The sequence below is a fragment of the Mesorhizobium sp. WSM4821 genome (assembly GCF_055901555.1).
On the sequence record NZ_CM148371.1, the window covers coordinates 2,167,672 to 3,080,274 of the forward strand.

842 protein-coding genes, 7 tRNA genes and 37 pseudogenes (2 of these 886 cut by a window edge) are annotated in these 912,603 nt (G+C 62.2%); 459 read left to right on the forward strand and 427 right to left on the reverse strand.

The features are described from left to right. The 12 genes and pseudogenes from phnE (AC0NID_RS10420) to phnG all read right to left on the reverse strand — a co-directional run. A protein-coding gene (gene phnE / locus AC0NID_RS10420; protein ID WP_473455436.1) for a phosphonate ABC transporter, permease protein PhnE crosses the window boundary here: on the reverse strand, positions 1-133 show its 5' portion. 1,415 nt of this gene lie to the left of the window's left edge; the window shows 133 of its 1,548 coding nt (coding positions 1-133); the start codon lies at positions 131-133; its stop codon lies beyond the left edge, outside the window. A 4-nt stretch (positions 134-137) separates the two neighbouring features. Continuing rightward, positions 138-1,112 (reverse strand): phosphonate ABC transporter, permease protein PhnE, encoded by a 975-nt coding sequence (phnE, locus tag AC0NID_RS10425; protein ID WP_473455435.1) that lies wholly within the window; start codon positions 1,110-1,112, stop codon positions 138-140. 157 nt (positions 1,113-1,269) lie between these two features. Continuing rightward, positions 1,270-2,178 (reverse strand): phosphonate ABC transporter substrate-binding protein, encoded by a 909-nt coding sequence (phnD, locus tag AC0NID_RS10430; RefSeq protein WP_473455434.1) that lies wholly within the window; start codon positions 2,176-2,178, stop codon positions 1,270-1,272. A 141-nt stretch (positions 2,179-2,319) separates the two neighbouring features. After that, positions 2,320-3,177, reverse strand: a complete 858-nt coding sequence (gene phnC, locus AC0NID_RS10435) for a phosphonate ABC transporter ATP-binding protein (protein ID WP_473455432.1) — start codon at positions 3,175-3,177, stop codon at positions 2,320-2,322. 180 nt (positions 3,178-3,357) lie between these two features. Then, positions 3,358-3,965: pseudogene (locus AC0NID_RS10440) on the reverse strand (DapH/DapD/GlmU-related protein). Beyond that, entirely contained in the window at positions 3,962-4,669 is a 708-nt protein-coding gene (gene phnL, locus AC0NID_RS10445; protein ID WP_473455431.1) for a phosphonate C-P lyase system protein PhnL, read from the reverse strand. The pseudogene AC0NID_RS10440 and the gene phnL overlap by 4 nt, the downstream one beginning before the upstream one ends. A gap of 2 nt (positions 4,670-4,671) precedes the next feature. Then, the gene (phnK, locus tag AC0NID_RS10450; RefSeq protein WP_473455430.1) at positions 4,672-5,448 is read right to left on the reverse strand and encodes a phosphonate C-P lyase system protein PhnK; all 777 of its coding nucleotides are present in this window, start codon (positions 5,446-5,448) and stop codon (positions 4,672-4,674) included. Further along, positions 5,445-6,326, reverse strand: a complete 882-nt coding sequence (locus AC0NID_RS10455; RefSeq protein WP_473455429.1) for an alpha-D-ribose 1-methylphosphonate 5-phosphate C-P-lyase PhnJ — start codon at positions 6,324-6,326, stop codon at positions 5,445-5,447. The genes phnK and AC0NID_RS10455 overlap by 4 nt, the downstream gene beginning before the upstream one ends. Then, complete coding sequence (locus tag AC0NID_RS10460) at positions 6,323-6,610, reverse strand: hypothetical protein (protein WP_473455428.1); 288 nt, start codon at positions 6,608-6,610, stop codon at positions 6,323-6,325. Before AC0NID_RS10460 ends, AC0NID_RS10455 begins: the two co-directional genes overlap by 4 nt. Then, positions 6,607-7,719, reverse strand: coding sequence for a carbon-phosphorus lyase complex subunit (locus tag AC0NID_RS10465; protein ID WP_473455427.1), 1,113 nt, complete (start codon positions 7,717-7,719; stop codon positions 6,607-6,609). The genes AC0NID_RS10460 and AC0NID_RS10465 overlap by 4 nt, the downstream gene beginning before the upstream one ends. A gap of 1 nt (position 7,720) precedes the next feature. Beyond that, positions 7,721-8,332: a phosphonate C-P lyase system protein PhnH gene (gene phnH, locus AC0NID_RS10470; RefSeq protein WP_473455426.1), complete on the reverse strand. Its 612-nt coding sequence runs from the start codon at positions 8,330-8,332 to the stop codon at positions 7,721-7,723. After that, entirely contained in the window at positions 8,332-8,793 is a 462-nt protein-coding gene (gene phnG / locus AC0NID_RS10475; protein WP_473455424.1) for a phosphonate C-P lyase system protein PhnG, read from the reverse strand. Before phnG ends, phnH begins: the two co-directional genes overlap by 1 nt. Positions 8,794-8,912: 119 nt before the next feature. Between phnG and phnF the strand changes: the two genes are divergently transcribed. Beyond that, a complete protein-coding gene (gene phnF, locus AC0NID_RS10480) occupies positions 8,913-9,662 on the forward strand; it encodes a phosphonate metabolism transcriptional regulator PhnF (RefSeq protein ID WP_473455423.1) in 750 nt (249 codons plus the stop codon). A 171-nt stretch (positions 9,663-9,833) separates the two neighbouring features. On the opposite strand, the gene AC0NID_RS10485 is transcribed toward phnF, so the two are convergent. The 6 genes from AC0NID_RS10485 to AC0NID_RS10510 all read right to left on the reverse strand — a co-directional run bounded on the left by AC0NID_RS10485 (position 9,834) and on the right by AC0NID_RS10510 (position 17,422). Further along, positions 9,834-10,850: a zinc-binding alcohol dehydrogenase family protein gene (locus tag AC0NID_RS10485; RefSeq protein ID WP_473455422.1), complete on the reverse strand. Its 1,017-nt coding sequence runs from the start codon at positions 10,848-10,850 to the stop codon at positions 9,834-9,836. 64 nt (positions 10,851-10,914) lie between these two features. Beyond that, positions 10,915-11,880: an ABC transporter permease gene (locus tag AC0NID_RS10490; protein WP_107651218.1), complete on the reverse strand. Its 966-nt coding sequence runs from the start codon at positions 11,878-11,880 to the stop codon at positions 10,915-10,917. Then, positions 11,877-13,430 (reverse strand): sugar ABC transporter ATP-binding protein, encoded by a 1,554-nt coding sequence (locus AC0NID_RS10495; protein WP_473455421.1) that lies wholly within the window; start codon positions 13,428-13,430, stop codon positions 11,877-11,879. The genes AC0NID_RS10490 and AC0NID_RS10495 overlap by 4 nt, the downstream gene beginning before the upstream one ends. Before the next feature lie 91 nt (positions 13,431-13,521). Then, positions 13,522-14,517 (reverse strand): substrate-binding domain-containing protein, encoded by a 996-nt coding sequence (locus tag AC0NID_RS10500; RefSeq protein ID WP_473455419.1) that lies wholly within the window; start codon positions 14,515-14,517, stop codon positions 13,522-13,524. Positions 14,518-14,861: 344 nt separating this feature from the next. Then, entirely contained in the window at positions 14,862-15,860 is a 999-nt protein-coding gene (locus AC0NID_RS10505; RefSeq protein WP_473455418.1) for an aldo/keto reductase, read from the reverse strand. 56 nt (positions 15,861-15,916) lie between these two features. Continuing rightward, positions 15,917-17,422: a UxaA family hydrolase gene (locus tag AC0NID_RS10510; RefSeq protein WP_473455417.1), complete on the reverse strand. Its 1,506-nt coding sequence runs from the start codon at positions 17,420-17,422 to the stop codon at positions 15,917-15,919. Positions 17,423-17,692: 270 nt separating this feature from the next. On the opposite strand from AC0NID_RS10510, the gene AC0NID_RS10515 reads away from it, so the two are divergent. The 6 genes from AC0NID_RS10515 (at position 17,693) to gndA (ending at position 23,689) form a co-directional block, all read left to right on the forward strand. Beyond that, a complete protein-coding gene (locus tag AC0NID_RS10515; RefSeq protein ID WP_473455416.1) occupies positions 17,693-18,595 on the forward strand; it encodes a GntR family transcriptional regulator in 903 nt (300 codons plus the stop codon). A 94-nt stretch (positions 18,596-18,689) separates the two neighbouring features. Then, on the forward strand, positions 18,690-19,043 hold the full coding sequence (locus AC0NID_RS10520; RefSeq protein ID WP_473455415.1) for a DUF2946 family protein: 354 nt from the start codon (positions 18,690-18,692) through the stop codon (positions 19,041-19,043). A 98-nt stretch (positions 19,044-19,141) separates the two neighbouring features. Further along, positions 19,142-19,696, forward strand: a complete 555-nt coding sequence (locus tag AC0NID_RS10525; protein WP_473455414.1) for a copper chaperone PCu(A)C — start codon at positions 19,142-19,144, stop codon at positions 19,694-19,696. A 34-nt stretch (positions 19,697-19,730) separates the two neighbouring features. Continuing rightward, positions 19,731-20,246, forward strand: coding sequence for a YcnI family copper-binding membrane protein (locus AC0NID_RS10530; RefSeq protein ID WP_473455413.1), 516 nt, complete (start codon positions 19,731-19,733; stop codon positions 20,244-20,246). Positions 20,247-20,306: 60 nt separating this feature from the next. Beyond that, positions 20,307-21,947 carry a copper resistance CopC/CopD family protein gene (locus tag AC0NID_RS10535; protein ID WP_473455412.1) on the forward strand — a complete coding sequence of 547 codons (1,641 nt, stop codon included), beginning with the start codon at positions 20,307-20,309 and terminating at the stop codon, positions 21,945-21,947. 314 nt (positions 21,948-22,261) lie between these two features. Then, positions 22,262-23,689, forward strand: a complete 1,428-nt coding sequence (gene gndA, locus AC0NID_RS10540; RefSeq protein ID WP_473455411.1) for an NADP-dependent phosphogluconate dehydrogenase — start codon at positions 22,262-22,264, stop codon at positions 23,687-23,689. A gap of 197 nt (positions 23,690-23,886) precedes the next feature. Here the strand turns inward: gndA and AC0NID_RS10545 are convergent, their stop codons facing one another. Together AC0NID_RS10545 and AC0NID_RS10550 are read right to left on the reverse strand one after the other, a co-directional pair. Continuing rightward, positions 23,887-25,605: an adenylate/guanylate cyclase domain-containing protein gene (locus AC0NID_RS10545; protein WP_473455410.1), complete on the reverse strand. Its 1,719-nt coding sequence runs from the start codon at positions 25,603-25,605 to the stop codon at positions 23,887-23,889. A 438-nt stretch (positions 25,606-26,043) separates the two neighbouring features. Next, positions 26,044-27,093: a LacI family transcriptional regulator gene (locus tag AC0NID_RS10550; protein ID WP_473455409.1), complete on the reverse strand. Its 1,050-nt coding sequence runs from the start codon at positions 27,091-27,093 to the stop codon at positions 26,044-26,046. A 405-nt stretch (positions 27,094-27,498) separates the two neighbouring features. On the opposite strand from AC0NID_RS10550, the gene AC0NID_RS10555 reads away from it, so the two are divergent. From AC0NID_RS10555 to AC0NID_RS10590, 8 genes are all read left to right on the forward strand, one after another. Beyond that, the gene (locus AC0NID_RS10555; RefSeq protein WP_473455408.1) at positions 27,499-28,737 is read left to right on the forward strand and encodes an ABC transporter substrate-binding protein; all 1,239 of its coding nucleotides are present in this window, start codon (positions 27,499-27,501) and stop codon (positions 28,735-28,737) included. A gap of 106 nt (positions 28,738-28,843) precedes the next feature. Further along, on the forward strand, positions 28,844-29,737 hold the full coding sequence (locus AC0NID_RS10560; RefSeq protein WP_473455407.1) for a carbohydrate ABC transporter permease: 894 nt from the start codon (positions 28,844-28,846) through the stop codon (positions 29,735-29,737). A gap of 13 nt (positions 29,738-29,750) precedes the next feature. Further along, complete coding sequence (locus tag AC0NID_RS10565) at positions 29,751-30,683, forward strand: carbohydrate ABC transporter permease (RefSeq protein WP_473455521.1); 933 nt, start codon at positions 29,751-29,753, stop codon at positions 30,681-30,683. Positions 30,684-30,685: 2 nt separating this feature from the next. After that, complete coding sequence (locus AC0NID_RS10570) at positions 30,686-31,804, forward strand: ABC transporter ATP-binding protein (protein WP_473455406.1); 1,119 nt, start codon at positions 30,686-30,688, stop codon at positions 31,802-31,804. 53 nt (positions 31,805-31,857) lie between these two features. After that, positions 31,858-32,604 (forward strand): sugar phosphate isomerase/epimerase family protein, encoded by a 747-nt coding sequence (locus tag AC0NID_RS10575; RefSeq protein WP_473455405.1) that lies wholly within the window; start codon positions 31,858-31,860, stop codon positions 32,602-32,604. A gap of 12 nt (positions 32,605-32,616) precedes the next feature. Then, the gene (locus tag AC0NID_RS10580) at positions 32,617-33,759 is read left to right on the forward strand and encodes a Gfo/Idh/MocA family protein (protein WP_473455404.1); all 1,143 of its coding nucleotides are present in this window, start codon (positions 32,617-32,619) and stop codon (positions 33,757-33,759) included. Positions 33,760-33,910: 151 nt separating this feature from the next. After that, positions 33,911-34,957, forward strand: a complete 1,047-nt coding sequence (gene mgrA, locus AC0NID_RS10585; protein ID WP_473455403.1) for an L-glyceraldehyde 3-phosphate reductase — start codon at positions 33,911-33,913, stop codon at positions 34,955-34,957. A gap of 169 nt (positions 34,958-35,126) precedes the next feature. Beyond that, positions 35,127-35,531 (forward strand): Fur family transcriptional regulator, encoded by a 405-nt coding sequence (locus tag AC0NID_RS10590; RefSeq protein ID WP_126034730.1) that lies wholly within the window; start codon positions 35,127-35,129, stop codon positions 35,529-35,531. Between the two features lie 468 nt (positions 35,532-35,999). On the opposite strand, the gene AC0NID_RS10595 is transcribed toward AC0NID_RS10590, so the two are convergent. Together AC0NID_RS10595 and polA are read right to left on the reverse strand one after the other, a co-directional pair. Next, entirely contained in the window at positions 36,000-36,230 is a 231-nt protein-coding gene (locus AC0NID_RS10595) for a hypothetical protein (protein WP_473455401.1), read from the reverse strand. A gap of 135 nt (positions 36,231-36,365) precedes the next feature. Then, a complete protein-coding gene (gene polA / locus AC0NID_RS10600) occupies positions 36,366-39,317 on the reverse strand; it encodes a DNA polymerase I (protein WP_473455400.1) in 2,952 nt (983 codons plus the stop codon). Positions 39,318-39,719: 402 nt separating this feature from the next. Here polA and AC0NID_RS10605 point away from each other — a divergent pair, with 402 nt between their 5' ends. From AC0NID_RS10605 to AC0NID_RS10640, 8 genes are all read left to right on the forward strand, one after another. Further along, positions 39,720-41,105 (forward strand): M20/M25/M40 family metallo-hydrolase, encoded by a 1,386-nt coding sequence (locus tag AC0NID_RS10605; RefSeq protein ID WP_473455399.1) that lies wholly within the window; start codon positions 39,720-39,722, stop codon positions 41,103-41,105. 120 nt (positions 41,106-41,225) lie between these two features. Further along, on the forward strand, positions 41,226-41,846 hold the full coding sequence (locus AC0NID_RS10610) for a ribonuclease D (protein ID WP_473455398.1): 621 nt from the start codon (positions 41,226-41,228) through the stop codon (positions 41,844-41,846). Between the two features lie 260 nt (positions 41,847-42,106). Then, a complete protein-coding gene (locus AC0NID_RS10615) occupies positions 42,107-42,355 on the forward strand; it encodes a hypothetical protein (RefSeq protein WP_473455397.1) in 249 nt (82 codons plus the stop codon). 124 nt (positions 42,356-42,479) lie between these two features. After that, on the forward strand, positions 42,480-42,734 hold the full coding sequence (locus AC0NID_RS10620) for a GlsB/YeaQ/YmgE family stress response membrane protein (protein ID WP_126034717.1): 255 nt from the start codon (positions 42,480-42,482) through the stop codon (positions 42,732-42,734). Positions 42,735-42,761: 27 nt separating this feature from the next. Then, positions 42,762-42,908, forward strand: a complete 147-nt coding sequence (locus AC0NID_RS10625; protein WP_126034716.1) for a hypothetical protein — start codon at positions 42,762-42,764, stop codon at positions 42,906-42,908. Further along, positions 42,909-43,991: a hypothetical protein gene (locus tag AC0NID_RS10630; RefSeq protein WP_473455396.1), complete on the forward strand. Its 1,083-nt coding sequence runs from the start codon at positions 42,909-42,911 to the stop codon at positions 43,989-43,991. It begins immediately after the preceding gene. Positions 43,992-44,050: 59 nt separating this feature from the next. Then, a complete protein-coding gene (locus tag AC0NID_RS10635) occupies positions 44,051-46,303 on the forward strand; it encodes a transglycosylase domain-containing protein (RefSeq protein ID WP_473455395.1) in 2,253 nt (750 codons plus the stop codon). Between the two features lie 53 nt (positions 46,304-46,356). Beyond that, the gene (locus AC0NID_RS10640; RefSeq protein WP_126034713.1) at positions 46,357-47,109 is read left to right on the forward strand and encodes an SDR family NAD(P)-dependent oxidoreductase; all 753 of its coding nucleotides are present in this window, start codon (positions 46,357-46,359) and stop codon (positions 47,107-47,109) included. A 341-nt stretch (positions 47,110-47,450) separates the two neighbouring features. Here AC0NID_RS10640 and AC0NID_RS10645 read toward each other — a convergent pair. Continuing rightward, positions 47,451-47,734 (reverse strand): annotated as a pseudogene (locus AC0NID_RS10645) (cation:proton antiporter domain-containing protein); the annotation flags it as partial. 85 nt (positions 47,735-47,819) lie between these two features. Then, positions 47,820-48,269, reverse strand: a complete 450-nt coding sequence (locus AC0NID_RS10650) for a baeRF12 domain-containing protein (protein WP_473455394.1) — start codon at positions 48,267-48,269, stop codon at positions 47,820-47,822. A 443-nt stretch (positions 48,270-48,712) separates the two neighbouring features. Between AC0NID_RS10650 and cysG the strand changes: the two genes are divergently transcribed. The 6 genes from cysG to AC0NID_RS10680 all read left to right on the forward strand — a co-directional run bounded on the left by cysG (position 48,713) and on the right by AC0NID_RS10680 (position 54,231). After that, a complete protein-coding gene (cysG, locus tag AC0NID_RS10655; RefSeq protein WP_473455393.1) occupies positions 48,713-50,164 on the forward strand; it encodes a siroheme synthase CysG in 1,452 nt (483 codons plus the stop codon). Beyond that, positions 50,161-50,466, forward strand: a complete 306-nt coding sequence (locus tag AC0NID_RS10660) for a DUF2849 domain-containing protein (RefSeq protein ID WP_473455392.1) — start codon at positions 50,161-50,163, stop codon at positions 50,464-50,466. The genes cysG and AC0NID_RS10660 overlap by 4 nt, the downstream gene beginning before the upstream one ends. 48 nt (positions 50,467-50,514) lie before the next feature. Then, entirely contained in the window at positions 50,515-52,185 is a 1,671-nt protein-coding gene (locus tag AC0NID_RS10665; protein WP_473455391.1) for a nitrite/sulfite reductase, read from the forward strand. Then, positions 52,160-52,924, forward strand: a complete 765-nt coding sequence (locus AC0NID_RS10670; RefSeq protein ID WP_473455390.1) for a phosphoadenylyl-sulfate reductase — start codon at positions 52,160-52,162, stop codon at positions 52,922-52,924. Before AC0NID_RS10665 ends, AC0NID_RS10670 begins: the two co-directional genes overlap by 26 nt. A gap of 10 nt (positions 52,925-52,934) precedes the next feature. Next, a complete protein-coding gene (locus tag AC0NID_RS10675) occupies positions 52,935-53,471 on the forward strand; it encodes a DUF934 domain-containing protein (RefSeq protein ID WP_473455388.1) in 537 nt (178 codons plus the stop codon). A gap of 139 nt (positions 53,472-53,610) precedes the next feature. Beyond that, positions 53,611-54,231: a DJ-1/PfpI family protein gene (locus AC0NID_RS10680; RefSeq protein WP_473455387.1), complete on the forward strand. Its 621-nt coding sequence runs from the start codon at positions 53,611-53,613 to the stop codon at positions 54,229-54,231. A 45-nt stretch (positions 54,232-54,276) separates the two neighbouring features. Here the strand turns inward: AC0NID_RS10680 and AC0NID_RS10685 are convergent, their stop codons facing one another. Together AC0NID_RS10685 and AC0NID_RS10690 are read right to left on the reverse strand one after the other, a co-directional pair. After that, the gene (locus AC0NID_RS10685) at positions 54,277-55,299 is read right to left on the reverse strand and encodes a fatty acid desaturase (RefSeq protein ID WP_473455386.1); all 1,023 of its coding nucleotides are present in this window, start codon (positions 55,297-55,299) and stop codon (positions 54,277-54,279) included. Between the two features lie 146 nt (positions 55,300-55,445). Continuing rightward, positions 55,446-55,682 (reverse strand): hypothetical protein, encoded by a 237-nt coding sequence (locus AC0NID_RS10690; RefSeq protein ID WP_473455385.1) that lies wholly within the window; start codon positions 55,680-55,682, stop codon positions 55,446-55,448. 237 nt (positions 55,683-55,919) lie between these two features. Between AC0NID_RS10690 and grpE the strand changes: the two genes are divergently transcribed. Together grpE and AC0NID_RS10700 are read left to right on the forward strand one after the other, a co-directional pair. Continuing rightward, complete coding sequence (grpE, locus tag AC0NID_RS10695) at positions 55,920-56,555, forward strand: nucleotide exchange factor GrpE (RefSeq protein ID WP_473455384.1); 636 nt, start codon at positions 55,920-55,922, stop codon at positions 56,553-56,555. A gap of 132 nt (positions 56,556-56,687) precedes the next feature. Further along, positions 56,688-57,320, forward strand: coding sequence for a trimeric intracellular cation channel family protein (locus AC0NID_RS10700; protein WP_473455382.1), 633 nt, complete (start codon positions 56,688-56,690; stop codon positions 57,318-57,320). A 78-nt stretch (positions 57,321-57,398) separates the two neighbouring features. Here the strand turns inward: AC0NID_RS10700 and olsB are convergent, their stop codons facing one another. The 11 genes from olsB to sppA form a co-directional block, all read right to left on the reverse strand. Next, positions 57,399-58,274: a l-ornithine N(alpha)-acyltransferase gene (gene olsB, locus AC0NID_RS10705; RefSeq protein ID WP_473455520.1), complete on the reverse strand. Its 876-nt coding sequence runs from the start codon at positions 58,272-58,274 to the stop codon at positions 57,399-57,401. 173 nt (positions 58,275-58,447) lie between these two features. After that, positions 58,448-60,736 (reverse strand): hybrid sensor histidine kinase/response regulator, encoded by a 2,289-nt coding sequence (locus AC0NID_RS10710; RefSeq protein ID WP_473455381.1) that lies wholly within the window; start codon positions 60,734-60,736, stop codon positions 58,448-58,450. Between the two features lie 109 nt (positions 60,737-60,845). Beyond that, positions 60,846-61,835: an acrylyl-CoA reductase (NADPH) gene (acuI, locus tag AC0NID_RS10715; RefSeq protein ID WP_473455380.1), complete on the reverse strand. Its 990-nt coding sequence runs from the start codon at positions 61,833-61,835 to the stop codon at positions 60,846-60,848. Between the two features lie 52 nt (positions 61,836-61,887). Next, the gene (lspA, locus tag AC0NID_RS10720; protein WP_473455519.1) at positions 61,888-62,388 is read right to left on the reverse strand and encodes a signal peptidase II; all 501 of its coding nucleotides are present in this window, start codon (positions 62,386-62,388) and stop codon (positions 61,888-61,890) included. 8 nt (positions 62,389-62,396) lie between these two features. Beyond that, positions 62,397-63,254 carry a TrmH family RNA methyltransferase gene (locus AC0NID_RS10725; protein WP_473455379.1) on the reverse strand — a complete coding sequence of 286 codons (858 nt, stop codon included), beginning with the start codon at positions 63,252-63,254 and terminating at the stop codon, positions 62,397-62,399. After that, complete coding sequence (locus tag AC0NID_RS10730) at positions 63,255-64,337, reverse strand: RsmD family RNA methyltransferase (RefSeq protein WP_473455378.1); 1,083 nt, start codon at positions 64,335-64,337, stop codon at positions 63,255-63,257. 93 nt (positions 64,338-64,430) lie between these two features. Next, complete coding sequence (locus AC0NID_RS10735; protein ID WP_473455377.1) at positions 64,431-64,895, reverse strand: DUF1772 domain-containing protein; 465 nt, start codon at positions 64,893-64,895, stop codon at positions 64,431-64,433. Positions 64,896-65,006: 111 nt separating this feature from the next. Continuing rightward, complete coding sequence (gene lhpI / locus AC0NID_RS10740) at positions 65,007-65,978, reverse strand: bifunctional Delta(1)-pyrroline-2-carboxylate/Delta(1)-piperideine-2-carboxylate reductase (RefSeq protein ID WP_473455376.1); 972 nt, start codon at positions 65,976-65,978, stop codon at positions 65,007-65,009. A 36-nt stretch (positions 65,979-66,014) separates the two neighbouring features. Beyond that, a complete protein-coding gene (locus AC0NID_RS10745) occupies positions 66,015-66,347 on the reverse strand; it encodes a DUF1049 domain-containing protein (RefSeq protein WP_292161739.1) in 333 nt (110 codons plus the stop codon). Between the two features lie 75 nt (positions 66,348-66,422). Then, entirely contained in the window at positions 66,423-66,707 is a 285-nt protein-coding gene (locus AC0NID_RS10750) for an integration host factor subunit beta (RefSeq protein ID WP_006200394.1), read from the reverse strand. Positions 66,708-66,777: 70 nt separating this feature from the next. Then, the gene (gene sppA / locus AC0NID_RS10755) at positions 66,778-67,731 is read right to left on the reverse strand and encodes a signal peptide peptidase SppA (protein WP_473455375.1); all 954 of its coding nucleotides are present in this window, start codon (positions 67,729-67,731) and stop codon (positions 66,778-66,780) included. A gap of 319 nt (positions 67,732-68,050) precedes the next feature. On the opposite strand from sppA, the gene lptC reads away from it, so the two are divergent. The 6 genes from lptC (at position 68,051) to ptsN (ending at position 73,280) form a co-directional block, all read left to right on the forward strand. Continuing rightward, complete coding sequence (gene lptC / locus AC0NID_RS10760; protein ID WP_473455374.1) at positions 68,051-68,764, forward strand: LPS export ABC transporter periplasmic protein LptC; 714 nt, start codon at positions 68,051-68,053, stop codon at positions 68,762-68,764. After that, positions 68,751-69,338, forward strand: a complete 588-nt coding sequence (locus AC0NID_RS10765; protein ID WP_473455373.1) for an LptA/OstA family protein — start codon at positions 68,751-68,753, stop codon at positions 69,336-69,338. Before lptC ends, AC0NID_RS10765 begins: the two co-directional genes overlap by 14 nt. After that, positions 69,338-70,156 (forward strand): LPS export ABC transporter ATP-binding protein, encoded by an 819-nt coding sequence (lptB, locus tag AC0NID_RS10770; protein WP_473455372.1) that lies wholly within the window; start codon positions 69,338-69,340, stop codon positions 70,154-70,156. The genes AC0NID_RS10765 and lptB overlap by 1 nt, the downstream gene beginning before the upstream one ends. Positions 70,157-70,354: 198 nt before the next feature. Continuing rightward, positions 70,355-71,881, forward strand: a complete 1,527-nt coding sequence (rpoN, locus tag AC0NID_RS10775; protein WP_473455371.1) for an RNA polymerase factor sigma-54 — start codon at positions 70,355-70,357, stop codon at positions 71,879-71,881. 266 nt (positions 71,882-72,147) lie between these two features. Beyond that, positions 72,148-72,732, forward strand: coding sequence for a ribosome hibernation-promoting factor, HPF/YfiA family (gene hpf, locus AC0NID_RS10780; RefSeq protein WP_145718383.1), 585 nt, complete (start codon positions 72,148-72,150; stop codon positions 72,730-72,732). A gap of 83 nt (positions 72,733-72,815) precedes the next feature. Continuing rightward, positions 72,816-73,280: a PTS IIA-like nitrogen regulatory protein PtsN gene (gene ptsN / locus AC0NID_RS10785; protein WP_095488401.1), complete on the forward strand. Its 465-nt coding sequence runs from the start codon at positions 72,816-72,818 to the stop codon at positions 73,278-73,280. Between the two features lie 76 nt (positions 73,281-73,356). Here the strand turns inward: ptsN and AC0NID_RS10790 are convergent, their stop codons facing one another. Both AC0NID_RS10790 and AC0NID_RS10795 read right to left on the reverse strand, forming a co-directional pair. After that, positions 73,357-73,614 (reverse strand): BQ00720 family protein, encoded by a 258-nt coding sequence (locus AC0NID_RS10790; protein WP_258122204.1) that lies wholly within the window; start codon positions 73,612-73,614, stop codon positions 73,357-73,359. Positions 73,615-73,678: 64 nt separating this feature from the next. Continuing rightward, entirely contained in the window at positions 73,679-74,104 is a 426-nt protein-coding gene (locus tag AC0NID_RS10795) for an Hsp20 family protein (RefSeq protein WP_145718386.1), read from the reverse strand. 142 nt (positions 74,105-74,246) lie between these two features. Here AC0NID_RS10795 and AC0NID_RS10800 point away from each other — a divergent pair, with 142 nt between their 5' ends. Then, entirely contained in the window at positions 74,247-75,188 is a 942-nt protein-coding gene (locus AC0NID_RS10800; RefSeq protein ID WP_473455370.1) for a nucleoside hydrolase, read from the forward strand. Positions 75,189-75,337: 149 nt separating this feature from the next. Here AC0NID_RS10800 and AC0NID_RS10805 read toward each other — a convergent pair whose 3' ends face one another. The 6 genes from AC0NID_RS10805 to AC0NID_RS10830 form a co-directional block, all read right to left on the reverse strand. Beyond that, positions 75,338-75,487, reverse strand: a complete 150-nt coding sequence (locus AC0NID_RS10805; RefSeq protein ID WP_473455369.1) for a hypothetical protein — start codon at positions 75,485-75,487, stop codon at positions 75,338-75,340. Between the two features lie 243 nt (positions 75,488-75,730). Further along, complete coding sequence (locus AC0NID_RS10810; protein WP_473455368.1) at positions 75,731-76,345, reverse strand: LysE family translocator; 615 nt, start codon at positions 76,343-76,345, stop codon at positions 75,731-75,733. Positions 76,346-76,453: 108 nt separating this feature from the next. After that, complete coding sequence (locus AC0NID_RS10815) at positions 76,454-77,902, reverse strand: amidase (protein ID WP_473455366.1); 1,449 nt, start codon at positions 77,900-77,902, stop codon at positions 76,454-76,456. Between the two features lie 9 nt (positions 77,903-77,911). After that, positions 77,912-78,820, reverse strand: coding sequence for a ribokinase (locus tag AC0NID_RS10820; RefSeq protein WP_473455365.1), 909 nt, complete (start codon positions 78,818-78,820; stop codon positions 77,912-77,914). Between the two features lie 107 nt (positions 78,821-78,927). After that, positions 78,928-79,806, reverse strand: coding sequence for a methylated-DNA--[protein]-cysteine S-methyltransferase (locus tag AC0NID_RS10825; RefSeq protein ID WP_473455364.1), 879 nt, complete (start codon positions 79,804-79,806; stop codon positions 78,928-78,930). Positions 79,807-80,071: 265 nt separating this feature from the next. Next, a complete protein-coding gene (locus AC0NID_RS10830; RefSeq protein WP_473455363.1) occupies positions 80,072-80,566 on the reverse strand; it encodes a DUF2244 domain-containing protein in 495 nt (164 codons plus the stop codon). A 23-nt stretch (positions 80,567-80,589) separates the two neighbouring features. Between AC0NID_RS10830 and nth the strand changes: the two genes are divergently transcribed. After that, complete coding sequence (nth, locus tag AC0NID_RS10835; protein ID WP_473455362.1) at positions 80,590-81,393, forward strand: endonuclease III; 804 nt, start codon at positions 80,590-80,592, stop codon at positions 81,391-81,393. On the opposite strand, the gene AC0NID_RS10840 is transcribed toward nth, so the two are convergent. Further along, positions 81,387-81,836 (reverse strand): DUF2214 family protein, encoded by a 450-nt coding sequence (locus AC0NID_RS10840; RefSeq protein ID WP_473455361.1) that lies wholly within the window; start codon positions 81,834-81,836, stop codon positions 81,387-81,389. The genes nth and AC0NID_RS10840 overlap by 7 nt on opposite strands. Positions 81,837-82,091: 255 nt before the next feature. Between AC0NID_RS10840 and AC0NID_RS10845 the strand changes: the two genes are divergently transcribed. Beyond that, the gene (locus AC0NID_RS10845; protein WP_473455360.1) at positions 82,092-82,631 is read left to right on the forward strand and encodes a GNAT family N-acetyltransferase; all 540 of its coding nucleotides are present in this window, start codon (positions 82,092-82,094) and stop codon (positions 82,629-82,631) included. Between the two features lie 32 nt (positions 82,632-82,663). Here the strand turns inward: AC0NID_RS10845 and AC0NID_RS10850 are convergent, their stop codons facing one another. After that, complete coding sequence (locus AC0NID_RS10850; RefSeq protein ID WP_474033432.1) at positions 82,664-83,488, reverse strand: IclR family transcriptional regulator; 825 nt, start codon at positions 83,486-83,488, stop codon at positions 82,664-82,666. 157 nt (positions 83,489-83,645) lie between these two features. Here AC0NID_RS10850 and AC0NID_RS10855 point away from each other — a divergent pair, with 157 nt between their 5' ends. The 5 genes from AC0NID_RS10855 (at position 83,646) to AC0NID_RS10875 (ending at position 88,869) form a co-directional block, all read left to right on the forward strand. Then, positions 83,646-84,623, forward strand: coding sequence for a Bug family tripartite tricarboxylate transporter substrate binding protein (locus AC0NID_RS10855; RefSeq protein ID WP_473455357.1), 978 nt, complete (start codon positions 83,646-83,648; stop codon positions 84,621-84,623). 133 nt (positions 84,624-84,756) lie between these two features. Then, the gene (locus AC0NID_RS10860; protein WP_473455355.1) at positions 84,757-85,293 is read left to right on the forward strand and encodes a tripartite tricarboxylate transporter TctB family protein; all 537 of its coding nucleotides are present in this window, start codon (positions 84,757-84,759) and stop codon (positions 85,291-85,293) included. 4 nt (positions 85,294-85,297) lie between these two features. Then, positions 85,298-86,821, forward strand: a complete 1,524-nt coding sequence (locus AC0NID_RS10865; protein ID WP_473455353.1) for a tripartite tricarboxylate transporter permease — start codon at positions 85,298-85,300, stop codon at positions 86,819-86,821. Positions 86,822-86,836: 15 nt separating this feature from the next. Beyond that, positions 86,837-88,021: a CaiB/BaiF CoA transferase family protein gene (locus tag AC0NID_RS10870; RefSeq protein WP_473455352.1), complete on the forward strand. Its 1,185-nt coding sequence runs from the start codon at positions 86,837-86,839 to the stop codon at positions 88,019-88,021. Next, positions 88,018-88,869 (forward strand): citryl-CoA lyase, encoded by an 852-nt coding sequence (locus AC0NID_RS10875; RefSeq protein WP_473455351.1) that lies wholly within the window; start codon positions 88,018-88,020, stop codon positions 88,867-88,869. Before AC0NID_RS10870 ends, AC0NID_RS10875 begins: the two co-directional genes overlap by 4 nt. Positions 88,870-88,887: 18 nt before the next feature. Here AC0NID_RS10875 and AC0NID_RS10880 read toward each other — a convergent pair whose 3' ends face one another. The 17 genes and pseudogenes from AC0NID_RS10880 to AC0NID_RS10960 form a co-directional block, all read right to left on the reverse strand. Continuing rightward, positions 88,888-89,355 carry an NUDIX hydrolase gene (locus AC0NID_RS10880; protein ID WP_473455350.1) on the reverse strand — a complete coding sequence of 156 codons (468 nt, stop codon included), beginning with the start codon at positions 89,353-89,355 and terminating at the stop codon, positions 88,888-88,890. A gap of 134 nt (positions 89,356-89,489) precedes the next feature. After that, a complete protein-coding gene (locus tag AC0NID_RS10885) occupies positions 89,490-89,795 on the reverse strand; it encodes a hypothetical protein (RefSeq protein WP_473455349.1) in 306 nt (101 codons plus the stop codon). A 228-nt stretch (positions 89,796-90,023) separates the two neighbouring features. Then, complete coding sequence (locus AC0NID_RS10890; RefSeq protein WP_473455348.1) at positions 90,024-90,716, reverse strand: response regulator transcription factor; 693 nt, start codon at positions 90,714-90,716, stop codon at positions 90,024-90,026. Next, positions 90,713-93,466: a DUF4118 domain-containing protein gene (locus AC0NID_RS10895; RefSeq protein WP_473455347.1), complete on the reverse strand. Its 2,754-nt coding sequence runs from the start codon at positions 93,464-93,466 to the stop codon at positions 90,713-90,715. The genes AC0NID_RS10890 and AC0NID_RS10895 overlap by 4 nt, the downstream gene beginning before the upstream one ends. A 54-nt stretch (positions 93,467-93,520) precedes the next feature. Beyond that, the gene (gene kdpC, locus AC0NID_RS10900; protein WP_473455346.1) at positions 93,521-94,090 is read right to left on the reverse strand and encodes a potassium-transporting ATPase subunit KdpC; all 570 of its coding nucleotides are present in this window, start codon (positions 94,088-94,090) and stop codon (positions 93,521-93,523) included. A 12-nt stretch (positions 94,091-94,102) separates the two neighbouring features. After that, positions 94,103-96,196 carry a potassium-transporting ATPase subunit KdpB gene (gene kdpB, locus AC0NID_RS10905; protein WP_473455345.1) on the reverse strand — a complete coding sequence of 698 codons (2,094 nt, stop codon included), beginning with the start codon at positions 96,194-96,196 and terminating at the stop codon, positions 94,103-94,105. Next, the gene (locus AC0NID_RS10910; protein WP_473455344.1) at positions 96,193-96,408 is read right to left on the reverse strand and encodes a hypothetical protein; all 216 of its coding nucleotides are present in this window, start codon (positions 96,406-96,408) and stop codon (positions 96,193-96,195) included. Before AC0NID_RS10910 ends, kdpB begins: the two co-directional genes overlap by 4 nt. Positions 96,409-96,414: 6 nt before the next feature. Next, entirely contained in the window at positions 96,415-98,118 is a 1,704-nt protein-coding gene (gene kdpA, locus AC0NID_RS10915) for a potassium-transporting ATPase subunit KdpA (RefSeq protein WP_473455343.1), read from the reverse strand. A gap of 34 nt (positions 98,119-98,152) precedes the next feature. Further along, positions 98,153-98,242 (reverse strand): K(+)-transporting ATPase subunit F, encoded by a 90-nt coding sequence (gene kdpF / locus AC0NID_RS10920; protein WP_473455342.1) that lies wholly within the window; start codon positions 98,240-98,242, stop codon positions 98,153-98,155. Between the two features lie 506 nt (positions 98,243-98,748). After that, complete coding sequence (locus AC0NID_RS10925; protein ID WP_473455341.1) at positions 98,749-98,925, reverse strand: hypothetical protein; 177 nt, start codon at positions 98,923-98,925, stop codon at positions 98,749-98,751. Next, the gene (locus AC0NID_RS10930) at positions 98,925-99,113 is read right to left on the reverse strand and encodes a DUF3606 domain-containing protein (protein ID WP_473455340.1); all 189 of its coding nucleotides are present in this window, start codon (positions 99,111-99,113) and stop codon (positions 98,925-98,927) included. The genes AC0NID_RS10925 and AC0NID_RS10930 overlap by 1 nt, the downstream gene beginning before the upstream one ends. Before the next feature lie 53 nt (positions 99,114-99,166). Beyond that, positions 99,167-99,496 (reverse strand): DUF982 domain-containing protein, encoded by a 330-nt coding sequence (locus tag AC0NID_RS10935; protein WP_473455339.1) that lies wholly within the window; start codon positions 99,494-99,496, stop codon positions 99,167-99,169. Between the two features lie 108 nt (positions 99,497-99,604). Further along, entirely contained in the window at positions 99,605-99,835 is a 231-nt protein-coding gene (locus AC0NID_RS10940) for a hypothetical protein (protein WP_473455338.1), read from the reverse strand. 115 nt (positions 99,836-99,950) lie between these two features. Further along, entirely contained in the window at positions 99,951-100,709 is a 759-nt protein-coding gene (locus AC0NID_RS10945) for an NYN domain-containing protein (protein ID WP_473455337.1), read from the reverse strand. A gap of 323 nt (positions 100,710-101,032) precedes the next feature. After that, positions 101,033-101,305 carry an Atu4866 domain-containing protein gene (locus tag AC0NID_RS10950; protein ID WP_473455518.1) on the reverse strand — a complete coding sequence of 91 codons (273 nt, stop codon included), beginning with the start codon at positions 101,303-101,305 and terminating at the stop codon, positions 101,033-101,035. A 77-nt stretch (positions 101,306-101,382) separates the two neighbouring features. Then, positions 101,383-101,517, reverse strand: a pseudogene (locus AC0NID_RS10955) (carboxymuconolactone decarboxylase family protein); the annotation flags it as partial. Between the two features lie 72 nt (positions 101,518-101,589). After that, on the reverse strand, positions 101,590-102,315 hold the full coding sequence (locus tag AC0NID_RS10960; RefSeq protein ID WP_473455336.1) for an SDR family oxidoreductase: 726 nt from the start codon (positions 102,313-102,315) through the stop codon (positions 101,590-101,592). A gap of 122 nt (positions 102,316-102,437) precedes the next feature. Between AC0NID_RS10960 and AC0NID_RS10965 the strand changes: the two genes are divergently transcribed. The 3 genes from AC0NID_RS10965 to AC0NID_RS10975 all read left to right on the forward strand — a co-directional run bounded on the left by AC0NID_RS10965 (position 102,438) and on the right by AC0NID_RS10975 (position 106,096). Beyond that, positions 102,438-103,328: a LysR family transcriptional regulator gene (locus AC0NID_RS10965; RefSeq protein WP_473455335.1), complete on the forward strand. Its 891-nt coding sequence runs from the start codon at positions 102,438-102,440 to the stop codon at positions 103,326-103,328. Positions 103,329-103,606: 278 nt separating this feature from the next. Next, the gene (locus tag AC0NID_RS10970) at positions 103,607-104,014 is read left to right on the forward strand and encodes a hypothetical protein (RefSeq protein WP_473455517.1); all 408 of its coding nucleotides are present in this window, start codon (positions 103,607-103,609) and stop codon (positions 104,012-104,014) included. Between the two features lie 309 nt (positions 104,015-104,323). Then, positions 104,324-106,096, forward strand: coding sequence for an SLC13 family permease (locus AC0NID_RS10975; protein ID WP_473455516.1), 1,773 nt, complete (start codon positions 104,324-104,326; stop codon positions 106,094-106,096). Positions 106,097-106,405: 309 nt separating this feature from the next. Here the strand turns inward: AC0NID_RS10975 and AC0NID_RS10980 are convergent, their stop codons facing one another. From AC0NID_RS10980 to AC0NID_RS10990, 3 genes are all read right to left on the reverse strand, one after another. After that, on the reverse strand, positions 106,406-106,720 hold the full coding sequence (locus AC0NID_RS10980) for a hypothetical protein (RefSeq protein ID WP_473455334.1): 315 nt from the start codon (positions 106,718-106,720) through the stop codon (positions 106,406-106,408). A 70-nt stretch (positions 106,721-106,790) separates the two neighbouring features. Beyond that, positions 106,791-108,800, reverse strand: a complete 2,010-nt coding sequence (locus tag AC0NID_RS10985) for a TonB-dependent receptor domain-containing protein (protein WP_473455333.1) — start codon at positions 108,798-108,800, stop codon at positions 106,791-106,793. A 499-nt stretch (positions 108,801-109,299) separates the two neighbouring features. Beyond that, positions 109,300-110,250: a LysR family transcriptional regulator gene (locus tag AC0NID_RS10990; RefSeq protein WP_473455332.1), complete on the reverse strand. Its 951-nt coding sequence runs from the start codon at positions 110,248-110,250 to the stop codon at positions 109,300-109,302. A 91-nt stretch (positions 110,251-110,341) separates the two neighbouring features. On the opposite strand from AC0NID_RS10990, the gene AC0NID_RS10995 reads away from it, so the two are divergent. The 9 genes from AC0NID_RS10995 (at position 110,342) to AC0NID_RS11035 (ending at position 119,697) form a co-directional block, all read left to right on the forward strand. Continuing rightward, positions 110,342-111,223, forward strand: coding sequence for a dioxygenase family protein (locus AC0NID_RS10995; RefSeq protein ID WP_473455330.1), 882 nt, complete (start codon positions 110,342-110,344; stop codon positions 111,221-111,223). Next, positions 111,220-112,281 carry a maleylacetate reductase gene (locus AC0NID_RS11000; RefSeq protein ID WP_473455329.1) on the forward strand — a complete coding sequence of 354 codons (1,062 nt, stop codon included), beginning with the start codon at positions 111,220-111,222 and terminating at the stop codon, positions 112,279-112,281. The genes AC0NID_RS10995 and AC0NID_RS11000 overlap by 4 nt, the downstream gene beginning before the upstream one ends. Positions 112,282-112,320: 39 nt before the next feature. After that, positions 112,321-113,601, forward strand: a complete 1,281-nt coding sequence (locus AC0NID_RS11005) for an ABC transporter substrate-binding protein (protein ID WP_473455328.1) — start codon at positions 112,321-112,323, stop codon at positions 113,599-113,601. 76 nt (positions 113,602-113,677) lie between these two features. Then, positions 113,678-114,397, forward strand: coding sequence for an ABC transporter ATP-binding protein (locus AC0NID_RS11010; RefSeq protein WP_473455327.1), 720 nt, complete (start codon positions 113,678-113,680; stop codon positions 114,395-114,397). Continuing rightward, positions 114,397-115,104, forward strand: coding sequence for an ABC transporter ATP-binding protein (locus tag AC0NID_RS11015; protein ID WP_473455326.1), 708 nt, complete (start codon positions 114,397-114,399; stop codon positions 115,102-115,104). Before AC0NID_RS11010 ends, AC0NID_RS11015 begins: the two co-directional genes overlap by 1 nt. Next, a complete protein-coding gene (locus tag AC0NID_RS11020) occupies positions 115,101-115,964 on the forward strand; it encodes a branched-chain amino acid ABC transporter permease (RefSeq protein ID WP_473455325.1) in 864 nt (287 codons plus the stop codon). Before AC0NID_RS11015 ends, AC0NID_RS11020 begins: the two co-directional genes overlap by 4 nt. 5 nt (positions 115,965-115,969) lie before the next feature. Next, on the forward strand, positions 115,970-117,058 hold the full coding sequence (locus AC0NID_RS11025) for a branched-chain amino acid ABC transporter permease (RefSeq protein ID WP_473455323.1): 1,089 nt from the start codon (positions 115,970-115,972) through the stop codon (positions 117,056-117,058). After that, a complete protein-coding gene (locus tag AC0NID_RS11030) occupies positions 117,051-118,805 on the forward strand; it encodes an FAD-dependent oxidoreductase (protein WP_473455322.1) in 1,755 nt (584 codons plus the stop codon). Before AC0NID_RS11025 ends, AC0NID_RS11030 begins: the two co-directional genes overlap by 8 nt. A 7-nt stretch (positions 118,806-118,812) precedes the next feature. After that, positions 118,813-119,697, forward strand: a complete 885-nt coding sequence (locus AC0NID_RS11035; RefSeq protein ID WP_473455321.1) for an intradiol ring-cleavage dioxygenase — start codon at positions 118,813-118,815, stop codon at positions 119,695-119,697. A gap of 91 nt (positions 119,698-119,788) precedes the next feature. On the opposite strand, the pseudogene AC0NID_RS11040 reads toward AC0NID_RS11035, so the two are convergent. Both AC0NID_RS11040 and AC0NID_RS11045 read right to left on the reverse strand, forming a co-directional pair. Further along, positions 119,789-120,662, reverse strand: a pseudogene (locus tag AC0NID_RS11040) (type II and III secretion system protein family protein); the annotation flags it as partial. A gap of 794 nt (positions 120,663-121,456) precedes the next feature. Further along, on the reverse strand, positions 121,457-122,599 hold the full coding sequence (locus tag AC0NID_RS11045) for a porin (RefSeq protein WP_473455320.1): 1,143 nt from the start codon (positions 122,597-122,599) through the stop codon (positions 121,457-121,459). A 542-nt stretch (positions 122,600-123,141) separates the two neighbouring features. Between AC0NID_RS11045 and AC0NID_RS11050 the strand changes: the two genes are divergently transcribed. Next, entirely contained in the window at positions 123,142-123,357 is a 216-nt protein-coding gene (locus tag AC0NID_RS11050; RefSeq protein WP_473455319.1) for a hypothetical protein, read from the forward strand. Between the two features lie 104 nt (positions 123,358-123,461). Further along, positions 123,462-123,584, forward strand: a complete 123-nt coding sequence (locus tag AC0NID_RS11055; RefSeq protein WP_473522285.1) for a hypothetical protein — start codon at positions 123,462-123,464, stop codon at positions 123,582-123,584. 8 nt (positions 123,585-123,592) lie between these two features. Here the strand turns inward: AC0NID_RS11055 and AC0NID_RS11060 are convergent, their stop codons facing one another. Further along, positions 123,593-124,381 (reverse strand): antitoxin Xre/MbcA/ParS-like domain-containing protein, encoded by a 789-nt coding sequence (locus AC0NID_RS11060; protein ID WP_473455317.1) that lies wholly within the window; start codon positions 124,379-124,381, stop codon positions 123,593-123,595. 1,353 nt (positions 124,382-125,734) lie between these two features. On the opposite strand from AC0NID_RS11060, the gene AC0NID_RS11065 reads away from it, so the two are divergent. Together AC0NID_RS11065 and AC0NID_RS11070 are read left to right on the forward strand one after the other, a co-directional pair. Next, positions 125,735-126,460 (forward strand): response regulator, encoded by a 726-nt coding sequence (locus AC0NID_RS11065; RefSeq protein ID WP_473459540.1) that lies wholly within the window; start codon positions 125,735-125,737, stop codon positions 126,458-126,460. Continuing rightward, on the forward strand, positions 126,457-126,672 hold the full coding sequence (locus AC0NID_RS11070) for a hypothetical protein (protein WP_474033434.1): 216 nt from the start codon (positions 126,457-126,459) through the stop codon (positions 126,670-126,672). The genes AC0NID_RS11065 and AC0NID_RS11070 overlap by 4 nt, the downstream gene beginning before the upstream one ends. 458 nt (positions 126,673-127,130) lie before the next feature. Here AC0NID_RS11070 and AC0NID_RS11075 read toward each other — a convergent pair whose 3' ends face one another. From AC0NID_RS11075 to AC0NID_RS11115, 9 genes are all read right to left on the reverse strand, one after another. Beyond that, entirely contained in the window at positions 127,131-127,571 is a 441-nt protein-coding gene (locus AC0NID_RS11075) for a Ros/MucR family transcriptional regulator (RefSeq protein WP_473459376.1), read from the reverse strand. 39 nt (positions 127,572-127,610) lie between these two features. Further along, complete coding sequence (locus AC0NID_RS11080) at positions 127,611-129,077, reverse strand: efflux transporter outer membrane subunit (protein ID WP_473459378.1); 1,467 nt, start codon at positions 129,075-129,077, stop codon at positions 127,611-127,613. A gap of 94 nt (positions 129,078-129,171) precedes the next feature. Beyond that, on the reverse strand, positions 129,172-132,324 hold the full coding sequence (locus tag AC0NID_RS11085) for an efflux RND transporter permease subunit (protein WP_473459374.1): 3,153 nt from the start codon (positions 132,322-132,324) through the stop codon (positions 129,172-129,174). 10 nt (positions 132,325-132,334) lie between these two features. Further along, on the reverse strand, positions 132,335-133,621 hold the full coding sequence (locus AC0NID_RS11090) for an efflux RND transporter periplasmic adaptor subunit (protein ID WP_473459372.1): 1,287 nt from the start codon (positions 133,619-133,621) through the stop codon (positions 132,335-132,337). Further along, the gene (locus tag AC0NID_RS11095; protein WP_473459370.1) at positions 133,605-136,751 is read right to left on the reverse strand and encodes an efflux RND transporter permease subunit; all 3,147 of its coding nucleotides are present in this window, start codon (positions 136,749-136,751) and stop codon (positions 133,605-133,607) included. The genes AC0NID_RS11090 and AC0NID_RS11095 overlap by 17 nt, the downstream gene beginning before the upstream one ends. After that, positions 136,748-137,914 (reverse strand): efflux RND transporter periplasmic adaptor subunit, encoded by a 1,167-nt coding sequence (locus AC0NID_RS11100; protein WP_473459368.1) that lies wholly within the window; start codon positions 137,912-137,914, stop codon positions 136,748-136,750. Before AC0NID_RS11100 ends, AC0NID_RS11095 begins: the two co-directional genes overlap by 4 nt. A gap of 40 nt (positions 137,915-137,954) precedes the next feature. Continuing rightward, positions 137,955-138,248 carry a hypothetical protein gene (locus tag AC0NID_RS11105; RefSeq protein ID WP_473459366.1) on the reverse strand — a complete coding sequence of 98 codons (294 nt, stop codon included), beginning with the start codon at positions 138,246-138,248 and terminating at the stop codon, positions 137,955-137,957. A 59-nt stretch (positions 138,249-138,307) separates the two neighbouring features. Next, positions 138,308-138,508 (reverse strand): hypothetical protein, encoded by a 201-nt coding sequence (locus AC0NID_RS11110; protein WP_473459364.1) that lies wholly within the window; start codon positions 138,506-138,508, stop codon positions 138,308-138,310. Between the two features lie 96 nt (positions 138,509-138,604). Then, positions 138,605-139,327 carry a hypothetical protein gene (locus AC0NID_RS11115; protein ID WP_473459362.1) on the reverse strand — a complete coding sequence of 241 codons (723 nt, stop codon included), beginning with the start codon at positions 139,325-139,327 and terminating at the stop codon, positions 138,605-138,607. A gap of 217 nt (positions 139,328-139,544) precedes the next feature. On the opposite strand from AC0NID_RS11115, the gene AC0NID_RS11120 reads away from it, so the two are divergent. Together AC0NID_RS11120 and AC0NID_RS11125 are read left to right on the forward strand one after the other, a co-directional pair. After that, on the forward strand, positions 139,545-140,270 hold the full coding sequence (locus AC0NID_RS11120; protein WP_473459540.1) for a response regulator: 726 nt from the start codon (positions 139,545-139,547) through the stop codon (positions 140,268-140,270). Then, positions 140,267-141,523, forward strand: a complete 1,257-nt coding sequence (locus AC0NID_RS11125; RefSeq protein ID WP_474033435.1) for an ATP-binding protein — start codon at positions 140,267-140,269, stop codon at positions 141,521-141,523. The genes AC0NID_RS11120 and AC0NID_RS11125 overlap by 4 nt, the downstream gene beginning before the upstream one ends. 82 nt (positions 141,524-141,605) lie before the next feature. Here AC0NID_RS11125 and AC0NID_RS11130 read toward each other — a convergent pair. After that, positions 141,606-142,291, reverse strand: a pseudogene (locus AC0NID_RS11130) (aldehyde dehydrogenase family protein); the annotation flags it as partial. Between AC0NID_RS11130 and AC0NID_RS11135 the strand changes: the two are divergent. Then, a complete protein-coding gene (locus tag AC0NID_RS11135) occupies positions 142,233-142,478 on the forward strand; it encodes a hypothetical protein (protein WP_473454854.1) in 246 nt (81 codons plus the stop codon). The pseudogene AC0NID_RS11130 and the gene AC0NID_RS11135 sit on opposite strands and share 59 nt — an antisense overlap. 83 nt (positions 142,479-142,561) lie before the next feature. On the opposite strand, the gene pcaQ is transcribed toward AC0NID_RS11135, so the two are convergent. Beyond that, positions 142,562-143,479, reverse strand: coding sequence for a pca operon transcription factor PcaQ (pcaQ, locus tag AC0NID_RS11140; protein ID WP_473454842.1), 918 nt, complete (start codon positions 143,477-143,479; stop codon positions 142,562-142,564). A 69-nt stretch (positions 143,480-143,548) separates the two neighbouring features. On the opposite strand from pcaQ, the gene pcaD reads away from it, so the two are divergent. The 6 genes from pcaD to pobA are packed head-to-tail and all read left to right on the forward strand — an operon-like array spanning position 143,549 to position 148,385. Continuing rightward, a complete protein-coding gene (gene pcaD / locus AC0NID_RS11145) occupies positions 143,549-144,382 on the forward strand; it encodes a 3-oxoadipate enol-lactonase (protein WP_473454841.1) in 834 nt (277 codons plus the stop codon). Further along, positions 144,375-144,782, forward strand: a complete 408-nt coding sequence (pcaC, locus tag AC0NID_RS11150) for a 4-carboxymuconolactone decarboxylase (protein ID WP_473454840.1) — start codon at positions 144,375-144,377, stop codon at positions 144,780-144,782. Before pcaD ends, pcaC begins: the two co-directional genes overlap by 8 nt. Beyond that, positions 144,772-145,527: a protocatechuate 3,4-dioxygenase subunit beta gene (pcaH, locus tag AC0NID_RS11155; RefSeq protein ID WP_473454839.1), complete on the forward strand. Its 756-nt coding sequence runs from the start codon at positions 144,772-144,774 to the stop codon at positions 145,525-145,527. Before pcaC ends, pcaH begins: the two co-directional genes overlap by 11 nt. Next, entirely contained in the window at positions 145,527-146,141 is a 615-nt protein-coding gene (gene pcaG / locus AC0NID_RS11160; protein ID WP_473454838.1) for a protocatechuate 3,4-dioxygenase subunit alpha, read from the forward strand. The genes pcaH and pcaG overlap by 1 nt, the downstream gene beginning before the upstream one ends. 19 nt (positions 146,142-146,160) lie before the next feature. Beyond that, a complete protein-coding gene (locus AC0NID_RS11165; RefSeq protein WP_473454837.1) occupies positions 146,161-147,213 on the forward strand; it encodes a 3-carboxy-cis,cis-muconate cycloisomerase in 1,053 nt (350 codons plus the stop codon). Further along, positions 147,213-148,385, forward strand: coding sequence for a 4-hydroxybenzoate 3-monooxygenase (gene pobA / locus AC0NID_RS11170; protein WP_473454836.1), 1,173 nt, complete (start codon positions 147,213-147,215; stop codon positions 148,383-148,385). Before AC0NID_RS11165 ends, pobA begins: the two co-directional genes overlap by 1 nt. Before the next feature lie 15 nt (positions 148,386-148,400). Here pobA and pcaF read toward each other — a convergent pair whose 3' ends face one another. From pcaF to AC0NID_RS11185, 3 genes are read right to left on the reverse strand one after another with little or no spacing between them, the layout of a single operon-like run. Further along, complete coding sequence (gene pcaF, locus AC0NID_RS11175) at positions 148,401-149,606, reverse strand: 3-oxoadipyl-CoA thiolase (protein ID WP_473454835.1); 1,206 nt, start codon at positions 149,604-149,606, stop codon at positions 148,401-148,403. Further along, positions 149,607-150,404: a CoA-transferase subunit beta gene (locus AC0NID_RS11180; protein ID WP_473454834.1), complete on the reverse strand. Its 798-nt coding sequence runs from the start codon at positions 150,402-150,404 to the stop codon at positions 149,607-149,609. Next, the gene (locus AC0NID_RS11185; RefSeq protein WP_473454833.1) at positions 150,401-151,258 is read right to left on the reverse strand and encodes a CoA transferase subunit A; all 858 of its coding nucleotides are present in this window, start codon (positions 151,256-151,258) and stop codon (positions 150,401-150,403) included. The genes AC0NID_RS11180 and AC0NID_RS11185 overlap by 4 nt, the downstream gene beginning before the upstream one ends. A 118-nt stretch (positions 151,259-151,376) precedes the next feature. Here AC0NID_RS11185 and AC0NID_RS11190 point away from each other — a divergent pair, with 118 nt between their 5' ends. The 5 genes and pseudogenes from AC0NID_RS11190 (at position 151,377) to AC0NID_RS11210 (ending at position 155,823) form a co-directional block, all read left to right on the forward strand. Next, a complete protein-coding gene (locus AC0NID_RS11190; RefSeq protein WP_473454832.1) occupies positions 151,377-152,147 on the forward strand; it encodes an IclR family transcriptional regulator domain-containing protein in 771 nt (256 codons plus the stop codon). 598 nt (positions 152,148-152,745) lie between these two features. Further along, a pseudogene (locus tag AC0NID_RS11195) lies at positions 152,746-152,885 on the forward strand (IS256 family transposase); the annotation flags it as partial. A gap of 396 nt (positions 152,886-153,281) precedes the next feature. Beyond that, entirely contained in the window at positions 153,282-153,785 is a 504-nt protein-coding gene (locus tag AC0NID_RS11200) for a TadE family protein (protein WP_474033436.1), read from the forward strand. After that, a complete protein-coding gene (locus tag AC0NID_RS11205) occupies positions 153,785-154,375 on the forward strand; it encodes a TadE/TadG family type IV pilus assembly protein (RefSeq protein WP_473454831.1) in 591 nt (196 codons plus the stop codon). The genes AC0NID_RS11200 and AC0NID_RS11205 overlap by 1 nt, the downstream gene beginning before the upstream one ends. 2 nt (positions 154,376-154,377) lie before the next feature. Continuing rightward, positions 154,378-155,823, forward strand: a complete 1,446-nt coding sequence (locus AC0NID_RS11210) for a pilus assembly protein TadG-related protein (RefSeq protein ID WP_473454830.1) — start codon at positions 154,378-154,380, stop codon at positions 155,821-155,823. Positions 155,824-156,310: 487 nt separating this feature from the next. Here the strand turns inward: AC0NID_RS11210 and AC0NID_RS11215 are convergent, their stop codons facing one another. From AC0NID_RS11215 to AC0NID_RS11230, 4 genes and pseudogenes are all read right to left on the reverse strand, one after another. Then, complete coding sequence (locus tag AC0NID_RS11215; RefSeq protein WP_473454829.1) at positions 156,311-157,708, reverse strand: TolC family outer membrane protein; 1,398 nt, start codon at positions 157,706-157,708, stop codon at positions 156,311-156,313. Positions 157,709-158,451: 743 nt separating this feature from the next. Next, positions 158,452-158,988, reverse strand: a complete 537-nt coding sequence (locus tag AC0NID_RS11220) for a sensor histidine kinase (RefSeq protein WP_473454828.1) — start codon at positions 158,986-158,988, stop codon at positions 158,452-158,454. Between the two features lie 52 nt (positions 158,989-159,040). After that, a pseudogene (locus AC0NID_RS11225) lies at positions 159,041-159,404 on the reverse strand (DeoR/GlpR family DNA-binding transcription regulator); the annotation flags it as partial. A 430-nt stretch (positions 159,405-159,834) separates the two neighbouring features. Next, positions 159,835-159,924 (reverse strand) — tRNA-Ser (locus tag AC0NID_RS11230). A gap of 419 nt (positions 159,925-160,343) precedes the next feature. Here AC0NID_RS11230 and AC0NID_RS11235 point away from each other — a divergent pair. The 3 genes from AC0NID_RS11235 (at position 160,344) to AC0NID_RS11245 (ending at position 162,640) form a co-directional block, all read left to right on the forward strand. Further along, positions 160,344-160,667 carry a hypothetical protein gene (locus AC0NID_RS11235; protein WP_473454827.1) on the forward strand — a complete coding sequence of 108 codons (324 nt, stop codon included), beginning with the start codon at positions 160,344-160,346 and terminating at the stop codon, positions 160,665-160,667. 43 nt (positions 160,668-160,710) lie between these two features. Next, positions 160,711-161,376 carry a peptide-methionine (S)-S-oxide reductase MsrA gene (gene msrA, locus AC0NID_RS11240; protein ID WP_473454826.1) on the forward strand — a complete coding sequence of 222 codons (666 nt, stop codon included), beginning with the start codon at positions 160,711-160,713 and terminating at the stop codon, positions 161,374-161,376. Between the two features lie 274 nt (positions 161,377-161,650). Next, positions 161,651-162,640 (forward strand): BMP family lipoprotein, encoded by a 990-nt coding sequence (locus AC0NID_RS11245; protein WP_473454825.1) that lies wholly within the window; start codon positions 161,651-161,653, stop codon positions 162,638-162,640. 70 nt (positions 162,641-162,710) lie between these two features. Here AC0NID_RS11245 and AC0NID_RS11250 read toward each other — a convergent pair whose 3' ends face one another. Beyond that, on the reverse strand, positions 162,711-162,920 hold the full coding sequence (locus AC0NID_RS11250) for a SlyX family protein (RefSeq protein ID WP_473454824.1): 210 nt from the start codon (positions 162,918-162,920) through the stop codon (positions 162,711-162,713). A 321-nt stretch (positions 162,921-163,241) separates the two neighbouring features. On the opposite strand from AC0NID_RS11250, the gene AC0NID_RS11255 reads away from it, so the two are divergent. Genes AC0NID_RS11255 through deoA form a run of 6 tightly spaced genes read left to right on the forward strand, consistent with a single transcriptional unit; the run spans position 163,242 to position 169,412 of the window. Further along, entirely contained in the window at positions 163,242-164,774 is a 1,533-nt protein-coding gene (locus AC0NID_RS11255) for an ABC transporter ATP-binding protein (protein WP_473454823.1), read from the forward strand. Beyond that, entirely contained in the window at positions 164,771-165,910 is a 1,140-nt protein-coding gene (locus AC0NID_RS11260; protein ID WP_473454822.1) for an ABC transporter permease, read from the forward strand. Before AC0NID_RS11255 ends, AC0NID_RS11260 begins: the two co-directional genes overlap by 4 nt. Before the next feature lies 1 nt (position 165,911). Continuing rightward, positions 165,912-166,883, forward strand: a complete 972-nt coding sequence (locus AC0NID_RS11265; protein WP_473454821.1) for an ABC transporter permease — start codon at positions 165,912-165,914, stop codon at positions 166,881-166,883. A gap of 2 nt (positions 166,884-166,885) precedes the next feature. Next, positions 166,886-167,278 (forward strand): cytidine deaminase, encoded by a 393-nt coding sequence (gene cdd, locus AC0NID_RS11270; protein ID WP_473454820.1) that lies wholly within the window; start codon positions 166,886-166,888, stop codon positions 167,276-167,278. Then, positions 167,275-168,093, forward strand: a complete 819-nt coding sequence (locus tag AC0NID_RS11275) for a purine-nucleoside phosphorylase (protein WP_473454819.1) — start codon at positions 167,275-167,277, stop codon at positions 168,091-168,093. The genes cdd and AC0NID_RS11275 overlap by 4 nt, the downstream gene beginning before the upstream one ends. After that, a complete protein-coding gene (gene deoA / locus AC0NID_RS11280) occupies positions 168,093-169,412 on the forward strand; it encodes a thymidine phosphorylase (protein WP_473454818.1) in 1,320 nt (439 codons plus the stop codon). Before AC0NID_RS11275 ends, deoA begins: the two co-directional genes overlap by 1 nt. Before the next feature lie 115 nt (positions 169,413-169,527). On the opposite strand, the gene AC0NID_RS11285 is transcribed toward deoA, so the two are convergent. The 3 genes from AC0NID_RS11285 to AC0NID_RS11295 form a co-directional block, all read right to left on the reverse strand. Then, positions 169,528-170,091, reverse strand: a complete 564-nt coding sequence (locus AC0NID_RS11285) for a TIGR02281 family clan AA aspartic protease (RefSeq protein ID WP_473454817.1) — start codon at positions 170,089-170,091, stop codon at positions 169,528-169,530. 98 nt (positions 170,092-170,189) lie between these two features. Next, complete coding sequence (upp, locus tag AC0NID_RS11290; RefSeq protein WP_010911460.1) at positions 170,190-170,819, reverse strand: uracil phosphoribosyltransferase; 630 nt, start codon at positions 170,817-170,819, stop codon at positions 170,190-170,192. A gap of 104 nt (positions 170,820-170,923) precedes the next feature. After that, the gene (locus AC0NID_RS11295) at positions 170,924-171,898 is read right to left on the reverse strand and encodes an adenosine deaminase (RefSeq protein WP_473454816.1); all 975 of its coding nucleotides are present in this window, start codon (positions 171,896-171,898) and stop codon (positions 170,924-170,926) included. A 149-nt stretch (positions 171,899-172,047) separates the two neighbouring features. On the opposite strand from AC0NID_RS11295, the gene ubiE reads away from it, so the two are divergent. From ubiE to coaBC, 3 genes are all read left to right on the forward strand, one after another. Beyond that, positions 172,048-172,824 carry a bifunctional demethylmenaquinone methyltransferase/2-methoxy-6-polyprenyl-1,4-benzoquinol methylase UbiE gene (gene ubiE / locus AC0NID_RS11300; protein WP_473454815.1) on the forward strand — a complete coding sequence of 259 codons (777 nt, stop codon included), beginning with the start codon at positions 172,048-172,050 and terminating at the stop codon, positions 172,822-172,824. A gap of 70 nt (positions 172,825-172,894) precedes the next feature. Then, complete coding sequence (gene ubiB / locus AC0NID_RS11305; protein ID WP_473454814.1) at positions 172,895-174,469, forward strand: 2-polyprenylphenol 6-hydroxylase; 1,575 nt, start codon at positions 172,895-172,897, stop codon at positions 174,467-174,469. A gap of 122 nt (positions 174,470-174,591) precedes the next feature. Beyond that, positions 174,592-176,058 (forward strand): bifunctional phosphopantothenoylcysteine decarboxylase/phosphopantothenate--cysteine ligase CoaBC, encoded by a 1,467-nt coding sequence (gene coaBC / locus AC0NID_RS11310; RefSeq protein ID WP_473454813.1) that lies wholly within the window; start codon positions 174,592-174,594, stop codon positions 176,056-176,058. Positions 176,059-176,158: 100 nt separating this feature from the next. Here the strand turns inward: coaBC and AC0NID_RS11315 are convergent, their stop codons facing one another. From AC0NID_RS11315 to rpsU, 4 genes are all read right to left on the reverse strand, one after another. Then, on the reverse strand, positions 176,159-177,595 hold the full coding sequence (locus AC0NID_RS11315; protein ID WP_473454812.1) for an MFS transporter: 1,437 nt from the start codon (positions 177,593-177,595) through the stop codon (positions 176,159-176,161). Between the two features lie 290 nt (positions 177,596-177,885). Next, positions 177,886-178,359 (reverse strand): DUF992 domain-containing protein, encoded by a 474-nt coding sequence (locus AC0NID_RS11320; RefSeq protein WP_473454811.1) that lies wholly within the window; start codon positions 178,357-178,359, stop codon positions 177,886-177,888. A gap of 187 nt (positions 178,360-178,546) precedes the next feature. After that, entirely contained in the window at positions 178,547-179,392 is an 846-nt protein-coding gene (locus AC0NID_RS11325; protein ID WP_473454810.1) for a tetratricopeptide repeat protein, read from the reverse strand. A gap of 151 nt (positions 179,393-179,543) precedes the next feature. Further along, a complete protein-coding gene (gene rpsU, locus AC0NID_RS11330; protein ID WP_023797519.1) occupies positions 179,544-179,810 on the reverse strand; it encodes a 30S ribosomal protein S21 in 267 nt (88 codons plus the stop codon). A 360-nt stretch (positions 179,811-180,170) separates the two neighbouring features. On the opposite strand from rpsU, the gene AC0NID_RS11335 reads away from it, so the two are divergent. Together AC0NID_RS11335 and AC0NID_RS11340 are read left to right on the forward strand one after the other, a co-directional pair. Next, on the forward strand, positions 180,171-180,680 hold the full coding sequence (locus tag AC0NID_RS11335) for a ferritin-like domain-containing protein (RefSeq protein ID WP_473454809.1): 510 nt from the start codon (positions 180,171-180,173) through the stop codon (positions 180,678-180,680). Further along, positions 180,667-181,113 (forward strand): DUF6766 family protein, encoded by a 447-nt coding sequence (locus AC0NID_RS11340; RefSeq protein WP_473454808.1) that lies wholly within the window; start codon positions 180,667-180,669, stop codon positions 181,111-181,113. Before AC0NID_RS11335 ends, AC0NID_RS11340 begins: the two co-directional genes overlap by 14 nt. Before the next feature lie 222 nt (positions 181,114-181,335). Here the strand turns inward: AC0NID_RS11340 and AC0NID_RS11345 are convergent, their stop codons facing one another. Continuing rightward, entirely contained in the window at positions 181,336-182,163 is an 828-nt protein-coding gene (locus AC0NID_RS11345; RefSeq protein ID WP_473454807.1) for a MurR/RpiR family transcriptional regulator, read from the reverse strand. A 133-nt stretch (positions 182,164-182,296) separates the two neighbouring features. Here AC0NID_RS11345 and AC0NID_RS11350 point away from each other — a divergent pair, with 133 nt between their 5' ends. The 11 genes from AC0NID_RS11350 to AC0NID_RS11400 all read left to right on the forward strand — a co-directional run bounded on the left by AC0NID_RS11350 (position 182,297) and on the right by AC0NID_RS11400 (position 195,222). Continuing rightward, complete coding sequence (locus AC0NID_RS11350; RefSeq protein WP_473454806.1) at positions 182,297-183,118, forward strand: N-formylglutamate amidohydrolase; 822 nt, start codon at positions 182,297-182,299, stop codon at positions 183,116-183,118. A gap of 18 nt (positions 183,119-183,136) precedes the next feature. Beyond that, complete coding sequence (locus tag AC0NID_RS11355; protein WP_473454805.1) at positions 183,137-184,651, forward strand: amino acid permease; 1,515 nt, start codon at positions 183,137-183,139, stop codon at positions 184,649-184,651. Between the two features lie 93 nt (positions 184,652-184,744). Beyond that, the gene (locus tag AC0NID_RS11360; protein ID WP_473454804.1) at positions 184,745-186,115 is read left to right on the forward strand and encodes a glutamine synthetase family protein; all 1,371 of its coding nucleotides are present in this window, start codon (positions 184,745-184,747) and stop codon (positions 186,113-186,115) included. Positions 186,116-186,208: 93 nt separating this feature from the next. Beyond that, positions 186,209-187,597 (forward strand): aldehyde dehydrogenase family protein, encoded by a 1,389-nt coding sequence (locus AC0NID_RS11365; RefSeq protein WP_473454803.1) that lies wholly within the window; start codon positions 186,209-186,211, stop codon positions 187,595-187,597. Positions 187,598-187,614: 17 nt separating this feature from the next. Continuing rightward, entirely contained in the window at positions 187,615-188,787 is a 1,173-nt protein-coding gene (locus AC0NID_RS11370; RefSeq protein ID WP_473454802.1) for an iron-containing alcohol dehydrogenase, read from the forward strand. 242 nt (positions 188,788-189,029) lie between these two features. Beyond that, positions 189,030-190,136: an ABC transporter substrate-binding protein gene (locus AC0NID_RS11375; RefSeq protein WP_473454801.1), complete on the forward strand. Its 1,107-nt coding sequence runs from the start codon at positions 189,030-189,032 to the stop codon at positions 190,134-190,136. Positions 190,137-190,299: 163 nt separating this feature from the next. Continuing rightward, entirely contained in the window at positions 190,300-191,289 is a 990-nt protein-coding gene (locus tag AC0NID_RS11380; protein WP_473454800.1) for an ABC transporter permease, read from the forward strand. After that, entirely contained in the window at positions 191,286-192,077 is a 792-nt protein-coding gene (locus AC0NID_RS11385) for an ABC transporter permease (protein WP_145720682.1), read from the forward strand. The genes AC0NID_RS11380 and AC0NID_RS11385 overlap by 4 nt, the downstream gene beginning before the upstream one ends. 28 nt (positions 192,078-192,105) lie before the next feature. Continuing rightward, positions 192,106-193,170 carry an ABC transporter ATP-binding protein gene (locus AC0NID_RS11390; protein WP_473454799.1) on the forward strand — a complete coding sequence of 355 codons (1,065 nt, stop codon included), beginning with the start codon at positions 192,106-192,108 and terminating at the stop codon, positions 193,168-193,170. 284 nt (positions 193,171-193,454) lie between these two features. Next, positions 193,455-194,369, forward strand: a complete 915-nt coding sequence (locus AC0NID_RS11395) for an endonuclease/exonuclease/phosphatase family protein (RefSeq protein WP_473454798.1) — start codon at positions 193,455-193,457, stop codon at positions 194,367-194,369. A gap of 7 nt (positions 194,370-194,376) precedes the next feature. Continuing rightward, on the forward strand, positions 194,377-195,222 hold the full coding sequence (locus AC0NID_RS11400; protein ID WP_473454797.1) for an EamA family transporter: 846 nt from the start codon (positions 194,377-194,379) through the stop codon (positions 195,220-195,222). Here the strand turns inward: AC0NID_RS11400 and AC0NID_RS11405 are convergent, their stop codons facing one another. The 13 genes from AC0NID_RS11405 to AC0NID_RS11465 form a co-directional block, all read right to left on the reverse strand. Beyond that, positions 195,223-195,537 (reverse strand): Dabb family protein, encoded by a 315-nt coding sequence (locus AC0NID_RS11405; RefSeq protein WP_473454796.1) that lies wholly within the window; start codon positions 195,535-195,537, stop codon positions 195,223-195,225. A 17-nt stretch (positions 195,538-195,554) separates the two neighbouring features. Beyond that, positions 195,555-197,183, reverse strand: coding sequence for a GMC family oxidoreductase (locus AC0NID_RS11410; protein ID WP_473454795.1), 1,629 nt, complete (start codon positions 197,181-197,183; stop codon positions 195,555-195,557). A gap of 12 nt (positions 197,184-197,195) precedes the next feature. Continuing rightward, entirely contained in the window at positions 197,196-197,957 is a 762-nt protein-coding gene (locus tag AC0NID_RS11415) for a 3-ketoacyl-ACP reductase (protein ID WP_473454794.1), read from the reverse strand. After that, positions 197,954-199,468: a GMC oxidoreductase gene (locus AC0NID_RS11420; protein ID WP_473454793.1), complete on the reverse strand. Its 1,515-nt coding sequence runs from the start codon at positions 199,466-199,468 to the stop codon at positions 197,954-197,956. Before AC0NID_RS11420 ends, AC0NID_RS11415 begins: the two co-directional genes overlap by 4 nt. Positions 199,469-199,473: 5 nt before the next feature. Further along, positions 199,474-200,589, reverse strand: coding sequence for an ABC transporter ATP-binding protein (locus AC0NID_RS11425; protein WP_473454792.1), 1,116 nt, complete (start codon positions 200,587-200,589; stop codon positions 199,474-199,476). Positions 200,590-200,593: 4 nt separating this feature from the next. Then, a complete protein-coding gene (locus AC0NID_RS11430) occupies positions 200,594-201,535 on the reverse strand; it encodes a carbohydrate ABC transporter permease (RefSeq protein ID WP_473454791.1) in 942 nt (313 codons plus the stop codon). Further along, the gene (locus tag AC0NID_RS11435; protein ID WP_473454790.1) at positions 201,532-202,491 is read right to left on the reverse strand and encodes a carbohydrate ABC transporter permease; all 960 of its coding nucleotides are present in this window, start codon (positions 202,489-202,491) and stop codon (positions 201,532-201,534) included. Before AC0NID_RS11435 ends, AC0NID_RS11430 begins: the two co-directional genes overlap by 4 nt. A gap of 154 nt (positions 202,492-202,645) precedes the next feature. Then, the gene (locus AC0NID_RS11440) at positions 202,646-203,899 is read right to left on the reverse strand and encodes an ABC transporter substrate-binding protein (protein ID WP_473454789.1); all 1,254 of its coding nucleotides are present in this window, start codon (positions 203,897-203,899) and stop codon (positions 202,646-202,648) included. A 59-nt stretch (positions 203,900-203,958) separates the two neighbouring features. After that, positions 203,959-205,470 (reverse strand): aldehyde dehydrogenase family protein, encoded by a 1,512-nt coding sequence (locus AC0NID_RS11445; protein WP_473454788.1) that lies wholly within the window; start codon positions 205,468-205,470, stop codon positions 203,959-203,961. A gap of 16 nt (positions 205,471-205,486) precedes the next feature. Next, complete coding sequence (locus AC0NID_RS11450; RefSeq protein WP_473454787.1) at positions 205,487-206,263, reverse strand: enoyl-CoA hydratase/isomerase family protein; 777 nt, start codon at positions 206,261-206,263, stop codon at positions 205,487-205,489. Further along, a complete protein-coding gene (locus AC0NID_RS11455; RefSeq protein WP_473454786.1) occupies positions 206,256-207,857 on the reverse strand; it encodes an acyl CoA:acetate/3-ketoacid CoA transferase in 1,602 nt (533 codons plus the stop codon). The genes AC0NID_RS11450 and AC0NID_RS11455 overlap by 8 nt, the downstream gene beginning before the upstream one ends. Next, the gene (locus tag AC0NID_RS11460) at positions 207,854-208,870 is read right to left on the reverse strand and encodes a Gfo/Idh/MocA family protein (RefSeq protein WP_473454785.1); all 1,017 of its coding nucleotides are present in this window, start codon (positions 208,868-208,870) and stop codon (positions 207,854-207,856) included. Before AC0NID_RS11460 ends, AC0NID_RS11455 begins: the two co-directional genes overlap by 4 nt. Further along, complete coding sequence (locus AC0NID_RS11465; RefSeq protein ID WP_473454784.1) at positions 208,867-209,910, reverse strand: LacI family DNA-binding transcriptional regulator; 1,044 nt, start codon at positions 209,908-209,910, stop codon at positions 208,867-208,869. Before AC0NID_RS11465 ends, AC0NID_RS11460 begins: the two co-directional genes overlap by 4 nt. A 241-nt stretch (positions 209,911-210,151) precedes the next feature. Here AC0NID_RS11465 and AC0NID_RS11470 point away from each other — a divergent pair, with 241 nt between their 5' ends. From AC0NID_RS11470 to AC0NID_RS11480, 3 genes are all read left to right on the forward strand, one after another. Then, a complete protein-coding gene (locus AC0NID_RS11470; protein WP_473454783.1) occupies positions 210,152-211,306 on the forward strand; it encodes a dihydrodipicolinate synthase family protein in 1,155 nt (384 codons plus the stop codon). Between the two features lie 139 nt (positions 211,307-211,445). Then, positions 211,446-212,408, forward strand: a complete 963-nt coding sequence (gene fcl, locus AC0NID_RS11475) for a GDP-L-fucose synthase (protein ID WP_473454782.1) — start codon at positions 211,446-211,448, stop codon at positions 212,406-212,408. A 109-nt stretch (positions 212,409-212,517) separates the two neighbouring features. Continuing rightward, positions 212,518-212,826 carry a hypothetical protein gene (locus AC0NID_RS11480; RefSeq protein ID WP_473454781.1) on the forward strand — a complete coding sequence of 103 codons (309 nt, stop codon included), beginning with the start codon at positions 212,518-212,520 and terminating at the stop codon, positions 212,824-212,826. A 171-nt stretch (positions 212,827-212,997) separates the two neighbouring features. On the opposite strand, the gene AC0NID_RS11485 is transcribed toward AC0NID_RS11480, so the two are convergent. Both AC0NID_RS11485 and cpdR read right to left on the reverse strand, forming a co-directional pair. Next, positions 212,998-213,072, reverse strand: a tRNA-Val gene (locus AC0NID_RS11485). A gap of 115 nt (positions 213,073-213,187) precedes the next feature. Further along, complete coding sequence (gene cpdR / locus AC0NID_RS11490; RefSeq protein ID WP_006199474.1) at positions 213,188-213,550, reverse strand: cell cycle two-component system response regulator CpdR; 363 nt, start codon at positions 213,548-213,550, stop codon at positions 213,188-213,190. Between the two features lie 163 nt (positions 213,551-213,713). Between cpdR and AC0NID_RS11495 the strand changes: the two genes are divergently transcribed. The 3 genes from AC0NID_RS11495 (at position 213,714) to AC0NID_RS11505 (ending at position 216,470) form a co-directional block, all read left to right on the forward strand. Then, on the forward strand, positions 213,714-214,655 hold the full coding sequence (locus AC0NID_RS11495; RefSeq protein ID WP_473454780.1) for an N-formylglutamate amidohydrolase: 942 nt from the start codon (positions 213,714-213,716) through the stop codon (positions 214,653-214,655). Positions 214,656-215,081: 426 nt separating this feature from the next. Then, positions 215,082-215,855 carry a histidinol-phosphatase gene (gene hisN, locus AC0NID_RS11500; protein ID WP_473454779.1) on the forward strand — a complete coding sequence of 258 codons (774 nt, stop codon included), beginning with the start codon at positions 215,082-215,084 and terminating at the stop codon, positions 215,853-215,855. An 84-nt stretch (positions 215,856-215,939) separates the two neighbouring features. Then, the gene (locus AC0NID_RS11505; RefSeq protein WP_473454778.1) at positions 215,940-216,470 is read left to right on the forward strand and encodes a DUF1579 domain-containing protein; all 531 of its coding nucleotides are present in this window, start codon (positions 215,940-215,942) and stop codon (positions 216,468-216,470) included. A gap of 88 nt (positions 216,471-216,558) precedes the next feature. On the opposite strand, the gene AC0NID_RS11510 is transcribed toward AC0NID_RS11505, so the two are convergent. Further along, the gene (locus AC0NID_RS11510) at positions 216,559-217,533 is read right to left on the reverse strand and encodes an alpha/beta fold hydrolase (RefSeq protein ID WP_473454777.1); all 975 of its coding nucleotides are present in this window, start codon (positions 217,531-217,533) and stop codon (positions 216,559-216,561) included. Here AC0NID_RS11510 and AC0NID_RS11515 point away from each other — a divergent pair. After that, entirely contained in the window at positions 217,516-217,788 is a 273-nt protein-coding gene (locus tag AC0NID_RS11515) for a hypothetical protein (RefSeq protein ID WP_473454776.1), read from the forward strand. The two genes, AC0NID_RS11510 and AC0NID_RS11515, sit on opposite strands and share 18 nt — an antisense overlap. A 225-nt stretch (positions 217,789-218,013) precedes the next feature. After that, complete coding sequence (locus AC0NID_RS11520) at positions 218,014-218,481, forward strand: Hsp20 family protein (RefSeq protein WP_473454775.1); 468 nt, start codon at positions 218,014-218,016, stop codon at positions 218,479-218,481. A gap of 94 nt (positions 218,482-218,575) precedes the next feature. Here the strand turns inward: AC0NID_RS11520 and AC0NID_RS11525 are convergent, their stop codons facing one another. Beyond that, positions 218,576-219,628: a threonine aldolase family protein gene (locus AC0NID_RS11525; RefSeq protein ID WP_473454774.1), complete on the reverse strand. Its 1,053-nt coding sequence runs from the start codon at positions 219,626-219,628 to the stop codon at positions 218,576-218,578. Between the two features lie 477 nt (positions 219,629-220,105). Between AC0NID_RS11525 and gltB the strand changes: the two genes are divergently transcribed. Both gltB and AC0NID_RS11535 read left to right on the forward strand, forming a co-directional pair. Beyond that, positions 220,106-224,842: a glutamate synthase large subunit gene (gene gltB, locus AC0NID_RS11530; protein WP_473454773.1), complete on the forward strand. Its 4,737-nt coding sequence runs from the start codon at positions 220,106-220,108 to the stop codon at positions 224,840-224,842. A 143-nt stretch (positions 224,843-224,985) separates the two neighbouring features. Then, positions 224,986-226,440, forward strand: a complete 1,455-nt coding sequence (locus AC0NID_RS11535; protein WP_473454772.1) for a glutamate synthase subunit beta — start codon at positions 224,986-224,988, stop codon at positions 226,438-226,440. A gap of 77 nt (positions 226,441-226,517) precedes the next feature. Here AC0NID_RS11535 and AC0NID_RS11540 read toward each other — a convergent pair whose 3' ends face one another. Together AC0NID_RS11540 and AC0NID_RS11545 are read right to left on the reverse strand one after the other, a co-directional pair. Next, positions 226,518-227,738 carry an SGNH/GDSL hydrolase family protein gene (locus AC0NID_RS11540; protein ID WP_473454771.1) on the reverse strand — a complete coding sequence of 407 codons (1,221 nt, stop codon included), beginning with the start codon at positions 227,736-227,738 and terminating at the stop codon, positions 226,518-226,520. A 49-nt stretch (positions 227,739-227,787) separates the two neighbouring features. Then, complete coding sequence (locus tag AC0NID_RS11545) at positions 227,788-229,014, reverse strand: lytic murein transglycosylase (RefSeq protein ID WP_473454770.1); 1,227 nt, start codon at positions 229,012-229,014, stop codon at positions 227,788-227,790. 202 nt (positions 229,015-229,216) lie between these two features. Here AC0NID_RS11545 and galU point away from each other — a divergent pair, with 202 nt between their 5' ends. Then, entirely contained in the window at positions 229,217-230,131 is a 915-nt protein-coding gene (gene galU, locus AC0NID_RS11550) for a UTP--glucose-1-phosphate uridylyltransferase GalU (protein WP_473454852.1), read from the forward strand. A 116-nt stretch (positions 230,132-230,247) separates the two neighbouring features. Here the strand turns inward: galU and AC0NID_RS11555 are convergent, their stop codons facing one another. Continuing rightward, positions 230,248-231,990: an outer membrane beta-barrel protein gene (locus tag AC0NID_RS11555; protein WP_473454769.1), complete on the reverse strand. Its 1,743-nt coding sequence runs from the start codon at positions 231,988-231,990 to the stop codon at positions 230,248-230,250. 151 nt (positions 231,991-232,141) lie between these two features. Between AC0NID_RS11555 and AC0NID_RS11560 the strand changes: the two genes are divergently transcribed. Continuing rightward, on the forward strand, positions 232,142-233,143 hold the full coding sequence (locus AC0NID_RS11560; RefSeq protein ID WP_473454768.1) for a KpsF/GutQ family sugar-phosphate isomerase: 1,002 nt from the start codon (positions 232,142-232,144) through the stop codon (positions 233,141-233,143). Positions 233,144-233,197: 54 nt separating this feature from the next. Here AC0NID_RS11560 and AC0NID_RS11565 read toward each other — a convergent pair whose 3' ends face one another. The 11 genes from AC0NID_RS11565 to AC0NID_RS11615 all read right to left on the reverse strand — a co-directional run bounded on the left by AC0NID_RS11565 (position 233,198) and on the right by AC0NID_RS11615 (position 246,440). Beyond that, positions 233,198-233,662: an NfeD family protein gene (locus tag AC0NID_RS11565; protein ID WP_473454767.1), complete on the reverse strand. Its 465-nt coding sequence runs from the start codon at positions 233,660-233,662 to the stop codon at positions 233,198-233,200. Positions 233,663-233,672: 10 nt separating this feature from the next. After that, entirely contained in the window at positions 233,673-234,617 is a 945-nt protein-coding gene (locus AC0NID_RS11570) for an SPFH domain-containing protein (protein ID WP_473454766.1), read from the reverse strand. A 214-nt stretch (positions 234,618-234,831) separates the two neighbouring features. Next, positions 234,832-235,884, reverse strand: a complete 1,053-nt coding sequence (hemH, locus tag AC0NID_RS11575; protein ID WP_473454765.1) for a ferrochelatase — start codon at positions 235,882-235,884, stop codon at positions 234,832-234,834. A 128-nt stretch (positions 235,885-236,012) separates the two neighbouring features. Next, positions 236,013-238,058 carry a 5'-nucleotidase C-terminal domain-containing protein gene (locus AC0NID_RS11580; protein ID WP_473454764.1) on the reverse strand — a complete coding sequence of 682 codons (2,046 nt, stop codon included), beginning with the start codon at positions 238,056-238,058 and terminating at the stop codon, positions 236,013-236,015. Positions 238,059-238,345: 287 nt separating this feature from the next. After that, positions 238,346-238,720 (reverse strand): outer membrane lipoprotein Omp10, encoded by a 375-nt coding sequence (gene omp10, locus AC0NID_RS11585; RefSeq protein ID WP_473454763.1) that lies wholly within the window; start codon positions 238,718-238,720, stop codon positions 238,346-238,348. Positions 238,721-238,816: 96 nt separating this feature from the next. Beyond that, entirely contained in the window at positions 238,817-240,262 is a 1,446-nt protein-coding gene (locus tag AC0NID_RS11590) for a homospermidine synthase (protein WP_473454762.1), read from the reverse strand. Between the two features lie 110 nt (positions 240,263-240,372). Beyond that, positions 240,373-241,308 carry a heme-dependent oxidative N-demethylase family protein gene (locus tag AC0NID_RS11595; protein WP_473454761.1) on the reverse strand — a complete coding sequence of 312 codons (936 nt, stop codon included), beginning with the start codon at positions 241,306-241,308 and terminating at the stop codon, positions 240,373-240,375. 56 nt (positions 241,309-241,364) lie between these two features. Continuing rightward, positions 241,365-242,027, reverse strand: coding sequence for an aminotransferase class IV family protein (locus AC0NID_RS11600; protein WP_473454760.1), 663 nt, complete (start codon positions 242,025-242,027; stop codon positions 241,365-241,367). Further along, positions 241,976-243,121, reverse strand: a complete 1,146-nt coding sequence (locus tag AC0NID_RS11605) for an aminodeoxychorismate synthase component I (protein WP_473454759.1) — start codon at positions 243,119-243,121, stop codon at positions 241,976-241,978. Before AC0NID_RS11605 ends, AC0NID_RS11600 begins: the two co-directional genes overlap by 52 nt. Before the next feature lie 175 nt (positions 243,122-243,296). Next, the gene (locus AC0NID_RS11610) at positions 243,297-244,079 is read right to left on the reverse strand and encodes a proton-conducting membrane transporter (RefSeq protein WP_473454758.1); all 783 of its coding nucleotides are present in this window, start codon (positions 244,077-244,079) and stop codon (positions 243,297-243,299) included. 519 nt (positions 244,080-244,598) lie between these two features. Continuing rightward, the gene (locus AC0NID_RS11615; protein WP_473454757.1) at positions 244,599-246,440 is read right to left on the reverse strand and encodes a M3 family oligoendopeptidase; all 1,842 of its coding nucleotides are present in this window, start codon (positions 246,438-246,440) and stop codon (positions 244,599-244,601) included. A 194-nt stretch (positions 246,441-246,634) separates the two neighbouring features. On the opposite strand from AC0NID_RS11615, the gene AC0NID_RS11620 reads away from it, so the two are divergent. Both AC0NID_RS11620 and mepK read left to right on the forward strand, forming a co-directional pair. Then, positions 246,635-248,170, forward strand: a complete 1,536-nt coding sequence (locus AC0NID_RS11620; protein WP_473454756.1) for a sigma-54-dependent transcriptional regulator — start codon at positions 246,635-246,637, stop codon at positions 248,168-248,170. Positions 248,171-248,550: 380 nt separating this feature from the next. Continuing rightward, positions 248,551-250,410: a peptidoglycan L,D-endopeptidase MepK gene (mepK, locus tag AC0NID_RS11625; RefSeq protein ID WP_473454755.1), complete on the forward strand. Its 1,860-nt coding sequence runs from the start codon at positions 248,551-248,553 to the stop codon at positions 250,408-250,410. 113 nt (positions 250,411-250,523) lie between these two features. Here mepK and AC0NID_RS11630 read toward each other — a convergent pair whose 3' ends face one another. Continuing rightward, a complete protein-coding gene (locus tag AC0NID_RS11630) occupies positions 250,524-251,162 on the reverse strand; it encodes a 2-dehydro-3-deoxy-phosphogluconate aldolase (protein WP_473454754.1) in 639 nt (212 codons plus the stop codon). A 191-nt stretch (positions 251,163-251,353) separates the two neighbouring features. On the opposite strand from AC0NID_RS11630, the gene trhO reads away from it, so the two are divergent. The 3 genes from trhO (at position 251,354) to AC0NID_RS11645 (ending at position 254,309) form a co-directional block, all read left to right on the forward strand. Beyond that, a complete protein-coding gene (gene trhO, locus AC0NID_RS11635) occupies positions 251,354-252,277 on the forward strand; it encodes an oxygen-dependent tRNA uridine(34) hydroxylase TrhO (RefSeq protein ID WP_473454753.1) in 924 nt (307 codons plus the stop codon). A gap of 122 nt (positions 252,278-252,399) precedes the next feature. Then, positions 252,400-253,161 carry a tellurite resistance TerB family protein gene (locus tag AC0NID_RS11640; protein ID WP_473454751.1) on the forward strand — a complete coding sequence of 254 codons (762 nt, stop codon included), beginning with the start codon at positions 252,400-252,402 and terminating at the stop codon, positions 253,159-253,161. 392 nt (positions 253,162-253,553) lie between these two features. Next, positions 253,554-254,309: an SDR family oxidoreductase gene (locus AC0NID_RS11645; RefSeq protein WP_473454750.1), complete on the forward strand. Its 756-nt coding sequence runs from the start codon at positions 253,554-253,556 to the stop codon at positions 254,307-254,309. A 14-nt stretch (positions 254,310-254,323) separates the two neighbouring features. Here AC0NID_RS11645 and AC0NID_RS11650 read toward each other — a convergent pair whose 3' ends face one another. Beyond that, positions 254,324-254,701 (reverse strand): YciI family protein, encoded by a 378-nt coding sequence (locus AC0NID_RS11650; RefSeq protein WP_473454749.1) that lies wholly within the window; start codon positions 254,699-254,701, stop codon positions 254,324-254,326. A gap of 49 nt (positions 254,702-254,750) precedes the next feature. Beyond that, complete coding sequence (locus tag AC0NID_RS11655; RefSeq protein ID WP_473454748.1) at positions 254,751-255,935, reverse strand: pyridoxal phosphate-dependent aminotransferase; 1,185 nt, start codon at positions 255,933-255,935, stop codon at positions 254,751-254,753. A gap of 83 nt (positions 255,936-256,018) precedes the next feature. On the opposite strand from AC0NID_RS11655, the gene AC0NID_RS11660 reads away from it, so the two are divergent. The 4 genes from AC0NID_RS11660 to denD all read left to right on the forward strand — a co-directional run bounded on the left by AC0NID_RS11660 (position 256,019) and on the right by denD (position 259,055). Next, positions 256,019-256,705 (forward strand): GNAT family N-acetyltransferase, encoded by a 687-nt coding sequence (locus AC0NID_RS11660; protein ID WP_473454747.1) that lies wholly within the window; start codon positions 256,019-256,021, stop codon positions 256,703-256,705. Positions 256,706-256,816: 111 nt separating this feature from the next. Continuing rightward, entirely contained in the window at positions 256,817-257,803 is a 987-nt protein-coding gene (locus tag AC0NID_RS11665) for a cation diffusion facilitator family transporter (RefSeq protein WP_473454746.1), read from the forward strand. Positions 257,804-257,869: 66 nt separating this feature from the next. Then, entirely contained in the window at positions 257,870-258,076 is a 207-nt protein-coding gene (locus AC0NID_RS11670) for a hypothetical protein (protein WP_473454745.1), read from the forward strand. Between the two features lies 1 nt (position 258,077). Further along, a complete protein-coding gene (denD, locus tag AC0NID_RS11675; protein ID WP_473454744.1) occupies positions 258,078-259,055 on the forward strand; it encodes a D-erythronate dehydrogenase in 978 nt (325 codons plus the stop codon). A gap of 63 nt (positions 259,056-259,118) precedes the next feature. Here the strand turns inward: denD and AC0NID_RS11680 are convergent, their stop codons facing one another. The 4 genes from AC0NID_RS11680 to AC0NID_RS11695 all read right to left on the reverse strand — a co-directional run bounded on the left by AC0NID_RS11680 (position 259,119) and on the right by AC0NID_RS11695 (position 263,099). Then, the gene (locus AC0NID_RS11680; RefSeq protein WP_473454851.1) at positions 259,119-260,183 is read right to left on the reverse strand and encodes a nickel/cobalt transporter; all 1,065 of its coding nucleotides are present in this window, start codon (positions 260,181-260,183) and stop codon (positions 259,119-259,121) included. A 58-nt stretch (positions 260,184-260,241) separates the two neighbouring features. Further along, entirely contained in the window at positions 260,242-260,910 is a 669-nt protein-coding gene (locus AC0NID_RS11685; RefSeq protein ID WP_473454743.1) for a DUF1007 family protein, read from the reverse strand. An 85-nt stretch (positions 260,911-260,995) separates the two neighbouring features. Next, entirely contained in the window at positions 260,996-261,895 is a 900-nt protein-coding gene (locus AC0NID_RS11690) for a LysR family transcriptional regulator (RefSeq protein ID WP_473454742.1), read from the reverse strand. 1 nt (position 261,896) lies between these two features. After that, complete coding sequence (locus AC0NID_RS11695; RefSeq protein WP_473454850.1) at positions 261,897-263,099, reverse strand: amidase; 1,203 nt, start codon at positions 263,097-263,099, stop codon at positions 261,897-261,899. A 540-nt stretch (positions 263,100-263,639) separates the two neighbouring features. Between AC0NID_RS11695 and odc2 the strand changes: the two genes are divergently transcribed. Together odc2 and AC0NID_RS11705 are read left to right on the forward strand one after the other, a co-directional pair. Then, a complete protein-coding gene (odc2, locus tag AC0NID_RS11700; protein WP_473454741.1) occupies positions 263,640-264,773 on the forward strand; it encodes an ornithine/lysine decarboxylase in 1,134 nt (377 codons plus the stop codon). Positions 264,774-264,931: 158 nt separating this feature from the next. Continuing rightward, the gene (locus tag AC0NID_RS11705; RefSeq protein WP_473454740.1) at positions 264,932-265,600 is read left to right on the forward strand and encodes a GNAT family N-acetyltransferase; all 669 of its coding nucleotides are present in this window, start codon (positions 264,932-264,934) and stop codon (positions 265,598-265,600) included. A 56-nt stretch (positions 265,601-265,656) separates the two neighbouring features. Here AC0NID_RS11705 and AC0NID_RS11710 read toward each other — a convergent pair whose 3' ends face one another. After that, on the reverse strand, positions 265,657-265,941 hold the full coding sequence (locus tag AC0NID_RS11710) for an SCP2 sterol-binding domain-containing protein (protein WP_473454739.1): 285 nt from the start codon (positions 265,939-265,941) through the stop codon (positions 265,657-265,659). Between the two features lie 224 nt (positions 265,942-266,165). Here AC0NID_RS11710 and AC0NID_RS11715 point away from each other — a divergent pair, with 224 nt between their 5' ends. Further along, on the forward strand, positions 266,166-267,947 hold the full coding sequence (locus tag AC0NID_RS11715) for a chloride channel protein (protein ID WP_473454738.1): 1,782 nt from the start codon (positions 266,166-266,168) through the stop codon (positions 267,945-267,947). 16 nt (positions 267,948-267,963) lie between these two features. Here the strand turns inward: AC0NID_RS11715 and AC0NID_RS11720 are convergent, their stop codons facing one another. Then, complete coding sequence (locus AC0NID_RS11720) at positions 267,964-269,607, reverse strand: MFS transporter (RefSeq protein ID WP_473454737.1); 1,644 nt, start codon at positions 269,605-269,607, stop codon at positions 267,964-267,966. A gap of 593 nt (positions 269,608-270,200) precedes the next feature. Further along, positions 270,201-271,232, reverse strand: coding sequence for a histone deacetylase family protein (locus AC0NID_RS11725; RefSeq protein ID WP_473454736.1), 1,032 nt, complete (start codon positions 271,230-271,232; stop codon positions 270,201-270,203). Between the two features lie 169 nt (positions 271,233-271,401). Between AC0NID_RS11725 and AC0NID_RS11730 the strand changes: the two genes are divergently transcribed. The 8 genes from AC0NID_RS11730 to AC0NID_RS11765 all read left to right on the forward strand — a co-directional run bounded on the left by AC0NID_RS11730 (position 271,402) and on the right by AC0NID_RS11765 (position 282,155). After that, positions 271,402-273,069, forward strand: coding sequence for an amidohydrolase (locus tag AC0NID_RS11730; protein WP_473454735.1), 1,668 nt, complete (start codon positions 271,402-271,404; stop codon positions 273,067-273,069). A gap of 128 nt (positions 273,070-273,197) precedes the next feature. After that, positions 273,198-274,292 carry an ABC transporter ATP-binding protein gene (locus AC0NID_RS11735; protein ID WP_473454734.1) on the forward strand — a complete coding sequence of 365 codons (1,095 nt, stop codon included), beginning with the start codon at positions 273,198-273,200 and terminating at the stop codon, positions 274,290-274,292. Beyond that, positions 274,292-275,212 carry an ABC transporter permease gene (locus AC0NID_RS11740; RefSeq protein WP_473454733.1) on the forward strand — a complete coding sequence of 307 codons (921 nt, stop codon included), beginning with the start codon at positions 274,292-274,294 and terminating at the stop codon, positions 275,210-275,212. Before AC0NID_RS11735 ends, AC0NID_RS11740 begins: the two co-directional genes overlap by 1 nt. Next, a complete protein-coding gene (locus AC0NID_RS11745) occupies positions 275,205-276,008 on the forward strand; it encodes an ABC transporter permease (RefSeq protein WP_473454732.1) in 804 nt (267 codons plus the stop codon). Before AC0NID_RS11740 ends, AC0NID_RS11745 begins: the two co-directional genes overlap by 8 nt. Positions 276,009-276,036: 28 nt before the next feature. Further along, positions 276,037-277,071 (forward strand): ABC transporter substrate-binding protein, encoded by a 1,035-nt coding sequence (locus AC0NID_RS11750; protein ID WP_473454731.1) that lies wholly within the window; start codon positions 276,037-276,039, stop codon positions 277,069-277,071. 238 nt (positions 277,072-277,309) lie between these two features. After that, positions 277,310-278,506 (forward strand): serine hydrolase domain-containing protein, encoded by a 1,197-nt coding sequence (locus tag AC0NID_RS11755; protein ID WP_473454730.1) that lies wholly within the window; start codon positions 277,310-277,312, stop codon positions 278,504-278,506. 28 nt (positions 278,507-278,534) lie between these two features. Continuing rightward, complete coding sequence (locus AC0NID_RS11760) at positions 278,535-279,716, forward strand: serine hydrolase domain-containing protein (protein WP_473454729.1); 1,182 nt, start codon at positions 278,535-278,537, stop codon at positions 279,714-279,716. A 126-nt stretch (positions 279,717-279,842) separates the two neighbouring features. Further along, the gene (locus tag AC0NID_RS11765; RefSeq protein WP_473454728.1) at positions 279,843-282,155 is read left to right on the forward strand and encodes a Tex family protein; all 2,313 of its coding nucleotides are present in this window, start codon (positions 279,843-279,845) and stop codon (positions 282,153-282,155) included. A 400-nt stretch (positions 282,156-282,555) separates the two neighbouring features. Here AC0NID_RS11765 and AC0NID_RS11770 read toward each other — a convergent pair whose 3' ends face one another. Further along, positions 282,556-283,440, reverse strand: a complete 885-nt coding sequence (locus tag AC0NID_RS11770; protein WP_473454727.1) for a LysR family transcriptional regulator — start codon at positions 283,438-283,440, stop codon at positions 282,556-282,558. 108 nt (positions 283,441-283,548) lie between these two features. On the opposite strand from AC0NID_RS11770, the gene AC0NID_RS11775 reads away from it, so the two are divergent. The 8 genes from AC0NID_RS11775 to amaB all read left to right on the forward strand — a co-directional run bounded on the left by AC0NID_RS11775 (position 283,549) and on the right by amaB (position 296,268). Further along, on the forward strand, positions 283,549-284,739 hold the full coding sequence (locus AC0NID_RS11775) for an acyl-CoA dehydrogenase (protein ID WP_473454726.1): 1,191 nt from the start codon (positions 283,549-283,551) through the stop codon (positions 284,737-284,739). A 123-nt stretch (positions 284,740-284,862) separates the two neighbouring features. Then, the gene (locus tag AC0NID_RS11780) at positions 284,863-288,240 is read left to right on the forward strand and encodes a transglutaminase family protein (RefSeq protein ID WP_473454725.1); all 3,378 of its coding nucleotides are present in this window, start codon (positions 284,863-284,865) and stop codon (positions 288,238-288,240) included. Between the two features lie 6 nt (positions 288,241-288,246). Further along, positions 288,247-290,652, forward strand: a complete 2,406-nt coding sequence (locus AC0NID_RS11785) for a circularly permuted type 2 ATP-grasp protein (protein ID WP_473454724.1) — start codon at positions 288,247-288,249, stop codon at positions 290,650-290,652. A 24-nt stretch (positions 290,653-290,676) separates the two neighbouring features. Beyond that, a complete protein-coding gene (locus AC0NID_RS11790) occupies positions 290,677-291,561 on the forward strand; it encodes a transglutaminase family protein (protein WP_473454723.1) in 885 nt (294 codons plus the stop codon). Positions 291,562-291,708: 147 nt separating this feature from the next. Beyond that, complete coding sequence (locus tag AC0NID_RS11795) at positions 291,709-292,812, forward strand: DNA topoisomerase IB (RefSeq protein WP_473454722.1); 1,104 nt, start codon at positions 291,709-291,711, stop codon at positions 292,810-292,812. Between the two features lie 115 nt (positions 292,813-292,927). Next, the gene (locus AC0NID_RS11800) at positions 292,928-293,302 is read left to right on the forward strand and encodes a YciI family protein (RefSeq protein ID WP_473454721.1); all 375 of its coding nucleotides are present in this window, start codon (positions 292,928-292,930) and stop codon (positions 293,300-293,302) included. Next, positions 293,299-294,573 carry an RNA polymerase sigma factor gene (locus AC0NID_RS11805; protein ID WP_473454720.1) on the forward strand — a complete coding sequence of 425 codons (1,275 nt, stop codon included), beginning with the start codon at positions 293,299-293,301 and terminating at the stop codon, positions 294,571-294,573. Before AC0NID_RS11800 ends, AC0NID_RS11805 begins: the two co-directional genes overlap by 4 nt. Positions 294,574-294,756: 183 nt before the next feature. After that, entirely contained in the window at positions 294,757-296,268 is a 1,512-nt protein-coding gene (amaB, locus tag AC0NID_RS11810) for an L-piperidine-6-carboxylate dehydrogenase (protein WP_473454719.1), read from the forward strand. Between the two features lie 163 nt (positions 296,269-296,431). Here amaB and AC0NID_RS11815 read toward each other — a convergent pair whose 3' ends face one another. The 4 genes from AC0NID_RS11815 to AC0NID_RS11830 form a co-directional block, all read right to left on the reverse strand. Then, complete coding sequence (locus tag AC0NID_RS11815) at positions 296,432-296,824, reverse strand: TIM barrel protein (protein WP_473454849.1); 393 nt, start codon at positions 296,822-296,824, stop codon at positions 296,432-296,434. Between the two features lie 402 nt (positions 296,825-297,226). Next, a complete protein-coding gene (gene otnC, locus AC0NID_RS11820) occupies positions 297,227-297,862 on the reverse strand; it encodes a 3-oxo-tetronate 4-phosphate decarboxylase (protein ID WP_473454718.1) in 636 nt (211 codons plus the stop codon). Continuing rightward, complete coding sequence (gene otnK / locus AC0NID_RS11825) at positions 297,859-299,112, reverse strand: 3-oxo-tetronate kinase (RefSeq protein ID WP_473454717.1); 1,254 nt, start codon at positions 299,110-299,112, stop codon at positions 297,859-297,861. The genes otnC and otnK overlap by 4 nt, the downstream gene beginning before the upstream one ends. Positions 299,113-299,864: 752 nt before the next feature. Continuing rightward, positions 299,865-300,284, reverse strand: a complete 420-nt coding sequence (locus tag AC0NID_RS11830) for a hypothetical protein (RefSeq protein ID WP_473454716.1) — start codon at positions 300,282-300,284, stop codon at positions 299,865-299,867. Between the two features lie 65 nt (positions 300,285-300,349). Between AC0NID_RS11830 and AC0NID_RS11835 the strand changes: the two genes are divergently transcribed. Together AC0NID_RS11835 and AC0NID_RS11840 are read left to right on the forward strand one after the other, a co-directional pair. Further along, positions 300,350-301,186, forward strand: coding sequence for a universal stress protein (locus AC0NID_RS11835; RefSeq protein WP_473454715.1), 837 nt, complete (start codon positions 300,350-300,352; stop codon positions 301,184-301,186). 181 nt (positions 301,187-301,367) lie between these two features. Continuing rightward, positions 301,368-302,447, forward strand: coding sequence for an AI-2E family transporter (locus AC0NID_RS11840; RefSeq protein ID WP_473454714.1), 1,080 nt, complete (start codon positions 301,368-301,370; stop codon positions 302,445-302,447). A gap of 61 nt (positions 302,448-302,508) precedes the next feature. Here AC0NID_RS11840 and AC0NID_RS11845 read toward each other — a convergent pair whose 3' ends face one another. Continuing rightward, positions 302,509-302,745, reverse strand: coding sequence for an Lrp/AsnC ligand binding domain-containing protein (locus tag AC0NID_RS11845; protein ID WP_145716754.1), 237 nt, complete (start codon positions 302,743-302,745; stop codon positions 302,509-302,511). Between the two features lie 75 nt (positions 302,746-302,820). After that, complete coding sequence (locus AC0NID_RS11850; RefSeq protein WP_473454713.1) at positions 302,821-303,651, reverse strand: alpha/beta hydrolase; 831 nt, start codon at positions 303,649-303,651, stop codon at positions 302,821-302,823. Between the two features lie 127 nt (positions 303,652-303,778). Between AC0NID_RS11850 and AC0NID_RS11855 the strand changes: the two are divergent. The 9 genes and pseudogenes from AC0NID_RS11855 to AC0NID_RS11895 all read left to right on the forward strand — a co-directional run. Continuing rightward, positions 303,779-304,018, forward strand: a pseudogene (locus tag AC0NID_RS11855) (acyl-CoA dehydrogenase family protein); the annotation flags it as partial. Between the two features lie 73 nt (positions 304,019-304,091). Then, entirely contained in the window at positions 304,092-305,717 is a 1,626-nt protein-coding gene (locus AC0NID_RS11860) for an AMP-binding protein (RefSeq protein ID WP_473454712.1), read from the forward strand. Positions 305,718-305,976: 259 nt separating this feature from the next. Then, positions 305,977-307,116, forward strand: a complete 1,140-nt coding sequence (locus AC0NID_RS11865) for an ABC transporter substrate-binding protein (RefSeq protein ID WP_473454711.1) — start codon at positions 305,977-305,979, stop codon at positions 307,114-307,116. Between the two features lie 164 nt (positions 307,117-307,280). Further along, on the forward strand, positions 307,281-308,201 hold the full coding sequence (locus AC0NID_RS11870) for a branched-chain amino acid ABC transporter permease (RefSeq protein ID WP_473454710.1): 921 nt from the start codon (positions 307,281-307,283) through the stop codon (positions 308,199-308,201). Positions 308,202-308,211: 10 nt separating this feature from the next. Next, entirely contained in the window at positions 308,212-309,192 is a 981-nt protein-coding gene (locus AC0NID_RS11875) for a branched-chain amino acid ABC transporter permease (protein ID WP_473454848.1), read from the forward strand. Next, positions 309,185-309,934 (forward strand): ABC transporter ATP-binding protein, encoded by a 750-nt coding sequence (locus AC0NID_RS11880; RefSeq protein WP_145716764.1) that lies wholly within the window; start codon positions 309,185-309,187, stop codon positions 309,932-309,934. The genes AC0NID_RS11875 and AC0NID_RS11880 overlap by 8 nt, the downstream gene beginning before the upstream one ends. Continuing rightward, a complete protein-coding gene (locus AC0NID_RS11885; RefSeq protein ID WP_473454709.1) occupies positions 309,931-310,617 on the forward strand; it encodes an ABC transporter ATP-binding protein in 687 nt (228 codons plus the stop codon). The genes AC0NID_RS11880 and AC0NID_RS11885 overlap by 4 nt, the downstream gene beginning before the upstream one ends. Positions 310,618-310,741: 124 nt before the next feature. Continuing rightward, positions 310,742-311,212 (forward strand): carboxymuconolactone decarboxylase family protein, encoded by a 471-nt coding sequence (locus tag AC0NID_RS11890; protein ID WP_473454708.1) that lies wholly within the window; start codon positions 310,742-310,744, stop codon positions 311,210-311,212. Then, positions 311,212-312,069 carry a sigma-70 family RNA polymerase sigma factor gene (locus AC0NID_RS11895; protein ID WP_473454707.1) on the forward strand — a complete coding sequence of 286 codons (858 nt, stop codon included), beginning with the start codon at positions 311,212-311,214 and terminating at the stop codon, positions 312,067-312,069. The genes AC0NID_RS11890 and AC0NID_RS11895 overlap by 1 nt, the downstream gene beginning before the upstream one ends. Positions 312,070-312,260: 191 nt before the next feature. Here AC0NID_RS11895 and AC0NID_RS11900 read toward each other — a convergent pair whose 3' ends face one another. Further along, entirely contained in the window at positions 312,261-313,229 is a 969-nt protein-coding gene (locus AC0NID_RS11900; RefSeq protein ID WP_473454706.1) for an MBL fold metallo-hydrolase, read from the reverse strand. Between the two features lie 141 nt (positions 313,230-313,370). Here AC0NID_RS11900 and AC0NID_RS11905 point away from each other — a divergent pair, with 141 nt between their 5' ends. After that, a complete protein-coding gene (locus tag AC0NID_RS11905; protein ID WP_473454705.1) occupies positions 313,371-314,321 on the forward strand; it encodes a LysR family transcriptional regulator in 951 nt (316 codons plus the stop codon). A 263-nt stretch (positions 314,322-314,584) separates the two neighbouring features. Here the strand turns inward: AC0NID_RS11905 and AC0NID_RS11910 are convergent, their stop codons facing one another. Then, the gene (locus tag AC0NID_RS11910) at positions 314,585-315,625 is read right to left on the reverse strand and encodes an EscU/YscU/HrcU family type III secretion system export apparatus switch protein (protein ID WP_473454704.1); all 1,041 of its coding nucleotides are present in this window, start codon (positions 315,623-315,625) and stop codon (positions 314,585-314,587) included. Positions 315,626-315,709: 84 nt separating this feature from the next. On the opposite strand from AC0NID_RS11910, the gene AC0NID_RS11915 reads away from it, so the two are divergent. Then, a complete protein-coding gene (locus tag AC0NID_RS11915) occupies positions 315,710-316,513 on the forward strand; it encodes a tetratricopeptide repeat protein (RefSeq protein ID WP_473454703.1) in 804 nt (267 codons plus the stop codon). 94 nt (positions 316,514-316,607) lie between these two features. Here the strand turns inward: AC0NID_RS11915 and AC0NID_RS11920 are convergent, their stop codons facing one another. The 7 genes from AC0NID_RS11920 to AC0NID_RS11950 all read right to left on the reverse strand — a co-directional run bounded on the left by AC0NID_RS11920 (position 316,608) and on the right by AC0NID_RS11950 (position 322,720). After that, a complete protein-coding gene (locus AC0NID_RS11920; RefSeq protein ID WP_473454702.1) occupies positions 316,608-317,054 on the reverse strand; it encodes a hypothetical protein in 447 nt (148 codons plus the stop codon). Positions 317,055-317,067: 13 nt separating this feature from the next. Continuing rightward, positions 317,068-318,426, reverse strand: coding sequence for a type II and III secretion system protein family protein (locus AC0NID_RS11925; RefSeq protein WP_473454701.1), 1,359 nt, complete (start codon positions 318,424-318,426; stop codon positions 317,068-317,070). A 57-nt stretch (positions 318,427-318,483) separates the two neighbouring features. After that, positions 318,484-320,652 carry a type III secretion system export apparatus subunit SctV gene (sctV, locus tag AC0NID_RS11930; protein WP_473454700.1) on the reverse strand — a complete coding sequence of 723 codons (2,169 nt, stop codon included), beginning with the start codon at positions 320,650-320,652 and terminating at the stop codon, positions 318,484-318,486. After that, positions 320,649-320,960 carry a tetratricopeptide repeat protein gene (locus AC0NID_RS11935; protein WP_473454699.1) on the reverse strand — a complete coding sequence of 104 codons (312 nt, stop codon included), beginning with the start codon at positions 320,958-320,960 and terminating at the stop codon, positions 320,649-320,651. Before AC0NID_RS11935 ends, sctV begins: the two co-directional genes overlap by 4 nt. Positions 320,961-320,977: 17 nt before the next feature. Continuing rightward, positions 320,978-321,376, reverse strand: coding sequence for a hypothetical protein (locus AC0NID_RS11940; protein ID WP_473454698.1), 399 nt, complete (start codon positions 321,374-321,376; stop codon positions 320,978-320,980). A gap of 38 nt (positions 321,377-321,414) precedes the next feature. Beyond that, on the reverse strand, positions 321,415-322,416 hold the full coding sequence (locus AC0NID_RS11945; RefSeq protein WP_473454697.1) for a SctD/MshK family protein: 1,002 nt from the start codon (positions 322,414-322,416) through the stop codon (positions 321,415-321,417). Positions 322,417-322,537: 121 nt separating this feature from the next. Beyond that, positions 322,538-322,720 carry a hypothetical protein gene (locus tag AC0NID_RS11950; protein ID WP_126092905.1) on the reverse strand — a complete coding sequence of 61 codons (183 nt, stop codon included), beginning with the start codon at positions 322,718-322,720 and terminating at the stop codon, positions 322,538-322,540. A gap of 214 nt (positions 322,721-322,934) precedes the next feature. On the opposite strand from AC0NID_RS11950, the gene AC0NID_RS11955 reads away from it, so the two are divergent. Both AC0NID_RS11955 and AC0NID_RS11960 read left to right on the forward strand, forming a co-directional pair. Beyond that, a complete protein-coding gene (locus AC0NID_RS11955) occupies positions 322,935-323,795 on the forward strand; it encodes a MurR/RpiR family transcriptional regulator (RefSeq protein ID WP_473454696.1) in 861 nt (286 codons plus the stop codon). An 89-nt stretch (positions 323,796-323,884) separates the two neighbouring features. Further along, positions 323,885-335,293 (forward strand): LysM peptidoglycan-binding domain-containing protein, encoded by an 11,409-nt coding sequence (locus tag AC0NID_RS11960; RefSeq protein ID WP_473454695.1) that lies wholly within the window; start codon positions 323,885-323,887, stop codon positions 335,291-335,293. Here the strand turns inward: AC0NID_RS11960 and AC0NID_RS11965 are convergent. Both AC0NID_RS11965 and AC0NID_RS11970 read right to left on the reverse strand, forming a co-directional pair. Beyond that, the gene (locus AC0NID_RS11965; protein ID WP_473454694.1) at positions 335,266-336,228 is read right to left on the reverse strand and encodes a LysR family transcriptional regulator; all 963 of its coding nucleotides are present in this window, start codon (positions 336,226-336,228) and stop codon (positions 335,266-335,268) included. The genes AC0NID_RS11960 and AC0NID_RS11965 overlap by 28 nt on opposite strands. Positions 336,229-336,277: 49 nt before the next feature. Continuing rightward, positions 336,278-337,021 (reverse strand): L,D-transpeptidase, encoded by a 744-nt coding sequence (locus tag AC0NID_RS11970; protein ID WP_473454693.1) that lies wholly within the window; start codon positions 337,019-337,021, stop codon positions 336,278-336,280. 202 nt (positions 337,022-337,223) lie between these two features. On the opposite strand from AC0NID_RS11970, the gene AC0NID_RS11975 reads away from it, so the two are divergent. The 12 genes from AC0NID_RS11975 (at position 337,224) to AC0NID_RS12030 (ending at position 346,345) form a co-directional block, all read left to right on the forward strand. Further along, on the forward strand, positions 337,224-337,874 hold the full coding sequence (locus AC0NID_RS11975) for a type III secretion protein (protein WP_473454692.1): 651 nt from the start codon (positions 337,224-337,226) through the stop codon (positions 337,872-337,874). Positions 337,875-337,894: 20 nt separating this feature from the next. Then, positions 337,895-338,527: a hypothetical protein gene (locus tag AC0NID_RS11980; RefSeq protein WP_473454691.1), complete on the forward strand. Its 633-nt coding sequence runs from the start codon at positions 337,895-337,897 to the stop codon at positions 338,525-338,527. 94 nt (positions 338,528-338,621) lie between these two features. Next, positions 338,622-339,377: a type III secretion system inner membrane ring lipoprotein SctJ gene (gene sctJ / locus AC0NID_RS11985; protein WP_474033437.1), complete on the forward strand. Its 756-nt coding sequence runs from the start codon at positions 338,622-338,624 to the stop codon at positions 339,375-339,377. Further along, positions 339,374-339,994, forward strand: coding sequence for a SctK family type III secretion system sorting platform protein (locus AC0NID_RS11990; RefSeq protein WP_473454689.1), 621 nt, complete (start codon positions 339,374-339,376; stop codon positions 339,992-339,994). The genes sctJ and AC0NID_RS11990 overlap by 4 nt, the downstream gene beginning before the upstream one ends. Positions 339,995-339,999: 5 nt before the next feature. Beyond that, the gene (gene sctL / locus AC0NID_RS11995; RefSeq protein WP_473454688.1) at positions 340,000-340,620 is read left to right on the forward strand and encodes a type III secretion system stator protein SctL; all 621 of its coding nucleotides are present in this window, start codon (positions 340,000-340,002) and stop codon (positions 340,618-340,620) included. After that, entirely contained in the window at positions 340,617-341,975 is a 1,359-nt protein-coding gene (locus tag AC0NID_RS12000) for a FliI/YscN family ATPase (protein ID WP_473454687.1), read from the forward strand. Before sctL ends, AC0NID_RS12000 begins: the two co-directional genes overlap by 4 nt. Next, a complete protein-coding gene (locus tag AC0NID_RS12005; protein WP_473454686.1) occupies positions 341,962-342,450 on the forward strand; it encodes a hypothetical protein in 489 nt (162 codons plus the stop codon). Before AC0NID_RS12000 ends, AC0NID_RS12005 begins: the two co-directional genes overlap by 14 nt. Further along, complete coding sequence (gene sctQ, locus AC0NID_RS12010; protein WP_473454685.1) at positions 342,392-343,588, forward strand: type III secretion system cytoplasmic ring protein SctQ; 1,197 nt, start codon at positions 342,392-342,394, stop codon at positions 343,586-343,588. The genes AC0NID_RS12005 and sctQ overlap by 59 nt, the downstream gene beginning before the upstream one ends. Beyond that, positions 343,581-344,234, forward strand: coding sequence for a type III secretion system export apparatus subunit SctR (sctR, locus tag AC0NID_RS12015; RefSeq protein ID WP_473454684.1), 654 nt, complete (start codon positions 343,581-343,583; stop codon positions 344,232-344,234). Before sctQ ends, sctR begins: the two co-directional genes overlap by 8 nt. A gap of 18 nt (positions 344,235-344,252) precedes the next feature. After that, positions 344,253-344,522 (forward strand): EscS/YscS/HrcS family type III secretion system export apparatus protein, encoded by a 270-nt coding sequence (locus tag AC0NID_RS12020; RefSeq protein WP_473454683.1) that lies wholly within the window; start codon positions 344,253-344,255, stop codon positions 344,520-344,522. A gap of 3 nt (positions 344,523-344,525) precedes the next feature. Further along, positions 344,526-345,347, forward strand: coding sequence for a type III secretion system export apparatus subunit SctT (gene sctT / locus AC0NID_RS12025; RefSeq protein ID WP_473454682.1), 822 nt, complete (start codon positions 344,526-344,528; stop codon positions 345,345-345,347). A gap of 170 nt (positions 345,348-345,517) precedes the next feature. After that, positions 345,518-346,345 carry a D-glutamate cyclase family protein gene (locus tag AC0NID_RS12030; RefSeq protein ID WP_473454681.1) on the forward strand — a complete coding sequence of 276 codons (828 nt, stop codon included), beginning with the start codon at positions 345,518-345,520 and terminating at the stop codon, positions 346,343-346,345. Between the two features lie 133 nt (positions 346,346-346,478). On the opposite strand, the gene AC0NID_RS12035 is transcribed toward AC0NID_RS12030, so the two are convergent. From AC0NID_RS12035 to AC0NID_RS12065, 7 genes are all read right to left on the reverse strand, one after another. Next, positions 346,479-347,300, reverse strand: coding sequence for an ABC transporter ATP-binding protein (locus AC0NID_RS12035; protein ID WP_473454680.1), 822 nt, complete (start codon positions 347,298-347,300; stop codon positions 346,479-346,481). After that, on the reverse strand, positions 347,297-348,361 hold the full coding sequence (locus AC0NID_RS12040) for an ABC transporter ATP-binding protein (protein WP_473454679.1): 1,065 nt from the start codon (positions 348,359-348,361) through the stop codon (positions 347,297-347,299). The genes AC0NID_RS12035 and AC0NID_RS12040 overlap by 4 nt, the downstream gene beginning before the upstream one ends. Then, positions 348,358-349,221 carry an ABC transporter permease gene (locus AC0NID_RS12045; RefSeq protein WP_473454678.1) on the reverse strand — a complete coding sequence of 288 codons (864 nt, stop codon included), beginning with the start codon at positions 349,219-349,221 and terminating at the stop codon, positions 348,358-348,360. Before AC0NID_RS12045 ends, AC0NID_RS12040 begins: the two co-directional genes overlap by 4 nt. 4 nt (positions 349,222-349,225) lie before the next feature. Next, complete coding sequence (locus tag AC0NID_RS12050; RefSeq protein ID WP_473454677.1) at positions 349,226-350,227, reverse strand: ABC transporter permease; 1,002 nt, start codon at positions 350,225-350,227, stop codon at positions 349,226-349,228. Positions 350,228-350,316: 89 nt separating this feature from the next. Next, a complete protein-coding gene (locus AC0NID_RS12055) occupies positions 350,317-352,206 on the reverse strand; it encodes an ABC transporter substrate-binding protein (RefSeq protein WP_473454676.1) in 1,890 nt (629 codons plus the stop codon). A gap of 203 nt (positions 352,207-352,409) precedes the next feature. Then, positions 352,410-353,918, reverse strand: a complete 1,509-nt coding sequence (gene arfA, locus AC0NID_RS12060; protein ID WP_473454675.1) for an arabinosylfuranosidase ArfA — start codon at positions 353,916-353,918, stop codon at positions 352,410-352,412. A 137-nt stretch (positions 353,919-354,055) separates the two neighbouring features. After that, on the reverse strand, positions 354,056-355,030 hold the full coding sequence (locus AC0NID_RS12065) for an ArsR/SmtB family transcription factor (protein WP_473454674.1): 975 nt from the start codon (positions 355,028-355,030) through the stop codon (positions 354,056-354,058). A gap of 161 nt (positions 355,031-355,191) precedes the next feature. Between AC0NID_RS12065 and AC0NID_RS12070 the strand changes: the two genes are divergently transcribed. Together AC0NID_RS12070 and AC0NID_RS12075 are read left to right on the forward strand one after the other, a co-directional pair. After that, the gene (locus tag AC0NID_RS12070) at positions 355,192-355,551 is read left to right on the forward strand and encodes a winged helix-turn-helix transcriptional regulator (RefSeq protein ID WP_473454673.1); all 360 of its coding nucleotides are present in this window, start codon (positions 355,192-355,194) and stop codon (positions 355,549-355,551) included. Positions 355,552-356,323: 772 nt separating this feature from the next. Continuing rightward, the gene (locus AC0NID_RS12075; protein WP_473454672.1) at positions 356,324-356,515 is read left to right on the forward strand and encodes a hypothetical protein; all 192 of its coding nucleotides are present in this window, start codon (positions 356,324-356,326) and stop codon (positions 356,513-356,515) included. 8 nt (positions 356,516-356,523) lie between these two features. Here AC0NID_RS12075 and AC0NID_RS12080 read toward each other — a convergent pair whose 3' ends face one another. After that, a complete protein-coding gene (locus AC0NID_RS12080; RefSeq protein ID WP_473454671.1) occupies positions 356,524-356,718 on the reverse strand; it encodes a hypothetical protein in 195 nt (64 codons plus the stop codon). A 195-nt stretch (positions 356,719-356,913) separates the two neighbouring features. After that, on the reverse strand, positions 356,914-357,132 hold the full coding sequence (locus AC0NID_RS12085; RefSeq protein ID WP_473454670.1) for a hypothetical protein: 219 nt from the start codon (positions 357,130-357,132) through the stop codon (positions 356,914-356,916). A gap of 603 nt (positions 357,133-357,735) precedes the next feature. Here AC0NID_RS12085 and AC0NID_RS12090 point away from each other — a divergent pair. From AC0NID_RS12090 to AC0NID_RS12100, 3 genes are read left to right on the forward strand one after another with little or no spacing between them, the layout of a single operon-like run. Continuing rightward, positions 357,736-358,038, forward strand: a complete 303-nt coding sequence (locus tag AC0NID_RS12090) for a Rieske (2Fe-2S) protein (RefSeq protein ID WP_473562945.1) — start codon at positions 357,736-357,738, stop codon at positions 358,036-358,038. Beyond that, positions 357,959-358,879: an NAD(P)/FAD-dependent oxidoreductase gene (locus tag AC0NID_RS12095; RefSeq protein WP_473454846.1), complete on the forward strand. Its 921-nt coding sequence runs from the start codon at positions 357,959-357,961 to the stop codon at positions 358,877-358,879. The genes AC0NID_RS12090 and AC0NID_RS12095 overlap by 80 nt, the downstream gene beginning before the upstream one ends. Before the next feature lie 60 nt (positions 358,880-358,939). Further along, positions 358,940-359,080: a hypothetical protein gene (locus AC0NID_RS12100; protein ID WP_473454669.1), complete on the forward strand. Its 141-nt coding sequence runs from the start codon at positions 358,940-358,942 to the stop codon at positions 359,078-359,080. Between the two features lie 237 nt (positions 359,081-359,317). Here the strand turns inward: AC0NID_RS12100 and AC0NID_RS12105 are convergent, their stop codons facing one another. Together AC0NID_RS12105 and AC0NID_RS12110 are read right to left on the reverse strand one after the other, a co-directional pair. Beyond that, positions 359,318-359,830, reverse strand: a complete 513-nt coding sequence (locus tag AC0NID_RS12105) for an OmpA family protein (protein WP_473454668.1) — start codon at positions 359,828-359,830, stop codon at positions 359,318-359,320. A gap of 10 nt (positions 359,831-359,840) precedes the next feature. Next, entirely contained in the window at positions 359,841-360,500 is a 660-nt protein-coding gene (locus AC0NID_RS12110; RefSeq protein ID WP_473454667.1) for a L,D-transpeptidase, read from the reverse strand. Positions 360,501-360,516: 16 nt separating this feature from the next. Here AC0NID_RS12110 and AC0NID_RS12115 point away from each other — a divergent pair, with 16 nt between their 5' ends. The 6 genes and pseudogenes from AC0NID_RS12115 to AC0NID_RS12140 all read left to right on the forward strand — a co-directional run bounded on the left by AC0NID_RS12115 (position 360,517) and on the right by AC0NID_RS12140 (position 366,874). Further along, positions 360,517-360,804: an NAD-binding protein gene (locus AC0NID_RS12115; protein ID WP_473454666.1), complete on the forward strand. Its 288-nt coding sequence runs from the start codon at positions 360,517-360,519 to the stop codon at positions 360,802-360,804. Positions 360,805-361,766: 962 nt separating this feature from the next. Beyond that, positions 361,767-361,985, forward strand: a pseudogene (locus tag AC0NID_RS12120) (IS110 family transposase); the annotation flags it as partial. 19 nt (positions 361,986-362,004) lie between these two features. Beyond that, positions 362,005-362,151 (forward strand): annotated as a pseudogene (locus AC0NID_RS12125) (DUF1403 family protein); the annotation flags it as partial. Between the two features lie 2 nt (positions 362,152-362,153). Then, positions 362,154-362,702: pseudogene (gene scpB, locus AC0NID_RS12130) on the forward strand (SMC-Scp complex subunit ScpB); the annotation flags it as partial. A gap of 521 nt (positions 362,703-363,223) precedes the next feature. After that, positions 363,224-363,373 carry a hypothetical protein gene (locus AC0NID_RS12135; RefSeq protein WP_473454665.1) on the forward strand — a complete coding sequence of 50 codons (150 nt, stop codon included), beginning with the start codon at positions 363,224-363,226 and terminating at the stop codon, positions 363,371-363,373. 96 nt (positions 363,374-363,469) lie between these two features. Beyond that, the gene (locus tag AC0NID_RS12140) at positions 363,470-366,874 is read left to right on the forward strand and encodes an acyl-[ACP]--phospholipid O-acyltransferase (protein WP_473454664.1); all 3,405 of its coding nucleotides are present in this window, start codon (positions 363,470-363,472) and stop codon (positions 366,872-366,874) included. A gap of 39 nt (positions 366,875-366,913) precedes the next feature. Here AC0NID_RS12140 and AC0NID_RS12145 read toward each other — a convergent pair whose 3' ends face one another. Next, the gene (locus tag AC0NID_RS12145) at positions 366,914-367,069 is read right to left on the reverse strand and encodes a hypothetical protein (protein WP_473454663.1); all 156 of its coding nucleotides are present in this window, start codon (positions 367,067-367,069) and stop codon (positions 366,914-366,916) included. A gap of 826 nt (positions 367,070-367,895) precedes the next feature. After that, a complete protein-coding gene (locus AC0NID_RS12150) occupies positions 367,896-368,684 on the reverse strand; it encodes a GntR family transcriptional regulator (RefSeq protein WP_473454845.1) in 789 nt (262 codons plus the stop codon). A 290-nt stretch (positions 368,685-368,974) separates the two neighbouring features. Between AC0NID_RS12150 and AC0NID_RS12155 the strand changes: the two genes are divergently transcribed. The 8 genes from AC0NID_RS12155 to AC0NID_RS12190 all read left to right on the forward strand — a co-directional run bounded on the left by AC0NID_RS12155 (position 368,975) and on the right by AC0NID_RS12190 (position 377,005). Next, positions 368,975-370,003: a TRAP transporter substrate-binding protein gene (locus AC0NID_RS12155; RefSeq protein WP_473454662.1), complete on the forward strand. Its 1,029-nt coding sequence runs from the start codon at positions 368,975-368,977 to the stop codon at positions 370,001-370,003. Positions 370,004-370,066: 63 nt separating this feature from the next. Beyond that, positions 370,067-370,579, forward strand: coding sequence for a TRAP transporter small permease subunit (locus AC0NID_RS12160; protein ID WP_473454661.1), 513 nt, complete (start codon positions 370,067-370,069; stop codon positions 370,577-370,579). A gap of 13 nt (positions 370,580-370,592) precedes the next feature. Next, positions 370,593-371,900, forward strand: a complete 1,308-nt coding sequence (locus tag AC0NID_RS12165; RefSeq protein WP_473454660.1) for a TRAP transporter large permease — start codon at positions 370,593-370,595, stop codon at positions 371,898-371,900. Positions 371,901-371,924: 24 nt separating this feature from the next. After that, a complete protein-coding gene (locus tag AC0NID_RS12170) occupies positions 371,925-373,124 on the forward strand; it encodes a mandelate racemase/muconate lactonizing enzyme family protein (protein ID WP_473454659.1) in 1,200 nt (399 codons plus the stop codon). Between the two features lie 16 nt (positions 373,125-373,140). Next, positions 373,141-373,908, forward strand: coding sequence for an SDR family oxidoreductase (locus AC0NID_RS12175; RefSeq protein ID WP_473454658.1), 768 nt, complete (start codon positions 373,141-373,143; stop codon positions 373,906-373,908). A gap of 19 nt (positions 373,909-373,927) precedes the next feature. Beyond that, positions 373,928-374,965, forward strand: coding sequence for an L-idonate 5-dehydrogenase (locus tag AC0NID_RS12180; RefSeq protein WP_473454657.1), 1,038 nt, complete (start codon positions 373,928-373,930; stop codon positions 374,963-374,965). Between the two features lie 18 nt (positions 374,966-374,983). Beyond that, complete coding sequence (locus tag AC0NID_RS12185) at positions 374,984-375,952, forward strand: 2-hydroxyacid dehydrogenase (RefSeq protein ID WP_473454656.1); 969 nt, start codon at positions 374,984-374,986, stop codon at positions 375,950-375,952. Positions 375,953-376,288: 336 nt separating this feature from the next. After that, a complete protein-coding gene (locus tag AC0NID_RS12190) occupies positions 376,289-377,005 on the forward strand; it encodes a pentapeptide repeat-containing protein (RefSeq protein ID WP_473454655.1) in 717 nt (238 codons plus the stop codon). An 86-nt stretch (positions 377,006-377,091) separates the two neighbouring features. Here the strand turns inward: AC0NID_RS12190 and AC0NID_RS12195 are convergent, their stop codons facing one another. Then, positions 377,092-378,963 (reverse strand): adenylate/guanylate cyclase domain-containing protein, encoded by a 1,872-nt coding sequence (locus AC0NID_RS12195; protein WP_473454654.1) that lies wholly within the window; start codon positions 378,961-378,963, stop codon positions 377,092-377,094. A 552-nt stretch (positions 378,964-379,515) separates the two neighbouring features. Here AC0NID_RS12195 and AC0NID_RS12200 point away from each other — a divergent pair. Then, positions 379,516-380,001: a hypothetical protein gene (locus AC0NID_RS12200; RefSeq protein ID WP_473454653.1), complete on the forward strand. Its 486-nt coding sequence runs from the start codon at positions 379,516-379,518 to the stop codon at positions 379,999-380,001. Positions 380,002-380,065: 64 nt separating this feature from the next. Here the strand turns inward: AC0NID_RS12200 and AC0NID_RS12205 are convergent, their stop codons facing one another. Then, positions 380,066-380,266 (reverse strand): hypothetical protein, encoded by a 201-nt coding sequence (locus AC0NID_RS12205; RefSeq protein ID WP_473454652.1) that lies wholly within the window; start codon positions 380,264-380,266, stop codon positions 380,066-380,068. Between the two features lie 775 nt (positions 380,267-381,041). Here AC0NID_RS12205 and ltrA point away from each other — a divergent pair. The 3 genes and pseudogenes from ltrA (at position 381,042) to AC0NID_RS12220 (ending at position 385,629) form a co-directional block, all read left to right on the forward strand. Continuing rightward, on the forward strand, positions 381,042-382,301 hold the full coding sequence (gene ltrA / locus AC0NID_RS12210; protein ID WP_473454651.1) for a group II intron reverse transcriptase/maturase: 1,260 nt from the start codon (positions 381,042-381,044) through the stop codon (positions 382,299-382,301). Positions 382,302-383,060: 759 nt separating this feature from the next. After that, positions 383,061-383,882, forward strand: a pseudogene (locus AC0NID_RS12215) (transposase); the annotation flags it as partial. A gap of 100 nt (positions 383,883-383,982) precedes the next feature. Further along, positions 383,983-385,629: an alpha/beta hydrolase gene (locus AC0NID_RS12220; RefSeq protein ID WP_473454650.1), complete on the forward strand. Its 1,647-nt coding sequence runs from the start codon at positions 383,983-383,985 to the stop codon at positions 385,627-385,629. 387 nt (positions 385,630-386,016) lie between these two features. Here the strand turns inward: AC0NID_RS12220 and AC0NID_RS12225 are convergent, their stop codons facing one another. The 3 genes from AC0NID_RS12225 to AC0NID_RS12235 all read right to left on the reverse strand — a co-directional run bounded on the left by AC0NID_RS12225 (position 386,017) and on the right by AC0NID_RS12235 (position 388,720). Continuing rightward, positions 386,017-387,321, reverse strand: coding sequence for a metal-dependent hydrolase family protein (locus tag AC0NID_RS12225; protein WP_473454844.1), 1,305 nt, complete (start codon positions 387,319-387,321; stop codon positions 386,017-386,019). Between the two features lie 208 nt (positions 387,322-387,529). Next, complete coding sequence (locus AC0NID_RS12230) at positions 387,530-387,886, reverse strand: hypothetical protein (RefSeq protein WP_473454649.1); 357 nt, start codon at positions 387,884-387,886, stop codon at positions 387,530-387,532. Between the two features lie 162 nt (positions 387,887-388,048). Beyond that, positions 388,049-388,720 (reverse strand): Crp/Fnr family transcriptional regulator, encoded by a 672-nt coding sequence (locus AC0NID_RS12235; RefSeq protein ID WP_474033438.1) that lies wholly within the window; start codon positions 388,718-388,720, stop codon positions 388,049-388,051. A 224-nt stretch (positions 388,721-388,944) separates the two neighbouring features. On the opposite strand from AC0NID_RS12235, the gene AC0NID_RS12240 reads away from it, so the two are divergent. Further along, positions 388,945-389,106 carry a hypothetical protein gene (locus AC0NID_RS12240; protein ID WP_473459509.1) on the forward strand — a complete coding sequence of 54 codons (162 nt, stop codon included), beginning with the start codon at positions 388,945-388,947 and terminating at the stop codon, positions 389,104-389,106. A 521-nt stretch (positions 389,107-389,627) separates the two neighbouring features. After that, positions 389,628-389,780: a hypothetical protein gene (locus tag AC0NID_RS12245; RefSeq protein WP_474033439.1), complete on the forward strand. Its 153-nt coding sequence runs from the start codon at positions 389,628-389,630 to the stop codon at positions 389,778-389,780. Between the two features lie 241 nt (positions 389,781-390,021). Here the strand turns inward: AC0NID_RS12245 and AC0NID_RS12250 are convergent, their stop codons facing one another. Continuing rightward, entirely contained in the window at positions 390,022-390,489 is a 468-nt protein-coding gene (locus AC0NID_RS12250; protein ID WP_473459278.1) for a hypothetical protein, read from the reverse strand. A 369-nt stretch (positions 390,490-390,858) separates the two neighbouring features. Here AC0NID_RS12250 and AC0NID_RS12255 point away from each other — a divergent pair, with 369 nt between their 5' ends. Continuing rightward, positions 390,859-391,749, forward strand: a complete 891-nt coding sequence (locus tag AC0NID_RS12255) for an adenylate/guanylate cyclase domain-containing protein (RefSeq protein WP_473459280.1) — start codon at positions 390,859-390,861, stop codon at positions 391,747-391,749. 418 nt (positions 391,750-392,167) lie between these two features. Here AC0NID_RS12255 and AC0NID_RS12260 read toward each other — a convergent pair whose 3' ends face one another. Continuing rightward, complete coding sequence (locus AC0NID_RS12260) at positions 392,168-392,968, reverse strand: type IV toxin-antitoxin system AbiEi family antitoxin domain-containing protein (RefSeq protein WP_473459282.1); 801 nt, start codon at positions 392,966-392,968, stop codon at positions 392,168-392,170. A gap of 715 nt (positions 392,969-393,683) precedes the next feature. Here AC0NID_RS12260 and AC0NID_RS12265 point away from each other — a divergent pair. The 9 genes and pseudogenes from AC0NID_RS12265 to AC0NID_RS12305 all read left to right on the forward strand — a co-directional run bounded on the left by AC0NID_RS12265 (position 393,684) and on the right by AC0NID_RS12305 (position 401,300). Then, positions 393,684-394,796, forward strand: coding sequence for an alpha/beta hydrolase (locus tag AC0NID_RS12265; protein WP_473459284.1), 1,113 nt, complete (start codon positions 393,684-393,686; stop codon positions 394,794-394,796). A gap of 68 nt (positions 394,797-394,864) precedes the next feature. Further along, complete coding sequence (locus AC0NID_RS12270; protein ID WP_473459285.1) at positions 394,865-395,263, forward strand: cyclophilin-like fold protein; 399 nt, start codon at positions 394,865-394,867, stop codon at positions 395,261-395,263. Between the two features lie 116 nt (positions 395,264-395,379). Beyond that, a complete protein-coding gene (locus AC0NID_RS12275; protein WP_473459287.1) occupies positions 395,380-396,276 on the forward strand; it encodes a LysR family transcriptional regulator in 897 nt (298 codons plus the stop codon). 68 nt (positions 396,277-396,344) lie between these two features. Then, complete coding sequence (locus AC0NID_RS12280; protein WP_473459288.1) at positions 396,345-397,070, forward strand: dihydrofolate reductase family protein; 726 nt, start codon at positions 396,345-396,347, stop codon at positions 397,068-397,070. A gap of 46 nt (positions 397,071-397,116) precedes the next feature. Beyond that, a pseudogene (locus AC0NID_RS12285) lies at positions 397,117-397,628 on the forward strand (SDR family NAD(P)-dependent oxidoreductase); the annotation flags it as partial. Positions 397,629-397,869: 241 nt separating this feature from the next. Further along, a pseudogene (locus AC0NID_RS12290) lies at positions 397,870-398,061 on the forward strand (2Fe-2S iron-sulfur cluster-binding protein); the annotation flags it as partial. Between the two features lie 87 nt (positions 398,062-398,148). Further along, a complete protein-coding gene (locus AC0NID_RS12295) occupies positions 398,149-399,252 on the forward strand; it encodes an adenylate/guanylate cyclase domain-containing protein (RefSeq protein ID WP_473459327.1) in 1,104 nt (367 codons plus the stop codon). Between the two features lie 941 nt (positions 399,253-400,193). Then, entirely contained in the window at positions 400,194-400,517 is a 324-nt protein-coding gene (locus tag AC0NID_RS12300) for a hypothetical protein (RefSeq protein ID WP_473459289.1), read from the forward strand. Positions 400,518-401,075: 558 nt separating this feature from the next. Then, positions 401,076-401,300 carry a hypothetical protein gene (locus AC0NID_RS12305; protein ID WP_473459291.1) on the forward strand — a complete coding sequence of 75 codons (225 nt, stop codon included), beginning with the start codon at positions 401,076-401,078 and terminating at the stop codon, positions 401,298-401,300. A gap of 118 nt (positions 401,301-401,418) precedes the next feature. On the opposite strand, the gene AC0NID_RS12310 is transcribed toward AC0NID_RS12305, so the two are convergent. The 3 genes and pseudogenes from AC0NID_RS12310 to AC0NID_RS12320 all read right to left on the reverse strand — a co-directional run bounded on the left by AC0NID_RS12310 (position 401,419) and on the right by AC0NID_RS12320 (position 402,276). Then, a complete protein-coding gene (locus tag AC0NID_RS12310) occupies positions 401,419-401,595 on the reverse strand; it encodes a hypothetical protein (RefSeq protein WP_473459292.1) in 177 nt (58 codons plus the stop codon). Between the two features lie 2 nt (positions 401,596-401,597). Further along, positions 401,598-402,010, reverse strand: a pseudogene (locus AC0NID_RS12315) (hypothetical protein). After that, positions 402,007-402,276, reverse strand: coding sequence for a type II toxin-antitoxin system prevent-host-death family antitoxin (locus tag AC0NID_RS12320; RefSeq protein ID WP_473459294.1), 270 nt, complete (start codon positions 402,274-402,276; stop codon positions 402,007-402,009). Before AC0NID_RS12320 ends, AC0NID_RS12315 begins: the two are co-directional and overlap by 4 nt. A gap of 163 nt (positions 402,277-402,439) precedes the next feature. On the opposite strand from AC0NID_RS12320, the gene AC0NID_RS12325 reads away from it, so the two are divergent. The 5 genes from AC0NID_RS12325 to AC0NID_RS12345 all read left to right on the forward strand — a co-directional run bounded on the left by AC0NID_RS12325 (position 402,440) and on the right by AC0NID_RS12345 (position 408,761). Further along, the gene (locus tag AC0NID_RS12325) at positions 402,440-402,610 is read left to right on the forward strand and encodes a hypothetical protein (protein WP_473459296.1); all 171 of its coding nucleotides are present in this window, start codon (positions 402,440-402,442) and stop codon (positions 402,608-402,610) included. A gap of 374 nt (positions 402,611-402,984) precedes the next feature. Continuing rightward, positions 402,985-403,110: a hypothetical protein gene (locus tag AC0NID_RS12330; protein ID WP_473522360.1), complete on the forward strand. Its 126-nt coding sequence runs from the start codon at positions 402,985-402,987 to the stop codon at positions 403,108-403,110. A 326-nt stretch (positions 403,111-403,436) separates the two neighbouring features. Beyond that, on the forward strand, positions 403,437-404,426 hold the full coding sequence (locus AC0NID_RS12335; protein WP_473459300.1) for a methyltransferase: 990 nt from the start codon (positions 403,437-403,439) through the stop codon (positions 404,424-404,426). Positions 404,427-404,799: 373 nt separating this feature from the next. Then, positions 404,800-407,664 carry an MFS transporter gene (locus tag AC0NID_RS12340; RefSeq protein ID WP_473459302.1) on the forward strand — a complete coding sequence of 955 codons (2,865 nt, stop codon included), beginning with the start codon at positions 404,800-404,802 and terminating at the stop codon, positions 407,662-407,664. A gap of 92 nt (positions 407,665-407,756) precedes the next feature. Next, positions 407,757-408,761, forward strand: a complete 1,005-nt coding sequence (locus tag AC0NID_RS12345) for an ABC transporter substrate-binding protein (protein WP_473459304.1) — start codon at positions 407,757-407,759, stop codon at positions 408,759-408,761. A 488-nt stretch (positions 408,762-409,249) separates the two neighbouring features. Here AC0NID_RS12345 and AC0NID_RS12350 read toward each other — a convergent pair. The 4 genes and pseudogenes from AC0NID_RS12350 to AC0NID_RS12365 all read right to left on the reverse strand — a co-directional run. Further along, positions 409,250-409,665, reverse strand: a pseudogene (locus tag AC0NID_RS12350) (Tn3 family transposase); the annotation flags it as partial. A 181-nt stretch (positions 409,666-409,846) separates the two neighbouring features. Beyond that, complete coding sequence (locus AC0NID_RS12355) at positions 409,847-410,167, reverse strand: hypothetical protein (RefSeq protein WP_473459306.1); 321 nt, start codon at positions 410,165-410,167, stop codon at positions 409,847-409,849. Positions 410,168-410,536: 369 nt separating this feature from the next. Next, on the reverse strand, positions 410,537-412,315 hold the full coding sequence (locus AC0NID_RS12360; protein WP_473459308.1) for a hypothetical protein: 1,779 nt from the start codon (positions 412,313-412,315) through the stop codon (positions 410,537-410,539). 622 nt (positions 412,316-412,937) lie between these two features. Then, positions 412,938-413,078, reverse strand: a pseudogene (locus AC0NID_RS12365) (DUF4158 domain-containing protein); the annotation flags it as partial. Between the two features lie 570 nt (positions 413,079-413,648). Between AC0NID_RS12365 and AC0NID_RS12370 the strand changes: the two are divergent. The 4 genes and pseudogenes from AC0NID_RS12370 to AC0NID_RS12385 all read left to right on the forward strand — a co-directional run bounded on the left by AC0NID_RS12370 (position 413,649) and on the right by AC0NID_RS12385 (position 415,323). Then, complete coding sequence (locus AC0NID_RS12370) at positions 413,649-414,059, forward strand: hypothetical protein (RefSeq protein WP_473459309.1); 411 nt, start codon at positions 413,649-413,651, stop codon at positions 414,057-414,059. A 162-nt stretch (positions 414,060-414,221) separates the two neighbouring features. Next, a pseudogene (locus AC0NID_RS12375) lies at positions 414,222-414,401 on the forward strand (sigma factor-like helix-turn-helix DNA-binding protein); the annotation flags it as partial. A gap of 98 nt (positions 414,402-414,499) precedes the next feature. Beyond that, positions 414,500-414,833 (forward strand): annotated as a pseudogene (locus tag AC0NID_RS12380) (hypothetical protein); the annotation flags it as partial. Positions 414,834-415,089: 256 nt separating this feature from the next. Next, a complete protein-coding gene (locus tag AC0NID_RS12385; protein ID WP_077383590.1) occupies positions 415,090-415,323 on the forward strand; it encodes a hypothetical protein in 234 nt (77 codons plus the stop codon). 681 nt (positions 415,324-416,004) lie between these two features. Here the strand turns inward: AC0NID_RS12385 and AC0NID_RS12390 are convergent. From AC0NID_RS12390 to AC0NID_RS12410, 5 genes and pseudogenes are all read right to left on the reverse strand, one after another. Then, positions 416,005-417,267 (reverse strand): cupin domain-containing protein, encoded by a 1,263-nt coding sequence (locus AC0NID_RS12390; RefSeq protein WP_473459311.1) that lies wholly within the window; start codon positions 417,265-417,267, stop codon positions 416,005-416,007. Beyond that, complete coding sequence (locus AC0NID_RS12395; protein ID WP_473459313.1) at positions 417,260-419,281, reverse strand: RiPP maturation radical SAM C-methyltransferase; 2,022 nt, start codon at positions 419,279-419,281, stop codon at positions 417,260-417,262. The genes AC0NID_RS12390 and AC0NID_RS12395 overlap by 8 nt, the downstream gene beginning before the upstream one ends. Positions 419,282-419,313: 32 nt before the next feature. Further along, complete coding sequence (locus tag AC0NID_RS12400; RefSeq protein WP_473459315.1) at positions 419,314-420,786, reverse strand: DUF6895 family protein; 1,473 nt, start codon at positions 420,784-420,786, stop codon at positions 419,314-419,316. A gap of 71 nt (positions 420,787-420,857) precedes the next feature. Beyond that, the gene (locus tag AC0NID_RS12405; RefSeq protein WP_473459317.1) at positions 420,858-421,127 is read right to left on the reverse strand and encodes a hypothetical protein; all 270 of its coding nucleotides are present in this window, start codon (positions 421,125-421,127) and stop codon (positions 420,858-420,860) included. A 290-nt stretch (positions 421,128-421,417) separates the two neighbouring features. Then, positions 421,418-421,580 (reverse strand): annotated as a pseudogene (locus AC0NID_RS12410) (MucR family transcriptional regulator); the annotation flags it as partial. Positions 421,581-422,153: 573 nt separating this feature from the next. Here AC0NID_RS12410 and AC0NID_RS12415 point away from each other — a divergent pair. After that, positions 422,154-422,279, forward strand: coding sequence for a hypothetical protein (locus AC0NID_RS12415; protein ID WP_473459319.1), 126 nt, complete (start codon positions 422,154-422,156; stop codon positions 422,277-422,279). Between the two features lie 29 nt (positions 422,280-422,308). On the opposite strand, the gene AC0NID_RS12420 is transcribed toward AC0NID_RS12415, so the two are convergent. Beyond that, complete coding sequence (locus tag AC0NID_RS12420; RefSeq protein ID WP_473459321.1) at positions 422,309-422,896, reverse strand: mobile mystery protein B; 588 nt, start codon at positions 422,894-422,896, stop codon at positions 422,309-422,311. Next, on the reverse strand, positions 422,893-423,366 hold the full coding sequence (locus AC0NID_RS12425; protein ID WP_473459323.1) for a mobile mystery protein A: 474 nt from the start codon (positions 423,364-423,366) through the stop codon (positions 422,893-422,895). Before AC0NID_RS12425 ends, AC0NID_RS12420 begins: the two co-directional genes overlap by 4 nt. A 115-nt stretch (positions 423,367-423,481) precedes the next feature. Between AC0NID_RS12425 and AC0NID_RS12430 the strand changes: the two genes are divergently transcribed. After that, a complete protein-coding gene (locus AC0NID_RS12430; RefSeq protein WP_473459325.1) occupies positions 423,482-424,561 on the forward strand; it encodes a hypothetical protein in 1,080 nt (359 codons plus the stop codon). A 233-nt stretch (positions 424,562-424,794) separates the two neighbouring features. Continuing rightward, on the forward strand, positions 424,795-425,835 hold the full coding sequence (locus tag AC0NID_RS12435) for an IS110 family RNA-guided transposase (RefSeq protein WP_473457474.1): 1,041 nt from the start codon (positions 424,795-424,797) through the stop codon (positions 425,833-425,835). Between the two features lie 383 nt (positions 425,836-426,218). Here AC0NID_RS12435 and AC0NID_RS12440 read toward each other — a convergent pair whose 3' ends face one another. The 3 genes from AC0NID_RS12440 to AC0NID_RS12450 form a co-directional block, all read right to left on the reverse strand. Further along, positions 426,219-426,506 carry a hypothetical protein gene (locus tag AC0NID_RS12440; protein ID WP_473459560.1) on the reverse strand — a complete coding sequence of 96 codons (288 nt, stop codon included), beginning with the start codon at positions 426,504-426,506 and terminating at the stop codon, positions 426,219-426,221. A 56-nt stretch (positions 426,507-426,562) separates the two neighbouring features. Next, complete coding sequence (locus AC0NID_RS12445; RefSeq protein WP_473459562.1) at positions 426,563-426,790, reverse strand: DUF4062 domain-containing protein; 228 nt, start codon at positions 426,788-426,790, stop codon at positions 426,563-426,565. An 80-nt stretch (positions 426,791-426,870) separates the two neighbouring features. Then, entirely contained in the window at positions 426,871-427,542 is a 672-nt protein-coding gene (locus AC0NID_RS12450; protein WP_029356805.1) for a Crp/Fnr family transcriptional regulator, read from the reverse strand. A 224-nt stretch (positions 427,543-427,766) separates the two neighbouring features. Here AC0NID_RS12450 and AC0NID_RS12455 point away from each other — a divergent pair, with 224 nt between their 5' ends. Continuing rightward, a complete protein-coding gene (locus AC0NID_RS12455) occupies positions 427,767-427,928 on the forward strand; it encodes a hypothetical protein (RefSeq protein ID WP_473459509.1) in 162 nt (53 codons plus the stop codon). A 1,099-nt stretch (positions 427,929-429,027) separates the two neighbouring features. Here AC0NID_RS12455 and AC0NID_RS12460 read toward each other — a convergent pair. Both AC0NID_RS12460 and AC0NID_RS12465 read right to left on the reverse strand, forming a co-directional pair. Continuing rightward, a pseudogene (locus AC0NID_RS12460) lies at positions 429,028-429,529 on the reverse strand (transposase); the annotation flags it as partial. A gap of 261 nt (positions 429,530-429,790) precedes the next feature. Beyond that, complete coding sequence (locus AC0NID_RS12465; RefSeq protein ID WP_473456045.1) at positions 429,791-430,567, reverse strand: transporter substrate-binding domain-containing protein; 777 nt, start codon at positions 430,565-430,567, stop codon at positions 429,791-429,793. Positions 430,568-430,635: 68 nt separating this feature from the next. Here AC0NID_RS12465 and AC0NID_RS12470 point away from each other — a divergent pair, with 68 nt between their 5' ends. Beyond that, the gene (locus AC0NID_RS12470) at positions 430,636-430,830 is read left to right on the forward strand and encodes a hypothetical protein (RefSeq protein ID WP_473456044.1); all 195 of its coding nucleotides are present in this window, start codon (positions 430,636-430,638) and stop codon (positions 430,828-430,830) included. Positions 430,831-430,834: 4 nt separating this feature from the next. Here the strand turns inward: AC0NID_RS12470 and AC0NID_RS12475 are convergent, their stop codons facing one another. Further along, positions 430,835-433,288 (reverse strand): adenylate/guanylate cyclase domain-containing protein, encoded by a 2,454-nt coding sequence (locus tag AC0NID_RS12475; RefSeq protein WP_473456042.1) that lies wholly within the window; start codon positions 433,286-433,288, stop codon positions 430,835-430,837. A 93-nt stretch (positions 433,289-433,381) separates the two neighbouring features. On the opposite strand from AC0NID_RS12475, the gene AC0NID_RS12480 reads away from it, so the two are divergent. Then, complete coding sequence (locus AC0NID_RS12480) at positions 433,382-434,611, forward strand: YcaO-like family protein (protein ID WP_473456041.1); 1,230 nt, start codon at positions 433,382-433,384, stop codon at positions 434,609-434,611. 6 nt (positions 434,612-434,617) lie between these two features. On the opposite strand, the gene AC0NID_RS12485 is transcribed toward AC0NID_RS12480, so the two are convergent. The 4 genes and pseudogenes from AC0NID_RS12485 to AC0NID_RS12500 form a co-directional block, all read right to left on the reverse strand. Next, positions 434,618-435,079, reverse strand: a complete 462-nt coding sequence (locus AC0NID_RS12485; protein WP_126043216.1) for an ATP-binding protein — start codon at positions 435,077-435,079, stop codon at positions 434,618-434,620. Between the two features lie 267 nt (positions 435,080-435,346). After that, positions 435,347-437,329 (reverse strand): choice-of-anchor X domain-containing protein, encoded by a 1,983-nt coding sequence (locus tag AC0NID_RS12490; RefSeq protein WP_473456040.1) that lies wholly within the window; start codon positions 437,327-437,329, stop codon positions 435,347-435,349. A gap of 381 nt (positions 437,330-437,710) precedes the next feature. Continuing rightward, positions 437,711-438,546, reverse strand: a pseudogene (locus tag AC0NID_RS12495) (IS110 family transposase); the annotation flags it as partial. Between the two features lie 531 nt (positions 438,547-439,077). After that, positions 439,078-439,154, reverse strand: a tRNA-Met gene (locus tag AC0NID_RS12500). A gap of 343 nt (positions 439,155-439,497) precedes the next feature. Between AC0NID_RS12500 and AC0NID_RS12505 the strand changes: the two genes are divergently transcribed. After that, positions 439,498-440,463 (forward strand): Gfo/Idh/MocA family protein, encoded by a 966-nt coding sequence (locus tag AC0NID_RS12505; RefSeq protein ID WP_473456039.1) that lies wholly within the window; start codon positions 439,498-439,500, stop codon positions 440,461-440,463. A 50-nt stretch (positions 440,464-440,513) separates the two neighbouring features. On the opposite strand, the gene mnmA is transcribed toward AC0NID_RS12505, so the two are convergent. After that, entirely contained in the window at positions 440,514-441,704 is a 1,191-nt protein-coding gene (gene mnmA / locus AC0NID_RS12510) for a tRNA 2-thiouridine(34) synthase MnmA (protein ID WP_473456037.1), read from the reverse strand. Between the two features lie 257 nt (positions 441,705-441,961). Between mnmA and sciP the strand changes: the two genes are divergently transcribed. Both sciP and AC0NID_RS12520 read left to right on the forward strand, forming a co-directional pair. Further along, positions 441,962-442,237: a CtrA inhibitor SciP gene (gene sciP / locus AC0NID_RS12515; RefSeq protein WP_006203587.1), complete on the forward strand. Its 276-nt coding sequence runs from the start codon at positions 441,962-441,964 to the stop codon at positions 442,235-442,237. A 206-nt stretch (positions 442,238-442,443) separates the two neighbouring features. Further along, the gene (locus tag AC0NID_RS12520; RefSeq protein WP_473456052.1) at positions 442,444-442,761 is read left to right on the forward strand and encodes a winged helix-turn-helix transcriptional regulator; all 318 of its coding nucleotides are present in this window, start codon (positions 442,444-442,446) and stop codon (positions 442,759-442,761) included. A gap of 10 nt (positions 442,762-442,771) precedes the next feature. Here the strand turns inward: AC0NID_RS12520 and AC0NID_RS12525 are convergent, their stop codons facing one another. Then, entirely contained in the window at positions 442,772-443,149 is a 378-nt protein-coding gene (locus AC0NID_RS12525; protein WP_473456036.1) for a flagellar export protein FliJ, read from the reverse strand. Between the two features lie 450 nt (positions 443,150-443,599). On the opposite strand from AC0NID_RS12525, the gene ctrA reads away from it, so the two are divergent. Then, complete coding sequence (gene ctrA / locus AC0NID_RS12530) at positions 443,600-444,295, forward strand: response regulator transcription factor CtrA (protein WP_006203583.1); 696 nt, start codon at positions 443,600-443,602, stop codon at positions 444,293-444,295. 104 nt (positions 444,296-444,399) lie between these two features. Here the strand turns inward: ctrA and AC0NID_RS12535 are convergent, their stop codons facing one another. Both AC0NID_RS12535 and chpT read right to left on the reverse strand, forming a co-directional pair. Next, the gene (locus tag AC0NID_RS12535) at positions 444,400-444,768 is read right to left on the reverse strand and encodes a response regulator (RefSeq protein WP_473456032.1); all 369 of its coding nucleotides are present in this window, start codon (positions 444,766-444,768) and stop codon (positions 444,400-444,402) included. A 248-nt stretch (positions 444,769-445,016) separates the two neighbouring features. Continuing rightward, positions 445,017-445,646, reverse strand: coding sequence for a histidine phosphotransferase ChpT (gene chpT / locus AC0NID_RS12540; protein WP_126034453.1), 630 nt, complete (start codon positions 445,644-445,646; stop codon positions 445,017-445,019). A gap of 443 nt (positions 445,647-446,089) precedes the next feature. Between chpT and AC0NID_RS12545 the strand changes: the two genes are divergently transcribed. Together AC0NID_RS12545 and AC0NID_RS12550 are read left to right on the forward strand one after the other, a co-directional pair. Continuing rightward, the gene (locus AC0NID_RS12545) at positions 446,090-446,626 is read left to right on the forward strand and encodes a DUF1134 domain-containing protein (RefSeq protein ID WP_473456031.1); all 537 of its coding nucleotides are present in this window, start codon (positions 446,090-446,092) and stop codon (positions 446,624-446,626) included. Positions 446,627-446,772: 146 nt separating this feature from the next. Beyond that, positions 446,773-447,927, forward strand: coding sequence for a coiled-coil domain-containing protein (locus AC0NID_RS12550; protein WP_473456030.1), 1,155 nt, complete (start codon positions 446,773-446,775; stop codon positions 447,925-447,927). Positions 447,928-447,958: 31 nt separating this feature from the next. On the opposite strand, the gene AC0NID_RS12555 is transcribed toward AC0NID_RS12550, so the two are convergent. The 6 genes from AC0NID_RS12555 to AC0NID_RS12580 form a co-directional block, all read right to left on the reverse strand. Next, on the reverse strand, positions 447,959-448,762 hold the full coding sequence (locus AC0NID_RS12555) for a TrmH family RNA methyltransferase (protein WP_473456029.1): 804 nt from the start codon (positions 448,760-448,762) through the stop codon (positions 447,959-447,961). Between the two features lie 142 nt (positions 448,763-448,904). After that, positions 448,905-449,243 (reverse strand): ArsR/SmtB family transcription factor, encoded by a 339-nt coding sequence (locus tag AC0NID_RS12560; protein WP_473456028.1) that lies wholly within the window; start codon positions 449,241-449,243, stop codon positions 448,905-448,907. Between the two features lie 155 nt (positions 449,244-449,398). Next, on the reverse strand, positions 449,399-450,178 hold the full coding sequence (locus AC0NID_RS12565; RefSeq protein WP_473456027.1) for a HugZ family pyridoxamine 5'-phosphate oxidase: 780 nt from the start codon (positions 450,176-450,178) through the stop codon (positions 449,399-449,401). A gap of 39 nt (positions 450,179-450,217) precedes the next feature. After that, positions 450,218-451,390, reverse strand: a complete 1,173-nt coding sequence (locus AC0NID_RS12570; RefSeq protein WP_473456025.1) for a CaiB/BaiF CoA transferase family protein — start codon at positions 451,388-451,390, stop codon at positions 450,218-450,220. A 6-nt stretch (positions 451,391-451,396) separates the two neighbouring features. Next, on the reverse strand, positions 451,397-452,158 hold the full coding sequence (locus AC0NID_RS12575) for a 3-hydroxyacyl-CoA dehydrogenase (RefSeq protein WP_473456024.1): 762 nt from the start codon (positions 452,156-452,158) through the stop codon (positions 451,397-451,399). 70 nt (positions 452,159-452,228) lie between these two features. Continuing rightward, a complete protein-coding gene (locus AC0NID_RS12580; protein ID WP_473456023.1) occupies positions 452,229-452,765 on the reverse strand; it encodes a GNAT family N-acetyltransferase in 537 nt (178 codons plus the stop codon). A 284-nt stretch (positions 452,766-453,049) separates the two neighbouring features. Between AC0NID_RS12580 and AC0NID_RS12585 the strand changes: the two genes are divergently transcribed. Continuing rightward, positions 453,050-454,039 (forward strand): glutathione S-transferase family protein, encoded by a 990-nt coding sequence (locus tag AC0NID_RS12585; protein ID WP_473456022.1) that lies wholly within the window; start codon positions 453,050-453,052, stop codon positions 454,037-454,039. 1 nt (position 454,040) lies between these two features. Here the strand turns inward: AC0NID_RS12585 and AC0NID_RS12590 are convergent, their stop codons facing one another. Then, positions 454,041-454,541, reverse strand: a complete 501-nt coding sequence (locus AC0NID_RS12590; RefSeq protein WP_473456051.1) for an NUDIX domain-containing protein — start codon at positions 454,539-454,541, stop codon at positions 454,041-454,043. A gap of 53 nt (positions 454,542-454,594) precedes the next feature. Between AC0NID_RS12590 and AC0NID_RS12595 the strand changes: the two genes are divergently transcribed. After that, positions 454,595-455,509 carry a metallophosphoesterase family protein gene (locus AC0NID_RS12595; protein WP_473456050.1) on the forward strand — a complete coding sequence of 305 codons (915 nt, stop codon included), beginning with the start codon at positions 454,595-454,597 and terminating at the stop codon, positions 455,507-455,509. 103 nt (positions 455,510-455,612) lie between these two features. Here the strand turns inward: AC0NID_RS12595 and AC0NID_RS12600 are convergent, their stop codons facing one another. The 8 genes from AC0NID_RS12600 to AC0NID_RS12635 all read right to left on the reverse strand — a co-directional run bounded on the left by AC0NID_RS12600 (position 455,613) and on the right by AC0NID_RS12635 (position 464,463). Then, the gene (locus tag AC0NID_RS12600; RefSeq protein ID WP_473456021.1) at positions 455,613-456,242 is read right to left on the reverse strand and encodes a hypothetical protein; all 630 of its coding nucleotides are present in this window, start codon (positions 456,240-456,242) and stop codon (positions 455,613-455,615) included. A gap of 202 nt (positions 456,243-456,444) precedes the next feature. Then, positions 456,445-457,248 (reverse strand): alpha/beta fold hydrolase, encoded by an 804-nt coding sequence (locus AC0NID_RS12605; RefSeq protein ID WP_473456020.1) that lies wholly within the window; start codon positions 457,246-457,248, stop codon positions 456,445-456,447. 125 nt (positions 457,249-457,373) lie between these two features. Continuing rightward, positions 457,374-459,152, reverse strand: coding sequence for a tetratricopeptide repeat protein (locus AC0NID_RS12610; protein WP_473456019.1), 1,779 nt, complete (start codon positions 459,150-459,152; stop codon positions 457,374-457,376). Positions 459,153-459,401: 249 nt separating this feature from the next. Further along, positions 459,402-461,171, reverse strand: coding sequence for a 2-isopropylmalate synthase (gene leuA, locus AC0NID_RS12615; protein ID WP_473456018.1), 1,770 nt, complete (start codon positions 461,169-461,171; stop codon positions 459,402-459,404). A 455-nt stretch (positions 461,172-461,626) separates the two neighbouring features. Further along, positions 461,627-462,715: an AbrB family transcriptional regulator gene (locus AC0NID_RS12620; RefSeq protein WP_473456017.1), complete on the reverse strand. Its 1,089-nt coding sequence runs from the start codon at positions 462,713-462,715 to the stop codon at positions 461,627-461,629. A 72-nt stretch (positions 462,716-462,787) separates the two neighbouring features. After that, on the reverse strand, positions 462,788-463,096 hold the full coding sequence (locus AC0NID_RS12625; RefSeq protein WP_473456015.1) for a putative quinol monooxygenase: 309 nt from the start codon (positions 463,094-463,096) through the stop codon (positions 462,788-462,790). Positions 463,097-463,142: 46 nt separating this feature from the next. After that, the gene (locus tag AC0NID_RS12630) at positions 463,143-463,943 is read right to left on the reverse strand and encodes an SDR family NAD(P)-dependent oxidoreductase (protein ID WP_473456014.1); all 801 of its coding nucleotides are present in this window, start codon (positions 463,941-463,943) and stop codon (positions 463,143-463,145) included. A 70-nt stretch (positions 463,944-464,013) separates the two neighbouring features. Further along, entirely contained in the window at positions 464,014-464,463 is a 450-nt protein-coding gene (locus AC0NID_RS12635) for a DsrE family protein (RefSeq protein WP_473456013.1), read from the reverse strand. Between the two features lie 97 nt (positions 464,464-464,560). Here AC0NID_RS12635 and AC0NID_RS12640 point away from each other — a divergent pair, with 97 nt between their 5' ends. The 3 genes from AC0NID_RS12640 (at position 464,561) to AC0NID_RS12650 (ending at position 466,346) form a co-directional block, all read left to right on the forward strand. Beyond that, positions 464,561-465,640, forward strand: a complete 1,080-nt coding sequence (locus AC0NID_RS12640; protein WP_473456011.1) for a hypothetical protein — start codon at positions 464,561-464,563, stop codon at positions 465,638-465,640. Positions 465,641-465,717: 77 nt separating this feature from the next. Next, the gene (locus AC0NID_RS12645; RefSeq protein ID WP_126034432.1) at positions 465,718-465,963 is read left to right on the forward strand and encodes an antitoxin; all 246 of its coding nucleotides are present in this window, start codon (positions 465,718-465,720) and stop codon (positions 465,961-465,963) included. Continuing rightward, positions 465,960-466,346 carry a PIN domain-containing protein gene (locus tag AC0NID_RS12650; protein ID WP_473456010.1) on the forward strand — a complete coding sequence of 129 codons (387 nt, stop codon included), beginning with the start codon at positions 465,960-465,962 and terminating at the stop codon, positions 466,344-466,346. Before AC0NID_RS12645 ends, AC0NID_RS12650 begins: the two co-directional genes overlap by 4 nt. A 6-nt stretch (positions 466,347-466,352) precedes the next feature. On the opposite strand, the gene AC0NID_RS12655 is transcribed toward AC0NID_RS12650, so the two are convergent. The 5 genes from AC0NID_RS12655 to AC0NID_RS12675 all read right to left on the reverse strand — a co-directional run bounded on the left by AC0NID_RS12655 (position 466,353) and on the right by AC0NID_RS12675 (position 472,782). Continuing rightward, positions 466,353-467,300, reverse strand: coding sequence for a cation diffusion facilitator family transporter (locus AC0NID_RS12655; protein WP_473456009.1), 948 nt, complete (start codon positions 467,298-467,300; stop codon positions 466,353-466,355). A 5-nt stretch (positions 467,301-467,305) separates the two neighbouring features. Next, positions 467,306-469,495 carry an anthranilate synthase gene (locus AC0NID_RS12660; RefSeq protein ID WP_473456008.1) on the reverse strand — a complete coding sequence of 730 codons (2,190 nt, stop codon included), beginning with the start codon at positions 469,493-469,495 and terminating at the stop codon, positions 467,306-467,308. A gap of 256 nt (positions 469,496-469,751) precedes the next feature. After that, positions 469,752-470,840, reverse strand: coding sequence for a M14 family metallopeptidase (locus AC0NID_RS12665; protein WP_473456007.1), 1,089 nt, complete (start codon positions 470,838-470,840; stop codon positions 469,752-469,754). 107 nt (positions 470,841-470,947) lie between these two features. Next, positions 470,948-472,324 (reverse strand): FAD-containing oxidoreductase, encoded by a 1,377-nt coding sequence (locus AC0NID_RS12670; protein WP_473456006.1) that lies wholly within the window; start codon positions 472,322-472,324, stop codon positions 470,948-470,950. After that, positions 472,321-472,782: a DUF4126 domain-containing protein gene (locus AC0NID_RS12675; protein ID WP_473456005.1), complete on the reverse strand. Its 462-nt coding sequence runs from the start codon at positions 472,780-472,782 to the stop codon at positions 472,321-472,323. Before AC0NID_RS12675 ends, AC0NID_RS12670 begins: the two co-directional genes overlap by 4 nt. Before the next feature lie 162 nt (positions 472,783-472,944). Between AC0NID_RS12675 and AC0NID_RS12680 the strand changes: the two genes are divergently transcribed. Continuing rightward, positions 472,945-473,502, forward strand: coding sequence for a sugar O-acetyltransferase (locus AC0NID_RS12680; RefSeq protein WP_473456004.1), 558 nt, complete (start codon positions 472,945-472,947; stop codon positions 473,500-473,502). Between the two features lie 9 nt (positions 473,503-473,511). On the opposite strand, the gene AC0NID_RS12685 is transcribed toward AC0NID_RS12680, so the two are convergent. Continuing rightward, entirely contained in the window at positions 473,512-474,495 is a 984-nt protein-coding gene (locus AC0NID_RS12685) for a helix-turn-helix domain-containing protein (protein WP_473456003.1), read from the reverse strand. A 126-nt stretch (positions 474,496-474,621) separates the two neighbouring features. On the opposite strand from AC0NID_RS12685, the gene AC0NID_RS12690 reads away from it, so the two are divergent. Further along, complete coding sequence (locus AC0NID_RS12690; RefSeq protein ID WP_473522287.1) at positions 474,622-475,263, forward strand: cysteine hydrolase family protein; 642 nt, start codon at positions 474,622-474,624, stop codon at positions 475,261-475,263. Positions 475,264-475,337: 74 nt separating this feature from the next. On the opposite strand, the gene AC0NID_RS12695 is transcribed toward AC0NID_RS12690, so the two are convergent. From AC0NID_RS12695 to AC0NID_RS12740, 10 genes and pseudogenes are all read right to left on the reverse strand, one after another. Further along, positions 475,338-477,017 (reverse strand): formate--tetrahydrofolate ligase, encoded by a 1,680-nt coding sequence (locus tag AC0NID_RS12695; RefSeq protein WP_473456002.1) that lies wholly within the window; start codon positions 477,015-477,017, stop codon positions 475,338-475,340. 317 nt (positions 477,018-477,334) lie between these two features. Next, positions 477,335-477,730 (reverse strand): ester cyclase, encoded by a 396-nt coding sequence (locus AC0NID_RS12700; protein WP_473456001.1) that lies wholly within the window; start codon positions 477,728-477,730, stop codon positions 477,335-477,337. Positions 477,731-477,807: 77 nt separating this feature from the next. Continuing rightward, the gene (locus tag AC0NID_RS12705; RefSeq protein WP_473456000.1) at positions 477,808-478,950 is read right to left on the reverse strand and encodes a DUF2333 family protein; all 1,143 of its coding nucleotides are present in this window, start codon (positions 478,948-478,950) and stop codon (positions 477,808-477,810) included. 34 nt (positions 478,951-478,984) lie between these two features. Next, positions 478,985-480,289: a DUF6638 family protein gene (locus AC0NID_RS12710; protein WP_473455999.1), complete on the reverse strand. Its 1,305-nt coding sequence runs from the start codon at positions 480,287-480,289 to the stop codon at positions 478,985-478,987. Between the two features lie 109 nt (positions 480,290-480,398). Next, positions 480,399-480,792 (reverse strand): annotated as a pseudogene (locus AC0NID_RS12715) (endonuclease domain-containing protein). Positions 480,793-480,918: 126 nt separating this feature from the next. Next, positions 480,919-482,829 (reverse strand): AAA family ATPase, encoded by a 1,911-nt coding sequence (locus AC0NID_RS12720; RefSeq protein WP_473455998.1) that lies wholly within the window; start codon positions 482,827-482,829, stop codon positions 480,919-480,921. Positions 482,830-482,836: 7 nt separating this feature from the next. Further along, positions 482,837-483,304 carry a hypothetical protein gene (locus tag AC0NID_RS12725; protein WP_473455997.1) on the reverse strand — a complete coding sequence of 156 codons (468 nt, stop codon included), beginning with the start codon at positions 483,302-483,304 and terminating at the stop codon, positions 482,837-482,839. Continuing rightward, positions 483,297-484,442: a hypothetical protein gene (locus AC0NID_RS12730; RefSeq protein ID WP_473455995.1), complete on the reverse strand. Its 1,146-nt coding sequence runs from the start codon at positions 484,440-484,442 to the stop codon at positions 483,297-483,299. The genes AC0NID_RS12725 and AC0NID_RS12730 overlap by 8 nt, the downstream gene beginning before the upstream one ends. 133 nt (positions 484,443-484,575) lie before the next feature. Continuing rightward, positions 484,576-485,664 carry a hypothetical protein gene (locus AC0NID_RS12735; protein WP_473455994.1) on the reverse strand — a complete coding sequence of 363 codons (1,089 nt, stop codon included), beginning with the start codon at positions 485,662-485,664 and terminating at the stop codon, positions 484,576-484,578. A gap of 273 nt (positions 485,665-485,937) precedes the next feature. Beyond that, positions 485,938-486,549, reverse strand: a complete 612-nt coding sequence (locus AC0NID_RS12740) for a thymidine kinase (RefSeq protein ID WP_127319992.1) — start codon at positions 486,547-486,549, stop codon at positions 485,938-485,940. 228 nt (positions 486,550-486,777) lie between these two features. Here AC0NID_RS12740 and AC0NID_RS12745 point away from each other — a divergent pair, with 228 nt between their 5' ends. The 5 genes from AC0NID_RS12745 (at position 486,778) to clpS (ending at position 491,613) form a co-directional block, all read left to right on the forward strand. After that, on the forward strand, positions 486,778-487,713 hold the full coding sequence (locus AC0NID_RS12745; protein ID WP_473455993.1) for a choline ABC transporter substrate-binding protein: 936 nt from the start codon (positions 486,778-486,780) through the stop codon (positions 487,711-487,713). Between the two features lie 119 nt (positions 487,714-487,832). Continuing rightward, on the forward strand, positions 487,833-488,687 hold the full coding sequence (choW, locus tag AC0NID_RS12750; protein WP_473455992.1) for a choline ABC transporter permease subunit: 855 nt from the start codon (positions 487,833-487,835) through the stop codon (positions 488,685-488,687). Continuing rightward, on the forward strand, positions 488,684-489,865 hold the full coding sequence (choV, locus tag AC0NID_RS12755) for a choline ABC transporter ATP-binding protein (protein WP_473455991.1): 1,182 nt from the start codon (positions 488,684-488,686) through the stop codon (positions 489,863-489,865). The genes choW and choV overlap by 4 nt, the downstream gene beginning before the upstream one ends. Positions 489,866-490,096: 231 nt before the next feature. Further along, on the forward strand, positions 490,097-491,134 hold the full coding sequence (locus AC0NID_RS12760) for an MBL fold metallo-hydrolase (protein WP_473455990.1): 1,038 nt from the start codon (positions 490,097-490,099) through the stop codon (positions 491,132-491,134). A gap of 173 nt (positions 491,135-491,307) precedes the next feature. Next, on the forward strand, positions 491,308-491,613 hold the full coding sequence (gene clpS, locus AC0NID_RS12765) for an ATP-dependent Clp protease adapter ClpS (protein ID WP_473455989.1): 306 nt from the start codon (positions 491,308-491,310) through the stop codon (positions 491,611-491,613). Between the two features lie 49 nt (positions 491,614-491,662). Here the strand turns inward: clpS and AC0NID_RS12770 are convergent, their stop codons facing one another. The 4 genes from AC0NID_RS12770 to AC0NID_RS12785 all read right to left on the reverse strand — a co-directional run bounded on the left by AC0NID_RS12770 (position 491,663) and on the right by AC0NID_RS12785 (position 498,579). Further along, positions 491,663-493,765 (reverse strand): hypothetical protein, encoded by a 2,103-nt coding sequence (locus AC0NID_RS12770; protein WP_473455988.1) that lies wholly within the window; start codon positions 493,763-493,765, stop codon positions 491,663-491,665. Positions 493,766-493,826: 61 nt separating this feature from the next. Beyond that, the gene (locus AC0NID_RS12775) at positions 493,827-496,664 is read right to left on the reverse strand and encodes a DUF4159 domain-containing protein (RefSeq protein WP_473455987.1); all 2,838 of its coding nucleotides are present in this window, start codon (positions 496,662-496,664) and stop codon (positions 493,827-493,829) included. Then, positions 496,661-497,575 carry a DUF58 domain-containing protein gene (locus AC0NID_RS12780; protein WP_473455986.1) on the reverse strand — a complete coding sequence of 305 codons (915 nt, stop codon included), beginning with the start codon at positions 497,573-497,575 and terminating at the stop codon, positions 496,661-496,663. Before AC0NID_RS12780 ends, AC0NID_RS12775 begins: the two co-directional genes overlap by 4 nt. Next, positions 497,575-498,579: an AAA family ATPase gene (locus tag AC0NID_RS12785; RefSeq protein ID WP_473455985.1), complete on the reverse strand. Its 1,005-nt coding sequence runs from the start codon at positions 498,577-498,579 to the stop codon at positions 497,575-497,577. Before AC0NID_RS12785 ends, AC0NID_RS12780 begins: the two co-directional genes overlap by 1 nt. A 146-nt stretch (positions 498,580-498,725) precedes the next feature. On the opposite strand from AC0NID_RS12785, the gene AC0NID_RS12790 reads away from it, so the two are divergent. Genes AC0NID_RS12790 through AC0NID_RS12800 form a run of 3 tightly spaced genes read left to right on the forward strand, consistent with a single transcriptional unit; the run spans position 498,726 to position 501,252 of the window. Then, positions 498,726-499,355: a DUF1285 domain-containing protein gene (locus tag AC0NID_RS12790; RefSeq protein WP_473456049.1), complete on the forward strand. Its 630-nt coding sequence runs from the start codon at positions 498,726-498,728 to the stop codon at positions 499,353-499,355. Beyond that, positions 499,355-499,987 (forward strand): CoA pyrophosphatase, encoded by a 633-nt coding sequence (locus AC0NID_RS12795; protein ID WP_473455984.1) that lies wholly within the window; start codon positions 499,355-499,357, stop codon positions 499,985-499,987. The genes AC0NID_RS12790 and AC0NID_RS12795 overlap by 1 nt, the downstream gene beginning before the upstream one ends. Further along, complete coding sequence (locus AC0NID_RS12800) at positions 499,984-501,252, forward strand: CCA tRNA nucleotidyltransferase (RefSeq protein WP_473455983.1); 1,269 nt, start codon at positions 499,984-499,986, stop codon at positions 501,250-501,252. The genes AC0NID_RS12795 and AC0NID_RS12800 overlap by 4 nt, the downstream gene beginning before the upstream one ends. A gap of 5 nt (positions 501,253-501,257) precedes the next feature. Here the strand turns inward: AC0NID_RS12800 and AC0NID_RS12805 are convergent, their stop codons facing one another. The 3 genes from AC0NID_RS12805 to hemF form a co-directional block, all read right to left on the reverse strand. After that, complete coding sequence (locus AC0NID_RS12805) at positions 501,258-501,443, reverse strand: DUF1059 domain-containing protein (RefSeq protein WP_126034401.1); 186 nt, start codon at positions 501,441-501,443, stop codon at positions 501,258-501,260. A gap of 251 nt (positions 501,444-501,694) precedes the next feature. Beyond that, positions 501,695-501,955 (reverse strand): DUF1344 domain-containing protein, encoded by a 261-nt coding sequence (locus AC0NID_RS12810; RefSeq protein ID WP_473455982.1) that lies wholly within the window; start codon positions 501,953-501,955, stop codon positions 501,695-501,697. A 248-nt stretch (positions 501,956-502,203) separates the two neighbouring features. Beyond that, entirely contained in the window at positions 502,204-503,118 is a 915-nt protein-coding gene (hemF, locus tag AC0NID_RS12815; protein WP_473455981.1) for an oxygen-dependent coproporphyrinogen oxidase, read from the reverse strand. 107 nt (positions 503,119-503,225) lie between these two features. Here hemF and AC0NID_RS12820 point away from each other — a divergent pair, with 107 nt between their 5' ends. Beyond that, positions 503,226-503,483 (forward strand): hypothetical protein, encoded by a 258-nt coding sequence (locus tag AC0NID_RS12820; RefSeq protein ID WP_126034398.1) that lies wholly within the window; start codon positions 503,226-503,228, stop codon positions 503,481-503,483. A gap of 98 nt (positions 503,484-503,581) precedes the next feature. Here the strand turns inward: AC0NID_RS12820 and soxR are convergent, their stop codons facing one another. After that, the gene (gene soxR / locus AC0NID_RS12825; protein WP_473455980.1) at positions 503,582-504,028 is read right to left on the reverse strand and encodes a redox-sensitive transcriptional activator SoxR; all 447 of its coding nucleotides are present in this window, start codon (positions 504,026-504,028) and stop codon (positions 503,582-503,584) included. A gap of 208 nt (positions 504,029-504,236) precedes the next feature. After that, positions 504,237-504,695, reverse strand: coding sequence for a tRNA (cytidine(34)-2'-O)-methyltransferase (locus AC0NID_RS12830; protein WP_473455979.1), 459 nt, complete (start codon positions 504,693-504,695; stop codon positions 504,237-504,239). A 437-nt stretch (positions 504,696-505,132) separates the two neighbouring features. Between AC0NID_RS12830 and AC0NID_RS12835 the strand changes: the two genes are divergently transcribed. Genes AC0NID_RS12835 through AC0NID_RS12850 form a run of 4 tightly spaced genes read left to right on the forward strand, consistent with a single transcriptional unit; the run spans position 505,133 to position 509,699 of the window. Further along, on the forward strand, positions 505,133-505,540 hold the full coding sequence (locus AC0NID_RS12835) for a hypothetical protein (RefSeq protein WP_473455978.1): 408 nt from the start codon (positions 505,133-505,135) through the stop codon (positions 505,538-505,540). Positions 505,541-505,570: 30 nt separating this feature from the next. Further along, a complete protein-coding gene (locus AC0NID_RS12840) occupies positions 505,571-507,445 on the forward strand; it encodes an ABC transporter ATP-binding protein (protein ID WP_473456048.1) in 1,875 nt (624 codons plus the stop codon). 24 nt (positions 507,446-507,469) lie between these two features. Continuing rightward, positions 507,470-509,353, forward strand: coding sequence for an ABC transporter ATP-binding protein (locus tag AC0NID_RS12845; RefSeq protein ID WP_473455977.1), 1,884 nt, complete (start codon positions 507,470-507,472; stop codon positions 509,351-509,353). A 31-nt stretch (positions 509,354-509,384) separates the two neighbouring features. Then, positions 509,385-509,699 (forward strand): DUF6665 family protein, encoded by a 315-nt coding sequence (locus AC0NID_RS12850; RefSeq protein ID WP_473455976.1) that lies wholly within the window; start codon positions 509,385-509,387, stop codon positions 509,697-509,699. 68 nt (positions 509,700-509,767) lie between these two features. Here the strand turns inward: AC0NID_RS12850 and AC0NID_RS12855 are convergent. After that, a pseudogene (locus AC0NID_RS12855) lies at positions 509,768-510,124 on the reverse strand (cupin domain-containing protein). A 290-nt stretch (positions 510,125-510,414) separates the two neighbouring features. On the opposite strand from AC0NID_RS12855, the gene petA reads away from it, so the two are divergent. The 4 genes from petA to AC0NID_RS12875 all read left to right on the forward strand — a co-directional run bounded on the left by petA (position 510,415) and on the right by AC0NID_RS12875 (position 513,994). Continuing rightward, positions 510,415-510,975, forward strand: a complete 561-nt coding sequence (gene petA / locus AC0NID_RS12860) for a ubiquinol-cytochrome c reductase iron-sulfur subunit (protein ID WP_473455975.1) — start codon at positions 510,415-510,417, stop codon at positions 510,973-510,975. Positions 510,976-510,992: 17 nt separating this feature from the next. Beyond that, positions 510,993-512,294 carry a cytochrome b gene (locus tag AC0NID_RS12865; RefSeq protein WP_473455973.1) on the forward strand — a complete coding sequence of 434 codons (1,302 nt, stop codon included), beginning with the start codon at positions 510,993-510,995 and terminating at the stop codon, positions 512,292-512,294. Positions 512,295-512,384: 90 nt separating this feature from the next. Then, positions 512,385-513,257, forward strand: coding sequence for a cytochrome c1 (locus tag AC0NID_RS12870; RefSeq protein WP_473455972.1), 873 nt, complete (start codon positions 512,385-512,387; stop codon positions 513,255-513,257). Positions 513,258-513,448: 191 nt separating this feature from the next. Then, a complete protein-coding gene (locus AC0NID_RS12875) occupies positions 513,449-513,994 on the forward strand; it encodes an adenine phosphoribosyltransferase (protein WP_473455971.1) in 546 nt (181 codons plus the stop codon). A 60-nt stretch (positions 513,995-514,054) separates the two neighbouring features. Here the strand turns inward: AC0NID_RS12875 and AC0NID_RS12880 are convergent, their stop codons facing one another. The 7 genes from AC0NID_RS12880 to AC0NID_RS12910 form a co-directional block, all read right to left on the reverse strand. After that, on the reverse strand, positions 514,055-514,525 hold the full coding sequence (locus tag AC0NID_RS12880; protein WP_473455970.1) for a MaoC family dehydratase: 471 nt from the start codon (positions 514,523-514,525) through the stop codon (positions 514,055-514,057). Continuing rightward, positions 514,522-514,992, reverse strand: a complete 471-nt coding sequence (locus AC0NID_RS12885; RefSeq protein ID WP_473455968.1) for a MaoC family dehydratase — start codon at positions 514,990-514,992, stop codon at positions 514,522-514,524. Before AC0NID_RS12885 ends, AC0NID_RS12880 begins: the two co-directional genes overlap by 4 nt. 160 nt (positions 514,993-515,152) lie before the next feature. Beyond that, a complete protein-coding gene (corA, locus tag AC0NID_RS12890; RefSeq protein WP_473455967.1) occupies positions 515,153-516,127 on the reverse strand; it encodes a magnesium/cobalt transporter CorA in 975 nt (324 codons plus the stop codon). A 221-nt stretch (positions 516,128-516,348) separates the two neighbouring features. Continuing rightward, complete coding sequence (gene ychF, locus AC0NID_RS12895) at positions 516,349-517,452, reverse strand: redox-regulated ATPase YchF (protein WP_473455966.1); 1,104 nt, start codon at positions 517,450-517,452, stop codon at positions 516,349-516,351. A gap of 97 nt (positions 517,453-517,549) precedes the next feature. Further along, complete coding sequence (pth, locus tag AC0NID_RS12900; RefSeq protein WP_473455965.1) at positions 517,550-518,281, reverse strand: aminoacyl-tRNA hydrolase; 732 nt, start codon at positions 518,279-518,281, stop codon at positions 517,550-517,552. Positions 518,282-518,304: 23 nt separating this feature from the next. Beyond that, a complete protein-coding gene (locus tag AC0NID_RS12905) occupies positions 518,305-518,949 on the reverse strand; it encodes a 50S ribosomal protein L25/general stress protein Ctc (RefSeq protein WP_145714726.1) in 645 nt (214 codons plus the stop codon). Between the two features lie 293 nt (positions 518,950-519,242). After that, entirely contained in the window at positions 519,243-519,683 is a 441-nt protein-coding gene (locus tag AC0NID_RS12910; RefSeq protein WP_473455964.1) for a MarR family winged helix-turn-helix transcriptional regulator, read from the reverse strand. Between the two features lie 149 nt (positions 519,684-519,832). Here AC0NID_RS12910 and AC0NID_RS12915 point away from each other — a divergent pair, with 149 nt between their 5' ends. Next, positions 519,833-520,675 carry an alpha/beta fold hydrolase gene (locus tag AC0NID_RS12915; protein WP_473455963.1) on the forward strand — a complete coding sequence of 281 codons (843 nt, stop codon included), beginning with the start codon at positions 519,833-519,835 and terminating at the stop codon, positions 520,673-520,675. A gap of 73 nt (positions 520,676-520,748) precedes the next feature. Here AC0NID_RS12915 and AC0NID_RS12920 read toward each other — a convergent pair whose 3' ends face one another. Beyond that, positions 520,749-521,990 carry an MFS transporter gene (locus AC0NID_RS12920; RefSeq protein WP_473455962.1) on the reverse strand — a complete coding sequence of 414 codons (1,242 nt, stop codon included), beginning with the start codon at positions 521,988-521,990 and terminating at the stop codon, positions 520,749-520,751. A 112-nt stretch (positions 521,991-522,102) separates the two neighbouring features. Between AC0NID_RS12920 and AC0NID_RS12925 the strand changes: the two genes are divergently transcribed. Continuing rightward, positions 522,103-522,948: an AraC family transcriptional regulator gene (locus tag AC0NID_RS12925; protein ID WP_473455961.1), complete on the forward strand. Its 846-nt coding sequence runs from the start codon at positions 522,103-522,105 to the stop codon at positions 522,946-522,948. Positions 522,949-523,048: 100 nt separating this feature from the next. Here AC0NID_RS12925 and AC0NID_RS12930 read toward each other — a convergent pair whose 3' ends face one another. From AC0NID_RS12930 to AC0NID_RS12965, 8 genes are all read right to left on the reverse strand, one after another. After that, a complete protein-coding gene (locus AC0NID_RS12930) occupies positions 523,049-523,984 on the reverse strand; it encodes a ribose-phosphate pyrophosphokinase (protein ID WP_473455960.1) in 936 nt (311 codons plus the stop codon). A gap of 166 nt (positions 523,985-524,150) precedes the next feature. Beyond that, a complete protein-coding gene (locus AC0NID_RS12935) occupies positions 524,151-524,783 on the reverse strand; it encodes a hypothetical protein (RefSeq protein WP_473455959.1) in 633 nt (210 codons plus the stop codon). 52 nt (positions 524,784-524,835) lie between these two features. After that, a complete protein-coding gene (locus AC0NID_RS12940; RefSeq protein WP_473455958.1) occupies positions 524,836-525,987 on the reverse strand; it encodes a M24 family metallopeptidase in 1,152 nt (383 codons plus the stop codon). Then, positions 525,987-526,781 carry a peptidoglycan editing factor PgeF gene (gene pgeF / locus AC0NID_RS12945; protein ID WP_473455956.1) on the reverse strand — a complete coding sequence of 265 codons (795 nt, stop codon included), beginning with the start codon at positions 526,779-526,781 and terminating at the stop codon, positions 525,987-525,989. Before pgeF ends, AC0NID_RS12940 begins: the two co-directional genes overlap by 1 nt. A 119-nt stretch (positions 526,782-526,900) precedes the next feature. Then, on the reverse strand, positions 526,901-527,989 hold the full coding sequence (locus AC0NID_RS12950; RefSeq protein ID WP_473455955.1) for a class I SAM-dependent methyltransferase: 1,089 nt from the start codon (positions 527,987-527,989) through the stop codon (positions 526,901-526,903). 72 nt (positions 527,990-528,061) lie between these two features. Next, entirely contained in the window at positions 528,062-528,937 is an 876-nt protein-coding gene (gene lgt, locus AC0NID_RS12955; RefSeq protein WP_473455954.1) for a prolipoprotein diacylglyceryl transferase, read from the reverse strand. Positions 528,938-529,050: 113 nt separating this feature from the next. After that, positions 529,051-529,251: a type II toxin-antitoxin system RelE/ParE family toxin gene (locus AC0NID_RS12960; RefSeq protein WP_474033440.1), complete on the reverse strand. Its 201-nt coding sequence runs from the start codon at positions 529,249-529,251 to the stop codon at positions 529,051-529,053. Positions 529,252-529,294: 43 nt separating this feature from the next. Continuing rightward, positions 529,295-529,549: a type II toxin-antitoxin system ParD family antitoxin gene (locus tag AC0NID_RS12965; RefSeq protein WP_473455953.1), complete on the reverse strand. Its 255-nt coding sequence runs from the start codon at positions 529,547-529,549 to the stop codon at positions 529,295-529,297. A 163-nt stretch (positions 529,550-529,712) separates the two neighbouring features. Between AC0NID_RS12965 and AC0NID_RS12970 the strand changes: the two genes are divergently transcribed. The 3 genes from AC0NID_RS12970 to AC0NID_RS12980 all read left to right on the forward strand — a co-directional run bounded on the left by AC0NID_RS12970 (position 529,713) and on the right by AC0NID_RS12980 (position 531,284). After that, on the forward strand, positions 529,713-530,015 hold the full coding sequence (locus AC0NID_RS12970; RefSeq protein ID WP_473456046.1) for an accessory factor UbiK family protein: 303 nt from the start codon (positions 529,713-529,715) through the stop codon (positions 530,013-530,015). A 391-nt stretch (positions 530,016-530,406) separates the two neighbouring features. Next, the gene (locus AC0NID_RS12975) at positions 530,407-530,907 is read left to right on the forward strand and encodes a type III secretion system chaperone family protein (RefSeq protein ID WP_126034371.1); all 501 of its coding nucleotides are present in this window, start codon (positions 530,407-530,409) and stop codon (positions 530,905-530,907) included. Positions 530,908-530,924: 17 nt separating this feature from the next. Next, the gene (locus tag AC0NID_RS12980; RefSeq protein WP_473455951.1) at positions 530,925-531,284 is read left to right on the forward strand and encodes a tRNA-binding protein; all 360 of its coding nucleotides are present in this window, start codon (positions 530,925-530,927) and stop codon (positions 531,282-531,284) included. Positions 531,285-531,464: 180 nt separating this feature from the next. Here AC0NID_RS12980 and AC0NID_RS12985 read toward each other — a convergent pair whose 3' ends face one another. The 4 genes from AC0NID_RS12985 to AC0NID_RS13000 form a co-directional block, all read right to left on the reverse strand. Further along, positions 531,465-532,550: a glycosyltransferase family 4 protein gene (locus tag AC0NID_RS12985; RefSeq protein WP_473455950.1), complete on the reverse strand. Its 1,086-nt coding sequence runs from the start codon at positions 532,548-532,550 to the stop codon at positions 531,465-531,467. A 256-nt stretch (positions 532,551-532,806) separates the two neighbouring features. Beyond that, positions 532,807-534,219, reverse strand: a complete 1,413-nt coding sequence (locus tag AC0NID_RS12990) for an ATP-binding protein (RefSeq protein ID WP_473455949.1) — start codon at positions 534,217-534,219, stop codon at positions 532,807-532,809. Positions 534,220-534,270: 51 nt separating this feature from the next. Beyond that, positions 534,271-534,990, reverse strand: coding sequence for a response regulator (locus AC0NID_RS12995; protein WP_473455947.1), 720 nt, complete (start codon positions 534,988-534,990; stop codon positions 534,271-534,273). Further along, positions 534,977-535,510, reverse strand: a complete 534-nt coding sequence (locus AC0NID_RS13000) for a MarR family winged helix-turn-helix transcriptional regulator (RefSeq protein WP_473455946.1) — start codon at positions 535,508-535,510, stop codon at positions 534,977-534,979. Before AC0NID_RS13000 ends, AC0NID_RS12995 begins: the two co-directional genes overlap by 14 nt. A 265-nt stretch (positions 535,511-535,775) precedes the next feature. On the opposite strand from AC0NID_RS13000, the gene AC0NID_RS13005 reads away from it, so the two are divergent. The 3 genes from AC0NID_RS13005 (at position 535,776) to AC0NID_RS13015 (ending at position 537,947) form a co-directional block, all read left to right on the forward strand. Then, on the forward strand, positions 535,776-536,669 hold the full coding sequence (locus AC0NID_RS13005) for a branched-chain amino acid aminotransferase (protein ID WP_473455945.1): 894 nt from the start codon (positions 535,776-535,778) through the stop codon (positions 536,667-536,669). Between the two features lie 146 nt (positions 536,670-536,815). After that, on the forward strand, positions 536,816-537,133 hold the full coding sequence (locus tag AC0NID_RS13010) for a hypothetical protein (RefSeq protein ID WP_126034366.1): 318 nt from the start codon (positions 536,816-536,818) through the stop codon (positions 537,131-537,133). 172 nt (positions 537,134-537,305) lie between these two features. Further along, entirely contained in the window at positions 537,306-537,947 is a 642-nt protein-coding gene (locus tag AC0NID_RS13015; protein WP_473455944.1) for an MBL fold metallo-hydrolase, read from the forward strand. An 89-nt stretch (positions 537,948-538,036) separates the two neighbouring features. On the opposite strand, the gene AC0NID_RS13020 is transcribed toward AC0NID_RS13015, so the two are convergent. The 3 genes from AC0NID_RS13020 to AC0NID_RS13030 all read right to left on the reverse strand — a co-directional run bounded on the left by AC0NID_RS13020 (position 538,037) and on the right by AC0NID_RS13030 (position 539,358). Beyond that, complete coding sequence (locus AC0NID_RS13020; protein ID WP_473455943.1) at positions 538,037-538,456, reverse strand: BA14K family protein; 420 nt, start codon at positions 538,454-538,456, stop codon at positions 538,037-538,039. 218 nt (positions 538,457-538,674) lie between these two features. Beyond that, on the reverse strand, positions 538,675-538,887 hold the full coding sequence (locus AC0NID_RS13025) for a cold-shock protein (protein ID WP_006202521.1): 213 nt from the start codon (positions 538,885-538,887) through the stop codon (positions 538,675-538,677). Between the two features lie 258 nt (positions 538,888-539,145). Then, on the reverse strand, positions 539,146-539,358 hold the full coding sequence (locus tag AC0NID_RS13030) for a cold-shock protein (RefSeq protein ID WP_023799871.1): 213 nt from the start codon (positions 539,356-539,358) through the stop codon (positions 539,146-539,148). Between the two features lie 498 nt (positions 539,359-539,856). On the opposite strand from AC0NID_RS13030, the gene AC0NID_RS13035 reads away from it, so the two are divergent. Next, positions 539,857-540,258, forward strand: a complete 402-nt coding sequence (locus AC0NID_RS13035) for a Kazal-type serine protease inhibitor family protein (RefSeq protein ID WP_473455942.1) — start codon at positions 539,857-539,859, stop codon at positions 540,256-540,258. Positions 540,259-540,412: 154 nt separating this feature from the next. Here AC0NID_RS13035 and AC0NID_RS13040 read toward each other — a convergent pair whose 3' ends face one another. From AC0NID_RS13040 to AC0NID_RS13055, 4 genes are all read right to left on the reverse strand, one after another. Continuing rightward, positions 540,413-540,637, reverse strand: a complete 225-nt coding sequence (locus AC0NID_RS13040; protein WP_473455941.1) for a hypothetical protein — start codon at positions 540,635-540,637, stop codon at positions 540,413-540,415. An 82-nt stretch (positions 540,638-540,719) separates the two neighbouring features. Next, positions 540,720-540,857 (reverse strand): hypothetical protein, encoded by a 138-nt coding sequence (locus AC0NID_RS13045; RefSeq protein WP_473455940.1) that lies wholly within the window; start codon positions 540,855-540,857, stop codon positions 540,720-540,722. 44 nt (positions 540,858-540,901) lie between these two features. Continuing rightward, positions 540,902-541,150, reverse strand: coding sequence for a hypothetical protein (locus tag AC0NID_RS13050; RefSeq protein WP_473455939.1), 249 nt, complete (start codon positions 541,148-541,150; stop codon positions 540,902-540,904). Beyond that, on the reverse strand, positions 541,147-541,413 hold the full coding sequence (locus AC0NID_RS13055) for a hypothetical protein (RefSeq protein ID WP_473455938.1): 267 nt from the start codon (positions 541,411-541,413) through the stop codon (positions 541,147-541,149). Before AC0NID_RS13055 ends, AC0NID_RS13050 begins: the two co-directional genes overlap by 4 nt. 309 nt (positions 541,414-541,722) lie before the next feature. Between AC0NID_RS13055 and AC0NID_RS13060 the strand changes: the two genes are divergently transcribed. From AC0NID_RS13060 to AC0NID_RS13070, 3 genes and pseudogenes are all read left to right on the forward strand, one after another. After that, entirely contained in the window at positions 541,723-541,986 is a 264-nt protein-coding gene (locus AC0NID_RS13060) for a hypothetical protein (RefSeq protein ID WP_473455937.1), read from the forward strand. Between the two features lie 129 nt (positions 541,987-542,115). Next, positions 542,116-542,372 (forward strand): annotated as a pseudogene (locus AC0NID_RS13065) (DUF1488 family protein). A 157-nt stretch (positions 542,373-542,529) separates the two neighbouring features. Continuing rightward, the gene (locus tag AC0NID_RS13070; protein WP_473455936.1) at positions 542,530-544,164 is read left to right on the forward strand and encodes a tetratricopeptide repeat-containing sulfotransferase family protein; all 1,635 of its coding nucleotides are present in this window, start codon (positions 542,530-542,532) and stop codon (positions 544,162-544,164) included. A 210-nt stretch (positions 544,165-544,374) separates the two neighbouring features. Here the strand turns inward: AC0NID_RS13070 and AC0NID_RS13075 are convergent, their stop codons facing one another. The 6 genes from AC0NID_RS13075 to AC0NID_RS13100 all read right to left on the reverse strand — a co-directional run bounded on the left by AC0NID_RS13075 (position 544,375) and on the right by AC0NID_RS13100 (position 552,345). Continuing rightward, complete coding sequence (locus AC0NID_RS13075) at positions 544,375-544,728, reverse strand: DUF1428 domain-containing protein (RefSeq protein ID WP_473455935.1); 354 nt, start codon at positions 544,726-544,728, stop codon at positions 544,375-544,377. A 62-nt stretch (positions 544,729-544,790) separates the two neighbouring features. Beyond that, positions 544,791-545,219, reverse strand: coding sequence for a VOC family protein (locus AC0NID_RS13080; RefSeq protein ID WP_473455934.1), 429 nt, complete (start codon positions 545,217-545,219; stop codon positions 544,791-544,793). 119 nt (positions 545,220-545,338) lie between these two features. Next, entirely contained in the window at positions 545,339-545,524 is a 186-nt protein-coding gene (locus AC0NID_RS13085) for a hypothetical protein (protein ID WP_473455933.1), read from the reverse strand. A 104-nt stretch (positions 545,525-545,628) separates the two neighbouring features. Next, positions 545,629-547,158: an ABC-F family ATP-binding cassette domain-containing protein gene (locus AC0NID_RS13090; protein ID WP_473455932.1), complete on the reverse strand. Its 1,530-nt coding sequence runs from the start codon at positions 547,156-547,158 to the stop codon at positions 545,629-545,631. Positions 547,159-547,730: 572 nt separating this feature from the next. Next, the gene (gene uvrB / locus AC0NID_RS13095) at positions 547,731-550,979 is read right to left on the reverse strand and encodes an excinuclease ABC subunit UvrB (protein ID WP_473455931.1); all 3,249 of its coding nucleotides are present in this window, start codon (positions 550,977-550,979) and stop codon (positions 547,731-547,733) included. Between the two features lie 112 nt (positions 550,980-551,091). Further along, a complete protein-coding gene (locus tag AC0NID_RS13100; RefSeq protein WP_473455929.1) occupies positions 551,092-552,345 on the reverse strand; it encodes a hypothetical protein in 1,254 nt (417 codons plus the stop codon). A gap of 352 nt (positions 552,346-552,697) precedes the next feature. Between AC0NID_RS13100 and AC0NID_RS13105 the strand changes: the two genes are divergently transcribed. The 3 genes from AC0NID_RS13105 (at position 552,698) to AC0NID_RS13115 (ending at position 555,555) form a co-directional block, all read left to right on the forward strand. Continuing rightward, a complete protein-coding gene (locus AC0NID_RS13105) occupies positions 552,698-553,735 on the forward strand; it encodes a CapA family protein (RefSeq protein WP_473455927.1) in 1,038 nt (345 codons plus the stop codon). A 325-nt stretch (positions 553,736-554,060) separates the two neighbouring features. Continuing rightward, positions 554,061-555,029 (forward strand): hypothetical protein, encoded by a 969-nt coding sequence (locus AC0NID_RS13110; protein ID WP_473455926.1) that lies wholly within the window; start codon positions 554,061-554,063, stop codon positions 555,027-555,029. A gap of 355 nt (positions 555,030-555,384) precedes the next feature. Next, positions 555,385-555,555: a hypothetical protein gene (locus tag AC0NID_RS13115; RefSeq protein ID WP_473455924.1), complete on the forward strand. Its 171-nt coding sequence runs from the start codon at positions 555,385-555,387 to the stop codon at positions 555,553-555,555. A gap of 252 nt (positions 555,556-555,807) precedes the next feature. Here the strand turns inward: AC0NID_RS13115 and AC0NID_RS13120 are convergent, their stop codons facing one another. From AC0NID_RS13120 to AC0NID_RS13130, 3 genes are all read right to left on the reverse strand, one after another. Next, positions 555,808-556,308 (reverse strand): hypothetical protein, encoded by a 501-nt coding sequence (locus AC0NID_RS13120; RefSeq protein ID WP_473455923.1) that lies wholly within the window; start codon positions 556,306-556,308, stop codon positions 555,808-555,810. A gap of 167 nt (positions 556,309-556,475) precedes the next feature. Then, positions 556,476-557,603: a hypothetical protein gene (locus tag AC0NID_RS13125; RefSeq protein WP_473455921.1), complete on the reverse strand. Its 1,128-nt coding sequence runs from the start codon at positions 557,601-557,603 to the stop codon at positions 556,476-556,478. Between the two features lie 6 nt (positions 557,604-557,609). Continuing rightward, positions 557,610-558,044: a hypothetical protein gene (locus tag AC0NID_RS13130; protein ID WP_473455920.1), complete on the reverse strand. Its 435-nt coding sequence runs from the start codon at positions 558,042-558,044 to the stop codon at positions 557,610-557,612. Between the two features lie 768 nt (positions 558,045-558,812). Here AC0NID_RS13130 and AC0NID_RS13135 point away from each other — a divergent pair. Next, positions 558,813-559,751, forward strand: coding sequence for a diacylglycerol/lipid kinase family protein (locus tag AC0NID_RS13135; protein ID WP_473455918.1), 939 nt, complete (start codon positions 558,813-558,815; stop codon positions 559,749-559,751). A 91-nt stretch (positions 559,752-559,842) separates the two neighbouring features. Here the strand turns inward: AC0NID_RS13135 and AC0NID_RS13140 are convergent, their stop codons facing one another. The 5 genes from AC0NID_RS13140 to AC0NID_RS13160 all read right to left on the reverse strand — a co-directional run bounded on the left by AC0NID_RS13140 (position 559,843) and on the right by AC0NID_RS13160 (position 564,805). After that, positions 559,843-560,766: an NAD(P)-dependent oxidoreductase gene (locus AC0NID_RS13140; RefSeq protein ID WP_473455917.1), complete on the reverse strand. Its 924-nt coding sequence runs from the start codon at positions 560,764-560,766 to the stop codon at positions 559,843-559,845. Next, positions 560,763-561,974 (reverse strand): mandelate racemase/muconate lactonizing enzyme family protein, encoded by a 1,212-nt coding sequence (locus AC0NID_RS13145; RefSeq protein WP_473455916.1) that lies wholly within the window; start codon positions 561,972-561,974, stop codon positions 560,763-560,765. Before AC0NID_RS13145 ends, AC0NID_RS13140 begins: the two co-directional genes overlap by 4 nt. Next, positions 561,971-563,587 (reverse strand): GMC family oxidoreductase, encoded by a 1,617-nt coding sequence (locus AC0NID_RS13150; RefSeq protein WP_473455915.1) that lies wholly within the window; start codon positions 563,585-563,587, stop codon positions 561,971-561,973. The genes AC0NID_RS13145 and AC0NID_RS13150 overlap by 4 nt, the downstream gene beginning before the upstream one ends. 164 nt (positions 563,588-563,751) lie before the next feature. Then, positions 563,752-564,324, reverse strand: coding sequence for a GNAT family N-acetyltransferase (locus AC0NID_RS13155; RefSeq protein ID WP_473455914.1), 573 nt, complete (start codon positions 564,322-564,324; stop codon positions 563,752-563,754). Positions 564,325-564,430: 106 nt separating this feature from the next. Further along, positions 564,431-564,805, reverse strand: a complete 375-nt coding sequence (locus AC0NID_RS13160) for a YybH family protein (RefSeq protein ID WP_474033441.1) — start codon at positions 564,803-564,805, stop codon at positions 564,431-564,433. A gap of 474 nt (positions 564,806-565,279) precedes the next feature. On the opposite strand from AC0NID_RS13160, the gene AC0NID_RS13165 reads away from it, so the two are divergent. Further along, positions 565,280-565,675, forward strand: coding sequence for an acyl-CoA thioesterase (locus AC0NID_RS13165; RefSeq protein ID WP_023761257.1), 396 nt, complete (start codon positions 565,280-565,282; stop codon positions 565,673-565,675). Between the two features lie 470 nt (positions 565,676-566,145). Here AC0NID_RS13165 and AC0NID_RS13170 read toward each other — a convergent pair whose 3' ends face one another. Beyond that, a complete protein-coding gene (locus tag AC0NID_RS13170; protein ID WP_473455911.1) occupies positions 566,146-566,514 on the reverse strand; it encodes a winged helix-turn-helix transcriptional regulator in 369 nt (122 codons plus the stop codon). Positions 566,515-566,606: 92 nt separating this feature from the next. Between AC0NID_RS13170 and AC0NID_RS13175 the strand changes: the two genes are divergently transcribed. Continuing rightward, the gene (locus AC0NID_RS13175; RefSeq protein WP_473455910.1) at positions 566,607-567,212 is read left to right on the forward strand and encodes an NADPH-dependent FMN reductase; all 606 of its coding nucleotides are present in this window, start codon (positions 566,607-566,609) and stop codon (positions 567,210-567,212) included. A 142-nt stretch (positions 567,213-567,354) separates the two neighbouring features. On the opposite strand, the gene AC0NID_RS13180 is transcribed toward AC0NID_RS13175, so the two are convergent. Continuing rightward, on the reverse strand, positions 567,355-567,771 hold the full coding sequence (locus tag AC0NID_RS13180; protein WP_473455908.1) for a winged helix-turn-helix transcriptional regulator: 417 nt from the start codon (positions 567,769-567,771) through the stop codon (positions 567,355-567,357). 97 nt (positions 567,772-567,868) lie between these two features. On the opposite strand from AC0NID_RS13180, the gene AC0NID_RS13185 reads away from it, so the two are divergent. Continuing rightward, positions 567,869-568,849, forward strand: a complete 981-nt coding sequence (locus AC0NID_RS13185; protein WP_473455906.1) for a quinone oxidoreductase family protein — start codon at positions 567,869-567,871, stop codon at positions 568,847-568,849. 3 nt (positions 568,850-568,852) lie between these two features. Here the strand turns inward: AC0NID_RS13185 and AC0NID_RS13190 are convergent, their stop codons facing one another. Beyond that, positions 568,853-570,169, reverse strand: a complete 1,317-nt coding sequence (locus AC0NID_RS13190; RefSeq protein ID WP_473455905.1) for a hemolysin family protein — start codon at positions 570,167-570,169, stop codon at positions 568,853-568,855. 123 nt (positions 570,170-570,292) lie between these two features. Between AC0NID_RS13190 and AC0NID_RS13195 the strand changes: the two genes are divergently transcribed. Further along, entirely contained in the window at positions 570,293-570,796 is a 504-nt protein-coding gene (locus AC0NID_RS13195; protein WP_473455903.1) for a zinc-binding dehydrogenase, read from the forward strand. Here AC0NID_RS13195 and AC0NID_RS13200 read toward each other — a convergent pair. From AC0NID_RS13200 to AC0NID_RS13215, 4 genes are all read right to left on the reverse strand, one after another. Next, positions 570,750-571,457, reverse strand: coding sequence for an LssY C-terminal domain-containing protein (locus AC0NID_RS13200; RefSeq protein WP_473455901.1), 708 nt, complete (start codon positions 571,455-571,457; stop codon positions 570,750-570,752). The two genes, AC0NID_RS13195 and AC0NID_RS13200, sit on opposite strands and share 47 nt — an antisense overlap. An 88-nt stretch (positions 571,458-571,545) precedes the next feature. Beyond that, positions 571,546-572,358, reverse strand: a complete 813-nt coding sequence (locus tag AC0NID_RS13205) for an extensin-like domain-containing protein (protein WP_473455900.1) — start codon at positions 572,356-572,358, stop codon at positions 571,546-571,548. Positions 572,359-572,696: 338 nt separating this feature from the next. Then, complete coding sequence (locus tag AC0NID_RS13210) at positions 572,697-573,605, reverse strand: extensin-like domain-containing protein (RefSeq protein WP_473455899.1); 909 nt, start codon at positions 573,603-573,605, stop codon at positions 572,697-572,699. Between the two features lie 169 nt (positions 573,606-573,774). Further along, complete coding sequence (locus tag AC0NID_RS13215; protein WP_474033442.1) at positions 573,775-574,200, reverse strand: DUF3775 domain-containing protein; 426 nt, start codon at positions 574,198-574,200, stop codon at positions 573,775-573,777. A 199-nt stretch (positions 574,201-574,399) separates the two neighbouring features. Here AC0NID_RS13215 and AC0NID_RS13220 point away from each other — a divergent pair, with 199 nt between their 5' ends. Then, complete coding sequence (locus tag AC0NID_RS13220) at positions 574,400-574,933, forward strand: tetratricopeptide repeat protein (protein WP_473455897.1); 534 nt, start codon at positions 574,400-574,402, stop codon at positions 574,931-574,933. Positions 574,934-574,952: 19 nt separating this feature from the next. Here AC0NID_RS13220 and AC0NID_RS13225 read toward each other — a convergent pair whose 3' ends face one another. Further along, positions 574,953-575,219 (reverse strand): hypothetical protein, encoded by a 267-nt coding sequence (locus tag AC0NID_RS13225; protein ID WP_473455896.1) that lies wholly within the window; start codon positions 575,217-575,219, stop codon positions 574,953-574,955. Here AC0NID_RS13225 and greA point away from each other — a divergent pair. Continuing rightward, a complete protein-coding gene (greA, locus tag AC0NID_RS13230) occupies positions 575,218-575,691 on the forward strand; it encodes a transcription elongation factor GreA (protein WP_126034333.1) in 474 nt (157 codons plus the stop codon). The two genes, AC0NID_RS13225 and greA, sit on opposite strands and share 2 nt — an antisense overlap. 25 nt (positions 575,692-575,716) lie before the next feature. On the opposite strand, the gene waaC is transcribed toward greA, so the two are convergent. Genes waaC through rfaD form a run of 3 tightly spaced genes read right to left on the reverse strand, consistent with a single transcriptional unit; the run spans position 575,717 to position 578,636 of the window. Then, positions 575,717-576,691 (reverse strand): lipopolysaccharide heptosyltransferase I, encoded by a 975-nt coding sequence (waaC, locus tag AC0NID_RS13235; protein ID WP_473455895.1) that lies wholly within the window; start codon positions 576,689-576,691, stop codon positions 575,717-575,719. Further along, the gene (gene waaF / locus AC0NID_RS13240) at positions 576,688-577,695 is read right to left on the reverse strand and encodes a lipopolysaccharide heptosyltransferase II (protein WP_473455893.1); all 1,008 of its coding nucleotides are present in this window, start codon (positions 577,693-577,695) and stop codon (positions 576,688-576,690) included. Before waaF ends, waaC begins: the two co-directional genes overlap by 4 nt. Next, complete coding sequence (gene rfaD / locus AC0NID_RS13245; RefSeq protein ID WP_473455892.1) at positions 577,668-578,636, reverse strand: ADP-glyceromanno-heptose 6-epimerase; 969 nt, start codon at positions 578,634-578,636, stop codon at positions 577,668-577,670. The genes waaF and rfaD overlap by 28 nt, the downstream gene beginning before the upstream one ends. A 164-nt stretch (positions 578,637-578,800) precedes the next feature. Between rfaD and AC0NID_RS13250 the strand changes: the two genes are divergently transcribed. From AC0NID_RS13250 to AC0NID_RS13265, 4 genes are all read left to right on the forward strand, one after another. Beyond that, complete coding sequence (locus AC0NID_RS13250) at positions 578,801-579,463, forward strand: LysE family translocator (protein ID WP_473455891.1); 663 nt, start codon at positions 578,801-578,803, stop codon at positions 579,461-579,463. Positions 579,464-579,614: 151 nt separating this feature from the next. Beyond that, the gene (gene rfaE1 / locus AC0NID_RS13255) at positions 579,615-581,105 is read left to right on the forward strand and encodes a D-glycero-beta-D-manno-heptose-7-phosphate kinase (protein WP_473455890.1); all 1,491 of its coding nucleotides are present in this window, start codon (positions 579,615-579,617) and stop codon (positions 581,103-581,105) included. A gap of 7 nt (positions 581,106-581,112) precedes the next feature. Then, positions 581,113-581,685 (forward strand): D-sedoheptulose-7-phosphate isomerase, encoded by a 573-nt coding sequence (locus tag AC0NID_RS13260; RefSeq protein ID WP_473455889.1) that lies wholly within the window; start codon positions 581,113-581,115, stop codon positions 581,683-581,685. Next, positions 581,678-582,337, forward strand: coding sequence for a D-glycero-alpha-D-manno-heptose-1,7-bisphosphate 7-phosphatase (locus AC0NID_RS13265; protein WP_473455888.1), 660 nt, complete (start codon positions 581,678-581,680; stop codon positions 582,335-582,337). Before AC0NID_RS13260 ends, AC0NID_RS13265 begins: the two co-directional genes overlap by 8 nt. A gap of 1 nt (position 582,338) precedes the next feature. Here the strand turns inward: AC0NID_RS13265 and AC0NID_RS13270 are convergent, their stop codons facing one another. After that, on the reverse strand, positions 582,339-582,824 hold the full coding sequence (locus AC0NID_RS13270) for an Lrp/AsnC family transcriptional regulator (protein WP_473455887.1): 486 nt from the start codon (positions 582,822-582,824) through the stop codon (positions 582,339-582,341). Between the two features lie 260 nt (positions 582,825-583,084). On the opposite strand from AC0NID_RS13270, the gene trxB reads away from it, so the two are divergent. Next, complete coding sequence (gene trxB, locus AC0NID_RS13275) at positions 583,085-584,059, forward strand: thioredoxin-disulfide reductase (protein WP_126034323.1); 975 nt, start codon at positions 583,085-583,087, stop codon at positions 584,057-584,059. Between the two features lie 89 nt (positions 584,060-584,148). Further along, complete coding sequence (locus AC0NID_RS13280; RefSeq protein ID WP_292163652.1) at positions 584,149-585,045, forward strand: LysR family transcriptional regulator; 897 nt, start codon at positions 584,149-584,151, stop codon at positions 585,043-585,045. 342 nt (positions 585,046-585,387) lie between these two features. Here the strand turns inward: AC0NID_RS13280 and AC0NID_RS13285 are convergent, their stop codons facing one another. The 4 genes from AC0NID_RS13285 to AC0NID_RS13300 all read right to left on the reverse strand — a co-directional run bounded on the left by AC0NID_RS13285 (position 585,388) and on the right by AC0NID_RS13300 (position 590,892). Then, positions 585,388-585,885, reverse strand: coding sequence for a methyltransferase family protein (locus AC0NID_RS13285; protein WP_473455885.1), 498 nt, complete (start codon positions 585,883-585,885; stop codon positions 585,388-585,390). Between the two features lie 28 nt (positions 585,886-585,913). After that, a protein-coding gene (locus tag AC0NID_RS13290) for an IS630 family transposase (RefSeq protein ID WP_473459538.1) occupies positions 585,914-586,857 on the reverse strand; the annotation gives its coding sequence in 2 pieces (ribosomal slippage) (positions 585,914-586,521 and positions 586,521-586,857; 945 coding nt in all). A 917-nt stretch (positions 586,858-587,774) separates the two neighbouring features. Further along, positions 587,775-589,826, reverse strand: a complete 2,052-nt coding sequence (locus AC0NID_RS13295; protein WP_473454414.1) for an elongation factor G — start codon at positions 589,824-589,826, stop codon at positions 587,775-587,777. A gap of 199 nt (positions 589,827-590,025) precedes the next feature. Further along, complete coding sequence (locus AC0NID_RS13300) at positions 590,026-590,892, reverse strand: alpha/beta fold hydrolase (protein WP_473454415.1); 867 nt, start codon at positions 590,890-590,892, stop codon at positions 590,026-590,028. 145 nt (positions 590,893-591,037) lie between these two features. Between AC0NID_RS13300 and AC0NID_RS13305 the strand changes: the two genes are divergently transcribed. Both AC0NID_RS13305 and AC0NID_RS13310 read left to right on the forward strand, forming a co-directional pair. Then, positions 591,038-591,619: a methyltransferase family protein gene (locus AC0NID_RS13305; RefSeq protein ID WP_473454416.1), complete on the forward strand. Its 582-nt coding sequence runs from the start codon at positions 591,038-591,040 to the stop codon at positions 591,617-591,619. A gap of 62 nt (positions 591,620-591,681) precedes the next feature. Continuing rightward, positions 591,682-592,077, forward strand: coding sequence for a (R)-mandelonitrile lyase (locus AC0NID_RS13310; protein WP_473454417.1), 396 nt, complete (start codon positions 591,682-591,684; stop codon positions 592,075-592,077). Positions 592,078-592,141: 64 nt separating this feature from the next. Here AC0NID_RS13310 and AC0NID_RS13315 read toward each other — a convergent pair whose 3' ends face one another. After that, positions 592,142-593,344, reverse strand: a complete 1,203-nt coding sequence (locus tag AC0NID_RS13315) for a pyridoxal phosphate-dependent aminotransferase (protein WP_473454418.1) — start codon at positions 593,342-593,344, stop codon at positions 592,142-592,144. A gap of 202 nt (positions 593,345-593,546) precedes the next feature. Here AC0NID_RS13315 and AC0NID_RS13320 point away from each other — a divergent pair, with 202 nt between their 5' ends. The 3 genes from AC0NID_RS13320 (at position 593,547) to AC0NID_RS13330 (ending at position 596,015) form a co-directional block, all read left to right on the forward strand. Further along, positions 593,547-594,440: an EAL domain-containing protein gene (locus AC0NID_RS13320; protein ID WP_473454419.1), complete on the forward strand. Its 894-nt coding sequence runs from the start codon at positions 593,547-593,549 to the stop codon at positions 594,438-594,440. After that, entirely contained in the window at positions 594,437-595,291 is an 855-nt protein-coding gene (locus AC0NID_RS13325) for an EAL domain-containing protein (RefSeq protein ID WP_473454420.1), read from the forward strand. Before AC0NID_RS13320 ends, AC0NID_RS13325 begins: the two co-directional genes overlap by 4 nt. Positions 595,292-595,403: 112 nt before the next feature. Next, complete coding sequence (locus tag AC0NID_RS13330; protein ID WP_473454421.1) at positions 595,404-596,015, forward strand: glutathione S-transferase family protein; 612 nt, start codon at positions 595,404-595,406, stop codon at positions 596,013-596,015. Between the two features lie 449 nt (positions 596,016-596,464). Here AC0NID_RS13330 and AC0NID_RS13335 read toward each other — a convergent pair whose 3' ends face one another. Beyond that, the gene (locus tag AC0NID_RS13335) at positions 596,465-596,677 is read right to left on the reverse strand and encodes a cold-shock protein (protein WP_023678332.1); all 213 of its coding nucleotides are present in this window, start codon (positions 596,675-596,677) and stop codon (positions 596,465-596,467) included. A gap of 330 nt (positions 596,678-597,007) precedes the next feature. Here AC0NID_RS13335 and AC0NID_RS13340 point away from each other — a divergent pair, with 330 nt between their 5' ends. Next, a complete protein-coding gene (locus tag AC0NID_RS13340) occupies positions 597,008-597,334 on the forward strand; it encodes a hypothetical protein (RefSeq protein WP_473454422.1) in 327 nt (108 codons plus the stop codon). A gap of 118 nt (positions 597,335-597,452) precedes the next feature. On the opposite strand, the gene AC0NID_RS13345 is transcribed toward AC0NID_RS13340, so the two are convergent. After that, positions 597,453-598,019 (reverse strand): methylated-DNA--[protein]-cysteine S-methyltransferase, encoded by a 567-nt coding sequence (locus tag AC0NID_RS13345; protein WP_473454423.1) that lies wholly within the window; start codon positions 598,017-598,019, stop codon positions 597,453-597,455. 179 nt (positions 598,020-598,198) lie between these two features. Between AC0NID_RS13345 and AC0NID_RS13350 the strand changes: the two genes are divergently transcribed. The 4 genes from AC0NID_RS13350 (at position 598,199) to AC0NID_RS13365 (ending at position 601,148) form a co-directional block, all read left to right on the forward strand. After that, the gene (locus AC0NID_RS13350) at positions 598,199-599,080 is read left to right on the forward strand and encodes a transglycosylase SLT domain-containing protein (protein WP_473454424.1); all 882 of its coding nucleotides are present in this window, start codon (positions 598,199-598,201) and stop codon (positions 599,078-599,080) included. Next, a complete protein-coding gene (locus tag AC0NID_RS13355) occupies positions 599,073-599,561 on the forward strand; it encodes a GNAT family N-acetyltransferase (RefSeq protein WP_145717271.1) in 489 nt (162 codons plus the stop codon). The genes AC0NID_RS13350 and AC0NID_RS13355 overlap by 8 nt, the downstream gene beginning before the upstream one ends. A 178-nt stretch (positions 599,562-599,739) precedes the next feature. Beyond that, positions 599,740-600,483, forward strand: a complete 744-nt coding sequence (locus tag AC0NID_RS13360; protein WP_473454630.1) for a DUF899 family protein — start codon at positions 599,740-599,742, stop codon at positions 600,481-600,483. A 113-nt stretch (positions 600,484-600,596) separates the two neighbouring features. Next, the gene (locus AC0NID_RS13365; protein WP_473454425.1) at positions 600,597-601,148 is read left to right on the forward strand and encodes a DUF4142 domain-containing protein; all 552 of its coding nucleotides are present in this window, start codon (positions 600,597-600,599) and stop codon (positions 601,146-601,148) included. A gap of 34 nt (positions 601,149-601,182) precedes the next feature. Here AC0NID_RS13365 and AC0NID_RS13370 read toward each other — a convergent pair whose 3' ends face one another. Further along, positions 601,183-601,503, reverse strand: coding sequence for a DUF1476 domain-containing protein (locus AC0NID_RS13370; RefSeq protein ID WP_473454426.1), 321 nt, complete (start codon positions 601,501-601,503; stop codon positions 601,183-601,185). 328 nt (positions 601,504-601,831) lie between these two features. On the opposite strand from AC0NID_RS13370, the gene AC0NID_RS13375 reads away from it, so the two are divergent. Both AC0NID_RS13375 and AC0NID_RS13380 read left to right on the forward strand, forming a co-directional pair. After that, complete coding sequence (locus AC0NID_RS13375; RefSeq protein ID WP_473454427.1) at positions 601,832-602,221, forward strand: DUF6152 family protein; 390 nt, start codon at positions 601,832-601,834, stop codon at positions 602,219-602,221. Then, entirely contained in the window at positions 602,222-602,686 is a 465-nt protein-coding gene (locus tag AC0NID_RS13380) for a DUF6644 family protein (protein WP_473454428.1), read from the forward strand. It begins immediately after the preceding gene. 1,314 nt (positions 602,687-604,000) lie between these two features. Here AC0NID_RS13380 and carB read toward each other — a convergent pair. The 4 genes from carB to AC0NID_RS13400 all read right to left on the reverse strand — a co-directional run bounded on the left by carB (position 604,001) and on the right by AC0NID_RS13400 (position 610,144). After that, positions 604,001-607,504 (reverse strand): carbamoyl-phosphate synthase large subunit, encoded by a 3,504-nt coding sequence (gene carB / locus AC0NID_RS13385; protein ID WP_473454429.1) that lies wholly within the window; start codon positions 607,502-607,504, stop codon positions 604,001-604,003. Positions 607,505-607,756: 252 nt separating this feature from the next. Then, a complete protein-coding gene (locus AC0NID_RS13390; RefSeq protein ID WP_473454430.1) occupies positions 607,757-608,632 on the reverse strand; it encodes an SH3 domain-containing protein in 876 nt (291 codons plus the stop codon). 337 nt (positions 608,633-608,969) lie between these two features. Continuing rightward, positions 608,970-609,728, reverse strand: a complete 759-nt coding sequence (locus AC0NID_RS13395) for a metallophosphoesterase family protein (RefSeq protein WP_473454431.1) — start codon at positions 609,726-609,728, stop codon at positions 608,970-608,972. A 59-nt stretch (positions 609,729-609,787) separates the two neighbouring features. Then, on the reverse strand, positions 609,788-610,144 hold the full coding sequence (locus tag AC0NID_RS13400) for an ArsR/SmtB family transcription factor (protein WP_473454432.1): 357 nt from the start codon (positions 610,142-610,144) through the stop codon (positions 609,788-609,790). 192 nt (positions 610,145-610,336) lie between these two features. On the opposite strand from AC0NID_RS13400, the gene AC0NID_RS13405 reads away from it, so the two are divergent. Next, a complete protein-coding gene (locus AC0NID_RS13405; RefSeq protein ID WP_473454433.1) occupies positions 610,337-611,515 on the forward strand; it encodes an MFS transporter in 1,179 nt (392 codons plus the stop codon). A gap of 29 nt (positions 611,516-611,544) precedes the next feature. Here AC0NID_RS13405 and AC0NID_RS13410 read toward each other — a convergent pair whose 3' ends face one another. Next, positions 611,545-612,003: a MarR family winged helix-turn-helix transcriptional regulator gene (locus AC0NID_RS13410; protein WP_473454434.1), complete on the reverse strand. Its 459-nt coding sequence runs from the start codon at positions 612,001-612,003 to the stop codon at positions 611,545-611,547. A gap of 198 nt (positions 612,004-612,201) precedes the next feature. On the opposite strand from AC0NID_RS13410, the gene AC0NID_RS13415 reads away from it, so the two are divergent. After that, complete coding sequence (locus AC0NID_RS13415) at positions 612,202-612,996, forward strand: SDR family NAD(P)-dependent oxidoreductase (RefSeq protein ID WP_473454435.1); 795 nt, start codon at positions 612,202-612,204, stop codon at positions 612,994-612,996. Between the two features lie 11 nt (positions 612,997-613,007). Here the strand turns inward: AC0NID_RS13415 and AC0NID_RS13420 are convergent, their stop codons facing one another. After that, entirely contained in the window at positions 613,008-613,607 is a 600-nt protein-coding gene (locus AC0NID_RS13420) for a LysE family translocator (protein ID WP_473454436.1), read from the reverse strand. A 96-nt stretch (positions 613,608-613,703) separates the two neighbouring features. Between AC0NID_RS13420 and AC0NID_RS13425 the strand changes: the two genes are divergently transcribed. Beyond that, complete coding sequence (locus AC0NID_RS13425) at positions 613,704-614,573, forward strand: LysR family transcriptional regulator (protein WP_473454631.1); 870 nt, start codon at positions 613,704-613,706, stop codon at positions 614,571-614,573. Between the two features lie 63 nt (positions 614,574-614,636). On the opposite strand, the gene AC0NID_RS13430 is transcribed toward AC0NID_RS13425, so the two are convergent. From AC0NID_RS13430 to AC0NID_RS13440, 3 genes are all read right to left on the reverse strand, one after another. Then, positions 614,637-615,290 (reverse strand): dihydrofolate reductase family protein, encoded by a 654-nt coding sequence (locus tag AC0NID_RS13430; RefSeq protein ID WP_473454437.1) that lies wholly within the window; start codon positions 615,288-615,290, stop codon positions 614,637-614,639. A 150-nt stretch (positions 615,291-615,440) separates the two neighbouring features. Further along, complete coding sequence (locus tag AC0NID_RS13435; protein ID WP_473454438.1) at positions 615,441-616,283, reverse strand: protein-L-isoaspartate O-methyltransferase family protein; 843 nt, start codon at positions 616,281-616,283, stop codon at positions 615,441-615,443. A gap of 65 nt (positions 616,284-616,348) precedes the next feature. Next, complete coding sequence (locus tag AC0NID_RS13440; protein ID WP_473454439.1) at positions 616,349-617,716, reverse strand: Nramp family divalent metal transporter; 1,368 nt, start codon at positions 617,714-617,716, stop codon at positions 616,349-616,351. 242 nt (positions 617,717-617,958) lie between these two features. Between AC0NID_RS13440 and mntR the strand changes: the two genes are divergently transcribed. The 4 genes from mntR to AC0NID_RS13460 all read left to right on the forward strand — a co-directional run bounded on the left by mntR (position 617,959) and on the right by AC0NID_RS13460 (position 621,389). Next, a complete protein-coding gene (mntR, locus tag AC0NID_RS13445) occupies positions 617,959-618,414 on the forward strand; it encodes a manganese-binding transcriptional regulator MntR (RefSeq protein WP_473454632.1) in 456 nt (151 codons plus the stop codon). Positions 618,415-618,510: 96 nt separating this feature from the next. Next, entirely contained in the window at positions 618,511-618,699 is a 189-nt protein-coding gene (locus AC0NID_RS13450; RefSeq protein WP_126034291.1) for a hypothetical protein, read from the forward strand. Positions 618,700-619,011: 312 nt separating this feature from the next. Next, the gene (ypfJ, locus tag AC0NID_RS13455) at positions 619,012-619,950 is read left to right on the forward strand and encodes a KPN_02809 family neutral zinc metallopeptidase (protein ID WP_473454440.1); all 939 of its coding nucleotides are present in this window, start codon (positions 619,012-619,014) and stop codon (positions 619,948-619,950) included. 191 nt (positions 619,951-620,141) lie between these two features. Further along, positions 620,142-621,389 (forward strand): TCR/Tet family MFS transporter, encoded by a 1,248-nt coding sequence (locus tag AC0NID_RS13460; protein ID WP_473454441.1) that lies wholly within the window; start codon positions 620,142-620,144, stop codon positions 621,387-621,389. Between the two features lie 8 nt (positions 621,390-621,397). Here AC0NID_RS13460 and carA read toward each other — a convergent pair whose 3' ends face one another. Continuing rightward, on the reverse strand, positions 621,398-622,615 hold the full coding sequence (gene carA / locus AC0NID_RS13465) for a glutamine-hydrolyzing carbamoyl-phosphate synthase small subunit (RefSeq protein ID WP_473454442.1): 1,218 nt from the start codon (positions 622,613-622,615) through the stop codon (positions 621,398-621,400). Between the two features lie 279 nt (positions 622,616-622,894). Between carA and AC0NID_RS13470 the strand changes: the two genes are divergently transcribed. Next, complete coding sequence (locus AC0NID_RS13470) at positions 622,895-623,344, forward strand: GatB/YqeY domain-containing protein (RefSeq protein ID WP_473454443.1); 450 nt, start codon at positions 622,895-622,897, stop codon at positions 623,342-623,344. Positions 623,345-623,400: 56 nt separating this feature from the next. Further along, a complete protein-coding gene (locus tag AC0NID_RS13475) occupies positions 623,401-623,958 on the forward strand; it encodes a GNAT family N-acetyltransferase (protein ID WP_473454444.1) in 558 nt (185 codons plus the stop codon). 28 nt (positions 623,959-623,986) lie between these two features. On the opposite strand, the gene AC0NID_RS13480 is transcribed toward AC0NID_RS13475, so the two are convergent. The 3 genes from AC0NID_RS13480 to AC0NID_RS13490 all read right to left on the reverse strand — a co-directional run bounded on the left by AC0NID_RS13480 (position 623,987) and on the right by AC0NID_RS13490 (position 627,329). Continuing rightward, positions 623,987-625,168: an MFS transporter gene (locus AC0NID_RS13480; protein ID WP_473454445.1), complete on the reverse strand. Its 1,182-nt coding sequence runs from the start codon at positions 625,166-625,168 to the stop codon at positions 623,987-623,989. Between the two features lie 134 nt (positions 625,169-625,302). Continuing rightward, entirely contained in the window at positions 625,303-625,515 is a 213-nt protein-coding gene (locus tag AC0NID_RS13485; RefSeq protein ID WP_473454446.1) for a DUF2061 domain-containing protein, read from the reverse strand. A 149-nt stretch (positions 625,516-625,664) separates the two neighbouring features. Next, the gene (locus AC0NID_RS13490; RefSeq protein ID WP_473454447.1) at positions 625,665-627,329 is read right to left on the reverse strand and encodes a Na/Pi cotransporter family protein; all 1,665 of its coding nucleotides are present in this window, start codon (positions 627,327-627,329) and stop codon (positions 625,665-625,667) included. Between the two features lie 389 nt (positions 627,330-627,718). On the opposite strand from AC0NID_RS13490, the gene AC0NID_RS13495 reads away from it, so the two are divergent. The 8 genes from AC0NID_RS13495 to AC0NID_RS13530 all read left to right on the forward strand — a co-directional run bounded on the left by AC0NID_RS13495 (position 627,719) and on the right by AC0NID_RS13530 (position 635,623). Continuing rightward, positions 627,719-628,087, forward strand: a complete 369-nt coding sequence (locus AC0NID_RS13495; protein ID WP_473454448.1) for an RcnB family protein — start codon at positions 627,719-627,721, stop codon at positions 628,085-628,087. Between the two features lie 158 nt (positions 628,088-628,245). Next, the gene (gene dnaG / locus AC0NID_RS13500) at positions 628,246-630,207 is read left to right on the forward strand and encodes a DNA primase (protein WP_473454449.1); all 1,962 of its coding nucleotides are present in this window, start codon (positions 628,246-628,248) and stop codon (positions 630,205-630,207) included. 393 nt (positions 630,208-630,600) lie between these two features. Further along, positions 630,601-632,622 (forward strand): RNA polymerase sigma factor RpoD, encoded by a 2,022-nt coding sequence (gene rpoD, locus AC0NID_RS13505; protein WP_145717328.1) that lies wholly within the window; start codon positions 630,601-630,603, stop codon positions 632,620-632,622. Positions 632,623-632,830: 208 nt separating this feature from the next. Next, the gene (locus AC0NID_RS13510; protein ID WP_473454450.1) at positions 632,831-633,124 is read left to right on the forward strand and encodes a GYD domain-containing protein; all 294 of its coding nucleotides are present in this window, start codon (positions 632,831-632,833) and stop codon (positions 633,122-633,124) included. A 67-nt stretch (positions 633,125-633,191) separates the two neighbouring features. After that, positions 633,192-633,827: a sulfotransferase family 2 domain-containing protein gene (locus AC0NID_RS13515; RefSeq protein WP_473454451.1), complete on the forward strand. Its 636-nt coding sequence runs from the start codon at positions 633,192-633,194 to the stop codon at positions 633,825-633,827. A 125-nt stretch (positions 633,828-633,952) separates the two neighbouring features. Beyond that, complete coding sequence (locus AC0NID_RS13520; protein ID WP_473454452.1) at positions 633,953-634,333, forward strand: thiol-disulfide oxidoreductase DCC family protein; 381 nt, start codon at positions 633,953-633,955, stop codon at positions 634,331-634,333. Between the two features lie 211 nt (positions 634,334-634,544). Continuing rightward, the gene (locus AC0NID_RS13525) at positions 634,545-635,213 is read left to right on the forward strand and encodes a PadR family transcriptional regulator (RefSeq protein ID WP_473454453.1); all 669 of its coding nucleotides are present in this window, start codon (positions 634,545-634,547) and stop codon (positions 635,211-635,213) included. 119 nt (positions 635,214-635,332) lie between these two features. Next, positions 635,333-635,623 (forward strand): HlyU family transcriptional regulator, encoded by a 291-nt coding sequence (locus tag AC0NID_RS13530; protein WP_473454454.1) that lies wholly within the window; start codon positions 635,333-635,335, stop codon positions 635,621-635,623. A 99-nt stretch (positions 635,624-635,722) separates the two neighbouring features. Here AC0NID_RS13530 and AC0NID_RS13535 read toward each other — a convergent pair whose 3' ends face one another. Then, a complete protein-coding gene (locus AC0NID_RS13535; RefSeq protein WP_473454455.1) occupies positions 635,723-636,361 on the reverse strand; it encodes an FMN-dependent NADH-azoreductase in 639 nt (212 codons plus the stop codon). A gap of 111 nt (positions 636,362-636,472) precedes the next feature. Here AC0NID_RS13535 and AC0NID_RS13540 point away from each other — a divergent pair, with 111 nt between their 5' ends. Then, on the forward strand, positions 636,473-637,423 hold the full coding sequence (locus AC0NID_RS13540; RefSeq protein ID WP_473454456.1) for a LysR family transcriptional regulator: 951 nt from the start codon (positions 636,473-636,475) through the stop codon (positions 637,421-637,423). On the opposite strand, the gene AC0NID_RS13545 is transcribed toward AC0NID_RS13540, so the two are convergent. After that, positions 637,362-637,982 (reverse strand): TetR/AcrR family transcriptional regulator, encoded by a 621-nt coding sequence (locus tag AC0NID_RS13545; protein WP_473454457.1) that lies wholly within the window; start codon positions 637,980-637,982, stop codon positions 637,362-637,364. The two genes, AC0NID_RS13540 and AC0NID_RS13545, sit on opposite strands and share 62 nt — an antisense overlap. Positions 637,983-638,048: 66 nt before the next feature. Here AC0NID_RS13545 and AC0NID_RS13550 point away from each other — a divergent pair, with 66 nt between their 5' ends. Beyond that, on the forward strand, positions 638,049-638,471 hold the full coding sequence (locus AC0NID_RS13550) for a VOC family protein (RefSeq protein ID WP_473454458.1): 423 nt from the start codon (positions 638,049-638,051) through the stop codon (positions 638,469-638,471). Positions 638,472-638,649: 178 nt separating this feature from the next. Next, the gene (locus AC0NID_RS13555) at positions 638,650-639,495 is read left to right on the forward strand and encodes an arginase family protein (protein WP_473454459.1); all 846 of its coding nucleotides are present in this window, start codon (positions 638,650-638,652) and stop codon (positions 639,493-639,495) included. Positions 639,496-639,584: 89 nt separating this feature from the next. On the opposite strand, the gene AC0NID_RS13560 is transcribed toward AC0NID_RS13555, so the two are convergent. Beyond that, a complete protein-coding gene (locus AC0NID_RS13560) occupies positions 639,585-640,532 on the reverse strand; it encodes a S1C family serine protease (RefSeq protein WP_473454460.1) in 948 nt (315 codons plus the stop codon). Positions 640,533-640,705: 173 nt separating this feature from the next. On the opposite strand from AC0NID_RS13560, the gene AC0NID_RS13565 reads away from it, so the two are divergent. From AC0NID_RS13565 to AC0NID_RS13575, 3 genes are all read left to right on the forward strand, one after another. Further along, positions 640,706-641,578, forward strand: coding sequence for a S1C family serine protease (locus tag AC0NID_RS13565; RefSeq protein ID WP_473454461.1), 873 nt, complete (start codon positions 640,706-640,708; stop codon positions 641,576-641,578). Between the two features lie 8 nt (positions 641,579-641,586). Then, entirely contained in the window at positions 641,587-642,219 is a 633-nt protein-coding gene (locus tag AC0NID_RS13570; protein ID WP_473454462.1) for a helix-turn-helix transcriptional regulator, read from the forward strand. Positions 642,220-642,333: 114 nt separating this feature from the next. Further along, entirely contained in the window at positions 642,334-643,200 is an 867-nt protein-coding gene (locus AC0NID_RS13575) for an SDR family oxidoreductase (RefSeq protein ID WP_473454463.1), read from the forward strand. Between the two features lie 432 nt (positions 643,201-643,632). On the opposite strand, the gene AC0NID_RS13580 is transcribed toward AC0NID_RS13575, so the two are convergent. After that, entirely contained in the window at positions 643,633-645,675 is a 2,043-nt protein-coding gene (locus tag AC0NID_RS13580; RefSeq protein WP_473454464.1) for an OmpA family protein, read from the reverse strand. A 206-nt stretch (positions 645,676-645,881) separates the two neighbouring features. On the opposite strand from AC0NID_RS13580, the gene AC0NID_RS13585 reads away from it, so the two are divergent. Both AC0NID_RS13585 and AC0NID_RS13590 read left to right on the forward strand, forming a co-directional pair. Then, positions 645,882-646,328 carry a YcgN family cysteine cluster protein gene (locus tag AC0NID_RS13585; protein WP_473454633.1) on the forward strand — a complete coding sequence of 149 codons (447 nt, stop codon included), beginning with the start codon at positions 645,882-645,884 and terminating at the stop codon, positions 646,326-646,328. Between the two features lie 298 nt (positions 646,329-646,626). Continuing rightward, on the forward strand, positions 646,627-646,980 hold the full coding sequence (locus AC0NID_RS13590; protein ID WP_473454465.1) for a hypothetical protein: 354 nt from the start codon (positions 646,627-646,629) through the stop codon (positions 646,978-646,980). Between the two features lie 218 nt (positions 646,981-647,198). Here AC0NID_RS13590 and AC0NID_RS13595 read toward each other — a convergent pair whose 3' ends face one another. Next, the gene (locus AC0NID_RS13595; RefSeq protein WP_473454466.1) at positions 647,199-647,909 is read right to left on the reverse strand and encodes an SIMPL domain-containing protein; all 711 of its coding nucleotides are present in this window, start codon (positions 647,907-647,909) and stop codon (positions 647,199-647,201) included. A gap of 259 nt (positions 647,910-648,168) precedes the next feature. Here AC0NID_RS13595 and AC0NID_RS13600 point away from each other — a divergent pair. After that, positions 648,169-648,244, forward strand: a tRNA-Ile gene (locus AC0NID_RS13600). A gap of 125 nt (positions 648,245-648,369) precedes the next feature. Here AC0NID_RS13600 and AC0NID_RS13605 read toward each other — a convergent pair. From AC0NID_RS13605 to AC0NID_RS13615, 3 genes are read right to left on the reverse strand one after another with little or no spacing between them, the layout of a single operon-like run. Beyond that, positions 648,370-649,554 (reverse strand): tyrosine-type recombinase/integrase, encoded by a 1,185-nt coding sequence (locus tag AC0NID_RS13605; protein ID WP_473454467.1) that lies wholly within the window; start codon positions 649,552-649,554, stop codon positions 648,370-648,372. After that, positions 649,554-649,805, reverse strand: coding sequence for a helix-turn-helix domain-containing protein (locus AC0NID_RS13610; RefSeq protein ID WP_473454468.1), 252 nt, complete (start codon positions 649,803-649,805; stop codon positions 649,554-649,556). Before AC0NID_RS13610 ends, AC0NID_RS13605 begins: the two co-directional genes overlap by 1 nt. A gap of 60 nt (positions 649,806-649,865) precedes the next feature. After that, a complete protein-coding gene (locus AC0NID_RS13615) occupies positions 649,866-650,120 on the reverse strand; it encodes a helix-turn-helix transcriptional regulator (RefSeq protein WP_473454469.1) in 255 nt (84 codons plus the stop codon). Positions 650,121-650,376: 256 nt separating this feature from the next. Here AC0NID_RS13615 and AC0NID_RS13620 point away from each other — a divergent pair, with 256 nt between their 5' ends. The 4 genes and pseudogenes from AC0NID_RS13620 (at position 650,377) to AC0NID_RS13635 (ending at position 653,251) form a co-directional block, all read left to right on the forward strand. Further along, a complete protein-coding gene (locus tag AC0NID_RS13620) occupies positions 650,377-650,763 on the forward strand; it encodes an NEL-type E3 ubiquitin ligase domain-containing protein (protein WP_473454470.1) in 387 nt (128 codons plus the stop codon). Positions 650,764-650,977: 214 nt separating this feature from the next. Further along, positions 650,978-651,990, forward strand: a pseudogene (locus tag AC0NID_RS13625) (DUF1403 family protein). A 5-nt stretch (positions 651,991-651,995) separates the two neighbouring features. Further along, entirely contained in the window at positions 651,996-652,736 is a 741-nt protein-coding gene (gene scpB / locus AC0NID_RS13630; RefSeq protein WP_473454635.1) for an SMC-Scp complex subunit ScpB, read from the forward strand. A gap of 317 nt (positions 652,737-653,053) precedes the next feature. Beyond that, positions 653,054-653,251, forward strand: coding sequence for a hypothetical protein (locus AC0NID_RS13635; RefSeq protein WP_473454471.1), 198 nt, complete (start codon positions 653,054-653,056; stop codon positions 653,249-653,251). Between the two features lie 162 nt (positions 653,252-653,413). On the opposite strand, the gene AC0NID_RS13640 is transcribed toward AC0NID_RS13635, so the two are convergent. The 4 genes from AC0NID_RS13640 to AC0NID_RS13655 are packed head-to-tail and all read right to left on the reverse strand — an operon-like array spanning position 653,414 to position 655,463. Further along, complete coding sequence (locus tag AC0NID_RS13640; RefSeq protein WP_473454472.1) at positions 653,414-653,806, reverse strand: ubiquitination-like system serine protease family protein; 393 nt, start codon at positions 653,804-653,806, stop codon at positions 653,414-653,416. Beyond that, positions 653,803-654,978 carry a ThiF family adenylyltransferase gene (locus AC0NID_RS13645; RefSeq protein WP_473454473.1) on the reverse strand — a complete coding sequence of 392 codons (1,176 nt, stop codon included), beginning with the start codon at positions 654,976-654,978 and terminating at the stop codon, positions 653,803-653,805. The genes AC0NID_RS13640 and AC0NID_RS13645 overlap by 4 nt, the downstream gene beginning before the upstream one ends. Then, positions 654,953-655,225, reverse strand: coding sequence for a multiubiquitin domain-containing protein (locus AC0NID_RS13650; protein WP_473454474.1), 273 nt, complete (start codon positions 655,223-655,225; stop codon positions 654,953-654,955). The genes AC0NID_RS13645 and AC0NID_RS13650 overlap by 26 nt, the downstream gene beginning before the upstream one ends. Before the next feature lie 16 nt (positions 655,226-655,241). Then, entirely contained in the window at positions 655,242-655,463 is a 222-nt protein-coding gene (locus AC0NID_RS13655; RefSeq protein WP_027170549.1) for a DUF2188 domain-containing protein, read from the reverse strand. 154 nt (positions 655,464-655,617) lie between these two features. On the opposite strand from AC0NID_RS13655, the gene AC0NID_RS13660 reads away from it, so the two are divergent. From AC0NID_RS13660 to AC0NID_RS13675, 4 genes and pseudogenes are all read left to right on the forward strand, one after another. Beyond that, positions 655,618-655,944 carry a helix-turn-helix domain-containing protein gene (locus tag AC0NID_RS13660; RefSeq protein ID WP_473454475.1) on the forward strand — a complete coding sequence of 109 codons (327 nt, stop codon included), beginning with the start codon at positions 655,618-655,620 and terminating at the stop codon, positions 655,942-655,944. Next, complete coding sequence (locus AC0NID_RS13665) at positions 655,941-656,849, forward strand: ImmA/IrrE family metallo-endopeptidase (protein WP_473454476.1); 909 nt, start codon at positions 655,941-655,943, stop codon at positions 656,847-656,849. Before AC0NID_RS13660 ends, AC0NID_RS13665 begins: the two co-directional genes overlap by 4 nt. Before the next feature lie 20 nt (positions 656,850-656,869). Continuing rightward, a complete protein-coding gene (locus tag AC0NID_RS13670) occupies positions 656,870-657,352 on the forward strand; it encodes a hypothetical protein (protein ID WP_473454477.1) in 483 nt (160 codons plus the stop codon). Positions 657,353-658,065: 713 nt separating this feature from the next. Next, positions 658,066-658,318, forward strand: a pseudogene (locus AC0NID_RS13675) (glycerol-3-phosphate acyltransferase); the annotation flags it as partial. A 189-nt stretch (positions 658,319-658,507) separates the two neighbouring features. Here the strand turns inward: AC0NID_RS13675 and AC0NID_RS13680 are convergent. After that, positions 658,508-659,443, reverse strand: coding sequence for an ImmA/IrrE family metallo-endopeptidase (locus AC0NID_RS13680; protein WP_473454478.1), 936 nt, complete (start codon positions 659,441-659,443; stop codon positions 658,508-658,510). Positions 659,444-659,682: 239 nt separating this feature from the next. Between AC0NID_RS13680 and AC0NID_RS13685 the strand changes: the two genes are divergently transcribed. The 4 genes from AC0NID_RS13685 (at position 659,683) to AC0NID_RS13700 (ending at position 663,588) form a co-directional block, all read left to right on the forward strand. Continuing rightward, positions 659,683-659,826 (forward strand): hypothetical protein, encoded by a 144-nt coding sequence (locus AC0NID_RS13685; protein WP_155930622.1) that lies wholly within the window; start codon positions 659,683-659,685, stop codon positions 659,824-659,826. A gap of 1,586 nt (positions 659,827-661,412) precedes the next feature. Continuing rightward, complete coding sequence (locus tag AC0NID_RS13690; RefSeq protein ID WP_473454479.1) at positions 661,413-661,799, forward strand: hypothetical protein; 387 nt, start codon at positions 661,413-661,415, stop codon at positions 661,797-661,799. A gap of 68 nt (positions 661,800-661,867) precedes the next feature. Then, positions 661,868-662,590 carry a thermonuclease family protein gene (locus AC0NID_RS13695; RefSeq protein ID WP_473454636.1) on the forward strand — a complete coding sequence of 241 codons (723 nt, stop codon included), beginning with the start codon at positions 661,868-661,870 and terminating at the stop codon, positions 662,588-662,590. A gap of 359 nt (positions 662,591-662,949) precedes the next feature. Then, complete coding sequence (locus AC0NID_RS13700; protein ID WP_473454480.1) at positions 662,950-663,588, forward strand: hypothetical protein; 639 nt, start codon at positions 662,950-662,952, stop codon at positions 663,586-663,588. Positions 663,589-663,633: 45 nt separating this feature from the next. Here the strand turns inward: AC0NID_RS13700 and AC0NID_RS13705 are convergent, their stop codons facing one another. From AC0NID_RS13705 to AC0NID_RS13730, 6 genes are all read right to left on the reverse strand, one after another. After that, the gene (locus tag AC0NID_RS13705) at positions 663,634-664,023 is read right to left on the reverse strand and encodes a hypothetical protein (RefSeq protein ID WP_473454481.1); all 390 of its coding nucleotides are present in this window, start codon (positions 664,021-664,023) and stop codon (positions 663,634-663,636) included. A gap of 210 nt (positions 664,024-664,233) precedes the next feature. Then, positions 664,234-666,564, reverse strand: coding sequence for a hypothetical protein (locus AC0NID_RS13710; RefSeq protein WP_473454482.1), 2,331 nt, complete (start codon positions 666,562-666,564; stop codon positions 664,234-664,236). Positions 666,565-666,581: 17 nt separating this feature from the next. Next, on the reverse strand, positions 666,582-667,754 hold the full coding sequence (locus AC0NID_RS13715; RefSeq protein WP_473454483.1) for a hypothetical protein: 1,173 nt from the start codon (positions 667,752-667,754) through the stop codon (positions 666,582-666,584). A gap of 92 nt (positions 667,755-667,846) precedes the next feature. Then, positions 667,847-668,785: an FAD-dependent thymidylate synthase gene (gene thyX, locus AC0NID_RS13720; protein ID WP_473454484.1), complete on the reverse strand. Its 939-nt coding sequence runs from the start codon at positions 668,783-668,785 to the stop codon at positions 667,847-667,849. 129 nt (positions 668,786-668,914) lie between these two features. After that, on the reverse strand, positions 668,915-669,235 hold the full coding sequence (locus tag AC0NID_RS13725; protein WP_473454485.1) for a hypothetical protein: 321 nt from the start codon (positions 669,233-669,235) through the stop codon (positions 668,915-668,917). Positions 669,236-669,280: 45 nt separating this feature from the next. Continuing rightward, positions 669,281-671,131: an Eco57I restriction-modification methylase domain-containing protein gene (locus AC0NID_RS13730; RefSeq protein ID WP_473454486.1), complete on the reverse strand. Its 1,851-nt coding sequence runs from the start codon at positions 671,129-671,131 to the stop codon at positions 669,281-669,283. A 65-nt stretch (positions 671,132-671,196) separates the two neighbouring features. Between AC0NID_RS13730 and AC0NID_RS13735 the strand changes: the two genes are divergently transcribed. Then, positions 671,197-672,273 carry a tetratricopeptide repeat protein gene (locus AC0NID_RS13735; protein WP_473454487.1) on the forward strand — a complete coding sequence of 359 codons (1,077 nt, stop codon included), beginning with the start codon at positions 671,197-671,199 and terminating at the stop codon, positions 672,271-672,273. Next, positions 672,270-673,469, forward strand: coding sequence for a tetratricopeptide repeat protein (locus tag AC0NID_RS13740; protein WP_473454488.1), 1,200 nt, complete (start codon positions 672,270-672,272; stop codon positions 673,467-673,469). The genes AC0NID_RS13735 and AC0NID_RS13740 overlap by 4 nt, the downstream gene beginning before the upstream one ends. Before the next feature lie 21 nt (positions 673,470-673,490). On the opposite strand, the gene AC0NID_RS13745 is transcribed toward AC0NID_RS13740, so the two are convergent. Further along, complete coding sequence (locus AC0NID_RS13745) at positions 673,491-674,792, reverse strand: asparagine synthase-related protein (protein WP_473454489.1); 1,302 nt, start codon at positions 674,790-674,792, stop codon at positions 673,491-673,493. A gap of 340 nt (positions 674,793-675,132) precedes the next feature. Between AC0NID_RS13745 and AC0NID_RS13750 the strand changes: the two genes are divergently transcribed. Together AC0NID_RS13750 and AC0NID_RS13755 are read left to right on the forward strand one after the other, a co-directional pair. After that, positions 675,133-675,288 carry a hypothetical protein gene (locus AC0NID_RS13750; RefSeq protein WP_473454490.1) on the forward strand — a complete coding sequence of 52 codons (156 nt, stop codon included), beginning with the start codon at positions 675,133-675,135 and terminating at the stop codon, positions 675,286-675,288. 661 nt (positions 675,289-675,949) lie between these two features. Then, positions 675,950-676,105, forward strand: coding sequence for a non-canonical purine NTP pyrophosphatase (locus AC0NID_RS13755; RefSeq protein WP_473454491.1), 156 nt, complete (start codon positions 675,950-675,952; stop codon positions 676,103-676,105). 31 nt (positions 676,106-676,136) lie between these two features. On the opposite strand, the gene AC0NID_RS13760 is transcribed toward AC0NID_RS13755, so the two are convergent. From AC0NID_RS13760 to AC0NID_RS13810, 11 genes are all read right to left on the reverse strand, one after another. Beyond that, positions 676,137-677,417 (reverse strand): tyrosine-type recombinase/integrase, encoded by a 1,281-nt coding sequence (locus AC0NID_RS13760; RefSeq protein ID WP_473454492.1) that lies wholly within the window; start codon positions 677,415-677,417, stop codon positions 676,137-676,139. A 212-nt stretch (positions 677,418-677,629) separates the two neighbouring features. Further along, positions 677,630-677,705, reverse strand: a tRNA-Phe gene (locus AC0NID_RS13765). Positions 677,706-677,902: 197 nt separating this feature from the next. Further along, positions 677,903-678,100: a DNA gyrase inhibitor YacG gene (gene yacG, locus AC0NID_RS13770; RefSeq protein WP_473454493.1), complete on the reverse strand. Its 198-nt coding sequence runs from the start codon at positions 678,098-678,100 to the stop codon at positions 677,903-677,905. Positions 678,101-678,130: 30 nt separating this feature from the next. Further along, positions 678,131-678,757 (reverse strand): Maf-like protein, encoded by a 627-nt coding sequence (locus AC0NID_RS13775; RefSeq protein WP_473454494.1) that lies wholly within the window; start codon positions 678,755-678,757, stop codon positions 678,131-678,133. A 27-nt stretch (positions 678,758-678,784) separates the two neighbouring features. Further along, positions 678,785-679,003 carry a translation initiation factor IF-1 gene (infA, locus tag AC0NID_RS13780; RefSeq protein ID WP_006200926.1) on the reverse strand — a complete coding sequence of 73 codons (219 nt, stop codon included), beginning with the start codon at positions 679,001-679,003 and terminating at the stop codon, positions 678,785-678,787. Between the two features lie 88 nt (positions 679,004-679,091). Next, complete coding sequence (locus tag AC0NID_RS13785) at positions 679,092-679,502, reverse strand: arsenate-mycothiol transferase ArsC (RefSeq protein ID WP_474033444.1); 411 nt, start codon at positions 679,500-679,502, stop codon at positions 679,092-679,094. Positions 679,503-679,560: 58 nt separating this feature from the next. After that, positions 679,561-680,046 (reverse strand): UPF0262 family protein, encoded by a 486-nt coding sequence (locus AC0NID_RS13790; protein ID WP_473454495.1) that lies wholly within the window; start codon positions 680,044-680,046, stop codon positions 679,561-679,563. Between the two features lie 6 nt (positions 680,047-680,052). After that, complete coding sequence (hisD, locus tag AC0NID_RS13795) at positions 680,053-681,345, reverse strand: histidinol dehydrogenase (protein ID WP_473454496.1); 1,293 nt, start codon at positions 681,343-681,345, stop codon at positions 680,053-680,055. 10 nt (positions 681,346-681,355) lie between these two features. After that, positions 681,356-681,787, reverse strand: a complete 432-nt coding sequence (locus AC0NID_RS13800; protein WP_473454497.1) for a DUF2948 family protein — start codon at positions 681,785-681,787, stop codon at positions 681,356-681,358. 189 nt (positions 681,788-681,976) lie between these two features. Continuing rightward, on the reverse strand, positions 681,977-683,269 hold the full coding sequence (gene murA / locus AC0NID_RS13805; RefSeq protein WP_473454498.1) for a UDP-N-acetylglucosamine 1-carboxyvinyltransferase: 1,293 nt from the start codon (positions 683,267-683,269) through the stop codon (positions 681,977-681,979). A 148-nt stretch (positions 683,270-683,417) separates the two neighbouring features. Next, positions 683,418-683,630 carry a hypothetical protein gene (locus tag AC0NID_RS13810; protein ID WP_473454499.1) on the reverse strand — a complete coding sequence of 71 codons (213 nt, stop codon included), beginning with the start codon at positions 683,628-683,630 and terminating at the stop codon, positions 683,418-683,420. Positions 683,631-683,781: 151 nt separating this feature from the next. Here AC0NID_RS13810 and AC0NID_RS13815 point away from each other — a divergent pair. Continuing rightward, positions 683,782-683,856, forward strand: a tRNA-Thr gene (locus tag AC0NID_RS13815). A 41-nt stretch (positions 683,857-683,897) separates the two neighbouring features. On the opposite strand, the gene AC0NID_RS13820 is transcribed toward AC0NID_RS13815, so the two are convergent. Continuing rightward, a complete protein-coding gene (locus AC0NID_RS13820; RefSeq protein ID WP_473454500.1) occupies positions 683,898-684,896 on the reverse strand; it encodes a lipid kinase in 999 nt (332 codons plus the stop codon). Between the two features lie 385 nt (positions 684,897-685,281). Between AC0NID_RS13820 and AC0NID_RS13825 the strand changes: the two genes are divergently transcribed. Further along, positions 685,282-685,611, forward strand: a complete 330-nt coding sequence (locus AC0NID_RS13825; RefSeq protein ID WP_473454501.1) for a low affinity iron permease family protein — start codon at positions 685,282-685,284, stop codon at positions 685,609-685,611. Between the two features lie 32 nt (positions 685,612-685,643). Beyond that, complete coding sequence (locus AC0NID_RS13830) at positions 685,644-685,871, forward strand: hypothetical protein (protein ID WP_473454502.1); 228 nt, start codon at positions 685,644-685,646, stop codon at positions 685,869-685,871. Between the two features lie 412 nt (positions 685,872-686,283). Here the strand turns inward: AC0NID_RS13830 and AC0NID_RS13835 are convergent, their stop codons facing one another. Then, positions 686,284-686,484 (reverse strand): CsbD family protein, encoded by a 201-nt coding sequence (locus tag AC0NID_RS13835; RefSeq protein ID WP_473454503.1) that lies wholly within the window; start codon positions 686,482-686,484, stop codon positions 686,284-686,286. Positions 686,485-686,639: 155 nt separating this feature from the next. Continuing rightward, positions 686,640-686,903: a hypothetical protein gene (locus tag AC0NID_RS13840; protein WP_473454504.1), complete on the reverse strand. Its 264-nt coding sequence runs from the start codon at positions 686,901-686,903 to the stop codon at positions 686,640-686,642. A 217-nt stretch (positions 686,904-687,120) separates the two neighbouring features. On the opposite strand from AC0NID_RS13840, the gene AC0NID_RS13845 reads away from it, so the two are divergent. Both AC0NID_RS13845 and AC0NID_RS13850 read left to right on the forward strand, forming a co-directional pair. Continuing rightward, positions 687,121-687,405 carry a DUF3606 domain-containing protein gene (locus AC0NID_RS13845; RefSeq protein ID WP_473454505.1) on the forward strand — a complete coding sequence of 95 codons (285 nt, stop codon included), beginning with the start codon at positions 687,121-687,123 and terminating at the stop codon, positions 687,403-687,405. A 296-nt stretch (positions 687,406-687,701) separates the two neighbouring features. Then, entirely contained in the window at positions 687,702-687,938 is a 237-nt protein-coding gene (locus AC0NID_RS13850) for a DUF982 domain-containing protein (protein ID WP_474033472.1), read from the forward strand. A 38-nt stretch (positions 687,939-687,976) separates the two neighbouring features. Here the strand turns inward: AC0NID_RS13850 and AC0NID_RS13855 are convergent, their stop codons facing one another. Next, positions 687,977-688,213: a DUF6894 family protein gene (locus AC0NID_RS13855; protein ID WP_473454507.1), complete on the reverse strand. Its 237-nt coding sequence runs from the start codon at positions 688,211-688,213 to the stop codon at positions 687,977-687,979. A 197-nt stretch (positions 688,214-688,410) separates the two neighbouring features. On the opposite strand from AC0NID_RS13855, the gene AC0NID_RS13860 reads away from it, so the two are divergent. Continuing rightward, positions 688,411-689,130: a Crp/Fnr family transcriptional regulator gene (locus tag AC0NID_RS13860; RefSeq protein ID WP_473454508.1), complete on the forward strand. Its 720-nt coding sequence runs from the start codon at positions 688,411-688,413 to the stop codon at positions 689,128-689,130. A gap of 464 nt (positions 689,131-689,594) precedes the next feature. Here the strand turns inward: AC0NID_RS13860 and AC0NID_RS13865 are convergent, their stop codons facing one another. Beyond that, complete coding sequence (locus tag AC0NID_RS13865) at positions 689,595-689,828, reverse strand: hypothetical protein (RefSeq protein ID WP_473454509.1); 234 nt, start codon at positions 689,826-689,828, stop codon at positions 689,595-689,597. Positions 689,829-690,049: 221 nt separating this feature from the next. Between AC0NID_RS13865 and AC0NID_RS13870 the strand changes: the two genes are divergently transcribed. Further along, entirely contained in the window at positions 690,050-691,222 is a 1,173-nt protein-coding gene (locus AC0NID_RS13870; RefSeq protein WP_473454510.1) for a sensor histidine kinase, read from the forward strand. A 338-nt stretch (positions 691,223-691,560) separates the two neighbouring features. Here the strand turns inward: AC0NID_RS13870 and AC0NID_RS13875 are convergent, their stop codons facing one another. Continuing rightward, positions 691,561-692,475, reverse strand: coding sequence for a YihY/virulence factor BrkB family protein (locus tag AC0NID_RS13875; protein WP_473454511.1), 915 nt, complete (start codon positions 692,473-692,475; stop codon positions 691,561-691,563). Positions 692,476-692,788: 313 nt separating this feature from the next. Between AC0NID_RS13875 and AC0NID_RS13880 the strand changes: the two genes are divergently transcribed. Next, complete coding sequence (locus AC0NID_RS13880; RefSeq protein ID WP_473454512.1) at positions 692,789-693,424, forward strand: outer membrane protein; 636 nt, start codon at positions 692,789-692,791, stop codon at positions 693,422-693,424. 265 nt (positions 693,425-693,689) lie between these two features. Here the strand turns inward: AC0NID_RS13880 and AC0NID_RS13885 are convergent, their stop codons facing one another. The 3 genes from AC0NID_RS13885 to AC0NID_RS13895 are packed head-to-tail and all read right to left on the reverse strand — an operon-like array spanning position 693,690 to position 695,765. Then, positions 693,690-694,043, reverse strand: coding sequence for a TadE/TadG family type IV pilus assembly protein (locus tag AC0NID_RS13885; protein WP_473454513.1), 354 nt, complete (start codon positions 694,041-694,043; stop codon positions 693,690-693,692). A 40-nt stretch (positions 694,044-694,083) separates the two neighbouring features. Then, positions 694,084-694,533: a TadE/TadG family type IV pilus assembly protein gene (locus tag AC0NID_RS13890; protein ID WP_473454514.1), complete on the reverse strand. Its 450-nt coding sequence runs from the start codon at positions 694,531-694,533 to the stop codon at positions 694,084-694,086. Continuing rightward, positions 694,530-695,765: a pilus assembly protein TadG-related protein gene (locus AC0NID_RS13895; protein WP_473454515.1), complete on the reverse strand. Its 1,236-nt coding sequence runs from the start codon at positions 695,763-695,765 to the stop codon at positions 694,530-694,532. The genes AC0NID_RS13890 and AC0NID_RS13895 overlap by 4 nt, the downstream gene beginning before the upstream one ends. Before the next feature lie 330 nt (positions 695,766-696,095). On the opposite strand from AC0NID_RS13895, the gene AC0NID_RS13900 reads away from it, so the two are divergent. After that, positions 696,096-697,412 (forward strand): NAD(P)H-dependent oxidoreductase, encoded by a 1,317-nt coding sequence (locus AC0NID_RS13900; protein WP_473454516.1) that lies wholly within the window; start codon positions 696,096-696,098, stop codon positions 697,410-697,412. 4 nt (positions 697,413-697,416) lie between these two features. Here the strand turns inward: AC0NID_RS13900 and proC are convergent, their stop codons facing one another. From proC to AC0NID_RS13915, 3 genes are all read right to left on the reverse strand, one after another. Further along, a complete protein-coding gene (proC, locus tag AC0NID_RS13905) occupies positions 697,417-698,232 on the reverse strand; it encodes a pyrroline-5-carboxylate reductase (RefSeq protein ID WP_473454517.1) in 816 nt (271 codons plus the stop codon). A gap of 155 nt (positions 698,233-698,387) precedes the next feature. Continuing rightward, positions 698,388-699,707 carry an O-antigen ligase family protein gene (locus tag AC0NID_RS13910; RefSeq protein WP_473454518.1) on the reverse strand — a complete coding sequence of 440 codons (1,320 nt, stop codon included), beginning with the start codon at positions 699,705-699,707 and terminating at the stop codon, positions 698,388-698,390. Continuing rightward, positions 699,676-700,716, reverse strand: coding sequence for a glycosyltransferase family 2 protein (locus tag AC0NID_RS13915; protein WP_473454519.1), 1,041 nt, complete (start codon positions 700,714-700,716; stop codon positions 699,676-699,678). Before AC0NID_RS13915 ends, AC0NID_RS13910 begins: the two co-directional genes overlap by 32 nt. A 132-nt stretch (positions 700,717-700,848) precedes the next feature. Between AC0NID_RS13915 and AC0NID_RS13920 the strand changes: the two genes are divergently transcribed. From AC0NID_RS13920 to AC0NID_RS13930, 3 genes are read left to right on the forward strand one after another with little or no spacing between them, the layout of a single operon-like run. Further along, positions 700,849-702,021, forward strand: a complete 1,173-nt coding sequence (locus tag AC0NID_RS13920) for a glycosyltransferase (RefSeq protein ID WP_473454520.1) — start codon at positions 700,849-700,851, stop codon at positions 702,019-702,021. Continuing rightward, positions 702,018-702,836: a WecB/TagA/CpsF family glycosyltransferase gene (locus tag AC0NID_RS13925; protein ID WP_473454521.1), complete on the forward strand. Its 819-nt coding sequence runs from the start codon at positions 702,018-702,020 to the stop codon at positions 702,834-702,836. Before AC0NID_RS13920 ends, AC0NID_RS13925 begins: the two co-directional genes overlap by 4 nt. Then, positions 702,833-703,756, forward strand: coding sequence for a DUF6492 family protein (locus AC0NID_RS13930; protein ID WP_473454522.1), 924 nt, complete (start codon positions 702,833-702,835; stop codon positions 703,754-703,756). Before AC0NID_RS13925 ends, AC0NID_RS13930 begins: the two co-directional genes overlap by 4 nt. A 178-nt stretch (positions 703,757-703,934) precedes the next feature. Here the strand turns inward: AC0NID_RS13930 and AC0NID_RS13935 are convergent, their stop codons facing one another. Then, the gene (locus AC0NID_RS13935) at positions 703,935-705,680 is read right to left on the reverse strand and encodes an adenylate/guanylate cyclase domain-containing protein (protein ID WP_473454523.1); all 1,746 of its coding nucleotides are present in this window, start codon (positions 705,678-705,680) and stop codon (positions 703,935-703,937) included. 660 nt (positions 705,681-706,340) lie between these two features. Next, positions 706,341-707,636, reverse strand: coding sequence for a lipopolysaccharide biosynthesis protein (locus AC0NID_RS13940; RefSeq protein WP_473454524.1), 1,296 nt, complete (start codon positions 707,634-707,636; stop codon positions 706,341-706,343). A gap of 196 nt (positions 707,637-707,832) precedes the next feature. On the opposite strand from AC0NID_RS13940, the gene AC0NID_RS13945 reads away from it, so the two are divergent. The 12 genes and pseudogenes from AC0NID_RS13945 (at position 707,833) to AC0NID_RS14000 (ending at position 719,336) form a co-directional block, all read left to right on the forward strand. Further along, entirely contained in the window at positions 707,833-710,427 is a 2,595-nt protein-coding gene (locus AC0NID_RS13945) for a GumC family protein (protein ID WP_473454525.1), read from the forward strand. Between the two features lie 248 nt (positions 710,428-710,675). Next, positions 710,676-711,575, forward strand: coding sequence for a bifunctional methylenetetrahydrofolate dehydrogenase/methenyltetrahydrofolate cyclohydrolase FolD (gene folD / locus AC0NID_RS13950; protein WP_473454526.1), 900 nt, complete (start codon positions 710,676-710,678; stop codon positions 711,573-711,575). 54 nt (positions 711,576-711,629) lie between these two features. Continuing rightward, positions 711,630-712,592: a GlxA family transcriptional regulator gene (locus AC0NID_RS13955; RefSeq protein ID WP_126043668.1), complete on the forward strand. Its 963-nt coding sequence runs from the start codon at positions 711,630-711,632 to the stop codon at positions 712,590-712,592. Positions 712,593-712,700: 108 nt separating this feature from the next. After that, the gene (locus AC0NID_RS13960) at positions 712,701-714,356 is read left to right on the forward strand and encodes a vWA domain-containing protein (protein ID WP_473454527.1); all 1,656 of its coding nucleotides are present in this window, start codon (positions 712,701-712,703) and stop codon (positions 714,354-714,356) included. A gap of 69 nt (positions 714,357-714,425) precedes the next feature. Further along, positions 714,426-714,950 (forward strand): annotated as a pseudogene (locus tag AC0NID_RS13965) (CmpA/NrtA family ABC transporter substrate-binding protein); the annotation flags it as partial. A 268-nt stretch (positions 714,951-715,218) separates the two neighbouring features. Beyond that, on the forward strand, positions 715,219-715,350 hold the full coding sequence (locus AC0NID_RS13970) for a hypothetical protein (protein WP_473454529.1): 132 nt from the start codon (positions 715,219-715,221) through the stop codon (positions 715,348-715,350). An 18-nt stretch (positions 715,351-715,368) separates the two neighbouring features. After that, positions 715,369-715,587: a hypothetical protein gene (locus AC0NID_RS13975; RefSeq protein WP_473454647.1), complete on the forward strand. Its 219-nt coding sequence runs from the start codon at positions 715,369-715,371 to the stop codon at positions 715,585-715,587. After that, a complete protein-coding gene (gene nirD, locus AC0NID_RS13980) occupies positions 715,584-715,925 on the forward strand; it encodes a nitrite reductase small subunit NirD (RefSeq protein WP_473454530.1) in 342 nt (113 codons plus the stop codon). Before AC0NID_RS13975 ends, nirD begins: the two co-directional genes overlap by 4 nt. 27 nt (positions 715,926-715,952) lie before the next feature. Next, a complete protein-coding gene (locus AC0NID_RS13985; RefSeq protein ID WP_473454531.1) occupies positions 715,953-716,813 on the forward strand; it encodes a formate/nitrite transporter family protein in 861 nt (286 codons plus the stop codon). A gap of 55 nt (positions 716,814-716,868) precedes the next feature. Next, entirely contained in the window at positions 716,869-718,608 is a 1,740-nt protein-coding gene (locus AC0NID_RS13990) for a bifunctional protein-serine/threonine kinase/phosphatase (protein ID WP_473454532.1), read from the forward strand. A 16-nt stretch (positions 718,609-718,624) separates the two neighbouring features. Continuing rightward, positions 718,625-719,074 (forward strand): cyanase, encoded by a 450-nt coding sequence (cynS, locus tag AC0NID_RS13995; RefSeq protein ID WP_473454533.1) that lies wholly within the window; start codon positions 718,625-718,627, stop codon positions 719,072-719,074. 52 nt (positions 719,075-719,126) lie between these two features. Then, positions 719,127-719,336, forward strand: coding sequence for a hypothetical protein (locus AC0NID_RS14000; protein WP_473454535.1), 210 nt, complete (start codon positions 719,127-719,129; stop codon positions 719,334-719,336). 103 nt (positions 719,337-719,439) lie between these two features. On the opposite strand, the gene edd is transcribed toward AC0NID_RS14000, so the two are convergent. The 3 genes from edd to zwf all read right to left on the reverse strand — a co-directional run bounded on the left by edd (position 719,440) and on the right by zwf (position 723,524). Beyond that, entirely contained in the window at positions 719,440-721,284 is a 1,845-nt protein-coding gene (edd, locus tag AC0NID_RS14005) for a phosphogluconate dehydratase (protein ID WP_473454536.1), read from the reverse strand. Between the two features lie 72 nt (positions 721,285-721,356). Continuing rightward, entirely contained in the window at positions 721,357-722,073 is a 717-nt protein-coding gene (pgl, locus tag AC0NID_RS14010; protein WP_473454537.1) for a 6-phosphogluconolactonase, read from the reverse strand. Next, positions 722,055-723,524: a glucose-6-phosphate dehydrogenase gene (zwf, locus tag AC0NID_RS14015; protein ID WP_473454538.1), complete on the reverse strand. Its 1,470-nt coding sequence runs from the start codon at positions 723,522-723,524 to the stop codon at positions 722,055-722,057. The genes pgl and zwf overlap by 19 nt, the downstream gene beginning before the upstream one ends. 278 nt (positions 723,525-723,802) lie before the next feature. On the opposite strand from zwf, the gene AC0NID_RS14020 reads away from it, so the two are divergent. Both AC0NID_RS14020 and AC0NID_RS14025 read left to right on the forward strand, forming a co-directional pair. Then, positions 723,803-724,549 carry an SDR family oxidoreductase gene (locus tag AC0NID_RS14020; protein WP_473454539.1) on the forward strand — a complete coding sequence of 249 codons (747 nt, stop codon included), beginning with the start codon at positions 723,803-723,805 and terminating at the stop codon, positions 724,547-724,549. A gap of 155 nt (positions 724,550-724,704) precedes the next feature. After that, positions 724,705-724,893 (forward strand): hypothetical protein, encoded by a 189-nt coding sequence (locus tag AC0NID_RS14025; RefSeq protein WP_473454540.1) that lies wholly within the window; start codon positions 724,705-724,707, stop codon positions 724,891-724,893. Positions 724,894-725,106: 213 nt separating this feature from the next. Here the strand turns inward: AC0NID_RS14025 and AC0NID_RS14030 are convergent, their stop codons facing one another. From AC0NID_RS14030 to AC0NID_RS14040, 3 genes are all read right to left on the reverse strand, one after another. Next, complete coding sequence (locus tag AC0NID_RS14030; protein ID WP_473454541.1) at positions 725,107-725,922, reverse strand: SH3 domain-containing protein; 816 nt, start codon at positions 725,920-725,922, stop codon at positions 725,107-725,109. A gap of 204 nt (positions 725,923-726,126) precedes the next feature. Beyond that, positions 726,127-727,413, reverse strand: coding sequence for an NAD(P)/FAD-dependent oxidoreductase (locus AC0NID_RS14035; RefSeq protein WP_473454542.1), 1,287 nt, complete (start codon positions 727,411-727,413; stop codon positions 726,127-726,129). Between the two features lie 131 nt (positions 727,414-727,544). Next, positions 727,545-728,978: a glutamine synthetase family protein gene (locus AC0NID_RS14040; RefSeq protein ID WP_473454543.1), complete on the reverse strand. Its 1,434-nt coding sequence runs from the start codon at positions 728,976-728,978 to the stop codon at positions 727,545-727,547. A gap of 153 nt (positions 728,979-729,131) precedes the next feature. On the opposite strand from AC0NID_RS14040, the gene AC0NID_RS14045 reads away from it, so the two are divergent. Further along, entirely contained in the window at positions 729,132-729,848 is a 717-nt protein-coding gene (locus AC0NID_RS14045; RefSeq protein ID WP_473454544.1) for an HAD family hydrolase, read from the forward strand. Positions 729,849-729,889: 41 nt separating this feature from the next. On the opposite strand, the gene AC0NID_RS14050 is transcribed toward AC0NID_RS14045, so the two are convergent. The 3 genes from AC0NID_RS14050 to aceA form a co-directional block, all read right to left on the reverse strand. Beyond that, positions 729,890-730,339 (reverse strand): response regulator, encoded by a 450-nt coding sequence (locus tag AC0NID_RS14050; RefSeq protein WP_473454545.1) that lies wholly within the window; start codon positions 730,337-730,339, stop codon positions 729,890-729,892. 238 nt (positions 730,340-730,577) lie between these two features. Continuing rightward, a complete protein-coding gene (locus tag AC0NID_RS14055; RefSeq protein ID WP_145718043.1) occupies positions 730,578-730,820 on the reverse strand; it encodes an SMc00767 family acetate metabolism repressor in 243 nt (80 codons plus the stop codon). Between the two features lie 63 nt (positions 730,821-730,883). Next, positions 730,884-732,173, reverse strand: a complete 1,290-nt coding sequence (aceA, locus tag AC0NID_RS14060) for an isocitrate lyase (protein ID WP_473454546.1) — start codon at positions 732,171-732,173, stop codon at positions 730,884-730,886. 246 nt (positions 732,174-732,419) lie between these two features. On the opposite strand from aceA, the gene AC0NID_RS14065 reads away from it, so the two are divergent. The 6 genes from AC0NID_RS14065 to AC0NID_RS14090 all read left to right on the forward strand — a co-directional run bounded on the left by AC0NID_RS14065 (position 732,420) and on the right by AC0NID_RS14090 (position 739,417). Beyond that, positions 732,420-733,871: a helix-turn-helix domain-containing protein gene (locus AC0NID_RS14065; protein WP_473454547.1), complete on the forward strand. Its 1,452-nt coding sequence runs from the start codon at positions 732,420-732,422 to the stop codon at positions 733,869-733,871. Positions 733,872-734,016: 145 nt separating this feature from the next. Continuing rightward, complete coding sequence (locus AC0NID_RS14070; RefSeq protein ID WP_473454548.1) at positions 734,017-734,970, forward strand: DMT family transporter; 954 nt, start codon at positions 734,017-734,019, stop codon at positions 734,968-734,970. Positions 734,971-735,308: 338 nt separating this feature from the next. Next, the gene (locus AC0NID_RS14075; RefSeq protein ID WP_473454549.1) at positions 735,309-736,406 is read left to right on the forward strand and encodes a polyamine ABC transporter substrate-binding protein; all 1,098 of its coding nucleotides are present in this window, start codon (positions 735,309-735,311) and stop codon (positions 736,404-736,406) included. A 73-nt stretch (positions 736,407-736,479) separates the two neighbouring features. After that, entirely contained in the window at positions 736,480-737,619 is a 1,140-nt protein-coding gene (locus AC0NID_RS14080) for an ABC transporter ATP-binding protein (RefSeq protein ID WP_473454550.1), read from the forward strand. 8 nt (positions 737,620-737,627) lie between these two features. Further along, a complete protein-coding gene (locus AC0NID_RS14085) occupies positions 737,628-738,602 on the forward strand; it encodes an ABC transporter permease subunit (protein WP_473454551.1) in 975 nt (324 codons plus the stop codon). Continuing rightward, positions 738,599-739,417: an ABC transporter permease subunit gene (locus AC0NID_RS14090; RefSeq protein WP_473454552.1), complete on the forward strand. Its 819-nt coding sequence runs from the start codon at positions 738,599-738,601 to the stop codon at positions 739,415-739,417. The genes AC0NID_RS14085 and AC0NID_RS14090 overlap by 4 nt, the downstream gene beginning before the upstream one ends. 66 nt (positions 739,418-739,483) lie before the next feature. Here AC0NID_RS14090 and AC0NID_RS14095 read toward each other — a convergent pair whose 3' ends face one another. Next, positions 739,484-741,334, reverse strand: a complete 1,851-nt coding sequence (locus AC0NID_RS14095; protein WP_473454553.1) for an AsmA family protein — start codon at positions 741,332-741,334, stop codon at positions 739,484-739,486. Between the two features lie 209 nt (positions 741,335-741,543). Here AC0NID_RS14095 and AC0NID_RS14100 point away from each other — a divergent pair, with 209 nt between their 5' ends. Beyond that, on the forward strand, positions 741,544-743,529 hold the full coding sequence (locus tag AC0NID_RS14100; protein ID WP_473454554.1) for an acetoacetate--CoA ligase: 1,986 nt from the start codon (positions 741,544-741,546) through the stop codon (positions 743,527-743,529). Positions 743,530-743,937: 408 nt separating this feature from the next. On the opposite strand, the gene AC0NID_RS14105 is transcribed toward AC0NID_RS14100, so the two are convergent. After that, on the reverse strand, positions 743,938-747,573 hold the full coding sequence (locus tag AC0NID_RS14105; protein ID WP_473454556.1) for a PAS domain S-box protein: 3,636 nt from the start codon (positions 747,571-747,573) through the stop codon (positions 743,938-743,940). A gap of 255 nt (positions 747,574-747,828) precedes the next feature. On the opposite strand from AC0NID_RS14105, the gene AC0NID_RS14110 reads away from it, so the two are divergent. From AC0NID_RS14110 to AC0NID_RS14120, 3 genes are all read left to right on the forward strand, one after another. After that, complete coding sequence (locus AC0NID_RS14110) at positions 747,829-748,287, forward strand: phasin (protein WP_473454557.1); 459 nt, start codon at positions 747,829-747,831, stop codon at positions 748,285-748,287. 425 nt (positions 748,288-748,712) lie between these two features. Then, positions 748,713-748,789: transfer RNA gene (locus AC0NID_RS14115), tRNA-His, on the forward strand. A gap of 211 nt (positions 748,790-749,000) precedes the next feature. After that, positions 749,001-750,254 (forward strand): NAD(P)/FAD-dependent oxidoreductase, encoded by a 1,254-nt coding sequence (locus AC0NID_RS14120; RefSeq protein ID WP_473454558.1) that lies wholly within the window; start codon positions 749,001-749,003, stop codon positions 750,252-750,254. A 67-nt stretch (positions 750,255-750,321) separates the two neighbouring features. Here the strand turns inward: AC0NID_RS14120 and AC0NID_RS14125 are convergent, their stop codons facing one another. Together AC0NID_RS14125 and AC0NID_RS14130 are read right to left on the reverse strand one after the other, a co-directional pair. Next, the gene (locus AC0NID_RS14125) at positions 750,322-751,860 is read right to left on the reverse strand and encodes an ROK family protein (RefSeq protein WP_473454559.1); all 1,539 of its coding nucleotides are present in this window, start codon (positions 751,858-751,860) and stop codon (positions 750,322-750,324) included. A gap of 36 nt (positions 751,861-751,896) precedes the next feature. Further along, entirely contained in the window at positions 751,897-752,802 is a 906-nt protein-coding gene (locus AC0NID_RS14130; protein WP_473454560.1) for a tagatose-bisphosphate aldolase, read from the reverse strand. 283 nt (positions 752,803-753,085) lie between these two features. Between AC0NID_RS14130 and AC0NID_RS14135 the strand changes: the two genes are divergently transcribed. The 5 genes from AC0NID_RS14135 to AC0NID_RS14155 all read left to right on the forward strand — a co-directional run bounded on the left by AC0NID_RS14135 (position 753,086) and on the right by AC0NID_RS14155 (position 758,123). Further along, positions 753,086-753,991, forward strand: coding sequence for a sugar-binding transcriptional regulator (locus tag AC0NID_RS14135; protein ID WP_473454561.1), 906 nt, complete (start codon positions 753,086-753,088; stop codon positions 753,989-753,991). 474 nt (positions 753,992-754,465) lie between these two features. Continuing rightward, on the forward strand, positions 754,466-755,446 hold the full coding sequence (locus AC0NID_RS14140) for an ABC transporter substrate-binding protein (protein WP_473454562.1): 981 nt from the start codon (positions 754,466-754,468) through the stop codon (positions 755,444-755,446). A gap of 100 nt (positions 755,447-755,546) precedes the next feature. Further along, the gene (locus tag AC0NID_RS14145) at positions 755,547-756,608 is read left to right on the forward strand and encodes an ABC transporter permease subunit (protein ID WP_473454563.1); all 1,062 of its coding nucleotides are present in this window, start codon (positions 755,547-755,549) and stop codon (positions 756,606-756,608) included. After that, the gene (locus tag AC0NID_RS14150) at positions 756,601-757,356 is read left to right on the forward strand and encodes an ATP-binding cassette domain-containing protein (protein ID WP_473454564.1); all 756 of its coding nucleotides are present in this window, start codon (positions 756,601-756,603) and stop codon (positions 757,354-757,356) included. The genes AC0NID_RS14145 and AC0NID_RS14150 overlap by 8 nt, the downstream gene beginning before the upstream one ends. A gap of 524 nt (positions 757,357-757,880) precedes the next feature. Next, on the forward strand, positions 757,881-758,123 hold the full coding sequence (locus tag AC0NID_RS14155; protein ID WP_473454565.1) for a hypothetical protein: 243 nt from the start codon (positions 757,881-757,883) through the stop codon (positions 758,121-758,123). 187 nt (positions 758,124-758,310) lie between these two features. On the opposite strand, the gene AC0NID_RS14160 is transcribed toward AC0NID_RS14155, so the two are convergent. From AC0NID_RS14160 to AC0NID_RS14170, 3 genes are all read right to left on the reverse strand, one after another. Beyond that, on the reverse strand, positions 758,311-759,444 hold the full coding sequence (locus AC0NID_RS14160; protein ID WP_473454566.1) for a DmpA family aminopeptidase: 1,134 nt from the start codon (positions 759,442-759,444) through the stop codon (positions 758,311-758,313). Positions 759,445-759,533: 89 nt separating this feature from the next. Beyond that, complete coding sequence (gene xseA / locus AC0NID_RS14165; RefSeq protein WP_473454567.1) at positions 759,534-761,099, reverse strand: exodeoxyribonuclease VII large subunit; 1,566 nt, start codon at positions 761,097-761,099, stop codon at positions 759,534-759,536. 74 nt (positions 761,100-761,173) lie between these two features. Further along, complete coding sequence (locus AC0NID_RS14170) at positions 761,174-762,130, reverse strand: LysR substrate-binding domain-containing protein (RefSeq protein WP_145717994.1); 957 nt, start codon at positions 762,128-762,130, stop codon at positions 761,174-761,176. 175 nt (positions 762,131-762,305) lie between these two features. Here AC0NID_RS14170 and AC0NID_RS14175 point away from each other — a divergent pair, with 175 nt between their 5' ends. Beyond that, positions 762,306-762,596, forward strand: coding sequence for a DUF1127 domain-containing protein (locus tag AC0NID_RS14175; RefSeq protein WP_473454568.1), 291 nt, complete (start codon positions 762,306-762,308; stop codon positions 762,594-762,596). A gap of 218 nt (positions 762,597-762,814) precedes the next feature. Here AC0NID_RS14175 and AC0NID_RS14180 read toward each other — a convergent pair whose 3' ends face one another. The 4 genes from AC0NID_RS14180 to AC0NID_RS14195 form a co-directional block, all read right to left on the reverse strand. After that, positions 762,815-763,816, reverse strand: a complete 1,002-nt coding sequence (locus tag AC0NID_RS14180) for a DUF937 domain-containing protein (protein WP_473454569.1) — start codon at positions 763,814-763,816, stop codon at positions 762,815-762,817. Positions 763,817-763,921: 105 nt separating this feature from the next. Further along, the gene (locus AC0NID_RS14185) at positions 763,922-765,295 is read right to left on the reverse strand and encodes a glutamate--cysteine ligase (RefSeq protein ID WP_473454570.1); all 1,374 of its coding nucleotides are present in this window, start codon (positions 765,293-765,295) and stop codon (positions 763,922-763,924) included. Between the two features lie 205 nt (positions 765,296-765,500). Further along, the gene (locus AC0NID_RS14190; protein ID WP_473454571.1) at positions 765,501-766,235 is read right to left on the reverse strand and encodes a 16S rRNA (uracil(1498)-N(3))-methyltransferase; all 735 of its coding nucleotides are present in this window, start codon (positions 766,233-766,235) and stop codon (positions 765,501-765,503) included. A gap of 31 nt (positions 766,236-766,266) precedes the next feature. Next, a complete protein-coding gene (locus AC0NID_RS14195) occupies positions 766,267-766,929 on the reverse strand; it encodes a hypothetical protein (RefSeq protein ID WP_473454572.1) in 663 nt (220 codons plus the stop codon). Between the two features lie 87 nt (positions 766,930-767,016). On the opposite strand from AC0NID_RS14195, the gene AC0NID_RS14200 reads away from it, so the two are divergent. The 3 genes from AC0NID_RS14200 (at position 767,017) to AC0NID_RS14210 (ending at position 768,518) form a co-directional block, all read left to right on the forward strand. Further along, positions 767,017-767,715, forward strand: a complete 699-nt coding sequence (locus AC0NID_RS14200; protein ID WP_473454638.1) for a type 1 glutamine amidotransferase — start codon at positions 767,017-767,019, stop codon at positions 767,713-767,715. Positions 767,716-767,989: 274 nt separating this feature from the next. Further along, a complete protein-coding gene (locus AC0NID_RS14205) occupies positions 767,990-768,121 on the forward strand; it encodes a hypothetical protein (RefSeq protein WP_473454648.1) in 132 nt (43 codons plus the stop codon). 307 nt (positions 768,122-768,428) lie between these two features. Then, entirely contained in the window at positions 768,429-768,518 is a 90-nt protein-coding gene (locus tag AC0NID_RS14210) for a DUF2274 domain-containing protein (RefSeq protein WP_473454573.1), read from the forward strand. 36 nt (positions 768,519-768,554) lie between these two features. Here AC0NID_RS14210 and AC0NID_RS14215 read toward each other — a convergent pair whose 3' ends face one another. Then, positions 768,555-769,400: an MBL fold metallo-hydrolase gene (locus AC0NID_RS14215; protein ID WP_473454574.1), complete on the reverse strand. Its 846-nt coding sequence runs from the start codon at positions 769,398-769,400 to the stop codon at positions 768,555-768,557. 113 nt (positions 769,401-769,513) lie between these two features. Here AC0NID_RS14215 and AC0NID_RS14220 point away from each other — a divergent pair, with 113 nt between their 5' ends. After that, complete coding sequence (locus AC0NID_RS14220; protein ID WP_473454576.1) at positions 769,514-770,401, forward strand: LysR family transcriptional regulator; 888 nt, start codon at positions 769,514-769,516, stop codon at positions 770,399-770,401. Between the two features lie 64 nt (positions 770,402-770,465). Here the strand turns inward: AC0NID_RS14220 and AC0NID_RS14225 are convergent, their stop codons facing one another. Genes AC0NID_RS14225 through AC0NID_RS14235 form a run of 3 tightly spaced genes read right to left on the reverse strand, consistent with a single transcriptional unit; the run spans position 770,466 to position 773,271 of the window. Continuing rightward, complete coding sequence (locus AC0NID_RS14225; protein WP_473454577.1) at positions 770,466-771,239, reverse strand: metallophosphoesterase; 774 nt, start codon at positions 771,237-771,239, stop codon at positions 770,466-770,468. 38 nt (positions 771,240-771,277) lie between these two features. Continuing rightward, on the reverse strand, positions 771,278-772,414 hold the full coding sequence (locus tag AC0NID_RS14230; protein ID WP_473454578.1) for an alpha-hydroxy acid oxidase: 1,137 nt from the start codon (positions 772,412-772,414) through the stop codon (positions 771,278-771,280). Between the two features lie 53 nt (positions 772,415-772,467). Beyond that, entirely contained in the window at positions 772,468-773,271 is an 804-nt protein-coding gene (locus AC0NID_RS14235; protein ID WP_473454579.1) for a FadR/GntR family transcriptional regulator, read from the reverse strand. 266 nt (positions 773,272-773,537) lie between these two features. Between AC0NID_RS14235 and AC0NID_RS14240 the strand changes: the two genes are divergently transcribed. The 5 genes from AC0NID_RS14240 to glcF all read left to right on the forward strand — a co-directional run bounded on the left by AC0NID_RS14240 (position 773,538) and on the right by glcF (position 779,610). After that, the gene (locus tag AC0NID_RS14240; RefSeq protein WP_473454640.1) at positions 773,538-774,806 is read left to right on the forward strand and encodes a DUF3422 family protein; all 1,269 of its coding nucleotides are present in this window, start codon (positions 773,538-773,540) and stop codon (positions 774,804-774,806) included. A 219-nt stretch (positions 774,807-775,025) separates the two neighbouring features. Then, complete coding sequence (locus AC0NID_RS14245; RefSeq protein ID WP_473454580.1) at positions 775,026-776,522, forward strand: FAD-linked oxidase C-terminal domain-containing protein; 1,497 nt, start codon at positions 775,026-775,028, stop codon at positions 776,520-776,522. Between the two features lie 82 nt (positions 776,523-776,604). Next, positions 776,605-777,873, forward strand: a complete 1,269-nt coding sequence (locus AC0NID_RS14250; RefSeq protein ID WP_473454581.1) for an FAD-binding protein — start codon at positions 776,605-776,607, stop codon at positions 777,871-777,873. Next, positions 777,870-778,271, forward strand: coding sequence for a DUF4870 family protein (locus AC0NID_RS14255; RefSeq protein ID WP_473454582.1), 402 nt, complete (start codon positions 777,870-777,872; stop codon positions 778,269-778,271). Before AC0NID_RS14250 ends, AC0NID_RS14255 begins: the two co-directional genes overlap by 4 nt. Before the next feature lie 10 nt (positions 778,272-778,281). Beyond that, entirely contained in the window at positions 778,282-779,610 is a 1,329-nt protein-coding gene (gene glcF, locus AC0NID_RS14260; protein ID WP_473454584.1) for a glycolate oxidase subunit GlcF, read from the forward strand. An 18-nt stretch (positions 779,611-779,628) separates the two neighbouring features. Here glcF and AC0NID_RS14265 read toward each other — a convergent pair whose 3' ends face one another. Both AC0NID_RS14265 and AC0NID_RS14270 read right to left on the reverse strand, forming a co-directional pair. Continuing rightward, the gene (locus AC0NID_RS14265) at positions 779,629-780,549 is read right to left on the reverse strand and encodes a bifunctional 5,10-methylenetetrahydrofolate dehydrogenase/5,10-methenyltetrahydrofolate cyclohydrolase (protein ID WP_473454585.1); all 921 of its coding nucleotides are present in this window, start codon (positions 780,547-780,549) and stop codon (positions 779,629-779,631) included. 278 nt (positions 780,550-780,827) lie between these two features. Continuing rightward, positions 780,828-781,571: a L,D-transpeptidase gene (locus AC0NID_RS14270; protein ID WP_473454586.1), complete on the reverse strand. Its 744-nt coding sequence runs from the start codon at positions 781,569-781,571 to the stop codon at positions 780,828-780,830. Positions 781,572-781,783: 212 nt separating this feature from the next. Between AC0NID_RS14270 and AC0NID_RS14275 the strand changes: the two genes are divergently transcribed. After that, complete coding sequence (locus tag AC0NID_RS14275) at positions 781,784-782,419, forward strand: DNA-3-methyladenine glycosylase I (protein ID WP_473454587.1); 636 nt, start codon at positions 781,784-781,786, stop codon at positions 782,417-782,419. Position 782,420: 1 nt separating this feature from the next. Here the strand turns inward: AC0NID_RS14275 and AC0NID_RS14280 are convergent, their stop codons facing one another. Then, on the reverse strand, positions 782,421-782,672 hold the full coding sequence (locus AC0NID_RS14280) for a hypothetical protein (protein ID WP_473454588.1): 252 nt from the start codon (positions 782,670-782,672) through the stop codon (positions 782,421-782,423). Between the two features lie 196 nt (positions 782,673-782,868). Here AC0NID_RS14280 and hisS point away from each other — a divergent pair, with 196 nt between their 5' ends. The 4 genes from hisS to AC0NID_RS14300 all read left to right on the forward strand — a co-directional run bounded on the left by hisS (position 782,869) and on the right by AC0NID_RS14300 (position 788,450). Continuing rightward, positions 782,869-784,434 carry a histidine--tRNA ligase gene (gene hisS, locus AC0NID_RS14285; protein WP_473454589.1) on the forward strand — a complete coding sequence of 522 codons (1,566 nt, stop codon included), beginning with the start codon at positions 782,869-782,871 and terminating at the stop codon, positions 784,432-784,434. A gap of 237 nt (positions 784,435-784,671) precedes the next feature. Next, positions 784,672-785,793 carry an ATP phosphoribosyltransferase regulatory subunit gene (locus tag AC0NID_RS14290; protein ID WP_473454590.1) on the forward strand — a complete coding sequence of 374 codons (1,122 nt, stop codon included), beginning with the start codon at positions 784,672-784,674 and terminating at the stop codon, positions 785,791-785,793. After that, positions 785,790-786,491, forward strand: a complete 702-nt coding sequence (gene hisG, locus AC0NID_RS14295) for an ATP phosphoribosyltransferase (RefSeq protein WP_473454591.1) — start codon at positions 785,790-785,792, stop codon at positions 786,489-786,491. The genes AC0NID_RS14290 and hisG overlap by 4 nt, the downstream gene beginning before the upstream one ends. A gap of 192 nt (positions 786,492-786,683) precedes the next feature. Further along, positions 786,684-788,450 carry an AMP-binding protein gene (locus tag AC0NID_RS14300; RefSeq protein WP_473454592.1) on the forward strand — a complete coding sequence of 589 codons (1,767 nt, stop codon included), beginning with the start codon at positions 786,684-786,686 and terminating at the stop codon, positions 788,448-788,450. A 33-nt stretch (positions 788,451-788,483) separates the two neighbouring features. Here AC0NID_RS14300 and AC0NID_RS14305 read toward each other — a convergent pair whose 3' ends face one another. Then, on the reverse strand, positions 788,484-791,627 hold the full coding sequence (locus tag AC0NID_RS14305) for an efflux RND transporter permease subunit (RefSeq protein ID WP_473454593.1): 3,144 nt from the start codon (positions 791,625-791,627) through the stop codon (positions 788,484-788,486). After that, positions 791,624-792,790 (reverse strand): efflux RND transporter periplasmic adaptor subunit, encoded by a 1,167-nt coding sequence (locus tag AC0NID_RS14310; RefSeq protein ID WP_473454594.1) that lies wholly within the window; start codon positions 792,788-792,790, stop codon positions 791,624-791,626. Before AC0NID_RS14310 ends, AC0NID_RS14305 begins: the two co-directional genes overlap by 4 nt. Positions 792,791-792,869: 79 nt before the next feature. Between AC0NID_RS14310 and AC0NID_RS14315 the strand changes: the two genes are divergently transcribed. Beyond that, positions 792,870-793,091, forward strand: a complete 222-nt coding sequence (locus tag AC0NID_RS14315; protein WP_473454595.1) for a cysteine rich repeat-containing protein — start codon at positions 792,870-792,872, stop codon at positions 793,089-793,091. 162 nt (positions 793,092-793,253) lie between these two features. Continuing rightward, positions 793,254-794,357, forward strand: coding sequence for a calcium:cation antiporter (locus AC0NID_RS14320; RefSeq protein WP_473454596.1), 1,104 nt, complete (start codon positions 793,254-793,256; stop codon positions 794,355-794,357). Between the two features lie 213 nt (positions 794,358-794,570). On the opposite strand, the gene AC0NID_RS14325 is transcribed toward AC0NID_RS14320, so the two are convergent. After that, positions 794,571-794,801, reverse strand: a complete 231-nt coding sequence (locus AC0NID_RS14325; protein WP_473454597.1) for a hypothetical protein — start codon at positions 794,799-794,801, stop codon at positions 794,571-794,573. A gap of 115 nt (positions 794,802-794,916) precedes the next feature. Further along, entirely contained in the window at positions 794,917-795,219 is a 303-nt protein-coding gene (locus AC0NID_RS14330; protein WP_473454598.1) for a hypothetical protein, read from the reverse strand. A 228-nt stretch (positions 795,220-795,447) separates the two neighbouring features. Between AC0NID_RS14330 and AC0NID_RS14335 the strand changes: the two genes are divergently transcribed. The 8 genes from AC0NID_RS14335 (at position 795,448) to AC0NID_RS14370 (ending at position 804,848) form a co-directional block, all read left to right on the forward strand. Next, positions 795,448-796,590, forward strand: coding sequence for a helix-turn-helix domain-containing protein (locus tag AC0NID_RS14335; RefSeq protein ID WP_473454641.1), 1,143 nt, complete (start codon positions 795,448-795,450; stop codon positions 796,588-796,590). Between the two features lie 419 nt (positions 796,591-797,009). Further along, positions 797,010-798,659 (forward strand): putative bifunctional diguanylate cyclase/phosphodiesterase, encoded by a 1,650-nt coding sequence (locus tag AC0NID_RS14340; RefSeq protein ID WP_473454643.1) that lies wholly within the window; start codon positions 797,010-797,012, stop codon positions 798,657-798,659. 274 nt (positions 798,660-798,933) lie between these two features. After that, on the forward strand, positions 798,934-799,455 hold the full coding sequence (locus AC0NID_RS14345) for a ubiquinone biosynthesis methyltransferase UbiE (protein WP_473454599.1): 522 nt from the start codon (positions 798,934-798,936) through the stop codon (positions 799,453-799,455). After that, on the forward strand, positions 799,452-800,627 hold the full coding sequence (locus AC0NID_RS14350; protein WP_473454600.1) for a methyltransferase domain-containing protein: 1,176 nt from the start codon (positions 799,452-799,454) through the stop codon (positions 800,625-800,627). Before AC0NID_RS14345 ends, AC0NID_RS14350 begins: the two co-directional genes overlap by 4 nt. Positions 800,628-800,695: 68 nt before the next feature. After that, positions 800,696-803,008, forward strand: a complete 2,313-nt coding sequence (locus tag AC0NID_RS14355) for a SpoIIE family protein phosphatase (protein ID WP_473454601.1) — start codon at positions 800,696-800,698, stop codon at positions 803,006-803,008. 2 nt (positions 803,009-803,010) lie between these two features. After that, the gene (locus AC0NID_RS14360; protein ID WP_473454602.1) at positions 803,011-803,571 is read left to right on the forward strand and encodes a slr1658 superfamily regulator; all 561 of its coding nucleotides are present in this window, start codon (positions 803,011-803,013) and stop codon (positions 803,569-803,571) included. A gap of 25 nt (positions 803,572-803,596) precedes the next feature. Then, positions 803,597-803,935: a slr1659 superfamily regulator gene (locus AC0NID_RS14365; RefSeq protein ID WP_473454603.1), complete on the forward strand. Its 339-nt coding sequence runs from the start codon at positions 803,597-803,599 to the stop codon at positions 803,933-803,935. Between the two features lie 295 nt (positions 803,936-804,230). Further along, entirely contained in the window at positions 804,231-804,848 is a 618-nt protein-coding gene (locus AC0NID_RS14370; RefSeq protein ID WP_473454604.1) for an ATP-dependent DNA ligase, read from the forward strand. A gap of 33 nt (positions 804,849-804,881) precedes the next feature. On the opposite strand, the pseudogene AC0NID_RS14375 reads toward AC0NID_RS14370, so the two are convergent. Beyond that, positions 804,882-805,148 (reverse strand): annotated as a pseudogene (locus tag AC0NID_RS14375) (TetR/AcrR family transcriptional regulator); the annotation flags it as partial. Positions 805,149-805,610: 462 nt separating this feature from the next. Continuing rightward, on the reverse strand, positions 805,611-806,519 hold the full coding sequence (locus AC0NID_RS14380; RefSeq protein ID WP_473454605.1) for a hydrogen peroxide-inducible genes activator: 909 nt from the start codon (positions 806,517-806,519) through the stop codon (positions 805,611-805,613). Between the two features lie 130 nt (positions 806,520-806,649). On the opposite strand from AC0NID_RS14380, the gene katG reads away from it, so the two are divergent. After that, positions 806,650-808,845: a catalase/peroxidase HPI gene (gene katG / locus AC0NID_RS14385; RefSeq protein ID WP_473454606.1), complete on the forward strand. Its 2,196-nt coding sequence runs from the start codon at positions 806,650-806,652 to the stop codon at positions 808,843-808,845. A gap of 67 nt (positions 808,846-808,912) precedes the next feature. On the opposite strand, the gene AC0NID_RS14390 is transcribed toward katG, so the two are convergent. Then, positions 808,913-809,590: an MIP/aquaporin family protein gene (locus AC0NID_RS14390; RefSeq protein WP_473454607.1), complete on the reverse strand. Its 678-nt coding sequence runs from the start codon at positions 809,588-809,590 to the stop codon at positions 808,913-808,915. 347 nt (positions 809,591-809,937) lie between these two features. On the opposite strand from AC0NID_RS14390, the gene AC0NID_RS14395 reads away from it, so the two are divergent. The 5 genes from AC0NID_RS14395 (at position 809,938) to AC0NID_RS14415 (ending at position 815,639) form a co-directional block, all read left to right on the forward strand. Further along, positions 809,938-811,227 (forward strand): RsmB/NOP family class I SAM-dependent RNA methyltransferase, encoded by a 1,290-nt coding sequence (locus AC0NID_RS14395; RefSeq protein ID WP_473454608.1) that lies wholly within the window; start codon positions 809,938-809,940, stop codon positions 811,225-811,227. 97 nt (positions 811,228-811,324) lie between these two features. Continuing rightward, entirely contained in the window at positions 811,325-811,783 is a 459-nt protein-coding gene (locus AC0NID_RS14400; protein WP_126043597.1) for a PaaI family thioesterase, read from the forward strand. Between the two features lie 4 nt (positions 811,784-811,787). Further along, positions 811,788-812,453: a 5'-methylthioadenosine/S-adenosylhomocysteine nucleosidase gene (locus AC0NID_RS14405; protein ID WP_473454609.1), complete on the forward strand. Its 666-nt coding sequence runs from the start codon at positions 811,788-811,790 to the stop codon at positions 812,451-812,453. 53 nt (positions 812,454-812,506) lie between these two features. Then, a complete protein-coding gene (gene guaA / locus AC0NID_RS14410) occupies positions 812,507-814,069 on the forward strand; it encodes a glutamine-hydrolyzing GMP synthase (protein WP_473454610.1) in 1,563 nt (520 codons plus the stop codon). Between the two features lie 316 nt (positions 814,070-814,385). After that, entirely contained in the window at positions 814,386-815,639 is a 1,254-nt protein-coding gene (locus AC0NID_RS14415) for a tyrosine-type recombinase/integrase (RefSeq protein WP_473454611.1), read from the forward strand. Here the strand turns inward: AC0NID_RS14415 and AC0NID_RS14420 are convergent. Then, positions 815,620-816,006, reverse strand: coding sequence for a helix-turn-helix transcriptional regulator (locus AC0NID_RS14420; protein WP_473454612.1), 387 nt, complete (start codon positions 816,004-816,006; stop codon positions 815,620-815,622). The two genes, AC0NID_RS14415 and AC0NID_RS14420, sit on opposite strands and share 20 nt — an antisense overlap. 232 nt (positions 816,007-816,238) lie before the next feature. Between AC0NID_RS14420 and AC0NID_RS14425 the strand changes: the two genes are divergently transcribed. Both AC0NID_RS14425 and AC0NID_RS14430 read left to right on the forward strand, forming a co-directional pair. Beyond that, positions 816,239-817,243: a nucleoid-associated protein gene (locus tag AC0NID_RS14425; protein WP_473454613.1), complete on the forward strand. Its 1,005-nt coding sequence runs from the start codon at positions 816,239-816,241 to the stop codon at positions 817,241-817,243. Continuing rightward, positions 817,236-818,435 (forward strand): hypothetical protein, encoded by a 1,200-nt coding sequence (locus tag AC0NID_RS14430; protein ID WP_473454614.1) that lies wholly within the window; start codon positions 817,236-817,238, stop codon positions 818,433-818,435. Before AC0NID_RS14425 ends, AC0NID_RS14430 begins: the two co-directional genes overlap by 8 nt. A gap of 830 nt (positions 818,436-819,265) precedes the next feature. Here AC0NID_RS14430 and AC0NID_RS14435 read toward each other — a convergent pair. After that, the gene (locus AC0NID_RS14435) at positions 819,266-819,937 is read right to left on the reverse strand and encodes a hypothetical protein (RefSeq protein ID WP_473454615.1); all 672 of its coding nucleotides are present in this window, start codon (positions 819,935-819,937) and stop codon (positions 819,266-819,268) included. Between the two features lie 386 nt (positions 819,938-820,323). Between AC0NID_RS14435 and AC0NID_RS14440 the strand changes: the two genes are divergently transcribed. Together AC0NID_RS14440 and AC0NID_RS14445 are read left to right on the forward strand one after the other, a co-directional pair. Then, complete coding sequence (locus tag AC0NID_RS14440; RefSeq protein WP_473454616.1) at positions 820,324-822,540, forward strand: hypothetical protein; 2,217 nt, start codon at positions 820,324-820,326, stop codon at positions 822,538-822,540. 48 nt (positions 822,541-822,588) lie between these two features. Then, complete coding sequence (locus AC0NID_RS14445) at positions 822,589-823,497, forward strand: hypothetical protein (protein WP_473454617.1); 909 nt, start codon at positions 822,589-822,591, stop codon at positions 823,495-823,497. 21 nt (positions 823,498-823,518) lie between these two features. Here the strand turns inward: AC0NID_RS14445 and AC0NID_RS14450 are convergent, their stop codons facing one another. Both AC0NID_RS14450 and AC0NID_RS14455 read right to left on the reverse strand, forming a co-directional pair. Then, positions 823,519-825,525: a DNA/RNA non-specific endonuclease gene (locus AC0NID_RS14450; RefSeq protein ID WP_473454619.1), complete on the reverse strand. Its 2,007-nt coding sequence runs from the start codon at positions 825,523-825,525 to the stop codon at positions 823,519-823,521. Positions 825,526-825,966: 441 nt separating this feature from the next. Further along, entirely contained in the window at positions 825,967-826,725 is a 759-nt protein-coding gene (locus AC0NID_RS14455; protein ID WP_473454620.1) for an MFS transporter, read from the reverse strand. Between the two features lie 336 nt (positions 826,726-827,061). Here AC0NID_RS14455 and AC0NID_RS14460 point away from each other — a divergent pair, with 336 nt between their 5' ends. Genes AC0NID_RS14460 through AC0NID_RS14485 form a run of 6 tightly spaced genes read left to right on the forward strand, consistent with a single transcriptional unit; the run spans position 827,062 to position 835,064 of the window. After that, positions 827,062-828,345: a hypothetical protein gene (locus AC0NID_RS14460; RefSeq protein ID WP_473454621.1), complete on the forward strand. Its 1,284-nt coding sequence runs from the start codon at positions 827,062-827,064 to the stop codon at positions 828,343-828,345. 56 nt (positions 828,346-828,401) lie between these two features. Continuing rightward, positions 828,402-829,646 carry a hypothetical protein gene (locus AC0NID_RS14465; protein WP_473454622.1) on the forward strand — a complete coding sequence of 415 codons (1,245 nt, stop codon included), beginning with the start codon at positions 828,402-828,404 and terminating at the stop codon, positions 829,644-829,646. Next, entirely contained in the window at positions 829,636-830,949 is a 1,314-nt protein-coding gene (locus tag AC0NID_RS14470; protein WP_473454623.1) for a hypothetical protein, read from the forward strand. The genes AC0NID_RS14465 and AC0NID_RS14470 overlap by 11 nt, the downstream gene beginning before the upstream one ends. A 2-nt stretch (positions 830,950-830,951) precedes the next feature. Continuing rightward, positions 830,952-832,109, forward strand: coding sequence for a trypsin-like serine protease (locus AC0NID_RS14475; RefSeq protein WP_473454624.1), 1,158 nt, complete (start codon positions 830,952-830,954; stop codon positions 832,107-832,109). Then, on the forward strand, positions 832,093-834,072 hold the full coding sequence (locus tag AC0NID_RS14480; protein WP_473454625.1) for a caspase family protein: 1,980 nt from the start codon (positions 832,093-832,095) through the stop codon (positions 834,070-834,072). The genes AC0NID_RS14475 and AC0NID_RS14480 overlap by 17 nt, the downstream gene beginning before the upstream one ends. Positions 834,073-834,122: 50 nt before the next feature. Continuing rightward, positions 834,123-835,064, forward strand: coding sequence for a serine protease (locus AC0NID_RS14485; RefSeq protein WP_473454626.1), 942 nt, complete (start codon positions 834,123-834,125; stop codon positions 835,062-835,064). 450 nt (positions 835,065-835,514) lie between these two features. Here AC0NID_RS14485 and AC0NID_RS14490 read toward each other — a convergent pair whose 3' ends face one another. After that, a complete protein-coding gene (locus tag AC0NID_RS14490; RefSeq protein ID WP_473454627.1) occupies positions 835,515-836,231 on the reverse strand; it encodes a hypothetical protein in 717 nt (238 codons plus the stop codon). A 296-nt stretch (positions 836,232-836,527) separates the two neighbouring features. Here AC0NID_RS14490 and AC0NID_RS14495 point away from each other — a divergent pair. From AC0NID_RS14495 to AC0NID_RS14560, 14 genes and pseudogenes are all read left to right on the forward strand, one after another. Beyond that, positions 836,528-836,896, forward strand: a pseudogene (locus AC0NID_RS14495) (integrase core domain-containing protein); the annotation flags it as partial. Positions 836,897-837,052: 156 nt separating this feature from the next. Continuing rightward, positions 837,053-839,251 (forward strand): biotin/lipoyl attachment domain-containing protein, encoded by a 2,199-nt coding sequence (locus AC0NID_RS14500; protein WP_473454628.1) that lies wholly within the window; start codon positions 837,053-837,055, stop codon positions 839,249-839,251. Between the two features lie 67 nt (positions 839,252-839,318). After that, a complete protein-coding gene (locus AC0NID_RS14505; RefSeq protein WP_473454629.1) occupies positions 839,319-840,149 on the forward strand; it encodes a hypothetical protein in 831 nt (276 codons plus the stop codon). A 314-nt stretch (positions 840,150-840,463) separates the two neighbouring features. Beyond that, positions 840,464-840,511: pseudogene (locus tag AC0NID_RS14510) on the forward strand (hypothetical protein); the annotation flags it as partial. A gap of 139 nt (positions 840,512-840,650) precedes the next feature. Beyond that, positions 840,651-842,096: an IS4 family transposase gene (locus AC0NID_RS14515; RefSeq protein ID WP_473459517.1), complete on the forward strand. Its 1,446-nt coding sequence runs from the start codon at positions 840,651-840,653 to the stop codon at positions 842,094-842,096. Positions 842,097-842,190: 94 nt separating this feature from the next. After that, on the forward strand, positions 842,191-842,544 hold the full coding sequence (gene tnpA / locus AC0NID_RS14520; protein WP_473459485.1) for an IS66-like element accessory protein TnpA: 354 nt from the start codon (positions 842,191-842,193) through the stop codon (positions 842,542-842,544). Then, entirely contained in the window at positions 842,541-842,888 is a 348-nt protein-coding gene (gene tnpB, locus AC0NID_RS14525; protein WP_473459487.1) for an IS66 family insertion sequence element accessory protein TnpB, read from the forward strand. The genes tnpA and tnpB overlap by 4 nt, the downstream gene beginning before the upstream one ends. Before the next feature lie 66 nt (positions 842,889-842,954). Further along, positions 842,955-844,415, forward strand: a pseudogene (gene tnpC, locus AC0NID_RS14530) (IS66 family transposase); the annotation flags it as partial. A gap of 145 nt (positions 844,416-844,560) precedes the next feature. Next, positions 844,561-845,805, forward strand: a complete 1,245-nt coding sequence (locus AC0NID_RS14535; RefSeq protein ID WP_473459477.1) for a site-specific integrase — start codon at positions 844,561-844,563, stop codon at positions 845,803-845,805. Further along, positions 845,802-846,758, forward strand: a complete 957-nt coding sequence (locus tag AC0NID_RS14540) for a tyrosine-type recombinase/integrase (RefSeq protein ID WP_065011732.1) — start codon at positions 845,802-845,804, stop codon at positions 846,756-846,758. The genes AC0NID_RS14535 and AC0NID_RS14540 overlap by 4 nt, the downstream gene beginning before the upstream one ends. A 28-nt stretch (positions 846,759-846,786) precedes the next feature. After that, the gene (locus tag AC0NID_RS14545; RefSeq protein ID WP_474033392.1) at positions 846,787-847,758 is read left to right on the forward strand and encodes a tyrosine-type recombinase/integrase; all 972 of its coding nucleotides are present in this window, start codon (positions 846,787-846,789) and stop codon (positions 847,756-847,758) included. A 110-nt stretch (positions 847,759-847,868) separates the two neighbouring features. Then, a pseudogene (locus AC0NID_RS14550) lies at positions 847,869-848,087 on the forward strand (transposase domain-containing protein); the annotation flags it as partial. 2 nt (positions 848,088-848,089) lie between these two features. Next, a complete protein-coding gene (locus AC0NID_RS14555) occupies positions 848,090-848,323 on the forward strand; it encodes a hypothetical protein (RefSeq protein WP_473459548.1) in 234 nt (77 codons plus the stop codon). Positions 848,324-848,396: 73 nt separating this feature from the next. After that, positions 848,397-848,498, forward strand: a pseudogene (locus AC0NID_RS14560) (four-carbon acid sugar kinase family protein); the annotation flags it as partial. Positions 848,499-848,685: 187 nt separating this feature from the next. Here AC0NID_RS14560 and AC0NID_RS14565 read toward each other — a convergent pair. Further along, positions 848,686-849,138: pseudogene (locus tag AC0NID_RS14565) on the reverse strand (ATP-binding protein); the annotation flags it as partial. Between the two features lie 472 nt (positions 849,139-849,610). On the opposite strand from AC0NID_RS14565, the gene AC0NID_RS14570 reads away from it, so the two are divergent. Further along, on the forward strand, positions 849,611-851,680 hold the full coding sequence (locus tag AC0NID_RS14570; RefSeq protein ID WP_474033445.1) for a recombinase family protein: 2,070 nt from the start codon (positions 849,611-849,613) through the stop codon (positions 851,678-851,680). A 16-nt stretch (positions 851,681-851,696) separates the two neighbouring features. On the opposite strand, the gene AC0NID_RS14575 is transcribed toward AC0NID_RS14570, so the two are convergent. Continuing rightward, complete coding sequence (locus AC0NID_RS14575; protein ID WP_473459574.1) at positions 851,697-852,038, reverse strand: ATP-binding protein; 342 nt, start codon at positions 852,036-852,038, stop codon at positions 851,697-851,699. Between the two features lie 16 nt (positions 852,039-852,054). Further along, positions 852,055-852,828, reverse strand: a pseudogene (locus AC0NID_RS14580) (Mu transposase domain-containing protein); the annotation flags it as partial. 95 nt (positions 852,829-852,923) lie between these two features. Here AC0NID_RS14580 and AC0NID_RS14585 point away from each other — a divergent pair. The 3 genes from AC0NID_RS14585 to AC0NID_RS14595 all read left to right on the forward strand — a co-directional run bounded on the left by AC0NID_RS14585 (position 852,924) and on the right by AC0NID_RS14595 (position 856,126). Continuing rightward, positions 852,924-853,142 carry a DUF5372 family protein gene (locus AC0NID_RS14585; protein WP_044551253.1) on the forward strand — a complete coding sequence of 73 codons (219 nt, stop codon included), beginning with the start codon at positions 852,924-852,926 and terminating at the stop codon, positions 853,140-853,142. Between the two features lie 167 nt (positions 853,143-853,309). Continuing rightward, positions 853,310-853,789 carry a helix-turn-helix domain-containing protein gene (locus AC0NID_RS14590; RefSeq protein ID WP_010913721.1) on the forward strand — a complete coding sequence of 160 codons (480 nt, stop codon included), beginning with the start codon at positions 853,310-853,312 and terminating at the stop codon, positions 853,787-853,789. A gap of 258 nt (positions 853,790-854,047) precedes the next feature. Next, positions 854,048-856,126, forward strand: a complete 2,079-nt coding sequence (locus AC0NID_RS14595) for a recombinase family protein (RefSeq protein ID WP_010913722.1) — start codon at positions 854,048-854,050, stop codon at positions 856,124-856,126. Here AC0NID_RS14595 and istA read toward each other — a convergent pair. The 7 genes and pseudogenes from istA to AC0NID_RS14630 form a co-directional block, all read right to left on the reverse strand. Beyond that, positions 856,127-856,912 (reverse strand): annotated as a pseudogene (istA, locus tag AC0NID_RS14600) (IS21 family transposase); the annotation flags it as partial. It abuts the gene before it with no gap. Positions 856,913-857,337: 425 nt separating this feature from the next. Continuing rightward, positions 857,338-858,054, reverse strand: a complete 717-nt coding sequence (locus AC0NID_RS14605) for a site-specific integrase (protein WP_473456347.1) — start codon at positions 858,052-858,054, stop codon at positions 857,338-857,340. 472 nt (positions 858,055-858,526) lie between these two features. Further along, entirely contained in the window at positions 858,527-858,778 is a 252-nt protein-coding gene (locus tag AC0NID_RS14610; RefSeq protein ID WP_473456346.1) for a helix-turn-helix domain-containing protein, read from the reverse strand. Positions 858,779-858,843: 65 nt separating this feature from the next. Next, complete coding sequence (locus tag AC0NID_RS14615; protein WP_473456354.1) at positions 858,844-859,095, reverse strand: hypothetical protein; 252 nt, start codon at positions 859,093-859,095, stop codon at positions 858,844-858,846. Positions 859,096-859,966: 871 nt separating this feature from the next. Further along, positions 859,967-861,325: a sensor histidine kinase gene (locus AC0NID_RS14620; RefSeq protein WP_473456345.1), complete on the reverse strand. Its 1,359-nt coding sequence runs from the start codon at positions 861,323-861,325 to the stop codon at positions 859,967-859,969. Next, positions 861,312-861,989: a response regulator gene (locus AC0NID_RS14625; protein ID WP_473456344.1), complete on the reverse strand. Its 678-nt coding sequence runs from the start codon at positions 861,987-861,989 to the stop codon at positions 861,312-861,314. The genes AC0NID_RS14620 and AC0NID_RS14625 overlap by 14 nt, the downstream gene beginning before the upstream one ends. A gap of 619 nt (positions 861,990-862,608) precedes the next feature. After that, entirely contained in the window at positions 862,609-862,896 is a 288-nt protein-coding gene (locus AC0NID_RS14630; RefSeq protein ID WP_473456343.1) for a hypothetical protein, read from the reverse strand. Positions 862,897-863,690: 794 nt separating this feature from the next. On the opposite strand from AC0NID_RS14630, the gene AC0NID_RS14635 reads away from it, so the two are divergent. Beyond that, positions 863,691-864,179 (forward strand): cupredoxin domain-containing protein, encoded by a 489-nt coding sequence (locus AC0NID_RS14635; protein ID WP_473456342.1) that lies wholly within the window; start codon positions 863,691-863,693, stop codon positions 864,177-864,179. Between the two features lie 26 nt (positions 864,180-864,205). Then, positions 864,206-864,490, forward strand: coding sequence for a copper-binding protein (locus AC0NID_RS14640; protein ID WP_473522386.1), 285 nt, complete (start codon positions 864,206-864,208; stop codon positions 864,488-864,490). Positions 864,491-864,669: 179 nt separating this feature from the next. Here AC0NID_RS14640 and AC0NID_RS14645 read toward each other — a convergent pair whose 3' ends face one another. Further along, complete coding sequence (locus tag AC0NID_RS14645) at positions 864,670-865,566, reverse strand: LysR family transcriptional regulator (protein ID WP_473458031.1); 897 nt, start codon at positions 865,564-865,566, stop codon at positions 864,670-864,672. Between the two features lie 79 nt (positions 865,567-865,645). Between AC0NID_RS14645 and AC0NID_RS14650 the strand changes: the two genes are divergently transcribed. From AC0NID_RS14650 to AC0NID_RS14670, 5 genes are read left to right on the forward strand one after another with little or no spacing between them, the layout of a single operon-like run. Continuing rightward, positions 865,646-866,860 carry a trans-sulfuration enzyme family protein gene (locus AC0NID_RS14650; RefSeq protein ID WP_473458033.1) on the forward strand — a complete coding sequence of 405 codons (1,215 nt, stop codon included), beginning with the start codon at positions 865,646-865,648 and terminating at the stop codon, positions 866,858-866,860. Positions 866,861-866,890: 30 nt separating this feature from the next. Beyond that, positions 866,891-867,925: a transporter substrate-binding domain-containing protein gene (locus AC0NID_RS14655; RefSeq protein ID WP_473458035.1), complete on the forward strand. Its 1,035-nt coding sequence runs from the start codon at positions 866,891-866,893 to the stop codon at positions 867,923-867,925. A 59-nt stretch (positions 867,926-867,984) separates the two neighbouring features. After that, positions 867,985-869,100, forward strand: a complete 1,116-nt coding sequence (locus AC0NID_RS14660; RefSeq protein WP_473458037.1) for an amino acid ABC transporter permease — start codon at positions 867,985-867,987, stop codon at positions 869,098-869,100. 2 nt (positions 869,101-869,102) lie between these two features. Then, complete coding sequence (locus tag AC0NID_RS14665; RefSeq protein WP_473458038.1) at positions 869,103-870,191, forward strand: amino acid ABC transporter permease; 1,089 nt, start codon at positions 869,103-869,105, stop codon at positions 870,189-870,191. A 55-nt stretch (positions 870,192-870,246) separates the two neighbouring features. Continuing rightward, positions 870,247-870,990 carry an amino acid ABC transporter ATP-binding protein gene (locus AC0NID_RS14670; RefSeq protein ID WP_473458039.1) on the forward strand — a complete coding sequence of 248 codons (744 nt, stop codon included), beginning with the start codon at positions 870,247-870,249 and terminating at the stop codon, positions 870,988-870,990. Positions 870,991-871,129: 139 nt separating this feature from the next. On the opposite strand, the gene AC0NID_RS14675 is transcribed toward AC0NID_RS14670, so the two are convergent. Together AC0NID_RS14675 and AC0NID_RS14680 are read right to left on the reverse strand one after the other, a co-directional pair. Further along, a complete protein-coding gene (locus AC0NID_RS14675; protein WP_473458040.1) occupies positions 871,130-871,378 on the reverse strand; it encodes a conjugal transfer protein TraD in 249 nt (82 codons plus the stop codon). A gap of 1 nt (position 871,379) precedes the next feature. Continuing rightward, positions 871,380-871,706 (reverse strand): conjugal transfer protein TraD, encoded by a 327-nt coding sequence (locus AC0NID_RS14680; protein ID WP_473458042.1) that lies wholly within the window; start codon positions 871,704-871,706, stop codon positions 871,380-871,382. Between the two features lie 172 nt (positions 871,707-871,878). Between AC0NID_RS14680 and traA the strand changes: the two genes are divergently transcribed. Continuing rightward, on the forward strand, positions 871,879-874,863 hold the full coding sequence (gene traA / locus AC0NID_RS14685; RefSeq protein WP_473458043.1) for a Ti-type conjugative transfer relaxase TraA: 2,985 nt from the start codon (positions 871,879-871,881) through the stop codon (positions 874,861-874,863). Positions 874,864-874,995: 132 nt separating this feature from the next. Then, entirely contained in the window at positions 874,996-875,211 is a 216-nt protein-coding gene (locus tag AC0NID_RS14690; RefSeq protein WP_473458045.1) for a helix-turn-helix transcriptional regulator, read from the forward strand. A gap of 178 nt (positions 875,212-875,389) precedes the next feature. Here the strand turns inward: AC0NID_RS14690 and AC0NID_RS14695 are convergent, their stop codons facing one another. Continuing rightward, positions 875,390-875,815: a RidA family protein gene (locus AC0NID_RS14695; protein WP_473458047.1), complete on the reverse strand. Its 426-nt coding sequence runs from the start codon at positions 875,813-875,815 to the stop codon at positions 875,390-875,392. Positions 875,816-875,938: 123 nt separating this feature from the next. Here AC0NID_RS14695 and AC0NID_RS14700 point away from each other — a divergent pair, with 123 nt between their 5' ends. After that, positions 875,939-876,859: a LysR family transcriptional regulator gene (locus AC0NID_RS14700; RefSeq protein ID WP_473458049.1), complete on the forward strand. Its 921-nt coding sequence runs from the start codon at positions 875,939-875,941 to the stop codon at positions 876,857-876,859. A 169-nt stretch (positions 876,860-877,028) separates the two neighbouring features. On the opposite strand, the gene AC0NID_RS14705 is transcribed toward AC0NID_RS14700, so the two are convergent. Then, complete coding sequence (locus AC0NID_RS14705; protein ID WP_208760111.1) at positions 877,029-877,265, reverse strand: helix-turn-helix domain-containing protein; 237 nt, start codon at positions 877,263-877,265, stop codon at positions 877,029-877,031. A 149-nt stretch (positions 877,266-877,414) separates the two neighbouring features. On the opposite strand from AC0NID_RS14705, the gene AC0NID_RS14710 reads away from it, so the two are divergent. The 5 genes from AC0NID_RS14710 to AC0NID_RS14730 all read left to right on the forward strand — a co-directional run bounded on the left by AC0NID_RS14710 (position 877,415) and on the right by AC0NID_RS14730 (position 883,047). Further along, entirely contained in the window at positions 877,415-878,137 is a 723-nt protein-coding gene (locus tag AC0NID_RS14710; RefSeq protein ID WP_473458050.1) for a hypothetical protein, read from the forward strand. Positions 878,138-879,805: 1,668 nt separating this feature from the next. Then, positions 879,806-880,963: an MFS transporter gene (locus AC0NID_RS14715; RefSeq protein ID WP_473458051.1), complete on the forward strand. Its 1,158-nt coding sequence runs from the start codon at positions 879,806-879,808 to the stop codon at positions 880,961-880,963. Between the two features lie 162 nt (positions 880,964-881,125). Continuing rightward, the gene (locus tag AC0NID_RS14720; RefSeq protein WP_473522330.1) at positions 881,126-881,902 is read left to right on the forward strand and encodes a DJ-1/PfpI family protein; all 777 of its coding nucleotides are present in this window, start codon (positions 881,126-881,128) and stop codon (positions 881,900-881,902) included. Positions 881,903-881,966: 64 nt separating this feature from the next. Further along, a complete protein-coding gene (locus tag AC0NID_RS14725; RefSeq protein ID WP_473458053.1) occupies positions 881,967-882,722 on the forward strand; it encodes an alpha/beta fold hydrolase in 756 nt (251 codons plus the stop codon). 19 nt (positions 882,723-882,741) lie between these two features. Then, the gene (locus AC0NID_RS14730; RefSeq protein ID WP_473458054.1) at positions 882,742-883,047 is read left to right on the forward strand and encodes a putative quinol monooxygenase; all 306 of its coding nucleotides are present in this window, start codon (positions 882,742-882,744) and stop codon (positions 883,045-883,047) included. Between the two features lie 6 nt (positions 883,048-883,053). Here the strand turns inward: AC0NID_RS14730 and AC0NID_RS14735 are convergent, their stop codons facing one another. Then, positions 883,054-885,936, reverse strand: a complete 2,883-nt coding sequence (locus tag AC0NID_RS14735; protein WP_473458055.1) for an ATP-binding protein — start codon at positions 885,934-885,936, stop codon at positions 883,054-883,056. Positions 885,937-886,114: 178 nt separating this feature from the next. Here AC0NID_RS14735 and AC0NID_RS14740 point away from each other — a divergent pair, with 178 nt between their 5' ends. The 7 genes from AC0NID_RS14740 (at position 886,115) to AC0NID_RS14770 (ending at position 894,034) form a co-directional block, all read left to right on the forward strand. Beyond that, entirely contained in the window at positions 886,115-886,543 is a 429-nt protein-coding gene (locus tag AC0NID_RS14740; RefSeq protein WP_473458094.1) for a GlcG/HbpS family heme-binding protein, read from the forward strand. Between the two features lie 233 nt (positions 886,544-886,776). Beyond that, the gene (locus tag AC0NID_RS14745; protein WP_473458056.1) at positions 886,777-887,238 is read left to right on the forward strand and encodes a (2Fe-2S)-binding protein; all 462 of its coding nucleotides are present in this window, start codon (positions 886,777-886,779) and stop codon (positions 887,236-887,238) included. A 1-nt stretch (position 887,239) separates the two neighbouring features. Continuing rightward, positions 887,240-889,498, forward strand: coding sequence for a xanthine dehydrogenase family protein molybdopterin-binding subunit (locus AC0NID_RS14750; protein WP_473458058.1), 2,259 nt, complete (start codon positions 887,240-887,242; stop codon positions 889,496-889,498). 10 nt (positions 889,499-889,508) lie between these two features. Next, a complete protein-coding gene (locus AC0NID_RS14755) occupies positions 889,509-890,141 on the forward strand; it encodes a hypothetical protein (protein WP_473458059.1) in 633 nt (210 codons plus the stop codon). A 143-nt stretch (positions 890,142-890,284) separates the two neighbouring features. Beyond that, a complete protein-coding gene (locus AC0NID_RS14760) occupies positions 890,285-891,511 on the forward strand; it encodes an MFS transporter (RefSeq protein WP_473458060.1) in 1,227 nt (408 codons plus the stop codon). Between the two features lie 197 nt (positions 891,512-891,708). Then, on the forward strand, positions 891,709-893,316 hold the full coding sequence (locus AC0NID_RS14765; RefSeq protein ID WP_473458095.1) for an FAD-dependent oxidoreductase: 1,608 nt from the start codon (positions 891,709-891,711) through the stop codon (positions 893,314-893,316). A gap of 142 nt (positions 893,317-893,458) precedes the next feature. Then, positions 893,459-894,034, forward strand: coding sequence for a cupin domain-containing protein (locus tag AC0NID_RS14770; RefSeq protein ID WP_473458096.1), 576 nt, complete (start codon positions 893,459-893,461; stop codon positions 894,032-894,034). A gap of 51 nt (positions 894,035-894,085) precedes the next feature. Here AC0NID_RS14770 and AC0NID_RS14775 read toward each other — a convergent pair whose 3' ends face one another. The 6 genes from AC0NID_RS14775 to AC0NID_RS14800 form a co-directional block, all read right to left on the reverse strand. Beyond that, a complete protein-coding gene (locus AC0NID_RS14775) occupies positions 894,086-896,971 on the reverse strand; it encodes an ATP-binding protein (RefSeq protein ID WP_473458061.1) in 2,886 nt (961 codons plus the stop codon). A 686-nt stretch (positions 896,972-897,657) separates the two neighbouring features. Further along, on the reverse strand, positions 897,658-898,266 hold the full coding sequence (locus AC0NID_RS14780) for a trehalase family glycosidase (RefSeq protein ID WP_474033473.1): 609 nt from the start codon (positions 898,264-898,266) through the stop codon (positions 897,658-897,660). Between the two features lie 208 nt (positions 898,267-898,474). Then, positions 898,475-898,810, reverse strand: a complete 336-nt coding sequence (locus AC0NID_RS14785; protein ID WP_473458062.1) for a trehalase family glycosidase — start codon at positions 898,808-898,810, stop codon at positions 898,475-898,477. 43 nt (positions 898,811-898,853) lie between these two features. After that, positions 898,854-899,639: an SDR family NAD(P)-dependent oxidoreductase gene (locus AC0NID_RS14790; RefSeq protein WP_473458063.1), complete on the reverse strand. Its 786-nt coding sequence runs from the start codon at positions 899,637-899,639 to the stop codon at positions 898,854-898,856. Next, positions 899,636-900,943, reverse strand: coding sequence for a histidinol dehydrogenase (hisD, locus tag AC0NID_RS14795; protein ID WP_473458064.1), 1,308 nt, complete (start codon positions 900,941-900,943; stop codon positions 899,636-899,638). The genes AC0NID_RS14790 and hisD (AC0NID_RS14795) overlap by 4 nt, the downstream gene beginning before the upstream one ends. Before the next feature lie 14 nt (positions 900,944-900,957). Next, positions 900,958-901,845: a TIM barrel protein gene (locus AC0NID_RS14800; RefSeq protein WP_473458065.1), complete on the reverse strand. Its 888-nt coding sequence runs from the start codon at positions 901,843-901,845 to the stop codon at positions 900,958-900,960. A 546-nt stretch (positions 901,846-902,391) separates the two neighbouring features. On the opposite strand from AC0NID_RS14800, the gene AC0NID_RS14805 reads away from it, so the two are divergent. Genes AC0NID_RS14805 through iolG form a run of 5 tightly spaced genes read left to right on the forward strand, consistent with a single transcriptional unit; the run spans position 902,392 to position 908,069 of the window. After that, positions 902,392-903,462, forward strand: a complete 1,071-nt coding sequence (locus tag AC0NID_RS14805; protein ID WP_473458066.1) for a sugar ABC transporter substrate-binding protein — start codon at positions 902,392-902,394, stop codon at positions 903,460-903,462. Between the two features lie 17 nt (positions 903,463-903,479). Next, positions 903,480-904,520, forward strand: a complete 1,041-nt coding sequence (locus AC0NID_RS14810) for an ABC transporter permease (protein ID WP_473458067.1) — start codon at positions 903,480-903,482, stop codon at positions 904,518-904,520. Continuing rightward, the gene (locus AC0NID_RS14815; RefSeq protein WP_473458068.1) at positions 904,517-906,037 is read left to right on the forward strand and encodes a sugar ABC transporter ATP-binding protein; all 1,521 of its coding nucleotides are present in this window, start codon (positions 904,517-904,519) and stop codon (positions 906,035-906,037) included. Before AC0NID_RS14810 ends, AC0NID_RS14815 begins: the two co-directional genes overlap by 4 nt. Next, positions 905,989-907,041 (forward strand): ABC transporter permease, encoded by a 1,053-nt coding sequence (locus AC0NID_RS14820; protein ID WP_473458069.1) that lies wholly within the window; start codon positions 905,989-905,991, stop codon positions 907,039-907,041. Before AC0NID_RS14815 ends, AC0NID_RS14820 begins: the two co-directional genes overlap by 49 nt. Positions 907,042-907,064: 23 nt before the next feature. Continuing rightward, positions 907,065-908,069 (forward strand): inositol 2-dehydrogenase, encoded by a 1,005-nt coding sequence (iolG, locus tag AC0NID_RS14825; protein WP_473458070.1) that lies wholly within the window; start codon positions 907,065-907,067, stop codon positions 908,067-908,069. A 58-nt stretch (positions 908,070-908,127) separates the two neighbouring features. Here iolG and AC0NID_RS14830 read toward each other — a convergent pair whose 3' ends face one another. Both AC0NID_RS14830 and AC0NID_RS14835 read right to left on the reverse strand, forming a co-directional pair. After that, a complete protein-coding gene (locus AC0NID_RS14830) occupies positions 908,128-909,252 on the reverse strand; it encodes a Gfo/Idh/MocA family protein (RefSeq protein ID WP_473458071.1) in 1,125 nt (374 codons plus the stop codon). Positions 909,253-909,281: 29 nt separating this feature from the next. Further along, a complete protein-coding gene (locus AC0NID_RS14835; RefSeq protein WP_473458072.1) occupies positions 909,282-910,022 on the reverse strand; it encodes an SDR family NAD(P)-dependent oxidoreductase in 741 nt (246 codons plus the stop codon). A 146-nt stretch (positions 910,023-910,168) separates the two neighbouring features. On the opposite strand from AC0NID_RS14835, the gene iolD reads away from it, so the two are divergent. After that, positions 910,169-912,043 (forward strand): 3D-(3,5/4)-trihydroxycyclohexane-1,2-dione acylhydrolase (decyclizing), encoded by a 1,875-nt coding sequence (gene iolD / locus AC0NID_RS14840; RefSeq protein WP_473458073.1) that lies wholly within the window; start codon positions 910,169-910,171, stop codon positions 912,041-912,043. A gap of 13 nt (positions 912,044-912,056) precedes the next feature. Beyond that, positions 912,057-912,603, forward strand: the 5' portion of a protein-coding gene (locus AC0NID_RS14845) for an SMP-30/gluconolactonase/LRE family protein (protein WP_473458074.1). Its footprint extends 323 nt past the window's final position; the window shows 547 of its 870 coding nt (coding positions 1-547); it begins with the start codon at positions 912,057-912,059; its stop codon lies off the right edge, out of view.

Below are 912,603 nucleotides of genomic sequence, written 5' to 3' on the forward strand. Positions count from 1 at the left end.
AGAACCAGGCGCAGTAAAAGGTGTAGAGAATGCACAGAAGAACACCAAGCGGGGTGGCGTAGCGCTTCCACAGGGAGCGCCGGAACGCGTCCGGATGGCGAGCGGCGACATCGTCGATGGCGTCGGCTTTCATTGCGTTATTCTCCGCGCCCGTATGCGAACGCCTGTCTGCCGACCAGACGGTGTCTCAGCCATGCCGAAAACTGGTCGACGGCGACGATCGTGCAGAACAGCAGAAAGAGGATGGCAATGGTCTTGGCCTCATGGCCTCGGCCGATCGAAAGGCGCAGGGTTTCACCGATGCCGCCGGCGCCGACGGCGCCGAGAATGGTCGAGGCGCGCACATTGATCTCGAAGCGGAGCAGGAAATAGCTCATGAAGTTGGGCAGGACCTGAGGCACGATGCCGAACCATACCCGTTCGACCCAGTTGGCGCCGACGGCCCGCAAGCCTTCTTCAGGCTTCATGTCGGCGTTCTCGACCACTTCGAAGAACATTTTTCCAAGCGCGCCGACGGTGTGGATGCTGACCGCGAGGATTGCCGGAATGGGTCCAAGCGAGAAGATCGCCAGGAAGAAGCCGGCGATGACGATTTCGGGAAAGGCGCGGACGATTTCAAGGAAGCGGCGCGTGGTGAAACGCAGCCAGCGGCTGGCCGTGATGTTGCCTGCCGCGAAGAAGCAGAGCAGGAAACCGAATGTGGAGCCTACGAGCGTCGAAAACAGGGCGATGTTCAGCGTCTCGATCATCCGGTGGAAATATTCCGGAATGTAGATGCCTTGGGTCAGGTAGATCCGGCCTTCCGGGTAGTCGAACTTGAGGCTGCCGTCGTCATAGGGAGACGGCAGGTCGAACAGCGCGCGCACCGGGTCGAACCAGTCGCGCGGCTTCAACTCGGCGAAGAAATCGGCGACGTGGGGGAGGCGGTCGAAGAACTTTCCGGCGTTGGTTTCATTGGCGAACCAGAGCGAGCCGGAGAGCGCAAGAAGCAGGAAAACCAGGCCTCCGATCGTGTAAAGGCGCCGGCGAGCGGCGAGGTCGCGCCAATGCTGCTCGACTGTGGCTGCCTCCGGTGAAAGCGCAGGCGCGCGGTAAACGTCGGTCGCGCTCATCGATAGATCCCCGGCTCATGATGCGGCAACGCCGCTGGCGGCGCATGGCCCCGGCGGCGTGTGCCGTTAGTGCGCACGGCGATGCGCACTAAGTCTTTGTTTGTGCATGTCGTCATCCCAAAACCGCTGCGCACTTTTGGGCGACATGCAGTTTGCTTTACGAGCCGATCTTCGCCTTACGCGCGTCGATGATCGGCTGATAGAATTCCGGGGTAACCGGCGAGTAGCCCTTGTAATCGCCGCCTTGTATCGCCGAGAAACAGGCCGGATCGGTTTCCGGAAGCTTGGTCAGGAAATCGATGATCTTCTGCTTGGCGCCGGCGTCGATCGACGTACGCACGACCAGCGGGCCGTTCGGGATCAGCGGCGATTGCCACAGTTCGACAAGGTCGTCCATCTTGAGGACACCCTTGTCGACCATCTTGCGCAGATTGCCCGAACTGTAGCCGTCCTTGAAGTCGCCGACGCCGGAGGCCCAGGTGGTGCCGGCATCGAATGTGCCCTTCAGGACTTCAAGGACAAGCTGTTCATGGCCGCCGCCGAAACCGGTCGACGCGAAGTAGCTCTTCACATCCGTGCCGATGTCCTTGGGCAGCGACGTGACCGGGATCAGGTAACCAGACGTCGAATCGGGATCGGCGAAACCGAGTTTCTTGCCTTTCATGTCGGCGAGTGTCTTGATGCCGGAATCGGCACGGGCGACCATGACCGCACGGTAACCGGTCGAACCGTCGGTCTGAATCGTCGTCAGGATCGGCTCAGCCGCATCCTTGTTTTCGAGATAGACCTTGGCGTAGGCGGAAGCGCCCAGTTCGGCAAAGTCGAGCGTGCCGCCGAGCAGGCCCTGGATGACGCCGTCATAGTCGGCGGCCGGGAACAGCGAAACTTTCTCGACGCCGAGGACGTCCTTGATGTGGTCGGAGAAGCACTGGTAGTTGCGCAGACGGTCGGCTTCGTTCTCGCCGCCCAGAATGCCGACGCGGAATTCCTTCAGGTCCTGTGCCTGGACCGCGCCAACCGCCATGGCGAGGATGGAAACGGCACCGAAAAGTATCTTTTTGAACATCTCGTCTCTCCTGTTGGTTCCGGCATCGCGCCGGCAGCGTTCGAATTTTGACAGCGCCCTTGACGCGGGCTGGCGATCCAGGCGCTCTTTTGGTTGTCCATGATCTTTCGTATACCGGTATCCACTTGGTGGATCATGGAGCTAGTAGCCAGGGAATGCGGGCTCGAGCGGTCCTGCGGATGTGGCGATTTTTGGCTTGATGATAACGCTGGTCGAGGTGATGGCCTCGGAGATTTCGCCGCCATTGCTGTCGGCGCCGTAGACCATGCGCACGGCCTCGCGGTTGAGGTCTTCGGGCGGACCGTCGAACACGACCTTGCCGGCGGCCATGCCGATGATGCGGTTGCAATAGGAGCGCGCGGTATCCAGCGTGTGCAGATTGGTGACGACGGTGAGGCCCTCGCGCAAATTGATGTCCTGCAGCGAATCCATCACCACCTTGGCGTTGAGCGGGTCGAGCGAAGCGATCGGCTCGTCGGCAAGGATGACTTTCGGCCTTTGCATCATGGCGCGGGCAATCGCGACGCGCTGCTGCTGGCCGCCCGACAAGGTGCCGGCCGGCTGCAGCGCCGTGCGGGCGATGTCGAGACGCTCGAGCGCCGCGATCGCTTCGGCCCGTTCCTCGCGGGAGAAGACGCCGAGCAGATTGACAAGGGTCGAGCGATGATTGAGCCGGCCGAGCAGCACATTGGTCAGCACGTCGAGGCGCGGCACCAGGTTGAACTGCTGAAAGATCATGGCGCAGTCGCGCTGCCAGCGCCGGAGCGGCGAGCCGCGCAACCGCGAGACTTCAGCGCCTTCAAAAAAAATCGACCCTTGGCTCGGATCGATGAGACGGTTGATCATGCGCAAAAGGGTCGATTTGCCGGCGCCGGAGCGACCGATGATGCCGACCATCTGACCGTGCGGGATCGAGATATCGACATTGCTGACGGCGGCGTTCTTGCCAAACCGGCGGGTAATGCCGCGGATTTCCAGCGTGGCTGAGGTTACTGACATAGGCACGTTCCAGTCCAGTCGCAGTTGAAGGTCTGTTAACCCTCGCTAGCGCAGCCGCATGAACCTGCGGTGTCGGATTGATGTCAGTTTTGTTACCGCCCACAGGAGGCGGGGAATGGTGAATAGTGAATAGTGAATAGAAGGGCACCACCCTCTGTTAGCTGCCACCATTCACCATCTTTAGCCGCCGTATTTCTCCAGAAACGCTTCCGCCGAAAGGGCGCGAAAATCGTCGAGCGCGGCGCGCAGGCGGGCGTGATCCCAGTCCCACCAGGCAAGTGCCTGATAACGCTCGGCCGTGCGGCGGTCGAAGCGTTCGCGGATTGGTTTGGCCGGCACGCCGCCGACAATGGTGTAGGGCGCGATGTCCTTCGACACCACCGCGCCGGCGCCGACCGCCGCGCCATCGCCGACGGTGACTCCGGGCAGGATTGTCGAGCCGTGGCCGAGCCAGGTGTCGTGGCCGATGGTGACGCGCCTGGCGCGGCGCTGGGCGAAGAATTCGCTCTCGTGTTCGGCGTCGTCCCAATAGTCCGAAGCGCGATAGGTGAAATGATGCAGCGTCGGCCGCCAGGTCGGGTGGTTGGTGGCGTTGACGCGTACATTGGCGGCGATGTTGGCGAACTTGCCGATCGTCGCGCACCAGACGCCGCAGTCCTGCATCATGTAGGAATAGTCGCCCAGCGTGGTTTCCGAAACCCGGCGATCTCGGTCCAGCGGCCGAGCGTCGAGCTCTCGACTTCCGCCGTCTCGTGGACCAGCGGCGCCTCCGACAGTTTTCCGGTCATGCGGCGATTTTCCCGGCGTTAAAAGCGGTCACGTCGATGATGCCGTCGGCCACTGCCTCGCGCACGTCGTGGTCGTGGAAGATACCGAGCAGGGCGACGCCGGCCGCCTTCTTGGCCGCGATCAGCGCAATCACCACGTCGCGGTTCCTGGCATCGAGCGAAGCTGTCGGCTCGTCGAGCAGCAGGACCGGGTGCTCGGTGATGAAGCCGCGCGCGATGTTGACGCGCTGCTGCTCGCCGCCGGAAAAGGTCGCCGGCGGCAGCGCCCAGAGTTTTTCCGGCAGGTTGAGCTCAGCCAGCAAGGCGCGTGCCTTGCCGTGCGCAACTTCACGGTCCTCGCCGCGCTCGACTAGCGGTTCGGCGACGACATCCAGCGCCGAGACGCGCGGTACGGTGCGCAGGAACTGGCTGACATAGCCGATGGTTTGCCGGCGCACGGCAAGCACTTTACGTGGGCTGGCCGTCGCGAGATCGATGAGCCCGTCCTTGTGCTGGACGATGATCTGGCCTTCATCGACGGCATAGTTGCCGTAGAGCATCTTCAGGATCGAGCTCTTGCCGGCGCCGGACGGGCCGCCGAGCACGGTGCATTCGCCGGCCCTTAACGAGAACGACACGCCGGCGACAACAGGCAATTTGATGCCGTCGCGCAGATGCATGGTGAAGCTCTTGGCGACGTCGGAGACAACGAGAGGGGTTGCCATGGTCACACCTGCAATATCGAGGAAACAAGAAGCTGGGTGTAAGGCGCGCGCGGATCGTCGAGCACGCGGTCGGTGAGGCCGCTTTCGACGACGTGGCCGTCCTTCATCACCATCATGCGCTGCGACAGCAGTCGCGCCACCGCAAGGTCGTGGGTGACGACGATCGCCGCCAAGCCGAGATCGGTGACCAGGCCGCGCAACAAATCGAGCAGGCGCGCCTGCACCGAGACGTCGAGACCGCCGGTCGGTTCGTCCATGAACACCAGCCGCGGCCCGGTGACGAGGTTGCGCGCGATCTGCAGGCGTTGGCGCATGCCGCCGGAAAAGGCACGCGGTTCGTCGTCGATGCGGTCCTCATCGATCTCGACGCGCGACAGCCAGTCGACGGCGGTGGCGCGGATCTTTCCATAGTGGCGGTCGCCCACCGCCATCAGCCGCTCGCCGACATTGGCGCCGGCCGAAACCGTCATGCGCAGTCCGTCGGCGGGGTTCTGGTGGACAAAGCCCCAGTCGGTGCGCATCAGGAAGCGGCGCTCGGCCTCGCTCATGCGGTAGAGCTCGCGGAACTGGCCGTCGCGCATGCGGTAGCTGGCGCTGCCGGAGCTCGGCAGCAACCGCGTCGACAGGCAGTTGAGCAGCGTCGTCTTGCCGGAACCGGACTCGCCGACCACCGCCAGCACCTCGCCGGGCCACAGGTCGAAGGTGACGTTCTCGCAGCCGACGCGCGAGCCGTAGAATTTTGACAGCGCGGAGACGCGCAGCAGCGGTTCGTCGGTCATTGCGCCGGCTCCATCGTCTCGGGTGCGAGATGACCGCGATGACCTTCCGCCCGCCGCTTCTCGCAATGGTCGGTGTCGGAACACACGAACATGTGGCCGCCATGGTCGTCGATGATGACCTCGTCGAGATAGACATTCTCGGCCGCGCACAACGCACAGGGCTGGTCGAAGGTCTGCACCTCGAAGGGATGGTCCTCAAAGTCGAGGCTGACCACCTTGGTGAACGGTGGCAATGCATAGATGCGCTTCTCGCGGCCGGCGCCGAACAGTTGCAGAGCCGGCGAATTGTGCATCTTCGGATTGTCGAATTTCGGCGTCGGCGACGGATCCATCACATAGCGGCCCTCGACCTTGACCGGATAGGCGTAGGTGGTGGCGATGCGGCCGTGCCTGGCGATGTCCTCGTAGAGCTTGACATGCATGAGGCCGTATTCCTCCAGCGCATGCATCTTGCGCGTTTCGGTTTCACGCGGTTCAAGGAAGCGCAAAGGTTCGGGGATCGGCACCTGGTAGACCAGCACCTGGCCGGCCGCTAGCGGATGCTCGGGAATGCGGTGGCGGGTCTGGATGATGGTCGCCTTGGCCGTTTCGGTGGTGACCGCGACATTGGCGACCTTCTTGAAGAAGGCGCGGATCGAAACGGCATTGGTGGTGTCGTCGGCGCCCTGGTCGATGACCTTCAGCACATCATCCGGGCCGATGATCGAGGCGGTAACCTGCACGCCGCCAGTGCCCCAGCCATAGGGCATCGGCATTTCGCGCGAGGCGAACGGCACCTGATAGCCGGGGATGGCAATGCCCTTGAGGATCGCGCGGCGGATCATGCGCTTGGTCTGCTCGTCGAGATAGGCGAAGTTGTAGGTGGCGATTTCGGTCATGGTGATCGCTTCCGCTTTGTGCTACCAGATTGACTTCCAACACGCGGAAAAAGGGCCAGACTCAGGTGACCCCAACCGGATGGATGCACATCGGAATTCTGCTGTTGGCGTTCGTGGGCGCGGTCGTCTTTTTCCTTCGCCCTAAGAGTCTCTCCGGGCCAAGAGACGGTTCGGGCAATGGCTTCTTCTCCGGCGGACAGGATGGCAGCAGCAGCGGCTATGACCGGCATAGCAGCCATTCCAATGGTGGCAGCGGTCATGGTGGTGGAGACGGCTGAAATCATTCGGCGGCCTCCCTTTTCTCTTCGGCCTTGCCGGCGTTTTCGCGGGCGTCATGCTCGGCGCGCATGCGGCGCACGAGGTCGAGCTCGGCCTGGAAGTCGACATAGTGCGGCAATTTCAGGTGCTCGACGAAGCCGGTCGCCTGGACATTGTCGGAATGCGAGATGACGAATTCCTCGTCCTGGGCGGCGGCGGTAACGTCCTCGCCGAACTCCGAGGCGCGCAGCGCCCGGTCGCACAGCGCCATGGCCATCGCCTTGCGCTCGCTCTGGCCGAAGACGAGGCCGTAGCCGCGGGTGAATTGCGGCGGCGCCTTGGCCGAGCCTTTGAACTGGTTGACCATCTGGCATTCGGTGACACGCACGGAGCCGAGCGGTACTGCGAAAGGCAATTCCGGCACGTCGAGCTCCAGCTCGACCTCGCCGATGCGGACCTCGCCGACAAAGGGATGGTTGCGGGCATAGCCGCGCTGGGTGGAGTAGCCGAGCGCCAGCAGAAAACCTTCGTCGCCGCGTGACAGCGCCTGCAGGCGGATGTCGCGCGCCATCGGGAATTCCAGCGGCTCGCGGGTGATGTCGCCGGGAACATGATCCCCAGGCATCTCGCCGTCGGGTTCGATCAGGCCCTCGCGGGCGAGGATCGCGGAGACGCGCGGCATGGCCTCCGCCTCGCTTGCACGTTGCAGCGGCTCGGCGACGTCGCCGCCCGCGGCAAGCTCGGGGTCGAGCAGCCGGTGGGTGTAGTCGAAGGTCGGGCCGAGGAGCTGGCCTCCGGGCAGATCCTTGTAGGTTGCCGACACGCGCCGCTCGACCAGCATCGCGCCGGTGTCGATCGCCCTGGTGTAGCCGAAGCGCGGCAGCGTCGTGCGATAGGCGCGGACCAGGAAGATCGCCTCGATCATGTCGCCGCGCGCCTGGACGATGGCGAGCGCCGCCAATTCACGATCGTAGAGCGAGCCCTCGCTCATCACCCGGTCGACGCCGAGCGCCAGTTGCTCGACGATCTGGTCGAGGCGAAGTGCGGGCACCTTGCGGTCGCCGCGCCGGCGGTCGGCGAGCAGGCGATGGGCGTTGGCGATTGCGGCTTCGCCGCCTTTTACTGCGACATACATCTCACGCCTCCATCGTCTTGATACGCGTCGTGCGCGGCAGGCAGGCGATGCTGTCGGCGGCGGCCAGGATGATGTCGGCGCCACGCGGGAAGCGCTGGTTGTTCTGCTTCCATTGCTCGACGAAATGACGCGGCATCCGCGCTGGCGCGATCGTCGCGGTCTTCTCGATGCCGGGGCCTTCAAGCAGCAAAGGCGTGCCCGACGTGAGATCGCTCACCTGCAGGATCAGCGTGGTCGAACGGTCGGGATAATCCTGGGTGCCTTGCGCAAAACCGTCGAGCGCCATCATCTCGGCGGGCGCGGCGATCAGCGCGAAATGCGCATCGGCGGGCGTGTTGGCGAGCGGCGCGCCGGTGTGGAAGCCAAGCCAAGCCTTCACCGCTGCCGGGGCCTGCAAGACAGGGTCGAGCCAGAGCGGCGTGTCGTTGTCGCACAGTGCCAGCGCGATGGCGCCCGCGGTGGCCGACAGCGGCGTTGGCGGGCGGGCAAAGACCGGCAGGGGCTGCAGGGTGCCCGGTCGCGCCATCGCGTCCATCACGGCGCGGAACACCGTCTGCGCGTTGAACACCGGATCGGCGAAGCCGCCCTCGATCGCTTGGGTGGCGATATCCATCAGTCTTCTCCGCGTACCATTGTGAAGAAATCGACCTTCGTTGCCGCCGTCTCGGCGCGCCGCCGTTCACGCGCGCAGGCTTGTGCCGCCCGAAGGGGCGCGATGAGTTTGGTCTCGACCTCGCTGCGATGGTTGGGATCCTGCCAGAGCGCGTCGGCGATTGCCGCCAGCCGTGCCTTTTGCTTGTCGCGGCCGTGCGCGTAGCAGTGGCCGACCTGCCCGGATGCCAGCCGGACGGTGGCGCGGGTGACCGTTGCTTCGCCGACGTTGAACGGCGCGCCGCCGCCGCCGATGCGGCCACGCACGGTGACCAGGCCGGTTTCGGGTCCGCGCAGGAGTTCCGCTTCCGAAGGCAGGCCGGCTTCATTCCAGAGGCGGACGATGTCGTCGCCGCTCGATTGCGCCAGCGTCGCCATGACGGCCTTGCGCTCAGCCTGATCGCGCGCTTCCTGTCCTCTCATGGCCCTTCCTTCTTGCTGAAAATTTGTCTATTGATTTAGACAATTATACAAATTACACCTATTCCCTAATGCGAGTCCATGACGGATGCATGACAGGGACGAAAGGTTCGGGGCAACGAATGATCGGACGGCAGATGGCCAGCAGCCTGGAGCGGCGCACCGGCGTCTCGCTGTGGCGGCAGATCGCCGACCAGATCCTGCATTCGATCGCCGTCGGCGAGTTTGCCGAGAATGCCGCGCTGCCGCCGGAAATCGCACTGGCAGAGCGCTATGGCGTCAACCGCCATACGGTGCGCGCCGCGATCGCCGCATTGGTGCAGGAGGGGGTGCTTCGCGCCGAGCAGGGGCGCGGCACCTTCGTGCTGTCGCGCAAGCGGCTGTCCTATCCGATCGGCGCCCGCACGCGCTTTTCGGCGGGCCTGCAAGGGCAGGCATCCGAGCGCCGCAGCGTGCTGCTCGAGTCGGCGATCGAACCGGCCAACCGTCGTGTCGCGGACAGCCTGGGCCTTGCGAGGGGGGCTGACGTGGTACGCTTGGAAATGCGCGGCGAAGCCGATGGACAGCCGGTCTCGCGCGCCACCGCCTGGTTCGAGGCCAGGCGTTTTTCCGGCATCGAGGCGGCCATGGCGGAAACCGGATCGATCACCGCCTCGCTCCAGCGCTTCGGTGTCAGCGATTATCTCAGGCAATCGACTGTGCTGTCGGCGCGCCATGCTGATGCCGCCGATCTCGCCGACCTCGATCTGCAACCCGGCGCCATCGTGCTGGTCACGGTCGCCGTCAACGTCACGCCGGACGGACAGCCGATCCAGTTCGCCGAAACGCGGTTTCCGGCTGAGCGGGTCGAGTTCAAATTGTCGGCGCTTTAAGTTGCGTTGATATTCAGCTGAGGCCGGCCTGCAAATGGCGGCTTCCTGCGCTTCCGGTACTCACGTACCCAAACGTACGCTCCGTTCCGGTTCTCGGAATCCACCATTTTCGACTCGGCCTGACCTGAATCTCAACGCACCTTTAGGACAATCGCTGGAGCGTGTCCGGCCTCACCCGACCTGGATGACGGCTTTGATCAGGCCGGATTTCTCATGCACCCAGCGGGCGAGGTCGCGCGGTGTGTCGCCAAGCGTCGTGCGATGGGTGACGAGCTTTGCCAGTGGCACCGCACCGTCGCGGATCGAGGCGGCGACATGGTCGAAGTCGGCACGCAGCGCGTTGCGGCTGCCTACAAGCGTCATTTCGCGCTTGTGGAATTCGGGGTCGGAAAAGGCGATGTCGTCCTTGACGACGCTGACCAGGACGAGCGTCCCGCCATGCGCGACATGGGCGAAGGCCGACTGCACGGACCGGGTGTTGCCGGTGGCGTCGAAGACCACGTCAAAACCTTCGCCGCCGGCTGCCTCCCGCACGAGGTCGATTGCTGTCGCCCGTGAACCGTCGAGGGTCGCGAAGCCGAGTTCACTTGCGGCGAAGCCGAGCCTCTCGGCGCTCATGTCGAGCAGCGTCGTGTCGAGACCGGCGATGCGCGCAAACAGCGCCGTTCCGAGGCCGATCGGCCCGGCGCCGATGACCAGCGTGCGCGCGCCGGGATCAGCCAGCGAGCGCCGCACGGCATGGGCGCCGATCGCCAGGAACTCGACGGCGGCGGCATCCGCCAGCGACAGGCCGTTGGCCGGATAGAGATTTTGCGCCGGTACCAGGATTTTCTCACACATGGCGCCGTCGCGATGGACGCCGAGCACTTCGATCCTGACGCAGCAATTCGGCTTGCCTTGCCGGCAGGCGATGCATTTGCCGCAGGCGAGATAGGGGTTGATGATCACCGGCTCGCCGATTGTGAGATCGACACCGTCGCCAACCTCCATCACGGTGCCGGAAACCTCGTGGCCCATGATGCGGGGATAGGCGAGGAACGGGTGCTTGCCTTCGAAGATGTGATAGTCGGTGCCGCAAATGCCGACATGGCTGACCGCGACCAGCGCCCAGCCGGACGGTGGCGCGCCGGGAGCGGCACGGTCTTCGAGAACAAGGTCGCCGGGAGAGCGGCAGACGATGGCTTTCATGCTTCTATCCAGTCGGTTCGTGGCGCCACCGGCTGTCGCCGAGGCCGGTGGCCTTGGATGGGGTCTATTTGCCGCGGCGGCGCAATCCGTCGAAATAAACGATGACGATGATCAGCGCGCCGGTAATGATGCGTTGCCAGAAGGCGTTGACGTTCAGCAGATTGGCGCCATTGTTGATGGTGGCGAGGATGAAGGCGCCGAGCAGCGGCCCGTGCACCGAACCGACCGCGCCGAACAGCGAGGTGCCGCCGATCACCGACGAGGCGATCGCCTGCAATTCCCAGCCTTCTGCTTGCGTCGGATTGCCGATGCCGATGCGTGAGGCGAGCAGTACGCCGACGAAAGCCGCGCACAGGCCAGACAGCGTGTAGGCCATGTAGATGGTGCGCTGGACATTGACGCCGGACAGACGCGAGGCCTCGGCGTTGGAGCCGACCGAGAACAGATAACGGCCCCAGCGGCTGTGGTGCAGGAAGATGTAGGCCGGGATACCGACCAGGATCACCATCCAGAACAGATTGGGGACGCCGAGGAAGGAACTGCGCGAGAAAAGCTGGAAGGCATCGTTGTTGATCGAGATCGAGTTGCCGTTGGTCATCAACAAGCCGATGCCGCGCAGGGATGTCAGCGTCGCCAACGTGATGATGAAGGGCGGCAGGCCCATCTTGACGATGCCGAAGCCATGGAACATGCCGATGGCGACGCCGACCAGCAAGGTGATCAGGATGGCGAGGAAGAGCGGTACCCCGGCATTGATCAGCATCGCCACGATGACGGTAGCGAAGCCAACGACGGCGCCGACGGAGAGGTCGATGCCGCCGGTGATGATGACGAAGGTCTGGCCGACCGCCAGGATCGCAATCATCGAGCCCTGGCGCAGGAGGTTCGAGATGTTGTTGGCCGAGGCGAAACTTGGCGTCGCCACCGACAGAATGATCCACAAAAGAACCAGCAACGCCAGCAGCGTCAGCCCGAACAGGGCGTTGTAGTTGCGCTTCGGCTTTTCGGCGGGAATAGCCTCCGTGCTCATGTCTGTCCTCCCAGCTTTTCTTGTTTCTCGGCGAGGGCCTGTGTGAGAATTTCCTCGTGATCGGCGGTACGGAACCCATGCGTGGCCACCAGCTTGCCGCGCCGGAAGACGTGCAGCGTGTCGGCCAGTTCATAGACCTCCGGCAGATATGACGAGATCAGGATGATCCCGGCACCCTTGGACAGAAGCGCGCCGAACAGGCGGTAGATCTCGGCCTTGGTGCCGACATCCACACCAACCGTCGGCTCGTCGAAGATGAACAGCTTGGCGCCGTGGGCCAGCCATTTGCCGATAACGATCTTCTGCTGGTTGCCGCCGGACAGGCTGGAGGCCAAGGCGTTGCGTGTCGGCGTCTTGATCCTGAGATCGGCGATCTGGCGATCGGCCTCGGTCTTCTCCTGTGCATTCGAGATCAGGAGATTGTTCGAGATGCGCTTGTAGATCGGCAAATTGAGATTGAGGCTGACCGGCAAATTGAGGCAAAGGCCCTGGTCGCGGCGGCTTTCCGGCGCCAGCGCCATGCCAAGCCTGATCGCATCGTGCTCGGAGTTGACTTGGACTGGCTTGCCCTCCCAGAGGATCTGGCCGGCCGACTTGCGGTGGCGGCCGTAGAGCGTGGTGACGAATTCGCTGCGCCCGGCACCGATCAGGCCATAGAGGCCGACGATTTCGCCGGCACGAACCGTCATCGAGACATTTTCGAAGCCCTTGCCGGAGAGATTTCTGGCTTCGAGGAGCGTCGCGCCCGGGGTAAAATGCTCCTTGTGATAGACTTGCTCGATAGAGCGGTTGATCATCATCTTGACCAGCTCGGCGTCGTTGGTCTCGGCGATGTTCCTGGTGCCGACAAGCGTACCGTCGCGCAGCACCGAGACGCGGTCGGCGAGCTCGAACACCTCTTCCATGCGGTGGCTGATGTAGATGATGGTGACGCCTTCGCCCTTCAGCCGGCGGATCAGCGTGAAAAGCTGGTCGGCTTCCTTCCGGGTGAGATAGGCGGTCGGTTCGTCGAAGATCAGGAACTTTGTGCCGCGCACGGTGGCGCGGGCGGCGGCGATCAGCTGCTGCTGGCCGATGGTCAGGTCACCCAGCACGACATGCGCCGGCAGGTCGAAGCCGAGATCGTCAATGATCTTCTGCGCTTCCCTGACCATGGCCCGCTGCTGCAGGATGCCGAAGCGGGAATCCTCTTCGCCGAGGAACATGTTGGCCGCCACGGTGAGATGGCGGCACAGAACGACTTCCTGATGCACGGCATTGATGCCGAGCGCCATCGCCTCGTGTGGGGTCGCCAGCGCTGCCGGCTTGCCCTCCCAGATGACGTCGCCGGAGGTGCGCGGCATGACGCCGGTCAAAAGCTTGATCAGCGTGGATTTGCCGGCGCCGTTCTCGCCGACGATGGCGTGGATTTCACCGGACTTGAAGGCGAGGCTCACCGGCTTCAACGCGTGCGTGCCGGGATACTGCTTTTCCAGCCCTTTGAGTTCGAGGATCGTCCTGCCCGGCTCCAGCGTTGGGGCTGGATGCAGTTCCTGCGCCGTCGACGTCATGACAATCCTCCCAGATTGGCCTCACCATTGGCACTTGGTGGAGTGTTTCCGGAGCAGGAAGGCCCCGGAAACAATGTACCTACGCCGATGCTCAGTCGAGCTTCGGATTGAGCAGCGCGTCGATCTTCGGATCCTTCATATTGGCCTTGGTGACGAGGTTGGCACCGGTGTCGACATTGGCCTCGACCTTCTCGCCCTTCGAGGCGGCGAGCGCCGTCTTGATGCCGTCATAGCCCATCCGGTACGGATCCTGGACGACGAGAGCCGAAATGACGCCGTCGTTGAGGAACTTGATCAGCTTCTCGTCGCTGTCGAATCCGACGAGCCCGACCTTGCCGGCAAGATTGTTCTCGGCGATCGCCTGGCCGACGCCCTGCGCCATGATCAGGTTGGAGGCGAAGATGCCCTTGAGGTTGGGGTTGGCGGTGATCAGGTCGGTCGCGATGTTGAGGCCGGTCGTGGCCTGGCCGTCGGCATATTTGTCGGCGACGAGCTTGAGGCCTGGATATTTGGCGGCAAGCTGCTCCTTGAAGCCCTGGGCGCGCTGTTCGAGCGAACCGGCACCCGGAAGTGCGGTGATCAGGGCGACGTCGCCCTCGACTTTGCCGCCATTGGCCTCGCCGATGGCCGCCGCCAGGCCGTCGGCGGCGACGCGGCCGCCTTGGATGTTGTCGGTGGTCAGGAACGAGGTGAAGGCCTTGGAGTCGGCGCCGGAGTCGATGCCGATGATCTTGACCTTGGTGGCGGCCTCGTCGATCGGCTTGCCGAGCGCCTTGGCTTCGGTCGGCGCGATGACGACAGCGGCCGGATTGCCGGCGACGGCGTTCTCGAGGATCGAGATCTGGCCGTTGACGTCCGTCTCGGCCTGGGCGCCGAGCTCCGGCACGTCGACGCCGAGGTCCTTGCCGGCCTTGCGGGCGCCGGCCAGAACGATCTGCCAGTAGAATGAGGTGGTGTCCTTGACGATGATCGGGATGGTCGCGTCCGCCGCCGAAACCGGCGCCGAATGCATCACGCCGGCAAGCATCGAGGCCGCTGCGAGGGCCGCGAAGGCGCGGCGGTTGAGAATGCTGGTCACGAATTTCATTAGGTTTCCTCCCTAAGTCGCCCGGTGAACGTTACGGTAGCTCCATTCGGATAGGCGCTGCCCAAACAGAACTTTATCAATAAAAAACATTTGCCGCATTTTGATAGTGCATAGGTTGGGTCGACGCAAGCGGTGTTTCGCATCGGTCTCCATATGGCTAGACCGGAAGGAAGCCTCCTGCCAGGTTCAAATGCTCCCCGATCCTGGCCTGAGGGGGTATGGAATATTAATTCCAAGCTTCAGTCAATATGGAACATTCGTTCTTTTTTGGATTGGGCGATTTATGCCTCCAGACCACATCGTCGACGTTTAGTTAGCCTGAGAACAGAGAAGGCTAAAGCGCATCAGCCGAGTTGCTGAACGATCGTGTAAGGATCGTATTTGGCGAAGTCGGTTTCCGGCACGTGGACGCTGAGCAGTTCAAGGTTACGCGTCAGGTTGGCGGGCTTGGCCGTGCCTGTCAGCACGGAGGCTACCACCGGCTCGTGCAACGGAAACTGGAACGCTGCCGCCGCAAGCGGATAGCCGCCCTCGGCGGCGATTTTTTCCATTGCTCCGACGCGGCCGAGAATGTCCGCGGTGGCCGGCCGATAATCGAAATGGGCGCCCGGCTCCGGGCCTGTCGCCAGAATGCCGGAATTGAAGACGCCGCCGATGATCAGCGAGGTCTGGCGTTGTCGACAAAGCGGCAGCAACTCGGCTTCGGCGGTGCGGTCGAGCAGCGAGTAGCGGCTGGCCAGCAGGATGCAGTCGAGCGGCGCTCGATGCAGCACATCGAGGCAGATCTGCACCTCGTTGACGCCAAGGCCGTAGGCGGAAATGACCCTGGACGACGTCAACTCTTCCAGCGCCTTCAGCCCGCCATCCATAAATTGGCGGAAATGCAGCTTCGTCTTCTCGACGCCATGCGTGTAGACGCCGATGTCGTGGACGAACAGGATGTCGATCCGATTGAGGCCAAGCCGCGCATAGCTGAACTCGACCGAGCGCATGATGCCGTCGTAGGAATAGTCGTAGTCGAGCGCGAAGGGCAGCGGGTCGACATAGGAGTAGTCGGGGACCTGGTCTTCCGGCACTGGCCGGAACAGGCGCCCGACCTTGGTGGATAGCACGTAGGAGTCCCGCGGCTTGTCGCGCAGGAAATCGCCGAAGCGGCGTTCCGAGAGGCCGAAGCCGTAGAAGGGCGCCGTATCGAAATAGCGCAGGCCGGCTTCCCAGGCGACCTGCAGCGTCTCCATCGCCGCCTCGCGCGGGCAAGCTCGGTAGAGGCCGCCGATCGCCGCGCCGCCGAAGCTGACCTCGGTTATTTCCAGCGCGGTGCTGCCGACACAGCGTTTCTTCATGCAAAACCTCCCACCGGCCATTTGCCTGGCCCGCCTTAAGTCAGTTAGTGGCTGGTCTAGAGGGTCGCTCCAAGGTGCCAGGGCACGAACTCGTTGTCGCCGTAGCCGAACGCCTCGCTCTTGGTCTTGCGGCCGGAAGCCGTCTCGACGATCAGTTCGAAGATCTCGCGGCCCATGCCGGCGATGGTCTTTTCCCCCGAGGCGATGACGCCGCAATTCACGTCCATGTCCTCTTCCATCTGATGATACATGGTCGAGTTGGTGGCGACCTTGATCGACGGCGTCGGCCGGCAGCCGAAGCAGGAGCCGCGGCCGGTGGTGAAGACGATGACATTGGCGCCGCCCGCCACCTGGCCGGTGGCCGAGACCGGGTCGTAGCCGGGCGTATCCATGAACACCAAGCCGTGCCCGCTGACCTTCTCCGCATAGCCGAAAACGCCGTTGAGCGGCGTCTGGCCGCCCTTGGCCACCGCGCCCAGCGACTTCTCCAGGATGGTGGTCAGGCCGCCGCGCTTGTTGCCAGGGGAGGGGTTGTTGTCGATCGAGGCGCTGTGCTTGGCGACATGGTCTTCCCACCATTTGATATAGCCGTCGAGCTTGGCCGCGATTTCCGGGGTCGCGGCGCGATAGGCGAGCAGGTGCTCGGCGCCGTAGATCTCCGTCGTCTCGGAGAGGATGCCGATGCCGCCGACGTCGGCGAGGATGTCGACGGCGGCGCCCAGCGCCGGATTGGCTGTTATGCCCGACATGCCGTCGGAGCCGCCGCATTGCAGGCCGACGACGATCTCGCTGACCGGGATCGGCTCACGCTTCAACTGGCCGACTTCCTCGCAGATCTCAGCCAGCACGCCCATCGCCTTCTCGACCGATTTGCGCGAGCCGCCAGCCTCCTGGATGTTGAAATGGCGTTTGCCAGCTGCGACGCCCTTCTGGCCGTAAAGGGTGAGCTGGTTGACCTCGCAGCCCAAGCCGACCATCAGCACACCGCCGAAATTCGGATGCCGGGCATAACCGGCCAGCGTGCGGTGCAGAACCATCATGCCGTCGCCGGTGGCGCTCATGCCGCAGCCCTGGCCATGGACGATCGGGACGAAGCCGTCGATCCCTGGATATTTCGGCAGCAGCTCGCGGTTGGCCTGGTCGGCGATGGAGTGGCAGACGGTGGCCGAGCAATTGACGCTGGCGAGAATGCCGATGAAGTTGCGCGTGCCGGCGCGGCCGTCGGCGCGACGGTAGCCCATGAAGGTGCGGGCGCGGTCGGCCTCGGTCGCGTGCACGGCCTCGCTCGGCGGCACCACCGGCAAACGCCCGGATTCAAAGACCAGATTGTGCGAATGAACATGTTCGCCGGGCGCGATGTCCTGCGTGGCACGACCGATCGCCTGCGCGTATTTGACCACGGCCTCGCCGGCAGGGATCGGCTTGATCGCCACCTTGTGGCCAGGCTCGATGAGCGCCGTGGCAACGGCGCCGCCCGGCAGCATCGTGCCGATCTCGATGCGACCATTGGCGACCGCGACATTGTCGGCGGGAGACAGAAGAATGCTGTTTGCGGCGTTCACGGGCAGTTTCCTGGGTGTTTCCTGGGGATGCGCGAGCGGATTGACACGCGGCAGTTAAGCTATAATGTCTTTTATCGTGAAAAAACATTTTTGCGTCAATTGTTTTTTCATGACGACGCCGCGCGTACTTACGAATGCGCTGAGGACCGGACACTGGACCAGGCCTGACTTCGAAAAGCGATTCCGCTTCTTGGGGCATGTGCCAGGAGCATCTGTCATATCGCGCTTCAGGCCGGCCGCCGCAAGCGCCGGCGCGCAACGGGGCAGGGGATGTCGAAGAGTAATAACGTCTACAAGGACGCCTACAATCGCGGTCTGCGGCTGCTCGACGAAACGAAGAGCCTGCCGTCGGAGCCCGAGTTGGGCGCGCTGCTCGGCGTCAGCCGCACGACCATCCGTAGCATCCTTGCGCGCATGGAAGAGACGGGGCTGATTGCCTGGAACAAGCGCAGCAAGACGGTTTTGCGCGCGCCGCGGTCGGACGATTTCTTCCCCGAGGAAGAGACCGACACGCTGTCGCAGATCATCGAGCGCTCCTTCATGCGGCGACTGCTCGCCGGCGGCGCCGAGCCCGGCATGCAGATCAACGAACTCGAGCTGGCGCGCGAGATCGGCGTCGGCACCACCAGCGTGCGCGAATTCCTGATCCGCTTTTCCCGCTTCGGGCTGATCGAGAAACGCCGCAACAGCCACTGGGTGCTGAAAGGTTTTACCCGCGCCTTCGCGCTGGAATTGACCGAAATCCGCGAAATGTTCGAGTTGCGCTCGGCCGCCGCCTTCGCAGCCCTGCCGCAAGACAGCCCGGTCTGGGCCGACCTCGATCTCCTGGAAGACGAGCATCGCTTGCTGGCGCGCGAGATCGCCACGCGCTTCAACGAATTCTCGGAGCTCGACGAGCGCTTTCACCGGCTGATCCACCGCGCGTCGCACAACCGCTTCATCGTCGATTTCTACGACGTCATCGCGATGATCTTCCACTACCATTACCAGTGGAACAAGGCGCAGGAGCGTGAGCGCAACGAACTGGCGGTTGGGGAACACCTGGCTTACATAGCCGCGCTCAAGTCGCGGGATCTCGGCAAGGTCGACGCGGCCTGCCGCAAGCATCTGAAGTCGGCGCGCCACACGCTGTTGACCTCCATCCCCGATCGCGCCGCGTTGCCGCAGCAGTGATTTGACGATTTTCCGCTTGCTTGCCTCGTGCTAGGTAGCTGACGTTGCTGCGTTAAGAGGCAGGGTTTTGAACATCCGGCGGAGACGATGGAGCATGCCGGCCGCGCTGGTCGCGGCCTATCTGCTCGTGCTCCAGTCAATGTTCGGCGCATTCGCCTTCGGCTTGGGCCCGGATGCTTCGCAACGCGACGCCTTCGGCAATGTCATCTGCACCCATGAGGGTGTGGCCGAGCTTCCCGGCGGCGATCCGCACCAGCAGCACATGCCGACTTGCTGCGTGCTCGGCTGCGGCATGGTTTCAGCAGCTCATGCACCGCCGCCCGATGCCGCCGCGTTGGCTCGCAGCCTCGTTTTCGAAGCTGTCGCCTTCGTGCTGCCTGCGTTCAGGCATCTCGACTTCGCCCGCGCCCGCTCTCCATCGAACCCGCGCGCGCCGCCTGTCGTGTGAGCTAGCATGGCTCGCGGAACCTTTCGCGGGCGCATTCGTCCAACGCTGAAATCAGTCGCGACCGGCCAACGGCGCGATACCATATCCATGGAGCCATCATGTCCTGCTTCTTCCGCGCCGCCGCGCATGCGCGCGCACCCGGCCACAAAACCTCCCTCCTGCGCAGTGCCGAGCAACGCCTCGGCATCATTGTCGTCACGCTTGCTCTTTTGCTCGCTGGCGCTCAGTCGTCCTTCGCGCATGAGTTCAAGCTCGGTGATCTCGAAATCGAACATCCCTGGTCGCGAGCGACGCCTGCCGGCGCCAAGGTCGCCGGCGGCTATTTCACCATCACCAACACCGGCAGCTCGGCGGACCGGCTGCTGTCGATCTCCTCTGACATTTCGGCCAAGACTGAACTGCACGAAATGGGCGTCAAGGACGGCGTCATGACCATGCGGCCGGTCGCCGGCGGCCTCGAAATCCCGGCCGGAGGCAAGTTGGCGCTGGCGCCCGGGGGCTACCATCTGATGTTCATTGGCCTGAAGCAGCAGCCCAAGCAAGGCGAAGAGTTTTCCGCCACGCTGACCTTCGAGAAGGCCGGCACCGTCAACGTCGACTTTGCTGTCGAAGGCATCGGTGGAACGGGCGGCATGGACGACCATGCCAATTGAGCCGACCGCAAAATTGAAGATCAGAGGGACCATCATGAACAAATATCTTCTGTCGGCCTGCGCGCTGGCTCTCTGGACGGGCACGGCTTTCGCCCATATCACGCTCGAAACTCAGGACGCGCCTGTCGGTTCGACCTACAAGGCGGTGCTGCGCGTGCCGCATGGCTGCGAAGGCAAGGCGACGACCGCAGTCCGCGTGCAGATCCCGGAAGGGGTCATTTCAGTGAAACCGATGCCGAAGCCCGGCTGGACGCTGCAGGTCAAGAAGGGCAAATTCGAAAAGTCCTACCAGCTCTATGGGGAGACGGTGACATCGGGCGTCAGGGAAGTCGACTGGAGCGGCGGCAGCCTGCCGGACGAATTCTACGACGAGTTCGTCTTCCGCGGCACACTGGCGGCGGACCTGCCGGCTGGCCAAACGCTTTACTTCCCGGTGGTGCAGGAATGCGATGGTGCCGCCGATCGCTGGATCGAGATCCCGGCGGCCGGGCAGGATGAGGACGCGCTGGAATTTCCGGCGCCCGGCATCAAGCTCTTGCCGAAGAAGTGACCTTTTTTTTGGCGGCGCGCTCCATTCGAGGAGCGCGCCGCCGTTCTTTGTGACGGTGACATGAGCTTGGCATCATTTCTGCGAACGGTCTGTGCGGCGGGAAAGCAAACTGGTCGCAGTGCCGTTGGCCTGCTGGCCGCGATCATGCTGCTTGCCGTCATTGCCGCGCCAAATCAGGCCCTTGCCCATGCGGCGCTGGTCACGGCCGATCCGGCCGACGGCATGGTGCTGGGACAAAACCCGACACAGTTTTCGCTGACTTTCAGCGAGCCGGTCTCACCGCTGGTGCTCACCCTGGTGCGGCCCGACGGTCCGCCGGTTGCGCTGACCGCGTTCCGGCTCAGCGACCAGACGGTCGAGATCGACAATCCGCAAACACTCGGATCCGGCACGCATGTGCTGAGCTGGCGGGTGGTTTCCGCCGACGGCCATCCGGTCGGCGGCTCGGTGCTGTTTTCCATCGGCGCGCCGAGTGCCGCGCCGGCCGTCTCCGAAGCTGTCGACCGTGGTCTGCGGTCGGCGGTCTGGATCGGCAAGGTGTTTCTCTATATCGGCCTCTTTCTCGGGGTCGGCGGCGCCTTTGCACTGGCCTGGCTGGCGAAAGGCGGACGTTCCGGCCGGCGCTTCGTCATCGCCGCGGTCCTGTGCGGCCTTGTCGCGGCGCCCTTGTCGCTCGGCTTCCAGGGACTGGACGCGCTCGGTGCGCCACTCACTCAACTGGCGCAGCCGGGCGTCTGGCAGGCTGGGCTTGCCACCAGCCTCAGTTGGACGGTGCTGGTCGCGCTGGTGGCGCTCGGGCTTGGCCTTTTGTCGCTGGTCGGGCCGCGCGGCGGCGCAAAAATGTTTGCCCTCGCCGGCTTGGCCGGTGTCGGTGCCGCCCTCGCCGCCAGCGGGCACGCGAGTGCAGCCGAACCGCAATGGCTGACGCGCCCGATGGTGTTCCTGCATGGCGCCGGCATCGCCTTCTGGACCGGCGCGCTGGCGCCGCTCGGTCTCGCCATCAGGCGGAAACCGGCCAAGGCCGCGGCTTTTCTGCGCCGGTTTTCCCAAGCGATCCTGCCCGTCGTGGCCGTGCTCGCTGCCACCGGCACCGTGCTGGCCATCATCCAGGTGCAGGCGCCCGCGGCTTTGCTCGAGACCGCCTATGGCCGGCTGCTGCTGATCAAGCTGGCGCTGCTGTTCTTTCTGTTCACGCTCGCGGCGACCAACCGCTGGAAGCTGACCGGTCCGGCCGAAGCGGGAGAGACGGAAGTGCAGAGGAGGCTGGTCCGCTCGATCGGCATTGAAATGCTGATCGTTCTGGCGATCTTCGGTGTTGCCGCCGGCTGGCGCTTCACGCCGCCGCCGCGCGCCCTGGCAATCGCTGCGGCACAGCCGGCATCGATCCATATCCATACGCCGAAAGCAATGGCCGACCTGAGCATCGCGCCCGGCCATGCCGGACCGGTCTCAGCCTCGATCGTCGTCATGACAGGCGATTTTGGCCCGCTCGATGCCAGGCAAGTGACGCTGGTGCTGTCGAAGCCCAATTCCGGCATTGAACCGATCAAGCGCCCGGCGACAAAGCCAGGCGACGGCACATGGCGTGTCGATGATCTCGTCATTCCGGTTGCCGGCCGGTGGACGGCGCGGCTCGATATCCTCGTCTCCGACTTCGAGATGGTCAAGATCGAGGCGCCGATCGACATCCGCGCTGAGTGATATTCAGGTGATGCCGGCCTGCGAATGGCGGTTTCCTGCGCTTCCGGCCTACGCCGGCCGAAGCACTCCCGAGCGGTCGCGGCAGTTAAGGCTACGGCCGGCGTAGGCCGGTGCTCACGTACTTCATGTACGCTCCGCTCCGGTTCTCGGAAACCACCGCTCTCGGCACGGCCTGACCTGAATCTCACTCAGCGCGACCTCGACACAATTCGGCGAGGCGGTTGACGTAGGCGCCAAGGCCCGTCAATCATCAGGGAACAATGGCATCGCCGCAAAACGCGGTCCCAACAAAATCCGAAAGCAGGGAAGAAACGATGGAAAAAGCCGAAATCGGCCTGATCGGCCTTGGCACGATGGGCTCCAACCTGGCGCTCAACATTACCGAGCACGGGCACCGCATCGCCGTCTTCAACCGCACCAGAGCGCGCACCGACGCCTTTGTCGAAAACGCCGGCGCGCTGAAGGATATGGTGGTGCCCTGCTACAGCCTTGAGGAACTCGCCGCCGCAATCCGGCCGCCGCGACCGATCATCATCATGGTTCTGGCCGGCAAGCCGGTCGACGAGCAGATCGCGGCGCTGCGAGGCGTGCTGTCGGCCAGCGACATCGTCATCGATGCCGGCAACGCCAATTTCCGCGACACGATGCGGCGTTTCTCCGAACTTTCCGGCTCGGGCCTGACCTTCATCGGCATGGGTGTGTCGGGCGGCGAGGAAGGCGCGCGCCACGGTCCCTCGATCATGGTCGGCGGCACCGAAGAGTCCTGGAAGCGCGTGCAAAAAGTGCTGACCGCGATTTCGGCCAAGTTCAGGGACGAGCCTTGCGCGGCATGGCTCGGCACCGACGGCGCCGGCCATTTCGTCAAGACCATCCATAACGGCATCGAATATGCCGACATGCAGATGATCGCCGAGATCTACGGCATCCTGCGCGACGGCCTGGGCATGGGGCCGAAGGACATCGGCGAGGTGTTTGCTGGCTGGAACAAGGGCCGGCTCAACTCCTACCTGATCGAGATCACCGCCAAGGTGCTGGCCGCCGACGATCCGAAGACCGGCAAGCCGGTGGTCGACATCATCCTCGACCGTGCCGGCCAGAAAGGCACCGGCAAATGGTCGGTCATCGAGGCGCAGCAGCTCGGCATCCCCGCCACCGCGATCGAAGCGGCGGTTGCGGCGCGCGTGCTGTCATCGATCAAGGACGAGCGGCTGGCCGCCGAGAAGGCCCATGGCAACAGCGGCGTGACCAAGATTTCCGGTGACAAGGAAGCGCTTCTCAGGGATCTCGAACTGGGCCTGTTCGCCGGCAAGATCGCGGCCTACGCGCAAGGCTTCGCGGTGATGAGCGGCGCCTCGAAGGAGTTCAACTGGAACCTGCCAATGCCGACCATCGCAAAGATCTGGCGGGCCGGCTGCATCATCCGCTCGCAAATGCTCGACACGATGGCGGAAGCCTTCGGCAAGGGCGGGGCGGCCACCAATCTGCTGATGGCGCCGGCCTTCATTGCGATGATGCAGGAGGCACATCCATCGCTCAGGCGCATCGTGGCAAGGGCGTCGGAGGCCGGCTCGCCGGTGCCGGCGCTGTCGTCCGCGCTCGCCTATTTCGACGGCTACCGCCAAGGCCGCGGCACCTCGAACCTGATCCAGGCACAACGCGATTTCTTCGGGGCGCATGGCTTCGAGCGCATCGACGGGCCGGGCGCGTTCCATGGCCCTTGGGGAAGCGGGGCTGCGGGTTAGCGCCCGATGTCGGCCGTTGAGGTGATCTTTGCTGTTGCCCGATAGCGACGTTGCCGGCGACCACCCTGGACATCGTAGTCGCGTCATGAGCGGCCATTCCCTTTTCGATCGCAAACGACCGGAGTCGACCCGTTGCAATCTTCGACAGTGTGTGTGCTGAACGGGTTGTCGTTAGCGGCAGACCGTCGCCACCGATCTTATGGCGGCAAACCTGCTTCCCTTAGCAAGCGGCCAAGCTCCCGAGCCTTCTCAGGATCGCGGTAACACTCGCGGCTGGTGAAGTTGGAGGCCGTTAGAGCTGCCTCGCCGCCGACAGCTTCCCTGACCATCCGGCCGGCTTCGTCGTATCGATCGAGCGCCAAGAGCGCGGCCGCCCGATAGAGGCGCGATCGAGTGGTCTGAAACGTGAGTTTGCGGAGGGATTCAATAGCCTCGGCATAGCGGCCCAGCGCATAAAGAGCCACGCCCCGTTCCTCGACGCACCACACAGGAAGGAACGGGTCGAGCATCTCGGCTTCGTCGAGCAAGGACAATGAACGCTCTGCTTCGCCCACAGAGGTAAAGACCGCGGCGCATCTTGCCTTGATGTAGGCATCCGTCGGGTTCAATTCCATTGCTCTGCGGCTGTGCGCCAGGGCCTCGTCGAAGTTGCCATCCATAAGTTCAAACGCGCCCATGATCCGGTTTGCCTCGGCATCGCAGGGGTCAAGCTCGAGCGCGCGGCAAATGTCCCGTCGACCTTGCTCGGGGTCGAAACCCGGCAACCCTGACGCTGCGCAGACCCTCCACGCATAGGCGGCCGCGTAGTGCGGATCGGCCTCGATCGCCTTTGAAAGCCAGCCGACGGCCTGGCGGGCATTGTCGTCGGTGACGCCGCCCAGGCGGTGATGATCGAGCCCGCGCAAGAGGCAGTCGAAGGCGGTCATGTTTTCTGGCGGCTTTCGGCGCGCCGCCACCATGGCTGCGTCCTCCATTCGTCCGGATACCGTCGCGGCGATCCTCGCGACGGTTCCATCAACCAAAGCGAGGATTTCTTCGAACGGACGCTGGATCTTGTCGCTCCAGACCACCGTCCCCTGGTCGGTTTCCGACAGCGTGAGGCTGATCGAAACCCGCTCTCCGATCTTGCGCACCTGTCCCTCAAGCACATATCGAACGCCCAGAGCCTCCCCGAGCCTCACCGGATCCGGGTGGGCGTCCGCAACTGCGAAGCTCGCACTGCGCGAACTGACCGAAAGACGCCGAAACCGCCCCAGTTCGACAATAAGCTCCTCGGTGAGGCCCTCGGCGAGATAGCGCTGGTTCTCGTCGTCGCCCGATACCCGGAAAGGGAGCACCGCGACCGATGCCGGCCGCCGTTCCGTCGTGATGACCAGTTGCGTCGGCGCCGACTGCAGCCGATGCGCTCCGATCTCGCCGCGGACCCGATAGAGGTGCACCGATTCCGTAATGTTCTTGAACGCCCGCTCGCCCATATCGTCGAATATGAACGCAGAATTGCGGCGGACATGATCGAAGAGCGCACCGCTCACATAGATCGAGTCTGGTTCGGCTGCCGCCTGTATGCGCGCCGCGAGGTTGACGCCGTCTCCGACCAGATCATCGCCCTGCACCATGACATCCGCGATATGGAGACCGAACCGCATCCTGAAAGGTTCGGTGTCGGGCTCTTGTGCGCCTGCAAGCGCGCCGCGGATCTCGAATGCACTGCGCACGGCGTTTACGGCGCTCGGAAATTCGGCGAGCGCCCCGTCGCCCGTCGTCTTGAAAACCCGGCCGTCGAGCAGATCGACCTTTTCCGAAATGAGGGCCTGACAGCTGGCCAAGCGTTCGGCGGTTTGCTCCTCGGCTCGCTCCATCATTCCGGAATAGCCGACGATATCGCCTACCATCAGGGCGGCCATTCTGCGCTTCATGGGCGAAACTCCTTCAGGGGGCGACCAATCATCACCCCAGCAGGCGGTGCCGTCGTCGCGGACGCGGCGGTCTGGGAGTGTAGCGCATTGCAAAGCCGGCCGCATCGCGAAACGCGCCCTGCGAACGTCTTGAGGAGATCGCCAAACCTTTAAACGCTGAGACGATGGGCGTTTGTGTGAAGCCGGGTTCGCACCCTTTTCGCGACCTTTCAGGTGGAATGAGGCGTTGACCGGAATGTGTCAGTTCACGTCGATGCACGAAGCCCGACTGAAGCTCCGCTTCTGACATTCCGAGCCTCTAAGCCGCAAGTCCGCCAACGGCCCCAAGGCTGCCAGTCAACGGCGCGCATTTTGCAGCCAATGGAATCACTTGGCGCCACAGAACTGCGGCTAAGACAAATAGATGGAGCGGGGAGTTCAATTTGAACGTATCCCCCTCTAGTCGGGACGGCGATAGGCCAGGACCTCCGTCGGCGCGCTCAGGCTCTGCAATGAGCCAGGCGCGGCGCCGCCGATCCAGCCCAGCACGGAGCGGGCCAGCTCGGCGCCGGCCAGCCGGAAGTCCTCGTTGACGACCAGCAATTCCCTGCGGAACAGATGCAGCAGGTCCGACGACTGCTTGGACACCACGTCGACGTCGCGGCCGAGCTTGAGGCCGGCGTCCTCGATGCCGGCGACGACGGCGAGCGTCGCCGCGGCGGCGCTGCTGACGAAGCCGTCCGGCCGGTCTTGGCGGCGCATCACTTGCGCCGTCCGCATCCTGATCTGCTCGATCGAGTGGTCGATCGAAACGGTGTTGAATGGGATCTCGCTGGCGCCGACCTCGCTCAGCGCATCGGTAAAGCCGTTCAGCGCATGGCGGTGATAGGTCAGCTCGACCGGTGGCGCCAGCAGGGCCAGCCTGCGGCGACCGATGCCGGCGAGGTGGCGCACGGCCTCGGTCGCGAACGCGTAGTTGTCGAAATCGTGGTAGGGGTGGATCAGCCCCATGTCGGTGCGGCCGTGCGTGGCAAAGGGGATACCACGCTCCAGCATGTAACGGGCCCTGGGGTCGTTCGGCTGGGTGCGCGAAATGATGACGCCGTCGGCGGAACCGGTTTCCACCAGATAGCGTATCGGGTCCAGCGGATCCTGCGAGCGTGAATAGGGCGTGACGATCAGGTGATAGGGCGTGTCGGCGATGACTTCCGAGACGCCGTAAATGATGTCCGAGACAAAGCTCATGATCTCGTGCTCGGTGTTGAGCACGAGACTGATGACATTGGTCTTGCCGGTTCTCAGGCGCACGCCGGCGCGGTTGGGCCGGTAGCCGATCTGCTTGGCGACGAGTTGGACGCGACGCCTGGTCTCGGCGCCGATTTCGGGTGCGTCCTTCAGCGCCCGCGACACGGTGGTGACGCCCAGCCCGGTCATGAAGGCGAGCGTCTTCAGCGTCGGCCGACCTGGCGGCGACGTCTCGTCGTCCTTCTCAGTTTGATGTCTGTCCATTCGTCCCGCCCGTCAGGCGCATAGCAGTTGCCGGGCAGGCCGGCAATCGGCGGACCGCTTCCATCGCGGCTCTCCTCCAATACGGATTGCAATATACTGAAACGTTACAGCTTGTCACGGTTGCGCGAGGAACGATCCTGACAGTGCCTTATATGGCTTTGGTGTTCCTGGGATGAAAAGCGGTTGAAAATCAGCGCTCAAGGCGTCTCGAACAGGTTTTCTGTCGAGTCTGATCGTTTTGCAGTGCAGTTCCGTGTGCTGCGGCGCACAAAGGCGCAGTCGGCAACGCGATTTTGTTCGGGCTTCGAAAAAATATTGGCCACCCTTTTACCGGAGGGGTTGCGCGCATCGCTCAATTGCCGTATCGAAAATCTGTAACGTTTCAGATTCTGGGAGGAAACCGAAATGCGATACAGACTTATGACTGCTGCGCTGGCAGCGACGGCCGCGCTGCAGTTCGCCGGCCCGGCGGCGGCGACGGATCTGGAAGTCACCCATTGGTGGACTTCGGGCGGCGAGGCGGCGGCGGTCGCCGAATTCGCCAAGGCGTTCGACGGGACAGGCAATCATTGGGTCGACGGCGCTATCGCCGGCTCCGGCGGCACGGCGCGGCCGATCATGATCAGCCGCATCACTGGCGGCGATCCCATGGGCGCCACCCAGTTCAACCATGGCCGGCAAGCGGAAGAATTGGTGGAGGCCGGCCTGATGCGCGACTTGACCGATCTCGCAACCAGGGACAAGTGGACGGAAATCGTGCAACCGAAGAGCCTGCTCGACGGCTGTACCCTCGACGGCAAGATCTATTGCGTGCCGGTCAACATTCACTCCTGGCAATGGCTGTGGCTGTCGAACGCGGCCTTCGAAAAGGCCGGTGTGCCGGTGCCGAAAAACTGGAATGAATATGTCGCGGCCGCCCCCGCGCTGGAAAAGGCAGGCATCCTGCCGCTCGCGGTCGGCGGGCAGCCCTGGCAAGCCTCCGGAGCCTTCGACGTGCTGCTCACGGCGGTCGGCGGCACCGACACTTTCCTGAAGGTCTATCGCGACAAGGACGCCGAATTCGCCGCCGGGCCCGAGGTCGCCAAGGTGTTCAAGGCCGCGGACGATGCCCGCAAGATGGCGAAGAACACCAATGTGCAGGACTGGAACCAGGCCACCAATCTCGTCATTACCGGCAAGGCCGCCGGCCAGATCATGGGCGATTGGGCGCAGGGCGAGTTCCAGGTTGCCGGCCAGACCGCCGGCAAGGACTATACGTGTCTTCCCGGCCTCGGCCTGAACGAGGTCATCGCCACCGGCGGCGACGCCTTCTACTTTCCGCTGCTTCAGGACGCGGAAAAATCCAAGGCGCAGGAAGCGCTGGCCGAAACGCTGCTCGATCCCAAGACGCAGGTCGCCTTCAACCTCAAGAAGGGTTCGCTGCCGGTGCGCGGCGATGTCGACCTCGAGGCGGCCAATGACTGCATGAAGAAAGGGCTCGACATCCTGGCCAAGGGCAGCGTCATGCCTTGGACGGACCAACTGCTGTCGCAGGACACGCAAAAGCAGAAGGAGGACCTTTTCTCCGAATTCTTCGCCAAGCCGGACATGACCGTGGCAGAGGCGCAGAAGCGCTTCGCCGATATCGTCGCCTCGGCCGATTGACTTTTCGACGAACCGCCTCACTCCCGCCCCTGCGAGCGCAGGGTCGGGAGCCCGGGGTCAGGGTCCTGGCCCTCCCGCCCTTACCCGATCCAGCCCGGCTGCGCAGATGAGCAAGAGCGAACGCCCCAATCAACTCTTCCGCAACCTCAATGCCAAGGTCGCCTCTGTTCCGATGGTCCTCACCGCACTGGTGATCTTCGTCGGCGGCAGCGCGTGGACGGTGCTTTATTCCTTCACCAATTCGAAGCTCCTGCCGCGGCTGAACTTCGTCGGGCTCGACCAGTATTATCGGCTGTGGTCGACGCCGCGTTGGCTGGTCTCCATCGAGAACCTCCTGGTCTACGGCGTGCTGTCGCTGGTGTTCTCTCTCATGATCGGCTTCATGCTGGCGGCGCTGCTCGACCAGAAGATCCGTTTCGAGGACACGTTCCGCACGATCTTCCTCTATCCGTTCGCGCTTTCCTTCATCGTCACCGGTCTCGTCTGGCAGTGGCTGCTCAACCCGGAGTTCGGAATCCAGGGGGTGGTGCGCGGCCTCGGCTGGGAAAGCTTCGACTTCGATCCGCTCTACAATTCCAGCATCGTCATCTACGGCATAACGATCGCCGCGCTCTGGCAAGGCACCGGGCTCATCATGTGCCTGATGCTGGCGGGACTGCGCGGCATCGACGAGGATATCTGGAAGGCCGCGCGGGTGGATGGGATACCGATGTGGAAGACCTATCTGTTCATCATCATCCCGATGATGCGGCCGGTCTTCATCACCGCGCTTGTCATCATCGCCGCCGGGATCGTCAAGGTTTATGACTTGGTCGTCGCCCAGACCAGCGGCGGTCCCGGCATCGCCTCCGAAGTGCCGGCAAAATACGTCTACGACTACATGTTCTTCGCCCAGAACCTCGGCCAGGGCTTCGCCGCCTCGACCATGATGCTGCTGTCGGTGGTGATCGTCATCGTGCCGTGGGCCTATCTCGAATTCGGAGGCAGGAAGCGTGTCTGACCATGCCGTTTCCCTGCCTGCCGGTACGGGCTCTGTAAGGCTTGAGGCATCCGGCAGGCTTGAGGCGTCCGGGCCGCGAGGGCCGAAGCCGCGGCATGTGTTCTCGCGCCGCAATATCTTCCTCTATGGCACGCTCATCGTGGTGGCGCTGTATTATCTCCTGCCGCTCTATGTAATGGTGGTCACGTCGCTCAAGGGCATGCCGGAGATACGTCTCGGCAACATCTTCTCGCCGCCGCTCGAGATCACCTTCGAGCCTTGGGTGAAGGCCTGGTCCAGCGCCTGCACCGGCCTCAACTGCGACGGGCTCTCGCGCGGCTTCTGGAATTCGGTGCGCATCACCGTCCCGTCGGTCATCCTGTCGATCGCGATCGCTTCCGTGAACGGATACGCGCTTGCCAACTGGCGCTTCAAGGGGGCCGACACCTTCTTCGTGATCCTGATCGTCGGCGCCTTCATCCCCTATCAGGTGATGATCTATCCGATCGTCATCATCCTGCGCGAAATCGGCCTCTACGGCAGTCTCAGCGGTCTGGTGATCGTCCATTCCATCTTCGGCATGCCGATCCTGACCCTTCTGTTCCGCAACTATTTCTCTTCCATGCCGGAGGAACTGTTCCGGGCGGCGCGCGTCGACGGCGCCGGATTCTGGGGCATCTATTTCCGCATCATGCTGCCGATGTCGCTGCCGATCTTCGTCGTCGCCATCATCCTGCAGGTCACCGGCATCTGGAATGATTTCCTGTTCGGCGTCGTCTACACCCGCCCCGACACCTATCCGATGACGGTGCAGCTCAACAACATCGTCAACTCGGTGCAAGGCGTGAAGGAATACAACGTCAACATGGCCGCCACTATCCTGACCGGCCTGGTACCGCTCGTCGTCTACTTCATTTCCGGCAAGCTCTTCGTGCGTGGCATCGCCGCCGGCGCGGTGAAAGGATGATGATGACAAGAATCGAAAATCCCGGTGCTTCAATCCAGAATCCCAGCGTCTCGATCCAGGACCTGTCGTTGAATTTCGGCGCTATCTCGGTGCTGGAGACGCTCAATATCGATGTCGCCGAGGGCGAGTTCATCGTGCTGCTCGGCCCATCCGGCTGCGGCAAGTCGACCTTGCTCAACTGCATCGCCGGCCTGCTCGACGTTTCGGACGGCCGCATCTTCATCAAGGGCAAGAACGTCACCTGGGAAGAACCCAAGGACCGAGGCATCGGCATGGTCTTCCAGTCCTATGCGCTCTATCCGCAGATGACGGTGGAGAAGAACCTGTCCTTCGGGCTGCGCGTCGCCGGCATCGCCAAGGACGAGATCGCCAAGCGCATCGCGCGCGCCGCCGAAATCCTGCAGATCGAGCCACTTTTGCAGCGCAAGCCGTCGGCGCTTTCCGGTGGCCAGCGCCAGCGTGTGGCGATCGGGAGGGCGCTGGTGCGTGACGTCGACGTCTTCCTGTTCGACGAGCCGCTCTCCAATCTCGACGCCAAGCTGCGCGCGGAGCTGCGTGTCGAAATCAAACTGCTGCATAGCAAGTTGCAGAACACGATGATCTACGTCACCCACGACCAGATCGAGGCGATGACACTGGCCGACCGCATCGCGGTGATGAAGGGCGGCGTGATCCAGCAGCTCGACGCACCGCAGACGATCTACAATCGCCCGGTCAACCGTTTCGTCGCCGGCTTCCTCGGCTCGCCGGCGATGAATTTCCTCGACGGCAGGCTGGACAAGGACGATGGCAACTGGCACTTCGCCGTCGAGGATGTGCGGATTCCGCTTGCCACCTACGCTTTCGAAAAGGAACCCGTGCCGGGAGCAGCCGTGTTCGGCATCCGGCCCGAGCATGTCGCGTTCAACAGCGGCGCTGGATGGCCGTTCACGGCCACGGCGAATGTCGTGGTCGTCGAACCCATGGGTTCCGACACGCTGGTGTGGCTGAAGCTTGGAAATCAGAATTTCACGGTTCGGGTGACATCAGAGCGCACGCCAAACAACGCCGACACCGTGAGCATCGGTTTTGACCCGATGCGCGCTTCGCTGTTCGACGCCGTAACCGGAACCCGCCTTTAACTCGCAAGAACCTCACCTCAAGCCCATCCATCCCCAGAGAACGGACAGAGACGATGAACTGGTCATTCCAACTTTACAGCGCCCGCAATTTCCAACCCTGGGAAGGGGTGCTCAAGATGCTGGGCGAACTCGGCTACCAGGAAGTCGAAGGGTTCGGCGGCGTCTATGACGACCCGAAGGCATTCCGCGCCGAACTCGACAAGAACGGTCTCGCCATGCCGACCGGCCATTTCTCGATCGATGCGCTCGAGAAGGACTTCGACGGCGTGCGCAAGATCGCCGACGCGCTCGGCATCACACTGCTCATCTGCCCCTATCTGGTCGCCGAACTCAGGCCGACCGACGCGGACGGCTGGCGCGGCTTCGGCGAGCGCCTGGCCAAGGTCGGCGAGACGGCTGATAAAGCCGGCTATGGCTTTGCCTGGCACAACCATGATTTCGAGTTCACGACGCTTGCCGACGGCTCGGTGCCGCAAGACCACATCCTGGCGGCAGCGCCCGATATCGGCTGGGAGATGGACGTGGCCTGGGTGGTGCGCGGCGGCGGCGATCCTCTGCCCTGGATCGAGAAGCATGGCAAGCGCATCGCGGCCGTCCATGTCAAGGACATCGCCAAGCCAGGCGAGGGCCTCGACGAGGACGGCTGGTCCGATGTCGGCCACGGTACGATCGACTGGGCCGGCCTGATCAAGGCGCTGCGCGCCAAGAGCGCCGCCAAATACTACGTCATGGAACAGGACAACCCCAACGACATCGAGCGCTTCGCCCGCCGCTCGATCGCAGCCGCCAAGACCTACTAGGAGCAAACCAGCATGGCAAAAAAACTTGGGATCGGCGTCATCGGCTGCGGCAACATCTCGAAAGCGTATTTCTCGTTTGCGCCGCTGTTTCGCGGCATCGAAATGCGCGCCTGCGCGGATATCAACATGGAGGCGGCCAAGGCACGAGCGAAGGAGTTCAAGCTGCGCGCCGAGACAGTCGAAGGGCTGCTCAAGGCCGGCGACATCGACATCATCGTCAACCTCACCGTTCCGGCGGTGCACTACGAGGTTTCGAAGCAGGTCCTCGAGGCCGGCAAGCACGTCTATTCGGAAAAGCCGTTCGTGCTGTCGGTCAAGGAAGGGCTCGACCTGAAGAAGCTTGCGGAGAAAGATGGACTGCGCATCGGCTCGGCGCCCGACACGTTTCTCGGCGGCGCGCATCAGCTTGTCCGCAACCTGATCGACACCGGCAAGCTCGGCAAGATTACCAGCGGCACCTGCCATGTCATGAACCATGGGATGGAGCATTGGCATCCCAATCCTGACTTCTTCTTCCAGCCCGGCGCTGGCCCGGTGCTCGACATAGGACCCTATTACATCACCAATCTGATCCAGCTGATCGGGCCGGTGAAGCAGGTGGCGGCCTTCGCTTCGATTCCGAAGACGGAACGCACGATCTCGTCCAAGCCTCGCGCAGGCGAAAAAATTCTGGTCGCCACGCCGACGACGATCCACGGTTTGATGGAGTTCGAGAATGGCGCCGTGGTGACGCTCAATACCAGCTGGGACGTGTGGAGCCATGGCCATGCGCCGATGGAACTTTACGGCGAGTTGGGCACGGTGTTCTTGCCGGATCCGAATTTCTTCGGCGGCGAAGTTCGCTTCACCGACGCCGTCAAGCCGGTCAAGAAGCTGCCCAAATGGAAGCATCCGTTCGGCGTCGCCAACCAGATGCATTCGCACGGCATGATGGCCAACTACCGCACCGCCGGTCTCGCCGACATGGCGCTGGCGATCTCGGAAGGCCGGCCCCACCGCTGCTCGATGGAACTGGCGCTGCATGCCGTCGATGTGATGACCGGTATGTTGCGGTCGGGTGCGAGCGGGAAGTTCGTCGCCATGCAGACCACTTGCGAACGGCCCGCAGCACTCGGCGTCAAGGAAGCGAAAGGGCTATTGGCGAAGAAGAAGTAGGGTGGGCGCGTCAATGATTGCGACACGTGTAGTTTCCCGTCGACCCCTCTCCCCGTTTTTGTGGGGAGAGGCTAAGGGTGAGAGGCAGGGCCGACTCACCATTTTTTCGCGGTGGCAACTGCCGGGCTCGCTTTGATCTAAAGGATTTCCCATGCCCTATGTCCCCGCCGAAAACCGCTACGAGAAAATGGTCTACAATCGCTGCGGGCGATCCGGCCTGAAATTGCCGGCGATCTCGCTCGGGCTCTGGCACAATTTCGGCGGCGACACGCCGCACCGGACCAAGCAGGCGATCGCGCGCAAGGCCTTCGATCTCGGCATCACGCATTTCGACCTCGCCAACAATTACGGCCCGCCGCCCGGTTCGGCGGAGACGGCTTTTGGCGAAATCCTGCGAACGGATTTCTCAGGGTATCGCGACGAGCTGATCATCTCGACCAAGGCCGGCTACGAGATGTGGGCCGGACCCTATGGCGAATGGGGCGGGCGCAAATATGTGCTGGCCAGCCTCGACCAGAGCCTGAAGCGGATGGGGCTCGACTATGTCGACATCTTCTATTCGCACCGCTTCGACCCTGATACGCCGCTGGAAGAAACGATGGGCGCGCTCGATCACGCGGTGCGCTCCGGCAAGGCGCTTTATGCCGGCATCTCTTCCTACAATTCGCAGCGTACGCGCGAGGCCGCCGACATATTGAAGCAGCTCGGCACGCCATGCGTCATCCACCAGCCGAGCTACTCGATGCTCAACCGCTGGGTCGAGGAGGACGGTCTGCTCGACACGCTGGAGGGGCTCGGCGTCGGCTCGATCGTGTTCACGCCGCTGGCGCAAGGCATGCTGACCGACAAATATCTCGGCGGCATCCCTGAGGGCAGCCGCGCCAGCCAGGGCAAGTCGCTGAAGCCGGCCTTCATCAACGACAAGACCATCGCCAACATCAAGGCGCTGAACGCGATTGCCGGGCGACGCGGCCAGACGCTGGCGCAGATGGCGCTGGCCTGGGTGCTGCGCAAGGGCCGGGTGACCTCGGCGCTGATCGGCGCCAGCCGGCCGGAACAGGTCGAGGATTGCGTCGGCGCGCTGAAGGCGCTCGACTTCAGCGATGCCGAGCTCGCCGAAATCGACACTTACGCACGCGAAGCCGACATCAATCTGTGGGCCGCGTCCGCCGAGCGCAAAGGACCGCCACGGAAGTGATCCGCCACGGAAGTGGCTGGCGCGCCTGCTCGCAGCTTGGCCGGGCTTCTGGGCCGCGCCGGCACAGAAACAGTAGCAAAAAAGCCCGTTCGTCGCTATCTGGATAGCACTGGAGCCGCTTGCGTACGGAAATGACGCGCAAGCGGTGCGAACGGTTGGATACAGGATCATGGCGGCAAGGGATGTGCTGACGAAAAACCAGTTGTGCGTGCTCGAAAAGCTCGAGGCCGCCAGTGGGCCGCTCAGCGCCTATACATTGCTCGACCAGCTTCGCGAGCGCGGCTTCCGCGCGCCGCTGCAAGTCTATCGCGCGCTCGACACGCTGGTTAAGTCCGGTTTCGTGCACAGGCTCGAAAGCCTCAACTCCTTTGTCGCCTGCGCCGAGCCGCACGACCACAGCCATTCGATGACCGCCTTTGCCATCTGCGACACATGCGGGCAGGTGACGGAGTTCTCCGACCACGATGTCGGCCATCGGCTCGACGAGTGGGTGCGCTCGACCGGTTTCGCCGCCAAAAAGGCAGTGATAGAGTTCCGTGGCACCTGTGCAAAATGCCGGGCCGAGGCGGCTTAGATCAGGAAGCCTGAGGGCAAAGCTCTAAAGACAGGGCAAGAAAGCGAATCGGTCTTCGAAGCCTCGCTGGGTGCCAATGATGGGGTACCTAGAGTAGAGCGGTTCATCGTTTCACGGAAACGTCGAACCGCTCTATCTCTTTGTTTTTGCGCAATTCCGGATGGAAAACCGTTTCACACTTTTCCTGGAATTGCTCTAGGAAACGGGCCTTCTTGAGGTATGCCGTATGTGCAGGATCTCGATTGCATCGGCACGGGCGCGGTAGAAAACTTTGTATGGAAAGTGACCTATGAAGAGAACGCGAACGTCAGGGATGTCGGTCGCGTGGCCAATCTGGAAATTCGGCAAGTCGCGAAATCCCAGCTTGGATCCGGGAAATGACTGAATAGGCGCCCTGAGGCGACCGCTCTTCGAGGTAGTTGAAAATCGCTTCGCGTTCGGCAAAGGCTTGCCGCGTGAATTGGACCTTCATAGCCTGCGGCGAATGTCGGCACCGCGAACCGTATCCTCATCTACGAAGGTGCCGTGATCGGCCTCTGCGAGTCCTGCTGTTACGGCGCGGCGCTCTGTTTCCGATGTAGCATACAGACCGGTTCGGCGCGCTTCAATGACGCGGGCATAGTTGGCGAGTTCCTCTTGGTCTTCGCGAGGCCAAGCTTCGGCGTGCTTTACCAGATTCTCGAGTGTCTTGGTGATCATGGTGGACAGTATAGCACACCGCTGCTTCTCGTGAACCTTGAACCGAAATATGGCTCAATGGCAGGCGCGCAACCTGAGGAAGTGAGCCACGCCAGATATTGCCTTCCTAAACGGGAAGTCGATAACGGCCCCGAACTAATGCGCCTCTTCCCAATTGTTCGCGGCTCGCGCATCGACATGCAGCGGCACCGACATCGATACGGCCGGCATCGCGGCGTTCTCCATGACGTGACGCACGACGGGGATCGTCGCCTCGACCTCCGCTTCGGCGGTCTCGAAGACCAACTCGTCATGCACTTGCAGCAGCATGCGGGCGGAAAGCTTCGCCTTATCCAGCGCCTCGTCCATGCGGATCATGGCTCGGCGGATGATGTCGGCGGCGGTGCCCTGCAGCCGGGCGTTGATCGAGGCGCGCTCGTTGAAGGCACGGACTGAAGGGTTCGACGACCGTATTTCCGGATAGTGGATGCGGCGGCCGAAGATCGTTTCGACATAGCCGTATTCGCGGGCGTAGGTCTTGGTTGCGTCGATATAGTCGCGGATGCCCGGGAAGCGTTCGAAATATTTCTTGATATAGGCGCCGGCCTCCTCGCGTGGGATCGACAGCTGGTTGGCGAGGCCAAAGGCGGAAATGCCGTAGATGATGCCGAAATTGATCGCCTTGGCGCGCCGGCGTATCTCCGCCGGCATGCCCTCGACCGGCACATTGAACATTTCCGACGCGGTGATCGCATGGATGTCGGCGCCGTCGGCGAAGGCCTGCGTCAGCTGCGGGATCTCCGCGACATGGGCAAGCACGCGCAGCTCGATCTGGCTGTAGTCGGCGGAAACCAGCTTGTTGCCCTTGTCGGCGATGAAGGCCGTCCTGATCTTTCGCCCCTCGACGGTGCGTACCGGAATGTTCTGCAAGTTGGGATCGGAGGACGACAGCCGGCCCGTCGTCGTCGCGGCAAGGGCGTAGGAGGTGTGGACGCGCTTCGTGTCGGGATGGATGAAGCCGGGCAGCGCATCGGTATAGGTCGACTTCAATTTGGTCAGCTGACGCCAGTCGACGATCTTGCGCGGCAGTTCGTGGCCTTCGGCGGCGAGATCCTCCAGAAGCTGCGCCGAGGTCGACCACTGGCCGGTCTTGGTTTTGGAGCCGCCGGGCAGGCCCATCCTGCCGAACAGGATGTCGCCGAGCTGTTTTGGCGAGCCGATGTTGATGCGTTCGCCGACGAGCTGATAGATTTCATCCTCCAGCCGCGCGGCGCCCTGTGCGAGTTCGCCGGAGAGTCGCGACAGGATCTGCCGGTCGACGGAGATGCCGCGCTGTTCCATTCTTGCCAGGACCGGCACCAGCGGCCGTTCCAACCGCTCATAGACCGAGACGAGGCCCTTGGCGGCAAGCCTTGGCTTCAGCACCCGCCAGAGCCTGAGCGTCACATCGGCGTGCTCGGCGGCGTAGGCCGTTGCCTTGTCGATATCGACCTGGTCGAAGCCGACGAAGCTTTTTCCCGAGCCGGCCAGTTCCTTGAGGGGAATGGTCGAGTGGCCGAGCCACTTTTCCGACAGGGCCGCCATGCCGTGGCCGCCGGAGGTGCCTGCGTCGAGCACGTAGGAAATCAGCATGGTGTCGTCGAAGGGGGCGACGTCGATGCCGTGGCGGCTCATGACGACGAGGTCGTATTTCAGCTCCTGCACGATCTTGAGAACAGACCTGTCCTCCAGCAACGGCTTCAGGGCGCCAAGCGCTTCACGGATCGGGATCTGGTTTTCGACCACTCCGCCGCCGAGCAGGTCGCCGTTGCCGCTTTTATGGGCGAGCGGCACATAGGCGGCGCGGCCGGGGGCGGTGGCCATGGAAAAACCGATCAGCTCGGCCTGCATCGGATCGGTCGAGGTGGTCTCGGTGTCGAAGGCGACGATGCCGGTCTCCATCGCCTCGGCGATCCAGGCCTTCAGAACTGCAGTGTCGCGGATGCAGACGTAGGCGCTGGTGTCGATCTTCCCGGCAGTGGCGTCCTCGAAGCGAAGCGCCGAGAGAAGGGAAGGGGTGTCGCCTTCCCTCGGCTCTCTGCCGGCGGCGGTCGACCCGCCGGCTTCATCTGTCACAGCGCCCACCGCGGCTGCCGGCACTCCAAACCCGACATCGGGACCATGCGCGGTGTCGGCGCGCTCGACCGTAACGGCGACGGCCTGGACATCAGCCGGCTCCGTTCCGGTCGCTTCCGCCACGCGGCGGGTCAGCGACGAGAACTCCATGGTCTTGAGGAAGCCGATCAGCTTTGGTCCGTCGGGCTCGTGCAACGAGAAATCGTCGAGTCCCTCGATCACCGGCACGTCGTTCTTCAGCGTCACCAGTTCACGCGAAATGCGCGCCTTGTCGGCATTGGCGATGATCGATCCGCGGCGCTTCTCCTGCTTGATCTCGCTGGCGCGCGCAAGCAGCCCATCGAGGTCGCCGAACTGTTCAAGCAGTTGCGCTGCCGTCTTCGGCCCGATGCCGGGCACGCCCGGCACGTTGTCGACCGAATCGCCGGTCAGCGCCTGCAGGTCGATCATCTTTTCCGGCGGCACGCCCCATTTTTCGACGACTTCGGGAACGCCGATCTGGCGGTCCTTCATCGGGTCGTACATGCCGACGGTTGCGCCGACCAACTGCATCAGATCCTTGTCGGAGGAGATGATGGTGGTCTCGCCGCCGGCTTCGCAGGCAAGCCGGCAATAGGTGGCGATCAGGTCGTCGGCCTCGAACCCTTCCATCTCAATGCAGGGCAGGTTGAAGGCCTTGGTCGCCTGGCGGATCAGACCGAATTGCGGGATCAAATCCTCCGGCGGCGCCGAGCGGTTGGCTTTGTACTCGGGATAGAGATCGTTGCGGAAGGTTTTCGACGAATAGTCGAAGATTACGGCGAAATGCGTCGGCACCACGCCGACATCGGTATTGCGGGCATCCTGCGTCAGCTTCCAAACCATGTTGCAGAAGCCGAGCACGGCGCTGACCGGCAGGCCGTCGGATTTGCGGGTCAGAGGCGGTAGCGCATGATAGGCACGGAAGATGTAGCCGGAGCCGTCGACAAGGAAGAGATGATCGCCTTTTTTCATAGGACGAAGGGATAGCGCGGCGCAGCGTCGTGGTCCATGCCAAAGGCGGCCTCAACCACCGGTTCCGACAACATCCCTGACAAGTCGACCCGATCACGGGTATGTTACAAAAGTGTAATCTTCGTGCCCTTGAATCGCCACGTTCGGAGACACAGATAGACGCCATCGGCATTTTTCGCCGAGGTCCGGAGCAAGGCCCGTCCCCCGCCTATCCCGGACATTTGCGGCAGCCTATCCCCCCTCTCCGGGCTGCCGCATCGTTTCGAGTAAAGGCCGCCGTGGTTCCCCCTCCACCACGGCGGCATTTTTTTGCCGACAGGCTCCGTGGCCCAACGAGCGCCGGCTTTTCGTTTCTGCCTTGCAGGCTTAGGGTGCCGCTCAGAATCGAAAGGCCTGATAAAAATGTCCGCAGTTTCCCCCGTCCTCGACCGCCTCGACAAGAATCTCGACGAGAGCCTGGAGCGTCTGTTCGGGCTGCTCAGGATCAAGTCGATCTCGACCGATCCGGCCTATGCCGCGGATTGCCGCAAGGCGGCGGAATGGCTGGTGGCGGAGCTCAAGCTGATCGGCTTCGACGCCAGCATGCGTGACACACCAGGCCATCCGATGGTGGTGGCGCACCATGACGGGCCGGCGGGCGCGCCGCATGTCTTGTTCTATGGCCATTACGACGTGCAGCCGGTCGATCCGATCGAGCTCTGGGAAAGCGACCCCTTCGCACCTTCGGTCAAGGAGATCGAGCCCGGCCACAAGGTGATCACGGGACGTGGTTCGGCCGACGACAAGGGGCAACTGATGACCTTTGTCGAGGCTTGCCGTGCCTGGAAGCAGGTGCATGGCGGGCTGCCCTGCCGCATCACGATCCTGTTCGAGGGCGAGGAGGAGTCCGGCTCGCCATCGCTGAAGCCGTTCCTCGAGGCAAACGCGGCCGAACTCAAGGCCGACTTCGCGCTTGTCTGCGACACGGGTATGTGGGACCGCGATACGCCGTCGATCTGCGTCGCGTTGCGCGGGCTGGTCGGTGAGGAGATCACGGTGAAAGCCGCCGACCGCGACCTGCATTCCGGTCTTTATGGCGGCGCCGCAGCCAATCCAATCCGCATCCTGGCCAGGATCCTGGCTGACATCCACGACAAGGACGGCCGTGTCACCATTCCGGGTTTCTACAACGGTGTCGAGGAGACGCCCTCGCAGGTCCTGAAATCGTGGGAGACGCTCGGCGAGACCGCCGGGACGTTCCTTGGGCCTGTCGGCCTGTCGATCCCGTCCGGCGAAAAGGGCCGCTCGGTGCTCGAACTCACCTGGGCGCGGCCGACGGCCGAGTTCAACGGCATTACCGGCGGCTATACCGGCAAGGGCTTCAAGACGGTGATCGCGGCGGAATCCTCGGCAAAAGTGTCCTTCCGCCTTGTCCACAAACAGAATCCGGAAAAGATCCGCGCCGCTTTCCAGGCCTTCGTCAGGGAGCGCATCCCGGCCGACTGCTCGGTCGAGTTCCATCCGCATGGCGGCTCGCCGGCGATCCAGCTTTCCTACGACTCGCCGTTTCTCGCCAAGGCCAAGGACGCGCTGTCCGACGAGTGGCCGAAGCCAGCGGTGACGACGGGAAGCGGCGGCTCGATCCCGGTGGTCGGCGATTTCCAGACCTATCTCGGTATCGAATCCTTGCTGGTCGGGTTCGGCCTCGACGATGACCGCATCCATTCGCCGAACGAGAAATACGAGATGAGTTCCTTCCACAAGGGACAGCGCTCCTGGGCGCGCATTCTCGATGCGCTGACACGCTGAGACGCGTAAGAATCACCAATGGCGTCAAAATCAACTTTCTGTTGATTTTTCATCGGATCGCGGCGAGGACGAACCAGGTCCTGCTGAATGTCAGCGCATGGGCCGCGACCGGAGAAGACGATGAGCGATATCCGCTTCCACAAGAACGACCTGCCCGGGCTGTTGCATTACGACGTCGGGGCGGTCGCCATCGACACCGAGACGCTGGGCCTCAATCCGCATCGCGACCGGCTTTGCGTGGTGCAGATCTCACCGGGCGACGGTACCGCCGACGTCATCCAGATCGCGCCTGGCCAGAAGAAGGCGCCGAACCTCGTCAGCCTGCTCAAGAACCGCAGCATAACCAAGCTCTTCCATTTCGGCCGCTTCGATCTCGCCGTGCTCTACAACGCCTTCGGCGTCATGCCCGAGCCGCTATTCTGCACCAAGATCGCCTCGCGGCTGACCCGAACCTACACCGACCGGCACGGGCTGAAGGATATCTGCCTGGAGCTTCTTGGCGTCAGCCTGTCGAAGGTGCAGCAATCGTCGGACTGGGCGGCGGAGACGCTGTCGCCCGAGCAACTCGAATATGCCGCCTCCGACGTGCTCTATCTGCACCGGCTGCGCGACGTGCTGGCGGCGCGGCTGGCGCGTGAGAAGCGGACCAAGGAGGCAGAGGCCTGCTTCCGCTTCCTGCCGACGCGTGCGAAACTCGACCTGATGGGCTGGGGTGAGGCAGACATCTTCGCCCACAGCTGAGAGACTGTTTGGAAATTCTACTCTGGCGGCCATCTGATGGCGTTTTCTGCGCTTCCGGCCTTCGCCTGCCGAAGCCACTCATGAGCGATCGTGGCAGTCAAGGCTACGGCCGGCGTAGGCCGGTGCTCACGGACCCAAATGTCCGCTGCGCTCCGGTTCTCGAAACCGCCATATGACTCGCCAGAGCGAATTTCGAAACAGTCTCTGAGGTGGAACCAGGTGTTCGCCGCGACGTTTTGTCGGTCCATGGAGAGGATGAAATGGCTGCCAGAAAACCCATCGAAACAGCGCCGAAGGATGGCTCCAAGGTCACCGTTACCTGGAAGGACAGCGACGGCGTGATCAACGAATCCATCGCGCAGTACCGTTCGCTCGACCGGCTGAGAGCGGCCGGCGGCGACTGGGACGAGAGCGACGCCGGCTGGTGGGCCTATACGGACGGCCATACGCAAAAGAAGATCGAGCCGATCAGCTGGCGGCCCGCATCCGGGGATGACGACGACGAATGACGCCGCTGGGACGAATGACGCCGCTGGCGGGGCCGGCTACTTTCCAATAGTTTGGGCCTGTTGCAATCGGAGATCGATTCGGAGCTTCCTGCTCCGCGACCATCCGCTCAGGAGGGATTTGCAAATGGGTGTTGAGAGCCTGCTTGTCTTCATCATCATCGGTGCCATCGCCGGCTGGCTCGCCGGCCTGATCGTCAAGGGTTTCGGTCTCGGCCTGGTCGGCAATATCGTCGTCGGCATCGTCGGCGCCCTGATCGCCGGCTGGCTCTTCCCAAGGCTGGGGTTCGCCATAGGCGGTGGCATATTTGCCTCCATTATCCACGCCACGATCGGCGCGGTCATCCTGCTCGTGCTGATCAAGCTGGTGAAGCAGGCCTGATCCATCGAAGGACATCGAGGGCGCGCCATGAAACAGAACATGCTCTATCTCATCATCGGCGCGCTCGTCGTCGTGGTCATCGCGCTCGGCACCTACGTCTATCGCGAGCAAACCAAGCCGAAGGGCGTCGAACTCAAGATCGACGACAAGGGTATTTCGATCCAGGAGAACTGAATGCGCCGCGCTGGCGCGGCAAAAGGTGCCGATGACCACCCATATCGACTATTCGAGCCCTTCAGGTCACGCTCTCAGGTGATAGCCCGGATCGACTTCAAAGCCAGCGATGCCGTACGAGCCGCGCTCTCGACCATCGGACGCACGGAAGATCTGCGCTTTTCGCCCGACAATCGGCTGCTGGCAATCGCGGGATATGCGCGAAGGCGCTGTCTGATCCTGCGGGTCGATGTCGATGCGGCGTCGAGTGGTCCGAAAGTCACCGTCCATGACTTCATCGAGTTGACATCGAAAAGTCTGGGCGAGGTCCACGGCCTCGATTTTATCGATGACCGAACCTTGGTGATCGCCAATCGTAATGGGCTGGTTGCGATATTTGCCCTACCCTCGGGAGAACCAGCCGGCCGCCGCTGCGATATTGAGCCTATTCGCGAGATCAAGGGCGGGCTGTTCTGCAAGCTGAAAACGCCAGGTTCGATCGTGGCCAGGCAGGAGTCGCGTGGCCGGGTCAGCCTCCTCGTCTGCAACAATTACAGGGACAGGGTCACACGCCATGTCGTCGACCTGTGGGGCTACCGTGCGTGGAAAAACCAGGCCCTTCTGAAGCGCGGCCTGAACATACCCGACGGCATAGCGGTCAGCCATGATGGCCAATGGATCGCCGTCAGCAGTCACGGCACGAACGATGTGAAGATCTACAGCATGTCCGCGCCGCTGGGACCGGATACCGAACCCGCAGGAATTCTGCAGAACGCCAATTATCCGCATGGCCTGCGTTTTACGGGCGATGACCGGCAGATCCTTGTCGCCGACGCAGGCAGTCCACTGGTTCACGTCTACGATCGCGGCGCAGGGTGGAGCGGCAGCCGTATGCCCTCTCGCTCTGTTGCCGTCGTAGACGACGAAACATTCGGGCGCGGCAGGGCCAGTGTCGAAGAAGGCGGCCCGAAGGGTCTCGATATCGATCGTACGAACAGCGTCGTGGCGGTGACCTGCGAAGAGCAGACGCTGGCCTTCTTCTCGCTGGCATCGATAGCCGGTCGACCGGCTGCGGCGCTCGAGCAAGACTTAACCCGCCCTTAAACCGCCGCATCTACTCTTCACCCCGAACGCCATAGGCACCGGGACAGACAGCACAGCGCATGGCGAACCGCAGAGACAACCGCATCGAACCCAGCTTCAAGGGGCCGCCACGGGCGAAATCCTCGGCCGGTTTTTCGGTGAGCGAGGAGGATCGCGTCGTGCCGAGCAACCGCAAGACCTCTGCAAAGCCCCGATCAGCCAAGACGAAATCGCGCCGCGGGCGTGGCAAAAGCCGCCGCGGTCTGTTTGGTATGCTCGGCCGGTTGTTCTACTGGTGCTTCGTTCTGGCGATCTGGGGCGGTATCGCCACCGCCGGAATCGTCGTCTATTACGGCGCGAAAATGCCGGCGGCCACTACCTGGGCCATTCCCGACCGCGCGCCCAACATCAGGATCGTCTCCGCCGACGGAAACCTGCTCGCCAATCGTGGCATGAGCGGCGGCGAGGCGGTCGGCCTGCATGAAATGTCGACCTATATTCCCGAGGCCGTCATCGCCATCGAGGATCGCCGCTTCTATTCGCATCTGGGCATCGATCCGATCGGTCTGTCCAGAGCCATGGTGGCCAACGTTCTCGGCGGGCGTTTTTCGCAGGGCGGCTCGACGCTGACCCAGCAATTGGCGAAAAACCTGTTTCTGACGCCCGATCGCACGTTGGAACGCAAGGTGCAGGAAGTGCTTCTGGCGCTGTGGCTCGAGCACAAGCACACCAAGGACCAGATCCTCGAAATGTACCTCAACCGGGTCTATTTCGGCTCCGGTGCCTATGGTGTCGAAGCGGCCTCGCGCCGCTATTTCGGCAAGAGCGCGCGCGATGTCACGCTGCCGGAGGCCGCACTCCTCGCCGGCCTGCTGAAGGCGCCGTCGCGATTGTCTCCGGCGCGTGACCCGAAGGCGGCCGAGCAGCGCTCGCAGCTTGTCCTCGCCGCCATGCGCGAGGAAGGCAAGATCAGCGCCAAGGACCTGACCACGGCGATGAGCGCGCCGGCGACGCGGGTGGCATCCTACTGGACGGGCTCGGAAAATTATGTCGCCGACACGATCATGGAAGAACTGCCCGAACTGATCGGCGATGTGCGCGGCGACATCATCGTCGACACCACCGTCGACCTCACGCTGCAGAAGCTCGCCGAGCAATCGATCCGGCGGCTGATCGATGGAAGCGGCAAAAAGCTCAATGCCAGCCAGGGCGTGCTGGTGTCGATCGACAATTCCGGGGCGGTGCGTGCCATGGTCGGCGGCTATGACTATTCGACCAGCCAGTTCGACCGTGCCTCGGAGGCGCGCCGCCAGCCGGGCTCGGCGTTCAAGCCCTTTGTTTACATGGCGGCGCTGGAAGCCGGCCGCACGCCCGACAGCGTGCGCAATGACGCGCCGATCAGAATAGGCAAATGGACGCCGACCAATTACGGCGGCAAGTATTTTGGCAAGGTGACGCTGGCGACTGCGCTGGCGAAATCGCTGAACTCGGTGGCCGCCCAACTGACCATGGAAGTCGGGCCTGAGGCAGTGGTCGAGGCGGCGCATCGCATGGGCATCCAGACCGACCTCACGGCCAACACCTCGATCGCGCTCGGCACCTCCGAAGTGACGCCGCTGGAATTGACGTCGGCCTATGTCCCCTTCGCCAATGGCGGCTACCGGCCGGAGGTCCATGTCATCCGCCGCGTGACGACAGCCGGCGGCAAGCTGCTCTACGCCAACAATGGCGGCGGCGCCCCGCGTGTCGTCAAACCCGAGGTCGTCGGCATGATGAACTCGATGATGACCGGCACGGTCGAAATCGGCACTGCCAGGAAGGCGGCCTTTGCCTGGCCGGCCGCCGGCAAGACCGGCACCAGCCAGAATTCGCGCGACGCCTGGTTCATCGGCTATACAGCCAATCTCACCACGGGCGTCTGGTTCGGCAATGACGATGGCAGTCCGATGAAGAAGGTCACCGGCGGCGCGCTGCCGGCGCAGGCCTGGCATGAGTTCATGGTCGCCGCGCATGAAGGCGTGCCGGTGCGGCCGCTGCCGGGGACATGGAGGTCGACGCCTGCGGATACGATCGTGCAGGACGAAATTCCGCCCAATACGGCGCAGCCGGCGCCGGTGCCATCCGCTTCGGTTGGCCAATCCGCGCCGTCCGCCCAAAAAGCGTCGCCGGCTCGCGCCGCCCGTCCCGCCGAAGCGGTCGATGCCGGCGGCTTCGGCATGCCGGGCGGTGATGGCACAACCGCCTCGATCAAGCACCCGGTGCCGCCCGGCGATGTCGGCGGTCCAGTCAAGAAGCGGCAGACCTCGATCCTCGACATCCTCACCGGCGGCTGACCCCTCGCCACCGCGACAGTGTTCCGCTACATCTCCTGTTTGGAGACCGCGACATGGCCGAGACCGACACCAGAAAGACAATCGTGCTGACCGGCGCCAGCCGCGGCATCGGCCATGCCACGGTCAAGCGCTTCTCGCGCGAAGGCTGGCGCGTCATCACTTGCTCGCGCCAGGCCTTTGCCGAGGACTGCCCGTGGCCGGCCGGTCCGGAGGACCATATCAAGGTCGATCTCGCCGACCAGGAGGATGTCGGCATCGCGATCTCGGAAATCCGCCATCGGCTGGAGGCGCATGGCGGCCAACTGCATGCGCTGGTCAACAATGCCGGCATCTCGCCGAAGCTCGAGGGCGACAACAGCCGCATGAATTCGATCGATACGCCGATGCACGTCTGGCGCGACGTGTTCCAGGTCAATTTCTTCGCGCCGATCATGCTGGCGCGGGGGTTGTTCAGGGAATTGGCGTCGGCCAAAGGCTCGATCGTCAACGTCACCTCGATCGCCGGCACCCGCGTGCATCCTTTCGCCGGCACGGCCTATGCGACGTCGAAGGCGGCACTCGGTTCACTAACGCGGGAAATGGCGCATGATTTCGGCCCGCACGGCATCCGCGTCAATGCGATCGCACCCGGCGAGATCGACACGGCCATCCTGTCACCGGGCACGGAAAAGATCGTCGAGACGATCCCGCTGCGGCGGCTGGGCACCACGGCCGAAGTCGCCGACATCATCTTCTTCCTGTGCTCGCAGCAGGCGTCCTATGTGACCGGTTCGGAAATTCACATCAATGGCGGCCAGCACGTGTGAGCTTTTGATCGATCGTTGACGCTGCTCCTCATCTCCCTGCCTTTTCCTTGTGAAAAACGGGCGGCGCAGGCTTAATGAATGTTGCGCAAAAGTGCTCAGCGGTTTTGCGATAACGACATGCATAAACAAGAATTTAAAGCGCGTCGCATGAAACCGTTCAGAAGCGACGCGCGTTAGGCTGAAGAAGGCGCTTTCGGTGCTGTCAAAACCTCTTCCACAATCCCGCGGGCGATCTCGCGCTCACCCATGATCACCGTATCGGCGCCGAGCCCCTTGAGATGCTCGACCTCGGCATCGGAATAGGCGCGGGCGATGACGTCGAACTTCGGGTTGGCGGTGCAGCCGATCTGCACGATCGCGCTGGGCATGGCGATAGCGCGGACCGACAACAAATCCTTCAACGAGAAATGCAGGCCAACGCCGAGCATCAGCGGGATCACGCCGATCTCGGCCAGTTCAGTGGCGAGGCCGGCATCGGCAACGAAGCCAGCGTGTTCGGCCCGACCAGAACGCCGGCGATGAGGTAACCGACCAGCGGCGGGATGCGGAAGCGATTGGCAATTGCGCCAAAGACGAAAGCCAGCCCCAAACCGGCGACGATGGTGGCGGCAACCCGCAATGTCATGAAACCGATGACGAAGATGGCAGAAGGCGAGCCGCCTCGGAGCTCGCAATAGCTGCTGAAAACGGTTCGCGCCTGATGCCCGCTATCAGGCCGCCTGCAGCAGGTTCTCGATGTCGACGATGGTGTGGTTGGTCAGCGTCTTCGGAATTTCCACGGTGATTTTCTCTGCAACTTCCTTGTGCAGTTTTCTGCGGATCTCGCCAAGCACTTGCGGTGGCGCGATCAGCACCATCTCCTTGAAGGCGCCGCGATGCGCGAGCTTGTACAGTCGCTCGGCAATTTCGTCGGCGAAACGCTCCTTGCCGAGACGATGCCAGTCAGTGTCCTCGACTGCGCTGCGGTGGATGGAAGGGCCGTCGCTGTAGCGGCCGGGGCGGTCCGAGCCTTGCTCTCGCGTCGCCGGATTTTCCTGCTCCATCTCGTGCACGACCTGAAGGTCGGGATATTGGGTGTCACCATGGTTCTCGAGGAACAGCGCCTTCTCGCCGTCGGCCACCACGATCCACAGTCCACGTTTCAGCTTGAGATTGTTCACGGAGCGCTCCTTTTTCCTGATTTTCTTCATGGTTTTCCGGGCCTATCCCAGGAGCCGTTGCCGCAGCCGAACAGCCAGGCTTGGGTTCGCATGGCAAACGCGCGCCGAGGCAGGAATGTTCCGGTGACGACAAGAACACCGAGCGAGCCACCAACTAACCGGGGAAGTCGGTGCAACGCATGGCCGCTTTTAATCTACTAGATTAGTAGAATTTAGAAAAAAGTGTTTTGTGATACACCTCGATTGCCGCTAGAACGGCCGCAGATCAAGGCCCGCAACGGCGGCTTGGGTCCGCTCCGCTGGTGGGTGTGGAATTTTTTTCTCCTGCCTCTGGCGCGTGCGGAAAAGCGATTGCTTCGCACGAAGCGATGCGCGAGTGCGTTCCTTCTGCTTTTTCGCGCTTGCGCGTAGAAACGACAGCGTACTTCAGGATTCCGCTCGCCATGCCGCAGGCCACCTCCAAGCTCAACGCCTTTCCCGTCTTCATGCGGGTCGAAGGCGAAGCCGCAGCCATCGTCGGCGGGGGCCAGGAGGCTCTGGCCAAGGCGCGGCTGATCGGCCAGTCGAGTGCCGTGCTGCGCATCATCACTGATGTCGCCGAGGCCGAGTTGCTGGCCTTCATCGCCGCGAATGGCGCGGTCCACATCGCTGCCGCTTACGATACCGCGCATCTCGAAGGCGCGGTGATGGTGTTTGCCGCCAGCGGCGATGAGGCGCTCGACCGCCGCGTTGCCGAGGATGCGCGCCGGCTGGGTATTCCGGTCAATGCCGTCGACCGGCCGGACCTGTGCGATTTCTTCACCCCGGCACTGGTCAACCGCGCGCCGGTCGCCATTGCCGTCGGCACGGAAGGGGCCGGCCCGGTGCTTGCCCAGATGCTGCGCGGCAAGATCGACCGCATGCTGTCGCCGTCGCTGGGGCCGCTGGCTTCGCTTGCCGCGTCGTTGCGCGGTGCCGCCGAGAGATTGCTGCCGAAAGGCAATGCCCGGCGGCGCTTCTGGAGCGACTTCTTCGGCGGCGCACCGGCCCGCGCCATGGAGGCCGGCCAGCTTTCGCAGGCGCATGATGCCGCCGTCGACCTGTTGCTCTCGAATGCGCCGTCGTCGGGCCACATCGCCCTGGTGGGGGCTGGCCCGGGCGCCGAGGACCTGCTGACGCTGCGCGCCCACCGCCTGTTGATGGAAGCCGATGTCATCGTCCATGACGCGCTGGTGCCGGAGGCGATCGTCGCCATGGGCCGGCGTGACGCCGAGCGTCTGCCGGTCGGCAAGCGCAAGGGCTGCCACACCAAGAGCCAGGCCGAGATCAACGCGCTTCTGATCGAACTCGGCCGTGACGGCAAGCGCGTCGTGCGGCTGAAATCCGGCGATCCGCTAGTGTTCGGCCGGGCCGGCGAGGAAATGGCAGCACTTCGCGATGCCGGCATCGCCTACGAGGTGGTTCCAGGCGTCACTGCGGCCTTCGCCGCCGCCGCCGATTTCGAGCTGCCGCTGACGCTGCGCGGCGTGTCGTCGTCGATGGTGTTCACCACCGGGCACGACCTCAAGGGAAATTCGCTGCCCGACTGGGCCAAGCTCGCCATTTCCGGCGCCACGGTCGCCGTCTATATGGGCCGCTCGGTCGCCGCCGAGGTTGCCGGCCGGCTGATCGAGGCGGGGCTGTCGCCGGATACGGCGGTCGCCGTGGTCGAGAATGCCAGCCTTGCCAACCGCCGGCGTTTCCACGGCACGCTCGCCGACCTGCCGTCGCTGGAGGTCCGAGCCGACCTTGCCGGTCCGGTCATGACGATCATCGGCGATGCCGTCGCCGGCGCCAACTTTGAACGTTCCGAGCCGCTCGCGGCACACAGGCATGAAGGCGCGGCCCAAGCAGCCGCCGAAGGAGCCAAACGATGAAAGTTCTGACCGCAAACCGCCTCGCCGACGGCGAAGCCGTCTGGTACGCCAATGGCGGCTGGGCCGAGATCATCGACAATGCCGATCTCGCCGACGACAAGGCGGCCGAAGACCGGCTGGAGGCGATCGGCGCCACGGCCTTTGCCAACAATAAAGTGGTCGACGTCAATCTGATCGACGTGACCGTCGCCAATGGTGTGGTCGTGCCGGTTCGTCTGCGTGAAAAAATCCGCGCCGCCGGTCCCACCAACCGCAACGACCTGGGCAAGCAGGCCCGCCCGGAAGCCGCCCGGGCGGCATAGATCGCAATATCGATTTTAAACGGGCGGACGCGCCCGGAAAGACCAGACATGTACCGCTACGATGAGTTCGATCATGATTTTGTCCAGGCCCGCGTCGCCGAGTTCAGCGATCAGGTCGCGCGGCGGCTTGCCGGCGAGATCACCGAGGATCAGTTCCGGCCGCTGAGGCTGATGAACGGCGTCTACCTGCAGCTCCACGCCTACATGCTGCGCATTGCGGTGCCTTACGGCACGCTGAACAGCAAGCAGTTGCGCATGCTCGGCCACATCGCCCGCAAATACGACAAGGGCTATGGCCATTTCACGACGCGCCAGAATATCCAGTTCAACTGGCCGGCGCTGTCGGACATTCCGGCGATCTTGGCCGACCTGGCAAGTGTGGAAATGCACGCCATCCAGACCAGCGGCAACTGCATCCGCAACGTCACCGCCGACCACTTTGCCGGTGCCGCCGCCGACGAGATTGCCGACCCGCGCCCCTATGCGGAAATCCTGCGCCAGTGGTCGTCGGTGCATCCGGAATTCTCGTTTCTGCCGAGAAAATTCAAGATTGCGGTGACCGGGGCCGAGCGCGACCGCGCCGCCATCCAGACGCATGACATCGGCTTGCATTTGAAGAAAAACGCGGCCGGCGAACTCGGTTTCGCCGTCTATGTCGGCGGCGGCCAGGGCCGTACGCCGATGATCGCCAGGAAGATACGCGACTTCCTGCCCGAGGCGGACCTTCTGTCCTACTGCACGGCGATCCTGCGCGTTTACAACCTCTACGGCCGCCGCGACAACAAGTACAAAGCGCGCATCAAGATCCTCGTCCACGAGACCGGCGTCGAGGAGATCACCCGCCAGGTCGAGGCCGAATGGCAGGAATTGAAGGATGCGGACCTGAAGCTGCCGGAAGCCGACATCCGCGCCATCGATGCCTATTTCGCGCCGCCGGCGCTGGTCGCCCGGCCGGAAGGCGACGAAGCGGTCAAGCTTGCCCGGCTCGATTCGAAGAGCTTTTCGGAATGGCTCGACCAGAACGTGGTGACCCACCGCCATCCCGATTACGCCGCCGTGACGATCTCGCTCAAGGGCATCGGCGAGGCGCCGGGCGATGCCTCCGACAGCCAGATGGAAGCGGTCGCCGACCTTGCCGGAAAATATGCCTTCGACGAGCTGCGCGTCAGCCATGAGCAGAATCTGATCCTGCCGCATGTCGCGCGCGCCGACCTCAAGGCAGTCTATGATGCGCTGGTCGATATCGGCTTGGCGACGGCCAACTCCAACCTGATCACCGACATCATTTCGTGCCCTGGCCTCGATTATTGCGCGCTGGCCACGGCGCGCTCCATTCCGGTGGCGCAGGAAATCTCGAACCGTTTCGCGTCGCTCGAGCGGCAGCGCGAGATCGGCGAACTGAAGCTGAAGATCTCCGGCTGCATCAACGCCTGCGGCCATCACCATGTTGGCCATATTGGTATCCTCGGCGTCGAGAAGAAGGGGGCCGAACTCTATCAGGTCACGCTTGGCGGCTCGGCCGACGAGAACACCTCGGTCGGCGAGATCATCGGCCGCGGCTTCAGCTCGGAAGAGATAACCGACGCCATCGAGCAGATTGTCGAGACCTATCTCGGCCTTCGGCTCGACAGAAACGAAAAGTTCATCGACGCCTACCGCCGTGTCGGTCCCGCGCCGTTCAAGGAGGCGCTCTATGCTGGCGAAACCAAGGCCGCTTGACCGAATCGTTGACGTCGAGGCCGGCGTTGCCGCCGAAGCGGCGGGGCTCGATGCGCTCTACGGTCATTTGAAGCCGCTGGAGATCATCGAGCGGGCGGCCCGGGAATTCTTTCACGATGAAATCGCTGCGGTTTCGTCCTTCGGCGCGGATTCGGCGGTGCTGCTGCACATGATCGCCAAGATCGACCGGTCGCTGCCGGTGATCTTCCTCGACACCGGCAAGCATTTCGAGGAGACGCTCGGCTATCGCGATGCGCTGGTTGCCGATTTCGGGCTGACCGATGTCAGGGTGATCAAGCCCGACGAGGCGGCGCTCCAACGGATCGATCCGACCGGCAATCTGAACGAGACCGACACCGACGCCTGCTGCGATGTTCGCAAGGTCGAGCCGCTAGCGCGCGGCATCGAGCCGTTTCGCGCCTGGTTCACCGGCCGCAAGCGCTTCCAGGCGACGACGCGGACAGCGCTTCCGGTGTTCGAGGCGGTCGGCTCGCGCATTCGCATCAATCCGCTGGCGCATTGGACGACCGCCGATCAGGCCAACTATATGCGCGCGCATGCGCTGCGTGAAAATCCGCTGGTCGCCTATGGCTATCTGTCGATCGGCTGCTTTCCGTGCACGCAGCCGGTGCAGCCGGGCGAGGACGCGCGCAGCGGTCGCTGGGCAGGGCATGCCAAGACGGAGTGCGGCATTCATCTGTCGGGGTTGGAGAAGTCGCTGACCGACGCATCGCTTTAGGAATTTTTTGATGAACGAACTGACGCTGGAGATCGCCACCCGCCTCTGGACCCCGACGGGCTTTCGCGAGGACGAGTGGACCCATGCCGAAAGTGCAGACGCACTGTCCGGCAATGGCCGCTTTATCCTGCCGCTGCAGGTATTTCTCGGCCTCGACCCGGCGGTGCGCCGGTCGGCGAAGGAACGCCTTGGCGTGCTGCTTCAGCCCGGCGACCAGCTCGAAAAGATCGCAGACCTGCTCGACCAGGTATCGCTGGTGGCGTTGGCATTTCCGGCCTTCAGTGACGGCCGTTCTTTCTCCAAGGGCGAACTGCTGCGCAGCCGCCATCATTTTGAAGGCGCGATCCGCGCCACCGGGCAAGTTCTGGTCGACCAGTTGCCGCATATGCTGCGCCTTGGCTTCGACGAGTTCGAGGTGTCGCATCCGGTGCTTTTGAAACGGCTCGAGGAAGGCCGCATCGGCGGCCTGTCGCAATATTATCAGCCGACCGAGAAGCCGGAGGCCAAAGGCCCTAAATATTCTTGGCGGCGGGTGCGCGCCGGCTGATCGCCTGCGCAGAGCAGATCGCCGCATCTGGTCGGACCAGCTTGCAGATTCGGTCTTTTATTTTCGGTGTCCTGCCCTTAGGATAGGCTGATTATTTCGCACTCCGAAATAAATATCGCCACTAAGGGAGGAACCGGAAATGGCTGGTAAGAAGATACTGATGCTCGTTGGCGAGTTCAGCGAGGAATACGAGATTTTCGTCTTTGAACAGGCCATGCATGCAGTTGGCCACTCGGTCCATGTCGTGTGTCCGGACAAGAAGGCGGGCGACATCCTGAAGACGTCGCTTCACGACTTCGAGGGCCATCAGACCTATACGGAAAAGCTTGGCCACGACTACATCCTCAACAAGACCTTTTCCGAGGTGAACCCGGCCGAATACGATGCCGTCTACGCGGCGGGCGGGCGTGGGCCGGAATATATCCGTATCGACACGCGCGTGCAGGCGCTGGTGCGGCATTTCCACGACACGGGCAAGCCGATCTTCACCATCTGCCACGGTGTGCAGATCCTGATCGCGGTCGACGGCGTCGTGCGTGGCAGGGAAGTCGCGGCGCTCCAGTATTGCGAGCCGGAAGTCACGCTCGCCGGCGGCACCTACATAGATGTCTCACCGACCGGCGCCCATGTCGACGGCAACCTGGTGTCGGCCAAGGGCTGGCCAGGCCTTGCCGCGTTCATGCGCGAATGCCTGAAAGTGCTCGGCACCGAGATTCAGCACGGCCAGATACTGATGCGCGACGAACGCAAGGCAGCTTGAGCTAGACTTTGGAAAACCGCCGCACCTCAGGTGCGGCGGCGCGTTTTACGCAGCCATCCGCGCTTCGCGGAACGACACCAGTTTCCTGCGGTTCTCATCCCACAGCGCCAGCTTGACGCAGCGCAGGCTCTCGACAAGCGTGATGCGGCCGATCTCGCGCAGTTCCGGGTAGTCCCTCAGCACTTCCTGCAGCCGGTAGCATGGCACCTTGGCGGAGAGATGGTGCACGTGGTGGACGCCGATATTGCCGGTGAACCAGTTCAGCACCGGCGGCAGGTCATAGTATGAGGAACCGTGCAGCGCCGCATGCTGGAATTCCCACTCGGAATCCTTTGCCCACTCGGTCTCCTCGAACTGGTGCTGGACGTAGAACAGCCAGATGCCGGCCGAACCGGCGAGGATGACGATCGGCAAGTGCACGACCAGGAAGGCTCCAAAGCCGACGAACCAGATGAGGATCGCCGCGATAAGCGCGATAGCGAGATTGGTTGCCATGGACGACACCCAGGGTGTCAGGCCGCCCCGCATCATGCCGACCGGCAGCCTCTGCTCGAAAATGAAGAGCCAAATGGGGCCGAGGCCGAACATGACCAGAGGATGACGATAGAGACGATAGGCAAGGCGGCCTTGCCAGGGCATCTGCCGGTATTCGGCGACCGTCAGCGTCGTGATGTCGCCCATGCCGCGTTGGTCGAGGTTGCCGGCGCTGGCATGATGGGTTGCGTGAGCACGCCGCCAGCAGTCGTAGGGCGTCAGCGTCAGGACGCCGAGGCCACGGCCAATCCAGTCGTCGACGGTGCGATTGGCGAAGAAGGAGCCATGGCCGCAATCGTGCTGGATCATGAAGATCCGCACCAGAAAGCCGGCCGCCGGAAGGATAAGGATCAGACCCCACCAATGGCCGTAGGCATAGGCAGCCGAGGACAATGCCCATAGCGTGGCAAAAGGGATGAGGGTGATGGCAAGTTCAACGGCGCTGCGTCGCCTGTCCGGCGTCTTGTAGCGCGCCAGGATCTTCAACCAGGCACGCTTGCTGTTCGCCACAGCTTCGGGGGAAATCATGTTCATCAGAGAGCATAGACGGGCCATCCCGCTGCCGCAAGGCAGAGCTCACGCAAGTTTACTGCGCGTAATTGTCGCGCGATGAGCAAAGTGCGGCGATGTGGAAAGCGTGCTTGGTTTGCGGTGGCGCGCAACGACAGGCGTGTGTCCGTCTACCGCCGGCGGCCACCGGCGGCTACGCTGCTCTCGATGCCGTCCAGGCGGTCGAGCAATTCCCTGAAGCGATCAGGAATGTCGTTCTCCGTCCGGAACGCCGGCAGCACGCGCAAAAAGCGCATCGTCGCCTCGGTGCCGAACTGACGCCGGATATCGGCCGCAAGCTTTTCGCGTCTTTCGTTATTGCTGTGGGCGCCGTTTTTGTTGCGGTCGCTGTTGTTGCGGGTCGTCATTTCAAAATCCTGCGTCGGCTTCGAAACTCTTCCAGCAGACGAATGGTTCCCCCATCGTAGCGTCTTGGCAAGCAAAGCCGGCAGTTACAGTAAAATTTGAATTAATATCGAAAGGTCTTCATGATGCGCCGTCAAGGCGCCAGCGGCCTCTTCAGTATCGCTTGCCCCTTGATTTTTGGCCGCCAAACCTCGATATCGGGCACAAATCCACATCATTCGAAATGACGGGAAATGGCGATGAGCGACCAGGCAAAAGACGAACGCGCGCCCGATGAAGCCGAGACGACCGAGGATGCCGTCAAGCGTATGGAAGGCGGCGCCGACGGCGATTATGAAGCGCTTGTGCGGCTGCTGAAGGAAAACGAGGATTTGAAGGACCGCGCGCTCCGCGTCGCTGCCGAGATGGAAAACCTGCGCCGCCGCACCGCGCGCGACGTACACGACGCGCGTGCCTATGCGGTTGCCAACTTCGCCCGCGACATGCTGTCGGTGTCGGACAATCTGCGCCGCGCGCTGGATGCGATCCCGGCCGAGGCCAAGGCCTCGGGCGATGCCGGCTTCAAGGCGCTGATCGAGGGCGTCGAGATCACTGAGCGCGCCATGTTGTCGGCACTGGAGCGGCATGGGGTGAAGAAGCTCGAGCCCGAAGGTGAGAAGTTCGACCCGAATTTCCACCAGGCGATGTTCGAGGTGCCCAATCCGGAGGTGCCGGCCAACACGGTGGTGCAGGTCGTGCAGCCGGGCTACTCGATCGGCGAGCGGGTGCTGCGGCCGGCCATGGTCGGCGTTGCCAAGGGCGGTCCCAAGCATGTGACTGGTGAAGCGCCGGTCGAGCCAGGGCCGGTGAATGAGCAGGCCGAGAAGGATGCGTAGTTAGTTAGGGGAGTAAGAGAGTAGGTCAGTACGCGAGTAGGGAAACAGAGAAGCCGCACAATTCGTGCGGCTTCGTGCTATTCATGGTTTCCCTATTCACCTACTCCCTTACTGCCCTACTCCCTTATTCCCATGAATCCAATCGAGCTTCTCGACTATGCCGGTGTCGCAGTCTTCGCGGCGACCGGTGCGCTTGCCGCTTCGCGCAAGCAGCTCGACATTATCGGCTTTCTGTTCCTGGCCAGCGTCACCGGCATCGGCGGTGGCACGTTTCGTGACGTCATCCTCAATCTGCCGGTCTTCTGGATCGCCGACTCCGGCTACGTGCTGATCTGCGTGGTGGTGGCGATGCTTGTCTTCTTCGGGGCGCATCGTCTCGAATCCCGCTGGAAATTACTGCTCTGGCTCGACGCTGTTGGCCTCGCCGCGTTTTCGGTGATGGGTGCCGCCAAGGGCCTGGCCATCACCGGCTCGCCGGTCGTGTCCGTCGTCACCGGCGTGCTCACCGCCACGTTCGGCGGCATCTTGCGCGACCTGCTGGCCGGCGAGCCGTCGGTGCTCTTGAGACCAGAAATCTATGTCACTGCCGCCCTTGCGGGCGCCACCCTGTTTACAACAGGCGATCTCGCCGGATGGCCGCCGCTCGCATCGGGCCTGGCGGGCTTTACCGCGGCATTTCTGGTGCGTGGCGGCGCGCTCAAGTTCGGCTGGGCCTTTCCATCCTACAAGGGCCGCCCCGGCCGGCGGCCGGAAGATATTCCGTGAGTGGCGGATAGTGAGTAGTCAGTAGTCAGTAGTGAGGCTTGGATGTCGTGATGTAGCTCTCACTACTCACTACTGCCTTCATGCGGCAAAACGCTGGGCTTCCCCGCCATAATAGTTGACGTAGCGGGCGCCGATCTCCTTGACCGGCATCACCACGAACACGTCGACCGTCGAGAATTCGCGGTCGATGACGCAGCCGTCGCCGATGCGCGCGCCGACGCGCAGATAGCCCTTGACCAGGGGTGGCATTGCCGCGATCGCGGCCTTGGCGTTGACCGCCTCGATCGGCATCAAATCCATGGAACAGTAGCGCCCGGCGACCGCGCGCACGTCCCAGGCCGAATTCGTGCGGCAGTGATGGGCAAGATAGGTCAGCGCTTCGGCATGCGCCGCCGGCACGGTGCCTTGGAACGAGGCGCAACCGGTCATCACACCGATCCCGTAATGGTTGATGTAGGCCCAAATACCTTGCCAGAGCGCCTCGATGGTGCGCTTCGAGCGGTATTCCGGCAAGACGCAGGAGCGGCCGAGCTCGAGAAAACGCTGGCCGGGATGACGGGCGATGAGCTTGGTCAGTTCGAATTCGCCCTCGGAATAGAAGCCGCCGGCCGCAGCCGCGATTTCCTGCCGCAGCAGGCGGTAGGTGCCGACAATGCGGCGATGCTCGGGACCGGACAGCGAGGTGTCGAAGACGAGCAAATGATCGCAGAGCGGATCGAAGCGGTCGGCGTCGCGGCAGTCCTGCGCCTGGAACAGGTTCTTCCTGGCGCCAAGCTCGTCGTAGAATACCCGGTAACGCACTTCCTGGGCCGCGGCGATCTCAGCTTCGTTGAGGGCGAGCCGCACTTCGAGGTTGCCGATGCGGCCGAGCGATGCGCCTTTCAGGACGGCATCGACGTTCCGCCCGACAAGCAATGCGCTGCTGGCGTTCGGCCGAGTGTCACAATCCGGCATAGCTGTATGCACGAGTGATTCTCCTTCGAGCCATCCCTCTTGGCACGGGGATACGGTGTAGGTGCAACAGGATTGTGACAGTACCGTGATACGACGTTACGGGCAATACTTCGCCGGCTGGGCAATGCCTTCAACCGGCTATGCTATGTGAGGAAAGGGGCGCGACTCGCGGCTCAAGCCGCCAGCTGGCCTTCGACCGCATGGACAAGCGCGTCAGGGTCGAGCGGCTTGGTGACGAAGCCGCTGGCGCCATGGGCGAGCACGGCGTGGCGGGTCTTTTCCTGGCTGTCCGCCGACAGCACCATGATCGGAACCGGCGGTATGGCGGTTTCCTCTTCGTGCCGGCGGATGGCGGCGATGGCGTCCAGACCGTCCATCACCGGCATGTGCAGGTCCATCAGCACCACGTCGAAGCGATGCTTGTGGCCGGATCCGGTGACGGCCTCGACGGCGGCCTTGCCGTTGCCGACCACCTTCACCCGATGCCCGGCCTTCAGCAGGGCGGCGCGGGCAAGCATGGCGTTGATGTCGTTGTCCTCTGCAATCAGAACGGACAGGCCCTGCTGGCGGCTGCCAATGGCGCGGACGAATGGCGCGCCGGGCTTTTCCGGCTGCGGCTGGGCGAGGGCGGGCAGGCTGCTGGTCAAAAGCACGCGCAGCAACGTCTCGCCGCGCACCGGCCTTGCCAGGAAAGTGGCATAGCCGCTGGCGCGGAACTCGCCCAGCATGCCGCGGTCGGTCGGCGCGATCAGCGTGATCGCCTCGCAATCGGCAAAGCCGCTCTGACGAAGGCGCTTGAGCAACCTGCCGTCGCCGGCCTCCATGGCAGCGTCGACCAGAAGCACGTCGCAGCCTTCGGCGAAGGGGGCTGCCTGGGCGGCGGTCGCGGCCAGATCGACCATACCGCCATTGGCGCGGATGGTGCGAGCAATGGCATCCGCCTCGATGGCGTTCTTCGACACGATCACCGCGCGCCGGCCCGACAGCGCGCTCTGGCGGTTCTGCGGCGCTTCGATGGCCGATATTGCGGGGATTTCGAAGTTAAATTCGGAACCCTCGCCGAGCCGGCTCGACACCGAAATCGTACCGCCCATGGCAATCGCCAGGCGCTTGGAGATGGCAAGGCCGAGACCGGCGCCACCATGCGCACGGGTCGACGTGCCGTCAGCCTGTTCGAATTCCTCGAAAATGCGCTCCAAGTCGATCTCGTTCAGGCCGGGACCGGTGTCGGTGACCGTGAAGCATATGTGGTCGGTGGCTTCGGTGCGGGCGCGGGCGATGCTCACCAATACGCCGCCGCTGTCGGTGAACTTGATGGCGTTGCCGATGAGATTGAGCAACACCTGCCTGACCTTTCCCGGATCGGCGGTGATCATCTGCGGCACGTCGGGGTCGACATGGCAGCCAAGGCCGATAGTCTTGGCGAAGGCGCGCGCCGCCAGGAGTTCGATGACGTTGTCGGCGATCTCACGCACGGACATCGGCTGCGGTTCGGGATCGAAGCGGCCGGCCTCGATCTTGGAATAGTCGAGCAGATCCTCTATCAGCGCCAGCAGCGCACTGGCCGAGGTCGAGACGGCGCCGACATAGGTCCGTTGTTCAGGCGAGAGATTGGTATCGGCCAGCAGCTTGGCCATGCCCATGATGCCATTCATCGGAGTGCGGATCTCGTGGCTGACGGTGGCGAGGAAGCGCGATTTGGCCTGGCTTGCATATTCGGCTCGCTCGCGGGCGGTGATCAGTGACGATTCGGCGCGCTTGCGGGCGGTAATGTCGCGGGCGATGGCGCGATGCGAGACAGCCCCGCTCTCCTTGTCGCGCACGGACAGTTCGATCCATGAGAACCAGCGCGGGCCGCTCGGTGTGCCAATGGCGACGTCGGTGGAGCTCAGGCATTCGTGGTCGGAAAAAGCGGCATCGGGAACGATGCCGACGTCGATGCCGAGTTCGGCCAGGGTCCTGCCGGCAAGGTGGCGCTGTTCGGTTTCGACAAGATCGGCGAAAACCTTGTTGGCGTAGACGATGTGGCCGTCCCGGCCGCGATGGACGACGAGATCGCCGAGCGCGTCGATCAGCCCGCGAAAGCGTTCCTCGCTCTCCTGCATTTCCCACATGCGGTCGGCCAGTGTCTCGATCTGGGCGCGGCTGCGAGCCGCGGTCTCGTCGAGCAGAGCGGCTGTGCGACGCTCGGTGCGCTTGGCGCGCAGGTGCATGGCAAGACCGGCCATGCCGGTCGCCAAGAGGCCAACGGTGATGAAGATCGGCGCTCCGCTCAGGTGCGACAGGCCTGCCAGTACGACCACCGCGACGAGCGTCAGGAACGGCAGGCCTTCGCGATTGGCGCCGGGCAATTCCGGCGCCAGCGGCGGCACGGCGACAACTTGCCGCCTTGGCGGCTCCGGGCCGATCCCGTCGACGCTTTCGGCGTTCTCCGTTTCTCTGATGCCGGATTCCGTGACCATACGAAATCCTTGCCAGACAGAGATTATGGAAAATTGCGGCTGATCGTTCGAATTTTAGCGGTCGCGCGGTTTTGGCTTTGTTTCATGCAAAAACGGCAGACGACGGAGCTCACATATCCACCACTACGCGACCGCGGATCTTGCCGTCGACGATGTCGTGCGCGGCATCGATGATGCCATCGAAACCGATGGTCGTGGACAGGCTGGCAAGCTTGTGGAGGTCAAGGTCCGTGCCGATGCGGCGCCACGCTTCCATGCGGACCGCCTTGGGCGCCATCACCGAATCGATGCCGAGCAGCGAAACGCCGCGCAGGATGAAGGGGGCGACGCTCGCCGGCAGATCCATGCCGCCGGCCAGGCCGCAGGCGGCGACGGCGCCGCCATAGGACGTCATCGAAAGGACATTGGCCAGCGTATGGCTGCCGACCGCGTCGACGCCGCCGGCCCAGCGTTCCTTGGCGAGCGGCTTTGCCGGCTGGGCGAGCTCGTCACGCGCAATCACTTCCGCGGCGCCCAGGTCGATCAGATAGGGGCTTTCGGCGCTGCGGCCGGTCGAGGCGATGACATGGTAGCCGAGGCTGGACAGGATCGAGACCGCGACCGAGCCGACGCCGCCGGCAGCCCCCGTCACCACCACCGGGCCGCGATCGGGCATAATGCCATGCCGTTCCAGCGCGATGACGCAAAGCATGGCGGTGTAGCCGGCGGTGCCGATCGCCATGGCATCATGCGGGCTCATGCCCTGGGGCAGTGGCACCAGCCAGTCGCCCTTGACGCGGGCACGCTCGGCATAGGCGCCAAAATGCGTCTCGCCGACACCCCAGCCGTTCAGAATCACCTTGTCCCCCTTGTGCCAGTCGGCATGGGAGGACGAGACGACCGTGCCGGCGAAATCGATGCCCGGCACCAGCGGCCAGCGGCGGATCACCGGCGCCTTGCCTGATATGGCAAGGCCATCCTTGTAGTTCACCGTCGTCGCCTCGACGGCGACGGTGACATCGCCTTCCATCAGATCGTCTTCAGTGAGGTCGATCACCGCAACCGACTGCTTCCTCTCGGCGTCGCGCGAAACGAGGATGGCTTTGAAGGTTTCGGGCATGTTTTCTCCTCGGGCTTTTCGAATGAGCACTTTATGGCGATGGAAGATCAGGTCAATCGTTTGAGGGCTTGGCCTCACGCCGCCAACCGATGAGTTCATCGAAGACGACCAGCACCGCGCCGACCGCGATGAAGGCGTCGGCGAGGTTGAAGATGGCGAAGGACCATACCGGAGTATGGAACAGGATGTAGTCGATCACGTGGCCATAGGTGGCGCGGTCGAGCAGGTTGCCGAGCGCGCCGCCGACGATCAGCGCAAAGCCGACGCGGGTAAGGACGTGGCCGGGCGGCGTGCGGGCCGCGAGATAGAGCACGAAAACGACGACGAAAGCGGCAATGATCACCAGGCCGGTGTCGCCGAACGACGAAAACATCGAGAAGGCAATGCCGGTGTTGTAGGTACGATACAGTGCCAGGAACGGCACGAGATCGACCTTTTCCTGAAAGGGGAGGCCGGTCTCGACCAGGTGTTTCACCCACTGGTCGAGCGCTATCGCCGCAGCGACCAGCAGGGCGTAAGGCAACCATGATTTTGCCGTTCGGGATTTCACCATCTGGGATGTCACGGTTTGGCGTCCTCCGGGGCAAGTTTCAGCGCACCGCGCCGGATCTCGAACAGCACGATGCCGGTGGCCACCGCGAGATTGAGCGAATCGGCGCGGCCGGCCTGCGGAATCCGCAGCAGCCTGTCGCAGCTTTCGGCCAGGCTGTCAGGCAAGCCCTGCTGTTCGTTGCCCATCATCAGCAGAACCGGGCCTTTGGAGAAATCGACCGACCGGTAGTCGACCGCACCTTTCAGATGCGTGCCGGCGACGAGGCCGGGAAAGCTCTTTCGCCATGCGAGGAAGACGTCCGGCGTCGCCCTGGCGACCGGCACGGCGAAGATCGAGCCCATCGTGGCGCGCACGGTCTCGACGGAAAAAGGATCGGTGGTCTCGCCGACCAGGATGACGCCCTTGGCGCCAACCGCATCGACGGTGCGGATGACGGTGCCGAGATTGCCGGGGTCGCGCACACGATCGAGCGCCACCCAGACATCGCCTTCCCGGGCACGGATGTCCTGCAGCGGCAGAAACTTCTGCGAAAAGATACCGACCACCATTTGCGGGTTGTCGCGGCGGGTGATGGCGACGAGCACCTTTTCCGAAACTTCGAGCACGGTGCCGCCGGCGGCAACCGTGCGCGCCGCGACCTTTTCGACCGCCGCATTGCCGCGTCCGGCCTTGGCGAAGACCAGCGTCCTGATCGACCACCCAAGATCGAGCGCGTCGATGACCAGCTTCAACCCCTCGGCCATGAAGGCGTTCTGCTGGTCGCGGAATTTCTTGAGCGCCAGCGCCTTGATGTCCTTGACCAGCGGGTTGGCGAGGCTGGTGACCTCTTTCACCTGCCCGGGCGCGCCTGCGTGCCGATCGCTCATTCAGGCCACCCAGCGCGAGAACAGCGACGTGGACAGCGCCCGGCCGGCGGATTTCTCGCGGATGATCAGTTCGCCGGACTCGACCGTGCCGCCCATGCCCGTGAACGTGTCGCGCATCAAGGCATGGATGGCAAAGAAGGAGGCGCGGATCGAATAGGCCGTCAACACCACGGCAAGCGGCTTCGGCGTCAGGATCGAGCGGCAGAGGTCGGTCAGATCAGGCAGATCCTCGAACAACTGCCAGACCTCACCCTTGGGGCCACGGCCATAGGCGGGCGGATCGAACAGGACGATGTCGTAGCGGCTGCCGCGGCGTTCCTCGCGCTCGGCGAATTTCATGGCGTCGTCGACGATCCAGCGGATCGGCTTTTGCGACAGGCCTGCCATCTCCTGGTTCTCCCTGGCCCAACCGATCGCCTTCTTGGATGCGTCGACGTGGGTGACCTCGGCGCCGGCGCGCGCCGCCACCAGGGAAGCGAGGCCGGTATAGCCGAACAGATTCAGCACCTTGACCGGCCGCTTCGCCGCCGCGATCAGCCCGGCCATATGATCCCAGTGCGAGGCCTGTTCGGGAAAGACGCCGACATGGCGAAACGAGGTGAAGCGGCCGAGATAGTCGATGCCGTCATGCTTCATCGGCCAGGTCTCGCCGAGCGGCGTCCTGGGGAAGCGCCAGCGGCCGATGCCTTCCTCGTCGGTATCGCCGGTGAAAATGGCGTCGGCACGGTCCCAGTCCTTGGCCGGCAACGCTTTTTGCCAGATTGCCTGGCCCTCGGGCCGGACGATGCGATAGGGGCCATACTGTTCGAGCTTTTGCCCGGCGCCGCTGTCGAGAAGCGCGTAGTCGGCGTTGGGCGCAACTTCGAGGATTACCGGAAGACGTTCGGCTGGAAGGGCGCCGTCGCGGCGGGAAAGCGCACGCGGCGCGGCCTTTGGTTCGGAACGGTCCCTCGTTTCATGACGCTTGCCCGGCTTTGCATCCGGCCTGGCGGCTGCGTAACCCTCCCGCGGCCGCGGCTGTTCCGCCCCGCTTTTCGCGAACTGCGAGCGGCTATCGCGGCGTTTGTCGCGAAAAGGTTTCAAGACGGAGCATCTCCGGACGGCGGCTTGGCCCGCTTCTGCCACAGCACATCCAGCGGTGCAACAAAGGCGGTTGCCGGACGACATCCGGAAAGGTCAGCCATGCCTGATTGAAAGCAAGCCGACAATCAGCGATATGAAACCTGCGGCCTTGATGCCAGCCACGACCATATGGCCGGTTTCCCAGCGCAGCCGGATCGCTTCGAAGTTTTCCGGGATCGGTCCAGGCACCCAGGTGGACAGGACATCATTGGCCGGTTTGACGAGCACAGACCACGCTGCAAGCGACCCCGCATAAAGCACAGCCGCGGCCAAAACGAACCAGAATGCCGGGCGATCGTCACGCAACATCCGTGCGAGAAGCCCCGGACAACCAATCGCTGCCAGGTCCAGCGGCGCGCCAATGACCAAAAATAACAAGAACTGGCCGTTGAAGACGGTGGTTTCGCGCCACAGAAAAGGCGACCATTTCGTCAACCGAGGCAGCGATTCCAGGACATGAGCGAAGGATGGGCCAAGGCTGAGCGCTGCGACCGTGGCGGTCAGGATCGACCAGAACAACAGAAAATCTCCAGACAACGAGGCGGCGGCAAAGGGGTTCCCGTCGAGGCAGTAGGGTAGGGGAGTAGGGGAGTAGGTGAATAGGGAACGATTGATACGGTTCCCAATGTCCTACTGCCTTACCTTGAGCGCCTTGTAGACGGCAATGCCGGCGGCGAGATCCTCCAGGGCCGCGCCGACCGATTTGAACAGCGTGATCTCATCGGAGCTTTGCCGGCCCTTCTTCTGGCTGCGCGCCAGTTCGTGCAGGTCGGCGACGATGGCTTGCGACTTCAGCACGCCCGAGGCCAGCGGCTGGACGATGTCGCCCGCTTCCTTGGTGGCGCCGGCGCGGGTGTCGACATAGACGCGGGCGCGCGCAATCGCATCGTCGTCGCTTTCGCGCATATCAGGCGTAAAGCCGCCGACCAGATCGACATGGCTTCCCGGCCGCAAGAGCGCGCCCTTGATCAGCGGAGTGGTGGTGATGGTCGCTGAGGAGACGATATCGGCCTGGCTAAGTTCGGCGTCGAGATCGCTGGCGGCTTCCGCCGCGAAACCTTCGGCGCGCAATTGCGCCGCAACTTTTTCGGCATTGGCCGGCGTGCGGTTCCAGATGCGGATGGTTTTGATCGGCCGCACCGCCGAATGCGCCTTGGCCAGGAACGGCGACAGCGAGCCGGCGCCGACCACCAGCAGCCGCGAAGCGTCCTCGCGGGCCAGATAGGAACCGGCCAGCGCCGAGGCGCAGGCCGTGCGCCACTGCGTCAGCCGCTGGCCGTCGATCATGGCTTCGGGCTCGCCGGTGGCGCCGTCGAGCAAGAGGTAAAGCCCCATCACCGCGGGTTTGCCCACGGCGTTGTTGTCGGGCGACACCGTGACGATCTTGACGCCGATATGGCCGCCGGCCGACGTGCCGGCCGCATTGAAGTCGGTCCAGGCCGGCATCAAGAGCAGAGTCGAGGCCGCGCCGTCGGGGCGTTCGACCGTATGGTGATGCCTGACCGGTTGTACCGCTCCATCGCGAAAAGCCGCGCGCAGTGTCTCGACCAATCCGGGAAAGGTCAGCGCACGATCGACCTCGGCGGCCGAAATGGTCAGCATGAGAAGCTCCGCAGAGAGAACCGGCAGCCCGGCAGTTCAGTTCGTCGGCTTCGGCAGCGCCGGGCCTTGAGGCGCGACCGGAGCGCGGCTGACCGCCTGGCGCAGGTTCTCAGCCTCGACGCCGCGCTGGCGCGCCAGTTTGCGGTAACGGCCCTGCTTGACCCATGTCGCCAGGCTGCCGACGACCATGCCGATGGCGAGAGCCAGGAACAGGAAGATGAAAAGCGGCAGCGTCATTGTCAGCACCGGGTTGCCGGGGTTGAACGGGTCCAGGGTGAAGGCAACCGGATCGCGGTTGGCGACGGCCAGCGCAATCAGGATGACGGCCAGCGGCACGAAAACCACGATGAGCAAGAAACGATTGAACATGGAATTTCCTGTCGAAAGCGGGCTCTGCCGAAGGCCAGCCCCTACTGAAAAGGCCGGCATGTGCCCGCGCGGCGCTTATTTGCCGCCGTTCAGCCTTTCACGCAATTCCTTGCCGGTCTTGAAAAACGGCACCCATTTCTCCTCGACCTCGACGGATTCGCCGGTGCGCGGATTGCGGCCGGTGCGGGCGGGGCGGTTTTTCACCGAGAAAGCGCCGAAACCGCGCAGCTCGACCCGGTTGCCTTCGGCAAGCGCGTCGGTGATCTCGTCGAAAATCGCGCCGACTATGTTCTCAACGTCGCGCAGGAAGAGGTGCGGGTTGCGTGTGGCGATGATCTGCACAAGCTCGGATTTGATCATGAGAAGGCTCCCCGTGAAAACACTACCGTCAAAATTATGAGGATGATTTTATTTGCTTTTTTCACTCGTCTCAAGGGTGCCAGACGGAAACGAGACCGTCAAGAAACAAGCGGTCGGCACCAAGTTCGTGAATGATGTCGCCGCCATAGTCGGGCAGGCCGAGCGCACTGCCGATGGTTCGGGCCATCGCCTTCGAGAACAGGAAGCTGCCGCCTTCCGTATCCTTCCACTCCACCACCTCGAGCTTGGCGTCGACGCCCTTGGTTGCGAGCCAGCCGATCGCTTCGGTTTCGCCGCCGACCGCGTCGATCAATTTATTGGCGACAGCCTGCCTGCCGGTGAAGATCGACCCATCGGCCAGCGCCAGTGCCTCCGGCTTGGTCATGTTGCGGCGTTCGGCTACGATGCCGACGAACCAGTCGTAACTGTCGAGGATGAGCTTGCGGACCATGGCGCGTTCGTTGTCATTGGCCGGCTTGAAGGGCGACGGCGCGGCTTTCAACGGCGAGGATTTCACTTCCTCGAGCTTGATGCCGAGCTTATCCATGAGGCCGCTGACGTCCGGATACTGGATCAGCACGCCTATCGAGCCGACGATCGAGGACTTGCGCGCAACGATATGATCGGCCGCGGTGGCGATCATATAGCCCGCCGATGCGGCCAATGTCCCGACCTCGGCCACCACTGGCTTGTCGGCAGCCAGCTTACGCACTTCCTCGTAGATTGATTCACCCCCGACGGTGGTGCCGCCCGGTGAATCGATCGACAGGATCACAGCTTTCACCCTCGAGGATTGACGGATGGCTTCCAGCCGTTTGATCAGTTCGTCGTCTTCGGTGATGGTGCCCTCGATCTTGACCTTGGCGATATGGTCGACCGCCGTGCCAGTGAAGTCGTCACCGTAAATCCAGGTCGAAAGGGCAACCAACCCGGCCGCTGCGACAACAAGCGCTGAAACGCGCCAAAATGTCAGCTTGCGGCGCAAGCGGCGGCGGTCGATCAGGTCGTCGGCTCTCAATGCCATGGTCCAGCCTCATAGTCGGTGGGAGAGATGCTTTTAAAGCAACCATCCGCGCCCGGCTACCGATTCCTGACGCGCTTGCGCCAGAGACGACGTCTTCACGGTCGCGGGCCGGCATTTTCGGGAGACGTCAAGGCCAATCCACAGGCCCTAACGCTGTCCGCCCGTATCTGGTATGAAGTAAAAGTTGTGCCGGTTTCATTTTCGTTTGTACAACAGCAATCGTCACATTTTTGCGGTTTTCCTCCGCTTGTGCTTGCTTGAGGGCGTCGGCATCCCACCTATAGGGTGCTTGGCGGCAGGGGTTTAAAAGAAAGCAGTCATGTTAGCGCGACCGATCGAACCGACCAACACCGAGACGGAGTTGGCACCCCCGGCCGTAGGCCCGGCGCGGGCAAACGCCTTCGGCATTGCCCAGCGCCATTCACGCCGCGTCCGTGTCTTGAAGCTGGCGGTGCCGCTGGTCGCTGCCGTGATCGCGGTCGCTTTCCCGGTCTATTCGTATCTCGCGGCGCCTGTCTCGGTCCAGGTCCAAGCCGATGGCAGCGCCTTCGCCAATGGCAAGCTGGTGATGGCCAACCCCAAGCTCAACGGGTTCACCAAGCAGAAACTTCCCTATTCCATGACAGCCTTGCGCGCCATACAGGACGTGAGCAACCAAGGCATCATCGATCTGGAGGGCATCGACGCCAAGCTCCCGATCTCGGCCGACAATGTGGTGGCGGTCAATGCCTCGCACGGCATCTACAATCGCGACGGCAACACGATGAGCCTGACCAGCGATGTCACCATAACCACCACCGATGGCCTGGAAGCAAAGTTCAAATCGGCCTTTCTCGACATAGCCAAAGGCTCTATGAAGACGGATGACCCGGTCGACGTCAGCCGCGGCGGGTCGCGGATCACCGCAGATTCGATGTCGGTCCAGGACAACGGCAAGATCGTGGTTTTCGAGGACAGAGTGCGCGTCAACATCGACCCCGTCAGCTTGAAAGCGGCAGAGGCAAAGAGCGGAGAATCCCATGCGGCTCAGTAGTTCGATACAGCTCTTAGCCGCGGCTTCGGCCTTGTTGGGCCTGGGGCTGTTTCTGGGGATAGAGCCGTCCCTGGCACAGTCCAACACCACCAGCCAATTGTCCGGCCTCAAACTGTCCCGCGACAAGCCCATCCAGATCGAAAGCGACAAGCTCGAGGTCCGCCAGGCGGACAGCGTCGCCGTATTCACAGGCAATGTAAGCGTCGTCCAGGGGCCGACCGTGCTCAAGTCCGGCAAGATGACGGTCTACTACGTCAAGGATGCCGGTGCCGCCGGCAAGGGCACGGAGGCCGCAGGTGCCGCGATGACCGGCTCAGCTGACATCGACCGTCTGGAGGTCGACAACAAGGTCTATATAAAATCGGACGATCAGGTCGCCACCGGCGACCGCGGCAGCTTCGACATGAAGACGGAAGTGCTGGTGCTTTCAGGCAGCAAGGTCGTGCTCTCGCAAGGCGACAATGTGCTGGTCGGTTGCAAGCTCACCGTGCAGATGAAGAGCGGCCTGGCGCAGGTCGATCCCTGCAAGGGTGAGCGCGTCATAATGTCGATCGAACCGCCGGCGAAGCGCTGATGGTCGACGTAGCATCGCTGATGGCGCTTCTTCCGGGACGCGCCGCCAGCAAACTTGCGGCACCGGCCACGGTCACCGCCGATACGGCAAAGTTCAAGGGAACCCTAATCGCGAAGGGCCTGACCAAGAGCTACAAGGGCCGCAAAGTCGTCAGCGGCGTGACGATCGGCGTGCGCGCCGGCGAGGCGGTCGGGCTGCTCGGTCCCAACGGCGCCGGCAAGACGACCTGCTTCTACATGGTCACCGGCCTTGTGCCGGTCGACGAAGGCACAATCGAGATCGATGGTTTCGACGTCACCTCGATGCCGATGTACCGCCGCGCCCGCCTCGGCATCGGCTACCTTCCGCAGGAAGCGTCGATCTTTCGCGGTCTGAGCGTCGAGCAAAACATCCGTGCCGTGCTCGAAGTGGTCGAAAAGAGCCGCAAGGAGCGCGAGCGCAATCTCGACGAACTGCTCGAGGAGTTCCACATCAGCCATCTGCGCAAGGCCCCGTCGCTGTCGCTTTCCGGCGGCGAACGGCGGCGCCTCGAAATCGCACGCGCACTGGCGACCCGCCCCGCATACATGCTGCTCGACGAGCCTTTCGCCGGCATCGACCCGATCGCCGTCGCCGACATCCAGCAACTTGTGCGCCACCTGACGGCGCGGGGCATCGGCGTGCTCATCACCGATCACAACGTCCGTGAAACGCTCGGACTGATCGACCGCGCCTACATCATCCATGCGGGCCAGGTGCTGACCCATGGCCGGGCCGATGAAATTGTCGCAAACCCGGATGTGCGGCGGCTTTATCTCGGTGAGGGCTTTACACTCTGAGGTTGAGAATTCCTGTTCCAGAGCGATTTTTGGCGTGCAACAGGTCCTTTCCTGCGATTTTTCGTCCGAATAACGCACCGACAGGCGAGTTTTGATCGCCGTCGCCTTGACAAGCAAAAGCCGGGCCAGTTCTTATGCCCGACCGAGGAAAACTTTCCGGCAGTCTGGATGCGTAGACGGGGCGTTTGAAACCGAACCATGGCATTGGCGGCAAAACTACAGCTACGGCAGTCTCAGTCGCTGGTGATGACACCTCAGCTGATGCAGTCGATCCGCCTGCTGCAGTTCACCCATGTCGAGCTGGAACGCTTCATCGACGACGAGATCGAGCGCAATCCTCTGCTCGAACGCGCCGAGCCGCAGGACGATGCTGCCAGCGACCAGGCCCAGAAGATCGACGCCCCGCCGGAAACGGCGACCGGCGGCGACTGGTTCGAGACGGAAACGGCGTGGAGCGCCGAGGCGATCTCCGAAAAGCTCGATGCTTCGCTGGAAAATCTGTTCCCCGACGATCCCGGCACGAGCGAGCGGCTCGGTCCCGACCTGACGGCCCAGTGGAAATCGGCATCCGGCGGCGGTTCCATGTCCTCGTCCGACGGCTTCGACGTCGGAGACATGGCGGCGGCCGCCATCACGCTGCGCGAGCATGTCGGCGAACAGGTCGCGCTTGCCTTCACCGACCCGGCGGCACGCCTGATCGCCGGCGAACTTGCCGATGGCCTCGACGAGGCCGGCTATATGCGCGCCGACATGGCGGAAATCGCCGCCCGTCTCGGCACCGACAGAGCGGCGGTGATGAATGCGCTCGCGATCTGCCAGGCCTTCGAGCCCGCCGGCATCTTTGCCCGCGACCTCGCCGAATGTCTGTCGCTACAGCTTGCCGTCCGCGACCGCCTCGATCCGGCAATGAAGGCCTTGATCGCCAATCTCGAACTCCTGGCGCGGCGCGACTTCCAGACCCTGAAACGGATTTGTGGGGTCGACGAGGAGGATTTGCTCGACATGCTGGCCGAGATACGCGCGCTCGATCCGCGCCCGGGGATGGCGTTTTCGGGCGGTGCCAGCGACGCCATCATCGCCGATGTCGAAGTGCGGGCGGCCAATGACGGGAGCTGGGTGGTCGAACTCAACGCCGAAACGCTGCCGCGCGTTCTGGTCGATCATATCTATTTCGCCCAGGTGTCACCGCATGCGAAGAACCAGGCGGAAAAGGACTTCCTGGCGGAATGCCTGCAGAACGCCAACTGGCTGACGCGCAGCCTCGACCAGCGGGCGAAGACCATCCTCAAGGTCGCCTCGGAAATCGTGCGCCAGCAGGATGCTTTCCTCGTCCATGGCGTGCGCCACCTGAAGCCGCTCAACCTGCGCATGGTGGCCGACGCCATTGGCATGCACGAATCGACCGTCAGCCGGGTCACCGCGAACAAATACATGCTGACGCCACGCGGCGTGTTCGAGCTGCGCTATTTCTTCACCGCCTCGATCGCTTCGTCGGGCGGCGGCGACGCGCATTCGTCGGAAGCCGTGCGCGATCGCATCAAGCAGTTGATCGACGAGGAGAAGCCCGTCGACGTGCTTTCCGACGACGCGATTGTGGACATGTTGCGGGAAAACGGCGTCGATATCGCCAGGCGCACTGTCGCCAAGTACCGGGAGAGCATGAATATTCCCTCGTCAGTGCAGCGGCGGCGTGAAAAACGCGCCTTGGCCAGCGCCGGGCGCTGATCTCCGCGGAATTTCGACAGCCTCATCGCTTCATTGACAAGCCGTAACGAAGTGGCTAGAAGCCCGCCCGCATGAGACGGGCTGCTGCCCGCATGCGGATGGTCCGCCACGACGTTGGCCACGGGACGGTCAAAAAGGCGGCTTGTGATCAACCGGAAAGTTCGGATTTAAAATCGGCGCAAGTGACGCCGCAAAGCTTGTGCGCACAGACCACGGGTATAAACTCGGGACAGTTTGAAGCCTGAGCAAGGAAGGTCAGTTTTCAGATGACACTGCGCATATCGGGAAAACACATGGACATCGGCGATGCGTTCCGTACGCGCATCAACGAGCGTGTCGGGGAAGTGATCGGGAAATATTTCGATCGGGGCTTTTCGGGGCAAATCGTAGTCGTCAAATCGGGGTCGCGCTACACGGCCGATTGCATGATCCGGCTGGATTCCGGCGCTTCGTTGCAGGCAACCGGTGAGGCCCAGGACCCGACGCTCGCTTTCGAGGCCGCGGCGGATCGCCTCGAAACCCGCCTTCGGCGCTACAAGCGTCGGCTGAAGTCGCATAATTCAGGCAATGCCAACGGCGAACCCACCGACGTCGCCTATACGGTGATGGCGCCGCTTGCCGACGATGATGAGGACATACCGGAGAATTTCGCGCCGGCCATCGTCGCCGAATCAACCATGACGCTGCGGACCATGTCAGTGGCGTCAGCCGTGATCGAACTCGATGCCAAGGACAGCCCCGTCCTCGTCTTCCGCAACGCCGGGAACGAGCACCTCAACATCGTCTATCGCCGGCCGGATGGAAATATCGGCTGGATTGACCCGTCTACGACCAAAGTCGCGCAGGGATGACGGCCAAAGCCGGACTGGGACAAGAAACCAGCCGCACGCGAGAGCGGGGGCTGGCGACGGCAGGCGAACAAGGGATTTCAAGTATGGATCTGAGCGATCTTATCAACGTTCCGGCGATTTTGCCGGCGTTGAAAGCGAACTCCAAGAAGCAACTGCTGCAAATGCTGTCCGAAAGGGCGGCGGCGATTTCCGGCATTCCGGAACGGGAGGTGTTCGACACCATCCTGCAGCGCGAGCGGCTGGGCTCGACCGGTGTCGGCAACGGCATCGCCATCCCGCACGGCAAGCTGGCCGGAGTCAAGCGGATCGCCGGGGTTTTCGCCCGGCTGGAGACGCCGGTCGATTTCGAGGCGCTGGACGACCAGCCGGTCGATCTGGTGTTCCTGCTTTTGGCGCCCGAAGGCGCCGGCGCCGACCACCTCAAGGCGCTGTCGCGCATTGCGCGGGTGCTGCGCGACGCCGACACGGTGGCCAAGATCAGGGGCACCCGCGACGCCGCCGCAATCCACGCGCTTCTATCGGACACGCAGGCCTCACACGCGGCTTGAGCTTTCTTGATTGGATCCATCGAAGTGCCGCCGTGGGCGGCCCTGTCCGTTTCCAACCAGATCGATGCGCCGGCAATTAGTGGATGGCGACAGGCGTAAGATCGTTTTCCAGGGCGCCTGCCAGCGCCCGGTCACGTGCGTCAGAAAGCAGGATCGGCTGGCCATTGGCGGCAAACAGCGCCCACAGTTCCAGGCCGGGCGCGATTTCGCCAAGGCCCGGGAAACGGCCACGCAGATCGTCGCTCGACACTTTCCTGAGATAGGCGACCGAGCCTTCGCCGAGATGGGCGAATTCGCCACTGGTCATGATGAGATTTTCGTCAGTTCTGGTCATTTCAAGCCTCCTTGGCGCGAGGACGCCGCTCAAGGCCGCCTCGCATGAGAGCCATCGGCAAAAATCAGTCTTTCACCGATATGTTTATTTTCCGTACCAGCCGTTCGGACTCGGGCCGATCGAGATCGATCGACAAAAGGCCGTTCTTCAGCTCCGCCGCGATCACCCGCATGCCGTCGGCCAGCACGAAACAGCGCTGGAACTGGCGTGCGGCGATACCGCGATGAAGAAATTCGCGCTCGGTGTCGTCGTTCTGACGGCCGCGCACGACCAACTGATTCTCCTCCGTGGTCACATCGAGATCGTTTTCCGCGAAACCGGCGACAGCGAGCGTGATTCGCAACCTTTCGGTCTTGCCGTCGGCACCGCTGAGGCGCTCGATGTTGTAGGGAGGGTAGCTGTCACCCGACTTCGCCAGACGCTCCAAGGTCTTTTCCATGGCATCGAAGCCCAGGAGAAGCGGGCTGGAAAAAGGCGTCATTCGGCTCATGTTACACTGTCCTCTCAAGAGCGACATAAAGTGGAAAAACCCGGATGGCATTTTTCCCGATGGCCTTGATATGGTCCGCCTCGCGGTCAAGTTCAAGCCATCGAAAGCCCCGCCCAAAAAGACTCCCAAACAAGGAATTGAAATGCCCCAATCCCGCAAGATCATCATCGACACGGATCCCGGTCAGGATGATGCCGTCGCCATATTGCTGGCGCTCGGCAGCGCCGAGTTGGAGATCGTCGGCATGACCGCAGTTGCCGGCAACGTGCCGCTGAAGCTCACCGAAAAGAACGCACGCAAGATCTGCGAACTGGCCGGCAGGCCCGATATCAAGGTCTATTCCGGCGCCATCCGGCCGCTGGCTCGCGAACTGGTCACCGCCGAGGAAGTGCATGGCGAGACCGGCCTAAACGGGCCGCAATTGCCCGAACCGACAATGAAGCTGCAGGATCAGTACGCGGTCGATTTCATCGTCGAGACGCTGATGAAGGAAGAGAGCGGCGCGATCACGCTCTGCGCGCTCGGGCCGCTCACCAACATCGCGCTGGCGCTGATCCGCGAGCCGAAGATCGCGCCGCGCATCAAGGAAATCGTACTGATGGGCGGTGGCTTCTTCGAAGGCGGCAATGTCACCCCGACCGCTGAATTCAACATCTATGTCGACCCGCATGCCGCCAATGTCGTGTTCAAATCCGGCATCCCGATCGTCATGATGCCGCTCGACGTCACCCACAAGGCGCTGACCACGGCCAAGCGCACCCAAGCCTTCCGCAAGCTCGGCACCAGGGTCGGCACGGCCACGGCGGAGATGCTGGAATTCTTCGAGCGCTTCGACGAGGAGAAATACGGCACCGACGGCGGACCGCTGCACGACCCCTGCGTCATCGCCTATCTGTTGAAGCCGGAGCTGTTCAGCGGTCGCAACTGCAACGTCACCGTGGAAACCGCCTCAGAGCTTACCATGGGCATGACCGTGATCGACTGGTGGGGCGTGACCAAGCGGCCGAAGAACGCCATGGTGATGCGCGACATCGACCATGATGCGTTTTTCGCGCTGCTGCTGGAACGGCTGGGACGGCTATGAAAGCTCCCTTCTACCCCGTTCACGGGGAGAAGATCCCGGCAGGGGGACGAGAGCAGGGCATCCGCTTGCAACCCGGGAGCCGCCCTCACCCGGCGCGCTGCGCGACCACCCTCTCCCCGTAACGGGGCGAGGGACGAGGCGTCGGCCGCTCATTCTGGAAACCGGTAAAAGATCGAACCGTTGTCGCGCGTGACGCGCTCTATGGTTGTACGCGCGCCGATCAGATGCGGGCGCTCGTCCCTGATGAGAACGGGACCGTTCTCGATAGAGACCAGATAGATGCCGACACTTCTGACCATTGCGTCGATGGTGTCGACCGACCGGATCGGTTATTCGTCCACTTGAACGGATCGAGGGCCAACATCGCCGCAAAAAGAGCAACGATCAGGATCACGCCGATCGCGTGCCTTTTCACATCGGCAAAAGTCCATGGCACCGGCGTGAATCCCCAACCGTCGATTCATGTGGTGAGGAGAAGGCCGACTTTCAATCGGCCTTATCCTGCCAGATATTGCTGTTCGCGTCTTGGCTCTCGGCAGCCGTCACTTCGCCTTTGAAAACGCCAGCCACAGGCCGCCGCCGACCAGAAAGCTGCCGCTGATCCGCGACAGGAGCTTGACGCGGCCGGCCGACAGCAGGCGTCCGGCGCGGCCAGCGGCCAGCGCGTAGGTCGAATCCGACACGGCGGCGAAGATCATGGCGGTGAGACCCATGACGCCGATCTGCAGCGCGTAGTTGCCTTCAGGGGCGATGAACTGCGGAAAGAAGGCGCCGAAGAACACCAGCGTCTTGGGATTGCTGACCGCTACCAGCAGGCCCTGCAGGAAAAAGCCGCCGCGCGGTGTTTTCGCCGATCCGTCGGCGTTCAGCTTTCCCTTGGAGCGGAACATCTGCACGCCCATCCAGATCAGATAGGCGGCGCCGATCAGCCTGACCCATTCGAACCAGTGGCCCATGCCCGCGATCAGCGAGGTCAATCCGATGCCGACGATGGCGATCATGATCGCCAGCCCGGCCTGGGTGCCGGCGACGTTGGCGAGGCCGGCGCGGGAGCCATGGCGGATGCTGTTGGCGATGATCAGCGTGACCGTCGGTCCAGGCACCAGGATAATGACGATGCAGGCAACGACATAGGTAGCGTAGAGTTCCAGCGACATGGTTTTCCTCGACAGTATGCGGCTTGCGATGCGGCCGACGGTGATCAATGCATGACAGCAACGCCGGTGCAAGCCGGCAGCCTATGTCGCTGGCAGCCTTGATCTGGATTAGGCTCCGGCCTGCCACGGCAGCGTCGTCTCATAGGCCGCCGCCGCCTTCAGCACGGCCATGTCACCGCGCGGCCGCCCGATCAATTGCATGCCCGTCGGCCTGCCTGTGGCATCGAAGCCTGCCGGGACGTTGACCGCCGGGCAGCCAGCCAGCGTGGCGAACGCTGAAACCTGCATCCAGCGGTGGTAGCTGTCCATGGCCCGGCCTGCCACTTCCCTTGGCCAGTGGGTGACGACATCGAAGGGAAAGACCTGAGTGGTCGGCAACGCGACGAGATCGAAACGGTCGAAGAGCGACAGCAGCGTTCGATGCCAGGCTGAGCGCCTCACCGTGGCGGCGTGAATCTGCGGCGCGGTGAGGCGCAGCGCATGTTCCACCTCCCACACGGCCTCCGGCTTTAGAAGACTGCGTTTCAGGGGATCGTCGTAATGTGCCTTGAGCGCGCAGCCGCTGCTTGCCTGGCGCAGCGTCACAAAGTCCTGCCACAGCGCTTCGAAGTCGAAAGCCGGCACCAGTGATTCGGTCTGAAAGGATGCGTCCGCAAGCCGGCCGAGAGCGGCCTCGCAAAGATCAAGGACACCTGTTTCAACCGGCAGATGGCCGCCAAGATCGCCGAACCAGGCGATGCGGCCGCCGGCCGCCGGCGTTTCCAGCCCTTGGAGGAACGAGCCTTGCTTGTGATGGGAGAGCGGCGCGCGAGGGTCGTAGCCGGCCTGCTCATCGAGCAGCAGCGCCATGTCGCGCACGCTGCGACCCATTGGCCCTTCGACGCCCATCTGCGCGTGAAAGACGTCGAGGTCGGGGCCGGCGGGGACAAGTCCCTGGGACGGACGGAAGCCATAGACATTGTTGTAGGCGGCCGGGTTGCGCAGCGAGCCGCCAAAATCGCTGCCGTCGGCCATGGGAAGCAGGTCGAGCGCCAGCGCGACCGCCGCGCCGCCGCTCGAACCGCCGGCGGTCAAGGCCGGGTCGAACGCGTTGAGCGTCGGGCCGAACACGGTGTTGTAGGTGTTGGAGCCAAGCCCGAATTCGGGAACGTTGGTCTTGCCGATGATGATGGCTCCGGCCTTGCGGATGCGTTCGACGAAGAAATCATCCTCCTGCGGCACGAAATCGGCGAAGATCGGTGAGCCGAAGCTGGTTCTGAGGCCCTTGGTCTGCGCAAGATCCTTGATGGCGATCGGCAGGCCGAACAGAGATCCGGCATGTCCTGCATGCGCCAGCTGCGAGTCCGCCTTGTCGGCTTCGTCCAGGATATCGGCACGGTCTCGCAGCGAGACGATGGCGTTGACCAGCGGGTTAACCGCCTCGATCCGGTCGAGGAATGCCGTCACCACCTCGCGCACGGAAAGCTGCCGGCGCCGGATCGCGTCGGCAAGCTCCACGGCGGACCGGCGGCAGATATCGCCGGCGGGCGGCACGGCGTGTTTCGTGGCAGGGCGCATGGCTCTCACCTAACTGGCGGATTGTTGTAGCGCCGCGTCAACTTCCTTCGCCAGCGGGATAGCCGGCTGGGCGCCGGGCTTCAGGCAGGCGAGCGAACCGGCGGCTGTGGCACGGGCGAGCGCCTCTTCGAGCGGCAGGCCGGATGACAGCCCGGCGGCGAAATAGCCGCAAAACGTGTCGCCGGCGCCGACCGTGTCGACAGGCGTGATCTTCAGCGCCGGAACCATCAGAAGATCGGCTGGCGTGGCGGCCAGAACGCCGTCACCGCCGAGCGTGACGACGATTGTGCGGCCGGTCTTCCCCGCGTAATCGCGCATCCGCGCCTGGCGATCGCGGCCGCTCAGCGACAGCGCCTCGCCATAGAGGTCGAATTCGGTTTCGTTGGCGACGACATAGTCGGCCTTGCCGAGGAAGGCCGCCGCCTCGCCGCGGAACGGAGCCGTGTTGAGCACGGTGACCGCGCCCGCCGTCCGTGCCGCTTCCAGTGCTGCGTCGACGGTCTGCAGCGGGATTTCCTGCTGCAGGAGCACGACATCGCCCTTCTTCATAAACGCCTTGGAAAGGTCGCCTGTCACGACCGAATCATTGGCGCCCGGCACCACGGCAATGACGTTCTCGCCGTCGTCAGCGACCATGATCAACGCCGTGCCGGTCGAGGCGAAGGTTTCACCGACCCCGGACAGGTCGATCTTGCCCTCTCTTAACAGGGCCAGCGCGTCCGCCGCGAAGTTGTCCTTGCCGACCGCGCCGACCATGCGCACCTTGGCGCCGGCGCGCGTGGCGGCCAGCGCCTGGTTGGCGCCCTTGCCGCCAGGCGCAGTGGTGAAGCCGGAGCCCCGAACCGTCTCGCCCGGTGCGGGCAAGCGGTCGACATTGGCGATAAGGTCGAGGTTGATCGAGCCGATGACGATGATCAAGGAATACCTCCTGCTGATTTGGCGGGAAGCTACTCCGTAAGGCCGCCGCTTGCCAGACCGCGCGAGATGAACCCGCGCGCTGCTGGCCCGAACCTATGGAAGCATAATCAGGACCCGACCTGTCCCGCTTCCCAGCCAAGGATGGCGCGTTTGCGGGTCAGGCCCCAGTGGTAGCCTGTGAGCGCGCCGGACTTGCCGAGAGCCCGATGGCACGGCACCACGAAGGACATCGGATTGGCGCCGACCGCGGCACCCACCGCCCGGCTGGCGCTCGGCGCGCCGATGCGGGCAGCGATCGAGGAATAGGTGCAGGCCTTGCCCATCGGGATGCGCAGCAGAGCCTCCCAGACGCGGACCTGGAAATCTGTGCCGATCATGACGACGCGCAGCGGCTGGTCGGCGCGCCACAGTGCCGGATCGAAGATACGCGCGGCATAGGGCGCCGTCGCTGCCATGTCCTCGACATAGGTTGCGTTCGGCCAGCGGCCGGACATATCGGCGAGCGCCGCGCGCTCGCCGCCGGCATCGCTGAAGGCGAGGCCGGCAAGCCCACGGTCGGTGGCCATGATCAAGGCGATGCCGAAGGGCGAAATATGATAGCCGTAGCGGATCGTCAGTCCGGCGCCGCGCGTCTTGTAGTCGCCCGGCGACATCGCCTCGTGGGTGACGAAAAGGTCGTGCAATCGGCCGGGGCCCGACATGCCGACCTCGAAAGAAGCCTCGAGCAGCGGCATGCCGGAATCGAGCAGTTTGCGCGCATGGTCGAGCGTGACCGCCTGGAGGAAGGCCTTGGGCGACAGGCCGGCCCAGCGGGTGAAGAGCTTCTGCAGGCCGGTCGGCGTCTCGCCGACTGCCTCGGCCAGGACCTCAAGCGAGGGCTGGTCGCGGTAATCGAGGCTGATCTTCTCGATGGCGTGACGGACGATTTCGTAGTCGTTGCCTTCGGGCGTGATGTCTTTTTCCAGAATAGCTGTCTGTGCGTTCATAGACTGTCTCCTTGACCGTGAATATCGTCCTTCATGCCTCCGGTCACCACCCGAAACTTGCCTTCTCGGTGCATATACCCGGTAGAGGCCGGCCTTGGGAAAGAGCGATCATGGCTGGCGAAAAGGATGCATCTCACCAAGGAGAAAGAGGCGCTGCTGATTACTGTCTACGCGCTGGAGAGCCGGTTGGCTGCCGAGAGACCCATTTCGCGGGTGAGGCACCGGCTCGACGCCGAATGGACTGGTTCGCGGACGTGTATGGGACTTAACGCGCCTTCGCGGTCGCCAGTGCCCTTGAAAAGGCTGACGCAAAACTCTCGCGGTCGTCGGGATTGAGGAAGCCGCCGATGGGCACATTCTGGCCTTGTGCTTCAACCACCATCCCGGTGATGCCGATCTCGGCGTGGCGTGCGACCGAAAATCGCGCCCAGAACGGATTGAAGCGATGCGCTTCCGACCTGCCGGAGGGTGCGGTCTTGCGGATGTCGAGGCTGGTGCGCGAGACTGACACTTCCTCGCGGGCGCGAGCGGCGCGATAATTGGCGCGGAAGGCGATGTAGACGGCAATCACGTCGAGGCCGAGAAAGCCGAATACCGGCCAGGCGCCGCGCGACAGGAAAAACGCTCCGGTGACCGACCAGCCGAACAGGAGAGCGCCCATCAGGATGGCAAAGCCGGTTTTGCCCAGCGACCGATGCGGTGTCAGCAACGCCTGGAAAATTGGCTCGTCGGCCTGAAATGAGGCGTTTGTGTCGCTCATGGCGGGGTATTATAGGAAGGCTGATGACGAGCCCCAAGCCCAAAAATTCCTCCGCACTCAAAAATGAATTGCTGCCAGGCCGACGTGATGGCTCAAATGCCAGGCCGCGTGGCCGGCCGGTGCGGTCCCATTCGCTCTACAGCCCGGCCGAGGTGCACGAGATTTTCCGACGCTTTTCGGTTCAGCGGCCCGAACCGAAGGGCGAGCTCGAACATGTCAGTGCCTTCACGCTGCTGGTGGCGGTGGTGCTTTCGGCGCAGGCGACCGATGCAGGTGTCAACAAGGCGACTCGGGCGCTGTTCAAGGTCGCCGACACGCCGCAAAAGATGCTGGCGCTCGGCGAGGCCAAGGTCGGCGATTACATCCGCACTATCGGGCTTTGGCGCAACAAGGCCAAGAACGTCATCGCGCTGTCGGAAGCGCTGATCCGCGACCATGGCGGCGAGGTGCCTGACGACCGCGACCAACTGGTCAAGCTGCCGGGCGTCGGCCGCAAGACCGCCAATGTCGTGCTCAACATGGCCTTCGACCAGCACACGATGGCGGTCGACACGCACATCTTGCGCATCGGCAACCGGCTCGGGCTGGCGCCCGGCAAGACGCCGGAACAGGTCGAGCAGGGGCTGTTGAGGATCATCCCGGACGAATATATGCGCCATGCCCATCATTGGCTGATCCTGCATGGGCGCTATGTCTGCAAGGCGCGCAAGCCGGATTGTCCGGCCTGCGTCATCGCCGATATCTGCAAGGCCGGGGAGAAGACGACCGATGTGCCGCCGCCGCTGGTCGAGATCGCGCCGCTCGGGCCGGCGGAGGAAATTCAGTAGCCACGCGCCATCGCCGCTGCAAAGACCGGTATCAGCAGGAAGATGAATGCTTCGGCTCGGACATAGGTTCGAACGGATGCAAGTTCCGCCGCCGGCACCTGGAAGCCGGGGCTGGCCGTGGCCTGCCTGTTCCAGGACACGAAGCGGACGGTCGGGATGATCGACAGCAGGCCGACGATGGCGAAAGTCGCGATCTTTGCCCAGAATACCCAGTTGTAGACATAGAATTCCCAGCCCTTCAGGCCATAGATGACGCGGCCGATGCCGACGATGATGATCAGCATGGCGAAGATGCCGTAGTGGCGATCGATGCCGACAATCCGCCGGAGCGTCGCGGCGGGCAGATCGCCGCGGATCAGGACGAATTCGGCGCCGATGATGCCTGCCAGTGAAAACACCAGCAGATGATGAAAGACGGCAAGCACAAGATCGGTGGTCTCCATGCCCTTTTCCCTCCGTCGGACGGCACAGCGGACGTGCTGAATCAGCTGCTGGTGAAAAGTAGCACTGCTGGGCAGGATTCATATTGGGCTGGAAGATAATCTGCACAGCCTTTGGCTCTTGTTTAGCGCAGGCGATTTTGATCTCTGTCCTTCGCATGTCGTTTCCCAAACCGCCGAGCACGCCCGGGTCAAGCCAAGGGCAGGCTTCTTGGGCGACATGCGTTAGGCACAGGCAATGCAACCGAGGCATGATCCATGGATAATCCGCAGGCGGTCGTCGCTTCCGTCATCGAAACGCCGCGCACCATCCTGCGGCCGCACCAACTCGATGATTTCGATGCCTATGTCGCCATGTGGGCCGATCCGGTCGTCACCCGCTTCATCGGCGGCAAGCCGCGCACGCGAGAGGAAAGCTGGATGCGCTTCCTGCGTCATGCCGGCCTGTGGTCGCTGCTGGGCTACGGCTTCTGGGCGATCGAGGACAAGGCAACAGGCCGCTTCATCGGCGAGGCCGGCTTTCACGACCTGAGGCGCGACATGGTGCCGTCGATCGAAGGCGTTCCGGAAGCCGGTTGGGCACTGGTCTCGAGCGCGCATGGCCAAGGCTTCGCCAGCGAAGTCGTCGGACGGGTTCTCGCCTGGGGCGACGAGGCATTCGAACGCGCAAGGACCGTCTGCATTATCGCTCCGGAAAACACCGCTTCACTGAACGTCGCGGCAAAGTGCGGCTACAGGGAAGTGTTGCGGACCACTTATCACGACGATGCGACGATCATGCTGGAACGGCAACCTTGAGGGTGCTGCTGTCTGCCGTCCTGTGGTTCCGGTCAGGCCGAACCGAGGCTTTCTGGGCCTTCCGCTTCGGCACCGGCTTGGCGGGCCGCCTGGTCGAGCATGGAGGCGTCTTCGCCGAAAGCGCGGGTGGCGCGCGCGGCAGCCTCGAGCAGCGGACTTTTCATGCGCTGGAGAAAGGCCGCGTCGACGCGCGTGCTCGGGCCGGACAGCGTCAATGCACCGAGCAAGGCGCGTCCCGGTCCGAATACCGGTGCCGAAACGCCCGCCGTCTCGGGGTCGCGATCGCCGACCGACAAACAATGATAGGTCTTGCGGATCGTCTCGTAAGGCTCGCCCTGCTGACCGGAAAACGCGGCAAGCACGCGGCCGCCGGAGCCGGCCAGCAAAGGCAGCACGTCGCCTTCCTGGATCGTGTAGCGGATGGGATGCTTGGACTCGACGCGGTAGAGACAGGTTCGCACGTCACCCGACCGGACATAGAAAGCGACGCTTTCCCAGCTTCGGTCGCCGAGATCGCGCATGATCGGCAGCAGGATGTCGACCGCCACGACCGAACGCTGGTATAGGGCGCCCAGCCGGAAGGTGGCAGGGCCGACGCGATAGCGGCCATCGTCGAGACGCTCCAGCAACTGCCCGCGCAGCAACGAGTTCGCCAGCCTCAGGATCGTGCTCTTGTAGAGGCCGGTCCGCGCCGCGATTTCGGCGAGGCTGAGCGACCGGTCGGCGGTGGCGAAAGCATCGAGGATGGCGACCGCGCGGTCGAGCGCGGCAACGCCGCCGGCCGAGACAGGCTTGGATTGTGTTGCGGTCGTCTGTTTGACCACGTCGTTCTGTTCCCACTTGGACAGAAGGGCCATCGAATAATTGTGCCGCACGCGGACAGTTCTGTCCAGTAGAATTCCGTTCCTGTTGACAGAATGAGGCAAAGACTGCATGAATTTTTACCGGGCGGGTCTGAATTCAGGCTACGTTGCTGGCAGGCACCGGAGGAGGTGTCGTGATTGGAGGAATCCCATGCTGAACAGACGCAGATTTTTAATGAGCACCGCCGCTGCCGGCGCCGCCGGTTTCGCGGCGTTGCATCTCTCGCCCGCCTTCGCGCAGGATGCGCCGCAGATCCAGATCTTCGTGCCGGCGGCGCCCGGCGGCGGCTGGGACCAGACGGCGCGCACGATGGACCAGGTGCTGCGCAGTGAGAAGCTGATCTCCGGTTCGCAGATTACCAATGTCGGCGGCGCCGGCGGCACGGTCGGCCTGCCGCAGTTCATCAGCCAGTGGAACGGCAAGGGCAATTCGCTGATGGTTGCCGGCATGGTCATGGTCGGCGCCATCATCGCCAACAAATCGGCCAATAATCTCACCGAAGTCACGCCGATCGCCCGCCTCACCGGGGAGTTCGAGGCGCTTGTGGTGCCGGCGGCCTCGCCGTTCAAGACCGCTGCCGATTTCGTGGCCGCCCTCAAGGCTGACCCGACCAAGGTTCCAGTGGCTGGCGGTTCGGCCGGCGGCTCGGACCACATATTGTTCGGCCTCATCGCCAAGACGGCCGGTGTTCCGGCAGCCAACCTCTCCTACGTGCCGTTCGCCGGTGGCGGCGAGGCCCTGTCGGCGCTTCTCGGCAACCAGGTCGCGGCCGGCATCTCCGGCTATGGCGAGTTCTCCGAACAGGTCAAGGCAGGCGCGCTTCGGCTGCTTGCCATTTCCGCGGACAAGCGCCAGGAAGGCATCGACGCACCGACGCTGAAGGAAGTGGGCATCGATGTCGAACTGTTCAACTGGCGCGGCGTCTTCGCACCGCCCGGCGTTTCCGACGCCGACAAGGCGGCGATGATCACGCTGGTCGAGACCATGGCCAAAAGCGATGCCTGGGCCACCGAATGCAAGAACCGCAACTGGACGCAAATCCTGCTCACCGGCGACGACTACGCAAAATTCCTGGCTGAAGACACGACCCGGATCGAGGCCATCCTCAAGGATCTCGGCCTTGCCTGATGTCTTCGGAAAGGGGCGGCCTGCGCCGCCCTTTTCCGATGTTCGCCAGCCGCATGGACATACGATCCAGAGCGAGTGAAACTGCGGTGAGGTCGGCTTTGGGAGACCGGCTGGCTATCCAGGGAGGACGATCATGAGCACCAGCGAGCAGCAGGCGGCGCGGCCGCGCCTTGCCGTGCCCGAATTGCTGATCGGTATCGGGCTTCTCGCCTGCGCTGGCGCGGTAGCCTGGCAGACGCTGGCGATTCCGGTGTCGCCGCTCTACTCCAAGGTCGGCCCGACCGTCTTTCCCTACATTACCATGATCGGCATGATAATCCTTTCCCTCCTGCTGATCGTCGCCGCCTTGCGGGGCGGCTGGCAACCGGAGGAAGAAAAGGAAACGCCGACCGACTGGAAGGCAATGGCCATCGTCGCCGTCGGACTGGTGGCGAATCTTGTGCTGATCCAGCCGCTTGGCTTCACTGCGGCCTCGGTGATCATGTTCGTTCTCATCTGCCACGGGTTCGGCAGCAAACATCCGCTGCGTGACGTGCTGCTCGGCCTGATACTGGCGCTTGCCGCCTATTTCGGCTTCGCAAGGGCGCTCGGCGTCAACATCGGCGCCGGCTTCATCGAGAACCAGCTGAACACGGTCCTCGATTCGATTATCCGTATGTTGAGGGCCTGAAGCCATGGAAACGCTTGGCCATCTCGCGCACGGATTTTCGGTCGCCTTCACGCCGGTCAATCTCATGTGGTGCCTGCTCGGCACGACGCTGGGGACCGCGATCGGTGTGCTGCCCGGCCTCGGGCCGGCGCTGACCATCGCCCTGCTTTTGCCGATCACCTATCAGGTGGCGCCGGAAGCCTCCTTCATCCTGTTTGCCGGCATCTACTACGGCGCCATGTATGGCGGTTCGACGACATCGATCCTGCTCAACACGCCGGGCGAAAGCGCTACCATCGTCACGGCGCTGGAAGGCAACAGGATGGCCCGTTCCGGCCGCGGCGGCGCTGCACTTGCCACCTCGGCGATCGGCTCCTTCGTCGCCGGCACGCTCGGAACGCTGGGGGTCGCGTTCCTGGCGCCGGTGGTGGTCAAATTCGCGCTGTCTTTCGGTCCGGCCGAATATTTTTCTCTGATGGTGCTGGCCTTCATCACGGTTTCGGCGGTGCTCGGCTCGTCGTCGGTGCGCGGCCTGACCAGCCTGTTCGTCGGCTTCGTCATCGGCATGATCGGCGTCGACCTGCAGACCGGCCAGCCGCGCTTTACCTTCGGCATGAGCCAATTGCTCGACGGCGTCGACGTGATCGTCGTCGCCGTTGGCCTCTTTGCGGTCGGTGAGACGTTCTACATGGCGTCGCGCCGTTACGCCGGCAAGGACGAGATCGTGCCCTTGAGGGGATCGCTCTACATGACGGCGGCCGAATGGGCACGCTCATGGAAGGCTTGGCTGCGCGGCGCCCTGCTCGGCTTCCCAATCGGCGCCCTGCCGGCTGGCGGCGCCGAGATCCCGACCTTCCTGTCCTATGCGATCGAGAAGAAGCTCTCCAAACACAAGGAGGAGTTCGGCACGGTCGGCGCCATCGAAGGCGTAGCCGGTCCGGAAGCCGCCAACAACGCATCGGCCGCCGGCGTGCTGGTGCCGATGCTGACGCTCGGCCTGCCGACCTCGGCGACGGCCGCGATCATGCTGTCTGCCTTCCAGAGCTATGGCATCAATCCCGGGCCGATGCTGTTCATGACGCAGGCCAATCTGGTCTGGGGGCTGATCGCCAGCCTGTTCATCGCCAATATCATCCTCGTCATCCTCAACCTGCCGCTGATCGGGTTGTGGGTGCGGCTGCTGAAAATCCCGGCGCCGCAGCTCTATGCCGGTATCCTGGTGTTCGCCACGGTCGGCACCTACGGCATTTCGCAGTCGCCGACCGACCTCGTCATCCTCTATCTGCTCGGCGGGGCCGGTTTCCTGATGCGGCGCTTCGATTTCCCGACGGCGCCGGTCATCATCGGCATGATCCTCTGGCCGCTCGCCGAAACCCAGTTCCGCCGGGCGATGACCATCTCGAACGGCGACTGGTCGGTGTTCTACAGGCACCCGCTGTCGCTGACGCTGCTGACGCTGGCGTTCATCGGACTGATTGGACCGCATATCTGGGCTTACGTCGAGCACAGGCGCAGGCGCGGGCCCGAGCATGTGCCGGGCGATGCCTGAGCTGTTTGTGATATCATGACCGATCTGCTGTCCGGCATCCGCGTTCTCGACCTCACCAATGTTCTGGCTGGCCCCTATTGCGCCTATCAGCTGGCGCTGCTCGGGGCCGATTTGATCAAGGTCGAGGCGCCGCAAGGCGGCGATCTCGCGCGCCAGCTCGGCGGCTCGCCGGAACTCAATAGCACCGGCATGGGCGCTTCGTTCCTGGCGCAGAACGCCGGCAAACGATCGGTGGTGCTCGATCTCAAAAAAGAGGCCGATCGCGAACGCTTCCTCGATCTGGTCGCTTCCGCCGACGCGCTGGTCGAGAACTTCCGCCCCGGCGTGATGGACCGGCTGGGGCTCGGCTACGCCAGGCTGAAAGAGATCCGCCCCAGCCTTGTCTATTGCGCGATTTCGGGCTTCGGCCAGACGGGGCCGATGCGCGACAATCCTGCCTACGACCAGATCATCCAGGGACTGTCCGGCATCATGAGCATCACCGGCACGCCGGAGACCGCGCCGCTGCGTGTCGGCTATCCGGTCGCCGACACGCTGGGCGGACTGGTCGGGGCGTTCGCCATTACTGCTGCACTTGTGAGGCAGAAGACAAGCGGCGAGGGCGCCTTCCTCGACGTTTCGATGCTCGAATGCACGCTCTCCGCGCTGGGCTGGCCGGTCTCCAACTATCTGACGGCCGATGTCGATCCGCAGCCTATGGGCAACGAAAACATGACGGCGGCACCTTCCGGCACGTTTCGCACCGGCAACGGCTTGCTTAATATCGCCGCCAACAAGCAGGAGCAGTTCGTCACGCTCTGCCGGCTGGTCGGGCTGCCGGAACTGGCGTCGGACCCGCGCTTTGCCGAGCGCGAGACGCGCAAACAGAACCGCATCGCCTTGAAGGAATTGATCGAGGAAGCGCTGGCGAGCGGCTCGGCCGCGGCCTGGGAGAAGACGCTCAATCGCGCAGGCGTGCCGGCGGGCAGGGTGCTGACGATCCCGCAGGTGCTGGCCGAGCAGCAAGTGATCGGGCGCGACATGACCACTCGTTTCAATGGCGTTTCGAAGATGGACCGGCCGCTGACCGTCGTGCGCGGCGGGTTCATGGTCGATGGCGCGGCACCCTTGCCGACGAGGCCACCGCCAACATTGGGAGAGCATATGGATGAGGTATTTGCCAGTCTGCCGCCCCGAGCAAACAAGAGGGCGCGGGCATGAGCGGCGCCGAGAAGAAGACCGGCCGCGAACGCGGTGAAGAATGGTGGCAGACCGGCATCGTCGAAATGCGCCCCGGCGTGATCCGGCTGCGTGGCTACGAGATCCAGGATCTGATCGGCCGCGTCAGCTTTCCAGCGATGATCTGGCTGATGCTGCGCGGCGAACTGCCTGGTGAGGAACAGGCGGCGCTGCTCGGCATTGCGCTCGGTGCCGCCGTCGACCATGGGCCGCAGGCACCGTCGATCGCCATTGCCCGCATGGCGGCCACCTGCGGCGTCGGCATCAACAGCGCCATGGCCTCGGCCATCAACGTGCTTGGCGATGTGCATGGCGGCGCCGGCGAGCAGGCGCTTACCTTCTACGGCGACATCGCCGCGGTTTTGGATACAGGGGCGACGCTTGCCGATGCCGTCTCGGTGCGGCTCGATCGTTTCTTCGCCGAGGAAGAAGCTTATGTGCCAGGGCTCGGCCATCGTTTCCATCCGGTCGATCCGCGAGCGCCGCGTCTCATCGAACTGACCCGCGATTTTGCCGCGCGCGGCGTCGTCAGCGGACGCTTCGCCGACATCGCCGAAGCTGTCGAGGCCGAGGTCGCGCGGCGCAAGGGCAAGAAAATCCCGCTCAACATCGACGGCGCCACCGCCGTCATCTATGGCGAGCTCGGCTTCCCGCCGCCGCTGACGCGAGGCCTCTTCGTGCTGTCGCGCTCGGTTGGCATATTGGCGCATGCGTGGGAACAGTCGCATGCGACCGACCGCAACAAAGGGCCGCTGCCGCGCGAGTGGCTTTGGGCCTATACCGGCACGCCGGTGCGGCCCTTTCCCGCGGGGCATGGCGGCCCCAAATGAGGCTTTGGTTCGACGCGGTCAAGCGGGCGCCGGCTGGGGAACCTTCAAGTTCTTCAGCAGCGTCGACAAGTCCGGCTCGTCGATAAGCATCGCTGCGTCTTCCGGCGCCAGCCATGCCCGCTGCCGCCTTTTGGCCTCCTGCCAGTTGGCCAGTTCCTCGGTCACCGCCAGCAGATAGACAGTGACGTCGACGCGGACGAACCGGTTCGTCAGCCGCTTCCAGTAGGAATAGGTGCCGGCTGGCTGCTTCAGCGTCTTGCCGAGGACGCCGGCTTCCTCCTGCGCTTCGATGGTGGCTGCCCTGCGCCCGCTCTTGCCTTTCATCGGCCAACCCTTGGGCACGATAAAGCGCCTTGTCGATATCGAGGTGACCAGCATCACCTCGACTTCGCCACGCTCGCTCAGCCGAAAGGGAATCGCCGCGACCTGACGGACCCGCTCGCCCCTCCTCGCCTTGCGTACGACCTTCTTCTTGGTGGCTGCCATTCCCGATGATCCAATCAGGGCGGTGCCCAAGCACAAAGGCACGTTGCGGAAATCAAAACCGCCTTTGATGCTACTTCAAGCGCGGCGGTGTTCAAGCACATAAGTCGGCTAAATAAATGAATGTCGCCGGCTCATCAACGGCAGGTGCTGACGAAGCCGTTGCCCGACCGCTGCAGCTGGCAAGTAGGCTTCATCTGCGGCACATCGGGCCGTTGCTGCGGCGAGATCTCGCGATCCTGGGCACGAAACTGCTGCTGCTGCTGCTGAAATTGCTGCCGCCGCAGCCTGTTTTGCAGCATCTGCAATTCGTTTTGCTGGATCACGGTATTGCGATTGGCAGGGTTGAGGACCTGCGCCGAAGCGCCCGGACTTGCCCCCGGTAACGTCGCCGTTGCCAGCATTGCCGACATGAAGATCGTCAATAGGCGAAGTCGCGACATCCATCATTCCTGCAAACGGAACCTCTAAACATATATAGGGCAGTTGCCTGGTGACGCCATGGTCTCCGCTGCGTATCTGCTGCGTGCCGGACAGCCGGTCAGCTGTTCCACCTCATTGGCCGGCTTCAGCGGCGCCATAACCCGAGCCGCTGAAACTCTCGGCCGATCGAGCCCGGCTGCATCGGATTTCACCCAAAACGTTGGCCGCCTGGTCCGATGCTCCGGCACTCAGTCGATTTCCCGAAGGCGGTATCCAACGCCGGTTTCCGTCGTGATATAGCGCGGCTGGTCGGGAGTTTTCTCGATCTTTTGCCTGAGCTGCCGCACATAAACCCTAAGATACTGCACGTCGGTCGAATCGCCCCAGACCTGTTTCAGCAGAAACTGGTGGGTGAGAACCTTGCCTGCGTGCTGCACCAGGATGCGCAGGATATCATATTCCTTTGGCGAGAGCTTTACTTCCCCGCCCTCGACCTTGACGATGCGTTTCACCAGATCGACCGAAAGATCGCCGGTATGGAACACCGGCTTCTCGCCCTGCTGCTGGAACTTGTGGCGGAGCGCCACGCGGATGCGTGCGACAAGCTCGTTCATGCCGAACGGCTTGGTGACATAGTCGTCGGCGCCGAGCTCGAATGCCGAAACGATGCCGGCCTCATCGATGCGGCTGGAAAGGATGACCACGGGAATGTCCAGGCCGTCGTCGCGCAATTTGCGCAGCAATTCGTGACCGCTCATGCCGGGCAGGCCGAGATCGAGCAGGATCAGGTCCGGCTTTTCCGTCTCCATGAGGTCGATCGCCGCCTTGGCGTTCGGCGCCTCGCTGATCGCATAGCCTTGGCTGCCGAGACCGACACGAAGCAGCTTGCGGATCGGTGGTTCATCATCGACAAGCAATATTCTGACGTTCGAATTCGTCATGCCAAGTCACCAGCATTTTGCTCGTCCGCATTGGGTTCGCTCACATTGGGATCGAGCACGACGGGCAATTCGGTCGGCACCGGCATTCTGATGGTGAAAACCGCACCCGAGCGGTCGGTCCTGCTGGCCGCCGAAATTGTCCCGCCCATCGCCTCAATGAAGCCGCGGCAGATCGACAGCCCAAGCCCGGTGCCGGCACGGATCTGGTCGCCCTTGCGCACCCGGTAGAACGTGTCGAAAACGCGTTCCAGATCGGCCGGCGGAATGCCCGGACCCTCGTCCATGACCTGCAAGAGGACAAAGCCATTGTCGAGCCAGCCCTGCAAGCGGATCGTCGAACCAGGTGGTGCATACTTTGCGGCGTTGTCGAGGAGATTGAACAGCACCTGCTCAAACAGAACGGGGTCAAGCCTCAGCATTGGCAGGTCAGCGGGAATGTCTATGTCGGTCCTGTGTTCGCCGATGATTTTCCTGGCCCGGTGCAGCGCGGAACCGACAATGTCGCCGACATAGTGGAACGCATAGTTCGGCTCCATCGCTCCGGATTCGATCTTGGTCATGTCTAGCAGGTTGGCGATGAAGCGGTTCAGCCTTTCCGATTCGTCGAGCACGGTCGAAAGCAGGTCTGCACGGTCCGTTTCGGGAAGTGCTGGCGCGAATTCCCTTAGTGTACCGGCCGCGCCCATGATGGCGGCAAGCGGCGTCTTGAGGTCATGGGAGATCGAGGTCAGCAGCGCCGAGCGCAGACGGTCCGCCTCGGCCGCCAGCTTGGCCCGGTCGACGTCGGTGACAAGCTGAATGCGTTCGATGGCGACCGCCGCCTGGTCGGCGAGCGCGTCGAGCAGGCGCTGCTGTTCGGGTGTCAGCAGCGGCCCCTGTTTGTCATTGTCGAGGCCGACGACGCCGACGGCGGTGCGCCCGGTTCGCAATGGCAGATACAGGCGCCTCGCTCCGGGCAGCGTGTCGGCGCCACGGCCCGCGGGGCGATCATGCTCCCAGGCCCAGCGGGCGGCCGCGATGTCGGCTTCGGCCAGCGTGTCGTCGGGCGGATAGCCGGCCTTGACCGTGATCGTGCCATTTTCGGGCAGAAGCAGCACCACGCGCAGCTTCAGCATCGAGGCGATCTGGAAGGCGGTCGCCCAAAGAACGTCATCGAGCGTGCCGGCGCCGGCGAGCTTCTTTGCGAAGAGATAGATATCCTCCGTGGCTCGTGCCCGTGAGCGGGCGGCGACCGCTTGGCGCTGCACGCGCGCGGTCAGATTGCTGGCAATGATGGCAACGACGAGGAAGGCGGCCAGCGCAACGATGCTCTCCGGATCCTGGATCGTCAGCGTGTAGCGCGGTTCCAGGAAGAAATAGTTGAAGGCAAGGGCGCTGACGAGGCAGGCATACAAAGCCGGCCAGAGACCGCCGGTTACAGCCGACGTCAGGACCCCGATGAGAAAGATGATCGCCAGATTGCGAACGTCGAGAAACTGGTCGAGAAGGACGGCGAAGGCGAGCGAGCCAGCAGCATAGGCTGTGGCCTTGAGATAAGGCCAGATCTCGAACTGCCACGGCTCCTCCGCCGCCTTGACGGTCCTCGACGTCGCCTCGGCGTTGCGTTCGGTTCCCGAAATGACATGCACGCTGATGTCGCCGGCATTGCGGATGAGATCATAAGTGAGCGAGCCTTCGATCAACTCCCGCCAGCGCGATCGGGTTGGCCTACCGATCACGATATGGGTGAAGTTGTTCGCGGTCGCATGGCGAACGATGTCCTGCGCGACGTTCTGACCCGGAATGGTCGTCACCTCGGCGCCGAGCTGCTCGGCAAGGCGCAGCAGCGTCGCCAGCCGATCCTTGTCCTCCTCGGATATGGCGGCCGAGCGAGGGGTATCGACGTGAAGCGCCGTCCAAGAGGCGCGGAGCCGGTCGGCCAGTCTGCGCGCATAGCGGATGCGAGCCGCCCCGCCCGGACGCGCGTCGACGCAGACGAGAACCCTCTCTCCCGCCGCCCACGGTCCGGGGATGGCGTGGGCCTGCATGTGGTTGAGCAACTGCTCGTCGACACGCTGGGCGGTGCGGCGGAGCGCCAGTTCCCTGAGCGCCGTCAGGTTGCCGGGCGAGAAATAGTTCTCGACCGCGCGCTGGGCGGTGCTGGGGATGTAGACCTTGCCTTCCTCGAGCCGCCTGATCAGGTCGTCGGTGGTGAGGTCGATGATCTCGACATCGTCGGCCTGGTCAATGATGGAGTCTGGAACCGTCTCGCGCACCCTGACGCGTGTGATCTGGGCCACGACATCGTTCAGGCTTTCGACATGCTGGATATTGAGCGTCGTGTAGACGTCGATGCCTTGCGTCAGGATTTCCTGAACGTCGAGATAGCGTTTGGGGTGGCGGCTGCCGGGGGCGTTGGTGTGGGCGAGTTCGTCGACGAGAACCAGTTCGGGGTGCCGGGCGAGGATGGCATCGAGATCCATCTCCTCCAGAAAGCGCCCCTTGTAGTCGACCCGGCGACGGGGGATCACCTCATAGCCGTCGACCAGCACCTGGGTTTCCTTGCGGCCATGCGTCTCGACAACGCCGATCACCACGTCGATCCCGTCGGCCAGCCTGGCGCGGCCCGACATCAGCATCTCGTAGGTCTTGCCGACACCAGGCGCCGCACCCAGGAATATCCGCAGACGGCCGCGCTCCTCCCGCTCCGCATGATCAAGCAGGGCGTCCGGTGAGGGTCTGGTCTCGGCGGTTCGATTGTCCTCGGGCATCTGGTCTCAGATCATGAACGGCGCCGGCTTCGGTGTCGATCCCGGCGCTACCATTCATTGTCTCGTGGCGTCGTCCAAAGCAAGGTTGAGGGCAAGTACGTTGACGACGGGTTCACCGATGAAGCCGAGTTCCCGGTCCTCGATGTGGCTGTCGACAAGCGCCTTGATCCTTGCCTCGTCGACACCCCTCGCCTTGGCCACCCTGGCGACCTGGAAGTAGGCGGCTTCAGGGCTGATATGCGGATCGAGGCCGCTGCCCGATGCCGTAACCAGATCCATGGGCACAGGCTGGTTCGGATTTTCGGCCTGCAGTTTGTCGGCGTCGCCCTTGATGCGGTCGATCAGCTTGGGGTTGGTCGGCCCGAGATTGGAACCGCTAGAAGCGGCGGCGTTGTAGCCGTCGCCGGCAGCCGACGGGCGGCCATGGAAATAGGTGTCGCCTGCGAAAGCCTGGCCGATTAGCTCGGAACCGACGACCTTGCCGTCCTTCTCGATCAGGCTGCCATCGGCCTGGCTGGGAAACAGCGCTTGGGCGATGCCGGTCATGCCCAGGGGATAGATCAGGCCGGTCAGCACCGTGAAGAAGACGATCATGACGATCGCGGGTCTGATTTGATTGAGCATGGACATGGTTCCCTATGCGAGACCGATTGCGGTGATGGCCATATCGATCGCCTTGATGCCGACGAAGGGCACGATGATGCCGCCGAGGCCGTAGATGAGAAGGTTGCGGCTGAGCAGCGCACCGGCGCCGATGGCGCGGTATTTGACGCCCCTGAGCGACAGCGGGATCAGCGCGATGATGATCAGAGCGTTGAAGATGATCGCCGACAGGATGGCGCTCTGGGGTGTTGCCAGATGCATGATGTTGAGCGCCTGCAGCGGGCCCGATGTCTGCCCCGGCGCGACGTAGAAGACGGCGAAAATGGCCGGGATGATGGCGAAGTACTTGGCCACGTCGTTGGCTATGGAGAAGGTCGTCAGCGAGCCGCGCGTCATCAGCAGCGCCTTGCCGATCTCGACGATCTCGATCAGCTTGGTCGGGTCAGAGTCGAGGTCGACCATGTTGCCGGCTTCGCGCGCGGCAACGGTACCGGTGTTCATGGCGACGCCGACATCGGCCTGGGCAAGGGCGGGGGCATCGTTGGTGCCGTCGCCGCACATGGCGACCAGCTTGCCCTTGGCCTGTTCGTTGCGGATCAGCTTCAGCTTGTCCTCGGGCGTCGCCTGGGCGAGGAAGTCGTCGACGCCGGCTTCAGCGGCGATCGCCGCCGCCGTCATCGGGTTGTCGCCGGTGATCATCACCGTGCGAATGCCCATCTTGCGCAGTTCGGCGAAGCGTTCCCGGATGCCGCCCTTGACGATGTCCTTGAGGTGGACGACGCCGAGCAGGCGCCCGTCGCGCTCGACCGCCAGCGGTGTGCCACCGGCCTTGGCGACCTCGTCGGCGATGGCCTGGAGATTCCGGACCGTTTCGCTGCTCGCCCGCGTGGCATGCGTGGCGACGGTCGACTGATTGACATGGGCGAGCACCGAGTCGACGGCGCCTTTGCGCACCGACGAGCCGTCTATGTCGACGCCGCTCATGCGGGTCTGCGCGGTAAAAGGCACGAAGGTGGCGTGCAGCGTTGCCATGTCGCGGGCGCGGATAGCGTATTTCTCCTTGGCCAGCACGACGATCGAGCGACCTTCCGGCGTCTCGTCGGCGAGCGAGGCGAGTTGCGCCGCATCGGCCAGTTCCTGCTCGGTAATGCCCTTGACCGGCCGGAACTCCGTCGCCTGGCGGTTGCCGAGCGTGATTGTGCCGGTCTTGTCGAGCAGCAGCGTGTCGACGTCGCCCGCGGCTTCCACGGCGCGGCCCGACATGGCCAGAACGTTGAAGCGAACCAGGCGATCCATGCCGGCGATGCCGATAGCCGAAAGCAGTGCGCCGATCGTGGTCGGGATCAAGGTGACGAACAGGGCGACCAGCACTGTCACCGAGATGTAGCCGCCGGAATAGGCGGCAAAGCTCGGGATCGTTGCGGTGGCCAGCACGAAGATCAGCGTCATGCCGACGAGCAGGATGTTGAGCGCGATCTCGTTCGGCGTCTTCTTACGTTCCGCGCCTTCGACCAGCGAGATCATGCGGTCGAGGAAAGTATGGCCCGACGCCGCGGTGATGCGCACGCGGATCCAGTCGGACAGCACCTGCGTGCCGCCGGTCACGGCCGAACGATCGCCGCCGGATTCGCGGATGACCGGAGCGGATTCGCCGGTTATCGCCGCCTCGTTGACCGAGGCGACGCCTTCGATCACCTCGCCGTCCGACGGAATGATGTCGCCGGCCTCGACCAGTACCGCGTCACCGACTTTTAGGCTGGTGCCGGGCACCAGCTTGAATTTGGTGCGGTCGTCGCTCGTCAGAAGTTTGGCCTGCGTCTCGGTGCGCGCCTTGCGCAACGAGTCGGCCTGCGCCTTGCCGCGGCCCTCGGCGACCGCTTCGGCGAAATTGGCGAACAGCACGGTGAACCATAGCCAGATGATGATCTGCAGCGAGAAGCCGAGATCGCCGCCGCCGGTGACAAGATCCTTGACGAACAGGACTGACGTGAGCGCCGAGACAACGGCAACAACGAACATCACCGGATTTCTGCTCAAGGTGCGCGGGTTCAATTTCCTGAAAGCGCCACCGATGGCGGGCCAAAGTATGCGGGCATCCATGATAACAGCGGATTTGGACTGGCTCATTTGGTGGCTCCAGTATCAATGTTGTTGGACGGCGCCGATCGATCGGATGCCGAAAGCAGATGCGGCGGCCGGTAGGCCAGCAGCCAGATCACGATCATGACTGCCGCGATGCCCAGGAAGGTGGATAGGGTCGGGAAGGGAGGGCGTGCCGCCGTCCCCTCATTGTCGGCTCGGGGCCGATCCTTGCGACGCATGATGTTGAACCAGCTCATGACCGCTCAGAAGGTCTGCCCGCTGATCGTCGCCAGATGCTCGACGATCGGTCCGACGGCCAGAGCCGGGAAGGAGGTGAGACCGCCGACGATCAGGATGACACCGACCAGCAGCCCGACGAACAGCGGTCCGTCGGTCGGGAAGGTGCCGGCGGAGGCGGGGACCGTCTTCTTGGCGACCAGCGAACCGGCGATCGCCAGAGCCGGGATGATGACCAGGAAGCGGCCCATCAGCATGCCGATGCCGAGCGTGATGTTGTACCAGGGCGTGTTGCCCGTCAGACCGCCAAAGGCCGAGCCGTTGTTGGCGGCAGCCGAAGTGTAGGCATAGAGAACTTCGGAGAAGCCGTGCGGGCCGGCATTGGCCATGGAAGCGACCCCGGTCGGCAGCACCACCGCGATGGCGGTGAAGATCAGCATCGCCAGCGGCAGGCAGAGAATGGCCAGCATTGCCATCTTGACCTCCTTGGCCTCGATCTTCTTGCCGAGATATTCGGGCGTGCGTCCGACCATCAGTCCGGCGACGAAGACGGCGATCACGATGAACATCAAGATGCCGTAGAGACCGGCGCCGACACCGCCGACAATGACCTCTCCGAGTTGCATGTTGATGATCGGGATCATGCCGCCAAGCGCGGTGAAGCTGTCATGCATGGCGTTGACGGCGCCGCAGGACGCGGCCGTGGTGATGACCGCAAACAACGCCGACAGGACAATGCCGAAACGAGTCTCCTTGCCCTCCATGTTGCTGCCGTCGATGCCCAGCGCGTGGACCAGCGGATTGCCAGCGGCTTCCGCCCAATAGCAGACCGCGACGCCGGCGATGAACAGCACGCCCATCGCGGCCAGGATCGCCCAGCCCTGGCGCTGATTGCCGACCATGCGACCGAAGACGTTGGTGAGCGCCGCGCCGAGCGCGAAGATCGACACCATCTGGATCAGGTTCGAGATCGCGTCGGGGTTTTCAAAAGGATGCGAGGAATTTGCGTTGAAGAAGCCGCCGCCATTGGTGCCGAGCATCTTGATCGCAAGTTGCGACGCTACAGGACCGACGGCGATGGTCTGTTGCGCGCCTTCCAGCGTTGTCGCGCTGACATAGGCGCCGAGCGTCTGCGGGACGCCAAGAGCGACATAGGCGAGGGTCAGCACGATGCAGAGCGGCAGGAGGATGTAGAGGGTGCAGCGGGTCAAATCGACCCAGAAATTGCCGATCGATTTCACCGAGGCGCGGGCGAAGCCGCGGATCAGCGCGACGGCAATCGCGATGCCGACCGCCGCCGACATGAAGTTCTGCACGGTGAGGCCGGCCATCTGCACGAGATAGGACATCGTGCTTTCGCCGCCGTAATTCTGCCAGTTGGTGTTGGTCGGGAAGCTGACGGCGGTGTTGAAGGCGAGGTTGGGCTCAACCGCGGTCATGCCAGCCGGATTCAGGGGCAGGACCCCCTGCAGCCGCTGCAGGAAATAGAGCACCAGGAAACTGGCCAGGCTGAAGAACATGATGCCCGCCGCGTAGCTGGTCCAGTGCTGCTCTTCGCGCTCGCTGGTTCCCGAGATGCGATAAAGGCCTCGCTCGATCGGGCCAAGAACCGGCGAGAGAAATGTGCGATCGCCGTTGAAAACGCGATACATATAGAAGCCGAGCGGCTTCACGAGCAAAACGACGATCCCGCAGTAGACGAGAATCTGTAGCCATCCGTTGAGAGTCATTGATGTAGCTTTCCGTGCCTGGCGCCAGTTGCTGTCAGAAGCGTTCTGGGCGAACGAGGGCGTAAGTCAGGTAGGCGAGAAGGAAAAAGGTCACACCGCCACCGAGGATATAGTCGACAAGCATGTTGCGATCCTTCCGTTAAAGACTGTCGCAAGCTTTGATGTAGGCGAAGGACATGGCGAAGAACAAAACCACTATCCCGATAACGATGATATCCAACGCGGATGTTCCTTATTTTCGTTTAGCTTCGCTTTGCATTGCGCACCTGCAGTCGGCAGGTCGAAATCGCTGGGAACACCTCGCCACGACGATAATCGAGGCAGGGACTTGCATGCTCCAGGTACAATATGGATCAAAATACCATAAAGGTTCGAGACGGGGCCGAAATGAAAGAAATAAAATTCTTATAAAGATTTCTTGCGAATCTATTCACGCCTGAGCGGCGGCAGCACTTGTCGAGAGTACATTGCTGTCGTTCTCGGCTAGCACCAACATCGCTTCGCGGATGGTGGTCGCGGTGCGGACGTGACGGACGTCAGCGGCAAGCGAACGCCGGCGTGCGGCGGCTGGGCGCGTTCGACAGCGATGCGGGGAAGCGGTTAAGACTGGCGCTCCGCCAGATCGGCGGCTCAACCTTCGGCCTTGAAGTTCTTTGCTTCCTTCTCGACCTTGGCGCTGTCCTTGCCGTGCTTGCGCATCAGTTCCTTCGCCTGATTGGGCGAAACGTCGGTGGTCTCGGCCAGGCGCAGGGCTTTCTCGTCCCCGCGTTTCTTCCGATCGGCCATTGCGGCTTTCTCGTCAGGCATCACAACGCCTTTATGCTCTCGGCGATCTCATTCAGCACCTTGCGGTCGGTGCCGTGGCGCTTGATGAGCGTGCGAGCTTGCTCCGGAGTGATGCCAGCCTCCTCGGCGAAATGCCTCACCTCATAGTCTTCGTCGCCGGCCACCCTTGAACGATCGCGGTTGTCGGTCCTGGTCTTGTCGTCGGCCATGGCAGTTCTCCTCGTTTCACCAGGACATAACGAGAAAGCTTTTGCGAGGTTCCTTAGTGCCGGCCTTCGCGCACAAACAGATTGGCTTCCTTGGCGGCGGCTGTGAATGCCCGCCGTGCGCTGCCAACTGCCCGCCGCTGCTCCATCGCATCCATCATGGCCTTCAAGGCCGCTCGGTATTTCGGCCCGCGCATTTCGTCTGGCCACTTGTCCACCAGAAGCGAGGCCGCCTGGACCGTTCTCGTCACATAAAAGGAGCGTCCGATCCGTCCGCTCTCGATTGTCACGGGAACGTCGAATTGTTCATCACGCATTGACGCCACTCCTTGACTCCAACGAAAGAAACGACGCAGCCGGGTATTCGTTCCGATGACGAACGGCATCACCCATTTGGCGTCATCCCGATCGCAAAATCATGGTTGCAGAGTCGCTCATCGTCGCAGGTTTCGTTCAGATCGTGAGCAAGCTCGTTGCGGGCAGGGCGACATGCATTAACGGGACCGGTGGTCGAACACGACCCCCATGGTCCTACCAATTGCGGTCATGACGATAAGCTCGACCAGATGATCGTCGCTGTCCCCACAAGCCGGCGATGCCCGGCGAATCGCATCTATCGCGGCTCTGGTCGATATGGTGTCGCCGGCGCGGAATTTTGAAAGCACAGATGAAACAAGTTCTTGGGCTGTCAAGTCAACGACAGGCGGTTGGGATGCTGCGTTCATTGGCTTCTCCCGCCAAGAACTTTCTCTCGTGAGGATGATACGCCGAACGGCGGTTTCCACCAGCGAAATAGTGGTCCGACCAGAGGCCGGACCGGCCAAGGTTCCTCTGCGGGGGTCAGCGCGACGCTGCCTTCGATCTCTCCTGCCTTCCAGCGGCCGGCTTGAGCCTTATACGCACCGCTCCGCCGTCGGGATGATCGATCTCAAAGGCATTGGTCTTCCGCACGAGGTCGCTCAGCTTGCGAAAGCCAAAGGTTCTGGGATCGAAGTCCGATGCCAGATTGGCGAGCTGGTTGCCCACAATGCCGAGCGTCACCCAGCCGTCCTCGGTTTCCATCTGTGAAATGACTTTGGTGATGATCGGCGTCGCGGCGCTCGGCGGCTGCAGTGATTTCGTCGGCGCCGTATCATGAGCGTTGGCCGGTGCAGTCGGAAGCAGGTTCTCGGTGTATACGAACCGGCGGCATGCCTGCCGGAAACTCTCCGGTGTCTTCTGCTCACCAAATCCGTACACGTCGATCCCGTGTTCCCTGATGCGAGCGGCGAGGCGGGTGAAATCGCTGTCGGAAGACACCAGGCAGAAGCCCTCGAACCGCCCGCTGTGGAGGAGGTCCATCGCGTCGATGACGAGCGTGATGTCGGATGCGTTCTTGCCGGTGGTGTAGGCGAATTGCTGCTGCGGGATGATCGCGTGCTTCGAGAGCACATCGGCCCATGCCTTCGAACGGATGCTGGAGAAGTCGCCGTAGATGCGACGAACGCTTGCCTCGCCGATCTTTGCGATCTCCTCGAACAACCCGTCGGCAATCTTGGCGGAAGCGTTGTCTGCGTCGATCAGCACTGCAAGCCGTGGAGAACGTGGTTCGGTCGGCAAGGCAGCCCCCTATTCTTGTTCCATAGTGAGATCCAGCGGCGACATTCGAAACCTTTATCAGGATTCCCGAGGCAGGGCTTCGGCTAACGACGGTTCGAGACCCGAATCCTTCTCTGTGACCAGTATTGTAACTATCTCCGGGAAATGCTCGCCGCTGGCCGAACGCCGGGTCGTGCCACGCGGCCGCCATCGGCAAAGAAGGCGGCTGCAGAGTCATCGAACCGCTCGGGTGGCGAGTAATCGGACCGGCGAGGTTGTCACCGTTTGCCAGCGTGATCGGCTCGTTTCCTGCAAGCATACGAGATGCTGAGCATCGCCGGCCACTACTTCTCCCGATATAAGATCATGCCTCCGTGGTGCAGCACGCCGCCAATGAACGTTCCATCAGCGGTAAAGGCGGTGTCATCCCAGTAGTCGATGTGATTTCCTCGGATCTCATAGCGCCCTTGGTATGCGCTCTCACGGTTGCCGCGCGCTTCGTCATAGCGACCGTTTGGAAGCAAGTTGTGGCGGATATAGCCATCGGCCGTGACCCACATCCCCACATAGGGGTGGCCTTCTGGAAGTTGGGTAACCGTGTTCCGATCGACGTTCATCTGGGCGATACCTTCCTGCATGGGTAAGACGCCAGTGCCGGCAAGAAGCACGGCAGCGGCAAGCATCGAAATCCGTTTCATGGGAAAGCTCCTCGGGGTTTACCAGTCGCGGCGCGATGCTCGGCGAACAGCTCAAAGAGCGCTTGCGATGCAGTGATCGCGCGAGGAAAGCCGGCCGGAACCGTCACCATGTAGATGACTTCCTTCAGTTGGAAGCTCGCAGAGCATGAAGGCGGCGGCAATTGTTTTGTGCGAGATCTGAAGACGAAAACCCATTGTTACCCCTACTTGCCGGCTATCGGCCGGATGACGATCTCGTTCACGTCGACGTCGTCCGGCTGCTCGAGGGCAAAGCGTACGGCACGGCCGATCGCGTCGGGCTGCAGCGCAACGGCGCGATAGGTCTTCATCGCTTCCGCCGCCACCGGGTCGGTGATCGTGTCGGCGAGTTCGCTCTCGACCACGCCGGGATGGATGCCCGTGACGCGGATGTTATCGTGCTCCTGTCGCAAGCCGTCGGAGATCGCGCGGACGGCGTATTTGGTTGCGCAATAGACCGCGGCCGTCGGCGACACCGAAAGCGCGCCGATGGAGGCGATGTTGATGACATGGCCGGAACCTCGGGCCGTCATTTCCGGCAGCACCGCGGCGATGCCGTAGAGTACGCCCTTGATGTTGACGTCGACCATCCGATCCCACTCATCGACCTTCATCGAGGCCATCAGAGACAACGGCATGACGCCGGCATTGTTGACGATCACGTCGACGCGTCCCCAGGCCTGGCGCGCCGCCTCGGCAAACGCGGCGACATCGGCGCGGTCGGTCACATCAAGGTGCCGTGTCATTGCCTCCCCGCCCTTCGCCCTGATCTCCTCAGCGAGTTTGTCCAGCCGATCGGTGCGGCGCGCACCGAGCATGACCTTTGCTCCGGCAGCGGCGAGTTCCCGGCCGATGGCGGCGCCAATGCCGCTCGAAGCCCCGGTGATGAGCACAATTTTGTTGAGGGACATGTTTCGTCTCCGTCTTGATTGATTTTGCGAACCGCGATGCAGCGGTTGCCACGAAGATGGATCTGTTTCACTGTTGCGATAAGACGACCATTTCTTCCCATCGTGGAAAGCACAGCTAACCAATGGAGTCGGATTTCAACGCGCTCGCGGTGTTTGCTCTCGTGGCTGAGGAGCGGAGCTTTCGCGCGGCTGCGGACCGCATGGGTGTCACCCGCTCGGCGGTGAGCCAGACGATGAAGCGGCTGGAAGAGACGCTTGGTATTGCGCTGGTCCAGCGCACGACGCGAAGCGTCAGCCTGACTGAGGCTGGCGAACGCCTCTACGCCGAGATAGCGCCCGCTATTGCCGACATGCGCGCGGCAATCGAGACCACCGGGAATCTGCGCGGGCGTCCGCGCGGGCAGTTGCGGCTCGCCGTCTCGTCGATCGCCGAGCGCTTCCTTTCAGGGCGTTTCCTGGCGACCTTTGCCGAGGCCAATTCGGAGGTTCAGATCGACATCACGGTGACGGATGAGGAATTCGATATCGTCGCGGAGGGATACGACGCCGGCGTCCGGCTCGGCGAAGTAATCGAGCAGGACATGATCGCGGTGTCGGTCGCCGGTGACGAGCGGCAGCTCGCCGTCTGCGCGCCGGCCTATCGCGATCGGTTCGGGGCGCCTTCGCATCCGAGGGAACTCGCGGGCCGTCGCTGTATTGGCTGGCGCCGCGCACCGAAGGTCGCGCCCTATCGTTGGGAATTCGCCGAGAGCGGCAAGGAGTTCACCGTCGACGTCGCGCCGGAGATCACGACCAACGACATGGCGCTGATGATAAACCTGGCCATCGCTGGCGCTGGCATCACCTTCGGCATGGAGGAGAGCTTTCGCCCGTGGATCGATCGGGGCGATCTGGTGCCAGTTCTCGAGGATTATTGCCCGCGCTTCGCCGGCTTCTTTCTCTATTATCCGAGCCGTCGCAACGTAGCGCCGAAGCTGCGCGCTCTTGTCGATCACCTACGGCGTTTCGGTTAGCGTTTTGCGCGCGGGCGATCACACCTTTGCAGTCTTTTTCGAGCTGCGGGAGCGAACCGAACTTGCTTTCCGCTCCCCGGCGTTCTGTCTCACGCTGGACGCGACATGCTGCACATCGCAAGCGACCTCCTTTCGCTGTGCGCCGGCATCTCGATGTTGCAATTACATTAGCGTGAGTGCATGTTTTGATCAGCCGGCGCAAGCCGGTTAGGCCCGGTGGCCGGCCGGTCACCCCCATAGGCTGCCGGGCCGCCGGCGACGGCTTGGGAGGACATGACATGCCTAAAATATCGGAACTCTTTTTCAAGACAGCGATCGTCTTTCTTATCTTGGGAATCGCAGCCGGCCTGCAAATGGCAATTTCAGGCAGTCACGGCGCTTACCCCGCTCACGCACACATCAATCTTCTGGGTTGGGTCACAAGTGCAATATTCGGTGGGTACTACGCGCTGAATCCGGCAAAGGCCGCCCGCCGGATCGCCATGGTCCATTACGGCGTCTACAATGTTGGCCTGGTCGTGATGTTGCCGGCTCTCTACCTGATGCTGCATGGAAATCCGGCCCTTGAGCCGATCGTCGCCACCGGCTCGATGATTGTCGCTGTCAGCGTGCTCATCTTTGCCTTCGTGGTTTTCTCCGCTGAAACGGCGCGGTCAGTCTCGGGAATACCTGCGGTTCCACGCTGAACGGCGTCCGGGACATTCTGAGTTCATCAAAAGCCCGCGCCTCTGGCGGAGGACGCGGGCCGATCGGGTTGCAGCCCGATCTGCAGTAGGAACCCGGAGGCACCTGCTGCTCGGAGATAACAATTAGCATCCACTAATGTTCCGCTCGACGAAGATGCCGGCGCCCTGGAACCTCGGCATGGCGCAGGGCATGGTGACGTGGTGGTATCGTCGCCTCGGGTGAGCTAACAAGGCTCCGATCAGCGAAGCAACAAAAAGGGCGGTTTGGCCGTTGTGATCAGCCGAATTAGCGGCGAGGCATTCGAAGACATGACTACGCCGCAAATCCTATCGTTTGCCGTGACCCTCATTATGATGACAGCGTTCGTATGGGGTCGGTACAGATATGATCTGGTCGCAGCTGCGGCACTGTTGCTTGCACTCGCAGTCGGCATTGTGCCTTTTGACGAGGCCTTTAGCGGGTTCAGCGACGATATCGTGATCATTGTCGGCAGTGCTCTGCTGGTGAGCGCAGGCATAGCACGTTCGGGCATCATGGAAGTCGCCATCAGGCGCTTTGCGCCGAACCTGTCGGGAGTTCGGTCGCAGCTTGCCTTGCTGGTAATCGTGGTCACGATCCTGTCTGCCTTTGTAAAGAATATCGGTGCGCTTGCCATCATGATCCCGATCGCCTTCCAGTTCGCGCGCCGGTCGGGCGTTTCCCCCTCGATATTCCTGATGCCTATGGCGTTCGGATCACTGCTCGGCGGACTCATGACGCAGGTGGGGACATCTCCCAATATCGTTGTGTCGCGCGTGCGGGAGGAACTGACCGGTACCGCGTTCACAATGTTCGACTTCACACCTGTTGGAGCTGCCCTGGCCGCCGCCGGAACGATCTTCCTGATGTTTTTCTATTGGCTCTTACCGGTGCGCGAAAAAGTCGGCGGGTCGCTGAATGAAGCCATCGACATCAAGAATTACCTGACAGAGGCTCGAATTGTCAGCGATTCCACGGTGCTCGGGAAAACCGTCGCAGACCTCATGAAGCTTTCCGGCGGCGATGCTATCGTGACATCGATCCTGCGCAACCGGACTATGCGGATGACGCCACTGCCCGATGCCGTCCTCAAGGTGAACGACATTCTGCTGCTCGAAGGCGACCCAGAGGCGCTGCATCGCCTTGTCTCCCAGGGTAAGCTCAGCGTAACGGGCGATAGGGTCGGCGGTGACGACACCACCAGCGAGATGGTCGCTATCGAAGCCGTGATCGGCGAAAGCTCCTCTTTGATCGGCTGGACAGCCCAGCGCTTTGCCCTTTACGACCGCTTCAACGTCAACCTTCTGGCTGTCAGCCGTCGCGGCGAGCGCCTCGACCGCAGGCTGGCCAAAATCGAGCTAAGGCTCGGCGACGTCGTCGTGCTGCAGGGCAATGCTGCGACGATACCCGAGATACTGCGTGAACTCGGCTGCCTGCCGCTGGCGGAAAGGGCCATCCTGCTTGGCAGCGTCCGCAAGGGAATCGTGCCGGTAACAATCTTGGCTCTCGCAATGGTGGCGACTGCGTTTGGGCTGCTCCCGGTCTCCGTCGCTTTCTTTGCGGCCGCGGTCGGGATGGTGCTTTTCAAGGTCATCCCGCTGCGGGAGGTCTACCAATCGCTGGACGGTCCAATCCTGATCATGCTCGCCGTTCTTATTCCAGTCAGCGATTCGTTGCGCAGTACAGGGGCGACGGGAGTAATTGCCGGCGAGCTTGCCAAACTGGGGACCATTCTTCCGGCGCCCGGCGCACTGATGCTCATTCTTGTCGCCGCCATGGCCGTTACGCCATTCCTCAACAATGCCGCCACCGTTCTTGTCATGGCGCCCATCGCCGCCGAATTCGCCAGCGATCTGGGCTACAGGCCGGAAGCATTTCTGATGGCAGTCGCCATCGGCGCCGGCTGCGACTTTCTCACTCCGATCGGACACCAGTGCAACACGCTCGTCATGGGGCCGGGCGGCTACCGCTTCAGCGATTATCCGCGTCTGGGACTGCCGCTATCATTCCTCATCGTCATTGTTGCCGTGCCGATGCTGATGGTTGTATGGCCAATGAACTAACGCGCGTCGCGTCTGAAGGGGTTCACGTGACGCGCTTAGCGCGTGAGCGATGAATTCGTTCAATGGTACAAATCGACTGAGTGAATGAGCAATCACTTTTGCTCCCTTTGGGACGAGCGGTGACGAGGATGGCCCTCACAACCCGAAATCCTCGCGGAAGCGATCGATCTGATGCATCCGTTCATGCAGGATCTTCACGATCCCGATGTCACCGCTCGACAGCCTCCGCCAGTAGACAAAGTGCCGTTCATGGAGTCGCGGTGGGTCTAGCGATCGCCCCGGTGACCGCTGAGCCGGACGTCATGTGACCTACTGCGATAGCGGCCGAAAGATCTCATTCGAGTAGGCCACTTGTGTCGCTCTCTGTGTGGGGGAATGTCCACAACGGCTGGTACGCTCGAACATCCAGTGACCGGCATCAAAGATCGGGAACGCACGTCCGGCCAGGGCTACATGCCCGCCAATCACCATGGCCTCAACGGCAATAATGACAGCCGCCAACGTCGCGACATGTTCGGGCGCGACGATGTTCTCGTGAGGTGGCGAAGTGGTAGCAGCCTTGCCGCCTCCAGCAGCGATCGAAGCCGCGTCAAGCTGGCTGGCCATCAATACCGGATATGCCAATGATACGTCCCCCATAAGTCGCGCGATATAGTGGCTACGTCCGCATGAACGCGGACGCAGCCCAAGCCTATTAGAATTTCACCTGCGTCGAGAGGTAGAAGGTCCTGCCTTGCCCCGTTCCGGTGGTGCTGAGGAAAGGGGTGTAACTCTCGTTGAACAGGTTGGTAACCTTGAAGCTCACGTCGACCTTCTCGTTGAATTCGTAATTGGTGAACACATCGACGAGGTGATAGGGATCCCCAGCTTCGGATGCTTCTCCGCCCGTCCATGAACTGTTGTAGCCTGCCGTCAGGCCGCCCGAGACATAGCTATAGCGGGCGCCGACCGTGAGCTTGTCCTCGAGGAAGCGTGCGCCGCCCGTCATCGACACGATATCGTCCGGCAGATATTGGCTTGCGCCTAATCCCGGCAACTGGCTTGCCAGATCTGAATTACTGTGCGTGTAGCTGATGCCCGCAAAGACGAAGCCGGTATCGTAACTCACCTCAAGCTCAAACCCCTGGACCTTCGATGTGCCCTCGACATTCACGAACTGATACTTGCCATAGGTCGAATTGAAGCTGGCGACGATGTAATCCTCGACGTCCATGATGAAGTAGTTCGCCTTGAGCGACAGGGAATCGCTCGGTGCGAGGAAGCCTTGCTTGCGGATGTTGACACCGAGCTCCCATCCTTCCTGCGTCTCCGGGTCGAGCAAGGGATTGGGAATGTAGGAGCCGGAGGTGCTGCCAGGATGATCTCCCCCGAGCATGGTTTCCTGAAGCGTTGGCGCCCGCATCGATCGCGACCACGCCACATAGGGCTGTAGCCATGGCGTCACATTGTAGGCCAAAGTCAGCTTGGGATCGAAGCTGCCCTTGGAAATATCGACGTCATAGTCGCCATAGTTGGCAAGCGAGCCCCATCCGTTCAGGGCGTAGAAGTTGTATCGCAGTCCCGCCGTCAGATCGAAATTTCCGTAGCTGAACGTGTTCTCGCTGAACACGCCACCTTGCGAGCTCGCACCATCGCCGGGGTTGACGCCACCGTTCTCGGAGCTGACGTCGTCGTGGAAGTATTCCACACCGGTGGTGCTCCTGATTTGAACCGCGCCGAGGCTGAGCAGGGAGATGTTCGAAACGTCGAAGCCGGCACCGCGGTCGGTGATCGTACGCCCAACATAGGATCCCGTGCCGCCGGTATATTCCATCTTCAGGTCGTTGTAGTAACCGTTGATGCGCAAGTCGATCAGGTCGTTGTCAGGATCGTATCGGTATTTTGCGGTAAAGGTCTTGTTGTTGACCGTCTGATCATAGGAGTTGGCGAAGAAGTCGTTGTTGTAGAGGACGCCGCCAAGCGAAAGGGTGTGGTCTTCCCCTATGCCGAAATTTGCCTTGAACAGGCCCGAAACGAGATCCTGCCCTGTGTCTGCGACAACATTTCCGTTGCCGTCCTTATAGTCGCTGGAATCGCGCTTACTGATCGCACCGACGAAGTCGGCGACGCCGTATCGGACGCCGCCGGCGAGCATCTCAGAGAACCCGACGCCGTTGCTGCCCCAGGACAGCCGGCCGAGCCCGCCATATTGCTGGCCGGGCGCCAGAACGTCGTCGATTTCCAGCGTGCGGAAATTCACGGTTCCGGCAAGCGCTCCACCGCCGGTCGTGATCACTCCACCGCGAGTGGTGTCGATTCCGCCGAGCAGGTTGGGATCGACATAGGTGAACCCTGCCGCCTCATGTCCCGTGAACCGGAAGTTCTGGCGCACGCCATCGATCGACATATTCACGCGGCCTGAACCCTCAAAGCCGCGAACATTGACCGCGACGCCGGCCTGCTGTGCATTCTCTCGGGTAAAGACGCCGCTGATCGTGCGCAGTATGTCGTCCAGCTTGCGGCCGCCGTCCTGCTTGATGCGGTCCTGCTTGACTGTCGTCTTGTTGGTCCCGGGCGAGGATTCGTCGTCTTCGCCGGTGATCGTGATTTTCTTCAGGACCGTCGTGCGGTTGTCCTCGGACTGGGCGAGGGCAGGGGAATGCAAGCAGATTAGAACCATCCCGATGGCCGAACCGGCCATCAGCGCGTGGGCGTAAGAGCGCATTGGAATCTCCTGGCGCGCGCGGAAACGCGCACTCCAGGGGAGGCCTGTTTCCGCTTTCGATGCACCCTTACCGGGTCGAGTGTTATTTAACATGACTATTAAAGTCAACAATATGCATGTTCGACGTGCGGTGCCGAACAGGGGCGTGCCGGGCATGGCGCGCATTTACATTTTGTAATGCTCAGACACGCGGGAGAAACATTCTGAAATTACGCAGATACAAGACGTGAGTAGGAAGGGACGTGGTCGGCCAGCCAGCCAAAAGACTGCTGCTCCGCGGCAAGCCCGAAGATCATCGAACGACTCCGGCCTCACCCATATGCCCTTACCTGGCAGATGAGGCTGGAGTCGCTTCTGCTGTGAGCGATCCCGCTGCACCGTGTGTCAGCGGATCATACGTCTCCGCCCATTGGCTCATCAACTAGAGGCGAGCAGCGATCCAGACTCGTAGGAGCAGGGTTCTGCTCGATCCATCGGTGCTGGATAGTGGCTGAGCACTCTAAGCGCCCCAGACAACGGCCTGCTCGTGGCGCTTGATGAGGTGCTTGAGATTGTCGAAGCTCTGGCGGATGTGCCGGGCGAACGCATCTACGGCGGGCGCACGCGGCGTATCGGCAAGCCTGAGCAGACCGAGCGCCCGCTCAGGATGCGGAATGGCCACCGGAAGCGCCGTAATCGACTTCTCCTTGCGAAATGCGAAGACGACGCTATGAGGCAGCACGGTCAGCGCGTCGGTTTCCTTCATGTAGTTGGTGGCGCTGGTCAGCGAGCCGCCGGAATAGCGGATTTTTATCTCCGTGGCGCCGAGCGACAGCAGCAAGCTGCGCAGATCTTCGAGCAGTGGGCTGCCGGGCGGCGGCGCTATCCAGGGATAGTCGAGCAGGTCGCCGGTCTTCAGCTTGCGCCGCAGCAGCAACGGATGCGTTGCGCGGCAGGCGACGACATTGCGGCCGGGCAGGATCTCGCGGAATTTCATGCCCGACCCTTCTTCCAAGATGTCGATCGGACACACGGCAAGATCGATACGATCGGCGTTGATTGCGGCACGCAAATCCGAGAGGTAGCCGTAGCTCTGGTCGACACGCACATCCGGATAGGCGTTCTGGAAATCGGCGATCATGCCGGAGATCAGCGCGTCCATGAAGAATGGCGTGCCGCCGACCCGCACCACGCCCGATCGTCCCTGGCTGAAATTGGCGACGATATCCGAAGCCTTGCGCGATGCCGCCAGCATGACCTGGCCATGATCGGCGAGCGCCCGGCCGAGCGGCGTCGGCTGCAACGGCCGGCGACCTTTGAGGAACAGCGGCTCGTCCAGCCGCTTCTCCAGCATCGACAAAGTGCGTGAGACGGCCGGCTGCGACAGGCCGATCAACGCCGCGCCCTCGGTGACCCCACCGGCCTGGACCACCGCCGCGAGCTGAACCAGATGCCTCTCGTCAATCTTCATAACGATATGGTATATTAATCTGAGGAGAAATCATCATCTTCTTGAATGACCTGCGTTATGGTTCCCCACGAGATAAAAACCGGGGAGGACTATGGCGCAGGCCGGCACATCGTCGTTCAATGAGGCCAACTCGTCTGAACTGGTCGCCCAGCGTCTGCTCAAGGCCAAGGCCAAGGCCGGGCCTCTGCCGCAATTCCTGGTCAGCGTCGTCGACCATCTCCACCAGATCGTTCGGGAAACCCGCCCCACGGCCGCGGATTGGCGGCAAGCCATCGCGTTCCTCACCGAGATCGGCCACGCCAGCGACGAGAAGCGGCAGGAATGGGTTTTGTTCTCAGATCTGCTCGGCGTCACCGCGCTGGTCGAGGAGATCAATTCACGCCGCCCGAAGGGTGCGACGCCCAACACCGGGCGCGGGCCGTTCTATCGCGCTGATGCGCCACGGCTGCCGCTCGGCGCCGACATTTGCCTCGACGGCGTTGGTGCACCGCTGACTGTCTCAGGACGCGTCGCCGATCTCGACGGCATGCCGATTGCAGGTGCGACGGTCGAAACCTGGCAGGCGAATTCGCAAGGGTTCTACGAGAACCAGCAGCCCGATTTGCAGCCGGAATTCAACCTGCGCGGCGTCTTCATCACGGACCGAGAGGGGCGCTTCCACTACCGCACAGTCAAGCCCGCCGGCTATGGCGTGCCCGACGACGGACCGGTCGGCCAATTGCTTGGCCGCATCGGCTATCCGCTCAGCCGGCCGGCACATCTGCACTTCCTCATCCGCGCCGACAATTTCGAGACGCTGACAACGCAAGTGTTCGAGCGTGGCGACCCGCGCCTCGATGAGGACGCTCTGTTCGGCGTCAAGCCGGAACTGGTCGGCGACTTCAACCACGTCCCTGGGCAAGGCCGCGAAAGTTGGGCGCTCGACTTCGGCTTTGTCATGGTCATGGCCCGCAAGGGGAGCTGGGCGGCATGACGCAAGCCTTCACCTATTCCGGCAGCCCGGCCCATATCGTCTTCGGCAATGGCGCCTCGGCCGATGTCGCAAGCTGGGTCGAAAAACTCGGCTGCAAACGCGCGCTGGTGCTGTCGACGCCGAACCAGGCGGCCGATGGCGAGGCGCTGGCGAAGGCGCTTGGACCGCTGGCAGCAGGCACCTTTTCGGGTGCGGCCATGCACACGCCGGTCGAAGTGACAGAAGCGGCGATGGCCAAGGCGAAGGAGTTCGATGCAGACTGTGTCGTCGCGCTCGGCGGCGGCTCGACCACGGGCCTCGGCAAGGCGATCGCCTGGCGCACAGATCTGCAGCAAATCGTCATCCCGACCACCTATGCCGGCTCCGAGGTGACACCTATCCTCGGCCAGACCGAAGGTGGCGTGAAGACCACGCTGCGCGACCCAAAGATCCTGCCGGAGGTTGTGATCTACGATCCGGAACTGACCATCGGATTGCCTGTGGCAATGAGCGTCACCTCCGGCCTAAACGCCATAGCGCATGCGGCCGAGGCGCTTTATGCGCAAGACCGCAATCCGGTGTCGACGCTGATCGCTACCGAAGGCCTGCGCGCGTTCAAGGCCGCGCTACCCGCTTTGGTGAAAGAGCCGAAGAACCTCAAGGCACGCGGCGACGGGCTTTATGGCGCGTGGCTGTGCGGCACGGTGCTCGGCACGGTCGGCATGGCGCTGCACCACAAGATCTGCCATACGCTGGGCGGTTCCTTCGACATGCCGCATGCCGAGACCCATGCTGTGATGCTGCCGCACACGATCGGCTTCAACGCCGTCGCCGTGCCCGAATTGCTCAAGCCTGTTGCCGATATCTTCGGCGGCAGTGCCGGCACTGGCCTCTACGATTTCGCCAAATCAGTCGGCGCACCGCTGACGCTCCGGGAACTCGGCCTCAAGCAGGACGGTCTCGACCGCGCGGCTGATATCGCGACGCAAAATCCATACTGGAATCCGCGGCCTTTCGATCGCGCCGCTATCCGCGCCCTGTTGCAGGACGCGTGGGAGGGAAGACGTCCGCCGGACTGAAGACGAGCAAAGCTGAAGGTAACAAAGGGAGGAACAGCAATGATCACCAGACGCGAATTCATCAGGAACACCGCCGCGACCGGCGTGCTTGCCGGCACATCCGGTTTGGCGATGCCCGCGATCGCGCAGAATGCGCCGATAAAGCTCGGCTATGTCAGCCCGCAATCCGGTCCGCTGGCCGCCTTCGCCGAGGCCGACAAATTCATCATCGACGGCTTTCTGGCCGCCACCAAGGCGGCTGGCCTCAACTACGAGGTCGTGGTCAAGGACAGCCAGTCGAACCCCAACCGCGCGGCGGAAGTGGCCAAGGAACTGATCGTCAACGACAAGGTCAATCTGATGCTTGTCGCCTCGACGCCGGAGACCACCAACCCGGTCGCCACCACTTGCGAGGCCGAGGAAGTGCCATGCTTGTCAACGGTGGCACCATGGCAACCCTGGTTCATCGGCCAGCAAGGCAATCCCGGCGACCCGGCCTCGTGGAAGTCGTTCAACTACGCCTACCATTTCTTCTGGGGCCTCGAAGATGTCATCGCCGTGTTCACCAACATGTGGGCGCAGGTCGAGACCAACAAGAAGGTGGGCGGCCTGTTCCCCAATGACGGCGACGGCAACGCCTGGGGCGACGGCACGGTGGGCTTCCCTCCGGTGCTGGCCAAGGGCGGTTACGGGCTGACCGACACCGGCCGCTACCAGAACCTGACCGATGATTTTTCGGCGCAAATCAACGCCTTCAAGGGCGCCTCCTGCGAGATCATCACCGGCGTGATGATCCCGCCCGACTTCACCACCTTCTGGAACCAGGCCAAGCAGCAGGGTTTTACGCCCAAGGTGGCGTCGATCGGCAAGGCAATCCTGTTCCCGCAGTCGGTCGAGGCGCTTGGCAAATCCGGCCACAATCTGTCGTCGGAAGTCTGGTGGACGCCCAACCATCCGTTCAAGTCATCGTTGACCGGCGAAAGCTCGGCGCAGGTCGCCGAAGGCTTCACCAAGGCCACCGGCCGGCAGTGGACGCAACCGATCGGCTTCGTCCATGCGCTGTTCGAAATCGCCGTCGATGTGATGAAACGAGCTGAGGAAGCAGGCGACGGCGACAAGGTGGCGGCGGCAATCGCCGCGACCAAGCTCGACACGCTGGTCGGGCCGATCGCTTGGGACGGTGGCAAGCTGCCGCCCTTTGCCGCCAAAAACGTCGCCAAAACGCCACTGGTCGGCGGCCAGTGGCGGCTTAAGGACGACGGCGGCTATGATCTCATCATCACCGACAACAAGACCGCGCCTGACATTCCGACAGGCGGGACGATGGAAACGATAAGCTGATCTGTTTGAATGAAGGTCGCTCATCGCCGGTTTGTTCTACCGGTGGAGTGAACCCGCAACCGCAGTAACTTGACCCATGTCCATCCTCGCACTTTCCAATGTCACGAAACGATTCGGCGCCCTGACGGTCGCCGAATCGGTTTCGTTCGAGCTGCGGCAGGGCGAAGCGCTCGGCATCATCGGGCCGAACGGCGCCGGCAAATCGACATTGTTCAACCTGATCACCGGCAACATCGCTGTCGACGCCGGCACTATCCGCTTCGACGGCGAGGACGTGACCCGTCTGCCGCCGATGCAACGCTGCTTTGCAGGCGTCGGCCGCTCCTTCCAGATCCCGCAGCCATTCGAGAAGCTGACCGTGTTCGAGAACCTGCTCGTGGCCGGCGCCTTTGGGGCGCGAAAGACGGAGGCCGAGGTTGGCGACCGGTGCGCCGAAATCCTGATCGAGACTGGATTGATCGAGCGCGCCAACCATCTGGCCGGAGGCTTGGGCCTGCTACAGCGCAAGCGGCTGGAACTGGCCCGCGCGCTGGCCACCGAACCCAAGCTGTTGCTGCTGGACGAGATCGCCGGTGGCCTGACCGAAGGCGAATGCGGCCTGCTGGTGGAGACCATCCGTGCCATCCACAAGGGCGGCATGTCGATCATCTGGATCGAGCATGTGCTGCATGCGCTGAACTCGGTGGTCGAGCGGCTGCTGGTGCTCAATTTCGGCAGGATCATCGGCATGGGCACGCCCAACGCCGTCATGGCATCGCGCGAGGTCCGCGAGATCTATCTCGGGATCGAGATCTGATGGCGCTGCTCGAAACCAGGGGACTGACGGCGAGCTACGGCGACTTCCAGGCGCTATTCGGCGTCGACATTTCGCTCGATCCAGGCGAGACGATCGCCGTTGTCGGTGCCAACGGCGCCGGCAAGACGACACTGATGCGTTCGATCGCGGGCATATTGGCCAACCAGTCGGACGCCGTACTGTTCGACGGCGAGGCGATCGGCGCCCTGTCGGCCTCCGACATCGTCGCGCGTGGCATCGCCATGGTGCCGGAGGGGCGAAAGCTGTTTCCATCGCTCAGCGTCGAGGAGAACCTGCTGATCGGCCGCTACGGCTGCGCCGTTGCGGGGTATTGGAGCCTTCAGACCGTCTACGAGCTGTTCCCGATCCTGAAGGAGCGGCGCGGAAATCCCGGCACCGCGCTGTCCGGCGGCCAGCAGCAGATGGTGGCGATCGGCCGGGCGCTGATGTCCAACCCGCGCGTGCTTTTGTGCGACGAGATCAGCCTTGGCCTGGCGCCGGTCGTCATCAAGGACATCTACGCTGCCTTTCCGCGCATTCGTGCCGCGGGCGCTTCGCTCGTCGTGGTCGAGCAGGACATCGGCCAGGCGCTGAAGGTCTCGGACCGCGTCTACTGCATGATGGAAGGTCGCATCACGCTCTCGGGCGCACCATCGGATCTGACGCGCGAGAAGATCCACTCCGCCTATTTTGGAGCCGGTGCATGATGTGGATCGACACGATCGTCCAAGGTATTCTGCTGGGCGGCCTCTACGCGCTGTTTGCGGCGGGTTTGAGCCTCGTCTTCGGCATCATGCGGCTGGTCAACCTGGCGCATGGCGATCTCATTGTGCTTGCCGCCTTCCTGATCCTGGTGCTGGTCTCGGCGCTTGGGCTCAATCCGTTCGTGGCGGCCCTGGTGGCGATGCCGCTGATGTTCGCCATCGGCTGGGCGCTGCAGTTCTATCTGCTCAACCGAACATTTGGCACCGATCTCCTGCCGCCGCTGCTGGTCACCTTCGGCCTGTCGATCGTCATCCAGAACGGCCTGCTCGAAGGCTTTTCCGCCGACAGCCGGCGCATTCCGGTCGGCGGGCTCGACTCCGCCTCGGTGGCGCTCGGGCCGATCAATGTCGGCGTCATGCCGCTGTTGACCCTGGCCTCGGCCGTCGCGGTGATTATCGGGCTCAACCAGCTGTTCTACCGCACATCGCTCGGCCGGGCATTCCGCGCCACCTCGGACGATCCGGTCACCGCCGGGCTTATGGGCATTCGACCGAAGAAAATCTTCGCCACGGCGACGGGAATCGCCATGGTGGTGGTGACGATCGCCGCGCTCTATCTCGGCACGCGGGCGAATTTCGATCCGACCATCGGACCGGCGCGGCTGATCTATGCCTTCGAGGCAGTGATCATCGGCGGCCTCGGCTCGCTGTGGGGAACGCTGTTCGGCGGCATCGTCATCGGCGTCGCGCAGACCTTTGGCGCTGCGATCAATCCGGAATGGCAGATCCTGGCTGGGCATCTGGCATTTCTGCTCGTGCTTCTGCTCAAGCCGCGCGGCCTGTTCCCGCGTGCTTTGGATTGAGTGCGATGGCCGACGCTTCCCTGACACCCTGGAAAGTCGAAACGCGAACCAAAGCGTCGGCGACGTTCGCCGTCGTCGCCGCGCTGATCATCCTGCTTGCTCTGGCCGCGCCGTTGTTCGTCTCGCGCAGCGTGCTGCAGGACCTGTTCTTCATCCTGACCATGCTGGTGCTGGCGCAGAACTGGAACCTGCTCGCCGGCTACGCCGGGCTGGTCTCTGTCGGACAGCAGGCCTTTGTCGGCTTTGGCGCTTATGCCATGTTCGCGCTTGTCATCCTCGCCGGGCTCGACCCGCTGGCCGCCATCCTGCTCGCCGGCATCGCCAGCTCCCTGCTCGCGGTCCCCACCGCCTTCTTCCTGTTTCGCCTGCAAGGCGCCTATTTTGCCATCGGCAGCTGGGTCATCGCCGAAGTGGTGCGGCTGGCGCTGGCGCAATGGAAGATGCTGGGCGGCGGCACCGGCACCTCGCTGCCACGGGAGGCAACCCGCGACATGCCGATGCTGAAGTTGGTTGGCGAGCTGTTCGGCGTCAAATCCTCCGGCGCCAGCGACATCCTGACCTACTGGCTGGCGCTGCTCTTGGCTATCGCCACCATCGGTCTCGTCTACCGTCTGCTGCGCTCGAAACAGGGGCTCGGGCTCGCCGCTGTGCGCGACAACCAGGAAGCGGCGCGCTCGGTCGGCGTCGAGGCACGGCGAATGAAGACGCTGGTCTATCTGGCGGCGGCTTTCGGAACCGGTCTCTGTGGCGCGCTGGTCTATGTGCAGAAGGCGCGCATCTCGCCTGACGCCGCCTTCTCCGTCGTCGACTGGACGGCCTATATCATCTTCATTGTCGTCATCGGTGGCATCGGCACCATCGAGGGACCGATCGTCGGCGTCATCGTCTTCTACATCCTGCAGAACCTCCTTGCCGATTACGGCTCCTGGTACCTGCTGATCCTCGGGCTGATCGGCATCGCCATCATGCTGTTTGCGCCGCGCGGCCTGTGGGGCCTGTTTGCCGAGCGCACCGGCATCCAGCTCTTTCCGGTTCGCCGCCGACTGACCGGGGGACCAGATATTTCAAGCAAAAAGGGAGGGCCGCATGGCTGAGATTTCTACCGACGTGCTGACCATCGGCACCGGGCCGGCGGGCTCGGCGACCGCCGCGCTGCTTTCGACCTATGGCGTCGAGAACATGGTCATCAATCGCTACCGCTGGCTGGCCTCGACGCCGCGCGCGCACATCACCAACCAGCGCACGATGGAGGTGCTGCGCGACCTCGGCAAGGAGGTAGAGGCCGAGGCCTACATGCACGCCACCGAGCAGGATCTGATGGGTGAGAACGTGTTCTGCACCTCGCTTGCCGGTGAGGAGATCGGCCGTATGCGCAGCTGGGGCAAGCACCCGCTCTCCCGCGCCGAACATCTCTTGTCCTCGCCCTCGCACATGAACGACCTGCCGCAGACCTTCATGGAGCCGCTGCTGTTCAAGACTGCCTGTTCGCGCGGCACGCAGTCGCGGATGTCGACCGAATACCTCTCGCATGTGCAGGACACCGACGGCGTCACCACCACCTGCCGCGACCGGCTGACCGGCAAGGACATAACCATCCGCTCGAAGTATCTGGTCGGCGCCGATGGCGGCAATTCGCTTGTCGCCGAGCACGCCGGCCTGCCCTTCGAAGGCAAGATGGGCGTCGGTGGCTCGATGAACATCCTGTTCAAGGCCGATCTCTCTAGATACGTCGCCCATCGTCCGTCGGTGCTCTACTGGGTGGTGCAGCCGGGCGCCGATGTCGGCGGCATCGGCATGGGACTGGTGCGCATGATCCGGCCGTGGAACGAGTGGCTGATCGTCTGGGGCTACGACATCAACCAGCCGGCGCCCAAGGTCGATGACGCCTTCGCCAAAAAGGTGGCGCGCGATCTGGTCGGCGATCCGGAGCTTGAGATCGACATCCAGTCGGTGTCGACCTGGACCGTCAACAACATGTACGCCACCCAGACATCAAAGGGCCGCGTGTTCTGCATGGGTGACGCCATCCATCGCCATCCGCCGTCGAACGGGCTGGGCTCAAACACCTCGATCCAGGACGGCTTCAACCTTGCCTGGAAGCTTGCCTATGTCATCAAGGGCAAGGCCGGCCCAAAACTGCTGGACAGTTTTTCGCACGAGCGCGCGCCGGTCGCCAAGCAAATCGTCACCCGCGCCAACAAATCGATCGAGGAATTCGGCCCGATCTTCAAGGCGCTCGGCCTGCTCGATTCCATCGACCCGGTGAAGATGCAGTCGAACATGGATGCGCGCTGCGACGACACGCCCTCAGCCGAGGCGCAGCGCGCCAAGATCCGCGAGGCGATCGCCTTCAAGGTCTATGAGTTCGACGCGCATGGCGTCGAGATGAACCAACGCTATAAGTCCGGTGCCATCGTCGCCGACGGCCAGAAGGAACCGGCGTTCGAGAGGGACGCGGAGTTGCACTACCATCCGACGACATGGCCAGGCGCCCGGCTGCCGCATGTCTGGGTGCATTCCGACAAGGGCGACATGGTCTCTACCCTCGACCTTACCGGCCACGGCAAGTTCACCGTGCTGACCGGCATTGGCGGGCAGGCCTGGCTCGACGCGGCCAAGGTGATCGGCAAGGAACTCGGCATCGACATTGCCGGCCACCTGATCGGCCCGCGCCAGCCCTGGCAGGATTTCTCCGGCGACTGGGCACGAGCCCGCGAGGTGCGCGACAGCGGCGTGCTTCTGGTGCGCCCAGACCAGCATGTCGGCTGGCGCAAGGACGCGATGACATCGGACCCGGTGGCAGATTTGAAGCGGGCACTGGCAGCAATCCTGGACAGGTGAGATGGACATGAAAGCGCACGAAAAAGGCTTCTTCACCGAACGGAACTCGGCCGAGGTCGTCACCGGCCGCAACGAGAACGCCCGGGACGAGCGGCTGAAGACGGTGATGGAAGTCATCACGCGAAAGCTGCACGAGGCGGTCAAGGAGATCGAACCGACGCAGGGCGAGTGGTTCGAGGCGATCCAGTTCCTGACCAGGACGGGGCAGTTGTGCTCCGACTGGCGGCAGGAGTTCATCCTGCTATCGGACGTGCTCGGCGTCTCGATGCTGGTCGACGCCATCAACAACCGCAAACCGTCAGGCGCCTCGGAATCGACGGTGCTGGGACCATTCCATCTCGCCGACGTGCCGGAACTGCCGATGGGCGCCAACATCTGCCTCGACCACAAGGGCGAAGACGTGTTCATCCATGGCCGCATTCTCGACACAGAGGGCAGACCGATCGCCAATGCGATGCTCGATGTCTGGCAGGCAAATGACGAGGGTTTCTACGACGTGCAGCAGAAGGGCATCCAGCCCGATTTCAACCTGCGCGGCGTGTTCCGCACCGGCGCCGACGGTCGCTATTGGTTCCGGGCGGTGAAGCCGAAATTCTACCCGATCCCGGACAACGGCACCGTCGGCAAGCTGCTGCATGCGCTCGGCCGGCATCCCTATCGCCCCGCGCACCTGCACTATATTCTCAAGGCCAACGGCCTCGAGACGTTGACCACCCACATCTTCGACCCCGACGACCCCTACATCAATTCGGATGCGGTGTTCGGCGTGAAGGAGAGTTTGCTGGCCGAATTCAAGCGCGTCGATGATCCGGGCCGCGCGAAGGATTATGAGTTCGCCAATCCTTTCTGGGACGTCGAGCACGATTTCGTGTTGGCCACAGAAGGAGCCTAGTCCAGCACTACTTTGGCAGAATGTATTTTGGCGCTCATTGGATTGGCCCAGCCGCAGGGCCAGGTGCGAACCCGGATCAGTTTCGCCCATTTACAGGTTGAAACTCAAGTCCGATTCCGTATTCTACCGTCTCTATGCTGTAATCCGTGTTGCCGTCTGAGTCTGTTGATGAGCTCTTTACTATGTTATAGTCTCCACCAACTCGAAAAGTCGCCTTTTCACCTGAGACCGCAGTCAACGTCGGTTCGGCAAGCGTCTTCATGACGCCGGCTTGTTCCATCGCATTGATTGAGGCGTCCAGCCCCGAGGAGCTGATGCTAACGCCCGTGTTAGAAAAGCGCCTTTCCAAGACCATATGGATTGTCGCTGACGGCACCCCAACTGATGCCGTTGTTCGTATCAGACGCGCTCAGATTTACGCCCAGTTGCTTCATCACCGCTCGACTAACCTCTGCCACGGTTACCCGTAGAGTAACTTGATCGTCGCCAGATATCGCCAGAAAATTTAAGATCTTGCTCTCTCGCCGTTCGCTATCCGGGTTGTCAATCGTTACCCCGCTTTGAGATGAACCACCGCTTGCGGTTTGCGAATAGTGACCGGTGGTCGCTTCGCCGCCGCTGACAAAAATCTCTGCGAGGCTGACTGCACGCGAAGCATCCATCGGGGTGTCGACGCTTCCAGTCAGCACAACATTGTCATTCAGCAGCTCAACGGTTATTTTCGAGTTGGGGATGAAGCGCTTTAAGTAAGCCTCCAACCCTGCTACATCGCGCTCAATGATCAGGTTAATGTTGGCAACCTGCTCCTGATTGGCATCGAACACGAAGATGCTCGTCTCGCCAACCTGCTTGCCAAAAAGGTATATCCGGCGGGCCGTGCGCATTACAGCATCGGCGACAGAAGGGTTGCCGACCAGAATGTCGCTTGCGTCGGTAGGAATATCCAACACCAAAGCCTTGTTCAGGCCGAGTTTTTACGCGCTGCACTCCGCCTTGAACTTGCTTTTCAGCAATCTCTGTCGATTGCCTGCTTCGGCATTAGGCGGCCCGGCTGCGGTGATCAGGTACGCCATCCCAAGGGAGGGCACGAGGAAGAGCATCTTGCATGCACTTCGCCCTATGCTTTTCAGGTTATGCATGGGCCCCTCCGTGAGAAATTATGTGATACCTTGTTCAAGTATCAGTATGATTCAATCTGTAAAATTGCAGGAGGATCTTTTTTTTGGATTATTTAAAAGTATATTGGAAAGTTTCCTCGAACGCATTTTTGTAACAGAACGTTTCTACAATCTATCTTCAGATGGTTGGCGGGAGAGGTGGATGGCGACATATTCGGTTGATCTTTAAACTGACGTTTCGTGCGCTTTGCCGCACTAAATGGATCCGACCTCAAGAGTTTGCATTCGATAGGTAAGTCCCCTGGGAAAATTTCTTCGCCATCGGATAGATGTCACATAATTTTGAGAAAGAATTGAATAATAATAAAGTTTCGACCTCGCGCCACGGTATATACCTCTGACCGATTGAACGTATTGCGCTAGTGCTGCTTCAGAGAGTTGACCTTCTTGCTTCCCTTCAGTGAAGAAGCGGAATCAAGCTCTTGATCAGAACCGTTGGCTCCGCCGTTGCCTGGTCTGAAAGGTCGGACTCAAAGTAACTTTCCCTTCGCCGCCCTTGTAAAGTCGCGCGGTACGGCGCCACGGGCCCGAAAGAAATGGTCCGCAGCGTGCGCCGCGGACCATGTCAGACCAAATGAGCTCTAGAACGAGCGCTGGAAGCGGAGGATACCGCCGAGGCTGTCCTCGTCGTCGGCATTGGTCCAGTTGTCGAAGCCGGGCTCGCCGAACTTACCTGCGTGCACGTAGTCGACTTCGGCCGTGATCGTCAGACCTGGGACGACGTCGTAGGCGATGTTGGCAGCGATGCCGAGGTTTTCGCCTTCGTCATAGGAGATCTGGGTGTTGAACGAGGTCTTTTCGTTGATGGTGTAGGTGCCACCGCCCCAGACTGCCCAGTTGCCGCTCCACAGCTTGTACATGCCGCGGCCGTTGGCGGGAATTGCGTAAGAGTCGTCCGTTAGGTTGTCGTCCGTGCCGTAGCCGGCCATGATGAACAGCGACAGGTTCTGCATCGGGGTGATGTCAAGGCGAACCTTGCCGGAAACCTCTTCGTAGTTGCTATCATAAGCAATGACGCCGGTGATGGCGCCCCAGCCCTGCGTCCACTTCACGCCGCCGACGACATGCGGAACATAGCTGTCGATCGTGTAATCGTCATAGCCTTCTTCGAGCGAGACCACGGCCGAGAAGCCGTTGCCGGCGTCGAAATAGTACTGGACGACATTGGTGTCGAAGCCGCCGTAGGGAACCAGCGTATCCTGGATGACGTTGCCGGCGTAGCCGATGAACGTATCGAAGGCCGATTCGTCCTTACCGACGCGCAGGCCACCGAGCTGGATCCAGGCGAAGTTCAGCGAGACGTCCTTGTTGTAGGCATCGTTGATATCCTCGCCGGTATTGTCGTTGTCGTTACCAAAATTGAAGCGGGTCTCGGTGTAGGTCTTCAAGGTGCCGAGCTCGGTTTCCTGGCCGGTCCAGGTCTTCAGCGTGAAGCGCGCATTCTTGCGGTAGGTGTCGTTCTCGCCGCCGTCCTCATGGTCGCCGGACCTCGCACCATCGAACGAGCCGACGTCGCCGACGCCGATATCGTAGCGGATGTAGCCGCCGATGCGCAGGCAGGTTTCGGTGCCGGGAATGTAGAAGTAGCCAGCGCCGTAGACGTCGCAGATGCGGACGTATTCAGCGGGTTCCGGCTCGGCAACGACGACGGCGTCGGCGGCGCGCGCACCGGAAACTGCGACCAGCGCCGCAGCTGAGCCGAGAAGAAGGCTCTTGATGTTCATTTTCTGACCTCCAGTAAAGTTAAAGGGGCCGGCATAGATTTCCGCCTCAATCCCCAGCTTAAGAAGCAGCGCGACGCGCCGCCTCTCCGCAAGCCATTACCTTTCAGGAGTGACTTTTCAACAGTGAATCCTTCGATCAAATCCCGTAAATTCTAACATACTCCGTCGTGTTGCGAAAATATCACTAATTTTGACGAGAACTGAGACAAGTAATACTTAATAGACATATAGCACTGTTGGCACATATGGAACACATGGCACGAATGCTTTCGTAGTTTTCCGGAAAACCTGTCAGCGCTCTTGAGAAACATTCAAATCAGACATCTACGCAGTGGAACCATTTCAAAATTTTAGATGTTTGATCCCGGGCTTTGATTGGCATCCTTTCGCCTCGATCAATCAAAAAGGATGCGCTCTCGGCAGATTCTAGAGGGAGCGCCACAACGACAGAGGCGATTCGTCGAGCGATACAGCATAGTCAGAGAGCTTGAGGAGGCTGGCCAGGCGCTGGACTAACGGATCAACCGGGAAGACAGCCACGAATGGCCGACACGCGCTTCGGTGGCCGGATCCGGCGCGAAGGAACGCGGTCGACGGTACTCTCCGTCGACGAGAGGCGTTCATCCTTCTGCCGCTGCGCGCTGCCTCTGGACAACTGCCTCCATGTGATCAAGTTTGAGGAGTGGTTCCGCGAGCTCACCGAAGGCATGGCCGATCTGGCCGAGATCGTCGAACCGCTGCTCGACGCGCGCCGCTAGCTGCACCAGAATTATGCCGCCCTGCCACCGCAAGCTCCTGGCGATCGTCCGGGATTGATAAGCTTTGCCGCCGGCTGATTTCGATCCCCGGTGTCGGCCCCGTCGTGTCCTACACCGCGACGATCGATATCGATATCCCCGCCCGCTTCTGCAACTCCAAGGCGGTCGGTCCGATTTTGGGCCTGACGCCCATGAATCGGGAATCCCCTGCATCCGCGACGTTCTGACAGTAAGACTAGGGAGCCAAGCAAGAACGGCGAGCGGCCAGAACGACTTCTGCGACCAGGTCTTGTCTGAGCAATTCGATGGGAACACGGCCATCGAGATGCGGCGAAGGCCGTACGAGCCAAGACCACGCGAGCCGTGGATGCTTTGCCAGCTCAAGCACATCAGGTATTCCGGAAACGGGCCTGCCGTCAACAAATTGTGCCAGCGGGAAAACGTGTCTGCCAAGACCTTTGCGCAGTGCGATGACCTGATCGCGCCGTTGCCAGCGATGCAACGTTGATCTTGGAATCTGCAGGTTTTCTTCGAGGTAGGTTGGCCCAGCGACCCGACCTGCCCAGTCCTCGATCAACATCGAGCCAATATCGGAGTCCTGGGCTGCATTTGTCAGCGCCGAATGGGTATTCTTCTTCGCTGACTGACGCGTCTTCGCGGACTGACGCGTCCTCTTGGCCGCAAAGTCCTGAACAAACTCCGTTCTACGTTTCATGTCGCTGATAGGCTCGAAATAGCCGATGTAATACGCTTCGTGCACCACACTGTTAGGCGCACATTCGGTAACCGACTGCGCCCTCACGCCCTCGATGACCTGGCTGATGTCCTTGGCCTCACACTCATAAATCGCCAGGTAGCTCCATGGACAAGGCCCCACATCCGCTTGGTGTTCGGTGCGCCGGAAACGTTGCGCGGTAACAATGCCTGGAACCTGCAATACGTCGCCGAGATGCAAATCGGTATACAAGTCATTGTGCTGCCTGGCCTCAGCGTTACTGAGTACGATAAGCTTGAAACTTGGCATTTAGCCGCCTCTTATTACGGATTTATACCGTCTATACGAAAGAGATAAGCAGCCGCGCCCGAGACGGCCACGCTGTCGTCTTCCGAGAGCCCGCTTCGATGACGACCCGGCCATTCTGGCGTGTGCCCGTTGCAACGACTGCGCGCTGATCTTGCCCGCATCACGTGGTCGCCTTCGGCGACCAGTACGTCGGCTAGGCGCAGGCCCTTCGCTTCCGCGCCTCGTTGCTTGGTGCCAGGCGACGGAGCCGGTGGCGCAGACGCCGAGCGGATATTCTCCACGGAAACGGTCAGCGTAGCGGCCTGAGCGGGGCTGCCGTCTGCACGGCCGGTCGGCCGAGCCGCAGCCATAGGCTTCCGGCGCCGCGAAGGCGGCGAGCACAACCAATGCGACCAGCAGGAGAAGACGCTGCTTATGCAGTTTCTGGTTATGATTCTTCTGGCCATGATTCTATTTTTTTGAAATGCCCGAAGGCGGTACCGATAGGCTGCGAAGCTCAGCCGGATCGCGTCTGTCCGCCGGCAGAGCCAGCGGCATGGCACGGGTGACATGGCTGATTGGTAGCGTCGGGTTCATCGATGCGACCAATCGCAGCATTCATCAGGACCTCCCACATTGTCGTCCTTTCGTTGCTCGGTAGCGGCCGGGCAAGCCGGGCCGCCATTCCAGGAGAAAGAAACCGGCCGGCCCGTGGCGGGTTGAGGTAGAGGGCCGGCCGGCGCAGCCTGTCAGGGGTTACTCACCTATCCTGGGTAGGGGGGTGGGAGTAGCTACCTGGGGCAGGGCCCCTGCGGCCGGCTGCGTCATCCGGCGGAGCGCCCTAGGGGACCAGGGATGATCCGTGCGGTCGATCCGCCGAAGCGAGGATTTCGAGCGGTTCAAGTGTGAGCTTGGCGCGGAGCGCGGCGATAGTATCCTTCAACTTGCCGGCCGCGACTGCCCGCAATGTCCTCAGCCAGCCTTTCCTGAAAGGCAAAGGGAACGGGAGCAGAATTGCCGCCCGGAGCAGAGTTCCCGGCATAGGGGCCACCCGGACAGCGATCGGGGCTTGTCAGCGTGCCGGGGGCCGCATACTGCGCCAATGCCGGATGAATGGCTGCTAGTGAACAGGCCGAGCGCAAAAAGCGTGCTGCGCATGATGTGATCCTTCCTGCATGCTTCGGGTAGCAGGAGGATAGGAGGTGTCTTTTTCCGGTCTAATTCGGAGCGTTGCTGAAGATTTCCATAAGAGGGAAATTTGTGACGCAAGGTTGCTGCGGGTCAATTGGAAACATTCGGTTGCAATTTTCCGTCCCGCATACCCACGGCTCTTCCTATAATTGGCGACGAACAGGTAACGGCACTGGGCAAGCAATGCAGTCACAACCCCAAATCCTTGTCGTCGACGACGATCGCGAGATCAGGACGCTTCTCGGTCGCTATCTCGACGGCCAGGGTTTTCGTGTTTCGGTTGCGGCGGACCGGCGCGAATGCGAGCAAAAGCTAGCCGCGGGCCAGTTCGACCTGATCGTGCTCGACGTCATGCTGCCCGACGGCTCGGGCCTCGATATCTGTCGCGCGTTGCGTGACAGCAAACGGCACGTTCCCGTCATTCTGCTGACGGCGCTGAAGGAGGATGTCGACCGCATCATCGGACTTGAGCTCGGCGCCGACGACTATCTTGGCAAGCCGTTCAATCCGCGTGAGTTGGCCGCCCGCATCCGCGCCGTGCTGCGGCGCTCGGCGCCGGATCAGGCAGCACCCGCCATGGCCCGCGCCTATCGCTTTGCCGGCTACACGATGGAGCCGGAAATCCGCCGCGTTGCCAATGCGAGAGATGAGACAATCGAGCTGACCGGTGCCGAGTTCGATCTGCTGCAGGTCTTTGTCGATCGGCCAGGCCGGGTTCTGTCGCGCGACCAGCTTCTCGATCTCACGCAAGGGCGCGAGCGCGACCCGCTCGATCGCTCCGTCGACGTGCTGATGAGCCGGCTGAGGCGCAAGCTTGGCGAGGATGCCGCAGCACCGCTTTTCAAGACCGTGCGCAATGGCGGTTATCAGTTGACCGTCCGCGTCGAGACCGTGGACACGCCGGCATGACCTCGCTCAGGGCGCGGATTGCGCTGCTTCTGGTGGCGTCGATCGTCGGCGTGGTGGCGCTGGCGACGCTTGCGGTCGTCAGAGTGGTGCGAGGACCAGCACCCGAAGCCACGATAGAGCCGGTCGCCCGGCAGATCAGGCTTCTGGCCCAGTCGCTTCCCGGTCGCGTTGCGCAACCGGACGACCTCAAGCCGACTCGCCTCCAGAAATGACGAGATAGTTCATCTCAGTCTTCAACGAAGAACACGCTCCGCTATCGTGTCGGACTGCGCATCCGGATTCGTACTATATGATGAAAGCCGGTGATTTCGGAAATTCCTGCGTCTTCGGCCGATAGGGATGCGTTGACTCGACGCGCAGCCAGTTAACACAATCGACAACAGAACCTGAAGATCCGAATGCGGACGACCCGACGATGATGTGCAACGAACGTCCAACGGGCTTGGGCACAATCGACTTACTGGCTATGTCGATGGATTTGTGTCGCATTCGCCGGCAGTTTGTTCGAGTCAAGATGAGACCGTCGCCCAGATCGATCCACGCGTCTGCGCGCACGTCCCGACCGGAACATCCCATCGCGCTCAGATCGTCGGCCCAAGCAGCGACTGACGCTGACGGAATTTGCCTTCCTGGTCCTCACAACCTCTCCGCCAAGGCTCGTCTTGCGCTCTCATGCCTTTTTGGTCGCGGGTCTTTTCGCCTTCTGCGGCTTTAGTCCCAGGCCGAATTTCTTTGCGAGGAGCGAGCGCGTTGTAGCGTAGTTTGGAGCGACCATCGGATAGTCCGGGGGCAGGGCCCATTTTGCGCGGTATGCATCCGGTGACAGGCCGTAGCTCACGCGCAGGTGGCGCTTCAGGGACTTGAACTTCTTGCCGCTCTCCAGCGAGATGATGAAATCCGGCGTGACGGATTTGCTGATTGGAACAGCCGGCTTCAACGGCTCTTTCTCAGCTTGGGTTGAACGATCGGACCGCAGCAAATCCAGAGACTGATAGATCTGATCGATCAAGGATGGAAGCTCGCTTGCAGGAACAGGGTTGTTCGACACGTATGCGGAAACCACGTCTGCCATCAGTTTCACAATTGCGTCTTTCGAGCCGGCCTCAGCCATTTCTCTCTCTCTCTCTCTTCTGGTTGATGGTTCATTTGTTCACTGCGTCACAGGCTCGGAAGCCAGCCGGGGACCGGTCTTGACGTCGACGATCTCGGGCTTCGCGGTATCGATTGTGCCGTCCCAGCCGCCACCGAGGGCCTTGTTGAGGGCGATGTAGTCGGTCGCGATCGCCACGCGGCTTTGCAGCAGATCGTCCTCGGCCGAATAGAGCGACCGTTCGGTGTCTAGCACATCGAGAAGGCTCGTTTCCCCGGACTTGTAAAGAGTACGCGCGATGCGCGCGGCGTCGCCATAGGAGTTCGCCGAGGACGCAAGCTTGGAATTCCGGATTCGCTCCTGGCGCAGCGAAACGAGAGCGTTTTCCACGTCTTCGAGCGCCGTCAGCACGGACGATCTGTAGGCGATGAAATATTGATCGCGCTGGGCTCTCGCCACCTCGACCGCGGCCTTCAACTGGCCGCCGTTGAACACCGGCACGCTAAGCGTCGGCCCGAAGGACCAGCCGATCGTGGAATTCTTGCCGAGATCGCCGACCTTGTAGGCGGTCATGTCGATGTCTCCGGTCAGACTGACGCTGGGATAGCGAGCCGCCTCAGCCTGGCCGATCTTGGCGGTATATTGCGCATATTGCCGCTCCGCCATACGGACGTCGGGGCGGGAGAGTAGAATGTCGGCAGGAATCCCGGTCGGGATGGGCAGACGCGGCCTTGGTATCGGCGCAACACGCTTCAGCCGCTCGGTCAATGCCGCCGGCGGACGTCCGGTGAGCACGGAAAGCCGATGCACCGCTTCGGAATAGCTTGCCTCCAGTGCCGGAACATCGGCTTCCGTGCTGCTTGCCTGTCCCATGGCCTTCGCAACATCCGCCGCCGTCGACATGCCGGCTTGCTGCATGGTGCGGGTAAGGACCGCGGTTTGCATTTGCGACGCGGCTGCACGCCTGGCGAGGCCAATGCGCGCCTGATAGCCGCGCGCCTCGGCATAATAGGACGCAACATCTCCGATCAGGGTGAGCAACGTCGAGCGAAGCTCTTCCTCGGACGCATCCAGCCCGTAGCGGGCGGCCTCGACGCTCCTGCGATTGGCGCCGAACAGGTCGAGCTCCCAACTAGCGTCGAAGCCGGCCTGGTACTGGCTGTAGGCATCGCTGGCGGTTCCGCCCGATGTGGACGAACTGTCCTTGTTACGTGTGGCGGACCCGGAGCCGTCGACGGACGGGAACAACGTTCCGGCGCTCTGGCGATAGCTGGCGCGCGCCTCGCGAATCCGGGCCGTCGCGGTGGCGACGTCGAGATTGCCGGCAACCGCCTCGTCGACAAGCGCATTCAATTCCAGATCGCGCAGGCGCTGCCACCATTTCGACAATTGCGGCGGCTTGACGGGCTTTGACGATTTCTGACCGCTCCACGTGGCCGGCATCGCCAGAATTGGTTTGCGATAGTCCGGGCCGACGACGCATCCCGCAAGCGCGGTCGCCGCAAATAGCAGAACAACCAACCTCATTCCGGCCGACTGTCTTGCCGGCGTCGGGCGATTTCCCGTCGAGTTTCGCCCGATCGCGAGGTTGTCGAAATCGCTGCCCGTCATACTGTTACCCTCAATTGCCGTTGATCGTTGCCTGTGGCCCGGCATCCACCGAGATGTCCCGCGTAACGGCCTTGCCCTTGAAGATCCGGCGCACCGTGACGAACAGCAGCGGCACCAGGAACACGCCGATCGCCGTCGCCGCGATCATGCCGCCCATCACGCCGATGCCGACGGAGTTCTGCGCCCCCGAACCGGCGCCGTTGGCGATCGCAAGCGGCGTGACGCCGAGAATGAATGCCAGCGACGTCATCAGGATCGGCCGCAGGCGCTGTCGCGCCGCTTCCAGTGTCGCCTCGACGAGCCCCATGCCGGCGACCTGCCGCTCGATGGCGAACTCGACGATGAGGATGGCGTTCTTGGCGGCAAGACCGATCGTGGTCAGCAGCCCGACCTTGAAATAGACGTCGTTGGTCTGGCCGAACAGGCTCGCCGCCAGCAGCGCGCCGAAGATGCCAATGGGCACCGAGAGCATGACCGCGAACGGGATCGACCAGCTCTCATAGAGCGCGGCTAGGCATAGGAACACGACCAGCGCCGAAATCGCATAGAGCGACAGCGCCTGGTTGCCGGAAAGCCGCTCCTGGTGCGACAGCCCGGTCCATTCGTGGGAATATCCGGCGGGCAGCTGCGCCACAAGCCTGTCGATCTCGTCCATGGCGTCACCCGAGCTGATACCGGAGGCCGCCGCGCCCTGGATCTCGACCGCCGCCGAACCATTGTAGCGTTCGAGCCTGGGCGAGCCGAATATCCAGTGGCTGGATGCGAAAGCCGAGAAGGGCACCATTGTGCTGTTGGAATTGCGAACCTGCCATCTTTGCAGGTCCTCCGGCTGCATGCGGAAGTCCTTGTCGGATTGCAGATAGACCGGCTTCACCCGTCCGCGATCGATGAAGTCGTTGACGTAGTCGCTGCCCCAGGCGGTGGAAAGCGTGTCATTGATGTCTGACAGGCCAACGCCGAGCGCGCTGGCCTTTTCCTGATCGATGTCGACCGAAAACTGCGGCTGGTCCTCCTGGCCGTTGGGGCGGGTGTTGGCGAGCAGCTTGCTCTGCGCGGCCAGGGCCAGAAGCTGGTTACGCGTCTGGATCAGCGCGTCATGGCCCGCGCCATTGACGTCCTGCAGGTAGAAATCGAAACCGTTGGTGTTGCCGAAGCCTTGAATGGCAGGAGGGGCGAGCGCAAAGACCTGGGCATCCCTGATCTTGGAAAAGGCCCCCATCGCGCGGCCGGCTATCGCCTGGGCGGCCATGGCCGGCGATGTGCGCTGGTCGAAATCCTTCAGCCGCACGAAAGCAAGGCCGACGTTCTGCCCGGAGCCGCCGAAGCCGAAGCCGGAGGCGGCGAAGACACCTTCGACCGCATCCTTTTCTTGCTTGAGGTAGTGGTCGGTCACTTCAGTCAGCACGCGCTCCGTCCGGTCCTGTGTCGCGCCGGCCGGCAGTTGCACGCTGGTGAGCAGAATGCCCTGGTCCTCTTCCGGCAGGAACGAGCTCGGCAGCCGGGCAAACATCCAACCCATGGCAATGACGATGGCCAGGAAGACGACGAGGAAGCGCTTGCTCCGCTTGATGATGCCGTGCGAGCCGTCACGGTAGGCGAGGGTACCGCGGTCGAAGACACGGTTGAACCAGCCGAACGGACTTGTCTGCGTCGCATGGTTCTTGGGTGGCCGCAGGATCGTGGCGCAAAGCGCCGGCGTCAGCACCAGCGCGACCAGCAAGGAGAGCACCATCGCCGAGACGATGGTCACGGAGAATTGCCGGTAGATGATGCCGGTCGAGCCGCCCAAGAAGGCCATCGGCACGAACACCGCCGAAAGCACGGTGGCGATGCCGATCAGCGCGCCGGTGATTTCGTTCATCGACTTGCGCGTCGCCTCTTTCGGCGGCAGGCCCTCCTCCTGCATCACGCGTTCGACATTCTCGACGACGACAATGGCGTCGTCGACGAGGAGGCCAATGGCCAGCACCATGGCGAACATGGTCAGCGTGTTGACCGAATAGCCGAACAGGGAGAGCACCCCGAAGGTTCCGAGCAGCACCACCGGCACGGCAATCGTCGGGATGATGGTCGCGCGCAGGTTCTGCAGGAAGATGAACATCACCAGGAACACCAGCACGATCGCTTCGGCGAGTGTCTTGACCACCTCCTCGATCGACAGGCGCACGAAGGGCGAGGTATCGTAAGGGTAGACGACCTCGACTCCTTGCGGGAAGGTCGACGAAAGGCGCGAGACCGCTTCCTGCACCGCCTCGGCGGTGTTCATCGCGTTGGCGCCGGTCGCTAGATAAATGCCCAGACCGGCCGCCGGCTTGCCATTGTATCTGGCGCTGGTGGTGTAGCTTTCGGCGCCGAGCTGGACGGTGGCGACGTCGTTCAGCCGCACCAGAGAGCCGTCGGTGGTGCTCTTGAGAATGATATTGCGAAACTGCTCGGCGGTCTGTAGCCGGCTCCTCGCCGTTACCGTGGCATTGAGCTGTTGTCCGGGGCGCGCAGGCAAGCCGCCGAGCTGACCGGCGGAGACCTGCGTGTTCTGCGCCTCGATCGCCGTGGCCACGTCGCTTGGCATCAAGGCGTATTTGGCGAGCTTGTCCGGATCGAGCCAGATGCGCATGGCGTAGCTGGAGCCGAAGAGATTGGTCGAGCCGACCCCCTCAACGCGCTTCAGCGTATCGTTCACCGTGCTGTCGACATAGTCGGCAAGATCCGTTGAGGTCATCTTGCCGTCGGTCGAGGCGAACGCCATGATCATCAGGAAGCCGGTGGAGGATTTGGAGACGGAGATGCCGTTGTTCTGGACCACCTGCGGCAGCTGCGACTCTACCAGCTGAAGCTTGTTTTGCGTCTGCACCTGGGCGGTGTCGGGATCGGCCGCACTGGTGAAGGTCAGCGTGATCGAAGCCGAGCCGGTCGAAGTCGAGGTTGCCGTCATGTAATCGAGATTGTCGATGCCGGTCATGCCCTGCTCAATGACCTTGGTCACCGAATTCTCGACGGTCTGGGCGTCGGCGCCGGGATAGGTGGCACTAATGCTCACTGTGGTCGGCGCGATCTGGGGATATTGCGAGATTGGCAGCGAGTTAAGCGCAAGCAGGCCGCCCAGCATGATCACAATGGCGATCACCCAGGCAAAGATCGGCCGGTTGATGAAGAAGCCGGACATAGGAATCGTCTCAGTTGTTGGTCGAGGCGGCGAGCGCCGGTTTCTGGCCGCTTTCCGCTGCCCGCACTAAGGCGGGTGCGGTCGAGGATTGACGCTCCTTGACCTCGCCGGTCGCCTCATCGATCGTCACCTCGACCGGGGATGCTTGCCCGCCGGCACGCACCAGTTGCGTACCTTCGACGATGACCCGGTCGCCGTCGCCGACGCCTGACTCCACCAGCCAATTGTTGCCGACGCTGCTGCGGACGGCGAGGATTCGCTGTTCGACCTTGTCTTCAGCGTTGACGACCATGGCAGTAGCTTCGCCCTTGGCGTTTCGGCTGACGGCACGCTGCGGCACTAGGTAGCTGTTTGGAGCCACGGCCGCCTCCACGATCGCCCGCACATACATGCCGGGAAGCAATAGCCGGTCAGGGTTGGGAAATTCGGCGCGCAGCGAGAAGGTGCCGGTGGTCTCGCTGACGTTCGCCTCGGCAAATTCCATCTTGCCGGTCTGCGAATAGACAGTGCCGTTGTCGAGCTTCAGCTTCACGCTGATGCCGGAACCATTGAGCTTCAACCGGCCTTCAGCTACGGCTTGGCGCAGGTTGAGGAGATTCGTGCTTGATTCCGTTACATCGACGTTGATCGGATCGAGCGTGCGAATGGTGGTAAGCACGGTGTCCTGGTTCGCTGTGACCAGCGCGCCAGGTGTGAGCGAGGATTTGTCGATGCGGCCGCCGATCGGTGCGGTGATCCTGGTGTAGTCGAGATTGATGCGCGCGGATTCGACGCTGGCCTTGGCGGATGCCACGTCCGCCTTAGCTTGTGCCAGCGATGCCACGGCGTCATCGTAGTCCTGCTTGCTGACCGCATTCTGTTTGATCAATCCGGCATAGCGCTCGAACTTCGCCTGCGCGCTCGGCACCGAGGCTTCAGCCTTCTGCTGCGACGCTACCGCGCTGTCATAAGTCGCCTGATAGCTCGCTGGGTCGATCTGATAGAGCGGGTCTCCCTTGGCGACTTCGCTGCCCTCCTTGAAAAGGCGTGACTGGATGATTCCGTCCACCTGAGGGCGCACCTCGGCTATCAGCGAGGCAACCGTGCGCCCTGGCATTTCGGCGGTGATCGCCACCGATTGCGGGTGCAAGGTGACGACGCCGACCGCGGGCCGGCCGGCAGCGCCCATGCCTGCTGGAGCCTGGCTTTGCTCCTGCGAGCAGGCCGCCAGAAGAAGCGCCGCGCACAGCAGTCCAGTCCAGGGCGCGAGCCGGCGTGGCTTAGCCGGCGGCGGAAACTGGCTAGACTGGATGCGCATGGCCTGGATCTTTCCCTGAAATTGCGGCCACCGCCTGGCTGTCGGCATCGGATCGTTCCACCAGGAGCCGGGCCAATTGTCGGCCGAGGAAGCGTTGGATGTCGTCCATGAAGGTGTAGACCACCGGCACGTAGACGAGGCTGAGCAGGGTCGAGGAGATGAGCCCGCCGATAACGGCAATGGCCATCGGCGCGCGCGTTTCGGCATCGGCGCCGATGCCGAGCGCGATCGGCAGCATGCCGGCGCCCATGGCGATCGACGTCATGACGATCGGACGCGCCCGTTTGCGGGCGGCATCGAGCAATGCCTCGAAGCGGCTCATGCCACGTTCCTTCTCGGCGACCAGCGCATACTCGACCAGCAAGATCGAGTTCTTCGCCGCGATCCCCATCAGCATCAATATACCGATGAGCGGCGAAAGCCCAAGCGCCTTGCCGGTGATCAGCATGAAGCCGAGCGCACCGCCGACCGAGAGCGGCAGCGCGACCAGGATCGTCACCGGCTGCACGAAGCTGCGGAACAGAAGCACCAGCGTCAGGTACATCAGCAGGATGCCTGCGGCGATTGCCGTGGCAAAGCCGGAGAACAGCTCCTGCATGCGGGCGGCGTCGCCGCGAGCCAGTTCATGCACGCCCTCGGGCAAGTTCTGCATTGCCGGCAGGGCGCGGATGGCCGTGGTCGCCTCGCCGAGCGTGATGCCGGAAAGGTCCGCCTCGACGGTGGCGCTGCGGCTGCGATCCACCCGCGCGATGCTGTTCGGACCGGCGCTGAAGGAGATGTCGGCAATCGCGGCAAGCGGCACCGTGCCCTTGGTGCCGGTCAACGGCAGGACAGCGAGCTTCGAAGGGTCGTCGATGGCTCTGTCGGGCAAGGTCACGACGATCGACACCTGGCGATCGCCGAGATTGAATTTCGGCAGGCTGGTGTCGGTATCGCCGACGGTGGCGATCTTCACCGTCTCGGCAATCTCGGTCGGCGTGATGCCGAGCTCGGCCGCCTTTGCGCTGTCGGGCCGCACGATCAGCTCGGGCTTCGTCGTTGCGGCCCTCGATGTCGGATTGCCGAGGCCGGGAACCGAATTCATCTGGTCGATCAGCGCACCACTGGTCTTCTGCAGCGCGTCGCCATTGTCGCCCACGAGCGTGATCGACACCTTGGCGCCCGAGAGGCCGTCGGCGCCGAACTGGATGCGGGCGCCCGGAATGTCGTTGAGCTTCGGTGAGACCTCGGCCTCGAATTCCTGCTGGCTGATCGTCCGCTCGTCGCGCGGCTTCAGATTGACGGTGACATTGGCACTGCGCACCTCGGCCGATGTCGATCCGCGGGTCGGCCCGCCGCCCGACTCGGCCGCCGTGCCGATCGTGGCAAAGATGCTGTCGACCGCCGGCTCGCCCTCCAGGCGCTTGGTGATGTCCTGCACCACGGCCGTCGTCTGCTCGATCGTCGATCCCGGCTGTAGCTCGACCGAGATCATCGAGCGGCCGCGATCCGTCGCCGCCATGAATTCGGTCGGCAGCTGCGTCGCCAGCACCATCGAGCCGGCGAAGAAGGCGATGCCAGCGACAAGCGTCATCCAGCGGTGGTCGAGGGCCTTGCGCAGCAGCCAGAGATAGGTCGGCACCCAGGCCGGCATGTCGTCTTCGCTGTGACCGCCGGCGCGCACCAGGTAGGCGCCCATCAGCGGGGTCAGCATGCGCGCCACCAGCAGCGAGAACAGCACCGACACACAAACCGCGACCGCGAAGCTGAAGAAGAATTTTCCGGGAATGCCGGGCATGAAGGCCACCGGCAGGAAGACGGCGACGATGGTGGCGGTGGTCGCCACCACGGCAAGCCCGATCTCGTCGGCGGCCTCGATCGCCGCCTGATAGGCGCTGGCGCCGGTCTGGCGCATGTGGCGCACGATGTTCTCGATCTCGACGATGGCGTCGTCTACGAGGATGCCGACCACCAGCGACAAGGCCAGCAACGTGACGTTGTTGAGCGAGATGTCGAACGCCGCCATCACCGCGAAGGTCGGAATCAGCGACAACGGCATGGCGACCGCGGAAACCAGCGTCGCCCTGATGTCGCGCAGGAACAGCCAGACGACGCCGATGGCGAGCAGCGCGCCTAGCCATAGCGCCTCGAACGCGGCGTCGTAGCTTTCCCTTACGAAGCCTGACGAAGAGGTGACTTCGGTGAATTTCGCGGCCGTGTCATTTGCGCCCATCTCGGCGATCACGGCGCACGCGGCTTTGACCACGTCGATCTCGCTCGAGCCGACAGACCGGTAGACATTGAACGCAACGACTTGCTTGCCATCGAGATAGGCAGTCTGGCGCGGCTTTTCCCAGCTGTCGACCACCGTGCCGAGATCGGAGAGCTTGACGTCGCCGGCTCCCGCAAGCGCGATGCGTGTATCGGCAAGCGCCTCGACGGTCTGGGCACTGGCCAGCGTGCGAACCGATTGCTCCTGGCTGCCGATGGTGGCGCGGCCGCCCGGCTGGTTGACGTTGATGGCGGCGAGCGTCTGGCTGACATCGCCGGCGCTGATGCCGAGCGCGGCAAGGCGGTCGGGATCGAGCTCGACGCGGATGACCCTGTCAACGCCGCCCGAACGGGTGATCTTGGACACGCCATCGACGCCCAGCATCGCCTTGGCGACGTCGTTGTCGATGTACCAGCTCAGCGCGTCGGGCGACATGGCCGGTGCCTCGACCACATAGGTCAGCACCGAATTGCCTGATGCATTGACCTTCGTCACGACGGGCGCGGTGGCAGCGGCCGGCAGGCTGGACTGGACGCTGGAGACCGCGTTGCGCACGTCGTTGGTGGCCGTCTCGGGGTCGGTGTCGAGCGTGAATTCAACCGTGGTGACCGAGGAGCCTTCGCTGATCGAGGTCGACACATCGTCGACGCCTTCCAGGCTCGCCACGGCATTCTCGATGACCTGCGCGACCTGCATCTCCATCTCGCTGGGTGCGGCGCCCGTCTGCGTCACGGTGACGGTGACCGTCGGCAGGTCGATGTCAGGCATGTTGTTGGTTCTGAGCTGCATGAAGCCGTAGAGGCCGGCGATCGTCAGCGACAGGAACAAGACGATGGTCGGAACCGGATTGCGGATCGACCAGGAGGAGATGGCGTTCATCGCATCGTCTCCGTGCTCGATGCGGCCTGGCCGGCATCGCCCGCCGCGACGCGAACGAGATTGCCGTCATTGAGCAGGCCCGCGCCGGAGACGACGACGCTGTCGCCTTCGGCCAGCCCGGAGACGATGGCGACGCGGCCGTCCTTGCGGCTGCCGGTTTCCACCGTGCGGGCCGCGACCTTGCCGTCTTGGCCGACGACGAAGACGCCCGGCTTGCCGTCGCGCCATGTCAGTGTGCTTTCCGCGACGTTGAGGACTTGCGCCGAAGACGTGATGATCGAGACGCGGGCGAACATGCCCGCACTGAGTCGGGAATTGTCCTGCGGCGCGACATAGACCGTGCCCAGCCTCGTGGTGCCGTTAACCTTCTCGGCGATCGAGGAGACCTCGCCGGAAAACACCTTGCCGGAGGCGTCGGTGATGGTCGCCGCCTGGCCAGGCGCGATCGCGGCCAGATCCTTCTCGGGCATCTGGACGGCGACCTCGACCTTGCCGTTGCGCACAATCTTCATCAGTTCCGTGCCGGATTGAACGATGGAACCGGTAACCGCCGGTCTGGTGGAAACCGTACCGTCGAAGGGCGCGCGGATTTCCGTCCGCGCGAGTTGTGCTGCGATGTTGTCCGCCGCCGCCTGCGCCTGGACGAGCTGTGCCCGGCTGGTCTTGAGCGTCGTCGCTCTTTCCTCGGCCGTTTCGGTGCTGATCGCGTTGCTGGCGATAAGCTTTTGGGCGCGCGCCGAAGCCGTCTCGGCCGCTTCCAGCGCGGCACGCGCCTGCTCGACGGCTGCCTTCTGCTCGGCGAGCTCGGCTCTCAGAACGGTATCGTCGAGACGCGCGATCACCTCGCCCTTGCCGACGTGGTCGCCCTCGGCAACGAGAACCTCAGTCAGTTGCAGGCCGCTCGTCTGCGAACCGATCGTGGCTTCCTGCCATGCCTGAACCGTGCCGGTGACGGTGAACGCCGAGGCGATTTCATCCTTGCGCACCTTTTCGACCGAAACTGTCAGCAAGGCCGCCTGCACAATGGCAGGTGTCTTGTTCGCGGCCGCATCGGCTCCGTTCGCATCAGCGTTGTTGCGGCCATAGGCCCTGAGTGCGGCAACAGTGGAGACTGCGATCAACAGCGCCAATACGACGGCCACAATGACGGATATATACGCCACGGCAGCGTATCCTCTATGATAATATCCTTTAGAAGGTTTTTTATGCAATTTTCTGGTCATGAGCTTTGCGGTTGTTTGCGAGGACTGAAGGCGGAAGCGACAGGCGATAGGCGGCAAAGCTCAGCCGGATCATGCCTTTGAGCGTGTCCGCCGGCAGGACCAGCGACCAGATGGGGGGCGCGGTTGTCGGGCGTAAAGAGATCGGGAAGATAGATGCGATCAACCGCACCATCATCGAGACTTCCCATTGCGATTCTTCCGATTGCTTGGCCGCCGGCCCGCCACGCCCGGCCCCGTTCGCATCGACAGCGCCGCGCCTGTAGGCCTTGAGCATCGCGGCAATCGCGATGGCGAGAATGACGGCCGAAAGCAGCAGGTATCTTGCGCGATGATCTAGCGGCCATGAGCCTTTTCGCCGTCGGTTGAACTGGTTTTCTCGAAATGGGGAACGCCGAGCGAAAGCCGCCAGGTGCCGAAGACGAGCCTGGTCGCGCCTGTGAAAGCCTGCAGCGACCGCAGCGCCATCACGGTACCGCGCCGCTGTTCAGGCGCGACCGCCATCAGCAGCCGCAGCGTCACGAACATTTCCCACATGGAAGTCCTCTCTTCGGCCCACGGCCGGTCTCATCAGTCGAGGGCCGGCCCGCTCGACAGCGGGGGGCAGGTCAGCGGGCCGGCCGGTGCAGCCGGTCAGAGTTGCTCGCCTGTCCAGGGTGGCGGGAGCTGCCTGCCAGGACCGGGCAGGCCTCGGGGGCCGGCTGCATCGTCCGGCGGATTGCCGCACGGGCCGGGGGGTGGCCCGTGCGGCTGGTCCGCCGAAGCAAGGATTTCGAGCTGTTCGGGCGTCAGTTTGGCGCGAAGGGCGGCGATTGCCTGCTTCAGCTTTGCGGCCGAAGCCGCGCGTTCGGCAAGATCGTCAGCCAGCCTTTCTTGGAAGGCGAAGGGATCGCGGACCTCATTATCAGGACCGCTGGGAACTCCCGCATCGGGGCCGCGCCTGCCGGGACCACCCGGGCCATGATCGGGCCGTGCCAGCACCGCCTGCAGCGCGCTGGCATAGTCGCGCCAGGCGTCGAGCTGCTCGGTCTTGACGCCGATGCGGGTCTCGAGCGCGGAAAGCCGGGCTGCGAGCCTGAATTCCGGCGGCGGTCCCATGCGGCGCGGCCCCATGCCCTGTGGTTCCATGTCTTGTGGTTCCATGCCTTGTGGACCGAACCGCTGCGGGCCTTCCGGTCCAAGCCGCATCGACCGGTGTGGACCGGGCCACGGCATCGGGCCGTTATCCGCCCCGCTCTGCATGGCCGCGATCCGCGGTTCAGCGCCAGGTCCGGGGCCAAGGTCGGTCGGTTGCGCCAGCGCCGGCTGGATAAGTGCGACTGAAAAGAGACCGAGACCAAGAAGTCTGCTTTGCATGATACAGTCCTTTCCTACATGCTTCGAATGACCGCAGGATAGGGGGCGTTGTTTTCCCTTTTGCTTCGGGCTATTTCCGAAGGTTTCTGAAAAGGGGAGATTTGTTACTGAATGTTTCTGGATCCGGTCTGGAAACATTCGGTTGCAATTTTCCGTCCCGCATACCCACGGCTCTTCCTATAATTGGCGACGAACAGGTAACGGCACTGGGCAAGCAATGCAGTCACAACCCCAAATCCTTGTCGTCGACGACGATCGCGAGATCAGGACGCTTCTCGGTCGCTATCTCGACGGCCAGGGTTTTCGTGTTTCGGTTGCGGCGGACCGGCGCGAATGCGAGCAAAAGCTAGCCGCAGGCCAGTTCGACCTGATCGTGCTCGACGTCATGCTGCCCGACGGCTCGGGCCTCGATATCTGTCGCGCGTTGCGTGACAGCAAACGGCACGTTCCCGTCATTCTGCTGACGGCGCTGAAGGAGGATGTCGACCGCATCATCGGACTTGAGCTCGGCGCCGACGACTATCTTGGCAAGCCGTTCAATCCGCGTGAGTTGGCCGCCCGCATCCGCGCCGTGCTGCGGCGCTCGGCGCCGGATCAGGCAGCACCCGCCATGGCCCGCGCCTATCGCTTTGCCGGCTACACGATGGAGCCGGAAATCCGCCGCGTTGCCAATGCGAGAGATGAGACAATCGAGCTGACCGGTGCCGAGTTCGATCTGCTGCAGGTCTTTGTCGATCGGCCAGGCCGGGTTCTGTCGCGCGACCAGCTTCTCGATCTCACGCAAGGGCGCGAGCGCGACCCGCTCGATCGTTCCGTCGACGTGCTGATGAGCCGGCTGAGGCGCAAGCTTGGCGAGGATGCCGCAGCACCGCTTTTCAAGACCGTGCGCAATGGCGGTTATCAGTTGACCGTCCGCGTCGAGACCGTGGACACGCCGGCATGACCTCGCTCAGGGCGCGGATTGCGCTGCTTCTGGTGGCGTCGATCGTCGGCGTGGTGGCGCTGGCGACGCTTGCGGTCGTCAGTGTGGTGCGAGGACCAGCACCCGAAGCCACGATAGAGCCGGTCGCCCGGCAGATCAGGCTTCTGGCCCAGTCGCTTCCCGGGCATGTCGCCAGCGCAAGCGATGTCCGGATCGAGCTTGCCGATCAGCCGGCAAAGGGGCAGGAGGACGAACGCGCAACACATTTTCTTGTCAGAGCGCTTCAACATAGCGGTGCGGACTTTCCGGCTGTCGTGGTGCGGGTGGCAGGCAAGCAAGGCATGGTTGCCTCGGTGCAAGTGCCGAGCGGCCGCTGGATGGCCGTCGATATTCCCGACTTCTCGCCGCCGGCCAGCCGCTGGCTGGTCCTGGCCGGCTGGATCACGCTCATCGTGCTTGGCGCCACCGCCGTTTCGCTCTACTTCGCGACGGTGCTGACGCGGCCCCTGGTGATGCTGGAATCCGCGACAGCGCGCATCGGGCCGGATGGCATTCTTGCCCCTCTGCCGGAAGAGGGCCCCGGCGAGGTCCGCGCCACCGCACGGGCACTGAACCAGCTTTCGATGCGGCTCAAAACGGCCATGGAAAGCCGCATGCGGCTGGTCGCAGCCGCGGGTCATGATCTGCGAACGCCAATGACCCGCATGCGGCTGCGCGTCGAGTTCCTCGATGACGATCGCGAGAAATGGCTGAACGACCTTGATGAGCTTGACCGCATCGCCGACAGCGCCATCCGGCTGGTGCGCGAGGAGGTCGCGGGGGATGCCCTCGAACCTGTCGACCTTGAAAAGCTGATCCGTGACATCGAGGCCGAGATGGTCGCGCTCGATCACGCCGTGTCGATCGCGCATCTCGACAAGGTTTCGGTCAAGGCAGGCGCGCTCGGCCTTCGCCGGGCACTGCGCAATCTGATCGTCAACGCCGCCACCCACGGCAAGGGCTGCAGCATCTCTCTCGCCGCGACGGGCAATCACGCCGTTCTCACCATCGCCGATCGCGGGCCGGGCATCCCGCAGGAACTGCTGGGCAAGGCGTTCGAGCCATTCTTTCGCGTCGATCCCGGCCGCCGGCAATCTGTTCCGGGCGCAGGCCTGGGCCTCGCCATCGCCAAGGAAATCATCGAACGCTACGGTGGAACCGTCACGCTGGAAAACCGCGCCGGAGGCGGTCTTTCCCAGAAGGTCGTTTTCGACGCTGTTCCACGCCAAACTTAGCCAAGAATGTGATTGGTTGACGATGGCTAGGCTACGACCGCAGAGACTCGGCTGGGGTCCAATCTTTCGATACGCCAATCGATCAGAATGGGTAGTGCTCCTCGATCGTTACCCAATGTAGATCGGTGAACTCGGCGATCGATGCCTTGCCGCCGAAACGGCCATAGCCCGAGCTCTTGACGCCGCCGAACGGCATCTGTGCCTCGCCGCCGACCGTCGGGCCGTTGATGTGGCAGATGCCGGCTTCGATGCGCGCAGCAACCGCCATGACACGCGTGATGTCGCGGCTGAACACAACTGAGGACAGGCCGTATTCGGTGGCGTTGGCGACACGCACCGCTTCGTCCTCGCCCTTCACCCGGATCACCGGCTTGACCGGTCCCGAAGGATTCTTCGGCGTAGACGCGCATTGACGGCGTGACATGGTCGAGTAGCGTCGCCTCGACCACCATGCCGGTGCGGTTGCCGCCCGCCACCAGCTTCGCGCCCTTGGCGACAGCATCAGTGACGAACTCCTCCATCTTCTAGGCTGCCTGGCTACGGATCAGCGATCCCAGCACGACATGGCCGCGCGGGTCGCCCGCCGGCAGTTGCGAAGCGCAGGCAACCAGCCTGGAAACGAACTCATCGGCGACCTTGTCATCGACGATCAGTCGCTCGGTGACATGCAGATCTGGCCTGATGTATGAAGGCGCCGAAGGTAGCTGCGTTGACCACCGCGTCGATGACCTCAACGCTTGTGCTGCCCGAAGTCGAGATCAGAACGGGCAGGCCTGGGACGGTGATCAACCGCGTTTCCCGTGACTTCGTCGACTATATCGCCCGCGGGCTCGGCAATGGTCTCGCGCTCCGCCCCGAACGTTGGCCAATGGGCAAGGTCTTCCATCGCAACAATGCATTCGGCATCTGGTTCGGTAAATTGATATTTTGTGGTGTTTCCTCAACCCCTGGGTGAGGAAAAAATCGCGGCCGGTAGCACGCAGTTGGCGTCGTGTTCTGCCGACTTGCCTGAGCATGCGCGGGTCCAAGGCAGAAGACTCAGGCGCTTTGGCGTGCCGCCTCGCGGATTGTCTGCAGCAGGATGGAAAAGCCCGGCGAAGGTGCAGTGTCAGTACGCATCGTCAGGCCGACCGGTCCTTTGGTTTCTTCGGTGTCGACCGGCAGGGCGACGAAGGCGCCGCTGCTCAATTCGTTCGCAACAACGCCGGCCGAAATGATCCAGACGGCATTACTCTGCCGCACGAAGGCGCGGCCGAAGGAGTCCGACACGGTTTCGATCTCGGTTGCCGGCGCCGTCATGCCGTTGGTGATGAAGAGCCGGTCGACGAAGGGGCGGATGACCGATTCCCGTGTCGGCATCAGCATCGGGAATTCGTCGAGCCGTGCGAACACATCCTGTCCCGGGTCAAGCAGCGGATGTCCCGCTCGCACCACGAACAGCACTTGTTCGGAATAGAGGTGCTCGAAGAAGAAGCCGGTCATGTTCTCCGGTGCCGACAGCCGCCCGACAACGAGATCGAGCGCTCCGACACGCAATTGTTCGAGCAGCACCGCGTTCTCTCCGGTAACGATCTTGATTGCGGCGCCCGTACCTTCCTTGAGGAACAGGCTCATGGCGAGTGGCATCACCCGTGCCGAGACTGTCGGCAGCGCACCGATACGGATCGGGTGACGGTTGACCGCCCCGTCCTGCCTGACGGAATCGACGCCTTGCTTGAGCGCCGTGATCGCCGTGCCGGCATGGCGAAGGAAGATCTCGCCGATGCGCGTCAGCCTGATGCCGCGGCCGTCGCGTTCGACGACGGCAACCCCTAGCGCCTCTTCCAGCTCGCGCAATGTCTTGGTCACCGCCGGGGGGCTGACATGCAGGAAGTCGGCCGCTCTCGCCACGCTTCCCTGCCGCGCAACTTCAAGGAATGCCTGCAGGTGACGGAACCGGATGCGGCCTTCGGGCATGGATTCGATAACCCCTGAGTTAATGAAGTGGCGAAAAATATCATTTTACCGAACCAAATGCCTCGTGCAATGTGGAGATGGAGGATCGAAATCGTGCCATTCGTCACCATTGGCGGCATCACGCTGCATCACCGTCACTTCGAGGCGAACGGCAAGGCGCACCCGATCGTGTTCATCAATTCGCTCGGCACCGACTTCCGGATATGGGAACAGGTTCTATCGATCCTGGACGGGGAAATGTCTTCGCTGGTCTATGACAAGCGCGGCCACGGGCTGTCCGACATCGGTGATATCAGGTCGATCGACGATCATGTCGATGATCTCTTGGCGCTCATCGATCATTTCGGACTAAGCAAGGTCGTGCTGTGCGGCCTGTCGGTTGGTGGTCTGATCGCGCAAGGCCTTTATGTCAGGCGCCCTGAAATGGTCAAAGGCCTGATCCTGTGCGACACGGCCCACAAGATCGGCACAACCGAAAGCTGGAGCACGCGGATCGCGACGGTCGAAAGCAAGGGTATCCGGGCTGTCGCCGACGCCGTGCTCAAGGCGTGGTTCACGCCGGCCTTCCACGCGCGGCGTCAGCCCGAGCTCGACGGCTATTGTAACATGCTGACCAGGCAGGCCGTCCCCGGCTATGTCGGAACCTGCGTGGCGCTGCGTGAGGCGGATTTCACCGACAGCGCCCGGCGCATCACGGTACCGACGCTTTGCGTCGCTGGCGACCAGGATGGCTCGACGCCACCCGATCTTGTCCGCTCTTTGGCCGACCTGATCCCCGGCGCGCGCTTCGAGATCATCCGCGACGCCGGGCACATCCCTTGTGTTGAACAACCGGAAGCGCTGGCCGCCCTGATCCGCAATTTCATCGCATCGCTTGCCCCTGGAGCCGAAGCCCATGGATGAAGTCCCAGGCAACGCCGCCAGATATCGCGCGGGCCTCGCAGTGCGGCGTTCCGTGCTCGGCGACCAGCATGTCGACCGGGCCGAGATCGCCGCCACCGATTTCGACCAGCCTTTCCAGGAACTGATCACAGAGGCCGCCTGGGGAACGGTGTGGGCACGACCAGGTTTCTCCAAGCGCGAACGTTCGATCATCACGCTGGCGCTGCTGGCAGCACTCGGCCATGATGAGGAGGTCGCCATGCATGTTCGTGCCACCGCCAACACTGGTGCCACGCGCGACGACATCTGCGAAGCGTTCCTGCACGTCGCCATCTATGCCGGCGTGCCGGCCGCCAACCGTGCCTTCAAGATCGCCAAGGACGTGTTTTCGGAAATGGACGGGGTCAAGAATGTCCGCTGAGTCCGGCTCGAACCGGAAGCCTGAGAACGGCGCGTTCTTTCAGCGCGACCGGACATGGCATCCGCCGCCGCTGACGCCGAATTACAGGAGCTCCGTTCTGCGATCGCCGCAGAAGGCGCCGCTCGCCTTCGACAACACGCTGTCGGAAATATCCGGCCCTGTGTTCGGTCACGCCATGCTGGGCGAACTCGACGCCGACCTGATCAACAATTTCGCCAGACCCGGCGAGAGCGCCATCGGCGAGCGCATCATCGTCTACGGACGCGTGCTCGACGAACGCGGCATTGGCGTGCCCGGCGCGCTGCTCGAATTCTGGCAGGCCAATGCCGGCGGCCGCTACCGCCACAAGAAGGACGGTTATCTGGCCCCGCTCGATCCGAATTTCGGCGGCTGCGGCCGCACCATCACCGATGATGATGGTGGCTATACCTTCCGCACCGTCAAGCCCGGTCCCTATCCCTGGCCGAACGGGCCGAACGACTGGCGGCCCTCGCATATCCATTTTTCGGTCTTCGGCCATGGTTTCGCCCAACGGCTAATCACGCAGATGTATTTCGAGGGCGACCCGCTGATCTGGCACTGCCCGATCGCGCGCGGCATTCCCGACAAGGCAGCCATCGAAACGCTGATCGCAGCACTCGACATCCAATCGACGATCCCCTTTGACGCGCAGGCCTACAAGTTCGACATCGTGCTGCGCGGGCGCCGTTCGTCGCTGTTCGAAAACAGGCTGGAGGGCAATTGATGGCCCAGTCGCTCGACCGGCTCAAGGAAAGCCCTTCGCAGACTGCGGGACCCTACGTCCATATCGGACTGACCCCAAATTTCTGCGGCATCGGCGGCGTCTATGCGAGCGACCTTGGTGTGACCATGGTCAACGACAAGACCAAGGGCGAGCGCATCGGCCTGCGCATCCGGGTGCTCGACGGCACCGGCACGCCGCTGAAGGACGCACTGATCGAGATCTGGCAGGCGGATGCGGACGGGTTTTACAATTCTCCGGCTGAATCGCGCGGCGCCGCCGACCCGAATTTCGTCGGCTGGGGCCGTTGCCCGACCGACATGGATACCGGCCTGAGCACGTTCGACACCATCAAACCGGGCCGCGTGCCGTTCAGGGATGGGCGCCTGATGGCGCCGCACATCACGCTCTGGATCGTCGCGCGTGGCATCAATCTCGGCCTGCACACGAGGCTGTATTTTTCCGACGAGCAAAAGGCCAATGCCGAGGATCCGATCCTGGCGCGCATCGAGCACCGCATTCGCATGCCGACTCTGATCGCCGAGCGCACCGGCGACATTTATGTCTTCGACGTCCATCTCCAGGGGGAGAGGGAAACGGTTTTCTTCGACAGCTGATGGTCAGGAGACTCGCGACATGACCGTATCGCCCTTCGACCATCCACTGCTCTCCGCTCTTCTCGGCGACGAAGAAGCGAGCCGGCATTTTTCCGTCGAGGCGGAAATCGAGGCGATGCTGGCGTTCGAGTACGCACTGGCCGAAGCGGAGGCCGAAAACGGGTTGATCGCCAGCGATACGGCGGCAGCAATCGTATCAGCGCTGTCCTCGTTCCGGCCGGACACCGCCTTGCTGCGGGCCGCTGTCGCCAGGGACGGTGTCATGGTTCCGGAACTGGTGCGCCAGATCAGGGCGGCAGTTGGCGAACCGCACGACCAGAAAGTGCATCTCGGCGCGACCAGCCAGGATGTCATCGACACCGGGCTTCTGCTTCGGCTGAAATCCGTCGTCGACCATCTCGGTCTGCTGTTGACCGAGACCGTTATGCGGTTCGCCTCGCTCGAGGAGCGCTTCGGGGGTAGGGCGCTGACCGGGATGACGCGCATGCAGAAGGCGATCCCTGTTCATGCGGCGGATCGCGTAAGGGCGTGGCGGGCGCCGCTGCAACGGCACCAGGAGAGATTGTCGGAACAGTCCAGGCGCCTGCTTGTGGTGCAGTTCGGCGGCGCCGCAGGCACACTGGAAAAGCTTGACGACAAAGGGCTGGCGGTGCGCGCGGCACTTGCGACAAAACTCGGCCTTGCCGATGCACCGCAATGGCATAGCCAGCGCGATGCGCTCGCTGATTTTGCCGGCTGGCTGTCGCTGGTGACAGGCAGCCTCGGCAAGTTCGGCCAGGACATTGGGCTGATGGCTCAAGGCGGCGCCGAGATCGCGCTTTCGGACGGTGGCGGCTCGTCGGCCATGCCGCACAAGCAGAACCCGGTGAAGGCCGAAGCGCTGGTAGCGCTTGCCCGTTTCAATGCGACCCAGCTTTGCGGCATGCATCAGGCGCTTGTGCATGAGCAGGAACGGTCGGGTGCGGCATGGACGCTGGAGTGGCTGTTGTTGCCGCAGATGGCCGTCGCAACCGCCGCATCGCTGCGCCTTGCCGCCGAACTGGCCGGCCAGGTCGAAAGTCTCGGGCACTAATGCGTACTCAGGTCGCCATTGTCGGCTCTGGACCGTCCGGCCTGCTGCTTGGGCAGCTTCTCGCCGGCATCGGCATCGAGACGGTCATCCTGGAACGCGCGAGCCGCGACCACGTGCTTGGCCGCGTACGCGCCGGCGTGCTCGAACAGGGCACCGTCGAGTTGCTGGAAGAGGCCGGTGCGGCGGCAAGGCTGCATGCCGAAGGGTTGCCGCACACGGGCTTCTCGCTTGCTTTCAACGATCGCTTGCACCGCATCGATCTGTCGGCGCTGACCGGGGGCAAGCAAGTCACCGTCTATGGCCAGACCGAAGTGACGCATGATTTGATGGACGAGCGCGATGCGGCTGGACTGACCACGATCTACGAGGCGGCGAACGTCGCCCTTCACGACTTCGATGGTACCGAGCCTTTTGCCACCTACGAGAAGGACGGCGTCACCCATAGCGTCGATTGCGACTTCATTGCCGGCTGCGATGGCTATCACGGCGTCAGCCGTAAATCGGTTCCCGAGCGCGTGCTGAAAACCTTCGAGCGGCAGTATCCGTTCGGTTGGCTCGGCGTGTTGGCTGAAGTGCCGCCGGCCGATCGCGAACTGGTCTACGCCAATCATGAGCGAGGTTTTGCGCTGTGCTCGATGCGCTCGACGCACCGCAGCCGCTACTATGTGCAATGTCCGCTCGACGATCATATCGAGGCGTGGCCCGACGACCGCTTCTGGGATGAGTTGCGCCGGCGGTTGCCGCCGCAGACGGCGGCCGCCGTCGTCACCGGACCGTCCTTCGAGAAGTCGATTGCGCCGCTGCGCTCCTTCGTTGCCGAGCCGCTGCGCTTTGGCCGGCTTTTCCTGGTCGGCGATGCTGCCCACATCGTGCCGCCGACCGGGGCCAAAGGACTCAACCTTGCCGCCAGTGACGTGCGTTATCTGTTTGCCGGTTTGCGCGACTTCTATTGCGACAAATGCGTGGCCGGCATCGATGGATATTCGCAAAAATCGCTTGCCAGGGTCTGGAAGGCCGTGCGCTTTTCCTGGTGGATGACGACGATGCTGCACCGTTTTCCCGACACCGGCGAATTCGGCCAGCGCATCCAGGAGGCTGAGCTCGATTACCTCGTGCATTCGCAGGCCGCATCGACTGCGCTGGCCGAGAACTATGTCGGCCTGCCGTACTGAAAACGGCGAGAGATATCAGATACGTTCCAGCGCCATGGCGATGCCCTGGCCGACACCGATGCACATGGTGGCGAGCGCATAGCGGCCGCCACTTTCGCGAAGTTCCAGCGCCGCAGTGCCTGATATGCGCGCACCCGACATGCCGAGCGGATGGCCGAGCGCGATGGCGCCGCCATTCGGGTTGACGTGCTCCGCGTCCTCGGCGATGCCGAGTTGGCGAAGCACGGCAATGCCCTGGGAGGCAAAGGCCTCGTTGAGTTCGATGACGTCAAAGTCCGCCGGCTTCAAGCCGAGCCGGGCGCAGAGCCTCTCGGTGGCCGGCACCGGGCCGACGCCCATTATGCGCGGCGCCACGCCGGCGGCCGCTCCGCCGAGGATGCGGGCGATCGGCGTCAGGCCGTATTTCTTCATGGCGGCTTCCGAGGCGACGATCAGCGCCGCTGCACCGTCATTGACGCCTGAGGCATTGCCGGCCGTAACCGTGCCGCCTTGCCGGAACGGCGTCGGCAGTTTCGCCAACGCTTCGATGGTCGTGCCCGCGCGCGGATGTTCATCCTTGCTGACAACCACCGGATCGCCCCTGCGCTGCGGGATCGTCACTGCAGTGATTTCCTTCGCCAGCCGGCCATTGGCTTGCGCGGCGACCGCCTTGTCCTGGCTGCGCACGGCAAAGGCATCCTGGTCGGCGCGGGAGACGGCGAACTCCTCGGCGACATTCTCGCCGGTCTCCGGCATCGAATCGATGCCGTACTGCTTCTTCATTAGTGGATTGACAAAACGCCAGCCGATGGTGGTGTCGTGGATTTCGGTAGTGCGCGAAAAGGCGGTCTCCGCCTTGGGCATGACGAAAGGGGCGCGGCTCATCGATTCGACGCCGCCTGCGATCATCAACTCCGCCTCGCCCGCCTTGATGGCGCGCGCGGCGAGGATGACGGCATCCATGCCGGAACCGCAGAGGCGGTTGACGGTCGAGCCGGGAACCTCCTTGGGCAGGCCGGCCAGTAGCAGCGCCATGCGCGCCACATTGCGGTTGTCCTCGCCGGCCTGGTTGGCGCAGCCATAGACGACGTCGTCGACCGCGGCCCACTCGATACCGATGTTGCGCTCGACCAATGCCCTCAGGGGGATCGCGCCAAGATCGTCGGCGCGGACCGACGCCAACGCCCCGCCGAAGCGCCCGATCGGCGTGCGGACGTAATCGCAGATATAGGCCTCGACCATCTATGCAGCCCTCTCTTTTGCGGTCCCTTCATGCGCGGCCCTAGTCCGGGCCTGCAGGTCACGCAATGTCCTCAGTTCAAGCGCGGTGGGTGCCGGCGTCTCGTCAAGCGCGTCGGCGAATTTCACCGTCCAGCCGCAGGTCGCCTGCACCTGTTCGCGGGAGACACCCGGATGCAGCGACACTACCGTGAATTCCTTGCTGGCCGGATCCGGCTTCCAGATTGCTAGGTCGGTGATCAGCAGCGTCGGCCCGGCAGTATCGATGCCGAGACGTTGCCGGTGCTCGCCACCGTCGCCATGGCCGAAGGAGGTGAAGAAGTCGATCTTCTCGACCATGCCGCGCTTGCTCTGCGCCATGGTGATGTAGATTTGCTTCGACGAAGTGGCGATCTCCGGCGCGCCGCCGCCACCGGGCAGCCTTGTCTTGGGCTGAAAATAGTCGCCGATGATCGTGGTGTTGATGTTGCCGAACTTGTCGAGCTGGGCAGCGCCTAGGAAGCCGATCGAGATACGGCCGCCTTGCAGCCAGTAGCGGAACATCTCCGGCACCGAGACGGTGGTGACGGCGGTGTCGCAGAGCTCGCCGTCGCCGATCGACAGCGGCAAAACGTCGGGGGCGGTGCCGATCGTGCCGCTCTCGTAGATCAGCGTGATGTCGGGCGCATGCGTGAGCCGTGCGACGTTGCAGGCCGCCGATGGCGCGCCGATGCCGACGAAGCAGACATCGTCGTTCTTCAACGCGCGGCTGGCGGCGATCGTCATCATCTCGTTGGGCGTGAAGTCCAGGCCATCGCTCATGGGGCATTCCTTAGATGTTCGACCCGGGCGGCGAAATCGTCAGCGCTCTTTTCCAGCACGTTCCTTCGCATCCAGTCCTCAAACCGGTCGCGGTCGGCGGCGATCTCGTCCCATTCGAGATAGGCTGCATTGTCCCTGATATAATAGCCGTGCGTGTAGGAGGGATGCGAGCCGCCGGGCACGACGGCGATGGCAGCGATCGTCCATCTCGGAAGCACGGTCAGGTTGGGATGCAAATCGTCGAAACTGTCGACAACTTCCTCAACTGTTACCACCGCGCGTTTGGCCGCCAGGACTGCCTCTTTCTGGATGCCGACAATGCCCTCGACCAGCACATTGCCCTTCCTGTCGGCTTTCTGTGCGTGGATGAAGGTGACGTCGGGACGAATGGCGGGAACGGCGGCAAGCACCTCGCCGGTGAACGGGCAGGTGATCGTTTTGATGTTCGGATTGACCCCAGCCAGCCCTGCGCCGCGATAACCGCGAAACACGGCGCACGGCAGGCCGGCAGCACCCGCTTCATAGGCATTGGCCATGCCGGCATGGCTGTGTTCTTCGATTTCGATCGTTCGCGGAAACCCGTTCTCGATGGCGTCGCGGGCGCGCCGCAGCAACCCGACGCCGGGATTGCCGACATAGGAAAAGACGATCTTCCGGGCCATGCCCATGCCGATCATCTGATCGTAGATGAGATCCGGCGTCATGCGGATCAGCGTCAGGTCGCGAAACCCCTGGCGAATCGCCTCATGCGCCGCTGCCGTCGGAATCAGGTGGGTGAAGCCTTCGAAGGCAACCGTGTCGCCGTCGTGCAAATTCTCGGCCACGGCATGGCTGAGCGGCAGGAAGCTGACCATCGCAGGAACTCCAGAACAAAAAGTTCGTATTGCGAACAAATGTTTTACGTGAGATACTTTCTATGTCGGATTATCGCGTCGAGTCAATGCTGGCGATGCGCTCGTGTGCGGAGGCCACATGAATGACGAGGGAGCTTCACGTGACCATGTCGGTTCGCTCGAACGCGGGCTTGCGGTCATGGAGATACTGGCTCGGCACCCGGCCGGCATGACGCTTACCGAGATGGCCGAGGAAGCCGGCCTGACGCGCGCCGGCGCCCGCCGCTTCCTGCTGACGCTGGCGACCGCCGGCTACGCGACGCAGTCCGGCCGGCTGTTTTCGCTGTCACCGCGCCTGCTGACCGTCACCCGCACCTGGCTGAACGGCGCATCGTTGTGGACGTTCGCAGCACCCATCATGCGCGAAGTCGCGGCGCAATTGAATGAGGCCTGTTCGGCGGCGATCCTGTCGGGCGAGGACGTCGTCTATGTCGCGCGCGTTCCCGGCCGGCGTATCCTCAGCGTGTCACTCGATATCGGCACCAGGCTGCCGGCATACTGCACATCGATGGGCCGGGTCCTGCTTTCCGGCCTGCCGCCCGATGATCTCGATACCTTCCTCGCAAAAGCGGCGATCGACAGGAGGACGCCGAAGACGATCGTCAAAAAGCCGTTGCTTGCCGGTGCCATCCGCAAGGCCAAGGCGGATGGTTTTGCCATCGTCGACGAGGAGCTTGAACTCGGCCTGCGCTCGATCGCCGTGCCAATCAACGACCGCGCCGGCCAGACAGTGGCGGCGATCAACGTTTCGACCCAGTCGGCCCGCTTTACCGTCGCGGAAATGAGAGAGAAAATACTGCCGGTGCTGCTCGGCGCAAAACAGCGCATCGAGGATTTTTTCATCGTTTGACGACCCGCCATTTGTCAATTAAGTCAAAAGCCCAAATTTTTGACGGTGTGCTTGACGGTATCTGTGTTGAACAAAATATATTGTTTAGCGAAATCAATCGGTTATCATGGGCCAAAACAATCGAGTGGGAGTAGGGGGTACCGGTGGCAATAGCAGTGCTTCGGCAACCTTCTCGACCTCCGTTTTTCATTCGCGCCAGATGCCTTCGATCGTTTCCTGTGCTCCCTTCCTGACAGTTGGTAGATCTGATACGTCGTTGCTTCTGAAGTAAATCCCGTTCAGCCTCGCAGAGGCTAAGGCGTACTGCGGCGTGCAAATCGGCTGGTCATTTTCTTTACGGGCCCGGCCGGTCTAGCGCGCAGAAGCAGCATGTACCGTGAAGCATTGGTTTATGCACGAACCGTGTTTCTCCGACCTTACTGGGGCGCCAAGCCACTCACCAATTCTGTGAGGCTCATCTGGCTAGAGCCGGCCTCTCACGTTGCGCTCGGACTGTGGTGGGTAGTGTGCTGAGAGTTCTGCAAATTCGCCGAGAGAGGGCGGTCATGGCAGGCTGGTGATTGTTCACGTCACCTGATTCCCTGGAAGGAACGCCGCCATGACCAAGACTGAAAGTAAGACCGCCAGCGCTGCCGTCAAAGACATTCTGCTATCGAACCCGGAGGGAACGAAGTGATCCGTGCGGTGATGCAGGAGGTGCTAGAGGCCGAGATGACGAGGCGCTGCGACGCGCCTAAGCGACCTGCGGGTCAATTTAAAGAATTTTGTATCTGAATGTTTCCGATTTGTGTCGAAGTTTTTCTACAATGTAACATTGTGTAAGTGCATAAATATTAAACAACTAACTTAATTAACTAACGAAATATTCGATTGCATCGATGTTTTGTAATAAAGTATCGTTCAGTTACTTCGAATTCATCGGCACTGAGCGTGATTTTAACCAAATTTAAAGACGAATATACGATCCGGTTGTGCGGTGGGAGGCATGTTATGCCCAATGCGCCGAGCATTCTTCGATTAATCACTGGTTGCCCCCTCAGGGAACGGAAAGCATCTTGCTTGCCGACCCGCTCTCTGCGGTGGGGCGCTAGCCGCGCATCACAAGACAGCGGAACAACTGCGGTGGAGTTCGCGATGATTGCCCCTGTCCTTCTGCTGACGCTGATGGGCATCATCGAATTCGGCTTCATGTGGACGGCCGATATTGTTCTCAAGGACGCGACCCAAGACGCCGCGCGCACTGGCCGAACAGGTTTCGTATCCGAAAACGCGACCCAAGACGCCACCGTCCGCGCCATCGTCCGCAGCAGGGCCAGTGTAATCATGGACGCCGACAAGATCAGCATCAAGAGCCTATCCTACTCCGGATTCGATACGCTTAAGAAGCCCGAGCCTTTCGTCGACGCAAATGGAACTGGCGTTCGCGACGACGGAGAGAATTTCACCGACGTCAACGGCAACGGTATCTGGGACGAGGATCAGGGGCTATCAGGCTATGGCGGCACAAGCGAGGTTGTTCTCTATACCGTCAGCTATCCCTGGAGCTTCTTCACGCCCCTGATAGGTGACGTTGTGGAGGCCACCAACGGGGTTGTCACCCTGACAGCGACGGCGGTGGTTCAAAACGAGCCCTATTGATGCGCACGCTTCACTCAATTGTCCAGCTTGGGGCGACTGCACGCCGTTTTAACGGATGCCGAGACGGCCTCGCTGCCACTGAATTGGCGCTGATCATGCCGGTACTCCTGCTGCTGTTCTGCGGCGGCGCGGATTTGTCGCTGTTTGTGCGGACCCATTTCCAGGCCGCCCAGATGGCCTCGACCGTGGCGGATGTCGTCGCCCGATACGAGACCGTCACGTCTGCCGATGTCGCCGCCATACTCGGTGTGTCAGCGGAGGTGATGGGGGTCGAAAAGTTTGATGCCGCCGGAACTGTGATCCTCTCATCCGTTGCAACGGATGAGGCGGGCGACGCGACGGTCGCCTGGCAATGTTCCAGCGGCGATCTGGGCGGCATCAGCCGGATTGGATCGGTGGGCGACGCTGCGGGTCTTCCCGGCGGTCTCGCTCTCGGGGCAGATGACAACGTCATTGTCGCCGAGGTCTACTACCAGTACGCGCCGCTTTTCGGCTGGATCGCACCGGAGGTAACCCTCATCTACAAGACCGCGCTGTTTCGCCCGAGGCTCGGCAGCCTGACTATCGCTCCGGGCTGTGTGGGGAAGTAGCCATGCCGACAGAGAAGCGTCGCCGCGAAATCCTTCCGAAGCGCCTGGTCGGGGGGGACATCGCGCGCTTTGGTAGCTCCAGGAAGGGAAGCATCCTGCCGCTTGTTGCCTTCGCCATGCTGGCGTTGATCGGTGCGGTTGGGCTCGCGATCGACGGTGCACGCCTCATGCTCATGCATTCCAGCCTGCAGCGGGCCGTTGACGCTGGCGGACTGTCGGCGGTCGCAAAGCTCAGCACCACGACGCTGAACGACGAAGTTCGGAAATTTACGACGATCAATTTCGCTGACGGCTATGTCGGCGCCAGCTTAACAGCCCTGTCATCGTCGTTGAGCAGCGACGGAAAGACACTCGCTGTCGCGGCGACCGCGACGGCACCAACGACCTTTATGAGCATTTTTGGCATACAAACGATGTCGACCAGCGCGGAAACCGAGGTCGTGCGGTCGGCCGGTGGTCTAGAACTCGTTGTGGTGCTCGACAACACGGGTTCGATGTCGGGCTCCAGCCTGACCAGCCTGAAAAGCGCGGCGAAATCGCTGCTCGACATTCTGTTTGGCGATGAGACCGTAGGCTCAAACCTCTATGTTGGCATCGTGCCCTTCTCGCAAACGGTCAATGTAGGAAGCGCGCATACCGACTGGCTGACGGCCGGATCGCTCGCTGCGCTCGATTGGGGGAGCACCAGTTGGGGCGGCTGCGTAGAAGCGCGCGATGACGGCTATGACGTCACTGACGACATTCCTGAGACAAGGGCATTTGATCCTTACTACTGGGAGGACGCCAGCAATAACGATTGGATAACGACGACGACAACAGTGAATAAAACTGACAGAAATACTACAACGAACACGACGAAGAGCTATAAATCTGGCCTAGGCCAATCACTTGGTCCTAATAAATACTGCCCGGCTGAGGTTACGCGAATGACACCAGTCAAGAGCGTTCTCGTTTCGGCAATCGACGCCATGACGGCTGTCGGCAATACCCATATCAACTATGGCGCCGTCTGGGGCTGGCGCATGCTGTCCCCGAATTGGCGGAACCTGTGGGGCGGCGATATGAGCACCTACGGCCTGCCATTGGACTACAATACCAAGAGCATGAGCAAGGCAGCGGTGATTATGACTGACGGCGAGAACACGATGTCGAGCAGCGTTTACACGGCCTATCGTTGGCTGTCGGAAGGAAAACTCGGAACGACCAACGCCACAAAGGCCGTGACAAAGCTTAATGAAAGGTTGACCAGCGTTTGCACTGCGATGAAGAATGCCGGAATTGTCGTCTACACGATCGCTTTCAACAATCCCGGGAGCAGCACCGAAGCACTTCTCAAGAGCTGTGCCACGCAGTCTGCCTTCTATTTCGACTCGCCTGGCAGCGCCGAGCTTCAGACTGCTTTCAAGGAGATTGGGGACTCTCTGTCGAATTTGCGGATCTCCAAATAGGCCCATGCAAATATTGCCGTTTCCTGAACGCGGCGCTGTCAAGCAAAACCGATCGCATCCCGCAGGGGAGGCAAGGGGGCAGGCCGAAACGGCGCTTGCAGAGAGACGCCATGACAGAGATCACGCACAGGCCAGGTATTCCGGCACGAAACACCAAATCCACCCGCGAGCGTGGCTTCGATTTCAGCGGGGTCGTAGCACCTTTATGACGGCACGATGCTCCTCGGCGCCATATCCGGCGCATGACGAAAAATGTCCGCGGCGAAGGTTGGGAACGCTCTTCCAATGTTGAGATCGCCGGACAATTGGTCCAAGCATGCAATGTCCGCGATTTGGAAGCATGCGAAGCAGCTACAGCATGCGATCGGCACCAGCACGATCATCGGGGTGCCTTTTTCGGTTTATGAACTTCCTCGCTCTCCCCCGCCACGGGCCACCGCAACCCTGTTCCGAGGACCTTTTGCAAGTGTCTGCCCAAGATCCGGCTTTATTTGTCATCAGGCGGCCGAAGGCCGGACGACTTGTCCCTGACCGCGCGATAATGCGCGCCAGGCTTATATTGCGTGACCCGTAGGCCAAGCCGGGAAGCGGAAAGATGGCCGATCGCAGAAAGCACTGCATAGCTTGCGAGAACCACGGCGCGCTCGCTCGACACAAGATTTATCTGCGTCGCAATCAACGACGCCTGAGCATTGAGAACATCGAGCGTGGAACGCTGGCCGACGTTGCGTTCTTCGATAACGCCCTGCAAAGCCAGCTGTGCCGCAGAGATGGCTTGTCGATTTGCCTGAACCGCCACCCGGGCAGCCTGATATTGGCCCCACTGTGACGCTAATGCGCTGCGAACCTGATCGCGATTGACATCGACGTCTATCCGCGCTTTGGCCAGTTCCTCCTTGGCCTGCCTAATCTCGGCCGAAGCTTTGCCGCCTTGATATATAGGAACGCTCAAGGTCGCGCCGATCTCCGCTGAGTTGTAGTGGCCGTTGGGGGAGTACGAAATCTCGGGGGAGTAGTTCTGATAGAGATGGGTGATGCTGGCTTCCGCTGACGCTCTCGGAAGAAGTGCCCCTTTGGAGGACTTAACTGAGAATTCTGCTGCATCGGCGAGATGCTCTGAACTGAGAATGGCCGGGTGATCGGTCTGCGCGCTCGCGAATGCGGCCTTGAGCGTTGAAGGCAGCAATTTGGCAACCGGCTTCGCTGGCTGCAGTTTCCCCGGCGCTTCACCTACAACCTGGCGATAAGTTGCTTCACTGGACAAGACCAATGCCTCGGCGCTGGCTAGTTGGGATAGCGCATCGGCTTGGCTGGCCTGCGCCTGCGCGACGTCGGTGCGCGCGCCATCTCCGACGCGAAATCGGTCTTCAGCCGCGCGCAATTGTTCATTCAGAAAGACTACGTTCTTTCTTCGCAAGGTGAAAATTTGGCGATTTGCAACCACATCGGTGTAAGCACTTACGGTTGAATACAGGGTGTTCTGTTCAGCGCTGTGCAGATCTTCATTCGAGGCTTCCACCTTCGCTTCGGCGACGCGTACGTTGTTAAGAGTCTGAAATCCGTCGAACAGAGTTTGGTCCAAGGTTATCCCGAAGGAACCTGTCGACAAGCGACTGCCCGGGGAAATAAATCCCCCTGTAGAAAGCTTCGTCTTGGATTGAGAAAGATATCCAACGTTGGCGGAGCCGTTGATTGTCGGCCTCAACCCGGATTCAGCTATTGCAACATTTTCATCGGTTATCCGTACGCCGGCGCGGGATGAATTCAGCGTCGAGTTCAGCTCATACGCTTTCGACATTGCGTCGAAGACAGTCTCGGCCCGTCCAAGTGCCGGCGTGAAAATGCATGTCAGAAAAATCGCAGCAGACTGAAACTTGCTGACCATTGACTCAACTTTCGAAATTGCAGCGGCCAACCCAATCAAGAGAAAATGGACGGCTATTCGCGGAAGATGGCGGCATATGTAAAGTTTTCTATGAAGAAATTGTCCAATTTTCGAACTTACACATCTAAGATGTAGTTCAAATGATGTAATAATCATTTGAACTTATATAAAGATCGCAAACGAACGGCCACCACATAGAGGTAAGTCGTCGTTACCCATATGGTAAACTCTTGCATCTGAACGCCGAAGCGGATTTTTGTTATGAATTGTTTCTGGACATTTCTGATTTTTGCTGATACCCGTGACAGCGAGAGATATGCGTGGAACGACCTGTTGCTCGTCCTGAATTCGGCCGCCTTCGGTTGCACTCAACGCATTGCCCGATCGGGGAAGGTGAGCCCTCCACCGCAGCCAAGCCTCCCGGCCATAGGGGCACCGGGAAATAGGCAACCGCAATGGCTGCATCACCGCGCCGACTTATTCGGACATAAGCGTGCTGGCCAAGATCGGCGGCTGGCCGCTTGGACTGGCGTTCGACCGGGAAGGGCGGATCGTCACCTGCATTGCCGGAATGGGTCTGACCGACGAGACGGCGCGCGCGCAGCCTCTTCAGTATACAGGACGACACCGCAATCCATATGGCCGGCGACCCCGACATAGGACCCGACGGCACGATCTACTTCACCGACGCAATGCCGAGAAGCCCAGCCTGGTGTTCCTTCAAAATGCCGATGATCTGTTCGTCAGACCTTTTGAGGCTCGAATAATGGAAAGCGCAGTTCTACACGGGATCCGCCCTCGGAGCGGTTGCCTATGACTATTGTTCCACGCTGGGCCTCCACAAGGTTTCTCACCACGGCAAGGCCAAGCCCGGCACCACCGGTTTTGCGGGCACGGGACGGTTCGGCGCGGACAAAGGGTTCCAAGAGAAGGGCGACTTCGTCTTCATTGATGCCTGGTCCTCTGTCCTCGACCGCGAGGATCGCCACGCCGTCGCGTTCATCAAGCGCAACATTTGCCTCTTGACCGAATTTCACGGCGTTATCGACGAGGTTTGCGAGGATTCGCCTGACTGCAAGGCGATCAGCTATTACGAGCATTTCTCGACCCTGCGGCAGGGAGTTTAGCATCACGTTCCAGCCCGACGCCTTCAGATCGGCGGTCTCTTGCTCGACAAGCGCAATGAGATCCAGAAGCTCTTCATCGAGTGCACCAACGCCTGCCCGGGCAGTCAGCAGAGCATTGTCGAGGAGATCGATCATATCGGCGATATCGCGCACTGCCTTCTCACGCTCGGTTTGGTCGGAGATGTGATCAATCCTCAGCTTTGTCTATCTCGGACACTTCACACAAGGTGCAGAAGCCAGGAGCAGTAAACTTCGAACTATCCACGAGCAATATTGTGCGGCGAGCGGAGGCTATCATCGCCCGTTTTAGCGAGGCTACCTCCAAGGAAGTGTCCGTCAACAAGGTCCCAGTGACTGCCGCTGCGCCCGCCATGCACAAATCGGCATGCAGCGTCCTGAGGAAGCTTCCAGCCGGTTCGCCAGCCAAATGTCGATACCCCTGCCGGATGCTGCCGCCCGGCATGATGACTACATGATGACTCGCCAAGATTTTATGTCAGCGCAAAATCGGCTATCTCGAGACTGTTCGTAACCACCGTCAATGGTAAATCTCGCTCGGCCGCGGTGCGGGTCCCGCCGCCAGTTCCTCATTTGGCGCGATAGGCCACCCCGAACGATTGTGCTCGCCTCCTTGCAGCCTCGAAGCGCAGTGCTGCCTCTGCCGACTGGCCGTCGCCAAGTCTGCGCCAATATGCCTCGAGCCCGGCGCTGAGGCCGCGCACTGCATCGCGGGCCCATACACCGCGCTGATCGTCAGCAACGGCGACCCCGGTGGAAATACGTACCAAGCCGCGTCGATCAAACGCCGCAATTCCTTCGGCACCCGGCGCACGAGATGCCAGATGCCGTCACGTTTATGCGGCCTCGGCGCCGCAGATCGTCGCATTATCTCGCTCTAATGTTGCACAGTTTGTTACACGGAATGAGATATGTTTCGAGCTACGGCGGTCAGGGTGCATAGCGAAGTTTTTGAAAATTAACGACTTTTATGGAGCCGGTTGGCGGAGAGAGCGGGATTCGAACCCGCGTTACGGTTTCCCGTAAACACACTTTCCAGGCGTGCGCCTTCAACCACTCGGCCACCTCTCCATCCTGGCATTTCGCGCCGGCCGGTTTTGCCGCGCGGGTTGGGGAGATGCGTCTCCCTTGGGATGCCGGCCCGGAACTCCGCGCCGTGGGCGCCGTCAACCAGCGGACACCCTTTCCCGCACCTGAGCCGTCAAAGCAACAGGCGCGGGGCTCATCTAGTCGATCCGACGTCGAATGCCAAGCCATAACGGCACTCTATTCGTTTTGCCGGGCACCAACGGTTTTGCGATGCCGCAAGGCTTCGGATGCGGCGACGATTCGGTGGCATGAGACTTGTAGCGTAGGTGTGCGCTCGGTCGATGACCGGCGGCGTAGCTTCAAATTCGCGTGTCGCGATTGCGAACAAAGCGCGCGCACACTATCTCTGTGTTCGAAACAGATGTTGGAAGTCTGCTGGAGTCTGAAGGGGAAAGGTCTGCATGCTTCGCTTTCTCTTCCGGCTCGCGGCAATGGTTGCGCTTTCGGTTTCCGTCATCATGGCGGTGCTCGACGCGACCCGCTCGGTGGCGGCCTCCGCGCTGGTCATGACCTCGCTCAACACAAGCTGGCTCGCAGTCTCGCCGGATACGCGAAGCGCCTTCGAAAGCTTCGTCCGAGACAAAGCCGGTTCGCTGCTGTGGGACGGCACCTTCGCGTGGGTGCTCGGCCAGCCCGGCTTCGCGGTGTTCGCGGTGCTTGCCTTCATTCTCTACATGATCGGCTACAGGCGAGAGCGGCCGACCGGGCGGTTCGCCTCAACGTGACGACTTCCAGCATCCCTAACAAAAAGAGAAAGGGAGACTGCGCATGTTTTTTCTCAGCGACATGCTGAACAAGAAGCTCAATCTGCCGAAGCCTGCCGAGGCGCTGCCGGGCCGCGCCAAGCCTGTCCCGACTGCCTCCAAGCACTTTGTCTCGAAAAGGCCGCTCAAGGGGCCTTATCCCGAGGGTCTGGAGACGGCGATGTTCGGACTCGGCTGCTTCTGGGGCGCTGAGCGCCTGTTCTGGCAGCTTGAAGGCGTCTGGGTCACGGCAGTCGGCTTTGCCGGCGGTGTCACCCCCAACCCGACCTACCAGGAAACCTGCACCGGCCTCACCGGCCATACCGAAGTCGTGCTTGTCGTCTACGATCCGAAGATCGTCTCCTATGGCGAGCTTCTGAAGCTGTTCTGGGAAAGCCACGACCCTACGCAGGGCATGCGCCAGGGCAACGATGTTGGCACCACCTATCGCTCGGCGATCTACACGTTTGGCGACGCACAGTACCAGACGGCGATGGCTTCGCGCGACGCCTACGAGGCCTCGTTGCGCGGCGCCGGCCGCGGCAAGATCACTACCGAGATCGCGCCGGCGCCGGAGTTCTACTTCGCCGAGGAAGATCATCAGCAATATCTGGCGAAGAACCCCTACGGCTATTGCGGTCTGCAAGGCACCGGCGTCACCTGCGCCATCCCTGCTGCCGTCTCCGCCTGAGGCTTCGACTAGATCTGTTTGGATGCATGTCGTTTTCCCAAAACCGCTGCGCACTTTTGGGCGACATGCATTTGGCGAAGGGAGTGTGTCGTGGCGCCGCGTGCCGGTGCCACGCTTTTCCAAAAGGTCAAAATTCCGCGTGAATTTTGTTTCGGGCCGTGCCAGATTGGCCCGAAGCGGGAGGAAGACACTCCTGTCTGACGTCGCATGCCTGCCGGAGAACCGGGCAGGCAGGCGGTGCGTAACGAAAAACAACCGACAGGGTGTGGATCACATGAAACGTATCGTTCTTGGCCTCCTGGCCGCAACTGCAATGGTTCTTCCGGCCTTCGCCGCGGACATTCAGCCCGCGCTTCTCTATGATCTCGGCGGCAAGTTCGACAAGTCGTTCAACGAAGCGTCCTTCAATGGCGCCGAAAAATTCAAGACCGAAACCGGCATTGCCTATGTGGAATTCGAGGTCAGCAATGCGACCCAGCGCGAGCAGGCGCTGCGCCGTTTCGCCGAGGATGGCCGCACCCCGATCGTCATGGCGGGCTTTTCCTGGGCGGACGCGTTGGAGAAAATCGCCGTCGAGTTTCCCGAAACCCAATTCGCCATCATCGACATGGTCGTCGACAAGCCCAATGTCCGCTCCCTCGTCTACAAGGAGCAAGAAGGGTCCTACCTCGTCGGCGTGATGGCGGCGATGGCCTCGAAGTCCAAGAAGGTCGGCTTCATCGGCGGCATGGACATTCCGCTGATCCGCAGATTCGGCTGCGGCTATGTCGGTGGCGCCAAGGCGGCCGGCGCGACCGACGTCATTCAGAACATGACCGGCGATACGCCGGCAGCGTGGAACGATCCGGCCAAGGGCGGCGAGATCGCCAAGACGCAGATCGACCAGGGCGCCGACGTGATCTACGCGGCGGCAGGCGGAACCGGTGTTGGCGTGCTGCAGGCAGCGGCGGATGCCGGCAAGCTCGGCATCGGCGTCGATTCCAACCAGAACGGCCTGCAGCCGGGCAAGGTGCTGACCTCCATGGTCAAGCGTGTCGACGTTGCCGTCTACAATAGCTTCATGGACGCCAAGGACGGCAAGTTCACCGCCGGCATCAACGATCTCGGCCTCAAGGAAGGCGGCGTCGATTACGCCATGGACGACAACAACAAGGGCCTTGTCGACGACGCAATGAAGGCGGCGGTCGAAAAGGCCAAGGCCGACATCATCGCGGGTACCATCAAGGTGCACGACTACATGTCGGACAATGCCTGCCCTTACTGATCTACCGGCATCGCGAAACTGATCAAAGCCGCCGAGTGAAAATGCGGCGGCTTTGACTTTCTCCGTAGGCTCACCAATGCGGCGGCTTGGTCACCGGCACATCGGGTGCGGCCTGTTCCTCCAGCGTCAGGAACCGGTCGGTCAGCGCATCGAGCTTGCGCTGCATGCGCTCGATCACCTTCCACTGCTCGGCGATCTGGCCGGATAGTTCGTCGATGGTCTTCTCCTGCTCGGCGGCGCGGATTTCCAGCGTCGTTAGCCGGTCGGCGGGCATGGTCATTTTGAAACCTCGGATTCTTGCCGCGCAACTCCCAAGAGCAGCGAATTTTCGGGATTCGACACATTAGAGCGGTGCGCACAAAGTGCGCTCTAACACCGATTATCTTCGCATCGCGCTTCCGAACCAAGGGCGGCGCAGCAAAAATCTAGTCCGGTTTTCAGACCGATGCGATAGCGAATGTGAAGGCCGCGTCCAGGTTCGAAATTGACAAGCGCGCGGGGATTTGTCGAGAGTGGATGCTGCTCCGGCCAATTGGCACAGGCGGTGCGTCATGTTAGGCGTTTTGACCAAGCGATAAAAAATAAGAGTGGGACAGGCTGCATGGCGCAAGCCGCAATCGAGCTGATCGGCATCAACAAGAGTTTTGGCGCCGTTCGCGCCAACCGCGACATCAATCTGGAGATCGTGCGCGGCACCATCCACGGCATTGTCGGTGAGAACGGCGCCGGCAAGTCGACGCTGATGTCGATCCTCTATGGCTTCTACCAGGCCGACAGCGGCGAGATCCGCGTCGGCGGCCAGCCCGCATCGATCAAGACGCCCAACGACGCCATCGCGCTCGGCATCGGCATGGTGCATCAGCATTTCATGCTGGTCGACAATTTCACGGTGCTGGAAAACGTCGTTCTCGGCGCTGAAAGCGATGCGCTGCTGAAGAAGAGCATCGCCAAGGCGCGATCCGAACTGGAACGGCTCGAGCGCGAATACGGGCTGGAGGTCGATCCCGATGCGATCATCGAGGAGTTGCCGGTCGGCCTGCAGCAGCGTGTCGAAATCCTCAAGGCGCTGTATCGCGGCGCCGAGATCCTAATCCTCGACGAGCCGACGGGCGTGCTGACGCCTGCCGAGGCCGACCATCTGTTCCGCATCCTCAAGCAGTTGAAGGAACAGGGCAAGACGGTGGTGCTGATCACCCATAAGCTGCGCGAGATCATGGCGATCACCGACACGGTCTCGGTTATGCGCCAAGGTACGATGGTGGCGACCAGGGAGACCAGGAAGACCACGGTCGAGGAACTGGCCGAGCTGATGGTCGGGCGCCGCGTGCTGCTCAGGGTGGAGAAGGGCGAGGCGGAGGCCGGCGGCGTCAAGCTCGCGGTCAAGAACCTGACGGTGAAGGATTCCCGCGGCGTCAACATGGTCGACGATATCTCCTTCGATGTGCGCGCCGGCGAGATCGTCGGCATCGCCGGCGTCGCCGGCAACGGGCAATCCGAAATGCTTGAGGCGATTTCCGGCATCAGGCGCGCCGTCTCGGGTTCCGTTATGCTCGACGGCAAGCCGATCGACCTCACCGGGGCTGCCGATCCCGGCGAGCTGCGCGACCGCGGTCTCGCACATGTGCCAGAGGACCGTCATCACGTCGGCCTGGTGCTGGCCTTCGAGGAGAACGAGAATTCGATCCTCGGCTATCACGACGACCCTCGCTACCTGAAAGGGCCGTTCCTCAATATCGACGCCATCCGCGACGACGCCAGGGACAGAATAGCCAAATACGACATCCGCCCGGCGGATTGCCGCCTCAAGACCGCCAATTTCTCCGGCGGCAACCAGCAGAAGATCGTGCTGGCGCGGGAAATGGAACAGGACCCGGGCGTGCTGATCGTCGGCCAGCCGACGCGCGGCGTCGATGTCGGCGCCATCGAATTCATCCACAAACGCCTCATCGCCATGCGCGACCAGGGCAAGGCGGTGCTGGTGGTGTCGGTCGAACTGGACGAGATCCGCTCGCTCTCCGACCGCATCCTGGTGATGTTTGCCGGCCGCATCGTCGGCGAGCGCGGCCCGGAGGCGACCGAAGGCGAACTCGGGCTGCTGATGGCCGGCGTCGAACACCAGGAGGCGGCGCAATGAGCACGCCTTACGCCAAGCTGCCGGCCTGGGCCGATTACGGCCTGATCCCGGTGATCAATCTCGCCGTTGCCTTCGTCGTCGCCGGCCTCGTCGTCCTTCTGGTTGGAGAAAATCCATTCCGCGCGGCCGCCGTTCTGGTCGAGGGTGCCTTCGGCCGTGGGCAAGGTATTGCGTTCACGCTTTTCTACGCCACCACTTTCATCTTCAGCGGGCTTTCCGTGGCGGTTGCGGCGCATTGCGGCCTGTTCAACATCGGTGGCGAGGGCCAGGGTTATATCGCCGGTCTCGGCATCGGCGTCGTCTGCCTGGCCTTCGACAGCGTGCTGCCATGGTGGCTCACCTTTCCGCTGGCGATCGTCGCCGCCGCGGCGATGGGAGCGCTGTGGGCGCTGATCCCTGCCTATCTGCAGGCCAAGCGCGGTTCGCACATCGTCATCACCACCATCATGTTCAATTTCATCGCCGCCAGCGTTATGGTCTATGCGCTGGTCGGCGTGCTGAAGCCGGCCGGTTCCATGGCGCCGCAGACGCGCACCTTCCTCGACGGCGCGCAACTGCCGAAGCTCAACTGGATCATCGAACTGTTCGGCGCCAAGATCCGCTCGGCGCCGTTCAATGTCTCCTTCCTGCTCGCGCTGGCCATGGCCTTTCTGGTCTGGGTGCTGATCTGGCGCACTAGGTTCGGTTACGAGATGCGCACCTACGGCCACAGCCCGAAAGCGGCACGTTATGCCGGCATTTCGGAAACCCGCATCATCATCATGGCCATGATGATCTCGGGCGCGCTGGCCGGCATGATGGCGCTCAATCCGACGATGGGCGATCAGCACAATGTCGCGCTGGATTTCGTCTCCGGCGCCGGTTTCGTCGGCATCGCGGTGGCGCTGATGGGGCGCCTGCACCCGGTCGGCATCGTGCTGGCGGCAATCCTGTTCGGCATGCTCTACCAGGGTGGCGCCGAGCTTGCTTTCGAGATGCCGGCGATTTCCCGCGACATGATTGTCATCATCCAGGGCCTGGTCATCCTGTTCGCCGGCGCGCTCGAGCACATGTTCCGGCCTTATGTTCAGGCGCTGTTCGCCTCGCTCAGTCCGAGAACGGTCGGCATGGAAGCGGTCAAAGGGAAGGGGGCCTGAGATGGATCTGTTCAACGCCATCATCCAGGTCCTGGACTCGACCATCCGCCTGTCGGTGCCGCTGCTGCTCGCCTGCCTCGCCGGCCTCTATTCGGAGCGGGCCGGCGTCTTCGATATCGGGCTCGAAGGCAAGATGCTGGTCGGCGCCTTCGCCGGTGCCGCCGCAGCCTCGGTCTTCCATTCCGCCTATCTCGGCCTCGGCATGGCCATCCTCATCTCGGTCGCTTTCGCGATGATCCACGGCTTTGCCTCGATCACCCATCGCGGCAACCAGATCGTCTCCGGCGTGGCGATCAATTTCATCGCCGCCGGGTCGACGATCATGCTCGGCCAGGCCTGGTTCCAGCAAGGCGGGCGCACCCCGGCGCTTGCGTCCGGCGAGCGGTTCGGAGCCGTCATCTGGCCCGGTGCGGACGCGCTCAGGAGCGTGCCGATCCTCGGACCGGTATATTCGGAACTGATCTCCGGCCATTCCGTGCTGGTCTATCTCGCGTTCCTCGCGGTGCCGTTCACCTGGTGGGTGCTGTTTCGCACTCGCTTCGGCTTGCGCCTGCGCGCGGTCGGCGAGAACCCGGCCGCGGTCGATACCGCGGGCATCTCGGTCGCCTGGCTGCGCTACAGGGCGCTGATCTGCACCGGCGTGCTCACCGGCATTGCCGGCGCCTATCTGTCGATGGTGCAGAATGGCGGCTTCGTAAAGGACATGACCGCCGGCAAGGGCTACATCGCACTGGCTGCGCTGATCTTCGCCAAGTGGAAACCGGTCAACGCCATGTTCGCCTGCCTGTTGTTCGGCTTCCTCGACGCGCTGTCGATCCGCCTGCAGGGCACGCCGCTGCCGCTGATCGGCAAGGTGCCGGTGCAGTTCATGCAGGCGCTGCCCTATGTCCTCACCGTCATCCTACTCGCCGGCTTCATCGGCAAGGCGATCCCGCCGCGCGCCGGCGGCGTGCCTTATGTAAAGGAGCGGTGATTGTGGCTCATGATTTGTTCGAAGCGGCGAAAGCCGCCATGGCCAAGGCCTATGCGCCCTATTCGAAATTCCCGGTCGGGGCAGCATTGCGCACCGAGGACGGCCGCATCTTTGCCGGCGCCAACATCGAGGTCGCGTCCTATCCGGAAGGCTGGTGCGCCGAGACCACCGCGCTCGGCCACTACATCATGGGCGGCGGCGGCAGGATCACGGAGATCGCGGTGATCGCCGAGCGCATGGCCAAATGCTCGCCCTGCGGCGGCTGCCGGCAACGGCTCGCCGAATTCTGCCGGCCGGAAACCAAAGTCTATCTTTGCGACAATGGCGGCGTGGTCGAGACCGTGACCATGGGCGAGATGCTGCCCTACGGCTTCCAGGGCGATATTTTGAAATGAAGGAAGCGCTTGATCGTCTCGTCGAAAGGCTGGACGGGCTGGCGCCCGCCACCGCGCTGGTGCTGGGTTCGGGCCTTGGCGGGCTTGTCGACCAGGTCGAGGACCCGGTCCGCATTTCCTATGCCGATTTGCCGGGCTTTCCCAGAAGCGGCGTCACCGGCCATGCCGGCGAGGTGGTGGCGGGACGTTTTGCCGGCACGCCGGTGCTGATGCTGTCCGGCCGCGCCCACTATTACGAGCATGGCAACGCGGCGGCGATGCGGCCAGCAATGGAGGTGCTCGCCGGCATCGGCATCTCGAAACTGATCCTCACCAATGCCGCCGGCTCGGTCGATCCGGAGATGGGGCCGGGCTCGGTGATGCTGATATCAGACCACATCAATTTCTCGGGCTCCAACCCGCTGATAGGCGAGCCGAGCGACCGTCGCTTCGTCGGCCTGACCGAAGCCTATGATGCCGGGCTCCGCTCGGCGATCGAAAAGGCGGCCAAGGCGACGGCTACCGCGCTGCACAAGGGCGTCTATATGTGGTTCTCCGGGCCGTGCTTCGAGACGCCCGCCGAGATCCGCATGGCGCGCATCATGGGCGCCAACGCCGTCGGCATGTCGACCGTGCCGGAGGTCATCCTCGCCCGGTTCCTTGGCCTGCGCGTCGCCGCCTGTTCGGTCATCACCAACCTCGCCGCCGGCATGACCGGGGCGGAGCTTTCGCACCAGGAGACCAAGGACATGGCGCCGGTCGGCGGCGCGCGGCTGGCGACCATTCTCCAGCGTGTGTTCCAGGACGGCTTGCCGGAGAGTAAGGTCCCGGCCTGATGCTTCCCCAGGAAATCATCCGCAGCAAGCGCGACGGCCACAAGCTGTCGGCGCAGGAGATCGCCAGCTTCATCGAAGGCGTGACCTCAGGCACCGTCTCGGACGGGCAGGTCGGGGCCTTCGCCATGGCGGTCTTCTTCAACGGCATGAGCCGCGACGAGGCGGTGGCGCTGACGCTTGCCATGCGCGATTCCGGCGATGTGCTCGACTGGTCGGACCTGCCGGGCCCGGTCACCGATAAGCATTCGACCGGCGGCGTCGGCGACAATGTCTCTCTGATGGTGGCGCCGATCGTCGCCGCCTGCGGCGCCTATGTGCCGATGATTTCCGGTCGCGGCCTCGGCCATACCGGCGGGACGCTGGACAAGATGGATGCCATCCCCGGCTACATCAGCCAGCCGGATGTTGCGCGGTTCCGGAAGGTGGTGGTCGAAACGGGCTGCGCCATCATCGGCCAGACCGCCGATCTCGCGCCCGCCGACCGCAGGCTCTATGCGATCCGCGACGTGACGGGAACCGTCGAATCGGTGCCGCTGATCACCGCCTCGATCCTGTCGAAGAAACTGGCGGCCGGCCTGCAGTCGCTGGTGCTCGACGTGAAGGTCGGCAACGGCGCCTTCATGGAGAAGTCGCGCGATGCAGCGGCTCTGGCGAACAGCCTGGTCGAAATCGCCACTGGTGCCGGCCTGAAGGCCTCGGCGCTGGTCACCGGCTTGAACGAACCGCTGGCGTCGGCGGCCGGCAATGCGGTCGAGGTGCGCAATGCCGTCGATTTCCTTACCGGCCGCTTCCGTGACCGGCGGCTGGAGGACGTGACGCTGGCGCTGGCCGCGGACATGCTGCAGTTGGCCGGGTTGGTTTCGTCCAACCAAGACGGCATGCGGCGCGCCGCCGAGACCCTAGCCGGCGGCGGTGCCGCCGCCGTCTTCGGGCGCATGGTGGCGGCGCTAGGCGGTCCGGCCGACTTCGTCGAGGGGCCGGGAAAATACCTACCGAAGGCGGCGACGGAGCTTGCGGTCAAGGCGACCGAAAACGGCTTCGTCACCGGCATCGCGACCCGCGACATCGGGCTTGCGGTGGTCGGGCTTGGCGGCGGGCGCATACGGCCGGACGACCGCATTGACCATGCGGTCGGCATCACCCGGCTGTTGCCGGTCGGCGCGGAGGTGCGGGCCGGCGAGGCGCTGGCGCTGGTCCATGCCCGTAATGCCGGGGACGCCGAAGCGGCCGTCGCCGCAGTGCTTTCGGCCTATGCGATCGGCGCTTCGAAGCCGCCCGCGGAAAAAACGGTCATCCGACGGATCCTGCCGCGCGGGTGAACCAGTCAGCAAGGCTCTGCCTTGTTGGACCATGATCTTTTCCGAACCGAAGGTCAGCGAAGCAAAACCGGTTTCCACTTTTCGCTGACGCTGACCCTGCGGTTCGGATCAAGGTTCACTGGACGAGCAGCAGCGCGCCGTTTTCCACCTGGTATTTTTCGAGCTGCTGGAGAAAGCTCAAGCCGATCAAGTTCGTGCGCAGCGCCTTGTCGTCGAGCACCACCGCCTGGACGCCGTCGACCGTGATCTTGCCGATCTGCAGGCGGTCGATCGTCACCAAGGCAGCCCCGATCGTGCCATTGGCGGTGTTGACCTCGTGACGGAAGTCCGATGCGTTCAGCGAAATGCCGATCCTGCGTGCTGTCGAACTGTTGATGGCGACGAGCGTCGCGCCGGTGTCGATCATGCCATCGACCTGTCGGCCGTTGAGCTTGAACGGCGAAGTGAAATGCCCGCGCGCGTCCGCTGTGACCACGACCTTGCGGCCGAGTGGCTGCGGCGTTGCCGGTCTGTCGGGAACCGCGGCCAGATTCAGGTCGGTTTGCGTTTCGAGGATCGGCCTGGCTCCTACCGCCGATTTCAGCAGCCGGTCCAGCATCTGCGGATTCGACTGATAGAGGATCGGGAACGACGCCGACGTTCCGGCGAGCACGCCAAGGATGAGAAGCCTGCGCAGCATGGACCTGCCTTCGTGAAGGCCCATGCTTATCGCGACATGGTGTTTGCCGCTTTAACCGGCGCCGAAACCGTGCATTTGCGTAAACGACCGGTTAACGATCACTTGGTCCCGTACATGCGGTCACCGGCGTCGCCGAGGCCGGGCATGATATAGCCTTTCTCGTTGAGCTGGCGGTCGATGGAAGCGGTGAAGACCGGAACATCGGGATGTGCCTTGGTGAACCGCTCGATCCCCTCTGGCGCTGCCAGCAGGCAGAGGAAGCGGATGTTGGTGGCGCCGCGTCCTTTCAGCTTGTCGATCGCCGCGATCGCCGAATTGGCGGTCGCCAGCATTGGGTCGACGACGATCACCAGCCGGTCGGCGAGGTCACTCGGTGCCTTGAAGAAATATTCAACAGCTTCCAGCGTCTCATGATCTCGGTAAAGACCGATATGGGCGACGCGTGCCGCCGGCACCAGATCGAGCAGGCCTTCGAGCAAGCCGTTGCCGGCGCGCAGCACCGAGGCGAAGACCAGCTTCTTGCCCTCCAGGGTCGGCGCTTCCATCGTCTCGATCGGCGTTTCGATCGTCGTCGTCGTCAGTTCGAGGTTGCGGGTGACCTCATAGCCGAGCAGCAGCGAGATCTCGCGCAGCAGCCGCCGGAAACCGGCCGTCGAGGTTTCCTTCTTGCGCATGATGGTCAGCTTGTGCTGGACAAGCGGGTGGTCGACGACTGTGACGCCCTTCATGGTGTTCTCCTGAAATTCCGGCTGCTTGCGCGAACCCTAGCGGCAATGCGTCGGCCAAGGAACTGCTTGCGATCGCCGACCACAGCTTTTGCAGGAGGAGCGCGTTAGCGCACGCCGCCGTCGAGGCGGGTGAGCAGCGCTGTCCTGGTCTTCTTGTCGACGAAGGCGGCCTCTATTGCCGTTCTGGTGACGGCGGCGAGCGCCTTGTCGTTCATCGAGAAATGCTCGGCGGCGATGTCGTATTCGCGCTTCAGCGACGTCCAGAAATAGGGCGGGTCGTCGGAGTTGAGCGTCACCTTGCAGCCCGCCGCCCGCAGCGCCGGAAAAGGGTGGTCGGCGAAACTGTCGAAGACCTTGAGCGCGATGTTGGAGCCGGGGCAGCATTCGAGCACGACGCCTTGGTCGGCGATGCGCCGGACAAGGTCGGGGTTTTCGATGGCCCGCACGCCATGGCCGATGCGGGACGGGCGGATGTGGTCGAGTGCGGCCGCGACGCTCTCCCAGCCCATCAGTTCGCCGGCATGGACGGTGATGCCGAGACCGGCCTCGCGCGCGATTTCGAAGGCCCTGACATAGTCCTCCAGATCGCCGATCCGCTCGTCGCCGGCGACGCCGAAGCCGGTGACCAACGGATGCCCGCAGCGGGCAGCGAAGCGCGCCGCCTGCTCGATCGCGCCGACGCCGGCGTTGCGCACGCCGGTAACGATCATGCGGCCCTCGATACCGGTCCTGGCCTTGGCGCGCGCGATGCCTTCGCCGAGCGCGTCCGTATAGGCCTTGGGCGACAGGCCGGCCATCCCGGCGTGGTCCGGCGAGGTGAAGATCTCGGAATAAATGGCGCCGTCGCGGGCGAGACTGGTCAGGTAATGGTCGGCCAGCCGGGCATAGTCCTCTTCCGTGCGGAACAGGTCGGAGGAGAAGTCATAGGCGGCGAGGAAGGAGGTGAAATCGTGCCAGACGAAAGAGCCGTCCTGAATGTAGGGCGAGGTATCCTTGCCGTATTTCTGCGCCTGGCGGATGACGAGTTCGGGCGCCGCTGCCCCTTCGATATGGCAGTGCAGTTCCGCTTTCAAAGGCATGCAGTCATCCCGTCAGGTCAGCCCGGGCCGTGGACCCACAAGCGTGATTCCACGACCCGGGGAGCGCGGCCGAACACCGCGCCTTAAACAATAGCGTCCGCACCATCGATCGGCTATGGTCCCGCCGGTTTTATGACGGATCAAAAATAATGTCGGTTGAGAGAACCACGGGCGTTGGCGGCATGGAGACCTCCTATGGTTTCAAGCGTGTAGGGGCGGGCGAGAAGCAGTCCCTGGTCAACGACGTTTTCCACAAGGTGGCGAACCGCTACGACCTGATGAACGACCTGATGTCGGCCGGCCTGCACCGGCTGTGGAAGGACGCCATGGTCGCATGGCTCAATCCACCGAAACGACCGGGCTGGAGCGTGCTCGACGTTGCCGGCGGCACTGGAGACATCGCCTTCCGCATCGTCGAGGCAAGCGGCAGAAACGCCCATGCCACGGTTCTCGACATCAACGGCTCGATGCTCGCCGTCGGCCGCGAGCGGGCCGAGAAAAAAGGCCTGTCGGCAAACACCGATTTCGTCGAGGCCAATGCCGAGGAACTGCCTTTCACCGAGGCCAGTTTCGACGCCTACACGATCGCCTTCGGCATTCGCAACGTGCCGCGCATCGATGTGGCGCTTGCGGAAGCCTATCGCGTGCTGAAGCCCGGCGGGCGCTTTCTCTGCCTCGAATTTTCCGAGGTCGACATGCCGTTGCTCGACAAGGTCTATGAGGCGTGGTCGTTCAACGCCATCCCCAGGATAGGCAAGGTGGTCACCGGTGACGGCGAGCCCTATTCCTATCTGGTGGAATCGATCCGCAAATTTCCCAATCAGCAGAATTTCGCTTCCATGATCACCCGCGCGGGCTTCGACCGCGCGTCTTTCCGCAATTATTCCGGCGGCATCGCCGCGCTTCATTCGGGCTGGAAGCTTTGAGGCTGGCCCGTATTTTTCACGCCCGAAGTGCCCTACGCCGGTCCAGGAGACCGGTGGGGCAAACACAGTCATGAGCAGGCTCGCCGCTGGTTTCAGGCTCGTACGGGCCGGTTGGGTGCTGGTCCGCGAAGGCGTCGTGGCGGCCTTGCCGGGCGACGAGCTATTCGGCCTGCCGAAATTCGGCTGGCGGATGGCGCGGCTGTTCACCCGCCGCCGCGCGCTTGCCTATGAGCGTGGCGACCGGCTGGCCAAGGCGGTCGTCCGGCTCGGCCCGTCCTATGTCAAGCTCGGCCAGTTCCTGGCGACGCGGCCCGATGTCGTCGGCAACGACATCGCGCTCGACCTCGCCATGCTGCAGGACAAGATGCAGACATTTCCGCAGGCCGAGGCCATAGCGGCGATAGAGGCTTCGCTCGGGCGCAAGGTCGGCGAGCTCTTCGCCAGTTTCGGCGAAGCCGTCGCCGCCGCCTCGATCGCTCAGGTCCATACCGCCGAGACGCTGCAGAACGGCGTCGGTTCGCGGGTGGCGGTGAAGGTCATCCGGCCGGGCGTGCGGCGCCGTTTCTTTCGCGATCTCGAAAGCTATTTTCTCGCCGCCCGCCTGCAGGAGAAATACATCCCGTCGTCGCGCCGGTTGCGGCCGGTCGAAGTGACGGAGACGCTGGCGCAGACCACCAAGATCGAAATGGATCTGAGGCTCGAGGCGGCAGCGCTTTCGGAACTCGGCGAGAACACCAAGGACGATCCCGGCTTTCGCGTCCCGTCGGTCGACTGGGAGCGCACCGGCCGTGACGTGCTGACCATGGAATGGATCGACGGCGTCAAGATGAACGACATTGCCGGCCTCGCTGCCGCCGGCCACGATCTGAAGGCGATCGCCGTCAATCTGGTCCAGTCGTTTCTGCGCCATACGCTGCGCGACGGTTTCTTCCATGCCGACATGCATCCGGGAAACCTATTCGTCGAGCCCGACGGCACCATCGTCGCCGTCGATCTCGGCATTGCCGGGCGGCTCGGCAAGAAGGAGCGCCGGTTCCTCGCCGAAATTCTCTACGGCTTCATCACCCGTGACTATCTGCGCGTCGCCGAAGTGCATTTCGAGGCCGGCTACGTGCCGCGCCAGCACAATGTCGCGGCGTTCGCCCAGGCGATCCGGGCCATCGGCGAGCCGATCCACGGCCAGCCGGCCGAGACCATCTCGATGGCCAAGCTGCTGACGCTTCTGTTCGAAGTGACCGACCTCTTCGACATGGCGACGCGGTCCGAGCTGGTGCTGCTGCAGAAGACCATGGTGGTGGTCGAGGGCGTCGCCCGCACGCTCGACCCGGCTTTCAACATGTGGAAGACGTCCGAGCCGGTGGTCGGCGGCTGGATCTCGGGCAATCTCGGCCCGCGTGCGCTGCTGGCCGACGCACGCGACGGCGCCGGCGCGATGCTGGCGCTCGCCCGCCAGGCGCCGGACCTCGCCGCCCGCACCGAGCGGCTGTCGCGCGAAATCGACCTGATGGCCGAACACGGGCTGCGCTTCGACGAAAGGACGGCGCGTGCCATCGGCAAGGCCGAGGCGCACTATAGCAGGTCTGGCCGGCTGGCGCTGTGGGTGATCGCGCTGACGCTGGTCTACATTGCCTGGCGGATTCTCTAGGGCCTGACGACCTTTTCCGAAAACCGGGTTCCACAGTGGTTCGGGAACATGGCTAGCGGCTTGCTTAGAAATGATTGCATTGCTATCATTGCAGTCAACGATATCGAGCAAAGTGCAATCATATGGCCAGCATCACCATCCGCAACCTTGATGATGAGGTCAAGGACCTGTTGCGCCGGCTGGCGGCAGAGAATGACCGGTCCATGGAAGAACAGGCACGGGTCATGATCCGGGCCGCGGTCGAAGGGCAACGCGGTCCGGTCAGCCGCATCGAGCAGATCGAGAAAACCCTCCGCGAATTGACAGACTCGCACGGTCCGACGCCGCCAGTTGCCGCGGTATCCAACCAGGTCACACGAGGCATCCTCTCCGGCAAGCGTATCCTGCTGATCATCGGCGGCGGCATCGCGGCCTACAAGGCGTTGGACCTGATCCGCAGGCTGCGCAAGCGGGGCGCGGCGGTACGGGTGGTGATGACATCAGCCGCGCAGGAGTTCGTCACCACGCTGTCGGTCGGAGCGTTGTCCGCCGACCACGTCTTCATCGATTTGTTCGACCGCAATGACGAGCACGATGTCGGCCATATCAGGTTGTCGCGCGAGGCCGACCTTGTGGTCGTGGCGCCGGCCACCGCCGACCTGATGGCGAAACTCGCCAATGGCCACGCCAACGACCTCGCCTCCACCGTGCTCATCGCCACCGATAAACAGGTGTTGATCGCGCCCGCCATGAACCCGAAAATGTGGTCGCATCAGGCGACCCGGCGCAATCGCGCGACGTTGCAGAAGGACGGGGTTGCAGTCGTCGGCCCGGCAAAGGGCGAGATGGCCGAGAGCAACGAGGCGGGCGAGGGCCGCATGGCCGAGCCGCTGGAAATCGTCGCCGCGATCGAGGCGCTGCTCGATATCAGGCCGAAGCCGCTGGCGGGCAGAAGGATCATCGTCACCTCCGGGCCGACGCATGAGCCGATCGACCCGGTGCGCTACATCGCCAACCGTTCGTCCGGCAAGCAGGGCCATGCCATCGCGGCGGCGCTGGCATGGCTGGGCGCCGACGTGCACCTCGTCTCCGGTCCGGTCGGCATCGCCGATCCGGCTGAGGTCACCACGCTGCATGTCGAAACCGCGAATGAGATGAAGGACGCGGTCGAACAGCTGCTGCCGGCGGACGCGGCCGTGTTCGTTGCGGCGGTCGCCGACTGGCGTAGCGAGACCTCGGCCGGCGAGAAGATCAAGAAAGTGGCGGGCGTGGGGCCGCCGGCGCTGCAGATGATCGAAAACCCCGATATTCTTGCCGGTGTCGGTCATCACAGGCACCGCCCCAGCCTGGTTGTCGGCTTCGCTGCCGAGACGCAGGATCTGGTCAGGAACGCCGAGGCCAAACTCAAGAAGAAGGGCGCCGACTTCATGGTCGCCAACGACGTGTCCCACGAAGGCGCAGGGTCTCCGGGCGTGATGGGCGGCGACCGCAACAAGGTGCGGATCGTGTCGAAGGCCGGTGTCGACGAATGGCCCGAGATGAGCAAGGATGAGGTGGCGGCGCGGCTCGCAGCGCTGATCGCGGAGCGGCTGAAGACGATTACTGTCTAAAGCGCGCCGCGTTTGAACGGATTCATGCGACGCGCTTTAAGTTCTTGTTTTATGCATGTCATTATCGCAAAACCCGCTGCACACTTTTGCGCGGCATACATTAGCCGATCGCCTCCTGAGGCCGTGCTGCCGGCCCAGAGATCCTGAGGGCGGCGAGGCACCCGACAATCCCGAGCGGCACGAAGGCGAGAAACACCCAGGCGGCGACATTTGCCGCCGCTTCTCGGTTCAGGCCTTCGGAGAAGCCGCTGGCGTTGGCGACGATGCCGGTCAGTGCTGCGCCCACCGCATAGCCGATGCGCTGCATCGTCGGCACGGCGGCGGAGGCGATCGTCTGCTCGTCGTCCCTGGCCGATGCCACGATCACGCGCGTGACGAAGGGCCAGGCAATGCCGAAGCCGCCACCTTGCAGCAAGGCGCAAAACACGATCAGCGGAATGGACCCCACCGGCACCGCATAGGCGAAACCGGCGATGCCCGTCGCGATCATCAGCGCGCCGCCGGTGATGATTAGCCTCTCGCGCTCCGGCGGGGCATTGGCGACGAGGATCGACAGGATCGACCAGGCGATCGATTCTGCGGCGATGATGTAGCCGGTGGTCAGGATCGGAATGCCGTGCAGGCTGGTCAGCAGCAGCGGTCCGTACACGGCGAAGGAACAGGTCGCCACCGAAAAGGCAGCGACCATGGTCATGCCTGCGCCGACCGGCGAACGCCATGAGAACAGCCGCGACGGGAACAGTCGCGAGCCCGGCTTCAGCGCGTCGATGCGGATGAACAGCGCGAGGCCCGCCAGTCCGAGGGTGAGCAGCAGGGACGAGCGCAGCAGCGCAATGTCGACACCGGCGGTGGCGATCAGCACGACGCTGACGGCAAGGCAGCCGAGCGCGGCAAAGGGGAAGGGCGGCGCGACCACAGCGATCGAGCGCGGCCTGGTCGCCTCGGGTGTGTCAAGCACGATGAAGCTCGCCAGCGCCATGGACGTGCCGCCGAGCGTGAAGATGCCGAAAGCCCAGCGCCAGGAGAGCAGCTCGGTCATCAACGCACCCAGCACCGGCCCGCTGAAGGCGGCAACGCCCCAGATCGCCGACATGACGCCGAAAAGCTGCGGCCAGATGATGCGCGGAAACAGCCGCTCGACCGAGACGAAGGCCAGCGACACCAGCGCGCCGCCGCCAAGCCCCTCGATCAGGCGCCCCGCCAGGAACAGCGGCATGGAGGGCGCGATGGCGCAGACCAGGGCACCGGCCGCATAGAGCAGGGCGGCCACCACCATGTTGGTGCGTAGCGCGACATAGCTCACCAGCCGTCCAGCGGCGGCACCGGCGACGATGGCGCCGAGTTCGTAGATCGCCAGCGACCAGCCGACCAGCTGTACACCGGCGAGTTCGCCGACCATGGCCGGCATCACCGTCGCCACCATCGTCTCGTTGGTGGCGTGCAGCAGGATGCCAAGGCTGATGAAGCAGAAGCGCGCCAGATCGCCGCTTGCCCACAGCGCCCGCCAGTCGACCCTGTTTGTGCTGGTCTCGGTCATCCCGCCCTCCGAACTTTCCTACACGCCGATTCAAAAATGGTGAAGCGCTCTTCGCATCCAAATGGACGCGCGGCGCTTCGGGAACGGCTTGTAGGACCTCAACCGCAGTTGAGCTCAAGCGGTTTTTGCGGGTGGGCCGAGGATGCCCATCAAGTGTGAGGTGATCGAAGATTGGCGCCGGCGCCGATGCTGGCGGCAGCGATGGATCGTCCTTGGCATGGCGTCTTCAAAAAATCATGCGGCGCGGAACGATCCTGTTCCGCGCCGCGCTCAGAGCCATGCTATGCCGCTTATTTGTACGAGTGGATCAGCTCAAGCGAAGTGACGGCGACCGCCAGGTTGACGCCGGTCTGCGCCTGTACGTTGAGAGGCTGCAGCGAAAAGGCGCTGTTCAATCCGCCGACCAGAAGGTTGGCGCCGCCGCCGGTCACCACGCTGGCCTCGGCGTTGACGCCGTAATAGCTGCCGGCAAGATCGCCGGAAGCACGGTTGCCGGTGGCCGCCAGAACCGCCCATATCAATTCGCCCTGATGCGTCTTGCCGACGTCGACGCCAAGCTTGGAAATGACCCCGGTATAGGCTTCGGGTGGGCCGCCATGGTGGGGGCGAAAGGTGCAGGTCACGCCTTTGTTGGACGTCACGATATAGCCGATGCCGCCGTCGACGGTGCAGTCGAGCACGCCGAGCTGAAGCCTGCCGGCGCTGGCAGGGGCGGCGAGCACCGTGGCGGCGAGGCCGGCGGCGCAGGCGAGTTTCTTGATCATGGGAGGGTCCTTTCGCGGAATTGCCTTGAACAACGGCTAAGCGTCGCGAGCGTTCCGCCGAAAACTTGGCGCGATCAAGGCGAGTGTTAACGCATGTCGCCCAGAAGCATGCCCTCGGACAAACTTGAAGCACGCCCGTTCCATTACGGCGGCAGGCCTGCCATATCAGGCCGGACGCCGCCGCCGGTCAGCCGGCGCCGGTGCGCGCCAGGCCGTCCTTGGCCGGCTGGTAGGTGGGGTTGAGGCGCACGGCCTCGCGGTAGGATTTAGCCGCCTTGACCTTGTCGCCGCGCCGCTCGTAGATCAGCGCCTGATTGGACCAGGCCTCGGCGTTCTTGCCGTCGAGCTTGATCGCCATGTTGATGTCGGCGAAGGCGTTGTCCTCGTCGTTCGTGGCGAGGTAGGAAAGTCCGCGGCCATTGTAGGGCTCGGCGGCGTCCGGCGCCAGGGAGATGGCGGTCGAGAAATCCTCAATGGCGAAGGCATGCTGGCCCTGGCTCTGATAGATCAGGCCGCGATTGTGGTAGGCGCGGGCATCTGTCGTGTCGAGCTGGATCGCCTTCTGAAAATCGTTGAATGCTTCCTGGGTGCGGCCGGCCCTTCGGTAGAGATTGCCACGGCCGATATACGCGGCGTCATAGTTGGAATTGATCTGGATCGAGTGGTTGTAGTCGGCAAGCGCGGCCGCCTGGTCGCCGAGGAAGCGATGGATGAGAGCGCGGTTCGAATAGGCCTGGTAGAAATTCGGATTGAGCTGGATGGCGGTGTCGAAGTCCTTGAGCGCCGCCTGATACTGGCCTCCGCGGCCATAGGCCGAGCCGCGCACGTTGTAGCCTTCCGGATCCTGGGGGCTGCGCTGGATCACGGCCGATAGCGAGGAAATGTTCTCGACCGATCCTTGTGCCTTGTCGATATTGTTGAATCCGGCGGTCGGGGCTGTCTGGCAGCCGGCAAGCGCCAGGCCAGAAAGCAGGGCTGCCGTCAGGGCGAAGCCGCGCATTGGGGTTCTGCGCTCCAGGCTTGTCAAGTTCATGTCTGCTCTGTCCTCACTGCCGCCGCGCCGTCAGGTCTGTTCCCTCTCCGAGCCGGCCTCCCCGAACCAGGTCGAATTCAAAACAAAAAGGTGGCGGCGATTACGCATCGCGCCACCCTGGGTATCCTTCGAAAAGGACGAAAAATTGGCGTCAGAACCGCGGTGGACGCGGAGCACCAGCAGCGCCGGCCGCCACCGGGCGCGGCGTCATCGGCAGCAGGCCTTCGCGCTGGGCGCGCTTGCGGGCCAGCTTGCGGGCGCGGCGCACGGCTTCCGCCTTCTCACGCGCGCGCTTCTCGGAAGGCTTCTCGTAATGTCCACGCATCTTCATTTCGCGGAAGATGCCTTCGCGCTGCATCTTTTTCTTGAGCGCGCGAAGCGCCTGGTCAACATTGTTATCGCGGACGAGTACCTGCACGGGCAATCCTGTCTTTCGGGTTTGATATCAACAGGCAAGCGGCCATAGCCACCAGCCTCCGCAGTGGGCTACACCACGAATTGCGGCGGCTGATAGCAGAATCATGCCGCTTTGTCCACTGCCGAAACGAAAAACCCGCCTGATGGCGGGTCGTCGGCGCAAATCAGCACCGTATGCAAATCAATAGCATAACTGCCGTCAAAAAGCAATTGTTGATCGAGAGCTCGGGCAGTCTGTCTGCTTTCTCGGGCGGGGTTCTGCCGCGCCGATAATCCGGCAAAACGGCTCGCCTGGCTTCGACGAGGAACCAACCTTGTTCCCCAATGGTTGTTGCCGCGAACCAAGCACAGGAGAAAACCGATGTCAGACGCCCGAGAATGGCTCGTCCAGTGGCTAAGGGACGCGCATGCGATGGAGGAGCAGGCCGAGACCATGCTGAACGGCCAGCTGAGTCGGCTGGAGAGCTATCCCGAGCTAAGTGAGCGCATCCGCCTGCACGTCGACGAGACGAAGGGGCAAGCCGTGCGCCTCAGGACCTGCCTGGAGGGGCTGGGCGAAGAAACATCCCCGCTGAAAGACGCCGGCGGCAAGCTGTTGGCGATGGCGCAGTCGTTAAGCGGCGTCTTCGCTGGCGACGAGGTGATGAAAGGCTCACTGGCGAGCTACACCTTCGAGCATATGGAGATCGCCTCCTACACGATTCTCATCGCAGCCGCTGAATCTCTCGGCCAAACAGAGGTCGTTCGGGCCTGCGAACAAAGTCTTCATGAGGAGGAGGCGATGGCCGAGTGGCTGAAAGACAGGCTGCCCGCCACGACAGAGCAGTTCCTGGTTCGCTCGGGATCGGACAGCGACAATGCCAAGCGGTGAGGACAGCAGGCCGGCGGGCAATGGAAAACCGCCTTCTGTCTGGCGGGCTTACAGCTATGCCTGGATTACCCTCGGCTTTTTCATGATCTCGCTTGTCGGCCACTGGGTTTTCGGCTGGTTCGCCTATCTCGATGAGCAGCGAGCGCTCGGCCAGCCGCCCGAATTCGGCGGCTATCTGATCGAGATAAGCCGCGACACGCTCGAGAACTGGCAATCGGAATTCCTGCAGCTGCTCTGGCAGGTGGGTGGCCTGGCGTTCCTGCTCTTCGTCGGCTCGCCACAATCCAAGGAGGGTACCGACCGGATGGAGGCCAAGATCGATGCGCTTCTCACGCTGGTCGATCCGAAGAAAGGCGAGGAGGCGATTCGCAAGCTGGACTTGCAGTATAACGGCCGCCACACTGACGAGCAGCACGCCCACCGGACGAAATGACCCCAGCACCCAGCCGGAGCCGATCATTGCTGCGGCTGGTCGAGGGTGCACCGCCGCGCTGCGACGCTCGCTCGGCGGTCCCGTTCTTCGCTAAGGGAACTACAGCCGGGCCGAATGGTTCCAGCCGTTTGGCCGCGCAGGCGGGCTGACCGACCAGCCGCAGGTCCCAGCCTTCTCCGGCACGAAAAGCGATCCTACGGTCGAGTTCAGGCCGCGTCGCTCCTACCGCAGGCTATCCAGTTCGCGGATGCGTTTGGCGCTGTCAGCCTCGAGCTCCCGGGTGACGGCGCCGATCAGGGTTTCGGCAACGACGAAAAGGGCCGCCGAGGAGTCCCAGGCCGAGGGCACGGCGGTGCGTCCGGCGATGACATGGCGGGCGAAGCGGGCGATCGGCGACAGCCACTGGTCGGTGAACAGCACGATCTGCACGCCGCGCTGATGCGCCGTTTCGGCAAAGCGGACAAGGCTGTCCTGGTACCGCCTGATGTCGAAGATCACCAGCACGTCGTGCTTGCCCATGTCGATCAGCCGGTCGCGCCAGATGCTCTCCTGTCCGGCCAGGTGAAAAACATTGGGCTGGACGATGGCGAGGTGGGCGGCCATGTAGCGCGCCAGAGGGTCGGTGAAGCGGCCGCCGATCAGGAACGTCTTGCCGCGCCGATCGGCAAGCTTCGCGGCGATATCGGCAAGCTGCTTGTCGGACAGGTGCCTGAACGTCTCGCGCATGTTTTCGAGCGTCGCTTCCAGCATCGGCGATACCGCGCCGCCGCTCGGCGATGGAGGATTGAGGGTCCGTGAGGCCGGCGACTGCAATTGCGCCGCCAGTTCGTCCTGCAGCGTCGACTGGAATTCCGGGTAGTTCTGGAAGCCGAGCCGGGCGACGAAACGCAGGATCGTCGGCGAGGAGACGCCGGCTGCAGCTGAAAATTCGGCGACCGTTTTCAGGCCGATCAGAGGGTAGTTGGCGATCAGCGTCTGTGCGGCGCGCCGCTCGCCTGCCGGCATCGTGCCGATGCGGTCCGAGATCAGTTCGGCGATGCTGGATATCATCTTCCCCCACCCCTGGCTGTTTTGCCGAAATCGCATTTGACAAAACCTGACAAAGTGTATGAAATCATCCACAGGGACGCAATGAGGCAAAATACGTAACATACGATACAGCGCTCCCCGGGGACTGCAGACAATGGAGACAGCACGGCCCGCCAGCCTTGCATCGCCTGAAGCCGTGAGGGTGACGAACCCGGGCGGATCAAGCCCATTCGTGCTGACCTGCGACCACGCCACCAACTTCCTGCCGCCGGAATTCGGAACGCTCGGCCTTGCCAACGAAGAGCTTTCCCGCCACATCGCCTGGGATCCTGGCGCGCTGCCGGTCGCCCGCCGCATGGCCGAGGCACTCGACGCGGTGCTGGTAGAGACCCGCATTTCGCGCCTTGTCATCGACTGCAACCGGCCGCTCGACGCGCCAGACCTGATATCGGCGATCAGCGAAACCACTTCCGTTCCCGGGAATGCCGGGCTGACGGAAAAGCAGCGCGCCGCGCGCATCGCCTTGTCGTGGCAGCCCTTTCATGACGCGGTCGAGCAGATCGTCGACAAGAGGCTGGCGCGCGGAGTGGAGACCCGTCTGGTGTCCGTCCATTCCTTCACGCCGGTCTACAAGGGCAAGAGCCGGCCCTGGCACATCGGCATCATCCACGACGAGGATCGCCGGTTGGCGGCTCCGCTGATTGCCGCGCTGAAGCGGCTCGCAGGCATCAATGTCGGTAGCAACGAACCCTATTCGCCGGCCGACCGCGTCTATTTCACGCTGGAACGCCATGCGCGCTCGCGCGGCCTTGCCTGCGCGATGATCGAAATCCGCAACGACGAAATATCCGACGAAGCCGGGCAGCGGAAATGGGCGGATCTGCTCACGGGCATTTTTTCCGATCTCGAGCCATCATCCGGATCCCAGGGATCTGGCCGGCGCGGGCTCGGCCATCCGGTGGTACCGGTCAACTGACAAGAAGGGGACTTTCCAATGGCTAGCGGTGATACGAAGCAAGTCGGCAGCGTCGCCTATGCGAAGCGCGACAAATCCTATTTCGAAGACCGACAACTCGTGCGTCATGCCAATGTCTGGCATCTGTGGGCGCTCGGGGTCGGCGCCGTCATATCCGGACATTTCTCGGGCTGGAATTTCGGTTTCGGGACAGGCGGCTGGGGCGGCATGCTGGTGGCCGGCATCATCATCGCCATCATGTATGTCGGCCTCGTCTTCTCGATCGCCGAGATGAGCCCGGCTTTGCCGCACACCGGCGCTGCATACTCCTTCGCCCGGACGGCCATGGGGCCATGGGGCGGCTTCATCACCGGGCTTTGCGAAAACGTCGAGTATGTCGTGACGCCCGCTGTCATCGCCTTCTTCATTGGCTCCTACATGGGAGGCATCTGGTCGGTCGCCTTTCCCGACTCCAGCGTCTGGCCGCCAATGTGGTGGCTGGTGACCTATGTCCTGTTCCTGGCGTTGAATGTTTTCGGCGTCGCGCTGTCCTTCCGCGTCACACTGATCGTCACGCTGCTGTCGCTTGCCGTTCTGATCATATTCTGGATCAGCGCCATCCCAAGCATGGATTTTTCGCGCTGGGCGCTGAACATCGGCGTCGGCCCGGACGGAGCGGCGATGGAACTCCCCGAAGGAAACGGCTCGATGTTCCCGTTTGGCTTCTCGGGCGTGCTGGCGACGCTGCCCTTCGCGGTTTGGCTGTTCCTGGCGATCGAGCAGCTTCCCCTGGCGGCGGAAGAATCGGTCGACCCCAAGCGCGACATGCCGCGCGGCATTATTGCCGGCATTCTGACGCTGATGGTCTCGGCCTTCATGATCGTGCTGCTCAACCCGTCGGTCGTCGGAGTGGGCTCCTTCAAGCTCGCCACGTCCGGCGAACCTTTGCTTGACGGGTTCCGGGCGATCTATGGCGACTCGGGCGCAGTGCTGCTTGGCCTCATCGCGCTGATTGGGTTGATCGCCAGCTTCCACACCATCATTTTCGCCATGGGCCGCCAAGTCTATTCGCTGAGCCGGGCGGGCTATTTCCCGTCCGCGCTCTCGGTAACCCACAAATCCCACAAGACGCCGCATGTGGCGATGTTCGCGGGCGCTATCGTCGGCCTAGGCATCATGCTGATCATGTGGTTCGCACTTGGCGGCGATACGGCCGGTTCGCTCATCGGCTCGGTGTTGCTGAACATGGCAGTGTTCGGCGCCATGTTCTCCTACATCCTGCAGGCGGTGTCCTTCATCATGCTGCGCCGGAACCAGCCGAACATGGACCGTCCCTATCGCAGCCCGCTCGGCATCCCGGGCGCCGTGCTGACGATCATCATCGGCGTGGTCACTCTGCTCTATCAGATTCAGGACCCGAACTTCACCAAGGGCGTGGTGTGGGTGGCGCTGTGGTTCGCCATCGCGATCGTCTATTTCGGACTGATCGGCCGTCACAAGCTGATCCTGTCGCCGGAAGAAGAGTTCGCGCTGGAGCACGCGCAGAAAGCCTGACCTGTCTCGGACCCCAAAAACACCCGGCCGCTCCCCGCGGCCGGGTCCAGATTTGAACTCTCGAAGCGCCATAAGGCGGCGGAGCGTGAAGGAATGGCCGGAAATTTCTCGTTCGATCAGTTGAAGAAGGCGGTCTCCAGCGGCGAGGTCGACACGGTGCTGGCCTGCATCGTCGACTTGCAGGGCCGGCTCGCGGGAAAGCGATTCCTGGCCCGGTATTTCGTCGATTCCGCCCATGACGAGACGCATGGCTGCAACTATCTGCTGGCCGCCGACATCGATATGGAACCGGTGCCCGGCTACAAGGCGGCGAGCTGGTCGAAGGGCTATGGCGATTTCGTCATGAAGCCCGATATGTCGACGCTGCGGCGCATTCCGTGGTTGGAGAAGACGGCGCTGGTGATCTGCGACGTGCTCGACCACCACACCCATGACGACCTGCCGCATTCGCCGCGCGCCATGCTGAAGAAGCAGGTCAAGCGGCTGAGCGAACGTGGCTATATCGGCTATTTCGCTTCCGAACTCGAATTCTACCTGTTCAGCGAGACCTACGATTCCGCCCGCAAGAAGCACTGGCAGGGCCTCGATACCGCTTCGCCCTATATCGGCGACTACCAGATCGGCATCACCACCAAGGAAGAAGGCGTCATGCGCCGGTTGCGCAACGAGATGGAGGCGGCCGGCATTCCGATCGAGAACTCCAAGGGCGAATGGGGTCCGGGCCAGGAAGAAATCAATGTGCGCTATGCCGAGGCGCTCGACATGGCCGACCGCCACGTCATCCTGAAGAACGGCGCCAAGGAAATCGCCGAGTCCGAAGGCAAAGCGATCTCGTTCATGGCCAAGTACAATTACGGACTCGCCGGCAATTCCAGCCACATCCACAATTCGCTGTGGAGCGCCGACGGCAAGACGCCGCTTTTTTATGACAAGAATACCGAATGGACGCTGTCGACGCTCGGCCAGAAATGGGCGGCGGGCCAGCTCAAATACGCCAGGGAATTCACCTGGTTCCTGGCGCCCTACATCAACTCCTACAAGCGCTTCCAGGCCGGCACCTTCGCGCCGACCAAGATCATGTGGAGCGAGGACAACCGCACCGCCGGCTTCCGCCTGTGCGGCGAGGGCACCAAGGGCATCCGCATGGAGTGCCGCATCGGCGGCGCCGACCTCAACCCCTACCTCGCATTCGCGGCCCTGATCGCGGCCGGCCTTGCCGGCATCGATGAAAAGCTCGAACTGCAAAAGCCCTTCGTTGGTGACGCCTATCAGGCGTCGCGCCTGCCGGAAATCCCGAAGACCTTGCGCGACGCGACAGAGACGCTGGCGAAGTCGAAGATGCTGAAGCAGGCGTTCGGCGAGGACGTGCTCGAACACTATGTCCACACGGCCCGCTGGGAGCAGTTCGAATACGACCGCCGCATTACGGATTGGGAACTGCACAGGGGGTTCGAGCGGTATTGAACTACATCAGTCGCCCTTCAATCTTTGGTGCCATCATCTGGATGGCGGGCGGCATCAAGACCAGGATTTTCATAAAGTGCGAGGACTCAAGGAATGGCCGAAACGGTCAAAATAAACTCCCCCGTCGATGGTTCGATCTATGCCGAGCGGCCGCTCGCCACGGACCAGGCGATCAATGCCGCGGTCGAGCGCGCCCGGGCGGCGCAGGAGAAATGGGCTGAGACGCCGGTCGTCGAGCGCGGCAAGTACATGCTGGCCATGCTGGAAGCGCTGGTCGCCATGAGCGACGAAATCGTGCCGGAGATCGCCTGGCAGATGGGCCGCCCGGTGCGTTATGGCGGCGAGTTCGGCGGCGTCAAGGAACGCACCAGCTACATGGTCGAGATCGCGGAGGCGGCCCTCAAGCCGGTGATGGCGTCCAATCCCAAGGACGGGTTTCGCCGCTATGTGAAGAAGGTGCCGCTCGGCGTCGTCATGGTGATCGCGCCGTGGAACTATCCCTATCTCACCGCCGTCAACACCATCGTGCCGGCGCTGATGGCCGGTAGCGCCGTCATTCTCAAGCACGCGGCGCAGACGTTGCTGGTCGGCGAACGCTTTCATCAGGCTTTCGACAAAGCCGGCCTGGCAAAAGGCCTGTTCCAGAACCTCGTCATGAACCATGCACAGACAGAGAAGCTGCTCGGCTCGGGCAAGATCGACCATGTCAACTTCACCGGCTCGGTTGCCGGCGGCCGCGCCATCGAGAAGGCCGCGGCTGGAACCTTCATGACGCTCGGCCTCGAGCTCGGCGGCAAGGACCCGGCCTATGTCCTGGCCGATGCCAAGATGGATCACGCCGTCGCCAATCTGGTCGACGGCGCCTTCTACAATTCCGGCCAGTGCTGCTGCGGCATCGAGCGCGTCTATGTGCACGAGAAGGTCTATGACGAATTCGTCGAAGGCTTCATCGCCGAAACGAAGAACTATGTCGTCGGCAATCCGCTCGACCAGGCGACGACGATGGGGCCGATGGCGCAGGCGCGCTTTGCCGACATGATCCGCGAGCAGAAGGCCGAGGCGCTGCGCAAGGGCGCCAAGGCGCACATCAACATGAAGGTTGCCAACGACGAGCAAGGCTCGCCCTATCTGGCGCCGGAAGTGCTGACCGGGGTCGACCACCAGATGAGCGTCATGCGCGAGGAGAGTTTTGGGCCGATCGTCGGCATCATGAAGGTGCGCAACGACGAGGAGGCGATCGCCCTGATGAACGACAGCCCCTACGGGCTGACGGCCTCGATCTGGACTGGAGACACCGAGCATGCGGTGGCGATCGGCGACCGCGTCGAGACCGGCACCGTGTTCATGAACCGCTGCGATTATCTCGATCCGGCGCTGGTCTGGACCGGTGTCAAGGACACCGGCAAGGGCGCCGCCCTGTCGGCCATCGGCTACGACAATCTGACGAGGCCGAAATCATATCATCTGCGCGAAACGACCTGATTTTCCGAAAGAACAAAATGTCAAAACTCATTTCCAAATGGAACTACCCGACGACCGTGCGCTTCGGCGCGGGGCGCATCAAGGAATTGCCTGATGTGCTTGGTGCCACCGGCATCAAGCGGCCGCTATTCGTCACCGATCCGGGACTGGCGAAGCTGCCGGTCGTCGCCTCGACACTGAAGATCCTCGACGACGCCAAGGTGCCCTACGGCGTGTTTTCCGAGGTGAAGCCGAACCCGGTGGACTCCAACCTGACCGCAGGCATCGCGGTGTTCAAGAAGGGTAAGCATGACGGCGTCATCGCCTTCGGCGGCGGCTCGGCGCTCGATCTCGGCAAGCTGATCGCCTTCCAGGCCGGCCAGGTCAGGCCGGTCTGGGATTTCGAGGATGTCGGCGACTGGTGGACGCGCGCCAATTCAGACGCGATCGCACCGATCGTCGCCGTGCCGACCACGGCCGGCACCGGCTCCGAGGTCGGCCGCGCCGGCGTCATCACCAATGAAGAGACCCACACCAAGAAGGTCATCTTCCACCCGAAACTTTTGCCGGCGATCGTCATCGCCGATCCGGAATTGTCGGTCGGCATGCCGGGCTTCATCACCGCCGGCACCGGCATGGACGCGCTTGCTCACTGCCTCGAAGCCTATTGCGCGCCGGGCTATCATCCGATGGCCGACGGCATCGCTGTCGAAGGCGTGCGGCTCGTCTTCGAAAACCTGCCGAAAGCCTATGCCAACGGCAAGGACCTCGTCGCGCGCGCTCACATGATGAGTGCGGCCGCGATGGGGGCGGCCGCCTTCCAGAAGGGGCTGGGCGCCATCCACTCGCTGTCGCATCCGATCGGCGCGCTCTACGATACCCATCACGGCATGACCAACGCCGTTTTCATGCCTTATGTGCTGGCCTTCAACCGCGACGCCATCGAGGAGCGCATAGCCCGGCTCGCCGCCTATTGCGGCATTAAGGGCGGCTTCGACGGGTTTGCCAGGGCGGTCATCAAGCTGCGCAAGGAGTTGAAGGTGCCGCATGCGCTGCCGGGCCTGATCAAGGGGCTCGACATGGACAAGAAACGCAAGAGCCTGATCGCCGACATGGCTGTGGTCGATCCGACCGCCGGCGGCAACCCGGTCAAGCTGACCAGGAAGGCGGCGCTGACGCTGCTCGAAAATGCCATCGCCGGCACCGTCTGAGACGGTTTTCGCGCCGGAAATTGATCTGGGAAATGAGGACAAAGAAAGGGGGAAAGGATGGCAGGCACGACAGAAATTCATTAGCCGGAAAAAGAATCGCGGAGCGATTGCTACAGCCGGTTAAAAAGAGTTTACTTTTTCGCACTGCGGGCGCCGGTTTCACAAAGTTTTCATCCGACTGTCACACGAAAACGATACCGCATCGCAGGCGTCCAACGGCGTCAGTTCAACGGAGAGAACACATGTTCAAATTCACGGGAAAAGTGCTTTCCCTTTCGGCCGTCGCCCTGATGGCGACCTCTGCCATCTCGTCGGCCCAGTCCATGGATGAACTGGTCGCCGCCGCCAAGGCGGAAGGCCAGCTCACCACCATCGCGCTGCCGCATGACTGGTGCGGCTATGGCGCTGTCATCGAGGGCTTCAAGGCGAAGTATCCGGAAATCACCATCAACGAGCTCAACCCCGATGCCGGTTCCGGCGACGAGATCGAGGCGATCAAGGCCAACAAGGACAATAAGGGCCCGCAGGCGCCTGATGTCATCGACGTCGGCCTGTCTTTCGGCCCGACCGCCAAGGCCGATGGCCTGTTGATGCCCTACAAGGTGTCCACCTGGGACTCGATCCCCGACAGCGCCAAGGATGCCGAAGGCTACTGGACCGGCGACTATTACGGCGTGCTGGCGATGATGGTGAACAAGGATCTGGTCAAGGAAGTGCCGGCCGATTGGGCCGATCTTCTCAAGCCGGAATATGCCAATGCCGTCGCCCTCGCCGGCGACCCCCGCGCCTCGAACCAGGCCATCCAGGCAGTCTATGCCGCCGGCCTTTCGAGCGGTGCGGCAGCCGGTGAGGCCGCAGGTACCGCCGGCCTCGAATTCTTCAAGAAGCTCAATGCCGCCGGCAATTTCGTGCCGGTCATCGGCAAGCCGGCGACGCTTGCACAGGGTCAGACGCCAATCCTGATCAACTGGGACTACAATGCTCTTGCCGGTCGCGACACGCTGAACGGCAACCCGCCGGTCGACGTCGTCGTGCCGAAGACCGGTGTCGTCGCCGGCGTCTACGTGCAGGCGATCAGCGCCTTCGCGCCGCACCCGAACGCCGCCAAGCTCTGGCTGGAATATCTCTATTCCGACGAAGGCCAGATCGGCTGGCTGAAGGGCTATTGCCATCCGATCCGGTTCAACGATCTCGCCAAGAACGGCAAGATCCCGGAGGACGTGCTGGCCAAGTTGCCGCCGGCCGCGTCCTATGAGGCCGCGGTGTTCCCGACGCTCGACGAGCAGGGCAAGGCCAAGGAAGCCATCACCAAGAACTGGGACGCCGTCGTCGGCGCCAACGTTCAGTAGGATTGAAAGCCACCGGGCGGCTTCACGGCCGCCCGGTATTCAACTAGAGCGACGTGCGTCCACTTGGACGCACAAAGTAGCTCTAGAACTCAAATTTTCGCATCGTGCTTTCCGAAAATCGAATTCGATTTTCGGGCTGATACGACAAGACGGTAGCCGGCGCATGACCGATCTCTCGCTTTCCGATGACGCAATTGCCGGGAAGACGGCGCCGCCCAGCGAGGCGCGCGCGTTTCGCCTGCCGACGCAGTGGCTGGGCGTGGCGCCATTCTTCATCTTCGCCATCATGTTCCTGATCCTGCCGACGCTCTATCTGGTGCTCGGCGCCTTCCAGAATGCTGCCGGAGCGTTCACCTTCGACAACATCGTCGGTATTTTCGACCCGCCCAATTTGTCGAACTATGTCCAGTGCCAATATGATTCCTGGACCTCCTGGGCCGACGGAAACTGCCGGCTGCCCACTATCCTTGCCGCCTACTGGATATCGATCAAGATCAGCCTTGCCTCGTCGCTTATCGGCGCATTTGCCGGCCTGGCCATTGCCATTGCTATCGTGCGCGGCGGCCTGCCGACCTGGATACGCTCGGCGACATTGACCTTCTCCGGCGTGGCTTCCAATTTCGCCGGCGTGCCGCTGGCCTTCGCCTTCCTTGCCACGCTCGGCCGGCTCGGCCTCGTCACGGTGATCCTGAACACCGTGTTCGGCCTCAACATCTATGCCCACGGCTTCAACATCCTGTCCTTCTGGGGCCTGACGCTCACCTACGTCTATTTCCAGATCCCGCTGATGGTGGTCATCATAACGCCGGCGATCGACGGGCTGAAGAAGGAATGGGGCGAAGCCGCCGCCACGCTTGGCGCCACCACCGCGCAATACTGGCGCATGGTGGTCATCCCGGTGATCTGGCCGAGCTTTCTCGGCACCGTCATCCTGCTGTTCGCCAATGCGTTCGGCGCCATCGCCACCGCCTATGCGCTGACCGGCTCGTCGCTCAACATCATTCCCATCGTGCTCTACGCGCAGATCCGCGGCGACGTGCTGCACAACCCGCATCTCGGCTATGCCATTGCCTTCGGCATGATCGTCATCACCGGCCTCGCCAACGTCTTCTACATCTGGTTCCGGACGCGCAGCGAAAGGTGGCTCAAATGAAGAGCGGACGTTTCTGGGCCTGGGTTGTCTTCGCGCTGGGCGCGGCCTATTTCTTCATTCCGCTCATCGCGACCGTCGAATTCTCGATGCGCATGCGGCGCGGCGTCTATTCCCTCGATGCCTACAAGGTCGTGCTCGGCGACCCCCGCTTCCAGGCGACCTTCGGCTATTCCGTGCTCGCCGCCGTCTTCACCATCATCCTGGGCGTGCTGATCGTCGTGCCCACCGCCTACTGGATCCGGCTGCGGCTGCCGCAACTGAGGCCGGTCGTCGAGTTCATCACGCTGCTGCCGCTGGTTATCCCGGCCATCGTCATCGTCTTCGGCTACATCAGAATGTACGGATCGAGCTCGCCGCTGCCGTTCCTGGCGAGCGGTAGGGGCACCGACGCGTTGCTGGTCATCGGCTATGCGACGCTGGCGCTGCCCTATATGTACCGCGCCGTCGACACCGGGCTTCGCACCATCGACGTACGCACGCTGACGGAGGCGGCGCAGATCCTCGGCGCCGGATGGGGCACGATCATCACCCGTGTCATCCTGCCTAACGTGCTGATCGCGGTGCTGTCGGGCGCCTTTCTCACCTTCGCCATCGTCATCGGCGAATTCACCATGGCCAGCCTGCTCAATCGACCGGCCTTCGGCCCGTATCTGCAGAACATCGGCGCCAATCGCGCCTATGAGCCGGCGGCGCTTGCCATCATTGCCTTCGCCATAACCTGGGGCTGCATGTCGCTGATCCAGATCCTGTCGCGCTTTGCGCCGCGATCGGCGAACCGCCCAAACTGATCGAAAAGTACTGACCGAAAGAAAAGCCATGGCCGAGCCATTTCTCTCCATCCAGCAGGTGCAAAAATCCTTCGGTGCCACCACCGTGGTCCAGGATTTCAACCTCGATGTCGAGCCGGGCGAATTCGTCTCCTTCCTCGGGCCATCGGGCTGCGGCAAGACGACGGTGCTGCGCATGGTCGCCGGCTTCGAGGAGCCGAGTGCCGGCAAGATCGTGGTGGCCGGCAAGGACATCACCCGGCTCAAGCCCAACCAGCGCAACGTCGGCATGGTGTTTCAGGCCTATGCGCTGTTTCCGAATCTGACCGTGGCGCAGAACATCGCCTTCGGGCTGAAGGTCGCGGGCATGCCCAAGGCCGATGCCGACAGGCGCGTGGCCGAGATGCTCGACCTCATCAAGCTGCCGCAGATGGGCGACCGCTATCCCTATCAGCTCTCCGGCGGTCAGCAGCAGCGTATCGCGCTGGCGCGGGCGATTGCACCGAAGCCGAAGCTGCTTTTGCTCGACGAGCCGCTGTCGGCGCTCGATGCCAAGGTGCGCGTGTCGCTGCGCGAGGAAATCCGCTCGATCCAGAAGAAGCTCGGCATCACCACCATCTTCGTCACTCACGACCAGGAAGAGGCGCTGTCGATCTCCGACCGCATCGCCGTCATGTATGGCGGCAAGGCCGAGCAGGTCGGCACGCCGTTCGAGATCTACAACCGGCCGGCAACCAAATTCGTCGCCAATTTCGTCGGCACCCTGAACGTGCTCGAAGGCACCGTCACCGACGCGGCATCGGGCAAGGTGCGTGTCAACGCGCAAGAGGTCTCGCTCAAGGGAAAGCTCAACGGCTCCAAGTCCGGCGACACGCTGTCGCTGGCGCTGCGGCCCGAGGCGATTTCGCTCGGCCGCCATCCCGGCCGCGACTCCAGCCTTTCGGGCGAGATCGCCGAGGTGCATTTCCTCGGCTCGGTCATCCGGGTCCGCGTCGGCATCGGCGGCAGCACGGTGTCGCTCGATACGTTCAACAGCCCGGCGACCCCGCCGCCTGCCGTCGGTGAAAAGGCGGAGATTTCCTTCTCGTCGGGCGACATGCTGGTGCTGCATTAGGGAAATAGTGAATAGTGAACAGTGAATGGTAAGAAAGCATTTGTGCGCTGAGTTTCTCTGAAATCACCATTCACCGGCGCCAAAGCCGTGAACGATCCGAGACGCCCTCTTTCCCACTGCCAATCGTCTTGTCCCGCCGCTACGACAAGGCATAGCGCTTTTTCGAGCTCGTTCTCCTGCTGATCGCCGTGGCGCTGACGGCGCTGTCGCGGCGCCGACGTCGCGGTCATTGCAAGGCCATCACCGAACCGCTACTGCCAACATGAAATTGAGCCGGATAAGTAATGAAGCTCGTCAGCTACAACATCCAGTACGGGTTCGGCGGCGACGGCCGCTATGATCTCGCGCGCAGCGCCAAGATTGTCGCCGGCGCCGACATCATCGCGTTGCAGGAAGTGGAACGGCACTGGAAGCGGACCAATGAGGACGACCAGCCGGACATCCTTTCGCGGCTGCTGCCCGAGTACTATTGCGTCTACGGCCCCGCCTTCGACATGGACGCCAGCGAGCGGCATAACGGCCGCATCATCAACCGGCGGCGGCAATTCGGCACCATGGTGCTGTCGAAGTTGCCGATCGTCTGGTCGCGCCTGCACACGCTGCCGCTGCGCCGCACGTTGCGTCCGCTCAACACCCGCAACGCGGCGCTCGAATGCATGGTCCGCACGCCTGCCGGTCCGGTGCGGGTGCTGTCGCTGCATCTCGCGCATATCGCGGCCGAGGAGCGGCTGGAGCAGATCGACTACCTGCTCGCCGAACATCGCCGGGCACCAATCGACGGCGGCCCGTGGAGCGGCGCCGACGATGAGCCAATGCGCAACTGGAGCAATGGCGAGCCGGAGCCGGAAAACCCGCTGGCGGCGATCTGGATGGGCGATTTCAACATGGAGCCGGGCAGCACTGAGTACCGGCGCATTGTCGGCAGCACGCCCTATCATCGAGGCGCTGCCTATCTCGACGGTTTTGTCGATGCCGCCGCCGTCGCCGGCGAACCGACGTCGGATTTCCACACCCATGTGAAGACGATCGACGGCAGGCTGACGGAGCGACGGCTCGACCATTGCTTCGTCGGCGGCATGTTGGCGGGACGCGTGCGCTCGGTCAGCGCCGATATCGGCGAAATCGCCTCCGACCATTTTCCGCTGCGGGTCGACATCGACCTGGAAACACCGTTCGCGACGGGGATCGGAGGCGCATGAGCCGCCGATGACCTTGTTCGTCTTCTTCGCGGTGCTTGCTGCCGCGGCCATGCACGCGATCTGGAACGCGCTGGTCAAGGTCCATCTCGACCGCTTCCTGTCGATCACGCTGATGACGCTCGGCATGGGCGCAGTGGCGCTTCTGGCGCTGCCTTTCGTCGAGGTGCCGAAAGCGGAAGTGTGGCCGTACATCATCGCCTCGGTGATCTTTCACATGGGTTACAGGACGTTTCTGATCGGCGCCTACAAGGCCGGCGATTTCGCCCAGACCTATCCGCTGGCGCGCGGCACCGCGCCGCTGCTTGCGGCAGTTGGCGGCATGGCGGTCGTCGCCGAAGTTCCGGCGCCGCTCGCCGTTCTCGGCATCGTTCTGTTGTCGGCCGGCACGCTGGTGCTGTCGTTTCGCGGCGGCGCGCATCTGGAGCGGCTGAACCTGCGTGCGGTCGGCTTCGCGCTGGGCACCTCGATCTTCATCGCGAGCTACACGCTGTCCGACGGCAGCGGTGCGCGGCTGGCCGCGACGGCCTCGAGCTATGCCGCGTGGCTGTTCGTTTGCGATGCGCTGTGGGCGCTGGTGCTGTGCCTGATTTTCCGCGGGCCACAAGCGCTGCCGGTGCTGGCGCGCGACTGGAAGGCGGGCGTGTACACCGGCGTGCTCAGCGGCGCTGCCTACTGGATCGTGATGTGGGCGATGACCAAGGCGCCGATCGCCTCGGTCGCGGCGCTGCGCGAAACCTCGATCCTGTTCGCCATGATGATTTCGGTGTTTGCGCTCGGCGAGAAGATGACGACCTGGCGGGGTGCCGCCGTGCTCAGCATCGTTGCCGGCGTTATCGCGCTGAGGCTGGGATAGCTAAACGCCTATCTCCAGATCGAACACCATCAGCCCGTCCGTGCCGCCTTCAAGCGCAGCGACCAGCCGGGCGCCAGCTCGGCTGTGATCGTCGTGGACAAGATAGGCGTCGCGCGCGGCGACATCGCGGAAGTCGATGGTGAAGCCGTGCGTAAAACCGCGGGCGAACGGTTCCGGGCTGGTGTCGGCACTGAACTCGACCTTGCCCATGCCGTCGACCACCCGCCGCAGTGCCTCGAGGTCGGCATGGATCGCCGCACGCTCGGTGCCGTCGACATCGCCGCGGAATCTGCCAAAAACACAGTGCCTGATCATTTTTCTCTTTATTCTCTCTATGCTGCGCGGTTGCCTGAGAATACGGCCGGCGGCGGCGGCTCGCGGCCAAGGATCAGGTCAGCACCTTTTTCGCCGACCATGATGGTCGGCGCATTGGTGTTGGAGGAGGGGATGCGCGGCATCACCGAGGCATCGCAGACGCGCAGGCCCTCGATGCCGCGCAGCCGGAGGTCGGGCGTCACCACGCTCATCGCGTCATGACCCATGCGGCAGGTGCCGACAGGGTGGTGGTCAGTCTTGGAACTGCGGCAGGCATAGTCGAACAGTTCGTCGTCGCTGGTGAGTGTCGGCCCCGGCAGCACCTCGCGCAGCACGTAGGACGCAAGCGCCTTCTGCCGCATGATCTCGCGCGCCAGCCTCAGCCCCTTGATCGACATATCGCGGTCGTAGGGGTCGGACCAGTAATTCGGATCGATCAGCGGGCGGTCGACCGGGTCGGCGCTGTTCAGCCGCACCGTGCCGCGCGAGCGCGGACGCAGGAAAGCCGAGTTCAGCGTCACGCCCGGATTCCTGAGTTTTTCGACGCCGGCCTCGATACCGGAACCGAGCCCGAGGTGGAACTGGATGTCGGGCGAAGCAGCGGTCGGGTCGGCGTACCAGAAGCCGCCGGTTTCGAACAGGCTGGAGGCGACCGGTCCCTTTTTCAGCAGCAGATATTGCAGGCCGGCCAAAACCGTCCGGTGCAGTTTGGCGTAGTTGTCATAGGTGTGGTCGCCGGTGCATTCGGCAATGACGAACAGGTCGAGATGGTCCTGCAGGTTGGAGCCGACACCGGGCAGATCGTGCACCGGCGTCACGCCGACCGACTTCAGATGGTCGCCCGGGCCGATGCCCGACTGCATCAACAGCTTCGGCGAGCCGATGGCGCCGGACGAGACGATCACCTCGCGCTCGGCACGCAGGATCGTCGGCTGGCCGCCCGGCCTGTCGACGGTCTCGACACCGACGGCGCGGCCCTTCTCGATGACGATACGCGTCACTAGCACATTTGTCCTGACGGTCAGGTTCTTGCGTTCGCGGATCGGCCTGAGATAGGCAACCGAGGCGGAGGAGCGCCTGGCATCCTTCTGCGTTAGCTGATAGTAGCCGACGCCTTCTTGGGCTACCCCGTTGAAGTCCGAGTTGAAGGGGATGCCCATCTCCTGGCCGGCGCGGAAATAGGCCTCGCAGATCGGCAGCGGCGCAATCGGATTCGAGACGCCGAGCGGGCCCTGGTCGCCGTGAAAATCGTTGGCGTAGCGCTGGTTGTTCTCGGCCCGCTTGAAATAGGGCAGCACGTCGCGATAGCCCCAGCCGGCAAGGCCCTCTTCCTTCTCCCAGGCGTCGTAGTCCCGGGCATTGCCGCGCGTGTAGATCTGGGCGTTGATGGAAGAGCCGCCGCCGATGACCTTGGCCTGCGTGTACCAGAAGGTGCGGTCCTTCATGTGCTTCTGCGACACGGTCGACCAGCCCCAGGAGGCGATGCCCTTGGTCATCTTGGCGAAGCCGGCCGGCATATGGATCAGTGGATGCCAGTCCTTGCCGCCAGCCTCGAGCAGCAGCACCTGGTGCGACGGGTCTTCGCTCAGCCGGTTGGCCAGGACGCAGCCGGCCGGGCCAGCGCCAACGATGATGTAGTCGGTCATGGCGTCACCTGTTCACAGTCTTGGCACCGACAGCGCGCCGTCGACATTGATGATCGAGCCGGTCGAAAAGCCGAGCTTGCCGCCAGCGAGTGCGGCGACGGCGGCGCCGACATCGGCGGCTTCGCCCCAGCGCATGGCCGGCACCAGCGCGCCGCCGATCAGCGCGTCGTATTTGGCAGTCACGCCTGATGTCATGTCGGTGCGGATGATGCCCGGCCGCACCTCGAACACACCGATATTTTCGGGAGCAAGCCGGAGCGCAAGGGTCTTCACCCACATCGAAAGCCCGGCCTTGGAGATGCAATAGTCTGCACGTTCCGGCGAGGCCATTTCGGCGCTGACCGATGTGATGGTGATGATCGACCTGGGGTGATCGCCCGGCGCAGCAAGCATCGCCCTGGCAACGGCCTGGCTGAGGAACACGGTGCCGCGCAGATTGATGGCGAGGATCCGGTCGAAATTTTCCGGTTTGAGATCCAGCAGGTCACCTCGCACGACGGAGCCGATGCCGGCATTGTTGACCAGGCAATCGATGCGGCCGAAGGCGCGCATGGCGGCATCGACCAGCGCTGCATGGCTGTCGAGGTCGGCTATGTCACTGCGGCGGTAGACGAATTTCGCGCCGCGGGCGGCGATGTTGGCGGCAAGCCCGTCGGCGGCAATGTCGGCGAGGTCCGCCACGAGAATATCGAAACCGGCATCGGCCAGCGCTTCGGCGCAGGCAAGCCCGATGCCGCGGGCGCCGCCGGTGACGATGGCTGCCGGGCGGCTCATGCGACAAGCTCCGTCTTGCGGATGTGGTCGGCGACGCGCAGTGCTTGCGCGGCGATCGACAAGGCCGGGTTCACAGCGGCCGAGTTCGGCAGAAAGCTCCCGTCGACGACGAACAAGTTCTTATGGTCGAACGAGCGGCAGAACGGATCGAGCGGCGACGTCGCCGGATCGCCGCCCATCTTCACCGTGCCGCACTGGTGCGACGGCGTGCGCTTGTCGAAGGGCCGCGATAGGACGATCGGATAGCCGCAGGCGCGGAAATTTTCGCGCATCACCTTGGTCAGTCCGTCGAGCGACTGCATGTTGGAGCGCCGCCACTGCATGACGATGTCCTTGCCGTCAACCATGATGCGGCTTTCCGGATCGGGCAGGTCCTCGCACATCAGGTACCAGTCGACGGCGTGGCCGGCCATGAAATCCAGCGCGAATCTGGGTGCAAGCTTGACGTTGGCCCTCAGGATGTTGCCGTCGATCTTGCCCAGAAGTTGGACGTTGCCGAGCGGCTTGCCGCCCTTGCCGTCGGACAGATAGTAGTCGTTGAGCATCAGCGTCTTTTGGTAGACGGCATCGTTCCTGCGGCGCGGGTCGATCGCCAGCATGGCGCTCGAATTGTGGTTCATGAAGTTGCGGCCGACCTGGTCGGAGCGGTTGGCGAGGCCTTTGCCGCCTCCCTTGCTGTTGGGGGAAGGCGAGCGCAGCAGGATGACCGCTGAATTCACCGCGCCGGCCGCGAGGATGACCAGTTTCGGCGTGACTTTCTTCAGCGTGCCATTCTGCCGGTAATGGACGGCGGCGACGGTTTTGCCGTCGCCCGCCGCTTCCAGATATTCGACGTGGGCGCCGGTCTCTAGCCGGATATTTGTGTCGGCAAGGGCAACCGCCAGCGGGCCCGATTGGGCGTCGACTTTGCCGGCCCCGGTGTTAGGAAATGCGTCCCAGCCTGTCTTGCCTTCCTTCAACCAGGCATCGATGTCGACACCGAGCGGCAGCGATGCCGGGTGGAGGCCGAGGCCCTTGAGTTCGGCGCGGGCGCGGGCGATGGGCGGCTCGTCCGGCACCGGCCCGAACGCATAAGGAGTCGAGTGGAACGGTTCGGTCGGGTCTTCGCCGAGTATGCCGCGCACGCGGAAAAGCTGCTCGGCCTTGGAGTACCAGGGTTCGAACTCGTCATAGGAGAACGGCCAGGCCGGCGAGATGCCGCCATAATGCTCCATGGCGGAAAAGTCTTGCCTGCGGTAGCGGATCAGCACCGCGCCATAGAATTTCGAATTGCCGCCGACATAGTAGTAGTTGCCGGGATTGAACGCGGCACCGCCGGCCTCGCGCCACATCTCCTTTGGCCGGTAATGGCCATCGACGAAGATGGCGCGCGTGTCGCGCGTATGCGGCGTTGCCGGTAACGGCTCGCCGCGTTCCAGCATGAGGATCGAGGCGCCGCTACCGGCAAAGCCGGAGGCGATCGTGGCGCCGCCGATGCCGGAGCCGATGATGACGATGTCGGGGTTTGTCATGGCCGTCAGAGGATACGGTTCTCGGTCGCCGGATCGAAGAACACCGCCTTGGTCAGGTTGAAGGCGAGCGGCGTTACCGTGCCCGGCTGGATGTTGGCGTCGGCGCGCAGGCGCGCCACTACGGCCTTGCCGCCGAGATTGGTGACCGCGAAGGTGTCGGAGCCGGCAGGCTCGACGACCTCTATGTGACAGTCTGCGGTGGCGATGTTCGACGCGTTGCGTTCGGCGCCTTCAGGATCGGTCAGGGCCTCGGGGCGGACACCGAAAATGATCGACTTGCCGTGGAATGCCGACAGACCCGCCGGCGCATCGGGAAGCGGCAGCGAGATCGGTTCGCGCGCCTCGCGTTCGAGCACCACGGAAAGCGCATTGCCATTGCCGCCGATCGTCGCCGGGACCAGGTTCATCGCCGGCGAGCCCATGAAGTCGGCAACGAACAGATTGGTCGGGTTGTTGTAGATCTCGGCCGGCGTGCCGAACTGCTGCACCTCGCCGTCGCGCATCACCGCGATCTTGGTGGCCAGCGTCATCGCCTCGATCTGGTCATGGGTGACATAGACGATGGTGGTGCCGGTGGTGGCGTGCAGACGTTTGATCTCGATGCGCATGTCGACGCGCAGCTTGGCGTCGAGATTGGACAAAGGTTCGTCGAACAGGAACAGCTTGGGGTCGCGCACCAGCGCCCGACCCATGGCGACACGCTGGCGCTGGCCGCCGGAAAGCTGGCTCGGCTTGCGCTGCAGGAGGTGGCCGATCTGCAGCACTTTCGCCACCTTGTCGATCGCCTTCTGGCGTTCCTGAGCCGGCACGCCGCGCATCTCCATGCCGAAGGCAATGTTGCCGGCGACCGTCATGTTGGGATAGAGCGCATAGCTCTGGAACACCATGGCGATGTCGCGTTTCGAAGGATGGAGATCGTTGATCGTGCGGCCGTCGACGCGGATTTCGCCTTCGGTGATGGTTTCCAGGCCGGCGATGGTGTTGAGCAAGGTGGACTTGCCGCAACCGGACGGGCCGACCAGGACGAGAAAGCCACCTTTCTCAAGCTCGACGTCGATCCCCTTCAGGATCTCGACCGATCCGAACCGCTTCTTCAGCCCAGCAATTTCGAGAAAAGCCATCCGATTATCCTTTGACGGCGCCGGCCATCAGGCCACGCACGAAATAGCGGCCTGCGACCACGTAGACGAGAAGGGTAGGCAGTGCGGCGATCATCGCCGCCGCCATGTTGACGTTGTATTCGACGACGCCGGTCGAGGTGTTGACGACGTTGTTCAGCGCCACCGTCATCGGCATCGCATCGCCGGTGCCGGCATAGGCGGAGGCGAACAGGAAGTCGTTCCAGATGTTGGTGAACTGGTAGATGACAGTGACGACGAAGATCGGCATCGAATTCGGTAGCATGATGCGCCGGAAGATCTGGAAGAAGCCGGCGCCATCGACCTGCGCCGCCTTGATCAGCTCGGTCGGGAAGGCCTCGTAATAGTTGCGGAAGAACAAGGTGGTGAAGCCAAGTCCGTAGACGACGTGGACGAAGACCAGGTTGACGGTCGGATTGCCCAAGCCGAACGAAAATCCCGTTGCGTTGCGCAGCGTCACGCCGAAACGGCCGAGGCTGCCGAGGATCGTCGCCATCGGCAACAGCACCGACTGGAACGGAATGAAGCAGGCAAACAGCATCAGGCCAAAGACCAGCGTGTGGCCACGGAATCGCCATTTGGTCAGGACATAGCCGTTGAGGGCGCCGAGCAGCGTCGAGATCAGCACCGCCGGAACCACCATCTTGATGGAGTTCCAGAAATAGCCCTTGATGCCGGCGCAGGTCAGGCCGACGCAGGTCTCGCCCCAGGCTTTCGCCCATGGCTCGAAGGTCGGCGCCTGCGGCAAAGCCAGCATGTTGCCGTTCTGGATCTCCTCCATGGTCTTGAACGAGGTCACCAGCATGACGAACAGCGGCATCAGGTAGAACAGCGCGAATAGCGCCAAGAGCCCATAGATGACGATGCGGTTGACAGTCTTGGCGCTGACGCCAGTGCTCTGGCGAGCGGGCGTGGCAATGACGCTCATCGCGGCTTCTCCCTGAGCTCGGAATAGAGATAGGGTACGATGATCGCGGTGATGGTCATCAGCATGATCACGGCGCTGGCCGAGCCGACGGCCATTTCGTTACGCTTGAAGGTGTACTCATACATGAAGTTCGACGGCAGCCAGGCCGAGCCGCCCGGGCCACCGCTGGTCAGCGCTACGACCAGATCGTAGGACTTGATGGCGAGGTGGGCGAGCACGATGAAGGCCGAGAGGAACACGGGCCTGAGCAACGGGATGACGATGCGGCGATAGAGCTGGAAGGTGGTGGCGCCGTCGATCTGCGCCGCCTTCATGATCTCGCCATCGATGCCGCGCAGGCCGGCCAGGAACATCGCCATGATGAAGCCGGAGGCCTGCCAGACTCCGGCGATGACCACGGTGTAGATGACGAAATCCTTGTTCTTGATCCAGTCGAAATGGAAGCTCGTCCAGCCCCATTGGTGCAGCGTCTGCTCGAGGCCGAGGCCGGGATCGAGGAACCATTTCCAGGCGACGCCGGTGACGATGAAGGACAGCGCCATCGGGTAGAGATAGATCGGTCGCAACATGCCTTCGCCGCGGATCTTCTGGTCGAGCAGGATGGCCAGGAACAGGCCGAGTGCCAGGCAAATGAAGACGTAGAGAAAGCCGAAAATGCCCATGTTGGTGATCGACGTGTACCAGCTCGACGGCGGGTCGCTCTCGAAGGTCCAACGCCACAGCCGCTGATAGGCGCGTGACCCGGTGATTGCATAGGACGGGAAGGTCTTGGAGTTGGTGAAGGACAGATAGACAGTCCACAGGATGAAGCCGTAGACGAAGACGACGGTGATCGCAAAGCTTGGCGCCAGTACGATCTTCGGCAGCGCGTCCTGCAGGCGCGAACGCATGGAGGCTCCCGGGCGCGTACCATGCTCCGGTTTCGGCTTGATGTTGGTTTCGGCAACCGTGCTCATTGGCTCATCCAGTAACGGCTCATCCGGGATCGACTCATCGGTATCCTGGAGCCCGCCGGCACCCCGAAACGTGTCGATCAAAACGGCTCCAACCCTTGCCTCGGGAGAACCTCCCCCGCTTGCGCGGGGAAGGTGTTTCCAGCGGAGGCGGGCCCTACTTGGCGTCTTCGATCGCGCTGACCAGCTGGGTCACGGCCTCGTCCGAGGTCTTGATCTGGCCGTGGACGAACTTCGAGACGACGTCCTTGTAGGCATTGGCGACCGCCGGAGGCGCGCCATAGCCTTGGGCCAGCGAGCCGAACAGCGTGCCGCCCTCGTTGGCGGCCTTCAGATCGGCCATGCCCTTCTTGCCGCAAGCGTCGAAGTCGGTGTCAGGCACGTCGGTGCGGGCCGGGACCGAGCCCTTGACGACGTTGAACGCCGACTGGAAGCTCTTCGACAGCGTGGCGGTGGCCAGGGCGGCCTGGGCGGCCTTGCGGTCGTCCGGAACGTCGAACATGCCGAACATGTCGGAGTTGTAGACCACGCTGCCGTCGGTGCCCGGGAAGCGGTAGCACAGGAAGTCGGTGCCCGGGGTCTTCTTGGCGGCGTTGAATTCGCCCTTGGCCCAATCGCCCATCACCTGCACCAGGGCATCGCCCTTGATGACCATGGCGGTGGCGAGATTCCAGTCGCGGCCCGAGAAATTCGGATCGACATAGGTGACGAGCTTGGCGAGATTGTCGAACGACTTCTTCATCGTGTCGGACTTCAGTGATTCCTCATCGAGATCATTGAAGGCCTTCTTGTAGAACTCAGGTCCGCCGGTCGACAGCACGACCGAATCGAACATAGTGGCTTCCTGCCAGTTCTGGCCGCCGAGCGCGAGCGGGATGACGCCGGCAGCCTTGGCCTTGTCGAGCAGCGCGACGAAGTCGTCGAAGGTCTTGGGCTCGGTGCCGCCGATCTTGTCCATCACGGCCTTGTTGATCCACAGCCAGTTGACCGAATGGACGTTGACCGGAGCCGCGACCCACTTGCCGTCATAGACCGAGAACTTCTGCAGGGCGGCCGGAACGGACTTGTCCCAGCCTTCCTTTACCGCGGTTTCGGTCAGGTCGCCCATCACGCCGGCCTCGGCATAGTCGAGCACGGTGTAGCCGAGCATCTGCGAGGCGGTCGGATAGTTGCCAGCCGCGACCATCGCCTTCAGCGCGGTCATGGCGGCGTCACCGCCGCCGCCGGCCACGGGCACGTCCTTCCAGGCAAAGCCTTGCTTGGCCAGATCCTCCTTGAGCACGTTCAAGGCAGCCGCTTCGCCGCCAGACGTCCACCAATGCAGCATCTCGACTTCCTTGACGTCCTGGGCATGAGCCGCGAACGCAAGACCCGACCCGAGAGCCGTTCCGATAAGCAGTTTGCGCAACATGTACTTCCTCCCTTGTTGCAGCTACACGACCGGCGGTTGTCCGCCGGGTTCTTCCCAACTCAGCCGACCCACCATCCGGTGCGCTGGCCGCGATGAAACTGGATTGTCTTTTCCTCGGTATAATCCTCGACGGCGCGCTTGCCGAGTTCGCGTCCGAGACCGGACTGCTTGTAGCCTCCGAAAGGCAGCTCGGGATAACCTTCCATGAACGTGTTCACCCAAACGGTTCCCGAACGCACATTCCGCGCCACCGACATGCAGGTGTCGATGCTCGCGCTCCACACGCCCGCCGATAAACCATAGGGCGTGTCGTTGGCGATGCGCAACGCCTTCTCAATCGATTCAAAGGTCAGCACCGAGAGCACCGGGCCGAACACTTCCTCGCGTGCAATGGCCATGTCTTCGGTCACGCCGCGGATGATGGTCGGGTCGAGATACTGACCGGCACTGGAGGCGATCTGCTTGCCGCCGCTGGTCACCTGGCTGCCTTCGCTTGCCGCCGCAGCGACATAGGCAGTGACCTTGGCCAGGTGCTCGGAAGAGATCATCGCGCCGACCTTGGTGTTGATATCGAGTGGATCGCCGACGGTGACCCTGGCGGTGAGCGCCTTCACCGCGCCGAGGAAGTCGTCGGCGATCGCCTCATGGACGATCAGCCGGCTGCCGGCGTTGCAGCATTCGCCGGCGTTGAAAAAGCCGCCGAACACCGCCGCGTCGGCGGCGGCCTCGAGGTCGGCATCGGGAAAGACGATCTGGCCGTTCTTGCCGCCAAGCTCCATCGAGACTTTCTTCAGCGAGCTCGCAGCCGACGCCATGGTCATCTTGCCGACGCGGGTGGAGCCGGTGAACGACACCATCTCGACCAGTGGATGGCCGACCATCGCTGCGCCGACATCGGCGCCCAGGCCGGCGAGGATGTTGACGACGCCATCCGGCAAGCCGGCCTGCATCAGGATATCGCCGAGCACGAAGGTCGAGGCCGAGGTCATCTCGCTCGGCTTGACCACCGCCGTGCAGCCGGCGGCGAGCGCGAAGGGCAATTTCTGGCTGACGATGAGGAACGGAAAATTCCACGGCGTGATGATGGAGACGACGCCGACCGGTTCGCGCAGCACGACGCCCAGCATGGCGTCGCCGAGATTGGCGTAGGTCTCGCCATGGAGCGTGCGGGCAAGGGATGCCGCATAGCGCCAGATGTCGACGGCGCCGCCGATCTCGCCGCGCGCCTGGGCGATCGGCTTGCCGGATTCCAGCGCATCGAGCCGGGCGATCTCCTCAAGCCGGGCCTCGATCAGCTCTGCCGCCTTGAGCAGGATCGCGGCGCGCTCCGCGGCCTTCATGCGCGGCCATGGACCGGCCTCGAAGGCTGTGTGCGCGGCGGTCACCGCAGCCTCGACGTCAGCCGCGCCGGCTTGCGCATAGCGCGAAACGGCGAAGCCGTGGCCGGGACTCTTACGTTCAAGCGTGCGGCCGTCGCGGGCATCGACATGCTTGCCGTCGATCAGCAGCCGGTAGGCTTTCGGTGCTGCGGATGCCTCGGCGGGCATGGCGATCTCGAGGGGCAAGTGCATATGTTCTGGCTTCCACTTACGATCTTGAAAACGCTGGTTTCTGTTTGACCTTGAAAGCGCCGACGCCGGCTTTGATGTCGCCGGTCAGCGCAATGAAGCCGCTGGCCAGCGCTTCGGTTGCTGCGGCACTTTCTTCGCCTTCCGCCACCGCGATCATCAGCTTGGCGGCCTCCGTCGCCAAAGGCCCGCGCTCGGCGATTTTTTCTCCCCAGGCCTTCGCCTCGGCGAGTGCGTTGCCGGTCTCTACCACCCGATCGATGATACCGAGAGCGAGTGCCTCGGAGGCGAGAAAAACCTCGCCGCCGAGCGCCATGCGCCGCACCGTCTGCGCGCCGAAGCGGCGCACCGCGCGCTGCGTGCCGGACCAGCCGGGCACCACGCCGATCGAGGTTTCGGGGAAGCCTAATTTCACGTGCGCCTCCGCCACGCGGAAGTCGCAGGCAACCGCCAGTTCCAGCCCGCCGCCCAGCGCATGGCCGGACAGAACGGCGATGGTCGGCTGCCGCAACCGAGCCAGCCGGTCGAAGACGCGGTGGCCGTAGCGCACCCATTGCACCTGGAAATCGGCGGCGCTCATTTGCGACCAGGCTTCGACATCGCCGCCTGAGCAAAAGCCCTTGCCTTCACCACACAGCAGCACGGCACGGACGTCGCTTGCTGCCTCCGCGGCGTCGAGCGCGGCTTCCAACGCGCGCAGCATCGGTATGTCGAGCGCGTTGAATTTCTCCGGCCGGCACAGCATGACGATGCCGAGGGCGCCGCGCGTTTCAAAGGTGACGAGACGCTCAGACATGCACACCTCCAAGCGAGGCGCCACCATTGAGCGACAGGCCGATCGGCCGATCCTGATAGAGCACCGAAGGCGTCACTTTCAGGTCGTTGGCGACACCCAGCGGAATCTCGGCCTGCGCCAGCACATCGCGCTCAAGATCGATGCCCGGTGCCAACTCGGTCACCATCAGCCCATCCGGCGTCAGCTTCATCACGCAGCGCTCGGTGACATAGGTGATGTCCTGCCCCTGCGCGACCGCGCGCTTGCCCGAGAAGGAGATATGCTCGACCTCGCCGACCACCTTCTTGACCTTGCCTTCACCGTCGATGCGGATGCCGCCACCGGCCAGCGACAGCTTGGCGCCGGCATTGAAGAAGCCGGAAAAGACGATCTTCCTCGCCCGTGCGGTGATGTCGACAAAGCCGCCGGCTCCGGCGGTGACATGCGGCCTCGCCGAAAGCTTTGACACGTTGACCGAGCCGTGGCGATCGATCTGCAGGAACGAGAGCAGCGAGGCGTCGAAGCCGCCGCCCTGGAAATAGATGAACTGGTGCGGCGAGGGCATGAAGGCGTCGGCATTCGACGAGCAGCCGAACTTGAAGTCGAGCAGCGGCACGCCGCCGACCGCACCCTGTTCGATCACCCAGGTGACCTTGCCGTGCTGGCCTTCCTCGAGAAGGATGCGCGGCACATTCGCCGAGATGCCGAAGCCGATGTTGACGGCCATGCCGTCGGCAAGCTCCATGGCAACGCGCCGCGCGATCACCTTCTGGACGCTCATCTCGGCATTGCGGAAGGTCGACAGCGGCCGGAAGATCTCGCCCGAGATCGCCGGGTCGTAGGGCGTCAGCGTCGTCTGCAACTGGTCGGGCGCCACAACGATATGGTCGATAAGCACGCCGGGCACGCGCACGTCATGCGGCTTCAGCGTGCCGTTCTCGACGACGCGCTTGACCTGCGCGATGACTGTGCCGCCATTGTTGCGAGCGGCGAGCGCCTGTTCGAGCCCGCCGAGATAGGCGCCCTCGTGCTCATAGGTGAGGTTGCCGCGCTCGTCGGCCGTCGTCGCCCGGATGATCGAGACATCAGGCACGATCGAGCGGAAATAGAGCCATTCCTCGCCGTCGAACTGCTGCACCGAAACGATCGACTCGCTGGCGGCCTCGTTCATGGCGCAGCCCTGATGACGCGGATCGGCGAAGGTATCGAGGCCGACCTTGGTCAGCACGCCCGGCCGCTTGGCGGCGGCTTCGCGATGCATGTCGAACAGGATGCCTGACGGCACATTGTAGGCAGCGACCGAATTGTCGCCGATCATCTGCCAGATCTGCGGCGGCTCCGAGGAGGAGGGGCCGGACGGATAGGAGCCGCACAGCGTGCGCTTCAACAGGCCGGGCTTGGCCAGATGGTCGATACCCCTGATGCCGTACATGTCGCCGGCGGCGATCGGGTGCAGCGTCGTGATGTTCCTCGGGTGGCCCTCAGTCTCGAAGCGTTCGCCGATCGCGGCGAGCACCGCGTCCGGGCAACCGAGACCGCTCGACGACGAGACGGAAACGACCATGCCGTCCCTGATCAGGCTCGCGGCCTGTGCCGCGGAGACGAGCTTGCTCATCCTGCGCCCTTGAGTTTCGGGTCGACCGCGACTGATTTGCCGGACCTGGCTGACTGCAACGCCGCTTCGGCCGATGTCAGCGACCAGACGCCGTCCTCGCCGGTGGCCGACGGCTGGCCTTCTTCATGGATCGCCGCATGGAACTGGCGCAGGGAGCGGGTATAGAGATCTTCGCGGTCGAAGCTCAATTCCTCCTCGCCCTTTGCCGTGCGTAGCAGCACGGAGCCGATCGGCTTCTGGGTCATCACATCTTTCGCGATCAGGGAGCCTTCGCTGCCATGCACCTCGAAGCCGGTGCCGGCGAATCTGGTGGTGAAGCCCTCATGCGACTGCGCGATGACGCCCGATCTGAAGCGCCAGATGCACATGGCGCCATCTTCCAGCCCGCCGCCGGCCATGCCCGCGGTCTGCGTGAACGCCGAAACCTCGAGCGGATCGTCGCCGAGCACGAAGCGCAGCGTGTCGGCATCGTGCACGGTGATGTCGAGCACCACGCCTCCGCCAGCGTCCGGCCTGGTGATGCGCCAGCCCTGCAGGTTTTCCGGCAGATAGACTGAGTGGAAGACGCGTGCGGCAATCGGCTTGCCGATGCGGCCGGCGGCAATGGCTTCGCGCATCGCCCGGTGCGAGCCGGCATTGCGCAGGTGGTGATTGGTGCCGAGCACGATGCCGGCCGCCTTGGCGGCGGCAACCATCCTGTGCGCCTCGGCGCTGGTCAGTGCGAGCGGCTTTTCGCACAGCACATGTTTTCCCGCCTTGATGGCGGCCAGCGTCTGTTCGAGATGCAATTCGTTGGTGGTCGAGATGTAGACGGCGTCGATGTCGGAGCCGAGCAGTTCGTCGAGCGTCGAGACGGCGAGCGGAATGCTGTTCTCCTTCGCATAGGACGTGGCACGCTCCGGGCTGGAGCTCATCACCGCCGCGATCTCGCTGTTCGGTTGCGCGCGGATGGCGCTGATCATGAATTGCCTGGCGATCGTGCTTGCGCCGATCAGTCCCCACTTCACGGTCATGCCGCGTCTCCCATTCCCGCACGGCGATCAGGACCGCAACTGTCCCTGACGACGAGGTTGACGGCGCCGATATGATCCTCGGCGCGCGTGGTGCGCGACTGGATCATCTTCAGCATGACATGGGCGGCGCGCTCGCCGAGGCCCGCCGAATCCACCGCGACGCTGGTCAGCGCCGGCATGTAGTGCTGGGCTTCGACCACGTCGTCGAAGCCGACGACGGCGAAGTCCGCGCCGGGCTCCAGCCCGCGCTTGCGCAGCGCCAGCATGACGCCGAAGGCGACTGCATCGTTGAAGCACAGCGCCGCGGTCGGCGGCTCGGCCATGGCAAGGGCCGTCTCCAGGCAGGCAATGCCGCCCCTGCGGCTGGTCTCGCCTTCGACCACAAGCGTATCGCGTGCGGCGACGCCGAGCGTCTCGCAGGCCTCGCGAAAACCGCCCAGGCGCTCGTGATAGACCACCAGATCCGACGAGCCGCCGAAGAAGGCCAACCGGCGATGACCCTTGCCGATCAGATGGGCGGTGGCGAGCCAGGCGCCGCGATGATTGTCGGGCGCGATCACCGGGATGCGACTCTCGGGAAGGCGGCGCATGGTGAAGACGACCGGAAGCCCCGCCGTCTCGATGCGGTGGAAAGCATCTGAGGTCGTGCCGCGCGCCGGCGACACGATCAGCCCGGCGACACCTTGCTCCATCAGCGATTTCAGCACTTCCTTCTGGCGCACCGGGTTTTCCGCCGTGTTGGCGATGAAGGGCACAATGCCTGCCGACTGGAAAACGCGCTCCATGCCGACCGCCATTTCGGCGAAGAAGGGATTGGTGAGATCGTTGATGACCATGCCGATGACATTGGAATGGGCCTTGCGCAGATTGGCGGCGCCGCGGTTGTAGACATAGCCGACATTTTCGATCGCCTTGCGAACCTTCAGCGCGGTTTCAGGCCGGATCAGCCCGCTGCCCTGCAGCACGAGCGACACCGTCGATTTGGACACCCCCGCCTCGCGGGCAATGTCGAGTATCGTCGCCTTGGCCCTGATGGCCATCCCAGATCCGTCCTCCCGGTTATCCTGGTCAAATTTATTGGAACGTTCTAATCCTGTTGCCGGATCTGAGTCAATCAGGATTTTTCCCCAATCGGAAAGACGGAGTTTACCTGCGTAATACGCGCGCTTCCCAGGGGTTTGTGCTGCGATGCAGCATCTGGCGGGAGCAGGGGCTCTGAACCATAAAGCGCCTTGATTTATTGGAACGTTCCATTTATAGGCGCGATCAAGGGAGAGATCGATGGACATTGCCTTGCCTGAGGAGGGCCGCCGCAGCACGCGCTACCGCCTTGTCGGCCAGCCGGTGCAGCCGATGATCGGCGCGCGGTTTTCGCGCATCGCCTATGCCGCCGCCCATGTCGTTGCCGATCCCCTTGATATGACCGATCCATGGTCTCATCCCGTGGTCGACTGGGAGCGCACGATGGCGTTCCGCCATCACCTCTGGCGGCTCGGCTTCCGTGTCGCCGAGGCAATGGATACCGCGCAGCGCGGCATGGGTTTCGACTGGGCAAACGCCAGGGAATTGATCCGCCGCTCGATCGCCGAGGCACGAACGGTCGAAGGCGCCGATCTCGCCTCGGGTGCCGGGACAGACCATCTGGCGCCAGACGCCGCCAAAGGGCTCGACGATGTGATCGCTGCCTACGAAGAGCAGTTCGGGTTCATCGAGAGCCTGGGCGGCAAGGCGATCATGATGGCCAGCCGCGCGCTGGCGGCTGTCGCCAAAGGTCCCGACGATTATATCAGCGTCTACGACCGCATCCTTCGCCAAGCCTCCGGCAAGGTCATCCTGCACTGGCTGGGCGACATGTTCGATCCGGCACTGAAAAATTATTGGGGCAGCAGCGATTTCGAGACCGCGCTCGACACGGTGGTCGCCATCATCGAACGCCACGCCGGCAAGGTCGAGGGCATCAAGATATCGCTGCTCGACGCCGGCAAGGAGGTTGCCCTGCGCAACCGGCTGCCTGACGGCGTCGTCATGTTCACCGGCGACGATTTCAACTACCCTGATATGATCGCCGGCGATGGCGACAGACATTCGCACGCGCTGCTCGGCATTTTCGACGCCATCGCGCCGGTCGCCAATGCCGCGCTGGCGAAACTGGCTGACGGCGACCGCGCCCGTTATGACGCGCTGATAGCGCCGACCGTGCCTTTGTCGCGAAAAATCTTCGAGGCGCCGACCGAATACTACAAGGCCGGTATTGTCCTCATGGCATGGCTGAACGGCCACCAGGACCATTTTTCGATGGTCGGCGGCATGCAATCGGCGCGCGGCATCCGCCACTATGCCGATGTCTTCCGCCTTGCCGATCAAGCCGGATTGCTGGCCGACCCGGAGCTTGCCGTTGCAAGAATGAAGAGCCTGTGCGCCGTCGCGGGTGTCTGACCGTTTACTGCAAGACTTCGCCCAAATCTGCGATTTGCCTTGTCCGGCCAAATCTGTATGCGGTATGCGTCCGACGCAGGCCCATCCGGCGCATAGACGCCAGATAGGCAAAGCGGCCGTTCTGCACAGGGATACGCCAATGGATTTCGAACTTCAGGGCAAGCGCGTTTTCGTGGCCGGGCATCGCGGCATGGTCGGCTCGGCCATCCAGCGCAGGCTGGCGAACGAGGATTGCGAGGTCTTGACCGCGTCCCGCGATGAACTCGACCTGACGGACCAGGTCGGCGTGCGGCGCTGGATGGCCGACCACAGGCCGGACGCGGTGGTGGTGGCGGCCGCCAAGGTCGGCGGCATCCTGGCAAACGACAGGTTGCCGGTCGATTTCCTGCAGGACAACCTCGTCATGCAGACCAACGTCATCGAGAGCGCCTTTCGCAACGAGGTGCAGAAATTGCTGTTTCTCGGTTCGTCCTGCATTTATCCGAAATTCGCCGCGCAGCCGATCTCCGAGGATGCCTTGCTGACCGGGCCGCTCGAGCCTACCAACGAATGGTATGCGATCGCCAAGATCGCCGGGCTGAAACTGTGCCAGGCCTATCGGCGCCAATATGGCGTCGAATACATCTCGGCGATGCCGACAAACCTCTATGGCCCCGGAGACAATTTCGACCTCTCCAGCAGCCATGTCGTACCGGCTCTCATGCGCAAGGCGCACAAGGCCAAGCGCGCCGGCGACAAAACCCTGGAGGTCTGGGGATCGGGCACGCCGATGCGCGAATTCCTGCATGTCGACGACGCCGCCGATGCTCTGGTGTGGCTGCTGAAGAACTATGCCGGCGACGGCCACGTCAATGTCGGCTCGGGCGAAGACATCACCATTGCCGAACTGGCCCGCACCATGCTCTCCGTCGTCGGCGCTGATGCCACGCTCACATTCGATGCGACGAAGCCGGACGGCACGCCGCGCAAGCTGATGGACGTGTCGCGCCTGTTTGCGACGGGCTGGCGCCCGCGGTACTCGCTTCGCAGCGGGCTGGAACAGACTTACGCGTGGTTTCTCCGGCATATCGAGAAGGGCGATCTCCGCCTCGGCGCGGCCTGACTCTCGTTCGCGCTGACTGCCGATGGAAATGACCGCCACCGGGCGCCCCTGAGGCGCGTCGCGAGGCTCATGCGACACCTGGAAGCGACGTCTTCGCAGGCGTTTTGGCATGTCCTTCAATTTTCTTGTGAACCAATCCTGCCCGAGAAGCAACCAAGCACTGCGTTTGCAAAGCGCGGTCAATCATGGAGAACTTCTCATGTCTATTGCGATACGAAATATCTTTCTTGCCGCCGTCGCCGCTTCGGTGCTGGCGGGTTGTCAGACGACAGTGACGAGAGAGTGCGACAAACCAAATACAAAAACCGTCTATAGCGGCAAATGCTGCGGCGTGGGCGATACAAATTGCCGGGAAGGCAAAGGGGGCGACAGGCCTGGAGACCGGCCGGGAAATACGCCAGACCCAACGCCGCAATGATCCGGACACCGCCCGTCCTGGTCAGAGCCGGGGCGGGCGTCCCACGTTTCAGGGCCAGCGCCCCTCGAGTCTATTCCACGGCCGGCATTGGCCAGACGCCACGATCGGCTTTGATGAACCCGAGGTCGAGGCGATGCAGATGAAAATACGAGAGACGGCGGATTGTCTGGATGGTGGGCGTGACAGGGATTGAACCTGTGACCCCTGCAATGTCAATGCAGTGCTCTCCCGCTGAGCTACACGCCCATCCGAAGCCGCGCATACACCATTTTTGCTCCGGCGCGTCAATAGCAGGAAAAGGGAAAGAAAGGCTCGCCTTGTCGCAGCGCTGAAGGTGCGCAGGAGGCCTGCCAGAATCGGCTCAGGCTGCCTGCAGCATCTTTTCGACCTCGTTGACGAGATCGCGCAGATGAAATGGCTTCGACAGCACCTTGGCGTCTTTCGGTGCCTTGGAGTCCGGATTGAGCGCAACGGCGGCGAAGCCGGTGATGAACATGACCTTGAGATCGGGATCGATCTCGGTGGCGCGGCGGGCGAGTTCTATGCCGTCCATCTCCGGCATGACGATATCGGTCAACAGCAGCGAGAAAGGCTCTTCGCGCAGCCGCTCATAGGCGCTGGCGCCATTGTCGAAATCGCTGACCTGGTAGCCGGCACGCTCCAGCGCCTTGACGAGGAACCGGCGCATATCGTCGTCGTCTTCCGCCAGTAGAATGCGTGCCATCTTATCCCGTCCGAATCACCCACCCTAGACTGCCGTGGGGCAAACCCGTTAACCATCCTGTATATGAGGAGGTGACGGTAAACATCAAGTGAACGATGAAGAGCCCGATCCGTATTTAACGAAGCGGTCCGGGCGCCGAAATGCTGGACATGCGGCTGGTGAGGTGGCACTTTCCAACCATGATGCATTCGTATTTTCGGGTTCGTTCAAATTGAAAACGGCAGCCGAGGATTTTTCGGTCGTTCCACCCTTCGAAATCCGGTCGGGCGCCGAACAGCGCGTCCCCTTCCTCTTCAACTCGCCGCATAGCGGCCGCCACTATCCGGACCGGTTTCTTGCCATGGCAAGGCTGGACAGAAACGCCATCCGCCGGTCCGAGGATTGCTACGTCGACGAATTGTTCGGCGGGGCCGTTGCGCTCGGCGCGCCGATGCTGGCGGCAAACTTTCCGCGCGCCTATCTCGACGTCAACCGGGAGCCTTGGGAACTCGACCCGCGCATGTTCGCCGAACCCGTGCCGTCCTTCTGCAATATCCGCTCGGCGCGCGTGGCCGGCGGGCTTGGCACCGTGCCCAAGCTGGTGGGAGAGGGGCTCGACATCTATTCCGGCCGCTTGCCGCTGGCGGAGGCCATCGCCCGTATCGAGGCTGTCTACAAGCCTTATCACGAGACGCTGAAACGGCTTTTGACCAGAACCCATGCGCGGTTCGGCTTTGCCGTGCTGATCGATTGCCACTCGATGCCGGCAAGCATCAGGGTCGGCGACAGCGGCCTCAGGCCTGACTTCATCATCGGCGACCGGTTCGGCATGTCCGCCTCGGCAGCGTTGACCGAGACGGCGATCGGCCTGCTTATCGGCATGGGCTATACCGTCGCCCATAACAAGCCCTATGCCGGAGGCTTCATCACCGAGCATTATGGCCGCCCGGTGCGCCACCTCCATGCACTGCAGATCGAGGTCAATCGCGGGCTTTACATGAACGAGCGGACGTTCCAGAAATCCGCCGGCTTCGATGCGCTCGCCGACGACCTGACACACTTCTCGGCCGACCTGATGGCGATGCCCCATCACGATTTCCTCGATCTGCCGCTTGCCGCAGAATGACGCCAAAAGCGGAATCGATTTGAAGGGGTCTGCGCCGAAGGGATCCTGGGGCGAAGTCGCCAGTCATGAACTCGTGCGCCGGATAAAGGCGTCGGCGTGCGGGTCGCAAAAGGCGCACCGTCCGCTGAATATCGCGCCGAAAAAAAGACCGCATCGTTTGCACGACACGGTCGAAGTCTAGGGAGGAAACGCCCAAGGAGGGCATGAACAGGAAAACCTGTCCGAGAACAAAACTATTGTGCGCTGCACAAATGTCAAGGCGCCGGCAGACGTTTTTAATTCACTCTGATGTTGAAATTGCATTTCGAGGGCGCCTGCGTTGCATTTCAGCAACAGCTGCCGCTGCGCAAAAGTTTCCGCGCCCTTGTTTTGGCGGAAAACCACAGGCAAACGACTGTCTCAGCACGCTGCACGCGGGAGAATCAATTGGACATCAGCATCGATTTCATGCGGCGCATTGCACATGCCGCCGCGGCCGAAACCTTGCCGCGCTTCCGCAGCCAAGGCGCGGTCGCCAACAAGGAGCAAGGCAGCTTCGATCCGGTCACCGAGGCCGACCGCGAGGCCGAGCGGGCCATCCGTGCGCTCATATCGGCTGAGTATCCCGATCACGGCATCCTCGGCGAGGAGCATGGCAGCGAGAACATTTCCAGCAGGCATGTCTGGGTGATCGATCCGATCGACGGCACGCGTGCTTTCATTTCGGGCCTGCCGGTATGGGGAACGCTGGTCGGGCTGACGGTCGACGGCGATGCCGTTGCCGGCATGATGTCTCAGCCGTTCACCGGTGAGCTTTTCTACGCCAACGCTTCCGGCGCCCACTACGAAGGTCCGGGCGGGCCGCGAATGCTGACGACACGCAAGACGACGAGCCTGGCCGAGGCGACGCTGTTCACCACCACGCCGGCGCTGTTCAAGGGAGACGCTCGCCTACGCTACGACCTGTTCGAGCAGCAGGTCCAGCTCGCCCGCTACGGCACCGACTGCTACGCTTTCGCCATGGTCGCGGCGGGAAGTGTCGACATCGTCGCCGACCCCGGATTGAAACCATACGACATCGTTGCGCTGATCCCGATCATCGAAAAGGCTGGCGGCGTCGTCACAACTTTCGAAGGCGGACCGGCGGAAAAGGGCGGCGACATCCTGGCCGCGGCGACGCCGGAGCTCCATGCCGCCGCGATGGCCGCGCTGCGCGGCTGACCCACGGCCCCGGGATTGGTTCATCCTGGCAGGATGACGTCAGGAGGCCCGTGCTATGGAAGTGATGTTACCGGGGAGGGATTCATGCCGACGCAGTCAACGACCAGCCGTTCCGAGGATGCTCCGGCAGACGGTCGGGCCGACTTCGATTTCTTCCACGGATGCTGGAACGTCAGTCATCGAAGGTTGCGGAAGCGCCTGCAAGGCGACACGAACTGGGACGTGTTTGGCGGGACATGCGACGTGCGCCCGATCCTTGGTGGTCTCGGCAATGTCGACGACAACGTCATTGAACTGCCCGGCGGCGCCTATCGCGCCGCCACGCTGCGGACGTTCGATCCGGCGGCGAGACAATGGTCGATCTGGTGGATCGACGGCCGCAATCCGTCGACAATGGATGTCCCGATGCGTGGCACCTTCGAGGCTGAGGTCGGCACGTTCTTGTGCGAAGACGTTTTTGACGGCTGCGCGATCCAGGTTCGCTTCCTCTGGTCGCTGATCACTGAAAACTCAGCGCGTTGGGAGCAGGCTTTTTCACCGGACGGCGGCAAGAGCTGGGAAACCAACTGGATCATGGATTTCGCCCGACAGGCCGAGTCAATGGCCAACGCATGACCCACCCATGCCGAAACACGGGATAACGACATGTATAAAAACAAGACCTTAAAGCGCGGCGCGTGGTTCCTTTCGGACGTGACGCGCCTTAGGCCGTGTCGTCGCTTCCGGGGATGAAGGCGTCGAAGGCGGCAAGGAACTGCTCGCGATAGATGTCGGCTTCCTGCAGGATTTCATGGCGTGCGCCATCGATCATCAGCAGCGAGCCGAGACGCAGGCGTCTGGCATAGGCTTCCACGGCTTTGGTCGAGACGACCTGATCGGCGCCGGCGGCGATCACCAGCAAGGGGACCTTGATCCTGGCCATGAAGTCCGGATCGCTGATGCTAATCGAGGCTTCCGCGGCTGCTTTCAGCCAGCGGATCGTCGGGCCGCCGAGCGCCAGTTGCGGATAGGTCTCGTAGATCAGCGTGTTGCGCCGATATCGCTCCGGATCTGATGTCACCTTGTTGGTTGCAAAGGGTGGGGGCTCCTTCGGCCGTGGACCCCAGGCGGCATAAAGCCGGCCAAGGCCCAGAAAACAGAACAGCGAACAGAGGCGGCGAACAGTCTTTATCGAGACCGGCAGGTCGGGCACGGTCAAGAACGGCGCTATCAGCACCATGCGCCGCACCCGGTTCACCATCGAGGGCGCGGCAAGCAGCGTAATCACGGCCCCGGCCGAATGGGCCAATATGTAATACGGCCCCCGGCAGTCGGGCAGCACGATCTCCTCGAAGAACTGTTCCAGGTCGCTGGTATAGTCGAAGAAGCTCCTGACATAGCCGCGCTGAGGGTCGCCGATCAGCCGGTCGGAACCGCCCTGGCCGCGCCAGTCGAAGGTCGCAACGCCGAAGCCGCGGTCGGCAAGGTTGCGAATGGTCTCGAAATATTTCTCGATGCACTCGTTGCGGCCGGTGAGGACGATCACGGTGCCCTTCATCGGGCGGGCAACGGTGGGGAATAGGCCGTAGCGGATCTTCTTGCCGTCACGCGTGGTGAAGTAACCGCCGGCAGCATTTTCCGGTGACGGATTGCCCGGAATTTCGTGGAAGAGGGGGACTTCGTGGAGGAGATCCGTCATTCGGCACTTCGTTCTTGGTATGTCATTGCCGGTATTGGGCCGGTATTGGGCCGGTATTGGGCCGGCATTGAGGCCCGCATCGGATGCAAGCCCCAGGGCATGGTGATAGACGCCCATGCGCCAAAAGCAAAGGAGTTCCGGGTGGACGGAGCGCAGGCAACGAGCAAGGCCGGAAACAGCTTGCGCTGCTTCCGGCCTCTGTCGATCCGGGAGGAAGGGACGTTACACCCGGTCGGCCTCGTCGCGGCGCCGTAAGCGCCGCCTGTTGCTTGATCCTGGAAACAGTCTAGCGCCACCAAGCTGAACGTCCGCCGAAGCCCCGGTTCATCTGCCGTTCATCGAGAAATCTTGAAATGCTTTCGGCTACTCCCCAAATGTTGTGTGCGGCCGCCAATTCGGGGCCGCTGGCCCATCCGGAACGCCGTTACGGGTTTCGCAGCGGCCATACGCAAACCTTGTTGCTCAACAGGAGAACACATCATGCGTCACGTTGATTTTTCCCCGCTCTATCGTTCGACCGTCGGTTTCGACCGGCTGTTCACCATGCTCGATTCGCTTGCCCAGCCCGACGGCGCGCAGACCTATCCGCCCTACAACATCGAGCGCACCGGCGAGGACGCCTATCGCATCTCGATGGCGGTCGCCGGCTTCTCGGAAGACGAGATTTCGATCGAAGCCCACCGCAATGTGCTGACCGTCAAGGGTGAGCGCAAGGAAGAGGGCAATGGCGAAGGCTCCGAACTGCTCTATCGCGGTATCGCTTCGCGCGCCTTCGAGCGCCGCTTCCAGCTTGCCGACCATGTCGACGTCGTCGGCGCCACGCTGAAGAACGGCCTGCTCTTCGTCGACCTCAAGCGTAACATTCCCGAGGAGCTGAAGCCCCGCAAGATCGCGATCACCGCGTCTTCGGCGAAGGCCAAGCAGATCGAGGCCAAGAACGCCGCCTAAGCTGCGTAACCAAAACCCTCGACAGAGAACTAAGGGCGGCGCCAAGCGCCGCCCTTTTCTATTGGCCGCCCTTTTTACTGGTGGACGAGTGCCGCTACCCGGCGATCAGGTTGCCGAACTTGCCGATGTCTTCGGCTGTGGTGGCAAAGCTGGTGACGAAACGGTAAAGCGCCTCGTCCTCGCCTATATGGCCGTCAAAGCCATGCGGCTTGTGCCAGTCATAGAAGGCCGCGCCGGCCACTTGCGCTCTTCCAGCCTCAGCCTTTTTCATCACCGCGAAGACCTCGTTGGCTTGCGGCAGCCAGGCCAGGCGCGCCGACGGGGAATCCTCGATCACTGCCGCAAGGCGCGCCGCCATGGCGTTGGCGTGCCGGGCCGTGTCGAGCCACAGGCCATCCTTGAAATAGGCTTCGAACTGCGCAGCGACGAAGCGCGATTTCGAGAACAATTGCGCCGCGCGCTTGCGCAGGAAGGCCAGTTCACCGGCGCGGTCGAGATCGAACAGCACGATAGCCTCGGCGCACCAGCAGCCGTTCTTGGTGCCGCCGAAGGAGAGGATGTCGATGCCGCGCTTCCAGGTCATCTCCGCCGGGGTTGTGTCGAGCGCGACCAGCGCATTGGCGAAGCGGGCGCCATCCATGTGCAGCGGCAGTTTGCGATGCTTGGTGATCGCCGAAATCCTTGCGATTTCGTTCAGCGTATAGATGGTGCCGACCTCCGTCGACTGGGTGATCGACACCGCCATAGGGCGCCCGGAATGGACGATTTCGGGCGCGAACCGGCCCACCGCGCTTTCCAGCTTGTTCGGATCGATCTTGCCCAGTGCACCGTCGACGGCGTAGAGCCGTGAGCCACCGGTAAAGTATTCCGGCGCGCCGCATTCATCCTCGATGACATGCGATTCTCGATGGCAGAAGGAAATGCCGCCGGGCTTGTTATAGGTGGTCAGCGACAGCGAATTGGCAGCAGTGCCGGTCGCCACGAAAAACACCGCGACCTCGCGCTCGAAGACTTCGTTGAAGCGCTGGTAAACGGCCTGGTCGAGGTCGCCGTCGCCATAGGCGGTGGAAAAGCCGCCGGCATGGGCTGACAGGCCCGCGGCGATGTCGGGATGAGCGCCTGCCCAATTGTCGGAAGCGAAGATCATGCGTTTGCCTGTTCTGGGAAAGTTGACGCAACCTTGGCCGCTTTCGCATGCCGCCCGCAAGTGCCATGCGCCGGAAAAGCGGTAAAGCCAGCGAGAGGCGAGGGCAGAGACAGGCGACCGAAGGTTACGTTTTGGCATCGCGATGCGTAATTTTCTGTCGCTGGATGCCCAAGATTGTTGTGAATCGGTCTTGTGCGCATCCGCGATTTCTGTCATAAAAATTTAGGACAGTAGTGCTGTCTTATTTTGTCGCGCAAAACAGGCTGGATTGGCGTATCATCGGGCCTCTCCGGCTGTTGCCGCGAGCGACAGGTAGACAGTCTGGCTCTGGCCTGTACGATTGCCGGATGCGAACCATGTGGAAAGCCACCTGGTTCGGCAAGGATTTCGCAAGACGTGCCGCAACGAATGAGAGGGAAGCCATGCGCTTCCCGATGGAAACCAGCGCCCTAAGGGCTGGGAATGGAGGATAGGACGATGACGGACATGACGCCATCTGCGACGAACGGCCCGGCCGCGCAGACGAGAGCGCCAGCCGTCAAAAATCCGTCCCTGACCAAAATCAGGCGAACCGATACCGGTTACGCCGCCCACGGCCTTTACGATCCGCGCAACGAGCACGACGCTTGCGGCGTCGGCTTCATCGTCGACATGAAGGGCGTGAAGTCGCACCAGATCGTCCAGGACGGTCTTGCCGTGCTCGAAAACCTGACGCATCGCGGCGCCGTCGGCGCCGATCCGCTCGTCGGCGATGGCGCCGGCGTGCTGGTGCAGCTTCCCGATCGTTTCTTCCGCGAGGAAATGGCGGCCCAGGGCATCGAACTGCCGCCGGCGGGTCAATACGGCGTCGGCCACTGGTTCATGCCGCAGGACGCGGCACTTCGCGCCCATATCGAGGACATCATCGCCGAATCGGCTCAGTCCGAGGGGCTTCCGTTGATCGGTTTCCGTGACGTGCCCGTCGACAATTCGTCCCTGTCGAAGGCTCCGGATATCGTGGCATCCGAGCCGTTCCATCGGCAGGTCTTCATCGGCCGCACGGCGGACATTACCGACGATGAGGAGTATGAGGCCAGGCTCTATTTGCTGCGCAAGGTCATATCGGGCCGCATCTACGCCGAGAACGACAACAAGGACATCGGATCCTATTGCGTGTCGCTGTCGGCGCGCACCATCGTCTACAAGGGCATGTTCCTGGCCTATCAGGTCGGGGCCTACTACAGGGACCTCATCGATCCGCGCTTCGAAACCGCGCTGATCCTCGTCCACCAGCGCTTCTCGACCAACACGTTCCCGTCATGGAAGCTGGCGCATCCCTATCGCATGGTCGCCCACAACGGCGAGATCAACACCGTGCGCGGCAACAACAACTGGATGGCGGCGCGCCAGGCGTCCGTCGACTCCGAGCTGTTTGGCAACAATATATCGAAGCTTTGGCCGATCTCCTACGACGGCCAATCCGACACCGCATGCTTCGACAATGCGCTCGAATTCCTGTTTCAGGGCGGGTACAGCCTCAGCCATGCCATGATGATGCTGATCCCGGAAGCCTGGGCCGGCAACAAGCTCATGGATGCCGATCGCAAAGCTTTTTATGAATATCACGCCGCGCTGATGGAGCCTTGGGACGGGCCGGCGGCGGTCGTCTTCACTGATGGCCGCCAGATCGGCGCAACGCTCGACCGCAACGGGCTGCGCCCGGCGCGCTACATCGTCACCGACGACGACCGCGTGATCATGGCCTCCGAGGCCGGCGTGCTGCCGGTGCCGGAGGAGCGCATCGTCAAGAAGTGGCGGCTGCAGCCCGGCCGCATGCTTTTGATCGACCTGGAGAAGGGCCGCATCATCTCCGACGAGGAGATCAAGTCGGAGATCGCGACCAGGCACCCCTACAAGAACTGGCTCGCCAACACGCAGTTGATCCTCGAAGACCTGAAGCCGGTCGAACCGCGCGCGCTGCGCAAGGATGTCAGCCTGCTCGATCGCCAGCAGGCTTTCGGCTACACCCAGGAAGATACCAAGCTGTTGATGTCGCCAATGGCGACCACCGGCCAGGAAGCCGTGGGATCGATGGGCACCGACACGCCGATTTCGGCGATGTCGGACAGATCGAAGCTGCTCTACACCTATTTCAAGCAGAACTTCGCCCAGGTCACCAACCCGCCGATCGATCCGATCCGCGAGGAGCTGGTGATGAGCCTGGTGTCCTTCATCGGGCCGCGGCCCAACATCTTCGACCTCGTCGGCAATTCGCGCCGCAAGCGGCTCGAAGTGCGCCAACCGATCCTGACCAATGGCGATCTCGAAAAGATCCGCTCGATCGGCCACACCGAGGACCGTTTCGACACCAAGACGATCGACATCACCTATGGCTCGAACGAGGGCGCCGCCGGCATGCAAGGCGCCATCGACCGGCTGTGCGAGCGCTCGGAAGCGGCGGTCGCCGGCGGCTACAACATCATCATCCTGTCCGACCGTCAGCTCGGGCCGGACCGTATCGCCATACCGGCGCTGCTGGCCACGGCGGCCGTCCACCACCATCTGATCCGCAAGGGACTGCGCACTTCCGTCGGTCTGGTCGTGGAGTCCGGCGAACCGCGCGAGGTGCATCATTTCTGCTGCCTCGCCGGCTACGGCGCCGAGGCGATCAATCCCTATCTCGCCTTCGACACATTGCTCGACATGCACAAGCGTGGCGAACTGCCGGCGGAGGTCGACGCCTATGAAGTCGTGACCCGCTACATCAAGTCGATCGGCAAGGGCATTCTCAAGGTGATGTCCAAGATGGGCATCTCAACCTACCAGTCCTATTGCGGCGCGCAGATCTTCGACGCGATCGGGCTGAAGTCGGATTTCGTGCAGCAGTATTTCACCGGCACCGCAACGCTGATCGAAGGCGTCGGGCTGGACGAGATCGCGGCCGAGACGGTCAGCCGCCACACCGACGGCTTCGGCGACGACCCGGTGCTGCGCAACAGCCTCGAGGTCGGCGGCGAATACATGTTTCGCATGCGCGGCGAGGCGCATATCTGGTCGCCCGATGCTGTCGCCACCCTGCAGCACGCAGTGCGTCAGGGCTCATGGGACACCTTCAAGGACTATTCCGCCCAGATCGACAGCGAGACGGCCCGCGCCCAGACCATTCGCGGCCTGTTCAAGATCAGGCTCGCGGAAGAAACCGGGCGCAAGAAGGTCGCGCTCGACGAGGTCATGCCGGCGGCCGATATCGTCAAGCGGTTCTCGACCGGAGCGATGTCCTTCGGCTCGATCTCCAGGGAAGCGCATACGACGCTGGCGCGTGCCATGAACGCCATCGGCGGTAAGTCGAACACCGGCGAGGGCGGCGAAGAGGCCGACCGCTACCTGCCGCTGCCGGGCGGCGGCAAGAACCCCGAACGTTCGGCGATCAAGCAGGTCGCCTCCGGGCGGTTCGGCGTGACGGCGGAATATCTGGTCAACTCCGACGTGATGCAGATCAAGGTCGCGCAAGGCGCAAAGCCCGGCGAGGGCGGTCAGCTGCCTGGCCACAAGGTCGACGCCACCATCGCCAAGGTCAGGCACTCGACGCCGGGCGTCGGTCTGATTTCGCCGCCGCCGCATCACGACATCTATTCGATCGAGGATCTGGCGCAGCTCATCTACGATTTGAAGAACGTCAATCCGGCGGCGGATGTCTCGGTCAAGCTGGTCTCCGAGGTCGGTGTCGGCACGGTTGCGGCCGGCGTCGCCAAGGCGCGCGCCGACCACATCACCATTTCCGGCTATGACGGCGGCACGGGGGCCTCGCCGCTGACGTCGCTCAAGCATGCCGGCAGTCCATGGGAAATGGGCCTTGCCGAGACGCATCAGACGCTGGTGCTCAACGGCCTCAGGTCGCGCGTGGCGCTGCAGGTCGATGGCGGCCTTCGCACCGGCCGCGACGTCGTCATCGGCGCGCTGCTCGGCGCCGACGAATTCGGCTTCTCGACCGCGCCGCTGATCGCGGCCGGCTGCATCATGATGCGCAAGTGCCATCTCAACACCTGCCCGGTTGGCGTCGCGACGCAGGATCCGGTGCTGCGCAAGCGCTTCAAGGGCACGCCCGAACACGTCATCAACTTCTTCTTCTATGTGGCGGAAGAGGTCCGGGCACTGCTCGCCGAGATGGGCTACACCCATCTCGACCAGATCATCGGCGACACCGATCTCCTGGAAAAGCGGGCGCTGATCCAGCACTGGAAGGCGAACGGGCTCGATTTCAGCAAGATGTTCTTCAAGCCAGACGCCCCGCACAAGGCGGTGCACTGGACCGAGCGGCAGAAGCATCCGATCGACGACGTGCTCGACCGCAAGCTGATCGAGCTCGCCAAACCGGCCCTCGATGCCAGACAGCCGGTCAGCATCGAGCTGCCGATCCGCAATGTCGACCGTTCGACGGGCGCCATGTTGTCTGGCGAAGTGGCAAAGCGCTTCAGGCACAAGGGCCTGCGCGAGGACACGATCTCGGTGAAGCTCACCGGCACCGCCGGTCAGTCTTTCGGCGCCTTCCTGGCGCGCGGGATCTCGTTTGAACTCATCGGCGCCGGCAACGACTATGTCGGCAAGGGCCTGTCGGGGGGGCGCATCGTCATCCGTCCGCCGGAAGAGGCCAAGATCGTCGCCGCGGAGTCCATCATCGTCGGCAACACCGTGCTTTACGGCGCAACCGAGGGCGAAGCCTACTTCGCCGGCGTCGCTGGCGAGCGTTTTGCCGTGCGCAACTCCGGCGTCGCCGCCGTCGTCGAGGGCGTCGGCGACCATGGCTGCGAGTACATGACCGGCGGCATCGTCGTCGTCATCGGCCAGACCGGCCGAAACTTCGCCGCCGGCATGTCGGGCGGCGTCGCCTATGTGCTCGACGAGAAGGGTGATTTCGCCGAGCGCTGCAACATGGCGATGGTCGAACTGGAACCCGTTCCCGAAGAGGACGACCTGATGGAAAAACTGCTCCATCATGGCGGCGACCTCGACCACAAAGGCCGCGTCGACGTGTCCGGCGACATGACCAGCCATGACGAGGAGCGGCTCTATCAGTTGATCTCGAACCATGTCCACTACACGGGTTCGGTAAGGGGCCGCGAGATCCTCGACAACTGGGCGACTTTCCGGCCGAAATTCCGGAAGATCATGCCGGTCGAATACCGTCGCGCGCTGATCGAGATGGAACGCATGCGCATGGGCGTGGCGGCGGAATAGGCTTTGGGAGTTGCCGGGAAGCCAGGCTTCCCGGTCGACGCCTTCATCAACAATCCTGGCCTCGGACTGAAGGTTGCCATGGCTGCCTTATGAGGCTAACGGGTGCGTCGTCGAGCGCGCCACTGGACAGCAGGGACTGGACTATGGGCAAGGTAACAGGGTTTCTCGAGATCGACCGGCAGGTGCACAAGTACCAGCCGGCTTCCGACCGCATCCGGCATTTTCGCGAGTTCACGCTGCCGATGTCGGACAAGGAGGTCGAGAAACAGGCCGCGCGCTGCATGGATTGCGGTATTCCGTACTGTCACGGGCCGACCGGCTGCCCGGTCCACAACCAGATCCCGGACTGGAACGACCTCGTCTACAATGGCGATTGGGACAATGCGATCCGCAACCTGCATTCGACCAACAATTTCCCGGAATTCACCGGCCGCATCTGTCCAGCGCCTTGCGAGGAAGCCTGCACGCTGAACCTGGAGGACATTCCGGTCGCCATCAAGACGATCGAGCAGGCGATCGCCGACAAGGCCTATGAAACCGGTCACATCCGGCCCTATCCGCCGGAAAAGAAGACCGGCAAGCGCGTCGCGGTCATCGGCTCGGGGCCGGCCGGCATGGCGGCCGCCCAGCAGCTTGGCCGGGCCGGCCACGACGTCCATGTCTATGAGCGCGAGAGCCGGCCGGGCGGGCTGATGCGCTACGGCATCCCCGACTTCAAGATCGAGAAGCACTATATCGACCGGCGAATCGAGCAGATGCAGGGCGAGGGCGTCAGCTTCCTCTGCGGCGTCAATGTCGGCGTCGACAAGCCGGTGGCGGAGCTGCTCGCCGAATACGATGCGGTGCTCTATTGCGGCGGTTCCGAAACGCCGCGCCCGGCCAACATTCCCGGCGACGATCTCGAGGGCGTGCACGACGCGATGCCCTATCTGGTGCAGCAGAACAAGCGCATCGGCGGCGAGCCGATCCAGTCGGTGGCGTGGCCCTCGCCGCCGATCATCGCCGGCGGCCAGCATGTTGTCGTCGTCGGCGGCGGCGACACCGCATCCGATTGCGTCGGCACCGCGTTCCGCCAGGGGGCCGTGCGTGTCACCCAGCTCGACATCCGGCCGCAGCCGCCGGAAAAGGAAGACAAGCTGACGGTGTGGCCCTACTGGGCAACGAAGATGCGCACTTCGTCCTCGCAAGCCGAAGGCGCCGAGCGCGAATTCCAGGTGGCGACGCTCGAATTCATCGGCGAGGACGGCCAGTTGACCGGCGTCAAATGCTGCGAGGTCGATGAAAAGCGCAAGCCGATCGCCGGCACGGAATTCGTCATCCGCGCGGATCTCGCCTTCATTGCCATCGGCTTTGCCGGGCCGGCCGCGGCCGGCCCGCTTTCGGAGCTGGACGGCCAGATGAAGATCGCCATCGACAGCCGCCGCTCGAAGAACGTCGAGGCCAATGACCGCGACTACAAGACCAGCGTCGAAAAGCTCTATGCGGCGGGCGATGTGCGCCGCGGGCAGTCGCTGGTCGTCTGGGCGATCCGCGAGGGCCGGCAGGCGGCGCGTTCGATCGACGAGGCGTTGATGGGATCGAGCGTCTTGCCGCGATGAGTTCGTTCCGAGACTCTACTCCCGCGGTGACCGGAAGGCGCTTTCTGCCTTCCGGTGCCAGACGTGGGCAGCCAGGCCTAAGGATTGATTGCGGTGGTCGCTTTGGTTGCGGCTGCCGCAGGTTGCGGTTTGGGCGGTAAGGAAAAATCGTCGGCGCGGCCGGGCGATGCATCTGATGCCTTGCCCTCGACGATGAGCTTTTCGCCGGGCAAATTCTTGACCGCCTTTGCCGGCGGGGCGGCGCCGAGGAGCTCCAAACCGCCATCGAGCGCCGGATCGCTGAGCAGCATCGGTACGGTGCGATCGACGGCAATGGGCGCGGCCGGCGCCTCGACGGGAGCGCCCGCTGGGGCATAGGCGGCCGGCGTGCCCGTGGGCGCAGTTATTCCCAAGATTTTCAGCAACGGTTTTTCGGCATAGAAGGCGAGTTTGCGTTTGCCGGCTTTCGATACGTAGATGCCGTCGTCGGTGCGCAGGCGCACCGGCTGGCCGTTGATATCAGGCCCGCTGGTGACGAAGGCGCCGTCCTCGTCGACGAACCCGTCCCAGATGTCGACGAATTCGCCGCCATGCGTTTCAGCCGCCGAGCGGTAGATGTCGTTGAAAGCCAGCATGTCGGAGGTCATCTTCGGCGCCTTGAATGCCGGCATGCCGACCCACAGATACGGCACTTTGGCCGATGCAATGGCTTTGCCGAACGCTTCGGTTCGGCGTTCGTATTCCTTGGTCCAGGCTTCGGATCGCGGCTGTTCGCGCTCGTCGTTCACGCGCATTTGCTGCCGATCGTTGGAGCCCAGCATGACGATCACGGCCGCGGGTTTTTCGGCCTCGATCAGCGACTTGATCTCTTCGGGCCAGTTGTAGAAATCGTCACGCACGAAACCGGACGAACCGTTGCTGCGAGCGACGATCCGCACGCTGGTGCTTTCGGCAAAAGCGACATCCAGACCTTCGGCGAGGCCGCTCGCCATGAAATCGCCGACCACCAGGACGGTTCGGGCGTCCGGCGCCTTCTCGACTATCAGGGTTGTCGGCTCAGCCGGCCGGCCCGGCGCGGCGCGCGACTTTCTTGCCTTTGCCTTCGGCGGCCTGGCCCTTAGGATCTCTCGCGGCGGCTCCACCCGCTCGTATCGGCGCGGAAACAACAGGTCCCGCAGCGACCAGCCCCGCCTTTGTTCTTCCTGCGCCACGGCCGGCGTGTGAAAGGCGGCGGCAGTGCTGACGGCCAAAACGGCAACGGCCAGAATCAGGATCGGCACGCGGCGAAGGATCACCCGGATACGCACAGCCGAAACCAATCTCCCTCTCCATCCCTTGAGCGGCTCAGGGCCAGCCACTATGACGGCTCTAATTCTGCCTGAGCGATTTGAGCACTTCCATGCTCGGATGTCCGTCCTGGGTCAAGCCGGCCTTCGCCTGGAAGGCCTTGATGGCGGCTTTCGATCCCTCGCCGATCTTGCCGTCGAACTTGCCGTCATAGTAGCCGTACTGGGAAAGCCGCTGCTGAAGCTCCTGCCTCTCCTCGAAGGTGAGCTTCGTGAAAGGACGCTTCCAGTCCTGCACAAGGCCACCGTAGCCGGCGATTTCGTCGGCAAGAAGGCCAACGGCAAGCGCGTATTTGTCGGCATTGTTGTAGCGCTTGATGACCGAGAAATTCTTGATCATCAGGAAGGCTGGGCCGCCGCGGCCGCCCGGCACCTTCAGCGTGGCCTTCTCCGCACCATTCTTGAACGGCTTGCCGTTGACGCGCGTGACGCCCAACGCTTGCCATTGCGACAGTGACTTCGAACCGGCCGGAAACTTCCTGCCCTCGGGAAGGCTGACCTCATAGCCCCAGGTCTTGCCGGCCTGCCAGCCGTTCTTTCTGAGCAGATTGGCGGCCGTTGCCAACGCATCGGGAATCGAATTCCAGATGTCGCGCCTGCCGTCGCCGTCCATGTCGACCGCATAAGCCTGATAGCTGGTGGGAATGAATTGGGTATGGCCCATGGCGCCGGCCCATGAGCCGCTGAGGTGGCTCTTGTCGATGTCGCCCCTTTGCAGGATCTTCAGCGCCGCGATCAACTGGGTGCGGGCGAATTTCGATCGTCTCGGATCGGCATAGCCAAGTGTTGCCAGCGAACGCACGACGTTGCGCATGACGTCGTCGCGCTTGAGGATTTCGCCGTAGTTCGATTCCATTGACCAGATGGCCAGCAGGATGTAGCGGTCGACGCCGTATTTGGCTTCGATCCTATCCAGCCACGGCTTCCACTTCCTGGCCATCTGCCGGCCGACGGCGACCGACTCGTCATGGACGCGGTTGTCGAAATAGTCCCAGGCGGGCGCTGTGAATTCGGGTTGATAACGCGCCTTTTCCAGCACCACCGGATCGGCATCGCTAATGCCTTGGAATGCCCGGTCGTAAACGGCGCCGGACACGCCGTTCTGCACCGCGGTGGCGCGGAAGCTCGCCACCCATTGCCGGAAACCGGCGTCGGCAAAAGCAGGTCCGGCGGGCATCAGCAATGCGAGCGAAAGGCTGGCGGCCGCAACGACGCTTGTGAAGCGCTTTGCGGCATTGCGAACGGACATCGTTTCCTCCTTCTTGATCACAGGAAGATCATTCATCGCCGAACCCGGTTAGCATTTGGTTTACCATAGGTGCCGTTGGGAACGAAAAGACGCTTTGGCGCTTTACGCACTACGGAAGTTTCTGACCTGCCGTTCCATAATCCTCGATTCCGGCACGAAAATGTCTCGTAGCGGGATTGCCGAACAAGCTTACAAGCGGATAATTGACAGCATGAAGAGAGTTCGCAAGGCAGTTTTCCCTGTTGCCGGTCTTGGCACGCGGTTTCTCCCGGCCACCAAGGCCATACCCAAGGAAATGTTGACCGTCGTCGACAGGCCGGTCATCCAATACGTGGTCGACGAGGCACGCGAAGCCGGCATCGAGCACTTCATTTTCGTAACCGGCCGCAACAAAGCGGTCATCGAGGACCATTTCGACGTCCAGTTCGAGCTCTATGACACGCTTGCCCAGCGCGGCAAGGACGACGAGCTCGCTCGCCTGCAACGGCTGCAACCCTCGCCGGGGCAGACCAGCTTCACGCGTCAGCAGGTGCCGCTTGGCCTTGGTCATGCAGTCTGGTGTGCCCGCGAGCTCGTCGGCGACGAGCCCTTCGCGCTGCTTTTGCCCGACATGATCATGCAGTCGGAGAAAAGCTGCATGAAGGGCATGGTCGAGCTCTATGCCGAGACTGGCAACAACATCATCTCGGTCCAGGAATGCGACCCCGCCGAGGCCCACAAATACGGCATCGTCGGCCGCGGCGAAGATATCCATCACGGCTTCCGCATCACCGGCATGGTGGAGAAGCCGAAGACCGGCACTGCACCCTCCAATCTTTACATCAACGGACGCTACATCCTGCAGCCGCAGATATTCAAAATTCTCGAGGACCAGGAAAAGGGTGCTGGCAACGAAATCCAGCTCACCGATGCGATGCTGAAACTGATGCAGCAGAAGCCGTTCTATGGCTACAATTACCGCGGACGCACGTTCGATTGCGGCTCTCCGGAAGGCTTTGTCGAGGCCAATGTCGCTTTCGCGCTGTGGCGCAAGGACGTGAACGGGAACATGGCGGGCGTCATCCGCAAGCTTCTCGACGAGCTCCAGCCTTCGGAGCAGCAGGGTGCGGCGGTTTAGGATCTATTCTGTTCAGGGGACGGCGGCCAGATCTCAGTCATACAGCCTGACAACAGGGCGAGAGGCGAATACAATCTGAAGCGATTGTCCCGCACCCAAGCCTTCAACGGCTTGCTTTACCGCTGCAGCGTCAACCCGACGAAGATGCTGTGTGCCGTGTAGTCGCGGCCCTCGAGATTGCTGGTCTGTTTTTCGGTTCTGGCGCGCGTGATCAGTCCGGCATACCGGTTCAGCCACCATGTCAGCCCGGCCTCGGCGCTCAGCGTCAGATCATGGCCGTCGGACCCGATGTAATCGCGCCAGTCCACGCCCAAAGCCGCGTTCCCGGTCAGATTGGCGCGAATTTCCCGTTCGCCGGTGAGGCGGGTGGAATAAAGGATGTCGCCGCTTTGTCCAGCGGTCGTCGTGCCCTCGACGGTCGTCTGTGCGGTGAGGCCGATCGTGGTGCCGCGTTCCGGCGACCATTTGAGGTCGGCGTTCACCGTGGCGCCTGAAATCGCCGGCAGTCGGTCGTCGTTGATCGCCTCCCGCAGCCAGCCGGCCGAGAATTCGCCGGCAAGCTTCTCGCCGAGGTCGAGTTCGGCGCCGGCTCGAACGCCAAGCCGCGTCGAGGATCGTTCGAAACCATTGGAGTCGACACGCAAATCATAGACCCGGCGGCCGATTTCGACCTCGGTAAAGGGGGTGATAGCGGGAGAAATCTCGTAGCCAGTGCGCAAGGTGGCGGTATTGAGCGTCGAGTCGCGATCCTTCTGCGACAGCGATCCGCCCGTCGAAAGCTCGGCGTCGCCGTAAATGTCGCGTGCGACCGCGCCGGTCAGCGCAAAGCGCATCTTGCCGGCATCCTTTTCGACGGCGAGGCTGCCGTTGATGGTCTGGCGCACAGGCTGCTCGGCGGTGCCTTCGATGACGACCGGCGACGAAGCCGATTCCGGCGCCGCTTCGTAACCGAGCTTGGCGATGGCACGCAGATCGTTGTCGAGGTCGACATTGAGCGTGCCCTCGACACGGCCCCGCGCCTCCTGAATCTCGTCGCCCGATATGGTCTTGAGAAAGGTGCCGTAACCGTCGATGACAGCCGAATTTTCTGGCCAGTCGGAGACGGCGTTGAAGCGCAGCGTCGTTTCCGACAGCAGGGCAGGCTTGCCCTCGCTGCTTATATCGGCGTTCGACGTCGCCGTCAGACCTTGCTCCAGCGTCGGCCTGATCACGAAGGAGCCCAGTTTGACGCCGGTGGCGGCGAACGGGTCGTCCTCGGTCCTTTTGTCCCGACCTTCGATGGCTTCGGTACGCTCGGCGCCCGGATCGAGCTCCTGCCTGTCGGCGGAATCGATGGTCACGGCACGACGATTGGTGGCGTCCTGGTCCGTTTCGGCGGTGTCCCTGTCATCCGTCGTGACCAAAGTCGTGGCGGCGCCTTTTGCCTCGGCGGCCTCGGCCTCGTCTTGATCGGCCGCGCGTTGCCTCGCGCTCGCTGGCCGGCGCCGCGGGACGGGAGCGGGGGTGTCGGCGAACGGATCGTCGGCGGCTTCCGGCGGGTCGAAGATGCTTCCGGTCGCGGGCGACGTGTCGTCATCCAGTCCGGCGCCCGGGCTGGCCGGCTGATAGGTGGGTGCCGGCACATTGCCCTGGGTGGTTGCGCCTGCCTGTGCGGTCTGATCCTGGGCCATGCTCAATTGCCTGGTCTTACGCAGCTGGTCGTCCAGAATTGCCGATTCCGAAACCTCGCCGCGCAGCTCGGTTACCTGGGCGTGGGCATGGGCTGGCCGCAGCAGGGCGAAGACGCTGGTCGCCAGCAGCAAGGCGCAGACCGCCTTGCCGTTTCGTCTTCTGTTCCATTCAGGCTGGGCCCCGGACATCGCCACCACTGCTTGCGCGGCGCACGCGCGCCATACTTACCGAACCGTAAATGGGGATGGTTAACGGAGGGTTGAGGCGGTCGCTCATCGGCCCTTGCCGGGTGGCAATTCCGTTGGACAGGCGCGCGCCAAAGCGCTAATCGCATCAGCCATGCATGCGGAATCCCCAGACAGGAAGCGGCCCGACGGGCAAGCTTCGATCGCCTCGGCGCTCAGAACGGTAGCGACCGAGCAGGCCGGTATCGCGGCGCTGGCGGCGGCGCTCGAAAACGGATTGACCGAGCCTTTCGCGCGCGCCGTCGACATGGTGTCGCAGATCAAGGGCCGCCTCATCGTCACCGGCGTCGGCAAGAGCGGCCATATCGGCTCGAAGATCGCCGCGACGCTCGCTTCAACCGGCACGCCGGCTTTCTTCGTCCATCCTGCCGAAGCCAATCATGGCGACCTCGGCATGATCGCCAGGGACGACGCCATCATCGCCATGTCGTGGTCGGGCGAGAGTTTGGAGCTCAAGGGCATCATCGCCTATTCCAGGCGCTTCTCGATCCCGCTGATCGCGGTCACCGCCGGGGAGAAATCGGCGCTGGCGCGCGAGGCCGATGTGGTGCTTTTGCTGCCGCGCGCGCCGGAGGCCTGCCCGCATGGCCTGGCGCCGACGACATCGACGCTGCTGCAGCTGGTGATCGGCGATGCGCTGGCCATCGCGCTGCTCGAAGCGCGCGGCTTCACGCCGGATCATTTCCGCACCTTCCATCCGGGCGGGCAGCTTGGCGCCAATCTGACCCAGATCCGCGACATCATGCATGTCGGCGACAGGCTGCCGCTGGTGCCTTCCGGCACCGGAATGCGCGAGGCGATCCTCGAATTGTCGCGCAAGGGGTTTGGCTGCGTGGCGATCACCGCCGCGGACGGTGCGCTGATCGGCATCATCACCGACGGCGACATCAGGCGCCACATCGGCAGCAATCTTCTGGCGATGAGCGTCGATCAGGTCATGACCAAGGAGCCGAAGACGGCGGGGCCGGACACGCTGGTGGCGACGGCGCTGCAGACGATCAACACTTCAGCCATCACCAGCCTGATGGTGGTCGAGGGTAGACGGCCGATCGGACTTGTTCATCTGCACGACCTGCTGAGGATCGGCGCGGCCTGACGAACCTCAGGTTCTGTTTGAAAAGTCACCCCCGCCAGGATGGGTGGACCGGTCCTAAACCGCCTCGACCGTCAGTTCAAGATCGGTATCGGCCGCGCTCGTGACGCGCACCTGCGTGCCGGCCGGCAGATCGGGGCCGGAGACGCGCCATATCGTGTCGCCGAGCTTTATACGGCCGCGCCCGTCCTTGATCGGCTCGGCAAGCGTTGCCATCCTGCCGATCATTTGTGCGCCGCGGCGGTTGAGCAGTGGCTGGTCGGTCGGGTCATGGCGTCCACCCGCCAATCTCTTGCCGACATAGGTTGAAACCAGCGACATCGCGAGGAAGGCGAGAACCTGAACCTGCCAGGTCCAGAAACCAGCGTCCCAGATGAGCAGGGAGACTGCACCGATCAGCAGCGCGGCGATGCCGATCCACAGCATGAAGATACCCGGCGCGATGACCTCCATGACGAGGAGAACGAAGCCGAGAACCATCCATGTCCAAGGGCCGAGTTCGGAAATGACGCGGTCGAACATGGGGTCGGCCTCAGGTCTGGCTGGGGCGAACCACGGGCGGGCGTGAGGCCTGCCGCGCGGCAGTGCCTTCGCTCCCGAAGACTTCCTTGGCGATCTCGCCGATGCCCCCGAGCGTGCCGATCAGTGATGAAGCTTCCATCGGCATCAGCACGACCTTGCTGTTCGTGGCGGAGCCGATCCTGGTGAGCGCTTCGGTGTATTTCAGCGCGACGAAGTAGTTGAGCGCCTGCACGTCGCCCTTGGAAATCGCCTCCGACACCACCTGCGTGGCGCGGGCCTCGGCCTCGGCGGAGCGTTCGCGCGCCTCGGCGTCGCGGAAGGCGGCTTCCTTGCGGCCTTCGGCTTCCAGTATCTGCGACTGCTTGAGGCCTTCGGCGTCGAGGATCTGCGCCCGCTTGTTGCGTTCGGCCATCATCTGGCGACCCATCGATTCGACGAGATTGGCCGGCGGGTTGATGTCCTTGATCTCGACGCGGGTGATCTTGATGCCCCAGGGATGCGCCGCCTCGTCGACGACGCGCAGCAGACGCTCGTTGATGGCGTCGCGGTTCGACAAAAGCTCGTCGAGGTCCATCGAGCCCATCACGGTGCGGATGTTGGTCATCGTCAAATTGAGGATGGCGTTCTCGAGGCCGGCGACCTGGTAGGCGGCCTGCGCGGCGTTGAGCACCTGGTAGAAGGCGACACCGTCGACGCCGACGGTGGCGTTGTCGCGGGTGATGATCTCCTGGGTCGGTACGTCGAGTACCTGCTCCATCATGTTCAACCGGGCGCCGATGCGGTCGACGAACGGCACGATGAGGTTGAGGCCGGGGCTCAATGTCCTGGTGTAACGGCCAAAGCGTTCGACGGTATGATTGTAGCCTTGCGGGATCGTCCGGATGCCCTTGAAAAGCACGAGCACGACAAGAGCGGCAAGAACAACAAGCGCGATATCGAAACCACTGAAATCCATTTGGCTCTCCCTCAGATGCCGGCCACATTGGAGCGACGGGCCCGAAAATCGATTTCGACTTTCGGGCCGATGCGGTAGACGTTTCAACGCAACCGACTTCACCAAACACTTAAGTGTGTTTCAGAAATGTTACAATCAGGTGATTGTGGATTGTCGTGCATAGACAGCCGGGCCAGCGGCGCTTGATGGGAGCAGTGCCGTTCGCGGGTCCGCCTCAGATCCAGCCCGAGAGTTCGCGCCGCACCATCGCCTCGATCACCGCCATGCCCTCGGCACTGTCGTTGAGGCAAGGGATGTGCGCGAACTTCTCGCCGCCGGCATGATGGAAGGTCTCGGCCGCCTCCCTGCCGATCTCGTCCAGCGTCTCGATGCAGTCGACAGAAAAGCCCGGATTGACGATGGCGATCGATCTCACGCCTTCTCCGGCCAGTTTCTCGACCGTCTTGTCGGTGTAGGGCTGCAGCCACTCCTGCGCCCCGAAGCGCGACTGGAACGTGGTGATCAGCTTCTTCTCGTCCCAGCTGAGCTTTTGGCGCAGCAGCCGGGTCGTCTCCAGGCAATGGGCCTGGTAGGGGTCGCCCTTGTCGGAATAGGGTTTCGGAATGCCGTGATAGGAGGCGATGACCACCTCCGGTTCGAAATCGAGGGTCGCCAGGTGGCGCTCGATCGAACGTGCAAGCGCCTCGATATAAACCGGTTCGGCATAATAGGGCGGCACGCTGCGGATCGCCGGGGCGCGGCGCATCTTCATCAGCGCGCGAAACAACTGGTCGTTGGCGGTCGCGGTCGTGGTCGCGGAAAATTGCGGATAGAGCGGAAAAGAGAGAATGCGGTCGCAGCCTTGCGCGACTAGCCCCCTGGCCACGCTCTCGGTCGACGGATTGCCGTAACGCATCGCCCAGTCGACGACGACATCGGGCAGGTCGCGCAGCGCCTCGGTCAGCTTTTCGCCCTGGGTGCGGGTGTAGGTGCGCAGCGGCGACTCGTTGCGCTGCCGGTTCCATATCCTGGCATAGTTGGCGCCGGACTTCTTCGGCCGCGTGGTGAGAACCAGCCCATAGAGGATTGGATACCAGATCGCCTTGTTGAGCTCGATGACGCGCGGATCGGATAGGAATTCCCTGAGATAGCGCCACATCGGCTTGAATTCGGTGCCGTCGGGCGTGCCGAGATTGATCAGCATGACGCCGATCCTGCCCGCCCCGACCGGCGGCTGTCCTGCCGGCAGCGGGCCGAGGGCCTTCGCGGCTTTGGGATCGAGGGTCATAGCGGTTCTCCGGACACCGGCGAAACTAGCGATACCGCGCCTGTTTTCAATGTAGCGTCTGGCCGCACCTTGAAAAAGCCGCACCCGTCCGTTTCTCGGGCGGGTGCTTCCAAATTCCGGCTGTCGGACTAATTCGCGGCGGGCGGTATGGTCAAGGCTGCGCCGATGGGCAGCCGGCGTGGCTTATAATCCTTGTTGGCGTCGGAGATCATTTTCCACTTGGCGCCATCGCCGTAGGCCTTTTCCGCCAGATCCCAATAGGTGTCGCCGGCAACGACCACGTGGCTGCTTCCGGCTGGCGTCGTCGCCTCGGCGGGTTCAGCCGGTTCTGTGGCCGCAGGCGCAGCCTCGGCTGGTTTTGCGGGCTCGGCAGGTGCCGGTGTTGCCGGGGCGGGTTCCGCCGGCACGGTCGGCGGCGTTGTGGCGATGTCGCCCGAACCCGTCGGCAGTTCAGGCATCGCCGGCTCCGCAGTTGCGGCTGGGGCCGTCTCGGCCGGTTTTGCCGGCTCGGCCGGAGCGGGCGCAGCCTCGGTCGGCTTTGCCGGTTCCTGGGCCGGTTCCGGCGCGGCGATCTCGGTTATGCGGCCATCGAGCTTCGGCGTATAAGGCCGATGCGCGCCGAGATAATCGGCGACCACCTGTTCAAGCCCCGGACCGTAATCATAGGCGTTCCTGGCCTTCTCGGCGAAGATATTGTAGCCGTCGCCACCCTGGCGCACATAGTTGTTTGTGGCGACCAGGTAATCCTTGTCCGGATCGATGGGGGTCCACGCACCGCCTTCCATGACCTCGACCGACTTGACGCGCCCGGCATTAGGGGCAACCGATCTGTCGAATGCGTATTTCAGGCCGGCAACCTGCGGAAAGCGTCCCGCGCCGTCCTCGATCTGGCTAAGACCGTTCTCAAGCCCAGCAACCAGATCTTTGCCGGAAATCTGGAAGGTGGCCACCGTGTTCTGGAACGGCAGTACGGTCAGCACCTCGCCCATGGTGATAGTGCCCTGGTCGATCGAGGCGCGCAGCCCGCCGCCATTCGAGATGACGATCTCGACACCCTGACCCTTGACGCGATCAAGGACGGCATCCGAGACGAGATTGCCCATCTCGCACTCGCGTGTGCGGCAATTCTCGCGGCTGCCGTCGATCGTCTTGGTGGCTTCGGCGACTTCCTTGTTCTTCAACGCCTCGATCGGTGCGCCGAGCTCCTTGATCCGGGCAAGCACGCCAGGATCCGGGGTGATCGACTTGTCGAGATAGATCGGGTCGCCGCTGGCTTGCTTGACGACGCCGTCGTCATCGAACACGACCTTGAACTCGCCGAGATATTTCGAATAGGACGCCGCCTGTACGACCGGCACTTTGTAGCCGTCCGGATTGTCGACCATCGTCGGGTAGGGGCCTTCCGCCTTGGGGTCGGTGTTGGACAGCAGCGAATGGCTGTGGCCGCCGACCACCACGTCGACACCCGGGATCCTGGCGATGACGTCGCGCTCGCGCTTGTAGCCGATATGGGTGACTGCGATGATCTTGTTGACGCCCTCTCCCTTCAGCCTCTCGACCTCGGCTGTGATCGACTTGACGTCGTCCTCGATCTTGACATTGGGGCCTGGCGAGGCGAGCTCCGGCGTGTCGTTGGTGACCGCGCCGACGATGCCGATCTTCTGGCCCCCGACCTCGACAACGATCGACGGTTTCACGCGGTCGCCGAGCTTGGATTGCGCGTCGGCCTTCACATTGGCGCCGAGCACCGGAAACTGGATCATGTCCAGGAACGGCGCCAGCGCCGCCTCGCCATCGTCGAACTCGTGATTGCCGAGTTCCATGGCATCGAATTTCATCTGGTTGAGGAATTCGCCTTCGGTCTTGCCCTTGTAGGTCGTGTAGAACAGCGAACCCTGGAAATTGTCGCCGGCGCTAAGCAGAAGCACGTTCTGGCCTTCCAGCTTCTTGCGCTCCTGGTCGATCGCCGTGATCAGCCGCGCCGCGCCGCCGATGCACTCGCCCTTGGTCTCCTCTTCGGCCGAGCAGGTCGATTCATATTTGTTGTTGCTTTCGATGCGACTGTGCCAGTCGTTGATGTGTAGGATGTTCAGCGTGTAGTCGGCAAAGGACACGCCGGCCGACAGGCCAAGCGCGGACGCCGACAGGGCGGCAATGGCGGCGATCTTCTTCATCTTCGTCTCCCCGAACCAGAGTACAGCGCCATGCATTGGGACGCGCAAGGACGCTGTGCCAATCTTGATTTTGCGCATGATCCCCAGCGAAAATCGATTCCGATTTTCGGAGGCATGCACAGAGGTGTTTAACCCCTCTGCTTGACTGGAGCATAACAGCCAGCTTTTTGTCCATGCTCACATCGCGTGTCGGCTCATGCAAGCGGAATCGGGGTCAGCTTGCCGGAGCAAAAAGGCACGGCGGCCCCCCCCCGCCGCCGTGCCTTGCAAGCCGGTTCAGTATCGGCTCAGGTGCGTCGCGTCAGGACAAAGTTCTGCCCGCTCGCGCTGGTGCAGTTGAGCTGGCTGGTGGATACCAGCAGGCAGTTGAAGCTGATCGGCGTCTGGCGGATCAGCGAGGTGCCGTGGATCTCGACCGAAGTAGCGCCGGTCATGGTATAGCTGCCGTCGGAAAGTTTCTGGCCGGTGTCGGTGGCGACGGTGTTGAAGCTGCCGGCAGCGAAGGTCGACAGGCCCGTGCCTTGCGCGTCGATCCACGAGCCTTCGACCGCGTTCCGCGTGGCCACTGGCGGCCCGCCCGGGCCGGCGGTGGTGCACGCCGCCAGGACGACGGCAGTGGTCGCGGCAAAGCCGGCCGAAAGCAATTTGCGCGCAATCGTCATCATCAAAATCCTCTTATCGGTCCGCCCCTCTTCAATCGCCCGATTTCCGGGTGATTGCAAGACAGCGAGATATAACGGTCGCGCGGGGATGTTGCACTATCGGACGAGGATGTTGCGGAATTGCCATGGGTCGTTTTTGTCGAGGTCTTCCGGGAACAGACCAGGGCGGTTATCGAGGGGCGTCCAGTCGGTGTAGTGGCCCTTGACCGGCCCGAGATAGGGAGATTGCACTTCCAGGCAGCGCCTGTAGTCCATCTCGTCGGCCTCGACGATGCCGGCCTCGGGATTTTCCAGTGCCCAGACCATGCCCGCCAGCACTGCAGACGTGACCTGCATGCCGGTCGCGTTCTGATACGGCGCCAGCTTGCGCGCCTCTGCCAGCGATAGCTGAGAGCCGTACCAATAGGCGTTCTTGTCATGGCCGTAGAGCAGCACGCCGAGTTCGTCGACACCGTCGACCAGTTCGTTCTCATCGAGCACGTGATGCACGGATTGCGCCTTGCCGGCGGCGCCGAACATCTCGTGCAGCGACAGCACGGCGTCGTTGCAGGGATGGTAGGCGTAGTGGCAGGTCGGGCGATATTGAACCTTGCCCTTCTTGCCGCGCAGGGTGAAAAAGTCGGAGATCGAAATCGACTCGTTGTGCGTCACCAGGAAGCCGTATTGCGGTCCAGGCGTCGGGCACCAGGTGCGCACACGCGTGTTGGCGCCTGGCTGCTCCAGAAAGATCGCGGCCTTCGAACCATGCTTGTGCTTCTTGGCGTTCTTCGGCATCCAGGTCTCATGCGTGCCCCAGCCGAGCTCGGCCGGCTGCAGGCCCTCCGAGATGAAGCCTTCGACCGACCAGGTGTTCCAGAACACGTCCATCGGCTTCGGCTTCTTGGTGCGCTGTGTGTCGCGCTCGGCGATGTGGATGCCCTTGACGCCGGCCTTCTTCATCAGCTTGGCCCAGCCTTCGCGATCGTGCTGGGCCGGTTCGGAAAACTCCAGCCCGAGGTCGGTGGCGAGATTGACCAGCGCCTGCTTGACGAACCACGAGACCATGCCTGGATTGGCGCCGCAGGTGGAGATTGCGGTCGTGCCGGCGGGGTGCGCGTGCTTTTCTTCGATCATGGCTTCGCGCAGCGCGTAATTGGTGCGGCTGGCATTGTCGGCCTTGGCGTCGAAATAGAAGCCGAGCCATGGCTCGACGACGGTGTCGATGTAAAGCACGCCCAGCTTGCGACAGAGCCGCATCAAATCCACTGAGCCGGTGTCGACCGACAGGTTGACGCAAAAGCCCTGGCCGCCACCTTTGGTCAGCAGCGGCGTCAAAAGTTTCTTGTAGTTCTTCCTGGTCACCGCATCCTGCATGAAGGTGATGCCTTCCTCGTCGAGCAGCTTGCGGTCTATATCGCGTGGATCGATGACCGTCATGCGCGACTTGTCGAACTTGAAATGGCGCTCGATCAGCGGCAGCGTTCCCCGTCCGATCGAACCGAAGCCGATCATCACGACAGGGCCGGTGATCTCGCCGTATACGGGCCAGGTTTCATTCGCCATTTTATCGATTACTCCTTCAAACAGGCTGAAAAGCCGGGCCGTCTCGCCGGACGGCCAAGCGCTACAACCACAGATCATTGTCACAAACCAGCGAAAAGCGCCAACCGCGGCTACGCTGCGTTGGCCATTTGGTTAAGGAAGGCGACCAGTCGATCACGGTCTGATGTCATGCCCTTGTAGTCGAGCTGGGCAAGGTCGAGCGCCAGCAATTGTTGGGCGAAAGACGTGGCCAGCATTGCCCGCTCGGGATGGCGCGCCAACACATTGAGCGGGTCGAGATGGACACGGATCGTGAACAGGATGTCACGCGAGATGGGAAGTTTCCTCAGCGTCTGCCGTTCGACGCGGATGAACGCTTGGGCGTCGATGTCGCCGTCTGGAAATCTGGAGGGGCGGTTGGTGGCGCGGTCAATGCGCTCAAGGTCCGAGAGCGGATGGTAGAGCGCGTCGCCCGACTGGATCGACCAATTGTAGCGCTCGACGGCCTGGCCCTGGAGACCGTCGAACAGGCGGTTGATGAGGTCGGTCGGGCGCGTGCCTGGGCCGAAGCCCGGCACCGGCGCATGAATCTCCTGCAGCGGCCTGCCGAATTTTTCGATCAGCGACCACGACGAGGGAAAGCACAGTGAGCCGGCGACAAGACGCCAGCCGCTTTCGTCGCGGCGCATCAGGATCAGATCCTCTTGGATAAGCAATGAGGCGGCGACAAGCGGGGCATCGTTGAACCCGCCGGCAGTACCATCAATTCTGTCTTTGGCGCCGGTCACCTCGATCCCTGCACAGGCAGGCCGGTAGGTTTCGGGAAATTTCGCCACAAGGTGCGCGCCGAGCAGATCGAGCACCTCGCGCTGGGCCTCACGCGTGCCGTCCTCCTCGACGAAGATCCTGTCGGGGATTTCCGCATAGAGCCGCCGTTTCTCGGCGAGATAGGTCAGCAGATGCTCGTCGACCTCGATCCATTCGTCGACGTCGAGCGGCTTCAGCCCGATGGCGAAGGGTTTTGATGAGCCGTCATAGGGCGTGTGGATCGGCTGTCGGGAACGCATGTTTGTCTAATGGTCCACTCTCCGGCGACTATCGTCCAGTGCCTCTTCGGTGCGTTTCAGCCCAGCCGTGCCGGGATCAATCCGCGCAGGGAATTGCCGACGAACAAGGCTTTGGCCGACTTCAGATCGTCCAAGGTGTAGATGGCTTCGCGGGCGCGGCCTTCATTCAGCAATTCGCCGCGCAATACGCCAGGCAGCAGGCCGCAATCGAGCCGCGGCGTGGCCAGCGCGCCGTCGCCGAAATCGGCGAAGAGATTGGTGATCGTGCCCTCACAGATTTCGCCACGCTCGTTGGCCAGCATCACCTCGTCGGCCCGGCTGATCAGATATTCGGCTCGCGCCCGCTGATAGATGTCCCGGCGGCTCGTCTTGTGGCGCAGCAGCGTGTCGCTCGAATCGAGCCGCACCCGCGCCAGCTGCAGCCTCCACACCTTGTCGGCTGCGTGCGGCTCATAAGGCAACGCCGTGGCCGTCACCTTGCCGCTGCGCGACAGGACGAGGCGTGTGCGCAAGACGATATCGGGCCGGTCGACGGCGTTTCTGAGCGCCTCGCCGACCTTCTGAGGATCGCAGGCAAAACCCAGTTCCTCTGCCGAGCCATAAAGGCGTGCCAAATGGCGGTCGAAACGGAGGAAGCCTTGGCCCGGCTGCCAGCGCATGGTTTCGATCAGCTCGAAATCGGCGGTGTTCCCGTCGCGTAGCGCGCTTTCAGCAGGCACTCCTGATACTCCTCCTCGGCCGTCGAATCGAAGACGACGCCGCCACCGACATTGTAGACCGCCTTGCCACTGGAAAAGAGCGAGATGGTGCGGATTGCCACCGAAAAGCGCATCGTACCGCCGGGCGCGATCCAGCCGATGGCGCCGCAATAGACGTCTCGCGGCGTCGTTTCCAGATCGTGCAGGATTTCCATGGCGCGGATTTTCGGGGCGCCGGTGATCGATCCGCATGGAAATAGCGCTGCAAAGATCTGGCGGATGCTGAGGTCGGGCAAAAGTCTGGCCCGCACGCGGCTCACCATCTGGTGGACGGTCGGGTAGCTCTCGATGCGGAAAAGCTCCGGCACCTCCAGCGTGCCGACCTCGGTGATCAGCGAGATGTCGTTGCGCAGGAGATCGACGATCATCCGGTTCTCGGCCTGGTTCTTCTCATCGTTGAGCAAGAATGCCTTCAGCCGCTCGTCCTCAGCCTTGGTCGCGCCGCGCGGGGCGGTGCCCTTCATCGGATGGGTTTCGATCATGCCTTCGGCATCGATCTCGAAGAACAGTTCCGGCGAACGCGACAAAACGACCGGATCGCCGAGAGCGATCAGCGCACCGTATTTCACCGGTTGGCGATCGGTCAGCGCGTCGAAGGCGGCCAGCGGATCGCCCGACCATCGCGCATGAATCGGAAAGGTCAGATTGCCCTGATAGCAATCACCCTTGCGAATGTGATTGTGGAGGCGCGCAAAGCGTTTTGCGTAATCTTCCGAAGACCAGGCAGCCCTTGCGTCGAAAATCGGGCCATTGGTCGCCGGCGCGTTGCCGCGCACGACCGCCTGTTCGGCAGGCGCGTCGAAGATGCCCAGGCAGACAAGCGGGGCGCGGCGTCCGCTCGGTAGCAGCGGAACGAGCTTCGGCTCGAGCAGGTAGCCGGCTTCGTAGGAGAAATATCCGGCCAGCCATTTGCCGGCGTCATGCGCGGCCTGCGCGATTTCCAGCGCCGGCAGGAAATCCTCCGCCTCATGCGCCACGACGATGCCGGCCGGACGGTCGAAAACGAGCTGATGCGCGCGCTCATCATTCCGGAAAATTGCAGAGGGCAGGGACATGGGACTCGGATGCTGCGATCAATGGCGCCAGCTATCGCTCTATATGGGGGCTCGATCGCGCGCAATCGAGAGAGCGGCGCCTCAAGACGCAAAGGCAGCCTTGGTCCAAAAGCAAACTGGCGGCACCTCGAGGGCGCCGCCAGCCTGTATCATGTGCTCGATGCCGGCAAGCAATTCAGGTGTTGCTCGTGGTCCCCGCGGTCGGGAAGCGGCGCGCGAATTCCTTCTCGTCGCCGGCGGCAAGCAGTTTTGCCTGCTCGATCCAGCGTTCACGCTCGATGCGGCCGTCGAACTCGAGAACGTCTTCGATCCGCTTGATATCCGCCGCCGTCCAGGCAGCGATCTGCGCGTAAGTTCTGACTCCAAGGCCGTGCAGCTTCCGCTCGTTGACCGGGCCGATGCCGATCAAGCGACGCAGGCTGTCGGCTTTATCAGCTGCCGCCGCTGTTGCCTTTGTGGCGGCTTTCTTTGCCGCCGGCGCGGCCTTCCCGGCTGTGGCGCTCGTTTTCGACGCAGCCGTTTTCGATGCACTTGCCTTTGGCGCGGCTGCCGCCGTGGCGGCCGCTGGTTTCTTGGGCGCGGTCTTGGCCGGTGTGGCCTTGCCCGACCCAGTCTTGCCCGATCCAGTCTTGCCCGACCCGGTCTTGGCCGGCGCGGTCTTGGCAGGCGCCGATGTCGACATCAATGCCGACGGTGCCGGGATTGCTGCCTTTGTCGCACCGGCCTTGGCGCCTTGTGCCTCGGTCAGCTGGCGCTCCAGGTCGGCGCGGGCGCCGCGGCATACGTCCAGCTCACCGGTCAGGCGGTCGGCGTCGGCGCGCAGCCTGTCGCGCTCGCCGCGCGTGCGGTCCAAGTCACCGCGCAGGCTGTCGAGATCGCCACGTACGCGTCCCCAGATGAACCAGCCAACCAACACACCTACAAGGAACGCCAGGAGCATGTAGAAAAAAGTGCCCATTTTCTCTCTCCAGTCCGATCCATCCGCCGTGGCCTGGAGGAGGTGACCTTGGCACAAGGACCATTCAATGGTGGCTCCGCTACTTGCGGAACAGCCGGCTTAAATCGAGCTGTCGGCGATCGGCTTTCCCTGCCATGGCCAACGGCCGCTGTCGCATTCGCCGAAGTGTCGTGACCGGCCTGAGATTTTTCCCCTGGCCTGAGCCGCACGCCCGACTGAACTTGAGAGACCGTTTGGAAACTCCACCCTGGCGGCCATCTGATGGCGTTTTCTGCGCTTCCGGTGCTCACGGACCCAAATGTCCGCTGCGCGCCGGTTCTCGAAACCACCACCATATACTCGCCAGAGCGAATTTCGAAAAGGTCTCTGAGGCGGGACGCTACCATACAGCTTCCGGAAAGCTAACGGAAAAATTCCAGGGAGAGTTATTCAAGAACAATATTTGGGTGAGGATATAATGGTCCCAATGTGCATTGCGGCTAAACTGTTCTGCCAGCACCGGATGTTCAGCACCGCGCGTCAATCGTCCAGCGCTTCGAGCTCGTCGATCAGGCCGCCGATCACGCCAAGCCCGATCTGCCAGAAGGCAGGGTCGGTGGCGTCAAGGCCGAAGGGCGCCAGGAGTTCGGAATGATGTTTGGTGCCGCCGGCGCGCAGCATGCCAAAATATTTCTCCTGAAAGCCGCGCTCGGCATTCTGATAGACCGCATAGAGCGAATTCACCAGGCAGTCGCCAAAAGCATAGGCGTAGACGTAGAAGGGTGAATGGATGAAGTGTGGAATATAGGTCCAGAAGACCTCGTAACCCTCGCGCAGCTTGATCGCCGGCCCGAGGCTTTCCGCCTGCACCTCGAGCCAGAACTGGCCAAGCTTGTCGGATGTCAACTCACCGTTCTTGCGCTCGGCATGCACCTTGCGTTCGAATTCGTAGAAGGCGATCTGGCGCACGACCGTGTTGATCATGTCCTCGACCTTCTGGGCGAGCATGGCCTTGCGCTCGCGCTTGTCGCTGGTCTGGTCCAGCAGCGAGCGGAAGGTCAGCATCTCGCCGAAGACGGATGCCGTCTCGGCCAGCGTCAGCGGCGTCGAGGCCATCAAAGCACCCTGGCCTGCGGCAAGGACCTGATGCACGCCATGGCCAAGCTCGTGCGCCAGCGTCATTACGTCGCGCGGCTTGCCCATGTAGTTGAGCAGCACATAGGGATGCGCCGACGGCACGGTCGGATGCGCGAAGGCGCCCGGCGACTTGCCGGGCCTGACAGGCGCATCGATCCAGTTGCGGTCGAAGAAAACCTGGGCGATTTCCGCCATGTCAGGCGAAAAGCGCCGATAGGCGGACAGCACCGTGTTCCTGGCCTCGTCCCAACCGATGATCGCTTGCGGGGTCTCTGGCAACGGCGCATTGCGGTCCCAGTGGTTCATCACCTCCATGCCGAGCCAGCGTGCCTTCATCTGGTAGTAGCGGTGCGACAGGCGCGGATAGGCGTCACGAACGGCCGTGGCCAACGCATCCACCACGCTGCGCTCGACGCGATTGGCGAGATGGCGCGAATCGGCGATGTCCTCGAAGCCGCGCCAGCGGTCGGAAATCTCCTTGTCCTTGGCCAGCGTGTTGGTGATCAGGGTGAAGGTGCGCAGATTCTTGCGGAAGGTTGCAGCCAGCGCTTCGGAGGCCCGGCGGCGGATCTCGCCATCGGCGTGCTGGAGGCGGTTCAGCGCCGGCTCAAGGGTCAGTTCCTCGCCATCGATGTCGAAGCGCAGATCGGTCATCGTCTCGTCGAACAGGCGGTTCCAGGCGCCGCGTCCGGTAATAGACTTCTCGTGGAAAAGCTGCTCGACCCGGTCCTCGAGCTGGTACGGTTTGTCCTTGCGCAGATCGAGCACCCAGGGCCGGTAGTGGGCGAAGGCGAGATCGGCAGCAAGCGCGGTGTCGATCGCGGCATCGTCGATGAGGTTCAGTTCCAGCGCGAAGAAAAGAAGATGCGCGCTGGCGTCGGTCATCTTCTCCTGAATGTCGCCATAAAGCTTGGCGCGCTGCGGATCCGTCGTGTTGCCGGCATAGACCAGCCCGGCATAGGAGACGATCCGGCCGATCAGTTCTTCCAGCGCCTCATAGGCGGCAAGCGCCTCGCCCAGCCTGCCGCCGTCGCCGCGCGCCGCCTCGGCGGCGAGCGTGCCTTTCCAGCGGTTCTCGAAACTGATGGCATCGGCCGCCGCCTTGGCGATGTCGCGCTTCAACTCAGGGGCGTCCATTCCCGCATAGAGATCGGCGAGGTTCCATTCCGGAAGGTTGCCAAGCTCCGCCGCGCCCTGACCGGACGATGTCGCCGCCGCAAGCTGCCGACCAAGAACCATGCGCATCGCCATATCTTCCAGAACCAGATTCGAGGGCCAAGATTCGAGGGGCCAAAATTCGAGGGGAATGAGAGGCCGGTCAAATGCTAAGGAATTCGTTCACCGGGTTTTTTGAAACCTTATTTAGAACCCTGTGCCAAGATGATCCATAGAGCGGGTTTCCCAAGGCGGCCAAAGGGGCGGGCATCGTTGAACCAGTCATGACAGGTTCCATACTCATAGTCGATGACGATCCCGTGCAGCGCAGGCTGCTAGAGGCGGCGGTGACGAAATTCGGCCACAACGCGATCGTCGCGGATAGCGGCGAGGCCGGCCTTGACGTTCTCGACGGGCCTAAAGCGAGCGACGTCTCGGTGATCATCCTCGACCTCGTCATGCCGGGCCTCGACGGCATCGGCGTGCTGAAGGCGATGCGCGAGCGCGGCATCCATATTCCGGTGATCGTGCAGACCGCGCAGGGTGGCATCGAGACCGTCGTTTCGGCCATGCGTCATGGCGCCTTCGATTTCGTCGTCAAGCCGGCCTCTCCCGACAGGCTGCAGGCATCGATCGTCAATGCGCTCAAAGTCGAGGCGGTCGAGGGCGAAGTGAAGCGCACGTCGCGGCGTCGCGGCGGCAATCTGACTTTCAAGGACATGATCACGCACAGCCCGGCGATGGATCGGGTGATCCGCCTCGGTCAGAAGGCGGCCGCGTCCAACATCCCGATCCTCATCGAAGGCGAGTCCGGTGTCGGCAAGGAGTTGGTGGCGCGCGCCATCCAGGGCAGCGGGGACCGCCGCTCAAAGCCGTTCGTCACCGTCAATTGCGGCGCGATCCCCGACAATCTGGTCGAATCGATCCTGTTCGGCCACGAGAAGGGCTCGTTCACCGGCGCCACCGAAAAACACGCCGGCAAATTCGTCGAGGCGCATTCGGGCACGCTCTTTCTCGACGAGATCGGCGACCTGCCGCTCGACGTGCAGGTCAAGCTGTTGCGCGCCGTGCAGGACGGTGAGGTCGATCCAGTCGGTGGACGTTCGACCATCAGGGTCGATATCAGGCTGATATCGGCGACACACCGCAACCTTCTGCAGCAGGTCAAGGACGGCAAGTTCCGCGAGGATCTGTTCTACCGGCTGAATGTCTATCCGATCTTCGTGCCGCCGCTGCGCGATCGTCGCGACGATATTCCGTATCTGGTCGAGCATTTCATGGAGAAGGTCGCGCCCACCGATCCGCGTCACCGTCTGCACGGCATTTCGGCCGCGGCGCTCGCCATGCTGAAGGCCTATGATTGGCCGGGAAACATCCGGCAGCTGGAAAACGCCGTTTTCCGGGCCTCGGTGCTTTGCGAAGGCGACGTGCTGACCGAGGAGGAGTTTCCGCAAATCCGGGCGCAGGTCGAGGGCACCGTCAACCTCAATGCGCATGGGGCGTTGCCCGCCTCGCCTTTGGCCATCGAACCGCCTGGCGAAGATGCGCCGGCCGACAACACCAGCCCTGCGACCGAGCTCGATCCGCCGGTCAGGCCGCAGCCGCGCTTCGGTACGCTGCGGGCGCTCGACGAACGCGGCAATGTACGCGCCCTGGCCGATGTCGAACTCGAAATGATCGAGCTCGCCATCAACCATTACAACGGCCAGATGAGCGAAGTTGCCCGCCGCCTCGGCATCGGCCGCTCCACGCTCTACAGAAAGCTCAAGGAGTATGGCATCGACCCGGAAACAGGCCGGGTCGACCGGCTCGCTTCCTGACGATGCAAGGTCCAACCATCCTACCAGTCTGGCGTCAGGACAGTTGACAGTCATCGGCGGCACATGACGCGTGCCGGGGCGAGGCATTTGCGGCAGTGTTCACGCATTGAGGCGTCCGGTAACAGATCGTGTTGCGGGCAAAGGCCGAAACATGATCTAAACCAGCAGTTTACCAAGAAACCCTGCGTAATATTTTTGACGGGATATCGCCACGGTGTTACCGCATTTCGGCTTCAATAAGCGATGATTAACCATTAGGATCGATATTCGGGTGTGAACACCACCGCATCCGTTTGGTCAAATCCGGGGACAAACGGCAGCCTGCAAGGCCTTTTGATTTGAACAAAGTCGAACGACACAAAGACGTGCGGCATTATCACATGAGCGTCTGGCCGAGATGGCTGGCAGCGGTGATTCTCGCCTTTGGCTTCCTTGCGGCGGCTGCTAGCGGCGCCAGCGCCCAGTCGCGCTCACTGAAACTCTATAACCTCCACACGAAGGAGAAGGCGGAGATCGTCTTCAAGCGCGGCGGCCGCTACGACCAGGCGGGTCTGAAAAAGATCAATGTCTTGCTGCGCGACTGGCGCCGCAACGAGCCGACCAAGATGGATCCGCGCCTGCTGGACCTGGTGTGGGAGGCTTACCGGCAGAGCGGCTCCAGAGACTATATCCAGGTCGTGTGCGGTTATCGCTCGCCGTCAACGAACTCGATGCTGCGCGGCCGCAGCAGGGGCGTCGCCAAGAAAAGCCAGCATATGCTCGGCAAAGCCATGGACTTCTACATTCCCGGCGTGCCGCTGAAGAAACTGCGCGACATCGGCCTCAAGATGCAGGGCGGTGGCGTCGGTTACTATCCTTCGTCCGGCTCGCCCTTCGTCCACATGGATGTCGGCAATGTGCGCCACTGGCCCGGTATCAGCCGCCGGGAATTGGCGCGCGTGTTCCCCGATGGCAAGACGCTGCATGTGCCGAGCGACGGCAAGCCGCTGCCCGGCTATTCGCAGGCGCTCGCCTCCTACAAGGCGCGCAAGGGCGCCGGCACTCCCGCCATCGAACTGGCCAGCGCAGGTGGCGGGTCCAAGAAATCCGGCGGTCTGTTGGCGGCTTTCTTCGGCGGCGGCGAAGACGAGGCGGACGACAGCGCCGATGTGGCAGCCGCGCCAGCACCGAAGCCAACCAACGTGAAGCCGGCGAACGTGAAGCTGGCGAGCGCGAAACCGACGCCGGCCGCCAAGGGCAGCCAGCTCCCGGGCATTGCCATCGTGTCGCCTCAGGATGCGAAGCGCGCCGAGATTGCGCAAATCGCTGATGCACCTGCTCCGGAACCGGAGGAGGACACGCCCGAAACGATCATCGCCGCGCTGCCGGCGCGCAGCGTTCCGGTGCCTGATTTCGCCCCCCGTCCGAAGACCGATGTCGGCGCCCAGCCGCCCGAAAACGTTCCGTTCGGGATGGCGGATGCCACCGCCACCACCGAACAGGCTGTGGCGACCGCGCAAGCGCCGGCAGGCGCTCCCTTCGGCATGGCCGACCCGTCCGCCGCTGCCGGTCCGACGCAGGTTGCCGCCACCAGTATTCCGTTGCCGACCTGGCGTCCCGATCACTCGCTGCCGGCCGACATTGCAGCGGCCGACCTTGCGCCGCAGGACAAGGATGTGCTTTTGGCGCTGGCTGATACGGCCGGGCATGACAAGACCGCTACCGATGCATTCTCGGTGCTACCGTCGGCGCGGCCTGAACTGACGCCGACTGACCAGATCCAGCCCGACGCGGTCAAAGCCGTCCTCGAGCGGGTCAGCGCAACCGACGGATATCAGGTCGCTTCGCTCTCCCAGCCGAGCTCGGTCTCCATCGACCCCGCGAACGTCTATGCCGCATCGCCGCGCAAGGCTGTCTTTGCCCGCCCGGCCGGCTCCGATCCGGCGGCAGCGATCGGGGCGGGTGTGAAGACCACCCGCAAGGAAGCCAGGGCAACCGCGCGTGATCTGAAGCCCGGTCCCAAGGCCGTGGTGGTCCCTGCCGAGCCGCAGGCTGCGCGGTGGGCGCTGAACAGCGGCGAGAAGGTCGTCACCGTCTCCAGCGCGACGACGGCGCCGCGTTATGCCTACAACATCGTGCACACGCCGCCGAGCGAGGTCTATACCGCGGGCTTCCAGCCTGACGATCAGTCGGCCGACGCCAACCGGTTCACCGGCAAGGCCGTAAAGTTCCTGTCGGTCGCCCGCTTCCAGACCAAATAGCGGATCGATCGAGCAATACAAAGCCTCGCCGGGTAACCCGCGCGGCCTTTTGTTGTCCGCAGAAAAGAGCGCCGGCGATGCCGCCAATCTCCCCAAGTGAGAGAGGATTGGCTCTACCGACCGAGCTTGCTCGCCGCGCGCGCCAACGCCTCGATCTCGTCCCACCTGCCGGCCTTGACCAAGTCGTCCGGTGCCACCCAGGAGCCGCCGACGCAGATGACGTTGGGCAGGGCAAGATAGTCGGCGGCGTTCTTGCCGGTGATGCCGCCGGTCGGGCAGAATTGCACATCGGCGAGTGGCGAAGCGAATGCCTTGAGCGAGGCGATGCCGCCCGACTGTTCGGCCGGGAAGAATTTCAGGAAACGCAAGCCTGCCTCGCGGGCGGCCATGATCTCGCCGGGCGTGATGGCGCCGGGCAGCAACGGCACGTCGCTGTTCTTCGCCGCCGCCAGAAGCTCGCGGGTGATGCCGGGGCTGACGATGAACTTCGAGCCGGCCGCCGCTGCCTCGCCGAACTGGCGGGCGTCCAGAATGGTGCCGGCGCCGACGATGGCGTCCTCGACTTCGCTTGCCACGAGCCGTATCGCCTCCAGCGCATCGGCGGTCCGCAGCGTGATCTCTATCGCCGGCAGGCCGCCGCGCGTCAGCGCGCGTGCCAGCGGCACGGCATCAGCAACGTTGGTGATCTTCAGCACCGGGATAACCGGTTGGCCATTGAGGAGCGACGGGAGCTTTTCGGTCTTGCTGGGCATGTGTCGTCTCTCCGGTTTTGATCCGTTCAACCGGTTAGCAGAAGGCTGTTTTTCTGTCCACGAAACGAACCGTGTCGCGATGTCACGCACTGCCCGCAATTCCATTGGCCCGGCCGTCGAAGCCGCCGAGCAAAGGCTGATCCACGCGCCAGCCTTGAATCGGCTTTCATGAGCGTTTAGTGGCTTTGGCGATGACACCGTCCAATCAGCCCTTGCGCGTTGCCGCGCTCTACAGGTTTGCCCGGCTCGATGACTTCGAGGCATTGCGTGCGCCGCTCGCCGCCTACTGTTGCGGACGCGGTATCAAGGGCACGCTGCTTCTGGCGCATGAGGGCATCAACGGCACGGTCGCCGGCAGCGAAGCGGCGATCACCGCACTTATCGACCATCTCGAATCCATCGAAGGTCTCGCCGGTCTCGAGGTCAAATACAGCAGCGCCGCGCAGATGCCGTTCCACCGCATGAAGGTGCGGCTGAAGCGCGAGATCGTCACCATGGGCGTCGAAGATCTCGATCCGGCGGCAAACGCCGGCACCTATGTCTCTCCGGCCGACTGGAACGCGCTGATCTCGGACGCAGACACGATCACCGTCGACACGCGCAACGCCTACGAGGTGTCGATCGGCACCTTCAAGGGCGCGGTCGATCCCGCCACGACGAGCTTTCGCGAGTTCCCGGCCTGGGTCGAGCAGCATCGGGCCGAACTCGTAGGCCGGAAGGTGGCCATGTTCTGCACCGGCGGCATACGCTGCGAGAAGGCGACGGCCTATGTGAAGGCGCTCGGCTTCGAGGATGTGTTCCATCTCAGGGGCGGCATCTTGAGATATCTCGAAGAGGTGCCCGCCGAACAGAGCCTCTGGCAGGGCGAGTGCTTCGTCTTCGACGAGCGCGTCTCGGTGTCGCACGGCCTGGTCGAGGGCGAGGCCGAACTGTGCCGCGCCTGCCGACACCCGCTGACCGGGCAGGACCGGCTGTCGCCGAAATACATCGCCGGCGTCTCGTGCCCGCATTGCTTCGAAACTCGTACTGACGAGGATCGTGCGCGCTATGCCGAGCGCCAGCGCCAGGTCGAGCTTGCACAGGTGCAAGGCAGGCGGCCGCATATCGGCCGTTAGGAAACGGCAGATACTGTCATCCTTGGCAAAGCCCGTCATTGTAATGTCAATATCCGGGACCTACCTCTTCGACTCCGAAACCTGCCCGTGCACGTTCGGCCGGGCCAATTCTGGAGGCATTGATGTTCGATCCCAAGAAGCTCCTCGACGATCTGCTCGGCTCGCAAATTCCCGGAACGGGTTCGACCGTCCGTGACAAAGGGGGGCAGGCGGTGCAGATGGCCAAGGACAATCCGCTGGCGGCCGGCGCGCTGGCCGCGGTGCTGCTTGGAACCGGCGCCGGCCGTCAGGTCACCGGCACTGCGGTGAAGCTCGGCGGCCTGGCCGTGATCGGCGGTCTCGCCTACAAGGCCTACCAGAACTACAAGAACGGCAAGGCGCCTGCGGAGACGGCCGCCGCCGGCGAGCCGGAATTGCTGCCGCCGCCCGCCGACACCAGCTTCCACCCCTCGCAGGCGCCGCAGGGCGAGGACGAATTCACGCTGACGCTGGTGCGGGCGATGATTTCGGCAGCGAAGGCCGACGGCCATATCGACGACGACGAGCGGCAAAAGATCGCCGGCAAACTCAGCCTCGCGGGCATCGACACCGACGCGGAGAAATTTCTGATGTCGGAGCTGGAAACGCCGCTCGACCTGGACACGCTGGTCGCTGGCGCTCAAACCGACGCGCAGAAGCTCGAGCTCTATACCGCCTCGCGCCTCACCATCGATCCGGATACGCGCGCCGAACGCGGCTATCTCGATCTACTCGCCGGCCGACTCGGCCTGCCGGACGCGCTGGTGGACCATGTCGAGGCGACGGTATCGGCGGCAAAGGTGCCGGTGTCAGGGGTGCCGGCATCAGACAAGGCAACCGGCAACGTCGCCGGTTCGCGCTGGTAGGTTTGAGTTCGGAGAGGGGTTCGACGTCCTTTCGCGTTAACGTCTCATTTACCCAGGAAGCGCATGATTTTAGGCACTCGGATCGGCTTTCCTCCTCCCAAGCCTGGTTCGGATCGGGGCGGTCGCTAATGACCGCCCTTTTTGTCGGAACCGGCTGAGGCGCGTCGCGTTTGAACGAATTCATGCGACGGACGCGCTCAGGCTCTTGTTTTTATGCATGTCGTTATCGCAAAACCGCTGCACACTTTTGCGCGACAGGCCTTAGTGCATGACCCGAAACCGGAATCGATTTTTGGAAGGGATCATGCGCAAAATCGGATTGCTCAAAATCGAAGCGCACCAGCGTCCTTTGCGCGTTCAAAAAGGGCACACGGCGCTGTAAGAGGACAGTCATGACAGATTACAGAACCGCCATTGTCACCGGCGCCGGCACAGGTGTCGGCAAAAGCGTCGCCACGGCGCTGCTCAAGGCCGGCTGGAACACGGTGTTCTGCGGGCGCCGCAAGCCGGTGCTGAACAAGGCAGTCGCCGACGCCGGACCGACACAAGCCAAGGCGCTGGCGGTCGCCTGCGACATCAGCAAGGCCGACCAGGTCGACGATCTGTTCGAGACGGTGGCGGCGGCTTTCGGCCGTGTCGATCTGCTCTTCAACAATGCCGGCATGGGCTACAAGTCGACATTGATCGACGAGATCCCGGTCGAGGTGTGGAACGACGTCGTCGGGGTCAATCTCACCGGCTCGTTCCTGTGCGCCCGCGCCGCCTTCGGTGCCATGCGCAGGCAACGGCCGATGGGCGGCCGCATCATCAACAACGGCTCGGTGTCGGCCTACGCGCCGCGGCCGGGCTCGGTGCCCTATACCGCGACCAAGCACGCCATAACCGGGCTGACCAAGACGCTGGCGCTGGACGGCCGGCCCTATGACATCGCCTGCGGCCAGATCGACATCGGCAACGCCTTGACCGACATGGCGCAGGCGATGACGGTCGGAGTGCCGCAGGCCAACGGCTCCATCGCCGCCGAAGCGGTGATGGACGTTCAGCGCGTTGCCGATGCCGTCGTCCACATGGCCAGCCTGCCGCTCGACGCCAATGTGCTGTTCATGACCGTGATGGCGACAAAGATGCCGTTCGTCGGGCGAGGGTGAGCGGCCGGCCTAATTTAGGATGTGACCGGAAGCGGCACGCCGGGAAGATACAGCGAAATGGGCCGGATTTCGTAAACGGCGGTTGGATTGACGCGGCGAAGGTCGCGGGCAATCGCGATCGCGGCATCACGCGTGGCGCAGTCGACGACGTAGAGTCCCAACAATTGCTCCTTGGTCTCGGCGAAGGGGCCGTCAATCACCATTCCGGCGCCCGGCCCCCGCAAGGTGCACGCGTCTTGTGTCGCCCCGAGCCGCGCCGCCGGGCCAAGGGCACCTTCCCGGTAGAGCCGTTCGTTGATCTGGAGCAGGTCCGTCATCAGCGCCGCGTCCTCTTCCGGCGTCAACGCCGCGACGACTTCTTCCACGTGATAGGCAAGGATGGCATAGAACATCTGGCGTCACCTTTCTTCGGTCGTGAATTCTTCGCCGCCGACAGCTGTCTCACTTGTCCAGAAACGCCTCGATCCGCTCCAGCGCGCGCAGGATGTTCTCTTCGGAATTAGCATAGGACAGCCTGATGTAGCCTTCGCCAAGAATGCCGAAATCAGGTCCGCCGATCAGCGCCACACCGGCATCCTCCAGCAGGGCGGACGCCAGCTTCTTGGCCTTCCAGCCGGTCTTGGAGACATTGGGGAAGGCATAGAAGGCGCCCTTCGGCGTGATGCAGGAAACACCGGGTAAGGCGTTCAGCCCTTCGACCACGACCTTCCTGCGGCGGTCGAAGGCGCGCATCATCTTGTCGACGTCGTCCTGCGGGCCGTCGATGGCCGCGATGCCGGCATACTGGCTCGGTGCGTTGACGCAAGACCAGCAGTTGACCGCCAGCTTGCGCACCTTGTCGTAGAGATGGGCACCCTTGTAGCCGTTCGGCCAGATCGACCAGCCCATGCGCCAGCCGGTCATCGCCCAGGTCTTCGACCAACCGTTGAGGATGATCAACCGGTCGCGGATTTCGGGGAAGTTGAGCAGCGAGCAATGCGTCTCGCCGTCATAGGTCATCACGTCGTAGATCTCGTCGGAGAGGATGGCGACGTCCGGGTGCGCTTCCAGCCCCTTGACCAGCTTCTCGATCTCGGCGCGGGGGGTGACGCCGCCAGTCGGGTTGGCCGGGGAGTTGAGGATGAGCAGCCTGGTGTTTGGCGTGATCAGCGCCAGCGTCTCCTCAGCCGAGAAGGCAAAGCCGTTCTCCTCGCGCATCGGCACCGGCACCGGAGCAGCACCGGTGAACTCGATCATCGAGCGATAGATGGGAAAGCCGGGATCGGGATAGAGGATTTCTGCGCCCGGTTCGCCGAACATCAAGATCGTGGCGAACATCGTCGGCTTGCCGCCGGGCAGGATCATCACCGCCTCGGGCGATACCTCCACGCCGGTTGTGGTCAGCGTGCGGCGTACCACCGCCTCGCGTGTCGCCAGCAGGCCGTTGGCCGGCGTATAGCCGTGGTGGCCGTCGCGCAGCGCCTTGATCGCCGCCTCGACGATATGTTGCGGCGTCTTGAAGTCGGGTTGGCCGATGCCGAGATTGACGATATCGCGCCCTTGACGGGCAAGTGCTGTGGCACGAGCCAGCACCGCGAAGGCATTTTCTTCGCCGAGACGATCGAAGGCCGAAATCGTGTGGAGCATTTTTCCCGTCCGTGTGGTTCTTTCATAGAGCGAGCGTTTTTGTGAGCGTCCTTTCGCAAAAGTCAAACGGATTGGAGCTTTGGGTGTCGGAAAATCTCGAGAATTGGCAGCCGCGCCCGCGGCCCGAACGCAAAGTCCTGGAGGGGCGCACCGTCAGACTGGAACCGCTCGACGCCGAAAAGCACGGCGACGGCCTGTTCGAAGCATCGTCGGTGCCAGACGCCGACGGCCGCTTCGCCTGGCTGTTCGACTACCCCCCGCAGACCCGCGCCGCCTTCCAGCCCTGGGTGGACAAGGCCGAAGCCAGCGAAGACCCGCTGTTCTTCACCGTCATCGACAAGGCTAGCGGCAAGGTTGCCGGACGCCAGACGCTGATGCGCATCGATCCGACCTATGGCGTGATCGAGATCGGCAACATCTATTGGGGTGCGCTGATCTCGCGCAGGCCGGCGGCGACGGAAGCGCAATTCCTGTTCATGAAATACATCTTCGACGAGCTTGGCTATCGCCGCTACGAATGGAAATGCAACAACCGCAACGAGCCGTCGAAGCGCGCGGCGGAGCGTTTCGGCTTCAAGTTCGAAGGCGTTTTCCGCCAGCATCTTGTGGTCAAGGGCGAAAACCGCGATACCGCGTGGTATTCGACCATCGACAAGGAGTGGCCGGCACTGCGCAGAGCCTATGAGGCATGGCTCGATCCGGCCAATTTCGATGGCGAAGGCCGCCAGAAGCGACGGCTCGAGGATTTCCGCGCCGAGTTCGGCGCCTGACCATGATTCCGAAGAGTGAAAGCCGGTTTTCGGGCAAGATCATGGTCAAGGAAGATAAGGCCTCCACCCCGATTCTGCCGGGATGGACCAGGCTCTGACAGGAGTTCGCAGATGGCGCATAGCCACGACCATGGTTCGCAAGGGCATGACCACAGCCACGGCGCGGGACATGTGCACGGCTCGACCGACAAGAAACGCGTTCTGATAGCGGCTTGCCTGACCGCCGGCTTCATGGTCGCGGAAGCGCTCGGCGGTCTCCTCACCGGATCGCTGGCACTGCTGGCGGACGCCGGCCACATGCTCGCCGACTCGATCGCGCTCGGCCTTGCCTGGTATGCTTTTCATCTTGCTGGCCGGCCGGCGACCGAACGCCTCACCTACGGCTTCGGCCGGGTCAAAACGCTGATCGCCTATACCAACGGGATCGCCATCTTCGCCATTGCGCTGTGGATCATCTATGAGGCTTGGCAACGCCTGCTGACGCCTGCGCCCGTGCTCGGCGGGCCGATGCTGGTCGTTGCGATCGCCGGCCTGCTGGTCAACATCGCTGCCTTCTTCGTGCTGCATGGCGGCGACCGTGAAAGCCTGAACATGCGCGGCGCCATCCTGCACGTGCTTGGCGATCTGCTCGGCTCGGCGGCAGCGATCATAGCTGCGCTGATCATCCTGGCGACGGGCTGGACGCCTATCGATCCGATCCTGTCCGTCCTCGTCTCGCTGCTGATCCTGTCCACGGCCTGGTCGCTGATGCGCGAAGCCGCCCATGTCCTGCTCGAAGGCGTGCCGGCGAGCCTCGATCGCGACCTGATCGCTAGGGATATAGAGGGGACAGTCAAGGGCGTTTGCGAGGTGCATCACATGCATGTCTGGTCGCTCGACGGGTCAAGCAACATGGCGACATTGCATGCCTGCCTCAACGACGGCGTCGACGCCCATAAAGCGGTCAGCGCCATCAAGAAACGGCTGGCCGCCGAGCATGGCATCGCCCACGCCACCGTAGAGCCGGAATTCGGCCAATGCGCCGACAGCCATCATGAGCACGATGGCGAGCACGACCATGCGCGCGGTGCGGCGCCGCATCACGGCCACTATCACTGACACCGGGAGTTCCATAGCGTTGGCAATAATAAACTTGATGAATTCCCGCCGTGTCGGGGTCGCGTGATGGATCGCGACACGCGCAATGCGGCGATCGGCGCGCTCTGGGTGCTGCTCCTGTTCGGCATCGCCGCCTACTATTTGCCAACCGTGATGCTGGCGGTCGGCAACGTCTCGACCATCCTTGCCGGCGTCGTCGCCGCTGTCTTCATGGGGGCCATCTTCATCGTGTTCTGGCTGCGTGGCCGCAGCCAACGCAAAAAGGATCATTGATATGCGTGTTCTGATTACCGGCGCGGCAGGCATGGTCGGCCGCAAGCTCATCGCCCGGCTGGCGAAGGATGGAACGCTCCGCGGCCGCAAGATCGCCGCGCTCGACCTTCACGATATCGTGCCGCCACAGGCGCCGGTCATCGAGGGCGTCGATGCCGCCATTCATACCGGCGATCTTGCCGCGGCGGGCGCGACGGAAAGGCTGGTCGCGTCGCGCCCGGACGTGATCTTCCACCTCGCCGGCGTCGTGTCGGGCGAGGCGGAAGCCAATTTCGATCTCGGCTACCGCGTCAATCTCGACGGCACACGGGCGCTGTTCGACGCCGTCCGGCTGGCGTCCTATGCGCCGCGCGTCGTGTTCACCTCGTCGATCGCCGTGTTCGGCGCACCGTTCCCGGATGTCATCCCGGACGAATTCCATCCGACGCCCTTGACCTCCTACGGCACGCAGAAGCTGATCGGCGAAGCGCTGCTCGCCGACTATACGCGGCGCGGATTCTTCGACGGCATCGGCATCAGGTTGCCGACCATCTGTGTGCGGCCCGGAAAACCGAACAAGGCGGCCTCAGGCTTCTTCTCCGGCATCATCCGCGAGCCGTTGAGCGGCCACGAAGCGATCTTGCCGGTGCCGCGTTCTGTCGTGCACACCCATGCCAGCCCGCGCTCGGCGGTGAACTTCCTGATCCATGCCGCCGGGATCGACGGCAGCACGGTGGGGCCGCGCCGCAATCTGACGATGCCCGGTGTCGGCGTCTCGGTCGGCGAGCAGATCGAGGCGCTGGAACGCGTCGCCGGTGCCAAGGCGGTGAGGCTGATCCGCGAGGTGCCCGAAGACACGATCTGGTCGATCGTCAAGGGCTGGCCGACGCGGTTCGAGGCGCGGCGGTCGAGGGAGCTTGGCTTTACCGCCGAAACCAGCTTCGACGAAATCATCCGCGTCCATATCGAGGATGAGCTGGACGGCAAGGTCGCAAGCTAGGGCGCTGCGCGTCCAATAACACGCGCAAAGGGCGTTATCCGCCAGTAACACGCGCAAAGGGCGTTATCCGCCAGCGCTCAAGCTTGCCGAAAGCAGCAGCAGCCCGAACATGAAGACAAAGGCTGCGCCGCCGATCTCGACGATCGAATGGATGCGGTTGCCCAAGCGGCCGTCGCCGGCGAAATAGACCGCCCAATTCTTGGCCGTCACCGCCAGCGTCGCCAGGGCCGCGACCGTGATCGCGGTGCCGAGCGCCATGGCCAGCACCGAGAGAATGCCGCCGAACCATAGCCCATTGAGCAAGGCAAAGCTCAGCACGATCAGCGCACCCGAGCAGGGGCGGATGCCGACCGCAGCCACCGCCGACCAGGCCGTGCGCCAGTCGAAGCGGTCCCCGGAAAGCAGCGTCGGGTCGGGCGCGTGTGAATGTCCGCACGTCTCGCAGATTTCGCCCGCCGCATGGTGATGGTGATCGTGCCCGCCATGACCACGATGGTGGTCGTGCGCGCCATGATCGTGGTCATAGTCGTGAAGCGCGTGGGAATGCGCATGCGCGGAATGCGAGGGCCCGGTGTGCGAATGGCCGGCATTGGCGGCCGACAGGCTGTAGGCGGGGTTTGCACCGAACAGGCGAAGGACGGCGGGGCCGGCCTTGCGCCACAAAAGCCAGGCGCCGAACAGGGTGATCAAGGCAAAGCTCATGACTTCGAGGAACCATGCCGCGTCGGTCATCGAGATGGCAGTGCCGCGCAGGACGAAATAGGCGAGTATCATCACGACGATCGCCGTCAGCGCCTGCAACAGGGCCGAGACGAAGGACAGCATGATGCCGCGCCTGAGCGCGACTTCGTTCGCCACCATGTAGGACGAGATCACCGCCTTGCCATGACCGGGGCCGGCGGCATGGAAAGTGCCGTAGGCGAAAGACAGGCCGATGAGCAGCCACAGCTTGCTGCCGTCCTCGCGCATCGCCTTCATCGCCGTTGCCAGCGCTCGGTAGAATTCCTGCTGGCGCAGATTGATCCACATCAGGATGTGGGCGAACGGGCCGGTGCTGGGAGCGATCCCGTCATTGGTGCCGATGCCGAGTGAACTCTGGGCGTGGGCGGAGCCGAGGAAGTGCGTCATCACAAGGGCGATGGCCAAAAAGCCGAACGCCAAACGCAGGGACGGTTTCGTCACCGGATTATCCTTCTGACTGACAGCTCAGTTCGAGCTTGGTCGCAAAGATCTTGCTCATGTCGGTGCCTGTCGGATCGTTGAAGAAGGCGTCCGTCAGGGTCTTCTGATTCTCGGCGAGCGCCTCGTCGGGGTTCGGACGGATGACCTTGCTCGTGCATGTCGACGGCAAGCCATCGACCTGCAGGTTGGCATCCTCGGTGAAATCGATCGCTGTGTAGAAGGTCGGATCGTAGACGCCGATATCGATCTTGCCGGCCAGTTTGGTCGGCGCCTTCGGTTCGGATTCGAACAGGATGATGAGCTGGTCGTTTTCGAAATTTGCCATCAGTTGCGGGGGCGGGTTCATCGCCTCGTCCTTGCCGTCGACGGTGACGAGCTGGAAGTAATTGAACTCCGCCAGCGAAGCATGGACGGTGTCGGCGACTTCCTTCAGCTCCTTGTCGTCGAGCTTCAGGTCGGAATTCTTGTCGAACTCCATCATCACCGTGCTCGAAAACAAATCGTCGAAGCGCCAGAGATGGCGCAATGCCTTCACAGTTTGGTGATCCGGGCTGAGAACCACTTCGAGGCGGGCCTCGGCGAAGACGTGGGGATGCACCTCGGCTGGCCCGACCGTGGCAAATGTCGCCGCCATGGCCGAAGCCATCATGATTGCTTGCGGTTTCAGGTGCATCCTCGGTCGCGATTCCATCAGCTTGGATAAATATCGACAGTTACCAGAAAGCGGGCGAAAATGGGACCGATAGACGGCTGAAAGCTCATGCGCTGTCGGTCGTCTTGAACCACTGCACCAGGAAGTCGACAAAGACGCGAACCTTCGCGGGCAAGTAGCGCCGGTGCGGATAGACGGCGAAGATGCCGCCCCCCGGCAGGATGCGGTCATCCAGCGCGGTCACCAGCCGACCGGTTTCGATGTCGGGCGCGGCGATGAAATCCGGCAGGATCGAAAATCCCAATCCCGCCACAGCGGCGGCCCTCGCGGCCATCGGGCTGTTGACCTCGATCGGACCGGAAACCGAAACGCTCACCGTATCGCCGCTGTCGCCCTTGAATGGCCAGTTGGTCAGCCAGCGGCCATTGGTGTCGATGATGCAGGGAACGCGGCTAAGGTCCTGCGGCCGGACCGGCATGCCATGTTTCGCGATCAGTTCGGGAGATGCGCAGAGCCGCACCGAAAACGGCGCCAGACGCCTCGCGATCAGCGAGGAGTTTTCCAGCCGCGAAATGCGCACGGCAAGGTCGAAACCTTCCTCGACCAGGTCGACGAAGCGATCGTCGAGACGAATGTCGAGCACGATGTCGGGATGCTGCTTGGCGAAGTCGATCAGCGACTGTCCGACCGGTGCGTCGGCGAAGGTGCGCGGCGCCGAAAGCTTGATCCTGCCGCGCACGTCGCCGGAGGATTCACGCACGGCATCGGCCAGGCTGTCGACCTCGCGCACGATTTCCGAGGCGCGCCGGTAATAGGTGTGGCCGGCCTCTGTCATCGAAAACTGCCGCGTGGTGCGGTTGAGCAGCAGCGCGCCGAGTTCGTCCTCCAACTCGCGCACATATTTCGACAGCAGCGCCTTGGAACGGCCGATCTTGCGCGCCGCTGCTGAAAAACCTTCGGCCTCGACCACGTCGATGAAGGCGCGCATGCGGGTCAGCGTGTCCATGTCATGCGCTCCTTTTTTGATGGGCTGCAAGGATGCGCGCGGCAAGCGCCATCAGTTGCCGGTCGCTGTTCTTCGGCCCAAGCAGCGAAAGGCCGAAGGGGGCGCCGTCGACCTGGCCCAGCGGCAGCGTGATCTGCGGAAAGCCCGACAGGCCGGAAAGACACAGCAGTCTCAGCGCGCGTTCGCGATACGTCTGCAAATCGTCGAAGGAATCGGCCTTGAGCGGGGCGGCACCCGGAACGGTCGGCAGCACAAGGACGCCGTCCTCGCCAAGCAGGTCGGCAAGTTCAAGACGAAACGAACCGCGACGTTCCGTTTCATATTGCGCGGTTGCCGCGTCGATGGTCGCGCCGTGTTCGAAACGCTCCTTGACGCCGGGGCCTAGTATCCGGTCGCTCTGCAAGATCCAGGCGCCATGGCTTTGCCAGGCCTCGTACCCCTGCAGTTTGCGGAAACACCAGTAGAGATCGTCGGTGGAATGCGAGAGCGGCGCGCTGATCCGCGGTTTGCCCATTACCGAAGAGACATGGCGGACCATGCCGCGATATTCATCGGCTTTCTGCGGGCCGAGCATGAGCCCGTCCAGCGCATCAAGGGTGAGAGGACGCCGCAATTCGTGGCGATGGAGATCGTCGCCGAGCAGCACCGCGCCGACCCTGTCGTAGGTGGCCATGTCCTTGGCAAACCACCCGAACGTATCGAGGGAGGGGGCGAGCGGCATGGTGCCATCGAGCGAAATGCGCCCGTGCGTGATCCTGAGGCCGATCAGGCCACAGAAACTCGCAGGCGCGCGGACGGAGCCGCCGGTGTCGGATCCGATGGCGATATCGGCGAGCCCGCCGGCGACCGCGGCGGCGGATCCGGATGACGAGCCGCCGGTGATGCGGTCGGGTGCTGCCGGATTGACCGGTGAGGGGAAATGCGCGTTCAGCCCCATCAGGGAGAAGGCCAACTCGTCGGTCTGCGTCTTGCCGACGAAGCGCGCGCCCGAATCAAGCAGCGCCTGGATCGCCGGCGCGGTCGCCGTGGCGGGCGAAGCCTCCCGATACTTCTGCGGATTGCCGCAACCGGTGCGGTAGCCGGCAACGTCGTAAATATCCTTGACGCCCAGCCGCAAGCCGGCAAGCGGGCCGTATCGCGCGCTGGCGACGGGAATCTGGTCGAGGTCGAGAAAAGCGTTCAGAGGGCCGCGAGTGCCTGTCATGCGTTCGATATCCGGATACAGTCTGTCCAACATTGTTCGCTGCTGGAAATTTTACAACCTGGCATACGATTTTTATTGATTGTGAAATCCTTCGCTCTTATATCGCCCTTGCCCAAAGTCGCACGTGCCTGTGGGTGTCCGCCGATCCTCGAATGGTGAGGGCAATCGGTAAGGTAACTGGAGCCACCCCTCCAGTCGGTTTAGCGGCCAACCGCCAGACCGAGGACACCTTGAAGCAACGACGGTGCGGGCCTTTCTGGTGTTCTGCCGGTCGTCCAAAGACCGGGGTTACTGAAGAGGCACACCTTCATTGCCGGCAGTGCGGACGGGTTTCCCATCCAAGCCAAGGCAGACAAAGCGAACCGAGGCCGGGCAAGGCCAAGGTTCACCGCCGCGAGACGGCGCTTCATGGTTCCGGGGTCTCCACCGGCTGGTTCCATGGATATCCGTCCCGCCTTTGTCCACCGCGTGTTCGCGAGGCCGACAGCCCGCGTCCCGCAGCCTTTGTGCGCGCCGAAAGGCGCTGATGGAGAGACCCCGATGGCTACCCAGCGCATCCTTGACTTCCTCGCCACCCGACGTCCGAACGGCCCTTGCCTCGTCGTCGACCTCGATGTCGTGCGCGACAATTTCCGCGCCTTCGAGAAGGCGCTTCCCGATTCGAGGATCTACTATGCGGTGAAAGCAAACCCGGCACCGGAAATCCTGCGCCTCCTTGCTGCGATGGGCTCGTCTTTCGACACCGCTTCCGTTGCCGAAGTCGAGATGGCGATGGACGCCGGTGCGCCCGCGGACCGCATCTCCTTCGGCAACACCATCAAGAAGGAGCGTGATATCGCACGCGCCTATCAGCTCGGCATCCGGCTGTTTGCGGTGGACTGCGTCGAGGAGGTCGAGAAGATCGCCCGCTCAGCACCCGCCGCCCGCGTGTTCTGCCGCGTGCTGACCGACGGCGAAGGCGCCGAGTGGCCGCTGTCGCGCAAGTTCGGCTGCGTCCCGGCGATGGCGGTCGACGTGCTGCGCCACGCCAGGACGCTCGGCCTCGACGCGCATGGCGTGTCGTTCCATGTCGGCTCGCAGCAGACCGACCTGGCCGCTTGGGACCGCGCGCTCGGCGATGCCAAAAAGGTGTTCGCCACGCTCGCCGAAGAAGGCATCGTCCTGAAGATGGTCAATATGGGCGGCGGCTTCCCGACCCGTTACCTCAGGGATGTGCCGGTGGCGCAGGCCTATGGCCAGGCGATCTTTACGGCGTTGCGCAAGCATTTCGGCAATGCCATCCCGGAAACCATCATCGAGCCGGGCCGCGGCATGGTCGGCAATGCCGGCGTCATCAAGTCGGAAGTCGTGCTGATCTCGAAGAAGGCCGACAACGACAATGTGCGTTGGGTGTTTCTCGACATCGGCAAGTTCGGCGGTCTCGCCGAGACGATGGACGAGGCGATCCGCTACCCGCTCGTGACCGCGCATGACGGCACCGAGACCGCGCCTTGCGTGCTCGCCGGCCCGACCTGCGATTCGGCCGACGTGATGTACGAGAAGACGCCGTATCCGCTGCCCTTGTCGCTGACCATCGGCGACGAGGTGCTGATCGAAGGCACTGGCGCCTACACGACGACCTACGCCTCGGTCGCCTTCAACGGCTTCGAGCCTCTCCGATCCTATGTGATCTGACGGCTCGCAAGAGTTGCTCAGATCATCCGAGGTAGGCGCCTTGTCGCCCGCCCAGGTTCGCCTGTGGAACAGATCTCCGCTCGCCAGGGATTGCGGAAATGGACGTTGTAAATTTCATTGTTGAGAGCGCCGCGGGGATCTCCCCCCTCGAGGGGGAGATGGCCGGTAGGCCTGAGGGGGTCGGTTCGGCTGCCTCAGCTTCCTTTGGGCTGCATGGCGTCGGCGCTTCACGCGCGGCGACCCCCTCTGTCGCCTGCGGCGACATTTCCCCCTCAAGGAGGGAGATTGCCGGCGCTTTTGTCGTCGTCGCCGAAACCGCGGCCGACGTTCCGGCGCGCGAGGCTTTGCTCGATCGCGCCATGGGATCGAAGCGGCGGAAAAAATCATCGGAAAAGCTGCGGCGCGGCCGCCGGCCTTCGGAAGGCTTGGCCTTTGTCGCACGCGCTGCTTCGGGCGCTGTCACTGGCACCGTGCGGCTGTGGGACGTGGTGCTGGGCGAGGGCGGTCGGTCAGCACTTCTGCTCGGTCCGCTTGCTGTCGATCCGGCGTTCAAGTATGCCGGCATCGGCTCGGCGTTGATGAGCCATGCCGTGGCGGAGGCCGCGCGTCTCGGCCACGCCGCGGTCCTGCTGGTCGGCGACGCGCCCTATTATGAGCGCTTCGGGTTCTCGGCCGAGAAGACCGGGCCGCTGGCCATGCCCGGCCCCTATGAGCGGCACCGCCTGCTGGCGCTGGAACTGGTGGAAGGGGCGCTCGCCGGCGCGCAGGGCACGTTGAAGGCGGCAGGACGCAAGCTGAAGGCGCAGCGGCTGCCGCTCGCTGCCTGACGGTTCGAAACAAGCCGCTGCCCGATCGGGCTGCGGCTTGTTCATCTTCAAGTAGGTCAGCCGATCAACTGGCTCAGCGCCATGGCGACGCTCATGTCGCCCTCGACCTTTATCTTGCCGGTCATGAACGCCATAGTCGGGTTGAGGTCGCCTGATATCAGCGAATCCAGGTCGTCGAGCGAAAGCTTTATGGTGCAGTCGGCCGGCGCGTCGTCGGTCGAGATAGTTGCGCCATCGATGACGATGACGCCGTCAGCGCCGGTATCGAATTTCACGGAACGATCGAACCCGGCACTCGCCACGCGCGATCTGATCTTGTCGGCAATTTCCTGAACGCTCATGCCGTTCTCCTCGTCTCGTTGCGTTTGTCGCGCATTGGCGCTTGGCGCATATAGCTTCGGGTTGACGTTTACGTCAACGCGGTTCGGCGTGACGAAGACGGTCTTATCGCCGCAGCGAAGCCGTGCTTTCCACACTTGCCGCCGGGGCCGGCATCGCGGTTGCCATGCGATGTCGCCGGGCGTATCAGGCACCACCCCCCTTTGAATATCGGCGAGCCGCTCCGGTGCTTTCCAGAAACGAACCACAAGTCTATGCCCGCCGGCTGCGCGCGGTGCTGATCCGATCGCTGCCGCTGCTCGAGGCGCGCGGCATCGTCGTCGTCGTTCTGGCCGGCGTGGTCGGGGTGATGGCGGGCGTGCTGGTCACGGGAATGAGCGAGCTGGTGTTGTACCTGCACGAACTGCTGTTCGACGTTCAGCCCGGCGGGCGACTTTCAGCGATGTTTTCGCTGGAGAAACCGGTGCAGGCGCTGATACCGGCCATCGGCGGCATCCTGCTCGGGCTGACGGTGATCTGGCTGAGAGTGCGAAAATTCCGCACCCCGGTCGATCCGATCGAAGCCAATGCGCTCTATGGTGGGCGCATGTCGCTAACCGACACTTTCATCATTGCCGGGCAGACGATGATCTCGAGCGGCTTCGGTGCTTCGGTCGGGCTGGAGGCCGGTTACACGCAAGTCGGTTCCGGCCTGGCGTCGCGGCTGGCGCGCGTCTTCAGGCTACGCCGCAACGATGTCCGCATTCTGGTCGGCTGCGGCGCAGCCGGAGCGATCGCCGCCGCCTTCGACGCGCCGCTGACCGGCGCCTTCTATGGTTTCGAGCTGGTCATCGGCATCTACTCGGTTGCCAATGTGGCGCCGGTCATGGCCGCCGCGATCAGCGCCTCGTTGACCGCCGAGGTCTTTGGCGGCGTTCCGTTTCCACTAGAACTCTCCGGTCTGCCGGAGCTCACCCTCAGCCAATATTTTCCGTTCCTGCTGCTTGGGCTGTTGGGTGGCGGCGCTTCCATTGCCGTCATGCATCTGGTGAGCCTGGTCGAGCGCGGTTTCGCGCGGCTGTCGATCGACGCCTCGCTGCGCCCCTTCATCGGCGGCTGCATTGTCGGGCTCCTGGGGCTGATCACGCCGCAGGTCCTATCCAGCGGCCACGGCGCGCTGCATCGCGAATTCGCGATGAATTACGGGCTCGCCGTGGTAGCCAGCGTTTTCGTGCTCAAGCTGGCGGCGTCGGCAATCTCGCTGGGCTCCGGCTTTCGCGGCGGATTGTTCTTCGCCTCGCTGTTTCTCGGTGCCCTGCTCGGCAAGATGTTCGCCGAGGTCATGGCTTTCGTCTCGCCGGCGACCGGCATCGATCCCGCGGTCGCGGCTGTCGTCGGCATGACGTCGCTGGCCGTCGGCGTCGTCGGCGGCCCGCTGACGATGACGTTCCTGGCGCTGGAATCGACCCGTGACCTGACACTCACCGGAGTGGTGCTGGCGGCCTCGATCATGGCGGCGATCCTGGTGCGCGAAACCTTCGGCTATTCCTTCTCGACATGGCGTTTTCATCTGCGCGGCGAGACGATCCGCAGCGCGCATGATGTCGGCTGGATGCGCAGCCTGACAGTCGGAAGCATGATGCGAAAGGACGTCCGCACCATCGATGCCTCGAAAACGCTTGCGGCCTTTCGCCAGGAGGTGGCGCTCGGTTCGGCCCAGCGCGTCGTCGCGGTGGATGCCGACCGGCACTATATGGGCGTGCTGATCGTCGCGGAGTTGCACAGCGATCTGTCCGACGGCGAGACGCCGGTGCTGTCACTGGCCAGGTTCAAGGACGCCGTGCTGGTGCCGACCATGAACGTGCAATCCGCGGCCGAGACGTTTCAGCGCGCCGGCGCCGAGGAACTGGCGGTGGTGGAGGATTTCACGAACCGCGTCGTCGTCGGGCTTCTGACCGAAGGCCATCTGATGCGGCGCTACGCCGAGGAACTCGACAAAGCGCGGCGGGATTTGTCGGGCGAGGGGTAGGACGGCAGACTACAGCCTAATGCTCGATCGGTCCCTTCGGCATGACGATCGCCGTGCCGGCGGTGGTCGGACGCTCGATCATGCGGCGCACGCGCGGCGGTTCGTCGCCGCTGTGCAGCGCCCGTATACGCTCGCCGATGACGGCGTCGGCATGGGTGGCCCGCTTGTTGTGGCGGATGTATTCGAGCCATGTCGGCGTGTGATAATGCTCGATCCATATTGCGGGATTTTCGAGGTCGCGCGCCAGCGTCCAGTTGCGGGCGCCGTCGCGGCGACGGATGCGGCCGCGTTCGGCCATGGTGGCGAGGAATTCCGGCACGTCCTCCTCGCGGATGATGTACTCGATCATGATGGCGATGGGGCCGCTGCGCAGCTTGAGGTCGAGGCCGAGATGCGGCTCCTTGAAGCGGTTCAGCGGATCGAGGTTGAGCACCGCCTGCTGCGGCAAGGGCAGCAAGAGGCCGATCGCGCCGCCCGCCAGCATCGCGACACTGGCCGCGATCAGCGCGAATTCGGCGCCATGCGCATCGGCGACGACGCCCCAGATCCAACTGCCGAGCGCGATGCCGCCGAAGGTCGCCGTCTGATAGACCGAGAGCACCCGGCCGACGACCCAGCGCGGCGTCGACATCTGCACCGTGACGTTGAAATGCGACAGTGCGATCACCCAGCAGGCGCCGCCGATGAGCAGCCCGAGCGACGTCTGCCAGGCGTGGTCGCTGACGGCGGCATTGAAGGCGCAGAGCGCGAAACCGGCGAAAGCCATGCGCACCATCGTCTCGCTGGACAGCATCTGCCTCAGCCGGACGCTGATCAGCGCGCCGCCGACGGCGCCGATGCCGAAAGCGCCAAGCATGATGCCGTAGGTCAAGGCATCGCCCTTGACGACGTCGCGCGCCACCAGCGGCAGCAGCGCCAGAACCGCGCCGGCGCTGAAGCCGAAGGCCGCGCCCCTGACCAGCACCTTGCCGATGTTGGGCGACATGGCGACGTAGCGCAGGCCGGCGCCCATCGCCGCGCCCAGCGTCTCGCGCGGCAGCGTCGAGGCCGGCAGGTCCGGCTTCCAGCGAGCCAGCACGATGATGAGCCCGACATAGCTCAGCGCGTTGGCGGCAAAGGCCGCCGCAGCACCCGCGGCGGCAACGATGGTGCCGCCGATCGCCGGCCCGACGCTGCGCGTCAAGTTGAAGCCCAAGGAGTTGAGCGCGACGGCAGCCGGCAGCTTGGCACGCGGCACCATGTCGCCGACAGAGGCCTGCCATGACGGGTTGTTGAGCGCCGTACCGCTGTCGATCAGGAAGGTGAAGGCGAGCAGCGTCCACGGCGTTATCAGGCCAAGGTAGGTGAAGACGGTCAGCAGGACCGAGACGATCAGCATGAAGGTCTGGGCAATCAGCATGACCTTGCGCCGGTTGAAGCTGTCGGCGATGGCACCGGCGACGAGCGCAAACAGCATGATCGGCAAGGTGGTCGAGGCCTGGACCAGCGCGACCTGATAGGACGAGGTGGCAATCGTCGTCATCATCCAGGCTGCGCCGACGCCCTGGATCAGGCCGCCGAAATTCGAGACCAGACTGGCGGACCATACGGCGCGGAAAATGCCGTGCCGGAACGGCGCCAGTGCCGAGACGCGTTCGCTGTCCGGCTCGTCGTCGATCATGGATGCTTCCTCGACTTCAAATGCTGGCGTCTTCCGGTGAATCGGTCCCTCATACCGTCGCTTCAAAGTAGAGCATCAAACCGTAAAGGGCGAACGCCATTTCGAAAAAGGTCATGGTCCAACAACAGGATAGCGTAGCCGGGACAGGTCAGCTGGCCTCTTTGCAGGCGGCGGGAAGCGCTACGGTGAGGGACAGGTCGGGACCGATCGGCAGCGACCGTCGATCTTTGCTGTCTGCCGCCAATTCTAAGGCAAATCGCAAACCCTGGAGGCTAGCTGAGACGTCCCTCCCTTCGTCATCCTGGGGCGGAGCAAGGAGCGAAGCGACGCAGCGCAGACCCCAGGATCCATGCCGTGACGTCAGAGCGCCGCTGCGCTGCAGAATTCTGCTCCGCGCTCTTCGGCCAAGGTAACGGCATGGATCCCAGGGTCTCCGCTCCGCTTCGCGTCGCTCCGCCCCAGGATGACGAAGGGAGGGGAGGATTCCGCCAATCGCCAACGTCGGCGATTTGTTGCAGGCTACCACGTCTTCGTCATTAACTCCTGGGGCGGAGCGACGCGGCGCAGAAACGTGAGGTGCCGGTGCCTGCTTCCTACTCGCCCTCGAAGCCTGTCAGCACACCGACGGCGTTGACGCCGATCTCTTCGACGGCATAGCCGCCTTCCATGACGAACAACGTCGGCAAGCCGAGCTTGGCGATGCGGCGGCCGATCTTGGGATAATCGGCGCTTCTCAGCTTGAACTGGCTGATCGGATCCTTTTCGAACGTGTCGACGCCGAGCGAGACGACGACGACATCGGGAGCGTAAGCCGCAAGTTTCGCGCAGGCGTCTTCCAGCGAAGCATTCCAGGCGTCCCATGTGGTGCCGAACGGCATCGGATAATTGTGGTTGAAGCCTTCGCCAGACCCGGCGCCGCGCTCGTCGGCATGGCCAAGGAAGAATGGATATTCGGTCATCGGGTCGCCGTGCAGGTTCAGAACCTGCACGTCGTCGCGGCTGTAGAAGATCTCCTGCGTGCCGTTGCCGTGATGGTAGTCGACATCGAGGATCGAGACGCGTCTGGCGCCCTGGTCGCGGAACCATTGCGCGGCGACGGCGGCATTGTTGATGTAGCAATAGCCGCCCATGAAGGCGGCGCCGGCGTGATGGCCGGGCGGGCGGCAGAGCGCGAAGGCGGACGTCTCGCCGCCCTTGACCAGGGCGGCCGCGGTCAGCGCCACGTCATAGGACGACTTGATCGCCTCCCAGGTGCCTTTGACGAAGGTGGCGCCGCCGTCGAAGGAGTAAAAACCAAGCAGCGCATCGATGGTTCTGGGGCGCACATCGCCGCGCAGGCCGCGCGTCGGCCAAGTGAAGGGGAGGGCCGAACCCGTCCGGCCGGACGCTTCCCAGAGCGGCCACACGGTCGGCAGGAAATCGATGTAGTCGCTGGCATGCACTTTCCTGGCGGCAGCGAGGTCGTGAGTCTCTGGCGGCAGGATCGGGCCGAGCTTTTCGCTTTCCACCCTCGCCTTGATGAACTCGGCGCGCGAGGGCTTCTCGAAGGCCGGTACAATGGCGCCTGAAATGAGCTCGAAATTGCCGGCATGACCGGCGTGGAGAGGAGAGAAAACAGTCTTCATTTTTGGGGCCTGCTCGCTCTTCGAGTTGCGCATCTGTCATTGACAGACTGCTTTGTGACAGAGACTTTCAGCGCCGCCAAGAGGCATTCCAGAGCGGTGCTCCAGGTGGCAGCAGACGGCTTGCCAGACGCCAATACTCTGCTAGCCTAAGCTCAAACGGGAGAAAATTATGCCGCTATCGGCCGATCTGATCGTCGAGAACGCCAGCATATTGACGATGGATCCCGATACCCCCCGCGCCGAAGCCATAGCCGTCAAGGGTGGTGAGATCATTGCGATCGCAGATCGCGCAACTGTGCTGGAGCACAAAGGCCCCGGCACGCGCGTCATCGACGCCGGGCGCGGCTCCGTGGTGCCCGGCTTCATCGAAGCGCATATGCATCTTTTCGCCGGCGCGGCCGAGCTCGATCATCTCCAGCTGATGGGCGTCCACGGTTTTGAGGCGCTTTGCGACGCCGTGCGCCATTATGCGGCAAAGCGCCCGGATCTGCCCGTTCTGCAGGCGCAAGGCGCCGACTACACCATCCTGTCGGCGGCCGAGCGGGTCAGCCGCCACCACCTGGACCGCATCCTGCCCGACCGGCCCTTCGTCATGGCGGCGCCGGACCACCACACGATGTGGGCCAACACCAAGGCGCTGGAAATGGCCGGCCTGCTTGGGGGCAAGAAGCTTGGCCCGGGCAATGAGATCGTCATGGGCGCCGATGGGCTGGCGAGCGGCGAATTGCGCGAGGGCGAGGCTTTTGGGCCGCTGATCGCGCTGGCCGGCGAGGGTCGCGTGCGGCTCGGCCTGGCGACAGGCGGCGAGCCGGACCCGAAGCCGACGCCGGCGCAGCAGGCCTCCGACCGGGCGATCATGCGCCGCGGACTGGAATGGTGTGCCAGGCACGGCATCACGTCGATCCACAACATGGACGGCAATCTGCACCAGCTCGAACTCCTGTCCGAGATCGAGGCCGAAGGCGGATTGCTCTGCCGCGTGCAGGTGCCGTTCCACTACAAGAATTTCATGACGCTCGACATGCTCGACAAGGCGTCGACGATGGCTGAGCGCTACAATGGCGAATGGCTGTCGTCGGGCATGGTCAAGGTGTTCTACGATGGCGTGCTCGATTCATGGACGGCGGTGATGGTCGAGCCTTATGCGGATCGCCCGGATTGGGTGGGCGAGCCGCTTTTTACGCCGCAGCAGTTCATCGATCTTGCCGTGGCCGTCGACCGGCTCGGGCTGCAGATGGCGGTGCACTCGATCGGCGACGGCGCCGTGCGCGCTGTCCTCGACGGCTACGAGGCGGCGCAGAAACAAAACGGCAAGCGCGACAGCCGGCATCGGGTCGAGCATATCGAGCTGGTCACCGCCGCCGACGTGCCGCGTTTCGCAAAGCTTGGCGTCATTGCCTCGATGCAGCCGCCGCATCCGCCGGGCAACATGGGCTTGCCGCTGGAGCCGACGGTGTCGCGCATCGGACCCGCCCGCTGGCCGCTGAGCTATGCGTGGCGGACGCTGAAGAATGCCGGCGCGCGCGTCGTCTTCGCCTCCGACTGGCCGGTGTCACCGATCGATCCGATCCTGGGCATTCAGGCGGCAGTGCTGCGCAAACCATGGGCAGACAGCGATCCCGACCAGAGCTTCTCGCTGCATGAATCGCTCGGTGGCTATACGGTGGAAGGCGCCTATGCCGAGTTCATGGAACACCGCAAAGGCCGCCTGAAACCCGGCTTCATGGCCGATCTTGTGGTGCTCTCAGCCGATATCGAGGCGATCGCGCCGGAAGCCCTGCATACGGTGCGGCCGGTGACGACGATCTGCGGCGGCAAGATCACCTATCAGGCATGACGGTGGCACGGGAATTGCGTTCTGAATCGGGATTCAGATGTATGCTTGCCAAGCCACACGCCGTGTGCTGACAATCGAGTGGGAACAGGATCCGCCATGAAGAGCGGACACAAGAAAATGGGGTAATCGTGCCGGAACAACCGGGTAGAAATGCAATTGAAGTTCGTGGCGTCCGCAAGGTATTCGGTACCGGGGAGTCACAGGTCGCCGCTCTCGACACGGTCTCGGTGTCGATCCGCGAAAATGAGTTCTTCACGCTGCTTGGTCCGTCCGGCTGCGGAAAGACGACGCTTCTGCGGCTGATCGCCGGCTTCGACTTTCCGAGCGCCGGCGAGATCCTGCTGCATGGCCAGGACATCGCACCGCTGCCGCCGTTCAAGCGGCCGGTCAACACCGTGTTCCAGAACTATGCGCTGTTCCCGCATATGACGGTGGCCGAGAACATCGGCTTCGGCCTCGAAATGCTTGGCAAGCCCAAGACCCAAGTGAAGGCGCGGGTCGCCGAGATGCTGAAGCTAGTCAAGATGGAGGCGCTCAGCAACCGCCGCACCAGCCAGATTTCCGGCGGCCAGCAACAGCGCGTGGCACTGGCGCGGGCACTGGCGCCGCAGCCGAAAGTGCTGTTGCTCGACGAGCCGCTGTCGGCGCTCGACTTCAAGCTGCGCAAGGAGATGCAGATCGAGCTGAAGCGGCTGCAGCACGAGACCGGCATCACCTTCATCTTCGTCACCCACGACCAGGAAGAAGCGCTGACCATGTCGGACCGCATCGCGGTGATGTCGTCGGGCAAGATATTGCAGGTCGGCTCGCCCTGGGACATCTACGACAAGCCGGCGGAGCGCTTCGTCGCCGACTTCATCGGCGAAACCAATTTCCTGACCGCAGCCATATCAGGCATGGGCAACGGCAAGGCACGCGCAACGCTGAAGTCCGGCGTGACGATCGAGGCAACCGTGGCTGAGGGCTTCCAGCCGAAGGATATCGCCACCGTGGTGGTCAGACCGGAGCATGCCAAGCTGACCAGCGACAAGGGCGACCTGTCGGGAACGGTCGAGAACATCGTCTATTTCGGGACCGACACGCATATTCATGTTCGTCTGGACAGCAGCGAGGCCTTCACCGTGCGCCAGCAGAACACGCGCAGCGCCGGCTGCGGTTTCGAGCTGGGAGACAAAGTCGGCATTTCGATCGGCAACGACGCCGCACAAATACTGAGGGACTGATGGCGAGCGCGGAAGAAGTCGCGAAGGAAGCCGAACGCCGCGAAATCCGCGATCGCTGGCTGCTGTCGGCGCCGGCGCTGATCATCATCTTTCTCGCCGCGACCGGACCGCTGCTGATCGTCGTGATCTATTCGTTCCTGACGCCGGGGCCCTATGGCGGCGTGGTGTGGAAATTCTCCACGGACGGTTGGCAGTCGGTGCTGATGCAGCGCGACATCTTCGACGACACGCTGGCCTTCGCCGACGCGCATCTGTCGATCTTCTGGCGTTCGATAAGCCTGTCGTTCTACACCACCGTGCTGACGTTGTTCTTCGGCTTCCCCACAGCCTATTTCATCGCCACGCGACCGCCGAAGACACGCGAGGTCTGGGTTTTCCTCGTCACCATTCCGTTCTGGACGAATCTCCTGATCCGCACCTTCGCCATGCAGCAGGTGATCCGCAACGAAGGGCTGGTCAACACGGCGCTGATGGCGCTCGGCATCATCAAGCAACCGCTGCAGATCATGAACACTGACGCCGCCATCTTGCTCGGCATGATCTATATCTACCTGCCTCTGATGGTGCTGCCGATCTACGCCTCGATAGAGAAGCTCGACTTCCGGCTGGTCGAGGCCGGATATGACCTCTACGCCGGTCGCTGGCAGGTTCTGCGCCGCATCATCTTCCCGTTGATCAAGCCCGGCGTCATAGCCGGCTCGATACTGGTCTTCATTCCCTCGCTTGGCGCTTATGTCATTCCGCGGGTGCTGGGCGGCGGCAAGAACATGATGCTCGGCAACCTGATCGAACTGCAGTTCGGCGCGGGCCGTAACTGGCCGCTTGGCGCGGCCATCTCAATTACGCTCATGGTGCTGGTGATGATCGCGCTCCTGTTCTACGTGCGCAACGCATCTAGGTCGGAGGGCGCCCATGGCTAAGCGTCCCTTCGACATCCAGGCGCAACCCGGCTTCGGGTTCATGGCGCTTCTGACCTTCTTCGCGCTCTATCTGCCGATCGCGGCGCTCGTCACCTATTCGTTCAACGCAGCGGATTCGCTTTCGCGCTGGGATGGCGTCTCACTGCGCTGGTTTATTTCGGCCTGGCACAATTCGGCCGTGCAGGACGCCTCCGTCCGCTCGCTCGTTCTGGCGGTCTCGGCCGCCGCGCTGTCGACGATCGCCGCCACCATGGCTGCGCTGGCCACGACCCGCACGCGGCCCTATCCCGGCCTTACCTTCAAATACGCCTTCATCAACCAGCCGCTGATGGTGCCGGAGATAGTCACCGGCGTCGCGCTCCTGATCGTGTTCTCGCGCATCAAGGTCTGGACCGGTTACTCAGGACTCGGTTACCTGATCGCCGCGCACACCGCCTTCTGCATCCCGTTCGCTTACCTGCCGATCCGGGCGCGGCTGGAGAGCATGGACCTGACGCTGGAGCGCGCAGCCGCTGACCTATACGCCACGCCCTGGAAAGCCTTCCGTTTCGTGACGCTGCCGCTCTTGAGGCCGGCCATCATCGCGGGCTTCATGCTCGCCTTCGTCATTTCGCTCGACGATGTGGTCATCACCGAATTCGTCAAGTCCGGCGGCCAGGATACGCTGCCTACCTACATGCTCGGCCAGTTGCGGCGCGAAACGAGCCCGGAAATCAATGCGATCGCCACCGTATTCCTGGCGCTGTCGGTGGTGCTCGTAACCGCGTTCTACTTCGTCAATCGGCGCAAGCCATGACCAACGATTGCCAAACGGGAGAATAGCAATGAAATGGAAGACCACGGCTGCCACGGCGGTATTCGCAATGTTTGCCTTTGCGGGCAGCGCGTATGCGGAAGGCGAACTCAACATCTTTAATTGGGGCGACTACACCAGCCCCGAGATGATCAAGAAGTTCGAGGATACCTATAAGGTCAAGGTGACGATCACCGACTACGACTCCAACGACACCGCGCTAGCAAAGGTACGCGCCGGTGGTCATGGCTTCGACATTGTGGTGCCGTCGGCCAACTACGTGCCGATCTGGGTGAAGGAAGGGCTTCTGCTTGAGGCCCGGCCCGACCAGATGGAGAACTTCAAGAATGTCGACGAGCGCTGGGCGAACGTTCCCTGGGATCCGGGCCGTCATTATACGGTTCCGTGGCAGTGGGGCCTGACCGGTATCGGCGTCAACACAAAGGTCTATGACGGCGACATCAACACCTCGGCCATCTTCCTCGATCCGCCGAAGGAACTGGTTGGCAAGATCAATGTCGCGCCGGAAATGAACGACGTGCTGTTCGCCACCATCAAGTATCTGGGCGGCGACTGGTGCACGGACGACAAGGAACTGCTCAAGAAAGTGCGCGACAAGCTGGTGGAGGCCAAGCCGAAATGGCTGGCCATGGATTATAGCGTGACCGAGAAGCTACCGGCCGGCGACTATTCGGCCGTCTACTACTGGAACGGCGCCATCATGCGCTCGCGCATCAAAAACCCCGACATCAAGTTCGGCTACCCGAAGGAGGGCTTCCCCTTTTTCATGGACAGTGTTGCCATCCTCGAGGATGCCAAGAATGTCGACAACGCCAAGCTGTTCATGAACTTCATCATGGATCCCGAGAACGCCGCCATGATCTCCGCCTTCGCCAAATATGCCAATGGCATCAAGGGCTCGAAGGCATTCATGCCAGCCGACATGAAGGATGCGCCCGAACTGGTGGTACCACCAGAACTGGAGAAAGCGGGCGAGTTCCTCACCCCATGCTCGCCCGAGGTGCAGCAACTCTACACGCGCATCTGGACGGACGTTCAGAAATAGCGGCACTCCGCCTTCTTCCGCGCGAGCGGGAAGAAGGCGGGTCAAGGGCCGGACGAGGGGTAGCGCTGAATTCGCAGCGTTCGCGCCGCCCCTCACTTGGCCTGCTGGCACTGCCCTTCGCCATGGCGTCGGGCGTTCGTCACTCGAAAGGCCCATTCGGGGGCTTTTTCGTCCGCTGTGCAGACCGCTCCTCATCCAAGTGAACGGAAGAGCGGCATGCGGCGGCAGGGAAATTCTCATGCAGTCCTACCGCAATAGCGAACCGGCGCCGCCGATCATGCAGGGATCGCCGCCGTTGATGGTGCCGCCGAAGCTCGATTGGGACAGGGGACCCTGGAACCGCTGGGCGTTCCAGCACATCCGGGAATTTCTGCCGACCGTGGAAGTCTGGCGCGGCAATGGCCACCGCCGCCGGTTCGAGCGAGCCGAGGCCGATCTCGATCAACTGCCGGTGAGCGACAGCACGGGTCAGCCGACGACGCTCGCCGGGTTGCTCGACGAGACCTACACGGACGGATTGCTCGTGCTCAAGGACGGCAAGGTCGCCTATGAGCGCTATTTCAACGGCATGACCGACCGCACGCTGCATTTGTCGCAGTCGATGGCGAAGTCCGTCACCGCTTCGGTGTTCGGCATATTGGTCGGGCGCGGCCTGATCGATCCGGCCTTGCCGGTGACGGCCTATCTGCCTGAGCTTGCCGCCACCGGCTGGGCGGGCGCCAGCGTGCAGCATGTGCTGGACATGACAAGCGGGGTTCGGTTTTCCGAGGAATACACCGACCCTTATTCCGATATTGGCCAGGTCGATGTCGCCAGCGGCTGGAAACCGGTGCCGCCGGGCAGCGATCCGGCCTTCGCGTGGCCGTCGCATATGTTCGAATTGATCCTGGGGCTCAAGGAGACAAGCCGGCCGCATGGTGCCGCGTTCGAATACCGTTCGATCGAGACCGACGTGCTCGCCTTCATCATGAAGCGGGTCACCGGCACGCGACTGGCGCAACTGGTTTCGGAAGAACTCTGGCAAAAGCTCGGAGCGGATGAAAGTGCCTGCTTCACCGTCGACAGCGCCGGCTACGCCGTCGCCGATGGCGGCTTCAACGCCACGCTGCGCGACTATGGCCGTTTCGGCCAGCTGATCCTCGACAATGGCGGCGGCGTGGTGCCGGCCGGCTGGATCGAAGCGACGCGTAACGGCAGGCATGGAGCGGATTTTAATCCCAGCCTGCCGGAAGGCAGCTACCGCAACCAGTTCTGGATCGAAGATCCGCGTTCGCGCGCGCTGATGTGCCGGGGCGTGTTCGGGCAGCTGATCCATATCGACTGGGACACAAGAACGGTCGTGGTGAAGCTTTCGAGCTACCCGGATTTCACCAACATCGCCTATTCGGTGGCGACGCTGAAAGCCGTGCACGCCATCGCCGCCGCACTGGCCTGAATTTCAAAAAAGATCGGAAGGAAACGCCATGGCCGGCAAGACCGCGTTCGAGACCAGATACGGCTTTGCCCGCAACCAGGTGCTGCTCGGCAACTGGCGCGAAAGCCCGTTCAGCCGGTGGTCGTTTCAGAACGTCGGAGAATTGGTGCCGAGCGCACGCGTGGCCGCAGCGCCAGTCAGCGGTGAGGCGCCAGCGCGGGCTCTTGACGGGCTGCTCGGCGAGAGAGTCACTCTGGCTGGCGGCCCAGAGACCGTTGAGGCCCTTCTCACACGTTCCGATACCGACGGGCTGACGATCATGAAGGGCGGCAAGCTCGTTGGCGACTGGTTCGCTCCGCATATGGATTTCGGCGCCCGCCATATCGTTTTCTCGATCAGCAAGTCGTTGACCGCCATTTTGGCCGGCATATTGGAGGGCGAGGGCGGTTTCGATCCCGAAGCTCCGATAACCCGCTATCTGCCGGAAGCCGCCGGCTCTGCCTATGGCGATGCCAGCGTGCGGCATGTGCTCGACATGGCCGTCAGCCTCGACTTCGAAGAAGCCTATCTCGACCCGGAAAGCGCCTTTGCCCGCTATCGCCGCGCGACCCTGTGGAACCCAGGCGGCGGCAGCGAAAGCCTGGCCGACTTCATCCTGACCCTGCAACGTCTGGCCGAGCCGCATGGCCAGACCTTCAGTTATCGTTCGCCCAATTCCGACCTGCTCGGCATCCTGCTCGAGCGCGCGTCCGGCCAGCGCTTCGCCGATCTGATGCGCGAGAAACTGTGGCTGCCGCTCGGGGCGGCCAGCGAAGCCTCGGTGACAGTCGACATGGCAGGCACAGCACGCGCGGCCGGCGGCATTTCGGTAACGCCGCGCGATCTGGCGCGCGTCGGCGAGATGATGCGGCAAGGCGGCATGGCCGACGGCCGCCGCATCGTGCCGGAAGCCTGGGTGCGCGACACGACCGGCACAGGCGGAGACACCGAGGCCTGGCAACGCGGCACGATGGCATTCCTCTTTCCGCAAGGCCGCTACCGCAACAAATGGTACCAGACGGGCGCGGCAAGCGGCGCCTTCTGCGGCATCGGCATCCACGGCCAGTGGCTCTACGTCAATCCGAAGGCGGAGGTCGTCATCGCGAAGATGTCGTCGCAGCCGGAGCCAGTCGACGAGCCGCTCGATGTCGATATGGTCGCTTTCTTCGAGGCCCTGAGCCGGATGGTCTGATCCACCCGGGCAGCCACAGCGCGGCAGCTTTCCTGTGGACCTATCGGGTGATCGAAAACGCCGCGGTTGGCGGGGCGCCGCTCTGCGCCTATGGTCGCCGCTCTTTCGACAGGCAGCAGGAACGACATGGCATCCGACATCAAGCGCATCGCAGCAATCATAGCAGCCGAGATCGCTGCCCGGCCCGAACAGGCCGCGGCTGCGATCGGGCTGCTGGACGAAGGCGCGACGGTGCCGTTCGTGGCGCGCTACCGCAAGGAGGTCACCGGCGGCCTGGACGACACGCAGCTGCGCATGCTGGCCGAGCGGCTCGCCTATCTGCGCGAACTCGACGCGCGCCGCGACACCATCCTTGGTTCGATCCGTGAGCAGGGCAAGCTGACCGAAGAGCTTGAGACCAAGATCGCCGAGGCTGCCACCAAGGCGGAACTCGAAGACATCTATCTCCCCTATAAGCCGAAGCGCCGGACCAAGGCCGAGATCGCCCGCGAGCGCGGGTTGGGATCGCTGGCGGAGGCCATTCTCGCCGATCGGGCGGCAGTGCCCGGCGAATTGGCGCTGGCCTATGTCGGCGAGGAGATTGCCGACGCCAAGGCGGCGCTGGAAGGCGCGCGCGACATCCTGTCCGAACAGTTCGCCGAGAATGCCGACCTGGTCGGCAAGCTGCGGACCTACATGAAGGAACGCGCCTTCATGCGCTCACGCGTCGTCGACGGCAAGCAGGAGGCCGGCGCGAAATTCTCCGACTATTTCGACCATGTCGAGCGCTGGGCCAATGTGCCGAGCCATCGCGCCCTGGCGATGCTGCGCGGCCGCAACGAGGAGGTGCTGTCGCTCGACATCGAGGTCGATGGCGACGATGCCTCTCCGGTGAAGCCGGTCGAACGGATGATCGCCGACGCCTACGCCATCGGCCGCCAGTTGCCGGGCGACCGCTGGCTGATGGAGGTGGCGGGCTGGACCTGGCGGATAAAATTGTCGCTGCATCTGACGCTCGATTTGATGCGGGATTTGCGCGAGCGGGCCGAGGAGGAGGCCATCCACGTCTTCGCACGCAATCTGAAGGATTTGCTGCTCGCAGCCCCCGCCGGCTCGCGCGCCACGATGGGGCTCGACCCAGGCATCCGCACTGGCGTCAAGGTGGCGGTGGTGGACGGCACCGGCAAGCTGTTGGCGACGACGACGGTCTATCCGTTTCCGCCGAGGAACGACGTGCGCGGCACGCAAGCCGAACTGGCGAAGCTCATCCGCCTCCACAAGGTCGAGCTCATTTCCATCGGCAACGGCACCGGCAGTCGCGAGACCGAAAGGCTGGTCGCCGACATGCTGTCCGACATGCCTGCCGAGTCCGGGCCGAAGCCGCTCAAGGTTATCGTCAGCGAGGCGGGCGCTTCGGTCTATTCCGCCTCGGCAACGGCGGCGGCTGAATTTCCCAGCCTCGACGTGTCGCTGCGCGGCGCGGTGTCGATCGCGCGACGGCTGCAGGATCCGCTCGCCGAACTGGTCAAGATCGAGCCGAAGTCGATCGGCGTCGGCCAGTATCAGCACGATGTCGACCAGTACCGGCTCGGCCGCTCGCTGGAAGCGGTGGTCGAGGACGCGGTCAATGCCGTCGGCGTCGACCTCAACACCGCCTCGGCGCCGCTGTTGGCACGGGTGTCAGGTCTTGGCGCATCGTTGGCCGAGGCTGTTGTCGCGCATCGTGATGCGGCCGGCCCCTTCGCTAGCCGCCGCGACCTGTTGAAGGTGGCGCGGCTCGGACCCCGCGCGTTCGAGCAATGCGCCGGGTTCCTGCGCATTGCCAACGGCACCGAACCGCTCGATGCCTCGGCCGTGCATCCGGAAGCCTATGGCGTGGCGAAGAAGATCGTCGCCGCCTGCGGGCGCGACGTCCGCTCGCTGATGGGCGACAGCGCTGCTCTCAAAGCCCTCGATCCGCGTGTCTTCGTCGACGAGCGGTTCGGCCTGCCGACGGTGCGCGATATCCTGGCGGAACTGGAGAAGCCCGGCCGCGATCCGCGTCCGGGCTTCAAGACCGCGACCTTCGCCGACGGCGTCGACGACATCAAGGATTTGAAACCTGGGATGCTCCTGGAAGGCACCGTCACCAATGTCGCGGCGTTCGGCGCCTTCGTCGATATCGGCGTGCATCAGGACGGACTGGTGCATGTCTCGCAACTGGCCGATCGTTTCGTCAAGGACGCGCATGAGGTGGTGAAAGCCGGCGACGTGGTGAAGGTGCGTGTCGTCGAGGTCGACATCAAGCGCAAGCGCATCGGCCTGTCGATGCGCAAGGATGGGGGCGGCGGCGCTTCGAAGCCGGGTGACAATGGCGGCAGATCAGTGCCGCGCGCGCCGGCACCACAGCGTCAGCCGGAGCGGCCGGCGCAACAGGGCGCATTCGGCGCCGCATTGGCCGATGCGTTGAAGCGGAAATAGCTGTTAAATCGGTCAAAGAAAAACCGCCAAATCGGCAGGGGATTGTCCTGTGCTGTCGAAGTCGGCGCCGCCGTTCATCTGCCTGCCGGCACCTTCTCCCCGTATAGTGACGGGGAGGGCTGGCCGCCAACCTCGGCGCTATTTGTGCAACGCCGAGATTGGCGAAATCCTTTGCGAAGGCGCCTTTCTCCTCGTCCCTATACGGGGAGAAAAGCCCGGCAGGGCAATGAGGGGCGGCGCCTACCTGATGCGATTTGCCTGAGGCAGCATATTTGTTCTTGCTTTGTGCCGGCAGGTATGTTAATGATTTAAATAGGGTGCAAATGTGCGCCACCGACCCGCCCAAGAGGCGGGTTTTGTGTTTGAAGGTCATTGGTTCAAGCTGTGAAGTGAAAACATTTTAAGCGCGACTGAGCAGCCAGTCGCGAAAGCTGGCGACCGGCGGATGGCCGCGCTTGTCGTGCGGCACGACGAGATAATAGGCGCTGCGGCTCTGCATTGGCCGGCCAGGCGCCGGCACGAGTTGGCCGCGCTGCAATTCGCCTGATATGAGGATCTGCGGCAGAAGCGCCACGCCCAGCCCGGCCATGCAGGCCTGGGCGGCGGTGCCGAATTGCTCGAACTGCATGCCCGGCCCGGTCGGCGCGCTCAAACCCTGATGCTCGAACCACTCGGTCCATGCGCCGGGCCGCGTTGCCATGTGCAGCAGTGGCAGGCGACCGATATCGGCGGGCGTGGCAATGGCGCGGCCGGTCAGAAACTCGGGCGACACGACAGGCGCCACCTCTTCGCGGACCAGCAGCGTCGAGTCGGCATCCGGCCAGTCGGGCAGGCCGAAATGGATGGCGGCGTCGAGCCTTTCGCGGGCGAAGTCGAAGCGGCCGATGCGGGTGACGAAGTTGATGGTGATGTCGGGGTTGTTTTCGACGAAATCCGGGATGAGCGGCATCAGCCAGCGAGTGCCGAAGGTCGGCAGGATCGCTAGGTTCAAGATGCCACTATGCCGATTGCTCATCAATCCGAGGGCTGCGTCGCGCAATTGACCCAGGGCGGCGCGCACCGCTTCGGCATAGGTCTCACCTGCCGCCGACAGCCTGACATTGCGGCTGTCGCGTTCGAACAGCCGGCGGCCGAACTGGTCCTCCAGTAGCCTAATCTGCCGGCTGACGGCGCCCTGGGTCAAATCGAGTTCCTGCGCGGCGGCGGTAAAGCTGCCCAGCCGGGCCACCGCCTCGAAGGCGGCAAGGGCGCTGATACCGGGTAAAAGGCGGCGCTGAACATTCATGATCCATTACTAACGCTCATTGATCGGCGAAGCAATTTCGTTTGATTTTTTCGAGCTGGAAGCCGATAAGCCCGGCACCTCAAGATTTTGTTGTGGAGACCGAGAGCCATGGCCGCCGACAAGAACACATTCGTCTGGGAAGATCCGTTCCTGATCGAGGACCAGCTTTCGGAAGACGAGCGGATGGTGCGCGATGGTGCGGCGGCATTCGCTGCCGACAAGCTCGCTCCCAGGATCGAGGAAGCCTATCTCGAGGAGAAGACCGATGCCGGGATCTTTCGCGAGATGGGTGAGGCCGGGCTGCTCGGCATTACCATTCCCGAAGAATATGGCGGGCTCGGCGCCAACTATGTCACCTACGGATTGGTGGCGCGCGAAGTCGAGCGCATCGACTCGGGCTATCGGTCGATGATGAGCGTGCAGTCGTCGCTGGTGATGTATCCGATTCACGCCTATGGCTCTGAGGCGCAGCGCAAGAAATATCTTCCAAAGCTCGCCAGCGGCGAGTGGATCGGCTGCTTCGGCCTGACCGAGCCGGATGCCGGTTCCGACCCGGGCGGCATGAAGACGCGCGCCGAAAAGACCGCGGACGGCTACAGGATCTCCGGCTCGAAGATGTGGATTTCCAATGCGCCGATCGCCGACGTCTTCGTCGTCTGGGCGAAATCGGCCGCGCATGACAACCAGATTCGCGGCTTCGTGCTGGAAAAAGGCATGAAGGGGCTGTCGGCGCCGAAGATCGGCGGCAAGCTGTCGCTTCGCGCATCCATCACAGGCGAAGTGGTGATGGAAGGCGTCGAGGTCGGCGAAGACGCGCTGCTGCCCAACGTCTCGGGTCTCAAAGGGCCGTTCGGCTGCCTCAACCGGGCGCGCTACGGCATTTCCTGGGGCGCAATGGGCGCGGCGGAGGATTGCTGGCACCGGGCCCGCCAGTATGGCCTCGACCGCAAGCAGTTCGGCAAGCCGCTGGCCGGCACGCAGCTTTTCCAGAAGAAGCTCGCCGACATGCAGACCGAGATCGCGCTTGGCCTGCAGGGCAGCCTGCGCGTCGGGCGGCTGATGGATGAAGGCAAGATGGCGCCGGAGATGATCTCGATCGTCAAGCGCAACAATTGCGGCAAGGCGCTCGACATTGCCCGCCAGGCGCGCGACATGCATGGCGGCAACGGCATCCAGATCGGCTACCATGTCATGCGCCACGCGCAGAACCTGGAGACGGTCAATACCTATGAGGGCACGCATGACGTGCATGCGTTGATCCTCGGGCGTGCGCAGACCGGGTTGCAGGCCTTCTTCTAAACGCCGTCGGATCGTTTGGCGCTGCTTAAATTAGGTGCACCGCAACATCTCTGCTTGGAGAATGGCCAGCATTTGTGTCAGGGTTCGGCGAATTCGTTTTGAAACGCCGACTTCCGGGGCACCATGGCAATTCTGGCCGCCGTCTACCACCTGACCCATTACAAATATGACCGGCCGGTCGTTCTCGGTCCGCAGGTCATCAGGCTGCAGCCGGCTCCGCATTCCCGCACCAAGGTGCTCAGCCATTCGCTGAAGGTCAAGCCGGCGAACCACTTCGTCAACCTGCAGCAGGATCCCTACGGCAACTTCCTTGCCCGCTTCGTGTTTCCGGAACCGGTGAGGGAACTGAAGATCGAGGTCGACCTCGTCGCCGACATGACGGTCTACAATCCGTTCGATTTCTTCGTCGAGCCGTCGGCCGAAATCTTTCCGTTCGAATACCCGGAAGAGATCAGCGACGATCTCGCCATCTACCGGACGCCGGAGCCGACCGGGCCGCTGCTGTCGGCGTTCCTGAAAACCATCGATCGTCACCCGATCAATACCGTCAATTTCCTGGTCGACCTCAATGCGCGGCTGCAGCGCGAGATCGCTTATATCGTGCGTATGGAAACCGGCGTCTTTTCGCCCGAGGAAACGCTGGCCGCCGGCAAGGGGTCCTGCCGGGATTCGAGCTGGCTGCTGGTGCAGATCCTGAGGAACCTCGGCATCGCCGCGCGTTTCGTTTCCGGCTACCTGATCCAGTTGAAGCCCGATCTCGTCGCGCTTGACGGACCGCCCGGCACGGCGATCGACTTCACCGACCTCCATGCCTGGTGCGAGGTCTATTTGCCGGGGGCCGGCTGGATCGGCTTCGACCCGACCTCCGGCCTGCTCACCGGCGAAAGCCATGTACCGCTGGCGGCCACGCCGCATTTCCGCAACGCCGCGCCTATTTCCGGCATGGCGAGCTTCGCCAATGTCGAGTTCGGCTTCGACATGCGGGTCGACCGCATCGCCGAGCACCCGCGCATCACCAAGCCGTTCTCGGATGAAAGCTGGCAAGCGCTCGATGCGCTCGGCAATCAGGTCGATGCCGTGCTCGAGGCAGGGGACGTGCGGCTGACCATGGGTGGCGAGCCGACCTTCGTGTCGATCGACGATTTCGAGGCGGAGGAGTGGAACACCGCCGCCGTCGGCCCGACCAAACGCGAAAAGGCCGATGCTTTGATCCGCCGGCTGCGTGAGCGTTTCGCGCCCGGCGGCTTCCTGCACTACGGGCAAGGCAAGTGGTATCCGGGCGAAAGCCTGCCGCGCTGGACCTTCTCGCTCTACTGGCGCACCGACGGCGAGCCGGTGTGGAGCGACCCATCGCTGATCGCACGGGAAAACAGCGAGGCAGATATCGGGCCGAAGCAGGCTGAAAGCCTGCTGACGACGATTGCCGATGAACTCGGCATCGACAAGACCATGGTCAGCGAAGCCTATGAGGATCCGGCCGAGTGGCTGCTCAAGGAAGGCAAGCTGCCGGACAATGTCGATCCGTCCAATTCGAAGCTGGAGGACCCCGAGGAGCGCAGCCGCATGGCGCGGGTGTTCGAGCGCGGCCTGACCAAGCCGTCGGGCTATGTCCTGCCTGTGCAGCGCTGGAACAGCCAGGCGTCGGGTCCGCGTTGGCGTTCGGAGAAATGGAAGACGCGGCGTGGCAGGCTGTTCCTGGTGCCGGGCGATTCACCGGTCGGCTACCGCCTGCCGCTCGGCACGCTTCCCTATGTGCCGCCGGCGCAGTTCCCTTACATCGTGCCGATCGATCCTTCCCTGCCGCGCGGGCCATTGCCGATGCGCGAGGCTATCGTGCCTGAGCCCGCTCCTTCGCCCGAGCGCACTTTGGCCGAATTGGAAGGCGCCGACGAAATGGCGCGTCGCCAGCAGGCGATGTCCTTCACCGCCACGACCGGCCAGCAGGACCGTGTGGAACAGGAGATCACCGAGATCGGCGGCGCGGTGCGCACCGCGCTGTCGGTCGAGCCGCGCGACGGACGGCTTTGTGTGTTCATGCCGCCGGTCGAGGCGCTGGAAGATTATCTCGAACTGGTCGCTTCGGCCGAGAACGCGGCAAAGGCCATCGGCCTGCCAGTGCATATCGAGGGTTACGGGCCGCCGCACGATCCGCGCCTCAACGTCATCCGTGTGGCTCCGGATCCCGGTGTCATCGAGGTGAACATCCATCCGGCTGCGAACTGGCAGGACTGCGTGGCGACGACCACGGCGATCTACGAAGAGGCGCGGCAGACGCGGCTTGGCGCCGACAAGTTCATGATCGACGGCCGCCATACCGGCACCGGCGGCGGCAACCATGTCGTCGTCGGCGGCGCGACACCCAACGACAGCCCGTTCCTGCGCCGCCCAGACCTTTTGAAGAGCCTGGTGCTGCAATGGCAGCGGCACCCGTCGCTGTCCTACCTGTTCTCGGGCCTGTTCATCGGCCCGACCAGCCAGGCGCCGCGTTTCGACGAGGCGCGCCACGATTCGCTCTACGAACTCGAGATCGCGATGGCGCAGGTGCCGCACCCGGACAAGGGTCAGGCCCCGCTGCCGTGGCTGGTCGACAGGCTGTTCCGCAATCTGTTGACCGATGTCACCGGCAACACGCATCGCTCGGAAATCTGCATCGACAAACTGTTTTCGCCCGACGGCCCGACCGGCCGGCTAGGGCTGGTCGAGTTCCGCGGATTCGAGATGCCGCCCAATGCGCGCATGAGCCTGGCGCAGCAATTGCTGGTGCGCGCCATCATCGCCCGCGCCTGGAACAATCCGCTCGATGGCCGCTTCGTGCGCTGGGGCACGTCGCTGCATGACCGTTTCATGCTGCCGCACCATGTCTGGGCTGACTTTCTCGACGTGCTGGACGACCTCAAGCTGAACGGCTTCGAGTTTCGCCCCGAATGGTTCGACGCGCAACTCGAATTCCGCTTTCCGTTCTGCGGCGAGGTCAGCCAAGCCGGCATCAAGCTGGAACTGCGGCAAGCGCTGGAGCCGTGGCATGTCATGGGCGAGCAGGGGGCGATCGGCGGCACCGTGCGCTTCGTCGATTCCTCGGTCGAGCGGCTGCAGGTGAAGACCGAAGGGCTCAACCCCGAGCGTCACGCTGTCGTCTGCAACGGTCGCATCGTGCCGATGAAGGTGACCGATACCAGAGAGATCGCGGTGGCGGGCGTCCGCTTCAAGGCCTGGCAGCCGGCCTCGGGCCTGCATCCCGCGCTGCCGGTCAACACGCCGCTGGTCTTCGACATCTACGATCGCTGGTCGGGCCGGGCGGTCGGCGGCTGCGTCTATCATGTCGCGCATCCCGGCGGGCGCAGCTACGACACCTTCCCGGTCAACGGCAACGAAGCGGAGGCGCGGCGGCTTGCCCGTTTCGAACCGCGTGGGCATACGCCGTCCGGTTACGTGCTGCGCAACGAAGAAGCCTCTGAGGATTTCCCGATGACCCTTGACCTGCGGCGGCCTGCAAGACTCTGATCAGCCATGGCAAAGGGGAATCACGAGACAATACGCGGCAGGCCGCATAACCTGCTGGAGCATTACCAGCCGATCGATGGCGTCGTCGACGAGATGGTCGATGCATCGGGCAATCCCCGCCCGGTCTGGACGAACTTCATCGAGGCGCTGGAGGACCTGGGGCCAGAAAAGCTCGCCCAGCGCTTCGCCCGCGCCGACCAGTATCTGCGTGACGCCGGCGTCTACTACCGTGTCTACGACAACGCCGGGGCCAATGAGCGCGAATGGCCGCTGGCGCATGTTCCCCTGCTGATCGAGGAGCAGGAATGGGCCGACATCAGCGCCGGTCTGGTCCAGCGGGCCGAGCTGTTCGAGGAAACGATCGCCGATATCTACGGGCCGAACCGGCTGGTCGAGAAGGGCATCCTGCCGGCGGGGCTGATCGCGGCCAGCCCGGAATATTTGCGGCCTGTCGTTGGCATCAGACCGGCCAGCGGCCATTTCCTGCACTTCTGCGCCTTCGAGCTCGGCCGTGGACCGGACGGCCGCTGGTGGGTGCTGGGCGACCGCACGCAGGCGCCGTCAGGTGCCGGCTTCGCGCTGGAAAACCGCGTCGCCACCACGCGTGCGTTGTCCGACATCTATGGCGAGATGCATGTGCACCGCCTTGCCGGCTTCTTCCGTCGCTTTCGCGACGCGCTGAACGGCATGGCCAAGGGATCAGGCGGCCGGGTCGCCATCCTGACGCCGGGGCCGCTCAACGAAACCTATTACGAACATGCCTACATCGCCCGCTATCTCGGCATCATGCTGCTCGAAGGCGAGGACCTGACCGTCTCCGGCGGCCGGCTCATGGTGCGAACGGTTTCGGGGCTGATGCCGGTCAGCGTGCTGTGGCGACGGCTCGACGCTGCCTTCGCCGATCCGCTCGAATTGCGGCCGGATTCGCAGATCGGCGCGCCGGGCCTGGTCGAGGCGATTCGCCGGGGCGCCGTTTCGGCCGTCAACGCGTTGGGTTCCGGCCTGATGGAAACGCGGGCGCTGTTCGCCTTCCTGCCGAAGATTTCGCGCGAATTGCGCAACGAGGAGCTTCTGCTGCCGAGCGTCGCGACATGGTGGTGCGGGCGGGACACGGACCGTGACCATGTGCTGGCTAATCTCGATCGGATGGTAGTCGGTCCGGCGCTGTCGACGCGGCTTGCATTCGAGGATGACGATTGCACCAGGCTGGGTTCGGCGCTTGTTGCCGGAGAGCGGGCCGAATTGATAGCGCAGATCGAACGGAACGGCGGCGACTTCGTCGGACAGGAAGCGGTGACGCTTTCGACCACGCCGGTCTATGTCGGCGGCTGGCTGGAGCCGCGGCCGGCAAGCCTGCGCGTCTATCTGGCGCGGACGCCGGAAGGCTGGACGGTGATGCCAGGCGGTTTCGCCCGTGTCGGCTTCTCGCTCGACCCGACCGCCATCGCCATGCAGCGCGGCGGCCAGGCGGCGGATGTGTGGGTGGTCAGCAACAGACCGGTGGAGCGCGAGACGCTGCTGCCGCAGGAGCACGACAGCTTCACCCGCACCTTGCCGGGCAGCCTGCCCAGCCGGGCAGCGGAAAACCTGACATGGCTCGGCCGCTATATCGAGCGGTCGGAAGACACGGTGCGCATCCTGCGCGCCTATCACGTGCGGCTGGCCGAGGCCTCCGAACCGGACATGCCGCTGCTCGCCGATATCAGAGACCATCTCGAACCGTTCGGCATCGACGTCGCGACGGCAATCCCGCCGGGGCTGATCGGCACGCTGGACAGCGCCGTCTACAGTGCCGGGCAGATCCGCGACCGCTTCTCGCCCGATGGCTGGCTGGCGCTGAAGGATCTGTCGAAGACCATTCATCAATTCGCGACGACGGTGGGGCCGGGCGACGATGCGACCCGGGCGATGACGGTCATGCTGCGCAAGCTCGCCGGGTTTTCCGGCCTGCTGCATGAGAATATGTACCGCTTCACCGGCTGGCGCTTCCTGGAGATCGGCCGACGGCTGGAACGCGGCATCCAGATCGCCCGCACGCTCGCCCGGTTGACCAGGGCTGCGGCGCCGGACGGCGCGCTCGACATGATGCTGGAGATCGGCGACAGCGTCATGACCCATCGGCGGCAGTATCCGGTGCAGGCCGGCCGGCGCACGGTGATCGACCTCCTGGTGCTCGATCCGCTCAACCCGCGCTCCATCCTGTTCCAGCTCGAGCGGCTGAAGGCCGAAATCGCGCTGCTGCCCTCTGTCGGCGGCGAGGGGCATATGTCGCCGGCGGCGAAGGAGATCCTGCAGCTCAACACGGCAATCGCCGTCATGGAGCCCTCGGATATGACGGCGAAGGCCCTGGACGATCTCGCCAATGAGATCGGCGGCCTCTACAACAGCCTCGCCAAGGCCTATTTCGGCTAAGGACGGGTTCGGATAAAGGCGGGCATGCTCTACGACATCAGGCTCAATCTGCGCTACGATTATGATGCTGCAGCCGGCGGCGGCCGCCATCAGGTGCGCGTGCTGCCGCCGACGATATCAGGCGAGCAGCGCGTGATCGCCGCTTCGCTGTCCTTCGCGCCGGCGCCGAGCGAACGCTCGGATTTTTCCGATTTCTTCGGCAACAACGTCACATCGATCGCCTTTCGCGACGTCCACGATGCGCTCGACATCAGGATGAGCGCGCGCGTCGCGGTCTCGCGGCCGGAACCCGGGCTTGACGTTTCGCCCGACATTCGCCGGCTGCGGGAGGAACTCGACGCGGTGCGGTCGCTTGCGCCTGATACACCGCATCACTTTCTGGCAGCCAGCGACCATGCAGGCGTCGATCCGGCGATCACGGCTTACGCGCAGGGCAGCGCCGGCAGTTCCGTCGCCGGCATCGCCATGGACCTGTGCAACCGCATTCATCGCGATTTCACCTATGACGGCAAGGCGACCACCGTTCGGACCCGGGCCAGCGACGCTTTCAGCCTGAAGCGGGGCGTCTGCCAGGATTTTTCACACATCATGATCGCCGGCCTGCGCGGCATGGGTGTCCCCGCCGGCTATGTCAGCGGGTTCCTGCGCACCATTCCGCCGCGCGGAAAACCGCGACTGGAAGGGGCCGACGCCATGCATGCCTGGGTGAAGGTGTGGTGCGGGCGCGACACCGGATGGCAGGAATTCGACCCGACCAACGGCATGCGGGCAAGCAACGACCACATCACCGTCGGCCACGGCCGCGACTATTCGGATGTAGCGCCGATCGTCGGCGTCCTGAAGACGACCGGAGGGCAGGTCGGCGAGCAAGCGGTCGACGTCATTCCGGTCGTGCTCGAAAAGGCCTGACGACAAGCGCGGGCGCATCGTATGCCCCGAACATCGACGGAAGACTGGTTGCCAAACGCATGCGGCAAGTCTGACATCTTTGTGAAGCCACGGCGGAACCAGCGGCGGGTCCGGCGCTTATCTACGGGAAAATTCCGTGGAGAGGATATGCTGGACAAATCCGGGTCGTCTTCTGGCCGATTGGCTGCCAAGGTTGCACCAAGGAACGGGGCGCCCGAAAATGGGTCGCAGGCCTCTGCCGATCGCGCTTCGCTTTCCTACATCACCGACGCCGAGCCGGGTATCCGCCGTTTTCGGGCCGGCAAGGGATTTTCATACAAAGGCGCTGACGGGCAGGGCGTCGACAGGCGCACCATGGCCCGCATCAAGGCGCTCGCCATTCCACCGGCGTGGACGGATGTGTGGATCTCGCCGGATGCCGACGGTCACATCCAGGCGACGGGCCGGGATCAGCGTGGGCGCAAGCAGTATCGCTACCATGCGCTATGGGCGGAGGAGCGCGACGGCGTCAAATATTCGAGCCTGGTCGCCTTTGCAGAAAGCCTGCCTGAGCTGCGAAGCCAGATCGATGCCGACCTGCGCCGTCACGGCCTGCCGCTGGAACGGGTTGTCGCCGCCGTGGTCTGGCTGCTCGACAACACGATGATCCGCGTTGGCAATGCCGCCTACGCTCGCGACAACAACAGCTTTGGGCTGACCACGCTGCGCGACCGCCATGTCGACATCAATGGCTCGAGCCTGCGTTTCGCCTTCAAAGGCAAGTCCGGCAAGGAATGGAAGCTGAAGCTCGTCGATCGCCGGATCGCCAGGATCGTGCGCGGGGCGCAGGATCTGCCGGGCCAGAAGCTGTTCCAGTACCTCGACGAGGACGGAAGCAGGCGACCGATCCGCTCCGACGACGTCAACCGCTACATCAGGGAGACGGCAGGGGCCGATTTCAGCTCCAAGCATTTCCGAACCTGGGGCGGCACCATCCATGCCGCGTCGCTGTTTGCGCAGACGGAGCGGCCCGAAAGCCAGGCACTACAGAAGCGGGCGATGAACGGCGTCATCGACAAAGTGGCCGAGCGGCTGGGCAACACACGCGCCATCTGCCGCAAGTGCTACATCCACCCGCAAGTTTTCGATGCCTGGTCCGAGGGACGTCTGCTCGGCGAAATGGCGGATGCGAACAGGCGGAAGCGATCGATACCAGGCCTTGATGACGAAGAAGCCGTCGTCCTGAGATGGCTGAAGGCGCAGGCAGGCTGAATCGAGCGGAGCAGTCACAGGTTTTCATCGTCCTTGCGGGACGCAGTTTTTTATCGACGCACTGTCGGGATCGGTTCTACTGTTTCGTCCTTTGACAGAAAAAAGGACGCACCTCATGCTCTACGCTATCCTCTGCTATGCCTCCGAAGACGTCGTCTGCTCGTGGAGCAAGGAACAGGACGACGCCGTCATGGAAAAACTCATCGGCGTGCAGGAGAAATACGCCAGGGCCGGCCGGCTTGGCCCGGTGGCGCGGCTGCTGCCGACGACCGCTGCGACAACGCTGAGAAAGGTCAAGGGCGAAGCGGTCGTCATCGATGGCCCGTTTGCCGAAACCAAGGAACAGTTCCTCGGCTTCTACACGCTCGAATGCACAGATCTCGACGAGGCCGTCGCCTTTGCGCGCGAGCTTTCCGACGTCAACCCGAGCGGCGGCTCGTACGAAATACGGCCTGTTTCGCTCTTCAGCCCCGCCACGGTTTCCGCATGACCGACCTTACCTGGATCAGCACCGCGATCAGCACCGCCCGCCCGCAGGCGATGGGCGCGCTGCTGCGCTACTTCCGCGATCTCGATGCGGCGGAGGAAGCCTTCCAGGACGCTTGCCTGCGCGCTCTGAAGAACTGGCCGACAAACGGCCCGCCGCGCGATCCGGCGGCCTGGCTGATCTTCGTTGGCCGCAACAGCGGCATCGACGCGGTGCGCAAGCGTGCCAAGCAGGCGCCGCTGCCGGAAGAGGACCAGATTTCCGATCTGGAGGATGCCGAGGCCGATATCGTCGAGCGGTTGGACGGCGCTCATTACCGCGACGACATATTGCGGTTGCTGTTCATCTGCTGTCATCCCGACCTGCCGGAGACGCAGCAGGTCGCCGTCGCGTTGCGTATCGTCTCCGGCCTGTCCGTCAAGCAGATCGCGCGCGCCTTTCTCGTCGGTGAAAGCGCCATGGAGCAGCGTATCACACGGGCCAAGGCGCGCATCGCCGATGCCGGCGTGCCGTTCGAGACGCCCGGTGCGGTCGAACGGTCCGAACGGCTCGCCGCGGTCGCCGCCATGGTCTACCTGATCTTCAACGAAGGCTATTCGACCAATAGCGGCGAAGCGCCGGCCCGTGCGCCGCTCTGCGAAGAGGCGATCCGGTTGGCCAGGCTGCTGCTCAGGCTGTTCCAGACCGAGCCGGAGATCATGGGTCTGACGGCGCTTTTGCTTCTCCAGCATGCGCGTGCGCCGGCACGTTTTGATGAGAACGGCGAGATCGTGCTGCTCGAAGACCAGGACCGCAGCCTGTGGAGCCGCAAGATGATCGACGAGGGGCTGGCGCTGGTCGACAAGGCGCTGCGCCACCGGAAGCCCGGTCCCTACCAGGTGCAAGCAGCGATCGCCGCCCTGCATGCGCGGGCGGAAAAGCCCGAGGATACGGACTGGAACGAGATCGACCTGCTTTACGGCCTGCTCGAGCAGATGCAGCCGTCGCCGGTGGTGACGCTCAATCGCGCCGTCGCGGTCGCCAAGGTGCGCGGGCCGGAAGCGGCACTTGCCATGATCGAGCCGCTGGAGCAAAGGCTCTCCGGCTATTTCCACTTCTTCGGCCTCAAGGGCGGGCTGCTGATGCAGCTCGGTCGTGGCGAGGAGGCGCGCACCGCTTTCGACCGAGCCATCGCACTTGCCAACACGGCAGCCGAGGCCGCCCATATCCGCATGCATATCGACCGTCTGATGAATGAAGGCGCCGCGCGGAGCGCTGCAAAGACGACACGCTGATCCGGTTCATTCGGCTGGTTCAATCGTCTGCGCAGAGCTTAGACCATGCCGGGGTGGCGATTTTTCCCTGAAACGAGTAATGCCACGCCATGACCGCGCCTGATGTGCCGATCGGCGTGGAGGCGACATGGTGCAAGGCTTGACCGACGCCACATGCGCGACGGGACCGGAAAGGGATAGACCATGACGATTGCAAAGGAAACTGCCGGGCTGCTGGCGAAACTGGGCGTTGCCGAGCACGTGCTTTCGGGCGGCGATCTTATCGTGCGCAGCCCGGTCACGGGCGAGCAGATTGCCGCGCTGAGGACGATCTCGCCGACCGATGCGGCAAAGACTATCGATGATGCCCATAAAGCCTTCCAGGCGTGGCGGCTGGTGCCGGGGCCGAAGCGCGGCGAGCTGGTGCGGCTGCTTGGCGAGGAACTGCGCGCGCACAAAGCCGAGCTTGGCCGGCTGGTGTCGATCGAGGTCGGCAAGATCCCGTCCGAAGGCCTCGGCGAAGTGCAGGAGATGATCGACATCTGCGATTTCGCCGTCGGCCTTTCCCGCCAGCTCTATGGCCTGACCATCGCCACCGAGCGGCCCGGCCATCGCATGATGGAGACCTGGCACCCGCTGGGTGTCGTCGGCGTCATCTCCGCCTTCAATTTCCCGGTCGCGGTGTGGTCGTGGAACGCCGCACTTGCGCTGGTCTGCGGCGACGCGGTGGTTTGGAAGCCGTCGGAAAAGACGCCGCTTACGGCGCTTGCCTGCGAAGCGATCTTCAAGCGCGCGGCAAAGCGTTTCGGCGATGCGCCCGAAGGGCTGGCGACGGTGCTGATCGGCGACCGCGCCGTCGGCGAGATCCTGGTCGACCATCCAAAGGTGCCGCTGGTCTCGGCCACCGGCTCGACCCGCATGGGCAGGGACGTCGGTCCGCGGCTGGCGAAGCGCTTTGCGCGCGCGGTGCTGGAGCTCGGCGGCAACAATGCCGGCATCGTCTGCCCGACGGCCGATCTCGACATGGCCTTGCGCGCCATCGCTTTCGGCGCCATGGGCACGGCCGGCCAGCGCTGCACGACTCTGCGGCGCCTGTTCGTGCACGACAGCGTCTATGACGCCTTGGTGCCGCGCCTGAAGAAGGCCTATGAGAGTGTTTCGGTCGGCAATCCGCTGGAGACATCAGCGCTGGTCGGTCCGCTGATCGACAAGGCTGCCTTCGACAACATGCAGAAGGCTTTGCAGGAGGCCACAGCTCATGGCGGCAAGGTGACCGGCGGCACGAGGGTCGAGAACGGCCATCCCGACGCCTATTATGTGCATCCTGCACTGGTCGAAATGCAAAGCCAAGTCTCGCCGGTGACCGAAGAGACCTTCGCGCCGATCCTCTACGTGATGAAATACTCGGATTTCGACGCCGTGCTCGACGAGCACAATGCGGTCGGCGCCGGCCTGTCGTCGTCGATCTTCACCCGCGACCTGCAGGAATCCGAGCGCTTTCTTGGCGTCGACGGTTCGGACTGCGGCATCGCCAACGTCAACATAGGTACATCGGGCGCCGAGATCGGTGGCGCCTTCGGTGGCGAGAAAGAGACCGGAGGCGGCCGTGAATCCGGCTCGGACGCCTGGAAGGCCTATATGCGACGTGCCACCAACACGGTGAACTATTCCAAGGCGCTGCCACTGGCGCAGGGCGTCTCGTTCGACATCGACTGAGGACGCCAGGGCTCTGTTGTGGCGGCCGCAACGGTCGCCACGACAGGATCAAGGCCCGCCGTCCCGATCTCCGTTCAATGTCGACAAATACACGGCGCCCTTCACGCTTTCGGAGTAAAAACGGGCGAGGAGTGTTCCTCGGGACACTCCTCGCCTCGCCCGTTTAACAGGGCGATTTCCGGGTCATCAGAACCTGGAGCGTCTTCATCCAGCGCAATCCCTCGTCGGTGCCGGCGCGCGGCCTGTATTCGCAGCCTACCCAGCCGGCATAGCCGAGCCGGTAGAGCGCGGCGAATATGACGCCATAGGCGATCTCGCCTTCGTCCGGCTCGGCGCGGCTTGGAACGGCGGCGATCTGCACATGGCCGATCATCGGCAAATATCGCTCGAGGCGTTTGAGGATGTCGCCTTCGCTGACGCCGACATGATAGACGTCGAACATGATCCGGATGTTGGGCGCGCCGACGCGTTCGATCAACGCCGCCGCCTCGGCGATCGTCGAATAGAAATATCCCGGTTTGTCGCGCTGGTTGACCGGCTCCAGAAGCAGTATCAGATCCGGGACGGCAGCTGCCGCGAAGGCGAGATTGCGCGCGAAGACTTCCGTGGCTTCCGGCTGGCTTCAGGCTCGACGACGCCGGCCATGACATGGACCGACGAAGCGCCGCTCCGGCGCGCATAGTCCGCAGCCTGGTGGAAGCTTTGGCGAAATCTGACTGCCGACCCGGCAGCGCACCGAGGCCGAAATCGCCCCTGGCGGCATCGCCGACAGGTGTGTTGATGCCGAGCAATTCCATACCGTGCTTTTCACAAGCCTGCTTCACAAGCCCGGCCGGGACGTCATAGGACCAATGCAGTTCGACCGCCCTGAAACCCGCCGCTGCGGCTGCGGCGATGCGGTCCAGCAAGGGAAGGTCGGTCCACAGGAAACCGAGGTTCGCGGAAAATCTCGGCATGGTCACTTCAGCTTGAAATGCTGGTTGAGCTCGGCGATGGCGCCGGCGTCGAGATGGCGGACGCTCATGCCTCGCAAGATGATGGCAAGCTTTGCCGCTTCCTCGAGCTCCTCGATGGCGAAGACCGCCGCATCGAGCGAGGCGCCGGCCACCACAGGCCCATGGTTCTGCAGGAGGACTGCGGGATGGCGCGCCGCGAGCGCGTCGATCAGCGGCTTGACCGCCTCGGAACCGGGGCGAGTGTAGGGCACCACCGGCACCTGTCCGACGCGCATCACGACATAGGGAGTGATCGGCGCAATGGCGTCGGCCGGATCGACGTCTAAGAGGCAGGATAGCGCGGTCGCATAGGTCGAATGAAGATGAACCACGGCGCGCGCCGTGGGCCGCTGGTCGTAAAAGCCGAAATGCAGCGGCAATTCCTTGGTCGGCGCATCGCCCGAGACATGCTTGCCCGAGGCGTCGAGTTTCGACAGCCTGTCCGCGTCGAGGAAACCGAGACAGGAATTGGTCGGCGTGAACAGAAACCCGTCGTCTAATCTCGCCGACATGTTGCCCGACGAGCCGGCGGTGAGGCCGCGCTCGAACAGCGATTTGCCCCATTTGACCAGATTGTCGCGGACTGCCTGTTCGCTCATGGCGTACCGATCCTTTGTACCGCTTTCTCGAAGAAATCATTGGCGCCGAAATTGCCGCTCTTGAGCGCGAGGCCAAGCGGGTCGCCGCGATCTGCCAGCAACGCCGGTACGCCCGGGTCGATCTCTTCGCCAATATGCAGGCTGCTGACACCGAGCGCCTCGACCACGGCGCCGGATGTCTCGCCGCCGCCGACCACCACGCGGCGCACCCCGCCGTCGACGAGCCGGCGCACGAGCGTTGCGAAGAAACGCTCTATGGCCTGCGCCACCTCGGCGCGCCCGTAGCGCGCCTGGGCGCCGGAAACGGCGGCGGCGTCGGCTGTCGAATAGATGATCGGCACCTGCTTTTGCCGCCAGAACCAATCGGCCGCGTAGTCGACGGTCATGGTTTTGTCCATGAGCGCGGCCGGATCGAGAGCGAGGCCGGGATGGGCGGCGAGATAGGCGGCGACCTGCGCCTGCGAAGCCTTCGAACAGGAGCCACACAGCACGACGGCCGGCCCCGCGGCGCCTGTGGTAGCGTGTGCGCTCTGGGAAAGCCGGCCGGCCTTGCGGAAATTCTCCGGTAACCCCATCGCGATGCCGGAGCCGCCGGTCACGAGCCTGTGGCCGGCAAGCGCCAGACCGAGCAGTTGAAGATCGTCCTCCGCAACCGCATCGGCGACGACAAGCCGCCGTCCTTGTGCCCGCTGCTCAGCGAAGGCCTGCCCGAGGGCCGACACACCGCCACGGACCGTATGCAGCGGCACCAACCCCACTTCGCCACGGGTCTGGAGCCGAAGCCAGCGGCGGAGATCGGGGTCGGTCATCGGTGTCAGCGGATGGTTCTCCATGCCGGATTCGTTCAACAGCCGGTCGCCGACGAACAGATGGCCCATGAACAGCCGGCGCCCGGTTGCGGGAAAGGCTGGGCAGACGACCGCCATGTCCGCTCCGAGAAGGTCGAGCAGGGATTCGGCGACCGGACCGATGTTGCCTTTCGGCGTGGAATCGAATGTCGAGCAGTATTTGAAGACGATCTGTTCGCAGCCTTGCCCGAGCAGCCAGCGCGCGGCCTCAAGCGACTGGCGCACTGCCTCCTCGGCGGCGATCGACCGTGTCTTCAAGGCGACAACGCCTGCCTCGCAGCCGGATGGCGCCGGATCGGCTGTGATGCCGACGAATTGCGTCGTCGCCATGCCGCCCTTGGCAAGCGTATTGGCGAGATCGCTCGCACCGGTGAAATCGTCGGCGATGGCTCCCAGAAGCATGGTGGATCCCTAGATCGGGGGTTTGCCGAGTGTAGCCGGCATTCCGGTCGTGGCGACAACAATGACGCTCTTGCTATAGGGAGGCGGCATCATATCACCGACAACTGGACCGTTAAGCAATCCAGTAAAACCGTTCTCATAGGGCTGTCACGCTAAAACTGAACCACGGGCCGTGATGATCGAATCGGTACGTGGCTCTACGGAGCGGCCGATGTGGCCCACCACATGTCGTTGAAACGTCACTTGGGCTGACCCATATAGGCCTTGCGTCGGATGTTTCCTCCCATTGCGTCCGGCGCGTTCCCCTCTGGAGGTTTTGAACCTTCATGCTTGGCCGGACTTTAACAGTCCGGCCTTTTTTCTATTGGCCGTGCGCGGCCTTGAAACGATGACTGCAAGACCGGTGTTCACGAGCAAGCCATGGAACCGCACTTTGGCAAAGCGATGGGCAGCATCCAACCGGCATAACCTGCCCTAAGAGCGAGAAATGTCGGGTCATTTGATTTAGATCAAATGCAGGCGGTCGCGATCATAGGATGCCTTGGGAATCAGCAGCTTATCGAAGAGGTCGCGCCGATGGCGAACATCGTCTCCAAACTTGTCAGGGAGTGCAATTCGACGCGAAGCAAAGGCGTGGACTTCCCCACGATCTGGCAGACCACACTGAAGGGACACTCATACGTCGCAGGCCCGCCGATGCAGGACCGAAATCAGGATGGCCCCATCCTCAAGGTTCCCCTGGTTACGGGACGCTATCTCATATTTGATGCTTCAGGCTTTCGGCTCGACTGAATTCTGGCGCGATTTTTCGCACCTGGCAGGCGACGCGATTCAACGAAAGAGGCATAGCCCAGCACGGTCATAAAAAATGCAAAGACGACCACGACGGCGATAGTGACGAGCAAGCTGTCCGTTGGCACGTTTGTTCTCCCTTCCAAGACCGACTGAGGAGACTGCGCGAATAGCGGAAACGCCTTGATCTGGATCAACCGAAAACAGCGATCGAGTGGCCGGTAAACGCCAGGCGAACAAGATTTTGGCGCCGGATTCCTGTCCAGGGACCGGATTCGCCGGAGCGCCGGTTTGGCGGGAGCATGGCGTGTTGCTTCTTTGGAGGTGCCGGAACTGGTCGATTTGAGCCACATCAAAGCGTCGCGGCCGGTATGCGTCAATCATGCCCTCAGCGTCGCTACCCACCGGTGTCTGGCGATGGTCGTTTCAACCAGGGGTGTCGACCGTGAAATCGCAGGCGTTTCTCCCTCTTGCCACCTATCCCGACAGCAACTCGGATGCGATCGCATCCAACGCGGTGGCCATTGCAGCACATCTGGGCGCCGAACTTCATGCCGAAGTCATCAACGCCCATATTCCGGACGTTTCGAACGTCATGTCGCGGCTACTGCTCAAATTGCCGGAACTCATTCGCGAAGCCGAAGCGGCGAGCCGCCGGCGCGGCGAGCGCCTGCTCGAGAAGATTCGTGAGGAAGCCGCAAGGAGGCCGGTGAGCCTGACGACCGGCGTGTCGTCGGCGACGCTGGCGCTGATTGGCGAAGCCGCAGCAATCGAGGCACGTTATTTCGATATTTCGCTGCTCGGATGGGAGGCTGACAATCCGACATCGCGGGCCACCGCGGAAGCCGTCATCTTCGGATCCGGCCGTCCGGCCATCCTGCTGCCGGAGACCCCGGCCTTCGAGCCGATCGACCATGTTGCGATCGCCTGGGATGGGAGCCGGGTCGCGGCGCGCGCCGTTGCGGACGCCAAGCCATTCCTCGAACAGGCATCCAAGATCACCGTGCTCGCCATCGTCGGCGAGAAGCCCATCATGGGAGGCAATGGCGCCGAGCGCCTGGCGGCCGGGCTTAGGAGGAGTGGGTTGACCGCGGAAGCTGTCTCTATCGACGCTGACGACCGCCCGGTCGGGATCGGCCTGCAGTCGCATGCCATCGAGAGGGGAGCCAATCTGTTGGTGATGGGCGGTTACGGCCACTCTGTCGTTCGCGATTTCGTGCTGGGCGGAGCAACCGAGGACGTGCTCGATGAACTCAGGTTGCCGGTGCTGTTCTCACACTGAACCGCGTGCCCCCGATGTGGAAATTGCCGGCGAACTTTTTGACGTGCTGCCGCCGGCGCCGTTCGTTGCTTGTCCGGATCCAAATTTACAGCGCCTTCACCCTGAGGGCACGGCAAGGCAAAGGTAGCCGCCTTTCTTCGGGGAACCGAATAGGCTGGCGTGGCTTGTGAAACGACGAGAGATGCCTGATTTGAAACAGATGCCCGACTTGAAACAACTGAGGTTGCTTGGCGTCCTGGCGGCGACAGCGCTCGGTCTGTATGTCTGCTATCTGCTGGCGCTGCCGTTTCTACCCGCTTTGACCTGGGCCCTCGTGCTGGCAATCATCCTTTATCCGGCTCATCGGCGGGTCGAGGGGAGGCTCGGAAATCGAACTCTGGCCGCCCTGATATCAGTTGGCCTCGCGGCGATCGCCATCGGCCTGCCGCTGGTATTCGTTGCACAGCAGCTCGTTCGCGAAGCGGTAAACGGAGCGACTTACCTGGAGGGAGTCATCCAGGGTTGGGACGCGGATGGTTTCATGTCGAATTATCCCACCCTTTCGGCCGTTGCCCTGTGGATCGAGGACCAGCTCGATCCGGCCGGTTCGGTCGCCGCACTTGTACAATGGTTGACGGGACAAAGCACATCGCTGTTGCGCGGCTCGATCAATCAGGCCGTGATGTTCGTGCTGACATTCTACCTGCTGTTCTATTTCCTGCGGGACCGCGAACCCGCCCTGCGGGGGATCGAGGGTCTTTCGCCCCTGTGTGCTCCGGAAACGGCATACATGCTGTCCCGCTTTGCAGAGGCGGTGCATGCGATCCTGATGGGAACCGTGCTGGTCGCCGCCGTGCAGGGAACGCTGGGCGGCCTGATGTTCTGGTGGCTCGGCCTGCCCACTCCGGTCTTCTGGGGCCTGGTGATGGGACTTCTGGCCATCGTGCCAGTGCTCGGCGCCTTCGTGATCTGGGTGCCGGCAGCGATCTATCTCGCATTGGAAGGGGCGTGGGTGAGCGCGGCGATACTGACGGTCTGGGGCGGTGTCGTTGTCGCCGGCATCGACAATCTGCTCTATCCGATGCTTGTCGGGAGCCGGCTGCGATTGCACACGTTGGTGGCCTTTATCGGCGCGGTCGGTGGCATCGTCCTCTTCGGAGCATCAGGGCTCGTCCTCGGCCCTGCGGTGATCGCGGTCACCATCAGCCTCATCGATATCCTAAAGAACCGATTGGACGATCAGCCCGAGGCGGCGCGTTCCCCTGTTTGGCGCGCGACTTAGGTCATCTTCGCGAGAATGCGATTGGCGCGGTGACTGTGAAACGGAAATGTCCTCGGGAGCCTCAGAACGCTTTGAAGGTCAGCGTCGTCAGCGAGCGGACGATGCCCGGCACATTGGCAACATTCTCGTTGATGAACTTGCCAATATCGACGCCATCTTCGATATAGACCTTCATCAGCAGGTCATAATCGCCGCTGGTCGAATAGAGTTCCGACGCGACTTCGCGCTCGAACAGTTCGTCGGCAACCTCATAGGTCTTGCCAGGCGAACATTGAAGCTGCACGAAAACCGGTCTCATCGTATTCCTCGCACTGCAGTCCGGCCCTTCGGGCCGCCGCTTCAGCTAATCCCCGACCAGAGTCGGGCGCCGCCCTCAGCCTGTCAACAGCGTTCTCGTCAGGGCGTGGTCAGGATCGGCAAGCCCGTCGATGACGTTGAAATGGTGCCGGTCTGGCTCCTCGACAACTGACGTCCATGCACCAAGGCCGGTCCAAATGTTGGCGAGCAGGCCGTTCTGACGGATGAACTCGGCGCGCTCGCCGGCGCCGACCCAGCAGGCCAAGCGCGCTCCCGCCATGGGCTCAAGCAGCGCCGGGCTTTCCGCCATTGCTTCCTCCCGGTCGATCTTGAGGTCGGCATTGGCAACGATGTTCATCAGCGGTCGCAGATCGTGGAGCCCGGAAATCGACACGGAGGATACAATCCGCCGCTGCACGTCCTGCGAAAGCGGCGCGGACGTCGTAACCATCCGCGAGATGAGATGGCCGCCCGCAGAATGGCCGGCGAGGCGGATCGGCCCACCTATCATTCTCGCGGCAGCCTCGATTGCCGCCGCGACTTCCGTCACTATGCCGGAGATGCGGATATCGGGACAGAGCGTATAGGAGGGCATTGCGACCGCATGGCCGCGTGCGAGGCTGCCGCCCGCCAGATGCGACCAGAGACTTTTGTCGAGACGTACCCAATAGCCACCATGAACGAATACGACGAGCCCTTTCGGCTCGCCTTCAGGCAGGAACAGGTCGAAGCGGTTGCGCGGCCGGTCGCCATAGGAAAGATCGAGCTTCATCCTTCCCTTGGCTGAGAGTTTGTCGCGAAATGCCTTAGCCTGCTCCGCCCACAGGCCGGGCCATCGGTCGCCGCCCGGGATGTTGGGACCGTTGGCATAGGCGTCGTCCCAGTCTTCAACGCGACGATAGATCATTGCCCTCTCCCGGTCGATGTAGGCTTCAATTGCCCGGCAGTGCCAATCTGTCCAGATCCAGGCAATATTTCAACCATGAAATTTCATGCTTGAATAAATCCAGTTCGATGTCATCCTGCCATCAAACCGCACCGCATGGACGAAGGGATTCTGGCGCCGTGCCGGATACGAGAGAAGCCACGATGGCCAGGCTTCACACCACCGACCGGGCGCAGGCGGTGGTCGACAGAGCAGATCGATAGGCGACGCCGTGCGCAAGGAGCACATCGTGGAGAGCTTCGATCGCGAAATCCGCGCCCTGCGAATTTACGAGGGTGCGTCGGAAATCCAGAAGGTGGTGATCGCGCGCCAGACAATGGGAGCATGAAGAACATGAATTGCCGGTTGTCGATTCAGCGCCCCCACATCAGAATGGACTACGCAATCGTGGGAGTGGCGGCATGAAACTCGGACCAACCGCCCATACCGACACCTTCTGTCGTGACCACCTGCCGCCGCAGGACCAGTGGCCGGACCTGCCGCAGGACGGCTTCGACTATCCCGACCACCTGAATTGCGCGGTCGAGTTGACCGACCGCATGGTGGAGAGGGGCTTCGGCGACCACACCGCGCTGATCGGCAATGGCCGCCGACGCACCTACAAGGAGCTGACGGACTGGACCAACCGGCTTGCCCGCACACTGGTGGAAAACTACGGAGTCAGGCCCGGCAATCGCATCCTGATCCGCTCGCCCAACAACCCGGCGATGGTCGCATGCTGGCTGGCCGCAACCAAGGCCGGCGCGGTGGTGGTCAACACCATGCCGATGCTGCGCGCCGGCGAGTTGGCAAAGATCGTCGACAAGGCGGAGATCACGCTTTCGCTTTGCGACACACGCATCAAGGATGAGATCGTCGCCTGCGCAAAGGATAGCCGCTTCCTCAAGCAGGTGGTCGGTTTCGACGGCACCGCCAACCATGACGCCGAACTTGACCGCGTTGCGCTCGACAAGCAGGTCAGGTTCGAGGCGGTAAAGACCGGCCGGGACGATGTCGCGCTGCTTGGCTTCACTTCGGGCACCACCGGCGTGCCAAAGGCGACAATGCATTTCCATCGCGACATCCTGATCATCGCCGACGGCTATGCGAAGGAAATTCTGGGCGTCACGCCGGACGACGTCTTCGTTGGCTCGCCGCCGCTCGCCTTCACCTTCGGGCTCGGCGGGCTCGCGGTCTTCCCGCTGCGCTTCGGCGCCGCGGCGACGCTCCTGGAAAACGCGACGCCACCCAACATGGTCGAGATCATCGAGACGTATCACGCGACGATCTCGTTCACCGCACCGAGCGCCTATCGCGCCATGATGAAGGCAATGGACGAGGGCGCCAATCTCTCCTCGCTGCGCATCGCCGTTTCTGCCGGCGAGACGTTGCCCGCGCCTGTCTACCACGAGTGGACGCAGAAGACCGGCAAGCCGATCCTCGACGGTATCGGCGCCACCGAGATGCTGCACATCTTCATCACCAATGGGCTCGACGATCGCATGCCGGGCGTGACTGGAAGGCCAGTCACCGGCTATGAGGCGAAGATCGTCGACGATCAGATGAACGAAATGCCGCGCGGTACGATCGGTAAGCTCGCCGTACGCGGTCCGACAGGCTGCCGCTACCTCTCCGACGAGCGCCAGCGGGAGTATGTCCGAAACGGCTGGAATCTGACCGGCGACGCCTTCATCCAGGATGAGGACGGGCGCTTCCGCTTCGCCGCCCGCGCCGACGACATGATCCTGTCGTCCGGCTACAATATCGCCGGTCCGGAGGTGGAGGCCGCGCTGCTGGCTCACCACCTTGTGCTCGAATGCGCGGTCATCGGCGCGGCGGACGAGGAACGCGGCCAGATCGTCGAAGCACATGTCGTGCTCGTCGAAGGCGCTTCGGCCGACGCAGAGACGGCGCGGCTCCTGCAGGAGCACGTCAAGGCGGTTATCGCGCCATACAAATATCCGCGCTCGGTCAAGTTCGTCACCACACTGCCGAAGACGCAGACGGGAAAGATCCAGCGCTTTCGCCTGCGCGACGAGCAAGGCTGATGGCAAGAATTGCGCAGGGCGACGCGGCATCGATCATGTCATCGACGTCGGCACAGCGAGGCTCACACCCCCAGCGAATACTGGAAGTGGAGCTTTTTTCCCGGGCCCTGGACAGCGAGGACGGAGTTCTGAACCATCGGTCGCCCGAGGCCCAACAACAAAAACATTTCGTCCGGGCTGGCAAAGTCACGGGGATTCTTTCATCGTGAGGACCCCAGAGGGTGCAGACAGCGATAGAGATAACAACGGGAGTAACACTATGAAGAAACTGATTGCAGCAAGCCTCGTGGTGCTTTCGCTGGGCGTATCCGGTCTCGCGTCGGCTGAGCCGATCAAGGTCGGCATGATCACGACGCTTTCGGGCGGCGGCGCGGGCCTTGGCATCGATGTGCGCGACGGCTTCATGCTGGCGCTAAAAAAGGCCGGCAACAGCGAGGTCGAGGTCGTGATCGAGGATGACGGCCAGAAGCCGGAACTCGCGGTGCAGATCGCCGACAAGATGATCCAGTCCGACCAGGTCGACATCCTGACCGGAATCATCTGGTCGAATCTAGCCATGGCCGTTGTTCCGAGCGCGGTTGCGCAGGGCAAATTCTACCTGTCGCCAAACGCCGGTCCCTCGGCGCTGGCCGGCGCGCAGTGCCACGAGAATTACTTCAACGTCGCCTGGCAAAACGACAACCTGCACGAGGCCATGGGCCAGTACGCCAACCAGGATTACAAGAAGACTTTCATCATGGCGCCGAACTATCCCGCCGGGACAGACGCCCTGACCGGCTTCAAGCGCTTCTACAAGGGCGAGCTTGCCGGCGAAATCTACACCCAGGTCGGCCAGACCGACTATGCCGCCGAAATCGCACAGATCAGAGCCTCCGGCGCCGATTCCGTGTTCTTCTTCCTGCCGGGCGGCATGGGCATCGCCTTCATGAAGCAGTATGCCCAGTCCGACGTCGGCATCCCGATCATGGGTCCCGGCTTCTCGCTCAGCCAGGACATCCTCGCCGCGGTCGGTGACGCCGCCCTGGGTGTCAAAAACTCCTCGCAGTGGAACAAGGACATCGACAATGAGGCCAACAAAACCTTTGTCGCGGCCTTTCAGGCCGAATACGGGCGTCTGCCCTCGCTCTACGCCAGCCAGGGCTATGACACCGCGAACCTGATCCTCTCTGCCGCGACCAAGGCGAGCGTCAAGGATGCCGACGCGTTTCGCGCCGCTCTGAAGGAAGCCGATTTCGATTCCGTGCGCGGGGACTTCGAGTTCGGCAACAACAACCATCCGATCCAGACCATCTATGTGCGCGAGGTGATCAAGGAGAGCGGCGGCCTCACCAATAAGATTATCGGCACCGCCTTCGAGAAGCACCAGGACGCCTACGCCGCCGACTGCGCGATGAAATGATCATGCCGTCTCCCCGCTTGCGGGGAGACGGTACCGGCAGGGGACGATGAGTCGTATCTCCTGCCGGTTTCCCTGAGGCCTCCGACCCTCGCCCCCTGCCGCACGGCAACGACTTGGTCTGCCCGTGTTGCGGCCCAATTTGACCAGAAGAGCCTGAACTGACCTTGCAAACCGCTCTTTTCATCGAACAGGTCCTCAACGGGCTGCAGCTCGGCGTGATGTTGTTCCTCATGGCCGCAGGCCTTACTCTCATCTTCGGCGTCATGGGGCTGATCAACCTTGCCCATGGATCGCTCTACATGGTCGGCGCCTTCGCGTGCGCCACAGTCGCGGCCGCCACCGGCTCGTTCTGGCTCGGGCTCGCCGCCAGCCTCGCGGCGGCGGCTGCCGCCGGCGCGATCATCGAGATCCTTGTCATTCGCCGCCTCTACGAGCGCGACCATCTCGACCAGGTGCTGGCGACCTTCGCATTGATCCTGATCTTTTCCGAAGGCACGCGCTGGCTGTTCGGCTCTTTTCCGCTCTACCTCGACATTCCGCAACTGCTGCAGGGCACCGTGCCAATCCCCGGCGGTTCGCGGTATCAGCTCTACCGCCTGGCGATCATCGGCGTCGGCGGCTCGGTGGCGATTGGGCTTTTCCTGCTGATCTCCAAGACGCGGCTCGGCATGCGAATCCGCGCCGGCGAATCTGATCGCGAAATGATCGGCGCGCTCGGCGTCGACATCCGCACCCTCTATACCGTCGTCTTTGCGCTCGGAGCGGGGCTGGCCGGGCTCGCCGGCGCGCTGGTCGGCGCGCTGCAATCGGTGCAGGTCGGCATGGGCGAGCCGGTGCTCATCCTTGCCTTTGTCGTCATAGTGATCGGCGGCATCGGCTCGATCAAGGGCGCGCTCGTCGGCGCACTCCTCGTCGGCCTGGTCGACACGATGGGGCGCTTCCTGCTGCCACAACTCTTCGGCCTCCTTATGAACCCATCGCAGGCCGGCCTCGTCGGCGGCGCGTTGGCCTCGATGCTGATCTACATCGTCATGGCGGCCATACTCGCGGTGCGGCCACAGGGCCTGTTCGCGGCGAGGGGATGAACCGATGACGATCTCCCGCGAAACCGCGATCAACGTTACCCTGGCCCTGATCCTGCTGGCGATGCCCTTTTTGGCGCTCCAGCTCGGCAAGCCTTTCTATGTAACGCTGGCCACCCGCATGGCGATCCTGGGTCTTGCCGCGGTTGGGCTCAACCTGGCGCTTGGCCTGGGCGGGCTGGTCTCGTTCGGTCATGCCGCCTTCTTCGGCGTCGGCGGCTACGCGGCAGGCATTCTCGCCAGCCACGCCTTTGCCGGCCAACCGCTCAATTTTGGCCTGTTCACCCTGCCGGGCACCAACCAGATGCTGGTGGTCTGGTTGGTGGCGGTTCTCGCGGGCGGGCTGCTGGCGGCCGCCATCGGCGTGATCAGCCTGCGCACCTCCGGCGTATACTTCATAATGATCACGTTGGCCTTCGCACAGATGACCTACTATTTCGCGATCTCCTGGCCCGCCTATGGCGGCGAGGATGGACTGTCGATCACTATCCGCAATGTGGTGCCGGGCATAAACACGCTCATACCGATCAACTATTTCCTCGTCTGCTACGCTTTGCTTCTGACGGCGCTCCTGATCTTCGCGCTGATCAGGGGGTCGCGCTTCGGCGCCGCGCTCCAGGCATCCCGCCAGAACGAACTGCGCGTTGCGTCGATCGGCATCGCGCCGTTTCGGGTAAGGCTCGTCACCTTCATCATCTCCGGCACGATCACGGCGCTCTCCGGGGCGCTTTATGCCGACCTCAACCGCTTCGTGAGCCCGTCGATGCTGTCCTGGCACATGTCGGGCGAACTCATCATCATCGTCGTTCTCGGGGGCGTCGGCCGGCTGTGGGGACCGGTGGCGGGCGCGATGCTGTTCGTGGTGTTCGAATTCGTCCTCGGCGGGCTGACCGAACGCTGGCAGTTCTTCCTCGGCCTCGCTCTCCTGGCCGTCGTGCTGTTCGTCCGTGGCGGACTCATCGGATTTCTCGCGGGGAGAATGCGTCATGGCTGATGCCGTCCTCGCCGTCCGCAACCTGTGCAAGAGCTTCGGCGCGTTGAAGGCCACCGAGAATGTGAGCCTCGACCTGAAGCCGGGCGAGATCCATGCATTGATCGGCCCCAACGGAGCGGGCAAGTCGACCCTTATCCATCAGATCGCAGGCACGCTGGCACCCGACAGCGGCGACATCGACTTTCTCGGCCGGCCGGTCGGCCATCTCGGCGTTGTCGAACGCGCCCGGATGGGATTGGGACGATCCTTCCAGGTCTCGTCGCTGGCGCCGGAATTCTCCGCTCTGCGCAACGTCATGCTCGCCGTGCAGTCGCGACAGGGCTCGTCCTTCCGCTTCTTCCGGCCGGTGATGGGCGATGCGTCGCTCATCGAGCCCGCAATGGCGTCGCTCGAGCGGGTTGGGCTGGCGACGCGCGCACGCGTTCCGGCCGCCGAGCTTTCGCACGGCGAGCGGCGCCAGCTCGAGATCGCCATCGCGCTGGCGCTCGGCTCGCAAGCTTTCCTGCTCGATGAGCCGATGGCGGGCATGGGGCCGGAAGGCTCGCGCTCGCTGACGGGCTTTCTCGACAGGCTGCGCGAGGAAGCGCCGATCCTTCTGGTCGAGCACGACATGGATGCGGTCTTCGCGCTTGCCGACCGGGTCTCCGTTCTCGTCTACGGGCGCATCATCGCTTCCGGCACGGTCGATCAGGTCCGTACCGATCCGGAAGTGCGGCGCGCGTATCTGGGAGATCCGGCATGAGCCTCCTCGAGATCGCCGGACTGGAAACCTTCTACGGTGCGAGCCAGGCTCTGTTCGGTGTCGAGCTCGACGTCGCCGAGGGCGAGGTCGTGGCGCTGATGGGCCGTAACGGCATGGGCAAGACGACCACGATCCGTTCGATCCTGGCGCTCAATCCGGCGCGATCCGGAACAATCCATTTCGCCGGACGGGAGACCCAGGCGATGCGTCCGCACCGCATTGCGCGGCTCGGCATCGGGCTGGTGCCGGAGGGGCGGCGCTGCTTTCCCAACCTCACCGTCGCGGAAAATCTCTCAGCGGCCGCGCGCCCCGGCCGCTGGTCGCTTGCGCAGATCAACGGACTGTTTCCGCGGCTCGCCGAACGGCGCGACCAGATGGCGCGGACGCTTTCCGGCGGTGAGCAGCAGATGCTGGCGATCGGCCGCGCACTGATGACCAATCCGCGCCTGCTTATCCTCGATGAAGCGACCGAGGGACTGGCGCCGGTGATCCGTCACGACATCTGGACGGTCATCCGTACGCTCAAGGCGGAAGGGCAATCGATCCTGATCGTCGACAAGACGCTTGCCGAATTGCTGCCATCCGCCGACCGCTGTTTCGTGCTCGAAAAGGGAACGACGGTTTGGACCGGCCGTCCCGCCGACCTCACGCCTGAACTGCAGGATCGCTACCTCGGCGTCTGACAGCCCATGGATGCGCAGCCGGGAGGGCTCTCATGGTGGCATCGAACAAGAAATTGCGTCGTGTATGTCACACTGGCAGATCCTGCCTCGTCATCGGGTCGGAACCAACAGTAGGAGACGAACCATGACTGCCAAGCTTGACCTCTTCGCTGCCGCCCCTTCACTCATGAAGAGCTGGGCCGGCACATCGATGGCGATCGCTTCCAGCCTCGAGCCCAGTCTTATCGAACTCGTGAAGATCCGTGCCTCCCAGATCAATGGCTGCGCGAACTGCATCAATATGCACACTGTTGAAGCGCGCGCGAAAGGAGAGACCGAACAGCGCATCTACCTGCTGTCGGCCTGGCGCGAGGCCCCTTGCTATACGGACCGCGAACGCGCCGCGCTCGGTTGGACCGAGGCCCTGACGCGGCTCTCCGAGAGACATAGGCAGGAAAGTGCCTATGAAGCCCTGAAGGCTCAGTTCACCGACGAGGAGCAAGTCAAGCTCACATTGATGATCAATGTCATCAATGGCTGGAACCGCCTTGCGGTCGGCTTCGGCTTATGGGTCGATCCGGCGGCAGCAAACTCCGCTGCCAAGGCGGCCGCCTGATGGCAGGCCTCAGAGATGAGGATGCAGCGGCGAGTTTCGCCCCGCTGCGTCCAAAGCTCATGCGCGTCGCCTACCGCATGCTGGGCTCCGTGGCTGACGCAGAGGACGTTGTACAGGAGGCCTTCATTCGCTGGATGAAGGCCGACCGCAGCGAGGTGCGTGAGCCCGAGGCATTCCTGCGCCGTACTGTCACGCGGCTCTGCCTCGATCAGCTCAAATCAGCGCGCCGCCAGCGAGAGACTTATGTCGGCCCCTGGCTGCCGGATCCCGTCCTGGAAGAGGAGGAAGAGGAAGACGTGACCTTGCCGTTGATGCTTGCACTGGAGCGCCTTTCTCCGCTCGAGCGGGCGGCCTTCTTGCTGCACGATGTGTTCGGGTTAGAATTCGAGGAAGTCGCGGCAACCATCCAGCGTGATCCGGCTGCCTGCCGCCAGCTTGCAGCGCGCGCACGCACCCATGTCCGAGAGACGAGGCCTCGCTTCCAGGTGGAAAAACAACGTAGCCTCGAGCTTGCCAAGGCTTTCTTCAACGCCTCTCGCAGCGGCGACATGAGGGCGTTTGGTGCGATGTTGGCGGCCGATGTCAGCATCCATGCCGACGGCGGCGGCAAGCGTTCCGCAGCCATGCAGCCGATCTTCGGCTTTGATGCCGTCATGAAGGTGCATGAAAATCTCGCGGCTCAGTTCCAGAAGCATGGCTCGAAACTTGTTCGTGCCGGATTCGTCAACGGATTGCCCGGTTTCATCACGCTGGAGGCTGATGGTGAACTCCAGACAACCGCGCTCGAAATCGAGGACGGAAAGGTTGCAGCGATCTATGTGGTTCGGAACCCCGACAAGCTGAGGCATCTGCATTAGGGGGCAACGGCCTGCTCTGGAGGCGAGGCGTTTTACCAAGCCGCACCCGCCCGGCTTGGCAACCCTGGCCAGCTATCGCCCGGTCGGGTGCTCGCGTCGCAGCCCGCAGAGCCTGACCGCCGCATTGCTGGTAGGCTCGCATCTCATAAATCGCTTTGACACACACGCGTCGCTTCACGGGCTGACTTCTGCTACAGGTCATAGACCCATTCGGCCGGCACGAAGCGATAGGCTTGGCCGTCGCGCGCGACATGTCCGAAGCCGGGAAATGGCAAATGCATCCCGGCGATCAGCATCCGGTCGGCAGTGACCCGGTCGAATGTCCGCTTGCGCGTTTCGGCTGCCAGTTTAGGATCGATATCGAACGCAATGCTCCAGTCCGGGCGGGCGAACTGATAGGTCGCCATATGCACGACATCGCCCCAGATGAACAGTGCGTCGCCGTCCGATTCGACGATGAAGCCGGCATGACCGGGGGTGTGGCCGGGCAACGGCACGGTGCGGATCGAGCCGACCGCCTCGCGCTCGCCGTCCACCTGCCGCAGGCGGTCCGCATAAGCGGCGGCAGCCTGGCGTGCCACGATAAAGAACGGCTTCGCCTCGTCCGGCGCCTGGTTCATGTTCGCGTCGTCGTGCCAGAAGGCGTAGTCGGTGGTGGGGACGACGAGCTCGGCATTGGGAAATAGCGCGTCGCCGGCGGAGGTCAGCACGCCGTTGATATGGTCGGGATGCATATGGGTGATCAGCAAGGTGTCAACCTGGTCGGGAGCAACGCCGCCAGCCTGCAAAGCCGCGGGAAGACGGCCGAGCGCCGGGCCGCTGCCGTCCGACATACCGGCGTCGATGAGCACCAGCCGGTCGCCGAGATTGACGAGATAGGCATTGACGGGGGTGCGACGCGGTCCGGGCTTGTTGAAGCTGGCCTCCGCCAGACGTTGCGCCTCGCCGTCGACGAGCCCGACGAAAAGCTCCGATTTAATGTCGATATAGCCGTCCAGCAGCGCCGTGACCTCGATCGAACCCACCTTGCGGCGCAGCGCGCCAATGGTGGGGGCATCAGCCAGTGGCGCGCGGGCCAGTGCCGGAACGGAGGCGCCGGCTAGAAGAGCGCCGCCGGCCAGACCGGCACTGGCGAGAAAATGACGGCGGGAAAGCGTCATGGCATTATCTCCGGTTGGGGATCGAAGTAGCTCCGGGACAGAGCAAGATGAGTCTACTTCGTAGGTTCAGCTTTTTGAACTTGCCGGCTTCTTATATCGGCTATTACTCTTGCTTATTAATCACGACAGGGAGCTGCCATCATGGACCGCCTGACCGAGCTGACCAGCTTCATACGCGCCTCCGAGACCGGCAGCTTCTCGGCGGCGGCACGCGAGCTGGGCTTGAGCCAGCCGGCCGTCAGCCAGCAGATCCGCGCGCTGGAAAAGCGCCTCGGCGTCCGGCTCTTTGACCGTACGACCCGGTATGTTTCTCAGACAGAAGCCGGACGACGCTATCTGGAGCGTGCCCGCGACATCATCGAGCGCATCGAGGAGGCGGACCGCAGCGTCGGCTGCCTCGAATCGAAGATGTGCGGACGTCTTGCTGTCGGCGCGCCGGCTAGCTTCGGCGCCGGTGTGCTCGGCAACTACCTGATCGAGTTCAAGCGCGCCTATCCGGAACTAACACTCGACGTGGCGCTGACAGACAGTTTCGTCGACGTGATCGCAGAAAGGCTCGACGTCGTGATCCGCATGGGGACCATCGGTGACGACCGGCTGATCGTGCGCAAGCTCGGGGTGATGGAGCGACGCCTCGCGGCAACGCCGGCCTATCTCGACCGGATGGGCCGGCCGCGGCGCCCAGAGGATCTTGCCGAGCATGACTACCTGCTTTACGCCCACATCGCGACGCGGGAGATCGTTCCGCTCACCGGCCCAGGCGGAGAAAAGGCCGAGGTGCGGATCCGGCCGACCATATGTTCCAACAATTCGCTCCTTAACCAGCAGGCAATGCTGTCTGGCCTCGGCATCGGCCTCGGGCACAAGGTGATACTCGACCCGCTCGTCGCCCAGGAGCAGCTCGAGTATGTGCTACCAGATTGGCACTACGCACCGCACCACGTGCATGCGGTCTATCCGTCGAACCGCTTCATTCCATTGAAGGTCAGGCGGTTCGTTGACGGCTTCACCGAGCATCTCGCCGCGATGGGTGCGTTCATCAGTGAGGCGGGCCCTGGCTTAGCGGCGACGCAGGCGAGAGCCTCAGCCTGACCGATCCTACCCCAAGGGCCGCTTGGGCTTAACGCGCAGCATCGCGTCATTACCGACGACGGCACCCCGCCGGCCTTGCAGTGCGCCGGTACACATCCACCGCCTTCGGCAAGCGCCTTCTGGAAATCGCGCACTTCGCCTTCCTGAAATTGGCCGGGCACGATCGGGATGTGAACGCAGTCCATGCCCAGCTGATTCCATTACCAACATGGCATAATGCTGCGTTTCCGGCCCCACTCCGCCACGACAGCCGGGATTTTGCCTCAAGTGAGCCCGAGCCGGACAAGATGGCGCACGACCGGTGAGAACATTTCCTGACCGATGTAAGCTCCGGTGTTCGCGTTTTCGAAGAGTGGTTCGGCGACGGCCGCGTCATCGACCACGGGAATACCCGCCTGGCGTGCTTGCGCCATCATCTCGTCGGCCGCTCGGCCCTGGCCCTTGCCGACGACCGTCGGCACCGGTGTTTCACCCTTGACGTAACGCAACGCCACTACGCGGTCGCCAGACGCGAAGACGATGACGGCATTTTTTACGCCCAGCTTCGCGGGTTGCATCACGGCCTCACGCCGCTGTCGCTGCTGTTCCTGCCGGATCATTGGGTCTCCTTCGAGATCCTTGTGTTCACGCTTGTATTCGGTTGTCGTCATACGCATGTCGCGCAGGAACAGCCAGCGCTGGACAGGAACGTCGATCACGCCGATAACGACAAACGCCAGCGCGGCGGCAATTCCAAGTGGTGTCAGCACCGCCTTGATAATTGGCTCCAGGCATGACTGACCGCATCCTGGAGCATCGAAGAGCGGCTGCAGCCACGCAGCCAAAATGAATACGAAGAGGCTTGCCAGCAACACCACCTTGGCCAGGCCCTTGGTGAACTCGATGACGTTGCGGAGCGACAGGATCTTCTGAAGGCCCTTCGCAGGGTTTATGTGATCGAACTGCGGCTTGAGCGGCTCAAACGAGAAGACTGGCCCGAACGTTCCCAGCATGCCAAAGGCCACGGTCAGGACGACAACGATCCCGACTAGCGGTAATGTGGCAAGCATCAGCAATGAGAACGAATGGCGGATGGCCCGCAGGCTGACTTCCCCGAACGAACCGCCGGGGACCGTGACGGTCTGCACGAGTTCCGAAAGATGCTCGACGAGCATCGGCCAGGCAAAAAAGAGATAGGCAAGCGCTGCAAAAAGACTGAAGCCGGAGACCAGGTCGCGGCTCTGCGAAACCTGGCCTTTCCGGCGGGCGTCACGAAGCTTCTTGTCGGACGCCGGGAGGTTTTTTTCCTCAGCTTCTTCGGCCATGTTGCAATCTTATCGCACTGTTGTGGTTCCAGTCGGCCAATGCCGTGTGTAAGGTGCGGCGGGCTTGAATACGGAGAGGTGTATATGCGGCTGCATGTCGTATTCTTGCCTGTCATCGCCATGCTGGCGGTGGCCGGTTGCCAGACGACCAAAACCGACGCCGAGCAGGCAAAGGCACAAGGCCCGTCGTCGCAATCGGAGCGTCTGATCAAGCTTGCGGACGATATAAATGCGCAGGGAGATAGTGACACCGCAATCGCGCTCTACCAGCGCGCGGCAGCGATGCCGGACGCCAAGCCGAGCGCCTTCGTCAAGGCGGGCGAGGCCTACATGCGAGCGGGCTATCCCGCCGAGGCCGCCAGAGCCTATCAGGCCGCGCTCGCAAAAGCTCCCAATGACGGGGGGGCAATGCTCGGGCTTGGCTCGGCGATGATAGAAACGGGTGATATCGATGCCGGCATGCGCGCGCTCGCGCAGGCAGCGCCGCTGGTCAATACTAGCAGCGCCTACAATCGGTTGGGCGTGGCGCAGACGTTCGCGGGCCAGACGGGGGAGGCGCAGACTACCTTTGCTCAGGCGTTGAAGCTCGCGCCTGGGGATCTCGACGTCGAGACCAACATGGCGCTTGCAGCAGCGCTCGAAGGCAATTCCACCACAGCACTCCCGCTGGCCCAGAAGATTTCCGCCGCACCTCATGCGCAGTTGCATCACAAGCGCAATGTCGTGGTGGTCTACGGACTTCTCGGCCAGGCCGATCAGGTCAGGGCCTCGCCGCCGATCGGCCTTGCGACCAAGGAGATGGATACCTTGCTTGCGCGTGCCAGAATCATCCGGTCGAAGGGTAGCACACAGGCCAGGGCGAAAGCGCTCGGCTCTATCCTCGGCTAGTGCATCGGACCGGAAAGCGCAAAGCCGATTTGGGTCGAGCCCCACGCGAAAACAACCGGATAAAGCAGCGCTCCGCGGGCAAGGCCGCATCGGCTCACTCGACCGGCGTTGTTTGCGGCGTCAGCGGCCCGCTATTGGCTCCACCCATGGGAGCTTCTTCGCCATTGAGGTAGCGCCGAGCGGCATTTGCAGTCGGCGCGGCGGCCGCCGACCCCATGCGCCGGCCCTCGACGAGGTCACGCTGGCTTTCGGCCATGCGTTGAAGATTGTAGGCGTTGGCGCAGCCGGACGGCAGGTGAGAGCCGACGCCGGAGACGATCGTCAGATCTGTCGCGGCGGCAGAGTTGTCGTCATCGGCCGGTTCGTTCAGACATGCATTGGGAGCAAGGACGGAACCGCCGACGCCCTTCTCGGAGCCACCGGTGTCGGTCGAAACATAGCTGTAGCCGGGAGAATATTCCTGCGGCTGTTGCGGGCTGTTCACGCAGCCGGCCAGAAGCAGCACCGGAGGAACAGAGCACAAAACCATGCGAAATGTCATGTTCGGTTCCCCACTACTTGATGATCAGGCCCATCGCCGACGCGTCATTGGCGCGCTTGCGGCTGTGGCGCTTGGCTGCCGGACGATCGAGCGGTGTAGCGAGGCTGTCGCGTACCGGCTCGACCAGATAAGGCGTGATCAGGATCACCAGTTCCGTCTCTTCGCGCTGGAACCGCTGTGACTGGAAAAGCGGGCCAAGCACCGGCACATCGCCGAGAACTGGAAACTTTTCCAGATTACGTGAGGTCCGCTGCTGGAAAAGACCGGCGATCGCAAAGGTCTGGCCGCTCGCCACTTCGACCGTGGTGTCAGCTTTGCGCACGACGAAACTCGGCATGGCGAAACCGTTGGCGCTTACGGAGCCTGCTTCCGACAAGGAGCTGACCTCCGGCTGGACATGGAGCGCAATGCGATTGCGGCCGATCAGCGTAGGAGTGAACCCGAGGGATACCCCGAAGGGCTTGTATTGAACGGTGACGACGTCAGTTCCTTGCGGTATCGGAACCGGAATTTCGCCGCCGGCAAGAAAGCTTGCGGTCTGACCGGTCATCGCTGTCAGGTTCGGTTCGGCCAGTATCTTGACGACGCCATTGCGTTGCAGCGCTTCGATGAGAATGTCGAAGTTGATGCCGTGCGTCTGATCCATGTTCAAACCGAAATTCCCGGTGTCGGAGGGCACGCCGTTGTCCTGGAACATGTTGAATTCGAAGCCGCCGCTCCTGTATCCGACAGACCAATCGACGCCGTAGGACTGCAGATCCGTGCGTGAGACTTCGGCGAAGCGGACTCGGATGTTGACCTGCTGCGACCCCTGCACGGTCGTGTTGTTCAGCGGCGGCTGTTCCGGCGGCGAGAACGTTCGGGCGACATTGTCGATATCCGTGGCCTCATCGACGCCTCGTGCCTCACCTGTCGCAACAATGCGGGTCCCGAAAATCGAGAGATTTGTTGCCGAGTTCGGCTGCATTGCGCGCATTGCTTCATTGGCAGGCGTGACATCGGGGGTGACGCGGAACTGCGCCGTTGCCTCGATCCGCTCATCGCCTGTGACTGCAATGAGGTTGGTCAGGCCGGGTTTTAGGCCGAAGACATAGACCATCCCCGGCGACACGACCTGAAGGTCTGCGATCGTGGTATCCGCGATCAGGACGGATTCGACGGGTTCATTGAACCGCAGCAGGCGTCCTTGCCCGACCGGCAGGTCGACCGTTGGCTCGCTCGGCAAGGGCGACACGTTCTGTGCCATCGCGTCGGCAAGTGTGAACAAAAACGCCAGCAAGAAGCCGACAATGGCGATAGCGAGCCAGCGCATATCCTTCCGCCCGGCGAAAGCGGCGGATCGAACGCCTGCTGCGGTATCGTGGATTGTCATGCCGTTCCCCTCCTGAGCATGTAGATTCCCCAACTGTCCCAATCCGCTCGGCTGGCATCATGAGATTGCCTCTTGTCCGGCTTTTGCCTCAGTCGATGGCAGCGACTGGGAGACGTTGCGTGCGCCACCTTTGCCCGAGCGGCCAGCAATCGTGGCCAACGGCTGGACGTTGAATTCTTGTGCGAGTTCCTGGAAGGACAGAACCGGAAGTTCAATGGCGTTATGCGTGAGCAGGCTTCGCATATGACGGCGTACATCCATCGCCGCGAGGACGACCGGTGAGACATCGGTGGAGTTCTGCGACAGGGCGCGTTCGATTTCGGTGACCAAAGCCTGTGCATCACCATCCGAAAGATTCAGGAATGTACCGGTCGATCTGGTTTGCACCGCGTTTCGCAGGATATCCTCAGCCGAGCGCTGGAGAACATAGGCTGCGATGATGTTGTTACGGTCAGCGGAGCGGAAGCTGATCTGGCGTTTCAAGGACGTGCGGATATATTCCGTAAGCAGGACGACGTCCTGTTCGCGTTGACCCCATTCGATCAACGCTTCGAGGATCAGGCGCAGGTTGCGGATCGGCACGTTTTCGTCGACAAGTCGCCGGAGCACTTCCGCGATCTTCTGCAGCGGCACGATCTCCTGCGCCTGTCTAACCAGATCCGCATAATCCGGCTCCATGTCCGACAGGAGCCTGCGTGTCTCCTGGATCCCGACGAAATGGCCGGAGTAGAGCCGAAGTGCATTCTCGGCCCATTTGGCCGCTGTTTCCATCGGTGTGGAGAAGACGAAGCCGGCTTCTTGCAAAGCCGATATGTGGCGATCATCGACCCACATGAATTTGCGCTGACCGACAATCGGAGAACCTTTTTCGTAAGTCACATCAAGCAGATCGAGATGTGTTGGGTCTGCTTCGACAAGAACGCGGTCAGCCGGGATTTCGGTATCCAGGATGGGTGCACCCTCCAGATCGATGCGCATGCTTCTCGGTGAAAGCATCTGGTCGACCTGCAGGCCGATAGCCGGAACGTCGACACCGAGATCGCCGAAGAGTTCGCGGCGCACGCCATCGGCGAGCGCGGCGAATTCGGGTTCCGGGATAGACCGTCCGAGTTCGGTTCCGAAGCGTACGACGATACGGGATGAAGAAGGCAATGTTCCGATGGACGTTGCCGAAAGCGACGCGGGATTTCCCGGTTGTTCGCTCATGGCGATCTGGCCGATGTCTTTGGGCTCGGATTCCCGGGCGGTGCGGCGATTGATTGCATAGGCTCCCGCTCCGAAGCAGGCACCAAGGATCAGGAACACAATGGACGGAAAGCCCGGCACTATGGCAAGGCCGACCATGATCACCGCTGCGAGTGCGAGCGCACGGGAGTCCCGTAGCAACTGGCTGGTTATTTGCCTGCCAAGGTCGCTCGTGCCGTCCGCGCTGCCGACGCGCGTCACCATCGTTCCGGCGGCCACAGCGACGAGCAGTGCCGGTATCTGCGCGACCAGCCCGTCACCCACAGTGAGCAGTGAGTAGGTGGCGGCGGCGTCCCCCAGCGACATATCGTGCTGCAGCGTTCCGATCGCGAAACCACCGATCAGGTTGACCAGAATGATTACAATGCCGGCGATGACGTCGCCCTTGACGAATTTCATGGCGCCGTCCATCGCGCCGAACAACTGGCTCTCACGCTCGAGCTGCTGGCGCAGGCGGCGTGCCTCCGCCTGATCGATGTCTCCGTTGCGCAACTCGGCGTCGATACTCATCTGCTTGCCCGGCAGCGCATCGAGTGTGAAGCGCGCGGCCACTTCAGCAACGCGTTCCGCACCTCGCGCAACCACGATGAACTGCGCGACGGTGATGATCAGGAAGATGACGAGTCCCACCGCAATACTGCCGCCAACGACGAAAGTACCGAAGGCGGAAACGATCTCGCCTGCGTCGGCCTGGAGCAGGATCAGTCGCGTGGTTGTGATCGTGATCGCCAGCCTGAACAAGGTAGCGATGAGGATGACCGATGGCAGCGAGGAGAACTGGAGCGGATGAGAAACGTAAAACGAGGCCAGCAGGATGAGCACGCTGACGGCGATATTGGCGGTGATGAGAATGTCGACGAGAAAGGTCGGCAATGGAATGAGCATCATCACCACTGCGACCAGCATCAGGACGGCAATGACCAGATCGCTGCGGCGTGACAGCTTGGCAAGGAAGTGCAGAAGTCGCTCCGACACCGTCATTTGGCGGCTCGCTGCGACAGGAAACTCCGCAAGGCATTGTGCGCCTCGGCCTTGCGGCCGGCCACAAGCAACGCGCGGCTTTTCAGCAACGCTAGCGTGGGGTGGTCCATTCCCTCCAACGTCTCCAGCCTGGCAATCGTGGCAAGCGCTTTGTCCGCTTCGCCATCGAGTATGAGCAGATGCGCTAATGTCCGCAGGACGCCGGCATTTCCCGGCGAAAGCTGGGCAGCGATAAGCAGGTATGCCGCGCCCCGCTTTGCCTGCCCATGACACCCGTAGAGATAACCCAAGACATGCAGCAGATGCACTGTGTCACGCGGATCGGTCAGGTTTCGATTCCTTCCTGTATCCGGTCAAGCAGATCGCGATGACGCTCGATTTCATCCTCCATCAGCGTTCTGGCAAGTGTCTTGAGTTGCTCGCCACCCTCGAGATCGGCAACCAGATGCGTTACAAAATGCTGGAGGATAGGTACGGAGCGACGCAGGATGGCCGGCTCGGGAATACCGGGCATGACGAAGTTGATGAGTGCCTCGTCGAGTGATTCGCCGGTCGTATCTCGAGAGGGCTGGAATTCAGCGTTTTGTGGCTTTTCCGTGCCAGCGGCTGATGTCGTCCCCTGAGCACGGCTTGCGGCCTTGTCGACACCATTCATCCGCCGCCGGTTGATTGCCTGACCGCGCACGCCTGCCGCCTGCCGCACCTCGCGGCCGGGTGTTTCCATCCTCGCCGTATCGAATCGCGGCCCTTCAAGCCGACGATTCACGGATATTTCAGCGCGACCGTGGCGCCGCCCTTCGTCAGGAGAAGTTCCGTCTCGCCTATGCGCTCGATGGTCCAGCCGTCATTGGTGAACGCACCTTCATGATAGCGTGCGCCGTCGGCGGCGATGACATAGGGCCGCTCTCCATACCAGATCGCCTGCAGCGTCAGGCGCGGAGCCTGCTCGGCGCTGCCGATCATGACATTGGAAACGAGGGGGATGTGCGCACCGAACGCCTGGTCGAACCAGGATTGCGTTTCGGTCCAGACACCACTCTTGCCATTGGGGATCATACCCGAGACCACGAGCCGTCCAGGTGATCGTTGAACAGTCAATGTGCTGATGCCGGATTGCTCGAGGCGCAGCTTGAGCTGGCTTTCCGCGTCGGCGGCACTGTGTATTTGTGTTGGCGATGAATCGCCCAGGACGCCTTCTCCTGCCTCGCCAGCGAAGGCCACTCTGATCGGTTCACCGTCTTGAGAGGATATTTTTTTGCCAATGTCGGGCTTGGCGAAAGAGAACCCATTCGCAGCGATGGAAACAGCGAATACAGCAAAGAGAACACTGCCTGCAACCAGGAGGGGGCGATCGGAAACAGACCAGCGAGTCTGCGGTCGTTCCCGGTTGACCAGCCGGATATGGGCATCGGCGATACTTATCGTGAGCGGCAGCCTGCAGCGGCTGCCTTGGCCTACATGGATGATCTCGCCGGTGGCGAGTGTGACATCGCCGCCGACGGCTTCGATTTCAATTTGGCTGCCCTTGCGCCGTAATCTTGCGTGGACCGGCGCGATACCGGCATCCCTGAGGACAATGTCCGACTCTGTGCTGGAGCCAACCGTATACAAAGACTCGACCAGACTGAGTTCAGCGCCGGCGTGAAATCCGTGAGTTACGCTGAGCGCAATGGAATGTCCGGATGCCGGGGAGCGGGCGATAATCGATCGGAGCCGGCGCGCGGGCGCCACATCCCAGTACCTGCCGATAGAATTAGCGGTCATGCCACTTCATCTCCCGCCGATGACCATTTCAGACGCAACCTGACGACGGCTGCAAAACATTCCTGCCGTGAGAGTACGCCGCCGAGTGCTTGCGGCGGCGCATGGCTTCGAGAAACCCGCCTTAGGCTTTTTCAGCCGATTGGCCGAGCGTCCTCGCGGTGCTCATCAGCATGTCATGTTGGGATTTCGCGATTTCTTTTGTGATCTCGAGGCCAAACATGCGCTCCTGATGCTTGATCATTTTGTCCAGGTTCTGTTCCGGCGACCCGGCAGAGCCGGATGTAATGGGAGGGGTAGCAGCCATCATTGTCTCCTTGAGGGACCATTCAAGTTACAAACTCCGGAATCACGGCGATGCGATCCGGCAGGTTGCGAAAGCAGCTTAAGGCAGCCTGATCGAAAATGAAAGTCCACTTGGAATATATGAACCACTTCAGTTCCAACTGTTGCATTGCCGACATTGGGGGAGTAACCTGCCATCGGGGTGAATGGGGTATTTCAGAATGGAAAAAGGTCCGTTGGCGGAGCTGTTGGTCGAACGGTTCGAGAATATGCCGCCACAACTGCGGGTCGCTGCGCGTTTTGTGCTCGATCATCCTAAGGATGTCGCGCTGATGTCCATGCGCGAGCAGGCGCACCAGGCCGGCGTTTCGCACAGCACGATGATGCGGTTGGCGCGATGGCTTGGCCTTGAAGGCTATGAGGATATGCGCAGCCTTTATGCGAAAGCGATGCGCGAACCGGGTAGCCTGTCCGGCGCGTCCGCACGCTTGGTGGAGACGCAGCTGGCCGGCGACGGCGGCTTCTCGACCGTAGGCGTCGTTGCCGATGCGGTTGCTGCCCAGATTGCCAGTCTCGGCGAATACGGCAACGCCATCCAGTTCATCGCAGCGGCGAATGTCCTCGCCGGCTCACGCAAGCTATTCAGCCTCGGCCTGCGGTCGGAGCAGGCCGTCGCGCAGCATTTCGCGCACACGCTTTCATTCCTGGGCCGCGAGGTGAGACTTCTGGATGCCTCCGGCGCCATGGGTGTCGATGCCTTGCGCGGCGCCGGCGACGGCGATGCGGTGCTGGCGATAGGCCTGGCACCTTATTCCCGGACGACGATCGAAGTGGCGCGGCATGCGGCAGAACGCCGGGTAGCGGTCGTGGCGATCACGGACAGCAGCGTATCGCCACTGGCCAGGATGGCGCGCGAGAGCATGATCGTCACCACAGGCTCGCAGTCATATTTCAGGAGCATGGCGCCGGCTCTTGCCGCGACCGAAATACTGGCCGCGCTAATCGCCACCAAATGCGGCGCGAATGCCGAAGGGAAGGCGAGGGAGGTCGAAGAAGAACTCTCCGCCCTTGATGTTTATTGGAAGCCGCCCCGGTAAGCGGCCGGGGCTTCCACGGTCGGGCGCGGGGGCGTTGACGGCAGGCAGACTGGCTGAACCAGGACTGGACCGGCTCCGGAGGTTATTTGATGATCCGCCCGATTACCACCCTCAAGCCCCCTCCGCCGCCCAGGGTCGACCCAAAGGCCAATGCCGAGCAGATCACGCGGCTGCAGGCCGAAGCCACGAAATTGCAAAATGAAATCCGGCTTGCCAACAGGATGGGCGAGGCCGACGCGGCTGCAAGCGCTCGCCAGCGGCTAACGCAGGTCAATGCGGAACTGACGACGGCACAGCCGACCGCCCCGGCGGCGCAGCCAGCACCGGAGCTGCCTGCCCCAGTCACCGCAGCAAACGGCAACGGCGGCACCACCGCCGCCCCTGCGCTTTTCACGACGCAGAATTTTGGGGGTACGCCAAATCTCCTGCTGACCAGTGGTGAGTCCGACGACGGCGGTGTTTCACCGGAAGTCACCAAGGCGAATGACATTCTTGAGGAGATCGACGGCGGCAAGAGTATCGACAACATCGCCGACGAGCGGGACATGACCCCCGAGGAGGTGGTGGCGGCTCTGAATGCCGGCGAGATGACGGCGACGGCGTATGAACACGCCAACGGCGACACCCGCACGGTGGTGATCAACGACCGCAGCGGCCGCACGATTACCGAGAACCAGGATTATCATCACGGCGGCTACTATACCGAAGTGACGGGCCCCGACGGGCAGGCGACCTCCTCGCCGATCCGTGACGATCTCGGCCGCAAGGAAACCACCAGCGTCGACCCGGAGACGGGCGCGATCACCACCAGACACGTCGCCGACCTCGGCGACGGCGCGGTCACCGAACGCACGTCGAACCCGCAGACCGGCATCACCACCACCACCCACACGGCCGCCGACGGCACCGTCACGGTGGATAAGGCCCTGCCGAACGGCGCAAGGGTTGAGACGGTAACGCCCAACAACAGTGTCGCTTTGCCGGTAACCACTGTCACGGGGCCGGATGGCGAAGAAGTAATCCTGGCGCAGACGCAGACCGCGGACGGTTCGGGCGCGGCGTCGATCCAGGAACAGCTTGCGGAGGGCAAGAGCTTCGAAGAAATCGCCGAGGCGAGCGATCTCACGCCCGAGCAGGTGATCGCCGAACTGAATGCCGCCGGCCTCGAAGTGACGCAGGGCGGCGACCCAGGCGAGACCCTGCAGATTGTCGTCACCGATCCGGAGGCCGGCAGGACGGTCACCTACAACAACGACTATCATCACGGTTCGACCTCGGTGACGACCGTCGAGGGAAATACCGAGACGACCGACTCGATCGATGGCAACGGCAGGACCAGCCACACCGAGCGCAACACCGAGACCGGCGAGCAGACCACCACCATCGTCGATCCCGGGAACAACACCGAAACGACGATCGTCTTCGACAAGGACGGCCGACGCACCGAAACCATCGTCGAGACGCTGAATGACGGCGAGCCGATCGACTACGAGGTCCAGCCCGGCGACAATCTGAGCGATATCGCCGAGGCGCACGGTGTGACGCTGGAGGATCTCGCCGAGAGCAATCCGGAACTGTTCACCTCGCCGCGCGATCCCGACCTTATTCATCCCGGAGAAACGGTAGTCATTGAAGGCGGCACCAGGACTACCGTCAATGTGACGTTTAACGGCTACACGCTGACCACGCCGCCTGACGGCAAGATTACGCTGACCAACGATACGACCGGAGCCGTCACGGATATCGCGGCCGGCACCGCACAACAGGCGCTGGCTGAGCTGCTGCTTTCCATCAATCCGAACAGCAGTGACCCGGAGCAGGCCAGGGAGGATCTGGTCGTCAAGACGACGCTGGACGGCATATTCGGCGGGGCGACGCCAGAGCTGACGACGGAGGCGCTTGAGAAGCAGCAGGCCGTGGTCGCTGCAATGGAAGAGTATGGCCCGGGACAAGACGCAACCGGCGCGACTCTCGACGGTGGTCCCACGTCTGTTGGTCCGTACGGGAACCCACCATCACCCACGGCTCCTTCGGGCGGGAAGTGGGTGCCATTGCTGGTCGACGGGAGCTGGAAATGGTTCGACCCTGAGGTGGCCAAGGCGATCGCAGCCGAGAACGTGGCGATTGCGAACCTCGGCGAGGCACAAGCAAGGCCCGAGCAGAGCGCGGCGCAACTCGATGTTTATGCGCTGGACCCTGAATACAAGAACGCCATGCAGGGTGCCGAGTCGACGCTCGACGAGGTGCTGGCACCTTATGGACTGGATTGGGGACCGCCCGAGCCGAAGGGTACGCTGGCGGATGCGCAAAACCGGTTGACCCTCGCCAATAACGCGCTCGAAAGCGCCAGCACTGCCCGGGCCGAATACGAGCAGGCGGAGGACAGTCTTTTCGAAGCGATCGACAAACAGGTTGACCTGCCAACGCTCCGCGATCCCAACCAGACGGCTGCCAGCAGCATGGATGGTCCCAGTGCCGAGGAAACCAACCAGCAAGGAAAAGCCGCGCACGCGGAGGTCGCCGAGCTCTTTACGAACGTGTCGCTCCACACCGCCAACGGCAACAAGGCCACGATCGACCAAATGATCAGCTCGACCGAGCTGGAGCTGAAGCTTACCGATGCCAAGGCTGGAAGCCCCGAATACACGGCCATCGAAGAGCGGCTTGAAGGTCTGCAGACGCTCCAGGGGGCCGCGGCCAATCAGGTGACCCTGGCCGAGGCATATCAGGAGTATGGGGTTGCGCAGAAAGAGGCGGCGGATCTTGCCGTAACCATGGAGCCTCTCAAGCAGCAACTGCTTGCGCAGGCGCATGAGAGAAACCCGCACCATTTCGATTGGGAAGGATACACCAATGGACATGGTGAGTTTACCGGCAAGATAGAATCGCAAGACATAATCGAGGAGAACGGTCAGCTCTACGTCGTTACCGTCTATGAGAACGCCACGTTCACCGACGAGAATGGGGATGACACGAACGTACATAAATCTGCCCTGACATATGACCTCAACGACGAGAATATCAGGGAAGACTTCCGCAACGATCCACTCAACAAGCAGTGGCAGGAGATGCAGGCCTCGACGCAAGACACATCGTCGGCGCCGGTATGCACAGCGAACGGAACGGGATCGCAATCGGCGCTGGACGCGGCCAGGTCGAAGATTGTCGGCGTGCAGGTCGACCAGCTCGATGCCGGGCTGAGAGATGCGAGGACGGCGCTCGTCGAGGCGACGACGGCACGCGACCAGGCGATCACCGACTACGGGCCGGGAACCGCAGAGGCGCCCGCCGGCACGCTCAAGCCGGGCGAGGCGGCGGTGAAGATCACGGTGAACGGCCGCGATTTGTGGGTCGCGCCGGAGGTTGCTGCGGCCTACGAAGAGCAGGGGCCGGGCGCAATCGGCAACAGCGGCAAGTGGGTCCAGATCGAGATGGACGGCCAGAAGCTGTGGGTGCACCCCGAAGTTGCGGCCGCGGAAATCGATCGAGACCAGGCCGAGACCGAAAAGAACCAATTGGAGGACTGGGAAGAAAACGTACGGCCGGCGATGGTGGCGGGACGCGACTGGTACGCTTTTTCCGCAAGCCACCCCAAGCTTCTCGAATATGGTTTGGAGGAGCACGAGGCGAAACTCAAATACGAGTATTTTGAAGAACACCGGGACCAGGCGCTGGCCAGCTATCAGGTTCAGTTCGAGAACCTTTACGAGGCCGGCTTCACCGGTGAATACGAGTCATATACGCCGGACGAACTCAGCATTGCCGTTGGTCAGACCCTCGGCCTCGATGCGTCGAGCGAAGACGTCCAAAAGGTCACCGAAGAAATCACCGACCGCGCCGGCGACGACGCCGAGGTCAAGGTCGTGCCGATCTTCTCCCTTGATGGCGGGATTGAATCGTCGACGGCCTTGTTCGCGATCAAGAGCGATGGAAACGAAGCCGGCTATGTCGACAGTTCTGGTAAATATTACAGCACCTTCGATGAATTCCAGCACGAGAATCGCATCTTCAGCGAGAAGGGCAATCTGGTCATGGCCAAGGGCGGCGACATGTCGCTCGGCGAGGATGGTTTTTCGGTCGACGAACTGGAAGTGGCCGACGCACGCAAAGTGGATTTCTGGGACAAGGCGACAGACATTGGCCTTGGCATCGTGGCGGGCGCCGCCACCATCGTCTCGTTCGTGCCGGGCGGTCAATGGGCCATTCCAATCGCGATCACCTCCGGTACGGCCCTGGGCGGTAAGGCCCTGTACAGGGAGGGTGAGCATCTTCTTCAGGGCGGCGACTTCGATAGTCAGTCGGCCTGGAATATCGCAACCGGCGTAACCGCATTCCTGCCCGTAGGCGCCGGAGCTCTGCGCACATTCGGCCTGGCCAAGTCCGGTCTGTCCACCTCCAAGGCCTTCGCAGGCGGCTTCGGGATGACCCGCATGAAGGATGCCAGCTGGGGCATCGGCAGATTCCAGGTAAACGTAAAAGAGGCCACTTATGCTGGTAAGGTCTCGGAGTTTATGCAAAGCGGCAACAAGCTGACGAACGCTGCGTGGACCCTCGATGCCGGCGCCGTGGTTACCGGCGTCCCACTGCTCGGCAAATCGGTGGAAGATCTGGCGGCGCATGGCGGCGAGATGTCCCTGCTCGAGCTCGCGAACGCAGTCATGGGCATAGGCGTCGGCACTGTCGGCACGGGCTTGGGCGGCCGCTCGCTGTTGTCCAACATGCCTGGAACGGGCGGTACTCGGAGCGGAACCCATACGTCGGCCAGTTTTCCTGGCGGACCGGATTCGGGGCCGCAACCGCGGGCCGTCTACGAGATGGGCCCTGACGGTGTCTACAGGCCCACCGGCGAACATGTCATGCCGGATCCAGATGAGATCATCATCGATGGCGATGTGGTCGGCGAAACGTCCGGCCAGCAGGGGCCTGGTTTCGGTGACCGGGGAGGTTTCCGCAACGCGGCGGAGGCCGGAAATCCCGGTCAGCGCGCGCTGCCGGCCGGCGAGTCCGATGGTCCGAACCCGCCGCCACCCACGGGCGGCAAGGGTGATCCATCAGGCGACGGCCAGCCGTCGCGGCCGATGGTCGTGCATGAGCAAGGCCCCGGCGGCGTCTATCGCCCGACCGACGAACTGGTCTTCCACGATCCCAGCCACCCCGTCGTCGAGGGGACGGTTGTCAACGTCCACGATGAAGCGCCGAGCGCCCCGAGCGAGCGCGGCGATCCCAGCGACCGAGGCGCCCAGGGCGCGCGTGAACAGAATGTGCGCGCCCCGGCCGACGGCGATCCGATCGTGGTTCCGCCGGTTCGCGGCGACGGAACGATGCGCCCGGCCCAGAGCGGCTTCCGGCTCGTCTGGGACCCGGCGACCAAGACGTTCACCGGCATGCCGAGGCCCGCGGAACACGTCTACACCAGCGGTAAGGATCCGCAGCAGACGGGCTATCTCGACGGCGCACGCCCTTCCGACCCGGCCGTGCTGGCCACTCCGGACGAGCTCCTGCTCCAGTCCGAGACGGATACACGCGACGATTCGAGCCGCGAAACCACCGAGCGGCAGGGGCCTTCCGGAGCGAAGCTGCCGGAAGGTGGGGTGGAAGGCACCCGCCCGTTGATGCGCTACACTCTCGGCAACCGCCATACCGGCGAGATGCTCGTCGATTTCAACCTACCGGAAGGGCACAGGGTTGTCGCCATACCCGAACCCAAGGCGATCACGGCCGCGCCGGAGCCGGTGCCGGCTCCTGTCGAACTCGACCCGTCGATGCCGGTTTTCTTCCTCGGCGCCGACGGCCGCTGGACAGCCGATCCGAACGCCCGCACGGAGCCACCGGCCGTGACGGACACCGGGCGCGCCAGCCCGGTTCGGCCCGACGGCACGCCGATCATCAACAATTTCTCGTCAAACCCGTACAGCGTCGGCCAGACGTTCAATGCGGTCAAAGCCGGCTTGCGGCGCATCGGCACGCGTTATCTGAACACCGAACCCCGCTATGACTATCCGAAGCTCGGTGAGCTGGTCGACAGTATCTACCACCGGCCGGTTCCGCAGGACGGCGTCACCGCCGGACAGGATATCTATGTCGAGGCCGGCGGCGAATACCTGCCGGCGAAGGTCATGGTGGCCGGCCCGCAGGCGAGCATGACCGGCGACATTGTCCTGCCGGGCGAGCATGCCACGGAGGCCGGCTACCTGGGTTCCGGCCCGACCGTCGAACGCGCCAAGCGCGGGTCGATAACCACGCCGAACGGCCAGCTCAGGGTCAACACCCCGGCACGGGAAGTCCATACGTTCGATCCTGCCGACAATCCGGAAGTCAGCCATCGCTCGGCGCTCGGCGAGACCATGGCCGCGACCTTGCCGGCGCTTCCCGACGATGCGGCGACGCACGCGCCGACGTGGACGCCGGAGCAGGTGGCATTCGTCGGCGACTATCTTGGATCGCTCGAGCGCTCCAGCGATCCGTTCGTCCGCGACGCGGTGACCAGGACCAGGGTGCAGTTCGGGGGCAAGGGTCTGCCTCAAGCCGGCACGGAGATGACGCCGGCCCAACATCATGCGCTTGTCGAGATGCTCGACGCCGACGGGCAGAGCCTGTTCACCGGCTCAAAGCCGGTCGACCAGCTTTCGATGAACGGCTTGACGACGCTCCAGGTGTTCAGTGCCCAGGGCAAGCTGCCTGTCGCGCCTGGAGAGGTGATCGAGCGGCTTGGCCTGTCGTCCGACGGCAGGCTGCCCGGCGGCTCGCAATTTCTTACCGCCGGGGCGCTGCCAGGAGAAGCCGGCTGGACCGATGCCGGCCGCGGCATCGTCGGCGATTACCTCAAGGCTGCGTCAGGCTCCACCGATCCCAGTCTTGCCGCTGTGGCAAATGCCGCCGCGCCCGTCTTCAAGGGTCGCGCCACCAAACCCGGCAAGGCGGTGACCGCCGCGCAGCAGGATGCGCTCATGCAGGTGCTGCAAGCCGACAGCGGCAGCACCTGGGTCTACGGCCCGAAGCTCCAGCCGGCGTCTTCGTTCAAACCCGCCGGCAAGCTTTCGCCGGAAGGCCGCTACAATGAGAAGGTTCTGTCCGGCCACGACACCTGGACACCGTATCTTTGGCGAGAGATGCGTGGTTACGCAACCAACCAGCAGAAATCCGCGGACCCCGCGGTCCAGTCGCTCGCGCACGCCTTGGAGAACGCGCTGCCCGGAAGCAAGCCCAAGGCCGGGACCGAAATCAACAGCGAGGTGCCTGTCCTGCTGGGGCGGTTGCTGGATGCCGACAAGGCGAGTTCGTGGCGCGCCCCGACATTCTTCACGGATGCACAAGGGGTCTGGCGGTCCGACCGCGCCACCGTTTCCTGGTTCCTGCAGGAACACGAAGCCAATGTCTTGGGTGGGCCGATGCTGAACGACCAGGTCGCCCGCACAGTCGGCCCCGGCGGATCGATGCTCGGCATTAAGGTGCCACTCCCCAGCCGGCAGGTCTATGGGGAAGTCAGCCTGAAGAACAACGGCCCGGATGGCACGGGCTTTCTGCTCCCGGTCCATCCCAACGACGCGAAGGGCCAGAAACTTTTCGTCAATGGATACCGGCCGAATTTCGCTTATGACGAGGCTGCAGCTCCATCCGCCCGGTGGGTCGCATCGGCGCCGATGCTGTCGAAGAACACGTTCCAGAGCGAAAACGCCGTTGGCGCTTCCATATCCATCGCTGGTTTCTCTCTGAGTGGGGCCTACGTCAAACGCACGCTGCTTTATCTCGGTGGCGAAGGCGGTCGGCCGGGGTATACGCACAGGGAGCCTGGCCCGCTCAGCCAAAGGGCAGCCTCCTTCTGGGAGGAGGCCACGAGAGGTGGTGCCAGCCACTATAGCTCCGAAGGCAAGGTGCCCGGTTTCGAGGATCGTGTTCTCTACCGGAACTACAATGTCCTTCCGCCCTTCGGAGGCGGCAAGGAACCCTGGCGCGGTAGCCCTGCCTTCGAGGGCGTTCCGCGCGAGACAGGCGCCGGGCCACTCAACCGCCTGGACCGCACGGACCACGGCGCCGGTCTCGCCGTGAACTTTGGGCAATGGCCGCTAACGACGGCGGAACTCGGCTCGGTGAGGAAGGACCTGGTGCCGCACACGCGCTCCGCCCGCGCACACCCCGGATCCTCCGAAGGCGCGCAGAAGGTTTTCTCCGCGCTGGAAGAATCGGATGGGCGGCTGACGCCGGAGGTCCTGGATCATCTCGACACCTACCTCGCCGACGTCGCGGCATCGCCGCACGGCGATTTGAAGTTCGCCGGCCAGCGCGTGTCGGATGTGTTCCCGGAACTGGGCACCGCGCCCTACCCGGACCCGTTCGCCACCGCCGGCAGGCGGCCCGACGGCATGAGCGGACCTGCCTGGAAGGCCTTGCGCCAACAGCTCGATCAGCAGGCTCGCGGCGAACTGACGCCCACGCAGGCGCATTACCTCAACCAATTGCTCGAGCAGGATGTCCTGCACAACGTGCCGCCGCCGAACGCCTTGCCGCCAGCCGGCGATGGGCCGGTTGGTCCGAGGAACCCGGGTCCCCGGTCACCCTTCGGTAGGCCGGTCATGGAGGCTGGCAGCGTGCAGAGCTCACCGCTCGCCAAACCGCTGACTGACGCCGAAATCGCCGCCAACCGCCAGGAAGCGTCGAGCCTGCTGGACCACATGTTGCCTCAGAATCTCGGCATGCCGGAAATGACCAAAGCTGATCTTGCAGATCAGCTCAGCCGGTCCCCGACGCTGATGGAACTTTTGCGTCATTCGCACGCGGAAGGCGTACGCATCGTCAATCCGGCACGGAACGACCTCCGGATTTTTGACGCGAATTCCGGCGACGATCTGTCCGCAACCGGATCACAATACGTCAACGAATTGGGAGTAGTCTTTGTCGATCCCGAGGCACTCCATGCCCCGGATGCGGACACCGTACTTGCCGAATTCGTCGACATGCTCGGCCATGAGCTGTCCCACGTTTCGGACGCTCCAATCGACCTCCATCCCGACAATTTTCCGGGTCGTCAGGCATACAAGGATGCCGTCGTCGCCGCCTATTTGAACGTCGAGGGCGAAGCTACATTCGTTCAATATACCGCTGCTGACGAGCTTACGGTCAATGGCGGCAAGCCGGCCGCCATTCTGGGCGCCGAGTGGAATCCAGTGCAGGCCGATGTATTCGCCCGTTATAAGGCCGGCGACATCGATAGATCGCAAGCCATTGGCGAAATGGCGACGCTGTTCAGCGAAAAGGGGACGAGCACGGCCGACGTTACGTACCAAGAGTTTTATAGCAGGTATGCGGACGAACTATACGACTACTATGCGTCCACTGGCTCGCATCCCCCGGCTGAAACCGGTCGTCCCGGCCCGGCGAACAGGGGCCAGCCTGATCCGAACAGTGGGCCGCTCACCCGCGATGGCGTCAGAGCGGTTCCGCTTGACCAGGTGCCAGATCTCGTCATGGGCGATTTCCAGCCGAACCAGATTCCATGGCTAAAGCGCGAGCAGGTGGCCGAGCTGACGGAACAGCAGTTCCGCGACATGGATCAGGCCGGCTTGCTGCCCTATCTGACCAAGAGCCAACTTCGCGGTATCCCGAAGGCAAAGATCGGCCAGGTCAACATCGCGGGCCTCGACGGGAAACAGATTCCTTGGCTGACCGAGGGCCACATCCGGAATGTGACCGACCAGCAGTTCCGGGATCTCGGCAAAGCCGGTTTGACGCCTCACCTGACGAAACCGCAGTTGCAGGCGATAAAAGGAGACATGGTCGAGCTCGTTGACGTGTCGAAGCTCGAAGCGCGCCAGGTTCCGTGGTTCAAGCCCGGCCAGGTCGCGAAGTTCACGTCACAGCAATTCGAGGATCTGGGCGAGGCCGGATTGCTGAAGAACCTCACCGAGCGCCAGGTTCCGGCGATCCCCGAAACCATGATCGATTCCGTGGACGTAGCGAAGCTCGATCCCAAGCAGGTGCCGTGGCTGACCGAGAAGCAGATTCCGGTGCTGACCCGCGATCAATGGGGTGGATTCACGGTCCATCACACCGAAGCCCTGACCCAGCCGCAGATCGAAGCGGTGACACCAAAACAGTTCGGGGAAATGAGCCCCGGCCAGTTCCGTAGGTTCACGCTCGAGCAGTTCGAGTGGATGAGCGTGGACCAGACCAATGCGCTCTCGGTACTGCAGCTGACGACATTTCGGGCGACCCACAAAAAGTCGATGACGCCGGATCAGCGGACACTTGTGGAAGGCGCGCTGGTTTATTCGCGGACCAAGGAATATCAGGCTGCGCTGGACACCTTCGGCACCATGGCCGGCACGTCCTACATGCTGTGGAGCTCGCTGCCGCCAACCTGGACCGCCACCGCCGGAGCGGTGGCATTTGGCGTGCGAGGCGCCGTTTTCGGGGCGCAGGCGATCTTCCCCAACGCAACCGCAAGTCACAAGCCGTTCGGGCGGTTCCTCAACGCGCTCGGCGGGGCTACATTCATTGCCGCAGCGCCGGGTGCTGCGACCGGGATGATCCAGGGTAAGGATCTTGTCGTCAACAGCACGTTCACCCTCGGCAACATCGTCTATGGCACGAAGTCGATGCTGCAGTCGTTCACCGGCAGACCGGTGATCCGAAACCTGGCCGAATATCTGGCTGGACCCGGCTATGTGCTTGGCTGCGCCTTCTATACGGTGCAGTCCTGGCCGGCGCCGATCGCCACAGTCGCCGGCACCATGTTCACGTTCGGCTGTGCGGAATTCTGGGCATCCGCCTACAGGACGGACCAGGCGAATCGCCGTTCAGTGCCGCGAACCGATGCTGAGATCGCGGCAGCGGAAAAGTCCGACAAAAGATGGGCTGCATTGGATCGGTGGACTCTGGGCATCACCTTCGGCGTTGGAATGCTTCTCTTCTCGCTGGACGCCCTTCTCGCGGAGCCTTGGGAGGGCCCGAAGACGACCCCTCCGCCCGATCCGAAAAAACCCGATGGCGATCACTCGTCCCAGCAACCCGATGATCCCTCGGATGTCCCAGATGAACCGCAGATCCGGGAGGAGGATTTCCCGCAGCTTGTCGTGGTCGCCGATGACGGCCTGAATTTGCGGACCGAGCCTGACGGGGATTCGACCGTGGTAACGGTTCTAAAATCCGGCACATTCGTCGAACAGACCGCGAAGCCATCGACCGACCCGTCAGGAGAGGCCTGGATACCCGTCGAAGGTTTCGGATCAGACGGCGAAATGCATAGCGGATGGGTTTCCGGCGACTATGTCGAGGCTCATGCCGAGGGCAGCAGCAATCCTGAGGGCCGCACGAACCCAACGCTGGAGAAAGACGGCTATCAGTGGGTCGAGGTCAAGGATGGCGACAGCATTCGCCTGATCGCAAAGACCCATTCTGCGGATGTGGCGCAGACGGTGGTGCTCAACATGGATCATATTCTGAGCCCGGATCTGATCTTCTCAGGTGACCGTATCTACCTGCCGGCCACCTTGGTCGGCTGAGAAACCGCGGGCCTAAGCTTATCGGTTCTCGCAGCATATGCATGCGCAACGCAGGCGGCCAGCTTTGCCGCCCGCTCCGCTATCGGATTGGATGGCTCGGAAGAGTAGGAGGCGGTAAACTGTAAGTCGGACGGGTGCCATTCGCATTCGACGATGCGCAGTTTACCGCTTGCGATATAATCTTCGACGACTCCCTCCGGCAGGGAGGCTATTCCGATTCCGTTGAGTGTCATCTTGATGGAGGCGGCCAGCGAATTGGCTGGAAAGATGCGCGGCGTTTCTTCGAATTCGCCGGTGAGTTTGCGGTAGAGTTCGCTATAGGGTTTCGTGGCGCGCGCATAGCTGATGATTGGAAACTGCATCAGGTCGTTCAGCGTCACCTTGCGTCGGGTGGTCAATTCCAACTGCGGCGAGCAGACCCAGACAAGAGGAAAGGACGGCATCGCGATATTCTCGATGCTATACTCCAGGACAGGGCCCATCAGCACCGCTAGATCGAGCCGGTGTGACATGAGTTCGTTTCGAAGGGTGGTCGTCGCATCGACGACGATATCCGTCTCGACAAGCGGGTAGTTTGCTTGCAGTGCCTTGAGGAAATCCGGGAGCCAAGTGTGCACGATCGTTTCGGCGACCCCAAGCCTCAGCACCCTCGTCGTCTCTGAAGTCTCTGAAAGAGAACTGGCCATCAGTTGCAGCCGCTCCGCTACGCGCAGAACCCGTTGAGCAGCTGGTAGCAGCCGTTGTCCTTCGGCGGTCAGCTTGACTGTGCTGCTCTGCCGCTCGAACAGCTTGGCGCCAAGCGCTTCCTCCAGCCCGGCAATTCGGGTGGACACCGCCGGCTGCGTGGTGTTCAGGCGTTCCGCCGCCTTTCGAAAGCTTCCGAAGGTGGCCACTAGGAGAAAGGTTTCGAGCTGCTTGATGTTGAAAGGTATCACAACGGCAGGTCACCCATTTGCGGCTTTCGGAGGAGGGGGTGTCGAACCATCAACGCCGTACAATAATCTGGGTGCCGATCTTCACTCGGTCATAAAGATCGATGACATCTTCGTTGGTCATGCGAATGCAACCGGAGGAGTTGGCCTGTCCGACGGTCCATGGCTGGTTCGTCCCGTGGATGCGATAAAGCGTGTTGCCGATATACAATGCGCGCGCGCCCAATGGATTGGTCGGTCCTCCCTCGACATGCGCGGGCAGGATGCGGCCTTTTGATGCTTCTCGGGATCGCATTTCGGCCGGAGGCCGCCAATCTGGCCAGTTCTTTTTGTCCGAAATCGTGTCGCGGCCGGACCACTCCAATCCCTCCTTTCCGACGCCAACCGCGTATCGCAGCGCCCTGCCGTTCCCCAGGATGTAGTAAAGGCGCCGCTCCGTGGTGTTGATCACGATCGATCCCTCCGGTTGAGCCTCGCTGAAATGCACGATCACCCTAGGGATTGCCGACCATTCGGGCCGGATTTCTTCATCCGAAGTCTGGCCGGGAGCGGAAGGCGAGATCAGCACATTTCTTGCCGGATCGTAATTCCAGCTTCGTGGGTCATAACCGCTATTCGATTGGGCCTGCGCCGGCGCCATGGCTGCAATCGACGTGGCAGCAACCAGAACTGATGCACACAATCTCTGACTGAGGCGTGAACTGATGGGGGTTCTGCTTCCCGGAACGCTGCCGGGAACAGGCAAGTTCGCAAGCAGGATCATGTTTGCCGCCACCAAGACCGATCCCTTCTGCATCCAGGCGTCCAACCAGCGGCCACCTGATTCCAGCGCGCACCATATCGTTTTGCTGGCGGTTCGCAACATTTGGCACCAAATGCCTAGCCGCAATCCAATTGGACTTCCAATTCTATGATGTGCGCGATACAGTGAATCGGCGGGTAAACCATGAGACAAGCGACGCGGGCCATCGCTCGTGCGTCCCTTTGCGATAGGACCAATGTTGACGGGACGCGACACCTGCCATGCGGATAGGTTCTCGGGAGCCAGGGCTGCTTTCGCCGCCTGCCGTCTCGCGACGATCCTGGCGTTCGGCCTTGTCTCGTCGCAGGCCAATGCCGCCGAACCGCGCTGGCCTGCCGGCCCGTACCAATACATCACCGTCGACCAGTCGGTGCCCGACGCGCTGGTCGAGCTAGGCCGCAACATGCGGGTACCCATGCGTGTAAGCAAGCTCGTAAGGGGACGTTTAAGTGCCGGCATGCCGGTTGGAACGGCTCGCGAGTTTCTGCAGGAGATTTGCAGTCGATACGGGTTGGTCTGGCATTTCGACGGCATCGTCATGAACGTCGCGACCGAAGCTGAAGTCCGGACGGAAATGATTCCGCTTGATACCAATGCGGCTGCCAGTGCGGAAGATCGGCTTTCGCGGCTGGGGGTCATCGATCCGAGGTTTCCGATAAAGGTTTCCAAGCAAGACGATGTTGTCTCGGTATCGGGGCCGCCATCCTACCTTGAGCTCGTCAAGAAAACACTGGGAGTTCCTGCGGCGCCGAGCACGAAGCAGGATACTGGCAAAGTCGTTCCGGTCCGCGTTTTCCGCGGAAAACAGGCGGAGGCGCAGAATGTCCCCTCCGGCAAGCCGAACTGAGGAAGCAGGAGGGCAGGTTCATGCAAATCGCGCCGATTGGAGCCCTGGAAGCCACGCTGGCAAACTTGACCACCAGCATAGCTTCGCAACAGCAGATCACCACCGGCACGGCAGCGCAGCCGGGTAACCGAATGGTGGGTGCCAATCAGGAAAAGCATGATGCCGCCAAGGTTACTATGCCTGAGCGCGGTGATGTCGCAACACGGGCAGGCCAGCAGGTGGCGCAGGCATCTTCCGGAGCCAATCCGGCAATGGCCGGGCAATCCTCCAAATTGGAAAGGACCGAGCCGGTCGTCGAACACAAACTCTTCGACTATCTGGCCGAGGTGGAAAAATCAGGGGGCGGGGCGTTCAAGGATACGTCGGCATTGTTCGGTGCCGCGGTTCAGTCGCTGGAAGGAACAATGCAGCAGGTCCAGAAGGCCCTTGGCCAGGCAAATGCCCCCATGGATGCAGAAACGGCCACCATGCAGGAGACCGCCGGCAAGACCGCCTCGTCAGGCAAGGAAGGCGAAAACGCCATCGCAAAGAATGCCGAGCAACTCCTCGAACGATCCATTTCGGTGATGTGGGCAGCCGCCAATCTCGAGGTGGTTACGAGCAGCGTGACGGCCGTTACATCGTCAACCAGCACGCTGATCAAGCAACAGTAAGCGCTACGGAGTGTTCGTGCACACGCTACCCCTGCCGCGGCGGTCAACACTATTGAATCGATGCGGTGTGCGGTGCCGCGTCGCGCTCATTGTCATGGGCATGCTCGTGCTCCAGGCGTGCTCGGTTGAGCTGTATTCCAACCTCAACCAGCGGCAGGCCAACGAGATAGTGGCCACGTTGATGCGTCACGGGATTCCGGCCCAACGCGAGGCCGGCAAGGACGGCAAAATGACAGTTTCCGTGCAGAAGGACCGTTTCGCCGAAGCCATGGCGATTCTGGACGAAAGCGGATTGCCCAAACAAGAGTTCCAGACGCTCGGCGAGGTGTTCAAGAGAGACGGGCTTGTATCCTCGCCGGTGGAGGAGCGCGCGACGATGATCTATGGCCTAAGCCAGGAGCTGTCGCAGACGATCTCGGATATCGACGGCGTGCTTTCGGCGCGCGTTCATCTCGTTCTACCCGAAAACGATCCGTTGAGACAGCGACTGGTGCCATCGTCCGCCTCCGTCTTCATCCGGCATCGCGCATCCGTTCCGATGGATGAGCTGATTCCGCAGGTCAAGATGCTGGTGGCCAAAGGCATCGCCGGACTGACCTATGACAACGTATCCGTGACACTCATTCCGGTGGCCGCTACAGCCCCAGTGCAGGGAACCGGTGAGGCAGGGTTTACAACATTTTTCGGCCTCTGGCTGCATCCGGACAGCCTCGCCGCCGCGATGTGGCTGTTCTACGGCATGGCGGCGGTCATACTCGCGCTGGCTGCCCGGCTGGCTTACGTCCAGCGGTATCGACGGCCCGGTGTGTATGCGCTCGACGCTTCTGCAATGCCCGTGAAGAAGACATGATCCAGGCCGGCTCGAAACAAACCGCCAGCCCGGAATGGCGGACATTCACGTCCAATCCTGCAGGCTATGCGGATGTGGCCCGACTTGCGCAATGCTTTGACGGCGCGATCGGCGAGGCCGCCTGCCAGCGTATGCTACAGTCGCAACGCCTGCATGAACGATTGTCGGAGCTTCTGCTCGACCATTACGGACTCAGCGGCGTTGTGTCCAACGAACCGGCCGACGAGGTGGATCGGGCGATCGCTTTGTCATCAGTTGAGGAGTTGGAGGAACTTGCACTTCGCTCGGGCGCGATCTACTGGGCCGGCAGTCTGGCCGCCGTCATTGACGGACGCGAAGCGGCCGCGTTGCAGGCGGCACTCGGCGCGGATCTGTGCACTTTTGCAGTCGCCAACCGCGATCTGGCCGGTCCAACGCAGCCGTTGGAGCCCCTGGAAGATATTCATGGTCGTGTCTATGCCGACGGCTTGAGTTGCCTCGGCGCCTGGTGTCAGGCGATGCCCGGCGATACGAGCATGCGGGTTCGCCTCAAGTTGATGCCGCACGAGCTTGTTGACCAGACAGCCGCACCATTTGTCGAGACTGGTCCGGCCATTGTTCGACGAGCGATGAGTTAGACGAGATGGTCGAACCGGGCAAAGCGACCGCTGGTGTGCCGAAGCGCCCTTTCGCCCGCATCCTGCGCGCTGCAGAGGTACGCGCCTGGCAAGATGGGTACGCTTTTCTCGACGAAGCCAGACGTGATGCGCAGCAGTTGCGTGACGCTGCTCGGCGAGCCTATGCGGTTGAATATGCGCAGGGCTATGAAGACGGCAAGTCGCAAGGCGACGCGGATGCCACGCGTTTGGTGAGCGAGACCGCAGTCAAGGTAGATCGCTATCTTGGTGGGCTGGAAGCCGAAATCGTCAATCTAGCCCTCGATGTCGTCAGGCGAGTGCTGGGAGAATTCGACGTGAGCATGCTTGTCGCCAAGGCAGCCGGGCAGGCCGTTACTGAAATTCGCCGCGCCAAATATCTGAAGGTCCGAGTTCATCCCGGTTCCGTTGACAGGGTTCGCGAGAAACTGGATGCGGTCCTGCGCGAGAGTAACTTGGGCCTGACGGTTGAGATCGACGCGGCTGATACGCTCGCGAGGGGCACCTGCATCCTCTCGACCGACATTGCCGTCATTGATGCCAGTATCGACGCACAGCTCAATGCAATTGCCGCTGCGATTTCATCGAAGGCCGAGGCGAAGGCATGACAAGTCCCGACGCCAAGATCGAGAGCCGCCTCGCGTCCATCGTTCCGAACCTGCGTTCCGGCCTGCGCGACGATGCCAGCAGGCCCAGGAAAGGGCGTGTACGGCGGGTGACTGGCACCGTCATTCACGCGACGGTGGAGGAGGTCCGGATCGGCGAGATATGCGAACTCGTCGATCCCGGGACCGGCAGGGTGACCAAGGCGGAAGTCGTTGGGCTCATGGACGAGATGGCGATCCTTGTTCCGCTTGGCGATCTGACCGGTCTTTCAAGTCTGACCGAAGTCATTCCGACCGGAACGGCCCAACTGGCGCCCGTCGGGCCTGGCCTGCTTGGTCGAGTGATCAGCGCGCTCGGCGAGCCATTGGATGGCAAGCCGCTTTCGCCGGATGGCATTACCGGCAGCTATCCGGTCAATGCCTATCCGCCATCTCCGCTGGAGCGCAGTTTGATTTCCGAGCCTATCCAGCTCGGAATCCGCGCGCTCGATGGACTTCTCACCTGCGCGCGGGGACAGCGCGTCGGCATCTTCGGCGAGCCTGGTGTCGGCAAGTCCATCCTGCTTTCGGATATCGTCAGTGGCACCGACGCAGATGTTGCCGTGGTTGCTCTTGTCGGCGAACGCGGACGTGAAGTGCGCGAATTCATCGAGCGTCAGCTCGGGCCGGAAGGGCTGGCGCGGGCAATCATCGTCGTCGCGACGTCAGACCGGCCTGCGATAGAGCGCGTCAAGGCCGCCTATGTGGCGACCAGTATTGCCGAATATTTTCGCGACCAAGGCAAGCATGTGTTGCTTGCAATGGACAACATAACGAGGTTTGCCCGCGCGCAGCGCGAAATTGGCCTCGCTTCAGGCGAGCCGCCGACGCGTCGCGGTTTTCCGTCTTCGCTGTTCGCGGTCTTGCCACGTCTGCTTGAGCGCTCAGGGCCCGGTCGCGTCGGTTCCATCACAAGCCTCTACAGCGTTCTTCTGGAAGGCGACGGCACGCTGGACCCGGTCGCCGAAGAAATCCAGGCCCTTCTCGATGGCCATGTCTTCCTGTCCAACGAACTTGCGCAGCGCAATCATTTCCCGGCCATTGACGTGCTGCGCAGCCGGAGCCGCCTCATGGACACGGTGGTGGCATCTGAGCATCGGTCGGACGCCGGCCGCTTACGGGAGCTGCTCGCTCGCTACGCCGACGTCGAACTACTGCTGCGCGTCGGTGAATACGAAAAGGGCAGCGATGCGATGGCGGACGAGGCGGTGGCGAAGATCGACACCATCAACGCCTTCCTGAGGCAGCCGTCAGCCACATTCGAAACCATCGAGAAGACACGCGAACGCATGCGGGGGATCGTCAATGAAAGGTCGTGACATAATCGCACGATTGCGCGAGCTCAGGCGCCGCGGTGAAAAGCGCGCAAACGAAGCGGTCATAAGGAGCTATGCCGCTGCGAACCGGGCCGCCGGCGAGGTTCAGGAGGCAGCCACCGCGGTCACGGAACACCTGCAGCGCACAGCCGACGCCGAGGATGCAGCGTTCGGTTCGCTTGTTGGACAACCGGTGAAGGCGACCAGCCTTTATAGGATCCAGGGGCAGTTCGAGATCGCCGCCAGGCAAACCGAGCAGCTTCGGGAAAACGAGAAGATGGCCGGCGTCACCGAGCAACGACGGAAAGCGGCGTTATCGGCAGCCCGCAATGATCATCGCGCGAGCATGAAGGCCGTGACGAAGCTGGACGGGCTGTTGGAGCATCTGACCAAACGCACTGCGCGTCGTCGCCTGGCGCTTGCCGAGCTTTCCGAGGAAGACGAGCGCAGTCCACTGCGCTTGCCTACGGAACGATAGTCCAATCAGTGGTCGTGAATATGGAAGTGTGATGCCTCAGGCCTTGGCGTCGGCAAAAAAGAAAGCGCAGGTAGGACCGGTGAGACCCACGGCCACACGCTCGAGCGTTGGCAAGCCGCTGATATTGGAATCTGTTACGGCTGTGGAGGTTGGGGCATGGAACGCCTTCTACCGCCGCCGTGCTCCCGCCGAGATCACGATTGCGGGGAAAACCATGGCGATCGAGGCGCTCTGGCCGGCCCCGAAGCCTGTGGACCAGCCGCTGTGCACGATTGCGTTTACCGTCGGAGACACGGCGGGCAAATTGCGCCTGCCCCTTTCGGTTGTCGAACGAGGTCTTGCCAAGGCCGACGAGCTGGTCGACATGAAACGACTGGCACCCGCTCACGCCGCACTGCTGTTGGAGTCCGTATTCGAAGATGATCTCGAATGGATCGAGAGCAAGCTGGGCGAGAGCATCGCGATCACGTCGATCGAACCAAGAGACACCGTTTTGGTTGAAGCGGCGTTGGCTTTCGTCCTGACCGGCAAGGACGAAATTATAGATTGTGCCTTACACACCGACAGCGTCGGTCTGGCCGTGCGGGCCGGGAGCTTTCTTGACGAGATCGGGAAAGCGAGGCTCCCGGTTCCTGCCGAATTCCCGTTACCAGTCTGCCTTTGGCGCAACGCGCTTACAATCAGCCTTGGTGAGCTTCAAAGTCTGCAGCCCGACGATGTCGTGCTTTTCGATGACGAAGAGGCAGAAGGTGTGGCGGCACTCGTCATTGCCGAGCGCCTTTATGCCTCGGTCGCCCTGACTGCCGGTGGGCCGCAATTGCTTGCCGCCCCGACTGCAATCGCCGGATCGAAATGGGAGTGGACCATGAATCAGAACACGCCGCCGAATGCCGGCCAGACGTTGGAAGAAGCAACTCTGGACGAGTTGCCGGTTGCGCTTGCCTTCGAGCTTGGCCGCACGGCAATGCCTCTGGGCGAGGTAAGGCAGCTTGCGCCCGGCGCTATCGTTCCGCTCGCCAATGTGACGAAGGAGATGGTCGACATCATCGCCAATGGCAAGCGGGTCGGCCGTGGCGAGATCGTGCGGATTGGAGAGAGCCTGGGCGTGCGGATCGCCCGCATGTTCGACAATGCTTGACAATTCGCCCAACCTCCTTGGGATTCTGATCGCCGTCGGCTTCGTCGGTTTGCTGCCGCTGGCGGTCGTCACCATGACCGGATTCCTGAAAATATCGGTCGTGCTGTTCCTCATCCGCAATGCGCTCGGCGTTCAGCAGATGCCGCCCAATTTGGTCCTCTACGGCATAGCGCTCGTGCTCACGGTCTATGTCACGACGCCGTTGCTGAGCGAGATGTCGGGCCGGCTTCAGGACGGGCAGGTTCAGTTCCAGACTACGGACGACCTCGCCAGGGCGGCGCAACTGGTCAGGGAACCATTGCAGCAGCACCTTATCAAATTCACGCAGCCGGAAGAGCGGCAGTTCTTTCTCGACGGAACAAACCGCCTGTGGCCGGAACAGGCACGCCAGAATCTGAAAGACGACGATCTTTCGATACTCGTTCCTGCCTTTGTCGCGTCTGAGCTTACTCGCGCGTTTGAAATAGGCTTTCTGCTTTACCTTCCCTTCCTGATCATCGACATCGTTGTCGCGAACATCCTGATGACGCTCGGCATGATCATGGTCTCGCCGGTCCTCATTTCGATCCCGCTGAAACTGTTCCTTTTCGTCGCCATAGATGGCTGGTCGCGGCTGATGCACGGCCTCATCCTGAGTTACGGCTGACGCCGCTGGGAGGTTTGCATGAGCAATGACTTCATCCTGGCGAAGGTCCAAAGCGCGCTTCTGACGGTGTTGTTCGCGTCCAGCCCAGCGATCATCGCGGCGCTGGCTGTCGGCATCCTTGTCGGCCTTGCCCAGGCGCTGACGCAAATTCAGGACCAGTCGCTGCCGCAGACGATTAAGCTCGTCGTCATCCTGCTGGTCATCATGGTCTTCGGCCCGCTGCTTGGCCAGCAGATCGCGGAGCAGGCCTCAACGGCGCTGGACGAATTCCCCGTCGTGACGCGTTGAGACATGCAGATGCCGGTCGAACCATTCTTCGCATCGGTCAAGGAGCTTCAGTTCTATCTTTTGGTGGGGGCTTTCGCGCTCGCTCGCATGACCGGATTCATGCTCCTGATGCCGCTCTTTTCGCGTGTGCCGCTATCCGGCCTTCTGCGTAACGGCGTTGCTCTGGCGTTGGCGGTTCCGGTCTTTCCGATGATCGTGAACAAACTGACAAACACTGACATCGCGACGACGATGATCGTCGTGTACATGCTCAAGGAGGTCGTGGTCGGGGTAACGCTCGGGCTGGCGATGGGCATACCGTTCTGGGCGGCCGAGGCTGCGGGCGATATCCTGGACCTGCAGCGCGGCTCCACGATGGGGACGCTGATCGATCCGATGATGACGCATGAGACGAGTGCCACCGGCACCTTGCTCGCCGTCATCATGGTCACGATCTACCTGGCCGCCGGCGGCCTCGAACTCTCTTTGACCAGCCTCTACGACAGCTATGGCCTTTGGCCGATTGACCAACTTCTGCCCGTGTTCAGCAAGGATGCAGCCGGAATCTTCCTCGATCTGCTGAACCGCATTCTGATGATGGCATTGACCCTCGTTTTCCCGCTCATCATCAGCATGCTCTTGTCCGACATTGTGCTGGCTTTCTTGGCGCGCGCCTCACCGCACCTGAATGTTTTTGCGCTATCGCTGATCGTGAAGACGCTGGTGTTTAGCCTCGTCTTTGTACTCTATTCCGCTTTCCTGCTCTTCTACATGAATCGAGACCTTGGCTTCCTGAACGAGGCAGGCCGACAGATAGAAGCGATCGGCTGCCGGAGCTGTCGATGAGAACAGGGAGATTTGCGCTAACGCTGATCGTATAAGGAGCTATCGTTGGTCGGCCAATAAATACAATTTATCGTTGAGGAAAGATTTTGACGATTTGACAAGCGGCCGAGCTGCCAACGATCTTACGCCCTCCCGACTTGTCTCTGAAACGCGCATACCCCTCGGAAGCCATGGCTCGCCAGACCACTTCACCGATCGTCGAGGACCTGCGATCAATCGATGCGGATAGGCTGCGCAGGCTTGTCAGGATCGGCGCCTATAACGGGCATACAGGGGGGCTGGCGCGCGGCAAGCTCCAGGCCAATGTTGTGATCGTGCCCCGCAGCTTTGCCAGCGATTTCTACCAGTTTTGCATCCGCAACCCGAAACCCTGTCCATTGGTCGGCGTGAGTCGCGCCGGCAGTCCATTGATTCCAGCGCTGGGCGATATCGACATCCGCACCGATGCCCCCCAGTACAACATTTATCACTTCGGGGAGCTGGCCTGTCAGAAAACGGACATCATCGACCTGTGGCGGGATGATTTTGCCGCTTTCGCGCTCGGCAGTTCGCTTACCGTCGAGACTGCACTTGCCGAGAAGGGCGTGAAACTCCGCCGCATCGGCTCCGGGAAGGCCTCACCCAAGTTCCGAACCAGGATCAAGACTTGGCGCTTCGGACCGTTTGGTGGTGAAATGGTCGTCTCGATGCGCCCGATAAGACATTGCTATGTCGACAGGGTTCGCGCCCTCACCGCACGCTTCCCGCATGCTCACGGCTCTCCCATCCATGTCGGAGATCCCACGCTCATCGGAATAGCCGACTTGATGGCTCCCGAATGGGGCGATGCGGTCAAAATCATGGACGGGGAGGTCCCTGTATTCTGGGCCAGCAGCATAACTGCACAGGATGCGCTTGCTCGTGCCGAACTCGCGACCTCGATCACGGTATCGCCGGGACACATGCTGATTACCGATGTGGATGCGCTGGCCGATGCCGGCACTTTCAAGGTCTACTAGCAGTCCGTCTGGCCTCTCGGCGCGCTTTGTCTTATCTGGCTCGCTGCGGACGCGTTGCGCACCGTAGCCGAGATGTCAGAACCTGCCTCGCGCTCGTGCGCCGGTCCTCGATGGACTCCAGACCGTGCGGGTATCAATCAACCTTCTCATCGGTTTCGACATTGTCGGGTGAAAGCACCGCGCTTTTCAGGAGTTTCGAATACGGGTTCTGCGGATTGTCGAGCACTGCCCGGGCATCACCGCGCTCCACCACGCGACCCTTCTGCATGATGATGATGCGGTCGCTGATATGATAGGCGGTGGCGAGGTCGTGGGTGATGTAGACGATCGACACGCCGAGTTCGTCGCGAAGCGCCTTGAACAGTTCGACGATGGACATCCTGAGCGATGCGTCGACCATCGAGACGGGCTCGTCGGCGACGAGCAGCGCGGGACCGGAGATCAGCGCGCGGGCGATCGCGGTGCGCTGCAACTGGCCGCCGGACAGCTCATGCGGAAAGCGCCCGCGGACCTCCGCCAATGACAGGCCGACCTTGCGTAGCGCCTCGTCGCACACGCGGTCCACCTCTTCTCGGCCCACGCCCGCCAGGCGGCGAGCCGTGGCGTAGAGATAGCGATCGACGCGCTTCAGCGGGTTGAAGGCCTCGTACGGGTTCTGGAAGATCGGCTGCACCTGCCGCATGAAATCGATCCGCGCGCGCCGGCCGCGGATTGTCGCGAGCGCCTTGTCGCGGAAGCGGATCGTGCCTGCGCTCGCCGGAACCATGTTGAGAATCATGCGGGCGAGCGTCGTCTTGCCGCTGCCCGACTCGCCGATGATTGCGAAGATTTCAGGCCGCGACGCATCGAGCGCGAAACTCACCTCATCGACCGCATTGAAGGTTTTGCGCGCCAGCAGCCCGCCAGACGCGTAGCTCTTCGTCACCCCTTCAAGGCTCAGCAGATCGCCCGTCATTGAACGAGCCCGGTCGGTTGTTTCACTGCTGCCGCGAATACCCGATCCGGCCCAACGGCGGGACCTACTGCGTGGCAAGCGACGCGATGGCGAGGATCGATGCTGACCAGTTCGGGATGCGTCTCGCGGCAGATGTCCATGGCGAGCGGACAGCGCGGATGAAACCGGCAGCCGCTCGGCGGCTCGGCCAGACTGGGCGGCGCGCCGGTGAGCGCCCGCTTGGCCGAGAGGTCGCCGATCCGCGGCAGGCTGGCGATGAGATGCTGCGTATAGGGGTGCCTCGGGCTCCTGAAGATCTCGGCCGTGGGCGCCTCCTCCACCAGACGCCCCGCATACATGATGCCGAGGCGGTCGGAGATGTTGGCGTGAACGGCCATGTCGTGGGTGACAAAGATCATCGACGAGCCGATCTCCCGCTGCGCCTCGCGGATCAGTTCGAGAACGCTTTTCTGCACAACCACGTCGAGCGCCGTCGTCGGTTCGTCGGCGATGATGAAATCGGGCCGGCAGACGGTGGCAAGCGCAATCGCGATGCGCTGGCGCATGCCACCCGAAAGCTCGTGGGGATAGGCATCGAGCACGCCGGGCGTGAGCTGGAGACGTTCCAGATGCGCGACGATTGCCGCGAAGAATTGGTGCTTCGGCAGGCCCATATGGGGAAGCGCGAAATCGATGAAGGACTCGCGCACACGCCGGACCGGATTGAGCACGTTCATCGAGCCTTGCGGAATATAGGAGAGACAGCGCCAGCGGATCGCCGATAGCGCCGCGCGGTCGAGCCTATAGATGTCGCGGTCGAGGAAGCTGTAGCGGATTGAGCCGCCGATGACGGTGAGCGGCGGCCGGATGGCCGCGGCGATGGTCTTGATGAAGGTGGTCTTGCCGGAACTCGATTCGCCGGCGAGACCGTAAATCTCGTTCCTGCCGACCTGCAGCGAAATGTCGTCGACGGCGCGCACCTCGCGCTGCGTGCCGAAATACTGCATGACGTAGTAGGCGCGAAGATTCTTGACGTCGAGCATGGCGTCCGCCGACCGATTCGCGCGCGGCCGCGCGTTCATGGCTGGCCTCCCATGCGGGTCAGGCGGCTTCTCGGATCGATATATTCGTTCATCGATACCGAAAGCAGATAGAGCCCCAGGAAGGTCATGATGACCAGGACGACGGGGAAAAGGATCCACCACCAGACGCCGGCGACCATCGCAGTGTGCTGGTTGGCCCAGTAGATCATCGTGCCGATCGTCGGCGTCTCGATGTTGGTGAAGCCGATCACCGACAGCGTCACTTCCAGTCCGATCGACCAGTTCATGTTGTTGAGCGTGGTGGAGAAGACGATGGGAAGCACATAGGGCAGATGCTCCTCCACGAGGATTTGGCGGGTGCTCATGCCGGAAAAGACGCTCATCGCGGTGAACTCGCGCGTCCTGAGGCTGAGCGCCACCGAGCGAATGAGCCGCGCGTCATAGGGCCAGCCGAGCGACGCCATGGCGACGGCCAGCATCGGCCACGACATGTTGTCGCGCATCATGAAGAAGAACAGCACCAGAATCGGAAACAGCGGGATCACGACGAAGGTGTCGTTGATCGTCATCAGGATGCGATCGGTAATGCCGCCGGCATAGCCGGCAACCAGCCCGACCAGCAGCGACAGGATACGGCTCATCAGGGCGACGGAAAGGCCGAACAGCAGCGAGTTGCGGATGGCGAGAGTAAGCTGCCAGAACACGTCCTGCCCGCGCGAATTGGTGCCGAACGGATACGCCCATGACGGGGGAACGTCCGGTGCGACGACGTAGCTGTCCATCGGCGGATAGGGCGAGAAGAACGAGGCGGCCGCAAAGCCGAAAACGATCAGGATCAGGATCGCGCCGAGCGCGAATTCGAGATTGTAGCGGAAGAGGTCGCGGACTGTCTTCAGCATCAGATCAACTCCGCGCCACGCGGGGATCGAGCAGCGGATAAATTATGTCGATGACGAGGATCGCAGATGCCACCGCGATGATCGACACGGATGTGATGCCTAGCACCAGGCTGTAATCGCCCGCATTCACGGCCCGGACCAGCAGCGTGCCCATGCCGGGGTAGCCGAACACGAATTCGGTGATGATTGCGCCGTTGAAGATGGCGCCGAGCGACAGTGCAAGTCCGGTCAACTGAGGCGAAAGCGCATTGCGCATGACGTAGGAGAACAGGATGCGGCGACGATCGACGCCACCAAGCTCGGCGTAGGTGACGTAGTCCTCCGTCACGATGTTGGAGACGAGCGAGCGCATGCCGATGAACCAAGCGCCCAACCCGACGAGCACGAGCGACAGTGCGGGCAGGATGGAATGCTTGACGATGCTGGCGGCGAAGGCAAAGCCCTGCCGGTCAATGTTCATCTCGGCGCCGCCGCTGATTGGGAGGACCGGCCAGAGGAAGCCGAAGACGACGAGGAGAATGAAAGCGACGATGTAGTAGGGGATCGGTTGCAGGCTCATGGCCAGAATGCCAAGGGCCTTGAGCAGGCTGTTCTTGCGATAGTAGCCGGCGAGGCCGCCGAGAAAATTGCCGACTATCCAGGCGATAAGCGTCGAGCAGACGAGCAGGCCGAGTGTCCATGGCAGCGCCTGCCAGATCAGCGTCGAGACCGGCGTCGGGAACGCCGACAGCGACGGCCCGAAATCACCCGTCGCCATGCGCTTCCAGAAGGAGACGTACTGCTCCCACGCCGAGCCTTCGAGGCCATAGAGCTCGCGCAGCGTCTTGCGCATCACCTCGACCATCTCGGGGCTGGACTGGCCAAACATGGTGACGGAGCTGATCGCCTGCTCGACAGGATCGACCGGCGTGAGGTGGGTGATGAGATATGCGATATTGATGCCGATGAAGACGACCAGAATGAACTGTGCGAAGCGTCTGACGAGATAGAGCGCGTAGGTTCTCATCGCTTCGACCGTGCCGCGGCTTGCATCATTTCGTTCGCACCTGGTTGGGAGCGAGGCGGGGGAGCGCCGCCTCGCTCGCCTGTTCGCCGCTACTGGGCCTTGGCGGGCTTCAGTCTGACGAACATGTATTTGGTGTTTGCCCAGTTCGAGACCGGGTTGGTGTAGGGATCATCCGCGCTTGGGTATCCCGTCCAGTAGGTCGTATCCATCATGGTGAACACGTTGTACGACATCAGCGGGATGATAGGCATCTCCCGGACCGCGAGCTTGATATATTCCTGGCCGAGCTCCTGTACCTTCGGATCGTCGAAGTCGATCGTGCGGATCTTCTCGATGATCTTGTCCAGCTCCGGATGCGTCCAGCGCTGGCGGTTGCGCGGCGGCTGGCGCTCGCCTCTCGGCTTCAGGAATTCCGAATGCCAGCTGTCGAGGAAGAATGACAGGTCGGGATGGCCACCCCAGGTCTCCACACTCCAGCCGATTGCAGCCTCGAAGTCACCCGATTCGACGCGCGGGAAGAAGTCCGATGGATAGGCCTGCGTCTTGGCGGCGATGCCGAACTGGCGCCATTGCTGCACGATCATGGTGCCGGCGCGCGTCATGACCGGCCGCTGGTCGCCTTCCACCAGAAGCGTGATCGAGAAGGGCGTTCCGTCCGGCTTCAGCCATTGATCACCCTGCTTGGTGAAGCCGGCGCGCTCCAGAAGCTGGGTGGCCGCCTCGGGATTCGGTTTCCACCAGCCGCGGCCAATGGCATTAGCGATCTCTTTGGGATCGGTCGGGATCTGCTCGCCCATCGACGGCCGCAGCATTTGGGCGATCTGCTGGCCGACGGTCGGGTCGTAAGGTTTGTATTTGCTCTTGCCGGTATCGATCTCGAAATTCTTGAGCCAGTCCTCCATCGGGTCGAAATAGTATTTGCCATAGAGCCCGGTTGGCGGGACACCGATGGCCGAGATCGTCGCGGCGCCGCGATAGGAAGCCATCGAGACTGCCTTGATGTCGATCAGCAGCGCGAGCGCCCAGCGCACGTCGGGATTGTCGAACGGCTTCACCTGATGGTTGAAGAGCACAGCCGGCAAGGTCGGGTCCGGATGGGCATAGGGAAAGCCCTTGAACCAGCCTTGGGAGGTCGGCGACTGCTTGACCAGCGTGAACACGCCCTCGGGCGAAGTGTCGTGGATGATATCGAGCTGGTGGTTGAGTTGCAGGATGACGCGCTTGTCGGGCGGGCCCGGATCAATGTAGGCGGCATATTTCGGGCCCGGCTCCCCGTGGCGGGCGAGCGACGTGCGCTGCCAGTCCTCGCGCTTCTCCCAGATGTACCACTTGCCGTTCGGGTCGAAGCTGTGAAGCTTGTAAGGACCGATCGTGACCGGCGGGTTGAAATCGAACTTGGTCGGATCTTCCACCTTCTCGAAAACATGCTTCGGCATGATCCAGGCTGCGTTCCAGCGCACCGTGAAGGTGGCATGGAAGCGCGAATTCGGCCGCTTAAGCTTGAACATTACGGTGCGCTTGTCCGGCGCCGTCACCGAGTCGACGCTGGCTGCGAAGACAGGCCCCCAGATCATGCTGGGATTCTTGATCTGCGTCTCCACCGTGAAGACGACATCGTCGGCGGTGAACTCCACGCCGTCGCTCCAGAAGATGCCGTCCCGGAGCTTGACCGTCATCTCGGTGAAGTCGGCATTGTATTGCGGCTTGTCGGCGGCAAGCGAGTTGTCCCAGACGCCGTCGATCCCGGCATCGGGGTCGATATACCAGAGCGTATCCATGCCGAGTTGCTGCAGGCCGGTGGAGTTGCCGCCGCGCGCGACCATCCAGATGTTGAACCAGGGCGGGTTGGTGATCGTGCCCTGCGGGTTCTCGATGATGATGGTCTCTTCGCGCGGAAGGTTCGAGATTCCTTGAGCAAGAGCGGACTGTGCCACCAACCACGCGCTCGCGAAGAACGCCAAGACTCGCATGATGCGCATCGTCATTCCTCCCTGTGCCGGTCGCATCGGTGATGCGATGGCTTGTTGTCGTTGGGAAGGAAGCTAACCCGGGGACAAAACCGGGTCAATAGAATCTGATACATATCGCAACATCTGATATGAATTATGCTGGTTCCAGATTATTGCTTCTCCAGGTTGCGGCCGTGCGATGCGCAGAAGGCAAAGCTCATGACGACGGAAAATCAAACCGACAGTCGGATGAGATTGTAGGAGCGCGGTTTGAGGCGGCAAAGAAGGCGGCCCTCCTCGACCACGGAGCCATTCTGCAGTTGCGGCTTCACCAGGTCCGGCGCGTCGGCGGAGTTCACCGCCTTCAGGTCCGGATGGTGGATGACGACATGCTCGATCAGCCGTGCCGAGAGAAAACCGGCAAGGTCAACCGTGAGTTCGGCTTCCTCGTCCTGATGCTTGTTAATGACGAACAGCGAGATCGTGCTGCCCGCGTGGTCACGCACCGCGGCGACGTCGATATAGGGCACGTCGGCGGCGGCCTTGGCGTCGTAACGCGGGACGTCGACCGCTACGACCAGGCTTTCGCCGCGCCCGTGACGCGAGGCGAGCAGGTAGGGATAGTAGATCGTCTGCCGGAAAGCGCGCCCGCCACGTTCGGTGGTGATCGGGGCGATGGCGTTGACGAGCTGCGCGATGCAGGCGATCCGCACACGGTCGGCGCGGCGGATGAAGGTGTTGAGAATGCAGCCGACGACGAGCACGTCCTCGAAATTATAAACCTCCTCGAGCAGCGCCGGCGCTTCCGGCCAATCCCAGCTCTTGAAATTGTCGTGGTCCTGGCGGCGCGAGTGGTACCAGACGTTCCATTCATCGAAGGAGATGTAGATGTCCTTCGTCGACCGCTTCTTGGCTTTAACGTAGTCGATCACGCCGCTCACGGTTTGGATATAGCGGTCGAGGATCACCGGCTTGGCGAGGAAATTGAGGTAATCGTCCTCGTAATTCTCGAAATACATGTGCAGCGACAGGTAGTCGACGTTGTCGTAGCACTCGTCTAGCACGTCGGCCTCCCATTGCGGATAGGATGGCATGAACGAGTGCGAGCTACCGCAGGCGACGAGCTGCAACGTCGGGTCGAACGCCTTCATCGCCTTCGCTGTCTCGTTGGCGATGCGGCCGTATTCGTAGGCTGTCTTGTGCCCGACCTGCCACGGCCCATCCATCTCATTGCCAAGGCACCATAGGCGCACGTCGTACGGTTCGCGCCGGCCATTCTTGATGCGAAGGTCGCTCCAGCGGCTGCCGCCGGGATGGTTGCAGTATTCAAGCAGCCCGCGCGCCTCATCGAGACCGCGTGAGCCGAGATTGACAGCCAACATCAGCTCCGTGCCGGCCGCCTCGCACCAGGCCGCGAACTCGTCGATTCCGACCTCGTTGGTTTCCTTCGTTCGCCAGGCATAGTCGAGCGTGACGGGGCGGCTCTCCTTAGGCCCAATCCCGTCCTCCCAATTATAGGCGGAGACGAAGTTACCGCCGGGGTAGCGCGTGACGGGAACGTTCAGCTCGCGCACCATCTCGATGACGTCGCGGCGGAACCCGTGTTCGTCGGCTGACGGATGGCCGGGCTCGTAGATGCCAGTGTAGATCGCCCGCCCGAGATGCTCCAGAAACGCACCGTAGACGCGGTCGTCGATCCGGCCGATGCGAAAATCCTTGTGGACGACTGCCTTCGCCTTCATAGCGTTTTCCCTGACTATATCAATTAGTTGGATATGTATCCATAATATCTGATCCTGAATAAGGTGGGTGAGTCAACCCGTCTTATCTGGTGTGGAGGACAAGTGCAGAATCGAGCGGTCGGCGCCGTTGCGCCAGTTCAGGCGGGGGCGCTGCCGCGCTCGGTTTCCCGCCGAATATGCAGGCGCAGGATGATGTCCTGATCGTGATTGCCAAAACCCTTGCCGAAGATGTTCAGGCCCCCCGGATGCTCGGCGTGCTCGTCGATGCCGACCCTCAATCGAATAGAATGATGCTCGGCCAGGTGAAGCTGGTCGAGAGTCACATCCGAAGTTCTTTCGCCGTCGAGATAAGTCCCGTCGTCGGTAATCTTCCACGTCTTCAGGTGGCCGTATTGCGATCCCTCGAGCTTCCACCAGCGCGGCGTGTAGATGCCGCGCTTGTCGCCGAAATCGCCGGGCGAAGTCCAGGTGCCGACCAGCACGTCGTTCACCCAGACGCTGACGTCGGAAGGCCAGTTGGCGTTGGTGCCGGGCACTTCCGACGAGAGTTCCATGCTGAACTCGAGTGCCTCGATCTCTGCCTGCAGGATTTTCGCATTGTTCGGAAACTTGTACTCGACATGGCCGCGCTCAAACCAGATCAGTCCCGCTTTCATCCGATCCGGGTCAAGAAAGAAATCGGGCACGTCGAGAAGACCGATGACGGCCTCGCTCGAGCAGAGGCCGCAGGGTGGCGACACGTTGCAATTCGTGTAGAGGCCGAGCGGCATGGAGAGCTCGATCACGTTCGACCTCGTCTTGAGGTCGTAGTCGTCGAAGCGCACCACGATCTCGTCGAAACGCGCCGCGCAAATCTTTTGCTGGCCTTTGGTCGCCTTCACCGTTTCAGTGCGGATCAAGCCGCAGCTTTCCAGCACCTGAACATTTGTCGCGACTGTCGACTGTGGCAGGGACAGCGCATCGCTGATCTCGTTGACGTTGAGCGGTCCGCGCAAATGCAGAAGCTTGAGGATGCTGATCCGTACGGGGGAGGAAAGACCCTTCAGCACCTCCAGCCCATCCTCGGCATTGATCGTCAGGAAGTTGCGGTTGTTCTTGAGCGGAAGGTCCATGGCGCATCCAAAGCGCGTTACAACGCGACTGTATCAGAATTTCGGATGCATACCAGAATTGTCTGATGCTTCAAGCGATTGATCAAACGGCGGCGCGTAGAGGAGAGGTATGCCTGCTTCGGCGTCAGTCGACCTCTGATTGCGCTGGACATTGGCGCTAAATGGTCAAGACGCCCGACACACCGCGTTCAGGGTGCCCGATCAATTTCGGGCTGGAGATATTCGGAGACAGATGGAGCATTCTCATTCTGCGCGACATATTGCTCGTCGGAAAACGGACGTTCGGGGAGTTCCAGGCTTCTGAGGAGGCGATCTCCAGCAACATCCTAGCTGATCGCCTCGCACGCCTCGAGCGGTCGGGCTTGATCAGCCGGCACAAGGTAGCGACCGACGCTCGACAACTTCACTACACACCGACGGACGCTGGAAAGAGATTGCTGCCCGTGCTTGGAGATGGCCTACTGGGGGGCAACCAAAGATACAAAGACGGCTTCTCCGGCCTCATTCCGCGCGGCATATGAGCGTGACCTTTCCGCCTTGCTCGCCGCGCTTGCCGCAGGCGTAGATCCCACGAGATCGTGAGCCGCCGAGCGATGCGAACGGTATGTCGGTATCTCGCCCGGGCAAGCGAAATCTACGCGTGGAGCCCAGTGGCGACGTTTCCCGCCTAGGATGTGGGATCGTTGAGGACGTCTGCGTCAGCGAGGGAGTATTCATCACCTGATAGTTCAGGCGATTACAAAGGGAGTAGTAAACGGCGACCGTGTCACGGCGGGTTGTCGTTAAGCGAGGGCCTCCCACGCGCCAGCGATGCCATGAGCCGCGGTGACTGCGCCACCTCTCTAAAGGAAAGAGGAGAGAACGGCCCAGCACCGCCCCGGTGCTGCCGGGCCATTGCGACAGCGATCGGAAGGAACTGACCGGCGATCGGTTTCGCAAGGGGGCATTGTCCGGCGCTGCTAGCCAATATGATGTCACGAGCTCGGTCTCCGGCTCGATAGCGGCAATCGTCAACTGATCGCTCGTGGCGAAGGGCTCCTGCATGTCCTGTTGGTCCTTATGAGTCGCATCGATCGAGAAACACCGCCCTGGCGCATTTGCGGGTCCGCAATCCGAAGGTCACGCCGCCGTGCGTCGTCAGCGGGCCGACCTTCCTGACGGTCATCCGCCATTGCGAGAAGTGCGGCGGGGCCATGACCATCCACACAGGCAAGGGCGGATGCTAATCGTTACTATGTCTGCTCGATCAAAGCGCGGCAGGGCCAGACCGGCTGCTCCGACCGCTCGATCCCGATGCCGAAACTTGACGCCATCGTCTGCGATCATATCGAAAACCGGCTGCTCCAGCCCGAGCGGCTTGAAGAAATCATGGCCTCGATCCTCGACCGCCTTGAGGAAAAGGCCGAGCGTCGCCGCGAGCATATCGCCGAACTGAACAAGCGGGCCGACGAGACCGAGCTTCGGTTGAAGCGGAGGCGGGCATGAGCCTGGCTCTACTGACGCCGCGCTAGCCGGTCCGTGAGCGCGTTGGCTTCAGCCAACATGGCCAGCGCTTGCTCGACTTTCTGCGCCGAAGCGTCCGTGCGCTTGATGTGACGGATGATTTGCTGCTTCAGCAGCACAAGCCTTGCGGCACGATAAACGTCCCCGAATTCCGCAGTTTCCAAGTGGAGGGTTGCGAGCCTCATCGGCGACGATTCCGGTTATATTGCAGTAGAATTCGCGGAGCCGCCTTTAGTTCCGATGTCCTACCTTACGCTGGCGAGCATGCGGCCGTTCATGCGGAGTTGCGGTCGAGCACTGGCGACCTCGTGGCCGGCGCGTTCGAGCGGGAGTATTGGCGTCGCTTTCCCTAAGGTCGACGAATGAGGCGCCGGCCAAGTTCAACCCGCGCGATTGCTGGGGGGATTGATCTTCGCCAAGCGGTCTACTGCCTCGACCGCGGTTTGTATCCTACGGCGCAACGCGAGATTTTCGGCAAGCATTCTTTCTGTGCGTTCGAGCGCGATCTCGCTCCGCTTGATGCGCTGCCTGGCATTGGCAACTTCCGACGTCAAAATATCGGCCGCCATCCCGTGGCCGTGGGGTTCCATTGTGTCCATGGAATTCTAACTCGTGGCGGACCGGTTCGTTCCGTGATGTCGCTGGTTCGGGTAGCGGAAGGGCCCCGAAGATCTGATACCTGGTCAGTCTTCCTTCAAATCTTCAGCTTCGTCCTTCAATTTCTGCCAGTCGGCGCCGTGCTTGCGAAGCAGTGTTCGCGCCTGTTTCGGCGCTACGTCTGTAACCTCCGTCAGGTGCTCAACTTCAAGATCTGCACCCTTCTTAACCCGGCTCGTATCGGTCGATTTTTTCGGGCCATCTCTGCGTCTCCTCGCCAATCGATCAGAGGCAACTGGAACTGTTCATTGCGGTTCCCGTACCTTGGAACAAACCGCCGTCCGTCGGGTTACTGAGCCGAAGGAGACACTATGCTCAGATTATTGTTGGCCTCGGCGCGCTGTTCGCGGCACGGAGAAGCAAATGGCTGAAGGTCATTTCAAACCAAGCGGCCCGGACCTGGCCGAGGGCATCGCGTTCTCCGACCTTCCCGACGGTGGAAAGCTAGTCGGCCATTGCAGCGATGAGCAGGTGCTGCTGGTGGGGCCGAGGTCTTCGCCATCGGGGCGATATGCACACATTATGGCGGGCCGCTCGTCGACGGCCTGGTGGTGGAAGACACCGTCCGGTGTCCCTGGCCCTGGCATCACGCGTGCTTTGTTCTGCGTACAGGCGAAGCCTTGTGCGCCCCTGCTTTTAATTCACTCGCTTGCTGGTCGGTGGAACAACGCGATGATCGGATATTCGTAGGAGAGAAGCGCAAACCGACGTCACCGAAGCAGCGCGATGGAGGCTCCGGCCAGGGTCCCGAGAAGATCGTCATTGTTGGTGGCGGCCGGTTTCGCGGCGTCCGAAAAACTGCGACGCGAACATTATCAAGGCAGCATTGTCATGTTCAGCGACGATGAAGCGCCGCCCGTCGATCGGCCCAATCTTTCCAAGGACTACCTCGCCGGCAAAGCACTGGAGGATTGGATTCCGCTGCGTAGAGAAAGCTTCTACTCAAAGAACGATATCGACCTGAGCCTCAATGCAAACGTCGCCAGCATCGATGCACGTTCTGGCGAAGTTCTACTCGCGGACGGGGCAAGGACTCCTTACGACAGGCTACTCCTTGCGACCGGAGCCGAACCGGTTCGCCTGACCATTCCCGGCGCCGACCAACCACATGTTCACACGCTGCGCTCGTTCGCAGATTGCAAGGCCATCATCAAGCGAGCCAAAGATGCGCGCCGCGCCGTCGTGCTTGGTGCCAGTTTCATTGGTCTGGAAGTTGCAGCGGCCCTGCGCTCGCGAGATACCGAAGTTCACGTGGTGGCGCTGGACAGACGGCCCATGGAGCGGGTCCTGGGTCCGCAAATGGGCGACTTCACATCCGCACCCTCCATGAGGAGAATGGTGTCGTGTTCCATCTCGAAGACACCGCGAGCAGCATCGACGGCAGAGAAACTCAGCAGTGGCGATACGTTGGCGGCGGATTTCGTCGTCGCCGGCATCGGCGTGCGACCGCGGACCCGGCTCGCCGAAACAGCAGGGCTGACCGTTGGCAACGGGGTTGTCGTGAACGCGTTTCTGGAGACGAGCGCACCAGGGATCTTCGCGGCCGGTGACATTGCGCGGTGGCCAGATCCTCACAGTGGCGAGAACATTCGGATCGAGCATTGGGTGGTTGCAGAAAGGCAGGGGCAGACTGCAGCCCTCAACATGCTCGGCCATCGCGAAAAATTCGTCGCCGTGCCGTTCTTTTGAAGCCAGCATTACGATGTTCCCATCAATTATGTCGGCCATGCCGGGTAATGGGACGAGATTGTGGTCGATGGAGACATCATCGCCAAGGATTGCCTGCTCCGCTTCAAGCACCAAGGGCGGACGCTGGCTGTCGCTTCGATTTTCCGCGACATCGAGAGCCTGGAGGCCGAGCTGGAAATGGAACGCCAGGTGGCGACCTAGCAATCGCGCTCCGGCACTCCGATCCGAGAAGATCGCAATCAGAAATGGCAGAGCGGAATGCCATTGTGACGAGGAGTTCGACTATGTCTACCGTGCAGCGGGAACTTAGCGTCACTTTGCGCACGGTTGCGCCCGACCAGCATTATTCAAAGGGGCATCCGAACCCTTCAGCGAAGCAGCGATGCCGCCGTCGCGTGTGAGACTCTGCTTCGGGTCACAAGCAGAACAGCAGCCCCCCTACGGCTCGTCCCTCTCATCTCGCAAATTAGACACAACGCGGCGGTTCTGCGACCTGCAGGCGGTGTCGGGGCAGTCGCGGACGAGCCTGTCCTTGCCGTAGCCCTTGGCCCACATGCGGTTGCGGTCTATGCCGCCGGCGGCGAGGTAGTCCATCACCGCATGGGCGCGCTGCTGCGACAGCGCCGCTTCACTTGCGCCGGGATCGTCAGCGAAACCCTGCAGCTTGAGCAGCCAGCGCGGATGCTTTGCTAACCAGGCGATCTGGGTGTCGAGGGTGGCCTTGGCGACTGAATCGAGCGCGGCCGAACCGTGCGTGAAATAGGTGCGGCGTCCGACATTGAGGATAAAATCCTCCTCGCTGCCCGGCTGCACGTTCTGAAAGCCGGCAACCTCGGTGTTGGTGATGTCGGGCGTGGAAGGGGCCAGCGTGTTGCTGGTCGAGCAGGATGCGGCCAGCACCAGCAGGCCGGCGGCGAGCAGCCGGCGCGTGTTTTCAATGATGCTGTTCATGAGGCGCCAATCATTCGACAGTGGTGGAAGCGGGCGCCTGGTCGGCGATGTGCGGCAGGACCTGCACTGCGGTGCCGATCGGGCAGCGCTGGTAGAGGTCGATGATGTCTTCCGGGAACATGCGGATGCAGCCGCTGGAAGCGTCGGTGCCGATGCTCCATGGCTCCAGCGTGCCATGCAGGCGGTAGCCGGTGTCGGCGCCGTTGCGGTGCAGATAGAGCGCGCGCGGCCCGAGCGGATTGTTGGACGCGCCGCCTGCGACCATGTGCGGTAGGTCCGGCTTGCGCTTACGCATTTCGGGGGGCGGGACCCATTGCGGCCACAGCGCCCGGCGGTCGATCGTCGCGCGGCCGTACCATTTGAAGCCCTCCTTGCCGACGCCGACGCCGTAGCGGATGGCGGTCTTGTTTTCCATAATGACGTAGAGGAAATGGTGGCGGGTATCGACCACGACGGTGCCGACCGGCTCGCTGCTGAAATACTTGACGATCTGGCGATGCCATCTCTTGTCGATCTTGGCGAAGTTGGTCTTGCGATAGACAAAATTGTTGTCGCTGGCGGTACCGGCGAAAAAGGATTTTGCTGCCGCGGCTTGAGCAATATTGCTGGTTGCACCCACCGAGACCAGCGCCAGGCCGCCGAGCACGACACCCCTGCGTGATAAAACCATCGGCAATATTCCCCCCATGCCAAAAGCCTGGCGGACCATAGATGAGAATTACTTCGCCTTAAAGTGGAAAATGCTGCGTTGCTTCAGTCTGCCGTGTCCGGATTTCGTCATTGCCGGGTTCGGGCGGGTCGGCCAAGTGATCGGCAGATTGCTCGACGAGCGTGGATACAGGTGGGTTGCAGTCGACCTCGACGCCAAAAATGTAGAGCGGTCCCGGAAAAGAACGTCTACCGATCTTTTCGACAACGCTTCGCAGGAGGGGATGGTGGCCGCCGCGAAAATTGACAGCGCAAAGCCCTGGTGATCACTCTGGACGACCCCGAGGCAGCCAAATCGGTTCTTGCGGCGCTGAGACGGAAACTGCCCGACCTCCCGGTGATTGTCCGGGCGCGTCACCATATGCATGTGCAAGAGCTCAGGACCGTCCGCAGGCGTTCTTACCCCACGTCCCCAAGCAGCTCCGGCCTTCTCTGAGCCTGTTTGCTTGGCATTTGCCGCTCGCGGTGAGCTGTACCCGCCCCATGCAATCGGGAACTCCACCGCTCTCGGCGGTTGGCGAATGAGCCGAATAGCTAACGCCTCCGGAGTGCACTCCTCGCCGACCTGCTGTTTCCTTCGACATGGTGCTGGCATTCTACGAAAACGTGGATATCCCGGAGCGGAGACTCGCGGGAGTGGCGATGGCCGCCTGCAAAAAAGCGTTTGAAAAGGCCAAACGGTGGCAAGGCCTTCGATCAGCAAAGCGCATCGGCGCGACATTCACGGAGGTCGCGGCAAGCGCATCGGCGCGACATTCACGGAGGTCGCGGCAAGCCATGCGGTCTTTATGACTCAGCCAAAGGTCGTCGTTGACGTGATCGCCGAAGCTGCCCGCAAGGAATCTGTGGAAGCGCAATAGTTCGGCCACGCGCCCGTGTGCGGACATTTCGAGCTTTAAGGTGGAAAACGAAAATACGGCCGCCGGATGGGTCGTCCGGCCGTTTTGTTTCGAGAGTGTTTCTCTCCAACGTCCGCAGACCACTCCTTAAGGCGGCACCGGCAGAGGACTGCGCCGGCACTTCTTCGCTACGACCAAGGCTGTCGAGGAATGTCCGCCGGCTAATTCGGATATCGCCGAAACGCCCGACTTGGGCGCGAGAACGAACATGACGTAGTCGCGGGAGCGGTGGCCACCAAAGCTTGGCGGCGATGTTCGGAGTCCCCCGCTAGGATGAAGAACGGGCTCACGATGGACACCGGGGCCCAGGCATCGATCTCGACGTATCCATGAACATGAAAGAGACGGCAAGTTCGATCCGGCAGGACGGCAAGAGGATCTGGCGAGGCAAGTGCGTGTCTGACCCGCAACTGCTCGCAGCGCTGATCCGCAAGCGCGCAGCGTATGCCTGGCGGGTCGTGTTCGAGACGGGGCCGTCGGTGTGGTTCTACCATTCGCTGACGGCAGAGGGGCTGCCCGCGATCTGCATCGACGCGCGCCATGCCAAACCTTCATGTCCGCCGCTAACTGTTCGATGCCGACGCCGTCCCGGGCTCGCTGACGAACAAAAACCTGTCGCGCTTTGCGGCGCGACGCCTGTTCGAACGGCTGCAAGAACTCGATGTGGTGCGCGAGGGGTCGGGCCGCACCACGTTTTGGATGTTTGGGCTGTAGCGATGAGCGAAGCGTCTGCCCGCCGCAAGGTAAACGATCAGCCGGCTCTGCTCGACACCGAACTCGAGCACCTTCCGGCCGAACTGCGCTGGAGCGAGTGGATGGGCCGTGTCGAAGCGGCGATTTTTGCCGCCAACGAACCGGTGACACGCAATCCTCGTGGTGGGAAGAAATTGCAATCTCGACCTAATCATTGAGGACATTCGCGCCGGGCTCGCCGGCCGCCTCTACGAGCTGGCGTCAGTGGCCGGCGGCTGGCAGCACCGGACCAAAAGAGCCTTTTCCGACGTCATCCGCGGTGCATTCGGCGCGGCCGCAGGGCAGGCGCCGAGGGATCGAAAGAGCTGTCGCAGTCTGAGGCGCTCGTGCTGATGCGCTTTGCCAATTTTCAGCCATTCACCCGCGGCGAGTTGTCTCCCTTCTTCGGCAAGGAAGTGTCGCGTGACCCGATCGGCGTGCTGCGCGCGCAGGGGCTGATCGCCTCGGGGCCGCGCAGTCCGCAGCCGGGCGCGCCTTACACATACGTCACGACGAAACGCACCGTGTCGGAAGATGCACAGAAAAGCTTCGGCACTGAGATCGATCGCCGCAAGCGGATCGTTAGTACCTCCGAAAGCGCCTGCGCGAGACCGCTCCCGGCTCCAGCCCGTCGGCACTCAAGGATGCCGAGGAAACCCTGTCGCGTCTGCGCACACGCCAGAAGCAGATCGATGCCGCCGCAGCCGCCATGGCCGAGATGGAACAATCGGGCGATCCGGCAGCGATGAGCGAGAACTGGCGACCGCCGGCTGCGGAGCGCCGCTCGGGAGCAGTGCCGATGCCGTGCCCGGACGGCTGGCGAAGAGCCTCGTAAAGCCGGCTTGAATTGTATCCGGCCTGAAACAAACCAACGCCGACCCAACCTAGCCCTGAAACGAAAGGACCATATCGATGACCACCAACAGTTACGCTCCCAAGGACTCCAGCGCCTGGAAAACATTCACCATGGCCAGTTTCGCAATCGCCGCCTCGATGATGGCGGGCGGCATCAACTTCATGGAGGCGAGCTTCGCCGCCAAGGGGGTTCTATGCGATGGCCACGATTATGCTCGTGCATACTTCCATCACCATAGCCAAGACGCTGCGCGACGCCGAAGAAGCGAGCCGCTTCATCAACCGGATGGAAGGCGCCAAGACCGAAAAGCTGCTGATGGATATCAACCGCGGCAGTAACGAAGTGTAATCCTTGTTCCCCCTACAACGAGGCTCAAACCGCGCAAACAACCGCTGACCGATCCAGCCAGGAATTGCTCGATGGTCTTGCCCAATGGAAGTCGCCATGAACAACCATCTGATGATGTCACGGCGCTTCGCGCCTCTCTTCTGGACACAATTCCTGTCTGCCTTCAACGACAATTTCCTGAAGAACACGCTGGTGTTCCTCATTCTCTTCACGTTGGCGGCGGACAAGGCGGCGTCATTGGTTACCCTGGCGGGGGCTATTTTCATGGCCCCCTTCCTGCTGCTGTCCGCGCTTGGCGGAGAGATCGCTGACCGCTTCGACAAGGCTACCGTGGCGCGCAACCTGAAGCTCGTCGAGATCGGCGCCGCCTTGGTGGCGGTCATCGGCATCGCCCTCTCGTCAATCCCGGTACTGTTGACGGCACTTTTCCTGTTCGGTGTGATTTCGGCGCTCTTTGGCCCGATCAAATATGGTATCTTGCCGGATCACCTCGAACGCAAGGAACTGCCCCGCGCCAACGCCTGGATCGAGTCGGCCACCTTCGCCGCCATCCTCGGCGGTACGATCGTCGGTGGCGTTGTCTCGACCGACGGCATCGGCCTCGCGGTGTTCGGTCCGATGATGATGATCCTGGCGATCGGTTGCTGGTTCGTCAGCCGCTACATTCCCGCCACTGGCTCGGCGGCACCAGGCCTGGTGATGGACAAGAACATCCTGCGCTCCACCTGGCGGCTGGTCAGCGGGTTGCGCACGAACCAGCGCATCTGGCGGGCGGCGCTGATGGCGTCATGGTTCTGGCTGGTCGGAGCCATCGTGCTTTCCATACTGCCCCCCATGGTCAAGGATTCGCTCGGCGGCACCGAAATCGCCGTGACCGCCTATCTCGCCGTCTTCGCCGTCGCCGTCGCCGTCGGCTCAGCCATTGCCGCGTGGATGTCACAGGGGCGGATGGTGCTGTTGCCCGCCCCGGTCGGCACGGCATTGATGGCCGTGTTCGGGCTGGATCTCGCCTGGAGTGTGTGGGGCCTTGATGCCTCTACCCAGACGGAGACGCTCAGCGCCTTCTTCGCCGGCCAGAACACCATCCGCGTGGCCATCGACCTGGCCGGCCTGGCGATTGCCGGCGCCTTCCTCGTCGTGCCGACTTTTGCGGCGGTGCAGGCCTGGGCGCCGGAAGATCGTCGCGCCCGTGTCGTCGCCGCGGTGAACGTCGTCAGCGCCGGCTTCATGACCATCGGCGGCGGCGTTGTTGCCGCCATCCAGGCAGCCGGCATCTCCATTGCAGGCGTGCTGTTCGGCCTCGCCGTGATCAATGCCGTCGCCGCATGGCTGATGCTGAAATACCTGCCGACGAATCCTTTCCGCGATTTCGTCTCGATCCTGTTCCGCGCCTTCCATCACCTGGAAGTGGAGGGGCTGGAAAACCTCAAGGCTGCTGGTCCGGCACCCATCCTGGCACTCAACCATGTCAGCTTCCTCGATGGCCCACTGGCCTTAACGCTGACCGATGAGGAGCCGGTCTTCGCCATCGACCACACCATCGCGCAGGCCTGGTGGATGAAGCCGTTCCTGAAGCTCGCCCGCGCCTTGCCGCTCAATCCGGCCAAGCCGATGTCGACCCGCACGCTCATCAAGATCGTGCAAGGTGGCGATCCGCTGGTCATCTTCCCTGAAGGCCGCATCACCGTCACTGGAGGCCTGATGAAGGTCTATGACGGCGCCGCCATGGTGGCCGACAAGACCGGCTCGATGGTCGTGCCGGTGCGCATCGAAGGGCTGGAAAAGAGCTATTTCTCGCGGCTGACGTCGCAGCATGTCCGCCGCCGTCTGTTTCCGAAGGTCAAGGTGACCATTCTGGAGCCGGTGAAGCTCGAAGTGCCGCAGGAGCTGAAAGGCCGCAAGCGTCGCGCCGCGGCGGGCGCTGCCCTTTATCAGGTCATGTCGGATCTCGTCTTCCGCACCCAGGACATCGACAAGACGGTGCTGGAAAAGATCATCCAGACGGCCAACGAACGCGGCATGAAGCAACTCGCTGTGGAGGATCCGGTCAGCGGTTCGCTGAGCTACGGCAAGTTGCTCACCGCTGCCGCCGTGCTTGGCGAGAAGTTTGAGCACCTCTATGCCGGCCAGCAGACGCTTGGCATCATGCTGCCCAACGCCAACGGCGCATGCGCGACGCTGCTCGGTGTGATGTCGTCCGGCAAGGTGCCGGCGATGATCAACTTCACCGCCGGAGCCGCGAACATCCTCTGCGCCTGCGAGGCCGCAGATGTGCGGACCGTGCTCACCTCGCGCGCCTTTGTCGAACAGGCAAAGCTCGGCGCAGTGGTCGAGGAACTTGCCCGCGCGGTGGACGTCGTCTGGCTCGACGATCTGCGGGCCAGTATCGGCCTCAAGGACAAGCTGCTCGGCCTGTTGCGCAAGAGCACGCCGCGGGTCGCCCGCAAGCCCGACGATGCGGCGGTGATCCTGTTCACCTCCGGTTCCGAAGGCACGCCCAAGGGTGTTGTGCTCACCCACCGCAACATCCTGGCCAACGCCGCCCAGGCCGCCTCGCGCATCGACTTCCACCCGGGCGACAAGGTCTTCAACATCCTGCCGATCTTCCATTCCTTCGGCATGACGGCGGGCACGGTGCTGCCGTTGATCTCGGGCGTGCCGGTCTACTTCTACCCCTCGCCGCTGCATTACCGCATCGTGCCGGAACTTGTTTACGCATCGAACGCGACGATCATCTTCGGCACCGATACGTTCCTCAGCGGCTATGCGCGCACGGCACACCCTTACGACTTCCGTTCGGTGCGCTACTGCTTTGCCGGCGCCGAGCCGGTCAAGGCTGCGACGCGCATGACCTACATGGAGAAATTCGGCCTGCGCATCCTGGAGGGCTACGGTGTGACCGAAGCAGCACCTGTGATCGCCATCAATACGCCGATGTACAACAGGTCCGGCAGCGTCGGCAAAATCATGCCCGGCATGGAGTACCGCCTGGAACCGGTGCCTGGCGTCGATGATGGCGGACGGCTTTACGTGCGCGGTCCCAATGTCATGTCGGGCTATCTGCGCTCCGAGAAGCCAGGCGTGCTCGAGCCGCTGGAAGACGGCTGGCATGACACCGGCGACGTCGTCACCGTCGACGAGGCGGGCTTCATCACCATTCGCGGCCGTGCCAAGCGCTTCGCCAAGATCGGCGGCGAGATGATTTCGCTGGCTGCCGTTGAGGCACTGGCTGGCGAATTGTGGAAGGGATCGCTATCGGCCGTCGCCACCGTGGCGGATGCCCGCAAGGGTGAAAAACTGATCCTCATCACTGAGGCAGCCAATGCCACGCGCGCCGAATTTCTGGCTTTCGCCAAGGCGAACGGCGCGATGGACCTGATGGTGCCGGCCGAAGTGCGCGTCGTGCACAAAGTGCCGGTCCTCGGCTCCGGCAAGCTCGACTTCGCCGGCGTGACGAAGATGGTGCGCAGCGGAGAGGACATGAAGATCAAGGCAGCTTGATCCGGATACGCCAACAGGCCGGCGCAAACGCCGGCCTGTCTATACGATCACCAGTTGAACCGGAAGACGCGCCGGTTTTGGCGCGGCTCCGGCGATCCCGGCCCGCAGCACATTGATCAGCCGCCGCTCCGACGAGACGGCAAAGTGCCGGCAGCAGTTTTCGGCACTTCCCGCATGATCAGCCAAGTCGGCCATCGGCACCGCGTGAGATTCAACCAGATCCGATAGAAGGTGCGGCCGGATGCGATGGGAGATTCGTCGCGCGGGCGGTGGAACAGGGCCGACTGTGTTTTTGACCTTTCGCCTGTCAGCACCTTGCCAATGCATCGACGGCCTCGAACAGGCCGGTCCCCAGAACAGCCCTTGCGCCAAATCCCCCCAGCGCGCTCATGCGCAGCGCGTCGAGATTGAGACCGTCAACCGCGATACTCCGGCCGGATGTCGTCTGCGAATAATATTCCTGCCCGATCTGCGCGGCCAGCCGAGCGGACCGGCGCGGTCGTGTCCGGCCCGGACCGGGCGCCAAGTGAAGATAAAGACAATGCTGACTTCCTACTACATTTGGTTCGCGAGGCGCTTGCCCTGCGTCGGGAGAGTGCCGGCGATCCGAAGACGCAGTCGAAACCTACGTCGTCGAGCTTTGAGGGCGCGCGCCGCCTGGCGGCAAGGTCATCTGTAGCGCGACGATCTGGATGAGAAGCTCTCAGCTTGATTGTCGGGCTGCACATCCAACGCCTCCGTGCAAACCACCAGGCGAAGTGATTCAAAATGCGTCCTCGATTGCTAGGTTTTCGAAGTGTCCAGCTTCAAATCCGAATCGCTCTCTTTGGAACTCAACGGCGACCTGTGCCGGGGTCGCCCGATCACAACGTCTGACCCTTACGCTTCCCTTCGCGGTCGCCCAACGGCTGGCCGTGACCCACGACAGACCTCTGAGCGGTCACGGACAAAGGTCCGGTTCCTAATACTGACCTGCCGTTTTCGCCGTGCAGGGCAGTTCTCGAAGGTCCGCAAAAAGCAGTTAGTATTTGGCGACGGCATTTCGTTGTTCTTGCCGTTCAGCAGAAACCATCGGCAGAATTGGGTCGAGGGTACAGTCCAAAAATTCAGGATCGACATCGCGTTCGATGACATCGAACATGCTGTCTACGAAATCGATCAAGGAATCGGAGGATCGAATGGCCTGCTCGATGTCCCGTTTGACCACTGCATCCAGGACCGACAGATGCGTATCGATGGTCTTTATGATATTGGAGTGCCCGCTGGTGCGATTGTGATATATCCAGCCAACCCGCCTGAAGATGGTATGAAGCGGCCGCAGTGTGTGTTCCAGGAACGGTTCGCCCGCTGCCGCCAAGATCAGCTGGTCAATCCGCCGGTCAAAAGCGTTGAACTCACCAATTGCGATTGTTTCTCGCCGTTCCCGCAACTGACGGGCCAAGTGCAGCATCTGGTTGCGATGCGACGAGCCCGATCGCTCCGCCGCGAGGCGAATAACGAAACGCTCAAGATCGCGACGGAGTTTCAGCAGCAGCCGCTCTCGCGCCAGATCAATGGCGGCTACCTGCAGGCCATGCCGCGGCCTGACGATCATCAGGGTGTCGGCCGCGAGCCGCGTGACGGCCTGGTGGACGGGCGTGCGGCTGAACCCCGACATGTCCTGCAGGTCTTGTATCGTGAGAAAGGCTCCAGGCTTTAACCCGCAGGTGACGATCAGGTGCTCGAACCTCTCGTAGGCAAGGTCCAGCAGGTTGTTAGCATTCCGGCGAGTCGGGGACGGGGTGTCGATAGGCGTCCCTTTTGCCGCCATGGGCTTCGCGCGCTTATTAGGTGGTTGTTTGCTCATGCCTCTCCGTCTCCCCGCGCTCACAGTACACAACATATTGTGATATTTCTATACCGTGCGAAGCGACTTGTGTAGCTGCCATCCATTCTTCGCCTTCTGCGCTTTGCCGCATTCGTCGCCGGTTGCATCGTTTCGGGGCATCCAAATTGGCGTTGCGAATGGTACAAAACTCAGCTATGTGATCTTTAGTGATATTTTACAAAATGTCACCGACATCGTGGAGGCGATGTGATCTTGCTCAGGAGGAGTTCAGCATGACCAGCTTTCGATCACACATTGCAGGGGCCGCGCTGTTCGGTCTGCTTGCAATCTCACCCGCCGCTTCATTCGCCGATGAGACCGCGACGCTGCGTTTCCAGACGCATCACAGTCCGACATCGCTGCAGGGCAAGGCACTCATCCGCTTTGCCGAACTTGCCAATCAGGCGTCGGGCGGGACACTTCAGGTGGAGATGCTGACGAGTTCGTCGGTCGTGAAGTCGTCGGAGGCCTTCGAAGCGGCGGCGACTGGCATTATCGATGGCGACGCGACTGGTGCCGGCTACGTCACCGGTAAGAATCCGGCCTTTCAGTTCTACGGCGATATCATGGGCGGCTATTCCAAGGCCGACGAGATCCTCGGGTGGTACAAGGATGCTGGAGGCCTCGACCTCGCCAACCAGCTCTACGAACAATTCAACATGCATCTGGTCGGTGTGTTCGTCGCCACGCCGGAATCGCTCGGGTCTACCACCACACTGGGCGGGATCGAGGATCTGAAGGGGTGGAAATTCCGCTCGCCGCCGGGGATGGAATCGGAAATTTTCCAAAAACTTGGCTCGGCTCCGGTCGTGATGCCGTTCGGCGAAGTGTTCACGGCAATGTCCACCGGCACGGTTTCCGGCGCCGACGCTTCGACCTTGGCTGTGAACAAGGGGCTCGGCCTCTATGACGTTGGAAAGCATGCAACCTATCCCGGCTTCCATTCGATGCCGATCGAGCATGTCACGGTCAATCTCGACAAATGGAACGCGCTGTCAGACGCCCAGAAGCAAGCCCTCCGCGATGCGGTCGATACGATCGCCAAGGAGGTAGCATCTCAATCGGCGATCGACGACGAGAAGGCAGCGGCAGAACTGACGGCCGCCGGCGTCACGCTACACGACTGGAGCGAGGAGGACCGACTCGCTTTCCGTAAGGTTGCCCAGGAGGTTTGGGCCGATTGGGCGCAGCGCAGCCCGGAGGCAAAGGCGGCCTACGACTCCCATGTCGCCTACATGGCCAAGCTCGGTATCCTAAAATAGCCCTCCGCATTGCAACCGGGCCGGCGGCTTGGATGCCGCCGCCCGAAACCGAGAGGTCATATCATGTCAGCCGAACCGGACGACCATCACGAAGCAGGCAAGTCGCCGCTGGCTTGGTTCTCCCTGCTGCTGCTCGTGATCGTTGCGATCACGCTTTATGAGGTCGTTGCGCGCTATATTTTCGGAAGCCCCACGGTGTGGGCCAACGAACTGTCGCTTTTCCTGTCCGCGATCATCTTCCTCGTGTCTGGCGTCTACGCCATGCAACGTGACGAACATCTGCGAATTTCCGTGATCTACGACATCGTGCCCCGGCCGGTGCGGCGTGTTTTCGATGCAATTGCACTCCTTTGCACCCTTGTTTTCTGCGGCGGGCTGGCCTGGTTCGGATTTCCAACGGCATGGCGCGCGCTTGTCACCTGGGAGCGGTTCGGTACTGCCTGGAACCCACCCATTCCGGCTGTGATCAAACCGCTCATCGTCGTGGCCGCCGCAGCCATGGCGCTTGTCGCAATCGTCAATTTCGTTCGCAACGGCCGCCGCCACCCGCCGGTCGAAGACGAACGCATCACCTGACGGGCGGCCAGACATGACGATCGAACTCATCTCCATAATTCTGCTTTTCGGCGTCTTTGGGCTCATGGCCGTTGGTGTGCCGCTCGCCTTCGCCGCCGGCTCACTCGCCATTCTTGTAGCCTACGCCAAGTTCGGAACGCCGGTCATCGCGCTTGCCCATAAGACGGTCTATGGCCTGGCCACCGAATATACGCTGCTTTCGGTGCCGATGTTCATCCTGATGGCGTCGCTGCTGGAACGCTCGCGCCTGGCCCGCGACCTCTACGACGCGCTCAACAGCGTGGTCGGAAGGGTGCGCGGCGGCATCGGCATCGTCACTCTCGTGATTTCGGTGCTGCTCGCCGCCATCAGCGGGATCATCGGCGGCGAGATCGTGCTGCTCGGCCTCGTCGCCCTGCCGCAGATGCTGCGCCTCGGGTACGACCGCAATCTCGCCATCGGCATCGTCTGCGCCGGTGGATCACTGGGCACGATGATCCCGCCTTCGATCGTGCTCATCATCTACGGACTGACGGCCGACGTTTCCGTGCACAAGCTGTTTCTGGCCTCATTCATTCCCGGCTTTCTGCTCGCCGGCGTCTATCTTGCGTACATCGTGGTCCGCTGCTGGTTGAATCCAGCAATCGCACCGATGCCTTCGGCAAAAGATCTTGCCGAGTTCTCTTGGGGCAAGTTTGCGCGCGGCGCGCTCCCGACCGCTGCGCTTATCGTGACGGTGTTCGGCTGCATCTATGGCGGCATCACCTCGATCACCGAAGCGGCAAGCATCGCGGTGGGGATGACGCTTGCGATTATCGCGCTGCGCGGGGAACTGAGCTGGAAGATCGTTCGCCAGGCGCTGACGCAGACCCTGCGCGCCTGCGGTATCATCCTGTGGGTGACGTTTGGTGCGGCGGTGCTGATCGGCGTCTATAATCTGTCAGGCGGGCAACGCTACGTCACCGAGCTCATCACCGGCCTCGACATTTCGCCCTTCATCACCATCCTGGTCATGATGGCCGTGTTTGTTGTGCTCGGCATGTTCATGGACTGGATCGGCATCCTTTTGCTTTGCATGCCGATCTTCGTGCCCATCGTGCTGGCTCTCGGCTACGACCCCGTCTGGTTCGGCGTACTCTTTTCGGTGACGATGCAGGTTGCGTTCCTCTCGCCGCCGTTCGGACCGGCAGCGTTCTACCTCAAGAGCGTGGCCCCACCGGAGATCACCCTGCAGAAGATATTCGCGGCACTCTGGCCCTTCATGCTGTTGCAGCTCGCTGTTCTGGCGTTGCTTCTCAGCTTCCCGGAAATCTCGCTCTGGCTGCCACGGTTCTTCGGCTAGAAAAAAGCTCCCAAAGGCACAATAATGAAAATTACCTCGATCAAGACCTTCCGGCTGGAAGAGTTCTCAAACGTCCTGTGGGTCCACGTTGAGACCGATGCAGGTGTGACCGGACTTGGCGAAACTTTCTACGGGGCTGGGGCGGTGGAGGCGCACATCCACGACACGCTTGCAGCAAGACTGTTGGGCCGGAATCCGCTGCACATAGAGGCGCTCAACAAGGAAATGGTCTCGCTTCCGATGGCGCAGTCGTCCACGGGGGCCGAATACCGGGCCGCCTCGGCGATCGACATCGCGCTTTGGGATATCTTCGGAAAGGTCTGCGGCCAGCCGGTGCACCAGATGCTGGGCGGCCTGTGCTGGGACAGGATCCGCATCTACAACACTTGCGCCGGATACCGCTATGTCCGCACCAACAACATCAGGCCGGTGTCGAACTGGAATCTCGGCGGCAGCGAGGGGCTGTACGAAGATCTGGACGGTTTCATGAACCGCGCCGGCGAACTCGCCGAGAACCTGCTCGAGTCCGGCATCACGGCGATGAAGATCTGGCCCTTTGATCCGGCCGCGCAGGAGACGCGTGGCCAGTACATCACAGCGGAGCAGATGAAGAGGGCCGTCGATCCGTTCGAAAGGATCCGCAAGGCCGCCGGCGACAAAATCGAGATCATGGTCGAGTTTCACTCGCTGTGGAACCTGCCGGCAGCGAAGAAGATCGCCAAGGCGCTCGAGCCCTACAACCCGACCTGGTACGAGGATCCGATCCGGATGAACTCGGCGCAAGCCCTCGCCGAGTATGCCGCGTCGACCGACGTCTGGGTCTGCGCCAGCGAGACCCTCGGCTCGCGCTGGCCCTACAAGGACATGCTGGAGCGCGACGCAATGCACGTCGTGATGGTCGATCTGTGCTGGACCGGAGGGTTGACCGAGGGGCGCAAGATCGCGGCACTCGCCGAAACCTATCACCGTCCTTTCGCGCCGCATGACTGCATTGGCCCCGTCGGCTTCGCCGCTGCGGTTCATATGTCCTTTAGCCAACCCAACACGCTGATCCAGGAATCTGTCCGTGCATTCTATCGCGGATGGTACACAGAGCTCGTGACGGCGGTGCCAAAAATCGAAAATGGCTATGTCTATCCGATGGAAGGGCCCGGCCTCGGCGTGGAGCTCCTGCCGTCCGTCTTCGAGCGGGCTGACCTCTCGGTGCGCGCCTCGTCTTTGTGATCCAAGGAAGACAACAATGTCGATCAGCCTGTTCAGCCTGAAGAACAAGACGGCCCTAGTGACCGGCTCTTCGCGCGGTCTCGGCCATGCTATCGCCGTCGGACTGGCGCAGGCGGGGGCCTCGATCGTCCTGAACGGTGTCAACCGCGATCGCCTCCTCGCTGCTTGCTCGAATATCCGCCAAGAGGGGATGAGCGTCCGCGAATCCTGCTTCGACGTGACGGATGAGGCCTCTGTCGTCGCCGCCTTCGAAGGCTTCGATCGGGAGGGTGTGGCCATAGACATCCTCGTCAACAATGCGGGCATCCAGCTGCGCAAGCCGATGGTGGAACTTTCGACTGCGGAATGGCAGAGGGTGATCGACACGAACCTCACCAGCGCCTTCATTGTCGGCCGCGAGGCCGCGAAGCGGATGATTTCCCGAGGCAGCGGCAAGATCGTCAATATTGGCTCGCTGACCAGCGAATTGGCCCGCGCCACTGTAGCCCCCTACACCGTCGCCAAGGGCGGCATCAAAATGCTGACCAAAGCCATGACGGCCGAGTGGGCCGAACATGGCATCCAGGTCAATGCCATCGGCCCGGGCTATATGGTGACGGACATGAACGAGGCGCTGATCGCCAACCCTCAATTCGACGCTTGGGTCAAAGGCCGGACGCCAGCCCGGCGCTGGGGAAAGCCTGAAGAGCTTGTCGGCGCCGCGATCTTCCTCGCCTCCGCGGCGTCCGACTATGTCAGCGGCCAGATCATCTATGTCGACGGCGGAATGATTTCCGTCCTCTAACCTCCGCAGGAGCTGTTTCATGCGCGCCCTGGTTGCCTATAAGCCGCACGACATCAGGATCGAAGACAGCGAACCGGCACAGTCGCCCGGTCCCGGCGAAGTGCGCGTGCGCATCGAGCGCGGCGGCATCTGTGGTTCCGACCTCCATTACTATCACCATGGCGGTTTCGGCGCCGTGCGGCTGAAGGAGCCGATGATCCTCGGCCACGAAGTTGCGGGATGCGTTGTTGAGACAGGGCCGGCCGTCGCAAATGTCAAAGTGGGCGATCGGGTGGCGATCAATCCGAGCATGCCGTGTGGGCAGTGTCGTTACTGCCGCATGAATATGCGCAATCAGTGCCTCGACATGAGGTTCTTCGGCAGCGCGATGCGCTTTCCCCACATGCAGGGCCTTTTCCGCGAGGAGGTGACCCTGGCCGAGGTGCAGGTCATCGCGGTTCCCGCCGATCTCGACTTCGGCCTGGCGGCCTGTGCCGAGCCCTTCGCCGTCTGCCTGCATGCGACTTCCTCGGCAGGCTCGCTGGTCGGAAAGCGCGTGCTGGTGTCGGGCTGCGGACCGATCGGTTGCCTCACGATCGTCGCCGCACGGCATGCCGGCGCGCAAGAGATTGTCTGCACCGATATTGCCTCCGCGCCGTTGCGGATCGCAAGCAAGCTCGGGGCCGACCGAACAATCGATCTTGGCGAGGCACCCGACGCATTGCGGCCCTTCGCGGAAGAGAAGGGCGTTTTTGACACCGTCTTTGAATGCTCCGGCAATGGGAAGGCACTCGCGGCTATGTTCGAGGTTGTGCGACCGCGCGGCATGATTGTCGCCGTCGGCCTCGGTGGTGAGGTTTCCATGCCGCTGAATACGGCCGTCGCCAAGGAAGTGGTGCTACGCGGGAGCTTCCGCTTTGATGCGGAGTTTGCGTGGGCCGTAGAACTGATCGCAAAGGCAGCGGTCGATCTCTCACCGCTGGTGACCGCGACGTTGCCACTGGACGGCGCGGACGAGGCCTTTCGGCTGGCTTCCGATCGGGCGCAATCAATGAAGGTGCAGATCGCCTTTCACTGACGAACAAGGTTTCGAGACATGAAAATCGTCTTCCACGGCGCGAACGCGCTGACCTTCCGCAAAGGGTTTGAAAATCTGCTCGATGGAAAGCACGAAATCGCCGAGGTGCCCGACGATCTATCCGCCGAGACCGCACGCGCGATCTATTCAACCGCGGATGTCATCGTCGGTATCCGGCTTACCTCCGCCATGCCGATATCGTCGAGCCTGAGGCTCTATCAGGTTCCAGGTGCCGGGTATGACGGGATCGATCCTGCCATCTTGCCTGCTGGCGTTGCGCTGTGCAACTGCTTCGGCCATGAGAACGCGATCGCCGAGTACGTGATCGCGGCACTGCTCGCGCGCCACGTGCCTCTCGCCGATGCTGACCGGCGTCTACGGAAGGGTGATTGGAAATATTGGGCGGGAGGGCCGGACGGCTTGCGCACCGAGCTCGGCGAAACCAGCGTTGGCATTCTCGGCTATGGCCATATCGGCAAGATGCTTGCCATTCGCGCCAAAGCTTTTGGCATGCGGGTGTCGATCGCCAATCGCAGCCCGGTCTCCATTTCGGAAGTGGTAGACGAGGCTTATGCGCTGTCAAACCTGCGGGGTTTCATGGGGTCAGCCGATGCGATCGTCAACACGCTTCCGCTTACGGAGCAGACGCAGGGACTGATCGGCGAGGCGGAACTTGATGCCATGCGGCCGGACTCAGTGATCCTCAATGTCGGCCGCGGCGCGGTGATCGACGAAGCGGCGCTCTACGCGGCGCTTAAGGCAAGGCGCATCGGCCGTGCGGTCATCGACACTTGGTTCATCTACCCGAATGCGGAACACACGAATCCGCTTCCCGGGCACCTGCCGTTTCAGGAACTCGACAACGTGGTGATGACCCCGCACATGTCGGGTTGGACGTACGGCACGATCCGTCGTCGTCAGGGGACAATCGCCGACAACATCAACAGGCTAGCGTCGGGAAATGCCTTAAGAAACCGTATCCTTTAGCGGGAGCGTGCGAGCTACATTCCGCGCCTGCCATGGCCGAAGCAAAAAAGGCGGGCTATCGGAACGGAGCCTCACTGGCGCGATTGCGTAAGTTCTGGAAGGAGGTTTACTCGTGGCTTCTTGCCCTTGGAGCCGATGTTGGATGACGGCTTAGCGCATCGGCGATCTCCCACGGCAGATCAACCGGTTCGGGCAACATCAGATGGCAAATGCAGTACCGGAACCGGAAACGATCGATCCAGTTCGTCGCTCATCAGACGGCGGTGGTCACCGTGGCTCAAGTGTCAGCAGATGTGGTAAGGTTGAGTGTCGGCGAGGAGCAGAGGTCCAGCAACAATGACTTTGAGGCGAACCAGAGCTTACGGCGCATCCGGCTTGGTTCTAGCGGTCTGCACTGTGTTTGCTTGGCAGAATGCCACTGCTGCTCACAATTGCCATGCAGCCGCGACGCCTGGCGTCAATTGGCACGAGTGTGACAAGAAGCTTCTCATCCTAGAAGGACAGGACCTGAGCGGGGCGAACCTGTTCGGTGTTGATTTCACTTCGACCGACCTCAGGAACAGCAATCTCCTTGGGGCAAATCTTGAGAAGGCAACGCTTGTGCGTGCTTCCCTGGCCGACTCGACCGCCAAAGGCGCCCGGTTCGACAGAATCGAGGCCTACAGGACCGACTTCAGCCGCATGGACGCGCAGGGCGCTGTGTTTGCGAGCGCGGAAATACAGCGCTCGAATTTCCAAGGCGCCAATCTGACCAATGTTGATTTCACAAAGGCAGAATTGGGGCGTGCGCAGTTCCATGACGCCGATATCAGCGGCAGCCGCTTCTCGTTTGCCAATCTCGCACGGGCGGACTTCCGAGGAGCGACGTTCACCGCGCCGATAGATTTTGACCGCGCCTTTTTCTTTCTGACCCGTATCGAGGGCGTCGATCTTTCCAATTCGGCGGGTCTGTCCCAGTGGCAGCTCAACATGGCTTGCGGAGACGCCCGGACCGAGTTGCCTTCTGGCTTGACGAGGCCTGAAGATTGGCCCTGTCAATTCCAGCAGGAATAGTTGTCGGCAAGCGAACTGCGACAATGCTGCACCGAAGAGGATGAAACTGGGCACCGCTATATGATTGAGGTCGCTTTGTAAAAAGTTCAGGCGGATTCAGGAGCCTTGGCCCTTGCGAGGTCCTGCAGGAACTCTTCCATCAGCGGCCTGTCACCGAACCGGCGGTAAGCGCGCTCTGCTTCCAGCGAGAAGGCCGGATGCGCCTCGACCAGCCTTGCCATCGTCTGCTGGGCTGCCTCGACCTCGCCGCCCCCACTCTGCAAAGCGGCCTGAATCAGAAGGCAGTTTGCATCGCGCGGCGCCCGGATCAGGCATTCTTCTATGACGCTGGAAGCCTCATCGCGGCGGTCAGCCGCGTAGAGCGCCTGCCCGTGCACATAGGCATAGTACTCGGGCGCCATAGGATGAAGGCGGCGGGCCCGCTCTGCGTTGGCGACGGCATCATCATATTCCCCGAAGCGAACCTGCGCCTTTGCAAGCGCCATCATGCTGTCGGGATCGTTAGGGTTGAGCTCCACAGCGCGCCGTGCGGCCTGCAAGCCGCCTGAATAGTCGCCCTGCAAGGCAAGCCCGAAGCTGATGACCTGATAGCCAAGGCCAAGATTGGGATCGAGACGGACCGCCTGCCGGGCTTCGCTAAGCCCAAGTTGAAGTTCCGGCGCGTTTGCCCAGCCGCCATCGCTCTGCGCCACGCTGGCGATAAAGGTCAGCGCGAGGCCTGCGCGTGCGGCCGCATAGGACGGGTCCATTTCAAGGGCGCGCTGGTAGAAGCCCCGCGCCTCCAGAATGTCCTGCGGGTCATTGACGCCATGCCGGTAGCGGTTGCGGGCCTGCAGCACGAGGTCATAGGCCTGCAGATTGTCGGTCGGGCGTTCCGCTGCCGCCGCCGCCTCGCTCCTGCCGATATAGGGTGCGATCTGCGCGACGATTTCAGTGGTCAGCTCGCTCTGGACGGTGAACACGTCGGCGACCTGCCGGTCAAAACTGCGCGACCACAGATGCGTGCCTGTCTTTACATCGATGAGTTGCGCCGACACGCGAAGCTGGTCGCTTTCACGACGGGCGCTGCCTTCAACCACATAATCAACGCCGAGCTTCGCCCCGAGCTTGCGCACGTCCGTATCCTGCCCATGCGCGGCGTAGGTGGAATCGCGCGCGATTACCTGCAGCTCTGAATTGCGGGCAAGGGCTGTCGTCACATCCTCGGTCAGTCCGTCCGCGAAATACGATTGCTCGCCGCTGCCGCTCATCGCGGCAAAAGGCATGACCGCCACTGACGGCCGGGGGTCGGCGCGGCTCTGGTCCATCGACAAGGCCGCCGGGATGCGGCTGACCATGGCTGCCAGGGGGAGCGGCTGGATTTGGGTGCCGATGAAGATGAGGGCTATGGCGGCCGCACCATAAGACCAGCGGGCGGCAGTGCTGCGCAGCACCTGCGGCACCTGCCGCCACGGCGACCACTGAGAGCCCGCGCGCCTTACGCGGTAGACGTTGAGAAGTTCGGGGATGTTCTTGGCCCACCTGCGGCCGATGCGGACGAACCTGTCCGCACTGTTGCGGTCGGCCGCCATCACTACGGCGCCGCTGACGAATATCTGCCCCGGATCGCACATGGCCTCAAGACGAGCGGCCACATTGACGCCGTCGCCGTATACGTCGCCGTCATCTTCGATGACATCGCCAAGATTGATGCCGATGCGCAGCTCGAACGGGCCCTTGTCGAAGCCTTCCTGTATGGCCAGCGCCGCATCAACCGCTTCGTTGACGCTGGGAAACATGGCTAGAAAGCCGTCTCCCGTCGTCTTGACGATGCGCCCGCCATGGCGGGCAATAGTGGGGTCAATGAGCTCATCGAAAGCAGCGCGCAGCTTCGCGTAGGTGGAAGCCTCGTTCTCAGCCATCAGCTGGCTGTAGCCGACGATATCGGCGGCCATGATTGCCGCGAGCTTGCGTTCCATCAGCATTATTCCTGGGCGGCGGCCATGCAGGGACTATTACTACTGACACTTAAGGCGACGCGCGGCCCAAAACTAGACCCCTAATCCCGGATAGGCTTATCAACACACGTCATAAATGCGTGATGATTGTGGCCTATACCGTTCCTGACCTTCGTCAGCTATCCTCTGCTTCCGTCCGGAGCCGTCCGTCGCCGCACTGGCGGAGGGCGACGCGGAGCCAACTCTTGTATCATCGAGAATGACTACCATCGTCGTGATTGGTTCAGGTATACAGTCGCAACGGGCTCACTATGTGATCTGGAAGGTCAACTGCTGATCCTCCCGCTCAACTCCTAATGAACCAGCGGATGCCGGGCGTATGGCGCTCCAGGCCGCTACTTGGGCACGAACGGAGGCATTCACTCACGACCGCTGCGGGATTCTTCGACGACCCGCTGTCGTATGACTTACCTTGCGTAGACACAGCTTGTGAAAACGCGCGATATGGTCGGCCTGCACTAGATTCAAAGATGGCCGGGGCACCAGAAGATGGCACACCGAATGTGCAACGCAATGCTTGGCTTCGCGGCACTTGCCCTAGCCGCGTGCCAATCGGCTCCTGAAACGCCGCAACCCGCGACTCTCGAACCTGCGTTAGAACCTGGTGCCATTCCTCCCCAACCTGCCTTGGTTCCTGCCGGCTCAGCAATCATGCATCAATCCGTGGCGGTCATTCCCCCTGGCAAGGGCGTTCCAAAAAAGTACGCTGCTTTTTCGGGTCTATGGGCCGGACGACTGGATGGGATGTATGACGCCAAACTTGCTGTTCAGACGGTTTCTTCCGATGGGAAGGTGACGGTCACCTATGCGTGGGGAAATCTGGGCGACAACTATCCGGGAGAGGCCGCCGGCGCTGGAAGGATTGTGGGGACTACGTTGAAACTTGAGCGCCTACCGAATGGCGCGGACGTTAGTTTTGTTATGCTGTCCGACGGAGCCCTCGCCGGAACCGTTAGGCTTGGTGGCCAGACCTACACGGGCGCGTTCCTCAGGCAATGATCAAAGACGCATCTGAAGGGCTATGGAGAGGGCCAGACGACTGTTCCAATTTTGCAGCCTGTTGTTACCGGAGTGGGGCCCGTGCAGGTCGTGATCCCCAGATGTGAGCCACAACTCGATGCAAATGATCGTCGAACTTCTTGCCCGCCGCCTTGACGGCAAGCGCGGCCTGATCACCATTCGCCTCCCGAATGACAGCCTCGATGCTCTGGCGGCTGATATGCGAGATATAGCTGTCGCCGGTCGGCTCGAACCATTTCGCCATTTTCACCTCAAGAGCCTATCCAAGCCGGTCTGCGTGCTCCAAAGCGCCTTTACGGTCATGGCAATGAAGCCTCCGCACAGCGTTGACGGAAATGAGCCGCTGCAAAAGGGGCGGCTCCGATCCGCGGATGCGGATCCGCGTCGATCCTGCACGGAGCGCGGCGCTAGCAGCTCGGAGGAAAGGACGGGGAGACCGAACTTCGCCTAGACTAGTGCGCGTCCATAGTGTGCTGCAGCAAGCAGAAGGAGGTTCGACGGTGAACTGACAATATGCTGAGAAGCTGCGTGAGAGATGAGGGTAGGCCCCTCGGGATCGGCTTTCAGGAGCGGGTCTCAAACCAGCCCAAGCCGCTGTGGTAGAAGAGCCATGGTGGTTAGCGTTGGGACAAAAGCCGCGGACATGATCCGGGGCAGGTAGGCATCCGGAAGATGAGCGCAAGCAAACCCTTCGATGACGCGTCGTTAGAACTCTTTAACACCACTAAAACCGAGGGCGTGTGGATCTCTCGGGACAAGTCCGTCGGGAGCCTGATGACTGGGCGGACAGTGGACGGCGTATAGGGGGCATGAGCCGGATGCAGGCTTTTGCGCGGAACTGCAGGAACCAGCCTTCTGATGCCAAGGGAGAAGCACAAGCGGCACACCACCGTGAGGCGAGAGTACCGATGCAGGAGGTTGGGGCGGATCGACCCGTAGTAGTGACGAAGGTCCTGTAATGGGGCTGGAGCGAAGGGGTCGGATCAGGTGGTCGTGTTTTCGAAGCAACTGGCAACAGGATGACAACGACAGATGCGACAGACAAGCCGTTTATGATCGATAAGCGGCTGGTGTACGAAGCCTACAAAGCGGTCAAATCCAATGGTGGTGCGGCTGGCGTGGACGGGCAGACGATCGAGGCATTCGAAGCCAACCTGGGGAGGAATCTCTACAGGATCTGGAACAGGATGAGCTCGGGAAGCTATTTTCCGCCACCGGTGCGTGCCGTCCCCATTCCGAAAAAGACTGGGGGCCAGCGGATTTTGGGTGTGCCCACCGTGAGCGACAGGATCGCGCAGATGGTGGTCAAGCAGCTCATCGAACCGGAGCTCGATCAGATTTTCCTGTCAGATTCTTATGGCTATAGACCGGGCAAATCGGCCTTGGATGCCGTGGGGATCACGCGTCAGCGGTGCTGGAAATATGACTGGGTTCTGGAATTCGACATCAAGGGTCTGTTTGACAACATCTCGCACGAGCTTTTGCTCACGGCAGTTCGCAGGCATGTAAAGAGCAAATGGGCATTACTATACATCGAGAGATGGCTGACAGCGCCCATGGAGAAGGATGGACAGAGGATTGAACGGAACTGCGGAACTCCGCAAGGGGGCGTAGTTTCGCCGATACTTTCAAATCTTTTTCTGCACTATGCGTTTGATCTGTGGATGAAACGGACACATCCCGACCTCCCGTGGTGTCGGTATGCGGATGACGGGCTGGTGCACTGCCGGACCGAGCAGGAGGCAGAAGCCGTCAAGGCTGCGCTTCAGGCGAGGTTGGCGGAATGCCAACTGGAACTGCACCCGACGAAGACCAAGATCGTCTACTGCAGAGACGCCAAACGCAGAGGACAACATCCGAACGTGACGTTCGACTTCCTCGGATATTGTTTCCGACCGCGCGCGGTATGGGGAACGCAAAGCGGGCGACTGTTTTGCGGCTTCACGCCAGCGGTCAGTTCCTCGGCGCTGAAAGCGATGCGGGAAAAGATCAGGGACTTGCACATCCGCCGACAGACGCAGCTCTCGTTGAACGACATCGCCCGGCTGACCAATCCGCTCCTCAGGGGGTGGATCAGCTATTATGGACGGTATGCACCAACGGGGCTGCAGCCCATACTTCGCTACGTCAATCAGACGGTGCTTGCGTGGGCAAGGCGGAAGTTCAAGCGCTTTGGCAGGGGTAAGGCGCGAGCAAGTCGGTTCTTGCAACGGATCGTCGAGCAGCGCACCGATCTCTTCGTACACTGGCAACTCGGTCTGATCGGCAGGTTTGCCTGATGGGAGCCGTGTGAGCTGAGAGGTTCACGCACGGTTCTGAGAGAGCGGAGGCGCGCAAGCGTCTCCGCTACTCGCCGTGTGCTGCAGCAAGCAGAAGGAGGTTCGATGGTGAACTGACAATATGCTGAGAAGCTGCGTGAGAGATGAGGGTAGGCCCCTCGGGATCGGCTTTCAGGAGCGGGTCTCAAACCAGCCCAAGCCGCTGTGGTAGAAGAGCCATGGTGGTTAGCGTTGGGACAAAAGCCGCGGACATGATCCGGGGCAGGTAGGCATCCGGAAGATGAGCGCAAGCAAACCCTTCGATGACGCGTCGTTAGAACTCTTTAACACCACTAAAACCGAGGGCGTGTGGATCTCTCGGGACAAGTCCGTCGGGAGCCTGATGACTGGGCGGACAGTGGACGGCGTATAGGGGGCATGAGCCGGATGCAGGCTTTTGCGCGGAACTGCAGGAACCAGCCTTCTGATGCCAAGGGAGAAGCACAAGCGGCACACCACCGTGAGGCGAGAGTACCGATGCAGGAGGTTGGGGCGGATCGACCCGTAGTAGTGACGAAGGTCCTGTAATGGGGCTGGAGCGAAGGGGTCGGATCAGGTGGTCGTGTTTTCGAAGCAACTGGCGGGTTCACGCACGGGTCTGAGAGAGCGGAGGCGCGCAAGCGTCTCCGCTACTCGCCAACGTCAAACTGTTGATTTTATTGCCTACTTGGTCTCATGGCACTGATTCCAAAGCACAATCTGCAACCGCCGGAGCCGACAATGCGCCAAGAACGCACCGTCCAAGCCAGCATATTCGATCTTTTCGCCACACACGAGATCGGCCACGAACTGAAGGCGATGTTGCAGTGGCTGGACGGGCACCACGATCTGCTTGGCTTGGTGGCACGAGACTTGGTTCGAAAGCGTCAGGGCCACCGGACGGCAAGGCCTACCTGCCGAAGCGGTCTTACGTTGCGCGCTTCTCAAGCAATACCGGCAGTTGACCTACCAGGAGCTGGCCTCCATCTTGAGGATTCAACGTCATTTCGAGCCTTTGCGCGGCTGCCGTGGTCTTGGAGCCCGCAGAAGTCGGTGCTGCAAAAGACGATCAGCGCGATCCGGCCCGAGACTTGGGAAGAGATCAATCGGGTGGTGCTGTCGAATGCCCGGCAGGTAAAACTGGAGGACGGTGCGGTTGTGCAGTTGGACAGCACTGTGACCTCGGCACTCATGCACGAACCGAGCGACAGCAGCCTGTTGTGGGACGCCGTCCGAATCATGGTGCGCCTGTTGAAGCAGGCTGATGCCTTGGCCGGCGGCGGCGGCTTGGAATGGCACGATCATTGCCGCGCGGCCAGGAAGCGCGCCCGCAAGATCCAGTTCACACGCGGCCGACCCAATCGTGTCCAACTCTACCGCGAACTGATCGGGATCGCCCATGCCAACTTGGCCTATCTGCGGCAGGCGGCGGAACGATTGGCCGCGACGAGCACTCCGCTCATCGCACTGTGGCTGGCCCAGGTTCGTCACAATCGGCCACTGATCGAACGCATCATCACACAGAGTGAGTGGCGGGTGTTGGCCGGCGAATTGGTGGCGGCCAGCGTTCTTCTCGACTGGCTCCGGGTGTTTTCGTATTGCGCCCGGATATCACACGCTGCACATTGTCCGGGATAGCCGAACAGCGGCGTGAGGCAATCCCATGGTGCGGAACTGGATCGTCAGGTTCTGGCTATCCTTCTCGACGACCGGTCTGCTGCTCGGCACGCTGTTCTTCGCGGCCTCGCTGACGCCCACCCTCCTGCCGCGCAATTACCTGACCCAAGGCGTGCTTTCGGGGACTAGCCTGACTGTCGGATATGGCATCGGCGTATTCCTGCACTGGCTTTGGCAATACATGGAGTTGCCGGAGCCCAAAGCCCGCATCCGGCAAAACACCAAACTCGTCGCCGCATTCGCCTGCGCCGTTATCGGGATCATCTTCTTGTGGCGGGCGACGGGATGGCAGAATTCAATCCGCAGCGTCATGGGACTGGATCCGGTCGACACCGCTCATCCGCTCGAAGTCGGCCTGATCGCACTTGCGACCTTCATCGTTCTCGTCGCTCTGGCCCGGCTCTTCCGGCTGACGCTCGTCTTCATATCCGAAAAGCTAAACCGGTTCGTGCCGAGGCGCGTTTCCTATGTCATCGGTAGCACCATCGCGGTGCTGCTGTTCTGGTCGATCGCAGACGGCATCCTGTTCCAATATGCGCTGCGCGCCGCCGACAGCTCGTTCGAGCAGCTCGATGCCCTCCTGGAGCCCACGACGCAGCAGCCGTCGGACCCGACCAAGACCGGCAGCGCCGCGTCGCTGGTCCGCTGGGATGAACTCGGCAGGCGCGGGCGCGAATTCGTTGTGACCGGACCGACCCGCGCCGAGTTGACCAAGTTCCTGGGCAGGGACGCGCTGGAACCCGTCCGCGTCTATGTCGGCCTGCAATCGGCCGAATCCCCGCAGGAGCGGGCGAAGCTGGCTCTAGAGGAACTGAAGCGCGCCGGCGGGTTCGAGCGTTCCGTGCTTCTGGTCGTAATGCCGACCGGCACCGGCTGGATCGATCCTGAGGCCATGGATCCGGTGGAATATCTTCACAGCGGCGACATCGCCAGCGTCGCCATCCAGTATTCCTACCTCGCAAGCTGGTTGTCGCTTCTGGTCGAGCCCGGTTATGGCGGCGAGGCCGCCCGCGCCCTGTTCTCGGAGGTTTACGGCCATTGGACGAACCTGCCCAAGGACAGCCGACCTCGCCTCTATCTCTACGGCCTCAGTCTCGGCGCCTTGAGCTCGGAACTGTCGAGCGAACTGTTCGAGGTGCTCGGAGATCCGTTCCATGGCGCGCTCTGGAGCGGTCCGCCGTTTGAAAGCATTAGGTGGCGCTCCATAACCAACGGCCGCAATCCGGGCACGCCGGAATGGCTGCCCCGCTTCCGCGACGGCTCCTTCGTCCGCTTCACCAGCCAGAAAAACGCCCTCGCCATTCCGGGCGCCAAATGGGGGCCGCTGCGCATCGTCTATCTGCAATACGCCAGCGACCCGATCGCCTTCTTCGACTACCACTCGCTCTACCGCGAGCCCGACTGGATGAAGGCGCCGCGCGGGCCAGACGTCTCGCCGGAACTGCGCTGGTATCCGGTGGTCACGTTCCTGCAGCTCGCGCTCGACATGGCGATGGGCACGACCACGCCAATGGGATACGGCCATGTCTATGCACCCGAACACCATGTCGACGCCTGGATGGAAGTGACCGACGTCCAGGGCTGGACGCCTGCGGATGTCGAGCGGCTGAAGGCGAAGCTGGCGGTGCGATAGCGAGTGCGGCCGCAATCTGCAATTTTTTTCTGGCCGACCTGTCCTGAGAACTGTGTTCCGCAACCGGCGCAACCCCGGCCCGGTCGCCGCTGTCCTGATGTCGCTTGGCATTTAAATGCATGGATGCGCCGGTTTGGCTCGGGCTGGGGGCATTTAATCGTTAGAATCTGGGCGGTCGGATCAGGTTAGGAGACGCGCTGCGAATGTAATATCCGCGAAATGGCGCGACCGAGCCGGCCGGGGTATCGGCTCAGATCATACCGCGATTCTGGGTTCTGCGTCTCAATCGGGTGGGGAAGCGGCCATACTGCTCGCTGTGGAATGCCTGCACTCCGCGGCCAGCAGGCCATCGGCGGCGTCCACGAGACAGGGCGGTTCAGTCATTCCTCACTCGGCCAGGGTGTTTTTATAGATCGCCCCGTCCTTCATGATGATCTTGAAATTGTTGGCGGGATCGGCCACGAGACCGAGGTTCTCCAGCGGATTGCCTTCGACGAGCAGGAGGTCCGCGAGCGCGCCTTCCTCGATCACGCCGAGCTTTCCCGGATAGGGATTGCGCTTGCCGGACAGCGCCAGCAGCTCGGCATTGGTCCCGGTCGCCATGATGAGCGCTTCGGCGGGCGTGTACCAGCGGGCGAGCGAGGCCAGGATTGCACCCTGCTGCTGCGCCAGCGCGCGCGAGAAGAGGACATCGGTTCCCCACGCTGTCTTGATCTTGTACTTTTTCGCCAGTTCGTAGGTCCTGCCGATGCCGGGCCATACCTCATCGGCCTTGGCTCGCTCGACCGAACCCTCCCGCAGGCCTGTTCTCATCAATTCGGGCAGCGGCTGCAAGCTTAGCCAGATGCCTTTTTCGCCGATCAGCTTGGCGTCTGCCTCGCTCATGAGGAAGCCGTGTTCGATGCACTTCACACCTGCCGCGATAGCCATGTTAATCGCATCCGATGTAAAAGCGTGCGCGGCGACGTAGGTGCCCCAATTCTCGGCAATTTCGACGGCCGCCCGCAGTTCGGGCTCGGTGAAGGTGGTGACGTCGAGCGGGCTGTGGGGCGACGACACTCCGCCGCCCGCCGTCAACTTGAGCAGCACGGCACCCTGCATGAACTGCTCGCGGGCCCGCAGACGCACCTCGTCAGGGCTGTCCACGACTATGCTGCCGCCGTTCCTCTCCATGGGGGTGAACAAGCCCCCGATCGTCCGAGGCAAGTCGCTGAGCTGGCGGAAATCGCCATGCCCGCTGGTCACGGTTATCATGGCGCCGGACGGATAGATGCGGGGGCCTGCGATGATGCCCTGATCTATCGCGCGCTTGAGGCCGAACGCCGGCCCGCCGACGTCGCGAATGGTGGTGAAGCCGCGCATCAGCGTGTCTGTCGCCTCGTCGCCGGCCGCGAGATTGGCGAAGCCTATGTCACCCATTGCCTCAGCCGGGCCGGTCGCAATCAGCATCGCATGCCAGTGCGCATCGATCAGCCCCGGCATCAGCGTTCGCCCGTTCCCGGCAATACGCTCGGCGCCTTCGGCCTCGATTGGGCTTGTCGAGATCTGCTCGATCACAATGCCCCGGACAAGCACGTTCGACGGGCCCGATAGCGCGGCGCCTTTTCCATCGAAAATGCGGACGTTTTCGAAAAGCACGTCGTCAGCGCTTGCGGTGGCGCAAAGTGCGAGCACGAGCGCGCCCGCAAGCATTTCTCGACCTGGCCGAAGCATCATGAAAGCTGTGCGGGCAGGAGTGAAAACGGCTGCGGCGCAGGACACGGCCACGATCTTGATCATCTCCCGCAGTTCGAAAGATTTGGGATACACTGCGCTTCTCCAACTTTGGGAGGTCACGGCACAAAATAAAGTTGTAGCCTAGACGGCATCGGCGTCAAGAAGTGTTCCAGACTGGTCTCTTTCAACCCCGATCAAGCGGCTGCCCACCGACATTAGCGCTCTCGCATGGGAATGGCCTCGTTTCCCGTGACTTCGATCTCCCGGTGCGGAACGCGGTGAAGCGGTGATCGCCGGTCTGGGTGGTGTAGCCATCCTGGTGGGCGTGGCGCGCCGACGTAGCATCGACGGTTATCCAGGGCGCCGTCGCAAGTTCGGCGCGCAGCACGTCACGGTCCTCCGCCGCGAAGGCCTCCAGACCCTCCGAAATCAGCCGCACCACCTGGCGCTTCGAAATGTCGACACCATAGTCTCTGCAGACGTCATCGATCGGGATGGCCTTGCCACCATACTGAGCCATCAAAAGCAGTGCCGTGTTCATGCCGGGTTACCACCGAAGTCTGGAACCTAGCAAGCCGCCCGACTGGTTCAACCTTCCGTCACGGCCGGGCAGGGAGGGCGTGTAAAAGGGTTGGTACGACCTAAGAAACGGTCGGACTCGGGTCAGTAACGTGCGGTGCCCCCGCCGCAGCGACAGCCTTCGCTATTCCTTCTTGTCGACCAGCGCCCGTAGTGCCGAGACGTCATGCAGCAATAACCTGCTGCCGCGCTTTTCGATCAGGCCTCTCTTGGCGAGGTCGCTCATTTCGCGCGAGACCGCTTCCCTGTGCGTGCTCATCGTTGCCGCCAGCTCGGAATGCGTCGGTGCCGGGGTTATGGACACCTCGCCGTCCACGAGTGCGGCTTTCTCCGCCCGATGCAGGAGCTCGACGATCAGCCGTTTTCGCACGACCAGAGTGCTGTATTCGAATACCCGCTCGGTCATGCGCCGGAGCTGGGCAGACAGATGCTCAAGCAGCATCCAGGCAAAAGTCGGGTGGGTCATCACGATATCCCGGAATGCTGTGCCCGACAGCCGTGCAGCGCGGGTTGCCTCCAGCGCGACTACGCTGGCAGAGCGTGCAATCCCGTCAATGCCTCCGAGCTCCCCGAAAATGTCACCCGGTTCGACATCGCGATACGCTATCTCCCTGCCGTCCGCTGAAACCAGTGTCACGCGAGCCCGTCCTTCCAGCAGGAAGAAGACATCGCGACCAGTGTCGCCGTGGGAAATGATTAGCTCGTTGTGTCGATAGCTGCGCTCGTGCCACCGTTTGGTCAGCGCGGCGAGGTCGGCATCGCAAAGTCTTGAGATGAAGGCCAGAGAGCCTGTCACAACGGTCTCTTGTTCAATCAAGTGTACTTCACCTTACTCCATATCCAAGGAAATTTAATGGCCGCAGGCCCCGCTTTCCGGGATGCAAACCGGGAGCGGATTTCGCCAATGTTTTCCCCGGTGTGGGAATTCCCACAGCCAAGCCTGGTTCGACTGTCATATCCTAGTTGCAACGTCAGGCCCGCCGGCTCGTGGGCAAGCCGGCGAAGGGAAAGGGAACAGTCATGAAATTCTTGGCTCCCGTCACAAAACTTGCTGCGGGGTTTCGCAAATTCGTCGCGCCGCGCTATCGCCCGGAGCTCTATTACATGCGTGGCCCGGGGCCAGCCACCGCCCGCCGTATGGGCACGCCGCGGAAAAACCAATCCATCGACCACTACGCCTAACTTGCCTCGCGGACGGCTGACGCTCTCGCCCGGAGTGCCGTTCGCGCCGTTCCGTACCGGTCAATTCAGATCAATGAAGGGACGATCTGATCATGATTATAATTCATGCTGCCGCCATTGGTCCATTTCGCAGGTGGTTACGCCTCCGCGCCGAACGAAAAGCTCTCTTGTCGGCAACGGACCAGTTGAGCCGTTTACCCGATGACGTTCTTGGCGACGTCGGCATCTCACGTGACGAAATCATGTGCGCTTTGCGAAGCCGCGCCATCCGTCATGCGGAAGCAGGCGCGGCCGGCACGACAATCGAGCGCACCAGGATCGCTTCGGCCTCGATCCCGAAACGGTGGGCCGCCGGCAGTGGCTACGCCACGGCCGAGATCCCCTTTAGCTGGTCCACGAGCGCGCGATCGAGCCTTACATCGCGGCTTCGACAAGCAGCGGCGCGCGGACGGGACCTTCGAACGGCACCTGCGACCCCAAGGACTGAATGTTGACCGACGGGAGCTGGGGAGGATCTCAAAATGATCATGTCAGTTGTTAAGTCCCTCGCGCCTGTGACGCTCGGCACCGTGCCGATCGCAATCAGTCCGGCTTCATTGTCGGCTTCTGACGCTCAGGACCTCGCGTTCGCTCACGCTGACATGCCAATCAAACAGCTGAAAGACGTCTATTAGGATTGTGCGCGGGGAGGCCGCCGGTGCGCTGGAGACGGAAGACGTGATGTACTGTTCGATGTGCGAGTTCCGACTAGAAGCGCGATCGCTTCCAGGATCGTGGTCTTACCCGCGTCACCGCCGCCGAGGATGATGTTCACGCGCGCGCCGGCCGCCAGTCCAGCGAAGTGATGCCGCGAAAGCGTTCGATGGAGAGCGAGTAGATCTTCGTCGCTTGGCACCTTCGCCAGGGAGGCGTCACTCATGCCGCCCCCCACACTTCTCGCCAGGCGGAGAATTCGGATGGCCGGATTTGATAGCGGGCGAAATTCCCTTCATGCAAGCTGGTGAGTTCGGCCTCGACGACTTCGTTGAAGCGCTTGCGGTCGCCCGGTTCGATCGCCTCGCTCCGCCAGCCTGCTATGCGCGCTGCAGTCTCCTTGCGGCCCACGCGCGACCGGATCAGGTCGCCGATGATTTCGCGCAACTGGGCGCGATAGCGCAGCCGGAAGGGATCGGGCTCGCCGAGCGATTGGCGGACGGCGGCATAGCGCGCGGCTGATCGATCATAGGCCCAGATGAAGACGTTCTGAAGGTTCAGGCGATACTGGAGCGTGCGCAGAGGAATGGGCGGCGGCAACGCCTGCAGAATCTGCTGCGCTGACGCACCCTCAGGATAGCTGCCGACAGCCTGCTCGATGGCGGTCGGGTCGTGGTCCGAAATCTGCATCGCCAAATTGCCCTCTATATTGCGCGTAGATTCCTATACGCAATTATGTTCGCTCTACGCGCAATCATCAACCTCTATGCCCAGCTTGTCTTGCGCATAGCTGGCCGTTTGACAGTGTCGTCTCAAATCCACCGACGCGCCGAACAGTGAAAGGTTCGCGCCAGCGCAGTTCCAGTGGCAGGTGCTCGAGCTTGGATGAACCGGATCGAGGCCGATGGGCAAACGTGTGATTTGGCGAGATGAGTGAAGGCAGACGCCTGTCCGTCCGAGACGATCACGCCGAAGAACCGCCCCGGCCCCCAGCACGCAATTAGATAAGTTACAGGCAACTTTGGTGTGTTATATACGCTGCGTTCTCGGTGCGGATCGATGGATCAGGAAAGACTTCTAGCCGCAGTTCTCTTAGCTGATGTCGTGGGCAGCACGCCCCTGTATGAGCGCATCGGGGACGATGCCGCTCTGCATCAGGTCTCGGATTGCCTGGACGCGATGCGCGAGATCGTCGCCCGGCACGGTGGTGATTTCATTCATTCGAAAGGCGATGACGTACTCAGCCTGTTCGAGAGCCCGGAGGCGGCGCTGAGGGCCGTCTGCCAAATCAGCCGCCAACTGACGGAAGGGCCGTTGAGCGCCCGTATAGGATTGCATTTCGGGGCGGTCATTCGCGCACGGGGCGAGGTCTTCGGTGACGTTGTCAATGTCACCGCAAGGTTGTCCACTACGGCCAACCCCGGGGAGGTGCTGATCAGCCAGAGCTTCTGCGAAGCCCTTTCCGCGGGGAGCCGCAGTGGCTTGCGGCTCCTCGACAAAATGGCCTTGAAGGGGAAGCAAGAACTCTTCGATGTCTATACCCTGTGGAGCGACGATGGGCCCCTCCGCACGCAGATCACCAGCCGGGGCACCATTACCGGCAGGCGCTCCATCCCGCCGCGGCTGGCCAAACTGGTCATCCGCTATGGAGATCAGTTGCGATCCTGTCGAAACAACGAATTCGTGACCTTCGGCCGATCTCCGGAATGCAATATTGTCGTCGAGCGGCCCTGGGTTTCAAGGCACCACGCGACCTTCACTGTTTCGAATGGCAGGGCCCGGCTTGTCGAGCGAAGCTCGTCGGGCACATTTGTATCGATGGAACCTGGCCATGAAGTATTCGTACGCCGCGAAGATATTGTCCTCTTCGGCTCCGGCGTCATCTCGCCTGGACTGAGGTCGTCCCTCGGCGACGCCCGGATTCTTCACTACGAAATTGTCTCAGACTGACCCGGACGGACTCGTTAGCCGCGACCGGCTCAAGCGGTCGCGACGATCTCTTCGGCAATTCTACATGCGCGCAGCGCTGGTTCGCTGACGCCGTCAATGTTCGCGATCTTGAACCTTGTTCTCTGGCGTCTCGTCTGAAAATGGGTTCATTTTCTCGCCTTTTAAAACCGCTCATCGCCACTGATCCGGCGGCGCAGTAGATTGCGCACATTCGAAACCTGCCACTGCCCGTTGCGCGCCCTTCGAACGCCGCGGTTGTTGAGTAGCAAGCCGCCGACTGGTTCAACCTTCCGTCAGGGCCGGGCAGGGGAGGGCGTGCAAAAGGGTTGGTACGACCTAAGAAACGGTCGCAAACTCCCGCTCCGCCGCGACGAAGGGCACGGCGGCGATCAGAAGGGCAACCTGGCGCCTGTAGCGATCATTCAGGGGCACCAAGGTCCTCCGGCACGGTTATGAGATATTTCGGGTCCAGTTTCCCACCTTTGACGAGCATGCGCTTGCCGCTGCCAAGGCTGATCTCCTCACGCTTTATCTGCTTCAGCCACGGCGGCGCATGGCGATCGGCAAAGAAAAAGAACAGGCGCTTGACCTTCACGCTCCGGCAGTCGGCAAGCAGCGTGTGCAGCCGCCGTGGGCTTAAGGTATTCAGGCTTTGGACTATCATATCTGCAACGTGAAAGCTCTCGTGTCCGGGCAACTCGTCAAGCATTTCGAGCAACGCACGCTCAGGCGTCGAAGCCACAAGCGGCCAATCTGATGGTCCCGGCAATTCCCGCAGCGTGCCGCCCTGCAACGCCTCTTTCTCGACAGCAAGGTTTTGGAACAGCACCTGCGACCGGTGAAACCGGAACGACTCTTTCAACGGGAGCTTGGCGAGCCAGCCGGGAGGCGGCTCCGTTCCATAGAGGTGGATCGTTGACGGGCCAGTCGGTGACAAGTAGTGGCTGAAACCCTGCAGGTCGAGCGCTGTGCGCCCTCCGACCGTAAGGGCGTGCCCCATGAGCTTCTGGAGGGAAACGACGGTTTTCTGCCAGTCGAGTTCGCCAAGAGGACGTTTGTAAGTGCCACGCACCGGCTGCACCAGCCAACCAGCCGAAACATATTGGCTGCGCAGGCTTGTGGAATAGTCGTGCCGCTCCATCCACGCCGCATCGGCCAATAGACCCTCCGGCAGGGTTCGCTCTAACTGGTTTAGCTTTCCTCTGTTCCGCTCAGTCATGCTTAGTAAAATAGCACAATATCAAACCACTTTCAAGGTTTGAAATGCGCCAATTTCCCTTAGCCATACTTAGCAAAATTAAATAAGCATAAACAAAAGGGAATTTCGTCCTCAAGATCATCACCTGGAGCCTTCGCGAGGGCCGGGCGGGTCCACGGCTACGGCGGCCACGCCTATCCCCCATGCCTAACAGGGCAGCTCTGCGGCTTACCCCAATCGGCATAAGGCGCGGACATGATACTCGATGGCTCTTGGCTGGAGATTTTTATTTGCACGCGGGACGGCACATGGACAGCGCTCCCAAACACAATGGCTTCGCCAGAGGCGAACCGTAACCTGGTCCAACAACCTTCGCCGCGTCGCCGAATGGACGGACGCCGCCGTTACCCCGGTCGCCGCCCGCGTCGCGGCAGGCGTGTCACTGGTCGTATGGACAGGCATGATCTTCGCCGGCCGGCTCCTCGCCCACACCTGATCCAAGCTCAGCCTCCCACTCCAAGCTTTTCGTCAGGCCCCGCACCAAGCCACATCCGCATCCGGCCGTCGAACCTGAACCGATGCGCCGGGTTCCGTCACGCTTCGAGAAATCGTCCGGCTGGCTGCCGGATTGATGAATACGCCTCATGACCACAAGCGAAACAGGCGGGCTAATCGATGAGCACTGCGACGACTACATTTCGCATACCCAAGACATCAAAGCGAAAGGAACCCTCCCATGAATGCGCATAGTGAACTTGGAAACACAGCCGAATGTTATGACGTGCCCGATGCGGGCCGTCGCAACCTGCTCAAGCTGACCGGCGTCGGGGTTGCGGCAATGGGCGCAGCTTCGCTTCTGACGACAGCCAATGCGAAGGCGCAGACACTCACCATGACCCAGGATTGGGATAAGGTCTTCCCGAAGAGCGACAACGTCGATCATCAGAAGGTCAGCTTCAAGAACCGCTACGGCATCGATCTGGCGGCTGATCTCTACCTGCCGAAGAACCGTAACGGCGCGCTCCCGGCCATTGTCGTCAGCGGTCCGTTCGGCGCCGTCAAGGAGCAGTCGTCCGGCCTCTACGCGCAGACCATGGCCGAGCGTGGCTTCGTTACGCTCGCCTTCGACCCGTCCTATACGGGTGAAAGCGGCGGCGAGCCGCGCAACATCGCCTCGCCCGACATCAATACGGAAGACTTCAGCGCGGCGGTCGACTTCATCGGCCTGCGGCCCGAGGTCGATCGCGAGCGGATCGGCGTGATCGGCGTTTGCGGCTGGGGCGGAATGGCCCTGAATGCGGTCGCCTCGGACAAGCGCGTCAAGGCCGTCGTCGCCAGCACCATGTATGACATGACCCGCGTCATGTCGAAGGGCTACAACGATAGCGTGACCCTCGATCAGCGTACGCAGACGCTGGAGCAACTAAGCCGTCAGCGTTGGGCAGATGCTGAGAATGGCATCCCGGCCTACCAGCCGGCCTATAACGCCGCCGTTACTGCAGACTCGCCGCAGTTCATGATCGATTATCACGACTACTACAGCACGCCCCGCGGCTATCATAGGCGTGCCGTCAACTCCGGAAACGCTTGGTCGCAGACGACGCCTCTTTCGTTCATGAACATGCCGATCCTGACCTACATCGCGGAGATCTCGCCGCGACCGGTGCTGTTCATCCATGGCGAAAAGGCCCACTCGCTCTACTTCGCCCAAACCGCTTACGCGAACGCGGCCGAGCCGAAGGAACTCTTGGTCATCCCGGGCGCCAGCCATGTCGATCTCTACGACAAGGTCGACGTGATCCCGTTCGACAAGCTGACGGACTTCTTCAATCAGCATCTAACCGCGTAGGAGATGGAGCCTGCGCCCAAGGTGCAGGCTCCGTAAACGCTTACGGGAAGCAACCGATGCTGAAATCATTGCTGGGTGCCAGCGTCATTGCAACTGGTATGGTCGGACCCGCCATGGCTCAAGAACGCATTCGCATTTCCTCCGATTGGGGCGATGTCACGGCAGACCTTGGCGACAACAAAGCTGCGAGATCGCTGGTCGGGATGCTGCCGCTCACCATCGAGATGAGCGATCATCTTCGCCAGGAAAAGACCGGTAATCTGCCATTTCCCCTGCCCGAGATTTCGCGGCAACTCGACTTCTCGGTCGGCACACTCGGCCTGTGGAGCGCCGATCATTTCGTCATCTATTACCGCAACGGCCGTGTGCCTTCGCCCGGTATCGTGGTGCTCGGGCAGGTGAACGGTGATGTTTCGATCTTTGATCGTCCTGGCCGCGTCACGGTAAGGATTGAGCGCATCCAATAAGGAAGTCGCTGCAGGGATCGCGCGAGCAACGGACCATCGGAATTCTCCGGCCGAGGCGCCTGCATCACCCTCGATTTCTGCTATAGTCTACCTTTGCACATGACGAGGATTCATAAGTGACGCGTCAGAATGTCAATGACCTGCTCGCGTTCCTTGCCGTGGCACGGGAGGGCAGCTTTACCAAGGCCGCCGCCAGGTTCGGGATCTCGCAGTCGGCGCTAAGCCATACCATCCGCCAACTCGAAGCGCGGCTCGGTATCCGTCTGCTTACCCGCACCACGCGCGCGGTCGCGCCGACGGAAGCAGGCGAGCGACTTCTCGAAAGGATCGGCCCCCATTTCGACCAGATCGAGGTCGAGATCGACGCCCTGAACGAACTCAGGGAAAAGCCCGCCGGAACGGTCAGGATCGTGGCGCCGGACTATGCGATCAGCCATATCCTGTGGCCGAAGCTGAAGCGCTTCGCGCCGAAGTTTCCGGACGTCAAGGTCGAACTCCTGCTCGACAACGGCCTCTCCGACATCGTCAAGGAACGCTACGACGCCGGCGTTCGCATGGGAGACACGCTTGCCAAAGACATGATCTCGGCCCGTATCGGTCCGGATATCCGGTTCGCCGTCGTCGGCGCGAAATCCTATTTCACGGGGCGCTCAACGCCTGAGAAGCCACAGGATCTCATGCAGCACGTCTGCATCAACTATCGCTTCCCCTCATCCGGCGCGCTCTATGTGTGGGAATTCGAGGATCAGGCAGGCCGCGAGACCAAGGTGCATGTCGACGGCCAGCTCGTGTTCAACAACATCTTCCATGTGCTCGATGCCGCCCTTGCCGGACATGGCCTTGCCTATGTTCCGGAGGAGATCGCGCTGCCGCACATCGAGAAGGGGCGGCTTCAGCGCGTACTTGAGAGGTGGTCTCCCTACTGGGACGGCTACTATCTCTACTATCCCAGCCGACGGCAGTCCTCGCCGGCCTTTGTTGCCCTGGTCGACGCTTTACGCCATCGGGAATGACCCCCGCCGTTGAAGGGTGGTAGCGCGATGCCTCCTCCCTTCTCCCCATGCAATCGAGGAACCGTCCCATGCGCCCCACCATCATCTGCCATATGGTCACCTCCATTGACGGCCGCCTCCATCCCAGCAGGTTTACCGCTTCCGCTGCGGGAGTCTCGGCCGACACGCTGTCTGGCCATTACGAAGAAGTTGCCGGACGCTTCGAGGCGGAGGGCTGGATCGTCGGTCGCAAGACCATGGCCGAGATCGCCAAAGGAGCGGAGCGGACCGTCGCGCATGCCCCGGCCGTCCCGCGGGACCCGCATGTCGGCAACCGGAACGGCCGGAACCTTGCCGTCGCTATCGATCCTTCAGGGTGCGTCCACTACGGCAAGGACAATGTCGGCGGCGATCACGTCGTCGCGGTGCTCGGCGAGCAGGTGTCGGATTCCTATCTCGCCGAACTGCGCAAGGACGGCGTCTCGTATGTCTTCGCGGAACGGAAAGGGGATAACCTCCTCGGAGCTATGGAGCAACTCGCCAGTGTCTTCGGCGTGAAGAAGCTGCTGCTCGAAGGCGGCGGCACCATCAACGGCGCCTTCCTCCGGCACCGTCTGATCGACGAGTTCAGCACGTTGATCCAGCCAGCCGTCGATGGCGTGGCGGATACGCCGAGCATCGTCGACTATCGCGGAGCGGAGGGAGAACGTCCGGGCGCAGGGCAGGCCCTTCGGCTGATCGGCTGCAAAACCCTCGAAGGGGGAACGGTCTGGCTGCGCCATGCCGTGGAGGACGCGCCTGCCCAGGCGGCATAGCGGCCTTGGCGGTCTCCAAGGGCTCATTGTCGCAAGGGAATCCTCGATGGCTCGCGTTTTCATAACCGGCAGCACGGGCGGGCTGGGCCTCGATGCCACCCGTACCCTGCTGCGCGAGGGCCATCAGGTCGTCCTCCATGCGCGGTCCCATGAGCGCGCATCGACGGTGATCGATCTCCCCACTCCCCGCTCGGGTTCGTCGTCGGCGACCTCAGCAGCGCCGCCGAGACGCGATCGGTCGCCGAGCAGGTCAACGCCATCGACCGGATGGATGCGGTCATTCACAACGCGGGCATCTATTCGTCGACGGGTCGGGCCGCGACTCCCGAAGGGCATGCCAGCGTGCTCGCCGTCAACACGCTCGCCCCTTATATGCTGACCGCGCTGATCGAGCGCCCCGGCCGCCTGATCTATCTCAGCAGCGGCATGCATCGAAGCGGGGACGATGTTTTCGCGACGACGGTCCCCGATCCCATCGAATTCAGCTGGAGGCCGTGGAAGCACCAGCATAAAGAGCTACGAATTGCGGGGCTTTATGCCAATTCACGAGCGAAGTGGGGCGCATCTGGACTAAGGCCGATTCTGCTCTGCGAGGTCACCAACAGGATCCGCGCCGTGATGAACCCTCGTTGTCGGCTCAGCAAGCGGTCGCTGCCGATGCAAGCGGTCTTATGGTCCGGTCCCTGCAACGAAACCATTTCGGCTTCGTCGGTGCCCGAATTTTGCACGATTCTATTGCCTGAGCCGATTGGTGCTACACTGGCAAGCCAGTTAACGCGACGGACCTGTGTTCGGTGATATGACCAAAGTAACCGCTTTACCCGACAGAGTGGATTTCGACGTGGCCGCAGATGAGACCTTGCTTGAGGCGGCTCTCAGATCGGGCGTGCCATTTGCCCACGCATGCGGCGGCAGGGCGAAATGCTCGACATGCCGCGTTTGGGTTCTCGACGGCATTGAGGCTTGCCCGGACCGGAATCCGGACGAAACCCTGATGTCGAACCGGTTGAGATTGGCCGATGAGGTTCGGCTGGCCTGTCAGCTCAGGCCGGAAGGAGAGCTTCGCGTCCGACGCCTGGTGCTGGACGAAACCGATATGATGATCACCAGCCAGCTTGGCGGTTCTGCCGCGACGCGTTGCGGCGAAGCAAAGCATGTTGCGGTCTTCTTCAGTGACATTGTCGATTTCACGGCGCTGTCTGAGCGGCTTTCCCCCTACGACGTGATGTATCTGCTCAATCGCTACTTCGCCCAGGTCGGCGACATCATCGAGCAGAATGGCGGTTTCATCGACAAACTGATCGGCGATGGGCTCATGGCAATATTCGGCATCGACGACCAGCCCGACGCTCCGCTCCGCGCCGTGAACGCCGCACTTCAGACCCTCGCTACAGTCGATCGTCTGAAGCCGTTTTTTGCCTCGATGTATGGCATCGATTTCGATATTCGTATCGGCCTCAACTATGGCGAAGCCGTCATCGGCACATTGGGTTTTGCTGGACACGAACGTCTCACGGCCATCGGCGACGTTGTAAATCTGGCCAGCCGGGTCGAGGCCGCCAATAAAGATGCCGGTACGCGATTGCTGATATCCGAGGCCCTCCGCGACCAGATCGCCGACAAGGTGGAAATCGGCGACTTCGTCAGGGTACGCCTTCGCGGGACCGGCGAGCGCACAAGCCTGTTCGAAATCGTCAGGCTGAAGCCCGAAATTGATGCCGAGCTGAATGCCAGACGGCCTCGCGAAACCATCCGCCAGGGCGGCAGGAGGTGGATTCGCGCTTTTGCCGAAGACGAGCTTGAGCCCCATGAACGCCGGATTCTCGATTTTGAAGATTACGACATCGTCGTCGTTCGCGGATCCGATAGCTATTGCGCCTTCAACAATGCCTGCCCCCATCTTCATCTGCCGCTCTACGAGCGCCGGAGTTCCGCTCAGGCCGAAAAGCTGAAGCTCCCACACACGGAGAGCACGATCACCGCAGATCTTGGCTTGGTCTGCCGCTGGCATCAGAGTTGTTTCGACCTGTCTACTGGCGAAATCAGGGGGTGGGCGCGGCTGCAGCAGGATGGTACTGCGCCAGGCTATGAATTCGCGGGTGACATTTCGAAGAACCGCGCAAAGCTCATCGTGTATCCCTGCCGAAAGCAGGACGGTTTTGTGTGGATCGGGCTCGAGTGAAAACGGTCCAATATTTCAGTTTTTCCGTTGCAGTCCCATGTCGCCTTTCTCTGAGGGACCTTCACTTTCTCGACTCTTCCGGCATCAACCTGCTGGCGAAATTTGCCATCGAGGTGCGCAAGCATCCCGATGTTCGACTGATCGTGTGTGGAACGCCCGACATACCCTGGCAATCGAAATCATTCCCGAATCTCTCTGGTGCTTTTGATGGACTGACCAGGCCCCCCGGACTGTGTGGGCTGGCGCCAATCCGGATGGCACAGGCCAGTCGGGACGGTGCAAGTGCGCCTCACCGTGCGAGATATGTACGCCAAGATAAGTATTAGGATGCGAAGGTAACGACAACCCGGCCTCGTTCGTGGATGTTCGGGATGGCTTAGCGGGGGCTCGGCACAGGCGGCAGGCGTTCCAGCTGGGGGGATGTCCGGCGCCTGTGCCGATCAGCTGCCGCTGCGCGGTCAAAGGTGGCGTCATTGAGTAGACGTGCCATGGTGAACGGCGGCCTATGCCACTTGGCTTTTCTTCCGCCAGAGCGAGAAAGACAAGGCGTTCTGCCAGTGCTTGGATAGTGGGGCGTGCAAAAGTGTAGGTACGACCTAGGAAGCGGCCAGCGTTCGTGTCAGTAGAGGGATATCGCCAATACAGTGCCGTGACCGAGTTCGTTTGATGACTTCTTAATTAGCCAAATAAGTCTGACCCCACCTCCGCAACGAGTACAGCATAAGTCATTACCAATAGTCGCGATCTAGTCAAAGCCCGCCGAAAAAAACGGTAAGGCCTTTTCCACGGCAGGTTGGCGAAGCGCGGAGTTGCGGCCACGAGTCAAAGTGCTTTGACAGGCATGGCATGGCGAAGGCGCAGCGCTGCGTCATAGGTAGTGAACGGCTGCTCACGCTCGTTCATGACATGAGATGCATTGTTATGGGCTTCGATGAAAGTTCTTGGTGGTCGTCGTCGTGAAAAACGGACAGCAAGGGCGGCAAATCGGCGGGGATGCACCCTCTGCAGTGATGGAAGAAGTTCGTGAAACCTTGCCGGCCTGCTCGCGCCAGGGACAGACCGGCGAATTCATCATCGAGCACGAGGGCATGCGCGTGCGCATCGATCTGGATCTTTGGCATCGGCAGCAGCGTCGGGTTCTGGCCAGGCTTGCCGCCCACCCCGTTGATGTGGGCAAGCCGTTCCTGAGCCAAACCGGCTATCGCAGCATCCTCCGGCATTCATGCCGATCACGGCGCCGGGCCTCCTGCCTGGGGAATTCGTGAGCAGGTCATTGCCGGTTATGTCAGAAGCGGACTCAAGGGCAGGCTGAAACCCATCGAAGCCCGCTACCGCGAACGCGCCTCGTTGAAGGCTGTCCCGGCGCAGTGCCGCAAGGACGGCGCTGCGCTTGCCCTCTCCTCTTCAGATTTCGGAAGCGACCCGCACGGGACGGCGGGGGGAATGAAGCGCCGGGAGGTTGAGCGGGAAAATGGATGCCGCGCCGTGGGCGGTGCCATGACGCGCGAAAAAATCCTCGCAATCGGGCGGCGCTGCGATCTGTGGATGAGGGGCGGAGGAGGCCGATGCCTGCTTTCCCGTTTTTTTCCGCGTTCCTTATCCAAGGCCGTGCCGGCTTCGCCTTTTGCCCTTTCGTTTCAATGACAATCGGTTCTGGACCGGGCGCGCTGCAAAACAGCGGGCTGCCCGCACCACCCCTCCCGTCTGCGGCCCGACGCCTTGGCGAAGGGCCGTGTTGCCCGTTTCCCTCCGGTGCTTTCCCGCGCTGATGCCCGGTCTGATCGCCCCAGTCGTCTTGAAACAAAAGCAAAATGAGAAGACCAATGGCACGTTACGAAAAGAAGACCACGGAAGAGAAGAAGGCACCGGCCCTGATCGCCTATCATGTTCCCGATCGCGAGAAGGCGCCCTGGACGAGGATCGGCGCCGCATGGGACCACAAAGACGGCGAGGGCTTCACGCTCCAGCTCGATCTGGTCCCGCTATCTTCCGGCCGCATAATCCTGCGGGCGTTCGATCCGAAAGCCGAAGAGGAGCAGAGCGCGTAAGCGCTCTGCCATTTTCACCGCTTCGGCGGTAGGCGAGGCGCCTGCCGCCGGGCTTCAGTGAAGAAGGTTTCAGTCATGGCCGCTTATGTCGCCGTCATCCGCAAAGTGCCGGCACCGATTACTGGGTCGATATTGTGGACATTCCCGGCTGCATTTCACGCAGCGCAACGCCGGACGCCGCGAAGGCGAATTTTCGCGCCGCCGTCAGGATCGCGGCTTCGGAAAGCCGACCGGCGCGACGGCCAAGGCGCTCGCGGACGCACTCAACGGCTGTGATGCCGATCGCGCCGAACATGGCTATCTTGTTCGGCTTATTCCCTTGAGGGATTTCCGGCGGGCCACGAACTCACGAGCCAAGGGGAGGAAGAATGCCTTGCTGAAGCGCCCGATCGGCGGATCGGGTTCAAGATAGAATGACTGGCCGACACGTCTGTGTTGTACTCGTCCAAAATGATCCACAGTCGCAGTGCGGGATCAAGGCCGGCCCGTCGCTTCTCGATATCAGGCACCTCCACAGCAAAGCGGCCCGGTTCGGGTTGTTTGTGGTGATCGGGAAAAACAGGATGAGATCGCCACCGGCGCGGACAATGCGAACACCAACGACTACAGGTCGACTTTTGCGCCCCTCTATTTCACCGCTCGCGGCTTCCCGCACCCAGAGATAGGGATTAGCGGATAACGCCGGCTGTCTGGATATCTTCGAAGCTCACGGCTGAACCGTCTCATCTGAATCGGCGTAGGTTTCGATCGCTTCTTGGAACTCCTCCAGCAGGCCTTCAGGCATGTTTTCGATTGTGCCGACGGCGCGCTTATCCGCGCTGCCGCGCAGGCGTCGATAGTCTTCGATGTTGAGAAGCACCAAGCGCGGTTTGTTGCGCTGCGTTATGGTGACGGGATGGCGCATGGCCTCAGCGATGATATCGCCTGATTTGCGCGACAGATCGCTGGTCGAGTACGTGCCATTGGTTTTCGGCATGACGACCTCCTGCATTTGCTGACAATGCTGTATAATACAGCATTCCTCTCATCTCAAGTGTCCGAAAGACTCCGTTGTGTCTGTTCTCTGGTCGAGATCCGTCCGGTTCAGCCAGGATAGAGTCACTGAAGACGCTCGTCGCCTGCAGAACAATCTCCGGCGATTGACCGAGTACGCCGATTTCAACGAACTGAGCAAGTCGCGCATCCAACGTGCTTGCGGCCAGCAAATTGCCATTCTCGAAGCGCTCGCCGAGGGCGACATTGGTTACGCCGAGGCGCTTCTGTGTCGACACTTCGAGCGCGCCGGACGCGACCCAGCGAACGAGGATTGATTGTCAAAGCGCAATTTCGCATCCTTTGTCGCTCTCGCCGCCGGCTTCATCTTGGTCAAATCCGTCCACACCGCCTAGCCTGTTTCCGCGTCATGTCCAGTTACAGTCTGTCGCAGTCTAACGTCGCGAATGCCCGCAAGTTCCCGTAGGCATAGCGAACCAATCTCCTCCCGACAGTATTGACGCTGATCGAATTCGCCATTTCGGCGGAGGACCTGCCAGTCTCAGCATTCCATGCCGAGTATCCAACGCCAATGAGGAAAAGAGAATGGGGGTGTCACGCTGTACTTCTGCCAATCCGGCGATCTCGCCTCAGTGTTCGCGCGCCGGGCACCGATCCGTTCACCGCGAGCTTCTGTTCGGAGTTCGGGCTCGTGCTGAAGGAAATCGAGCTCGATATTCCGTTTCGCACGTCCATCCTCGTCAATGAGCGATCTGCGACGGGCGCGGCAGCTGGAAAAGTCGTCGACGCAATGAGCGACCCGATCGGCCGCGGCTAAGTCTTTAGTGGCCATTGAATTGATAACTGGCAGCATCCGTGGTGCGCTTCGACCTTAATATGGAATGACCGCTCATGGCGCACGTGGTCGGTTGGTGCGTTCAGCCTTCAGATTGGCCGATGTGGCTCGGAAAGGTCCGGCCGGGTGGGACGAAGGTCGTCGCCGAGGTTCTGAGCAACGACTGGACTGCACTACCTTCCGGACCTTCCGTGACAGTGTCTGAGCGAACCGAGGTTTTCGACAGCCACCTCGTGATCCTCCAACTTGGGGAAAGTGTTACGCTCGCTCCATTGTGCTAACGTGCGCTGACACTCGAGGAAAAAGCCATGCCCAGCCCGTCGCAACAGATCATGAGGCTAGGATTCGGGTTCGCCGTGTCACAGGCGCTGCGCGTCGTGATCGAACTTGGCGTCTCCGATCTCCTGGCCGGCGGCGAGCAGTCGGTGGATGAACTGGCGGCTGCCACTCGGTCAGATGCTGACGCGCTTTATCGTGTCATGCGACTTCTCGCGGCTGAAGGGGTCTTCAGGGAAGCGTTGCCCCGGCATTTCGAGTTGACCGAGGTTGGCGCAGTGCTGCGCTCCGATCGACCGGGTCCCCGTGACTTCGTGCGTATGATCAACAGCGAGGCTTATCTTGCCTTCGAGCAGCTTCGGTATTCTGTCCGCACAGGAATGCCAGCCTTCGACAAGGTGTTCGGCAGCCCAAGGTTTGACTGGCTGTCGGAACACCCGGAGCAGGCTGCCTTGTTTCAGCGTGCCATGGTAGCCTTAAGCCAAGGTAGCAACCAGGCGGTTGCCGAAGCCTATGACTTCGGGCCGTTCACGCGGATCATCGACGTTGGCGGCGGACATGGTCAACTTCTCTCGGCGATCCTGGCCCGCAACCCCCATTTGAGCGGCGTGCTTTTCGATCTGCCTTCGGGCGTCGCGGCGGCACAGCAGGGTGCCGGAGGCGACCTGCCGCGTACCGATTTTATCGCCGGGGACTTCTTTGAGAGCGTCCCCAGTGGTGACGTTTACGTCATCAAGAAGGTCGTTCACGATTGGGATGATGGGCGTGCTGCAGCGATCCTGCGAAATTGCCGCAAGGCTATGCTGGCGAACGGGAGAGTGCTCGTGGCCGAGACGCTCGTGCCGCCGGGTGACGAACCGGACCTGATTAAAGAAATCGACGTGGTCATGCTCGCCGTCACCGGCGGCCTGGAGAGGACGGAGGCACAATATGCCAGCCTGTTCGACGCCGCCGGGCTACGGCTTGAACAAGTGATTCAGACCCAAGGCCCCATTTCCATCCTTGAGGCGTCTCCGGCCTAAGACTGGATTGCGGTCGGGCATCCCTTTGGGAAAGGCGAAGTCGAGCCACAGTCCGGACGTTCCAAGTTCCTTTCGGGAAGGACTGTGTTGGGTGGACACCGGTCGGAACGCGAAGGGCGGCTCTGGAGATGCGCCGGGAAGGTCGGCAATTGGCGCTCCTTGCTCCTTGCTCCTTGCTCGTTTCGATGGACGAGACGATGCGGACGCTGGCGGTCAGTGTAGCACGTGGTCTGCCGCGTCTGGGCGTAGAGACCTTGCAGCACCTTCTCGGCCCTCATCCTGCAATCTACGTCGATAATCGGATGGCCCCACTGGCGGAGCCCTTCCGCTCAACATAGTGTTGATACGCGCCGCTTTTGCGGGAGGGGCCGCAGTGCTTCTTCGAAGCTGGATAACCTTCTCAGTGGTGATCGCCCTGCTGCAGGCGGTTGTGGGATTGCTTTCGGTTCTCCAGCACAATGCCGTGCTTTCCGATCTCTTGCGGCAACGAATTTCTGTCATCGCGCAGACGACGGCAACTTCGTTCAAACCGATCATCGATCTTGGCCTGCCGATTTCGATGATCCGCAACGGCAACGCGATCGTCGCGCGGGCGCTGGAAACCGACGATGAAGTTAAAGCAGTACACGCGCTCAACCCGTCAGGGATCATAGTCTACACCACCGATGCATCACGGCCAGAGGCGGTTCCGCGCGAGGTGCTGCAAGCGATGCAGTTATCGAAGGACGTCAAATGGAGCACCGAGACCGGCGAGCAAATCTATAGCGGGTTCAACGTCGTGGGCCGTGACGGCGCCCCCAGCGGCGCCGTGGTTGTCGCCTACCCGAAAGACCGGCTCGAAGCGGCTTCACAGGCCATTATGCGTACGGTCGTCCGGAACGCCCTTGTAATCTGGGCTGCGTTCTCGGCGCTATCCTACCTTTTGTTAAGCCTGCTTCTCGGAACCCCTCAGCGCCGGCTTGCCCGCCTGGAGGGCGTTGCCCGCGGAGAGCCCGATGCGGAGATCGGCACCAATGGGAACTTGAAGACGAGTGGTTCCGGCGCGTTCTGGCGCGACCTCTTCGGCCCCCAAATCCGGCAACTTGATGCAAATCTGGCAGATGCCAGACGGCAATATGATGAAGCCAGCCGGGAACTCAGCGCCTTCGAGTCACCGGCTGCAGAGGATAGGCAAGCCGAAAGCGACGACGCCGTCGTTGCGACCAGTCCGGCTCCCGAGACCGAGGTTGCGCCCAACCCCTCGCGCTCACTCGCCCGGCAGATCGCATCGCGCCTGGCTCCGCTGGCGGCGGTGCTGATGGTAAGTTCCGCCCTGGTTCTGGGCGTCATCACCCTTGGCAATGTCAATCGTTCGATCGAACCTGAGCTGTCAGCCCGCTCAAACCTAATTGCCACGGTCGTCGGCGAAGACGTCCAGCGCGCCTTGGCGACGGGTGTGCCGTTGGACAGTCTGGTCAGCGCGGAGAGTTTCTTCGCCGATATGCTCAAGCAATTGCCCGAGATCGCATACGTCGCAGTGGCGACAGGGCGGGTGGTGCTGGAAGTCGGCGAACGGATAGACCCTTACCTCGCTCCGCCGCGCGAACGCAAAGGCGTGCGCAGTCATCCGATCATGCACAATGGCGAGGAGATCGCCTACGTGGTGATCGACGTCGACCCCACCTTCATCTCCAAGAAGTTCCTCGACGTCTTTCTCGATATGGGCGTCATCGTGGTGGTCGCCGTGCTGATCGCCTTCGAGATCATGGTGGTGATGAGCAGCCGCTCACTGACGGCCGCTCTCGACCGGCTGCAGCGGCTGGCGGCGATGCAGGCGGCCGGAGACTTCTCCAAGCGGGTGGTGGTGGGCGCCCGCACCGCCATCGACTGCGCCGCCCAGATCCTGGTCGAGCGCACCGAAGGCCTCAGCGCACAGTTCGCCGCGGCATGGCAAGGCGTCGACGGTTCTCAAGCGAGGGGAGCCAGGCTCGCCACATTGCAGGCGCGCTACGGTCTTTCGCTGAACGGACCGACGACCCTGCGCTTTTCCTATTTCACCGATCTGCGGCTGGCGCTGTTTCTGTTCGCGGCCGCTGACGAGCTGCCGCTTTCCTTTATGCCGCTTTACACGAGGGCGGCACACGATCCCTTTCCGTGGCTTTCCGAGACCGTGCTGATCAGCCTGCCGCTTGCCGGATACCTGCTCGCAATCGTGCTGGTATCGCCTTTTGCACGGCCGCTTGCCCGCTGGCTCGGACCGCGAAGACTGCTGATCCTGGCGGCGGCACCGACAATTGCCGCCCATCTTTGGCTCTATTGGGCCACCAGCGTGCCCGAGATCGTGGCATCCCGCACAATCCTTGGGGTGGGCTACGCCTTCGTGACGCTGGCCTGCCAGGATTACGTCATCGACAACACGCCGCGCGACGAGCGAGACCGATCGCTCGGAATGTTCTCGACGGTGTTGTTCGGAGGAATATTCTGCGGCACGGCGCTGGGCGGGGTGCTGGCAGACAGGCTGGGCCAGGCCAATGTGTTTCTGCTCAGCGCCACCTTTGTCCTGATCTCCGCGCTTCTGATCTTCTCGTTGGTCACCGACCCTGTGAGCCGGGGAGACGGCACACCTGCCAAGGCGGCTCGACCGCCGCTGTTTGCCGCGTTGCGCAACTGGCATTTCGCCGCGCTGGTGTTCGGCATCGCCATACCTGGGAACGTCTGCCTGCAGGCCTTCATTTCCTATCTCGTGGCTTTGACGCTCGATTCCCTTGGTGCCTCTCCGGCGGATATCGGACGCACATTGATGGTCTACTTCCTCGCCCTCGCCTTGGTCGGTCCGCTTGCCGGACGCGCGGCGGAACGGGGAATTCCGGTATCGGTCGTGGCTTTGTCGGGAGGGCTTGTCTGCGGCATCTCGCTCCTGACGGCCGCCGTCCGGCCGAGCGAAATCACCATCTTCCTTGCGGTGCTGGGCTCCGGAATCGGCAGCGGCATGGTGCGGGGAGCGCAAGTTTCGCTCTCGATGTCGATCGCGGAAACAGAGCTGCAGCATTTGGGGGCCGATGCGGTTCTGGGTGCATTGCGGACGATCGAGCGGTTCGCCAGCATCGCCGGCCTCCTGTTAGTCGCGACGGTCGCGGGCCTCTATGGCTACGCTATGGCGATAGCGGTCGTGGCGGTGCTCGCGCTTGGGGGAGCCCTGCTGTTCGGGCTGTCGGTGCTGGGCAAGCCGGCGGCGCCGGCTCGGCAGCTGGCGCCGTGAATTAGTTTTCGGTAAATTAGCTGAAAGTTACCCGCCGGGGCCAGGCGGCGTTAGACTGGTGCTGCCGGCTTGGGTTCATACGGGGAGTTGTCGTGAAATCGATTGCGCGCAGGCTGCTCGCATTGGCCGTGGTTTTCGTGCTGACCACCGTGGCCAATGCGGCCGACAGAAAGCAGATACTGGGCGTCTTCTACGAAGGGTGTGAAAATGTCTGCGAAGGGTTCAAGGCTGGGATCAAAAAGAGCGGCTTCGCCGCAGACGTGACGATCATCGATCTGGCACAGGACAAGTCGCGCATCCCCACCGCAATTGCCCAGGCGCGGGCCATGCCGGCCGATCTGGTGCTTACCTATGGCACGAATGGGACGCTTGGCGTCATCGGCACGCTGGACGATACGGCCAACCCTGCATTTATCACCGAGATTCCTGTTGTCTTCGTCAAAGTTGCCGACCCCTTCGGCACGCACATTGCCAAGAGCTTCGAAGGCAGCGGACGCGCCAATGTTGCCGGCACCTTCAACCGGGTGCCGGAAGCGATCAACATCGAGATCGTGCGCCAGTACGATCCGACGTTCGATAAGCTCGGCTTGCTCTACAATTCGAACGAACGCAATTCGGCGATCACGGCAGAGGAACTCAAGAAAATTGCGCCGACGCTCGGCATCGAGCTTGTCGCGCTTGAAATCGACCCCGGCAATGACGGCGTGCCGGATGTCGCCCGGATTGCCGAGCGCATGGCCGAGTTGCGCGAGCAGCGAGTCCGATGGCTTTATCTCGGATCGAGCTCGTTCCTGAACGCCAATGGCGAGTTGTTCACAAAGACGGCGGTCGACCACGGCATCGCCGTTGTGAGCCCGTACGAGCCGCTGGTGCGCGAGCATCACGCGATGCTCTCCATTGCTGCCCGGCTAGAAAATGTCGGCCATCTCGCCGCGGAACAGGCGCTCAGGATCCTGCGCGACGGAGCGACCCCCGGCGATCTTCCGATCGTGCGGGCAACCGACTTCGCCTATGGCGTGAACATGGAGGTCGCCAAGAAGCTGGGCCGCTATCCACCCTTCGCCTTTCTCCAAGTGGCCGAGGCGGTGAACAACTGATAAGACAAAGGCACTCCGGCGCTGGGGCATTAACGTTCGCCTCTGGCGCGACTGTATTCGAGCCAACGCTTTTAAAGCATAGTAAGCTGTCGGTGGGTGACAGCCTCGATGCAGACGCAGCATGACAGCGCGACTATTGCACTTGGAACATTGCTCCGTGTGGGCATGATGCCGTATCTGCCAAGCTCGCGCCATCAATCACCAGGCCGCTGACACGGTGGCCATTCGGAAGCCTCGTCCATGCGGGTGACCTGCCCCTCCTTGCTCGGAGATTCGGCAGCACGGCGTGTTCAATCGAAACCGTGCTGCCTTCATGAGGGCACGCGTTGAAAGTACGCTAAACAACGCGGCTTTTATCAACCAAAGACAGCTACGGCCGATTTGATGGTGATGCCGCCATCGGGACTTCCGGCGCATCTGGCGTCCCGTGGCAGCGCGAAAGACAGTCGGCAGTTGCAGCGCTAAAGGAGAACGGATTAGAAACGCTCCTATGCCGCCCGCTGTTTCGTAGAGAGATTGAGCGGTTTCCGGCCGGTTGCCTTCGCGGCTCGATCCCAGAGGAAATCGCCGGAGAAGGCAATGTGCTCCCATCCGACGGGCGAGGTGTGGGCCAGCAGATCGTCGGGAACGGCTTCGCCGGCTGATCGGAGATGCGTCACGGCTTCGGTCATGTAGGTCGAATTCCAGTAGACGATCGCCGCGATGGCGAGGTTCAAGCCGGAAGCGCGATGTTGCCGGGCCTCATGGCTGCGATCGATGATCCGCCCTTGGCGGAAGGTGTAGATGGCCTGCGTTAAGGCGTGGCGCTGTTCGCTCTTGTTGAGCCCGGCCTGGCAGCGGCGACGAAGCGACGATGCTCCAGTCAATCGACCATGAACAGCGTCCGTTCAATCTTGCCGATCTCCGGCCGCCATGATGTGGCGCAAATTGTGCCTGCGGCGAGTGATCACGGTCTTGCGACGACCTTCAGCTCGACGACAATGCCTTCGGAGGCAAATCCCAGAACCTCAGGAAATTGGCCAAGATCTGCACCCGGGGGACACCCATCCAAGCCACTTAGGGCGAGGAGGTCACGTCGACCTGAATCAAGACGCATGGTGCGACTGGATCCACGGCTTCATCGCCGACTTCTTGAACACTATCCACCCCAGCCAGCCCTTCGACATCTCATTTCTGGCATTCTGCGGCTCAAGTGTTTGAACCAGCGGGACGCGCCAAATGCCGACCTTCGCACGGCTAAGTGCGAACGTCTTGTACATGCCGACGTGTTGAAAAAGTATGGACGTTTTCGTAGAATAGTGTTCTGCCAAGGCGCCGATCGTGAGTCTTGATTCCGAGAAAAGACCTTGCCTTTGAAATGTGGTTCTATCGACGGACTTGTTTTGCTGTGCGACGGACTTTTTCAACACTATCTGCCTGATGCGGACGTTCGTAGCGTCGCTAGTCTTCTACTTCGAACGACGAGGAAGCCGGAGCGGATGATCTCCGTATCGGAGCTCGTGGCGGCGCCCGGGATCGGTTAGGCGGTTGTTAGGTGCACCGTCACCTTCGCCCGCTCGCCCGTGTATTGACCTGACGCTTGAATCCTTCGAACTGCTCGCCCCAGAGGATGTAGGCCAGCATGGGCAGGCCGAGCGGCCGGGGAAATTCGCGATTCAAGATTGGCCCCGGCCAAAACCGAACAAGCGCTTGGAGATGTTCCGATAAATCGGAGTTCGGTGACTGCTTGGAGCCCGGGCGGCCGACCGGATCGGTCCTGCCCGGGATGAGCTTCGTCAGAGCCGTTCGAGCGTCAGCATGCCCGGATCGCCCTTCCAGGCTTTGGAAAGTTCGTCCGCGGCCTTGGTTTCGGCGGCAGCATCGCCTTGGGCCTTCGCCGCCTGCTGCAGCCCGAACAGCGCCCAGGCGCTGCTGCGTGCGCGGTCGAGCGCCGCCACGAACTCCTTCGCCGCGTCCGCCGGCTGACCATTCTTGAGGAGGGCGGCGCCCAGGGACTGCCTCACGGGATAGTACCAGTACGGAGGCTCCATATAGGGGATCGAGTCCTCCGTTTCGGCCGCCTTCTTCCAGAAGGCTATCGAGCCGCCGATGTCGTTCTCGGCCTGCGCAGCGCGGGCGCGTACGACATCTTCGGCCACTTGCAGGACCGACAATGCTGGGATCCCCCAGGCATCGTGCTCCGACCAGTCGGTTTCCTGAGCGATCTTGTGGATGGCGGCCGCCTCTGCTCGGGCGCCTGAGGCGTTCTTCTTCTCGGCCAGGGCGACGCCGCGCGCATAGTGCCACATCGACGTAATGTAGGGCGGTGCGCCGGCCGGCTCGGCCTTAGCCAGGATCGCATCCGGCTCGGCATATTGCGCCCAGGCGAAATACGGAGCTGCCTTCACCGGCTGCACGATCGGAATGGCCGTCGCCACCTCGTTGGTCAAAAAATTGTCCAGCTTGTCGGCCTCTGCGAGCACCGTCTTCGAGTCACCGAGGAGCTGGGCCGAAACCAATACGAAGTGCACGTTGTGGGAATAGTAGCCGAGCGGATAGACACCGACCGCGCCAGTCTCGGCGAGATAAGTCTCGTCCACTTTCGAGGCAGCTTCGTTGGACTTCAGCGAATCCGTATAGCGGCCGACGCGGTAGTAGATATGGCTCGGCATATGGACGATGTGTCCGGCCCCCGGCATCAGCGGTGCCAGTCGATCCGCGTAGGGCTCGGCGCGCTCCGGACGATCCGATGCCTCGACAAGATGAATGTAGAGGTGGATCGCCATCGGATGGTCAGGCCTCTTGGCGAGAACGCCTTCCAGCCGCTTCTGGACGTCCGCGGTGCGGCCCTTGGGTTCTTTGCCGCCCGGCTGCCAATAGTCCCAGGGCTGCGTGTCCATGCCGGCCTCTGCGGCCAGCACAGCGAGCTCGAGATCGTCAGGAAATTTGTCGGAAAGCGCCGCAGTTGCACCGGCGAAGGCGGCGTTCAGGGTGTTTCGATCGGCGTTGGGATCGTCGGAATACCGCGTGGCGACCGCCTCGATCAGTCCCCGCTCCTTCTCGGTGGCACCGGATGAAAGCGCCTGCGCCTTTCGAATAGCAGCGATCGCCGGTACATTTGCGGCGGGATCCATCGGCACGTTGATGTTCGGCCCCAGGATCAGCGCCTCGCCGAGGAAGCACATTGGACAGTCGGGATCGAGCCTTTGTGCCTTGCGGAAGGCGCGTCGAGCCTCCGCGTGATTGAAGTTGACGGCGAGCCGCAGCCCCTGGTCAAAATATTTTTGGGCATCGGCGCTCTTTGTGCTGATCGGATAGCTCAGGGAGCCCAGGCCGTCCCACAGAGGCGGCTGGGCCTCCTCGTAGGCCTTCATGTCTTCCGGGGCCAATGATTGGCCGGCAGCCGCCAGGACGACGCAGTGTCCGACGTCGAGTTCCCCCGGCACCGGCACTCTAGGCGCCGCCGCAAGCTGCACCGGACTGGCGCCGACGTAAGCAACGGCAGCGCCGGTGCCGAAACTCATCAGGACAAGCGCGGTCCATCCCGCGCTTGGCAGGCAAGCACGCAGTTTCATGTGAACCTCCTGGCGTTCGGTACGTTCGCCAACCCCGATCAGCTCTGTCTCTGCCAATTCTCGATCGGGGTGGTGCGGGCAATGATGATCCGCCTCTCGCCGCCGTTTGGCAACATATTTCCTGTTGCTAATGTAGCTGCGATTCAGATGTTTTCTGCTCAACCTCGCCGCGCTCGCATGCGTTGGTCCGGCAGACCAGAGGTTGCACGAGCCACCGATCCGATCCGCCAAAGGCCTTTAGCCGTTGCACCATTGCCGCGATTGAACGGACCGCAAGATCGGGATCGTGGCGCACAGCGGCCGTCTGTTGGCGAACAAGCGGGCGTCGCTCTTGGGTCATCTGCGTGAATTCAGCCTCGGCGAGCGAAGTTCTGCTTGGGGTCGATTCTTCGCCTCCTCCGCGTAAGTCGCGGAAGGGTCCAGTACGGCCAAAGGGCTGAGAGTCTGGGCGTATGCGTCAGGTTTTAACGCTTGCGACGGGCGAGTAGCTTCTCACCGTCGGCTCGCAATTCGCTTTGATAATCAAACTGGGCCATTGGCAATTAAACGGTATCCGGCGTCAGGCATTCCGCGATCGCGTTGAACAGCGCTTCCTCGGCCTCGGTGCAGGCCTTGGCCTGCAACGAAGTGCGCAGAGCTGGAGCGCCAGACCGAGCCGGGTATCCGTCTGCCTGCGCGTATCCAGCAGGCGATGGTCGGCGTCATCGAGGGTTCAGTAGCGGATCAGGGTATCGTCATCGCGCGGGTCTCCCAAGCGGGTCATCCCGAGTTCGGCACAAAGATCATGCACCTTGGTCTCCGGTTTACCATGTTTCAAATTTGGCCCTGAACAGCCTATCTTTGGGATATGAGTAGTATTCCTCATCCTCAAACGCTTTCAGGCGCTGGCCGACGTCTGTCGCCGTAACCCGTGGATGAAATCACGCAGAGCCTTGACCGGTATCCAACAGCCCGCGGCGGACTTGAGCAGGACCTCGCGTTGCCCATCCCACTTCCTCCAGATCGAGTTGCCCCGGTCAACCCGCCTAACTATCTCCTGCGCCAATCTGATCAACGAATATGGGTCGCGGATGTGGCGCAGGACGGGCTTTTCACGTAGTCAAAGAGGAGTTCCTTAACGACCGAAATGCGTTCGTCTTCTCTCATTGTATAGTTCCTGCTCGTGCATGATCCTCCATAAAGCCTTCCGCGATGCGAAAGGTGACCAGCTGGCGGGCGCCGACCGCGGGACGTTGTAGATTCGTTGTTTGTTCTATAGCCTTTCCTACCGCTGAAGGGCTTGAATGATGCAGGAACTGCAGAACCTTAACGATCGGATGTCGGACAGGAGCCTGTGCTAGCCGAAAGCACCATAAAGCCGCACCAAGTGTCTGAATTGTTTGCGCCGTTATACGAGGAACCTCGCCAGGCCGACGACTGGATTAACGGCATACGGCCCTTGCTGGCGCATTATACTTCCATCCAGACGCTCGAAAAGATCCTCGAACAAGAAGAGCTGTGGCTTTCCAATCCGCTCTTTATGAACGACCTGGACGAACTGCGCTTTGGCATGGTGCGCGGCAAGGCCATTTTTGACCAAACCGACATCGAGAAGGAATGCGGCCTTGATGCCGCTATGGCGGCTTCGATCCGGAATGCTTTTGCGCTTTATTACAACGAGTACGAGAACAAGCACGCCATCAACGTCTACATTCTGTGCCTGTCGGAACATGATGCCGCAGACTCTGACTGCGTGTTTCGGTAATTCCCGGACACCCTTTTCGCTAAATCCCGGACAGTGATTTCAGTAATTCGCGGACAGCGATTCCGCTAAATCCCGGACAGTTTTCGGGAGCGGATTTAGCGGTCGGTTCTTGGTTGCGCCGTTCTGGCAGTTTGGCCTCTCACGATGATGTTGAGAGGGGCCATGCCGAGACGGAAGCAAGCGAGTCGAACGAGCGTGAGGGACATCCAAGCGATCTTGCGCCTGACCCATGAGCAGGGTCTTTCGGTGCGTGAAGTGTCGGAACGGCTGAAGATCAGCAAGACGACAGTATGGACCTATTTGCTACGGGCGCGGGAGGCCGGGCTGTCAGGCTGGCCCATGAGGCGGCACAATCTACCAACCGTCTTGATCGCCAAGCTGCAATCGGTACGAGTGTCTCAGCGAACTCGCCTCATCTAGGGAGACCTATCCAAATGCCCATGCCCGTACGCCGGAAAATGGATGCAGCTGCGAAGTTGATCGAAGAGTGGACGCTCCCGTCTGCCGCCACGCTTGGGTCATCGGTCCGAGCCAAAGGGATCCTTCGCGAAGTGCGTGCCCACCTGCCTTTGGCGGCGAAGAAGCTCCTCGACATCGAGGTCGGGGCGCTCACCTTGCGCATGCCGGAAGGCGCTTATGGCGATTTCCGGACTGCGTCGGCGAGTGTCCAAAACGCTGGAACACATCGAAAGTCTGCCCGTAATTCCTCGCGAGGTCGAGGACGTCCTGACGATCTCTTCGGCAGAGCGGCACCGGTGGCTCAAGGACGGCCGTGAAGGGCTGGAACGAATTCGAGCGTGACGGCCTTCTGCGCTGATTCAGCGAAACAAGGTTCTTTCATTACCCTGCCCACTACGACCCGCACTGGCCGGAATCCTGATCCGGGTCGCGCGCCTGACCTCCGGAAGTCAATGGGCTTAAACAGTCCGCGAGTCTGGATCCGGCCCAGGCCCATCAGCCGTCTTATCGGTATCGGCGAAGCCGCTGATCTGTGCTAAGCCGCCGCCCCAACAGCCAAAGGAGTACACCCGTGAGCGAGCCGACCGTGGCTGAGGCGACCGACAGCATCTATGCATCGCTCCGGGCGAACAATGCCGACATCGACGCAAATATCGCGGCGCTCAAAGCGGCGCTGACGCGAGAGGGGATAGAACAGGCGGTGTTCGATCCGGCCAGGCTGGCGCAGAACAACCGTTCGGGCCGCAAGCTGATGCAGGCATATTTTCGGCAGCGCGGCGTGAGCGTGAGGTTTTCGGCCTCGTAGGGCGCACGGGAGCAGTTCGCCGGCCACAAGTACCCCCCGCATCGACCAGATCGTCGTCGCGCTAACCCGGCGCCGGGCCGGCTCGGTGCCGGTGCGAATTCCCGCCTGCGCCAACGTCGCCGCGACACGCCGCGGCGCTAGCGCTGGCTGCAAGGCATCCGAAGACCATGCGCCTTACACCTCTACGGGCTTAGCCGCACCAATGTGTGCGAACGTCGCCGAGGGACCCCGATTCTGGCGTTTGCGGGCGGCACCAGCGGTCGCTGTCGCCGTGGACGATGAGCACTTGGGCCGACCGCCGACGACCACTCGGCGGGCGCCTGGCAGCGTACTCCGCCGCGACCGTATTATAGGATCGCACGGTGTCCCGGTCGGTGCTCATCCTAGCGCTCCGCCTTCAAGACAAGAGGCCCGATGAGCCTGGGAACCGAAGCAAACAACCGGGGCGAGTCGCGGCGCGTTGGTCTACATGACCCTTGGCGCGGCGCGACGGGCCGAGCTTGGTTTCCGCGCAGATTGGAACGCCGTGATGTCGTCAAATTCACGCCTTTGACCCTGAGTTGTCGCTCGTCGGCAACTACGTGAGCGGGCTCTCCGCGGTGAAATCGGACTCACAAAGCGCACTCGGTTCGAGTTGCATCCCTCACTCCATCTGCCGGAGAAGATGAAAGTGATGAAGTTTCATCTACGATGATGGACAAGGTTGGCGGCCTGACGGCTCAGCCGGGAGGGCATTGTCCTTTCGTTCGCCGACGCCGCTGCAATACGAAGGATCGTAAGCAGTCCCTCGCGAACGAGGCGCACCGCGAGCACCACCTTGTCGGCATCTGTCAGGCAATCTGGCAGGTCGCGAACTGCAAATTTTGGGGTAGCGGCGATGAAATGAAATGCGGGCTGTATGGCTGCGGGCCCCGAGACCACGTTGCCGGGATAATGGATGGCCGCAGAGCCCTCGCTCAAGGTCACCCTGCACATCATCCCCGCGCGCCGGGCGACGATGCTGCCTAAGTTGAGGTGCGGCAATTGCTCGAGTGTGGCGAAATGACCGTCCGGTTGAGGCTGACCGTTGGTCAAAAGCCGCTGACCCACCCGCCAGATTGAGGTCTCGCAATCTGCCATCTCTGCAAAACGGGACAGAAGAGCCCTGAACGACTCGCGAAAGTCCCTCGCATCGCGATCCAGAAATCCCGTTGGCAGCGCCTGTCGGAAGCGGCTGTCTTTTCGCGCCGCCACCGCCAGCGCTTCGGAAAGCACATCCGCCCACCGAAAGACATGGACACCGACCGTAAGGTGCAGCGAGGCTTCGCCGAGCGTCTGCGCCTCGTGCACCAAGCCGCGCGGGAGGTAGAGCAGATCGCCCGCAACAAGATCGATGGTTTCCCGGGATTGCCCTACCTCGTCGGGCGAGAGGGCTGAAGGAGTATCGGCGAGGGGAAGAACAACGGGCGTGCCGTAGATCCGCCATCTCTTTGAGCCTTCTAGTTGCAGCACGAACACATCGTGCGTATCGAAATGCACCGGAAATGCCTGTGCTCCGGGTGGCGTCAGGTAGAGATTAGCTGCCACCGGATGGTGCAGTCTGCTCTCGAGTTCCTTGCAGAGCACTGAGACCTGCTTCCAGCGCAGATCCAGACGGTCGACGCTCAGCGAATAGCCTTCGTCGTAGTAGGACCGATAAAGCAAGTACATGTTCGGCACGCCATCACCCGTTAACGGCAGTGCCTTTGAAACGACGCGGCCATCGCGCCACTGGACGAGACGGGCATTGCCCCCGGCTGTGAAAGCCAGGAGCGCCTCGATGTCGGACATGCCAAAGAGGGACTCGTAGTAGCTTCGATCCCGGCCCGCGACGCGCAACACATCGGTTTCCCAGTGGCCACCGTAGAAGACTTCCGTGCGAAACGGGGCAAGCAGGCGCGGCAGATCCCAGGAGCTGTTATGCATGGACAGGCTCTTTCGGGGCGTTCTGCTCGAGATGGTGAATCAGGCGGCGTCCGAACACATCGGGGAGTTCATCGAATAGCTTGCGCACCGACGTTGCGACGTCGGATGGCGGTTCGTTACCTGCCGCGAGACAATCCGCCAGCATTTCGATGCGCGGGCTTCCATCGACGGCGAGCGCCAAGTATCGATCGTCGAGACGGATCACGATGCGCAGGCCGACAAGCTCTTGGAGAATGCTGCAAAGGGAAGCTTCAGATGCAGCCCGGCCGGCTGCAGCCAGCGAACGGGCGATCGCAGCAAGCGACGCCCCATCCTCGCAAAGGTGATAGACCTCGCGATCGAGGCCGGCGAGGACGATCCGCTTCTCGACGGACACGGGCCGACGGTCGGCAATGATGATCTGCTCGCCGTCGTCGAGATAGACCAGCGCGTCGAGGGCGTTCGACTCCTTCCAGCAACTAACCGCATCACGTAAGTCACTTAGATAGATTTCGGGCGTCTCACCATCGCGATAGTCGAAGTCGAAAAAGTAAACCAGATTAGCGAGCTCGTCTTGTGCAAACGGATAGATGTAGCGGTAAGCCGCCATAGGTCGGACGCTGCCGACTCCCAATTCCGAGGCGTGCTCAAAGAGCGGGCTGAAACGGTCGAGTCGAACGCAGCCGACATAGATCGGCGGCGTCAAATGGACGATGAGTTCTATCAGGTCAGCCTGGCGACGATATTCGTCCGGATCTTCGCCGGGAAACCCGCCAAGGATGTTCCAGCTGGGATGCACGAGATACTCCGCGCACAAGCGCAGGAGCCGTATGTTTTGGTAGGCGTGCACGCCTTTGCGCATAAGGTTGAGGGTGGCGGTGCTCAGGCTCTCGATGCCGGGCTGGATCTGTGTCACGCCAGATTGCCTGAGCAGGCGAACGTGCGACCGGTTGAGGTTGGCCTTGGTCTCATAGAACAGCGTCACTCCGAGATCGCTTTCGGCCAGCCTGGGCAGCACGGACTTGAAATATCGCATGTCGATGATGTTATCGACAGAGGCGAAATTGCGAACCCCGTAGTGCTCGACCAGATCCGCCAGCTCCCCAAGAAACCGATTCGCGGATTTCGTCCTGAAGGCCATGGTGCCGCCGTTGAGGCCACAGAAAGTGCAGTGTGCGGTCTCGCCCCACCAGCATCCGCGAGAAGACTCGATTGGGACGGTCACGTCACCTGCCGCACCGGCCAGCTTGCGATGCGTGTCGAAAAAATCGCGGTAGTCTGGGACCGGCAGCCAGTCCATATCCCGAACCGGATTGGCAAGCGCCGGCGGGACCGACGTCTCACCGCCCACTCGATGAACGATGCCGTCGATTGTGGGGGGTACTTCGCCAGCTGCAAGGCTGGCCGCGAACGTCACAAAGCTCTTGTCGCCCTCGCCTGAGCAGACGATGTCAACGAAGGGAAACAGACGGTGCATGGCCACACCCATTGCGCCTTCGCAGTTTGCGCCGCCGAGCGCAGTGAGCACGCCGGGGTGTCGCGTCTTGACCAGCCGGGCGAGGCTCAGGGATGGCGTGTTCTGTTGGAAGGTCGATGTGAAGCCGACAATGTTGTACCGCCCCCAATCGAGGGCGTTCAGACATTCGTCCAAGAATTCGGAGGCCTGTCGGCGAAGGCGTGTTAGGCCGACGACCATTTCCAAGTCCTGCGTGTGATCGGCCATAAACGCGGCGCCTCGGCCAAAGGGCTCTGCCATCGCCGGTCGCAGAACCTCATTGTAGTAGGTCGCAACGTCGGGCAAGCCGGGACCGCTGAGAGCCTCGGCGAAAAGCCATTCGCCAAGTTGAGGTGCTCCATTGAACCGGTCGATGTGGACGTAGTTTTCGACGCCGATATGCTTGGCGAAATCCAGGTTGAGATAGCCAATGTCGCAGGGGATGCCGACACGGGCCAGACCTGCCTTCAGAAGGCTGATACCGATCGATGGACGGTTGATGTCAGCAAACGGCATTTGAATAAGCAGGACACGGAACATGAACCCCCCTTTCGGCAAACGCCGAAGGCTTGTCACGCGATGGTAAAACGCCGGGCGCACGCCTCAAGACAGCTCGAAGCCACCTCCGTGGTTTGTGCGGCGACGGCCAGTCCGCGCAGTTCCAAGCTGAGAAACTGGACACCGATACAGCCGTCCTGAAGTTGCTGGCGAGCGAGGAATAACGCGCCCTCGATCAGGGTCAGGGAAGGTGGCAACGGCATCGCCAGCATGGTTTCGATCGCGATGATCAGCTTCGGCAGGTCATATCGGCGGGCAGCATGGATGATTGCCGCATCGCCTAGTACCTGCGCCACGAGGGCGGGATCCAACGAGTGCGTCTGTAGGATTTTGCGCCATTGCCGATGCTCTTGAAGCATATCATCGATCAGCCCCGAGACGCGCACGAGCGCAGTCGCGGGATCGATTGTGCGTCCAGCTATTACATCAGCGTCTTGGCCCTCGACGGGCACGCGCGCGAATCTCCGTCCCCGCTGCGCGGCATCAGCGCACACAGCAGCAGCCCCATCCATCGACGTTCGTGGCGCGGTCCAATCGCCGGGGACGCACGCTGCATCCGGGGTCAACAGGATCGCACTGAGCAGACCCGCCACGTAGACGGTGTGGTAGACATGGCGGAAGGCATAAGCGGCGGCCTCATCACCTTGCAGAGCGGCGAACTGGGCAGGATCGAAACTCGGGCTTGGCAGGAACCCCAGTTCGTCAACGACCCCGTTATAAAGATCCCAGGCCAGCCAGACATACGGCGACCACGGCCCCCGCAACAGCGTCGTCGCAATGATGAACTCTATCAGGAGATCGAGATCGTCATTGACGAGAACCCAGGCGACCGAAGCGTCAATGCGTCCACGCGCCAGTGAGACGTCGACGCAACATGGCGGCGGGCGGGACCCGAAATCGGTCGCATACATAAGACCGTGAGTGATGCCATAGCCCGTCGAACGGCTCATGCTGATCGGATGGACTTCCTTCATGAGAACGTTGTTTGGGAAAGCAGCAGAGAAATCCGACCGGAACCCGACATTGAGCAGAGACTCCACCCATTCGACCTCCATGGCGCGATAGGGTATGCGCTCGAGTGTGTCGGCCAGGCCGTCCCTGAAAATGTGTCGGAGAATAGTTTGTGTCTCGGAGTCGCCGCGACCGCGTTGGGCGAGCACTATCTGTGTCAGACCCAGGGGCGCAGCCATGTGCGGGCAACGCAGCAGCAATTCCTTTATCCGATTGTCGGTGCAACATCCTTCCAAGACGTCGACCAACCGCTCAATTAGACCTGTAATTCGCCCGGGTTGCTCAACGCGGGATGCCAGCAGGACAAGGATTGCTGTTTCAGCGAAGACCTTGTCCCGCATTTGAACAGCGTCCTCATTGGGATCATCGGGCCACAACCTCGAATATCGGTCGATCCTCGGCAGATGCCTAACCGAAAACTCGAGGACGTCAGCGAGACGGTTGCGAAGCAGCACTGGATCAATTGTCGGAACCATCTCGCCGAAATCCCGTAGTCATCCCATTCGCCTGACCATGCGTCGGTTCTGCGGCGTGATCCGGCCGAGGGCTACTCGCTGGTGGTTTTCTGGCCGCTTGGCCCGAGTTGCTGACGGATGCCTTGGCCAAGAGCCGACACTTCGCCGATTGATGCAACATTGCCCTTGATCACGAGGCCATATCCGTCCCAAGCAACGACCGATGTCGCGACCTTGCCGCCGGGGTCGAGGTCGTCCAGCGTGGAGGGCTGGAGAATCGATTTCAGGGAGGTGTCGAGATTCACTATCTTTCGGTCGTGAAGTTCCTGCAGAAGATTCGCAACATCTTTCGCTTTTGCCATGACTTTCCTCCAGGGTGACTAGCTGACGTTTACCCGCGCTCCGAGGCGGCAGAGGGTATTGACGTGTCTTTGGCTAAGTGGAGTCGAATGCCATCTATCGGCGCACGGTCGATCTATCATTATCTATATTCATCGGGAATACTATAGCAAGTTCTAATGCAGGTTACACTAAAATTAACAGAAAGGAGGCAAGTTTACATAAAATTAATTTTTATACTCAGCATTTTGGCACTATTCTATCCTTGCCTCTGGCAAGAGCCGAATTCGCGCATGAGCGCGCCAAGTAGGTTCAGGTTGTAATGGACCCCGATATGGCGCTTCAGGGATTTGACTTTTTCCGTCTTCGAGGCAGATGATGAAGTCCGGCGTCACCGACTTCCTGATCGATACACGCCGGTTCCAGCTTGACTGCGGCCGGGGCGACTGGCGTGCCGATCCCTTGGAAAGCGGCATGGTATCCCCGATCAGCTTCGGCAATTCGCTGATCGGCAGTGGAAGGGGTGCAGTCCAATCGGTTACACTCCAGCCTTTGCGAGGAGAGCAAAGGTGCCTTGGCAGGAGTGCAACCTTATGGACGAGCGTCTCAAATTAAAGCCAGAGCGCCGAACCGCCGCCCGAGCGGTCAATCACGGGCCCACGCCGGGTGCGGTGAGAAAAGGGGCTAGCGGTGCTTAAGCCGGTGAGGTCCTCGACATGGGCCGCAAAGTCATTGAGACGCGCTGCAAGCTCGTCGAGCTCAATATTTGCGCGCCGGTCCGGAAAATGTTCGATCGGCTTCGCCGCGATGCTCGCGGCGAAGCCTCCAACCGAGACGACGAGCGACCGGTTTTCGATAGGCGACTGTCATAACGCCTCTCCTTCCACAATGGTAGGAGCGCGGCGCTCGATGCGAACCTGCAAGCCCGTCACCACGCCTGCGATGATCAGCCCTCCCGCCGTCACTTCGTCGCCGGTCACAAACACCCGGTCCAGTACCGGGCGACAGCACTTGAAATAGGCCGCGGCATCTTGGGGGTTTAACGGATTGTGTCCACCTATTTTAGGGAATGGTGCGTACTCGCGCTGCTGAAGGCGGCGGAGCGGGAAGCGCGTGACATTCTCATGGACCGGTTTGTCGAGAACGACGTAGAGTCGATGAGCTTTGCCAGGTAACGACGTGGCAAGCGGTGGAATCTGGCCCCTCAGGACCGGACAAATTCCAGCAACGGGCCGAAATCGTGATTGTCGGCGGCGCGCAGGGCTTCGACATAGCGCTGGCGGGTTTCGCCGGGATCGACGAGGCTGGCGCTGCCCCAGGAGAAGCGGGGGCGATTCATGCTGACGAGCAGCAGGTCGGTCGCGAGCCGTGCGTGGCGGCCGTTGCCGTTGGGGTAGGGATGAATCCATACGAGTTTGTGGTGAAAGCGCGCTGCGATTTCATCGGGCGGGTAGGTTTCGTGATCGATCCAGTAGCGGCAGTCATCGATGAGTTGTCGCAGTTCGGTGGGGATGCGGTAGGCATCGACGCCGATATTCTTGTCTGAGTGCCGGTAGCTGCCGGCCCAGCGCCAGACGCGCCCGAACATCCGCTTGTGTAGGTCGTTCAGGAATTTTTCGCTGAGCACGTCGCGTTTGCGGGCGAACGGCCATTCTTCCGCTTCGAGGATGTTCGCCTGTTCGGCTTCGTTCAGTTCGCCGCGCAGGGTGATGTAAGCCGGGATCAGGCCTTCGCGCTCTTCAGGGCTGAGCGGCGTTGCGGCGTCATCCTGTTCGAGGAGCGGATCGGTCATGACGCCTCGTCATCCCACAGCGCCGAGCCGGGCTTTTCCAGCAGGCGTCTTGCGAGCTGCCTGATCTGCTCTTCCTCGGCTTCCGGATCGACGCTTTGTGCTTCAAGTGCCATTGTGTGGTGGGCAGGCTTGACGCGGCGCCTTGCCAGCCTGAGGGCGCGTTCTTCGGTAAGGGTTTCGAGCGGCTTGCGAGGCACCAGCGCATAGACGAGGTCGCAGTCCAGCGCCCGGGCGGCGCGCTCAAGCGAATCGAGCGTGATCGCATTGGTGCTTTCGGCTTTTTCGATGGCGACGGCGCGCGGCTGGCTGACGCCCAGCCGCTTTCCGAGCTGTGCCGTCGTCATGCCGAGGGCTTCGCGGATCGCCTTGATCCAGCCGCGCGGCGGCCTTGCGAATCCCTCCTGGGTTCGCAAGGGGCTGAGCCTCTTGTCGAGCTGGCGTCTGGCTGTGGCGCGTTCCTGCGGGCGCATTTTGATAACCTTTCATTATTCAGACACGCTCATGCAATAGCTTATATGTTATCAACTTGTCAAATTCTGATAATGCATGTGTTATTGCCAACGGCGGGTCTGCTAAAATTGGTCGATGAATCGCTTTTCACGATATCTGGAGCATCTGCGCTTCGAATACCGGCCGCGTGTTTCGCAGCGGCTCGCCGATTTTTCGACGTATCGTGCGCGGCGTTTCCTGAAAGAAACAGGACCGATCGGCGTCCTCGTCGACAATACCGTGCTGGGTCATGCCACCGCCCATGAAACCGCCTGGATTTCCACGGGGGACAAGCTGTGGGGGCCGCACACGATCAAGACCGGTTACGAAGCGCGCATTTCCATACACGCTACCGACTCGGCAGCCCGTGAGTATGAGCATGTCCGCTATCTGCCCGGCCTCATTTCTCTCGCGCGCCATGATCATGTCACGCTGTATTCGTCAGCAGAGTTAAACGACGAGAGATTCTACCAGCCCCCCGGGCGGTTCCGCGGCTACGGCTACTGCGATCACAATTTGTTCGAAGGGGTGAGGATGGAGAGCATCGACGGCATCGCCTTCCCCACTCTTGGACCGTCACGGATGGGGCTTCCGGGCGCCGAAGACCAGAAACGCCAGCGGCTGCAGGAAAAGGAGACAAGCGATCCTGACTATGCCTCTCTTGTGGCGGTTCTTGGCCGGAAAAACAGCCAGGACGCATGGCACATACGCACCGCCGACAAGCACGGGCTTTTCTGCTTTCTGACGAGGGACTTCAACCTCATGAAGTGCCTGGACTCTCAGAAGAACGCACCGCGGATCAGGAGCATGAAGACCGCCGTCATGACGCCCGCCGGCCTTGGCAGCTATCTTAAACTTCCCCCGATTGCGCCGCACCTCTTCAGCTACCCCAACGCCAGCTTTCCCGTACGCAGTGACCTCGCATGGCCTCAGGGAAGGCGCAATGGGGCGCGGCAAAAACCGGAACAGCGACCGAACCTGATTACGGGGCCGGAATGCGGGCGCGTACCTGCTTCGCTGAAGCTACGCAGGACCGGCTCTCGTAAACCGAACTCCGGCTTCGCCACGCTACGCCGGGATTTCGGCCATCCGGATTCCATCCCTCGCGCAAACAACGGCCTTTCAGGCCGTAAACTGAACGGGCCGTTTCGGCCCGTGCAACCTTTTGTCTTTTGATCCGGGGCTGCCGCCCCCTGCCGTCAAGGCCGGGCGCTACGTTATCTTGCTCTATGGCCCGTCCTTTCTTCGCTTGGGGCTCGGCTCGGCCCATCCGAGATGGGGTATTCGGCTTGAGCCTCATCTTCGGGCGACAATGCATGGTGGATAGGTTGAAGGTGCTGCGCTTCGAGCTGATGGTTAAGACGTGGGTCTGTTGGAACAGCCACAAGCATCAGAAGGAGAAGCGCAGCATGAAACATTATGCCGGATTGGATGTCTCCGTAAAAGAGACCGCAATTTGCATTGTCGACGAAACAGGCAAGATCTGCCGGGAGATGAAGGTGCCGAGCCATCCCGAGGATCTTGTGCGGGTGCTCTCGGATCCTGCCTGGACCTTTGAGCGGATCGGCCTCGAGGCCGGGCCGCTGTCGCAATGGCTGTTCAGCGGCCTGGCCGAAGCCGGCCTGCCGGTGATCTGCATCGAGACCCGCCACACCAAGGCCTTCCTGGAGGCGCAGCCGAACAAATCCGACCGCATTGACGCCCGTGGCATTGCCCAGATGATGCGGGTCAACCTGTTCCGCCCGGTCCATGTCAAGACGCTGACGAGCCAGAAGCGCCGGGCCCTGCTGATGGCGCGCAAACTCTTGCAGGATAAGGCGATCGCCATCGAAAACGACATCCGCGGGCTGTTGCGCAACTTCGGTCTCAAGGTTGGGATGGTCGGCGCCGTCAAGTTCGAGCCCCGCATCCGCGAGCTCACCGAAGGGATGCCCGATCTGGCCGAAATCGTCGAGCCGCTGCTCGAGGCGCGCAGCAAGCTGCGCGAGAATTTTGCCGCGCTTCACCGCAAGCTTCTGGCGATCGTCCAGGATAACGAGGTCTGCCGGCGGCTGACGACGATACCGGGCGTCGGTCCGGTGGTGGCGCTGGCCTATACCGCGACCATCGACATTCCGGCCCGCTTCCGCAACTCCAAGGCGGTCGGACAGATCTTGGGGCTGACGCCGGTGCTCCATGAGTCGGGCGAAAGCCGCCGCATCGGCCGGATCTCCCGCTGCGGCGATGGCATGATGCGAACGCTGCTTTACGAAGCCGCGCAGACCCTGCTAACGCGCGTGACGAAATGGTCGTGGCTGAGGGCGTGGGCGATGAATGTCGCTAGGCGGCGCGGCCGACAGAGGGCCATTGTCGCATTGGCTCGCCGGCTGGCGGTGATCATGCATCGCATGTGGCGCGACGGCACAGAGTTTCGTTGGACGCGACAAGACATCATGCCGAAGGCCGCCTGATTGTGCGCCCGACCATTGCAGCCTGCCGGCGCGCGCAGTGGGCCCGTCAAGGGCAAGTCGCGGCGCGCTGACCTTCGGCCACCCTTGACCGACCACTGCGCGCGCCGGCCGAGCCGAAACCAGGTCGGGGACGGCCAAACACGGAGATGAAAACATGATCGCAGAGCGAGCGTGACAAGGATCACCCCATAAGGTTCCACCAGCCGGGTGGAAAGAGCGTCCTTCGCGGGACGATGAATGAGGTGAGTTCGCGAGGGTTGCAGTACCGGTCGCATCAAAACGATCAGGACGCTTCCGAGATTGTTCCGCCTCATTCTTCTGATCCCCATCAAGGCGACGGCCGAGCGCCGATCCCGCAGAGAAGCATGACCCCGCGAAAGACGTCACGCACCGGCGAAGCGGAAAGCTCGACAAGCGCTTGACTTCAACACGCCGAATAGAGAAGCAACCCCCGTTTGCTTAACAGCTGCAAAGACTAAGGGCGGGCCGCCGCTCAGACCACGGTCACAACGTCGAATAGCCATCGCAACCTTACCCGCCAAATCGTCCTTGTTGCGCCAATATTTGACGAGCTTCTTTTCATACGGCTTTCGGAATCTCTCGAGTTTGGCCTTTTTATCGAACTCGACCTTTTCCGCGGCCCACGTCTTGCGAGCACCGCCTTCGAGCAAAAACAGTAGGCACGCCTTGGGCGACGGCGTACTCGTACTCCATCTGGGTGTAGCTCTTACCTTTCAACTCTGAGCCGTACCGCTCTGCGACGATGAGTACTGTAGTAGTCGCTGTCATCGATGCGCCGCTTAATGTAATCCCATTGAGTGTCGTCGCTGGCTTGGAATGCCTCCATCCCCACAGGAATATGCCCGAGGTTAAGAACGGCCTCGATGACCGACCGTCTTTCGTCCACCAAATCGGCGTAGGTCGAGCTGACGAAGATTTGGTATTTAACGTCCATGCGGCTTCACCCTTCGATCCGCCCTTGTAAGTCTGCAAGCAGGCTGGGGATAACGCCCCCCGCCGCAGCGACAGCCTTCGCTATTCCTTCTTGTCGACCAGCGCCCGTAGTGCCGAGACGTCATGCAGCAATAACCTGCTGCCGCGCTTTTCGATCAGGCCCCTCTTGGCGAGGTCGCTCATTTCGCGCGAGACCGCTTCCCTGTGCGTGCTCATCGTTGCCGCCAGCTCGGAATGCGTCGGTGCCGGGCTTATGGACACCTCGCCGTCCACGAGTGCGGCTTTCTCCGCCCGATGCAGGAGCTCGACGATCAGCCGTTTTCGCACGACCAGAGTGCTGTATTCGAATACCCGCTCGGTCATGCGTCGGAGCTGGGCAGACAGATGCTCAAGCAGCATCCAGGCAAAAGTCGGGTGGGTCATCACGATATCCCGGAATGCTGTGCCCGACAGCCGTGCAGCGCGGGTTGCCTCCAGCGCGACTACGCTGGCAGAGCGTGCAATCCCGTCAATGCCTCCGAGCTCCCCGAAAATGTCACCCGGTTCGACATCGCGATACGCTATCTCCCTGCCGTCCGCTGAAACCAGTGTCACGCGAGCCCGTCCTTCCAGCAGGAAGAAGACATCGCGACCAGTGTCGCCGTGGGAAATGATTAGCTCGTTGTGTCGATAGCTGCGCTCGTGCCACCGTTTGGTCAGCGCGGCGAGGTCGGCATCGCAAAGTCTTGAGATGAAGGCCAGAGAGCCTGTCACAACGGTCTCTTGTTCAATCAAGTGTACTTCACCTTACTCCATATCCAAGGAAATTTAATGGCCGCAGGCCCCGCTTTCCGGGATGCAAACCGGGAGCGGATTTCGCCAATGTTTTCCCCGGTGTGGGAATTCCCACAGCCAAGCCTGGTTCGACTGTCATATCCTAGTTGCAACGTCAGGCCCGCCGGCTCGTGGGCAAGCCGGCGAAGGGAAAGGGAACAGTCATGAAATTCTTGGCTCCCGTCACAAAACTTGCTGCGGGGTTTCGCAAATTCGTCGCGCCGCGCTATCGCCCGGAGCTCTATTACATGCGTGGCCCGGGGCCAGCCACCGCCCGCCGTATGGGCACGCCGCGGAAAAACCAATCCATCGACCACTACGCCTAACTTGCCTCGCGGACGGCTGACGCTCTCGCCCGGAGTGCCGTTCGCGCCGTTCCGTACCGGTCAATTCAGATCAATGAAGGGACGATCTGATCATGATTATAATTCATGCTGCCGCCATTGGTCCATTTCGCAGGTGGTTACGCCTCCGCGCCGAACGAAAAGCTCTCTTGTCGGCAACGGACCAGTTGAGCCGTTTACCCGATGACGTTCTTGGCGACGTCGGCATCTCACGTGACGAAATCATGTGCGCTTTGCGAAGCCGCGCCATCCGTCATGCGGAAGCAGGCGCGGCCGGCACGACAATCGAGCGCACCAGGATCGCTTCGGCCTCGATCCCGAAACGGTGGGCCGCCGGCAGTGGCTACGCCACGGCCGAGATCCCCTTTAGCTGGTCCACGAGCGCGCGATCGAGCCTTACATCGCGGCTTCGACAAGCAGCGGCGCGCGGACGGGACCTTCGAACGGCACCTGCGACCCCAAGGACTGAATGTTGACCGACGGGAGCTGGGGAGGATCTCAAAATGATCATGTCAGTTGTTAAGTCCCTCGCGCCTGTGACGCTCGGCACCGTGCCGATCGCAATCAGTCCGGCTTCATTGTCGGCTTCTGACGCTCAGGGTTCGCAAGTGCGCCGCACCGAGTGAGATATGTACGCCAAGATAAGTATTAGGATGCGAAGGTAACGACAACCCGGCCTCGTTCGTGGATGTTCGGGATGGCTTAGCGGGGGCTCGGCACAGGCGGCAGGCGTTCCAGTTGGGAGGATGTCCGGCTGCCTGTGCCGATCATCTGCCGCTGCGCGGTCAAAGGTGGCGTCATTGAGTAGGCGTGCCGTGGTGAACGGCGGCTGCCCGTGCCACTTGGCTTTCTTCCGCCGGACCGAGAAAGACAAGGCGTTCTGCCAGTGCTTGGATAGTGGGGAGGCGTGCAAAAGGATAGGTACGACCTAAGAAACGGCCAAGGTTCGTGTTAGTAGAGAGATATCGCCAATACAGTGCTGTGACCGAGTTAGTTTGCTGACTTCTTAATCAGCCCAAATAAGTCTGACTCCAACCTCCGCAGCGAGTTACAGCGTAAATCACTAATAGTCGCGATTTGGTCAAAGCCCCGCCGGAAAAAACGGTAAGGCCTTTCCACGGCACGTTGGCGAAGCGCGGAGTTGCGGCCACGGGTCAAAGTGCTTTAACAGGCATGGCATGAGCAAAGGCGCAGCGGCGTGCGCACTGGCAAGCAGCCCATAGTGGCGGATGCGATGGAAGCCTTTGGGCAGCACGTGGAGCAGGAAGCGCCGGATGAACTCGCCCGCTTCCAGCGTCATGGTCCGGTAGCGCTCGCTGCCATTGCAGCGGTAGTCCTTGACTCGGAATGTGGCGCCCGCCTCGGTAAGCGCGATCAACCGGCTGTTGGAGATGGCGACGCGGTGGGTATAGCGCGGCAGGAGGCCAGCACGGTCTCGGGTCCGGCGAATGCGGCTTGGCGTAGGCGAACCAGTTCTTCTTCTTGAGCGGTGCCAGGAAGGCAGCAAAGGCGCGCTTGTCGCCGAGGCCAGCATTGTCGCCGAAGAACCTCAGCCGGCCGGCGGCATGGGCATGAGTAAGCTTATCGGATGCTCCTCTCAAGCTGAAGGTTGACACTTCATGCTCGGAGGCCGATGGCCGTCCGTCACCCCTGATCGATTAAAGTCTCACCGACGCGGCCTACGAAGCTCACGCCTCAAACCCCGCGCCCCTCCCGCGAGTGGGTCGTTCAGTGACCCCCAATGCCGACTGTGGAGCGGTCAAATTGCGAAGTCCGGATCGGGCGATTTCCGGTTCTTCCGACCGGGGCAACTTTGTCGAAGTCGGCAGTCAGATCTCACCTCGTCAATCGCCATAGATGTCGAAAGTGAAATATTTCTTCGAGATCTCGTCGTACTTGCCGCTTGCCCTGATGCCCTTGATGGCGGCGTTGATCTTCTCTCTGAGAGGGTTGTCGTCCTGCCGGAAGCCGAAGCCGGCGCCGAGGCCGAGTATCTCCGGGTCGTCAACGACGTTGCCCTTCGCCTCGCAGCAGGCCTTTCCCTGGTCTGAGGCCAAGAAGCCTTCCGCCGCGATAGCTTCACCCTGCACGGCGTCGACCCTTCCTGCCGCGAGGTCCTGAAACGCTTCGTCCTGCGTCTGATAACCCTTGATCTCGGCCACTGCCGAAGCGAAGTGCTTTCGGGCATAAGCCTCATGGGTAGTGGACACCTGGACTCCAAGAATCTTGCCCTTCAGGCCTTCCGGCGTAGCGCTGATCTCTGATCCCTTGGCCGCGACTACCTCGGCCGGCGACTTGTAGTAACGGTCGGAGAAATCGATCGTCTTCATCCGTTCTTCGGTTATCGACATGGACGCCGCGATCATGTCGATCTTTTTGGTCGTGAGGGCTGGGATGATGCCGTCCCATGCGGTCGGCGTCAGGACGCAGTCGAGCTTAGCCTCCACGCAGAGCGCGTCGACGATTTCGAGTTCCCATCCTCCCCATTTGCCTGAAGCATCCTGCGAGAAAAAGGGCGGGTAGGCCTCCGGAGTGTATCCCACCCTGACTGTATCGGCCCACGCCGGACCGCCAAAAGCCAGAGCCAAGATCAGAACTCCTGTCGCGCAGGTTCTCTTCATTTCTCTCCACTATTTAGAAGGCACTAATATTCTCCCAACCGGGCCGACTTTGCGAGAGCTTTTTTTTAATGGGATTGCTCCTTTACGCCGTCATCGGGACCGGTTTCATTCCCCGAGCTGACATCCGCTTCTCCCGCCAGCCCAGCCTGACCGGGACATCGAACAGCCGTCCGGCCGCCAGACGGCGGCGCACCGGCCGCATGCCGGTCACGACGACGCGGACGACGGGAACGCAGGCCAGCAATTTCCCGGGCGACGACTAGCCTCCTAAAACCGTCCTAACGAAGCCGCCAGCTTAAGTCGGTCTTCTGTGCGGCGGATCGGAAAGGCGCCGAGAAACCATTGGATGATGTCCCGCCTCGACGGGTTGGCAGGTCCGGCCCAGGCAGCTTCCGCCGCGCGCAGCAACTCCTTCAGCGCTGCCTCCCGCTCCTCGAGGCGGCCGAGCTTGCCGAGCGCTGCCGCCTTCCATCCCGGCGTATCGATGATCACGTTCTGCGAACGCTCAGCGGCCTCGATCGTGCCCAAATAGTCACCGGCGAGAAAGCGCGTGGTTGCCAGATGGGACCACTGATAGTCTGGAAATAGTGGCGTCAGCTCGAGAGCATGGGCGGTCAATTTGGTTGCCAGATCCATGCGGCCCATGAAAGCCAACCCTAACGCAGCCGATACAATGACCTTTGGATCGCTCGGATTAAGCTCGGTGGCCAATTCGAAGTGCAATTCGGCCTGCTCGAAGCGTTGCACCATCGCCGTCGACCAGGCCACGACCATGTGGTTGCGCGCGTCGAGGGGGTCGAGCTCGACCGCACGCCTCGCCAGAGCGAGCGCGCGCTGTTGGGTCTGCGCGTCGCGCGGGCAGCCGGGTCTTATGAAATGTCGCGAATTATAAACGCTTGCGAGGCTTGCGTGTGCCGGTGCGAACGTCGCATCCTCGATGATCGCCTGGTCAAACAGCCGCTCGGCTTCATCTTCTGCTTTTGCTGACCAGCGTAGGAGCAAGTGTTCGCCGCGCAGCCACGCGTCATAGACGTCCAAGTCTTCGGGCAGCCGCTGAAGCGCACGCGCAAGGCGGTCTTGGGAGAGATAGATCTCCAGGTTTGAGGCAAGCCGACTGACCAATTGGCGTTGCGTAGCGTGCCAGTTTGCAAGTGTGAGCCTGTACGGTTCGCTCCACACGACTCGGGACGCCATTCTCTCTTCGAGCGAAACGAAGAGCGCGCACTGGTTGCCAAGTCCACGGCAATCGGCCTTGAGCTGATAGTCAGCATCACTGGCGTCGCGGCCATCTTGCATGTCAAGGATCGTCAACTCTCGGAATTTCGAAAGGTTGATAATCAGTTCGGACCGGAAGCCGGACGCGAAAGCGGCAACGGCATCGCTCTCGCTCACAAAAGTGCAGACCGCGATGATCGGTGCACGGCCTTGCAATGGCTTTTCGGGCTGACGGGGGAGCGTGGGGTCCGCCAAACTGGCGGCGAGCGCAGTGGTTTCGACGCTGGGTTCCAGCTGATAGTCTTGGCGCAAGGTGCTCGCGAGTTTGTTGTAAACGCGCCGCGCGGCAGCGACATTCTGATTGAACGCATGGTGGCGCATCAGACAACGTGCCGCGCCTTCATGGGATGGCTCGAGCATGAGCAAAGCACTTGCCGCGTGCCGGATGACCGGCTCGCTCGCATCGAAACGGCTCAGCAGGCTTTCCAGCGCTTCCTCTGCCCGGTTCCGGCGGTTGTGGCGAGCCACGCGGAGCCAGGCACCATAGAGGCTGCTGACCGATTCGAAGCCATAGAGAATCGCCTCGGTCCAATCCGACCGCTCGAGCAGCGTATCGTCGACCTTGCCTTCGCTGAGGTCCGTGAAGATTCGGTTGATATCAACTATCACGCGTGCGGGATCTAGGCTCACGTGGTTGCCGTGCCGCAGTCCCGAATTCTTTGACTCGCCGGAAAGAGCCTTGGCCGCAATGCGCAGACCACCGGTCAGGGCGCTCCTCGCTTCGGCTGGTGTACGCTCGGGCCACAGAAGCGTTGCAATCCTGTCCTGCAATTCCCTGAAGCCTGTCGAGAGCGCCAAGTACCCGATGAGTGCCTGCGCCGTGCGCGACCGCAAGGCGACGGGCTCGCCATCGTTATCTAGGACAGCAAGCCCACCCATAACGGAGATCGAGAATTGCGAGGGGCCGGGTTTGTCCTGGGACATGTGATGTGGAATCACATGGTAGAACGACATCGTTTCAGGCATGTTCTTGAGGGCGTGGCGGCCAGCGAAGCGGAACCCGTAGTCGGTGGTGCTGCGCGCCGCGCGGTAGACCTCCTCAGTGACGCAGATGCTGCCGGGTGTGGCTAGCGTTTGCACACGGGCGGCGAGGTTGACAGCATGGCCATAGACGTCGCCTGTATGGCGGCGGATTTCGCCCATATGGAGTCCAACCCTAAACCGGCCAGCAGCGGGCTGCTCCACGGCTAGGGCCGCAAGCTTGTCTTGCATCGTGACCGCGTAGTTGAGCGCGTCGGAAACGCTATCGAACAGGGCCAGTACACCGTCGCCCGTCGTCTTGACGAATTCTCCGCGGTGCTGCGGGCAATGGTCCTTGAACAGCGAAAAGCAATGGGTGACAAGATCAATTGCTGCGAGTTCACCTGCCGCCGTCAAGCGGCTGTATTGGGCAAGATCCGCGAACAGGATCGCCTTCAGCGCCGGCGATTCGGCTTCAATTTGCATCGTGGCCAGCTTACGACATGGTCCCCAGGTATTGTGGCGCGGTTGACCGGTTATGTCGATGTAATTGCACCATATGGGACAAAGGGAGAGAATATGACCGCGAAAGACAGGTCGGCGCGGAAGCTTGAGGAGCTTTTCAACGCTGTTGAGCTCCCGCAGCGTGGCCCTGTCCGCCTGGCGATCGCGATACCGGGCGCCGCCCTGTTCAAGATACCAGGTTTCCCGCGCGCAGCGCGGCCGGTGCCGGGGCGAATGGCAAGCGGGCGAGGCTTCACCGCGACGGGCGCTCGGACAAGCGCACTCCGCGAAGCCGCAGAACTCGTGTCATGCTCGGAATGGGGTGACGAACAACTCGTCAGCGCGCGTGACGAAGAGATCGGACCCGTCGTGCTCTCGCCCGAGGTGCTGAACGGCTTTACTGCTGCCCAACTCGGCGACCGCATTGCGTGGAACGAACGGCATCGCAGCTTCGATTGGCGGCCGCCGCGCCGCGATCCGGCCACGCCGATCGACTGGCTCGCGGTCGACGATGCATATGGCGGGCCAGCAGCCTATGTTCCTGCCGACTTCGCCTTTATCGGCCGCAAGGAAACGGGCGACGAGAGCGCGGTGGCGATCGGCGACAGCAATGGCTGCGCCTGCGGTGCCGATATCGAGAGCGCCAGACACGCCGCGTTATTGGAGTTGATCGAAAGCGATGCCAGTACGCGCTGGTGGTATGGCCGGAGGCGCAGGCCACTGATCGATCTCGCGCTGCTCGACGACGCGAGCGGGCTGGTTACGTGGCTCGGCGAGCGCGAGCGGGACACATGGCTCTTCGACATCACCAGCGACCTCGGAGTGCCCGTGGCTGCCGCCGCGTCCTCTGAGCCGGACGGCAGCGACGTCGCGCTGGGATTCGCCGCGCGACCTGCTATGCGCGAGGCGGGAGCGGCGGCTCTCACCGAGATGGTGCAGATGGAATTCTCCCTCGCCACGGTGCGCGCTTTGGGTCCCACCGCTAGCTGGGCGGCGTGGCGACAAGCGGTGACGATGGCATTGCCGCCGCTTGATGCCGCGCACGCGGTGAAGCATTCCCCAGCAACAAAGAACAAGACGCTATCGCCCGGTGCGCCTCTAGAGGCCTGTGCCCGCGCGGACGTTGCGTTATGGTTTGCCGACATGACCCGCGACGTCGTGGGCGTGCCGGCAGTCAGGGCGATCTCGCCCGACCTTTGCCATTTCAAGCCGCGATTTGCCCGCAAGCGACTGCTGGCACCCGATCACCCAGACCTCAGCCCCGTCCTCCCGAACCCGGAGGACCAGGTGACGTTGCTGGTTTAGCCACTCTTATCGGCAGCGTGTGAGCAGCATGATCCCGAACAGGAACTCGCACGCGGCCGTTACTTGGGCTGGCGTACCGCCCCCAGTCGCACCATACAGGGCAACGATCGCTTGCACATACGGGGCGAGGTAATTGGAGTCCAGCGGAGGGTCTCCTGTCTGCATCTCCGGCAACACCATTTTGTGCTTACCGAAATTTACCGCGGGCTTTTTCCTTTCGTCATTATAGATGCTTATCTTACAATTGTTTTTGCTGATCTCAACGTCTTGTATTGGACTTCTGGTCTGCTGAAAAATCTTGTGCGCGGGGGTTGCATATTGCTTCAGCAATTCAGATCGGTCCGTGGTGGAGGCGTTCCGAAAAGCGGCGAGGTTGTTGAGCACGCCGGTCGCAACATTCCTGTACCCTTGCTGGTTTGGGATGTTCCCACCTGGATTGTTACCCTGGAACATCTTGAGCTTGGCCATTTCCCTTCTCCCTCAAATAAACAATTCAAGCAGGATTAAAGCTCGGGCCGGGCTTGGCCGTCGGTTGCTTTCACTCTTGTCCGAACATGGCAAAGGGCATTTCCCTGCCATACCCGCCGCAGGAGAAGCATAGTACACCGCGCGCGTCCGACCCCTCGGTGACAAACGCAATTGCTGATCAATTGTTGATCCGCGCCCCGGCAGGACAATCCAGCGTGGCCCATCAAAGTATCATTCCAGGCACAATACTAGCAAGGGGGCACGCCTTCAGTGAACGAAGGGCAAGCGTCGAAAGCCCAGGAGCAGGAGGCACGAGCGTCCGAGCAGGTTGGACATTGCGATCTCGCGCTCGGTCATATCCTCATAGTGATGTGTGCCGCCGCCTTGCGGTACCGTGATGTCCTCGCCCAGCAGGAATCCCGAGAGCTGCGCGGGCGTGGCCATGTCGCGTGTGCCGATATGGGTGAACTGGGTTGCGGTCTCGCCGCTGTGGCACCCGTTGCAAGTGGCGAGCGAAAACTTGCGGCGCGTCTCGAGCGGTTCCGCGAGAGTGGTGCTGGGATTGGGAACCCACCAGAAGTAGCTACTCACATCCGTGTTGGACACGGCGCCCAGGAACCGATCGAACATAGTGGGAAAGCGCTCGGGAACCACATGCCGATCATCGAGGATGGCGGCCTCGTTGATCCCGAGATAGGTCCGCAGGATCGCGCTGCTGTTGAATTGATTGTCAGGCGTCTGCTTGACCGTGACCAGATCGAGCAGTCCGTCCTGCTGCATGCGGAACTCGCGCAGCTGCCAGGGGACACTCAGCACGGTCTCGTTGGTCCTCAGCTGACTGAGTGAGCTCATGTTGGGAAGCTGGCCAGGATTCGATCCGTGATCGGTAAAGGTGCGGGTGATGGATTCCAGCGCCTGATTGTAAGCGGCACTGCCGACGGTGAACTGGTCGAGATCCTTCCAGCCCCGATGCCACGCCTTGACCTCCATGCACGAGCCGGCAGCGATGCCGTATTCGAAGATGACGGTGAAGTTCATCGGATTGCAGCTATTGGAGGCTGGATCGTGGTAGACCAGCCCGAACACCAAGCGCCCCTCGCCGGCGCTACCGGCGGTTCCATAGCCGATGCGATCGGCAAGGTCGGGCCGATTGACGATGGCGAGAAGTCGCGCCGGGAAATAGTCGACATTGAAAACGCCGCCGGGCGACAAGGCCCGCCAATTGTCGATAACAAGCGATTGCAGCCGCATGGCGCGCGCTGGCTCGGTTACGATCCAGCCGTTGGCCTCCTGGGGAATTTGCCAGCTCGATAGCCAGTGTCGGGTGAATTCCTCCGGTGTGAGGCCGGTGCCATTGGCCAGCTCGCGCATCAGATGACCGAAGCTCCACGCGCCGCCCGGCGACCCAAGCCCGCTACAGGCATCGAAGCTGCGCGCGCTGTCTTCGACCACATCCGTTGCAGTGATCAGCAGTGAGCGCTCATGGTCAATGGCGGTGGGCAGCGGGGGTGGAAACCCCGGGAAGATCGGAAGATCGAAGAGGTATTCGACCCTGAAGCGCTGCGGCAGCAACTCGTGGAACCGCGGCCCCGGCAGGCGCAGGAACGGTGTTGTGCCGATATTGATCTCCAGCCCTTGCGCCGCGCGCAGCGGGTCCGGATCCTGGCTGTCCCGCAGGCCCCGTGCCCACTCCAACCCTTTGCGTGCCTCGAAAAGCGGGCCGACCATCTTGAGCTCGGCATCGCTGACTGCGGCGGCGGTCGTGACGATGTCGCGGGGCCCGCGCCGTATCAACCCGGTATTCTGCTGTTGCTCGCCTAAAGCGTCTATCGTCGCCGCCAGGTCGGCGCGCAGCGCAGCGAACTCCCCAGTGGCGTCAAACTTGAACTGCGCGGTGAATACACCGTCGCCTTTCTCTCGATCCGGCTCGGCGCCGTCGTCGCGAAAGGTGACGAGTCCATCCTCCAGCGCCACCGGGAATTCCGTGAGGGTCGATGGGCCGGTAGTCGCGATCTCTCCCACCACCACTCCGGGCTCCTGCGTCAGGAAGACACGCAGTTCGGTGACATTGTTGGCCAGCATCTCCGGTGAAGTCGCGGGCGAGGGCGGCGGCGGTTTGCGCCGAAGGGCCTCGCCGAATATTCGATCGAACGACGACGGATCCAATTCGAGGAAGGGGTCGGTCGGCGAGCCGCCGCTATTCTCCTGAGCATTGCTGGCGATCGGCGTCGCCACCAGCAATGGAAACAACAGGAAAAGGCACCACTGTCGACCTGAAGACGCAAACATGGTTGTTCTCAACGTTCGAACTAACCAGCGAAACACAGTCTATCAGAAAGGTGCCGAGCGGAATAGCCGTCCATAACTCTAGTCTCTAGCAGGCTTCTCTGATTGGGGTCGTTGAGGTCAAGCTCCTCCTGGTATTTTTCCGGACCATGTCGCCCCGCGGCGGGTCACTCGCTTCTCTTCGCGGTCGACGTTAGGCCGCCGCATGATGGGGTCAGTAGAGCGAGGCGTCCCAATCTGTTGAACGACCTTGAGAGAGTTCGTCCCAGGATCGTGCCTGCTAACGAGATCGCCTTGCCCATCGTCCTCACGGGAACGATCCGGATCACGCCCTTTCGGGCGGAATCAACTCCTCCTACGTTGGTCTGTTGTCCCTATTCCATGCTGATACGGGCCGCGTGCCTTGCCGAAGCGGAATTCTGTCCCGTCGCTCGACATGCGATGCAGAATGACAGCGAGCTTGTGGGCAACAGCAACTCGGGCTCGGGCCATACCGCGCCGCTTGGTGACGTTCATACCCCACGCTCTGAGGCACGACCATTTCTTGCTGAGCACAAGCAGCGAATGAGCCGCTTCATAGAGAGCCGTGCGGGCGAGCTCGTCACCGCATCGGCTTACCTTGCCCTGAATGTCCGTCTCTGATTGATAGCGTGCCGGGGTCAGACCAGATGCGCTCCGACATCCCTCGATCGGCGAAAGCGGTCCGGCTGATCGACCGTGGCACGAAAGGCGAGCGCGGTGATGGGTCCCACACCGGGCACGGACAGACTTGCTCCTTGCGGGCGATGTTGAGGACTTGCTTTGTCAGTCGCCCGAACTCGCCGAGCGATGGATCGCATTTCATTGAGGACCGTGCGTCGTGCGACGAGGAGGGACCGCCAGAGCCGACACTGCTGGCTCTTCACATGCACCTGTCGCTACCAGCCGGTGCGCATGATCTGCGCCAAGGCGCGGGCATCATTCCGATCCGTCTTGTTGGGCATAGTCTTCATCGCCGCATTGGCCAGTCGGATCTCGATGCAAATGGCCGGCAATCGTTCGACGCGAAGACCGTCATAAAGCCAGGCCGCCAGCGAGCAGGCTTCGAGCACGATGCGGTCCAGCGGCAGATCGATTTTCCGCAAGGCCTCATAAAGCGTCCTCGGCTCACTCGCCGCCCGCCCTTCCTTAACAATCCGGCCGTCGTGGCGGGCCCACCGAGGTCGGCAAAGGGCACGGCTGACGAAATGGGCGCTGAGGCAGGCCTCCATGCCGACAACGCACGGCTCAAGCTTTTTGAAGGTATCGACGAGGGCCAGCCGCTTGATCTTGCGGCGGAACGCGATCTTACCCGTCAGTGCCAAAGCCGACGAAATGGAAGACTTCCTTGCCAATATCGATGCCGATCGAGGCGAAAGGCACAACAGGGGTATCCATGGGCTGCTTCTCCGGTTGAGGCGGAGCAGTCTAGGACCGCACCGCAAGGGAAGCAGCCGCTGGGACGCTCCTCTGCCAGTGATGCATGTAGCAATCTAGCAATCGCATACTCAACCACAAGCCGTCGCCGTTCACCGTCGACCGCGCTCGGACCGCAGCCCGAATGACTGCTCGTGACGGATATGAGCATCCTGTTAAGCTCAGTCGTGCAGCATTGAAATTGTTGAGGAATTTTGTCCGGAAGCGCTACCATAGGTGGGTGATTTACTAGTTATTTCAATAACTTACTCGATTTTTGGTAGCGGGAGAGGGACTTGAACCCCCGACCCCAGGATTATGATTCCCGTGCTCTAACCAACTGAGCTACCCCGCCAGGGCGGCGAAAGGCCCGAAATCCGCCTTAAATCGGAAGGCATATCGAAGCGCTCGCCAAGGTCGGGCGGATATAAGGTTGGGACGGCAAGCCTGTCAAGCATCGATGCAGCCGGCATGCCGGGCATGCTCACGCATTGAATCGATTTGCTGCGCTGACCTTCGGTTCGAAAGGCACGATGCGAAGATTCAAAGAAGACGCGCACTTTGTGCGTCCAAGTGGATGCATGTCGCTCCAATCGCCGAAAAGCTTTGCCGGGCAGACATTCGAGCGCACATGCCGGGGTTGAGTTCGACGGGGCGCGCCGCTATGTCTCGGCCACGAAATTCTAGAGTTGGAATTGATGAAACCGCGCATTGCAGTCCTCGGTTGCGGATACTGGGGCAGCAACCACATCCGCACACTCAAGGCGCTCGGCGCGCTGCACGCGGTCTCGGACGTCAACCGTGCCCGTGCCGAAGGGTTCGCCAGTGAACACGATTGCCTGGCGATCGAGCCGGAGGCGCTGTTTGTCCACAACGACATCGACGCCATCGTCATGGCACTGCCGCCGCAGTTCCACGCCGACATGGCGGTGCAAGCCGTCCAGGGCGGCAAGGACGTGCTGGTGGAAAAGCCGATTGCGCTAACGGTGGCGGATGCCGAGCGTTCGGTGAAGGCAGCGGCCGACAATGGCCGCGTCTTCATGGTCGGCCATGTGCTGCGCTTTCATCCCGCCTTCGAGACGTTGAAGGCACTGATCGACAATGGCGAGCTCGGCGAGGTCCGTTATATCCATTCGCACCGGCTCGGGCTCGGCAAGTTCCACACCGAGAACGACGCGCTGTGGGATCTTGCGCCGCACGATCTGTCGATGATCCTCGCCATCACCGGCACCGAACCGATCGAGGTGCGCGGCGAGGGAGCAGCGCTCCTCGATAATCTCAGCGATTTCGCGCATCTGCACATGCGCTTTCCCAACGGTCTGCGCAGCCATCTCTTCGCGTCGCGGCTCAATCCCTACCGCGAACGACGGCTGACCGTGGTCGGCACCAAGGCGATGGCGGTGTTCGACGATGTCGAACCATGGGAGCGCAAGCTCGCCGTCTACCGGCACGCGGTATGGCAAGACAGCGGCCAATGGGCCTTCACCACCAACGAGCCGTCCTATGTGGCGGTGGGCGAGGGCATGCCGCTGACGCGAGAGCTCGAGCATTTCATCCAATGCATCGAAACGCGGGCGGAACCGCGCACCAGCGGCGAGGAAGCCATCAGGGTGCTGCGCATCCTGACAGCGGGCACGGTTACCCACACAGGATCGTCTTCCTGAGAGAAAAGTGCCGCCGAGCTAAAGCCTGATCTGTCCCGGTAGAATCGGGATCATTCGGCGGGAACCTGCGCTGGCCGGGCCGCCAGCCGCGTCAGCATCGCCTCTGCCTCGGCGCCACGCTCGGAACGTTCGATGAAACCGCCGCCGAACACGCGGGCCTCGTTGCCGTCGTCGGAATAGAGCACGCAGGCCTGACCCGGCGCAATGCCGGACTCGCCGTCGACCAGTTGCACTGAGGTGATGCCGGCGCTGTGATGCAGCACGGCCGGGCGAGGCGGGCGCGTCGAGCGGACCTTGGCGAAAAGCTCCAGCCCGGCCGCCGGGATGTCGGACAGCGCAGCGTCGCCCAGCCAGTTCATGTCGCGCAAATAGATCTTGTGCGTCTCCAGCGCCTCGCGCGGGCCAACGACGACGCGGGCCCGGTCGGCGTCGAGATGGACGACGTAGAGCGGCTCGCCCGAGGCGACGCCGATGCCGCGGCGCTGGCCGATCGTGTAGCGCAAAATGCCTTCATGGCGGCCGAGAACGCGGCCGTCGATATGGACGATGTCGCCCGGATTGGCGGCAGCCGGCTTGAGCTTGGCGATGATGTCGGAATATTTGCCCTGCGGCACGAAGCAGATGTCCTGGCTGTCCTGCTTGGCAGCAACCGTCAGCCCCATGTCCTCGGCAATGGCACGAACCTGCGGCTTCGACAGGCCGCCAAGCGGAAAACGCAGATAGTCGATCTGCGCCTGTGTGGTGGCGAACAGGAAATAGCTCTGGTCGCGGTCCGCATCGACCGGCCGGTATAGTGCGCGATGGGGGCCGTTGGCGCCGGAGCGGATGTAATGGCCGGTCGCCAGCGCGTCGGCGCCGAGCTCCTTGGCGGTCGCCAGGAGGTCCGCGAACTTGACCGTCTGGTTGCAGGAAACGCAAGGGATCGGCGTTTCGCCGGCCACATAGCTCTCGGCGAAGGGGTCGATCACCGCCTTGCGGAAGCGCTCCTCGTAATTGAGCACATAATGCGGGATGCCGAGCGTCTCGGAGACGCGGCGGGCATCGTCGATGTCCTGGCCGGCGCAGCACGAGCCGGCCCGGTGTGTTGCCGCGCCATGATCGTAGAGCTGCAGCGTGACGCCGACGACATCATAGCCTTCGCGCTTCAAAAGACCGGCAACGACCGACGAATCGACGCCGCCCGACATCGCGACAACGATGCGGGTGTTTTCGGGACGTCCGGGAAGATCGAGGCTGTTCATGGTTCTTTCGTTATGCACGGCGCTTGAATGCCAATGGCAGGAATATAGGTCAAGCTTTCCAGGTGCGCCAGCTTCGCGGACCGGCCGATTTTTTTGAACGGATTCGACGCTTGCGGCCAGATATCTCAAATGCCGACGAAAAGACTAACGCGGCGTTCATGATCCTTACCTAGCTATTAGGGTCTGCTTAGGCAAATTTTAAAGCTGTGGCGGTATGGTGGTGTGGATTGGGTCTTTGAGTTTTTGTAGAGAGTACGATGACCGATCTTGTTAGACCGCGAGTCAAATATGTTATTGGGCCGGATGGCAGCCCCCTTACGATTGCCGACCTGCCGCCTACGAACACACGTCGCTGGGTTATCCGGCGCAAGGCGGAAGTGGTGGCGGCTGTGCGCGGCGGGCTTTTGAGCCTCGAAGAGGCGTGCCAGCGCTACAAGCTGACCACCGAGGAATTCCTGTCCTGGCAGGCGTCTATCGACGAGTATGGCCTTGCCGGGCTTCGTACGACGCGCATCCAGCAATATCGGCATTAGGGCTGGTTCGAGTAAGTCAAAAGGCGCGACAATCCGCGCCCTTTTTGTTTCTTGCCGGAACGGTTCTCTCTGCCTCAGACCCGTCAGCACCACCTTGCCGATCGGCCTGGTGGCTAGAAAGGGGTCTATCTGGTGGTCTGCGCATTGCGCCGGGTCGGGTGCGCAACTGTGAACTGGCGGGCAAGCTCGAAGGCATCACCCCGAAAATGCCGAGGCGGACGCTGCGCGTCCTCGAACGCGATGGCCTTGTGCGGCGCGAGATCTTTCCGGTTATCCCGCCGCGGGTCGAGTACGAACTGACCGAACCTCGGCCAGATCCTGACGGGGCTGCTCAATCAGATGAGATCCCGGTGAGATCCCGGTCGGAGCGGCATGCGCCTGAGATCAAGAACGCCCGGGCACGGCGGTCCGCGGAACACGAGGGGATTTGGCAGCGTAGGCGTGAGACCGTGGCTGCTCGACCAACGAGCGGCGACGTCTCGGACAAACAACGCCCTGATCGCCGGGCGTTTGATTGGCATTAAAGCCTTGTTTTCAGCCGATCATGGCGCTGCGGCCGCCGGTCTCGGCGTCACGGATCTTGGTGTCGCGCGATTCGAGCATTTCCGCTTTGGAAAGTTCCGCTTCGGCCTCGCCGAGCAGTGATTCGGCAACGCTTCGTTGCTGGGCGAGGTCGCCTTGCGAGTTTCTGAGGTTGTCGCGGCGCAGGCGCGCTGCCTTGGCGAAGGTCGGATAGGCAAAATGGTTGATGTCGGTGATGCCGGCTTTCTTTTCTTCGGCGGCGATCTGTAGCTCCAGTTCGACAGCCATGCGCTCGAACTCGGCGATCATCATGTCGAGTTGCAGCAATTGCCGCCGCTTCTCGTTCACCTGAAATTGCTTCAGCCGAACGAGGTTTTCACGTGACTTCATGATTCGGTACTCCTGGAAACGCACACCTGCACATATCGTCCAAACCACCTGGCAAACGCAGGCTTCACCCGTCTCCACCGACTTTACCGGAACTATGGGAAACAAACTCCTAAAGTTTTTTGCCGGCGGTAACCATTCGTTTACGGGCATTGTTAATCATACGGCTCAGGACTTAAGGCCGGGTAAAAATTCCGGCTCTCGACGCGGAAGCACGGCCGGCGAGTCCGAAGAGTCACTTAGTCTGGCTTATTAATGTTTTGCATTAGCGGTTTGGTCCTGTGATTCGTTATTAGATTCAACAAGGTGTAGAAAGGGGTTAAAAAATCTGATACCGTCATCGGCACGGAATTAGGTTTTGTTAACCATTCGATGGCAGCCTCTGCTCTGGCAATCACTGCTCCGGTCCTGGACGGGTCGTGAAATGGTCCGGCAGCAGAAAAGGGGAATGAAATGCGTGTTCTGCTGATAGAAGATGACAGTGCAACCGCACAAAGCATCGAGCTGATGCTGAAATCGGAAAGTTTCAATGTCTATACGACCGACCTTGGCGAAGAGGGTGTCGATCTAGGCAAGCTCTACGACTACGACATCATTCTTCTCGACCTCAATCTCCCTGATATGTCGGGATATGAGGTCTTGAGAACACTTCGTCTTTCCAAAGTGAAGACGCCGATCCTCATCCTCTCCGGCATGGCCGGCATCGAGGACAAGGTACGCGGCCTCGGCTTCGGCGCAGACGATTACATGACCAAGCCGTTCCACAAGGACGAGCTGGTCGCCCGTATTCACGCCATCGTGCGACGTTCCAAGGGCCATGCCCAGTCGGTCATCACCACCGGCGACCTGGTGGTCAATCTCGATGCCAAGACCGTCGAGGTCGGTGGCCAGCGCGTGCATCTGACCGGCAAGGAATACCAGATGCTGGAGCTGCTCTCGCTGCGCAAGGGCACCACGCTCACGAAGGAAATGTTCCTCAACCACCTGTACGGCGGCATGGACGAACCGGAACTGAAGATCATCGACGTCTTCATCTGCAAGCTGCGCAAGAAGCTCGACGCCGCTTCCGGCGGGCAGAATTACATCGAGACGGTTTGGGGCCGCGGCTATGTGCTGCGCGAGCCGGAAGATATCCGCGTCAGCGCCTGAGCCGGCAACGCCTACCCCGATCGGTTTTTCCGACAAAAATCCGGCTTCGGCCGGATTTTGCGTTTATGATGTATTGGAGCGATGTGCGCGCCCGGTCGGTCGAGTCAGGCGGCCGTTTTCAAGCTGCGAAAGCACTCGAGAAGTTGCGGCCGGTTGAACGGCTTCAGCAAATAGCCTTGAGCGCCGGCGCGCTTTGCCCGCATGATCGAAGCGGCGTCGACCTCAACCAGCGAAATCAGGATCTGGGGCCGAACCGGGCTTTCCATGGCGCGCACGCGGCGGATGACGTCCACCGCCTGTATGTCCGGCAAGGCACCGTCGACGATGATGATGTCCGGCATGTCGGCGGCGCACATCTCGACCGCGTCAAGCCCGCTGGCTGCTTCGATAACCAGCATGTCGGACCCATTCAGGATGCGTCTTGCAACCTTCCTGATGACGCTTGAATCGTCGACGAACATGCAGCGTTTCATTTCCGGCCCCCTTTGCCATGCGGCAATCCGGCAGCGTTACCGTACTGAGAGGCAGCATAGGTCCATCCGGTAAAGAAGCCGAAAAGCCATTGCGTAAAATTTTTTGCAAGAACGGCTTTTACGTAGGTTTCTTCGTCGATGCTTTAGGCCGATCTAGGCGCGGAGGCTCATCGCGTTCGAGTACGGTGTCTTAATAAGTATTTCCTGAAATAATGCTCATCTGTTCTTTTCAATCAGCTTGGTAAACTTCAGGCGGCGGAAAGCACGATTTCTTCAGCGGTCGCGTGAATCGATATCGTCATGTTGGCTTCGCGCGCCAGAAGCAGCGTGTAGTAGGGCTGCACCGAATGCGCGTCGATCGGTTCCTCGGGCTTATGGCCGGAATGGAGTTCCAGGAATTTGGGCGGCACGCGCAGCATAGGACCGCTCGCGGCGAGCGCAAAGCGTGGTTCGGTGTCCAGGTTTTCAAGTGTGACTGCAAGCTTGCCGCCACGTGGAATGGCGGCGTTGGCGACAAGAATGAGGTTGAGCAGCAGCTTGACCTTGTTCTTGGGCAACAGCGCGCGGGTTCCGTTCCAGACCAGTTCCGGCTTCTCGTTCTTCAGGAAGGCGATGGCAACGGCCTCGGCGTCCCCGGTGTCGATCATCATGCCGGCAGAACCGGCTGCGCCGAACGCGATGCGGGCGAATTGCAGGCGGGCCGAAGCGTTTCTGGCGCTTTGGCGAATCAATTTCATGGCGTCTTCGTCGGCGCCACCTTCATCGAGCAGCTCAAGCCCGTTGTTTATGGCACCGACCGGTGAAATGATGTCGTGGCAGACCCGGCTACACAAAAGCGCCGCGAGATCGGGTGCGGAAAGGGTGAAAAGCTCAGCCATAGGCGAAAGTCCCTGCAAATTTCACTAGAAATGGCCGGGCGATCAATGATCATGCCTGTCCATGCGAATCACGCTCTCTCCCACGGCCTACTGAATACACAGCGCCTGAGCGTGCAGCAACAAATCCCGGAATTGTCATTATCGAAAATGGTGTGTTCACACAGGTACGGATACTGCGCGGGCGACGCGAAACCAGCCTTCTAACCGCCATCTTCATGTGAAAGCTTAATGGTTGAAAAAGGATTACGGCATAGTTTGCCCGTAACAGTCATCCTTAACGGCCGCCAAAGAGCCGCACGGGTGCGAGGCGTCGGCGAAAGTGCTCCCTGACGGAGATTGGAAGCATGTTTTCCCGATACTACGACCGGAGTTTCTTCCGTGTCATCTCTGACCGGACTTTTTTCCGTGTCATCTCTGACCGGACTTTTTTCCGTGTCATCTCAATGGCGATCGCTCTCATGGGCCTGGTCGTTTTTGCAACCTCGGCTTCTCGGGCCCAGGAATACACCGCTCAGGAGATCGTCGATTCCGGTCATAAATTCTTCGGTGCGACGTCGGGCGGGCTCGCCACCGTCGTCGAGAAGATCTTCTCCTCCTACGGTCTGCCCAATGGTTATTTGCTTGGCGAGGAGGGCTCGGGTGCGCTGATCGGTGGCCTGACCTATGGCGAGGGCACGCTCTACACCAAGAACGCCGGCGATCATAAAGTGTTCTGGCAGGGGCCGTCACTTGGCTGGGATTTCGGCGGCGAGGGGTCGCGGGTGATGATGCTGGTTTACAATCTCGACGATGTGAACAGCCTCTACAATCGTTTCGGCGGCGTTGCCGGTTCTGCCTATATCGTGGCCGGCGTCGGCTTCACCGTGATGAAGAACAACAATATGCTGCTCGTGCCGATCCGGACCGGCGTCGGCGCCCGACTTGGCGTCAATCTCGGCTATCTCAAGCTTACCCAGCGAGCCACCTGGAATCCATTCTGAGCAGGCGGCTGCCTCTCATCGCGTCGGGTTCCAGCTTCACGATCTGAACATTGCTGCGGCAGACCCTTGCCGCAGCGCTGGAATTCCGTCATGCGAACGTGGCACAGTCCCTAACGGTTGTTTGCCGTCCATAACGGATAGTCACCTTGGTTCAGTCGGTCCTGTTCTTTGTCCTCGGCTTTCTCTGCGCCGCCTTTCTGGCGCTGATGATTGCCCCGGCCATCTGGCGGCGGGCCGTGATGCTGACGCGCCAACGTGTCGAGGGCTCGATGCCGCTGACGCTGGCCGAGATCCAGGCGGACAAGGATCGCATCCGAGCCGAGTTCGCCATGTCGACGCGCCGGCTCGAAATGAGCGTCAAATCGTTGCGAGAGAAATCAGCTGAACAGCTTGTCGAGATCAGCCACTGTCGCGAGGCCCTGAAGGGGCTGGCGGTCGAGCAGAAGGAAAAGGAACGGGCCCTTTCCGAACTCCAAACCAAGGACGAAGACCTTCGCCAACGCGAAGACCAGTTGCAGCTTCTGTCGGATCGGCTTGCTCAAGCCGAGCGCGCTCTGGAAAGGCGTGCGCTCGAGTTGGAAAAGCTGGAGCACATGTATGACGACGCCAGCTTTTCTTCCAGCAGCCGTCAGATCGAACTTGTGGCGCGCGAATCCGAACTGCAAAAGCTGGCCGACGACATTTCAGTGCTGCGCAGCCAGCGCAAGGAGGCGGACAGGCGTCAGCAGGAGATCGCTGCCGAGAGCAGAGCTGCGCGAGACGCTTTGAAGGCCGAGAAGAAAAGAACCGGCGACCTGGACAAGAAGGTCGAGCGCCTGCTCGCCGCGCTTGCCGATCGCGAGGACAAGCTTGGCCGCCGCGAAAAGGAAATCGCGCGGCTTCGCGAAAAGTCGAAAAGCGAAGGCGTGGAAAACGCGTCGACGGTGCGTCTCGTTGGAGCGCCAACCAATCAGGCGGGTGCGGCGGTCCAGGGTGGCGAAGTCGAAAAAGCGATTGCCAAGCTCGACAGCGACCGGGAGCGGCTGGAGGCGACGCTGACGGCGCTGGCCCGCGAAAACAAGAGGCTGAAATCGGATCTTGCCGTCTTCGAGGCATCAAAATCCGACGACACGCGCCGCGCCACAGCGGCGTTACGCGAGCAGATGAGCGACCTGGCGGCGCAAGTCGTCGTCTTGACGGCGAAGCTCGAGGGGCCGGAGTCGCCGATCGCCAAGGTGCTTGCGGCACCCCAACCGGAAAGTGGCGAACGCAGCCTTGCCGATCGGGTGCGGGCGCTGCAGAAGGCCGAACCGACCCATTGAAAGCCAGGCAGTGGATGCTGTCTTCCGCGGTTCAGGTCCTGCTTGCGGAAAAATGATGCAATGCGATGGCCGACGCGGCGGCGACATTCAGGCTGTCAAAGCCTTCGGCCATGCCGATCCGAACCGTCTGCAGGCGGACGAGCAGGCTCTCGGGCAGGCCTTCGCCTTCGGTGCCGAGGTAAAGCGCCAGCCGTTCAGCCCTTTTGGCATCGCGGATGTCGGTCTGTCCGCGCGGCGACAAAGCGAACTGGCCGAAGCCCAGCCGGTCGAGCGCCGCGGTGAAACCGACGGTCTCGCTGAAGGAGGCGAAGGGAACTTTCAGCGCTGCGCCGACCGAAACGCGGATCGCCTTGCGGTACAGCGGATCGCAGCAGGTCGCGTCCAGGAACACGGCATCGGCGCCGAAGGCGGCGGCATTGCGAAAGATGGAGCCCATATTGTCATGGTTTGCGATGCCGACCAGCACGACGATCAGCGCGACGGTGGGCAAGCTGTCCAGCAAGGCCTCTGGGGATTGCGCCACGCCCTTGCGGCCGATCGCCAATATGCCGCGATGCATATGAAAGCCGGCGATTCTGTCCATGACCTCGCTGGCCGCGACGTAAACCGGAAGGTCAATGGGCGCCTTGCGCAGGGTTCCATCGAGGCCGGCCAGCCGGCCTTCGAGTACCAGCACCGATTCGGCCGCAAAGCGGTTGGCCGAGAGCAGCATTTCGAGAACCACCTTGCCTTCGGCAATGAAGCGGCCTTGCCGGCCGGCAAGATCGCGCTCGCGAATATCGAGATAGGCGGCGACGCGCGGGTCTTGCGGGTCGTCGATATGAATGGGGTGCATCTGTTCCCCGGCGAGGAATTATCAGCGAGATAACAGGCGCGTGGGCCGGTCTTTGTCTTTATGCATGTCGTCGTCCCAAAAGCGCTGCGCCCCCTCGGCTCACGCCCGATCGCATGTTTCTGGGGCAACATGCATCAATCGGTCAGGTCCCGGCGCGGCGCAGGCGGTAGGCCATCTGCGACAACTCACCCTCACCGAAAATCCCGTCAAGCATGTTGAGAAGCTCGCGCACGGCCTCAGACTTGCAAGAGTAGTAGATCATCTGCCGGTCGCGCCGGGTCTCGACGAGATCGAGCGCCCGCAATTTGGCCAGATGTTGTGACAGGGCGGACTGGCTGAGCAGAACTTTCTCCGCGATAGCGCCGACCGACATCTCACCATCCGCCAGATAGTTCATGATCAACAGTCGTTTCTCGTTGCCCATCAGCGTCAGAAACGTAGCCGCTGATTCGGCGTTGGCGATTAGCTTTGTCGAGACCATCGATCCCCCATACCTTCCTGCTTATCCGACGCTATGGGGGCAATAGCATCTGATTCCATAGACTCATTTGTGAATGTGCGCTGGCGATTCAACGCTACCGGGAAAGGGTAGAACATTTGGCTCAAATCTCAAGGCTTGCTTTCGATCCAACGTGATTAACTGTCAGGCTTTGTATAGTCCACCGCTCGGCCGGTCTTTGCCATGTCGACCAGAACGTGCCGGAGTTCGCTCGCCGCCCCCAACGGCTCCGGGAAGAAGACACGACAGACATCGTCGCCCAATGCCAGGTCCATGCCATCGGTATCGAAGCCGGTGACAACCCAGCCGTCACCTGCGGCTCCGGCGAAATGGCGCGCATAGACGGCAATTGCATCGCTATGGTCGGCATTCATGTGGTCGAGGGCGGATTGTTCGCCGGCGGCAAGCTCTTCGACGACCGGTGCGGTCGTGATCAGATCGGCGCGTTCGAGCAAATAGGCCTTGCCGAAGCCGCCGTTGAGGCTGCCGCGTTCCGGCTGGAGGCGGAAGATAGAGAAGTCGCCAAGTCCGGCATAGAGCTTCGCCTTGGGACTGCGGTTGAGATAGCGCCGTTCGGCGCGGGCGTGCTCGCCGGATCCGCGCTCGAGCCGCGATGCTCGACAGACGAGCGTTATTCGCGGGTGTGCCAGCGGGTCGCCCTTGCCGGGCTCGCCGACAAGCAGCGAACAGCGCGGGTCGGCAAGGATCGCGGCGGTATGCGCGGACAGCATCGATACGAGGATCAGCGGTGTGCCGTCGACATCGGTGGCGACGCCAACCCTGCTGGCCAACGGCGAACCGGTCCCGGGCTCGATCACCGCCAGCGCGCCGAAACGGGCGCTGCGGATCAGAGTCTTCGCCAGCCTGATCGCCTTGGCGTCCGTTTCGCGGATCACATCCTTCTTCCGGTCGTCCAAAATGCCTACCGCCTTAAGCTGATCTTCCTTGTCCAGTTATCACCCTGTCACACCGGATTTGGCAAGGGCCTCAGTCTCGTTTTCCAAAAGGCCGAAGCGTGCCAGCACGCTCGCCGACCGACGATCGTGATCGGTCGGCATGGCGGCAAGCGTCGGCCGGGAGCGCGAAAAGCGCGGTGCCGGGGCGGGCCGCTCAAGCGCGCCCGACGTCACAAAGGCGTTGCGAGCGCGATTGTGCGGATGATCCCTGGCCTCCCGCAGCGACAGAACCGGTGCAACGCAGGCGTCGGCCGCAGCAAACAGACGGTCCCAGTCGTCCCGTGTCTTCCGTCCAACCCGATCGACAATGGCGGCGCGCATCTCTGGCCACAACGCCCTGTCGTATTGGCCGCGTACAAAACGCTCGTCGAGCGGTAGCAGTCTTGCGAATTCGGCGAAGAACCGGGGTTCAAGACAGCCGACAGCGACGTGCCGTGCGTCCGCCGTCTCATAGGTGTCGTAGAAGGGCGCGCCGGAATCGAGCAGGTTCGCGCCGCGCCTGTCACGCCACAGGCCCGCCGCCATCATGGCGTGCACGGGTGTCGCCAGCATCGACGCACCCTCGGTCATGGCGGCGTCGATCACCTGGCCCTTGCCGGAGCGCGAGCGCTCAAACAAGGCGGCGAGCGCACCGGCAATCAGCATCATGGCGCCGCCGCCATGGTCGGCGACGAGGTTGAGCGGTGGGACCGGCCGGCTTGCTTCCTGGCCGATGGCGTGCAGTACACCGGAATATGCGAGATAGGTGATGTCGTGGCCGGCACGACCCGACAGCGGTCCGTCCTGACCGAACCCCGTCATGCGGCCGTAGATCAGCGCCGGGTTGCGCGCCAATGCCGCGTCCGGCCCGAGACCAAGCCGCTCCATGACCCCAGGACGAAACCCTTCGATCAGCACGTCGGCCTTTTCGGCGAGGCGCAGCATCAGCTCGACGCCTTCCCGGCGCTTCAGGTCAATCCGCAGGATGGAGCGGCCGTGACGGTCGATGTCGTATTCATCCGGTAGCGACAACAACGGCCGGGTTGACCCAAGCCGCTCGATGCGCAGCACCTCGGCTCCCATCTCCGACAGCATCAGGCCGGCCAGCGGCACCGGTCCAAGCCCGGCCATTTCGATCACCGTCAGACCGGCGAGGGGGCCGGTCTTCGCTGCAGGGGAGACTTCGGCACTCATGGTCGGCTACTTTGGCGCCATGCGGATGGCGCCATCGAGACGGATGGTCTCGCCGTTGAGCATCTGGTTTTCGATGATGTGCAGCGCAAGCGCTGCATATTCGGAAGGCTCGCCGAGACGGGACGGGAACGGCACTGCGGCGCCCAGCGAATCCTGCACCTCTTGCGGCATGCCGGCCATCATCGGCGTCTTGAAGATGCCAGGCGCGATGGTGCAGACGCGAATGCCCGACCGGGCAAGATCGCGCGCCACCGGCAGCGTCATGCCAACGACGCCGCCCTTGGAGGCCGAATAGGCCGCCTGGCCGATCTGGCCGTCATAGGCAGCGACCGATGCTGTGTTGACGATGACGCCGCGCTCGCCGCCCTCCAGCGGCTCAAGCTTCGCGGCCCGGTCGGCTATGAGGCGGATCATATTGAAGGTGCCGATCAGATTGACCTCGATCACCTTGCGGTACTGGTCGAGCGGGTGCGGACCGTCCTTGCCGATCGTCTTCATGCCGATGGCGATGCCGGCGCAATTGACCAGGATACGGGGTTCGCCGAGCACTTTTGCCACTTCCGCTACGCAAGCCGCACCGCCTTCGGCGCTGCTCACGTCGCATTGGATGGCGATGCCGCCAATATCGGCCGCAACCTTCGCCGCGCGCTCGATGCCGAGATCGAGGATGGCAACGCCGGCGCCCTTCGCGGCCAGCGCACGCGCCGTTGCCTCGCCGAGGCCGGAGCCCCCGCCGGTGACGATAGCAATCTGGCCGTTCGGGTTCATGTTAGCGTCCTCCGTCCTGCGGGGCGCATGCTACGAAGCCCGACAGGGCGGCGCAACAGCATCCGGATAGTTACGCCATCGCGGCGACGTGCGCGGCAATCCTTGCCTGATCGGCGTGGCAAACCTCCCCTATCAGCCTTGCCACCGCGCCGGCCGCGATCTCATGCGACAAAAGCCGGTCGAGATCGACCGGGCGCGGCATGGAGATTTGCCCACGCGGGATTCTCTTGAAGCCAAGCGGGCCGTAATAGGACTCGTCGCCGACTAGCATCACGGCTGACATGCCGGCCTTGGCGGCGGCTTCCAGCGCGATCGCCACCAGCCGGCGGCCAATGCCGAGATTCTTGAAGGCCGGTCGCACGGCAAGCGGCCCCAGCATCAGCGCGCGGCCGGCGCCCGCCGCGATGCGTGTCATCCGCACCGAAGCGACAACGATATCGCCATCGACGGCCACGAAGGACAGAGCGCGCTCATGCGGGCCGCCTTCACGGATCTTGTAGGCGGCCAGCACGAAACGGCCCGGCCCGAAGGCTTCGTCGTTGATGGCTTCGATTTCGGAGTCATGCGCCGGGGTTTCCGGCAGGTATTTCACGTCGGCAAGGCTCATGGTCTTTGCGTTCCGGTATACGGGGAAAGGTTTGCTGCAAACGGCAGCGTTCGCCAGTCGGCGCTTCATCAAGCGCGGGCGCCCTTTCGTCGTCGGTCGAACCGGATCAAGCCAAAGTCGAACATGCGGATTTCCGCTAGCACCAATCTTCAGCCACTGCAATCGGCCGTTTTCGCCTGCCACCCTTCGTCTGATGCCCTGCCAATTGACGAACTGTTCAACGCCTGGCGGTTTCCGCATGGCCGCTTTGCGCCTACATCCCGAGACAGACGAAAGGACATCTCATGGGATTGCTGGTCGACGGCAAATGGCAGGATCGGTGGTACGACACCAAAGACAGCGGCGGCAGGTTCGTGCGGGCGCAGTCGCAGTGGCGCGACTGGGTCACCATTGACGGCACGCCGGCCGAAGGCCGCAAGCGCGGCTTCAAGGCCGAACCCGGCCGCTACCATCTCTATGTCTCGCTTGCCTGTCCCTGGGCGCACCGGACGCTGATCTTTCGAGCGCTGAAGAAGCTCGAGGGCGTGATTTCGATCTCGGTCGTCCATCATTTCATGGGCGCCGACGGCTGGACGTTCCTGACCGAGGACGGCGCCACCGGCGACATGCTCTCCGGCCTCGATTTCCTGCATCAGATCTACACCAAGGCCGATCCCGCCTATTCCGGCCGCGTGACGGTGCCGGTTCTGTGGGACAGGCGAGAACAGACAATCGTCTCCAACGAGTCCTCCGAGATCATCCGGATGCTCAATTCCGCCTTTGACGAATGGGGCGATGCCAGTCTCGACTTCTATCCGAAAGCACTGCGCGGCGAGATCGACGCGGTCAATGCGCTGGTCTATCCCTCGGTCAACAACGGCGTCTACCGCGCAGGCTTCGCCACCACGCAAGCGGCGTATGAGGAAGCGTTTGGCGAACTGTTCTCGGCGTTGGACCAACTCGAGGATCGCCTGTCTCGCCAGCCTTATCTCGTCGGTGACCGCATCACCGAGGCCGATTGGCGGCTGTTCACCACGCTGGTCCGCTTCGATCCGGTCTACGTCGGCCATTTCAAGTGCAACCTGCGCCGCATAGCCGACTATCCGAACCTGTCGAACTATCTGCGCGAGCTCTATCAGGTGCCCGGCGTCGCGGGTACGATGAACCTGCACCACATCAAGGCTCACTATTTCGGCAGCCACGGGACGATCAACCCGACGCGCATCGTGCCGGTCGGACCGGAACTGGACTACGCGGCATCGCATGATCGCAATCGGTTCAGTAAGGCGGCGTGATCTACCAGTAGGGTGACGCCGCCGCGCCGCCAAAGGTCTCGGCAAGCCGCCGCAACGTGGCTGGTGTCGTCCCCTCCGGCAGGCGGTCGAGCGGGAAGAACCCGGCTGCGGCGATCTCCCTGTCCGGAAGCTTCGGCGCCGCCTGATCGAATTGTTCGATCAAATAGAAGCCGACATGGTCGCGGCCGCTGGCTCGACGGTTGAAATGCATCGATTTCAGCACCGGCGGCGCTGTCAATGCAATGTTGCCCTCCTCGGAGAGTTCGCGGGCCAGGGCCTCGATCAGCGTCTCGCCCACCTCGACGCCGCCGCCTGGAAGCTGCCAGCCCGGAACATAGGTGTGGCGAATGAGGAAGACGGAATTGGCGGTGCGGTCATGGACCAGGCCGCGCACGCCGAGCGTCATCGGCCGCCTCAGTACGAAGTACAGATGAAACAGTCTTGCCCTGAGGCCCGGCCAGCCGGTCTGGCGTAACGCTTGCTCCGGATCCGGAAGCATCATCACCCACGAAACCGTGGGTGGAAAGCAGCGTGCGCGTCGCTTATGAAGAGAGAATGTTCAGGCTCGCGCATATTTCCGATATCCATCTGGGGCCGCTTCCCGGTGTAACCTATCGCGATCTCGCCTCCAAGCGGGTGGTCGGTTATGTCAATTGGCAGCGCAACCGCCGCCGCCACATGCACGATGCCGTCATCGACACGATCATTGCCGATATGAAGGCGAGCGCACCGGACCACCTTGCCGTCACCGGCGATCTGGTCAATCTGGCGCTCGATGGCGAGATCGAGATGGGCAAGCACTGGCTGGAGACGCTGGGCTCTCCCGATGATGTGTCGGTCGTTCCGGGAAACCACGACGCTTATGTGCCCGGTGCCTTCGACAAGGCCTGCCGGTCATGGGCGGCATGGATGACCGGCGACGGCGTCAACACGCCGGTCGACCGCGACTCTTTCCCCTATTTGCGCGTGCGCGGCAATGTCGCGCTGATCGGTGTCACGACGGCGCGGGCCACGGCTCCGTTCATGGCCAACGGCTTCTTTCTGGAAGATCAGGCGGAAAGGCTGCGCGAAGTACTCGACGCCACGGCCAGGCGCGGGTTGTTCCGGGTGGTCATGATCCACCATCCGCCGGTGCGCGGCGCCGTTTCGCAGCCGAAGCGGCTGTTCGGCATCGCGCGTTTCCACAAGGTCGTTCACCGGCACGGGGCCGAGCTTGTGCTGCACGGCCATTCGCACGAGCCGACGCTGTTCTTCATCGGCGGTCGCGGTGTCAAAATTCCGGTCATCGGCGTCGCCGCCGCGGGGCAGTCGCCCGGTGGCAGGCACCCAGCAGCGCAATACAATCTGTTGGACATCGATGGCGAAAAGGACAACTGGCGGATCAGGCTGACTCGGCGTGGGCTGACCGGGCCGGCCATTCCGCCTTCCGATCTGGAGGTTCTGGAACTTGGCGCGGGCGCTATGGCCTAAAGCCTGTTCCATCCCGATCGAATCGGGACTCTATCTTCTTGTTTGAGTTTGACATGACCTCCAGCGAAAACCAGCCTTACTTTTCGCTATGCGGACCTTCGGTTCAGAATAATGGTCTAAAGCTCAGTCCTATCGCAACGAGGCGGTCCCAGAAAAGCACGACCGATACAGCCAGTCCGACCAAGGCGCCGGCGGCGATCAGCCCGAGGCCGGAGAGGAAGGCCGACCAACCCTTGCCGCGCGAGACGGACCGCAGCGGCGGCTCGGCTTCCAGAACCAAGGCACGTTTCAGTCCTGCGACGGCCTGCTCCACCCCGCCTTCCATCATTCTCTGGCGTTCGACGACGCGCTCCGCGACGTAGCGCGTCACCTGATCGGCAACCGCTTTCATCTCGGTCGATTCTGCGAGCACCACGCGGCCGATTCGCGTGTCCTTGAGGAAGCGATAGGTGCGGCGGTCGCGCCCCATGGCGACATGGCTGACGGCGTCGATCCACAGGCGCGGCTGCAGCCCAGACGACACGGCGAAGTCGAAATTGTCCATGTCGGAGGGCACGTCGGCGAAGATGGGCGCGAGTTCGGCGGCAAGCAAATCGAGCCGCATGCGATGCGCCTCGCGCATGTCGACCACGACGTCGTCGCGATCGGCAAAGGCGTTCTTCACATCGCGGATGGCGTCGGACAGTTTTCGCGACTGATCGATCTGAGTGATATTCTCGCCTGCGTCCTTCATCGGCGTTGCCTCGCGGGTTTGGTTAACAACGAATTAACATAGCCGTCGGCAAAATGCACTTGCGACATCGAGGGTTTGACGCGCCTCGCGTCTGAAGGGGGCGATGCGATGCGCCTTAAATTCGTGTTTTATGCATGCCATTATCCCGAAACCGCTGCGCACCCTCGGTTCAAAGCCGGGGCATCATGGTTGGCAGGAGGGATCAGTCCGCCGCGGCTGCGAATTTTGGACGAAGTGGCCTGCCACGGCGTTTCATATTGCGGCGTACGATCTCGGCGATCAGGCTGGACGCTTCCGCAGCCAGCATATGGCCGGCCTCCAACACATGGTGCAGATGGAAATGCGCCGGCAGAGCATCGGCCTGGGTGAAGGGCAGCACCGCGTCATCTGTTCCCCAAACCACCATCGCCGGCATATCAAGGGTTTCGAGCCGTTCGCGTGGGATAACGCCCTGCCGGTCGTCCCTGGTCATGGCGGCCGCGATCTCGATAAGTTTCTGCAACTGGCTGGGACGCGCACGCATTTCGCCGAGAACATCGACGATGCGCTGCGAGGGCAGGCTTTGCGGTCCGGACATGGCGGCGAGGCAAGCGCGAATCTCGCTCCTGTCGGCAGCGGCGGCGTAACGGCGCAACAGCGGCCCGTTGATCTCAGTCCCAAAGCCGCCCGGCGCTAGAAGCGTCAGCGACGCTATCCTTTCGGGTTCGGCCAATGCCATCAGAACTGCCGCCGCTCCGCCCATCGAATGGCCGACGAGATGCACCCTCCTGATTCCGCGCGCGGCGAGGTCCGCAAGAACGGCCCGAGCGGCCGCCTTGGCCGGACCGCCGCCCGGAAAATCGTGGGATAGCCCATGGCCCGGAAGATCATAGGCGAGCGTCCGTGAACTAGGCGCGAGTGTTGAAACCACCGCGTGCCAGTCGTCGTGGCAACCGCCGAAGCCATGCAGGAAGACAACTGTCTTCGGGCCGGCTCCCCGTTCGACAGCGTAAAGGGAAGAAATCATGAAAATTGATGGTTTTACTGCAGGTCAGACAGGGACGCGAAATTCCAGATTGTGGCTGGATTGCGCCTTGTCCAAGCCGATGGCCAGTAAAATTTTCGCGATCAGCCGGCCTAATTCAGAAGAGCCTAACTGGCATTGCCGAGCCCGGCGGCACGCAAGGCCTCGACCAGCCGGTCGGTCAGATTGGCGGGGTATCTCCTGTCGACAAAGGTCGCGCGCGGATCGGCAGCGAATTTCGGGAATTTGACAGTCATCTCGTCCACGAGTTCGTGCGCCAGTTGATCGCGGCCGGCGGCCTTCGCCCCGATCAGCCGCGCGGCCAGATAGTGCGATTTCGTTGCCGTCGGCCGCAGCGCATCGCTGGCGATTGTGGCCCTGTTCATGTCGCCCAGCATGAACGCACCGACGAAAAGCCCGTAGTCCCACCAAGTCGGGTGAGCGCTGGAGATTTCGACGGCGTGAGCAAGAATTGGCGTGCCCTGGCTGTACTTGCCGGCGAAGATCAGCCCGTAGCCGTAGGCGGCCGCCATGCTGAGGTCATAGGGGTTAAGCTCATGGGCCTTGCGTATCCAGCGGATCGATTCCTCCGAATTGCCGAGGCGCGAGTAGAGGTAGCCATAGGCGCGGTGCGCATAGGGGCTGGTCGGCCCCATCTGCGCGGCGCGATGGGCAAGCGCCATCGCCTGTTCGATCGTTGCGCCGGGGGGATAGGCGTAGTGATCGGTGACCGCCTCGAGGTGTAAGGAAGCAAGCTCGGAATAGACGAGCGACGACTTCGCATCCAGATTGGCCAGGTTTTCGAGACAGCGATACGCAGCCTCATGGGTCCTGGCGCTCTGGTCGAGATAGTATTTGTCGTTGAGCCGCAGACATTCCGTCAGGCCGTTCTGAATGCCACTCTGTTCGATATAGTTGTAGATCGTGCCCGAGGCCGGAACGGCCGAGCTCAAAATATCGGCGACGCTATCCTCGACGGCGGAGGGGGTGTTGTCGGCGGCAGGGAGGCTGCGTGACAGCAGGACCCGTCCGGTTGCCACGCTTTGCAACTCGAGAGTGACATCGCCCGTCGTTGGTCCCGGCAAGACATCGAATAAGAAACTGGTTGCGTCCGCGACCGGGTCCGTTGGGCTGTCGACGTCGCGACCGATGAAGTTGATCGTATCGAAGCTGCTGAGGCCGGCGCGCAGCGACGCGGCAACGCGCGCCGCCTCGGCGCTGTTGGCTTTCACGGCAATGTAGACGAGCGGAAGGGCTTCGATCGGGGGCAATGGCGCGATGCTGCCGGTCGCCACTGCATTCTCGACCGTCGATGCGGCATCGCCTCCGGCCAGCAATGCGCTGCTTCCCTGACGAAGGATCAACACGCCCAGCATGGCGACGACCAGAACGATCGCCAACCAGAAGAACTGGAGATGGCGCCGCAGCGAGGGTGCCGGCCCGCGAACGACCGCATGCGTCGACGATGCGGCATGTTCGGCAATGCCGGGTTCTTCGAGCGATCCCGACAAGCCGGCCACCGCCTCGATGTGTTCCTTCGGCTCCGGCTCGACCGGCAGGCGGATCGCGTTGAGCTCATAGGATGGAACATAGCCGCCACGCGGGATGGCGATGCGGATCGGCTCGGCGACACCCTCATTGGCAAAGTAATGCTGCAGAAGCTCGCGCAGCCTGCCCGCCTGCACCCGCACCACGGCGTCGGTCGACGGATCGAAATCGCCGTCCTTGCCGAAAACATCCATCGCGATGGAAAAGCCCTTGAGCTTATCGGCTTCGCCTGCCTGCTCGCGCTCGACAAGATAGCGAAGCAATTTACGCGCTCGCTCGGATCGTCCGAACGTTTCGCTGGCTAGCAATCGTTCCAACGTCTCGCGCACTGCGGGGGCGGCAGGCGTGGCATGCTGCAAGTGTCGATCCTTTCGAAGTCGGCACAGGTTGAGGCGCGATCATATAGCGCTTGCATGGCCAGACAAGCATGCATGCATTATGCGATCACGTACCCCACCGGATAATTTTCCGGTGGTTAATGGTGCGAAGGGACCAGAGCAGGACGACACCATCCGAGTTCATCTTGCTCCAGCCGTCAGCTTTCGACGGCTTGTCTAGGGTGTGTTTATATTCAGGTGATGCCGGCCTGACCTGAATCCCAACACACCCTAGTCGACTTTTCGACCGACGATGCGGTTGGCGGCGGAAACGACGGCTTCCAGCGAAGCGGCGACGATGTTGGTGTTGATGCCGGCGCCGAACAGCTTGCCGCTGGGATGCTCCATCTCGACATAGGAAATGGCCGAGGCATTCGAGCCGCGCTGCATGGAATGCTCCGAATAGTCGAGCACCGACATCGGCACGCCGACATAGCGCGACAACGCGTCGACGAAGCCGTCGATCGGGCCGGTCCCGGAGCCCGATATCGTCACCTCCTTGCCTCCGTCGAGGATGACCGCCTCCACCGCCCGCCGGCCCTTGGTCTCGATGTCCGGATAGGTGTGGTGGTCGAGGAATTTCAGCCGCGCGCCGGGCTGGTCGACATAGGTGTCGAGAAAGCGCTCATAGATGCGCTTGGCCGGCACCTCCTTGCCCTCTGCGTCGGTGATCGCCTGGATAGCTTGGCTGAACTCGATCTGCAGGTTGCGCGGCAGGTTGAGGCCGTAGTCCGCCTGCAGCACATAGGCGATGCCGCCCTTGCCCGACTGCGAGTTGATGCGGATGATCGCCTCGTAGTTGCGTCCGACATCGGCCGGGTCGATCGGCAAATAGGGGACTTCCCAGTACGGCGTGTTGGCTTTGCGCAACGCCTTCATGCCCTTGTTGATGGCATCCTGATGTGAGCCGGAAAAGGCCGTGTAGACGAGCTCGCCGACATAGGGATGACGCTCGGGGATCTTCAACTGGTTCGAATATTCGTAGACGTCCTTCATCCGGTTGATGTCGGAGCAATCGAGCTGGGGATCGACGCCTTGCGTGTACATGTTGAGCGCCAGCGTGACGATGTCGACATTGCCGGTGCGCTCGCCATTGCCGAACAGCGTTCCTTCGACGCGATCCGCGCCAGCCATCAGGCCGAGTTCGGTTGTGGCGATGCCGGTGCCTCGGTCGTTGTGCGGATGCAGCGAAATGAGCAGGTTCTCGCGGTTGTCGAGGTTGCGGCACATCCATTCGATGCGGTCGGCATAGATATTGGGCGTCGACATCTCGACCGTGGACGGCAGGTTGATGATCAGCTTGTTTTCCGCCGTCGGCTTCACGATCTCGGTGACGGCGTTGCAGATTTCCAGCGCCACTTCGAGCTCGGTGCCGGTAAAGCTCTCCGGCGAATATTCGAAACGATAACCGCCGCCGGCTTTCGCCGCCATGTCGGTGATCATCTTGGCCGCATCGGTGGCGATCCGCCTGATGCCGGCGACGTCCTTTTCGAAGACGACGCGGCGCTGCAACTCGCTGGTCGAATTGTAGAAATGCACGATCGGGTTGGTGGCGCCCTGCAGCGCCTCGAAGGTACGGCTGATCAATTCCGGCCGGCACTGAACCAGCACCTGCAGCGAAACATCGGCTGATACATTGCCCTCTTCGATGCACCAGCGGGCGAAATCGAAATCGGTCTGCGAGGCCGACGGGAAGCCGATCTCGATCTCCTTGAAACCCATGTCGAGGAGCAGGGCGAACATACGCGCCTTGCGCTCGTGGCCCATCGGGTCGATCAGCGCCTGGTTGCCGTCGCGCAGGTCGACCGAGCACCAGATCGGCGCCTTGTCGATGACCTTCGAAGGCCAAATACGGTCGGTGAGACCGACGGTCGGGTAAGGTTGGTATTTCCGGGCTGCATCGGGCATGCCCCGGGCTGCCTCCGGCATGCCCCGGGCTGCCTTTGCGCCAGGCTTGCCGATCTCGCCGCCATTTGGACGGATGTCTTCTCGTGCGTTCATTGTCGTCTCTCCCGGCGGCTCGCGGGATCCGCCTTCAGGCGGATTTGGTGCCGAGCGGCGCCTTTACCAGATATTCATTCGCTTGATGTGACTTGCCAAGGAGCATGCGCGTGAGCGGCGGTTCGACCGCCGGGCGCTCCTTCAGCGAACCCGGCGATCGCCGATAAGGCCGAGAAGCAGCAGGGCGGAAGCAAGCGCGCGCGGTCTCGCCGGCAAGCCGGTCTGACGGGAAACGACGGAGGTGGCGCGCGTGTTCATGGCGGTTCTCATACAGGAGCAGCCAATGCGAGGCAAGTGGGCTGCCCGGCGCCTGTCGTAAGCAGATGAGCTGTCCGCATTAGGTAGCAGATGAGTTGTCCGGTTTTATCGCATTCCCGCCTGGGTCGACTATCGGCGTGGCGAGGTCAGCCATGAATGGCATGGCGCACACGCATCTGATCTATTTCTTCATCCGGTCAATCCCTCAAGCTTCGCGCCACCAGCCGCGCCACGCTCGGCCCGACCAGCAGCACGACGAGGAAGCGTGCCGATTGCAGCGCCATGACGAAGGAGATGTCGACGTGCTGCGCGGCGGCGGCGATGATGGCGACGCTGTCCATGCCGCCGGGGCTGGTCGCCAGATAGGCTGTCAGCGGATCGATGCCGAGCACATGGCTGATCATGAAGCCGAGGCCGCCGCAGAAGGCGATGAGAATGATGATCGAGCCGACGATCTGCGGCAGCGCCCGCGTCGCGTGCCGCAGAATCGCCCTGGTGAAATTCAGGCCGATGGTCCAGCCGATCATCGTATAGCCGACCGCGAGCAGCCAGGGTGGCAACTGCATCGTCATGCCTAGTCCGAGATGCACCGCGGTGCCGAAAATGAAGGTGCCCAGGAAGAAAGGTGACGGCAACCTGAGCAGCTTTCCGATGAGGCTGCCGACGAGCGCCACGCCCAGTGTCACGGCAAACGCTGTTGGATCGATCGGCGGGAACCAGACGATGGCCGGGATCTCGATGCCTGATGTGTCGACCCACATCTTTGCGACAAGCGCAGCCGTCACCGAGACGAAGATGACGCGCAGATATTGCATGAAGGCGACGAGGCGCTGGTCCGCTCCGAAGGCGCCGGCCATCAGCACCATGGCAGTGGCAGCGCCCGGCGATGAGCCCCAGATCGCGGTGGTGCCGGGCAGGATGCGCCAGCGGCTGATCAGCCAGCCGAGCAGGCTGGATGCCGCAACGGTCGCGAGGACTGTGCCGAGGAACAGCGGCCATTCCTTGTAGAAGACCGGAAAGATGTCGGCGGAGATCGAAGCGGCGACAAGGCAGCCGACGATCGCCTGGGCGGCGCCGAACAAAGAGCGCGGCACCCGCACCGTAGCGCCGTTGGTGCCGGCCAGGATCGCCGCCAGCATCGGTCCGATCAGCAGCGCCGCCGGCAGAGCTGCGAATTCCAGCGCGCCGGCGAAGAGGATCGAGAAAACCAGCAGGGCCAGCCATTGCCAGCCCTTGTGCATTCGCGCCATGCGTTCGACGGTCGGCTGGTCTGGCAAGGAGTCCATTTTTTCGGTCTTAGACCCGAACAGGGGAGATGCGAACGCTGCGGCGGCGAAAAATGCGTCCGCCCTCAGGCGTCAGCCGGTCTTGGCGGCGGGCAGGCCGAAGCCGCCTACGGGCTGGGTCTCGACCTGGAATTCGAAGCCGGCGATGATCGGCCGCGCCTTGGCGATCGCCGCCTGGACTTCCGGCAGTTGCAGCGAAGCCTTGTGGCTTGCCTGGTCGGTCCATACCTCGGTCACCCAGATCGCGTCGGCATCGGCCGGATCGGTGGCGATGATGTAGCTCAGGCAGCCCGGCAAAGCGCCTGTGCTGGCAAGCAGGACATCCATGATCGCGTCGCGTTGGCCGCGCGTCGCCCGCATCTTGCCGATCAGACCGTACATTGCGGTTTTCTCCGTTGGCTTCCGCGACAAGTATGCAGGCCGCCGCTCATGGCATCAACTGGCCACCATTCACCTCGATCACCTGGCCGGTGATGTAACCGCTCAACAGGGCGGAGGAGAGGAACAGATAGGCGCCGACGCAGTCTTCGGGCGTGCCGGCGCGGCCCTGCGGGATGGTGGCGACCATTCCCTTCATCTGCTCGTCGGTGGAATAGCGCTCATGGAAAGGTGTCGCGATGGTGCCCGGCGCCACTGCGTTGACGCGGATGTTGAAGCCGATCAGTTCCTTGGCCATGCCACGGGTCACATTGGAGACGAAGGCCTTGGCCGAGCCGTAAAGCCCGGCGCCGCCGCCGGCGCCGTTGCGCGCCGCGATCGACGAGGTGTTGACGATGAAGCCGCCCTGTCGCTTCAGCCATGGCATCGCCTTGCGCGAGGCGGTCAGCACGGAGCGGGCGTTGAGATCCATCACCGCGTCGTAATGCGCCTCTGTCTGCTCGGCGTAGGGCACGCGCCCAAGCATGCCGCCGGCATTGTTGATCAGGCCGTCGAGCCGGCCGAAGTGCTGCGTACTGTCCTCGACGACGCGCTCGACATCGGCAGGGATCGAGAAATCGCCCTGGACGAGGAATACCTCGCCGCCGCCGTTGCGAATGGTCGCGGCCAGGTTTTCGGCAGCCGCCCGGCTTGAATTGTAATGCAGTGCGACGCGGCATTTCTGCGCGGCGTAGGCCAGTGCAAGTGCCGCCCCGATGCCGGTCGAAGCGCCGGTGATCAGCACCGCCTTGCCGGCGAGGTCGGGGATGACCAGGGTAGGGATGACAAGGCTGGTTGTGGTGGCTGGCACGTCTCTTCCTCCGGAACTTTACCTATTCTTCGTAGGGGCTCGCCGCCCTCATGTTCAAGGCCGAAGGGGCTCAGGGCCGCAAATAGGCGTAGCCCTGGCGCTGCAATTCGGCGAGCTTGACGACGCCGCCGGTCTCGGCGGCATGAAAGCCGTCGAGCAGATCGGTGAGCGCAACATCCATGCCGTGCATGGTGTTGGCGCAGGCGTGCGGGCTCAGCCCGTCGCGAACCAGGCTGGAAAAACGGCTGGAGATGGCTGCCGACGCGCTCTTCGACTTGAAAGCGGCGAGCGCCGGGCCATGCACGACCAGCACGATGTCGACCTTGCCGCCGGTGCCCTCATAGTGGTTCTTGATGTTGCCCAGCACGAAACCGACCTTGTCGAGGTCGCTGAGGTGGTAGGCGACCTTTTGCCTTTCTTTTGCCACGACGTCCTCCACGGCAGCCGCCTGGACCTGGCGCAGTCCGAAAAGGCCCGTGGCTCCGGCAAGAGCCACGCGGAAAATGTCGCGGCGCCGCATGACTTCCTCCTCCTGTTGCCGGCTTCGCAAATTGCGTGGCCTCGGCTTCCATCCTAGCATAAATTGGAGCCACGTCCCGTCGGGCGAGGAGGGGCACATGATTTCGAGGACCATTATGCTCAGCGGACTTGGTGTTGCCTTGCTTGCCGCACTCGCCGGCACGGCGTTCGCCGATGATGCACGCAAGCTCACCGACCTCAGCCCGGACGGCAAGGATGCCTGCTTCGGGCGTGTTTACGATGCCGCGCATCTCAAGGTGCATCCGCATCAGAAGGTGGGGCGGATCTTCTTCTACCATGGCAACGATCCGGTCAGTCACCCGAACGAGGAGCCGAGCAGCGGTCCGTCCGGCTACACCGGCTTCATGGCGACGACGGTGCGCGGCGCCAGGAAGCCCGAATGGGTCGGCGGTTGGTGCGGCAAGGGCGATTCGCAGTCGAGCGAGATCCATTGCGGCATGGAATGCGACCGCACTATGGCTTCACTTAAGGTCGATGAAAAAGGCCGGCTGATCGTCTCCGGCGTGCAGCGAGACCTTTATCTCGATGCCGGCGCCGAGGATGATCTGGGCGAAAAGGAGTATGCCAGGCAGGCGCTCGGCGCTGAGGATGACGGCTTTCGGCTCGACCGCATGCCGACGGAGACCTGCAAGGCCGAATTCGCGCGCATCGATCCGGTCGACCCGGCACTGGGAGCGTCGCTGCGCGAACGGCTGAAGCCGGACCAGTCCTTCTGCTACGGGCGCGACTACGATGCCGCGCATCTTGGTTCGCATCCCGACCAACTCACCCGGACCATCCGGGTTTTCCGGGGCCCGATCGAGCTGGCCGCCTTCGCCACTGACGGCGATCCGGAGAACTGGCCAAACGGTGCCGACATTGCCGTCTCCGTCACCACGCGCCAGAACGCCGCCTCGGTCACGCAGGGCTACAGTTGTGAAGGCGAAGCCGACCAGTGGCGCTGTGCGGCGAGCGCGAAGACGAGCGACTTTTCCTGCGATATAGCGCCCAGGGAGATCTATCTGCGTCGCGGCGTCAACGGCACGATGATGCTGGCCAACCCCAACAGCAGCCTGCCGATCGTGGACCTGTGCTCGACGGCGGCAGTAGGCAAGACGATGTCCGACGACAAGATCTACCGCCTGGAGCCGATGCCGCAATCCGCCTGCACGCCTTGAGATTTGTCGCAGACCATCTTGTCTATGTGGCGAAGTGATATATATCTTTGCCATATACCATTGAAGAGATTGGCACGATGGAAAAAGCAAAGGTGTTCTGGTCAGGCCGCTCGCAGGCGGTGCGGCTGCCAAAGGAATTCCGTTTTGAAACTGACGAGGTTTCGATTCGCCGCCATGGCCAGAGTATAATCCTCGAACCGCTCGCGAAGGATTGGGCCTGGCTCGACCAGGTGATAGGTCCGCTCGACGATGATTTCGCCGAGGCAGCGCTGGAACGTCCAGCTGAGCAGGACCGGCCGGCTTTGGATGACGTTTTCAAGTGATCTATCTGCTCGATACCAATGCCGTCATCGCGATCATGAAAGGCGACGCAGATCTGCAGGCGCGGCTCAAGCCACACAGGCCGCATGATTTCGCACTTTCGGCCATTGTCATGCACGAACTCTACTACGGTGCTCAAAAGAGCCAGCGAAAGGCCGACAATCTGGCGCGCATCGAAGCGCTGCAGTTCCCGGTGCTCGAATTCGATCGGGAAGATGCAAGGCATGCCGGCGAGATTCGGGCGACGCTTGCGACGTTGGGAACTCCGATCGGTCCCTACGATGCGCTGATCGGCGGGCAGGCGCGTGCCCGGAACCTCACGTTGATAACCCGCAATGTCCGGGAATTCGAGCGGATCAAAGATCTCGCAGTCGAGACGTGGTGAGCAACTTCACGCGAACGGCACGGCCGTCGTGCCCTTGGGCAGCTTTGCCTCGTCATCGGGCTCGACATGGATGGTGACGCGAACCGAGGGGATTTCTGCCTTCAACGCATCTTCGATGCGGTCACAGATGACGTGGCTGGCGCCCACCGACATGTCGGCGTCGACGACCAGGTGGAATTCGATGAAGGTGGCGCGGCCGGCAATGCGCGTCTTCAGATCGTGGACTTCCATCGCGCCCTTGCAATTGGCCGAGATGACGTCTCGGATGCGCATGTGCTCCTGCGTGTCGACGGCGCGATCCATGAGGCCGCTCAGCGATTCTCCAGTAAGCTTCCAGCCTTGGTAGAGAATGTTCACCGCCACGAGAAGCGCAAGCAGCGGGTCGAGGATTTGCCAGCCGGTCATCACTGCGGCGACAAGGCCCACGATGACACCAACCGAAGTCAGCACGTCGGTCATGATGTGCTGGCCGTCGGCGACCAGCGCCGGCGAACGTTTGGCGCGGCCGTTGCGGATCAGCAGGAAGGCCCACATCGCGTTGACGAGAGCCGCGACGGCGTTAATCGTCAAGCCTTCCCAGGGCTGTTCGAGCGGTGCCGGGTTCTGCAGCGACTGCCACACCTTGGCTATGATCAGCAGCGCCGCCACGACGATCAGCACACCCTCAAGTACCGCGGAGAAATACTCGGCCTTGTGATGACCGAACGGATGGTCGCTGTCGGCCGGTTTATGGCTGATGCGGATCGCCCAGAGAGCGGCGGTCGCGGTGATGACGTTGACGATGGATTCCAGCGCGTCGGAATAGAGGGCGACAGAGCCGGTGATCCGCCAGGCGGCAAACTTCAGTCCCATTACCAGGAAGGCGATGACGATCGACCAGAAGGCGAGGCGCGCGACCCTGCGCTTGGCGGCCGCGTTTGCTGCGGTCGCCGTCCTGTTTTCCGTTTCGGCCATAGTGGCTAAGCCGCCTTTTCTTTGGCCTTGCGCGGCAGATGCGCAACGATGTTCTCGATGATGCGCATGCCGGCATTGTGGCCGAGCGTCATGATCGATTCCGGGTGGAATTGCACTGCGGCGATCGGCTCCTTGCGGTGCTCGAAGGCCATGATGACGCCTTCTTCCGTCTCGGCGGTGACGATGAAGCCGTCGGGCAAGCGTACCGGATCGGCGAAGATCGAGTGATAGCGGCCGACCGTCACCTCCTTGGGCAGGCCGGAAAAGATGATGCCCGGCTTCGACACGCGGATACGCGACGGCTTGCCATGCATCGGCACGTGCAGTTGGCGCAGTTCCCCGCCATAGGCCTCGGCCAGCGCCTGCAGGCCGAGGCAGACGCCGAAGATCGGCAGGTCGCGCGCGCGGGCTCGTTTGATGGTGGCGGCGCAGTCGAAGTCCTTCGGCGTGCCGGGTCCGGGCGACAGCACGACCAGGTTTGGCTTCAGCCGGTCGAAGATCTCGTCCGGCACAGGCGTGCGCACGGTCGAGACATTGGCGCCGGTCTGGCGGAAATAATTGGCCAGCGTGTGGACGAAGGAGTCCTCGTGGTCGACCAGCAGGATGTTGACGCCGTCGCCGACGCGCGCGGTGCTGCGTTCGGTCTCGGCGGCATTGCCTAATTTGGCGTCGCGGATGGCGGAGAGCATGGCGGATGCCTTCAGTTCGGTTTCGGCTTCTTCTTCCTCGGGAATGCTGTCGAAGAGCAATGTGGCGCCGGCGCGCACCTCGGCGATGCCGTCCTTGATGCGAATGGTGCGAAGCGTCAGGCCGGTGTTCATGTCACCGTTGAAATTGACCATGCCGATCGCCCCGCCATACCAGGCGCGCGGGCTCTTCTCGTTCTGCTCGATAAAGCGCATGGCCCATAATTTCGGCGCGCCGGTGACTGTGACCGCCCAGGCATGCGACAGGAACGCGTCGAAGGCGTCCATGCCTTCGCGCAGCCGTCCCTCGATGTGGTCGACGGTGTGGATCAACCGCGAATACATCTCGATCTGGCGGCGGCCGATGACGCGCACCGAGCCCGGGTCGCAAACCCGCGACTTGTCGTTGCGGTCGACGTCCGAGCACATGGTCAGCTCGGATTCGTCCTTCTTCGAATTGAGCAATTTCAGGATCTGCTCGCTATCGGAAATGGCGTCGTCGCCGCGCTTGATCGTGCCGGAGATGGGGCAGGTCTCGACCCGGCGGCCGTTGACGCGCACGAACATTTCGGGCGAGGCGCCGATCAGATACTCGCCTTCGCCAAGATTGATGAAAAAGGAATAGGGTGAGGGGTTTATGGTCTTCAGCTTGCGGGAGATGTCGGAGGGCGGCGTCTCGCAACGTTCGTAGAACATCTGGCCGGGCACCACTTCGAACAGGTCGCCACGCTTGAAACTCTCCATCGCCTTGCGCACCAGATTGGCATATTCGCCGGGCTCATGGTCGCCGCGCGGCGGGATGCGGTCGGCTGTCTTGAACGGCTCGATGATTTCGTCGCGCGGCAGGCCCTCCGTCGAAAACCCGTCGCCCGAATAATCGTAGCGGTCGGTCCAGGCCTTGGTCGAATAATGATCGACGACCAGGATCTCGTCGGGCAGGAACAGCACAAGGTCGCGTTGGCGTCGTTCGCGCTCGAGCTTGTAGTCGACCGGATCGAACTGGAAGGCGAGATCGTAACCGAAGGCGCCGTAGAGGCCGAGATTGGCGTCCTCCTCCGTCTTGAACAAGGCGGTGATGGCGCGCAGCACGGTGAAGACGGAGGGAACGCGGCTGCGTTCTTCTTCGGTGAAGACGCGGCCGGGCTCGGCCACGTCGAGGCGGATCAGGCTCTTCGACGTCTCGGCGATCGTCACGTCGTCAAGCCCGCCAAGCGCCTTGCCGATCACCGGCAGAAGCACCTCGCCACGGCTGTTCAGCGCCTCGACGCGCATGGCGCGGCCGCGCGCCGAGATCACCAGCGGCGGATCGATGATGGCGGTGTCCCAGCGCGTGTAGCGGCCGGGATATTCGTAATTCGAGGAAAACACGGCGCCACGGCGCGCATTCAGCCCGTCGACATAGGCGTCGATTGCGCCTTCGTAAGGCCGGTCGTGGCGCTCGCGGGTAATCGTCACGCCACCGGCCGTGACGAAGCGCTCCGCCCCGTTGTCCAGAAATTTCGTCGTCATTGCCGTCTCCATCAGCGTCTTGCTATTTCAGCTTCTTGGGGCAAGGACCCGGGGATGGCTTGAAAAAAACAAATGGCCGCCCGGACATTCCGTTGCGGCCACCCTCCATTTTCACGCGCACGCGTTCGAACAGGCCGCTGTCAGCGAGCCCACCACCAAACGGTCTTGATCGAGCGCATGTTCATGGCGATTCCAATAGCGGCGATTGAACGGCTGCGCAACTGGATTCAATGAAGCGCGAGGGGAGGCCTGAACTTCAGTCCTCCAGCGTCCCCGACCTTGCATCGGTGCTCTTTTTGTCACCGACCAGCTTCAGCAGATCTTCGCCGGCGCGGATGATGCGCCGGGAACGACGGGTCAGGATGAGACCCGCCTGCGGCGCGAACACCTGCGTGCGGCCGCCGGCCTCACCCGGCGCATGGACGATGGTGGCGAGCAGTGCGCCCTTTGCCACACGGTCGCCGGGCTTCACCTCATAGAGGATCGCGCCCGCCCGGGGCGCCGGCATCATGTCGATGTTTTCGAGCGGTGCGACGAAACCGGTAAAAGAGCTGGGACCGGTAAAGCTAGGGCCGGCAAAGCCGCCGGGCGCGGGCAGGGCCTGATCCTGGATCACGCCGCGCGCCACCAGCAGCCGATAGAGCCCTTTGGCGTCGGAGCCGGCCAGAGCGCCGTCGACATCGAGTATGCCGCGATACTCGACCGTGGTGGCGACGCGCCGGTCGAACCGCGCCACTTCGTCCGGGGCCTTCAGATACGGCATGATCGAGGCACCCTCGAAAGTGCCGTCGGTGTCCTCTTCCCACAGTACCACGGCATCGACCCCCATGGCCGCCGCACAATCGGCCATCGTCGGCCACAGGCTCGCGTGGACATAGAGATAGGCGAGGCCCTCGTCGTCGCAATGCAGGTCGAGGACGATGTCGTGGCCGATCGACAATTGCAGCAGCCGCGTCTTCAGCCGCTGGTCGGCCGTGCCAAGCGTGGTGTCCGGCAAGAGCGCCGTGTCCGGCGCGCCCAACAGCGGAAAGCCGCGGTTGAAGTTGGTGCGCGTGCCCAAGTGGAAACGGCCCTGATGCTCGCCGAAATGATACTGGGCGCGGCCGATCGGATTGGCTTGGGGCACGATGGTGATAGTGCCCCTGACGCGGCCTTCCACTTCGGCCTGTTCAAGCATCGGCATCAGCGCATCGATGGCGACGACGCCCGGCAGTTCGCCGGCATGAAGCGCCGCTTGCAGATAGGCCGAAGGTGCGGCCTTGTCCTTCCCCTCGAGGCGAAACACCGGAAATTCGTAGGACACGCCTTCGGTGTCGCCGGCTATGCGTTCGATCGATTTCTGCATGGAATGCCTCCAGGAAAGGGGCCGAACACATGCCCTTTCCCCAATACGCTGTCGATTGGTCCAGTCCCGGGCGCTATGGGCGCAACGAGCGCCGAAGCGCCCACCATTTAGGCCAGCGGCTTCAATTCCTGGGCTATGGTGGGCAGAAGTTCCGAGACGTTGGGGTGGATGTGCATGGCGCGTGCCAGCGTGCTGACCGGCGCCTTGGCGTACATCAGGTCGAGCACGCAGTGGATTGCCTCGTCGCCGCCGGGGCCGAGCACCGAACAGCCGAGGATTTCCTTGGTGTCGGCGTCGACCAGGATCTTCATGAAACCTTGCGTCTCGCCCTTTTCGACGGCACGGCCGACGCGGGTCATCGGCCGCTGGCCGACCAGCGCGCGACGGCCGGACTTTCTTACCGCCGTCTCCGTCATGCCGCAGCGGCCAAGCGGCGGGTCGATATAGAGGGCATAGGCCTCGATGCGGTCGCTCACCTTGCGCGGATCGTTGTCGAGAAGATTGGCGGCGACGATCTCGTAGTCGTTGTAGGAGGTGTGGGTGAAGGCGCCCTTGCCGTTGCAGTCGCCCATCGCCCAGATGCCTGGTACGCTGGTGCGCAACTGGTCGTCGACGACGATGAAGCCGCGTTTGTCGACATCGACGCCGGCCTTGTCGAGGCCGAGATCGTCGGTGTTGGGAGTCCGCCCCACTGCCAGCAGCACATGCGAGCCGACTGCAGCCGCCTTGCCGGCGGAGAAAGTCACGGCGATTTCGTTGCCATGTTTGACAAAGCGTATGTCGTCGGCGGCGAGATGAATGGCGATGGCCTCGTTTTCGAGGATGGACAGGACTGCGTCAGAGACATCCTCGTCCTCGCGGCCGATCAGCCGCGGGCTCTTTTCTATCACCGTGACCTCTGAACCGAAACGGCGGAACATCTGGGCGAATTCGAGCGAGACGTAGCTGCCGCCGACGACGACCAGATGGCGCGGAAGTTCGTCGAGATCCATCATCGACGAATTGGTGAGGTAGGAAATGTCGTTGACGCCTGGCAGGTCGGGCACCGAGGCGCGGCCGCCGGTGTTGAGGAATATCTTTTCGGCGCTCAGCAGGTCGTTGCCGACGCGCACGGTGTCGGCGGTAACGAAGCGCGCATGGCCGCGATAAAGCGTGCATTTGTCCATGCCGGCAATCCAGCTTTCGAGATTGCCGCGGGCGTCGCTCGATACCTTGTCCTTGCGCGCCTTGATCGCCTTGTAGTCGACACCGACCGGACCGGAGAGCGTCACGCCGTAGTCGGCGGCGCGGCGGGCCAGATGCGCGGCATAGGCGCTGGCCACCATGGCCTTTGTCGGCATGCAGCCGGTGTTGACGCAGGTGCCGCCGACCAGTTTCCGCTCGATCAGCGCAACGCTCATGCCGGCCGCCGTCAGCCGGCCGGCGAGCGACGGGCCGGCCTGTCCGGCGCCGATGATGATTGCGTCGAATGTCTTCGCCGTCATGCCACCGCCGCCACGATGAGAAGGCCGCCGACGATTGCCAGAGCATCCTCGATGAAGGCGGCGGGCGGGTCCTTGCCGAAAGTGATGGCCAGGCGTTTGCGTAGCTCGGCGCCGCCGAGCGTGCCGATCACCGCGCCGATGGCGCCAGCGATCAGGCCGCCGATGGTGGCGCCGCCGGTCGCGCCGATAACTGCACCGGTGAAGGCGCCCATGATGATGCGCGCGCCAAACTGCTGCGGCACTTTTCTGCTCGGCGTGGACGGCAGTTGGTCGGTGACCAGCTCGACGATGGCGAGGATGGTGAAGATGCCGACAGCGGCCCAGTGGCTCATGAAACCGGCCCAGGTGCCGGCAACCGGCAGCCAGCCGAGATACGCGCCCCAGGCGACCGCGGCCGGCGCGGTCATGGCGCGCAGACCGGCAATGACGCCGATCAGAAGTGCAAGCACGTACAGCATGATTGATCCCCTCATAGCAGGGCTCAGGACAACCCTGCCGGAGCAGGCTAGCATAGGCGCGGCATTTGACCAGAGGTCTGCGATTTCTGGCGCTCCCCGATTTTTATGGACTGTGCTTTGACACCACGTCGAACCAGCATGCTGAGTTAGGAGGGCATAGCCTTGGACAGAAGCGAGCGCGTAAAAATGGCGGCGGGCGAATGGTACACTTGCCTCGACCCAGAGCTGGAGGCACTGCGCATCGTCGCGCGCGACGCGGTGTTCGAGCATAATTCGCTGCCACCCCGACGACGCGGCGACATGGGATGGGCCCTAAAGTCGCTGCTCGGCGCTGCCGGCGAGGGCGCCCGGATCGAAGCGCCGTTCCACTGCGCCTACGGCTTCAATCTCTTTCTCGGCGACGGCGTCTTCCTCAATGCCGGCTGCACTATCCTCGATACGGCACCAGTTCGCATCGGCAATGGAACGCTGCTCGGCCCCAACGTGCAGATGTACTGCGCCGAGCACCACAGGGAGGCTGCGGGTCGACAGGCGGGGCTGGAGATCGCCAAGCCGGTCGAGATCGGCGACAATGCCTGGATCGGCGGCAGCGCCATCATCCTCGGGGGCGTCAGCATTGGCGACGGCGCCATCGTCGGCGCGGGTGCGGTGGTGACGCGCGACGTGCCTGACAATACCACGGTTGTCGGCAACCCGGCGCGGCCGGTCAGGCGCGGCTGAGCATCAAGATCAGCGCGAGGCGGCGCGCTCGTCCTGGGCGTTCTTCGAGAATTCGCGCCGGTATTGCGCGGGCGAGGTTTTGAGCCGCGCCGCGAAATGCAGGCGCAGAGAGGTGGCGCTGCCGAAACCGGCCTCGAAGGCAACCAAGTCCATCGATTTCTCCGTCGATTCCAGCAGCCGCTGCGCCAGCGCGACGCGCTGGTCGGTCAGCCAGTCGCCGAAACTGGTGCCGATCGATTTCTGAAAGCGGCGCGTGAATGTCCGGCGGGTGAGGCCGGCGGTGGCGGCGACATTGTCCAGGTTGTGCGTCTCGCCCAGCGTCTTGCGCACCGTGTCGAGGGCCTGTGTGAAGCGGTCCGCATTCCCGGTCCTGGCGATGGGACGTTCGATGAACTGCGCCTGTCCGCCTTGCCGATGGGGAGACAGGACGATCTGCCGGGCAAGCCGGAGCGCTGCCTCCGCGCCATAGCGGGCACGTACGATGTGGAGACAGCAGTCAAGCCCGGCGGCGACGCCGGCCGACGTCACGACATCGCCATTGTCGATGTAAAGCACGTCCGCATCGACGGTTATGTCGGGATAAAGCGCCTGCAACTGCTCGGTATAGGCCCAGTGCGTCGCGGCGCGCCGCCCCGAAAGCAGTCCGGTCGCTGCAACAGCGAAGGTGCCGAGACACAGTCCGACAATCAATGCGCCGTTCCGGTGCGCTCGCAGGAGCGCCTCTGCCAGAAACGTAGGTGGCGGATGTTCGAGGTCTCGCCAGCTTGGGACGATCACAATGTCCGCGCCGTCGAGGCTGCCAAGCCCATGCGGCGCGGTCACGGTCAACCCTGCTTCGGTATGGATCGGCCCGCTCTCGATTGCACAGATGCGGAAGTCGAAATGCGGCAGGCCGAGTGCGGCGCGATCCTCGCCGAACACAAGGCACGGCACGGAAAGGTGGAACGGGCTGATACCATCGAAGGCGATGGCGGCAACGATCGGATCGGCCATGGAACCATCAAAGGGTTAAGGTCGGATTGTCCCAATTCTTTCGAGTAATGTCAATTGGGACACTTTTGTGACCCGGCGGCGGGGTTATCCTCGACCAATCGAAGCCAAACGGGAAAGGAAAACTCCATGTCGGAACCAGCCAAAGCGCCACGCCGCGCCCTCGTCGTCGTCGACATCCAGAACGACTATGACGGCGGCAACCTCGCCATCCAGTATCCGCCGTTTCGCGACAGCGTCGTCAACGCCGCACGAGCGATGGACGCGGCGGCCGAGGCAGGCGTCAAGGTCGTGGTCATCAAGCAGTTGGCGCCCGAGACGTCGCCAATCTTTGCCAAGGGTAGCCACGGCGCCGAATTGCATCCCGAGATATCAAGGCGAAGCCGCGATCACTATGTCGAAAAGACCTTGCCGAGCGCCTTCACCGGTACGGACCTCGAGGACTGGTTGCGCGCCAACGCCATCGATACGATCACGGTCGTCGGCTACATGACGCATAATTGCGATCTGTCGACCATCATCCACGCCGTCCACATGGGTTTTGCGGTGGAGTTCCTGTCCGACGCGACCGGCTCGGTGCCTTATGCCAACAGCGCCGGATATGCTTCGGCAGAAGACATCCACCGCGTGGTGACGATCATTTTACAATCGCGCTTCGCCGCCGTGCTCAAGACCGCCGAGTGGATCGACTGCCTGAAGACCGGCGCGCTGCCCGAACGCGACACGATCCACGCTTCCAACCAGCGTGCACTGGCACGGAACGCCGCTTAGAAATTGGTCGAGGAGAAGCAAGGAGGGCGCCGCAGCAATGCGGCGCCCTCTTATCATTCCGGTTTTCAAAGCCCTCAGAACAGCCCTTCGATCTGGCCGATCTCGTTGAGGAAGATCTTTTCCGAGGACGGTGCCTTGGGCAGGCCGGGCATGGTCATGACCTCGCCGCAGATGACGACGATGAAGCCGGCGCCGGCCGACAGCCTGACCTCGCGCACCGGCACGGTGTGGCCGGTCGGCGCGCCGCGCAGGTTCGGGTCGGTCGAGAAGGAATATTGGGTCTTGGCCATGCAGACCGGCAGATTGCCGTAGCCGGCGCGCTCCCAGGCGTGGAGCTGATCGCGCACCGACTTGTCGGCGATCGCTTCGGAACCGCGATAGATGCGCTGGACGATGGTGTTGATCTTCTCGAACAGCGGCATGGCGTCGGGATAGAGCGGGGCGAACTGCGACGCGCCGGCTTCGGCCAGTGTCACGACCTTGTTGGCGAGTTCCTCGATGCCGGCCGAGCCCTGAGCCCAATGCCTGCACAGGATCGCCTCTTCGCCCATCGAAGCGACATAGTCCTTCATCGCCTGGATCTCGGCGTCGGTGTCGGAATAGAAATGGTTGATGGCGACCACTGCCGGCACGCCAAACTGGCGGATGTTCTCGATGTGACGGCCGAGATTGGCGCAGCCCTTCTTGACCGCCTCGACGTTCTCCTGGCCCAGGTCTTCCTTCTTGACGCCGCCGTTCATCTTCATGGCGCGCACGGTGGCGACGATGACGGCTGCCGCCGGTTTCAGGCCGGCCTTGCGGCACTTGATGTCGAAGAACTTTTCGGCGCCAAGATCGGCGCCGAAGCCGGCCTCGGTGACGACGTAGTCGGCGAGCTTCAGCGCCGTCGTGGTGGCGACGACCGAGTTGCAGCCATGGGCGATGTTGGCGAAGGGGCCGCCATGCACGAAGGCCGGGTTGTTCTCCAGCGTCTGCACGAGGTTGGGCTGCATGGCGTCCTTCAACAGCACGGCCATGGCGCCGTCGGCCTTGAGGTCGCGGGCGTAGACGGCCGACTTGTCGCGGCGATAAGCGACAATGATGTCGCCGAGGCGCTTCTCCAAATCCTTCAGGTCGGTGGCGAGACACAGGATCGCCATGACTTCCGAAGCGACGGTGATGTCGAAGCCGGCTTCGCGTGGAAAACCGTTGGCGACGCCGCCGAGCGAGCAGATGATCTCGCGCAGCGCCCGGTCGTTCATGTCCATGACGCGGCGCCAGACGACGCGGCGGATGTCGATGCCGAGGTCGTTACCCCAGTAAATGTGGTTGTCGATCAGCGCCGAAAGCAGATTATGCGCCGTGGTGATGGCATGGAAATCGCCGGTGAAATGGAGGTTCATGTCCTCCATCGGCACGACCTGCGCATAGCCGCCGCCGGCGGCACCGCCCTTGACGCCGAAATTGGGACCGAGCGAGGCCTCGCGGATGCAGACGATCGCCTTTTTGCCAATGCGGTTGAGGCCGTCGCCGAGGCCCACCGTGGTCGTCGTCTTGCCTTCGCCGGCCGGCGTCGGGTTGATGGCGGTGACGAGGATCAGCTTGCCGTCCCTGTTTGCCTTCACCGACTTGATGAACTCGGCTGAGATCTTCGCCTTGTCGTGGCCATAGGGCAAAAGATGCTCGCTCGGAATGCCGATCTTGCGGCCGATCTCCTGGATCTGCTTCTTGTCGGCGGCGCGCGCGATCTCGATGTCGGACTTCACTTCGGCCATGGCGGCTTTCCTCTGGATTGGACGGTGGAGGGGACGGGGTTTGATCAGTGTGGTCGCCAGCCTGTTCGAAACAGCCCGGCATTGCAGGCACGGGCACGTTCTAACCCTCTCGCTGCCGTGGCGTCAACTTGCATGCAACTATGTTTCCTGTGAAGAAAGGCAGTTCTGGTTTCCCGGTAGACCTGCCCGGGTCTTCGCGCCCGGTTGTCGCGCCGTATAGAAGCCAGAGCACGCGCCGTTTTGCCGTCTCAAAACAGCCGCGCAATGCACGGAATGCGACAGGGTTCGGGCGTTGGTCTGCGGTTCGGGCGGTCGCGTTAGAACGCGCCGATCTGATGCATCAGGCCCAAGCCGTCAAGTTGACCGAAATGTTCGACCACGATGCCGTTCTCAACGCGATCAATGTGAATCACACCAACCGAGACGCGATTTCCACTCGGTTCGATGCCATGAAAGATGCCGGTGTGCGTGCCCTGAAAACGGCAACGCGTGACCACGCTGTCGGCTTCGCTGACATAGTCGTCGATGACGTGATGTCCGTTCGGGAATCCGACAAAGAATTCAGCCAGGGATTTCTGCCAGTCATCGAAGCCAATCGGGTTGGCGCTGCCGAGATGAACGGCGAGATCTGGAGCGACCAGATCGGACAGTCTATCCCAGTCCTGCGTGTCGATCGCGGCATAGAAGCTTCGAGCAACGTCCCGGATATCCATCTCGTGTCCTCGCTGACAGCCCCCGCGGTTCAACGACGACGAAACGATCAGGTTCCACCTTTCACTATTCGCTTCGTTCACCGATCCAGAACGGACCTGACCTCGACGAGGTTCGATCGTACCCTAAGCACATAGAATCCCATCGTAGTGAGGTGGGTGGGCATGATCCAGCCATCCTCGCGGCCGTTGGAGATTATGAAAGGCCGGATGGCGAGCGCCGCCTTGAGCTGGCTTTCCACGTTGTTCCACAGCGGTGTGAGGCCGCGATTGTCGATGACCTGCTGGAAGTCGTGACGTGCCGCCGTCAAGATGCCGTAATAGCCGTAGAGCTGGCCGTAGGCGAACCAGAAGCGGTCGTCAGCACGCGTGTCGAACCAGCCGCTGTTGAAGTTCTGCGAACGGTCGCGGATCATGTCCGACGTCGAACCTATGTCGCTCGCGATCCGGTCGACGAACTGCATCAGATTGTCGGCGCGCGCGTTGAAGGTAGTCTCGCATTTCATGAGCCGGTCGTTGAAGGCGCGAAGGCTGGTCGCGGCCGTGCGATAGAAACTCGGCGTCGGGGTTTTCGGACCAAAGGGCCTGAGGCCGAAATACCAGGTTTCCTCGTCGAATGTGATCGCGCCGCGCGCATCCTGCAGGTTCTGGTCGATCTGGCTGGTGCCGCGGACGCGGCCCAGCGTGTCGACAAGCTCGATCGTGGTGCGCCGGATAGCCTGATTGACCCCGCGCTGGAAGGAGGCCTTGTTGTCGAGAAACGGCGTGTGGTCCCAGTCCATGCCGAAGAGCCCGAGCTTGTAGAGTATCATCGACGAGATCCATGCGTTCTCGTTGACGTTGAAATCGATGAGATCGGCCGCGATCTGAACAATGGCCGAGTTGGTGCAGGTTTTGACTTCCCCCTCGACGTCAGCGACTACCCCGGTGGCAGGAGGAGCGGGTTGCGCCGGGGCCGTTCCGGCCGGCTGCGTGAAATTATACGCCTCCGCATAAGCGGGATTGAAATTGCTCCAGACCTGCGTGTTCCAGATGAAGTAACCGTAGAGGCCGATCAGCACGAACAGCGCGAGGCCAAGCACCGCCTTCAGGATCCAGCCGCGCCGTGTGTACCAGTGCCCGGCCCACATGAACGGCCACAGGATCACGCCGATGGCGAAGCCGATGCCGCGGCCGATCCACTGGAAAATCCAGGTGAAGAAATTCACGATCGGATCAAGCATGGCAATGTCACCCCCTCGTCAATCAGTCGGTCATTCAATCAGTCAGGCCGTAGAGGCGTGTGCGGAACGCTACCTTGTCCTTCAGATATGTGGTTTTCAGAACGTCCACAACATGCGATCGCCAGGCCTCGCTGAAGCCGGCATAATCCCTGTAGAAGCCCGGTTTGTTGAAAACGTAGCGCGAGACGAAGTCCTGCGGCACGAAATCCGAGATCAGCTGGTTGGTGAGCCAGGCGTCGGGATGGTCGGGCTTGGCACGGATCACCAGGAAACGCTGCTGCGGGAATACATCCTCGATCTTGAGATGGCCGAGGTGAGCGATCTCGCGCTTGGCGGCGTTGAGGAAGGGAAAATTGCCCTCCCTGGTGATCAGGTCGGCGTGGCCGTGGATCCAGGTCTGCAGCCAGACCTTGTCGACGTCGGTCAGATTGCGGTCGGGCTCCGCGTCGCGGATCAGCGCGCGCACCACCATTTCGGCGCGATGTTCGAGATAGCCCGACGTTTCGATCCATGAGGCCCGCGGTAGCTCGATGCGGCCGGTGGCGGCGAGGAACTTGAACACCCTGTCGGCATCGTTGATCGAGAGATAGCTCACTTGCCATGGCCGCGACCGGCGGAAGCCCGGTGCTGCCGGGTCGCTGATCACGGTCGTCATGTCCGGGTCGACGAACACATAGAGCCCGCCGAAATGGCTGGTCCAGTAGGCGCTGTGGCGAAAGATCACCTGATCCGGCACCAACGCGTTCTCGCGAATGTCGCCGCAGATCTTGGCCAGCCCCACCATGCGGGTGAGCATTGCGTTGTCGCGCCAGGCGTCCGGCTCCTGCTTCAGCCGGTCGACGAGCTTGCCGAGTTCGGCGGCCTTGCCGAGCACGTCCTCCGCCGACAGCACCTTGAACTCGACCTGGTTGATCGACAGCAGGTCCTCGATGTCGTCGACGTTGGGGACCGAATCCTCGATCTCGCCGTAGATGACGTCCTTGATGGTCAGCGCGTCGATGGCGCGCTGGTTCTTCGACATGAACTCGAACATCAGCTGCGAGGTGTTGGAAAAGGCGGTGTGCACCACCGGCAGGTCGATCTGCGACGGCGTCAGGATGATGAAGCGGCGGTTGATCTCGTTGGGATCGAGGTAGTTGTAGTCGCCGCATTCCTCGGCCACCTGCGGCGAGAAGCCGGTGCGGTCGATCTCGAAGCTTTTCAGCTTCGTCGGCTTCAGACCGAAGGCAACCATGGCCTTGTTGTAGCGCTGGATGAGATGCGGCTCGTCGATGGTCAGCAGCCGGCCGTAGATCAGCTCATTCTCGCGCAGCAATTCGGATTTCCTGGCGGGGCTCATGCGCGTGACCCCGAAGGATCTCGCGCTGAAGGATCGAGCTCCAACGCTGACGCCCCCCTCTCCCCGTCTTTCGCGGGGAGAGGGTAAGGGTGAGGGGCAGCGCAAACGGTCAAAGACATGTCTCTCCATAGCCTTTGGCGGCAACAAATCGAAGATCGTGCGTTTCGATATGGCGTTCGATTCGTCCTTCGATCGCCGCCAAGATTGTTTCAAGCACTTCTTCCCGGTCCTTCAACACGTCGACGTTCCAAAAGCGCAGCATGGACCAGCCATTCGAGACGATAAAGCCATCCAGGATTCGATCATGCTTGCTGCCGACATGCTGACTCCCGTCAACCTCGACAACAAGTTGGCAGTCCCTGCAGGCGAATTCGGCAAAGTAGGTTAAGCCTGCGGTCGCGCAGTTCCATCCAAAGCGCCGTTTCGGCATCATTGTCCGATTGACGCAGGCGTCTCGCCCGTTTGTCGTCTCGATTTCTGGTCCACGCATCCGCTGCCCTCACCCTTACCCTCTCCCCGTGAAGAACGGGGAGAAGGGGACGTCAACGTTTGAGCCACGTCTTTCAGCCTTGCTGTGGGAACTTATCCGTTGCGCCAGGGGCTGCGGTGAACGGGGAGAAGGAAGAACTTCACGCATTCCACAAGCCCTTCTTCTTCATCTCCTCGATCTCGCGCACGGCGCGGTCGCGCAGGCGGGTTTCGCGGATCATTTTGGTCACCGCCGCGTCGTCGGACTTGTCGGAGTAGCGGAACTCCGAATCGGCGTAGCGGTTGACCTCCTGCATGACCATCTCCATCGAGAACGGCCCACGCAGTTCCTCGATCATCGCCTTCTTGTCGTCGTAGCTCTTGTGCATGAAGACTTCCGGCTTCTCGAACCATTCGTCCGGCAGCTCGATGTCCATGGCGCGCATCTTGATCGCGTCGGTGACGTTCTTGATGGCGCGGCCGGTGAAGCGGGGTTCGGCATCCTTGATCATGTGAAGATAGGTGCCGATGTCGGCCATCGACTTCGGCGCGCCGTTCTCCTTCATGTAGCGCTCATAGACCCGCATGAGCCCGTCTTCCCTGGGTTTCTCGTGCTCTTCATAGGCCTCCATCACCGCGCGCTGGATTTCCTGGGCGGCGTAGAGTTTGTGGTCGCCGAGCGGGATCTTGTGGTTCTTGCCGGCGAGCAGCACGAAAATGTCGATGTAGTCGTCGCGCGTTTGCGGCCCATCGACCAGCCAGCGCGCGCCGGCGCGCTGGCGCAGCGCGTCGTCGACGTTTTCGGGATAGTTGGAAAACATGCCGAAGGAGCAGTTGCCGCGCACCACGGTCGCCGCGCCGGCAAAGGCATCCATCAAGACGCCGGTGATTTCCTGCTGGCCGGCCGAGGCGCGGTCGTCGGAACGGCGCGCCGCGACCTGGTCGATATCGTCGATGGTGCCGAAGCCGATGACGCGCGGGTTCAGCACATTGTTGATGAACTGGCGGCAGTTCTGGCCCGACTTGCCCTGGTAGGAGGAGATCTGGTCGACGCCGAAATTCTCGTAGGCGAAGGGATAGCCGGCGACCTGGCAGTAACCGTTGACGAGGCCGGCGATCATCTGGATCAGCGTCGTCTTGCCGGTGCCGGGCGCGCCGTCGCCGATAAAGGTGAACAGGAAGCCGCCGAGCTCGACGAACGGATTCAGCTCGCGCTCGAAATCGTAAGCCATCAGCATCTTGGCGAGCTTCACCGACTGGTACTTGGCGATGTGGTTGCCGACGACCTCTTCCGGCTTCTTGAAGGTCATCACCAGCGGCTTCGACCGCTTGCCCGGTGCGACGTCGAAGCCGTCGAGGGTGAAGTCGTCGACGTCGATGCGGATATGCGCGTTCTCGAACGGGCCTATGCCGTCGAAGCGGGCCTTTCGCGCCAAAAGCCCGTCGATGGCGACACGGGCGAAGGCGCGCGCCCTGGTCATCAGGTCGGCGTCGTCCTTCGAGCCTGATATCGCCCTGTCGAGCCCGGCCACGATCGACTTCACCGCATCCTGCGGCGTATCGAACAAAAAGTCAGGCTCGGGCGTGTCGTTCGGCGCCTCGCCGTCGCTGTCGATCAGCTGGTACAGATAGGAGGCGAGGCTGAAGGCCGAAATGTAGGCCGAAGCCGACAAGAGCTTCTTGAAGGTGCCGGCATCGTCGCCTTCGAGCGGGGCGCGGGCGTTCCTCGCCTGCAGGCTTTCGAGGTCCGAACCTTCGGCGAAGACATCCGATATGGCCAGCGCAATCGCCAGCCCGCGCCGGGTGCGAAACAAAAGCATGTGCTGCGCAATGCTCAGCAACTGGTCGTCGGGATGGATGGCGCCGACGGTCTTGGAAAGCTCGACCTCGCGCGTGCGCCGCACCGAGCCGACCGAGACGGTCGAGACGAAGCGGCGGTTGGTGCCGGCCAGCGCGGTGCCGGGTTCACGTGATGGGTCTTCCAGCACGACGATGCGGGTGATGAAGCTCTGCGCGGTGGCGCGGTGCTTTTCGATAGCCGCTTCCGAAATGGTGGTCAGGCCGGTGTCCATGTGCGCCTCATCTCGATCGTACTCCGCTCTTGCTTTCTGCTATCAAAGACGGAAGAAGTTGGCTGCGAATTCTATTGCGTAGATGACCAATAACATCAGTGCGTAAACCGCGATAAAAACCGAAATCGTCTCCAAAAGTTCCTGTTCCGCCAGCAGCCATGCCAAGGCGGAAGCCCTTAAGGGCTGCGTACAAAGACAATATCAAGGCCGTTGAAGCAACACCGGTGAATCCTGTGAGCCAAACCCTGTTGGGAAAGCTCGATGATGTTGCTGCTGCGCCAAATGCCGCAGAAATGACGATTGCGCCAGGCACGGCGCTATGCCCGATTTCTTCAGGGAAAATATGCTCCAACAAAATGGCGATGAACCACACCACAAAATCTACAAGGACCATGACTGTTCCACGGAAGTGGATGAACCGCCAGATCGTTAGGCGTGGTATCGGTGTTGGCTCCATCGTCGTCTTGTCAAACATCGGAAATGACCTGCCCTTTGGACAGGATGTGGACCTTGTAGCCGGAAAAGATCTTCTGCGCCTCGCCGGCGGCGTAGAGGGCCTGATAGGCCTCGTGCGGGATCAGCGCGTGGTTCTCGTAGCTCGACACGCCTTGGCGCGCGGCCTCCAGATCGTCGGTGTCGATGAAGAATTCCTGCGTCGTCTTCTCGCTCGAAAACAGGCCCTTGCGGCCGGGTTTCTCGGCCTTCGAATAGACCTCCTGGACGGTCCAGGTCAGCAGCCAGGCATTTTCCGGCTTGCGCACCTTGGCCAGCACGTCGCTCACCGTCGAATTGTTGTCGGTGATCCCTGCCGAATAGAAGGGGCCGAGCACGACGCGGCGCAGCTGCTTGGGGTGGAGCGGCTCGAAATCCTTGTCGAGGTTGACGGCGATCGTCGCCGGCGACAGCGTGTAGGCGGAATTCTTCTCGGTGAAGTCGTCGAAGCGGTGGGCAAGCTCGGGATTGAGCAGCCCTTCAACGGGAAGCGGAATGTCGACCTTCTCGTTGAGCTTGCCGTTGCGGTCGACAAGCTGGCCAATCATCTCTTCGGAGGAATCCTCGACCGTCACCATGTAGACCAGCGGCAGGTTGGCGCTGCCGTCGAAGGCGGCCCAATGGACGAGGTAGTAAGGCCGCCCCGTCTTCGGATTGACCGAGACTTTTGCCGTCTGCGCCAATGTGAAGGGCCCGAAGGTCGTCTCGCTCCTGACGCCCTCCAGATAGAGCCGCTCGGCCATCGATTTCTGCAGCGCCTCGGGGAATTCCTTGTGGCGCAGGATGAAGTCGGCCATTTCCTCGCGCAACTCGCCGGCCAGCGGAATGTTGGCAAGCCGCGTATCGGCCTGGCGGCGGTCGTTTTCCAGTTCGAGCACGTTCTGGAAGACCGGAAAGCCGCTTTCGGCGCGCGAAATGCGGAACGTCTCCATGAAGCCCAGCCGATTGCGCCAGCAGGAAAAGGAGTTGTCGAGCCGCGCAATGTATTCAGCGACGATCTTGGCGACGATGCCGTGCCGGTAGAGCGGCGAGCGGTCGTCGCGCATGAACACTTCGAGGCCGCTGAGTGCCGCCGAGATCGCCGAGAAATAACGCGTTGCCGCTTCGTTTTCAGGGGTCATGCAGCAAGCCTTTGGTAGCGATGGCTAAAGCGCGCCGTATTGGAAGGGATCCGTGCGACGCGTTTTAGATTCTTGTTCTGTGCATGTCGTTGTCCCAAACCGCCGCGCACTTTTGGGCGCCGTGATGCGGCAATTACGACTGCACGTAGTTGGCCGAATTGTGCTTCTTCAGCACCTCATCGAAGCGGCGGGCGAAGGCATCGTCAGCCAGCTTCTTGCGGCGCTGGATGTCGGCGGTCGCCACCATATTCTTTTCGTGCATTTCGAGGAGGTCGCCGATGTGCTTCTGCGAGGCCGCGCCGATGCCGGCCATGGTCTCCTCGGCGGTGTTGTCGACCTGGCTGCCCAGCGTGTTGATCTTGTGGGCGACGTCCTGCTGGGCGGCGGTCTTCAGCGAGTCTTCCAGGGCCTTGTAGAGCACGATGCGCTGCTCGGTATCGATGGTCAGCTTGTTGATCAGCGTCGACTGCGCCGCGATCTGGTTGTTGAGCGAATCGACAAAGGTCTGGAACATCGAGGTGTAGCGTTCCAGCGTCTGGCTTTCGGCCAAAAGTTCCTGCTCCTTTGCCTGCTTCTCGTTGTACTCGGTGGCCAGTTTCGAACGCTCTCCTTCAAGCTGCGTGCGGTCCTTCTGGCTGGTCGAGGCGGCGATCTTGTTCTCGATGTCGAGCAGCATCGGGTTGAGCTCCTCGATGCGCTTCTGCACGGCCTCGAGATTGGACATGGTCGTCTTGCGGCGTTCGATCACCTGCGAGAGGCTTGCCTCGGACGTCTTGTAGCGCTGGTCGAGGACCTCTTTCTGCGCCTTGAGGATGCCGACGATGGTGTCGGACTTCGCCAGCAACTCCTGCAGATTGCCGGCCAGCGACATGTTGCGGACACGGTCGGTGCGCATGCGCTGCTTGCTCTGGCTGGAAAACATGCCGATGAAGTTTTCCCAGCCGGTGTAGTTCTTCATGCTCTCGAATTCGGCACCGAAGACGTTGGTGGCGTCCTCCAGCCCGATGATCAGGTCGGCGATGTTGCCTTCCATCACCTTCTGCTGCTTCAGCACATCCTCGATGCGGGCGTTCTCGAGTTCGAAATTGGCGTCGCCGATCTTCTTATCGGCCTTGGCGAGCGTATCGAGCATCGTGCCGGATTGCTCGATCTTGGAGCGCATGTCCTGTACGACCTGCTTGGTCTTGGCAATTTCGGCATCGAAATTCTGCAATGTCGCCATGTGGGCCTCCCGCTTCGGCATCTGTTTCATGTCGCGAACCGCCGCGAATATATGTGTGGCACAAAGGGAAGGGAAGGCGGAAGATTGGGACCGTTTTAACGATGGCGCCGAATCCGGCACAAAAAAACCGCCTCGGCGGCGGGTTACTGGCGCAATCAGCACCATGCTGGAATGGTTAGCATAATTGCCGGCACAAAGCAAGAACAAAACATGGTATGATCACGTTTCCTCGCACTCCCTGTGTCCCGCTCGGGGTGCCGACGCTGCCTCCTGTCAGGCTTTGGTGAAGCCGATGAAATCGTCGGGCGCGGCGCGGCCCATTTCTTCTTCCCAGTGACGGCGGCAGAGCGAGACATAGACATCCTTGCCGATCGCCACCTGTTCGCCCTGCCTCGCCACCTTGCCGTCCGCGCCGAGGCGCACGACCATCGTCGCCTTGCGGCCGCAGCGGCAGATCGTGCGCACCTCGCGCAGATCGTCCGATATCGCCAGAAGCGCGCGCGAGCCGGAAAACAGCTTGCCCTGGAAATCCGTGCGCAGGCCGTAGCACATCACCGGGATGTTCAGCCGGTCGGCGATGCGGGCGAGTTGCCACACCTGTTCCTCCTCGAGGAACTGCGCCTCGTCGACGAAGACGCAATGCACCGTCGTATGGTCGTGATGCTCGGCGACCCGGGCGAACAGATCGTCGCCGTCGCGAAACATCTCGGCTTCCGTCTCCAGGCCGATGCGCGACGAGATCAGCCCGGTATCGCCCTTGCGGTAATGGCCGGCGACGAACAGCATCGTCGTCATGCCGCGCTCGCGGTAATTGTACGACGCCTGCAGCAGCATCGTCGTCTTGCCGGCATTCATCGTCGCGTAGTGGAAGTACAGCTTGGCCATGCCGCCCTTTTAAGCCGAGTTGTCGTTACGCGGGGAGGGGGCGTCCCCACATTGCACCAGAAAAGCGGCTGGAGCAGCGGTGGCGTGTCGCTGATCGGCCAGTCCGCGCCGTTGTTCGCGATTGCCTTATCGCTTGAAACCGCACCAGAATGGTGTTTGGCTGACGAAACAAAGCGGAGTAAAAACCGTAACTTCGCTTCGCCTAAGAATCGAAATGGGAGAATCCAGATGTCGCGTATGAATTCCTTCGTCGCCGGCCTTGGCCTGGCGGCTTTTTTGTCCACCAGCGCGGCTTTCGCCGGCGATCCGGAAAGCTGCAAGACGGTGCGTCTCTCCGATGTCGGCTGGACCGACATCCAGGCCACAACCGGCGTCGCCTCGGTGCTGCTCACCGCGCTCGGCTACGAGCCGGAGGTGATCCAGCTTTCGGTACCGGTGACCTATGCGTCGCTGAAGAACAAGGACCTCGATGTCTTCCTAGGCAACTGGATGCCGTCGATGACCAACGACATCAAGGACTACACCGCCGACGGCTCGGTCGAGACCGTCAGCGAGAATCTCAGCGGCGCCGGCTACGGCATCGTCGTTCCGGCCTATGTCGCCGATGGCGGCGTCAAGACGCTGACCGATCTCGGCAAGTTCAAGGACAAGTTCGATAGCAAGATCTACGGCATCGAGGCCGGCAATGACGGCAACCGCATCATCCTCGACATGATCAAGGACCCGGCGACCAATCTCGAAGGCTTCGAACTGGTCGAATCCTCGGAGGCCGGCATGCTCACCCAGGCCGAGCAGTCGATGAAGAATAACGAATGGATCGCCTTCCTCGGCTGGACGCCGCACCCGGTGATGGGCGCCATGAAGATCACCTATCTCGACGGCATGGGCGACAGCGGCTTCGGCGCCGCCACCGTGCATACCAATGTGCGCCAGGGCTACATGACCGAATGCCCGAATGTCGGCAAGTTCATCGCCAACCTGAAGTTCAATCTGGACATGGAAGGCGAGATGATGGACGCGATCCTCAAGGGCGGCGACGCCAACACGGTCGCGACCGACTGGCTGAAGAAGAACCCGGACGCGATCACCCCCTGGATTGCCGGTGTGACCACTTTCGACGGCGGCGACGCGGCGGCGGCGGTCAAGACCGCGCTCGGAAGCTGAGCCGACTTTGCATTCGGTAACCGGAACAAGGGCAGCCACGGCATAAGGGGCTGCCCTTTTTCATATCCTGTGACAAGATGACTGTTCGGCAAGGACGGCGCCGACAGAAGAGGGGATAGATGGATCCGATTTCAAAATTTCTGATCAGCTACAAGATCCCCATTGGCGCCTGGGGAAAGGCCTTCTTCACCTTCCTCACCGACAATTTCAACACCGTCCTGAGGACTTTTTCCAACGGTCTCAATTTCCTGCTGGACGGGATGGTCGATGGGCTTCTTTTGCTGCCGCCGGTCCTGCTCATCGCGCTGATCGCCTTGCTCGCCTATGTCCTGCAGCGTTCGAGGGGCCTGGCGATCGCCGTCTTCATCGGGCTGCTGTTCATCCTCAACCAGAACCTCTGGAAGCAGACGGTGGAGACGCTGGTGCTGGTGGTTGCCGCCGCCGCCGCCTCGATGGCGATCGGCGTGCCGCTCGGCATCTGGGCCGCGCACAAGCCCAAGGTCTATCGCGTCATGCTGCCGGTGCTCGACCTGATGCAGACGCTGCCGACCTTCGTCTACCTGATCCCGGTGCTGACCTTGTTCGGGCTCGGCAACGCGCCCGGCCTCATCGTCACCATCATCTTCGTCATCCCGACCTCGGTCCGCCTCACCCATCTCGGCGTCACTTCGGTGCCGAAATCGATCATCGAGGCCGGCGAAGCCTTCGGCGCCACCAGACGCCAGCTGCTCTGGAAGGTCGAACTGCCTTCGGCGCTGCCCACCATCATGGCCGGCTTGACCCAGTCGATCATGCTGTCGCTGTCGATGGTGGTGTTCGCGGCCCTTATCGGCGCCGGCGGCCTCGGCACCGAGATCAACCGGGCGCTCGGCTCGCGCAGGATCGACCTCGGGCTCGAGGCCGGCCTTGCAATCGTCGTGATGGCCATCGTGCTCGACCGGATGACCCGCATTGGCGTTGGAGGCAAGAAATGACCGTCGCCGTCGATTTCAGGAATGTCGACATCGTCTTCGGCTCCGACCAGGCCGGCTCGCTCGCGCTCATAGACAGCGGCGCCAGCCGCGCCGAGATCCTCGAAAAGACCGGCAATGTGCTGGGCTGCGCCGGGGCAAGCCTCACCGTGCATGAGGGCGAAATTTCCGTGCTCATGGGCCTGTCCGGTTCCGGCAAGTCGACGTTGTTGCGCGCCGTCAACCGGCTCAACATCGTTTCGCGCGGCCAGGTTCTGGTCAAGGACGGCGACAAGACGGTCGATGTCGTCACCTGTGACGAGGCGACCCTTCGGCGGCTGCGGCAGAAGCAGGTGGCGATGGTGTTCCAGCAGTTCGGCCTGCTGCCGTGGCGCACGGTGGAGGAGAATGTCGGCCTCGGCCTCGAGCTCGCCGGCGTGCCCGAAGCCGAGCGCAAGGAGCGCGTGCATCGCCAGCTCAAGCTGGTCAATCTCGACCAGTGGGCGAAGAAATATGCGCACGAGCTTTCAGGCGGCATGCAGCAGCGCGTCGGCTTGGCGCGCGCCTTTGCCACCGAAGCCCCTATCCTGCTGATGGACGAACCATTCTCGGCGCTCGACCCGCTGATCCGCACGAAGCTGCAGGACGAGCTGCTGCAGCTTCAGGCCGAGCTGAAGAAGACCATCATCTTCGTCAGCCACGACCTCGAGGAGGCGCTGAAGATCGGCAGCCACATCACCATCATGGAAGGCGGGCGCATCGTCCAGACCGGCGCGCCGGAAGACATCGTGCTGCGCCCCGCCAACGACTATGTCCGCGACTTCATCGCCAATGTGAATCCGCTCTCGGTGCTGACCGCCTGGAACGTGATGCGCGACCGCCGCGACCTCGACCACGGCGAGGACGGCTGGGTATGGCTCGACCGCCGCAAGACGACGCGTTTCAAGATCGACGAGCACGGGCTGGTGGCGGCGGCCGAGCGCGACGGCAAGCCGGCCGTATGGGTCTCCTGCGCCGATGTCGAGGCGCAGCCGGAAGAGACGTCGCAGGTGTTCTGGGCCAATCCGGGCACGTCGCTGAAGACCGTGATGCTGGCCATTTACCGCTCGCAGACGGCACCGGTTGCACTGTTCGACGACCAGTCGCGCTTCGTCGGCGCCATCGGTGTCAGGGATGTGCTGTCGGCGGTGTTGCGGCGATAGAGGCTCCGTGTCGGACGAGGACGCCATGAAGCAGTATCCGCAGGGCCCAGAAGGCGCCCAAACCCTACATCCGGATCGTGCCGCAGCCGCGCGGATAGGTGCGCAGGAGAGCATGATCGCGAACCGGAGGTCCGCGTCGGCGAAAAGCGGCGACCGATTTTCGGGATCATGGTAAAAGAGATGGAGCCCATCCCGGCTCGATCGGAGAGGCGGGAATTCAACGGAGCAGAAATGATCTTCCGGCAGCTCTTCGACTCTGTCTCGGGCACCTACTCCTATCTGCTCGCCAGCCGCCGGGGCGGCGAAGCGCTGATCATCGATCCCGTGCTGGAGAAGGTCGATCGCTATCTCCAGCTCGTGCGGGAGCTCGACCTCAAGCTCGTCAAGGCGGTGGACACGCACCTGCACGCCGACCACATCACCGGCCTGGGCGCGCTGCGCGACAAGACCCAGTGCATCACCGTGATGGGCGAGCAGACCAAGGCGGACGTGGTTTCGATGCGACTTTCCGATGGCGACAAACTCACCATCGAGGGGCTTGCGCTCGACGTGATCTACACACCCGGCCACACCGATGATTCCTACAGCTTCATTCTGCCGGACCGGGTCTTCACCGGCGATACGCTGCTCATCCGCGGCACTGGCCGCACCGATTTCCAGAATGGCGATCCGCGGCGGCAATATGAATCGATCTTCGGCCGCCTGCTCAAGCTTCCCGACGAGACGCTGATCTACCCGGCGCATGATTACAAGGGCGAGACCGTTTCGACCATCGGCGAGGAGAAGGCCTTCAATCCGCGCCTGCAAGTGAAGTCGATGGAAGACTACGTCGAGATCATGAACAATCTGAAGCTTGCGAATCCGAAAATGATGGATGTCGCCGTGCCGGCCAACATGAAGGTCGGGTTTCATCAGGAAGAGATTGCGCGGCGCGGCTGGTCTGTCACGGCCGAGCAGGCGCTTGCTCTGGTGGGAAAGCCCGATGTCGCGCTGATCGATCTGCGCGAGCGCTCCGAGCGAGAACGGCACGGTATCATCCCGGGGGCGCTGCATGTGCCCTATACGACGCTGCAGGAAAACATCGCCGCGGGCGGCATGCTGCATGAGCTCGCCAGGTCGACCAGCAGGCGACTGCTGTTTTATTGCGCCTTTGGCGAGCGCTCGGCCATGGCGGTGCAGGCGGCACAGGACGCGGGGATTGCCAGCGCCCGGCACATCCACGGCGGCATCGACGCCTGGCGGAAGGCGAGCGGCCCGCTCGCGCGCTAATGTGGCTGTCTGATCCCAGGCTTTGGTGATGCAATCCCGCCGCCAGCGGCAATCTCCGACTTGTGAACGGCCGAGCGCGCCGGAACGCGGTTTGCGGGCGGCTCAAAATGGACGACCGCTTTTGCCTATGTCAGAATAAAAAGCGAAATTCTTGCGCGCGACTGCCGGTTCCGATGCCTGAGATCGTCACCAAACCCCGCATTAAAACGAAGCCGAAGATCGAACGGCCGAAGCTCTACAAGGTCATCCTCCTCAACGACGACTTCACGCCGCGCGAGTTCGTGGTGACGGTACTCAAGGGCGAATTCAAGCTGAGCGAGGACCAGGCGCGGCGAGTGATGATCACCGCCCACCAGCGCGGCGTCTGCGTCGTCGCCGTCTTCACCAGGGACGTCGCCGAGACCAAGGCGACGCGGGCGACGGATGCCGGCAAGGCCAAGGGCTATCCGCTGATGTTTACGACGGAACCGGAGGAATAGTCCCCGCTTCCCTTCTCCCACAACAAGGGGAGAAGGATAAGCCGCAGCGCTACCGCCCCTCGCGGTACCACATCGAGCCCATGGCCAGAAGCAGCAGGCCGAGGCCGAGGAACCCGCCGAACAGCGGCACGCGCGAGACGGCCTTCAGCACGCTGTCGTCGGTGGTGCGCAGGCCGATCCAGTCGTTGCCGGTGGCCGCGCCCGAGGCGCGGACCGGCACGACCGAGGGCAGCGTCACGCCGCCGGCGAGGTTGCCGAGGGCCGACCCAAGAGCCGCCGATGACGGCGCCAGCCGGCGCACGCTGCCGCCGGTGGCCTCGGTCGGCGCTTTCAGCCGGCCCTCTGTGGAGACGACGTCGGTGAATTCAGGCGCGTTGACCGGGCCGACATGGGCAAGCGCCTTCAAATCGCCATTGCCGACCTGATAGAGGCCGATCTCGTTGGTCTCGATGCTGCCCAGGAAGACGCCGGGCTCGGATCCCTCGAGCTTCACGGTCATCGCTTTGCCTGACGGGGTGATGATTTGCGCCGGGCCGGGCTCGTCGCTCATCGTCTGGCGGCGGATTTCCAGCATCATGCCGCGGCCGTCGGCGGTCAGCCGCTCCTCTTCGAGTTCGGGCTCCTTCATCAGCCAGTGGGCAATGCGGCGATAGAGCTGGACATGCGGGCCGCCGCCCTCGAAGCCGCGCGCCCACAGCCAGCCCTGGTCGGACAGGAACATGCCGACGCGGCCTTCGCCCTTGCGGTCGAGCAGGAGCAGCGGGCGGTTGTCGGCGCCTTTCATCACTGCCTCGCCTTCGGGGTTCTCGACGCCGATGGTGCGGAACCAGCGGCTCCAGTGCGGCGGCTCGGTGGCGGAGCCGTCGAGCGCGCGCGTCACCGGATGTCGCTGGCCGAGCTCGGTGAGGCGCGGGTAGAAGGCCTTGTCGACGACTTCGCCGGTCGGCATCGCCGGCAGCGCCGACATCAAGGGCGTGCGAGCGATGGAGCTTTCGCCGGCATATTCAGGCCCTGCCGCGATCAGCAGCGCGCCGCCCTTTTCGACATATTCGGCGATGTAGTCGTAATAGAGGATCGGCAGCACGTCGCGGTGCTGGTAGCGGTCGAAGATGATCAGGTCGAAATCCTTGATCTTCTCGACGAACAGCTCCCGCGTCGGGAAGGCAATCAGCGACAATTCGTTGATCGGCGTGCCGTCCTGCTTTTCCGGCGGCCGCAGGATGGTGAAATGGACAAGGTCGACCGAGGCGTCGGATTTCAGCAGGTTGCGCCAGGTGCGCTCGCCGGCATGCGGTTCGCCGGAGACCAGCAGCACGCGCAGATTCTCGCGGATGCCGTCGATCAGCGCGATGGCGCGGTTGTTGGCGTCGGTAAGTTCGCCGGGCTCGGGGTCGATGGCGAGTTCGACGATGTTGCGGCCGGCGCTGGGAATGGTCACCTGCAGCGGCATGGCCTGGCCGATGGTGGCACGCTCGACCGAAACCTGCTCGCCATTGACCGACACGCGCACATCGACCGAGCCCGCCTCATTGTTGGTGGCGATGACGCGATAGGTCATTTCGAGCGGCTTGCCGACCAGACCGAAGCGCGGCGCGTTCTCGAAGCGGATGCGGCGATCCTTTTCCTGGTCGATGCCGGTGATCAGCGCGTGCAGCGGGGCGTTGAATTCGGGTGTGCCGGCGGGGGCATCATGCACCTCACCGTCGGTGACCATGATCGCGCCGCCGATGCGCGAAGGCGGCACGTCACGGAAGGCACTCTCAAGCGCACCGAAAAGCCGCGTTTCGGTGCGCTCCTCGGCGGCTTCCGACTTGCCGGCCTCGACGACGCGGACGTCGAACTGCTTGAAGCGGCCGAGGCGTTGCTGAAGCCCGGCCAGCGCCTCGTCTGTCTGCTTGGTGCGCTCGCCGATGTCCTGGCTCTGGCTGCGGTCGACGACGACGGCGACGACGCTTTTCAGCGCCTCGCGCTCCTCGTCGAGAAACACCGGGTTGAGCAGGGCCGCAGCCAGCGCGAGCAGGGCGGCGAAACGGAAGATCGCGCCGCGCTGGCGAAACCACAGGCCGGCCAATGCCAGCAGCAACAGCGGCGCCAGCACCAGGCCAAGCAGCGGCAAGGAGATGAGCGGTTCGAAGGCGAGCGACCAGTTCATGTCTTACCCTCCCAAGTTGGGCGGGTTGATCCGCGTAGGGAGCGCGACAAAGAGCCTCATCTTACTGCCCCAGCCGTTCGAGCAGCACCGGCACGTGCACCTGATCGGATTTGTAGTTGCCGGTCAGCATGTACATCATGATGTTGACGCCGGCGCGCAGCGCATAGATGCGCTGCATCGGGTCCGACGGCACGGTCGGCAAAAGCGGGTCGCCATTCTCGTCGACCGCCCAGGCGCCGGCGAAATCATTGGCGGTGATCATGATCGGCGAGACGCCGTCGCCGGTGCGCACCGGGCGGTTCTCGACGTTGCTGGCTTCGAGCGACGCCGCGACCCAGAGCGGGCCGCCGGCGAAGCGTCCGGGAAACTCAGGCAGGATGTAGAAGGACTTGGTCAGCACGTGGTCCGACGGCACCGGCTCCAGCGGCGGCACGTTGAGATTGCCGAGGATGTCGCGCAGCCGCTCCGTCGCCGGGCTGGCCGAATCCGCGTCGATGCCGGTGGCGAACTGATCGCGCGTGTCGAACAGCACCGTGCCGCCTTGCTGCATATAGGCGTCGACGCGGGCGATCGCGGCCTGGCTTGGCATCGGCGCGGCAGGGTCGATCGGCCAGTAGATCAGGGGGTAGAAGGACAGCTGGTCCTTCGAGATATCGACGCTGGCCGGCGCGCCCGGCTCGAGCGCGGTCTTCTCGATCAGGAAGCGGGTCAGGCCCTCCAGTCCGGCCTGGCTGATCGAATCGACGCTCCGTTCGCCGGTCTGCACATAGGCGATCCGGGTCTTCGAAATGTCCTCGATCGCCCGAGCGTCGCCGGGTTTGGCGTCGCCAGGTTCGGCATCGTCGGCGCGGGCGATGTCGGTGTGGCCGACCAAGGCGCCGAGCGCAATCAGCAGGGCGGCGGTGGTTGCGGCAGCGCGGGCGCGGCGGGGTCGGCGCGAGAACAGGCCGCCCATCCAGAACACTGCCAGCGTATCGAGCACCATCAGCACAAGGGCTGCCGCCACCAGCGGACCCTTCAAATTGTGCGATTCATCGAAAGCGTACTGGACGGTGGTGACCGGCACGGTGATCTGGGGGCGGACCAGCGGTGCGAAGCTGCTTTCGGCATCGAGCAGATTGTGGGCAAAGACGCCGGTCTCGGAGCCGTACAGGCCGGGCGGGTTCTCGAACGTCACCGGCAGCGGGCCGGCACCCGGCACCAGCGGCCGCGCATCCGGCGTCGGCGGCACCAGCGTGCCCTCGGCTGATATCATGCGGTAGGGCGCCAGCGAAGTGGCGGCGGCTTCGGCGTTGGCGACCGCGGCACCCTGATTGCGCGACAGTTGCACGATGCGCCGCAGCATCTCGACGAAGCTGCCGGAGATCGGCAGGTTCGACCATGTCGCCTCCGGCGTGACATGGAACAGGACGAGCGTGCCCTTGCCCTTCTTCATCCCGGTCACCAGCGGCGTGCCGTCGGCAAGCGTGGCCCAGGTGCGTTCGACAATATCAGGCGTCGGCTCGGCCAGCACCTGCCTGGTGACGGTGACCTCGGCGGGCGGAGCGAGATCAGCGAAAGGGCCGGTCTTCGGAAAATCGGTGACCGGCTGCGGCGTCGTCCACGACAGCGCGCCGCCGAGCGAGCGCTCGCCGGTGCGTAGCCTGACCGGCAGCAGATCGTCGTCATTGCCGGCGGCGACCAGCCGCGAGCCGGCGAACCGCACCAGCGTGCCGCCATTGTCGAGCCAGTCGACCAGCCTTTGCCGCACCTGCTCCGGAATGGTGCCGATATCGGCCATGACGATCATCGCCGGCTTCTGGTCGAGGAGCTGCGGGATTGCGTCGGCAAGGTCGGCGCTGGACGGTTCGGCCAGATCGGCGAATGGCTGCAGCGCGCGGCGGATGTAGTACAGCGGCGACAAAAGCGGCTGCGCCTGGTCGGCCTCGGCCTGCGACAGCAGCCCGACGCGACGCCGCTTGGAACTTTCGTCGAGCACGCGGACCGCGCCGGCCTGCCGCTCGCCGTCGAGCGCGATCGAGGCGAAGTCGTTGCGCAATTCGAACGGCACCGCCATCGTGCCGGTGGCGGTGGATTCGCCGGGCGAGAAGGTCAGCGTGGCGTCCGCGATGCGGCGGCCCTTGTCGTCGAAGGCGCCGGCTGTCACCTGGGCCGGCGCCGGATCGCCCGGCGCGCGGATGGCGGTGAGCTCGAAGCCGTCCACCTGATTGTCGGCGCCGGTCAGGCCGATCAAGGTAGGCCGGCCGGAAACGGCCCAGACGACGCGCGCGGCGTTCTTCGACAGAAGCGTGTTGAAGGCGGCCTCGTCGCCTTCCGCCGCCAGGCCGTCGGCGAGCACGGCGACGCTGGCGCCCGGCAAAGTCTCCAGGGTCGCCGCGACGCGGGCGTAGACGGCAGGCCGGTCGGTCGGGATCGGCCGCGGCTTTGCCGCGCGCAGCCGGTCGAGCGCGGCGGCGGCGTCGAAGGGGCCGATCTCGGCGTTCGGCTTTTCGGCGGTGAAGGCGATGATGACGGGCACGTCGTTGGAACTAGCGTCGGCGATCAGCCGTTCGGCGGTGGCGACACGCTGGCCCCAGTCGGCGGCACTTGCCCAGTCGTTGTCGATGACCATCGCAAGCGCGGCGCCTTCGGCCGGCAGTTTTTCACGCGGGTTGAAGACAGGTTCGGCCAGCGCTGCAACGATAAGGGCCGCCATCAGCAGCCTGAGCAGCGTCAGCCACCACGGGCTCTGCTGCGGCGTCTCCTCGCGCTTCATCACGCGGGCCAGGATCTTCAGCGGCGGGAAGATCTCGGTCTGCGGCTTGGGCGGGGTGAACCGCAAAAGCCACCAGATCACCGGCAGGGCCAGAAGCCCCCACAGCACCATCGGCGCCCCGAAGGAGAGCGGCAGCCAGCTCATGCGCTGATCCTCCCGGTCGAGCTGCCATCGACGGTCATCGCCATGTGGACGCGCACCAGCGCCTCGGAGGCGAGGCGGTCGGTGTGGTTGACGGTGAAGCTCCAGCCGAGCCGCTTGCACCAGGCGGCCAGTTCCTGGCGGCGGGCGGTGTAAAGCAGGCGGTATTCATCGCCCAGCGTTTCGGCGCGGCCGGCGGTCAGCTTGTCGCCGGTCTCGGGGTCGGTGAATTCGGTGCGGCCGGCATAGGGAAATCTCTCCTCGGCCGGGTCGGCGACCTCGATCAGATGGGCACGCACGCCGTGGCGGGCGAGCACGTCGAGCCAGGCGATGGTGTCCTCGACCGCATCGAGGAAATCGCTGACGATGACGATGTCGCAAAAGCGCCGGATGCCGGACAGGTCGGGCTTTGCCGGCAGCTCGCCGGCATGGGCGAGCTGCGCCGCGATGCGCTCGGCGCCGTTGCGGGCGGTGAACGGATCGGTCAGGCCGGGCCAGGCGATACGCTCGCCGCTGCGCGACAGAAGCTCGGCCATGGCCAGCGCCAGCACCAGCGCGCGGGATTCCTTCGAGACGGTGGCCCCGGCCGATTTGTAGAGCATGGAAGGCGAGGGGTCGGCCCACAGCCACACCGTATGGGCGGCCTCCCATTCGCGGTCGCGCACATAGGTGTGGTCGTCACGGGCCGAGCGGCGCCAGTCGATGCGCGAGGAATCGCCTTCGACATAGGGTCGGAACTGCCAGAAATTCTCGCCAATGCCGCGCTTGCGGCGGCCGTGCCAGCCGGCGATCACCGTGTTGACGATGCGGCGCGCCTCGACCAGCAGGTCCGGAACCAGCGAAGCGCGCAACCGGCCGCGGGCGAGCGCGTCACGCGTCGCTGCCGGTGCCTGTGCCTCGCCTATGCGCGCCATCAGATCCCTTTTGCCAGTTTCGCCACCACATCGCGCACGGTCGTGCCCTCGGCGCGGGCGGCGAAGGTCAGCGCCATGCGGTGCTGCAGCACCGGCTCGGCCAGCGCTCTGATGTCGTCGACCGACGGCGCCAGCCGTCCATCATAGAGCGCGCGGGCGCGTGCGCATAGCGTCAGCGCCTGGCTGGCGCGCGGGCCCGGGCCCCAGGCGACGTGCTTGTCGGTCTCGGCATTGCCCTGGCCGGGGCGCGCCGAGCGCACCAGCTGGAGGATCGCGTCGACGACGCTTTCCGGCACAGGCATGCGGCGGATGAGGGTCTGGATCTCCTTCAGCCGCGCCGGCTGCAGCACGTTCTGCGCCTTGGCGTCCTCGATGCCGGTGGTTTCCAGAAGGATGCGGCGCTCCGCCTCGATTTCCGGATAGAGAATGTCGACCTGCATCAGGAAGCGGTCGAGCTGCGCCTCGGGCAGCGGATAGGTGCCTTCCTGCTCCAGCGGGTTCTGCGTCGCCAGCACGTGGAAGGGCGCTGGCAGGTCGTGACGGACGCCGGCAATGGTGACGTGGTATTCCTGCATCGACTGCAGCAGCGCCGACTGGGTGCGGGGCGAAGCGCGGTTGATCTCGTCGGCCATCAGCAGCTGCGCGAAGATCGGCCCGGAGATGAAGCGGAAGGAACGTTTGCCGAATTCGTCCTGTTCCATCACCTCGGAGCCGAGAATGTCGGACGGCATCAGGTCGGGCGTGAACTGGATGCGGCGGGAATCGAGGCCGAGCACGATGCCCAGCGTCTCGACCAGCTTGGTCTTGGCGAGGCCGGGCACGCCGACCAGCAGCGCATGGCCGCCGGCCAGCAGCGCCACCAGCGTGCGTTCGACGACGCTTTCCTGGCCGAAGATGACGCGCCCGATGCCATCGCGAACCCTGGAAATGTCGGCCAGCGCTGTCTCGGCCTGGGCGATCATGTCCTCTTCGCTGATCGGGCTTTCCTTGATGATCACGCTCATGCAGCATCGATCCTTCTCGTTGGAAATACCAGCTTGCACCCTCGACGCCGCAGAATGCCGCGATTCGGTCTGGCATGGCGCCTGTCTTTGAACTTAAATCACAGACTTAGGCTGACAAGCGGAACAACAGTGACTATTTCGTGACCATGACAGAACGCGCCGACGATCCTGAAGCGAGTCTGACGGCCGCCACCGAGGCGCACGGGCTCGAAGCGCTGATCTCGCGTGCCGCCCGCGCGGGCAAGGGGCCGGCACCGGTGGAGCGCTGGAATCCGGCCTTTTGCGGCGATCTCGACATGGAGATCAGACAGGACGGCACCTGGTTCTACCTGGGCACGCCGATCGGCCGCATGCCGCTAGTGCAGCTTTTTTCCTCCGTGCTGCGCAAGGACGAAGACGGCAAGACCTATCTGGTGACGCCGGTCGAAAAGGTCGGCATCCGCGTCGTCGATGCGCCTTTTATTGCCGTCGAAATGGGCGTTTCCGGCGCCGGCGATGGTCAGGTCATCACCTTCCGCACCAATGTCGGCGACGTGGTCGAGGCCGGGCCGGACCATCCGCTGCGCTTCGTCGACGAGGACGCGACCGGTGGCCTGAAACCCTATGTGCTGGTGCGCGGGCGGCTGGAAGCGCTGGTGGCGCGGCCGGTCATGTACGAACTGGTCGAGTATGGCGAGGAGATCGAGGTCGGCGGCAGACAGATGTTCGCCGTCCGCTCGAGGGGCGCGGTCTATCCGATCATGCCGGCGGAAAAACTGCAGCGGCTGAGCGCGTGATGGACCAGGTGACGCCGACACCGTTTTCCGCCGAGGATTTTCGCGCACGCGTCGCGGCACAGCCGTTGGCGCATGCCGCCGACGATTATGGCGACCACCGCTTCAATCCCGGCCATCCGCGTTTGAAGTCCGCCGAGGCGCTACGCGATGCCGCCGTGCTGATCCCGGTGGTCGATCACGGACGCGACGCCACGGTTCTGCTCACCAAGCGGGCGGAAAAGCTGCGCAACCATTCGGGGCAGGTGGCCTTTCCCGGCGGCACGATCGATCCGACCGATCCAAGCCCGGAAGCGGCGGCTTTGCGCGAAACGTTCGAGGAGATCGGGCTCGCCCAGGACCGGATCGAGATCATCGGCCGCATGCCCGACTATGTCGCCGGCAGCGGCTATCGCATCGCCCCGGTGCTGGCAATGGTGCGGCCGGGTTTTTCGCTGGCCCTGAATTCCGATGAGGTCGACGCCGCGTTCGAAGTGCCGCTGCGTTTCCTGATGGACCCAGCCAATCACAGCAGGGACAGCCGCATGTGGAACGATCTCGAATGGTTTTTCTACGAGATGCCCTATGGCGGCCAGCGCATCTGGGGCGTCACCGCCGGCATCATCCGCACGCTCTATGAGAGGCTCTATACGTGAGCGGCGGCGTGTCGCTCGCTGGCAGGGCCGAGTGGCTCGGCGACAAGCACCTGCAGCGCCTGCTGGCGGCGCTTGCGGACGGCGGCGAGGAGGCGCGTGTCGCCGGCGGCGCGGTGCGCAACGCGCTCATCGGCCAGCCGGTCGCCGACGTCGACATCGCCACCACTTGCCTGCCCGATGAAACCATCCGCCGCGCCGAGGCGGCGGGCTTCAAGGCCGTGCCGACCGGCATCGAGCACGGCACCATCACGATTGTCGCCGGCGGGAAGCCGTTCGAGGTGACGACGCTGCGTGCCGACGTCGAGACCGACGGGCGGCGGGCAAAAGTATCGTTCGGGCGCGACTGGAAGGCCGACGCGCAACGGCGCGATTTCACCATCAACGCGCTCTATGCCGAGGCCGACGGCACGATCGTCGACCTGGTTGGCGGCATCGCCGACATAGAGGCGCGCCGGCTGCGCTTCATCGGCGATCCGGAAGCCCGCATCCGCGAGGATTATTTGCGCATCCTGCGCTTTTTCCGCTTTTTCGCCTGGTATGGCGACGGCCGGCCCGATGCCGAAGGTCTGAAGGCCTGCGCCCGGCTCAAGGGTGGGCTCAGCCAACTGTCGGCCGAGCGCGTCTGGTCCGAGCTGAAGAAACTGCTGTCGGCCCCCGACCCGTCGCGCGCCTTGCTGTGGATGCGCCAAGCCGGCGTGCTCACCAGCGTTCTGCCGGAGAGCGAGAAATGGGGCATCGATTCGATCCATGCGCTGACCAGGGCCGAGAAGGATCTGGGCTGGACGCCGGAGCCGCTGCTCAGGCTGGAAGCAATCGTGCCGCCGGACGCCGCGCGGATGAAGACGCTCGCCGAGCGGCTGAGATTCTCCGTCAGCGAAGCCGGCCGCCTCAGGCAGTGGGCGCTGACAGTGCCCGTCGAGCCGAAGACGACCGAGGCGGAATTCGCAAAACGGCTCTATCGTGGCGACCGTCAGGGCTTTGTCGATCGCTTGCGGCTGTCGCTCGCTTCCGCCCGGGCCCGCGCGATCGAGGACAATGACGCGCTGCTCGAAGCCGGCAGCTTCTCGCGCCTGCTGGCTTTCGCCGGAAAGTGGAAAAAACCCGGCTTTCCGCTCAAGGGCGCCGATCTGACGACGCTTGGCGCGGCGCCCGGGCCGAAGCTCGGCGCAATCCTGAAAAACCTTGAAAACGAGTGGGTCGAATCCGGCTTTGCGCTCGCTCGCGGCGCGCTCCTCAAGCGCGCCGCACAAGCACTCGAAAATTAGGCAGATCAGGCGGCGTCGCGGGCCTTTTCGATACGCGAACGGATGGCTTCGATCATCGTCTCGCGGATGATCGTCTCGCCGTGCGTCTCGCGCATGTGTTCGACCGCACGCCGCATGACTTCGGCTTCCTCGTCGGCGCGCGTATGCCAGTCACAACCCGGTACGAGTGAGCCGCAGTGGAATTCCTTCATCGGATTTCTCCCTTTTCCTCCTTGGAGCGCCGCTTGTACGCGGGAAGCTCCAGCACCTGTGATCGACGCATGATCCCTGTCGGAAACCGGTTCGGTTTTCGGGTCATGCACGGGGAAGCAAACATAACACGATTGAACGGGCTTTGGTTGCGGCAAAGACCGAAAAAGGCGGAGCATCGCTGCTCCGCCCTCTTGACGCTACCCCTGAGCAAGACCAGACATAGCTTCGTCTTGCTCCTGCGGGCAGGCTGTCACTTCACGATTCTGACTGCCTCGGCAATTTTGTGCTTGCCGCTCATGTCCCACGAAACGCGGACCTTTTCGCCGGCCTTCAGGCCAGGATTCTTGAAGGCCTTGGGCAGCGTAAAGGTCGATCCGTCGTCCAAAACAAGGCTCATGGCCGTTCCATCATAGGTCTTGACCGTGCCCGTGGTGTGCTTGACCGCTGCCAAGGCAGCGCCACCAGAGGCAAGAACGGCAGCTGCCGCAACCGACATAATAAGCTTGCGCATGGCATGCTCTCCTGGAAAATGAGGGCACCGTTTGGGAAGGGTGCCCCACTCACTTTTGGGCCGTCCGGTCGCGTCGGGTCGCGGTTCCAGAGGAGGCGAGAACCGCCGGCGTTTCCCGGCCCGAACGGAGAATTAATCCTGTTTTTTCAAATGGATATTAGACGAAAAAGAAATTCGGTGCGCCACATTCACCGCCAAGATCCAGCGATTTGGACGTGATTGCGGCTCACGTCCGACTCACCGAGATTTTACGGCCATTTTACCTCCGGCGGCAGGCTGGACAGGATCGAGGCGACGTTGCCGCCGGTCTTCAGTCCGAAGATGGTGCCGCGATCGTGAAGCAAGTTGAATTCGACGTAGCGGCCACGGCGAATGAGCTGCTCCTCGCGGTCGCCATCGGTCCAGTTGTCGTTGAAATTGGCCCGCACCAGATGCCCGTAGACGACGAGAAAAGCGCGCCCGACATCCTGGACGAAGTTGAAATCGGCGTCCCAGCCGCCTCTGTCCTCGTCCGAGTGCAGCCAGTCGAAGAAGATGCCGCCGGTGCCGCGCGGTTCGTTGCGGTGCGGCAGATAGAAATACTCGTCGCACCAGGCCTTGAATTTCGCGTGGTCGGCCACCGCCGGATGCTTCTCGCAGGCGAATTGCATGGCGCGGTGGAAGGCAACCGTGTCCGGGTCGTCCTGGGTGCGGCGACGGTCGAGCACAGGCGTCAGATCGGCGCCGCCGCCGAACCACTGGCGCGAGGTGACGACCATGCGCGTGTTCATGTGCACCGCCGGCACGTTGGGGTTCCACGGGTGCGCAATCAGCGAGATGCCGCTCGCCCAGAAGCGCGGGTCTTCCTCGGCGCCCGGCATCTGCTTCCTGAACTCGGGCGAGAACTCGCCATGGACGGTCGAGGTGTGGACGCCGACCTTCTCGAAGACGCGGCCACGCATCATTGACATGATGCCGCCGCCGCCGCGGCCCTCGTCGCGCTCCCACGGCGTCTTTTCGAAGCGACCGGGCGACCATGAGGTCAGCGGCCCCCGCAGGTCCTGCTCGATCTGCTCGAATGCGGCGCAGATGCGTTCACGCAACGTCTCGAACCACAGCCGCGCCTTCATCTTCTTCTGTTCGATGTCGGTCGGCAGCCCCGCCGCTATTTCGGGTCGTTGCAAATGCTGTCTCCGGTTGCGGGGCGCGTGCCCCGACAAATGACTCGTCTTTTCCTGGCGCGATCCCTAATCTCTTGGGTGCAAGGGTCAAGTGTGAATGGAGTTCTTTCGTGCGCACCCCGGCAAGACCGCCGCTGGATGGCCTGAAGAAGAGGCTCGACCGCTCGCGCGCCGAACGCGAGCGCATGCCACGCGACGGGTTCCTGCGCGAAACCTTCGTGCTGCCGCGTTCCGATGCGCGACTCAAGGCGCAGGAATGGTTCGAGCGCTTTCCCAAGCAGGCCTACTGGACCGAGATCGAGAGCTGGTTCGAGCGGCCGGGCGACGTCATCGAATTCACCATCAGGCGATTGCCGGCGGCGGATTAGAGCAATTCCAGAAAAAGTGGGAACCGGTTTTCCGTCCGGAATTGCGTAAAAACAAAGAGCTAGAGCATTTCCGTGACTCGGAGAGAAATGGAAATGCTCTAGCGCGCGACCAGCAACCGCCTTGCTCCCGGTCCCTGGGCGCTCAATCGGTCTTCTCTGTTCCTCAGCGGGCACTTGTCGATCGACATGCAGCCGCAGCCGATGCAGTCGGTCAGCCCGTCGCGCAGCTTCTTCAGCTGGGCAATCTTCCGGTCGAGTTGGTCGCGCCAGGCCGTTGAAAGCAGATTCCAGTCCTCGCGAGTCGGCGTGCGGCCTTCAGGCAGCGATTGAAGCGCGGCGTCGATCTCGGCCAGCGAGATGCCGACCTCCTGCGCTACCTTAATGATCGCCACACGCCTCAGCACGTCGCGGCCGTAGCGCCGCTGGTTGCCCGATGTGCGGTGGCTGCGGATCAGTCCGCGCGCCTCGTAGAAATGCAGCGCCGACACCGCCACCCCGCTGCGCATGGCCACCTGGCCGACCGTCAATTCCGTCACCGCAGCCATTCGAATTTTTTCCGCTTGACCTCAAGTTAGGTTGAGCTTGTAACGAAGAAACCCAGGACATGCAAACCGGACATGCAAACCGCAGGAGAAGGCGATGTGCGCCTGGGTGAGAATGACAGGAGAGGGGGCGGTCGTCGGCCAGGGCCAGGAAGCAGCCGGGGGCCAGCGAGCGGCCGTGATGGCCGCGCCCGCCGACAGCCTGCAAATCCTATCCAAGCTGCCGGATCGCCTCGCCGGCCACCATGGCGACGGAAAGCGCGACGTTGATGCTGCGCGCGCCAGGCTGCATCGGGATGATCAATCGCGCATCCGCCGCCTCGTGGACGGGATCCGGCACGCCTGCGGATTCACGGCCGAACAGAAGAACGTCGTCGGTGGCGAAGGCGAAATCCGTGTAGGCGGTCGCGGCTCTGGTCGACAGCAGCACCAGCCGCCGCGCTTCGCCTTTGCGCCAGTTCTCGAAGGCATGCCAGTCGACATGCCGGGAAAGCCGCGCCATTTCGAGATAATCCATACCGGCCCGTTTCAGCGCCCGGTCGGCAAGCGGGAAGCCGGCCGGTTCGATGATGTCGACGCCGAGACCGAGGCAAGCGGCGAAGCGCAGGATTGTCCCGGTGTTGCCGGCGATATCCGGCTGGTAGAGCGCGATGCGGAGACGGCCGTTCATTTCCGCGCGTTTTTTATCCGTGGCAGATCGGCCACAGGGGTCTCGCGGTTTTGGAAATTGCTGGACTGGCGGGTGGTCATTTTCTGCGAAGTCGGTTATATGGCGGGCATTGTCAACCCGAACCGATGGAGGGGTAATTCATGATGATCATGTACATCCAGCGCCCCTCTTGTGGGCTTACCAGCCTGCCGGCGGTTTCGGTACGACGATTCTCCTGACCTTTTAGACTTCGATCGCACCGATTCTTAGCCGAAACCTTTTTCGGCCTTCGAAGGAATCGTGCGATGTTTTTCAACTTGTCGAAGGGGCTGAACGCCCCACCTGAACACGCCTCTAATCAATCCCGGTGTTCGCCGGCCTTGCCGTTCGCTGACCATTCGCCCGCGAACCGGCCGGACTCACCCTTTTTTCTGCCTTTCCACATGGAGGACGGACCGATGTTCGATCCCTGCAAGATTCCCGGGTCAAGAAACCTGCACGAGCGCAGGATGGCGACATGGACGCTTTTGGTCGGCGAAACCTATTCGTCGGCGGTTCACGCCGAGGTTCGTCGGCGCCCGCATCGCGGCATGCTGCCGGACGTCGATTTCTCGCGCGCGGTTCCCGACCGCAGCCGGCCGTCGCTGGTGCGCCGGATCATCAGGCTGATCCGCCCTGGCGCAAAAACCGGAGCGAAACTCAGGGTTGTCGACACAGCGCCGTCAGGATCGTCCAACGAGCCTGTCGGCGAAAAGCCCGCGACATCCTATATGGCGCGAAGCAGGATCGACGGCCCGGGTGATTCCGGGGCACCGACCCCTGACGCTACCCGCTCCCAAGACGCTGTGCGCTCCCGTGCCGCGTGAGCGAAAAACAAGCATGTGAGTACCAAGACAATGTTCCGCTGGTTTGAAAAAAAGCTCGACCCGTTTCCTGCCGAGGAGCCGTTCGAGCCGCCGAAGACGCTGATCGCCTTCTGCGTACACTATACGCGCGGCGCCTGGCCCTACATCGTTTTCGATGCGGTGCTGGTCTCGGCTATCGCTCTTGCCGAAGTGTGGATGTTCGGTTTCCTCGGCCGGATCGTCGACTGGCTGTCGGCGCAGAATCGCGAGACATTCCTTGAGACCGAGGGCTGGAAGCTCGCCGGCATGGCCTTCGTCGTGGTGTTCGCGCTGCCGGCGACGGTCTGGTTCCATTCGCTCATCAGCCAGCAAACGCTGATGGGCAATTATCCGATGCGAATCCGCTGGCAGGTGCATCGCTACCTGCTCAAGCAGTCGATGACCTTCTATCAGGACGAGTTCGCCGGGCGCATCGCGACCAAGCTGATGCAGACGGCGCTCGCCGTGCGCGAATGCGTCATCAAGCTCATCGACGTGCTCAACTATGTCGTCGTCTATTTCCTTGGAATGCTGGTCATCGTCGGCTCGGCCGACTGGCGGCTGGCGGCACCGCTTGCCGGCTGGCTCGCCGGCTATATCTTGCTGTTGCGCTACTTCATCCCGCGCCTGGGCAAAGTCGGCGAGGAGCAGGCCAACGCGCGCTCGACCATGACTGGCCGCGTCGTCGACAGCTACTCCAACATCCAGACGGTCAAGCTGTTCTCGCATGCGCGCCGCGAGGCGTCCTTCGCCAGGGAAGGCATGGCCGGCTTTCTCGAGACGGTCTACCGGTCGATGCGGCTGGTGACGCAACTCTACGGCCTGCTCTACATCCTGAACTCGCTGCTGTTGTTTTCGGTGACCGCGATCTCGCTGTGGCTGTGGCTCGGTCAGGCGGTGACGATCGGCGCCGTCGCCGTGGTCATCGGCCTCGTGCTGCGGCTGTGGGGCATGTCGCAATGGATCATGTGGGAAATGTCGGCCCTGTTCGAGAACATCGGCACGGTGCAGGACGGCATCGGCTCGATCTCGCTGCCGCGCCTGGTGGAAGACAGGCCCGGGGCCAAGGACATTGCCGTGACCAGGGGCGAAATCCGCTTCGAGGACATCCGCTTCCACTACGGCAAAAAGAAGGGCGTGATCGAGAGCCTGTCGCTGACGGTGAAGCCGGGCGAGAAGGTTGGCATCGTCGGCCGCTCCGGCGCCGGCAAGTCGACGCTGGTCAATCTTCTGTTGCGCTTCTACGACCTTGAAGCTGGCCGGATCCTGATCGACGGCCAGGAAATCGCGGCGGTGACGCAGGATTCGCTGCGCGCCCAGATCGCCATGGTCACGCAGGACACCTCGCTGTTGCATCGTTCGGTGCGCGAGAACATCCTCTATGGCCGGCCGGACGCCAGCAACGAGATGCTGATCGAGGCAGCACGCCGCGCCGAGGCGCTCGATTTCATATCAGGGCTTTCGGACGCCAGCGGCCGCAAGGGTTTCGATGCGCATGTCGGCGATCGCGGCGTCAAATTGTCCGGCGGCCAGCGGCAACGCATCGCCATTGCCCGCGTTATGCTGAAGGACGCGCCGATCCTCATTCTCGACGAGGCGACGTCCGCGCTCGATTCCGAGGCCGAGGCGGCCATCCAGGAGAACCTCTACAAGCTCATGCAAGGCAAGACCGTCATCGCCATCGCGCACCGGCTCTCGACCATCGCGGCGATGGACAGGCTCGTCGTCATGGACAAGGGCCGCATCATCGAAGAAGGTTCGCATGAGGAACTCGTCGCCAGCGGCGGGCTCTATGCGCAGCTTTGGCAGCGCCAGTCCGGCGGCTTCCTGCTCGACGACGGTGTGACCGCCAACGATGCCGTCGTCAGGGGCCAAGCAGCAGAGTGATGGCAGCAGAATGATGGCCGCCGAATGATGATTGCCGTCTATCGCTGGTTCGAGAACTGGGTCTATCCATTCAGGGAGCCTGCGAGCCTTCGGCCACCGGTCAGCGTCAGGGGGTTCCTCTGGCATTATGTCGGCCAGGCGAAGGTCGCCTTCTTCGCCATGCTGGTCATCGGCGGCATCGCGCCGCTGGTCGAGGCCGGGCTGTTCTACTTCGTCGGCAGGCTGGTCGATATTCTCGACCAGCTCCCCGGCGAGCGCAGCTGGGACGCGCTGTGGACTGCCGCCGGCCCCGAACTTGTCTTCATGGCAGCCGTGGTGCTGGTCATCCGCACCGCCGTCGTCGGCCTGGCGGCGCTGGTCGACGAGCAGACGATCACGCCCGGCTTCTATAATCTGGTGCGCTGGCAGGCGCACCGCCATGTCTCGCGCCAGTCCTACGCCTTCTTCCAGAACGACTTTGCCGGCCGCATCGCGACCAAGGTCTGGCAGGCGGGGCAGGCGACCGGCGATTTGATGGAGGCCTTCATCGAGGTCGTCTGGTTCATGGTCGTCTATACGGTGACGACGCTGGTGCTGGTCGCCGGCCTCGACTTGCGGCTGGCGGCGCTGGTGGTGATCTGGATCACCGCCTTCGGCTGGTTGGCAAAACGTTATCTGCCGGCCATCCGCAAGCATGCCGAGGAAACCGCCGAGGCCGGTTCGATGATCACCGGCCGCTTCGTCGATTCCTATTCGAACGTGCAGACGCTGAAGCTGTTCTCCGCCGACGGCGACGACCGCTACATCAGGAACGGTTTCGATATCTATCTCGACGCGCTGCGCCCGTTCACCCGCCGGCTGACCGGTGTGCGCATGGCGCTGACGATGCTTTCGGGGATCATGATCACCACGATTGCCGGGTTTGCCGTCTATCTCTGGGTCGAAGGCTCGATCACCGTCGGGGCCGTCGCCTTCACGCTGTCTCTGGTACTGCGGCTCAACATGCTGCTCGGCCGGCTGATGATGCAGCTCAACGGCATCCTGCGCAATCTCGGCGTGCTGGAGAACTCCAAGGCGCTGATTTCGCAATCGCTCGGCCTGACCGATGCGCCCGACGCCAGGGAGCTTGTCGTGACCGATGGCCGGATTGACGTGAAGAAGGTCGAGTTCCACTACGGCAAGGGGTTCGGCGTGCTCAACGGCATCGACCTCGTCGTGCGGCCGGGCGAGAAGGTCGGGCTGGTCGGGCCGTCCGGCGCCGGCAAGACGACGCTGGCCAATCTGATCCTGCGCCTCTACGACCTCGAGGCCGGCAAGATCACCATCGACGGCCAGGATGTCTCGCAGGTGACGCAGAATTCGCTGCGCGCCAATATCGGCGTCGTCAGCCAGGATACAGCACTTTTCCACCGTTCGCTTCGCGACAACATTAAGCTCGGCATGCCCGACGCAACCGACGCCGAGGTGATCGCGGCGGCGAAGAAGGCCGAGGCGCACGACTTCATCCTCGGCCTGCGCGACAATCGTGGTCGCCAGGGCTACGAGGCCTTTGTCGGCGAGCGCGGCGTGAAGCTGTCGGGCGGCCAGCGCCAGCGCGTGGCGATCGCCCGTGTCTTCCTCAAGGACGCGCCGATCCTGATACTCGACGAGGCGACGTCGGCGCTCGATTCCGACATCGAGGCGGCCATCCAGGAGAATCTGAAGAGGCTGATGGAGAACAAGACCGTCATCGCCATCGCGCACCGGCTGTCGACCATCGCGGCACTCGACCGCCTGGTGGTGCTCGACGGCGGCCGCATCGTCGAACAAGGCACGCATGACGAACTAGTCGCGCTCGACGGGCTCTATGCGCGGTTGTGGAAGCGGCAGTCCGGCGGCTTCCTGTTCCACGAGGAGAGCGTGCTGGAGGAGACACGGCCGGCGGAGTAGGGCCAGGATCTCTGTAAAACTGGAGTGAATCATGTCGGTGCGAATGCCATCGAATTTCGGACGGTCCGGCGCGCAGGAGTCGGCGCTCGACCTGCTTAGCCATGAAATCCTCGGCGAAAAGGCGGCGGCGCTTGGCCGTGCCGGCCGGCGCGTGGAAGAAACGCTGACGAGATTGCGTCAACATGGCGACGATGGCGAACATCGCGCCCGGCTGCTCAAGGACGCGGCTGAGGCCGTCCACGGCTATTTCATCCAGCGCGAATTGTGCGGCTTGCGCAGGCACGACGCGGTGATCCGGGAGTACAATATTCCCAAGGCCGTGCTGGCCAGGCTCGGCGCGAAATAGATTCCAGTTGACCATGAAAACCGGTTTCCACCTTTCGCTGACGCGGACCTTCGGTTCGGGATCATGGTCTATTCCAGCCACTGGGTGATGAAGCTGCCGTTATCGTGGATGTCGGTGGTCTCCAGCGGGCCTGGGCCGAGATTGGTGAATTTGTGCGGCGTGTTCGGCGGCACGATCAGGATCTGGCCGGCCGACGCCTCGATTTGCCGGTCACCGACGGTGAACAGCCCGGTGCCGGCGCGAATGATGAATATTTCGCTATAGGGATGTGTGTGCAGGCGCGGGCCGCCGCCGATTTCCGGCAGATAGTTGAAGATCAGGCAGCTTTTGGAGCCGTAGGCGCCGCATTGCGACTCGCCCTGCCAGGGCTGGGGCCAGCGGTCGGGCGCCCGGGCCTATTTGTCTCGGTCGATGACATGCGCCATGAGCCGAGGATAGACCGAGGCCGGGTCTCCTGTCGAGGCATACGGGGGCGCCGCTTTGCGGTTGATTTCCGGTCGTTTTCGCCACGCGGGCCGACGCCGGATTGCGTCCCCGCGACAATCTGCCCTTGTGCCTTCACCCGTCTGGACAAAAACAGGCTTCACGCATAAACCGAAGTCCAAATGCCGGAGGAATTCGCTAGCCTGTTCGCCATGCGCTGTCGGGTTGGCGTGAATGAGCGGGGGACAAGGCTCGGCCACCGGCACGGAAGAGGCGAAAGGATCAGGCACCCGTGAGCGCAACCGATATCCAGGATCCCAACCGTCGTGATTTTCTCTACGTCGCCACCGGCATGGCCGCGGTGGTCGGCGCGGGTGCCGTCGCCTGGCCGTTCATCGACCAGATGCGCCCGGACGCCTCGACGCTGGCGCTGGCCTCGGTCGAGGTCGACGTCTCCTCGCTGGAGCCGGGAATGTCGCTTGTCGTGAAGTGGCGCGGCAAGCCGGTGGTCGTGCGCAACCGCACCGAACAAGAGATGAAGGACGGCGAAGCGGTCAATTTGGCCGAGCTCAAGGATCCGCTCGCCCGCAACGACAATCTGCCGGCCGACGCGCCGGCGACCGACGCCAACCGCACCGCGCCGGGCAAGGAGGCCTGGATAGTGATGGTCCAGGTCTGCACCCATCTCGGCTGCATTCCGCTCGGCCAGGAAGGCGAGTTCGGCGGCTGGTTCTGCCCGTGCCACGGTTCGACATACGACACTGCCGGCCGCGTCCGCGGCGGGCCGGCGCCTGATAACATGACGGTGCCGGTGTTCCAGTTCATTTCCGACACCAATATCCGTATCGGCTGAGGCGAGGGGACATTTCGATGAGCGAGGGACACTCGACCTATACGCCCAAGACCGGTATCGGACGCTGGTTCGACGCCCGCATGCCGCTGCCGCGGCTGGTCTATGACAGCTTCGTCGCCTATCCGGTGCCGCGCAATCTCAACTATGCGTGGACCTTCGGCGGCATCCTGTCGATCATGCTGGTGGCGCAGATCCTGACCGGCATCGTGCTGGCCATGCACTACGCGGCGGACAGCACTCTCGCCTTCAATTCGGTCGAGAAGATCATGCGCGACGTGAATTCGGGCTGGCTTTTGCGCTACCTGCATTCGAACGGCGCGTCGTTCTTCTTCGTCGCCGTCTACATCCACATCTTCCGCGGCCTCTACTACGGGTCCTACAAGGCGCCGCGCGAGCTTCTGTGGATTCTCGGCTGCATCATCTACCTCTTGATGATGGCGACAGGCTTCATGGGCTATGTACTGCCCTGGGGGCAGATGAGCTTCTGGGGCGCGACGGTCATCACCGGCTTCTTCAGCGCCGTCCCGCTGGTCGGCGACTGGATCCAGCAGCTATTGCTCGGTGGCTTCGCTGTCGACAACCCGACGCTGAACCGCTTCTTTTCGCTGCACTATCTCCTGCCGTTCATGATCGCCGGCGTCGTCGTGTTGCACGTCTGGGCGCTGCATGTGGTCGGGCAGTCGAACCCGACCGGAATCGAAGTCAAGTCGAAGACCGACACCGTCGCCTTCACCCCTTACGCGACCATCAAGGACGCGTTCGGCATGATCGTGTTCCTGTTCGTCTTCGCCTATTTCGTCTTCTACCTGCCGAATTTCCTCGGCCACCCGGACAACTACATAGTCGCCGACCCGCTGAAGACGCCTGCTCATATCGTGCCGGAATGGTACTTCCTTCCGTTCTACGCGATCCTGCGCGCCATCACCTTCAATATCGGACCGATCAACTCCAAGCTCGGTGGCGTGCTCGCGATGTTCGGCTCCATCGCCATGCTGTTCCTGGTGCCGTGGCTCGACACCTCGAAGGTGCGCTCGGCGGTCTACCGGCCTTGGTACAAGCTGGTCTTCTGGCTGTTCGTGATCGATGCCGTCCTGCTTGGCTGGCTGGGTTCGCAGCCGGCCGAAGGCAGCTATGTCTTCATGGCGCAGATGGCGACATTGGTCTACTTCGCCTTCTTCCTGGTCGCGCTGCCGGTGCTCGGCCTGATCGAGACCCCGCGGCGGTTGCCGAATTCGATCACCGAGGCGGTGCTCGAGAAGAACAAAGGCGGCGGCGGACATCCGGCCGGCGCGACAGCCGCACCGGAAACCAAGGGCTAAAGCATGATCCCGAAAAGTGGAGACCGGTTTCCGGACAGGATCATGCTCGAGACGACTACGGCGCGGCAGAGAATCTCAAGGGGATTTGGCATGAAGAAGATTCTCACCTCGCTGGCGCTGCTCGGCCTTATGTTGGCAGGCACTGGTGCCGCGACCACCGGGGCCAGGGCCCAGGAGGAGGCGCACAGCGAAGCCGCGCCGACGCACTTCCCGATACACAAGCCGAAGGAGATGGACTGGAGTTTCGCCGGGCCGTTCGGCACCTACGACAAGGCGCAGTTGCAGCGCGGCCTGAAGGTCTACAAGGAAGTCTGCGCCGCCTGCCATTCGATGAATTTGGTGGCGTTCCGCACGTTGGAAGATCTTGGCTATTCGGAAGCGCAGGTCAAGGCACTGGCGGCCGAGTATACGATCAATGACGGTCCCAACGATGCCGGCGACATGTTCGATCGTCCCGGCATACCGTCCGACCATTTCCCGGCGCCGTTCCCCAACGAGCAGGCGGCAGCGGCCGCCAATGGCGGGGCTGCCCCGCCCGACATGTCGCTGCTGGCCAAGGCGCGCGGCGTCACGCGCGGCTTTCCGCAGTTCGTCTTCGACATTTTCACGCAATACGCCCAGGGCGGTCCCGACTACATCCACTCGCTGATGACCGGCTATGACGAGCAGCCACCGGAGGGCATGGAGATACCGGAAGGCACGCACTACAATCCGTACTTCATCTCCGGCGTGTCACTGAAGATGCCCAACCCGCTCTCCGACGATCAGGTGACCTATGACGACGGCTCGCCGCAGACGGTCGACCAATATTCCCGCGACGTGTCGGCTTTCCTGATGTGGGCGGCCGAGCCGCACCTGGAAGACCGCAAGAAGACCGGCTTTCGCGTGCTGGTCTTCCTGCTGCTATTCGGTGCACTGGTCTATCTAACCAAGCGCAAGGTGTGGGCCGGCGTGGCGCACTGAGCTACGGAAAGCCTGAGATCAAAAAGGGCGTCGAAAGGCGCGCTTTTGCATCCCGCCGGTTCCGGTCCGGACAATTTTCTTTCCAGGCGCCACATCGCGGTAGCCGTCGTCGGCCGCGCCGGGTTACGATCGGCCGGAATTCCTTTCCCGTCTTCCAGTCGAATCGGACGAATGCCCTAGAGAGCCCGCCCATGAAACCTTCGCTCGAAGACACGCTGCTTGCCGCGATCCGCACCATTCCGGATTATCCCAAGCCGGGCATCCTTTTTCGCGATATCACCACGCTGCTGAGCAATGCGCGCGCCTTCCGCCGCGCCATCGACGAGCTGGTGCATCCCTATGCCGGCCAGAAGGTCGACAAGATCGCCGGCATCGAGGCGCGCGGCTTCATCCTTGGCGGCGCCGTCGCCCACCAGCTCTCGGCTGGGTTCGTGCCGATCCGCAAGAAGGGCAAGCTGCCTTACGAGACGGTGCGCGTCGCCTACAGCCTCGAGTACGGGCTGGACGAGATGGAGATGCACAAGGACGGCGTGTCTCCGGGTGAAAAGGTGATCCTGGTCGACGACCTGATCGCCACCGGCGGCACCGCGGAGGCGGCGGTCAAGCTGTTGCGGCAGATCGGCGCCGACATCATCGCCGCCTGCTTCGTCATCGACCTGCCGGACCTTGGTGGCCGCGAGAAACTCGAAGCGCTCGGCGTGCCGGTCAGGACGCTGATCGGGTTCGAGGGGCAATGATGCGGGACGGTGAGGCGCTGCTTACCTTCTCCCACCAGAAGGGGAGAAGTAAGAGACGCCTTACCCCACCTTCACCAGCACGGCGCTTTCGAACTCGATGACCTTGTCGCCGCGCGAATCGAATGCCTCCGAGCGCAGCGTGAGCAATCGCCAGCTCGGGCGCGAGGCGATGGGGCGGTGCGCAAGCGCCGTGCGGGTGAAGGTCACCGTTTCTCCGGCATAGACGGGCTTCGGCCATTTGAGGTTCCTGAAGCCGGGCGATGGGCCAAATTCGGGCAAGGGATCCGGTCCGGTCCAGCGGGCGCCCTCGGTCTCCATGCGGGTCTCGAGGTTCAATTTCATCCACATGGCGGCAGTGTGCCAGCCCGAGGCGCACAGACCGCCGAACACGCTCTTCTTCGCTGCCTCTTCGTCGAGATGGAAAACCTGCGGATCGTATTTCCTGGCGAAGGTCTTGATCGCCTCGGATTCGAATGTGTGCGAACCGAGTGTGACGGTGACGCCGATGCGGAAGAACTCGTCCAATGTCATGAGAGACCCTGTGCGGCATCACGCGCGAGGAACATGACGGTGTTCTCGAGATCGAAGACGCTTTCGCCGCGCTGGTTGAAAAGCTCGCTGCGCATGGTGACAAGGCCAAGCTGGGGCTTGGACCTGGACAGGCGCCTGGCAAGGACGGTGGTGGTGCCGCTCAGGATGTCGCCGGCCAGCACCGGCTTCTTCCAGCGGACCTGATCGACGCCGGGCGCGCCCTGGCAGGTCGAATCGAGCAGGAAGGCGTCGCACAGCATGCGCATGAACATCGCGCAAGTGTGCCAGCCGGAAGCCGCCAGCCCGCCGAGAATGCTGGCCTTGCCCGCAGCCTCGTCGAGATGCATCGGCTGCGCATCGAATTCCCCGGCGAATTCGATGATCTCCGCCGCGCTCACCAGCTTCGTGCCTAGGTCGAGGGAGACGCCCTCGACGAAGTCCTCATAGGCCCAAGTCTTTTCCGTCATGGTCTGGAATTCTTTCCGGTCATGGTCTGGAATCCGGTTCAGGGTTGTACGATCGCGACGGATCGGGGTTCCCGGATGCAGGCGGGGCGGGATTTGGTCAAGTAATTTCTACTGCGCCAGGCCATCGCGCCGAACGGACAACAGAAAGCTTCGACGGGCCCTACAACCAGCCGCGGCGGCGGAAATACCAGTAGGGCAGGATCGCCGACATGATCATCAAGCCGATGGCGAAGGGGTAGCCGAACTGCCATTTGAGCTCCGGCATGATGTCGAAATTCATGCCGTAGATCGAAGCGACCAGCGTCGGCGGCAGGAAGATGACCGCGGCGACGGAAAAAATCTTGATGATGGCGTTCTGCTCGATCGAGATCATACCGAGCGTCGCGTCGAGCAGGAAGTTGATCTTCTGCGACAGGAAGGTGGCATGGTCGGCGAGCGACAGCACATCGCGCGACAAGGTCTTGATGCGGGCGCGGATGTCCTTGCTCATCCTGGTCTGGGTCGAGGCGTGGGTGAGGAAGCCGGCGAGCCGCTGCAGCGAGATCAGGCTGTCGCGGATCGAGGAGGCGATGTCCTCCTTGCGGCCGATGGCCTTCAGCAATTCCTGGAAGTCGCGGTTGCGTTTGGAAGCCTTGGTCGAGCTTGCTTCGAAGATGTCGCGCGAGATCGTCTCGATGTCGCGGCCGGCGCGCTCCAGGATGTCGGCGAGGCGGTCGACGATCGCCTCCAGCAGGCCGATCAGGATGGTGTCGCCGCTGGTGCAGCCGGTTGCCACCTTTTCGGCGCGCAGCGGGAAGGTCTTGAAGGCCTTCGGTTCGTGATAGCGCACGGTGATCAGCCTGTTGCCGGCCAGCACGAAGGTGACCGGCGACATCAGGGGATCGTCGGCTTCGGTCTGGGCCGGTAGAATGGCGGTCATGAAATAGGCGCCGTCCTCGACATAGAGGCGGCTCGAAATCTCGATCTCCTCCATCTCCTCGCGCGTCGGAATGGCAACACCGAGCCAGGTCTCGATGGTCGTTTCCTCTTCCTTGGTCGGGGTCATAAGGTCGGCCCAGACGATCTTGTCGCTGCTTTCCAGAAGATCGTCGGCGATGCGCAGGCGATCATTGTCCACGACGAATGCCTTGATCATCGCCGGATCTCCCTTGCTGTGGCCAAAGAGCGGTGCGTTCGGTCGCGATGCGTCGTTTCGGATTGCACGGGACGGCTTTCGACGAAAGCCCGAGCCGGTTGCAGACGCCCCTTAGACCGGGCGTTGCGGGCAGTCAAGCCGCGCGGGAGGACCTGTGCGGCGCGTACGAGGCTGTGCTCTCTCCGGCGGCCATGATGGCGGCCGGCGCGCCGTCGGTCGGCTCAAGTGTTGAACTTGAACAGCATGATGTCGCCGTCCTGGACGACATATTCCTTGCCTTCGTCGCGCGCCTTGCCGGCTTCCTTGGCCGCCACTTCGCCGCCCAGCGTGATGAAGTCGTTGTAAGCGATGGTCTGGGCGCGGATGAAGCCGCGCTCGAAATCGGTGTGGATGACGCCCGCCGCCTGCGGCGCCTTGGCGCCCTTGTGCACGGTCCAGGCGCGTGTCTCCTTCGGCCCGACGGTGAAATAGGTGATGAGCTGCAGCAGCTCGTAGCCGGCGCGGATCACCTTGTTCAGGCCAGGTTCCTCGAGGCCCAGCGTTGCGAGGAATTCCATTTCCTCATCGTCGCTCAGCTGCGCTACCTCGGCTTCGATCGCCGCGGAAATCACCACGGTGCGGGCGCCTTGCGCGGCAGCCATCTGTTCGACCGCCTTGGTGTGCGCGTTGCCGGTTGCGGCGTCGGCCTCGGCCACATTGCAGACATAGAGCACGGGGTGCGACGTCAGCAGGTTCAGCCCCTGCAGGATGCGCAGATCCTCCGCGGAGATGCCATTGAGCAGGATGCGGGCGGGCTTGCCGGCCTGCAGGAGCTCGAGAGCGGCCTCCATCATGGGAAGCACGGTCATCGCCTCCTTGTCCTTGCCGGAAGCGCGCTTGCGGAATTGCACGATGCGGCGCTCGAGGCTGTCGAGGTCGGCGAGCATCAGCTCGGTCTCGACGGTCTCGGCGTCGGCGACGGGATCGATGCGATCCTCGACATGGGTGATGTCGTCATCCTCGAAGCAGCGCAGCACATGGACGATGGCGTCGACCTCGCGGATATTGGCCAGGAACTGGTTGCCCAGCCCTTCACCCTTCGAGGCGCCGCGCACGAGGCCGGCGATATCGACGAAGGAGATGCGGGTCGGGATGATCTCCTTCGACTTGCCGATCGCCGCGATCTTCTGCAGGCGCGGGTCGGGCACCGCCACCTCGCCGGTGTTCGGTTCGATGGTGCAGAACGGATAGTTGGCGGCCTGCGCCGCCGCCGTCCTGGTCAGCGCGTTGAAAAGCGTCGACTTGCCGACATTGGGCAAGCCAACGATGCCGCATTTGAAACCCATTTTTGTCCGGTCCTATCGGGAAATCGAAATTTGATGAGGGCTATGGGCGAAAGCGCCGACGATCGTCAAGCCCTCCAGCCGCGATCGGTGGCGAGGCTCAATCCTTGCCGCCGAACAGCTTCTTCAGCATGGCGGCCATCGGGCCGATTTCAGGCGGCTTGATTGCCGGCTGCTGCGGCCGCGCCTGACGGATATGGCTCTGCTGTTTTGGGGTTTGCTGTTTCGGGGCTGGCTTTTCCGGCTCGGGCGCGGCGCCGGTCTTGCCCTGAACGGCGAGGCTGAGCTTGTTCATGAAGCCGGATTCGTCGCCCTTGACGATCATTTCCGCATGAGCACCGATGGCGTCGATCAGCGGCTCCAGCCATTCGCGGTCGACTTTGGCGAAATCGCCAAGCACATGATGGTGGACGAATTCCTTGACGCCGGGGTGGCCGACACCGATGCGCACGCGGCGGTAAGCGTTGCCGACATGGCCGTCGATCGAGCGGATGCCGTTGTGGCCGCCTGCGCCGCCGCCGGTCTTCACGCGGACCTTACCGTCCGCGAGGTCGATCTCGTCATAGAAGACGGTGAGCGCCGAGGGGGTGAGCTTGTAGAAGCGCAGCGCTTCGCCGACCGACTGGCCGGAATTGTTCATGAAGGTCTGCGGCTTGATCAGGACGATCTTTTCGCCGCCAAGCGTGCCTTCGGCGATCAGGCCCTGGAACTTCTTTGACCAGGGCGAAAAGGAATGGCGGCGGGCGATCGCGTCCGCCGCCATGAAGCCGACATTGTGCCGGTTGTTGGCGTATTTCGCGCCCGGATTGCCGAGGCCTGCAAACAGCAGCATCGTCACCTCCGGGCGGAAAGGGATTACTTCTCTTCTTCGTCGGCAGGAGCCGCTTCGGGTTCAGCCGCTTCGACCGCCTCTTCCGTCTCCGGCTTCATCGCCGAGGAGCCGGCAATGGTCGCGATGGTGAAGTCGCGGTCGGAGATCACCGGCTTGACGCCGGCCGGCAGCTTGATCGCCGAGATGTGGATCGAATCGCCGATATCGGTGCCTGTGAGATCGACGGTGATGAATTCCGGGATCGCATTGGCCGGGCAGTGGAATTCGACCTCGTGACGCACGATGTTGAGCACGCCGCCGCGCTTGATGCCGGGCGACTTGTCCTCGTTGACGAAGTGGACCGGCACGTCGACATTGACTTCGGTGTCCTTGCCGATGCGCAGGAAATCGACATGGACCGGGAAATCCTTGACCGGATCGAGCTGGAAGTCCTTGGGCAGGACCTGGATCTTCTTGCCGTCGACATCGATCGTGGCGATCGTGGTCAGGAACCCGCCGCCATGGATCTTGTAGTAGATGTCCTTGTAGGTGAGGGCAATCGCCAGGGGAGGCTGCTTGTCACCGTAGATTACTGCAGGCACTTTACCGTTACGGCGAACTGCACGGGCGGACCCCTTACCGACCTGTTCGCGCGCTTCGGCCTTGAGCTCGTAAGAAGCTTGGCTCATGGCATTTCCTTTCGCGTTGTTCTGGAGCGTTCGCGGCCGGCGAGGTGCCTGAGCCGTAAACGTCGAAAGCCGTCATGGCTATGCATGATCTGGTCCAAAATCTTTTTGGGATCACGCAGGCCGGACAGCCTTCCGCCGCGTTGCCTCCAAGGGTGTCTACGCGGGTGGCGGCTCTATAGCGGAAGGTGCGGCGGGGTGCAAGCCGTGGGGCGAAGGCGCTTGAAGACGATGGTGATCGCCGAGAAAATTGGCGACGCAGGTTCACTTTGCTTTCCCCTGTTACTCCGCAATATTTAACGTCGGTATTCCTGCTTCCCGTTCAGCGCATCGCGCAGCGCCTGGATTTGGCGGTTCAGGGCATCAAGCTGAGACAGTGTCACGCCTGAGCGCTCGATCAGGGTTTCGTTAAGGCAGTTGCACCGGACCAACAGCGCGCGACCGGCGGCGGTCAGGTCGACCTGCACCTGGCGCTCGTCGGTCTGGCTGCGCTGGCGGGTAACGAGCCCTGCCTGTTCCATGCGCTTCACCAGTGGCGTGATGGTGCTCGATTCCAGAGCGAGCCTGTGCGCAATCGTGCCGACCGACATACCGTCGGCCTCGGCAAGTGCGTTCAGCACGAGATATTGCGGATAGGTGATCCCCATCTCGTCCAGCATCGGCTTGTAGGTGCGGTTGATCGCCATGCTGGTGGCGTAGAGCGTGAAACAGAGCTGATTGTCCAACGGGAGAGGCACGATGCATTCCTTTGCCGACTGAGCATTCCGATATGTACCACGAAAAATGATATCGCGATATATATTTTTGTGGACAAAGGTACCGTTCTGCGCTAGTCACATTGTTATCGCGATATTGATTATCGCGAAAAAAATCGATGGAGATTGAAATGACCAAGCCCGGCAGCAGCACGATCATCACCAAGGACGGAACCGAGATCTTCTACAAGGATTGGGGAACAGGCCAGCCTGTCGTCTTCCATCACGGCTGGCCGCTGAGCAGCGATGACTGGGATGCCCAGATGCTGTTCTTCCTGTCGAAGGGCTACCGCGTCATTGCCCATGATCGCCGCGGCCACGGCCGCTCGACACAGACCGATACTGGCAACGAGATGGACACCTATGCCGCCGATGTCGCGGAACTTGTGGCGCATCTCGACCTCAGGGACGCCATCCATGTCGGGCATTCGACCGGCGGTGGCGAAGTGGCCCGCTACGTCGCGAAGTATGGTTCCGGCGGCCGTGTCGCCAAAGCGGTGCTGATCGGCGCGGTGCCGCCGATCATGTTGAAGACGCCAGCCAATCCCGGCGGCCTGCCGATCGAGGTCTTCGACGGTTTCCGCTCCGCCCAGGCCGCCAACCGCGCCCAGTTCTTCCGCGATGTTCCAGCCGGTCCGTTCTACGGCTTCAACCGTCCGGGCGCCGAAGTCTCGCAAGCGGTGGTCGACAATTGGTGGCGCCAGGGCATGATGGGCGGCACCAAGGCGCATTATGATTGCATCAAGGCGTTCTCGGAAACCGACTTCACCGACGACCTGAAAGCAATCGACGTGCCGGTGCTGGTCATGCATGGCGATGACGATCAGATCGTTCCCATCGCCGATTCGGCGCTGCTGTCGGTCAAGCTGCTCAGGAAGGGCGAGCTCAAGATCTACAAGGGCTTCCCGCATGGCATGGCGACGACCCATGCCGATGTCATCAATGCCGACCTTCTGGCCTTCTTCAAGGCCTAGAGTATTTTCGGAATTGAATAGAAAGCATTCGCCTGAGGCGGGTGCTTTTCCTATGTCGCAGCCTAGGTCGCGTTCACCTGCTCACCGCGCCGGCTTCCCTGCGCGCTTCCTTCATGTTCGGCAGGAACACCGTCAGTAGGCCGAGCAGCGGTAAATACGAGCAGATCTGAAAGACGAAGTCGATGCCTTTCAAATCGGCGACGACGCCGAGCACGGCGGCGGCGATGCCGCCCACGCCGAAGGCGAAGCCGAAGAAGATGCCGGCGATCATGCCGACGCGGCCGGGCACCAGTTCCTGCGCGAAGACGACGATGTTGGAGAAGGCCGAGGACAGGATCAGGCCGATCAGCACCGTCAGGATCATCGTCCATTCCAGGTTGGCGTAGGGCAGGGCCAGCGTGAAGGGCAGCACGCCGACGATCGAGAACCAGATCATCGCCTTCTGCCCGTAGCGGTCGCCGAACGGACCGCCGAGCAGGATGCCCAGCGCAGAGGCGCCAAGGAACAGGAACAGCATGACCTGCGACACCTGCACCGATACGCCGAATTTATCGATGGCGTAGAAGGTGTAGTAGCTGGCGAGGCTGGCGATGTAGGCGTTCTTGGTCAGCACCAGCAAGGTCAGTACCGCCAGCGCGCCCATCACCCTGCGGCGCGGGAAGGGCGAGACGAAACCCGCCGCCTTGCGGTCGGCGAGCGAGGCGCGCAGGCGGCTGTACCAGCCGCCGACCCGCCACAGCACGATGATGCCGATCAGCGATCCTACGGCGAACCACGCAATGCTGGCTTGGCCGAACGGCACGACGATGAAGGCAGCCAGCAGCGGCCCGATGGCCTGGCCGAGATTGCCGCCGACCTGGAACAGCGATTGCGCCAGGCCGAACCTGCCGCCCGAAGCAAAGCGGGCGATGCGCGAGGATTCCGGATGGAAGATCGCCGAGCCGATGCCGATCAGCGAGGCGCCGATCAGCAGCAACCAATAGTGTCCGGCATAGGCCAGGACGATCAGGCCGATCAACGAGGCGGCCATGCCGTAAGGCAACGAATAGGGCATCGGCCGCTTGTCGGTGACCATGCCGATCAGCGGCTGCAGCAATGACGCCGTGACCTGGAAGGTGAAGGTCAAAAGGCCGATCTGCCAGAAATCGAGACCGTAATTGTCCTTCAGCAGCGGATAGATGGCCGACAGCAGCGACTGCATGATGTCGTTGACACAATGGCAGAAGCTCACCGCCAAAATGACGGTGAAGGCGGTCGCCTGCGCCGAAGCGTGGCTGGCTGGCGCGGCGGGCGTTGTCGCTGTGGTATCGGTCAAGGCAGGCTCCGTGGTCTTTTCGGCAGGCGATGCCGCGGGAGCGCTTATAATCCCGTTGCGCAGCGACTTCTTTCGTGGTTTGGTCCAATAGTTTCGCGAGTGGGCCACTACCATGGCAGAACTGATATCGTATCTAGAGGCGCCGCCCGGCGATCTCGGCCGGCTGCACCGCGAGCGGCTGGCCTGGCTGGAGGGAACCAGCGGTCCGATCGTGGCGCTGCCGTCGGAATATCCGGACGGCTACAACGTGCCCCATCATCATCACAGCCGCAGCCAATTGCTGCACGCGCTGCGCGGCGTGGTGCTGGTGACGACGCAGCAAGGCCGCTGGATGGTGCCGCCCGACCATGCGATGTGGATACCGGCGGGCATTGAACATTCCGTCGAAATGCTGGGCAATGTCAGCATGCGCTCGGTCTATGTCACGCCCGATGCGATAGAGGGCCTGCCCACAAGGCTGCGCGTGGTTGGGATGACGGACCTGATGCGCAGCCTGATCATCGAGGCGGTGACGCTGCCGGCCGAACCGCGGCCGACCGGGCGGACGGGCCTGGTGCTCGGCCTTTTGCTGCACGAGATACCGAACCTGCCCGAGCAGCCGCTCGGCCTGCCTTTCCCGTCCGACGCCAGGCTGGCGGCACTTTGCCGGCGCTTCGTAGCGGCGCCCTCGCCGCATGCAACCATCGACGAATGGGCCGATATCGTCGGCATGAGCCGCCGTTCCTTCACCCGCGCCTTTCATCGCCAGACCGGATTGTCGCTGTCGACATGGCGCCAGCAGGCCTGCCTGTTCGCGGCCTTGCCGAGGCTGGCGGATGGCGAGCCGATCACAAGGGTGGCGCTCGACCTCGGCTATGACAGCGTGCCGGCCTTCACCACCATGTTCAGGCGCATGTTGGGAACCTCGCCGCGCGGCTATATGCGCGGGTCAAGGGACAGCGTCAGGGCGTCGGGGTAGCCCCGAACCTTCGGTTCGGAAAGGATCATGCACAAAATCAAAGCACCACAGCGCCCTTTGCGCGTCCGCTGGAGGCGCGGCGCTGTAGCGGAGGCAGATTTCAGTCGAACAGGCTCGACACCGATTCCTCGGTCGCGGTGCGCGAGATCGCCTCGCCCATCAGGTCGGCGATGGAGATGACGCGGATGTTGCTGGCGTCGAGCACGCCTTGCGTCGGCTGGATGGAATCGGTGATGACCAGTTCCTGCAACTTCGAGCCGTTGATGCGGGCGATGGCGCCGCCGGACAAAACGCCGTGGGTAATGTAGGCGGTGACGCTGGTGGCGCCGCCGGCTAGCAGCGCATCGGCCGCATTGCACAAGGTGCCGCCCGAATCGACGATATCGTCGATCAACAGGCAATCCTTGCCGCGCACGTCGCCGATGATGTTCATGACTTCCGATTCACCGGGGCGCTCGCGACGCTTGTCGACGATCGCCAACTGGGCATCGATGCGCTTGGCGAGCGCGCGGGCGCGGACCACGCCGCCGACATCCGGCGACACGACCACGACATTGGCAAGCTGCTTGTATTTCGCCTTCACGTCGCGGGCCATGACCGGCACGGAAAACAAATTGTCGGTCGGGATGTCGAAAAAACCCTGGATCTGGCCGGCGTGGAGATCCAGCGTCAACACGCGGTCGACACCCGCCCGCGTGATCATGTTGGCGACCAGCTTGGCCGAGATCGGCGTGCGGCCCGAGGCGCGGCGGTCCTGCCTGGCATAGCCGAAATAGGGAATGACCGCCGTGATGCGCTTGGCCGACGAGCGCATGAAGGCATCGATCATGATGAGCAGTTCCATCAGGTGATCGTTGGTCGGGAACGATGTGGACTGGAGGATGAAGACATCCTCGCCACGCACATTTTCCTGGATCTCGACGAAGATTTCCTGATCGGCGAAGCGCCTGACGCTGGCTTTGCCCAGCGGGATGTTGAGATAGCGGGCGACCGCTTCGGCCAGCACCCTGTTGGAATTGCCCGCGAAGAGCTTCATGCACCGTTCCTGGTGAAGTATGGAGACTCTGACAGACTCTCTTGAGCCTCTCAGTCGGGCTTTTAGCGGCCCGTGCCGGTATTGCAAGCGTCGTGATCGGGAATCCGCCGGCTAATCTCAATAAACGTTTTCGGCGAGGGCAGCCGGCAACATGCCAGCCCGCCAGTCAGCCCGCTTGACCGCCAAGCCATGTGGCGAACTGGTCGATCGTCTGGTCGGCGATCGTCTGCATGGTCTCCGGGGCGACCGCAGCCCAGCCTTCGCCACCATTGGCCGAGGGCGCCTTCTGCTGGCCGTTGATGCGATGCAGCCGATTGCCTGCCGGGTCATAGACGTCCCAGACATAGATGACGGTGGTGTCCTTGCCTTCCGACATCGTCGAGAAATAGCCTTTCAGCACGTGCGTGGGGGTCTGGCCGGCGCTGCCGGCCAAGGTGATGCCGCGCTGCTTGGCCCGCGTCTGAAGCTCCGCGGTCAGCGGTGTCGCCGCTTCCACCGAAGCGCCGACGATCGGCGCCACCTGCAGGCGGGTTCGTGCGATGACGGCGGCGCTCGTTGCGGGCGTGGTTGCGGGCTGCGCTGGGGCCGAAGGTTGTGCCGTCGCGGAAGGCTGTGCCGTTGCGGAAGGCGGGGCGGTCGTTGGGGTAGCCGTTGCGGTCGTGCCGGTCCCGGCCGTGGGCACGGCCTGCGTCGACTGCGCAGCGATGGCCGAGGGTTCGAGAACGTCCTTCGCACTGGTGCAGGCGGCCAGCGTCAGCGCCGCGAGCAGTGACACGGTCGTCACATGCGATCGCCTCATTGCCTCAAAACTCCCTGGCGTGAACGCCCCTTGCATTCTTGCCATTATGGATTCATCGCACGATCAAGTCGAGATCATGGCGGGACAGCGGCTTTGGCTGCGACTCGGTCGTCAGATAGGTGCGGCCAAGCGTCATCGCGGTCTCGGTTTCGGAGTCCATGATGATCATGTGGGCGAACAGCGTCATGTTTGGCGCGATGGGTTCGGGATTGCCCTGATAGAACATCGGCATGTCCATCCATGACGGGGTGAAGCGGGCGCCGAGCGAATAGCCGCAGGCATTGAGCCGGTGCTTGGTCAGATTGTGGGCCTCGAGCGTGCGGGCATGCGCGTCGAACACGTCGCCGAAGGTATTTCCGGGCGTCATCGCCTTTTCGACGGCCAGAAGTGCGGCGCGCGCGGCATCGAACAGTTCCTGGTGTCGCTTCGACACCTTGCCGGTCAGCACCGTGCGCATCATCGCCGCGTGGTAGTGATGGAAGACGCCAGCCCATTCGAGCGTCAGCTGATCGTTCTTGGTCAGCTTGCGGCGCCCGGCCTTGTAACGGCAAAGCAGTGCGTCCGCTCCTGAGCCGATGATGAACTCGTTGGCCGGATAGTCGCCGCCGCCGGCAAAGATCGCGCCCTGCATGGCGGCAAGGATCAAGGCTTCGTCGCCACCCTGCTTGATCAGGGGAAGGGCTGCGTCCAGCGCGTCGTCGGCGAGATTTGCGGCCTTTTCCGCCTTGGCGATCTCGGCCGGGCTCTTGAACAGGCGCAGCCGGTTGATGATGCCGGAAGCGTCGGCGATCTGGCCAAAGGTCTGCAATTGCTCGTCCAGGCGCCGGCCATTGTAGGCGGTCAGGCCGTGGGTGTCGTATTCGACGCCGATGCGGGCGCCGAGCAGGTCGAGGTCGTTGAGCAAATTGCGCAGGTCGATCGCCGGATTGGCGCCGTCGCGATCGGTCCACAGCACGATGTTGTCGATGATCGAGGTTTGGCGCGCCTGGCGCAGATCGGCCGAGCGCGTGAGCAGGATCATCGATCCGTCTGCCTTCACCACCAGGCACTGGAAGAAGCAGAAGCCGAACGTATCGTAGCCGGTCAGCCAGTACATGCTCTCCTGCGCAAACAGCAGGACGGCATCGAGCTTCTTCTCGGCGATCTCGATCATCAGCCGATCGCGCCGCGCGTCAAATTCCGACCGTTCGAAATGCAGCGCCATTATTCCGTCTCCAAAACGATTGCCGAAATCTGCCGTCCGTAATCCGGCTCCTTGCGATGCACGGTGCGCCGGTAGGAATAGAACAGATCCTCCTCGGCGTAGGTGCAGCGGCCGAGCCTGTCGGCGGTCACGCCCGCCCGGGTCAGTCGATCGACCGTATAGAGGTTGAGGTCGAACATTGCATGTCCCGACTTCGCGGCAGGCGCGAAATAGCGGATGTTGTCGGCGTCGGCCTCGACGAAGCGGGCGACGAATTCCGGCCCGACTTCGTAGTTTTCGGGGCCGATGGAAGGACCCAGAACCGCAACGATGCGCTCGCGCCGGGCGCCAAGACCTTCCATCGCCGCGATGGTGTTTTCCAGCACGCCCGACAAGGCGCCCTTCCAGCCGGCATGGGCCGCGCCGATGATGCGAACCTCGGCATCGGCGAACAGGACCGGTCCGCAATCGGCGGTCGAGGCGCCGACGGCAATGCCCGGCCGGTCGGTGACGATGGCGTCGGCCTTCGGCCGCTCGCTGGAAAAAGGTTCCCTGGCGATGACGACGTCGGGCGAATGGATCTGATGGGCGGTCAAGAGATGGCTTGAAGGCACGCCCATCCAGTCGGCGACGCGGCGGCGGTTCTCGGCTACCTGCGTCTGGTCGTCGCTCGAGCCGGTGCCGATGTTGAGTCCCCGGTAGATGCCGCCGGAAACGCCGCCGACGCGGGTGAAATAGCCGTGGCGAATGCCTTGCGCCCGCGCCTTTTCCAGCAAGGGCGACCGAACGGGATCCGGTTTGGTCTGATTCAGCATGGCGGCGTTGTTGTCCGTGTGGGCGATTTCGTCAAGCTACACTCCAAAGATCGATCTGCGACGGTCCAAGATCGGCGACGGTCGAAAGTCGCGAGAGTGGGAGAGGCGGAAGCGAAAAGTCAATCCGCCGTTGCAAAGGGCTGAACGGCGATGCCGGCAGGCAGGACGGCGAGCACCTTGAAGAGGTCGCCCATCGCCTGCGGGCCGGCGAGGCGTTCGACCTCGCCCGCAATCTTTTCGCGGGTCGCCTCATTGGCATTAGCGCCGAGCTGGCCGGCGCGTTCGAGAAGCCCCATTCCCACCAGGAATTCGCCTTGCGTGGAGAGATGCGCATCGAGGCCATGCGCCCGCACAATCGCGGCAAGGGCGGAGAAATCGACATGGGCGGTGAGATCGGCTTCGCCCGGATTGGCCAGCACGTCTTCGTGCTCGTGCTTGCGCAGGGCCTGCAACGTGTCGCCGACCCCTGGCCGGACGTAGCCGTAGTCGGGGAATAGCCCGGCGCCGCCACGACTGGATATGCGCTCGGAGATGGTCGCCATCAAGGCGGTGCGAGCCGGCGCGACTTCGACGATCGCGCCCTGTGGCGCGTTTTCGGCGTCGCTCGGCAACAGCGCCGGATCGACCGAGCCGGCGCCGGCGAAGAAGCGCAATTCGTCCGCGCCGTCGAGGCCGATCATTCGTTCGCGCCAACCTGTTCCGGCGCGGACGAACTGTCGGATGGGCACCGCGTCGAACAATTCGTTGCCGACGATGAAAAGCGGGGTCTGCGGCAGCGTGTCGATGGTCTCGTGCCAGCCGACTTTGCCCGGCGTGGCGGCCAGCGTATGCTTCTGGACTTCGGCCAGCCGCGGGCTGGTCTCGATCATGGCGAAGGATGCGCCGGCGGTGAGCGCCGGATCGAGCCGCGAAAGCGTCCGCAGCATATCCTTCATCAGCGTGCCGCGTCCGGGGCCGATTTCGGCGATGGTGACCGGCATCGGCCGGCCGGTCGCCAGCCAGGCTTCGTAGAGCCAGACGGCGACCAGCTCGCCGAACATCTGGCTGATTTCCGGCGCGGTGACGAAGTCGCCGGCTGCCCCGAACGGCTCGCGCGTCGTATAGTAGCCGTTCCGCGGATCGAACAGGCAAAGCCCCATGTATTGGTTGACGGGTATCGGCCCGGCCGCACCGATCAGCTCGACGATGCGGGTTTTCAGCCGGGTCATACCGGCTGCGATTTCGTCACCGGGCGACGGCGACGTGCATCCATCTGGAAAATACGTCCTTGCGCTTTGATTTCACGCATCGTGCTTTCCCAAAATCGATTCCGGTTTTTGGGCCGATGCGGTCGCCGTCGCCATCGCCCAGATGCCGGCCAGCAGCATCGGCAGCGACAGCACCATGCCCATTGTCAGCCAGCCGGTGCCAAGGAGATAGCCGAGCTGCTGATCGGGCTCGCGGAAGAATTCCACGAAGACGCGCGACAGACCGTAACCGGCGATGAAGGCGCCGCCGACGAAACGCGGCGTCTTCAGCCTGAGTCTGGAATGGGTGAGAAAGCGCAGCACCAGGAACAGCACCAGGCCTTCGAGCAGCGCCTCGTAGACCTGGCTCGGATGGCGCGCAAATGGGCCGCCATTGGGGAACTCGACTGCCCATGGCACGTCGCTCGGCCTGCCCCAGAGTTCGGAGTTGATGAAATTCGCCATGCGGACGAGGCCGAGCCCCACCGGCACGCCGGCCGCCACCACGTCGAACAGCGACCATGTGCGGATGCCGCGGGACCAGGAAAACAGTGTCATGGCGAGAATGACGCCGAGCAGCCCGCCATGGAACGACATGCCGCCCTGCCAGACGGCAAGAATGTCGAGCGGGTGGGCGATGTAGCGCTGCAGGTCGTAAAACAGCACGTAGCCGGTACGCCCGCCAAGCACTACGCCGATGGCCGCCCAGACGATGAAGTCGTCCAGATCCTCGGGCTTCATCGGCAAGGCGCCGTCGGGCCAGAGTTTTGTATTGGTGACGAGCCGCTTGGCATACCACCAGGCGAAGAGAATGCCGACGATGTAGCCGACGCCATACCAATGCACCGCCAGCGGACCGATCTGGACGATGACCGGGTCGATGTTGGGGAAAGGCAGGGCGGCCAGCGGCAGCATAAGGTATTCGCTCAACAGGATCTCCCGGTTGCGATCGCGTTCGGGCGCGGACCATGCGGCAGGGTTTTGGCGCGGTCAAGGCGACGTGGGTGCCGTTCCCCCGCACCGTTCTGTCAATTCTCCGGGAATTAAATGGCCTCGCGATTCATCGCGCCGTGGAGGATGTGCAATATCTCCACCGTGTCGGCCTTGACGCGATAGAAGATCAGATAACTGCCATGAACGCGGCGACGAATGCCTGAGGGCCGGTATCGCTCCAGCAACGGGTTACGCTCCGACATTGCCAGCAACTCCATGCAGCTGCCACGCAATTCCTGAATGAATGTCATAGCGCGAAACGGGCTGTCGAGCGCGATATGGTCGCCGATGACTTCACCTGTCGGTCATCGCCTTGTATTTGGCCTCCAGTCGGTCAGACACATCTTCGGCAGGCTTCACCCGCCCCGCGTCGGCATCACTGATACCTTTGGCGAGTGCGGCATCAAGCGCGGCGAGCCGCTTTTCTCTCTCTTCCACAAGGCGAACGCCCTCGCGCAGCACTTCGCTCTTCGAATTGTAGCGGCCGGTGCTGACAAGCTGGTTTACGACATCCTCCAATCGGTTGCCCAAATCCGCGCTGATGGCCATGACAATGCTCCTAAGGGGACTTCCGCTATAATAATAGTTATTGATCCGGCGCACCAGTAGCTCAACGGAGCAATTGCATGGGACGCCGATGCCGCCGGGCCTCAACGTTCTTGCATTCCACGTCGCGCGCCACTACGTCAAATCGACCAAGCGAGGATTTGCCATGTCGACCGGACCGAACCGCATTCTCGATGAATTCGCCAAGCTGATGACCGACGCCGCGGGTGCCGCGCAAGGGGTGCGGCGCGAAGTTGAGACCGCCTTCAAGGGGCAGGCCGAGCGCGTTCTCAACTCGATGGACCTGGTGCAGCGCGAAGAATTCGAGGCCGCCCGCGACATGGCTGTGAAGGCCAGGGAAGAAAACACCCGTCTCGCTGCGCGTATTGAGGCACTCGAGGCGAAGCTTGCCGAATTGACCGGGCAGGCCGCGCCTGCGGCCGTGGCAAAGCCCAGAACAAAAAAATAATCGTTAAACTTTTCCACAAAGCACAATCGCAAAAAGCGCTTTGTCGTGAATCGCTTACCGGCATTGCATGAATCATTGTGGCCGCGGCTTTCCACATGCGAATGACGCAGCGCGAAAAATTGGGCTGGTCACGCGACTCCCGATCAATAGACTGAATTTGTTGCATGATTCGGAGCAGGGTCATGCGCCGGGCGGTGGGGTCCGGTCTGGGGTCTTTGCGTTGACGAAGTCCCGGCCGTCCGAGTTCTAGGCAAGATTGTTCGTCGTGTGTGCCCCGCTGAGCGTGTGGCGCTCACTAGAGCGACGTGTGTCCGCTTGGACGCACGAAGTACGCTCTAGAACTTTGAACGTTCGCATCGGGCCGATGCGAAGGAACGACAGGAAGCATTCCATGGAACTTCTCGAACTCGAATTCTCCCGTGAAATCCATCCGGTGGATGTGATCGAGCAGGTGGCCCACAACAACGACTGGTCCTTCGAACGGGCCGGCGACGACGAGATTTCGATTTCGGTTGCCGGAAGCTGGACCGACTACCACGTCTCATTTTCCTGGATGGAGGATTTCGAGGCGCTGCATCTGGCCTGCGCTTTCGACATCAAGGTGCCGGAGGGGCGCGCTCTCGAAGTGATGCGTCTGCTTTCCCTGATCAACGAACAGATGCTGTTCGGCCATTTCGACCTCTGGGAGCAGGAAGGTGCGATCATGTTCCGCCAGTCGCTGCTGCTCGCCGGTGGGGTCGAGCCGTCGAGCCAGCAGGTCGAGGTGCTGCTGTCGTCGGCGCTGGAGGCCTGCGAATGCTATTTTCAGGCGTTCCAGTTCGTCGTCTGGTCGGGAACCTCGGCCAAGGACGCGCTGGCCGGTGTCCTGTTCGAGACTTACGGAAACGCCTGAGCCAGGTCCTGCCCTCAATGAATTCGAGCAGCCAGCGCAAGCCCGAGATCAGCTTCGCCGATTTCGACCGTGTCGATATCCGCGCCGGCACGATCGTCGAGGCCGAACCATTTCCCGAGGCGCGAAAGCCGGCGATCAAGCTGAAGATCGATTTCGGCCCGGCGATCGGGGTGAAGAAATCGTCGGCGCAGATCACCAAATACTATGCGCCCGAGACGCTGATCGGCCGGCAGGTGTTCGCGGTGGTCAATTTCCCCCCGCGGCAGATCGGACCGTTCATGTCGGAAGTACTGACGCTTGGCTTTCCCGACGAAGAGGGTGCCGTGGTGCTGGGCGCAATCGAACGCAGGGTGCCCGACGGCGGCCGCCTGTTTTAGCTTCGTCATCCACGGGCGGAGCGGACGCGAAGCAGACCTGAGGATCCATGCCATAGCAGTGGTCGATGAATAGGGCGCTCCAGAATCGCGTTGTTCTTTCCTTGGCCGCTCCTTTGGAGCAGGTGCGGCTCGTCGACGCCTCTACTCCAACAAGTTCTTCACCGAAGGGCCGCTGCAGGGTCACGGAATGGATCCTCGGGTCTGCGTCTCGGCTTCGCCGCCGCTTCGCCCGTGGATGACGAAAGGTGGTGCCAGCTTCCGCGCTATTCCCAGCGCTTCTTCAACCGTCTCCAGGAACATTTCGGCGCAGGCTTTCCAGCTATAACGCATCGCCCGTTCGCGCGCCTCGGCGCGGTCGACATTGAGAGCGGCAAGCGCGGCCTCACGCAAATCGCTGGACACCGCCCCGCCAACGCCGTCGCCGACAATGTCGATCGGTCCGGTCACCGGATAGGCTGCGACCGGCGTGCCGCTGGCCAGCGCCTCGATGATGACATTGCCGAACGTGTCTGTGCGGCTGGGGAAGACGAAGACATCGGCCGAGGCGTAGATTTCGGCCAGTTCGTCATTGGGGCGGTGGCCAAGAAAATGGGCATCGGGGTATCTGGCCTCGAGCTTGGCCAACTCCGGGCCCTCGCCGACGATCACCTTGCTGCCGGGCAAGTCGAGGTCGAGGAAGGCGGTCAGGTTCTTTTCTATCGCGACGCGGCCGACGCAGAGGAAGATCGGTCCCTCGAGCCCCAGATCCTTTCTCTTGTCAGGCCGGAAATGGTCGGTGTCGACGCCGCGCGTCCATGGCCTGAGCTTGGTGAAGCCGCGCGCCGACAGATCGTCCGCCAGCGACTGGGTGGCGACCAGCGTGCCTTGTCCGGAATTGTGGAAATCGCGAAGCCAGCGATAGGCCCAGACTTCCGGTATAGGCAGCCGCGCGCTCAGATATTCCGGAAAACGCGTGTGATAGCTTGTCGTGAACGGCCGGCCCGCCTTGCGGCAGTAGCGCCGCGCCATGATGCCGAGCGGACCTTCGGTGACGATATGGATATGATCGGCGCTGCGCGCCGCGACCAGGCGCGCGACGTGGCGCGGCGTCGTCAGCGCCAGCCTAATGTCCGGATAGGTCGGCAGGGGCAAGGTGCGAAAGATGTTCGGCGTCAGCAAATCCGTCTCGACGTCGAAGGATTTCAGGGTTTCCGATAGTCGTACCAGCGTGTGGACGACGCCATTGACTTGCGGGCGCCAGGCGTCGGTGACCATCAGGATGCGCATGGAGGCCCCTTCAAGGAAAGATCGTCGGCTTCCTTGATGCGAGACCGCAAGGCCGAATCAATCAGGATCGCGCGCTTCATGCGCGCTCTTCAGCATGGTTTCATGACGGGCCGATGAAGGCGCAGGCCGGTGGCCGTCCATAACCACCAGAAAAGCAGCGCATCGGCTCGAATTCGATTTTTCGGAAAGCAGGATGCGTAAGGCTCAAAGTGTTAGGGCGTACTTTGTGCGTCCGATTGGACGCACGTCGCCCTAATCAGGCCGGAACCTTGATGACGGCGCGCAAGCCGCCGAGCGGGCTCTTGTCCAGCATGATGTCGCCGCCGTGGCTGCGGGCGATGTCGCGCGCGATGGAAAGGCCAAGGCCGGTGCCGCTGGCGTCGAGGTTGCGGGCCTCATCAAGCCGCACGAAAGGCTTGAACACGTCTTCGCGCTTTTCGGGCGGGATGCCCGGACCGTCGTCGTCGATGGTGACGAGCAACGTGCCGCGGCCATGGTTGGCGTTGACTTCAACCGTCTTGGCGTAACGGAAGGCATTGCCGACGACATTGGAAAGCAGCCGGGCGAAAGCATGGGGCCGCACATGCAGGTGCGGATCGCCGGTGAGCGTGGTCAACAGTTTGCGCTTGCGCAGCGTGGCCTCCTCGCCGAGCTTCTCGAAATAGGCTTCAAGATTGAAACGGCCGGCGTCTTCCGTCGCCTCGCCGCGGGCAAAGGCGAGATAGCCTTCCAGCATCGACTGCATGTCGTCGATGTCCTGGCCGAGCGCCTCGGTGTCGGCCTTTGTCCCGGTCAGCGCGAGCTGCAGCTTGAAGCGGGTGAGGATGGTCCTCAAATCGTGACTGACGCCCGTCAGCATGGCGGTGCGCTGTTCGAGCTGGCGTTCGATGCGTTCGCGCATCTGGATGAAGGCAAAGCCGGCGCGGCGAACCTCGTCGGCGCCGCGCGGGCGGAAATCGCGCGGCATCGGCCGGCCCTTGCCGAAACTTTCGGCGGCCTCGGCCAGCGTCAGGATCGGCCGAATCTGGTTGCGCAGGAATGGGATGGCGATCATCAGCAGCACCAGCGAGGTGCCGACCATCCAGATTAGGAAAATATGCGTGTTCGAGGCATAGGCCTGGCTGCGGCGCACGAAGGCGCGCAGCACCTTGCCCTCGAGCTGGATGCGAACCTCGATGATATTGGAATTGCCGACCGTATCGATCCAGAAAGGACGGTTGATCTGATGGGTGATCTCGGACGAGAGGATCTCATCGAGGATCGAGAAGAACGGCTTTGGTCCGGGCGGCGGCAGCGGCTCGGGCGGCAGCAAGTCGATCTTCAGCTGCATGCGATCCTGAGCGATGCGGATGACGTTGGCATAGTCGGCGTCGTTCGGATAGGTTTCCACCAGGTCGACGATCGCGGCGATGTCGCGGACCGTGGCCTGCGACAGGCGCTGCGTCACGGTCTGCCAGTGGCGTTCCATGAAGACAAAGGCGAGGACCGATTGCAGCAGGATCATCGGTGCGATGACGATGATCAGCGAGCGGGCATAGAGCCGCTTCGGCATGTATAGTGAAACGAGGCGCCAGAACCGTTTCCAGGCACGCGGCACGGCCTTCAGCGCCCGCGTGGCGCGGGCGCTGAAGCCGCGATCTCCCGGCCGTTCCAGTTGCGTGGTCGCCATTCGCCCTTCTTGCTCATCTGCAGCCACTCAACAAGAAGCTGCGGCGGCAGTCTATTCCACGCTGAGCCGATACCCAATACCGCGCACGGTCTGCAGCCAGACCGGATTGGACGGATCGCGTTCGATCTTGCGGCGCAGCCTGTTGATCTGGACGTCGATGGTGCGCTCGCCGACCTCGGATTCATCGCCGACAAGTTCATGGCGCGGTATCGTTTCGCCGGCCCGCGCCGCGAAGATCGCCAGGATCTCCTGCTCGCGGTCGGTCAGTTTCAGAGCCTCGCCGCCGCGCTTGAGTTCCCGCCTGGCGATCTGGAACGTGTAGGGGCCGAAGACCAGTTGCTCGAGCTTGGGCGTCGTTGCCGGACCGCCGCGGCGCAGGATGTTGTTGATGCGCAGGATCAATTCGCGGGGATCGAAAGGCTTCGGCAGATAGTCGTCGGCGCCGGCCTCGAGCCCGGTGATCCGGCTGTCGGTTTCGGAAAGCGCGGTGAGCATCAGGATCGGCACGTTCTTGCTTGCCCGCAGCGCCTTGGCGAGGTCGACGCCGGTTTCGCCCGGCATCATGATATCGAGCACGAGCAGATCGAAATCGAGGCCAGCGAGCTTGCGCCGCGCTTCGCCGGAATTTCCGGCAACGGTGACGCGAAAGCCGTTTTCGGTCAGATATTGTTTGAGAAGATTGCGGATACGGGTATCGTCATCGATCACCAGCAGATGCGGCGCATCGTCGTCCGGTGCTGCCGGTCGATCAACCCTTTCAATGGTCTCCATGGCTTTTCCCTGACATTTTTGCGGGTACAGTGTCGATCTGCACCCTCAGTTCCGGATTGACCATCGCTTCCAGGAAACGTTCGATCAAGGCGCGTTCGGTTGCTCCGGAATCTTCCAATGCAGCATGGATGCGGCGCGACTGTGGCCGTGCCAGCGCCAAGGCCAGGGCGCGGCCCTTGGCCGTCGGATAGAGTTCGCGCTGGCGGCGGTCGCGCGGACCCTGCAACTGGACGACATGGTCGGTGTCGATCAGTTGCTTGAGCACGCGCGCCAGGCTCTGCTTGGTGATCTTCAGCACGTCGAGGAGTTCGGCTACCGTCAGGCCCGGCCTGCGATTGACGAAATGCAGAACCCGGTGATGGGCGCGGCCGAAGCCATAATCGGACAGGATCTGGTCCGGATCTGAGGTGAAATCGCGATAGGCGAAGAAGAACAATTCGATGATGGCAAAGTCGATGCCATCCTCGTCGGAGACCGCCGTCCTGATCGGTTTTCCGGCTGGGTGGTTGCGATTCGTCATCTTTTCTCCGTGCGAAGGGGAAATTATGTCAGCACTATTGACGTAATTTTCCGCCGATGGTAATTTTTGGCAAGCTTTTCGGCGGATTGCGAACGAAAAGGCAAGGGAGGGCCGTTTTTCCGGAACTTCCTGTGTTTGCCAGACCTTTAATATCCGCCTACGCTTCGAGATACTCTACCCTTTGAGAAACGGGCCGCCTGGTGCGGCTGGCACGAAACACGCAACGACACAATTATATGCGGGCGGTCGCCCGCGGGAGGTTACCATGGCATCCGTTCCCTTTGACCAAATGGATGGCTTTATCTGGATGAACGGCGAGTTCGTCGAATGGGCCAACGCCAAGATCCACGTGCTGACCCATGGTCTGCACTACGCCAGCGCGGTGTTCGAGGGCGAGCGCGCCTATGGCGGCGAAATTTTCAAACTGACCGACCACAGCGAGCGCCTGCATGAATCGGCTCGCCTGCTCGGCTTCAAGATTCCCTATTCGGTCGACGAGATCGACGACGCCTGCCGCGCGCTGTTGAAAAAGCAGGGATTCCAGGATGCCTATGTCCGGCCGATCGCCTGGCGCGGCAGCGAACAGATGGGCGTTTCGGCGCAAAACAGCCGGATCAACTGCGCCATCGCCATCTGGCAGTGGCCGAGCTATTTCGATCCGGCGCAGAAGCTGAAGGGCATTCGTCTCGACATGGCCGAATGGCGCCGCCCCGATCCGCGCACCGCGCCGTCGAAATCGAAGGCTGCCGGCCTCTACATGATCTGCACCATGTCCAAGCATACCGCCGAGGCCAAGGGCTATGCCGATGCCATGATGCTCGACTGGCGCGGCCAGGTTGCGGAAGCGACGGGCGCCAACATCTTCTTCGTCAAGGACGGCAAGATCCACACACCGACGCCCGATTGCTTCCTCGACGGCATCACCCGCCGTACGGTCATCGGTCTTGCCAAGGACCGCGGCTTCGAGGTGATCGAGCGCGCCATCATGCCGGAAGAGCTCGAAGGCTTCCAGCAGTGCTTCCTCACCGGGACGGCGGCCGAGGTCACGCCGGTTTCCGAGATCGGCCCATACCGATTCGAGGTGGGTGAAATCGCCAAGACACTGATGAACGACTATTCTGCGGCCGTTCAACCCAACCATGCGATCGCAGCAGAATAACGAAAGTCACAGCTTTTTTAACAAGTAGGGGCGGTTTTCGGGCCGCCCCTTTTATTTAAGCACCTCTGCATTTGACTTTCGGCCATTTCCGCGCCCTCATCTTGATGTCGGCCCGGGAGGCTGGCAGCTATGGAGGGACTGGTAATATGGACATGAACACGCTTCTTCCGATCATTATTCAGGTGATTACGGGTATCATCGGTGGTCAGGCGGTGGGCGCGGCGCTGAAGACAGCGGCAATGGGTCAGCTCACCAAAATCCTCGGCGGCGCTGTTGGCGGTGTTGGCGGTGCGGCCATCCTCGGCAGCCTGCTCGGCGGTGGCGCGGTCGATCCGGCTGCGGCCGCAGCGGCAACGAGCGGGTTGGGCAGCGCGCTGAATCTGCAAAACATCATCGGCGGTGCCGGTGGTGGCGCCATTCTGACGGCCATCATCGGCGCGGTCATGAATGCGATGAAGAAGTAAGCTTGGCGGTTATGGGGTTTCGCATGGGCGGCTTCGGCCGCCCATTTCGTTTTGCCGTTGCCGCGACCGGTTTTGTTTTGGGGTCTTTCGCTCCGATTGGCGACGGTGGACGCTGTTGGCATGAGCCTCTACATCAGGGGCATATCAGGGGCGGCGCAGCGAAAGGACGATCATGGGTCAGCTCAATGCCGGTATCGTGCCGGTCACGGCCTTCCAGCAAAACTGCACCATCCTCTTCGACATGGAGGACAGACAAGGCGTCGTCGTCGATCCGGGCGGCGACATCGACAAGGTGCTGGCGGTGCTGAAGGAGAATGCGATCGACGCCGGCGCGATCTGGCTCACGCATGGTCATATCGACCATGCCGGCGGCGCGATGGAGTTGAAGGAGGCGCTCGGCATCGAGATCATCGGCCCGCATGAGGCCGACCGCCCGTTGCTCGCCAATCTCGAGAACCAGGCGAAACTCTACGGCATCACCGATCCCGTGCGCAATTGCGTGCCCGACCGCTTTCTCAGCGAAGGCGAGACCGTTTCGTTCGGCCAGCACGCGTTCGAGGTCTTTCATTGCCCCGGCCACGCGCCCGGCCATGTCGTCTACTACAATCGTGCCGCGAAGTTCGCCCATGTCGGCGACGTATTGTTCCGCGGCTCGGTCGGGCGCACCGACCTGCCAGGCGGCGACCATGCCGCGCTGATCGCTTCGATCAAGGACAAGCTTCTGCCGCTCGGCGACGACGTCGGCTTCATCTGCGGCCATGGTCCCGGCGGTCGCTTCGGCGAGGAGCGGCGGACCAATCCATTTCTCATCTGAAGCCGGCCCGGCTGCAGCGGCAAATTGATCGCAAAACAAAAAAGGCGCCGGCCTTGCGGACAGCGCTTTTTTGTTGGGGCAGGGAAGCCTCAGTTGGCGGTGCAGAAATGCTGTTCGCCATCATAGCCGGTGAACGTGCCGGTGCGGGCATTGAACGTGCGATAGCGGTCCGAACAATATTCATACCAGCCACGGGTCCAGGGCTCGGCGTAGCCGTCATTGTAGACGACCCGCGGTTCCGCGTAGTAGCGGCGCACCGGGGCCGGCCGCGGGTAGCGATTGTAATCGTCATAGCCGGGATCGTAGTAGCTGGGCTGCGGATTGTTGAGCGCACCAACGATCAAGGCGCCGGCCGCGAGGCCGAGGACGCCTGCCGCGATCGCGTCGCCATTGCCGCGATGGTGGTGCCGGTGATGGCGCCACTCACCAGCGCTGGCCGCCGGCAAGGTCGCAAGCGTGGTCGCGACCATCGCGGCTGACAGGATAGCGGTCTTGAAAATTCGGTTCATGTCGGTCTCCTTCGTCCGGCCCGTGTAGTTTGGGGATGCGGTCCGGCATTACCGAAGACTAATAGGCGACCGTGGCTGAACGGGGGCTGAACGAAATTGGTGTGTGGGTGGCCAGTCGACATTCATCGATCGGCATGGCGCGAGCAACCAACACTGCGCGCTGACCAAGGAGCGGACCTGTCCCCGCGGGACTGGTCCGATACTGTCTTGATCTCGGCTCAGCCGATCGACAGGTTGACGGCTTTCGGACCCTTGCCGCGCTTGTCCGGCTCGGTGTCGAATGTTACCTTCTGCCCATCCTCAAGACCGGGAAGACCCGACGCCTGCACAGCCGAAATATGGACGAAGACATCCTTCGCGCCATCATCCGGCGTGATGAAGCCGAAGCCTTTGGCATGATTGAAGAATTTGACGGTGCCGGTCTGCGGCATGGGAAGCTCCTTTGATCCCATCAAGTCCAGTCTCGGGCCGGCAAATGCCCGAGTGGAAATTTGTCCTTTATTTTAGCGTCATCGGCAAGAGAAAGTTTTGCGAGCATCGGCTTGCCCTACCGGGCACGAAAAAGGCGCGACGAAAACCGCCGCGCCTTCGAAAACTCGGGATCCGGCACTGAACGCCGGTTCAAGGCGTTGGAGCGCCCTCGGGTGCGATCTCACGCATGTCCGAGTGGACGTGCGCGAGCCGGCGGCTCAGTCCGCGCGGAGATTGACCGCCTTCGGTCCCTTGCCCATGCGATCGGGCTCGACGTCGAAGGTGACCTTCTGGCCGTCGACGAGCGTGCGCAGGCCCGAAGCCTCGATCGCGGAGATGTGGACGAACACGTCCTTGGCGCCGTCATCTGGCGTGATGAAGCCGAAGCCTTTGGTAGCGTTGAAGAATTTAACGGTGCCGGTCTGGGCCATTGGGGAAACTCCTTCACCCGTGTCAGTCTTGTGGTTTGCCCGCCGCCTGACGCCGTGGGCAAGTCCCGGTGGTTGCTTCGGCAGTCATGCATTGGCGCATGATCAAAACCCCTCGCCGAAAAACGGGGCCGTCAGAGATTCACAATGTATCGGGGAAAGGTCGTCCAAAACGTTCCGCTCTCCGGGTCGCAAATGCCCGAACGCAAAATTTATTGCACGGAAACGTGGTGGTTGCAAGGTAGCGCCCGCGGGCCGCCTTATAGGCGCATTCCGACGCACGATATCGATAGACCTGGGTGCTTTCCCGGTCATCGGCCAGCCCCCGGCCACGCATGGTCCAGCGGGCTGCGGCGGCTTGCAAACAGGGGTTGCATTTGACGGTGGAATGGCGAGGATCGGCTTGAGGGGCATTTTCTGCAGTTTGTGCATGTCGTTATACCAAAACCGCTGCGCAACTGGGCGACATGCATTGGAGCGGGGCTCGAGGGAGCTATAGTCATGAAGTTTCTTGCGGCAATCTTCTCGCGGCAGGGTTTTGCCATACTGTTGCTGTCGGCAATTCTTGCGGCCTGTACCGCGGTGGTGGTGGAGGAAGGACCGGGGTACCGCCCGCCAAGGCCTGGACCGCAATTCTGCACCAGGCAGTATGATCCGGTCTGCGCCCGTCGCGGGGGTGACCGTCAGACCTTCGCCAACGCCTGCCTTGCCGAGCGGGCCGGGTACCGCATCATCCGCGGCGGCCAGTGTCGCGACGACGGCGGTTATGGCGAGGAGCAGGCGTTCTGCACGCGCGAATATGCCCCGGTCTGTGCAAGCCGTCGGGGCCGGCTGCGCACCTTCCCCAACGCATGCGAGGCCCGCGCCGCCGACTATCGCATCGTCGACAACGGTCCCTGCTGAGGGCCTGGTTTCCTCCCCGTTTCCGGATAGAGTCTCCGGACGGGGAGGGGCCGCGGGCAGGCCGATGAAGGTAAGCAGGCAAGCCCCAAGGATGCGGCCATGTAAGGGCTAGAAAACGCATGCACAGAACACGGCTTGCGATGCCTGGGGCGTGCTAGGCGTCCGCCGGATACGCCCCATCGGCCGGCCCGGCATAAAGCTCGCTGCCGTCTTCGTCGGAAATGCGCAGGCGGTCCGGGATTTGCGGCATCGCCAGCGAGCGGAACAGCTCGGTGGCGCCGTGCAGGGCTGCACGCAGGTTCGGTGCCTCGAGCGATACCCTGTCGAGCATCGCTTCGTCCGCGTCACGCGAACGATAGAACTCGACGACGAAGTTCAAGTACGCCTCCATGTTGCGGCGCCGCAGTCCTGCGGGCGCACCAAGGCCGCTCCGGTGCACGCGCGTGGCGAGGCTCGGAACGTTAGCCCTTGGACTTCGGCTTCAAACCGGATTCCGCCTGCTTGACGGCCGAGCCGAAGGGCGAGGCCGGCTTTGCCGCCGCCTTGTCCTTCTTGGGCTTGCGTATCTCGCGGTTGCTGCGCTGTTGACCCTTGGCCATTTCTTGGTACTCGTGATTGGTGAACGTGATGGTAGCGGTCGAACCTAGGTGCTCGGATTGTCGGCCACTTCGAGATTGTCTTCCGTGGTGACCCGCTCATGGGTCTCCTCGTCGCTGCGGATGCGGTATTGCGGCGAGCCGTCCTTGACCGGCAATTTGCTCTTGATCTGGAACAACTCCGCGTTCTTCTGAACAAGGCCGGTGCGGCTCTTCATGCGAACCGTCTGGCCGATCGCGAAAAGATGCGCGGGCGTGTCGGTGCGCGGACGCGCGTTCTGCTGGAAGCGGATCATGCGGAATTCTCCTGGTCGCGCCTCAGCGCGGTTTCGAGTTCGGCGAGGTCGATGGCGACCAATTGGCTGGTCCGGCTTTTCACCGTCCTTGCCGGCAGATGGATGAAAGTGGCGACACGGCGCCAGGCAAGCCATGACATGCCATCGATAAGCTCCTCATCGTGGTCGATGTCGTAGTCGCCGGCCGGCAACTTTCCCTCCAGCCCGCCGAGCATGAAGGGTGCCTCGAAATGCGCGATGGAATGGGTAGTTCGGCTAGACATTCTCGTGCCTTGAAGTCTCGTTCCCGGGATAAATCCGATAGTGCGGTGCCCGCTTTGCGGCACCGGGACTTAAGCGTCGTGCGTCCCTGCATCGGCAATTTGGGTATCGGCGATCTGGAATGAGTTTGACGGGTCGAGAACCCTCTGACGCCGCGAAATGCCAAGCTTGGCCCAAAAAACGATCTCAAATCACTAATCCGAAATTGTGGTTTATTCAAGAATATTTCTGCCTGATGCCGATCTTGTCTCGAAATTACTTCTCTAGGGGTATTTGTAAAATGATGATATGATCCAAATGCTTCACAACAGTTGTTTGAAATTTTGCCGGAAAAGTTCATCCAGGCATTGATTTTTATTTATATCCGAAAGGAGAAACCCATGGTTTCCATGAAGACCCCTGATGGTTCGACCGTGACAATCAAGCCGATCATCAAGCAAGCCCTAGGGCCGATGAAAGTCATGTCGCCGCGCCTGACGATACGAAGTGACGAGGCGGCAAGGCGAAGGATCGCCGACACCGACGGCACGGTGCGGCGGGCCAGACAGGTTGCGGAGACCAACCGCCTGATCTGACAATGGCCGGCTTGCGGTGACCTGCAGCGCCGCGTCCTTTGGACGCGCGGAGCACGCTGTAGCAGTTTGATTTTGCGTAGGGTCTTTTCCGAACCTGCGGTTCGGGGTCACGCGCTGAGGAGTTCGATCATGACGCTCAACTTCCCCAACCGCAGCCGCTCCCGCGGCCCGGCGCATTCGTTTCGTCGGTCATGACGGCACGTTCGAAGTGCCCTTCTTCGTGGAGATCGCAGCGCTTTCATCGGCAAGTCCGGCCACGAGTGGAGCGGAAGCTGAGTATCTCAGCGCGTTCGATGCGGGGCGTTCGTCGATCCAGGATGTTGCGCGCGAAGTATTCGCACGGTCGCAAGTACATGTATGTGCTGACCCAGGCCGATTTCCGGTAAGCTGGCCCGCGAACCCTTGAACCTGACGCGCCAATGGCCTAGATCGCCACAGGCGGACAAACACGGCAGGTTTCCCATCAACAGAGATCAAAGAAGAGCAGCGGGCGCGGGAGCGAAGTCTGGCACTGGCCAGCTACCGCCAAGCCTCGACCACTATGTGCAGCAGGCGCTGCAACTGCATCAGGCCGGGCGCCGGCAAGAGGCCGAGGCGATTTACCGGCAGGTGCTGGCGCGCAAGCCCAATCACGCTGCCGCGGCGCATTTCCTCGGGCTTCTGCTGCATCAGACCGGGCGCAGCGCCGAGGGGATGGATTTCCTCGAACAGTCGGTGCAGTTGCAGCCGACGAATCCGGATTTCCTCAACAATTTCGGAACGGTGATGCGCGATCTCGGCCGCGTCGCGGCGGCCGTCGATTTCTTCCGCGGCGCGGTGGATATCCGGCCGGACCAGCTCGCGGCACGCGACAATCTCGGCTCGTCGCTAAAGCAGCTCGGCCAGTTCGAGGAGGCCGAAGAGATTTATCGCGGCACGATCGGCCGCAACCCGTTTCATGTTCGCGCCCGTATCGGGCTTGCCGAAACGCTGCAGGAGGCCGGGCGGCTCGACGAGGCGCTCGCCGTCTTCCGCGAGGCGCTGACGATCCGGCCGAAGGATGCCGACCTGCTGCACGGACTGGGCGTCGGGCTGATGGAAAAGGGCAAGCTCGATGAAGCGACCGATCTTTTCCGCCAGGCGCTGGCAGTCAATCCCGGCATGGCGCGAGCCTGGCTGATGCTGACGCAGGTCAAGCTCCAGAAGGAGCGCGACGCCGAGCTTGCCGGCATGGAAGCACAACATGCCAAGGCGCCGCAGGACAGCCTGGCGCGCATGCAGCTCTCCTTCGGCCTCGGCAAGGCCAATGACGATCTGAAAGATTATCCGCGCGCCTTTGATTATTTCGCGGAGGGCAATGCCATCCGCCGCAAGGGCATCGACTATGATCCGGTGAGGACGCGGGCCGAATTCGATGCGATGAAGTCGGTGTTCGATGCCGGCTTCTTCGAAAGGCATAAGCCGAGCCCAATCGCCGACGACGCGCCGATCTTCGTCGTGGGCATGCCGCGCTCGGGCACGACGCTGGTCGAGCAGATCATCGCCAGTCATCCTCAGGTCTATGGCGCGGGCGAGCTCAGTATCTTGAAGACGGTGGTCGGCAAGCAGTTCCCGTCGACCATGCCAGGCGGCTTCCCGTGGGGAATATCTGATGTATCCGATGCGGATTTTGCCGAGGCCGGGCAAGCCTACCTCGACATGCTGCATGCCCGCTATCCGCATGTCCGCCATGTCACCGACAAAATGCCGGGCAACTTTCTGCTTATCGGCTTCATCCACATGATGCTGCCCAAGGCCAGGATCATCCATTGCGCGCGCGATGCTGCGGCGACGTGCCTGTCGATCTACAAGGTGCATTTCCGCGGCGACAGCCACCGCTATGGCTACGATCTCGGTGAACTCGCCGATTTCCACAATCTCTACACCGACATCATGGCGCATTGGCACAGCGTGCTGCCCGGTGTCGTGCACGATGTGCGCTACGAGGATTTCGTCGCCGACCAGGAAGGGCGGTCGCGGGCATTGATCGCCCATCTCGGCCTGCCCTGGGACGACGCGGTGCTGTCGTTCCACGAGACCGACCGTCCCGTGCGCACGGCCTCGGCGGCGCAGGTGCGCCAGCCGATGTACCAGGGCTCGGTCGATCTCTGGAAACGCTATGGCGAGCGGCTGAAGCCGCTGCTGGACAGGCTCGGGTAGGCCGATATTGAGGTGAGGCCGGCCTGCGAACGGCGGTTTCCTGCGCTTCCGGCCTTCGCCGGCCGAAGCACTCAATGTGCGGTCGTGGTAGTTAAGGCTACGGCCGGCTAGGCCGGTACTCACGACTTAAAAGTACGCTCCGTTCCGGTTCTCGGAAACCACCATTCTCGACTCGGCCTAATCTCAATCTCGACCTACCCTGGGGTGGTGCTACAGCTCCATGAAGGGCTGAAAACCGCCGAAGATCATGCGCTTGCCGTCGAAGGGCATCGCCGATTGGTCTCCGTTCAGGCGCGGATCGGCCATCACCTTGGCCATCACCGCGTCGCGGCTCTGCCGCGATTCGTAGACGACCCATGAGAAGATGACGACCTCGTCTTCCTTGGCCTGCACGGCGCGCGGGAACGAGGTAACCTCGCCATAGGGCACGTCGTCGCCGATGCATTCGACATAGGCGAGGGCGCCATGCTCCTTCCAGACGGTGCCGCCCAGTTGCGCCATCTCCTTGTAGGCATCGAGGTTTGCCTTGGGTACGGCAAGCACGAACCCATCGACATAGGACATTGTGGGTCTCCTCCTTGAATAGGGTTTTTCTTCCTTCCCTTGTGGGACAAGGAAAGAAGGCGCTACGCCGCCTTCACCGGCGCGTTCATTGCCCACTCCACACCGAATGGGTCGGTCAGCTGACCCCAGCGGTCGCCCCAGAACATCACCTGCAACGGCGTGCCGATCTTGCAACCGGCGTCGACGGCCCGCTTCCACCAGGCGTCGATATCGTCGCTGCCGAGATGCAACTGCATTGTGAAGCCCTGAGGCTTCACCGCGGCCATTCCGTGCTCGGGATAGAAGTCGGAAATCATCAAGGTCGAACCGTTGATGTGAAGATGGATGTGCATCGTGCGGCCCTTCTCGTCCGGCGGGTAGAAGAAGACCTGCTCAGCGCCGAAGGCCTTCTGATAGAACTGGGAAGCCTTGAAGGCACCGTCCAGCTGAAGATAGGGCGTCAATCCGCCGAGGACTTTCGCGGCAGGCTGGGGTTGGGGCTGATCGTTCATCTCTGGTTCCTCCTTGATACCAGTTTTGCCGTTTCGGCCATTCACAGGACGAGTGAGGCGGCGGCGATCCTACACCGTCGACGCGTTTTTTTAATGCCAGGACCGGATGCGCCGGGCCGTTATCTTGCCTCGGACAAGGAGACTGCAATCCGTGGGCTGTTTTGCGCGTCGACGACGATTTCCGGCCAGCCGATGTCCTTGCGCAATTCGATCGGCAATGAAAGGAGGGCGCGCTCGCTGCGGTAACGGGCGCGAGCCGCCGAGTAACGGATCGCCATGCGACCTACGGATGACAGAATAGACATGATGCTCTCTCCTCGATTGGCGCCGGCATCACCGTGTCGGCAACCCAAGGACGTGGCGCGCTGCCTTGATCCGACAGGTTGGCGGAATTTTTTGCCGCAAAGCTTCAACCGCCCATCTCGGCGACCTCCCGGAAGAAGTCTTCCGGACTGTCGATCTCGGTCAGCCGCCGCTTTTCGATCAGCCAGAAGCGGTTGCCGATCGCCCTGATGAAGGAGCGGTCATGCGAGGCGAGCACGCAGCTTGCCTCATGGGCGAGCAGTTCCGTTTCCAGCGCTTCCTGGCCGTCGATGTCGAGATGGTTGGTCGGCTCGTCGAGCAGGTAGAAGTTGGGGTTGGCGAGCCTGAGCGCCAGCATCATCAGACGCGCCTTCTGCCCGCCCGACAGCACGCCGATCCTGCGCTCCTGCATATCGATGCTGACGCCAGCACCGGCCAGCAGTGAACGGGCGCGCTGCTCGCCGACATCGAATCTGCGCGAGACCATCGCCAGCGGCGTGTCGTCGCCGCTGATGCCCGACAACGCCTGGTCGCTGTAGCCGAGCACCGTCGACGGCGTCACCTTCACGCCTTGCGCTGCCATCTCCGGCGCGACGATGGCGTTCCTGATCAGGGTGACGAAGCGCGACTTGCCGACGCCGTTGCGGCCAAGCAGCACGATGCGGTCGCCTTGGCAGATGTGGCGCTTGCCAGTCCTGAACAGCTGCGTGCCGTCAGGCGTTTCGACAGCCACGTCGTCGAGCGTGATCAGCACCTTGGCATGGGTGCCGCGATTGGCGAGCCTTATCGCGCCTGCAGATTTCTCGCGATGCGCTGGTGCCGCCGCATCCTCCAGTCGCTCGGCGCGCTGGTTGAGCTGCTTGGTCTTGACCGTCAGGAGGTCGCTGCCAGAATTGATGCCGATATTGTTGAGCTTGGCTGCCTGCCGGCGCAATTGCTGCGCCACCTTCATGTCGCGCCGGAACTTTCGCTCGGTCGAGGCATCGATTTCGCTCAAGGCATCGCGCGCGCGCGAATAGGCCAGCGAGAACACCGGCGATTGCTCGGGGCGCAGGAACAGCGTGCGGTTGGTGGTGGCATCGAGGAAGGCGCGATCGTGGCTGGCGATCACCACCGGCACCTCGCGCGGCAGTGTGTTCAGCCAGGTCTCAAGCTGGCTGATTTTGGCGAGATCGAGATGGTTGGTCGGCTCGTCGAGCAGCAGCACGTCCGGATCGGGGACCCAGACGCGGGCGATCAGCGCCAGCCTTTGCCAGCCGCCGCTCAGGGCACGCATCGGCCGCTCGCGCATCGGTTCGAGCACGTCAAGGGAGTCGAGCACCACGTCGACGCGCCATTGCTCGCTCTCGACCTGCTCGGCCGGCAAGGCGTCCGCCACCACCTGGTGAAAGGTACGGTCGAGGAGGGCAGGCGGAACGGACTGCTCGACATGGCCGACGCGCAGGCCGCGCGTGCGGGTGATGTCGCCTGATGTCGGTTCCATCTCGCCGGTCAGGCATTTGAGCAAGGTCGACTTGCCGCGGCCGTTGGCGGCAACGATGCCGAGCCGGTCGCCGCTGCCTATGGTGAGGTCAAGATTGGAAAAGAGCGGCGCACTCATGGTCACGCCGAGGGATTTGAGGCTGATCAAGGACATTTGGATTTCTCTGGTCTGCCCGGAGGAAAACTCCGGTTCGATGCACTTTGACGGTGCGCAGCCAGGCCATCAGGCTCGGCGTTGCGGCACCACGAAGGGCAGACCAAAAAATCGAAGCGGGAAAACCCGGACCGTCCCTGGTCAGCCCTGCAAGCAAGCTCGCAGGGCAGCGACAGGGCCGCGCTGACGGTGGTGGTCGATAAACACGCAGCCCTCCTTTCAAGACGTTTGAGTGTGGCAACTGGCTACACCAGGGCAGGGGCAGATGGCAAGGGGGCGCGGGGAGTGAGCGGAGCGCTGAAGCTGCCGATCACCACTTGCGGGCAGGGCATCGCATATGGCTGCGCCAGCCCCCACTCCGGCCGCTGCGCGGCCACCTCTCCCCCATTCCAAGGGGGCGAGAAAACGCCAACCGCCGAGATCGCGGCCTTGAAAAGCTTGGGTTCCTCGCCCCCATGGAGTGGGGGACAAGGTGGCTCGGCGAAGCCGAGACGGAGAGGGGGAGCGCCATATGCGATTGGCCTTCCTCGGTGGGGAGATGTTCGGCAGGACAGAGGGGGCGTGAGGGATCGCTAGCGCCCGGGTCGACCAGTCTTTCCCGGCCGGCGCCTTTCGCGGCGGGTGTCGCCCGGATCCTCGTAAGAGCCGATTCCGGCGCGCTGGCGGACGATGGGTTTGGCGGAATCGTCGCGTTCCTTCGCGCGCCCCTCTGCCCTGCCCTCCTTGCCACCACTCGGCATCTCCCCCACACGGGGAGAGATTGGCTGCGGCTTGGCCGGCACTTTTCCCTCGACAGGCTTCTCGGTCCGCCGCACCGTCATCTCGTCGAGCGAGTTCTTCTTGAACAGCGGTTTGGTCGGCTCTCCGGGAATGCCGAAATCGGAGCCGTGCGCCTCCTCAGCCGTCTGTTTCTTGAACAGCGAGCGGGACACAGCACCGGCGGGCGTCGGCATGTCGGTGACTGGGCCCATGGCGTCGAGCGAAGGTTTTGCGAATAGCGGCTTCTTGACAGGCACGGCGCCGTCGGCGCCCATTTCGTCGAGATGCGGCTTGCGGAAGAGACCCCTGCCGTCGTCGTCGACCGTCCGGTGCACCGCGCGGCCCTTGTTGTGCTTGCCCTTTTCACGGCCCGAGACCGGGCTTTCCATGTCGGCATATTTGGCCAGCGGATCGTCGGAGATCGACAGTTCCATCTCGCGCAGCCGCTTGATTTCGTCGCGGATGCGGGCCGCCTTCTCGAAATCGAGGTTGGCGGCGGCGTCGCGCATCTGCTTGTCCATCGCGTCGAGATGGGCTTTCAGATTGTTGCCCATCATCGCGCCGGCGCTGTCGGTGAACTGCGAGATGTCGGCGCGGACATGATCCTTCTCGTAGACCGAGTCCAGAATGTCGGAGATGCGCGACTTGACCGATTCCGGGGTGATGCCGTTGGCCGCGTTCCACTCCATCTGCTTCTCGCGACGGCGGTTGGTTTCGGCCATCGCCCGCTCCATCGAGCCGGTGACCTGGTCGGCATAGAGAATGACCTTGCCGTCGACGTTTCTGGCGGCGCGACCGATCGTCTGGATCAGCGAGGTTTCCGAGCGCAGGAAGCCCTCCTTGTCGGCATCGAGGATGGCGACGAAACCGCATTCGGGGATGTCGAGGCCTTCGCGCAGTAGATTGATGCCGACCAGCACGTCGAAGGCACCGAGGCGCAGGTCGCGCAGTATCTCGATGCGCTCCAGCGTGTCGATGTCGGAGTGCATGTAGCGGACGCGGATGCCTTGCTCGTGCAGATATTCGGTTAGGTCCTCGGCCATGCGCTTGGTCAGCACGGTGACCAGCGTGCGGTAGCCGGCCTTGGTGGTTTCGCGGATCTCGCCGACGACATCGTCAACCTGTGTCTTGGCCGGACGCACCTCGACCGGCGGATCGATCAGGCCGGTCGGGCGGATGACCTGCTCGGCGAAGACGCCGCCCGACTGCTCCATCTCCCAGCCGCCGGGCGTCGCCGAAACCGCGATGGACAGCGGGCGCATGGCGTCCCATTCCTCGAAGCGCAGTGGCCGGTTGTCCATGCAGGAGGGCAAGCGGAAACCGTACTCGGCCAGCGTCGCCTTGCGACGGAAGTCGCCGCGATACATGCCGCCGATCTGCGGCACGGTGACATGGCTTTCGTCGACGAAGACCAGCGCGTTGTCGGGGATGTATTCGAACAGGGTCGGCGGCGGATCGCCTGGCTGGCGGCCGGTCAGATAGCGCGAATAGTTCTCGATGCCGGCGCAGGATCCGGTCGCTTCCAGCATCTCCAGGTCGAAGCGGGTGCGCTGCTCCAGCCGCTGCGCCTCGAGCAGGCGGCCGGCCCGTTCGAGCTCCTGCAGCCGATGCTTGAGCTCTTCCTTGATCGACTTGATGGCCTGGTTCAGGGTCGGACGCGGCGTGACATAGTGCGAATTGGCGTAGATCTTGACGCTCTTCAGCTCGCCGGTCTTCTGGCCGGTGAGCGGGTCGAACTCGGTGATCGCCTCGATCTCGTCGCCGAACAGCGAGATGCGCCAGGCGCGATCCTCGAGGTGGGCCGGAAAGATCTCGATCGTGTCGCCGCGCACGCGGAACGAGCCGCGGACGAAATTGACGTCCTGCCGCTTGTATTGCTGGGCGACGAGGTCGGCGAGCAGCGCGCGCTGGTCGAGCTGGTCGCCGATCTGCATCTGGAAGGTCATCGCCGTATAGGTCTCGACCGAGCCGATACCGTAGATGCAGGACACCGAGGCGACGATGATGACGTCGTCGCGCTCCAGGAGCGAGCGCGTCGCCGAGTGGCGCATGCGGTCGATCTGCTCGTTGATCGAGGATTCCTTCTCGATGAACGTATCCGTCCGGGGCACATAGGCTTCCGGCTGGTAGTAGTCGTAGTAGGAGACGAAATACTCGACGGCGTTTTCCGGGAAGAACTTCTTGAACTCGGAATAGAGCTGCGCGGCCAGCGTCTTGTTGGGGGCGAGGATCAAAGCGGGGCGCTGCGTCTCCTCGATCACCTTGGCCATGGTGAAGGTCTTTCCCGAGCCGGTGACGCCGAGCAGCACCTGGGTGCGGTCGTTGTCGTTGACGCCCTCGACAAGGTCCTTGATCGCCGTCGGCTGATCGCCGGCCGGCTCGAAATCCGACACCATCTTGATGGCGATGCCGCCTTCGGATTTTTCCGGCCGGGCCGGGCGGTGCGGCGTCCATAAAACGCCGTCCTTGTGCAGCGGGTTGCCGGATTCGATCAGTGCCGACAGCGCGGCCACAGTGGCGGTGACGCCGCTGGAGGTCATGGTCTCGGCGTCTTCGAGAGAGATGTCGAGGCCGGCAACCGGATTGAGGCCGGCCGCGGTGCGCTCCCGTGCGGATGCCGCGCCGCCCATCGAGGTCCCGCGTGCCGTGCGGCCAGGGGATGAAGAGCGTTCGGGAATCTTTTTCGACTTGGCGGCTTCCCTCCCCCTTGAGGGGAGGGTGGCGGCGGAGCCGCCGGGTGGGATCGGTGCCTGCGGGCTCGGCGTTCTGGCGGTGCCTTCTGAGACGACCCCCTCTGTCGCCTTCGGCGACATCTCCCCCTCGAGGGGGGAGATTTGGCGCCCTTCCTTCTCGGCCTCCCGCTCGATCTGCTCGGCCCAGTCGGCGATCGAGCCGGTTAGCGGCCTACCGGACAATTCGGCCTGCGGCGCCTCGGCAAAGCCGCCCTTGTGCAGCGGCTCGGACGCGTCGAGGAAATCGGTCAGCGGGCTGCGCCGCTTGGGCGGCGAAGCGCGATCGTCACGCGCCGGAGGCGGCGTGTTTTTATCAGAAGGTTTGGCCATGCCCCGAATATGGGAGGTATCGGCCAAAATGGAAAGAGCGGAGTGGCGAGGCGCGCGAGACGAAACCAGGCTGCTGACACAAGGGTGTCAGGAGCAATGTCGAAACACACCCTCAGTTGAACCACAGCGCAAAGGTCAAAAACCCGGCGCCGCCGAACTGGCGCTGGATCTGGCCGAACTCCTCGCCGGTGAGGATCTTTCCGCTCTCGAGATAGGGCGCGATGGCCGGGCCGGTGATCGACAGCACCAGGTCGAAGGGTTTTGGTTCGTCGAAGAAGCGCTTCATGTTGATGCCTTTGTCGACGATGCGAAAATGCGGCAGCAAGGTGCGGCCTTCGAGCAGATCCTCGGCCATATCGAGCGCGGCAAGCCAGGCCTGGACCTGCTCCTCGCCGACTTCGAGGCCGGTGAGCGGGCTGGCGCCATTCTGCTGGGGGCCGGGCAGCCATTCACGGTCGTTGTCGGTCTCGGCGCGGATCGCCTTCCAGTCCTCGCGGGACAGCCGGATCATTTCCATGAGATGGCGCCGCGCCGCCTGCCGGCGCTCCGGCTCGACCACAGGCCAGTTGACCAGATGTACCAGCGAGATGAAATCGGCGATGCGCCATTCGGACGACAACATGCCGCCGCCCATGCCGCCGTCCGGCGGAACGAGGGTATCCTGCAGCGGCAGCTTGGCGCGCGGGAACAGCATGTGGAACGAGCCGTCGAAGGCGTTCCTGAAATCATGCGCCAGCCAGAAATCCGCCTGCGCCATCAGGAATTCCGCATAGCCCTGCAGCCAGTAGCCATCGGCGCGGTCGAAGCGGAAGGTGAGGGCGGGTGCGGCCGCGTCTGGCGCACCGCCGCCGCGCGACAGAGTGGCCATGATCGCGGCCGCACTTTCGTCCGGCGCGATCTGGCCGTCCTCGTTGAGATCGATGCCGAGCCGGGTGAGGTCGACCTCCACGCCGATATCGGCATCGGCGGGCACGGACCCAAGCGTGGCGGCGGATTTCTCCAGCCGGTCGCGGAAGGCGACCAGAATGGCGCGGAAGCCGTCATAGGTCAGCGGTTGGGGATTGGGATTGTCCGGCACCGGCAGCCGCATCAGCGGCAGCACCAGGGATTGCGGGCTTTCGAAGCCATGGCGGTGAAGGCCGCCGGCCAGGATCTCCAGCGCGGTGAAGAACTCACCGGCGCCGGCGGCATAGGTTGCCACGGCATCACCGGGCGCGGCGGCCTCCAGCGCGGTAAGCGTGGTGTCGCGGTCCGCTACGGTTTTTGCCTCGAATAGGGCGGCCGGTTCGGGGGCCGCGGCACCGGCGGAAGCAACCGGCAGCAGCAGAATGATGGCGAATGCCAGCAGGCTCGAAAATTGCTTCATCTTGGTCCTTCTCCAGTGTTCCACGCCGATCATACATGCATTTCCGCATGGCGCCCGTGGGGTATTTGGGCCCTGCCATGAGCATGGCGCCGAAGCCTGAAATGAAAAACCCGCCTCGGCGGCGGGTCGTTGGCGCAAATCAGCACCATGAATAAATTCCTAGCATAGCTGCCGTCACCTGTCAAGTTGAACTACCCCACAGCTGCAGGGCAATCGCTACAGGTTGGCGCTGCCCCTCACCTTCTTGCGGTGGGACAAATACCGGCACGGTCGCCGATTATTCCCGACAGAGGCGCTTCGCTGATACAGGCACATCGTCTACCTTGGCTGCTCATTCCGGTACAGGTCGCGCGTGTCGAACTATCCGCTCTCCTACAAATTGTCGTGGCTGCCACGCTTCCTGAAGCCTTCGCTCGGGGGCGATCAACAAGGCTTTGCGCCGGCGGCCGTGGCGATGATGGATCCGCCGCCGGCCAGCGCGGTGCGACTGGCCTTTGTCGGCGATATCTCCGCGGTGGCCAATCGCGAAGCGCCGGAGTGCGATCCGGCGATCAAGGCGCTGCTCGCCTCCGCCGACCTGGTGGTCGGTAATTGCGAAAGCCCGGTGGTGGAGCGACCGAGCGCGGCGATGGGCACGAAGCTCGGCACCCATCATGCCATGGCCGAACGGTTTCTCGCCGAAGCGCTGGCGGCCTTCGGCATCGCGCATGGGAAACTGGTTTTGTCGCTCGCCAACAACCATGTGCTCGACCAGGGCGTCGAGGGTTTCGACGAGACCGTTGCGGCGCTGAGACGGCTCGGCATCCGCAGCATCGGCACCGCCGCCGCCGGTCCGGTCGAACGCCTTGCGGTCGGGCCGCTGACAATGGGCTTTGCCGCCTTTACGCTGTGGCGCAATGCCGACGCGGCTGCGTTCGCGGGCCGCGTGTCGATGCAGGGCGACCCGGCTCAATGGCCGCGCGGTGCCGCCGACGGTGTCGACCTCATCTGTGCAGTGCCGCATTGGGACTGGGAGTTCCGGCATTTTCCGCGCGGCGAGACGCGGGCGCTGGCGCGGCGGCTGGTCGAGCATGGCGTTGGGCTGATCGCCGGCCATCATGCCCATGTCGTGCAGCCGGCGGAACGGATCGGCAAGGCGCTCGTCGCCTATGGGCTCGGCGATTTCCTCGGCACGGCCTTTTCGCGCCAGCCGTGGCCCGGCCGCATCGGCAGCATCCTGACCGTCGATGTCAGCGCCGACGCCGGCATGCGCGGCACCATCGTCGCATACCGGCTGCATGCCTTCATGCGGCTGCGCGCGAGCGGGCATGAGCGGCTGGTTCCTGTCGAGGCGCTAGAGGGTCGGATGCGCAGCAAGGTCGAGGATCGGTTGAAGGCGATCTTCCTGTAGCGCCGTAAGTGGGGGCTAGCTGCACGTTGCCTGTCGCACAAGTATGGCGCCGCCCCTCATTGTCCTGCCGGGCATTTCTCCCCGTATAGTGACGGGGAGAAGACGCTTTCGCTGATGATTTCGCCAATTGTCAGCGTTGCAGAATAAGCGCCGAGTTCGCGTTCCCCCCCCCCTTCTCCCCGTCGCTATACGGGGAGAAGGTGCCGGCAGGCGGATGAGGGGGGGCGCAAACATCTGCTTGAGAAGTGCTGCCTCTCGATGCTGTAGTCGAGATATCGGACAAAACCAGCTATCATGAGCTTGTTAAGGCGTGTGGGGGGTGGCGATGGAAGCAGTGGATTTCATGCCTGATGAAGCTGACGTCGCCGGCATCAAGAGAAATCTCGAGGCCTACGAGGCCAGGAGGGCCTCGGCCTACCGGCAAGTCCGCTGGCGGGTGCCGCTGTTCGTCGGCCTGGTGCTGGTGTTCGTGGCGCTGGTCGCCTGGCTCTTCAACACGGTCGCCGATCCCAACGAGCAATGGTTCTCGACGCCGCATGTGTTGCTCTATGTCGTCGGGTTCGTGGCGGCGATCCTGCTCTATTTCCAGGCGGTCAAGCCGGCGAGCACGTTGCAGCAATCGTACCGCAAGACCTTGCTGCCGATCGTCTTCGGTTTCATCAGGGATATGCGCTATGAGCATGACGTGACGCCGAATTCTTTCGACCGGCTGCCGCGCGAGACGGTCGGCACGTTCAACAGCGAGCGCTTCGACGACATCGTGTCCGGCCGCTACGAAGGATTTCCGTTCGAGCTTTACGAAGCCGATCTGCGGCAGGGCTCGGGCAAGAGCGAGGCGACAGCATTCAAGGGCGTCGTCGTCGCCTTCGAGACCATCGTGCCGTTTCCAGGCATATTGGTGGCGACGCGCCGGACAAATGCGGTCGTCGGCTTTTTCCGCGGCATCTTCGCCGGCAAGATGCAGGAACTGTCATGCGGCGTGCCGGAACTCGATGCCGCCTACGAATTCCGCACCGACAATGCGCAGGCAGCCCAGCCGCTGGTGAGCGGCCGGCTGGCGCAGGCGCTGAAATGGCTCGGCGAAACATGGCCCGACGAACCGGCGCGCGTCGCGCTCAACGGTAGCGACGGTTTTCTGCTCTTGCCGCAGCCGAAGAATTTCTTCGAGCTGCCCGATATCTCGGTGCCGCTCGACTACCAGACGCATGTAGCGCCAATGATATCGGATATCGGCGCGATGCTGGCGACGGCGGCGCTGGTGCGCAAGATCGGGGCGAGAGGCGAGGCGGGCTAAGGTGTGTTGATATTCAGGTGAGGCCGGCCTGCAAACGGCGATTTTCTGCGCTTCCGGTGCTCACGGACCCAAATGTCCGCTCCGCTCGTGGACGAAACGGACATATTGCACGAGTATTTCATCCCACGCGCAGCCTACGCGCCGTTCATCGCGGAGGCCCGGGAGATCCTGCGCAACCAGTCATTACCGGTGCTCAACGCCTCGGTGCGTATCGTCCACAAGGAAGACGTGGCGCTGAATTATGCGCCGGAACCAGCTTATTCGCTGGTGCTCCACATCAACCAGCACACTGATGCCGACGGCAATGCCAGGATGCGCGACCTGACCAGGGCTCTGATCGACGTGACGACCAGGCATGGCGGGCGGTTCTTCCTGCCCCTACCAGTTGCATTACACCGGCAAGGAGCTGCTGGCTTCCTATCCGGCACTGCCGGCCTTCCTGGCGAAGAAACGGCAGTACGATCCGGCCGAGCTGTTCTCGTCGACCTTCTACCGTGCGATCAAGACGCTGAGCGGGATGGCGTAGACGTCAGGAAAGGACTTCTACGGCGCCCCCTCTGTCCTGCCGGACATCTCCCCACAAGGAGGGAGATTGGCAGCTTGCTCGCCGCCTCTCGTCTTGCAACGTTGAAAATTGGCGAAAGCGGTCGCGACATTCGATCTCCCCACCTGTGGGGGAGATGTCCGGCAGGACAGAGGGGGGCGCCGTAGAGTGCTATGTTTCACCAATTCGTTCACCCTATCGTCAGGCATTCAACCTTCGAGACCGACCGAGGGCCTACAGTCCCGTCGGCATCAGGCCGGCCAACCAGTTCATGGAGCGTTTTGCCGCGTCAGCAGTCACGGATGCGGCGCGGCCGAGGTCGGTCTTGACCACGGCGTAACCGTTCTGCGTGCGATAGAGCACCGGGCCGTCGATCGCAGCTTCATAGGCGACGGGCCGGGCAGTTTCTGTTTCCATCGCTGTAACCTGCGATCCGACGGCAATGCTGGGCCGACGGCTCAATTCCGAGGGAAGCGGGCCGGTCGCGGTCCGCATCGCCGTCGTCAATTCAGGATCGGTCGCGGCAAGCTGCGACGACTGCGTTTGCGTGGTGCGGCAAATGCCGGAGACCAGCGGGTAGTTGAAGTTGCGCTCATGCAGCATCTGGCTTTTCATCGCCGCTTCGCAATCGGCGATGGTCGACCACCTGGCCGGCGTCTCGCCGATATATTCGCAAAGCCTGGCATCGCAGTCGCAGCCGACGATGGTCATGGCGACAAGGGCGGTCTTGATCACGGTCTTGTCCCTTCGAGCTACAGCGTTCTTCGCGCCCGAAAAAAGATGCCCGGCGCTGGAACGTCTTCAATCGCCGTGGATCAAGGCGGGATTTGGCCGCGATTGCGGAATGAGGGTGGCGAAGCGTTACGGAATGTTTCGGGAGCACCGGCTGTGGCCGAAAAACCTCAATAGTCGTAGACGTGCTCCAACTTGGCGCCTGCCTTCATCAGCGCCGGCAGCACGGTGTGAAGCTTGCGCACGGCGACGGTTAGCCCCGTGCGGCGCGTGGCTGGCTCTGCCGGGATTTCATAGCTGAACAGGGCGCCGGCGCCGTCGGGAACGGCGATCTCGTCATTGGAGAGCATGGTGACCATGATCTCGTCATTGCCGCCGATCTCGACGAAGGAGACGCCCTTGTCGATCAGGCGCGGGATCATGTCGGTGAACACCTGGTAGCGCCTGGTGACGAAGATCGTGCCGTCGTCGCCGTAGTCGCGCTCGAGCAAGGTGTCCGGCTCGCTGCGCGTCGCTTCGCCGACGGGGCCCTTGGCCCAGACATGGATGTCGAGCAAGGCCGGGTCGGACGCGGCGGTCAGCGCCGACGTGATCAGGTCGGCATAGCCCTGCTTGATCGTATCGGCGAGGCCGAAGGCGAGCTTGCGCTCGCTGGTGCGGACGGCGCCGTCACCCAGTGCCGGCTGGACGGCAAACAGGCCGGCGCGCTTTTCGGCATAGGGAAACTCATACCACGGCACCTGGTCGAGAAAGCCGGCATATTCGGCCGCCACCTTGGCCTGATAGATGTCGACGGCGGCGCGCCTGCCCGATGTCGCCTCGGTGATGCGGCCGACCGTGTTCTCATAGGCCCATTGGAGGGCGTGCTCGATGGTATGGCTGATGCCGATGACCGTCAGCATCTGGTGGTTGGCGAGGTTGAATTCGTAGTCGGTGGCGCGCATGACCATCGCATAGTCCTGCCAGTAGCGGCCGACATACGACCAGTAAGGGAAGCCGCTCGGCTGGTTCCTGTCGATGAAACCGGCATAGTCGCGGGCGGCGTAGACGATCGCCCATTCCGGATAGGTGAGCCAGGTCGATTCCTCCGGCCGCTGGTAGCCGGGAATCTCGGCGCGCACCTTGTCGGCCAGCTTCGCCGGCGGGGCGCCGTCGGCGATACCCGGCGGCGGTGCCGTGTCCGCCGTCGGCGTGGTCAGGAAGCCATAGGCCAGCCCGGCGATCGGGATGAGCACGACGATGACGACCAGCCAGAGGATCGCCTTGACGATGCGCCTTACCAGGCGGAACACGAACATGGCCGGTCAGGCCGCGGCAAAATGGTCGTGCACGCGCTCCGACAGCCGGAAGCCGAAATAGACGGCGAGGCCGCCGATCACGAGGTGCGGCAGGTTGGCGAAGAAACGGGCGGGGAATTCGATATCGTCAAGAGAGCGGAAGCCGTTGATGAAGATGCCGCCGTCGAGGCAACCGGAACCGGTGATCAGGCCGAGCACGCCGTCGAACAGATAGACTGAGCCGAACAGCTTGAAATAGTACACTGCCTGGCGGTGCGAGATGAAGGCGGCGGCCAGCGCCCAGACGCCGGAGAAGGCGTGCAGAAGATCGTCGTACCATTGCAGCGAGAACAGGCCGAACAGATTGCCGCCGGGGTCGTTGAATGCCGGGATGTAGCCGATGGCGACAACGCCGAAGAACAGCAAGGCGTACGCAATGGCAAGCTTCTGGCTCAACGTCATGAAGTTTCCCCCTCCAAGTGACGCTAAACGTTAGCTGATTTTGCTGCCAGTTGCAGCCCCAACCGGAAGACCGTAAAAATTGTGGAGGATGCCAGGTCGTGGATACATGACCGAAACGACACACGACCGAAACGACAGTCGGCGCCGGGATTTCTCCCAGCGCCTCCCTGTCAGATCAGGACACGGTTGCGGCAGCAACTTCCGTAAAGACGTCGCGCCTTGCCGGCCTTGATGTTGACGGTCCTGCCAGCCACCGCCCAAGGGCAGCGTCCGTTCGGGACCACGCCAGTCTCCACCCTTGCGAGCTTCGTCCAGCGCGCCATCGAAGGTTTTTGCCGTCCTTCATGGCAGCATCGGTCCGCCGTTGGCGTTCGCACGCTTTCCGCGGCCCCGTAGGTCTCGGCGTCCCTCCTCAAAACAGGCAAGCCTGCTTTCGCTTGGGGCCGTACGGGCCTCAGGAAATCCGCCGTTTCGCTTTGCCTTTCGGCCTGGCGATCGGTAGCCGCCTGAGATGGGTTCAATGTACGCCGGATAAGCGTTTGGCGAAACAGCCGCGGGCCTGTGGATAGCGGGATTATCGGGGACCAAATTGGGCGGCGGAGCATTTTTTCGGCCAAGCGCCGCCCACGGAGGCTGCACGGCCCCACACCATTTCTGTGGCGAACCGAGATTGCCAGACAATCGACCTTGCCCCGCCGGCCGGCGCGGGTTTCAATGCCGGCAAAGGATCCAGGGCGGCGTGGCTTGGTTCCCTGGGGGAGGGTGTGCTTGAAGGTCGGGGTGGTTCTCAATCCGATTGCCGGCGGCGGCCGGCTCAAACGGCATTGGCCGGAGGTCGCTGCCTCGCTGAAAAGGCATTTTGGCGATTTCGAACTGCGCGAGACGCAAGCCGAGGGCGACGCCGAACGGCTGGCGCTCGACCTTGCCGCCAGCGGCTGCGACCTGGTGATCGCGGCGGGCGGCGACGGCACGGCCAGCGAGGCGGCCGACGGGCTGCTACAGGCGTTTGGAGAAAGCGGCCGGACGGCCGCGCTCGGCCTGCTGCCTTGCGGCACCGGCATCGATTTCGCCCGCGGGCTCGGCCTGTCTGATGAGGTCGACCTGACGCTGAAGCGCATGGCCGGGGCCAAGGCCCGCAAGGTCGATGCCGGCCGCATCTGCTATGTCGACGACCATGGCGCGCTGGCCAGCCGCCACTTCATCAACATCGCCAGCCTCGGTCTTTCGGGCGCCACCGACCGGGCCGTCAACGCCGACAAGCGCAAGGGCAAGGTGGCGGCCAAGGCGCTGTTCTATTGGCGCACCGTGTGGGAATTCATCCGCTACCGGTTCCAGGACGTCAGGATCACCGTCGACGACGGCGCCCCGGTCGAGGCGCGCATGGCGCTGGTGGCGGTGGCCAACGGAAAATTCTTCGGCGGCGGCATGATGATCGCACCGGATGCGGAGCTTGACGACGGTCAGTTCGACATCGTCATCCTGCGCGCTGCCGGCAAGCTGAAGCTGATCTGGGACATCCGCCTGCTCTATGGCGGGCGGCACCGCAATCATCCGGCAATCACCATTCTGCGCGGCAAGAAAGTCGTTGTCGAACCGCTCGGCGATGTGGATAAGAACGGCGCGCTGGTCGACATAGATGGTGAGTCGCCAGGGCGCATCCCGGCGACATTCGAGATCCTGCCGGGCGCGCTGACGCTCAGATGTTGATTCAACGCGTTAAGAGACTGATTTAGGCCGTTGCGGCCGTGATTCCGGCGACCCGTTCAATCCACTGAAATCGCTTGATAATTCCGGAACGTCAGATTTCCAGTTTTGCCGGGAACCCGGGCGCGCGAAGGTCGGTTCCGACTGCGTCCTCGAGCAGCTTGACGATCATGGTCGACCAGGCGCCGCCGCCATAGGTCTCCTTGCCTTGCTCAAAAATCGCGTTGACGCGTGACGCCAGGTCGAGCGGCACGCCGAAATCCGCGCCCATGCCCAGCGCGAAGCCAAGGTCCTTCAGCGCCAGGTCCATGGTGAAGCCGATGTCATAGGAACCGTTGAGAATGAGCTGGCTTTCGGTCTCGTGGACGAAGCTGTTGCCGGAGGAGGCGGCGATTGCGTGATAGGACTGGGCGAGGTCGAGCCCACCCTTCCTGGCCAGCATCAGCGCTTCGCCGGCGGCGACGAGATGGATGAAGGCCAGCATGTTGGTAATGACCTTGATCACCGCCGCCGACCCGATCGGGCCCATCAGGAACGACCTTGCGCACATCGCATCGATGGCCGAGCGGTGGCGGGCGTAGAGGGCTGCATCGCCGCCGACCAGCGCGGTGATCTTTCCGACCGCCGCCAGATGCACGCCGCCGGTGACCGGACATTCCAGTGTCTCGACACCCTTGACCGAAGCGAGTGCCGCGAGCCGCACAATCTCGTCGCGGCCGTTGGTCGACATCTCGATCCAGGCGCCACCCTTGGGCAGGCCTTCAAGCAACCCGCCGGGACCGGCCAGCACCGCCTCGCTGACTTGGGGCGAGGGTAGGCAGGTGATCGCGTTGCCGGCCCGAGCGGCGGCCTCGGCCGGGCTGTTCGCGACAGTGGCACCCAGCGCCACGAGGCGCTCGACGGCAGCGGGATCGCGGTCGTACATGGTGACGGAAAAGCCGTTACGGACGAGGCTGACGGCGAGGTGGCCGCCGAGATGGCCAAGGCCGATGAAGGCGTAGCCGGTCGGCTCGCTCACGGCATCAACGGCGTCTGCATCATCTGCAGATGCAAGTCCTTGCCGGTCCAGGGATGCGCCTCGCAGACGGCTTCGTTCAGCTCGACGCCGAGGCCGGGTTCCTTCGACGGGATGACGTTGCCGTCCTGCCACTCGATTTTCTTAGTCAGCAGCTTTTCGTGGAAGCCGTCCCACTGCTTCAGCGATTCCAGGATGAGGAAGTTGGGCAAGGTCACGGCAAGCTGGATGTTGGCGGCGCCGACGATCGGCCCGCAATAGCAGTGCGGGGCGATCTGGATGTGATAGGCCTCGGCCATGGCGGCGATCTTCTTGGTTTCGAGAATGCCGCCGGAGCGGCCGAGATCGGGCTGCAGGATGGTTGCGGCGCGGTTCTCGATGACGCGGGCGAATTCGAACTTGGTCGTCAGCCGCTCGCCGGTGGCGATGGGGATGGAAGTCGCGCGCGCCACCTGCGCCATCACCTCGGGCATGTCGGGCGGCACCGGCTCCTCGAACCAGAGCGGATCGTAAGGTTCGATGGCGCGGGCCAAGCGCAGCGCGCCCGATGCGGTGAACTGGCCGTGCGTGCCGAACAGGATGTCGGCCCTTGTGCCGACCGCCTCGCGGATCGCCTTGACCATGCGGGCGGAGAGATCGATGTCGACGAGGCGCGGCTGGTGGCCGTCGAAGGCGGTGTAGGGGCCGGCCGGGTCGAGCTTGACCGCGCTGAAACCCTGCTCGACATATTCGAGCGCGCACTCGGCCGCCATGTCGGGGTCGTTGTAGACGTTCTTGCCGCGCGCGTCCTCCGAATGGACGCTGCCGGTGTGCGGATAGAGGTAGGTATAGGAACGCAGCGTTTCGTTTACCTGGCCGCCGAGCAGCTTGTAGACCGGCTTGCCGGCCTCCTTGCCGATGATGTCCCAGCAGGCCATTTCGAGCGCCGAGAAACAGCCCATGCCGGAAACGTCCGGGCGCTGGGTGAAGCCGGACGAATAGGCGCGGCGGAAGAAGTTCTCGATGTCGTGCGGATCGCGGCCGACGAGGTAGCGCTCGGCCATGTCCTCGATCATTTTGGCGGTGACATGGCCGGAGAAGGTGGCGTTGTAGGCCTCGCCATAGCCGACGACGCCGCCATCGGTGGTGAGCTTGACGAAGATGAAATACTTGCCGCCGATGCCGGGCGGCGGATTGCCGACGACCCAGGTTTTTACGTCGGTGATTTTCATTCTTGATCCTCCAGAACCAGTTCGGCGCCCTTCCATCCGGTCACGATCGAGGCGGCGTTGGTGTTGCCGGTGATATTATCGGGAAAGATCGAGGCGTCGATGACGCGCAAGCCGGCGAGGCCGTGAACCCGCAGGCGCGGGTCGACGACGGCGCGGTCGGCGTGCGGCCCCATTCGGCAGGTCGAGACCGGGTGGTAGACGGTGCCCGAGCGCTTCCTGAAATCCTGGATCAGATCGGCGTCGGAGGCGATCGACGGACCAGGCAAGACCTCTTCCTCGATGAGGTCGGCCATATCAGGCATCGAGGCGATCTTTCTCACGAACTTCACCGCCGCCAGCATCTCGGTCACGTCCGCCTCGGTCGAATAGGCGTTGGCGACGATTCTGGGATAGTCGCGCGGATTGCCGGAGCGGATCATGATCTCGCCGCGGCTCGACGGGCGGCAGTTGGACAGGCCGATGGAAAAGCCCGGCCACGGATCGGGCGTCAGGATCGGGCGCTCGCCGCTTTTCGGGATGACGGTCGAGAACGCCTGGAAATAAAGCTGCATGTTGGGCCGTGAAAGCGCCGGGTCGGTGCGAAAAAAGCCGCCCGCATTGTTCATTGACAGCGACAGCGGACCGGAGCGCATGAGGATGTACTGCATGCCGACCATGAGCTTGCCCCACCACGGGCGCAGGATTTGGTTGAGCGTCGGCAGCTGACCCTTGAAGGTGTAGTTGATGCCGACATGATCCTGCAGGTTCGCCCCGACATTCTCGTTGGCATGAACGACGGGAATGCCGAGGGCGCCGAGCAGCGCCGAGGGACCGACGCCGGAGAGCTGGAGCAGTTGCGGCGAATTGATCGAGCCGCCGGAGAGGATGACCTCACGGCCGGCGCGGGCGGTCCTGGTTTCGCCGTTCTGGAGATATTCGATGCCGACGGCGCGCTTGCCCTCGAACAGGACCCTGGTCGCCAGCGCGTTCACCTCGACGCGCACGTTTTTGCGCTGCATCGCCGGCCGCAGGAAGGCGCGGGCGGCCGACATGCGGCGGCCGTTCCTGGTGGTGATCTGGTAGATGCCGACGCCCTCCTGCGACGCGCCGTTGAAATCGGGGTTGAGCGGCAGGCCGGCCTGGGTGGCGGCCGCGAGATAGCGCTTGGTCAGCGGGTGGACTGAATTTGAGCAGTCGGTGATGTGCAGCGGGCCGCCAACGCCACGCCACTGGTCGGCGCCGGCCTGATTGTCCTCGAGCGCCTTGAAGGCGGGCAGGAGGTCGTCGAAGCTCCAGCCGGGATTGCCGGCCGCCGCCCAGGCGTCGAAATCCTCGCGCGCGCCCCTGATCCAGACCATGGCATTGATCGAGCTCGAACCGCCGAGCAGTTTGCCGCGCGGCCAGTGGTCGATATTGTTGCCGAGGCCCGGATCCGGCTCGGCCTTGTAGTTCCAGTTGACCGCCGGGTCGAAGAAAGTCTTGCCGTAGCCGAGCGGCATCTGCACGTAGAAGCGGCGGTCGGTGCCGCCGGCCTCGAGCACCAGGACCGAGAAACGGCCCGAGGCCGACAGTCTTTCGGCCAGAACCGAGCCGGCCGAGCCGGAGCCGACAACGATGAAATCATAGGTCTGCATGATGGCTGCGGGCGGCTCCGAATTTTCGCTCAGCCTAGACGCAGCAAGCGGCCGCGATCACCGGAGCTTCCGGCATCGCCTGTGAAAAAAGCGACCGGCACTTCGTTTGCATTCGGTATCCTGCCCGAAGCGGCCCTTTGCCTCGTGGACAACAGGTCCCAGCATCACACGCCATCATCAGCATTTTGCTTGAGATCATAACGCATGATCGGGCGCGCTGGCATGCTGCGGGCCACGACCCTGAATCCGGCACGCGCGAAGGTGGAGGCGTATCCACTGCCGGAAGCGCTCGGCGATACGTCGGCATCAAAAGGATAGGCCTCAAACGCGGGGGCATTTGCGCGCCTTGCAGCTTCCAGCGCCGCTGCGATCAGGTGGGATGTGACGCCTTGCCGGCGGTAGCCTGTTCGCACATAGAGGCAGGACAGGGACCAGACCGGCGCATCATCCACTCGCTTGAGCTGCCACAGCCGATCGAGCCAGGGCACGCCATCTCGCGGCGTCACCTGGCACCAGCCGATAGCTGTATCGCCGTCGAGAGCAAGCATGCCTGGAGGCGGGCCATGCTCGACGGCTTGCCGGAACGCGGCCTTGTTTTCCTCGCTTGGTCGCTTTCGATAAGCACTACCGATGCGCCCGTACATACACCAACAGCGACTGCAGGCGGCGCTCTCACCGAACAGGTCCTCGAGTACGGGCCACAGATCTGATGTCAGAGGGTGGAAGGTAAGCTTCATGTCAGGTGCTTCTCGCGATGAATTCACAGGTCGGCATGATGGTCGTGGGCGGCTCCAAAATTCAGAAACGACGTCAAATCCTCTCTCGAACGTCGTTCCAGCGACGCTATGGGGTCAGGTCAAGGACTGCTGTCCTGTTCCGCATGTCGACGGGGAGGGAAACGTGCTCATGCGTGATCGTCCATCTGTCTCCGGATCGACGAAATGCATTGCTCACGCGCACCCAGTAGTCGACATTCGCGCCTGTTTTCAGCGTGCCATGCGCTCGGATAAGCATCCATGCGGCGGCAACCGCGTCGCCGGCTGCAACATCCATGTGGCCAAGCTCCTGGCCAATCGGACCAGACCAGCGGGGAAACCAATCCAGGAACCGCTCGCGAAGGGCGTTGGATCCCACATACCGGAGCGGCGGCACGAGGTCGAAATAGGCTATGTCGTCGGAGTAAAGGGACATAAGCCACTCGATGTCCTTGGCGCCCATGGCAGCCGATCTATTCTCCAGCAGTTCCCTGATCGCGGCTTCAACGCCTGGCATCGTCTCCTCCGATCTCTTAGTATTTCTCCCGCGTGCGGCAGGGGCCTCCCACCTTGTCACAAAGGTAACCACCGAAGGTGTTCTGCGACAACCAGCGTTCACCGAAGCCCTCCAACTTCGTCATCCCAGGGCGAAGCAGGAGCGGAGCTCCGTCGCGGAGACCCTGGGATCCATACCGTCACCTTAGCCGAAGAGTACAGCGGAGCAGAATTCTGCACCGCAGCAGCGCTCTGAAGTCGCGGCATGGATCCTGGGGTCTGCGCCGCGTCGCTTCGCTCCTTGCTCCGCGCCAGGATGACGAAGCGATGGCGTTTCCGCTAATCGCCAAGGCATGCGGTCCGTGCCGGCTGGCGGTGCGTTGACGCGTCAGCGCCATCCCGGTACGGGATCAGGACTACCGATCTCGAGGGGATTTCGCGCATGGTACACTACGCGGACGGACGGCCGATCGGCGATCTGACGCTCAGGACGCTGGCTATGCCTTCGGACGCCAATGCGGCGGGCGACATTTTTGGCGGCTGGGTGATGGCGCAGATGGACCTTGCCTGCGGCATCCGCGCCGCCGAGCGCGCCAAGGGCCGGGTGGTGACGGCGGCGGTGAAGGAGATGTCATTCGCCAAGGCGATGAAGATCGGCGATACGCTGTGCATCTACACCCATGTCGAACGCGTCGGCCGCACCTCGATGACGCTCAAGGTCGAGGCCTGGGCGCAACGCTACCTCTCCGACCTGATGGAGAAGGTCACCCATGCCGATTTCGTCATGGTGGCGCTGGACGGCGAAGGCAAGCCGAAGGCGGTTCCGGCGGAAGGCTGACCGGTTCCACATTCCGAATTGAAAAGCCGTCTCGGCCGCGCGGGCCAGCGCTCTCGCTTTGTCCTTGCCTGACCGAGCCTCCTGCAAGCGTTCGTGGTGTGGCCGAAGCACATTGGGGAAGAGACAATGCGTCAACATATCCTGAACGCTGCGGTGGCCGAGCGCTTTGCCGCGTTGCTTTATCTGGCACCGCCGCGGCTTTCGCCGAGGTCAAGAAGGGCAACTTGGGCGCCACCTGCACGTCGCAGAACCGCGTCATCAACGGGCGGTGGCCAAGCGTGAAATCCGCACGGCAACGAAGCGTGCTGCACGACGGTGAGCAATTGCCGTAAGGAGACGACCTGCACGGTCGGCGGCAAGCTGGTCGATCCTAAATGGACCCGGATCGAGAACCGCCGAAGTCCAGCATGCAGATACCGCAGCAGGACCGCGACAGCGTAGCCGCGGAAACCCTTTGCAAATCAATGGCTTCAAGCGTGCATGCTGTCGAATTTTTCGCGCGCCACCTTGACCCGTTCGGTGTTCCTGCGCGCCCACTCGCCGAGTGCACCGACCGGCACCAGAAGCTCGTAGCCCAGATCGGTCAGCTCATAATCGACGCGCGGCGGGATGGTCGGGAACACGGTGCGGGTGACGAAGCCGTCGCGCTCCAGCCCGCGCAAGGTGGTGGTCAGCATCTTTTGCGAGATGCCGCCGACGGCACTGCGCAACTCGTTGAAACGCATCGACCCGTCGCCGAGCTTGCCGACGACGAGCACCGTCCATTTGTCGCCGACGCGCTGCAGGATTTCCGAGATGGCCCGGCAGTCCTCGGTGCGGTGCGGGTGCCTTGGTATCAAAAAGGTGCCTCCTTGCGCCTCGTGGGCGTAGTCACTCATATAGCTCAGGTATCTAAACGATACCAGAAATTTGCCTAAAGGAGAGCCCCTCTATGTCCAAACCCAAAATCGCCGTCGTCATCGGTTCGACGCGCGCCGCGCGCTTCGCCGACATCCCCGCCGGATGGATCGCCAAGATCGCCAAGTCGCATGCCGACATCGACGTGGAAGTGGTCGACCTGCGCGACTTCCCGATGCCGTTCTTCGACGAAGTCGCATCGTCCGCCTGGGCGCCGTCGCAGAACGAAGTGGCGCTGCGCTGGCAGAAGAAGGTCGCCGAGTTCGACGGCTTCATCTTCACCGCCGCAGAATACAATCATGGCCCGACGGCGGTGCTGAAGAACGCCATCGACTACGCCGCCAACGAATGGAACAAGAAGCCGGCCGGCTTCGTCGGCTATGGCGCCGTCGGCGGCGCGCGTGCCGTCGAGCAGCTGCGGGTGTATGCCGTCGAGCTGCAGATGGCGCCGGTCAAGTCCGCCGTCCACATTTCGTGGGGCGACTTCCTCGCCGTCAGGCAAGGTGAGAAGAAACTCGAAGAGATCGAGCACCTGAACCAGGCCGCCACCGCCCTCATCAACGACGTCGCGTGGTGGGCGAAGGCATTGAAGGCAGCGCGTCAGGCCGACGCGATCAGTGAAGAAGTCAAGGCGGCCTGAACCGCCGGTTCGAAATCATCCTCCCAAGGACAATCCTCCCAAGGATTCGGGGGCGGCGCCTGCGACGCCGCCCCTTTTCATATGGATCATACCTTCAATTTGCCTGAAATGCCGCGCCGGACCCGCGAAGGCGTCTCACTCTTCAGTGCCCAGAGGCGGCTTGCGCGTCTTGCAAATACCTTGGTCGGATAATGCAGTCGGCGAGGCGGTTCAATTCGTTCAGCTCTTCCGCGTGGTGCTGGCCCCATTCGCAAAGAGCCAAAAGGATGGGCTCGAGGCTAAGGCCGAGTCGCGTCGCCGAATATTCGACGCGGGAAGGGACCTCGGCAAAGACCTCGCGGCGGACCAGACCGTGTTCCTCCATTTCACGAAGCTGCTGGATCAGCACCTTCTGCGAGATATCGGGCACCAGCGTCTTCAGCGCCGACAGCCGCCGGGGTCCGTCGAAGAGATGGTAGAGAATGACAGCCTTCCAGCGGCCCGAAATCACCTTCAAGGCGCGTTCCGCCGGCAGCAAGGGCAGTCTCTTGATCGGCAGCCTCCCGGTCAGCTTGGCCATGGTCACCTCCTGGTCAGCAGCGGACAAATGAGTGTGTAGTCGCGATCAGGCAGATAGTGGCAAACAGCGTCCGATGCCATAGCGATGGGTGCATGCCATGAGAGCCATTCAACTGAATCGTTTCGGTGGTCCCGACGTCCTCGACGCCGTCGAGATGCCGAAGCCGTTGCCGCAGGCCGGCGAGGTCCTGGTCCGTGTCTGCGCGGCCGGCGTGAATTACTTTGAAGTGCTGATGCGCGGGGATCGCTATGCGGTGACGCCGCAACTGCCTGTCGTCCTCGGCGTCGAGGCGGCCGGGACCGTGGAGGCACTTGGCCAAGGCGTGGACGCCTCGCTGACCGGGACACGCGTCGCGGCGCCGCTGTTCGCTTCAAAGCGCCCCTTCGGTGGATATGCCGAGTATGTGACGGTCGACGCAGACTTGGCCGTGCCTTTGCCCGACGCGCTCTCCTTCGAGGATGCGACGGCCTTGATGGTGCAAGGGCTGACGGCCTTCCATTTGCTTCGGCAAAGCCCGCCAAAGGGCAAGTCGGTGCTGGTCCTGGCCGCCGCCGGCGGTGTCGGCACGTTGCTTGTCCAACTCGCCAAACGCCAAGGCGCCAAGGCCGTGATCGCGGTCGCCGGCAGCAGGCCCAAGCTCGATCTTGCCCTGTCGCTTGGAGCCGATGCCGCTGTCGACTACAGCACGTCGGATTGGCCCATGCGTGTGCGGGAAGCGGCACGCGGCGCCGGCGTCGATGTCGTCTATGACATTGTCGGCGGCTCGGTCACGGCGGCATCGCTGGAGGCTCTCGCGCCTGGCGGAGAGCTGGTTTTCGCGGCGCTGGGCAGATACGCGATCGACGCCTCGGAACTGGAAGCGATGATCACCCGGAACCAATCGTTGCGAGGCTTCGCCCTGCTTCCGCTGCTCTCTGCCGATGGTCTCAGGGCCAGCCTGCCGGAGCTTTTCCATCTGGCCGCCAGCGGAGAGCTTGCCGTGATACGAGGCGGCCGCTACCCGCTCGACCAGGCGGCCGAAGCGCATCGCTCGCTGGAGGAGCGCCACTCGACCGGCAAGGTCGTGCTGATACCGTAGTTCTTACTTGCGCACCACCTCGCGGTGGCCGGCAGGCAGGCGGGTGGCGATGAGCTTGTCGATGCGGCGGCCGTCGAGGTCGACGACCTCGAAGCGCCAGCCCTGCGCATCGACGCATTCGCCGGTGGTCGGCAGATGGTGCAGGTGCGACAGCACGTAGCCGGCGACAGTCTCGTAGTCGCGATTCTCGGGCAGGTCGATGCCGAGAACGTCCGCCATCTCGTCGGCCTGCATGTAGCCGGCGAGCAGCCATGAGCCGTCGTCGCGCTTGACGGCGTTTTCCTCCTCGTCGCCGGCGTCGAGATCCGCCCGGAAGACGCCGGTGATGGCTTCCAGTATGTCGGCCGGGGTGACGATGCCTTCGAAATGGCCGTATTCGTCATGGACCAGCGCCATCGGCACGTCGGATTCCCTGAGTGTCGAAAGGACATCCAGCGCGTCGGCCTGGTCATGAACGATGGGAGCGGCGCGCACATGCCGGCGCGAGTCGAGCGCGCGACCGCCAAGCATCGCGGCCAGCACGTCGCGGGTCTGGACGACGCCGATCATGGCGTCGACGCTGCCGTCGCCGGCCGGCAGGCGCGAATGCTGGGTCTCCATCAGGAGCTTGCGGGTCGCCGCGTCGTCGGATTGCAGGTTGATCCAGTCGACTTCGGTGCGCGGCGTCATCACGGCGCGGACGGCGCGATCGCCGAGCCGCATGACGCCTGCGATCATGCGCCGCTCGTCCGATTCGATGGTGCCGTGATGCTCGGCCTCGGCGACCAGCATCTTTATCTCCTCGTCGGTGACCTTCTCCTCGCTTTCACCGCGCTGGCCAAGCAGCCACAGCATGGCGCGGCCGGAAATGTCCAGCAGGAACACCAGCGGCGCCGAGACGGTGGCAAGGATGGTCATCGCCGGAGCAACCCTGGCGGCGACCCGTTCGGGATCGCGCAGCGCGATCTGCTTGGGCACGAGTTCGCCGATGATCAGCGAGAAGTAGGTGATGAGAGCGACGACGATGCCGACGCCGATCGGGTCGGCAATGCTTTCGCGGACGCCGATCGATGCCAGGAACACGGACAGCCGCTCGCCAAGCGTGGCGCCGGAAAAGGCGCCGGACAAAACACCGACCAGCGTGATGCCGATCTGAACCGACGACAGGAACTTGCCGGGATTGGAGCCGAGCGCCAAAGCGCGGCCGGCGCCCTTGACGCCGCGGTCGATCATCGCCTTGAGGCGCGCCGGCCGCGACGATACGATGGCAAGTTCGGACATTGCCAGAAGGCCGTTCACGCAGATGAGGACGGCCACGATGGCGATTTCAGCGTAGAGCATGCGCGGTCAATAGCATTGCGGCGAGGTCTTCGAAAATAGATGACCGTCATTTTTCTTCATGCGGCTTTCTTCATGCCGGCGCAGGCAGCCATCTCATGCCGCATCCCACGGCGGTGACGAAAAATGCTCGACCAGGGCGCCTGGCAGGCGGTCAACTATCGCGCCCAACCGGCATGGGACGAGGCCGCGCGCGACCTGACCGATGGCGCCGGCGTCGGGCGTGTGCTGGAGATGGTCGGCGGCGACAATGCGCGGCGATCGCTCAATGCATTGGGCGCCGACGGCCGGCTGTCGGTCATCGGCCATCTGCGCGGCATGGAACTCAGCTTTCCGATCATCCCGTTCCTGCAAAACCGGATTGCCGTGCAGGGCATATCGATCGGCCACCGCCGCGCCTTCGAGCGGATGAACGAGGCGATCGAGACGCTTGCGATCAAGTCGGTGATCGACAAGGTCCATGGTTTCGACGAGGTGCCGCGGGCTTTCGAACATCTGGAGACGGGGGCCGTTCAGCAAGATCGTGATCGCCGGCTCCTGATTGCGGTCGTTAGAGGCGGAGGGCCGGCCGTTCGTCTTGCGCCTACGGCAACCGCGGCAGCACGCCGACCACCGCCTTGCCGTCGGTGAAATAGGGGTCGCCGCCGCCATTGCTCCCGGTCCTTGTCGCGCCGATGCCTGATATCTCGCTGGTCGAGACCAGCATGCCGGCGGCAGACAGGTCGCTGATCAGGAAGTCGCGCTCGGCGTCGATGTCTGGAGCGATATGGTGGGTGATCGCACCGGTGTCGTGGCTGAGGCCGACGCCGCGATCGAAGCTTGCTGAACCCAGCCACAGCGGCCGGCCGTCGTCTCCGGTCGCATCGGTCTGCCAGAAGCGGACATGATGGCGCCGGTCGGCACTGACGCCGACCGGCTTTTCGAAAGCCATATCCTGTGCGCGGCCATCGAACAGGAGCCGGCTGACCGGCGCGTCGGGATAGGGGCGGCCGAACAGCACGCTCTCGCCGATCTCGATCGCGGTCTTCAGCGTGACGGCGTCGGCCGTGTCCCATCCGGCGATGGCGAAGGCGTGGACCAGCTCTTGTTCGGTGCCGACGAGGCCGACATTGATCGGGTCGCCAGGAATGCCCTGCGGGGTGTGCGTCACCATCTCGAAGCGTTGCGTGCGGAAGTTGCGGTCTCGCAGGCTCCAGAATTCCGGCGCGGCGAAATAGGCGAGCACGAGATAGCCGGCGCAAAACGCCACCAGCCAGATCGTTGCGCGTCGTCGAAGGCTTCGTCGGCTCATGAGATACCACCCAGGCGATATGGCATCACTTGTGTGGTGTCATTCTACGCGGCGCCACGGACCTTGGGCAGGGGGCAACCGCCAGGGCTCAGCGGCAGGCGCGGTAGCCGTTCTTGCGGTTCTTGATGTCGAAATGGAAATGGTTGCGGTGGTCGTAGTTGTAGCCGGGGCCAAGCACGGTGGTGAAATACTGACAGCCGTCGGCGCGCACGGTGTTGAGGAAGCCGCGCGTGCGGAAGGCGAACAGGCCGGGCTTGCGCACGTCGATATCGTTGCCGTTGTTGAGTTCGATGCTCATGATGTCGAGGGCGTTGCCCTTGCCGTGCTCCGACAGCACGCCTTCGCCCGCGATCCTACGGCAGGAATAGCTCGAGCCCTGGCGGATGGTCTTGACCCCTGAGAAATAGCGCCAGCGGGCGGACGGGACGAGTTCGTTCCTGGTCCAGCCGGCGAAGGTGGCTGCCATGTCGCAGGTCAGCGTCGCGGCCGGCTTCATCCCGATGCCGCCGATGGCCGAGACCTTGACCGGATAGTCGATGCCGCACTGGCCTTCACGGATCGGCGCAAGGTCGGTGTAGGCGACGCGGAGGCGCTTCAGCTCCTTGCGGCAGTCGACTTCGCTGGCAGGCATCTGTTCGGCCGGCGCCATCGGCTCGTCCATGCGCGGATAGGCGGCGGTCAGGTACGGGTTGGACGGGACGAGGGTCTGCATTCCAGTGTATTTAGGGCCTGTGTATTCCGGACCGGTATATTCCGGGCCGGCGTATTTCGGGACGGCCGATGTCTGGCTGCCGACATCGACGGCCGGTTCCAGCGAAAGCACGCTGCCGGTGGTGCAGGCCGAGATCGCGGCGATGGCAAGCCCGCCGGCAACCAAGCAGGCACTCGTGGGCCAGCCCACGAAGGCCTGCTTGGATTCTCTTGTTTGCCGCAGGTTCTTGTCGCAAAACCGTGGAACACTTTTGCCGAACCTGCTTAGGCGCGCGCGTCTCATTTGCCGCGCGGCGACAAACGCGACGCGAAATATCCCGGCCATAGGCAGGTTCCCTGTCCCCGAACCTGATCCAGATCAGGTTCTGCCTGTTTGTTTGACCATGGTCTTTTCCGAAAACCGGTTCCCACTTTTTCGGGATCATGGTCCAGATGGCACAGAGCTTAGCCGCCAAGAGTAAAGGAAAAATCAGCGGCGGCATTCACGCCTGCGGCCAAATTGCGGCGCGCAGTCGGGCCGGGACCATGTCACTGGCAGAAGGTGCCGCCGTTGCGGCGCGGTGCGAGATCGAGATGGAAATGCAGCGAATGATCCGCATCGCTGCCCGGGCCAAGCACGGTCCTGAACGGTCCGCAGGCTGCCTTGCGTACCGCGTTCAGGAATTTCGCGTCCCTTTCCGGCGGCGCTGGGCCGACGTCGATCCTTTTCCCGTCCGAAAGCGTGAAGCTGGCGATGTCGAGCGCGTTGCCGAAGGCGTGCTCCGACAGTTTCCATCCGCCATTGCGCTGTCGACAGACGAAAGCGGATGCCTGGCCGACCGACTTGAGATTGGCGCCGAACTCGGCCTTGGCCGCCGGCTGGATGATATCGGTGGCGAAGCGCGCGGCGGCCTCGGCCATCTGGCAGTTCAGCTCGGTTTCGGGATTGATATCCAATGACTTGCCCAGCGTCTTCAGCGCGATCGGATAGGGGATGGAGCAGCCGACCGCCGCATCGTGCTCGGCCTTGCGATCCTCGAAGTCGACCCCCATCGACTTCAGCCGCCTGCGGCAGGCAAGTTCCTCTTCCGGCATTTTTTCCTGCGGCACGGAGGCCGAGCGCGGGTCGGGAGGGATTTCTGTCTCCTGCGCTTGCGCCGGCTTCTCCAGTGGTTTCGGGGCGGTGGCCGGCGGCTGTGCCTCAGGGGGTTTTTCGGCCGGCTTTGGAGCGACTGCCGGCGGCTCCGGCCGGGCTTCCTCGCGCTGGTCGGGTTTGTGCCGGTCCTGTTTGTCGGTTGCGGGTTGATCAGGCGTTGGCGCATCCGCGGGGCGCGGCTCGGGGACCGGCGCGTTGTCGGGTGCGGCCTTTTGCGCTGGTTGCGATTGATTAAACTGCGGGACAGGCACGGTTTCAGGCAATCTTGGAGCTTTGGCCAGTGCCGTTCCTGCGAACAGCATGGCCGTCGCCAAAGGCGGCGCCAATCTGCTCAGTCCAGCCAATCTGGTCAATCCGGCCAATCCGATCGATCCGGGAGGGGTCAGCGCCGCCATTCGTCCTTAACGGCGGGTGCGTGCGGAAGTTGCCCCGGGCGAGGGCTTTGGCCGATCACGAACGGTAACCGCGGCGTTACGCGCCGATCGCTTCCAGCCCTTCCTCCAGCCAATCCGCCAGGAGCGGCATGCCGAGCAGATATTTCGCCGTGCGCTTGTTGGCGCGATCGCGCGCGGCGGCCAGCGCGTCCGCCCATTCCGAGGCGTCATAGTCGCCGCGGCCAACCCAGGCCAGCGCGACGAGTTCGGCCGCCTCGTCGACATTGAGGTCGTTGATCAGCTCGCGCAGCTCTTCTTCGGTGAGGTTTTCGGAACTTTCCTCCGCGAGACCATCATGGTGGTGGTTGTCGTGCGCCTCGCCGTCTAGTTCTATCTCGTGCTCGGCGCCATCGGCATAGTCTTCGTTGACGGCAGCACTCAGCGCCTTCGCCTTGAGGATGAACAGGCGCACGGTGTCGGGACCGATCGAAAGTTCCCATTCCCTTTCAACGCGCTGCCGCACTGGCCTTCTCCGCATGCTCCGTTTGCCGTATGCTGGATGATAGCGAATTTGCGGCGCTCGTCACGTCCACCTTCGGCTCTTCAATCTTGCGGCCGTTACGGACGGTTTCAAAAAGCTTTTGGCGGCCGCGATCTTTTCCGGGATGAAACGGCTTCGGCCCGGCGTTAGCCTCGCACTGTCGTGTTTCAAGGAGGTTTCGATGCGCAGACGATTGCTGATCCAGGTTCTGGCGCTTGCCGCCCTGCCGCTGTTTGCGGCCCCGGTGTTTTCGGCCGGTGAAGGTGGTGGCGGTGGCGGCCAGACCCCACAGTGCAAGAAGGGGGAAGTCTACGACAAGAAGCTGAAGAAATGCGTGACACCGAAGCAAGGCATGCTGGATGACGACAACATCTATGAAGCCGGCCACGCGCTGGCGATGGCCGGACGTTACGACGAAGCGATCGCCGTGCTCAGCCTGGCTGCGGACAAGAAGGACCCACGCATCCTCAACTATCTCGGCTATTCGCATCGCCATTCCGGCCGCGTCACCGTCGGCCTCGGCTATTACGAGGAAGCGTTGCGCATCGACCCGAACTACACGCTGGTGCGCGAATATCTCGGCGAGGCCCATCTGCAGATCGGCGATCTCGCCGGCGCCCAGGAACAGCTTCGCGAGATCGAGAAGCGCACCGGCAAGGGATCTCGCGAATACGGCATGCTGTCCGAGCAGATCGACCATTTCACCAGGAGCTGACTCGACCCCCGAACGCTCCTCACGCCGGCTGCGGGCAATCGCAGCCGGTTTTTTGCCGCCGCTCCTGCCAGCCGCGCGCTGCCGCGACGGCATTTCCACAAATGGCGGGTGAATTTTTCAAAACCGATTTTTTGGGCGTGAAAAACCCGCGAAGATTGCTATATTGGGAAAAATTGCGGTGAGACGGTTCCGTTAGCCCGAGGCTGCCGGACCGTTTTCTTTTTGTACCATCGACAGGGTCGCTCCCGGAAAAGCGGGGGCGGCGGCAGGAAAGGTCAGGCATCATGAACAAGGTCCCGATGACAGGCGAGGGGTTCGCGTCGTTGAAGGAAGAACTGCGCTGGCGCCAGCAGGAAGAGCGGCCGCGCATCATCGAGGCAATCTCCGAAGCGCGCTCGCATGGGGATCTTTCCGAAAATGCCGAGTACCACGCGGCGAAAGAGGCGCAGAGCCTCAATGAGGGCCGCGTCCACGAGCTCGAGGATTTCATCGCGCGTGCCGAGGTGATCGACATCACCAAGCTCAGCGGCGAGAAGGTCAAGTTCGGCGCGACCGTGGTGCTGGTCGACGAGGACACCGAAGAGAAGAAGACCTACCAGATCGTCGGTGACCAGGAAGCGGACGTGAAGTCCGGCCGTATTTCGATCTCCTCGCCGATCGCGCGGGCGCTGATCGGCAAGGAGGTCGGCGACGCGATCGAGGTCAATGCGCCAGGCGGCGCACGGGGCTACGAGATCGTCCAGGTGCAATTCATCTAGGACCTTTGATAATTCCAAAAAGGTCCTAGGTCGCGGCCCGCGATTTAAGCCCCAGCAGCCTCTCCGCCTCTGCCACCACTTCCGCAGGCACGACGCTGCTGCCGGGCGCGGCCAAAAGCGTTGACGAGAACGGCCCGCGCGGGCCGGTCAGGCCAGGCTCGGTTGCCAGGAACACGGCGACGGTCGGCAGGCCGAAGGCGCTGGCGAGGTGGGTGAGGCCGGTGTCGGCGCCGATGACCAGCACCGACCGGCCGATGATCGCGGCGATCTCGGCCAGCGGTGATTTCGGCACCAGAACGGTCTGCGGAACGGCCTCGGCGACAGCTTCGGCAACCGCCTTTTCCCTGTCGTTCGACCAGGTCGTGACCGGCGTCATTCCCCTCTCCACAAGAAGCCGGGCAGTCTCGATCCAGTCGCCGGCCGGCCATTTCTTGTCCTCGCGGCTGGTACCGTGCAGCAGGAAGGCGGGGTTTTCGCCGACAAAGGTCGAACCGCCGGCCGGCGGCACAATACCGGACTCGATCCCGGAAAGATCCGGTTCATAGCCGAGCGCCAGCCCGAACAGCCACCTCGTGCGTTCGATGGCGTGCAGGTCGCGCGGCACGGCATAGCGGCGGTCGTAGAACAACGCCGCCGAAGGCTCGCGGGCGCTCGAGCCGTCGAAGCCGGCGATCGGCGCCGCGGCCTGTTTCGCCACCAGGGCCGATTTCAGCAATCCTTGCGCATCGATGACGAGATCGTAGCGGCAATCCCGCAAGGCGCGGCGCAGGCCCGCCGCCTCGCGCCATGTGCCACGGCCGAGCGGGCTTGTGCGCCAGCGCCGGACCGCCACGGTGTGGATGGCCGCGATCGCCGGATGCAACGCCACGATGCCGGCAAAAGCCTCCTCCACACACCAGTCGAACGACACGTCGGGCCGGTTGCGGCGCGCATCCTCGACGGCCGGAAAGGTATGGATGACGTCACCCATCGAGGATGTCTTGACGATGAGCACCTTCATGCGGCGCCCGGTATTTCCAGCAGCCGTTCCACTGCTGCCGTAACCTGCATGACTTCGAGGGTCTTCAGGCAATTGAGATGACCGAGCGGGCAGACTTTCTTGTGGCAGGGCGAACAAGACAGGCCGAGCCAGACCAATTCGCGGTGCTCGGCCAGCGGCGGCGTATTCTGCGGCGAGGTCGAGCCGTAGACGGCAACGATAGGCGTGCCGACCGCTGCTGCGACATGCATCAGTCCGCTGTCGTTGGACACCGCGAGCCTGGCCGCGGCGATCAGGTCGATGGCGTCCTCCAGCCGCGTCTGGCCGGCGAGGTCGACAGCGCCTGGTGCAAGCGCGGCGATTTCCGCCGTGACGTCGGCGTCGTTGTTCGATCCGAACAACGCGACCTTCAGCCCTTTCGCCATCATGCTGCGGGCAAGGCCGGCATAGTGTTCACTCGGCCAGCGTTTGGCCGGGCCGAATTCGGCGCCTGGCATAAGTGCTGCGAATTTTTTCGCCTCCAGCCCGAAGCGGCCCAGCAACGCCGCCTGGGTTTTCGTGTCGACGGCAAGCCTTGGGGGGCGGAACGTGCCGCCTTGCGCGAGGCCGAAATAGGCCTGCGCCGTGCGCCGTTTTACACCGTCGGGCAAGGGAACGATGTCGGTCAGCAGCCCGTAGCGCATTTCCTTGAGATGGCCGACACGGCGCGGGATGCGGGCAAAGAACGGGACCAGCGCCGACTTCCAGCTTCCCGGCATGACATAGGCCATGTCGTAGCGGCCTCGCAGCCAGCGGCCGAAGCGCCTTCGGATGCGGAATTCCAGCGCGCCGGATTTCAGCGGCAGATCGATCTGCTGGCGTATTTCGGGCATGCGCTTGACCAGTGGTGCCGCCCATGCCGGCGCCAGCACGTCGATCGCGGTGTTCGGGTGAAGCTCCTTTAGCGCCGAGAACAGGCACTGCGCCATTACCATATCGCCCACCCAGCGGGGGCCGATCACGAGGATCGCTGGGCTTTCAACCATTCGACATAGTCTCTGACGCCGGTTTCCACTGTGCGAAACTGACCATTGTACCCGGCAGCGCGCAACCGGGACATATCAGCTTGGGTAAAACTCTGGTAGCTGCCCTTGAGATGCTCGGGGAAGTCGATGAACTCGATCTGCCCTTTGCCCAGCGCGCCGATCACCGTTTCGGCAATGGTGCGGAACGGCTGGGCGCGGCCGGTGCCGCAGTTGAAGATGCCGCTCAGACCGCGTTTCCACAGCCACAGATTGACGTCGGCGACATCGCCGACATGGATGAAGTCGCGGCTCTGCTCGCCGGGTCCGAAACCGTCATAGGCGCCGAACAATTTCGGATTCTGACCCTGCTCGACCTGGTTGAACAGATGGAAGGCGACCGATGCCATCGCTCCCTTATGCGCCTCGCGCGGTCCATAGACGTTGAAATAGCGCAAGCCCGCGACCTGCGAATGGCCATTTATTTGGGAATGATTTGGGTCGAAGACGGTGCGGCGGACGTAGTCGTCGAAAAGCTTCTTCGAATAGGCATAGACGTTGAGCGGGCGTTCGCATTCCGGCTCCTCGCGAAAGTCGGCGCCGCCGCCATAGACCGAGGCGGAAGAGGCATAGAGGAAAGGCACGCGCAGCGCGAGGCAGGCATGCAGCAGCCGCTTCGAATAGGCGTAGTTCACCTCCATCATGAACTTGCCGTTCCACTCTGTAGTGGTCGAGCAGGCGCCCTGGTGGAAGACGGCCTCGACGCGGCCGAGCCCACCTTCCTCGAGGCGCGCCAGAAAATCGTCCTTGTCGAGATAGTCGGCGATCTGCAGGTCGGCGAGGTTGGCGATCTTGTGGCCGTCGGTCAGGTCGTCGACGACGAGGATGTCGCTAATCCCTTCGGCATTGAGCGCGGCGACGATGTTGGAGCCGATCATGCCGGCGCCGCCCGTGACGATGATCATAAAAGCCTCTGGTACCTTGTGCCGATTCCGGTCCTTATAGGGGAGGCTGGCGGGGCTGTCGATAAAGCAGGCCGCAATCCGACGGCTGGGTGGTGCCACAGTGCCGCCGCAAAGCTCTCGCTTCAGTCGGCAACCCACCGGCGAAGCGCGACAGGAGCAAGGCAATGCCATCGACCGAACTGCTTATCGCCTTCTTCGCCACCACGGCGATCTTCGCCTACATCCCCGGCCCGGCCATGCTTTACGCCGCTGCACAAACCATGGCGCGCGGCCGCTGGTCCGGCCTGATGGCGGCGTTGGGCATTCACCTTGGCGGCTATGTGCATGTCATCGCCGCCGCTGCCGGGTTGTCCGTGCTTTTCCACGCCGTGCCGACGCTCTACGTCGCGATCAAGCTGGCCGGCGCGCTCTATCTGATCTGGCTGGGCATCTCGCTATTCCGCGCCAGGGTGCAAGACGATGCCGTCATCTCAGGCTCCGTTGCCTCAGGCCCCATTGCTTCAGGCATTGTTCCGAAATCTGCCCGCCGCGCCTTTTTCGAGAGCATCACCGTCGAGGTGCTTAATCCCAAGACGGCGATCTTCTTCATGGCGTTCCTGCCGCAATTCATCGACGCGTCGGCGACATTTCCAGTCTGGCTCCAATTCCTCGTCCTCGGGACGATCGTCAATCTGATGTTCTCCTCGGCGGATGTCGTGTGCGTGGTGCTGGCCGGCGCGCTGACCACCAGGCTGCGGCGTTCGAGCCACGCGCAGCGCCTCATGCGGCGTGCCGGCGGTGTGGTGCTCGTGGGATTAGGCGTTCATGTCGCTTTGCAGAAAAGCTGATACGTCAGCCGCCCTTGGCTGCGATCAGCTCGACGCCTGCCGTTGCGCTGGGCCGAATTGCGGTATATCGGCTTCGCCATGAACGACCAGCCCTGCCAGTCCGGCGTTTTTACAGCATCGGGACCGGCTTTCATTGCACGTCGCGGATGACATGAGCGAGCAATACCTGCCTTCTCCCGAACCCCTTCACCGCGCCATCTCGCGGTTCGGCAACGTCACCGTGCTGGTGGTCGGCGATTTCATCCTCGACCGCTTCGTCAACGGCGTCATCGAGCGGATTTCGCCTGAAGCGCCTATACCGGTGCTGCGCGGGCGCGGTGAAACGTCGGCGATGGGCGGCGCCGGCAATGTCGTCTCCAACATCGTCTCGCTCGGCGCCACCGCGATACCGGTTTCTGTGATCGGCGACGATCAGGCCGGCGACAATCTCATGCGCATGCTCGGGGAATCTGGCGTCGACACCGGCGGCCTCGCGCAGGACGTGAACCGCATGACATCGTCGAAAAGCCGCTTCAGCGCGCTCAATCAGCAGGTGCTGCGCTTCGACGAAGAGGAGATCAAGCCGCTGGACGACGCGGAGCGCGCGACGCTGGTCAGGCATTTCCGCGCCGCCCTTAGGCAAGCCGAGATCGTTATTCTGTCCGACTACGGCAAGGGCATGTTGCTCGACGGCGTCGCAAGCGAGCTGATCTCTGTGTGCCGCGAGGCGGGAAAGCCTGTCCTGGTCGATCCCAAGGGCCGCGACTATGCGTGCTATGCCGGGGCGACGGCAATCACGCCCAATCGCAAGGAACTCGGTGAGGCGGTTGGACGTGAAGTGTTTACCGACGACGAGATCGTGGCCGCGGCGCGTGAACTGATCGCGGCACATGGCTTCGATTTCGTCGTCGCGACGCGCAGCGAGAAAGGCATGAGCGTCGTCAGCCCGGACGATGCCCGGCACATCACCACCCAGGCGCGGGAAGTGTTCGACGTTTCGGGTGCAGGCGACACGGTGATCGCGACATTTGCGCTGGCTTTTGCCGCGGGCGCCGACCGCATCATGGCCGCCGCCATTGCCAACGCGGCGGGTGGCGTGGTGGTGGGAAAGCGGGGTACCGCGCGGCTGACGGTCGAGGAACTCACCGGCGCGCTGTTTCGCTCGCACGGTCCGATTGCCCACAAGGACGCGATCCTCGATGCTGCTGCCGCCGCCAGGCTGGTGGCGACCTGGAAGGACGAAGGCCTGAGCGTCGGCTTCACCAATGGCTGTTTCGATATCCTCCATGCCGGTCATGTCAGCCTTTTGCATGCGGCACGCAGCCAGTGCGACCGGCTGGTTCTGGGCCTCAACAGCGATGCCTCGGTGCGCCGGCTGAAAGGGCCGGGGCGCCCGGTCAACGACGAGCATGACCGGGCCTGCGTGCTGGCGGCACTTGCCTCGGTCGACGCCGTCGTCGTCTTCGAGGAAGATACGCCGCTCGCCGTGATCGAGGCGCTGACGCCCGACATACTGGTCAAGGGCGCCGACTACACAATCGATCAAGTGGTCGGCGCGGAACTGGTGCAGAAGGCGGGTGGACGCGTCGTGCTGGTCGATCTCGTCGCCGGCAAAAGCACGACAGGCACCATCGGCAAGTTGCGCGCCGGCAATACTAACTGAGGTTTTCATGTCCGAACTGAACGATTACCTGGTCCGCTCGGCGGCCGCGATCTCGGCGATGGTCGAGCGCGACCTCACCAGCGAGATGGAGCGGGCCGTTGCCGCCGTCGTCGCGGCACTTTCGCAGGGCAAGGCGCTGCTGATCTGCGGCAATGGCGGTTCGGCCAGCGACGCCATCCACATCGCCGGCGAACTGGTCGGCCGTTTCCTGAAGGAGCGCAAGGCCTACAACGTCATCGCGCTGCCGGCCAATGCGGCAGTGCTGACCGCCTGGGGTAATGATTACGGCTTCGACACGGTGTTTTCACGCCAGGTCGAGGCGCATGGCTCGGCGGGTGCCGTGCTGCTTGCCATCTCGACCAGCGGCAACTCGGCCAGCATCCTTGCCGCGGCCGAACAGGCGCGCATGATGGACATGACGGTGATCGGCCTGACCGGCGATACCGGCGGCAAGCTCAAGCCGCTCTGCGACATCCTGCTCAACGTGCCGTCGACCTCGACGCCGATCATCCAGCAGGGACATCTGTGCCTCTATCATCATCTGTGCGAAATGGTCGAAGCGCGCCTCTGCGATGGCTGACAGGGACGCTGTCGTGAAGCCGTATCCGCTCGAAGAGCCCGGCCTGTGGGTCGAACGGATCGGCACCGCGGTTTTTCCAGCCGGCAGGCCGGCGCTGTTCCTCGACCGCGACGGCACTATCAATGTCGATACCGGCTATCCCAGCGATCCGGCCGACATCGTGCTGCGACCGGAGATGCTGCCGGTGATCCGCACGGCCAACATCGCAGGCCTTCCCGCGATCGTGGTCTCCAATCAGTCAGGTATAGCTCGCGGCTATTTCGGCTGGCAGGATTTCGCCGCAGTCAATGCTCGGCTGCTGGCGCTTCTCGAAGCGCAGGGTTGCCGGATCGATCTGGTGTTCGCCTGCGCCTACCACTCGCGCGGGACGGGTGAACTGGCAGTCGGCGATCATCCGATGCGCAAGCCCAATCCGGGCATGCTTCTGCGCGCCCGCGATCTGCTGGGCGTGGATATCAGCCGATCGATCATCGTCGGCGACAAGGCCGACGACATGGAAGCCGGACGGCGAGCCGGGCTGCGCGAGGGTTGGCGGGTGCGCGGCAGATCCAATCGGGTCACCGGCGATGGTGCTTTCGCGACGCGCAGACTGATGAGCGGCAACGATCACCGAAAACTCTGCGACGTCATCGCCGAACTCGGTAAGGGCTAAATTAGGGTCTCACCCCATTGAAAGCCACCAGGCCCTCGTCCTTTACGCGGCGGATGGTCAGCGCCGTTCGCACCGTATCGACATTCGGCGCCGAGGCCAGTTCCTCGATGACGAAGGTCTGGAAGGTGCCGAGGTCGCTCGCAACGCAATGCAGCAAAAAGTCGGATTCGCCCGACACCATCCAGGCATCGCGCACGATCGGCCAACCGCGCGTGCGTTCGGCGAAGGTCTTCAGCTCGGCGTCGGCCTGGTGATGCAGGCCGATGAGGCAGAAGGCAACGACGTCCATGCCGAGCGCCGGCGCATTGAGTAAGGCGCGGTAGCCGCGGATGATGCCGGTCTCTTCCAGCCGCCTGACACGGCGCAGGCATGGCGGCGCCGAAATGCCGACGCGGCCGGACAGCTCGACATTGGTCATGCGCCCGTCCTGCTGAAGCTCGCGCAGGATCTTCCAGTCGATGGCGTCGAGATCGGCTTTGAGCGGCATGGATACCTTCGGCGCTTCACGCAAGAATCTTTCGTGATTTTGTAATTAAACCACTTCGGTGTCCATTCCATCCCCTTCAGCCGATGATTTTCGGACAGTCACCGTGCAAGATGTTCATGGATTGCCTGTTTGTGCCGAAGCTTTCCGGGGACGAAGGCCAGGTCGTCTTGCTGGCGTCGTCCGCAACACCTAGATTAGAGCCGAAATTCGACCCTGTGCCGGACGCTTCATTCGCGTCCGGTTGTTGTGAAGGCCTGTCCATGACCACCAAGCACGCACCCGTTCTCATCATCGGCTCCGGTCCCGCCGGCTATACGGCGGCGATCTACGCCGCCCGCGCCATGCTGAAGCCGATGCTGGTCGCCGGCCTGCAGCAGGGCGGTCAGCTGATGATCACTACGGATGTCGAGAACTATCCGGGATTCGCCGATCCGATCCAGGGTCCGTGGCTGATGGAGCAGATGCTGAAACAGGCCGAGCATGTCGGCACCGACATCATCAACGACATCATCACCGAGGTCGACCTCAACGTGCGGCCGTTCCGCGCCAAGGGTGATTCCGGCACCATCTACACCGCCGACGCGCTGATCATCGCCACCGGTGCGCAGGCGAAATGGCTCGGCATTCCGAGCGAGCAGACCTTCATGGGCTTCGGCGTGTCGGCCTGCGCCACCTGCGACGGCTTCTTCTACCGCGGCAAGGACGTCGCGGTGATCGGCGGCGGCAATTCGGCGGTGGAGGAGGCGCTCTACCTTTCCAACCTGGCGAAGAGCGTGACGGTCATCCACCGGCGCAGCGACTTCCGCGCCGAGCGCATCCTGAGCGAGCGGCTGTTCAAGAAGGACAATGTCCGCGTCATCTGGGATACCGTCGTCGACGAGATCACCGGCCAGTCCGGCAAGATGCCGCTGCCGCCGTCGGTGGAAGGGCTGAAGCTGCGCAATTTGGTGACCGGCCAGGAGATGCATCTGACGGTCGACGGCGTGTTCGTGGCGATCGGCCATGCGCCGGCGGTCGAGCTGTTCGCCGGCAAGCTGAAGCAGAAGCCGAATGGCTATCTGTGGACGGCGCCGGATTCGACATGCACCGACGTGCCAGGGGTGTTCGCCGCCGGCGACGTGACCGACGACATTTACCGCCAGGCGGTCACGGCGGCCGGGCTCGGCTGCATGGCCGCGCTCGAGGCGGAAAAGTATCTCGCCGGGATCGAAGTTCACCGCGAAGCGGCGGAGTAAGGAAGCGGGCTGAGAAAGCCGCGCAAAAGCCTGATTTTTCATTCAGGGGCTAAAAACAGGCAGACGCCAAAAACAGAACGAGGGGCATCATGGCGTTGGACTGGGACAAGCTACGCGTGTTTCATGCTGCGGCCGAGGCGGGGTCGTTCACCCATGCCGCCGAGACATTGCATCTGTCGCAATCGGCGATCTCGCGGCAGGTCAGCGCGCTCGAGCATGACGTCGGCGTTCCGCTGTTCAACCGCCATGCCCGTGGCCTGGTGCTGACCGAGCAGGGTGAGATGCTGTTCCGCACGGCGCATGACGTGCTGATGAAGCTGGAGACGATCAAGTCGCGGCTGACCGAGGCCAAGGACCGGCCCTCCGGCGTGCTCAGGGTGACGACCACGGTGGGGCTCGGCGCCGGCTGGCTGACCGAGCGCGTGCAGGAATTCATCGATCTCTATCCCGAGATCAGCCTGCAGTTGATCCTGGCGAACGAGGAACTCGATCTCACCATGCGCCGGGCGGACTGCGCGATCCGGCTGCGCCAGCCGCAGCAGCCGGATCTCATCCAGCGCCGGCTGTTCACCGTGCATTTCCACCTCTACGCGGCCCCCTCCTATGTGAACAAATATGGCAAGCCGGCGTCGATCGCCGAGTTGAGAACCCATCGCATCGTCACCTTCGGCGTGCCGGTGCCGGCGCATCTGTCGGAATTGAACTGGCTGGAAACGGTCGGCGATTTCGAGGGCGGGCAAAGGGTGCCGACGCTCCAGATCAACGACATATTGTCGATCAAGCGCGCGGTGCAGGGTGGCGCCGGTATCGCCATGCTGCCCGACTATGTCATCAGCAAGGACTCAGGGCTAGTGCAGTTGCTGCCGGAGACCGAGGTGCCGTCCTTCGACACCTATTTCGCCTATCCAGATGCGATGAAGAACCAGGCGAAACTGCATGTCTTCCGCGATTTCATCATTGCCAAGGCGCGCAGCTGGTCGTTCTAAAGCGCGTCGCGTTTGAGCGGATCCATGCGACGCGCTTTAAGTTCTTTTCATGCATGTCGTTATCGCAAAACCGCCGCACACTTTTGCGCGACATGCCTTAGGGCATGTCGATATTCGGGTGATGCCGGCCTGCAAACGGCGGCTTCCTGCGCTTCCGGCCTTCGCCGGCCGAAGCACTCAATGAGCGGTCGTGGTAGTTAAGTTAAGACTACGGCCGGCTTAGGCCGGTACTCACGTACCAAAAAGTACGCTCCGCTCCGGTTCTCGGAAGCCACCATTCTCGGCGCAGCCTGACCTGAATCTCAGCACACCCTGAAAACGGCGAAGCTCTGTTTTCCCGGCTCACCCGCGCCATGGCGTCAGGCGGGGCAGCCAGCCGGGAACGGCATGGCGGTAGGCCTCGTAGTCGGCGCCATAGCGGCGGGCAAGCGTCGGTTCCTCGTGGAACTTCACGAACGAGACCATGGCGATGGCGGCGATAATGGCATAGGCGACGAGGACCCAGCTTGAAAACAGCAGCGCTTGGCCAAGGATAATCGACAGCACCGCCACATACATCGGGTTGCGGACATGGCGGTAGATGCCGCCGACAACCAGTCGCTCCGTCGGGGCGACCGGGGCCGGCGTGCCCAGGCCTTCGAGCGCAAAACGGGCGAAGGCATGAAGCAGCAAGGCCGTCGCGACGACAACCAGAACCCAGCCGACCGGGACCAAGCAGGGCAGCGTCGACCATGGCAGACGATAGCGATCGGTCAACAGCCAGGGCAGCAATCCCGCGACCAGACCGGGCGCCGCGATGAAGAACAGCGCGCTGCCGACGATCGCCTGACGTGTCCTCATCGAGGCTTCCTTCTAGAGCGGGATGAGATTACCTCCAGTCATATCCTGAGTTTGCGAAATAATTTGAGCACTCGACAGGTGTGACGCGGTTGAGAATCTGGCCGATGGCGTCGCAAACCGTTTCGACGGTCCGTTTTGCGGCCTTTCGCAGCCAGTGCTTGAGCTTGGCGAAGAGCTGTTCGATCGGATTGAGGTCGGGCGAGTATTTCGGCAGGAAGAAGAGCCTCGCGCCGGCGTTTCGGATCGCGCGGCGCACGGCCTTGCCTTTGTGACTGCCGAGATTGTCCAAGACGACGATGTCGCCCGGACGAAGGGTCGGCGAGAGAACCTTCTCGACATAGAGGAGGAACCTCTCGCCGTTGATCGGCCCGTCGATGAGCCAAGGCGCGTCGACGCGATCCTGGCGTAGCGCTGCCAGGAAGGTCATTGTCTTCCAGTGGCCATTGGGAACTTTGGCCTTGATCCGCTGTCCGACCGGCGCCCAGCCCCTGAGCGGGGCCATGTTGGTCTTGGTCCAGGTCTCGTCGATGAACACCAGGCGGGCGGGGTCGATCCGGCCCTGATACTGAACCCACTGCGCCCGCCGGCGCGCCACATCGGGACGGTCCTGCTCGGCGGCGATCAGCGTCTTTTTTTATGCGACAGCCCCTCGGCGTGCACGAACTCCCACACCGAACGATAGTCGACCTTCAGGCCGCGCTCGCCAAGTTCGGCGACAAGCCCGCGCAAGGTGAAGGCCTTATCCCGGCAACGCTCGACCAGCCAGTCGCGCCACGCCCCCGATATCTTCTTCGGCTTATAGCCGCCGACCTGGCGGGGCTTGACGCTGCCGGTCTCCTCGAAAAGCTTCAGCCACTCGATCGCCGCGCTGTAGCTGACCCCAAAGCGAGCCGCCGCCGCACGCCGCGACATGCCCTCCTGCTTGACCGCTGCCACAACCCGTTCGCGAAGGTCCATCGAATATGATGCCATCCATGCTGGCCTCCTTCCCAGCATCGATGTTGAATCAGATCATTGCTGATTTGGGAATCCTACGACTCCTACAAATCCCATCCCGCTCTAGAGCGACGTGCGTACACCCGGAAGCACAAAGTGCGCTCTTGGACTTTCGACACTGCGCATCGGGCTTTGCGAACCGAATGTCAGCGCAGCAAAACAGGAACCGATCTTCGGGGCGATGCGCGATTGCCGCAAAAATAAACGCGTGCTGCCCGATTCGACGTCATTCGTTGTTTTCTGCGCCTTGGAGTGAGAATCGGCTCTGATTCGCTTGTTTCGCAATGAGTCTTGGCCGACCGCACACTGCATTTCGACGATTTTGCTGGTCCTACGAGGGCAAAGAATGGGTTAGACCACAGCCTGCGTCTTTTTGCATGCGTGTGTTGCAAAATAGATGCTTGTTTCTTGGGCATGATGAGCACATATATAGATCATCTCCTGGGCGCGTTCTCCTCCCATTAGCGCCCTTGAGTGTTCCCCTCTGGAGGTCAGCCCTAACAGGCACTTCCAATCAAACTCAGCCGGATCTTCGTTGATCCGGCTTTTTTGTTGCCCGAAAGCTGCCGGCGCCGACGGAAGGCCGGCCGAAATTCTCACGTAACAGTGACATGTAACCTCAGGTAACATATCGCAAGCGCCCAGCATCGACTAAGCAGACCATAGGACGCGGTGTGGTTCGTGCGGGAGATGGGGGCATCACTCGGACGAACCGGGCTCAGGCGGCTACCGCGTCCGAACCATTCTTCCGCTGCAGCCATCAGGCGCTGGCGGTACATGCGGCGGACCTGCCGTTTCGCCTCCCACGAAGACGGTCCGCAAGAGAGCGGCGTCCGGATCATTCCGGACGCCGCTTCCATGTATCGGCCGAGATACTATCGACAAACCCAGTGTCAGGCGGCCTTGCCGTTGGCGTTCAATGCCTCGTCGGCCAGGCGGCCGGTGAGTTCGGCCATATGGTCGAACGCGGCACGATAGCTGGCGACGCCCGCGGTCGCCGAACGCAGCTCGATGATCAGGTCGCCGATCTCGGCTTGCGGCATGGTCGCCTCAACGACATCCCATCCCGGCCAGCCGGGCCGCGCATCGTAGCCGAGGATCTGGCCTCGCCGTTGCGGGATCAGGGCGATGATCTTCGACGTCGCGTCGGATGGCGTGACGATCTCGACCTTCATGACCGGTTCGAGCAGCACCGGCGAGCAGGCGGCCATACCTTCCTTCATCGCCACCTTCGCCGCCATCTGGAAGGCCATGTCCGACGAATCGACGGAATGGTAGGAGCCGTCGGACAGGTTGACGGCGACATCGACCACCGGAAAGCCAAGCGGGCCGGATCTCAGATAGTCGCGCACGCCGGTCTCGACCGACTGGATATAGGTTTTCGGCACGGCGCCGCCGGTGATGGTGTCGGTGAACTGGAAGCCGGAGCCGCGCGGCAGCGGCTTGATCTCGATCACCACGTCGCCGAACTGGCCATGGCCGCCCGACTGCTTCTTGTGGCGGCCACGCTGCTGCGCCGTTTTGCGGATCGTCTCGCGATAGGGCACGGCCGGCGGATGACCTTCGACCGGGATCTGGTTCTTGCCCTCCAGCCGCTCGCGGACGACGCGCAGATGCATCTCGCCATGGCCCGACAGTACGGTCTCGGCCGAATCCTGATTGTGGCGCAGGCCGAGCGAGGGATCTTCTTCGGCAAGGCGCTGGATGGCCGCGGACATCTTCACCTCGTCCTTGCGTTCCTTCGGGCGCAGCGCGAAGGCGAAGACCGGTTGCGGCGGCGTCAGCTCGACCAGCGGCTTAATGCCACCCTTGGCCGAACTCAGCGTCTGGCCGGTCGTGACGTCGTCCAGCTTGCCGAGCGCGACCGTGTCGCCAGCCTTGGCCGAGGTAAGCTTGAACTGATCCTTGCCAAGCATTCTGTAGATACCGGAGACTTTTGCCGTGCCGCCGTTCGAAAGGAAGAGCTCGGAGGCGTCGGCAAGCTGACCGGACAGGATGCGCGAGACCGACAGCTTGCCGCCATGCGCGGTGTGAATGGTCTTCATCACCTGGACTACGGTCGCGTTGCCGTCGGGTGCGCCGAGGCGCTTGCGAGTCGCCTCGACGTCGGGCGCGTCGTGACGGATCGTCTTCAACAGGCGCAGCACGCCGTTGCCCTTCTCGGCGGCGCCGATCAGTACGGGCGTCACCGCGCCGTCCCGCAGGTCGGCGGCGAGGTCGTCGAAGATCGCGTCCTTTGGCGGTTCGATCTCTTCGAGGAGCTGCTCCATCAACTGGTCGTCGTGATCGGCGAGCGTCTCCAGCATGGAAAAGCGCGCCTCCAGCTCGCGCGCCTTGTCGTCATCCGGAATCTGGGCGATCTCGCTTTCGGCATACTCGCGGTAGATGTAGGCGCGCTCCAGCGCCAGATCGATCGAGCCGATGACGACGCTGTTCTTGCGCAGCGGAATCTGGCGCAGCAGCAACGGCGCCGAGCTTGCCGGCTGCAGCATCTTCAGCGTGTCGCGCACGCCTGATATCGCCTTGTCGACCTTGTTGAGGAACAGGATGCGCGGCACGCCGAGATCGTCGAGCTTGCGCATGATCAGCTGCAGGGCAGGGATCTTCTTCTCGTCGGCTTCGGCGACGACCACGGCGATGTCGCAGGCGGCGAGCACCGGCTCTGCCTCGAAAGAGAATTCGATGGAGCCGGGGCAATCGACGAAGGTGAGCTGCTCGCCCATGAATTCGGTGGTGGCAAAAGTCGCCTCGACGCTCATGGCGTGGGCCCGTGCCTCGGGCGAATGGTCGGAAACGGTGTTTCCCGAGGAAACGGGATTCTGGCGGGGAATGGCGGCCGTGCGGGCCAATATAGCTTCGAGAAGTGTCGTCTTACCGCTTGCAAAGGGACCGACTATGGCAATGCATTTCGGTCCCGTGCGTCGTCCTCCGGCGCGAGTTCCCATGACTGACCTCCACTCAGGCGTTTCCCTGGGAGCGGCGGCCGGCCTGTCGACCGTCGCGGGCGGGGCTTTTTTCAGTTCGCCACCTACCCAAGAGCATCGTCCCACGGGTTAGCCGGGAGGGCAAGGGATTTGAGAATGGGCTGATGTCGCGGACGGTGCAGCCACGCACGCGGGGTAGGCAACACCCCGTCGAGAGGCTTCAGCCGGCCTGGGTTCGGCGCGGTGCCAGCGTGGCTTCGTACATGCTTTGCTTCGCTACCGTTTCGGCAAAACGCGCAAGCAGCGGATTGAACAGGTCCGGACGCTCCCAGAAAGGAGCGTGCCCGGTATTGGGGATGACGTGGCAATGCTCCCACAGCGAGCCGTAGGCGAGCGTTTCAAAATAGCCGAGCCTGACAAACGGGTCGTTCTCGCCGTTGACGATCGCGACCGGAAATGCGGCCTGCTCGACCACCTGTTTCTGATCGGCACCCTTACCGGTGATCATGCCCCGCGTCACCGCGGAGCGCAGCCGGCCGTCCGTGCGCAGGATGGCCTGGCGGAAGGATGGATCGGCAGTGTCGCCGAAGCACAGGGTCTCGTAGCGCTCGGCATCGCGTTCCGAGTAAGCCTTCTTGGACGCGAGCAGCATGTCCCAGTGGGCATGAAAGCCGCGCAGCATGCCGAACGGCCCTTTCGACACCGGTGGCGCGCCGGTCAGCATCAGTCCGGCGACCGCCTGGTGAAAACTCGCGAGCTCGATTGCAACATGCCCGCCAAGCGACCAGCCGAAGACGACGGCGCGACCGATTTCCAGGCTGTCGAGGAGCTGAGCCGCCGATTGAGCAAGGCCTGCTATCGTATAGGCCGTTGCCGGGTCATGGGCATCGGACGATTCACCGTGGCCGGGAAGATCGAAGGCGATCAACCGGTGGGCAGCAGCCAAGGCGCTGTCGAACTGCCGGGCGAACACCGCCCGCGAACTGCCCGAGCCATGGATCAGCACAATGGGGATGCCGGAGCCCGACGACTGGCTGAGGCGCAAATCCGCCTGCTCGGTGCGGACCGTCCGCTGGGAAACGACCATGCTGGATTAGACCCTCAGATTGCCCGACGGCCAACATCGCATCCCGAGGTCACTATGTTGTTTAGGTTTGTGGTTAAGAAAGGATTTATCCGCGGCAATCGGGTACAATGCGCAAATCCTCGAGAGCTAACCTGGTGGACCCCTGATGATGGACGGCGCGCTCGATCTTCTTGTCTCAATCAGCAGCATCGCGACGCTCGGCCAATATGCCTGGTCGATGCGCGCCCATTTCCAGTCGCCGACCATGCCTCCAGGCGCCATGATCATTTCCGCCGTGGTGATCGGCGTGGCGGTGTTCTTTCTGGCAATCCTGTGGATCGAACGGCAGCCGGTGGCGGCAAAGCTCGGCGGGCTCGCCATCGAACTGGCAAGCGCGGCCCTGTTCTGGTGGGCGATTGTCATTTCCCGCAAGGCGCGGCTACGCTTCGCGTTCGACGTCGACAATCCCGACAGTCTGGTGACCGACGGGCCTTACTTCTATGTCCGCCATCCGTTCTATGCGTCCTACATCATCTTCTGGATCGGATGGGGCATCGCGACCTGGTCGATCTGGGCGGTGGTGCCGGTCGCCGGGATCGTCGTGATCTACACGATCGCCGCGTTGGACGAAGAGAGGAAGTTTTCGCGCACGGCGCTGGCCGGTGCCTATGAGGCCTACCGCGCACGCACAGGTCTGTTCTGGCCGCGCCTCAGCCGTGATTGGCGAAGCCTCTGGATGCGGGCTTGAACAGCCGGTTGCGCCATGGCGGGTATCGGACGAAACTGCCGCCAGCCTGAGGATTATCGACGATGAAGATCATTGCCTGCGGCAGCGTGCCGACCATCCTTGCACCGGAGAAATATTTCACCGGCCGTGTGTTGCAGACGCCGATCATCGAGAAGGAAGCGCCCGCGCGGCTCAGGGCCGTGATGGTCAGTTTCGAGCCCGGCGCGCGGACCAACTGGCACACGCATCCGCTCGGCCAGACGCTCTATGTCATATCAGGCTCCGGCCTCGCGCAAAGTTGGGGCGAATCGATACGGGAGATCAGGGCTGGCGACGTGATCTCGTTTGCAGCGGACGAAAAGCACTGGCATGGCGCAGGCCCGAAATCGGCAATGGCGCATATCGCCATGCAGGAGGCGCTCGACGGCGTCCATGCCGCCTGGCTGGAGCAAGTGACCGACGCGCAGTATGGCGGTTGAGACTGAACTGATATAAAAAAATCCGGCCAGGCGGCCGGATTTTAATTTTACAACAATGTATTGATCAGGTCAGCGAGGCGGTGAAGCGCTGGATGCGCGTGCAGGCCTCCTCGAGCAAGGCCTCGGATGTGGCGTAGGAGATGCGGAAGTTCGGGCCGAGACCGAAGGCCGAGCCGAAAACGACCGCTACGCCCTCGGCCTCGAGCAGTTCCGAGCAGAAGGCTTCGTCACTGTCGATCACCTTGCCGGCTTTGGTCTTCTTGCCGATCAACTGGGCGCAGGACGGATAGACATAGAAGGCGCCTTCAGGCGACGGGCACGTGATGCCGCGCGCCTGGTTGAGCATCGACACGACGAGATCGCGCCGAGCCTGGAAGATCGCCTTGTTTTTCGCAATGAAATCCTGCGGGCCGTTCAGCGCCTCCACCGACGCCCACTGCGCGATGGTGCAGGCGCCGGACGTCTGCTGGCCCTGGATCATATCCATCGCCTTGATCAGCGCCACCGGCCCGGCCGCATAGCCGATGCGCCAGCCGGTCATGGCGTAGGCCTTCGAGACGCCATTCATGGTCAGCGTGCGCTCGTAGAGCTTCGGCTCTACCTCGGCGATGGTCTTGAAGACGAAGTCGCCATAGATCAGGTGCTCGTACATGTCGTCGGTCAGCACCCAGACATTGGGATGCTTCAACAGCACGTCGGCCAGAGCGCGCAATTCCGTCTCGGTGTAGGCGGCGCCGGACGGGTTCGACGGGGAATTCATCAACAGCCATTTGGTGCGCGGCGTGATCGCCTCTTCCAGCGCCGCCGCCGTCAGCTTGAAGCCGTTGTCGATAGCGGTGTCGGCAAAGGCGGGGGTGCCGCCGCAGATCGCCACCATCTCGGGATAGCTGACCCAGTACGGCCTCGGGATGATGACCTCGTCGCCGGGGTTCAGCGTCGCCATGAAGGCGTTGAACAGGATCTGCTTGCCGCCGGTGCCGACGATGGTCTGCTCCGGCCGGTAGTCGAGATTGTTCTCGCGCTTGAATTTTTTCGCGATCGCCTCGCGCAGGGGTACGATGCCGGAAACCGGCGGATATTTCGTTTCGCCGCGGCGGATGGCCTCGATCGCGGCGTTCTTGATGTTGTCCGGCGTGTCGAAGTCCGGTTCGCCGGCGCCCAGCCCGATCACGTCACGGCCGGCATTTTTCAGCTCGCGCGCTTTCTGCGTCACCGCGATGGTCGCGGAAGGCTTTACGCGGGAAAGGACGTCGGCAAGAAAGGCCATAACGATGGTGTCTCCTTGTGGGGCTTGGGCGGTCCGTCCGACCACGGCGTCTCTCATGTCGCATCATTCCGCCAAGCGCAAGCATTGTCAGACTTCAAATCCTCGGCAACGACGAATCCGGCAACAATAAATTCACCACCTGGCGGTAAAACGCCGGGTGGCCGTGGTCACGCCATTCCGCCAGTCTCGCCAGCGAGGAACCGTGTCGCGCAGCATCGGGCTTGCCCATATCGTCCGACATGATGACGGCACCGCCAGCGGTGTCTGGGGCCTCTACACGCTGCAGAGCGCTTTCCAGCCGATCTTCGCCTTCAGCAACGGCAAATTGTCCGTCACCGCATTCGAGGGGCTGATCCGGCCGTTCCGTGACGGCGAGCCGCAGTCGCCGATGAGTTTTTTCAGCACCTGTCCGCCGGTCGACCGCTTGCATATCGAGGCGCTGACAAGGACGCTTCACCTTTTGAATGCCGGCGCCTGCCTGCCGCAGGAGGCGTCCATCTTCATCAATTTCGATCCATCCGTGTTCACCGAGCGCAGCATCGCCGACAGTGCACTGCGTGACATGCGGCTGGTGCTGCATGAAGCCGGCATCGATGCGAACCGCGTCGTCTGCGAGGTGACCGAGCAGAAATCGGCGTCACAGGAAACGCTCTACAATTTCATCGAAGCGCTCAGGGCCAACGGGTTTCGCATTGCCGTCGACGATTATGGCGCCGACGAGTCCGACATCAACCGCATCAAGGAACTCAGGCCTGACATCGTCAAATTCGATGCCCACTGGATCATGCAACTGATGGAGTCCGGCGCTGGCTTCGCCTTGCTGACCGCCATGGTGGCCAGCTTCGAAGAGCAGGGCATCCGCACGGTGTTCGAAGGTATCGAGGAAGGCTGGCAGCTTGAGCTGGCCGAGAAATCGGGAGCCTCGATGGTTCAGGGATTCGCGCTGGCGCGCCCCGAGCTTGCCCCGACGAGCTTTCACATCTTCGGCAAGGACAAACAGGCGACTGAGGCAGTGCCCGATGCAGGCAAGGCGCCTGCGGCTGTCTCGCCTTCGCCGCGGCCGAAACGGGCTTTCGGGCGCAAGGCGGCGCCATGACCGGGCGGGCCGACAGGCGGCGCAATGTCGGCGAGGCGATCTTTGCCGACGAGGTCGGGATCGAATACGGCGTCTACGGCGCGTTCCGGCTGCGGAGCGCCTATCAACCGATCTTCGCGCCGCGCGGCAGGTTTTTGAAGGCCGTCGCGGTCGAAGGCCTGATCGAGCCGCACCGCGCCGGCAGGCCGGTGGCGCCACCGGCGTTTTTCGAGGGCGTACCGGCGCCGGATCGCCTGTTCGTCGAGACGATGTGCCGGGTGCTGCATCTCAGGAACTTCCGCAACATCGGCGTCGACCGGCTCGACCTGTTCTTCAACTACAATCCGCTGATCAACGATCATCCTGGGCGGGCGCTGGCCGAGATCAGGCTGATGACCAGGCGCCTCGCCGAATTCGACCTGTATCCTGGCATGCTGATCTGCGAGATCACCGAGCAGGCCGCCGACGACAAGGTACTCGTCAGCCTGGTGCGCGAGATGCGGCGCGACGGCATTCGCATTGCCATCGACGATTTCGGCACGGGGCATTCGACGGAAGAACGGGTCGCCCTTGTCCAGCCCGACATCGTCAAGATCGACGGCACCTGGTTCGCGGAATTCTGCCGCCATGCCGCCGCCGAACGATTTTTCCGGCCGCTGGTCTCCGCGCTGCACGACCGCGGCACCAAGGTGCTGGTCGAAGGGATCGAGCAATCCACCCATCTGCGCGTCGCGCTGGATGGCGGCGTCGATCTTTTGCAGGGCTATCATCTGGCGCGACCGGCGCTGGCCGGTACGGTCTTCGACGAGGAGCCGCTGCCCATCGATACGCTGCTCGGCATGGACAACAAGGTCGTGCCGCTTTTCGGATGATGTATCAGCGGCGCTGATGGTTGCGCCAAAACAAATCACTGGATGAAGCCGTTGCTGCCGGGATAATTGCCGGTAAGCGCCGTCCCGCTGGGGAGCGGCGTAGGGAGCACCAATGACCATACTCTATGGAATGATCGACAGCGGCAATTGCTACAAGCCGCGTCTTTTGATGGCCAAGCTCGGCATCCCCTTCACCAATGTCGAGGTGAGTTCGCATACCGGCGACACGCGCAAGCCCGACTATGTCGCCAAGAACCCGAACGCCATGGTGCCGCTGCTCGAACTCGACGACGGCCGGCGGCTGGCCGAATCCAACGCCATCCTGCTGTATCTCGCCGAAGGCACGCGGTTCCTGCCGGCCGACAAATACGAGCGGGCACTGGCCTATCAATGGCTGTTCTTCGAGCAGTACAGCCACGAGCCCTATATCGCGGTGCGCAAGGCGTTGCTGACCTTTCCCGAACGCGCCAAGGACGCGACGCCGGAACGGCTGGCGGTGACGCTGGAGCGCGGAAACAAGGCGCTCGGCGTGATGAACAAGCATCTGGAAGGCAGTGCGTTCTTTGCCGGTGAGGCACTGAGCGTCGCCGACGTCGCGCTCTACGCCTATACGCACACGGCCGAGATGGGCGGTTTTCAGCTCGACGCCAATCCGGCGGTGGCGGCTTGGCTGAAACGGGTCGAGGCCGACCCTGGGCATGTGCCGATGGAATGGCTGGGGTGAGCAACGTCGGCGATTGACGGAAAGCTTCGGCGAGGGCATCCTTCTCCCCGTCACTTTACGGGGGGAAGATGGCGGCAGCCAGATAAGGGGCGGCGCCAGCCTTTGTCGTAATATCGTACTTGGCCCTGCGATGGGTAGTCCTGACGCGTCGTGCTGCCCCTCATCGCCCTGCCGGGCACTTCTCCCCGTATAGTGACGGGGAGAAGGACGCCGCATTGCCGGTTGGCCAATTGTCGGCGTCTAAATCTGCGCAAACAAAAAGGCGGGACAAAATCCCGCCTTCCCATGCTTGGTAGCCTGATCGGGAGCGTTCGGCCGGGCCGGCAGCAATCTGCTGCTTCGGCTTGTCGGGTCTTTCCGCTCCGGCGCGCTTCTCGCGCGACCGTCAGTACATCCGTGACTTGCCGCGCGCGCCCCGAGCTGTCGCTCCGGCGCGCGCCTTCGCAAAATCAGGCTGCCTTGCTCAGAGACCCAGCGGACGACTTGCCAGTGCGGCGGTCCTGCTCGATCTCGAAGTTGATCTTCTGGCCTTCGACCAAGGTCGACAGCCCAGCGCGCTCGACTGCGGAGATGTGGACGAAAACGTCCGCGCCGCCGCTGTCAGGCTGGATGAAGCCGAAACCCTTGGTGGAATTAAACCACTTGACCGTACCTGTTGCCATTTCGATAGTCCTTACGTTTGCTTTAGCTTGACCGAACCGAAGTCCAGCCGGTTTGTATCGAGATTTTGGAGATAGACGTCAGCAAACGCGAATATCGCGAGGCCCGGATCGATCGGCCGAAATATCAATGGACCTGATATAGTCCGCTTCCGTGCAAAAAACAAGACTGCGCGAAAAAAGGCGCCGATGCGGCGCTGCCCAACGGCCGCCCCAATCGCATGAAAACGTTGCAGCGTAACGTGTTGCGAAGGATCGAATCGCTTGTCGCGTTACGCTGCGGGGGAGGATCCGTGCCGCTTTCGAGCGTCCGGTCCTGTTTGGGAGAGGACCATGAAAACTGTTCTGCTTGCCGCGTGCCTAATGCTGGTGGCCGCCGAGGCGCAGGCGATCTCGCGCTACGATCCGAGCCGCATGAGCTGCGGCAGGGTGCGGGCGACGATCGCGCGGGAAGGCGCGGTCATCCTGCGCTACCAGTCGACGCGCACACCGGGATTGCCGCTCTACGACCGCTATGTGCGGAGCCAGCGTTTCTGCAGCATCGGCGAGGTCAGGGCACGCGCTTCGGTGCCGAGCGCCGACACGAACTCCTGTATCGTCTACAAATGCAAACGCGTGGACACGGACCGCCGTTTCCGCCGGCGCATCCTGCAGGACTAGCGACGCCCGGGCAGGCATTCATGGCCCGGCCCACGAATTCCTGCCTAGATTCTTTTGGTTTGGTTTGTCGCAGGTTCTTGTCGCAAAACCGTGGGCACTTTTGCGGAACTGCTTAGTCTCAGAAGCCGAACGACACTTGCGCCGGTGGCGGCGGGCCGACGCGCACGCCTTCCATTGCCAGCATCTTTTCCTTGGTGATCGAGCCACCCGGCGCGGAAAAACCGCCGATCTTGCCGCCGGCGGCGAGAATGCGGTGGCAAGGGATGACCAGCGGCACCGGGTTGGCGCCGAGCGCCGCGCCCGTCTCCCGCGCCAGCCCGGCATGACCGGCGCGCCTGGCCAACTCGCCATAGGTGGTGGTCTCGCCGAAGGCGAGCTTTCGCGCCGCGTCGTAGATGGCGAGGCGGAAATCGTCGACGCCGGTGAGATCGACCGGCACGCCGGAGAAATCGACGTCTTCGCCGGCCGCGTAGGCTTGTATCGATGCAATCAGCTCGGTGACCCATTGCGGCCGGGCGCTCGAAGCGGCGATGCCGGCATGGTGCAGGAGCCGGCGTTCCACCGCGTCGCGGTTGCGCTGGGGCAGGCAGAGCCGGGTCAGTCCGGCCTCGCTCCAGGCGATGCCCATGAAGCCGATCACGGTTTCGAAGACCGCGTGGCCGGTGGCCTGGGAGGTGCTTTCCATAATGTGCTCCTTTCCGAAGAAACGAACGGAATCCAGTACATATCGAGAACGAGATATCGCATTTTCAGGTTGCCGTTGCCACCCGAAAACCATCCGAAGTCCACAACAGGCTGCGGATTGCCCGGACCAGGGCGCTGGTGTAAGGACTTCTTAACAGACGAACCGGACCCGAGCGCGGCTTGCCAGCAAAAATCATCTTTCCCGCGATCGGCGTGATGCTCGCTGTGGCCGGTCTCAGCGGCTGCACCTCGACCTCGCAGATGAAGGCCGCGCCTTCGCTGACTGAGACCACTGCGGCGGACGCTGACGCCGGTTTTACGCTGGCGCTGCCCGACACGGTTTCGGTGCTGCCGGAATCCTCCGGTATCGCGCCTGTCCAGACGGCACTGCCTGTCCAGACGGCGGCATTGCCTGTCGACACCGCCGCGACGCCTGCCCAGCCGGCCGCCTTTGCCGGACCAACCCCGCTGGCTGCCACGGCATCTTTGGGCATGGCGGCCGACGCGGCGCCAGCCGGCGCGGCACCTGTCCATGCGACGGCCGCGGCCGTCGCGCCGGTCACCGGTGAGACAGGCAAGGCGATGCCCGGCGTTCAGCAGGTCGGCTATGCCGTGCCGCAGAATCCGTCCGCCCTGCTTTCGACCAGCCCTGCCAGGGAGTATTCGGCGGTACCGCGCGGCGAGATCGAGCGGCTGATCGAGAAATATGCCGCGCTTTATGAGGTGCCGGTCGATCTGGTGCGCCGCGTCGTCAGCCGCGAGAGCACCTTCAATCCCAATGCCTACAATCGCGGCCATTGGGGGCTGATGCAGATCAAGCATGCGACGGCGCGTGGCATGGGCTATGAGGGTCCGGCGAAGGGGTTGTTCGACGCCGAGACCAATCTGAAATATGCGGTGAAATATCTGCGCGGCGCCTGGCTGGTGGCCGGTGGCAACGCCAAGCGCGCCGACCGGCTCTACCAGAGCGGCTATTATTACGACGCCAAGCGCAAGGGCATGCTGGAAGAAACCGGCCTTGGCCGCGACCGCGCTAGGCGTCGCCTGCAGCCCGATGCCTGAACCGCGCCCGCCGGCGCCAAACGACATCAGGCTGCGCAAGATCCTCGACGATACGCTTGCCCCGCCGCGCTGGCCGGAAGGCTTCGTCATGCGCGGCTTCGAGGCCACCGACGCGGGCGCCTTGCATGCGCTGCTGACCGCCGTCTTCGACGACGGTGCCGATGGGCCGTTCGACGAATGGTGGCCGCGCATCTCAAGCGACGCGGAATTCGACCCTGCTTTGTGTTTCCTGGTTATCGACGGCAAGGGCCGGCTGGCGGGCGCGGCGCTTTGCTGGACGAGGGCCTTCGTGAAAGACCTTGCCGTCCACCCCGAGGCGCGCGGCCGGGGCATCGCCGAAGCGCTGATGTGGCACGTCTTCGCCGCCTTTCGCGCACGCGGTGCCGCGCATGTCGATCTCAAAACCAACACGGTGGAGAACGCCGCCGCGGTCAGGCTCTACGAGCGGCTGGGGATGTTCGAAGTCGATTGGGCGGGGTGAGCGCAGGGCTATCGCTTCAGGCAAAGCGAACGCTCGACCGCCAATTGCCAAAGTCGGCACACCTGAAGCGATTGCTCCTCGCTTGCGCAAAAATGTCGGAACCCTGCTTCGCCATACGTCCTTGAGAGGTAAGGCGCGTTGCCGCGCGCCGTCAAAACCACGGATGACGGAGATGACGATGATCACCTTTCCCAACGAATCCGCTGAATACCGAACCGCCCGCGAAACGCTGCTGCAGAAGGAAATCGAGCTGCGCCGCGCCATGGAGGACGTGGCCGTCGCCCGCCGCGCGCTGCCGCCTGGTGGGCTGGTGCCTGAGGATTATGTGTTCGACGGGCTCGACGCCGATGGCAAACCGGCCCGCATAAAACTTTCGGAGTTGTTTTCGCCTGGCAAGGACACGCTGATCGTCTACTCGATGATGTTTCCGCGTCATCCGCAGGAGACGCGCGACGTGGCGACGAGTGGCGGCACCGCGAAGCTCGCGCGGGCCGATCAGCCGTGCCCATCCTGCACGGCGCTGCTCGACCAGTTCGACGGCGCCGTCGGCCATCTCGAAGCCGCCGGCTTCAATTTCGCCGTGGTGGGCAAGACCGCGCTCGAAAACATGATCACGCTCGGCCGCGACCGCGGCTGGACGAACATGCGGCTGGTCTCCTCGGCCGGCAACAGCTTCAAGCGCGATTATCACGCCGAGGCAGACGATGGCGCGCAGCTTCCGGTTCTGTCGGTGTTCCATCGCGACGCCGACGGTATCCGCCATTTCTGGAGTTCCGAGCTTGGCTTCGCGCCGTCCGAGCCCGGCCAGGACCCGCGCGCCGTCGGCACCTGCGAGATCCTGTGGAACTTGATTGATTTTACCCCTGAGGGCCGGCCGGACTGGGACGAACAGCTGCAATATGCCGGCGCCTGCTGCCATTGAGGCCTTGCCTTCCCCTCCCGTGCAAAACCTCACGAGGGAGAAGGAAAGGCGCGCAACTTCGCCGCTTGTGTCGCGTTGGAAACTCCGAGGATCACAAACCCGGGAGATTTCCTGTGAAAACGCATCTCACCATTGCCATGGTCGCTTTGCTCGCTGGCGCGCCGGCGGCCTTCGCCCAGTCCGCCACGCCGGCTGACTTACCTGCTGTCGAGGAAACCAAGGTCGACACCGAGACCTTCTCCAAGACGGCCGCCAGCGGCAACCGGTTCGAGATTGAAAGCAGCAGGCTGGCCGAACAAAAGAACGTCGCCGCCGATGTCAGGGAATTCGCCGCGCTGATGGTCAAAGACCACACCAAGGCTGGCGAGGATCTCAAGGCAGCGCTCGAACAAAGCCAGACCACGGCCTCGGTGACACCGCGCGGCCCGGCCCTTGAACCGAAGGACCAGGCGATGCTCGACCAGCTCAAGACGCTCGACGGCGATGAATTCCAGGCGAAATACATCCTCCTGCAGACCGAGGCGCACAAGCAGGCATTGGCACTGTTTTCGACCTACGCGCAGTCGGGCGAAGACCCTGCGCTGAAGGAATTCGCCAAGAAGACGCTGCCGACGCTGCGGATGCACGAAAAACGCCTAAAGAATCTGGCGGCCGCCCACAGCTAGGCTGGCGAGAGCGAGTGTTCGGACCGAGCGGTGGTCAGCTCGTCTTGATCTGCTCGACCGCCGTCACCAGCAGTTCGGCCATGGCGCCGCGAATTTGATGATCCGACTGGGCGACGCCCGCCGCGTCGAAATCGGCGCGCACCTTGCGGAACACATCGTCGTCGCCTGCCTCTTCGAAGTCCGAGCGCACCACCTCCTTCGCATAGGCGTCGGCGTCCTCACCGGTCTTGCCGAGCTTTTCGGCGGCCCACAGGCCGAGCAGCTTGTTACGGCGCGCCATGGCCTTGAACTTCGTCTCCTCGTCCATCGCAAACTTCTTTTCGAAGCCTTCCTGACGGTCTCTCATACTGCTCATGGTTTGCCTCGTTCAGGTGTGAGTCTCCGACCTTCATCAGGTGGACTAGAAGAGCGGGAGGCCGAACATGGCGTGCATGGATGTCATAAGCAAGGCCGGACCGTTCATGTCCTAGCTTCATTCCAGCTTGGTTTCCTCGCCCCACGAAGTGGGGAGAGAAGCTATGGGGCGGCGGCGAGGGTTGTGGCACCATCGTTGCTGCAAACTCGAATGGAGTGCCCCATGCAAAGGGGGAGATCGGCAGCGCCGCCGACGGCCTTCTCACCGATGTGATTTGACGTTGCCGCGCCGTGACCTACTCTCGAATGGCGGGACGAGGAGACGAGCGATGCGGTCACCTTTCAACGGGATTCGGAGCGTCGCGCTGGCAGCGGCAGTGATCTTTGCCGCAGCCACCGCGGCCTATGCCCATCACGGCTGGTCGTGGACCGAGGACGGGTTTTTCGAGCTCCGGGGCAGGATCACGGCCATCTATATCGGCAATCCGCACGCCACGCTGGATATCGACGTGGAGGGCGAGGCCTGGCGGGTAGAGATGGCGCCGCCGTCGCGCACGATCGCCGCCGGCTTCACGGAGGAGGTCGCCAAGGTCGGCGACGAGGTGACCGCGATCGGCAACCGCTCGCTCGACGAGAAAGAAAAGCGCATGAAAGCAGTGAGGGTCATCGTCGGCGGCAAGACTTACGATGTCTATCCCGACCGCGTGCCGCCGGCTTGAATGGCCGAGTTCCTCGCCGGCATCGAGCAACTCGCCTTCGTGCGGGGACTGAAGGCCTCCTTCGTCGCCTACCCCATAGTCAATGCGCTCCACATAATGTCGATCGGCGCGTTGCTGACCAGCGTCTGGCTCATGGACCTCAGGGTCATCGGCGCCTTCCGTTCGCTGCCGCAGGCGGCGTTCGTCGCGCTGCTGCGCCGCACGGCGTTGTGTGCGTTTGGCGGGGCGCTTGTCACCGGGGCGCTGCTGTTTCCGGTTAGGGCGAGGGAGTATGCGGCGATGCCGGTTTTCCTCGCCAAGATGACGCTCATCCTTCTCGCCGGCATCAACTTTATAGCGTTCATGCGCTTCGCAAAAGGTGTTGACGAGCCGGCCGGCGGGACCGTTATCATCCTGGCTGTGCTCTCGCTGGTGCTGTGGACATCCGTGCTTTTCGCGGGACGGTTCATTGGTTTTCTCAACTGAGCCGAGTGACGGCAAGATTAGGCGATTTGGCGATCGATCCCGGGCAGGCGGCAGGGCGCGTCCATCAGCCAACGTTCTGGAATTTTCCAAACAGGTTGAAATTGAAGGATAGGCTGCAGCGGGGGAGCATTAGTCTAGCCATCCGAAATACGCTCTTCCCTTGGACTTGACGGTCGCGCGACCGTGTCTCCAAAAGCGTCGGTAAATGCCAAGGTCGCCTGCAAGAGGACGCTCGAGGAGATCGTATGTGCAGAAACCGACGGCAATCGACAACATCGTCGTGATAGGTGCGAGTAGGAGGCGAAGAGGGTCGCCCAATGCCAACTGGTCCACTACGGCGATAACTGACGCGACGAAAAAGTAATGTGAAAGGTAGATCGAGTAGCTTGCGTCGCCTGCACGCTGCATCAGCGCGGTACTGACCCTGGTTTGAGATCGTTCAAGTCCCACCGCCCCACGCTACAATCAGCCGGAGGGAACGCCGAACCTGAAAAACGTGTCGGTCGGGGGCGCGACGGGGATGCTGCCAATCACGAAGAACTCTCCTCCAAAGACAAACCAAGCTGTCCCGACGGCGAGGCAACCCCACCACGTACAGCATTTGAGCTTCGCCCAGGGAACGGGACGCACACGGCGATCAGCATTCCGACAACGAAATCCAGCACGTTGGGTCGGGTATAGAAGAAAGCCAACACCCCATGGTCGGACAGATTTTCAATGAAAATGCCGACAATTGAGAGTATATTTAAAATTATTGAGATAAATGCAATGCAAAATACGGCGGTGCGGAGTTTGAGAAGGCAATTGAGTCATAGAGTCGGGACGTGCCACGAGCCCGATTTTAAGGATCGCTCGGCTACGCGCAAAAGTTGACGCTGTTAAAACTAAGCACCCCAGCAACGACAGAAGAGGCAAGGGGATCGGCGCTACGAAATCCTCGAAAGAGCGTTTGGATGCGTTTCTGGATACTCTCCGCACAGCACCTGGTAGTGCGGATCAACGTTTGGCAAATTTTGTGATGGTGTCGCTAGGAAGCGGTCTCTGGTAAATATAAGAATTATGATGGAGTTCGCAAACCAGCTGGGAGTTTCGGTTGGTCAGAAAGCTGACCGTTTTACCCTGTCTCAAAAAATTGGCGAAGTATTAAAGGGAATGAGGCCGTCGGATAGAGAAAAATACATGGACGTCCTTCACAGATGGACAGCCAAAAATCATCGCTGCAGGAATGGGAGCAAGATTATTGTGAAGGGATAAATTCATGGCCCGGCAGCACTCCGTCTGCTGGCCGTCTCGCCCTCAAGACTAGCCTGCTGCCTACGCAAAGTACTCCTGCAGCGGCCTGACCTCCAGGCTCCCCGCCCGCAGCGCCGCAATCGCCTCCGCCACCGCCGCAGCGCCAGACAGCGTCGTATAATACGGCACTTTCTGCATCAGCGTGGCGCGGCGCAGCGATTTCGAATCCGACACCGCCTTCTGGCCGTCCGTGGTGTTGAAGACGATCTGCACCTGGCGGTTGCGGATGGCGTCCTCGATGTGCGGGCGGCCTTCCAGCACCTTGTTTATCTTCTCGGCGACGACGCCGTTTTCGGCGAGGAAGCGGGCGGTGCCGGATGTGGCCATCACCTTGAAGCCCTGGCCGGCGAGGCGCTTGACCGCCGGCAGGATGCCCTTCTTGTCCTCGTCGCGCACCGAGACGAACAGCGTGCCCGCGCGGGGGAGATCAACACCCGCCCCTAACTGGCTCTTGGCGAAGGCGAGCGCGAAGTCGCGGTCGAGGCCCATGACCTCGCCGGTCGAGCGCATTTCCGGGCCGAGCAATATGTCGACGCCGGGGAAGCGGGCGAAGGGGAAGACAGCTTCCTTGACCGCGATGTGGCCAGGATTTCTGGGGTCGGGCATGGCGCCGTAATGGGCGAAGGCGTCTTCCAGGCTCTCGCCGGCCATGATGCGGGCGGCTATTTTCGCGATGGGACGGCCGATGGTCTTGGCGACGAAGGGCACGGTGCGCGAGGCGCGCGGGTTGACCTCGAGCACATAGACGGTGCCGTCCTTGATCGCGTACTGCACGTTCATCAGGCCGCCGACATTGAGCGCGCGGGCGAGCGCCGCCGTCTGGCGCTCCAGCTCGTCGACCAGTTCCGAAGGCAGCGAGTGCACCGGCAGCGAGCAGGCACTGTCGCCCGAATGGATGCCGGCCTCCTCGATGTGTTCCAATATGCCGGAGACGAACGTCGACTTGCCGTCGCACAGGCAGTCGACATCGACCTCGATGGCGCCCGAGAGATAGGTGTCGAACAGCAGCGGGTTCTTGCCCAGCAGCGTGTTGATCTGGCCTGTTTTGTCGTTGGGGTATTTCTGCTTGATGTCCTCCGGCACAAGGCCGGGCACGGTGTCGAGCAGATAGGTCTGCAGCATGCCCTCGTCGTGGATGATCTGCATGGCGCGACCGCCGAGCACATAGGATGGGCGCACCACCAACGGGAAGCCGAGCTCGCCGGCGACTAGGCGGGCCTGCTCGACCGAATAGGCGATGCCGTTCCTCGGCTGGCTGAGGCCGAGCTTGTGCAAGAGCTTCTGGAAACGGTCGCGGTCCTCGGCGAGGTCGATCATGTCAGGCGAGGTGCCGAGGATCGGGATGCCGGCCTTCTCCAGCGCATCGGCGAGCTTCAGCGGCGTCTGGCCGCCGAACTGGACGATGACGCCGACCAGCTCGCCCGACGCCTGCTCGGCGCGCAGGATCTCCAACACGTCCTCCGGCGTCAGCGGCTCGAAATAGAGCCGGTCCGAGGTGTCGTAGTCGGTCGAGACGGTCTCCGGATTGCAGTTGACCATGATCGCCTCGAAGCCGGCCTCGCGCAGCGCGAAGGCGGCATGGCAGCAGCAATAGTCGAACTCGATGCCCTGGCCGATGCGGTTGGGGCCGCCGCCGAGGATGACCACCTTCTTGCGCGACGAGACCTGTGCCTCGTTGGCGAGCGCGCCGGCGAACGGCATTTCGTAGGTCGAGTACATATAAGCGGTGGGCGAGGCGAACTCGGCGGCACAGGTGTCGATGCGCTTATAAACCGGATGAACGTCGAGCTTTTCGCGAATCTTTTGAATCTCTTCCACGTCTTTCCTGACCAGGGACGCGAGGCGGGCATCCGAGAAACCCATCGCCTTCAGCATGCGCAGATTGGCGACGTCCCCAGGGATGCCGTGCTCGCGGATGCGGTCTTCCATGGCCAGGATGCCGGCGATCTGCTCGAGGAACCACGGGTCGATCTTGCACATGGCGTGCACGTCTTCCAGCGAGGTGCCCATGCGGATCGCCTGCGCCACCATGCGCAGCCGGTCGGGCGTCGGCGTGCCGAGCGCGGCGCGGATGGCGTTGCGATCGTCGACATGGCTGGCCGGGGCGCTGCCATGGCCGATGCCGGGGATCTCGATCTCGTCCAGACCGGTGAGGCCGGTTTCCAGCCCACGCAAAGCCTTCTGTAGTGATTCCTGGAAAGTGCGGCCGATGGCCATGACTTCGCCGACCGACTTCATTGCCGTGGTCAGCACCGGCTCGGCGCCGGGGAATTTCTCGAAGGCGAAGCGCGGGATCTTGGTCACGACATAGTCGATGCTCGGCTCGAACGAGGCCGGCGTGGCGCCGCCGGTGATGTCGTTCTCCAATTCGTCCAGCGTGTAGCCGACGGCGAGCTTTGCCGCGATCTTGGCGATGGGGAAGCCGGTCGCCTTGGAGGCAAGCGCGGAAGAGCGCGAGACGCGTGGGTTCATCTCGATCACCACGAGTCTTCCATCGGCAGGATTCACGGCGAACTGCACGTTGGAGCCGCCGGTCTCGACGCCGATCTCGCGCAGCACCGCGATCGAGGCGTTGCGCATCATCTGGTATTCCTTGTCGGTCAGCGTCAGCGCCGGGGCGACGGTGATCGAATCGCCGGTGTGCACGCCCATCGGGTCGATGTTCTCGATCGAGCAGACGATGATGCAGTTGTCGGCCTTGTCGCGGACAACCTCCATCTCGTACTCCTTCCAGCCCAGCACGCTTTCCTCGATCAGCACTTCGGTGGTCGGCGAGGCGTCGAGGCCGGACTGGACGATGTCGTAGAATTCGGCGCGGTTGTAGGCGATGCCGCCGCCGGTGCCGCCCATGGTGAAGGACGGGCGGATGATGGCGGGCAGGCCGACATGGTCGAGCGCCTGCGCCGCGATTGCCATGGCGTGGCTGATGTAGCGCTGCTTGCGGTCGCCCTCGCCGAGGTTCCAGCGCGTTTCCAGCGCGTCGAGCGCGGCGTCGAGATTGTCGGGCTTCTCGGCCTTCAGCGCTGCGCGCTCGACCTCATGCCTCTTGCGGTCGGCATCCTTGACGTCGGTGGCGTTGGCCAGCATCGACTTCGGCGTTTCCAGCCCGATCTTGCTCATCGCCTCGCGAAACAAGGCGCGGTCCTCGGCCTTGTCGATGGCCGTGGCGTCGGCGCCGATCATCTCGACATTGTAGCGGTCGAGCACGCCCATGCGGCGCAGCGAGAGCGCCGTGTTCAGCGCGGTCTGGCCGCCCATGGTCGGCAGCAGCGCGTCCGGCCGCTCCTTGGCGATGATCTTGGCCACCACTTCGGGCGTGATCGGCTCGATATAGGTGGCGTCGGCCAGCTCCGGATCGGTCATGATGGTGGCCGGGTTGGAATTGACCAGGATGACGCGAAAGCCCTCTTCCTTCAGCGCCTTGCAGGCCTGGGTGCCGGAATAGTCGAACTCGCAGGCCTGACCGATGACGATGGGGCCGGCCCCTATGATCAGGATCGACTTGATGTCGGTGCGTCTTGGCATATCGAGGGTCCGTTCGGCAGGCGGCTTGCACGAAAAACCGGACGGGAAGACCCGGCCGGTTGTGCTCGCGATTCTGGTATCAGGCTAGGAGGGCCTTATAGGGAAGAGTTTTGCCTGATGTAACCCCCTAAAATGCGGGTAGGGCGTAGGGCAGTAGGGCAGTAGGGCAGTAGGGCAGTAGGGCAGTAGGGCAGTAGGGCAGAGGTTCGAGCGCCTTTAAACATATTGCCCTACTGCCCTATTCCCTAACCACTAATCTCCCAACGCCAGGGTATCAGGAATCTCGAAGCGTTCGGACACGCCGACGCGGATCATGTTCAGGCTGCCCTCGCGCGTGTAGCGGAATTCGCCGGGTGCGTCGGAACCGGCCGGCAGACCGGCCTTGAAGCTGATGACGCGCATGCCCCCGTCGGGCCAGGTCACGGTCACCTCGGCTTTGTCGCCCGTGTGCACAACGCCTGCCTTGCAGCTGGTCATCGGCTGGCCGACATAGCGCGCACAGGGAATCTCGTTGCCGGCACCAGGGATCGGCGTCCTTGGCGGCTGCAGCCGGGCAACGGCTTGTGCGTCGGCCGGAGGCGCCGCATTGGCAGCGCGATTCTGGATGGGCTGGTCCGACGCGGCTATCTCCCCGGTCGATGGGTTTGCGCTGGCTGCGAGCGCCAGGCGGTAAGCGTCCTCGATGGCCGCCCTGCCGATGGCCTCAGTGGCCGTCATCGTGGGTTCGGGACCGCTCGCGCCCAGGCGGGCCGTCAGATCGGGCAGCGGCTGATCCGCGGTTGCCGGGTTCGAGGCCTCGGCCGCCGGGGCGGCGCTTTCGCCGGTCGTTTCGGTTTCCTCGTCCGAAACGGCCGTCGGATTCTCGGGGTTCAGGTAGCGCGCGGGAGCCCATCCGGTCAGTTGCGGGTTGTCAATCTCAGCAACTTTGCACCAGCGGTAGCCGTTGACGTCGTTGCAGCCGAGATTGTTGACGCTCGTGCCATTTGGCAGCCGGGCCTTGATCTTGCCCATCGCCGATGCCGTGGCGCGGACGTTCAGGAGATCGCCCGGAGCGAGTTCGGTCACGATCGAAACGACCTCCTCGGCCCTGGCCGGCAGCAGCGCCGTCAGTAGCAAGGCAATCAGCACGTGCAGCGTCGTTCGGAGCGAAATTGTGCGCCTCATCACCTGGCCGTGGGCGATAGATTGCATGGCCTAAGGGCGCGGCCAGGCACGGAAAGCGCCACCGCATGCCAAGCCGGTTTATAAGCGACGACACGGCGCCAGGTAACCCCGAAAATGCGGCGCCGGCGTGAACTCGTTCCTCGTTCAGCCTGGCATGAAGGTGTTCGGCCTGGCGTGAACAAGTTCAGCTCTCGCTCAGCCGGACGGCATGAACGCGTTCCGCGTTCAGTCTGGGAGGCATGAGCTTCGCTCAGCCTGGCATGAGCTCGTGCCTCGCTCAGCCTGGAGGCATGAGCTTCGCTCAGCCTGAAATAAACCCGGTGCGTAGCGCGTGGGCCCATTCCGTCCGTCCCGCCTGCTCGGCCTGCCGCGCCGCCGCCTCGTGGTCGTAGTCGACGGCGATGGCCTCGAAGCGGTCGGGGCGGCCCGGTCTGCCCAATTCGACGATGCCGTAACGCGCGTGCGGAGAGCCTTGCTCGGAAACATGCGCCGGCGGTGTTGGATCGTCGTAGGCGGGGCAGCCGATGCTGCCCGGATTGAAGACAACCGGGCCGTCGGGGATGCGGATCAGTTCGCTGCGGTGGCTGTGGCCGCACAGCACGATGCGGCAAGCGGGGTCGAGCGCGGCCAGCCGTCGCTTGATGGCGGCGAGCGGCGCGCGCACCAGCCGGCCATCGGCCATCGTATCGGTCAGATATTTTTCGTCATGGTCGGGCCGGGCATGGAAGGCGGTCACCTCAGGTGTGATCTCCAGCGTGAGAGGCAAGGCGAACAGCGCCTCGCGCTGTGCCGGCGTCAGCCGGTCATGCGCGTAGCGGGCCGAGGGCCACATCGTGTCGTCGAGCGGATCGCGGGCGACATGGCGGTCATGATTGCCGCGCACCGTTGGCAGGTTCAGCGTCTCAAGCCGCGCAAACGTCTCGCGCGGCCAGAGCGGGCCGGAGACGCAATCGCCGAGATTGACGACAAGCTCGGCGCCGCCGCGCTGCCGCAGATCGTCAAGCACGGCGTCCAGCGCCAGGATGTTGCCGTGGATATCGGCGAGGACGGCAATGCGCATAAGGGTAGCTCCGTGGGCAGGGCAGCGTTTTCTTCGCCCCGCGAAGCGGGGAGAAACCTTCAGGCGTGGATTTTCGTCTCGTGGGTGCCAACCGCGGGCAGTGCCGTATCGTCGACGGCAGCGGCAATGACGCTATCGAGCAGGCCCGGAAAACGGCGGTCGAGATCGTCGCGGCGCAGCGTGATCAGCCGGCTGGTGCCGACCACCTCGGCGCGAGTGACGCCGGCCTCGCGCAGCTTGGCCAGATGATAGCTCAGATTGGTTTTCGAGCCGAGATCGAGGAACTGGCTGCAATTCAGCGGCACGCCCTCCTTGCTGGCGAGGTAGCGCACGATGGCCAGCCGCGTCGGGTCTCCGAGCACGGCAAGCACGTTCGGCAGGCTTATCTGGTCGGCTGTGGGATGGGGCAAGGTCATGCGTGGGAACTAAGCACAGCTGGGGCAGATTTCAACGCGTATCTCCTTGGCGGGCGTAAGCGGTTCTTGACGTCATTCGGGCCTATCCTGACACCGGGCTGTCAGCAGGCTTCGATTAATATGGATGAGCTCATTGACATCGTGCCCTGTTATATTCAATTGTTCAATAACTTTTGAACTAAGGATTTCGCCATGGACAAGCGCCTCATCTGGCTTGCGCTCGGGTCATTCACCATCGCGACCGAAGGCTTCGTCATTTCAAGCCTGTTGCCCGACATCGCGGCCGATGCCGCCATCTCCGTTCCGCTCGCCGGGACACTGATCACCGCCTTTGCGCTCGCCTACGCGATCGGTGCGCCGATCCTGGCGACGCTTACCGGTGAATGGGACCGGCGGCGCGTCATCCTGTGGACGCTGGCGTTCTTCGTGCTGGGCAATCTGGCTGCGGCGCTGAGTTCGTCCTTCGAACTGCTGCTGGTCGCGCGCATCGTCATGGCGCTGTCGTCCGGCCTGTTCGCGGCGACGGCGCAAGGGACGGCCGTAGCGCTTGTCGATGATCATCACCGCGCCCGCGCCATTGCCGTCGTTGTCGGCGGCACGACGGTGGCGGTGGCGGTAGGCGCGCCGCTCGGCGCGCTTGTCGCGGCCGTCGCCGGGTGGCGCGGCACATTCTTTGCCATTGCCGGTCTCGGCGCGCTGGCCGGCGCGATCCTGTGGTACCGGCTGCCGCGCGGCATCATCGGCACGAAGCTGCCGCTCGGGCAACGGTTGGCCGCAGCTCTTCGCCCCGGCGTGCCATCGATCCTGCTGACCACGCTTTTGGCGCTCACCGGCGCCTTCACGGTCTTTGCCTTTGTCGCGCCGCTGGCCATCGAAGGCGGAGGCTTGAGCCCGATCGCGCTGCCCGGCATGCTGCTCGCCTTTGGTGTCGGCGCCGTCATCGGCAACATCGTCGGCGGGCAGGCCGCCGACCGCTTCGGCGCGACGCGCACCGTCAGCTGGTCGCTGGCGCTGAGCGCGGTCATGCTGGTTACGTTTTCGCTGATCCCGACATTCTTGCCGCGCGAGATTGCTGGACCGGCGCTGATGGCCATGATGGTGCCGTGGGGCATTGTCGGCTGGGCCTTCCCGCCGGCGCAGGCCAGCCGCATCATCAGGCTGGCGCCCGATGCGGCGCCCATCGTGCTGTCGCTCAACGCCTCGGCGCTCTATTTCGGCGTGGCGCTGGGCGCGGTCGTCGGCGGCGCGGTGCTGCGCTATGGTGCGCCAGCCGATCTCGGCCTGGTCGCGGCGGTGTTCCCGATCGTGGGGCTCGGCGTCGTGCTGGCCAGCTACCGGGTCGCCCGTGAGGTCGCCATGCCGGCCGAATGAAGTCTGGCTGCTGCCGCCCGCCTGAGACCTCAGGTCGCTGCCGGCGGCAGGTCAAAATCCAGCGCGGCGAGGTCATCCAGCGCCGCGCGCAGCTTTGCCGCCTGCTCCTTGCCGACCATGTCCTCGAAACGCTGCTGGGCGACGCGCCACAGCTTCATGGCTTCATCGAGCTTGATCAGGCCCTGCGGCGTTAGCCGCACACGCTTGATGCGGCGGTCGTCCGGATCGGCGAAGGTCTCGACATAACCGTCGCGGATCAGCGGTTTCAGCGTGTGGCCGAGCGCCGACAGGTCCATGACGAGGGCCCCGGCAATGGCGCCCATGGTCGGCTCGTCGCCGATATGGATCTGGTAGAGCAGGCCCTGCTGCGTGGCCTTCAGGCCCGAGGGAGCCAGCACATCGTCATAGAATTGGCCGAGCTTGCGCGTCGCGCGGCGCAGCATGGCGTTGTTGCAAAGGGTCAGGCCGGGCAGCGTGGCTTGGGTCATGACGATTCCTTTGGGAGTTGAACGGCGTTCGGCCGGGTCCCACAAAAATAACCCTTGGCCGATTGATTGACAAGATAGTGGCATATGCCTAGTTTCATAAAGTGGCATATGCCACTAAATGTATATGATGGCTGAGGAAAGGCGAGGGGGTTCGCCCGCCATACCGGCAGCCAAGGTTGAAACGGAAGGATCAGGAAAATGAGCAATCAGGAAAACAAGGGCACGGCGGTGGTCACCGGAGCCTCGTCCGGCATCGGCGCGGTCTATGCGGACCGGCTGGCGGGGCAGGGCTATGATCTGGTGCTGGTGGCGCGCCGCGCCGACCGGCTCGAGGAACTGGCGGAGAAGTTGCGCCATGCCTATAGAAGCAAGGTCAGCGTCATCAGTGCCGACCTCGCCGACGACAACGATGTCCGCCGCGTCGAGCAGGCGATATTGGCCGACGAGAGCGTCACGCTGCTGGTCAACAATGCCGGCCTCGGCGGGGCGCAAGTGGTGGCGACAGCCGATGCCGACCTCGCCGAGCGCATGATCAAGGTCAATATCGTCGCCTTGACGCGGCTGACGCGCGCGGTGCTGCCGGGGCTGCTGTCGCGCAACCGCGGCGCCATCGTCAACATCGCCTCGGTGCTAGCCTTCGACACCTCGTTCGGCGGCATCTACAGCGGCACCAAGGCCTATGTCGTCAACTTCACCGAGGCCTTGCAGCGGGAAGTCGCCGGCACCGGAGTGAAGGCGCAGGTGGTACTGCCGGGGGCCACGCGTACCGAATTCTGGGACGTTGCCGGAAGCGATCTTGCGAATGTGCCGCAAGAGATCGTGATGAGCGCCGACGATCTGGTCGATGCAGCGCTTGTCGGCCTTGCCAAGGGCGAAGCCGTGACCGCGCCAGGCCTTGCCGACGCGGCCGGACTGGACGCCTTTCTCGGCGCCCGGCAGGGGTTTTTCGGCAGCCTTCTGGCGGGCAAGCCGGCGGCGCGTTACGCCGCCTGAAAGTCGGGCATCTATGCTGGCTGCCACATCGGAATGATCGACGCGGCGAGCAGCAGGCCAAGCACCGCGTTAAGCACGCGCCACTGCCGCTCGGTTCTAAGCAACCGGGCGAGCAGCGTGCCTGCCACGCACCAGGCCGACAGCGACAGCGCGGCTGCCAGGCCGAAGACTGCGCCGAGCAAAAGCGCGAGCTGCAGCGGTCCGTCGGCAAGTGCTGCGAACGATGCCGCCGCGCCAAGCCCCATGGCCCAACCCTTGGGGTTCATCCATTGCAGGCCGGCGCCGCCGAAAAAGCTGTTCGGTTTGGCCATGGCCACGTCCAGATTGGGTGGACCGCTGCGGCCGATCTTGAGGGCGAGCCAGATCAGGTAGAGCGATCCGGCGATCTTCATCGCCAATTGCAAGGACGGGGCCGCCGCCAGCAGGCCGGCGAGCCCGGCGGCACCGGCCGCTGCCACCGTGGCAAGGCCGGTGGCGCTGCCGGCCATCAGCGGAACAGAGCGGCGAAAGCCGAACTGTGCCCCGGACGCCGTCGATAAGGTCGTGGCCATGCCGGGCGTGGAGGTCGAGACCAGCGCGAACAAGACGAGCGGAAGGATGGCCTCAAGCATGCTGTTTCCTTTGTTGGGAGCCGCATGTTAGGCGCTGTCGTTAATCAGTAAATGCAATGTTTGCCATGGTTAGCATTAGAGAATATTATGCAACTCATGATCCGCAATCTCGACACGGCCCTGATCCGGACTTTCGTCACCGTCGCCGACAAGGCCAGCATGACGGCGGCGGCGAACGCGCTGCATTTGACGCAAGGCGCCGTTAGCCAGCAGATCAAGCGGCTGGAGGAGGTTTTTGGCTGCAGCCTGTTCGAGCGCGACCGGCGCGGATTGCGGCTCACCCGCCCCGGCGAGCGGCTGTTTGGCAAGAGCAAACGCCTGCTCAGCCTCAACGACGAGATCTTGGGCGAGATGGCGATCAGCGCGGTTGCGGGTGAGGTGCGGCTCGGCGTGCCGTATGATCTGGTTGGCACCATGCTTGCGCCGATGTTGAAGACTTATGCCGAGACCTATCCGCAGGTCGAGATTTCGCTGGTCTGCGCCTCGTCGCCGGAGCTTGCGGCGGCCTTGGCGGCCGGCACGATAGACCTTGCCGTGATCGAGGAACCGGTCGGTCCGTCCGCCGGCGAGTGCCTTGCCATCGACCGACTGGTCTGGGTCGGCGCCAAAGGCGGCATAGCCCGCCGCAAACGGCCTTTGCCGGTTTCAATGGTGGCCGACACCTGCGCTTTCCGCCCAGCGGTGCTAGCGGCGCTCAACGAGCATGGGCTGGTATGGCGGACCGTGTTCGAGAACGGCAACCTCGACGCGACGATGGCGACTGTGCGTTCGGACCTGGCCGTCACCACCTGGCTGGCGTCCACCGTGCCTGCCGATCTCGATATTCTGTCCGCCGATCCGGAGCTGCCGGCCCTGCCGAATTTCTCGATCAATTTGCACCTGCCGAAGCATGGTATCGGGCCGGCGGCGCAGGAATTCGCCGCGTGCATCCGCGACGGGTTGGCGCGGCGGCAACAGGCGGCGTGATCGGCAAAACAGCAAAGGGACGGCCGGTGCCGGGCCATCCCCTGTTAACAGTGGCGCGGTCGCCTACTTCCAGGTCCGGCGCCTCTCGATCTCGGCTTCGGACGGCTGTTCCTGGGCGAAGGAACCAGTCTTGATCTCACCGGCGCGCTCATAGGTCGCCATGATGACGCCGGTGGTCGATGCCTGCGAGCGGTTCAGCTTGAAAGCCGCCGGCATTGCGCCGCTGCCGAACAGCCGCTTGCCCTTGCCCAGCACCAGCGGGAAGATCAGCAGGCTGATCTCGTCGATCAGGTCGTTGGCGAGCAGGATCTGGATGAGTTCGCTCGATCCCTGGATGAGCAGGTCCGGCCCATCCTCCTGCTTGAGCTGGCGCAGCGCGGCCACGACGTCGTCGCCGAGCGACTGGCTGTTTTGCCAGGACAGCGTATCGGGCCGGTGCGTTGCCACATATTTGGTGGCCGCGTTGAAGCTGTCGGCGATCGGACCGCTTTCCTGGTACGGCCAATGGGCGGCGAAGATGTCGTAGGTCTTGCGGCCGAGGAGCAGCGCGAAGGGTTTTGCGAAGGTCTCACCAATAAAGGCGCCCCCGACGTCGTCCCAGTAATGGAACGTCCAGCCACCGAATTCGAAGCCGCCGACCGGGTCTTCTTCCGGTCCGCCAGGCGCCTGCATGACGCCGTCGAGACTGACGAATGTCGCAGTGATGATCTTCCTCATCGGATTCTCCTTTTTCATCATCCAGGCCGTCAGGGCCGGATTTCGGCCAAAGGACGCGCGGCCGGACACCTGCCCGACAGGGACCGGAAAAAATCTTCAGCGCTCCAGCCGGCGGCGATCGGCAGACACGGATGCCTCGCCTCGGCGACTTCATAGCGACCGCCTGTCGCCAACACCTTGCGACGAGAACCAGACGTCGCCGATGATCGCGGTGGCGGTGCGGTCCGGTGCCTTGTTGGCGGTCAGCCAGATCGAGCGGCTGCGCGCGGCCTTCTCGCGATCTGGGATTTTCGCCGCGGAGCTTGCCAGCGAGGCGCCGATGCAGGGGATGAACCATGACCGCATGAACGGCTCGCAGTCAAAACCCTTATCCGTGCGGGTCACCATCACGGCCAGGCCGACGCGCTCGGCCGGACGCCACGGAAAGATCATGCGGCCGCCGCGCTTCAGCGCCTTCAGCCATTCAGCCGGGGGTGCCGCGACGCCGGCATTGACATAGATGATATCGGACGGTGGCAGGCTGCCGATGACCGCATCGCCATGGATGACGGTCACATTGCCATAAGCTTCGAGATTCTCTCTCGCGCGGTCGGCGAGACTGGATTCCAGTTCGAAGGCGGTGACCGCGCCGCCCGGCGAAACCAGCTGTGCCAGCAGGGCAGTGTAGTAGCCGGTGCCGGCGCCGACATGGGTGACGGCCTCGCCGGGTTTTGGCGCCACCTTGCCGATCCACATGGCGTGCAGGAACGGCTCGCCATTGTTGATGCCCTTGTCGGCGTCGAGTGACACCAGCACGTTCTGATAAATGTGCACCGGATCGGCGCTCGGCGTTTCGACCTTGCCGCCGTTGGCGACCACGGTCCACGGCCCGGGACCAAGAAAGGCTTCGCGCGGCACCGCGGCGAACACCGCTTCGAGGCGCGGATCGGCCGAACCCGCGTTGGCGGCCATCAGTCGCGCGTAGAATTGTCGGGCTTCGGCAGTTCCGGTCATGACGCCTGAGAAGATAGCGCAATTGGCCGAGTTGTCTGCCTTCAATGCACGGCCGGGAAAACCCCTCAGCCGTAGCCGGCGACGGTGTCGTAGAGCAGCTTGAAGTTGAGCACCAGGATGAGAGCGGCGACCGCCCACGCCAGCACGGCGACGCCCCTGGGAATGGCCAGATTGCCCATCTTGCGCTTGTCGGAGACGAACTGCACCAGCGGCACCACCGCGAAGGGGAGTTGCATCGACAGGATCACCTGGCTGAAGACGAGGAGCTGGCCGGTACCCTTCTCGCCATAAAGCGCGGTGACGACCACCACCGGGACGATGGCGATGCCGCGCGTCAAAAGGCGGCGCGCCCATTGCGGGATGCGCAGGCGCAGGAAGCCCTCCATCACGATCTGCCCGGCAAGCGTCGCCGTGACCGTCGAGTTCAGGCCGGAGGCAAGCAGCGCCACGGCAAACAGGGTCGAAGCGATGCCGAGGCCGAGCAGCGGCGACAGAAGCTCGAAGGCCTGGCCGATCTCGGCGACGTCCTGATGGCCGGTGCCGTGGAAGGCCACCGCCGAGACGATCAGGATGGAGGCGTTGACGAACAGCGCCAGTATCAAGGCGATGGTCGAGTCGGTGGTTGCCCATTTGATGGCGTCGCGCTTGCCTTTGTCGGTGCGTGGATAGGCGCGGGTCTGCACGATCGAGGAGTGCAGATAGAGATTGTGCGGCATCACGGTGGCGCCGATGATGCCGATCGCGATGTAGAGCATCGCCGGGTTGGTGACGATCTCCGGCGACGGCACGAACATGGAATGCAGGATCGAGCCGACAGGCGGGGCGGCGGCAAAGATCTGGATGGCGAAGCAGCCGAAGATGATGATCAAAAGCGCGATGATGAAGGCTTCGAGGAAACGGAACCCCTTGTTCATCAGGAGAAGCAGCAGGAAGGCATCGAGGGCCGTGATGACGGCGCCGCCGACCAGCGGAATGCCGAACAGCAGCTGCAGGGCAATCGCCGTGCCGATGACCTCGGCCAGATCGCAGGCGATGATGGCCAGCTCACAAGCGATCCACAGCATGAAATTGACCGGCCGCGGATAATAGGCACGGCAGGCCTGGGCGAGGTCTCGGCCGGTGGCGATGCCGAGCCTGGCGGCCAGCGCCTGCAGCAGGATCGCCATCAGGTTCGACAGCATGATGATGAAAAGCAGGGTGTAGCCGAACTGGGCGCCGCCGGCGAGATCTGTCGCCCAATTACCGGGATCCATATAGCCGACCGAGACCATGTAGCCCGGCCCCATGAAGGCGAACAGCCGGCGAAACCATATCCCCGACTGCGGCACGGCGATCGAGGCGTTGACCTCGCGCAGGCTTGGCTGCTCGTCGTCTTCCGGCCGGGCAAATCGCCACATGGTTCGCGATGCTGTTGCGGCTTCGGCTTCTGACATTGGGGGATTTCCGCTGGGTCGGTCTATGCTGCCACTCTATCTATGGCAGGGCCGAACATTATGCAATATGCTATATTTCATTGTTTATGCTTTTGAATGGCACCCTGCCGGCGAGGCGCGAGGGAACGGAAACGCCGGTTGCGCCTGCCGTCGAATGCAAATAAACGGCCAGACGAATGGAGGCCCGTGCTATGAGTGTACAAATGCCGGCCCCATCCGCGAAAGTCGAGGAGGAGCGCGTATTGGCGCTGAAGAACAGACCGGTCCCACGCGAAAAGCCGCTGCTTGATGCTGAAATTCACTCTGAGGGGTTCAGGCAGACGCGCGAAGCGCGCCGCAGTGCGCTGGTCGAGGACTATGTCGAGCTCATCGCCGACCTCATCGAGGACGGCAACGAGGCGCGCCAGGTCGACATCGCGGCGCGCCTCGGCGTCGCCCAGCCGACCGTGGCCAAGATGCTGACGCGGCTGTGCGCGGACGGGCTCGTTTCCAGAAAACCCTACCGTGGCGTGTTCTTGACCGATGCCGGCCGCAAGGTGGCGGAGGAGAGCCGCATTCGCCATCAGACGGTGGAAGCATTCCTGCGCTCGCTCGGCGTCAGCGCCGAGACGGCGCGTATCGACGCCGAGGGCATCGAGCACCATGTCAGCGCCGAGACGCTTGAAGCGTTCCGCAAGGCGATGACCTCGACACGCTAAGTGTACCACCAATTCCGACAGTCCTGCCGGAACCGCCGCGTTGCCGCTGCGTTTGAGATCGTGCCACGCGATTGGCGCGAGGTCGAGGAGGATATCATGGGCGTTGAACAGGCACCGACAGCGAAGGGCAAGCAGGCGGCCAAGGGATTGAAGCAAGCTGCGGCGAAGGATGAGCGCAAGACGGAAGCGGATACCGGCCGCCCGCTCAAAAAAGGTGCGGCCCGCTTCGACGAGCGCTCGAAAAGCTCGGACGGCAAGAGCGCCGGCGCCAAGCAGAAGATCTGAGCGTGGCCGCCAAGAGCCAGAAGAGCGCAGACAGAGTGTCACTCGAGCAGCGTGGCGTCCGGCATTCAACTGGGCGATAGTATGGCTCGTTGCACGGCCGCGCTCATGGTTGCGCTCGATTGACGCCGAGAACCACGATGTTGCGATCGACCTGCCCCACTGCCCAGCGTGCCTGACGGCTGCAACGCGGCGGAGCCCCCTTTCATGCGAAAAATGCTGTGACTTGGCGCAACCATTCAGATAATTATTTGTTGGGTCGGACCGGGCCACGGGATTGGCGCGTTGCCGATACATGCACCACGAGGATTTGCCATGCTCTGGAAGGGTCGTCGTCAGAGTGACAATGTCGAGGACGAGCGCGGCCAGGGCGGCGGGTTCAACCTGCCGGGCGGAAGGTCCGGACAGTTCCGCATCCCGGTCGGCGGCCGCTCCGGCGGCGGAATGTCGCTGTCGACCATCGTCATTCTCGTGGTCCTATATTTTGGGCTGAAGGCCTTCGGCATCGACCCGCTGCAGATCCTGGCCGGCGGCGATGGCGGCTTGGTGCCGGGCGGTGGCGGTCAGATCACCGACAACAGCGGCGGGCAGGGCGGCGGCACCGGTGCGCCGGCCTCCGACGAGATGAAGCAGTTCGTCTCGACGGTCCTGGCCGAGACGGAGGACACCTGGACCGGCATTTTCCAGGCCGAGGGCCTGACCTATGAAGATCCGAAGCTGGTCCTGTTCAGCGGGCAGATCCGCTCGGCCTGCGGCTCCGCCTCGTCCGCGGCCGGACCTTTCTACTGTCCCGGCGACCGCAAGGTCTATCTCGACACCACCTTCTTCCAGCAACTCGACCAGCAATTCGGCGCCTCGGGCGATTTCGCCCAAGCCTATGTGATCGCGCATGAGGTCGGCCATCATGTGCAGAACCTCACCGGCATCCTGCCCAAATTCAACCAGATGCGCCAGCAGATGGGCGAGACCGACGCCAATCACATGTCGGTTCAGGTCGAACTTCAGGCCGACTGCTTCGCTGGCGTCTGGGCACATTTCACCGGGCAGAAAGGCATCCTGGAACAGGGCGACATGGAAGAGGCGCTGAACGCGGCCCAGCAGATCGGCGACGACACGATGCAGAAGAAGATGCAGGGCTATGTCGTGCCGGAAAGCTTCAACCACGGCACCTCGCAGCAGCGGCAGACCTGGCTCGCGCGCGGCTACAGGAGCGGCAAGCTTTCGGATTGCGATACGTTCAACACCCCGATCTGAGGTGTCGCGACTTTCCTGTTGAACGACCGTCGAAGCGCCGGCTGCGATGTAGGGGTGTGGCCGCATCCTTGTCGACAGTTGATGTCAGGATGAGCATCCTTGGCGTGTTCCCTTATTGTTCCATGCGGCTGACTCACCTATAACGAGCCTTCCGCCTTCGCTCCGAGGCGGCTCCAGGAGTCGAAACCGTCATGATCGAAGCCAAAACCGCCAGGCGGGGCCTTGCGCTTGTTTTCACCACGCTGCTGCTCGACATCACCGGCATTGGCATCATCATGCCGGTGTTGCCGGCCTATCTCAGGGAATTGACCGGCGTCGGCATCAGCGAAGCGGCCATCGAGGGCGGCTGGCTGTTCTTCGTCTACGCCGCCATGCAGTTCCTGTTCGCGCCGCTGGTCGGCAATCTCAGCGACCGCTTCGGGCGCCGCCCGATCCTGCTGGCCTCGGTGCTGACCTTCGCCATCGACAATCTGATCTGCGCGGTGGCATGGTCTTATTCGATCCTGTTCATCGGCCGGGTGCTGGCCGGCATCAGCGGCGCCAGCTACTCGACCGCGTCCGCCTTCATCGCCGACGTCAGCACCGACGAGAACCGGGCGAAGAATTTCGGCCTGCTCGGCATCGCCTTCGGTGTCGGGTTCATCATCGGCCCGGTGCTGGGCGGGCTGCTCGGCGAATTCGGGCCGCGCGTGCCGTTCTGGGGCGCGGCGGTGCTTGCTCTCATCAACTTCATCGTCGGCTGGTTTTTCCTGCCGGAAACGCTGGAGCGGCACCACCGGCGGCGATTCGAGTGGCGTCGCGCCAATCCTCTCGGCGCCTTGAAGCAGATGCGAAACTACAAGGGGATCGGCTGGATCGGGCTGGTGTTCTTCCTGATGACGCTCGGCCACATGATGTATCCTGCCGTGTGGTCGTTCGTCGGCAGCTACCGCTACGGCTGGAGCGAACAGCAGATTGGCTTCTCGCTCGGCGTCTTCGGTCTTGGCGGGGCGCTGGTGATGGGTTTTGTCCTGCCGCGTGTCATTCCTCGGCTCGGCGAATGGCGGACCGCCGCCATCGGTCTTGCTTTTACCGCGCTCGCCGCCTTCGGCTATGCCGCGGCATGGAAGGGCTGGATGATCTATGCGGTGATCGTGGCGACCTGCCTCGAGGCGCTGGCCGACCCGCCACTGCGGAGCCTGGCGGCGGCCAAGGTGCCGCCCTCCGCGCAAGGCGAATTGCAAGGCGCGATGACGAGCGTGTTTTCGATCACCAGCATCATCACGCCGTTGCTTTATACGGGAATCTTCGCATGGTTCACCGGTCCGGGCGCCCCAGTGGTGTTCGGCGGCGCGCCCTTTGTGCTCGGCGGTATTTTTCTCGCTCTGGCGCTGATCGCATTCGTGCTCAGGGTCGAACGACCGGTCGCGGTGAAGAAGGTCACGACGGCGACGGCTTGAACCCTGAATCAGGCGCGCTCCGCCCGCGCCGGTTCGCCGCGCTTTTCGCGGATCAGATCGACGAAGCGGCGGAACAGATAGTGGGAATCCTGCGGGCCGGGCGAGGCTTCCGGATGATGCTGGACCGAGAACACCGGCCTTCCGGTCAGCGCAATGCCGCAGTTCGAGCCGTCGAACAGCGAGACATGGGTTTCCTCGACGCCGCTCGGCAAGGAGTCGGCATCGACGGCAAAACCATGGTTCATCGAGACGATCTCGACCTTGCCGGTGGTGTGATCCTTGACCGGATGGTTGGCGCCGTGATGGCCTTGATGCATTTTGGCGGTCTTGCCGCCCAGCGCCAGCGCCAGCATCTGATGGCCGAGGCAGATGCCGAAGACCGGGATGTCGGTCTTCAGCAGGTCCTGGATGACCGGAACGGCATAGTCGCCGGTGGCTTCCGGATCGCCGGGACCGTTGGAGAGAAAGATGCCGTCGGGCCGCATGGCGAGGATCTCCTCGGCGCCGGTGCTGGCCGGCACCACGGTGACCTTGGCGCCAAGACCGGCAAGCAGGCGCAGTATGTTGCGCTTGACGCCGTAGTCGATGGCGACGACGTGCATGGACGGATCGATCTGTTCGCCAAAGCCCTCGTCCCAAACCCAGGGCGTCTCGCGCCAGACCGAGGACTGGCCGGATGTGACCTCCTTGGCCAGATCAAGCCCAATCAGGCCGGACCAGGCAGCGGCACGACGCTTCAGATCGTCGATGTCGAAGATGCCGTCGGGCGCGTGCGCGATGACGGCGTTGGGCATGCCCTTTTCACGGATCAGCGCGGTCAGCGCGCGCGTGTCGATGCCCGAAAGCGCTATGATGCCGCGTTTCTTCAGCCACTGGTCGAGACCAGTTGCGGCGCGATAGCTGGACGGATTGGTGACGTCGGCCTTGAATACCGCGCCGACGGCGCCGGCGCGGGCGACCGGATTGAGATCCTCGATGTCCTCGTCATTGGTGCCGATATTGCCGATATGCGGGAAGGTGAAGGTGACGATCTGGCCGGCATAGGAGGGGTCGGTGAGGATTTCCTGATAGCCGGTCAGCGCGGTGTTGAAGCAAACCTCGGCGGCAGCGGAGCCGGAGGCACCAAGGCCGCGGCCCTCGATGACGGTGCCGTCGGCCAGCACCAGCAAGGCGGTCGGCTTTTCGGTGGCCCAAGGGGGGGTCGACGCGGCGGTCATCATTGCCATGGCGGCACTCCTAACAGGCTGCGACCTTAAATCGGTCCGGCGGACCATTCTGCGCAGCAAACCGCGCGCAGCGGCGATTTCACAGCCGGCGCGCGCGCCAAAAATTCAGCTCTTGCAAGGCCCAGTACATAGGATAAGGCGCCAGAGCGGTCAATGAGGCCACGCCGTACGGCATGGATTTATTTCATTGAACGATATCAGGTATTTGCCGGTCAGTATCGGATTTGCCTTGGGGTTTGGGCAAGGCTATTGTCCGCGCCGGATCGAAGGAGAAGCATCATGCGCGGCAAAATCGCTAGTTCCCTGAAGAGCGCGATGAGGGCGCAGGACAAGCGCCGGCTGCCGACGTTGCGGCTGATCCAGGCGGCCATTCACGATCGCGACATCGCCAATCGCGGCGCCGGCAAGGACCCGGCCAGCGACGACGAGATCCTGCAGATCCTGGCCAAGATGGTGAAGCAGCGCGAGGAGTCGGCCAAGGCGTTCGACGACGGCAAGCGGCCGGAGCTTGCCGCGCAGGAGCGCGACGAGATGGCCATCATCCGCGATTTCCTGCCGACGCAGCTGGGCCAGGCCGACACCGAAACCGCGATCCGCGCCGCCATAGCCGAGACCGGCGCCAGCGGCGTCAAGGACATGGGCAAGGTGATGGCCGCCCTCAAGGAGAAATACGCCGGCCAGATGGATTTCTCCAAGGCGAGCGGCATCGTCAAGGGATTGCTGCAGTAGGGATTTTCCTAGCTGCAGCCCCGTCTTTGAAGGTGGGCAGCGGATCGTCGCACGCCATGGTCGAAATCGTCAGGCTCGGGCCTGAACATCTACCGTCCTACAAGGCCGCGCTTGAGCGCGGCTGGTCGCCGGACAATGTGCGGCTGATCGAGGCGACGCGCGAGCAGATTGCGGCAATCGAAAGGGACCCAGCGGCCTTCCTCGCCGGTCTCGACGATCCGGAGGCCAAGGGTGGCCCGATTACTTTGCCCGATGGGACGAAAGTGCCGCGCCTGCCGGGATTCCGGCGCTGGATCTGGGACGGTGAAGTCGCCGGTTCGATCGGCTTTCGCTGGCAGCAGGGCACCGCCGAACTGCCGCCGCATGTGCTCGGCCATATCGGCTATGCGGTGGTGCCATGGAAGCGGCGGCGCGGCTATGCGACCGAGGCGCTGCGGCTGATGCTCGGCGAGGCGAGGGCGGTGGGTCTGCCCTTTGTCGAGATCACCGCCGATTTGGACAATTCGGCGTCGCAGAAGGTGGTGTTGGCCAATGGCGGCTGGCTTGTCGGGCAGTTCTCCAAGGACGCCGCCTATGGCGGCGCCGAAAGCCTGCGCTACCGGATAGATTTGTAACCTAACGCTCGCTTCGCGCTGATGTCGTCTATTCGGCCGCGGCCGGCAGCGGCGGCGCAGCCCTGCTGCGCCACTCCCGGATCTGCGAGGCAAGCGCCACCGCCACGGCGACCAGCATGGCCATCGCGCCAACCACCGGCAGGCTGCGATAGCCATAACCGGCATTGAGCATGGCTGCGCCGAGCGAGGCGGCCAGCGCGATGCCGACATTGAAGCCGGAGGGGATGAGCGATGAGGCAAGGTTGGATGCATCGGCTGTCCAGGTCAGGATACGGGTCTGGATCGGCGTGCCGATGGCAAAGCTGAGGCCGCCCCAGACGATGATCGCCACGACCATCGGCACCGGGTATGGGCTGACCGCGTAAATGACCGCAAGCGTCACCGCCTGCATGAAAAGCATGGTGATGAGCGACGGCATCAGTTTCCAGTCCGCGAGCCTCCCGCCGAGAAAGACGCCGATCGTCGCGCCGACACCGTTCAGCAGGAGCACCCAGGGCACCAGATCCTCGTCGAGGCCGGTGATTTCGAGCAGCGTTGGCGTGATGTAGGTGAACAGGCCGAACTGGCCGATCATCAGCATCAGCATGAGGATCAGCGACGTCCAGACCTGCTGGCGTGCGAGCACGCGAACCTCGCTGCCGAGACTGACGGGCCGGCGCGACGATCCCGTCCCGCGCGGCAGCAGGGCTGCCATGGCGGCGATGGAAACCACACCAAGCGCGCACATCACCCAGAATGTCGCACGCCACCCCCATATTGTGCCGATCGCCGTGCCGGCCGGCACGCCGATGACATTGGAGACCGTGAGGCCCGACAGGATGAGCGCAACGGCCATTCCACGCTGGTCCTGGCGGACCAGGCCGACCGCCACCACCATCGCGACGCCGAAATAGGCGCCGTGCGCCACGGCCACCGCGATCCGCAACAGCAACATGGAGACGAAGTCGGGCGCAAGCGCGCAGGCGGCCTGGCCGATGGTGAAGGCAAGGCCAAGGCCAAGCAGCAAGGCCTTGCGGGAAAGCGTCTTGGTGGCGAGCGTCAACAGCGGTCCGCCGATCGCGATGCCGCCGGCGTAGCCGGAGACGAGGTAGCCGGCAGTCGGGATGGAGACGCCAAGGCCGTCCGCCACCTGCGGCAGCACGCCGGCGATGACGAATTCGGTGGTGCCGAACGCGAATGCGGCGATGAACAGGGCGATGAGGGCAAGCATGGCGCGGGAAAGGCGATCCTTGAATGAGATGGCCTCAAAACACGAACGAGAGCTGCGGGCAATCCAGAAATTGTGGACGTCGCTTTAGGTTTTCTTGATCGGTTCAGCCAGGTTCCGGCGGCATGCCGGCACGGCTAGATGGTCGTCCTCCTCCTCCCGTAGGGAATTTTCAACCACGCCCGTTCGTGAAGATAATACAGCAGCGACTTGGTGATGACCTCGGTCAGGCCGATGGCCGCAGCGAGCTTGATGCTGCCTGTCACGACGAGCGAAATGATTATCGTGTCGATGGTGCCGGTGACACGCCAGGAAAGCGCCTTGGCGAAGCTGCGCGAATGGGTATCCATCGACTATCCTCCCGGTGGCCTAGCCCGATCCATAGCCGACAGGCGGGAGGCGGAGCAAAGACTAATTTTCCCGTTTTGGCTCGAAGGGCAGAAGCTGGTTCCAAGCCGATGTTCCCAGCAGCAATTTTTCGGCTTGCCCGTCCAACAGCCTATCCGGCCTTCAGCCGCGAGCCGGTGAGCAGGCCGCGTTCCTCGAGCACGGGATAGGCCATCGAGGCGAGCAGCGAGTTGATCTGCTTCAAGTCGCGGATGGTGTCGAGATGGATGGAACTGGTCTCGACGCTCTTGGCTGTGCCGTCGCGCAATCGCACGAAATGGCTGGCGCTGGTCTCCTTCTCGCGGTCGCGCAGCCGGTCCTTTTCCAGCACCAGCTGGCGGGCGGTCTCCGGGTCGCGCGAGACCAGAACGTTGAAGGCAAGCCGTGCGCTGGCGAGCACCGAGGCGTGGAAGGCGCAAAGCTCGCGCCATCCTTCGGGCGTGAATTCCAGCCCGCGCTCGAGCTTCTTCCTGACATGCACCAGCAGGTTGCGCACGATGATGTCGCCAACCTGTTCGAGCTTGACGCAGGCGCCGATCAGCTCCTGGCAGCGCAGCGCCTCGTCCTCGCTCAGCGGGTTTCTGGTGACCTTGGCCAGATAGAGCTTTATCGCCGCGTGCTTCTTGTCGACGCGGTCGTCGAGCGCGGCCAATGCCTTGATCTTGTCGGCGTCGGCGCTCTCATAGAGCTCGATGATGCGCTTCAGCATGATCTCGACCGTCTCGCAGACCCGCACCACCTCTCGGGTGGCGTTGGCGAGCGCCTGGCTCGGCACTTCGAGGGCGCTGTCGTTGAGCGCGGATAGTTCGACAACGTCGAGCGCCTCGGCCGGCGCCGGTTTGGTGCCAAGCGCCACGATCTTTTCCGAAGCGCGGTAGATGAGACCGGCCAGCGGCAGGCCGGCAACCAGGATCAGGATGTTGAAGAGGATATGCGCGTTGACGATCTGGTCGGGCACGGCGGCGCCGAGAAAGGCGACCGGCGGCTTGAGCCACAGGAACAGGATCAGCATGGCCAGCGAGCCCATGCCGCGCATCAGGAGGTTGCCGATCGGCACGACGCGCACGCCCGGCTCCGCGTTGCGGGTGAGCAGCGGCGCGATGATCGACGAGCCGAGATTGACGCCGAGCACCAGCACGATGCCGAGTTCGGGCGGGATGAAGCCGCGGCCGGCCAGCGTCACCATCAGCAGCACCGCGGCGATCGAGGAATGGAACAGCCAGGTGACCAGCGCCGCCAGGAGATAGGCTGTGACCGGATCGCCGGAGAAGTAGTTGACGATGACCGGCATCAGCTTGCTCTGGCGCAGCGGCTCGGATGCCTGGCCGATTATTTCCAGCGACAGTAGCAGCAGGCCGATGCCGACCAGGATGCGGCCGAACTGGCGCCAGTCGCGTCGCTCGGTGGCCATGAACATGACGGTGCCGGCGACAAGACAGACCGGCACCAGCAGTGACAGATCGAAGGTCAGCAGCTTGACCACCAAAGCCGAGCCGATCTCGGCGCCGCGCACGGCAAGCTGGCCCGACATGCCGCTGACGATGCCGGCGCCGGCAAAGGAGCCGACCAGCAGTGTGACAGCGGTGGAGCTTTGCAGCGCGATCGCCAGGCCGCAGCCGGTCAGAACCGCCATGAAAGGATTGCGCATGGTGGCGCGCAGCTTGTGGCGCAGCACGTCGCCATAGGCTCGTTCGACACCTGTCTTCACCAGGCGGGTGGCAAACAGCATCAGCGCCACCGCGCCGGCAAGATGCAGCAAAACGACCGAACCGCTCATATCAGGCTCGTACACAAATAGATGCCAGCGATGCAGGCACCGTGACGGCAAAGGGGCAAAAGAGGGCTCGAATCAACGACATTACAAAGGTCGATATTACTCCGATTACTTTTAGCCGGGTAATAAATCTTACCCAATTCCGGCGGCTGTTGGCGCGCGACAGGGCGTGTCGGAAATGGATGGATCGCAAAATGGTTGCATTGCCGGCCGGCTTCCGGATGGCTGCGTGTTCAAGTGCAGGCGATACCTTCAGGTCCGGTTTGAGGAAAGTGTTGAATTAGGTAATCTAAATATAGGAAATCATTACAAAAACGTAATCCGCGTGTTCAGTTTCGGTTCATTCTTCGAGCTTTATTCCTCGGGCATCGACAACCAAGGAGTACCTCGTCATGAAACGCATCGTTCTATCTGCAGTCGCCCTCTCGATGCTGGCTACCACATCCCTGCAGGGCCAGGCAGCGCCGCTGAACGCACCGAACGCGCCGCAGTCGACCTACAGCCATGTCGATTGGCAAAAGCCCGGCAAGCATGTCGTGGTGAAGAAGAAGGTTGTGGTGAAAAAGAAGGTCGTGAGGAAGAGCCACTGGCGGCACGGCCAGAAATATTCCAGCTGGAAGCGCCACCGGCCGATCCGCGACTACCGCCACTATGGTCTTCATCGTCCGGGCCGTGGCCAGGAATGGATCCGCGTCGGCAACGACTATCTGCTGGTCAGCGTCGTCTCCGGCATCATCTTTGGCGCGATCGCCGCGCACTGAGCCTCGCACCGTCGACCAGCATTGCGCCGGACACATGAAGGAAGGCGACCCGCAACGGCCGCCTTCCTTCTGCCCTGTGAAAACCGGGTATGGTTCCGCATTAGGAGTCGTCGGCTTTCGCCTGCGTGATTATATGGAGGGCAAACGAGCCGTTCCCGATGCGCTTTCCACCTGCCTTTCTCGACGAGATACGCGACCGCGTGCCGATTTCATCGGTGATCGGCCAGCGCGTCGCGTGGGACAGGAAGAAGACCAACGCGCCGCGCGGCGACTACTGGGCATGCTGTCCCTTCCATGGCGAGAAGAGCCCGTCCTTCCATTGCGAGGACAAGAAAGGCCGCTACCATTGTTTCGGCTGCTCGGTTTCGGGCGACCATTTCAAGTTCCTGACCGAACTCGACGGCTTGAGTTTTCCCGAAGCAGTCGAGAAGATCGCCGAGATGGCCGGCGTGCCGATGCCGGTTCGCGATGCCCAGGAGGAACGGCGCGAAAAGGAACGCGCCAGCCTGACCGAAATCATGGAAATGGCGACCGCCTTCTTTCAAGAGCGGCTGCAGGGGCCGGAAGGCGCAAAAGCCCGCGCGTATTTGCGCGACCGAGGGCTGACGCCGGCGACGCAGCAGTCGTTCCGGCTCGGTTATGCGCCGGACAGCCGCAACGCGCTGAAGGAGCACCTTGCCGCCAAGGGCGTCGGCAAGGCCGATATCGAGGCGTGCGGGCTGGTGCGCCATGGCGACGACGTTCCGGTTTCCTACGACTGGTTCCGCGATCGCATCATGTTCCCGATCCCGGATTCCAGGGGCAAGGTCATCGCCTTCGGCGGGCGGGCACTGGCGCCCGATGCGCTCGCCAAATACATGAATTCGCCCGATACGGAGCTCTTCCACAAGGGCAACGTGCTCTACAATTTCGCCCGCGCGCGCAAGGCGCTGGCCAAGGGCGGCACGATCATCGCCGTCGAAGGTTACATGGACGTGATCGCGCTGGCGCAGGCCGGTTTCGAGAATGTCGTGGCGCCGCTCGGCACCGCTCTGACCGAAAACCAGCTCGAGCTTTTGTGGCGCATGGCCGGCGAACCGGTGCTGTGCTTCGATGGCGACCAGGCCGGACTGAAGGCGGCATGGCGCGCCGCCGACATGGCGCTGCCGGCGGTTCAGGCGGGCCGCTCGGTGCGCTTTGCCCTGCTGCCCGAAGGCAAGGATCCCGACGATCTGGTCAAGGCCGACGGGCCGGACGCGTTTCGCACCGTGCTTTCCGAGGCGCGGCCGCTCGCCGACCTCTTGTGGATGCGCGAAACGGCTGGCGGCATCTTCGACACGCCGGAGCGGCGGGCGGAACTGGAAAAGACGCTGCGCGAACTGACCAGCCGCATCCGCGACGAGAGCCTGCGTTATCATTACCAGCAGGAAATGCGCGAGCGGGTGCTAAGCTTTTTCGGCGCCCAGCGCGGCGCGCGCCATGGTTATCAAGGGGGGCGTCAGGACGGGCGGCCCGGCGATCGCTTTCAGGGCAAGGGCTCAGCTCCCGGCGGGCAGTTCGCGCGCGGCGGCAGTGCCGGTGGGCGCACCGCGATCACCGAAAGCCTCGGCCGCTCAGCGCTGGTCAAGCGCGGCAGCGAGGGGATGTCGGTGCGCGAGGCGACGATCATCGCGGCCCTCGTCAATCATCCGGCTCTGATCGACGAGAATTTCGCGCATGTCGAGTTTCTCGACCTCGCCAACTCCGATCTGAAGCGATTGCACGCAGCCATTCTCGACGCGATGGCGCATGACATGGCCAACGACCGCAACGCGGTGATCGCGACGATCGAACGGGCCGGTTGCGGCGAAATCTGGGCGCGCGCGGTGGCGCTGATCAAGCGGGCGCGGCAATGGCCGGCGCTGGAAACAGCCGGGCTTGACGACGCCCGCGACGCCTTCAGCCAGGCGCTCCACTTGCAGCGCAGCGCGCGCACCTTACATAAGGAGCTGAAACAGGCGGAAGCGGCGCTCGCCAGTGATCCCACGGACGAAAACTACCGGCATCTCGTCGAGATCCAGGCGCAATTTCGTGATGTGCAAGCAACGGAAGCGCTGATCGAAGGGTTCGGCGTGTCCTCGGGCAGGGCCGGGCGCGTATAGGTTGCAGCCTGCATTGGAGTGGAAGTGTAAGAACGTGCTTGCGCGTCGAATCGGCCGCGCGGCGCCTTAAGTCGGGTAATTGATTCGCTTTTTTCATGCGAATCATGCGAGAGGCGCTTGACCTTCTAGCAGAATGACGGAATCAGGTCGATTCGAAACGTTAACCCGCACCGGCCTCGACGGGAGCCGGCGTCGACGGGAAAATGCAGCGATGTGAAATACCGGTCACTGGACAGGCAGTTAGCCTGCCACAGATACCAGGGTTAATCTGGACTTAACGAGAGATGCAGTTACTGGCCCGGGGAAGCGCGTTCTAGAGCGAACGCATCTGATTTAACCGGTACGGCGGCTTTCGCGGCTTTGATACTTGGCCGCTTGGAGAAAATAAAGAAAATGGCGACAAAAGAAAAGGAAGAGGTCGAGACCGAACGTGAAGGCGCCACCGATGGCCCTCTGCTCGACCTTTCCGACGATGCTGTCAAGAAGATGATCAAGGCCGCCAAGAAGCGCGGCTATGTCACCATGGACGAACTGAATTCGGTGCTGCCCTCGGAGGAAGTGACCTCCGAGCAGATCGAGGACACGATGGCCATGCTCTCCGACATGGGCATCAACGTGGTCGAGGACGACGAGCAGGGCGAAGAGCCCGAAGCCGCCGACGCGGCTGCCGACGCCGAGGAAGACGCCAACGAACTGGCCGAGCAGACCGGCACCGCCGTTGCGGCGACGACCACCAAGAAAGAGCCGACCGATCGCACCGACGACCCGGTTCGCATGTATCTGCGAGAGATGGGCTCGGTCGAGCTTTTGTCGCGCGAGGGCGAAATCGCGATCGCCAAGCGCATCGAGGCCGGCCGCGAGACGATGATCGCGGGCCTGTGCGAAAGCCCGCTGACCTTCCAGGCCATCATTATCTGGCGTGACGAGCTCAACGAATCGAAGATCCTGCTGCGCGAGATCATCGACCTCGAAGCGACCTATGCCGGGCCGGAGGCCAAGCAGGCGCCGGTGGTCGAGCGGATCGAGGAGGTCAAGGCCGATGAAAAGCCGCGCCGTTCGCGCGAGGACGAGGACGACATCACCAATGTCGGCAGCGACACCCGCGGTCTGACGGACGATGACGAGGAAGACGAGGACGAGGCCAGCCTGTCGCTGGCGGCGATGGAAGCGGAACTGCGTCCGCAGGTGATGGAGACGCTCGACGTCATCGCCGACACCTACAAGAAACTCAGGAAGCTGCAGGACCAGCAGGTCGAGAACCGGCTGGCCGCCGCCGGCACGCTGTCGCCCAGCCAGGACCGCCGGCTCAAGGAGCTGAAGGATCAGCTGATCAAGGCGGTGAAGTCGTTGTCCTTGAACACGGCGCGCATCGAGGCATTGGTCGAGCAGCTCTACGACATCAACAAGCGCCTGGTGCAGAATGAAGGCAAGCTGTTGCGGCTGGCCGAAAGCTACGGCGTGCGCCGCGAGGAATTCCTGAAGGAGTATCAGGGCTCGGAACTCGATCCGAACTGGACCCGTTCGATCGGCAATCTGACCTCGCGCGGGTGGAAGGAATTCACCAAGAACGAAAAGGACGCTATCCGCGACCTGCGCGCCGAGATCCAGAACCTTGCCACCGAAACGGCGATCTCGATCCTGGAATTCCGCAAGATCGTCAACCAGGTGCAGAAGGGCGAGCGCGAAGCCGCGATCGCCAAGAAGGAAATGGTGGAGGCCAATCTGCGCCTCGTCATTTCCATCGCCAAGAAATACACCAATCGCGGCCTGCAATTCCTCGACCTGATCCAGGAAGGCAATATCGGCCTGATGAAGGCGGTCGATAAGTTCGAATACCGCCGCGGCTACAAGTTCTCGACCTACGCGACGTGGTGGATTAGGCAGGCGATCACCCGTTCGATCGCCGATCAGGCGCGCACCATCCGCATTCCGGTGCACATGATCGAGACGATCAACAAGATCGTGCGCACCTCGCGCCAGATGCTGCACGAGATCGGCCGCGAGCCGACGCCGGAGGAACTGGCGGAAAAGCTTGCCATGCCGCTGGAAAAAGTGCGCAAGGTGCTGAAGATCGCCAAGGAGCCGATTTCGCTCGAAACGCCGGTCGGCGACGAGGAGGATTCGCATCTCGGCGACTTCATCGAGGACAAAATGGCGATCCTGCCGATCGACGCGGCGATCCAGGCCAATCTGCGCGAAACGACGACGCGGGTGCTTGCTTCTCTGACCCCGCGCGAAGAGCGCGTGCTCAGAATGCGCTTCGGCATCGGCATGAACACCGACCACACGCTGGAGGAAGTCGGCCAGCAGTTCTCGGTCACCCGCGAGCGCATCCGCCAGATCGAAGCCAAGGCGCTGCGCAAGCTCAAGCATCCGAGCCGCTCGCGCAAGCTGCGGAGCTTCCTCGACAGCTGATGCCGGCTAACAGACAAGCAACTTAAAGGGCGCTGCGGCGCCCTTTTTCGTTCGGAGCACAGGGTCGTCTCCCCAGAAGGTACGGTTGTTCTTGCAGTGCACCTGCCGCGGGGGGATACTCTCGTGTCGGATGCATTTTCTGGGCGACAAACCCGGATGCCCGCCCCGGCCGTGACGCCGTGCTCCGAGGCCCCGGAGGGAGGTGTGCATGACAAACTATATCGTGCTGATCAACTGGACGGAGCAGGGCGCCAAAAATGTGCGCGAGTCGCCGAAGCGACTCGATGCCGCCAAGAAGCTGCTGGGAGACATGGGCGGCTCGTTCAGGGCGTTTTATCTCACCATGGGCGAATGCGATATGGTGGCGGTCGTTGAAGCGCCCGACGATGCGGTGCTCGCTCGTTTTTCGCTGATGCTGGCGACAGGCGGCAACGTGAGGACACGGACGCTCAAGGCTTTCCCGGAAGATGCTTATCGCGAGATCATTGCCTCGCTCGGATAGGGAGCCGTGCAGCAGCGGATGATCGGGCGCCGCTTGACGGCGCCCGATCATCCGATCATGAGGAAGCATGCTCCTGTCGCTCGAAAAGAACTTCCTCTTCATCCATATCCCGAAGACGGCCGGGAGCTCGGTCACGCGTGCGCTGGCGCCATGGTGCGTGAAACCGCAGCGAACGCAGTGGCGCCGCCTGCTGTCTCACCTCCCCGTGCCGGAAAAGCCGCAAAACGCTTTCCTCAGGCAGCATGACAAAGCCAGTTGGGCGAAGCACAAGCTGCCGGCCGAGATATATGACAGCGCGTACAAGTTCGCCGTCGTGCGCAACCCTTTCGAACTTGCTGTCTCGAGCTATTATTTCCGCCGGAAGCATCTCTCCGGCCGGCGCCGGAACAGAGCCCGGGTCCTGGATTTCAAGACTTTCCTGCGCTATCTCGAACGCAAAAACCGTTTTGTGCGGGTGGACCAGACGAGCTGGATTTCGGACAGGCACGGAAACCTCATCATCGACGAGGTTTTGCGTTTTGAAACGCTGGCCGAGCAATTCAATGCCCTGGTCGAACGGCTCGGTCTGCCGGGCGAGGTGAAGCTTCCCCGAACAAACGTCAATGCACCCTACGACTATCGCGCCGTCTACGACGACGAGGCGAAAAGCATCGTGCGCCGGCTCTTTTTCAGGGATTTCGAGCGCTTCGGCTACGAATTCTGATTTTTGTTCCAGACACCGCAATTCGTCGGCGGATGCCGCGCGTCGGCAGGGCTGGCCCGAAATGTTGCGGGGCGAAGGCATTTCCCGGATAGTCGGCGCATCGTTGAAGTCGCGTCTCGAAACACATGTCCAAGCCTGCGCTGACCATCTGGTACAATACCCGCTGTCCGGTCTGTGATGCCGGTATCCTCAGGCAGAAGCGGCGGCTGATCGAGGCGATCAAGGCCGGGCGGATCGCGTTTCGCGACATCAATGCCGAGCCGTCGGCACTGGCCGGATACGGCGTGTCGCTTGAGGACATCCGCCGCCGGCTGCACGCAATCGATGCGGACGGCGAACTGCTGGTCGGCGCCGATGTCGCAATTGCCGTCTGGCTGAGAACGCCGGGCGAGGGCTGGCTGGCAGCGCTGTTCGGCAACCGCGCGGCACTGCCGTTGACGCGCTACGCCTATGATCGCTTCGCCGATCTTCTCTATGCCTGGAACCGGCGCAAGGGCCGCTGGTAGCCGGCACAAACATTCCCAACCATCGAAAGGCCCGGAACTGCCTCCGGTCTCTTTTGGGGACTGCTAAGAGGTTCAGGGCACGCGCCTGAGCCGCGTGCGCGCTTTCAATCCCGTGGCGTGGAATTAAGTTACATCGTAAGATATATCTTGAAACGGCGATCCTAGCCGCTTATCTACGATATATCGTAAGTCATAACTCAAGGAGCAGACGATGCACAGACATCATTTCAGCGAGCGCGCCGAGCACGTTTTCATGCATATGGCCGGCAGGTTCGGCGGCCGTGGCGGCGGCTTCGGCCCGTTCGGCCAAGGGATGAGGGGCGGCGGACGCGGCGGGCCAGGCGACATGTTCCGCGCTGGACGCATGCTGGCCGACGGCGATCTCAAGCTGATCACGCTGTCGCTGCTGGCCGAGGCGCCGCGCCACGGCTACGACATCATCAAGGCGCTGGAGGAGCGCACCAGCGGCGTCTACAGCCCGAGCCCGGGCGTGGTCTATCCGACGCTGACCTTCCTCGAAGAGGCCGGCTATGCCGCCTCGTCGCCGGAAGGCAACAAGAAGGTGTTTTCGATCACCGAGGCCGGGCAGGCGCATCTCAATGACAACCGCAAGATGGTCGACCATGTGCTCGACCATCTCGAGCGTTTCGGCCGCAAGATGGCAAAGGCGCGCGACTGGTTCGGCTGGAACGACGATGGCGAGGACGGCGGACGTCGCGGCCGTGGCCGTTCGGAAAAGCGCGACGAATTCCGCGCCGTGCGTCACCGACTGCGCGCAGCCCTCGGCGACATTGTCGATGCGCCGGCTGAAAAACAGGCCGAGGCGATCGGCATCCTGGAGGCGGCGGCCGAAGCCCTTGAAGCGCTGTCGCGCGATTGAGCCTGTTGCAAATGGCCGCCATGCATGCGGCTCTTGCCCGTTCGACTGAGGAACGGTACTGAAAATCATCCCGCGCCACGCTATGTGGTGTGGGATGATTGCCGTTGGAGGATACCCCCATGTCTTTTCTGAAGCGTCTTTTTGGCGGTGGCGGCGACGCGGGCGAGCCAAAAAGTGCTGCACCGGCAAAGCAGATCGAGCACAAGGGATTTCTGATCAGCGCCACGCCCTACAAGGCGGAGGGCCAGTACCAGACCTGCGGCGTGGTCTCGAAGGAGATCGACGGCGTGGTGAAGGAACACAAATTCATCCGCGCCGACCGATTTGCCGGGCTCGACGACGCCGTCGACATCTCGATAAAGAAGGGCATCCAACTGGTCGACGAGCAGGGCGAGAAGATCTTCGGCTGAGACCCAGCCCGTTTTCAGCGCTTTTCCTGGGCGAGAATTGAGGCAAGCGCCTGATGCGGCGCTTGCCTTTTTGATCTCGGGTAGGCAGTGGCTAAGGCTTTAAGCCGCCGCCGTCTCGATTTGCCGACTTCCGGCCACCAAGGCATCCACCTTGGCCGACGCCTTGGCCAGGGCGGCCGTGACGGCATCAGGCCCCATTCCGACGCCCTCGATGCGGATGACTTCGACGTCGGTCATGCCGATGAAGCCAAGCACGCTGCTCAGGTAAGGAATGGCGTGATCCATCTGCACGGCGGCGCCTTCCGAATAGATGCCGCCGGAGGCAAGAACGATGTAGACCTTTTTGCCGGTGACGAGGCCCTTCGGGCCGTTCTCGCCATATGCGAAAGTCTTGCCGGAACGGGCGACGTGATCGACCCAGGATTTCAGGGTCGACGAGATGCCGAAATTGATGAAGCCGGTGGCCAGGATAATGGTGTCGGCCGCAAACAGCTCATCGAGCACGCCGTCGGAAACGCCGACGACCTCGGACTGGCGCTGGGTACGGGCTTCGGCGGGCGTATAGATGCCGGTCGAATAATCCGGATCGATATGCGGCAGCGGGTTGGCGACGAGGTCGCGTACGACCAGCTTGGCCGACGGATCGGCGGCGAGCAACTTTTCTGCAAGTTCGGTGGCGATGCGGGTCGAATGCGACGCAATGCCGCGTGGGCTCGACGTAACAAGAAGGATGGACATAGCGGGGCTCTCCAGGGTTGGAATGATCTGTCCCGCCAGATATGGGTCTGCCGACCTATTTGAAAAACTGGTATATTTTCTATATTATCCATCTACAATTTGGATAAGGCCATGCAACCCAATCCGACGCTTGACCAACTGCAGATCCTGGTGACGGTGGCCGATACCGGCAGCTTCTCCGCTGCCGGCCGCAAACTCAATCGAGCGCAGTCGGTCATCAGCTACGCCATCGCCAATCTCGAGGCGCAGCTAGGGTTGAAACTGTTCGAGCGCGAGGGCACGCGCGAGCCGCAGCTGACCGATGTCGGCCGGGCGACGCTGGAGGATGCGCGTCGCATGGTTGGCGTGCTGCAGCGCATCCGCTCGCGTGTCGACGGCCACAAACAGGGCCTAGAGGCTGAAGTCAGCATGTCGGTCGACATGACGCTGCCTTCGCCGGTGCTGGTTCGGGTGCTGAAGGCGTTCGAGGCACAGTTTCCGACGGTGATGCTGCGTCTTCATATCGGCTCTCTCGGCTTGATCCTTGACCATGTCGTCGACGGACAGGCCGATCTCGGCGTCGGTGGCATTCTGGGCGAAGCCGACGTCAACCTATTGCGGATCGGCTTCACCAGTTTGGTGCCCGCTGCCGCGTCCAGCCACCCCTTGGCGTTGCTTCCAAGGCCGGTGCCGCTCGAAGAGGTGCGCGAACATATCCAGCTAGTCGTCAGCGACCAGTCGGAGCGCACGCGAGGGCGCGACTATGGCGTCTTTGCCTACCGCACCTGGCGGCTGACCGATGTGCGCACCAAGCATGCGCTGATGCGCGAAGGGCTGGGCTGGGGCGGGCTGCCGCGTTGGCTGATCGCCGACGATCTGGCAAGCGGCCGGCTGGTGGAGCTCGATCTGGAGCCGTATAGCGAGGTCCGTTCGCCACTCTATGCCATGCACCGCGCCGACCGCAGCCCGAAGCCGGCCGCAGCCTGGCTGATCGACCAGTTCAAGCGCCAGCTTGGCTGTTTCAACGAGTTCGAGCCGAACCAGGTGCCTGATGAGGAGACAGCCCATCAATCAGCGCCATGAGAACGGCGCGATAGTCCTCGGCTGATGCGCCAGCCTCGACGGCAAGAGCCGCGCGGTCGAAGGCGGCGGCAAGCAATGCCGTCAGCGCTTCCACCGGCAATCTCACCATGGTCTGCGCACGCATTGCCGCGACAAGGCCCTCGCGAAGCGAGCGATTGCCGTGACGGTTGTCGATTTCGTCCATGACGGCGCGGCCGAGCACGGCCGGCCCGTCGAGCAGCAGGAGCCGGGTGCGGCCGGGTGCGCGCATGGCGGCAAGATAGGCGTCGGAACCGGCGATCAGCGCATCACGGGCAAACAGCGAAGGTGGCGAGGCGCGCTCGATCTCTTCCGCCACGGCCGCCGCCTCCTGCTCGACCACTGCGGCAAACAGCGCCTGCTTGTCGGCAAAATGATGATACAGCGCGCCGCGCGTGACGCCGGCAGCTGCCACGATCTCCGGCGTGCCGGTCTCGGCATACGACTTTTCGGTGAACAATTTTCGCGCCGCGGCTATCAGGTCGGCACGCGTCGCTTCGGTGCGGTCGCGGTTCGAGCGGCGCGCGGATTCCTGTTGCATACATACAGCCTGTATGTTAATTAGATTTACATGCAGACTGTATGTTATCTGGCGGGAGAAAGAAAGATGAAGACGACGAGCTATTACCCGGTGCTGATGACGGGCGACGTGGCTGGCACAAAGTCCTTCTATATCAAACACTTCAGCTTCAAGCCGCTGTTTGCGAGCGACTGGTATGTTCATCTGCAGTCGGCCGAGGATCGCCGGGTCAATCTCGGCATCGTCCACGGCGATCATGAAACGATCCCGGAAGAGGGGCGCGGCCGCACGTCGGGCCTGCTGATCAATTTCGAGGTCAGGGATCCCGATGCGGTCTACGAGCGGGTGACCGCCGCCGGCCTGCCGATCCTGCGATCCTTGCGCGATGAACCATTTGGCCAGCGCCATTTCATCACACAAGACCCCAACGGCGTGCTGATCGACGTGATCAAGCCGATCCCGCCGAGCGCGGAGTTCCTGGCGCAGTTTGTTGGAGGGGCGGAGGGCTGAGCGAGATAGCGGCTGGCAGGAACTGTCCGTAGTTGTGACGTGTAGGCTTCAGCCGCGTGGCCGGGCACGACTTTGCGGTCTATGTTGAGACTTGTCAGCCCGGGACTATTCCATGCGTGAAATCTGCCTTGTCCGCGCACCCTCGAACCTTGGCCTCCGCCCGCTGAGGTCAGGGCATATGCCGGGGACGTGGCGTGCACCACAGGCGTTGACCGAAGCCGGCCTGGTCGAGACGCTTTCGCCCGCCAAGGTGGTCGATCTTGATCGTCCTGCCTATAGCACGGAGGAGCAGCCGGGCACCCGGCTGCGCAACGGCAACGCGATACGCAGCTTCAATCTCGAACTCGCCGACGTCGTTGCCGGCGCGCTGGGACGAAGCGAGTTTCCGCTGGTCGTCGGTGGCGACTGCGCGGTCCTGCTTGGCGCACTGGCTGCTGTACGGCGATCAGGTCCGGTGGCGCTGATCCATGTCGATGGCCACAGCGATTTCCGCCATCCGGGCAATTACGACATCAACGCTTCACTCGGCTCGGCCGCCGGCATGGACCTTGCGCTCTCCACCGGACGTGGCGAGCCGTTGCTGACCGACTGGCCTGATGTCGCGGGCCCCCTCGTCGCGGACGAACAGGTGGTTCAGATCGGCGAACGCGAGAACCGCGACCCCGATTTTGCCTGGCCGGACATCAATTCGACCGCGATGACGCTGATCGATGTCTTTGCCGTGCGAGAGCTTGGCGCGGCAAAGGTCCTGGAAAAGACCTGGGCCACGCTGGGGCGGAGCGGCTGGCCATATTGGGTGCATTTCGACGTCGATGCGCTCGACCAGACAGTGATGCCGGCGGTGGATTCACCGGGTAGTCCCGGCATCGACCCCGACGATCTCGTCGCCATCCTCGCGGCGCTGGTGGCGGATCCGCGCTGCTCCGGAATGGATATGACCATTTTCGATCCGGACCTCGATCCGACCGGCGAACTGGCACGGATGCTGGTTTCGCTGCTCGGCCAGATCTGTGCGCGACGTTAGAGCGACGCACAAAGTACGCTCTAACACTTTGAATCTGCGCATCGTGTTTTCAGAAATCGATTCCGATTTTCGGGCCGATGCGATAAACGTCAGCTTCGCGCCACCGGCGTCACCGCGACCTGGCTGACACCGGAGCGGCGTACCACCGTGCACAGCGTTTCGCGCCCGATGTGCTCGGCGTCGAGCATGCGCACCAGATCGTCGACGCCGGTGACCGGGCGGCCATCGATGGCGGCGATGATGTCGCCTTCTTTCAGGCCGGCGCTGGCCGCAGGGCTGTTCTTCTCGACGCTGCGCAGGCGCAACGCCGTGCTGCTCGACACTTGCGACAGAAGTGCCGCGCGGCGCGGCAGGTTTGTCGTATCTGCCGAGACGCCGATGAAGGCGCGGCGCACGCGGCCGAAGCGGATAATTTCCGAAATGACGAAATTGGCAGTGTTGGAGGCAACCGCGAAGGCGATGCCTTGCGCGCCGTGGATCATGGCGGTGTTGACGCCGATGACCTCACCCGCCGAGGACACCAGCGGCCCGCCGGAATTGCCGGGGTTGAGTGCTGCGTCGGTCTGTATGACGTCGTCGATCAGCCGGCCGGTGGAGGCGCGCATCGAGCGGCCGAGCGCCGAGACCACGCCTGATGTGACGGTCCATTCGAAGCCGAGCGGATTGCCGATGGCAATGGCGATCTGGCCACGCCGCAAGCGCTTGGAATCGCCAAGCGGCGCGACATCGGCAAAGCTGCCGTCGGCGCGCACCAGCGCGATGTCGGTGTCTGGATCGTGGCCAAGCACGCGGCCTTCTCTGGAGGCGCCGTCCGGCATCGAGACGCGGACGGTGCGGGCCTCGCCGACGACGTGGAAGTTGGTGACGACCAGCCCGTCCGGCGCGATGACGAAGCCGGAGCCATGGCCGCCGGCGCCACCGACGCGCTCGATGCGGCAGACGGCGGGACCAATGCGGTCCACGGCATCGGCGACCGTTGCCGAGTAATCATCGAGCAGCGCGTCGTCGAACTGCAATTGATGGGCGGGGAGGGACATGACGAGGCTCCGTGTCTTTAGAGCAAGATGAAGGATGCCTATATGTGCGAAGCGGCCGGACCGGCCGCGACCTGACCAGATGGCCAGTCGAACGTCCAACTAGCCGTCAGGCGAGTACCCGCCACGGCGCTGCCGAGCGATATCTGGGGTATGAAAAGACCAGGAGACCCCACATGAGCGACTTCAATCTGAGCGCATTTTCCGATGCCATCGCCGATATCGCCGCCGCAGCGGCGCCGGCGACCGCGAGCTTCGCCACGCACCAAAATCGCTCGGCGACGGCCTTCCATTGGCGCGATGGCTATTTCATCACCGCCGAGGAGGCGGTGGAGGCTGGCGAGGAAATCGAACTGACGCTGACTGCGGGCGAAACTGTGAAGGCCGAACTGGTCGGACGCGACCCTTCCACCGGTGTCGCGCTGATGAAGCCGGCAGGCTCCGCCAGCGCACCGGCGCTGGCCAAGGCGGATGCCGTGCGCCCGGGCAGTCTGGCCATCACCGTGGGCAATAGCGAAGGTGCTGCGCTCGCCGTGTTCGGCACAGTCGGCGAGGTCGGCCCGGCCTGGCGCTCGATGCGCGGCGGCACGATCGACCGGCGCATCAATCTGGCCGTCAATGCCGGCAGCCGTTTCGAAGGCGGCCCGGTGCTCGACGCCAAGGGCGCGCTGATCGGCATGCTCCTGTTCGGGCCGCGCCGGCGGGCGCTTGTCATGCCTCACGAGACGATAGAGCGGGCGGTGGCGACGCTGCGCGAGAAGGGCCACGTCGCGCGCGGCTATCTCGGCGGCGGTTTGCATCCGGTCCGCAACGGCGACACGCATGGCGCCATGGTGATGAGCCTCGACGACAGTGGCCCAGCGAAGGCGGCCGGCCTGCATCTTGGCGACATCATCGTGTCGTGGAACGGCGAGGCCGTGCATGGTCCGCGCGAGCTGATCCGCAAGCTTGGGCCGGACAGCGCCGGGGCGTCGGTGACACTCGGTGTGGTGCGCGGCGGCGAACGGCGCGATTTCACGGTGACCATCGGCGAAAAACCGCTGCGCTGAGAGGATCGATGGCAAGCGGCGAAACCGGGAGGCGATTGACGGTGCTGGTCGCGCTAGGCGATGCCGCGCGCGCCGAGCATTTGTCCGCAACGCTTGCCGCGAGCGACGATCTGCTGCCCATTGTGGCCGGCAGCGGCGATGGTGTCGACCAAGCGGACGTCGCTATCGTCGACGACAAAAACCTGGAGGGCGGAGCCACCGATCCAGCGATACCTCAGGTGCTGTTGTCTCCACGAGCGAGCCGGCAACAGTTGGCTGACACGGTCTTTGCCGTGCTGCCGGCCGCAGCGGACGATCTGCTGATCGCTGCCGCCGCGCGGCTGGCGGCGGCAGGCTATCGGATCTTGGGCGCGCGCCGGCCTTTGTCCGATCGGGATGATAATTTCGCTTTCCATGACGACGACCTGTTCGACGAAGGACCGGTCGACGACAGGGCCGACCGGCCCTCACTTTCGCCGCGCGAGAGCGAAGTGCTGGCGCTTCTGGCCGAAGGCGCGCCCAACAAGGTGATCGCGCGCCGGCTGAATATTTCCGTGCACACGGCGAAGTTCCACGTCGCCGCGATCCTGATCAAGCTGGGTGCGGCCAACCGCACCGACGCGATCGCCATCGCCATGCGGCAGGGCCTGGTGCTGGTCTAACTGTGCCCTTCCAAGCCTACGCAGCGTAACCCACATCCGGCGTGTTGGGCCTTGCGCGGCACCCAACCGCCGCGCAAGGATCACGCCTGTAATGTTGCAAGGGAGGCGCAAGACATGTCGCTCAAGGGAAAGACGCTGTTCATCTCCGGCGGGTCGCGCGGCATCGGGCTGGCGATCGCGCTGCGCGCCGCGCGCGATGGCGCCAATGTGACGATCGCGGCCAAGACCGCCGAGCCGCATCCGAAGCTGCCGGGCACGATTTACACGGCGGCGCAGGAGATCGAGCAGGCCGGCGGCAAGGCGTTGCCGGCGCTGTGCGACATTCGCGAGGAGGGGCAGGTGGCCGAGGCGGTCGCCAGAACCGTCGAAAAGTTCGGCGGCATCGATATCTGCATCAACAACGCCAGCGCCATACAGCTCACCGGCACGCTGGAGACCGACATGAAGCGATACGATCTGATGCACCAGATCAACACGCGCGGCACGTTCCTGGTTTCCAAAATGTGCATTCCACACCTGAAGTTGGCCGACAATCCTCACATTTTGAATCTGGCGCCGCCGCTCGACATGAAGGCCAAATGGTTCAAGAACCATGTCGCCTACACAATGGCCAAGTTCGGCATGTCGATGTGCACGCTGGGCATGAGCGCGGAGTTCGCCAGGGACGGTATCGCTGTCAATTCGCTGTGGCCGATCTCGACGATCGATACGGCCGCGGTGCGCAATCTTCTGGGCGGAGCGACGGTGGCGGCGATGAGCCGTTCGCCCGACATCATGGCCGATGCCGCGCATGCGATCCTGCTCAGGACCTCGCGCGAGGCAACCGGCAATTTCTACATCGACGAGGAAGTGCTGCGAGTCGAGGGCGTCAGTGATTTTTCGATCTATGCGCTGGACGCGACAGGGCAGCTGGCCGGCGATTTTTTCGTGCCCGACGAGGTGTTTGCGAATTCGGATACGGACATCAAAGGGCTTTACTAGCGAAAATCGCGCTACTGACGCTTTGCCTTGAGAAGGCCTCGACATCGAATGGCTCCGGCTCACCCGATTTGTCGCCCTCGTCGATCGCGGTGCAAAAGACCGTCGCGGCGGGTCACCTTCGTTTGGAAGGGCTTGAGGCGGAGGGTCCTCCATCGAAGCCGGGAAACAAAACCCCGCCGGCGAGGGGGGACCGGCGGGGCTCATGTGTCCCGCTGGAGTCGGGACAGGGCAGGGAACGCCCTGCACAGAATCTGGGGTGGGCGACCACGCGATTCAATGAGTACCGTCAAAATCGCGGGAGACAATCCTTCTTGAGCATGCTCCTGTGAGGATAGCCCATCCCGCTAAAAACGGGATGGGCTACGTCTTCGTGTGTCGATTCCAAAAACCAGTTCAGGCTTTTGGAATCATTGCCCTTAAGTTGGCCGTCGCCTACTCCGCGCTGGCGACCGGCGCCACCAGCGAGGTGATCCGGCGTATGGCGACGCGACGGTTCTCGCGCTCAGGCTCCGACGTGTTGACCTTGAGATACTCCTCGCCATAGCCCTGTGTCGTCAGGTTCTCCGGCGGGATGCTGAAGGCATTGCTCAGGGCTTCGGCGACCGCCTCGGCGCGGCGGTCGGACAGTGCGAGGTTCGCCTCCGGCCTGCCGACGGCATCGGTATGGCCTTCGATCAGGAAGGTTTCCGCAGGGTTCTTTTCCAGCAACTTCTCCATGGCGGTGGCGACGCCTTCCAATTTCTGCACTTCGCTGTCGGGGATCGATGCCGAACCGAATTCGAAGTTCAGCGTGTCGAGGTCGACACGGCGCGCAATGTCGCGGACGCGGGCCGAACGCTTGACCTCGTCGATCGAATACAGGCGCTGCACCCTCTCCACGGGCGGCTGTTCGAGGAAGGTGTAGTAGTCATCCGGATCCTCGATGTCCTCGGCGTCCAGAATGTACTCCTCGCGCGGGATGTCGAGCCGTATCGGCGGCAGGTCATCGCCCGGATCACGCCAGTCGTCGACATCCTCGTAATACCGCTCGTCGACATAGCTCAGCACATATTCACGGCCGTCCGGCGCGATGCGTGAGCGCTGGATGACGTTGCCGTACCGATTGCGGATGGTGACGATCTGGACACCGTTCTCACGCTCGACGATTTCCCGGGTGCGATCGCCCGGCAGTTCCTCATAGTAGACTTCCCTGGCGCCACGATGCAGGCGCGGCGCATCATTGCTCTCCACGATTGTCTGGTTGTTGAACTGGAGGATGACGCGGTCGCCGAATTCCCTGACGATATTAGCGCCTTCCGGGCGTGGGCGGCGGCGGACATCTTCGAAATCCGGGGCACGTTCGACCCGCGTGCCCTTTTCCTGCGTCACCGGAGCGATCGTTTCAGGCCTGATTTCCTGCTGGGCCGCCCTGTCGTCGGTGGGCGGCGGCCCCTGCTCGACCGGAGCCGGCTTCGGGGCCTCCGCTTGCTCGCCGTCCTGCTGGCCAGGTTGACTGCCCTCTTGGTCGCCTGCGTCCTGGCGGCCGGTCTCTTGCGCTTTGTCCCTGCCGCCCTTGCGCTTGCGCACGGCATCCTTCTGGCTGTCGAACACCGGGGCTGCGTTTGGATCGGCCGGAGCCTCGCCCTGGACCGGACCTTCCCCTTCGGCGGGTGCGGCTTGTTCGCGCTCGGCGGGCTGCTCAGCGGTAGACGGTTGCTCACCCGTTGCCGGCTGTTCTTCAGCAGGCTTCTTGCGCTTTCTCGCCTGGTCCAAAGGCTGTTCGCCTTCGGCAGGAGCGGCTTGCCGGTCAGTTGGAGTGGGAGCCGGCTCAGCCTGTTCAGTGGGCTGTTCGGCGGGTGCGGCCTCCTGCTGTTGCCGGTCGCGCTTCTTTCTGCGCGGTGTGGGCTGCTCCTCGTCGCCCGCAGGGGCGGCGCGCTCAGCGGGCTGTTCGGCGGGTGCGGCCTCCTGCTGTTGCCGGTCGCGCTTCTTTCTGCGCGGTGTAGGCTGCTCCTCGTCGCTCGCAGGGGCGGCGCGCTCAGCGGGCTGTTCGGCGGGTGCGGCCTCCTGTTGTTGCCGGTCGCGCTTCTTTCTGCGCGGTGCGGGCTGCTCCTCGTCGCTCGCAGGGGCGGCGCGCTCGGCGGGCTGTTCGGCGGGTGCGGCCTCCTGTTGTTGCCGGTCGCGCTTCTTTCTGCGCGGTGTAGGCTGCTCCTCGTCGCTCGCAGGGGCGGCGCGTTCAGCGGGCTGTTCGGCGGGTGCGGCCTCCTGTTGTTGCCGGTCGCGCTTCTTGCGAGGCCTCTGTTCCGGTTCTGCCTGCTGGCCTTGTGCGCAGCCTTCCGCGCCTTCGGGGCAATCGGATTGCGCCAGGATCAACGGCGTTGCGCTACCTCGTGGGGAACCGAACGCGGGGCTATCCTGCAGCGGAAACGCGCTCAACGGCGTAGACGCCATCAGCAAGCCAAAAGCGGCACCTGCCAGTATCCTAGGTCGGCTCTTCATCGAAAATTCTCCTTGTGGCGTCCCATCCCTGCCCAAACTTTCAGCAACCGTATTTGGTTCCTGTCCGCCGCCTTTAGCTGCCGGGAAGGGCAATTGGCCGACGTTTTGAAGGCGACTTCGTGTCTTTCCTATGGTCTCGGTGGCTCTTGCCGGTTTGCACCGTTGTTGCGCTTGACGTCGACGCCAGCGAGGGCCACATCCCCGCAATGGAAACGCCGTTCTGGAAAACCAAGACGCTCGAAGCGATGACCCCGGCCGAGTGGGAGTCGCTTTGCGACGGCTGCGGCAAATGCTGCCTGTCGAAACTCGAGGACGAAGACACCGGCGAGATCTACTGGACGAGCGTCGGCTGCCGGCTGTTCGCCGCCGATACTTGCCGCTGTTCGGACTATGCCAACCGGCTGTCGCGCGTCCCGGACTGCGTCGGGCTGACGCCACAGAATGTGCGCACCATCAGTTGGCTACCCAAGACCTGCGCCTACCGGCTGGTCGCCGAGGGCCACGATCTCTACTGGTGGCACAGGCTGGTGTCGGGTAGCGCCGAGACGGTGCACGAGGCCGGCATCTCGATGCGCGACCGCATTAGCGCCAGCGAGACCGATCTTGCCGAGCCGGACGACTATTTCGAGCACATGCTGGAGGATGAGCCTTAAAGCGCGCCGCTTGAGTTGTTGTTTATGCATGTGGTGGTCCCAAAACCGCATGTCACCCCTGGGTCCAGGACCGAGGGGTGGCATGCATTAGGATCGGCCGGAACCGGCGGGAAAACCGGGCGTTTTCTATCCGTGGTGTCCGGAACCGGTGGCGGGAGGCGCAAGACTGCCATTTATCCCTCGGCTTGCACCTGAACCGGAAATGAACGGCTGGTTCGTAGAAAGTTCAGATACGCAGGCGCATCCTCCTCCCATCGGTTCGAAACGGGCGGAAGCCCTGAGCAAGGAGAGAAGACAAATGTTCAACACGATCAAAACGGCGGCCCTTTCGGCCCTTGTCGCCCTTGGCACGCTTGCCGCTGTCCCCGCCCATGCAGACAGCATCTATCTCGGTTTCGGCAACAACGACGATTCCCGTGCCGGCGTTTATGTCGGGGACGACTACCGCTATCGCGAACGCCACCGCGAACGCGACTGGCGCCGGTCCTGCTCGCCGAATCGTGCCCTCGGCAAAGCGGAGCGCATGGGCCTGCGCCGCGCCCGCATCGTCGATATCAGCCGCCGCACGGTCAAGGTCGCGGGCCGCCAGTACGGCGACCGCGTAGTTGTCGTATTCGCCAATGAGCGCGGCTGCCCGATCATCTACCGGTAAACGTCTGGAAGTGACCTTCTGCGAGGTCAGCCTGGGGACATGACCTTCTGCGGAGGTCAGTCTGGAGTAGTAGAGTCCCTTTCCGCCAGGGTGGGTGAGGCTCGAAAAAACCCCGGAGGACCAGTCCTCCGGGGTTTTTAATGCGGCAGGATCGATGTTGCCGGTTGATTCCTGGCCGCGCTTCAACAGGGCCGAACCACGCCGGATCGTTCAGGCGGTCACTTCAACTCGAACGTGACAGTGACCTGCACCGTGTAGGAATTCTCGCCGGCCTCCACCGGAACCGATGCTCGGGCGGCGTCGAAGGCCTTGGCGTTCATCGGTATCGGTGGCGGCGCGACGTTCTGGTCCGTGATTTCCAGCACCCGTCCGATGCCGACGCCGGCGGCTTCAGCCAGCGTCTTGGCCTTGGCCATGGCGTCGGCGACCGCCTTCTTGCGGGCTTCGGTGACAGTTGCAGCCGGATTCTCGTTGGAAAACGAGATGCCGCCACCCTGGTTGACGCCGAGCGATACCGCCTTGTCGAGAATCTCGCCGGTCTTGTCGATATCGCGGATGCGCACCGAAAGCGTATTGCTCACCTGATAGGCGACGAGTTCGGCTTCCTGGCTGCCGTCCGGCTTGTTGGTGTAGTTGTAGCGCGGGCTGATCTGGATGCCGGCTGTCTGCAGATCGCGTTCCTTGATGCCAGCCGACTTCATTGCGGCGATCACGGAGGCCATGGCGTCGTTGTTGGCATCGAGCGCGGCGCGCGCGGTCTTGGCCTCGCGCATGACGCTGAGCGTCAGCAGCGCCAGATCAGGGGCCGCGGTCGCTTCGCCTTCGCCGGTAACGACGATGCGCGGCGGGGGCGGCGAATCGGCAGCGCTGGCCATCGCCGGAAAGGCAATTGCGGCGGCGAGCGCCAAGGCCAAAAGATGTCTGGTCATGAAAATCTCCTCGGTCTGCGATCCAGTCGCGCTTGTCGACTACCGCATCGGTTCGAAAATCGGAATCGACTTTTGCTGCGCCGATCCGGTTCGGAAAGCACGATGCGTATGTTCAAAGCGGTAGAGCGTACTTCGTTGTGCGTCCAAGTGGACGAACGTCGCTCTAGTGTCTGAATATGGGCTGATTTGGGCGATCTCGGCCAACCCGTCTGGAAAGCCTTGTGCGTTTCGGGGAAAAACATTAATCCAGCCGCGTGTGGGGCCTGTAGCTCAATGGTTAGAGCCGGCGGCTCATAACCGCTTGGTTGGGGGTTCGAGTCCCTCCGGGCCCACCATGACCATTGAATTTATTGAGAAAAATCGGCTTTTGCCCACGCTTTGCCCACGCTTTGCCCACGGCACGCACGGCGAGGAAGAGAGCGACGAAAGCCGCTTTCATAAGTCGCTTCGAGGTTCTGGCTCACCGCACGACCCGCAAAGTCGCCCGCCGCTTCATCTGATCGCGCTTTTCCTCACGCTGGTTGATCGCCATCGCAATGTCGACTGCAATTCTTTTTTTGTTAGCCTCGCGCACGTAATCGTCCGTCACCGTCATGGAAGAATGTCCCATCGCTTCCATTATAGCGCGTGCCTGGATGTTGCATTCGGCGAGGTAGGTGCCGAACGTGCGGCGCAGGCCATGAAGCGTATAGCCGTCAGGAATGTCAGCCTGCCGGGCCCAATGCTGCATCATGCCTGTCAGGCTCTTCTCTGAAAACGGGTTGCCATAGCCGTTCTTCAAGACGGTTCCACCCTTCGAGCGGTCAAGTGGGTCCAGCGCTGCCGCCAGCTTGTCCACCACGGGAATGAACATCTCCCTCCCGCCATGGCGGTTACGATTCTTCTTCTGTCTGAAGGCAAACGCCTCGATCAATGCCAAGGAACCATCGAATAGTTCGATCTCTTCAGTCACCAGATCATCCCATTCAAGGTCAGCGATGTCCCCTCGTCGGTTGCCGAGCCAGAAACCCAGCGCATAGCAGGTCCGAGCGGGTGTACCGATCGGATGTCTCTCTTCATACTTTTCTCGGATCGCAATTGGCCAAGCCGGGTTCTTGGTCGATTTTGGTATGCGCACGCGGATCGACAACGATGGATCATCCTGCGGCTTTATCCATTTCTCGACTTCGATAGCCACCCAGAGGAGCTTTTTGACGGCTACCAGCATGTGTTTGGCGACGGTGCGGTTTGTCTTAAAGATACCTTCGATGATCGTGCGAAGCCTGTCGGCATCCATGTACTCAACCGGCACATCGCGCCATGTCAGCACATGTTCGGGGTCGACAGGCATATTCAGGAAGCGCTCTATTAAGTTGCTGTTCTTGGCTTGGGTAGCCGGATCGAAGTCAGCCCACTCCATCGTGGTTTCAAGTCGCCGTGCTGCGTGCCCGAACGAACGCGGCAGGACACGTCCCGGCATGTCAATGATTTCCGACTTGCCTATGCAACCTTCGACGGCACGTCGGTAGCAGGCTTCAAACGCTTCGTCGCCCGGCTGTCCGGGCAAGGCGATCTGCCGAGCATGGCGATTTGCACGAAAGCGCCAGTACTCCTTGCCGTTGACGACGCGGGAAGAAGCCCCAGGGTAGTCAGGATGTTTAGCCATCAAACGATCTTTCGAGGCTTCTGCTGGGGTTGCCCACCACCATGCACCTTCTCATGAATCGGATCATACGAAACGGCCTTGCTTTCCATGGCAACGCGCAGGAGCACCGGGTAAGGGAACCCTCTGCCTTGCTCGATGCCTTCAAAGGTGCGCTTCGGTATTCCCAGCACCTTGGCCGCGGCTTCAGCAGTGAGCCCTTCCGTGGCCCGCCAGGCTTTGACTTCTTGCGCCAGTTTCTCATTCTCGTTCATGTCATGCCTTTCGCAGGCAATCTCCATACTACGCCTGCGGCATATACGCAACGAGCGTATTTATTTTCTTCTTTCTCTGTCCCGTTTGCTTCTTTCCAGTAGTTCTTGAAGACCGCTACCTTTATCCGGCAACGAGGTGAAAGCTAAGTCGACGGCCACACGATCCCAAACGGCGCGGCTGTTGATGCGCTTGGGCTTCGGCATGCGCCCATCGGCAACCATTTCATCAAAAAGCGTTGTTCCGACACCGATGTAGCGAGCTGCTTCCTCACGAGTTAGACCTCGTGGGGGATATGAGATTGCATCACTCTTCATGGGCGCGCTGTCTCGCCTCTGAGGTGCCTGGCGTATTGGTGTCGAAGCACAAAGCCGCATCCTCCTTGCCGTTCCTAGCGAGTGGTCGTGCCGACTTAGAAGGAAAGGGCCTTAAGCGGAAGCGGTCTGACTAAGTTCGTTCGGCGTAAACTGGCGGCAACGTGTGAACGGGTGGATCACGGCAGGAGAGCTATCGGCGGACGGCTCGGCAATGCATTCCTCGCCCCGCCTTCGACGCCTCCTTTAGCGTGGAAACTTGAGCCGTTATCGAGGGCCGGCGAACACCGCCGCCGAAAACGCGAACTCTGGCAATGCAAAATTCCGGCAGGATGTGGCCAATGATCTGCGCGAGGCGGCGACCAACCCGCAATTGCGCGCGCAGCACTTTGATTTGGCGGGTGTGGCCAACGAGAGCTGCGAAGACCGCGCCACTTTGGCCTGGAATGGCATGCAAAACGCCCGCCTGATCGCAGACGTCGAGAACGGGGTCTATGACAATGATCAAGGGAGCGCCGCCTTCGTTGATCTCGGTCGGGTCATGTTCCGCTTGAAAGCGCTGGAGGGAATCGCGGACGAGAAGGTCCGAGAGCTCGAAAGCGCCCGTGCCCCGACATCGACGGCTCAGATGCTGACACCGAGATAGATGAGAATCGAGGTCTATCTTGCCTACCTGAAGACTGTCGGGAGAAGAGGGGATGGTGCCCAGGACTTCCCGGCAGTCGGTGAAATAATCGACATTCTTCTTGTCAGTAAGAACGATAATGCAACATTATCGTTCGTTATTGATAGCCGACAGGCGCGGCGGTTATAGCCAGAAGTGATTGCCAAAAGCGCCGCGCTGATTCATCCTGTGTGCGATGATTCTTCGGCCAAAATCTCTGTCGCGTCACACAGGCGCGCTCTTCAGTGGCGCCGCGGCCGCCCCCTTGTCGGTCGTTCCGACCTGGTTACGCCGAGCTGTACCCGATGCCGAGGCAGCGGCGGGCAAGGGCATCGAGGACCTTGCAGTCATTGCCGGGGCGGCGATCGGCATACTCGATGCAGTGATCCGCCGGCAGGAGCGATGGTCTGGCGCCTGGCGGCAGGCCAGGCGCTTTTGGCTGGCGCTATGACGGCCAAGCGAGCGGGGCGCGTGGAGGATGAGGCGGCATTGCGCGATGCGGTGCTGCTTACACGGCCGGGCGATGACGTCGGCCCTGCCGGCCGGATGCTGTTGGCCTGGCGGCGGCTGGCAACCCGGCCTGTCGAGGATCTTCTGACGGAAAAGGGCCTTGCCGCGGTGCTGGCGGAGTTTGGACACCGACAGGATGACGAATTGGCCGGCGATCTTGCCGACGAGCTTCGGCAGCTTTCCGATACAGCCGGGTTGGTCGGCGTGGTCAGCGGCGCATTCAGGGCGGCCGAACGGCATGGCTTGGGACGCAGCTTAGGATGCTGGCTCGCCGACGCGCTACTGGCGCAGCGGCTGGGCTGGGTTGAAGCGATTCCGTTGCTGGGCGCAGAGGTGGCCTCAGGATCAAGTCTCGGCCGCTTTCGCCGCTCCACGTCTGCCAGAATGGCGGCGAGCCTCGAGGAGGAAGCCGCTTCGCTGCTGCTTGCCGCTCAGGCGCGCGCCGTGTTGCGCGCCATCGATCGTTCGGCCGAGCTTGAGCGGCGCGCCGAGCGGCTGCTTGCGACGGCGCCAAAGCTCAGGGCCAAGGCGGCGGACGCCGTCGTCGAAAGGCTGTTGTGCGGCGACGCGATCGTGGCCTCAGAAAGGGTCGCTGGAATGAGCGACAGGGGTCTACGACGGCTGTTCGACCGGCTAGTGGAACTCGGCGCCGTTCGCGAACTGTCCGGCCGCTCGACCTTCCGCATCTACGGGCTGTGAAAATCATGACGGAGACTGGGCACGCACTGAGGGGCAAGGGGCGACCAGCCAACGGTCGTTCACATGACCATTTGTTCGACCGTGAGCTCGATCATCTCCCTCCGGAAGCGCGCTGGCGCGAATGGATGAACCGGGTCGAGGCAACGATCTTCGCTTCAAGCGAGCCAGTTGGTCGCGAGACGTTGGCGCGGATCGTTGGCAAGAACTGCAGCATTGACTTGTTGATTGACGATGTTCGCGAGGAGCTGCGCGGGCGCCCCTACGACCTCGTCTCCGTCGCCGGCGGGTGGAAGCATCTGACACGTCCCGCCTATGCCGGCGCTATTCACGCGGCCGTCGGTGGAAGTGAGAAGGCGGGCGGCCTGGCGCAGTCGGAGGTGCTGCTGCTGATGTGCATCGCCTACTTCCAGCCAATCACCCGCGCCGAACTGTCGGCGATCTTTGGCAAGGAGATCAGCCGCGACCTGATCGGCCACTTGCGCGGCGAGAACCTGATCGCCTCCGGCCCACGCAGTCCGACGCCGGGCGCTCCCTACACCTACGTTACGACCAAAGAATTCCTGCTGGAGTTCGGGCTCGACACGCTGCGCGAGCTGCCGGACTTCGAAGCGCTCGAGGACGCCGGATTGCTGTCGAAGGATAAGCTGCTGGCGGGGGATATTCCGGTCGGGTTTGCCAGCGGAGAGGTTGACGGCGAAGAGGAAGATGCAAACGCTAGTAGCGAGGGTATCCAGTTTGGTACCTGAGAGAGGGGTGCTTGATGGGATCTGGGCGGTTCTGTTGCAAACGGTCGGCTCCGTCCCAATGAAGAAGGCATTTGCCATGGCTAACCCTGGCTGCGTGAATCTTTACGTTGCAAAACGGGCGGGGGATTGCACCGGCTTGTGGCGCGCCACATGCCGCGCGGCTTTATTGGGAGCGCAGATCCGGGCGACGGCCCTGCCGGTGCGATGTTTGATCCTGTTCATGGCCCGCCTACGGATCGCGGCGTTGTGCCAATGCCCAGGTTTTGCTACTATTACTAGTGGTAGCCGATTCCTTCGGGACTAGATGGGGCTTTACAATGCGTGAACCTGGATTGGACGCTCGCCATCGTGACCAAGACGGACGGATTAGCGAGAAGCACGGGAATACCAAGGTCGAAACCCTTCGCAAGACCTACGGCGAGGACTTCGCTCCCGGCATCCGTGGTGACGCCAAGCTTTCGACCCTGCTGAAGCGCGAAAACGTCAGCTCACTGAGCCAGCTGCTCAAGAAGTGATGACAAGGCTGTTGATGCCATCTGAGCCCAGATGGGGTCGAGGCCGGCTCGGTCAGCCTCAAGCTGACTTCATCTGCACGATGAGCGTCTCGCAGCTGAGTGTGAGCAGGCAGGATGGCCATAGGTTTACCGTAGTCCTTGACGGCTGACTGATGGCAACGGCTAGCCCAGGCCAATCCATCCGAGAACCGTCTTCCACACCCGAATCCACCACCTCGGCCTGCGATAGTGGGCTTCGCGGCGACGGTGGTCGTGTTGCAAGGCGGTCACGGTCTGGGCAGCGCTCATGGAAGGCGCCCAATGAATCTTTCCGTCGGTGATGATGTAGTGAGACCGGCAGGGCAGCTGTCCGTTGCCGATTGACGGCCAGACGGTAGGCTTTCCATTGCGCTCCCTGACACTCCACCCGGCTGGCCCGAGGGAAATCGGGACCTTGCTGCCGCAACCGCAGGCGCACAGGTGCACGGCGATCTTGTACTCGTCAGAGACGTACAAAACACCGGCCTCCGGCTGCGCGGGGACGTAGCGGACCTTCTCGAGGCGGAGTTCCGTCACTCGACGGGCTCCGCAAACAGGTGTGGCATGACGGTGTTCATCAACAAATGATAGGCCGGCACCGCGTGCGCGTAAAACCCGCAGTGCTGCTTGTAGCGCAACATGGCGATGCTGGCGTTGAGCGCGTTGAGTTCGGCGATCTGGATGTTGAGCCGATACTCGTCGCCCGGCGGATCGGTGAGGGGCACCAGCCCCTTGCCGCGGACTTCGGCGGCGTTTTCAGGCAGGAAAGTGGTCGTTCGGACCATGCCGGCGAGTGCACCGTTTTGACGGACCAGCCCCATTCCGACATCGATGAAAGGAATGCCCAGGCGCATGAGGAGGTCGAAGATTTCCGCCCGTGCGGTACCCTTGTCGACGCAGACGAACGCGAAGGTTACGCCTGCGAAGTCCGCCTCGCAGTCGCCGTCGATGGCTTTGGCCTCGAAATGCAGTCCCTTGCGGAAATTCTCGTAGCGCTGCCGGTAGACCTCGGCCTTCGGCTTGTCGAGCTCGTCCTGCAGCAGCCGCCCGGGCGAGCGGAACGCATTGTGAACGTGGAAGGGCTTTGGATCGAAGCCCCTTATTTCAAGCACATTGGTCTTCACGAGGAAGTCCAATACATAAGCGCCGGTGCCACCCAGGCCGATGACGGCGACCACTTCATTGGCGAACTTCGCGGCAAGGTCCCCGATCAGCGCGCGGCTGGTCAGGGTATCGCGGAAAAGGAAAACACTTTCGGGGCCGGCATCTTCGTCGACGTTGAACGTGAAGGGGTTGGCGTCAGGGTATTTGTGGATGGCGGGCCCCGAGAGGATCGACAGGTAGTGCTCGATCTTGACGAAGAAGTCGGGCAGCCCGCCCGCCGGCTTGTTGGAGAACGACCGCTGCACCACCACATCGTTCTTGGCCAGCGTCACGGTGGCCGCACCGCCGCCGAGCATAGGTATCGGCTTGCCGTCCAGGCCATACGGCACGCCGCCGGCAAAGAAGACCTGATGGTCCTCAGGCCGAACCCGAGTGCCGTCAACGTCTTTGATGACGCTGACAATCGCGCCCCAGCATAGATTTCCCTCGGCGTCGAGGTACGGGATGTCCCTGACGACAAGGTAATCGCTGTCGAGCCGGAGCGCGTAGCCCCGGTCGATCAGCTTTTGGATGTCGGCATTATGACTCGCTAGTTGGAATAACATGGAACTCCATCTCGTCCTTCGCCTTGACCGAGCCGCCGGGCGCCAAAGTGCCTTCCTTGGGCTTTTCGCCGCGGGTGTAGGTCACAGAGTAGACCGTCTGCGGATGCTGCGGGTAGGTCGGGTCGAAATACGTCACTACTTCCGCGTAGGTCAGGTCGTGGTTCTTCGGCACCTGGTGCGCGGTGCCGTTCACCACGACGGTGATGGTCTTGTCGTGATCGTCCTTCTTGGCGGCGGTGTCAGTCATTGCGTGCTTCCTTTTGTTAGCCCTTGGGAGGGTAGGGGTCGTTGCCGTACGAGTTGGAGTCGCGGATCTGACCATTGGGGCGGTGGATCACGACTTCGCTGTGTTGATTGATCGCGATGTCCCGGGCCGAAGAGATGGCGTCGGCCTGAGAGGGGTGAAGGGAAGTTGCACGGCTGTTGCCGGCGCCGAGCACCGCCCATTGTCCGTCACGAGGTACCACATGCTGATTTTTGCCCATGAAAGTCTCCGTTAAGGCCTGTTTGCTACAAACTCGTACAACTATATCTTACGGCAAGGCTTGCGTCAATGTCCACGGTATGATGTTGTAATGCCTTATCAGACGGCGTGCCGCGCAAGCGTGCGCGCCGCTATGACTCGTGGAGAAGGACTGAATGGTAGAATTGGCCGTCAAACTGAAGCAGCTGCGCGTGAGGAACGCGAAATCCTTGCAGGAGGTCGCTGATGCGGTGGGGGCTTCCAAGGCGCATATCTGGGACCTCGAGCGCGGCGCGAGCAAGAACCCGTCGCTGGGTTTGCTGAAAGGCCTTGCCGACTATTACAAGATTGGCGTGGCTGAATTGGTGGGTGAAGATCCGACGGCTCCAGAGGAAGAGCCTGACCTGATTGCCCTTTATCGCAACCTCAGCGAACTGAAGCCTGAGGACCGCGAGACCATAGCGCTCATTGCCGAGCGGCTGAAAGCGAGCCGAAAATCATGAACATCACGCGGATGGATCTTGCCGACGCGGGTAGCCCCGAGCGCCTCGTTCTCGAGATCCTGAAGCTCGAGCCGCAGCTGCCGATTCCGGTGCCGATCGAGGAATTGTGCCTGAGACTGGACATCCACGAAATCGTGCCGCTCACGACGCAAGGCTATGAAGGCGGGCTTATCACCACGCCCGACAAGTTCAACGGATCGATTCTTTACAACGAGGCAAGCCCACCGGAGCGGCGGCGCTTCACCATCGCCCACGAGCTTGGGCATTTTCTCATCCCGTCCCATGTACCCTCGGCGGAAGGCCGCTTCTTGTGTAGGTTGCAGGACATGCGCGAGCTGAAAGGCGGGGAGTCGGACCGGCGCCTGAAAATGGAGGTCGAGGCCAATCGCTTTGCCTCGCAGCTCCTGATGCCGCCCCCCAAGTTCCGAATGGATGTCGCGGTCGGCAAAGACCCTGACATCCGCCAACTGTCGTCGATCGCCAAGAAGTACGACGTCAGCAAGGAGGCGGCCGGCCGCGCGTACGTCAGATTTCGCGAGGAACCTGTCGCCATCGTGGTGACACAGAATGGCAAGGTGTTGCGCGACTATCGCGACACGCTCAAGTTTCCCCGACTTGCAATCCCGACCGGAGCCATGGTTCCTGCACACTCGCTGCTGCATCGCCGGAAGCATGAGATGGGCGTGCCCAGTGAAATCGACGAGACTGACGCCGGCGTGTGGCTCCCTGTCGAAAGGGGTCGCCAACTCGCGCCGCTCTATGAGCAAGTCCTTCTGCAACGGCAAGGTTACGCGCTCATCATGTTGTCGCGGGACGCGGTCGCCGCCGATGAGGAAGATGTTGACGAGGAAGCCGAAATGACGTCGGCAGAACGGCTCAAACGCCGCCTGTTTTCCGACCGGTGAGGACGGGGCAGGGGGCTGGTTTGAGCGCGGAGCATTCGGTCGTTTCTTTCTTTGAGGGTAAGGCGCATGGCCCCATTGAGCTCGCCGACACGGTTGTTGCTATCCATCTTGAAGGCAAGCCTTGTGAGTTCAGGGATGTTTCGCTGAGGCTGGATGACCACCTTGACCTCCAGCTGAGATGGACAGGACCTCTCAGGCCGGGGGTTGTTAGGATTGATCAGGATCTCAAGGTCACCTTCGAGGGTGGGACGACGGCCGAGTTCCTGATGCTTTCCCATAAATATCACTTTGTAGGGCACGAAGAATTCTCGGCGACGTCGCGATTCTCGCCTTTGGATCTCGCCGGGAAATCCAAGGGATTGGCGGAAGCGAGGCCGACGCCTCTTTCCCTGTTCGACCTGGTCGGGCAGCCGTACAAAACCTGGCGCCGCCGTGGGTCTGCGGGAGTTGCCAGTGCCGAAGCCGAAATGGTTTCCTCATGCTTTGGCAAACGATCCATTTAGTGGACTTGCCGATGGTCGTTCACCATACACAGCCTCGATGCCCGTCTTCCGAATAGCCAGACCGACGGCTTTCTCTATCTCCCAAACCACCAGCCGCAATCGCTCCATGGTTCGCGCAGTCCTACGCGGCCCGTCCTTGTCAAGCTTGTAGTCGTATCGGATCTGCGTGTATTCGTTCGCGACCGTGCGGGAGCGGATGAAGTCTTCTACCTCGCTCGGCATCTCCAACCCGAGGTGTCTTCCTGTCCAGCATGTCCAAGAAATGATGCTGATAGCCCCGGATGTCAGCCGGTGATTTGCCTTGGAGAAGGAGGAAGCTTCGCAGGTAGTGCTCTAACGCTTGAAAGTAGAGGAATCTGCGAGGATGATCGGAAATGCTCGGCCGAATTTGGGGGGAGACCAGGCAAGAGCATCAGCGTTCGCCCGATACGTTTGGGCGAAATGAAAGACGCCGAACGGCGTCATTCCCGATCCATATACCTTCGGCTTTTTGGCTGCGCCGTCTCCCATGGTCAGCGAAGATGCCGCCTTCGGTCGCGGAGGGCACAATTTCAGCAATCGCTAACGGAAGGTGAGGGATAGGCACTCGCGGAGGCCACGCAACGGGCACCGCGTTTTTGCTGACGTAGGCAGACACATGTTTGAGAAGCTTGCAGCGGAGCTGAAGGCGGTTGCCGAACAAGAGCATCTGCGTGCTTGTTTGGGGCCGACACGTCCTGGTCGATGTGCTGAAAGGTGCGGCGGCGATTGTCTTTGCCCGGTGGCTTTATCCACTGACTCTATACATTGCCGTTCGTCACGCCACCCACAGAGCTTGATCTGCAAAGCTGGGTGCCTTGGGCTGCCTGCCTAGCCGGACTTGCCGTCTTGTTGGGGCATAGCCGTTCGGTCTGGTTGAATTTTGCGGGCGGCAAATCCGCTGCGACGGGGCTTGGCGTGTTGCTGGCGATGTCTTGGCCAATAGGTCACTCTGGGCGATTGTAGATGATGCACATGAGAGGGTGGAGTAGGCGGTGAGATTCGCTTTGGAGGCGGACAAGCAGCCATTCCGGCAGAAATGGCTCGTTGCCGAGGGGATGACGCGCTCGTCTAAGCGTATCTGCGAATCTGAACCTTGTTGAACCACGCGCCGCTGGCGGTCGACGGGTGGCATCGTTAGGGTTTGGCGAGACTCACTTTCTTTCCAATATGATCGCGCCATAAGCCGAGCCGCTTTATTCGATATTCAACAAGTTCCGGTGAGGTCCCGAAGAAGGATGCGATCTCGGGGGCACTTTTGCCATCCGAGACCATACGCTTGATCGCGTCTCGTGGAAGCAAAGTTGCCGATGCCAAGAAATAAGCGTCGTGCTCTTCAGCGCTATCATATGTTCGACCGAAGCAGCCAGCAATCTTAGCTATCTTGGTTAGCTTGTGCCCGGCAAGAATATGCCAATACTCCTCAAGTAGCGTCACTCTTTGTCTCTCAACGGTATGGTAGTCGTTTAAAAAGACAACCCAGCTATCCTGATCGGAATTCAAGGGAACGCTCATAGCGGACCACTCGCCGCGCGACGGTCCAGCAAGCGTGTTTTTTGCCTTTCCGGAAATACAGGAGGATTCCCGCAATCGTTCTACCGTAACAGAATCAACAACCAAATAAAATGGATCCAGCGGATCGCTTTTCTTCAACCCTAACTCTTTTCGGAAATCTTCGGCCGTCTGCTCTAGCTCCTCCTTAGACATGGCGATAACTTCAGCATCTATTGGCGCGCTGCTCGGTTCTGATATATCACCCTTAGTGTAGTGCTGACGAAGACACACGGCTGCGTGCAGTAGGGTTTGCACAGTCCCGGAGGACGCGTTTTTGCCAGCGCGGAAGTGGACGAATGCCACCCGATCAAAGCCAAGCTCGTGTTCATCGGCATCAGGGCCGAGCCACTCGAGCAGCCTAATTTTGGAATTGTTGTCGGGCGATCCGTCGCCCCGCTCGATGCGGGCCAGCGTGGAGAAGCTGATCCCCACAATCCCCGATAATGCCCTTATACTAAGACCTTCGCGTTCCCGCTTCTCGCGGACCACCCCGACGAGCTTTTCTTCGAATTCGTTCATGTTCACCATTGTGCGATCAGCACACCTTGACACACTCCGCTCCAGAATGCATCCTGTGCTGATGACACAGACTCGCACATCGGCAAGCAAAATGGAAGTGTTGTTGACCGACGATGCGCGGGCTGAGTTACAGCGGATTGGCGACGGTTTGGACGCGCGCCAGCCCGTGGGGGTAAGGGACCGGGGAATCGTAATTCTCGGCCCACAGCCCACATCACCGACTGTCCAGGAGAAAAGTAATGAGCAACAGCAAGGAGCGGGAGGACCCACAGCCCGATCACGGCAAGGGTCCACCCGACGGCAAAGGTCGTCCGATCGATCACGGGCGCCCCGTGCCGGATCACGGATCGTCGGCCTCGCCGGCAACTACGCCGGGCAGCTAGAGAATGTGCAACGGGCATACCCCGGAGCAACCCTCCTCCCCGATGACCATGGAGCATGGCTTCTCGCTCGCAGCCAAGTCATAGATGGCTTAGCGCGAGAAGCCATATTCCTTATTGCCTTGCCAGAAACACCAGCGGTCGAGCCGCGTGGATGGGCGTTCTGGAAGCAAGATGGGCAGGTCGAATGGATCGGCCCGCGACATACCAATTTCCCTGACGGCTCGGTCTGCGCTTATCACCCCATGCTCGACAAAGCTTGGTCGCCAGGTGGTAATTTGTGCACGTTGCTCGACCTTTATAGCGTATGGGCGCTTCGTCACCTTCATTTGGTGGTGTTTGATCGGTGGCCGGGACGCCAGTATGCGATGCCTGATGAACTGGGCCAATCTGATCCCTATTATCGGCTAACTCAGTTTAAGGAGGCCGAGCTTTGCAGCTGCGGATCAAATCGGCGCTATGGCGAATGCTGCCGGCCGCATGACCTGAAACTGCCCTTTCTGTCAATTCTGCACGCCTTCAAAAGGCGTAATCTCGGTCTCGGCATCCTTGATCGAGCGCCCCCCGCCGAAATTCCAGCGTTGATCGCCCAAGGAGGACAAAAACCTCCACCTTCCATGTTAGAGGTTCACTCTACTCTGCGGGCGCATGTCGCGGACGTCAGCCGGAATCCGTAGCTCTACATCCCGTAAGAGATGCACGATCGGGTCAGAGGGGGAAGCATGCCGCTCCTGACGAAATCCCCAATGCCAGGTGCCGACGACTTCCGAGCCCTCGAACCAAGTCGAAAAGTTCAGCTTCGGAAAATGCAGCACGCAGGCCGCCCACCTTATTTATCTCAATCGTGGTCGCCTGGACCCTTTGCCCATGGGGTCCAGCCCTTGCATAGCCGTTGCGCCAATTCGCTGTTTCGCATCTTCATTCCTACGGAATGATGGATAAAATAACGGGGTATATCCGTCGTAATAGGGAAGTCTACGAACTGCCAACAGGTGGAATTTGGCAGAATTTACCAGATTTGTTTATCACTCTTGCACCAAATTCAACTTTAGGAGATGCTAACTCGGCCTTGGGAGGGCTGGGGGATGAGAATAAAAGCATTTGTGGCACTTGGTGCCACGGCAGCGCTGGGCGGCTGCCAAACAAGCAATCAAGCTGACTACATGCAAATAGGCTACGGGCCTAGTTTCGACGTCGCCCACGCTCAATGCGAAATGCAAGGGGTCGGTTGACCAAGGCTATATTGCTATCGGGTCCCCGGGCTTTGTTGCGGGGGCCGGAATCGGCAATGCCCTCGGCAACTTGGCTGCCGAAGACCAGTATATGAAGAACTGCCTCATCCTAAGCGGGTGGAAGCGTGCCCCGCATGGCCAGAGTGCCACGGCAGCTCCAGCCGTTGCTGGTGGCGCGCCACCGACACGCTATGGGATCCAGCGCGCACCTGGCAGCTGGATCAATACGGCGCTGCTGGACTGGTCAGACGCGAATAACAAGTGCGTCGCCGGCGACAAGGCCGCGTGTGAGACTCGAGCGAAGCTTGGTGCGCAACTGAGAGCCGCCGGCATAAAGCCGGCGCCGGTCTAGGGGCCATGCAGCGGAACCTGGCGATCTGCCTTGGCATCGTTCTGGCAATGAGCGGCTGCGCAGCGGACTATCTCAATCACTACGACAGCGTGACGCTCTCTGCCGGCGACGCCAATCGCGCCAATAGCCTCGCCCAGACAGTCGACCCGTTCAACCCGAACAGTCAGAACACGCATATAGAGGGCGACGGCCAGCGAACAGCTGGAGTCATCCAGGCCTTTCGCGGAATCCCGCTGACACCGCCAGGCCAAGGTGCGCGCCAAGGTGGCGGCGGGGACTCTGGCAATCATCCATGCGATCTGCGCAATGGGGTTGACAGCCTAGGCCGGGCTTGCGGTGAACGTGCCGCCGAAGCGAAACCGGGCGGCCGCACCGGACATGAGGCGAACTAGCAATGCTGCGTAGAATGCGATCGCCTCGCCGGAGGCCACTTGGCGTGGTGCAAAGGCGCCTGATCTTGGTGACGGTGGCCGCGGCTGGCGCTCTGGCTGCGCAAACGGCCATGCAACACAGCGACCGCATACCCGAGTTCCATCTGCCGAACTGGACGAGCGCGGGCCTGGCGACGATTGCCGGCGTGGCATCCGTCATCGACGGCGACACGATCGAAATCCACGGACAGCGCATCCGCTTCAACGGCATCGACGCGCCGGAGAGCCAGCAGCTTTGTAAAAATGCGAGCGGGGCCGACTATCCCTGCGGCCGGCGATCGGCACAGGCGCTTGACACCTTCCTGGCCGTGTCGGAGCCAGTGCAATGCACATTCGTGACCTGGGATCGCTATCACCGCTTTGTCGGCGACTGCCAGCGCGCCGATGGCGCCAGCGTGGGCGCCTGGATGGTCGAGCACGGCCAGGCGATCGACTGGCCCCGCTACAGCCATGGTGCCTATGCAGCGCAGCAGGGGAAGGCGGAAGCGGCGAAGGTCGGGCTGTGGGTCGGAAAGTTCCAAGCGCCGTGGGAATGGCGCGCGGGGTATGGAGACAATGCCCAACCGGCGGTGAGCCAACCGCTCGGCACCATCAGCCGTCAACAGGTAGCGCAAAGCTACTCATGCCAGCCGCGGCGGAAATGCTCGCAAATCAGCTCGTGCGACGAGGCTCAATGGTATCTCAGTAATTGCCCGTGGGGCGGCAAGCTCGACCGGGATGGCGACGGGCAGGCGTGCGAAACCTTATGCTAGGAATGGCGACGATGACAGCAAGACTAATTGGACTGGCTGTGGCTTTGTGCCTGCCCTTTCAGATGGTTGCGCTTGCGGCGGGAGAACCGACTGTGGTCTCCTGCAAGTTTGAGCACCTGCCTCCGATGCTGCTAACGTTCCGTGGCGGGATGGGAGCTAACGACAATACCCTGCAAGTCGGACAAAACCCGCCCGTTCCGTTAAGCGTCGGATCAAGTTTGATGGTTGCCGAAATAGGGGCACAGGAGCTGACGTTTTCCCTTCGAATGCCCACCTCTGTTTCAATAGCCGCGCCTGGGAATGACGTCATCACATACTACGGAGACTGCATTAGCTCCCTACAACCGCGAGGATAACCGGTGCGGCTACTTCTAAGGGCTGATGGAGCCGAGCGGCGCAACTGGCTGGATTTATTCTCGGCTCCGTTCGACCCTTCCGTTGAGGTGCTTAGTCAGGACGGGCAAGAGCATCTTGTTTTGAAGGTCGCCCGGTTGGGCGCTAGTTCCACGCCCCGAGAAGCCTATGACGCTGGTAAGTTGGCCGTCAGGGAAATGAATGCCATCGTGGCCGGAATCGTTGGCAAATCAAATGTGACGTTGACCGGAACGGTTCGCTCATTCGGGGACCGATTATTAGTAGATTTCATCATGGAGACCGAGACCGCGCATTTTAGATTTGGCGCCGGGGCGGCCAGGTTTCAGATCCTTGACCAGCATGGTGAGCCGATCGTCGAGGAAGCGGCACCATCGATCGCGCAAGAGAGATACAAAGCCGCTGCCGCCCAACCTATTCTTGCTGAAGCGTTGGCCTATTCAGCGTGCGAGTGTCTCCTGGCGGCAGGCGTCAAACTCGATAGCGGAATGAAGGAGGTCAAACAGACCGCTAACGCCTTTCGCCATAGAGCCAACGGCAGTTCCCGGTTGCCCCCAAATCCGCCAAGCCTCCTCGACGCCGTGAGGCGAACGAGAGCCTGCATAAACCGGGAGTTGGACCGCTAGGGAAGACCTGTCAGCGTATGACGACAGCGCCCCTTAGACGATTGACTACGGACGCCGCCGTCGACGCGCAAAGCAGCGCCACTTGTCGCCGAAGCCTGCTCCGAGCAGACATAGACGACCAAACCACGCCGAGCTTACCGCCAGCCAACTGCCCATCCAGGAAGGGTCGCCATCAACCCGCATCTGACCCCATGCGACGAAAATGGTCGATCGATGCCGAATATGCCGGATCGCCACTACGCAGACTGTTAGTGTCTGCGCAGCCGCGACCGTGATCTCAATAGTGATATCGCCTCGCTCGCCAGGACGAACGCCAACCCTGAACGACGGTTCTCCATCGACGATGTCGAAGCGAATGCCTTGAACTGCACCCTTGGAAAGTTCGACACCGTCCATGTAGCGTTCGACAAATGACACATTCAGCTCAGCCGGCAAAACGGTCCGCCTCGTGCGTGCAGTTTTGATACTCGGCTGGGCTGGCCATCGATTTTCCTTGGCTCGGGGGCCTGCCCTGCAAGGAGGCAAAGCCGACGCCGCGGGACAAAAAACCAATCCTGTCCCCGCAACCAATTGTTGCCGATCGCGCTGTGTGGTCGGCCCTCGTTACATCGCGAGTGAACAAAGCCATCCTGTCGAAGTGGTTGATCAGGGCTTTCTGTCCGGCAATCTGACGAGGCTCAGAAGCTCCGCGGCAGTCTGGCTCGTCATTGAGTGGATTGCCTGGTCGTCGATATGGGCCTTGCCGAGGGCGTCGGCAAGCACCAGTTCCAGGGAGAGATTAGATTCGTCCGTCTCTCCTTTCGAGAGGATATCGCCGATCATTTCTGAACGCTTCTGCTCACTCTCCCGGCGTGTGTAGGTGAGCTCTTCCCAAGAGGCACCGCGCAAGAATGAAGCGCGAATGACCGTGTCAGTGTATGTCGTGCGCAGATACTCCTCGGCGGCCAGGACCGTCGCGACGGGATGGCGACGTGGTCCCAGTCGTGGTTTTCCGCCTGACGGTTGGACCCTCAGTTGCTGCAGGGCGGCGGTCACAGCTGCAAAGATTTCGGCTTGGCTGCTGTTCTCCGGCGCGAAAATTGATCCCGAATAGAGTTTGATCGCACTCGTGCCAGAATCAAGAAAAAGATTATCCTGCAATCCGGCGTCTTGGTTGGCTAGCACCACTTGTCTGCTGCGAATTTCAGAGGGTAAGCTCCTCCCTTTATACAACAAATTTTGGTAACACAGCGCCTCTTGACACCAAGGGCACCGATCTTCCCGCCAATTTGGAAGCGTTACTTCCAATATAGACGAAATCGTGTTCGAGGCATGGTGCGCCCTGTCCTGGGGTGACCGGAACGAAAGTTTCTTCTGGAATTCCTGCCAGATTGACGGGTTCTCAGGCCGTGCCAAGCCTACAAGATAGTGCAGCCTGGCCGAGACGGCGAACTGCCGCAACCTGGTTTGATATCCGGTCATACGCGCGCCTGTGATGAAACAGTCGTCTAGGGTCAGAATGGAGGATGCCGCCGGTATCTCGACCAGCATCTCCCGGACAGCTTGGTCACTCTCAGCTAGCGGCCCTTCCGTGCTCAGGCTGAGGTTTGTATGTGAGATGGCCTGTGGCCGGGTGCCATGTAGCTCTTCGATAATCTCGCACGCCATTTGGGACATTTGCTGGGCAGCGGCGTGTTTCGGTGTCAAGACAATCGACGGCGGTGGCGTGAGCGCGCGGATGGCTTCGCGGAACCTGTCCCGGAAGGGCTGCAGCGCAAAGAGCTTCTCCGTGTCGATGTGAATGGCGTGATGTCTCGTAGCCCCGTCCGTTGGCTGGTCCCGATGGGCGGAGATAATCTTGTGACCGCCGACCAGGTCGACAAACGAGCGGAACGGATCTGCCTGCGGTTTTCGTATCGAGTGGGCAATGTCTGCGTATGTGAGCGGAAAATATATCCGCTCGTCGATTCGGATGGAGGACCTATCCTTGACATCGCTGTCGCCCAAAGGGGCAAAATCTTCATCTCGTGACAGGTCGCAAAGGGCCTGCAGATCCCCAGTATTCCCCAACTGAAAGAGGGCGACGAACTCGAGTTCGATGGGGATGCCGGAAAGATCGACTTGTTCACGGAGCACACTTACCAAAGAGCCGGTATGGGTGACGCTGACGATGCAGGTGACTTTCAGTGGTTCCTCAAGCGTCCCCGCGTGGGTGTCGCCGCTCAATCTGCCAAGAATCTCCGTCAGCGCGGCCTGCCGTTCATTGCTCATATCCTGATATTGGCTGAGCATCTCTACCGGAACTGGTTTTTGCGCTCGGATCGAGGCAAGTACCCTGCTGACATTGAATGCGACAGACGAAAGCGACCAGGTGTCGACCAGAATGGCTTTGCAATCTCGCAGGAATGGCAACAGCCAGAAGGTGACGGCGTCTGTCGCATGGCGGGAGTATTGAATGTTGCCGACCCTCAAGAACGACTTCGCAGCTCGATGCGAGGGATTGATGTAGTAGGTGTTTTCCATGGGCGGCAGGAGCGCGCGGGAGGCGTCAATCATGAACCGCATCTCTGCGGTCCTAACGTCTTCCAGGACATCGGTTCGGCGCAGGTGAAGTTGCACCAGTTCGGGCACTGTCGTCTCGGGATTTATGTTGGCAGACAGCGTCGGTTGATAACCATCGGCGTACAGAACGAATATCGGAAGGCCTGCGAACCGGGCAAACGGAGCGGCCGGCTCGTGGAAAGCAATAGAAAGCGCGTTGAGAAATGCGCTGTCGCCCGTCTCCCCGCCGCGAAGCGCTTCTTCCAGGTCGTGACCGGAAAAAATATCGCGCACGTCCGGCCGCAAAATCAATCCGCTGGCTTGAAGTCTCTCTGCCAAATAGCCGTTGTAGACTTGGTCCAACAGATCTTCGATAGATCGCTCACTCGAGAACTGGACAACCAGTACAGAAATCGAGGGTTCTTCCCGTTCAAGCCTGACACTGAACACGTGCATGATGGCGTAGCCGGCGATTAGGATTGCTGCCAGAGGATCTGCCAGTGCGTGCCGGCTACCCGCGAATATGTCTTGCCCGAAAGATCGCGCAGTTTCGTCTCGGCGTTGTCACCGGCAAATGATGCCGTCAGCCAAAACTCCGCTGTCCGCAATGAAACGAAAGCACTCATTTGCTTGGCGGCTGTAAGAGCTTTCTGAATACCAAGCCCTGCAGAAGGGTCGCCGCTTTTCGAGCTCAGGCGGTCGTAAATCAGTCCGTCGAGCAGCTCGCGTCGCTCAAGTCGCAGGTTACGACCCGCGGCGGAGGCGGCGAATGCGTCGACAATGCCCAAGCCGAAATCCGATACCGAGGCTTCGATCAGCGTGGGAAATTTCTCCGCGCTCACGCTGCGCTCAACGTGCTGAGTCAGTTCGGAGAAGGCAGCGCATCGTTCAAGTAACTGTTGCTTGCTGTTTGCGGTGTGCTTCTTCAGACGCATCAAACGCGTGCCCGGCATCGTCCGCCCGTGGGCGTCGCGCGATCCATGCTCGTGACCGTTTTGATGCAGTTCAGTGAGAAACTTGCCTAGGTTTCCGGCGGCCCCCTTGGCGACAGGTTCGATCCTGCGGCGTAGAGCGCCGATTTCCAGACGGCGTCGAAACTTCAGGATAAGTTGCTCGAATATCCGGTTGCGAGCAATCGGTAGTACTGAGGCGAAACCGTGCCCGCCTCTAAGGATGGGCGCAATGCTATAATCGGGATCGAACTCGACCAGCATTTGCGCGGCGCCACTGTTGGGGTCGACCAGCCCCTTGTTTTCGATCGCGAAATGCTGCCGAGCTGCTGAAAGATCGACTTTATCGCCATTCTCCGGTCCAATTGTTGCAGCCATAGCCAGTCCCACCAAAAAAGTGGGGCTGGTGGCGAAGGCTGTCGCCAAATCGATCTTGTTCTGAACGCCCCAGGCGGTAAGGCGAGCTGGGCTTGTCCTGCATAACGTCCCGAATGCGATCGCAGCCCAAATGTCGGCGAGAACGCTTGGTTCGATCTTGCCAGGTAGCTTCACCTCGACATTATCGTGCATGGTCATAACGAGGCCGGCAAATTCAGTTATGAACTGCTCGATGTCGTGAACGCTGCTCTCGCGCCGGATCTGCAACCGCAGCGGTTGGCTTGAAGAAGCGCTGGCAGATTGGCTTTTTGAGGTCACCTTCGAACATCCCTATGGTTTCGCAAAACGAACTCTGCGCCGAAACCCTTCGAGGCCGCCAGGGCCGGGGCAAGATCAGACACGTTAGAGATTCAGCTAGTTTGCAATTTCGCGACGAATTCGTCCCATTCACGCTTTGACATTTTGGTATCGATCTGTTGGACCTTTTCGCCAGCAAGCATTCGACGCAGGGCCTTTAGGGCTTCGCCGGAGAAGCTTGCTGCTTCCAGTCGATGCTCGCGGAAAGCTTCGTAGGAAACGGGCACCCATTTTTGCATGATACCGAGGATGACCTCGGCATAGGCGCGAATTTCGTACTGCGCATGCGGATCCGCACGCAAGCGAAGAAAGTTCATCAGATTGTGGAGGTCAATCTTCCAATACCATTGGGTGTAGAAATTGAGTGTGAGATTCATTCGCGCCAATTCCCGTGCCAGGCCTTGATAGCCCTCGTCCAAGCGTTCGTCGTTCTCGCTTTGGTTGAGCAAAATCAAGTAGTGATCATAGTTGCGCTCGGCGTCCTCAGTCAGAATCCGCAAGACCCTTTCTGCTTCCGCAGGGCTGACGATCTCACCGCGGCCCTGCCGGTTCTGAGCCGACTGCGAGGCAAGATGCTCGGGAGCGGGCACATAGAACTCACGGTCGAGAATCGAATATCGGGCAGAGTATTCGTTTACATTTGCCATGCGATGTCGAATCCATTGGCGTGCCACGAAGATCGGCATCTTTACGTGAAACTTGATTTCCGCCATCTCGAATGGGGTCGTGTGCCAATGCCGCAAAAGATAATGAATGAGGTTCCTGTCTTCGGAAGACTTCTTTGTTCCGCGCCCATAAGAAACCCTTGCCGCCTGCACGACTGAGGCATCGTCGCCCATATAGTCGACAACCCGCACGAAACCGTGGTCGAGCACGGGGATCGCTTTGTATAAAATCCCCTCAAGGCCCGCAGACACGGGACGTGCGGTCGAACCCTTGCCCTCGCGCAGGCGCTCGATTTCGGCTGCCTGTTCGTCTGAAAGTCTGCTCATCTCTCTTCCTTAGCTGGCCTGCCAGATGCCGCACTTGTAACTTGGTGGCGAGCGGAATTGAAGCGTGCTAGGTGGCCGCGAACGTGGTTGGACCGGCTATGTTCGCGCCTCCGTCCTTCCTGAGCGGATTCATTTTGGACGAGCAGGCGCATCATCACCAGGCGCCTGATTTGCTTTCTTCCGTCTCTTGTTATCGCTGGCAACCGCTTGCCATGACCGGCTGAACTTGTCTTTTAACGCGGCTACTGCCTCTGCAATCGTCTTTTCACGATCATAACCCATCTGCTCGTAGAGAGCTGGGTGGTTTAGAAAATCGTTCGCACGGTCGATTGCCTTTTGGTATTTGCCCAGCGAACGCAGTTTGGCAGTAAGCCGTATGGCGCGTTCCCAGTCATCTTCGGCCATTGCTTGGCGGACCTGGGCAAGTTTTGTATCGGGAGCAAGGGCCATCAAGTTTCACCGGACATTGACGATCGGCTTCACCCTACCACAAGCCTAAAACGATCGCGCCGCTGAAATGGTCCTCAGGCGAGTTCGCTCGGATGCTGAAACTTCGTAGAGATCGAAGACCAACTCGTCCAGTTTGCGGCGCAGCTCTCCCCCATCCTCATCTCCTTGGGATATGATCGCGCCCGATGGAGCAGGCCACGACACCGCCGGCTCCCGCAAGCGTAGAAAGTGGGTGCGCAGATCGCTTGCGCATTGCCCGATCTCGTTCCACAGATCGAGTTCGACGGGGATCTCAAGATCCTTCAGCACTGAGATTTTGATGGAATGGTTACAGTCGCGGCTCTTGTACCACGCATTGGCGAAGGAGGAATTTAGCAGGCCGGAAATAAAGTGTGCATGGCCGGGATCGAAGGGCACAAACATCGCTGCGGTGCTGCAGGCCAATTCGCCCGGTTGCCCCGTGGCTGCAACTAGCCGCTGCGCCAATGAAACGCAACGTACGGTCTGGAAGAAGATCTTGGAATCGGGCAGAAACTGAACCGGTGGTGGTCTGTCGAACACTGCCGCACCTTCCCCAAACCCAACTGCTGATCTTGTATCGACGTGGAACGGCGCGAGGTCGCGGGCGCTGACACCGGTAAAAGGCGCGTCGGTCGTTTTGCCTCGCTTAGTGCTGTATTTTGCGCCTGATGAAAACGAGCCCAGCTCTGGCAGCGGCGTGCGATCGCGAACGGGCGCCGCTGCGAAAGGCGCAACCAGCGCTGGGCTATGTATGAAGGCGGCGCGCGGGTTGCCCTCCCAGTCTCGGCTTGGATTGACAGTGTAAGCAATGGCCGAGGGCGCCGTCTCAACCAATGATCGATATATCTCGATCAGCGCTTTCGAAGCGATCGCTGTCGTGGCTGCTTTTTTGCGCAGGATCATGACGACTGGCGCTATGCTGCGATATTCTACGAATGCGTTCCTTGGATAGGTTGCAAGGTAGACCGGATCATAGCGCTCCAGAAGAAATCGCCGAACGCCAGACGCACTGTCGTTGTAAAGAAATGCGCTTGGCAGGACCATCGCCAGTATCCCGCCGGCGCGCAGTATGGCGTCGGCCCTCAGGATGAAGGCGAGGTAGACGTCGAAGCGGGCGCTGAGCAAGGGACCATAGGCCGCCGCCAACAGCTTCCCGTCTGTGGGGTGCAGCGTCTTCCAGGGCGGGTTGCCGATGACGGCGTCGACATCGATATCGACAAGCTCTTCCGTGCGGCTCAAGACACTTTCTTGGATCGACGATCGGAAGCAAAAATCCCTGCTTGTCAGCAAGCTTTGCGCGTTTCGCAAGATCGTCCGGTTAAGACCGACCGCTTCCGGATCCCGGTCGAAGGCTTGGAAGCGGACAAAGGGCCGTCCACGCTGCCCAAAGGCCGCGAGAGCAAAGTGGCCAGCCTCAGCCGACAGGTCCACTACGTGGAGATGCGCCTGGCCAGCCGGCCGGAGCTCGGAAAACACCCGGCCGACAAGATTATCGGCGATGTGATCCGGTGTTGAATAGGTTCCGCAATCCTTCCTGCGAGCTCGGTGCACTATGGTGCCCTTGTTTCCGATTTCGCCAAGCGTGGCGCTCGACCCGAGCAGGCGCTCGCTCAAGTGCAAGACGATTTCGCATTGCACGAGCCACAGGGGCTTGTCCGGACGCATCCTGGCGGATGCGCCAGTCAGACTTGCCAATCGCAGCGCAAAGTTTTTGGGAAGCGAATTTGGCCTTTGTGCCAGTGCATCGAAACAGAGCTGGGCGAACACCGAAAGGCTATCGGAGCCTGCCGTATTTTTTTCCGAGTAGGCGAGGTCAACAGCCTTGAGCGCCGCTTTGGCGTGCTTATGATGCCGATAGGAAAGTCTGGCTGACACGAAGCATTTTTGTTGTTTATTTAACGGGACTTGCTCAGGCTGTATCTAGGAGATCGCTGATCGCGATGGCAAGAAGAAACCAGCATTTTTTACTCATTTTGTTGATATGCGGCCACTTTCAGCATCCTGTTCGGGGGCTGGCCGCAGAAGCTGTGCCCGTCGTGACAGACAAACGCGCGATGGAAATGCGCCAGCTTTCCCTTGCTGAGACCTTTTTGCGGGCGCAGCAATGGGACAAGGCAATTGAGGCCTTCACCGGTGCGGCCGCCGCAACAAGCGATGACGTTGCTAAAGCCAGCCGCGATGGTCTCTCGCAAGCGCTTGCTGGAAAGAAGAAAGCTTTTGACCAGGACGCGGCCGATACAGCGTCTCACAAGCTCGACTTGGGGCAGACGCTTCTGAAAGCAGGCGACTGGGATAAGGCAGTGGAAGCGTTTGAGAGCGCTGCCGGCGCGCAAGATGGCGTAGTCGCCACGAGCGCGCGCGAAGGGATTTCTGCGGCCGTTCGCCAGAAGGAAGCAGCACCTCTGGGCATTAGGGCTTTTTTGTCGGCTCCCTTCAACAGATGGTGGCCGATCGACTACTTGGTCTACGCGATATCTTTCGTAGCGCTGCTCATTGGCCTGGGCCTCATCTGGAGAGGCTGGCTAGGCCCTTTCATTGAAGGTGTGTTCGCCTTCTTTTTCAAGCGCACTAACGACTGGAAGGTCTCTGTGACCGGGAACGCCGAAGAGGCTTTGCGAAATTCGGTCTTCGACGAGTTTGTTGTCACGATGCGCGAACTGCGCCGCTATCAGCAAGATGGCACGGCTTTGTCGGCGGTCGGCACCAGCCAGGCTCGATTCTTCACACCGCTGTCTTTGAGTGACCTCGCCGGGCCTGATCTCAAGGTGCAGGGCATTGATATCAGCCGCTTGGCGGCGATTATGCAAGCCGTGCGTGACCACTACAGCTTTCAGTTCGAGCTGCGCGTTGAAACGCTCGAAAAGCGCGCTTACGTGTATGCCCTGCTCAGCTGGGGTGGACGTACCGAGAAAGTTTGGCAGATCCCGGCTCTCGCCGACCGGACGATATTCGGCTATCGTGAGATAGGCCAGAAATTGGCATACGCCGTGTATGGAGACAGCTTGGTCCGGGAATGAACACATTTGCGCTCTCGCCGCAGCTTTCGGCCTCCGATGAGTTGAAGCTCTCAGATAGCTATTCTGCCGGCTTGTTTGTCGAGGCCATGCAACTGATGCGACGCTATGAGGAGACATCATCGCGCGAGGTGCTCCTGCGTGCGCGCGAGGTGCTTCGGCGCTGCCTCGCGGTCAGCCCGCGGGACGCGCTTCCCAGGTTCTATCTTGGGATCACGCAATCGGCCCTCGGCGACATGGATCAGAAAGAGGCGATCCCTGTTTTCAAGCGGTTCATGAAAAGCAAGGTTTTTCCATTGAAGGCGGCCGCGACCTACAATTTGGCGGCAGCCTATGTCGAGACATACGATTCGAGACTTTATAGCGAGGGTATCGAGCTTCTCGATGGTCTGCTGAAAGAGCTGAAGGCGAACGGAGTTCCGGTCGGACAGAGCGAGTTCATTCACGGTTTGCGTGAGCGGTCCGGCGATCGTCGCATTCGCGTCGAACAGCTTTTTTACCAGGCTGAGGAGACGCGCGACTATATGCACATCCATCTGCATGTTTGGCGTCCCCGCTGGGATAGTCACGTCCGCCAGATCGAGACCGCCGCAGAACATGCTTTGGAGCAGCTTGAAAAACGGCGCGTCCTTCTCGAGAAGCATGAACGTTTCCTCGGCCGCCAGCATGCCGAGATATGGGCTTGGCACTGGAACAATGCCGGGAGCGTTCACGAATCCCTAGCTGCCATCGCGCGCCGAACGAAAGACAAGACCCGAGCTCGCGATGAGGCGGCCAAGGCGGAGAAGGCCTTCAACGACGCGCTGGATGCAGACCCGAGCTTCGCCTCGTCGCGCCCCAACCTCGGGCGCCTTACCTTCGAAATCCAGGCCGACTTCGGCAAGGCGATCGAGATCTTCAAAGAATCAGCTTCGGGAGTCGAAGACGCAGCCTATACCCACTTCTGTCTCGGTCAGGTTTACACCGCCGAGCGCAAGAAGATCCCGGCCATGAGCCATTTCGCGAAGGCCCAGGGCATCCTCAAGAAAGAGAATATCGCTATAGGCGACTGGGCGGACGTGCGACGCTACGTGGCAAAGCAACTGCAAAAGTGGCGCCAACCGGAGCCGGCCATCCAATTGCTGAAGCAGCTTGCGAAGGAAAATCCTGCGGATCAGGATCTCCGTAGACAGATCGACGACCTAGAGAGAGGCGGTTAGAGCCGCGGACCAAATTGATCGCTACGGATCAAGCTTTGAAAACACGGACCGTTGCAGGTGGGTGGCGCCTTTTTCTTTGAACAGCGCCCTGTAGAGAGCGAGGAAGCGCTCGCGATCGACGCCGGTCAAGCGCGCCATCGCCTCCTTCACCCCTGAGACGTCGCGCGACACATGTTTCCTCCTGTTTGCGATCTCTCCCGGCAGGTCAGCCTCGAATGCTTTTCGCAAGGCTGGTTTCATCAAGCGCTGGGCATCGACGCGCATACTGAGGGGCAAGCTCGCGCCAAGCTGGGCAACATCGAAATTCAGGTAGGGATCGATGAGATCGATATCAAAATAGGCGAAAATCCTGCGCATTGCCGCGTGGTCTGCAGGAGCGCCGACCGCGAGGTCATGCTGCAGCCTCTTCAAGAGTTCCTCACCCTGGTAATATCGCAGATGCATTGGCAGGCATCCAAAGACATCATCCGCAGCTTCGCCGACCACGGCCGTGGTTACCCCTCGTGAACGCAGCTCTCTTGCCACCTGAATATAGACGACCGCATCGTCGATAAACGTTCCTCGTCTCGTCTCGCTAAGCAGCACCGCCGCTTCGATATCACGCTGAAGCTGTCTTTCATCCAATTCGAGGATGACGTGATCGAGCCCGCAATGCTGCGCAACCCGCACCGCAGCTTCGACATCGTCCTTCAAGTGCCGTGTCGCAGGCGGCTGAACCAAAACCCATGTCAGCGCGCGGAAGCCTTTTTTCGCGCACAGAACGGCAAGTGCGGCACTATCAATTCCGCCGCTCAACAACAGCACACTACCCGGCGGAAGCTCGTTAACCGCCGCACCCAATGCCGCCTTCAGCAACCGTGCAGCATCTTTGACCGTATCGGGCCCCTGGCCCTCAAAGAGATTCTCATGCTTCTCGTCAAAAGGACTACTGGTCGCAAGGTTGATTGAAATTTCCGTGCCAGGCGCAAGCAATCTCGGTGCTGGCGACAATCCACCATCCAACTGAGCCCAAAGCCGCAAATGCGTTGTGACAATGCAATTGCCGTGCGGTGCAATGTAGAGAGAGCTTGAACCCGGCCATCGTTGGTAGACCGTAACGTGCTTGGCGGTCAGATTCCATCTGAGGACCTCTGGCGATCCCGCAGCTAACGGATTGAGAAAGTGGAGCGATGATGCGGAGGGGGCCTGGACAACGTCAATCGCGCCGTTGTCTTTCCAAATAAGCCGGCAGCAATCAACCACAGCTTCTCTAACCGTCCCAGGCCCTTCGAGTAGTGGGGTGATAGCTTTCTCACGATAGAGAACAAACTGCGCTTCTGTCATGCGGAGGCCTTTCGGATGCGATGTCGGTTAACCCGGCCCGGTGCAGGAGTCAGGCCAAGTCTACTTGGGTTCGAAAATTGGGAGTGGCATCAAAAGCTTGTTCTCAGCCCATGTTTTGCTTTCAACAGGGTAGCTTGGTGATGATCTCGAACCAACCCCCGCGCACTGCATCATAATTGCCGGTTCCGGTCGGCCCGCTAAAGCTCGCGTCGCGAGCCAAAAAGCGGAGGGCCAGATTAGGCAAGGCACGCGGCTCTGGTTCCACGGCGCGGCGTATACGGTTACGATCGACCCGTCAGGGGATAGAGACCATTCTGGTAGCAGCACTCCCGCGCGCCTCTTGACCAAAACCCTGAACAACGTACGCACATTCCCTCACAAGGAAGTCGGTGGCTACTTCGCGGCTGTCATCCTGCGCAACAGAGTCCTCGTCGAGATCGCGCTCTATCAGCGCGGTGAGATTGCCGGTTACCAGCTCCCGAAGGCTCAGGATTAAAGATCGTCGGACCGCCCGCCGTTCGCCCCTCGCCCTGAGTTGACCTGCAACTTCCGCCGCGCCAGCCGCCCGGTCGGCGATGAGGAACAGGAGCGTCGCCGAAATTGAAGATCCGATAGATAGCATCACTCGAAACAACAGTCGGCCGGTCGGATGCGGCTTCCGACCATTCACGCGCCCGCCGATAGCCGAAGTGAGCCAGTGCTTTTGACGTCGAAAACACAAAGGCCGGCACTGCATGTTCGCTTTTTGTGCTTAGAAAGTCGCATAAGAAGGCAGACTGTAACTGCCGGGCAGATGACCGTTGACGGCAATAGATAGCGAGTCATGGCACCCAATCGTAGGTGAGCCGCATTCATGATCAGGCCGGGCCGCAAGATGCTCAGTTCCGGCCCCGATCTCGAAATCGCGACTGAAGCCGAACTTGCTGGCATCTGCGCGCGGGCAAACAATGCGCTGAGAAGGCTTGGCTCTGGCTAGGCATTGTTCTTTGAGGCCGCGCGCATCGAAGCGCTGGGCTATCCGAACTCGCATTTTCCCGACGCTGCCTCATGGCTAGTCGATGAAGAACGGCGCGGCGCTTTCGAAGGCAAAGTCGCGCATTACGAGAGCAGCTATCATCTAATCTTGCTGTTCATGCCGTCGCCGGACAGCCAAGCGCGTGCGGAAAGCGCGCTCGTCGACTCGCATCACTCCGAAGGCGAGACAGACTCATACGTTCGTAGGTGAGACGATGGGGACTATCGCTCGCGCGCCTCGGGGATCGCGGGAGTTCTACTGGGACGTCCTTTTCTGCCCGACGATGGTGGCGGGATGACCTACGCCCATTTGGTCGTCCGGTTAGAGATTCATCTCGGTGTTGGTATGCCGTCGCTGTGTGGGTTCAAAGCGGACGGTCGCGATGGCGTATGACCGGCAGGCTTGCCACGTCGCCCGATCGAGATCACTAGCGCGCTTTTGCTCTCGAGTTCATCCAAATAATCTGCCCACCACTGCATCATCTTGACACGCTCTTCCCAATGCTCAGCCCGGGCGTAGGCACGACGAACGTCGTTGTTTTCGAGGTGGGCCAGTTGCCGCTCTATGGCATCCGGATGCCAATTTCCGCATTCGTTTAGCAGAGTTGATGCCGTTGCTCGAAAACCGTGCGCGGTAGCTTCTTCTTTGCCATAGCCCATACGGCGAAGGGCGGCGTTAAGCGTGTTGTCGGAAATCGGACGCGAACCCGATCGAACACTAGGAAACAACAGCGATCCACCACTAGAGATTTCTGTAAGCGAGGTCAGGACGCTGACCGCCTGCCTGGAAAGAGGTACACGGTGCGGCCGTCGCATCTTCATGCGTCCTTCAGGGATGCTCCACACCGACCTTTCGAAATCGAACTCGTCCCATCCAGCCGCGCGCAGCTCGCCGGGGCGGGGAAACAGCAGGGCCATCAGCCTTAGGGCGGCTCGGGTTGTAGGCTGTCCGTCAAATGCATTGATCGCCCTCAGCAAGCCTCCCAAGGCCTTAGGATCAGTAACCGCGGCACGCGGCGTGACCGTCGGACCAACGAGTGCGCCCCTCAGGGCGATCGTCGGATCTACATCGGCGCGCGCGGTTGCGATTGCATATCGAAACACACTGCCGATGGTGGAGCGCAGTCGCCTGGCCGACTCGTATCGACCGCGAACCTCCACACTCCGGAGAGCGGCAAGAATTGTGGCCGGATCGATCTCCCGAACGCTTTTGTCCCCAAACGTTGGATACGCAAAGTCGAGCAACCATTTGACCTTGGTGATGGTCCGGTCGGCACGTCCCTCCTTCTTCAGCTTGTCGACATAGTCCTCGGCGATTGAGCGAAAGGTGTTCTCCGCCGAAGCCTTTTGCGACTTACGCTCCTGTGCGGGGTCGATGCCCCGTAGGAGGAGACGTTTGGCGGTATCGCGCGCCTCGCGGGCCTCAGCGAGTGAGATGAGAGGATAGCTGCCCAACGCAAGAAGCTTCTGCTTGCCGCCAAAACGATAGGCGAGGCGCCACAGGCGAGATCCGGTAGGCTGCACCCAAAGCTGGAGCCCGCCACCGTCAGACAATTTCACGAGCTTGGAAACGGGTCGGGCATTTCGGCATTTTACGTCGGAAAGGGCCATTTTCGGGACCTCCATTTGGCTGCATCGATACCATCAGGATCTCCAATACCAGCGAAAATACCAGCCCCCCGCCTCGTTGGACCAACTGCGCCGAAATTCCACAAAACCCGACCATTTGCGCTTTACGCGCCGAAATCAGTAAGGATTTCAGTCGATTGCCGAGACAGAAGCGTTGAAGCTTCGGCGAAAGAGACCGTCGAGAGAAGAGGGGATGGTGCCCAGAGGCGGATTCGAACCACCGACACGCGGATTTTCAGTCCGCTGCTCTACCAACTGAGCTATCTGGGCCTGTTCCGGCACGCGCGCGATTCCGCACACCGGATTTCACGAAAGCGCCGCAGGCGCCCCTTGAAAGCGCGTGGGTTATAGCACGGGAATTCGGCCTGTCCAGCGCTTAAGCGTTGATTTCAGGCGAGAAACGAGCAGTTGCCCGGCAGGTTGATTCATCGGGCTCGGTCGAGGCCGGCAGGCCGCCCGGAACGGCCTCATTTGGGAGGGTCATTGTCCGTTTCGTCCTCGTCGTCACGCCCCGGAATGACATAGGCGCCCTTGAGCCAGCGGTTGAGGTCGATGTCTTTGCAGCGCGCCGAGCAGAATGGATAGGTCTCGCGCGCCGACGGCTTGCCGCATTCGGGGCAGGGCCGCTTGGGGCGCAGCGGCGTGACCTTGTCGTCAGGACTCATGGTTGCCCTGTATTCATGGCCGCACCGAGCTCATTGCCGAGCTGACAGCCAGTTGGCGTGCACCTTGAACCCCTCGCCGGTCAGAAGCGCCACCGTCTCGTAGAGCGGCAGGCCCACGACGTTGGTGTAGGAGCCGACAAGCTTGACGACGAAGGCGCCGGCGAGGCCCTGGACGGCATAGCCGCCGGCCTTGCCGCGCCATTCTCCCGAGGCCACATAGGCATCGATATCGGCGCGCGGCAGCCGCTTGAAACGCACCCTGGTTTCGACCAGCCGCTGGCGCAGCTTGCCCCCCGGCGTGATCAAGCAGATGCCGGAATAGACTCGGTGCGAACGCCCGGACAGCAGGCCGAGGCAATTGGCGACGTCGTCGAACGTTTCGGCCTTGGGCAGGATGCGTCGGCCGACGGCGACCACCGTGTCGGCGGCCAGCACGAAGCTGGGCGCATAATCGTCTTCGCTCTGTAGCGAGGCCAGCGCCTTCTCGGCCTTTTCCTTCGACAGCCGCTTGGCCAGCGAGCGCGGATGCTCGGCGCGCATCGGCGTCTCGTCGACACCGGCCGGCAGCACGCGGTCGGGCTCGATGCCGGCCTGCTGCAGGAGTTCGATCCGGCGCGGCGAACCCGAGGCAAGCACGAGCTTCTGCAAACTGCTCATCGCGATCCCGGCCGAACTCTGACGATCTTACTTGAAACGGTAGGTGATGCGGCCCTTGGTCAGGTCGTAGGGTGTCATCTCGACCAGGACCTTGTCGCCGGTCAGCACGCGGATGCGGTTCTTGCGCATGCGGCCGGCCGTGTGGGCGATGATCTCGTGCTCGTTTTCAAGCTTCACCCTGAACATCGCGTTGGGCAACAATTCCGTGACGACACCCGGAAACTCGAGGACTTCTTCCTTCGGCATTCGATACCTTTGCTTGGATGGGGATTCCCAGCGCCTCGGCCGGAATTTGGGCGGAACCTATATGATAATCGTCCGCTTGTGAACATGCTTAATCAGCGCCGCTTTTTGCCTCCGGCGCTGCAAAACGGCCGCCGATCCGCGCCTTCAGCCGTTCGCGCACCTCACGATAGGCGGCCATGATCTGCTCCCGCGTGCCGACGACATCAGTCGGATCCGGCATCGGCCAGTATTCGACATCGACGGCGAGCGAGCGGGTAAGCTCGAGCGCGGTGTGATGGGCTTCCGGCGACAGTGTGACGATCAGGTCGAAATAGTCGTCCTCGAGATCGTCCAGCGTCCTCGGGTGGCGCTCGCCGAGCGACAGGCCTTCCTCGGCCAGCACGGCATCGACGAACGGGTCGCGTTCGCCGCCGCGTACCCCGGCCGATGCCACGAAAGTCGTCGCCGGAAGCGACCGGCGCGCCAGTAACTCGGCCATCGGCGAGCGCACGGCGTTCATACCGCACACAAACAGGATCGAGCGGGGCAGGATCGAGCGGGGCAGAGCGGCAGGCAGTTCAGCCTCTCCAGTGCAGCACGCAAACCAGCGTGAACAGCCGGCGCGCCGTGTCGAAATCGATGTCGATCTTGCCTGCCAGCCGGTCCATTAATGTCTGCGAGCCCTCATTGTGCAGGCCGCGCCGGCCCATGTCGATCGCCTCGATCTGGCTGGGCGTCGAGGTTCGGATGGCCTCGTAATAGCTTTCGCAGATCATATAGTAGTCCTTTACGATGCGCCTGAGCGGCGTCAGCGACAGGATGTGGGTGACCACAGCGGCGCCATCCTCGCGCGTCACCGCAAAGACCAAGCGGGATTCGGCCAGCGACAGTTTCAGCCGGTAGGGTCCGGCGCCGCCGTCATTGACCGGCTGAAAGTGATTCTCCTCGATGAGGTCGAAGATCGCCACCGCCCGCTCATGCTCGACATCGGGCGTCGAACGGCCGATCGATTCGTCGAGTTCGACATCGATCAGCCTAGCATGGGTTCGATCGTAGTCCGACATGTCAATCTACATGTTCAGCCGGATAGTGACGGAACGTCCATGTGCGTCGAGGCCTTCCGCCTTGGCCAGCGCGATGGCCGCCGGCGCCAGCGCCCGCAACTGCTCCGGCCCGAGCTTCAGGATCGAGGTGCGCTTGACGAAATCGAGCACCGACAGCCCGGACGAGAAGCGCGCCGAGCGCGCCGTCGGCAGGACGTGGTTGGAGCCGCCGACATAGTCGCCGATAGCCTCCGGCGTGTGGCGGCCGAGAAAGACGGCGCCGGCATTGCGCATCCGCGCCAGGAAGGCTTCCGGCTCGTCGATGGCAAGCTCGACATGTTCAGCGGCGATGCGATCGACCAGCGGCAGTGCCGCCTCGATTCGGGGAACGAGGATGACGGCGCCGAAGTCGCGCCAGCTCGCCGCCGCCGTCGCCGCGCGCGGTAGGCCGGGCAACTGGCGTTCGACCGCCTGTTCGACCGCTTCGCCGAAGCTGGCATCGTCGGTAATCAGGATCGACTGCGCCGATACGTCATGCTCGGCCTGGGCAAGCAGGTCGGCGGCGATCCAGTCGGGATCGTTGCTGCCGTCTGCCACGACAAGCACTTCCGAAGGCCCGGCGATCATGTCGATGCCGACCGTGCCGAACACCTGGCGCTTGGCCGCCGCGACATAGGCATTGCCAGGGCCGACGATCTTGGCGACGGGCTTTATCGTCTCGGTGCCGAAGGCGAGCGCCGCGATCGCCTGCGCGCCGCCGACGCGGTAGATCTCGGATATGCCGGTCAGATCCGCCGCCACCAGCACCAGCGGATTGATGACGCCGCCGGGCGCCGGCACCGTCATGACGATGCGCTCGACGCCGGCGACCTTGGCTGGCACGGCGCTCATCAGCACCGAGCTCGGATAGCTCGCCGTGCCGCCCGGCACATAGAGCCCGACCGCCTCGATCGCCGTCCAGCGCGAGCCGAGCTCGACCCCGGCGGCGTCCGTATAGCGGTCGTCTTGCGGCCGCTGCCGCTCGTGATGGGAACGGATCCGGTCGCGGGCGAATTTCAGTGCCTCGATCGTCTCCGGGTTGGCGTCGTCGTAGGCCTTGGCGATGTCGTCCTGCGAGACGGCCATGCCGAGGCCCTTCAGATCGGCCTGTTCGAATTTCCGCGTATAGTCGATGAGCGCCGCGTCGCCCTCGGCGCGCACCCGCCCGATGATCGCGCGCACCACGGCATCGACATCGGCCGACACCTCCCGCTTGGTCAAAAGGAACGCGGCAAAGCGCTGCTCGAAATCGGCGTCGGACAGTCGAAGCGTGATGGCCATCTTGTGCTGCTCAGGCTCTGTGGAAGGGGCGCGACGTCGCTTCCCAGGCGCCGCCGATGTCGGCGAGCCGCGCCTCGATGCATTCGACATCGAGCATGATCGCGCCGCCGCCTGAAAAGATCAGCTCGACGATGCCGGCGGGCTTGTCGAGCGCGATGAAGCTGATCGCCAGCAGGGAGAGGACCTCGTTCGGCTTGTCGCGGGCAATGCCGCTGGTCTTGGCGCCCAGAACGCGATCGAAATGCAGCACGCTTTGCCGCCGCTCGTTGTGCTGGCGGATCAGGCCGGATTTCGCTTCCCAGACGAAGCGGTTCATGATCAGCACGAAGCGCTTGGTCGCCGGCATGTATTCGAGGTCGCCGACCTTCAGCACGGCGTCCTGGACATGGGCCGAGACGATGCTCAGATCCTGATCGTCGAGCGCGACAAGCTTGAGAGCCATGCGGATTTCACACCTGAAGGTTGATTATTCAGCCTTCTGTTAGAGCAAGATCCCGAAAAGTGGAAACCGGTTTTCGGAAAAGATCATGCTCAAGCTGGAATCTAGAGTATGGTCTCGATTGAAATCGAGATCATACTCCAGGCGATCTTTCCGGCTGCGCAACCGACGCGAAAGCCGCGCCGAAGCGCTTCACCCCGAAATCCGCTCGATCACCGCGCCGCAGCCGGACAGCTTTTCTTCCAGCCGCTCGAAACCGCGGTCGAGATGGTAGACCCGGTTGACCGTGGTCTCGCCTTCGGCCGCCAGGCCGGCGATGACCAGCGACACCGAGGCGCGAAGATCGGTTGCCATGACCGGCGCACCCTTCAGCTTCGGCACGCCGTCGACGATCGCCGTCTGCCCGGACAGCGTGATGTGGGCGCCGAGCCGGGCGAGCTCCTGGACATGCATGAAGCGGTTTTCGAAGATCGTCTCGGTGATGCGCGACTTGCCCTTGGCCATCGTCATCAGGCCCATGAACTGCGCCTGCAGGTCGGTCGGAAATCCCGGGAACGGCGCCGTCGCCACGTCGACTGGCGCAATGCCGGCGCCGTTGCGCCTGACGCGAATGCCGGAATTGGTCGGTGTGATCTCGGCACCCGTCTGGGCAATCACGTCGAGCGCCGTCTGCAACAGGTCGGCCCGCGCGCCTTCGAGCATGACGTCGCCGCCGGTCATGGCGACGGCCATCGCATAGGTGCCGGTCTCGATGCGGTCGGGTATCACCCGGACGCGCGCGCCCGACAGCGCTTCGACGCCGTCGATGGTGATGGTCGAGGTGCCGGCGCCGTAGATCTTCGCACCCATCGCGTTGAGGCAATCGGCGAGGTTGACGATCTCGGGCTCGCGGGCTGCGTTTTCGAGCACCGTCTCGCCCTTGGCCAGCGAAGCCGCCATCATCAGCACATGAGTGGCGCCGACCGAGACTTTCGGGAAGACGTAGCGGTTGCCGACAAGCCGGCCGTTCCTGGTTTTGGCGATGACATAGCCGGTGTCGACGTCGATATCGGCGTCCAGCGCCTGAAGGCCCTCCAGAAAAAGATCAACCGGGCGGGTGCCGATGGCGCAGCCGCCCGGCAGCGACACCTTGGCCTCGCCCATGCGGGCAAGCAGCGGGCCGATCACCCAGAAGGACGCGCGCATCTTCGACACCAGCTCGTAGGGCGCCGTGGTGTCGACGATGTTGCGGGCGGAGAAGGTGATGGTGCGCGAATAGCCCTCTTGCTGCTTTTCGCGGCGGCCGTTGACCGAATAATCGACGCCATGGTTGCCGAGGATGCGGATCAGCTGCTCGACATCGGCAAGGTGGGGCACGTTTTCGAGCGTCAACGTGTCGTCGGTCAACAGCGAGGCGATCATCAGCGGCAGCGCGGCATTCTTCGCGCCCGAGATCGGGATGCTTCCGGCAAGCTTGTTGCCGCCGACAATTCTGATGCGATCCATTTGAAGAACGTCCCCTCGGCCGAAAAAGCCGGTTTTCAATCGGTTGAGTCTCTCGTGGCCCATCTAGACTCAAGGCCCATCTAGACCATTGGCCGGCTAGGTTCAAGAAACAGGATTCCCACGCCCTGGGCCAAGCCTGTTGATATAGTCAATCCTTTTGCGTTTCCCTTAAGGCACCGACCCCGTCCGTCCGCTTTTCGGCGTCGCCGGTGCGCCGCGAGCGCGACTGCGCCTTGCGCTTCTGCAGATTGGCGCGCAATTGCTCGGCGAGCCGGGCCTTGCGGTCGGCAGCGGCCTTTTTCGATGGTTCCCGCTTGTCAGGTGGACCGCCCTTTTTCGGTGGGTTTGTCTGGTAGCTCATGGTCCTCATCCCGGCGAGCCGATGCGCCAGCCCGCTATTCAGGGATAGTCAACATTGTGGCGCTGCCATGTCCGCAAAACCGTCTGGCACAGGCTTTCCACACACGGCTTGCGCTTGCCGGTTCGATATGGCAGAAGCCCCGCCATCGGCGGCTGCGGTAGCTCAGTGGTAGAGCACTCCCTTGGTAAGGGAGAGGTCGAGAGTTCAATCCTCTCTCGCAGCACCAGTTTTCCCGAATGTTTTCTCTGGGCCGCATCACTCCCGCGATCAGGAGATCGTCGGTCTCGGCTGTCGTATCAATGAAATCGGCGCGGTCCATGACACGGGCGACGTGATCATCGGGCGTTGCCAACGAGATGATACGGCTTGGCGCGCCTGGGCGCGTGGCGGAGCGAGAACCGAGATCGCCTTCGGCAGAACCTTGAAATGGGCAGGCGTCGAGGTGACGATCTCGCCATCCGTGTTAACGGGCATTGGCTTTTTTGTCTCGATGTCGAACTCGATGCACCTGGCCGTGCGCACCTCACGCCAGGCACCATGCGTTCCAGAGCGGAACGAGCGGACCATCAGCGCCAGCTTCCACAGGTTCGTCATCTCCAGGCTATAGAGGTCGAGATGTCCGTCATCGATCTCGGCCGTCTCTTCCACCACGTTGCCGCCGCCATAATGCACTCCGTTTCCAACCGCGATTTGGTAGGTTTCGGCCTCGATCGCCGCACCCTTCTCGGTGATTTTCGCGTGGAACCGCACGGCCTTGGTCAACACTTTCATCGCCGCCAACGCATACCCAAGCCTGCCGAAACGCTTCTTCAGAGCGGGGTCGAGACCCTGCGCCAGTTCGGTGCTCAGTCCGATGCTCGCGACGTTGAAAAAGGCATGGCCATTGACGGTGCCGACATCGATCCGTCGCGTTCTGCCTCGCACGATCACGTCGGCGGCCTGCAGCAGGTTCGTCGGGATGTGGAGCGTGCGCGCGAGGTCGTTCGCCGTTCCCATCGGGACAATGCCCATCGGCAGGCCGCTTTCCACCACCGCCATCGCCGCCGACGACACCGAACCGTCGCCACCACACACGATCACAAGATCAGCCAGGTGCCGCAAGCGTACAATGTCGCGCGCAAGCTCGGGCAACGCCTCGAACGTCTCCACGGTGACGGAAAGCCCGCCAGCCTCCAGCCGCTCGATGATTGGCGCCATCGGCTCATGGCCGCGCCGCGCCTTGGGATTGACGAGCAGCAAAGCGCGTCTGTTAGCTGTTTTGTTCATTCACAGTTGGGTCGAGTGGTCCATGGCACACCCACATAAGGTGGCTGCTTGCAGATTTCGACCCCAACCGTCGCTTCTCTCGCGAGGTTTTCTGCCGCAGGGACCCTGTATCAAGGTGCCTACCATTATGTTTGGGACCTTCTGAACTGAGACAAGCTTCGCAAAAAAATCATCCGTCGGTTCTGACGATTAGGGAAACGTACGTGATCCTTCTGCTGGCACTCGCCGACTGCTGAGCGTCCAAAGCCGGTACGCCACACGCAACAAACCGCGTCGGCCCACGTTCATTAGTCATGACATCTCCACTGGGCCGCCGATTATCCCGGCCACACGCGAACAGGTCCGGCATGAGCGATTCTTGACCGGGCACAGGAGACCGCGGCAAATGACAAGCAATCAGGTCAGGAGCGCCATTACACATATTGGCACGCTAACATCCCGCCCGCAGGCGTTTCTGGTCTTCTTCGCCTACGTCGGCCTCTGGCTCATCTTCGATCGGCGCAGCATAGATTGGCACGCCATTGCGACACTGGCGACCTGGGCAATGACCCTGTTCATTCAACGTGCCGAGCAACGCGACACACAGGCGCTGCACGCTAAACTGGACGAATTGCTTCGTGCGACTGGTGAGGCTGACAGCGAAACCGCAAGAATCGACGACAAGGAACCGGAAGAGATCGAGGCCCAGCGGGAGCGGGACCGGGACAACGTTTGAGCAGCGTCGGCGCTTGGCGAAGGTGGCTGGCAATGCGGGTCTCCACGGCACGTCATCAAATCATAGCATTTGCCGCTGGCGAGGAAGCGCGCCGCAAGGATTGGCGTCCGGGTACTGCGGTTTGGGGGACATCCACACCTACAGAAAAAAATCCGCCGGCCGAAGCCAGCGGAGAACAGGTCTGGAGTAGCCAGAGTGAACTGGCATGTGAAAAACGCGCCGAAGAGAGTTTTGTTGCAATACGCCGAGAGAAATATTAGCGACTCCTGACGATCCGCTGCCCGCTCAAATCTCTACATCGCTAAGGGAAAATTGCGGACATCAATATCGGCATGTGGTGATCGCCATGAGTGCTGAAGATGCTGCATGTGGAACGGCCAGCACAGAACAGCTCCAAAGCCACGGCTGGCGGCCGGCGGACTGACCACGTCGTTGCCGGCACGATCTCCGATTTGGCGTCTGTTCTTGCAAATTCCGGCTCAGATTCGTGCCTGCTGCGCCCAGCCGCTACCGCAGCCCCAAGAAGCTCAAAATGGCTATGACGATCACGATGGCGCCGACCAGCCAGATAATGTTGTTCATCTTACGCTCCTTCACCTCTAGGCCACGCCCGAATATCGGGTCGAGATTCGCCGCGCACATAGAACATTAAATGCGGCTAAAAGTTCCGCGCTAGGTGAGCCTGCTGGACCAGTCGTCTATCTGGCGCTCTGCCTCCTCTTTGGCGATCCCATACCGCTCCTGAATACGCCCTGCGAGCTGGTCACGATTGCCCTCGATGCGATCAAGGTCGTCGTCCGTGAGGTCGCCCCATTGCTCCTTGGCCTTGCCTTTGAACTGCATCCATTTTCCCTTGATCTGATCCCAGTTCATGGATTCCTCCTTTGCTGTACAAAGGAAATGCAAATGGACCCCACATGTTCCCGAGTTTCGGATCGCCTCTGACGATTGTTGTTGGCGTCGCGGCAGAAAGCCGCCGGCCAGAGCCAGCGTCCGCGTCGTGAACTCAAACGATTCCCTCAGCGGGATCAGCTGGCGCGCGCCAGGGCGATCGATATTACGTTATCTGCATCCGCCCCCGGTAGATCGAACAGCATCGGGAGTTGGCGGGTCATAGCCATTTCTACGATCAGTTCTTCGATGGAAGCTGTCGGCAGGTCCGTCTTGACGCTGTGCGAGATCATCGAGGCAAGCTTGTGGACGGGCACTGGCGCCGACTTCGCACGGTCGTCGAGCAATCTGCTGATTTCGATTACAACGTCTGCGTCAATGCTCATTGGCAATTCGCGCATGGCTCTTCCTCCTGCCCGCATCATGCGCGTGCCAGAGGGCTAAGTCTCAAAAAATCGACAATGAACTCAACCGAAGGTGCGTTGGTCCGTTTGGCCCCGGCGTTCGGGCCTGCGGCGAAAAGCACAGGCGCACCGGCGTCACATGCGGCAACGAAATCGCTCCTTTTGCGTTGGCGAACCATACATCGTGGGCAAACACGAGCAAAGGAGAGTAAGCATGACAGCCGACGCGGCAACGCTCTATCCCCGCCATCGGGATCGGATTTCCGGCAGCGAGGATTACGTAGTAAGGCATTTTGCGCGGCAAAACGGCATCACCCCGGCGCAAGTTCATCAGCTGATCAAAAAATATGGAAGCAACCGCGCAAAGTTGGTGGCTGCGGCGAAGGAACTTCGCACGTCGCTTCGACCGGATGCCCCTAGGACCATGCCAGCCTTGGGGCGCCGCACCGGGCGTCCCAGCGCCGGCCTCGATGCCAGGAATGGGTTAGAAACGCGGTGAAGAGACTGCTGAAGACAATCCCAGCCGACGACGTGGTCTTCGGACCTTCAATCCTGACCGTTGCAGCCAACCTCTGTTCGACATCATCGCGGGTTTCCTGCGGTCTTGTGAAGTTTTCGCGCTGAGAGGGCACCCGCACCCACAGCAAGTGTGAAGAGTGCGATTGGTGCGATGAAAGAGACGCATTCGGATGCAACTAGTTCGCGACGGTCGCGTTGTGTCGATCTCGCAAACGGAGTTGGTGCACGATGGGCAAGTTTCTACCGCTTTCGATCTGCTTTGTAGATGGACGCTCGATGCAGGTGTCGTCAATCAGCGAGGCTGAGAAAGCATTGGCCGGGCACTGGCCGAAAAAAGAGGCAGACGCATACAGGGAGGCTGTTCGCCTTCTCGCTGCGGCAAGGGACGGTATCTGTACGCCGCATACCGCCTTCCTTGCGTTTGAGAAGGCGGCTCGGCAGCAATGTCTGCTTAAACCCCGGAAGTCGAGTGCGGGTCTTCGGATATTGGATTCTCTGAGCGCACCGAACTAGGCGCGAGCTTGGCTACGCCTTACTTCCAACCTTGGTTCCTAACAACTCCAATCTGATGTCAGGGTGAGTGACGCCTCGAAAATTTGCCGATCACCGTCGGTTCGGATTTTGACGGTGACCTTCACCAGATCGACATCCGGCATCTCGTCGTGCGCGATGTCGTGCAATATCCGAAGCGCCTCTGCTCTCGCTCGGTCGGGCGTCTCGAACAATTGCCCCTCGGCATCCCTTTCTGGACCGTCGGCGTTGTAGACGTCAAAATAGAAGCGCTGCATCTTGGGAAACCCAGACTGATATCGTGTGCTAATTCGCGTTGATCGCCATTGTTCCGCAGCGATGGCATTTCAGTAGGATGGGGTGCATTGTTGTTAGGGTACGCCATTTTCCGAAGGCCTAGAGGGCCCGAAGCCGCGCAGTGTGCTTCCAATTACCCTCGGCGATCGGCGTTCAGGCGCGATTGCTGGAGGTCAGGATGCTTGAGTCCCTATTTCTCAACCTCGGTCAGCACGATGCCCTTTCTGACGGAGAAAAGGCCTTGTTGGCCGGCGCCATGTCGTTCGAGAAGGATTTTTCGATCGGACAGGATTTGGTTTCGGAAGGGTCTAGACCAACCTACAGCACGTTGATTCTTGATGGTCTGGCCGCCCGCTACAAAGTGCTCGAGAATGGCGGTCGGCAATTTACCTCATTGCAGGTGCCGGGCGATTTTGTCGACCTTCACGCCTTCCTGCTGAAAACGATGGACCATGGCATTGTGGCGCTGTCGCCCTGTCGAGTGATTGTCGCAGAGCACAGCCGCCTGCGGGTCATCACAGAGGAAGCTCCACATCTTACCAGGCTGTTATGGCTTGATACGCTTGTAGACGGCGCGATCCATCGCGAGTGGATCGTGGCCATGGGGCGGAGGTCGAAGACAGCGCATCTTGCCCACCTTGTCTGCGAGCTTTTCGTGCGCCTGCAGGTCGTGAAGCGCACCAACGGCATGAGTTTCCACCTCCCGCTGTCGCAGGCCGAGCTGGCCGATGTGCTTGGCCTGTCTGTTGTTCATATGAACCGGGTTATCGGCGCGTTGCGTAAAGTTGGGGTGATAAGCTGGGCGAATTACACTGTGACCATCTTGGACTGGCACCGGCTGCAGGAAATCGCCGAATTCGATCCAACCTATCTCAGTATGGCGCGGGAGCCGCGGTGAAATGCTTAGCTGAGGTGCTTGTCGGATCTTCGAAGGGGATGCTGCTGTCATGGAACCCGTGCGTGCCTCTGTCGGGTCGACAGAAGGTATGGATAATCACTTCGCGAATGCGTCCGGTCACTTCACCGATCTGCCGCTGACGATGCCCTCTGCGTCCGCCGCCCCGGTCTGATCAGCCAAGTCCATTTCCGCCAGCATTGGATCTTTGACGGGCCCTTCGGGCGTTGATATCCAGCGGTATGGGAAATCGGCCCCGCGTGTGTTGATGGCACAGTAATGTAGCTGCGCCAATTCGGTTTTTCGTCACCAACATTTGATATAGGCAGGATTTGTATATCTGCGTACACGGTCCGTATGGGCAAGAGAAAGAGCAACCCCGACTCCGACTCCGAGAACCACTCGTATGAGGTTGAATTCTTTGCGAAAAAGCATGGTCTCTCGCTAAAAGCCGCAAGGATCATTCTTTATTCTAACGGGCCGTCGCGGACTATGTGTGACGCGGCGGCGAAAGCGTTCGTCGCGGCTGTTGCTGCCAGGGGGAAAACAATGCGTGCCGCGTCGACGGCCCCAATTTGCAGGCGATCTGAACCCTGATGAACATTTCGGCAAATCCGGACCGCTTCAACTGAAGCACCGAACAGGCCACCGAACGTGGCGTAAACATTGACCCGCCTTTCGATTTCGAAGGTAGGTTCCACGTCGATGGCTTCTACGCGCAGGCCTAGCCATGTCGATCAACACCGATCCCAGACTTGATCTAGGTCAACCAGCATTGTCGCACCGGAAGCTAGGATTTCAGAATAAGCCTGTTGGCATCGGCGAACAAACAGGCGCGTAATCGATTTGAGATGGAGTTTGAAAACGGGCTGGAAGCTGACTCGCAAGTCAATGAGTAACGTACCGAATCGTCCCGAGCTGTATGCTGGAAGAGAATTTTTCACGCGCCATGCTCAGCCTGATTGTGGCGGAGGAAGTCGTGCACACAGTAAGCTTTAAGTTTCTGGAGTCAGGCGGAGAAATGGCTTCTGCTGTGCGCGCCTACGACTGGGCTTCAACGTCGCTTGGTCCGATCGAGAGTTGGGGCGCGTCGCTGAGGACGGCCGTGGGCATTATGCTGAGCTCTGCCTTTCCAAAATGCATCGTCTGGGGGCCCGAATTGGTCACGATCTATAACGACGCATTCCGACCGCTCCTGGGCGACAAGCCGGAAGCGTTGGGCAGGCCGTTCTCGGAAGTTTGGGCCGAGGCGTGGGACACAATTGGGCCGATCGCAGACAGGGCATTCGCGGGCGAAGCCACCTTCATCGAAGACTTCCCTCTCGTGGTCGATCGGCATGGGTATCCGGAGCAGGCCTGGTTCACGTTTTGCTACAGTCCCATCCGCGACGCGGAAGGCAAGGTCGCCGGCATAATGGACACGGTTATCGAAACGACGGGTAAAGTCAGGGCCGAGCAGAATTCCCGTCTTATCAATGCCGAGCTTGCCCATCGAATCAAGAACCTACTGGCAATGGTATCCGCCATCGCCAGCCAGACATTCCATTCGGCTTCATCCATGGAGGAAGCCAAGGCCACGCTTGGCAAGCGTCTCTCGGCGCTAGGAGAAGCTCACTCGGTCTTGGCGAAAGAGAGCTGGGGCGGTGCGTCTGTAAGTGCCGTCATCGAAAGGGTTCTATCCCCGTTCCGAAGCGTTGGGGGCCGCATAACCATCGAAGGTCCGCCTCTCGACCTCGCGGCCAGGCAGGCGTTGTCGCTGGCTTTGGCGATCCACGAGTTGGCCACCAACGCCTCCAAATATGGAGCCCTGTCGGACGATTGCGGGCGGGTGACCATTTCGTGGAAGATCGGCAGGCCTGGTTCGGACGAAGAGTTTCGTCTTGTTTGGGAGGAGCATGGAGGCCCCATCGTTGCCGAGCCCAAACGTCGCGGCTTTGGTTCACGTCTGATCGAGAAAGCACTAGCAGGGGAGTTTCACGGTAAGGTGGGCGTTCACTATGCTCCGCAAGGACTTAGATGTGAGCTGTCCACCACGATGGTCAACATCCGCATCGAGGCCGCAGAGTTGGAAACTCCTTCTCCAAGAGCAGACTAACGAGCCGAGTGCAGGGCGAGGAACGATGTGCTGCGCGCGATACAGGTGCGCAACACCATCTTGCCATCTTTTGCAGTGGAGCCGTCCTTAGAGTTCTGCAGCCGAGTTCAAATGACGTCCTCTGTTTCGCCTCCCAGCAAGGTCTGGCTGGCTTCGGTTCCAATGCCCGCGCCTGATCGCGGGTTCCGCGTCGTGGAAACGCCGATCGCTGCGATCGGATGTCCCCAAAGCCCATCCCAGCCTCTGGCGCCGCGCCGGACGTCTCAGCGCCGGCGCCAGAAATGGCTTAGAAACGCGGTGAGAAGACTGCTGAAGACAACCCAGCCGAGGACTTCGTTTCATTTCCGGTCCTGGTCTGCAGCCAGCTTCTGTTCGCGATCACTGGCCTTGATCGTCGCCTCCAGATCGGTTCGGCTGCCGTGTCGAACCGAGTAGGCTCGTGTAATTTCGGCGCCCAATAGAAAAATCTCGGACGAATAATAGACCCACAACAGCACGACGAGCAGGGCACCGGCCGCCCCGTATGAGGATGCGGCAGCGCTGGCTCCGATATACCAGCCGATCAGTGACTTGCCGATCGTGAACAGAAACGCCGTCACCACGGCGCCGATGCCAACGTCGCGCCATCGCAGCGCGCGGTCGGGCAGGACCTTGTAGATTGCCGCGAACAAGAGCGCGATCAGGGCAAACGAGACGATCCCGTTGATTGCGCTCAGGATCATGGTGCCGAAGGGTAGATAGGCGTTGATGATGTCGCCGAGCGCCGAAATTGCCGCGCTCGCCACCAGGGACACCAGCAGCAGGAAGCCAAGCGCCGCGACGAGCCCGAGGCTTGCGGCGCGGGCCCGCACAAGCCTGGAAATCGACGTTCCACCCGGTTTGACTTTCCAGATCTCGTTCAGCGCAAGCTGCATTTCGCCGAACACGCCGGATGTGGTGACGAACAGCGTGACGAGCCCCAAAATCGTGGCAAGAGTGCCTGCTGTCCGACGCGATGCGTTTTCGATCGTCGCTTGCAAAAGCTCCGCGCTCTGCGCACCCATCAGGCCCGCGAGCTGGGCCGAAAGGGCAAGTTGCGCCGCATCGTTGCCGAAGGCCAGGCCAGCGATAGCGACAACGATGAGCAGGATCGGCGCAAGCGAGGTCGTGGCGTAAAACGCCATTGCCGCCCCGTGGCTCAGCGCGTTGTCATTGATGAAGCCGACAATGCTCTCCGCAACGAGTGCCCAGCCCTCTTTCGCCACATTCCACATATTTGCCTCACCTGCTTCTCAGCAGGCAATTAGAGGCGGCGCGGCAACGGGCCAGGGCAGCATGTCGCAGTTCAGATGATGGACCTGGGTTTCGGCGCGGCCTCTCGCACCGGCTCTCTACCGATAGGGGGGGCAGTAAATTTGAGAGCTACGACCCTGTCATGTTGCCGTTCCGGTGCGCGGCCGCTTGGCATGGCGCCGTTGGCGGGAGGTCGACGTGCCGCTGGTTTTCCCGCACCGTTGCAATTCCGCAACAGACTTTGAGGGCATAGCAGGCTACGGTTAAAGTTATTTCAAGCCGAGGAGGGGTGCTATGTTTTCCATCAGACGGACTGCTCTCACCGCCACGGTTCTGCTTGCCTGGAGCGGATGCGCTCTCGCGGCGGACCCGGTGTATGAGGAGCCTGTGGTCGCTTCGGTCTATGACTGGAGCGGAGTCTATCTTGGCGTTCAGGGCGGCTACGGCTGGGCTGATGCGGATGTGACGATTTTCACCGCTCCACCAACTGTTGGATCGGTCGATCTGGATGGACCATTTGTCGGAGCGCTCGCCGGCTATAATTTCCAGTCCGGGAATTTCGTGTTCGGTATCGAGGGCGATGTAAACAAGAGCTGGATCGAGCTCGACGATGATGACGGAGACGCCGAGATCGACTGGTTCGGATCCGTGCGCGGACGCGTAGGGTACGCTTGGGATCGCACCTTGCTTTTCGGCACGGCGGGCATTGCTTTTGCGAGTGGCGAAGTGTCTTCGATCGTGGTGGGGGAAGATGACGATCTGAGCTTCACCGGCTGGACCGCGGGCCTCGGCGTTGAACATGCTTTCACCGACAACTGGCTTGGACGGGCCGAGTATCGCTACTACGATTTCGGTACAGAAGACATCACGCGCGGGGAAGTCGACCTGACGATGCACACGGTCTCCGTAGGCATCGCATACAAGTTCTGACGAAGCCGGCAGGCGAGCCGACTGCGGTGCGGCTGTCCTGTCCAGAAAATGTCTTTGTAGCTATCAAAAGCGCGTCGCGTTGAAGAGATTCAGGCGACGCGCTTTAAGTTTGTTTACGCAGTCATTATCCCAAAACCACTGCGCACTTTTGGCGACATGCATTGGAACGACGATCCGCTTGCTCAGACCACCGGCCGGCCGATCGACCCTGCGGCGGCGCTGATCAATCGGCGCCCCCTTTGCCTAAGGGCGCTATTGGACGCGCTCACGATGCGACCAGCGGAACTGTGACAGTTGTCGCATAGTCTATTGGATACTGGTCGAAGTACGGGAACTCGATCACGAAAGCATATCTGGCCGTGAGATGCGCCATGCGGAAGCCGCCGCTAGGGGGGTCGATCGCTATCGTCACGTTGACATTTTTCAATCCCATGGCGAGCAATTTTTGCGTAGCGATGGCCTGTATTTCGCTTTGAGTCAGCGAGTTCTTCATCTGCAGCACACGCGAGGACGTTTCCAGCGTGTACCGAACACTCGACATGGCATTCAGAGCCCAGCCGAATGCGAAGATGCCGAACAGAAGCACGATCAGAAAAGGCGCGATCAGCGCGAACTCCAACGCAGCTCCGCCTGATCCATCACGCGTGAAAGTTTTCCGTTTAGCGGACACGAATCACCTGTTGGTGACTGAGCTCGCGCGACAGGGAAAACACGCCGAAACTGTAGGGCGGGGACCATGTCGCCGTCGCGTGTATTTCAACGAAGACCGAGGGAGTTTTCAAACCGTTGCACAGGGTTGATGGATCGGCCACGGTACTCCCACACATGTATTTGCGCCCCAAAGTCACCTGCGCGTCGCCGGGACGGTTTTCCCAGCTCGAAAGGGCAACGGCTTGGATGGCCGCGTCGTTGGCTGATCCTTGCATCACAAGGTTTGCCGCCGTCTTGACGCCTGCACGCATCGACAACGAGCTTGATACGAAAGACCAGCCGTTAATGACGCCAAGAAGTGCCAGGCAAAGGATCGGCAAAACCAGCGCAAACTCCACCGCGGCCGCGCCCGAATCGTTCCGAAAAGCCCGGAATGGTCGCCGTTCCACGAAGATCACTCGACAAGCCGAACGGACTGCGTTGCCGGGATTTCTCGCATCCCGAGGCTGGTGCAATCCTGGTTGATACTAGTGTTGCCGGACCACTGCACAGTGCTGGCGACGACCTGCGTGCAACCACCTTTGCCCGAGAAATTGCCGAGGTAATTGACCGCCTGCGTTGGAAAATACAGGGCGCCGGTCAAAAGCGAATCCGCCGTGCCATTGAACGTGTTCGATCCCGTCAGGTTTGCTCTGTCGCCGTAAAACAGCACACCCGAATAGGTGCCTGATGTCGGTGCGCTAAGCTTGACGGTGGCCGTGCCGTTCATGGTGACGCCGGAGGTGCCGGCCAGATAGATGGTGACCCCCTCGCCGGAAATATTTGCATTCGAACTCGCTTTGAAATCGCCTCCCTGAATGACGTATACCCCGGGCGAGAGCGTTACATTGCCGCTCAGGCTGAGCCCCTTGCAGTATGTTCCAGGCTGCAATGTCGACTGATTGCCGTTTTGACAGGGATTCGTGGCTGCCGGCGCCGACAAGTCGGCAAAAGGATCGGCAGCGGGCAACGCCTGGGTTATCGGGCTGGTGCAGAGGGTCTTTACAGGATTGGCCAATGACATCCCACCGGCCGATATCAGGCAGTCGGTATCAAGGCTTGCCGATCCCTGAAGCTTGATGGCGTCCGGAGCTATCGAATTCGACATGACGGAGCAGCCCGTCATTTTTGTGGTCGAGCTGCCGGAAAAGAGCGCCGCTTTCGAGGCGGAAGGATTGAGCGCCAGAAGGCAGGCTTTTGAAGCGTCAGTAATAAGAGCCACCGCTCTTGCTTGCGCGCCAACCGCGTCTTGCGTGAATATCGACGTGAAAAATCGATCGAGGTTCTGATGAACGATGACCTCGACCGCCTTTTTTGCGACATTCGGTCCTGACGATGGCGGCGTGAAGACCTCAATCGTTCCTGTTGATGGTGCCCAGCCGTTCGTGGTTGCTGACAGCGTTGCGGCCGAGACGATCGTTGGCTTGTCGGATCCCGAGACTTTTTCCAAGGCGCCGGCATAGGCTGCCGCATCCGCCGCCGCCTGCAGCTTCAGGCTGCTGTAGTACCAATAGGAGGTCTCGACGCCCAGGCCCGCTCCGCCGACAACAATTGGCAAAGACAGGGCAAAAATAGTAGCAACGTTGCCGCTCTCGCCGGCTCGTCGCGGGCAGCGGAACAAACACCTTGAGGTACGGGCACGCCAATCCATTCCCCATTTAAGCAAGGATGCATAAAGGAATGACTAAGAATTTCCCTCCATTTGTTTAGCCGCGCTCCTCGCCGTCCGCCGGCGCTGAACCAGCTTCTTCCAGGCCAGACGCCGCGTTGCGGCGTCACAAGTCTTGCTGGCTGGATAGAACGCGAACCTTGGCTCCAAAAAGATCTTCTGACACTTTGGGCCGGAGCATGATTTTTGCTGGCACCAATTCGGTTCTCGCGTCATGCGCCAAGAAATTGGCGCCTGCGGCAGGTTTCGTTGGCAAAAGGTTACCTTTCCCTGCTATTCCCGCCCGCACATCAAAATTCAGTGGAACCGCGCATGACCAATGTCGCCCTGACCGGGCTTGCCCGTGATCTCGCCAAGCGCGCCGCGGAGGGCCGCCCGGTGCGCATCGGCGTCATCGGCTCCGGCGAGATGGGCACGGACCTGGTGACGCAAGGCATGCTGATGCCGGGCATTTCGATATGCGCCATCTCGACCCGCCGCCCGCACACAGCGCGCGATGCTGTCCGTATCGCCTACGGCGACGAGGCGATGGCGCGGGAAGCCGAGACCGACATCAAGGTCACCGAGGCGATCGAGAGTGGCAAGATCGCCATCACCTCGAACGAGATGATGGTGACCAATCCGCTGATCGACGTGGTCATCGACGCCACCGGCAAGCCCGGCGTCGCCGCCGATTTCGACCTGATGGCAATGGAGCACGGCAAGCACCTAGTGATGATGAACGTCGAGGCCGACGTCACCATCGGCTGCTATCTGAAGCAGCAGGCCGACCGGCTCGGCGTCGTCTATTCGGTCGGCGCCGGCGACGAGCCGTCGAGCTGCATGGAGCTGATCGAATTCGCTTCCGCGCTCGGTTACGCCATCGTCTCGGCCGGCAAGGGCAAGAACAACCCGCTCAACCACGACGCCGTGCCTGACGACTATCGCGCGGAAGCGCTCCGCCGCAACATGAACCCGCGCATGCTGGTTGAATTTGTCGACGGATCCAAGACCATGGTCGAGATGTGCGCCATCGCCAACGCGACCGGGCTGGTGCCCGACATTGCCGGCATGCACGGTCCCAGGGCCGACCGCGACGAACTGGCCAAGGTGCTCATCCCGCGCGCGGATGGCGGCATCCTGTCGAGGAAGGGCGTCGTCGACTACACGATCGGCAAGGGTGTGGCGCCCGGCGTCTTCGTCATCGTCGAGGCGACGCATCCGCGCATTGTCGAGCGCATGGACGACCTGAATATTGGCCACGGCCCCTACTACAGCTTCTTTCGGCCGTATCATCTGACCTCGCTGGAAGTACCGCTGACAGCCGCCCGCATTGCGCTCTATGGCAAGCCGGACATGGTGCCGCTGCCGAGGCCGGTCGCCGAGGTTTGCGCCGTGGCCAAGCGCGATCTGGCAGCCGGCGAGATTTTCGATGCGATCGGCGAGACCTGCTACCGATCCTGGACCATGACCGCCGAAGAGGCCCGCGCCAACCGCGCCGTGCCGGTCGGCCTGCTCGAGGGCGGCAAGGTGCTGAAACCGGTCAGGAAGGGCGAACTGCTGACATCAGGCAATGCCGCGCCCGACGCGACGACCAGGCTGTTCGCCTTGCGCCGGCTGCAGGACGAGATGCTGTATGGAGCGAACTGAGGGGCTATTTCCCCAGTTCGATCGACCTTAGCCGCGCCGCTTCCACCGCTTCGGTCAGCAGATGCGTCAGCCGGTCCTCGCCCATCAGCACGGCAAGGGCGGCAGCCGTGGTGCCGTTGGGGCTGGTCACCTGCTGGCGCAGCACGCCCGGCTCCTCGCCGCTTTCCGCGGCAAGTGAGGCGGCGCCATACACCGTCTGCATGGCCAGCAACTTGGCGGTTTTGGCCGGCAATCCTGCCTTCTCGGCGGCTGCGGTCAGCGCTTCGATGAAATGGAAGATATAGGCGGGTCCCGAGCCGGACACCGCCGTCACCGCATCCATCAGGCCCTCGTCGTCGATATCGGTCACTTCGCCGCTCGCCGAAAGCAGGTCGGCGACGAAATGCCTGGTGTCGTCGGACACCAGCCGGTTGGAAAACACCACCATCATGCCCTTGCCGATGGCCGCCGGCGTGTTGGGCATGCAGCGCATGATCGGCGCGCGGTCGCCCAGAATGGCCTCGAAGGTGGCGACCGGTGTCCCGGCGGCGATGCTGAGGAAGGTGGTGCGGCTATCATTGAAGCGCATGTAGGCGGCGGCTACATCGCGAATCACTTGCGGCTTGACGGCGATGACGACGAGGGCCGGCACGGCACCCGCCGGAATGCCACCGGCGTCAGCGGCAGCACTGCAGCCCAGCGCTTCCGCGCGCTTGCGCAGATCGGCATTGGGCTCGATCACGAAAACCGCCGCCGGGGGGAGCTTGCCGGATTTCAGCCACCCCGAGAGCATGGCGTAGCCCATATTGCCGCAGCCAGCGAGAACAACCCTGATCGTCATCGAAAGCCTCCGCCAGCATCGGACCCAAGAGCCTGCCCTCGGGCATGCCCGAGGGTGGGAGAGGCGGTTTTGGGACAATCCGATGCTCAAACAAAATGTCGGCTTCCCATAAACGTTCGTGGCGGAGCGGGAAAGCCCTCTTGAGACGGTTGGGGTCAGGACTGATGGCGAACCGCTATCGGCCGCAGCGACACCTGCCTGAGGCCGAAGAGGCCGAAGACGAAGAACAGCCAGACCGGATCGGCGCGATGGAAGAAGAAGCTTTCGAGGAAGGCGTTCAGCGCCGCGAACAGCACCACCATCATGAAGAAGTCGCCGAGATAGATGTTTTCCTTGCGCAAGGGAATGCGCATGTAATCGCGCAGCGGTGCGATCAGGAAGGTGTAGACCGCCACGCACAGCGCCGGAATGCCCATCAGCACCGCGATGTCGAGATAGCCGTTGTGGCCATGCACGATGGTCCTGATATCCCAGGCCCGGTCGAAGGGCTGGTCCTGGTCGAGCAGCAGCGGCGTGCCCCAGAAGCTTTCATAGCCGTAGCCGGTCCACGGCCGCTTCGCCAGCATCTCGCCGGCGAACTCCCACAGCGTCGTGCGTCCGGTGTAGGTCAGGTCGGGGAAATAGATCGCCGCCAGATGCTTCACCGGCGGCAGGAAGACAATGCCCAGCGTCGCGATCGCCGTGATGATGATCGCCAGCGCGAAAAGGATCGGCGTGCCGAGTCGCATGCCGATCAGGCTCGGCAGCACGACGATCAGGATCGAAAGCGGCACCAGTCCGGCCGTCGTCTTGGAGCCGGTGTGCAGCATGAAGATCATCGCCGCGCAGAAGATCGATGCGCCCCACAGCCGCTGCCCGCGCCGGTAGAGGTAGAGCCCGGCGAAGCTGAAGCAGGCCATGATCGGGCCGGCGATGTTCTTGTGGGTGAACACGCCGCGCCACAGGCCGGCATGTTCCGGCTCCAGAGAATCGGTGGTGTGCAGCGCCTCGTGCGGAAAGACGATGAGCCCGATGTAGGAGAGGCCCATGACGACGACTGACGTAAAGATGATGACTTTCGAGAAAGCCTCTGCATCACGCGGAAGCGCCAGGATCGTCGCCATCGTCGAGATGCCGATCAACGTGAAGAAAGCGGCGCGCATTGCCGACTGCGGGTCGGTTGCCATCACCACCGACAGAATGAGGAAACCCAGCATCAGCAGCCAGGACGGGCTGAGCAGTGAACGCGCCACGCGCGGGTCGGCGAACGCCATCAGCGAGAATATCGAGATCGCGCCGAGCGAGCCGAAGCCGAGCTGGTTGACGATGTCGCCGCCGTTGCCGGTCGTTTCGGCGCCGGCCGGCTGGAAGGGCCGAAACGACACCAGGACGACAGTGAACAGCAGCGCCGCGACCGCGGTCGCGATGCCTTCGCGTGTGAACGCCGCGCTGAGCGGCGCGCGCTCAGTTCTTCTCAGGCTGCCGGTATTGCTCATTGGCATATCCGAATTCGGCAAGCACGCGGCCAAGGGCCACATGGACGGGGTACAAAGCCGCCGCCGCCGATCCGGTCCGCACCAGCCGGACCGCGCCGCGAAACGGCGAGGCGGCAAACAGCGCCAGGCTCTTCAGAAACACCTTGGTGCCGGCGAACGGCGTACCGGCCCGTTTCTTCTTCTCGACCAGTGTCGAGATGACGCCGTTGCGCAGGCTGCGGGCGCGGATCCAGTCGGCTTTGACGCGTCGGGCCGGAACGTTTTCATGCACTTGCGCCTCCGCGCACCAGCCAAGCACAAAACCTCTCTGCGCGGCACGGCTCAGGAAATCGGCATCGCCGCCGCCCATGAAGTTGAATTTCACGTCGAGGAAGGGCGGACCCATGGCGGTGAGCACGTTGCGTTCGACCAGCAGATTGCCGGAGGAATAGAGCGCGGGCACAGGCCCGGTCTCCCGGTAGGGCGGGGCAAAGACCGGGTGCGTGGCCCATCTTGCATGGGCCGCGTCGGCAAACACAGGCACTTGCGGGCCGCCGACAATGTCGGCACTGAGCGTCTCGGCCGCCTTGCACATGCGCTCGAGCCAGTGCGGGTCGGCGATCTCGTCGTCGTCGATGACCAGCAGGTGCCTGAAAGCCGGAAAGTGCAGGATCGCCGTCTGCCAACCGGCATTGTAGGCGCTGCAATTGCCGCGCTCATGCGCGACGATGACCATGCCCGCAATGTCGCCGCGCTCGAACAGCGGCAGCGCCGCCTTGGCGCCGGCGCGCGCCTCGGCTTCGTTTTCCATGATGATCACGGCGAAGCGCCTGCCGGTTTGCTGGCCTTTGAGCGATGCCAGCGTCGCCAGCAGCTGCTCGGGCCGCTTGAAGGTCGGCAGCGTGACGACCGCCTCGACGGCCGCCGCGACAAGTCCCGGAGACCGCCCCGCGATCGATACCGAACCGTCCGATGGCAAAGGGATCCTCCGTGTCCAGTCCGGGATGGTGAATTTGGCTCTCGATAGCATCGCGATAATAACGTTTCGTTAATCACCTTTCGTGGACAGGCCTGCAAATCCGCAACTCAGGGCTGCCAGCTGCCTTCACTTAATCAAGGCTTCACCGCGCTTCGCTAGCTGTATCCGCTCAGGATAGGTGAGATGCATCTGCTGTTCGCCACATCGATCGTGCCCGACGGCGATCTTGCCTCGGGCTACGAGATCGCCAATGCCGCGATCATCGCCGCCTTGCGGCGTGCCGGCGCGCGCGTCACCGTGATCGGCTTCACCTGGCCGGGCAAGCCTGCGAGCGATCCGCAAAACACCGTCGTGCTCGGGGCCGTGGAAGTGCGCACCGAAAGCGCGTCATCGCTGCAAAAGCTCGCCTGGGTTGCAAAGGCGATGCTTTCGGGCCTCACTTTCGCGTCGGTCAAGCTGCGCGTGGTCTCCGATAGCGAGGTCCGCGCCGCCGTCGAACGCGCCGGGCCTTTCGACGGTTATGTCTTGAATTCGGTGCAGTTCGCCGGCGCCTTCGAAAAGCTCTTTGGCGACCGGCCGTCGATCTTCGTCGCCCACAATGTCGAGCACCGTTCGGCCAAGGAGAATGCCGCTGCCGCAGGCGGTCTTTTCCAGCGTTTGTTGTTTCGCCGTGAGGCCAGGCTGCTCAAGGCCGTGGAAGAACGGCTCTGCCGCCGGGCACGCTTCGTCTTCACGCTGGCCGAGGAAGATCGCTCGGCGCTCGGCGTCGCCTCCGACGACCGCTCGGCGGTGTTGCCGCTGGTGACCTGCGCCGAGCCGCCCGTGCAAAACGAAACGCGCCGTATCGATTGCGACGCGGCGCTGATCGGTACCTGGACCTGGCAGCCGAACCGCATCGGCCTCGATTGGTTCCTGGAGAATGTGGTGCCGCATCTGAAGGCTGGTTTCCGGGTCAGGATCGCCGGCGGCATGCCGTCGGGCATCAGCGCCGCGCATCCGGGCGTCGAATTCGTCGGCCGCGTGCCGGACGCGCAGGCTTTCGTGCGCAGTGCCGCCGTCATCCCGCTGATCAGCACTGCCGGCAGCGGCGTGCAGCTCAAGACCATAGAAACCTTCGAACTCGGCCTGCCATCCGTCGCCACCAGCCAATCGCTGCGCGGCGTCGGCCATCGCCCGGTCAATTGCGTCGTGACCGACGATCCGGTCGCCTTCGCCGGCGCCCTGGAAGCAGCGGCAGCCGACATCAGGGACGTCGACGGCAGCGCTTTCCATCACCGGCAGGTCAAGGCGCTCGATGCCGCGATCAGCCGTGGCCTGAAAAAGCTCGGGTCCCTCAGGCAGAAGGTGTTTGCATGAACATGCACACCGCCCGCGCCGCGTTCGGGGTCGACAGTTTGAAATCGATCCTGGGCATACCGGTCCTCGCCGTCCGCTGGGACGACGCGGTCGCCTTGCTGACCCGGTTGATCGCGGAGCGGCGCTTCACCAGGGTCACCTTTCTCAACGCGCACAACGCCAATGTCGCCTTTGCGGACCCGGATTTTGCCGAGGCGCTCGACGATTTTCTCGTACTGCCCGACGGCGTCGGCGTCGATCTGGCGGCGAAACTGCTTTACGGGGCATCGTTTCCGGACAATCTCAACGGCACCGATTTCATCCCTGCCTTTCTGCAGGCGTCCGCCAGGCCGCTGACAGTGGGGCTGCTCGGCGCGTCTCGCGTTAACGCCGAGGCGGCGTTGACGCGGCTTGCGGCGCTTGCGGCGCAGCACAGATTCGTGGTCATCCATGACGGTTATTTCTCCGCCGCTCAGGAACCGGCAATCGTCGAGCGCATCGCGAAATTGCGGCCGGACGTGCTGCTCGTCGCCATGGGCGTGCCGCGCCAGGAATTGTGGATCGCGCGCCACATCGATGCACGCCATTGCACGCTGCCGATCGCCGTCGGCGCGCTGCTCGATTTCCTGAGTGGCGCGATACCGCGGGCACCGCTGTGGATGCGCCGGCTTAAGCTCGAATGGCTGTTCCGGTTGTGGATCGAACCGGGCCGCCTCTGGCGCCGCTACGTCGTCGGCAATCCTTTGTTCCTGTGGCGCGTCATCGGTCAGAAACTATCGCGCCGGCCCACGTCAGCCAGAGCGCGCCCCGGAGCAGGCCCCGGAGCAGGCCATTGAACAGCCGGTTCGTGCCGCGCCCTGATGCCGAAGCCGATGTCCCTCGCCAGACGCCAACGGCGGCGGTGGTGACGGCAAGCTATGCGCCGGATTTCGAACGGTGCCGCCTGCTGTGCGAAACCCTCGACCGTTACGTCTCCGGCGTGGCGCAGCACTATCTGCTTGTCGAGCATCGCGACGTGGCGCTGTTTCGTAGGCTGGAGAACAGCCGCCGCACCGTCGTCGACGAGCGGGACCTGTTGCCGCACTGGCTGCATGCCTTCGACGATCCGCTCAGCCTGTTTCGCCGGCGCATCTGGCTCAGCCTGAAGACCATGCCGCTGCGCGGCTGGCATGTGCAGCAGCTTCGCCGCATCGCGATATCGGCGCATGCCGGGGAGGACGTGCTGGTCTTCTGCGATTCAGACGTGGCCTTCCTCAAGCCTTTCGACTGCAGCGCCTTCTGGCGCGACGGCAAGGTGCGGCTGTTCCGCCGCGACGGCGTGCTGTCCGGCGAGGGTCATGAGGAGCACCGCATCTGGTCGCGCAATGCGGGCTCGGCGCTGGGCATCGACCCGTCCGTGGTTTCCAGCCACGATTACATTTCGACGCTGATTGCCTGGCGCCGCGAAACCATGACGGCCATGTGCGCCCGGATAGAGCAGATCCACGGCCGCACCTGGGTCGAGGTCGTCGGCGCGGCACGCAAATTTTCCGAATGCATGCTCTACGGCCGCTTTGTCGACGATGTGCTCGACGGCGCCGGGCATTTCCACGGCTCGGAGGAGTTGTGCCGTGTCCACTGGACCGGCGAAGCGCTGTCGGATGAAGAGTTCCGCCGCTTCGTCGCCGCCATGGCGCCGGAACAGGTGGCTATTGGCATGCAGTCCTTCATCGGCACGGATATCGGCCGCATCCGCCGCCTGATCGAGGTTGATTAGGCCTGGGGGCACACCCTATCGCTTTGAATGACCAACAGAGAGTTCGCCTGCTGTTCACGGCTGCTCCACGCGCTCAGTCCTCGGACAAGCCGGCCAGAGAACTGTCCTTCCAGAGCGACGCGGGATTAAGGGACGTCACATGGCCGGACGTGACGCGCAGGAGAGGGCATGTTTCCCATCACTCCGGCACGCCGGAGATGCTCAGCGACTCGACGTAACGCTCGGCGAACACCTTGTCCAGCCACGGGTTGATTTGTCTCTGCAGGGTGAGCGTGTAGGTCGGGAACGCCTCCATGAGCCGCCGCGCCGCCGCCTGCGCCTCGTCCAGCCGGTTGAGTTTGACCAGCGCCATGATCACCACCCGGTGCGAGGAGCCGTAATTCGGCATCTCGTGCAGCGCGCGTTCTCCCCATGCCAGCGCTTCCTCGTAGCGCTCGAGCATCAGGTAGCTCATCCCGATTCCGGAGAGCGCGATGCCCTTCTCGGGGTCGACCGGGCTCAGCCGCATTGCCCTGTGAAAGTGCTCGATCGCGACCAGCGGGCGGCTGGAATGTGCGTTCACCCAGCCGCTGCCCGTATGGCCCTGCGCCGAATTGGGATTGAGCAGCAGGGATCGTTCGATCGTGCTCAGCGCCATCTCGTAGTCCTTCGCGCTGTAGGCGATCACCTGCGCGGCGAAGCGTAGGCTCGTGGGGTCGTCGCGCGCTTCCGCCAGTACCTCGCGCGCCATGCGCGCGGCGACTCGGATATCGTCGGGCTCGTGCCAGCACTGGCTCACGGACAGGCTGCGGATATAGGCGCCGAGTGCCTTCGCCAAGTTGAAGCCAGGGTCGATGCTGAGCGCCTCGTTGGTGAGCCGGCGCACATCGGCAAAGCCTTCACGCGTCATGCTGTAGAAGCGCGGCAGCGCGCGAAGGTAGAGGTCGTAGGCGCTGATGTAGTCGGTCGGCTTCATGCGCGCCTGCTTGATCTCCTCCAGCCGGATGCTCGGTTCGACAGCGCCGACGACGCTCTCGGTCACCTTGTCCTGCAGATCGAAGATGTCGCTCACGTCGCCCTCGAAGCGATCGGCCCAGACATGGTGTCCGCTGATCGCGTCCACCAACTGCCCACTGATACGCACCCGCGATCCTGCTTTGCGGATGCTGCCTTCGAGCACGTAGCGGACGCCCAACTCGCGCCCGACCTGGCGCAGGTCCACCGCTCGGCCCTTGTAGGTGAAGGACGAGTTGCGGGCGATCACGAAGAAGGAGTTCACGCGGCTCAATCCCGTGATGATGTCCTCCACCAGCCCGTCGGCGAAGTATTCCTGGTCGGGGTCGCCGCTCATGTTGGTGAAAGGCAGAACCGCGATCGAGGGTTTCTCGGGCAGGGGAGGCGGTGCAGCCACCGAGGCGCTGGCGTCGGTCTCGACGCGGTAGGCGCGCACAGGCCGCTCGATGTTTTTGAGGCGCAGGTCGCCGAGCGGCGTGAAGCCGCAGTCGAGCTTGCCCTGAAGGTGGTCGTAGGCGGTGCCCGAGACGAACACGGTGCCGGGATCGGCGATGCTTTCGAGGCGGGCGGCGATGTTGACGCCGTCGCCGTAGAGATCGCCGTCCTCGTCGCAGACCACGTCGCCGAGATTGACGCCGATGCGGAAGCGAATCCGCTCTTCCTCGGGCGTCTCCGCCTCGTGTTCTGCCAGGGCCTGCTGGATCGCAATCGCCGAGGTGACCGCGTTAACGACGCTCGCGAACTCGCACAGCATGCCGTCGCCGGTGAGCTTGACCATCCGACCCTGGTGCTTGAAGACCAGCGGTTCGAGGAGGTCCTTGCGGTAGCTCTTCAGCCGCTCGAGCGTGCCGCGCTCGTCGCGCTCCGTCAGGCGCGAATAGCCGACCACGTCGCAAGCCATGATCGCCGCGAGGTGGCGCTGCGTGGTCATTGCACCGCTCAGCCAACCGCCTGCACGCGGGCCGCCCCGCGTCCATGTCCTGCCAACTTCCAAACGCCCCGCGTGCATGGTGTTCATCTCTCCCAGTCGCCGCCCGTCGCCGATACCGAACGGAGTACGCAGCTTGACCTTGCCTTCACGAGATTTCGCTATCCCGCTTGCGAGGCGTGAGCGTTCCAGCCGCCGCGCTAGCAGCCAACCGACGACACGCCCACGCAGCCTCTGGGGACGCTGACACGCCACTCCCAGAAGGCCGGAGATATTTCCTGCCCTGTGTAACCGGCTGACGCCACCGTGGCGGTGCTTTTGTCACCGCGATGTAACAGCGAGATGCCCTACGAACGCGCGCATCGGGCATCACACCAGACGTTCGCGCTTAGAGGTGCTGAGGTCGGCAAGTGGCGCAACCAACGAATCGAAGTGCTTCGATCTCTCCCTCTCTGGCCCCGTAGGCCCATGGGTTCAAAAGAAAGGAACGCTGAACTGTATCGCCTCGACGGTTAGCGTTACGTCAGGAGCATTGGGGTCGGCGTTCCAGTCAGGGTTGAGGTGGCGGAAAGATAACTCGGTCATGCACCGATATTGCATGTCGAAAGGGCAACTTTCCACCCGTCTCGGCCATTGGCGGCACCCACGCGATCGAGTTCGACCCTAGACCGGTTTCGCCGGTTTGCGCATCGCAGAATAGGTGAGCAGCGCCGAGGCGAGATAGAGCAGCAGGAAGACGATGTTGAGCGACAGCACCAGATCGGGCGTGTCCAGGATCGTCGTCAGCGCATAGGTCAGCAGTACCGCCTTCAGACCGGCGAGCAAGGCGAGGTTGATCGCCCGCACCAGCGTCTGGCCGCGCGCGAACAGGAGCTCGGCCTGGTATTCGACCAGGTTGCGCAGGCCCGGCACGCAGATCGCCAGCGCCACCAGGGGAGCGGCCTCCGCAACATTCCTGCCCAGCGCGTTGGGAAAGAAATGCAGCACGATGGCGAGTGCCGCCAGCGCCAGCGTCGAAACCAGGAACACGCCGCCTTCAATGCCGCTCTTGACCGAAAGGCGTGACAGAAGTTCCGGCGCCCGCATCATGCGCTGCACCAGCATCATCGAGAAGGTGCGGATCGGGATCGCGGTCAGGTCGACCAGCCGCATGATGATCGCATAGATACCGGCGAGATGCGGTCCGCCGATCGCCAGCACCAAGAGCTTGTCGAATTCCATCTGCAGGTAGAACAACACCTCCGCGCCGGCCACATAGATGGAATCGGCGAGCCGCCTGAGATAAAGCTCCAGCCGCAGACGCAGCCTCTGGCGCGGATAAAAAAATCCGAAGGCGATGAGCAGCGAGGCGACGTTGGCGCCGATATAGTACCAGGACCAGACCCCTATGGTCGGCTGCGCCGCGAACATGAACAGCACGGCGCCGAGCGCTCGCAAGGCCGTCGCCATGATCGTCAGCAGGGCGGCGCGGCCGAATTTGCCGAGACCGTTGTTGACGATCAGCGCCACCTCGACCGGCCGCCACAACAGCGCCTCGGCAAACACGATCGCCACGAAGACCGGCAGCGGCACGGTGCCGGAAAAAAAGACCAGGTAGACGCCGTAGGAGGCTGCGGCCAGCAACGGCAGCGATATCACGCCAAGCAGCAGGAAGCCGGCCGTGAAGGTGCCGATCAGATTGGGGCGGATGGTGGCGGTTCGGTAAAGCGCCGAGATGAAGCCGAAGGCGAGGATGCGTGACAGCATCACGCCGGCCGCCGATGCTGTGGCGAACATGCCGAACTCGGCGATGGACAGCGTGTTGGCCAGCGCGATGAAATAGGCGAGCGAAAACACCAGCCGCCCGCCCGCGCCGCTGATCGCCGAAAGATAGTCGCGAACCAGCCCCCGTCGCTCGGCCACGAAAGCGCCGATCCGGGCGAGGGGCCGCCTTTGCGGGATGTTACCAGCCTGAGTCATGTGTCGCAGACAGCATAGGCAGGAAAGTTTAACGCGCGGTTCTGAAGGCATTCGTTGCGTTCAGGAGCATGCAACCGAAGAGGGAAACCGCGTCTTCAACGCTCGGAAATTAACCTTTTGTTTCCTATGCTTGTTTAGCGTGGCTTAACGATTGGCTGACCGCGTTCAAAGCCGCCAAGGGCAAAGCTCCACGACAATGATCGACAGGGAAAACCGTGAAGATTGGAAGCGCGAGCGGTCCTTGCTGGCGCTCGGCCAGGCGATACGTGGCGAAGAAGAACCATCGCTGGTTTCGATCGGGGATCGGGCGGACCCGTCATGGCGCGAGGATGCCGCCACGCGCCATCGTCTCGCGCGCTTGCGCCGCGAGGCGCGAACGCATCCGGAACTCTCGGCAACCCCGGAACCCACTGTAACCCCGGAATTCGCGGCAAGCGACGAGACAAGCCAGTCTCAGGCGGATCATGCATCCGCTTCGGCCGCCCGGGTGCCGCCCGAGGCGGACGAGGATGTTGACGCGGTCCATGCTGACACCAGGTCGCCGGAGGAGCCGGTTGCTGCCGGTTTTTCTGAGGACCGCCGCTCCGATGCCGATCCTCGGCATGCCGCGTTCGATTCCCAATACGCCGCGTCCGATCCCCGATACGCCACGTTCGATCCTCGGTACGCCACGTTCGATCCTCGGTACGCCGCGTTCGATCCTCGATACGCGGCGTTCGATCCTCGATATGCCGGTGACGGGCAACGGTCTCCCCGCGACGATGACGACGCACAAGAATGGAAGCCGTTGATCGATCCGATGCAGGTCGTCCGCGGCATTGCCCGGTCGAAGCTGCTGATCGTCACCACGACGATATTGGGCACCGCGCTTGGCGTCGCGATCGCGCTGTCGACGCCGAAGAAATACGAAGCCACCGCGGAACTGATCGTCGACCCGCGAGACCTGAAGCTCACCGACCGCGATCTCACCCAATCGGTGGTCGCGTCCGACGCCACGCTGGCCATCGTCGAAAACCAGGTCCGGGTGCTGACCTCAGGCACCGTTCTCAACAAGGTCGTGGACAAGCTCAATCTCGTCAACGATCCGGAGTTCAACGGGCAAGGTACCGGCGGCCTGGGCGTCATGGAACTCATCCGGTCGGTCCTGTTGCGCAATGACGGGCCGGGTGCCGACGAGGGCCGCCGCCGTGCGCTGGCCGTCGGCAATCTGGCGGAAAGCCTTTCGGTCGAGCGCGGCGGCAAGACCTTCGTCATCTCGGTCGGCGCCACCACGCAAAATGGCGAGAAGTCGGCTCTCATTGCCAATACGATGACGGACGTTTTCCTGCAGACCTTCGGTCAGATACAGTCCGACACCGCCGGCCGCGCGACCAACGAACTGACGGGCAGGCTCGACGAGTTGCGCAAGGGCGTCGAAGCGGCCGAGCGCAAGGTCGAGGATTTCAGGGCCGCGCATGACCTCGTCGACGCGCAAGGCCATCTGATCAGCGACGACGAGATGCTCAAGCTCAACCAGCAGCTTGCCATCGCCCGCGCCCGCACGCTGGAGCTTAATGCCCGCGCGGAGTCGGCGCGCTCGATCGACGTGAACTCGGTTCTGAGCGGCACCTTGCCGGAAGAGATCAACTTCAACACCATGAGCGAATTGCAATCGCAATATGCGACGCTCAAGCAGGAGGCCGACCGCGCCGCGATCCGGTTCGGGCCGCGCCATCCCGAGCTTCAGGCGCTCAATGCCCAACTTGCCGGCTCGCGCGAGCGCATCGCCGCGGAACTGCGCCGCATCGCCTCGTCGCTGCAGGTCGACCTGAAACGCGCCGTGCAGCTCGAACAGGATCTGGCCTCCCGCCTGGCGCAATTGAAGGTCCGCAGCGGCGACGTCAACAGCGACCTGGTCACCTTGCGCGAACTGGAGCGCGACGCCACCGCCAAGCGCTCCGTCTACGAACAATACCTTCTGCGCGCCAAGGAGACCGGCGAGCAGAAGGACATCAACACCGCCAACATCAATGTCATCTCCAAAGCCTTCGCTCCGCTCGAGCCGATCGGACCGTCGCGCGCCGTGATAACGCTCGCCGGGCTGCTGGCTGGCCTGGCTTCCGGTATTGGTATCGGCGCCACGCGCGGCGCCTATGAGAGCCTGCGTGAGCCCGCCAATTCGCGCTCGCGCCGCGGGACACGCCGGACACCCATTGAAAACAAGGCATACCAGGCGCCGCCGCCCGTTCCGCCGGTCGAGGCCGCCAGGCGTTCAGGTCCGCTCGGTGCGCTGCTCTCGGCGGTGGGCAGGATCATGCCGCGCAAGGCGCCCCTGGAAGACTCTGCCAGCATGCGTTCCACAAGCTCACCGGCCAGTGGCTCACCGGCAACCGCCGAAAGCGCGAAGCGCGATCCGGCCGCCTATCCCGAGCCGTCGTCTCCTTCCACACCGCGTCGGCCAGCCCCTGCCGGCTACAGGCAGCCGCAAGTCCAGCATGGCCCCCATGGTCCGCGGCAGGCGATGTACCCGGCCCCGCACATGCAGGCATACCCCTATGCGCAACCGCCGATGGGCTATCCCTGGCAGATGCCGCCTGCCGGCTATCCCTATCCGCCGGCCATGGCGCCCCATGCCGGACAAGTGCCTTATCCCCAGCAGCCGGTCTATCCCCGAGCCTCGTCGGCCCAGGCTGACCAGGCTTCGGAAGCCGCTGAACAAAGAACCTCCATAGAGGAAATCCGGGCCAGCCTGCGCGAATTCCGCGAAGCGGTTCGCGAACTCGCCGACAGCCGATCGCGCCGCTATTTCTGAGCGCCGGATAGAGCAGCCGAGTGGAATAAAAGCCATCGGTTTCGAGTTAACGGCATGAGACGGCGCTCTGACGGGATTGCCCCGTCGAATTTTCGTGAAAATGTCGCGCTTGATGTCACCCAAAAGCCTCCCTCGGGTCTGACCCAGGCACGCGGCGGTTGGGACGACGACATGTCTAGGATAAAGGTCCAATGCGCGCCGCCTTTCAGACGCGACGCTCTTTGGACTAACGGTGTTGAGGGTGGTTCATGGCCGAAGTGATTGACGGAAAAAACGTCGCCGAAGACGTGGTGCGGCGGGTCAAGGCCTTGACGGCCGAACTGTTGGAAAAGGGCGCGCTGAAGCCTGGCCTTGCGGTGGTCATCGTCGGCGAGGATCCGGCGAGCCAGGTCTACGTCGCATCCAAATCCCGCACCGCCAAGGAATGCGGCTTTCATTCGGTCCAGCACACGCTGCCGGCCGAAACCTCCGAACAGGAGCTGCTTGATATCATCGGCGAACTCAACGCCGATCCGGCCATCAACGGCATCCTGGTGCAGCTTCCGCTGCCTGGTCATGTCGATGCGGGCAAGATCATCCAGGCAATAGCGCCGCAAAAGGACGTCGACGGCTTCCACTTCATCAATGTCGGCAAGCTCGGCACCGGCGAACTGGAGACGGCCTTCGTGCCTTGCACGCCGGCCGGCTCGATGCTGCTGATCGAACGCGTGCGCGGCAAGGATCTTTCCGGCCTCAATGCGGTGGTCGTCGGCCGCTCCAACATTGTCGGCAAGCCGATGGCCAATCTTCTGCTTGCCGCCAACTGCACCGTCACCATCGCGCACAGCCGCACGAAGGACTTGGCCGCGCTGGCGCGCACCGCCGACATTCTCGTTGCCGCTGTCGGAAGACCTGAAATGGTCAGGGGTGACTGGATCAAATCAGGTGCCACCGTCATCGACGTCGGCATCAACCGCATCGCGGCGCCCGAAAGAGGCGAAGGCAAGACCCGCCTCGTCGGCGACGTCGCCTATGCGGAGGTCGCGAGGACGGCCGGCGCCATCACGCCGGTGCCTGGCGGCGTCGGGCCGATGACCATTGCCATGCTGATGGCCAACACGCTAGCTTCCGCCTATCTCGCGGCCGGACTGAAACGGCCGTCCTTCTGAACCTGGAAAGCCGCAGTTTTGCCGAACCTCACTGTTCCCTCAGAGCGGCCGGTCATGAACGATCCCGTTCAGGGCGGCCGGCAGTTCGGGTTCCTGCTGGTCGACAAGTTTTCCATGTTCTCGCTGGCCGCCGCCATCGACACGTTCCGGTCGGCGAACCGGCTGCTCGGCCATGACTTCTATGGCTGGACGACGGTGTCGGCCGACGGCGATGCCGTCATGGCCTCCAACGGCCTGCCGCTCAAGGTCGACTACGCTGTCGCCGATCTGCCGCCAGTCGATATTCTTTTCGTCTCGGTCGGGCTGACGACCGAATTCCCGGGCAAGAGCAAGGTGCTGGCGGCGCTGCGCAGCTGGGGCCGGCGCGGCAACGCGCTCGGCGCGTTGTCGGTCGGCTCCTATCTGCTCGCCGAGGCAGGCCAGCTCGAAGGCTATCGCTGCACCATCCACTGGGAAAATCGCGCCGGCTTCGTCGAACGGTTTCCCGACATCAACTGCACCGGCAACGTCTTCGAGATCGACCGCAAGCGCTACACCTGCGCCGGCGGCACCACTTCGATCGACCTGATGCTGGAGATCGTGCGCAGCGATTTCGGCTCGAGCCTCGCCAACGGCGTCGCCAACCAGTTCCAGCACGAACGCATCCGTTCCGCCGGAGATCGCCAGCGTGTCGGGCCGGAACGCGACCTGACAGGCAAGTCGGAGAAGCTGCGGCGCACCGTCGAATTGATGGCTGATCATCTCGACGAGCCGTTGTCGGCGGTGCAACTCGCCAAGTCGGCCGGCCTGTCGGTGCGCCAGGTCGAGCGCCTGTTCCTGCGCCACCTCAGCGTCACGCCCGGCCGCTATTACATGCGGCTCAGGCTCGAGCGGGCGCGCGAATTGCTACGCCAGACCAACATGCCGATCCTCGATGTGGCGATCGCCACCGGCTTCACCTCGCACTCCTATTTCGCCCAGAGCTACCGGCTGCAATTCGGCCGGCCGCCTTCCGAAGAGCGGCGCACGACATACTGAGTAGGCCTGGCTCAGTCTTGTGGCCCACGCCGGCGTCCGGGCTTGTGTCATGACGCCGCGTCAAATAGCTTCGCCGGACTGGCGGTGACTGACGAGGGGGAGATTTTCATGGCGGGACTTGCACGGAGCGTCGCTGCCGCGATGCTCCTGTTATGGATGACGACGCTCGGCCTTGCCGCGGACCGCGTCATCGTCATTCTCGATGCCTCCGGCTCCATGTGGGCGCAGATCGACGGCAAGCCCAAGCTCGAAATCGCCCGTGAATCGCTCAGAACCGTGCTGCAATCGGTCCCTACCGACAGGGAAATCGGCTTCATGGCCTATGGCCATCGCGAGAAGGGCAGTTGTGAGGATATCGAGCTCGTCGTGCCGCCCCAGGCCGGTTCGGCAGGTGCAGTTTCCGCCGCCGCCGACAGCCTGAAATTCCTCGGCAAGACGCCGCTGACATCGGCCGTCAGGCAAGCGGCCGAGGCGCTGAAATACACCGAGGACAAGGCCACCGTCATCCTCATCACCGACGGGCTCGAGACCTGCAAAGGCGACCCTTGCGCGCTCGGCAAGGAACTGGAGGCTGCCGGCGTCGACTTCACCGCAGACGTCGTCGGCTTCGGCCTGACCGCGGACGAGGGCAAGCAGGTCGCTTGCCTCGCCGACAACACCGGCGGCAAATATATCCAGGCGTCCGACGAGCAAGCACTGCAGGGCGCACTGGCCGAAACCATAGCCGCCACACCGGCGCCCGAACCAGCGCCTGCGCCGCCGCCGGCTCCCGAGCCGGAAAAGCCGGAGTTCAACTTCATGCCGGCCGTGGCGCTAGCCGAGGGCGGCGATCCCGTCACCGACGGCAATGCCTGGGAGATCTACAAGGCAAGGCCCGACGGCACGCGCGGCGATTACGTCACCACCGAGTACGGCGCCTACAAGGGCAATCTGGAGCCGGGCGACTATGTCGTCGTCGCGAGCTATGGCGAGGCCAGGACCGAACTGAAGGTCAAGGTCGAGGCGGGCCAGGTCTACAGCCCCCTCTTCATCCTGAATGCCGGCACGCTCATCCTTCATCCCAGGCCAAGTGAGGGAGCGGATGTGGCCGATGGCGCGGCTGTCGTGATCGCCTATCCTGGTGCCGATATGCCCGCGACCTATTATGGCGACACGAAAGTCGTGTTGCCGGCCGGCGACCAGAAAGTGACTGTTACGATCGGGAAGGGCGAGGTTACCGAAACCATCCAGCTCGCCGCCGGCAGGATCATCGACAAGGATATCATCGTCGGCGTCGGACATGTCGTTGCCAACGCCTATTATACCGCCGGCGGCGACAAGGCCGACGGTTCGGGCATCGGCTTCAAGGTGTTCAAGGCAAGGAAGAAGATCGACGGAACGAGGCAAGAGGTGACCTATGCCTATGGCCCGGACAGCAAGTTCGATCTGCCGCCCGACGATTATGTCTTGATTGCCGAGGTCGACCTTGCCGTCGCCGAGCAACCGTTCAGCGTCAAGGCCGGCGAGCTTCAGGATGTGAAAGTCGCCTTGGATGCCGGCGTGCTGGCGGTCACCGCGCCAGGCGCCTCGAAGATCGAGATTTTCGAGGCGAAGAAGGACCTCAACGGCAACCGCAAATCGCTCGGTTACGCCTATGACGAGAAGTATCAGGCGGCGCTGCCGGCCGGCGATTACGTGGTCGTCTCGGAGAAGTCGGACAACAGTTCGAAGGAGGGCGCAGTGACGGTCAAGGCCGGCGAACGGACCGAACTGACGGTTCAATAGGAGCGTAGTTCGACGCCAGTGTCGATTGCTCGCGACGGGAACCCGCCCGGCCAGTCGCTTCACCAACGGGCCAGCCGGATGCGCGCGCTGCACCGCGCCGCGCGCTGGTGCCAAGACCCTGCCAAACGCACCGACCTGGCCGCGATCATGGAGAAGCCCGGCCATCGGTCTCTCTGCCGCGATGCAGATGCCGATGCTGACCCGCCGCCTGCACCTCGGCAGGCGGATTGTCGACGTGGCCGACTTCTACCTGCCCTTCGACAAGGCCGCGAACTCCCCTGGGAGGATCATGCGCTCTGGTTCTACAGCCAGATGATGCGCTGGGGTGATGTCGATCACAGCCGGGTCAACGCCGAAATCGCGCTCGGCTCCTACCGCCCCGACCTCTATCGAGAGGCCCTCAAGCCGCTGGGCGTGGCGTTGCCCGCCGCCAACGCCAAGGTCGAGGGCGCGCTGACCAAGGCCACGCCGGTGGGCTCCGCCGGGGCCAGCCTCGTCCTGGGACCGGACGGATTCTTTGACGGCAAGGTCTTCGACCCGGAGGCGCTGGATCTGGCAAGCCTCGGCGCAGGTGGTGAAAAATCTCGCACTTGAGTGCATTGCATAAATAGTGTGCAATGCACTGCACAATCCGCAGCGTCCCTGTCGTTCGGTCCGCCCGGCTGCTTTCTCCCCCTTCCTTGATTTCTCTCTATAAATTCGAGCCGCACACAGTTGGCACGGTTCCTGCTTGATCTCTTGCAGGCCCATTGTTGGGCCATAAGATACGCGTCCAATGTCGGGCGCATCAGGCAAAGCCGCCGATCAGGTTCTTCTCGCGACTCCGGATCTACGGGCGCGGCAGACTTGGCCGGCGGTTTTTTTGTTTCAGCCAAACGGCAGCGTCATCGCGCCGCGAACGGAGGAAAAGATGATCAACTCCACCACAGCCGTGCGCTCGGCCGAAGCGGACGCAACGCTGGCCGAAAAGGCCATGCTGCGGCCGGTCGAATAGGCGGCGGGAGACCGATCGATGTCCGAGAAGCTCGTCATCATCGGCAACGGCATGGCGCCGGGCAGGATGCTGGAGCACCTGCTGGAGGCCGCGCCTCGGATCACCATCTTCAACGCCGAAACGCGCGTGAATTACGACCGCATCATGCTGTCGCCGGCGCTGTCGGGCGAGAAGGAGTTCGAGGAGATCGCGTTCAGGCCGATGGCGCGCATCGACTTCAAGGAGGCAGCTGAATGAACGCAATGTCCGCGAACAGGGTAGCGATCGGTACGATCGACGACATCCCGCGGCGCGGCGCGCGCTGCGTGAAGAACGGCGACATGACGATCGCCGTATTCCGCACCGTGGACGACCGGATCTTCGCGCTGGAAGACAAATGCCCCCACCGCAACGGGCCGCTCAGCCAGGGCATCGTCCATGACGGCTGCGTCACGTGCCCGCTCCACAACTGGGTGATCTCGCTGGAGACCGGCACCGCCCAGGGCGCCGACGAGGGAAGCACGAACACGTTTCGCGTCCAGCTCGAAGACGGCCGGATTTACCTCGACCTGACCTGCAACTTCGCCGCCACCTAAGCGGCTCCGACCGAGAAGGAACCAATCATGTCTTACGTCGTACCCCAGGAACTTACGGCAAAAATGATAGATGCCGGGGAATCCAAGGTGTTCATGTCCACCAAGGACACGCTGATCCGGGCCTACATGGCCGGCGCCATCCTCGCCCTTGCCGCGGCCTTCGCCGTGACGATCACCGTCAACACCGGACAGCCGCTGGTCGGCGCGCTGCTCTTCCCCGTCGGCTCCTGCATGCTTTACCTGATGGGCTTCGACCTGCTGACCGGCGTTTTCACACTGGTTCCGCTGGCACTCATCGCCAAGCGGCCGGGTGTCACCGTCGCCGGGGTGCTGCGCAACTGGGGACTGGTGTTCGTCGGCAACTTCGCGGGCGCCATGACGACCGCGGTGTTCATGGCGATCATTTTCACGATGGGTTTCAGCCATGAGCCGGATGCGGTCGGACAGAAGATCGGCCACATCGGCGAGGCACGAACGCTCGGCTACGCCGCAGCCGGGTTTTCAGGCATGCTCACGCTCTTCGTGCGGGCGGTGATGTGCAACTGGATGGTCTCGACCGGCGTGGTCGCCGCGATGATGTCGAACACGGTGTCGGGCAAGGTCATCGCCATGTGGATGCCGATTCTCGTCTTCTTCTACCTCGGCTTCGAGCATTCCATCGTGAACATGTATCTCTTCCCCTCGGGCATCATGCTGGGCGGCCAGTTCACCTGGACCGACTACTTCCTGTGGAACGAGATCCCGACCGTCGTCGGCAACCTTGTTGGCGGCGTCACCTTCGTCGGCGCGATGATGTACGCCACGCATTACAAGACATCGCCCCAGCGACCCCGCCCCTCCGACCGGCACGGCGACGGCCGGCGCGCAGCCGCAGTGGCGGCCGAGTAGACCGGGAGCACGGTCCCGCCACGGCGCGCGGGACCGAATCCTCCGGGAGAAATCGATGCTTCAGGACCTTAGCCGACAGAAACTCGCGGTAACGATCGGCCAGCATTCCGTGGCGGGACGGAAGCCTCTGAACCAGGACTTCCACGGCACGCTGGTTCCGGTTGGCAGGGTCCTGACCCTAAAGGGCGCGGCGTTCGCGCTGGCCGACGGCATATCGTCGAGCCCTGTCGCCTACGTGGCCGCCGAAACGGCGGTCAAGAGCTTCCTGGACGACTACTATTGCACGTCCGACACCTGGACGGTGAAGATCGCGGCAAGCCGCGTGATCGCCGCCGCGAATTCGTGGTTGAACGCCCAGAACAGCGGGACATCCGATCGCAACCGCGGCTATCTCACGACCTTCAGCGCGCTTGTCCTGAAGGGCCGCCAGGCGCACGTGTTTCACGTCGGCGACAGCCGCGTGTGGCGGCTGGTCGACGGCAGCCTAGAGCAGCTTACGAACGATCACCGCGTCGAGCTCTCGGCGGAGGAAAGCTATCTCGCCCGCGCGCTCGGCCTGTCCGCCTCTGTCGAGATCGACTACCGCCGGGTCGAGATCGTGGCCGGCGACGTCTTCGTCTTGACGACGGACGGCGTTCACGACCATGTACCGCCACGCGCGCTCGCGGCCTGTGTCACTGAAGCAGCCGACCTTGACAAGGCCGCACGCGACATCGTCGCCCTGGCCCTGTCCAACGGCAGTGCCGACAATCTCACCATCCAGATCGTGCGCATCGATGCCCTGCCGCCGACCGATGCCGACACGGCGCTCGGCGAAGCTGATACGCTGCAGCCCGCCGCCCTGCCGCAGCCTCCTTGCGATTTCGAAGGCTATCGCATCCTTCGATCGCTCCATACGAGCAGCCGCAGCCATCTCTTTCTCGCGACCGATCTGGAGAGCGCAGATCGCGTCGCCCTGAAGGTTCCTTCGATCGACCTGCGCGACAACGCCGACCATCTGCGCCGTTTTGCGATGGAGGAATGGATCGCCCGCCGCATCTACTCGCCGCATGTGGTCAGTCCGGCGGCTGCGCCCCGCCAGCGGAAAAGTCTCTACATCGTCACCGAGTATATCGAGGGGCAGACCCTCCGTCAGTGGATGGCCGACAATCCAGCGCCGAGTCTCGAGACGGTGCGCGGCATTGTCGAGCAGGTCGCCCGTGGGCTACGCGCGTTTCACCGCAAGGAAATGCTGCATCAGGACCTGCGCCCCGAGAACATCATGATCGATCGCGAGGGCACGGTGAAGATCATCGACCTCGGATCGGTCCGCGTCGCAGGCGTCCTGGAGGCACTCCCTGACCTCGACGCCGGAGAAATGCTCGGCACCGTCCAGTACTCGGCGCCGGAATACATTCTCGGCAAGGGCGGCAGCGAACGCTCCGACCTGTTCTCCCTCGGCGTCATCGCCTACGAAATGCTGACGGGGCGACTGCCCTATGGCGGCCGGATGGCGCGTGCACGCAACCCTCGCGCACAGGCGAAGGTCTCATACGTCCCGGCATCCTCGCTCGATCCGCGCGTGCCGGTTTGGGTCGACGGGGCACTTCGAAAAGCGGTGCATCCTTCGCCGCTGCGCCGTCAGGAAGCCCTGAGCGAATTTCTGGCAGACATGCGCACGCCCAATCCGGCGTTCGGCCCAGGCCGTTCGATTCCTCTCGTCGAGCGGGATCCCGTCGCCTTCTGGAAAGTGGTCTCGGTGCTGCTCGCGCTTGTCGCCCTGTTCCTTGCCTTCCTGCTGTTTGAACCAAGCTGAACCGATGGAGAAACCTATGGATACGATGACGCGCGAAGATGTGACCGCCATGATCATCTCGGCCAAGCGCCAGGCGGGCCTGACCTGGGAAGGTATCGCCGCATCGATCGGGATGTCGCCGGTGTGGACGCATTCGGCCGCGATGGGCATGAACGCCATGCCGGCGGAAAAGGCACAGGCGACGATAACGGCCCTCGGCCTGCCTCATGAAGCCGCGCTGGTGCTTCAGGAAAGCCCCACCAAGATATGGCAGCAGGCCGTTCCGACCGATCCCTGCATCTACCGCCTCTACGAGATCGTCGGCGTCTATGGCCCGACAATCAAGGCGCTGATCCATGAGAAATTCGGTGATGGGATCATGTCAGCCATCGACTTCGACATGTCGGTGACGCGGGTCGAGCACCCGAAGGGCGACCGTGTGAAGGTCGAGATGTCCGGCAAGTACCTCGCCTACAACGCTTGGTGAGGGGGGACAGTCCCGATGCACACATGCCGCCCCTAGATCAGGGGCATCATCGATGCAGGTCGTGTCCAGGCAGCCGAATGAAGCTGCGCCGGCGCGCATTCAGCCGCTGGCCGCACCCCCCGTCTTCCTCGACCTGACGGGCAAGCGCGCGGTCGTCGCCGGCGGTTCGGATGGCGCGGGATGGAAGGCCGAACTGCTCTGGAAGACGCAGAAGCGCTCGATCCCGCTCCCCGCTGCATCGGCTTCGAATGACCGGTCATGAGAGATAGGTCAACAATGCTGACCCAAAGGTAGCGTAGTGGCCCAAAAGGCAAAATTGCGTGGCAATCGACAGCCAGCGTCAGACGGCCACGAGCCGCCCTTTTTCACTGCAGTGCCAATTCCGCCACGTCGTTTCCGAAGGCGCTGGCGCCATGGTCGGCGCGGCCCACCATTTGCCTGAACCCAGCGAAAAGCTCCCGGCCGAAGCCGAATTCATTGCCGATGAGATCGGCGTCCGCTGCCCGGCGCAGCGCGAAATCGCCTGCCGGCACCAGCACTTGCAGCGTTCCGGCCTCGGCATCGAGCCTGATGATGTCGCCGTCGTGGATCCTGGCGATCGGCCCGTCCTCGACCGCCTCCGGCGTCACATGGATCGCCGCCGGCACCTTGCCGGAAGCGCCCGACATGCGCCCGTCGGTGACGAGCGCCACATGCTGGCCGCGATCCTGCAGCACGCCGAGTACGGTGGTCAGCTTGTGCAGCTCCGGCATACCGTTGGCCTTGGGGCCTTGGAAACGGATGACGGCTATGAAGTCGCCGGTCAGCGAACCGGCCTTGAACGCCTCGTTGAGCCCTTGCTGGCTGTCGAAAACCTTTGCCGGCGCCTCGATGATGCGCCGTTCCGGTTTCACGGCGGAAGTCTTGATGACGGCGTGGCCGAGATTGCCTGAAAGCATTTTCAGCCCGCCCGTCGGCTGGAAGGCCTTCTTGAACGGCGCCAGCACCTTCTCGTCGCCGCTTTCGCGGGGCGAGGCTTCGCGCACGACGCCGCCATCGGCGCCGAGCCTGGCTTCGACCGCATAAGGCCGCAAGCCCTCGCCCCATACCGTCTGGACGTCCTCGTGCAGGATGCCTTCGTCCAGCAGTTCGCGAATCAGGAAGCCGAGCCCGCCGGCCGCATGGAAATGGTTCACGTCGGCAAGCCCGTTCGGATAGACCCGCGCCAGCAGCGGCACGGCTTCGGAAAGGTCCGAAATATCCTGCCAGGTGATGGCGATGCCGGCTGCCGCCGCCATCGCGATCAAATGGATGGTGTGATTGGTCGAGCCGCCGGTGGCATGCAGGCCGACGATGCCGTTGACGATCGAACGCTCGTCGATCATCCGGCCGGTCGGCGTGTAGGCGTTGCCGAGCGCGGTGATCGCCAGCGCCCGCTTCGTCGCTTCCCTGGTCAGCGCGTTGCGCAGCGGCGTGCCGGGGTTGACGAAGGAGGCACCCGGCGTGTGCAGGCCCATGATCTCCATCAGCATCTGGTTGGAGTTTGCCGTGCCGTAGAAGGTGCAGGTCCCAGGCCCGTGATAGGATTTGGACTCGGCCTCAAGCAGTTCGGCCCTTCCCGCCTTGCCTTCGGCATAGAGTTGGCGGACCTTGGCCTTCTCGTCGTTGGGCAGGCCCGTCGTCATCGGCCCGGCCGGGATGAACACCGCCGGCAGATGGCCGAAGGTGAGTGCGGCGATCACCAGCCCCGGTACGATCTTGTCGCAGACGCCGAGATAGACGGCCGCGTCGAACATGTTGTGCGACAGGCCGATCGCCGCGGCCATGGCGATCACGTCGCGCGAGAACAGCGACAGCTCCATGCCGGGCTGGCCCTGCGTGACGCCGTCGCACATCGCCGGCACGCCGCCGGCGACCTGGGCAATGCCGCCGGCCTCGCGCGCCGCGTCCTTGATCAGCGCCGGAAACGTCTCGAAAGGCTGATGGGCCGACAGCATGTCGTTGTAGGAGGTGATGATGCCGAGGTTCGGCACTCGATCGCCGCCGAGCGCCACCTTTTCCGAAGGGCTGCAGACGGCAAAGCCATGGGCGAGATTGCCGCAGGAAAGCACGGCCCGGTTGGCGGTGCGGTTCGAGGCCTCGACGATGCGGCCGAGATAGGCCTCGCGCCCAGGTCTGGAGCGTTGGCGGATACGCTCGGTGATGGCTTCGATGTCGCGTCTCGCGGTCATGGCGTCGGTCCTTTCGAGCGAGGTCCCGGGAACACCTGACGGCTGTCTGCCGGAACCCTCGGCAAGTTGAAATCAGGGTGCCCAGAATACCTCTACGGGCCTCTCGGCTGCGTCGAGCACGGCGCGAATGGGCCTTTGCGTTCCCGCTCCCATCGCGCTCTCGAATGCCTTGCGCTTGTCTTCGCCCTCGATGTGCAATGCGACGAAGCCGGCTTCGACGATCCGCGCCAGCGACAGCGTCAGGCGCGGCTCGCCGGCGCTTGCCGCGTGAACCGGAAGCACGACCATTTCCGAGGACGGGTCGAGCAGTTTTTCCAGATTGTCGGCGTCAGCAAAGAACGAGGCGGTGTGGCCATCGGTTCCCATGCCCAGCACGACCACATCGAGCGGCCAGGGCAGCGACCGCAACATCCTGCTGTCGGTCTCCGCCGTATCCTCGATGCTTGCCGCGTCCTGGTAGAGCGGTACGAAACGTGCTGCCGCGGCCGCGTTTTTCAAAAGATTGGCGGCGACCAGCCCGGCGTTGGAGCGCGCGGAGGAGGCCGGCACGCAACGCTCGTCGACCAGCGTCACCGTGACCTTGTTCCAGGCGATCGGGACCCTCGAAAGCGATGCGAAGAATCTCGCCGGCGTCGTGCCGCCGGAAACAGCGAGCAAACCCGTGCCGCGCTCGGCGATTGCATCGGCCAGGCGACCCGCGACGTGGCCGGCAAGCGCTGCCGCCAGGTCCTCGCGCTCGGCAAACGCGTGCCAGTTGTACGCGGTGCCGTTCAATTGCTCTCGTGCCATGTCCGCCCGTCGCGTTCGATCAGCGCAATCGAAGCCGAGGGCCCCCATGTGCCGGCCGTGTAGCCCTGCGCCTCTTGCCTTGCGCTCTCCCAGGCGTCCTGGATCGGGTCGATCCATTTCCAGGCCGCCTCGACCTCGTCGCGGCGCATGAACAGCGTCTGGTTGCCACGGATGACATCCATGATCAGCCGCTCATAGGCATCGGGCGCGCGACCGTCGAAGGATTGCGCGAAGCTCATGTCGAGCGGGATCTGGCGCAGCCGCATGCCGCCAGGCCCGGGATCCTTGATCATGATGAACTGCTTGACGCCTTCGTTGGGCTGCAGCCTGATGACCAGCTGGTTGGCAAAGATCGGCCCGGCGCTGTCGCCGAAGATCGAATGCGGGATCGGCTTGAATTCGATGACGATCTCCGAAACGCGGGTCGCCAGCCGCTTGCCGGTCCTGAGGTAGAACGGCACGCCCGACCAGCGCCAGTTGCCGATCTCGGCCTTGATCGCGACGAACGTCTCGGTGTTGCTGTCCTTGCCGAGTTCCTCGACATAGCCTTTCACCGGCCCGCCCGCCGAGGCTCCGGCACGGTACTGGCCGCGCACTGTGTGCTTCGGCGCTCCATTGCCGTTGATGCGCGTGAGCGCCCGCAGCACCTTCAGCTTTTCATCGCGCACGGCATCGGCATCCATCGACGACGGCGCCTCCATGGCGACGAGGCAGAGAAGCTGCAGCATGTGGTTCTGCACCATGTCGCGCAGCGCGCCGGCCTTGTCGTAGTAGGTGACGCGGTCCTCCAGGCCGACAGTCTCGGCCACGGTGATCTGCACATGGTCGACATTGGCGGAATTCCACAGCGGCTCGTAGAGCGCATTGGCAAAGCGCAGCGCCATCAGGTTCTGCACCGTCTCCTTGCCGAGATAGTGATCGATGCGGAAGATCTGGCTTTCATGGAAATCGTCGCCGACCAGATCGTTGAGCGCGCGCGCCGAGGCGAGATCGCGCCCGATCGGCTTTTCCAGCACGATGCGCGAATGCGGCGTGATCAGCCTGTGCTCTTTCAGCTTGTGCGAGATGTCGCCGAACAGTGCCGGCGCCACCGCCAGGTAGAAAGCACGGATGCACTCGCTGTCGCCGATTGCCTCCTTCAATTTTTCGAAGCCCGCGCCGGTGGTCGCGTCGGCCGAGACGTAGGAAAGGCGGGAAAGGAACGTCGTCAGCTCGTTGGCGTCGATGTCGGCCGGCTTCACATGGTCTGAGATCGCCTGCCTGGCGAAAGCCTGAAATTCCTCGTCGGTCATTTTCGAGCGCGACGTGCCGATGATGCGCGTCGGTTCGGAAAACTGATGGCCGCGCTGGCGATGATAGAGCGACGGCAAAAGCTTGCGTTCCGACAGATCGCCGGTGCCGCCGAAAATTATGAAGTCGAAAGGGTCGACGGGAATGATCTGGCTGGTCATGGTCTATCCGCTTTGACGCCGTCGCTGTAACGCGGCTGATATATTCTAATCGATTTAAATTTTCCAGTGCCCCGATGTCACAAACATGTGTGCCCTTGACACCGGCGCAACCGGGGGGCTTGTCGGCGAGCGGTGGTCCGGAAGACCTTCGCAGGTGCAGCATAAAGCGGGATCGAAGCGAAAGCCAAAGGAGAAATTGAGGGTGGAGACATATCTTTCGACGGCCATGGCCGAAGGCGGCCGGGGGATGACTGTCCACAATCATGGGTGAGGAAAGCATGCGCCTGGAAAACAAGGTAGCCATCATCACCGGCGCCGCCTCTGGCTTCGGCGAGGGCATGGCCAAGCGTTTTGCCGAGGAGGGCGCCAAGGTCGTCGTCGCCGACCTCAACGCCAAGGGCGCGGAACGTGTGGCCAGCGAGATCGGCAAGGCGGCGATCTGGACCCAGACTGATGTCACGTTGCGCTCCGAATTCGACGAAATGGTCCATGCCGCAAAGAAGGCCTTCGGCCGCATCGACATCATGGTCAACAATGCCGGCTACACCCATCGCAACGGTGATATGCTGGAGGTCGACGAAACGACCTTCGACCTGATTACCGCCGTCAACATGAAGGCGATCTATCATGCGGCGCTTGCCGTGGTGCCGATCATGGACCGGCAAGGCGGCGGTGTCATCCTGACCACGGCTTCGACGGCCGGCATCAGGCCGCGGCCCGGCCTCACCTGGTACAACGCCTCGAAGGGCTGGGCGATCACCGCGACCAAGTCGATGGCGGTGGAGCTCGCGCCGAAGAACATCCGCGTCAACTGCCTGTGTCCGGTCGCCGGCGAGACCGGCATGCTGGAAAAATTCATGGGCACCGACACACCCGAAATCCGCGGGAAATTCCGCGCGTCAATCCCGCTTGGCCGGCTTTCGACGCCGCTCGACATAGCCAACGCGGCGCTCTGGCTCGCTTCGGACGAGGCGGCTTTCATCACTGGCGTGGCGCTGGAGGTCGACGGCGGCCGTTGCATCTGAACCGCCCGCAATGTCGGTTTTTCAAGTTTGACCTGACCGTTCGTCGCCAGCCATAAGTCGCTTATGGGCTTTGCTGCAGCACTTGAACTCGGCGTCCCCAGGAACAGGTGGCGGCCAGGGTGGCGACACTCCAGCCATTGGCAAATCGATGCGAGGTGTTTGTGTTCGACGGCGGGCTGCAATTCATCCTCGACGCCGCCGAGGCGGCCTGGCAGTCGATGGCCAGGGCCACTGTCGAACAAAAGCGCATCGTTCTGGGGCGGATTTCAGACTGTGCAGGCTCGACCGGAAAGTACCATTACGCCTACAAGACCGCCCGCGAAATTGCCGGTCCGGTCATTTAATGTCGGCGAAAACGCGCACCGCTCGGGAGCGGGCAAGAGGATCGCGACACGGGCCGCTTTCATGCGTTGCGTATGCCCAGGGAGGTCTCCGACCATATCAAGCGGACCGCCGTGGCCGGCCAGCTGATCCTGCTCAAGAGTTCATCCAATCTTCATCTCGAACGGATCGCGTCGCTGAAGCGCCTCGCATCTGACGCACTTTAGGTTTTTGTTCTATGCGCCGGTCTTGATGAAACTCTTGTAGATCCAGCCGCGTTTGCCGTTGTAAACGATCTGGCACCATTTCTTGCAGTTCATCACCTGAACCGAGGTCTTGGCGGGAATGGTGACTATGGCGGCCGCATTCTTCTTCGGTCCGGTTCGCATGGTGACGGCTCTGAGGATGCGCCCGGTGTCTGCTGCGTACTCGTCCTTGACCTCGCCTTTCACCTGGCTGCCATCGTCCTGCGTCGCTGCCGGCAGTTGCGGCTTCGGGCTGGGAATGGCGGCGGTTTGCGCATCGTCCGTCGCCGTTTTGCCGGGAGCCGCGACTTTGGCAAACAATGCCTCAGCTTTGTTTTTGGCTGCCGGATCGGCGAATGCCGCCATGGACGGTTTGTCTGCCGCTTGCTCGGCCCGGCCTGCCACGCGGCCGGACTTGGTCGTCGGTGTCCAGCGCGGATCATTGGGCGCCAGCGCCGGTATCTCGGCCTCCGCCGCAATCGCCGCCGTCGAAACCACGTCGGTCTTATCAGCGGCCTGCTGCACCGCGGCGGCCGTCGAGGCAGCGGCTGGCACGATTTCCGCTGTCTTTGCCGGAACGCTTGAACCCGCCTGCTCGGGACTTGCGATCGCCTGTCTCCCGTTGGCCGGCAATGCCAGCCATAGCGCCACCGCGGCCACGCCAAGCAGCGCTGCCGTGCCAAGCGCGGCGATGACCAGATGCAAGTTCGATCGGACTTTCTGCCAGAACCTTGGCCGCATGTCGTAGCCAAACTGCATCGCAAGGCGCCGTCGTTCCGGCATGCCGAAACTGAAGGGCTCTCTCACTCTTGCAACCTCCATTTGCGGGTCGACATTCGACCAGTGCCGGAAGACCGGGGTTCGATCTGTCCCAAAACCAAAAAGCGGGCAGGCCCGCAAAATTCCCCCCCGTTTAACTGCCCACCGCCTCATCCTTTGCCGGCGAATGTGGCATCACTGCGCCCTTTGCAAGGGATTCTGCACCCTTATGGAGGATTCTGCAATCTGTGGTTATATCCGGTCCCTCAAGGCATACCAGTTGAGCGCGAGAAAGAGCAGAGGTGCGCGGAAGCGTCGGCCACCAGGAAAGGCCGGGACCTTCAGATCCTCGATCAGCCTCAGCCGATTCCGGTTGCCGGCAACGGTTTCGGCATAGAGCTTGCCGAAAAAGTTCGACAGCATGACGCCGTGGCCGGAATAGCCGCCGACCGAGATCACATTGGGCATCACTTCGCGCACGAAGGGTTTTCTCGGCATCGTGATACCGACATAGCCGCCCCAGCCATGGGAGATCTCGACATCCCTGAGGTCAGGGTAAAGCTCGGCGATCTGCCGGCGGATGTGGATATGGATGTCCTTCGGGTCATTGACGGCATAGATCTCGCGCCCGCCGAACAGCAGCCGCCCATCCGCCGATTTGCGGAAGTAGCGCACGACGAAGCGGGAATCATCGACCGACTCGCCGCCCGGCAGCACTCTTGTGTCAGCCCCCAGTGGCACCGTCGCGCCGATGAAGGAGCCGATCGGCATGATGTGCGTGGCACTCACCGGCTCGAGCGTGCCGCCATGGGCGTTGACGCCGATCAGACATTTTTCGGCTGATATCGTGCCTTTCGGCGTCGTAACCTTCACCTTGCCGCCAAGGGACGCGATGCCGGTCGCCGGCGTCTGCTCGAACAGCTGCGCGCCCGCCTGCGCCGCCACGTTTGCCGTGCCAATCACTAGCTTTAATGGATGGATGTGCCCGGTGCCGGTATCGCGGGTGCCGCCGAAGTAGCGCGTCGAGCCCAGCCGCTCCGCCGTCTCTTTCGCGTCCATGAAGGTAATGTGCGGATAGCCGAAGCGGTTCGCCATGATCTCGGCATGCGCCTTGTACTCGTCGACATAGCGCTGCCTGTGCGCCAATGACATCTGGCCGGGCATGTAGTCGATCTCGATCTTGTTGGCGTCGGCGAACTCCAGGAGATGCGCCTTGGCCTCTTCGGCGAGGTCGAACAGTGCCTTGGCACGGGAAAAGCCGTATTCCGCCTCCAGTTCCTCGGCCCAGGCGCGCTGGCCGGTGCCGAGCTGGCCGCCATTGCGGCCCGATGCGCCGTCACCGAAACGATGCGTTTCGATCAGCACGACATTGCTGCCCGCCTTGGCAAGGTGCGCCGCCGCCGACAGGCCGGTGAAGCCGCCGCCGACAATGACGACGTCGCACGTCCGGTCGCCGTCGAGCGCCAGGTATTCGGGCCGTGGGCCGGCGGTGTCCTCATACCAGGAGCGGCCGGGGGAGATTGGGGATTGGTAAGTCATGGCGCCGCCTCTCGGCGGCAGTGAATGGTGAATAGTGAATGGTGAATGGAAGACGTCGGGATGGTTAGTATGCCGTCAGTTATCTCAACTAGGATCAAGGCCATTCACCATTCACACGACGAAGTCGCCTCTCACACGTTCAACAGCAGATATTCCCGCTCCCACGGGCTGATCACTTCCATGAAGGTCTCGAATTCCGCCCGCTTGATCGCTGCATAAGTCGCGGCGAACGACTTGCCGAGCAGCGCGCAAAGCTCTTCGTCGGCTTCGAACAGGTCGACGGCTTCGAGCAGGCTGCGCGGCAGGTCGATCTCGTCCTCATTGGCGGTGGTGAGAACGGGCGGTTCGGCCTTGATCTTGTTGGTCATGCCGATCAACCCGCAGGCGAGCGATGCGGCCATGGCCAGATAGGGATTGGCGTCGGAGGAGGGGATGCGGTTTTCGACGCGCCTGGCTGCCGGGTCGGAGCGCGGAACGCGGAACGCGGTGGTACGGTTGTCGTAGCCCCACTTGTTGTTGACCGGCGCCGAAGCCGACTGCGTCAGCCGGCGGTAGGAGTTGACATAGGGTGCGAACATCACCAGCGCGTTCGGCACGTGCTTCTGCATGCCGCCGACGAAATGGAAGAAGGCTTCGGTTTCCGAGCCGTCCTCGGCGGAAAAGACGTTTCTGCCGGTCTTCTTGTCGATGATCGACTGGTGGATATGCATGGCCGAACCGGGCTGCCCCTGGATCGGCTTGGCCATGAAGGTGGCATAGATATCATGCTTCAGCGCCGCCTCGCGGATGGTGCGCTTGAACATGAACACCTGGTCGGCGAGCTCGATCGGATCGCCGTGGCGCAGATTGATCTCGAGTTGGCCGGCGCCTTCCTCGTGGATCAGCGTGTCGATCTCCAGGCCCTGGCTTTCGGAGAAATGGTAGATGTCGTCGATCAGTTCGTCGAACTCGTTGACGCCGGCGATCGAATAGCCGGCGCCGCCGCCTATCGGTCGGCCGGAGCGCCCGACCGGCGGGGTCAGGGGATAATCCGGATCGGGATTCTTGCGCACCAGGTAGAACTCGATCTCGGGCGCCACCACCGGCTTCAGTCCGCGCTTGTCGTAAGCGGCAAGCACGCGCTTCAGCACGTTGCGCGGCGTGAACTCGACCGAGCGGCCGTCCTGGTGGACCAGATCGCAGATGACCGCCGCCGTCGGATCCTCCTCCCACGGCACCACGGTCAGGGTCGAAAGGTCCGGCATCAGCTTGAGGTCGCCGTCGTCTTCCGGATAGTGGAAGCCGTTGCCGTCCTCAGGGTAGCCGCCGGAGATCGTCGTCATGAACACCGCCGAAGGCAGCGCCAGAGAGGTGTTGGAGGTGAATTTCTTCGACGGCATCATCTTGCCGCGCGCAACACCCGCCTGGTCGGGCGTGATACATTCGATATCTTCGATGCCGCGCCATTCCAGCCAGGCGCTGACTTCCTTCCAGTTCTTCACGCCGCGTTGATTTTTCACGAAGGCAGGCGTGCGGGCGCGTCCTCCGCGGCTCGACGGACGGACTTCCTTTTTTGCAGGCGGCATCAATCACCAGATTGGGTTTCAGATTTGGGAGTATAGCCGGGGCCGGTGATGGAAGGGAAGGGGAGCCGGCCTGCGTTCGCCCGCGCAGTTGAAAATCGCTCCAGGCGGCTTAGGTTCGATGCGAATCCAGTCGCCTCGGTTCGAAGACCTCGAATGCAGAACAATCATGAATTGACCACGATCGGCTTCGATGCCGACGACACGCTCTGGCAGAACGAGCAGTTTTTCCGCATGACCGAGAGGCGCTTTGCCGCGCTGCTCGCCGATCATGCCGAGGAACAGCACATTTCGGCAAGATTGCTGGAGGCCGAGAAGCGCAACCTCGCCGTCTACGGATTCGGCATCAAAGGGTTTACCCTGTCGATGATCGAAACCGCGATCGAGATTACCGGGGGCCGCGCACCGGCCTCGGTCATCGCCGAAATTCTTGCCGCGGGCCGCGAGATGCTCGGCCATCCGATCGAGGCGCTGCCCCATGCGCGCGAAGCGGTGGAAGAGCTTGCAGGTGCGTATCGCCTGGTGCTGATCACCAAGGGCGACCTCTTCGATCAGGAACGCAAGCTGGCGCAATCCGGTCTGGGCGACCTGTTCGATGCCGTCGAGATCGTCAGCGACAAAAGTCCCGCCACGTACGCCCGCATCTTCAACCGCCACGGCGACGGCGCCGAAAGGAGCATGATGGTCGGCAATTCGCTCAAGTCGGACGTGGTGCCGGCCATCGAGGCCGGCAGTTGGGGCATCCACGTGCCGCATGAACTGACCTGGGTGCTGGAACATGTCGAGCCGCCGGTCGCCGCGCCTCGCTTCCGCCAGATAGCCGATCTCTCTGAATTGCCCCGGCTGATCGAAAGCATCGGGAAAGCCGGCTGATCGCATGTCTCGGCGTCGAACCGGACGCTGCCAGCTATAGACTAGCTGCGTCCGAGCCCGATGAAATGGTCGATCACCGGCTGCAGCCGTTCGGTCGTGATCGGTTTGAATACCACCGCATCGACGATGCTCGACAGGCCGAGGCTCTCCGGTGTGCCATTCTTGATTGAAAGCAGGATCACCGAGGGGACCGACCTGCCCGACGTGCGGCGCAACGCATCGATACCGGACATCAGCGCGTCGCAGTCCTTGTTGTCCGATCCGCCATCGAGGACGACAGCGCCGGGAATGAGCGATCGCAACGTCGCCGCTGCCGTTTCGGGCGATTCCGAGATCGGTTTGAGTCCGGATCGTTCGACGATTTTCGAGACCACCACCCGGTTGACCGGCGACTTTCCGACGACGAGCACGCGGGTGAAGTCGGCGAGCATTTTCCGGCTCACCGAATTCAGGTGCTTCGCAGTGCTGGTCTCGCGATTCACGGTGTGCATGAGCGGGCGGGCACTCGTCTGGTTTCAATGCAGGGTTGAAACTTTGGAGACAATTGCCGTGAGATCCCTGCCGGTGTCAACCTGAAATGGCGGATATCGAGAATATCGCAAGAAACGTTAAGATTTAGACCAAGTGCCGTTCCCGGCTCGAATGCAAATCAGTCGTGCAAACGCAAATCCCCTGCGCAGAGACTGCGCAGGGGATGCCGGATCCGCAACAGGTTTAGCCGGCTTTCGGTCAGCCTGGGCTCCGTTGCGTGACGATCACCGGGATCAGCAGGTCGCCCCAGTTGCCGTCGCCGCCATGATGTCTTGCCGAGCGCACGAGCTCCACCGAAACGCCGGCCTCGACCGCCTTCATCACCGATTGGTTTAGCCTGTGCAGGTCGTTCGCAAGCATGCGGATGGTCGCTTGCTGGTCGACGTTCATGGTGGTGGCCTGTTCTTCGGCCCGTTCCTTGACGCGGCTTATCGATGCCATTGGTCTTCTCCTTCTGCGTATTTATAGCCCCCTGGGGCGTTTTTTCTGTTCATTGCGTTCCTGCTATTCCGCCGCAGGTTTGAACTGGGCGTGCTCGGTCGATTCATGCATGGCCGTGGTCGAAGACCGGCCACCGGTGATGGCCATCGATACGGCGTCGAAGTAGCCGGTGCCGACTTCGCGCTGGTGCTTGGTCGCGGTGTAGCCGTGCGCTTCCGCCGCGAACTCAGCCTCCTGCAGTTCGGAATAGGCAGCCATCTGCCGCGTCCTGTAGCCGCGGGCGAGTTCGAACATGCCGAAATTGAGCTGGTGGAAACCGGCCAGCGTGATGAACTGGAACTTGTAGCCCATGACGCCGAGCTCCTTCTGGAACTTGGCGATCGTGGCATCGTCGAGGTTCTTCTTCCAGTTGAACGACGGCGAGCAATTATAGGCGAGAAGCTTGCCGGGATGGTGCCGGTGCACGCCCTCGGCGAACTTCTTGGCCTGCGCCAGGTCGGGTTTGGAGGTTTCGCACCAGATCAGGTCGGCGTAGGGCGCGTAGGCGACGGCCCGCGCGATGCAAGGCTCGATGCCATTCCTGACTTGATAGAAACCCTCCACCGTGCGGCCGGCGCCATAGTCGACGAAGGGCTGGTCGCGCTCGTCGATGTCGGAGGTGAGCAGCTTTGCCGCTTCCGCGTCGGTGCGCGCGACAACCAGTGTCGGCGTGCCCATGACGTCGGCGGCAAGCCGCGCGGCGTTGAGGTTGCGGATGTGTGCGGTGGTCGGGATCAGCACCTTGCCACCGAGATGGCCGCATTTCTTCTCCGACGCCAGCTGGTCCTCATAGTGGACGCCGGCGGCGCCCGCCTCGATGAAGGCCTTCATGATCTCGAAGGCATTGAGCGGTCCGCCGAAGCCGGCTTCCGCATCGGCGACAATAGGCGCGAACCAGGTGTCGACCGAAAGCCCCTTGCCTTCGGAGGTCTCGATCTGGTCGGCGCGCTGCAGGGTGCGGTTGATGCGCTTGACCAGTTCAGGCGCCGCATTGGCGGGATAAAGCGACTGGTCCGGATACATGGCGGATGCGGTGTTGGCGTCGGCGGCGACCTGCCAACCGGACAGGTAGATCGCCTTCAGCCCGGCGCGAACCTGCTGCATCGCCTGGTTGCCCGACATGGCGCCGAGCGCGTTGACGAAGTCCTCCTCGTGGATGAGCTGCCAAAGCCGGTTGGCACCCATCTCGGCGAGGCTCTGCCGGATCTGCACCGAACCGCGCAGCCGCTTCACATCGTCTGGCGAATAGGGCCGCTCGATGCCGTCGAAGCGGCCTTCCGGCGCCGAGGGGACGAGGTTGTAAAAATCGGTCATTGGTCGCTCCGGGTAAATCGTTGCTGGGATAGAAACGCCGCCTCATGGAAATCCTCGCGCCGTTTGGTGTGACAGCATTTACATTTCGACGCGAAACAGGCGAGGGAAACCGTAAGATTGGCTGGCAAATAAGGGAAAACCTGTGTTGCGTTTGACAATCGTGCGCTGTAAAGTTGTCATGATTGTAAAACGGCGACATGGCCATCATCCCGCAAAATGATGTAAATTTCTGTCAAGGACGATCGATTGGCCGACCAGAAGATCTTCGCCGGGCCGCGCATCCGCCGCATTCGCAGCGCCAAGGGCCTGACCCAGACGGCGATGGCCGAAGGGCTCGGCATCTCGCCGTCCTATCTCAATCTCATAGAGCGCAACCAGCGGCCGCTGACGGTCCAGCTGATCCTCAAGCTGGCGTCCGTCTACAAGGTCGATCCGCATGAACTGCAGGGCGAGGCGAGGGGCTCGGTCGCCGCCTTGAAGGAAGTGTTTTCAGATCCGCTGCTGGTCGGCGAATTGCCTGGCGACCAGGAGCTGATCGAGCTCGCCGAAGCCGCGCCCAACGCTTCCGCCGCGGTGATAAAACTGTTTCGCGCCTATCGCGAGCAGGCCGAGCGCCTTTCCGACCTCAACGAGCTTCTGGCGCGTGAGGGCCGGGCCACCGCGCTCTCCGGCGCCCGCTTGCCGATCGACGAGGTGCGCGAAATCTTCGAGCGCCGGCCGAACCACTTTGCCGCGCTCGAAGAGGAGGCCGAGGCCTTCACGTCGGTGCTCGATCCCGGCGACGATCTGCTCGGCGCGCTGAAGGCCTGGCTGAAGCGCGAATGCGGCATCGTGGTCAAGGTGCTGCCGGTCGCCACCATGCCGAACTGGCGCCGCCGCTACGACCGCCACTCGCAGCGTCTGTTTCTGTCGGAGCGCCTGTCGCCGTTCGACCAGTTGCGCGAGGTGGCGATGGAGTCCTGCCTGATCCGCATGACGGTCGCGGTGGCAGGCGAGATCCAGGCGCTGAAGCTGACCACGGATGAGGCCCGCCGGCTCGCCCGCTTCGAGCTTGGCCGCTACGCCGCCCACGCGCTGATGATGCCTTATCAGTCCTTTCACGCGGCAGCGCACCGCGCGCGTTACGACATCGACGTGCTGCGCTCGCGCTTCGGCGTCTCCTTCGAGCAGGCGGCGAACCGCCTGACCATGCTGCAGCGGCCGGGCACGTCTGGCGTGCCGTTCTTCATGCTCGAGGTCGACAATGCCGGCAACCGCTTCCGCAAGGCGGGCGGCCAGGGTTTTCCGCAAAGCCGCTTCGGCGGCGGTTGCCCGAAGCTTCCCGTGCATGCCGCCTTCACCCAGCCCGGACAGATCTTCGTCGAGGCGGTGGAAATGCCCGACGGCGCCGAGTTTCTCTGCATCGCCCGCACGCTTGAAGGGCCGCAAGGCTCGTTTTCGGAGCGCCCGCGCCGTACCGCGCTTCTGCTGGGCTGCGACGTCGGCTTTCGTGACGAGATCGTCTACGGCGCGGCACTGCCGGGGCCGGCCGCCGCGGCTGGAAAAGCCGGACAGGGTACCAATCCGACCACACCGGTAGGCCCTGCCTGCCGTCTGTGCGAACGCATCGGCTGCCTTGCCCGCGCCGAGCCCCCGGTGACGCGCCCGCTCGGCCTCGACGAGATGGTCACCGGGTTGAGCGCTTTCGATTTTCAGTGAGGCCGCAGCAGAACTGCCGTCTTTGCCACAACCGTCGCCCTTCGGTGGATCACGCCCTGCCACTTCCTTTGCGCTACGCGAATGAGGCACGTTCTTGTCGTCCGTTGCGCATCGTGCCGCCCTGAAATCGCCGACAGTCGCGCCCATGACCGATACCGCATCATCACCGATTGCCGTTTCGCCCGTTGTCTCGCCACGTGACGAGCGTGTCGGCTTCCTGTTGATATTCCTGTCGGCGCTGATGTGGAGTTTCGGCGGCACTATTGCCCGCTTCATCGACACCGGCGACAGCTGGACGGTGGTGTTCTGGCGCTCGGTCTGGGCCGCCGCCTTCCTGATCTGCTTCATGATCTGGCGCGACGGCTGGCGCGGCACGGCGAGGTTGTTCCGCGGCATGGGCCTGCCCGGCCTTGCCGTGGCGTTCTGCTTCGCCACCGCATCGACCTGCTTCGTCGTGGCGCTTGCCTACACCACCGTCGCCAACATCCTTTTGATGCAGGCCGGCGTGCCGCTGCTGGCGGCGCTGTTTGCCTGGGTGCTGTTTCGCGAACGGGTGGCAGCGGCGACCTGGGTGGCGATTGCCGCCGTCATATCAGGCGTTGCCATCATGGTATCGGAATCCCTTGACGGCGCCATATCTCCCATCGGCGACGGGCTGGCGCTGCTCATCGCCGTCATGTTTTCGATCGCCACCGTCATCACCCGGCGCTTTGCCCATGTGCGCATGACGCCGGCGACCTGCCTCGGCACGATGCTTGCTGCCGCATTCGCGGCGTCCCAGGCTTCGCAATTCGGCGTTTCCAGCAGCGACATGGGCTTCCTTTTTGCATTCGGTGTGGTCAATCTGGGTCTCGGCCTTGCCTTCTTCGCCACCGGCGCCAGGCTTGTTCCGGCGGCTGTCGCAGCGCTGCTCGGCACCTTCGAGCCGATCCTCGGCCCGATTTGGGTCTGGCTCATCCATTCGGAGGTGCCGTCGGAACGCACCATCATTGGCGGCACGGTCGTGGTCACGGCGCTGCTCGTCCATATCGGGCTCGAATTCAAGCGTCAGACGCGGCCCGTGCGGCCGGGTGTCACGGGCATGCCGTCGCCTAATTGAGCAGCGCACACGCCAAAGCGAGATGAGCCATTGACAACGCCGCAGCCGCGCGGGCAGGCTGCAATACGGCAACAACAAGACAGGCGTATCTTGCCAAGTCTCCCCTCCGGCCGGATCGAGACCGGACAACATCGTATCCCTGCCTGCGCCGTGGCGAGAGCCTCTGACGGCGCCGGAACGCCACTTGGATCACGGCACGGGAACGGGGCCCTCGGCCGCTGTACATCGAACCACGTCGGCGGTTCGCGCTTGTTGCTTGCCGGAAAGCCCAATAATCTGAAGCAAATGCCCAGCCGCGCGACGAGCTGGCGATGGAATACTCATCAAAGGAGAGACGCATGACCCGCAAAGCGTTCTGGCTTTCGGCAACCTCGGCATTTCTGACGCTTTTCACCTTCGGCGCTCATGCCCAGGAGCGCGTCGTCAATGTCTATAACTGGTCGGATTACATCGACAGTTCGATCATCGACGAGTTCACCAAGGAAACGGGCATCAAGGTCACCTACGACACCTTCGATTCCAACGAGCTCCTGGAGACGAAACTGCTTGCCGGCGGCAGCGGCTATGACGTTGTCGTGCCGACCGCCAATTTCCTCGCACGCCAGATCCAGGCGGGCGTGTTCCAGAAGCTCGACAAGTCGAAGCTGCCCAACATTTCCAACATGTGGGACATCATCGCGGAGCGAACGGTCAAGTATGATCCCGGCAACGAATACTCGATCAACTACATGTGGGGCACGGTCGGCCTCGGCTATAACACCAAGAAGGTGCAGGAAGCGCTCGGCACCGACACGATCGACAGCTGGGACGTGTTCTTCAATCCGGAAAAGCTGGCCAAGCTGAAGGACTGCGGCGTCTATGTTCTCGATTCCCCGAGCGACATCCTTCCGAACGCCTTCAAATATCTGGGCATCGATCCCGAGACCACGTCGATGGACGATTTCGCCAAGGCGGAAGAACTGATGCTGAAGATCCGGCCTTACATCCGCAAGTTCCACTCGTCGGAATACATCAATGGGCTGGCCAATGGCGACATCTGTCTGGCCGTCGGCTGGTCGGGCGACGTCTTCCAGGCGCGCGACCGTGCGACGGAGGCAAACCAGGGTGTCGAGATCAGCTACTCAGTGCCGAAGGAAGGTGCCGAAATGTGGTTCGACCAGATGGCGATCCCGGCCGACGCGCCGCATGTCGCCGAGGCGCATGAATTCCTGAACTACATGATGAAGCCGGAAGTGATCGCTAAGTCGAGCAACTACGTCTTCTACGCCAACGGCAACAAGGCGTCGCAGCAGTTCATCGACAAGGAGATACTCGAGGATCCGGCAATCTACCCGGATGAGGCGACACTAGCGAAGCTGTTCACCATCGCCCCCTACGATTCCAAGACCCAGCGCGTCGTCACCCGCACCTGGACCAAGATCGTCACCGGGCAGTAAGCGGCAATCAACGGCCCCGGCGCAGTGCGCCGGGGTCAAATCCTTGGGGATAGGACGCAGGACGGAGTGGGACATGAAATCGCTTGGCAGCATCCGCAGGGATTTCGCGCCATGGAACGACCCGAACGCCAAGCCATACATCCAGTTCGAAAACGTCACCAAGAAGTTCGGTGACTTTACCGCCGTCAATAATTTGTCGCTGACCATATTCGAGCGCGAGTTCTTTGCCCTGCTCGGCGCGTCGGGCTGTGGAAAATCGACGCTTTTGCGGATGCTCGCCGGCTTCGAGGAGCCGACCGCCGGCCGCATCCTGCTCGATGGCCAGGATTTGCGCGGCATCCCGCCATACCGGCGGCCGGTCAACATGATGTTCCAGTCCTATGCGCTGTTCCCGCATATGACGGTCGAGAACAACATCGCCTTCGGCCTCAAGCAGGACGGCATGCCGAAGCCCGACATCGCGGCGCGCGTTGGAGAGATGCTGAAGCTGGTCAAGCTCGAGCAGTTCGCAAAGCGCAAGCCGCATCAATTGTCCGGCGGCCAGCGCCAGCGCGTCGCACTTGCCCGCTCGGTCGCCAAGCGGCCGAAGGTGCTACTGCTCGATGAGCCGCTTGGCGCGCTGGACAAGAAGCTGCGCGAGGAAACACAGTTCGAGCTGATGGACCTCCAGCAGTCGCTCGGCCTCACCTTCGTCGTCGTCACCCACGATCAGGAAGAGGCGATGACCATGGCCGACCGCATCGCCATCATCGACAAGGGCGAGGTGATGCAGGTGGCGACGCCGGCGGAAGTCTACGAGGCGCCGGGTTCCCGTTTCGTCGCCGGCTTTGTCGGCAACGTCAACATGTTCGAAGGCAGGATCGCGCGTGGCGACGCCGGCGCGGCAAGCATCGACACCGGCAACGGCATCACCATCCGGACGGAGAATGCCGGCGATGCCGCCACTGGCGCGGCCGTTGCCTTCGCGATCAGGCCGGAGAAGATCAAGGTGTCGTCGAAGAAGCCGGACGGCGCCGTCAACGCCATCGAGGGCGAGGTCTACGATATCGCCTATCTCGGCGACATGACCGTCTATCACGTCAGGCTGGACGACGGCCACGTGGTGCGGGCGAGCACGATGAACGCCGCACGCATCACCGAGGATCCGCTGAGCTGGAACGACCGTGCCTGGGTGTCGTTCCGGCCGGACGCCGGCGTCGTGCTGACGCGTTAGGGACAGCCATGTCGAATGCCGCCGTCACCGCTGCAACAACCTCCTCGGCCGCCGATGCGGGCAAATCCGCCCTGGCCAGACTGGGAGAGGCCTTCGTTGGCCGCCTCGTCATCATCATCCCGTATCTCTGGCTGGTGTTCTTCTTCCTCGTTCCGTTCGTCATCGTCTTCAAGATTTCGCTGTCGCAGACGGCGATCGCCATACCGCCCTACACCCCGGTGCTTGGCTTCGGCGATGGCCTTTCCGGTCTTCTCGATCAGCTGAAAGAGCTGAGCATCGACAATTACACTTGGCTGACGCAGGACGCGCTCTACGTCAACGCCTATGTGACGAGCGTCATCGTCGCCGCCATCTCGACAGTGCTGACATTGCTTGTCGGCTACCCGATAGCCTATGGCATGGCCCGCGCGCCGGCGATGCTCCGCCCGACCTTGCTGATGCTGGTGATCCTGCCGTTCTGGACCTCGTTCCTGATCCGCGTCTACGCCTGGATCGGCATCCTCAAGCCCGAGGGGCTGCTCAACCAGCTGCTGCTCGCCAGCGGCGTCATCAACCAGCCGCTGATCATCCTCAACACCTACACGGCGATCTTCATCGGCATCGTCTATTCCTATTTGCCGTTCATGGTGCTGCCGCTCTATTCCGCCCTCGAAAAAATGGATTACTCGCTGATCGAGGCTGCCAAGGATCTCGGCTGCCCGCCGACCAGCGCGTTCTGGAAGATCACCTTTCCGCTGTCGCTGCCCGGCGTCATCGCCGGCTGCCTTCTGGTGTTCATTCCCGCCGTCGGCGAGTTCGTCATTCCCGACCTGTTGGGAGGGTCGCAGACGCTAATGATCGGCAAGACGCTGTGGAACGAGTTCTTCGCCAATCGCGACTGGCCGGTGTCGTCGGCCGTCGCCGTCATCCTGCTGTTGCTGCTGATCGTGCCGATCATGCTCTTCCAGCGGGCCCAGGCCCGCGCCCAGGAACAAGACAAATGAGCCCGACCTGGAGCCGTTTCAACATCACGTCGATCGTGCTGGGCTTTGCCTTTCTTTACCTGCCGATCGTACTTCTCGTCGTCTTCTCCTTCAACGAATCGAAACTGGTCACCGTCTGGGGCGGCTTCTCGACCAAATGGTATGTCTCGCTGTTCCACAACCAGGGCCTCATGGATGCCACCTGGGTAACGGCCCGCGTCGCCGTCATCTCGGCCACCGTGGCGACCGTGCTCGGCACGCTGGCGGCACTCACCTTGACGCGCTACACCCGCTTCAAGGGCCGGATGCTGTTTTCCGGCATGGTCTTTGCACCGCTGGTCATGCCGGAAGTCATCACCGGCCTGTCGCTGCTGCTGCTCTTCGTCGCCGTCGGCCTCGACCGCGGCTTCCTCACCGTCACGCTTGCCCACATCACCTTGACCATGTGCTTCGTCGCCGTGGTCGTGCAATCGCGCCTGATGACGTTCGACCGCTCGCTGGAAGAGGCCGCGATGGATCTTGGCGCGCCGCCGGTGAAGACCTTCTTCCAGATCACGCTGCCCGTCATCATGCCGGCGATCGTGTCCGGCTGGATGCTGGCGTTCACATTGTCGCTCGACGATCTGGTCATCGCCAGCTTCACCTCGGGGCCTGGCGCCACCACGCTGCCGATGAAGATCTACAGTCAGGTTCGTCTCGGTGTGACGCCGGAGATCAACGCCGCCTGCACCATCCTGATCGCGGTCGTGGCGGTCGGGGTCATCGTCGCTTCGCTCGCCAACAAGCGTCGCGAGGTGCAGCGCCAGCGCGATGAGCAAGCCGCGCAGCGGGGGTGACGAAAGGGATGGCGGCCGCAAGCCGGCAGGAAGCGCTTCCGCCGACGACCGCAGCGGCTTCATTGCCTACTCCACGGAAATCCCGCGGCTTATCGGCGAGATGAACGGCGTGCTCCACGTCCCGCCGACGAAGAACGAAGACTGGTTGGGACCCTGGTTATTCGTCTGCGTGGCGGGCTGGTCCGCCTGAATGATACCGCCGGATAGCGCCAGCCCGCGTCCGGCATAGGAGGCGATGCCGGAAAGCCAGACCTTGTACTGCGCCGAATTGGCTTCGGCTTTCTCGATCTTCGCCACACCGTTCGAAATATTGGCCTTGAGTTCGGCTCCGTCGATCGGCAGCGTTCCGTCGGAGACATCGTCGAGAGCGAAGAATCCGCCCTGTTCGGTGTGCTTGAGAAATGCCGGCAGGTTGAGCCGGCTCAACGCGCCCTTGCCGAATTTCGCCGAAACCGAGCCGTCGGCGTTTTCGAATATGGAATCCCAGGTTCTGCCCGGCCCCTTGAGGATGACCGAAACCGTGCCCGTGCCGATCGGCACCAGTCGCGTCATCCCGGCAGCGGTACCAAAAGCGCCGCCGTCGATGTCGGAGGCGAGCAGCCTCATCTCGACCTGCGTGCCTCCCGGCTTGCGGTCGAAACGAAGACTGCTCTGGATGTTGCCGCCAAAGGCCGAGGCATCGGAAATATCGAAGACGGCAAGGCCGTTCTTGACCTGGGCGGTGGCGGCGACCTCGGCAAGCTGGATGGCGCCTGCGGTGGCCTGCGCTGCCGACAGTCTGAGATCGAGATTGATCCGATCCGCGACGCTTGTGTCGATTTCGCCGGGGCCAGCTCCGCTCGTGGGTGCCAGGGGCGTGAACGCGGAGAGAAACCGCCGCAGGTCGAGCGTGTCGAAGGCGAGCGTACCGGAGATGACCGGCCGCGCCTCGCCAAAGGAGAAGTCCAGCGCACCCATTCCCGGATTGTCGTCCAGGGCGATCTCGGTGTTTTCGAATTTAATGCGGCTGGAGGTCGCCGTGACCTTGCTGGAAACGGAGACCGAGCCGATTGCCGCGCCCGGCGCGATGCCGGCCCGCGACCATTCGAGCAGGCGCCTGAGCGAGGGTGCGGCAAATTTCGCCTGGCCGTCGAAATAGGCGTTCTCGGACATGCTGGCCACGCCGTCGAACGAAAAACCGGCAGGGGCTGCCTTGAAGGAAAGCGTCATCGGCGCAGCACCTCCCCCAAACAGCACCAGCGGGTTCGGCGATGCTGCATCCACGGCGACGCTTTCGCCGCGCCAGATTCCGGTCGCCGACAGCGTAGCGTTGCTGTTCAGCGCGGCCCAGTTGGCCTGGCCGCTCAGGCTGCTCAGTATCTCGGCGTCCTTGCCATCGACGGAGGTCACCACGCGGCCGTCCCTGAACTCCACGGTGCCGAACGGATCCGCCGGCAGCTTGCTCAGGTCCGGCTTGGCTGGATTGGCGCTGACCACGGCACGAGCGGTGTCGATGGAACGCGTGATGCGCCCGCCCGAAGGCAGGGCGGGCAAGAAAAACCCATTTGCCGCGCGTTGGACCCTGATTGTCGGCCGGATCAGCCGCGCCGTCGAAAACACCACGTTGCCGCGCAGCGCCGCCATGGCGGAGAGACTGACCTCGACCCGTTCGGTTTCGATCACAGGCGGCGCGTCGGTCTCTGTCCATTGCGAAAGCGTCACGTCGGTCAGGATGGCCCGGAAGTTCGGCCAGACCTCGATGCGTGGCGCGCCGTCGATGGTGACCCTGAAACCGCTCCACGCACTCATTTCCCAGGCGATGCGGTCGCGCACGATGCGGGTCGAGGCAACGAGCGGCAGGGTGGCGACGGCCAGCGCGATGACGAGCACGGCAACGCCGATCGCCCATATTCCGCGCCGGATCAAAGGTGATGGCATGTCGCCCCGTGTGCTTCCATTCCGACAAATCGCCCGACGGGTGTAACCCCAGTCGTCACTACGACCTAGGGGCGACGCATTTCAAGTCTTTATGGCCCCGCGATGACATTTGCACACATCCGCGTCGGGTCGGCCGAACAAAATCTTGCTCTGCTGCGCTGCGATATGCATAAGCGATGCCAAACGCGGCGCGTTTGAGGAGGAACGAAATGGCTGGCGACGCACCGCTCTGGACACCCACGCAGGACCGGGTCGACGCAGCGCCGATGACCGCCTTCATGAAGGCTGCCGCGGCCAGGACCGGCAAGCTTTTTTCCTCCTACGCCGATCTTCACCGCTGGTCGGTCGACGATCGCGAGGCGTTCTGGAGCCTGGTCTGGGATTTCTGCGGGATCGTCGGCGACAAGGGGGCCGGTGGGGGCGGGACCAGTGGGGGCGAGCGCGTGCTTGTCGATGGCGACAAGATGCCCGGCGCCGCCTTCTTTCCCGATGCGAAGTTGAATTTCGCCGAGAACCTGTTGCAAAAAACCGGGACCGGCGACGCTATCGTCTTTCGCGGCGAGGACAAGGTCGAGCGCAGGCTGTCCTGGAACGAGCTGCATGCGCTGACCTCGCGGCTGCAGCAGCTTTTGCTGTCGCTTGGGGTGAAAGAGGGCGATCGCATCGCCGCCATGATGCCCAATATGCCGGAGACCGTCGCCGCCATGCTGGCGACAGCCTCGATCGGCGCCGTCTGGTCGTCCTGCTCTCCCGATTTCGGCGAACACGGCGTGCTGGACCGGTTCGGCCAGATCGAGCCTGTCGTCTTCATCGCGCCCGACGGCTACTGGTACAATGGCAAGGCGATCGAGGTCGCCGACAAGATCGCGGCCGTTGCCGCAAAGCTCGTCACCGTCCGCAAGATCCTGATCGTCGACTATCTCGGCACGTCGACCGATGTTGCGGCGACCATCGAGAAGGCGACGGCGCTGGACGAGGCGCTCTCCTCCTTCGCTGCCAAGCCGGTCACTTTCGAGAGGTTGCCGTTCGCGCATCCGCTCTACGTCCTGTTTTCTTCCGGAACGACCGGCATCCCCAAATGCATCATCCATTCGGCCGGCGGAACGCTGATCCAGCATGTCAAGGAAGAACGGCTCCATGCCGGCCTGCTCGACGGCGACCGCTTCTTCTATTTCACCACCTGTGGCTGGATGATGTGGAACTGGCTGGTGTCCGGCCTGGCGTCGGGCGCAACCCTTCTGCTCTATGACGGCTCGCCCTTCTATCCCGACGGCAACGTGCTGTTCGACTTCGCCGACGCCGAGAAGATGACCTATTTCGGCACCTCGGCCAAATTCATCGATTCGGTGCGCAAGGCCGGCCTAAAACCCATCCGCACGCATGATCTTTCCAGCGTGCGCACGATTTCCTCGACCGGCTCGCCGCTGTCGCCGGAGGATTTCCGCTTCGTCTATGACGGCATCAAGCAGGACGTGCATCTCGCCTCGATCTCCGGCGGCACCGACATCGTCTCCTGCTTCGTGCTCGGCGTGCCGACGGAGCCGGTATGGACCGGTGAGATCCAGGGACCCGGTCTCGGCCTGGCCGTCGACGTCTGGGACGACAACGGCCACCCGCTCAGGCAGGAGAAGGGTGAGCTCGTCTGCACCAAGGCGTTCCCGGCAATGCCGATCGGCTTCTGGAACGATCCCGAAGGCAAGAAATACCACGCCGCCTATTTCGAGCGCTTCGACAATGTCTGGTGCCACGGCGACTTCGCCGAATGGACCGCCCATGGCGGCCTGATCATCCATGGCCGCTCCGACGCGACGCTCAACCCAGGCGGCGTCAGGATCGGCACGGCGGAGATCTACAACCAGGTCGAGCAGATGCCGGAAATCCTGGAGGCGCTGTGCATCGGCCAGGATTTCGACAACGACGTGCGGGTCGTGCTGTTCGTGCGGCTGGCTGCGGGCGTTGAACTCGACGCCGATCTGGAAAAGCGCATCCGGACGAAAATCCGCAACGGGGCGAGCCCTCGCCACGTGCCGGCCAAAATCGTCGCCGTCACCGACATTCCACGCACCAAATCCGGCAAGATCACCGAGCTTGCGGTGCGCGACATGGTGCATGGCCGTGCCATCAAGAACAAGGAGGCACTGGCCAATCCCGAAGCGCTCGAGCTGTTTCGCGACCTGCCGGAACTGGCCGATTAGTTCCTCGAAGTGCGTGACTTTGACAGCTTGCAGGCCTGTTTGGTTTCAGGGTTCGTTGAGAGTGAACCATCGCAAACGTTCGAGATTGGCCGAAGCCCCTCAACATCGTCATCCCTGAGGTCTGCGCCGCGTCTCTCCGCTTGCTCCGTCCATGATGACGAAGCGATGGAGCGCTTCAGCATGGTTAACAAAATATCTCGCTCGAATTTACCTAGATTTCATGAGTGGTACACATTGGTAAATTTTCCGCGGCGCCGGTAAGGTTTTGTTAAGGGCCGACGTCGATAGTCGTGCGTAACTTGAGGGAGAAATCCCGTTCCTCGAAATCCCCAGAGGATCTGAATTCGCTCAAGCCCCCGTTGTGACAGCAATCCTATCATTCAAGGCGTCCGGTTGGACGCCTTTTCTTTATTCAGCGAGCACGCGGGTCGATGGAAAGGCGACTTCGACCAAGGTGCCCTCGCCGGGCGTCGAGTTGATGGTGAACCGGGCACGGTTCGCCTCGACCATGGCCTTGGTCAGCGGCAGACCGAGGCCAGTGCCGTCGCCGCGCCCGCGCTTCAGCGCGTTGATTTGCTTGAACGGCTTGAGTGCCTGTTCGATTTCGGACTGGCTCATGCCGATGCCGGTGTCGCGCACGCGCATCACCACGTCGCCGGAGATCTCGTAGGCTGTCGATACGATCACCTGGCCGCCGGCCTGCGTGTAGCGGATGGCATTCGACAGGATGTTCAGCGCGATCTGGCGCACGCTGCGCAGATCGGCCACCACTTCCGGCAGCCGTGAGGCGAAGCTGGAGCGGATGATGACACGTTCGCGGTTGGCCTGCGGCTGCATCATCGCCACCGTCTCGGCCAGCGTGTCGTTGAGCGACACCGCCTCATAGGCCATCTCCTGCTGGCCGGCCTCGATCTTGGAGATGTCGAGCAGGTCGTTGACCAGGTCGAGCACATGGTTGCCCGAGCGGTTGATGTCGCGCAGATAGTCACGGTAGCGGTCATTGGCGACCGGCCCGAATTTCTCGTCGACCATCAACTCGGAAAACCCGATGATGGCGTTGAGCGGCGTGCGGATCTCGTGGCTGATGCGGGCTAGGAAGTCGGTCTTCTGCGACGAGGCGCGCTCGGCCACCGCGCGCGCCTGGGTCAGGTCCTCTTCGGCCCGCTTCCACTGGGTGATGTCGCGCACCACCGCGCAGAATCCGCTGTCGTTGGGCAGGCCGCCGATGGTCATGAACAGCGGAATGAAACGCCCCTGCGCCTCGCGTCCGATTACCTCGCGGCCGTCATTGAGCACGCTCGCCACGCCGGGCTCGGACAGTCCGTCGAGATAGTCGCTCGCCGCGCGCTGGCTTTCGATCGCAAACAGCGAGACGAAGGGTTTGCCGGTCACCTCGTCGCTGTCGAAACCGAACAGCGCTTCCGCCGGCCGGCTGATCGAGCGGATCGTTCCGTCACGGCCGATCAGCACGACGCCGTCGGTCGCGGTGTCGATGATGGTGCGCATCTCGCCGATGCGTGCCTTGAGTTCGGAAATGTCGGGCTGAGTCTGGTCGTCGGCGGCACCGTGCGGAATTGGTGCGTCGTCGTCGCCGGACCGGCGCACGACCAGCATCAGCGCCTTGCCGCCACGCCATGGGACCGAGCGCAGAATGGCCTCGATCGGGAACTCCTGGCCGTCACGCGCCTTCAACCGCAATGCGCGATCGGTTCCGTCGGAGGCGCTGTCGTCGTAAGGATCGGCAAATAGCGCGCCGAGGCCACCGGCAGCCTCCAGATCGTCGAGCGTGTCATAGCCGGTCAGGCCGAGGAACTCCTCATTCGCGTAGTGGAGGTCGTCGCCGGAATGGATGAGTAGCGGCACTGGCAGCTTGCCGAGGATCGAGATATCCGCAGCCTTGCTGTCGTCTCCCGCCGAAAAAGCCGATGGCACGAACCCTTCGAGCTTGAGCGGCGGCACCTGCAGGCGCGGCCGCTCGACGGGCGCCGGCTCCGCGTCACCGGTATCGTCAATGTCATCGGCTGACGGATGGGTCTCGTCATCGGACCGCGCCCAGTCCTCGCTATCCTCCGCGTCGCGGAAATCGGCGGCGGTCATCGAGTCGTCTTCTTCGATGGCGGTCGATCGGCTGTCCCTGTCCATCGGTTCAGCGATTTCCTGCGTCGGCGCGTCCGGCTCGGAAGCCGGTGCACCGTCGCCGGTGCCGCCGACATTGCCCCGGTCGGCGTAGTCGAGCAGCGAGCCTGCGGGCACCGTTGCTTCCGGCTGCTCGCCGTCGAGCCTTGCGACATCCTTCTCGTCTTCGGCATCGCTTTCGCGCGGTTCCGCCACAGTCGATTTTGCCGGCTTTTCGGCATCGCGCTTTTCGGCCGGGGTTGTGCTGTCCTTCTTGAGCCGCTCGCCGATCTCACGGAATGCGCTGCGTTCCAGCGTCGACAGCCCCTTGTCGTTTGCCGGCTGCCTGTGCTCCGCCAGCCGGATCACCTTGTCGGCAAAACGCCGTTCCGGCTTCGGCACGATGGTCAGCGCCGGCACCTCGCCCTTGAACGGATCGCCGGGTTCCTCAGGCGCTTCGGGCGCAGCCTCCACGACCTCCGGCTCGACGGCTGCGGGGGCCGCACCATTGGGGACAAGCGCCATCCCGATCGCTTCCGGATCGGCCACCGCATCACCTGTGCGGGCAACGCCGAAGCCGCGAAAACCTTCGAAGGCGCGGCTGCGGCCGTAGACGGGCAGCGCCGCCAGATCGACGGGTATCTTGAAATCGGTGCCGGCCACCGGCCACAGCACGGAGCGGCCGGACCAGGTGTCGCGGCGGTCGAGCAGGCCGGCGATCTCGCCGGAGGCGTCGAGGCCGAACGTGGCCGCGACGTCCTTGAAGCGCCGGCCGATCACATCGGCGGCAGGCTTGCCGACGATCTCCGCGAATTCCGGCGACAGGGCGCTGAACCTTCCATCGGCGTCGGTGCGCCAGACGAAACGCAGGGGCGGAGCCGCGCGGTCGATCGCCGGAATGGGGCGTTCGGCCGGAGAGGCGACCCTGGGGGCATCTTGTACGGTGTTTCCCGCCGAAGCATCCGACGGCACGGTCGGCGCCTCGGCCTGCCTGGACGCGTGCTGCCTGTCCGGCGCCTCATCCTCGTCGGGGCTGAAATACCAATGGTCATGCTGCGCCGGCGGTCCGCCGGCCGCTTCGGCCTCGGCCGCGTCGGAAATGTCATGCTCCGCCGATGCCGGGATGTCTTCGACGGCCGGTGCGATTTCCGCGGCTGTCGCTGTCGGCGCGTTGTCCTGAACTGCTTCCGGCCGGACCGGGGTATCCGCCGCCGCCGAATCGGTGCCGGTTCCCGCGCCGCGCTCGCCGGTAGAGGCTTCGGCGTCAAACTGGTCCTCGTCGATCACCACCAGCAGGTGTCGTTCATCCGTCAGCCGGGCAAGACCGGCCGGATAGGAAGTGGCGCCGCCTGGAACGAGGCGCTTGACGACACGGTCGCTCTCGTTCGCCACATCGGCCACGAGCGCCGCCAGCGTCTGGGGCAAGATGCCAAGCGCCGAAAAGCCGTCCGAAGCGGCCTCGATGTTGCCCTTGGCGTCGACGAAGGCGATGAAGTGACTGTCTTCGGTAAAGCCGCTTATGGCTCGAGCGGCCATCTCGGCAGCGCTGCGCGAGCCGGTCTGCGCCGCCGGCACCGCCAGCATGATCGCGTTTTCGCCGTCCGGCATCGTCACCGCGCTGGCCAGAAAGCCGACTGCGCGGCTGGTCAGGCCGGTCGCCAGCCGGACCGTGATGGCGCGGTCGCGGCCGATCCGTGGAAAACCGCTCGTCGCCATGATCTGGCGCCTGGCAATCAGCGGCAATCCTGTCGAGGCGCCTATGATGGCCTCGATGTCGGGGTAGCCGAATGCCGCTGCTCCTGGTCCGTTGGCCCAGATCACCTGTTCGAGGTCTGCCGACAGAAGGGCGATCGCGTCGCCGGCGGCAAAGCGCTGGCGGACCTCGTCGAGCACGGCGACGTCGAGGAAGGAGTAGTTTTCGGACGGCATGCGCTTGGCGAACCCTCTTGGCACGGAGCCGGCAGTTTGCAGTTAACACTTTGTTAATAAAAGCCGATGGAACGAAGGTCCACAAGCCATAGCGTGCATCAGCAGGAATCTCTGGGCTCGTGGTTAACGCTGGGAAAGAAATTATGGTGCGCTGCAACAAAGATATTGCAATGCACAAAATTTGCCTTTATATTGCCATCATACATGAACGAGACGGCTTTCCTTCAAAGCCGCTGCCACTGTAAAGGATGGAAAATGTCCAGGACCAAGACCGCCGAGACGATCGAAAACATTGAATTCCCGAGCTTCGACGCTTCCAAGGCCACCGACCAGATCCGCGCTTTCGCCGAAAAGGGCGTCGAGCAGTCGAAAGAGGCCTATGCCAAGCTGAAGACCGGCGCCGAGGATACCCAGAAGGCACTGGAATCGACCTTTGAGACCGTCAAGACCGCTTCCAATGACCTGTCGCTCAAGGCCATCGCTGCTTTGCGCGCCAACACCGAAGCCGGCTTTTCGCATCTCGAAGCCCTGATCGGCGCCAAGTCGCTGTCGGAAGCCGTCGAGTTGCAGACCGCATTCCTGCGCAAGCGCGTCGAGATGACCGTCGAGCAGACAAAGGATTTCCAGACCGTCGCCTCCAAGGCGGCCGAGGACGTCGCCAAGCCGATCAAGACCGCCTTCGAGAAGGCGTTGAAGGAAATTAAAGCCGCCTAATATTTGCGCATGTTTCGAAGATGCAACAAAAGGTCGCATTCTTTCGAATAAGATTATGTGAGATATAGCGATCAAAGCGAATACCCGGCGGGTGGAACCTCCTCCCTCTGCCCTCCGGGGTGACCAGCCAGCACCTCCTCCCGCTGGCTCGTAACAGGAAAAGGCCGGCACCTCCTCCCGCCGGCCTTTTTCTTTGCGCGGCGAAAGGTAACGCCGTCGCCGGACAATCTTTGCCTACAGCGCGCGTCCTCTTGGACGCGCAAAGGACGCTGTAGAACTTTGGATTTTGCGCATGATCCTTTCCGAAAATCGATTCTGATTTTCGGGGTCATGCGCGGCCAAAAGCCTTGAATTAAACTCCGATAGCCCGTATGGACGCATCGCCGAACGACAGAGCGGAATTCATCTCTGCCCCGCTCAGGCGTGCCGTTGTAGCTCAGATGGTTAGAGCGCCGGATTGTGGATCCGGAGGTCGCTGGTTCGATCCCAGCCAACGGTACCATCGCTCTATGCTTTAAATCACTGAATTTGTTAGGCGGCATCGCCGCCTGTGTGTCAGGCGCAATCATCGCCTGCAGCCGCTTTTCGCCTCTTCACCTTTCCGATATTGCCGCTGTCACAGCGGAGACGATTGGCGAAAAAACTCGGACTGATGTCACATTCAGCCATTTCAAATCGTCATGTCTTGCAGAAGCATCCGAAAGGAGATGACGATGATACCAACGAACCACTCCGCCGCTACGGCTGGAAAGATCCTGATCATCGGTAGTGGCTTTGCCGGTTTCTGGGCGGCGGTCGCGGCTCGCCGCGTCGCCGGTTCCCGGGCCGAAGTCGTCCTGGCGTCGCCGGAACCGGTGCTCGAGGTCCGCCCGCGGCTCTATGAACCGAGGCCCGAGACGCTCGCCGTCGACCTCTTGCCGCTCCTGCGCAAGATCGACGTAGCGTTCGTACGCGGCGAGGCAATCGGGCTGCATGCGGACGCCAAGGCCGTCACGTTCGCCTCGGGCGACCGTCTTGCCTACAGCCGCTTGGTGGTCGCGACCGGCAGCCGCATGAGCCGGCCGCCTGTGCCGGGTGCTGAAGCGGCCTTCTCAGTCGACAACCAGGCGGAGGCAATCGCCTTCGATCGGCGCCTGAGCGAGATCGCTCGCGACGTCGCAGAGCCGACAATATCCGTCGTCGGCGCAGGCTTCGCCGGCATCGAGCTGGCGCTTGAGCTGCGCGATCGGTTGACCGCGCATGGCGCGGATCGCGCGGCCGAGCGCTTGCGCATCGTTCTGATCGATCGAGCCGACACCATCGGGCCGGAGCTTGGGCCCGGGCCTCGTCAGGTGATTGAAGAGGCTATAGCGGCCGACCGGGTCGAGATGCGTCTCGGCGCCACCGTGCAAGCCTTGGCGGCGGACCGTGTAAGCTTCGCTGACGGCAGCGTCGTCGATGCCGATGCCGTGGTACTGGCGACCGGTATGGCAGCCTCGTCCTTCGCGGCTCAGGTCCCCGGCGAGCGGGATCGGCTCGGGCGGGTCATCGTCGCCTCGGACCTCCGCGCGCCTGGCGCGCCCGACGTCTTCGTTGCAGGTGATGCCGCAACGGCTGACACGGGAGACGGGCACAGGACGCTGCAGTCCTGCCAGCATGCGGGTCAGCTCGGCCGCTTTGCCGGTGAGAACGCCGCGCGCGACCTGCTGGGCCTGCCGCTGATGCCCTACAAGCAACTGCGTTACGTGACCTGCCTGGATCTGGGCCGTTCCGGCGCTGTCATCACCGAAGGCTGGGAAAGACGCGTTGAGAAGACCGGTAGCGAGGGAAAGGCGGTGAAGCGGCTGGTCAACACCCAACTCATCTATCCGCCGGCAGACGACACGGCTGAGGCGCTGCTCGCCGCTTCCAGCACCGATCTTGCCGCAAGGATGGGTCAGTTGGCTGGAACGAGGGATTTTGATCCGGTTTCAGGTAAGGCGGCTTGATCGAATCCGAGTCGAGCCGGGACGCCGCTGCGGTCTTCGATCCGTATGATGGGGCCGGCCCCGCTGCCTATGTGTCAGCCGCAATCGTCGCCTGCAGCCATTGCGTGATGGCATCGAAGGCGATCGGCCTGGTCGTGTCGACGTCGAACAGCGGTCCGCGCCGCAGCGGCTCGGCGCGCTTGGCCAGATCGATAAGCTCGGGGATGTAGGCAGCACCTGGATGGCCGGCGGGACGCTGGTCGAGCCGCGCGCGATAGCGCTCGGCCAGAACCTCGCCGGGCGCATGGCACCAGATTTCGGCGGTCTGCTCGACACCGGCCGTTTGCAGGTGATCTTCGAGCACCTGGCGCGGCTGGAAGCCGAACCAGGCATCGACGACAAAAATGGTGCCCGCTGGCGCTTCGCCGACGACCGACCAGATGGCCTGGTAACTGGCGCGGCCGAGCGTGCGGTTGAATTCACGATCACCGCCGCCGAGCACTTCGAGGAACGGGTTCTTGATCGTATCGAGCGCCAGCAATGGCCAACCCATGCGCTCGGCAATGCCGCGCGAGACCGTGCTTTTGCCGCTGGCAGGGATACCGTTGACGAGCACGGCACGCCGGCCTGGCACGGCACGCCGGCCTGGCACGGCAAGCCGGCCGGGCACGGCAAGCCGGCCGGGCACGGCAAGCCGGCCTGGGTTGAGCGGGGCGGATGGCAAAGACGCTGGTGACGCTTGTGTAACTGTCGCCTGCGCTGCCAGGGCTTGCAGACCGGCGCCGATAACGCCGGCGTCGTCGCCGAGTTGCGCCGGTTCCACCGGGCATTGGTACCAGGGCGCCAAAGCAGGGACCCTGGCAAGCGCCCTGTGGGCCGCCAAGCCAAGTCCGCCGCCGAGCAGCACCAGATCGGGGTCGGACATGGCCACGGCCGTATCGATTGCCGCACGCAGCGGCTTGGCCCAGGCTTCCAGGATTCCGCGCGCCAGCGTGTCGCCGCCCGCATCCCGGGCAAAAAGCTGATCGACCGAAACATCCGGACCAAGGCCTGCCCGCGCGATATGACGGCCAAGCGCGGTGCCTGAGCTGGTGGTTTCAACGCAGCCGCGCCGGCCGCAGACGCAAGGCTCGCCTGATATGTCGACGGTGATGTGGCCGAGCTGCCCCGCCGTCCCTTTGCCGCGAACGATCCGCCGGTCCTGCGCCACGGCACCGCCAATGCCGGTCCCGATCGTGAACATGGCGATGTTCTCATGGCCTCTGGCGGCGCCGACAGCCATCTCGGCGATCAGCGCCATGTTGCAGTCATTGTCGATCACGACGGGCTTGCCCGCCATGCTTTCCAGTCGCTGCGCCAGGGTGACCGAGGCGAGGTTGACATAGCCTCCGGACAAGACCGCGCGACGCCGCGCATCGACGCGGCCGGGGACGCCAATGCCGATGGCGGCAACGTCGGGAGAATCGAACCGGCGTACCATTTCGGCGATCCGCGAGAGCACAAGCTCCGGGTCCGGTGCGCTCTTTTCGGACATGCGGCCGAGGATTCCGCCGGTGCCGGAAATGCGGGCGGCGCGCAGATTGGTGCCGCCAATATCGATCCCGATGGCCATCGAACTAAGAGGCATGACGTCCCGTGCGTGCCTGGTATGAACGCCGAATGGCTAGGCGGCTTTCTGCCGGTAGTTTCCGATCACCGCCTGAAGCTCGCGCAATCTCGACACTGCAATGGTCTTAAGCCTTTCACGCTGAATGTCACGGTCCAGCGAGATGCAGTCCTTCCACAGCGACCGGCCGGCGATGACGCCTGAGGCGCCGTTCTTCATCGCGATCTCGACCTGGCCCAGGAATGTCGCGTGGTTGACGCCGGCGGAGAGCACCGCCCATGGCACCTCGCCGGCCATGCTGGTGATCTTGGCGCAGGCCTCCGGGGATCCGGGATAGGGCAGCTTGAGCACCTTTGCCCCGCATTCCAGTGAAATCCGGGTGCCCTCCTCGACCAGCCATGGGATTTTGGCCGTATAATCTCCAAGGCTTTCGCCTTCGACCTGGTAGGTCAGGAACTCGACGACGAGCAGGAGGTCCTCTTGCCCGAAGTCGGCGATGCATTGCCGCAGAATGGCTACATTGTGCTCATTCGCTTCCGGCCGGTCGGCTCTGAGATAGACCATGATCTTGCCGCCGGTACCGCCGAGCTCGCGGACGCGGCGCGCGTTGATGTCGGGAACGAGGCGCGATAGCCGGTAGCCGGCAGGCGAGACGTCGAAGCCGGAGGCGTCGAGGCCGATGAGCAGCGCCGTATCGCGGTTCAGTACCCCTTCATCGACAACCCGCGGCACCGCGCAGAGCGGGTCGAGCAGCACGCAGGATGCCTGACTGGCGAGGTATCGCGTGATGTCCGACTTGGTGTCGCCCAGCATGTCGTTGGTGATCTTGGCCTGTTCCGCAGGGTCCGATGCGAGCAAGGTCCGCATGCCGCCGCGCTGGTCGCAGGCGATGGCCATCATGGCCCCGTCCTTGCCGCATATCTGCTGGTAGCCGCGCAACTCTGCGGTCGTCATCTTTGTCATGGTCTTTCGTCCGATGTTGGCGCCCGTTCACCAGGGCGCGGATCCGTGGAACAAGAAAGGTTCAGTTTTACCTGCCTGTCGGCAGGAGGTTTTGCCGCTTTGATGCGCTGTCGAATCGAGAAATGTGGCCTTGGTCCGCAATGCTCCGTGGAAACGAACCTACGTTGCGAGTCTGCCCAATTTGCGCGATAACTCCCATCGGTCGACGGGTCTGTAACACATTGCTGAAAGGAATTGCAAGCTGTCTGTCCCTCCCGCACAAGATGTTGCCGCATCGCGGACGATGCTGCATACGGTCGCCAAACTGCACTACGAGGCGGAGATGTCGCAGGTCGATATCGCGCGGCGGCTCGGCGTCTCCACCGCGACCATATCGCGTCTCCTGCAGCGGGCCAGGGCAGAGGGCATCGTGCGGATCGAGGTTCTCGATCTTGCAGCGCCCGAGGGCATCACCACGCAGCTGATCGACGGACTCGGACTTCGCGACGCGGCGGTCATCGAGACCCCGGCAGCCGGTGCGTTGACGGCGCTCGCTGCACCGCTCGGCGGCTTGCTCAAGCAAGCGGACCTGACTGCCGGCTCGGTGGTCGCCATCGGCTGGGGGCGAGCCATCCGCGAAGTGATCCGGGCCGGCCTGCCGCGCATTCCCGGCGTTCTAACCGTCGCCGCCACCGGCGGCATGCAGCAGCAGGCGCCGCATTTTCAGATCAACGAGTTCGTACGGCTCGCCGCCGAAGAGTTCGGCGGGACGCCGTATTTCATCCATGCGCCCTATCTGCCGTCCTCCGAATTGCGTGAGGTCTTCCTTGGCGATGCGGCCATCCGCGACAGCGTCGCGCTTTGGGACCGGACCGACGTTGCGATCGTCGGCATCGGCCTGCCCCATGCCATCAATCCGCCCGAGGCAAGCGCGGCCACGCTGAGCGAACAGGCCCTGTTTCATGCGGCCGGAGACGTCATCCGCCATTACTTCGATGCCGAAGGCACCCTTATCCCGTGGGAGGGCGAGGGCAGGATGATCGCAATGTCGCCGGCCCAGCTTCGAGCCGTTCCGCTGGCGATCGGCGTTGCCGCCTCGCCGGAGAAGGCGTCGGCCATCATCGGTGCCGCCCGCGCCAGGCTTATCAACGCTCTGGTAACGGACACGATGACCGCCCAGGCCATCCTCGAGGCTCTCTCGCCCCGATAGTGGCGCGCCGATGCGTGACATCGGCACGCCTGATCGCCCCCAAACTGATCGACACCAAACGCCGCTCGCGAACCCGCCGCGAGCCATCGGTTGTATCGGCAAAGAGTTGGGGCAATAGTCAGCGTGCGGGACTCTGCGGAGCACACATGTTGTCTGGCTTGAGAGCGTTTCGACCCCGAAATACCCTGTTGCAATTTCTTTCAGCAAAGTGTTACAACCCTGCAGCTAGGCACGCAGGCGCGCCGAGCCGCGCTGTTCCCGGGACCTTGCGGAGGCTAGAAACGGGACTGCGCATCCGGCTGGTCGAGGTTCGACCGGCTGACCTAACGACAGGGGCGCTTGGGAGGAGCTGCCCATAATGGCAACAGGCGAGACCGTTTCTCGCCGTAAGCATTTCACGTAGCCGGAACGCATTGACGGCCATTCCGATGTCAGTCGCAACGGCAAATCTGCCAACACAATGAGGAGGATGACATGAAGAAGATTGTTGCCGCTCTCGCGGCTCTCGCCATCTGCGCCACGGCGCTGATCACGCCTGCCTTGGCGCAGGACAAGAAATTCACCATTGCTCTCGTTCCGGGCCTTACCACCGACGGCTTTTACATCACCATGCGCAAGGGGGCTCAGGCAGCGGCCGATGCCCTTGGTGTAACGTTGGTTTTCCAGGGCGCCCCGGATTTCAATCCGGTAACGCAAGTCCCGGTGCTTGACGCGGTCATCGCCAAGAAGCCGGACGCCATCCTGATCGCGCCGACCGACAAGGTTCAATTGGTCGAGCCGCTCCGCAAGGCCAATGATGCCGGCATTCCGGTGATCACCGTCGACACCTTCATCGGCAGCGGCGTTTACCAGACCGGCGCCGGCGAGGCGGATTTCCCGCTGTCCTATATTGCTTCCGACAACATTTTGGGCGGCGAGATCGCTGCCCGGGCATTGGCCAAGGCCGTAGGCGACAAGGGCAAGGTCTACGTTTCGAACGTCAAGCCTGGCATTTCGACCACCGATCAGCGTGAAGAGGGCTTCAAGAAGGAGATGGCGGCCAACCATCCCGGCATCACCGTTCTCGAGACCCAGTTCAACGACAACGACGCCAACAAGGCCGCCTCGCAGCTGCAGGCTGTGTTCGCACGCAATCCCGATCTGGTTGGCGTGTTCGGCGCAAATCTGTTCTCCGCGCTCGGCGCGGCGAATGGCGTCCAGCAAGCCGGGCAGACCGGCACCGTCAAGGTCGTGGCATTCGACGCGCCGACCAGCATCGTCGACAACATTAACACCGGCCTGGTCGACGTTGCAATTGCTCAGCATCCCGCCGAGATCGGTTATTTTGGTGTCGTTTCGGCCTATGCCCACCTGACCGGCCAGTCGATCCCGGTTGCGATCGGCACCGGCTTCACGATCATGGACAAGGCGAACATCGCTGATCCGAACATCTCGAAGTACCTCTATTCCGAATGAGTCCAAACCAGCCTGGTCTCCTTCCGGCCTGCCGGGAGGAGACCTGCGCCGGGTCTCTGGGCTATGTTGACGGAGGCCGCGCCACGGATCGGATATGCCAATGACCTCAACATCACCAATCGAGCAGAGCGAAACCCATATCGCGCCTCAGGCCGACCATGGTGATCCGGCCAGGACCTGGCTCGGACGCATCGCCGAGGGGCGCGCCTGGCTGTTTCTCGCCGGCCTGATCGTCTGCTTCGAGGTTTGGTCGAGGCTTTCCTTCGGCGCGACCTTCATGCTCAATCCGTTCAACCTGCAGTCCATTGCGATATTTGCCGTGGCGCCGTTGCTGCTTGCAACCGGACAGACATTCGTCATCATTTCGGGAGGCATCGACCTCTCGCTGGGCTTCATCATGGGCCTTGCGGCGGTCGTTGCGGCCCACGCTACGAACATGGCGGGAGCCGTAATCCCGCTGCCGCTGGCAATGTTGGCGGGCATTCTGGCGGCCGTGATTGTCGCAGGGGTGCCTGGCGTCATCAACGGCTTGCTCATCTCGCGCCTGAGAGTCCCGCCTTTCATCGGCACGCTTGGCATGTTCGGCGTTGCGCGCGGCGTTGCTTTCCTGCTGGCCGGCGGCACGACGGTGCCGGTCCAGAATTCCTGGTTCGCGCTGCTCGGCAACGGCAGGCTCTACGGCGTGCCGTATCTCGTCATCATCGCCGCCGTTTTCGTCGTCGTGATGCACTATATCCTGAGCCAGACCCGGTTTGGCCAGCACAACTACGCCATCGGCGCCAATGTGCAGGCGGCGCGTCGTGCCGGCATCGACATCAGGGGCCATACCCTGCGCCTGTACGTGCTTTCGGCGATGTGCGCAGGCCTCGGTGGCGCGCTCTATGCAGCGCGCTTCACCGCGGGCGCGGCCCAGGCCGGCGAGCCGTTGCTGCTCGACAGCGTCGCAGCCGTCGTGATCGGCGGCGCCAGCCTGTTCGGCGGATCCGGCACCATCTTCGGGACGGTCGCCGGTGCGCTGGTGATCGCGGTCATTCAATACGGGCTGGTTTTCGTCAATGTCGAGCCGTTCTGGCAGTTCATCGCCGTCGGCTTCGTCATCATCATTTCCGTTCTCATCGACCAGGCGCAGCGCCGGTTCAGTGGAGCCCGTCAGGATGAATAGTCCAGGCCAGACCACCCCCCTCCTGGAAGTCCGGAACCTTTCCAAGCACTTCGGTGCCGTCCGGGCGCTCAACGATTTCTCCATGATCGTGCGGCCCGGCGAAGTGGTGGCCCTGGCGGGTGACAACGGCGCCGGCAAGACGACGCTGATCAAGGCGATATCGGGCGTCTTTCAACCAACGGGCGGTGAGATTCTGCTGAGGGGTCAGCCGGTGACCTTTGCGACGCCGCATGAGGCGCGCGAGAAAGGCATAGAAACCATCTATCAAGATCTCGCTCTCGCCGACAATTTGTCCATTGGCGCCAATATCTTCCTCGGCCGTGAACCCATGCGCAAGGCCTTCGGCTTCTTGCCGGTGCTCGATCGCAAGGCCATGGCCGTCGCCGCCAAGAAGACCATGGGGCGGCTGGATTTCCATGTCAGCCGGCTCGACGCTCCGGTCAGCAATTTCTCCGGCGGTCAACGGCAGGCTGTTGCCATCGGCCGGGCCGTCTATTGGGACGCGCAGATCCTGATCATGGATGAGCCGACCGCCGCTCTCGGCGTGCCCGAACAGCGCAAGGTCATTTCGCTCATCCACCAGCTCAAGTCGCAAGGGCGGGGCGTGATCTTCATCTCGCACAATCTGCAGGATATTTTCGCCGTTTCCGACCGCATCGTCGTGCTGCGCCGCGGCGTCCAGGCCGGCGAGCGCAAAATATCGGAAACCAACCATGATGAAGTCGTCAAGCTCATGGTTGGCGGATAGGGCCGGGATTTTCGATTGCAACTCACGTCTCGAGTGAATCCATGGTGAGCGTGCCGGGGGGGCATCAGGCATGCCGGGACCTTGCGAAAACTGCAAGTCGGGTCCTTCGGCGCGACGGAAAGAAGCAGGATGCCGAGCAGGGTCGACATTGTATGAGGATGTCCCTATATAGCGGCGGCTTCGACGGCTCGCCTTGATCTGTGCCGGCGAGAGTGCCGTAGACGTGCTACGTATTGTGACACCTATTGTGATGCAAATCGGCCTTTGGGCCGGGAAAAGCAAATAGAAACAGTATCTTGGGGTCGCACGCGATCCAAGCCAACGGTAGCGCTCTCCTCGAGAGCTAGAATCTCCTCAAGAATTAGAACGTGCTCCTTGAACCTTCGATTTCCTTCAGCTCTGTGGAGCTTGGACAAGATCGGCTTGCCGGGCGACGACGACTCGGTTGGAATGGGAGCATGCATCTTTTCGGGGATGCCGATGTTTATGATTACCAACCGGCGTAGCCGCCAGGGAACAGCAGTATGAGTGAACACGCGATCGAGTTCTTGCAGGAGTGGATCGGCGAAAAGGTCCAGTGCCAGTCCTCGCTGGACAGGATCGAGGAGCAAGCCGAGACCCTCGCCAAGGAATGCGCCGCCAAGGCGGCCGAGGCCGGCATACCGCTGGAGGACATCCAGGAAGAGGTAGGCGACATTCAGGAGCTTATCGCCTCGAAGCTCGAAGAGGCGGCCGAAGCTGACCAGGACGAAAAGAATTCGGGCTAGTGCACGTCGGTCCACGGGCCTGACCCGCGCGCGGCGGTTTAGGATAACGACATGCACAAGACAAATAACTAAAGCGCGTTCAAACGCGACGCGCTCGGCCTGCCGAGTGATATGCCGGACCGGCGAAAGGCATCTATTTACCAGGCCCAACCATTTCCTACGCGACGCGTGTGACGCAACTGCCGTCTTACGTCCCGCGGCCTGCCCCGAATTTACCCTCGAGCCATGCCTTCGGCAGCGCCGGCACGAAATTGCCGTCGCGCCCGGTCATGTCGTCATTGGCGACCAGCGCATTGAGGATCGCTTCCTCCACACCTTGGATCACGGCGTCGAAGAACGGATCGATGTCGGTATCCGGGATGAAATCGGCGCTGGCGATGCGGCCTGATGGTGCCAGTGCCGCCTCGCGGTTGGCGGTCGAAAAGGCCAGGAAAATATCGCCCGAGCTATGATAGCCGAAGCCGCCGGTCATGGCGACGCCGAGCGGCTCCCGGCGAGCCAGCCGCTTCATCTGATGCGGCAGGAATGGCGCATCGGTGGCGACGATTCCGATGATCGAGCCCTTTTCGGCGCGCGGCGTGCTTTCGCGGATCGCCGGTTCCACGAGATCGGGTCCGGCGCGCAAGCCGCGAATGGTGAAATTGCTCCGCTCGCCGAAATTCGCCTGCACGAACGCGCCGATCGTATAGCGCCGGCCTTGCCACTCGACGATGCGCGATGCCGTGCCGGAGCCTGCCTTGAAATCGAAGGCGATCATGCCGGTGCCGCCGCCGACACTGCCTTCCTCGATCGATCCGCTGGTCGCGCTATCGAGAGCCATGGCGACATGCTCGAACCTGAGATGGTGGCCGTTGATGTCGTTCAGGAAACCGTCATAGGTTTCCGCCGCCACCGGCAGGCCCCAGGCGCTGTTGAGCGCGGCCGGCAACACCCGCTGCATCCAGCGCAGCGTGCCATCGCGTGAAACGCCGCAGGAATGCGTGTTGGTGATGGTGATCGGAAAATTGAAGGCACCGGTCTCCTCGATGATGTACGAGCCGGTCAACTCGCCATTGCCGTTCTGGCTGAAGGTGCCGGCAAAAACCGGTGTGGCCAGGTCGGCGCGCGGTCTGGGCAGGATGGCGGTCACACCGGTGCGCACCGGTCCCTTGCCGACCACCAGCGCACCGTCGCCCGAAATCAGAGTCGAGTAACCGACCGCAACGCCAGGCACATCTGTGATGGCGTTGAATGGTCCGGGCGTGCCGTCAAAACTCATGCCGAAACTTCTCGCCCGCGGCCTGCCGGAAAGCGTCCTCTGGTGATGCGGATTGTCGGTCATTCGCGCTCGGAAGTCATGGGCACTCGGAAATTACGGGCACTCGGAAGTCACAGGCATTAGGAAGTCACGCGCCTGGAAATCATCGGCACTCAGAACAGAGAACCTTGATTGCCGGGCTCCTTGGCTTTGGCGGTCGGTTTTGCGATTGTTTTCGGCCGTACGGCACCGCTGGTCGCAACCGCATCGGCCGTTCCGTCGGCGAACTCCAGCGAAAGCGTCATTCCCGACACCACGTCCGCCGCCTGCTTGATCACCGCCCCGTCGGCGTCTTTCACCAGGGCGAAGCCCCGCGCCAGTACCGCCTTGTGCGACAGCGTCGCCAGCAGCCGGTCGGCCTGGGTCAGTTTCCCGCGCAAACGTTCGAGCCGCACCGAGATGACCCGGTCCTGCCGCCGTGACAAAGCCGCCAGGGCATCTCCCTGCAATTTCTGCCGCCTTGTGATCGGAGCGGGCGACAGCCGCGCCGCGGTCCGCGAAAACCGCGTTCGCCGCTCGCGCACGATGGCGAAGAACGCCGCTTGCGCGCGGGCGAGATCACGGCCGGCCAATGTGCGGGCCTCGTTCATGCGTCGCGACAAAGTGGCCGGCGTCAGCCGCTGCGCCTGCAGCCTGGCCCGCTTGCGGTCGATGCTGACGGACAGCGCCCGGCCAAGCCGGCTCGTCGCCTCGTCGAAGCGCCGGCGCGGCAATGCCAGCAACTGGTCGGGCGAGGGCAGCGCACGGGCGGCTGCACGCACCGCCTGGCGCTTGCGTTCGAGATTGCGCGATGCCGCGGTCTTGAGCCGCGCGCCAAGACCTGCCAGCGTCACTTCGAGGTCGGCGCGTACGGGCACGGCGATCTCGGCGGCGCCCGTCGGCGTCGGCGCCCGCACATCCGCCGCCAGGTCGATCAGCGTCCAGTCCGTTTCATGGCCGACGGCGGAGATCACCGGAATGCGCGAGGCTGCGACGGCGCGGGCCAGCGTCTCGTCATTGAACCCCCAGAGGTCCTCGAGGCTGCCGCCGCCGCGCGCCACGATCAACAGGTCGGGGTGCGGGATAGCGCCATCCCATGGCAGCGCGTTGAAGCCGTTGACGGCGGCGGTCACTTCCGCGCCCGTCGTCTCGCCCTGCACTCGCACCGGCCAAACAAGCACATGCAGCGGGAACCGGTCCTTGATCCGGTGGATGATGTCGCGAATGACGGAGCCTGTCGGCGAGGTGACGACGCCGATGACGCGCGGCATGAACGGCAGCCGGCGCTTGCGGCCGGCATCGAACAGCCCTTCGGCCTGCAGCCGGCGCTTGCGCTCTTCCAGCAGCGCCATCAGCGCCCCGGCGCCGGCCGGCTCCAGATTGTCGATGACGATCTGGTAGTTGGACTTTCCGGGATAGGTGGTGAGCCTGCCTGTGGCGATCACCTCCATACCTTCTTCGGGGCGGAATTTCAGCCGGCCCATCGTGCCCTTCCACACCACGGCGTCGAGCCGCGCGCGGTCGTCTTTCAGGCAGAAATAGGCATGGCCCGACGAATGCGGCCCGCGGTAACCGGAAATCTCGCCACGCACCCGCACGTTGCCGAAAGCATCCTCGACGGTGCGCTTCAGCGCGCCGGAAATCTCGCTCACCGTATATTCGGCGGCATTGGTGCGTGATTCGGATGCAGTGTCGCTCATGGATCGATTGGGGGGCGGTTGAGCGTCCGCGTCAAGTCGGCTGTGTTCGGTGCCGGCCCAAATTGCGGGGCCCTTCACCAGCCCGGCAGGATCTGGTTCGGCTTGGTCCGCTTCATCTTCGAAAAAGCGAGCGCGGCGAAGTCGAAGGTTCCCGTCTCATCGCCTAGCGGCACGGAAATGTTGTCGAGGCTTTCCGAAATGTGACGGGCCAGTGCGTCGACGATCTCCGGCCGCGACGTCTGACCGCGCATGATGCCGATGCGGCAATCGGGCAGGGCGCCGAACCCGTCGGCGTCGCCGAGAACCCGCATGCCGGGCCGCAGCGCGCATTCCGGTAGCACCGAGATCGCCAGGCCCGAAAGCACCGCGGCGGTGATGACGGTTGCCGAAAAACTGGTGAACAGGATGCGGTAGTCGCGATTCTGCCGGTCGAGAACGTCGACGGCGGCCCGCCGCCAGATGCAGTTCGGCCGGCCGAAAGCCATCGGCAATGTGTCTTGCTCATGGGTCGCGTGGTTGGCCGAAGTGACCCACAGCAGCGGTTCGCGCCGCACCACTTCCGACTGGCCGTGCGCGTCATTGTGCGTCACCAGCGCCAGATCGAGATTGCCGCGCTTGATATGCTCGACCAGCCCCGGCGTCGGCTCGCAGATGACAGTCAGCTCGACGCGTGGATTGGAACGGGCGAAGCGGGCCATGATCTCGGGCAGGAAGCGATCGGCATAGTCGTCCGGCGTGCCGATGCGGATCGTGCCTTCGAGCCGCCGGTCGTCGAAAGCGGCCAGCGTTTCCCGATTGAGAAACAGCAGCCGTCTTGCGTAGGAAAGCAGCCTGTCGCCATCCTCGGTAAGCTTGTTGGTGCGCCCATCCTTTTCGAACAGCGGCTTGCCGATCCGTTCCTCCAGCCGGCGCATCTGCATGGACACCGCCGACTGGGTCCGATGAACCTCTTCTGCCGCGCGGGTAAAACTGCCGGTGTCGACGATCGAGACGAAGGTCTGCAACTGATCCAGATCGAGTGGCGCTTTCATCGGTTCAATCCATCACTGGTGTTGATGCTAAAGATTAGAAACATTCGTTGGATTAATCAATCGGGTGATGGCAGATTCGGTATTGTCCACATGAAGGCATGTGATCGGGACCGGAACGGCGCTGTTCAAGCGCCGATCGCCCGGCTTCGTCCGTTCGAATATGAAGGAGACTGACATGGCTACGTTCGATTTCGCCACCGAGACCCCGCGCATCACGTCGCGTCCGGCCGTTGCGACGCGTGTGGTCAGCACCATCTCCAACATCTATCGCGCCTGGAAAAACCGCCGCGCCTTCTATCGTCTTGGCGATATGTCGGACGCCGAACTTGCCGACATCGGCTTGACGCGCGCCGATCTCCACGTCGCCATCGACGTGCCGTTCGGCCGCGATCCAACCGCGAGGCTTCGCGCCATCGCGACCGATCGCGCCGAGACGATCGAGGATATCGCCCGCAAGGTGACCTGATCGCGTTGGTTTGCGTCCGGTCTCAGTGAACCTTTTTCAGGCTCGACACGACCAAGAGTTATCGCAGGCGCCCACTCCCGCCGGTTCCCCCGGTCCGCCTGCGCGCTGCCCGGTCCTCCCAAGGATCGGGCATTTTTCCTTCGTCATCCTTGGGTCTGCGCTCCGCTTCGCGTCGCTACGCTCTGGGATGACGCCGCCGCGTGGGTCAGCGACAAGCCCTACCGCCGGTCCATTCCTCGCTTGAACTGATCGAAGATCGATTCCACGCCCTTTTGGTACTCGTCGCGCTGCTGCGCGCCCGTCTCGAACATCTTGCCGAACAGATCATCGAACGGATTCCTGGGCCTGCCGCTCGGATTGGCCTGCGGCTGTGGCGCCTGGCGCTGCTGTGGCGCCTGAGGACGCTGGGGCGCCGGCTGCCCGCCAGGCACGCTGCCGCCTTGGCCCAACATCTCCTCGAAGATCCTGCCGAGGGGATTGTCGCCATAGGGGCTCTGCGTTTGCTGCGGCCGGCCCTGCGGCTGTTGCGCGCCGCCGCCGAACATATCCTGCAGCACCTTGCCGAGCGGATTGTCGCCATAGGGGTTGGGCGCCTGCTGCGGCTGGCTTTGCGGCTGCTGCGCACCGCCGCCGAACATGTCCTGCAGCACCTTGCCGAGCGGATTGTCCATCGGGTCCGCGGGCTGCGGCGCCTGCCGCTGCTGTGGCGCGGGCGCGCCTCCACCGGCTTGCCGCATCATCTGCTCGATGATCTCGCCGAGCGGATTGCCGCCGCCGAATCCGCCGGCCGCCTGCATCTGATTTGTGGTCTGCTTGAACAGCCCCCCCATCATCATCGAAGCCACGGCCGGCAGCATCTGCTGCAGGATCTGCTGGCTGACGCCGCTCGCCTGCGCGGCCTGGCTGGCAACGGCGCGCGACAGGTCCTTCGAGCCGAACAGATGCCCCAGGATACCGTTACCTTCATCGACGCCCTGCGGCGAGAAGGCCCGGCTCGCGTCCTCGAAATATTTGGCGTGCTGGCCGCTGGCCATTGCCGTCATGAAGGAGCCGAGCCCGTAAGGGTCGGACGTGTTGCGCTTCAGCCCCTGTGAAAAGGCCGGCAGCAGCGCCTCGACCGCCGATTGGGCCTGTTGCTGCGAAAGCCCGAACTGCTGGGCCAGAGCCTGCATGCCGTTGCCGTTCTGGGCCTGCGCCAGAATGTCGAACAAGGAAGGCATTGGTTTTCTCCTCGGGAAAATCCTCGTGGAGAGAGAGCCTAATTCGTTTCCATCACCGATTGAAGCGGCTTTTGCCGAGCGCTCGGCCAAGCGGACAGCGAACGGTTAGTACGCATATTCCATGAACACCGGCTCGATCGAGCCGCCCCAGCGCGTATGATAGGCGGAGAGCATCTCCTCGGCGCTGGTGGTGCCGCGCGCCACGACTTCGTCAAGCGTGTTGAGGAACGAGGTTTCGTCGTAGCCGTCGCGGTTCTTGCGGTCGCGGTTCTTCAGCCCCATGCGCGAGATGACGAGCGCCTCGCGGGCAATTTCGCGCAGGCTCGTGTTGCGGAACGGCGCAGAAATCCCCTGTTCCGGCACGGCGTTGCGCATCGCCAGCACTTCTTCATAGGTCCAACTCGAGGTCAGCGCCTCGGCCGCGTCGAGCGCCGCCGCGTCGTAGAGCAGCCCGACCCAGAAGGCCGGCAGCGCGCAGATGCGCCGCCACGGTCCGCCATCGGCGCCGCGCATTTCAAGGAAACGCTTCAAACGCACGTCGGGGAACAGCGTCGACAGATGGTTTGCCCAATCGCCCATCGTCGGCAGCCCGTCGGGAACCTCGTTGCGGGCCGCACCCGCCACGAACTGGCGGAAGGTGACATGCGTCATGTCATGGTAATGGCCGTCGCGGATGACGAAGTACATCGGCACGTCGAGCGCCCATCCCACATAGTCCGCGAAGCCGAAATCGGGCGAGAAGCAGAATTCGAGCAGACCCGAGCGCTGGTTGTCGGTGTCGCGCCAGATGTCGCCGCGCCAGCTCTGCAATCCATTGGGCCGGGTCTCGGTGAAGGGCGAGTTGGCGAACAGCGCCGTCGACAGCGGCTGCAGCTTCAGCGACACCTGCATCTTGCGGCGCATGTCGGCCTCGCTCTCGAAGTCGAGATTCACCTGGATGGTGCAGGTGCGGTACATCATGTCGAGGCCCTTGGTGCCGACCTTGGGCATGTAGCGCGTCATGATCTCGTAGCGCGATTTCGGCATTTTCGGCGTCTCGGCCAGCGACCATTTCGGGCTGCCGCCGAGGCCGAGGAAGCGGATGCCCATCGGCTCGGCGATCTCGCGCACCTGCGCCAGATGCGCATTGCCTTCGCGACAGGTCTGGTGGATCGTCTCCAGCGGCGCGCCGGACAGTTCGAACTGGCCGCCGGGCTCCAGCGAGATCGCGCCCTGGCCGGTCGGCTCGACCAGGCCGATGATGCGGCCGGCATCCATGATCGGATCCCAGCCGAGTTTTTCCTGCATGCCTTCGAGAAGGGCGCGGATGCCGCGCTCGCCGCCATAGGGCACCGGCGCATTGCCGTCGACATAGAACGGGAACTTCTCGTGTTCGGTGCCGATGCGCCATTTGTCGCGTGGCTTATTGCCTTCGGCCAGATGCTCGACAAGCTCATCGACACCTTCGATGGGCCGGAAATCGGTTGTGTCGCGCGCCATTAAAAGCCCTCTCGGCGCAGGACCCCGAAAATCGACATCGATTTCCGCCGGGGATCATGCGCCAGCCCAAAGTGCTACAACGTCCTATGCGCGTCCGAAAGGACGCGCGGCGCTGCAGGCGGTCGAACGACCGCCGGCGCTAGATGGACGAAATGTCAGTAGACGATCAAGCGAAAAATCCTGAGCCACGGGTAACGGGAATTGATCACCAATCCCCGATTGTCGCCTGTATCACCGCCAGCGCCGCCACCGCCGCCGTATCGGCGCGCAGGATGCGCGGACCGAGCGGAATGGCGGTGACGAAGGGCAGCGCCCTCAGTATCCTTCGTTCCTCGTCGGAAAACCCGCCCTCGGGCCCGACCAGCAGGCCGAACTTCTTCTCCGGCACCGCTTGCAGCGCGGGCAGGGGATTGTTGGTCGAGGCGTCTTCGTCGCAGAAGATCAACCGTCGCTCCTTGTCCCAGCCTGTCAGCAGGCGTTCGAACTTTTTCGCCTCGCGCACCTCCGGCACCGCCAGGATGCCGCATTGCTCGGCAGCCTCGACGACGTTGGCGCGCAGGCGTTCGATGCCGGGCTTTGCCACTTGCGTGTGCTGGGTGACGACCGGCTGCAGGACGCCGGCGCCCATCTCGACCGCCTTCTGCACCAGATAATCGAGCCGCCCCTGCTTTAGCGGCGCAAAGCAGTAGACGAGATCGGGCAGCGGCGGCTGCGGCCGCTGCAGGGTCGACACCTTCAGGCGCACCGCCTTTTTCGATTTCGCCGCGATTGCCGCCGACCACTCGCCGTCGCGGCCGTTGAACAACAGGATTTCAGCGCCCTCGTCGAGTCGCAGCACATGCATCAGGTAATGGCCCTGCTGCGGGCTCGCCTGGAACTCGATATCCGCTCCGAGGTCGTCAGGCACGAACAGCCGCTGCATCTTGTAATTGGCGCGCATCGCCGAGGAATGGGCGCGCCGGCTTCCGGCGTCAAGCCTCGGCGGAAGGATGCCATACCGGTTGGTAGCCTTGCCTCAGCACGGAGACGGTGGTGGCGGGCGTGAGCAGGCGAAGCGGACGGCCGGAAAAGCCGCCGAACCCTGCCGGTTCGCCATAGCCCGCGAACGACCAGCGCAGTGCCTTGCCGCCATGCATCGCGTAGGCGTTGGCGTCATCCGCGACCATGGCGCCGTCCGGCAACCCGGCAAGGTCTTCCGCGGATACCACCGGTGTCCGCCCACCCGACGCCAGCCGCTCGCGGTGCAGTCGCTTATCAACCTGCGGCGCGCGCGGCTCGGCGATGTCGAAGGCCGCGCCGAAGCGCTGGACGAAGTCGCTCGCCCGCTCGCGCCGGCAGAAGAAGCAGGGCCGATGCCCGGCCGACAGCGCGGTCACTTCATCGAGGAAGAACAGCTCGGTCCAGCCTGCTTTGCCTCCCGGTTGGTCGTCGCTTTGTCTGTTGCGGCCCATCGGTTCGCGCCGCACGTCGCGGAACGCGCAGTCGCAGATGATCCAGGCATGCAGCGCCCAGCGCTTCTTCAGCAGCGTCTTCGTTTCTGGATCATGGATGATGCCGCGATTGCCCATGAACAGGCCGCGTTCGGGCACAGCGTGGATCACCCCGAAGGGGTCGACCCGGTTCTGCAGTGGCATAGCTTTCTCCCCGAATACGCATCTTGGCTGGAATGATGACGGCATGATATCGCTCGTCGCATCATTTTCATGTCAGCAGGTTTTTCGATGCGGGTGCTGGTGGTCCAGAATTTCGACAGTGAGGGCCTTGGCCAGATCGGCGCAGCGCTTGTCGAGGCGGGCGCCGATATCGACCTGCGCCGGCCCTATCGCGGCGAGACGCTGCCGCGGGACGGCGATGCGCACGACGCCATGGTCGTGCTCGGCGGCGCCCAGAACGCGCTGGACGACGAGATTTGTCCGTATTTTCCTGATCTGCTCGACCTGACGCGCGATTTCGCGAATAAGGATCGCGCCGTGCTCGGTATCTGCCTTGGCAGCCAGTTGGTCGCGCGCGCCTTCGGCGGCGAGAACCGGATCGGCGGCGCCTCGGAATTCGGCTGGCACGAGGTTTCGCTCACTCCGGCTGCAAAGACCGACCGGGTGCTCGCCGCGCTCCCCGAAAATTTCCCGATCTTCGAATGGCACGACGACACCTTTGTGCTGCCTAAAGATGCCGTGCGCCTCGCCGGCAACGCTGTCGCCGAGAACCAGGCGTTTCGCATCGGCCGCGCCGTCTATGGCTTTCAATTCCATTTCGAGGCGGACCGGCCCATGGTCCTCGACTGGAGCAGGACCTTCGCCCCTCTCATAGCCGAGCGGCATCCGGACTGGAACGGCCGGCTCGACGACGAAATGTCCCGCAACGGACCGGACGCCGATGCCGCCGGCCTGGCCATCGCCCGCGCCTGGGTGGCGACGATCTGAAGGTTGTCGCTGCCGACGTTGCATATTTGGCACGCCGGCAAAAATCCGCTGTGGATAGCTTGTTTCGTCCTTGGCTTGTGGCCGCCCGCTACCCTAGAAGGCACGCGCTCTGCATCTGCCGTGCAACGCGATGAACCTTCTGTGTCACTCGCGCGACACACCCTCGATACAGAACATGCCTAGAAGCGCGAAATCGTCGAACGCATTTCCGTTTCAACCCATTGGTAACCCGCCTCGTGCACAGATGCAGAAAGCGCAACAAGAGATGACGTCCGTGAAAGCAGTGCTTCTGTCCTTTGCCATGTTGTCTGCCATCGCGTTGTGCGGTCTCGGCACCTATGCCGGCGACGCAGCCAGCAACCACAACGCCGTCGACGGCTACGGCGTCACCGCCGCGCTTCGCTAGGCCGTCTGCACAGCGTTTGATTGCTTGACTGAGCCTGACAAGTACCGTCGGCGGTCGCTGCCGATCGGCCTTCACTTGCCAATCTCCAGGGTTTGCGATTAGCCAGCCATAACCTCACGCCTTCGTATCCCAGGGCGGAGCGAACGCGAAGCGGAGCGCAGACGCTGGGATCCATGCCGTCACGTCAGCCGAAGGATGCAGCCGCCCCAGAACGGCGCTTGTAACCGCAACAACTTCGGCTACCCCAAATCATGGCCGGCTAAGCCGAAATCCTTGCTCAGGAGAGTGGAAGGCCCGTCTCCGACCCGTGAAGTTCATTACCCCCTTGATTGAGCGCTTCATGGCGACCGATCGAGCTTTCGCCAAGGCGCGGTGCGACAGGAAAGATGCGCTATGAACGCAGTGCTGCCGCTCGACGACGGGCGGGAACTGTTCAGCTTGGAATCGCGGAGACAGGCGAATTCGCAAGTCCGGTTCCGTTTACCCTTGATGCCGGCTCATAGTCGTATGCTTCGCCCTTACGCACCACGCGACCGATGCCTGGCCAGCCAAGGTGCGCGCCGGCGATCCAGGTCCTCGCCTCGGCCGCGTCATGGAAAACCTTCAGGCGGGTTCTGCGTGCCGTCGGTTGATCATCGTCATAGCCCCAACTGAACGCGGGATTGCCGAACTGCAAGGCCGGCACATGAACGATGTCCCCGAAGAACAGGAAACGGTCCTCGTTCGTGTCGAACGCGTAGCCAGTGTGACCGGGAGCATGACCGGGCAGGGCAACTGCCCTCAATCGCTCAGCCACTTGGTCGCCATTCCGGACGGGCTTCAGCAAGGGCCGGAACCGCGCAAGGTGCATCTCAGCGAGAAAACTCTCCGCAGCCGCCTCGGCAATTGTGATCGCCTTCAAGTTCGGAAAAAGCACTCGGCCGTCGGGTGTCAAAAGCCCGTGCACATGATCCTGATGGGTGTGGGTGAGCGCCAACACCGTGATCGACGCCGGGTCGATTCTCGCTTCTGCCATCGTCTGCTCGAGACGCCCTACCGTGGGGGCCCAGCCCCCTCCTCCGGCGTCGATCAGAACGCCGTCAACGCCTGGACCTGCGAGGGCGAAGCAATTGACAGACAGGCGAAGCGCCCCTGCCAGCGCAGCTTGCGGCACCGGGATATCTTGCGGGTCCCGCAAAAGGTCCGCCGGCATCTCGATATAGCCGTCCGAGAGAGACCAGATGCGCCGACCTGCCGAGATGCCGCTGAGGACATTGTCGTTGTGGGATGTCACGATCATAAGGCCACCTCAGGCTGCCGCAGCAAATTGCGCCATGTCCAAGCCTAGGACAAAGCGGCTTATGAGGATAGGCGCATTGCACAGGATGGGGTCATGAGCGATATTCATAACTCATGAGAAGTGAACTGAACGAACTCGCTGCGTTTGCGATGGTCGCCCGTGAGCGGAGCTTTACACGGGCTGCGGCAAAGCTAGGTGTGTCTCAGTCTGCCCTGAGCCACACGATCCGGGGACTTGAGCAGCGGCTCGAGTTGCAGCTTCTCGCTCGAACAACGAAGAGCGTCGCACCAACCGCTGCAGGGGCAGCTCTTTTGAAAGACTTGTCTCCGGCACTTGAGCAAATCGCTCGTGCCCTCGACAGAGCCCGAAGCGTTCGGCACCGACCTGCGGGTCGCCTTCGAATTGTGATGTCACGCTCGGCCGCCGCGATGGTGTTGTTGCCGCGGCTCACGGCATTCGCCGAGGCTTACCCTGATATCGTTCTCGACGTTGTCACCGTCACTGGCCCTGTAGACCTCGTTGCAGGCGAGTTCGATGCCGGTATTCAGCTCGGCGAGTACATTCAAAAGGATATGATCGCGGTTCGTGTCACGCCGGAATTGCGATTGGCAGTGGTGGGATCGCCCGGCTATTTCGCGTCACGATGCGTTCCGCAAAAGCCAAAGGACCTCAATGATCATCGATGCATAACCCTGCGTCTTCCGGGCGGTGCATATCGATGGGAGTTCCAGCAGGGACGAAAGTCGGTCACGATCAGTGTGAGCGGACCGCTCACAATCGACGATACTCACTTGGTGGTTCAGGCGGTGCTCGCTGGAGCTGGCCTCGGACTCGCCTATGAAGAGCAGGTCACTGAGTACATCGCGGGGCGTCGGCTTGTCCGAGTCCTGGAGGACTGGACGCCGCCAATTCCCGGCTTCTTCATGTATTATCCCAGTCGCCAGCACCAGCCTGCTGCGCTGTCTGCATTAGTGAACGCACTGCGGCTCTCTCGACAATAGTCGGCGCGCGACGTGATGTGAGGCACGCCGGTGGTCGGCCTGTCAGAACCACTGTTCAAAATGCTTAGGCCCTCTCACCCGAGACCACCAGGATACGCTTGTCCGCGCCGTCGACGACGAGCGCGGTGAGGGTTCCCGACTGCCAGGCGAGCGTGTCGATATTGACGCGATTGACCATCACTTCCGGTTCCGGCACCGGCGTGTGGCCATGCACCACGATCTTCGGGTGGAGACCTGAATGGTTGTGGAAGACGTCGCGGATCCAGATCAGGTCCTGCATGCTTTGCATTTCCAGCGCAATGCCGGGCCGTATGCCGGCATGACAGAAGAAGAAATCCCCGAACGTCACTGAAAACGGCAGCGACCGCAGGAACTCGACATGGCTTTTCGGCACGGCCTCGACCAGCGCAGCGTGGCCCTGCCGCAGTGCGGCCTCGGACCTGCCAAACCATGCGTTGCCGCCTTCATTGATCACCACGCCATAGGATTGCGCGGTCTGGATGCCGCCATAACGCATGAAAAGCCCATCCGGATCGGGGGCATCGAGAAAATCGAGGAAGCCGATGTCGTGATTGCCGGCGAGCATCAGGTAGCGGGGGTCGCGTTTTCGAATTTCGATCAGGAAATCGACGACGCTCCTGGAGTCCGGGCCTCGGTCCACATAGTCGCCGAGATGGATGACACGCCAGTCGGTCGGCCGCGCCTGATGGATCTCGGCCGCAATCCGGCGGTGCATGGCGACCAGCAGATCGAGCCGGCCGTGCACGTCGCCGATCGCGTAGACGCGCATGCCGTCCGGTCCGCGCGCGTCGAGAAAGTGAATGCCTTGCTCCGCCAATGCTTCCGCTGTCTCCGTAGTCGGACCGTCACGGGAGTCTAACGCCGAAGCTGATCCTTGCCCATGTCGGTCACCAGACGCTTTCCGCACAGCGCCAGCGTTATGTCCATCTCTTTGCGGATGATTTCCAAGGCTTTTGTGACGCCCCCCTTGCCGAGCGCGCCCAGGCCGTAAAGGAAAGGCCGGCCGATATAGGTGCCCTTGGCGCCGAGGCACAGCGCCTTCAGCACGTCCTGACCCGAGCGGATGCCGCCATCCATATGGACCTCGATCGTATCGCCGACCGCGTCTGCGATCTCTTCGAGCACTGCGATCGACGACGATGCACCGTCGAGCTGGCGTCCGCCATGGTTGGATACGATGATCGCGTCGGCGCCGGTCTTGGCCGCCATCAGCGCGTCCTCCTTGTCGAGGATGCCCTTCAGGATCAGCTTGCCGCCCCAGCGTTCCTTGATCCAGGCAACGTCCTTCCACGACAGATGCGGATCGAACTGCTCCGTCGTCCACGACGACAGCGACGTGAGGTCGCCGACGCCCTTGGCGTGGCCGACGATGTTGCGGAAGGTCCGGCGCTTGGTGCCTGCCATGCCAATGCACCAGCCCGGTCGGGTCGCCATCTGCCAGACGTGCTTCGGCGTGAAGCGCGGCGGCGCCGAAAGCCCGTTGCGTATATCCTTGTGGCGCTGGCCGAGGATCTGCAGGTCGAGCGTCAGCACCAGCGCCGAGCATTTCGCCGCCTTTGCCCTGTCGATGAGATCGAGGACGAAATCCTTGTCGCGCAATACATAGAGCTGGAACCAGAACGGCTTCTTGGTCACGGATGCGACGTCCTCGATCGAGCAGATGCTCATCGTCGACAGCGTGAACGGCACGCCGAATTCCTCCGCCGCCTGCGCCGCCAGCATCTCGCCATCGGGATGCTGCATGCCCGTCATGCCGGTCGGCGCAAGCGCCACCGGCATCGCCACCTTTTCGCCGATCATGGTCGATTCCAGCGAGCGGTTGCTCATGTCGACCAGCACGCGCTGGCGGAACTTGATCTTCTGGAAATCCTCCTCGTTGGCCCGGTAGGTGCTTTCGGTCCATCCCCCTGAATCGGCATAGTCGAAGAACATCTTCGGCACGCGGCGGCGCGCCAGGTCCTTGAGGTCGGCGATGGTGAGGATCATGCTCATGGGCTTCCCGCTGGTTCTTCGCTAAGTCGTCGTTGCTGATTTTTCTTGGCCGCTCACGAGCGTTTCCTGGCCGGCTCGCCGTCACCGGCTTCGGAGCGCTGCATGAGCCTCAGCCGCGACACGCGCCGCCAGTCGCCGCTGCGCTCGGCCTCGACCATCGCGCGTTCGACATGGGTGATGTGGTCCATCGCCGCCTGCCGTGCGGCCGCCGGATCGCCGGCCTTGATCGCCGCATGGATCGCCCGGTGCTGCGAAAGCAGCGCTTCGCGCGCGCCCGGCACGTTGAACACCAAAAGCCGATTCTGGAAGACGCCCTCCGACAGCAGCCGGTAGCACGAGCGCAGCGTGTGCAGGAGGATGATGTTGTGCGCGCATTCGCAGATCGCGTGATGGAACTCGACGTCGATTTCCGCCTCGTCGTCGAAATTGCCGGTCCGATGTGCGTCGTCCATGCGCGACATGATGCGATCGAGCAGCGCCAGATCGTCCGATGTGGCGCGGCGGGCCGCATATTCGGCCGCCACCGCCTCGATCTCGCGGCGATACTCCAGATAGTCGGTTGCCGCCTTGCGATGCATGGAGATCAGGTCCGTCACCGGCTTGGTGAACAATTGGCCGATGACATCGGCGACATGGGTGCCGCCGCCGGGCCGCGTCGTCAAAAGCCCGCGCCCCTCCAGTGCCTTCAGCGCGTCACGCAGGATCGGCCGCGACACCTCGAACCGGCGCGCCAGCTCGCGCTCCCCGGGCAGCCTGTCGCCGGTGCGCAGAACGCCTTCGAGGATCAGGTTCTCGATCTGCTGCACCACCTCGTCGGCGGTGCGGGAATGCTCGATCCTGGAGAAAATGTCGCTCAACGGTGCGCCTGGGATTGAACCGGTGTCGCGCAAGATAAAGCCAGCGACGCCAACTGGTCAAATTAATTATCCACTTTGTCCGATCCGGTCGGGGTCGATGCCGCCGCGGCATATTGCTTTCGGCTAACTTGTTGTTTGCGTCCCCCGGGGATTGGCTCTAGAGGGACGCGATTGCCAAAAAGGGTTCATAGAAGCCCGGGGGACCAGCCGTGCCAGACGACGACTCGTCAAACCTCGAATTCCAGCCCCGCGTCAAGGGCAGCGTCATGGGCTTCCCGGCGCATGAGGGACGGCCTGGCGCGCTCGGCGAGGTTCATGCCCGTCCGCATCCGCTGGTCGAGAAACCGCGCGTGCTGGTGCAACTTTCCTTCATGACCGAAGCTGGGTCCGGCGTCGACCAGGCCGTGCTTTCCGAATTGTCACGGCGCCTCGGCATCGCCGCGCCCGACCCTCATGCCCGCCACCACGCGATGAAGTGGGGCAAGGGCTCGCTGCGCTGGGAGCGGCACACGGAATTCTCGACCTATCTATGGGAAGGGCCGCTCGCAGAAAACGGCAGGGCTCAGGAAGATTCGCCGTTCGGCCACGGGTTTTCCCCACCTGGAACGGTGATTTCCGGCATCAGGCTCGAAATCAGGAAGTGGACGCAGGCAAGCGAGGAGCGGATCGCCAGCTTCGACCCGACCGGCCTGTGTTATTCGCTGGTCGAGCGCGGCAACGCCGCCATCGTCACCGATTTCCGCCAGGACGGCAACGGCATGACCCGCATGCTGGTGCTCGACCGCGGCCTGACGCCGGCACGCACCGGCGCGTTGGCGCAGCGGCTGATCGACATCGAAACCTACCGCACGCTGGCCATGCTTGGCCTGCCGCTGGCGCTGACGCTGTCCGCACGCACGCGCCGCATCGAGGACCGGCTGGCGCAGGCCACGCTGGAAATGAAGGTCGCCGAAACCCGCGACAGCCAGACACTGCTTGCCGACCTGACCGAGCTTGCCGCCGAGCTGGAGGCCGATGCCGCCTCCAGCCTCTACCGCTTCGGCGCCAGCCGCGCCTATGACGGCATCGTCCGCGAACGGCTGGAGGCGCTTGAGGAAGAGGCCGTGCCCGGCTACGACACCTGGGGCGGTTTCCTGCAGCGCCGCGTGGCGCCGGCCATGCGCACCTGCCGTTCGGTCGAGGAGCGTCAGGCCAATCTGTCGACGAAGCTCACCCGCGCCACCACGCTGCTGCGCACCTGGGTCGATGTCGAGGTCGAGAAGCAGAACCGCGATCTGCTGGCTTCGATGAACAACCGCGCCCGTCTGCAATTGCGGCTGCAGCAGACGGTGGAAGGTCTCTCGGTCGCCGCCGTCTCCTACTACGTCGTCGGCCTCATCGGCTACGTTGCCAAGGGCGCTTCGATCTTCGGCCATGCCTTCGCGCCGGAGGTCGTCACCGCCGCCTCGGTGCCGCTCGCCATCCTGCTCGTCTGGTGGGGCGTGCGCCGTGTGCGCCGCCTGCACTCCGAACCGGCCAAGCAGGCGGGCGAGTAAGCAGGTAGTCTCCCCCTCGAGAGGGGAGAAAGTAGGCGGCCCTCCACTCACTCACTTCATTCCCGACCCACCACCGAACGGGAAGGGGAAACCGCAGCGGCAGATTGCCGCTGCGGAAGGCTGCCCAGCATCGGCGCTCGAATTCGGTCAAAGCAGGATTTGCAACCGTCGCCCGTCGCTGGTAAAAGATTTTTACCAGTCGATCGAAGGAGACTGTCGATGTCCGGACTGCTGATGCCGAAGCCAGACGACGCCACGATGCGCCGGCGCGACGAGATCGTCGCCGATATGCGCATCATCGTGCCCGGCGAAGGCGTCGTCGACGCTGCCAATTCGATGCGCGCCTTCGAGAGCGATGGCCTTACCGCCTATCGGCAGTTGCCGCTGGTCGTGGTGCTGCCCGAAACGGTGACGCAGGTTTCCCGCGTGCTGAAATATTGCAACGACCGCAATATCCGCGTCGTGCCGCGCGGTTCCGGCACCTCGCTGTCCGGCGGCGCGCTGCCGCTCGAAGACGCCGTGCTGCTGGTCATGAGCCGCTTCAATCGCGTTCTCGAGGTCGATTTTCCCAACCGCATCGTCGTCGCTCAGCCCGGCGTCACCAATCTCGGCATCACCACCGCCGTCGAGCAGGAGGGCTTTTATTACGCCCCCGATCCATCCTCCCAGATCGCCTGCTCGATCGGCGGCAATGTCGCGGAGAATTCCGGCGGCGTGCATTGCCTGAAATACGGCCTCACCGCCAACAATGTGCTCGGCATCGAGATGGTGCTGATGAACGGCGAGGTGGTGCGGCTCGGCGGCAAGCATCTGGACAGCGAAGGCTACGACCTGCTCGGCGTGATGACCGGCTCCGAGGGCCTGCTCGGCGTCGTCACCGAGGTCACCGTGCGTATCCTGAAGAAGCCGGAGACGGCGCGTGCGCTGCTGATCGGCTTCCCGACCAGTGAGCAGGGCGGCCAATGCGTCGCCGACATCATCGGCGCCGGCATTATCCCGGGCGGCATGGAGATGATGGACCGCCCGGCGATTCACGCCGCCGAGGATTTCGTCCACGCCGGTTATCCCCTCGATGTCGAGGCACTGCTTATCGTCGAGCTCGACGGGCCGGGGGTGGAGGTCGACCACCTCATCGGCCTTGTCGAAGCCATCGCATACAGGAACGGCTCGACCACCTGCCGCATTTCGCAGTCGGAGCAGGAGCGGCTGAGCTTCTGGGCCGGCCGCAAGGCTGCCTTTCCGGCGGTCGGCCGCATCTCGCCCGACTACTACTGCATGGACGGCACCATCCCGCGCAAGGAACTCCCGCGCGTGCTGCACGGCATGCGCGAACTCTCCGAGAAATACGGGCTCGGCGTCGCCAATGTCTTTCACGCCGGCGACGGCAACCTGCACCCGCTGATTCTCTACGACGCCAACGTACCCGGCGAGCTCGACAAGGCTGAGAGTTTCGGCGCCGACATCCTGCGGCTCTGCGTCGAGGTCGGCGGCGTGCTGACCGGCGAGCACGGAGTGGGGGTGGAGAAGCGCGACCTGATGCCGGAAATGTTCAACCAGGTCGACCTCGACCAGCAGATGCGGGTCAAATGCGCTTTCGATCCCAACCATCTGCTCAATCCGGGCAAGGTGTTTCCGCAGTTGAGGCGATGCGCCGAGCTCGGACGCATGCACGTGCATCGCGGGCAACTGGCGTTTCCGGACATTCCGAGGTTTTGAGGGTGGGATCTCGCCTCTCCACGTCGGCGTTGCTTCGCGCGAAGGAACTCGACTTATCTTCCTTCGAGATGGTTCTGCGCCCATGACCACCTTCACCCCATCCACCGCCGCCGAAACCCTCGCTACCGTAGCCTGGGCCGCGGCGGAAGATTCGCCGCTCGAAATCCTTGGCCATGGCTCCAAGCGCGGCATTGGCCGTCCGCTGCAGGCCGAACACACGCTCGACCTGTCGAAACTCACCGGCGTCACGCTCTACGAGCCGGCCGAACTGGTGCTGTCGGCAAAGGCCGGCACGCCGCTTGCCGAGATCGAAAGCCTGCTTGCCGAAAACGGCCAGCAGCTGGCCTTCGAGCCTCTGGATTACGGTCCGCTGCTCGGCGGTGAGCCGGGCCAAGGGGGCAAGAGCGGCACGATCGGCGGCGTGCTGGCTGCGAACCTTTGCGGCCCGCGCCGGCTGAAAGCCGGTGCGGCGCGCGATCATGTCCTCGGTGTATCAGCCGTTTCCGGTCGCGGCGAGGCCTTCAAGTCCGGCGGCCGCGTGGTCAAGAACGTCACCGGCTACGACCTGTCCAAGCTCGTGGCGAACAGCTGGGGCACGCTGGCCGTCCTCACCGACGTCACCTTCAAGGTGCTGCCATCGGCCGAGACCGAAGTCACGCTCGCTCTGCGCGGCCTGCTCGACGACCATGCCGCCGCCGCCATGGCGCTGGCGCTCGGCTCCAGTGCCGAAGTGTCGAGCGCTGCCCACCTTCCCGAACGCGTCGCGGCACGGGTCGCCGGCGGCAGTCTCGGCAGCGCCGCGGCGACGCTGCTGCGCATCGAGGGGTTCGGCCCGTCGGTCGCCTACCGCATCGCCGCGCTGAAAGACCTGCTCGGGAATGCCGGCCCGCTCGAGGAGATTTCGGGTGAGATCTCGCATTCCGTCTGGAGCGATATCAGAGATTGCGCGCCGTTTGCCGACGGCCTGGAAAAGCCGGTGTGGCGCGTGTCGATGGCACCGTCGCAAGGCCATCGGATGGTGCTGGCGCTGCGCATGCAGACGGCCGTCGATGCCTTCTATGACTGGCAGGGCGGGCTGGCCTGGCTGCGCATGGAACATGGCGATCCCGAAGCCGAACTGCTGCGCGGGCTGATCAAAAAACATGGCGGCGGCCATGCGACGCTGGTGCGCGCCGCCCCTTCGCATCGCGCCGCCGTGCCGGTGTTCGAGCCGCAGGCGCCGCAACTGGCAGCTTTGTCGGCAAGGCTCAAAGCCGAATTCGACCCGAAGAACATCCTCAATCCTGGCCGTATGGCGCCGGCTGCAGGCTCTGCTACTCTTGGTCCGGCAACCGAGGGAGCAGCGTCATGAGCGATATCAATCCAGGCCCAACCGATTCCGGCAAACCCCCACCGCGCCAGACCGACCGCTGGCTGGAACCAGGTTCGACCAACGCACTGGTCATCTACATTCTTTATCTCGCCAGCCTCGTCATCGGCGTCACCGGTATTGTCGGCATCGTCCTGGCCTATATCAACCGCGGCAAGGCCGGTGGCTTCGTCGAGAGCCACTACACATTCCTGATCCGCACCTTCTGGATCGGCCTGCTTTATGCGCTGATCTCGGTGGCGCTGATGATGGTGGCGATAGGCGTCGTGCTGATGTTCGCCGTCGCCGTCTGGTTCATCGCCCGCTGCATTCTCGGCCTGCAGGCGCTGCAGCGCGGCGAACCGGTCAAAGACCCGGAAAGCTGGTTCCTCGGACTTTAGGATTCCTTTGGTGCAGACAAATTTCTCGCTTGCCCAGCTTGCCGATCCGCATGTCGCGGAATCGGAAAAGATCCTGCGCAAATGCGTGCATTGCGGCTTCTGCACGGCCACCTGCCCGACCTATGTGACGCTCGGCAACGAGCTGGATTCGCCGCGTGGGCGGATCTACCTGATCAAGGACATGCTGGAGAACGGCCGTCCGGCCGACAAGGAGATCGTCACCCATATCGACCGCTGCCTGTCCTGCCTCGCCTGCATGACCACCTGCCCGTCGGGCGTCAACTACATGCATCTGGTCGACCATGCCCGCGCCCATATCGAGGAGACCTACAAGCGCCCGCTGCCCGATCGCCTGACGCGCGCCATGCTGGCCTTCGTCCTGCCTTACCCCTCGCGTTTTCGCGCAGCGCTCAAGCTGGCGAGGCTCGGCCAGCCATTCGCCGGCCTGTTCGAAAAGGTCCCGGCGCTGAAGCCGCTGGGCGCGATGCTCAAGCTCGCCCCGGCGTCGGTTCCCGCCGCCTCGCCAATGGCGTCGCCGGGCATCCATGCTGGGCAGGGCACGAGAAAAGGCCGCGTCGCCATCCTCACCGGCTGCGCGCAATCCGTGCTCGATCCCGCCATAAACGACACGACGATCGCGCTGCTGACGCGGCTCGGCGTTGAGGTCGCGGTGCCCGAGGGCGAGGGCTGCTGCGGCGCGCTGGTTCATCACATGGGCCGCGAGGAGGCAGCTCTTGCCTCGGCGCGGCGCAATGTCGACGCCTGGACGCGGGCCATCGACCAGGGCGGACTGGACGCCATCGTCATCACCGCGTCCGGCTGCGGCACCACCATCAAGGACTACGGTTTCATGCTGCGCCTCGATCCGGCCTATGCCGACAAAGCCGCGCGCGTCTCGGCGCTGGCCAAGGACATCACCGAATATCTGGCAAGCCTCGACCTGCCCGAGCCGGTGCGCAAGCCAGGCACCATCGTCGCCTATCAATCCGCCTGCTCGATGCAGCACGGCCAGAAGATCACCCGCCAGCCCAAGGAACTTCTCGCCAAGGCCGGCTTCATCGTGCGCGAGCCGCGCGAGGGGCATCTGTGCTGCGGCTCGGCCGGCACCTACAACATCCTGCAATCCGAGATTTCGGCCCGGCTGCGCGACCGCAAGGTCAGGAATATCGAGGCGACGGGCGCCGAAATCGTCGCCACCGGCAACATCGGCTGCATCACCCAGATCGCTTCAGCCGCGAAGCTGCCGGTGGTGCATACGATAAAACTGCTCGACTGGGCCTATGGCGGGCCAAAGCCGGAAGGCGTTTCGGACAATAGAGCGGCCGTGGCGGCGGAGTGACGTGGCTCCCGGCGGCTTTCACTCCGCCGCGAGCTTGTCCGCCACGCCGTAGGTCGCCTGATAGAGCGCGCGCTGGCGGCTGAGCGCCACCATCGTGTTGCGCAGCAGGATCGCCACGGTGATGGGGCCGACGCCGCCCGGCACCGGAGTGATCCACGACGCGACATGCCTGACGCTCTCGGTATCGACGTCGCCGACGATACGGCTCTCCCCGTCCGGTCCGATCTCGGCATTGATGCCGATGTCGATGACGGCGGCACCCGGCTTGACCATGTCGGCCTTGATCAGCCGCGGCTTGCCGACCGCGACCAACAGCGCATCGGCGCGCCGCGCGTGCGCCGCCACCGAGCGCGTCATGTGGTGGCAGACCGTCACCGTCGCGCCCTCGCTCATCAGCAGGAAGGCGATCGGCTTGCCGACGATCTCGGAGTGGCCGACGATGACAACCTCCAGCCCCTTGAGGTCGAGCCCGGTTTCCCTGAGCAGTTCGACCGAGGCGGCCGCCGTGCAGGGTGCAAGGTCGAGCTGGTTGTAGACGATGTTGCCGATCGAGGCCGGATGCATGCCCTCGACATCCTTCAGCGGATGCACCGCCGCCTGAAGCATCCTGATGGGGATATGCACCGGTACCGGCCGCTGGATGATGATGCCGGTGACGCGCGGGTCGGCATTCAGGCCATGGATCGCCGCTTCGAGTTCGCCGGCGGTGATGTCGGCGCCAAACCGCCTCTCCTCGAAGCCGATGCCGGCAAGGTCCGCCTTGGCGCGTTGGTTGCGCACATAGACGTCGACCGCAGCGGTGTCGCCGACGGTGATCGACACCAGTTTGGGTGGAAAACCTTCGGCCGTAGCGATCGCTGCATCCTCGCGCACCGAGGCGATGATGCGCTGGGCAACCGGACCGCCCCGGAGATAGCGGCTGTCATCGGACAGGGACATGGATGAACCTTCTGTCTGGAAGCGTTGCCGCCGACATAGCAAAAGAAGACGAAGAAGGGCAGCGAGAAAGCGAACCGCTATGCCTGTCGCGCGACATGCCGGCGAGCCTGCGACCCGCCAACCCTATGTCACCAGAAACAAAAAGGGCAGCACGGGTTTGCCGCGCTACCCTTTCGTGACTGGCCGCATCCCCACACGGCCCGTCCCCCGTTGTTCTTTCGGCTGGCCTCAAAAAGCCAAAGCTAATGTCTTCTAGCCGAGATGATTCGTGACGGCAACTATATCACCACGACCGTCGTGCCAACATTGACCCGTTCATAGAGATCCACCACATCCTCGTTGCGCATGCGGATGCAGCCCGACGACACGGCGCCGCCGATCGTCCAGGGCTGGTTGGTGCCGTGGATGCGGTAGAGCGTCGAGCCGAGATAAAGCGCGCGCGCGCCGAGCGGGTTCTCGACGCCGCCGGCGACATAAGTCGGCAGATAGCGGCCTTTGGCGGCCTCGCGCGAGATCATCTCCGCCGGCGGCCGCCATTCGGGCCAGATCTTCTTCTGCGTGATCTTGTGCTTGCCGGCCCATTCGAAGCCCGGCTTGCCGGTGCCGACGCCATAGCGCCGCGCCTTGCCGTTCTTCTCGACCAGATAGAGAAAATTCTCCCTGGTATCGATGACGATCGTGCCCGGTTTGTGCGGGCCGTCATAGGCAACTTCCTGCGGCAGGTAGATCGGATCGATCTGCGGACGCGCGACCATGCGCTTGGCCGGCGCCTGCACCGCCGCCGTGCGCAATTGATCGGGCCGCGCCTGCCGCTGATAACGCCGCTGCGGCTTTTTCAAGTCTTGTCGGTTCTGCCGGACGATGCCCGGCGCGTGGCCAAGCTGCAGCACCCAGGGCGCCGAAAGGTCGGGGCTCACCACCACCGGCGGCCGGTCGGCATAACGGTCGTTGGCGCTGGAGGATGTAGCGGCAGCGGCCAGTACGGCCGCGGCGCCGAGCAGCGGGAACAAAAATCTCTTCATCGGAACGCACCTTGATCGTCGAACATGCCGGGGCGAAAGGCGTCCCCGGTTTCCGGGACATTGGGTGCGGAGCGGCAACCGAAACGTGAATCGGAATGCCTAAAATGCTGCTTTGTCAGTAAACCTCTTGGTGTGGTTACCGGCCGGTTCAGGAATCTGGTAAAGTCGGGGTAAAGCGGTACAGAAAGCGCCTTAACGAATGGAATTTCGCCATGCATGAAAAAACAGGACTGCTCGCCGGTCCCGACGGTATCGCGCGCTGCTTCTGGCACGGCAATCTGCCGGACTATCTGCACTACCATGATCACGAATGGGGCCGGCCGGTCGCCGACGACCGCAGGCTGTTCGAAAAGATCTGTCTCGAAGGCTTTCAGTCGGGCCTGTCCTGGCTGACCATATTGCGCAAGCGCGAGAATTTCCGCGAGGCCTTCGCCGGCTTCGATATCGACAGGATCACCGCCTTCACCGACGCGGATGTCGAGCGTCTGCTTGGCAATGCCGGCATCATCCGCCACCGCGGCAAGATCGTCTCGACCATCAATAACGCCAAGCGGGCGCGTGAACTGGCCGACGAGGTCGGCTCGCTGGCTGCCTGGTTCTGGAAGTTCGAACCCGGCCCGGACGAACGGCCCGAAATCGTCGATCTCGCCCATCTGCGCGCCAACCCGACCACGGCGGTCTCCGTGCGGATTTCGAAGAAGCTGAAAAAGCGCGGCTGGAGCTTCGTCGGCCCGACCACCGTCTACGCCTTCATGCAGGCCATGGGACTGGTCAACGACCACCTCGAGGGCTGCGTCTGCCGCGAGCAGGTGGAGAAGGAGCGGAAGGCGTTCAAGCGGCCGAAATAGCTCAAGCGCCGCCGGCGCCGGCCAGAAAAAGTCCGGCGATGATCGCCGCCAACGTGGCGAAGGCCGGATAGATCACCAGCAGGCTGATCACCAGCGCGTCGCGCATGGTCGGTCCTGGATGCCCGTCCGTGGCGACCTCGAATGGTCCCGCCGGTTGGCTCGCCGTGCTCGGCGCATGGCCATCGGCCGGCCGCAACCGGGGCAGCTCGCGGGCGCCGCTGTCGATAATGTCGAATTTCCGCGCCGTGGTCATGGCCCGAACCCCTTGTTTCGGCGCGCTTTATCGGCTGCGATTGTGTCGGCACGATGCCGCGCTTATGGCGGAATTGTTTCGTTTATCGCGTGGTTTGTTTCAGGAAAGGTGCAAACCCTTGCCGGTCCGGACAGGTTCGGTTAGGACACGCCCACTCGAAATAAGTCAGTTTTACTTAGCGAAAAGTACCCACCCCATGGCCGACAAATCGGAAAAAATGAAAGCGCGGCTGCCGCGCGGGTTTGTCGACCGCGGCGCCGACGACATCCGCGCCGTCGAGAAGATGATGGCGACGATCCGTTCAGTCTACGAGCTTTACGGCTTCGAGCCTGTCGACCAGCCGATGATCGAATACACCGATGCACTGGGCAAGTTCCTGCCCGACCAGGATCGGCCGAACGAAGGCGTGTTCTCGTTCCAGGACGATGACGACCAATGGCTGTCGCTGCGCTACGATCTGACCGCGCCGATGGCCCGCTTCGTCGCCGAGAACTTTGAGCGCCTGCCGAAACCCTATCGCAGCTACCGCTCCGGCTGGGTGTTCCGCAACGAGAAGCCCGGCCCCGGCCGCTTCCGCCAGTTCATGCAGTTCGACGCCGACACGGTCGGCACGCCGGGTGTCGCGGCGGACGCCGAGATGGCGATGATGATGGCCGACGTCATGGAGGCGCTCGGCATCAAGCGCGGCGACTACGTCATTCGGGTCAACAACCGCAAGGTGCTGGACGGCGTGCTGGAGGCGATCGGGCTTGGCGGTGATGAGAACGCCGGGCCAAGGCTGACGGTGCTGAGGGCAATTGACAAGCTGGACAAGTTGGGTGTCGAAGGCGTGCGTCTGCTTCTCGGGGCAGGGCGCAAAGACGAGAGCGGTGATTTCACCAAGGGCGCAGGGCTTGGTAGTGCTCAAGTCGATGAGCTCATGGAGTTTATTGAGCAGGCGAATAAATCAGCCGATGCCATGCGGAAAGCAGCCGGCGCGGGTGATTTGTTTAACAACGAAGTCGATCAGAGCTATTTCGTTTTGAAGGCGGGTAGCACTTTCTACAATTCTGAGCTTTGTGTCGAAGGGCACCAGCAGCTTGAGGAAATACGGGGCCTGGTACGAAGTGCCGCCTATGGGATGGATCGAATTATGATCGACCCCTCGGTCGTCCGTGGCCTCGAATACTACACCGGCCCGGTCTACGAAGCTGAACTTCTGGCCGAAATTCCCAACGAAGAGGGAAAAATCGTCCGTTTCGGCTCGGTCGGCGGCGGCGGGCGCTATGACGGCCTCGTCTCGCGCTTTCGCGGCGAGCCGGTGCCGGCGACCGGCTTTTCCATTGGAGTCTCCAGGCTGATGACCGCGCTGAAGAACCTTGGCAAGCTCGACACGTCCGATGTCATCGCGCCGGTCGTCGTGCTCACCATGGACAAGGACACCGAAAGCCTCGGCCGCTACCAGAAGATGGTGGCCGAGCTGCGCGCCGCCGGCATCCGCTCCGAAATGTATCTCGGCGGCGCCGGCATGAAGGCGCAGCTCAAATATGCCGACCGCCGCGGCAGCCCGGTCGCCATCATCCAGGGCGGCGACGAGCGGGCCAAGGGCGAGGTGCAGATCAAGGATTTGATCGAGGGCGCCCGCATGTCGGCGGAGATTACCGACAACGCCGAATGGCGCGCCGCGCGACCGGCGCAGGTGACGGTGGCGGAGAGCGAGCTGGTTAGCGAGGTGAGGAAGATACTGGCGGCGCAAGCGGAGGAGAGAGCACGTGGCAAATAGAGGCCGCGTTCTTTCGCGCCCCCCTCTGTCGTGCCGGACTGTCCGGCAGGACAGAGGGGGGCGCCGTGGAGCGCTGGCTCTCCCTTCTCCCCTTGTGGGAGAAGGTGGCCTCGCGAAGCGCGGTCGGGTGAGGGGTGTTCCAGGGAACGCCAATGCCTCATTTCTTCCAGCCATCCGTCTTGGCGTTGCGCGCCAATCAACCTTCTCCCACAAGGCGAGAAGGCAAGGTGGCGCCTCGTGACCTCCCGCTATCCCGCCATCGCATCAGACATCGCCAAGCTGTTCGCCGCGCGCGGCACACACGCTGTCGAGGTGGCCGTGCTGCAGCCGGCCGACCCGTTCCTCAATATGGCGGGAGAAGATCTGCGCCGTCGCATCTTTCTCACCGAAAGCGCGACCGGCGTCACCCTTTGCCTGCGGCCTGAATTCACCATTCCGGTCTGCCTCGACCACATCGCCAGCCAGGCCGGCACGCCGCGCCGCTATTCCTATCTCGGCGAAGTGTTTCGCCAGCGCCGCGAGGGCGGCAACGAGTTCTTCCAGGCCGGCATCGAGGATCTCGGCGACGGCGACATAGCACAAGCCGACGCCCGTTCGCTGGCCGATGCGCATGCGCTGCTTTCGCTGGTGCTGCCGGGCCAGGCTTTGACAGTCACGCTCGGCGATCAGACCATATTCGAGGCGGTGCTGGCCGCGCTCGGCCTGCCGCGCGGTTGGCGCATGCGGCTGGCCCGTGCCTTCGGTTCGGCGACGATGCTGGAGGCGGCGCTTGCCGACCTCGCCAACCCGCCGCGCAACGGCCAGCTCCCCGGCCCGGTCGCTGCCCTCGTCCACGACGGCGATCTGGAACGGCTTTCAACCCATATCGCCGGCGGCATGGAGCAGGCAGGCTTATCGGCATCGACCGGGCGCTCGCCGACCGACATCGCGCGGCGTCTAATCGAGAAGGCCGAACTTCGCAGCGTCAGGCTGTCGAACGAAGCGTTTTCGGCGCTAAAGGGTTTTCTGGCGATCGACGTGCCGCTCAACAGTGCGGCACAGGCGCTCGAAATCTTCGCGTCCGACGCCGGCCTTTCGCTGGGCGCGGCGCTGGACAGTTTTTCAGCGCGCGCCAAGGCGATCGAAGCGCATGGCCTGCCAGTCGAAAAAATCCGCTATGACGCCGCCTTCGGCCGCCCGCTCGATTACTACACCGGCCTGGTCTTCGAGATCGCTGCGCAAGACAGTGACCGGCCGCTGGCCGGCGGCGGCCGCTACGACCGGCTGCTGACGCTGCTCGGCGCGAAAAGACCGATTCCCGGCGTCGGCTTTTCCGTCTGGCTCGACCGCATCGAAGCGTTGCGGGAGAAGGCACGATGATCACGCTGGCGATCCCGTCGAAAGGCCGGCTCAAGGAGCAGGCGCTGCAGGTGCTGGCGAGCGCCGGGCTTGCCGTCAGCCTGCCCGGCGACGAGCGCAAATACCGCGCCCGCATCGAAGGCGTGGAAAGCGTCGAGGTGGCGTTCCTGTCGGCGTCGGAGATTGCCGGCGAGATCGGCCAGGGCTCGGTCGATCTCGGCATCACTGGCGAGGATCTGCTGCGCGAAAACCTCGCCGACTGGGAAGCGCGCGCGGAGATCGTCGCCCGCCTCGGTTTCGGCAATGCCGATGTCGTGGTGGCGGTGCCCGACATCTGGCTTGATGTCGAAACGATGGCCGACCTCGACGACGTCGCCGCCGATTTCCGTCAGCGCCACGGCCGGCGGCTCAGGATCGCCACCAAATACTGGCGGCTGACCCAGCAGTTCTTTTCGCAAAAGCACGGTATCCAGGTCTATCGCATCGTCGAGAGCCTGGGCGCTACCGAAGGCGCGCCGGCGGCGGGATTGGCCGACGTCATCGTCGACATCACCACGTCAGGCTCGACGCTACGCGCCAACCATCTGAAGGTGCTGGCCGACGGCGTCATCCTGCGCTCGCAGGCTTGTCTAGTCGCGTCGAGGAAGACGCGCGCGGCCGCCGACGAGGCTTTTCTGCGCGACGTCGCGGCGAAGATGAGCGCTCTCCCTCCCCCTTGAGGGAGGGTGCCTCGCGAAGCGAGGCGGGTGGGTCTTCTCACGTCGAGCACTGCTATAACGACCCCACCCGTCCATCCGCCTTCGGCGGCTGTCCACCCTCCCCTCGAGGGGGAGCGATCGAGCTCCACTACCATCGACGGGATTTCCACCACCCTGCCGGGCTGATAGGCTCGGTCCACGGAGGAGAATGCGATGCCGATCAATCTCGACGAGTTGAAGAACGCCACCAACCTGCGCGGTCCGCGTAAGGACGGCACCTTCGTCGCGCCGGTCGACGGCAAGGCGCATGTGTCGGGCGAGCGCGCCGTGCCGCTGCTGCAGCAGACGATCCCGGCGCTGCTTTCGGACACCGTCAGCAAATACGGCACGCTCGATGCCGCCGTCTTCGTCGACCAGGACAAGCGTTTCACCTGGAGCGAGTTGTACGACACCGTCGATGCGCTGGCCGCCGGCTTCCTGGCGCTGGGTCTGGAAAAAGGCGATCGCGTCGGCATCTGGTCGCCCAACCGCTGGGAATGGCTTGTGACGCAATTCGCCACCGCGCGCATCGGTCTGATTCTGGTCAACATCAACCCGGCCTACCGGCTGACCGAGCTGGACTATGCGCTGAACAAGGTCGGCTGCAAGGCGCTGGTCACGGCCGCCAGGTTCAAGACCTCCGACTATCTCGGCATGATAGAGACGCTGGCGCCCGAGATCGTGACGGCGACTCCGGGCAAGCTCGAGGCGAAAAAGCTGCCGACGCTGAAGATCGTCATCCGCATGGGCGAGGAGAATTCGCCCGGCATGTTCAATTTCGCCGACGTGCTGGCGATGGCCGGACGCGACGAGCATGACAGCCTCGACCGGATCTCCGAAGGGCTGAAGCCGGACGACGCCATCAACATCCAGTTCACCTCAGGCACGACAGGCGCGCCCAAGGGCGCGACGCTGACCCACAACAACATCGTCAACAACGGCAATTTCGTCACCTCGGCGATCAGGCTCGGCGTCGACGACCGGCTGTGCATCCCGGTGCCGCTCTATCACTGCTTCGGCATGTCGATGGGCACGATCGGCTGCGTCACCAAGGGCGCCACCATGGTCTTCCCGGGCGAGGGCTTCGATGCCGGCGCCACGCTGAAGGCGGTGGCGGCAGAGCGCTGCACCGGCCTCTACGGCGTGCCGACCATGTTCGTCGGCCTGCTCGACCATCCCGATTTCCAATCCTTCGATCTATCCAGCCTGCGCACCGGCATCATGGCCGGCTCGCCGTGCCCGATCGAGGTGATGAAGAAGGTGGTGTCGCTGATGCACATGGCGGAGGTGACCATCGCCTATGGCATGACCGAGACCAGTCCGGTGTCGTTCCAGAGCAGCGTCGACGATCCGCTGGAAAAGCGCGTCTCGACGGTCGGGCGCGTCCATCCCCATGTAGAGGTCAAGGCGATCGATACCGATGGCGCGACCGTTGCGGTCGGCGCGCCGGGCGAGCTGTGCACGCGCGGCTATTCGGTGATGAAGGGCTATTGGGACGACGAGGAAAAGACCCGCGAGGCGATCGACAGCGGCGGCTGGATGCACACTGGCGACCTCGCCACCATCGATGCCGAGGGCTACTGCAACATTGTCGGCCGGGTCAAGGACATGGTCATCCGCGGCGGCGAGAATGTCTATCCGCGCGAGGTCGAGGAATTCCTCTATCGCCATCCCAAGGTCAGGGAAGTGCAGGTGTTCGGCATTCCCGATCCGAAATACGGCGAGGAGCTTTGCGCCTGGATCGTGCTCAAGCCAGGCCAAGTCGCCACCGAACAGGAGATCAAGGCCTTCTGCGCCGGCCAGATCGCCCACTACAAGATCCCACGCCACATCCGTTTCCGCACCGAATTGCCGATGACGGTGACCGGCAAGCCGCAGAAATTCCTGATGCGTGAGGCGATGGTCGACGAGCTTGGGCTGGTGACGCAGAAGACGGCTTGAGGGGGGAAGTCCCTTCGAATTGTCTTGCCGGATTTAGCCGGCAAGCGTGACCTCGCGCTTGGTCTTGCGCGCGGCGCGCCATTCCTCGAACCGTTGCAGGATGACGAAGAAGGAAGGCACGAAGAGCACGGCGAGGCAGGTCGAGGCGATCATGCCGGAAAAGACCGTGATGCCGATCGACTTGCGCGCGCTGGCCCCGGCGCCTGTGGCCACCACCAGCGGCGCGACACCGAGGATGAAGGCGAAGGACGTCATCAGGATCGGGCGGAAACGAGCGCGTGCAGCCTCGATCGCCGCTTCGACGATCGGTTTGCCGGCGGCGCGCAATTCGCGCGCCACCTCGACGATCAGGATGGCGTTCTTGGCCGATAGTGCGATCAGCAGGATCAGGCCGATCTGGACGTAGAGATTGTTGTCGATGCCGAGGCCGTTGAGGACCAGGACCGGACCCACCAGCGACAGCGGCGCGGCAAGCAAGATCGAGATCGGGGCCAGCCAGCTCTCGTATTGGCCTGCCAGCACCAGATAGACCAGGAGCAGCGCCAGGCCGAACACCAGATAGATCTGGCTGCCGACAAGCTTTTCCTGGTAGGACAGCGCCGTCCAGTCGTAGCCGGTGCCGGGGGGCAATGTATCGGCCGCGACCCCTTCCATCAGCTTGATCGCGTCGCCCGACGAGAAGCCCTGCGCCTGCACGCCGATGATCGATGCCGAGGGATAGAGGTTGTAGAGGCTGATCAGCGAAGGCCCGACGCTTGGCGTGATCGTCAGCAACGTGCCGAGCGGGATCATGTCGCCGTTCTGGTTGCGCACGCTCAGGCGGCCGATATTCTCGGGTGTAACGCGGAATTGGGCATCGCCCTGCACATAGATCTGGAACACCCGCCCGAACTTGTTGAACTGGCTGACATAAGTCGAGCCGAGATAGCCGGCGAGCGTCTGGAAGACCTGGTCCGTGGTCAGCCCCAGTGTCTGCACCTTCTCACGGTCGAGTTCGACCGTGTATTGCGGAACGTTGGCGCGGAACGGCGCCGCCACGCGCTGGATGCCCGACTGCGTCTGGGCGGTCCTGGTCACCGCCTCGACCGCGCCTTGCAGCTTGGCGAGGTCGAAACTGCCATCGCGCAGCTCGACCTGCATGGTGAATCCGGCGGCGTTGCCGATGCCCTGGATCGGTGGCGGCGGCAACACCAGCACGGTTCCGTCACCCATGTCGGACAGGTTTTTGTTGAGCGTTGCGTAAAGCGAGGCAAGATCCTCACCCTTGCCGCGCAGGCTCCAGTCCTTGAGGATGATGTAGGCGACGCCGGCGTTGGCGAGCGTCGAATTGTTGTCGAGCGCCGAGATGCCCGCGATGGTCACGACCTGATCGACGCCCGGGGTGGCCTTGGCGAGTTTCGAGACCTGTTGCAGCGTCTCTTGCGTACGGCCAAGTGCGGCGCCATCGGGGAGCTGGACCGAAGCGAGCAGATAGCCCTGGTCCTCGATTGGAATGAAGCCGGTGGCCACGCGCGATATGCCGTAGCCCGCCGCGCCGATGATCAGCAACGCAATGATGCCCATCACCGTGCTGTGACGCACCATGGCTCCGATCAGGCCGGCATAACGGTTCTCCATGCGCTGGTAGACCGCGTTGAAGCCGCGAAAGAAGAAATTGCGCTGGTCCCGCGGCACCGGCCGCCTGAGCCACGTCGCGCACTGCGTCGGCTTGAGCGTTGCCGCGTTGATGGCGCTGATGATGGCGGTTGCCGCAATCACCAGGGCGAATTGCGCATACATTTGCCCCGTGAGGCCGGGCAGGAACGCAGCCGGTAGGAACACCGCCATCAGCACCAGCGTGATGCCGATGATCGGCCCGAACAGCGCGTTCATGGCGGCAATCGCCGCATCGTGGCCCGACATGCCGCGCTCCATATTGTGGGCGGCTCCCTCAACCACGACGATGGCGTCGTCGACGACGATGCCGATGGCAAGCACAATGGCGAACAGGGTCGACAAATTGACCGAGAAGCCGAGCGCGGCCATCGCCGCGAACGCCCCGATGATCGTCACCGGCACGGTCGTTGCCGGCACCAGCATCGCCCGCCAGTCCTGCAGGAAGAGCAGGATGACGATGAGCACCAGGACGGCGGCTTCGATCAGCGTCTTGTAGACCTCGTGGATCGCCTGGCTGACGAAAATCGTGGTGTTGAAGGGGATCGAGTATACCAGCCCTTTCGGGAACTCGCGCGACAGTTCCTTCATCTTGGCCTCGACCTTGCCGGCCACATCGAGCGCGTTGGCGCCCGGCGACAGGAAAACGGCCATGCCCGCCGCCGGCTGGCCGTCGAGATTGAAGAATTGGCCATAGGTCTGGGCGCCGAGCTCGACCCGGCCGACGTCGCGCACGCGCGTCATATCGCCATTGCCGCCGGTCTTGACGATCACGGCGCCGAACTGGTCGGGATCGTCAAGGCGGCTGGACACTTCGATCGTGTATTGGAAGGACTGGCCGTCGGGCGCCGGCGGCGCGCCGACCTGGCCTGCGGTGACCTGCTCGCTCTGCTGCCCCAGCGCCTGGACGACGTCCTGCGTGGTGAGGCCGCGCGCCTGCATCTTCTCCGGATCGAGCCAGACGCGCATGGAATACTGGCCGGCGCCGAACACATTGACATTGCCAACCCCCGGCATTCGGGAGAGCTCATCCTTCAGCCGGATGGTCGCGTAGTTGGCGAGATAAAGGCTGTCATATTGGCTATCAGGCGAAGTCAGCGTGACGATTTCGAGGATCGAGGTCGACTTCTTCTGAACGGTGACACCTTGTACCTGCACCGCCTGCGGCAGCCCCGCGAGCGCAGAGGACACCCGGTTCTGCACAAGCACTTGCGCCTGGTCGAGATCGGTGCCTATCGCGAAGGTGACGGTGAGATTGTAGGTGCCGTCCGATGCAGCATAGGACTGCATGTAGATCATGCCCTCGACGCCGTTGACCTGCTGCTCGATCGGCAGCGCCACCGTGTCGATCACGGCGCGCGCACTCGCGCCCGGATAGCGTGTCGTCACCGAAACGGTGGGTGGCACCACGTCGGGATACTGCGCCACCGGCAGGGCAAAGAGCGAGATGATGCCGATGACGACCATGAGGATGGCGATGGTGTTGGCCAGGACCGGCCGCTCGATGAAGAATTTGGAGATCATTGCGCTGCGCCGTCCGTGGCGACCGCTTCCAGTTTTTTCTCTTGCGGTTCGATCTTCTGGCCAGGCACGGCCGTCAGCAGGCCGGAGACAAGGACGCGGTCATCCGCCGCGATGCCCTTGGTGATCACACGCAACGCTCCGACCAGTTGGCCGATCTCAACCGGGCGTTGCTCGACAACATCGTCCCTTCCGGCGACGAGCACGTAGCGGCCCTTCTGGTCGCTGCCGATCGCCCGGTCGGGAACGAGCAGCATGTCCGGTTCTTCGCCCAGCGGCACGCGCACGCGCACGAAATAGCCCGGTAGCAATGCCCGGTCTTCATTGGGCAGTACGGCGCGGGTCGCCAGCGTGCCGGTGGCGGCCGTAACCTCTGGCGCCGCATAGTCCAGCGTTCCCGCATGGGGATAGCCCGTCTCGCTCTGCAGGCCGACCTCGACCTGTATTTTCTTGATATCCTGCGCGGTTATCCCACGCTTGGCCATGGCGGCGCGAATGCGCAGCACATCCTGCTCGGAGATACTGAAATTGACGTAGATGGGAGCGAGTTGAACGATGGTCGCCAGCGTGGTGGTACCGTCGGCGCCGACCAGCTGCCCCATCGACACCTGGCGGGAGGTGACGATGCCCGCGAACGGCGCCTTGACCTCGGTGTAGCTCAGATTGAGTTGGGCCTGCTTGACGTCGACAGCACTCTGCTTCTGCTTAGCGATGTCTACCTGTGCCGCGGCTGAGGACTGGTCGGCCGTTGATTGCGAGATGATTTTCTGGGACAGCAGCTCCTGCTGCCGCTTCAGGTCGGCGCCGGACTGCTTGGCGGCAGCATCGGCCGAACCCTGCCCGGCCTCGGCTTGCTCGAGCGCCAGCTGATAGGTATCGGGCTCGATCAGGAATAGCCGGGCGCCGGCCTTCACCTCGTCGCCATCCTTGTAGTCGATTTCCTGGATGAAGCCCGAGACGCGCGCAACCAGCGGTGTCGTGTTTACCGCCGCAGCGCTGCCAGTGGCCTCAAGATAGGGAGTGACGCTCTGCTTCAACGGACTCGCCACGTCGACCTTGGGCGGAGGTGGCGGTACGTATGCGTTTTGCTCGCTGCATGCGCACAACAATATTGTAGCGGCGAACAGGCCTGTCGCCGACGCGATTCTACCTGATACGAAAAGCATTTTCCCCCGCTAGATACTTCCCGATGTATATCACATCATATGAAAGTGAGCTAATTTACATATTTGAGGGGAGTTTGTCATGCGGATTGCGTTAAGTGTGCTTTTCCTGGCAACTCAGATGGCGGCCACTGCGGCGCTGGCGCAGACGGCGTCCGAGCGTGAGGCCTGCGAGGCAGATTACAAGAAGTTCTGCAGCGGCGTGGAGCAGGGCGGCGGCCGCATCATCAAATGCCTGTCCGACCACATGAGCGAGCTGACGCCGGAATGCCAAAAGGTCGTCAAGGCGAACACGCCTGGATAGGACCGCAGCGGCATGATCTTTCCGGGCCGCGGTTGACATTATGTTTCGAGACTATCGGGCGCCTCGGGCGAGGCCTGCGGGCGCAGGGATAGGGAGTGGTCGCAACGCGCCAGATGTGCTCCAAATAGACTCTCCATAAGAGCACAAGCGTAAAAGGCTGCAATGAGTGTGTTGGCAAGATCGGCGGTTTCTTACGCGATGCCGCTGGCCGCCCTGGTTATGGCCGTCGCGGTCAGGGCCAGCGGGCTCTCGGTAAACCAAGACTCCCTCAACATCAGGATCCCTATCGGAGCGCTTTCGAGCGCTATCATGTTCGCCACCATTTTCGTGGTGCTCGACCACGCCGAAGCGGTGGCCCGGCGTGTAGGGGAACCGTACGGCACGTTGGTGCTAACCATTGCCGTGACGGCTATCGAAGTGTCAATCATCGTTTCCATGATGCTGCATGGAGAGAACAACCCGACGCTTGCACGCGAGTCCGTCTTCTCGACCGTAATGATAGCGTCCACCGGCGTTGTCGGCACGTGTCTCACGCTTGGTGGCTGGCGTCATCGCAAGCAGGCAATCGTTCGACAAGGCACCAGCGCCTATTTGGCGGTCCTGATCGCGCTGACCGTTATGACGCTTATTCTGCCGACCTATACGCGAGCTACGGATCCTGGCACGTTTTCAGCGGCTCAACTTGGTTTTGTGAGCGTGCTGTCAGTGTTGCTTTATACGGGTTTTCTGTTCGCGCAGACGGTCCGGCACCGGGAGGATTTCATCGAGGGGCAAGCACACGGCGTTTCGACCCGAGCAACTCCTCGCGAGAGCATCCTCGCCAGCGTTCTGCTGCTGGCAATCGGTCTGATCGGCATTGTCATGCTCGCCGAGCAAGTCGCTGCAAGCATCGAAGATGCGCTCATTGCTTATCAAGTGGTCCAGGCCGATGCCATTGTTGGAGCATTGATCGCGGGTCTGGTCTTGATGCCGGAATCCGTTTCAGCGGTTCGTGCCGCACTCAACAACGAGCTGCAGCGCGGTTTGAATGTCGCGATGGGTTCGGCTTGCGCCACGATTGGCTTGACGATACCGGCAGTCGCAGCCGCCAGCCTGCTGACGGGAAGGGGCCTGACCCTGGGGCTCTCTGCGGCTGACACCGTACTTTTGGTCTTGGCGCTTTTCATCAGCAGTGTCAGCTTTAGCAACGAAAGAACAACGTTCCTGACCGGTCTGGTCCACCTTGTCGTCTTTTTTGCCTTCGCATTTCTGATCTTCGTTCCATGAACGTGTATGCGATCTCGCGACCTTCTGAACGATCGGATGGCCGCTTGAAGGATTGGAACCACCGTGAACTCGTGCCCGCGCCGGTTTTCAAGTCCGGTGCCTTGGCCAAAGCGCGTCGCGACTGATGAACGGATTCATGCGACGCCCCTCAGGTTATTGCTTCTTATCCATTTCGTTGTAGCAAAACCGCCGCGCACCGTTGGACGACTTGGACTAATGCGCGGTTCCCGCGCCCTTTTGCCGTCGAGACCTGACAGTCTCCAGCAGTTCACGCTCGCTAGTGGCAGCATTTCGAAAGAAGGCCACAACCATCACCGCCAGAATTTCAGCGTCCGGCTCCAACGGGTCGAGATTTTCATCCGCGCAGACCTTGTTAAATACGCGTTCGCAGATAGCCAAGTCGTGAGGGCTGAGGCAGGTGCGATTGAAACGCCGACGCAGCATCTGTGCGAACCTTTCAGGGCCTGTGACCCGTGCTTTGCGGTGGGCTTCCTGCTGATGAACCGCTGAGCCGATGGGATGCCTGAGGGACGACTTCGTCGACAGAATTGTAGTACGACTACTCGGCCCCCGATGATTGCATCGTCAAGAGTCCTAAGATCTGCGCGCACTCGCTGGCCTTGTACTGCCCAGCGATCATCAGCTGGTAGTAGTCTTCCCGTTTGTGTTCGGGGACATGGAAGCCGCGTCGGAATTCAGCCGCCGCCCTTGGGGTCCGAGTGCAGCCGAGTTTACTGGCGCTAACCTTTAGACTCGCCAGTGAGCATCCGACTTTGGCGGCAATATCTTTCAAAGGTTCGTTATTAAAGTATCCGTCAAGAATGATCTTGCGGCGAGCTTCTCCTTTGAGCTTAGCGTTCATCTCGTTGTCTCCTCAACTACGCTTTCATGATGCCAGATCTATACGCATCAGGTTGAAGAGTGTCGTTAGCGCCGCATCCAGAAACTTATCTCCGAATGCATTTCTTATGCAATCCGGCGCGATGACCGCTTCTGTGGACTCGCGTTCCGCTAGTCTTGCCAGATGCCTGTGGTACACCACATGATTGAGGCGGGTTGGGCATACCCGAATCGGATATGGCACCACGCGATGAACGCTAAGAGGCAGGACGAGGCGCTTGCGAGGCAGGCGCCGAAGCGTGATCGACGTCGTTGGCCGCGCGACGTTCAAGCCAACAATGAGGCTGCCCCGTCACTCGCACCGGCACTCGTACCTTTGCTCTTTTCAACGCTCGAACTGGCGCCAGAGGATCAATTCGCCGCTTGGCAGGCGCATATGGCGCCGCTCGTCGAGGTCAACTTGCCGGATGACAAATCGCTCGAGGATGGCTTTCCCGCCGCCCACACCACTTGGAACCTCGGCGGCATGTTGATCGTTCAGCAGCGCGCACCGGCACATAGCTATGTGCGTTCTGCCGCGAAGCTTCGGTCCAGCTCTATCGATCATTGGTACATCGCTGTGCCACATACTGGCCGGTCGTGGACGGAGGTCGATCGCCGCGTCGCGGAAAACCCGCCGGGCAAGTTGGAGATCAGATCGCTTGGCTACCCGTTTCGCGGGAGGACGACGGAATCCGAAAGTCTCTTCGTCTATTTGCCGCGCGACTTGTTCGCCGATGCGACCACAAGCCTGGACGCAAGGAACAATTCAATTCTGTCCGGCAACTTTGCCGACCTCTTGCTCGACTACCTTAACAGCGTCGAAGCAAGACTGCGCAGTCTCACGGTTGACGATCTGCCCCGCATCGTACACGCGACACGCAGCATGATCATTGCCTGCCTCTCGCCCCCGGCGGAACATGCCGCGGCGACCGAACAGTTGGCGAGTGTCGCGCTGATGGAGCGGGCGCGTCGATACGTCCACAACAATCTGGATGCGGCTCATCTGACGCCGGATTCAATGTGCCGGGCGCTCGGCGTCTCGCGCTCTCGCCTCTATCAGTTGTTCGAACCGAGCGGCGGTGTTCTCCATTACATACAAAGTCGCCGGCTTCTGGCGGCCCATGTCGCGCTCAGCGATCCGGTGGACAGCCGGCGCATTGTCACTATCGCCGAAGCAGTCGGGTTTAGTTCAGCGGCTAATTTCAGCCGGGCATTCAGCAAGGAATTCGGTTACAGCCCCCGCGAAGTCCGAAATTCAGTGGTGTTGCCGCGCCCCTTCTACTCAGTCTCGCCTTCGGAACACGAGAAGACCTCGTCCTTTGAAGGTTGGTTAAAAGCGCTCGGAAGCTGAGTCCAGGATCGGGCGATTTTTTTGAGATGCCGCGGGATCAAAACAGGCTTGCCGGGAAGGCCGCGCCGCCTCATGGACACAATATTCGAATCCCGTCCAGCGCGGCATCAATCATATAGCTGTATTCTCACGATTTCCCGATATATTAGCAAACCGTGACTTTCTATCATTATCAATAATTTGTCGCTAATCGAAGCGGAGCAGGCATTGCAATTACGCCGCACGCGGCGCTTGTTGAGAATGCGGTTCGAAAGTTTGCCAAGCTTGTCAGTTATGCTATTTCTAGACTGGGGGACGCGATTCTGCACCGCCTATGGAGGTGGCTCTTGCACCCAGAGGCATCAGGTGTCGGCACGGAGAGTGATGGGTCTTCCTCGAGCGATGGTCCTCGTGCCGGCGAAGCGCTTCTCGCTGACCTTTTGGCGAACACGACCGAACTCTTGTCGTTCTATGACCGCGACTTCCAACTGACGCACTACGCAGCCAGGCTCAAAGGCGTGTACGGAGGCGCAGTGGCCGCCGGCGTCGCCGTCTGGGAGGTCTATCCGAGCTTCCTCGATGCGAGGTATCGCGACGAATTTCTTCGTGTATTCCACGGCGGTTCTCCGGCAAGCATCGACCTGCCGCGATCATCGGGCGAAGGGCCCCGCTCCGTTTTCGTCTTCGGCACTGCGAATGGTGTCGGAATCATCGAATCAAGGGGGCACGGCGGGCGGAGCGCAGCGGAGGAGCAGGAGCATGTTATTCTACTCCACCAGGCGACGCACGATGTGCTGACCGGACTGCAGAACCGGCGGCGATTCGGCGAGCGGCTGCAGCAGGCACTGGCGGCCATCGGCGGACCAAAGCTGAAAGCCGCCCTGCTGCAGATCGACCTTGACGATTTCAAAGCGGTCAACGACACGCTCGGTCATGGAGCAGGCGACACGCTTCTCCAGCTCGCGGCTGGTCGAATCCGCGATGCGCTGCAGGACGGCGAATCCGCGTACCGATATGCCGGCGATGAGTTCGCCGTCATCCAATTGGGAAAGGATCAGCCCGCGGAAGCCGAGCGCCTCGCAGGGTTGCTGGTCGACGCGTTCAAGGAGCCGTTCGTCATCAACGGCATTCCCGTCTTCGTCGGCTCGAGTATCGGAATTGCTTTCGGGCCGGAGCACGGGACCGATGGCGAGCAGCTGATGAAAGCCGCGGACATTGCTCTTTACGCGGCCAAGACGGATGGCCGCGGTTGCGCTCGAACGTTCAACCGCTCGATGCTGCTCCTGCTTGAGCAGCGCGAGAATCTGAGGCGCAGCCTTCGAACCGCGCTGGAACGCGGCGAGCTTTATCTCGAGTATCAGCCGCTCATTCGGTCTCCCGCGTCGGTGATCGGTTTCGAAGCGCTACTGCGGTGGCGGCACCCCGAGATCGGAATCATTCCACCCAGCGTGTTCATACCGATCGCCGAAGCCGACGGTCTGATGGACGCGATTGGACGATGGGTGCTCGAGGAAGCCTGTCGTCAGGCATTGACGTGGCCTTCCTCGGTGACGGTCGCAGTGAACCTGTCGCCGGCTCAGTTCCTCGGCGGTACGCTGACGGACACAGTCGCTCAGATCATCGACGCAGTTGGAATCCGCGCCGACCGACTTGAACTCGAGATAACCGAGACGGTTCTTCTCGAGAAGACGATCGACAATATCGACACATTAAACACTCTAAACGTCTTGGGAATACGAATATCGCTCGATGATTTTGGAACATACTATTCATCATTGAGCTATCTTAAAAACTTCCCCTTCGATACGTTGAAGATAGATCAGTACTTCATTGCGGACCTGACGACTGACCTCAAAAGCCAGACGATCGTGCGATCGATCATAAATCTGGCGCACGGCCTGGGAATAAGCGTCACCGCCGAGGGGGTCGAGACGTCGGCGCAGGCCCGGTGGCTGATCAAGGAGAATTGCGATTGCCTGCAAGGTAATTTTCTGGGACGGCCGCTCGGAGCCGAGGCAACCAGCGATTTCATCAGACGGTCCCCACTGAGGTTGGTGCGAGCGGTGGAGGAATCAAATCGGGCAGTTTAGGGCGGTTCAGCTTTCGATTGAACCGCCGGTCCGCTCTAAGTGTTTGTTTTTACGCAATTCCGGACGGAAAATCGCTGCGCACTTTTCCAGGAATAAGCGCCTTGCACCCTTTGTTAACGCTGAAGTGGAGATTTGTGAGAACGATCGAGGCAGATACCGCACAATTCTTCGAGTCGGTGCGAGAGTGACTCATCACGGCGCGTGGTGAAATTCTTCGTCGCGGAGGCCATCACCGCGCGAGGGCCAATACTGATGGAACAAGGGAGGGATGCCGATGGGATCTGTTCATCAAGAGCTGGCTGGCGCACCGACTTTTGCGCCCATGGTCCAGATCGACATGGAAATAAGAACTTTCGTCACTGCTTGGAGACACTGCGATTATGTCTCGACCTACATGGCCCGTATGATCAGTCAAAGTAGATCAGACTCGGTTCGGCATTCAAATCTCTTTTCTTCTGCCTTTAACGAATTGCTGGAAGTCGCCTTTCGTACGCGCCATGCTGACGGCGAATTGGCATGCAGGGTGTCTCGCCATGGCGCGACGGATAGGATCGAATTGACATTCCCTTGCGTGCCGGAAGAGCGCCAATTCTATGAAGAAGCCGTGTCGCTAGTCGCAGGATCCGAGGTCAGAGAGCGATACCTCAATTCGGTGTCGGGGGACCTCGCGCCCAGCCGTGAAGTCGTACTCTTGGAACTGGCCGTTGACTACAACGCAACAATCCGACTCGATGAAGCCGGCGCTGATACGATCACGCTTGTCGTGGATCTTCCGCTTGAGGGCCTGCCAAATTGAACCATTACCCTTTCCCGCGTTTCGAAACGCAATACGACATCAACGATCAGGAGTTCTCTATTTCAGGGATAGTGCGGCCTCAGTCAATTGATGAGCTAGCGCCCAGCATTGCCCTGTTGAAGGACTCCATCGATCGTGTGCGCGGTATACTATATGTGAACATCAGGCGCCTGACGCAAATGAACAACACCGCGTTTCACGCCTTCTCGCGGGTCATCATTGACGCCTGTCGCGCGCGACCCGATCTAAAATTTGTGGTCATCACGTCAAGCGTCGTCGGATGGACGACGCGAAAATTCGGTCGCTTGAGCGGAATTGAACCAAACATCACGGTTGAGGAGTATGACAGCGAGTTTTATCCGGCACAGACCTTCCTTGAAGACGGCGGGTTTATTCCGATCCTCCGCACACAGACGAAGTTGACCTGGCGTCACGAGCGCACAATTCTGCCGCGACATGGCATGCAACCCGGTATTGTCATGGCTGACATCTGTTGCGGAATCGGGGATTTCGCCGTGCTCGTGCAGAGGGAGTTCGAGCCGTCGCGGATCGTCGCCCTCGATCACGCTAGGACAAGCCTCGCCTATGCGCGAAATGTGGCGGCGGAGTTCGACATCAAGGGGATTGAGTACACTTATGGCGATGCGTCAGAAATGCTGCTTGAGGACGATCAGTTCGACCTCGTCACGTGCCGCCATTCGCTGCAGGTGTTCAATAGCCCCGAGCTGATCCTCAAAGAACTCTTCCGCATCTGCAAGCCGGGCGGACGCGTCTACATCACAAATGAAAAGAACTCGCACTGTCTGGGCGAACCGCGTGCCGACAGCATCCAGTGGACCTATAACGAAGTCGCCAAGCTCTGGGCGCACTTCCATATGGATATCGAGCTTGGCCCCAAGAGCCGACGGTACCTGATCGAAGCGGGATTCGAAGACATTCAAGTCGAATCCTTCATGGTCACCAACCGCGACGGCGATCCGCAGGACTTCGCGGATGTCATCGCGGCATGGGAGAACGTCTATGCGGGCGAGATGGCGACCAAGCGAGGTGACCCACCGCCATTTATCAGACGGTTCCGACAGGGTTTCCAGGATCATATCTTCGCTGCGCTCCACCCCAAGGGCTATGCAGGCTGGCCGATCTGGGCTGCATCGGGACGCAAGCCACTATGACCGACTCGGATGTAACTCCGCCTAGACCCTGGTCCGTCTTGCACCTAAACAGCTTCCGCGCGAAATTCATGATCATTGTAGGTGGGGCGGTGCTCTTCGATCTCCTCGTCGGCGGCAGCGTCGCCCTGTGGAACGTGAACCGCCTTTCCCGAGACGCGACGCAGCAGATCGAGAGCGGCCTCACCAAGGCTACCCAAGAATACCTCCAGAACTACATCGAGACGACGGCGCTGCGCGCCGATCTCCTCTTCGACCGTATGCACTCCGAGGTGACCGCACTTGCAGGCTCCATGCAGAGACTAATCGATTATCCGGAAGCGAAAGATGCGATCGGCAAGGCGCTGGCGAAGAACCCCTATTTTAATGCGCCGCTTGTATATGACGCCACAGGAAACTGGGTGCAGACCCGCCAAGGGTCACCTTCAGTCATGAGTGTCTGGGGATATCTCCTCTCCGCCGATCACCAACCGAAGCCCGAAATTCTCCGCGACATCCAGGAGAGTGCAGTCTTCGATATTTTTGGCACGAGCCAGATGGCAACAGGCGCGAAGAAGCTGCAGGTCTACTTCGTTGGGCCGAAGTCGGCACCGATAATGCGCACGACACCTTATTCCGATCAGGCGCAGACCTTCGACAAACTCTATCCGGGCCACAACAACGAAAATTTCTGGGATTTCTTCTTTCCTGGCGTCTATGAAGGCTGGGAGGGCTGGATCAGTGAGCCGGATTCGCGCCCTGTAAAGGGCGATGACATCACCGCGACTGCTCCTTATATCGACGCGATTACCGGCAAGCTCATCGTGAGCTTCTTCCACCCGCTCTGGACGAAAGACCGCAGTGACGTCGCCGGCATGGTCGCTGCCGACGTGACGCTCGATCAGCTCGCTGACATCGTTGAAAGCGTGAAGGTCGCCGATACGGGCTTCGGTTTTCTCACCATGTCAAATGGTAATGTTCTCGCGATCAAGACTGAAGGCGAGAAAACGCTCGGGCTCAAGATCGCGAGTGGTGCGGCAGGTCAAGGCGTTACCGGCCTCGACCGCTCGCTCAAAAGGAGTGCGCACGCGACCGTCGCAGCGCTCGAACTTCCCGCCGACGAAAAGACGGTTATCAAGCATATTTCGATTGAGGAGAACGGCAGAGCCGAACCTTACATCGTCGCACTTCGCCGGCTAAACGCAGTCAATCTCTGGAATAGTAAGGGGTCCATCACGGCCGAAACCCTGATGCTTGGCTTCGTCGTCCCCGAACGGGAAATCTATGCTTCCCTCCTTGCCGCGCAGCAGAGCATTTCGAGCGCGACCAACCGGATTCTGATTACCCAGGTCATCGCAATTATCGTTTCGCTCCTGATCGTCTTTGCGGCTGTCTTCGGAATTTCAAAGCGGATCACTGCAGGCCTCAGTGCGCTTGCCGGAGCCGCCAAGCGGCTGCAGGCGAAAGATTACTCAGTCCGGGTAAGCATTCCGACGCGCGACGAAGTTGGAGAGGTCGGGGACGCGTTCAACCGGATGGCAGAGCAGATCAGCTTCCATACGGAAAACCTTGAGCAACTCGTTGATGAAAGAACGAAGGAGCTTGAAGACGCAAATCAAGAGATCTCCGCCCTCAACGGCAAATTGCGAGATGAGAATGTCCGCCTTGGTGCAGAGCTTGCAGTTGCCAAGCAGATCCAGATGATGGTTCTGCCGAGAGCCAGCGAACTCGAAGCGATCCCAGGGGTAGAAATCGCCGCCTATATGCGGCCGGCCGACGAAGTAGGCGGCGACTACTACGACGTCCTGCAAGAAGGGTCGCGCGTCAAGATCGGGATCGGCGATGTGACAGGTCATGGACTGGCGAGCGGTGTGCTGATGCTGATGGTTCAATCCGTCGCGCGCGCGCTGCAGGAGACTGGCGAGGACAACCCACGTCAGTTCCTCGATCGACTGAACAGAGCTATCTATAAAAACATCGAACGGACCAGCACCGACAAGCATCTCTCTCTAGCCTTTCTTGACTTTGAGAATGAGCAGGTGACCCTGTCAGGGCAGCACGAGGAGGTTCTTGTCGTTCGTGCAAACGGAGACATCGAGCGGATCGAAACGATCGATCTGGGTCTGCCGATCGGCCTCGAACGTGACATCTTGCCGTTCATCGCAACACGCGACATTCCGTTCAACAGTGGCGACGTGATCGTGCTCCACACCGATGGCGTAACCGAAGCGGAAGATCAGGGTGGCGAACTGTTCGGTTTAGAACGCCTTTGCTTCAGCGCACGCCACTATTACCGCGGGAGCGCCGAGGAGATCAAAACTGGAATTATTGAGGATCTGATGGCCCATATCGGAACTCAGAAAATCCACGATGACATCACTCTCGTGATCATGAGGCACAAGTAGGAATGACCACACTGTTCGGAACAGCCGACCTTGCAATCGGAATGGGAAAGAGCGCCAGTCGCGTGCGACTGTTCGACGGACCTCTCGACCTGAGTTGGCATCATTGCGCTACGACCTCGGACTTCATCGCAGACCTTTACGCCCTGCGCTTTCTGCCATCTCGCAACGACCACAGGCAAGTAAGACACAGCATCGGCTATCTGGTCAACGAACTCATCGAAAATGCGGTCAAGTTTCGTGCACCGGGCGAGATCACCATCGAGGCGGCCATCGACTCAGAAAATTTCAAGGTCAAGGTCTCGAACGTTGTCGATGGTGAAACCACCGTTGGATTCCAAAATCTTCTGTCGGAGATCACAGTCGGTGATCCGGGTGAACTCCTGATTCAACGGATCGAAGCGAATGCCGCGGACCCTGAGACGACACGTTCCGGTCTTGGATTGCTAACGTTGATGAGCGACTATGGCGCGAGTCTGGCCTGGATCTTCGGCCCAGCCGATGAAAGGGATTTGGTTTGCCTGGAAACATATGCTTCGATTCCGATTACGCAAATTCACAACTAATAACTAAATGAAACGAACTCACAACATGGAAATAACGACAGCACAATATCGCGTGTGGAGCGAAGCGAGCGAAGTTTTTTTTGATGGCGTCATGAGGTTGGCCAGTTCTGAGGCCTACGCGCCAATTTTGTCTTTGTTGATGAAGGTTCTTGACTCGAAACCTACTTCTATCACGCTCAATTTAACGGACCTTGAATTTCTCAATTCTTCAGGCATTAACCTCTTGGCGAAATTCACCATCGAGGTGCGCAAGCATCCCGATGTTCGACTCATCGTGCGTGGAACGCCCGACATACCCTGGCAATCGAAATCATTGCCGAATCTGAAGAAGCTGCATCCCGCCGTGGTGCTTTTGATGAACTGACCAAGTCCCCGGACTGCGTGGGCTGGCGGCAATCCGGATGGGCCAGTCGGGACGGTGCAAGTGCCCCGCACCGAGCGAGATATGTACGCCAAGATAAGTATTAGGATTCGAAGGTAACGACAATCCGGCCTCGTTCGTAGATGTTGGGGATGGCTTGGCGGGGGCTCGGCCACAGTGGCTTGGCGGGGGCTCGGCACAGGCGGCAGGCGTTCCGGTTGGGGGGATGTCCGGCTGCCTGTGCCGATAGCCGTCGCTGTCAGTAAAAGAGGTGGCGTCATTGAGTAAGCGTGCCAAGGTGAACGGCGGCTGGCTGGAGTTCGTTCCGCCGCAGATCCCGACTCGGGTCAAGGAGCCGCCCGGAGATGAGGGATGGGTTCACGAGGTCAATCTTGACGGCTACCGAACGCAGATCATCATCGACAAAGGCGGCGTGCGTCTTTACAGCAAGAACGGTCGTGACTGGACCACGAAGTACTGGCCAATCGCGCTGGCTGTCGAGCTGCCATGCCGGGCTGCCATTATCGACGGCGAGGTCATTGTGTCAGGCGAGCAGGGCGCTCCCGATTGCCCTGCGCTGGAAGCCACGATTTGGAACGAACCGAGCCGGCTGGTGTTCGTCGCGTTCGACATCCTCCATCTCGATGGTCGCAATCTAGCCTCCTTGCCCCTGTTGCAGCGCAAGCAGGCGCTGTGGCAACTGATTGAGCACGGCCCCCATAAGATCCAGTACAGCGAGCATTTCGAGGGTAGTGCGCTAGCGATCTTTCGCGCCATCGAGAAGATGGGGCTCGAGAGCATCATCTCGAAGCGCGCCGACAGCCGCTACAAGAGCGGACCGTCGAACACATGGCTGGAGCCAAATATTTCGAGGAAGCCGATTTCTGAGCATCGACGGCCGCTTCTGGCGCAGTAGCCGACGATCCTACAGCTCGGCCAACCTTATAACTCAAGAACCATGGGTAGCTGCCGAGCGGGCATTCTCTGGCCAGCCAGCCAAGGCTTGCTCGGCCACCGCCTGGAGAACTTCACGACGGAAACCAGCTTTTGCCTGCACGGCCAGGCCGTGTGTCGCTGCCATGACATACGCGGCCAGGGTTGCGCAGTCGGCGGTTTCGGGAAGATCACCCTCTGCCTTTGTCCTCTCGAACCGCTCCGCGAAGCATCGCTTCGCCGGTGGCCCGATACTCAATCAAGCCTGGCGGATGGGTTCGGCGTGAATGCAGAATAGAGCGTGGGTCCTGGGCACGAATGCCAACACGCGGGCGGCAGCGCCCAGGCTGAGCGATGGGGCGGATCATTTTTATCGGTTCTCGCCTTGGCTCCGTCGTGCCCTTAGCCGGGGTCGCCGACTATACCGGAACCAAATGGGCACTCGCCGGATATGCCAAGGGATCGCGCGCGCCTCGGCCCCCGCAACATCACTGTGAATACAGCCGGGCATCATGCTCACGGACATGGCCTCGGACATCGCCGGTGAACTTCCTGACCGCGAGGCCATCCTGGACATCCATCCGATCAGGCGAAGAAGATCAAATGATCGAATAGCCACAACCGCAAAGAAAGCGGTTGCGGCCATTCAAGTCCCCCTAATCGAGGCTTTCGGATGAGCTGACGGGCGCTGCCCGATCAGAGTCTTTGGAAGACGGACGCCTAACCCGAAAACTGGTAATGGTCCTCACGCCGCCAGCACCGCCTCACCCAGCCCGCGAATAATCTTCGCCAGTTCCACGCATTCGTCGTGACGCACCTTGTTGCGTCGCCAGGCGAGGCAGATCGTGCGTTGCGGCATCGGCTCCTGGAACGGAACGATCTTCAGGTCAGGGATAGTGCTGGCCGGCCCCGCCGCCATTTCCGGGATGAGCGTGACGCCGAGCCCGTGCGCCACCATCTGCAGCAGCGTCGTCAGGCTGGTCGCGCCGTAGCTTGCCATCGCCACCGGCCGCACGCTGCCGCAGACGGCGAGCGCCTGTTCGCGCAGGCAATGGCCTTCCTCCAACAGCATCAGCCTTTCCAGCGCCGGGCTTTCCGGGGGAACCGGCGGCGAGGCGAAGGCGGGATCGCCGATCGGCACGGCAAGGAAGAACCGATCGCAGAAGAGCTCTTCGGTGATCAGGCCGGGCTGATCGAGGGGAAGGGCCGCGATGAAGGCGTCGAGCCGCCCCGTGGTGGTGTCCTCGACCAGCGAGGCGGTCACCGCTTCGCGCAACTCGAGCTGCAAGGCCGGGAAATGCCGTTTCAGCTCCGGCAGCACATGCGGTAGCAGATAGGGCGCCACCGTCGGGATGATGCCGAGCCGGAAGCGGCCTTCCATCGCCGGCCGGCCGCGCCGGGCCGTGGTCTCGATCTCGCGGATGTCGGCAAGAATGCGCTCGATGCGCGGCAGCATGGCCAGAGCCTCGTCGGTCATCCGCACCGATTTGCCGCCGCGCTCGAACAGCCGGCAGTTGAGCCGCAACTCCATCTCCGCGATCTGCGAGGACAGCGCCGGCTGGCTGACGCCGGCGAGCTTCGCCGCGCGGCCGAAATGCAGCGTCTGCGCCAGCGCCTCGAAATAGTGCATCTGCCGGACGGTGAGACCTATCATAAGGAAAACCTATCAGAACAAACAGGAAAGGCAATTTGTCTTTATCGGCAATGCGCCCTAGTCTGGAACCATTCCAGAGTGGCGCGGCTTGCGGTCCGCCCGGAAAAGTCAGCAAATCGGAGAGAGAACGATGGACGCAAAGACTGATGATCCCAGCGCGGGCAAATGCCCGGTCGTGCACGCAACCATTGCCAGGGGCAACCGCGACTGGTGGCCGAACCAGCTAAACGTCCAAATTCTCCACCAGCAGTCCGCCCTGTCCGATCCTATGGGCGAGGCGTTCGATTACGCCAAGGAATTCAAAAGCATCGACCTGAACGCCGTGATCAAGGACCTGTATGCCCTGATGACCGACTCGCAGGAGTGGTGGCCGGCCGACTTCGGCCATTACGGGCCGCTGTTCATCCGCATGGCCTGGCACAGCGCCGGCACGTACCGCATCGGCGACGGCCGCGGCGGCGCCGGAGCCGGCCAGCAGCGCTTCGCGCCGCTCAACAGCTGGCCTGATAACGTTAACCTCGACAAGGCCCGCCGGCTGCTGTGGCCGATCAAGCAGAAATACGGCCGCAAAATCTCCTGGGCCGACCTGATGATTCTCACCGGCAACGTCGCGCTGGAATCGATGGGCTTCAAGACGTTCGGTTTCGCCGGCGGGCGCGCCGATGTCTGGGAGCCCGAACAGGACATCTACTGGGGTCCCGAAGGCAAGTGGCTGGCGGACGAGCGCTACAGCGGCGAACGCGATCTCCAGAACCCGCTCGCCGCCGTGCAGATGGGCCTGATCTACGTCAATCCGGAGGGGCCGAACGGCAATCCGGATCCGCTCGCCGCGGCGCGCGATATCCGCGAGACCTTCGCGCGCATGGCCATGAACGACGAGGAGACCGTCGCGCTCATCGCCGGCGGCCACACCTTCGGCAAGACCCACGGTGCCGGCGATGCCGCGCTGGTGGGCCCGGAGCCTGAAGCCGCCGGCATCGAGGAGCAGGGCCTTGGCTGGGCGAGCACGTTCGGCACCGGCAAGGGCGGTGACGCAATCGGCAGCGGCCTGGAAGTGACCTGGACCACGACGCCGACAAAATGGGGCAACAACTTCTTCGACAATTTGTTCGGCTATGAATGGGAACTGACCAAGAGCCCGGCCGGCGCGCACCAGTGGACGCCGAAGGGCGGCGCCGGCGCGCGCACGGTGCCGGATGCACACGACGCGGCCAAGCGTCACGCGCCATCCATGCTGACCACCGACCTCTCCCTGCGGTTCGATCCTGCCTACGAAAAGATCTCGCGGCGCTTCCATGAGAATCCGGACCAGTTCGCCGATGCCTTCGCCCGCGCGTGGTACAAGCTGACCCACCGCGACATGGGCCCGATCGTTCGCTATCTCGGCCCGCTCGTTCCCAAGGAGGAGCTGCCGTGGCAGGATCCTATCCCGGCGGTCGACCATGTGCTGGTCGACGAGCTGGACGTGGCCGCCCTGAAGGCCAGCATTCTCGGCTCCGGTCTTTCGGTGCCGCAGCTGGTCTCGACGGCCTGGGCGTCCGCCTCGACCTTCCGAGGCTCCGACAAGCGCGGTGGCGCCAACGGAGCGCGCATTCGTCTCGCGCCGCAGAAGGACTGGGACGTCAACCAGCCGGCTCAATTGGCGACGGTCCTGGAAACGCTCGAAGCGATCCGCAACGAGTTCAACGCTGCCCAGTCCGGTGACAAGAAAGTTTCGCTTGCCGACCTGATCGTTCTCGGCGGCGCCGCCGCGATCGAGAAGGCGGCGAAGGACGCCGGCAACGACGTGAAGGTTCCGTTCACGCCAGGGCGGATGGACGCTTCGCAGGAGCAGACCGACGTCGACTCCTTCGCCCCGCTCGAACCGACCGCCGATGGTTTCCGCAACTATCTCAGCGGCAGGCAGCACCTGTCGCCCGAGGAGGCCCTGGTGGATCGGGCGCAGTTGCTGACGCTGACGGCGCCTGAAATGACGGTCCTCGTCGGCGGTCTGCGCGTTCTCGGCGCAAATGCCGGGCAGTCGAAGCACGGCGTCTTCACCAAGCAGCCTGAGACGCTGACGAACGACTTCTTCGTCAACCTGCTCGACATGGGCACGGTGTGGAAGGCGACGTCGGACGCCAAGGAGGTGTTCGAAGGACGCGACCGGGCGACGGGCGAACTCAAGTGGACCGGCACCCGCGCCGACCTCATCTTCGGCTCACACTCCCAGCTGCGCGCGCTCGCGGAAGTCTATGCGACCGCGGATGCGAAGGAGAAATTTGCCAACGACTTCGTGGCGGCGTGGACCAAGGTGATGAACGCCGATCGCTTCGAACTCGCCTGAGCCAGGCTCTGTCCAAACAAAAAGGCGCGGGCTAGGCCCGCGCCTTTCTTGATTCAGGCCTCGGCCGTCAGTCTTTCTCGAAGACCCGCGTCTTGGCAACCACGCCGGCAATCGCGCCGCCGATCAGCGGTGCGACGATGAACAGCCAGAGCTGGCCGATCGCCGCACTGCCCGAAAACAGCGCGGGGCCGATCGAGCGGGCCGGATTGAGCGACGTGCCGGTCACCGGAATGATGGCGAAGTGCAGCCCCGCCAGCGTCAGGCCGATGACGAGGCCGGCAAAGGCCGTCGCGTGGCTGCCGCTGGTGACGCCGAGGATCACCGTCACGAAGGTGAAGGTTCCGATCAATTCCCAAAGGAACGCCGAGCTGACGCCCCATTTCGTCGCGTCCCAGCCATTGGCGCCGAAGCCGCCGGTGTGTCCGCCGACCTGTCCGGAGACGATGATCCACAGCGCCAGCGACGCGATGATGGCGCCGATGATCTGCGCGATCCAATAGGGGACAACGTCCTTGGCCTGCATCCGGCCGGCAAGGAACACGCCGAGCGTCACCGCCGGGTTGAGATGCGCGCCCGAGATCGGGCCAATCGCATAGGCCGCCGCGATCAGGCCGATGCCGAATGCCAGACCGATGCCTTCCTGGCCCAGCGGCAGCGCGCCGCCGAAGCCGCCCGTCACCACCGAAGCCGTACCGATGAACACCAGTAGAAATGTGCCCAGAACTTCCGCCAGATAAATCTTCATTGCCCTCTCCTCGTATCGATCCGCGGTCTCGCCTTTTCTGCGACGCGAATCACAGCGGGCAGAGTATTCGCAACCGAAAAACTTGGAAAGCACAGCGTTGCTCCACGCGGAGTGCTTGTGCGCGCCAGTTGTGCGCATTAGAGACCTGTCATGTATTGATCGAATTGTTTCATTTTTCGCCGGCTGGCGCCCCACCTGGTCGGGGCGGCTCGCGAAGCATCGACGGACACACGCCATCCTTCCGCATGGTCGTTTCGCCATCGGGCAAACAGAACTGTTTCAATCACGGCATGAAAAGCTCTAAGAGCAGGGCCGGAAATTAATTTGCTGAGTAACGGAAGACAAAGATGAGACTGGGCGGACGGCTGGCGGCGGCCATCGAAGTGCTGGAGGATATCGGCCGGCGTCACCGGCCGGTGGCCGATGCGCTGAAGGACTGGGGCCTGTCGCACCGCTTCGCCGGCGGCGGCGATCGCGCGGCGATCGGCAACATCGTTTATGACGCGCTGCGCCGGAAACGCTCGGCCGGGTTTTTGCTGGGCGAAGACACGCCGCGCGCCGTCGCTTTCGGCGCGCTGCTGCTTGAATGGGACCAGACGGCGCAGTCGCTGAACGAAGCGCTCGATGGCGACAAGTTCGCGCCGCCGCTGCTCAACGCCGACGAGTTGAAGGCGGTCGCCGATGGCAGGCTTGCCGATGCGCCGTCGGCGGTGCGGGCCGATATTCCCGATTGGTGCGCACCGCTTTTCGAGCAGGCCTTCGGCGCCAGCTGGGTCGACGAAGGCGCGGCACTGGCGACACGCCCGCCGCTGGACCTCAGGGTCAACACGCTGCGGGCCGATCGCGGCAAGGTGCTCGCCGAATTGGCCGAGACCGGCGCCAGGGCCGCACCGATCGCGCCGCAGGGCATCCGCATCTCGCCGATCGCGGGCGACGGCAGGCATCCGAACGTGCAGGCGGAACCGGCCTTCCAGAAAGGCTGGTTCGAGGTTCAGGACGAAGGCTCGCAGATCGCCGCCACGCTGGCTGGCGCGGAGGCCGGGATGCAGGTCCTCGATTTTTGCGCCGGCGCCGGCGGCAAGACGCTGGCGCTGTCGGCGGCGATGGACAATCGCGGCCAGGTCTTTGCCCACGATGCCGAAAAGGCGCGGTTGGCGCCGATCTTCGACCGCATCCGCCGTTCGGAAAACCGCAATGTGCAAATCGTCACAAAGCCGGCGGAACTCGAGCCGCTCTCGGGCCACATGGACATCGTCCTGGTCGATGCGCCCTGCACCGGCAGCGGCACCTGGCGGCGCCGGCCCGACGCCAAATGGCGGCTGACGCAGAAGCAACTCGATGCACGCAAGGGCGAGCAATCGGCGATCCTTGATGCAGCCAAAGCCTTCGTCAAACCGGGCGGGCTGCTGGTCTACATCACCTGCTCGGTGTTCGACGAGGAGAATGGCGAGCAGATCGCTGCCTTCCTGGATCGTAACAGCGGCTTTGTTCCGGTTGATCACCGCCAGCTCTGGGACAGCCGCTTTCCTGGCCATGAAGCGGCCGCGCGTATCGGCGCCGCAGGCGGCATTTCGCTGTCGCCGGCGCTAAGCGGTACCGATGGGTTTTACGTCTGCGCGCTGCGCCAGGGTGGCTGAGCCATGCCGGCGGACCTGATTGCTGCAGTGCAGCAATAGCGATTGCCTGCCGCTCATGCCTCTGCGATAAGCTTTTCCGACAGGAGCGTGACAAGCCATGGCAGCAAAGATCGTACCCGCCCCCGACTATGAGGATCGCGTCAGGACGTCCTTCGCGCGCCAGAACGCCATGGCGACCATCGGCGCCGAACTGACGCTGGTGACTCCCGGCATCATCGAGATCGAAATGCCCTATTCGGCAGCGCTCACCCAGCAGCACGGCTTCCTCCATGCCGGCGTCATCTCGACGGCGCTGGACTCGGCCTGCGGCTATGCGGCGTTCTCGCTGATGCCGGAAAGCTCCAGTGTGCTGACCATCGAATTCAAGGTCAATCTGCTGGCGCCGGGCAGAGGCGAACGCTTCCTGTTCCGCGGCTCGGTGACGAAGCCCGGCCGCACCATCATTGTCGCCGATGGCCAGGCCTATGCCTTCGCCGCCGACGGCGAGGCCAAGCTGATAGCCACCATGACCGGGACGATGATGACCGTGGTCGGCCGCGACGGCATTCAAGGCTGATCCGATGCGCAATCTCGTCCGGATCGCAGGCAGGGATGTCCTTTTCGCCATGGCCGCTGAGGCCGAATACGGTCCGCATCTGCAGCGGCTGTTCACGCCTGTCATGACCGGGGTGGGGCCGGTCGAGGCGGGCGTCAGGCTGGGCGCGGAACTGTCGCGGCTGAAGTATGAAAAAGCGCTGCCGGACCTCGTCGTGTCGCTCGGCTCGGCGGGCAGCCGAACACTGGAACAGACGCAAATCTACCAGGCCGTTTCGGTCGCCTACCGCGACATCGACGCCTCGCCATTGGGCTTCGAAAAGGGCGCGACGCCGTTCCTCGACCTGCCGGTGACGGTGCCGCTGCCGTTCAGGATTCCTGATATAAGAGAGGCGACGCTGTCGACCGGCGCGGCGATCATTTCCGGCAGCGCCTACGATGCGATTGCTGAGGACATGGTCGACATGGAGACCTTCGCCTGCCTGCGCGCCTGCCAGATGTTCGGCGTGCCGCTCGTCGGCCTGCGCGGCATTTCCGACGGGGCTGCCGATCTCCGGCATGTCGGCGACTGGAAGGAGTATCTCCACGTCATCGACGAGAAGCTGGCGGAAGCGGTCATGCGGCTGGAACAGGCGATCGGGTCCGGCGCGCTGGAATTCGGATCATCGCACGAAGACGCGGAATCGCATTGACAGACGCCTCGCAGCCCATTGCGCCGACTCATTTCTTTCTCTAAACGCTCGCCATGAAGATAGCCAATCATCCAGATACAGTCCTGATTGTCGATTTCGGCAGCCAGTTTACGCAGCTCATCGCCAGGCGAATCCGCGAGGCCGGCGTGTTTTCCGAGATCGTGCCGTTCCAGTCGGCCGAAGCGGCGTTCAAGCGCATCAATCCGAAGGCGGTGATCCTGTCCGGCGGTCCAGCCTCGACCAGCGACATCGGCAGCCCGCGCGCGCCGCAGATCGTCTTCGACGCCGGCGTGCCGGTGCTCGGCATCTGCTATGGCCAGATGGCCATGTGCGTGCAGATGGGCGGCGTTGCCGAAAGTTCCGACCATCGCGAATTCGGCCGCGCCTTCGTCGAGATCGAGAAGGACAGCCCGCTGTTCGAGGGCCTGTGGGCGCCCGGCCAGCGCCACCAGGTGTGGATGAGCCATGGCGACCGCGTCATCTCCTTGCCCGAGGGGTTCGAGGTGTTCGGAAAATCGGAAGGCTCGCCCTTCGCCATCTTCGGCGATGTCGAGCGCAAGATGTACGGCATCATGTTCCACCCCGAAGTGGTGCACACGCCGGACGGCGCCCGGCTGCTGCGGAACTTCGTCCACAACATCGCCGGCATCGAAGGCGACTGGACGATGCGCGCCTACCGCGAGCACGCGGTCGAGACGATCCGCAAGCAGGTCGGCAAGGGCAAGGTCATCTGCGCCCTATCGGGCGGCGTGGATTCCTCGGTTGCGGCGCTGCTGATCCACGAGGCGGTCGGCGACCAGCTTACCTGCATCCTTGTCGACCACGGGCTGATGCGCAAGGACGAGGCATCAGGCGTGGTGGCGATGTTCCGCCAACACTACAATCTGCCGCTGATACTGGTCGACGCTTCGGACCGTTTTATTGGCGCGCTGGAAGGCGAGTCGGACCCGGAAAAGAAGCGCAAGACAATCGGCCGGCTGTTCATCGAGGTGTTCGAGGAAGAGGCAGAGAGGCTCGGCGGCGCCGATTTCCTGGCACAGGGCACGCTCTATCCCGACGTCATCGAAAGCGTCTCCTTCACCGGCGGCCCGTCGGTGACGATCAAGTCGCACCACAATGTCGGCGGCCTGCCCGAGCGCATGAACATGCAACTGGTCGAGCCGCTGCGCGAACTGTTCAAGGACGAGGTGAGGGCGCTCGGCAAGGAACTCGGCCTGCCCGACAGCTTCATCGGCCGGCACCCGTTTCCAGGTCCCGGTCTCGCCATCCGCTGCCCGGGCGGCATCACCCGCGAAAAGCTGGAGATCCTGCGCGAGGCCGATGCCATCTATCTCGACGAGATCCGCAAGGCCGGCCTCTACGACGCCATCTGGCAGGCCTTCGCCGTGCTGCTGCCGGTGCAGACCGTCGGCGTGATGGGCGATGGCCGCACCTATGAATTCGTCTGCGCGCTGCGCGCCGTGACCTCGGTCGACGGCATGACGGCGGATTTCTACCACTACGACATGGCATTCCTGGGCGCCGCCGCCACCCGCATCATCAACGAAGTGCGCGGCATCAACCGCGTCGTCTACGACGTGACGAGCAAGCCGCCGGGCACAATCGAATGGGAATAAAGTTCGGTCGTTCGCCAGCATTTGCTGACTATCGGCGCCAGACACTTAACTCACTGAGCTAGAATTGTTTTCCTCTCATTTCCTATCGCTAACTATCGCCCGCAAGCGGGATCATTTGGCGGTAGACCTGACGGTATCCCATTCCTCTTCATTCCCGCTCTAAGCTAATACCGTCACCACCTTATTTCCTAGAGAGTTAGGTAATCTCTAGGTAAGCCATTGAATCTCAAATGATATGGTCATGCCTTGACGGTAAAAACGATGACGGTAAAATCTGGCGCTGGATATGCGGCCACCCGCTTGGATTGCCCTCGTCATGCTCACCGACATTGCGCTTAAGAAGCTGAAACCAAAAGACAAATTATACAAGATCGCTGATCGTGACGGTATGTACGCCACGATGTCCACGGCCGGGCAGATCTCGTTCCGATACGACTACCGAATGAATGGAAGGCGAGAGACAGTCACGCTGGGCCGCTATGGTGAGGGTGGCATCTCGCTAGCAGAGGCGCGCGACCGCTGCATTACCGCTCGAAAAATGGTGGCAGCCGGACAATCGCCGGCGCATGAAAAGCAGCGTGAAAAGCGGCGCCTATCTGCAATGGCCACCTTCGGCGATGCCGGCCGGGCCTGGTTTAAGGGGGCCAAGATGGCGGATAGCACGCGCTCAATGCGCAAGGCCATCTTCGATCGAGACATCTTGCCGATCTGGGACAAAAGGCTCCTCACAGAAATAACAGCTGACGATTTGCGGGCGCTCTGCGCGAAGGTGCGCGACCGTGGCGCGCCGGCAACAGCCATTCATGTCCGGGATATCGTTAAGCAGATCTATGGTCATGCCATTCTGCACGGCGAGAAGATTGCCAATCCAGCGGACGAGGTAGGACCGGCTTCGATTGCCACGTTCGAGGCAAAAGACCGAGCATTGTCCCCCGCAGAAATCCGAATCATGCTGAATGAGTTGGAAAATGTGCCAACGTTGCCGACGATACGGCTCGGCCTAAAGCTGATCCTGCTCACGATGGTTCGGAAAGGTGAGCTGCTGGACGCGACGTGGGACGAGGTCGATTTTGAGAACGCTGTTTGGAGCATTCCCAAAGAGCGAATGAAACGGAAAAAGCCGCATAACGTCTACCTGTCCCGCCAATCCCTCGATATCCTGATTGCGCTCAAGACTTGCGCAGCTAACTCCCGACACGTGCTGCCATCTCGCTATGACGCCGACGAACCCATGTCGCGCGCCACCTTCAATCGGGTCACCGTGGCCATTGTCGATCGCGCAAAAAGACAAGAATTGCCGCTTGCGCCCTTTACAGTGCACGACCTACGGCGGACCGGCTCGACACTCCTAAACGAGATCGGATTCAATCGCGACTGGATCGAAAAATGCCTTGCCCACGAAGACAGCCGCACTTCGCGCGGCGTCTATAACAAGGCTGAATACGAGCCGCAGCGTCGTCATATGCTGCAGGAATGGGCTGACATGGTTGAGGCCTGGGCGGCGGGCAAGAAGCGCTCGCCCGTACTCCAGCCGGATGCCGGGGCGGCGATCATTCTCGATCCGATTTGACAGGCCTCGTCTTCCGCGACCGCACGTCTGGACCTGGGGCGATTTCGATATTGCCGGCAGACGACGCCTTTCGCCTTGCCCGGACCCAAGCCTCGACCTCCGCCAGATCCCAAACAACACAACGGGGGGTCAGGTTGAAGCGTCGTGGGAACTCGCCACGCTGTTCCATCTCGTAGATGGTCGTGTCCGATAAAGGGACGATTTCTCGCAGCTGCGCCCGACGAACAGTTCGCACGACCCGACACGACCCGATGTGTGGCAGAACCGGAAACGGGCCAGGCTGCTCAATTTTGAATTTATCCACCTCTGAAGACGACTGCGGTTTGACCATTGCGTAACCGGGAGGGTTGCCGTGCTGGCCAACCATCGCGCAACTTTCCGAGATCGCGTACAGCCATCAATTGCGACCACATAGCCTCGCTTACGAACGAGGCAAATCCAAAGGCGCTCTACGACCGCGCAGCTGCCTGACCCGCGCATGCGCGGATTGCTACACGCTTGAACGGGCGGTGTTTGAGCGTGCTAGATGACCATCGGCTTGAAGGCTTTGACTCTCTCTCACCGTTAGCATTCAATGCCGTCGGTTTGGGAGGGATTCGATGGTAAGCAATATTAAAAGTGTCGCGGTTCACAATTTGGTCCGCGAAGACGAAGGGTATAGAGTTGTGGCTGGCAACAGCGCAGTTCAGATATCAAACACCGCAAAGCGTTTTGTAGATGAATTGCATAAACTCTATGCGCGGCGGCCATCAAAATCGTATGGAAAGTTCTCCCCTGACACTACAAATTTTCCAACGTCAACGTTGCTCAATGAGTATCTCGCAGGCACCTCGGACTTCCCTGCTCTGTCACTAGAACTTATGAAAACTCTTCAGTTGCAAGCACAAAGGAAGCCAGGTTCCACGGGCGGGCATGTGTTCTTTGCTGACTTTTTGAATGATAACAAGCGATACCTTCTTGTTGCCATAGTTAACGATAAAATTAGCGCGGCGCTCACCGCGCAGAATGATCTCCAAGACGTTTCGCACCTTGACCTAGATGGATTTAGATTCGCGGGGCGCGTCAGCTTTACGGGCTGGGCTGCGAGTGAGGAGAGATATATCGGATTTCTTAAGGGTAAGGGCAATGTAGCCGAGTATTTCCGCGAATTTCTGGGCTGCGAGAACACGAACGTTCCGCTCGTTGAGACAACCCACTTGGTCGATGCCATAACTGAATTCATCGACAATTCCGGTCTCACGCTGGCGCAGAAAGACGAGATCAAAGAAAGGGCTAAGAATATTTGCGAGAGGGTATCGAAGGCCAAGCAGGAAATTGATTTTTCTGCTTTCGCCAATGAGCTGTGGCCGGAGAACCCCCAAGACCTACTGGATGTGCTGGCTGATCCTGAGCGGAAACTGAACGACGGTTTTATCCCTGATAGAAGAGCGATACGCGGACTCGTTCGCCTTAAGGCGACTACCGATCTGTGGTCGATAGAATTCGACTGGAAGGCGGTTCATCAAGGGAAAATCGCATACGACCCGGACGAGAAAACGCTGTTGCTCAAGGAACTTCCAGACTATTTGCTAGCCGAACTCGAGAAAGATCGTAGCAATGCCTGACACGGCGACTTGGCCGGATTTACTGTCGATCTACTTAAAGGCGGACTTTGGCTCGGATGAGAATGCATATATCCAGATCACGGATGCTGAATTGTTGGAGACTATTAAGCGGGTCGAGAAGTTTGACGAAGACAGTGGCGGCGATGCTAACTTGGCAGTCTTAGAACCGCATAACATGCAAGTAGGATCTAAGGTTAGGCTGAGAATTGGTGCGCCGAGACCGCACCTTGGAACTTTCGTCGAAAATTTCGATCAGTTTCTAATGTCACCAAATGCCAAACTGGCCGAACCGAAGGCATACTTTATCAAAGAAGGCCGCTTGCACAACGGGCAATCCGTTGTGAGCGACCTTGTTGTTCGGTATCGGTTAGTTGTCAGATTCGTGCAAGTTCTCGCAAAGGCAGCGCTCTATTTTGACAGCCAAAAGCCGGAATTGGTCTTCTTCAAGGAAGGTAAGATTGCTCTCCCGATACGATATAATGCGCAGCAGTTACGCTTTGTGAGACCCGAGTTGATCGCCGAGTTGGAGAGCATGCTTTCAAGTGAGACTCACGTGGAGCAGAAAGAAGCGATGCTCGCAGAGGCTGTCGCCAGGCTCGCAGTCTCGCAAAGAGCCGAGAGCCGCTTCGTGTATCTGATGCAGAATGTGGGGGAGGTAGCTAAGCAAGTCCGTGATGGCTACAAGTTGTTTATGTCAAGCTTTTCCTACGAGAAGATCCGAAGCCAGATTGAGAATGCGCAGAGCGAATATATATCACGAATTCATAAGACGTTTGTGGATGTCCAAGGACAGTTGCTCGGTATTCCTGTCGCCACAATAATCGTGGCGTCTCAGCTAAAGCGTGTGACTGAATGCGATGTATCTGCATGGGCAAATTTTGCAATCATCTGCGGCGCCTGGATATTCGTCGTATTCTTATGGTTTGCTTGCGTTAACCAATGGGCTACGCTGTCATCGATCAATGTCGATGTGGGACGGCAAAAAACCAGACTACTGCGGGACTACGCCATCATAGAGGACCAGTTTAGCAGCTTGTTCTTGGCGCTCGAAAGACGCGTATGGTACCATCGCGCAGCGCTCACGGTCGTAATGATCATTTCCTTTGCGGGAGCAGTATTCGCGTCGTTCGCCTACAGATCGCTCACCAGTGTCAGTGTTCTAAACGACTGCTTGTTACCCTTGCTCAAATAGGTCAGCTTTGCTGGCTCACTGTATTCTAACGGCCGCCCATCGATGCAGCCTTTTCAGTTGAACGCTGCTCGCGCTCAAAACGGTAATTCCCTTAGTCACGCCGCTGCATCGGCTGGCTGATCTTCTCACCAGCCGACGGAGCTTTCCGAGGGCACCACCGAAAAGCTGTTCCAAGCCAGTCGGGACCTGAAGGCAACAGCACCGGGTCGGACCGAGGAGACCAGGGCCCCTATTCCGTCCAAGGGCAACTCGCAGAGCGGTCCGAGTATCACCTCGGCGAGGGAGAGGTCAGATCCAAGCGCTTTGAAATACAATCCTCCTTCCTTTACCGCTGTATCCAGCGGAAAGGGTTTCGGCCTCGTATTCCCAATGCCGGAACTTCGTCCGTGATAGTTTGCCAAGTAATTCGTCAGAAACTTCGGGCGGTCCTGATTTGTCCGGAATGTCCGGAACTGGCTCGAGAACTCTATCGTCGGCGTAGATGACGTCGAGGAGGGCATTTCGAGCGATATCGCTATGCCTGCATCCTCCACGTTCAAATATTCTCACGGCCTTTGCTAGGCATGAAAGCGAATCGACCGCATTCCACGGTTAGCCCATGGCTTGCTTGCGCTCTGAGCAGCGCCGATGCCTTCGCCCGCAAAGGTAGAGGGAACTCGAGCGCCATCGGATCCGGCTTGCGTTGCTTCTTGGTTTTCTCGGTTTTCCCCGCCTGGCGAAAGAACTCGCGAGGCATGACCAAGCGAAGAGATGACCGGCCGCTTGCAACCGAACCAGTGCTCGATCAAGACCATCAGCAGACGCTGCACGTCAGCGAAATCCGCATCGTTCTAGGCCGGCACGTTCACCTGTACGCGTTGGATGCGTGGCTCTGCACCCGGTTTTGGGACATCGGATATGTCGACGAATTGTAAATCGCAGAGTTGATAGGTGATCTTGACATTCTGCTGGGAGCCTTCCGGGAGAGGAAGCCCGCCCTGGGAGTCAAAGCGGATGATCTTCGTGGATTCGCCGTCGACGGTCGTATTGTCTGCGGTCGTAATAAATATCTCTGGATATGATTGACCAGAGCTGTCCACTACCTGCTTGCCATCTTTGGTATAAGAATAACACTGGTATCGCTTGAAAACGATCGCCGACCTGAGCCCGTAGTTCACGAACAAGATTTCAACATACCCGGCCTCCCCGGGGTTGGACCCTCCGCCCACAAAGCTGGCAGCCAAAATGGCACGATTTTCCGTCACTTGTTTGGTTAGCGCCGGAAGTCCGACGACCAGAAATGTGGCGATTGACGCCAAACCAGTGATTATAGCCAAGACCGTTGACGCGTTCCCAAGATTGCCCCACCAATTCTTCTTTTGAGATGTGCCACAGTGAGGACACTTTCCAGCGCCGTGTTCGATTTTGAGCCGGCACGCCACGCAGCGGTCTTCTGAGAAATCTGCAGCCTGATGTGTCACGATTCCCCCTCTTTTAAGTTGGCGTAATTTATAAGGCGCCACGGACATCTCGACGCGGTGGCGTGTATAGTATGGAGTCTGGAATTGCAAACACGCGCAATTTTACTTGCATCTATGCGGCGTTGCGGAAATCGAGGTAATGTATATAGTCGTGCTTCCCCGGATACATAGACGGCGCATTTTTATCAGCAGGTTTATCGCACTTCCACCACCACAACTGTTAAATCAATATAGAAAAGACTAAATCATGATATTTATCAGGTACTTGTGACGTTCTGGTAGATAGAGGAGGAGTCGCTACCTGTTCCGCAACTGATAATCAGTAGCAGACTTTTGTTTTTCGTACCAGAGAGTCTATTTGGCGCCCTCTCATTGTTGTATGGATCAAGCAATCGCGTTCAGTTGCCTCGAAGGTCAGAGCGAGTTCGATGGGGGTAAAAGACGGGCGACAGGACCAGAACTCTACGGCGGAACGCTTGCTGCCATGTGACATCGTCATGGCAGGCGGGGTGACTAGCGGTGTCATCTATCCTGGTGCGGTGGCGATGATCGCCCGCCGATATTCGTTCCATTCGATAGGAGGCACCTCTGTTGGCGCGATCGCCGCAGCGGTCACCGCTGCGGCAGAATACGGACGCCGAACGGGACGCAATCCACAAGCGTTCGAAGACGTTGCCGCGATGCCCAAAAGTCTCGGCGACGTCGCACCGGATGGACATTCGCGGTTGTTCCATTTGTTTAGCCCCGAGCCAGCAACAAAGCCGCTGCTTGCTCTTGTCACGCCACTCATGAGCGCTAGGAATTTCAGCGGAAAGTTCATTGGCATACTCGCTGCATCCCTATCGGCCTGGCCGCTCGCGCTGGTGATGGCTGTTACATTGCTGGCAGGCGTTGCGCTGGTCGTGCACCAAATCGTCGGCGGACAAGCGATTCTTACTGTAGTCAGCCTGATCGCTGCCCTGTGCCTTGTGCTGGTCTGTTGGCTTGTGATGCTCATCACCGTTCTGGTGCGCCGCTGGCTGCCCCTATGGCGCGCCAACGGGTATGGGATCTGCACAGGGAAATCGGCACCGTCGTTCTCGACCAATCGGGCCGTCGTAACGTTCGAGGGTCTTTCGCCATGGATGCACCGGGTTGTGCAGTCCGCCGCAGGGCGAACCATTGATGACGCGCCTCTGACGTTTGGCGAATTGTGGAGCGCGCCGGAAGCGGCTGGCGGAAAGCCGGGCGGTCACGGCCCGGTGGCACCCCGTTCAATCGATCTTGCGATGATCGCCAGTGACATCAGCCGCAATCGTACCGTCCAACTCCCGTTTCTGGAATCCCCTTCACCCATCTACGCGGATATCGAGACCCTGCGCCGGTATTTCCCGGCCAAGGTCGTTGACTGGATCGAGACCAAAGCCGGCGACTATGAGGAACGGCACCAGAGGCAGGAAGGATGGATAAGGCTCCCGCGGCCACAGGATCTGCCGCTCGTCTTCGCTGCAAGATTGTCGCTGAGCTTTCCCGTGCTCCTTTCTGCTGTTCCACTTCTCACGCCGGACTTTGCGAAAGGTAAGATGCCCGACGGCAAGATTCCTCTGCGGTCTGTTTGGTTCTCGGATGGCGGGCTGACATCGAACTTCCCCATCCATTTTTTCGACAGTCCGATCCCGTCGAGGCCGACCTTCTGCCTGAACCTCATCGGCTATGGCGCGGGCGCGCCGACCGTCGTGACGGATGCACAGCAGCGGGAAGAGGAGCCCCACGACCATTCAGCGAACAAAGCCATCGAGCACCCTCGGGATGTTCGGCGCGCCGCCAAGAACAGGCCGGACGTCACCCCGGTCGGTGACCCGAAGCCCCGCGACCCGGTGTGGGAGTTTATTTCGATGGCTAAGGGAAATCAGTTTTCTCCGGCCCCTTTTACCGCGTTCGATACTGCACCCGGCCTCGGCTTGGTGGCGTTCTTCACAGCGCTTTTGAACACGGCAAGGTTTTGGAACGACAATCAGATGCTTCTCGCGCCTGGAACACGCGACCGAGTCGTGAACATCGCATTGCGCGACGACGAAGGCGGCCTTAACCTCGATATGGACGCCAAGGTATTGAGTGATCTTGATTTGAGAGGTCGCGCTGCAGGTCTTCTGATCGCCGCACGCTTCGACCCGGAAGCGAAACGCGATCCTGAAAGCGGCGCCAAAAATGTCGAGGTTTTCGCCAACCACCGATGGGTTCGGTACCGCAACGCTATGGCAGCATTTGAAGACATCTCTCGACGCTTTGCCACATCGAGGCGAAAGTCCGATGCGGCGGCGGTCGACCGCAATGAGTCTCTGCTGGACCGAATGATCGAGGGAAATGCCAGCGAGAAGCTGGGCTATCCGGCTCCTGCCGGAGCCCGCGGCTTCTATCGCAAGTACACTGACGCGTTGGAACAGCTCGCACAGGCGATGGCCGATGCCACGAGAGCCGACCCCGACAATACATTCGATCGGCCTCGATCATATCGCGAAGGAAGCTCCAGAGCGCCGGCTGGTGCTGCGCCGCGGCCAAAGATGCGGATCAGGTTGAGGCCGATAGCCGACAACGATCCGCGCGCCGAGTACGCCGACCTTCCAGCGACGTCTCCGCCGAAGCGTGACGAAAACCCTCCTACATAGTTTGAAAAGTCCGGAATATTGGTGTGCGTCAATGCGACAGATGTTTGGATGACGATGATGCATCACGTTCTCAAAACCCGCGAATACAAACTGCTATTGGAGTTTTCGCGTTTCGATGCGAATCCGACGTTGGAGTTGGCCAACTCATTCTGGGATCAGAGGATCAAACCTACGATAGAAGGTAGGCTTGGCACGCGCGGGAGGAATTCCAGGGCCGAGGAATGGTTCGGGGCAGCCGAAGTGAAATCGGTTAGGTTTTGGGACACCTCCGCCTGCCTGTTGACGCGATGCAACTACGCGCTGAGGGAACGGGTCTCGAACAAGAAAGATGCCAGCCGCAAACAGCAGCGCGAAATCACCCTCAAGCTTCGCATGCCAGACATGTTTGTCGTCGCCGCGACGTCGCTGCGTGGCGTGCACGGCGCCAAAACCGCGTTCGAGGAGGACATCGCGCCGTTGGAAGTTGCCGATCAGAGCCATCCAACCCCAAAGGTTGCGATCTCGATGCCCAGATCGATACGCAGCCGATTTTCGTTGTCCACCTCGATCAAAGGGGTAGCATCCGAGCCCTCTACACTCTCGCATGCGGCAGCGCTGTTTCCGACGCTGCTGACTAATTTGGAAGCACAGGGCGCGCTTGCCTCAAGCAACAGCCAGCTTCAGCATGGCCCGGCTATCCAGGAACATGTTTTCAAGGGGGCCAAAGTCAGGTTGGCGAGCGGTACAACGGGAGAGTTTGCCCTCACGATCTGGCATTTCGCGCAACCGCAACCGGTACCTAGCGTAGCCGAAATATCGTTCAAATGTAGCTTCGAAAACGGCACAATGCCGGGCGCTGCGGCGCGGCGGGCATTTGACCTGTTCATCGGCCTCCAGGAAGACCTCGGAAATTGGCTCGATTTGCCGCATCCGAGTAAAACCGAACTCGCCCTTCCACTTGCATGCAGGAGCGAATAGGCGCCGCCGGAAACACTCCCTTCAAAATGCAATATCGTTCGCACCTCGGATCGGACGGGAGGATTCGATCGCAGTCGTCTCGACACTGCCCATACGATCAATCTTGCGCAGCCCGCCAAAATCGAGGCCGGTTAATTCCTCGATGAGTTTGATCGGGCGCTGAAACACACGCGCCTCATCGACGCTGTAGGGATTGTATCTGGTCGTCTCGAAGATAGGCGCGATCGTCGACGATTGCTCTACGACGAATCCAGTTACGGAAGGTGTGCCGTCGGGCCGCTTGAAGACGCATATCTTCCAAAAGGACCATGGGATTTGCCACGGCCCCCCTTTCAAGCCTTCGCCGTAGAAATTGTCGTCCGGCCGCAGGATCGGTCCTGTCATAACCGTCGCCTTCTGTGCGCGCGTGTCCGCGCGGGCGAGCACGAAATCCTCCAGATTGCCCCAGGTTTCGCTGTTATAGATGTGCTCCTGCGGCGCCGCGTTCGTATAGTGGAACGTATCGGCGCCCGCCCGGTCCGCAACATCCTGCGGTCCCCAGACCGGATCGAGGCGACGCACCAGATGGCCACGATCGATCTGGATGCCTTTCCCGGGAACCTTGCCGTAAATGTCTGCCAATGTCTGTTGATTGGCTGGAAGTCTGTCATCCCGGCGCCAGCTTGGCGATTTCGCGGACTTCAGCTTGTTGCCGTCGATGTTGACTGCTGTCCAGATCGCAAGCCTACGGTCCACATTCATGGCCAGGCTGAAATGCGTGTAGTTGAACACAGTCTTGTCATTGGTGGTGTTCTTCGCCAGCGTTCCTTTGAAACTAGAACCTGTTTTCGGCAAAGGGACGACGAGGTCCGCCCCGAGGAACTTTGGATCGTAGCCGAGCGATTCCGCAAAAGCCGGATCGGTGAAACGGGTTGTTTCAAAGGCCGTATCCTCAGGAACATTTGGGACCGTTTGCCAGTTCTTCGGCGTTGTGTCGGCTAGTGCAGGGCGCGGTCGGTAGGCGGCACGAGGTTCATAGGAGAGCATCGCCATGATCTTTGCAGCGTCCGCGCTGAACGGAGCGTCCGCCTGGAGATGTGCCCATAAGGCGCTAATGCGGATGCCCTCATTGGCGATCCACTTTTTGGCACTTTCCCCGTCGGCTTCAGTCCAGACCTTTCCCTCCTTGGTCAAGGGGTCGCCCTTCTGGTTCCGATCAACGATTGCTTGATGGTGAATTGCGACCAGATCCCATTGGTCGTTGAAGACCGGCGCCCCGGACGAGCCTCGCTCCGTGTCAGCTGTATAGTGTATGAAAGCCGGATTGATGTTCGGGAATTTCGTTTGGTCGAGCGCCACTATCCGATTTTCACGCACCACCACTTGCTTGGTTCCGCCTTCCGGATGCTGGATGATCGAGACATGCTCGCCCGTGATCCCCTTACCGCTCATCGGGATCAGCGGCAGCACACCGAAGTCGGTTATCGGCGTTCCATCGTGGCCCATCGGTGAGATGGCGACGATGGTAAAATCAAGGTCGACACTCGTATAAAATGCCTCGATTGGAGCGAACGGAAAGATGCGGCCACGTCGCTCGACGAAATTCGTGTCGAGTTCGTAGCCAAATTCCGCCAAGCTACGGCTTGCCGTTTCCGGGTCAGGAAGGACGTGGTTGTTCGTCACCAACAGTGCCGGCGTGACAAGGAAACCAGTCGCATAATCTGGCGGTCCGCCTGCCATTCCGAGGGTCTTAATGCGGCAGACAGCTTTGGCCGTTTGAACGCCGCGCTCAAAGAAGTTGATGCTGACGATATCGCGCTTGCCGATCAGCCGTTCGAACGCGCTCGGATCGTTGCGATTGATCAGATCGAGCCTAACGGCGATACGATCCGGCCTGTCAGTGCCAAGCACCTTCGCAGGAACGGAGTCCGACGACGCGCTCTTCTTCTTCTGATCAGCAACCGTTTGATGTTCGATCGCCTCCTTGGCCGCCAGACTCGTATCTCGCTCTATTCTGAATGCCTTTTTCGCGTCCTCAATCTTTGCCATATGGCCCCCACCTTGCAGTGCGATTCAGAAATTGCTTTTTTGTCGATCGACCAGTTCAGCGTCCGCTGCGATCACGCAATGTGTTGCTGAGAAGGTTGGTCAGCCGCGCGCCAGCCGGCGAGACTTCTGCATCGCAAGCGTGCTGTCGAATTTGGATCTTCTGGAAACCGTATGCGATGGCTGCCACCTCCATGTGGCCCGGAGGAGAGAGAAATCACCAATATCCGCAAGAATGTCTATGAAAGGATCTAGCATCTTTTTCCCCCAAATGCCGGCCCGGACAGTTCACAACGCTAACGTACCTCTGCAATACGTTCGGCACAAGCTTTGCGTCGCGCAGCAAACGAAGATCGGGAAAACTTCCAATTTTGTTGATCCGACGAAAGTTATTTCTTGAATGCAAGTTTGGTTTTAGTCGGCAGACGGCGGCACAAGACGATCTTACTTCTCACCAATGGCGTCAGGGATTCTAGGACATTGCCGAGGCGGAGCCGCAGTTATACTAGCGAGTAAGTTAGTGATACTGATATTGCGGGAGTAAGAATCCAGGAAAACCAATCGTGGTAACAGCGCGTGGGGAGCGTAAATGACTGAAATCACTTTGAAAGTGTTTGCAAATGCCCTCCCACCGAGCCCTGGCGCTGCTCCATTGATTGAAGCGGCCTTCCGCAAGCGTTGCTGCGCCAAGGCAATACCGGCGAAAGCAGCGATGCCGATCAACCCGATCAGCACGTTGATCCACAGTGCCGGGAATACGCCCACTCCCGCCATAATAAAAGTAAGGCTGAACGGCGCGAACGCGGAACTGAATTGCCGCGCTGCCGTGATCCAGCCGACATGCGCGCCGTAGCCGGCGCGGCCGAACAGTTCGAGCGGCAGCGTACCGCCGACAATGCTCATGAGCCCTGAGCCGAGCCCGAACAAAACCGCGAACACGATCGCGCCCGGGATGGAGGGCGTGGTCATGAGCAGGACGGCAGGGCCGAGTGCCAGCGCTGCGGTCGCGCCGAGCGCCAGCCAGGTCTGTGGCACACCGCCGCCAAACAGCATGTTGATCAGGCGGCTCGCGACCTGCGAAGGCCCGAAAAGGCTTGCCACGAACACGCCCGCCGCGCCGAGGCCGACCGCCGCCGTCAGCGGCACCATGTGGACGAGAACCGCGGAGAGCACCAAGCCTTCGACGGCAAATCCTGCCAGCATGAGCAAGAGCAGCCGTTAAGACCTGCGGCAGACGACGTTCGAATTCATGCCGCCCGTTTCCCGGGTGCATTTGGCTTGCTCACTGATATTCTCGAAACATGATTTCGCCGTGGCGTTTCGCGCCCCGCCTAGCGTGTGACATCGGCCAAAATGGCGTTGCCTGACTTTGACTATTGCACCACAGACTCCATCGAAAAATAAAAGCCAGTATCCTCTAGGACTGCGGGTCCAAGGCACGAGCATCTCTGTCAAAAAAACGGGGGATAACGTGTGCCGGTAGGTGCCGTGGATAAGTAGAATCAAGTCTTTTACCTGCAGAGCTTGAGGGATCAGGTGGTGGGTGAAGTGCGGCAACTGCTACGCAGTCTCCTGGTGGCCTTGGCACTCGGGGCGCTTTCGAACTTCTCAGCCGCCCAGGAATTATCTCGTACCCACAACGATGAAATACTTGCCGAAATCGGTGCTGTCCGCGATGCCCTGGCTGCGGCGCAGCAGCAGTTCACGTCCCTCGGCGAACAACTGCAAAAGTTGAACGCCGAAGTCCGCGCCCTAAACGGCGACGTGATCAGTCTCAAGGGCAGTGGGGTTGTCCTCAAAGAAGGAGTTTTGCCGACTGTCCCACTGGAGCGCGAGTTGAAAGCGCTAAACGAGCAAGTTGAAACCCTTGACGCCGCGCGGACGGCAATTTCAGCACAAATCGACCTTGTTTTCGATGCGATAGTGAAGATGCGGCTGGGGGACGGACAAGCGACGGCTCTTGAACTCCATGCCTTTGTTCGCCGACTCGTATCGACCGCTTCCGAGCTGATGACCAACGAAGGGGTTAGGACGGACGAAGCCAAGCTTGAAGCAACCGCACAGGCATCGATTCGGAAGGCACTTGTTTCTTTCGATCAGAAACGCCGCGAATTTGAGACGGCGATTTCGACCGCGCCATCGCCGCCATTCGTGGTCGACTTAATGCGAAAGCTCGACAACGAGCTCTCCGCGCTCACGCCTCAACAAGCAAATGCAATAGGCGGTGCTAGGGATGCGGCGGTCGCGCTCGCGACCAAGCTGGCCGGCATTTTTTCGAAAGTTGAAAACGGCGAGGTTGTGAGAACGGTTGAGAGTATCGCTAAAGCTGCTGCGGAACTCACTGCGAAACTGCCGACAAAGGGCACCGCCAATGACGAGGGGCTTAAGAAAGTTCTTCTTGCTGACGACAAGTCTTTCAAAGCGCTTTCCGATTTGGAAAAGAAGCTGGATGACATGGACCTAGGAAGCGCTGGTGCCGCTGTCCGAATCCTTGAAGCGAAGATCGGCGACACTTACCCGGAAGCCCTAATTCGATCCCGCTGGTGTGACGCAACGGCGGCAATGCGCAAGCTTTGCGACCGGAAAGCGAATTGCGACATACCGGCCGACTATCCAACAAAACTCTGCGGTTTCGACCCGGCTCCCTCAGCAGACCCACGTCACCGTGGTGTTTTTGTTCGCTACGTGTGTTTAAGGGCAATCGATGCCAATTTTGTTGGCACCTACCCAATCGAAGAAGGAGTGACGAAGAGCAACCTGACCAGATATCGCAACCAATACGTGGTCATCCGCGGCGGGGGAGCGATCCTTTGCTCATCATGAACCGGTTACTCCTAACGCTGCTTGCACCGGTTCTTTTTTTGAGCGGATGCCAAGTAATGGATTCCACGCTTGAGTACGCACCGACGGCCGATGGCACAATCCAGCAGCGATGTAACTCAGCACTTGGCTATTACTCACTGCCGTACTCGACGGTGAAAGTTCGGATACTGCAAGCCTTCAGAAAGGACACGCTTGTCCCGGCTTCCCCTCCGTTCATGGATGTGTTCGAGCCAACGCCACATCCCGATCGCCAACACCGTTTTTGCCTTGATTTTCTTGAATCGGCGCTCTCCGACGACACTGTCGAAGTGTACTATTCGGGGCAAGGCAATGCGGACAGGGTCGATCCGACGGCAGCTGCTTCTGCCGTCTCGCCGAATGGCCTGCTGGAGCTGATAGTTTCGAAAAATGTCGATCGAACCGGCGAGATTATCCAGAAAATCCTTCGTCTGATTTTTATCCTGGTCTCCGGCAGCCCTGGCGACGGGTTCGGCCGAACCTCAGCCAATGTCGACACGCGTCTCTTGACCGAACAGGACTTTGATCCATTCGACCCTAGCTCCCTTGCCAAGCTGAATAGCAGCATCCGCCAGTTTGGATTTTGCGTAACCTTGGGAGCCTACACGTACGACACGAGCACCATTTTGCCGAACGAATATTGCAACGACCCGGAGAGCGCGCTCAGGCCGGGCGGGCAGTCGTTGTACCTACAAGCGGCTCGCGAACAGAAGTACCTGGTAAAGGACTTGCCGACCGGGGTTTTTTACCGGCCTCGACAGGGTTATTCGGTGTTCGTTTTTGTTCGGGATGATCCTCAGGTCTCATCTTGGGAGCTGCGCAAGGTTGATACGGTTCAGCTCGAGAATATTTCACCCATTATCGCACTGCGCGTTAACCGGGCGGCCTTCGCTGAACATCGAACTGTGATGGCCTTCAACAACGGCAACCTTCTCGATTTCTGCATCTCCAAAGGAAGCGAAGTCAGTGGCTTTATCGAAATTCCGCTCGATATCGTCTACGGCATCGTCAGCATTCCATCGGCAACCATAACGGCGGAACTCAGCTTGAAAAGCGGCCAGAAGGGGTTGCTTGAAGCTCAACAACAAGTCCTGGCTGCGCAACAAGCCTATCTCGACTTCATCGTCAAATCCTCGGCTGCCCAACAAAAAGTTAGTCCGGGCACTCCGCTCGTTGCGAAGGACTTTTCGTTCGGGGCTGCGGCCGCATTCAACAATCCAGCCCTCTCGCGCCCAACCGATGGCGACACCAATATTTGTGGTTTGATCAAAAATGCGTCCTGATCGCCGCCCCAAGGCGGCGATCGCCGCAGTTGCTGTAGCCGCCGCCCTCGCTGGTTGCAACGTTTACAGTACCACGCCCCTAAATGCCTATGCACAAATTGAGAACCCAACTACCTGCAACACCACGGCGGGATCCTACGCCCTGCCAAAGGGAGAGCTGCAGCTTAGAATCATCCAGAAGAAGGCTGCGGATGGCGCTAAGTGGTATGAGCTTGAATATGGATTGGCGACGGGTGGCACGCCGGCCGTCACGCCGACAGTCGCCTTTAGCGCCGATTCCAAGCAAATATACTGCATCGATTTCCTTTCCAACGCTTTCTACAAGGACGCAATTCGGGTAAAGCGCAACAACGCGCAACTACTCGAACGCGTTTACAGCAACGCTGACGATCAGTCCGACGAAATTGTGAAAAAAGTTGCTGAGGGTGTAGGCGTCGCGATCGCCGCTGCTACAGGCGCCCGGAGTTTCGGCAAAGAGGATGACAAAGTCGATGTCGTTCAGCTGAGGTTCGATCCGTTTGATGAAAACCTTCTGACACAAATCAACTCGGCGATTTATTATACCGGCTACTGCATCTACATCGACCCGGATGGCGACCCTTACGTACCTTTCTGGATGCACAATCAGTGCACATCCAAGAAGGTTTCGGAGCGAGCTGTAAAAGCACACACTACTGGGGGCGCCGCGGCGGCAAAGTCAGCCGCTGCGGGCTCCGATCGTTTCAACATATTCTACAAGCCGCTGCTACCACACACGCTCGTCGTATTACGGAAGGACGATCCAACCTCGGGCAAACCCTGGCGAGTCTATAAGCGAACCGTCATCGAACTGCCCAATCGCTCGCCGCCCTTCATGATCGAAGTCAAGCGTGGCCTGTTCATCAACCGAAAGACCGACGTCACCTTCAAAGAAGGAATGTTGGAGTCAGTCGCGGTCGATAAGGACAGCGAACTGAATGCGTTTGCCGACGTGTTTGTTCGCATAGGACAAGTCGCAGTTCAGATTCCCGCAAAGGCCCTAATAATTTCAACCAGCGAGGCCAAAAACCGCGAAGCGCTCATCCGTGCGAACCTTGACCTAATTCAGACCCTCACGGCGCTGAAAGCGGCGCAAAACGCGTATGCCGATCGCGTTGCTGGACTCACCCCCGATCAACGGGCTGAAGCGTTAGCGGCTGGGCTTGATCTCCGGTCAGCCGGCCGGAATGCACTTTCGCTCGAAGCCTGCATTCAAAGTGGCGCGCTTACCGCAATCGAAGACGTCGAGGCCCTCTGCCGCTCCTATCTTGCTGGGGAGGAGTAAGGATGCTGGCGCCGGTTGCTCCTCACCTTCGTGTCTGGCGCCAATACCGAACCGCGAGCTTGCTTCTAATGCTCACGGTGATCGTTGCTTCGTTAAGCAGCTCAGCACTCGCAAATATCAGTTGCGTTGGCGAGGGCGTGCTGTGGTCCGATTTCGACAAGTTTCAAAGTCTTTTACCCGATGAGGCGCAGCGCGCACTTTCCGAGCAGCTTGATTGTGTTCTCGATATGTCAAAGTCCTTCGTCACCGACCAGAAGGTGATTGGAGGCGATGCCGCCGAGTCGGAAAATTTTGCTGATGTGGTTTTGATTGAGTTTGACAATGGTGATCGTTGTACTGGTGTGCTCATTGCGCTCGACACCGTTCTTACCGCAGGTCATTGCAGCTGTGGTTCGAATTATTCTATCAAGCTTCAGTTTAGGGCCAGAACCACTACGACCGAACCGACATTTGCGCAGTTGATCGTAACGGGCGGTCCTGTACGTTTTCCGGGGTACCAATGCTCGCTACAGCCCGACGTCCAGCCGGGCCGAGACCTTGCGTATTTTCGGATTGAGCCGTGGAGCATTCTAGTCGCAAGTGTGGGGAGTTTTCGAGTCCCTGTCGCACCCACCGTTGAGGTAGGTTTTCAAAATGCTGCGTCGAAGAAGCTTGCCTTAAGCGTAATCCGACCGGCCATTCTCGTCCTGCGCGATCATGATCTTAGAAGCCTCTACTTGGTGGGCTTTGGAAGGACCGAGACGGGCAGGTTGGCGGATGAGATGCGTGCAGCCTATGTCGGAATTCTGTCTCGGTTTTGTGCCTCCGGGAGAGCGTACAAATCATACTGCGCGATGCATCGCGAATTCGCCCTAGCGAGAGGTGGAATTTTGCGGGAGGGGCCAGCTACGGACAGCTGTGGTGGCGACAGTGGCGCACCGGTTTATCGCCTTGACTCGGGTGCAAAGTTTGGATTGGACGGACAACTTCTTACGCCCTCGAAGCGGACACTCGTCGGAATCGTTTCTCGAGCACTCCTCGGTGTAGCGCACGAGTATCCCGGGTTTTGTGGCGGTGGTGGTATTTATACGTCGGTAGGAACTAAGCCGGTGCTCGACTGGCTTAGCGCCGAAGGAATTGCTTTCCAATTTGATGAGAACGCTGATGTTCACGTCGAATAAAAGCCACGGGCGAATTCACAAATCCGCCGTCCGGTCGGCCCTGGTATCAGTCGCGTTGATTGCCTCGACGATCGATTGTTTTGCGCAGCCGGACAATAACAAGCAATATTTAGTCGAGAAGCTTCCGAAGGTTCACGTGATCGCGTTTGCGAACAGCGACTACGAGGAATTGACTGACATCCCCAGCGTCAAACGCGACTACCAACTCATCCGCGAGTCGTTCTCCGGGGAGAACGTTGTCCTTCACGGCGATAACGACGCCGGCGGTTTCGCAACCGACGATGAACTTTGGCAAAAACTCCGTAGTTACCTGTCCAAAATCGAGCCGGGTGACGTCGTTTTCTTCTACTATTCCGGCCATGGTTTTTCGTTCAAGGGTACGAACTACTTGCTGCCACTCAATTATCCGAAAACAACGGTGAATAGCCAAAACCTGTTTCGCTTGGCCACGCCGGTGCATCAAATCGTCAACGCTATGCAGCGCTTCAATCCGAGTGCTGCAATTGTGATGCTGGATACCTGTCGAACCGGGCTCGACCTTGAGATCGACGACAACGGCAAGCGCGAAGCCGCCAAACGAGCGTTTGAACCGATTGCTACTGTCAACAAGGACAGGAAGCTTCCCTTTCCCGTTAAACGGCTGTTTCCAAATGAAGTTGGGGGCGAGGCGGTTGGGCTTTCCACCGATGCACGCGGAAGTTTTTACACGCAAGCTTTTCACGACCTCGCAAAAGAACCGGTGCCCATGCTGGAGTTCGACGGGGCGCTTAGAGACCGGACGATCGAAACCACTCTCTCCCTGCCAGAGCCACTGGAGCCCGAGATTGGAGGTGATCCCTTTGGGTTTTCGCCGAAACCCGCTGATGACGATTGGAAAGAGTTGAAGGACCGATGGCTGGCGGTGCTCGACAAAAAGTCGCCTGATGCGGTTTATTCCTTCCTGAGGCGATTTCCATACAGCCAGTTCTTGGGGTCGGCGCGCAAATACATTTCCGACCAGCCCTTGCCCGATGGTGGTGGCAGCCAAATTGCCCTGGCTGCCAATATCGATCTCGCCTTCGATGCGGGCCGGGACAACTTGATGGTGGGGGTGATCAATTCCGGTTTTCCGGTTCGCTTTACGAGGGTGATGTCTCAAGACGCGGTCGTCAATTTCGAGTCGGCCGTCGAGGGCTCATCGCAAGGTATCGTTACCGGCAAAGACCGGGTGGAGGTTATTGCGAACGCCGAGATCGAAGTCAGGGAAGTGGGCTCAAAACTTCAATTCGATGCGGCCCAATTCCAGAGATATGCCGAGCTCTCGAGTGCGTTCGACATCGACCTTCTTTCCGACGACAGCGACGGCGCCGCAATCCTCGGCACGCTTCCAAAAGGCTTGCCAATTCAAATCGCTGAATATCGTTTTGACGATGCTACCGGCGATCTTTTTGCAAAAGTCGAATTGCCGTACCAGCAATTCGACTTGCCGATACCAATGGGGCAACTGGGAACTGGCGAAGCGACCTGGGCAAAGTTCAGTGCCCCTGTAGCGGAACCCAAGCCGGAAACTTACACGAACATCCTTGGCGTCGCGCGATCCGAGTTGGTCGTAAGCTGGGAGAACGCTGACCCAAGCATTGTGACAGCCGCAGTCGACCAGGAGGTTGATCGTTTGAAGGCAAGCGGACTGACAATCAATTGGGTCTCAATCGCGACGCCTCGCCTCGAAAATCCGCAGGTTCTCGACCTGACGACAGCGCTAAACGCTGAATCGGATGCCGAGAAGCGGTTCGAACTGAGACAGAAGTTAGACGAGCAAGAGACCCTTTTGATGGCTGGGAGTGATGAAAGGCTAATTCGCGCACTCCACGCTCGCTACGCCCTGGTGAGAAAGGGTATCGATTCGAAGGCAATTACGATCGTCAACGGACGGGACGGCGTTGCGGCTGACACGACCCGCCTCCGCTTTTTTACCAACAAATGACTGCGACCTAGGCCCGTTTGGGGGATTCGATGCTATCCCGAAGCCAACTTTTGATCCTGGCAGTGTTTCTGGCAGCCGCCGTATCGGAATCCGTAGCTCAGGAACAGGCGAGTATACCATCAGCTACAGAAGGCGAGGGGTCCGGTGACGAAATCCACGCCCTCCCGAAAATCTTTCTCGGCAAGGATGCCAGCGAGGGGCAGTTCCCATTTCATGCTGCGCTTGGTCGCCACCTCGGCACGGCCGGAGCTTTTGAATATCATTGCGGCGCCAGCCTCATTGCACCGAGATGGCTTGTCAGTGCCCGTCACTGCTTCGATTCTACCGTCAAGGCTGGAAGCTATATCGCATATGTTGGCGGGACGGTTTACGGCGTCGAAGCCGATTCAGTCGGCATTGAGGATGTCCTTTCACTGACAGAGGCCACTTCACCGAACCTTCGCGGTGACATAGCGCTGATCAAACTTTCCGCCGATGCGCCGGCCAATGCAAGGCCGATCGAAATTCAAAGCGAGGACGAATTCACCGCTAGCGGTCATGAAACCAGTGTTGCGAAGTATACAATCCTCGGGATGGGCGCGACCGCACCGGGATCTGGCCCGTCGTATGTTTTGAAGTTTGCCGACAACATCCCTTCGGTCACGACCGAAAATTGTAAGCTGCTGCCTGACAAAGCCACCGGCAAACTTATCTATGGGGACAAGATCCTTGCCGATATGATTTGCGCGGGCGATATCAACAAGCCGATGACGCCCGACGCCTGTCGGGGTGATAGTGGCGGTGGCTTAATCTGGCACCGTGGCGAGGATATGACTCCAATTCTTGCTGGCATCGTCAGCGGTGGCGAAACCCCTGGTGAGTATGGTTGTACCGACGAGCCGCTGAAAGTCGGCCTGTATACAAAAGCTGTTTTTTACAGAGCACAGGTTCTGAGCTGTGTTGCTGATTCCAGCGGTAGCACCTGTAAGTTCGCTTCGATTCTCGTCAACTGACCCCGGACGCGATGGTCCGATGGCCGCGCGACGGCAGCCACTTCATGCGTTTTGATTAATAGACCTGCTCTAACCAGCAGCTTGCGCCGGCGCTGGTGGCAGTTCGCGACAAATGACCTCAGTCGCGTTTGGCCCTTCTCGCGACGTTTGCTCGAATTAGACCCAAGGTACTGCTCGTATTAGAAGGTTAAGAGCGGACATTCAGGGATTTGTAGCAGGCGCGCATCCGCCGTCCGAACGATCGGCTGCTGGCAAGGTTCCTAAACGTTCACGTAGTGGGGGCACGTGCCTGCCCGCGATCGCATGCTATAGAGGCATTCGCGGGAAGAAAGGGGAATGCCAATCAGCGTGTTTTGAAGGGCAATGCACTGCGATTAGGTCGTCAGTGGCCAAGTCGGCGCGGGTCAGAGGCCAACAAAATACTTCGGCGGCGACGTCACAGGGTAGCGGCTAGCAACCCAGCGGCATGGTGCCTGCTGCCATGGCTTTCTTGTATTCGGCTTCGCGTGCGTTGAGCATGTGGCCCAACGCTGCAAAGTCGGTGTCCCCCTTGTCGGGCGGTGCGGCGGCCAGTTGTTGCCTCGCTTCACCGAAACGGTTGCAGGCGGCTGCGACGAACATCTTGAGTAGGAATGCATCCGAGCGTGTCTCCTTTATCCATTCATCCGACGGGGTCCTACCCAGCCCGGCGAGTATCTCGTCGGGGATATCTCCCAGGCTGTTGTTAATCGCGACGAAGGCGTCTGCCCGCTCGCGGTGAACTTCAACTTCGGCGGTCACGTCCTCAAGCTGATCCTTCAGCCCAACTAGTTCCTGGGTTGCTGCATCGACTTGACCCTTCAAGTCCTTACCTTGCCTTTGCAACTCGTTTCTTGATTCGAGCAGAACCGCCTGCTCTGCGTTCAGCGCCGCTTCGGTCTGCTTCAGGTTCACGATCTCGATCTTCATCGAGCCCTTGAGCACCTCGAAGCCGCCTAGCACCAGCGCCGAGATGATGGCCAGGACCGCGCCCGTAACCTTCACGATCTCTACCCGGTCCCAACGGGTGGCGGTGAGGCTGGCGATCTGGGTGCGATAGTAGTCGATCTGGGCGCGCTTCAAGTCATCATCCAGTGGATTGAGCGTTGGCTGATCTTGAGTTGCTGCCCCTGTGCCGCCTGCAGTCATCGAAACGCCCCACGTCCAGAATGATCTTGCGAACCAAAGACCATAGTCACGAATGAGTGGGTTAAGGAAGTCCGCGTCCGCACGAGCCGCTCTATCGCATAGGCAACGGAGCTCGGGTCTCCGCTCTTGCGGATGACGATCGCTCGCGGGCATGACGCCTCAGGCGGAATCGCATGTGGGGAGGAGGCGCGCGCCCCTTTTCCCCCTCAGGCCGCTTAGCCGGCATCCCCTCTTCTGCGGCTGCGCCTTGTGCAGACCGGGGAGGACCCCTCCGGCTGAGGGGGTTGCCCACGCTTCCCGCTGTACGCCACGAGGCGGGGGCGAGCACGCCTGCCGGCGAGCTTGCCGACTGGTTTCACGACCGGGACATCGATCACACCTGCGGGCGCCGAGACATCCTCAAACCCAGGGCAAGATCGAGCGCTGGCACCATACGTTGAAGAGCCGCATCCTGTTGGAGAACTACATCCTCCCGGACGATCTCAAGGGCGCAGATCGCTGCCTTCATTAAGCGCTACAACCATCGCCGCTATCAGGAGAGCCTCGATAATCTTACGCCGGTCGACGTCTACTTCGGCCGAGGCCAGACCATCCTGCTGTACGAGAAAGGACAAGCGAAAGACCATTGAACTGCGGCGCGGCAGCATCGGAAAGCCGCCGCTTAAAATGCCAACCCAGATCAGCCAGGGCCTCTACTAACTCAGACCAAAGTCTCAAATTATCTGACGACTGACAGACCTGCCCACGTGACATCTTGTTAGTTTTGGAGCAGTCTCCCCCAGCAAATTCTTCGCTCAACTACAGCTTTGCGAAGGTGGTCCATGAAAGTGTTATATGTCGCTGCGGCAATTGGAACACTAACGCACTCGTCGTCGGTCGAGGCATTTACGCTCACCGTTTGGCCAGTACAGACCGTTGTAACTATGCCGGTCGCCGGCAAACTCGAAACGCTTCCCTCCGTAGGAGTGGTGGTTCCTCAACCGAGCTATTCGTTTTCGGCGGACCCGGGGCCGGGACTCTATACTGTGCAGGGTGTGTACGATGCCGAGGAAATTTCGCCGCTAGTGGAGTTTACTCCAAGCGGACTGATCGATGACGTGAAGCCGATGTTTGACCGACAGTTAGCCCTGCATGCTCAAATCGATCGCGCTCGTCCGGGTCCGATTTCGATAAAAGCAACTGGCGACCCCCTATGGATCGATAAGGCTCCGGCCTCAGTACGCACTGCACTCGACAGACTTAAAGAGCTGATCATGCGGGTGTTCTGGACTGAAAAGATCAAAGGAGTTCGCTCGACATTCACCCGCGACAGCAATGGCATAGCAAGCATCGAAACGCTTGAGCAAAGAGTTGCGACGCTCCTGGATCCCAAGGGCATCAAGCTTATCTCTGCCATCTCGACGTTCGATCAAGGTACAGTAACACGCTTTTCAACGTTGGTTTTGGCCGATGAGATTCGAGCGAGCCACGGCGTACAAACTCCGTCGGTCATCAACCCATTTGCTCATCACCAGACCATCACCATCACTGACCCGTTGCTTTTCTCGCAGGGGGAGTGGCGAGGGACCTTGGCAACGTTTTCCAACTTCGTGCAGTCGTTTTGCGATGCGTCCGGGGCCTATTGGGTGAAGGTCATCGACGATGGGTTCGTCTCAGAGACAGACATCGAGGCCCTAAGGGAATTCCGAGTATTACCGCGAGGCGGCAGCGCAGACCGTTTTCTCGTCACAGATAGCAGACATCCACGTGAGGTGATCAGAGAACAGTGCGTTTCCACAAACGATAGCTTTGAGACCTACCAAAGAAACTACCGCATGGTTGCACGCATAGCGGCTCTCCATGCAGAGGTGGTGTTTGGCAAAGGCTGGAACTCCGTTGTCCCTGTAGACCTGTCCCAAGACCGCAACGAACAGTTAGCGCGGGCAGCCGCCGAGATCGCCGCGCTAGACTTTGGTTACGATGACGCGATGGTCGAAGCCCATTTGGAAACACTCGATCGCGTCCGTGTTGAGTTCGCTGCCCTTTTGAGTGCGGGCGCGATAAGCGCACTTACAAACCCTAGCGAGCGTGCACAAGGTATGGAGTGGCTTCCGATACCCGAACTCGCGGAGCAAGTGTTCGGCCCACTGATCGCCGATCGAATAATGCCACTCTATACGGCTGCAACGTTCAGAAAGTTCTTGGGCGGCATTAGCGTAACGAACCCTGTCCCAACGCCGCCGCCCGGTGCGGTTCCCAAAATCGCAAACTATCTGAGAGGCGCAGATATCTGGTTTTCCGTCTTGCGGGAGCCGGTCATCAGCGAGCGACGCGCCCTAAACGCCCTAATTGAGTGGCGTGATGGATGGTCCAACGGTGTGAACCTCTACGTGCGCGGTGACTTGGCGGTCGATGTAGATAAGTCTTTTCAAACGTACTGGGAAACCTACAGGCAGAAAATCATAGACTTCGCAACAGCAGTGGAATCGGTAAGTGAACTCCGCTCGCTAAACGATGCCATCATCCAGATAAATGGGATGCTCGGTTACGCAGATTCAAGAGAGCACAAGAGCGGAAGGATCGTTCTTCCGCCAGACACAACGGTAGTTGGAATCAGGGCGAAGCCTGACAATTTCCTTGACCAAGGTTCATCCCTTCTGACCGTCGAAAGTCGCTTTAGACGGCGCGCGCGGGTCGTTCTCTCTACCCAAGAGATGGACTTGTCGGCACTCAATACCGGCGATCGCTTTCGGCTAGAGCTCGACCCATGGCCTGACTCGCGGTTGGTACTGGTGGGCGAGGTCGTCGGAATAGGGCTCAACGACGATGGTAAATGGAATGTAGATTTCATCCTAGGCGTTGGAGTTCCCGTCGCTGAGCTGACAAAGCGCGTGAATGGATTGCCTAGTATTCTTCCTCTGACGTCAGCCATCTGCAGTGAAGAGCTAGGGCTGTTGGAACTTGAGGCTTGCACCGCCGCGGAAGGACTTATGCCTAGATTCGGAGAGATCGATGTCTCGATGGTCAAACTGGCGGACTAGAATACTGCTTGCGCTGGCATGCTGCGCTCAGACTACTGTCCTGACACACGCAGCCTGCAGCTTCAGTGTGGTTGGCTGCGTAGGGACGCAATCGTCCAGCTTCGGCTCTTCAACCCTGCTTTTTCCGCCGGAGCAACTGATCGCCCCTGAGCTTAGATGGGGGGATACTGTTACAGGCAATCTAAACGTCATCCGGAAACAACTTGACACTTCAAGGTACGACGCGGTGGGACTGTGGCTCGATGCAGTCAGCGGTGGGCTCCTCGAGGAGGCCCGCAGACAAAGCCTGTACCACGTAGAAACTGGCGCAGAACTGTATTGGGACTACTCGGTTGACATGCGTAAATCGGGCACCTACCCCCAAGGTAGCGCCGTTGATCCGGGCAACTTCAACTATTACGCAACCGGGTATTTCCTGTTCACCGAGATTCTAAACGACACTGGTCTCGATCCTTCGATCGGTAGTTTTTTGGCCGAGGCTGCATTGAAGTTTGGTGCCGGGGCATACCAGTTCAAATCGGACTTTCTCGGCGGCGAGAACAATAATGTCGCACAGGCCGCTGAAAGGCTAAGGCCTTTCGCTCGATACATGACTCCAGAGATCTTTGTCGGTTCCTGGGTTGCCGAGATCTGGCGTAATCGAACTTGGTATTACGAGGACATCGACGACGTGCACAGCGGGGAGCTTGGGATGCGGTACGTAGACCTCCTCAGACTCGAAGCTGTTGCCCTTTCTGTGGGTTCCGATTTCCGGCTCTCTGATTTGGGGGCTCCCGAGGCCAACAATCCCTATCGGCTTATAGAGCGCGAGGACCTTCGGTTTATGGATGATCTTGATGCGCTCTGGGAGCGGCTACGGTCACCTGACACTGACGCTACAACCCCGGTCCCGGACTAACCGGCGAAGCCATGTCTGCTGAATCCGGGAGGGAGGAGACAGCCGACTCACGTCGAGATAACGTGCGGATATGCACCAATGATGGCTGCTTTCGGGACGCGCTGCAATTGATCCGAACGGCCGATATGAGGCGCGTTGCTGACCGGCAGCCGTGGGGCCGATGAACGAACCGCTGCGCGGGAGGCGCCTGCTTCGCAGGGCCGGCGCTCAGCGGTTCTGCTGGTAGTATTACTCGACGTTCGGCTCGACACCGCGCGGCAATGTCGGCCCGGTTGCCGAGGCGCTGATGAAAGGCGCTCGGAACGAGCCCAACCATCTACTGCCCAGCCTTCCCCGAAAACGGACACTCCGTCTTCATGGGTAATCTCTTCGTCGGTGAACAGCCCCTTGCCGGTACGCCTCCGGCGAGGCTTCCGATTACCCACATCGTCGGCGGGCCTATTGCCTCGTATGAATCTGCCGTGATTCTGTCCGTGACGCCGAATCACGGAGGCGTCAGGGATGCGAGACAAGACCAGCAGCAGCGAAGCCGCTTGGCAGGAGGAAGAGCTTTCTGCGGCGGCCCTTCCCGACAAGCGTCTGGCCCGTCGGCTGCAACGGTTGCTGGATCAGATGTCAGCTGCGCCGGGCAAGCCAATCCCGGCGGCCTGCGGCGACTGGGCGGCGGCGAAGGCGGCCTACCGCTTCTTTGACAACCCGCGTGTGACAGAACATAGCGTTCTCGCTGGCCATTTCGCTGCGACCGCGGCGCGCGTTGCGGCGAGCGAAGGTCCGATCCTTATCCTGCAGGACACGACCGAATTTATCTACAGCCGCGCGCAGCCGGGCAAAATCGGCTTCACCAAAACCATCAACGCCGGGCGCTACAAGGCCGGGCAGCCCAACGTGCTGACCTTGTGCGGGGTGCTGATGCATTCAAGCCTGGCCGTCACCCTCACCGGCACACCCCTCGGTCTGACGGCGGCGAAGTTCTGGACACGAACGAAGTTCAAGGGAACGCTCGCGCTCAAGCGGCACATCAATCCCACGCGCGTGCCGATCGAGACGAAGGAGAGCTACCGCTGGCTGGAGAACCTGCGCCAGTCCATCGCGCTCGTTGGCGCGCCCGAGCGCTGCGTGCATGTGGGTGACCGGGAGAGCGACATCTACGAGCTCTATTGCACCGCGCAGGACCTTGGTACCAGCTTCCTCGTGCGGGTGCAGACGAACAGGCTGGCAGAGCGGCCTGCCGATGCTGCCCCACACGATCCTGCTCATCGCGTCTTTGCCCAACTTGCGGCGGCGCCTTGGGCGGGACGTCATCGCATTACGGTCGATCAGGACGAGACGACCTGGCTGCAGGTGAAGTTCGCCGCCATCAACACCTTGCCGCCGGTGGGCAAGCAGAAGCGCTACAGTCCGCAGGTTCTGACTTACATCCACGCCCTCGAAGAGAATCCGCCGCCCGGCCGCGAGCCGATCGACTGGAAGCTGGTGACCAACCTGCCGGTCGAAGATCTCTCCGTGGCGGTCGAGAAGCTCGGCTGGTACGCCCTGCGCTGGAAGGCGGAGGTGTTCCACAAGGTCATGAAGTCCGGCTGCCGTGCCGAGGAGGCTAGGCTCGAGACCGCCGAGAGGCTGGCGAAGTTCCTCGCCCTCATCGCGGTGGTCAGCTGGCGCATATTCTTCGTCACTATGTCGGCGCGCGCCAAGCCAGACGCCGCGCCCGACAGCGTTCTCACCTTCGCCGAGATCACTGCGCTCGACCGGATCGACGCGTCCCGAATGCGACCGCGCCTCCAACGGCCCACGCTCGCCGCTTACCTGCTGCAAATCGCCATGCTTGGTGGCTATCTCGCCCGCAACCATGATCCGCCTCCTGGCAACATGGTCGTCTGGCGCGGCATGACCCGCTTGCACGACATCGCCTTCGGCATCTCCATTGGATCAAGCCGACGATGTGGGTAATCGGAAGCCGGCGAGGACCGCCTTGCGCGAGCATGGCACGGTAGCGAAGCTGCGCTCTTGAGGTCGTCCTTACGAGCGTAGTTAGCAGCACAGCATGAGCCATGTGACGTTATTGACCGGGCCTGAGCGGCGGCGTCGTTGGAGTGAAGCGGATCAGTGCCGGATACTGGCCGCGGCATTCGCGCCCGGGGCCACGGTGGCGGCGGTAGCGCGTCAGTACGATGTCGCGACCAGCCTGATCTATAAGTGGCGCCGCACGCTGAGAGCCCGCGAGACGGGCTTTGCCGAAGTTGTCGTGGTTCCCGATGAGCCTGTCGCCGCTTCGGTGCGGGCGGCGCCACCAGCGGTGATCGAGCTGGAGGTCGCCGGCAAGGTGCGGCTGCGGATTCCGCTGACCACGCCGCCGACACTGGCGGCGGCGATGGTGAAGGCGCTGGGCGTTTCATGATCCCGGTTCCGAGCCAGGTGCGGATCTGGTTGGCGGTCGGCCGGACCGATATGCGTCGCGGGATGCAAGGCCTCGCTCTGCAGGTTCAGGAGACGTTGGGCCGGGATCCGCATGCCGGCGATCTTTACGTCTTCCGCGGCCGCAGCGGCAATCTGATCAAGATTATCTGGCATGATGGGCTCGGCATGTCGCTGTATGCAAAACGGCTCGAGAAGGGCCGGTTCCTATGGCCGTCGCCGGCGGACGGTACGATTTCCATATCACCGGCGCAGCTCGCCTACATGCTCGACGGGATCGATTGGCGCAACCCGCGTCACACGTTCCGCCCGCAGCGCGCGGGCTGAGTTTTTCTTTGAGTTTGCGCCATTTTCCGCGAGTCAGCGGACGCATTTTATGATTCACTCCGGGGCATGGTTGCCACCGCCCAGGATGCTGTTCCGGACGATATCGGCGCGCTGAGAGCAGCGCTGACCGCGGCGCTGGCCAGAGCCGAAGACGAGGCCGCGCGCGCTGCGCTGGTCGAGGCCGAACTGGCGGTCGCCAGGGCCAAGGCATCGGATGATGCGGCGCTGATCGCACATCAGGATCTGACGATCCGGAAGCTGCAGCGGGCGCTGCATGGTCAGAGTTCTGAACGCTCCGCCCGCCTGCACGACCAGATGGAGCTCACCTTCGAGGAACTCGAGAGCACAGCGACGGAAGACGAGATCGCCGCCGAACAGGCGGCGGCCCGGACCACCGAGGTGGCGCCTTATGTGCGCAAACGACCGGCGCGCCAGCCATTTCCCGAGCATCTGCCGCGCGAACGCATGGTCGAGCCGGCGCCGACCACTTGCCATTGCTGCGGCGGTCATCGGCTGCGCAAGCTGGGTGAGGATATCACCGAGACGCTGGAGGTGGTGCCGCGGCAATGGAAGGTGATCCAACACGTGCGGGAGAAGTTCACCTGCCGCGACTGTGAGGCGATCAGCCAGGCTCCGGCGCCGTTCCACGCCACCCCCCGCGGCTGGGCCGGTCCCGGCCTGCTGGCGATGATCCTGTTCGAGAAGTTCGGCCAGCATCAGCCGCTCAACCGCCAGGCTGAACGCTATGCCCGCGAAGGCGTGCCGCTCAGCCTGTCGACCCTGGCCGACCAGGTCGGCGCCGGCGCCGCGGCGCTGATGCCGCTGTTCAAGCGGCTCGAAGCCCATGTGCTGGCCGCTTCACGTCTGCACGGCGACGATACGACGGTGCCAGTCCTGGCCAAGGGCAAGACCGATACCGGTCGATTATGGACCTATTTGCGCGATGACCGACCGTTCGGCGGCGCCGATCCGCCGGCGGCGGTGTTCTATTATTCCCGCGATCGTCGAGGCGAACATCCCGCGGCGCATCTCGCCGGCTGGAGCGGCATTCTGCAGGCCGATGCCTTTAGTGGTTATGGCGATCTCTATGCGACGGGTCGTCAGCCGGCGCCTGTTCTGGAAGCCAGCTGCTGGGCCCACAGCCGGCGCAAAGTGTTCGAGCTGGCCGATATCGAAGCGGCGGCGCGCAAGAAGGCGCGCGGCGAGAAGCCCAACCTGGTCTATCCGCTCGCGGTTGAAGCCGTGAAGCGCATCGATGCCCTGTTCGATATTGAGCGCGAGATCAGCGGCCTGTCGCCGGCCCAACGCCACGCCGTGCGCCAGGAGCGGAGCGCGCCGCAGGTCACCGAACTCGAGCGCTGGATGATCGAGACGCGCGACAAGCTCTCGCGCGGACACGATCTGACCAAGGCCTTCAACTACATGCTGCGCCGCTGGTCATCCTTCACCCGGTTCCTCGACGATGGGCGGATCTGCCTATCGAACAATGCAGCCGAGCGAGCCCTGCGCGGCATCGCTCTCGGCAGAAATTATGCTCAGGCCCGGATTATGCGCAGTTTGTGTGCGCGACGTTTGGGATGCGAGCGGATGCCGGGCATCCCCAGCAGGCCGGGCGACCGTAGGTTTACATAATCCTGATCTCCTCTGCGCGCCAACCGTAGAGGAGATCGTCATGAACCAAATCAAACTGCAGCCGGCGCCCCGTCAGTGGCTTGAGAACAGCCCGTTGGGGCCATTCTCGGAGCGCTATCTTGAGCACCTGGGCCGTGCCCGCTATGCGCCCAGCACCGCACGTGTTTATCTGTGCTGCATTGCCCATTTCGCCCACTGGATCTCGACCGAACGGCTCGCGTTAGAGTCCATAGGCGAAGCCGCGCGAGTTCGGTTTATCAGCGAGCATCTTCCCGTCTGTGACTGCCCTTATCCGGCCCGTCGCTTGCCGCACGAACTCAGGGCGGCCATCACGCATTTGCTTGCAGTGCTGCGTGCCGAAGGCGCCATTCCCGCAGCTACCGCACACACCACACATGGCGGGGAATTGGCGGCATTCCGGGCCTACATGCGCGATGTCGGCGGGTTAGCCGTCAGCACACGAGCGAGGCGCGAGCGGATTCTTCGACGCTTTCTTGAGGAACAGTTTCCGGAAGGGGAGATCTCTATCGCCGGCCTTGAGCCGGCGCGTGTGAGACGCTTCATCCTCGGCGAACTGCAGGGCTGGACGACCGCCACCATTCGCATTGTTGGGGGTGCGATCAGCTGCTATCTCCGGTTTCGGCAGATGATGGGCGACGACGTTCAGCATCTACTCGGCGCAATCCCTCGCGTTGCATGCTGGCGGCTGAGCAGCTTACCGGATGTGCTTTCCGACACGCAGATTGAGATTCTGCTCGCTTCATTCGACAAGGATTTCCCGTCGCGCCGGAGGGCCTACGCCATGGTCCGGTGCCTGACCGATCTTGGGCTCCGAACCAGTGAGGTTGTGCAACTGCAGCTCGGCGACATCGATTGGCGGCAGGGTACGATCCGCATTTCCCGGTCAAAGGGCCGGCGTTTCGACGTCCTTCCCTTGCCGCCCGAGACGGGTGACGCGATCGCTGCGTATCTGCGGCATGAACGTCCACCGAGCACGAACCGCGCAATATTCGTACGCCACGTCGCGCCCTATGACCTGCCGATCCAAAAAGACGTTGTAAGGCGCGCCGTTTTCGCCGCCTACAAACGTTGCGGCTGGTCTCAGACACGCGTTCATATCCTCCGGCACAGCGTCGCCAGCCGCATGCTGAACGCTGGTGTGCCCATGAAGCAGATCGCCGATATCCTGCGCCATCGGAGCATCGACACCTCCATGATCTACACGAAGGTCGACCTTCAGCGGCTCGCGGCGGTCGCTATGCCGTGGCCGGGGAGTGTGGCATGAGCCGGTCGCTGACCATGCAGGCGCGGATCGACGCCTATCTTGTGGAGCGACGTCGCCTTGGATTCTCGCTCGAGACCTCTGGCATAATGCTGCGGTCGTTCGCTCGCTTCGCCGATCTGTCCGGCCATCGCGGCCCGCTGACGACGACGCTCGTGGTCGCTTGGGTTCAGGGGGAGGCGCGGAACGCGACGCCAACCTCCTGGGTGCGCCGCCTCGAAGTGCTGCGGCCCTTTGCCGAGCATGAGAGACGTCTCGACCCACGGAACGAGCTTCCCGTAAGCAGCATATTCGGCAAAGCGCACCAGCGCCGGACGCCACATATCTACACCGACCAGGAGATCGTCGCTCTGCTGCAGGCGGCGCGGCGGCTGCAGCCGCAACACTCCATTCGACCGGCAACATACGAGACCATGTTGGGGCTGATCGCAGCCACGGGATTGCGGATTTCCGAGGCACTCAAGCTCCGATGCGGCGACGTCGACATTGCCGGCCGATGTCTGACCGTGCGCATGACCAAGTTCACCAAGTCAAGGCACGTACCATTTGATGCCAGCGTCGCCGCTGCGCTCTCGCGCTATGTGGCAATCCGCGCCCGCTCCGCTCCGGCCGAGTCGGATGCATCTTTCTTCGTCGGCGCCTCAGGGCAAGTGCCGTCCAAGCGTCAGGTCCATTGGACATTTCAGCAGTTGCGTCGGGACGCAAATATTGTTGCTCGTGGGGCCTATGACGAGGTTCGCATTCACGATCTGCGCCACACCTTCATCTGCCGGCGAGTGCAGCGCTGGCAGAACGAAGGCGCGGATATCGACAATGCCATCGCCGCGCTGGCCACCTATGTCGGCCATGCCAAGGTCTCCGATACCTATTGGTACCTGACCGGCATTCCCGACCTGATGGTCGCGGCCGGCGATCGCTTCGAAGCATTTGCGGCGGAGGAGCGCTGTCATGGGTGAGCAGACAACACCGTCGTTCGCCGCGCTGGTGCAGCGCTTCTTCGTCGAGCATCTGGGCCAACATCGCGCCGTCAGCCCGCGGACCATCGCGGCTTACCGCGATACGTTCCGACTGCTTCTGGCGTTTGCCGAGACGTCAATCGGCAAGCCTCCGAGCAAACTCGCGCTCACCGATCTGAACGCGCGACTGCTGCTCGATTTCCTCGACCATCTGGAGAAGGTTCGCGGCAACAGCGTACGGAGCCGGAACGCGCGGCTTGCCGCGCTGCGAACATTCCTCAAATACGCGGGACATCATGATCTTGACGCCCTCGGGATCATAGAGCAGGCGCTCGCCATTCCGATGAAGAGGGCCGATCGCCCGCTGATCGGCTTCCTGACGCGATCGGAGATCCAGGCCATCCTCGACGCTCCCGACGATGCGACATGGGCGGGGCGGCGGGATCGGGTGCTGTTCAGTCTCATGTACAACACCGGCGCACGCGTCTCCGAGATCATCGGAATCCGCTGCCGCGATATTGTTCTTGAAGGCCAGCCCGCCGTGCACCTGCATGGCAAGGGGCGCAAGGAGCGGTGCGTTCCCTTATGGCGCCCGACAGCCGCCCTTGTTCGGCGATGGCAGCGATCGCTGGGAGCAAACGCGCAGGACGGCTTCCTGCTGCCAAACCGCGCAGGCGCGAAGATGACCCGCTCCAACGTCACGCAACGGCTGGATCTCGCCGTCGCTGCAGCACGGCGCCATTTTCCCTCTCTCGCTGGCCGCTTGATCTCGCCCCATGTGATCCGGCACACGACAGCAATGCATCTGCTGCAGTCCGGTGTCGACATCACCGTCATCGCGCTTTGGTTGGGGCATGAAGACACCGCGACCACGCACATGTATGTGGAGGCCGATCTATCCATGAAAGAGCTGGCGCTCGGGAAGTTGCAGCCCCAGGAGGCCAGGCTTGGACGCTACCGACCGCCCGACAATTTGATGCGCTTCCTCGAAGCCCTCTGATTATGTCAAGGTCACCGAGGTGGAAACGGCGACTGGCCCACATCCGCCTCGGCCAACTGCGCATAATCCGGGCCTGAGCATAATTTCTGTTATGAAAAGGTATGCATAACAGAAAGTCCTGGCTGTTCTGCGGTTCCGATCGCGGCGGACAGCGCGCTGCCATTCTCTACAGCCTGATTGCGACGGCCAAGATGAACGATATCGACCCGCAGGCCTGGCTCGCCCACGTCCTCGCCCGACTGCCCGCCTATCCGGCCCATCGGATCGATGATTTGTTGCCGTGGAACTGGAGATCCGCAAAACTGCGGACCCAACCAGCGGCGGCCTGATCATGCAGCGCAATAAGGTGCATCACGTCTACACCGTCGAACGTGTCGCCAGGAACCTCGGCGTCAGCGAAGAGCTCATCCATGAACTGACCCTCGGTCTCGAGCCCGAGGACGGCATCATCTGGGTCTACGGCGCCAACGATGACGACGGGATCTTGGCCTTCACCGACGAAGGCATCGAGGAGGTCGAACTCCTCCTCGAAGAATATCATCGCGTCTCCCCATCGAAAGCTTGACCCCAGCACCGCCGTGCTCAGGGGCTCATGGCCACGGGACACGCACGTCTGCGGTCTTCACCGGATGCATACCCTTGCCGAGAGCCCGATGAAGGATCATCCCCTGACGCCGATGAGGGATTCGAACCTCATGCAGCTACTGCAACCGCAGGTGACTCTGCCTGTTGGGCTCGCCACACCTAGTCGAGGATATCCCCAATTAGCCGATCGCATTCGAATGGGAACGGAGGCCTAGCTGTGCCGGCAAACGTCAACCTGCGCATTTCGCAAAAGCCGGACAGGGGTTCCGCTAATTCCCGGACAGTGGTTTCGCTAATGTCGGGACAGTCTGGCGGCGTCGGTCCTCGGGTGCCTTGTTGCGTTCATGGATGATTGATTTCGCCGTTTTCGGTGCCGGTCAAGAGGGGCGCAGCCTTTTGCTTTCGCATGCTGTCGCCCTGAAGCACGATGCGGTGGGCGTTGTGCACGATCCGGTCGAGAATGGCGTCGGCGACGGTGGGGTCTGCGATCAGGTCATGCCATCTGGCCACCGGGACCTGGGCGGTGATCAGGGTGGATTTGCGGCGATAGCGTTCCTCGACGATTTCGAACAGATGGAAGCGCTGTTGGTCGGTGAGGGAGTGGGTTCCGAAGTCATCGAGGATGAGCAGTTGTGCGCGGGTGAGTTTGTCGATGAGGCGTGGGAAGCGGCCATCGAGACGGGCGAGCGCCAAATCCTCGAACAGGCGCGGCACGCGCACATAGAGCACGGAATGATCAAGCCGTGCTGCTTGCCGGCCGAAGGCGCAGGCCAGCCACGACTTGCCGGTTCCGGTCGGACTGGGCTCATAATGCCCGTTATCAGGATGGCGAGGCAAAGAAGATTGTCCGTTACGCCTTTCATCCGCGTTCGGGCGGGGAGATTTTTGTCACAGGCCGTCAGCGTTATTGCGGTGAGCCGGCCTATGTCGGGCGACAACCGGATGGCAGCCTGGCGCTGATTCCGATCTGGATGACGGAAGAGATCGCCCTGACGATGGCGGTTCGCGAGGCGCCCCGTTTTCCCCTTTCATGCCTGCGCGACCTGCGCAGCGAGGTGGATGCAGGTCTACGTTTTCTGCAGAGCGACTCACGCCAGCCAGGAGACGACCATGCAGCGCAGGCAATGCCGAACCGACCAGCCAGACCTGTTTTCCACGAAGGCTCCGCCATCGAGTCTTCCAGGCGAAGTCCGGGAACGCACCCTCCCGCTGATCGAGACCTTGCTGAGGGAAGCGGTGGTGAGCCAGACGGAACGGGAGGCAGATCATGAAGATCACCGCTGAACATCTCGCGCGCGGCGCCTATGTCTATGTCCGGCAGTCGACGGCCGATCAACTCGTCAACAATCCCGAGAGCCGGCGACGCCAATATGGCCTTGCCGAGCGAGCGCGATCCCTTGGCTGGAAAGAAGCCATCGTCATCGATGAAGATCTCGGTCGTTCAGGGTCTGGCATCAGCCGTCCGGGCTTTGAGAAGCTTCTGGCGGCGATCTGCGAAGGTCGGGTTGGTGCGGTCCTCGCCATTGAAGCCTCCCGGCTGGCCCGCAATGGCCGGGACTGGCATACGCTCATCGAGTTTTGCGGCCTTGTCGGAACGCTCATCATAGATGAGGACGCCATCTACGAACCGCGTCATCCCAACGACAGGTTGCTGCTCGGCATGAAGGGCACGATGAGCGAACTGGAGCTTTCGATCCTGCGGGCCCGCTCGATCGAAGCCCTGAAGCAGAAGGCACGCCGGGGCGAACTTTTCCTGACGGTGGCGATCGGTTACGTCAAGTCGGGCCGGAACCGGATCGAGAAAGACCCGGACCTGCGGATCCGCGAGGCGATCGATCTTGTATTCCGGCGTTTCGACGAACTGCAGAGCATCCGGCAGGTGCATCTGTGGCTGCGCAGCGAGGGCACTATGCTCCCTGCCGTAAATTACACGCGCGCGGCGGACAGGGCGATCGTCTGGAAGCTGCCCGTCTACAATACTGTGCACCACATTCTCACCAACCCGATCTACGCCGGCGCCTATGCGTTCGGGCGAACCTGCAGCAAAGTCACCATAGAGGCCGGACGCAAACGGATTTTGCGTGGGATCAGGCGCGATCGCGCCGACTGGGAGGTCTTGCTCATCGACCATCACGAAGGTTACCTGAGCTGGCACGATTTTGAGAGGAATCAGCGCCTGATCACGGACAATGCCACAAGCAAAGGCTTGGTGCCGCGCGGTGCTCTTCGCCGGGGCGAGTTGCTGCTCGGCGGTCTCTTGCGCTGCGGCCATTGCGGCCGCAAGCTGCATGTCTCCTATTCCGGCAGCAACGGCAATACGGGGCGCTATCATTGCCGCGGAGCGCAGCTCAACCACGGAACCGACCCGTGCATTGGCTTCGGATCGTTGCGGGTCGATCAGGCGGTCAGCGCGGAGGTTCTTCAACGCCTTCAACCGCTCGGCATCGAAGCGGCGATCAAGGCCATCGAGACCACCACCGTGCAGGCTGGAGAGAAGCGGCGCCATGTGGAGCTCGCACTCGAGCAAGCACGTTATGAAGCCGCCCATGCACGCCGCCAGTATGACGCCGTCGACCCGGACAACCGGCTTGTAGCAGGCGAACTAGAGCGACGCTGGAATGCCGCGCTCGTAGCCGTCCGCGAGCGTCAGGACGAGCTTGACGCGCTCGACCGCCACAAGCCTGAGGCTCTGGGAGAAGAGGAACGGCGGAGCCTGCTGCGCATGGGCGCCGATCTCGAACTGGCATGGCATCATGCCAACGCCACCGCCACCACGCGCAAGCGGATCATCCGCGCCGTGATCCGCGAGATTGTCGTCGCCATCGAAGACGACCACATCAAAATGCTGGTGCATTGGCAGGGCGGCGACCATACCGCGCTTTCGGTCAGGAAGAACAAGGCAGGCCATCACCGTTGGGGCGCCACGCCGGACATCGAGGAACTGATCCGTGCCCTGGCACGCCAATTGCCGGATAGAGCGATCGCATCGCTTCTCAACAGGCTCGGCAAAACCACGGGTCGTCAGAACGGATGGACGCAGTCCCGTGTCTGCTCTTTCCGCAACCAGCACGACATCGCCGTCTACAAAAAGGACGAACGGTCGGAGCGCGGCGAGTATACATTGCAGGAAACGGCTGCAAAGCTCGGGCTGCGGCCAATGACCGTGCTGCGCATGATCCGCGCCGGCGATCTGAAGGCCGAGCAGTATTGCAAGGGTACGCCCTGGATCATCCGTCATGAAGATATCGAGCAACTCGATATCCAGCACCATTCCGGCAGGAGCGGACACAGTCCATTATCACAATCACAGGATCAGCAGATCCAGCTTTTTCAATAACATAGCGAGGTGTGCATTATGTCGTGGGATCGGTCTGGCCGGTGACGATCAGGTTCTCATGCGCTTTCAGCCATTCGCCCTGGGCGAGCGCCATGGTGCTGCGCCGGTCGAGCCCGCGTGGCGCGGCAAAGTCGATGTCCTCGATGCAGGCTTCGGGAAAGCGCAGCCTGGCTGAGGCGAGCCGGTTCCGGACGCGCTTGTCGGCCCGTATAGCGACCTCGCGGTCGAGCATCAGGCCGAGCCACTCGTCACGGCTCAGCTCGTTGGCGTTGTTCCGTTCGGCCAGTTCGCGCCAGGCGGCAGCCATGCCGGCCAGACCGAGGGCTTGCATCTGGTCGAGGGTGGGGTTCGTCAGCATTCTTTCTTCCTTTCCTTCACTGGTAATAGGTGGAGCCGCGGATGTTGGCGTGCTGGGGTGTCGGCTTTGCCGGTTCTGCAGAGCTGGCTCGGTCGAGACCGGCTTTGAGGATGGCGGTGACGGAGGAGTAGGCGATCGCGTTGATCAGCAGCGCCCGCTCGCAGGCGGCATCGAGACGCTCCGGCCCATAGCGCGGCGCCAGCGACAGGATGCCCATGGCCGAGCGGTATCCCTGTTCCGGATGCGGTCGGTCGCGCATCATGCGCTCGACCAGGATGGCGGCGTTGGAGCCAATCCTGGCCGCCCGGCTGATCAGGCTGGCCGGCGTGGTGTTAGCGTAGCGCTGGTGCGCCTTGGGCATGTGTTCGTTGACGGTGACATGGCCGGAACGCTGCGAGCGACGCACATGGCTGGCGACACGCTGGTGATCGTGGAAGATCTCGACCACTCGATGCGTGAGCCGCACCTCGACGGTGCGCCCGATCAGCCGGTGCGGCACCGAGTAGAAGGTCTTGTCGACCTCGACATGGTAATCAGGATGGACCTTCGCCGACTTCCACTCGGCGTATTCGAACGGTGCCGCCGGCAGCGGCTTCAAGGCAGCCCGCTCGATCTCCTCGAACAGTTCGCGGCGGCTTTGGCCGATATGGCGCATCGGCCGGTTGTTCAACTCCTCGAGCAGTTCGGCGATCGCCGCGTTGAGCTCGGCGATCGAGAAGAAGGATCGATTCCTCAGCCGCGCCAGAATCCAGCGCTCGACAATCAGCACCGCGCCTTCGACCTTTGCCTTGGATAAAGCCGTCAACTGCAGCCCGTGTGGGGACGACCGGCCTCACGGTCCGCATTACTCACCCATTCCACCCGCTTAAAGGCCAGACCTTCGACATGATCAGCCGCAGCCCGCATTGGGGCGACGACCGGGTGATCTACCGAGCGGCGGACGGGACCTTGCCCACGATTGCCGCCGCAATGACGGACATGGAGCAGCCTGACGCATTCCGGCGCGTCGCGGCCGGGCGCGCGGCGTTCCGGACGGTCGACCTATTGGATTTGCTCACGCTGCTGGATCGGATCGCTGCGCCGGTGGAGGCGGAGGATGCGTAAGGTTAAATACGCCGCTGGTGTAAGGCAAATTACGCCTCAGCGCCTGCTCGGATACCGGAGATACGCCCAGTATTGCGGGAATTGCCTTGAGCGTCGTGGAGTTGTCTTGTTTGACGTCTCATCGTGTAAGGCGTATTTATATTTACGAATCAGTTTGGATGATGGTCATGGCGAAGCCAAAGCCAAGACGACGCGACCCAAAGGCCGAGGCCTTGGCCCGCGACGGCGCGCTCAACCCCCACCCCGAGGCCGTGCGCGACACGCTGTTTGCCGCCAATCCCTTCTTCGATGCCAGGGACCTTGTGCAGGTCCGCTACGAGATGGTGCGCCGCCATCAGGCCGATCGCGTGCCGATCAGCGACGTCGCCAGCGCCTTCGGGGTCTCGCGGCCGACCTTCTACAAAGCTCAGAGCGCCTTGGCCGACCAGGGCCTCGCCGGGCTGGTGCCCCGGCAGCGGGGTCCAAAGGGCGGACACAAGATCTCTGCCGAGGTCCTCGCTTACATCGACCAAATCAGGACGACGCGGCCCGACCTCACCGTGCCGCAATGTGTAGACGCTATCGCCACACGCTTTGGCGTCAGGGTGCACCGGCGAAGTCTGGAGCGGGCCATGGCGCCCAAAAAAAAACGACTCGATCTGCCTTAACCGTCCGCGCGACCAGCCTCGTCGGCACATACGAACAACTGCGCGCCGCGGTGCTCAGCGCCCGGCTGATCACCGGATCAGGACTCGTAACCCTGCACCGTCAAGGCATGGTCGCCTGGATCAAGGCCGCAACGACAACTCCCAACTTTACGCCGCCTTGCCCGGTACATCGCCCCCCGTCGGCAGGCGCGATCGCCACCAGCGAGCTCACCCTCATCCTTGCCAGCCTTGTTGTCACGCTAACCGCGGAGCCAGCACATGCCTGACCTCAAAGTCACCGCCGATCACCTGCGGCGCGACGCCTACCTCTACATCCGTCAGTCGACGCTTCGACAGGTCGCCGAGAACGGCGAGAGCACGCAGCGACAATATGGGCTGCGTGATCGCGCCATTGCCGCCGGCTGGCCGACCGAACGCATCCACGTGATAGACCGCGACCTGGGCAAATCGGGATCCAGCGCCGTTGCCCGCGACGGCTTCCAGGAACTGGTCAGCGAAGTCGCGCTCGCCAAGGCCGGCGTCGTCATGGGGCTGGAGGTCTCGCGCCTGGCCCGCAACTCCGCCGACTGGCACCGGCTGCTTGAGCTGTGCGCCCTGACCAGCACCCTCATCCTCGATGAGGATGGCATCTACGACCCGGAAAGCTTCAACGACAGACTTCTTTTGGGTTTGAAAGGAACGATGTCGGAAGCCGAATTGCACTTCCTCAAGGCGCGCATGCGCGGCGGCCAACTCAACAAGGCAAGCCGCGGCGATCTGAAGATAGGCCCGCCCGTGGGCTTGGTCTACTTGCCCGATGGCACCCTCGCACTCGACCCGGACGCCGAGGTGCAGGCCGCGCTCCGCATGGTGTTCACCACCTTCGAGCGCCTGGGCAGCGCAACCAGAACCGTCAAGTTCTTCCTCGACGAAGGCATCCTGTTCCCGCGGCGACTGCGCAAGGGACTGCACAAAGGCGAACTCATGTGGGCGCCGCCACGGCACGCCCGCATCCTCCAGGTCCTGCATAATCCGAGATATGCCGGCGCCTTCGTCTACGGTCGAACGCGTGGACGGCCCCGGCCGGGCGGCGGCGTCTCGCAGATCAAGGTGGATATGGCTGACTGGCGGTTCGTCATGCCCGACCTGCATCCGGGCTATATCGACTGGGAGCGCTTCAAGGCCAACCAGGAGCGTCTCGCCACCAATGCGCAAGCCTACGGAATGCAGCGCCGCGCCGGGCCGGTCCGCGAAGGATCCGCCTTGCTCCAGGGCAGAGTTCTCTGCGGCCTTTGCGGCGGGCGCATGGGCGTCCATTACAGCCAGGAGCACGGTCAGCCTGTCCCGACCTATATCTGCCAGGAAACCGCCACCCGCCGTGGCGGCAAGGTCTGCCAGTCCGTGCCCGGCAAAGTCGTCGACCCGGCGGTGGGTGCATTGCTTGTCGAGCTGATGACGCCGATGACCCTTGAGGTCACCCTGGCGGTGCAGCGCGAGCTTGAGGCACGCGCCGCCGAGATGGACACGTTGCGCCGACAGCATATCGAGCGGACGCGTCATGACGCCGAGCTCGCCCGGCGCCGCTACATGAAGGTCGATCCCGACAATCGCCTCGTTGCCGACACTCTCGAGGCCGAGTGGAACGAGAAGCTGCGGCTCCACACCGACGTTGTCGAGGACTATGAACGACGCGCGCCCGAGGAAGCCGCCGCCCTCGACGCCGAGACGCAGCAACGCGTCCGCGATCTTGCCGAGCAGTTCCCGCGGATCTGGAGCGATGCCCGCATCGATGTCCGCGAGCGCAAGCGTATCCTGCGGCTGCTGGTCGCCGATGTCACCTTAATCAAGGCCGAGACGATTACCGCAAACGTGCGGCTCTCCGGCGGGGCGACCCGAACCTTGACGCTGGACCGGCCGCTGCCGATCTTCCAGATCCGTAAATCCAAGCCCGACTTGATCGCCGAGGTCGACCGCTTGCTCGACCGTTATTGCGATCGCGAGGTCGCCGACATCTTCAATGAACGCGGTCTGCGGACCTGGGACGGCAAGCCGTTCAATCTCAAGAAAATCGCTTTCATCCGCAGAACTTATAACCTGCCCGGTCGTCGCCAGCGCCTGCGCGATTGTGGTATGCTCACCACCCAGGAAGTGGCCGAACGCTTCGAGATCGCCGAGACCACCGTGCATCAATGGGGACGTCAAGGGCTCATCACCAAAGTCTACAGCGACAATCTCAGCCGGGGTCTGTGGGATATTCCTTCCCACCTCGAGATCATCAAAGGTCGCCCAGGCTGTAACGCTAATCCCGCCCGCCCTGCCTCCATTACCGTGCCATCAGCCGAACAGGACGCACTATGAAACCTTCGCCTTGTCGCGCGGCTTGCGGCTGCGGGTCGGCAGGACGGTGGTGTCGTAGTGCTCGGCCATGGCGGCAAAGGTCGCGTTCAGCGTCGGCTCGAACCACAGCGCCTTGACGACACCGGCCTTCAGGTTGTCGCACACGATCGCTCTGGTGACGCCGCCGAAGAAGGCGAGCGCTCGTACCTGGCCCTCGATCCAGTCCGGCAGCTTTTGACTGGAGCTGGCAAAGGCGAAGGTCAGATTGGATGCGCCCAGCACCGCGACAAAAATCTGCGCCGGGTAAATGACGCCGGTCGCCGGATCGATCACCGGCACCGTCTGCCCGGCATAGTCCGTCTGCATCACCGCGCCCGCCGCATGCCGATTGCGGAATGTCGCGCTCGTCCGGCGCTCGAAAGCGGCGAAGTGCTCGCAGAACCAGGTGTAGCCGTAGCCGTCGGGATGGGCGGCGCGATACTCCTGCCACAACAGCGTCAGCGTCACCCCCTTGCGCTTCAGCTCCCTGGCGATCAGCGCAAAGTCCGGTTCGCTCAGGTCTTGCGGCGGACGACCGGCACGGCCAAACAGCAGCCGCTCAAGTGTCGCGTCGTCGTGGCCCGGCGGCAGAGGCCAGCATGACAGCCCGGCCTCCCGCGCCCGTAGCAAATAGGTCGATACTGTCGTCTTGCTGATCTTCAGCCGTTCCGACACTTCACGCACCGAAAGACCCTGCTCATGGGTCAGGCGCAAGATCGCTTGGATGTCCCTCACACTCGTTCGTCTCGCTTGCTTCCGTCTCGGCATGGCCCCTCTCAACATCATCGTGAGAGGCCAAACTGCCAGAACGGCGCAGCCAAGAACCGACCGCTAAATCCGCTCCCGAAAACTGTCCGGGATTTAGCGGAATCGCTGTCCGCGAATTACTGAAATCACTGTCCGGGATTTAGCGAAAAGGGTGTCCGGGAATTACCGAAACACGCAGTCAACCCGTTCATACGCGGGGAGAAGTTAATCGGCGGCTTGTGGTTGGCGGTGACGGAATTATACGAGACAATACGGAAAGATTTCTGATTCAGGCCCACGAAAAACCCAATGAAATCAACATTCTGAATACGCCCTCCGGGCCCACCATAACCATTGATTTTATTGATGAAACTTGACCTCGGCCCAAAACGTTTTGGGCCCATTATGGGCCCGAAGAAGATACGACACCTTCCAGCTTGACTCGCTCATTTGACGACCCGCAGGGTTGCTCTGCGCTTCATAGCGTCGCGTTTTGCCTCGCGTTCGTTAATCGCACGAGCGATATCGACAGCCATCCGTTTCTTGTTGGCCTCACGGACATAGTCGTCCGTCACGGTCATCGAGGAATGCCCCATTGCCTCCATAATGGCGCGCGCCTGAACGTTGCACTCAGCAAGGTACGTGCCGAAGGTGCGGCGCAAGCCATGGAGAGTATAGCCATTGGGAATTCCGGCCTGCCGGGTCCAGTGCTGCATCATGCCGGTCAAGCTCTTTTCAGAGAACGGCCTTCCATAAGCGTTCTTCAAGACGGTGCCGCCTTTCAAGCGGTCGAGCGATTCTAACGCCGCTGCTAGCTTGTCCACAACAGGAATGAATATCTCCTTCCCGCCGTGGCGATTGCGATTCTTCTTCTGGCGAAAATCGAAGGCCTCGATCAACTCTAGCGAGCCATCGAACAGTTCGATCTCCTCCGTGACAAGATCGTCCCAATCGAGAGCGGCGATATCGCCACGCCGGTTGCCGAGCCAAAAGCCGAGCGCGTAGCAGGTGCGCGCGGCTGTGCCGACAGGGTGTCGCTCTTCGAACTTCTCACGGATTGCGATGGGCCAGGCCGGGTTCTTCGTCGATTTCGGTACTCGCACGCGGATGGATAGCGAGGGATCTTCCTGCGGCTTGATCCATTTCTCAACCTCGATCGCCACCCACAGAGCTTCTTGATCGCAACTAGGATGTGTTTTGCCACGGTCCGGTTGGTCGCGAAGATGCCCTCGACGATGGTGCGCAGACGATCAGCGTCAAGATGTTCCACTGGTGTATCGCGCCAAGTCAATGGATAACTAGATTCGACTTGCATCTGAAGGAAGCGCTCAATAAGCCGAGCATTCTTCTGCCGAGTGGCTTCGTCAAAGTCGAGCCATTCCATCGTTGTTTCAAGCCGGCGCGCGGCATGGCCAAAGGTTTTTGGCAGTGCCCGACCGGGCAAATCGATGATAACTGCTTTCTTGCCCTGACCCCTCGTGGTCTTCTCGTAAGCCACCTCGAACTCGAGATCGCCGGGCTTGCCGGGAAGTCGGATTTCGGGCATGCCCTTTGCGCGGTAGCGATAGACTCGCTTGCCGTTCTTGAGGCGCGACGAGACCCCAGGGTAACGGGCATCCTTGAATGGCCTAGCCATCAAACGCTCCTTTCAGGCTTCTGCCGCCGGTGCTCGACGCGCGGGGAGTCCTCCAGAATCGCCTGTAACGAAAGGGTTTTGCTTTCGATGGCAACGCGCAGGAGTACCGGGTAAGGGAACCCTCTGCCTTGCTCTATGCCTTCAAAGGTGCGTTTCGGTATTCCCAGCACCTTGGCCGCAGCTTCGGCAGTGAACCCTCCCTTGGCCCGCCAAGCTTTCACTTCTTTCGCAAGTTTCTCATTCTCGTTCACGTCATGCCTTCCGCACGGGCGATGATCATACTACGTCTACAGCGTATACGCAACGAGCGTAGTTGTCATCCTTTGTCTCCGTCCCGTTTGCTTCGTTCCAACAGCTTTTTGAGGCTGCGATCTTTGTCCGGCAACGAGGTGAAAGCGATATCGAGGGCTACACGGTCCCAGATTGAGCGACTGTTGATGTGTTTAGGTTTTGGCATGCGCCCATCAGCAACCATCTCGTCGAAAAGCGTCGATCCGACACCGACATACCGGGCAGCTTCGTCACGAGAGAGTCCTCGCGGCGGATACGAGATCGCGTCACTCTTCAAAGACGCTGCCTCGAAGATCTCGGTGCGCAAACGCCGCAGCGGCGCGAAGCCAAAATAGCCGATCGCTTCGGCGGCTTGATCGCAAAGAAACAGGGCTATATCCCCATGAGTGCAACAAGATCCGCATATCCACATTGTCCGAACAGGGCGAGATCGTCCTGCCCTAATCGGATGTTGCGTTGTGCGGAAGCTGCCCCACTAGTTCGTTCGGCAAAGGCGAGCAGCGACGTGTAAATCGGACAGATGACACGCCACAGAATATTCAGATGGAAATGTCGGGGTTTGAGTCGCTAGCCCGCTACATCGCAAGACCTACTATTGAGGAGGCGTTCTTTTGCTATCGTCGGCAAGCGGCCTAGCAACAAATCGAGATCGAGCACCACGAACTCGAAATTGCGAGTCGGGACGATGATGAAATTCTGGTCAGAACCGACAAAAGAGAACGAAGCAGCCGCGACCCCCGACATGACCTTTGAATTCACGCGCGAGCAATACACGGGCGGGCTGCCAGAGGTCGCCGCGACGATCAGGGGCGACCAAGGTCGAGGACTGGAGGGTGATGAATCTTCACGGCCGCATGGAGACCCACCTTGCGCTCATCGGCGCCTACAAAAGCCGTGCCGCGTTTCGATACGATCGCGGCGTATTTGAAGGGATGGCAACCGCCTGCGCTCATGCTGGGGGGCCGTCACGACCCCTATATCGATATCCCCAAACGCTGTCCTGGATGCAGGACCTGCCGCGCATGGAAGCGCATATTTTCGACGGCGGACATTTCCTGCTTGAGAACCACGCCGAACCAGCACTCTCCTCCCTCATGATCGGGTTCATCAAGCGAACACAAGAGATGCACCCCAATCGGTGCCTCCATTCATCGTGTGCGTGGGAATTCTGCACTGACGATTAAGCCGGGACTATTGTCGTCCAGGAAAATTGTCGCGCCATGGATGTCGGATATGGCCTTGACCAGGCTGAGGCCGAGCCCTGTCCCTTCGGTCGTCCTGCTCTTTTCCACGCGATAGAAGCGCTTGAACACTTTCTGCCGCTCCTCCGCCGGGATGCCAGGTCCGTTGTCGCTGACGACGATGGAGCAGCGCTTCGCCTTGGTCGTGACACCGATCGCAATCCGGGCCCCTCGTTGTGTGTGGCGCATTGCATTGACGACAAGGTTCACGCACATCTGCTTCAGCAGATCGGCATCGCCCCATATGAACGAGGCCGTGTTTCGGCTGTCACTGGACAGAACCAGAGAACGCTCGGCGTCTTCCACGATGTGACTATAGATATCGTGGATTTCAGTGACTAATTCTGAAAGGTTCACCTTTGCAAATCGCGTCCGGCGCGCGCCGGACTCGATCTGCGAGATGCGCAGCAAACCATCGAATGTGCCGGCTATATGCGAGACTTCGCCCATCGCCTTTTCGATGAGCGATCTCGTGACGGTTTGGTCCTTGCTTTCGGAAGCGGCCTCAAGCGTCAGAAACAGCCGCCCGATCGGCGTCTTGAGGTCATGCGCGATGTCGGTCGTTACCTGCGTCATCGCCGCGACGCTAGCCTGCAGCTGTGCCAGCGCGACATTGACCTCAGCTGCCAGCATGTCGATGTCATCGCCGCGCAAGGAGATCGGCAGGCGGGTGGCGAGCTCGCCGGCGCCGACGGCCTTCATGGCACCCGAGAGTCCAGCGATGCGCCGTCGTGTGCGGAACGCCAACACCGCACCCGCGCCGAGGCCTCCGGCAAGTACGATCGCCGTTCCCCAGCCGAAGCTGACAAGCGCGATGCCGCGCAAGCGATTGGTGTCGTCATAGCTTACGCCGACAGTCAGGTCGTAGCCATCCAGGTTCTTCCGGTAGAGCCGGTAGTTGGTTAGCGCCGTGTTGTGGCTTGTCGGTGCGCGCGTGGAAAATCCCGGCGGCGAGGCCGAAATATCAATGTTGCCAGCCAGGAAGTCGCCGTTGGGATCCTTCAGTGTGTAAAGCGTCTCCTGTCCCCTGATTGCCGGACCATGGCTTCGGATCATGGCGGCAGCGCCATCGACACCGTTCGCCTCATAGGCGAAAGCAATCTCCCTGAACCGCTCCATCACATTTGAATCCAGCCGCTCGTAAAGATAGGCGGCGACCATGTTGTAAGCGACGAAATTGGCTCCCAGGAACGAAAGCAGAAACAGGGAGATGTAGAACGCGGCAAGTCGGATCGACGTACTTCTGGCGATACTAGCGTTGGCCATGAATGGTGTAGCCGGTATTGCGTGTATTATGCAGGAGCGGAACATCGAATGGTTTGTCGATCTTCGCCCGTAGTCGGCTGATATGGGTTTCCACCACGGTGCTTTGTGGGTCGAAGTTGAAGTTCCAGATCCGCTCCAGGAGCATGGTTTTCGTCAGTATGCGGCCCTCGTTACGCATCAGGAGTTCAAGCAGCGCGAATTCCCGAGGGAGCAATTCAATCGTCGTTCCGCCACGGGTGGCGAGGCGGCTGAAGAGATCCAGTTCCAGATCAGCCACCTTCAGCTTTGCCTTTTCGGCGGCGATCGGAGGGCGCCTTCGCAGAGCATTGACGCGAGCCAGGAGTTCGGAGAAGGCAAAGGGCTTGATCAGGTAATCGTCCGCACCGGCCTCCAGTCCCTCGACTCGATCGTTGACGCCGCCCACCGCCGTCAGGAAGATCACCGGCACCTTTCCGCCGGCGCCTCGAAGACCCCGCACGAGCGACAAGCCATCTAGGCCTGGCAGCATCCGATCCACAATTGCGACATCATAAGGTTCACGCAGTCCGACAAGCAGAGCATCGCGCCCGTCTGTCATGACATCGACCACATGGCCGGAAGAGTTCAGTCCATTTTCGATGTAGCGGCTGATTTGTTCGTCGTCTTCGACCAGGAGAATTTTCATAATGGCAGTCTCTCATCTGGCTTGGCGCGCCAAGCGTTGATGACCTTTTATCCAGCTTGCTTCTGCCGGCGATGGCGCGGACGAAGCGATGTCTCAGGGAGACTTTGCTCGGCGGGTTTTTCGGCTCGGCGCCATCAGTGGGTGACGCGGGCTTTCCACCAGCCGGATCCTGGGTTTTGATGCCTCAACATCCATGGACTGGATCGACAACACGGTTTGCAAGCAAAAGCACCTTGCAACTTTCGCGGTAATTGACCACTCGTATCGTCATTTTTGGCGTATCCTTTCATTGTGCCGCAAGTCCAACATAAGGCTCACCTTTTTCCATCTCCGGGCAATGACTAGGTGATTCCGATGATGACTACGGATTCTCTCACAACTGTGTTCAATATGGGCCCGTAGCTTGGCGGATCGGCCGGCGATCACAGCATCGTGACGCGTCGCTTGTTTAAGCGGCGACCATCCCGGAGGTGCGCGGAGAGTACTCGCTGGGATGAGCTGTACACTGGAGCAAGGTTTGACCAGGTTCAGCTGAAGGGGCAACCAGCCGGCGGTGCTGCCGGCTGGTTTGCCCTGCATTGGCTCCGTGGGAGGATGCGGAGCAGCGGTGTTGGTCCTGCTACCGGCCCGCCCAGCTGGCGCGCTGGCGGGGGCTCCCGCCCAGCCGCGATGAGGGGTTCACAGCTTCGACTCGGTTATAGGGGGAATCGGTATTTTTCTCGATATCGCGATTGTCGGACACTCGGGAAGATATGTCGGGGTTGGATGCCGATTTCGTCGTTTCGCCCGTCGATCCATGGCCGTGCAAGACCTCGCCGATGCGAGGGCTTGTCGAGCTCGTGCCGCTGTTGGCGATACCGGTCATTGCCGCGAAGACAATCAATGCATATCCGATGGTGTGTTTCATGGTTCGGTCCTTTTGTCGAAAGTGAGCGTTCGAACGCTCAGCAACAACAGGCTACCGGGTCGAATTCACGGGCACTTGCCCTCAGATTTACATTTTTGTGATTCTCATTCGTGCCGACGATTGAAGCCGAAATCGGAAAGATCAGCTTTTGAAATGCCACATGTTGAACGGCGTCGCAGTTTCTCTTGCGCCGATGCATGGCCTTCCAATGCGGCTTCAAAGGCAAAAGAGCGCGCGTGCAAACAGATGTCATGAAAGAGATTCGGACTGTCGCGTCTGCTTGAAGCGCTGAGAGATTGCCGCACAGGGGGGCGTCGGTCGTCCGCTATTCCATTCCTGGGTCAGAAGTTCTGCAGCGAGGTTGACGACCGCGCGCAAGTGGCCGCGAGTCATACACAAGCCTTACAAAAATGTATGAAAAATGTTGTGGCGCAAAGGCGGCTTCGAGCAATACCGTTCTTGCAACGGCCTTCGTTCGCCCGTGCTCGAACCTCGGCTTGAATCAAGATCCTGGGATCGTCGGAGGTGTCGATCGACATCCCTATCGGTGCCATGGGCATAGGAGTTCGAAGCCAAATACGACGGCGACTGCGATTCACTGCCGTAGGGTTGCATCACATAGTGAACGCAGTGGCCATGGCGTGCCCATGGTCATCGGCGCCGACACCTCGAAGGTCACACCGACAAGATCCGCTGAGTCCACCCAATATATCGCCCGGCAACGCATGGCGGTCACGGCAAACAGGGATGAGAACCCGAAACCCCTCAACCTCAACAATGAGAGAAAGTGCAGCATGAAACGTATAATCGCAGCGGCCGTCTTGATGGCGGTCAGTTCCGGAGCAGCTGTTGCCGGCGGAACCCACGCCGGAGGCCATGGCGACAAAGCCGCCGCAATGCCGATCGGCAACCCTGGCGAGGCCGGCAAGGCAAAGCGGACCGTCAACATCTCGATGTCGGAAAAGGACGACGGGACGATGTTGTTCCAACCGGCCGTGCTCAAGGTGAAGAAGGGTGAGACCGTTCGCCTGAAGTTCGCCAACAAGGGCCAGACCGACCACGAATTCGTCATGGACGTCCATGACGGGATCATGGAGCACAAGGCGCTGATGGAGAAGTTCCCCGAAATGGAGCATGCCGATCCCAACTCGATCCGGCTGGCTCCCGGCGCCAGAGGCGAGATCATTTGGACCTTCGCCAATGCCGGCGAATTCGGTTTCGCCTGTCTGATACCGGGTCACTACGATTCCGGAATGAAGGGCGACATCAGCGTCGCCAACTGACTGACAAAACCGCAAAGGAAGCAATCATGACGCTCTTGATAAAGGCACTCTCGACACTTGCGCTCATGCTCGCCATCGGCGGCAGCGCGCTTGCGCAGGAATACGTGAAGGGCGAAGTCGTCAAGGTCGACGCCAAACAGCAGAAGCTGACGATCAAGCATGAGCCGCTGACCAATCTCGACATGCCCGCGATGACGATGGTGTTCGTCGTCGCGGAGGACGGTATGATCGAGAAGGTCAAGGCGGGTCAGGCGATCGAGTTCACAGCCGACCGCGTCAACGGACGCATCACGGTCACCGACATCAAGTGACCCGGGACCAGCGCCGCGGGTTGAAAAATCAACCCGCGGCGGCCGCTGGCCCGATCGGGGAATGCATGAGTACGGAAGTCGGTATGAACGGTCCGCGCTCCTCTCGGCCTAGAGGAACTCGTTTTATCTCATGCTGGACAGGTATCGGCCTGCCTCGCCTCTGGACTGTACTTCCTTGCCTACTCTTCGGCCGACAGCACATTGCGCGCGGCATAGAGTTCCGCCGTAAAATCGGTAATCAGAGCCGAGTTGATGCCGTCCGGCGGTCGCAGGATCAACGCGCGGAAATGGACCGCCGGCTCGAATGGCGTCGCGATAATGCCAGCGATCATGCGGTCGGCGATAACGGACGGATTAACCAGGCCGATTCCCATGCCTTTTGCAGCAAGAATGGCGATCGTCAGGCCATAGGGGGTCTCGATCAGGATACGCGGACGCACGCCATGCGCGGCGAAGACCTTGTCCATCGCAACCCGCACCGTGTCCTCCGGTGACAATGCCAGGAACGCCTCGTCGGCGAGATCGTTTGGCGTGATCACCGCTTTCTGCGCCAGTCGATGGTTCTTCGGCATCACGCAAACCGCGCGCGGGGTGTTGAAGACGCTGTGAAGCACACCGCTCGTGTCCACTTCGTCGGCGGCGAGCCCGATGTCGAAACTGCCTGATGCCACCAGATCGCGCACCACATTGGAGGTGCGCACCTGATAACTGATGCGCACCTGTGGATGCTTGCGCGAAAAGGCCACGATGGCGCGCGGCACCAGCCCGTGCCCCAGTGCCGACAGGCTGGCGACACGGATCGTGCCCGTGCCCACTTCCTTGATCTGGGCCGCGCGCAGCTTCAGCCGGTCGAGACCGACCAGATTAGCCTTCACTTCTGCATGGAAAAGTTCGCCTTCGCGCGTGGCTACCAGCCTGCCGCGGATGCGGTCGAACAAGTTGAAGCCGAGTTCGGCCTCCAACTTCGCGAGCGAGCGGCTGATCGCTGGCTGCGAGGTGTCGAGCAGCGTTGCGGCAGCGCCAGCGCCGCGTGTGATCATGATTGCGTTGAAGACATCGACGTCGTGCAGGTTCATGGATAAGCCATATCAAAAACGGATGAACTTTATCGTTATGGTCATAGATAGCAATGGGCGAGATGGCTATGGTTTGCTTATGACCCAGCGCGACGACACCTCCCATGTCCATCCTCCCAAGCGTTCGCAAGAGCCATTCCAGTCGTTGGCGATGCCTGTTGAGCGTGCGTCGACCGTCATCTTCGACGATCTGGAATCCTTCGAACGTCGCGTCGCGCGCCTGTATGACGGCTTCAGCTACGGGCTCTACGGCACGCCGACCAGCCGTCAGTTGGAGGATCATATTGCCATGCTGGAGCACGCGACGCGCGCGCTTGTCGTCCCTTCTGGTATGGCAGCCATCGTGCTGGCGACGATGGCCACCTGCGGCGGCGGCGACCGGGTGCTGATGCCTGAAACACTTTACGGTCCGGCGCGCGACATGATGGCCCGTTTTCTGGGGCCGCTCGGCATCCACGCGGTTTCCTATGATCCCCGGCTCGACGCTGGAATAGCTGCGCTGCTTGACGACACGACACGGCTGGTGTGGGTGGAATCGCCGGGCTCGATCACCTTGGAGGTGCAGGACGTGCCGGCCATCGTGGCAGTAGCTCACAAGGCCGGCGCATTGGTGGCGGCGGACAATACCTGGGCTTCGCACCTGCTGTTCAAGCCGCTCGACTACAACGTCGACATTTCTATGCAGGCGCTTTCCAAACATGCCGGCGGCCATGGCGATCTGCTAATGGGTTCGCTCGCCGTGCGAGATGAGGCTCTGTTCCGGCGCCTCAAGGATACGGCGCGATATCTCGGTTACGGCGTTTCGCCAGAAGACTGCGCGCTATGCGAGCGCGGCTTGATGACCATGCCGGTGCGCATGCGACACGCCGACGCCACGGCCCGCAGCATCATGGAGTGGCTGTCAGGGCGGACCGAAATCGCCCAGCTCCTTCACCCGAGCCTGCCGGACCACCCCGGCCACGCTGTCTGGAAACGCGACTTCGCCGGTTCGGCGGGTGTGTTCTCCTTCGTGCTACGGCCGGAACTGGCCCCGCTCCAATCGGAAATTCTCGCTCGTATGCGCCTCTTCAGGCTCGGCGCGAGCTGGGGCGGTGTGCATTCGTTGATCTCGGTCAGCGATCCGCGAAGAGACCGTCCCGCCCCCGATTGGCTGAAGCGTGGGCCGGTCTGGCGCCTGTCGATCGGCCTCGAGGCACCCGACGACCTGCTGGCCGATCTTTCCCAAGCCTTCGACCTTTTTGCCGAAGGCCGGCGGAACGGAGCTGCGTTGGCCGATGCCAAGGCTGCCGAGTGACAAGAAACTCAACAAACAAGGGGAATAACGATGAAAACCAGAAGTTTGAAATGGATCACCGGTATCGCGATCGGGCTAGTAGGTCTGGCCACCGGCGTCGGCGAGGTATCGGCGCAGGCCGTCGTCAACAAGATCAAGGAGCGCGCTTATGTGAGCTGCGGCGCCAGCCAAGGCGTGCCAGGTCTCTCGCGTCCGGACGAGAAAGGCTATTATCGCGGCTTCGATTCCGACATCTGCCGCGCGTTCGCGGTCGCTATCCTCGGCGACAAGGATAAGATCCGCTATGTGCCCCTCAATGCCGGGCAACGTTTCCCGGCACTGCAGACGGGCGAGATCGACATTCTATCGCGCACATCCACCATCACGTTTTCACGGGATACGGTTGTCCGTTTCGTCTGGATCAACCTCTACGACACGGACGGTGTGCTGGTGCGCAAGGCCGACAATATCACTGAGCCGAAACTGCTCGACGGCAAGACCGTCTGCCTGCAGGGCGGCGGCTCGCTGACCGAAAAGGCCATTGAGGAAACCGAGGAGGAATTCGGGATTTCCATGAAGAAGGTCTACTACGACTCGACCATTCAGGCGCGTGACGCTTTCTTCGGTGGTCGTTGCGACTCCTACGTAACCGACGGCACCGCCGCGGCAGGCCAGCGTGCCTCGGTGGCCAAGAATCCGGAGGACTACGACATCCTCAAGGTCGGCCACGCCGCTGAGCCCAATGGCGTGGCTGTCGCGCGCGGCGACGACCAGCTCTTCGACGTGGTGCGCTGGACGATGAACGCCCTGTTCTGGGCCGAAGCCAACGGCATCACCGCGCAGAACATCGATGAAAGGCTCGCTGCGGGCGATTCGGAGATCAAACGGGTGCTTGGCGAAGAGCCCGGCTTTGGCGCGCCGCTCGGGCTGGACGACAAATGGGTCTACAACGTCATCAAGCAGATGGGCAACTATGCCGAAATCTGGGACCGGAACCTGGGCAGGGACAGCCCGCTTAAGGTCGAACGCGGCATGAATGCGCTGTGGAAAGACGGCGGTCTGAACTATCCCTTCCCATGGGATTGAGCCTTGGTCGGGCGCGTGCCGAGCGCGCCCTTCCCCTTAATCGATGAACCGAGGCCGGTATGCTGAGCGACGCCAAGACCAGATCGATCATCATTCAAGGCGTGTTGGTGACGGCTGTCATCGCTTTCGCTGCGCTGCTGGTCTCCACCACCTTCGCCAATCTAAGGGCGCGCGGTATCCCGATTGGCTTCGATTTCCTGACGATGCCGTCCAGGATCATCATTTCCGAGGCCATCCTCACCTATAAATCGCGCGATCCCTACTATTGGGCGATCGTTGTCGGGCTGGCCAACACGGTCTTCATTTCCGCTCTTGTCATCTTCTTTTCCTCTCTCCTTGGCCTCGTCGTCGGCATCACCCGGCTGAGCAGCAATCCCCTAGCCGCGGGTACCTGCCGGGTCTGGGTTGAAATAGCCCGCAACTCACCGCCGATCGTCCTTTTGATTTTCCTCTATTCGTTGTGGTGGAAGGTGCTGCCGCCGGTCGGCGAAGCGCTGAATCCGCTGCCCGGTGTTTACGCATCCATGCGCGGCGTCGTCGTGCCGGCCTTCGGCATCGACATCGGCATGACAGGCGCACTGATCATCCTGTTCGCCCTGACACTCGCCGCGCTCAGCTACGGTCTCGCCCGGAGTGGTCGCCTGCCGCGTTTGGTTGTGCCGGCGATTCTGGCTGCCGGAGTCGTGGGACTCTGGCTCGCCGATATTCGCTTCGCTGTCGATTTCCCGGTCTTCACGGGTTCGAACTTCCGGGGCGGCAGTGAACTGACGCCCGAGCTCAGCACCATCCTCGTCGGCCTCACGATCTACACCACCGGTTTCGTGGCCGAGATCGTACGCGGCGGTGTTCTGTCGGTCGGCCGCGGCCAGTGGGACGCCGGCCATTCGCTCGGCCTGCCACGTGGCAAGATCCTGCGGCTGGTCGTCATTCCACAGATGCTGCGGGTGATCGTCCCGCCGCTCAATAGCCAGTACATCAATGTCGTCAAGAATTCGACGCTGGCGATCGCCGTCGGCTACCCGGACTTCCTCGCGGTGATGAATACCATCATCAGCAAGTCCAGCCACTCGATCGAAGGCGTGTTCATCATCCTCGGCGCCTATCTCGCCCTTAATCTTACCCTGTCGAGCGCGGCCAACTGGTACAACCGCCGCATCGCCATCGTGGAGCGGTGACCATGGCCATGTCTCTTCCCATGTGCTCCAAGGCAACGCCGGACCATCTCCGGTTCGCCGGCCTGCGGCGCCCCGCCAAGCTGTTGTTCGGCACACCGCTCAACGCCGCGCTCACGCTGCTGTTCGGCGCGCTGCTGTTCGTCACCGTGCCGACCATGCTGCGCTGGCTGGTGATCGATGCGGTGCTCTTCGACCCCGACCCGAATGCCTGCCGAGCAGCCACTGGCGCCTGCTGGAGCTTCATTTATGCCAAATCCGGCCAACTTCTGTTCGGCATCTATCCGTTCGACGAACGCTGGCGACCAGCCATTGTTTGCCTGCTCATTCTGGCGCTACTCGGCTGGTCGGTGCGTCCGACGAGCTGGACGTCACGACTGCTGGCGCTCTGGGTGGCGGCGTTCGCTTTGATCTTCTGGCTGATGGGGGGAGGCTTTGGACTGGCCGAAGTGCCGACTTCAACCTGGGGCGGCCTGCCGGTGACACTGATCTTGACCGTCGTCGCCATCGGCATCGCCTTTCCGGTCGGCATCCTGCTGGCGCTGGCAAGGCGCTCGACCCTGCCGGCCGTCCGGGTCGGCGCGGTGTTGCTGATCGAATCCGTGCGTGGACTGCCATTGCTGTCCATCCTGTTCGTGGCGTCAATCATGATGCCGCTGTTCTTGCCCGAGGCGCTGCTGCCCGACAAGTTTGTGCGCGCGCTTGTCGCGCTCACCATCTTCGCGGCTGCCTATCTCGCCGAAGTGATCCGCGGCGGCCTGCAGGCCATCCCGAACGGGCAGTATGAGGCAGCAGCGTCGCTCGGCCTGCCCTTTTGGCGCACACAACGTCTCGTCATCCTGCCGCAAGCCATCCGGGTGGTGATCCCTGCGCTCGCCAACACCATCATCGTTATGATTAAAAACACGAGCCTTGTCCTGGTCATTGGGCTGTTCGACCTGATCAGTTCAGGCAAGGCTGCACTGGCCGACCCCGAATGGCCGTCGCCAGCCGCCGAGACATTTCTCTTCATTGGCGCGATCTTCTTTGCGTTGTCCTTCTCCTTCGCCCGCTTCGCCGATTTCCTGGAGCGGCGGGGCCCGGCCGCTCACTAGGAATGCTGCAATGTCGACTTCCGTATCTGCCATTCGGCACGTTCCATCCCTGCCCATGACAAACGATCCCACCGCCGTCGAGATGGTCGGCGTGAACAAGTGGTACGGGGCCTTCCACGTATTGAAAAATATCGATCTCACCATCCAACGCGGTGAAAAACTGGTGATCTGCGGACCGTCTGGTTCAGGCAAATCGACCATGATCCGCTGCATCAACAGACTGGAAGAGCACCAGCAGGGCCGCATCGTCGTGGATGGTATTGAACTGACCGGCGACCTGAAGAAGATCGATGAAATCCGCCGCGACGTCGGCATGGTGTTCCAGCACTTCAATCTGTTCCCGCACCTGACCATTTTGGAAAACCTGACACTGGCGCCGATCTGGGTGCGCAAGATGCGGCGCAAGGAAGCCGAGCAGGTCGCCATGCACTATCTCGATCGCGTGAAGATCCCGGATCAGGCGTACAAATATCCCGGGCAGCTTTCCGGCGGCCAGCAGCAGCGGGTGGCCATCGCGCGCTCGCTTTGCATGAGTCCGAAGATCATGCTGTTCGACGAGCCCACCTCGGCGCTCGACCCTGAAATGGTCAAGGAAGTGCTCGACACCATCATTTCGCTGGCCGAAGAGGGCATGACCATGCTGTGTGTTAGCCACGAGATGGGCTTTGCCCGACAGGTGGCCGACCGTGTCGTCTTCATGGACCAGGGTGAAATCGTCGAGATCAACACACCGGCCGAGTTCTTCTCGAGCCCGCACCATGAGCGCAGCAAGCTATTTCTGGCCCAGATCCTGCATTAGCTAGCTTGTCGCGCTTAGTGTCGCCTAGGGCTGTGGCCTGCTTGTGTCGGAGGTCACCAACCTCAAGACCTCGCTGTGTTTGAACAGCTCTTCCGTTGGGCGCGCATTCCGCCAGCCCAAGGCGCTGGTTAAACGTCTCTTATCGTTTGACGGTAGGCATCTCTTCTTTCCTTTCCGCCTCGAACGCCATCTTCCCCAGCTTTGTCCAGACGCCGCGCGCACGTTTGCCGTCCTCGCTCTGGAGCTTGTCGGCCATCCAGAGCAGCGCGCCGTAGATGGTGGCACGATCATCGCGGGTCAGGTCCACGATCCCGGCCTTGACGACGAGCCCACCGAGTTCGATCAGGTGCCGCGTGCGCTTGCGGCGCTCGACCTGCCAATCGCGCATGTCATGCCGCGCCCGTGCCGCCTGATGGCGATTGCGGGCCGCCCGGTTGCGCCGGAGCGCTGCGAGCGTTGCGGCCAGATGCCGAAGCAGATCGCCGCGAACGGCTCTGGAAAAACGTCGCACCGCGCTTCGCCCATGCCTCCCGCTTTCCGGCTTCCTTGGTCTCCGCCAGCACGATCAGCGCACCCGCCAGTTCCTCGGCGTTGAGCGCATCGGCTCCAGTGGCGATCACCAGTTCGCCAAGCTGCTGCACCTTGCGGGTCTTCAGTTCGCGCGCCCTGTCCTCCAGCGCCTTCAGTTCCGCATCAAAATCGCGTGGCTTGCGCATCGTTGTCTCCATGAGTTGTCGAGGCAATGATGATAGGTGAGCACTTTGCCGAAGGCTCCAGGGTTGCCGGGACGGCTCGGGACGGGCTGGTCGCTCCCGAGATTTTTTCGAGGGAGGGGGCGCTTATACGTCGTGCCGACGTGGGCTTTGTCGTGCAAATGATCCGGTCGCGATGGCGATCTATCATCTTCACGTCAAGGTCATTGGCCGCACGTCCGGCTCCAGCGCGGTGGCCTCCGCTGCCTACCGTTCGGCCTCGCGGCTGCGCGACGAGCGCATTGACCGTGTCCAGGATTTCTCCGCCAAGCGCGGCGTCGTCCATTCCGAAGTGATGCTGCCGGACAATGCGCCCGAAGCATGGAGTGACCGCGAACGGCTGTGGAACGATGTCGAGGCGTTCGAGGTCAGGAAGGATGCGCAGCTTGCCCGCGAGGTCGAATTCGCCCTGCCGCGCGAGATGAGCGTGCGCCAAGGCATCGAGCTTGCCCGCGACTTCGTGCAGGCCGAATTCGTGGAGCAGGGCATGATTGCCGATCTCAATGTGCATTGGGACAGGGCAGAGGACGGCATGCCCAAGCCCCATGCCCATGTCATGCTGACCATGCGCGCGGTGGACGAAAATGGCTTCGGCCAGAAGGTGCGGGACTGGAACCGCACGGAAATGGTCGAACGCTGGCGCGAACGTTGGGCCGAACTTGCCAATGAGCGCATGGCCGAACTCGACATAGACGCGTGCATCGACCATCGCAGCCATGAAGCGCAGGGCATCGCGCTTGAGCCGCAAAGCGAGATCGGCGCGCCTGCGCATCGGATCGAGGATCAGCGGAGCGAAGCCGACCGCGCCGAGTTGCACCGCGAGATCGCGCGCGGCAATGGTGAACGCATCATCGCTGATCCCGAGCTGGCGCTGGATGCGATCACGCATCAGCAATCGACGTTCACGCGCCGCGACATGGCAAGGTTCGCGCACCGGCACAGCGACGGGATCGATCAGTTCAACGAAGTGATGGATGCAATAGGAAACGCGCCCGATCTGGTCGAACTCGGCAAGGATTCTCGCGGCGAAGATCGCTTCACCACACGCGACATGATCGAGGCCGAACAGCGTCTGCACCGTGCCGCCGAACTGATGGCCGAGAGGGAACGCCATGAGGTCAGCGACAGGGACAGAGAGGCAGCGCTTGCTCGCGCCGAACAGCGCGGACTGTCCCTGTCCAACGAGCAGGCCGATGCGCTGGCGCAGATCACGGAGGGGCGCGACCTGGGCATCGTCGTCGGCTATGCCGGAACCGGCAAGAGCGCCATGCTGGGCGTGGCGCGGGAGGCATGGGAAGCGGCCGGCTATCAGGTCAGGGGCGCTGCACTTTCCGGCATCGCGGCGGAAAATCTCGAAAGCGGATCGGGCATCGCCTCGCGCACCATCGCCAGCATGGAACATGGCTGGGGACAGGACCGGGATCTGCTCACCACGCACGACATTCTGGTGGTCGACGAGGCGGGCATGGTCGGCACGCGCCAGTTGGAGCGGGTGCTGTCCCATGCTGCCGAGGCCGGAGCCAAGGTCGTGCTGGTCGGCGATCCGCAGCAGTTGCAGGCAATCGAGGCGGGCGCGGCCTTCCGCTCGATCCACGACCGTCATGGCGGCGCAGAAATCGAAACCGTGCGCCGCCAGCGCGAAGGCTGGCAGCGGGACGCCACGCGCGATCTGGCAACCGGCAGGACCGGCGAAGCGATCCGCGCCTATGACAGTCACGACATGGTGCATGAGACCCAGACGCGCGAACAGGCACGTGACGACCTGGTCGACCGATGGGACCGCGACCGGCAGGAAGCGCCCGACGAAAGCCGCATCATCCTCACCCACACCAATGACGAGGTGCGTGCGCTCAACGAAGCCGCACGCGAACGGATGCGGGCTGCGGGTGATCTTGGTGATGATGTGCAAATCACGGTCGAGCGCGGCGAACGCAGCTTCGCCAGCGGGGACCGCGTCATGTTCCTGCAAAACGAACGCGGGCTTGGCGTGAAGAACGGCACGCTCGGCGCCATCGAAGAGGTCAGCACGCAATCGATGTCGGTGCGCACCGACGACGGCCGCTCCGTGTGCTTCGACCTCAAGGACTACGACCGCATCGACCATGGCTATGCGGCGACCATCCACAAGGCTCAGGGCATGACCGTGGACCACACCCATGTGCTGGCGACGCCTGGCCTGGACGCCCATGGCAGCTATGTCGCGCTGTCACGGCACCGTGACGGCATGGACCTGCATTACGGCCGCGACGACTTCGCCAACGAGGACCGGCTGGTGAACACGCTGTCGCGCGACCGGGCCAAGGACATGGCGTCGGATTACGAACAACGCGATCCGGCGCAGGACTACGCAGAACAACGCGGCATCGCCGTGAACGCGCACGTTGCGGAAATCGATCTGAAGGCCGAGCCGGACCAGCGGCGCATCATTCTCGACGGCCGGAGCCTGCCGGCAGAGAGCGCACCGCCCGGTCACGCCGCCACCGAGCGGCCGGAAAGGGAAAGCGTCGGGATCGAAGCCGGCCGCGAAGCGAACATTGCGGAAAGAGAGATCGCGAATGACGCCGAGGAAGAATTGCGCCGCGCCCGCACGCAGGCGCTCATCCGCCATGCCCGTGCCCTCGGCGTGATCTTCGATGCGGACGATGCCGGCCGCAAGGCAAGCCCCGGAGAATGGAATGAACTGGTCGATGCCCGCAGGGAGTTCGATCATCTGCGGCCGCATGGCTGGCGAGATGCCGAAGCCGCTTACGCCAAGGACGAGAGCCTTGCCCGCGAGGCTGGATCGGGCAAGGTCAACCGCGCCATTCGCGCTCTCCAGCTCGAAACTGAAATCCGCACCGATCCGCAGCGCCGCGCCGATCGCTTCGTGGCGCGCTGGCAAAAGCTCGACCAGACCTGCGATCGGCAGTATCAGGACGGCGACATGGCCGGCTACAAGGCAACCCGGTCGGCGATGGGCGACATGGCCAAAAGTCTCGAACGCGATCCGCAGCTTGAATCCATCCTTGCCGGCCGCAAGCAGGACCTCGGCATCGCGTTCGAATCAGGCGACAGCCTTGGTCGCGAACTCGCCTTCAATCACGGCATCGACCTCGGGCGGGGCCGGGGCCTCGGACTCTAGACCCCCGTCCGATTTACCGCCGTTTCCACGTCACCCTACGACGCGGCAGCGATCCCTCTTGCGCGTCCGTATCGCTTCGCCCTGTGTGGTCTCGACAGTTGTCAGAAACGGCCAACAAGAGGCAGGCCAGCCATGCGCGAACCAGACCGTATCATTCGGCTCAAAACCGTCCTTGTTCGGACCGGGCTGTCGCGGTCCACCATCTACCGCAAGATCGCCGAGGGCACCTTCCCGGCCCAGATCAGGATCAGCGTCAATGGTGCGGGCTGGCATGAATCCGACATCAACAGATGGATCACTGATCCCATCTCCTGGCAGCCAAAAAGCGAGTTCGACTTCGAGGACTGATCGCGCGGCCTGGGCCGAAGTGCAAGTAGTCGTGGTAGTGCGAAAATGGCCCAATCCACCAAGGACTGCCGCGATATGGCCGCTTCGCGCACAATTTCAGCCGTCGCATGGCTCGTTCAGGTCCTCCTGAAAGCAGCCATGGCTGGGCCCCGACCTCCGAGGCTCTAACCTGTCTTCGTCATGGGACGCGGACAACCATCTCCACTTCGAGTTGCAACATTGGGGTAAAGAGGGACTGCACCCCCAACACGGTGAGACTCGGCATTGTTCCGGCAAGCATCGCTTGGATCGGTGCATAGGCCTCGAGAAAGCGCTCTGTTGTGCCATCGACAACATAGATGCGGAGCATAACGATGTCGTCTGTCGAGGCGCCTAGTTCTTGGAGGGCAGCCTTCAAGCTATTGGCAATGAGCTCCGCTTGGCCACCTACTGTCTCTGGCACCGCCGAGCCGTCGAGCGGGGATGCAATCTGCCCCGACAGGTAGGCCAACTGCCTTGCCTGGGCGACGCTGATTTGTGAGTGACCGTTCGTGGTCGAGTCCCACATCGTTGAAGGGTTGTGACGAACCACCGGGGCGATATCGAGAGGGGACATGGCGGACATAGCTATTCTCCATCGTGTTTGCTTGACGCGCGACTAGGAACGGGAGGTGTTCTGGCGCTACAGTTCGCGATATAAGCGATCTATTGGGGAATGTGTGTCCCCACACTGTGGACGGGGTGCCTGTTGCGAGACGAACTCGATATCGGAGCCATCCGGGCGTTTATCGCTGTGGTGGACGCTGGCGATTTCACGACGGCTGGGCGAGCGCTGCGCATAACGCGATCGGCTGTGGGGAAGGCCGTTATCAGGCTGGAAGAGCGTCTTGGCGCAAGGTTGCTTAACCGAAGTACGCGCCGAGTTTCGCCCACTTCGGACGGCCTGCTTTTCTACGAACGCTGCGTTTCGCTGCTGGCAGAACTGGAAGAAGCAGAGGCGGCAGTCCGGCACCGTGAGCAAAAGCCCCGTGGCACGATAAAACTGTCCGTTCCTGATGCCTATGGCCGGCTACGCATCTTGCCGGTTCTGCAGGAATACCTCCTCCGATGGCCAGAGATCAGGGCAGAGGTGACATTTTCCGATCGCATCAGTGACCTCGTTGGCGGCGGCTATGATCTCGCGGTTCGCATAGGGGGACTTGAATTCAGCACCGGCCTTGTGAGCCGCGTCATTGATCGGATCGATGGAGTCCTGTGCGCCGCGCCGTCCTACCTCTCCAAACGCGGCAAGCCAGACAACCCCGAAATGCTAAACGAACATGATCATCTGGCATTTGGCCGCGACGGGCACTTAATGGCCTGGTCGCTTCAGGCCGGTGATGAACTGGTGAAAGTTAGACATGCGCAAGCGAGAATGGTCATGGATAGCGCCGATGGCCTGCGTGCCGCAGCGATTGCGGGACTCGGCATTGCCAGTCTGCCAAGCGCAATTGTGGCGGCCGATCTCGAAGCGGGAAGGTTGGTCCCCCTTCTGGCAGAGTATCAAGGTGAACCGCTACCGGTATACGCGCTCTATCCAGATCGTCGCCATATGCCCTCGAAGGTCCGAATGCTCATTGATCTGCTCGTTCAACGTCTGGCGCAAAGCGGGAAAACGACGGATTTGTGAGAGCCCTGGGCGCACCTACGCCTTCTCAACAGGGCTGACCGCTTTTGGCCATTTGGCCGGGCTCGTTGAACGACCGAATTGGGTTCGTTCGTCGGCCCAAATGAGGCGTTCAATCTCGCCGATTTGGGCTGCTAGCCGCACATGTGCGGCGGGGTCAAAAAGCCCATTGTCATGCGCCAGCGGAACGCTGTGACAAGCGAACACCAGCGCCGCCACCGTTCTCCGGAATGAATTCGATCCCGGCCGCTTCGAACACCGTACGAATTGCAGCGATGGTTGAATTCTTTAACTGCTCGCCTCTTTCTAACCGCGCGATGGTATCGGGAGATACATTCGCTTTTAGGGCTAGCTCTCGAGTCCCCCAGCCCAATGCGACACGTGCCATCTTGCATTGAACTGCATTCATTTCGTAACCGTGGTACGATTTTTGTTGATCCATCGCCGCATCTTCAATATCGTACCTCTGATACGATTTTTCGCTTGAAAGCGGCTGCTGTCGGTGTGCAACCACCCACAGCAGCCTGACCACAACCCAAGCTGATTGGAGCTCGGATCATGGGTGATTCCGACAATACCACGACTCTGCCTTTCGTCACTCGCAGGCGAGTGCTTGCGGGAGGGATGATCACGTCCACCGCCTTAGTGCTTGAGAAAAGCGCACTTGTCGGCAATGAAGCGGCAACGAATATACCGCCCGACCCTGCGCTGGCGCTCTGGGGGGAATGGGAGACAGCCCACAAGCTGACCGAGCGGCTTTGCCGCAGGCAGCAGCGCTTGGAGACGAGGCTTGTCGAGAGCGTCGATTATCCCTGCGTGACTGTCCGACTGCCCGAGGGTGAGGACGTGACGATCCTCTCGATTGAAGCGCTAAACGAAGTGCTCGGCAAGGGGCCGGATATTGCGGCGCTCCGCCAGAGGGCCGAAGCTGATTTAGCGGCGCATCAGGCGCGCTGGGATGTGGCTGCCGAGGAGATCGGTTATGCCGGAGCGCTCAGGGCCGAGCGCGAGGCTGGCGATAGGGCAGAGGATCTGCTGGAAGCGCTCTCGACGTCGCCTGCCACGACTCTTGCCGGTGTGGCGGGCAAGCTCGATGCCGTGTTGCGCGAGGGCGAGGCCTGGGAGGAATGCTCCGAGTTTCCTTGGCCACAAATCCGCTCGGCGCTCAACGATCTGGTGCGTATCACCCAGCAGACGATGCCGGAACAGGTCTTTCACTTTCACGACAAGCAGCGTCCCAAGCTCCGCAGGCGGCGGGCTGGCTGCTGTTTCCGCGCCTGAACGACGAAGAAGGAGGCGAGCTATGAAGATCCATCCAACCCAACCTCCGGCCTCAGCCGAGAACCTCTCAACTTGCAGCGAAGCGTCTGCCGTTCGTCAGCATTCAGCCGCCAGGGAGTTGCCAGCACCGGACGCTCTTGCGGCATCTCAGCATTCGGTTGTCGATGCCGATCTGCTGGACGCCTTCAGCCGCGACGCCGCCCTGGAGAAGTGGGCCGTGCCTGAAGCTGCAGAGGCAGCGAAAGTTCTGTGGGGAAAGACAGCCGCGACCGCAATCGCCTGGTGCGCCTTCTCGGCGCATTGCGACGGCGGACACAGGAGTTCCGATTCTGGTTTCGGGTATTCACCTATCTTCAAGCGGGTTCGCCCGGTTCTAAAGTGGAAGCAGCGTCCGGGAAGGCTCGTCCAGGCTCTTCCGGATAGGGGGAGATTATGTCTGGTGGGCTGCTTGTCGAGAGCACGCCGGGTCGAAGCCAGCCTGTCAAGGCCGGGGCGTTGTTGGCTTCGCGGGTCGGGATGGTGCCTCGCCTAACCAATTGCGAACTTGGCTCTCGACTGTCGGGTTGGGAACCACTCAATGACCTAATGCCACTTTTCCGCGTCAAACTATTGTCGATCGGCAGCCAACGACCCTCCGTCCCGAGAGAGGAAAGTTCACTCGCTTGATGCCTGCGATTGCTATGGTCGCCAGTCGTGTACTACCAGAAACCTGCAATGATCGCAGCATCAATCGCGCTCCTCCCTGCGTATGGTGTGACCTTGCCCCTCTGATCTAATCCGGTTTGAAGTCCGTTCTGGCCCATCGAGAGGACCAGGACATGAACGTAGCAGCTTCTCTGAAGAGCAGATCATCGAAATTTTGAAGGAACATGAGGTCGGGAGGGGCGGAGCGTGCTGAATGGATTGCGTGGGGCGACAATTGGCTTGAACGCGCCGACCCCACGGTCAACGGCGTTGATGGCGTATTCAGGCAGATCGCTGCCATTGCCGATTGGACCTACCGAGATTGACCAAAAGGGGTGCGCAACGCATTGGAAGGGATGCGGGCTTCGTAGCGTGCGATGTCCGAAAATCTCGCTGACTTTCAGCGCGCTCGTACCCGTCATGGTCAACATAGCGTTCATGTGTGTGACAAGACTGAGACCGCGAAAACTAGTCCTCCTCCTGGTCCTTAGGTTCGCCAGACCATACGAGTGAATACGAAGGAAACGGCTTGGCGAACCATCCGCCAACGTATTGATTTCCTGTTGAAAATAGCGACCCTCAGAGACTAACATAATCGTTTTGTCAACTGGTTACGAAGCGGTTCGCCCAAATTGATTCAAGAAGCTGATCCAGCCATTCGCTTGACCGCATTTATCTTATACCGAATGGCAGCTTTGCGCCTCATCCCGATCATTGACCCATAAGCAATCGCATCCTGAAAGCGAACGTTGCTGAGGCAGCATCTTTCGACAGGCTGATGCCTCCGACGAAGCCGTTGCGATTGTCTGGGGGCTTGCGTCGGTTGCAGACTCCGATACGCTGCGTATGGTGCATTGCACAACGATTGATTACCGAACTGCCGATCCGACAAAAGGAAATGCGTCACTGAGAAGAACGGATTTCGCCGAGTTCAGGAACGGCTGGCGGCTGGTTCTGGCTGGGCTGCTCGGAACAGCTTTGGGCATGCCTGCCATTCCGTTCTACACGATCGGCGTCTTTGCGCCGATCTTTGCGGAAGAGTTTGGCTGGTCGTTCGCGACGATCTTTGGCGGTTTGTCGTTACTGGCCGGTTCGGTTCTGATCGTTGGTCCGTTTTTCGCGACATTGATCGACAGATTCGGCGCGCGTCTGGTGGCATCGGTCTCCTTGCCGTGCCTGGGCCTGAGCTACATGACGCTAGCGGCATCGAACGGCTCGATCGGACAATATTATCTCTCTTGGCTGGCTATCGCGATCTTCGGGTTGGGAGCGACCCCGGTCGTTTTCACGCGAGTGATCAATAGCGCGTTCGAGGAGCGCCGAGGTCTTGCCCTTGGCATCGTGTTGTCCGGCGCGGGCCTGTTCGCCTTCGTCGTAAAACCACTGGCCCAGTTGTTGATCGAGACGGGCGGATGGCGCGTCGCAATACTCGTGGTGGGCGCAATGCCGGTGCTCATCGCGTGCCCGATGGTTCTCTGGGGCTTTGCCGGGCTGCGAAGCAGGAATGTCGGCGCGGGGCCGGCGATAAGCGAGGCTTCGGAAGGCATGACCGCTCGTGAGGCTTTCCGCTCCCGCTATTTTTGGCTCCTGGCGATTGTCTTTATCCCGATGTCGCTCGCCATCGCCGCGCCACTGCCCAACATCGAGAACATACTTCGCTCGCTGCGCCTATCAGCTAGCGAAGTCGTCCAACTCGCCGCGCTCGTCGGAATAGCGGCCGTGGCCGGCCGATTGCTTGGCGGCATTCTGGTCGATCGCTTCTGGGCGCCTGCGGTGGGCACCGTAATATTGACGTTGGGCGCGGTCTCATGCCTCATCCTTTCGCTAGACCATGTGAGCTTCTCCATGGCCTGCATCGCCATTCTATTGCTCGGCCTCACATCCGGAGTGGAATTCGACCTGATGGCGTATCTGGTTGCCCGCTATCTCGGAATGCGGAGCTACGCCACGACCTACGCCACCCTGTATGGCATCTTCGTGGTGGGCGCTTTCGTAGGGCCTAGCCTGTTCGGTTACGCGTTCGACAGCACGGGCACCTATTCGGGAATCCTCCAAGCCTGTGCGCTGCTGCTCATCGGTGGCGCGGCAACGGTTCTTTTCCTGGGGCCTTATCCGATCCGGAAAGCCGAAGCGTCCGCGTAGCACGTAGGGCAATTCTGGCCGTCACCCCCGTTGGTTTTACCTCTTTTAACCAGCCGTCTTGCAGTCCCCGCGCTATCGTTTCCGGAGTCTCAGGATGGCTGGCTTGGATCCGCCATCCGCTGCGAAAGATCGGGAGGCTTCATGAGCAAGGGAAAAGTGGTGGTGCTGGGCTCGAACGCCACACGTATCGAAATTAAGGGGGGCGGCACGGGACCGACGGGACAGTATCTCAACGAAACAGTTGTGCCGATGATGGCGCTTGTCGGGGCGGGTTATGAAGTTTTGCTCGCCACTCCCTCAGGCGCCAGGCCATACATCGACCCGGCGTCCGATGCGGTCCAGCATTTCGGCGGCGATGAGGCGGCGTATCGGCGTGGCAAGGATTTCTTCGCCAACGATCCCTCGACGAACACCGGCCGCACCTTGCGGTCTGTCATTGATGAGGGGTTGGACAATTATGCTGGCGTGTTCGCCCCCGGAGGCCAGGGGCCGGTTGTCGATTTGATGCAGGATCCAGACGCGGGCGAGATACTTCGGCATTTCCATGCGGCCGGAAAGCCTACAGCGCTGCTCTGCCACGGCCCGATCGTCGCTATCGCCGCCTTGCCTCGGGCGAAGGAATTTCGCGAGGCGCTGATTCAGGGCGACCGCGCCAACGCAGCCGAACTTGCGAAGGGATGGCAATATGCCGGCTACAAGATGACAGTCTATTCGGCCAGCGAGGAAAAACCCATTGAGGACAACATCCTCCACGGCAAGCTCTATTTCCACATGCCAGAAACTTTAGACCTGGCAGGCGCGAAAACGACCGTGGGCCCAGATTTCGAACCCTATGTGATCGAGGACCGTGAGCTGATCACGGGCCAGAATCCGCGCTCAGACCATCCGATCGCCGCCGCCCTGATCGCTGCGCTGAACCGGAACCGCACGCGAGCTTGACAGGCAGGCGCACCGGTTCCGCCGCCCAGATGCAAGGTGAAACCAGAAATAGATGGAGACGATTATGAAACGATCAATTTGGGGATTTCTCGCTGCCATAATTATCGCATCTTCAGCCGCCTCTGCTGCCGCCGACAAGCCCGTTTCGATCGTCCTGGTGCATGGCGCGTTCGTCGACGGCTCCGGCTGGCAAGCAGTGTTCGACATCCTGACCGGCGACGGGTACGAGGTGCTGGTCGTCCAGAACCCGACGATCAGCCTTAGCGGCGACGTTGCAGCCACCAATCGTGTGATCGCCGCGGCAAGCAAGCCGGTCGTCCTCGTGGGCCATTCCTATGGCGGGATGGTCATCACCGAGGCAGGCGATAATCCGAAGGTACAGAGCCTGGTCTACCTTGCCGCCTTTGCGCCCGACGCCAAGGAATCGGTGGCATCGCTTGCTGAGCAACCCGTGCCTGCGGGCGAGTCGGGAGCGCCCCTGCTGCCGCCGAAAGATGGCTACCTGCTGGTCGATCCGTCAAGATTTCCGACCGCTTTCGCAGCAGATGTTGATCCGGCGGTAACCGGCTTCATGGCCGTTGCCCAGGTTCCGTGGGGCTTGGAAGCGGTGCAGACTCCGATCGACAAGGTGGCGTGGAAGGCCAAGCCGTCGCATTTTATGGTCACCACAAAGGACATGATGATCCCGCCGACATTCCAGCGGGCCTTCGCAAAGCGGGCCAGCGCCGCAACCGTGGAGATCGAGAGCAGCCACGCCGTGATGTTGTCCCATCCGCAGGAGGTCGCTGCCTTCATAGCAACCGCCGCCGGCGCGAAATAGCCGCCCGAGAGAACCGATCATGAGCCACATCAAGATCATGGCGACGTTTCTGGCCCGGCCTGGCAAGGCTGGAGAGCTTGAGGCGCTTCTGTTCAGCATGGCGCCGGACTGCAGGGCAGAGCCGGGAAACCTGCGATGGGACGTCTGGCGGGACCAGGCTAAGGCAGACCGCTATGCGCTGGACGAGCTCTATGTCGACAACGCGGCAGTGGCGTCACACCGGGAGATGCCGCATTACAAGAACTACCTGTCGAAAATCAACGACCTCGCCGAACGAAACGCTTTTGTCCTCGAGCCCGCCTTGGTTGCCAACAAGAATGGCTAGCGTAGCCTAGGATGCGTCACCGCATTGGGCCGTCTCTTGCCGCCTGATAGATCCGAGCAGTTGACGCGCCTTCTCCACGTTCGCGCAGGGCGGTCCGTCATCGAATTCGGCGCAGACGGGAGACAGCAGCTCTTCCGCGGCCGCGTGCCGGTTGGTTTGTGCCCAAAGTTCCGCCAATGCCGTCGCAGCCCGGAGGCGGAAGAAAAGCGCACCGCTTTCCCTCGCGGTCTCCATGGCCAGCAAGAACGTCTCCGAGGCGCCGGCCAAGTCGCCGTCCAACCACTGCAGCAGCCCGCGCACGCGCAGCAGTTCCGGCTGGGACCAGTACTCGCCCTGCCGATCGGCACGATCGAAGGCAGCGCTCAGGCTGTCACGGGCAAGCGCGATGCGCCCTTGACGCAAGGCGGTTTCCGCGAGGATGGCGAGATAGATGGGCACCCGGACGAGGAAATTGTTGTCGATGAGCTGCCCTACCGCCAGGCGCATGGTGTCAACGCCGTCGCCGTCGCCGTCCATGCTCCTCACGGCGCCTTCGTAGAAATTGCAGACGGGCCGCCAGATGGCGATATCGCGCGAGGCAAGATTATGGGCCAGCGTCGCAACATGCCGGCGTGCGGTTTCAGCCTCGCCGGACCAAATGGCGAGAGGCAGGGCCGCCTGAGCAAGGGCGTTGGAATGTGAGACAAAGTGATCGAGCGCGAGGCTGTGGCCGAGTGCATCCTGGATCGCCGCCGTTGCCTCGCTGCGTTCGCCGGCTACCCAGGCCGCCGTCGCCAATGCCACACGAATGGACACGAACCGGTCCATCTGGAATCGTGCGACTCCCGATCGCTTTGCAGTGGCCGCGTGCTCGCGCGCAAGCTTTTTGAGGTCATCATAGGCACTGCGGACGTCGCCGCAGTAGAAGACCGCCGCTAGCCTGACGCGCTCTCCCTCCGCCGCTGCCGGCCGTTCGTTTTCCCGATCGGCGAGCCTGGCGAACTGCCCGAGCGTCGCGATCGCCTGCCTGTGCCGTCCGGTGAAGCTCTGCAGTATGCCCAATCCCCACAGGGTGCGGAGCTGGTAATCGACATTGCCGATGTCGCGCGCCAGCCGGTTCGCTTCCATCCACGCCGCATCGGCTTCGGGACCGAAATGGTCGGAGAAGTTGAGGCCCGAAGCGTAGGAGGCGATGAGCTTCATTCTTACGGCGGGGTCGGATCGCGACACGGCATCGACCGATCGCAGCGCCCGTTCGACGCGCCGGCGGCTTTCGGCGACGGTCGACAATTCATCCCAGAGGGGGATTGCAGCGCTGGTCAGACGCACGCCGACCTCGGGCTCGCCACCATCGCCCAAGGTCCAGTCGATTGCCTTGCGCAGATCGTTTGCCCGCGGTTCGTAGGAGGCGGTCCATTCGCTTCTCGGTTGCCATTGCCACTCAGCTTCCGCCTGCTCGAACAGCCGCAGAAGATAGCGGGCATGACTGGATCGGGCGTTGGCGGCTTCTCCACTGCTGTCCAGGCGCTCGGCCGCAAAGCTGCGCGTGTTGTCGAGCAGGCGATAGCGCGGAGCGCCGGCGGCATACGCGACCGATAAAAGCGATTTCGCAGCGAGGCTTTCCGTGTATGCCGCGATATCCTCGATGCTTCGGCCGATGTGCTCGGCCACGCCGATGACATCGGGGAGGGAGAAGCTCGCCGAAAAAACCGATAGGAGGCGCAGGAGCCGAGCCTCATCCTTGGAGAGGAGCTGGTAGCTCCAGTCCAGGGTCGCATACAGGGTCTGGTGTCGCGGCGGGGTTGCTCCCGAACTGGATCTGAGCGGCTCGAAACTTTGTTCGAGAAGCTGCCGCAGGCTTGCCGGTTCCAAACTGGGCAGCCTCGATGCCGCGAGCTCGATCGCAAGAGCGATGCCGTCGAGTCGTCTACATATGGCTGCCACCGAAGGCGCATCCATATCGTTGAATTGATAGCCGCAGGTCTCCTGTGCCCTTCTCACGAAGAGCTCCACGGAGGGAAATGCCAGGGCGTTCTGTCGGCCGATGTCGTGCTCGTCCGGATAAGGGAGCGGAGACAGGCGATAGACATTCTCCGACCGGGACCGCAGCGGTTCCCGGCTTGTCGCAAGGATGTGAACGCCCGGAATCGCCAGGGTCAAATGTTCTCCAATCGCCGAAGCGGTGCTGAGAACGTGCTCGCAGTTGTCGATCACCAGCAGCATTTCGCGATCGCGCAGTGCTTCAACAATCCCGGCAAGCATATTCGTCCATTTGCTGCCAACGCCCAGCGACCTTGCTATCGTCGCGTCCACGAGCTGGGGGTCGCCGATAGCTGTGAGATCAACGAAACAAACGCCGTCCCGATAGCGGTTGAGAAGGCGTTTTGCCAAAGCGATGGCGACGGTCGTCTTGCCAACCCCCGCCGGTCCGACAACCGTCAGGAACCGGCGTTCAGGAAGCCTCGTAGCGAGATCGGCAATAACGTCATCGCGGCCGATGACCTCCGCGAGATTAGGCAGCTCCCGGACAGGAGCTTCAGCAGGATTGGAAGAAAACCGTGGCTGTTCTCCTCCATAGACGCGCAGCGGCGCGACGAAGCGGTAGCCGCGTCCGCTGACTGTGGCTATGCAGGATAATCCTGACGCCGTTCGGGGAAGAGCACGACGCAACGCGGCGATGTTGACCTTCAGGTTGCTTTCATGAACGAACGTGTCCGGCCAGACGAAGCTCATCAACTGATCCTTGCCCACGACTTCCCCCGCGTGGATCACGAGCAAGTGGAGCAGATCGAGAGCCCGAGCTCCCAGCCGGAGCGGATTGTCGCCCAGCGTCAACAGTTGCCGGTCTGGAATGAACCGATAGTCGCCGAAGCAATACGTCTTGCCGTCTAGTTTGCCGGATCGTTCCATGCGCCCACGAATGACCCCGTAATGAACTTGCCGTTCCGAGTTGCGCCCCCAGGCTCAGCTTGGGGAGCTTTCGCATGCCATCGAATTTAACCTCTTTTTACCTCGGCGCCATCCGCTCGCGTGTAGCTTAGTCAAATTCGATCTGACCGCCGAACAGCGACCTGAGGCAATGAAGACGATGCCCTGTTCTCGCACCACCCTCACTCTCTCCGATGCAAAGCGGATGCTGGAAGCGGGCGAAGCCGAAGCCGCAAGCTTCGGCATTGCCTACAACATTGCCGTCGTCGATCACGGTGGCGCGCTTGTAGCGTTTGCGCGTCAGGACGGTGCCCTGATCGGAAGCATCGATCTCGCCATAGGCAAGGCAGTGACGGCCCGTCTGTTCGATAAGACCACCGCCTATCTGAGCGAGTTGGCGCAGCCCGGTGCGCCGCTCTTCGGCATCGGGCAAAGCAATGGTGGGCGGGTCATCATCTTCGGCGGCGGGGTGCCGGTGCGCGTCGACGGTGAAATCATTGGTGCGGTGGGCGCGAGCGCCGGAACGATCGAGCAAGACATTTCGGTCGCCGAGGCGGCGGTCGCAGCAATCACTCCAAGCAACGCGTGAACGAGACATTTGTGATGAAAGCGGTGCGCATCGCCATTCCACCGTCGACGAAATACCGACGGTCAAGAAGCGTTGGTCGAAACCCGAAAAAACTCGGCCCACGCTGGCCGCTGTCGAGGACTAACCGCCGGTTAAAAAAGGTAAATTCTGGCGGACTGTCCCTTGCAGGGTTGGAAGCCGCCAGTACGTTTGCATGCAATAGCCAAGTACCAGCAAACTAGGGAAGGCTTACGATGTTCGATATCGTTGTCAATGGCTTGAGGCACCAAGTCGACGTGGTACCCGAGATGCCCTTGCTCTGGGTTCTGCGCGATGAGCTTGGCATTACAAGTCCGAAGTATGGTTGCGGAATAGCCCTGTGCGGCGCCTGTACGGTGCAAGTCGATGGTGAGGCCGTCCGCTCCTGCCAGGCGCGCATGGCCGACGTCGCGGGCAAGGCGGTAACCACGATCGAAGGGGTTGGCAACGGCAAGCTGCACCCGGTGCAGGAGGCATGGATCAAGCACCAGGTTGCGCAGTGCGGCTACTGCCAGACTGGCCAGATGATCCAGGCGATCTCGCTGCTCAAAACGCATCCCAAGCCGACCGACGAGGACATCAACGAGGTCATGTCGGGCAATCTCTGCCGATGCGGCACGTATGAACGCATCCGCGTCGCGATCCACGCGGCCGCGGAAAAGATCGGAGGGGAATGAGATGGGCGCTACGCTAGGTCTTTCCCGCCGCGCCTTCGTATTCGGCTCCGCCGCCGTTGCCGGTGGCGTGGCCTTCGGGTCCTATGGTCGCGCTCAGGAGACCCCGGCTTCTCCCGCCGCGGCGAACCCGCTGACAGCAGATCTCGGTCCGGACTCGGTTGCCTTCAATCCTTGGGTCGAGATCAGCCCGGACAGGATCACGCTGATTGCCCAGCATGCCGACATCGGGCAGGGCATTGGTTCCATCCAGCCAGTGATGATCGCGGAGGAACTGGACCTGGAACTCGGCCAGTTCGAGGTCCGCTTCGCCGGGCCCAGCCCCGCCTATTTCAACACCGGCTTCGCGCACGAAATCGCCCCGTTCATGGCGGCGGACCAGAGCCCCGAGGCCGAGAAGGGGCGGGCGGCTGCGCTGGAATGGCTGCGGCAGTCCGGCCTGCAGATGACCGGAGGCTCCAGCGCAATCCCCGACACCTATCAGAAGCTGCGCATGGCCGGCGCCGTTGCACGGGAAACGCTGAAGGCGGCGGCTGCCAGGCACAGCGGCGTCGCTGTCGCCGACATCCGCACCGAGGCCGGCCATGTGATCCTACCGGACGGGACCAAAATCCCCTACGTCGCGCTTTCAGCGGAGGCCGCGAAGATACCGCCGATCACCGACGTCAAGCTGCGCGACCCATCACAGTGGCGCTTGATCGGCAAGCCGATGGAGCGGCTCGACATCCGCGCCAAGGTCACCGGCGAAATGATGTTCGGCATCGATCGGAAGATCGACGGCATGGTCTACGCGGCCGTCAAACTCAATCCCAATAAGGGCCAGCCGATTCGGTCGTACGACGCCGGCAAAGTGCAGTCGATGCCGGGCGTGCGGCAGATCCTGAAGATATCGAACGGCGTCGCTGTCATCGCGACCAACAGCTGGTATGCCATGCAGGCGGCCGAGCGCATAGAGTGCGTGTGGGAACCGTCCAAATACCCGGCCGAGCAAGCCGGGCACTGGGACATCGTGCAATCTTCCTTCACCCCGGAATTCCTTGCCAAGCAATGGCGCAACGACGGCGATGTCGATGCCAGTTTGAACGACGGCATGCTAGTTGAGGCGGAGTATCGGGCGCCCTATGTCGGCCACCAGCCGCTGGAGCCGCTCAACGGCATCGGCATCGTTACCGACGACGGGATGGAAATCTGGGTCGGCCACCAGACGCCGCAGTCGGTGCAGTACATTGCGGCAAATGCGATCGGCATGAAGCCCGAACAGGTCACGTTTCACAATGAGTGGTCGGGGGGGAGCTTCGGCCACCGCCTGGAATTCGAAAACGTCAGGGCGCTCGCCGAGATCGCGAACCAGCTGCGCGGAACGGCTGTAAAACTGGTTTTCTCGCGGGAGCAGGATTTCCTGCAGGACATTCCGCGGCAGATCGCGATGGGCAGGTATCGAGGCAGCGTCAAGGACGGCAAGATTGTCGCGGCCGATGTTCAAGTGGCAGCCACGCCTCCCTTCAAGGAGCTGCTGGGGAGGATGGGTTCGCCCCCGACAGACCCGGATGCCCAATTGGCCGTTGGCATCTGGAACCTGTACTACGACATCCCCAACTATCGTGCGAGCAGCTTCGAGGTGCAGGGCGTGTCGCCATCCACCACTTGGCGGTCGGTCGGCGCGTCGGCCAACGGCTTCTTCACCGAGAGTTTCATCGACGAACTGATCCACGCCGCCGGCCTCGATCCGCTCCATGCGCGCATCGACATGTGCAAGATCCCGATCTATCGGAAGCTCATGGAAACAGTCGGCGAAATGTCGGACTGGAACGGCCCGCTCGGTAACGGAAAGGGTCGGGGCGTCGCCTTCGTCGAGTCGTTCGGCACGGCGGTGGCCGAGGTCGTCGAAGTAACCATGACGGCTGCCGGCATCAAGATCGACAAGGTCTGGGTGGCTGCCGACGTCGGCAAGGTCATTGATCCCGTCAATTTCGAGAACCAGGTCCAGGGTGGCGTCGTCTGGGGCCTTGGCCACGCCATGAACTGCGAACTCACCTATGCCAACGGGGCTGTCCAGCAGACCAACTACAACCACCACGAAGCGATGCGGATGTATCAGTGTCCGGTGATCGAAGTGCGCGGCCTGGAAAACGACTACACGGTCAGAGGCATAGGCGAACCACCCGTTCCACCCGCGGCGCCGGCGCTCGCCAATGCGATCTTCGCTGCGACGGGCAAGCGCATCCGCGAGATGCCGTTCAACAAATTCATCGACTTCGTTTGAGGGGGCAGTCATGGACAGATTCCTGATTGCCATTGCGCTCGCTGCTTCAACCTTGGCGCCTCTGACAGTGATGGTCTACGCGGAAGGCGAGGGTTCCAGGGATGCACTGCCGCAAGGCAGCGTCAGCCAAGCGGCAGGCCTGGAAGCATGGCAACGGATCGAGGCGGTGGTCACACATCCGCGCTGCGCCAATTGCCATGTCGACACTCGAGCGATTCCGATCTGGACCCCTGCCGGTGAAACGAAGTCTCGTGTCCACGGGATGAACATTCATGGGGGGGTGAGCAGGATTGGCGCCGAAGCGATGCCCTGTTCGACCTGCCATATGACGTCCACTCTCCCGAACGACCCTGCTCCCGCGCCGCCGCGCGCCGGTATTCCTTGGCAGCTCGCTCCGGTGGAGTTTCTTTGGTACGGCCAAAGTGGCGCCGAAATCTGCAAGCAACTCAGGGATCCAGCCCGCAACGGCGGCCGCGATGCCGTCGCCCTGCTCGATCATCTTCGGCACGATGCATCATTAAGCGGGTTTATTCCGCGAGGGTGGGAGCCTGGGGAGGGCCGCAGCACGCCGCCGGGAACCTTCGAGGACCACGTGCGGGACATGGCGGAATGGGGAGCCGCCGGACAGCCATGCCCGGAATGAGCTTGCTTGGTGCGGACGAAAGACTGCCCCTGCCGTCATTTCGCACCGACTGGGTGCCTTCGCCGGTCGGACCCCGCGTCAGAATAGAGGCGCAGGCGCCGGTCCACGTTGTTTCGTCGAACTCGGGCCGATGAGGTGGATGTATGTTTGGAAAGGCCTATGAAGCTCAATGCAGGGCAACTAAAATTGCTCCCTCGAGTGTGCCCCATGAGAACCAGACGCTCGCCCTTTTCGCACTAACGCTGGGCAGCTTCTGCATCGGCACGTCCGAGTTCGCGAGCATGGGCATCATCCAACTGTATGCTGCCGATCTTGGGATCGATATTCCGACCGCCACGAACGCGGTCACCGGGTATGCTTTCGGGGTCGTGCTTGGGGCGCCACTCGTTACGCTCGTCGCAGCCAAGCTCAATCGGCGCACTCTCTTGCTCCTTCTGATGGGGCTGTGGGTCGTCGGAAACGTCCTCTCGTCGATGGCGAGTAATATCGGCCTGTTTACGGTTGCCCGATTCATAAGCGGTATGCCGCAAGGCGCCTACTTTGGAGCGGGAGCAGTTGTGGCAGCCTACTTCTTCGGCGCGGACCGGGCAGGAAAGGCCTTCTCGCTCGTCATGACCGGACTGACGGTAGCAACGATCTTTGGATCGCCGTTGGCAACGTTTCTGGGTCAGACGCTGGGCTGGCGGAACACCTATCTCTCCATGGCTGCCCTTGGCACCGTCGCGCTCCTTGCGCTGTTCCTCTTCATTCCGCGCACAGAAGCCCTTCGCGGTGGATCCGTCGTTCACGAACTGTCGGCGCTGCGGCGGTTGAACGTCTGGGCGATGATAGCCGTCGCGGCGCTGGGAATCTCAAGCATATTCGCGGTCTATGCATTTATCGGGCCACTGGTGACCGATGTCGTGCAACTCGATCCTTCCACGATACCGCTGGCGCTCGGCGTTTTTGGTGTCGGCATGACGGTCGGCAACTTGGTCGGCGGGTATCTGGCAGACACCTTTTTGTACCGGGGCCTGGTCCTCGGATACGGGCTCACGCTCGTGGTGTTGGTTATTTTGTCGAGTCTTGGAAGTAACGCATGGGCTTTCTTTCCCTGCCTCTTTGGCGTGGGTGCCGCGATGATGGCCGCAGTTCCAACGATTCAGGTGCGTATGACAAACCTCGCCCCCGAAGCTCCAACGCTGATGGGGGCGATGAACCTGGCCGCCCTCAACGTGGCGAATGCCCTTGGCGCATGGGGCGGCGGACTGGTCATCGCGGCGGGATACAGCGTGCTGTTTTCACCGCTTGCCGGATTCGTGCTGACTGCCGCCGGGTTGGTGGTCTACCAGATCGCGCTTTCTCGACGTGCTGCGACCGTACCGGTTTAGTCGTCAAGTCCCTTGCGTGCCGATCAAAGCCCCAACCCTGCAAAACTGTATTCCGCTTCGTTATCTCTCAGGCGTATTGATATGCAGCAAATACCAGATGCAATGCGCGAATTAGCATTTTTGCCGTTTGTGCAATCGAGTGCTGCGGCTATGGGGAATCCACGGTGAACCTGACTCGTCATCCCAGATACGACCAGATGTTCCCTGTCCTGGAGCCGCGCGACATCGAGCGGCTGAAGCGCTTCGGCAAGAGCCTGACGTATCCCGCTGGCGCGCAGATCGCGAAGACCGGCAGCCTGGCCCCCGGCTTCGTCGTGGTGCTTTCAGGCAGGGTGGAAGTCAGCCAACAGACGGCCCTCGACCAGCGCGAGGTCATCGTCACCTACCAGGCCGGCCAGTTCAGCGGGGAATTGGCACAGCTGTCGAACCGGCCGTCGCTGGTCGACTCCGTCGCTGTCGAGGACGTCGAGGCGTTTCTCATCGCACCGGAGCGCCTGCGGGACGTGCTCGTGCAGGAGGCGGCGCTGGGCGAGCGCATCATGCGCGCCCTGATCCTGCGGCGGTCAAACCTGCTGGAGCTGTCGGCCGGCGGCCCCATCATCATCGGAAGGTCCGACAGCAACGATGTCATGCGCCTGCAGGGGTTCCTTCGCCGGAACGTCCAACCTCATCGTGTCCTCGATCCTGAACGTGATCCCGACGCCGCTGCATTGATTGAGCGCTTCCGCATCGACATCCACCATTTGCCAATCGTGCTCTGCCTGAACGGTAAGATTCTGCGCAACCCCGGTGAAAACGAACTCGCACGCTGCATGGGCCTCGTGCGTCGCATAGACGAAGCCAGGCTTTTTGATGTTGCGATCGTTGGATCGGGACCGGCCGGACTTGCAGCTGCGGTCTACGCAGCGTCCGAAGGCCTGTCGACGGTCGTTCTCGATTGCCGCGCCTTCGGCGGTCAGGCCGGCGCGTCGTCGCGCATCGAGAATTATCTCGGATTCCCGACCGGTATTTCGGGCCTCGCGCTGATGGCCCGCGCCTACAACCAGGCGCAGAAGTTTGGCGTTGAGATGGTGATACCTGACGAGGTGCATCATCTCGCCGTGGAGCGGAACGGCGATGGCTCAACCTACGGTCTCGCTGTCGGCGACGGTGAACGAGTGCGTGCGCGCACCGTCGTCATCGCGAGCGGCGCACGCTACCGCAGGCTGGATCTGCCCAATGTCACTCAGTTCGAAGGGGGATCGGTGCATTATTGGGCTTCGCCCATCGAGGCGCGTCTTTGCGAAGGTCAGGAGATCGCGCTGGTGGGCGCCGGCAACTCCGCCGGCCAGGCTGCTGTGTATCTTGCTGGCCAGGTCGAAAAGGTCTGGTTGCTCGTTCGCGGCGCTAGCCTGGCCGCCTCTATGTCGAAATATCTGATCGAGCGCATCGAGGCGCAGCCGAACATCGAGGTGGTTTTGCGCACGGAGGTGACGGGGCTCCACGGAGGCGAGAACCTGACCGACGTAAGATGGCAGAATGCCGACACGGGCGAAGAAACCATGCGCCGGATGCGCCATCTCTTCCTGCTCGTCGGCGCCGATCCGAATACAGACTGGCTTGCCGGCTGCGACGTTGCGCTCGACCACAAAGGGTTCGTCAGGACAGGCGTCGGCGAGGGTCGCCATCCTCTCGAGACTAATCTTCCCGGAACGTTCGCGATCGGAGACGTTCGCGCCGGCTCGGTCAAGCGCGTGGCGTCTGCCGTTGGAGAGGGCGCCCAGGTCGTCGCCGCCATTCATGAATTTTTGGCGGAAGCGCACTGACAGGTATTTGCGGAGGTAACCGATGTCGTTCGAATGTCGCCACGCGACAGACGCGACGATAAAGTCGGTGATGAGCGCGTCGTTAGGACGTCGTGCTGCCGTGCTTGGATCCTACCGCTTCGTAATCCTCGGGGAGCTGTTTATGTCCTTTCCTCCTATCCACCGCGTCGTCACCGGACACGATGCCGATGGCAAGTCTATTGTGGCAAGCGACGGCCCGCTGCCGACCGTCGTTGACCTGGCTTCTATTCCCGGAATGATCTTCCATGAGGTTTGGGAGACTCGCGGCACGCCGGCACCGGTCGACAATAGCCCAGACCCAACCACCGGACCGCTGATGCACCAGCCGCCGGAGCACGGCACCCGCATTCGCTTCGTCGACATGCCGCCAGACGAGGTATACCTGGCGGATGGTGAGTCGCAAATGAAGGAGTTGTTCGAGGAGGTCAACGACGCCAAGGGGTTGACCAGAAAATCCGATTCACCCCACCCTATGATGCATCGCAGTGAGGCGGTCGACTACGGCATCGTCATCGAAGGCGAGATGACGCTGGTGCTCGATGATTCCGAGGTGCAGCTGAAGCCCGGCAGCGTCGTGATCCAGTGCGGCACCAACCACGCGTGGGCGAACCGCTCCGGGAAGCTTTGCCGCATGTTGTTCATCCAGATCGACGGGAGGTACGAGCCTTCGATCGCCGCCGCGCTCGCACGAAGGTGAGCGGGCATGCTGTCAGGACGCGTGTACCAGGGTGCCTCGAGCCGGAGGACTCTAGGCAACCTCACCGTCCCTTGGGCGTGCGAGCGAGGCAAGAAGGTCGGCGGCGACCTGAAGATCGCGCGTGTCGGCTCCTTCCGTAAACTCGCTGAAAACGGGCAGCAGCATGTTGTGCGCGTCCTGCGGCCTCAATGCCACGCGCCAGAGCCGCGCGAGATCGCTGGCCGCACGCAGCCGCCATGACAGCGCACCGGTTTCAAGGGCGAGTTCCATCGAGGTGAGGAGAGCCGCCTGCGCGTCGTCGGTCTTGCCCTCGGCACTGAGAATCGCGGCGTGGACCCGTAGGAGTTCGGGCGCGCACCACCGGTCGTTCTTCGCGTTGGCCCGATCGAGCGCGGCTCCGATCGTGATCCCGGCTTCGCCGAGGCGACCCTGTCTTGCCTGCAACTCGGCCAGCACGCCAAGATAATAGGGCAGCCGGGCAAGGTGCCCGGTGGCGTGGAATTCCTCGATCGCCCGCTCGACATGCTCGATCTCATCCGCCGCCGCGTCTTCCTGCGCACACCTCAGCGCCGCGCGATAGAACATGGCAACCGGACGGCGGACGTCGAAGCCGTGCCGGTTCGCCTGGTCGTCGAGCATTGCGACATAGCGGGCGCACTCCTCATGCCGTCCGGTCCAGTAGAACACCGGGCAGACCCAGGACAGTGCATTGCCGAGCGAGAGGTGATGCCTGGTCCTCAGCGCGTACTCGACCGTCGCGCGAGCGGTGTTCAGCGCGGTGTCGGGCGAACCAGTCAGCCACTGGGCGTGCGACAGCAGGTTCGTCGCATCGACGATCCTGTCGGACAAATATCGCACATGGTGGCGCAGGCGCTGCGCGTCGTTGATGTCTCGCAGGTTGAGCTCCTGGCGGCGCTCGAAGCGTCCGCGGACGTCCTGGAGGCGGCCGACGAAGAGCTCGCCGATACCGAGGGCGACTTCCGCCTCGAGCACCGCGGAAGGGACTCCCGCCGCCGCGATCGAGGCGAATTCCTCCAGCGTGCGGACTGCTGCGTCGTTCTCGCCGTTGAATAGCTGGAACACGCCGATCAGCCTGAGGCAGCGGACGTGACAATCGATGTCGCCGATCTCGACTGCGATCTCCAAGGCTCGTCGCATGGCGTCGATCGCCGAGGGCAGGAGGCCCTTCGTGAACATCGTCGCGCCGCCGAGCCAGACCTTGAGCTGCATCTCGAAGGACGTCCCCGCGAGCCCGGCCGAGTCCAGCTCATCGACTGCCTGCGAAACGTGGATGCGACATTCTTCGGTCAGCGAGAGATGGTTCCACAGCAGAAGTCCCGCGACCGTCAGCCGGATGCGAAGCTGCCGATTGGCAGTGTCCTGCCCGGCCCAGACGAGCGCGCCGCGTAAATCGTCGATTGAGCGGCCGTAGGTGGTCCCCCATTCGCCGGCCGGGCGTTGCGTCCACTCGTCCGCGCCCCTCTCGAGCACCTTAAGCACATGTTCCGCGTGACGCTGCCGCACGGCGGGATCCTCGCCGCTCGCGCGCAGGTGCTCAAGGCTGTAGGCACGCATGGTCTCGAGAAGCCGGTAGGCAGTGCCGTCGGCATTGAGGTCCGTCGCAAGTAGCGATTTCGCAGCAAGCTCCGCCAGCGCGTCCGTAGCATCGGCGGGAGCCATGTTCGAAATCGCCGAAGCATCATCGACGCTGAAGACGCCGGCGAAGACGGAAACGGCGCGCAAGAGCGCTGCCTCGCGCTCCGTGAGCAGGCTGTAGCTCCAGTCCAATGTCTCCATCAGCGTGCGGTGCCGTGCCGGCCCCGCCCGACGCCCCACCAGCAGGCGGAACCGGTCGTCGAGCTGCCTTAGCAGGCCGCCGACCCCGAAGGGATTGATGCGCGCAGCGGCCAGCTCGATCGCCAGCGCGAGCCCGTCGAGCCGCCGGCACAGCTCGGCTGCCGTCGGCGCGTCAGAATCGGTAAGTTCGAACTGCTCCAAACTCTCTGTGGCTCGCTCCACGAAGAGCTGGATGGCGGGGTAGGTCAGCGCTTCCACGGCGCCCGGCTGAGCCGAGGGCGCGGGAGTGCCTAGCCCCGGCAGCCGGCGCACGCGCTCTCCCTTGACGCGAAGTGGCTCTCTGCTGGTGACGAGGATCTTAACGCCCGCCGCGCCCGCCAGGATCAGGTCCGCGCACTGGGCTGCCGCCTCGATGATGTGCTCACAACTGTCGAGCACGATCAGCATCTCGCGGTGTCGCAGATGCTCGCGCAACGTGGCGAGCGCGTCCGCGGAGTGCACGGCCAAGCCTATCGCCGTCGTTATTGCGTTGGCCGCAAGCGTCGGGTCTCTCAATAGCGCAAGATCGACAAGCCAGACACCATCCTTGAATGACCCGAGCGCGTGTTCGGCGGCGGCGAGTGCTACAGTCGTCTTCCCAATGCCGCCGGCGCCGACAATCGACACAAGCCGCGATTTTTCTAGATCCTGTCGAATAGTATCGATCGCATCTCTTCGACCGAAGATCTTTGTCGAGGCGATCGGCAAATTGTTGCTGCGGGCCGTTGTCCAGGAGGCCGACTGATAGAAGAACGATCCCCTGGGTTGAACGGGCGCAATGAAACGATAACCTCGCCCCGTGACCGTCGCAATGTACTCTGCCGCACCTGGCCCGTCGCCGAGAATTCGTCTTAAGGCGGCCATGTTGACCTTGAGATTACTGTCGTCGACGTTAATGCTCGGCCAAGCGCGCACCATCAATTCGCGCTTGCTGAGCACTTCGCCGGGGCGCTCGACGAGTGCTGTCAGGATGTCAAGCGCGCGGCCGCCAATCCGAACCGGGACTTCGCCCTGCAGGAGCAACTGGCGATTTGGAACAAGCGTGAAAGGCCCGAACGAGAAAGACGTTGGAGCCCGTTCGGCTAAGTTGTCGTCAGTCACATTCTTCCCCCTCGGAACTCCTGTCCTCCCCTTGGAACTCCTTCGCGGCTACAATCTGAGTATCGCGCAGTTGCCGGCCTACTGAAAGAGAAAGGAGCTCCGCGCCTGGAACTTCCGATCCTGCTGCGTGCGACGCATTGCTGAAGGGCTGAGGCAGGCTTTGGACCCACCAGATGATACCCCCCAGTCAGGTCGTCCTGCGCCACCCATTGTCGACAGTAGGTGCTCAACCCACCCAGATATGCATTCACACCCGGCACGATACATCAGCTTTGGTGCCAACTCCCAGAAGCTGCTAGTCCGCTTCCGGCCCAAACCAGCCGCGCTCGTACCCTATGGTCAACACAGGTTCATCGACCCCTTTGTGGGGTAAAAGAGACACCGCGTGCATGGAATACTAGTCCTCATCTTGGTCCTTGGGTTCGCCAGACCATACGAGATCATACGAGAGATATGGGTTGGCGAACCAGCCGCTAACATATTGATTTTGTGTAGAAAACGTTGACCCTCCGGGCCCACCATTGTCCTTATTTATCAATGGGTTATTGGACGGTTCGCCAATAGGCTCGCCAAGCTGTGGTTTGCGCGTCATCTCTAGAGGACGGGAGCCGCTCCGAACGCCGAGGAGGGGCGTTGCCCCTGCCGAAGAAATCGCGCGGTTGGGTTTCGGCGCGCGCCGATCCTTCTTAGCGATCCCCGAGACGTCGATTAAAATCGAGGAACACTGCGTTCGTCCATCCAAATCCGCTGACGGAGCCGTATCGATCATCGACCGGTGGGGAGCCCACCTCAACGACGTTGTACTTTTCCCACATAGCCCCAGTTTTCTCGAAGCTAAGGACACAGGTGTCGCACCAGGCGCGCATGATCCGCATTGCCTCCTCGCGAAAGCCGTAGCGTTCAAGGCCGGCTACAACGATAAACTGCAAGGGAGCCCATCCGTTTGGCCATGCCCATTGATGCCCATCCCGGGCAGTGAGCGAAGTTACCAATCCGCCAGGCTGCGAGAACTTCGGCAACCACTCACCTACCATTCGGTCAGCTTCAGATTGCGAGGCGAGGCCTGACCACAGAGAAAAGAATGCAGCCAAGGTTGCTACGCCATCGCGTTTGCCGGCGACGTATTCGAAATCAAAAAAGAGGCCGGCTGTTTCGTCCCACATCAGATCGCGCACAGATGCGGCCCGTGCGTCAGCGGCCGATCTCCACGCGTCGGCGCTCTTGCCATCACCTAAGCGGCGAGATGCCCACTCAAGGTCGATTTCGCGTAGATACAGGACAGAGTTAAGACAAATCGGAAGGTGATCGAGCCACCTATTCTGACAGCGCGTAGAGCGATCTCAGCCGCTCTCAAAGCTCGCGAGTTCGTCAGTGTACTTCGCGTCGAAGTAGCGCGACAGTCCAGCATGAACACGCCTGATGTGAGGATGAATTTCGCCAAGCCAGACATTTCTATGCTCGAGCGCTGCGAGGTTCATGGCTTCAGCAAGGAAAGCGCAGGCATCAGCATCGCCACGAGCCTCCTTCGTTTCGAAGGCAAGGCGAAACATGGCAGTCGAATGTGGCGGCTGGCTGCGTGAAAGGAAATACAGGGATCATGCCAAAGCGACGCAGCATTGCGACCATATTCTCGGCCGTGTCGACGACAAGCTGCTCGCGAGGCGTGCCGCTCAAACCAACGGCCGTGAAATAGCTGTCCCAGTAAAACATCTCCTGAAAAATTGGGTCCTCGGCCGGCGCCATGTAAGGTCGGGGGAGCCCGATCAGCGTGCCTTCGTCAGCGGACACGTTACGGACAATCCGTGGCCAATAGGCCTCGATGTAGTCAAGAATTTCCATGCTGCTGCTCTCTTTCATTCTGGAGCGGCGAGATTGCGTTCGCTCACTCCGCGGTCCATCCGCCGTCGACAACCAGTGAGGTTCCTGTGACCAGTGCCGAGGCATCGGAGGCCAGATAAACTGCCGCGCCCATCAGATCCTCCACCCGCCCCAGCCGGCCAAGTCTGATCTTCGTGAGGACGGATTGCGCAAACACCGGATCCTTCAGAAACGGTTGCGTCATTGGCGTCTCGATAAACGTGGGCGCAATCGTGTTGACGCGGATGCCCATTGGGCCGAGTTCCACCGCCATCGCCTTCGTCAGACCCTCGACTGCATGTTTTGAGGCGCAATAGAGTGTCCGGTTTGCCGCACCGACGTGGCCCATCTGCGAGGACATGAAAATGATTGATCCCCGGATCGCGTCCTCGGCCATGCGCTTCGCGACAGTCTGGGAGACGAAGAACGAGGCCTTCAGATTGAGATCGAGCACCGCGTGGTAGTCGTCCTCCGTCACCTCAGCGATCGGTTTGGGCCGGTTAGTGCCGGCATTGCTGACAAGAATGTGGAAGGCGGGCTGGGCCGCCAGGATTTCGCGCACCCCGGCGACGTCGGTCACGTCCAGGGTCAGCGGGGCAGCCCGGCCCCCGCGAGCCCTGATAGCGGTCGCAACGGTCTCCACCTCCGTGGTGGTGCGGGCGGCAAGAATGACCTCGGAACCTGCCTCCGCGAGAGCAGAAGCCAGTGCCGCCCCAATTCCCCGCCCGGCGCCAGTCACCAGCGCCCGCCGTCCGTCGAGACGGAATGACGGTGTTGCCGGCAAGCGTATGGGGGCGGCGTCAACCATCATTCGGCGGCTTGCGCGTAAGGCACGTTTCTGCCGCCGTAGCGCCGCACGCGGATGTTGGCCTGCTCGGCATGGCCGAAGAAACCTTCAAGCACACACAGTCGCGAGCAGTATTCGCCGATCATGGCCGAGGCTTCATCGGTCAGGACGCGCTGGTAGGTGCATGTCTTCATGAATTTGCCGACCCACAAGCCGCCGGTGAAACGGGCGTTGCCGAGCGTCGGCAAAGTGTGGTTGGTGCCGATGACCTTGTCGCCATAGGCAACATTGGTTCGCGGTCCGAGGAAGAGCGCCCCATAGTTCGTCATGTTGGCGAGGAAGTACTCGGGATCGCGGGTCATCACCTGGACGTGTTCGGACGCAATCCGGTCGGCTTCCGTCACCATCTCCTCTTCGGTGTCGCAGACGATGACCTGACCGTAGTCGGCCCAGGCCTGGCGGGCGATCGTCGCGGTTGGGAGGATTTCGAGGAGCCGCTCGACCTCGGTGACAGTGTCTTGAGCCAGACGTTCGGAACTGGTTAGCAGGATCGCCGGCGAATTGGGGCCGTGCTCGGCCTGGCCAAGAAGGTCCGTGGCACAGAGCTCCGCATCCACCGTCTCATCGGCAATAACCAATGTCTCTGTTGGCCCGGCGAGCAAATCGATGCCGACGCGTCCGAACAGTTGGCGCTTTGCTTCGGCCACATACGCATTGCCCGGCCCGACCAGGAAGTCGACCGGACTAATCGTGTCTGTGCCGATCGCCATCGCGCCAATCGCCTGAATGCCACCGATCACGTAGATTTCGTCGGCTCCGGCAAGGGCCATTGCAGCGATCACTGCAGGTGCGGGTTTGCCGTGGAAGGGCGGGGTCATTGCCACGACGCGCTTCACGCCCGCGACCTTCGCTGTGATGACACTCATATGGGCAGAAGCCACCAGCGGGTACTTGCCGCCGGGCACATAGCAGCCGACCGAGCTCATCGGAATGTTCTTGTGTCCCAGTACTACACCAGGAAGAGTCTCGACCTCGACGTCACGAAGCGCATCTTTCTGGATCTGCGCGAAGCGCCGGATCTGGGCTTGTGCGAAGCGGATGTCATCGAGGTCGCGTGGTGCCACTGCGGCGATGCATTCATCGATCTCAGCCTGTGACAGGCGGAAATTGTCAGGTGCCCATTTGTCGAACGTTTCTGAATAGTGGCGCACTGCGTCGTCGCCGCGTTGCTCGACGGCCGCCAGTACGGATTCTACCGCCGCCTTGACAGAGGCATGGTCATTGACTTTCTGAACCGATGAACGGCCTTCCTTCAGGACACGGATCATTGCAGCACCTCGTTTCAGAAGCCGACGGAGCGGAGATAGGCGAGACTGGCCCGCGCATCGTCCGCGGGATTGAGCGAAATGGTCGGATCAATATCCTGTTCCACTGTTGCGGCCCCGTCATAACCGGTTTCCCGCAATGCGGTTGCTAGTCCGACCCAGTCGACAACGCCCTTGCCCAGCGGGCAGAAAATCTTCTGCTCGATAGCGGTGAGAAACGGAATGTGATCTGCAAGTACGCGTTTGTGGACAATCGGATCGATGTCCTTGAAGTGGAAGTAGCGTACGCGACGCGCATGCCGGCGGTAGAAGGCGACAGGATCGATGCCCGCATATGCCATGTGGCCGGTATCTATGCAGATACCGACCCGGCTCGGGTCCAGCCTGTCCAGGACGGTCTCGATTTCGTCCTCGAATTCGATGTAGCAGCCAGCATGCTGGTGAATGACAGGCATGACCCCGTGTGCGAGCGCGAGGTCGGCGATGCTATCGATCAGCCCGACAAGATGGTCGAGGCGCTGCGCACCGATTGGCTGAGCGAGGTCACGTCGCCCGGCCGTATTCATCCGTTCTGGCGAGATGTGGTCGATAGTGACAAGGTACTTTCCGCCGGCCGCCGCAAGCAGTCGCACCGTGCGCTCTGCAACGTCGAGCACTGATTCACCCTTCTCCGGGCTATGCAGATCCTGAAACACGAATCCGGCCATCACCGTAAGGCCGCGGCGATCAAACTCAGGCCGCAGAACCGCAGGATCTGTCGGATAGTAGCCGTATGGACCAAGTTCGGTGTAGCCGTAGCCGGCCGCGCCGATCTCATCCATCACGCGCGGCCATGCCGGGTTTTTTGGATCATCGGCGTAGTCGACTCCCCAGGACACGGGGGCATTGGCAAGTTTGACGAGCATACTGGATATCCCTTGGGCTATGCATCCTGTGTCGACCCGATCTTAGCGGAGCGACGTCGCCCATAAATCATGTTTTGCATAGCAATGCAATCCGTTCTCTTCGCTTGACGACGGAAGTTCCTTGGATGCGATCGCTCCCGAGCGAGTTCGGATGCTTTACTTTTTTGGTATCGATGAGACGGATAAGTGAAATGAAAACAATCCGTTGCATTGAGGTTGGTTGGCCCTTGACGGCCCGCGGCTCGACTCGGCGATTAAGGCATCAGGCCAGAGCGCTGCCGATTGGCTCCATGCCTTCGGCCATGCAGGAGCGCAATGGGTACTTTATTCCGAAAAGGCGCACCCAAAAGCCTCAGGATATTCAGCGATTGGAGCCATCAGGGAAGACGTCTGTGACCAAATATCATTTATTTACAATTCGTTGGTAGGGAAACCGCAGCAACTAAGCATAGCAATGCAAGATTCTTGTTGCATTGCTATGCAAATTGGCGTTTGGTGATGGCAGCCCGTCCGTGGCGGGTGGTTTTCATGACCAGGGAGGAAGCCATGCTAAAGAATCTTGTGAGAAAGCTTGCACTCGGCTTAGGCGTGCTGTCGCTGTCGGGATCTACCTCGTTCGCTGGAGACCTTGGGAACGTCTATGTCGGCGTCGGGAGCGCGTCCAGCGAGTACTGGGCAGCATTTATCGAGGGGGCAAAGGCGGTCGCCGGATCGAAGGGCAAGGACGTCAATGTCATCGTCAGCGACTTCAACGGGCAGAAACTGCTGGAGCAGTTCGGGGCCGTGTTCGCGACCGGCTGCGAGGGGTGCGCGATCGCCGTCGACCCCGCGTCCAACGCCTTCACCAAAGCGATTGTAGAGCGGGCGCGAGATGCCGGCGCCAAAATCGTCAATCTCTGGAATCGCCCCGACGAGATCCATCCGTGGGATACGGCACCGGACGCCTGGGTCGCCAACATCTCGTTCGACGGCGTCGATTCCGGCTATCGGAACGGCATGGAACTGTGCAAGGCGCTCAACGGGAAGGGCAACATCGCTGCCCTTCAGGGCATACCTGACAATCCGCCGGCCAAGCAGCGGCTCGCCGGGCTCGAAAAGGCGGTTGCCGAATGCCCGGGGCTGAAACTCCTCGATGTCCAGGTCGGAAACTGGGATCAGACCCAGGGCCAAAGCATCACGCGAGCCTGGCTTACCAAATACGGCAGCGACCTCAAGGGTATCTTCTCTGCCAATGACGGCATGGCTCTCGGCGCAGTAGCGGCGCTACGGGAACAGGGCCTTGCCGGCAAGGTTCTCGTCACGGGTTCCGACGGATCAAGTGATGTCATGCAGCTTATCAAGTCGGGTGAGATGCTCTCGACGATGTACATTGATGGCTATGTCCAAGGCGCAACGGCCACAGCACTGGCCGTTGGCGTGATCACCGGCGACATCGACCTTGCCAAACTGAAAGAAGAGCAACGCGATTTCTACCTGTCCCAGACCCTGGTCAACAAAGACAATGTCGAGGCGATCCTCAACGGCAAGCACGTTGCAGCCGACTATAGCTACGACAAGGTGAAGGCCAATTTCTGGGCGGCCTCGGTCGGTCAGATTCCCGCCGGTGCCAACAAGTAAGCTGGAACTGGTCGGCCATGACACTCACGCAAAACGCGGCCATCGAAGCCTCCCCGCACAAAAGTGCGGGGAGGCTAGCGGCCCAGCCAAAGGTCGCATCGAAGCTTCGATTTCCGCTCAAGGAACTCGGCCCGGTCGCCACACTTGCAGTTCTCGTCCTGGTCTTCTCGCTGGCAAGTGCGCAGTTTCTGTCAGCCAGCAATCTGAAGGTCGTTCTTGAATCGAGCGCGATCCCGGTTGTCCTCGTCGTGGGCCTCTCCTTCATCCTGATCCAGGGTTCCATCGACCTGTCGATCGAAGGCGTCATGGCGGCATCGAGCATGCTGGTTTCGCTGCTCATCGCCAACTCTGTGACAGGTTTCGATCTGGGCTGGTGGGCCATTCTGGCGGGCGCCTGTCTTGGCTCAGCGTTTGGCCTGGTCAATGGTCTCGTCTACACATTTCTGCGGCTGCCCTCCCTGATCGTCACACTCGCAACCTGGTTTGTCGGGCTGGGTGTCGCCACCTTGCTCTTTCCGGGTAGACAGCCACAAATTCTTGATGAACGGCTGACGCGTCTGGCACTGGACAAGAGCCTCGGCGTTTCCGCCCTGGTTTTTCTGGCGCTCGCGGTTGCAGGATTTGGCTGGTTTCTGCAGACCTATACCCAGTTCGGGCGAATGTCCTACGCCATCGGCCGCGACGAGAATGCCACGAGGCAGTCAGGACAGTATGTCCGCTTTCACAAGGTCCTCGCTTTCGTGCTTATGGGGCTCATGTCCGGCGTTGGCGGTGTCATGATCTCCGCGCAGCTCGCGGTCGGCAATCCCGCAGCCGGTGAAGGTTTCCTGTTTCCGGCAGTCAGTGCCGCCGTGATTGGCGGAACGCTTCTCAGTGGCGGCACGGGCGGCGTACTCCATTCCATCATCGGGGTGTTCATTCTCGAGGTTCTGCGCAACGGCATGATCCAGCTTGGGGTCGACCCCTATCTGCGCCATGTGGCTGAGGGCCTCACCATCGTCGCGGCCCTGGTGGTCGGTAACTGGAGCCTTCGTGGCCGGCTGAGGATCGTCAAATGACCCCGGTTCTCGCTGCAACAGACATCGGCAAGACCTATCCGGGCGTGCGGGCATTGCACGACGTAAGCGTAGAGTTGCGCCAAAACGAGGTGCTTGGCCTCATTGGCCAGAATGGTTCCGGCAAGTCGACGCTTCTGAAAATCCTTTCAGGCATGGAGCAGCCGACCACCGGGAAGATTCGCCTGCGTGGCGTTGACACCATCGTCCGGTCGCCGCTGGCTGCGGCGAGCATGGGCATCGGGCTGGTCCATCAGGAGCAGTCACTTATCCCCAATCTCACGGTTGCCGAGAATATCTTTTTCGACAAGCCGTCGGTGCACCGTCGCTTCGGCTTCTACAACTGGAAAGGTCTCAATCGGGAAGCTGCCCGACAGCTCGCAAAGCTTGAATGCGATATCCCTCCTGCCATCAAGGTCGACACGCTGAGCTTTCCGGACCGGCAGATGGTCGAGTTCGCCAAGGTGCTTGCGATCGAGGAACTAATAGATCAGCCGCTTGTCATCCTGTTTGACGAACCAACGTCGCTGCTCAGCCCATCGGAGGTCGAAAATCTGTTTCGCCAGATCAGGCGACTGCGGGCGCGCGCATCAGTCGTTTTTGTGTCTCACCGGATGGAAGAGGTCCTGGAAATCTCCGACCGCGTTCACGTCATGGTCAATGGCGAGAATGTCGCGGAAAGAACGCAGGACACCACGAGCCACGAGGAGCTCTACCATCTGATGGTCGGCTCCCGACGCTCCGACGACTATTATCAGGAAAGCGGTCGCGAGCCGGTCGAAGCGTTCGACCCGCGGCTGGTGGTGGACGGTCTCACCGCGCCGGGCAGGTTTCACGACGTATCCCTCTCGGTCAGGTCAGGCGAGATCGTGGCCGTCACCGGAGTGGCAGGTTCGGGTGCCGAAACCTTCTGTCGCGCCATCTTCGGCGCCGAGGACGGTGTGGTTGGCAGCGTCAAGGTCGCCGGCCACGAACTGGGTTTATCCGCAATGCCCGATGCAGCGATACGCGCCGGGATCGGGTATGTCCCTGCCGAGCGAAAACTTGAGGGTGTCATAGTCGGACGCACCGTCCTCGAAAACATCGTTCTCACCTTCGGCCCGCAGATGGGACGGATCGGCCTGATCAACCGGAAAAAGGAAACGGCGCAAGCGCTTTCCTGGATCAACCGGCTCAAGGTCAAGACGCCTTCACCCGTCGAATATGTCGAGCGGTTGAGCGGGGGCAACCAGCAGAAGGTTTCTCTGGCCAAATGGCTGATGTCGGATCGTCTCCAGGTGCTCATCCTCGATCACCCGACGCGTGGCCTTGATCCTGGCGCCAAGGCCGATCTCTTCGCCGTCATGCGGGAACTCGCCCGCCAGGGCCTGGCGATTGTCTTTGTCTCCGAAACTCTCGAGGAGACTCTGGGTATGGCGGACACCGTGATCGTCATGCGTGATGGCGAAGTGTCGGCCAGATTTGAAGACCTTTGCCTGCACAAGCCAAGACCCGAACAAATTGTCGAGGCGATGGTATGAGTGGACACAGCCCAGAAATTCGCGCTGGCCAGGTTGGCGAACAGAACGCTTCCATCAGGCGAATCGAAATTGCCCGCAAGCTCAGGTCAATCGCTGTTCCGGCGATCGCGCTTGCCGGACTGTTCTCCACCATCGCATGGGTCCAGCCCAAACTCCTGTCGCTGCGGGCACTTGCCGGACTGACAACAGACGCCGCGCCGCTGCTCATGCTGGTCATGGGCAGTGCTGTCGTCATCCTGCTCGGCGGTATCGACCTGTCTGTCGCGACCATGGCTTCCTTTGCGGCGGTCGCCTTCGTCATGCTCAATCCGACCCTGGGGGAATTCGCTTTTGTCGCGGTGCTCGGGCTTGCCGGTCTCATTGGCGCGATACAGGGTTATGTTCACCACCGGGCCCAGATTCCGTCGTTTGTCGTAAGCTTCGGATCGCTGGGGATGCTCTACGGGATCACCCACTTCATCTCGAACGCTACCGCTGCCCCATTGTCGCAACCATCGGCCATCATCTCGTTCTTCGGCAGCCGCACGGGCGGGTTGCCGAACGGAGTGATTGTGGTTCTCATCTCGGCCGCCATCCTCGGCGCGGTGTTCCGGTTTACCCGTCTTGGCCGCGAGATCTTTGCAGTCGGTGCTTCAGAACGGGCGGCCCTCCTGTCGGGCGTCAAAAGCCTGCGCGTGAAGGTATTGGCCTTCGCTATTTCAGCGATCTGTGCATCTCTCGCCGGCCTGCTCCTGCTCGGGCAGACCGGATACAGCTCGCCTGCAATGGCGAACAACTACCTCCTTCCGGCGATCGTCGGTGTGGTGGTTGGCGGCACTGCCATTTCGGGAGGCATAGGGGGTATTGCCTGCGCCCTGATTGGTGGACTCATCGCCGGACTGGTGCGCATCGGCACTGTCATCGTCGGGCTCAATCCCGCCTACCAGAACATCGTTTTCGGCGTGGTCATAGTCATTGCAGTCGCCATAACGATCGATCGCGAGAAGATTGGCATCATCAAGTAGAGCGTCGGAAAGAAGGGGAACACATGCCAGGACGTAAGCGGCTGCAACTGGCACTTTTCGGCGCCGGACGGATGGGCTCGATTCACGCCGCCAACATTGCCAGGCATCCTCGTGCGGTGCTCGCCGCAATCGTTGATCCGAATATCGAAGGTGCCCGCGCCCTCGCGGAAACATTTCAGTCGCGCGTGCGCTCGGCAACCGACGTGTTCGACGATCTTGCCGTCGACGCTATCGTCATTGCCAGCGCCGCCTCTACGCACCCCGAATTGATTGACCAGGCGTTGGCTCGCGGCAAGGCCGTCTTCTGCGAGAAGCCACTGGCGCGTGATCTCGACACCGTTCGTTCGCTGGTTGCCGCGGTCGAGGCGGCGGGCACGCCGTTCCTGCTGGCGTTCAACCGACGCTTCGACCCCGGCTTCGCGTCGCTGGCCTCGCGACTGCGCGATGGCAAGGCAGGAGCCCCGGAACTGGTGCTGCTCACCAGCCGCGATCCCGGTCCGCCGCCGATCGACTACATCGTGGCTTCAGGCGGCATCCTTCGCGAAACCACCATTCATGACATTGACATAGCACGATGGCTGACCGGCGAGGAACCGAATAGTGTCTATGCCGTCGGTGCGGCGCGCACGGACCCGCGGATCGCCGCGGCCGGACATGTCGACACCGTCATGGTTACCCTGACGATGCCTTCGGGGACGCTCGTTTCGATCAACAATTCCTGGCGATCTGCCTATGGCTATGATCAGCGCGCGGAGATTCATGGAGCGGGCGGTATGCTCCAGCTCGGCAATGTTTTATCTACCCCGGTCACTGCCTGGAACGCCGACGGCGGGTCATCCGACAGGCCGCAGCCCTTCTTTCTCGAACGCTACGCGGACGCCTATCGGCAGGAGCTCGACTATTTCGTGAACCGCCTGGAGGAAGGAGGCGCCATGTCGCCTGGTGCCTCAGACGGTCTGAGAGCACTAGAGATTGCCGAGGCAGCTGAAGAGTCCATCAGGTCGGGCCTTGCGATTAGGCTCTCCTGAACCCACGACCTTTACCTGGAAAGCGCCCCGCCGAACCGTCCAGAAGAGGCGAGGGCTATCAACCCTCCACCTCCTGCCACTGCCGCGTTGCAGCGGCTTTTACGGTCGCTTCTATGACCGCGTTGATATGAGCCGCTTCGGCAAAACTCGGCGAAGCTGATGTGTCGTTCTTCTGGATTGCCTCAATAAGGCGGCGGGCCGTGATCACGAATGCTTCGCCATAACCCAGACCTTGCCCTTGCGCATACCAGAATGGTTCCGCTTCGGGGTGAATGCCGCCGATCATGATGCGGCGGAAGCCGCTTCGATCCTTTTGTTCCGCCTCGGTGTAGAGATGGATTTCATTGTTGCGCTCCCAACTGAACGACAGTGCTCCCTTGGAGCCGATCAGCGTGAAGGCGAGATCACTCTTGTGCCCGGTTGCGGCCCAGCATGAATGAATCGACCCCGTTGCCCCCGACCTGAATTCCACCAGTGTGGTCATCATGTCGTCGACAGTGACATTCCGCATGGCCGCTCCTTCAGCCCGCAGCGGAAAATAGGTTCGCGAGGATGCCGCAACGCGGGCAATGGGACCCACCAGCGCCACCGCAATATCGGAAATGTGGGATCCGAGATCGCCGCCAGCGCCGGCGCCTGCCCGGGCGCTGTCGAACCGCCAAGCGTAGGGCAGGTCCGGGGCGTTGGCATAGTCCTGGAAGAAGTGTCCCTCGAAGTGACGCAATTCACCGAGTTCGCCGCTCTCCACCAGCTTCCTGGCAAATTGCACCGCCGGCCAGCAGCGGTAGACGAAATTCACCATGTTGACCTTGCCAGACCGACTGGCAGCCTCTGCCATCCGTTTTGCGGAGGCTGCCGAGCTGGCCAGCGGCTTTTCGCAGAAGACATGTTTTCCATTGGCAAAGGCGTCGCTGGCGATCTCCTCATGGCTGTCATTGGGCGTAATGATGACCACGACGTCTATGTCGTCGGGGCGGGTAATCTGCTTCCAGTCTGTCGTTGCCTCTGCCCATCCCCACCGGCGTGCACTCTCCTCCGCAAGACGTGCATCGATGTCGGCTAGGCGAACCATCTCGATCCGAGGCATGTTCGGCCAGAGGAAGCCTTCGATGTTCCGCAGTGCCAGGCTGTGGGTCTTGGCCATATAGCCGGATCCTACAATACCGAATTTCAAGCTTTTCACTTTCTGGTCTCCTGGAGCTGCTCTGAAGTTCATCGGATGGAACGCCCGCCATCGACAGGTATGGCGAGGCCGGTCATGAAGCTTGCATCGTCGCTTGCGAGGAAGGCGACGACCGAGGCCACTTCCTCGGGCCTGCCGACCCGGCCGATAGGATGTTTCGATACAACCGCCTGGGTGGCCGCATCTGGATCCTGCGCTGCTCCCAGCCAGGACGTCACCATGCGCGTGCCGATGGCCGCCGGACAGACCGCATTCACGCGGATCCTGTCGCGTGCCAGGTCAAGCGCCAGCGACGCCGTCAGCGTGGTTATCCCGCTCTTCGATGCGCTGTAGGCGATCATGTTCTCGGTACCGCGGATGCCGGTGATCGAACCGACATTGACGATGGCGCCACCTCCTGCGGCTCTCAACCGGGGAACCGCTGCGCGGCAACCAAGGAAAACGCTCGTCAGATTGGTGTCGATCATCTCATGCCAGAGTTCGAGACTCGTCTTCTCGACGTCTCCGCTTGCGCGTGCCCCCGCGTTGTTCACCAGAACGTCCAGATGGCCGAACCGCTCGACTACTGTGTGGACGGCCTTTTCCCACGCATCGGATGATGTCACATCGAGGTAGACCGAAAAGGCGCCGTCCACATCTACCGATGACGGGGCACGCCTGTGCGCGGCAGCCACCTGGCCGCCTTCACGCTGGATCCTGCGTATGGTCTCCAGCCCGATGCCCGTCGATGCGCCGGTGACCATTACGACCTTGCCGTCGAACCGCTTCATTGAACCACTTTGCATAGCATTTCAATTTTCATCTTCTCTTGCTTCGTTTTTTGCCTTAGAAGCCATCATCTGGCTCCCCGGAGCGACAGCACAGCCTCACTCAGAACCCAAAATGCATAGCTAGTCAATATTCAGGAACACAGAAAATGGCTCAGACAGTCTCACTTACCACCGCGCAGGCGGTCGTCCGTTTCCTCAAGTCGCAATATTCGGACTATGACGGGCTGCAGGAACGCCTGATTGGCGGCATGTTTGGGATCTTCGGACACGGCAACGTCGCCGGCATGGGTGAGGCGCTTGAGGAGTATGGCGACGATCTACCCTTCTACCAGGCGAAAAACGAGCAATCGATGGTTCACGCCGCCATGGGCTATGCCAAGGCAAAAAACAGGCGCGCCACGCTTGCCTGCTCCGCCTCGATTGGTCCGGGCTCAACCAACATGCTCACGGGAGCGGCGACGGCCACGATCAACCGGATTCCGGTGCTGCTTCTGCCTTCTGACATCTTCGCGCACCGCAGGCCCGGGACGGTCCTTCAGCTTCTCGAACATCCGCTTGAAGCTGATCTGTCGGTCAACGACGCATTCAGGCCGCTGTCCCGGTTCTTCGACCGGATCTCGCGCCCCGAACAGCTGCTGACGGCGTTGCCGGAGGCCATGCGCATCCTTGTCGACCCGGCAAACACGGGCGCCGTCACCATTTCACTTCCGCAGGATGTCCAGGGCGAGGCGTTTTCCTGTCCGGCAGGTTTCTTCGACAGGCGCGTATGGCGTGTTCGCCGGGCAAGTCCGAATGCAGACGAGATTGCACGTGCCGCGGATTTGATCGCGCACTCCAGCCGGCCTCTAATCATTGCCGGCGGGGGAGTCCGGTATGCCGCGGCCGAAGCCGAGCTTGTGGCTTTCTGCAACCGCTTCGGCATCCCTGTCATGGAAACCTTCGCCGGCAAGGGGGTTTCGCAGGGTGCATCGCTGCTTCTGGGAGGCGGCGGCACGACGGGAACGGGGGCGGCCGCGCGGGTTGGTGAAAAGGCCGATCTGGTGATTGCAATAGGCACGCGCCTCACGGATTTTACCACGGCATCCCGGTCGCATTTCAACAGCGAAACCCGCTACCTCTCGATCAACGTCAACGCACAGGATGCCTACAAGCTCGGTGCAGAGCCCATTGTCGCCGATGCCAAACCCGCGCTTGCAGCGCTTGGCGAGGCGCTGGCGGGCAGGGGCTATGCAACCACCCACAGCTTCCGAAACGAGGTTCGTGGCGCAGTCGATACCTGGCTGGAAGACTATCGTGCATCCATCTCGCACGAGCAGGGAGCGCCTCTCAAGCAGGGAACGATCATCGCCATGGTCAACCAGGCGGCCGTGAAGGGTGATGTGGTGATTGCCGCCGCCGGCACGCCACCAGGCGAGATCATGAAGGCCTGGGATAATTCGGCCGGCAGCGAATGCTTCATCGAATTCGGCTTTTCGTGCATGGGTCACGAGATACCGGCCGGGCTGGGTGTTGCAATCGCACGGGAAAACAAGGGCACCGTGTTCGTTGTCATCGGAGACGGCACCTATCTCATGGGGCCGACCGAACTGGTGACAGCGGTCCAGGAGGGTGCCCGCCTGGTCACAGTGGTCATCGAGAACTGGGGATTCCAGTGCATCAGGGCGCTTCAGCAGGCCAGCACAGGCGCAGACAACTTCGGCAATGAATTCCGGCGCCGCTCGGCCGAGGGGCGCCAGCCAGACGGCGACTATCTCGACGTCGACTACGCGGCAAACGCACGATCGATGGGCTGCGCGGTGTTTTCCGCTTCCGATCCAGATGGCCTTGCCGAAGCGCTCGCTCAAGCCAGGACAGTCGACGGTCCCGCCGTGATCGTGGTGAAGGCCGAGAAACGGGGCGGTTCGATCGGGGCCGATCTGTGGTGGGAAGTCGGCGTCGCTGAAGTTTCCGGCCTGGAACGGGTCCGCGAGGCGCGCAGGCGCTACGAGACCGGTCGCGCCAAGCAGAAGACGCTGGTCTGACCGGAGGGAACCGATGTCCCAACTGATCGAAGTGCTGCCGGTACAGATGGAGCTTGGCGAGTGTCCGTTGTGGGACCACCGCCAGAACCGTCTCTATTGGGTGGATATCATACGCTGCACGCTTTTCGAGCTTGACTGGCTGTCTCGCGCGATGCGCACATGGCCGCTGCCGGCGTTGGGCGGCGGTCTGGCGCTGCTTGGCGCCGATGAAATCCTGGTCGCGGCGCAGACCGGCCTTTTCCGCTTCAGTCCTGCCACCGGGCAGTACCAATATCTTCTGCATCCTGAAGCGGGCATGCCGACAAACCGGCTGAACGAAGGCAAGGCGGACCCTGCAGGCAATTTCTGGATCGGGTCGATGTCGACCCTCGGAAGGCGGCCAGAAGGCAGCCTCTACAGGGTCTCGCCCGCCGGCCAGATCAGCCGGTTGCTTTCTGGAATCCACGTTCCCAACGCCCTGGTCTTCCCTCCCGATGACGAGGTCATTTTTACTGACAGCCATATGAAGGTGATCTGGCGTTACCATCTCGATCCGCACAGCGGAGAACTTGCCGGGCGCC

Coding starts and splice junctions, on each gene's coding strand:
- AC0NID_RS14215 (WP_473454574.1), bottom strand. CDS start 769,400: ATGATCGTGACATCCCACAACGACAATGTCCTCAGCGGCATCTCGGCA.
- AC0NID_RS12585 (WP_473456022.1), top strand. CDS start 453,050: ATGGGATTGCTGGTCGACGGCAAATGGCAGGATCGGTGGTACGACACC.
- AC0NID_RS14170 (WP_145717994.1), bottom strand. CDS start 762,130: ATGAAAGCGCCACTCGATCTGGATCAGTTGCAGACCTTCGTCTCGATC.
- yacG (WP_473454493.1), bottom strand. CDS start 678,100: ATGAGTCCTGACGACAAGGTCACGCCGCTGCGCCCCAAGCGGCCCTGC.
- AC0NID_RS13665 (WP_473454476.1), top strand. CDS start 655,941: ATGAACATCACGCGGATGGATCTTGCCGACGCGGGTAGCCCCGAGCGC.
- AC0NID_RS13340 (WP_473454422.1), top strand. CDS start 597,008: ATGAAAACTGTTCTGCTTGCCGCGTGCCTAATGCTGGTGGCCGCCGAG.
- AC0NID_RS12305 (WP_473459291.1), top strand. CDS start 401,076: ATGGCACGTTACGAAAAGAAGACCACGGAAGAGAAGAAGGCACCGGCC.
- AC0NID_RS12625 (WP_473456015.1), bottom strand. CDS start 463,096: ATGTACGGTCTGATCGGCAAGATGCGGGCGACGCGCGGCCAACGCGAC.
- AC0NID_RS14265 (WP_473454585.1), bottom strand. CDS start 780,549: ATGTCCCTGTCCGATGACAGCCGCTATCTCCGGGGCGGTCCGGTTGCC.
- AC0NID_RS11000 (WP_473455329.1), top strand. CDS start 111,220: ATGACGCAAGCCTTCACCTATTCCGGCAGCCCGGCCCATATCGTCTTC.
- phnF (WP_473455423.1), top strand. CDS start 8,913: ATGATCGGACGGCAGATGGCCAGCAGCCTGGAGCGGCGCACCGGCGTC.
- AC0NID_RS14575 (WP_473459574.1), bottom strand. CDS start 852,038: ATGCTGACGAACCCCACCCTCGACCAGATGCAAGCCCTCGGTCTGGCC.
- AC0NID_RS10910 (WP_473455344.1), bottom strand. CDS start 96,408: ATGAGCTGGTTCAACATCATGCGTCGCAAGGATCGGCCCCGAGCCGAC.
- AC0NID_RS11975 (WP_473454692.1), top strand. CDS start 337,224: ATGTTGACGGGACGCGACACCTGCCATGCGGATAGGTTCTCGGGAGCC.
- AC0NID_RS14145 (WP_473454563.1), top strand. CDS start 755,547: ATGACCTCAACATCACCAATCGAGCAGAGCGAAACCCATATCGCGCCT.
- AC0NID_RS11685 (WP_473454743.1), bottom strand. CDS start 260,910: ATGCACCTGAAACCGCAAGCAATCATGATGGCTTCGGCCATGGCGGCG.
- ychF (WP_473455966.1), bottom strand. CDS start 517,452: ATGGGTTTCAAATGCGGCATCGTTGGCTTGCCCAATGTCGGCAAGTCG.
- AC0NID_RS11325 (WP_473454810.1), bottom strand. CDS start 179,392: ATGAACTTGACAAGCCTGGAGCGCAGAACCCCAATGCGCGGCTTCGCC.
- AC0NID_RS13460 (WP_473454441.1), top strand. CDS start 620,142: ATGATCGAAGCCAAAACCGCCAGGCGGGGCCTTGCGCTTGTTTTCACC.
- AC0NID_RS11060 (WP_473455317.1), bottom strand. CDS start 124,381: ATGCCAAGTTTCAAGCTTATCGTACTCAGTAACGCTGAGGCCAGGCAG.
- AC0NID_RS12720 (WP_473455998.1), bottom strand. CDS start 482,829: ATGGACACCGGCCTGACCACCATTTCGGAAGCGGCTATCGAAAAGCAC.
- ypfJ (WP_473454440.1), top strand. CDS start 619,012: ATGCTCTGGAAGGGTCGTCGTCAGAGTGACAATGTCGAGGACGAGCGC.
- xseA (WP_473454567.1), bottom strand. CDS start 761,099: ATGAGCGACACTGCATCCGAATCACGCACCAATGCCGCCGAATATACG.
- AC0NID_RS11790 (WP_473454723.1), top strand. CDS start 290,677: ATGCTCTACGACATCAGGCTCAATCTGCGCTACGATTATGATGCTGCA.
- AC0NID_RS14480 (WP_473454625.1), top strand. CDS start 832,093: ATGTTCACGTCGAATAAAAGCCACGGGCGAATTCACAAATCCGCCGTC.
- pcaF (WP_473454835.1), bottom strand. CDS start 149,606: ATGGTCGAGGCCTATATCTGCGATTACGTCCGCACGCCGATCGGGCGC.
- infA (WP_006200926.1), bottom strand. CDS start 679,003: ATGCCGAAGGAAGAAGTCCTCGAGTTTCCGGGTGTCGTCACGGAATTG.
- AC0NID_RS11315 (WP_473454812.1), bottom strand. CDS start 177,595: ATGACCGAGACCAGCACAAACAGGGTCGACTGGCGGGCGCTGTGGGCA.
- AC0NID_RS13840 (WP_473454504.1), bottom strand. CDS start 686,903: ATGCGCGAATTGCCAATGAGCATTGACGCAGACGTTGTAATCGAAATC.
- AC0NID_RS13225 (WP_473455896.1), bottom strand. CDS start 575,219: ATGATGCCTGACCTTTCCTGCCGCCGCCCCCGCTTTTCCGGGAGCGAC.
- AC0NID_RS11185 (WP_473454833.1), bottom strand. CDS start 151,258: ATGGTCAGCTTCCTGCCGCTCAGCCATGCCGTGGCCGAGAATTTGCAC.
- upp (WP_010911460.1), bottom strand. CDS start 170,819: ATGAAGGGCGTCACAGTCGTCGACCACCCGCTTGTCCAGCACAAGCTG.
- clpS (WP_473455989.1), top strand. CDS start 491,308: ATGCCTGAGATCGTCACCAAACCCCGCATTAAAACGAAGCCGAAGATC.
- AC0NID_RS12145 (WP_473454663.1), bottom strand. CDS start 367,069: ATGGCCGACTTGGCTGATCATGCGGGAAGTGCCGAAAACTGCTGCCGG.
- AC0NID_RS14515 (WP_473459517.1), top strand. CDS start 840,651: ATGCGAGACAAGACCAGCAGCAGCGAAGCCGCTTGGCAGGAGGAAGAG.
- AC0NID_RS10970 (WP_473455517.1), top strand. CDS start 103,607: ATGCCTAAAATATCGGAACTCTTTTTCAAGACAGCGATCGTCTTTCTT.
- AC0NID_RS11740 (WP_473454733.1), top strand. CDS start 274,292: ATGGCGAGCGCGGAAGAAGTCGCGAAGGAAGCCGAACGCCGCGAAATC.
- AC0NID_RS11235 (WP_473454827.1), top strand. CDS start 160,344: ATGCTTCGCTTTCTCTTCCGGCTCGCGGCAATGGTTGCGCTTTCGGTT.
- gndA (WP_473455411.1), top strand. CDS start 22,262: ATGGAAAAAGCCGAAATCGGCCTGATCGGCCTTGGCACGATGGGCTCC.
- AC0NID_RS12390 (WP_473459311.1), bottom strand. CDS start 417,267: ATGCATAACAGCTCCTGGGATCTGCCGCGCCTGCTTGCCCCGTTTCGC.
- AC0NID_RS10545 (WP_473455410.1), bottom strand. CDS start 25,605: ATGAAGCGCAGAATGGCCGCCCTGATGGTAGGCGATATCGTCGGCTAT.
- AC0NID_RS14180 (WP_473454569.1), bottom strand. CDS start 763,816: ATGCCTTCCTTGTTCGACATTCTGGCGCAGGCCCAGAACGGCAACGGC.
- AC0NID_RS14740 (WP_473458094.1), top strand. CDS start 886,115: ATGCCCTGTTCTCGCACCACCCTCACTCTCTCCGATGCAAAGCGGATG.
- AC0NID_RS12885 (WP_473455968.1), bottom strand. CDS start 514,992: ATGACGGAAAAGACTTGGGCCTATGAGGACTTCGTCGAGGGCGTCTCC.
- AC0NID_RS10880 (WP_473455350.1), bottom strand. CDS start 89,355: ATGGCAGCCACCAAGAAGAAGGTCGTACGCAAGGCGAGGAGGGGCGAG.
- AC0NID_RS11395 (WP_473454798.1), top strand. CDS start 193,455: ATGAAGCTCGTCAGCTACAACATCCAGTACGGGTTCGGCGGCGACGGC.
- AC0NID_RS13490 (WP_473454447.1), bottom strand. CDS start 627,329: ATGAGCGGTTCGGTCGTTTTGCTGCATCTTGCCGGCGCGGTGGCGCTG.
- AC0NID_RS11430 (WP_473454791.1), bottom strand. CDS start 201,535: ATGAGCGTCATTGCCACGCCCGCTCGCCAGAGCACTGGCGTCAGCGCC.
- pcaC (WP_473454840.1), top strand. CDS start 144,375: ATGGATGAAGTCCCAGGCAACGCCGCCAGATATCGCGCGGGCCTCGCA.
- AC0NID_RS11945 (WP_473454697.1), bottom strand. CDS start 322,416: ATGACCGCTAATTCTATCGGCAGGTACTGGGATGTGGCGCCCGCGCGC.
- AC0NID_RS14120 (WP_473454558.1), top strand. CDS start 749,001: ATGATACCAACGAACCACTCCGCCGCTACGGCTGGAAAGATCCTGATC.
- AC0NID_RS13360 (WP_473454630.1), top strand. CDS start 599,740: ATGATCACCTTTCCCAACGAATCCGCTGAATACCGAACCGCCCGCGAA.
- AC0NID_RS12700 (WP_473456001.1), bottom strand. CDS start 477,730: ATGGATATCCGGGACGTTGCTCGAAGCTTCTATGCCGCGATCGACACG.
- AC0NID_RS13540 (WP_473454456.1), top strand. CDS start 636,473: ATGCAACCCAATCCGACGCTTGACCAACTGCAGATCCTGGTGACGGTG.
- AC0NID_RS12760 (WP_473455990.1), top strand. CDS start 490,097: ATGATCTTCCGGCAGCTCTTCGACTCTGTCTCGGGCACCTACTCCTAT.
- AC0NID_RS12260 (WP_473459282.1), bottom strand. CDS start 392,968: ATGACTGAGCGGAACAGAGGAAAGCTAAACCAGTTAGAGCGAACCCTG.
- AC0NID_RS11045 (WP_473455320.1), bottom strand. CDS start 122,599: ATGAACATCAAGAGCCTTCTTCTCGGCTCAGCTGCGGCGCTGGTCGCA.
- AC0NID_RS13035 (WP_473455942.1), top strand. CDS start 539,857: ATGAAGTTTCTTGCGGCAATCTTCTCGCGGCAGGGTTTTGCCATACTG.
- rfaD (WP_473455892.1), bottom strand. CDS start 578,636: ATGATCATCGTCACGGGCGGCGCCGGCATGATCGGCTCCAACATCGTC.
- AC0NID_RS14045 (WP_473454544.1), top strand. CDS start 729,132: ATGCAGAACAATCATGAATTGACCACGATCGGCTTCGATGCCGACGAC.
- AC0NID_RS12005 (WP_473454686.1), top strand. CDS start 341,962: ATGAAAGGTCGTGACATAATCGCACGATTGCGCGAGCTCAGGCGCCGC.
- AC0NID_RS13845 (WP_473454505.1), top strand. CDS start 687,121: ATGACAGCCGACGCGGCAACGCTCTATCCCCGCCATCGGGATCGGATT.
- AC0NID_RS11260 (WP_473454822.1), top strand. CDS start 164,771: ATGAGCACGCCTTACGCCAAGCTGCCGGCCTGGGCCGATTACGGCCTG.
- rfaE1 (WP_473455890.1), top strand. CDS start 579,615: ATGAGCGAGCAATACCTGCCTTCTCCCGAACCCCTTCACCGCGCCATC.
- AC0NID_RS13895 (WP_473454515.1), bottom strand. CDS start 695,765: ATGGATTGGCGTGCCCGTACCTCAAGGTGTTTGTTCCGCTGCCCGCGA.
- AC0NID_RS10570 (WP_473455406.1), top strand. CDS start 30,686: ATGACAAGAATCGAAAATCCCGGTGCTTCAATCCAGAATCCCAGCGTC.
- ubiB (WP_473454814.1), top strand. CDS start 172,895: ATGAGCAGGCTCGCCGCTGGTTTCAGGCTCGTACGGGCCGGTTGGGTG.
- AC0NID_RS13380 (WP_473454428.1), top strand. CDS start 602,222: ATGGCCGAGTTCCTCGCCGGCATCGAGCAACTCGCCTTCGTGCGGGGA.
- deoA (WP_473454818.1), top strand. CDS start 168,093: ATGCTTCCCCAGGAAATCATCCGCAGCAAGCGCGACGGCCACAAGCTG.
- AC0NID_RS13570 (WP_473454462.1), top strand. CDS start 641,587: ATGGCAAGCGGCGAAACCGGGAGGCGATTGACGGTGCTGGTCGCGCTA.
- otnK (WP_473454717.1), bottom strand. CDS start 299,112: ATGCTTCTGGGAGCCATCGCCGACGATTTCACCGGTGCGAGCGATCTC.
- AC0NID_RS14110 (WP_473454557.1), top strand. CDS start 747,829: ATGTCCAGGACCAAGACCGCCGAGACGATCGAAAACATTGAATTCCCG.
- AC0NID_RS11210 (WP_473454830.1), top strand. CDS start 154,378: ATGCCGACAGAGAAGCGTCGCCGCGAAATCCTTCCGAAGCGCCTGGTC.
- AC0NID_RS11250 (WP_473454824.1), bottom strand. CDS start 162,920: ATGACCATGCCCGCCGACCGGCTAACGACGCTGGAAATCCGCGCCGCC.
- AC0NID_RS11890 (WP_473454708.1), top strand. CDS start 310,742: ATGACTGCCAAGCTTGACCTCTTCGCTGCCGCCCCTTCACTCATGAAG.
- nirD (WP_473454530.1), top strand. CDS start 715,584: ATGAACGCAATGTCCGCGAACAGGGTAGCGATCGGTACGATCGACGAC.
- AC0NID_RS13165 (WP_023761257.1), top strand. CDS start 565,280: ATGGTACACTACGCGGACGGACGGCCGATCGGCGATCTGACGCTCAGG.
- AC0NID_RS12525 (WP_473456036.1), bottom strand. CDS start 443,149: ATGAAGTCACGTGAAAACCTCGTTCGGCTGAAGCAATTTCAGGTGAAC.
- AC0NID_RS14680 (WP_473458042.1), bottom strand. CDS start 871,706: ATGCGCAAGCCACGCGATTTTGATGCGGAACTGAAGGCGCTGGAGGAC.
- AC0NID_RS13690 (WP_473454479.1), top strand. CDS start 661,413: ATGCAGCGGAACCTGGCGATCTGCCTTGGCATCGTTCTGGCAATGAGC.
- AC0NID_RS11605 (WP_473454759.1), bottom strand. CDS start 243,121: ATGTCCCTGCCCTCTGCAATTTTCCGGAATGATGAGCGCGCGCATCAG.
- AC0NID_RS12930 (WP_473455960.1), bottom strand. CDS start 523,984: ATGAAGCTCTTCGCGGGCAATTCCAACAGGGTGCTGGCCGAAGCGGTC.
- AC0NID_RS14155 (WP_473454565.1), top strand. CDS start 757,881: ATGAGTGAACACGCGATCGAGTTCTTGCAGGAGTGGATCGGCGAAAAG.
- AC0NID_RS14080 (WP_473454550.1), top strand. CDS start 736,480: ATGAAATCGCTTGGCAGCATCCGCAGGGATTTCGCGCCATGGAACGAC.
- AC0NID_RS12480 (WP_473456041.1), top strand. CDS start 433,382: ATGACCGCGAAAGACAGGTCGGCGCGGAAGCTTGAGGAGCTTTTCAAC.
- AC0NID_RS12000 (WP_473454687.1), top strand. CDS start 340,617: ATGACAAGTCCCGACGCCAAGATCGAGAGCCGCCTCGCGTCCATCGTT.
- ltrA (WP_473454651.1), top strand. CDS start 381,042: ATGACAACGACAGATGCGACAGACAAGCCGTTTATGATCGATAAGCGG.
- trhO (WP_473454753.1), top strand. CDS start 251,354: ATGACACCGTCCAATCAGCCCTTGCGCGTTGCCGCGCTCTACAGGTTT.
- AC0NID_RS13655 (WP_027170549.1), bottom strand. CDS start 655,463: ATGGGCAAAAATCAGCATGTGGTACCTCGTGACGGACAATGGGCGGTG.
- AC0NID_RS11400 (WP_473454797.1), top strand. CDS start 194,377: ATGACCTTGTTCGTCTTCTTCGCGGTGCTTGCTGCCGCGGCCATGCAC.
- AC0NID_RS13660 (WP_473454475.1), top strand. CDS start 655,618: ATGGTAGAATTGGCCGTCAAACTGAAGCAGCTGCGCGTGAGGAACGCG.
- AC0NID_RS12705 (WP_473456000.1), bottom strand. CDS start 478,950: ATGCTTGATCCGATCGTGAATTTCTTCACCTGGATTTTCCAGTGGATC.
- AC0NID_RS13615 (WP_473454469.1), bottom strand. CDS start 650,120: ATGAAGAGTGATGCAATCTCATATCCCCCACGAGGTCTAACTCGTGAG.
- AC0NID_RS11520 (WP_473454775.1), top strand. CDS start 218,014: ATGCGTCACGTTGATTTTTCCCCGCTCTATCGTTCGACCGTCGGTTTC.
- AC0NID_RS11545 (WP_473454770.1), bottom strand. CDS start 229,014: ATGTCCGTTCGCAATGCCGCAAAGCGCTTCACAAGCGTCGTTGCGGCC.
- AC0NID_RS12535 (WP_473456032.1), bottom strand. CDS start 444,768: ATGAAACGCTGCATGTTCGTCGACGATTCAAGCGTCATCAGGAAGGTT.
- AC0NID_RS10935 (WP_473455339.1), bottom strand. CDS start 99,496: ATGCCGTTCGTCATCGGAACGAATACCCGGCTGCGTCGTTTCTTTCGT.
- cpdR (WP_006199474.1), bottom strand. CDS start 213,550: ATGGCACGCATTCTACTGGCGGAAGACGACGACGATATGCGCCGGTTC.
- AC0NID_RS11845 (WP_145716754.1), bottom strand. CDS start 302,745: ATGAGACCGGTTTTCGTGCAGCTTCAATGTTCGCCTGGCAAGACCTAT.
- AC0NID_RS11510 (WP_473454777.1), bottom strand. CDS start 217,533: ATGACGGATCTCCTCCACGAAGTCCCCCTCTTCCACGAAATTCCGGGC.
- mnmA (WP_473456037.1), bottom strand. CDS start 441,704: ATGAACAGCCTCGATCTTCCCGGACGTCCCGAAAACACCCGCATCGTT.
- AC0NID_RS11710 (WP_473454739.1), bottom strand. CDS start 265,941: ATGAGCGTTCAGGAAATTGCCGACAAGATCAGATCGCGCGTGGCGAGT.
- AC0NID_RS10990 (WP_473455332.1), bottom strand. CDS start 110,250: ATGAAGATTGACGAGAGGCATCTGGTTCAGCTCGCGGCGGTGGTCCAG.
- AC0NID_RS10840 (WP_473455361.1), bottom strand. CDS start 81,836: ATGGAGACCACCGATCTTGTGCTTGCCGTCTTTCATCATCTGCTGGTG.
- AC0NID_RS12950 (WP_473455955.1), bottom strand. CDS start 527,989: ATGACCCGGCTGAAAACCCGCATCGTCGAGCTGATCGGTGCGGCCGGG.
- AC0NID_RS13080 (WP_473455934.1), bottom strand. CDS start 545,219: ATGAACGATCAGCCCCAACCCCAGCCTGCCGCGAAAGTCCTCGGCGGA.
- AC0NID_RS10590 (WP_126034730.1), top strand. CDS start 35,127: ATGGCGGCAAGGGATGTGCTGACGAAAAACCAGTTGTGCGTGCTCGAA.
- AC0NID_RS13370 (WP_473454426.1), bottom strand. CDS start 601,503: ATGAGCAGTATGAGAGACCGTCAGGAAGGCTTCGAAAAGAAGTTTGCG.
- proC (WP_473454517.1), bottom strand. CDS start 698,232: ATGACGATCAGGGTTGTTCTCGCTGGCTGCGGCAATATGGGCTACGCC.
- AC0NID_RS11125 (WP_474033435.1), top strand. CDS start 140,267: ATGACCTCGCTCAGGGCGCGGATTGCGCTGCTTCTGGTGGCGTCGATC.
- AC0NID_RS14595 (WP_010913722.1), top strand. CDS start 854,048: ATGCCTGACCTCAAAGTCACCGCCGATCACCTGCGGCGCGACGCCTAC.
- AC0NID_RS10825 (WP_473455364.1), bottom strand. CDS start 79,806: ATGAACGCACAGACAGCTATTCTGGAAAAAGACATCACGCCCGAAGGC.
- phnH (WP_473455426.1), bottom strand. CDS start 8,332: ATGGATATCGCCACCCAAGCGATCGAGGGCGGCTTCGCCGATCCGGTG.
- AC0NID_RS12580 (WP_473456023.1), bottom strand. CDS start 452,765: ATGAGCCTTGCCGACGTGAAATACCTGCCGGAAACCCCGGCGCATGAC.
- AC0NID_RS13435 (WP_473454438.1), bottom strand. CDS start 616,283: ATGACCGGAACTGCCGAAGCCCGACAATTCTACGCGCGACTGATGGCC.
- AC0NID_RS13555 (WP_473454459.1), top strand. CDS start 638,650: ATGCCGGGGACGTGGCGTGCACCACAGGCGTTGACCGAAGCCGGCCTG.
- tnpB (WP_473459487.1), top strand. CDS start 842,541: ATGATCCCGGTTCCGAGCCAGGTGCGGATCTGGTTGGCGGTCGGCCGG.
- AC0NID_RS12200 (WP_473454653.1), top strand. CDS start 379,516: ATGCTTGGCTTCGCGGCACTTGCCCTAGCCGCGTGCCAATCGGCTCCT.
- AC0NID_RS13150 (WP_473455915.1), bottom strand. CDS start 563,587: ATGCAGACCTATGATTTCATCGTTGTCGGCTCCGGCTCGGCCGGCTCG.
- murA (WP_473454498.1), bottom strand. CDS start 683,269: ATGGATCGCATCAGAATTGTCGGCGGCAACAAGCTTGCCGGAAGCATC.
- AC0NID_RS13470 (WP_473454443.1), top strand. CDS start 622,895: ATGCGCGGCAAAATCGCTAGTTCCCTGAAGAGCGCGATGAGGGCGCAG.
- AC0NID_RS13680 (WP_473454478.1), bottom strand. CDS start 659,443: ATGAACGAATTCGAAGAAAAGCTCGTCGGGGTGGTCCGCGAGAAGCGG.
- AC0NID_RS12555 (WP_473456029.1), bottom strand. CDS start 448,762: ATGCACCCCATTCATATCGACGACCCGCAAGACCCGCGCGTCGCCGCC.
- AC0NID_RS13075 (WP_473455935.1), bottom strand. CDS start 544,728: ATGTCCTATGTCGATGGGTTCGTGCTTGCCGTACCCAAGGCAAACCTC.
- AC0NID_RS10805 (WP_473455369.1), bottom strand. CDS start 75,487: ATGGTCAGAAGTGTCGGCATCTATCTGGTCTCTATCGAGAACGGTCCC.
- AC0NID_RS13855 (WP_473454507.1), bottom strand. CDS start 688,213: ATGCAGCGCTTCTATTTTGACGTCTACAACGCCGACGGTCCAGAAAGG.
- AC0NID_RS13110 (WP_473455926.1), top strand. CDS start 554,061: ATGGAAGCAGTGGATTTCATGCCTGATGAAGCTGACGTCGCCGGCATC.
- AC0NID_RS10525 (WP_473455414.1), top strand. CDS start 19,142: ATGTCCTGCTTCTTCCGCGCCGCCGCGCATGCGCGCGCACCCGGCCAC.
- AC0NID_RS14195 (WP_473454572.1), bottom strand. CDS start 766,929: ATGCCACTGCAGAACCGGGTCGACCCCTTCGGGGTGATCCACGCTGTG.
- AC0NID_RS11075 (WP_473459376.1), bottom strand. CDS start 127,571: ATGGCTGAGGCCGGCTCGAAAGACGCAATTGTGAAACTGATGGCAGAC.
- AC0NID_RS12670 (WP_473456006.1), bottom strand. CDS start 472,324: ATGACGGCGAAGACATTCGACGCAATCATCATCGGCGCCGGACAGGCC.
- AC0NID_RS13330 (WP_473454421.1), top strand. CDS start 595,404: ATGACCATACTCTATGGAATGATCGACAGCGGCAATTGCTACAAGCCG.
- arfA (WP_473454675.1), bottom strand. CDS start 353,918: ATGAAGGCGAAGGCAGTCGTCCACAAGGATTTTCGCATCGGCCGGATC.
- AC0NID_RS12020 (WP_473454683.1), top strand. CDS start 344,253: ATGAGCAATGACTTCATCCTGGCGAAGGTCCAAAGCGCGCTTCTGACG.
- AC0NID_RS11205 (WP_473454831.1), top strand. CDS start 153,785: ATGCGCACGCTTCACTCAATTGTCCAGCTTGGGGCGACTGCACGCCGT.
- AC0NID_RS11920 (WP_473454702.1), bottom strand. CDS start 317,054: ATGACATTTCGCATGGTTTTGTGCTCTGTTCCTCCGGTGCTGCTTCTG.
- AC0NID_RS12970 (WP_473456046.1), top strand. CDS start 529,713: ATGTCGACCGGACCGAACCGCATTCTCGATGAATTCGCCAAGCTGATG.
- rpoN (WP_473455371.1), top strand. CDS start 70,355: ATGGCATTGGCGGCAAAACTACAGCTACGGCAGTCTCAGTCGCTGGTG.
- AC0NID_RS12110 (WP_473454667.1), bottom strand. CDS start 360,500: ATGGTTTTATCACGCAGGGGTGTCGTGCTCGGCGGCCTGGCGCTGGTC.
- AC0NID_RS11745 (WP_473454732.1), top strand. CDS start 275,205: ATGGCTAAGCGTCCCTTCGACATCCAGGCGCAACCCGGCTTCGGGTTC.
- AC0NID_RS11095 (WP_473459370.1), bottom strand. CDS start 136,751: ATGAACGCCATCTCCTCCTGGTCGATCCGCAATCCGGTTCCGACCATC.
- AC0NID_RS10710 (WP_473455381.1), bottom strand. CDS start 60,736: ATGGTCACGGAATCCGGCATCAGAGAAACGGAGAACGCCGAAAGCGTC.
- AC0NID_RS12770 (WP_473455988.1), bottom strand. CDS start 493,765: ATGAACTGGTCGCTCGCCTTCGAACCGCTCATCTCCTTGCCGCTGCTT.
- AC0NID_RS13155 (WP_473455914.1), bottom strand. CDS start 564,324: ATGAAGCTTACCTTCCACCCTCTGACATCAGATCTGTGGCCCGTACTC.
- AC0NID_RS12135 (WP_473454665.1), top strand. CDS start 363,224: ATGGCCACGATTATGCTCGTGCATACTTCCATCACCATAGCCAAGACG.
- AC0NID_RS13005 (WP_473455945.1), top strand. CDS start 535,776: ATGGCATCCGTTCCCTTTGACCAAATGGATGGCTTTATCTGGATGAAC.
- AC0NID_RS12965 (WP_473455953.1), bottom strand. CDS start 529,549: ATGGCCATCAGCGCGGATTTGGGCAACCGATTGGAGGATGTCGTAAAC.
- AC0NID_RS10465 (WP_473455427.1), bottom strand. CDS start 7,719: ATGTATGTCGCAGTAAAAGGCGGCGAAGCCGCAATCGCCAACGCCCAT.
- AC0NID_RS12645 (WP_126034432.1), top strand. CDS start 465,718: ATGGAAAAAGCAAAGGTGTTCTGGTCAGGCCGCTCGCAGGCGGTGCGG.
- AC0NID_RS13355 (WP_145717271.1), top strand. CDS start 599,073: ATGCCTGAACCGCGCCCGCCGGCGCCAAACGACATCAGGCTGCGCAAG.
- AC0NID_RS11960 (WP_473454695.1), top strand. CDS start 323,885: ATGATCCGCCCGATTACCACCCTCAAGCCCCCTCCGCCGCCCAGGGTC.
- AC0NID_RS11680 (WP_473454851.1), bottom strand. CDS start 260,183: ATGACGCACTTCCTCGGCTCCGCCCACGCCCAGAGTTCACTCGGCATC.
- AC0NID_RS11120 (WP_473459540.1), top strand. CDS start 139,545: ATGCAGTCACAACCCCAAATCCTTGTCGTCGACGACGATCGCGAGATC.
- AC0NID_RS10635 (WP_473455395.1), top strand. CDS start 44,051: ATGGCGAACCGCAGAGACAACCGCATCGAACCCAGCTTCAAGGGGCCG.
- AC0NID_RS11840 (WP_473454714.1), top strand. CDS start 301,368: ATGCCTGATTTGAAACAGATGCCCGACTTGAAACAACTGAGGTTGCTT.
- AC0NID_RS11940 (WP_473454698.1), bottom strand. CDS start 321,376: ATGGAAACACCCGGCCGCGAGGTGCGGCAGGCGGCAGGCGTGCGCGGT.
- AC0NID_RS13180 (WP_473455908.1), bottom strand. CDS start 567,771: ATGGCCAAGCTGACCGGGAGGCTGCCGATCAAGAGACTGCCCTTGCTG.
- AC0NID_RS10490 (WP_107651218.1), bottom strand. CDS start 11,880: ATGAGCACGGAGGCTATTCCCGCCGAAAAGCCGAAGCGCAACTACAAC.
- lspA (WP_473455519.1), bottom strand. CDS start 62,388: ATGGTGAAATCCCGAACGGCAAAATCATGGTTGCCTTACGCCCTGCTG.
- katG (WP_473454606.1), top strand. CDS start 806,650: ATGGACGCAAAGACTGATGATCCCAGCGCGGGCAAATGCCCGGTCGTG.
- AC0NID_RS12085 (WP_473454670.1), bottom strand. CDS start 357,132: ATGGACACAATGGAACCCCACGGCCACGGGATGGCGGCCGATATTTTG.
- AC0NID_RS11010 (WP_473455327.1), top strand. CDS start 113,678: ATGTCCATCCTCGCACTTTCCAATGTCACGAAACGATTCGGCGCCCTG.
- AC0NID_RS10950 (WP_473455518.1), bottom strand. CDS start 101,305: ATGAACGTCGATCGGAACACGGTTACCCAACTTCCAGAAGGCCACCCC.
- AC0NID_RS12780 (WP_473455986.1), bottom strand. CDS start 497,575: ATGGCGCGCATAGGCGAGGCACAGGCACCGGCAGCGACGCGTGACGCG.
- AC0NID_RS14050 (WP_473454545.1), bottom strand. CDS start 730,339: ATGCACACCGTGAATCGCGAGACCAGCACTGCGAAGCACCTGAATTCG.
- AC0NID_RS11950 (WP_126092905.1), bottom strand. CDS start 322,720: ATGGCTGCTACCCCTCCCATTACATCCGGCTCTGCCGGGTCGCCGGAA.
- AC0NID_RS11425 (WP_473454792.1), bottom strand. CDS start 200,589: ATGGCTTTTCTCGAAATTGCTGGGCTGAAGAAGCGGTTCGGATCGGTC.
- AC0NID_RS10500 (WP_473455419.1), bottom strand. CDS start 14,517: ATGAAATTCGTGACCAGCATTCTCAACCGCCGCGCCTTCGCGGCCCTC.
- AC0NID_RS12405 (WP_473459317.1), bottom strand. CDS start 421,127: ATGGCAAAAGCGAAAGATGTTGCGAATCTTCTGCAGGAACTTCACGAC.
- AC0NID_RS10550 (WP_473455409.1), bottom strand. CDS start 27,093: ATGGACAGACATCAAACTGAGAAGGACGACGAGACGTCGCCGCCAGGT.
- grpE (WP_473455384.1), top strand. CDS start 55,920: ATGAGCGACCAGGCAAAAGACGAACGCGCGCCCGATGAAGCCGAGACG.
- AC0NID_RS13335 (WP_023678332.1), bottom strand. CDS start 596,677: ATGGCAACAGGTACGGTCAAGTGGTTTAATTCCACCAAGGGTTTCGGC.
- AC0NID_RS11990 (WP_473454689.1), top strand. CDS start 339,374: ATGATCCAGGCCGGCTCGAAACAAACCGCCAGCCCGGAATGGCGGACA.
- AC0NID_RS12775 (WP_473455987.1), bottom strand. CDS start 496,664: ATGAGCTGGCTGCCGCTCTCCTTCGGGGCGCCGATGGTGCTGTGGGGG.
- AC0NID_RS13325 (WP_473454420.1), top strand. CDS start 594,437: ATGACCGGGCGGGCCGACAGGCGGCGCAATGTCGGCGAGGCGATCTTT.
- choW (WP_473455992.1), top strand. CDS start 487,833: ATGGATCCGATTTCAAAATTTCTGATCAGCTACAAGATCCCCATTGGC.
- AC0NID_RS12675 (WP_473456005.1), bottom strand. CDS start 472,782: ATGCTGTACGTGCTTGCACTTCTGATCGGCGTCATTGCCGGTCTGCGC.
- AC0NID_RS12830 (WP_473455979.1), bottom strand. CDS start 504,695: ATGAACGGCCGTCTCCGCATCGCGCTCTACCAGCCGGATATCGCCGGC.
- AC0NID_RS11805 (WP_473454720.1), top strand. CDS start 293,299: ATGACCGACCTTACCTGGATCAGCACCGCGATCAGCACCGCCCGCCCG.
- AC0NID_RS14665 (WP_473458038.1), top strand. CDS start 869,103: ATGGCCATGTCTCTTCCCATGTGCTCCAAGGCAACGCCGGACCATCTC.
- AC0NID_RS11165 (WP_473454837.1), top strand. CDS start 146,161: ATGACCGTATCGCCCTTCGACCATCCACTGCTCTCCGCTCTTCTCGGC.
- AC0NID_RS13565 (WP_473454461.1), top strand. CDS start 640,706: ATGAGCGACTTCAATCTGAGCGCATTTTCCGATGCCATCGCCGATATC.
- AC0NID_RS13220 (WP_473455897.1), top strand. CDS start 574,400: ATGCGCAGACGATTGCTGATCCAGGTTCTGGCGCTTGCCGCCCTGCCG.
- AC0NID_RS13090 (WP_473455932.1), bottom strand. CDS start 547,158: ATGTCCTTGATCAGCCTCAAATCCCTCGGCGTGACCATGAGTGCGCCG.
- guaA (WP_473454610.1), top strand. CDS start 812,507: ATGAAGATAGCCAATCATCCAGATACAGTCCTGATTGTCGATTTCGGC.
- AC0NID_RS10965 (WP_473455335.1), top strand. CDS start 102,438: ATGGAGTCGGATTTCAACGCGCTCGCGGTGTTTGCTCTCGTGGCTGAG.
- AC0NID_RS11640 (WP_473454751.1), top strand. CDS start 252,400: ATGTTCGATCCCAAGAAGCTCCTCGACGATCTGCTCGGCTCGCAAATT.
- AC0NID_RS14590 (WP_010913721.1), top strand. CDS start 853,310: ATGGCGAAGCCAAAGCCAAGACGACGCGACCCAAAGGCCGAGGCCTTG.
- AC0NID_RS12040 (WP_473454679.1), bottom strand. CDS start 348,361: ATGAACGCGCGGCCGCGCGCGAATCGGTCGGCGGACGCCATGCTCGAC.
- AC0NID_RS13200 (WP_473455901.1), bottom strand. CDS start 571,457: ATGAGCCGACGAAGCCTTCGACGACGCGCAACGATCTGGCTGGTGGCG.
- AC0NID_RS14185 (WP_473454570.1), bottom strand. CDS start 765,295: ATGGCGCGCGACACAACCGATTTCCGGCCCATCGAAGGTGTCGATGAG.
- AC0NID_RS11555 (WP_473454769.1), bottom strand. CDS start 231,990: ATGTCCGGGGCCCAGCCTGAATGGAACAGAAGACGAAACGGCAAGGCG.
- AC0NID_RS13510 (WP_473454450.1), top strand. CDS start 632,831: ATGACAAACTATATCGTGCTGATCAACTGGACGGAGCAGGGCGCCAAA.
- AC0NID_RS14125 (WP_473454559.1), bottom strand. CDS start 751,860: ATGCCTCTTAGTTCGATGGCCATCGGGATCGATATTGGCGGCACCAAT.
- AC0NID_RS11440 (WP_473454789.1), bottom strand. CDS start 203,899: ATGTTGCGCAAACTGCTTATCGGAACGGCTCTCGGGTCGGGTCTTGCG.
- AC0NID_RS12805 (WP_126034401.1), bottom strand. CDS start 501,443: ATGAAGGAATTCCACTGCGGCTCACTCGTACCGGGTTGTGACTGGCAT.
- AC0NID_RS13775 (WP_473454494.1), bottom strand. CDS start 678,757: ATGAGCAGTTTGCAGAAGCTCGTGCTTGCCTCGGGTTCGCCGCGCCGG.
- AC0NID_RS10800 (WP_473455370.1), top strand. CDS start 74,247: ATGCCCCAATCCCGCAAGATCATCATCGACACGGATCCCGGTCAGGAT.
- AC0NID_RS13295 (WP_473454414.1), bottom strand. CDS start 589,826: ATGGGAACTCGCGCCGGAGGACGACGCACGGGACCGAAATGCATTGCC.
- AC0NID_RS14810 (WP_473458067.1), top strand. CDS start 903,480: ATGACACTCACGCAAAACGCGGCCATCGAAGCCTCCCCGCACAAAAGT.
- zwf (WP_473454538.1), bottom strand. CDS start 723,524: ATGACCAGCCAGATCATTCCCGTCGACCCTTTCGACTTCATAATTTTC.
- pcaG (WP_473454838.1), top strand. CDS start 145,527: ATGGCCCAGTCGCTCGACCGGCTCAAGGAAAGCCCTTCGCAGACTGCG.
- AC0NID_RS14355 (WP_473454601.1), top strand. CDS start 800,696: ATGATCATTGTAGGTGGGGCGGTGCTCTTCGATCTCCTCGTCGGCGGC.
- AC0NID_RS12915 (WP_473455963.1), top strand. CDS start 519,833: ATGACCAAGCCCGGCAGCAGCACGATCATCACCAAGGACGGAACCGAG.
- AC0NID_RS12115 (WP_473454666.1), top strand. CDS start 360,517: ATGCCAAAAGCCTGGCGGACCATAGATGAGAATTACTTCGCCTTAAAG.
- AC0NID_RS14470 (WP_473454623.1), top strand. CDS start 829,636: ATGCGTCCTGATCGCCGCCCCAAGGCGGCGATCGCCGCAGTTGCTGTA.
- AC0NID_RS13900 (WP_473454516.1), top strand. CDS start 696,096: ATGACCAATGTCGCCCTGACCGGGCTTGCCCGTGATCTCGCCAAGCGC.
- pgl (WP_473454537.1), bottom strand. CDS start 722,073: ATGGCACGAGAGCAATTGAACGGCACCGCGTACAACTGGCACGCGTTT.
- AC0NID_RS14670 (WP_473458039.1), top strand. CDS start 870,247: ATGACAAACGATCCCACCGCCGTCGAGATGGTCGGCGTGAACAAGTGG.
- AC0NID_RS13735 (WP_473454487.1), top strand. CDS start 671,197: ATGGCAAGAAGAAACCAGCATTTTTTACTCATTTTGTTGATATGCGGC.
- AC0NID_RS10555 (WP_473455408.1), top strand. CDS start 27,499: ATGCGATACAGACTTATGACTGCTGCGCTGGCAGCGACGGCCGCGCTG.
- AC0NID_RS13520 (WP_473454452.1), top strand. CDS start 633,953: ATGTCCAAGCCTGCGCTGACCATCTGGTACAATACCCGCTGTCCGGTC.
- AC0NID_RS11365 (WP_473454803.1), top strand. CDS start 186,209: ATGGCCGAAACGGTCAAAATAAACTCCCCCGTCGATGGTTCGATCTAT.
- hisS (WP_473454589.1), top strand. CDS start 782,869: ATGGCCGACAAATCGGAAAAAATGAAAGCGCGGCTGCCGCGCGGGTTT.
- AC0NID_RS11980 (WP_473454691.1), top strand. CDS start 337,895: ATGCAAATCGCGCCGATTGGAGCCCTGGAAGCCACGCTGGCAAACTTG.
- AC0NID_RS13315 (WP_473454418.1), bottom strand. CDS start 593,344: ATGGCCTTTCTTGCCGACGTCCTTTCCCGCGTAAAGCCTTCCGCGACC.
- AC0NID_RS12605 (WP_473456020.1), bottom strand. CDS start 457,248: ATGATTTCTTCCCTTTACGCTGTCGAACGGGGAGCCGGCCCGAAGACA.
- AC0NID_RS12600 (WP_473456021.1), bottom strand. CDS start 456,242: ATGAAGGACGCAGGCGAGAATATCACTCAGATCGATCAGTCGCGAAAA.
- AC0NID_RS12835 (WP_473455978.1), top strand. CDS start 505,133: ATGTTCGATCCCTGCAAGATTCCCGGGTCAAGAAACCTGCACGAGCGC.
- AC0NID_RS12180 (WP_473454657.1), top strand. CDS start 373,928: ATGCGCGCCCTGGTTGCCTATAAGCCGCACGACATCAGGATCGAAGAC.
- AC0NID_RS12635 (WP_473456013.1), bottom strand. CDS start 464,463: ATGCGGCGCCGCGACATTTTCCGCGTGGCTCTTGCCGGAGCCACGGGC.
- AC0NID_RS14040 (WP_473454543.1), bottom strand. CDS start 728,978: ATGCCGCCTGCAAAAAAGGAAGTCCGTCCGTCGAGCCGCGGAGGACGC.
- otnC (WP_473454718.1), bottom strand. CDS start 297,862: ATGAGCGAACAGGCAGTCCGCGACAATCTGGTCAAATGGGGCAAATCG.
- AC0NID_RS10630 (WP_473455396.1), top strand. CDS start 42,909: ATGCGCCGCGCTGGCGCGGCAAAAGGTGCCGATGACCACCCATATCGA.
- AC0NID_RS14345 (WP_473454599.1), top strand. CDS start 798,934: ATGGGATCTGTTCATCAAGAGCTGGCTGGCGCACCGACTTTTGCGCCC.
- AC0NID_RS12165 (WP_473454660.1), top strand. CDS start 370,593: ATGACGATCGAACTCATCTCCATAATTCTGCTTTTCGGCGTCTTTGGG.
- pobA (WP_473454836.1), top strand. CDS start 147,213: ATGCGTACTCAGGTCGCCATTGTCGGCTCTGGACCGTCCGGCCTGCTG.
- AC0NID_RS13960 (WP_473454527.1), top strand. CDS start 712,701: ATGGCGGGACTTGCACGGAGCGTCGCTGCCGCGATGCTCCTGTTATGG.
- AC0NID_RS11885 (WP_473454709.1), top strand. CDS start 309,931: ATGAGCCTCCTCGAGATCGCCGGACTGGAAACCTTCTACGGTGCGAGC.
- AC0NID_RS13300 (WP_473454415.1), bottom strand. CDS start 590,892: ATGGTCGTTTCCCAGCGGACGGTCCGCACCGAGCAGGCGGATTTGCGC.
- AC0NID_RS14750 (WP_473458058.1), top strand. CDS start 887,240: ATGGGCGCTACGCTAGGTCTTTCCCGCCGCGCCTTCGTATTCGGCTCC.
- phnL (WP_473455431.1), bottom strand. CDS start 4,669: ATGGCAACCCCTCTCGTTGTCTCCGACGTCGCCAAGAGCTTCACCATG.
- AC0NID_RS11295 (WP_473454816.1), bottom strand. CDS start 171,898: ATGCCTTTGAAAGCGGAACTGCACTGCCATATCGAAGGGGCAGCGGCG.
- AC0NID_RS13595 (WP_473454466.1), bottom strand. CDS start 647,909: ATGACCAGACATCTTTTGGCCTTGGCGCTCGCCGCCGCAATTGCCTTT.
- AC0NID_RS11505 (WP_473454778.1), top strand. CDS start 215,940: ATGCCGACGCAGTCAACGACCAGCCGTTCCGAGGATGCTCCGGCAGAC.
- AC0NID_RS11705 (WP_473454740.1), top strand. CDS start 264,932: ATGGCCGGTAGGCCTGAGGGGGTCGGTTCGGCTGCCTCAGCTTCCTTT.
- AC0NID_RS14400 (WP_126043597.1), top strand. CDS start 811,325: ATGGCAGCAAAGATCGTACCCGCCCCCGACTATGAGGATCGCGTCAGG.
- fcl (WP_473454782.1), top strand. CDS start 211,446: ATGGATTTCGAACTTCAGGGCAAGCGCGTTTTCGTGGCCGGGCATCGC.
- AC0NID_RS14675 (WP_473458040.1), bottom strand. CDS start 871,378: ATGCGCGATTGGCAGGTCGAGCGCCGCAAGCGCACGCGGCACCTGATC.
- AC0NID_RS10960 (WP_473455336.1), bottom strand. CDS start 102,315: ATGTCCCTCAACAAAATTGTGCTCATCACCGGGGCTTCGAGCGGCATT.
- AC0NID_RS14735 (WP_473458055.1), bottom strand. CDS start 885,936: ATGGAACGATCCGGCAAACTAGACGGCAAGACGTATTGCTTCGGCGAC.
- iolG (WP_473458070.1), top strand. CDS start 907,065: ATGCCAGGACGTAAGCGGCTGCAACTGGCACTTTTCGGCGCCGGACGG.
- AC0NID_RS13265 (WP_473455888.1), top strand. CDS start 581,678: ATGGCTGACAGGGACGCTGTCGTGAAGCCGTATCCGCTCGAAGAGCCC.
- dnaG (WP_473454449.1), top strand. CDS start 628,246: ATGCGCTTTCCACCTGCCTTTCTCGACGAGATACGCGACCGCGTGCCG.
- AC0NID_RS11880 (WP_145716764.1), top strand. CDS start 309,185: ATGGCTGATGCCGTCCTCGCCGTCCGCAACCTGTGCAAGAGCTTCGGC.
- AC0NID_RS14270 (WP_473454586.1), bottom strand. CDS start 781,571: ATGAAGAGATTTTTGTTCCCGCTGCTCGGCGCCGCGGCCGTACTGGCC.
- AC0NID_RS14325 (WP_473454597.1), bottom strand. CDS start 794,801: ATGCTGCGTCGGCGTTTCAATCGCACCTGCCTCAGCCCTCACGACTTG.
- AC0NID_RS12665 (WP_473456007.1), bottom strand. CDS start 470,840: ATGCAGAAATCGATCGAACGCATAGCCGGCGACACCGAAGGCGTGTCC.
- AC0NID_RS13190 (WP_473455905.1), bottom strand. CDS start 570,169: ATGCTCTACGCTGAAATCGCCATCGTGGCCGTCCTCATCTGCGTGAAC.
- waaF (WP_473455893.1), bottom strand. CDS start 577,695: ATGGTTGAAAGCCCAGCGATCCTCGTGATCGGCCCCCGCTGGGTGGGC.
- AC0NID_RS10665 (WP_473455391.1), top strand. CDS start 50,515: ATGTACCGCTACGATGAGTTCGATCATGATTTTGTCCAGGCCCGCGTC.
- AC0NID_RS13975 (WP_473454647.1), top strand. CDS start 715,369: ATGTCCGAGAAGCTCGTCATCATCGGCAACGGCATGGCGCCGGGCAGG.
- AC0NID_RS11355 (WP_473454805.1), top strand. CDS start 183,137: ATGGCTAGCGGTGATACGAAGCAAGTCGGCAGCGTCGCCTATGCGAAG.
- AC0NID_RS13430 (WP_473454437.1), bottom strand. CDS start 615,290: ATGAGGAAGATCATCACTGCGACATTCGTCAGTCTCGACGGCGTCATG.
- AC0NID_RS10985 (WP_473455333.1), bottom strand. CDS start 108,800: ATGCGCTCTTACGCCCACGCGCTGATGGCCGGTTCGGCCATCGGGATG.
- AC0NID_RS14305 (WP_473454593.1), bottom strand. CDS start 791,627: ATGATCTCCAAATTCTTCATCGAGCGGCCGGTCCTGGCCAACACCATC.
- AC0NID_RS13495 (WP_473454448.1), top strand. CDS start 627,719: ATGAAACGCATCGTTCTATCTGCAGTCGCCCTCTCGATGCTGGCTACC.
- polA (WP_473455400.1), bottom strand. CDS start 39,317: ATGAAAAAAGGCGATCATCTCTTCCTTGTCGACGGCTCCGGCTACATC.
- AC0NID_RS10515 (WP_473455416.1), top strand. CDS start 17,693: ATGTCGAAGAGTAATAACGTCTACAAGGACGCCTACAATCGCGGTCTG.
- kdpA (WP_473455343.1), bottom strand. CDS start 98,118: ATGACTCTCAACGGATGGCTACAGATTCTCGTCTACTGCGGGATCGTC.
- AC0NID_RS12445 (WP_473459562.1), bottom strand. CDS start 426,790: ATGGACGTTAAATACCAAATCTTCGTCAGCTCGACCTACGCCGATTTG.
- AC0NID_RS10560 (WP_473455407.1), top strand. CDS start 28,844: ATGAGCAAGAGCGAACGCCCCAATCAACTCTTCCGCAACCTCAATGCC.
- AC0NID_RS12990 (WP_473455949.1), bottom strand. CDS start 534,219: ATGGCGACCACGCAACTGGAACGGCCGGGAGATCGCGGCTTCAGCGCC.
- AC0NID_RS12875 (WP_473455971.1), top strand. CDS start 513,449: ATGAAACCTTCGCTCGAAGACACGCTGCTTGCCGCGATCCGCACCATT.
- chpT (WP_126034453.1), bottom strand. CDS start 445,646: ATGGCTGAGCTTTTCACCCTTTCCGCACCCGATCTCGCGGCGCTTTTG.
- AC0NID_RS14455 (WP_473454620.1), bottom strand. CDS start 826,725: ATGCTGGCAGGATTTGCCGTCGAAGGCTTGGTGCTCTCCGCGGTTCTC.
- AC0NID_RS11410 (WP_473454795.1), bottom strand. CDS start 197,183: ATGACCGACTACATCATCGTTGGCGCTGGCCCGGCCGGCTGCGTCCTG.
- AC0NID_RS14245 (WP_473454580.1), top strand. CDS start 775,026: ATGTCCGGACTGCTGATGCCGAAGCCAGACGACGCCACGATGCGCCGG.
- AC0NID_RS13800 (WP_473454497.1), bottom strand. CDS start 681,787: ATGGCTCTCAAGCTTGTCGCGCTCGACGATCAGGATCTGAGCATCGTC.
- AC0NID_RS11630 (WP_473454754.1), bottom strand. CDS start 251,162: ATGCCCAGCAAGACCGAAAAGCTCCCGTCGCTCCTCAATGGCCAACCG.
- AC0NID_RS11755 (WP_473454730.1), top strand. CDS start 277,310: ATGCAGTCCTACCGCAATAGCGAACCGGCGCCGCCGATCATGCAGGGA.
- AC0NID_RS12710 (WP_473455999.1), bottom strand. CDS start 480,289: ATGAGCCCCGCCAGGAAATCCGAATTGCTGCGCGAGAATGAGCTGATC.
- AC0NID_RS12360 (WP_473459308.1), bottom strand. CDS start 412,315: ATGAAACTGCGTGCTTGCCTGCCAAGCGCGGGATGGACCGCGCTTGTC.
- AC0NID_RS12425 (WP_473459323.1), bottom strand. CDS start 423,366: ATGCGCCCGCAGGAACGCGCCACAGCCAGACGCCAGCTCGACAAGAGG.
- AC0NID_RS14555 (WP_473459548.1), top strand. CDS start 848,090: ATGCAGCGCAATAAGGTGCATCACGTCTACACCGTCGAACGTGTCGCC.
- AC0NID_RS12045 (WP_473454678.1), bottom strand. CDS start 349,221: ATGCTGAAGACAGTCCGCGACCTCTTCCGCTACAATCTCGAATTCGCG.
- AC0NID_RS11470 (WP_473454783.1), top strand. CDS start 210,152: ATGGACATTGCCTTGCCTGAGGAGGGCCGCCGCAGCACGCGCTACCGC.
- AC0NID_RS13650 (WP_473454474.1), bottom strand. CDS start 655,225: ATGACTGACACCGCCGCCAAGAAGGACGATCACGACAAGACCATCACC.
- AC0NID_RS11370 (WP_473454802.1), top strand. CDS start 187,615: ATGTCAAAACTCATTTCCAAATGGAACTACCCGACGACCGTGCGCTTC.
- AC0NID_RS12725 (WP_473455997.1), bottom strand. CDS start 483,304: ATGTTTGACAAGACGACGATGGAGCCAACACCGATACCACGCCTAACG.
- AC0NID_RS12430 (WP_473459325.1), top strand. CDS start 423,482: ATGAATCGCTTTTCACGATATCTGGAGCATCTGCGCTTCGAATACCGG.
- AC0NID_RS11465 (WP_473454784.1), bottom strand. CDS start 209,910: ATGGCCATCAGGGCCAAGGCGACGATACTCGACATTGCCCGCGAGGCG.
- AC0NID_RS14640 (WP_473522386.1), top strand. CDS start 864,206: ATGACGCTCTTGATAAAGGCACTCTCGACACTTGCGCTCATGCTCGCC.
- AC0NID_RS14390 (WP_473454607.1), bottom strand. CDS start 809,590: ATGAAGATTTATCTGGCGGAAGTTCTGGGCACATTTCTACTGGTGTTC.
- AC0NID_RS13785 (WP_474033444.1), bottom strand. CDS start 679,502: ATGAACGCCGTGCGCTCGCCGATGGCCGAGTTACTGGCGCGCCGGTCG.
- AC0NID_RS11895 (WP_473454707.1), top strand. CDS start 311,212: ATGGCAGGCCTCAGAGATGAGGATGCAGCGGCGAGTTTCGCCCCGCTG.
- AC0NID_RS12570 (WP_473456025.1), bottom strand. CDS start 451,390: ATGAGTGCCGAAGTCTCCCCTGCAGCGAAGACCGGCCCCCTCGCCGGT.
- AC0NID_RS14240 (WP_473454640.1), top strand. CDS start 773,538: ATGGGCTTCCCGGCGCATGAGGGACGGCCTGGCGCGCTCGGCGAGGTT.
- ubiE (WP_473454815.1), top strand. CDS start 172,048: ATGTCGGTTGAGAGAACCACGGGCGTTGGCGGCATGGAGACCTCCTAT.
- AC0NID_RS12185 (WP_473454656.1), top strand. CDS start 374,984: ATGAAAATCGTCTTCCACGGCGCGAACGCGCTGACCTTCCGCAAAGGG.
- AC0NID_RS13945 (WP_473454525.1), top strand. CDS start 707,833: ATGATCGACAGGGAAAACCGTGAAGATTGGAAGCGCGAGCGGTCCTTG.
- AC0NID_RS12545 (WP_473456031.1), top strand. CDS start 446,090: ATGGCGATCGCTCTCATGGGCCTGGTCGTTTTTGCAACCTCGGCTTCT.
- AC0NID_RS14450 (WP_473454619.1), bottom strand. CDS start 825,525: ATGGCAAAGATTGAGGACGCGAAAAAGGCATTCAGAATAGAGCGAGAT.
- AC0NID_RS11450 (WP_473454787.1), bottom strand. CDS start 206,263: ATGTCTGAGCGTCTCGTCACCTTTGAAACGCGCGGCGCCCTCGGCATC.
- AC0NID_RS12065 (WP_473454674.1), bottom strand. CDS start 355,030: ATGGACCTTCCGCTCAAGAACAACCGCAACTTCCTGACGATCAATGCC.
- mepK (WP_473454755.1), top strand. CDS start 248,551: ATGAGCGTCTGGCCGAGATGGCTGGCAGCGGTGATTCTCGCCTTTGGC.
- AC0NID_RS11615 (WP_473454757.1), bottom strand. CDS start 246,440: ATGCGCATGGTTCTTGGTCGGCAGCTTGCGGCGGCGACATCGTCCGGT.
- AC0NID_RS14220 (WP_473454576.1), top strand. CDS start 769,514: ATGAGAAGTGAACTGAACGAACTCGCTGCGTTTGCGATGGTCGCCCGT.
- AC0NID_RS11435 (WP_473454790.1), bottom strand. CDS start 202,491: ATGAGCACGGTTGCCGAAACCAACATCAAGCCGAAACCGGAGCATGGT.
- AC0NID_RS11020 (WP_473455325.1), top strand. CDS start 115,101: ATGATGTGGATCGACACGATCGTCCAAGGTATTCTGCTGGGCGGCCTC.
- ptsN (WP_095488401.1), top strand. CDS start 72,816: ATGGATCTGAGCGATCTTATCAACGTTCCGGCGATTTTGCCGGCGTTG.
- sctV (WP_473454700.1), bottom strand. CDS start 320,652: ATGACGGTGTCGGAGCGACTTCTGCACTTCCTTGCCAAGCTGTCACGC.
- nth (WP_473455362.1), top strand. CDS start 80,590: ATGACGAGCCCCAAGCCCAAAAATTCCTCCGCACTCAAAAATGAATTG.
- AC0NID_RS13745 (WP_473454489.1), bottom strand. CDS start 674,792: ATGACAGAAGCGCAGTTTGTTCTCTATCGTGAGAAAGCTATCACCCCA.
- AC0NID_RS14725 (WP_473458053.1), top strand. CDS start 881,967: ATGAAACGATCAATTTGGGGATTTCTCGCTGCCATAATTATCGCATCT.
- AC0NID_RS11535 (WP_473454772.1), top strand. CDS start 224,986: ATGGGCAAGGTAACAGGGTTTCTCGAGATCGACCGGCAGGTGCACAAG.
- AC0NID_RS10495 (WP_473455421.1), bottom strand. CDS start 13,430: ATGACGTCGACGGCGCAGGAACTGCATCCAGCCCCAACGCTGGAGCCG.
- AC0NID_RS14710 (WP_473458050.1), top strand. CDS start 877,415: ATGGGTGATTCCGACAATACCACGACTCTGCCTTTCGTCACTCGCAGG.
- AC0NID_RS12520 (WP_473456052.1), top strand. CDS start 442,444: ATGCCGAGGCGGACGCTGCGCGTCCTCGAACGCGATGGCCTTGTGCGG.
- AC0NID_RS14405 (WP_473454609.1), top strand. CDS start 811,788: ATGCGCAATCTCGTCCGGATCGCAGGCAGGGATGTCCTTTTCGCCATG.
- AC0NID_RS14380 (WP_473454605.1), bottom strand. CDS start 806,519: ATGATAGGTCTCACCGTCCGGCAGATGCACTATTTCGAGGCGCTGGCG.
- AC0NID_RS14415 (WP_473454611.1), top strand. CDS start 814,386: ATGCTCACCGACATTGCGCTTAAGAAGCTGAAACCAAAAGACAAATTA.
- AC0NID_RS14585 (WP_044551253.1), top strand. CDS start 852,924: ATGATCAGCCGCAGCCCGCATTGGGGCGACGACCGGGTGATCTACCGA.
- AC0NID_RS13280 (WP_292163652.1), top strand. CDS start 584,149: ATGGCGTTGGACTGGGACAAGCTACGCGTGTTTCATGCTGCGGCCGAG.
- AC0NID_RS14660 (WP_473458037.1), top strand. CDS start 867,985: ATGCTGAGCGACGCCAAGACCAGATCGATCATCATTCAAGGCGTGTTG.
- AC0NID_RS11570 (WP_473454766.1), bottom strand. CDS start 234,617: ATGGATTTCAGTGGTTTCGATATCGCGCTTGTTGTTCTTGCCGCTCTT.
- AC0NID_RS12740 (WP_127319992.1), bottom strand. CDS start 486,549: ATGGCCAAGCTGTACTTCCACTACGCGACGATGAATGCCGGCAAGACG.
- AC0NID_RS13985 (WP_473454531.1), top strand. CDS start 715,953: ATGTCTTACGTCGTACCCCAGGAACTTACGGCAAAAATGATAGATGCC.
- AC0NID_RS14335 (WP_473454641.1), top strand. CDS start 795,448: ATGAACGCTAAGAGGCAGGACGAGGCGCTTGCGAGGCAGGCGCCGAAG.
- gltB (WP_473454773.1), top strand. CDS start 220,106: ATGACGGACATGACGCCATCTGCGACGAACGGCCCGGCCGCGCAGACG.
- AC0NID_RS11375 (WP_473454801.1), top strand. CDS start 189,030: ATGTTCAAATTCACGGGAAAAGTGCTTTCCCTTTCGGCCGTCGCCCTG.
- AC0NID_RS12190 (WP_473454655.1), top strand. CDS start 376,289: ATGACTTTGAGGCGAACCAGAGCTTACGGCGCATCCGGCTTGGTTCTA.
- AC0NID_RS14395 (WP_473454608.1), top strand. CDS start 809,938: ATGAGACTGGGCGGACGGCTGGCGGCGGCCATCGAAGTGCTGGAGGAT.
- AC0NID_RS13345 (WP_473454423.1), bottom strand. CDS start 598,019: ATGGAAAGCACCTCCCAGGCCACCGGCCACGCGGTCTTCGAAACCGTG.
- AC0NID_RS12250 (WP_473459278.1), bottom strand. CDS start 390,489: ATGCAGATTTCGGACCACGACCCGACCGCCATCGAGCAGGCTGTCGGC.
- AC0NID_RS11110 (WP_473459364.1), bottom strand. CDS start 138,508: ATGTGGGAAATGTTCGTGACGCTGCGGCTGCTGATGGCGGTCGCGCCT.
- AC0NID_RS11770 (WP_473454727.1), bottom strand. CDS start 283,440: ATGAATGTTCAGCGCCGCCTTTTACCCGGTATCAGCGCCCTTGCCGCC.
- AC0NID_RS13580 (WP_473454464.1), bottom strand. CDS start 645,675: ATGAAGAGCCGACCTAGGATACTGGCAGGTGCCGCTTTTGGCTTGCTG.
- AC0NID_RS12335 (WP_473459300.1), top strand. CDS start 403,437: ATGCCCAGCCCGTCGCAACAGATCATGAGGCTAGGATTCGGGTTCGCC.
- denD (WP_473454744.1), top strand. CDS start 258,078: ATGCGTGTTCTGATTACCGGCGCGGCAGGCATGGTCGGCCGCAAGCTC.
- AC0NID_RS11070 (WP_474033434.1), top strand. CDS start 126,457: ATGACCTCGCTCAGGGCGCGGATTGCGCTGCTTCTGGTGGCGTCGATC.
- acuI (WP_473455380.1), bottom strand. CDS start 61,835: ATGCCCGAAACCTTCAAAGCCATCCTCGTTTCGCGCGACGCCGAGAGG.
- hpf (WP_145718383.1), top strand. CDS start 72,148: ATGACACTGCGCATATCGGGAAAACACATGGACATCGGCGATGCGTTC.
- AC0NID_RS10640 (WP_126034713.1), top strand. CDS start 46,357: ATGGCCGAGACCGACACCAGAAAGACAATCGTGCTGACCGGCGCCAGC.
- AC0NID_RS13915 (WP_473454519.1), bottom strand. CDS start 700,716: ATGCTATCGAGAGCCAAATTCACCATCCCGGACTGGACACGGAGGATC.
- hisD (WP_473458064.1), bottom strand. CDS start 900,943: ATGATCCGTGTCCTGAAGGAAGGCCGTTCATCGGTTCAGAAAGTCAAT.
- AC0NID_RS14320 (WP_473454596.1), top strand. CDS start 793,254: ATGAGTGTGTTGGCAAGATCGGCGGTTTCTTACGCGATGCCGCTGGCC.
- AC0NID_RS10625 (WP_126034716.1), top strand. CDS start 42,762: ATGAAACAGAACATGCTCTATCTCATCATCGGCGCGCTCGTCGTCGTG.
- AC0NID_RS12695 (WP_473456002.1), bottom strand. CDS start 477,017: ATGGCCGAAGTGAAGTCCGACATCGAGATCGCGCGCGCCGCCGACAAG.
- AC0NID_RS14160 (WP_473454566.1), bottom strand. CDS start 759,444: ATGACCGACAATCCGCATCACCAGAGGACGCTTTCCGGCAGGCCGCGG.
- AC0NID_RS14200 (WP_473454638.1), top strand. CDS start 767,017: ATGCGGGTGCTGGTGGTCCAGAATTTCGACAGTGAGGGCCTTGGCCAG.
- AC0NID_RS11030 (WP_473455322.1), top strand. CDS start 117,051: ATGGCTGAGATTTCTACCGACGTGCTGACCATCGGCACCGGGCCGGCG.
- AC0NID_RS11035 (WP_473455321.1), top strand. CDS start 118,813: ATGAAAGCGCACGAAAAAGGCTTCTTCACCGAACGGAACTCGGCCGAG.
- AC0NID_RS13710 (WP_473454482.1), bottom strand. CDS start 666,564: ATGCACGTGTTCAGTGTCAGGCTTGAACGGGAAGAACCCTCGATTTCT.
- AC0NID_RS12080 (WP_473454671.1), bottom strand. CDS start 356,718: ATGAGGCTCGCAACCCTCCACTTGGAAACTGCGGAATTCGGGGACGTT.
- AC0NID_RS11480 (WP_473454781.1), top strand. CDS start 212,518: ATGTCCTTCAATTTTCTTGTGAACCAATCCTGCCCGAGAAGCAACCAA.
- AC0NID_RS10745 (WP_292161739.1), bottom strand. CDS start 66,347: ATGTTCAATCGTTTCTTGCTCATCGTGGTTTTCGTGCCGCTGGCCGTC.
- AC0NID_RS14255 (WP_473454582.1), top strand. CDS start 777,870: ATGAGCGATATCAATCCAGGCCCAACCGATTCCGGCAAACCCCCACCG.
- AC0NID_RS12280 (WP_473459288.1), top strand. CDS start 396,345: ATGCGCCCCACCATCATCTGCCATATGGTCACCTCCATTGACGGCCGC.
- AC0NID_RS14300 (WP_473454592.1), top strand. CDS start 786,684: ATGCCGATCAATCTCGACGAGTTGAAGAACGCCACCAACCTGCGCGGT.
- AC0NID_RS10895 (WP_473455347.1), bottom strand. CDS start 93,466: ATGCCCGAGGACAATCGAACCGCCGAGACCAGACCCTCACCGGACGCC.
- carB (WP_473454429.1), bottom strand. CDS start 607,504: ATGCCAAGACGCACCGACATCAAGTCGATCCTGATCATAGGGGCCGGC.
- odc2 (WP_473454741.1), top strand. CDS start 263,640: ATGGCTACCCAGCGCATCCTTGACTTCCTCGCCACCCGACGTCCGAAC.
- AC0NID_RS11900 (WP_473454706.1), bottom strand. CDS start 313,229: ATGACGCTTTCCCGCCGTCATTTTCTCGCCAGTGCCGGTCTGGCCGGC.
- AC0NID_RS12745 (WP_473455993.1), top strand. CDS start 486,778: ATGTCGCGTATGAATTCCTTCGTCGCCGGCCTTGGCCTGGCGGCTTTT.
- AC0NID_RS13175 (WP_473455910.1), top strand. CDS start 566,607: ATGTCCAAACCCAAAATCGCCGTCGTCATCGGTTCGACGCGCGCCGCG.
- AC0NID_RS13535 (WP_473454455.1), bottom strand. CDS start 636,361: ATGTCCATCCTTCTTGTTACGTCGAGCCCACGCGGCATTGCGTCGCAT.
- AC0NID_RS11775 (WP_473454726.1), top strand. CDS start 283,549: ATGGCCGCCGACAAGAACACATTCGTCTGGGAAGATCCGTTCCTGATC.
- AC0NID_RS11650 (WP_473454749.1), bottom strand. CDS start 254,701: ATGTTCTATGCCATCCTTGCCTATCACGTGGAAGAAGTCGTCGCGGCG.
- AC0NID_RS10675 (WP_473455388.1), top strand. CDS start 52,935: ATGAACGAACTGACGCTGGAGATCGCCACCCGCCTCTGGACCCCGACG.
- AC0NID_RS12685 (WP_473456003.1), bottom strand. CDS start 474,495: ATGGCCGATCCGATCGTTGCCGCCATCGCCTTCGATGGTATCAGCCCG.
- AC0NID_RS13760 (WP_473454492.1), bottom strand. CDS start 677,417: ATGGCCCTTTCCGACGTAAAATGCCGAAATGCCCGACCCGTTTCCAAG.
- AC0NID_RS14425 (WP_473454613.1), top strand. CDS start 816,239: ATGGTAAGCAATATTAAAAGTGTCGCGGTTCACAATTTGGTCCGCGAA.
- AC0NID_RS12590 (WP_473456051.1), bottom strand. CDS start 454,541: ATGATGCTTCCGGATCCGGAGCAAGCGTTACGCCAGACCGGCTGGCCG.
- AC0NID_RS10535 (WP_473455412.1), top strand. CDS start 20,307: ATGAGCTTGGCATCATTTCTGCGAACGGTCTGTGCGGCGGGAAAGCAA.
- AC0NID_RS14135 (WP_473454561.1), top strand. CDS start 753,086: ATGCTGCATACGGTCGCCAAACTGCACTACGAGGCGGAGATGTCGCAG.
- AC0NID_RS11665 (WP_473454746.1), top strand. CDS start 256,817: ATGGCGCATAGCCACGACCATGGTTCGCAAGGGCATGACCACAGCCAC.
- AC0NID_RS12730 (WP_473455995.1), bottom strand. CDS start 484,442: ATGACCCCTGAAAACGAAGCGGCAACGCGTTATTTCTCGGCGATCTCG.
- omp10 (WP_473454763.1), bottom strand. CDS start 238,720: ATGACGATTGCGCGCAAATTGCTTTCGGCCGGCTTTGCCGCGACCACT.
- AC0NID_RS13820 (WP_473454500.1), bottom strand. CDS start 684,896: ATGAACAAAACAGCTAACAGACGCGCTTTGCTGCTCGTCAATCCCAAG.
- AC0NID_RS10485 (WP_473455422.1), bottom strand. CDS start 10,850: ATGAAAGCCATCGTCTGCCGCTCTCCCGGCGACCTTGTTCTCGAAGAC.
- AC0NID_RS11335 (WP_473454809.1), top strand. CDS start 180,171: ATGTCAGACGCCCGAGAATGGCTCGTCCAGTGGCTAAGGGACGCGCAT.
- AC0NID_RS10885 (WP_473455349.1), bottom strand. CDS start 89,795: ATGTCGCGACTTCGCCTATTGACGATCTTCATGTCGGCAATGCTGGCA.
- AC0NID_RS11925 (WP_473454701.1), bottom strand. CDS start 318,426: ATGACAATCCACGATACCGCAGCAGGCGTTCGATCCGCCGCTTTCGCC.
- phnE (WP_473455435.1), bottom strand. CDS start 1,112: ATGAGCGCGACCGACGTTTACCGCGCGCCTGCGCTTTCACCGGAGGCA.
- AC0NID_RS11645 (WP_473454750.1), top strand. CDS start 253,554: ATGACAGATTACAGAACCGCCATTGTCACCGGCGCCGGCACAGGTGTC.
- AC0NID_RS14190 (WP_473454571.1), bottom strand. CDS start 766,235: ATGCGCGCCAATTACAAGATGCAGCGGCTGTTCGTGCCTGACGACCTC.
- AC0NID_RS11080 (WP_473459378.1), bottom strand. CDS start 129,077: ATGAGGTTGGTTGTTCTGCTATTTGCGGCGACCGCGCTTGCGGGATGC.
- AC0NID_RS14085 (WP_473454551.1), top strand. CDS start 737,628: ATGTCGAATGCCGCCGTCACCGCTGCAACAACCTCCTCGGCCGCCGAT.
- AC0NID_RS13260 (WP_473455889.1), top strand. CDS start 581,113: ATGTCCGAACTGAACGATTACCTGGTCCGCTCGGCGGCCGCGATCTCG.
- AC0NID_RS11050 (WP_473455319.1), top strand. CDS start 123,142: ATGGCCGACACGCGCTTCGGTGGCCGGATCCGGCGCGAAGGAACGCGG.
- carA (WP_473454442.1), bottom strand. CDS start 622,615: ATGGCAATGATGACCGCCGCGTCGACCCCCCCTTGGGCCACCGAAAAG.
- AC0NID_RS11610 (WP_473454758.1), bottom strand. CDS start 244,079: ATGGGCACTTTTTTCTACATGCTCCTGGCGTTCCTTGTAGGTGTGTTG.
- AC0NID_RS10815 (WP_473455366.1), bottom strand. CDS start 77,902: ATGCGCCCTGCCACGAAACACGCCGTGCCGCCCGCCGGCGATATCTGC.
- AC0NID_RS13830 (WP_473454502.1), top strand. CDS start 685,644: ATGCGGGTCTCCACGGCACGTCATCAAATCATAGCATTTGCCGCTGGC.
- AC0NID_RS14140 (WP_473454562.1), top strand. CDS start 754,466: ATGAAGAAGATTGTTGCCGCTCTCGCGGCTCTCGCCATCTGCGCCACG.
- AC0NID_RS10850 (WP_474033432.1), bottom strand. CDS start 83,488: ATGGCCCTTCTGTCCAAGTGGGAACAGAACGACGTGGTCAAACAGACG.
- AC0NID_RS14445 (WP_473454617.1), top strand. CDS start 822,589: ATGACGATGATGCATCACGTTCTCAAAACCCGCGAATACAAACTGCTA.
- AC0NID_RS12395 (WP_473459313.1), bottom strand. CDS start 419,281: ATGTTCCGTGTCCTGCTTATTCAAATGCCGTTTGCTGACATCAACCGT.
- AC0NID_RS13425 (WP_473454631.1), top strand. CDS start 613,704: ATGATCCGCAATCTCGACACGGCCCTGATCCGGACTTTCGTCACCGTC.
- uvrB (WP_473455931.1), bottom strand. CDS start 550,979: ATGGCCAAACCTTCTGATAAAAACACGCCGCCTCCGGCGCGTGACGAT.
- AC0NID_RS11720 (WP_473454737.1), bottom strand. CDS start 269,607: ATGATCGACGACGAGCCGGACAGCGAACGCGTCTCGGCACTGGCGCCG.
- AC0NID_RS13010 (WP_126034366.1), top strand. CDS start 536,816: ATGGACATGAACACGCTTCTTCCGATCATTATTCAGGTGATTACGGGT.
- AC0NID_RS13475 (WP_473454444.1), top strand. CDS start 623,401: ATGGTCGAAATCGTCAGGCTCGGGCCTGAACATCTACCGTCCTACAAG.
- AC0NID_RS13920 (WP_473454520.1), top strand. CDS start 700,849: ATGCATCTGCTGTTCGCCACATCGATCGTGCCCGACGGCGATCTTGCC.
- AC0NID_RS10680 (WP_473455387.1), top strand. CDS start 53,611: ATGGCTGGTAAGAAGATACTGATGCTCGTTGGCGAGTTCAGCGAGGAA.
- AC0NID_RS12935 (WP_473455959.1), bottom strand. CDS start 524,783: ATGAGGCGATCGCATGTGACGACCGTGTCACTGCTCGCGGCGCTGACG.
- cynS (WP_473454533.1), top strand. CDS start 718,625: ATGGATACGATGACGCGCGAAGATGTGACCGCCATGATCATCTCGGCC.
- AC0NID_RS14035 (WP_473454542.1), bottom strand. CDS start 727,413: ATGACTTACCAATCCCCAATCTCCCCCGGCCGCTCCTGGTATGAGGAC.
- AC0NID_RS13185 (WP_473455906.1), top strand. CDS start 567,869: ATGAGAGCCATTCAACTGAATCGTTTCGGTGGTCCCGACGTCCTCGAC.
- kdpF (WP_473455342.1), bottom strand. CDS start 98,242: ATGCTTGTCGACTATATCCTCGGTGGCGGTGTGACCTTTTTCCTTCTC.
- AC0NID_RS12470 (WP_473456044.1), top strand. CDS start 430,636: ATGGGATTGCTCCTTTACGCCGTCATCGGGACCGGTTTCATTCCCCGA.
- AC0NID_RS12795 (WP_473455984.1), top strand. CDS start 499,355: ATGGACCAGGTGACGCCGACACCGTTTTCCGCCGAGGATTTTCGCGCA.
- AC0NID_RS13925 (WP_473454521.1), top strand. CDS start 702,018: ATGAACATGCACACCGCCCGCGCCGCGTTCGGGGTCGACAGTTTGAAA.
- AC0NID_RS12240 (WP_473459509.1), top strand. CDS start 388,945: ATGAAATTCTTGGCTCCCGTCACAAAACTTGCTGCGGGGTTTCGCAAA.
- lptC (WP_473455374.1), top strand. CDS start 68,051: ATGTTAGCGCGACCGATCGAACCGACCAACACCGAGACGGAGTTGGCA.
- AC0NID_RS12310 (WP_473459292.1), bottom strand. CDS start 401,595: ATGTTCGGCGCGATCGGCATCACAGCCGTTGAGTGCGTCCGCGAGCGC.
- AC0NID_RS11360 (WP_473454804.1), top strand. CDS start 184,745: ATGGCCGGAAATTTCTCGTTCGATCAGTTGAAGAAGGCGGTCTCCAGC.
- AC0NID_RS14770 (WP_473458096.1), top strand. CDS start 893,459: ATGTCCTTTCCTCCTATCCACCGCGTCGTCACCGGACACGATGCCGAT.
- AC0NID_RS13825 (WP_473454501.1), top strand. CDS start 685,282: ATGACAAGCAATCAGGTCAGGAGCGCCATTACACATATTGGCACGCTA.
- AC0NID_RS10520 (WP_473455415.1), top strand. CDS start 18,690: ATGCCGGCCGCGCTGGTCGCGGCCTATCTGCTCGTGCTCCAGTCAATG.
- ctrA (WP_006203583.1), top strand. CDS start 443,600: ATGCGTGTTCTGCTGATAGAAGATGACAGTGCAACCGCACAAAGCATC.
- AC0NID_RS13420 (WP_473454436.1), bottom strand. CDS start 613,607: ATGCTTGAGGCCATCCTTCCGCTCGTCTTGTTCGCGCTGGTCTCGACC.
- AC0NID_RS14000 (WP_473454535.1), top strand. CDS start 719,127: ATGCAGGTCGTGTCCAGGCAGCCGAATGAAGCTGCGCCGGCGCGCATT.
- AC0NID_RS10790 (WP_258122204.1), bottom strand. CDS start 73,614: ATGACCAGAACTGACGAAAATCTCATCATGACCAGTGGCGAATTCGCC.
- AC0NID_RS13910 (WP_473454518.1), bottom strand. CDS start 699,707: ATGAGCAATACCGGCAGCCTGAGAAGAACTGAGCGCGCGCCGCTCAGC.
- waaC (WP_473455895.1), bottom strand. CDS start 576,691: ATGAAGGTGCTCATCGTCAAGACATCCTCGATGGGTGACGTCATCCAT.
- AC0NID_RS13955 (WP_126043668.1), top strand. CDS start 711,630: ATGAACGATCCCGTTCAGGGCGGCCGGCAGTTCGGGTTCCTGCTGGTC.
- AC0NID_RS13015 (WP_473455944.1), top strand. CDS start 537,306: ATGGGTCAGCTCAATGCCGGTATCGTGCCGGTCACGGCCTTCCAGCAA.
- AC0NID_RS11340 (WP_473454808.1), top strand. CDS start 180,667: ATGCCAAGCGGTGAGGACAGCAGGCCGGCGGGCAATGGAAAACCGCCT.
- AC0NID_RS11320 (WP_473454811.1), bottom strand. CDS start 178,359: ATGATCAAGAAACTCGCCTGCGCCGCCGGCCTCGCCGCCACGGTGCTC.
- AC0NID_RS12560 (WP_473456028.1), bottom strand. CDS start 449,243: ATGGTCTCGACAAAGCTAATCGCCAACGCCGAATCAGCGGCTACGTTT.
- AC0NID_RS14075 (WP_473454549.1), top strand. CDS start 735,309: ATGACCCGCAAAGCGTTCTGGCTTTCGGCAACCTCGGCATTTCTGACG.
- traA (WP_473458043.1), top strand. CDS start 871,879: ATGGCGATCTATCATCTTCACGTCAAGGTCATTGGCCGCACGTCCGGC.
- AC0NID_RS14330 (WP_473454598.1), bottom strand. CDS start 795,219: ATGAACGCTAAGCTCAAAGGAGAAGCTCGCCGCAAGATCATTCTTGAC.
- AC0NID_RS11255 (WP_473454823.1), top strand. CDS start 163,242: ATGGCGCAAGCCGCAATCGAGCTGATCGGCATCAACAAGAGTTTTGGC.
- AC0NID_RS11215 (WP_473454829.1), bottom strand. CDS start 157,708: ATGGTCAGCAAGTTTCAGTCTGCTGCGATTTTTCTGACATGCATTTTC.
- AC0NID_RS11865 (WP_473454711.1), top strand. CDS start 305,977: ATGAAGAAACTGATTGCAGCAAGCCTCGTGGTGCTTTCGCTGGGCGTA.
- AC0NID_RS14800 (WP_473458065.1), bottom strand. CDS start 901,845: ATGCTCGTCAAACTTGCCAATGCCCCCGTGTCCTGGGGAGTCGACTAC.
- AC0NID_RS14695 (WP_473458047.1), bottom strand. CDS start 875,815: ATGTCCGCCATGTCCCCTCTCGATATCGCCCCGGTGGTTCGTCACAAC.
- AC0NID_RS13125 (WP_473455921.1), bottom strand. CDS start 557,603: ATGTTCGTGTTCCGCCTGGTAAGGCGCATCGTCAAGGCGATCCTCTGG.
- AC0NID_RS14785 (WP_473458062.1), bottom strand. CDS start 898,810: ATGGAAATTCTTGACTACATCGAGGCCTATTGGCCACGGATTGTCCGT.
- AC0NID_RS12195 (WP_473454654.1), bottom strand. CDS start 378,963: ATGGAACGCAAGCTCGCGGCAATCATGGCCGCCGATATCGTCGGCTAC.
- AC0NID_RS14690 (WP_473458045.1), top strand. CDS start 874,996: ATGCGCGAACCAGACCGTATCATTCGGCTCAAAACCGTCCTTGTTCGG.
- AC0NID_RS11765 (WP_473454728.1), top strand. CDS start 279,843: ATGGCATCCGACATCAAGCGCATCGCAGCAATCATAGCAGCCGAGATC.
- AC0NID_RS11015 (WP_473455326.1), top strand. CDS start 114,397: ATGGCGCTGCTCGAAACCAGGGGACTGACGGCGAGCTACGGCGACTTC.
- AC0NID_RS12790 (WP_473456049.1), top strand. CDS start 498,726: ATGACAGAACGCGCCGACGATCCTGAAGCGAGTCTGACGGCCGCCACC.
- AC0NID_RS13990 (WP_473454532.1), top strand. CDS start 716,869: ATGCTTCAGGACCTTAGCCGACAGAAACTCGCGGTAACGATCGGCCAG.
- AC0NID_RS14625 (WP_473456344.1), bottom strand. CDS start 861,989: ATGAAAATTCTCCTGGTCGAAGACGACGAACAAATCAGCCGCTACATC.
- AC0NID_RS12905 (WP_145714726.1), bottom strand. CDS start 518,949: ATGAGCCAAGCTTCTTACGAGCTCAAGGCCGAAGCGCGCGAACAGGTC.
- AC0NID_RS12870 (WP_473455972.1), top strand. CDS start 512,385: ATGAAGAAGATTCTCACCTCGCTGGCGCTGCTCGGCCTTATGTTGGCA.
- AC0NID_RS14730 (WP_473458054.1), top strand. CDS start 882,742: ATGAGCCACATCAAGATCATGGCGACGTTTCTGGCCCGGCCTGGCAAG.
- AC0NID_RS12620 (WP_473456017.1), bottom strand. CDS start 462,715: ATGGACTCCTTGCCAGACCAGCCGACCGTCGAACGCATGGCGCGAATG.
- AC0NID_RS10930 (WP_473455340.1), bottom strand. CDS start 99,113: ATGGCCGACGACAAGACCAGGACCGACAACCGCGATCGTTCAAGGGTG.
- AC0NID_RS12225 (WP_473454844.1), bottom strand. CDS start 387,321: ATGCTTGCGGGCGCGCTCGTGCTCGCACTTTGCGCCACCGCAAGCGCT.
- AC0NID_RS12220 (WP_473454650.1), top strand. CDS start 383,983: ATGGTGCGGAACTGGATCGTCAGGTTCTGGCTATCCTTCTCGACGACC.
- AC0NID_RS13725 (WP_473454485.1), bottom strand. CDS start 669,235: ATGGCCCTTGCTCCCGATACAAAACTTGCCCAGGTCCGCCAAGCAATG.
- trxB (WP_126034323.1), top strand. CDS start 583,085: ATGACCACCAAGCACGCACCCGTTCTCATCATCGGCTCCGGTCCCGCC.
- cysG (WP_473455393.1), top strand. CDS start 48,713: ATGCCGCAGGCCACCTCCAAGCTCAACGCCTTTCCCGTCTTCATGCGG.
- sctJ (WP_474033437.1), top strand. CDS start 338,622: ATGGGCATGCTCGTGCTCCAGGCGTGCTCGGTTGAGCTGTATTCCAAC.
- AC0NID_RS13405 (WP_473454433.1), top strand. CDS start 610,337: ATGGACAAGCGCCTCATCTGGCTTGCGCTCGGGTCATTCACCATCGCG.
- AC0NID_RS11115 (WP_473459362.1), bottom strand. CDS start 139,327: ATGCAAAGCAGACTTCTTGGTCTCGGTCTCTTTTCAGTCGCACTTATC.
- pcaD (WP_473454841.1), top strand. CDS start 143,549: ATGTGGAGATGGAGGATCGAAATCGTGCCATTCGTCACCATTGGCGGC.
- AC0NID_RS11200 (WP_474033436.1), top strand. CDS start 153,282: ATGATTGCCCCTGTCCTTCTGCTGACGCTGATGGGCATCATCGAATTC.
- AC0NID_RS12785 (WP_473455985.1), bottom strand. CDS start 498,579: ATGAGCGTGATCATCAAGGAAAGCCCGATCAGCGAAGAGGACATGATC.
- AC0NID_RS11690 (WP_473454742.1), bottom strand. CDS start 261,895: ATGGACACGCTGACCCGCATGCGCGCCTTCATCGACGTGGTCGAGGCC.
- AC0NID_RS11695 (WP_473454850.1), bottom strand. CDS start 263,099: ATGACAGGCACTCGCGGCCCTCTGAACGCTTTTCTCGACCTCGACCAG.
- AC0NID_RS10605 (WP_473455399.1), top strand. CDS start 39,720: ATGTCCGCAGTTTCCCCCGTCCTCGACCGCCTCGACAAGAATCTCGAC.
- AC0NID_RS13875 (WP_473454511.1), bottom strand. CDS start 692,475: ATGTGGAATGTGGCGAAAGAGGGCTGGGCACTCGTTGCGGAGAGCATT.
- AC0NID_RS12975 (WP_126034371.1), top strand. CDS start 530,407: ATGGAACTTCTCGAACTCGAATTCTCCCGTGAAATCCATCCGGTGGAT.
- AC0NID_RS11085 (WP_473459374.1), bottom strand. CDS start 132,324: ATGTCCGGCTTCTTCATCAACCGGCCGATCTTTGCCTGGGTGATCGCC.
- AC0NID_RS13000 (WP_473455946.1), bottom strand. CDS start 535,510: ATGACGAATCGCAACCACCCAGCCGGAAAACCGATCAGGACGGCGGTC.
- mgrA (WP_473455403.1), top strand. CDS start 33,911: ATGCCCTATGTCCCCGCCGAAAACCGCTACGAGAAAATGGTCTACAAT.
- AC0NID_RS13400 (WP_473454432.1), bottom strand. CDS start 610,144: ATGACCTTGCCCCATCCCACAGCCGACCAGATAAGCCTGCCGAACGTG.
- AC0NID_RS12230 (WP_473454649.1), bottom strand. CDS start 387,886: ATGAACACGGCACTGCTTTTGATGGCTCAGTATGGTGGCAAGGCCATC.
- AC0NID_RS13550 (WP_473454458.1), top strand. CDS start 638,049: ATGAAGACGACGAGCTATTACCCGGTGCTGATGACGGGCGACGTGGCT.
- AC0NID_RS12960 (WP_474033440.1), bottom strand. CDS start 529,251: ATGACATTCATTCAGGAATTGCGTGGCAGCTGCATGGAGTTGCTGGCA.
- AC0NID_RS13530 (WP_473454454.1), top strand. CDS start 635,333: ATGTCTTTTCTGAAGCGTCTTTTTGGCGGTGGCGGCGACGCGGGCGAG.
- AC0NID_RS13305 (WP_473454416.1), top strand. CDS start 591,038: ATGATGGACGGCGCGCTCGATCTTCTTGTCTCAATCAGCAGCATCGCG.
- AC0NID_RS13055 (WP_473455938.1), bottom strand. CDS start 541,413: ATGTCTAGCCGAACTACCCATTCCATCGCGCATTTCGAGGCACCCTTC.
- kdpC (WP_473455346.1), bottom strand. CDS start 94,090: ATGCTCAATCAAATCAGACCCGCGATCGTCATGATCGTCTTCTTCACG.
- AC0NID_RS14540 (WP_065011732.1), top strand. CDS start 845,802: ATGAGCCGGTCGCTGACCATGCAGGCGCGGATCGACGCCTATCTTGTG.
- AC0NID_RS12865 (WP_473455973.1), top strand. CDS start 510,993: ATGAGCGAGGGACACTCGACCTATACGCCCAAGACCGGTATCGGACGC.
- phnC (WP_473455432.1), bottom strand. CDS start 3,177: ATGTCAGTAACCTCAGCCACGCTGGAAATCCGCGGCATTACCCGCCGG.
- AC0NID_RS12595 (WP_473456050.1), top strand. CDS start 454,595: ATGTTCAGGCTCGCGCATATTTCCGATATCCATCTGGGGCCGCTTCCC.
- AC0NID_RS13250 (WP_473455891.1), top strand. CDS start 578,801: ATGCCATCGACCGAACTGCTTATCGCCTTCTTCGCCACCACGGCGATC.
- AC0NID_RS12660 (WP_473456008.1), bottom strand. CDS start 469,495: ATGACGACGAAATTTCTGGACAACGGGGCGGAGCGCTTCGTCACGGCC.
- AC0NID_RS11860 (WP_473454712.1), top strand. CDS start 304,092: ATGAAACTCGGACCAACCGCCCATACCGACACCTTCTGTCGTGACCAC.
- tnpA (WP_473459485.1), top strand. CDS start 842,191: ATGAGCCATGTGACGTTATTGACCGGGCCTGAGCGGCGGCGTCGTTGG.
- AC0NID_RS12140 (WP_473454664.1), top strand. CDS start 363,470: ATGAACAACCATCTGATGATGTCACGGCGCTTCGCGCCTCTCTTCTGG.
- AC0NID_RS12320 (WP_473459294.1), bottom strand. CDS start 402,276: ATGCCGAAAACCAATGGCACGTACTCGACCAGCGATCTGTCGCGCAAA.
- AC0NID_RS14175 (WP_473454568.1), top strand. CDS start 762,306: ATGGCTACGTTCGATTTCGCCACCGAGACCCCGCGCATCACGTCGCGT.
- AC0NID_RS12160 (WP_473454661.1), top strand. CDS start 370,067: ATGTCAGCCGAACCGGACGACCATCACGAAGCAGGCAAGTCGCCGCTG.
- AC0NID_RS13560 (WP_473454460.1), bottom strand. CDS start 640,532: ATGTCCCTCCCCGCCCATCAATTGCAGTTCGACGACGCGCTGCTCGAT.
- AC0NID_RS11415 (WP_473454794.1), bottom strand. CDS start 197,957: ATGAGCCGCCCGGCAGCCATCGTCACCGGCGGCGCCCGCGGCATCGGG.
- AC0NID_RS10610 (WP_473455398.1), top strand. CDS start 41,226: ATGAGCGATATCCGCTTCCACAAGAACGACCTGCCCGGGCTGTTGCAT.
- AC0NID_RS13515 (WP_473454451.1), top strand. CDS start 633,192: ATGCTCCTGTCGCTCGAAAAGAACTTCCTCTTCATCCATATCCCGAAG.
- hisG (WP_473454591.1), top strand. CDS start 785,790: ATGATCACGCTGGCGATCCCGTCGAAAGGCCGGCTCAAGGAGCAGGCG.
- AC0NID_RS13130 (WP_473455920.1), bottom strand. CDS start 558,044: ATGACGTTGAGCCAGAAGCTTGCCATTGCGTACGCCTTGCTGTTCTTC.
- AC0NID_RS11580 (WP_473454764.1), bottom strand. CDS start 238,058: ATGAAGAAGATCGCCGCCATTGCCGCCCTGTCGGCGTCCGCGCTTGGC.
- AC0NID_RS10765 (WP_473455373.1), top strand. CDS start 68,751: ATGCGGCTCAGTAGTTCGATACAGCTCTTAGCCGCGGCTTCGGCCTTG.
- AC0NID_RS11910 (WP_473454704.1), bottom strand. CDS start 315,625: ATGGCCGAAGAAGCTGAGGAAAAAAACCTCCCGGCGTCCGACAAGAAG.
- AC0NID_RS11190 (WP_473454832.1), top strand. CDS start 151,377: ATGAATGACGAGGGAGCTTCACGTGACCATGTCGGTTCGCTCGAACGC.
- AC0NID_RS10795 (WP_145718386.1), bottom strand. CDS start 74,104: ATGAGCCGAATGACGCCTTTTTCCAGCCCGCTTCTCCTGGGCTTCGAT.
- AC0NID_RS10595 (WP_473455401.1), bottom strand. CDS start 36,230: ATGATCACCAAGACACTCGAGAATCTGGTAAAGCACGCCGAAGCTTGG.
- AC0NID_RS14535 (WP_473459477.1), top strand. CDS start 844,561: ATGAACCAAATCAAACTGCAGCCGGCGCCCCGTCAGTGGCTTGAGAAC.
- AC0NID_RS12640 (WP_473456011.1), top strand. CDS start 464,561: ATGATTTCGAGGACCATTATGCTCAGCGGACTTGGTGTTGCCTTGCTT.
- AC0NID_RS12455 (WP_473459509.1), top strand. CDS start 427,767: ATGAAATTCTTGGCTCCCGTCACAAAACTTGCTGCGGGGTTTCGCAAA.
- AC0NID_RS14315 (WP_473454595.1), top strand. CDS start 792,870: ATGCGGATTGCGTTAAGTGTGCTTTTCCTGGCAACTCAGATGGCGGCC.
- AC0NID_RS12465 (WP_473456045.1), bottom strand. CDS start 430,567: ATGAAGAGAACCTGCGCGACAGGAGTTCTGATCTTGGCTCTGGCTTTT.
- AC0NID_RS14105 (WP_473454556.1), bottom strand. CDS start 747,573: ATGCCGTCCGAAAACTACTCCTTCCTCGACGTCGCCGTGCTCGACGAG.
- AC0NID_RS12175 (WP_473454658.1), top strand. CDS start 373,141: ATGTCGATCAGCCTGTTCAGCCTGAAGAACAAGACGGCCCTAGTGACC.
- AC0NID_RS10505 (WP_473455418.1), bottom strand. CDS start 15,860: ATGAAGAAACGCTGTGTCGGCAGCACCGCGCTGGAAATAACCGAGGTC.
- pcaQ (WP_473454842.1), bottom strand. CDS start 143,479: ATGCCCGAAGGCCGCATCCGGTTCCGTCACCTGCAGGCATTCCTTGAA.
- AC0NID_RS14070 (WP_473454548.1), top strand. CDS start 734,017: ATGACCGATACCGCATCATCACCGATTGCCGTTTCGCCCGTTGTCTCG.
- AC0NID_RS11730 (WP_473454735.1), top strand. CDS start 271,402: ATGCCGCTATCGGCCGATCTGATCGTCGAGAACGCCAGCATATTGACG.
- AC0NID_RS11915 (WP_473454703.1), top strand. CDS start 315,710: ATGCGGCTGCATGTCGTATTCTTGCCTGTCATCGCCATGCTGGCGGTG.
- AC0NID_RS13395 (WP_473454431.1), bottom strand. CDS start 609,728: ATGCGCATTGCCGTCCTCGCCGATATCCACGGCAACATCCTGGCGCTG.
- AC0NID_RS13850 (WP_474033472.1), top strand. CDS start 687,702: ATGCAGGTGTCGTCAATCAGCGAGGCTGAGAAAGCATTGGCCGGGCAC.
- AC0NID_RS14365 (WP_473454603.1), top strand. CDS start 803,597: ATGGAAATAACGACAGCACAATATCGCGTGTGGAGCGAAGCGAGCGAA.
- AC0NID_RS13480 (WP_473454445.1), bottom strand. CDS start 625,168: ATGCTTGCCCTCATCGCCCTGTTCATCGCCGCATTCGCGTTCGGCACC.
- AC0NID_RS13860 (WP_473454508.1), top strand. CDS start 688,411: ATGCTTGAGTCCCTATTTCTCAACCTCGGTCAGCACGATGCCCTTTCT.
- AC0NID_RS11795 (WP_473454722.1), top strand. CDS start 291,709: ATGCTGGACAAATCCGGGTCGTCTTCTGGCCGATTGGCTGCCAAGGTT.
- AC0NID_RS14250 (WP_473454581.1), top strand. CDS start 776,605: ATGACCACCTTCACCCCATCCACCGCCGCCGAAACCCTCGCTACCGTA.
- AC0NID_RS10845 (WP_473455360.1), top strand. CDS start 82,092: ATGGATAATCCGCAGGCGGTCGTCGCTTCCGTCATCGAAACGCCGCGC.
- AC0NID_RS13485 (WP_473454446.1), bottom strand. CDS start 625,515: ATGGATACCCATTCGCGCAGCTTCGCCAAGGCGCTTTCCTGGCGTGTC.
- AC0NID_RS10615 (WP_473455397.1), top strand. CDS start 42,107: ATGGCTGCCAGAAAACCCATCGAAACAGCGCCGAAGGATGGCTCCAAG.
- AC0NID_RS14055 (WP_145718043.1), bottom strand. CDS start 730,820: ATGGCATCGATAAGCCGCGTCAAGGAACGGGCCGAAGAACAGGCCACC.
- AC0NID_RS10660 (WP_473455392.1), top strand. CDS start 50,161: ATGAAAGTTCTGACCGCAAACCGCCTCGCCGACGGCGAAGCCGTCTGG.
- AC0NID_RS14100 (WP_473454554.1), top strand. CDS start 741,544: ATGGCTGGCGACGCACCGCTCTGGACACCCACGCAGGACCGGGTCGAC.
- AC0NID_RS12925 (WP_473455961.1), top strand. CDS start 522,103: ATGGCAGAACTGATATCGTATCTAGAGGCGCCGCCCGGCGATCTCGGC.
- AC0NID_RS11265 (WP_473454821.1), top strand. CDS start 165,912: ATGGATCTGTTCAACGCCATCATCCAGGTCCTGGACTCGACCATCCGC.
- AC0NID_RS10995 (WP_473455330.1), top strand. CDS start 110,342: ATGGCGCAGGCCGGCACATCGTCGTTCAATGAGGCCAACTCGTCTGAA.
- AC0NID_RS13450 (WP_126034291.1), top strand. CDS start 618,511: ATGGGCGTTGAACAGGCACCGACAGCGAAGGGCAAGCAGGCGGCCAAG.
- AC0NID_RS10455 (WP_473455429.1), bottom strand. CDS start 6,326: ATGACCGAAATCGCCACCTACAACTTCGCCTATCTCGACGAGCAGACC.
- AC0NID_RS13210 (WP_473455899.1), bottom strand. CDS start 573,605: ATGCTGTTCGCAGGAACGGCACTGGCCAAAGCTCCAAGATTGCCTGAA.
- kdpB (WP_473455345.1), bottom strand. CDS start 96,196: ATGAGCCAGTCCAAATCCGCTGTTATCATGGATGCCCGCATACTTTGG.
- AC0NID_RS14650 (WP_473458033.1), top strand. CDS start 865,646: ATGACCCAGCGCGACGACACCTCCCATGTCCATCCTCCCAAGCGTTCG.
- AC0NID_RS11025 (WP_473455323.1), top strand. CDS start 115,970: ATGGCCGACGCTTCCCTGACACCCTGGAAAGTCGAAACGCGAACCAAA.
- AC0NID_RS10575 (WP_473455405.1), top strand. CDS start 31,858: ATGAACTGGTCATTCCAACTTTACAGCGCCCGCAATTTCCAACCCTGG.
- AC0NID_RS14835 (WP_473458072.1), bottom strand. CDS start 910,022: ATGAAGCGGTTCGACGGCAAGGTCGTAATGGTCACCGGCGCATCGACG.
- AC0NID_RS13790 (WP_473454495.1), bottom strand. CDS start 680,046: ATGTCGGACTACGATCGAACCCATGCTAGGCTGATCGATGTCGAACTC.
- AC0NID_RS13410 (WP_473454434.1), bottom strand. CDS start 612,003: ATGACCCAAGCCACGCTGCCCGGCCTGACCCTTTGCAACAACGCCATG.
- choV (WP_473455991.1), top strand. CDS start 488,684: ATGACCGTCGCCGTCGATTTCAGGAATGTCGACATCGTCTTCGGCTCC.
- AC0NID_RS12735 (WP_473455994.1), bottom strand. CDS start 485,664: ATGGCGACATTGCAGAATTTCGATGCCGAAATTGCCAAGACCAAGCAG.
- AC0NID_RS14630 (WP_473456343.1), bottom strand. CDS start 862,896: ATGAAACACACCATCGGATATGCATTGATTGTCTTCGCGGCAATGACC.
- AC0NID_RS11005 (WP_473455328.1), top strand. CDS start 112,321: ATGATCACCAGACGCGAATTCATCAGGAACACCGCCGCGACCGGCGTG.
- AC0NID_RS13145 (WP_473455916.1), bottom strand. CDS start 561,974: ATGAAAATCACCGACGTAAAAACCTGGGTCGTCGGCAATCCGCCGCCC.
- AC0NID_RS14570 (WP_474033445.1), top strand. CDS start 849,611: ATGAAGATCACCGCTGAACATCTCGCGCGCGGCGCCTATGTCTATGTC.
- AC0NID_RS13030 (WP_023799871.1), bottom strand. CDS start 539,358: ATGGCCCAGACCGGCACCGTTAAATTCTTCAACGCTACCAAAGGCTTC.
- AC0NID_RS10580 (WP_473455404.1), top strand. CDS start 32,617: ATGGCAAAAAAACTTGGGATCGGCGTCATCGGCTGCGGCAACATCTCG.
- AC0NID_RS12655 (WP_473456009.1), bottom strand. CDS start 467,300: ATGGCCGAAACGGAAAACAGGACGGCGACCGCAGCAAACGCGGCCGCC.
- pcaH (WP_473454839.1), top strand. CDS start 144,772: ATGTCCGCTGAGTCCGGCTCGAACCGGAAGCCTGAGAACGGCGCGTTC.
- AC0NID_RS10940 (WP_473455338.1), bottom strand. CDS start 99,835: ATGAACGCAGCATCCCAACCGCCTGTCGTTGACTTGACAGCCCAAGAA.
- AC0NID_RS11405 (WP_473454796.1), bottom strand. CDS start 195,537: ATGATCAGGCACTGTGTTTTTGGCAGATTCCGCGGCGATGTCGACGGC.
- AC0NID_RS11655 (WP_473454748.1), bottom strand. CDS start 255,935: ATGCTCCACACGATTTCGGCCTTCGATCGTCTCGGCGAAGAAAATGCC.
- AC0NID_RS12880 (WP_473455970.1), bottom strand. CDS start 514,525: ATGACATTGGACGAGTTCTTCCGCATCGGCGTCACCGTCACACTCGGT.
- AC0NID_RS12690 (WP_473522287.1), top strand. CDS start 474,622: ATGTCGGAACCAGCCAAAGCGCCACGCCGCGCCCTCGTCGTCGTCGAC.
- sppA (WP_473455375.1), bottom strand. CDS start 67,731: ATGGCATTGAGAGCCGACGACCTGATCGACCGCCGCCGCTTGCGCCGC.
- AC0NID_RS12845 (WP_473455977.1), top strand. CDS start 507,470: ATGATGATTGCCGTCTATCGCTGGTTCGAGAACTGGGTCTATCCATTC.
- AC0NID_RS12205 (WP_473454652.1), bottom strand. CDS start 380,266: ATGGCGAAATGGTTCGAGCCGACCGGCGACAGCTATATCTCGCATATC.
- AC0NID_RS14705 (WP_208760111.1), bottom strand. CDS start 877,265: ATGAATGCAGTTCAATGCAAGATGGCACGTGTCGCATTGGGCTGGGGG.
- AC0NID_RS14790 (WP_473458063.1), bottom strand. CDS start 899,639: ATGATGGTTGACGCCGCCCCCATACGCTTGCCGGCAACACCGTCATTC.
- AC0NID_RS12485 (WP_126043216.1), bottom strand. CDS start 435,079: ATGGCCAAGCTCAAGATGTTCCAGGGTAACAATCCAGGTGGGAACATC.
- AC0NID_RS11380 (WP_473454800.1), top strand. CDS start 190,300: ATGACCGATCTCTCGCTTTCCGATGACGCAATTGCCGGGAAGACGGCG.
- AC0NID_RS11350 (WP_473454806.1), top strand. CDS start 182,297: ATGGAGACAGCACGGCCCGCCAGCCTTGCATCGCCTGAAGCCGTGAGG.
- lptB (WP_473455372.1), top strand. CDS start 69,338: ATGGTCGACGTAGCATCGCTGATGGCGCTTCTTCCGGGACGCGCCGCC.
- AC0NID_RS13100 (WP_473455929.1), bottom strand. CDS start 552,345: ATGAAGCAATTTTCGAGCCTGCTGGCATTCGCCATCATTCTGCTGCTG.
- AC0NID_RS10810 (WP_473455368.1), bottom strand. CDS start 76,345: ATGTCGCTGGAACTCTACGCTACCTATGTCGTTGCCTGCATCGTCATT.
- leuA (WP_473456018.1), bottom strand. CDS start 461,171: ATGAACGCACGAGAAGACATCCGTCCAAATGGCGGCGAGATCGGCAAG.
- AC0NID_RS13310 (WP_473454417.1), top strand. CDS start 591,682: ATGAAGATCATTGCCTGCGGCAGCGTGCCGACCATCCTTGCACCGGAG.
- AC0NID_RS14765 (WP_473458095.1), top strand. CDS start 891,709: ATGTTCCCTGTCCTGGAGCCGCGCGACATCGAGCGGCTGAAGCGCTTC.
- AC0NID_RS12245 (WP_474033439.1), top strand. CDS start 389,628: ATGATCATGTCAGTTGTTAAGTCCCTCGCGCCTGTGACGCTCGGCACC.
- AC0NID_RS12105 (WP_473454668.1), bottom strand. CDS start 359,830: ATGAACAGCATCATTGAAAACACGCGCCGGCTGCTCGCCGCCGGCCTG.
- AC0NID_RS14020 (WP_473454539.1), top strand. CDS start 723,803: ATGCGCCTGGAAAACAAGGTAGCCATCATCACCGGCGCCGCCTCTGGC.
- AC0NID_RS14755 (WP_473458059.1), top strand. CDS start 889,509: ATGGACAGATTCCTGATTGCCATTGCGCTCGCTGCTTCAACCTTGGCG.
- AC0NID_RS14500 (WP_473454628.1), top strand. CDS start 837,053: ATGAAAGTGTTATATGTCGCTGCGGCAATTGGAACACTAACGCACTCG.
- AC0NID_RS10620 (WP_126034717.1), top strand. CDS start 42,480: ATGGGTGTTGAGAGCCTGCTTGTCTTCATCATCATCGGTGCCATCGCC.
- AC0NID_RS12255 (WP_473459280.1), top strand. CDS start 390,859: ATGGATCAGGAAAGACTTCTAGCCGCAGTTCTCTTAGCTGATGTCGTG.
- AC0NID_RS13270 (WP_473455887.1), bottom strand. CDS start 582,824: ATGCCGCTCAAAGCCGATCTCGACGCCATCGACTGGAAGATCCTGCGC.
- AC0NID_RS13415 (WP_473454435.1), top strand. CDS start 612,202: ATGAGCAATCAGGAAAACAAGGGCACGGCGGTGGTCACCGGAGCCTCG.
- soxR (WP_473455980.1), bottom strand. CDS start 504,028: ATGGCTGCGGTGACGGAATTGACGGTCGGCCAGGTGGCCATGCGCAGC.
- corA (WP_473455967.1), bottom strand. CDS start 516,127: ATGATCAAGGCATTCGTCGTGGACAATGATCGCCTGCGCATCGCCGAC.
- AC0NID_RS14490 (WP_473454627.1), bottom strand. CDS start 836,231: ATGACTGCAGGCGGCACAGGGGCAGCAACTCAAGATCAGCCAACGCTC.
- AC0NID_RS13025 (WP_006202521.1), bottom strand. CDS start 538,887: ATGCCGCAGACCGGCACCGTCAAATTCTTCAATCATGCCAAAGGCTTC.
- AC0NID_RS14280 (WP_473454588.1), bottom strand. CDS start 782,672: ATGACCACGGCGCGGAAATTCGACATTATCGACAGCGGCGCCCGCGAG.
- AC0NID_RS12400 (WP_473459315.1), bottom strand. CDS start 420,786: ATGGTTCCGACAATTGATCCAGTGCTGCTTCGCAACCGTCTCGCTGAC.
- AC0NID_RS11560 (WP_473454768.1), top strand. CDS start 232,142: ATGCATGCGGAATCCCCAGACAGGAAGCGGCCCGACGGGCAAGCTTCG.
- AC0NID_RS13940 (WP_473454524.1), bottom strand. CDS start 707,636: ATGACTCAGGCTGGTAACATCCCGCAAAGGCGGCCCCTCGCCCGGATC.
- AC0NID_RS11065 (WP_473459540.1), top strand. CDS start 125,735: ATGCAGTCACAACCCCAAATCCTTGTCGTCGACGACGATCGCGAGATC.
- AC0NID_RS14360 (WP_473454602.1), top strand. CDS start 803,011: ATGACCACACTGTTCGGAACAGCCGACCTTGCAATCGGAATGGGAAAG.
- AC0NID_RS10875 (WP_473455351.1), top strand. CDS start 88,018: ATGAGCGGCGCCGAGAAGAAGACCGGCCGCGAACGCGGTGAAGAATGG.
- AC0NID_RS13835 (WP_473454503.1), bottom strand. CDS start 686,484: ATGAACTGGGATCAGATCAAGGGAAAATGGATGCAGTTCAAAGGCAAG.
- AC0NID_RS12810 (WP_473455982.1), bottom strand. CDS start 501,955: ATGCGCAAGCTTATTATGTCGGTTGCGGCAGCTGCCGTTCTTGCCTCT.
- AC0NID_RS12150 (WP_473454845.1), bottom strand. CDS start 368,684: ATGGCGGCAAAAGGGACGCCTATCGACACCCCGTCCCCGACTCGCCGG.
- sctT (WP_473454682.1), top strand. CDS start 344,526: ATGCAGATGCCGGTCGAACCATTCTTCGCATCGGTCAAGGAGCTTCAG.
- hisD (WP_473454496.1), bottom strand. CDS start 681,345: ATGGCCATCACGCTTCGACTGTCCGACGCCGATTTCGAGCAGCGCTTT.
- AC0NID_RS14150 (WP_473454564.1), top strand. CDS start 756,601: ATGAATAGTCCAGGCCAGACCACCCCCCTCCTGGAAGTCCGGAACCTT.
- AC0NID_RS11850 (WP_473454713.1), bottom strand. CDS start 303,651: ATGATCTATCGTCGCGTTGAAGACTGGGACGACGCCTATGCCAACGGT.
- AC0NID_RS11390 (WP_473454799.1), top strand. CDS start 192,106: ATGGCCGAGCCATTTCTCTCCATCCAGCAGGTGCAAAAATCCTTCGGT.
- AC0NID_RS11970 (WP_473454693.1), bottom strand. CDS start 337,021: ATGCAGAAGGGATCGGTCTTGGTGGCGGCAAACATGATCCTGCTTGCG.
- phnG (WP_473455424.1), bottom strand. CDS start 8,793: ATGAGAGGACAGGAAGCGCGCGATCAGGCTGAGCGCAAGGCCGTCATG.
- AC0NID_RS11725 (WP_473454736.1), bottom strand. CDS start 271,232: ATGAAGACTGTTTTCTCTCCTCTCCACGCCGGTCATGCCGGCAATTTC.
- sciP (WP_006203587.1), top strand. CDS start 441,962: ATGACCGATCTTGTTAGACCGCGAGTCAAATATGTTATTGGGCCGGAT.
- AC0NID_RS13375 (WP_473454427.1), top strand. CDS start 601,832: ATGCGGTCACCTTTCAACGGGATTCGGAGCGTCGCGCTGGCAGCGGCA.
- AC0NID_RS14715 (WP_473458051.1), top strand. CDS start 879,806: ATGCCTGCCATTCCGTTCTACACGATCGGCGTCTTTGCGCCGATCTTT.
- rpoD (WP_145717328.1), top strand. CDS start 630,601: ATGGCGACAAAAGAAAAGGAAGAGGTCGAGACCGAACGTGAAGGCGCC.
- AC0NID_RS14095 (WP_473454553.1), bottom strand. CDS start 741,334: ATGCCATCACCTTTGATCCGGCGCGGAATATGGGCGATCGGCGTTGCC.
- phnD (WP_473455434.1), bottom strand. CDS start 2,178: ATGTTCAAAAAGATACTTTTCGGTGCCGTTTCCATCCTCGCCATGGCG.
- AC0NID_RS14275 (WP_473454587.1), top strand. CDS start 781,784: ATGCATGAAAAAACAGGACTGCTCGCCGGTCCCGACGGTATCGCGCGC.
- edd (WP_473454536.1), bottom strand. CDS start 721,284: ATGACCGCGAGACGCGACATCGAAGCCATCACCGAGCGTATCCGCCAA.
- AC0NID_RS11750 (WP_473454731.1), top strand. CDS start 276,037: ATGAAATGGAAGACCACGGCTGCCACGGCGGTATTCGCAATGTTTGCC.
- AC0NID_RS10860 (WP_473455355.1), top strand. CDS start 84,757: ATGAGCACCAGCGAGCAGCAGGCGGCGCGGCCGCGCCTTGCCGTGCCC.
- AC0NID_RS11455 (WP_473454786.1), bottom strand. CDS start 207,857: ATGAGCAAGCTCGTCTCCGCGGCACAGGCCGCGAGCCTGATCAGGGAC.
- AC0NID_RS10700 (WP_473455382.1), top strand. CDS start 56,688: ATGAATCCAATCGAGCTTCTCGACTATGCCGGTGTCGCAGTCTTCGCG.
- AC0NID_RS14635 (WP_473456342.1), top strand. CDS start 863,691: ATGAAACGTATAATCGCAGCGGCCGTCTTGATGGCGGTCAGTTCCGGA.
- AC0NID_RS10750 (WP_006200394.1), bottom strand. CDS start 66,707: ATGATCAAATCCGAGCTTGTGCAGATCATCGCCACACGCAACCCGCAC.
- AC0NID_RS10460 (WP_473455428.1), bottom strand. CDS start 6,610: ATGATTTCAGCCGTCTCCACCACCATGACCGCTGCCACCATTGGAATG.
- AC0NID_RS10865 (WP_473455353.1), top strand. CDS start 85,298: ATGGAAACGCTTGGCCATCTCGCGCACGGATTTTCGGTCGCCTTCACG.
- AC0NID_RS13605 (WP_473454467.1), bottom strand. CDS start 649,554: ATGGCTAAACATCCTGACTACCCTGGGGCTTCTTCCCGCGTCGTCAAC.
- AC0NID_RS10685 (WP_473455386.1), bottom strand. CDS start 55,299: ATGAACATGATTTCCCCCGAAGCTGTGGCGAACAGCAAGCGTGCCTGG.
- AC0NID_RS12475 (WP_473456042.1), bottom strand. CDS start 433,288: ATGCAAATTGAAGCCGAATCGCCGGCGCTGAAGGCGATCCTGTTCGCG.
- AC0NID_RS13195 (WP_473455903.1), top strand. CDS start 570,293: ATGCTCGACCAGGGCGCCTGGCAGGCGGTCAACTATCGCGCCCAACCG.
- AC0NID_RS11800 (WP_473454721.1), top strand. CDS start 292,928: ATGCTCTACGCTATCCTCTGCTATGCCTCCGAAGACGTCGTCTGCTCG.
- hemH (WP_473454765.1), bottom strand. CDS start 235,884: ATGACCCTCGATCCCAAAGCCGCGAAGGCCCTCGGCCCGCTGCCGGCA.
- AC0NID_RS12035 (WP_473454680.1), bottom strand. CDS start 347,300: ATGACGGGCGATCTGCTGAGCCTTGAAGGGGTGACGAAGAGCTACGCG.
- AC0NID_RS10830 (WP_473455363.1), bottom strand. CDS start 80,566: ATGAGCGACACAAACGCCTCATTTCAGGCCGACGAGCCAATTTTCCAG.
- AC0NID_RS10690 (WP_473455385.1), bottom strand. CDS start 55,682: ATGACGACCCGCAACAACAGCGACCGCAACAAAAACGGCGCCCACAGC.
- folD (WP_473454526.1), top strand. CDS start 710,676: ATGGCCGAAGTGATTGACGGAAAAAACGTCGCCGAAGACGTGGTGCGG.
- AC0NID_RS12050 (WP_473454677.1), bottom strand. CDS start 350,227: ATGAGAACCTACGCGCTCTATCTCGTCAGACGCTTCGCACAGTTCATT.
- thyX (WP_473454484.1), bottom strand. CDS start 668,785: ATGAGCAGACTTTCAGACGAACAGGCAGCCGAAATCGAGCGCCTGCGC.
- AC0NID_RS11595 (WP_473454761.1), bottom strand. CDS start 241,308: ATGCGTTCCCGACAGCCGATCCACACGCCCTATGACGGCTCATCAAAA.
- AC0NID_RS13045 (WP_473455940.1), bottom strand. CDS start 540,857: ATGGCCAAGGGTCAACAGCGCAGCAACCGCGAGATACGCAAGCCCAAG.
- AC0NID_RS11620 (WP_473454756.1), top strand. CDS start 246,635: ATGACAGGTTCCATACTCATAGTCGATGACGATCCCGTGCAGCGCAGG.
- AC0NID_RS12075 (WP_473454672.1), top strand. CDS start 356,324: ATGCCGAAACTTGACGCCATCGTCTGCGATCATATCGAAAACCGGCTG.
- AC0NID_RS14645 (WP_473458031.1), bottom strand. CDS start 865,566: ATGAACCTGCACGACGTCGATGTCTTCAACGCAATCATGATCACACGC.
- AC0NID_RS12070 (WP_473454673.1), top strand. CDS start 355,192: ATGGTCAAGACGCCCGACACACCGCGTTCAGGGTGCCCGATCAATTTC.
- AC0NID_RS10725 (WP_473455379.1), bottom strand. CDS start 63,254: ATGAGCGATCGGCACGCAGGCGCGCCCGGGCAGGTGAAAGAGGTCACC.
- coaBC (WP_473454813.1), top strand. CDS start 174,592: ATGGCCAGCATCACCATCCGCAACCTTGATGATGAGGTCAAGGACCTG.
- AC0NID_RS14805 (WP_473458066.1), top strand. CDS start 902,392: ATGCTAAAGAATCTTGTGAGAAAGCTTGCACTCGGCTTAGGCGTGCTG.
- sctR (WP_473454684.1), top strand. CDS start 343,581: ATGCTTGACAATTCGCCCAACCTCCTTGGGATTCTGATCGCCGTCGGC.
- AC0NID_RS13585 (WP_473454633.1), top strand. CDS start 645,882: ATGGAAACGCCGTTCTGGAAAACCAAGACGCTCGAAGCGATGACCCCG.
- amaB (WP_473454719.1), top strand. CDS start 294,757: ATGACGATTGCAAAGGAAACTGCCGGGCTGCTGGCGAAACTGGGCGTT.
- AC0NID_RS10925 (WP_473455341.1), bottom strand. CDS start 98,925: ATGCCTGACGAGAAAGCCGCAATGGCCGATCGGAAGAAACGCGGGGAC.
- AC0NID_RS14760 (WP_473458060.1), top strand. CDS start 890,285: ATGTTTGGAAAGGCCTATGAAGCTCAATGCAGGGCAACTAAAATTGCT.
- AC0NID_RS10530 (WP_473455413.1), top strand. CDS start 19,731: ATGAACAAATATCTTCTGTCGGCCTGCGCGCTGGCTCTCTGGACGGGC.
- AC0NID_RS11275 (WP_473454819.1), top strand. CDS start 167,275: ATGAAGGAAGCGCTTGATCGTCTCGTCGAAAGGCTGGACGGGCTGGCG.
- AC0NID_RS13645 (WP_473454473.1), bottom strand. CDS start 654,978: ATGTTATTCCAACTAGCGAGTCATAATGCCGACATCCAAAAGCTGATC.
- AC0NID_RS10890 (WP_473455348.1), bottom strand. CDS start 90,716: ATGACGAATTCGAACGTCAGAATATTGCTTGTCGATGATGAACCACCG.
- AC0NID_RS10870 (WP_473455352.1), top strand. CDS start 86,837: ATGACCGATCTGCTGTCCGGCATCCGCGTTCTCGACCTCACCAATGTT.
- AC0NID_RS14440 (WP_473454616.1), top strand. CDS start 820,324: ATGGGGGTAAAAGACGGGCGACAGGACCAGAACTCTACGGCGGAACGC.
- AC0NID_RS13115 (WP_473455924.1), top strand. CDS start 555,385: ATGGCGGGCGGTTCTTCCTGCCCCTACCAGTTGCATTACACCGGCAAG.
- AC0NID_RS13810 (WP_473454499.1), bottom strand. CDS start 683,630: ATGAGCTACCAGACAAACCCACCGAAAAAGGGCGGTCCACCTGACAAG.
- AC0NID_RS10855 (WP_473455357.1), top strand. CDS start 83,646: ATGCTGAACAGACGCAGATTTTTAATGAGCACCGCCGCTGCCGGCGCC.
- AC0NID_RS12265 (WP_473459284.1), top strand. CDS start 393,684: ATGAATGCGCATAGTGAACTTGGAAACACAGCCGAATGTTATGACGTG.
- AC0NID_RS11670 (WP_473454745.1), top strand. CDS start 257,870: ATGGATCGCGACACGCGCAATGCGGCGATCGGCGCGCTCTGGGTGCTG.
- AC0NID_RS11420 (WP_473454793.1), bottom strand. CDS start 199,468: ATGACAAACCCCGACATCGTCATCATCGGCTCCGGCATCGGCGGCGCC.
- AC0NID_RS13870 (WP_473454510.1), top strand. CDS start 690,050: ATGCTGGAAGAGAATTTTTCACGCGCCATGCTCAGCCTGATTGTGGCG.
- AC0NID_RS11460 (WP_473454785.1), bottom strand. CDS start 208,870: ATGACCGTGAAGTGGGGACTGATCGGCGCAAGCACGATCGCCAGGCAA.
- AC0NID_RS14815 (WP_473458068.1), top strand. CDS start 904,517: ATGACCCCGGTTCTCGCTGCAACAGACATCGGCAAGACCTATCCGGGC.
- lhpI (WP_473455376.1), bottom strand. CDS start 65,978: ATGCTGACCATTTCGGCCGCCGAGGTCGATCGTGCGCTGACCTTTCCC.
- AC0NID_RS14130 (WP_473454560.1), bottom strand. CDS start 752,802: ATGACAAAGATGACGACCGCAGAGTTGCGCGGCTACCAGCAGATATGC.
- greA (WP_126034333.1), top strand. CDS start 575,218: ATGAACAAGGTCCCGATGACAGGCGAGGGGTTCGCGTCGTTGAAGGAA.
- AC0NID_RS12995 (WP_473455947.1), bottom strand. CDS start 534,990: ATGGAGACCATTGAAAGGGTTGATCGACCGGCAGCACCGGACGACGAT.
- AC0NID_RS13525 (WP_473454453.1), top strand. CDS start 634,545: ATGCACAGACATCATTTCAGCGAGCGCGCCGAGCACGTTTTCATGCAT.
- AC0NID_RS12575 (WP_473456024.1), bottom strand. CDS start 452,158: ATGAACCCGAACGGCCAGATTGCTATCGTCACCGGCGGGGGCTCCGGC.
- AC0NID_RS11780 (WP_473454725.1), top strand. CDS start 284,863: ATGGCAATTCTGGCCGCCGTCTACCACCTGACCCATTACAAATATGAC.
- AC0NID_RS14430 (WP_473454614.1), top strand. CDS start 817,236: ATGCCTGACACGGCGACTTGGCCGGATTTACTGTCGATCTACTTAAAG.
- olsB (WP_473455520.1), bottom strand. CDS start 58,274: ATGCCGGATTGTGACACTCGGCCGAACGCCAGCAGCGCATTGCTTGTC.
- iolD (WP_473458073.1), top strand. CDS start 910,169: ATGGCTCAGACAGTCTCACTTACCACCGCGCAGGCGGTCGTCCGTTTC.
- scpB (WP_473454635.1), top strand. CDS start 651,996: ATGACGGAGACTGGGCACGCACTGAGGGGCAAGGGGCGACCAGCCAAC.
- AC0NID_RS12055 (WP_473454676.1), bottom strand. CDS start 352,206: ATGCGCATCATGCGAGTCTTGGCGTTCTTCGCGAGCGCGTGGTTGGTG.
- AC0NID_RS12170 (WP_473454659.1), top strand. CDS start 371,925: ATGAAAATTACCTCGATCAAGACCTTCCGGCTGGAAGAGTTCTCAAAC.
- AC0NID_RS14230 (WP_473454578.1), bottom strand. CDS start 772,414: ATGAGCATGATCCTCACCATCGCCGACCTCAAGGACCTGGCGCGCCGC.
- AC0NID_RS12985 (WP_473455950.1), bottom strand. CDS start 532,550: ATGCGCATCCTGATGGTCACCGACGCCTGGCGCCCGCAAGTCAATGGC.
- AC0NID_RS11590 (WP_473454762.1), bottom strand. CDS start 240,262: ATGGCGAATGAAACCTGGCCCGTATACGGCGAGATCACCGGCCCTGTC.
- AC0NID_RS12435 (WP_473457474.1), top strand. CDS start 424,795: ATGAAACATTATGCCGGATTGGATGTCTCCGTAAAAGAGACCGCAATT.
- phnK (WP_473455430.1), bottom strand. CDS start 5,448: ATGACCGACGAACCGCTGCTGCGCGTCTCCGCGCTGTCAAAATTCTAC.
- pgeF (WP_473455956.1), bottom strand. CDS start 526,781: ATGCTGAATCAGACCAAACCGGATCCCGTTCGGTCGCCCTTGCTGGAA.
- AC0NID_RS13935 (WP_473454523.1), bottom strand. CDS start 705,680: ATGACCACGCAGCGCCACCTCGCGGCGATCATGGCTTGCGACGTGGTC.
- AC0NID_RS13285 (WP_473455885.1), bottom strand. CDS start 585,885: ATGAGGACACGTCAGGCGATCGTCGGCAGCGCGCTGTTCTTCATCGCG.
- AC0NID_RS11445 (WP_473454788.1), bottom strand. CDS start 205,470: ATGCACTTGCCCCTCGAGATCGCCATGCCCGCCGAGGCATCCGCAGCA.
- AC0NID_RS12850 (WP_473455976.1), top strand. CDS start 509,385: ATGTCGGTGCGAATGCCATCGAATTTCGGACGGTCCGGCGCGCAGGAG.
- AC0NID_RS11525 (WP_473454774.1), bottom strand. CDS start 219,628: ATGATCTTCGCTTCCGACAATTGGGCAGGCGCTCATCCCGACATCGCC.
- AC0NID_RS13575 (WP_473454463.1), top strand. CDS start 642,334: ATGTCGCTCAAGGGAAAGACGCTGTTCATCTCCGGCGGGTCGCGCGGC.
- AC0NID_RS11090 (WP_473459372.1), bottom strand. CDS start 133,621: ATGCGCATCCAGTCTAGCCAGTTTCCGCCGCCGGCTAAGCCACGCCGG.
- AC0NID_RS13085 (WP_473455933.1), bottom strand. CDS start 545,524: ATGTCTATTCTGTCATCCGTAGGTCGCATGGCGATCCGTTACTCGGCG.
- AC0NID_RS12940 (WP_473455958.1), bottom strand. CDS start 525,987: ATGGCGCTGCATTTCGAACGGTCGGAATTTGACGCGCGGCGCGATCGG.
- AC0NID_RS12840 (WP_473456048.1), top strand. CDS start 505,571: ATGTTCCGCTGGTTTGAAAAAAAGCTCGACCCGTTTCCTGCCGAGGAG.
- AC0NID_RS13610 (WP_473454468.1), bottom strand. CDS start 649,805: ATGAACGAGAATGAGAAACTGGCGCAAGAAGTCAAAGCCTGGCGGGCC.
- AC0NID_RS14620 (WP_473456345.1), bottom strand. CDS start 861,325: ATGGCCAACGCTAGTATCGCCAGAAGTACGTCGATCCGACTTGCCGCG.
- AC0NID_RS13635 (WP_473454471.1), top strand. CDS start 653,054: ATGCGTGAACCTGGATTGGACGCTCGCCATCGTGACCAAGACGGACGG.
- AC0NID_RS11785 (WP_473454724.1), top strand. CDS start 288,247: ATGGCAAAGGGGAATCACGAGACAATACGCGGCAGGCCGCATAACCTG.
- AC0NID_RS14310 (WP_473454594.1), bottom strand. CDS start 792,790: ATGCTTTTCGTATCAGGTAGAATCGCGTCGGCGACAGGCCTGTTCGCC.
- AC0NID_RS11760 (WP_473454729.1), top strand. CDS start 278,535: ATGGCCGGCAAGACCGCGTTCGAGACCAGATACGGCTTTGCCCGCAAC.
- AC0NID_RS13440 (WP_473454439.1), bottom strand. CDS start 617,716: ATGTCAGAAGCCGAAGCCGCAACAGCATCGCGAACCATGTGGCGATTT.
- AC0NID_RS11105 (WP_473459366.1), bottom strand. CDS start 138,248: ATGCTCAAGGCCTACAGGCGCGGCGCTGTCGATGCGAACGGGGCCGGG.
- AC0NID_RS13545 (WP_473454457.1), bottom strand. CDS start 637,982: ATGCAACAGGAATCCGCGCGCCGCTCGAACCGCGACCGCACCGAAGCG.
- AC0NID_RS14090 (WP_473454552.1), top strand. CDS start 738,599: ATGAGCCCGACCTGGAGCCGTTTCAACATCACGTCGATCGTGCTGGGC.
- AC0NID_RS13590 (WP_473454465.1), top strand. CDS start 646,627: ATGTTCAACACGATCAAAACGGCGGCCCTTTCGGCCCTTGTCGCCCTT.
- AC0NID_RS11385 (WP_145720682.1), top strand. CDS start 191,286: ATGAAGAGCGGACGTTTCTGGGCCTGGGTTGTCTTCGCGCTGGGCGCG.
- AC0NID_RS12030 (WP_473454681.1), top strand. CDS start 345,518: ATGGCTCGCCAGACCACTTCACCGATCGTCGAGGACCTGCGATCAATC.
- AC0NID_RS13685 (WP_155930622.1), top strand. CDS start 659,683: ATGAGCAACAGCAAGGAGCGGGAGGACCCACAGCCCGATCACGGCAAG.
- AC0NID_RS10670 (WP_473455390.1), top strand. CDS start 52,160: ATGCTGGCGAAACCAAGGCCGCTTGACCGAATCGTTGACGTCGAGGCC.
- AC0NID_RS11905 (WP_473454705.1), top strand. CDS start 313,371: ATGGACCGCCTGACCGAGCTGACCAGCTTCATACGCGCCTCCGAGACC.
- AC0NID_RS10975 (WP_473455516.1), top strand. CDS start 104,324: ATGACTACGCCGCAAATCCTATCGTTTGCCGTGACCCTCATTATGATG.
- AC0NID_RS11285 (WP_473454817.1), bottom strand. CDS start 170,091: ATGCTGCGCAGGCTTCTCATCCTTGGCGTGCTCGCCGGAACGTCGGCG.
- AC0NID_RS14745 (WP_473458056.1), top strand. CDS start 886,777: ATGTTCGATATCGTTGTCAATGGCTTGAGGCACCAAGTCGACGTGGTA.
- aceA (WP_473454546.1), bottom strand. CDS start 732,173: ATGACCGATTTTTACAACCTCGTCCCCTCGGCGCCGGAAGGCCGCTTC.
- msrA (WP_473454826.1), top strand. CDS start 160,711: ATGTTTTTTCTCAGCGACATGCTGAACAAGAAGCTCAATCTGCCGAAG.
- AC0NID_RS13740 (WP_473454488.1), top strand. CDS start 672,270: ATGAACACATTTGCGCTCTCGCCGCAGCTTTCGGCCTCCGATGAGTTG.
- AC0NID_RS12980 (WP_473455951.1), top strand. CDS start 530,925: ATGAATTCGAGCAGCCAGCGCAAGCCCGAGATCAGCTTCGCCGATTTC.
- AC0NID_RS14465 (WP_473454622.1), top strand. CDS start 828,402: ATGGATTCCACGCTTGAGTACGCACCGACGGCCGATGGCACAATCCAG.
- AC0NID_RS13020 (WP_473455943.1), bottom strand. CDS start 538,456: ATGAACCGAATTTTCAAGACCGCTATCCTGTCAGCCGCGATGGTCGCG.
- AC0NID_RS11345 (WP_473454807.1), bottom strand. CDS start 182,163: ATGATATCCAGCATCGCCGAACTGATCTCGGACCGCATCGGCACGATG.
- AC0NID_RS11245 (WP_473454825.1), top strand. CDS start 161,651: ATGAAACGTATCGTTCTTGGCCTCCTGGCCGCAACTGCAATGGTTCTT.
- AC0NID_RS13880 (WP_473454512.1), top strand. CDS start 692,789: ATGTTTTCCATCAGACGGACTGCTCTCACCGCCACGGTTCTGCTTGCC.
- AC0NID_RS12505 (WP_473456039.1), top strand. CDS start 439,498: ATGAAACCGCGCATTGCAGTCCTCGGTTGCGGATACTGGGGCAGCAAC.
- AC0NID_RS14475 (WP_473454624.1), top strand. CDS start 830,952: ATGCTGGCGCCGGTTGCTCCTCACCTTCGTGTCTGGCGCCAATACCGA.
- AC0NID_RS12155 (WP_473454662.1), top strand. CDS start 368,975: ATGACCAGCTTTCGATCACACATTGCAGGGGCCGCGCTGTTCGGTCTG.
- AC0NID_RS12420 (WP_473459321.1), bottom strand. CDS start 422,896: ATGACCGATCCGCTCCTCGAACAGGATGACGCCGCAACGCCGCTCAGC.
- AC0NID_RS13160 (WP_474033441.1), bottom strand. CDS start 564,805: ATGGGCGCCAAGGACATCGAGTGGCTTATGTCCCTTTACTCCGACGAC.
- AC0NID_RS13050 (WP_473455939.1), bottom strand. CDS start 541,150: ATGATCCGCTTCCAGCAGAACGCGCGTCCGCGCACCGACACGCCCGCG.
- AC0NID_RS11565 (WP_473454767.1), bottom strand. CDS start 233,662: ATGTTCGACCGCGTCATTTCCGAACTCGGCCCTTGGACATGGATGGTT.
- sctL (WP_473454688.1), top strand. CDS start 340,000: ATGGTCGAACCGGGCAAAGCGACCGCTGGTGTGCCGAAGCGCCCTTTC.
- pth (WP_473455965.1), bottom strand. CDS start 518,281: ATGCTGCTGTTTGCAGGCCTCGGCAATCCGGGCGCGAAATACGCCAAC.
- AC0NID_RS11180 (WP_473454834.1), bottom strand. CDS start 150,404: ATGAGCGATGGCCTGGACTTCACGCCCAACGAGATGATGACGATCGCC.
- AC0NID_RS14420 (WP_473454612.1), bottom strand. CDS start 816,006: ATGGTTGGCCAGCACGGCAACCCTCCCGGTTACGCAATGGTCAAACCG.
- AC0NID_RS14655 (WP_473458035.1), top strand. CDS start 866,891: ATGAAAACCAGAAGTTTGAAATGGATCACCGGTATCGCGATCGGGCTA.